This is a genomic window from Pseudomonas sp. KH_017 (genome assembly GCF_057840285.1).
Map to the genome: position 1 here is coordinate 3,170,592 of NZ_CM174509.1, position 909,135 is coordinate 4,079,726.

Here is a 909,135-nt window from a genome sequence, read left to right on the forward strand (position 1 = left end):
GACTACAACCTGGTCATCAGCATGGTGTTGACCCATCAGGGTGTAGCCCTCGGATGGAATCACCTGGTTGCAAACCTGATCGAAAACGGCACGCTGATTCGGCCGATCGAAGAGGAAGTGGTTCTCCATGAAAGTCAGCACTATCTGACATTTCGTGAAGACCGGATCAATGACGACGCGTGTTGTCGGCTACGAGACTGGATTCTCGCCCAGTTTTCCTGAGCTGTCTGGAAGACAGGAGTACTGATTGAGCCGTGACTCGGGGTGCGAGGAGGGGAGAAGTTTGGGTATGCCGGTGGTGATCATTCGTGGTTCTCACCACCGGCAGTTATGCTCTTAGCCAACAGATCTTAATGGGATCGTGCCATTGAGCTGCTCAAGCATCGTTTTGCAGTACCAATCATCAAACTGACACACACCAATTTCGCTGGCCACCGACAATGGGCCCGGCTCGTAAGCAGGAGAGCTGACGCCGACCTGTGCGCCTTCAACCAAGGTGCGATCCTGGTCATTGGTTGCAAGCCAAACCTTGGTCAGGTGATCGATGTCGTAGTCGACACCTTCCTGCGCGTCCTTCTTGACGATCCATTTTGTAGTGACCAACGTCTCGCCCGGACCGATGGGCAGAACGCGGAAGCTCAGCGCGTGATCGCCCAGAAAGTGGTTCCAGGTTGATGGGTAGTTGAAATAAAGCAACGCACCGATGTTGGCTTCACCGGTTGTGTCCAAGCGACCGGCAACCGCAGGCTTGCCATCCATTGTGTAGCTGACGGCACCGGAAAAAAGGGGGATGCGCGTCATGCGGAAGCGACCGTCTTCGTCCATGACCAATCGGCTGGGCAGGCCTGCCGCTTCGCAACGATCCCAATGCTCTTTGAGTTCAAGATCCTCATCGCCGCCGGCGCCACCCACTGATGGGTTGTCAACGAATGAGTGCATCAATTCCGGGTGAGTAAAATCGCAGTGGTAACACTCGCGGTTGTTCTCGAAAACCAGTTTCCAGTTACCTTTCTCGATGATGTTCGACTCAAACGCGACTTTGCAGTCGTCCAGGTTATGAGGCGCAACGAAAGGCGTCAGAGATTTTCTGAATGACGAAAAGTCAGGCGCCACATCAGCGACGCACACATAGATGTACGTTTCGACGACCTCACAATGCACGGACTTCAACCCATGCTGAGACTTGTCGAAGTCCTCCCCCATGTTCCCGGCGAAAAGCAGTCTGCCATCCAGCTCGAAGGTCCATTTGTGGTAAGGGCATACCAGCTTGGCGACCTTGCCGCTAGCTTGCGGGCATACCTTGGAGCCGCGATGACGACAAGCGTTGTGGAATGCACGAATCTGCTTGTCTGCGCCACGGACGATCGCGACAGGGTAATCGCCGATTTGCAGCGACAGGTACTGACCCGACTTCTCCAGCTCAAATGTGTGCCCTGCGAAGATCCAGCTTTTGTGCCAGATCTGTTCCAGATCCTGCCTGTAAACGTCTGGATCGCTATAAAGGGCACCTGGCAGCGCGTGGTCAGGCTTGCGCTGCGCGATTAGATTTGAAACTGCCGATTTAGTGCTCACGGTCAACACACTCCAAAATACCAAAGGGACGACAAAAGACCATTGTTTGCATCAATCTCGATATTGGGTAACGTCATTTCGCCGATAAAATATCGCTGTTGTAAAGACTACGTCTGCAATCACACCCCAACAAGAAACTTTTACGCTTATCAATGCATAAACAAATGTTATCGATCGATAGCGTGGCTTTAAGATGCTGTTCGTAACCAATTGAATTTAAAGGATTAATGTTTTTCGACTCTGTGCGCTATATCGCTTTAAAGATGTCTATGCGAGGAAGGCACGCTATTGACCACTCTATTGCCCCATGCCAGTCTGGATTCAACAGCTAACGGTACTTAGTCAGTAAAACAACCTCTGGCGATCTCGTGTTTGAGCATTGGGAACTGTCCCGTGAAAACATAGAGATCTTTATCGCGCCTCAAGGCATCAAAGCTGGCGCGCTCGTTGATCTTCCACCTAACTCCCATTCGGAGCATTTATCTTGAAATTTGAAGGTATTTATACGCCAGCAGTAACTCCTTATAACTCTGATGGGGAGATTGACTGGGATGTGTACTCGGAAGTTTTGGAGTCGCTGATTGAGGCGAAGGTGCATGGCATTATTATCGGCGGCTCGACCGGTGAATATTATGCGCAGACTTCGGAAGAGCGCACCGAGTTGGCAGCCTACGCCAAAGATGTGATCGGCACTCGGGTGCAACTGATCGTCAGCACCGGGGCGATTCGTACCGAAGATGCGGTTCAGTACGCCAAGGATGCCAAATCGATCAAAGCGGACGCGATTCTCGTCACGTCCCCGCCTTACGCGCTGCCAACCTCACAGGAAAACGCGATTCACGCGCTCACTATCGATCGCGCAGCGGACTTGCCGATCATGCTTTACAACTATCCGGGCCGCATGTGCGTTTCGATGGATGAAGAATATTTCACGCGTGTCAGCCAATCTAAAAACGTCGTCGCCATCAAGGAAAGCTCCGGCGACATGGGCCAGGTGCATATGCTGGCCCGGCAGTTCCCCAACATCGCCTTGTCCTGCGGATGGGATGACCAGGCCCTCGAGTTTTTTGCCTGGGGTGCCCGCAGTTGGGTGTGCGCAGGTTCCAACTTCCTGCCCAAGGAACACGTTGCGCTTTATGAAGCCTGCGTGATCGAAAAGAACTTCGACAAAGGCCGTCAAATCATGTCGGCAATGATGCCGCTGATGAATGCCCTGGACGGTGGCAAGTTCGTGCAGTCGATCAAGTACGGTTGCGAGGTTGCCGGATTGAAAGTCGGTAACGTGCGCCTGCCATTGCAGCCACTTGAAGCGGACGAAAAGCAGAGTTTCGCGTCGGTCATTACTGAACTCAAACGTAACGTAGCCAACATTTCTTCGGGAGCCAGCCATGGGTGATCTTCTGAGCAAGGCCGAATATGCCGCTCTCGCCAAAGACATTTCGTTGCCATCCAAGGCGTTCATCAATGGCGCGTTCAAGCCCGCGATCTCCGGCAAAACCTTCGCCACGAACAACCCGGCAACGGGTGAGTTTTTGACAGACGTCGCTGCCTGTTCGTCTGAGGATATCGACTTTGCGGTGAGTAACGCCAAAGAGGCCTTCGAGGATGGACGCTGGAGATCGATTTCTCCTCGGGAGCGCAAAGCGGTTCTGTTGAAGTTTGCAAACCTGCTTGAAAGCCATCAACACGAACTGGCCGTCCTCGAAAGTCTCGATAGCGGCAAACCGGTCAGTGAATGTCAGTTGGTCGACATCCCGGACACCATCCACACGATCCGCTGGCACGCAGAACTGATTGACAAGATTTATGACAACACCGCCCCGGTGGGCAGCGACGCGCTGACCATGGTGGTCCGGGAGCCGATCGGCGTGGTGGGCTGCGTATTGCCCTGGAACTTCCCGCTGCTGATGCTGGCCTGGAAAATCGGCCCGGCGCTCGCTGCGGGTTGTTCGGTCATCGTCAAACCTGCCGAGCAAACATCGCTGACCACGTTGCGTGTCGCTCAGCTGGCGTTTGAAGCCGGTATACCCGCTGGTGTACTCAACATTGTGACCGGCACGGGCAAAGAGGTTGGCGAGCCCATTGGCTTGCATAACGACGTCGACATGGTGAGCTTTACCGGCTCCACTGCGACCGGCCGCCGCTTCCTGCATTACGCCGCCGATTCGAACCTCAAGCGCATCGTTCTTGAGTGCGGCGGGAAAAACCCGGCTGTGGTGATGGACGATGCGCAAGACCTGGATCTCGTCGCTCAGCATGTCGTCAATGGCGCGTTCTGGAATATGGGCGAGAACTGCTCCGCGACCTCGCGTCTGATCGTCCATGCGTCTGTTAAAGACGAGCTGCTGGAGCGCATCGGCGCCTACATCCGCGAATGGAAGATGGGTGACCCACTCGATCCGGAAAACCGCGTAGGGTCGCTGGTCAGCCCAGAGCATTTCGCAAAAGTGAAGTCGTACCTTGAGCACGCCACTGCCGGGAAGCTCGCAGTCGTGTATGGCGGCGCAACCAAAGACGGTGCCTTCGTAGAGCCGACCGTGATAGACGGTGTCGGTAGAGACAACCGTCTGTTTCAGGAAGAGATCTTCGGCCCGATTCTTTCGGTCACCACCTTCAATACGATCTCCGAAGCGATTGCTCTGGCCAATGACACGGTCTACGGCCTGGCAGCCTCGGTGTACACCGCCAGTCTGCGCCGGGCGATCAGGTTGTCGCGGGAAATTCGCGCGGGCATCGTCACCGTCAACTGCTTTGGTGAGGGCGATGCTTCGACGCCATTCGGCGGCTACAAGGAGTCGGGCTTCGGCGGTCGGGACAAATCCATTTTCGCCCATGACCAGTACACCGAAATCAAAACAATCTGGATCGATGTGTCTGATCGGTCGGATGAAGAGACCGAAAAATGAGCACCCATACCATCAAGCGCCTGCCGGTAGATACCGGGGTTTCAGGTTGGGAGGCGATTTCCGCACGCACTGCGCCTGTCCGCATGCTTGATGGAAACGTGACGGCGGATTGGCTGATTATCGGTGCCGGGTTTGCCGGCTTGTCCGCCGCTCGCAGACTTTCACAGTTACACCCCGGTGACAGCATTGTTGTGGTCGATGCTCATGAAGTCGCCAAGGGGCCGGCAGGCAGGAACTCTGGTTTCATGATCGATGTGCCGCACAGTCTGTCGTCCGGGGAATACTCCGTGGCGAGTGAGTCTGCAACGGCGCTGGAGATCACGCAAAATCGTTTTGCGATTGATTTCGCTGCGCAGGCGGCACGCGAGTACGGTATGTCGCCAGACACCTTCGACCCTTCAGGGAAGATCAACGCGGCCGCCACTGAGCGGGGATTGAAGCTGAACGTCAATTACGCACAATCCCTTGAGCGCATCGGCGAGAAGTTCGAGATGTTTGATGCCGCGCAAATGCGCGAAATCACCGGGTCCACCTATTACCACGGTGGGATCTACACGCCCGGCGCAGTGTTGATACAACCCGCGCAATACATTAGAGACCTGGCAGCAGGGCTCGAAGAGAAAATCACGCTGTTCGAACGCACTCCGATTATTGAATTGACCAAGCAGGGAAGCGGTTGGAGAGCTCGATCTCATAACGGGACGGTGCACGCACCCAAGGTCATTCTTGGGGTTAACGGCCACATTGAAGACTTTGGTCATTATCAGGGACGCCTGCTGCACGTCTTTACGTACGCCTCCATGACGGCAGCGTACAGTGATGATGCATTCAAGAAAGACGTGCCGGGTAGAGCCAAGTGGGCATTGTTGCCAGCTGATCCAATGGGGGCCACTGTTCGTAAAATCTCTACAGACGGTCTTTCGCGTATCGTCATCCGGACAAAGTTCACCTATGACCCGAGTATCCAGGTCACGCCGGAGCGTGTAGCGGCGGTGGCCAAGGAACAGCGACACTCCTTGGACGCCCGCTTTCCGGAACTGAAATCCACTGCGTTGGAATTCAGCTGGGCCGGCCGTCTGTGTTTGAGTCGTAACAGCGCCGCTGCATTTGGCGAGATCGAAGAAAACCTGTATTCGGCTTGCTGCGAAAATGGGTTGGGAACGGTCAAGAGCACTCTGGCAGGTGTAATGGCGGCGGAATTGGCTTCGGGTATACGTTCTGATTTTCTGGAAAGTATCAGTCACGCGCCAGGGCCCAGCAGGCTCCCCCCCCAAATAATAACGAAGCTGGGCGTCAGTTCGGTCATTCGTTGGCATGAATTTTGGGCCGGGCGAGAAGGTTAAGTCGTCGTTGTGGCCTTCTTTTTTTGCCAATAAACGAGTCGCTATTTTCGCTGCGCTGATGTTGGCTTTCTGTTTGTTCGCGGGCCTTTGGGTCGCGTCCATCCAGACGATTGCGCTCGTCAGTGTGTCGGTCCTGATCTCTGTCGCCATCGCTTTCCCGTTGGGGGTTCTGGCCGCCCGGGTGAAGCGTGTAGATGAAGCGTTGCTGCCGATTCTGAACATCATGCAAACGGTGCCGCCCTGGGTTTACCTGATCCCCGCCGTGATGCTGTTCAGCTTGGGGCGGGTGCCCGCGATCATCGCAACGATTGTTTACGGCATCCCGCCGATGCTCAGATTGACGACCCTGGCCTTCAAGCAGCTGCCCAAGGACCTACTCGAGTTGGGCCAGGCGTCCGGTGCTTCACCTAAAGACATTCTGTCCAAAATTGAACTGCCGACTGCTGCACCCACGCTGTTGGTAGGCCTGAACCAATGTATCCTCATGTCGTTGGCGATGGTGGTGTTGGCAGGTCTGGTGGGGGCGGGCGGTCTGGGGGCTGAAGTGACCCGTGGCCTCTCCAGGATGGAGATGGGATTGGGCCTTCGAGCGGGCCTGGCCATTGTCGCTATTGCACTGCTGTTGGATCGACTGTCATGGGGCGCGTTGCAGCGTCACTCCCCCACCAAACTCCTTTGAAGGGGGCGGCTGAACGTTGGCGACGTTCGTCAGTGTAAAGAAGCGAGGCGTAAAGTGATCGAGCGACGAGATTTCAGCGGGTGTATGAAAGGTAAAAACCTGCGCTATGTGGAAGAGACCCGGAGTGAGCAGACGGCTCATGCTCGGGCAGGATTTTTACTGCTCGAGCACTTCTCGTTGCCTGCATTTACGCAAGCGCTCGATACGATTGTCACTGCCAACCTTTTGCGTCCAACGTTGTTCTCTTCACGAACCTTCGGGGTGCAAGACGGAGAGGTTACCAGCGACCTTGGCCTGGTCATTCGACCGGATGCGCGTTTGGACGTGGCGGCACTCAAAGACCTTAATTTGCTGGTCATATGCGGCGGCTATCGCACCGAACTCAAAGTCAATCACGAGCTGATCAGCATCCTTAAAACGGCATCGGAACTGGGTATCACCCTGGCCGGGCTGTGGAATGGGGCGTGGTTTTTAGGCGTGTCAGGTTTGCTTGAGGGGTATCGTTGTGCGATTCATCCCGAACACCGACCTGCGCTCGCAGAAATTTCAAAAGTCACGCATGTCACCAGTGAAGCATTTGTCATGGATCGAGACCGGCTCACGGCTTCGAGCCCGGCGGGTGCTTTTCATATGGCTCTCGAGTGGATCAAAGGGCTGCATGGCAAGGCGCTTGTCGAGGGCATCGAAGACATTTTGTCTTTCGAAGAGTCGCGGTATCGGCGTATCAAACCGACACAGAACATCTCGTTGAGCGCCCCCCTAAAAGAAGTGGTCAAACTGATGGACGCCAACCTGGAAGAACCGTTGCAAATGGACCAACTGGCGGTCTATGCCGGACGTTCCCGTCGACAAATTGAGCGCTTGTTCAAAGAGCAACTGGGTACCACGCCGCAACGGTATTACCTGGAATTGCGCATTACCGAAGCACGGCGATTACTTCAGCACACAGAGCTGTCTCAGGTTGACGTGCTGGTCGCATGCGGCTTTGTTTCACCGAGCCATTTCAGCAAATGCTACAGCTCGTATTTTGGTTACCGGCCTTCGAGAGAAACACGGTTGGTGAAGTAAAAACCGGGCTGTCGCAAAAATTTTAGGGAGGAGGGCATGACCGAGTTGCGATTGAAGTGCGATCGAACAAAAAATGCTGCGCCCACCGTTGCTGCTAGTCCTGGCGTCGCAAGGCCCCAACTCGGGATTTTTTTATGTCTGCTTTCAATGCTTATCTTTGCGAGCCAGGACGGAATAACCAAGCTGCTTGTCAAAGACTTCCCGGTTGCCCAACTGGTCATGGTGCGCTATTGGGTGTTTGTCGTTTTTGCCCTCGGATATGCCGCCTACCAAGGTAGGGGCAAAGAGTCATTTCGCAGTAAGCACCCTTGGCTCCAAATCATTCGAGCGCTGTTAGCCGTGGGTGAAACCATACTGTTTGCAGTGGGGCTACGATATTTGGGCCTGGCCGAAATGCATGCGCTCTATGCCGTATTTCCGCTGATGGCACTGGCATTGGCGGGGGCCGTGCTTGGGGAGTTCATAGGTCTGCGGCGCTGGATTGCCGCCGCCATAGGGTTCACCGGGACACTGATCATCCTTCGACCAGGCGCGGGCGTTTTTGAACTCGCGGCGCTGATTCCCCTGCTGGCGGCTTTAGCATTTGCGGTGTTCAACGTACTGACGCGCCGGATTAGCCAGCACGACGCCTTTGCTACGAACATGCTCTTTATGGCAAGTGTGGGTGCCCTGACAGTCACATTTGCGGGGCTACCCGCATGGGTTTCTCCGACTCCGGTCCAAGGCCTCTTGATGGGGATCCTGTCATTGACGGGCGTAGTCGCTCAGATTCTGTTCATTCAAGCACTGAAATACGCAACCGCTTCTACCCTGCAGCCTTTCAACTATGCGCTTCTGGTGTTCGCCACTTTGATTGGGGTGATCGTTTTTGCCGAGCGCCCGGATACCTGGGTGGTTGTCGGCGCAGCGTTGGTGATTATCGGGGGGCTGTATGCGATTAAAGCGAAGGCGTGAACGTACCTGAGTGTATGAAGTAATCAATGTGTGGTTGGTTTCCTGGATGAGCACGGCCATAAAAAAGGGCAGCTCAAAGCTGCCCTTTTCCCAACCTACTTCTTAGGCTGCGCTAAACAGCTTGTGCGGATCCATGACGAATTTCTTCGGCACCCCGGCATCGAACTCGTGGTAACCGCGCGGCGCGTCGTCCAGGCTGATCACCTGCACGCCGACGACCTCGGCAATGTTGATCCGGTCCCACATGATCGCCTGCATCAGCCGACGGTTGTACTTCATCGTCGGGGTCTGGCCGGTGTGGAAGCTGTGGGACTTGGCCCAGCCGAGGCCGAAACGGATGTTCAGGCTGCCATGCTTGGCGGCTTTGTTGACCGCGCCCGGGTCTTCGGTGACATACAGACCCGGGATCCCGATATTACCGGCGACCCGCACCACGCCCATCAGCGCGTTGAGCACGTCGGCCGGGGCCTCGTGCTGCGCGCCGTCATGGCCGTGACCACGGGCTTCGAAGCCGACCGCATCGACCGCACAATCGACTTCCGGCTCACCGAGCAGGTTGGCGATTTGCTCGTGCAGCGGAGTGTCCTGGGTCAGGTCGGCGATCTCGAAGCCCTGGGCCTTGGCATGCGCCAGACGCAGCGGATTGACGTCGCCGACTATCACCACCGCTGCACCCAGCAGACGGGCGGAGGCGGCAGCAGCCAGTCCGACCGGACCGGCACCGGCGATATACACCGTGCTGCCAGGGCCGACACCGGCGGTCACCGCGCCGTGGTAGCCGGTCGGAAGGATATCGGAGAGGCAGGTCAGGTCGCGGATTTTCTCCATCGCCTTGTCGCGGTCGGGCAGCTTCAGCAGGTTGAAGTCGGCATACGGCACCAGCACGTATTCGGCCTGGCCGCCAACCCAGTCGCCCATGTCCACATAGCCATAGGCACCGCCGGGGCGCGCCGGGTTGACCGTCAGGCATACGCCGGTGTGCTGTTCCTTGCAACTGCGACAACGGCCGCAGGCGACGTTGAACGGCACCGAAACCAGGTCACCGATCTGCACGTTTTCCACGTCACGGCCCCTCTCGATCACCTCGCCGGTGATCTCATGGCCAAGCACCAGCCCGACCTGGGCCGTGGTCCGGCCACGCACCATATGCTGGTCGGAGCCGCAGATATTGGTCGAAACCACGCGCAGGATTACGCCGTGGTCGATGCGCTTGCCGCGCGGGTCTTCCATTTTCGGATAGGGGATGGTCTGCACCTCGACCTTGCCTGCGCCGAGATACACGACACCACGATTACCAGACATGCTTTCACCTCGCTTTTGTTGTTGTGAGAACACGGCCCTTGTACTGCGAAGGGGCGCGCGGCCTTACAGTGCAGTGGTATATGTCTTGCGTTTGCGCGTGAATGCAGATTGGTTGGAAGTCACCTTCCAACGACGCGTGATTAGCAGTTATCGTATCGATCCTACGCTTGGTATCAGCACCCTGCGAGAGCATTTAGTCCCTGTCGAGTATCTCTTTCCCCTCAATTTCCATGGATTCAGGGCTAACCCCGGACGATAGGAGTAAACGCGATGATTGCGGACTGGACTGGTCAGGTAGCGCTTGTCAGCGGAGCCGGTAGTGAGCGAGGAATTGGTATTGCGATTGCGAAGCGTCTGGGCAGCCTGGGCGTGAGGTTGATTGTCACAGGCAGCAGCGCTCGCATCCATGATCGGGTGGAGGAGTTACGTGCCGCAGGATTTGAGGCGCAAGGGCGTACGGCGGACTTGAGTGAAGAGGATCAAGTCCTTGAACTTACCACTTGGGCCGAATCGGTATGGGGGCGAATCGATATTCTTGTGAACAATGCCGGCATGGCCGCCCAAGGTCATCCGGAGCCTTTTGCCGATCTGGCGGACATGAGTGTCGATAGCTGGAATCTTTCAATTGCTCGAAATCTGACAACCGCCTTCCTGTTGACCCGTGGAATTTTGCCGGGGATGCGCAACAGACACTACGGCCGTATCGTCAATGTCAGCTCCACGACTGGCACTCGGGCAGGTAATCCAGGAGAGGCTGCTTATGCTGCGGCCAAAGCCGGGATGGTAGGTATGAACATGAGCCTGGCCCTTGAGGTCGCGCGCTATGGAATCACTGTGAACTCGGTCGCGCCTGGCTGGATCGCCACAGGGTCAAGCACTCCAGAGGAAGAGAATGCAGCGAAGTATGTTCCGGTTGGCAGAGCTGGTCGCCCGGAAGAAGTTGCTGCTGCCGTTACGTTCCTGGCCTCACCTGAGTCCAGTTACATTACCGGTGAGTTGCTGGTGATCGATGGTGGCAATTGCCTGATAGAGAACAAAGCACCCAAGTAATCAATGCGTTGCCCGCCGCAAAATTTTGCAGCGAACCAGAGTCTGGTTCCGCGCAACCTGCAACGGAGGAGGGTAAGTGACTCCCTCCGTCGCAAGTCGGGCTGATTCGATCAAAACGGCAGTGGCAGTTTCGCCGTGCGCCCCCCATCCACCACCAGCACCTGCCCGGTGATGAAGGCCGATGACTCCGAGGCCAGGAAAACGACTGTCCCGCCAACATCCGCCGGCAATCCGGTACGTCCGACCGGGTGAAGGCGCAGGAGTGCCTGGTGCGCCGCACGCGGATCAGCTTGAGCGGCGAGATATGCATCACTCAACTCGGAATTTATCCACCCTGGAGCAATGGCATTGCAGCGAATGCCGTCCCGTCCGAGATCGATTGCCAAGGCTCGGGTCAGCCCATGGATGCCAGCCTTGGAGGCACAGTACGCGGCATGTTCAGGGTTGGCGCCTATCCCTTCGATCGACCCGATGTTGATGATGCTGCCACCGCCTCGCTGACGCATCTGAGGCACCAACGCCTTGCACAAGAACGCTGGCGCCCGCAGATTGACAGCCATCATGCGATCCCAGTCCTGCTCGGTCATCTCATCAATCGATTTTTCGAACATGAACCCCGCATTGTTCACCAGGACATCGACTCCGCCGAGCTGCTCCCGGGCTATTTGCGCGATCAAACCCGGGGATTCCACCGAAGCGAGATCTGCCTCGACGAAATAGACCTGAGGGTGACTTTGCAAGTCGGCGTCCAGTGCCTGACGCTGAGCGATCAACACAGTAGCTCCCGCCTCAAGCAATTGTTCGGTGATGCCTCGGCCAATCCCTCTGCCGCCCCCGGTCACCACTACATTTTTACCGTTGAGCATCGCTACCTCTCCTTAGCCGGACACCGGCTTGGCGCCTGTGACTTCTACCGTTTCACCGGCGATGTACCTGGCCTCGTCGGACGCCAGAAATGCGATGACATCCGCAATGTCTTCGGGCTCGGCGATACGGCCTAGTGGCACGCTCTTGTTTAGCTCCTGCACGGCTTTGTCCGGATCCAGGCCGCGACGTTCAAAGCCGCTGCGTATCATCGGGGTATTGATTTCGTGCGGGCATACGGCGTTGACACGGATGCCCAAAGGGGCGCAATCGCGGCCCAGATTTTTGGTTAACGCCGCGACGGCCCCTTTGCTTGTGCAATACGCCACGTGGGCGGGGCCTGGATAAATTCCCCAGACAGATGATGTGTTGACGATTGCGGCGCCTGGGCGATTTTTCATGTGCGGTATCGCGGCACGGCAGATGAAGAACACTGCATTCAGGTTTACGCCCATGGCGTCAAACCACATGTCGTCAGTGGTTTCCTCAATCGTGCCTCGGGGAATGATGCCCGCATTGTTCAACACGATATCGATCCCCGAAAAAATATCGACGGCGGTTTGGACAATCGCTTCGCAATATTCTTTTCGGCGTAAATCGCCTGCCACGTAGTGCACTTCGGCGCCCAAGTCACGAACTTTGGCTGAGATTGATTTGCAACCGGCTTCGTCAAGATCAGATAAAACAAGCTTTGCGCCTTCTCGGGCGAACAATAACGCTAACGCCTGGCCGACACCGCCGGCAGCGCCGGTAATGACCACCACTTTATTATTGAATTTCATATGGCAACCTACCTGGTAGTTTTTTGGCGCAGCCATTATTTAATTTCAATGGATCGCAGCGTCCAATAACTTTTTTACGGGGCCAAAGATAACCAGACGTTATCCAAAATTTCTGACTCGAGCATTTGCAATCGCGCCAGACCGGTTGAAAACCGTCAGCCGCTCATAACGTGAAGTCATCATTTATCTATCTAAAATATCATTATGGGTGGTGAATATCTGCTGCTATGTTTTCTATAAGTAGATCGCTACACACTCGCAATTTACAAGTCGCACTGTTTTTTTGCTGGCAACATCTAGGTCTTTGAATGCAAAGGGTTTGAGCACCTAATGAATAATAAATAACCACCAGTAAAGTCTATTTGTTTGCGCGCAAAGCAAACATTCTCTTGGCAAATCCGCCGACTAATAAAAAAACTGAAGACAGGTTGCATCCCCCCCCCTACAGGAGAGTGTTTGTGAAGATCATTGAAATTGAAGTTTATCAAGTCGATCTACCCTATGCTGGCGGCGTTTATAAGCTGTCAGGCGGCCGTACTTACACAAGTTTTGACTCCACGATAGTGTGTATTCGCACAGACACTGGTCTTGAAGGCTGGGGCGAGTCGACGCCTTTTGGCCCGAACTATATTGCAGCACACGCTCTGGGTGTGAGAGCGGGTATCGCCGAAATGGCGGACCTGCTTATCGGCCGGGATCCCCGGCAGCTTGATCGAATCAACGATCTCATGGACAGCACCTTGATGGGCCACCTTCATGCGAAAGCTGCGATTGATGTGGCTTGCTGGGACATCCTGGGCAAAGCGGTCGGGATGCCGGTGTGTGAACTGCTGGGGGGCAGTACAGGACTGTCCATGCCGATTATCGACTCGACCTATGCCGGCGACCCCGATGACATGCGTCGTCGAGTTGCTCAGACTCGAAAGCAAGGATACTTGGGGCATTCGGTGAAGGTCGGCGCGACACCGGAGGAGGGGGGCCCCGCGCTGGATGCCGCGCGTATTGAGGCATCACTTGCAGATGCCCGCCCCGAGGAATACTTCATCGTTGATTGCAACGGTGGCCTGACGGTAGAACATGCATTGCGCATGCTGAAGCTGCTGCCATCCGGGCTGGACTTCGTGATTGAGGCGCCGTGCGCCACCTGGGCTGAGCACATGTCCCTGCGCCAGCGAACCAATGTGCCGCTGATCATGGACGAGCTGGCGACGGATGAAGCTTCGGTGATGCAACTGATCAGCGAGAAGGCTGCAGACGGTATTGGCTTGAAAGTCTCCAAACATGGCGGCCTGACCAGAGCCCGACGTCTACGCGACATGTGCATGACCTCCGGCTTGACGATGAGTGTCCAGGAGACCGCTGGCTCACAGGTGGCGTTCGCTGCGCTGACTCACCTCGGGCAATCTATCCCACACCGAAATCTGCGCTGCGTGCTTGATACGCGCGATATGTATCCACCGATCACGGCGCACGTCGACATTCCCGTAGTGGATGGCCGTATCCGTGCCCCGCAGACCCCAGGATTGGGCATCACGATCAATCGGGACGTCGTCGGTGAACCCGTAGCGATCTATCGCTGAGTTGATCTCCAGCAGCGCGGCGCATGAAGTACTTCGTGCGCCGCGTTTTTTTGTGTGGAATCCACGTTTTTTTGACCCGTGAATTGATTCGGGTCCATTGATTTGGCGAACGAGCGTCTCGAAAATGTACGCCTATGTACATGCCGTGTACGCCACAGATCTTTGGGGTGTACAGTGGAGAAGAATTCTCAAATTAAAGGTGTACCCGAATGTCACAGACAGGAAGGGCGAAAACCAAAGCGCAGGACGCAGGCTGGCGAGGCTCCGTCGATGGCTGGCTGGACGCCGCTTACGATGCTCTTAAAGAGTCGGGTGTGGATGCTGTACGGGTGATGCCGCTGGCCAAACGCTTGAATTTGTCTCGTACCAGCTTTTACTGGTTCTATGAAGATCGGGAACAGCTGCTCGCGGCACTCCTGGCTCGATGGCGGGACAAGAACACCGGCGGTATGGTCAGCCAATGCGAGAGTTACGCAGAAAGTATTTCCGAAGCGATTCTCAACGTCTTCGAGTGTTGGGTGAACCCTGAACTGTTCGACTCGCAGTTCGAATTTGCCGTGCGCAGTTGGGCGCTGCAATCGGACGAGGTCACTGCTGAAATCGCTCTGGCCGATGAGGCACGGATGAATGCCTTGGCCGCGATGTTCCGACGGTTTGGCTACGACGGCGAGGGGGCCGATGTTCGGGCCAGGACGATCTACCTCACGCAGATCGGCTACATCTCCATGAAAACCAATGAAGATATCGTCGTACGATTTCGACGGATTCCTCAGTACGTGAGTGTGTTTACCGGCAAAGTACCCAAGCGGCGCGAGCTGGACCGCTTTTATGGAAAGTTCGGCTACGCCGAAAAGGAGCCCGGCGTTTTCGTTCCCTTGGTCGAAACATTCGAGGAGTCGACTGCCGATGGAGAATAGAACTCTGGGCATCATCGGAGGCACCGGCTGGCTCGGGCGCGCAATCGCCGAGGCGGTGCTCGATAGCGGGCTCATCGGGCCTGACCGTTTGTTGATCTCGAACCGCTCCGGCGTCAGTACCTTCGAGCCTGGCGTGAGACTGCTGGCCGACAACCAACAGTTGGTGGACCTCAGCGATATTGTCGTGCTGTCCATTCGGCCGGAGCAGTTTCGTGAACTGCGGATCAACGTCCGCGGCAAGCTGGTGATTTCCCTGATGGCCGGAGTTCCGGCGGCAACCATCAGCGCGGCCACCGGTGCGGATGCAGTGGTGCGGGCCATGCCGAATGCGGCCGTGGACATCAGGCAGTCGTTCACGCCCTGGCACTGTGCCGGAAACCTTGTTGAACGCGACCGCCAGTGGGTGCAACGACTGTTCGAGTGCGTAGGTTCAGCGGACGAAGTGCCTGATGAAGACTGTATTGATTACCTCAGCGCGCTGTCCGGGACTGGGCCGGCCTTTCCAGCAATGTTGCAAATGGCACTGACTAATCAGGCGGTGGCTGCGGGAATTCCCCTTGCCATCGCCCAGCGCGCTGCACAAGGCGTGGTGGTGGGGGGCGGCCAGATGCTTGCCAGCCGCGATCCGCGGCAAATGATTGAGTCGTTGATGGCTTACCGTGGTGTGACGGCAGCAGCGCTGCAATCGATGGCCGATCAGGACATCGAATCCATTGTGGGGCGGGCAGTCAATGCAGGCGCTGAGGTTGCGCGGCGGGGAATGTAGCCGGGGCAGGGGATATACAGGGAAGGCCCGCTGAAGGGCCTTCACTGCAGAAGGCGTCATGGGACGCTCCGTGCGGCCCTTGACCGCACCAGACGTGACAGGAATTCAGATTTCTTTCACCAGGCGCAAAGCGTCGTAGATGGCCGCGTGGGTGTTGCGAGCAGACACGGCGTCGCCGATCCGGAACAGCTGGAAGCGTCCTTCGGAATGGGTGACGATGTTCTGTGCCGTGCCGGCGATCAGGTCATGCTGTTCTACCGCGCCGCCATTGGTGGAGAGAGGACGCAGGTCGAAGTACAAGTCGTCCAGCGGAAGGGTTCCGTGGTTGACGACCACCTGATCGACCACGCGCTGCTTGTGAACCTGTCCGTAATCGCTGCCAAAGGTTGCAACGAGTCCGCCATCACGTTTTTCCACGGTATCTACCCGGTAGGTCACGGTGAAGGTGACGTCCAGGTCCTGCAGGCTGCGCATGTAGGGCACCAGGTTCATAGCCATGACTTCAGGTGCAAACGAGCGGTCAGGGGTAACGATTTCGACTCTCGCACCGCTTTGCGCGATGACCTCGGCAGCCTGCAGTGCAGCATGATCCCCCGCATCGTCGAAGATCAGTACGTTGCGACCAGGCTTGATGTCGCCGGAAATGATGTCCCAGGTTGAAACCACGAGTTCGTTGCCTTTGCTGAGCACCTCGGTATCCGGCAGGCCGCCGGTCGCTACGATAACCACGTCTGGCTCGAAGGCTTGCACAGTGTCGGCTTCGGCCCAGGTATTGAAGTGAAACTTCACCCCCAGCCGTTCGCATTGCGCCATTCGCCAATCAATGATGCTGATCATCTCGCGACGACGCTCGCTCAGCGCAGTCAGACGAATTTGCCCACCGGGTTGGTCAGCCGCTTCAAGCACCGTCACGTCATGGCCGCGCTCACCGGCGACCCGCGCCGCTTCCAGCCCGGCAGGGCCGGTACCGACCACCAACACCTTGCGCTTGACGGCGGCTTTGGGAATGTCATGAGGCATGGTGGTTTCCCGCCCCGTCGCTGCGTTGTGGATGCAGTAGGCCGCGCCGCCCTGGTAGATGCGATCCAGGCAATAGTTGGCGCCCACGCAGGGGCGAATGTCTTCTTCGCGCTTCTCGATGATTTTGCGCACGATGTGCGGATCGGTCATGTGCGCGCGGGTCATGCCCACCATGTCCACTTTGCCCGAGGCGATCGCGTAGCGCGCGGTGGCGACATCTGGAATCTTCGCCGCGTGGAAAGTCGGAAAGCCTGTCGACGAGCGGATCTCGCCAGCGAAGTCGAGATGGGGTGAGTTGCGCATACCCTGAATCGGGATGACATCGGTCAGCCCTGCATCCGTATCGATGTGACCGCGCACGACGTTCAGGAAGTCGACCAGTCCGCTGTCCTTGAGCATGTGAGAAACCTGCATGCCCTCACTGGCAGTGAAGCCGCCGGGTAATTCTTCATCACCGGTGTAACGAACTCCAAGCAGAAAATCTTCGCCTACCCGCTGGCGGATGCCGCGCAGGATGTCGAAGGTAAAGCGCATGCGGTTTTCCAGCGAGCCACCGTAAGGGCCGTCGAGGTCATTGGTCAACGGCGACCAGAATTGATCCATCAAATGCCCGTAGGCCTGAAGCTCCAGACCATCGAGACCTGCCGCCTTCATGCGTTCCGCGGCGTCTACATAGTCCTTGATGATCCGCTCAATGTCCCACTCCTCCATTTTCTTCGGGAAGGAGCGGTGCGATGCCTCGCGGCGGTGTGACGGCGACACCACCGGTAACCAGTCGGCCTTGTCCCAGCGGGTGCGGCGGCCCAGGTGGGTCAACTGGATCATCACTGCCGCGCCATGTTCGTGGCATTCATCGGTCAGGTCCTTCAACCATCCAACTACTTCGTCCTTGTAGGCGAGCACATTGTTGAACACCGGCGGGCTGTCTCGGGATACGGCAGCGGAACCGGCAGTCATGGTCAGGGCGACACCGGCTTTGGCGCGCTCCACGTGGTAGGCGCGATAGAGATCCTTGGGCATGCCGTCCACAGGGTAGGCCGGTTCATGGGAGGTGGTCATGATCCGGTTTCTGAGGGTCAGATTCTTGATTTTATAGGGTTGCAGCAAGGGATCGCTGGACATCGTGGTGCGCTCCAAAGTGGGCTTCGTCAGGCTCGGTGACTTAAAATTAGGATAAATGTACACCTGTGTCAACGATTTATGACACAGGTGTACATTTTGCTTGCGTGTCCAAAAAACCAGGATTAACATTCGCCCAAACAAGGACGAATGTAGCTCGTCCGCGTCTGTCATCCATTTAGAAAGGAGAGAAGCGTGACTGAGTTATTTGATATTCGTTTGGCCAGCAAACAAACTGCCTTCACTGAAATCCCGGTCATAGATATTTCGCCACTCATAAACGGCGAAAATCCGCAGCGGGTGGCAAGCCAGATAGGCGAAGCGTGCGAAAAGGTGGGTTTTTTTTATATTAAAAACCATGGCGTTTCGCAGCAACTGATAGACGAGATGTACAGGCTCACCAAACTTTTTTTCAAGCTTCCATCCGAAGAGAAGAACACACTTAATATCGTGAACTCCGGGCTTACGCTACGTGGTTACATCCCGATGTATGCGGAAAACGTAGATCCTGCTAATACGCGCGACTTCAAAGAGTGCTTTGATTACGGCGCCCATTACGATGAAGTTTCTCCGTTTTTTGGCCCTAATCAAATGCCGTCCGGACTGCCGCAATTCGAAACGGTTGCCGAGGCTTATCATTCAGCTGTATTGGCGCTTGCGAGAACGCTCATCGGCGGCATCGCGCTGAGTCTGGATTTGCCGCAAAATTATTTTGAACAACGCCAACGCAAGCCCATCACGATTCAGCGCGTTTTGCGTTATCCGCCTCAGATAGGAAAGGTCTCCCTGGAAGAGATCGGTATTGGTGCTCACACGGATTACGGCTTCCTGACAGTCCTGTCTCAAGACACAGTTGGCGGTTTACAAGTAAAGAACCGGGCAGGGGAGTGGGTTACCGCCCCACCCGTTGAAGGCACTTTTATCGTCAACATTGGTGATCTAGTTCAAACTCTCACCAACGATCGCTACACCTCGACAATGCATCGCGTCATAAACACTAGCGGTCTAGAGCGCTATTCAATACCTTTCTTTATTGATTTAGATTTCGATGCGGTTGTTGAGCCCGTGCCAACCTGCGTGAGCGAGGTTCTACCCGCGAAGTACGAAGCGTACACTTGTGGCAAACACAAATTTAAGCGTTTCGTTGATAGCTATGCGCATCTGAAAGTCGAATAGGGAGTTTTCTATGTGCATCCTGTATATGGCCGACCCCGCCGATGCGCAGAAATGGCGAGATTGCCTGGCAACGCTCGCCCCTCAACTAGAGTTCCGCCAATGGCCTGATATCGGTAACCCGGCAGAGGTGCACTACATCCTGGCTTGGGAGCCTCTTACCAACCTGGCGGAGCAGTTTGCTAATCTTCGGCTTCTCTACGCTGCCGGGGCTGGAGTTGATCAGTTCGATCTGGCTTGTTTGCCTGCTGACGTGTCGCTAATACGGCTGGTAGATAGCTCGATGGCTGACATCATGGCCGAATATGTTCTGTTTGGTGTTCTTGCCTTGCATCGAGACATCCTCGCTTACCAAGAGGATCAGCGCAGTGGTCGCTGGCAACCTCGACCAATCGTGCATGCTTCACAGCGGCGTGTTGGTGTCATGGGGGTTGGCAATCTCGGACGCGCCGCGCTTGATCGCCTTCAGCCATTAGGATTTCAGCTCAGTGGCTGGAATCGCTCTTTGAAGGAGGTGCCAGGTGGCCACTGTTACGTCGGCCCGGACGAACTGGAGGCGTTTTTAGGGCAGTGCGATATCCTTGTGAACATGTTGCCACTGACTCCCGAAACAGACGGGATACTCAATGCTGCGAGGCTCGATTGCCTGCCTCATGGAGCTGGACTGATTAACGTGGGACGTGGCGCCCACGTTATAGAAACGGCTTTGCTTTCAGCATTGGATGAAGGTCGTCTAGGAGGTGCCGTACTGGATGTTTTGGCACAAGAGCCTCCCACTGAAGACAACCCACTCTGGAAACATCCCCGGGTGCTCCTGACGCCTCATGTTGCAAGCGATGTGCAGATTGAAGGTGGTGTGGCGGTGATTGTTGAGAATCTTCGAAGAGAGCGTGAGGGAATGCCTCTCTTGAATGTGGTTGATCGGTCTAAAGGCTATTAGCAATCAATCGTCTGTTTCGTAATGATCTCCTGTGCCGATGAATTAGTGAGGGAGAGGAGGAGTGGAAGCTCCAGTCGAATATCATCGATACTCACCTATAACTTAGCTCAACTAAATGGTTGTTTAGTTTAGTTATAATTTCTGGTTATTAATAAAGGAGGGGAGTTGACCAGATGATCCAGAGGTAGCTCAGTCTTATTCGCTATCTTCCAAATATGTGCGATATCTTTAAAGCACACGTGTAATCGATAACAAACCCCGTAAATCAAAGGCTCCAGCCATCTGCGGCGGCCATTCAAAGGAGTATGCAAGGGGGCCATTTTCCAATCTGGATGCGTCAAAGTGCTCACAATTACCTGAAAGCCGCTGGGATTCTGGATGTGCAGAACCTACCGCACGTTGCCTAGGTCAATGCGGCGATTGGCATGGAAATCCTGCTCAAGAGCTTTATTTCTGTGCCTGACCAGCATCAAGGTACATCCGGCGAGATCTACAAACTCGACGCCGTAGCGTTGGCCGCGGCTCACCAGCATCTGAAAAGCGCCCGATACCCAAAGCTTGGCCCTGGACAGCCGGGAAGATTCCTTCGAGAGATACCGCGACGTGTTCACCAACAGCCGGTATCCGTATGAGTCGAGCAGCTGGAAATTTTCCGATCCGGTACTGATGAGGTTGCTGCGGTGGACTCTGGCCAACAGGGTTGGCTATTCAAGGCGCAAGGTTCTCACGATCCGTTCGGTCCTGGATTACCTCATTGAGGTGCAGGCACGAACTGCAGCAGAGTGATCGAGGCTTGGGCCTGCTTCAAATCTGGCCACCAGACGCTCCAAAGTCCGTATGTAGCGTTACGCATAATGTATATTATGTTAAATCAAGTATTACTCTATAGATGCGCATAGGTCCTGTCCGTTTCCCTGCCGTCCGCTTTCCTCTTGGCATGCATCTCCAGCAATCGACGTCAAGGCCGCCGCAGCGAGCCTCGCCTACGAGTACCGAAGGACTCTATAGATCTCAGAAATCACCTGCATCGTTGCGTCTTCGATCGTTCCTTCGTTACGGCATAAAACCCAGCCGTGATCTGCAATTGCTTGCTCGAACGCCTTTGTACAAGCGACATGTTCTTCCAGCTTATGGATCACAGTACTGCCCAACCCACGTCCTCGTGCCGCAGCCCTTGCCCACGAAATATCAGGGGCGGTGACAACCCCGACATGCAGGTCTGGCACTCGCACGTTTCGATCAATGTTCAATTGTAGAATCTCTGCAAACGGGACTATCCGGCGAAACGCGGCATCAGACGGGTACCAGCGATCGATCAAGATGATGCTGTCTGGTGGCTGTTTAGTCAGCACGTTCCGGGAAATCCAGGTACGGCTATCAGCAAAGCGCTCACAAACCCTCAACTCCAAATCCCGGGTGGGATTTCTGACGAGCTTATTAACGAGGGTCATTGTTTCACCCCTATAGGGATCGCTTTTTTTCTCGCAAAGTCGGATCACCTTTTTGTTGTCTGCCCTCAGTAATTTCGTCACGGCTTCCAACAGTGTGGTTTTGCCGGCTCCCTTGGGCCCATCTAGAGAAACAAACAGCGGACGATTCATTCTTCACATAACGATTGAGATACGATTTTTTTGCCCTGTTCGTTCGCTGGAGCCGCTTGGCGCGACTATGCGAATCGAGTGGAGGGGCCATATGAACAGACATTGATGAACACTCTAACTTGGTTTCTGGTTGACGGGTCTCAAAATCCAAGGTTATAGATGCTTATGAACATCGGTCATCGGCCATAAGTTAAATGCTGTCTCCCCTGCCCTCACCAGTCAGTTTTTTATACTCAGGACGAACATTCCGAGACGCTAGGGTTTGTGCAGCGGCACCCTACTGTTTCGTCCATCTCCGCGCGAAGAACCTGGCGTCTCAACGATCTGTCCCTTGAACGCCAGCGAAAAACAGAAAAAAATCGCAAGGGCAAAACCTGCCGGAAACAACCAGATGCTTTTCCAGTCATGGCTGTCCGCCAACGCGTAGTGATCGGTCACCTGCCCGGCGACCCAGAAGCCGATCAGCATGCCCAGGCCGTAGGTCGCCAGGGTAATCAGGCCTTGGGCGGAGCTTCTGAAGTGTTCCGAGGCTTTGGCATCGGTGTAGATCTGGCCCGAGACGAAGAAGAAGTCGTAGCAGATGCCGTGCAGGGCGATGCCGGTGAACAGCATAAAGGCCAAGTCGCCATTGTTACCGTAGGCGAACAACAGGTAGCGCAAGGCCCACGCGAGCATCCCCACCAAGAGCGCGATTTTGATGCCGAAGCGCTGAATGAACAGCGGCAGGAGCAGCATGAACAGCACTTCCGAGACCTGACCGATGGCCATTTTCGCCGTGGGGTTGGTCATGCCGATGTCCGCCAGAAACGGATTGGCATTCTGGTAATAGAACGCCAGCGGAATGCAGATCAAAATGGAGGCGATGAAGAACACCAGGTAGCTGCGGTCTTTGAGCAAGCCCAAGGCGTCCAGCCCGAGCATTTGCTTGAAGCCACCGCTGCCCGACGCTGGCTTCAGGGGTGCGGTGCGCGGCAAGGTGAAGCTGTAAAGGCCCAAAACCAGAGAAGCAACCGCCGACATCAGAAAGGTATTGCGTAATCCGCCTGATGAAATTGCGACTTGAGAGTCCCACGCAAACACAAAGCTGATTACCACACCGGCCACAATCCAACCGAGGGTGCCCCACACGCGAATACGGGAAAACTCCAGGGCCGGGTCGCTCATCTGCCGAAACGCGACCGAATTGACCAATGCCAGCGTCGGCATGTAGATCATCATGTAGGCCAGTACGAACGGATAAAACGTGCTGAAATCTGGCGCTCGATAAAGCTGATATAGCAACACAGCGCCCACCAGGTGCAGCACGGCGAGGATGCGCTCGGCATTGAAGAAACGGTCGGCGATCAAACCGATCACAAACGGCGCGATGATCGCGCCCCAGGATTGTGTCGAGAATGCCATGCCGATCTGCCCACCAGTGGCGCCCAGATTACTGGCGAGGAATGTACCGAGGGTGACGAACCATCCGCCCCAGATAAAGAATTGCAGGAACATCATGGCGCTTAATCGCGCGGTCATCATGGTCATAACAGTCACCGTCTTATTGTTTTTCTTTTTGGAGAGAGGAACGAATAACGTTTTATTCAGGCATCGGGTAAACCCAGCAGTCGACGATTGAAACCTTCGTCGGACGTCACGCTGGCGAAGTCGTCGAACGCCTTTTGTGTCTTGGTGATCATGTGCTGCTCAATGAACGCCGCTCCTTGCGCGGCACCCTGTGCCGAATCCTTCAAACAACACTCCCACTCCAAAACGGCCCAACCGGCAAAGTCGTATTGGGTCAGTTTGCTGAAGATCGATTTGAAGTCGATCTGGCCATCGCCCAGAGAACGGAAGCGGCCCGGTCGATCGACCCATGCCTGATACCCGCCGTAGACACCCGAACGGGCATCGGACCGGAACTCGGCGTCCTTGACGTGGAACATGCGGATGCGGTCGTGGTAGCGATCGATGAAACCCAGGTAGTCCATTTGCTGGAGCAGCAGATGACTCGGGTCATACAGAATGGCGGCGCGTGGATGATGGTCGACAGCCTCCAGAAAACGCTCGAACGAGGCGCCGTCGTGCAGGTCTTCGCCGGGGTGGATCTCGTAGCACAGGTCGACGCCGGCCTCTTCGAAACACTCGAGGATCGGCAACCAGCGCTTGGCCAATTCTGCAAAACCCTGTTCGACCAAACCGCTCGGCCGCTGCGGCCAAGGGTAGAGATACGGCCAGAGCAGCGCGCCGGAAAAGGTCACATGGGCCTTCAACCCCAACCGCTGACTGGCGCGGGCCGCCAGCTTCAATTGGTCGATGGCCCATTCGGTCCGCGCCTGCGGCTGACCGCGTAAGTGCGCCGGCGCAAAGTCATCGAACAAGGCATCGAACGCCGGATGCACCGCTACCAGTTGTCCCTGCAAGTGCGTCGACAGCTCACTGATTTCGACGCCCGCTTGAGCACAGATGGCTTTCAATTCGTCGCAATAGTCCTGACTGTCGGCGGCGCGCGCCAGGTCGATGTATTGCGTGCCCGACGTGGGTAACTGAATGGCGTTGTACCCTTGGGACGCCGCCCAACGAGCAATATTGGCCAGTGTATCGAATGGCGCTTCAGCGGACATGAACTGCGCCAGGAAAATACCTGGGCCGCGCAAGCCTGTCGGGGGTTGGGGCGTAGGATTCACGGGGGGATTCTCCGGGTTCACGGATGGCAGACCAGTTCGGTCCATTTGGTGTCGCCACGATGGTTGGCGATCACGGCTTCGATGAAGGCCATGCCGCGCAGTCCAACTTCGATGCCTGGTACGCCGGGGGCCTCGTTGCCTTCGACGTTGCTGCGGATCGCGCTGGCGAAGTCGCCGTAGAGGTTGGCCATGGCCTCCAGATAGCCTTCGGGATGTCCGGCGGGCAGACGCATGCGTCGGGTCGCGGCTTCGCACAACCAGGGTTGACCGGCACCGGAACGCAGGATGCGCAAGGGTTGATCAAGAGAGCGATGAATCAGGCTCGACGGTTCTTCCTGACGCCATTCCAGCCCGCCCTTGTCGCCGTAGACGCGGATCTTCAACGGGTTCTCTTCGCCAGCGCAGACCTGGCTGGCGATCAATACACCGCTCGCGCCGTCGGCCATCTTGAACAGCATCGCGGCGTCGTCGTCCAGTTGCCGGCTTGCAAGGTGCGTATTCAACATCGCACACAGGTGCTTGATGGGTTGGTCTGCCACGAATTCGGCCAATGAAAAGGCATGGGTACCGATATCGCCAATGCAGCCTCCCAACCCCGACTGTTCGGGTTGATCGCGCCAGCCCGCCTGCTTGTTGCCCTGCCCGGCCACATCCTGACTCAACCAGCCCTGGGGATACTCGACGATGACCTTGCGCACCGTGCCGATCACACCGTCGCGGACCATTTCCCGAGCCTGCCAGACCATCGGATAACCGAGGTAGGTGTGGGCCAATCCATAGAGGCGGTCGCTACTCTCCAGCAGCTTTTTGAGGGGTAACAGCTCAGACAGATTCAGCGCCGCGGGTTTCTCGCTGAACACATGAAACCCTGCACTCAGCGCCTGAGTGGCAATTGGGGCATGCAGGTGATTAGGGGTGACGATGACGAGCAGTTCCATTCGCCGATCGGCGGGTAGCGCGTACTCGGCATCGAGCATGTGCTGCCAGTCGCTGTAGCAGCGCGAAGCGGGCAATCCCTGCGCCGCGCCTGTGTCCTGGTTGTTGCGGGCGTCTCGGCTAAACGCACCGCACACCAGTTCAAAACGACCGTCGAGCGCGGCGGCCTGACGATGGGCTTTGCCAATGAAGGCGCCCTCGCCGCCACCGACAAACCCCATTCTTATTTTTGGCACTGGAACATTCATCGCGACTTTTCTCTGTTTGAGGCGGTGTCAGGCTTATCTTTCGCCATGATGTAACCGGTTACATCATGGCGAGAATTTAGGCGCAGTTATGCGAGGTGTCAAATGCCCGGATTAAAATCCACGAACATTTCAGGGCACGGCCGACCTGCGCTAAGCTCGCCAACCGCACAGTTCGATAATGAGGTGGTCTTGTCCAATATCCGTGAAGTAGCCCGGCTTGCCGGCGTCTCGGTGGCCACAGTATCCAGAACACTGAAGTCGCCTGAGCGCGTGCTCCCCGACACTCGGGACAAGGTCAACGCCGCCGTGGAAAAGGCCGGTTATCGACCAAACCTGATGGCGGTGCAGTTTCGCTCGCGCAGAACCGGCAACCTGGTGATTCTGGTGCCGACCATCGCCAATACCTTTTTCGCAAGGGTGATCAGCGGTGCCCAACAGGCTGCCCAGGCCGCCGGGTACCGACTTCTGCTGTGCGACACCCAGGGCCGCGAGGAAGTAGAACGGGAATTCGCCGAGCTGGTGTACGCCCACCAGGCCGACGGCGTGATTCAGCTGCGCGCCTACGACCCTTTTGAAGCCCCCTTCCCCAGCACCGAGCTACCACCCATCGTCAACGCCTGTGAGGTGATTCAAGGCGGCCGCCATCCGACGATCAGCCTCGATAACCGCGCGGCCGCCAAGGCCATGACCGAGCATCTGATCGAACTTGGCCACCGGCGGATCGGTCTGATCAAAGGCCCGAAAAGCAGCCCGCTGACCCGCGACCGTGTGGCCGGCTATCAGGATGCATTGCGCCAAGCCGGCATCGCGTCCGATCCCGCTCTGATCTGCCACGGTGATTTCAGTTTGAAGGCGGGTCATGACGGTGCAGCAGCGATGCTGGAGCTGTCTGATCGTCCCACCGCGCTGTTTTGCGAAAACGATGAAATGGCCATCGGTGCGTTGAAGCGAATCAAGCAACAGGGCTTGCGGGTACCGGAGGATATTTCATTGGTGGGTTTCGACGACATCCCCTTCGCGGCGTACTGCGATCCGCCTCTGACGACCATCGCGCAACCCGCCGAAGTCTTCGGCCAGAAAGCCGTCGATATGCTGATCTCTCTGATTGAGAAGAAACCTATTGCACAGCGTCATGTGGTATTGCCGTTTGAGTTGACGTTGCGCAACAGCACTGCTGTGGTCAACGAGCGCTGACCACATCCATTTCAGGAGATTTTCTGATCAGGCAAAGGCAATTTTGCGATCGAATAACCGCGCATTTCCGCAATGACCTTTTCACCGGCGACGCATCAGCCGGCAAGGTGGTCAATCCGGTGCCGGCACTATGGGCCAAGGCCAGCAGAGCCGGCAGATCGTCAGGCGTTGCTGGGCGGACGATCATCGCACTTGTTCCTGGGTGGACGAATGCCTGGGCAGGAACACCTCGGCCAGCATGCAGCGCGCGCTGCCGCCACCGATGCGCTCGATGGTGTCGATGTTCACCGGCAACGGCGTGGTGTGAGCTTCGATCAAGCGACGCTGATTGGCGTCCAGCGATTGCCATGCTGTGCGCGACATCACCAGCAGCGGCTCGCCCGCTGCGTTGTGCACTTCCAGCATGTTGCCGGCAAAGGATTCCAGCTGCGCCCAGTTCAAGGCGATGACCTGTTTACCGCTGGTTTCGAGTCGGTTACGCAGCGCCGCACATTCGCCCGGATGGGGCACGGACGCCAGGCAAGCCACCGCCAGGCGGGTGCCGACACTCATCATGACGTTGGTGTGATAAATCGCCACGCCTTGGCGGTCCACCGCGTTGAACGCACACAGTTCATAGCCCAGATGGGTGACCAGCTGATCCAGGGCCCGGGCGTGGGTGCGGGTCGAGTACCCGGCGTAGCAGATCCGCTGTTGCCGATCCAGGACCATGCTGCCGGTGCCCTCCAGGAATACCTCCTGCTCTTCGAGGCTGGACAGGTCCAGCACCTGCTCGACCCGGTATTCACCCAGCAACCCATCGAGTACACCTTTGTCCCGCTCCAGACGCCGGTTGTGGCCCTGCATCGGATACAGGACCAAGGTGCCATCCGGGTGGCTGCTCCACCAGTTGTTGGGGAAGATCGAGTCCGGGGTATGCGGCGCTTCGCGATCGTTGTGCACCAGGACTTCAACGCCGTGCCGACGCAACGCGTCAACATAGCCATCGAACTCGGCCAGGGCCTTGAGTTGTACGTCTTCGGCAACCGTTGCCGGACGCTGGAAACGGTTGTTCGCCGCCGTGTCCTGATTGAAGGAGAAACGTGTCGGGCGAATCATTAATACCGTGTTGGTGGTTTGCATGGGCGCAGACTCAATGAGGGCGAGAGAGGCTCATTGTCTGTTTCGAGGTGGGAAAAACCCGGTTGATAACGGCTTTTGCGCTGATGGAAACGGCTGAAGATTCAGACCCCATCAGCCGATTCGGTGAACAACACAAATCAAATGTGGGAGCGACGGTGCGGCGATCCGACTTGCTCGCGAATACGGAGTGTCATCCAACATCAATGTCGACTGACACATCGCCTTCGCGAGCAAGCCCGCTCCCACAGGTTGTACTTCGTTCGATGCCTATTCCATGGTGGTCTTGACCATCGCCAGCTCCGGGTGGCTGACCAGTTTGTCGATGTGCAAATCCGGGTCGTCAAACCAGACTTCGGTCAACACCCGGTAATGCTCCATGTCACGGCAGCGCATGCGCAGGCTGTAGTCGAACGCGCCGCTGATCAGGCGACATTCCAGCACCTGAGGGCAGGCGCGGACCTTGGCTTCGAAGGCCTTTTGCGCTGCGCGTCCGCTCTGGTTCGACAACGCCACCAGCACCAGCAAGGACAAGCCCGGCGTCAGCTTCTTCTCATCGAGAATCGCGCCATAGCCGCGAATGACCCCAAGCTGTTCCAGCTTGCGCACTCGTTCCAGGCAAGGCCTGGGGGTCAGGTGCACGCGTTCGGACAGCTTTTGATAGGTGATGCGCCCTTCGTGGCGCAACACTTCAATGATTGCCTGATCGATACGATCAAGCACGATCGACAGATCGCGGATATCCGCCATGTACGCCTTGCCTCACTTCAAACGACCCGATAGAAATTGCTGCAAACGTTCACTGTTTGGCCGGTCGAGTATCGTAGCATCACCCTGCTCCTCGACACGGCCCTGATGCAGGAACAACACCTGGCTTGAGACCTGCCGGGCAAACCCCATTTCGTGGGTCACCATCAACATGGTCCGGCCTTCTTCGGCCAGTGCCTGAATCACCTTCAGCACTTCACCCACCAGTTCCGGGTCGAGTGCCGAGGTTGGCTCGTCGAACAACAGGATTTCGGGCTCCACCGCCAGGGCCCGGGCAATCGCCACCCGTTGTTGCTGCCCGCCCGACAGAAACGCCGGGTACTGATCGGCCACCCGTTGCGGCAAGCCGACCTTGTCCAGATACGCCCGCGCGCTCTCCTCGGCGGCCTTGCGACTCATGCCCAGGACTCGACACGGCGCCAGCACGATGTTCTCCAGCACGGTCAGGTGACTCCACAGATTGAAATGCTGGAACACCATCGCCAGTCGCGTGCGCAAGCGCTGCAACTGTTTTGGATTGGCAACGCGCATGCCGCCAACGCCCTGACGGGTGAGAACTCGCTCACCATCCAGAGCAATGGCACCTTCGTCCGCCCGTTCCAGAAAGTTGATGCAGCGCAGCATGGTGCTTTTGCCCGAACCGCTGGCACCGATCATGCTCACCACATCCCCTGCCCTCGCGTTTAACGAGACGCCCTTGAGTACTTCGTTGTCACCAAAACGTTTATACAGATTTTCAACCGTGAGTTTGTACATGCGAGTACTCCTGGAACGGCACGCTTATCGGCGCCGCTCTGGATAAATGATGGAAGTCAGTGGGCCGGACCGAGGAAGCTCAGCCAGCGTTTCTCCGCCAGGCGGAACGCGCCGACCAGCCCGAACGACAGCACGAGGTACAGCAGACCGGCGATACCGAAAGCCTGAAACGTCATGAAGGTCGCGGCATTGGCGTCCCGGGCGATTTTCAGGATGTCGGGAATCGTTGCGGTGAACGCCACCGAAGTCGCGTGCAACATCAGGATCACTTCGTTGCTGTAGTACGGCAGCGCACGGCGCAGCGCCGAAGGCAGGATCAGTTGCAGGTACAGGCGCCAGCCACTGAGGCCATAGGCATGGGCCGCTTCGATTTCACCGTAGGGGATGCTGCGGATCGCTCCGGCGAAAATTTCCACGGTGTAGGCGCAGGTGTTAAGGGTGAACGCCAGCAAGGTGCAATTCATGGCGTCGCGGAAAAACGCTTCGAGCAATGGCTGCGAACGGACCACGGCAATGCCGTAGATCCCGCTGTAGCAAATCAGCAACTGGATATACAACGGCGTGCCGCGAAACACATAGGTGAATAGTTGCACTGGCCAACGCAGCAAACCCCAGCGCGAAACCCGCAGGATCGCCAGGGGCAACGACAAGACAAAGCCCATGGCAATACTCGCCACCAGCAGCCACAGGGTCATGGCCAACCCGGTGAGGGTCTCGCCGTCGCTGAACAGAAAGGGTCTCCAGTATTCGGCAATCAACTCGATCATCGCGCCATCCCCCGCACACCCTGGTTGTAGCGCCGTTCCAGCACGCGCAAGACATAGTTCGAAGCGCTGGTGATCAGCAAGTAAAGCGCTGCGGCCAGCAACAGGAAATCAAGCATATTGAACGTGCTTTTGCCGGCCTCCTGCGCGACCTTGACCAGGTCCGACAAACCAATGATCGATACCAGCGCCGTGGCCTTGAGCAGCACCAGCCAGTTGTTGCCAAGGCTCGGCAAGGCGAAACGCATCATTTGCGGGAACACCACGAAACGAAAACGCTGCCAACGGTTCAGGCCAAAGCACGCCGCGGCTTCCTGCTGCCCGCGTGGCACACTCAGAATCGCCCCGCGAAAGGTCTCGGTGAAATACGCCCCGTAGATAAAACCAAGGGTGATGATGCCGGCCACGAATGGGTCGATTTCCATGTAGGGCCAGCCCATGGACTCGGTCAGGGCGCTGAGCCAGCCTTGCAGGCTGTAGAAAATCAGCAGCATCAACACCAGGTCGGGCACGCCACGGATCAGTGTCGTGTAAATGGTCGCCGGCAGATTCAACAGCTTCAGCGGCGACAGCTTGGCCGCCGCGCCGAGCAGCCCCAGCGCCATGCTCACCAGAAGCGCGAGCGCCGACAGTTTGAGGGTGACCCAGGTGCCGTGCAGCAACAAAGGGCCATAGCCTTGCAGGGCCGAAAGGTCGACCCCCAGAACATTCAGGAAGGAATTCACGCCAGTCACCTGTCTTGATGCGCCCCGGTCGCTGCGACACAGCGACCGGGGCGCGAGGATCAGTTGTTGTAGAGGTCCAGATCACCGAAGTGTTTCTGCTGGATCTGCGCGTAGATGCCCTTGTCGTGCAGGGCCTTGATGGCGGCATTGAGCATGCCTTTGAGCTCTTCGTTGTCCTTGCGCACACCAATCGCGATTTCCGACGGCACCAACGGGTCGCTGATGCCTTCACTGTTGTGGAAGTCCGCCCCTTGTGGCGAGGTCAGGAAACTCATCTGCGCTTGCAGCTTGTCCTGGATCGACGCATCGAGACGGCCAAATACCAGGTCGGCATAGACCTGATCCTGATTCTGGTAGGCCCGCAGTTTCACCCCGCCCGGCGCCAGCTTGGCCTTGGCGTAGGTTTCCTGAATCGTGCCCTGCATGTAACCGATGGTTTTTCCACGCAGCGATTCGGCGGTAGGCAGCAGTCCTGAATCCTTGCGGGTGACGATGGCGGTCGGTCCGGCGTACAGGCGATCGGTAAAGTCGATCTGTTTTTTACGCGCGTCGGTAACGGTCATCGAAGATTCGATGGCATCGAACTTGCCGGCCTTGAGCCCCGGAATCAGCCCGTCGAAATCATTGCTGACCCACACGCAGGTCAGCTTCAGCTCGGCACATATCGCATTGCCCAGATCCACGCCGAAGCCCTGGACCCCACCATCGGCCGTGGTGGATTCAAAGGGTGGGTAGCTTGGGTTGACGCCAAATCGCAGCTCCTTCCATTCCTTGGCACTGACACCCGTGGTGCAGCACAGCAACGCGAGTGCCGGCAAAGTCAGCCATTTGATGTTCATTTTCTTGAGTCCCGGATTATTTGGATTTATCGCGATCCGGCGCCTGCGTCGGACCACACTTTTTGACAGGGGCAGAGAGTCGATGCGGTCTTCACCGCAGCCGTTTTTGTTGTTGTTTTCGACTGGAAGCAGCCAGTCGTCGGAGTTGCACTCCATCTCATGCAGCGATCAACAAGCGCTTGAAACGGACCGTCAGAATGCCAATTGCCGGGAGGGTGCTGGTGTCGTAACCCCACGTTCAAACAGCGTGCCTGTGCTGAATGAAGGGCTTGCACAGCCGATTCTGTCGTCCGCTGTAAGTCACTGTTTTTCCACTTAAAGGGAGCGACACAGGAAGTGTGATTGTCTTTTGGCCTTCTACTTCATCTGCATGACGATGCGTCGTGAAGCGCATCGCGCTTGAGCCGTGCGAGCGAGGTGTGACTGGTCAGTGTCACCCGGCCGATTCCGCTGTGCGCTGTCTGTTTTTCGACTTCTCTCGCTGTGTCCAGGGTCAGTATTGGCCGAAATCTTCTCGCCATTGCCTCGACAATAGGTCGGTAGCAAACACATGGACCACCTCCTGAGTCTCAGCCGCCAAAGCGCAAGGTAGTCCAGACCGGCACACCAAAAAACGCCCAAAGGAACCCAATATGACCCGTTACATTGACGTCAATGATCTGAGCCGTCTCGTCCAGGAAAAAGGCTTGCCTCGTTGCCTGATCGAAATGGCCGAGTACATCCGTCAAGACTACGTACGCTGGCCGGATTTCGAAAAGTGCGCGCGCCTGGCGAACCACTCACCCGAGGGCGTCATCGAGCTGATGCCCGTGTCTGATGCCTCGCTCTACGCTTTCAAGTATGTCAACGGACATCCAAAGAACACCCACAATGGCATGCTGACGGTCATGGCCTTTGGTGCGTTGGGAGACGTCGATACCGGCAAGCCTGTTTTGCTGAGTGAGATGACGCTGACGACCGCCATTCGCACCGCTGCCACTTCCGCACTCGCGGCCCGCTACCTCGCCCGACCGGACAGTCGCCGAATGGCGCTCATCGGCAACGGCTCACAGAGCGAATTCCAGGCCCTGGCATTTCATACACTGCTCGGCATTACTGAAATCAGTCTCTACGACATCGATCCAGCGGCAACGGCGAAGCTGGTAGCCAACCTGCGGGCCTACCCCGCCATACAGGTGAGCGTTGCCAAAACCGTCGCAGAAGCGGTACGTGGCGCCGATATCGTGACCACGGTCACGGCCGACAAAGCCTACGCAACTATTTTGACGCCTGAGATGATCGAGCCCGGGATGCACCTCAACGCAGTTGGCGGCGACTGCCCCGGCAAGACCGAACTGCACCGGGACATCGTCGAGCGTGCGCGGGTCATGGTTGAGTACGAACCGCAAAGCCGCATTGAAGGCGAAATTCAGCAGATGCCTGCCGACTCACCGGTTATCGAGTTCTGGAAAGTCGCCAACGGTCAGACCCAGGGTCGCCAGCATGCCGAGGAAGTCACCTTGTTCGACTCGGTCGGCTTCGCCATCGAGGACTACTCCGCCTTGCGCTATGTGCTGGATGTTGCACGAACGCTAAACATTGGCAGCGACATTCAGCTGGTGCCAGAGCTGCAAGATCCCAAGAACCTGTTCTCGCTGCTGCTGCCTTCAGTAACAGCCGATGCAAGGCTTCGAGCTTAACTCCACTCGACACTTCAAAGCGTTCACCTGGCGGCCCCTTCGGCTGCCAGGCGCAACCCCGAACAATCCCTCAGTCGTTTAAGCCTTTTTTACAGCGCCATCCGCTGTGCGAACCACCCGGTTCCACATAAACAAACGGCGCCTTTGCATAAGAATTCCATGGCTGTTCGCCCCATGCCCGATGGATCTGGCTGATGCCAAATCCACGCCAGCATGAGGGCTTTCCTCATCCACTATGGAAGACTCGATATGCCACGTTTCATGCTCAGCACGCTGACGCTCGCCCTGGCCTTGACGGCAATGATGCCGGTGGCCAATGCCGCCCCTTTACTCGATCCCACACCTGAACATCTCCGCGCCGACAATCAATCAGGCCAGGCCAATACCTGGCTGGAGATTGATCAGGCCGCCTTCGAAGCAAACATCACCAAACTTCAGCAACGGCTGGCGGGTAAAAGCCAGATGTGCGCCGTGATGAAAGCCGACGCTTATGGGAATGGCATTGGATTATTGATCCCTTCCGCCATCCGGATGGGCATCACCTGTATCGGCGTGGCGAGCAACGAGGAGGCGCGTGTCGCACGGGAAAAAGGCTTCAAGGGACGCCTGATGCGTTTGCGCAGCGCTACCGTTGAAGAGGTCGAGAATGCACTGCGCTACAACATCGAAGAACTGGTTGGCAACCTGGAGGTTGCCCGTCAACTCAATGAGCTGGCCACCCGCAAGGGCGTGAAGCTGCCGGTTCACCTGGCGCTGAATTCGGCGGGCATGAGCCGTAACGGTCTGGAAATGAGCACGGCTGCAGGACAACAACAGGCGGTGGATCTGACCCGGCTGGATCACCTGAGCATCGTCGGAATCATGACCCACTTCCCGGTCGAGGAACGCGAGGATGTCCTTCAGGGTCTGGCCAGGTTCAAGGAGCAGTCCGGCTGGCTGATCGAGCACGCCAAACTGGACCGCAGCCGGATCACCCTGCACTGCGCCAATACCTTCACCACCCTTGAGGTGCCGGAAGGTTGGCTGGACATGGTTCGCCCGGGGGCTGCGCTCTATGGCTACCCAGTGGGTGGGCATAACGAATTTCAACGGGTGATGCAGTTCAAATCGCGGGTCGCGGCTGTCAATGCCTACCCGGCGGGCAGTACGATCAGCTACGACCGCACCTTTACCCTGAGCAAAGATTCGTTGATTGCCAACATCCCGGCCGGCTACTCCGACGGTTATCGAAGAGCGTTCTCCAACAAAGCCTCAGTGCTGATCCGCGGCCAACGCGCGCCGGTGATCGGCAAGGTCACCATGAACACGTTGATGGCGGACGTCAGCGGTATCAAGGGCGTGCAGGCGGGAGATGAGGTCGTTTTGTACGGCAAGCAAGGTGATGAAGAGATTACCCAGACGGAGCTTGAGACCATCAACGGCGCATTGTTGGCGGATCTCTACACGATCTGGGGCAACTCCAATCCGAAAGTCTTGAAGTCTAAATAAGGAGAAAAAAACAAGGTGCGCAGGCTAAACGCTGCGCCCCTGTGGGAGCGAGCCTGCGCGCGATGGACGTTAACGATAACGCGTGCCGCCCGAAGCAATCGAGTGTCGACCGGCTGCTCCTACACCTCAAAGTGGTCCTTCAGGTACTCAGCCGCCTCATCCGATGCTTGCTTGAGATGCGTTGTCATCAACGCAACGGCCGCCTCCACGTCTTTTGCCCTGTACGCCGCGAGGATCGCACGGTGCTCGTCCTGGCTATCGATCCCTGCGGATCGCAGCTGCATATAGATGTGCGTATAGCGCTGCGCAATGGTGTGCGCACGGGTGATCATATTTTCCAGGTGTTTCATTTGCGCAGGTGCATAAAGCGCCGTATGCAGCGAAAGGTTCCATTGACTGCTCAGGAGAGGATCCTGAACTTTCTCGAACTCATCGATGATGCGTTCGACAGCATCGAGTTGCTCCGGTGTCGAGAGCGGTACCGAATGGCGGACGGCCAGCGGCTCTAAAACCGCTCTTAACTCAAAGCACTCATTCATTTCATTCAGGGACGGAGGTGTCACCATGAAGCCCCGATTCGGCATGAACTGGACCAGGCCCTGACCTTCAAGCTCGCGCAGCGCCTCGCGAACCGGCACCTTGCTGGTGTTGAGTTCGGTAGCGATCAGGTCCTGACGCAGAGGTTCGCTACCGGAGAGCGCGCCGGTGACGATGGCTTCCCTGATAACGGCCGCAACAAATTGCGGTGCGGACACACGTGCCAGCGGGATCAGTCCTGCAATGTATTTCAGTGGTGATTGGTTAGACATATGACACTAAGTGGCCAGGGGCGATTTAAAGGCGTGTCTGGGTTTGGCAGATACGAGGAACAACTACATCACTATGCACAACCGTATACGATTATACGAAATCGGACAAGGACGGCATCCTCGGCCTTGCTCCCCTCGAACTACAGTCCAGTCCCTCGCCCATACATCTGAAATACAAGCCTCATTCATCGCTTTGTTGTTGTCGTTGGCGGATCGATAATCGTATACTTTCTACAGTATGATGGAATTGGAAGCACCTTGGTTTGTCGTTTGCGATCAGGTCCTCGTCCCTCTTGCGCCATCTGCAACCACATCAGGACAACCACCGTGATCAACATAAAAAATGTTTCCAAGTGGTACGGCAATTTTCAGGTGCTGAGCGACTGCACTACCGCCATACAAAAGAGCGAAGTCGTCGTGGTGTGCGGCCCCTCCGGTTCTGGCAAGTCGACGCTGATCAAGACCGTGAATGCGCTTGAACCCTTCCAGCAAGGCGAGATTGTCGTAGATGGCATCAGCCTCTCGGACCCGAAAACCAACCTGCCCAAGCTACGCAGCCGGGTCGGCATGGTGTTTCAACACTTCGAGTTGTTTCCGCACCTGTCCGTGACGCAAAACCTGACGCTCGCTCAAATGAAGGTGCTGGGCCGTGGTCAGGACGAGGCGCTCAAACGGGGGCTGAAGATGCTCGATCGTGTTGGCCTGAGCGCCCACAAGGACAAATTTCCAGGGCAACTCTCAGGTGGCCAGCAGCAGCGCGTGGCAATTGCTCGTGCCTTATCGATGGACCCGATCGTGATGCTGTTTGACGAACCCACCTCGGCCCTGGACCCGGAAATGGTCGGCGAGGTTTTAGACGTCATGATCAAACTGGCAAACGAGGGCATGACCATGATGTGCGTGACCCACGAAATGGGCTTCGCCAGGAAGGTCAGTGATCGGGTGATTTTCATGGACGCGGGCAAAATCATTGAAGATTGCAAAAAGGAAGAGTTCTTCGGCACCCCCGAAGCACGCTCCCCCCGCGCCAAGGACTTCCTCTCCAAGATCCTGCAACATTGATCATTCGGGGTCGCTAAGGGAGTGTTCTCACCAACGCAACTCGAAGGCATTTTTCGCGCCCGCCTGGATGCTGCTGCCCAGGCGGGCGCACTCGCGAGAAAGGGTGTCGTGCAGCCATTGACGGTCATCTCCTTCGGCGCGACAGAGGCGAAAGCGACGCAGGCGGGTGGGTATCAGGTCCAGCGACTGCAACTGCCCGCCCGGGTCCAGCGAGGCGAAGTATAGAAGCCCCAGGTCGCCGCGAAAGGCTGTGTAGCCCTCGATGCCTTCGTAATCGTTCAGAAGATCACCGCAGCCATAGAGAATCAGGCGTCCGCGGTAGACCTCGATGCCCTTGACGTGGTGCGAGGAATGCCCGTGCACCACGTCAACTCCGGCCTCGTCGATCAAGGCATGGGCGAACCGGACTTGCTCGCGCGGGATATCGAACCCCCAGTTGCTGCCCCAGTGAATGGAGGCGACCACCAGATCCCGCGGTTTTTTGCCCTCGATAATCCGTTTCGCCACAGGGCGCAGGCTTTGCATCGACAGATCCTCCAGCCGCGCGACGCCAGCGCGCCTATCCGTGGCGGCCCAGTCCGACGCAATGCCGCTGTCGGGTGCGCCGAGGCCAAACACCAGCAAGCGCCGCCCGCCAGGCTGTGGCAGCACGGCAGGCGCTTCGGCTGATTGCCGGTTGTGCCCGGCGCCGGCGCTGCACATACCATTGCTCGCCAGGGTCTCCAGCGTATCGGCCAGGCCGGCTGCGCCCCAGTCCAGCACATGGTTGTTGGCCAGCACGCAGCAGTCGATGCCGGCTGCGCTGATGGCCGGGAAGTTCTCCGGGCTCATGCGGTAATTGATGCCCTTTGGCTCCGGTCGTCCGCGGCGGGACACCGCAGTTTCCAGATTGATGATGCGTGCGTGTGGCTGGCGAAGTTCGAACTCATCCAGCGCAGCGCCCCAGACATAGGTGAAATCGACTGGACGGGGAATCGAGCCATTGAGTCTTTCTGCCAGCCGGACGTAATCGCCGGCATTCTTGACGTAAGCTTCGTAAAGCCGCGGATCACCAGGATGCGGCAGTACTGCGTCGATGCCGCGGGCAGTCATGACGTCGCCGGCGAGAAACAGCTTCAGCGTATTGGTAACAGCTGCCATGGCACCCTCCCGAATATAAGCCGGGGGATGTTTCCATCCCCCGGCTTATTATTACGCTGAAATAGGCAGAACGACTTCTGAACCTCTACTCAGTTGTTCTTCATATGCAACTGATAAAGCTCATTGGCAATGGCGATATCCTCCAGACCCAAACCGATCGAGCGGAAGAAGGTATGGCGCTCGGGATCGGGAAGTCGGGCGGCTCCCGTCATCAGCTCGGGCAAATCCCCGTAAATACTCTCGGGTAACCAGCCATGCTGGTCTTTTGCCAAGCGCATTTCCCCTGCGCTGTCGGGCGTTGTAGCCCGGTAATCGCAATAGACGCTCATGTTCAGCAGGGATTCAGGAGGTACTTCGTGCGCCAGTGGGGCATTGGTGCAAATGGACGTGATCAACGCTGGCTTTTTCAGCACTGCAGGGTCAAGCACCGTATGACCGGCCGAGGTGCACAGCAGGATGACATCCGCATCATCAACTGCACTGGACAGTTCGGTATGAATGCTGACGCGCGGATCGAGGTTCCGGAGTGCCTGCTGCTCGGACACTGGTAGAGCGTCAATGTTGGGTGCGTACAACCTGATATCCCCCCACTCGCGCAATGCCGAAACATGCCGGACATGCGCTTGACCCAGACGCCCTACTCCCACTACGGCCAGTTTGCTGACCTGCGCGGGCGCAAGTAAATCGACCGCGAGTGCTGTCGTGCCCGCTGTTCGCTCAGCCGTCAATTGCCCCGAATCACAGAGCAAGCGAGGTTGACCGTCATCCATCGACATCATCAACGTCCAGGCCGTCACCAGAGCCCCTTCCGGACGCGGGATATAGGGTGAGAGCTTTGCACCAAAGACCCGCTCCTCGGCAAGCGTTCCAAGGTAGCTGATAAAGTTGCCTTGCCCGTTGGGAAACGGATTGCGCAGTTGTGGCGGTTGCACAGCCTTTTCCTGTCCCAACGCCAGGAACATACGACGCATTGCGGACAACACATCAATCAGACCGATCAGTTTGGCCACTTGAATTGAATCTAATACGGCAATGTCATTCTTCATTGAATAAAATCCTTCATAGCGCATCTGACAGAAAGCCTTAAACGTCGAAATCACTCGGTTCGAGTTCATGGGAAAGAATATTAAAACAACCAGTTGAATAGCTTATAGCTACCAAGAGAACTGGTACTTTTTACACAATACAACCCAGCACATCCGTTTTCTAAAGATGGGCAACTACATCGATTTCAATATCAAACGGAAACGGCCAAGGCTTGACTGCAACGAATGAGCGTACGGGTGGATTCTCAGGGAAATACTTGCGATACACCGCGTTCACCTCATCCATCATCGATGGATCCGTCACGAAGATCGTGGTTTTCACGACGTTATCGAGGCACGATCCTGCCGATTCAAGAACAACTTTCATCACCTGCAATACAGCGTGAGTCTGTTCAACAATCGTGCCTCGAACAATATTCCCGGTCAGTGGATCGAGCGGCGGCAGGCCACAGGTATAGAGCATCGAACCCGAGCGAATCAGCAAAGAGGTGGGTGTATTCAAACGCCTGAGCGCTTCAGACAAAAACGGCACTTCTATTATTTCTTTCATGGAGGCATCCATTATTGATACAGGCGGGCCCTACGTTCACGTTCAATCGACGCGACGTAGTGTTGGATATACATGCAGATAACGAAGTAGATGACGCCGACAAACAGATAGAGCTCTTTATAGAACCCTTGCCAGTTTTCGTCATAAAGGCTTGATCTTGCCGATCCAAGCAAATCGAAAAGACCGATGATCATCAACAATGAACTGTTCTTGACGAACGCGATGGCGATGTTGGCAATCGGTTGCAGCGAATGGGCGATGACTTGCGGCAAGATAACGTAGGCATGACTGCCCCAATAGCCGAACCCCAGGCTTGCCGACGCTTGGCGCTGACCGACTGAAAGTGCTTGCAGGGCACCGCGCAAGGCCTCGGAAAAGTAAGCGGCGGTAAATAGCGAGAGACCGATACCTGCCCGAAAAAGCTTGTCGAAAATAAGCTCGTCCGGAAGGATCAACGGAATGATCGCAAAGGTCATGAAGACAATAGTGATCGCCGGAACACTGCGAATGAGGTCCACATAAAGCCGGCACGGAACAGAGACAAGCGGCATCTGCGACCGACACCCCAGCGCCAGCAGCACACCCAGAGGGAACGCACACACAAGGCCGGCAATGCTGATCAGCAGGGTGATCGGCAGTCCACCCCAACGCGCACGATCCACTGGTTCAAGACCGAACAGTCCGCCACTCATCAATAGATAACCAATCAACGCGGCCAGTACCCACAGCACAATGGCCACTGTGTGATGGCGGACCCGGAACAAACACCAGAGCGCAACCGCCGCGATCAATGCAACGAAGGTGATCGGACGCCAAAGCGACTCAGGAGGATAGGCCCCGAACAGGATGAGATTGAGCTTGGTGCCGATGAACGCCCAGCAAGCGCCTCCGTTCTGGTGGCATTGCGCGGCATCGCCGCTAAAGGTTGCATCAAGCAATAACCATTTGACGATACCTGGGCCAACCAGAACGACGCCCCAGAGAAACAGTGCGCCGAGCACAATCCGGCTTGGCATACCCGAGCCCAGGCCTTTGAGGCGCTGGATTAGCGTCAAGGGTGCGGCAATCGACACTTGGGCACCATTATTCAGATCACCAGACATAATGTTTCTCCCAAAGACCGATTACCCGCGTCGTAATAATGTTTACCGTGACGTAAACCAGCATGAAAATGCTGATCAATTCGATGGCCTGCCCCGTTTGATTCATGGCGGTGTTTCCCGCCGAGACCAGTTCCGGGTATCCCACGGCAACACCGAGCGAACTGTTTTTCATCAGGTTCAGGAGTTCACTGACCACCGCCGGCATCGCGATCCGGAAGGCTTGTGGCATCACGATGTAACGCAGAACGCCAAAGTGCGTCAGGCCCAACGCATAACCTGCAGCAATCTGTCCCTGGGCAATGGACTGCACGGCCCCACGGATCGCTTCGGCTATATAAGTGCCCGTGTACACAGAGAGCCCGATGAACATACTCATGAACTCGGGTGAAAAGTGCCCGCCGCCGCCGATTGAAAACTTGCTTGCCGTGGGCCATTCAAATGTCATTTGCCCGGACCACAGGGCATAAGCCGTGGACACGAAGGCAATCAGACTCAGGAGCATCAGCAAGGCTCCCGGATTTTTCAGTGCGCTGCCACCGGTGCGCACGCTTCTGAGGATAAACGCCACGACGGTGCAAAAGATCGCGACGATTGCTGCCAATGCGAAGGGGGACGGCCACGGGAAATTGATCCCGCGATTACTGATGAACACACCCGGTACCGGCTCCAGAGCCTCCCGGACTACCGGTAGACCGTAAGTAAAAACAGCGAACCAGAAGAACAACTGCAGCAGTAGCGGAGTATTGCGGATCGTCGAGACATACACTTTGGCAATTCGTCTGGCCAGGCCGAATTTGGACAACTGAGCCAGCGCCGCCAATACCCCGAGCAGCACGGAGAACACAATGGCGCAAAACGCCACTTTGAGCGTGTTCGAAAACCCCGCGAGCAGGGCGTACGCATATGACTTGTCACCGCTGAAAGCAATCATGCTTTCGCTGAGGTCGAAGCCGGCGCGAGCCCACAGAAAGCCGAACCCGGTATTGATCCCTTTCTGTGTAAGGCGCTCGTTGATCACGTGCCCGAAATACCAAACCGCAATCACGACAGCCGTGAGTACTACAAGCTGGACCAACACCGTGGCTGCCCGGTGTTGGTGTTTAACAGCGCCATCTCTTGCCGACATGACCTTCACCTCTCATTTCTGATTCGCCATCTACGCGGCGTTTGAGCCATTCACATCGCGGATCAGAAAAGCGGGGCGTACAGCAGGCCACCGTCCGACCACAGGGAATTCTGGCCACGCTTCATCTGCAAGGGAGTATTGGCACCCACGTTGCGCTCGAAGATTTCTTTGTAGTTGCCTACCGCGGAGATGACATTGATCACCCAGTCATCCTTGAGGCCCAACCCTGCCCCCACACCTGGCGTTACACCCAGAAGGCGCCGGACGTCTTCGTTGTTACTGGTGAGCATTTGTTTAACGTTTTCTTTGGTGATACCGAGTTCTTCTGCAGTAAAGGTTGCGAAGACGGTCCACTTGACGATGTCTGCAAAGTGCTTGTCATCGCCCCGCACGACTGGACCCATTGGCGACTTCGAGATCACATCAGGAAGGATGGCGTAGTTTTCAGGGTTGCCTGAGTTGAGCCGGATAACCGCCAACTGCGACACATCGCTGGTGATTACATCGCAGCGGCTTGCGAAAAAGGCCGAGAAGAATTCAGTCCCGCTTTCGATCACCACAGGTTTGAATGTGATCTTCAGTTTGTCGAAGAAATTGCGAACCACATACTCGCTGGTGGTGCCCTGCTGAATGCAGACCGTAGCGCCATCGAGTTCTGCCGCCTTGGTGACGCCCAGTTTCTTGTTGATCAGAAAGCCTTGGCCGTCGAAGAAATCGACCACCGGAAATTGCAGCCCCATCGTGGTATCGCGCGTCAGGGTCCAGGTGCTGTTCCGAGAGAGGACATCCACTTCGCCATTCTGCAGCGCCGTGAAACGTGCCTGATCGGAAAGCGGGACAAACTTGACTTTCGGCTTCTCGAAAATCGCCGCCGCGAAGGCTTTGCAGAAATCCGCATCAAACCCCTGCCAATCACCCGCACTGTTGGGCGCACCAAAGCCGACCAGTCCAGGGTGCACACCACAGACAAGCACTCCACGCTCTCGAATTTTCGACAAGGTATCGGCCTGTACCGGTGCAGAAACTGCCAATGAAAGCCCCAGGGCTGCTGCGGTAGATGCGAAAAAAACTCTTAGACGTGTCATCAGCTTCTCCACTCGGTAGAAAGTATACGATTTCAAGCTATATGACTTTGCGAGCAGCTGTCAAGCCACAAGAATGGTCGCATCGGCAATTTGTTTTGAGTTTAGATCGGGTGCGTTGCGAGGTGACTGATCACCGGCGTGTGTCGCGATGGCTAAAGCAACCTATCGGGATTGGACAGACCCCAATCACCGATGATGCCAATCAAAAGTCAGTCTTCCTGGCCGGCCTTCTGATCAACGGATTGTTCTGCAACTGCGATGGCATGCTGGAAGCTTTCAAGAAATACAGTTTCTGCATGGGTCATTTTTTGCTCGCGGTTCCACAACAAGTGAATGTCCACATCGGAAACACCGTCCCTGGGCGGTAGCCGCCAGAGCATGCCGTTGTAGAGGTCAACATCGAGTAAGTGTTCTGGCAAACAGCCAATACCAAACCCTGCGATCACCAACCGGCGTATTTCTTCAAAGTTTGATGACGAAGCGACGATCTTGCCGGTGAATCCCTGCTGGTCACGAAACACGGTAAGCGGCGAAAGATTGCCGCCAATCTGGTCGCTCGTGAAGCTGACAAAGTTTTCCCCTTGCAACTCAGCCAGATCCAGGCCGCGAACTCCAAAAAAGCGATGGCGTTTTCCGCAAAAGAACGCATATCGCTGACGTATCAGACAACGCTGCTCAAGCTTGGGTTGAGCGATGCGGCATAAACCGACACCAACGGTGGCGGTCTTCTGCATCAGCGAACTGAGAATGTCAGAGCTGCGCAGAACCTCAATTTCCAACTCCACACGCGGATGATTGAGATGAAAATTCGCGAGAAAATCATCATAGACCGTCGATTGCACCCGGCTGATCGAGAGCAGGCGAACCTTCCCCACCACATCATCCTGGGGGCCTTCGATGGCCGAGCCGATGCGCGACACGTTGCCGTACATCTCTTCGGCAATTCGCAGTATTTCCTCTCCCGCCTCAGTGAGATCGAAGCGTGGCCCCTTACGCGAAATCAAGGCGCACTCCAACTGCTCTTCCAACCGCTTGAGCGATTGGCTAACGGCCGATTGGGTAATGAACAGCCGCGCCGCAGCACGGCTGATGCTCCCTTCCTGACCAATCGCCAGGTACGTGCGCAATAAATTCCAATCCAGACGATCGTTGAGGAAACGCCGCCCTCCCCATCTAGCCTGCATTAGCTCTTCATTCGAGTTTTTGCTGCTCATCTTGATGTCCATTATTAGCGTGGCTTAATCAGCACTTAAGAATTAGCAAATTGCTTAATTATAGAGGCTACGAGATAAAGCACGAAGGCGCCAGAGGGACAGAGCGTTACCGTGATCCGATTGATCCCTGTCGGAATAAAAATTAAAGAAAGGAACTTACATGTACACACCCGACAACATTGCCCCCGCCGAGTGGAAGGTCCGTTGCGAGCTGGCCGCACTGTATCGACTGGTCGCGTACTTTCGCATGACCGACCTGATCGACACCCACATCACCCTGCGCATTCCAGGCCCTGAACACCACTTCCTGATCAACCGCTACGGCGTGATCTTCGATCGCATGAAAGCCAGCGACCTGGTGCGCATAGACCAGTTTGGTCAGGTGGTGGGAGGTGCAAACGAGCGCACTCGTGTCAATGCAGCAGGCTTCGTGATTCATTCGGCGATCCACATGGCCCGCCCGGATCTCAACTGTGTGGTGCATACCCATACCGCAGCCGGGATGGCCGTGGCCGCCCAGGAGCAAGGCCTGTTACCGATCAGCCAGCATGCGCTGAAGTTCTACGGCAAATTGGCTTATCACACCTATGAAGGCATTGCGCTGTCGCTGGCCGAGCGTGAACGACTGGTCGCCGACCTGGGACCACACAAGGCCATGATCCTGCGTAACCATGGCCTGCTGGCGGCCGGTGGAAACGCAGCTGAAGCCTTCCACGAAATTCACTTCCTGGAGCGCGCCTGCCAGGCGCAGGTCGCGGCACTGGCCGGTGGCAGCCAGCTGGTCTACCCCAGCAAAGAAGTCTGCCAACACACTGCAGAACAGTTCGGCCGCGACGAAGCCGAGGAAATCATGGGGCTGAGCTGGAATGCCGCCTTGACCTTGATTGAAGACCAGCGCGAGTCCTATTGCTCATGAACACCGTCGTACTGCTGTCGCGCGACAGTATCCTGCTCAGCCAGCTCCAGGCGGCCTTTGCCCGACAGGCGCCGGACATACGGGTGGTACTGGCCGATGACCCGGTCGCCAGTGAAGCACAGGTCGCGGCATGCTGGTTCCCGCCGGCCAACAGTTTGGGCGCGCTGCCCAATCTGCAACTGGTGCATTCGGTCGCCGCGGGCGTCGATCACTTGCACACCGATCCCAGCTGCCCGAACTTGCACGTGTGCCGAGTGGTCGATCCCGCGCACCGCCAAGGCATGACCGAGTACGTACGCTGGGCGGTGATTCACTATCACCGGCGTTTCGATCAGGTCTTGCAGCAGCAGCCTGACCTGCTCTGGCAGCGCCCGATACAGATTCAGGCAAAGGATTTCAAGGTTGGTGTGATGGGCCTGGGTTCGCTGGGCGCAGCCATTGCCGAAGACCTTGCCAGCGCCGGCTACAGCGTCCGCGGCTGGGCGCGCAGTGTCAAAAACATACCCAACGTGGTCTGCCACAGCGGTGATCAGGCGTTCAACGGCTTTCTCGAAGGCCTCGATCTTTTGATCAACCTGCTGCCGTTGACCCCGGCTACCCGAGGCATTCTCTGCACTGAAACCTTCCAGGCTCTGGCGTCTGGTGCGGTGGTCGTCAACTGCGGTCGCGGCCAGCACGTATGCATCGACGATCTGCAACAGGCATTGAGCAGTGGTCAGCTGCGCGGTGCGGTACTCGACGTCTTCGAGCATGAACCCCTGCCGGTCGATGATCGCCTGTGGCGCATGCCCGGGGTGATCGTTACCCCGCACATGGCATCGGCGGCGTCCCACGACTGCATCGCCAGCCAGATTGCCGAAAACACGCGGCGGCTGGCCCGTGGTGAACCCCTGAACAACCCGGTCGATACGTCCCTGGGCTATTAAGACACGCGACAAGAGGTGAGTGATGAAAGTATCCAAGGTCAACGGTGAGCGCCTGTGGGACAGCCTGATGGACATGGCCAAAGTTGGCGCCACCGAGCGCGGTGGCAACTGTCGCCTGGCCCTTTCCAGGGAAGACCTGGCCGGTCGCGAGTTGTTCATGGGCTGGTGCCGTGAGGCCGGCCTGAGTATCGCGTTCGATGCCATCGGCAACCTTTTTGCCCGCCGCGAAGGCCAGGACAATAGCCTGCCGCCGATTGTCATGGGCAGCCACCTGGACACCCAGCCAAAAGGTGGCCGCTTCGATGGTATCTACGGCGTGCTGAGCGGACTGGAGGTGGTGCGTTGCCTGAATGATCAAGGCATCGAAACCCGCCAGCCCATCGAAATCGCCGTGTGGACCAACGAGGAAGGCGCGCGCTTTACCCCGGCCATGTTTGGTTCGGCGGTGTTCACTGGCATTCTGCCGTTGCAAACCGCATTGGATGCCCGTGATGCCCGGGGCATCAGCGTCGCTGAAGCCTTGGCTGATATTGGCCATGGTGGAGACCTTCCCCTGCAGCGAGCCTTCGATTCTTACCTCGAAGCCCATATCGAACAGGGCCCAATCCTGGAAGACAACGGCCTGCCGGTGGGTGTAGTCACCGGTGGCCAAGCGATCTGCTGGCTGGATGTGCAGGTTGGCGGTGTCAGTGCCCACGCCGGCACCACACCGATGCCGTTGCGCAAGGATGCCCTGTTCGGTGTCGCGGAAATGGCCAGCGTGCTGGAATCCATCGCCAGAGACTTCGCACCCAAGGGGCTGGTCACGGTGGGCCAGTTGGAGATCGCCAAGTCATCGCGCAACACCATCCCCGGCCGGATCAACTTTACTGTCGATCTGCGCCACCACGAAGACCAACAGATTTCCGCAATGGAGCACGCCGTATGCGAGTGCTTGCAAATCGTTGCCGACAAGCGCGGTTTGAGCCTGGCGATCAGTCGTCACTGGCTCAGCCCGGCGACACCCTTCGATGCCGATTGCGTGACCGCTGTACGTTCGGCGGTCCAGGCGCTGGGTTACCCCCATCAGGACATCGTCAGCGGTGCCGGGCATGACGCCATTCACCTCGCCGGGCATTGCCCCACCACGATGGTCTTCATTCCCTGTGTCGGTGGCCTGAGCCACAACGAAGCCGAAGACGCCCTGCCGGACGATGTTCGTATGGGCTGTGACGTGCTGCTCAATGCGGTGCTGCGGCGAGCTCAGCACCTGAGCGACTGATTATGCAAGCAACACCGAACCTCTGAGGTCGCGTCATCCATACGACCTCGGAGGCAGGGCCCGCTTGCGCCTGAAAAAACAATAAAACCGATCTCCGGCCACAGCATCACCGTTACCCACACTGCCATCCAATAAATCAATCCACTGAGCCCGACGCTCAACTTGGAGAAAAAAGGCATGAACAGCTCCGCGTGCATCCAGACCGCTACCCCGACGGTCGAACCCAGCGTCAACATGAAAAAAGTCGCCGTCGCCAGCGTCATCGGCACCACGGTGGAATGGTACGACCTGTTTGTTTTCGCCACGGCTTCCGCCCTGGTGTTCAACAAGATTTTCTTCCCGGCGTTCGATGCCTTGATCGGCACCCTCCTGGCGTTCGGCACCTTTGCTTCGGCTTATGGTGCACGCATCGTCGGGGCTGCCTTGTTCGGCCACTACGGCGACAAGCTTGGGCGCAAATCGATGCTGCTGATTTCGCTATTGACCATGGGCGCGGCAACCTTTGCCATCGGTCTGTTACCGGATTACGCCGCCATTGGCATCTGGGCACCGATCCTGCTTTTAACCCTGCGGATCATTCAAGGCCTGGCCCTGGGCGGTGAATGGGGTGGTGCGGTGTTGATGGCCGTCGAGCATGCCCCCGCCAACCAGCGTGGTTTATATGGCTCATGGGTACAGATCGGCGTGCCGGCCGGTACCATGATTGCCAACCTGGCCTTCCTGGCGATCGCCTGGCTGCTGCCGGCTGAAGACATGCTCGCCTGGGGCTGGCGCATCCCGTTCCTGGCCAGCGCGCTGCTGATTGCCGTGGGCCTGTACATCCGCCTCAACATCACCGAGACACCTGCGTTCCACAAGGCTCAAACCAGCGAGCCGCAAATCAAGCTGCCGCTGGCCGAAGTCTTCAGCAAATACTGGAAGCAAGTCCTGCTCGGCGGCGTGGCAACCATGTCGACCGGTGCATCTTTCAACATCATCGTTGCCTTCGGCCTGACCTATGGGACCCAGACCCTGGGCTTCAGCCGCACCATCATGCTCAGCGTGGTACTGGCCTCCTGTGCGCTGTGCATCGTGCTCTTGCCAGCTTTCGGCGCACTGTCTGACCGCTTCGGCCGCAAGCCGGTGATCATCGCCGGTATCGTCGGTGAAGCGCTGGTCGCCTTCCCGATGTTCTGGCTGATGGATACTCGCGAGCTGCCGCTGGTGTTTCTCGGCTATGGCTTGTTGATGACCGCGTTCGCCGCCAACTACGGGCCCATCGCAACCTTCCTCGCCGAGCTGTTCGGCACCCGTGTGCGTTACTCCGGCCTATCGGTGGCTTACATGCTCTCCGGGCTGCTGGGCAGCGCGGCCACGCCTATCGTGACCACGGCCCTGCTGGCGATGACCGGCAAAGGCTCGTCAGTGGCCTGGTACCTGATTGGCTCTGCGGTCATCTCCCTGATTGCCCTGTTACTGCTGACCGAAACCTTCAAGCGCGACTTGAGCGCTGGGCGGGCTGAATAGCACCAAGTGACCCACAACAAGAATAAATCCACCTGCACTTGATCCTGCTGCCATTCACGCACCCTCTGGATTCGTACACCATGGAAAAAACCCTGCACCTTTTTGGTGTGAGCGCCGGCGCTTGCCTTTTAACCCTGAGCCAGGTCGCTTCAGCCGATTTCATTAGCGACAGCAAGGCCACAATGGGCCTGCGTAACTTCTACTTCAACAACGACTACCGCGACCGGCCCGGCAGCGCCGGCCAGAGCAAGACCGAGGAGTGGGCGCAGGGGCTCATGCTCAATTACACCTCCGGTTTTACCGCCGGCACCCTGGGGTTTGGCGTCGATGCGCTGGGGCTGGTGGGCCTGACACTGGACAGCGGCCAGGGCCGCCATCGCGGCAGCTCGATGATCCCGACTGAAGGTAATGGCGCTGCCGATGAATGGAGCCGTCTGGGCGTGACCGCAAAAGCCCGTTTGAACAAGACCGAAATGCGTTACGGCACGCTGACGCCCAAGCTGCCGATCTTGGTCGCGAACGACGGTCGCCTGTTGCCACAGACCTTTGAAGGCGGCCAGATTACCAGCAGCGATCTCGACAAGCTGACCTTGACCGCCGGCCGTCTGGAGCACGCTACCGGGCGTGGCTCCAGTGATAGCACCGGGTTGGCGGTCAGCGGTGGGAGTCAGGAGAGCAACCAGTTTCTCTTCGCCGGTGCCGACTACAAAGTCACTAAAGATCTGACCGCCCAGTATTACCTGGCCAATCTCGAGGACTACTACACCCAGCACTTTTTCGGACTGCAGCATGTGCTCGCACTGGGCGAAGGCCAGTCGTTGAAGACTGATCTGCGCTACTTCGATACATCTTCCGACGGCGCCAACAGCTCGGCCAGCGGGCGCGCTGACGGTTTCCGGGTCGGTGGCTATAGCCGAAACGGTGCCGGTGAAATCGACAACCGCACCTGGAGCGCCCTCTTCACCTACAGCCTTGGTGGCCATGGGTTGACCGGCGGTTACCAGAGCGTTTCCGATGGCAGCAACTTCGTCCAGCTCAACCAGGGTTCCCTGGTGGACAAAGGTGCCGGTGGCGCAAGCCTGTATCTGTTCACCGACCGCATGCTCACCAGCTTCAACCGGGCCGGCGAACGCACCTGGTTCGGCCAATACGCCTATGACTTCGTCGCCTCGGGCGTACCTGGCCTTCGCGCGTCGCTGGTTTATCTCAAAGGCAGCCAGATCAAGACCACTTCAGGCAGCGATCAGCAGGAATGGGAACGTGACCTGGCCCTGGATTACGTGATCCAGGACGGTACGTTCACAGGCCTGGGTTTCGGTTGGCGCTATGGCGTCCTGCACTCCGAGGCCGACGCCAATCAGGACCAGAACCGCGTGTTCGTCAGCTACACCCTGGCATTGTTCTGATTCACCGGCCCGCCGCCCATGTCGGGTCGGCGGGCCTCTATTCTCAGCGAGGCTCTCTCATGAAACGTATCCAGGCAGCACCCGGCACAATTGGCCCGGTCGGTCCTTACTCCCAGGCAGTGGTCAGCGGCCATCTGGTGTTCACTGCCGGCCAAATACCCGCCGTAGGCGGACTGGACCAGCAACCCGAAGGCTTCGAAGAGCAAGTGCGCCAGACCTTGCGCAACCTGGAGGCCATCCTGATCGCAGCGGGCTCGGACTTCGATCACGTAATCAAGGTTAACGGCTATCTCACCGATCCAGCTCAACTGGAACCCTTCAACCGGGTCTATACCGAAGTGCTCGGCCATGCACCGCCGGCACGCACCACGGTCTGCGTGGCACTCTGGGGGGTGGCACTGGAGATCGATTGCGTGGCTGAACTCATTGATTCAGCAAAGCAGAGGTAAGCCATGAACGCCCCGACTCAACTGCTTGAAAAACTCCATCAGGTCAGCTTCGCCACCCTCGGGCATTTGCTCGAAGACGGCTTTGTCAATGCCGAAATTCGCTCCATGCTGAGCGCCGTCAAAGTGGTAGGTCGCGCCGTGACGCTGAGCGTGATCGACGCCGATGCCATTGCTGTCAACCGCGCCTTGGCAAGCCTGCAAGATGGCGACGTGCTGGTGATCGACATGAACGGTGATCGACGTCACGCTTGTGTTGGCACGGTCACCGCCTGTGCGGCTCAAGCGCGAGGCGCCAGGGCAATCGTGGTCGATGGCCTGGTGACCGATATCCTTGAACTGCGTGAAGCCGGACTGCCCGTTTTCGCCCGTGGCACCAGCCTGCTGACCACCAAACTGCACGGCAACGCCGAGAGCCGCTTGAATGTCCCGATCCAGTGCGGCGGGGTTCAGGTGAGCCCGGGTGATCTGGTGCTGGGAGACGATAACGGCTTGCTGATTCTTGACAGTCAGGCACTCGCCGCAGTCATCGACCAGGCACTGGCCAGTGATGGTGCAGAACCCGGTCTGCTGGAACGTCTTGAAGCCGGAGAGTCAATAGCATCCGTACTGCGTGTTCAGTGATTGATCGCTTGTAATGCGGACCGCCGCGCGGCGGCAAGCGTCAACAAAACGTTATTTTTTGAAATACTTCACAGCCGCCAATCAGTTGGTTCGGTTTTTTGACACTCCCCCGATATGCGGTCACAACTTTTGCGCTCCGTTGGGTCATAACACGGTAGCTGCCGATGGAATATTGGCATCTACCGAGGTTCTCGCCTGATACGGAGATAAACTCATGATTTTCAATGTACAAAATTTTGGCGCCAAAGGAGATGGCATCACTGACGACACGGCGGCGATACAAAATGCAATTAATGCGGCGGAGGCCGCAGGTGGGGGGCAGGTGTACATGCCGACCGGAACTTACATCGTTTCGGGAGGAGAGGAACCCTCAGACGGCTGCCTGATGCTCAAGAGCAACGTCTACCTGTACGGCGACGGCATGGGCGCAACCACCGTCAAGGTGGCTGACGGCTCCGACACCAAGATCACCGGGGTCATCCGCTCCGCCTATGGCGAGCAAACCCACGACTTCGGCGTCAGCAACCTCACCATCGACGGCAACCGTGACAACACCACGGGCAAGATCGACGGTTGGTTCAACGGCTACATTCCCGGCGAAGCGGGCTACGACTCCAACGTCACCCTCGACAGCGTCGAGATCAAGGATTGCTCCGGGTACGGTTTCGACCCCCACGAGCAGACCGTCAACATGGTCATCAAGAACAGCGTGTCCCACGACAACGGCCTGGACGGTTTCGTTGCCGACTTCCTCAGCGACAGCACTTTCGAAAACAACGTCGCCTACGACAACGACCGGCACGGTTTCAACGTCGTTACCAGCACCCACGACTTCACACTCACCAATAACATTGCCTACAACAACGGCGGCAATGGCATCGTGGTGCAGCGCGGCAGCGAGGACATCCCCTCCCCCAGCAACATCACCATCACCGGTGGCGAGGTGTACGGCAACGGCGCCGAAGGGGTGCTGATCAAACTGTCCAGCGAGGTGACCGTCAGCGGCGTCGACATTCACGACAACGCCAGCGCCGGGATCCGCATCTACGGCAGCAACCACGTCGAGATCATCGACAACACGCTCAACAACAATTCCCTGGGCAGCCCCGTACCGGAGATCATCATCCAGTCCTACGACGACACCCTGGGCGTGTCCGGCAAGTATTTCAACGGCAGCGATAACACCATCCAGGGCAACCTCATCACCGGCAGCAACCTGTCGACCTACGGCGTTGCAGAGCGCAATGAAGACGGCACTGATCGCAACGCCATCATCGGCAACACCATCAGCAACACCAGCAAGGGCGCCACGCTGATCTATGGCGACGGCAGCTACGTCAACGCAACGGTGCCGATGACCATCGTGCAAGGTACGGCTGGCAATGACATCCTGCTGGGCAGCGCCGCCAGCGAGATTTTCTATGGCGGCGCCGGCAACGACACTATCAATGGCAGGGCCGGTGGCGACATTCTGGTGGGGGGTGCAGGCATCGACAAACTCACCGGCGGTACCGGCGCCGATACGTTCCGTTTCGCCGCTCAGTCCGACAGTTACCGCAACGCAACCACAAGCTTCGATGACACCATCACCGACTTCGACGTCACCCAGGACAAGATCGACCTCGCCGGCCTCGGTTTCACAGGCATAGGCAATGGCCGTGGCGGCTCCCTGCAGGTCAGCTACAACGCCAGCAATGACCGCACCTACCTCAAGGACTACGATGCCGACGCCAGCGGCAATCGTTTCGAGTTGATTCTCTCGGGCAACTTCGCCAGCACCCTGACCGCCAGCCATTTCATCTTCAATCGCGTGGTCACTGGCACCAGCGCCAGCGACTCGCTGCTGGGTAGCGATTCGGCCGACACCCTGCTCGGCCTGGCGGGTAACGACAGCCTCAGTGGCGGCGCGGGCGACGACAAGCTCGACGGCGGCGCCGGCATGGACACCCTCACCGGTGGCTTTGGTGCGGACGTCTTTGTGTTCTCCAATCGCCTGGACAGTTACCGCAACTACAACACCGGCGGTGCCAACCTTGGCGACCTGATCACCGATTTCGATATCACCGCTGACAAGATCGACCTCTCGGCCATGGGTTTCACCGGCCTGGGGGATGGCAAGAACAACACCGTATACCTGGTGCTCAACAGTGCCGGCACCAAGACTTACATCAAGTCCCTGACTGCCGACGCCAATGGCAACCGCTTCGAGGTGGCACTGGACGGCAACTACCTCGACAAGCTGACCAGCACTAACTTCGTCTTCGCCACGTCGTCACCGACCAACCAGGCGCCGGTGCTGGCCACGCCGCTGCTGGATCAGAACGCGACCGAAAACACTACGTTCAGCTACGTGGTGCCGGCCACCAGCTTCACCGATCCGGATAATGACAGCCTCAGCTACACCGCGACCCTGGCCGATGGCAGCGCCCTGCCCGCGTGGCTGAGCTTCAATGCCACCCACCTGACCTTCACCGGCACGCCGACCAGCACTTCGTCCGGCAATTACAACGTGCTGGTCAAGGCCACGGACCCGGCCGGTGCATCGGTCAGCGATAGCTTCGCCCTGGCAGTGGCCGATGCGCCCGCCAACACCGTCACCGGCACCAACAATGCCGAAACCCTCAACGGCACGGCGGATGCAGACCTGATCCTCGGCCTCGGTGGCAACGACACGATCAAGGCCGGCACCGGCGCGGACATCGTCGACGGCGGCGCCGGGCGCGACTCGCTGTACGGCGGCGACGGTGCCGACACCTTCCGCTACACCAACTTGCTCGACAGCTACCGCGACTACGAGACCGGCGGTGTCACGGCCACCGACACGATTTATGACTTCACCGCGGGTGTCGACAAGATCGATGTTTCGGGCCTGGGCTTTCTCGGCCTCGGCCTCGGCGATGGCAGCAATGGCACGCTGTACATCACCCTCAACGCAGCCGGCGACAAGACCTACATCAAGTCCGCCGAAGCGGATGCCGACGGCAATCGTTTTGAAATCTCCCTTAGCGGCAACTACCTCGACACCCTGACCGCCAGCGACTTCGTGTTCGGCGAGCGCGCCCAGCAGGGCATCCTCTACCTGCCCACCCTCGGCCAATCCAATGCGCGCCTGCTGCGCATGACCGAGGACGACAATCAGTCCGGCACCTCGATGCTGGTCAACGACCTGGACCGTTACACCCCCTATGACGTGCGCAGCCAGTTCACCGATGCCGATGGCAACGGCATCGACATCGCGGTGGGCGGCAGCACGGTCACCGGCCTGTCGACGCTCAGCGCCGGGGAACTCGAGTTGTGCTGGTGGCTGACCGACACCAACCAACCCGGGCCTGCGCTGTTGCGCGCCGTGACGTTGCTGCGGGACCAGCTCAGCGAACTGCAATCGATCGATAACGTCACCATGGGCATCATTTGGGGCCAGGGCGAGGAAGCCGCCCAGGACATCGGCCGCGCCACGGACAAAGCAGCGGCAGCAGCGGCGTACAAGGCCGCGACCCTGAAGGTGCTTGATTACCTGCATGCCCAGTTCGGCAACTTCAGCGTGTACATGATGGAAACCGGTCACTACGAACAGGACGCGGCGCGTGCCCGTGGTTATTCGCAAGAGAAGATTGCCTCCATCGTCGAGGGGGTTGGCTATGTTCGCGCCGCCCAGGAAGCCATCGCCGCCGAGCGCGCCGACGTCAAGCTGGCGGTGGACTACACCGACCTCCCCTTGCGCCACGAAGTCGATCCGCTGGCGTATCCCGACGACGTCTGGCACCTGCACGAGGAGTCGGCGGAGATCGTCGGCCAGCGCCTGGCCGACTACATTGCCGGTGACCTTGGCTTCCAGGGCAACCCCAACGACAACAACAGCGTGCAGGACATTTTCGACAACGCCCGGAACATGATTTCCGGTACCGACCAGGCCGATACACTAGTGGGCAGTTCGGGTAACGACACACTGGATGGCGGCCTGGGCGCCGACACCATGACCGGTGGCAATGGCAACGACATCTATGTGGTCGACAACGCGTTCGACCGCGTGGTGGAAACCAGCACCTCGACCTCGCAGATCGATACGGTGCAGGCCTCGGTCAGCTGGACCCTGGGCGCCAATCTCGAGAACCTGGTGCTCACCGGCGTGTCGGACATCAACGGCACCGGCAATGAGCGGGACAACTTCATCACTGGCAATGCCGCCAACAACGTGCTCGAGGGTGCCGCAGGGGCCGACAGCATGAGCGGCGGCGATGGCAACGACACCTACTATGTCGACAACGCCGATGACACCGTGATCGAGATCAACAGCAATCCGGCGCCTGGAGGGGTCGACCGTGTGCACAGCAGCCTGGCGGCCTATACCCTCGGCAACAACGTCGAGCATCTTTATATCGATAGCACGGGCGCCGCCAATGGCACGGGCAACACGCTGGACAACACGCTGTTCGCCGGAGCCGGCAACAACGTGCTGGACGGGCGCGATGGCAATGACACGGTGTCTTTTGAACGCGCGCTGTCCGGCGTTACCGTAAACCTGTCGATGTCAGCGCAACAAAACACCGTGGGTTCCGGGCTCGACACCTTGAAATTCTTTGAAAACCTGACGGGAAGCGCCTACGCCGACAGTCTGTCGGGCAACAGCGCCGCGAACGTTTTGAACGGTGGTGCGGGCAACGATACGCTGGTGGGCGGTTCGGGCGATGACCGGCTGATTGGCGGTGCAGGCACCGACAACCTCACCGGTGGCACTGGCGCAGATATCTTCGCGTTCAGTGCGCTGTCGGACATGGGCGTAGGGGCTTTGCGCGATGTGATCAACGGCTTCAAGAGCACCGAGGGCGATCATCTGGATTTCACCGGCCTGGACGCCAACCCGCTGACCGCCGCTGTCGACGCCTTCACCTTCATCGGCAGCAACGCCTTCGACCCTGCCAACGCCACCGGCCAACTGCGCTTTGCCGATGGCGTTCTCCAGGGCAGTGTCAACGCCGACGCCACCCCCGAGTTCGAAATCCAACTGGTGGGTGTCCAGGAGCTGCACACCAGTGATTTCACACCTTGAGTCAAGCCCACAGGGGATTTGCAGTGCCCGAAAGATCAAAGACCAACACATGCAAAGAATGCGAGGGAGATGACTGTCGCAGGGTAAGGCGATTTCGCTCTAGAGCATTTTCTCCAGGCCGATCTTGTCGCTGAGCCAGGCCTTGAAGCTGCGCCATTTGCCGCCGGGCTCCTCATGCAAGGTATGCAGGCGGCTGTCGTCCTCGGTGAGCCAGACGACTTCGCCGTTTTCCAGTCGGGCCTGGTAACTCATGGCCGGCGCCATGCCCTCAAGCGCCAGCTGGCGCACTTGGCCGGCCAGTTCGGGACTATCGACCAGCACCCCGACTTCAGTGTTCCAGAACACTGAACGCGGGTCGAAATTGAACGAGCCGACGAACACTTTCTGCTTGTCCAGGATCATGGCCTTGGTGTGCAGGCTGGAGTCCGAGCCACCACTGAAACCAAACGAAGAACTGCGGCCGGGATCGTCCGGCTGGCGCCGCAGCTCATAGAGTTTCACGCCATGTTCGAGCAGAGTCTTGCGATACGGTGCATAGCCGCCATGCACCGCAGGCACATCGGTGGCTTCCAGTGAGTTGGTCAGCAGGCGCACATCAACGCCGGCATCGGCACGACCCAGGAGATAGTCCATGCCCGGCTTTTGCGGGACGAAATAGGCCGAGATCATGATCAGTTCGTTATTGACGCTATCGAGTTCAGGCCGCAGCTGTGTGGCCATCAATAGCGCGCGGGCTGGTTCGCCGTCGGCCAGGACCTTGCTCGGGGCATCCCACATCGCCTTGTTATGGGCCCAGATCAGTTGCTTGCGCCATGTCTCGAGCTGCGGTTGGGTCCGGTAGGTCATGAGGTGGTCGTACAAGGCCTTGCTCTCGATACGTGCGCTCTGCAGCGATTGTTCCAGGCGCTGGCGGCTCTGGAGCAAGTCTTCGGCGGTTGGCTTGTTGAGCACAAAATCACTGATCGGCTGGCTCAGGGCGCTGTTCCAGTACTGATCGAAGCTGTGGCCCAACTGCTCGGCGACCGGGCCGATGCACAGCAGGTCCACGTCGGTGAAGTTGAGATCGGGCTTGGCGTCGAAATACTCATCCCCCAGGTTGCGTCCGCCAACGATGGCTACGCTGTTGTCAGCCAGCCACAGTTTGTTGTGCATGCGTCGGTGTTGTTGGGAAAGATCAAGCAGACGCCCCATGGTTCGAGTGACCATGGTGCTGCGCCCCAGATGCAAAGGGTTGAACACACGGATATGGATGTTCGGGTGCACGGCCAGGGTAGCGATGACTTCTACCTGGCCGTCGCTGGCAGTGTCATCGAGCAAGATGCGGATACGTACGCCGCGATCGGCTGCCAGCAGCATTTCACGCACCAGTGCCCGGGTGCTGAGACCGTTATGCACGATGTAGTACTGCAGATCGACGCTTTTCTGCGCATTGCGGATCAACTCGGCGCGTGCCCGGAACGCTTCGCTGCTGTTGGGCAGCAAGCGAAAACCCGAACGCCCCTCATGCGTGATGGCTTGAGCCTGGATCGAGCGCCCGAAAGCCGAATCGCTGGCGGCTATCGCCTCGCTGAACTCGTGGGGCAAGCGCTTGGTGGCACAGCCGGCGAGCAGCAGCGCGAGCAACATGACAGGGATGAACCGGGACATGGGCAAGGACTTGTCCTCAACCTCGACGGGTGTGGTTTGAGCCTGGGGAGCCAGCCAGTACTTGTTGGCTGCAGTGAGCATCCAGCTCACGGCAATCAGCACGACTTACTCCAGTAAAGCCCGGTTCAAGCAGCGTGTCGAAGTTTTCAGCAGTTCCATCCAGAGCACGAAATCGCCCTGGGGCCAGGTGCAGGCAACGCGACGCGGATCGGCCCCGATGCCTCATCACGCTACTGATCCAGCTGCAGATTCGCTACTATGGTTGCCCGCCTTCCTTGTCTGCGGATTTCTTCATTCTGGAGCCCGAATGCCTAGTCAAAAGGACATCGCCGCCGAAAGCGGCGCACCGATGATCCCTGAACAGCGCCGTGAATTGATGCTGCGACAGTTGCGCAAGCATCAGGTGCTGAGCGTGCATCAATTGATGGAAATGTTCGACTGTTCGCACATGACCATACGCCGCGACATTGCGTTGCTGGAGCAGGAAGGTCGTGCTTACTCGGTAACGGGTGGGGTGCGGATCGCCAGCCAGCTGCACAGCGAGCCCAGCCATCAGATCAAGGCGGTGGTCGAGTTGCCGCAGAAGCAGGCGATGGCCAGGCTCGCCGCCCGGCTATTGCATGCCGACATGACGATTTACCTGGATGCGGGAACCAGCACGCTGGAAATCGTCCCCTACATCAAGGCGCTGTCCGGCATGACCGTGGTGACCAATGACTTCGGTATTGTCCAGGCATTGATCGAGGCCCCCCATGTCACGGTGATTCATACCGGCGGGCAACTGGATCACTCCAATCAATCGTGCGTGGGCGGTCTGGCGGTTGCCACCTTGCGTCAGGTGGTCACCGATATCGCGTTCATATCCACCAGCTCATGGGATTTGCGTCGCGGCCTCACCACCCCTTCGGCGCTGAAGGTTGAGGTCAAGCAAGCCGCGATGCAATCGGCTTCGCAAGTGGTGCTGGTGGCCAGCAGTTCGAAATACGGCACCTTCAGCATGTACAGGATCGCCGGGCTCGAGCAGTTCGACATTATTCTCAGCGATGACGCGTTGACCGCTGCAGCGGCCGATGGCATCCGCAAGCAGGGTGTCGAGCTGTTGTTGCCGGCAGACAGTACACCGGCGTGAAACAACGGGCTCCTGCAACCAGCGGAGCCCGTCGCCGCCCTCCTCTATAGTGCTTAACGCGCCTTCCAGTCGCGCAACCACTGCAAGCCGGCAGACGTATTGCCTCGTGGCCGATATTCGCACCCTACCCAGCCGTCATAACCCAATTGGTCGATCAGCTCGAACAGATAGGGATAATTGACTTCCCCCAGGTCCGGTTCATGCCGGTCAGGCACGCCGGCGATCTGGATATGGCCGATACCATCGAAGTCGCGACGCAGTTTAGTCGCCAGGTCGCCCTCGACGATTTGGCAGTGGTAGCAGTCGAACTGAACCTTCAGGTTACTGGCGCCCACTTCCTTGCAGATGGCCTGGGCCTGATCCTGGCGGTTGAGGAAAAAGCCTGGCATGTCTCGCGTATTGATCGGTTCGAGCAATACGGTGACGCCTGCCTTGGCCGCCTGGGCGGTGGCGTAGGCGAGGTTCTCCAGGTACACGCCGTGATGCCGCGGGCGATCGCTTTCCGACGGCAACAGCCCGGCCATCACATGGATGCGCGAATTGCCCAGCACACCGGCGTACTCCAGGGCACGATCAAAACCGCTACGAAATTCACTCTCCCGACCGGGCAACGACACTGTGCCCCGCTCCCCCGCTGCCCAATCACCGGGCGGCGCGTTGAACAGTGCCTGTACCAGGCCGTTGTCGCTCAAGCGTTGTTTGAGTTCTTCAGCGCTGTAGTCGTAGGGGAACAGATACTCCACCGCTTCGAAACCGTCAGAGGCAGCGGCGGCGAAGCGATCCAGAAACTCATGTTCCGGGTAGAGCATGCTGAGATTGGCTGCAAAACGAGGCATGGTAGCTCCTGAGATAAAGGGTTAGACAAAGGGCCAGATCAGCAGGGTAATACAGAAACCCAAGGTGCCGAGCAAGGTGGTCATCACCGTCCAGGTGCGCAGACCGTCGGCCACGTTCAGGCCTGACAGCTTGGTGAAGATCCAGTAACCGGCGTCATTGATATGGGACATGGCCAACCCGCCACCGCCCATGGCCAGACACAGCAGGGCCATGTGGTTCGGAGTGAGATCGAGGGTCGCAATCAGCGGGCTGATGATGCCGGCAGTGGTCACCAGCGCCACCGTGGTCGAGCCCTGAACCGCGCGCAACAGCATGGTCAGCAGAAAACCCAGGGCCAGCACCGGCAGACCGGTGGTGCGCAGCATGTCGGAGACCACGGCGCCGATTCCGGTATCCACCAGCACCTTGCCGAATACGCCACCGGCACCGGCAATCAGGATCACCATGGCGACACCAGGCAAGGCCGAACCGATCACGTCAGACACCTGAGTGCGGCTCCAGCCCCGGCGCGAACCCAACAGCCAGGCACACAGCAAGGTGTCGATCAGCAGCGCCACCAGCGGCGCACCGAGCACGGTCATGATGCCGCGCAGAGTCGATTCGGCAGGCAGCAACGAGGTAGACAGAGTCCCCAGCAGAATCAGAATGATCGGCAGCAGGATCAGGCTGACGATCAGGCCAAAACCCGGTGCGGGGGCCGGCGGCAATTTGGAAACGATGCTGCTGGTCGACTCTTCCAGGCCCATGTGAGATACGGCTTCAGCCGCTCGCTCAGCGCTGATGTCGTTGCCATTGGACCAGGCGGCCAGATCCTCGTTGGTGACATGCGGGCCATAGACCTCGGCACGAATATCGTCGGTCATCGGGTACGCCCGACGGGTCATGCGCCCGGCCACGCGGTAGCCGACATAGCAAAGGAACGCGGTGATCGGCAACCCGAACATCAACACGCGGCCCAGGTCCGCGCCCAATTGACTGGCAGCGGCCACTGCACCCGGGTGTGGCGGCAGAAAGGCGTGTACGGTCAACAACGCAGCACACATCGGCAACGCAAACACCAACAGCGGCTTGCGCGCACGCCGGGCAATACCATAGGCCAGCGGCATGAGGATGATCACGCCGACCTCGAAAAATACCGGCACCCCGACCATGAAGCCGGCAATGGTCAACGCCAGGGGCGTACGCCGGTTGCCGAAACGGGTGATCAACGTCTTGGCCAGCGCCTCGGCACCGCCGGAGAGCTCGATGATCCGCCCGATCATCGCGCCCAGGGCAATGATGATCGCGATATGGCCCAGGGTCTTGCCCATGCCGCCTTCGATGGTCGCGACCAGATCGGCCGGTTTCACCCCGGCCACCAGCGCCACCAGAATGCTCACCAGCATCAAGGCCACGAAGGGCTGGAACTTGTACTTGAGCACCAGGAACAACAACAGCGCAATGCCTGCCCCAGCGGTAATCATCAGGATTAACGGGCTCATTTCACAAACCCTCCACGCCGGGCAAATGAAAGGGTACTGCCAATGGATCTGAACATGCCGCAGTGAAGGTGAGTCATGCTTGGATTTCCTGTTGTTATTGTTTTTTCAGGCAAGCCGGGGCCGTCGAGAGTCGCTGTGCGTCTCCCGGGCAGAGCCTGTGTTATCGATCTGTCGTGTTAAGCCAATGCGTTACCAGTGCGCACCAAAGGTTGCTCGCAGTTCGTCCAGCGCCACCTGATCCAGCGGTTCAGGCTTGGGATTGCTCATCAGCCAGAGCCGTGCGGTTTCCTCGAGCTCTTCCAGGGCGTAGCTGGCCCTGGAGACCGAACTCTCCCAGACCACCGGACCCAGCCGTTCGAGCATCACACCGCGAACGCTGTTGGCCAGCAGCGCGACCTGTTCGGCCACCTTCGGCGATCCGGGTCGCTGGTAGGCAATCAACGGGATATGCCCGACTTTCATGACCTGATACGGCGTCAGCGGCGGCAGAATGTCGTTCGCCTGCCAGACACCGGCCAACGTCAACGCCACCAGATGGGTGGAATGGGTATGCACCACACCACCGACATTCGGGTTGCGGTCGTAGACCTGGCGGTGCAACGCCAGGGTCTTTGAAGGCTTGTCACCGGACACCCATTCACCGGCCAGATTGACCTTGGCGATGGTCGCCGGATCGAGACGCCCGAGGCAGACATCCGTCGGCGTGATCAACCAGCCGTCATCCAGTCGCGCGCTGATATTGCCGGCGCTGCCGACGGTATAACCGCGCTCATAAAGGCTGCGGCCAACTTCACAGATTTCTTCGCGCAGGGCGTTCTCGTTGCTCATTGCGCAGCTCATTGTGCACCCCCGGCCTGGGCGAGTTGGTTCAAGGCTTTACTGAAGAAATCCCGGCCACCGAAGTTGCCCGATTTGAGTGCCAGCGCCAAAGGTTCCTCGGTACTGCTGACGGTCGCCGGTACACCCGGATCAATCTGCGCGCCGATCTGTAGCAACTGCACACCCAGCGCCTGGACCACAGCACCCGAGGTTTCTCCGCCGGCGATCACGAAGCGGCGCACGCCGCTCTGGCGCAGGCCCTGTGCAATTTCGCCAAAGGCGTTTTCCACCAGGCTACCGGCCTGCTCGACGCCCAGTTGCTGTTGCACCAACTTGACCTCTTCCGGTGAGCTGGTGGCGTAGATCAATACGGTTTGCTCGTTATCACGGGCGAAGGCCATGGCTTGCGCCACCACCGGTTCCCCCGCCGCCAAGGCCAGCGGATCAATCCGCAACGCCGGCCGACCGGCTTCGAGCCAGGCGGCCACTTGTCCATTGGTGGCGATCGAAGCGCTACCGGCCAACACCACTTCCCCGCCGGACACCACCGGAAGTTTCGAGGCATCAAGGTCGCGCAGCTTGCCGGCACGACGGAAATTTTCCGGCAGGCCCAGGGCCAGTCCCGAACCACCCGTCAACAGCGGCAGATCGGCGCAGGCCGTACCGAGTGTGTACAGATCGCTGTCCGACAAGGCATCAGCGATGGCCATGCCGACACCTTGAGCCCTCAGCTCGGCGATGCGCGCCCGCACCTGCTCAGCGCCACGGGCAATCGTGTCGTAGCGCAACAGACCGACATTCAGACGGGTCTGCGATTGCAGCACGCGAACCAGGTTGGCATCGGTCATCGGCGTCAACGGGTGGTTCTGCATGCCCGACTCGCTGAGCAGTTGATCCTGCACAAACAGGTGGCCGCGAAAGATCGTCCGGCCATTTTCCGGGAACGCCGGGCACGCAAGGGTAAAGTCACTACCCAGTGCGGCCAGCAGCGCTTCGCTGACCTGGCCGATATTGCCGGCCGCGGTGGAGTCGAACGTCGAGCAATACTTGAAAAAAATCTGTTCGCAACCTTGCTCGCGCAGCCAGGCCAGCGCAGCGAGGGACTGTTCGACTGCTTCGGCGACCGGCGTGGTACGCGACTTCAGGGCAATGACGATCGCATCGGCATCAAGCCCGGCCGCCACTTCCGCGCTCGGGATGCCAATGCTTTGCACGGTGCGCATGCCGCCGCGCACCAGCATGTTGGCAAGGTCCGTGGCGCCGGTGAAATCGTCGGCGATGCAGCCCAGCAACGGGCGTGCGGTGGAGGTAGTCATGGGGTGTTCCTCAAACAGGCTCAGGCTTGGCAGTCGGCAATTCGATGCCCGGGAAAATCTTGATTACCGCCGAGTCGTCCTCTCGGCCGAAGCCGGCACTGGATGCCTGCATGAACATCTGGTGAGCGGTGGCCGACAGCGGCAACGGGAATTTGCTGGCCCGGGCGGTATCCAGCACCAGGCCCAGGTCCTTGACGAAAATATCCACGGCGGACAACGGCGTATAGTCAGCCTTGAGAATGTGCGGCACGCGGTTTTCGAACATCCAGGAATTGCCGGCGCTATGGGTGATCACCTCATACAGCGCATCGGCATCGACCCCTTCACGCAGGCCCAGCGCCATGGCTTCGGCAGAAGCGGCAATATGTACCCCGGCCAGCAGTTGATTGATGATCTTGACCTTCGAACCCAGGCCATGGACGTCGCCCAGGCGATACACCTTGCCGGCCATGCCAGCGAGGATCGACTCAGCCTTGGCGTAGGCGTCGGCCGGGCCCGAGGTCATCATGGTCATCTCGCCTGCGGCAGCCTTGGCGGCGCCGCCGGAAATCGGCGCATCCAGATACAGCAAGCCCAGCGCGGCCAGGCGCTGGCCCAGGTCCACGGCGTAGGTCGGAGCGACTGTGGCGCAACCGATCACCAGGCTGCCCGGCCGCAGAGAGGCCACGGCACCACCCTCACCAAACAATACGGTCTCGGTCTGCTCGGCGTTGACCACCACCGTAATGATCACGTCACACTCAGCGGCCATGTGCGACGGTGACAGGCAAGCCACACCGCCCTCCCCGGCGAACTGCTCTGTTACGGCAGTACGCACATCACAGGCATGCACATTAAAACCGCTGCGCAACAACGAGCGGGCAATGCCCAGCCCCATCGCGCCCAGACCGACCACACCGACATTCTTGTTATTCATGGGGTACTCCAGAGAAAAGCAGCGACTGCTGCCACGCCTGCAAGGCGCAGACGTTGGCCGCGTTGTGAATAAGGCAGCGGTAGACAGAATCAGCACCACGCGGATAAGCCAGCTGAGGGGCGCTGTGATTCAGGACGTGAGTCGGGATCTCATCGAACATCAAGGCAATCCTGTTCTGTCGTGTTATCAGATTGTCATACCGGCTGATGGAGATCATCTACCAGTGATCAGATTATGTGAAGTATTTTTTGCTAATAACATTTTTTAACACGACTTTTGCCGCGCAGAAAAAAGAGATACTGCTCTCCCGGCGGGAGACCACCGAATCACGAGCCCGTTGAAGCCCTGGATCGGCCAACGTTGGCGCTGGCTTATCCCCTTGGGGGCCTTCGCTGAAAATCCGCATGGAAGTCTCCAGCTACGACGCGCTATGCCTGATGGTTCAGGCCGGCCTGGGCATTGGCATCATGCCCGAGGGGAGCGCGGCGATTTACAAAATGGACGATGCGAAGGCGATCAGGCTGGATGAGCCGTGGGCCACCCGCGAACTCAGCGTGTGCGTGAGGTCGCGAGAGGCGTTGTCGGTCGCGGCGGGATTGTTCCTGGAGCACTTGCTCGAAAGGGAGTAAGCGATATCAGGCTCAAGGGCTCGAAGGTGCAGTTACGAGTGGGTTCATCGATCAGGGGGCTCGGCCAAACGCAGCACTGGCAAAGTCCAGAAAGCTTCGCAGCTTGGGAGTCAACCGACGGTCAGGCGCATATAAAAGGTTCATGGGTGAGACCGGCACCTCGTGGTGAGGTAAAAGACTGACCAACGTCCCATCCCTCAATGCATCCTTGACCAGCTCCAATGGCTGAAGCATCACGCCCAATCCAGCGACGGCGGCTGCGAGTAGCGGATCGCCCTGATTAATCGTCAATCTGCTTGTAATGGGCACATCTATACGCCCTTCCTTCCCGTCGAAACTCCAGTGTGAGCGCCCGTCGGAATACGCAAAGCCCAGGCACTCGTGCTGTTGCAGATCCCAGGGTGTAGTAATGAGAGGCCGCCGTGCCAGATAGGACGGCGCAGCGCAGAGCACCATCTGGTAGGGTCTCAATGGCAACGCTTTCAAACCGCTGTCCGAAAGCCCACCAACCCGAAACACTACGTCATAGCCGTCTTCCACGAGGTCTACGATCTCGTTTGATAACGTAAGGTCCACTGAGACCTGCGGATACTTGACCATGTACTCCAGCAGGCGCGGCGACAGCGTACGCATACCGTATGTGACGGGTGCGTTGATTCTCAGTCGACCGCTTGGAACCCCGCGCGTCACGGCAGCCATGCTTTCTGCAGCGTCCATATCGGCAAGGATCATCTTTGCTCGTGGATAGAACGCGCGACCAAATTCGGTGAGGCTTTGTTTGCGAGTCGTTCGGTTAAGCAGCGACACCCCCAAATGCTGCTCGAGCATTTTCACCTGTTTACCTACCAGTTGCGGGGATAGATTGAGATCTTCCGCCGCCGCACTGAAGGAACCGAGCTGTACCGCCTTGACGAATGTGGCCATCTGGGTGAGACGATCCATTGGAAACCCATTGTTTCTAGTGTTGCGCCATCCTAGTCCTTTATCCGAGGGGGGGCCAAAGCCTATATTTGATTGCCATGACTCAGGCGCGCTCACAATCCCGACCACTGCCTGGGTTCCCGCTTTCACTCAAATCAGGTCGGCATTCACCCCGGCCCCTTGACTACAACAGAGGTAACGATGGCCCGCATTGTCAGAATCCATGAGTACGGTGACGCAAGCGTCTTGAAGCTGGAAGCAGTCGATGTGCCTGCTCCAGGATCGGACGAGGTGCAAATTGAAGTAAAAGCCATAGGGCTGAACCGGGCGGAAGTCATGTTCCGCAACAATGCCTACCTGCAAGAGGCGGAATTTCCAAGTCGTCTGGGATATGAAGCCGCCGGCGTTGTCGTCGCGGTCGGTACCGGCGTCACTGACTTCAAGGCAGGCGATGTTGTCAGCGTCATTCCGCCACTGGACATTGCACGCTGGGGCACTTATGGCGAATTGGCGAACGTGCCAGCCAACCTCACGGTCAAGCATCCCGAAAATCTGTCATTTGAACAGGCCGCGGCCTCCTGGATGCAGTACGTTACAGCGTGGGGTGCATTGGTCGAGCAGGCAAAACTGCAAAAAGGTGATTTTGTTCTGGTTACCGCAGCGTCCAGCAGCGTCGGACTGGCTGCCTTTCAGATTGCCAGAATGGTGGGCGCCACCGCCGTCGCCGTTACCCGCACGCGGGCAAAGAAACAGGCGTTGCTGGATGCAGGCGCCGCACATGTCATCGTCAGCGAGGAAGAGGATATTGTCGAAGCGACAATGGCGCTGACCGGCGGATTGGGTGCCCGTGTCGTTTTCGATCCCATAGGCGGCCCCTCCTTCGTACCTCTCACCCAAAGCATGGCCAAGGGCGGTATCCTGCTTGAGTATGGTGCGTTGAGCCCGGAACCCACGCCATTCCCATTGTTCACCGTATTGGGTAAAACCCTGACCCTCAAGGGCTACCTCTATTCTGAAATCGTTTCCGACCAGGTGACCTTGTCGCGGGCCAAGGCGTTCATCCTGAATGGACTCGAATCAGGCGCGCTTCGGCCGATCATCGCCAAGACCTTCACACTCGATAACATTCAAGAGGCGCACCGCTTCCTTGAAACCAACCAACAGATCGGAAAGATCGTGGTGACCGTTTAACGTTTGCATCAGAACCGCGTATGGCCGGTTTGCTTCTCAAAACAGGAGAGATCCTGAAAGCGAAACAACCGGCCTCTCTGCGAGGCATCGGAGTTCGTCCTGATCGAGTGGAAAAGCAGTTCAAGCTGCTTGAATACCCCCCCGGCGTCGGTTTTAAAACCGGAATCGCCCCTTTCTCCGCGTATAGCCTTGGCTACCGGGTCCATGTCAAATATGACGCAGGACCACGCATCAAAGTACATCTCTACGCTCACGACGAAAAACAGGTAATTGCATAGATTTGCCCACCCATTTGCATTCGACCTGACCAATCATTTGCATCGGATTTGACCAGCACGCTTCGTGGTCATGACCGTCAGAGAACGACCCATTGCTGCCGGTGGCGATGGTCAAAAACGGCCAGAAGCTGACACTCACTCCATAGCGGGACAAGGCCGCGGCATGGAAAGTCAGTGCCAGCAGGGTACCCATGTCATAGCAAATTGGGAGACGATGTACGTATACACACGCTCGCCCTCGTCGGGTTCCTGCTCTGACCGCAGGGGCTGTTGTTACGGAGATGAAATGACGTTTCCCCCCTTGCACAATTTTAAAGTGTTCGAAAGCGTAGCCCGCTTGGGCAGTCTGGCAGCAGCCGCGATTGAGTTGCACGTCACCACTGGCGCGGTGAGCCAGCAAGTCAAAGCGTTGCAGGCCAGCCTCGGAATAGAGCTGTTCGAGAAGCGCGGTCGTCAACTTGTGCTGACCGCCAACGGTCGACTCCTACAAAAGCATGTAGCGAACGCAATGAGCGAAATCAGCAACGCGGTGGCATCAATGCAGACCGGTTCCGCTGCAGAGCAAGAGGTCGTCGAGATCACCTTGTCCATTCCCCCTGCGGAGGGAGTGGAGTGGCTGACCACGCCGCTGCTGCGCTTCATGGAGGCGTCGCGCTCGGTGCGGGTGAGCGTGATCACCGCCCCGGGCATACCGCAAGTAGACTGGCGTCGCGCCGATATCGCGGTGGTCTACGGTTCTCCGCCATGGCCAGGCTTATGGTGGCGTCTGCTGCACGGCATTCGCATGACGCCAGTCTGCAGTCCGCAATTCTTGCGAGGGCCGAAAGCCATTCGGGAAGTGCCTGACTTGGCTCGACACCGCCTGCTACACGAAGACAATGGGCGCCAGTGGCAGCAATGGCTGGCCGATGTTGGCATCAGTCGTATCGGCGAAGAGGATATCTTCTTTGAAGATTTCGGCATGGTCTTGCAGGCAGCACGGGACGGTTTCGGCGTGGCGCTGAGCGATGAACTCGTTTCCGCCCGCGATCTCGATGAAGGACGATTAGTGCGACCGCTGTCGATCACCGTGCCTGCGCTGCACAATTACTATGTTACCTGTTCCGAAGCAGCGCGCGAACGCCCGGAAATCCGGGCGTTCATCGACTGGTTACTCGCTACAGCCGGGCAGCCCGATCAGTAACCGTAGCCACGACCATCAGTAAACTGGATGTTGGTGAGAATGCTGATGTCCTTCTCCACCTTGTAAAGCTCGGAACTCTTGATCAGTTCCGGATCGCTGAACGCTTCACCCTTTGCGCGCCCCGCCAGGATCAGAGCCATCTTGTCGCGAATCGCCTGTACGTCCGCGTAGGTCATGGCTGGCACCTTGGTTGGATCCTCGTCCGCATGAGCGCCATAGATGGCGGTCTTCTCATTGATAACCTTCAGCGTGGCGTCGAGAGAAGCAACGTAGTCTTTGAGATTTCCTGCCAACAGCCAGGACGGGTAGACGTGATCCCCGGCCAGCAAAATGTTGTGCGTCTCATCGAAGAGTGCCACTTCGTCCTGCGTGTGACCGGGCACGCTGATCAGACGCACCTTCAGACCACCAAGGTCGATGGTCTCGTCTGGCTGTATTAGCCGCGCTACCTTGAAGGGCGGTACGACCATGTGATCGAAGTTGCCCAGGTAAACCGGCTCAGGAACACGGTAGAAGTCATCCTTTCCCCTGAACTGACGAGTGAAGGGCGTATCCACCAAATAGATGCTTTTAAAATTGTGCAGGCCGCCAAGGTGATCGAAATGCAGGTGTGAGGGCAGCATCGAGAGCGGCTTGTTAGTGATTTTACGAGCCACCGAAGTGATGTCTTCTTTCTGATTGGCCCCCGAATCAAACATCAATGCCTGATCCTCCCCCACCAGCAAATACGAAAAGTTCTTCTGGTAGTAGTTGGGTTCGCCGATGGCGTAGAGGAAGTTCGATAACTTATGCACCACAAAGGCCGGGCTTTGCGCAGTGGAGGCTTCCTGGGCCTGTATGGCAAATGGCGCGGAGAGGATAACGGAGGAAACTAGGGTCAGGACTTTTACGAGTTTGCGCATGGCGTGCGAACCTTTTCTCTTATTGTCAGCGGATGGCAGAGTGCTTTCTGCAGTGCCTATCTGACTGGCTGCCGGTGCGCACATCAATGGATGATTTTTAAAGCAGGACACTTCAGTTCAACTAAAGCGTGTGTCGAACCGTCAGCTACCTTTTCGATCTCTGAAAGTAAAAGTCGAAGATCGACCCCGTTCAGTCTACTGAGCGCAGCTGAGATAGAAGGCCTCGCCCCTTCAAATTATCCATCATATGAATAATGCATGTACAAACATGTGATTTCCATAATTTCTGTGGATTGGAGAGTATTTGCCCATCGAAACCAGCCATCTCCAAAGGGGAATGCCATGTTCAGTAAGGCAGTAGCTCTCGCACTTATCCCGGTGGGTACCGCATTGCTGGCAGGCGCAGTCCTGCCCTTCCAGGCCGCCAGTAACGCAGCCGTGGGCCGAGCGTTAGGGCACCCGCTTTGGGGGGCGTTAACGTCGCTGTTCGTCAGCTCCGTTGTGGTGGTGATTGCACTGTTAGTCATGCGGGTATCTGCGCCGGATGTCGGCAAGGCTTTGCAGGGATCCTGGTGGTTATGGATCGGCGGCATTTTGGGTGCCGTGTACGTAGGCAGCGCAACGGCCATCACTCCCCAGCTAGGGGCTAGCGGATTTCTACTGCTCGTCGTCGCGGGACAGATTTTGGCTTCCGTCCTGGTTGACCATTACGGATTGATGGGACTTCCCAACAAACCGATCACTTTCACTCGACTGGCAGGGGTCGTGCTCATCTTTGGAGGTGTATTGATGGTTCAGGGTATCGGCACTCCAACGGTTGATAACAGCGCTACCCAAATCAGCAAGTAACCAGCTCTACCCGTTTTATGTAAACCCGCAACGCAACCGCAACTTTCTGACTCACGATAGGAGATACAAAGATGAACTTCGTAAAACTTCAGTTCAGCGATGGCCGTCCCGATGTTGAAGGTATCGATAGTGTCAACGCTGTCTTGCGCAGCGTGGGTGTGCGCGCCAGCACTGTCTCGATTCCCGAAGAAGCCAAGCCGATTCTCAAAGGATCGCTAATTAACGCCATCAGTGAAGAAGATCAAAACAAGCTGCTTTCAATATTCAGTCTCAACCGTGCTGAACTGTTGGAGCAAATCCACCTCGCAGGCCGTACTCCTGAGGTGCACCGTGGTGGCTACCTGGGTACTCGTGAGGGAGATACCGCGCCCTATCCAAAAGTTTACGACATGAAAGCCATGACCCCAGAGATGCGGACTTGGGCTCTGAATCGTTATGGTCGTCTTCATGTAAACACTTCGGAAAATGGCGCGGGCATTGATGAAGTGATGACGGTGGTATCCGGTGGTGCTTTCACCTGGATGTTTGTGCTGTCAGATGGCGTCCTCGCACGTCTGACTGTGCATGAGATCAATCCTGAAGGGCCTGCCGTGCGCCTCAGCTATCCAGGCTTCGGCATGCACGCCGGCTACATGGATCCGCACCAAGGCGTTATTGTTGCCTACGCCCATGGGCCGGAAAGCTTCACGATTCGCTTCGATGAACCCAGTGTGGCGCATGCCGAGTTGCTCAATACCAATCCTTGGGTCGACTTCTCGGGTGAGGTGCCTCAACTGTTTTCGAAGGTCAACTGAGTCGTCGAACTTGGTGCACGCATCGTGAAGAGTGCCCATCTGAAGATTCGAAACTGGATGGGGACTCAAATCAGTGATCCGACAGGAGTGATCGTAATGCGCAGTTTTTCAATTCAACGTATCGACCATGTTGTACTGCGGGTGCAGGACATTGAGCACAGCCTGGCTTTCTACACATCTGTACTGGGATGTGATGTCAAAAAGCGCCGTGACGACCTTGGCATGATTCATCTGAGCGCAGGGACATCCATGATTGACCTGGTTGATGTGAACGGGCCGATCGGTCGTCAGGGTGGGCAGCCGGCGGGTAAGCAAAGACACAATGTTGATCACTTCTGCCTTCGCGTTGCGCCGTTTGATGAACAGGCCATTCTCCGCGACTTGGCTGCTGCCGGTGTCTCTGCTGAAGAGGCCGTGATGCGGTATGGGGCGGAGGGAACAGGTTTGTCGATTTATCTCAATGACCCCGATGATAATCAGATCGAGCTGAAAGGCCCTGCCCTGCAACCCTGACGGGATGTCAGCTTGGCTGAGAGCATTCGAAAACTGCTTCGCGCAGCCAGCGATGTGCGGCATCCCCCTCTTTCCTGGCGTGCCAAGCCTGCTGATAGGCGAATCGGGGGATATCAATGGGCGGGTCGAATTGCCGCAGCGATTTGTGATTTCGCATCGGGCCTACCGCGCGACTGGCGACCGTAAGAATCAAATCAGTACCTGCAAGCACGTCGACTGCAGCGCTCCAGTGGGGCAATGCCAAGGCAATGTGACGCTTCAAACCTTGGGTGGCCAACGCCCGCTCAATCTCATCGTTCGCATCAGGGCGCAGCGCGAGCATGACATGCGGGCGAGATAGCCAATCATCCAATGAAAGCCCCCCTTGCGCGGGCAGTACTTTTTTGTCGGCGAGACAGATGAATCCTTCGGAAAAAAGATCTTGTAGCGCAATGGCACCCGGAACTTCGGGGAAGATGCCCAATGCAAGGTCGAGCTCACCGTCCAGAAGCTGAGAAATCATCATTTCTCGACTGGCCTGGCTGATGGCCAAATCAATTCCCGGCGCTTCCTGGCGAATTTTCCGGGTAAGCGGAGGCAGAAGGATTCGCGCGGCATAGTCCGATAGCGACAATCTGAAACGACCCTTTGCCGTTGATGGCTCAAAGGCGGGAGCGCCCAACAGCGAGTTCAGGTTGCCCAATGCATCCTGAAGCGGCTGAGCCAAACTTTGTGCCCTTGCCGTTAAAACCAATGACCCGTTTCGCCGTATGAGCAAAGGGTCATCGAAATGGGCTCTGAGCAAGCCGAGAGCATGACTGACTGCCGGCTGGCTTTTATGCAGCCGGACAGACGCTCGCGTGACGTGTTTTTCGGCCAATAACGCATGAAGTGTCACCAGCATATTGAGGTCAATCCTGCGCAGTTCATCCATTGAATGAATACTCGAGTCGCTAGGTAGTGAATTCAATCAATTTAACACATGAACAGGCACGTACGCCGAACGCTGAGCGACCTGTCTAACGGAGAAATTTATGGTAGGCAAAACAGCGCTTTATCTTTTTTTACCAATGCTGACAGCCTTCATGGCGGGCACGCTGATCCCGATACAAGCCGCTAGCGGCGCCACACTGGGACGCATGCTCGGCCACCCTTTATGGGGAGCCGCTGTCGCGCTCAGCATCGGCGTCGTTGCGATATTGATAGTGGTCGTCCTTATGCGCTTGCCCGTGCCTGACTTCCAAAGTGCAGTACGCGGCCCGTGGTGGATGTGGATCGGTGGCGTGACAGGGGCCGTTTACGTGGCTACTTCCTTAGCGCTACTACCAAAAGTCGGAGCGAGCGGGTTCCTGCTGTGTGTAATAGCCGGGCAGATGATTGCAGCGCTGCTACTCGACCACTTTGGACTGCTCGGATTGACGGCAAAGCCAGTCAGTTTTGGGCGTTTGATGGGTGTGGGAATCATGCTGCTTGGCCTCGTCGTCGCACAGCTCTGCAGTCTTGGTGTTTCACAGTCTGCATGGAAGGACAAAGAAGTGCTTACAGAGCAAGTGTCGAATAGAAATACGTTGAATTAAGGATGCAGGGGCATCGCTTGAGTCGACTGGCGGCTCTGCACCCAGCTAATCGAAGCGCCCTGCTCCTATCGTCAGCTTTGGCCGTTCTCTGTCAGTGCTGACAGGCAGCTATGGGTCGGATACAGCCCTTCACGACAGGCAGAAATCGGCCAAGAGCTGTCGTTGAGTCCCATCTGCATGAAATGACTTTCATCCCGGGCATGCTCACTTGCAAGACCGGCGCGCCACAGTTAAGGTCATGCTTCATGACTACGCCATGCATCGAATCGACCACAACCTTCACGACCGCCACAGGCGGGTCGTGGGAGGTTGTGTGAGTTAAAACAACGCATAACCCCAAAGACCCGCCAGTAATGGACCGGGTCTTTTTTTTGCCCCGGTTTTATTGGCACAAACGTAAGGAAACGCACATGTATGCACTTCTGATTCTCGACATGCAGGTAGGGCTTGTACACGGCCCGGATAGACCTTGGGGCAGTGAAGCGCTTCTCGATACATTGAATAGGCTGATGAGAAGTGCACGGGAGGCTGGCGCCCCCATCTTTCTCGCCCGCCACATAGGTCCGGCCGGGTCTCCTATCGAGCCGGGTAGTCCGCTCACCGAGCTTGTCCAGGAGTTGCAGCTAAGAGGTGACGAAGTGATTTTTGAGAAAAAACGTCCCAACGCCTTTGCTCAGACTGAGCTGGCTGGTCAGCTACGCGAACGCGGCTGTGAAGGCATCGTCGTTACAGGAATGAAAACTCAATACTGCGTAGATAGTACTTGCCGTGCTGCCCGCGATTGCGGCTTCGATGCTGTGCTCATCGCCGACGGACATACCTGCTCTGATACTCCAACGCTCAAAGCAGAGGCCATCGTTGCCCACCACAATGCAACCTTGGCGGGGCCATTCTGCCGAGTCGTTCAGGCTGAGGAATGGAGTTTCTAAGAAACTCCCCTGATCGACCCCGGCCAGGGTCGATCAGTCCGCTTGGCGCTGATGGGTTTCTTCTCCACTGGCCACTATCGGCCAGCCCGTCAATCACAGCGTGAGTCAGTGTCCGCTTCACGCCCCGAGGAAGTCAGTCCGGACACTAGAGTCAGGTGTCGGATTGATGAGCCGTCCAGTGTTTCATTTCTTCTGCAATGAAGTGGTTCACCAGGGCACTGTACATCTTCTCGATTGCATCCGGGCTCAGGCCCTCAGCCTCGGCCCACTCGCGTCGAGTCGCCAACATGGCCTTGAAACGCTCCGGAGCACGCACCGAAGTCACTGAGGTCTTGTACTTCGAGGCAGCCAGTACGTAGTGAAAGCGCTTACCCAACAGCTTGATAACAACCTGATCTAGGGCATCGATTTCGCGTCGGTTAAACTTCAGAGGGGCACACAGCGTTCTCAGCCTTAGGGGCAGGTAGCCAGAGGCCAACCGACGCGCGCCGCACGCAGGAGGCTGGCTTTAACAACCAAGCGGTGAAATGGGGCAATGACGAAGATGTAGGCCCGGCCTAGACGGTTGTGGCACTGGACCACGGTTGAAACAACGAGTTGGTGACTGCCTTCTGGCTCTGCCTCTCCAGAACACAGAACCGATATCCGGAAGTCGAGGTGCTTGTCGTCCTCTCCCAACACGATTTCAGTCTGGTTCGTGCTGTAGACCTTGAAGATTCCAATCCGATTAGCAAGTGTTGCCAAGTGTTTGGCTGTCTTGAGACCGAAACAGGCAACGATAGTGTCTCGGACTTTCATGAGCCATCCGATCCAGGATGGCTGGTGGGAAAAGATGAATCGAGCCAGCAAATCTGGATTGCTAGATGTGCCCGCAGGGAGCCGAATCGCAAAAGCGTCCGCTAGGTTCATCGACTTGTAAAAGTGGGAGATGCCGGACCTCGAGGGGACTGGCACGGACGTAATGAGCTCGAACTCTCTGGGCATCGGGGATCTCTCCTGAGATCTAACTACTAATTAGGCGACATGCCATGTCATGTTTCTTGTTGCGATGGCTTGTCGTATAACGCTCCTTGTCGCCCTGTCAGTGCTTGTCTAGCTTAGGGCAAACGCGACATCGCCCTGAGAGAAACACGACAAGGGCGACGGTAGGCCCTGTTGCCTTCTAGACTCGAAAGCAGCATCGGTAACGCTACCCATTTGCCATCACTGTGTCCACCGTCCGCTTCTGGCCGATTGCTGTCTGTCGCGAAGGACTGAAAACGACCCTGCCGGTAAAGACCTGTAGAAATTGGCCAGGAGTGGCCGATCCATGGATGGAAAAATCTGTGCGCTTTTTCCTGCCAAGACGGTGCCGCTGGCGGAATCTGCATGAACACCGGGTGCATCAGGACAACATCCGGCCACAGCCAGTAAACTGCGGGCCGGAGTTGGATCAGGGAGGAGCGTTATATGTACATAGGTGAACTGGCCAGGTTGTCGGGGTGCACTCCCAAAGCCATTCGTTTGTATGAGCAACTGGGCCTGCTGACCCCTCAGCGCCGTGGCAGTTATCGGTTGTACACGGCCCATCACCTGACGCTGGTGCAAATGATCCGCACGGCCCAGGCGGTGGGGTTCAAACTGGGGGAGATGAGCGAGCTGCTGGCAGCCAAGCAACATCAGGCACCGTTTCCCCTGGCGCTAGCCAATCAGGGTATCGAGGTCAAGCGCCTGGAGTTGCAAGCGCAGATCCTGGCCTTGCAGGATCGGGAGCGGCACCTGACGCTGTTGCAACAACAGATCAACCAGCAATTCGCGCTCAAGTCAGTGCCTGGCGCTGCGCCCGGTATCAGCGCGCCAACAAGTGCGCAAACGCCTGCTTGAGAGCGTTCTGTGGCGAGCGCGGCTGGTAGCCCAGTTCATTGATGGCCTTGTCGATGCAGTAGACCTGGCGCACCCCATAAAACATCTGCACCTGGCTGAGCAGCAGCTCGGCTGGCTGACCGGTGTACCGTGCCCGCTGTTCCTGCAGCCAGGCGATCAGCAACAGCAAGGCTTTTGGTGCGCGGCGCGGCAGACGATAGCCGGGGCATAACGTGTTGAGCGCCTCCATCACCTCAGCCAGTGATGAGGCCCGCTGATTGGCCAGTATGTATCGCTGGCCGGGACGGCCTTTATCAGCGGCGCGGATCAGGCCATCGGCAACGTCGCGCACATCGACAAAGTTGAAGTGAAAGTTCGGGTCCAGCACCAGCTTGCGCGCCAGCACGGCCGCAAGAAACTCCATCGTATCGGTCAGCCGCGTGGCATGAGGTCCGATGATTGCCGAGGGCAACACCGCGACCATCGGCAGCTCACAGGCCTCGGCGGTCTCCCAGGCAGCGCGTTCAGAAAGGATTTTCGAGCGGTAGTACGGGTTGTCCTGATCGGTGTTCCAACTGTTTTCATCCAGGCGCTGGCCGTTGTGTCCCACCGCTGCCACGGAGCTGACATAGACCACGCGCCGGACCCCGGCCTCTGCGGCGGCCCGCAGTACATTGCGCGTGCCTTGTACGTTGACGTCGACGATCTCGACCTGTGGGTTCCTCGCCCAGTGCTTGAACACTGCCGCTACCTGATACAGCACGTCCACCCCTTGTAGGGCCTGGCGCAGTGAGTCAGGGTCCTGCAGTTCGGCGCGTACCACCTGGCAGTCGAGCCCGTTCAGGGTTGCGCTTCGGTCCGGGTCACGGACCCCGGCGCGCACTTGTTGCCCTCGGGCGAGCAGTGCCCGGACCAGGGTGTTGCCCAGATGCCCATTGGCACCGGTGACCATCGATAGCGTATTCATGGATTGCCTTATCCGCTGACGGCGGAACCTGAAAGGGGCAGGCAGGGTACGGGTTGCCCCAAGGGACAGAGTCAAGCGCTGGCGTCAGGCCAATCGAAGGTGACAGCACAGGACCAGGCACTTTCAATATCATCGGTTTTGCGAAATCACACCGCCCATGTATTGATTTAAATCGCGCAGATCTTTAATGCTCCATGAGTGCGGCGATAGCTTTACACCATTCTCACGCAAGGTTCTTGGAATCAAGTCTCCATTTGGGCGAAGTATTATCGAAGATACAATCACGCCCGGATAATCAATTAATCGTTTTTTGAAAGCGGACGTTGTCAGATCAGGTGTGGGCGGATTGCTTTTATTGGCCAGTGGTCCTGTTGCTTTGAGATCCATTCCGTGGCACATGCTGCAACGCTGTAGATAGAGATTTTTTCCATCAGCATTATCCGCGAAGGATAGTGATGTTTGAGTCAGCGATAAAATTCCTAGCGTAATGATGAGTAATATTTTCATTGTTTTTATCTTCCTTGATGGGATCAGCGTTGATTGGACGCGATTTGGAGCGCGGGAAAGATATCAGCCATCGCGTTGGCACTCACAGTCATTTCAGATGCTCAACTCGTTTTCCCGGCGCCTCCCAGTGACCGCTCCTGGCCGTTCTCTGCCGATCGTGGTTACAAAGCATTCCGGTCAAATCCGTCGCAATCACTGGTCAGGTCGAATGCAATCGGGTGGTCAAGTGCCGTGCAATTTTTCCAAAAAAGGACTGAAGTCAATACGGAAGGCTTGGGCCAAACGTCTCGGTAGTCCTGGTGCGGAGTATTCCGGACACCAGCGTCCGAAGTGTTCGGATCTCTAACGCATTTTTCCCGACTACATCTCTCCCTACACTGGCTCGACCAGGTTTTTCGCAGTTGGAATACCTCGGCGCCATGACGTTATTTGCCGTGGCCAACCTTGGCTTTATCAGCGCCCTCTGCGCGGTATTGGCCTTATGCCGCCAGCCGTCGTCGCCCGACAACGCAACCTTTCCCTTCAAACCAGGCACAGGAGCTTCCATGACCCTGTCATCAAAAAAAATTCGAGTGGGTCTCATTGGCGTCGGTCATTGGGCCGAGTACGGCCACTTGCCCGCCCTCCAGTTGCTTCCCGACTATGAGCTGACGGCAGTCCACAGTCGCAGCCCGGAAAAAGCCGCCGAGTTGGCACTGCGCCACGGCATCCGCTTTGCACTCGATTCCGTGGAGGCGCTGGTCAATCATCCGCAAGTGGATCTGGTGCTCGTGCTCAACACGGCACCCCAGCACGAGGCCACCGTACGAGCAGCCATCGCCGCCGGCAAAGATGTGTACTGCGAATGGCCGCTGACGCCCAGCAAGGCCGTGTCGCAGGAACTGATAGCGCTTGCCGAGAAGGCTGGCGTTCGGCATATCGTCGGATTGCAGCGTCGACTAAATCCGGACTATCGCTACGTACGCGATCTGTTAAAGGACGGCTACATCGGGGAACTGCGTTCGGTACGGTTGCATGTCAGCGTCGAATATTTCCAGCGTGAACGCCTGGCCGCCCTGCACTTCACCATCCCGCCGGAGAACTTCTCCAGCCTGCTTTCCATCTATGGCGGTCACTATTTCGATGCGGTGTTCAGCATGCTGGGCCATCCGCAGAGCATCAGCGCGCTGACTGTCAACCAGTTCCCGGAAGTAACGCTGATCGAGACAGGTGAGGTACTGAAACACACAACGGCCGACCAGGTTCTGGTCAACGGTACCTTCTCCAACGGGGCTGTGCTGACGGTCCATATCGAAGCCGGGAAACGCAGCAACCATGGCATACAGCTGGACCTGACCGGCACCCAGGGTGATCTCAAGATCTGGAACACCACCAGTTTTGGCGACCAGTTCAATACCATCGAAGCGGCCCAGGGCGACTCGCAACCGATGCATACACTCACGGTGCCGCCGCGCTACAACTGGCTGCCGGAGAATGACCTGGGCGGCAGCCAGCAGGAACTAGCCCACTTGTATGCCGCCTACGCCAGGGATGTGCGCGACGGTACCCAGGTTGCACCGACCATGGCGGATGCCATGCGCATGCACGAATTGATCGATGCCATCGAAATTTCCAACCGCGACGGTGTGCGCCTGAAGCTGCAGGCGTAAGCGATCAGATGCGCAAATGCGCACTCATGTAGTCAATGAAAACGCGCAACTTGGGTGAGGCATAACGGCTGGCTGGCCACAGCATCCAGAAGACGACCTGGCGGTCAATGCAGTCGTCCAGCACGGTGACCAGTTGGCCGCTTTCCAGCGCTTCGCGCACCAGGAAAGTCGGCAGAAAGGCAATGCCCCTGCCCTGGATTGCGGAGTAGGCAAGTGGCTCGATGGTGTTCGACGTCATCGTGGCGGGCAGCACCAGTTCAGCCTCGGAAGCTTCGAGTCGCAGCGGCCAACGTTCCAGCTTTCCCGTTGCGGGGAATTTGTGCTGCAGGCATGCATGGCGTTCCAGTTCACGCGGATACGCGGGTACACCATGCCGCTTGAGATACGTCGGCGACGCCACCAGCACATGTGCGCAGGAACCCAGGCGGCGCGCAGTCAAGCGAGAATCGGTTTGCTCGCCGGTGCGAATCACCACGTCGAACCCCTCCTCGATCACATCGACCATGCGATCGCAAAAATCGATATCCAGTTCGACTTCCGGATACTGCTCCATGAACCCGTCAAAGGCCGGCATCATCAGGTCGCCCAGTAGCGGAGTGCCTACGCGAAGTCGCCCACGTGGACTGCCAGCCAGGCCTGACAGCTCGGACTCGGCAGCGGTGACCTCGTTGAGGATGCGCCGGCAGCGCTCAAGGAACAGGGTCCCCTCGGCTGTCAGCGTGATGCTGCGTGTGCTGCGATGAAACAGCCGCACATGCAAGCGCTCCTCCATCCGCGCAATGGTTTTGCCCACGGTCGAGGATGACACCCCCAACTGGCGGGCGGACTCGGTAAAGCTGCGCGTTTCGGCAACCTGCACGAACATCGAGATGCCATTCAGACTTTCCATCACTTTTCCTGCCTGCTCCGACAGAACCCCACCAACAAGGCGGGATTACGGAAAAAACATCCGAAATGTTCGGCTTCGCGGGATATTTTTCTCCGCGAATTTTACGCCTACATTGGCGCCATCCCACCACTGATAGGTATCGTTGTCATGTCCAAACTGCATACGAGCATCCAGATAGGCCCATACCGGATTTCCCATCGCGTCGTTCTGGCGCCACTTACCCGTATGCGTGCCGAGCCGGGCGCCATCCCTGGCCAGTTGATGGCCGAGTACTACGCCCAGCGTACCACCGCCGGTGGCCTGCTGATCGGCGAGGCGACTATCGCCGCAGCCAATGGCAATGGCTACCTCGGTGCTCCCGGTCTATATGACGACAGCCAGATCGCCGGCTGGAAGCTCGTGACCGACGCCGTTCATGCCAAGGGCGGCAAAATCTTTCTGCAGCTCTATCATGCGGGGCGCCAGTCCAGTAGCCTCCTGCAGCCGGGCGGCGCCCAGCCGGTGGCCCCTTCCGTCGTGGACCACGGCGGCCTCGCCTTCACCGAGACTGGCTGGACCCCCGGCAGCCCGCCGCGCGAACTGACCATCGCGGAAATCCGCGGGCTTGTGGAAAGCTTCCGCGCCGCGGCCGAACGCGGTATCGCAGCCGGATTCGACGGCGTGGAGTTGCACTCGGCCAACGGCTACCTGTTCGATCAGTTCCTCCAGGACGGCAGCAACAAACGTACGGATACCTACGGTGGCTCGTTCGAGAACCGCAGCCGGTTCCTGCTCGAAGCAGTAGAAGCGGTGATCTCCGTCTGGGGCAGCAATCGGGTGGCGGTGCGTCTGGGGCCGAGCGGCAATTTCGGCGACATGTCCGACAGCGACCCCATTGGCCTGTTCACCTATGTCGCACGCGAGCTGAACAAGCTGGACCTCGCCTATCTGCACCTGATCGAGCCGCGCATCCTGGGTGTCGCCGAAGACGAGCGCCGGGATCAGAATCCGGTGGCGTCCCAACTTATCCGCCAGCATTACAAGGGCACCCTAATCGCGGCGGGCGGTTTCTCCGGAGAATCGGCCAATGCAATCCTTGAGGCCGGCGATGCAGACCTGGTCGCGTTCGGCCGCCACTTCATCGCCAACCCTGACTTGCCGGAGCGCCTGCGCAATGGCTGGTCGCTGAACCCGTATGACCGCGAGTCGTTCTTCGGTGGCACAGAAGTGGGTTACACGGACTATCCTTTCCATACCGAAGTTGCGTGATCATTTGCACCACTGGTAGCTGGGGTCATAGTGCCCCGGCTACCTCCCTCCAAAAAAAATCTCTCCCCCAAACTGCCGCGTTTCACAGTCGCCTCTGCCAGCGGGGTCAAGGTGCTAACCCATGGAAGACCTTTTCTCCTACAGGCTTTTCACAAGGGTGGCGCGACTGGGCAGTTTTTCGGCCGCGGCACGCGAGGTGGGTCTTTCTCAATCCCAGGTCTCCAGGATTGTCGCCGAACTCGAAACCGATCTCGGCACCCTGCTGTTGGCGAGATCGACACGTGCCGTCGTACCGACCGAGGCCGGGGCGGATTTTCTCTCGCGCATGGAACCCATCCTCGTCGCGGTGGAAGAAGCCGAGCAAAGTGTTCGCGGTGGCCTGGAACTGCGTGGGGTCGTGCGGATCAGCATGCCAACGAGCATCGGCGTACGGGAAATCATTCCGCGATTTGCGTTACGAATGCCAACTGGCAGTCGCTGAAGACGACTTCGTCATGTTGCACGGTCGCTTCACTGGCCTCGGCCAGCCGGCGAACTGGGTCGTGGTCGATATCCTGCGCCTTGAGGACGGCGTGATGGTCGAACACTGGGATGTGATTCAGGACGAGGCGACGCGCGAAGGTTCCGCCGGCGGGTACCCCATGTTTGGGGATCAGTTCCCAGGCTGATGCTCCATTAAACAGTTCAAGGAATTCAGGCCGAACTCAGGTGACGCTCGATTGCGGGACGCATTCCTTGAGTTGAAGGCGTCTCGGTAGACAGCTATCAACGCAATCAGGCGGTCGCCTTTGGTGAGTTTGTTATGTTATACCTTATACAAACATGCACTGTCGGTCGTCACCGGCAGAGCCATCCACTCCCTGCTTGCGACATTCGATGACAACTTCTACTCACATCCCCCCCATCACACGCTTGAACCAACGCCTGCTGTCCATTGATGCCCTGAGGGGATTGGTAATCCTCCTTATGCTGTTGGATCACGTGCGCGAAACGTTCTTTTTGCACCGTCAGGTAACAGACCCGATGGACATCGGCTCCACTGAGCCTGCGCTATTTTTCAGCCGCACACTTGCCCATTTGTGTGCGCCGGTTTTCATACTGCTCACTGGACTTTCCGCCTACTTGTATGGCCAAAAGCACCAGGGCAAGGGCGATGTGTCAGCCTTTTTATTCAAGCGCGGTCTGTTCCTGGTACTGCTGGAGTTCACCCTGGTGAATTTCGCCTGGACCTTTCAGTTCCCGCCTACGGCGATTTACATGCAAGTGATCTGGGCCATTGGCATCTGCATGATTGCCCTGGCCGGACTGGTCTGGTTACCCAGGCCCATTCTGTGCTGCCTGGGTCTGGTGATCGTGGCCGGGCACAACCTGCTGGATAATGTGCACTTCGCGACGGGTTCGCCCATGCATATACCTTGGGCGATTCTGCATGATCGCGGCTGGATCGAACTCTCCGACAGCTTGCGTCTGCGCACCTCGTATCCTGTACTGCCGTGGATCGGTGTGATCGCCCTTGGATACAGTATCGGCCCCTGGTTTGCCAGCCAGGTTTTGGCCGCGGAGCGTCAACGTACTCTGCTGCTGGCAGGGGCCGGGACATTGATCGGATTTGTCGCACTGCGAACCGTCAATGGTTATGGCGAGGCGCATTGGGTCGCCCATGAAGGCCTCACGCAAACCCTCATGAGCTTCTTCAACATTACAAAATACCCACCTTCCCTGCTGTTCCTTTCGCTGACGCTGGGAGTGGGCCTGTTACTGCTTCGTGCCCTGGAACGGGCTCAACAACGCAAGTGGGTCAATGCATTGGCCGTCTTTGGTGCCGCGCCGATGTTCTTCTACTTGCTCCACCTTTACGTACTCAAGGCGCTGTATCTGGTCAGCGTGGCGTTGTTCGGATTGAACCAGGGAGTTTTTTTCGGTTTCGACGGCATTTGGGCTGTGTGGCTGACGGCGGTGCTCTTGGCTGTATCCCTGTATTTACCCGTGCGCTGGTTCGCGGCATTGAAAGCACGCCGTCGCGATATCGGATGGCTCAAATACTTCTGATCAGGACATTTGCCCACAAAAGGGGCCCCTGGAGAGAATGCCCGTCAGTTAAGTGTTTGAACACCGCAAACCTTGTGGGAGCGAGCTTGCTCGCGATGACGGTCGCACATTCAAAATCAATGTATCTGACAGTCCGCCATCGCGAGCAAGCTCGCTCCCACAGTGTCCCGGGCTTAACTGACTGGCATTAGCCTCTGGAGAGCCCCTTTTTTTCTAGACTGCCCCGTCCTGAAAACCTTTATCAAAGCGGAATGAGGCGCCGTAGGCAGAATCCGGTAAATGGCTAGCGCCATCGTCCCGTAACCGCGAACGGAAAGTACCGCTCTGTGGCTGGGTACGATACAAGCCACGTTTCTGCAGTTCAGGAATGATCAGTTCAACGAAGTCCTCAAGGCTACCCGGGCTGATCAGCGGGTTGAGCATGTAGCCGCTGGTGCCGGAAATACGGGCGTGCTCTTCGATCCGGTCGGCCACTTGTTGCGGTGTTCCCACCAGAATCAGATCACTGCCCCGGGTGACGTTGGCAAAGCGCTGTTTGACATCGCCGGCGGTCAAGGGCTTGCCACTGCCATCGGGACGCATCACGTAGGAGGTCATTCCTTCGGTGTGAGTGGACAACGCGTCGCTGTCCGCATAGCGGCTGATGTCGATACCGGTATCACCGGCATAACTCACCAATTGCGCCTGTAAGTGATAGTTGCTTTGCAGTTCGTCATATTTGCGTTGGGCTTCGATCTCGGTCCTGGCCGTGACGATGCGCAGGACCGTCAGTGATTTGACATCTTCAGCGTGACGCCCCCGTGCCCTGGCCTGCGTCCATATATCTTCCAGTCCCTGGCGAATCTCCAGCGGGTTGGACTTGGCGATGAAAATCAGTTCGGCGTGCTTGGCCGCAAACTCACGCCCACGACCTGACCAACCGGCCTGGATCAGCAAGGGTGTGCGTTGCGGTGACGGGGACGTCAAATGTGGCCCGGCCACCCGGTAATGCTCGCCAACATGATTGATCGGTCGCACCCGATCGCCCTTGGCATAGACCTGGCGAGACTTGTCGGCCACCACGGCATCGTTTGCCCAGCTGCCTTCCCAGAGCTTGTAAACCACATCGAGAAACTCCTCTGCGCGTTCATAGCGATCATCGTGCTTGATCATCTGCTCCAGGCCGAAGTTGCGAGCGGCACTGGTCAGGTAGGAAGTGACGATGTTCCACCCGACCCGGCCATTGGTCAGGTGGTCCAGCGTACTGAAACGCCGGGCATGGGTGAAAGGATGTTCATAACTGGTGGTGACAGTGACGCCGAAGGCGAGGTTTTCCGTCACGGCGGCCAATGCCGGGATGATCATCAACGGATCGTTGGCCGGTGCTTCCACCGCCCACTTCATGGCCGCGTCGGCATTACCGCCAAACACATCGTAGAAACCCAGCACATCACCAAAAAACAGCATGTCGAGATGAGCCTGGTCGGCGATGCGTGCCAGGTTCGACCAGTAGCCCAGCGAGTTGATGGTCAGTCGTTCGTCAGCCGGGTGCGTCCAGAGGCTCGGCGCGCCCCCACAGCCAACACTGGCTTGCTCGTATAACGCAAACAACAGAGGTTTTGGATCGGACATCGTAGTACCTGTAAAAGTCATTAAACGGAGCGGGTCAGCGCTGATGCTTGAAACCTTTGCCGTAGTGGCGTTCAAGACGGTTCTGTATCAACTCCAGTCCAATGGACAGGAGCCAATAGATAACAGCTGCGGTGGTGAGCATTTCGATGTAGCGGTAGGACGAGCGTCCGTACGACTGCGCCAGGAACATCACTTCCCAGACCCCCATCACCGATATCAACGAGGAGTCCTTGAGCATTGAAATGAACTGACTGGTTGTCGGGGGAATGATCGTGCGCATGGCTTGCGGCAGGACGACGTGCAGGAACGTTGCCGCCGGCCTCAGCCCCAGGGCCATCGCTGCTTCGCGCTGTCCGGGTGCTACAGCCATGATGCCGGCCCGAAAAATCTCACTGAGGTAGGCACCATAATTCAGCGACAGCGCAATGATCCCCGCGCTGATGGCGCCAGGAACAACACCCAACTGCGGCAGCCCCAGGTAGATCAGCAGGATCTGGATCAGCAGCGGAGTACCGCGAAAAAAAGACGCATAGAAACTGGCAATGCCGAAAGCCACTGCACTGCGCGACAGGCGCGCCAGCGCCGTGACGAAGCCAAGGAGCAACGAAAGCCAGATCGAACAGAAGCACAAGAACAGCGTCAGCGCGGCGCCCTGCAAGAAACCGTCAGGCCCCAAATGCAGGCCGACCAGATTGGGCAACTTCTGCACAATGATCGAGAACTTCAGGTCGAAGCTCATGAAAAACATGACGCACAGGCCGAACAGCACTGCCCAGGTCAAATACAGGCGAGTGCGAAACCCCAGTAGCGGGCTGAAACGACGCGTCTCGGTTTCGGAGGCTACAGCCGCCTTGGCCGGGTATGGATTGAGGGCTGTCATTGGCTGATATCGGCACCGATCCACTTCTGTGAAATCTTGCTTAATGTGCCGTCGGCCTTGAGCTGGGTGACGACCTCAGTGACCTTGGCATTCCATTGCGGATCGCCCTTTTCGATCGCGACCACGTTGGGCTCCGCATACAGCGTATCGCCGGCAATTTTGAAGCGAGGATCCTGGGCGATGCGTTCGCGAGCGGTGATGAGGTTGGTGACCATCGCATCCAGACGCACGCCCGTGCCCAAGGCCAGATCCTGGAAGGCGACCGTTTCGTTGTCGTATGGCGCGACCTGGACGCTGTCGAATGGATAGCTCAACGGCTTGTCCTCGGCGCCCTCGATCACCAGATCCTTGTTCAGATAGGCTTCATAGGTCGACGCACTGATCACACCGACTTTTTTACCTGACAGATCCTTGCCCGTGACAATGTCCTTGTCTTTGGCATTCACCACGATCACGGCCGGGGACTGGTAATACTCCACCGGGAAGTCGAACACTTCGGCCCGTGCCTTGCTCGGGGTCATCGAGCAGACGCAGATGTCATATCGTCCGTTCCAGTGTCCTGCAGCGATGACATCCCAGGACGGTGTCTGCAGCTTCAGCTTCACCCCTAGCCGTTGCGCAACGGCCTTGGCGACATCGACGTCAAACCCGTCCAGTTGGTTCTGTTCATTGAGAAAGGAGAATGGTGGATAGCTTTCCATCAGAACGCCGGTCAGCTCCCCACTGCTGGTTACGCGATCCAGGGTGGCGCCCGCGAAAGCCGTCGAGCAGGTAGCCAGTAATGCCAAGCCAAAAGGTAAAAGCGCCTTAGTGTTCACAGACAAGTGCTCCAATCGATTCAAAATACTGAATAGATTAAAACGCACTATAAAAATACTTTGTACTTCATTTATGGAATATAAGACTGCGTTCAAGCTATATTGGATCGAGCGGTTCAGGCGCTTGCATTGCTGATTCTTGGTGGCAAGCAACACCCCGACCGATCCGTTCGGGGCGTTGCTCTTGGCTCAGCGATAGCAATCGAGCAGGCGTGCGGCGACTTCCTTCAACTGCGCGTCGGCCAGACGGTTGATCCCGGCAGCACGCTTGCGCCCGCCCCCCGTTGGAAACTGCCGGCAGAAGGCATCCGCCGTCAGCCCGGCCTCTTCCGGTACCCGCAGGCTGAACGCCCAGTCACCGTCCGCCCTGGCGCTGAGCAAGCCGATCGCCTTGCGCGGCGCACGGGCCGCCAGCTGATTGGCCAGCACGCCGCTGACCCGCCGCGCCCAGGGTTGCGCGGGCAGGCGGTACAGCTGCGCGCCCCGGCCCTCGTGCCAGGGTTCAAGGCCGGCGGCAGCGGCCATGTCGGCGGCGTGGCCGATGCGCAGGGTGGTGAAGCTTGTGCTGTGGCGGATGAAGTCCAGCGGGTCGTGGTAAGGCAACAGCTCGGCGGCCAGCGCCAACGGCTCGAAGTGCAGGTCCGACAGGCTGTCGCCATAGGCGTTGTAGTTGAGCAGCAGGCCCAGCTCCTCCAGGGCCTGCACCTCATCGTTGGCCAGGCCATGCTGCGTCGCCAGCGCCCGTGCCGGGCCGGTCAGGCCGTCACCAAAGGCGGCGGCCACCGCCCAGCAGTGATGACGCCCGTCCAGGTAGGTGTTGACCAGCAGGCTGGTGCACACCTGGGCGCCAGTGTCGATGAAGGACTCGAACGTCGGATGCCGCGGCAGTTCGCCTGCATAGTGATGGTCGAAATAGCGTACCCGGGCGCCGCCGTCGAGCAGGCGCCGGGTGGCCTCGCGGTTCTGCTCGTGGGCCACGTCCAGCACCGTGACCCGCTCGCCGGGCCCGGCCTGGACCCGGCGCAACAGCTCGATGTCGCGCTTGACCCCGCTGACCAGGCGCACCTGCGAGTCCAGTTCGCCCGCCAGGCGCAACTGCTGCAGGGCGCAGAGACCGTCGGCATCGCCGTTGAAGGCGCAGTGATCGATTGTGTTCATCTGCCCTGCTCCTCAGTGCATGACTTCGCCGCCGTTGGCATCGAGTTGCGCGCCATTGATCGCACTGGCGTAGTCCGAAGCCAGAAACAACGCAGCGCGGGCGCACTCCTCGTCGCTGCGCATGCGCCCGCCAGGAATGCCGGCACTGAACTCGGCGCGCACCTGTTCTTCGCTGACACCCCGGGCGGCAGCACTCTGGCGTACCAGGGCCTGCACCGGCTCGCCCCACATCCAGCCACAGGCCAGAGCGTTGACCCGCAAACCGTGGGCCGCCTGCTCGCTGGCCAGGTAGCGTACGCTGGCCGCCAGGGCGCTTTTCGACGCGGCATAGGCCGCCCCACCCTGATACGGCTTGCGCACGCCCAGGGTGTTGATCATGACGATCGCCCCCGCGCCCTGCGCGCGCATGGGTGCCAGCACCGCGCGGCTCATGTTCAGCGAGCCCAGCAGGTTGACCTCCAGCGCCTCGCGCAGCGGGTCGTTGTCCGCCTCGTCCACCGCCTGGAAACCGCCATGGGAAAAGGCGCTGTTGATCAGCGCATCGATACGGCCGAATTGCTCGAGAGTGGCTTCGGCGAAACGCTTGCAGGCCTGCACATCGGTGATGTCGGTGGCCACGCACAGCACTTGGCAATGCCCGGCGACTGCCTTGATGCGCTGTTGCGCCTCAAGCAAGCGGCCCATGTCGCGGGCCCCGATGGCCACGGCCCGCGCCCCTTCGCGCGCGGCCTCCAGGGCCAGTTTGATACCCAGCCCGGGGCCGATGCCCGAGACCATCACGACTTTATCTTTCAATAGCATGGGGGAATCCTTTTATTGTTATGGGCGACTTGCAGCGTCTGACCAGTACAGGTTTCAGGCTGGAATATGCCGGGTTCGATACTCCGCATAATCACGTTGCAACATGTCCTCACTGAGGCCGAACTGGCCGGGGTTGTAGTGATGAACTGCACGTTTTTCACGACCGTTTTCCGCCAGCCAGCACCCCATGGCGATCTCGACCTGCGGTGTCTGCTCGAGGCCGGCAAAACGATAGATACGCTCGACTACAGCTTGCGGTGCGGCCAGCGTGTCCTCGAAGTGCACATCGAGGAAGCGTTCGGACGGCATGCGTTCACGGACCGCCATGGTGTGGCGCAGAGCACGCGCCATACGCCGGTTCCACTGCTCGCCAACGGCCTCGGCATCGGCCTCGTCGCTGTAGAGCATCCAGAGGGTATGGATAAAACTGGCCAGGGAGGGAATGGTCCTGGCCGGTTCACGGTGAGTGAGGATCACCTGCGCTTTCGGGAAAACCTCGAACAGCAGTTCCAGGGTATGCAAGTGCTGGGGACTTTTGAGCAACCAGCGACGGCCAGGCTCGATGCCACGACGTGCTTGCTGCCATTGCAGGAATTGCAGGGTTCGCTTGAGGTACTGATAAACCTGGGTCTGGTCCTGGCGATCAAGCCACGAGGTATAGCTCGGCACGTTGACATAGGAGTCCATGGCGCACAGGAACGAGTGCTCCATGAGCATGAATTCTTCGTCGGGCTGCTCTGCATCAAGGGGGTGAATGGCGAGTAACTGCGGGAGGAACTCGATCATCCCCGCCACTTCGGCACGTGCCCGGGCAATACGCAGCAGTGGCTGTTCCAGGGTTTCACCCGGCAATGGCGCGGGGTAACGGGTCTCCCACCACTGCGCCTTGCTGAACTGTGGGTCCACCGCCAGTGTGCGCTGCAGCAGTGTTGTGCCGGTGCGCGGCAGACCGACGATCACCAGTGGGTCATCGATTACCTGTTCGAGGATTTGCGGGTAACGCCGACAGTGATCCTCGATGATCAGACGGTTGACCAGTTGCGCCAGCAGCTTCTCACGCAACAGTCCCCGCCCCGACGGTGACAGCCGCGCTTCTTTCTCCAGGGCGTCAGCCAGTACTACCAGGCCCTGGCGAAAATCGCCCGGGCCGAAATCGTCGAGGCCGCCCGCACGTGCGCAGGCTTCAGCCAGCAAGGTATCCAGGGCGAAGTCATTGGCACTCATCGCACGAGCTCCTTCAGATCATTGAGTTTGACCACGCGTGTCGTTGGCTGCACCGGCTGCTTTGCGCCCACCCATCGCAGGCAGAGGGTGCCATGCGGATGGCTGGCAGTTTCCAGCCAGTTCGCCAGACCGGGGTCAACGGCGCAGAGGATCATGCGCAAGCGACCATCCGCCTCCAGCTGCGCCGACTGTTTGTTCAGGCAGATGCGGTGATAGCGGTAGTCGAGCGACTCCATCCAGTAGTTGTTGATCTGCACATTCCAGAAATCGCAGTCCGGCACCTGATCGACCTCGATCAGCAATGCCTCGTCATCCGCCAGCGCCCAGTAAGAGTGGTAATAGAAAATGTTCGGGTCGCCCCCCACCGACTGGCACAGTGCCTGGTCGGCGGCGGGCAGTTGATTGGTGTGCTTCTGATAACCCTGAGCCCAGTCGGCGAATAACCGCGCGGTGTTCTCGACGAAACTGCCCACCCGCTGCAGGCTTTGTTGCAAGCGCGGCGCATCCAGCGGTTCCGGTGTATGGCGGACATTCAGACGTTCAATGCGCAGCTGCGCCGGCTGCTCGCTGCTACGGTCCAGAAAGGTTTGGCGGACAATCAGGGCATTGCTCTGCGGTTCAAGGCGCAGCCAGTTACCGATGCCAGGCGGGTGCTGGCTGAGGATGATTTCGAAGTTGCCTTCGGCATCCGACTGCAACATTCCGGCATCGAGAAAGCCGGTCTGGATCATCTTGCCATCCGTCTCATAGCCACCTTTCTGGGAGCCGAAACTGAGGTAGGCAACACTGCCGCGCTGGCCGCTGACCCGGTACTCGTGCGCGCCGTTAAGGCGCGCATAGCTATACAAATTATCGGGGTTGTCAGCGCCAATTTTCGCCGTTTCGTGGGACGGGGTGATGAAGCCCGGGAAGTCTGGATCAGCAAATTCCAGGTGCATTTCCAGCGCAATGCGTAGCAACCGCGTGAGATAGCGAAAACCTTCGGCGCGGGTCTGCACATCGGCCGGCGCTTCGGCGCGCAATATTTGCTCGCCGCTACGCCGCAGTTGCTCGCAGAAGAGGTTCCAGCTTTCGCCGCTGAGTACCTCCTGATCGATCCTGTCTGTAACCATGTCGGTCTCCTCTGTTGGCGGAAAGTCCGCCGCTGCCAGTGACCTTAGGGAGGACCCGCTTGCCGATTCTTCGTCCAAGCGGACTAAATCGCCTGCTAGTCCGCACGGACGAGGAGCCGTCCACCGTGAGCGGCGAGGATCGCGCCTGAGCCCTTGGCTTACTCCCCACCGCAGTTTCGTGGCGCGGAGTCATCCTCAGAGGAGTTACCCATGACCGCAGAGAAAAACCTGGTCCGTTCAGTGACCGTGGACATCGCCGCTCCGGCCGAATTTGTCTGGTCGGTACTGATCGACCTGATGCGTTATCCGCAGTGGAACCCCTACACCGTCAAGATCGAGTCCAGCTTGCGATTGGGCGAACCGGTCAATCTGTTCCTGCCCAATCCGGGGCGCCCGGGTGAACTGCTGCACGTGATCGAGTACCTGGCGGACTTCGAGCCCCACCGGCTGCTCGCCTGGGAGATGTATGCCAACGCCGGCAATCCCGACGCTGCCCGTCGCGAGCAGCACATCGAGCACACCGGCGCGGCCAGTTGCCGCTACCACACCACCGACCAGTTCCTCGGCGCCACCGCCGACCAGGTCATGACCGATCATGGCGCTTGGGTCAAACAAGGCTTCGATGCCGTTGCCCACGCCCTCAAGATCCGTGCCGAGACGCTGTACGCGTCCGTCGCGTGACCTTCAACTGCCGGCGCCTCTTCGTCCGAGCAGACGAAGAAGCGCCGGCGGTGCTTTACCTACCGTGGTGTTCAGCCGGCGCCAATCCCGGCAGAACACGAGGAGGTATCCGATGTTGACTCATCTGCAATGGCTGGAAGCGGAAAGCATCCAGATCATCCGCGAAGTGGTGGCCGAGTGTGAAAACCCGGTGATGCTCTACTCCATCGGCAAGGACAGCGCGGTCATGCTGCACCTGGCGATGAAAGCCTTCGCCCCGGGCAAGCCGCCCTTCCCCCTGCTGCACGTGGACACCACCTGGAAGTTTCGCGAAATGATCGCCTTTCGCGACCAGACCGCCGAACGCCTGGGCCTGGAACTGTTGGTGCACATCAACCCCGAAGGCGTGGAAAACGCCATCGATCCCTTCATCCACGGCTCGGCCTTGCACACCGATGTGTGGAAGACCCAAGGCCTGAAACAGGCCCTGGACCTCTACGGTTTCGATGCAGCGTTCGGCGGCGCCCGGCGCGACGAAGAAAAGTCGCGGGCCAAGGAGCGGGTGTTTTCCCTGCGCTCCGAGCAGCACCGCTGGGACCCCAAGCAGCAGCGCCCGGAGCTCTGGCGCCTGTACAACACCCGCAAGCGCAAGGGTGAAAGCCTGCGGGTGTTCCCGCTGTCGAACTGGACCGAGCTGGATATCTGGCAATACATCTACCTGGAACAGATCCCCATCGTGCCCTTGTACTTCGCCAAGGAGCGCCCGGTGGTGCGCCGTGACGGCACGCTGATCATGGTCGATGACGAACGCCTGCCGCTGCTGCCCGGAGAAACCCCGGAACTGCGCAAGGTGCGCTTCCGCACGCTGGGCTGCTATCCGCTGACCGGCGCCATCGACAGTGACGCCGACAACCTGCCGGCGATCATCAGCGAAATGCTGGTCAGCCGCACCTCGGAACGCCAGGGCCGCCTGATCGACAGCGATTCGGCCGGCTCCATGGAGAAGAAGAAACAAGAGGGGTATTTCTGATGAATGCGATCACCGATGCACGCAATGGCGACCTGACGCCCTACCTGCAACAACAGCAGAACAAGCAACTGCTGCGCTTCATCACCTGTGGCAGTGTCGACGACGGCAAGAGCACCTTGATCGGCCGCCTGCTGTATGAGTCCAAGGCGCTGTTCGAGGACCAGCTTGGCCAGCTCGAGGCCGACTCGAAAAAACTCGGCACCCAGGGTGACGAACTGGATTTCGCCCTGCTGGTCGACGGCCTGAGCGCCGAGCGCGAGCAAGGCATCACCATCGATGTGGCTTACCGCTTTTTTGCCACCGACAAGCGCAAGTTCATTGTCGCCGACACCCCCGGCCACGAACAGTACACCCGCAACATGGTCACTGGCGCCTCGACCGCGGACCTCGCGGTGATCCTCATCGATGCTCGCCAAGGCCTGTTGACCCAGACCCGTCGGCACAGTTACCTGGTGTCGCTGCTGGGCATTCGCAAGGTCGTTGTCGCCATCAATAAGCTGGACCTGGTGGGCTTTTCACAAGCGGTGTTCGAACGCATTGAAGCCGAGTATCGCGCGTTCGCCGCGCAGATCGGCCTGCATGACATCCAGTGCATCCCGCTCTCTGCGCTACGTGGCGACAACATGCTCGAAGCCAGTGCGAACACCCCCTGGTATCAGGGGCCGACCCTGCTCCAGCATCTGGAGAACGTCCCTCTGGAGCAGGCTCGACAAGTCGAGGCAGCGTTCCGCCTGCCCGTACAGTGGGTAAACCGTCCCAATCTGGATTTTCGTGGCTACTGCGGCAACGTTGTCGCAGGCAGCGTCAACGTGGGTGACCGCATTCGGGTGCTGCCATCAGGGCAACAGAGTGAGGTCACCGCGATCTTCGGTAGTGCCGGGGAACAGCAACAAGCCCTGTGCAACCAGGCTGTCACCCTCGTTCTCAAGGATGACATCGATATCAGCCGTGGCGACTTGATTGCTCTGGCCGACGCACCACCGGCAGTGGCCGACCAGTTCGAGGCGACGCTGGTGTGGATGGACGAAGAGCCGATGTTGCCCGGGCGTCCTTACCTGATGAAGATCGGTTGCCGCACCGTCGGCATGAGCTGCGCCAACCTCAAGCACCGGATTGATGTGAATAGCCTGGAGCATCTCGCGGCCAAGACCCTGGAACTGAACGGCATTGGCGTGTGCAACCTGCACCTGGACCGGCCGATCGCCTTCGATGCCTATACCGACAACCGCGATACCGGAGGCTTTATCGTCATCGACCGCCTGAGCAATCGCACGGTCGGTGCCGGCATGCTGCACTTCGCCTTGCGCCGTGCGCAGAACGTGCACTGGCAGGCCATCGACGTCAACCGCGAAGCCCACGCCGCGCTCAAGGGCCAGTCGCCGCGGGTGCTGTGGTTTACCGGTTTGTCCGGCGCGGGCAAGTCGACCATCGCCAACCTGGTCGAACGCAAGCTGCATGCCCTGGGCCGGCACACCTACCTGCTCGACGGCGACAACGTGCGCCACGGCCTGAACCGCGACCTGGGCTTCACCGAAGCCGACCGGGTGGAAAACATCCGCCGGGTCTCGGAGGTGGCCAGGCTGATGCTCGATGCCGGGCTGATCACCCTGGTCTCGTTCATCTCGCCGTTCCGTGCCGAGCGTGACATGGCCCGCAGCCTGGCCGGCGACGGCAACTTCCTCGAGATCTTCATCGATGCGCCGCTGGCCCTGGCCGAGCAGCGCGACCCCAAGGGCCTGTACCTCAAAGCCCGGCGCGGTGAGCTGAAGAACTTCACCGGCATCGACTCGCCCTACGAACCGCCGGTGGCGCCGGATATCCATATCGACACCCAGCACGAGTCTGCCGAGGCCGCCGCCGAACGCATCGTCGAAGCCCTGCTGGCGCTGTAACGGCCACCGGGCGCGGCCTTGCCCCTTGGGTTTGCGCTGCGCCCGTCAGTGCCTAGGCCAAACGGACGATTTTGCCGTCGTGACCCCGGTCGATACTCGCCCATGACAACACGCAGCCAAAGAGGCGCGCATGACCCTGCCCTTTTCCACCTGCCCGGACCTGCACGCCAGCATCGACATCCCCTCTGCCGAGCTCAGCAGCCTGCTCGGGCTGGTCTACCACGGCACGCTGGAGCCCACGCCCTGGGCCAGCTTGCTGGAAGCCTTGCGCCAGCGCTTCGCCGCCAGCTTCGTCACCCTGGTGCTGCGCAATCCCGACCATGAACGCCCCGGGCTGATCGTCAATGCCTCGGTGCATGGCGCGCTGTTGCCCGGCGAGCCCTCCTACAGCGAGCACTTCTATTCGATCTGCCCGTTCCTCGACTGGCCCGCAGACCAGGTGGCCAGTGCCGACCAGGTGCTGGGCACAGAAGCGTGGCTGGCCCATGATTTCTACCGCAACTACCTGCATCCTCTGGACCTGCGCGATGTGCTGGTGGCCAACATGCGCACCACCGCCGGCATGCACTGCGCGCTGTTCGCCTGCCGCGACCACGCCAGCGAAGCGTTCACCCCGGCGCAGATCGACCTGATCCGCCTGTTGTTGCCGCACCTGCAACAGGCAGTGGACCTGCACTCGGCGGTGGATCAACTGGATGCCGAACGCCAGCTCTACGCGGCCACCATCGACCGCCTGATGGTGGGCACGGCCATCCTCGACGAGAACGGCCGGATGATGCGCTGCAACCGTGCCGCCCAGCGCCTGTTCGACAGCCATGACGGCCTGGAATGCAGGCACGACAAGCTCTGTGCCTTCGCCGGCCATGAGAACCGCACACTGCAGCAGGCCATCCAGGCGGTGTTGAAACAGCGCCCGCGCGGCCTCGACGACCTGCAAGTCCTGACCCTGTCGCGGCCCAGCGGCGAGATGCCTCTGAACCTGCTGCTGCGCCCGATTGCCATGAACTACCAGACCCACAACAGCGCCCGACGCCCGGCAGTGGTGGTGTTCATCCGCGATCCCGCCGACTCGCCCCAAGCCTCGCGCGATCTGCTGCGCAGCCTGTTCCAACTGACCCGCACGGAAACCGAAGTGGCCATGCTGGTCATGGACGGCCAGACCCTCGATGAGACGGCCGAAGCGCTCGGGGTTTCGCGCAACACCGTGCGCGCCCACTTGCGCGGTGTGTTCGCCAAGACTGGCGCCACGCGCCAGGCGCAACTGGTCAAGACCTTGCTCAATAGCGTGGCGTCGTTGGGGTAGGCGTCTGCGCCTGATGCCCATGACTGCACTTGGCCGGCCCAGAGGGATGAACCCGAACGCCAGAGAATCCTGTTTACTGAATCGCTGTGTCTGCAGCGCGCGAAGCCCGCTTATCCGCGCCTGGCGTTCTGATACACCCACCTCAAGCGCTGTGCGCAGCCAAACAAGCGCATGCACCGGACTTTTTCGTCTAACGTCAATGGATGCGTTTGCATGATCCACTTCCTCTGAAAATGGAGTTCGACGATGAAAACAATCGCTTCCTGGCTGACGATTACGCTTTTTGCTCTGGTGCTTGGCGGCTGTGCCGCGGTGGGCGCCGGGAGCGGAGGCGCTGGCGAGATGGAAATTCGCTCGGGGAAAATCGAGCAGATTACACAGACCCAGATGCAGACCAATCACGATAGCGGCGTTGGCGCCATAATGGGGGGTATTGGCGGTCTGGCCCTGGGAAGCCTGATCGGCCAGGGAACCGGCCGGGATGTGGCGATGGTCGCCGGTGCGCTGGCTGGTGCGGCAGGCGGCAACTACGCCGAAAAGAAAAAATATGATCAACCCGTGGACGCACAGCAGATCATCGTTCGCACCCAGAGCGGTGTACTGGTTCAAGTGACCCAGCCGATCAACCCGGCGCTGAGAAAAGGCATGAACGTGTATGTCGAGGGTGCGGGCAACGAAGCGCGGGTGGTGCCACAAAGCTAGGGACGGCTACCGGACGTTGCGCAGCGGACAAATGAGCCGTCGTCACTTGCTGCGCAACATCCTCATGGCGAGCGGGTTCGGTTGCCACTCAATGACTCATGCACGACCTCAGGCCAATTGCTGGAAACCCATGGATCTATACCGCTGGTGGACCTAAACTTCGTGGTCCCCGCCCTCCTCGCCGATTGTTGAACGGGTTTCATGACTGAGCATGCCAAGTACCATCACGTGTCCGAAGTACCAGGCCTGGTGCTGGGGTCCGCACGCTTTGTAGACAGCGGTTTCGATCGCCATTACCACCTCGATTTCCACGTTGGTTTGGTCACCGAAGGCATCCAGCGTCATCGATCCAAAGGCGAGTCGTTTCTTTTAGGTCCGGGAAGGATTGCCCTGATGCCGCCGGGTGAAATCCACGATGGTGTGCCCGAGGGCGGCGACGCTTATACGCTCAAGACATTCCGTCTGTCCCAGGCGCTGGTCGCGAGTATGACCGAGGAGATCAGCGGTCAACCGAGAGAGCTTGAGTTGACTGGTGTGTTGCTGGAAGACGCGGGGCTTGCCGGCAACCTGCGCGGGTTGCACGACGCGATGCAGCAGGCCGTTGGGCCAGGCAGCCTGGCGCTGCAGACGCAATGGTTCACCCTCCTTGAACAGCTGTTGAGCCAGTCACGGGCGACCAGGCCCGAAACGATTACCGGCACGCTATCGCCCCTGCAATGGTCTCGCGTCAGGGACTATTGTTTCAGCCACATCGATCAGCGAATCACCCTCGATGATCTCGCTGGCCTGTGCGGGTTGGGCCGCTTTCCGTTCCTCAAGCAGTTCAAGCGGACCATCGGCATGACGCCGCACGCATGGTTGCTTCGCCTGCGTCTCGAACGAGCCTGTGACCTGCTATCGCGCAGCGGGCAACCGATCATCGAAGTCGCCCACGCCGTCGGCTTTTACGATCAAAGCCATTTCAACCGCGCCTTTCGGCAGGCATTCGGCGTCGCGCCATCGCGCTACAGGACTTAGTCCGTCGTCCATCAGGCGACCGTCAATTTTTTACAAGCGCAACAACCATCCCTCTCCATAGGATGCGCGAATCCGGGCGAAACACCTTCGCCTGCGCAGCCGAGAACTGGATGATGAACGGTGAAATAAACAGACCGCCCGCGCTGGGTTTTTCAAGTGACAACATCGCCGGTGCATCGCCGGAGGTGGCACAAGCCCTCGTCAAACACAGCACGGGCCAGGCAAGCCCCTATGGCACCGACGAGCTGACGGCGCAGGTCAAGCGCAAGTTCTGCGAGATCTTCGAGCGTGACGTGGAAGTCTTTCTCGTGCCCACCGGCACTGCCGCCAACGGCTTGTGTCTGAGCACGATGACGCCACCCTGGGGCAACATCTACTGCCATCCGGCCAGTCATATCAACAACGATGAATGCGGCGCGCCCGAGTTCTTTTCCAACGGTGCGAAGCTGATGACCGTCGACGGCCCGGCGGCCAAGCTGGATATCGTTCGTCTGCGCGAGCGCACTCGCGACAAAGTCGGCGACGTGCACACGACTCAGCCCGCCTGCGTCAGCATCACCCAGGCCACTGAAGTCGGCAGCGTCTACACCCTGGATGAAATCGCAGCCATTGGCGACGTCTGCAAGTCCTCTTCCCTGGGATTGCATATGGATGGGTCGCGCTTTGCCAACGCCCTGGTGTCGCTTGGCTGTTCCCCGGCCGAGATGACGTGGAAGGCCGGCGTGGATGCCCTGTCGTTCGGAGCCACCAAGAACGGCGTGCTGGCGGCGGAAGCCATCGTCCTGTTCAACACCTCGCTCGCCACCGAGATGAGTTACCGCCGCAAGCGTGCAGGTCATCTGTTTTCCAAGATGCGTTTCCTGTCGGCGCAGATCGATGCGTACCTGACCGACGATCTCTGGCTGCGCAACGCACGCAAGGCCAACGCTGCCGCCCAGCGCCTGGCCCAAGGACTTGAAGGCCTGAATGGCGTTGAGGTGCTCGGTGGCACCGAGGCGAACATCCTGTTCTGTCGGCTGGACTCGGCAATAATCGAAGCGCTGCTAAAGGCTGGCTTCGGGTTCTACCATGATCGCTGGGGACCGAATGTCGTTCGCTTCGTCACCTCGTTCGCCACCACCGCCGAGGATGTCGATCACCTGTTGAGCCAGGTGAGGCGAGCTGTAGATCGGGTACACGAGTAACGGTCGCAACACAACACAGCGGCTGATGGGCGTCTCCAGTTTCGACGCCCATCTCTACGGACAATCACTGGCAACCACTTACCTCGTGGTATCGAGGACAAGCCTGCCCCGTAAGTGACGGCCCATGCTTTTCTCGATTGCGACTTTCGCCTGACTCAAGGGGTATGCCTCAACGTCGACGGTGAGGTGTCCCTTGTCGAACAGCTCGGCGATGAGCGAGAGCTGCCGGCCATCCGAGCGGGTGGCAAAGTTCGCGGGCGTCACGCCGTAGTCGTTGGCCAGCGACATGTTTGGGGCACTCACCGGCGATACCAGCACACCGTTTCTTTTCAGTACTGCAAACGAACGGGTTTGTGTTTCGCCACCCACCAGATCCAGTACCACATCGAGGCCGGACACCAGCTCATCGAAGGCCTGGGTGGCGTAGTCGATGGTGTAGTCCGCTCCCATTTCCTTCAGGTAGGCATGATGATGTGCCGAGGCCGTTGCGTAGACTTCAGCGCCCAGGTACTTGGCAATCTGCACGGCCATGCTGCCCACGCCACCGGCCGCTGCATGGAAAACATTGCGCTGCGAGAGAGCTGGCCCTGCGCAGCGCGGGGGTATCAACGACGGCGGGCGTCGAGGCTGAAGCGACCGGCACCGAAAGCCACGACCTGCAACAGGCCACCGGCCATCGCGATGTTCTTGAAGAAGTGGATGAACTGGTTCTGATCGCCCAGTGCGTTATGGAACGCCAGCGCGGTGAACACGCTGAACACGGCCAGTACGGCGGCAACGGTGCGGGTGCGGTAACCGGCGATCAATGCCAGGCCGCCGCCGATTTCTACAATGATCGCCACCGCCAGTGCCAATTGAGGAAGCGGAAGCCCGACAGAGCTGATGTAGCCGACCATCATGGCCGGAGCGGCGAGTTTCGAAAAACCGGAAAGGATGAAGATGGCGCTGAGCAGTACGCGGCCGATCAACGAAGCCGAGGCTTGGGTCACATCGGAACGGCTCTGTTCAGAGGTGGTTGTTTGAGCAATGTTTGCAGAAGTCGTCATGGGGTATTTCCTTCAATTGGGTGCGATTCGACAGGAACCGCCCTGGTGAGGAAATGTTGCTCTTCGTCAGCTAACCTGAATAGCTGACTAATTTAGATCATTAGATTCGATAAACTAGAAAAGCAAACCCACATCACCGGTAAAGGAATTCAATCGTGCAATTTGCCAAGCGACGCCTGATTCAAGGAAACAGGCATGATCTCTGACCCGGGAACCCCGACACTGGACCAACTGCGCGTGTTCCTGACGGTCGTGGAAGTCGGCAGTTTTGCAGCCGCCGCCAGAAAACTTCATCGCGCCACTTCGGTTGTCAGCTACTCGATCGCCAATCTTGAAATGCAGCTTGGTGTGTCGCTGTTCGACCGCCAGACAACCCGCAGGCCCCAACTCACCGATGCCGGCCGCACCGTACTGGCCGAAGCCAGGACCATTGCCAACGGTGTTCATGGCTTACGCGCCAAGGTCAAAGGCCTGCTTCAGGGGCTCGAAGCCGAAGTTCATGTGGTGCTCGATGTGATGCTGCCCCCCGAGCGCGTGGTGGATGCACTCAAATCCTTTCGCGTAGAGTTCCCGACCGTTGCCCTGCACTTGCATATGGAAGCCCTCGGTGCAGTCACTGAACGGGTGATCAACCGTGGCGCAATCATCGGCGTCAGTGGCCCCATGAACGAGGGCATCGACGGTATCGAAAGAATGGGTGTCGGCAGTGTCGAGTTGATTCCAGTGGCAGCGCCGAATCATCCTCTGGCCTCAAGCGACTCCAATGTTCCGGGTGCCGGGCGCGAGTTCACTCAACTGGTGCTGTCCGATCGCTCGGTCCTGACCAAAGACAAGGATTTCGCCGTACTGAGTAACCGCACCTGGCGCCTGGCGGACCTGGGCGCCAAGCACATGCTGCTGCGTGAAGGCATCGGTTGGGGGAACATGCCAGCCCCGATGGTCCAGGAAGACCTGGAGAGCGGCCGACTAATGCAACTGAACATCCCGGAATACAAGAGCGGCATTTACGCCTTCGACGTCATTTACCGCACGGATCTGCCACCGGGGCCGGCTGCGAGGTGGTTGATTGACCGCTTCGTTCAACAAAGCTCAGCGCAGGAGACATCCGTTTGAACGCGTTACTTGCCGATTTTCTGCAACCTGAATGCTGCTCGAGCCGCCCGCGATGAAAATCGGCATCATCTCCGACACCCACGGTTTGCTCCGCCCCGAAGCGATTGCCGCCCTGCAAGGCTGTGATCGCATCCTTCACGCGGGCGACATCGGTAGCGCGCAGATCCTCGACCAATTGGCCGCAATCGCGCCGGTGGATGCAGTGCGTGGCAACAATGACCTGGACGCGCCCTGGGCGCGGGAGTTACCCGATTACCTGCGCCTGGATATCAACGGCTGGACGGTTTTGCTGGTGCATGACATCGCCGATGTGGCGGCCAATCTTGATAGCCGTATCAAGCTGGTGATCACCGGACACTCGCACAAACCGTGCATCGACTGGCGTGGAGAACGGCTGTTCCTGAATCCGGGCAGCGCCGGGCGCCGACGCTTCAAATTGCCTGTCACATTGGCGTTGCTTGAAGTGGTTGGGCAGTCAATCGAACCGCGGCTGGTGACGCTGCTCGACTGACTCGCCTTACATCCGTTCGATTCACGACTCGTCGGCAGCCACCCTCACTCGGTGGCAGTCGGACGGTCCAAGTTTTTGACCGCGCAAGGAGCGAACTTCAATCGGCATCAGGGACTGGCCGTACTCATTGTCCAGCAACACCGAACGGGTCTCTTCCCGCGTGAACAGGAACCGTTCGCCCCACTGCCTCATACTGACCACCACTGGAAAGATCTCCCGTCCTTTTTCCGTCAGGACGTATTCCTTGTAGGCACTGCCATCCGACGCAGGCTGAACGTCGAACACTCCAACCTCAACCAACGTCTTCAAGCGCGAAGCCAGAATGTTCTTCGCCACCCCCAGGCTTTTCTGAAATTCACTGAATCGGCGAATGCCGTCGAACGCGTCGCGAATGATCATGAGCGACCAACGATCCCCAATGGCTTCCAATGTTCGTGCTACCGGGCATTCGCTGCCTTGCGGTGAAGGGTCTGCGACCATCGTGTTTACCTTTTGGATAAGGACTGCCAGGTCAGTCGTCTGGCCTTGAGCAATGTGGTTGCAATATGAAACCTGATTCGATAACAATTGAATCCAGTTGCTAATTGAAACCAGTTTAACGCCACGGAGGCTCACATGAAAGCAGATACCGATTCAGCCACCCTTCCTTTCGCCGCGCAGGCTTCGGGGCTTTCTGCGCAACTCACGTTTCTGTTTTCTGTCACCTGCGCGCTTGCCGTCGCCAACGTTTACTTCGCACAACCCTTGCTCGATTCAATGGCCCGGAGCCTTGATGTTGCCCCATCAATGATCGGGTTTGTGGTGACTGCGACTCAAGTCGGTTACGCGCTGGGGTTGCTGTTCATCGTACCTCTGGGCGACTTGTTGAACCGTAAAGGGCTGATTCTGACGCAAATGCTGCTGTCTGCGATTGCCCTGGCGGGAGTCGGCGCCGCACAGCAATGGTTGACCCTGTTGGGAGCCATGATCGCTGTGGGTTTGCTGGCAGTGATGGTTCAAGTGCTGGTGGCCTGCACCGCCGCGCTGGCAACGCCGTCACAACGTGGCCAGGCCGTGGGAACCGTAACCAGCGGCATTGTCCTGGGCATACTTCTGGCGCGGTTTACCTCTGGGCTGATCGCAGATCTGGCGGGCTGGCGCGCCGTGTACTTCGTTTCCTCGGGATTGATGCTGACCCTCGCGGCGGTGTTCTGGAAAGTGCTTCCTCCCGCAGTGTCTCCACGCAATCGATACACCTACCCGGCACTCATCCGGTCACTCTTCACGCTGTTCATGACCGATCCGGTCTTGCGGATCAGGGGCCTGCTGGCCTTACTGATCTTTGCCGCTTTTTCCGTGCTCTGGACATCCATGGTGCTGCCGTTGAGCGCTCCTCCGCTTTCGCTTTCACACACGGCCATCGGCCTGTTTGGCCTGGCCGGCGTCGCCGGTGCCCTTGCCGCAAGAAGATCCGGTCGCTGGGCCGACCAGGGTTTGGGACAACGCGTAACCGGCATTTCGCTGGTGATCCTGACGCTGTCCTGGCTGCCCATCGCGTTTGCGCAGACATCACTGATCGCGCTGGTTTGCGGAGTGATCTTGCTCGACTTCGCCGTACAAGCCGTACACGTCACCAACCAGAGCCGGGTTTTTGCGGCACGCCCCGACGCCCAAAGTCGCATGGTCGGCGCCTACATGTGCTTTTACTCGGTGGGCAGTGCACTGGGAGCCGCAGCCGCGACGCAGGTTTATGCACTATGGGGCTGGATTGCAGTCAGCCTGCTGGGCGCCTTGATCAGTGCGACTGCCCTGGTGCTGTGGTTTCTCACGCTGCATTTCTCAACGATCCATCAAGGAAGATCCGAATGAAGGGGAAATACTCCGCCCTTCAGTAAGTCCCTGCCCGCAGCGAGCGCCTGACCTCAGCCTGTATGGCATAAGCCGGCGCCTCCACGGCATTGAAATCCTGTGTATACCGTTGGGCAAATCCCAGCACCCCCCACTCCTGATACTGCTGCACATGTTTGAGTTCGTGAGCCCAGAGCGCGATGTCCTGTTCTGCGGATTGCGCGTCCCGGAACAGGATGATGTCGATCAGCGTCACGGCACCAACATCGGGGTTTTGCAGCATGGCGGTGGCGGCGTTGAATTGGCCGTTGTCGCTGATTTTGTAGCGCGCGGTATCGAGGACGCTGGGGGCGTACCAGTGCAGTAGCTGCTCGCGGATATGCGGTGGAATGGGTTGGATGCCGACGTTGGCTGCTTCAGCACGAGCTTGGGTCAGCCACAGCGCCAGCCCAGGCGCCGCGATCTGGTAGATGTCATCAGGCACCACGTCTGGCAGGCAGATGCAGTCGTCCAGGCACACTTGTTTCTCGCCAGCCGGGCAGCCGTTGGTCTGGGCCGGCACTTCAAGCGTCAGGCAAAGAATCAGCAGCGCTAGCAGGCGCGTGATGATGGGCGACATTGGACTCTCCAGGTAGCGGACAGTGGTGAACCCCTAGCGATCAAGCAGCGAACTCGCCAATAGCGCCTCCAACCCCATGGGCTTGGCGAAATGATAACCCTGGGCCTGCCCTGCCACCATTTCGCGCAGCAGGTCCAGCGGCGCCTCGGGAGCCAGCACCGAAAACTCGTCGCCCCTCAGGCGCGCCTGGGCCTGTCATGAATAGCCAAGGGACTGTCGTCAAATGAAAAGCGCCCCTGATTCTGGGGCTATTTAATGGCAGCACTGAAAAAGTCTCTGGCGATCGAGCTGGCGTAAGCGACTGCTCCGCCTGAGTCACGAGTTGCCTGGTACGCCAGGCAGGAGAATAACAATATGAAATTCGTGAAAAGTCTTCTGGCTGCCGTACCCCTCATGGCGCTGGCCATCGATGCACAAGCCTATGTATCGAGTCAGGAAGCCGCCCGGCTGGGCACCAGCCTGACGTGGGTGGGTGCCGAAAAGGCCGGTAATGCCGATGGCTCCATTCCGCCCTACAGCGGTGGCCTGACCACTGCGCCGTCCAGCTTCAAGGCTGGCGACAGCATGCGTCCGGACCCCTTTGCCCACGAAAAACCGCTGCTGGTGATCAACGGCAAGAACGTCGATTCGTACAAAGGCATGCTGACGGCCACCACTGTAGCGTTGGCCAGGCGTTACCCGGGCTTTCGCATCGACGTGTATCCGACCCACCGCACGGCATCGCTCCCGCAGGCGGTACTGGACAACAGCCGCAGGAATGCCACCGCTGCCCGCTCCCTCAATGGCGGGATCGCCATCGACAATGTGATGCCCGGGGTGCCGTTCCCGATCCCGCAATCCGGCGCCGAAGCGATGTGGAACTTCCTGCTGCGCTACCAGGGCGTCAACATTCATTCCAAGTACGACTCCTGGAGCGTCGACACGGCGGGCGTACCGAGCCTGGCGGTCACCGGCGAGGCATTTGTCTCCTTCCCGATTTACGAGAACATGTCAAAGCCGATCAACAGCTCCGACATTTATTATCAGTTGAAACTGTCCTATACCGGACCTGCGCGCCGAGCCGGCGAGTCGATCATGCTCAAGAACGCCACCAACCCGGCGCAGTTTCCTGGCCGCGCCTGGCAATACATGCCTGCCCAACGTCGCGTCAAACAGATTTCGATCCTGGCCTACGACACACCCAATCCCGGTACCGCCCGTGCACTCGAGCTGTACGACTGGACGCTGGTGGGCAAGCAGGAAATGATCGTGCCCTACAACACTTACAAACTCACCTACGCTCGCGACGCCAAATCGCTGACCACTCCCAATTTCATTGCCCCGGACTTCGTACGCTGGGAAAAACACCGGGTCTACGTCGTGGAGGGCAACCTCAAGCCCGGTGCAAAGCACATCTACCAGAAGCGCCGCTTTTACCTGGATGAAGACACCTGGGCAGCGGTGGCCTCCGATCAGTACGACACCAGTGGCCAGCTGTACCGTGGCTCCTTCGCGTTCTTCAGCCAGAGCTATGACCAGCAGGTCCCGGACGCGACCCCTTTCATGACGTACGACCTGTCGCGAGGCACCTACAACATCAATGGCGTGGTAGGCCCTCATGGCGGCATCCGCTACATCGAGCCGCTATCGACGGCGCAGTGGGTGCCAGAGACCATGGCGGGCACCGGCATTCGCTAGGCCCCGGGTTCGATTCAGCGCCGCCAGGCGGCTTCGGCTTGAATGTAGTGTCAGGCCGCGTCTTCGCGGTAAGTGCCATCGGAATGTATAGCCCTGTCAAACTGTAGATTCCGGTGGTGCTGAAGCTGAATAACTCAGCTTTCAGAGGACATGATTGAGTCGTCACTTGATTCAGCAGCCAGCTTCAATCGGTCAGCCTTACTAATGTATTTTGACTTGCTTTTCGGTGCCAATTTGGCACTAGCCTTCTTGGCGTTAGCCTTTAGTATCTGATTTATTTTTTTACGACGATTCATGTTTTTCTGCTCGGTTTGTACGTTCTTGAATGATATCAGCTTGGAACATTGAACCAGATTCCTCTGGTGCACACTCAGTGCATAACGCTGCAAACAGGCGGTGAATCGCCCCTGGCTCGGGCTTGGGACTCAGGCTCCCCCTGGGTGGCATCCGAACGCACGACCCCACATGTGGGGGAATCTCACTTTTATTGGGGGGGATTCAGTGTCGGTTTTCGTCTGAAGGAGGCATTTCGCAGCGCTGGAGGCCCGGGGCTGGTAGCCAGGCTTCCTTTACCCAAATGGCTTGATTATTGCTGATTCCACTTCATGGGTTTCTCGGTACCCAATTTACCAGGCAACAATGTAAAACCAGCGGGTTTTGGGAGGTTAGTGCCATGTGGCATCACCCTTTGATGTTTTTGGTTTTCTACCTGCTTTTCACCCTCGGCATCGGCTGGTTGTGGTCCACTGCTGTCCTGTATTTGCTTTGAACCAATGGAGAAAATGTCCCTGCAACCCATCACAAAACCAGACGACAACCTTACTCGCCCCCGTTTCAGCTTTCTGGCCCAGCCACGCACTCACACACGCTCAACCGGCACATGTACGCAGCGCGTGACTCCCTGTTCGGGAAGGCACTGCAGGTGCTGGCACACCGTATGACGTAACAAATCACCTGAATGCCTTACGCAAGCTCGGTTCACACCGTCCCAAGACGCTCGCCTGACCAGCCTCCGGATGTAACGAATCAAGTCAAAATGTTTACCTATAGAGCAGATCCTTATACGATGAAGTCCGCTTCTACTGCTCTCCATCAGGTCTGAGTAAGCCATGGTTATAATGCATGACAAAGCGACTTAACGAATTGTGCTCTATAGTCACGCAAGATTTTGCGCGAAAAACAAGCAAAAGCTGTATACAGGTTAAATTATTTCCACAATTAAGTATAACAACATTGAGCACATGAACAATGAACAACCCTGATTTACTGGCCGAAAGCTCCAAAGCCTTCAGCATAGTTATAGTAAATTACAAAACACCAGAAATCACCAAGATATGCTTGGACTTATTGCACCAGCATTTTGGCAGCAACAGCGTCCCGGTATGGGTAGTTGACAACTATTCCGCCGATGAAAGCACTGAGTACTTACGAACGCTTGACTGGATCAATTTAATCGAGCGTTCTGTTTCCGAGCCAGAAGCAGGCCATATCGCGCATGGCAAAGCACTTGACCTGGTTCTGGAACGAATTGATACCGATTATTTATTCCTGATGCACACTGATACATTTGTTTTTGATAAAAACGTTTTTCCGATGATGCTGAATAAATGCTTGAAGAACCCAAAAGTCGTGGCCGTCGGTTGTGTCGAGCAAATAAACCGTGGCACCGCGAGAACTCTTTGGCGCTTTAGCTCACGACTATTCAAGCACCATTTCAGACGCCTGAAAATCTCCATGGGGTTGCGTTCCAGAGAACCAAAACCGTACAAAGAAGTGTACTTGAAAAGTTTCTGCACATTGTGGAACAGCAAGCTTATCAAACAGCACAACATGCATTTTTCGATGGACGATCGTGTACCTGGCTATACTCTCCAGGACCGCATGACCGAGCTTGGCTATGCCGTTGAAATGTTATCACCGCGTAAAATCTTCAGTTATCTGGATCACATTCAGGCTGGCACTGTTGCAGCGGCTGGCGGCTATGACAAAACTCATAGACGAACCAAAATGTACAACAATATCCTTAAGCGTCTGAACAAGGACGACAGAAAAAATTAAGCTACGAACAGGCGCAACGAGCAGTGAGTCAAACCCTGCTTGAAGTCACCCACAAGTCTTTATATCAAGTTATTGGAGCGGTAATGGCACCCATCACTCAAGCACTACCTATCACCCTGTCCCCGGAGCTTGATTTCGACCAGAATGCCGCCAGCGCCCTTGGTGCCTCGTTGGCCAGTCGCTATGTTCAGGCTACGCCATTTCCGCACATAGTCATCGACAACTTCTTGCACGAAGACCTGATTGCGAGCATCTGCTCGCACTTCCCGGTCGAGCCAACCAACAATGAAATGCTCTACGAGCGCGGCTATAAAGGTCAACGAAAACGTCAAATCAGTCCCAACGAATGCCCCCCCTATTTGAAGACTGTTTTCAACGCCTTTAACTCGGCCCCCATGTTGCAGTTTCTGGAAAAGCTCACAGGCATCGAAGGTTTGATACCCGACCCCTACTTTACCGGCGGCGGCCTGCATGAAACGAAAAGCGGTGGTTTCCTGGGGGTGCACTCGGACTTCAGGCTCAACAAAAAACTTAATGTTGAGCGCAGACTGAATATCATCATTTATCTGAATGAAGACTGGCAAGAGGAATACGGCGGCAACCTGGAACTTTGGGATGTCGGCATGAAGACCTGCCTTAAAAAAGTCCTGCCCATTTATAATCGCTGCGTCATTTTCAACACAGACAAGGACAGCAATCATGGGCACCCGGAGCCTTTGACGACTCCGGAACACATCACCCGCAGGTCTATCGCGCTTTATTACTACACCGCGGGAACCATGGCGATCGATCCGGCACAAAGAAACAAAACCCACTACAAACCAAGGCCCAAAGATCGTTTAAGCCTGAAGTACTACATTAATAAACTGATCAAGAAGAAAAACTGAACGGTATCGCCAGACGATCAAGTTTGTGTTTCTTGAGCGTTAGCTTGCAAATCCGGATATGCCCCCACGTCCGGTAACAGCCATGTCATGGTTTTTTGATCTCTTCACTCTTCTCAGAGTCGTGGCACTACCGACAGTGGGGGCTCTACGATCCTGAGCCAGGGCCAGCGAGCCTGATAACTTTTAGCCTTCTGATCGAACAGGTCTGGCCTGGGATTCTTTGGATTGATTCGAAGTAGCCCGTGCTCTGTGTCGGCCAGGCCGTTGGGCGCATAGACCTCACCAGTTTCAACATCCAATCCAATGCAGGTACCGGCAATCAGGTAGCGATCAACCCCGTCCTTAGCCGACTGAAGCTGCGGATAATCCCCGCCAAACCGCTGGCTGTACCACAGGTGAACGCGAGCCTGATTCTTCATTTCGACGTTCACGTCGAGGTCCTGGAACAGATGTCGAGCTGTATGGATGACCTCATTCTCTGCTTCCCAGGACAGATCCTCATCGAAGTAAAAGACGTCGTAGTCCTTCACTCCCCACTCTGGCGGGAGCCGTGACTGGTGATTCCACACGGCCTGGAACAAGCAACCGGCCGTGAGCAGGCATTGGTTCAAACCGAGCTCAGGCAAGCGAGTGGAAATTTCTGCGTTTACTGGATTGGCCATTGCGATCCTGACCAGGCTTTCGACTGTCAATGTCATCTTCTTCCCTTTAAATCGATCTGATCCCGACGATCGACAATACCGTCAGCGCCTTACAAACTCGAGAACAACACCGCCCTTTCTTCACCCTGGGTCAATAGCGCCCTTGGCAACCCGCGACTACCGGCCAATCTGGCGCGAATCATGCGTAATTCAACGGCATGAAGTCGGTACTGACTATGTGGGTGACACTTTTGAAGTGAACCGCCGCTGTGCCTGCCCCGATAATCGATAGCATACTCACGAACTGCCGAGGTCAAGCATGACAAGCGCAACGACAGAACAAGTCAGCCCAGCAACGCTGAGAAAAGTGATTGTGGCCGCCGGCATCGGCAATTTCGTCGAGTGGTTCGACTTCGCCGTCTACGGTTTTTTGGCCACGACCATCGCCCAGCAATTTTTCCCCAACGGCGATGCCAGTGCCGCGCTGCTCAAGACCTTTGCGGTATTCGCCGTGGCCTTCGCGTTTCGCCCCCTTGGCGGGATTTTCTTCGGCATGCTGGGGGACAGGATCGGCCGCAAGCGAACCCTTGCGATGACGATTCTGCTGATGGCCGGTGCGACGACCTTGATCGGTCTGCTGCCCACCTATGCGGCAATCGGGGTCATGGCGCCGATTCTTCTGTCCCTGATCCGTTGCGCCCAAGGCTTTTCCGCCGGGGGAGAATACGCTGGTGCCTGTGCCTACCTGATGGAGCATGCACCGCGTGATAAACGCGCCTGGTACGGCAGCTTCATTCCGGTGTCGACATTTTCCGCCTTCGCCGCGGCAGCCGTGGTGGCCTACGCACTCGAGGCTTCATTGTCGGCCGAAGCTATGGGTAGCTGGGGTTGGCGCCTGCCGTTCCTGATTGCCGCGCCGCTGGGCCTGGTGGGTCTTTACTTGCGCTGGAAGCTCGATGAGACACCGGCATTCCAGGCGGTGACCGAGGAACACGCAGTCGCCCATTCCCCACTCAAGGAAACCTTGCGCAATCATGGTGCGGCGATCTGTTGCCTGGGTGCTTTTGTGTCACTCACGGCACTCTCGTTTTATATGTTCACCACCTATTTCGCGACCTACTTGCAAGTCGCCGGTGGCCTGAGTCGCGCAACAGCGTTGCTGGTGTCACTGATTGCATTGCTATTCGCTGCAGCGATCTGCCCGCTGGCCGGGCTGTATTCGGACCGGGTCGGGCGTCGAATCACGGTGATGACGGCTTGCGCGCTGTTGATTGTGGTCGTGTATCCATCGTTCCTGATGGCCAGCTCCGGCTCGTTCGCCGCGTCCATCATCGGCGTCATGCTCCTGGCGATTGGCGCGGTGTTGTGTGGCGTGGTCACCGCGGCCTTGCTCTCGGAAACCTTCCCTACCCGTACTCGATACACCGCCTCGGCTATCACCTACAACATGGCATATACCCTTTTCGGCGGCACCGCACCGCTGGTGGCGACGTGGTTGATCAGCACGACCGGCAGCAACTTGTCGCCGGCGTTCTATCTGATCGCGATTGCATTGCTCGCGCTGGCGGGCGGGCTGGCATTGCCGGAAACTTCACGGGTTTCCCTGCATGACGTTGTGTCGGGGGAAAAAGGCGTAGCAGTGAGCGCTGCGGCCTGAAACACCAAACGGGCCGGGACGGTGCTCAAGCCAGCAGTTCGCTGATCCACCGGGCCTGGCGCGCGATGTCCTGCACTTTCTCCTCGGGCACGGCTTGCTGCGCCCGGGCTAATTGGGCCAGGGTCTTCTGCTTCTGGCGCAGCTTGCGCTGCCACTTGACCAGGAACGCCGGGCTGCGCGTCTGCATCTGCAACGGGCCGAAGTACAGCTCCTCGGCGGTGTACTCCACCGGCCCGGCGCGCTCGGCGACGATGATTTCGTAGTCGAAGCGATTTTCCCGCAGCACTTCCTCGCAGAGGATGCGGTAGCCATTTTCCATCAGCCATTGACGCAGTGGCTGCTCGCCGCCGTTGGGCTGCAGGATCAGGCGTTCCTGACCGCTCAGGCATGCCTTGCCGCTGTCGAGGATGTCGCGGATCGTTTCGCCGCCCATCCCGCAGATGCTGATCGCCGTGATCCCGTCTCCCGGCTCGATCGCCGCCAGGCCGTTGGCCAGGCGCACGGTGATCTGCCGGTCCAGGCCGTTTTCGCACACAGTGCGTTCGGCCGAGTGGAACGGCGTCAAGGCCACCTCGCCGGCCACCGCCGCGACGATGGCGCCACGGCGCATCAACGCCACCGGCAGGTAGCCGTGATCCGAGCCGATATCGGCCAGGCGCGCACCGGCTGGCACATGCGCCGCCACGCGCTCCAGGCGCATGGACATAGTCTGCTCGTTCAACTGCTGCCCCTTTTCACCACGAACGTCCGACACCTTTGGCCAGACAGGGGCGCGATTCTGTCGAGCATCGCCGTGCATTTCAAATTTATTTGACTGGCCTTCAAGACCCTGCACAGTTGCCGGCTTTTTTCGCGACAGGGCGGCACTCATGCACCGGATTGTAATTCTGGGTAATGCCGGTAGTGGCTACCGCCCAGGTATCGAGGCGGTGCGCCTGGCCATAGGCCCGCAAATTCCTGCGGTGCACTTGCGCCTGTGGGAGCGGGCTTGCTCGCGAAGAGGCCATTACAGGCTAGGCAGCAACTTCGCCGTCACCAGCTCGTTCAGGCAGCGCGAGGCCAACCGCGCGTACAGGCGCTGTTTGCGCCTATCCCAGCGTCGCCATCCATGCTTGCCAAAATCCTCGGTTCTCAAGGACAGCTTTCCAAACATGCAGAACAGAGATAATGTAATACCTATTACAAAATATATTGCGATCTCTACATGAAAAAATGGCTAGCTCTGATTCTAGGTCTCCCCACCGCGAATGCCACCGAACGCATGCGAGCTTGGCGTGCCTTGAAAGCTTCAGGTGCTGCTGTCTTGCGCGATGGCGCCTACCTGTTGCCTGACACCGGTTTCTGTCGTGAAGTGCTGGCGTCTGTAGAGCGTGACATCCTTGCCATCAATGGCACCGCGTTCGTCCTGCCCGTCGTCGATCCTGATGGTGAGCGCTTTGTCGAGTGGTTCGACCGTAGCGATGACTACGGCAAGCTTCGTGCGGAGATCGAAGAATGCCGTGGACAGCTGAATGCTGAAAATGCGCTGGCGACGACCAAACAAATTCGTAAGCTGCGCAAAGCCTACGATCAACTGGTAAGCATCGATTACTTCCCAGGCAAGCCGAAGCAGCAGATCGATTCGGCGTTGCAGGAACTAGAGACGGCGGTCAGTAGAGCCCTGTCGCCGGATGAGCCACACAGCAGCAACCAACCAATAACGGCACTCAATCCTGGCGATTATCAGGGCCGTATCTGGGCAACACGTAAGCGTCCCTGGGTCGACCGGCTGGCGTGTGCCTGGTTAATTCGCCGCTTCATTGACCCCCACGCTCAGATCCTCTGGCTGAACACGCCACAGGACTGCCCGGTAGATGCACTGGGTTTTGACTTCGATGAGGCGACCTTCAGTCATGTCGGCAACCGCGTGACCTTCGAAACCCTGCAAGCCAGCTTTGAACTTCAGGAGCCAGGCCTGAACCGGATTGCCGCACTGGTGCACTACCTCGATATCGGGGGCATTCAGCCGGTGGAGGCTGCTGGCATCGAACGTGTACTGGCTGGGCTGCGCGAAACCATTACCCACGACGACCATCTGCTGGTTGCCGCGAGCGCCATCTTCGACGGCCTGCTCGCCGGGTTTGTAAAAGAGGAACAACCCAATGAGTAAGGTTTTGGCACCAATGGTTGAAGAAGAACTGTCGAGGCCGGAAGCGATCAGTTTTCGTGAAGCGTTCTGGTTCTGGTTGAAGCTCGGCTTCATCAGCTTCGGCGGGCCAGCCGGACAGATCTCGATCATGCACCAGGAACTGGTGGAGCGGCGGCGCTGGATATCCGAGCGCAGATTCCTGCATGCCCTCAACTACTGCATGTTGCTTCCTGGGCCAGAGGCTCAGCAGTTGGCAACCTATATCGGCTGGCTGATGCATCGAACCTGGGGCGGGGTGATTGCTGGCGTGCTGTTTGTGCTGCCCTCTTTGTTCATCCTGATCGCTCTGTCGTGGATGTACATCGCCTTCGGCGAAGTGCCCGTTGTGGCCGGACTCTTCTATGGGATCAAGCCCGCCGTGACTGCCATCGTGGTGCAGGCGGCCCATCGAATCGGCTCTCGGGCGTTGAAGAATAATTGGCTGTGGGCGATAGCGGCGGCGTCATTTACTGCAATCTTCGCGTTCAATGTCCCATTCCCGCTGATCGTGTCGGGTGCAGCTTTAATCGGCTATGTCGGTGGACGTCTGGCGCCCGAGAAGTTCAGAGCTGGCGGCCATAGCGCCGCCAAAAAGTCTTATGGCCCGGCGTTGATCGATGACGACACGCCATCCCCTGAGCATGCCCGATTTAGTTGGTTAAAACTGGTGCCGCTCGCACTGATCGGCGCCGCACTGTGGGCGTTGCCAATGGGGATTTTGACCGCCCTCTTTGGCTGGGAAGGCACCTTGACCCAGATGAGTTGGTTCTTTACCAAGGCCGCATTGCTGACCTTTGGTGGGGCCTACGCTGTACTTCCATATGTCTACCAAGGCGCGGTCGGTCACTATGGCTGGCTAACGCCGACGCAAATGATCGACGGCCTGGCTCTAGGAGAAACCACACCGGGGCCACTGATCATGGTGGTGGCTTTCGTCGGCTTTGTCGGAGCCTATGTCTTGCAAGTATTCGGTGCCGATCAAGTATTTCTGGCGGGAGCTGTGGCCGCCGCCCTGGTGACCTGGTTCACCTTCCTGCCCTCGTTCCTGTTCATCCTTGCGGGTGGCCCGCTGGTAGAGTCGACCCACAACGAACTCAAATTCACCGCACCGCTCACCGCCATTACAGCGGCCGTCGTCGGTGTGATCCTTAATCTGGCGTGTTTCTTCGGCTATCACGTACTTTGGCCGAAAGGCTTCAGCGGCAACCTCGACTGGCCCTCTGCACTGATCGCCATTGCAGCGGCGATTGCCTTGTTCCGCTTCAAGCGGGGTGTCATCCAGGTGCTGATGGCCTGCGCGCTCGTCGGTTTGGCAGTACATCTGCTGCGCTAGACCGCACGAGTGGATTAACAGTCTTTGGCGGGCACTGGGCTCGCCAGATCACCCAGCCTACCGAGCTAGGCAGGAGGTGTTCCATGAGGTGGATTACCCGTGAACGGCCCAAGATTGACCGCATCGCCTGTCCCTGGCTGATCGCTCGCTTTATCGATCCGCAGCCCGAGTTTTTATACGTGCCCAGTGGTGACGTGCTGCGTTTAGCGGCGCAGAAAGACGCTACGCCCTACGACATTCCCGGCGTAGAACTGACTCATGAGGGCGAACTATGCAGCTTCGACGCTTTTCTGAAAAAGTACCAGCTCAGTGAGCCCGCTTTGCAGCAGTTGGCCAAGATCGTCCGTGGAGCTGATACCTCCCGCCTGGATCTGACTCCGCAATCGGCTGGGTTGTACGCCATCTCACTGGGACTGTCGCAGCGATATTCCGATGATCATGAAATGCTTTCGCATGGACTGATCCTGTACGACGCACTCTATGCATGGTGCAAGGAATGCCAAGGTGAATCGCATAACTGGCCTCCACAAATGTGAGAAAGCCAGCTTGCATCAAAGCCCAGCCTCAAGCTGGGCTTTTGCCGTTTAGTGGCAGTGGTAGTCGTTCGTTTTATGGTTGCGATGGCAACCTTTTGAATCAGTACCGCCGCTGTGCGCGAAGGCAGCAACGGACGTAATCGAAAGTAAAGCGGCGATCAAAATGGCGGACAGTTTCATCAGGGCTTGCTCCATGCTCATGTTTTTATATCCGTGAGACCTCCCACGCTTCGCAGCGTATGGCTAATTGCCTTCACTGGGCAAGTGACTTCCTTACCCTCTCCCTGACATTCGATGAACGGCTGAGCGCCTGTTTCTTGAGCTGTCCCTGCCTCTGGTTTAGGATGGCTTTATATCCCCCTAGGGGGGATATAGAACATCTATATACGAGAAACTCGTCGCTCTCTTTTTCGAGTAAAGCTCGACAACCAGATGGGCGTTCGCCTCTTCATGTGAGATTTCTCATGCTGAAAATCCTGGCCAACCGAACCTACCGTCACCTCTTCCTGGCCCAAGTGATTGCACTTGTAGGGACTGGTCTTGCCTCGGCTGTTGAAAGACATCAAAGACCGGACAGCCATGCTGTCTGGCGGAGGAGTCCTGGTCGCAGGCTTGGCAATTGGCATCAACCTGACCACCTACAACTTCCTGTTGCCTCTGTGGATGGTACTCGGCGTGGGCTATTCCCTGGCCCAGACCCCGAGCGGTCGGCTGTTGCGTCGCTCGGCACATGCCGAAGATCGCCCGGCACTGTTTGCCGCCCAATTTGCACTGTCCCATGCCTGCTGGTTGATTACCTACCCACTGGCGGGATGGCTGGGTGCCAACATCAGCCTCACGGCGTCGTTTCTTGGGCTCGCTGTCGTGGCAGGTGGCGCACTGGTGGTCAGTATCGTGATCAGGCGTCCGGCGCATGACCAAGAGTCGATCAAACACACCCATGAGAACCTGCCGGTCGATCACACTCACCTCGACGGGCAGGATGGTGTGGATCACGAACACCCGTACGTGATCGATGATCAGCATCGCCGATGGCCAGATAGACGACCGTAAGTCCCTAAGATTTGCTAAGACTGGTTGGTCAGTCTTCAGACCAGAAACCGTAGCGCTTGTAGCGTGGGCATGGCAGACCTAGAGGTACTTGGTGATCTGCTTGAAGGCTTCCAGTGGTGCGCGCTCACCATTGTTCAACGCCGAGACGGTGTCCTCCAGGCAGTGATCGATGTGATCCTGAATGAGCGTGCGCTTGGCTTGGCACACCGCTTTTTCAACAGCATGCAGCTGCTGGGCGATGTCCACGCACTGACGCCCCTCTTCGATCATGGTGATGATGCCGCGTAAATGGCCGTCCGCCCGTTTGAGACGCTTGATGATCGCTTCGTGACTTTGGTGGGTGTGGGGATGGTTGTGTTCGTGCTCACTCATAATTTGAGTCTTCGCTATTCATGAATAACGCGAATCTTATCCCCCCATGGGGGATGCAAGCAATCCAGTATCCGTCTGCACATGGGTATTAATCTGGGCGATCAATTTCTGGCTACTGCGACAGGCAGCTATGGGTCCAGAGTGTTTAAAGGCGCTCATTGCCTCATCGTCTTGGATCATCGACGTTGCGTTGGGCTTCTCGTTCCAAACGTCGGCTCGACTGAATGCGATTGAGATAGCCGTAGATATAGATCTTTAGCAAGATCGCAAGGTGGTAAGCAGATACTTCTTCCGAAGGCCCACGATTTTTTCAGCAACCGGAGTCACCTACATGGACGTCATCAATCAGTTGCAGCCCGAAGAGTGTGCAGGCATGGAGGATATCCGACGCGAAATCGATGCCCTTGATCAGGTTGTTATCAAGCTGTTGGGCAAGCGTTTTCACTACGTACTGGCTGCCTCGAAGTACAAGACCTCAGTGACTTCGGTGCGTGCTCCGGAGCGTTTCAAGGCCATGTTGGCGACACGACGCGAGTGGGCCGAGGCTGAGGGCCTGAGCCCGGATGCAATCGAGAAGATGTACAGTGACCTGGTGAACCACTTCATTGCAGAAGAGATGAAACACTGGGCGGCTCATCAATCCGACACCTGACTCTAGTGTCCGGACTGTCCGCCATGGGTCGCACGCAGCCCTTCATGTCAGCTGCAATCGGCCATTTGCGGACATACCATTGTTTTCCATCACCCTGCGCAAGCCTTGAGACTCAGCAATAGTACTGATTCATGGAGCTTAGAGACGAGCAATGAAACTGAACCACAGGCCAGTGAAGGCTAGCGACGTTAAAATGATCTGCGGCTTTCCTCAGAACGCTCAAGAGTTGTTTTTCATGTTTCCGAAGGCACGCTTCCCGCTAACGGAAACGCAGTTGATTACCGCGATCTCCCAACGCTTCGACTCTACCGTCGTGGAGATCAATGGGACTGTCGTTGGGTTTGCCAATTTCTATCGAGCTGAACGCAATGGCGTTTGCTGTATCGGCAATGTCATCGTCTCGCCGAGCGCTCGGGGCGAAGGAGTGGCCACGTTTATCGTAGAGACGATGACCGGCTTGGCATTCGAGCGTTACGGAGCCAACGAGGTGCAGATTTCCTGTTTCAACGAAAACACGGCAGGGCTGCTGCTCTACCCCAAGCTTGGGTTTGTACCTTATGCTATTGAGGAGCGACCTTCTTTGGGGAACGGCCGATCGGCCCTCATACACATGACGCGCAGCAGAAGCTCGACCGGTTGAATCCACAGCCAATAACGGTCATTCAAAAGCCGAGCATGGTTAGCGCGTTGCTGTCGGTGCCGGCACTGACATTGAGGCTGAAGTTCAATAGGAACTCCCCACTGAAACGCTGAACAAAAGCCCACCACCCTCCCAGAGGATGGTGGGCTTTTGTGCTTCTGGCTTTACGCCATATCAGGCTTCGTGCGTGCCAGTTGCTCCCGGGCAAATGCGCCGAGGGTCTTCAACGCCTTGGCCGCCGAACGCAGGTAGAAGGCTTGTAACTGGAACACGTGCCAACGTGCGGCATACACTTCCAGGCGGCAATTCACCCCGCTGTCAAGCGCATGCTCGGCCAATCGGGTGGCGTCAGACAACAGCAGCTCATGGTCCCCGACCTGGATCAACATCGGCGGCAGCCCTTGCAGATCCACCTCAAGCGGATTGTCCATCACCTGCGTACCGGCATACCAGCGCAGCCCTTGCTCCAGCCAGCCGCGACGGATCATCGGATCCTGTTCGACCCGCGAGGTCATGGAAGCACCGCTCAGGCTTTCGTCAGCCACTGGCGACATCAGGAGCATGCCGGCGGCGAAATGCGGGTGAAGATCACGCAGCTTGAGCGCCAGAGCCAACACCAGCGCGGCGCCCGCCGAATCACCGGCGAGGAAGATTCGGTCAGCGGCATACCCCTGAGCCCGGAGTGCTTGATAGCAGGCCAGCGCATCGTCCAATGCCGCCGGGCAAGGATGTTCTGGCGCCAGGCGATAATCAGCCACCCACACCGACATCCCCGAGGCCCTGGCCAAGCGACTTGTGATGCTCCAATGCGTACCCGGCGAGCCAAGGCAGAACGCCCCGCCATGCAGGTACAGAATGACCCCGCCGTTTTCACCCTGCTTCGGTGCGACCACTTGCACCGGCACGCCGTTGGCCTGTTGGCGATAACGAATCACGCCGCCAGTGCCAGGCATCAACGTGGACAATAGGCTCACGACCTTTCTCTGCGCTGGCGCAGCCAACCCCGGCCCGATCAGCGAGCGGAACGTGGTGCGCAAAAAAAACCTCAGGAATCCGGCGCTAAATGTTTCCGGCCAGTCGCGGGATTCGCCAACGGTCGTGCCGCCTTCAAACTCGCGTGTGAAGCGGTATGCATGCAACCCGGAAAACCGCGTCAACCAGCGATAGCTCAAGGTGAAACCCGGCCAGTTGGTGCTGTTGTTGCCAGCGTCATCCACATACCAGCTCTTGCAGCCGTTCCACACCGTGTTGGCCAGGCGTTGCTGGATCTGCCCATGGAAGCGCTCATACACGCTTGAGTCGACTTCCACGGTGTTGGCACCGGTGCCCTTCATCGTGCGCCAACAGCGCATGACGTGGGTGATCTGACTTTCCAGCATGTAGACAATCGAATTGTGGCCCAGGTTGGTGTTGGGCCCATACAACATGAAGAAATTGGGGAATTGCGCAACCGTCAGCCCCAGATACGCGCGGGTGCCATCGCGCCAGGCATGGTTAAGGTCCACGCCATTGCGCCCGACGATACGCATCGGCGACAGAAACTCGGTGGCCGCGAACCCGGTGCCGTAGATGATCGCATCGACTTCATGCCGCTGGCCGTCAACGGTTTCAATGCCGCTTTCAGTGATTCGCGCAATGCCGTCGGTCACCAACTCCACGTTGGACCGGCTCATGGTCTTGAGGTATTCGCTGGACAGCAGGATACGCTTGCAGCCGTACGGATAATCCGGGGTCAGCTTGTTGCGCAGTACCGGGTCCGGCACTTGCTCGGACAGCAGTCGACGGAATGGAACGCCCACTGCCCACTTCATCAAGCCCTTGAATCGGGTGAACGCCAGCGCCCGGGATTCGTAGCGCATGTATATCGAAGCGCGGTACGCAGTCATCGTCCAGGGCACGTTACCCAGCAATGATTTTACCCGCTCCGAGTAAGCCCGATCAGGTCGAGGCATCAGGTACGCGGGCGAGCGCTGGAACACTTTCATGTGCCCGACAGTCCCGGCAATCGCCGGCACGAACTGAATGGCCGAAGCACCGGTGCCGACCACCGCCACGCGTTTGCCTGCCAGCGAATAGCTGTGGTCCCAGGTCGCCGAGTGGAACACGTGCCCCTTGAAGGTTTGCATACCCGCCAGTTTCGGGAACGCCGGGCGACTCAACTGACCGGTGCCACTGATCAACAGCGATGCACTCAGGACGCTGCCATCCTGCTGAGTCACGTGCCACAGCGACGTGCGCTCATCAAACTCGGCGGACACCACTTCGGCGCCGAAACGAATGTGCTTGTCCAGTCCGTACTTGTCGGCGCAATGCCGCAGATAAGCGTGAATCTCGGCCTGGGGCGCGAACACCCTGCTCCAGTCCGGGTTCGGCTCAAACGAAAACGAATACAGGTGCGAAGGTACGTCGCACGCGGCGCCGGGGTAACTGTTGTCCCGCCAGACACCGCCGACGTCCTGTTTCTTCTCCAGGATCACAAAGTCCTTCACACCGGCCTTTTGCAAGGCAACGGCCATGCCGATACCGGCAAAACCGCTGCCGATGATGATGGCGCTCAAGGCTGTTGCCGACTGGCGACCGGTTTCAACTTCATGCAACGACATAAGGTGCCCCGTTGTTGTTTTTAGTGGTGGCTGGGGTTTCAGACCGGGCGGACGAACACACCCGCTGAATACCGCGAATAAGGTCAACGGCTTTCTCGGCGATCATGATGGTCGGTGCGTTGGTGTTGCCGCCGATCAGGGTCGGCATCACCGATGCGTCGACGATTCGCAGCCCTTGCAGACCGTGTACGCGAAGTTGCGCGTCGACCACGGCCAGTGGGTCATCGCCCATGCGGCAAGTGCCCACCGGGTGATAAACACTGTCGGTACGACGACGCAGTACGGTGCGGATCTGCTCGTCGGTGTCGACCCCTTCGGTGTACAGATCGCGGGTGATCCAGTTGGCCAGCGCCGGTGCCTGCATCAATCGGCGTGTCAGTCTGAATGCCGCGACCATGTCTTCCAGGTCCTGCGGGTCCTGAAGAAAGGCCGGATCAATCAACGGTGCCGCTTGCGGGTCTTTGCTGGCCAGAGATACGGTTCCGCGACTGCGCGGACGCAACAGGCAAACGTGGCACGACAACCCATGACCCAGGCGCAACTTGCGCGCATGGTCCTCGACCGGGGCGACAACAAAATGCAATTGAATATCCGGTTTATCCAGCCCTTCGCGCGTCTTGAGAAACGCTCCACCCTCGGCAAAATTCGAGGTCAGCATGCCTCGACGTTCCCGGCGGAAACGGCCGGCTTCCTTGAGCATTCTGGTACTGCCGGCGAATGAAACGCCCATGGCATCCAGGCTTGAAGTCTTGTAGACGAAAACGAAATCCGGATGGTCTTGCAGGTTCTGCCCGACACCAGGCAGGTCCTGCAAGAGCGGGATGCCATGGCGTTGCAGTTGTTCTTTCGGCCCCACGCCCGACAACATCAACAGTTGCGGGGTCTGGAAGGCCCCGGCGGCGAGGATGACTTCCCGCTTGGCACGCAGGGTGCGTACCTGACCGTTTTGCAGCACCTCGACAGCCACGGCGCGAGTGCCTTCGAACAGGATCCGTTGCACCTGGGCCCGGGTTTCGACGGTCAGGTTGTTGCGCACCCCCACATACGGCAACAGATATGCGCGCGCCGCACTGTAACGCTCACCGTGCTTTTGCGTGACTTGATAGATGCCAACGCCTTCCTGTTCTTCTCCGTTGAAGTCGTCGTTGAGCGGCAAACCGGTCTCGCGGGCCGCCTGCAGAAAGCGTTGCTGGAATGGATTGTCCGAACGTAAATCGCTGACCCATAACGGCCCGCCCCGCCCGTGCAAGACGTTGTCGATGCGCTCGTTGTGCTCACTGCGACGGAAGTACGGCAAGACATCCTTGAACGCCCAACCGCTATTGCCCAGGGCGGCCCAATGGTCGTAGTCCCATTGATGACCCCGCACGTAGATCATGGCGTTGATCGCTGAGGAACCACCCAGTGCCTTGCCCCGTGGCTGGTAACCCTTGCGCCCTTCCAGCGCCATCTGCGGGACGGTGTCGAAGGCCCAGTTATTCACCGAAGTCGGCACCATTGCCACCATCGCTGCGGGGATATTGACCAGGCTGGACTGCCCGCCACCACCGGCCTCCAGCAAGCAAACACTGACGTCCGGGTCTTCGCTCAGCCGACCGGTCACCACACAACCACCGGAACCGCCGCCCACTACGATGTAATCGAAGGTCCTTTTCATTGTTGTTCTCCCTTGTGCAAGGCAGTGCGAGATTTGCGGGGTTACCCGAAAACACACAATTGCGCCTCCTGGTTTTCGCCAGGTGCTGCAACGGCCTTTTATGGTTGGTTAAACGACGAACCGTGCGTAACGGATGGTGACGGCCATTGATAAAGAACCGAATGCTGGAATGGGACAATTGCTTTATTATTCGGGCCAACCTTTTCGCCACAGGCACATGGGTATGAGCTTTCGGGATTTTCTGCGTGGCCCAGCCAGCGCTTTGTTGCTGGTGCAGTTCGGCGTCGAAAAAGGCTTGGCGGCCAGCGCGATACTGGCGGGCTCGGGGCTGACGGCAGCGCAACTGGCCGACCCGAATCTGGAACTGACTGCCGATCAGGAACTGCGGGTGACCGGCAATCTGTTGCAGTTGCTCGGTCATCCTCCGGGGCTTGGCTTCGAAGTCGGTGCGCGCTATCACTTCTCGACCTATGGCCTGTTTGGTTACGGCCTGATCAGCAGCGCGACCACCGGGGATGCACTAGCCCTGGCACTGAGCTTTTTGCCGCTGACCTACGCATTCACCGCGGTGACCTATGAAGAGCAAGGCAGTGAAGGTGTGCTGACTTTCGCCACGCCCGGGCTGGCACCCGACCTGCGCGATTTTCTGTTGGCCCGGGACATGGCAGCGGGGGCGCTGTTGCTCAAGGAACTGGGGGGCGATGACTTTTCGCTGTCGCGCTTCACGTTACGTGCCGGTCCAGCTCACGAGTGCGATAACGACCGTTTATTGGGGCTGGCGCCTACCTATGCAGCCAGCAGCAACAGCCTGGCCTTTGATCGCTCATTCCTGACGCGCCCCTTGCCACAAGCCAACGCCGTCACAGTGAGCATGTGCGAGCAGATGTGCACACAGTTGATGCAACGGCGAATCGCCCGTTCCGGCATGACGGCGCTGGTCCAGCACTACCTGACCAGTACCGACACCACGCCACCGGACCTTTGCGCCATGGCCCGCCTGATCCACGTCAGCACACGCACCCTCAAGCGCCGCCTGCACGATGAAGGCACCACCTTCCGTGCCTTGCTGGCCGAGGCCCGCAGCCGCAGCGCCATCGAGATGCTCAACGACAAACGCTTGAGCCTCAGCGAGATTGCCGAGCGCCTGGGTTTCAGCGACCTGTCGAGTTTTTCCCAGGCATTCAAGCGCTGGCATGGGGTAGCTCCGAGTAATTTCTCGCTGCGAAACAGTAGCGGTGGCGAGTGCTAGATAACGAACTGGAGTGATCAAGGGATACTCACTCGGTATCGAATGTCCGTTATGAGGTGTGGATTCAACCGGTCGATGCAATAGATCGGCTAAATCGTTCAGCGGGCGTTTCGTAGCTTAGTGTTTTCCAAGGGCCATGTTTACAAAGGAGCAAGCCAGGCTGGCCGCCCCTTCACGGCTTCGTTCACCGGGCTGGCAAACACAACGCTTTTGCTCGCCTGTCACGTTAATAGTCAGGTTGAGGAGAACAGCATGAAATCCCGGATCATTGGGCTGCGAGTGGCCGGCACCGTCTACGCACTGATGGCCTTGGCGCAACTGGGGCGCCTGATTATTCGCCCCGAGGTTCTCATTGATGGGCATCCCATGCCCCTGTGGCCAAGCGAGCTCGCCTTCGTGTTGCTCGCGGTTTTGAGCGTCTGGATGTGGTCGCTCGCACAGTCACGAGCAGGTTGATGTTGATGCAGTGCCGACGGTCGTTCCTGGCTGATCAGCTGGTGCGATCCCTTCATTCAATCTCTGCGTTTATCAAGACACTGCCCATGAAAAAGGCCGCCCGCAGGCGGCCTTTGATTCACGATGGCATCAGGGCAATGCATAGACTCTGAACAGTCTCTTCACGGTAAGGTTGCTCCCGCCCAGATACTGGTCGTAGGCCTTTTCTATGAAACCCGAGTAATAGGCTTCACTCAGGGCCGTATCGACCAGCAGGCGGAAGTCTTCGTCGTTGCGCTCCACGATCATCGCCACCGGCGAGTACTCGAAGATGCGGTCCAGGATCATCAGGTTCTTGTCAGCACCTTCCTTGGCGATTTCGTTGCGCAGCAGCATGCGTTCGGAGAAGAACGCATCGACCTTGCCCTCGGCGACCAGCTTGACGCCTTCGTCGTTGTTGGCCACGGTCACCAGCGAGGCAATCACGTTGAGCAAGCGCATCTGCTCGCGAATCCAGTCTTCGGTCACGCCCCCCTCCAGGGTCGCGTAGGTTTGGTTGGCCAGGCCGTTGTTGATGCTGGCACGCCAGGTCGGGCCGGCATTGGCAACCTTGCCATTGAGCACATTGAGCAAGGGTTCGCCAGCATCGTTGCGAACCACGACCGAGAGGCCGGCGGTGTAGACCGGTATGGAGTAGCTGATCATCTTGCGCCGTTCCAGGGTAGGCGCCGTCGGCGTGCAGAGGATATCAACCTTGCCCTGGCTCACGGCACTGACCTGGTCCGAAACGGTTACGGGCTGATAGTGCACTTGCAGGTCGGGCAGGCCCAATTCGCTCTTGAGTTTGTCAGCGATTTTCAGGCACAGATCGATGGCATATCCGCTGGCCTTGTCGCCGTCCTGTTTGCTGAAAGGGGCCAGGTCAGGCAGGTAGCCCAGGGTAAAGGTGTGGCTGCTGCGCACGCGTTCAAGGGTGTTGGCGCCAGCCGCTAGTGGCAGCGTCGAGAGTGCGAAGGCCAGCAGCAGTCTGGTGGTTGTGGCAAATGGTACGTTCATGTCCGGTTTCCCCGTATGCAGATGTCTGTGCAGTCCTGTTGGCCACGCCTAAGGGTTTGCGACCCTGGCCTGGTTGGCCGCTGGCGCTTCGGTGAAGCGCTTGGCGAGGAATCCATAGAGCAGGTAGCCGACAGCGAGCACCAGGGTGCCGCCCATCACTGCATCCTTGCCGCAGGCATACAGGGCGTACAAGGAGTACGTTATGGCAATCAGCAAGACCACCAGGTTACGCGAGTATATGGCCGACGAGACCCCGGCCTTGTGCATGATCACCAACAGGCCGGTCATCGCCGTTATATAGGGGATCAGGTTGGTGACCGCCGCCAGGCTGACCAGCTTGCTGAACTGGGCGGCGGCATCGGGCGAGATGGTCGACAGGGCCATGAGGGTCTGCAGCACGCCGCAGACAATCATGCCGACGACGGGCGCATTCATCGAGTTGACCTTGCTGAACAGCTTGAGGAACAGGTTCTGGTCAGCCGTCATCTTGGCCGTTTGCGCCAGGGTGAATTGCCAACCCAGCAGCGAGCCGACACAGGCCATGACCGCCAGCGCCATGACGATATTGCCCACCATCGGGCTGAACATCGTGGCGTAGACCAGCGCGAAGGGCGCCGAGGATTTGGCCAGCTCGTCATTGGGAATGATGCCCTGGATGACAGTGGTCGACAGCACATAGACCACGGCGGCCCCCAGGGTGCCGAACAGGCAGGCCAGCGGCACGTTGCGCTTGGGGTCTTCCACGGCATCGGTGGCCTGGGCCGCCGACTCCATGCCCAGGAAGGCCCACAGGGTCAGGGGTATGGCTTTGCCAATGGCTTCGGAGATCGCCACGCTGTGCGGATTCCAGGCGGCGGCCAGCACATCAGGCTTGAACCAGAACCAGCCGATGATGCTCAGGCCCGCGACCGGAATGATCACGCCCCACACCGTGAACGCGCCGATCTTGCCGGTGATGCTAGGGCCACCGAAGTTGGCGAAGGTGGTCAGCCAGATCAGCGTAATCGTACCGACGCACAGCGGAATGGCGCCACTGCTCAGCCAGGGCACGAAGGCGCTCATATAGCCTACTGCCGAAATGGCCACGGCCACGTTGGCGATGGCCAGGGACAGGAAGTACAGGTACGAGCAGAGGAAAAAACCCGACTTCGAATGAGCTTCTTCGGTGTAGGCGGACAAGCCGCCTGAGCGCGAGCAGAAAACGCCACACTGAGCAAAACAGTAGGCGATGGCCATCGAACCGATCGCGGTGAAGATCCATGACAGCAGCGAGACGGCACCCAATTGAGCCATGTTGGTGGGCAACATGATGATGCCCGAGCCCATCATGTTGACCGTTACCAGCGTCGTGAGCCCCATCAGGCCCATTTTCTTGCTTGAATCAGCCATCGCAAACTCCTTGCCTTTTTGCAGGGTTTTGAACCTGGGTCTGGCGCCGTGCAACACGCGGCCGGACAGGGGCTAATGCTTACTGCTTGACCACATGAACCTTGTAGGTTGGGCACTTCTGACCCGTGCAGCATCAGGCCTTGATCACGTACCCATACGCCCGGGTACGTCCGCCGTCCTGCTTCAGGTACACGCCCTGCAACTCCGGCGTGAAACCGGGCAAGCGGTTGATGCCTTCTTCCAGGGCCAGGAAGTACTTGAGCACCGCGCCACCCCAGATCTCCCCCGGCACCACGCACAGCACCCCCGGCGGGTAAGGCAGCGCACCTTCGGCGGCAATGCGCCCGTCAGCCTCCGCCAGCGCGACCAGTTCGACGTTGCCGCGGATGTACTCGATTTGCGCTTGCTGCGGGTTCATGGCCTTTTTCGGGAAGTGCTCCTTGCGGAACATGTCCTTCTGCAACTGCTGCACATTGTGATGGCGATACAGGTCGTGCATTTCCTGGCAGAGCTGGCGAATGGTGTAGTTGCGATAGCGTTCCTGATGCTGCGCGTAGATCGCCGGCAGCACCCGACTCATCGGCGCGTCATCGCTGATGAAGCGCTCGAAACGGGCGATTTGCGCCGCCAGGTGGGTCATCTTCGCCCAGTCTTCGGCCGGGGTGAGCAGGAACAGGATCGAATTGAGGTCGCACTTTTCCGGGACGATGCCGTTCTCGCGCAGGAAGTTGGCCAGGATGCCGGCGTGAATGCCGAAGTCGGTGTAGCTGCCGTCCACCGGGTCGATGCCCGGCGTGGTGAACAGCAACTTGCACGGGTCGATGAAGTACTGCTTCTCGGCGTAGCCGGCAAAGGCGTGCCAGCGGTCCTTGGGATGGAACTCGAAGAAGCGGATGTCGTTGGCGATTTCTTCCGTCGGATAGTCTTCCCACGCGCGCCCTTCAATAGTGTTCGGTACGAACGGGCGGACCATGGTGCAGGCTTCGAGGATCAACTTGCGCGCTTCGATGCCGAACTTCACGCAGTCTTCCCACAGGCGCAGGCCACTGCGGCCCGAGTGAATGCGCGCATTCACATCCAGCGAGGCGAACAGCGGGTAGAACGGGCTGGTGGACGCCTGGGCCATGAACGCGTTGTTGAGCCGGTGATGGTTGCAATAGCGCGCCTGGCCTTTGATGTGGCGGTCTTTCTTGTGCACCTGAGAGGCCTGGGAAAAACCCGCCTGCTGCTTGTGCACCGACTGGGTGACGAAGATGCCCGGGTCGTTCTCGTCGAGGTCGAGCAACAGCGGCGAGCAGTCCTTCATCATCGGGATGAACTGCTCGTAGCCGACCCACGCCGAGTCGAACAGGATGTAGTCACACAGCTTGCCGATGCGGTCGACCACTTGCCGGGCGTTGTAGATGGTGCCGTCATAGGTGCCCAGTTGAATGATCGCCAGGCGGAACGGTCGCGGCAGTTGCGCCTTGTCCGGGGCGACCTCGGCGATCAGTTCGCGCAGGTAGTCTTCTTCGAAACAGTGGGCGTCGATGCCGCCGATGAAGCCGTAAGGGTTGCGCGCGGTTTCCAGATAGACCGGCGTGGCGCCGGCCTGCAACAGCGCGCCCTGGTGGTTGGACTTGTGGTTGTTGCGGTCGAACAGCACCAGGTCGCCGGGGGTCAACAGGGCGTTGGTCACCACCTTGTTCGAGGCCGAGGTGCCGTTGAGCACGAAGTAGGTCTTGTCCGCATTGAACACCTGCGCGGCGTGTTTCTGCGCGAGCAGCGCCGGGCCTTCGTGGATCAGCAGGTCACCGAGCTTGACGTCGGCGTTGCACATGTCGGCGCGAAACAGCGTCTCGCCGAAGAAGTCGAAAAACTGCCGGCCCGCCGGATGCTTGCGAAAGAACTGGCCGCCCTGGTGGCCGGGGCAGGCAAAGGTGGCGTTGGCCGCCTCGGTGTAGTGCTTGAGCGAATCGAAGAACGGCGGCAGCAGGCTTGCTTCGTAGGCCTTGGCGGCGGTCTCCAGTTGGTTGCCGTGGTATTCGGCATTATTGCTGGATAAGTCGAAGACACCATTGACCTGCAAGATGACATCCTGCAGTTGCTTGTAGATCGCCAGGGAGCGATTGCTGCGACCCTGAGAGGCCACCAGGAAGATCGGGATGTCGAAGCCGGTACGCTTGATGGCATCCAGCACCCCGGCGGCCAAGTCGTCAACGCAGAGCACGGCGACGGCGACATCGGTAAAGTCCGTCTGGTCGAACCGGACGATTTCACGGGTATTACGAAAACAATCCCGGACCGCATCGCTGGCAGCGATTTTCAAAGCGTTCATATCCAGAATCTCTCGGTCTGCTTGACGTTGAAGTTCCTGGGACGAACTTCTTCAGAGGCATCATGTCCCGGGTCCGGAGCGATTGCCCTATTGGGTATAGTCCATTTTTACAATTTGTTACCCCTTGCCGAAATTTTATCGGTGAATGAAACACCCCATCGGTTGCCGCCAACCTTTGGGGTGCTGCTCATCCAGCCATCAGGTGCGCCCTGCGGAACCTGTAACGGGCAGGTTCCCGAGCAGCTTGAGCCCGGTGCTCTTCACGAACGTCTCATAGTCCATCGGCTTTTCGATTCGGGTTTCTGCGTTAGGCAGCACGTAGGCCCAGGCACGTTTGGACGATGCGTCGTACACCAGCTTGAACAGGCGCGTCGGCACCCAGACCTGGTTGTCGCCGATGGTCGAGTGGCCCGGGTCAAAGAGCGGACCGGTAAAGACAAACACGTTGCCATCGGCGCGCTTGGCAAACTTGCGGACGTCAGACTCGACCTTGCTCCAGATCTTCCGGTTGTTGGTCGGGTCTTGCGGCACCATGTTCGACAGCGCAAAGGATTGGGCCATTGCCTTGGGGTTCGGGGCATCGGCTGCCGGGGATTGATGGCCACGGTCCACGGCCGGGTGCTGGCTACGGTAGTCGCTCAACTCGGCGCGCCCACTCTTGGGAATGCGTGGGTCCGGGTAGAACTGGTTGGTGCGCTCTTCCCCTTTGGCATCCTGCAACAGGGCCGCATTCAGGCGTTCGACCACCACCAGCGGGGTCTTGCTGGTTTGCGAGTACAGCACCGCGAAGTTGTCGGAACACAGCGCCAGGGGTTTCATCGATGCGGGCACTGTGGCCGTGTTGATCGGTTTCGCTGCCGGGAACAGGTCTGCGCAGCTGTCAAACGATGCCTGTTTCTGTTTGCTTGAATAGAGGTCCAGTGCCGCGTTCTGGCTGATCGAGCCCGAGCGGGACGTTTGTTCATGTTGCGCGCTGGGTGGCTTGAGGATGTCCAGCAGACTGCGGGCTTGCGCCCCGGTCGAGAGCAAAACAAGGGCCGACAGCCCAACTGCAATTTTGCGTAGGTACATGGGTTAAATCTTCGAATGGGATTGAGGGATAAACGTACGGCGAGGCCCGATTCACGGAACCGGGTGGAGGGCGTTGCTGATTATGTGGCGGCGATCATGCTTTCGCGGTCCTTGATCAAGTTATCGATTAGGGTCCGGTCGGTTCCGGGCCGCTCGACCGCTTTGGGTCGTGCGGGGGTTATGGACCATGACAAGCCCCGTTAGTGCTGGGCAGCCTTCAGATTCTATTGGCCGGTGTTCGTCGAATAAGCGATCGGCAGCGTTTGGTCGCGCTGTTCGGTTTGGGCCAGGCTGCCAATTCGTCTCAATTGCGACCAGGTTCCTGAATCAATCGTTGTTGACCTGGAGTTCATGCAGAATAAATCCAAGTGACTCCGGGGCTGCGCGATGACTTCTTTGCGAGCGTTGTTCATCCCATGGCATAGCGTCATCGGTGCAGAAATCTCCAACACACTCCATGCTCAGCTCGACATCGAGAAGCCCTAGCGGAATCCAGAAGTAAGGCGTCTCGCGAAGAGGATTAGGCACGGTCGAGCCACATCGTGAGCAAAAGTCATTTCTGTATCCACTGGGTTTGCGCCAACTCGTGATCGCACCCTGCCCTTCTTCCCATCGAAAATCGCAAGCCTTGACCAGCGTGGCGAGATTATGGCCAACCCCGGTTTGCTTGCGGCATAGGGTGCAATGGCAGCGATAAAAGAATCGTGGTTCAACCTCCAGGGAAAAACGTACAGCTCCGCAAAGACATTGTCCTGATGTCATGTGTCTCTCCATTGAAGAACGATTCACCGGTTTATGTACCGGTTCGAGTGCAGGTATCGGAAAGCGATGGCTGTCATGGTACTGGCCTTTCATTGCCATGGATAATGCTGGGCTCAGCAGTCATATTGTTGTGACGCGGCTGGCGGGGCGATCGCAGGGCTATCAATGCCGGTGGTGGATGACTTATCCAGCACCCCTCGATACCCTTTCGCCCCCGGGTGCCTGACGGCAATTCAGGCCAAACCACACTTCATCCAGACGAACCAAAAATGAAATCCTCCGCAGGTTTGCTGTTGTCAGGTATCGAGCTGGACCGTGCCAGTTCCATCCCCTTGTACCGCCAACTCTACTTGCAGATTCGCAAACAGATTCTCAGTGGCAGGATTCAGGGAGGCGTACGCCTGCCGTCCACCCGGACCCTGAGCAAGGAACTGCAGCTGTCGCGAATCAGCATTCTCAATGCGTTCGATCAACTGATTGCCGAAGGTTTTCTGACGTCGCGGACCGGGGCCGGGACCTATGTCGGCCATGAGTGGGAAAGCCGCGGTATTGAAGACGATGAGCACAAGCGCCAGCCCCCTCGCCTGTCCGACCTGAGCCAGTCCATGCTGTCGTTGCGCAGCGATCATTTCCGCGGTGTTTCCTATGCCGACTGGGCGACCGGCAGCCCGACCTCGTTCCTGCCCAGCCACAGCGCCTACGATGCGTTCCCGCAATCGGTCTGGAAGCGCCTGTTGAACCGCCACCTGCACAAGCCGACCAAGGCCATGCTCGGCTATGGCGAACTACAGGGATTGCTGGCCCTGCGCGAGGCGATTGCCGAGTACGTCTTCGATGCCCGTGGCATTGATTGCAGTGCCGATCAGGTGGTCATCGTGTCCGGGGCCCAGCAAGCCTTCAACCTGCTGGGAATGCTGTTGCTCAATCCGCAGGACAGCTTCTGGATGGAAGATCCGGGGCATATCGCGGCGCGCATTGCGCTCCAGGCCCAAGGTGGCCGGGTCGTGCCGTTGCGTATCGACGAACAGGGGATCGATGTCCGGCAAGGCCTGGCCCTGTGTCCCGACGCCCGCCTGGTGTTTACCACACCTTCTCGTCAGCATCCCTTGGGCGTCACCATGAGTTATGCGCGACGCCAGGAACTCATCGATTGGGCCGCCCAGAATCAAAGCTGGATCATCGAGGATGACTGCGACAGCGAGTTTCGCTACAACGGCCGCCCCCTGCCGGCAGTCTATGCCATGGACCAATGGGCCCGGGTCATCTACGCCGGAACCTTCAGCAAGGTGCTGTTCCCCTCGCTACGACTGGGTTACGTGATACTGCCGAACGCCTTGATCGAACCCTTCTGCACCCTGCGGGCGGTCATGGATCGCAGCCCGCCCACACTGCTCCAGGCCGTCACGGCGGACTTCATGCGCGAAGGCCACTTTCTCGGCCATATTCGTCGAATGCGCGCCCTATACCAGGCTCGCCAGCAGGCACTGGTGGAACACCTGCAGAAACGCCTGGGGACTTTCTTCAGGATCACGCCGGTGGAAGCCGGCATGCACCTGATCGCCTGGTTACCCGCGCATCTCGATGACGACGCCCTGGCCAGGGAACTCGGCCAGCATGGCATTCATACCTATCCCCTGAGCGACTACAGCGTCGAACACGTCTTGCCGCCGGCGCTGCTGATCGGCTTTGCCAGCACCCCCGAGGACCAGGCCGAAGCGCGCGTCGAAGCGCTGGCCCAGGCCCTGGACAAAATGGGCTACCTGCAACCGGCCACTTGACGCAAGGCAAGTGGTCTTATGAATTAACTGATAATGGATCTATCGAGAGTTCCTGACTGGCGCGATAAAGGCTGCGCCGGTAGACCCGGTGTCTGAACCAGGAACGACTCGAATGAACAATAAGATCCAGGAACGATTCAACGCCTTGCTCAGCCATAAGGCTGTCGAGGCCGAGGCTCCCCCCCTACTGAACGAGGCACTGGCCCGCCAGTTGCTCGACCGACTGGCGCAACTGCGCCTGTTTGCCCATGCCTACCCCTTGCTGACCAACCTGACCCACGGCCGCGTCACACCTGGCGACCTGCTGGACTTCGCCTATCGCCACGAACTGCAGGGCCTGAGCCTGCACCTGCTCGACGGTGAGGAAAACAGCCTGAGTCAAATGACCGCCGTGCAGCTTCAGGCGTTCGCTGCCAAGGCCGATGCACTCGGGTTGGACGTGCATCTGGAAATCAGCAGCACCCTGACAAAGGATGTCGATCAAGTGATCGCCATTGCCAAGGCGCTGGGCACCCGCAACATCCGTGTCTACTCACGCTACGAAGGGGCGCTGTCCCGGGTCATGGACATAATCGAGTCAGACCTGCACTACCTCGCGCAGCAGGCAGACGAGCACGACCTGTTCTTCGACTTCGAGCAGCATGAAGAGCTCAAGAGCGGCGAGATCGCGCAACTGCTGAGCCGGCTGAACCACCCTCGCCTGCACGCCCTGTTCGACTTCGGCAACATGATCAACGCCTGCGAACAGCCCCTGGCGGCACTGCGCGCCCTGGCCCCGCACATACGCCAGACCCACCTCAAGGGTGTGCGCATCGTGCCTGAGCAAAACGGCTTCGGGCATTACGGCGTGCTGCAAGGCTGTGCCGAAGACGACCTGCCCAGCGCACGCATGTTGTTCGAACTGCTGATGCTCGGCGAATCAACCCCGCAAGTGATCGCTTTCATTCTCGAGCAGGAAAACCACTACGTCGCCCCGGCGTTCCGCCAGCTCGACGAAACCGCCGACCCGTTCATTGCGTACCGGGAAATGAGTGAAACAGCGCTGCCGGAAGGCTTCTCGCTGGAGCGAATGCTGGCCGATGAGCACCGTTGGGCAAACAACCAGGTCGCCTACGTACGAGGTCTGCTGGCCGAGTTCCGCACCCTGGCCGAGTTGACCCTGGCCCATTGTCCTGACGCCTGAACCTGACGTGCCCATCGGCACTGTCTACCCAATTACGCCTGGAGAACAATAATGACATCCCAAGACAAGGCCAAGTGGCTCAGATTCCTGATTCTCATCCTCGGTGGCGGCACCATCTACAAGCTGGCGAATCTCAAAGACGCGTTCTACATCCCCATGCAAGAATTCATGGGGCTGTCCCACACTGAAATCGGCGTGCTGCTGAGCGCCAACGCCATCATCGCCACCGCGCTGTTCGTGGTGGGCGGCATGCTCGCCGACCGGTACGACACGCGCAAGCTGATCCCCCTCGGCCTGATCGGTACCGGCGGCCTCGGGCTTTACCTGGCGACCTTTCCGCCCTTCAGCAATCTGCTGGTGGTGTTCTGCCTGCTGGCCGTGTGTGCCGACTGCCTCTTTTGGCCTTCGCTGCTCAAAGCCATCCGCAACCTGGGCGACGATAAGGAACAGGGGCGCCTGTTCGGCCTGCTCGAAGGCGGGCGTGGCGTCATCGATACCCTGGTCGCCTTCTCTGCGCTGGGCGTCTTCGTCGCCATGGGCTCCGGTGAAAATGGTCTGAAATCGGCGATCCTGTTCTACTCGGTCATCGACATTCTTGCCGGTACCCTGACCTGGCTGCTGCTCAAGAGTGGCAAAACCCAGTCGACCGTCAAGCCGAAGAACGGGTTGTCGAACCTGCTCGAGGCCATCAAGGTGCCGGGCATCTGGCTGGTCAGCCTCAACGTGTTCATGGTCTATATCGTGTACTGCGGCCTGACCTATTTCATTCCCTACCTCAAGGAAATGTACGAACTGCCCGTGGCCCTGGTAGGTGCCTACGGCATCATCAACCAGTACTTCCTCAAGATCCTGGGCGGCCCAGCTGGCGGCTTCATTGCCGACAAGCAGTTCAAGAGTTCCAGCCGCTATCTGAAGTGGGCATTCCTGGCGTTGTTGCCGCTGATGGGCGTCATCATGCTCATCCCGAAAAACCCGGATTACATCTACGCAGGCATGGCGGCCACCCTCTCCTTCGCGCTGATTGTGTTTTCCATGCGCGGCGTGTTCTGGGCACCCATGGGTGAAGTCGGCATTCCTCAGCACATCACCGGTTCAGCCTTCGGGATCGGTTGCCTGATCGGCTATGCGCCGGGCATGTTCGCCTACGTCATCTATGGCGCCATCCTTGACCACTTCCCGGGTCAACAGGGCTACAACTACGTGTTCTCGTTGATGAGCGTATTGGCCATTGTCGGGTTCATGGTGTCCAGCCTGCTGTATCAAGCGGTCCGCAAAAACGCCACGATCACTGGCAAGGTCAGCGCAGCGCAAGCCTGAACATAGGCGGGTGTATGCGGTGCGGCGGTAACCGAGTCCTCTCGGTTACCGCCGCATTGGCACCGCCATCAAAATGCGAAATCGGCCTCGTCCATGGCCATCAGGCAATGGGCACCGCCCCGCAGGCTTTCGCGATGGCCACTGGCACGGGGCAGCACCCGGCGCCAGTAAAAATCCGCTGCTTGCAGCTTGGCCCGATAGAACCCGGGTTCGTCAGTACCCGCATCCAGCGCGGTTTGGGCACGCACAGCCGCCTGCAACCACAGCCCGCCTACCAGCACGTAAGCGCTGTACGCCAGGAAGTCCACCGACATGGCGCCGATTTCCTCCACGTCACGCCGACACGCCTCGACCACCTCGGTACCCAGCTCACACCATTCGGCGAAACGCTGCTGCATGGCCTCGGCCATTTCCCTCAGCGCTGCTTGCGAGCCGGCCGCGTCGACATGCACGGCCAGTTCATCGATAAGGGCGCCCAGTTCCGTGGCGCCATCGCCCAGCACCTTGCGCCGAAGCAGATCCAGCGCCTGGATACCGTTGGTCCCTTCGTATAGCTGGGTGATGCGGCTGTCGCGCATCAACTGCTCCATGCCCCACTCGCGGATGTAACCGTGGCCGCCGTACAGCTGAACGCCCAGGCTGGCGACTTCCTGGCCGACGTCGGTGAAGAAGGCCTTGACGATCGGAATCAGCAGCGCCGCCCGACGACTCGCCTTCTGGCGCGCCTCGGGTTGCGGGTCGCCGTGTTCGAGGTCCAGTTGCACGGCGGTGTAGGCCGCGAGCAGGCGGCAGCCTTCGCTCAAGGTTTTTTGCGTCAGCAGCATGCGCCGGACATCGGGGTGCACGATGATCGGGTCGGCGCTCTTGTCCGGCGCCACCGGACCGCTGATGGCCCGCGACTGCAGGCGCTCGCGGGCATAAGCGAGACCACCCTGGAAGGCGGCCTCGGCGATACCCAGTCCCTGCAAGCCAACCTGGAAGCGTGCATCGTTCATCATGGTGAACATGCACGCCAGCCCCTGATTCGGTTCACCGAGCAACCAGCCTTGTGCGCCGTCGAAGTTCATCACGCAGGTTGAAGCGCCCTTGATGCCCATCTTGTGTTCCAGTGCGCCACAGCTCAGCGAATTGCGCGGCCCCGGTGTTCCATCGGCCGCGGCAATGAACTTGGGCACCAGGAACAGGCTGATGCCCTTCACCCCGGCCGGCGCATCCGGCAAACGGGCAAGCACCAGGTGAATGATGTTGGCGGTCAGGTCTTGCTCGCCGCCGCTGATGAAGATCTTGCTGCCGCTGACCTGATAACTGCCGTCAGCTTGAGGCTGGGCACGGGTGCGCAGCAGGGCAAGGTCGGTACCGGCCTGGGGCTCGGTGAGGCACATGGTGCCGGACCATTCACCACTGACCATTTTTTCCAGATAAGCCTGTTTGAGCGCCTCGCTGCCATGCCGATGCAGAGCCAGCACCGCGCCTTCGGTGAGGCCGGAATAAATGCGAAAGGACAATGAGGCGGCCATCAGCATTTCGTGGAAACTGGCCGAAATCAGCTGCGGAAAACCCTGGCCGGCGAACTCCTGCGGTCCGGTCATGCTCGCCCAGCCGTTATCGACGTACTGCCGGTAGGCGTCGCGAAAGCCCTGGGGCGTGGTGACGCGTCCGTCGATCAGCTGACAGCCCTGCTCGTCACTGTTGCGGTTCAGCGGTGCGACCACTTCGGTGGCGAAGCGGGCGGCTTCTTCGAGGACACCGTCGATGGTTTCCCGGTCCAGCCCCTTGTCCAACCGCTCGCAATGGCCGCTGACATCGAACACTTCGTGCAGCACAAAACGCATGTCGCGCAGGGGAGCTTGATACTTCATGGCGGGCCTCATGGGTTGGCGCAGTGGAAAAGATTGCCGTCACCCTAAGCAGGCGCCTACTATTTTTGAAATTTCATTTTCATATGCCTGGTATTTGTAATTTGAATTTAAAAAGCTTCGATCTGAATTTGCTCCGGGTGCTCGATATGCTGCTGCGCGAACAGAACGTGTCGCGGGCGGCCGAGCGCCTGGCCCTCAGCCAGCCCACCGTCAGCAATGCCCTGGCCCGCCTGCGTTCACTGTTCGACGACCCCTTGCTGGTGCGCGTTGGCCGTCACATGCAACCCACCTCCCGGGCGCTGGCGCTGGAGGGACCGATTCGCGCGGCCTTGCAACAGATCGAACAGACACTCAATGCCGGGGAAACCTTCGACCCCCGCCTGAGCCAGCAGCAGGTGCGCATCGCCCTGACCGACTTTGTCGAACAGCTGTGCATGCCGCCCTTGCTGGCGCGCCTGGGAGAACTGGCGCCAAACCTGCGAATCGACGTTGCTCACCTCGCCCCCAGCCTTCCTGCCGAGTTGCTGGACCGGGGCGAACTGGACATGGTTCTGGGACGCTTCGAAGAAGTGCCGGCGCGTTTCACCCGCCGGGCGTGGCACAGCGAAACCCTGCGCCTGGCGGTGCGCAAGCAGCATCCGCTGGCACACGACACATTCACACTGGATGACTTTCTGGGGCTGCGCCATCTCTGGGTGAGTGGCGGCCAGTCGCGCGGCATGGTCGATCAATGGCTGGGCAAGCAAGGCCTGTCGCGGAAAATCGTCTACACCACACCCAACTACCTGCAGGCGGCGCACCTGGTCGCCCATTCAGACTTGAGCGTCGTCCTGCCGACCCAGTTGGCCAATCAATTCGCGCAGCTGTTACCGCTGCAGGTGTTCGAACTGCCCTTCGACGTCGGCTCGTTCCACCTCGAACTGGTGTATCTGGCGCAACGCCAACATGAGCCGGCGCTGGCGTGGCTGATCGAGCAAATCCTGGCGGTGCGGCCGGCTTGAACGGACGCCCGGCATAACGCCTTGCCTGAGCCAGCGCCAAGGGTTTGCCGAAGTGATTTTTCGGTTGCGCCAGACAACATCAGGCACAACGTCAAAAGCGACGAATTTCCAACGTAGCGCGTAACCCTCCAGGGCTGCGGTTCTCCAGTTTGATCCGCCCACCAAAGCGATCGGCAATGGCCTTGACGATGGTCAGCCCCAACCCTGCACCCTGGTCATTTCCGCGGCTGTAGAAACGCTCGAAAAGCCGATCGCGATCCTGCTCATTGATGCCCGGCCCCTCATCCTCGACAGACAGTTCGTAGCCATTTTCCTTTTCGACCAGCCTTACAGTGATGACTCCGTGCCGGGGGGAGAAATTCGCCGCATTGGTCACCAGGTTGTTCAAGGCAATATCAATCGAGGTTGGGTCGACTCTCGCAACGCTGATGTCGTCGCTGACATCAAAAACCAGTTCAAGCCCCTTGCTCAGCAACCAGGGCGTCAACTGAACCAGGCTGCCGCGAACGGTGCTAGCCAGATCAATTGGTGCAGGCGGTTCAGTCCCTGCTCCAGGTTCAATACGAGCCATCGTCAGCAATTGATTGACCAGTCGGCTGGTACGGTCCACGCCGACAATCAAGAATTCGAGCGATGCGCGACGATCCTCTTCACTCCCCGCCTCCATCAGGTTTTGCGCGTGGATCCTGAGCACGGCCAGGGGTGTACGCATTTCGTGGGCGGCATCCGCGATAAAGCGCCGCTCGCGCCCCATGACTTCCTGAATTTGCGCGAGCATGCGATTGAGGGCGGCCTGCATGGGCTCAAGCTCAGTGGGTAGCGGCGTCAATTGCAAGGGTTCGAGTGAGCCGGGCTTGCGGGCCCGCAGTGTTGCGGCCATATTGACCAGCGGCTTCAATCCCCAGCCGATGGCCAGCCAGATCATGGCGGCCAGCAACAGACTCCCCAGGATATTGGGCCACAGCGTGTGGCGTACGATCCGGTCCACCAGGTCCATTCGCACGTCGTCCCGCTCACCCACCCAGATGCGCAGGTTGTTCTGCTTGTCTTCAAGCAGGAAGGCGCGCCAATGCCGGTTGTTCAGGTCAACTACATCGCTGAAACCTGGTGTGACCGCCGGTGTGCTGAAGGACGGAGAACTGGCCGTATGTACCAGCACTTCGTTCCTGGCGTTCCACACCTGAAACGCAATCTTCGTTTCATACGGATGCCCCTCCGCCCCGGGCGTCGCCTCGTTCAGGGCCTGGTTGAAAGCCTTGTACAGATCCGCATGGTCCTTGCTCACCATGGGCATACGCATGACGCCTTGCAGCAGGCGAGCGTTCTGGGCCAGATGGGCATCATAGACTTCGGCGATTTCGTGGTTGCTGTCGTGCAGATTGAACACACTGATCACGGCCAGTCCGGCGAGCATCAGGCCGATGATCAGGACCAGGGTACGACGCCGGATCGAGCTCATCGACGCTCCTCCACCAGGTAACCGATACCACGGACGGTGCGGATCAGATCGGTGGAAAACTTCTTGCGCAGGTGATGGATGTGCACTTCCAGGGTGTTACTTTCGGCCTCCTCGTTCCAGCCGTACAGCAACTGCATCAGATGATCGCGAGTCATTACCCGGCCCGGTGGCGAAAGCAGTTCGTGGAGCAACTGGTATTCCTTGGGTGTCAGGGCCACCGGCTCGCCTTTGTAGCTGACTTGCTGGGTGCCGGGGTTCAGGCTGATACCGGCGTGCTCGATCAGCGACTGTCCACGCCCGGCGCTGCGCCGAAGCAACGCACGTATGCGCGCCTTCAATTCTGCCAGGTCGAAAGGCTTGATCAGGTAGTCATCGGCGCCGGCATCCAGGCCGGCGATGCGGTCTTCGGTGGCATCGCGCGCGGTCAGGATCAACACCGGCAGGTTGGAACCACTGTCGCGCAAGCGCCTCAGCACTTCGAGGCCGTCCATGCGTGGCAGGCCAAGGTCGAGCACCGCCAGATCGAAGATTTCACTGAGCAGCGAGTGCAAGGCGCTGGTGCCGTCCTGCAACCAGTCGACGGTATAACCTTCACGGCCGAGGGCCTGATGAATGCCCTCGCCGAGTGCCACGTCATCCTCTATGAGTAATAAACGCACAGGGTCTCCTGTCAGCCGAGTTGCTTGTTCACGTCCACCAACAGCGTCTCGATCTCCTTGCGGCGCCCGGCATCAGCGCTCTCGCGGCCAGGTCGAGGCGCAGCCAGCAAGGCTTTTTGCAGCGCTGCCCTGGCTTCGACATAACGCTTCTGACGGTAGAGGTGATCGCCCCAGAAGTACAGGCTGTCGATGCCGTTGGGGTTCATCTGCAATGCCAGCTTGAGCAACTGTTCGGCCTTGTTCGAATCGCCAAAACCGATGGGCCAACCCGGTACGCGGTCATAGAGTGCCCCCAGGCTGGTATAGGCTGAACCTTGCAGGGCCTTGGGGTCCAGCGTAAGGGCTTTTTCCAGGTCAGCCTTGGCATCCTTGACCTTGCTCAGCGCACCCAGCCCTCCCTGGGCGCCCGCCCAGCTACTGGTGACAATGCCAGACCAGATCCAGGCCTCAGCCACCGTTTGGCGTTCCTGCTTGAAGCTCGAAGCCTGGTCGGCCAGTTTTTCAAAAGCCGCGGTTCGTTGTCCCTCGGGCAACTCGTACTGAATGTGCGCCCAGCTTTGCTGGATACCGTTTAGGCGCTGCTGGTCGGCGGCATCCAGCGCCCACACAGTCTGGCTCAATGCGCCAAGCAGCAGGCAAGCGATGATCTTGTTCATGGTTCGAGATTCTCCTGGTCGGGTTTCTGGCTCAGGCGGCGGATCAGTGGCAATTGTTTGCGCAAACCACGGTCCACCAGATGGGGCAGGAGGCTGTTCAGGCGTACAAAAAAACGCTCGGGCCAGCCCAGGTACAAGTCGCGACGTTCACCGGCAATGGCGTGAATGACCGCAGTCGCCACGGTTTGCGGATCGTCGACATTGGTCTTGAGCGCATCGTTCAGCGCCTGGGCTGCCGGGCTGTTCATGCTGGTACGGGTCGCTCGCGGGGCGACGTAAAGCACGCTGACCCGGGTGTCCGCCAGCTCCCGGCGCAAGGCTTCAGAGAACCCGCGCAGGGCGAACTTGGTGGCGCAGTAACTGGCGTAGCCGGGGTAGCCAATGGAGCCATAGGTCGAACCGACGTTCACCACCATGGCACTGTCGGCTTGCTTGAGCAGAGGCAACATCAGTTTTGTCAGGCACATCGGTGCACTGATGTTCACCGCGAGCATCGAATTGATCTCGCTGTCGTCCAGTTGTTCGAGCATGGCGAAATGGTTGACCCCGGCGGCATTGATCAGCAGGTTGATGCCGCCGATACCCTGGGCCTGCGCCAGCACCTGGCGGCGGTCGGAGAGCAACGTCAGGTCTGCACGGACCCAACACAGATTGCGGGGATAAAGCTCCAGCAGCGGCACCAAGGGTTCCCGATGCCGAGCCACGGCCAGCACCTGGGCACCACTGGCGCACAGTGCGGTGGCGATGGCCAGGCCGATGCCGCCACTGGCACCGGTCAACACGACGCGAGCTTCAGACAGGCGCATGCAGGTTCTCCCCGTTACGCGGCAAGCCACGAAACATATCGGCGTAGAGCCGGTACACCACTTTGGAGGCATGAATGACGGCGGCCTGGTCGCCCGGGTCTTCAAGGCTGTTCATCAGTCGACGGTAGGTCTGCATATGTTCGATATCCAGTGAGCCGTGGGAACTGAGGTAGCTGAAGGCGCTTTCCGGCAAGTCCAGGCGCTGGCGAATACTGCCGGCGGCGTGGGTAGCCAAGGCGATGCTCGTGCCTTCGAGTACGTTGACCATGCCGAACAGTCCCACCGGATTGTCCCTGGCGATCAGGTCGTAGAGGAAGCTGACCATCAACTCGATCGGCAATGACGGGCGCCCGTCCCGTACAGCGACCCTGTCACCGCCGCAGGCTTGAATGTCATCGAGTACCCATTGTTCGTGCCCGTATTCCTCCTCGATGTATTCACATACCGCTTCGCGCAGCCATTCCAGGCGCAATGGCAGGCGCGCACCGCAGGCCATCATCAACGGCACGGTATGGCGCACGTGGTAATAGGCCTGTGCCAGAAAGCCCCGGTAACTTTCCAGGCTGACGTCGCCCTGTAGCGCATCACGGATGATCGGCAGGTTGAACAGCTCATTGCGTTCTTGCTCAGTGGCTTGTTGCAGCCTGTCAAAAAAACTCATGGTGCGGATTCCTCGGAGAATGCAGATTCGCTCAATTGCCCTCGGTAGCGTTCGACGATGGCGTCACGGCGGGGTCGGCCATTGGCGGTGAGCAAGCCGTTGGTGGCAGTGAAGGGTTGGTCGAGCCGGCTCCAGTGATGGACCTGGGCGTACTCGGGCAAAGACTCGTTGGCCTGGGACACGGCAGCGGCCAGTTGTTCGTCGGTGCAGTCCAGGCGGTGGGGCCAGAGCAGCGCATGGTTGTGAGGCATGGCCTCGCCATAGACGAAGGCCTGGGCGACAGGCCCGCGCTGGGTCAATTCGGCTTCCACCCACTCGGGGTTTACGTTGCGTCCGAAACTGGTGACGAACTGATGTTTCTTGCGTCCCTTGAGGTAGAGATAACCCTCGGCGTCGAACTCGCCGAGATCGCCGCTGGGCCACCACTGGGCGGTGTGCGGCGCCTCTCCCAGATAACCCAGCAAGGTTGACCCCTTGATCAGCACTTCGCCGTCGTCCGCCAGGCGGATCGCCACATGGGGCAATGGCCGTCCGACACTGCCGGGGCGTCGTGCTTGTGGGCGATTGAGGCACACTACCGACGCGCACTCGGACAGCCCGTAACCTTCATAGACGGGTATGCGCACCCGTTGAGCGCGATGCAGTAGATCTTCGCTGACCCGGGCACCGCCCACGGCGGTAAAACGCAGGTGCTGTGGGTCGAAAGCCTGCTGCTCGGCCGCACTGACCAGCATCAGCAACAACTGCGGCACCAGAATCAGGCTCTGGGGCGACCGGCTGGCCAGGCATCCCAACAGCTGGGGCACATCCACACCGCTGGCGCCTTGAATCCCCAGGGTTTTCTGGCTGGGCAGGCTCAAGGTAGCGCCGGCATACAGCGCGGCGTAACAACCGATGTTCTCCAGCAAAATGGCCAGCGGCAGCAGCGCCAGGTGGTGTTGCGGGGCGGTGGGCTGGCTGGCCAGGTCCAGCTCGCGAGCGACCCGCAGAATGCTCTCGGCACTCAAGCACACGCCCTTGGGCGTGCCTGTGGTGCCCGAGGTGAAGGTCAACTTGGCGGTGCCTTCAGGCATCCGGTTCGGGTCACTGAAGGTGCGATGCCAGAACTCGCCGCACTTCTGATATCCAGCCGCTAGCAGCTCGTCGTGCAGTTGCTGTTCGGCAATGACGTGTTCGGCCTGGCTTTGCTCCAGGCAGTGCTTGCGTTGCGCCGGACTGAAAAAAGGCGGCAAGGCTACGCAGGTCAAACCCTCGAACAGCGCGGCCAGGTCCCACAACATGGCTTCGACGCCATTGTCCAGTGCCAGGGCGACCCCCCTGACCCGCTCATCGCGCAGGCGCTGCTGGCGATAAATGACCTCGGCATACAGCGTGGCGTAGTCCAGCTTCAGATGATCGCCCCACAAGGCAATGGCATTGTTTTTTTGCTCCGCATGATGACGCAGGGTCTGTTTGAAACGCTCCATTTCAGGCGACATGGCAGGCCCCTTCAATAGAGGTTGGCAAGCCCAGGCGACTGAACAGGCCAATGTTGCGCAAATGAATGAATCCGGAGCGGATATTGCCAACATGAACCCACGGCTTGCTTTCGTAGTAACTGCCCCAGGCGTGGCGGTCCTCGCCCAGACGCGCCGGGTCGGCAGCACACAGCGTCACGGGCTTCAAGCCAAGGCGATGAAAGCTGTTGACCAGCCCCAGGTTCCCGGTGAAGGCAACCCATTCCAGCCCCCCCATGGCGAGCAGGTAGGTCATCGCGATGATGCTCATCCGTGCGCTGCCGGTGTCGCTGGCAGCCAGGTTGCCTACCTCGACGATGTCTGAGCGGCTTACGCTGTGGTCGGCCGCGGCACTGATCAGCGGATCGATCGCCTCGTCCAGGTAACCTTCCAGAAACAGCGGCCCGGCGCTCGCCAGACGTACCCCGACCACCGCACAAAGCGCGCCGGACGCATCGCTCATGCCAAACAGCTCCGGCATGAAATGGCGAATATCGGCACCGTGGGCCTTACGAAAACGTTGCTGGATAAAGGCTTCGAAGGCGCTCCGTTGCGGAGCGTCCGGCAAGGCCCTGACGAGATACATCTGCTGTGCTTCGGCCAGGCCAAAGTGCAGCGGCAACTGAACGTTCCAGTTGAAATCGGACATTGAAAAACATCTCCCCCGGATCAATTGGGGAGAAGTATCAAAGGCATTTCTTAACGAAGTCTGAAGGTGACAAAACAGATTGTCGCCTTGCGTGTCAGTCCGTCATGACATGTCATGACCTCCTTCAGAAACGGACTTTGCCCAACAAATACGGCGTTTAAAGGACGAATGGTCGAGAGGCGTCAAGCGCGGGGAATTGCCGGGAGTTTGTAGCCACTACAGGCTTTTCAGGCAGGCGCGTTCGTCGCGGTGAAGTGAACTTCACTTTCTCAACGTGTCACATTAGGTCCCTGTCAAGTGAAATCCAGTAGAGGTAAAGCCTTATGAGCATGGCCACAATTGTCAGTGCCGTGATTTCCAGTCTCGCACCCAGTGTCTTCGACCAGAACAGCCTGCAAGAACCCGGCGCGCATGTCTCAGCCGTCGATTACCACTACGGAATGGAAATCGATGTGAAACAGGTGCTGCAGCGCACCGATACATCCGACAAGACCGGCGTGGTACCGGTGACTGTGGTCTACCTGGACAGCGAGGGCGAGGTTCACAAGATCCGTTTCCTCGAATGGGGTGGAAGTGCCGCCGACCCCACCAGCATTGCCTGATCCGCTCGCCGAATGGGTTCCAGGCCAAGCCTGCGCGCTGCAGGCCGGAACCCCCGACTGGTTGGCCACGAGAGACTCGTGGCGCGGATGGTCCGGGAGCAAGCCTGAAGGCGCCGCAACGCGCGGCATTCATCCGGACTACAACGTGTAGGAAACACCGACCTGCACCGTTCTCGGTGCCCCTGGATAGGCATAGACGTTGCCGAATGCGCCCTCCTCATAATCTTCGTCTGTCAGGTTCTTAACATCCAGGTTGAGCCGGATCCTGTCGTTCACCTTGTAGTAGCTCAACAGGTCAACCACGGTGTAGCTGCCCATCGAAAACGCCGTGTTGGCCGTCTGCCCTGCACGCTCATCGACGTTCTTGAGCCCGGTGCCAAGCCCCAGCCCCTTGAGCGCGCCATCCTGGAACTCGTAGACATTGAGCAGGCTGAAGCTGTTCTGCGGGATGTTCATCAGCCGGGTGCCGGACTTGATGACGTTGTCCTTGGTCACTTCGGCATCGACATAGGCGTAGCCGCCAATCACCCGCCATTGCGGGGTCAGGTTGCCGGCGATGTTCAGGTCGAAACCACGGCTGCGCACCTCGCCTGCCGCCACGCTGAACGTGGAGTCCACAGGATCGGTGGTGAGTACGTTGCGCTTTTCGATCTGGTAGATCGCCGCGTCGACACTCAATTGACTGTCCAGCGCTTCCCACTTGATACCCAGCTCATAGGACTTGCCCTTTTCCGGTTCGAAACCACCGCCCTGGCGACTGGCACCGGTATTGGGCTTGAACGAGCGAGCCGTATTGGCATAGATCGCCACGGTGTCGGTGAGGTCATAGGTCACGCCAACGCGCGGGGTCACCGCATTGTCGCTGGCCTCCCAGCTTCTGCCGCCCGGCACAAAGGTTTGGTAATCGTGCTCGAAGCGCTCGAAACGGGCGCCGGCCAATACTTTCAAGCGTTCGGTCAGTGCCACCTGATCCTGGACGAATGCCGCGTAGGTCTTGAGGTTTTCCTTGTCGTTGGTCGGGGTTCTGGTCAAGGCTGGACGTGGCTGGCCATACACCGGGTTGAAGATATCGATCGGGTAGGCACTCACCGCGCCACTGGAGCGCTGGATGATCGACTGGTAGTCGTAGTCCTCGTACTCGACGCCGGTCAGCAGGGTGTGATCGAAACCACCTGCGGTGAAATGTCCGGTGAGGTTGAGTTGGGTGTCCTTGTCCGTCCACTCCAGCTTGCGGTAGTTGAAGTTACGGCCCAGGGTGCGTCCGTCTGCGGCCACACCGTTGGCTTCGACCGCATTCCCCTCGAGGGTGCCGTCGAGCCATTGGAATCCGCCGCCCAACGTCCAGTTATCGCTCAGCAGATGCTCGAACCGTAGCTGCGCCATGTTGTTGTCGTTGTGCAATTTGCCAACGTCTTTTTCGCCGAAGAAGGTGTCGCGCGAGGCCGTGCCGATCTGGTTTGGAAAGCGCGTCAGGCCCCGGTCGAGCGGATGATTGTTGCGCATGAAGTCGCCTTCGAAAATCACCTTGGTGTCGTCGGTGGCCTGCCAGGACAGCACCGGGGTCACGCCGTAACGTTCGGTTTCGACATGATCGCGGAAGGTATCACCGCCCTCGCCCACCACGTTCAGGCGATAGGCCAGGCGGCCCTCCTCGTCCAACGGGCCGGAGGCGTCCAGCGTGCCACGCTTCATTCCCTGGTCATCGAGTTGACTACCCAGGGTCACCGTGGGCACGGCCAGGGGCTGTTTGGAGATGACGTTGAAGGTGCCGCCCGGATCGCCTCGGCCATAGAGCATGGTCGCCGGCCCTCGCAGTACTTCCAGTCGCTCGATGGTGTTGGCATCGGGCATGTTCGGATAGCCACGGTTGATCGGGAACCCGTTGCGATAGAACTCCCCGGTGGTAAAGCCGCGCACGGTAAAGGTGGTCAGGCCCTGGCCGCCGAAATTGTTGGCCCGCCCCACACCGCCGGCGTAATCGAGGGCGTCCTGCAGTCGGGTGGCACTGATGTCGTCGACGACATCCCGGGTGACCACACTGATGGACTGTGGCGTTTCGTGGATCGAAGTGTCGGTGCGCGTGGCGCTGGCCGAACGCGTCGCGCGATAGCCGTCAACCGGCCCCAGGGCGGTTTCGAAGTCAGCTGTGCCAACGATGTCGGTCGCTTGCAACTCCAGAGTGGATTTATCGGTAGTTGCTTGCTCCGCCCAAGCGGAAGCGGAGAACGCCTGAAGCACGCAGATAGACACCAGAGTACGACGCATCTAGGGAACCTTGTGAAAATAGCCAAATGGAACGGCATACATGCCAATAAATCGCGGCGCATGGTATACCGCATCACTATGTTTTGATACGTATTCTCATTTGAATTTTCTGAACGCGACCTGGTTCATTTCAAATCGTCGATGGTTCAAGCCCCCTGTCGAAGCCGCTGGCGTAACCAAAAAGGGCCCCGAAGGGCCCTTTGTACTCAAAACAGATCCACTGGGTCAGCCAGGCCGCGAGCTACACTCGTGAGGCTTGATCAAGGCCGGGCAGCAAGGGACTGCTCGTTGCCGATGAATGGGCATGAACCACCACCGCCCGCACCGCCTCGGGCTTTTGCTCTTCGACCTCACCATTGAGCGCCTTGTGCATCTTGTCGGTGTCCAGCGCCCCGACCCATTTGGCGATCGCCATGGTGCCCACGCCATTGCCGATGGTATTGGTGATGGCCCGCGCCTCCGACATGAACCGGTCGACGCCCAGCAGCAACACCATGCCCGCCACCGGTATGGTGCCCAGGGAGGACAAGGTGGCGGCCAGAATGATGAACCCGGAGCCGGTGACACCGGCCGAGCCTTTGGAGGTGAACATCAGTACCGCCAGCACGATCAGTTGATCGGTCAGGGTCAGCGGCGTGTTGGTAGCCTGGGCAATGAATATCGCGGCAATGGTGTAGTAGATCGCTTGCCCGTCCGGGTTGAAGGTCAGGCCGGAGGGAATGATCATCCCGGCAACGGGTTTGGACACCCCGGCCTTCTCCATTTTGGAAATCATCTGTGGCAGCACCGACTCCGAAGAACTGGTACCCAGCACGGTGAACAACTCTTCCTTGATGAACTTCAAGAACTTCCACAGGCTGAATCCGCTGTAGCGGCAGATCGGGCCGAGGACGAAGATCACGAACACGGCGCAGGTCAGATAGACGCAAGCCATCAACTTGCCCAGAGAGAACAGCGAGCCGAAGCCATACTTGCCGATCGTGAAGGCGATGGCACCAAATGCGCCAATCGGTGCCAGGCGCATGACCATGTTGACGATGCGGAACATACCCTGCATCAGGCTATCCAGCGTATCGACGAATGCCTTGCCCCGTGGCCCTACATGCGCCAGGGCGATGCCCAACAGAATGGAAAACAGCAGGATCTGCAGCACATTGCCCTTGGCGAAGGCATCCACGATGGTGTCAGGGATGATGTTCATGACGAAGTCCATGAACGATGCATGTTTCACGGCCGTGGTGTAGGTGGCCAGGCTGGAGGTGTCGAGGGTGGCGACATCGATGTTCATGCCGGCACCGGGTTTGAACACATCGACCACCACCAGTCCGACCACCAGCGCTAGCGTCGAGACCACCTCGAAATAGAGCAAGGCCCGAAAGCCCACACGCCCCAGTTCCTTCATGTTTTCCATGCGGGCAATGCCTGTGACCACGGTCAGGAAGATCACCGGAGCGAGGAGCATCTTGATCAGTTTGATGAAGGCATCGCCCAAGGGTTTGAGCGCAGCGCCGGTTTCGGGAACGAGCACGCCGACAATGGCGCCGAGGATCACGGCGATCAGCACTTGCACATAGAGTTTGCCGAATATTCTTTTCATGACAGGGCCCTGATTTTTTATTGTTGTCAGGAAATGCCAAGGAGTCAGATCAACTGACCTGCCCCTTGGCGTTGTGCCGCAGTACTGCTTGAAAGCGCTGGAAAAATCAGCGGTTGATCAACGCGATGACCGCATCCGTGATCTGGCGGGTGGTGGCGTTGCCGCCAAGATCCGGGGTATGCACACCACTTTCGGTCACCGCTTCGATCGCTGACATCAACTGCTTGGCGCTGGCGTGTTCGCCGAGATGCTCGAGCATCATTGCAGCCGTCCAGAACGTCGCGATCGGGTTGGCCACACCTTTGCCGGTGATGTCGAACGCCGAGCCGTGGATCGGTTCGAACATCGACGGGAATTGGCGTGACGGGTTGAGGTTGGCGGTCGGTGCGATGCCCAGGCTGCCGGACAGTGCCGCGGCCAGGTCAGACAGGATGTCGGCGTGCAGGTTGGTGGCGACGATCACATCAAGCGTCGACGGCTTGAGCACCATGCGCGTAGTCACCGCATCGACCAGTTCCTTGTCGATCCTGACGTCCGGGAAATCCTTGGCCACTTCGTAGAAAATCTCGTCCCACAGCACCATGCCATGACGCTGGGCGTTGGACTTGGTGACCATGGTCAGGTGCTTGCGCGGACGACTGCGTGCCAGTTCGAAAGCGAAACGGTGAATGCGCTCGACGCCAGCACGGGTGAATACCGAGACTTCGGTGGCGACCTCTTCCGGCAGGCCACGGTGTACACGACCACCGTTGCCGGAGTACTCACCTTCGGAGTTTTCCCGCACCACCACCCAGTCAATTTGATCGCCATTGTGTAGCGGGCTCTTCACCCCCGGCAGTACCCGGGCAGGTCGTACGTTGGCGTATTGATCGAAGCCCTGGCAGATCGGCAGGCGCAAACCCCAGAGTGAAATGTGATCCGGCACGTTGAGCGCGCCCACTGCACCGAAGAAGATCGCATCGAAGGTTTTCAGTTCTTCCAGGCCACCTTCGGGAATGTAGTAGCCGTTTTTCAGGTAGTTATCCGAGTTCCAGTCGAAGTGTTTGAAATCCAGCTGGAAGCCGGACTTTTTCGACAGGGCTTGCAGCACCTCGACGCCAGCGGCAATCACTTCGACACCGATGCCATCACCTGGAACCGCTGCAATCTTGTATGCGCTCATGGTCAACTCCACTCTCGTAAGTTTCTTGTTGTGCCTGTCGAACGGGCTGTTCAATCAGGGTGTGAGCGGAGTATATGTAGTGAACAAATAGGTGTGAGTTACTCATAATCACTACATAAATAACTTTGAGTTACGAATGAGCCAGACCTTGGATTTGTCGTTTTTCTACCTCTTGGCCAATAAAGGCAGTCTCGCCGCGACCGCACGGGAACTGGGAATCACGCCGCCGGCGGTCAGCAAACGTCTCAGCGCGCTGGAAGCTCGATTGGGCATCCGCCTGGTCAATCGCACCACGCGCTCCATGAGCCTGACCTCGGAAGGTGAACTGCTGTTTTCCCACGCCGCCCGAATCCTGACGCAGATCGATGAGGTCGAGCAGTTGATCCACAGTAGTCGGGCTACCCCCAAGGGCCTGATTCGGGTCAACGCGTCGCTGGGATTCGGTCGCCGATACATCGGCCCTGCCCTGGGTGCATTCTTCGCCCAGTATCCGGAGGTGGAGGTGCAGCTGGAAATCAGCGACCACCCCCTGGACCTGACGACTCATGGGTTTGACCTGGGCATACGCTTCGGTACCCTGCCGGACGCCGCCTTCCATGCACGCAAGATCGCGTCCAATCGTCGCCTTCTATGCGCTTCGCCGCTGTACCTGGAAAAGCATGGTGTGCCGCAACGCCTGACGGACCTTCAGCAACACAACTGCATCTTTCTCAGGCAAAACGAAACGCCCTACGGTGTGTGGAGTTTCACCAACGGGGGGCGCACGCAAAACATCAAGGTCCGTGGCGCACTGGGCTGCAATGACGGCGAAGTGGCCCTGAATTGGGCGCTTGAAGGCTACGGCATTCTGTTGCGGGCCGAATGGGACATTGCCCGATACGTGCGCAGCGGCCGCTTGCGACTGGTGCTGGAAGACCAGACCCCGACCCGCGCCGATGTTTATGCGGTGTACCCGCAACAGTTGCACCTGTCAGCCCGTGTGCGCAGCCTGATCGATTTCCTGGTCGAGCGTTTCAGGCACATTGACCACCTGGATGAAACGGCGGGCCTGCACGACTGAACAGCCTGGGCCCGCAGCCGCTTCGGCCAACAGCGGGCACCGATGAAGTTGGGGTGAATGACAGCAATCGTCCATCGATACATTAAGAAATCAGCCACGTCTCCTGGCCCGGACACCCCGCACAATCGCACCCTGTATTGGGGGATATCCCCCATCATCGGGGGTATTCATCCTGGCTGCTCATACGCCTGTTTAAAGCCAGCGGACAACGGGAACGCGGCGTAGAGCCATCAGTCACCTCCTGTCACTTTCGGCGGGAAATATGCATCGTTCCCATCCCGGCTCGAAATCAAACGTTTTGCCAGCCGGGCCAGGAGCAGTGGCTCGTTGCCCATGCATTGCCACGCGCTCCGAGGAACCCGTCAGAGGTGTTTGCGATGAAACTGGATGCCGGAAGGCTGAAATCTAGTCCATTGTTCAAAACCAGGCTGGCGCTGAGTATCTCTGCTGCCGTGATCGTGTTTGGGCTGGGCTTGTCCCAGACCCGGGCAGCCCCCCTCGACAACACCGATCCACCGCCTCCTACCGACCCATCGGCGTTCACTAATCAGCCCGCCGACCCCGAAGCCGCATTGCGAGACTTGCTCAAGCTGCCTCCCGCAAACGTCGGCGCTTTTGACTTACCCAATGGAGTGGTCGGTAACCGCCAGACCCCCTTGGTCGACAATGTGCTGCCACCCGATCTGCAACCCAGCTTCAACATCCCCACTAACGGTAATGCCAGCCCGGTGTTCGGGGTTCAACCGTTCACCCAGAAGCTTGAACTGTTCGAGGAATTCGGCTCGAACAAACTGGATGCGACCGACCCGCCATCACCCGTTCCGTTTCCGGTTCCGACGCTGGGCCCCGCACCGGCGCAAGACCCATTGAACGTGGCGCGTAGCGGCCCGTCGCCGGCTGCGCTGGATGCCTTTCTCAGGGAGCCGGCATTGACGCCCTTCCCGACAGAGTTCTCCAATGTACTGGACCGCAACCCCTGGAAGGCGCAGATCGAGCTTTTCCTCAATCGCCGGGTCGATTCGCCCGCAGAAGGCCGGCCACCGGGAAAAGGCTGGTCGCACCAGCGTTTCAATGAGTTTTTCCCGCGCGACGCCTTCAAGACGGTGCAAGCCGGCGCGCACGTCAACAGCGGCCTACGTGATCGCATGCAACGACATAACTACGCCGTGGGGGAATTTGCGCCAGGCGGGCTCTATCACAATCCCAACGGCAACCCAGCCAACGAGGGCACAACCAAGGGCATTCAAGTGCAGTTTCACCCCAACTTCCCTGTCCAGGACCATAACGCGTTGTGGACATTCGACGGCACCTTTCCGCCCAAACTGCTTCAAGTCCGCTATGGCCAAGCGATGCTGATGCGTCATTACGATGCCTTGCCCATTGACCCGTCGGCCAACCGGGGCTTTGGCCTGCACACCATCTCCACCCATGAACATAACGGCCATTCGCCCGCGGAAAGCGACGGCTTTGCCAACGCGTTCTTCTTCCCGGGCCAGTACTACGACTATCGCTGGCCGATCCAGTTGGCCGGTTACGACAGCATCAATACCAGCGCTCAGGATCCGCGTGCGGCATTCCCCTGCGACCCCGGTGAAATCCTTTTCGTCAACGACGCCAACCCCGGCTTCAAGACCTGCGACAACGGCACCATCAAGATCCGAGGCGACTGGCGCGAAACCATGAGCAGCCACTGGTTCCACGACCACATGCTCGATTTCACCGCGCAGAATGTCTACAAGGGCAATGCGACGATGATGAACTACTACAGCGCCGTGGACCGTGGCAACGAGGCGGTCGACGACGGGGTCAACCTGCGCCTGGCCAGTGGTTCGGGGTTGGGGTGGGGTAACCGCGACTATGACGTCAACCTGACGATCGCCGACAAGGCCTGGGACCAGGCCGGCCAGTTGTGGTTCAACCCCTTCAACACCGACGGTTTTCTCGGTGACCAGATGCTGACCAACTGGGAGTACAAGCCCTTCCTGGATGTACGTGCCCGCCGCTACCGTTTGCGCATTCTCAACGGATCGGTGTCTCGCTACTTCAAGCTGGCGGTGGTGCGTCAGGTCAATGGTAATGGTGGCGAGTTTCCCGGTCCGAACAGCTCCGGGGTTTCCTACAACCGGGTGCCGTTCCACATGATTGCCAACGACGGCAATATCATGGAGCACGCGGTGCCGTTCGATGGCAGCCTGGACCTCGATGGCGACGGCGACACACAGGACCACAATGCCATTCTGCCGATACAGGGCATTTCCGAACGCTATGACATCGTCGTCGACTTCGCGAAAAACGGCATCAGCCCGGGCGACAAGATTTTCTTCGTCAACATCGAGGAGCATGAAAACGGCAAGCGTCCCGAACGTGACATTCCATTGGCGGATGTACTCTCCGGGAAGTACCTGCCCGTTGTCCGGCAAACCAGCCACGGGCCACAGTGGGTCAACGGTGACCCGGGCGTGGGCCTGTTCCTGCAACTGAACGTCCAGCCTTACACCGGCCAGGATGTCAGCATGAATCCGGTCGACTTCGAGCCCGCCAAGCCTGGCCAGCCCGAGGGCAAGTTCATGATCCCCCTGCCCTTGAACCGTGATGACCCTGCCGATATCGCCCGGCTTGCCCAGGCGCGGCACCGCACCTTCATCTTTGGCCGCTCCAACGGCACGGATTTCAAGCCCTGGACGATCAAGACCGATGGCGGCGAAGGCTTCGGCATGGACCCGCGGCGGATTTCAGCCGCGCCACAACTGGCCACCGGCCCGACACCGGCAGGGTTCAAGGGTGAAGGCACGCTGGAAGTCTGGAAGATCGAGAACGGCGGCAATGGCTGGAGTCACCCGGTGCATGTGCATTTCGAGGAAGGGATCATTCTCACTCGAGGCGGCAAACCGCCACCAGAATGGGAAAAAGGCGCGCGCAAGGATATCTACAATGTAGGCCGCCATCCCGAGAGCCTCGACAATGTCGAAATGGCCATACGCATCCGTGAGTTTGCCGGTACCTACATGGAGCACTGCCACAACACACAGCATGAGGACACGGCGATGCTGCTGCGCTGGGACTCTGAACACCCGGGCCAGATTCAATTGATGCCCACACCATTGCCCAGCTGGGACGGCGTGAAATTCGTGGACTCGATTGCGTTACCGACATTCCGTACGGGAGATGGTGTCGGGCCACAGGTCGAGGTCGACAATGACCAGGAAACCAGTAGCGGCAGCGGAGGCTAGCGTCGTCTATCAAACGACTGGTCATGGCGTCAGCAAACGCAAGGAACCGGCTGCATGATCGCTTCAATCCCAAAGCCGCCTGTCATCACTGTCGGCTTTGGGTCGGATACGCTCTCTGTCCGAGACGCGTTACCTGTTCGATGATGGCAGTGACATGTTCATTCTTTGTAGTAGGCGCTGACGTCGTCGAGCTTCAACTTCGCGGGTACCGCCCGCTTCGCCGTATCGGATCCGGTCGACAGGGGTACGCTCTGCGTGACGTTGGCCATCCGGGTGATTTCCACCTGCAACTTGTCCTTGCCGAGCAGGTAGTCGGCCAGTTTCTGGGAAAACGGCCAGTAGTTCAGATCGGCAGTCAGGGTCAGCGGCCCGACGGCGTCGGCCGGCACCAGGAAGGAAAACTCCCCGATATCGTAGCCCTTGGGCAGAATGCGGTTGTCCGAGAGAATCTGCGTGGCATTCCAGACCTCGACGTCCAACGGATTGCCGTCCTTGTCGCCAATATGCACCTTGAAATTTCGCGTGTTGACCTCGGTCTTGCCGTCCTTGATCGAACCCAGTCGATAGAGCTCGCGACCACTGGCATCCTGCACCCGGAAATCGATCCACATCTCCCGCCCCTCGGGAAAGCCGGTCGGCAGCTTGTGCCCGGCGCCGACGTTGGTCACTTTGACCGCTACCGAGGTGTATTGCCCGGGCGTCATGGCTGCCGGCACTTGCTGGAACTTTATTTCCCCGGCACGCGCGAGCATGTCGCGTGCGCGTTGCGCGCCCTCCTCCTGACCGAGATGCTTGAGCATCGTCGCGTTGGCTCCGCTGAACCAATGCGAGGCGACCTCCTCGCGGTCTGGCCCCATGATCGCGGCCTTGCCTGCAAAACCCGGCATGTGGCAGCTCTGACAAGTCACATTGTTAAGGCTGTAGGTGCTCTCCTGCCATTCGTCATAGGTGCGCTCCACCGCCACGCTGCTGAAGGGGTGCGTGACGTTGTGGCAGGTGCCGCAAAAGTCCGAGCGCGTGTGCAGAGCGGAATACACGGTGTCGTGATAAGGCGAAACGGCATCCCTGCGCGGGCCGAACTTGGTTGGTTTGCCGTTTGCTCGCGGACTCAGGACATAGGCGCCGTTATCGAGGCCTGTGCGGGCACTGATGTTGTGGCAGGTCTCGCAATCGACCCCGGGCATCGGATGATTCTTCTCGCTGTCTTCAATCGAGGAGCGGTTGACTTGCGAAGTGATCTGCCCGGTCGTGAGACCGATCGGGGTATGGCAGCCGGTGCAGAAGTTATCGACCTTGCCCTCGGTGGCCGCACTCGCACGCTTGAGCAAGGCCCGATAGATGGGTTCATCCCAGGCCTGGGACATCATCGACGAGCGCCATTGCTTGTAGATCTGCGTATGGCAAGCGCCACAGACCTGGGCATTGTCGAAGTCCTTCACATTCAAGACCAGGTTGCCGGTGGTATTGGCCCGATGCGGAAAGAACGGCATCCCGCCAATCACATGCATGAGCCTGGAACGTGCCGGCTCCAGCCACTTCTCATTGCTTTGATTGTCATTGCCCTGAGGTCCGTCGGCCGCCACCAGCATGGCCGTCAGCAGGCAAACCAGCAAACACAACAGACGGCGCAGCAGCACTACCTTGGAGTGGTTCATAACGACTTCCCCTGGACAGTTGCAGAGGATGACTGCAGCACTTCCATTGAGTCGCCAGGGGTGTTTCGTGATGCAACCCGACGGTTATATCAATCACTCAATGGGGGGTACTTACAGCTCCACGGCATCCCGACACCTTTAATGAACGGGATACCCTCGCTCAGCAATTACCCTGCCATCGATGTAACAATACTTGTCGGCATACCTGAACGCCCCGCAAACATTGCTCGGAATTTGAAATTCCCGAGCTGATGGAGACGCGAATCCTGCTGGGAATCCGCGCCCATTAGCGGGGGAATTCACTCCGCAATCGGGGGGATACAGACCAGGGGCCAGTCCTGCGGTACAACCGCCGCACAACATCCGATAATCGTATTACCCTCCGAAGTTAATGAGCCGCTCTGATCCGTTACTTGGGCCGCCGACTCTCTATCGCTGCAACCTGCTGCACTTATGCACCTGATTGCAGAATAGGAAAGGGTTTCTGCGCGCAGTGCACCTCGCAACTCCGGGGCCACTCACTTTACTCGATACGACTTACTCTCTTTCCTTGGTCGACCGAATAAGACTGCCCCGTAACTTCACAATGGCCTTCTGCATCTGCACGAAGTCGTCGGGATCAAGACCGGTTTGCGGAAAGCCGTCTTCGGTGAGGCCTTCGCGCAGTTTTCGCCCCTCTTTGGTGAGACTGATCCGCACCTGGCGTTCGTCTTCCGGGTCGCGCTGGCGCAGCAGATAACCCATCGCTTCCAGCTTCTTCAGGATCGGCGTGAGGGTATTGGACTCGAGAAACAGCTTTTCGCCGAGGCTGCCAACGGTCTGGTTGTCTTCCTCCCACAGCGCAACCAGGGTGATGTATTGCGTATAGGTCAGGCCGAGCCGTTCGAGCATCGGCTTGTAGGCCTTGCCGAAAGCCAGGTTGGTGGAATAGACCGCAAAACACAGGAACTCGGAGAGTTTGAGATCCAGGGCGGATGTCTTGTCGGTGTTTTTCATGGACGTTCTCTTGGCTCAATCTGGCGAGGCTGAAACTATACGTCGTACGCGATGGTATCGGTAGTGCGTATAAACACCGACGGCCGGCTCACCAGGAAGATCCCCGGTGAGTCGGCCGTGCAGTGAGTTATGCGGTCAGGACGTTGATGTCGACATCAATGTTGCCGCGTGTGGCCTTGGAGTAAGGGCAGATTGCATCGGCGTTGTGCGCCAACTCGGTCGCCACCCCTTGGTCCAGCCCCGGCACCCGCAAGGTCAGTCGGGCCTGCAGGAAGTAAGCCGCGCCGGTCTGGCCCAGGTCCACTTCGATGTCGACGGCCGTATCTGTCGGCAGTGTCACCTTCATCTGTTGGGCGGCCAGCCCCACCGCTGCGATGTAGCAGGCCGACCAGGCTCCGGCGAACAGTTGCTCGGCTTTCGGGTGTGGCTGGACGGCGGTGAGCACGTGTGCCGGTGTGTCGCTGCCGGGGGACGACAGCACGATGTCGAGGTTGCCGTTATGGCCGCGCGATGTATTGCCTGCGTTGTTATGAGTGGTGTGGGTTTTGCCGCTGGCCAGTACTTTTTCGATCTTGCTCATGATGATTCCCTCAGGGTTACAGTCATTTATGCTCTTATGCGCTTTAATCGCATGCGATATTAGTGATGCATCAACGCATCACGCCGTAATCACGTTCAGGGCAACGTCGATATTGCCGCGTGTGGCTTTGGAGTAAGGGCAGATGGAATCGGCAATGTGCGCCAGTTCGGTCGCGACATCGTGTGCCAGCCCTGGCACTCGCAGGGTCAGTCGGGCCTGAAGGAAATAGGCCGGACCAGTCTGGCCCAGGTCCACTTCGATGTCGACGGACATATCCCCCGGCAACACGATATTGCGTTCCTGGGCCACCAGCCCCACTGCCGCGGTGTAACAGGCAGACCAGGCCCCGGCAAACAGTTGCTCGGCTTTCGGGTGCGGCTGTGTGGCGGTAAAGACGTGGGCCGGCTGGGCAGAACCCGGTGACGACAGTTCGATATCGAGGCTGCCGTTGTGGCCACCGACACCGCTGTAAGTGGTGTGGGTTTTGCCGGTTGCCAGTACTTTTTCGATCTTGCTCATGGGCACTTCCTCAGGATTTAATGTTTCGTGCGATTGTATCGCATGCGATACGTGTGACATTTAAAAAGACAACGTTCATCAATTGGCGTGTGCAAGGATCCAATTGTTGCCGTTTTGACCATGGGAAGCGTGAGCGGTCGAGATGAACTTTGTGCGGCGGCCTCCGGTGTTCATGGCTGAGTCTCCAAACGGCAAGGGTTGTTGTTACTTCTTATCGCTATCGATTAGATCGTATGCGATGAATTAATATTCAACCAAAGCCCCAATGATGTCAAAGCCTATTTTATGCCTTGGCGATGAGCGGTAGACGCGAGATCAACCTCGCTCCCCTCCCCCTTGTCGAAAAGGATGATGGGCTTCTCACCGTCCGGCCCTGCTGGGACCTCTGGTTACGCGTTTCGGATCGCTCTCACGCATGACGATCAACTCGTTGGCGCTGAAATGAAATGGACGTATTTCACTCGAAAAAAAAACCGGCCAATCGAGCCGGTTTTCTTTGACTTGCTGATACCTGCACGCACAAAAAACCCCCTCACATGGAGGGGGTCTGATGTTTGAACGGTTCAGACGGTTTCACCCGTCTTTCCCTGGATTTTCGTCAGCTCAGCGCAGCGCAGGAATACCCGCAAACAGCCACGAAGTCTCTTGAACCGGAGTTGCTTCGTTGCGCTTACGCGCCCACTGGGTCAGCGCCACCATCATCGCAAAGCCGAGCACGATCAACACCGGATAGGCCATCAGCAACTCGGTGAGCGAATACTTCCAGGCCAGCGGTCGACCGACACCGAGCATGGCGGCATACAACCAGGACACGCCCGACAGTGCGCCAGAGAACAGGGCAAACATTCGCACATTGATCTGGAGATCAAGCAGCGAACCGGCCTTCAGCATTGCCGGCAATACATAGCGGTGCAACAACATGCCGTTGAACGTCAGCAGCAATACAATAATAACTTTGGCTTGAAGTTTCGGATTGGCAAAATAGGTCATGCCTTTTTCAAGGTAATCAATACCTATAATCGCAGCTCCGGTGACCCACAAGAATATCAACGCATTGGCAACAGACTTCTGAAGACTGGCCATATGTTCATTATCGTGCCCCGACGACACGCGACCTTTCAACAAATCCTTGACCATGGCGGCATCGCTGGCAAACACCAGGCCGATAGCTACGCAGCAAGCCAACAGGTGAACGTAAACAACGCCTAAACGCAAAAACTCCATGGATTCTTTCTGGCCGATCAGGCCGATCATTGTATTAATATCCAAGACTACATCTCCACTTATAGCAGCAGTGCAAATTGACCATGCCCCAGGCAGGCGAATTATTGATTCGCACCTGCAAGGTCAAGTTGGCAAAGATTGAAGCAACTAAATAATTTGGTATTACAAGAGAGAGCGACTCGCCCAGCGAGTCAGTGATGACGGCATACTATCACTCCAGGTCTCAGGTAAAAAAAATCCCCATGCGCATTCCATTCAATGCAGATGAGGTATACGTCCATTTTTCTAGTGAGTGCAGCGGGACCCTAAGGATCCGCCTGCTGGAAAATCAGAGCCCAGCATATCCCGATCGTTCATTTTTTGAGCAAAAACATCGACAAACGGTACTGTTTCCAGCACTTGGGGACACCTGCCTCTTTGGCCGAAACCCGCGTCGCCACGCTGATGAATCGTTTCAGCCAGCATGCCGAAAAAAAAACAGCCATTGCGCTGAACTTTTGTCGCCAGACCCGACCAACGGCGAAAATTGCTTACCACGAAGGCCTGCGAAAAATTTCGAAAATGGGCCCGCTGGACTCTTTCGACCAGGCTGTCGGCAAGTTCTCCATCGCCTATGCCAATCAAAATGTGAAAGATCATGCCGCGCTGATAGCCGCGGAAAAATCAGGGCGGATCAATGCACTCAGGGAATAAGAGTAATGAACCCCTCCATGGCCCCGCGAGCAGCAGAGCCATGGCTCGAACGGATCAGCCGCGAATGAACTTCAGCAGATCCTGATTGACCACATCGGCGTGCGTCGTGCACATCCCGTGCGGGTACTTCTCGTACACCTTCAGGGATCCATTTTTCAGCAGCTTGCTCGACAGCAGCGCAGAGTCGGCAATGGGAACGATCTGGTCGTCATCACCGTGCATGACCAAAGCAGGTACGGTGATCGCCCGCAGGTCATCCGTGAAGTCGGTTTCAGAGAAGGCCTTGATGCACTCATAGTGGGCATTTGCCGCGCCGGCCATGCCTTGCCGCCACCAGTTCTGGATCATGCCCGGTGAAACAGCGGCACCCGGGCGGTTGAAGCCGTAGAACGGGCCACTGGCAACATCCAGATAAAACTGAGACCGGTTGGCCGCCAGTTGCTTGCGCATGCCATCGAACACCTCGATTGGAAGACCGCCCGGGTTTGCCGGGCTCTTGACCATGACCGGCGGTACCGCACCAATCAAAATCAGTTTGGCCACGCGTTTGTGCAACTGACCATGCCGGGCGACATAGCGCGTCGCCTCCCCGCCGCCGGTCGAGTGGCCGATATGCACGGCGTTGCGCAGGTTCAGTTGCTGTACCAACGCGGCGACGTCTGCAGCGTAGTGGTCCATGTCGTGGCCATCGCTTACCTGAGACGAGCGGCCGTGGCCGCGCCGATCGTGTGCAATGACGCGATAGCCCTGGCCAACGAAGAACAGCGCCTGGCTGTCCCAATCGTCACCGCTGAGCGGCCACCCATGGTGGAACACGATGGGCTGGGCGTTCTTCGGGCCCCAGTCCTTGTAGAAGATTTCAACGCCATCTTGGGTCGTCACTTTGCTCATGGTCATGTTTCCGCTATGGGTGTCAGGAGAGTTGAAGGACGCGAGTGCAAGGCCGGGTGCCGTGGACAAGGCAACGAGGGCTGTGGCACTCAGGCCGAGCACCAGAAAATCCCGCCGGTCCGGGCTGACAAGCCCTGAATTTTCGCTATCGCTCATGGGTGACTCCGCGTCAGTCAGTGACACGGGAGCCGCAAGGACTCCCCTGTCTGGTCAGGAAATGGGGCATGCCCAAGGTCAGCGCCCTTCCAGCTTTTTCACGACCTCATCGGTCGTCATCAGGCCGTTGGCGATGTAGCGGAAGTTAACCAGCGCGCTACCGTATCCGTCGCCATCTGGCAGCTTCGGGCCGGCGACGGCGTCACGTACGACAACCACCTCGAAACCGCGCTCCAGAAACTCGCGAAGGTGCGATTCGACGCACAGGTTGGACGCCATGCCGGCCAGGATGATTTTGTCGACCCGCTGCTTGCGCAGCTGCAGCATCAGGTCGTTGCTTTGCGGGCCATACAACTTGTGCGGTGAGGCGACGAGGGTCTTGCCGTCTTCGATGAAGGGTTTGAACTCCTTCATGAAATCGGCACCCGAATTGCGGAATCCATCCAGCGTCAGGGCGCCCTTGCGGTCGAACATTCCCAGCTTGTGCTGGACAGTCTCCGCTGGCGCTTCGAACTCCCACTGATGATCGTGGGGATAGTAGTAGTGCGGCGAGATCGCTACGGTCGCTACGGCCTGCTTGAACGCCGTGAACAGCCGGGTCAGATTCGGCACCAGATTCTGCTCGGTAACGCTCTGGCCGAAGATTGACCAGCCCGCACCCTCCGGGCTCATGAAGTCTATCTGCGGGTCGATCACGACCAGTGCGGTTCGACTGGCATCCCATTGAAAGGTAGACGCCGGCAGCGCGGGCTTGGCTGGATCGGCGTAAGGGTTCTCGGCGGCGAAGCCGATGCCGGGCGCCATCAGGATTGCCCCCAGCAAGGTGGCGCAGGAGAGGAGTCTGGCGGGATGAATTCGGTTGAAGGTCATGTTGCACGTCCGCAGTGTGGGGGTGGTGCATTCACGGTACGGCGAGAAGGCGGCACGAAATGGACATATATCCCTGGATTTCGGCCGACTAGGCCAGGCACCTTGCATGAGACGGCTGGGTTCAATGCCCCCGTGACCTTCCCGACAGCAAGCGCGTACCATGGCCCCATTCAGACTGTGGATGTTCCGTGCATGCAGCGTCACATATGTTTCCTGGTCTATCCGGGCTTCGTATTGCTCGATCTGAGTGGCCCGCTCGAAGCCTTCTCCAACGCCAATCGTGCGCGCCCTTCTGGCTATCGATTCACAGTCGCTTCGCTTGAAGGCGGATTGATCGGCGCTTCGAGCGGACTGCAGGTCGCGACCGAAGCCTTGCAGGTTGTCGACCAACTCGACACGCTGATCATCGTCGGTGCACCCACCGCTCCGATCGATGACAGGATGCTGCCGATGGCAGCGGCGATACGACAGATGTCCCCGCGCTCTCGCCGCACTGCCAGCGTCTGCACCGGCGCCTTCCTGCTGGCCGAGAGCGGCCTGCTCGACGGTCGTGTCGCGACCACGCACTGGAACTACGCGCCGCAATTGCAGGCACGCTATCCGGCACTGCGCGTGGACGGAGATCGAATCTGGACCGAAGACGGGAATGTCTGGACGTCCGCCGGTATGTCGGCTGGCATCGACATGGCCCTGGCGATGATCGAGCAGGACCTGGGCAAGGAGGTGTCACGCTCCGTCGCGCGCATGCTGGTTGTCTACTATCGGCGACCCGGTGGCCAGTATCAGTTTTCTTCTCTGCTGGATTTCGACCCTGGCTCGGATCGGATCCGCACGGTGCTGAGCCATGTGCGCGATCACCTGCGTGATGATCTGTCAGTCGAACGCCTGGCAGACGTTGCACATATGAGCGTGCGCCAGTTTGGCCGCGTGTTCGCGGCATCGGTCGGGGTGACGCCGGCGAAAGCTATCGAGCGCCTGCGTATCGAGTCGGCGCGGCCAATGGTCGAGGACGGGCACCAGACTTTCGAAGAGATCGCCAGGTGCTTCGGATTCGGCGATGCCGACCACATGCTTCGCAGCTTCGTGCGAGTCGTGGGGCGCACGCCACAGGAACTGCGCCGCAGCGCCCGCCAGGCCAAAGACAATGGTGGGTCCGGAAAAAAAACGGATCAATCGTCCACGTAAGCGAAGACTCGGTGATCCAGCGGGCCAGGAGCTGCTGTTTCGCCCGATCAGCAGTCGCTCTCACGGCCCGCCTTCACGCAATCACTCGCGCATACACCGATCTGTCGACGTTCCCACCGGATAGAATCACCCCCACCCTTCTTCCCGACATGGCTTCGCGCTCCGCGATGAGCGCGGCCAGCGCCGCCGCACCGGCCCCTTCGACGAGGTTGTGGGTATCGGTGTAATACACACGCATGGCCTCGGCGATCTGGTCATCGCTGACCGATACGATCCGCGCTGCACCTGCCGCGTAGACGGCAAAGGCTTCAGGAATTGGCTTACGTACGGCAAGGCCGTCGGCGAAGGTGTTGGCCGAGGCCGTTTCGCGTGTTGCGCCAGCATCAAACGATAACTTTGCGGCCAGGGCCTCACTGGAAACCACGCCAACCACCTGTGTTTGCAGACCCAGCGCATCGCGGGCGGCGATCACCCCGCAAATCCCCGATCCACAGCCAATAGGTACATAAACGGTATCCAGGTCCGGCGCTGCATTGAACAGCTCCAGCGCATAAGTGGCGACGCCTTTGACCAGTTCAGTGTGAAATGGCGGGACAAGGAACAGGTCATGCGCGCGCGCAAGGCGGGCAGCCTCCTCACGGGCATCATCGAAATCGCGGCCATACTCGACCACTTCAGCGCCAAAGCCGCGCATGGCGTTGTTCTTTTCTACCGAGTTACCTTGCGGCACGACGATCAACGCCCGCAAACCCAGTGTGCCAGCCGCCAGTGCCAGGCTCTGGCCATGGTTGCCGCGGGTAGCGCTGACAATACCCTTCGCGCCCGGGTGCTCGCGTTTGAGCCAGTGCATGAAGGTGATACCACCACGTACCTTGAAGGCACCGGTAGGCGTGTGATTTTCGTGCTTGACCCACACCGTGCAACCCAACCGCTGAGCCAGCAAAGGCCAAGGGTACTGGGCGGTGGCCGGCATGACCCGGTAAACGCTGCGAGCGGCCTGTTCGATATCGTCGCGAGTCAGTCTGTGCATGAGTTGTCCCCCTGAGATTTTGCCCAGTCTGAACACGGGCGCAGTGTTCCGGCTTTCAGAAAACTGACCTGACTTTTGCCCCCACTCTTCACTACTATGGTGTCCATGAGTCATCGAAATCGCCTGCCGCCACCACTCCTGTCCGAACCGGTCCATCGTATCGAGGCCGGACCCTGGGCGATCGAATTACTCCCCGGCTGCGCCTACGCGACCCGATATGTCGCGCCCCAGGCGGGAATCGGCTTCGCCTTCGACAGCCAGCGAGGTCTGCACGCTATCGGCAGTGACCGAATACGCCCCTTCGATGCCGTGCCCAACGGCCTGGCGTTTGTCCCCGCCGGCTGTGACGTGCTGTCCGAATCACCCCAGGGCGGTGAATACCTGCGGGTGATGCGCACCGACGGTATGGCGTTGGTGGGGGATCGTGCCTTCAACAATCGTATCGATCGGCAGGCCTCTGCCCTCGCACGGAGAATGCGCGCCGCGCTGTTGCTGGCCTCTGTGGAGGACGATTGGGAAGCGTGGGCACTCGCATTGTCCGAGCGGGCGACGGGTAGCGAAGCGGTGTCGACAGCACCCCATGGCTCGATAACCGGCAACCGGATGCGCTTGCTCGATGAGTTCATTGATGCAGGCCTCGATGGCCCGTTGAGCGTACCGGCGATGGCGGGGTTGCTTGGATTGTCCGAAGGATATTTCATGCGGGCATTCAAAAACGCTACCGGCAAAAGCCCGCACAGTTACCTGATCGACCGACGCCTCGCCAGGGCTCGTGCCTTGATGCGCGATTCGACTGCCACGCTGACGGAGATCGCCTACGCCTGCGGTTTCAATTCCCAGGCGCACATGGCGACCACCTTCAAGCAACGCCTTGGGGTGAGTCCGGCGCAGTTGCGCCAGTGTGCGAGGTTCAGTTAGCCCCAGGTTACTTTTAAGTTTGCAATGGGCCGATTTCTGCCTGCCTTTCCCGACAGGCAGAAATCGGCCGCGAGTGGCCGGTGGTCGTTGCATTTCGATTGTCGCCGGCGTTTGGCTAAGCTTAATAAATCAGGGCGAACTGAAACCTGGGTGATTGCGGCCATCAACGGATCTGGATTGGCATCAAGACGGTACTCCCAAAGGAGACGACTATGTATGCGGTTATAAGAACCTACCTGGGTACTGGAGCAAAGCAGCTTTTCGAGCTTCTGGAAGAGCGCAAAGTCGACGTCGAAGCGACCCTGCGGACAGTGCCTGGCCTGGTAAGCTACACACTGCTGAATACCGGTGATGGTGGTACGTCGATCACTGTTTGCACGGACAAGGCCGGCAGTGATGCGAGCATGAAAGTCGCGCGTGACTGGATTCAGAAAAACACCTCGAATATCCACGCGAACCCGCCGATCGTAACGGAAGGTCCGGTCATTGTGCAGATCAACTAACGACCGATCCGCAGGGTGGTGAGTGCTATACTTTTTTTCAGATTGCATGAAGTGTGCAACGTTCCCAAGGGTACAAATACCGAGTGCTGCCGGACAGAGGAGGTCTACAGCAAACACGAGATGGGAGGTGTGGCATGAACCGACACTATTACATCAGTGACAATCTCAACGATCTTGAAAACGTTGAATATGAATTGGAAGCCAGCGGCATCAATTCCGAACAGATTCATGTACTCAGTGAAAATGTTGCTGATGTAGAAGAACATCACCTCCACGAGGTCAACTCGTTAATGGAACAGGATGCTGTTCACTCTGGTGAGATTGGGGCGGTGGTCGGTGTGCCACTCGCGGCACTGGTGCTGGGTGGCGCCTATTGGATGGGTTGGACCGAGTCCGCCGCAGGCTGGATGCCTTTTATCTTCCTTGCCATTGTTGTATTGGGCTTCTGCATCTGGGAAGGCGGCTTTTTTGGGTTCCAGGTGCCGAACACACACTTCCGCAATTTCAAGCAGGTGGTAAAAGAAGGCAAACATATCTTCTTCGTGGATGTTGAACCGGATCAAGAATCGGTACTGGACCAGGTAATCAAACAGCATCCAAAACTGAAGATCGCTGGCACGGGAGCAGCAGCCCCCCACTGGACAGTGGCTTGGCAGCACAAATGGCATCAGTTCAAGCGAGTGATATCGGGTTAGTGCCTGGAGACTCAAGGCCATCCGAAAGCTGCTTACTGGCCAAAGAAAATGCCCCTGCTGAGGAAAATATAGTCTGCCTCGGTGGCCATCAGCCCGATGAGTACCAGTAAACACAAAGGCGGGACCAGTATGGCGTAGACCAACGCCAGGCGCTCCCAGGCCATATGCATGAAGATGGAGACAATCAAACCTGCCTTCAACAACATGAAAGTGATAATCAGGGACCACCGAAGGTAGCCATGGAAGTGGAAATAGTCGACAAGGTACGACAGCGTGCTGAGGACGAATAACAGCCCCCAGATTTTAAGATACAAACTGATTGGATGTTGCTGACCCTGAGCATGTGCCATCACCCGTGCTCCTCTACCATAAATAGAAGAAAGCAAAAATAAATACCCACACCAAATCCACGAAGTGCCAGTAAAGCCCGGCTATCTCGACGTTCTGATAGTTTCCGGAGCGCTCATAATCTCCGCGCCATACTTTCAGCGCCACAATGCTGAGGTAGAGGGCGCCGATTGACACATGCAGTCCGTGAAAACCGGTAATCATGAAAAAGCTGGCGCCAAATTGCGCCGCCCCCATGGGGTTCCCCCAGGGACGCACCCCTTCTGCGATGAGCTTGGTCCATTCAAATGCCTGCATGCCGACGAATGTCACACCCAAGGCAGCGGTGGCCAGCATCAGGGCCGTGGTTTTCGCGCGATTACGGCGATAGGCGAAATTGACGGCCATGGCCATGGTGCCGCTGCTACTGATCAGCACAAAGGTCATGATGGCGATCAGAATAAGCGGGATTTCCCTGCCGCCGATCGTCAATGCGAACACTTCACTGGGGTTCGGCCAGGCGCTGGTGATGGTCATGCGTACCGACATGTAGCCGGTCAGGAAACAGGTGAATATAAACGTATCGCTGAGCAGGAATATCCACATCATCGCCTTGCCCCAAGGCACCTGCTTGAAGGCCTCTTTATCCGAGGACCAGTCGCTGGCGATGCCCTGCCATCCCGGTGCAGGCGGCGAACCTGGTGGATTGGATGTACTGGATTCGACTTGGGCTTGTGGGTGCAATGCCATGGCTGTTCACCTCAGGCCGCAGAATCTGGCGATGGCTTCATAGGTTTGCGGCGTGCTGGCCAGCAGCGCGAATAGCACGAACCAAAGGCCCAGCAAGTAATGCCAATAGATGGCACAGAGCTCTACGCTGGCGCCAAGTTGCGCCAGTGGCACATGACGCAGAAATCTGGCGACGATCCAGCACCAGGCGATCAGCCCGCCCAGCAGGTGGAGCCCATGCAGGCCGGTCAACAGGTAGAAGAAACTGTTGGCCGGATTGCTGGCGACAAAGTAGCCCCAGGCGACAAACTGCTGCCAGACCCAGAGTTGCCCCGCCAGAAAGGCAATGGCAAAGACACCCGCCAATGCAAAACCAATGACAGTTGCGCCCAGCCGAGCCTTTCGGGCGGCCATACGCGAGCACTGCAGTGCGATGCAACTCAATACCAGAAAAGCCGAATTCAGCCATAGCGGCCGGAGATTGCCTAACGGCGCCAAAGGCTCTGTCAGGGGTAGCCAGTCGGCCATTTGAGAACGGGCAATAAAGGCGATCAGGAAGAGGAAGAATAACGAACTCACCACCACCAGAAACAAGCGCAGGCCTACCCTTGCAGTTTGCCTTCTATCGGCATCCTCGGCGGCGTGAATACCCTCAGGGTCGCGACTCCAGCTGCCACCGGGATCAGCGCCGTCGGCGTTTCTCAATAGCAGCCTGTTCATGTCTTGATGTCCGCCTTGGTTCCGGCACTGAGTTGCCGCATCTGCTCCAGTTCCTCGGCAGAGACCGTTTGCGGCACGAAATCCTGCTCTATCCCCGGCACACTGTAGTCATAGGCCCAGCGATGCACGACCGGCAATTTCTCTCCCCAGTTACCGTGTTTCGGCGGGGTGTCCGGCGTTTGCCATTCCAGGCTGGCCGCGCCCCAGGGATTACTGCCTGCGGGTTTGCCCTTGAATGTACTCCAGGCCAGGTTGAACACGAACAGCAGTTGGGAAACGCCGACGGTCAATGCGACCACCGTAATGAAGGCATTCAAGTCTTGCGCGGACTGCGGGATGAACGCGTAGTTTTCATAGGCGTAGTAGCGACGTGGCATGCCCTGGAAACCCAGGTAGTGCATGGGGAAGAAGATGGCGTAGGTGCCCAGGAAGGTAATCCAGAAATGCAGCTTGCCCAGGGTGTCGTTCCACATGCGCCCGGTGACTTTCGGGAACCAGTGATAAATGCCGCCGAACACCACCAGGACCGGGGCGACCCCCATGACCATATGAAAATGGGCCACGACGAAATAGGTGTCCGAGAGCGGTATATCCACGATCACATTGCCGAGAAACAACCCGGTCAGGCCGCCGACCAGGAAGGTGACGATAAAGGCCAGGGCAAACAGCATCGGCACAGTCAGATGGATGTCGCCCCGCCACAGGGTCAGCACCCAGTTGTAGACTTTCAGCGCGGTCGGCACTGCGATGACCAAGGTGGTGACGGCGAAGAAAAAGCCAAAGTACGGGTTCATTCCACTGACATACATATGGTGCGCCCAGACCACGAAGCTGAGTACGCCAATCGCAATAATGGCCCACACCATCATTCGGTAACCGAAGATATTTTTACGCGCATGCGTACTGATCAAGTCAGAGACCAGACCAAACGCAGGGAGAGCAACGATGTAGACCTCCGGGTGGCCGAAGAACCAGAACAGGTGCTGGAACAATATCGGGCTGCCACCCTGGTGATCGAGCTGCTGCCCCAACGAGATCATCGCCGGCATGAAGAAGCTGGTGCCCAACAGCTTGTCGAACAGCATCATGACCGCACTGACAAACAACGCCGGGAAAGCCAGCAAGGCCATGATCGAGGCCATGAAGATGCCCCATACCGAGAGCGGCATGCGAAACAATGTCATGCCGTGCGTGCGCGCCTGCAACACCGTGGTGACGTAGTTCAACCCGCCCATGGTGGCCGCGACAATGAAAATCGCCAGTGAGACGAGCATCAGGACAATGCCCCACTCGACCCCAGGTGTCCCCTGAGTAATGGACTGTGGCGGATAGAGCGTCCAGCCGGAACCTGTGGGGCCGCCAGGGACAAAAAAACTGCTGAGCAACACCAGTACCGCCACCAGGTAAAACCAGTAGCTGAGCATGTTGACGTAGGGGAAGACCATGTCGCGGGCGCCCACCATCAACGGGATCAGATAGTTGCCGAAGCCCCCCAGAAACAAGGCCGTCAGCAAGTAAATGACCATGATCATGCCGTGCATGGTCATCGCCTGATAGTAAGCACTGGCGTCCATGAACGCCAAACTACCGGGGAAGCCTATCTGCATGCGCATCAAGCCGGACAACACCACGGCGATAAGACCCACGAATAAAGCCGTCAAGGAATATTGAATGGCTATGACCTTGTGGTCCTGACTCCAGATATATTTGGTCAGGAAGCTTTTAGGCTCGTGCAGTGCCTCTGTTTCGGCTTGCTCCGCATAGGCCATCACGTCATCCTCCTGCCGAAGTTTCAGTGTATTCCTGGCTGTTTTACGGCTACTTCCCTGGCTCCGCCTTGTTTGTATCAGCGTCAGCATTCGCTTTGGATTTGATAAAAGCGATCAGTGCATTCAGCTCCTCGTCACTCGGAGCCAAGGCCGGCATGACGGCTGCATAGCCCTTGACGATTTTGGCATTGGGATGAAGAACCGAATCTTTGATATAGCCCTCATCGACCTTTACGCTCGTATCGTCGGCAAGGGTTTGTGTCTTGCCATACAGGCCCTGCCAGCTGGGGCCAACGCCCTTGTTGCCATCGACACTGTGGCAGGCCAGACAGCCAAGCGATCCGGCCAGTCGCTGTCCCTGCGCCACCAGGTCTTCACCCGGGTTCGACGCTTCACCAGTCGAAGGTTCATCGTCTTGCCGCGCAGCACCCAGTGATTTGATCAGGGCGATGACGGCACCCAGTTCATCGTCCTTGAGAGTATAGGCCACCATGACCGGCGGATAGCCCTGTACCAGTCGGGCCTTCGGATCGAGAATCGACTCTTTCAGGTAGGCCTCGTCGACCAGCACACTGGTGCCATCGGCAAGCTGTTCAGTGCGGCCGTACAAATCCTTCCATCCCGGGCCGAGACTGGTACTGCCATCCTGGCTATGGCAGGCCTTGCAGCCGTACTGTTCGACCAACTGGCGGCCTTTTTCCAGCACGTTGTCTCGACCGGGTTTGGCAGCTGTGGTCAGTGTCTGCGCAAAAGTAGGCTGGCCTTTTAGCCATTGATCGAAGACGCCCTGCTCTTCCACGATCATATGGCCGCGCATGTTGTAATGACCTACACCACAGAATTCAGCGCAAAGGACTTCGTATTTTCCGGTTTTTGTCGGCGTAAACCAAAAGTACGACACCATCCCTGGCACCATATCCATCTTGCTGCGAATTTGCGGTACATAGAAATCGTGCAGAACATCTTTAGCGCGCAACAAGACTTTCACCGGCCGATCGAGCGGAAGGCGAACTTCATTATTCATTACAAGCACATCGTCCTGCCCGGCAGGATCCTTGGGATCAACACCGAGGGGATTGGCGGAATCAACAAGCTTGATATCCGACTTGCCCAACTTCCCGTCCTGGCCGGGAAAACGAAAGGCCCACTGCCACTGCTGGGCGACCACTTCAAGTTCGTAGGCATCTTTCGGCACGCGGATGAAATCGTTGTAGACAACCAGGCCTGGCGCCAACATCCCGGCAATACCTACCGAAGTAATGATAATCAACCATAATTCCAGCTTTTTATTTTCTGGCTGGTAGGCCGCCCTGGACCCTTCCTTGTGACGATAGCGCATCACCGCTACCGCCATGAATACCGTGATGGCAATGAAAAATATTCCGCTGATGATCAGGGTGATGAACAGGGTGGTGTCTATGGACCCCCAGTTGGATGCTGCCGGTGTCGCCTGCCAAGGCGCTAGTATGTGGAATAGCACGGATGCAATAACGATTAGTATCAAGATAATTGCTATTGCCATTTCCTCTTCATCCTATTCCTGTTGTTCATTGGTTATGCAAAAGCATCGCCACTGACGTCCAAGCAGGGCCGACAAATACCACCCATCCGGGCGGCAAAGTCAGTAAGAAGTATAGAGCCATCGGCTTGTACCGCGAGGTCGGCAAGCGAGGCCCGGCGGCCAGCTATACTGAATTTCTGATGACGGACGGCAGAGATCGACCAAAAACCGCCCCAATAGTCGAACCCTGCCTTGGTGTAGTCATCAAACATAAGTGATGGCATTGAGCAGGAACGATAGTTACAGAGTCCAGCAATCCACATGGGAGGTTTCGTCATGAGTGCCCTGACGATCGAAGGCTGGTGCAAAACCAGCGGCGCCCAAAAATCCACCCCGATGGGGGAAGTCCATTTCTACGTCGACGGACCTCTCCATGTCCGTCTGGAGGAGGCCGAAGAGCGCTTGCAGAAGTCCCACGAGCCTGAAGCCATGGTCGATGTCGATATGGACTCGATGGATTTGATCATGCCCGAGGGATACGCCCCGTTGTCCGACTGTCAAATGCGTGTCTATTTACACGACGAACGCGGTCAGTTTCATCTGGTCGGGCACCGTGCGAGCGATGGCAGCTTGATCTATACCAATGCGGTGTTGATTGATCAGTTGCTTGAGTAGCAACTACGCGATTGCCGGTATCGGTCTTTCTCCGTGGGGTGCCCCAACATGTGGGGAACCTCACTTTTTTTGGGCGGGAAATGGCAGTGCCTTGACCTGGTTTGTAAACCCGGCCAGGTGCTTTTTTATGGCCGACCAGCTTGTATCCCCCCGATTTTCCCATGGGATCTGGAAAAAAAGACGAAAAAATCGGCGCGGCCCTCATCTGCCTCTCAACTCGCCGCAAAGCCAGTAATGGTGCTGGCTGCGCTATCCAGGCAGGCAATAATCGACTAGCCATTTCACTGCCGTCGGTCAGAACAATTGATCAAAAAATGAACGCATTCGGGGTTTTTCGTTCAGAATACGCCACAGGTGACACGGGCTCGGCCCCTCACCTGACCCCAGAAGCGGAAGTTAAACCTCCTATGCACCCAGTGCGATTGAGGTTTTTTGTTACCTGAAAATGGACATGATCGAATGACTAAAAGTTCATTCGCGAAACCCGCTATTGTCTTGGCAGCGTAACGCCGCAAGATTAATTAATACAAATTTCTGGATCCTCATTGCAATCAGCAACGGCAAATTCCAACTAAGCCGTACTGAGGGCCATGTTGATTCACCCTTATAACCAAGAGGTAACCATGGAACTTAGTATGCTTTCTTCGTCCACCGTGGAATATGTGCGTTTGGGCGTTGTATATTTTCATCTTATCGCCTGCTGCGTTGCAATCGGGCTGGTCTTGACCAGTGACATTGCAATGGTCAAGCAACTCCTGAAGGGGGATGCGTCAGGTCACCACGATGACGCGCACATGCAAAGCCTTCAAAAAACCGTATCGCTTGCACTTGTAGCGCTTTGGATTACGGGCATTGGTATTATCGGGATCGATTATGCCGGCAAGGGGATGGAGTATTTCCTCAATCCCAAACTGCAAGCCAAGATCGGCATCGTTGTGCTGTTGACCTTTAACGGCTTCCTGTTGCATAGCGCTGTATTGCCGGCGCTGAAAAAAGCCGGTTCGTTACTCAAACTTTCCTTCAACCTGCGCATGCTGGCGCTGTTCTCCGGCGCCCTCTCTGGCGTGTCGTGGTTCTATGCCGCCATGCTCGGTGTTGGTCGTCCGCTGGCCTGGAAGTACTCGCTGGTGGAGTTGCTGGCAGCCTATCCGGTTCTCATCGTCGGTGGATTCGCGATGATGGTACTGCTCACTGCCTGGGCAAAAAACAAAGACACCGAAGCGCGCATGGAGCGAGGCACCTGGTCACCAGGAAACGCCGCCCTGGCTGGATGGTGAAGCCAGGTTGAACAAGGAAGTTCAGCTTCAGTAAATGAATTCCGCTTTTAGCTGTTAACAGAATCTCACTTGAGGATACCCAAATGAAATCCATGAAAGTTCTCTTCGTAGTCGCCACCCTGACCGCCTCTTCTCTGGCCATGGCCACCGGTGGTGGTGATAAGACCTTCGCACGCATGGAGTCGGCCCGGAAAGTCTCGGTGGAAACCTACCAGGTTGCACAGAAACAGAAGACTGAAGCCGCTGTCGCTGAAAGCAAAGCCAAGGCGACCGATCGCGCCAAAAGCTGATCTGTGTCGCGCCTCCCCAGGCCGAAATGTGCGGTCTTAAGCCTCGAATGCAGCACTCAAGGTGCTGCATTTGCCGTTTTAACCGAAATCCCGTTTACACAAAATCCAGTGTATTGAATCCACAGTCGTAAGCAGCCTTTCGCGAAGGGCTGCTTTGGGTTGTGCCTCTCCATTCTGTTCACTGAATAGCGCTGGATTCTCTGGTATTTCTGCCCCGCCATTACCGCCCAGCACCGGGCTTCTGCTTCCGCTCCTTTCACACCTTCGTAACACTCACCAAGCACAATGCGATCAGCCAAATGGATTTGGCCCATCTACAGAGAACCCGGCCTGATGCCGGGATTTTTCGTTTTATAGCCCTCCCGGCACTTCTCATGGATGGCCTTGATATCCCCCTCGTAATTCGTCGATGAGCTTGTTGATCGCCTGGTCGCCATCGACCGGGGCAATCGGAATGCCTGTAACCAGTGGATCCACTCGTTCAGATACTGAATCGAACACCTGAACCCGCAAGTACCCGACCGGATCCACCCGAAATGTACAGGTAACCGAAAAGAAAGCTGATTCGATGATTTTGAAACTTGCTGTTACAAGTGTTAATACATATCATTAATATTCAAATCCAGGACGCAAGGAGTGCATTGTCCATATAAAAAAGGTCAACATAATGCTGAAAATGCTCCTCGTGTACGTTCATCTGCTCGCCACCTGTATTGCCCTGGGCAGGGTATTGCTGGCCGATCACAAGCTTTGGAGTTGGCGCAAGGAAGCGCTGGATCAGGCGAAGCTTGAGTATCTGGAAGAAACCAGGAAAATTGCCACCCTCGCGTTACTGGCCCTTTGGGGCAGTGGTCTGCTGTTGGTACTTCAGGGGTATCTCCTCGAGGGTACCGCGTACTTGCTCAACCAGAAGCTCTGGGCCAAGGTGGCGGTTGTCGCGCTGCTGACTCTGAACGGCGGTCTGTTGCATCGTGTCGGCTTCCCGTTGTTGCAAAAAGCCCCCTTCGTCTTGTTGCCGGGTTCCGACCGCGGTCGCCTTGCACTCTTGGGGGCGTTCTCCATGAGTGGCTGGCTATTCGCCGCCTTCCTGGGGGTCGCTCGAGCCTGGAATCATGTAATGCCATGCTTGCATGTGATGGGCGTTTTCACGGCATTCGCGTTGCTGGCTTGTGCCGTGGCGCTTGTGGTCGCCAGCACGGCGAGCACGATGCGCGGTGAAGAGCCTACGGTTTCATAGTGGGTGAAGCACAACTCGAGCGTGGATAGCATGAAACCTCCCTCGGCGCAGGAGCCAGCCAAGACATTCATGCTTGAAGTCGTGAATAGACTCAGTACTGACACCTAATCGCCACATGCAGACCACCTGGCTGATTGATAGACCTTTCAGCCAACGCTCGGAAGCTCGTCGTATTGTTCCCCGGCAGCCATTTCTGACTGCTCTAGCCGGTCGAGTTTAGCTGGAATCAGTGAACTGAAGCCGCTGCCAGCGAGGCTGCGGCTGTTCAAATGCTGAGTGGAGCGCCTGACCGGCGGAGTTCCCCTGCCGGCCGACGATAGTGAAATATCAATGATCCGCAGTAGTCATGGAGATAGGCATCTATCGCTTGCCCTTCATGCAGACTACGGAAAGATAAGCTCCCCAAAGAACACCACACAGGGCAAGTATCAGCTCCGGATTGAAAATGTTCTGATCGACCGGTGCCACCAGGATTTCGCTATAAAGGCACAATGCGCCCGCGATCAACGCAATAAAGTAGCCGGTCCGGGTTCTAGTCCGGCGCAGCAACAGAACCTTTTTCAGACCCTCGTCTTTCCATTCTTGAAGGGGCATGAGTTGGATCTCCTCCAGCAGCACCACACCCCACAGCAACGCACACAACCAATAACCTATCATCATGATGTCCTCCAGTTAGAACATTGGTTCAATATGAATGCAGCGCGCACTCCGCGCTCAACTTACGAATATCGATTCCAGAGTCTTTTCTGACTCGAGCAATTTGCTCTCATGCATATCCATATCCTGAAGCAGACGAGAAGATTCAAGCGGCTGCCATGAACGGGGAGTCCGAGCGGAGCACGCCCGGTCTCGTCGGCGGCGGCGAAGTCATACTCCCGGTGGTGTCCCATGCGCGTTTGCACAGATGGAACAGAACTATCAAGGTTGAGGCCAGCACGATTTCTGTCGCAAGCAGCTGATTCGAGTCCAACTCCACGCGTGGCCACCATGCATAGAGGATGAACCGTGCGGCATCCGGCGTGGCAAACGTTATGGCCACTGCCAGCAAGATGATGACGCCATGTGACATGACGTGCCGCAGCACGGCTAGAAAGTCGTGTTCTTTGCTGATTGGTTCCATGGGGTACTGCTCCCATTGGGGAATGATTGCCAGCAGGAAAAATCTTCTGGTAACAGGAACTTGGCTAAACGCTCCAACATGCGTCGCATGATGGCAAGTTCATGGTTCTTGTCGTAGAAGGCGTAGGCCCCCGCTTTTGTGAAGTACTTCCAATGTGTCGGATCGGCACAATCGCTGAGCACTATGATTTTTGTCAGCGGATACTCGGATGCGATCACACGCAATACTTCCATGCCATTACCGTCGCTGAGGTTGACGTCCAGCAAGACGACATCGGGTGGTTCACGCCGGATGGCGGCGATGGCGGTCGATGCGCGGTGGAACGCCCCGGCAAGTGACAGGCCCGCGATCTGCGGTGACACCGTGCGCCGCAGCGCCGGCACGGCGTTCGAATCCTCAACGACAAACAGGCGCAAAGGGCCTGAATCTCTTGTGGGCGTCAGTGCAGTCAATGGTTCTGTGTTGGTGACCTGCATGATTTCACCTCACTTTTTTAACATGGCTGTACAAGACGTTGACGAAGACAACTCCATTGAACGGACGAAAATTTCCCGAGAGGTAAATATGCTTGATTGGAACGGCCCCCACTATCGACGTTAGCAGGACTTCTTTGTGGCGATATCGGCCTAGAGCTTGTAGTGATTCCACTACAAGCAGGCTGGATCGGGCGACGCTTCGGCGAAGCTGGGCATGTGCCGCAGAGAGTGGAGGATGCCGAGAACGATTGAGTGGCTCGGCTGCCTCGGATGGCAGGGTGTTCTAAGTCAACAGGCCGTTTTCGAGGGCATAGCGGGCCAGTTTCGCGTTGCTGTCCATCCCTGTTTTTTCCAGGATGCGTGCCCGGTACGTCGTGACGGTACTCGGGCTCAAGTGCAATATCTCAGCGATGCGGACAATTCTCTCGCCTGAAGCAAGGAGCTTTAGTACTTCAAGCTCCCGGTCGGATAGCGCTTCGTGGGGTGCCCCGTCGCCTCTGCCGATAGCGTTGACCAGTTTTTCTGCCAGCTCAGGACTGACGTGCTTGCCGCCTGAGGCCACCTTGCGAACTGCCGTAACCAGGGTGGCTGCGGAAATATCCTTGGTGAGGTATCCCGCTGCGCCGTGCTTGATTGCGCGTAACGCATAGGCCTCGACCGAATGCATGCTCAACATCAGAACGGCGAGCTTGGGCTTCTCTGCACGCATGAGCTTGAGGAGTTGCAGGCCGGTCTTGTCGGGCAGCTGAATATCGACCAGCGCCACGTCGAAATCCTGCTCCCGGACCAGGAGCATTGCGTCTTGTGCCGTCGCGGCTTCACCCGTTACGTCGATCTCGCCGGCAGTCTCCAGCATGCGTCGCACGCCATTACGCACGATGCTGTGATCATCCACCAGCAAGACTCTGATTTTGTGGTCAATCATCTGTATTTTCCATTCGGCAGTAGCCAGCAAGCCATGGAATCTGCTGCAGAGCTTGACGTTAGCAGGCGCAGAGCACACTTGCACTTTTGCCTCAGGCGTTAGAGCCCACTTCTCCGGACCGCGGATGCTGTCGCTTGGAACGGCCTGTTCCCGGGCAATTTCCCCAGGATCCGGGGCATTGCGCCAACCTTGCTAATATTTCACAAGCCAACGCTCAGCTATCAGCATGGTCAATACTGCAATGCCGGCTCCTGCATGACGCCTTGCGCGTGGCATCCATCTTGACTGGACATAGACATGGCCACAGTGACGACACCGATCGAAGTTCTCGACATGAAGACGTTGCTGACAGCGCTGAAGGCGTTGCGCAATGGTGACTTCACCACGCGTATGCCGGAAGACTGGACCGGCATGCCGGGCAAGATCGCCGACACGCTCAACGAGATCATCGACATGGCGGCCGACACCGCCACCGAATTCGAACGCGTGGCGCGATTGATCGGCAAGCAGGGCAAGGTCGATGAGCGTATCCAATTGCCGATGATGAAAGGCTCATGGCAAAAGATCGTCAACTCGAGCAATGCGCTGACCAGCGACCTCATCAGCCCGATGAGCGAGATGATTCGTGTTATCGGTTCGGTTGCCGAGGGTAATCTGAGCCAGCAGGTACCACCGGTACTCGACGGCCTGAAACTGCGGGGCCAGTTCCTCAAATCCGCCAGGATCGTGAACACCATGGTGACGCGACTGGGCTCCTTCGCTTCCGAGGTGACCCGCGTGGCGCGCGAAGTCGGCACTGAAGGGATTCTCGGTGGGCAGGCCAATGTCAAAGGGGTGTCCGGCACCTGGAAAGACCTGACCGACTCCGTCAACGACATGGCCGCCAACCTGACCACCCAGATGCGCAACATCGCTTACGTGACGACCGCGGTGGCCAAAGGCGATCTGGGCAAGACGATTACCGTCGAAGTCAGGGGTGAGATTCTCGAGCTGAAAAACACCATCAACACGATGGTCGGCCAGCTCTCGAGCTTCGCTGCGGAGGTGACCCGCGTGGCGCTGGAAGTCGGTACCGAAGGCAAGTTGGGCGGTCAGGCGGAAGTGCGCGGTGTATCAGGCACCTGGCGCGACCTGACCGAATCGGTCAACGGCATGGCGGCGAACCTGACCACCCAGGTGCGCAACCTCGCACAGGTGACGACGGCGGTGGCCAAAGGCGACCTCGGCAAGAAAATTACCGTTGAAGCCAAGGGCGAGATTCTCGAACTGAAAAACACCATCAACACGATGGTCGACCAGCTCTCCAGCTTCGCCTCGGAGGTGACCCGCGTCGCGCTGGAAGTCGGTACCGAAGGCAAGTTGGGCGGACAGGCCGAAGTGACCGGCGTGTCCGGTACCTGGAAGGACTTGACCAATTCGGTCAACGGCATGGCGGCCAACCTGACCACCCAGGTGCGCAACATTGCCGACGTGACGACGGCGGTGGCCAACGGCGACCTGTCACGCAAGATCACAGCCGAAGCGAAAGGTGAAATTCTCCAACTCAAGGAAACCATCAACACAATGGTGGACCAGCTCTCGACCTTTGCCGACGAAGTGACGCGCATGGCTCGCGAAGTGGGGACTGACGGCAAGCTCGGTGGCCAGGCCAGGGTGACGGGTGTCGGTGGAACCTGGAAAGACTTGACCGACTCGGTCAACAGCATGGCGGCCAACCTGACCAATCAGGTTCGCAACATCGCCGATGTGACGACGGCGGTAGCCAAAGGCGACCTGGGGCGCAAGATTACCGTGGAAGCCAAGGGCGAAATCATGGAGCTGAAGAACACCATCAACACCATGGTGGACCAGCTCAATAGCTTTGCCGCCGAAGTGACGCGGGTGGCGCGCGAAGTCGGCACCGAAGGCAAGCTTGGGGGACAGGCACAGGTGCAAGGCGTGTCCGGCACCTGGAGGGATTTGACCGAAAACGTGAACTTCATGGCGGCCAACCTGACCAGCCAGGTGCGAGGCATCGCCAAAGTGGTGACCGCAGTCGCCAACGGCGACATGAAGAAGAAACTGTCACTGGAAGCCAAGGGCGAGATCGCCGAACTGGCCGACACCATCAACGGTATGACCGATACGCTGGCGCTGTTCTCCGATCAGGTGACCTCGGTGGCGCGTGAAGTGGGGGTCGAGGGCAAGCTGGGCGGCCAGGCCAACGTGCCGGGTGCTGCCGGCACCTGGCGCGATCTGACCGATAACGTGAACGGTCTGGCGGCCAACCTGACCAATCAGGTGCGCGCAATTGCCGACGTGGCGACTGCCGTGACCAAGGGCGATCTGACTCGTTACGTGGAGGTGGAAGCCAAGGGTGAAGTGGCGGAATTGAAGGACAACGTCAACGAGATGATCCGCAACCTGCGCGAAACCACGCGGCAAAACGCGGAGCAGGACTGGCTCAAGAGCAATCTCGCGAAATTCAACCGTCTGCTGCAGGGCCAGCGCGATCTGGCGGCAGTCTCCAAGATGGTGCTGTCTGAACTGGCTCCGCTGATCAACGCCCAGCACGGTGTGTTCTACATGATGAACGAGAGCCCGCCCGATCCTGCAAAACTCAAACTGCTGTCCGCTTATGCGTACAAGGGCAACATCAATGTGAACGATGAGTGGCGGCTCGGCGAGGGCCTGGTCGGGCAATGCGCCTACGAGAAGCGGCGCATCCTGCTGACCGATGTACCCGCCAATTACGTCGCGATTTCATCGGGACTGGGTGCGGCCGCCCCGCTGAATATCATCGTGTTGCCAATCCTGTTCGAGAACAAGGTCAAGGCCGTCGTCGAAATGGCTTCGTTCACGCGCTACAGCATCATTCATCAAACTTTCCTTGATCAGCTTGCTGAATCGATTGGTATCGTGCTCAACACGATCGAAGCCAATATGCGTACCGAAGAACTGCTCAAGCAGTCGCAATCGCTGGCGCAGGAGCTGCAAAGGCAACAAGAGGAATTGAGACAGACCAACGAGGAACTGGGGGACAAGGCTGGACTGCTGGCGGAGCAGAAAGCCGAAGTCGAGCGCAAGAACCGTGAAGTCGAAATCACCAAGCTGTCGCTGGAGGAGAAGGCGGAGCAGCTGATGCTGACCTCCAAGTACAAGTCCGAATTCCTCTCCAGTATGTCCCATGAGCTCAGAACGCCATTGAACAGCTTGCTGATTCTGGCTCAGCAGCTCAGTGACAACGCGCAACACAATCTCACTCCTCGGCAGGTCGAATATGCCAAGACCATCCGTAGCGCGGGCAAAGACCTGCTGGAGTTGATCGACGAGATTCTCTATCTGTCCAAGATCGAGTCGGGTACGGTCACTCTGGATCTGAATGAAACGCTGTTCGCCGATCTGCACGACCAGATCGAACGCACCTTCCGGCCGGTCGCCGAAAACCGAGGCCTCGACTTCACGATTGAACTGGCCCCTACCCTGCCCCCCGTTATCTGGACCGACGAAAAGCGCCTGCTGCAGGTGGTCAAGAACCTGCTGTCCAACGCCTTCAAGTTCACTGAGCAAGGCAGCGTCAAGATCAGTATCGCGCCCGTTGTGTCCGGGTGGAGCGTGGATAACAGCGAACTCAATCGTGCCGATGCGGTGGTCGCCTTCGTGGTCACCGACACCGGCATTGGCGTATCTGCCGGCAAGCAGAAGCTGATCTTCGAAGCGTTCCAGCAAGCAGATACCGGAACCTCACGAAAATACGGCGGCACCGGCCTCGGCCTGTCGATCAGCCGCGAGCTCGCACACCGGCTGGGCGGTGAGCTGCGGCTGATCCCCGGTGAGATCGGCAATGGCAGTACTTTCGCGCTGTACGTGCCCTTGCGTACACCGGATGCCCAGCGTCAGACGCTAGACGAATCAGTGACAGAGGCAGTAACTGGCCAAGTCAGGCGCGACCTCATGTCAAGCCCGACTGCACAGATACTGGACGACCGCGAGTCTGTCCAACCCGGGGACCTAGTGCTGCTGATGCTCGAGGGCGACGCCCGATTCGCCAGCATTCTGCTCGAGGCCGCGCACCAGAAGGGGTTCAGGGCGATCGTCACGACCCGTGGCGCGGATGCACTGGAGCTTGTCGAGCGCTTCAAACCCGCCGCGATCACGCTAGACCCGGGCCTGACGGACATCGATGGCTGGTCGCTGCTCGAGCAGTTGAAGCGCAATTTCGCCACGCGTCACATCCCGGTCCAGATCATCTCGATCGCTGACGACCACACACGCGGGCTGCGCTATGGCGCTTTCGACTATCTGCTCAAGCCGGTCACAGCCGACGAGATTCAAAATGCGCTGGTCGGCATCGTCGCATTCGCTCGGCGCAAGACCAGGAATCTGCTGCTCATCGACGGCAACGAAGGGAGCCGCGCCCGCATCCTCGATCTACTCGGCAACACCGACGTGAAGATCGAAACGACCGCCAGCGGCGCTGACGCCTTGATGAAACTGGCAAAGAAACGCTACGACTGCATGGCAATCAATCTCGAACTGCCCGACGCATCCGGCATCGGGTTTCTCGAGGCGTTGCAGCAAGACCACGCTCTGCGTGAATTGCCGATCGTCGTCTATGGTGCGCAGACACTGACCAAGCCGGAACACGAGCGTTTCAGGACACTGCTCGGCAAGGGCGTCATCAAGGCCGTTCAGTCCCCCGAGCGCATACTCGACGAAACCGCGCTGTTTCTACACCGCGTCGTCGCCAGGCTGCCGCAGACCCAGCGCAGGATGCTGGAAAAACTCTATGAGGGTTCGGACAGTCTTGAGGGTAAAAAGGCCCTGGTGGTTGACGATGACGTGCGCAATATTTTTGCCCTGGCCAGCGTGCTCGAGTGCAACAAAATGCTGGTGGCCACGGCCGAAAACGGCCGAACCGCCATAGAACTGCTGCAGCAGCAGCCCGATACCGACATCGTGCTGATGGACATCATGATGCCCGAGATGGATGGCTTTGAAACCATGCGCCAGATCCGTACATTCAAAAGATTTGAAGCCCTGCCCATGATCGCGCTGACGGCCAAGGCGATGATGGGTGACCGTGAAAAGTGCATCGAGGCAGGAGCATCGGACTATGTCAGCAAGCCAGTGGATACCGACCAGCTGCTGTCACTGATGCGCAAATGGCTCTATCGATGACGCTGTACCGCGCTCATTGCGGCCAGCGCAAACCGAAGTGGCATAAATATGCAGGAACCTCCGGTATTCAATGAGAGAGCCCAGGTGCGGCACCCGCTCCCGCCTGATGGCGTGCCAGCATCCGTGTTGCTGGTGGATGACAATCCCGCCAAGCTTACGGCGCTCGCCGCGGTGATTGCCGACATGGGCCTCGATATTGCCACGGCGACTTCCGGGCGCGAGGCGCTGCGCCTGCTATTGCAGCGCGACTTCGCCGTCATTCTGCTCGACGTGAAAATGCCAGTGATGGACGGTTTTGAAACCGCTGCACTGATTCACGGCCGCCCGAAGTCGGCCCACACGCCCATTATCTTCGTCACAGCTGAGGCCGACACGGATTCCGAGCGTTTCCGCGGTTATACGTCCGGCGCGGTGGATTACATCTTCTCGCCGATTGTGGCCGAGGTTCTTCGCGCCAAGATCCGGGTGTTTGTCGACCTGTTCTACCTGCAGCGCAAACTGACGATGCAGGCCGAAGAATTGCTGCAATCGAAGCTGCAGTTGCGTGAACTGGCCTCCTATCAGGAGCACATCAAGGAAGAAGAGCGAAAGCGGATCGCACGCGACATCCATGACGAGCTGGGACAGAGTCTGCTGGCGTTGCGAATCGATGTGTCCATGCTGCAGGCGCGCACCAGTACCCTGCACCCCAAGCTCAACGAAAAGGCCAGCGATGCTCTGAATCAACTCGATACAGCCATCCGCAGTGTGCGCAGTATCATCAATGACCTTCGGCCACCCGTACTCGATCTGGGATTGCAGGCAGCGATCGAGTGGCAACTTGAAGAGTTCCGCCAGCGCAGCGCGATCGATTGCACGATGTCGGCGAAAGACGAAAATTTCCGTTGCGATCTGAATGAAAAATCCGCCACGACCCTGTTCCGCATCGTGCAGGAATCGCTGTCGAATATTGCCCGGCACGCGCAAGCGACACAGGTGCATATCCAACTCTCCAGGGAGGGTCGCCGGCTCTACCTGCTGATCAAGGACAATGGCGTAGGCATGACGGATCGCAAAAAATTGAACTCGTTCGGGTTGGTGGGAATGAAGGAACGTATCAGCATGCTGGGTGGGGAATTCACGATCGACAGCGCACCGGACAAAGGAACGAAATTAACGATATCGTTGCCACTCGACTGACCCGGATGGCACTGATTCACCAGCGTGAAAATCCGTCATGACATGTCATGACCTCCCTCAAAAAACGGACTTTGCCCAACAAATACGGGGTTTAAAGGACGAATGGTCGAGAGGCGTCAAGCGCGGGGAATTGCCGGGAGTTTGCAGCCACTACAGGCTTTTCAGAAAGGCACGTTCGTCGCGGTGAAGTGAACTTCACTTTCTCAACGTGTCACATTAGGTCCTTGTCAAGCGAACTACAGAAGAGGTACAGCCTTATGAGCATGGCCACAATTGTCAGTGCGGTGATTTCCAGTCTCGCACCCAGTGTCTTCGACCAGAACAGCCTGCAAGAACCCGGCGCGCATGTCTCAGCCGTCGAATACCACTACGGGATGGACATCGATGTGAAGCGGGTACTGCAGCGCACCGATACATCCGACAAGACCGGCGTGGTGCCGGTGACCCTGGTCTACGAAGACAGCGAGGGCGAGGTTCACAAGATCCGTTTCCTCGAATGGGGTGGAAGCCCCGCCGACCCTACCAGCATTGCCTGATCCGTCTCGTCGATCGGGTTCCGGGCCTCGCCGGCCACCAGAAGCGGAAGTTAAACCTCCTATGCACCCAGTGCGATTGAGGTTTTTTGTTACCTGAAAATGGACATGTTCGAATGAATAAAAGTTCATTCGCGAAACTCACTATTATCTTGGTGGCGTAATGTCGCAAGATTAATTGATAACAATTGCTGGATCTAAATGGCAGTCAGCAACGGTAAATTCCAATCAAGCCGTGCCGAGAGCCAAGTTGATTCACTATTGAGGCCAGGAGGTCACCATGGAACTTAGTATGTTTTCTTCGTCCACCGTGGAATATGTGCGTTTGGGCGTTGTATATTTTCATCTTATCGCCTGCTGCGTTGCAATCGGGCTGGTCTTGACCAGTGACATTGCAATGGTCAAGCAACTCCTGAAGGGGGATGCGTCAGGTCACCACGATGACGCGCACATGCAAAGCCTTCAAAAAACCGTATCGCTTGCACTTGTAGCGCTTTGGATTACGGGCATTGGTATTATCGGGATCGATTATGCCGGCAAGGGGATGGAGTATTTCCTCAATCCCAAACTGCAAGCCAAGATCGGCATCGTTGTGCTGTTGACCTTTAACGGCTTCCTGTTGCATAGCGCTGTATTGCCGGCGCTGAAAAAAGCCGGTTCGTTACTCAAACTTTCCTTCAACCTGCGCATGCTGGCGCTGTTCTCCGGCGCCCTCTCTGGCGTGTCGTGGTTCTATGCCGCCATGCTCGGTGTTGGTCGTCCGCTGGCCTGGAAGTACTCGCTGGTGGAGTTGCTGGCAGCCTATCCGGTTCTCATCGTCGGTGGATTCGCGATGATGGTACTGCTCACTGCCTGGGCAAAAAACAAAGACACCGAAGCGCGCATGGAGCGAGGCACCTGGTCACCAGGAAACGCCGCCCTGGCTGGATGGTGAAGCCAGGTTGAACAAGGAAGTTCAGCTTCAGTAAATGAATTCCGCTTTTAGCTGTTAACAGAATCTCACTTGAGGATACCCAAATGAAATCCATGAAAGTTCTCTTCGTAGTCGCCACCCTGACCGCCTCTTCTCTGGCCATGGCCACCGGTGGTGGTGATAAGACCTTCGCACGCATGGAGTCGGCCCGGAAAGTCTCGGTGGAAACCTACCAGGTTGCACAGAAACAGAAGACTGAAGCCGCTGTCGCTGAAAGCAAAGCCAAGGCGACCGATCGCGCCAAAAGCTGATCTGTGTCGCGCCTCCCCAGGCCGACAGAAATGTGCGGTCTCAAGCCTCGAATGCAGCACTCAAGGTGCTGCATTTGCCGTTTTAACCGAAATCCCGTTTACACAAAATCCTGTGCTCCGGGATAACCAGGCGCCCTTGGACCCACGCTTATGCCAGCCTCGCACATCCGCCCCTCACCCGCGCCACTGCTCAAACCTGGAGAGACGGTGGTCTTGTTCGACGGTGTCTGCAAGCTGTGCAATGGCTGGGTGAGGTTGTTGATTCGCCATGACCGCCAGCGGAGCCTGCGGTTGGCGGCGGTTCAGTCACCCGAGGGGCAGGCTCTGCTCGCGTGGGCAGGTTTGCCCATGGATCAATTCGACACCATGGCGGTGATCCGCGACCGGCACTACTGGACGCGTTCGGATGCATTTTTCGAAATCATCGCCCGGTTTCCCGCACGCTGGCGCCCCGTGAACCTGTTGCGCATTTTCCCTCGCAAGCTTCGAGATTGGGCATACGACCGCATTGCACTTAATCGTTATCGGCTCTTCGGGAAATACGACACCTGCCTGTTGCCGGATCCTGATCATGAACTGCGCTTTTTGAAAGCGCCCCAAACAAACGCCCGACAATGCCGGACGCCTGTTCTTCAGGTCTGTACTCAGAAGCGATAGTTGGTGCTCAGCTCCAGCGTCCGTGGGGCACCGGGCGTGATCAGATCCACCGAACCATGCGCCGAAGCGTAGTAGTCCTTGTTGAAGACATTGCGCAGACGCAGGGCCATGTCCCATTTCGGCAGGTTGTACAGCAGCGCGGCGTCCACTGTCGTGTAAGCCGGCATGACCACATTGTTATCCAGCGCGGTATAGCGATCATCGACATAGTTGGCCCCCATGCCCACACGCCAGGTTTGCGTCAGCGAACGCACCAACCACAGGTTGGCACTGTGGCGCGGCGTCAAGGTGGGTACCTGGCCTTCGTTGGCGACACCGTTGGTGAAGCTGTTGGACTTGGTGATCTCGGCATCCAGAAAGGCGTATCCGGCATAGACCTGCCATTTGTCACTCAACTGCCCGCTGGCGGTCAGCTCAAGGCCATCGGTGCGCTGCTCACCCGCAAGCACCAGTTTGGTCGGGTTCGCCGGATCGCTGGTTTTCATATTGGTGCGTTCCAGGCGGAACAGCGCCGCCGTCAACGCCAGGCGATTGTCGAGCAGGTCCCACTTGCCGCCGATCTCGAAGTTGGTGGTCTCCTCTGGTTCAAGATCCTGGTTCGTCGTACTCAGCGCGAACATCTCGGCGGAGGGTTGGTAGGAACGGCTCACCGAGACGTAATAGGACTGCACTTGATCAGGCTGGTAGACCAGACCGACTCGCGGGCTCCAGGTCGTATCGGTGCGGGACAGTTCGCTGTTCGTCAGGTCGTCGGCGTACTCCTGGTCAAACACGTCGTAACGCACACCCACCAGGGCCTTCCACTTTGGCGCCAGTTCGATCAGGTCCTGTACATAGAAGCCGGCGGTGTCCTGGGTATTGGTACCCTTGGCGGTTTGCCGGTTGGCCTGGAACGGCACGTCGACCAGGGCATCGCGGTACACCGGCACCCTGGCCACATTGGATTGGCTGAATACGGACTGGTCCTTCACCTGGCGCCCCAATTCCACACCATAGAGCAGGTTATGGTTCATCCCGGCGAGCACGGCGCGCTGGTTGAGTTCGGTCTGGTTGAACCAGCCGTCTTCCTTGCGCTGCACGTTGCCGCGGTTGAGTTTCACCAGCAGTTCACCATTGGGAGCAGTGACGAAACGTGTCGGGCTGGAGTCAGCGAGTGTGTTGTTGCGATCCAGGTCGTAGTGGTAGTAGCGACTGGTATTGCTCAGGCTGAAGTCGTCGTTGATCCGGTAATCGACACCCGCCGTGAACGAGAACACTTCGCTGCGGGTGTAGTCATCATCCGGGTCGGCGGCACCGAAGCGCTTGTCGCGGTCCACATCGACCGGACGGTCGCCTCGTGCCGGGATGCCGAAGTCGATCAGGCGCTTGTCATACAGATAGCTGGCGCCCAGGTTCAGTTCCAGATCATCCGAGAGTTTGAAGTAGGCCGAGGGCGCGATGGCCTTGCGGTCGATGTAGCCGTCATCCCGGAAAGTGTCGCTGTTCTCCAGCGCACCGGTCACACGAAAGGCTTTATCGCCTTGCTGCTGATCGGCCCAACCGGCATCGAACTGAGTGCGTTTTTTGCCCTCGCTGTCGACACTGACGCCGACCTCCTGCCTGGGGGCGAAGTTGGGTGTCTTGCTGATGCTGTTGATCAGCCCCCCCGAAGAGCCTCGGCCATAGAGCACCGCAGCCGGCCCCTTGATCACTTCCACCCGCTCGACGTTGGACAGATCCCGGAAGTACAGCGCATCGTCGCGAATACCGTCGATGTACATGTCGCCGATGGCACTGAAACCACGGATGGTGACCTGGTCGCGCTGGCCGTCACCATTGGACAGGCCGATACCGGGGACATTCTTCAGCACGTCTTCCATCGACTGAGCCCCCTGATCCTTGATGACGCTCTGGGGAACCACGTTGACGGTTTGCGGGATATCCCGTAGCGGGGCATCGATCTTCAGCGCGCTCCTGCTCTCGGTCGACATGTAGCTCTGCTCGCTGTACTCACTGTTCACAGCGGTTGCCGGCAGGGTTAGAGCAGACTCCGTTTCTGCCTGTAGATCAGGTACAACCAGAACGCCCAGCAACGACAGAGAGGCTGGGTAAATGCGCGATCGAGCCACCATGGACACCTTTGTATGAATTATCGCGCGAATAATAACGATTATCTTTTGTAAGTAAATACATATCATTCCTATTCAATTCATTGACGCCACTCAGAACGATCGTCTCAATTTGATTGATGGGCGACAGAAGCGCTCCGTCCGGACGTCACGCCTCGGGCCGTTACAGCTCAATATCCGACGCTCAGGGTAGGCGGCTACAGCCCACCCCCTCTCATGCCGATTGTCTGCGCCAGGTGCCGGGGGAAGTGCCGAACTGGCGTTTGAATGCGCGACTGAACGCGGCTTCGGAGTCGTGGCCAACGGCGACTCAACCAGGGCAGCAGGAGATCCATATGGACAGCGTCGTTACCCTACCCGGCTCAGCGTCAGGCAACACCGCCCGTTATGCGCAAATGGTCAGATCATCGAAGAGGACCGAATGGCAGATCGATCGCGATCTGCTCCAGGACCGCCGTTTCGACTTCTCGCGCAAATTCCTGCCCGACGGACTCTCGCAGCTCGACCGCCTGACCTTTCTCGAAGCAGCCGAGGCGCGCCTGCTCAGTCAGATCCAGGGTCGAACCTATGCGTATATCTTTGGCCTGGTCGAGCGTTTTATCAGTGCCAAGATGCTCGATCAGGGTCGGGCCCATGTATTTGACGATCAACTGGCTCTTGAAGCGCTGGTGCTTTTTTCCAACGACGAGATCAAGCACCAGGAACTGTTCCGGCGCATGGAAACGATGATGAGTTCGAAATTGCCAGCGGGATATCGTCAAGTTGCCGATCCAAACGAGGTGGCGCGCGCGGTACTCGCGACCAGCACCTGGTCGGTGCTGGCACTGACCTGCCATATCGAGCTATTTGTTCAGGCGCACTACGTGCAAAGCATCGCCCCGCGCGAAGAGCTGTGCCCGTTGTTCAAGGATGTCTTCAAATTCCACTGGAAGGATGAAAACCGGCACGTCGTACTCGATGAACTGGAGTGGCAGGACGAGCACGCTCGTCCTTATCGCTCGCGTGTGCCAGTCTCTGGTTCACGTAGCCCATGAGCAAACCAATGCGTTCGTGGCGGTTCGGTTTGCCTTCTTCAGCGTTCAGTTGGTGTGTTTTCTCGCACTCATTGTCATAGCCGCTTGTCATGGCATATGAATATGTGCCCGTTAGTCCTCAAAACGCCCCGTGCTGTCTCGATCGCGTTCGTAGTGTCGGGTGAGCGCAAACGCCGGCAACCAGGCCTCGCGCCGCACAGTCCAGCTCTCGTAGGTTGGCGTCAACTGGTCAGGGGCATCCAGGGATCCGAGGTTCACCTCGACTTCGTCTGCGCTGCGTGAGAACACCGACGAACCGCAGTGCGGACAGAAATGCCGCCCGGCGTAGTCACGGGTTTCGCCCTCGATCGTCACGGCATCCTGATGAAATATCGCGGACGCGTGGAACAGCGCCCCATGATGCTTGCGGCAGTCGAGACAGTGACAAACGCCAACCCGGAACGGGCGCCCCGACGCAACAAGGCGCACCTTGCCGCACAAACAACCGCCGGTGAATCGGTCCATGCGGTGTCTCCTCCAGGCCGTCCGAAACGGCGTATCAGCGTGGAAACAGGAGCGTCACGGCGGCGCGAAAGCCCCAGCCCTGCGGGCCGTCCTCCGGGCTGTCGAGCCAGTAGCGCGGGCCGGCCTGCACCGTCAGCGGTTGACCGCCGATCCTCAGCAGTTGGGTAATCGTCAGGTTGACCGGTACCGACCATTCGCGCGATTGCCAATTGTAGGTCGACTCGGTGTTTACCCCGTAGGTCGTGTACGTATGAGTGGTGTACGAGAGGAAGGGTTGCAGGAAGGTCTGGTTGACCTTTTCCTTGTCGTCCGGCGGGCTGTCGTCCAGGCCCCAGATATGGTTGGCCAGAATGCCTCGGGTCCAGCCATTGGACTGTTTCAACGCCACCGCCGTCGGGCCGAGGCCCCATTGCTCACTGCCGAGCAACTCGTCACTGCCGGTCGGTATCAATAACGCCGGGCCGCCACCGAGTATCCAGCCACTGTCCGTGGGCTTGGTCGGCGAGAAGAAAAAACTCTGGGTGATATCGCCGGTGCCGGATTTGTCCGCCGCGCCATTGGGGGCCAGGCCGTGCTGGTCGATGATCGGCAGAATGGTCCGGGAAATGAGGTTCCAGTCTTCGTTCAAGGCAAACGGCAGCACAGGCTGGATATTGGTGACGCTGTGCATGCCCTCCCCGGTCGGCCCCATCTTCTGGTCCCAGTTGTACTGCACGGGCAGGCTGTACATCGCCGCGACCGGGTTGAGGGCCTTCTTTGCCAACTCCGCCGAATCGTCGGCCTGAGCCATAGGGACGCAGCCCAACACAGCGACGAGTGTCGACGCGGTGCCCATCCATCCTTCTTTCCAATCCATGCTCACTCACCTGTAGACGCCAAAACCGGCGTTGCAAAGGGTTAGCGTAGGCAACTGTGATCGATGTGCAATTTTTCCTCACCGCGTGTTTAACAGTTTTTGAGAGTTATTGATTCGGATTATCCCGCCGCTACGGGCAGCATTCGGCCCGCATTGACCGGCGTGCAAGCACCTGCTTTGCGTAACCGACCGGCAAGTACCAGTGCCTGAATACAAGGCGCCCGGACCAATGCCCGGGGCCAGGTCGGAACCCGAATGACAACTTTCATCACTTGAGAACCAAACACATGGGCATGTCGAATAAATGGATTGCGGGTATTGCTTTGAGCTGTGTATTTCAGGTCGGCTGTGTCTCGAAAGTAGCGCAGCAAGAGCAATACTCGGGCTTCCTGGGCAATTACCAGGGCCTGGAGGAGCAAACTACGCCGAGTGAGCAGAAAGTATTGCGCTGGGTATCGCCAGGGTTCGATCCTCGCGCGTATTCCACGGTGGTGTTCAGGCAGATGGAACTGTATCCATCGCCGCAGCCGACCGCGCGCGTCAGCCTGAAGACCCTGCAAGACCTGCAATTGATGGCCAGCAACAGCGTCAAGACCGCCTTTGCCCGCCGCTATACGATCGTCCCTTATCCACAGCTGGCACCAACCGATTCGCGATCGCTGATCCTGCAAGCGGCAATCACTCACGTCAGCGCCAACAACGAAGGCATGCACTGGTATGAGGCTGTTCCAATCGGCGCCATTGTCGGGGCGACACAAGCCGCCACCGGGCATCGGGATCAGACCGCCGAGATGTACATCGAAGCCAACCTGATCGACGCCAAAACCGGTATGCCGGTCGCGAAGATCGTGCGCAAGGTATTCGGCGAAACCGTCAAGAATGCCGAACAGCCGATTGTTGCCAATGACTTCAAGGTTGCACTCAAAGGCATGACAGACGATATGCAGGCCCTCCTCCTCAAGCGTTGACGCTCAGGCAGACCCCATCGCAAGCAGACCGGCATGGGGTTTCAATGTGATACCCTGCCGCGTTTTCCCTCTGACAAACCGTTAGCCGTGCCAACGCCTGACGTGAGACTCAATGATGAAAATACCGGCCCATACCTTAGCGCTCGTTTCTATATTGCTGAGCACCAGCACCCTGGCGGCGACAGTGATTCCCCTCAAAGGTCAGACCTCCCAGACCATCCAGCAGGACACCAGTGCCTGCCAGTCCCAGGCCAACGCGCAGCATCCGGTGCAAAGCACCGTGCCCTCCGGTGGTCGGGTCAAGGGCGCCGCAACCGCCGCGGTTGCCGGTGCGACCGCGGCAGAAGTTCGGGGTCGCCAACATGAAAACGTCTATGACCAGATTGACGACGATACCAGGCAAGACTATCGCCAGAACAACGCACGCAGTGCCGCGGCTGCCGGCGCCATTGTGGGGGGCTCCAGGCAACGCCAGGAGCGCCGGCAGAATCTGAGTGCGAGCGAACAAAGCGTTACCGCCAACAACTCCGTCTACAGCAGTTGCCTGCAACAACGTGGTTACGATGTCTTGCCTTGATCGTAGGCGACGATGGCCTTAAGTGTTTGTGTCCCTGTCGTTTTACTCCGCTCAAAAAAAGCCCCGAGCCCTTCATGAAAGGACTCGGGGCAAAGCCGTAGAACGAGAGGTGAGGATCGTTTACGCCGCGACAAACAAACCATGAACGCGATGTGTGTCAACGCTCCTCGATATCCATTTAAATCGCTAACGCCCCTGGTTCAAAGCTAATAAGAATCAAAAATAATCTTCAACAAGCCAGGCGCACAAAAACACAATCATTGATTTGTATCCTGATAGTTCAGGCTGCAGTTGAAACCTGTCGCAACAGCGAAGTTAGTTCATTCAGGCGTGGCGGCGCGCAAACCCAACTGCCCGAGCTTGCAGTTTTCGGATAGCGCAGAAAATCCATTCCAAGCATTATTCACGGAGTCCAAATCAAAAACCGTGGGTCATCCAGCAATGCTTTTCCCTTGTTTGATTCAACTGATACCTCTGCCAGGCCGGGCTGTTTGCCACACGGCACGCCTCTGAAACGAGCCAGTCCGGCATTGTAAATGCGACACACAGTGCACCTTCCGCCTGGCCCTCCTCTTCGTTCACCTCCCAGACCAGAATGTACCGAGCCAAATCCGGCCCCTATACTCAGGCCAGTACCGCCTGAACGGAAGATTTCTATGAGCTACACCTTCAAGTTGAAAAATGGCGCCGTGGCGGTATTCGACCCGGACAGCGCCATGCTTTCCATTACAACACCCCATGGAGATGTACAGAATTCCACGCTAGGGAGAGCTGAGTCGCGTCTGTTGGACCTGCTGCTCATGGAGCCAGGTGTCACTAAAAGCCGCGATGAAATCATCGACTACACCTGGAATGACCGCGTGGTTGCCTCCGGCAGTTTGAACCAAACGGTTTTCTCACTACGCAATATTCTCAATGACAGTCGGGATCACGAGATCCTGATGACTGTTCCTCGACGCGGATATTGCTTCAACCGGCACTGTATCGTCGATGCACAAGCAGATGTACCAACACCCTCAGAGCAAACAGCGCAGCCACCCGCCCCTCTCCCTGGACAACTACCGCCACCTGATAGTGATGGACTGCTTGCACCCTCAGGTAAAACCAATAAATCCACGTGCATTACAAAACCCCAGTTGATCGCCTATATGGTTACGCTGGCAGTCGTTGCCTTTACCATTTTTCAATTCGACTTCGACGCGCCAAAAATTGAAATTTCCAGCGTCGACAAGAATGGACTGGTCATACACGCCGTGGGCGGCGATCTTGCCGAGGCTCAAGCGCTGATGGATCTGTCGGCCAAACAAACTGAACAACTACCGCCAAACCTGAAGGGTCAAGTCTGGATCAACCTGTATAAAGCCAATTATTCCGTATCGTGCATTCGCCCGGATCTAAGCACTGCAAATCTACAATTGAACAGCAGCGAAAGAGACCTCGCCTTGATGATCCGTCAATGTTTGGAAGTCACCCTATGAAGTTTGAAATTCCGCAAGCCGTTCACTGGCCGATCATCGCCTTGATCAATGCAGTCTGCATTTTCTCCCTTGTGTACTCCCCTTCGCACTACATGGAAAACACCAGTTATCAAACAAAAGCCCGACAATGGCTGGAAGATCTTGATCAACTGAACACCGAAGAGTACCTCACTATCGGGCATGGCCGACTCACTGGAACCACGCTGGAAAGCCTGAATGGAAAGATCCGCAATGCGACCATTTCAGCGAATATAATCGGCGAAAGCAAAACCCACGTCGAAATCAAAGTCAGCAACATCAAACTCAGCCAGGACAATGAACTTTTTGCCATTGAAAAGACCCCTGACCTGTTCTTCAGACGTCAATACGTCTTGCAAGAAGGCGCCATTCTAAACTACGAATTGATTCCGACGCCGGATAAAAACGCCGTGTGTTTTTATGTACATGAACTTGGCCGCTTGCGCTGCATGAACCATTAATCGGCCTCCCGAACTGACTCAACCCCCGCTTGGCACAGGTTCATCTCAAAGAGTTTTTCAAACAAAAATAACACTTATTGATTTGAATCAAACGTCTCTCCTGTCAAAAATCCCTCGCCGATAATCTTTGGAATCGAGCCTGCTTGATTCTCGTCCGGGACAATGCCCTTACAGGAGAATCAAGTGAAAACCCTGCATTTCCTGCGAACCCACAAATCGACGACTTTCGGATTCCTGGCGGTTTTATTTTTTTCTGCCATGCCACTTTATTCGCTGGCGCACGACGAGCACTCCGTCGAAAGCACGACCATTGAATATTATGAAATTGAAACAAGCCCGGATGATCGCCAGAAACTATCGCATCTGAAAATCCAAAGCGAGAATGAGTATCATGCGGACGAGCAGGACAGTGATTTCCCTCTCTCCACCCCACCACAAGGTGATACCGGCACGAGTTACGCCAGCTCGCTCATATTACTCTGACGCGTACGGTGTAACCCGGTGCAAACGGTGTTTTGACCATCCTGACGACCTCGTAAATATGAGTTATTGACTGTGGCAGGCACAATCGAAGTGAGATTATTTGCAGGCCAGGTCGTGGCAGAGATGCAGCTGACATTCTGCTCTGCCTGAATAAACCGTTAATAAGGAATCGTCTCGATGCTACTGAAAAACTTCGTCACCGTGTCGTTTGGTTTATTGCTTTCCCTCAAGGCCATGGCCGACGACAAGGGTGTCTACAGTGCCAAATTGATGAGTGTCGAAACCAACAAGAAGGTCCCAAGTGCAGTGAAAACCAGCTATCAGGTAAAATCCGGTTATCGTATTGACGACTTTTACTCCTTTACAGCCGCCGCCATCGACCCGATGAAACCCCAATCGCAGATTTTCAGTTCGAAAATTGACCCGCGCAACGTTCAACACATGGACGATTCACCGTTGGACAACAAGTACGCATTTTCGGCGGAGCTGGAACTGATCCGGGGACTCTGACAACCCGTTCAAAGCCAATGGCAATGGGGTCGATCTCACCGACCGACAGGACGCCGAATCGCGTACCTTCTCCATGACTGCCCGTCAGGCTTGACCCTAATCATTTAACAGATGAGCCTTCAACTTCATGAGTATCGCACCGCCCGACGAGATCTTTCATTTGTCTTCTGCCTTGCCGAGTCAACTGAATAGAACAATAGGCAAATGGCAAATGAGCCTTATTCCGACCGAGCAAGAGGCGCGCATTCGGCAACACAAGCTCTTTCACAGTCCGGAACTGCAGTGCAGCCGTCTTGAGTTCGACTCATCCGTCACCCTGGTCAGTTCTGTCCCTGCCGGGTTCGTGACATTCGCCATCTCGCAGCCCCCGATTGGACGCCCCGTCGTAAACAATCACCAACTACGGCCTGACGAAATCATCGTACTGCACAGCGATGAATCGGTGCATTACACCTGCGAACCTAATGAAATACTTTTCACCATCACCACAACACTGGAAAACTATGACCGGTGCCGCCAACATCACCCTGTCATAGATATACTTGCAAACAGAACACAACACAGCTTCCAGGCTGAAAACTTTCAATTCATACAATCTGCCATTCAAGCCATCAGTGCTTGCTGTGTCGACATCAACGACGCTGCTTCAGCACAACGCAGCGCAGCAGAGAGTTTAGCGATTGAAAGTGCGGTACTTGCTTCTCTATTGCAGTCATTGACGCCCGCTGGTGGCTTCAGACGCAAAGTCCCGACACGAAGAAAGGTGGCGATCGAAGCCATACAGTACATTCATGAAAACACAAAAAAAACGCTCTCTATAAAAACGCTCGTAAGGCAACTTGAAACCACCACTCGCACCCTGCATTTTGGCTTTATTGAAACGTTCGGGATGTCGCCAATCGCCTATATCAGAAACCTGAGACTCGCCAGCGCCCGTCGCGACCTGATCAATAAAACGTGGCCCACCGTGACAGAAACCGCGATGTTCTGGAACTTTCACCATCTGGGTCGTTTTTCCAAGGCGTATCAGATTGCTTACGGAGAGACTCCGTCAGAAACGGCCAGGCGCAACTCAGCCAAGCCCAGGTGCACGTCCTCATCCGTTTACAATCAGGTCGCTGGCGATAAGAGTTATCGTTAACCGGTGTTTATCAATGCCCTGCAAATGATGATTAATAATTTCCTTTGCTTGAACATAGGTACCCACCATTGCTTATTTGCCCACTCAAGGAGATAAGCATGCAACATCGAGTAAACACACTGCCACTCAAGCAGAAAATCGCCCTGTGCATTGCCGTCTATGCAAGCGGCATCTTGTTGGCCTGGGTCATTGACTGGTACTGAAGACGTTTAATCCGCGACTACAAGGTGCACAGTGAAATATTGATACCTCGGGGTTTTTCGATGATTGCCGTATATAAAGCGTTACTTGGAAGGCACGCAGTCACTGTATGCCTGATTGCTGCGACGGGCTGGGCCGCATGGTTCTGTGCTGGAGGACTGGCTGAGCAATTCATCGCACGGAAGTTGAATAACGTTTATGCCGATCTGCGTGCTGCTCAAGTGGAGCCTAATGCGCAGATCGACAAAGTACTGGAAACCCTCGGCGATCTTGATCGTTCGGGTCAGGAATGCTCCGTCGAGCAATACTTACAATTGGCCGACCTGGTCAAGAACCTGCGATTTGTTGATCAAGCGGCAATCCAGTTGCCCAACGGCAAGATCTGCTCCTCCTACGGACAAGAACTCCAGTCGATACTGGCCGGTAACGAGAAGCGCAAGTTCTCCGTTGGAAAGCGAAGCTATTGGGTCGATTCCGGTCACGCAGTTTCTGCGGACAGCGACTTTATCATTGTGTCGGAACAGTCAACCTACGTCTGGGTAAACAAGAAGATCCTGCTCGACAACTTGAAGTTTCCCGAGGACCTGCAACTGGACCTCATCGGTCCCGGCGGCGCAGTGCCTATTGCCTCCACTGGCCCCAAGCCGCTGAAGATGCAGAAGCCGTTCCACCTTGAAGAACTGGTTACCTCGGCAGACAAGGTCCTGATCGCCTTTGCGGGCAAACGAAATGAACTGATCGCCGTCATTTCTCTTCCGTTGAGTTACCTGACAAGTCTCAAATTCAAACTATTCATTGGCCTTGTGTGCGTGTTCGCAGCGCTGCTCTTGCTCGCAAGGTGTGCCCAACGGCATTACACCTCTATCGCCGTACGACTTCGCAATGCCCTGAAAGCCAACACGCTGGGTGTTCACTACCAGCCTATCGTTAACTTGACGACGGGCTATCTGGTTGGCGCCGAATCACTTTCTCACTGGAGCGACAACGGCACCCAGGTGCCTGCGGATGTTTTCATTCCGGTCGCGGAGAAGTCTGACTTGATCCGCAAACTTACGCGCTCGGTGATTCGACAAGTGGCGGAGGATTACAGCACCTACCTTTGGGCGTGCAAGGACTTCTACATTACGGTCAATCTTTGCGCCCAGGATATTCAGGACCCAACCCTTCCAGACTATGTGGCCGACCTGCTGGCAACCTACAACATGCCCGCGTCCGCCATGACGTTTGAAATCACCGAAAGGACCTTGCTCGATCAGAAGTCTGCCGCCCTGCAATTGCGACGGCTTCGTGCGTGTGGACATCGCATTGCCGTGGACGACTTCGGTATCGGCTATTCCAACCTCTCGCTTCTGGATTCGGTGCCTTTCGACATTCTGAAAATAGATCGCTCATTCATCGCAAACGACAAGATCGCTGCCGAGGATGCCTTGTGGCGACACATTGCCCGGTTGGCCAAGTCGCAAAGACTCAAGGTCGTGGCCGAAGGTGTCGAGAGTCAGCAGCAACTGCCGCACCTGGTTTCGGAGGGGGTTGTATTGGCACAAGGCTGGTTGTTCTGCAAAGCGCTGCCTGTTCAAGCGTTGGCAAGACGCTACTTTCAATGCCCGGCAAACATCCCGCCGTACGACTCAAAAATATCAATCAATGACTTCTATTAACCCCACACGGCCCCTCAAATGCTCGCCGAACCCTAACACCAGACAAACCTGTACAAGGACTCCACCACACATGCGACTTCGAAACCTTGGCTTCGCTTCACTGCTATCGTTGCTGTCTTTTCAAGCGCTCGCTGATGACAAAGGCTTATATCTTGGAGCTGGCGTAAGCAGCATACAGACCGACGAATCCAGACTGGACGACGACGACACCAGCTACAAGGTTTATGCCGGGTATCGCGTCAATAGCTACCTGGCCTTCGAGGGTGCCTATGTCGATCTCGGTCAATTCAAGGACAAGAATGTCGATTTCGACGGCAAATCGGCCCAGGCTGCCGCCCATGTCGGCTTTCCGCTGGGCGATCGGGTGCGGGTATTCGGCAGCGTCGGTGCTCACGCCTGGGACGCCGACGGCAATGCCACCGACGACGATACCGGGGTTGACCTGACCTACGGTGTCGGCCTGGAGGTCGATGTCTTTCGTAACATCGGCCTGCGCGCGGAATACGAAGTCCTGGAAGTCGGAGAGATCGACCTGAACCAGACGACCGCATCCGCCTATATGCTTTTCTGACACCGCTGCAACTGAGCGGCCTTGCCGGTCGCTCAACGCCCCCTGCGCAACATCCCCCGCCCTTACATGCAGGCGCTATCGATGCTCGCGTGTATGCCACAAGCGCAGCAGATAGATCGTTGAATGCTGAATTTCATATCGAAGTTCATAGTGGCCGATCAGAATTCGACGCACATCCCGTGGGTCGAATTCCTCCAGGCGCTCACCAATGCGCGGGTTGCTCAGCAAAGTGCTCGGAGCAGCTGTAAGTTGCTGAACCGTATGGACTGCGGCGCAATGATTGACGGTGGCTAGAAACTCGTACAAACGGGCTACATCGGAAAGCGCCTTGCTGGTCCACTTCAACTCCATCAGCGCGGCACCGGTAACGGAGATTCACTGCTGAGGCTTTCGGCCCATGCCTGGACCGCTTGATGGTCGACAACACGACCGGCATCCACATCGGCCAAGGCTTCACGGGTCAGGCGACTGCGTTCTTCTTCCTGATCCAGCCACGCCGAAAGTGCCTGCTTGACGATCCAGTTTCGAGAACGATCCAGACGCTCTGCGAGCTCATCAACCCGTTCGGCCAGGTCTACTGGGACGTGTGCTGTCACTGATCGGGTTTTGACGGTAGTGGCCATGACATTTGCTCCTGTGCCGCGAGATGCAGCAGACACCTGTTAACGTTATTCAGATTGCTTCAATGGGAACCAGATTAAATCACATCCAATAACCCAGGATAGTCAAGCACGATAGATGGTCATCGCGCATTGCATGCGCCCTAACCCGCCACCACAAACACAATGATCGGCCCACACACCGCCAGCAACACATTGGAAATCGCATAACACACGGTAAAACCAATCACCGGAGTATTGCTGCCGGACTGTTCGATGATCTTGTTCATCGACGCCGCTTCGGTCTGCGCACCGGCCAGTGCGCCGAACAGGATCATCGGGTGCAGGCGCAGCACATAGCGGCCGAAGTACAGCGCCACCAACGGCGGCACGATGGTGACCACGGCGCCGGACAGCAGCAACGCCAGGCCTTGTTCCTTCATCGCGGCAAAAGCTGCGGGGCCGGCCAGCAGGCCGACCACCGCGCCGAACGCGGTCAAGCCAAACTCGGAAAACGCCCATTGCGCGGCGGGCGGCAACGCGCCGATTTCCGGGTGGCGCGAGTTGTACCAGCCAATCACCAGCGCGGCGACCAAGACCCCGCCACCGATGCCCAGCTCCACGGGGATCATCCCGATATGGGTCGACAACAGCCCCAGCAACGAGCCCAGCACCATGCCGAGGGTGTGCATGGCGATGTCGCTCTTGTAGTTGTTCTCGCGAATCCGCCCTAACCGCTTGGCCACAGCTTCGACACTGGCGGTGCGGCCGGTCAGGGTAATCACGTCGCCTCGACGCAGCACGGTGTTGGGCAGCAAGGGCAACTCGTAGCCCTGGCGGGTGATGGTATTGATGAAGCAGCCCAGACGCCTGGCGCTTTCCAGGCGGCTTTTCGCCTGATGGATCGTCTTGCCGGCGAACTCCGGCGAGGTCACGACGATGTCCACCTCGCGGGTGGGGAAGGACAAGGATTCGGCATGGTCGATTTCCGGTCCGATCCACTGGGTGAGCGTGCCCACGGCTTCGCGCAAGGCATAGACCCCGACGATATCCCCAGCCATCAGCGTGAAAGCCTCGTCACGCTCGATAACTGTTCCTGCACGCACCACGCGCTCGACGGTCAGCGATTCGTACTGTTTCTCCACATCGGCAATGCGCTGCCCATTCGCCGAACCGTTGTCCGCCACCTGATGGGCGCGCACGACAATGCGGGTGTACGGTACAGTAATCGCGTCTTCTTCCTTGGCGATGCCCAGCTCCAGTTCCAACTCCCGTGCCGACGCCTTGAGGTCCACGCCCAGCAGCTTCGGGGCAATGCTGCCGACGAAGACGATCAGGCCGATGGTGCCGAACAGGTACGTGATCGCGTAGGCAATCGCCATGTGGCTGTTGAGTTGGGCCCTGGCCGCGGTGTCGATCGACAGTTGATTGATGGCGCTGGTGGCCGTGCCCATGATCGCCGTATCGGTCAGTGCGCCGGCACCGAGCCCGGCGGTGAAACCGGCGTCGAAATCAAAGACCGCATTCATCAGCAGGATCGCCGCCAGCGCGGTCCCGCACAGCACCACACTCAACACCACCAGTTTCAGCGTGCCGCGATTGAGGCTGCCGAAAAACTCCGGCCCGCTCTTGAAGCCGACCGCGTAGATGAACATCACAAAAAATACCGACTTCAATCCGGTTGGCACTTCCAGCCCGATCTGGCCGATCAGCAGCCCCATCAACAGCGCACCGGCCACGGAACCGAGGTGGAAACTGCCGATGTGGATGCGGCCGATGAACACGCCCAGGGCAATGGCCAGGAACACCGCGATTTCCGGGTCAGTGCGCAGGGCGTGGAGAATGAACTCAAGCATGGTGCGAACTCCCTTTCAGGCGAAATCAGGATTCCTTCGGTTCTTGCGCGGGGGCCGGGTACCACTTGTCCCTGGGCACCCATTTCTCCTGTTGCGGATCGCCCAGATAGTGCGGCGACATGATCTGCACGCCGTACTCGTTGAACACATCCTGGATGTTGGCGTGCAGCATGCTCAGCAGCACCGCGCGCGGCCGGGGCTGACTGGGAATGGCCTGGGCCACCAGCCGGTATTCCGGGTAGAAGTCCGACAACGCCGTCTGGAACACCTGGGCCGGCGGTACTTCGAGAATCCCCGGTGTGCGCTTTGCGGCCTCCAGCAACATCGCCTCCACTTGCCGCCACGGTGTGTCGTATCCAATAGTCACGATGGTGTCGACCACGTAGCCGGGGCCTTGTACCACCCGCGAGTAGTTCTTGGTGACGGTGCCGGTGATCATCGAGTTGGGCAGGGTCAGCACCTCGCCCAGGCCGGTGCGAATGCTGGTGGTGAACATGCCCAGTTCGGTCACCGTGCCTTCGTAGTCGCCGATGCGCACAAACTCACCGGGGCGCAGGGTTCGGGTGTAGGTCAGGATCAGCCCCGCCGCCGCCTGGCCCACCACGCTGGTGGCGCCCAGGGAAATCATCAGGCCGATCAACACCGACAGGCCTTTGAAGGCATCGGTGCCGGCACCCGGCAGGTACGGATAGGCCATGGCCAGAGCAAACAGCCAGATCGCCAGGGACGTCAGGCGTTGGGTCGGTTGCAGGGTTTCATGGTTCAGCCAGCTGAGGGTTCCCGGTACAGCCATGCGCCGCAGTATCCGCCGCATGAATGCAGTTGCGCCGCGGGCGATGAAGAAGATCGCCAGCGCCACGCCCAGTCCGGGTATGGCACCGACGATCCCTTGCAGCAGATAGCCGCCGAGCTCCAGCAGATAGTTGTTGAGGCTTTCGCCCCAGGGACGGGTATAGGGAAAGCGCGACAGGACAAAGCCCAGCCATTCGTACGTCAGCAGCAACACGATGATCCAGCGCACCAGTTCCAGCAGGCGGCTGGCCAACGGATACAGGTAATTGGCGTCGATCAGCGGCACCCGTCCGACTTTCAGGGCCTGGGTGTGCCGATGCATCAGTTCGGGCAGTTTCTTCAGCACTCTGCGCCGCAGGTACGACATGCCGAACAACAGCGCGATGTAAATGCCGGTGGCGATCAACGCGGCGACCACGGAGCGCAGGATCAACCGCAGGCTGCGGGCCTCCCGGGTTTCGGCCACGACCTGGCGCAGCCTGTCGGCCGCGGCTTCGGCGGCCTGCTGTACCGAGTCGTATTCAGTCGCGTCGAAATCATTGGGCGAAACGATAAAGGCGCGCCGGCTACCCAGCAGCACCATATAGCTTTTCATGATCGGGTCGAGGGTGACATTGAGGTCGTCGGCTTCGTCCAGCGCCTCACCGATCACCGCTTTCGCCCGTTTGACCCGCGAGGCCGGGGCTTCACCGAGGATGGTCGCGCGAAACACCATGATGCTGCGGTTGGCCACTTTCAATTCAACGGGAGCATCAACCACTTTCGGTGCATCCTCGGCCCACAGTTGCACCGACCAAAACATCCCGAAAACAGTAAACATTACAGCGAGCAGCCTGCTCCGCATGTGTCGGATCCTTACGTCACGAAATTCAGATCGAGGGTACGTATCGCAGCGTAGTTCACCGATGAACGGTTGTCAGATTTGCGCTACAGGCAGTTTCCTTATCCGTCTTTTTCCTTGAAACAACGAGCTCGAGCCCCGGAAATTGTGCTCTTGACCGGACCTGTGGGAGCGAGCTTGCTCGCGATGAGGGCGGCACATCAAACATCTATGCCGACTGATCCTGCGCCATCGCGAGCAAGCTCGCTCCCACAGTGTGTTCCGTACCTGGCTCAAGGGTTGACCTGATAACCCTTGCCCTGCAAACAACTGCTGTAGGCCGACGCGGTATTCGTCTGGGTGGTTTTCTCGTCCGCCCGACGTTCCTGACGCTGACGCGAACCACCGACCACCACCCCGGCCGCCGCCGTCTCCTTGGCGCGGTTCTGGCGATAGTCCTGTTTCCTGTCATCGTCGACACGATCATAAGCATCGTCGTGCTGATTGCCGCGCACCTGGGCCGCCGTCGCGCCAGCGGCCGCCCCCACAGCGGCACCCTTGACCCTCCCGCCGGAAGACGAGGAAGACGTCGAGGCGCTCTGGCTGGCGGCGATGCTGTTGCATTCGTTGATGTCGGCCTGGGTTTGTTGCGAACTTTGCCCTTTCATCGGCACCACTGATTGCGCCCAAAGCGGGCTACTTAAAACCGACAATGCGATGCACAGGCTGACCGGTGAAAACCTATTCATGATGACCTCCGACAGGCTTGCCACAATGGGCAAGCCTTGGGGCGACTGGCGGATGGCAAGCGACGTCATGCGTCGCTCTGCTGATCGGGTGGAACAACTGAAAAGTGTAGTTCAACGGCCCCGCAGAGAAGGACTTCCGAACAAGTGGTTGGAGTTGTGTGGGAGCCTGCTCGCGAAGGCGGTGTTTTTGCCAAATTCTTCGTTGAATTTGAAACCGCTTTCGCGAGCAAGCCCGCTCCCACAGGGGGATGTGGTGTTAATCAGGCATTGGTGGTCAGTGGATAGAGCTTGTCATCGAACTGCGCCAATTTGGGAAACACCAACGGCTGATCATCACTCAGATGCTGCAGCCGCTGCCCGTAATCAACCAGAAATTGCTGGCGCGCCTCTTCACTGATGTACGGCACATGCCAGGCCACGAACGGTTCCAGCACGTCAAAACCGACATACGCCAGCGTGCCACGCAGGATCGGCCGCAACATGTCCTCCAACGGGCCGTGGATCGCACCGTCGCCAAACATGTGTTCACGCCCGCCCAGGGTCACGGTCACCAGCGCCTTCTTGCCGGCCAGACCGCCCTGATCGTAGAAGCGCTTGCCGCCATAGCAGATGCCGGACACCAGCACCCGGTCGATCCAGCCCTTGAGCATGGCCGGGGTGGAGAACCAGAAGATCGGGAAGTTGAGGATCAGCAGGTCGGCCCACAGCAGTTTGTCCAGTTCCGCCTGGATGTCCGCGGCCAGCGACTGGCTCTTCACGCCCAGGCGTTGTTCCAGGGCATAGACCAGGTATTCAGGGTTTTCCCGGGAGGAAAAGTCCGCGTCGCTGGCCACCGGGTTCCAGTTCATTTTGTACAGGTCGCTGACCTGCACTTCGTGGCCCTGGGCTTCGAGGGTGGAAACAGCCTGATCCCTCAGGGCGGCGGTGAAGGATTGCGGCTCCGGGTGAGCGTGGACGATCAGTACTTTCATGGTGGTTCCTTAGACTTTTTCCAGCGTATCGATTGCAGGTGTGGAGTAGCAACATCGTGGGCGATGAACAGTTTGAGTCGCCAACCGTCACACCTGGATCGCCTTGACTTCGACGAACTCGTTCAGCCCCTCCTCACCCCATTCGCGACCGTTACCCGATTGTTTGTAGCCACCGAACGGCGCCTGATAATTGAACGCCGCGCCATTGAGGAAGCACTGACCGGCGCGTAGCTGCCGCCCCAGGTGCAAGGCGCGCTCGGCACTGCCGGCCCAGACGCCGCTGGACAGGCCGAACGGCGAGTCGTTGGCGATCTGGATCGCTTGCGCCTCATCGGTGTAGGGAATCAGGCACAGCACCGGGCCGAAGATTTCTTCCTGGGCAATGCGCATGCGGTTGTCGACATCGGCGAACAGCGTCGGGCTGACATAGAAGCCGCGTTCGAAAGTCGACGGCGTGTCACCGCCGCACAGCAGCCGTGCGCCTTCCTGTTGGCCGACCTTGATGTAGTCGAGCACGGTGCGTTTTTGCCCGGCCGAACACATCGGACCGAGGAAGCTTTGCGGGTCGAGGGGATCGCCCATGCGCAGGCTCAGGGTTTCCGCCAACGCCAGTTCCACGGCCTCGGCGTAACGGCTGGCCGGCAGCAGCATGCGGGTCAGCGCGGTGCAGGTCTGGCCGGAGTTGATCATCACGTCCTGCACGCCGTAGCGCACCGCCGCTGCCAGGTCGGCATCTTCGGCGATCAGCAACGGCGACTTGCCGCCCAGTTCCAGGCACACCCGCTTGACCGAAGGCGCCGCCGCTTGGGCGACACGAACGCCAGCGCCGGTGGAGCCGGTAAACGACACCATGTCCACATCCGGGTGTTTGGCCAGCGCTTCGCCGACTTTCGAGCCCGGCCCACTGACCAGGTTGAACACACCGGCCGGCAGGCCGATGTCCTCGATCATTTGCGCCAGCAGGAAGGCATGCAGCGGGGTTTCCTGGCTCGGCTTGACCACCACCGTGCAACCGGCGGCCAGTGCCGGGGCGAGCTTGCCGATCAGCTGGTGCAGCGGGTAATTCCACGGATTGATGAACGCGCAGACACCCACGGCCTCGCGAATCACCAGCGAATTGCCGACTTCGCGCACTTCGTCCATGAGATGAGCCAGTTCGACGTACTGCTCAAGGCCAGCGATCGGCCCGTCGACCTGCACCGAGCGGCACCATTGCACCGGCATGCCCAGTTCAGTGGTGATGACCGCGGCCATCTCATCGGCACGATTGCGCAGTTGATCGGCCAGGGCGCGGATGTAACCGGCACGCACGCTGGACGGTGTACGCGACCATGAGTCGAACGCCCGGCGTGCAGCCGCCACGGCGTTTTCGACATCGAGTTCATCACCCAGTGGAACGCTGCCGCACACTTCTTCGGTGGCCGGATTGATCACCTCGGCGATGCCCTGCCCCGACGGGTTTCGCCAGCGGCCATCAATAAACAATGTCTTGTGATTAAGCATGAATCTGGGCCTCCATCAATTCTTGAGCACAACGGGCAATGCGCTGGCAGGCATCGCGCAGCGGTTCGGCGCCGACCACCAGACCGAGGCGAATATGCCCCGCCGCGCTCGGACCAAAGGCCTCGCCCGCCAATACCGACACGCCGTGGCGATCCAGCAAACGGTCGGCAAACGCCTGGGCGCTGAGCCCGGTCTGGCGGATATCGAGCATCACGAACATCCCGCCATCGGGTTTCAACGCCCGCACGCCGGGGCAATCGGCCAGGCTGTTGCACACCAGGTCGCGACGCTGGCGATAGGCCTCGCGCATGGCTTCGAGTTCCGGCAGGTTGCTTTCCAGGGCCACCACGGCAGCGTCCTGAATGAAATCCGGCGAGCCGTAGAGCATGCACAACGCGAGGTTTTCCAGGTGCGCGGCCAGGGATGGCGGCGCCACCACCCAGCCGACGCGCCAGCCGGTCATGGCGTGGGATTTCGACAGGCTGTTGAGGGTCGCGGTGCGCTCGGCCATGCCCGGCAGGCTCGCCGGGCTGACATGTTCGCCTTCGAACAGCAATTCGCTGTAGACCTCATCGGAAATCAGCCACAGGTCGTGGCCGATGCACAGTTCAGCCAAGGCAGCCCAGGTGCTGCGCGGCAGACTCGCGCCGGACGGGTTGTGCGGGCTGTTCAGTGCCAGCGCCCGGGTGCGCGGGGTGATACGCGCGGCGACGTCTTCGGGCAGCACGCGAAAACCGTTTTCCGAGCGCACGGGCACCGGCACCACCACGGCACCGCAAGCACCGAACACCGCTTCGTAGGTGACGTACATCGGTTCGGCGACGATCACTTCGTCACCCGGATTGAGCACGCATTGGGCCACGCTGAACAGCGCACATTGCGCCCCGGCCAGCACGGTGACCTGATCCGCCGAAACGGACTGGCCGCTGCGTTGTTGATGACGCCTGGCGATGGCTTCACGCAGGGCACGCTTGCCGCGCACCTCGGCGTAGTGAGTGTTGCCGCTCAGCAGGCTGTCGATGGCGCCCTGCACGATAGGCTGTGGCGTGTCGAAATCCGGATCGCCCACGGACAACAGCAGAATGTCTTCGCCTTGCTCGCGCAGTGCCAGGGCGCGGTAGTGGATGTCCCACGCGGCGGCGCCGTCACCGGCGATTCGTTGAGTCAGATCGGAAAAGCGCATGGCTTCATCCCCTTGAAATGCAGATCAATGCGCACAGGCATGTTTGAGTTCGATCAGGGTCACGCCGTTGCGCTTGAAGCCTTGGCGCAAGTCGGTCTGCAACTCGGCCAGGCTTTGCGGCTGGGTCACGGTGCAGCCGAACGCACGAGCGAGAGCGGCGAAATCCGGGTTGCGCGGCAACACGCCGATGGGCTCGATATCCAGGCCGAGCATGTCATCGCGGATCTGCCCCAGGGCGTCGTTGTTCCACAGCAGCACCACCAGCGGGCTGTCTAGTTCCTCGACGGCGGTCGCCAGTTCCTGGGCGGTGTAGAGGAAACCACCGTCGCCCACCAGCACCAGGCCCGGCCGCTGCGGCGCGCCGAACTTGGCGCCGATGCCGGCCGGCAAGCCATAACCCAAGGTGCCGTAGCCGGTCGGGTGCAGCCAGCTGCGGATGGCCAGGCTGTCAAAGGCGTAGTTGCCGGTGTAGGCCAGTTGGGTCATGTCGGTGCTGATGAACGCGTTGTCCGGCAGCTCTGCAGCGATACGGTCGAGAATCGATTGATGGATCGACTGCAACGGGCCATGGCTGGCCTTGACCGCTTCACGCAGGGTGGCGACCGAGGCAGTGGCGGCGCCAGCGTCGCGCACGTCGGTCGGCAAGCGCTCAAGCAAACCGCTGAGGGTTTGTTGCGCGTCGCCATGCAATGCCACGGCGCAGGGGTAGAAGTCGTTGAACTTGCGCGGGTCGATGTCGACGCGCAGCAGTTCGCCATTGAGTGGTAGGCGTTCGCGCCAGAAGTCGGTGTCGGCCATTTCGGTGCCGACCGCCAGCACCACATCGGCCTCGGCGATCAGGTTCCAGCCCGGCTCTACACACAGGGATGAGCCGGCGTTGAGCGGTGCATCCGGCGGCAGCAGGCCTTTGCCGGCGACGCTGGTGAACAATGGCGCGGCGAGTCGGGTGCTGATTTCTTGCAGTTCAGAGGTGGCATTGAGCGCACCACCACCGGCGATGACCATCGGGCGCTTGGCAGCCTTCAGTTTGGCCACGGCTTGATCAATGGCGGTCGCGGATGCCGGGCCGCGACCCGGGCGACGCACCACTTCATTGCTCCAGTTACGGGCAATCGGCGCCGACAACACGTCCAGCGGCACCGAGATGTGCACCGGGCGCGGGCGCTCGCTGTCGAACACCGCATAGGCACGGGCGATCAGTTCCGGCAGGTCTTCGGCGGTCAGTGCCACTGCCGAGAACGCGGTAATCGGCGCGGTCATCGCCCGTTGATCCTGACACTCGTGCAGGCTGCCCCAGCCCTTGCCCAGGCTGGCGCTGTGGTTGACGCTGGAAATCACCAGCATCGGAATCGAGTCGGCGTAGGCCTGGCCGATGCCGGTGGCGGCGTTGGTCACGCCGGGGCCGGTGATGACGAAGCACACACCGGGTTTGCCGCTGACCCGGGCATAACCATCGGCCATGAAACTGGCGCCCTGCTCATGACGGGTCAACACATGGCGGATGCCGCTGCCGGGCAGGCCGCGATACAGCTCCAGGGTGTGTACTCCGGGGATGCCGAACACGGTATCGACGCCGTAGTTGGCCAACAGACGCACCAGGGCCTGGCCACCGGTCAAGGTTTTGCTTTGCATATTCATGTCCTCACTCGTGGCCGAGGCGAATCAACGCATCGACCGCAGTCGTGCCTTGGGCACCGACCAACAATGGGTTCACATCGAGTTCCAGCAGGTGTCCGGCGTTCTCGCAGGCGTAGTCGGCCACGGCGCGGATGGCGGTGACCAAGGCGTCCAGGTCCGCAGACTCGCGACCACGGAAACCTTGCAGCAACGGTGCGCTGCGCAGGCTGAGCAAGGCATTGCGGATCGCGCCGTCGGTGGTCGGCAGCAACAGGCTGCGACTGTCCTTGAGCAACTCCACCAGAATGCCGCCGGCACCGATCACCAGCGCGAGGCCAAAATCGTTTTCGCGCTTGATGCCGACAATCAGTTCAGCCAGTGGCGGCTTGGCCATCGGTTCGAGCAACAGTTGATCGAAGGCTACGCCCGGGGCGTAAGCGGCAATGCTGGCGCGCATCTTCTCCAGTGCAGCGCTCAATCCCGCGCCGTCCTTGAGGTTCAACGCCACGGCACCAGCCTCGGTCTTGTGTGGCAGTTGGGCACTGACCGCTTTGAGTACCAGCGGATAGCCCAGGGTTTCAGCGTCCTTCAGGGCCTTGTCCGGGGTGCTCAAAACGCCGTTGGGCGTCGGCAGGCCAAAGGCTTTCAACGCCTGTTTGGAATCCCATTCATTGAGCAAACGCCCCTCACCTTCCAGCGCTTGCGGGCACAACGGCACCAGCGCCGATTCGCCCAACGCCAGCAACGCCTGACGGTTGCGTTGATAACCGGCGATGCGGCCCCACGCGGCCAACCCGTCTTCAACGCCCTGCAGGGCCGCGACGCCTTGGGCGTGCAGACGCTCGCGGGCATGGGCCGGCAACAATTCGGGGAAGGCCGAGGTGACAAAACCGGTCTTGCCGTGGCGTTGCAGTGCCGCGCAGTACAACTCCAGCAGCAGGTCGCATTCCTTGCGCTCGCCGGTGAACTCCGACGGGTAGTCGAGCACCAGCATGGCAGCGTCGGCTTCGGTGCGTAGCGCGCTGTCGAGCATGCGGTTCAAGGCTTCGCCGTCGCCCCAGATCGCCGTGGTGAAATCCAGCGGGTTGACCAGGTTGGCGTAGGTCGGCAGCACTTGCGCGAGTTCGCCGACCTGCCCTTGATCGAGTTTCGGCAGGCCCAGCTCGTTGCGTTCGGCGTAGTCGGCAATCAGCCCGGCGTCGCCACCGGAACAGGCCAGCGCGATCAGGCTGTTGCCCGCCGGCAGGTTGCCGCAGGCCGCGGCCTTGAGGGTTTCGACAAAACTCACCGGGCCGCTGACGCGAATCACCCCAAGACGGTCGAACAGCGCGTCATACAGCGCATCGGAGCCGGACAGCGAACTGGTGTGACTCAAGGCCAGTTCGGCGCCGATCTGCGACACACCGGTTTTCAGGGCGATGATCGGAATGCCCTTCTCCAGCGCCTTGTGCGCGGCGCGGGCAAAACCCGGCACGTTCTTCAGGCCTTCCAGATGCAGGCCGATGGCGGTGACGCGCGGCTCGTCAAGCAACACGTCCATCAGTTCAGCGACACCCAGTTGCGCCTGATTGCCCACCGAGGCCATGTAGGCCACCGGCAGCGAGCGGTCGCTCATGGACAGGTTGTAGGCGAAGTTGCCGCTCTGGGTCAGCACCGCCACGCCCTTCTCCACCGCTTTGCCGCCATGGGCCACCGGCCACAGCGCAGAGCTGTGCAGGTAGTCGAGCAGGCCGTAGCAGTTGGGGCCGAGCAAGGCCATGTCGCCAGCGGCCTTGAGCAGTTGCTGTTGCAGGGCCTGGCCTTCGGCGCCGGTCTCGGCGAAGCCGGAGGCGTAGCAGATGGCGCCGCCCGCGCCTATGGCGGCCAGTTCGGCGACGCAGGTCAGCGTCAGCTCGCGGTTGGTGGCGATGAAGACTGCATCCGGTCCACATGGCAGATCGGCAATATTGCGTACGCACGGTACGCCTTCAAGGCTGTCATTCTGCGGATTGACCAGCCACATTTGCCCTTGGTAGCCGCCCTCGGCACAGCGCTTGAGGGCGCGCGCCATGCTGCGGCCGCCGACGAACGCCACGTGTTGCGGCGCGAGCATGCGTTTGAGGTTGTCACGAATGGTTTGGGACATGGGAATTCTCCGGGCCGGTCAGCGCAGAAGCGGCCGCAGCAGCTCGCGGGAAATGATGTGGCGCTGGATTTCCGAAGTGCCTTCCCAGATCCGTTCGATCCGCGCGTTACGCCAGATGCGCTCCACCGGACCTTCGTCCATCAGGCCCATGCCGCCGAAGATCTGCACCGCTTCATCGGCGGTACGGCCGAGCACTTCACTGGCGAACAGCTTGGCCATGCCGGCCTCGCCATCGGTCATGGTGCCCTGGTCCATTTTCCACGCGGTGTGCAGGGTCAGCAGTTCGGCGGCGCGGATTTGCGTGGCCATGTCGGCCAGTTTGAACGACACGCCCTGGTAAGTACCGATGGGCTGGCCGAATTGCTTGCGGTCCGCCGCCCATTGCAGCGACACGTCCAGAGCGCGCTGGGCCTGACCGACGCAGTTGGCCGCGACCATCACGCGCCCGGCGGTCAGCCAGGCGTTGGCCACGTCCCAACCCTTGCCGACTTCGCCCAGCACTTTGCTGGCCGGTACGCGGCAGTCGTCGAAGAACATTTCGAAGGTGTGATAACCCCGATTGCTCACGCACTTCGGTCCACGGCGAATGGTCATGCCCGGGGTGTTGCGGTCGACCAGGAAGGAGGTCACGGCGTTACGCTTTTTGCCGTTGTGTTCATAGGTGTCGGTCACGGCGAAGACGATGGCGAAATCGGCATGGCCGGCGTGGCTGATGAAATGCTTGCTGCCGTTGAGAACGAAGTCGTCGCCCTCACGCACGGCGCGGGTCTTGATCGCGTTGGCGTCGGAACCGGCGCCCGGTTCGGTCAGCGCGAAGCAGTCGATTTTTTCGCCCTGGATGCTCGGCAACAGGTAGTCGTTGATCTGGTCGCCGGTGCAGGCCATGAGGATTTTCGACGGCCGCGCGACGAACACGTGCAGCGCCCAGGACACCTTGGACAGCTCACGTTCGATCAGCGCCTGGGACAGGTAGTCCAGGCCGCCGCCACCCACTTCTTCGGGCATGTTGAAGGCGTAGAAACCGGCGGCAATCGCCTTGCCGCGAATCTGCGCGGCAAGTTCCGGGGAGACCTCGTCGGCGCGGTCGACTTGCTCTTCATAGGGCAGCAGTTCCTTCTCGACGAAGCTGCGTACCGAGTCCACCAACATTTCTTGTTCTTGGGTCAGTTGGAAATTCATGCTGCTACCTGTTGTTCGAGTTCTGGGAGATGGAGAGGAATCAACGACCGATGAAGCGTGCCGGGCGTTTTTCCATGGCGGCGCGCAGGGCTTCATTGCCGTCTTCGCTGCGACCGCAGAGCAAACCGGCGGCGAGTTCGGCTTGCAGCTGTTCCGGCAGGCTGCGTTCGGCGCCTTCACGCATGAGCTTTTTGGCCTGGGCGAAGGCGAAGGTCGGGCCGGCGGCCAGGCGTGCGGCCAATTCGCGGGTGACCGTCAGCAGTTGATCGTCGGCACAGACATCGCCGACCAGACCGGCGTCAAGGGCACGGTCGGCGCCCCACAACTCGTCGAGGAACAGCAGGCGCTTGGCCTGTTCGCTGCCGATCAGCCGTGGCAAGTGCCAACTGGCGCCGGCATCCGGCGAGTACGCCATGCTGGTGTAGCCGGCCTTGAAGCGTGCCGATTGCCCGGCGATGCGCAGGTCGCAGCACAGGGTCAGGTCCATCCCGGCGCCGACGGCGGTGCCGTTGATGGCGGCGATGGTGGGTTTTTCCAGGCTGTGCAGGCGGGTCATCAAGGCGTGGGCGGTTTCGGTCCAGCCGTAGGTTTCCAGCTCGCCCCGGGCTTCGGCATCGGCCCATTCATCGAGGTCGGCGCCAGCGCAGAAACTGCGGCCGCTGCCGGTGAGCACCACCACGCGCACCGCCGGATCGGCGTTGAAACCGTCGAGCAAGGTGTGCAGGTTTTTCAGCGTCGGAATGTCCAGCGCATTGCGCTGGGCAGTGCGATTGAGGGTGATCCAGGCAACGCCTGCTTCGACCTGGCTGAGCAGCGACGATTGAGTGGTCATGGGAATCCTCGAATTATTGTGATTGGTCTGAGGTGATGCGACTTGAGGCCATACTAAACGAGTGTTCAGTAAGGCGGCAATTGGTGGGGAAATGGGCTGTAACAAGCTAAAAAATTCTGTAACACATTGGTTTTATTGAATATTTACTAGAAGAACGAGCGTGAGCCGTTAGCGCTGTTACAACTTCGAACAACTGGTGACAGGACGTTGGTCGCAGATCTTTTGCCCACCACAAAACCAATGTGGGAGCGGGCTTGCTCGCGAAGAGGCCCTGTCAGTCAACATTGATGGTGACTGACACTCCGCTTTCGCGAGCAAGCCCGCTCCCACAGGGGGGAAGTGTTTAGTTCAAGGAATCAGGCAGTCGGCAAGCTCGGCGCCAGCACGCCCTGGCGCTTGCGATGGATCAGGAAGTACGCGCCATAGCACAGCGCAATGAATCCAAAGCCCCAGTACAGCGACGGACGCTGGGTTTCATCCAGGGCCAGGAACACGAACAGCGAGCAGCACAGCGTGATGCACATCAGCGGCAATACCGGGAACCACGGTGCGCGGTATTTCAGGTCGCTGAGCTTGCCGCCGTCACGCAAGTACGCCTTGCGGAACTTGTACTGCGCCAGCGCGATGACAATCCAGGTCACGGTGCCGGACATGCCGCTCACCGCCATCAGCACCATGAACAAGGTGTCGGCGGCGACGAAGCTGGTCATCAGCGACACCAGCGCGAAGCACAGGGTGATGCTCAAGGCGCGTAGCGGTACGCCACGCTTGCTCAAATGCGACAGGCTTTTCGGCGCCATGCCGGTTTTCGACATCGCCCACAGGATGCGCGTCGAGGCATACAGGCCGGAGTTGCCCACCGAGAGGATCGCGGTGAGGATCACGAAGTTCATCAGGTCGGCCGCATAAGGAATGCCGACCATGTCGAACACCTGCACGAACGGGCTTTCCATCAGGCCCGCCTGCTGCCACGGCACGATGGCCGACAGCACGATGATCGCCAGCACGTAGAAGATCAGCACACGGAACACCACGTTGCGCACGGCGCGGGGAATGCTCTTTTCCGGCTGATCGGTTTCACCGGCCGCCACGCCCATGATCTCGCAACCCTGGAACGCGTAGACCACGGTCATCATCACCGCGAACACCGCCGACAGGCCGTTGGGGAACAACGAATCGCCGATCAGGTTGGTCGCCATCGGTGCCGGTGCGCCACTGCTCAGGGGCATCACGCCGAAGATCACCAGCACGCCGACCACGATGAAACCGAGAATCGCCGCGACCTTGATCCCCGAGAACCAGTATTCGGCTTCACCAAAGGCGCGGGTCGCCATGGCATTGATACCGAACAGCACCACCACGAACAGCGCCGACCAGTACCAGATCGGCACCTCCGGGAACCAGCGGGTCATCAGCATGCCGGCGGCGGTGAACTCCAGGCCCACGGTGGTGGCCCAGCTCATCCAGTACACCCAGCCGATCATGAACCCGGTAGCCGGGCCGATGTATTTGGTGGCATGGGTCTGGAACGAACCGGACACCGGCATCTGCACCGACAGTTCACCCAGGCAGACCATCACCAGGTACATCAGGAAACCCGCGACCAGGTAAGCCAGGATCGCCCCCACCGGGCCGCCCTGATTGATGGTCACGCCGGAGCCCATGAACAACCCGGTGCCGATGACGCCGCCCAGCGACAGCATGAAGATGTGCCGGCTCTTGAGGGCGCGGGTCAGCTGGATGCCTTTATGATCAGTGTTTTCGTTCATGTCGGCACCTCAGCAGTCAGTGAGGTGTACAGCGCGCGACAGGACGTCACGGCGCAGGGAGGGATCAGCTCTACGGCAATTCATTATTATTATCTCCAATAAGCTTCGAAGACCGCGCTGCGGCGGTTGCGTCGATTATTGGAAAGCAATGTAAGTTCGCGTTGACCGTAAAGATCGAAGTTGTACAAAGTCGTAACAAACTTGTACGTCAGCTCTGCAACAGGCCTTTGAGGGTATCGAGCGAGTGCTGCAATTGCTCATCAAGCACCGGGCCCATGCGCTGGATCGCCGATTCATCGTTTGCCAGCGCCAAGGACTCCAGCGCCCTCAAGGTGCTGGCCAAGGCCCGAAAACCCAGCGAGTCGCAGCTACCGGCCAAACGGTGAGCCAATTGCGCGACCTCTGTGCAGTCGTCGGCGGCCATGGCTTCATGCAGCGCATCGCGGTGCTGCAGGATCGAGTCACGCAGCACCGCCAGCAGGCCCTGGACCTTTTGCGCACCGAGCAGGCTGCGATGGGTCTGCAACAGCGGCCAGTCCATTGCCTCATCGTTCGGCAGCGACTCGGCGACAGGTGCATGCCCTTCCAGCACCTGGCGCAGGTTTTCCAGCTTCAAGGGCTTGGCCAGGACACCGTCCATGCCGGCTTCCAGATAACCGCGTACCAGTGCCGGTTGCACACTGGCGGTCAGGGCGAAAATGCGCGTATGGCGGTTCGGCCCGTCGCTGTGGCGGATCTGCCGGCACAGCTCGACACCGCTGATGCCCGGCAGATGCACGTCCAGCAGCATCAGGTCGAACACCTGCGCCGCGCAGTGTTGCAGCGCCTGCTCCGCCTCTTCGGCGAGCCACACCCGGTGGCCGTCCCGCTGCAGCAAGCCCTTGGCCACTTCGCGGTTGAGCGCCACGTCCTCGACCACCAGGATGTTCAGTGCCGGCCCCGCCGCGCGAATCGGCGCAACTTCAACCACGCCGCTGGCCGGCTGCAAGGTCAGCTCGAACCAGAAGCAACTGCCGCGCCCCTCTTCACTGTCCACGCCGATGCAGCCGCCCATCTGCTCCACCAGATGTTTGCAGATCGCCAACCCCAACCCGGTGCCACCAAAACGTTGCGCGACTTCTTCGCTGGCCTGGGTGAAACGCTCGAAAATCTTCGCCCGCATCGCCGGGGCAATGCCGATGCCGTCGTCCGTGACACTGACCCGCAGCCGCTGCCCCATCTGGTCGCCGGTTTCGCTGAGAAGCGCTACCTCGACGCTGACTTCGCCGCCTTCGGTGAACTTGATCGCGTTGGCCAACAGGTTGCTCAGCACCTGGCGCAGGAACTGCTCGGCGCCGTGGTGATGCTCGGCAATCCGCTGATCGATGCGGCAACTGAGGATCGTGTCGTTGTTCAGCGCTCGCGGTTCCAACAGGGTCAGCACCTCGTCGAGCAACTGGCGCAACGAGAAATCCACCGGTTCGGGATGGCTGACGCCCTCCTCCAGCTTGGCGAAATACAGCACTTCGTTGAGGATCGTCAGCAAGCCTTCGCCGGCCTTGTGCAAGGCATCCAGGCGTTTGCCGTCCTGGGCATCCAGGCGCGCACCGCGCAGCAATTCGGCCATGCCGAGGATGCCATTGAGCGGCGTGCGCAGTTCGTGGCTCATGGTCGCCAGGAACCGCGACTTGGCGAGGTTGGCCGCTTCCGCCTCGTCTTTGGCGCGCATCAGGCTGGCGGTGCGGCGCTCGACCATTTTCAGCAGCTCGTCACGGTTGTCCTGCAAGGCCAGGCGATCGGTTTCCCGGCGCTCGATGTCCCGCAGGATCGCCCGGCGCATGTCGTCCAGCGCATGGGCCACGGTGTCGATTTCGTCGCTGCCACCACGCTTGTCCAGGTGCAGGGGTTCGTGCCACTCACCGGCGGCGATGCGCCGGGCAAACTCGGCCATGACTTTCAGGTGCCGGGTCACCAGTCGATAAAACAGCCCCGACAAGGCAACGGCCAGACCGCAGAGGAACACCGCCATCCACAACAGACTGGTCAAACCGGTGGCGTAGAGACGCTGGTACACCGCCCCCAGATCCGTGCTCACTTCCAGCTCGCCAAGGTTGCGCAACGGGCCGGACGGCGGCTGATAGTCCAGGACAAAGCGCTCGATGCGCAGCGGTCCCGTGGGGTGCGGATTACCCTGTACCAGATCGAAATCGGCGCTGGTCAAGTGCACCCGGGCGACGTCGGAGAAGTCCACCAGCCCGCGCAACTGCACATTCAACTGCTCCTGGTTCAAGTCCCAGAGGCTGCGTTCCAGGCTGGCCAGGTAGCCGGCGCGGATCAGCTCCATGCGCGAATCGATGTCGCGCATTTCCCGTCGATACTCGATGTACAGTTGCACGCTGCTGGCCAGCACGGTGAAGCACAGGCTGAACAACAGAATGAACAGCAACAGGCGCCGCAACAGTCCACCGGGACGGGCGCGAATCATTGCGCATCCGCCGGCAGGTTGATCATGTCGCGGTAGGTCACTTCGCTTTCGTTAAGCCAGCGCTCGATGTCACCGGCATCGACCATGCGCTGCAACTGCGCATTGATCTCGGGCATGCGAGTGGCCAAGGGCGAGCGCCGCGATACGGCGACCCGTAGATAATCCACGCTCAACGCCTTGGGCAAGGCGACGATATCCTGGCCGCCGGGCAGGTTTTCCACGTACAGCTGGCCGGTGCGTCGCTCCTGGGTGATGAAATCGATGCGCCCGCGAATCAGCTTGCCGAAGTTCTGGTGGCTGTCGGAAACCCATTCGATATTGTTGTTGCGCGCGACCATGCGATCGAACTCCACGCCGTAGCTCTCGCCGAACAACAGGCCGCCACGGTAATGGGCCAGGTCGTCCAGTTGTTCGAATTTCACCGGATGCTGGCGGTTGATGAACAACGCCACTTCTTCACGCAATACCGGCACCGTCGAGAACAGCATGCTCTGCTCCCGTTGCGCGGTGCTGTAGGCCAGCACCACATCGACCCGGCCTTCGGCGGCGTCCAGCAGGCAGCGTCTCCAGTTGCCCAGTACGACCATCTCGACTTCATACCCCAACTGACCGAACAAGTGCTTCACCACACTCGGCGCCAGACCGCGCACCTGCTTGCCATCACTCCATGAGATCGGCGGGTACACCGGGTAATCGCAATAGCGAACCTTGTCCGCCGCGACGGCATGGCCGGCCACCAGCATCGCCAGCAGGCAAAGCCATCGCGCCATCGGGTTCAGGCCGCCACGCTGGCGGTGAACAGGTAACCGGCGCCGTGAATGGTGATGATCAACTGCGGTTCGGCGGGATCGTCGTGCAACTTGCGGCGCAAGCGCCCGACCAGCACGTCGATGGAGCGGTCGTTGGGCACCCATTCGCGGTTGCGGATCTGGTCCATCAACTGGTCGCGGCTGAGGGTGTGGCCGCTGTTGCGCAGGAACACGCTGAGCAACTGGTATTCGCCATGGGTCAGCAGGGTTTCGCTGCCGGACGGATCGATCAGTCGACGGCGGTCGGTGTCCAGCGCCCAGTCGGCGAACTGCTTGACCGGTTTGGCCGCCGCGACGGCCGGCGCTGGCGTTTGCGCATGACGGACCCGGCGAATCAGGTTTTTCGCCCGGGACACAAGCTCCCTTGGATTGAGGGGTTTGATCACGTAGTCATCGGCGCCGCATTCGAGGCCGACGATGCGGTCGATCTCATCGTTGCGCCCAGTGATCAGGATGATCCCGACTTCCGAACGCACCCGCAGCTCGCGGGTCAGGGTCAGGCCGTCCTTGCCCGGCAGGCGGATGTCGAGCATCACCAGGTCGACGCTCTGGCTGGCGAGGAAGGTTTCCGCCAGTTCCGCCGTGGCGGCGCAATGGACGTCGTAGCCTTCCTGGGACAGGTAGGCGTGCAGCAGATCGCGAATCAGCGGATCGTCATCGACGATCAATACCCGAGGAGTCATCGCTTGGTGTCCGGCATAGGCCCGAAGGCCAGTTTCTTATTAGAGTGTTTTCCTGCATCGGCGCCAGAGAGTATCGATTGCTGAACGACTGATCAACAGTCGCTCGTCTGCACGCAGAAGCGCTGGCGTCCGCCGGCCTGCAAACCATCGACCCAGGCCTCGCAAATCTGGATGCCCTGCTCCGGGGTGAAGGTGCCGGGGTTCAGCCCGGACTCCAGCCACAAGCCGTCGAGCAAAGCGCTGAGGCTGATGGCGGCCAGGTCGGCGTCGAAGTTTTCCCAGCCTTCCTCCCGCGCCAATTCCGCCAGCACCTTGCGCAGGATGCCGCGATACTCGCCATAGGAATGATCGTGGGCCTGGTTGATGGCCTCGGCGGTTTTCACCGCGCCCCAGAACGCCAACCACGCATCGATCAACTGCGGATCGAGCAGTTCGGCGGAAAACGATCCGCGGAAAAACGCCGACAAGCGCTCCCGGGCATTCGGCGCGGCTTGCTCCATGGCATCGCGCAGCAAGGTCATGACCCGCCCGGTGATTGCCATGTAGGCCTCGGCCACCAGTTCATCCTTGCCGGAATAGTGATGGCTGATCAGCCCCACCGAGACCCCGGCCTCGGCGGATATCTTGCGGATCGACGCGCCCTGGAAGCCATGACGCTTGAGGCACACCAGCGTCGCCTCGATCAGGTTGGCTTTGCGCAACTCCGGTTCCATGCGGGAAAAACGGGCTTCCTGATTCATGGGCGACACGCTCCTTGGTTCAATCGTTTAGACCCGCGCGGGTAAGCGTTGGGCTGAACGACTGTACAGCAAGAGCGGGCCATTTCTCCAGTCAGTTGCCAGTCTGGTAGACCGTGGCGCCTGCTTCGCGAGCAAGTCGGATCGCCGCACCGCCGCTCCCACAGGGTTTTGTGTTGGTCACTGATTTTGCGTACACCCACCTACCCCTGTGGGAGCGGCGGTGCGGCGATCCGACTTGCTCGCGAAGGGGCCAGCTCAAACAACACAGAACCCGGATCAGTCGCGGTAACCCGGCGCCACTCGATCCAGCATTCTCAACAACGCCGCCCAGGCCAGTTGCATGGCATCGGGGTCACTCAACTCCCCATCCTCCAACGGCCGCCCCGGATCATTGAACTGCCGTTCGGTATGCGCGCAGACCTCGTGCGACGGCAGAACGACTTCACCGGCGGCTTGGGCCGCCAACTGGATTTCACAGGCCTTTTCCAGGTAGTACATGCGCAGGAACGCTTGGCTCACCGTCTCGCCCACCGACAGCAAACCATGGTTGCGCAGCATCAGAACCGGCTTGTCGCCCAGGTCTGCCACCAGCCGTTGTTGCTCGCTCAAGTCCAGCGCCACACCTTCGTAGTCGTGGTAGGCAACACGGCCATAGAACTCCATGGAAATCTGGTTCACCGGCAACAACCCGCACTTCAACGCCGCCACCGCGCAACCGGATTTGGTGTGGGTGTGCAACACGCATTGCGCATCTTCGCGAGCGCAGTGGATCGCGCTGTGAATCACGAAGCCGGCCGGGTTGACCGGGTACGGCGACGGCTCCACGGCACGGCCATCGAGGTCAATCTTCACCAGGTTGGACGCAGTGATCTCATCGAACATCAGCCCGTAAGGGTTGATCAGAAAATGATGCTCCGGCCCCGGAATGCGCACCGAGATGTGGGTGAAGATCAAATCGGTCATGCGAAAGTGCGCAATCAAGCGGTAACAGGCCGCCAGTTCCTCACGCAGGCGCTGCTCGGTGGCGCTGCGTTCGGGTGCCAGGTGGGTGGCGATGTTGTTCATTCTTGTGGTTCTCCAGGCTGATCGGCTGGGGCAGACAGTAAGGCTGGACGCTTGGACACGTCCAGCCGTCCGTGTTTATTTGCTGGCCCAGGCGTTGAAGCGCTCTTCGAGCTCTTCGCCATGATCGACCCAGAAACCGACGTTCATCGACAGTGCGCCCTTGAGGTTCTGCGGCGCAGTGGGCACCCATTGCGCCAGTTTGTCGTCTAGCCGTGCGGCGGCCTGGGTGTTGGTCGGGCCGTAGGGAATCTGCTGCACGTAGTTGACCTGGGCGTCCGGCTGGTTGGCGAAGGCGATAAAACGCTTGGCCTGATCCACGTGCCGGGAGCCTTTGATGATCGCCCAGTAGTCCATGCCGTACAGGCTGCCGGGCCAGACCAGAGCGAGATGGCTGCCTTTCTGCGCGGCGTCGGCGATGCGTCCGCTGTAGGTCGAAGTCATCACCACATCGCCGGCGGTCAGCCATTGCGGCGGTTGCGCGCCCGCCTCCCACCACTGGATGTAAGGCTTGAGTTCAGTCAGTTTGGCGAATGCCCGGTCCACACCCTGCGGGGTGCCGAGTACCTTGTAGACGTCTTCGGTTTTCACCCCGTCGGCCAGCAAGGCGAATTCCAGGTTGTACACCGCGCGTTTGCGCAGCCCACGCTTGCCGGGGGTTTTCTTCACGTCCCAGAAGTCTGCCCACGAGGTCGGGGCCTGAGCCAGTTTGTCGGTGTCGTAGGCAATCGCCACGCTCCACACCAGCGCAGCGGAACCGCATTCCTGCGCCGCCTCGGGGATCAACTGCTCGGCGTGGCCCAGACGTGTCCAGTCCAGACGCTCGTACATGCCTTCCTCGCAGCCGCGCATCAGGTCCGGGCCTTCGATCTGCACCACGTCCCAGTCGACGTTGCCGGTGTCGACCATCACTTTGATTTTCGCCATCTCGCCGTTGTATTCGCTCTGGATCACCTTGCTTTGATCCACGGCGGCGAAGGGTTGAAAGAACGCCACGTCCTGGGCTTTTTGTCCGGCTCCGCCGTATCCGACCACCACCATGTCCGATGCTGCCTGAGCGCTGCCCAGGCCCATGGCCACAGACAACACCAAGGGATAAAAACCGTGCTTGAGCGTGTGCGATTTCATCAGTGGCTCCTCTTGCAGGTGCCACGGGACCCAAGGCCCGCGCAGCCCTTTTTTATTGTTGAGAGGTTCGGCCCGGGAGCGGGCTCGAGACGAAACTACTGCAAGGCATAGTAAAAAAACAAGTTGATTTTTTACTGTAGGTAAATTTCTATAGCGCAATAATAACAACGCCGAAACCCGGCCGTTTGGCTTCAGCCTGCCAGGAGTACCCGCCCCATGCCGACCTCGACACCCGCCTTCGCGCACCTGTTCGAACCCCTGGAGATCCGTGGCAAGCGCCTGAAGAACCGCATCATGTCCAGCGGACACGACACCTCGATGCCCACCGACAACCTGGTCAATGAACAATTGATCGCCTATCACCGGGCGCGTGCCGAAGGCGGTGCCGGGCTGATCGTGCTGCAAGTGGCCGGCGTGCATGACAGTGCGCGCTACACCTCCCACGTGCTGATGGCCACCGACGATGCGTGCATCGAGGGCTACCGCAAACTGGCGCAAACCTGCCATGCCCACGGTACCGTGGTGTTGTCCCAGGTGTTCCATCCGGGGCGGGAGATCATGGAGTCCAGCGATGGCCTGCTGGCGGTGGCCTACTCCGCCTCGTCGGTGCCCAACGAACGTTTCCGGGTGATGCCCCGCGCGCTGGACCAGGCCATGATCGACGAGATCGTCGCCGGTTATGCCGCTGCCGCCCGCCGCCTGCACCAGGCAGGCATCGACGGCGTCGAGGTCGTGGCCAGCCACGGTTACCTGCCGGCGCAATTCATCAATCCGCGGGTCAACCGGCGTACCGATGGCTACAACGGCGAGCTGGAACAGCGTTTGCGTTTTCTGCGCGAAGTCATCGAGGCTGTGCGCGAGGCGACCGACGAGCAGTTCATCATCGGCCTGCGCATCTCCGCCGACGAGCGCGACCCGGAAGGCCTGACCGAAGACGAATCCCTGGCCGCCGTGCAGTCACTGCAAGCGCAGCTCGATTACGTGCACATCGTCGCCGGCACTTCGGCATCCCTTGGCGGCGCGGTGCACATCGTGCCGCCCATGGCGATCGAAGCGGCGTACCTGGCTAAAGAAGCCGGGACCTTCAAGGCCGGTTTGAACATTCCGCTGTTCGTCACCGGGCGCATCAACCAGCCCCAGGAGGCCGAGCTGATTCTGGCTCGCGGCCAGGCCGATGTGTGCGGCATGACCCGGGCACTGATCTGCGATCCGCAAATGCCCAACAAGACCGACACCGGCCGCGTCGAAGACGTGCGAGCGTGCATTGCCTGCAACCAGGCGTGCATCGGCCACTTCCACAAGGGCTTGCCGATTTCCTGCATCCAGCACCCGGAAACCGGGCGCGAACTGATCTTCGGCGAACGCCGACAAGCGCCGCAGCGCAAACGCATCATGATCGCCGGCGGTGGTCCGGCCGGGATGAAAGCCGCCACCGTCGCGGCCCAGCGCGGCCATGAGGTGACGCTGTACGAAGCCAGTTCGCAACTGGGCGGTCAGGTGTTGCTCGCGCAACTGCTGCCACGGCGCAGCGAATTCGGCGGTGCCAGCACCAACCTGCAGCGGGAAATGGAACTGGCCGGCGTGCGCGTGGTGCGCAATACCCGAGTCGACCGGGCACTGGTGGAGCAGGAAAAACCGCACGTGGTGATCGTCGCTACCGGAGCCGAGCCCTACTGGCCGCCCTTCGAGCGCGGCGGTGAATTGCAGGTGGTGGACGCCTGGCAAGTGCTGCGCGATGAAGTACGGATCGGCCGTTCGGTGGTGGTGGTCGACTGGCGTTGCGACTGGATCGGCCCCGGCATCGCCGAACGTCTGGTTCGAGCCGGGCACCAGGTGCACCTGGCAGTCAACGGCACCCATTGCGGGGAAAACCTGCCGCTGTACGTACGCGATCAACTGGCCGGCGAGCTGCATAAGCTGGGCGTGCCGATCACGCCGTACGCGCGGCTGTATGGCTGCGATGACAACACGGTGTACCTGCAACACACCGCCAGTGGCGAACCGATGCTGATGGAGAACATCGATACGCTGGTGCTGTGTCAGGGCCATCAACCGGTGGATACCCTGGGCGCGGAGTTGCAAGGGCTGGTGGAGTTTCGCCGCATCGGCGACTGCCTGGCGCCGCGTACGGTCGAAGAAGCGATTTATGAAGGTTTGAAAGTCGCGTGGGAGCTTTAAGGCTGTTTATACTCCGGGGCTTTAACGGCTAACACCAACCTGTGGGAGCGGGCTTGCTCGCGAATGCGGTAGATCAGTCGCCATTGATGTTGAATGATTAACCGCTTTCGCGAGCAAGCCCGCTCCCACAGGGATTGCGGTCTTTGGCTCAGCCCCCGGTTCGGAATTTTCCATGAGCAACAACAGCAAGACCCAGCCCGCCTCAGGCAGCGCCGAACCGCATTTTCTCGGCACGCGCATTCGCGGCCTGCGCAAGCGCCGGGGCATGACCCTGGCGGAACTGGCGCAACAGAGCGAACTCACCGCCGGCTACATCAGCCAGCTGGAACGCAACCTCGCCTACCCGTCGATTCCGGCGCTGTTCAACATTGCCCGTAGTCTCGGCGTCACCATCCAGTGGTTCTTCGCCAGTGAAGCGGTCACCGCGCCCGAAGACGATGGCGTCGTGGTGCGCAAGAACAGCCGCCTGAACGTGCATTACGAAGACGGCATCGTCGACCAGTTGCTGACCCCGCAAGCCAACCGCCAACTGGAAATGCTCCACTCGCGTTTCCCGCCCGGCACCTACAGCCAGCAAAGCTACAGCCACGACGGTGAAGAAGCCGGCTACTTGCTCTCGGGGAGTTTCGAGTTGTGGGTCGGCGAGCGCCATTTCCAGCTCAATGAAGGCGACAGTTTCAGCTTTTCCAGCCAGGAACCGCACCGCTACGGCAACCCCGGCGATGTCGATGCAGTGGTGATCTGGGTGATTACGCCACCGACGTTCTAACGTCGGCTGCGACCGTTTGACTGAGTGGTACTCGCACGCTTGAGGGTGTCGCTCGGCAGCTCGTTGAACAACGCGCGGTAGCTGCTGGAAAACCGCCCAAGATGCCAGAACGACCAATGCATCGCCACCTCGGCCACGGTGGTTTGCATCGGCGTGCGGCTGAGCAATTCGCGGTGGGCGCTGTTGAGTCGGCGCAGGCGCAGCCACTGGGTCGGCGACATGCCGGTGTAGGTCTTGAACGCATGCTGCAACTGGCGCAGTGAAAACCCGGCAACCTGGGACAACTCCAGCAGGTTGAGGTGTTCTTCCGGGGTGTCCGCGGCCCATTCCCCGACCCGCTTCATGATCGCCCGCTCCCCGGCCCGACGCTGCAAGGCCCCCTGGTCGAGGCCGACACAGGCGTTGTCGAGGATGAATAGGCAGTCCTCCAGCAGTTGCTGGGTCAGTGCTTCGCGGCTCGGTGGATCGAAGGTCTGCGACAGCCGCGTCAAGGTCCCGCTGAGCCAACGGCAGAACAGCGCGTTTTGCTGGGAGTTGAGCGGTGCCATGAACAGCCCTTCGAGCCTGGCGATGTCGAGGCTGTGACGCTTTACAAACTCCGGCCCGAACACCACGGCGATTTCCTGGTAGTTCTCCGGGGTGATCCAGATGTTGCGGCTTTCGCCATTCAACACGTACAGCGCGTTGTCGCCGCGATCGAAACAGAACGACAACGAGCCCTGGGGCGCGCTGAAATTCTGCTCGACCCGGGTGTTCATCGACTCTTCGTAAATCTCCACGCCCTGCAGGTCCAGATAACGCACCCTACCCGCGAAATGTCCCGGCGACATCTGCTGGTATTGCTGCACCCAGCCCGGCGTGGCGCGGATTTGCTCGGCGACATCGGCGGTGTTGAACGCTTGGACCTGGAGGGAGTTGGAACCTGTCATGGGGCGACCTTACGCACTCTTTTGGTGCGTTTTGTGCTGCTTAAAGTGGATAGATGGAACCGCAAGGCTCGCACAAGATAGTCGTCAACGCGCTACAGGGGAAGTGTCCGGCGGATGAAACCGGTCTCTCCTGGCGTTAATAAAACCAATAACGAGGTCTTTATGAATGTCCCTTTCGATCAGCTGTTCACTTGGCTGAAAGATCACAAGATTACCGAAGTCGAGTGCGTCGTCAGCGATCTGACCGGCATTGCACGCGGCAAAATTGCACCGACCAACAAGTTCCTGCATGAGCGAGGCATGCGCCTGCCGGAAAGTGTCCTTCTGCAAACGGTAACCGGGGACTTTGTCGACGACGACATCTACTACGACCTGCTCGACCCGGCCGATATCGACATGGTCTGCAAGCCGGACGCCGATGCCGTCTACGTGGTGCCATGGGCCATCGAGCCGACCGCCATCGTGATCCACGACACCTTCGACAAGTTCGGCAACCCGATCGAACTGTCGCCGCGCAACGTGCTGAAGAAAGTCCTGCAGTTGTACACCGACAAAGGCTGGCGGCCGATCGTCGCGCCGGAAATGGAGTTCTACCTGACCCAGCGCTGCGAAGACCCGGACCTGCCGCTCAAGGCGCCGATGGGCCGTTCGGGCCGTGCCGAAAGCGGTCGTCAATCGTTCTCCATCGACGCGGCCAACGAATTCGACCCGCTGTTCGAAGACGTCTACGACTGGTGCGAACTGCAAGGCCTGGACCTCGACACGCTGATCCACGAAGACGGCCCGGCGCAGATGGAAATCAACTTCCGTCATGGCAACGCCCTGGACCTGGCGGACCAGATCACCGTGTTCAAGCGCACCATGCGTGAAGCGGCGCTCAAGCACAACGTGGCCGCCACCTTCATGGCCAAGCCGGTCGGCGACGAGCCGGGCAGCGCCATGCACCTTCACCAGAGCGTGGTGGACATTGCCACCGGCCAGCCGATCTTTGCCGATGCCGATGGCAACATGAGCGAGCTGTTCCTGCATCACATTGGCGGCCTGCAGAAGTACATCCCGAAAGTGCTGCCGATGTTCGCGCCGAACGTCAACTCGTTCCGCCGCTTCCTGCCGGACACCTCGGCACCGGTGAACGTCGAATGGGGCGAAGAAAACCGCACCGTCGGCCTGCGCGTGCCGACCTCGAGCCCTGACGCCATGCGCGTCGAGAACCGTCTGCCGGGCGCTGACGCCAACCCGTACCTGGCCATCGCCGCCAGCCTGCTGTGTGGTTACCTGGGCATGGTCGAGCGCATCGAGCCGAGCGCTGCGGTACAGGGCCGCGCCTATGAGCGTCGCAACCTGCGCCTGCCGATCACCATCGAGGACGCCCTGACCCAGATGGAGGAATGCGACACCATCAGCCGCTACCTGGGCAGCAAGTTCGTGCGCGGCTATGTCGCGGTCAAACGCGCCGAGCACGAGAACTTCAAACGGGTGATCAGTTCGTGGGAGCGTGAGTTCCTGATGCTCAGCGTCTAAGGCCCCCCGCTCCCCCAGGCATCACACATTCCCTGTGGGAGCGGGCTTGCCCGCGAAGAGGCCAGTGAATCCAACATCTTTGTTGACTGACAGGCCGCCATCGCGAGCAAGCTCGCTCCCACAGGTAGCGTGAACACCTGAAGAATCCAATAATTCCAAGAAGGTATCGACATGCGTCTATTGAAATCCATGGTCCCGGCCGCGCTGGCGGTTCTGTTCAGTGCCGTTGCCCAGGCCCAGCCACAGGTCAGCGTCTACAACTGGACCGACTACATCGGCGAAACCACCCTCGCCGACTTCCAGGCCAAGACCGGGATCAAGGTGATCTACGACGTATTCGATTCCAACGAAACCCTGGAGGGCAAACTGCTTGCCGGTCGTACCGGGTATGACGTGGTGGTGCCGTCCAACCACTTCCTCGCCCGCCAGGTAAAGGCCGGCGCGTTCCTCAAGCTTGATCGCGAGCAACTGCCGAATTACAAGAACCTCGACCCGAAATTGCTGGCGCTGCTGGAGAAGAACGATCCGGGCAACTCGCACTCGGTGCCGTACCTGTGGGGCACCAACGGCATCGGCTATAACGTCGACAAGGTCAAGGCTGTGCTGGGCATCGACAAGATCGATTCCTGGGCCGTGCTGTTCGAACCGGAAAACATCAAGAAGCTCAGCGCCTGCGGCGTGTCGATGATGGACTCGGCGGACGAAGTGTTCCCGGCGATGCTCAACTACATGGGCATGGACCCGCGCAGCGAAAGTGTCGAGGACTACAAAAAGGCCGAAGCCAAGCTGCTGCAGATCCGCCCTTACATCACCTACTTCCACTCCTCCAAGTACGTCTCGGACCTGGCCAACGGCGACATCTGCGTGGCGTTCGGTTACTCGGGTGACGTGTTCCAGGCCGCCAACCGTGCCAAGGAAGCCAAGAACGGCGTGAACATTGCCTACGCCATTCCCAAGGAAGGCGCCAACCTGTGGTTCGACCTGCTGGCCATCCCCGCCGACGCCAGCAACCCGAAAGAAGCCCACGCCTTCATCAACTACCTGCTGGACCCGCAAGTGATTGCCAAGGTCAGCGAGTCGGTCGGCTACGCCAACCCGAACCCGGCCGCCAAGCAGTACATGGACCCTGAGCTGGTCAGCAACCCTGAGGTTTATCCGTCCCAGGAAGTCCTCGACAAACTCTACATCTCCACCACGCCGTCGCAGTCGATCATGCGCCTGATGACCCGCTCGTGGAGCAAAGTGAAGTCCAACAAATGAATCAGTACACCAAGGAACACACCCACTCCTATTACGCAGCGTCCGCCAAGGGCATGAAGCAGCGTCCCGCGCTGGCCTCGGACCTTACGGCCGATGTCTGCGTGGTCGGCGCGGGTTTCACCGGCATCAACACCGCCATCGAACTGGCCCAGCGCGGGCTCTCGGTGGTCCTGCTGGAGGCCCGGCGAGTCGGCTGGGGCGCCAGCGGGCGCAACGGTGGCCAGTTGATTCGTGGTATCGGCCATGACGTCAGCGGTTTCGCCAAGCACATCGGCGCCGATGGTGTGCAATACCTGGAACACGCCGGGACCGAGTCGGTGCAAGTCGTGGCCAAGCGCATCCGCGAGCACGGCATCGATTGCGACCTGAGCTGGGGTTTTTGTGAACTGGCCAATACCCCTGCCCAGTTCAAAGCGCTCAAGGCCGAGCAGGTGGAACTGATCGAGTCCGGTTATGCCTTTGAAACCCGACTGGTCGCGCCACAGCAAATCCGTGAACAGGTGGTGAACTCCGGTGTGTACGCCGGCGGCCTGGTGGACATGGGCTCGGGGCATTTGCATCCGCTGAACCTGGTCCTTGGCGAAGCGCAAGTTGCCGAGTCCCTCGGGGTGCGGATTTTCGAGCAAAGCCCGGTGCTGGAGCTGATCCATGGCAGCACGGTGCAAGTGCGTTGCGCTGGTGGCACTGTGAGTGCAGGCACGTTGGTGCTGGCCTGCAACGCGCACCTGGAAGAGTTGGAACCGAAGCTCAGCGGCAAAGTACTCCCGGCAGGCAGCTACATCATCGCCACCGAGCCGTTGTCGGAAGACGCCGCTGCAAAACTGATCCCGCACAACCTCGCGCTGTGCGACCAGAAGGTCGGCCTGGACTACTACCGGCTCTCGGCTGGCCGGCGGTTGCTGTTCGGCGGTGCCTGCCATTACTCCGGGCGCGATCCTTCGGACATCAGCGCCTACATGCGTCCGCAAATGCTCAAGGTGTTCCCGCAATTGGCCGATGTGCGCATCGATTATCAGTGGGGCGGCAAGATCGGCATCTCGGCCAACCGCTTCCCCCAGGTCGGGCGCCTGAGCCAGCACCCGAACGTGTTCTACGCCCAGGGTTACTCCGGCCATGGCCTGAACGTGACCCACTGGTGCGCGAAGTTGTTGGGGGAAGCGATCCATGCCGGCCACAGCAAAGGCTTCGACGTGTTCAGCGCCGTGCCGCACATGACCTTTCCCGGCGGACGCGCCCTGCGTTCGCCGTTGCTGGCCCTTGGCATGTTCTGGTATCGGATGCGGGAAGTGCTGGGTTGAGCATCGGGCGCCTGAGACGAGTTATCCCTCGCTTCAGGCGTCCCGGCAGGTCAGGTGGGGTGGCGGCGACCTCAAGAGATCGCCACGGTACATCTATTGAGGCATCTGGATGTTGATGCCCTCCTTCTGCATTTCTTCCCGTACCGACTGGAATTTCTGGTACTTGGACAACTCGATCGGGCCGTCATAGCCCATGCTTTGCAGCTTGCGTGGCGGGTATTTGATGTAGGTCTGCATCAGCTTGTTGATCGCCTGGCTGATCGGCACCATGGTCCAGGTGCGCTCGGTGACGTTACTCATGAAAATGTCGTAGCGCTCCTGCGGATCTTGCAGCAAGTCAAAGACTTGCGGTACGACCGCCACGTACTTCGACTCCCCTTTCCAGCCCAGGTTGGTGTCCACGGCCAGGCCGCCGGTCGGTACACCATTGTCGCCACGCAGGTTGAACACGGCCTTGTAGTTGCCTACGCGGGCCGCCCCCGGCGACAACTCGTTTTCGGTGAAGTAGAACCACTCTTTACGTGGGTCAGGGCCCGTGCCGGTTATCACCGGAGTCATGTCATAGCTGTCGAAATAGATCGGCTGACCTTCGCGATCCTTCTCCGGCAACTTGATGCCGGCCACCGAGGCGAAGGTCGCCATCAGGTCGAGTCCGCCGAGAACGTCGTGGTTCTTGGCATTGGGTTTGATTTTTCCGGGCCAGGTCATGATTGCAGGGACCCGGTTACCGCCCTCGCGCACGGTGCCCTTGGTGCCACGAAATGGTGTGTAGCCGGCGTCCGGATAAACGTCCTGCCAGGCGCCGTTGTCGGTGGTGTAGACCACCAGCGTGTTCTTATCCAGGCCCAGCGCCTTGAGCTTGTCCATGATACGACCAATGCGCGTATCCAGTTCGACCACCGAGTCGGCGTACTTGGACTTGGAGATCGACTTGTGAACGAACTCCGGTGCCGGCAGGTTCGGCTGGTGCACTTTCATGAAGTTGACGTTGATGAAGAACGGCTTGTCGGATTTGGCGGCGGTGTCGAGGAATTCCAGCGCGGCTTTTTCGACATAACCATCAAAGTAGGGAATCCCGACTACACCGGGTTTGCCGTCGATGACCGGCGTATCAACATACTGGCCGTTGATCTTGAACTCTTCGACGGCCTTTTCTCCCGCCTTGCCCGAGAGTGCGCCCTTGGTCACCTTGGCAAACATCGCCCGGGTTTCCGGGTCCATGTCGGGGAACCATGTCGGATCGGCGTAGGTGTAGGCATTGAGGTGATAGAGACCGACGTACTTCATCACGTCATAACCCTGGGCATTGGGCAGCGCATAGTCGGCTTCACCCAGGTGCCACTTACCGGTGAAATAGGTCTCGTAACCGCCGGTCTTGAGCACCGAGGCCAGCGTCCACTCGGCGGCGGGCAAACCACCGCCCTGGCCCTGGAAGGCCACGGTGGTCATGCCGCTGCGATTGGGGATGCGCCCGGTCTGCATGGCGGCTCGACCGGGTGTGCAGCTCGGTTGCGCGTAGAACGAGTAAAAGGTTGTGCCCTCAGCGGCCAGTTGGTCGATGCTGGGGGTCGGCATGCCGCGGCCGACACCACCACCGTACGGTCCCAGATCGCCGTAGCCGGTATCGTCGGACACGATGAACAGGATATTGGTTTTTTCTGTTTGTGCAGCCTGGGCCAAACCGTTAAGCGCTATCAGTAATGAACCTGCAATGAAGAACCTTGAGCGATGCGAGAGTCTTTTCATGGCGACCTTCCTTTATCGGGACGGATCCTTGTGGCCGGCTACCTGTTTTCAAGTAATCCGTGACCGGACCCTGGTGAGTTACCCCCAAACCATGCCCTCTGGTTAGTTCCAGGCGTTCAACTGACCAGCCAATTGAATTCCTGTAGCTACTCAAGGCACCCGAGTCAGCCTAGTACGGATATTTTAATAACGCGCATTGCAGGCAGAGGAATTCAAAGTTGTTCGTCGCTTGCTTCCCATGTAATTTCGTGGGTCGCTTCATCCCCTGCGGCGGATAGTGTTCAGGTTGCGACTTTCGCTTTGCTCAATTGCAAGTCACCTCTATATTGAGGGGGTGCTCTGAACTTCCTGCCTTCTGTTGAGCTTGACCCATGGCAACTACTGATCAGCTGATCATCTGCGAGCACTGCGACAGCGTGTACCAAAAAGTAACGCTCGCCAAACATCAAAAAACCCTGTGTACGCGCTGCGGCGGCGTACTTCAGCGCTATAACGGTCTCACGGTGGAACAGCGTCTTGCGTTGACCTTCACAGCGTTGATGCTATGGCTGTTCGCCAACTGCTATCCGGTGATGAGCATCAGCCTCAAAGGCGTGAAGAACAGCGCAACCCTCTGGGACTCGGTGCTGGCCCTGAGCCTGGGGCCTATCACGTTCATCGCCATGGTGGCGGCAATCGCCATGATCATCGCGCCGATTTTCCAGCTGTTGCTGCTGATCTGGGTGCTGGGCTTCGCCCTCGCCCGGCAACGCTCGCCCGGATTCAAGTTCTGCATGCGCTGGCTGGAAACCCTGAGGCCCTGGAGCATGCTCGAAGTCTGCCTGCTGGGTGCCATGGTCGCGGTGATCAAGCTCGCCGGACTGCTCGATGTGCTGCCCGGCATCGGGTTGTTTGCCCTGGCTGCGCTGAGCCTGATGATGATCCGCATCGCCGGGCGCGACATTCGCGAACTATGGGACCTTGTATGAGCACGCCTCCTTACGCCGACGAGCTCAACCTGTGCCTGTGTCACACCTGCGGCCTGGCCTGCGACATGACCTTCGAGCCCCACGAATGCGAGCGTTGCGGTGCACCGCTGCACCGGCGCAAAACCAATTCGCTGACCCGCACCTGGGCCTACATGATCGCGGCCCTGGTGTTCTACATCCCGGCCAACCTGTTGCCGGTGATGAACACCCAAATGGTCGGCCATGGCGCCGACAGCACGATCATGAGCGGCGTGCTGGAGTTCTGGGAAGCCGGGGCCTGGGATATCGCCCTGATCATTTTCATTGCCAGTATCGCGGTACCGGGCATCAAGTTCGTCGCCATCACGCTGCTGCTGGTCACCGTGCAACGCGACAGCGAGTGGGCACGCAAAGAACGGTCGACGTTGTATCGCTTCGTCGAGGTCATCGGTTACTGGTCGATGCTCGATGTGATCGTGGTCGCCCTGGTGGCGTCGCTGGTCAAGTTCCAGGCCCTGGCCGATATCGAACCGCGCCCGGGCATTCTGTTTTTTGGTCTGGTTGTGGTGTTCACCATGCTGTCGGCAATGAGTTTCGATCCACGCTTGATTTGGGATAAAGAACGGGAAAACCCACACAATGAGGAGGTCACGGATGAAGTCACAAGCCACTGACGGGCCGCAAGCCCCCGGGCAGGCGCCGATCAAGACCCGCCGCTTCAGCGTTTCGCTGGTCTGGATCGTCCCGATCGTCGCGGTGCTGGTGGGTATTTCGCTGGTGGTTCACAGCATTTTGCAACAAGGACCGACCATCGTTGTCACGTTCAAGACCGGGGACGGCCTGACCGCGAACAAGACTGAGGTCAAATACCGCAATGTCGTGATTGGTCATGTCTCCGATGTGGAACTGGCCAATGACCAGAAGAGCGTCAACGCCACCATCAAACTGGAAAAGCAGGCTGAAAGCTTTACCCGCGAAGATTCGCAGTTCTGGGTCGTGCGGCCGCGCATTGGCGCGGGCGGTGTGTCCGGCATCGATACGCTGCTGTCGGGCGATTACATCGGTGCCGATATCGGCCAGGCCAACGGCCGGGCAAAAAACTTCAAGGGCCTGGAAAACCCGCCACCGATCACCTATGGCGAGCCGGGCAAGCGTTTCACCCTGTTCACCCAGGACCTGGGATCGCTGGACATCGGCTCTCCGGTCTACTACCGCAAGATCCCTGTGGGTCAGGTGGTGGCCTACGCGCTGGACCCGGATGGCAAGGGCGTGAACATAGAACTGTTCATCCATGCTCCCAATGACAAGTACGTCACCGAAAACACCCGTTTCTGGAACGCCAGCGGCATTGACGTGAACGTCGGCGCCAATGGTTTTGCGGTCAAGACCGAATCCTTGTCTTCCTTGCTGGTGGGCGGCATTGCCTTCCGCGCGCCCGACTACAGCCCTGGCGATAAACCTGCTGGCGCAGAGTACGCCTACGAACTGTTCGAGGACCAACAAACCGCCCTCGCCCCGCCAAACGGCAAGCCGCAGTTCCTGGCCATGCGCTTCGACCAGGCACTGCGCGGGCTCAAGGTCGATGCTCCGGTGGAGTTCCTTGGCGTGGAAATCGGCAAGGTGGTGGCGGTCAATCTGGATTACGACGAGAAAAAACGTTCCTTTCCAATCAACGTCGGTATCGTGATTTACCCGCAGCGCCTGGGCCAGGCCCACATCAAAATGCTCAAGGCGCTCAAGCATGATCCCAATGACGAAGCCGCTGGCGTGCGGCTGATCGGCACCTTCATCGAAAACGGCCTGCGTGCCCAGGCCCGCACCGGCAACTTCCTGACCGGCCAGTTGTACATTGCCCTGGACTTCTACCCCAAGGCCGACAAAGTCGCCTTCGATGCAAACGCACGCCCGGTCATGATTCCGACCATTCCCGGCAGCCTCGAGCAATTGCAGGAAAAACTCGAATCCATGGTCGACAAGATCAACAAACTGCCGATCGAGCGTATCGCCGGCAATCTCGATGGCAATCTCGTCGAACTGCGCAAAGGCATGATGCAATTCAATGGCAAGATCCTGCCTGGCGTGCAAACCACCTTGTCGGATGTCAGCAAGACACTGGAAACCGCCAATTCGACCCTGCAATCGGCCAGTTCGACCCTGGCCGAGGATTCGCCGCAACGGGAAAAGCTGGGGCAAACCCTGGATGAACTGGGACGCACGTCGAGATCCTTGCGTGATCTTTCGGATTACCTGGGACGGCATCCGGAATCGCTGCTTCGCGGCCGTCCGAACAATGCCGCACCCATGGATCTGCAAGGGCCACCGCGCAATTGAACACAGGAGCAACACCCATGGCTTTACCGCTGAAGTTCACATTGGTCACCGCGATGTTGCTGCTCGCCGCCTGCCGCAGTGACCCGATTCATTTCCACACCCTGACCCCGGCCCAGGAGGGCGATCACTCAAGGACCACCGTCGGGGTGATCCAGATCGAGACGATCAGCGTACCGCCCCAGGTCGATCGAGCGCAGATCGTCATTCGCGAGGGCAACAGTGGCCTGGCGATCCTGGAAACCCAATGGTGGGGCTCGACTCTCGTGGACGAATTGCGCAGTGCGCTGGCCGACCAACTGAGCAACAGTCCTGTACAAGGCCGACATTCGGTGCGGGTCGATGTGCAGCGTTTTGACTCGATCCCCGGCCAGTACGCCTTGATGGACGTGGAATGGCGCCTGCGCAGTGCCAGCAGCGGCGAAACGGCACGGGTGATTTGCCGCAGCGCCTTGCAAACGCCTTCGGGCGCTAGCGTCGATGACCTGGTGCTTGCCCAGCAAAACAACGTCAAACGCCTGGCCGCGCTGATCAGCCAGGCTGCCGCCAGGCCACAGGCGAGTTGCCCTTCGCCCTGAACGCCTTCCCCCCGGATTAACGGCGACAAGTTCGCCGTTAATCCGTCCCTACTGTTTCCTGCTGTCATTTCCCGCGACAGGCGGCCAGCAGCAACTGGCACCGTCAGGTGCGCCGAGGGCACGACAAAAGGCAGCCGGGGGCAACTCCATATTCTGATCGACGGTATCGATTGATCGAAGAGTCGAACCACAGTGGGCACAGTGCTGCTAATCTGAATGAAAATTACATGTATTAACGGTTTTTTTGACGTTATTTTCTCATTTGGATCTCTACATTTCCCGCACCTCAAAAACATGCAAATGATTCGCATTGGTTAACTGGCGTTTGAATGCGCATGACTTTCAAAAAAAATGCACCAGGAGCAGCCCGCAGAATGATTCCGAAAATCCCTTCGTTCTTGAAAAAAGCCCTGCTGGCCACCGCTTTGCTGAGCGCTGGCCAGGTGTATGCCGCTGACTCCGTCGGCATCGTGGTGTACAACGCGCAACACGCAAGCCTGACCAAGGCCTGGGTCGAGGGCTTTACCCAGGAGACCGGTATTCCCGTCACCTTGCGCAACGGCGATGACACCGAGATGGGCAACCAGATCGTGCAGGAAGGCGCGGCCTCTCCGGCGGACGTGTTCCTGACCGAGAACTCCCCGGCCATGGTCCTGGTCGACAACGCCGGGCTGTTTGCGCCTGTCGACAAGGCCACGCTGGAGCAGGTTGATTCCGCTTACCGTCCGGCTCACGGCAAGTGGGTCGGGATCGCCGCGCGCTCCACGGTGTTCGTCTACAACCCGAGCAAACTGCCGGAAGCCGACCTGCCGAAATCGATCATGGACCTGGCTTCGCCGGGCTGGAAGGGTCGCTGGGGTGCATCGCCAGGCGGTGCTGACTTCCAGGCCATCGTCGCAGCCATGCTCGAACAAAAGGGTGAAGCCGCCACGCTGGATTGGCTCAAGGCGATGAAAACCAACTACGCCAACTACCGCGGCAACAGTTCGGTTCTCAAGGCGGTAAATGCCGGACAGATCGACAGCGGCGTGATCTACCACTATTACAGCCTGGTGGATCAGTCCAAGACCGGCGAAAACAGCAAGAACACCGCCCTGCACTATTTCAAGCACAAAGACCCGGGCGCTTTTGTCAGCATCTCCGGCGGCGGCGTCCTCGCTTCCAGCAAACACCAGGAACAAGCCCAGGCGTTTCTCAAATACATTACCGGCAAGGATGGCCAGGCTGTCCTGAAGAACGGCAAGTCGTTTGAATACGCCGTGGGCAAAGGCGCTGCATCCAACCCTAAACTGGTGCCTCTGAATCAACTCGATGCGCCGACTGTCGATGCTTCGAAACTCGACAGTAAAAAAGCCGTGGAGCTGATGACACAGGCCGGACTGCTCTAATTGATGCCAGAAACCCTGCCTGCGGGGGTCGCTGAGGCGACACCCGCACATTTGCGTCGACGATCCCGTGGCGTCTTAGCGGGACGTGGCGGTGTATGGGTGATCGGTTTGTCGCTGCTGGTTTCATTACTGGCACTGCTACCGATCGCTTACGTTATTGGCGTGTCCCTGCAGACAGGCTGGTCAACCGTTGTGGCCCTGGTGTTCCGCCCTCGGGTCGGTGAACTGCTGGTCAACACCGTGTTGCTGGTGCTGCTGACGATTCCCTTGTGCGTGGCGCTGGGGGTGACGCTGGCCTGGCTCACGGAACGCACGAATCTGCCGGGGCGGCGCTGGTGGTCGTTGCTGGCCACCGCGCCGCTGGCGGTGCCTGCGTTCGTTCACAGCTATGCCTGGGTCAGCCTGGTGCCACCGATTCACGGATTGTTTGCCGGTGTCCTGGTCTCGGTCATCGCCTACTTCCCGTTCCTGTATTTGCCGGTGGCGGCGACTTTGCGCCGACTCGATCCGGCCATCGAAGACGTCGCCGAATCCATGGGGCTCAAACCCTGGAACGTGTTTTTCCGCGTGGTGTTGCCGCAATTGCGCCTGGCGATCTGCGGCGGCGCCTTGCTGGTCGGCCTGCACCTGCTGGCCGAGTATGGCCTGTACGCCATGATCCGCTTCGACACCTTTACCACCGCGATCTTCGATCAGTTCAAATCGACCTTCAACGGTGCGGCTGCGCACATGCTGGCCAGTGTCCTGGCGCTGTGTTGCCTGGCGATGTTGACGGCCGAATCCGCCGCACGGGGCTCCGCGCGTTACGCTCGCGTCGGTTCGGGAAGCGCCCGGGAGCAACGGGTCGTGCGCCTGAAACCGGCATCCACCCTACTCTCGCTGACGCTGCAGATCGTGACCTGCGCCCTGGCCCTGGGCGTGCCCTTGATTACCCTGGGCAAATGGCTCATCGCCGGCGGCGTAGAAGTCTGGGACATGGCCGAATTGTTGCCCGCACTGGAGCAAACCCTGCTGCTCGGCATCGCGGGCGCGGCGCTGACCACCTGCGCGGCGATCCCGATTGCCTGGCTGTCGATCCGCTACCCCGGTCGACTGCAACGGGTGCTGGAAAGCTGCAACTACATCACCAGTTCCTTGCCTGGAATCATCGTCGCGCTGGCGCTGGTGACCGTCACGATCCATTTTGCCCGGCCGATCTACCAGACCACCTTCACCGTGCTGCTGGCGTACCTGTTGATGTTCTTGCCCCGTGCCCTGGTGAGCCTGCGTGCAGGCATTGCCCAGGCCCCGGTGGAACTGGAAAACATGGCCCGCAGCCTTGGCCGCACGCCGGCCCGGGCACTGTGGCTGATCACCTTGCGCCTGGCCGCCCCGGGGGCAGCCGCCGGCGCGGCGCTGGTGTTCCTGGCGATCACCAACGAATTGACCGCCACCCTGCTGCTGGCCCCGAACGGCACGCGCACCCTGGCGACAGGGTTCTGGGCCTTGACCAGCGAAATCGATTACGCAGCCGCTGCGCCCTACGCCTTATTGATGGTTGTGCTGTCGCTTCCGTTGACCGGACTCCTTTATCACCAATCGAAAAAAACGGCTGGCCGATGAATACTCTTGAATTGAATGCCCTCTACAAGTCCTATGGCGCCCATTGCGCCCTGGACAACGTCAGCCTGTCGGTGCCCAGCGGCAGTCGCACGGTCATCGTCGGCCCGTCCGGCTCGGGCAAGACCACGTTGCTGCGGATGATTGCCGGTTTCGAGTTCCCCGATTCCGGACGCCTGTCGCTCAATGGCCAGACCCTGGTCGACGGCACCCACGAAGTACCGGCCCATCAACGCCTGATCGGCTATGTGCCACAGGACGGCGCACTGTTCCCGCACATGACCGTGGCGGCGAACATCGGCTTCGGCCTGGCGACCAGGGGCACTGAAAAACAGCAACGCGTCGCCGAATTGATGGACAGCGTGGCCCTGGAGGCGAAGATGGCCGAGCGCTGGCCTCACGAATTGTCCGGTGGCCAGCAACAGCGCGTGGCCCTGGCCCGAGCCCTGGCGCAGCAGCCACGGCTGATGCTGCTGGACGAGCCGTTCTCGGCGCTCGATACCGGCTTGCGCGCCGCCATGCGCAAGATGGTTGCGCGGCTGCTGGAGGACGCGGGCGTCACCACCATCCTGGTCACCCATGACCAGAGTGAAGCCCTGTCGTTCGCCGACCAGTTGGCGGTGATGCGTCATGGCCGACTGGTGCAGTCAGGGCATCCGCTGGACCTTTACCGTTATCCCGAAGACGAACAGACCGCCTTGTTCCTGGGGGATGCCGTGGTGATGCCCGCGCGCATCGAGGCCGGTTGGGCCCATTGCGACCTGGGGCGGATCCCGGTCAACAACCACCGCAACAACAGCTCGGCGCAGATCATGCTGCGACCCGAACAGCTGCAACTGGCCAGCATCCTCCCCAGTGACCTGGAAGCCAGCGGGTGCCGGGCCGTGGTCACCGATCGGGACTTCAGCGGCAACACCTGCACGCTGACGGTGGAACTCCAGTCATTGACTCGTAGCGAGCAACCGGGCCGATCACTGCTGGTGCGCAGTTCCGGCATGTATGCACCACCCGCCGGCAGTTCGGTTCAGGTCTCGACCATTGGCCATGCCCATGTACTGAGCGAGGTGTGATCGTTCACAGATCGAATCGATCCACCGCCCGACGCCGCTCGTTGTCATCGCGCACATCGTAGTTGGCCGTGGTCTGGATGTTGCTGTGGTGCGCCAGCTTCTGTGCAATCGACAAGTCATGCTCTTCGATCACCCGGGTGATGAATGAACGCCGGAAGTCGTGGGGCATGATTTTCACCCCGACCTGCGCGCCCCGTTGCCGGGCGATGTAGTAAATCGCGTGTTTGGTGATGCGTTCACGGGTGATATGGCTGCCACGGCGGATGCGGTTGAACAGGAACGGATCGTCCGTCTCACCGTCCTTGAGCAACGAACGGCGCAGCTCGAGCCAGGCTTCAAGCTTGGCGAAGGCCCAGGCCGGCGCGTACTTGATCAACTGTTTGTTGCCCTTGGCGGTCACCCGCAGGCTGCGCTCGGTAAAGTCGACCTGGTTCAGCTCCAGGTTCACCGATTCGGATTTGCGCATCCCGGAACCGTACAAAATCCCGATGATCGCCGCATCCCGCAGGCCCTGCGGCCGCGGATCGGCAGCGCAGACCGCCATCAGCTCCTGGATCAGCGTGCGCCTGAGATTGCGCCCCTGGGACAGCCGTGTCCCGGCCATGCCCTTCACGGTACGCATCTTCAACAGATGCTCCTGAGAGATCAGGCTCATGCGCCACGCTTCGTTCATCACCCCGCGCACCGCGTTGACATAGAGCGAAGACGTGTTCGGCGCATAGCCGTCCGAACGCAAGGTGGCCACCAGCGCAATGACGTCCTCTGGCTGCAGATTGTGCCAGGGAATTTCCTCGATATCGTGGTCTTCGAAGCCCAGCCGGTCGGCGGCATCCTGCAGCACATAACGCATGGTCAGCTGGCTGGACGGCGCCAGTCGCGCCAGATACAGGGTCAGTGGATTGGTGATGGAGGTGCGGGAATCAGTTACAGGTAAGTCAATCAAACGAAACGGCCTTGAATTAAAACAGTTCAATGAAACAACTAAGAAGTAAAAAAACAATGATGTAAAGGCTATTTGCGTTTACAGCCCCAGAGTTGCCCAAGAGACAGGCATTTCTCCCTTTTCCCGGCCCTGTATCGGCGACGAGGAAATCACTGCCGTAGAGCATGCCGCTGTTCTTCAGGCCTCCGCCCGCTGCAGTGCTGGGCAGCCTGGGCATTGTCCTGGGGGTTGAAACGGCCGGAAGTGGCTTTTTTCAACACGATAGGCGAATTGAAATATGGCCTTGCCTATCCTGACTCGATTTTGATTATTCCTCAGGCGGCACCATGAGCCTGTTACTGCTACTGGTCGCCTGTCTGCTGACCTGCCTGGAAAAGCCTTGGCATTGCATTGGTCATCCTCGGCGTCATAACCATCAATTCTCGACCTGCTCGTGCACCTGAATCAAGGAGTGCCCCATGAAAATCAGTGTATTTGGTAGCGGATATGTCGGCCTGGTGCAGGCAGCGGTATTGGCGGAAGTCGGCCACGACGTGGTCTGCATGGACGTTGACGAGAATAAGGTCGAACTGCTCCAACAAGGCCACGTGAGTATTTTCGAACCCGGGCTGGCCAGCCTGGTACGCGAAGGTCTTGACGCCAGACGGTTGCAATTCACCAGCGACGAAAAATTCGCGATACAGCATGGCCAGGTGCTGTTCATCGCGGTCGGTACACCGTCCCGGGACGACGGCTCGGCGGACTTGCGCTACGTGATGTCGGTAGGCGACGCCGTGGCCCGTCATCGCGAGCAACCGGCGATCCTGGTGGAGAAGTCCACCGTCCCGGTCGGCACCGGAGATGCCTTGCGCACACACATCGACAAACGCCTGCTCAGCGCCGGGCGCGTATTGCAGTTCGATATCGTCTCCAACCCGGAGTTCTTGAAAGAAGGTTCGGCCGTGGCCGACTGTCGACGCCCGGACCGAATCGTCATCGGTTGTGAACGCGAAGAAGTGCGTGAGGTGATGCGTGACCTGTACTCGCCCTTCAACCGCAATCATGAACGCATCATGTTCATGGACCTGCGCAGCGCCGAGCTGACCAAGTACGCCGCCAACTGCATGCTGGCGACCAAGATCAGCTTCATCAACCAGATCGCCGAACTGGCCGAACATCTGGGCGCCGACATCGAATCGGTGCGCCTGGGCATCGGCGCCGACTCGCGTATCGGCTATCACTTCATCTACCCCGGTTGCGGCTACGGTGGTTCATGTTTCCCCAAGGACATGCGCGCCCTGATCCACAGCGCCGAACAGGCCCATTGCTCCAGTGACCTGCTGCAAGCGGTGGAAGCCATCAACGAGCGACAGAAATTCAAGCTGTTCGAGCGCATCAACGCGTTCTACAAGGGCAACTTGCGTGGCAGGACCTTTGCCTTGTGGGGCCTGGCGTTCAAGCCAAACACCGACGACATGCGCGATGCACCGAGCCGGGTGTTGCTCGAATCGTTGTGGGCCGCCGGGGCGAATGTCCGTGCGTTCGATCCGGAAGCCATGCAGGAAACCCAGAAACTGTATCCCGATGAATCGAAACTGATGCTCATGGGCACGCCCGAGTCGGTCTTGTCCGGTGCCGATGCACTGATCATCTGCACCGAATGGCAACAGTTCAAGGCGCCGGACTTCCAGCTGATCCAGCAGCGGCTCAACGCACCGGTGATCTTTGACGGCCGCAACCTGTACGACTCGGACCGTCTGGCACGCATCGGTTTCACCTACTTCCCGATCGGCCGGGGCGAGTCGAGCAAATTGCCGATTCCGTACCAGCAATGGTTTGCCGAGTCAGTGGTTGCCTGAACACCATGATCCCTCACATCCGCCAACAGTCCCTAATGCCGGGTCTGCACGGCTTTTGGTGCATTGAGCGGGCGTTTCGACAGGAATGATTTCGTGCTGTTGTACCTCAAGCAAATCCCGTGGCAACGAACATTTGCGGCTTCATGTTGATGCACACCCCGGCGCCGACGATGTTTTATGCCTTGAGTGCACTCGCTGCCCTGGGTGGTTTGCTGTGCTACACAAGCGGCCGACGGGGCGTTTTAAAGCAAAGTTAATGCACTGAAAGCTCATTAATATGAATTTGTCAGTAACTGGATTGAACGGCACACTGTGCGCGTTCCTCCCCCAACAGTTGGAACAACTTCAAGGGCTTTCTGGGTTCCCCAGCTAAGCCTTTTTTTTGCATGGATTTTTTCTGCCGGAGTTTTCTCGGAATGCTTGCTCGCTGGTTGCCTGCCGCCATCAACACCCGCCCCACCGAATGGAGCCGCGCCGCCATCGGCATGGCCTTGGGGACACTGATGAGCGTGTGGCTCTGTAGCCAGGTGTTCGGCATCGAGGTGGCCCAGCACCTGATCGGTCCACTGGGGGCTTCGGCGGTGCTGTTGTTTGCCGTGTCTTCGGGCGCGCTCGCCCAACCCTGGTCGATTCTCGGCGGCTACTTGTGCGCTGGGGTTATTGCCTTGCTTGTCGCCCATGTGTTGGGCCGAACCTTGGGTAGCGCTTGCCTGGCGGCGGGCATGGCGTTGATCCTGATGTGCTGGCTGCGCTGCCTGCATCCACCGGCCGGCGCATTGGCCCTGACCCTGGTGCTGGCCGATCCGGCGACCATTGCCATGGACTGGAGAGCCATCGGACCGGTGATGCTCAGCGCGGCGACGATGCTGCTCTGTGCCCTGACCTACAACAACCTGACCCGCGTTCGTTACCCCAAGAGTGCCAGCGAAGCGGTGGCCAGGATTCCTGCCGATCACCCGCCGGTCGACCGTCAGGCCATCACCGCCGAAGACCTGAAACTGGCGTTGGCCGACATGGAAGCGTTCTACGACGTCACGCCCGAAGACCTCGAACAGTTGATCCAGGCCAGCCAACTGCACGCCAAACGCCGCAGCGTGGGCGAGGTGCTCGCCCCTCGACTGTAAGTTGCTGTTTTGGAGGTTCTTTTGCCGTGGCCGGGCGGTTCTGGCATCCTGCGCCTCCATTTTCTGACCCGGCCCGCCTTCTGGCACGCAAACCACCATGACCGCCTCCGAAAAAGCCCCCGCTCCACGCCACAGCGACCTGATCTACGGCCTCGATGACCGCCCGCATCTGACCGCCACCGTCTTCGCCGCCCTGCAACACGTGCTCGCGAGTTTCGTCGGCATCATCACCCCGACGCTGATCATGGGCAGCGCCCTGGGCCTGCAAAGCGAAATTCCCTACCTGATCAGCATGGCGCTGTTCGTTTCCGGCCTGGGCACCTTCGTGCAGGCGCGGCGCTTCGGTCCGGTGGGCTCCGGCCTGTTGTGCCTGCAAGGCACCAGTTTCTCGTTCATCAGTGTGATTCTCAGCGCCGGCTTCATGGTCAAGGCCCGGGGCGGCGGCACCGATGAGATTCTCTCGACCATCTTCGGCGTGTGCTTTTTTGCCGCGTTCATCGAGGTGGTGTTGAGCCAGTTCATCGGCAAGTTGCGCATGCTGATCACCCCGGTGGTGACCGGCACGATCATCACGCTGATGGGCTTGTCGCTGATCAAGGTGGCAATGACCGACATCGCCGGCGGCTTCGGCGCCCCGGATCTGGGGGCGGCCAGTCACCTGGCCCTGGCAGCGCTGGTACTGGGAACCATCGTGGTGTTGAACCGGGTGGACGTGCCGTTTTTGCGTCTGGGAGCGATTGTCATCGGCTTGACCCTGGGCTACGGAGTGGCATGGCTCATGGGCCAGGTCGATTTCAACAGTCTGCCCGAAGTGCCGCTGATGAGCGTACCGGTACCCTTCAAATACGGGTTCTCCTTCGATTGGGTGGCGTTCATCCCGGTGGCGGTGATTTTCCTGGTGTCGCCGCTGGAGGCCGCCGGTGACCTCACGGCCAACTCGATGATCTCCCGGCAACCGGTCAAGGGCCCGGTGTACATTCGCCGGATCAAGTCCGGCCTGCTCGCCGATGGCCTCAACTCGGCCATGGCCGCGGTGTTCAACAGCATGCCGATGGTGACCTTCGCCCAGAACAACGGGGTGATCCAGCTCACCGGCGTGGCCAGCCGCTACGTGGCGTTTTTCATTGCCGGATTGCTGGTGGTGCTTGGCCTGTTCCCGATGATCGGCGCGGTACTGCAATTGATGCCGAAACCGGTGCTCGGTGGCGCGGAACTGGTGATGTTCGGCACCGTTGCGGTGGCCGGGATCAAGATTCTCGCCGAGGCCGGCCTGCATCGGCGCAACATGCTGATCGTGGCGATTTCCATCGGCATGGGCCTGGGCGTGGCTGCCGTGCCGGAAGTCTTGCGTGAACTGCCCAAGGCCCTGCACAACATTTTCGAATCGCCCATCACCGTCGGCGCGCTGTGCGCTATCGTTCTTAATATCTTCCTGCCCGAGGAATTCATCGAACTGGAAGAGGACGAATTCGATCCGGAGGCCTCGGTGCTTCAGGTCATGCAGAACCCCGATGTGACCGCCAGGGATGAACCCGCAAAGCCTGCGATGGTCGCACAGTCGAACCACTAGACGGACTCAAGGGCTGAGCCGCTGGCGGTTCAGCCTTTTTCAGACGAGAGCACGTCCATGCGCAGCCTCCACGCGGTCCTGATTTCCCTCCTGCTCTGCCTGAGCGCCTGCTCTTCGCTGCCCAATCGAGACCCGTTGAGAATCAACGTCGTGGGTGTCGAGCCCCTGCAAGGCGAGGGCATGGAAGTGCGCTTTGCCGTGAGAATCCGCGTGCAGAACCCCAATGACACCACCCTCACCTACAGCGGCGTCGCCCTGGACCTGGACATCAACGGCCAGCCCTTCGCCTCTGGCGTCACCGATGAGAGGGGTACGATCGGGCGTTTTTCCGACACCGTCGTCAGCGTGCCGGTCAGTGTTTCGGCGTTGTCGGTGATCCGCCAGACCTATGGCATCAGCCAGATGAAAACGCTCAACAACATGCCCTACGTCCTGCGCGGAAAGCTCTCGGGTGGGGTGTTCAACACGATGCGTTTCGTCGACAGTGGCACGCTCAATCTGCCGGGATCGACTACGGGCAGCCGTTATAGGCCTGCGAAGAAATGACCGTTGCGCCGCTGAACTTACTCAGTGTCATTGAGAATCAGGCTGCGGTAATGCCCCGGATTTGATCCCGACCACTTGCGAAACGCCTTGTAGAACGAACTGACGTCAGCGAACCCGAGCCGCGTGGCGATTTCGCTGAAACTGATCGCGGGTTCGGCCAGCCAGACAATCGCCAGCTCCTTGCGCACGCCGTCCTTGAGGCCTTGATAGGTTTGCCCTTCTTCGGCCAGTCGACGGCGCAAGGTTGAAGCCGACATGCACAGGCGTTGCGCCAGGGCTTCGGTTTCCGGCCAGTGTTCGGCCGGCAGGTGGCGCAGATCGTGTTTGATGCGACTGGCCAGGCTCTGCGGATCGCGGTACTTCACCAGAATGTTCGCCGGCGCACGGGCCAGGAATCGCTCGAGTTCTTCAGGGCTGCGCTTGATGGGCAGGTCCAGGCAATCGGCGGAGAAAATCATCCGCGTGCGTGGGCGGTCGAAGCGCAGGTTCTCGGAAAACATCACTTGATAGTCATCGCAGAAATCCGGCCTCGAACAGCGCAGTTCGATGGCCAGGATCGGAATCCGCCGTCCTGCCAGCCAGCAGGCAACGCCGTGCACGATCATCCAGTAGGTGAAATAGGTGAAGGCCCGGCGCGGGTCCTTGTCGTCCTCCAGCAGGACGATTTCCGCCAGGCTTTGCTGACGCACCAACTGCGCCGGCAGGTGTTCGAGGATCAACGACAAAAACCCCAGGCCGCTGGCCACTCCCGCCGCCACGTTGGGCTGGAGCATGGCGCTGCGACACAGGAACGCAAAGCTGCCGGATTTGAGTTTGCGTGGGTCCATGCCAAAGAACTCATCATCGCCGCGCCGTGCCAGCAACCGCCACAGCCGCGCATAAGCCGTGGCTGGAACACGGGCGTCGGCGTTGCCCAACAACTGCGGGTCGATGCCGACCTTGCTCAACACTTCATCCGTGGCGATGCCTGGCGCGCAGCTTTGCAACAGTGCTTCACGCACCAGTTGAATGGAGATGGTGTCTTTTTCCGACATGGATCGCGGCAAGCCCTGTTCTTGTTCGAGTGGGGGGCATATTAGCTGAAACCGCTACCTCAACGCAGATCCCTTGTGGGAGCGGCGGTGCGGCGATCCGACTTGCTCGTGAAAGCAGTGTGTCAGTCGCTGATGTACTGAAAGTGAAAACGCCTTCGCGAGCAAGCCCGCTCCCACACTGGATCTGCGTCGTTCACAAATGCTGTGAACAGCCCGGATTCCTGTGGGAGCGAGCTTGCTCGCGATTGCTTTCCTGAGATCCACCGGCTTTACAGAATGCGATAGAGCAACCGCTCGATCCGCACACGACTCACGCGCTTGAGGAACTTGGCCACGCCCGCCGGGTATTCGGCCAGGGTTTCCAGGTTCTGGAAGTGCTCGATGCGACGGGTGTGCTGGAAGATCTCTGCCAGCTCTTTGCGACGCGGCTCCAGCAGTTCGCCATGGGGATCATCGATCAACAAGGCGTTTTCCAGATCGAGTCGAAACGCCCGCGGGTTGAGGTTGTTGCCGGTCAGCAAGGTATAGCGCCGGTCGATCCACATGCCCTTGAGGTGATAGGTGTTGTCGCCATCACGCCACAGGTGCAGGTTCAACTGGCCGCTGTCGATGTTGCGCTGATGACGCTTGGCAAACCGGCGCAAGCTGATTTCGTACAGGTACGGCAGCGCCGAAATGACCCGGAACGGTTCACTCGGCGGAATGTAGAAGTCGTTGGCCGTCTTGTCGCCGACCACAATGTCGATTTTCACCCCACGGGCCAGCGCGCGGTTGATCTCGCGGATGATCGCCAGCGGCAGGTTGAAGTACGGGGTGCAAATGATCAGTTGCTGCTGGGCGCTGGCGATCAGTTCGCAGATCACCCGGTTCAGCGGATTGTTCTTGCCGACGCCAAGCAGCGGGCTGACGGACAAACCGGTCCTGTCGGTGGTGCCCAGCGTGGTGTCGTACGCCGCGTGCTTGAGGCGGCTGCGCAGATCACCGATGTCATTGCGCAGGCTGCGGGTGGTCGGCAGGTTCGGCAGGTCGAGGCGGTGCACCGCCTTGGACGCCACCAGGCCGTGCTGCACCAGGTGCTGCATCGAATCGGCCAGTTCACGATTGTGCAGCAGGTGATAGCGGTCGTAGCGGTACTTGTCAAACTTGTGCAGATAGACATTGTTCAGGCTCGCGCCGCTGTAGATAACGCAGTCATCGATCACGAAGCCTTTAAGGTGCAACACACCGAACAATTCGCGGGTTTGTACCGGGACGCCGTAGATCGGCACTTCGCTGGCATGGGTGCGGGTCATTTCCTGATACCAGGCGGAGTTGCCCGGTTGCTTGCCGGCACCGATCAGGCCGCGCTGGGCGCGCAGCCAGTCGACGACGACCACCACGTCCAGTTCCGGACGCGCCAGTTTGGCCGCGTGCAAGGCATCGAGAATTTCCTGGCCGGCCTCATCCTGTTGCAGGTACAGCGCAACGATGTAAATGCGCCGGGTCGCGCTGGCGATTTTCTCCAGCAGGCAACGACGGAATTCGGCAGCGCCGGAAAGGACGCTAACGGCATCGGCCGTCAGCGGAAAACTGCGCAACTTGGGCAGCAGGGAGCGTTTGAAAAACGACGGCATAGGGCTCGCAATGGGTCGAATCCGAAGAACCCGTGAGCTTACACCATCGATTGCCTTGGGTCTTGTTACTGTCTGTAATGCCCTCTTCGCGAGCAAGCCCGCTCCCACAGGGGACCGTATTTCAATTGTGGGAACGAGCCTGCTCGCGATGGCATTTGCGCGGGCAACAAAAATATCCACTTGACCAAGGAGAACGATCGTTCTACTGTTCGCCACATGAACGAAATCACTAGCAATGACACACGCGACATCATTCTGGATGTCACCGAAAAGTTGATCTACAAAAGTGGCATAGCCGCCACTGGCATGGATCTTCTGGTGAAAACCGCCGGCGTCTCCAGAAAAAGCATCTACCGCTACTTCGCCAACAAGGACGAACTGGTGGTGGCTGCCCTGCAACGCCGCGACCAGCGCTGGATGCACTGGTACAGAGGCGCAGTCGGCCAGGCACAAACCCCGGCCGAACGACTGCTCAACCTGTTTACCGTGCTCAAGTCGTGGTTCGCCTGCGAAGGTTTCCGCGGCTGCGCTTTCATCAACACCAGCGGTGAAACCGGTGACCCGCAGGACCCGGTGCGCCTGGTCGCCAAAGAACATAAACAGAAGCTGCTCGACTACCTGTGCGAGCTGTGTACCGAACATGGCGCCGAGGATCCGCAGCTGCTGGCCAGACAGCTGCTGATCCTGATCGACGGTGCCATTACCGTGGCGCTTGTAATGGGTGATCACAGTGCCGCCGATAATGCGCAATGCATGGCGCGAAAGTTATTGGACCTGTAGCAACCTGATCAAGCTCGACAGTTGTTTGAACATTAACTTGATACGGAGACTTTAAATGTCTAATGCAGAAGTTCGTCCGCCATTACCCCCTTTCACCCGTGAATCGGCGATTGAAAAAGTTCGCCTGGCCGAAGACGGCTGGAACTCTCGCGACCCGGAGCGCGTGTCCCTGGCCTACACCCTGGACACCCAATGGCGCAACCGCGCCGAGTTCGCCCACAACCGCGAAGAAGCCAAAGGCTTCCTGACCCGCAAATGGGCCAAGGAGCTGAACTACCGGCTGATCAAGGAACTCTGGGCGTTCACCGGCAACCGCATTGCCGTGCGTTATGCCTATGAATGGCACGACGACTCGGGTAACTGGTTCCGCTCCTACGGCAATGAAAACTGGGAGTTCAACGAGGACGGCCTGATGGCCCACCGCTTCGCCTGCATCAACGACATGCCGATCAAGGAAAGCGAGCGCAAGTTCCATTGGCCGTTGGGGCGTCGGCCTGATGATCATCCTGGGTTGTCGGATCTGGGCTTGTAATTCAGCTTCACGCTAAACCTGTGGGAGCGGGCTTGCTCGCGAAAGCGGTGTGTCAGCCAACATTTATGCTGGATCTGGCGGCCTCTTCGCGAGCAAGTCGGATCGCCGCACCGCCGCTCCCAGATTGGTTTTGTGTTGTGCAGGTGGTTAAGATGCTGCCCTTCCCTGCAGCCTCTTTCTGCACCCGCCGAATAAGCCGAGCCCATGCCTTTCGAACTCAGCGTTGACCTCTCCACCCTGGCCATCCTGGCCCTTGTCGCTTTTGTTGCCGGTTTCATCGACGCCATCGCCGGTGGCGGTGGGCTGTTGACCACCCCCGCCCTGTTGACCGCCGGCCTGCCGCCGCACCTGGTGCTGGGCACCAACAAACTCAGTTCGACCTTCGGCTCGGCGATTGCCAGTTTCACCTTCTACCGCCGCAAGCTGTTCCACCCCGCGCAATGGGTGCACGCCATCGTCGGTACCCTGGTCGGCGCGCTGACCGGTGCCGTGGTCGCGCATTACCTGCCAGCGGAATGGCTGAACAAAATGCTGCCGGTGATCGTCTTCGCCTGTGGCGTTTATCTATTGTTTGGCGGCACGCCGAAAGCGCCGCTGGACAGCAACGCACCGATCAAGAAAAAGTGGCAGTCGACCCAAGGCTTCAGCCTCGGCTTCTATGACGGCGTGGCCGGTCCCGGCACGGGCGCGTTCTGGACCGTGAGCAGCCTGCTGCTCTACCCCGTCGACCTGGTGAAAGCCAGCGGCGTGGCGCGCAGCATGAACTTCGTCAGCAACGCGGCGGCGCTGTCGATCTTCATCTTTTCCGGTCAGGTGGACTGGGTCATCGGCCTGTGCATGGGCTCGTCGTTGATGGTCGGCGCCTTCTTCGGCGCCCGCACCGCCATCAGTGGCGGCGCGAAATTCATTCGTCCGGTGTTCATCACCGTGGTGCTGGGCCTGACCGTGCGTCTAGCCTGGCAGCACTGGTTCAGCGTGGCCTAAGCGCCGCGCCACATAGACGTCGATCAGGTAACGGGCAATCGAGCGTGACGCCGGCAACGGCGGCAGCTCGTGCACGTTGAACCACTGGGCGTCCTCGATCTCGTCTTCCTGGCAGACGATCTCGCCACCGGCATATTCGGCATGAAAGCCGAGCATCATCGAGTGCGGGAACGGCCAGCACTGGCTGCCCATGTACTGGATATTCCTGACCTCGATGCTCACCTCTTCACGAACCTCGCGAATCAGACAGTCCTCGGCCGATTCGCCAGGTTCGGCGAACCCGGCCAATGTGCTGTAGACACCGCTGACAAAACGCGGCGAGCGTGCCAACAGCACTTCATCGCCTCGAGTCACCAGTACGATCATGCTCGGCGAAATCCGTGGGTAGCTGCGCAGATCGCACGGCTGGCAATACATCGCCCGTTCGCGCGGCACCTGGGTCATGGCCTGACCGCAGTTACCGCAAAAGCGGTGTTCGCGGGCCCAGGTGCCGATCTGCGCGGCGTAACCGAGCACCTTGTAGACCGTGTGATCGCCTTCGAGCATGAACGCCCGCAGGCCTTTCCAGTTGCAACCCGGCACTTCGCTATGACTGCGCAGTTCCAGCAGATAGACCGGCTCGCCGTCGAGATGACCGATGCCATGTTCGGCAAGAATCGGCAGGTCCTGACGCTTCAGCCATTCGCGAGCGAACAGTGCGCCATTGTCATCGAACAGAAAGCCTTCGGGGCTGCGCGCAATGGCCCAGCCGCCGGGTTGATCGGTGTCCAGTACTGCGGTGGTCCAGCGAGGAATCATGGTTAATCAATCCAGAAATTCGGGTTTCTGTTTGCTCATATGGGCGGCCATGGCCACGCGCAGATCGGTGGATTGCAGCATGGCGGCGTTCCAGGTGGCGATGTATTCGAGGCCGTCATCGATGCGATGGTCACGCATGTAGCTGATCATCTCCTTGGTGCCGGTGACGGCAATCGGCGACTTGCTGGCGATTGTGCAGGCAATGCCCATGACGCCGTCGAGCAGGCTGGCGTTGTCGCTGTAGACGCGATTGACCAGGCCCATGCTCCGCGCTTCGTCGGCGCCAAACGTGCGACCAGTGTAAGCCAGTTCGCGCAGCATGCCGTCACCGATGATCCGCGGCAAGCGTTGCAACGTGCCAACGTCGGCGGCCATGCCGATGTCGATTTCCTTGATCGAGAACTGTGCATCCTCGGCGGCATAACGCATGTCGCACGCGGCAATCAGGTCGATGGCGCCACCCAGGCAGTAACCCTGAATGGCCGCAAGCACCGGTTTGCGGCAGTTATCGACCGCATTGAACGACGCTTGCAGGGTGAGGATCTTGCGCCGCAACAGGCGCGCATTGCGGCCCACGTCCTTGCCCAGTTCATTGGCCACACCGGCCAGCATCATCAGGTCGATCCCCGAGGAGAAATGCTTGCCTGCCCCGCTCAGGACCACCACGCGCACTTCATCGGTGTCGTCGATCCATTGGAAGATCTCGACGATCTCGCTCCAGAACGCGGCGTTCATCGAGTTGATCTTCTCCGGACGGTTGATCTGCACATGGGCGATTTTATCGACCAGTTCGACGTTGAACGCTGTGTACTGAGACATGCCAATGATCCTTTTGCGGGCAAAAATGAGGCCCGAACTATAACAAGGCACCAAGGTGGGCAGTAAGGCAGTGGTTCGGCCAAATGCAGGACTCAAAAATACGCGCCACAACAGTGCATGCCTGATAAATCACGTCGCACATTTATGTGACTGCCCAGTGACTTTTTGAGGCCAAAACGCAAAAAAACATGCACTTCGTCGGGGCGTTTGCACCTCGATCAGGCACGTCCGTACCGCTACAAACCGATTGTCGAACAATTTTGCCATCTGCCCTTTACCGCTCTAAGTTCTGGCCTAGACTCATTTTCTCAAAGCGAAACTGGTCGGTCACAAAATGGAAAAATAGTCGAAACTTTTTCCAATCCCGATCGGTCCTCTGACAAGAAGGTGCGTTGCGACTGGTGCAATCTTTGCAACGGCTGATTCAACCCTTTTGCCTAGACGCATTGGGCAGCGCTTGCTCACTGATGCGTAGCGCGTTTGCGCCGGCCACGGGAATTGGCCATGGAACACCGTTTGCCAGACCTAAGAATTAGATCAACAACACGGGAGATTCATATGATCAGTACGGCTTTGGAAATACAGGGAGAGCGTGCTCATCAGGTCGGCGAATCGAGCGCCGTAACTGCCGCAAACACCCAACCCGTCAGCGTTCCAGGCACCAGGACGTTGACCCCGGCAGCCAACCGGAATCCGAACCGTAAAAAAGTCCTGTTCGTCACCTCGGAAATTGCCGACCTGGTGAAAACCGGTGGCCTGGGCGACGTTTCCGCGGCCCTGCCACGGGCCATGGCCCATCTGCACGATGTACGGGTGTTGATCCCCGGTTATCCGCAGGTGCTGCACAGCGAGAACCCCATCCATATCATCGGTGAGCTTGGCGGTCATGCTGCGCTGCCACCGTGCAAGATCGGGCGCATGGACATGCCCGACGGTCTGGTCATTTACGTGTTGATCTGCCCTGAACTCTACGAGCGCGAAGGTTCGCCCTACGGCGCCAACAACGGCCGCGACTGGCCGGACAACCATATCCGTTTCGCCCGCCTGGGCCTGGCGGCTGCCGATATTGCCGCCAACCTCGCGCAGATCCACTGGTGCCCGGACCTGGTGCACGCCCACGACTGGCCCGCCGGCCTGGCCCCGGCCTACATGCACTGGCGTGGGCAGCGCACGCCCACATTGTTCACCATTCACAACCTGGCCTATCAAGGCGTGACCAGCCTGGGCTCGTGCCCCGAACTGGGCATTCCCCATCACGCACTGCAACAGGAAGGCATGGAGTTCTACGGCAAGATGTCGTTCCTCAAGGCCGGCATGGCCTATTCGAGCCACATCACCACGGTCAGCGCGACCTACGCCCAGGAAATCACCACCCCGGATTTCGGCTGCGGTCTCGACGGGTTCCTCGCCGCCAAGACCCAGCAAGGCCTGCTCAGCGGCATTCCCAACGGCATCGATGAAAGCTGGGATGCGGCGACCGATCCGCACCTGTTCCGCCCGTTCAACATCGGCGACTGGGATGGCAAGGCCGTAAACGCCGCCCATGTCCGCGAGCTGTTCGGCCTGGAAGATTCCGAAGGTCCGCTGTTCGCCGTGGTTTCACGCCTGGTCTACCAGAAAGGCCTGGACCTGACCGAAGCGGTGTCCGAGTACATCGTCAAAAACGGCGGGCAGATCGCGATCATCGGCCGTGGCGAGCCAGAAGAAGAACAATCGATGCGCGAACTGGCCCTGCGTTTCCCCGGGCAGATCGGCGTGCGCATCGGCTTCAACGAAACCGACGCCCGGCGCATGTTCGCTGGCAGCGACTTCCTGCTGATGCCCTCGCGTTATGAGCCATGCGGCCTGAGCCAGATGTATGCCCAACGCTTCGGCTCGTTGCCGGTGGCACGCAACACCGGTGGCCTGGCCGACACCATCGAAAACGGCGTGACCGGCTTCCTGTTCGATGAATCAACGGTGAAGAGCTACCAGGAAGCCCTGAGCCGCGCGTTCAAGGTGTTCGCCTTTCCCGACCTGCTGCACGCCATGCGTTGCCGGGCCATGGCGGCGCCGTTCAACTGGTGCAAGGCGGTCGAACCCTACGCCGAGCTCTACGAACAGCTTGTGGCTAAAGCATTGGGGAAATCGAACAAACAGTAAGAGGCTTTCAAGATGCCGTTACGGACCCTTGAGACCTGGCCCCACGGCGCAATCATGCTGGACGCAGAGCACACGCGATTCGCGTTGTGGGCGCCAGATGCGTTCTACGTCAGTGTCGAACTGGAAAATGGACAGTCCTTGCCGTTGCTGCCCCAGGCCGACGGCTGGTTCGTGAGCAACACCCGATGCGCGGCGGGCACGCGTTACCGCTACAGCATCGACGGCGAACTGGAAGTGCCCGACCCGGCCTCCCGCGCTCAGGCCGGCGATATCGACCGGCACAGTGTGGTGGTCGATCCGCTGGCCTATGCCTGGCAACACAGCGCCTGGTTGGGTCGGCCGTGGAACGAGGCGGTGATCTACGAATTGCATGTTGGTGCGCTCGGCGGCTTCAGCGCCGTCGAGCAGCATCTGGCACGCCTGGTCGAACTGGGTGTCACCGCGATCGAACTGATGCCCGTCGCGCAGTTTCCCGGTGAGCGTAATTGGGGTTATGACGGCGTCCTGCCCTATGCACCCCAGGCTTCCTACGGCTCACCCGAGCAGCTCAAGCACTTGATCGACACCGCCCACGGCCACGGCCTGGCGGTGATTCTCGACGTGGTCTACAACCACTTCGGCCCGGACGGCAATTACCTGCATCGTTATGCCAAGGGCTTTTTTCGCGAAGACAAACACACGCCGTGGGGCGCGGCCATCGACTTGCGCCGTCGCGAAGTGCGGGACTTCTTCATCGAAAACGCCTTGATGTGGCTGCTCGAATACCGTTTCGACGGTTTGCGCCTGGACGCGGTGCACGCCATCGACGACCCGGATTTCCTCCAGGAGCTGGCACGACGGGTGCGCCAGCAGACGGGACCGGCGCGGCACGTCTGGCTGATGGTGGAGAACGAACACAACCAGGCCGGCTTGCTCGAACAGGGCTACGACGCGCAATGGAACGATGACGGCCACAATGCCCTGCATGTGTTGCTGACCGGCGAAACCGAGGCCTATTACGCCGACTACGCGCAAAACCCCACCGAACAACTGGCGCGCTGCCTGAGCCAGGGTTTCGTGTTCCAGGGCCATATCAACCGTCATGGTGTGGCGCGCGGTGAACCCAGCGGGCATCTGCCGCCCAGTGCATTCATCCTTTTTTTGCAGAACCATGACCAGATCGGCAACCGGGCCTTCGGCGAGCGCCTGCATCAACTCGCCCACCCGCAAGCGCTGCGGGCCGCCACCGTATTACTGCTGTTGTCGCCGATGATTCCGCTGCTGTTCATGGGCGACGAGTTTGCCGTCGAGCAACCCTTCCTGTTTTTCACCAGCCATCACGGTGAATTGGCCAAACAGGTTCGCGACGGCCGGCGCAACGAGTTCGCGGCGTTCAGCGCCTTTGCCGACCCAAAACTGCGCGAACACATTCCGGACCCGAACGATCCGCAGACGTTTGCAGCGTCCCGCCCGGTCCTGCCATCGACCGGCCATTGCGAGATGCACGACCTGTATTGCCGACTGTTGCAGATCCGTCACCGGCACATCATCCCGCGCCTGCCGGGCGCCCAGGCACTGGGCAGCGACGTACTGGGCGAAGGCGCGGTCAGTGCATCCTGGCGCTTGGGCGATGGCAGCCAGCTGCGCATTGACCTGAACCTCAGCGCCAGCCCCGTAGTCCACACCTCACAGACCGATGCCATGTGCTTGTTCGAATACCCGCCACAGAACTCCGACCTGCCGGCCCCAAACACCCTTGCCCCGTATTGCGCGCTCGTCAGCCTCGCCGCTGCAGCCCCCTTTGCTACCTCGTTTGGAGAGCGTCCATGAGTGATGCGCAACTGGAAATCCTGGCCAGCCGTGCCGGCCTGGCCGTCGACTGGCTCGACGCCAACGGCCGCCCGCAAAAAGTCGCGCCGTCCGTGTTGCGCAACGTGCTGACCGGCCTTGGTCACCCGGCCGGCAGTGCCCAGGAAATCGACGCCAGCCTGCTGGAGTTGCAGGCGGTGCAACAGACCCATCACCTGCCGCCATTGATCACCGCCGATGTCGGGGCGGGCCTGGACCTGGCGCGTTTTTTCGAGCCTGGAACCCCTTGCGAAATCCACCTCGAGGACGGTTCGCGGCTCAGCCTGAAACTGGACGCCAACGCGGTGCTGCCGGGGCTGGTACCGGTCGGCTATCAACAGGTCAGCATCGACGGACAAAGCTTCACCCTGGCCGTGGCCCCGGCCCGTTGCTACAGCGTGGCCGATGCCGTGGACAACCCGATTCCCCGTGCCTGGGGCCTGAGCGTGCAGTTGTATGGATTGCGCCGCCCCGGCGATGGCGGGTTTGGTGACACCCAGGCGCTGGAGGACCTTGCCCGGGTGGCCGGCGAGCGTGGCGCCGAGGCGCTGGCGATCAGCCCCTTGCATGCGATGTTTTCCAGTGACAGCCAACGCTACAGCCCGTATTCGCCATCCAGCCGTTTGTTTCTCAACAGCCTTTACTGCGCCCCCGGCACCATTCTCGGCGAACGCGCACTGCGCACCGCCATCGATGCAACCGGACTGGCCATTGAACTCAAGGCGCTGGAAGAGCGCCCGTTGATTGACTGGCCGGCCGCCGCCGAAGCCAAGCATCGGCTGTTGCAGTCGCTGTACGAAGGTTTCGTCCAGGGCGAACACCCCTTGCACGAAGACTTCAGCAGTTTTCGTCACGCCGCCGGCGAAGCGCTGGAAAACCATTGCCGCTTCGAAGCCATTCAGGAGGCGCGCGCTGCCCGCGGTGAACACCTCGACTGGCGGCAGTGGCCCGAACCCTGGCGCAATCCGCGCAGCGCCGAACTGGCGGCATTCGCCGAAGAAAATGCCGGGCGCATTGGATTCTTCGCCTTCTGCCAGTGGCTGATCACGCGCTGCCTGGAGCGTGCGCAAACCGCCGCCCGCGCCAGCGGCATGAGTATCGGCCTGATCGCCGACCTGGCCGTTGGCGCCGATGGCGGCGGCAGCCAGGCCTGGAGCCGTCAGGACGAACTGCTCGCGTCCCTCACCGTCGGTGCGCCACCGGATATTCTCAACCGCACGGGCCAGGGCTGGGGGATTTCCGCGTTCTCCCCTGAAGGCCTGGTGCGCAATGGTTTCCGGGCCTTCATCGAAATGTTGCGGGCCAACTTCGCCCACTCCGGAGGCTTGCGCATCGATCACGTCATGGGCTTGCAGCGTTTGTGGGTAATCCCCAATGGCTCGCCGCCGGCCGACGGCGCTTACCTGTACTACCCAGTGGACGATCTGCTGCGCCTGCTGACCCTGGAATCCCATCGTCACCAGGCCATCGTCCTCGGCGAAGACCTCGGCACCGTACAGGACGGCCTGCGGGAAAAACTCATCGCCCGTTCAATGCTCGGCATGCGGGTGTTGCTGTTCGAACAGGACAACACGCACTTCAAGCCGATCCTCGACTGGCCGGACAACGCCCTGGCCACCACCAGCACCCATGACCTGCCGACCCTCAACGGTTGGTGGCATGGTCGCGATATCGACTGGAACGCCCGGCTCGGCCTGGTCGATGCCAGCGCAGAAATCGAATGGCGTCAGCACCGCGAGCGCGAGCGTGAAGGCCTGCGCCGGGCGTTGAGCCAGGACCCGCAAAACTTTCGCGAAGAGTCCCACGAAACCGACCAGGTGCTCGATGCCAGCGTGCGCTTTCTCGGTCATACCCGCGCGCCGTTGGTGCTGCTGCCGCTGGAAGATGCCCTTGGCGTCGAACAACAGGCCAATCTGCCGGGCACCATCGATACTCACCCGAACTGGTCGCGGCGCTTGCCCGGATACAGTGAGGCCCTGCTCGATGGAGCGGATGCCGCGCGACGCCTGGAACTGCTCGCCTGCGCGCGACTGCAGGCGGCCGAGCGTGATCGATGACCCAGGTGCCGACCCGACCTCTGCGCGCCACCTTGCGCCTGCAATTTCACCAAGGCTTCACGCTCGAAGATGCGGTGCCGCTGGTGCCGTATTTCGCCCGCCTCGGCATCAGCCATGTCTACGCCTCCCCGCTGTTGCGTGCCCGCGCCGGGTCGATGCATGGCTACGACGTGGTGGACCCGACCCGGGTCAACCCGGAACTGGGCGGAGAGGCGGCGCTGCGCAGCCTGGTCACTGCCCTGCATGGACACAACATGGGGTTGATCCTCGACATCGTCTCCAACCACATGGCGGTCGGCGGCAACGATAATCCCTGGTGGCTGGATTTGCTGGAGTGGGGACGCCTGAGTCCCTACGGCGAGTTTTTCGACATACAGTGGCACTCACCCGACCCGTTGATGGAAGGCCAGTTGCTCCTGCCGTTTCTCGGCAGCGACTACGGCGTCGCGTTGCAGGACGGCACCCTGCCCCTGCGCTTCGATGCCTGGCACGGCACCTTCCATGTCGAGCACTACGAACACCGTTTTCCGATTTGCCCCAGCGATTACGGGGAACTGCTCAGGACCGATGCGCCGCTCGATACACAGCAGGCCGAACAACTGAAAAACCTGGCCGATCGCTTCAGCACCTTGAGCTATCAGACCGACGCCCACAGCCTGGCCCTGCCGCTGAAAGCGGAACTGCGCGATCTGCTCAGCGATCCGGCCCTTGCCCACGCCATCGAGCAGCACCTGAACAACTACGACTCACTGACCGGCGAAGGCTTCCAGCGCCTGCACAACCTGCTGGAGCGCCAGAGCTATCGCCTGGCCAGTTGGCGCACCGCCGCCGATGACATCAACTGGCGGCGCTTCTTTGATATCAATGAACTCGGCGGACTGCGCGTCGAGCGCCCCGCCGTGTTCGAAGCCACCCACGCGAAGATCTTCCAACTGGTGGCTGAAGGGCTGATCGACGGGTTGCGCATCGACCACATCGACGGCCTCGCCGACCCGCGGGGCTACTGCCGAAAACTGCGTCGCCGGGTCGACAGCCTGTCGGCGGGCCGCCACCTGCCCATCTATGTCGAAAAGATCCTCGGCGAAGGTGAAACCCTGCATCGCGACTGGTCGGTGGATGGCACCACCGGTTACGAGTTCATGAACCAATTGTCACTGCTGCAACACGATCCACGGGGCGCGCAGACACTGGCCGAACGCTGGCAGCGTCACAGCGAGCGGCCCGCCGACTTCTCCCGGGAAGCTCAACTGGCGCGCCAGCAAATCCTCAGCGGTTCCCTGGCCGGAGATTTCGAAAGCGTTGCCCAGGCCTTGCTGCAAGTGGCCCGGGACAACCTCATGACCCGCGACCTGACCCTGGGCGCCATTCGCCGGGCCTTGCAGGCGCTGATCGTGCATTTTCCGGTGTACCGCACCTACATCAGCCCCCTTGGCCGGTCGGCCCGGGACGAGACGTTTTTCCGCCAGGCCATGGACGGCGCCCGCCAAACCCTCGGCGAAGCAGACTGGCCGGTGCTCGACTGCCTGGCCGGCTGGCTCGGCGGTGAACCCTGGCGTCAGCGCCCGGCCGGTCGCGAACGCAAACGCCTGAAGCACGCGTGCGTACGTTTCCAGCAACTGACCTCGCCGGCAGCGGCGAAAGCGGTGGAAGACACCGCGTTCTATCGTTCGGCCGTCTTGCTCTCGCGCAATGACGTTGGCTTCAACACCGAACAGTTCAGCGCACCGCTCGCCGACTTTCATCAGGCCTGCATCGAGCGCCTCGACACCTTCCCGGACAATCTGCTGGCCAGCGCCACCCACGACCACAAGCGCGGCGAAGATTCACGGGCGCGACTGGCGGTACTGAGCGAGCGCAGAAGCTGGTACGCCGACCAGATCGGCCTGTGGCGCGCCCTCGCCCGGCCTTTGCGCAACGACGATCAAATGCCATCGGCGGGCGATGAGTTGATTCTGTACCAGACGATCCTCGGCAGTTGGCCGCTGGAGTTGGCTATCGATCATCTGCCGGCACTCGAGAACTACGCAAAACGCCTCTGTCAGTGGCAACGCAAGGCCCTGCGCGAAGCCAAGTTGCAAAGCAGCTGGAGCGCGCCCAATGACATTTACGAGCAAGCGAGCGAGGACTTCATCCAGCGCCTGTTGCTCAGCCCCGAAGGCGAGCTGCTGCGTGCCGCCCTGGTCAAAGTTGCCCGCACGATTGCCGCCCCCGGTGCACTCAACGGTTTGGCGCAAACCTTGCTGCGCATGACTGTGCCCGGGGTGCCGGATTTGTATCAGGGCAACGATTTCTGGGACTTCAGCCTGGTCGACCCGGACAACCGTCGCCCCGTCGATTACGCCAGCCGCCAGCAGGCACTGCAGCAAGCGGTGGACCTGCCGGACTTGTTGCAGAACTGGCGTGACGGGCGCATCAAGCAAGCCTTGATTGCGCGCACCTTGAGCCTGCGCGCCGAGCATGCCGAGCTGTTTCGGCGTGGCACCTACCAGGCTCTGGAAGTGGTGGGCAGCGAGGCCCATCGAGTGCTGTGTTTTGTCCGTGAACAGGAGGGAAAACGCGCCATCGTGATTGTGCCGATACGTTGTGCCGAACTGCTGGAAAACGGTGCCGAACCACAGGTCCACGCGCCGCTGTGGGGCGATACCCGGGTCAAACTGCCCTTCACCGTCCCTGACGAACATCTGCAGGGACTTTTTTCCGGCATCACAGTCACAAAACACAGGGAGCTGCCGATCAGCGCCGCGCTGGGGGATTTCCCGGTCAATCTCATTTTTCAAACTGCCCACACTTGAGTTCAGTTCAGGAGCATTGCAATGAGTACCGACGATAAACGCATCCGCGAATTTGCCTATCAGATCTGGGAATCCGAAGGAAAACCCGAAGGTCAGGAGGCCCGCCACTGGGAGATGGCGTGCAAACTGGCAGAAGCCGAAGCCCTGGCCCCGAAACAACCGGCCAAGGCAACCGCGAGCAAAACCCCGGTGAGCAAAAGGGCCAATGGCAAGGCTGGCGATGCCAAGGTCGCCGCGCCAAAAACCAAGGCCAAACCGGCGGCGGCTTCAAAGGTAATCCCGCCGGGGGAAAAGGCCCTCGAGAAAAAGCCCCGGGCTGCGCGAAAACCGCCGGCGATTTGAATATGTCTTGAGGCCCCTTCGCGGGCAAGCCCGCTCCCACAGTGTTTGAAGGTGTGGCTGCAATCTGTGGCAACTCACAGGTCCCTGTGGGAGCGGGCTTGCCCGCGAAGAGGCCATCACTTCCAGCATTGATGTTGCCTGACACACCGTTTACAGGAGTACCTATGCCCAGTCCGAAGAAAGCCGCCGCGCCAGCCCCTCGTGCCGAAACCACACGAATCCGCGAAGGCCTGCCCTTTCCACTGGGTGCCACCTGGGATGGTCTGGGCGTCAACTTCGCCCTGTTTTCCGCCCACGCCACCAAGGTTGAACTGTGCCTGTTCGACGACGCCGGCGAGGTGGAACTCGAACGCATCGAACTGCCCGAATACACCGACGAGATCTATCACGGCTACTTGCCCGACGCCCATCCGGGGCTGATCTACGGCTATCGCGTCTACGGCCCCTACGACCCGGCCAACGGCCATCGCTTCAACCCCAACAAACTGCTGATCGACCCCTACGCCAAACAGCTGGTGGGCAAGCTGAAATGGTCCGAAGCGCTGTTCGGCTACACCATCGGCCACCCCGACGCCGACCTCAGCTTCGATGAACGGGACAGCGCGCCCTTCGTGCCCAAATGCAAGGTCATCGACCCGGCGCACACCTGGGGCCACGACCACCGCGTCAGCGTGCCGTGGGACAAGACGATCATCTATGAAACCCATGTGCGCGGCTTCAGCATGCGTCACCCTGCCGTTCCCGAGAACCTGCGCGGTACCTTTGCCGGGTTGATGGTCGATGATGTGGTGGAGCACATCCGCAAGCTCGGCGTGTCGACCGTGGAACTGCTGCCGATCCATGCGTTCGTCAATGACCAGCACCTGCTGCACAAGGGCATGACCAATTACTGGGGCTACAACAGCATTGCGTTCTTCGCCCCCGACCCGCGATACCTGGCCAGCGGCAAGATTGCCGAATTCAAGGAAATGGTCGCGCACCTGCACGAAGCCAATCTGGAGGTGATCCTCGACGTGGTCTACAACCACACCGCCGAGGGCAACGAGCAAGGCCCGACCCTGTCCATGCGCGGCATCGACAATGCGTCCTACTACCGCCTCAAGCCCGATGACAAGCGCTTCTATATCAACGATTCCGGCACCGGCAACACCCTGGACCTGAGCCACCCGTGCGTACTGCAAATGGTCACCGACTCCTTGCGCTACTGGGCCTCGGAAATGCACGTGGACGGTTTCCGCTTCGACCTGGCGACCATTCTCGGGCGCTATCACGACGGTTTCGACGAACGCCACAGTTTCCTCGTGGCCTGCCGCCAGGACCCGGTGCTGCGCCAGGTCAAACTGATCGCCGAACCCTGGGACTGCGGCCCCGGCGGTTATCAGGTCGGCAATTTCCCGCCGGGTTGGGTCGAGTGGAACGACAAGTTCCGCGACACCGTGCGTGCATTCTGGAAAGGCGACGATGGGCAACTGGCGGATTTCGCCAGCCGTTTGACCGCTTCAGGCGAAATGTTCAATCAGCGTGGCCGCCGCCCCTATTCATCGGTGAACTTCGTCACCGCCCATGACGGCTTCACCCTCAATGACCTGGTGTCGTACAACGACAAGCACAACGAGGCCAACGACGAAGACAATCAGGATGGCAGCAACAACAACCTGTCGTGGAACCACGGCGTCGAAGGACCCACTGACGATCCCGACATCAACGCGCTACGCCATCGGCAGATGCGCAATTTCTTCGCCACCCTGCTGCTGGCCCAGGGCACGCCGATGCTGGTGGCCGGCGACGAGTTCGCCCGTACCCAGGACGGCAACAACAATGCGTACTGCCAGGACAGCGAGATCGGCTGGGTCAACTGGGACCTCAGCGAAGACGGCAAGGCCTTGCTCAAGTTCGTCAAACGCCTGGTCAAGTTGCGCCTGACCTACCCGGTCCTGCGGCGCGGGCGTTTCCTGGTGGGTAATTACAACGAGGACATCGGCGTCAAGGATGTGACCTGGCTGGCGCCGAACGGCGCGCAAATGACCACCAGGCATTGGCACGATGCGCACAATCGTTGCCTGGGCATGCTGCTCGATGGCCGCGCCCAGGAAACCGGCATTCGCCGCAAAGGCATCGACGCGACGTTGATGCTGGTGGTCAACGCGCATCACGACATCGTCAATTTCCGCCTGCCGGAAGTGCCTGACGGCGGTTTCTGGACGTGCATGATCGACACCAACCAGCCGTCGATCCACGGCCAGGAACGCTTCGAGTTTGGCCACGAGTACTCGGTCACCGGACGCTCGTTGCTGCTGTTCGAGCTGCAACATGAGGAAGAAGAGTAAAGGAGACTCCAGGCATTCATGGCCGCAACACCGCAGAGCGGAAAAATCATTCTGGATAAGCTCGCGACGCGACGAATAGCGTTACATGAGCAATACTCGATTCGCGGCAATCCAGGGCTTGGCTTGTCGCGCCGCTATCAACGAGCCCTCACGGGTCTGCGGGGCTTGTCCCACGCACGACTGAAGGCGACGCAGAACAAGGACGTATCCACCATGAAACCCGTTTCCCTAAGCGAAGCCAGCCTGCCATCACAAATCTGGAACAGTGCCCCGCAACTGGACAGCATCCCGGTCATCAGCACCCAATCCCTGGTGCCTACCGGCGCACGCGCGGTACTCATTGCCCCGCACCCCGGCGATGAAGTCGTGACCTGTGGCGGCCTGCTGCAATTGCTCAGCAACCTCGGCCACCCGCTGCAATTGATCTCGATCACCGACGGCAGCGCCAGCCATCCGGGCTCTCGGCAGTGGTCGGAAAAACGCCTCAGCGTATTTCGTCCCCAGGAAAGCGTGGAAGCCATCCGCCGACTCGGGTTGCCGATGCACAGCCTGAAGTGGATTCGTGGCGGGTTTGCCGACAACGCGCTGGTGGAGCACGAAGATCAGATCGTCCAATTCATCACGCGCTACCTGCGCCCCGGTGATGTGGTGTTCAGCACCTGGCGCGAGGATGGCAACGTCGACCACGACACCGTTGGCCGCGCCAGCGCCAGGGCGGCAGCCAATATCGGGGCCACCTACAACGACGTACCGTTCTGGGCCTGGCACTGGCCGGCACGGGACCGGGAGCTGATTCCCTGGCACCGTGCCCGCAAGGTGCGCCTCGATACCTGGACCGTCGCCCGCAAGAGCCACGCCACCCACGCCTACGCCAGCCAACTCGACGGCGAACCGGCCATCGGCATCGCGCCGTTGCTGCCCCGGACGCTGCTGGAGCGTATCCGTTTGCCTTATGAAATTGTGCTGGTATGAAACCATCGGTGATAGGTGTGACGCTGCCAGGCAGACTGAACTGCCTGCCGTCACATCAGTCGCATACATAGGCAGCCCTGAATCAGAGGAGTGCATGTGGCCAGTCATCCAAAACGGCAGGCAGCCGAATCAACGCCGTTGAACACACCCCCGGCGATTCATCGGCTTCGCGTGCTGACGGTAAACACCCATAAGGGGTTTACCGCACTCAACCGGCGTTTCGTCCTCCCCGAGTTGCGTGAAGCGGTGCGCAGTACGTCGGCAGACCTGGTGTTTCTGCAAGAAGTCGTCGGCGAGCACGACCGCCACTCCTCCCGCTACAACGATTGGCCACAGACCTCGCAATATGAATTCCTTGCCGACAGCATGTGGAGCGACTTCGCTTATGGACGCAATGCCGTCTATCCCGACGGTCATCATGGCAATGCTTTACTGTCGAAATACCCGATCCGCGAGTATCGAAACCTGGATGTTTCCATTACCGGCCCAGAGCGCCGTGGCTTGCTGCACTGCGTGCTGGACGTGCCGGGGCATCGCGAAGTGCATGCGATCTGCGTTCACCTCAGCCTGCTGGAAAGCCATCGTCAGCTGCAGTTGCAATTGCTCTGTCAACTCCTCGAGTCCCTGCCGGATGATGCGCCGGTGATCATTGCCGGCGACTTCAACGACTGGCAGATGCAGGGCAATGCCGCCCTGGCCCGCCGCGATTACTTGCACGAAGCCTTCGAACGCCACCACGGTCGTCCGGCCAAAACCTACCCCGCGCGGTTTCCCTTGTTGCGCCTGGACCGCGTCTACCTGCGCAATGCCAGCAGCCATGAGCCGCAAATACTCGGGCACAAGCCATGGACGCACCTTTCTGACCATTTGCCGTTGGCGGTGGAAGTGCATCTCTGAATCACAGCCATCAGGCGTCTGGTGCTGTGAAACCATCCCCCACCTGTTATTTCTGACAGTAGCCACATCGAAGCAGTGCCTGCTACGTTGGTGCTGCCCTGCCGATGCTGGCAGGCGCAGTCGGTCCTGGCCATTCCTGGCGGCCAAAGGAACGGAGGTTGATCCCATCGCGGAGGCAAGCATGGAGTTTTCGACAAATCTGCCCAAATACCGTTTCGGCGCCTGCCTGTTCTCGATCTGGTTATGTGCGAATTGGCCCCAGGCAGCCTACGCCGCCTGCACACTCACCCCCTCCGCCGGTAATGACAACTTCGTCTGCGACAGCGCCACCAGCGGGCCGTTGACCGATTTGTCGGGCAATAACACCCTGACCTTTCCTGCCAACGGCACCGGCAGGATCAACGGCAACGTGACCTTCGGTACCGGCGCCGACACCGTGACCATTGCTTCGGGCACCGTGGCCGGCGCCGTGAATCAGGGCGACGGGGCGGATAGTTTCACGATCAGCGCCGGGCAAATCACTGGGGCGGTCAGCCAGGGCAATGGCATCGATAACTTCGTCATGTCTGGCGGGAACCTTCAGTCCCTGGCCCAAGGCGACGGTCGCGACACCTTCCTGATGACTGGCGGCACCATCGTTGGCGCCTTCCAGGACGGCGACGTCGCCAGGATGACCGACGGCACCATCGGCCGGGTCGACATGAAGCTCGATAACAATATTTTCGATATGTCCGGCGGGCAGATCCTCGGCAACCTGGTGACCGGTCTGGGCACCGATACCATCAGCGTTTCCGGGGGACGCATCGGCGGCAATATCAGTGTCAGCAATGGCAACGACAGCATCACGGTCACCGGCGGGGAAATCGTCGGCGAGATCCGCGCCGGCAACGGCGATGACACCCTGGTGTGGGACGGCGACGGGACCATCCGCTCGCAAATCCTGCTGGAGGCCGGCAACGACAGCGCCACCCTGCGCAACCTCAGCGAAAGCACCCTCGCCCTCACCCCGAACATCAATGGCGGCGTCGGCAATGACCTGCTGACCTTCGATCACACCACCTCGTCAGGCGCCGCCCGCTACATCAACTGGGAAACCGTCAACCTGGTCAAGGGCTCGCGCCTGGATCTGGATGGCAACTTTCAACTGGGTGACAGCACCAGCGGCACGGGCGTGTTCAACGTCGATGGCAGCAGCACGCTGACGTCGGTGCAGGGCAGCATCGCGCCATTGACCGCAGATCGGCTCGTTACCCTGAACAACAGCGGGGTCATCGACCTCACCGGTGGCAACTCGCGGACCAATGACAGCCTGACGGTTGAAGGCAATTACGTGGGAAACGGCGGCCAGTTGCTCTTGCAAAGCGCCGTGGGCGATGACAGCTCTCCCAGCGACAAACTGGTGGTCAACAACGGCACATTGACCGGCAGCACCCTGATCAGCGTCACCAACGTTGGCGGCGCGGGTGCCCTGACCGGGCAAAACGGTATCCAGCTGGTTCAGGCCCAAGGCACGGCGGTCAGCGACAACACCGCGTTCGCCCTCAATGCCCCGGTGTCGGTTGGCGCCTTCGATTACCGCCTGTTCAAAGGCGGCATCACACCGGGCAGCGAAAACAGTTGGTATTTGCGCTCCTCGGTGGTGGCGCCGCCAGTGGTTGCCGTCGCCAACCCTGATCCCGCCTTGCCACCGACGCTGGTGCCCATCGTCGCAGTGCCGGTCGCCGCGCCCGTGGTTGTGGCCACCGGGGTTCAAGGAGTTGAAGGCGTCGTGACGGTCGAAGCCCCGGTGTTGCCGGCCGTCGTACCCGGCGCAGCACCAATCCCCCTGTATCGCGAGGCGGTGCCTACCTGGTCGGTGGTGCCGCCGGCTGCAGCACAATTAAGCCTGACAGCACTGGGCACCTTTCATGACCGTCAGGGCGATCAGCGCCTGCTGACGCAAACCGGTGCGCTCAGTGCCGGTTGGGGCCGGGTCTACGGCAAGAACCTCGAACAGACCTGGGCCGGCACCGTCACGCCAAGACTGGACGGCTCGCTCAATGGCTTTCAGGTCGGCAATGATCTGTTCAGCTCAGAGTTGGCGGGTGGGCAAACCCAGCGCAGCGGTTTCTTCATCGGCCACAGCCGCCTGCAAGGCGATGTCGACGGTTTCAATCAGGGCTTCGCAGGCAAGCGCTCCGGCAACGTCGAGTTGCAAGGCGACAGCCTTGGCGTTTACTGGACCCTGACCGATCTCGCCGGCGCGTATCTCGATGCCGTGGCCATGTACACCTGGCTCAACGGCGACAACCGTTCCGAAAGTGGACTGAAAATCGACAATGACGGGCACGTAACGACGTTATCGGCAGAAGTCGGATACCCGATCGCGGTGACCGGTAACTGGGTGGTCGAACCCCAGGCCCAGGCGATTTACCAGAAGGTCAAACTCGACAGCCAGGACGACGGCATCTCCCATGTCTCGTTCGATTCCGACAGTGCCTGGACCGGCCGCGTCGGCGCACGCCTCAAGGGTCGCTACGAGGTCAGCGGCCGGCCGCTGGAACCCTATCTGCGGGCCAACATCTGGCACACCTTCACCGGTACCGATACGGTCACCTTTGACCATCTCGATCAGGTCGAAACCCAACAACGAACCTCGTCCGCCGACCTCGGTATCGGCATGGTGCTGAGCGTTGCGGCCTCGGTCAGCGTGTACGCCGGACTCGACTACACCAGCAATATCGACAGCAACCAACAACGGGGAACGTTCGGTAACGTGGGGGTCCGGGTGAAGTGGTAATGGAGGACATCTGCGCCGTCCCGAGGTTTTTTTCCATTCGGTCGCCCCTCATTCGGGGTAGGAGAGACGCCAGAGCGAGATACCGCCTGCGACTGCAAGGTAGACCGCCATGAAAATCCCACTCACCCCACAAGAGATCAAAGTCACTTTTTGCACGGTGTCGAGTTCACTCCTGCTGTGTTTCACCATGCAAGTACAAGCCGCCACTGACGAGCAAGAAACAGCCCCGTGGTATCGCCAGGACATCCCGACACTCAGTCTGCCTACCCTCGCAGAAACCTATCCCGGTCCAACCTGACCACCGCAGACGCCGCGCCCACGACCTGGGACCAACTCTATGGCCAGCCTTCTCGCCAGGCACAAACCGGTGAGCCTGTACATCGGCGCCGACTACAGCAACGACGTGGACGACAACGACCTGAACGGGTTGATCGGCAGCCTGGGTATGCGGATGCGCTGGTGAAAACTGGTATTTCTTACAGTATCCACAGCATTGACGGTGATGCAGTGTGACGGGCAAGTCACCCTGATCGAGGCCGTCACGGATGTCTTTGGATAATGCTCATCGCGGCACGCCATCACTTGCTGTCATTGATCCGCGAGGTCTGGCAATCAGGGCTGTGCAGTTTCATCGGCGGCAGGCAGCCGATCCGCTCGACCTGCGGGTGACGCATCAACGCTTCGATGCCGCCGGACGGCCCGTGGCCAGTCGTGATCCGTACCTGTTTGCCCTGGCTCAGAACGATGTCTCGGTGCCGGCCAACCTTAGACAGGTGTTCAGTTTGTCTGGCGCATCGTTGTCGAATGACAGCGTGGATGCGGGTTGGCGGGTGGCGTTGCACGGTGCTGCCGGGCAGACAATCGAGCATTGGGATGGGCGTGGTAGTCACTCGTTCACCGAGTTTGATGAGCTGCTGCGTCCGGTGGGCGTACACGAACGCGGCGAAGGGCTTGCAGAATTTACCCTTGAACGCTTCACGTATGCGGCCATTGACGCCGACGCTGCATCACACAATCTATGCGGTCAATTGCTTCGTCATGACGACCCCGCCGGAACGCTGCACCTGCGCGAAATCGGCATCGCTGGCGCAGTGCTGCAACAGACCCGGCACTTTTTGCTGGATACCCATCCCACGAACTGGCCAGACAACGTGCACGCTCGAGATGCGTTGGTTGAGCCCATTGAAGGCGCCATCACTTCCTGGCACTACGCCGCCAGCGGCGAGTTGCTCCAGCAAATCGATACGCTGGGCAATCGCCAGCGTTTTACCTATAGCGTCGCTGGCGAATTAAAGGACACGCGACTGATCCTGGCCGGCGACGGCCAGCAAGAGCTGACCCTGGTCAGCGATCTCCACTACAACGCCTCCGGCCAGATCGAGTCGGAAACCGCCGGCAACGGCATTGTCACCCGCCATCGCTACGACCCGGCGGATGGTCGCCTCATCGGGCTGAGTGCACACAAAGCCAATGGCACGCCACTTCAGGACCTGAAATACCGCTACGACGCAGTTGGTAACGTGCTGAGCATCGAAGACACCGCCCAACCGATCCGCTATTTCAACAACCAGCGCATCGAACCGATCAAGACCTATCGCTACGACACCCTCGATCAATTGATCGAAGCCACCGGATGGGAGGCCAGGACCGGCCACGGCGGCCCCGCCCTGCCCGACTTGCAGCCCCTGCCCCTCGACCCCAATCAGGTTGCCCAATACAGCCAGACGTATCACTACGACGCTGGCGGTAACCTGCTGGACCTGACACACGTTGGTACCCAGCCTCACAGCCGCACGCTGACCCGCGCCCAGTACAGCAACCGTTGCCTACCCGAACGCAACGGCCGTCCGCCGACGGAAGAAGAACTGGCCGTCGGCTTCGATGCCAATGGCAACCTGCGTGAACTGCAAGCGGGCCAGTCACTCGCCTGGGACCTGCGCAGTCAACTGTCTACGGTGCGCCCGGTCGTCCGCGAAGACGGCAATGATGATTACGAACGCTATATCTACGATGGCGAAGGCCAACGGGTGCGCAAGGTTCGTTCAAACCAGACCAACGCCCGTACCCTGGTCAGCGAAGTGCGTTACCTGCCCGGCGTGGAGATCCGCAACCACGGCGGCACTGGGGAAATCCTTCATGTGATCAACGCCAGTGCAGGCAGCAATAGCGTGCAGGTGCTGCACTGGGTGGCCAAACCACCCGAGAACATCACCAATGACCAAGTGCGATACAGCCTCAACGACCACCTGCAATCCAGCGCACTGGAACTGGATCAAAACGCTGACCTGATCAGCCAAGAATGGTATTACCCGTTTGGCGGCACGGCGTGTTTCGCGGCGCGGTCAGCCACCGAAGCCAAGTACAAAACCGTGCGCTATTCGGGCAAGGAGCGGGATGCGACGGGGCTTTATTATTATGGGTTCAGATATTACGCGCCGTGGTTGCAGCGGTGGATTAATCCGGATCCAGCGGGGTATGTGGATGGGATGAATTTGTATTCGATGGTGGGAAACAGGCCCATCAATTTTGGAGATTTGGATGGGCGTGCAGGAAAAGAGCTAACGACAGCAGATATCAGCCATATAGCAAACACCATTAAACGAGACATGGGCGACCTTTCTCAAGAGGATGTACTTGATGTTGTTAATCAGTACTTGAAGGAAAAAGGTGCCACCCCACAACAATATGCTGAAACGATCATGTCAAGACTGGGCTTTGCAGCAGCCGCGGCAATAGCCGAACCGCAGAGTAAACCGCAAGCAACTACGTATCATAGAAAGCTAACAAGCAATGAAAAAAAAGGACTTCATCTATTTTGGAGCACAAACGCCGGCTCCCGTTATATTGGTGCAACCAGCAGAAACTTTTACATTCGACAAAACACCCAGCAACGCACTTCCTTGGCAACAGCTTCCAACGAAGCGCACCGTGAATTGAAATCCAATACCGGTGAACACACTGTAAAAATGTCAGATAACACATACAAAAACAGCTATGAACCCGCATTGAAATTATTGAATGAGCACGAACAAGATCCGTGGCAAACCATACTCCTGATGTCTGCCTCACTTGGGCCTGAAACAAATTCGCAAGTTTATCGAGGAGCACGACTGTCGGATATGAGTCTGAGCTTTGGTCTAAGCATGAGTTTAAAAGTAGGTGACATTGTAAGTGCCAGTAGCTTTTTATCATTTAGTTCAGACAAAAAAACAGCCGAACGCTTCATATCGAAATATCACAATGAAACCTTTATAAACGAAACAACAGGCGTAATATATATCACCTCAACCGCTCACGCCATCAGCAACCCCATCGAAAACGAAAGTGTAATTATTCCAGCAACCAATTACAAAGTCACAAATATCGTTACACAGTCGACTCACGGCAACGGCCCACTCCAAATTACCAAGTCATTCCCACCAATGATATATCTTGAAAAAACCACTGGCAACCCAGCGTCTAAAACCAGATGGATCTAACTAAAAACGGCATGTAAACATCAGACTTTCATAAGTAAGCAACTCGCATACTGATAGGCATGCGAGTTGCCAAGCAACCAGTGCCGCTTAACCCTCCGGCCTTAACATCAACACCGCCAACGGCGGCAAATTCAGCACCAACGACAACGCCTGCCCATGGCTCGGCGTCTCCTCGGCAACCGCCCCGCCACTGTTGCCATAATTGGAACCGGCATAGATCGACGAATCGCTGTTGAGCACCTCGTTCCACTGCCCGGCAAACGGCACCCCGACGCGATAAGCCTCGCGTGGCACCGGGGTAAAGTTGGCCACCACCAGCATCGGTTCGCCGTCCTTGCTCCAGCGCAACCACGCATAAACGCTGTTGATCGCATCATCGCCGATCAGCCACTGGAAGCCCTGCGGTACATCGTCCTGCTCATGCAGCGCCGGCGCTTCGCGGTACAAGCGGTTGAGGTCGGACACCAGTTTCTGCACGCCCTTGTGCTCGGGGTATTGCAGCAGGTACCAGTCCAGTTGCTGGTCATGGTTCCACTCGCGCCATTGGCCGAATTCGCAGCCCATGAACAGCAGCTTCTTGCCCGGATGCGCCCACATGAAACTCAGGTAAGCCCGCAGGTTGGCGAATTTCTGCCAGCGGTCGCCGGGCATTTTGTCGATCAGCGAGTGTTTGCCGTGCACCACTTCATCGTGGGAGATCGGCAGGATGAAGCGCTCGGACCACGCATACACCAGGCCGAAGCTCAGCTCGTTGTGGTGATGGGCGCGGTACACCGGGTCCTGCTGGATGTAATGCAGCGAATCGTGCATCCAGCCCATGTTCCATTTGTAGGCAAAGCCGAGGCCGCCCTGTTGCGTGCCCTGGCTGACACCCGGCCATGCGGTGGATTCCTCGGCGATCACCAAAGCACCGGGCGCTTCCAGGGCCACCACGTCATTGAGGTGACGCAGGAAGTCGATGGCTTCCAGGTTTTCCCGCCCGCCATGGCGGTTCGGCACCCACTCGCCAGCCTTGCGCGAGTAGTCGCGGTAGAGCATCGAGGCCACCGCATCGACCCGCAGGCCGTCGACATGGAAATGCTTGAGCCAGTGCAGCGCCGACGCCAGCATGTAGCCGTGCACTTCGGTGCGACCCAGGTTGTAGATCAGCGTGTCCCAGTCCTGGTGGAAACCTTCCTGCGGGTTGCCATACTCGTACAGCGCCGTACCGTCGAACTGGGCCAGGCCGTGGATATCGGTGGGGAAATGCGCCGGCACCCAATCGAGAATCACCCCGAGTTCGGCCTGATGGCAGGCGTTGATGAACGCGGCGAACTGGTCCGGCGTGCCATAGCGCGCACTCGGTGCGAATTGCGACAGCAACTGATAGCCCCACGAACCGCCGAACGGGTGCTCCATGATCGGCATCAGTTCGATATGCGTGAAACCGAGGTCTTTGACATAGGGAATCAGCCGTTCGGTCAGTTCCGGCCAGGTGTACTGGCGAGCCACCTCACCCAGGTCGTCCAACTCGCATTGCCACGAGCCGGCGTGCAATTCGTAGATCGACAACGGCGCCGTGACCCGCTGGCGCTCGCCCCGGGCCATCATCCAGTCCTGATCCTGCCAGTCGACTTTCAGGGGCGAGGCGACTTTCGAGGCGGTGTCCGGTGGCAGGCTGGTGGCCAGCGCCACGGGATCGGCCTTCAGCGGCAGGATGCCGTGGGCGCCGAGAATCTCGTATTTGTAGGTGTCCCCGGCTTGCAAGCGCGGGATGAACAACTCCCAGACACCGGTGGGATGACGCAGGCGCATCGGGTGCCGGCGCCCGTCCCAGACGTTGAAATCGCCGACCACCGACACCCGCCGGGCATTCGGCGCCCACACGGCGAAACGCACGCCATCGACACCGTCCACGGTTTTCAGTTGCGCGCCCAGGCACGCGCTGAGGTCGCGGTGATTGCCTTCGGCAAACAGGTACAAATCCATTTCGCCCAACAACGGGCCGAAGCTGTAAGGATCTTCTGCGGTTTGCTCGCCGCCGGCCCAACGGGTGCGCAACAGATACGCTTGCGCATGCTGGAAATGCCCGACGAACAACCCCGGCGTCTCCGTGACTTCAAGGTGACCCAGCTCTTCGCCGGAGTCCCTGACCAGCACCTGCACACTCAGGGCGCCCGGCAGATACGCGCGAATGAATTGCCCGCCAGCGCCATCGGCGTGAGGGCCGAGAATGGCGAAAGGATCGATATGCTCGGCACGCACCAATGCATCGATATCCCGCGCCCTGGGCAGCAGCGCTTCTTTGTGATGACCCTGTTCCTTGTTCGAGACACTCATGACTACTCTCCACCAAGATCGGAAAAGGGTTTAAGCCCACTCAATAATCCATATAAACCGTGCAACGGCACGGGCAACCAGGCGGGGCGATTTTCCGCCTCATAGGCCACTTCATACGCCGCCTTCTCCAGACCGAACAATGCCAGCGCGGCATCCTCGCCTTCGGGATCTTGCCATGCATGGGCAAGACTAGCTGCCGCCAGCCGATAAGCGTCGACAAATGCTTGCCGCGCCTCGCTCAAGTAGCGCTCGGTGACCCGCAAGCGCGCGGCATCGGCCGCCACGGTGTTGTCGACGCTCTGCACATTGATCGCCATCGCCGCCGCATAGTCGAAGGAACGCAGCACGCCGCCGACATCCTTGTACGGGCTGTGTTTGCCCCGTCGCTCTTGCAAAGGCCGCGCCGGCTCGCCCTCGAAGTCGATCAGGTAGGCATCGCCCTTGATCACCAGCACCTGCCCCAGATGCAGATCGCCGTGTACACGAATGCGCAAGCCGCCCGCGGTCTTTTTGCCCAATGCTTGTACATGGCCGAGGATGGCTTTCTTGTTGTCCAGTAAACGGCCGACCAGGGTCTGGTCCGCTGGGTTCAGTTGATTTTTATGCTGCTTGAGCAAGTTCAACGCGTGCTCGATTTGCGCCGCGACGTCCCTGGCCGAGGCCAGCGCCTCTTTCTGCGTGGTGACCTGGGGCAAGAAGTCCGGGTTGGCACTCGGCGCCGCCAGTACCTGATGCATTTCCCCCAGACGCTGACCGAGCATAGCGGCGAAATCTTTCAGTTCGCCGAGCGCGTTGTAATGTTGTTCCTGCTCGGACACGGCGTCGGCCAGTTCATCGCGCAGCGCCCGTTCGAGGTTGTTCTGGGTCCATTCCCAGGCGTCGCCCTGATTGCTCAGATAGCCTTGGGCGATCATCAGCAAATTGTCTTCACCCGCCCCGTCCCGGCGCACCACGGCCCCCAGCAATGGCGAAATATTACTGAACCCGGCTTCGGTCAGGTACGCACTCATTTCCAGCTCAGGGTGCACACCGCAGGCGACCTTGCGGATCAGCTTCAGCACCAGGCTGTTGCCGATCACCACCGAGCTGTTGGACTGTTCGGCCGACAGGTAACGTACCGGCGACTCGGCATTGAGGCCGAGTTTTTCAAGCTCCGCGGTGGACTCGAAGCGGATGTCGCCATCGCTGGAGGTCAATACGGTGCTGGCCTGAATGCCCTGCAATACGGCATGCACGAAGGTGTCCAGGCTGAAGGCATCGGTGATCAGGCCAACCTGGCGTCCGCGCCGTACCCGCGACAATGCCAATTGCTGCGGCAACGGAGTACCGACCTGATCCTCCGAGATAAAGCCGAACGGCAACTGGTAACGGCTGCTCTGGCCAGCGCTGGTGACATTGATCTCGCTGAACAGCACCGGATGCTGCGGATCGCCGAACCGCACGCCATAGGCCAGATCGACCTGTTCGATGGCGGCATCCTTGCCGGCGAACCAGCGGCGATTCTGCAACCAGCTCGGCAGGATGCTTTGCTCCATTGTGGTGCGCGACGGCGCTTCGAGCAGTTCCTCCATGCGCTTTTTCAGCACCAGCGTGGTGAAGTCCGGCAGGCTTTGTGCGGGCTCCACGTGCCAGCTCGGCATCTGGTTTTCCGCGGCGAGACCGAACCAGTAAAAGCCGTAAGGCGCCAGCGTCAGGAGGAAATTCAGCTGGCCGATGGGCGGAAATGCGTTACCCCCGAGCATTTCCACCGGCACCATGCCGACGTAGGCCGACAAATCCAGCTCGGCGGCCTGGGCGCTGCGCGACACATTGGCCACGCACAGAATGACTTCGTGCTTGCCATCCACCCCGGTGTATTCGCGGGTGTAGGCCAGAATCCGCCGGTTGCTCGGCGACAGCATCTTCAACGTACCACGCCCGAAGGCCTTGGATTGCTTGCGCACGGCGAGCATGCGTCGGGTCCAGTTCAACAGCGAATGCGGGTCGCCAGCCTGGGTTTCGACGTTGACCGACAGGTAGCCGTATTGCGGATCCATGATCGGCGGCAGCACCAGGCTTGCCGGGTCGGCCCGGGAGAAACCGCCGTTGCGGTCGATGGACCATTGCATCGGCGTACGCACGCCGTCGCGGTCGCCGAGGTAGATGTTGTCGCCCATGCCGATTTCGTCGCCGTAATACAGGGTCGGCGTGCCGGGCATCGACAGCAGCAGGCTGTTGAGCAGCTCGACCCGGCGGCGGTCGCGCTCCATCAGCGGCGCCAGGCGACGGCGAATCCCCAGGTTGATCCGCGCCCGACGGTCGGCGGCGTAGTAATTCCACAGGTAGTCGCGTTCCTTGTCGGTGACCATCTCCAGGGTCAGCTCATCGTGGTTGCGCAGGAAGATTGCCCATTGGCAGTTGGCGGGAATATCCGGGGTCTGGCGCAGAATGTCGGTAATCGGGAAGCGATCTTCCTGGGCCAGCGCCATGTACATGCGCGGCATCAACGGGAAGTGAAAGGCCATGTGGCATTCGTCGCCGTTCAGGCCTTTCTTGTCGGTGTCGCCGAAGTACAACTGGGTGTCTTCGGGCCACTGATTGGCCTCGGCCAGCAGCATGCGGTCGGGGTAGTTGGCGTCGATTTCGGCGCGGATCTTTTTCAGGACGTCATGGGTTTCCGGCAGGTTCTCGTTGTTGGTGCCGTCGCGCTCGATCAGGTAGGGAATCGCGTCCAGGCGCAAGCCGTCGATGCCCATGTCGAGCCAGTAACGCATCACCGACAGCACCGCTTTCATGACTTGCGGGTTATCGAAGTTCAGGTCGGGCTGGTGGGAGTAGAAACGGTGCCAGAAGTATTGGCCGGCGACCGGGTCCCAGGTCCAGTTGGACTTTTCGGTGTCGAGGAAAATGATGCGGGTGCCATCGTATTTATGATCGTCATCGGACCACACGTAGAAGTCCCGCGCCGCCGATCCGGGTTTGGCCTTGCGCGCCCGCTGGAACCAGGCGTGCTGGTCGGAGGTGTGGTTGATGACCAGCTCGGTGATCACCCGCAGGCCGCGCTTGTGCGCCTCGGCAATGAAACGCCGGGCATCGGCCATGGTGCCGTAGTCGCTGTGTACGCCACGGTACTCGGCAATGTCATAACCGTCGTCGCGCCGTGGCGAGGGATAGAACGGCAGCAGCCAGATAGTATTGACGCCCAGGTCGGCGATGTAGTCGAGCTTGGCGATGAGACCGGGAAAGTCGCCAATCCCGTCGTTGTTGGAGTCGAAATACGATTTGACGTGGACTTGATAGATCACCGCATCCTTGTACCAGAGCGGGTCCTTGATGAACGTGGCTGCCTTGGGTTTCTTCGCCATGTGAAACTCCTGGTAAATTCATCTTGGCCACAGGCTGAGAATCCCCTGTGGTGAGGAGGCTTGCCCCAGAGGTTGTGGTGTTCTCAAGAGGCGGTAATCCTCCAAATCCCGAACGGCTGATACGCCGGGTCGATCCGCATGAATTGCTGCTTGCCATGCCAGGTCCAGCGATGACCATTCATCAAGTCTTCGCCCTGGGTGCTGGCGTAGTCCGGCAAGCCCATTTCCCACAACGGCAACTCGAAGTTCGCTTCCTGCACGTTGTGCGGATCGAGGCTGACCGCCACCAGAACGAAGTTGCTGCCGTCAAAGCTGCGTTTACCGAAGTACAGGATGTTGTCGTTCCAGGCGTTGTAGACCTTCAGGCCCAGATGCGTGTGCAACGCCGGGTTCTGCCGGCGGATGCGGTTGAGCTGGGCGATCTCGGCAATGATGTTGCCCGGCGCATTGAAGTCCCGCGGACGGATCTCATACTTCTCGGAATCGAGGTATTCCTCCTTGCCCGGCACCGGCGCCGACTCGCACAACTCGAAACCCGAATACATGCCCCACAGGCCTGAGCCCATGGTCGCCAGCACGGCGCGGATGAGAAACCCGGGGCGCCCTGAATCATGGAGGAACGCCGGGTTGATGTCCGGTGTATTGACGAAAAAATTCGGCCGAAAGCATTCGCGCCATGGCGACTCGTTAAGTTCGCTGAAGTAGGTCGCCAGTTCGGCCTTGGTGTTGCGCCAGGTGAAATAGGTGTAGCTCTGGGAATAACCGACCTTGCCCAGGCGCGCCATCATTGCCGGGGTGGTAAAGGCTTCGGCGAGGAAGATCACCTCGGGGTACAGCGCCCGTACATCGGCGATCAGCCACTGCCAGAACGGCAACGGCTTGGTGTGCGGATTATCGACGCGGAAGATCTTCACGCCCTCCTCGACCCAGCCCACTACGATGTCGCGCAGTTCCACCCACAGGCTCGGAATTGCCTCCGGGGTATAGAAGTCGACGTTGACGATGTCCTGGTATTTCTTCGGCGGGTTCTCCGCGTATTTGATCGTGCCGTCCGGCCGCCAGTTGAACCAGCCTGGGTGTTGCTTGAGCCATGGATGGTCCTGGGAGCACTGGATGGCAAAATCCAGGGCGATTTCCAGGCCATGGGCCGCGGCGGCCGCCACCAGTCGGCGGAAGTCTTCGTGGCTGCCCAATTGCGCGTGAATCGCCTCGTGCCCACCCTCCTCGCTGCCAATCGCATAGGGGCTGCCCGGATCATCGGGGCCCGCCGTCAGCGAGTTGTTCGGGCCTTTGCGGTAGCTGCGCCCGATCGGGTGGATCGGCGGGAAATACAGCACGTCGAACCCCATGTCCTGGATCATCGCCAGTCGCGAATGCACGTCATTGAAGGTGCCGTGGCGCGCCGGACTGTCGGTGATCGAACGTGGGAACAATTCATACCAACTGGCGAACTGCGCCAGTTCGCGCTCCACATCCACCGGGTACTCCGGGCTCAGGCTCAGGTAGGCGCGATGATCGACGCGGGCCATGAGGTCGGCGCTACGCGGGTGCAAAAACAGTGCAATCTGCTCGGTTTCAAGCAGCCCTGACAGTTCATGGTGCAAGGCCGCCAATTGCTCGCTGAGTGGCCCTTCGCTGCGTTCGGCGGCCTGCTGGACATGAATCCGTCCTTCCTGCAACTCCAGGCTGACGGGCACTGCCGCCGCATGCTTCTTTTCCAGCTCGTAGCAAAAACTGGCGAACTGATCGATCCAGGCTTCGATACAGAACAGATAGCGGCCCTGGCTGTCGGCACGAAACTGCCCTTGCCAGCCGTTGTTGCCCAGGTCGTGCATGGCCGCGCTTTGCCAGGTGCCCTCGTCTTCGGCCCGCCAGCGTACGCGAACCGCCAGCTTGTCATGCCCGTCGGCGAAGACCTTGGCTGTCACCACCACGTCCTGCCCCACCACGGCCTTGACCGCGAATTGTCCGCCTTCAAGGGTCGGCATGATGTTTTCAATGACGATTCGCGGCAGCAACAACGCCTGCGACAGCGGCATGTGCGGGTTGTAGCTCAACTCAGTCGGTTTTTCAGCCGTCATCGAGCCTCTCTCCTTACGCCCCATGGACGCGCTTGTGTCTGGTCGCCACCCCGCCGGACGATCCGCCCCGGGATGCACTCACTTAGGTTCCGAGCGACAGCTGCCGGGAAAGTTTCATCGACAACTTCCGGAATCAAGTCCTTCGCGCCGCGGTCAACCAACCAGTCCACCTACTTAAGCACGACTCACGCCATGTGCCACCGCAGGCTTGAACAATGAACAATCCGTTCCCGGCTGCCCCCTCCGATCCCAACATCGACAACCCGGTGATACCGCCGAGCGAACCGCAGCCGGTACCCGAACAGGATCCACCCGGCACCAACCCGCCGCCAAGGGTAGAACCGCCACCGACGATGCCGCCGGTGATTGTGAATCCTGAATGACGACAATTGATCGTTCCTGCGTCGAAACCAGGGACGATCATAAAAATGAATGACGTTTCCCAAGAACGCGTAGTACCGGTCCTGAAGCGGCAATTCTACCCTCCCGGCACTTTACGAAACTGACATCCCTCGCCTTATATGGCCATCACTCCATTAGCCTTGCGTGTGGCCAGCCATGAACACTTTTTTCCCCAGCCTCTACAAATTCACAAACACAGCGAGCGCACAGCACCACGCGCTCAACCGTGAACGACCAATCGACGGCTGGCCTTCCTTTGAAAATATTCAACTACGAATTTCTTTGCTTCGAAGCCGAACGCAACACGGCAGAACAAACCACCAAAAGTTCAATAATCAGGGATCTGGAGAATCATTTGCTGCAGGGTGAAATTGACTACAGCCAACACGAACTCTCAGAAACGAAGATCAACGAGCAGGAATCAGGTCGTGAAACAACTCACGCGGACAAGGTGGAGCCCTGATCAGCAGGAGTTGCCGAAGGCTGCGCCTACGGAACGTGATCCTTGTCGATCAGCTTCACAATCCCCGGCATCACACTGAACACCCCCAGCGCCAACAACGTACTGAGCACCGCCGTCGCCTCGCGGCCCAGCCCGGCCGCGACGCCGATGGCTGCGGTCATCCACAGGCCGGCGGCGGTGGTCAGGCCTTTGACGTGGCCTTCATCGCCCTCGTGATTCTTCAGAATAGTGCCAGCCCCCAGGAAGCCGACCCCGGCAATCACGCCCTGCACTACCCGGCTCATGGCATCGGCCTGCGAGCCGGACATCTGCGGCACCAACACGAACAGCGCCGCGCCCATCGCCACCAGCATGTGGGTGCGCACGCCGGCGGCCTTGCCCTGGTGTTCACGCTCGAACCCGAGAATCCCGCCCAGCAAGGCGGCCATCAACAGGCGCACGGTCACTCGCGTCAGTTGCGAGGCATCGGCGATGTCGGCGAACTCGGCTTGCAGGGTCACCCAGACTTCGTGCCACCAGGCGTTCATGGGGTTGTCCTTGTGAGGGGGCCATGGAAGGTGGACCGCAGCGACCATTAATCGGTTGCACAGAACGATGACAGGCGGTTGCGGCCTGAAACTTTAGATTCCACTGAAAAAAGGATTCCGCCGTGATCGTGCGCATCGAGAACCAGACCTGCTTTTTCACCACCGAAAATGGCGAACTCATTCGTCTGTGTCCCGACGTGACCATCATCACCGACGGTGCCAAAGCCATGTCGGCAGTGGACATCGAAGGCGAGCGCATCTACATCACGGAAGCCGAGGCCGACGCCTTGACCGTCGCAGGCGCGGTGGATGGGCGCCGGCACTTGAAAGCCACCGACAGTGGTTCGGTGATTTGACCGGGATTGATCCGCACCTGCCGCCGCTGTTTTGGAAAGCCCCACGGACCCTGCAGCGGCGGCTGCTTCAAGTTGTCGCAGGCCGTGCAAACACGGCCATCTGATCTGCTTTTTAATGCAATACCTGAGCCTGTTATGCAAACAGATCCCCGCTCATAGTGCTCCTGCCTGATGGAGGCTGATGAGCGAAAGACCATGAGCGAAAGAATCCCCGTCCGAACCGTAGAAACATTCGAGCCTTCGCGTCCCAAGATAAAGGCCAAATCCAGCGACAACCTGATCCACACCCGCAGCTTCACCGGTCTGTTCCGCAACCTGCGCATCAGCGGCGCGGGTTTTCTGTTCTTGCTGTTTTTCGGCACCGCATGGTTGAACTGGGGCGGTCGCCAGGCGGTGCTCTGGGATCTTTCCCAAAGCAAATTCCATATCTTCGGCGCGACATTCTGGCCGCAGGATTTCATTCTGCTCTCGGCGCTGTTGATCATCGCCGCGTTCGGCCTGTTTGCGATCACCGTGTTCGCGGGCCGGGTCTGGTGCGGCTACACCTGCCCACAAAGTTCGTGGACCTGGATATTCATGTGGTGCGAGAAGATCACCGAGGGCGAACGCAACCAGAGGATCAAGTTGCAAGCCGCGCCGTGGGGCCTGAACAAGCTGATGCGCCGCTCGGCCAAGCACACCCTGTGGCTGGCCATCAGCCTGCTGACCGGCCTGACGTTCGTCGGCTACTTCACGCCGATCCGGCCACTGGCCGAAGAGCTGCTGACTTTCCAAATGAGCGGCGTCAGCCTGTTCTGGGTACTGTTTTTTACTGGTGCCACCTACATCAATGCCGGTTGGCTGCGTGAGGCGGTGTGCATGCACATGTGCCCCTACGCGCGGTTCCAGAGCGTGATGTTCGACAAGGACACCCTGACCATTTCCTACGACGTGGCCCGAGGCGAAAACCGTGGTCCGCGCAAACGCGAGGTCAAACCCGCCGAAGTGGGTTTGGGCGATTGCATCGATTGCCAGCTCTGCGTACAGGTCTGCCCGACCGGTATCGATATCCGCGATGGCTTGCAGATGGAATGCATCGGTTGCGCCGCGTGCATCGACGCCTGCGACTCGATCATGGACAAAATGGGCTACGCCCCGGGATTGATCAGCTATACGTCCGAGCATCAGTTGCAGGGTGGCAAGACCCACCTGCTGCGTCCGCGCCTGATCGGCTACACCGCCGTGCTGCTGGTGATGATCGCAGCCCTGGTGATGGCGCTGGTGGAACGACCGATGGTGTCGCTCGACGTCAGCAAGGACCGGGGCCTTTTCCGCGAGAACAGCCAGGGGCAGATCGAAAACATCTACAGTCTGAAGGTGATCAACAAGACCCAACAGCGTCAGGACTATCAATTGAGCCTGGTCGATGCCGATGATTTCCAGTTACAGGGCAGGACCGAATTCAGCCTGGCGCCGGGGGAGATTGTCGATGTGCCGGTGTCGGTGGCAATGCTCACGGAGCGTCCGGCCAGCAGTTCGCAGAGTATCAACTTCAAGGTGGTCGACAGCGATGAACCTGGCGTCTACAGCGTGGCGAAGAGCCGGTTTGTTGCACCGATGAATCGCTGAGCCTTTAAGATGCTGACCTTGGTGAAGTGCAGTCCTGTTTTGGCAATGCAATCCACAAAAGCTGATTGAATGATTTCCATGACGGGATACCGATGAAACGCTACGAAAAATTCGCCGACGACATCGCAGAACTGATCCGCTCCGGCGTCCTCGGTCCAGGCCAGCGGGTGCCGTCGGTGCGTTACGCCAGCCAGACCTACGGCGTCAGCCCGTCGACGGTGTTCCAGGCCTACTACCTGCTGGAACGTCGCGGCCTGATCCGCGCCCGTCCGCGTTCCGGCTATTTCGTCAACGCCCACGCACCCCGGCCGTTTTCCGAGCCGGTGATCAGCAATCAGGTCAACGAGTCCACGGAAGTCGACGTCAGCGAACTGGTGTTCTCGGTGCTCGACTCGATCAAGGACCCGAACACCGTGCCCTTCGGCTCGGCGTTCCCCAGCCCGACGCTGTTTCCCTTGCAACGCTTGTCCCGCTCGCTGGCCAGCGCCAGCCGCGAGATGGACCCGCGCATGGTCGTCACCGACATGTCGCCGGGCAACCCGCAACTGCGCCGGCAAATCGCCCTGCGCTACATGGTCGGCGGGCTGATGCTACCCATGGAAGAACTGCTGATCACCAACGGCGCGCTGGAAGCCCTGAACCTGTGCCTGCAAGCGGTGACCCAACCCGGCGACCTGGTGGCCATCGAAGCCCCGGCGTTCTACGCCTGCCTGCAAGTGCTCGAACGCCTGAAACTCAAGGCCGTGGAAATCCCCGTGCACCCGCGCGACGGCATCGACCTCGGTGTGCTCGCACAGACGCTGGAGCGGCACCCGATCAAGGCCTGCTGGTGCATGACCAGTTTTCAGAACCCCATGGGCGCGACTATGCCCGAGGCAAAAAAGCAAGAACTGGTGGAACTGTTGCGCCGCCACCAGGTGCCGCTGATCGAAGACGATGTCTACGCCGAACTGTATTACGGCCAACAAGCACCGAAACCGGCCAAGGCATTCGATACCGAAGGCCTGGTGATGCATTGCGGCTCGTTCGCCAAGAGCCTGGCCCCCGGCTACCGCATCGGCTGGGTCGCCGCCGGGCGTTACGCGCAGAAAATCGAACGGCTGAAACTCATGACCTCGCTGTGCGCCTCGATGCCCGCCCAGGCGGCTATCGCCGATTATCTGCAACACGGGGGCTACGATCGGCACCTGCGTAAATTGCGCCACGCACTGGAAGACCAGCAAAGCGCCATGCTCGCCGCCATCGCCCGCTATTTCCCGGCACAGACGCGGGTCAGCCAGCCGGCGGGCGGGTACTTTTTATGGCTGGAATTGCCGGAGCAGATGGATTCGTTGAAGTTGTTTCAGATGGCGTTGGCGCAGGGGATAAGCATTGCACCGGGGCCGATCTTTTCGCCGGCGCAGCGGTTCAGGAATTGTATTCGGCTGAATTACGGGAGCCCGTGGGACGAGGCTGCGGAGAAGGCGATGGAGACGTTGGGGCGGATTGTGCGGTCGTTCTGATGGTCGGATGTTGCCTGCACTATCGCCTTCGCGAGCAAGCCCGCTCCCACAGAGATCTTTGTAGTACACAGATCTTGTGTTCACTGGAGATCCCATGTGGGAGCGAGCTTGCCCGCGAAGAGGCCTGCACTGACAACGCAAACCTCAGATCAACGCCCACCACCGAGATCGACGAACGTCCCCGTCGCATAAGAAGCCTTGTCCGACAACAACCAGACAATCGCCTCCGCCACTTCATCCGGACGCCCGCCCCGGGCCATCGGAATCGCCGATTCCAGTTTGCTGACCCGATCCGGATCGCCGCTCAAGGCATGGAAATCGGTATAGATGAAGCCGGGGCGCACGGCGTTGACCCGAATCCCCTCGCCCGCCACTTCCTTGGACAGGCCGATGGTGAAGGTGTCCAGCGCGCCTTTGGAGGCCGCGTAGTCGACGTACTCGTTGGGCGAGCCCAAACGTGCGGCCACCGAGGACACGTTGACGATGCTGCCGCCCTGCCCGCCGTGCCTGGGCGACATGCGCAGGATCGCGTGCTTGGCACAGAGGATCGGCGCCAGGACGTTGGTTTTCATGATTTTGAGAATGCGGAACTCGGACATCTCGTCGACCCGGGACTTTTGCCCGACCGTGCCGGCGTTGTTCACCAGCGCGGTGACCCGACCCAGTTCAGTGTCTACCCGGTGGAACAGTGCGATGACTTCGTCTTCGATGCTGACGTCGGCCCGTACTGCAATGGCTTGCGCACCGAGGGCGCGGACTTGCTCCAGCACGCCCAGTGCAGCCTTTTCGTCAGCCTGGTAGTTGATGCAGATCCGATAGCCCTGCGCGGCGGCCAACAGCGCGGTGGCGGCACCAATACCGCGGCTACCGCCGGTGATGACGATGACTTTGTCCATGCGAGCTTTCCCCCAATCAAAGCTTAAGCGGTCGGGGGCTAGAATAACCGCCATTGGCGGTTTTTGCATGGCTTCACATCAGCTGTCATGTCATCGACATCTCGCGCCCGGCACTGGCTTTCAACTGCTCGACCAATTGCTCCCCGCGATGGATTTCCACCATGAAACCTGCGGCCGGCAGCGGATGCCCCAGCAGGTAACCCTGCAACGAATCGCAGCCGAGTTGAGTCAGGAAGTCCTGCTGCACCCCCGTTTCCACGCCTTCGGCGACGATACGCAACCCCAGCGCCTGGCCGAGGGCGACGATGGCCGAAACGATGGCGGCGTCATCGCTGTCGTGCTCCAGGTCGCGGACAAAACCGCGGTCGATCTTCAGCTCGTTAGCCGGCAGGCGCTTGAGGTACATCAAGCTCGAATAACCAGTGCCAAAATCGTCGATGGACAGGTCGACGCCCATTTCCGACAGTTCCTGCAGCACCGTCATGCTCGCATCGGCATCGCTCATGGCCGTGGTTTCAGTAATTTCCAGGGTCAGGCTGTTGGCCGGCAGATGGTGCGTCGCCAGGGCCTTGGCGACGCTCTGGACCAGCCCGGCATGGCAAAACTGAATGGCCGACAGGTTCACCGCGATGCGCCAATCGGTGTAGCCCAGCACGTACCACTCGCGCATCTGGCGGCAGGCTTCGTTGAGCACCCACTCGCCGATTGGAATGATCAGACCGGTCTTTTCCGCCATTTCGATGAATTTGTCCGGCAACAGCATCCCTTGCGTCGGGTGCTCCCAGCGCAACAAGGCCTCGGCGCCCACTGGCCGACCATTGGTGGCGTCGAACTTGGGCTGGTAATGCAGGCTGAATTCCTGATGTTCCACGGCATTGCGCAGGTCCTGCAGCAATTGCAGCTGTTTGCGGGCGTTACTGTTCATCGAGACATCGAAAAAGCTGTAGCCGTTTTTACCCGCGCCCTTGGCGTGATACATCGCTGCGTCGGCGTTCATCAGCAATTCTTGGGCGGACTGCCCGTTACCCGGGTAGAGCGCGATGCCGACGCTGGCGGAAATGTGCAAATCATGTTCGGCAACCCGGAACGCTCGCGCGATCAACCCGACCTGATGGGCCGCGAGGTTCAAGGCATCGATCTGTTCGCTCAATTGCACCAGCAACACGAACTCATCGCCGCCGATCCGCGCCAGGGTGTCCTGGCTGCGCAAGTCTTCGCGCAGGCGCACGGCGACTTCGCGCAACAGCAGATCACCCATGTGGTGGCCGAAGGCATCGTTGACCGGTTTGAAGCCGTCCAGGTCGATGAACATCAGGGCAAAGCACCCCCCTTCTTCCCGGACCCGCGACATGGCCTGATCGATTCGATCGGCGAGCAGCGTCCGGTTCGGCAACCCGGTGAGGGTGTCGTGCAGGGCCAGTTGGGTCAGTTCACGGTTGGCCTCGGTCAGCGACTGGGCCAGGCTCGCGGTGCGAGCCTCCAGGCGTGCATCGAGGATCGAGGTCAGCAAGGCAATGCTCAGCACCGCCAACGTGGTGATCAGCACCAGGTTGTCCAGGCCATTGCCGCTCAATCCATTGGCCGCTGCGCCACAAAAACTGCCGTCGGCAAAGCGCGCGGCGGCCATCCCGGTGTAGTGCATGCCGACGATGGCGATGCCCATGATCACGGCGGCGCCACCACGGATCAGGCGGACATAAGGCGTGTGCTGGCGCAGACGGAATGCGATCCACAATGCTGCGCCCGATGCACCGACCGCAATCAGCAGCGAGGCGCCAAACAGCGTCGGGTCGTAGTCGATGCCCGGTTGCATGCGCATGGCGGCCATGCCGGTGTAGTGCATCGCGCTGATGCCCGCGCCCATGACCAACGCGCCAAAGGCCAGTTGCCAGGCCGGCAATTGCGGTTGGCTGACCAGCCACAGCGCAAAGCCGCTGGAGAGCACGCCGATCAGCAGCGACAACAGGGTGATCGTGCCGTCGTACCCCAGGTCGATCGGCAACTTGAACGCGAGCATGCCGATAAAGTGCATCGACCAGATGCCGATGCCCATGGCAATGGCCCCGCCCGCGGTCCACAAATGCACGGCGCGGCCTTTGGCGGTGGCAATGCGTCCGGTCAGGTCGAGTGCGGTGTAGGAGGCGAGAATCGCTACACAGAGCGAAATGATGACCAGGGTGGGGGAATAGCTACCGATGAGCATGGGGACTTCTCGCGAATGCCCCCTTGTTAATGGCTTTCATTCTTGGGTGGGGGCAAATGCGGCGATTGTACTGATTCCAAATGAGAACGCACCCACAAAATGAGCAAAGGGCCACCAGTCCGATGAAACGCTTGTTTTAAGGTTTTACATTAACTCGCTTCAAGTTGCTGGCGCCATTAAACCTGTGGGAGCGAGCTTGCTCCCACAGGGATTGCAGCGTGCGTTAGATTGCACTATCGGTTTTCGCTCACCTGAAGCTGCCCATCCCAGCCACCCCCCAACGCGGCAATCAATTGCACGCTGGCTATCAAGCGGCTTTGCAACAGGTCCAGGTTGCTGCGCTCATTGCTCAGTGCCGCCGCCTGGGTCACCACCACATCGATGTACGCGATCAAGCCGGCCTTGTACTGGTTCTGGGTCAGGCGCAACGATTCACGGGCGGCGTCCAGTGCCTGTTGGCGCACGACGGCTTCGTCCTGAAGCACCTTGAGCTGCACCAGGAAGTTTTCCACTTCGCGAAAGCCGTCCAGCACGGTCTGGCGATACTTGGCCACCGTTTCGTCATAGGCCGCTTCACTGCGGTCGACTTCCGCCGAGCGCTGGCCGCCGTCGAACAGGGTCATGGCCAATTGCGGTCCGACCGACCAGAAGCGGTTCGGCAGGCTGATCCAATTGGAATAGGTGCTGCTGCTGTAACCGCCGTTCATGTTCAATGTCAGGTCGGGGTAATAGGCGGCCTTGGCCACGCCGATGTTGGCGTTGGCGGCCATCACCGAGCGCTCGGCGGAAGCGATATCCGGGCGACGCTCCAGCAACTGCGAAGGCAGTGCCTGCGGTACTTGCGGCAACTGCGGAATGTCCTGGCTTTCCGCCAGGCTGAATTCTGCCGGTGGCAAGCCGATCAGCACGGCAATGGCGTTCTCGAACTGGGCGCGTTGCCAGATCAGGTCGATCATATCGGCTTCGGTGCCTTTTAGCTGTGTCTGGGCCTGGGCCACCGCGTCCTTGCCCGATACGCCTGCGCGGTACTGGTTCTCGGTCATTTTCAACGAACGCTGATAAGCCTCGACCGTGTCCTGGAGCAAGCGTTTCTGGCCATCGATCACGCGCAGTTGCAGGTAATTCTGCACCAGTTCCGACTGTTGACTCAGGCGCATCGCGGCCAGATCGGCAAAGCTTGCCTGGGCATTGGCGGTGTCGGCTTCGAGGCCGCGGCGCAGCTTGCCCCATACGTCCGCTTCCCAACTGACGCCCGCCTGGGCCGAGTACGTGTCACGAATACCGCTGGACGAACTGCTCAGGCTGGAGTTGCTGCTGCCGGTGCCCTGGCTTGAACGGTTCTTGCTGACGTTCAGGTCCACCGTCGGGAAAAACGCCCCGCGTGCGCTGCGCACCAAGGCCTGGGCCTGACGGTACTGCGCCTCGGACTGGGCGACGGTCTGGTTGGCGCTGTTGAGCTTTTCGATCAGTTCATTGAGCTGCCGGTCGCCATACAACTCCCACCACGCACCACGCGCCAGGGCATCGCTCGGATTGGCCTGACGCCAGCCCTCTGCGGCCTTGTACTGCGCAGGCTCCGCGGTTTGCGGGCGCTGGTAGTCCGGGCCGACGGCGCAGGCACTGAGCATCGCCACGCACAGTGACAGGCTCAACACACGCGAGCCTCGAGCCGTGATCAGCGGTGCAGCCAGGTTGAAAAGCGAACGTTCAGTCATAGCGGAGTTTCCAGAGCAGCATCGGTACGCACCCCACGCCATTTATTGAAGCGATGGCGCAGTTTGTCGAGATAGAGGTAAACCACCGGGGTGGTGTAAAGCGTCAGCACCTGGCTGAAGATCAGCCCGCCGATGATGGTCAGGCCCAGCGGCTGGCGCATTTCCGCCCCTTCGGCACGGCTCAGCAGCAACGGCAAGGCACCGAGGATCGCCGCCAGGGTGGTCATCAGAATAGGTCGCAAACGTTGCAGGCAGGCGCTGCGAATCGATTCCAGCGGTGCCATGCCCTGGTGTCGCTCCAACTGCAACGCCAGGTCGATCATCAGGATGGCGTTTTTCTTCACTACCCCAATCAGCAGGAACAACCCGAGCAACGAGATCAGGCTGAATTCGCCACCCAGCACATAGATCGACAGCAACGCCCCGACCCCGGCTGACGGCAAGGTCGAGAGGATCGTCAGCGGGTGGATGTAGCTTTCATACAACACACCCAATACCAGATACACCGCCACCAGTGCCCCCAGAATCATCCACGGCTGACTTTTTTGAGTCGCCGCGAAAGCGTTGGCTGTGCCGGCCATTTTCGCGATCACGTCTTCCGGCAGGCCGACCTTGGCAATCGCTCGTTCAATGGCGGCACTGCCCTGCTCCACCGTCACGCCTTCAGCCATGTCGAAGGCAATGCTTTCCGAAGCAAACTGGCCTTCGTGGCTGACCCGGTCGTTTTCCAGGCTGTTTTCGTAATGGGCGATGGTCGACAGCGGGATCCGCGCGCCATCAGCGGTGATCACCTGGACTTGCTTGAGGGTGATCGGGTCCTGGGCGTATTTCGGATTGACCTCCATCACCACCTGATACTGGTTGAGGCTGTCGTAGATGGTCGATATCTGCCGCTGGCTGTAGGCGTTGTTCAGCACTGCCGTGACCATGTCCATGTCGACACCCAGGCGCTTGGCCTGGTCACGGTCGACGATCAGGGTCACTTGCCGCGCGCCCCGGCCTTCCCGCGCATCGATCGCCGTCAGCTCCGGCAAGGCCCTGAGCGCGGTGACGACTTTCGGATACCACTGGCGCAAGGCACCCAGATCCCCGCTCTGCAGGATGTACGAGTATTGCGAGGTGGTCTGCTCGCGGCCGCCACCGAATTGCAGGTCCTGGTCCGCCATGAGCATCAGTTGCGCACCGGGAACCTTGGGCATCTCCTTGCGCAGGCGTTCGATGACTTTCTGTGCGGAAATGTTGCGTTCCTTGATCGGCTTCAGGCGCACCAGCATGAAGGCGTTGTTGGTGCCGTTGTTGCCGCCAATGAAGCCGGCGACGCTTTCTACCGCCTCGTCCTTCAACACCGCCCGGCGGAAAATCTCCATCTTCGGCTGCATCACACTGAACGACAGGCCGTCGTCGCCGCGCACGAAGCCGATCAGCTGGCCGGTATCCTGTTGCGGCAAAAACGTTTTAGGAACAACAACGTACAGCGCAATGTTCACACCAATTGTCACGAATAGACTGAGCAAGGTCAGACGCTTGTGGCGCAGCACCCAGTCGAGGCTGGTGGCGTATTTGCCGACCATCCAGTCGTTGGTCCGCCGGCTCCAGCATTGCAGGCGGTTCTCCTGCCCTGGCGTGTGTGGCTTGAGCCAGCGGGCGCAGAGCATAGGGGTCAGGGTCAACGACACTACCAGCGAGACCACGATGGCCGCCGCCAGGGTGATGGAGAATTCGCGGAACAGGCTTTCAATGATCCCGCCCATGAACAGGATCGACAGGAACACCGCCACCAGCGACACGTTCATCGACAGCAAGGTAAAACCGACTTCCTGGGCACCCAGGTACGCAGCCCGCATCGGCCGCACGCCTTCGTCGATGTGCCGGGAAATGTTCTCCAGCACCACGATGGCATCGTCCACCACCAGCCCGGTGGCCAGGATCAGCGCCATCAGCGACAGGTTGTTCAGCGAAAAGCCGTAGAGGTACATCACGGCAAAGGTGCCGACCAGCGACACCGGCACCGCCAGGGTCGGGATCAGCGAAGCGCGGAAGTTACCGAGAAACAGGAACACCACCAGAATCACCAGCGCCACGGCGATCAGCAGGGTCATTTCCGCTTCGTGCAACGTGGCCTTGATCACTGGCGAGCGGTCCATGGCCAGGTTCAGCTTGACGCTGGCCGGCAGCACCGCCTGCAACGCCGGCAACTGCGCCTTGATCTCGTTGACCGTCTCGATGATGTTGGCGCCGGCCTGGCGGTTGATCACCAGCAGCACCGCCGCGTCATCGTTGAAGAATCCGCTGTTGTAGCGGTCCTCGACGCCATCGCTGACCTTGGCCACATCCTTCAGGCGCAGGGCTGCGCCGCCGTTGTAGTGGATGATCAGCGACTCGTAGTCCTTGGCTTTTTCCAGCTGGTCGTTGGCCTGGACCTGCCACAGCCGCTGATCGTCTTCCACCGAGCCCTTGGGCCGGCGCACGTTGGCATTGGCGATGGTGTTGCGCACATCGTCCAGGGCCACGCCGTACTGGTTCAGCGACTGCGGTTCGAGTTCGATACGCACCGCCGGCAACGAACTGCCGCCGATCTGCACCTCGCCGACGCCCTGCACCTGGGACAGGCTCTGGGACAGAATCGTCGAGGCCAGGTCATAGAGCTGGCCTTTTTCCAGCACATCCGACGTCAGCGACAGCACCATGATCGGCGCCTGGGACGGGTTGACCTTCTTGTAGGTCGGCATGCTGCGCATCCCGCTCGGCAGCAGGGTGCGCGAGGCATTGATGGCCGCCTGCACTTCCCGCGCCGCGCCATTGATGTCGCGGTCCAGGTCGAATTGCAGGATCACCCGGGTCGAACCCTGGCTTGAGCGGCTGCTCATGGTGTTGACCCCGGCAATGCTGCCGAAGGAGCGCTCCAAAGGCGTGGCCACGGTCGACGCCATCACCTCGGGGCTGGCCCCGGGCAGGCTGGCCTGGACCACGATCACCGGAAAGTCCATTTGCGGCAGCGGCGACACGGGCAGCAAACCGAAGCTCACGCCGCCCAGCAGCATGATTGCCAGGCTCAGCAACATGGTCGCCACCGGGCGCTTGATGAAAGGTCCCGATAGATTCATCGATGACGGCCCCCTGTGGGAGCGGGCTTGCTCGCGAAGAGGGCCTTGCATTCAACATCCCTGTCGACTGACCGGACGCCTTCGCGAGCAAGCCCGCTCCCACAGGTTATGCAGGCCGTCATACCGCCGTCTCCTGAGCGCCGGTCTTGCCAAAGCGGCGTCCCAACCTATCGAAATACAGGTAGATCACAGGCGTGGTGAACAGCGTCAGAATCTGACTCAGCAACAGGCCGCCGACCATCACCAGACCCAGCGGCTGGCGCAGTTCCGCGCCGGAACCGGTAGCCAGCATCAACGGCACGGCACCGAACAGCGCGGCCAGGGTGGTCATCAGGATCGGCCGGAAACGCAGCAAGGCCGCCTGATAGATCGCCGTTTGCGGGTCCATGCCCTGGTTGCGCTCGGCGTCGAGGGCGAAGTCGATCATCATGATCGCGTTCTTCTTCACGATGCCGATCAGCAGAATGATGCCGATGATCGCGATCATGCCCAGGTCGTTGCCGCTGAGGATCAACGCCAGCAAGGCGCCCACCGCCGCCGAGGGCAAGGTCGAGAGAATGGTGATCGGGTGGATATAGCTCTCGTAGAGCACGCCCAGCACGATGTACATGGTCACCACCGCCGCCAGAATCAGCAGCAAGGTGCTCGACAACGAAGCCTGGAAAGCCTCCGCCGCGCCCTGGAACTGGGTCTGCACGCCAATCGGCATGCCGATGTCCTTCTGCACCTGCTCGATGATCTCGACCGCATGCCCCAGTGCCACGCCGGGCGCCAGGTTGAAGGACATCATCACCGCCGGGAACTGGCCGATATGGGTGATTGCCAGTTGCGCCTGGCGCTCTTCGATATGCGCCAGGCTGGACAGGCGCACCTGCCCGCCATCGGTGGTCTTGACATGAATCTGGTTCAACGCATCCGGGCCGATCTTCTCGCCGGACTGCGATTGCAGCACCACGCGGTACTGACTGGCCTGGGTGTAGATCGTGGAAATCTGCCGCTGACCAAAGGCGTCGTACAGCGCATCGGTGATGTTCGACACCGACACACCGACCCGCGACGCCGCATCGCGGTCGATCACCAGATAGACCTGCAAGCCCTTGTCCTGCAAATCGCTGGCGACGTCGGTCAACTCCGGCCGGTCGGCCAAGGCCTCCACCAGACGCCCGCTCCACAGGCTCAGCAACGCCGGGTCCGGCGACGACATGCTGAACTGGTACTGCGTGCGGCTGACCCGGTCTTCGATGGTCAGGTCCTGCACCGGCTGCATGAACAGGCGGATGCCGACCAGTTTGTCCAGTTCCGGCTGCAGCCGGGCAATCACTTGCGTGGCGCTCAGGTCGCGGTTGTGGTGCGACTTGAGGTTGATCAGCAACCGACCGCTGTTGAGGGTCGAGTTGTCGCCATCCACGCCAATGTAGGAGGACAGGCTCTCGACCGCCGGGTCGGCCAGGATGACCTTGGCCAGTTCCTGCTGGCGCTCGCTCATGGCGGCGAAGGAAATCGATTGCGGCGCTTCGGAAATGCCCTGGATGACGCCGGTGTCCTGCACCGGGAAGAAACCCTTGGGCACCACCATGTAGAGGAATACCGTCAGCGCTAATGTGCCAATGGCCACCATCAAGGTCAGTGGCTGGTGCTTGAGCACCCACTGCAACTTGCGTCCGTAGGCGGCGATCATCCAGTCGATGAACGCGCCGCTGGCACGGTAGAAGCGGCCCTGCTCTGCTTCCTTGGGTTCACGCTTGAGCAACCGCGCGCACATCATCGGCGTCAGGGTCAGGGAAACCACCAGGGAAATCAGGATCGCCACCGCCAGGGTGATGGCGAATTCGCGGAACAAGCGCCCTACCACGTCCGCCATGAACAGCAGCGGGATCAGCACGGCGATCAGCGATAACGTCAGGGAGATCAGGGTGAAGCCGATCTGCCTGGCGCCCTTGAGCGCTGCGTTCAGAGGGCTGTCGCCTTCTTCGATGAATCGGGAAATGTTCTCCAGCATGACGATCGCGTCGTCCACCACGAAACCGGTGGCGATGGTCAGGGCCATCAGGGTCAGGTTGTTGACCGAGAACCCGGCCAGGTACATCACGCCGAACGTACCGATCAGCGACAGCGGCACGGCCACCGAAGGAATGATCGTGGCGCTGGCACGACGCAGGAACAGGAAGGTGACCATGACCACCAGGGCGATGGCGATCAGCAATTCGTGCTGCACGTCCTTGACCGAGGCGCGGATGGTCTGGGTGCGGTCGGTCAGCACCACCACGTCGAGACCGGCCGGCAGGTTGTCGGTGATGCTCGGCAGCAGAGCCTTGATCCGGTCCACCACCTCGATCACGTTGGCGCCGGGCTGACGCTGGATGTTCAGCAGCACGGCCTGGTTCTCGTTAGCCCACGCAGCGAGTCGCTCGTTCTCGGCGCCGTCGACGATTTCTGCGACGTCCTTGAGGCGCAACGGTGCGCCATTGGCGTAGGCCAGGATCAGGTTGGCGTAGTCCTTGGGCGACGTCAGTTGATCGTTGGCATCGAGCATCGAGACCCGGGTCGGGCCGTCGAAGTTGCCCTTGGGCTGGTTGACGTTGGAGGCGCCGATCAGGGTACGCACGTCCGACAGGTTCAAGCCATTGGCCGCCAGGGCTTCCGGATTGACCTTGATGCGCACGGCCTGGCGTTGGCCACCGGCAATGCTGACCATGCCGACGCCGCTGATCTGGGCAATCTTCTGCGCCATGCGCGTATCGACCAGGTCATTGAGCTTGGGCAGCAGCATGGTCTTGGAGGTGATGGCAAGGGTCAGCACCGGCGTATCGGCCGGATTGACCTTGTTGTACACCGGCGGTGCCGGCAGGTCCTTGGGCAACAGGTTGGTCGCCGCGTTGATCGCTGCCTGCACTTGCTGCTCGGCCACGTCCATGTTGATGTCGAGGCTGAACCGCAGGGTCAGTACTGACGCGCCGCCGGAACTGGTGGAAGCCATTTGCGTCAGGCCGGGCATCTGCCCGAATTGCCGCTCAAGCGGCGCGGTCACTGCGCTGGTCATGACATCCGGGCTGGCGCCGGGGTACAGGGTCATGACGCGAATGGTCGGGTAGTCGACCTGGGGCAATGCCGACACCGGTAACAATCGATAAGCGATGACGCCGGCCAGGATAATCGCCAGCATGCTCAGCGTGGTGGCTACCGGGCGAAGGATGAACAGCCGCGAGAGATTCATGCGCCGCCCTTTTTCGCCTTGTCGGTGGTCGCAGGCTCAGCCGCGTTGACCGCCGACTTGCCTTGCAGGTGTTCGGTTGGCGTGGTCGGCACGTCCTGGCTGTCGTTGACCACCTCCACGTCGCTGCCGTCCTTCAGCCGGTCGGTGCCTTCCAACACGACCCGATCGCCTGCCGACAGGCCTTCGGTGACCACGGTGTTCACGCCGTCACTGGCGCCGACTTTCAACTGACGGATCTTGACCTTCTTGTCACCGTCCAGGGCATAGGCGAACGTGCCGTTGGTGCCGAACTGGATCGCGGCGGAAGGCGCCAGTACTACGTCTTTGAGGGTGTCGGCCAGCAGGCGCACGTTGACAAACTGGTTGGGGAACAGCGACTGGTCGCGGTTCTCGTAACGAGCCTTGAACTTCAGGGTGCCAGTGGTGACGTCGATCTGGTTGTCCAGGCTCTGCAGCACGCCAGTGGCTTGCAATTTGGTATCACCGCGATCCCAGGCTTCAGCCGGCAACTTTGCGCCACTGCGATAACGGGCCAGCACGGTGTCGAGGCTGTTTTCAGGGAGGGTGAAGGCCACGCTGATCGGTTGGGTCTGGGTGATGATCGCCAATGCTGTGGTGTCGTTGGCCGCGACCAGGTTGCCGACGTCCAGTTGACGCAGGCCGACGCGACCGGTGATCGGTGCGCGGATCCGGGTGAATTCGAGGTTGAGCTTGGCGTCGTTGACCGCCGCCTGATTGGTCTTGACCGTGCCCTGGAACTGACCGACCAGCGCTTCGGCGGTGTCCAGGGTCTGCTTGGCAATACTGTCTTCGCGGTACAGGCCGCGATAGCGCTCGACGTCGACCTGGGCGTTTTTCAGCTGCGCCTGATTCTGCAGCAAGGTGCCCTCGGCCTGGAGCAAGGCATTCTGGTAAGGGCGCGGGTCGATTTCGGCCAGCAGGTCGCCGGCCTTGACCATCTGCCCTTCTTCGAAATAGATCTTGACCAACTCGCCGCCGACGCGGCTGCGGACATTGATGGTGTTCAGCGCCGTGACCGTGCCCAGCGCCTTGAAATACAGCGGGAAATCACCCTTGACCGCCGGCGCCACTCGCACCGGTACCGGCCCGGACGCGCCACCGAATCCAGGGCGCATTCCGCCTGACCTGCCGGTTTGCCCGGCGACGGCTTTCTGCCCCGCAGCCTCCTTGGGTGCAGCGCTGCCGGGCCAGAATTTCCAGCACAGGGCGGCGATGACCAACAGGACAAGCAGGCCGAACAGCCAGCGACGGGGACTACGGGAAGCGGAGGATTGCATTGAGTGATCAACCATTGGGCGCGTGGGCTTTTTTACATGAGGCTGAACGATAAGCACTGGCGGGTTTTAAGCAAAGCGCCTTTACCGGCAATTTACCTTCGGCTTACGTAACAGGAGTTTTGTGTAAGACACTGAAGCACAAATGAAAACGGCCTGGACAGAGCCAGGCCGTTAATAAGTGTAATGCCGAGCTTATTTCAGAACAGCAAGTGCCGCTTCATAGTTCGGTTCGTCAGCGATTTCGCCAACCAGTTCGCTGTGCAGCACGTTGTCGTTTTCGTCCAGAACCACCACAGCACGGGCGGTCAGGCCTTTGAGCGGGCCGTCGGCGATGGCCACGCCGTAGTTCTCGATGAACTCGGCACCGCGCAGGGTCGACAGGTTTTGTACGTTTTCCAGGCCTTCGGCGCCGCAGAAACGGGCTTGGGCGAACGGCAGGTCAGCGGAGATGCACAGAACAACGGTGTTCGCCACGTCGCTGGCCTTGGCATTGAACTGGCGCACGGAAGTGGCACACGTCGGGGTATCAACGCTTGGGAAGATGTTCAGCACTTTGCGCTTGCCGGCAAAGTCTTTCAGGGTGACGTCGGACAGATTGCCGGCAACCAGGGAAAAGGCTGGCGCCTTGGAACCGGCTTGTGGCAGTTGGCCGTTGACTTGAACCGGGTTGCCTTTAAGAGTGACTTGAGCCATGAACGGAGTCCTTCTGAACGTTGTGGTGGAGAATTTTGACGAGGCCGAAGTTAACCACGAAATTGTCCTACGACCTATGGTCAAACATAAATTGTCATGTAACAGCGCACAAAACTGGATACAACCCACAATCCTGTGGGAGCGGGCTTGCTCGCGAAAGCGCAATGTCATTCAACATCGCTGGCGTTTGATCTGACGCCATCGCGAGCAAGCTCGCTCCCACAGGGTTCGTGTGTTAGCCGAACAAGTCGGCAAAAGTACAGAGTACGCTCTCACCCGCCGCAACCCGATGTTCATGACGAAAGGCACGCGACACGTCATCGACGAAAACTTTTTTAACACTCTGTCGAATTGCTCCACCGTCGTTCGACTATAAATCGAGCCACTCAACTGCAACGGAGACGAGACCATGCGATTCATGATCATCATCAAGGCCAGCCAGGATTCCGAAGCCGGCGTCATGCCCAGCCAGGAACTGCTGACGGCCATGGGCAACTACAACGAAGAACTGGTCAAGGCCGGCATCATGCTCGCGGGCGAAGGCCTGCACCCGAGCAGCAAAGGTGCTCGTATAAAGTTTTCAGGAGACAAGCGCTCGGTGATCGACGGTCCCTTCATCGAAACCAAGGAACTGATTGCCGGTTTCTGGTTGTGGAAAGTGAAGTCCAAAGAAGAAGCCATCGAATGGGTCAAGCGCTGCCCCAACCCGATGCCCGGCACCGAGGCCGAGATCGAGATTCGGCAGGTGTTTGAAGCCGACGATTTCGGTGCCGAGTTCACACCTGAACTGCGTGAGCAGGAAGAGCGGGTTTGGGAGCAGGCGAAGAAGAACTGACGTTGACTGAACCGGCTATTGCTCCAGTTTCCTGTGGAAGCGAGCCTGCTCGTGAAGTGGTCGTCACATTCAACACTTATATTGACTGACAGGCCGCCTTCGCGAGCAGGCTCGCTCACACATTGACTAGATAGCAGCTTAACTTGCTGGAACAACCCTTTGATCTGTATTAACTTTTTAGTACACAAAACCAACAAAAATCTACATGCAAAACGAAAGAATTAAGCCATTCAACTGGATAACCCGTGGTTAGCTGCTAACTTCATCCGACGAGTCCTACAGGCTTGATCGGAAAGGGATTACGCAGTTACGGCCAAACATAACGGCCGTATGCCCAATCAGCCACCAGGGAACCGGGGGAATAATGTCTAAGAAATTGGGGAAGTACGCCTTTGTCTGGGTGACTTCGCTCGCACCTGCTTTTTGTGCTCACGCGGATAACGCCGAGACGGCCAACAAAAGCAACAACCCGCTGAACCTGGCGCCCGGCGTCAACCTTCAGGATTACTTCACCCCCAAGCTGTTCGATACCAACGCTCACACCAATGATGCGCTGCTGCGCAGCACCCTTCCGATGGCGGCCAATGACGTCATAGGCGTCCCGCAGTTGCTGCGCGTCACACTCCCCGTCAGCACCCGTCCCGATCCGCATAACGGTTACAGCACCGACATCGGCGACCTGAACGTGTTTGATATTTTCCTGCTCAAGACCGAAGGCGTGCAGTTGGGCGTCGGCCCGCAAATCACTGCGCCGACCGCCGGGCAGGACGAATCGGGGACTGGAAAATGGCAGGCCGGACTGTCCGCCATCGCCATCGCCATCGACTCCTCGCCACGCGTCGACCGCAAAGGCGACGGCTTGCCGCAATTCACGCTGTACGCCGGCATCAACGTCACCTTAGCTAAATAAGGACTTTAAAATGAACGTTGCCCTTCGCGCAGCCGGCTTCAGCCTGATGACCATGTTCGTCAGCTGCGGCGTGGGCGCCCAGGAACTTGATACCCGCATCGGCAAAATTGCCATGGAAGGCGAACTGCCAGCCCACGAGTCGATCGCCAGGCTCTACGCCGAACTGGATTTCCAGCAGGCCACCCAGAGTTATCTGTGGGCTTTGCCACTGGTGTCCTACGCCCAGTGGCAGGAGGAATTCCGCGACAAACTGGGTGCCCATAACGGCGACCTGATGGTGCTCAACAGTTACGAAGACAAGCTCGGGGTGATCACGGCCAACGCCACCACGCCGTACATCCTCGGGTTTGTCGATCTCAACGAAACCGGGCCGCTGGTGATTGAACTACCATCTGGCCCGACTGCTGGTGGCGTGGGCGATTTCTGGCAGCGGGCGATCATCGACATGGGCCAGACCGGCCCGGACAAAGGCAAGGGCGGCAAGTACCTGGTATTGCCACCGGGTGCCGAGCCGCCAGCGGATGCCCATAAATACTACCTGGCCAAATCCGAAACCATGAATGTGCTGGTGGGCTTTCGCGTGCTGGATCCAGATCCGGCCAAGGGCAAGGCGCTGGTCGAGCAGTTCAAGATGTACCCGTATGCCAAGCGAGCGGAACCTGCCAAAACCAGACTGCTGTCTCCCGGTGGTAAAGCCTGGTCCGGCACCCAGCCTCGTGGCCTGGCGTACTGGCAGCGCTTGCACCAGATCATCCAGAAGGAACCTGTCAACGAGCGCGACCGTTTCTACATGGCCATGCTGGCCAGCCTGGGCATCGAGAAGGACAAGCCGTTCAACCCCAATGACAAGCAACGCGCGGCCCTGGAACAGGGTGCACAGGTCGGTGAACTGATCGCCAAGGCCAACACCTTCGCCAAGCGTTTCCCCAATGCCCAATTCTGGCCGGACCGGCAATGGGACAGCGTGCTGAACATCGCCGATCCGTCCCAGCGCGTGGCCTATTACGACCAGTTGTGGGAACGCAGCGCCTGGTTCTACGAGGCAGTGACCAACACCAAAGGCATGGTCTCGAAAACCCCGGGGCTGGGCCAGACCTACCTCGGCGCCTACACCGACAGCAAGGGCAACTGGCTCGACGGCGGCAAAAGCTATCGCCTGCATGTCGGCGCCAACCCGCCGGCCAGGCAGTTCTGGTCGATGACCGTATACGACATCGACAGCCGCTGCCTGATCGACAACCCGCAGCGCAAGGCCGACCTGTCGTCCCGTCAGGACTTGAAGAAAAACGCCGACGGATCGGTGGACCTGTACTTCGGCCCGACCGCGCCAGAAGGTTTCGAAGACAACTGGGTGCAAACCCTGCCGGGCAAACACTGGTTCAGCTACTTCCGTCTGTATGCGCCGACAGAAGCCTATTTCGACAAGAGCTGGAAACTCGACGACATCACGGCTGTGCAATGACGCCGAACGTTCAATAAGGGATGTATATGAATCACCGCATTTTGTTCACCGGCCTTGCGCTGACCCTCAGCACCGGCGCCTGGGCCGATTTCACCGCCACCCCGGAGGAAGCCCGGGCCATTGCCAGGGAAGCCTACCTGTACGGCTTCCCGGTGGTGGAGATGTACAAGACGCTCTACACCCAGGCCGTGGACAAGAAGAGCCCTAACTTCAAGGCGCCGTTCAACCAGATCGGCAACACGGCCAAGGCCTTCACCGCCAAGGACACCGCGTTTGTCACGCCGAACGCCGACACGCCCTACTCCTTTGTCTGGATGGATTTGCGCGCCGAACCACTGGTACTGACCCTGCCGCCCATCGAAGAGCATCGTTACTACTCGGTGCAACTGATCGACGCCTATACGCAGAACTTTGCCTACCTGGGCACCCGCAGCACCGGCAACAACGGCGGGCATTTCATGATTGCCGGGCCCAACTGGCAGGGCCAGCAACCGCTGAACATCGACCGTTTGCTGCGCAGTGAAAGCAACATCGCCTATGCGCTGTTTCGCACACAACTGTTCGATGAGAAGGATCTGGCCAAGGTCAAGCAGATCCAGAAGGGCTACAAGGTTGAAACCCTGAGTCATTACGACAAACACAAAGCGCCGGTTGCCGCACCGAAGATCGACTGGCCAAAACCCACGCCGACCATGAGCGAAACCCCGGACCTGTTCCGCTACCTGAATTTCATGCTGGCGTTCGCTCCGGCCCAGGACGTGGAAAAGGACCTGTTGGCGCGCTTCGCCAGGATCGGTATCGAGGCCGGCAAGCCTTTCAATGTGAATACACTCAGCGCCGAGCAGCGCAAGGCGCTTGAAGACGGGATCAGCGATGCCAAGGCCGGGTTTGCCGAGTTCAAGAAAACCAAAGTCGATACCCACGAGGTCACCAGCGGTGATTTCTTCGGCACCCGCGATCACCTCAAGGGCAATTACCTGTACCGCTATGCCGGCGCCAACATGGGGATTTTCGGCAACTCCGCCGAAGAGGCGAACTACATCGGTTATTTCGTCGACAAGAACGGCAAACCGGTCGACGCCTCGAAAAACGACTACACCCTGCATTTCGACAAGGGCGCCCTGCCCCCGGCCGATGCGTTCTGGTCCCTGACCCTGTACGACGGCAAGAACAAGCTGCTGGTGGCCAACCTGCTCAATCGCTACCTGATCAACTCGCGCATGCTGCCTGACCTGAAGCTCGATGCGGATGGCGGCCTGACTCTTTATGTGCAGCACAAGGCGCCGGCCCAAGACCTGCAAAGCAATTGGCTGCCGGCACCGAACGGACCGTTCTACGGGATATTGCGCCTGTATTTGCCAAAACCGGAAGTCAGCAACGGCGAATGGAAAATGCCGCTGTTGAACCCCGTCACTCAAAAATAACAAGTGGAGTCAGTCATGATCAGGCCTTTCGTAGTGCGCCCCCTGTTGGCGCTGTGCATGGTCAGCGGCAGTCCGTTGGTACTGGCGACCGAGGGTGGTGTCGGCCGGCCGATTACCGGCCAGCAAGTGTTCTCCAATGCCGGGATCGTGCCCCCGGAGCCGGGTTGGGTCATGTCCCTGACCAGCATCTGGTATGACGGCGATCTCAAGGGCAACGCCCAGGTGCCGATCGTCGGTGCCCTGAGTACCGGGCTGGACATGAAAGTGTCCTACACCATGGCCAACTTCACCCATGTCTGGGACACCGGCAAGGGTCGCTGGAATTACGCCTCGGCCATTGGCGTGCCGGTGCAGTACACCGACATCACCGCGAGTATCACCGGCCCTCGCGGCAGAACCCTGGGCACCTCGGACACCGGCACCCAGTTCGCCGACATGCTGGTGACGCCGATTGCCGCCGGCTATCACTTCGACGAACTCAACCACATCGCGTTCTCGCTGCCGATCTACCTGCCCACCGGTGCCTACAACGACGACCGCCTGGCCAACCCCGGGCAGAACAACTACACCTTCATGCCGACCGTGGCGTTCACTCATCTGGACGGCAAGGGCGGCGAATTCACGCTGTCGAGCGGCCTGGAGTTCTACACCGAGAACGACGCCACCGATTATCGCAACGGCAACATCTACACCCTCGATGCGCTGTGGACCCACGGCTTTGGCAACGGATGGAACGCCGGTATCGCCGCCGGTTACATCCAGCAGATCACCGATGACTCGGGGTCCGGCGCCGACAGCGGCTTCCGTGGGCGCTCCGTGGGTGCCGGCCCGACAGTGGGCTGGACCGGCAAGTTCGCCGACGCCCAGGCCAACTTCAATGCGCGCTGGGTGCCGGAGTTCGACACCAAGAACCGCCCTGAGGGCAATGGATTCAGCGTCAACATGACCCTGGCATTTTTCTAGGAGACCGCATGAGCGCACTCAACGACCTCAACGCCCTGCAAGCCAGCATCGCCGAAACGGTGCTCGGCCAGGACCAGGTGATCCGGCAGATGCTCGTCGGTTTGCTCGCCAACGGGCATTTGCTCCTCGAAAGCCTGCCCGGCCTGGCCAAGACCCGCACGGTCAAATCACTGGCCAAACACCTGGACGCGAAGATGAGCCGCATCCAGTTCACCCCGGACTTGCTGCCATCGGACATCACCGGCGCCGAGGTGCTGCATCAGGTCGAAGGCAAGAACGAAATCCGCTTCCAGCCAGGTCCCCTGTTCGGCAACCTGATCCTCGCCGACGAAATCAACCGTGCGCCGGCCAAGGTCCAGGCGGCGTTGCTCGAAGCCATGGAAGAACGCCAGATCACCGTGGCCGGCAACAGCCATGCGCTGCCGGAACTGTTCATCGTGGTCGCCACCCAGAACCCGATCGAGCAGGAAGGCACGTACCCGCTGCCGGAAGCGCAGATGGACCGCTTCCTGATGAAAGTGCTGCTCGATTACCCGAGCGCAGAAAACGAAAGCCAGGTGCTGCGCCTGCTGCGCGACGAAGAACAGGCCCTCGGCGCCAAAATCGCTGCCGTGCAGGGTTTCTCCCTGTCTCAGGACGTGGTGTTCGCCGCGCGCCGTGAAGTCAGTGCCGTGCATGTCTCCCCGGCCATCGACCGCTACCTGATCGACCTGATCAATGCCACTCGCCACCCGGCCGATTACGACGCCGACCTCGGACGCTGGATCAGCATCGGCGCCAGCCCCCGAGGCGGCATCGGCCTGGACCGCTGCGCCCGGGCCGACGCCTGGTTGCAGGGCCAGGATTTCGTTTCTCCGGACAACGTCCGCGCCGTGGTGCACCCGGTGCTGCGCCATCGCCTGCAATTGAGCTACGACGCAGTGGCCGACGGCGTGAGCGCCGATCAGGTGCTCGACCGCCTGCTCGATAAAGTGGCGATTCCTGCCTGATGTCCATGAACAGCGCCGACGGCCTGGTGTATGTCTCTCTGGCGCAACTGATGGCCCTGGAGTTCAAGGCCCGTGACCTGAGTTTTCTGGCGCGTCAGCCCCAGGGCAGCATCCTGGCCGGCAACCACGCTTCGCGTTTGCGTGGCCGGGGCCTGAACTTCGATGAACTGCGGCGCTATCAGCCGGGGGACGATTTGCGTCACCTCGACTGGCGCGCGTCCCTGCGTACCGGCAAACCGGTGGTACGGACATTCACCGAAGAGCGCGACCGCCCGGCGCTGATCCTCGTAGACCAGCGCATGTCGATGTTCTTTGGCTCGCAACGCAGCTTCAAATCCTCCGTCGCCGCCGAACTCGGCGCCCTGGCCGCGTGGATGGTGTTCAACGCCGGCGACCGCGTCGGTGGGCTGGTCTTCAACGATCAACGCATCGACAGCGTCGCCCCGCTGCGCAGCCGCAAACGGATCGAAGCGCTGTGCAGCCGCATCGCCCAGCAGAACCAGGCACTCAATGCCGCCAACCCGGACGCCGAAGGCGAAGACCAACTCGACAAGGTCCTGCAGCACTGCCTGGCCGTGGCCGGTCACGATCACCTGATCTGCATCGTCAGCGACTTCGCCGGGGCCGGCGAACGCACCTTGCAACTGATGCGGCAACTGGCGGCGCACAACGATGTGATTGCCATGCAGGTGTACGACCCGCTGGCGCTTAACCTGCCGAAAAACGGCCGTGTGCTGGTCACCCAGGGGCAATTGCAGGTGGAACTGGCGGTGGATCGGCAACAGGTGCATCAGCCGCTCGGGGATTTTCTCAGCGGGCGGCTCAAGGACGTCGCGACCTTGCTGCGCCGCAGCCAGGTGCCGTTGATGATGTTCAGTACTGCCACAGAAGCCCACGAACAACTGCGTGCCGAACTGGGCAAGTTTACCGGAGGGCGCCGATGAACCCCGCTATCCCGAGCATCGACCAACTCAAGGAAATGGCACTGCCGGCGCCGGTCAGTTATGCACCGCAAACCTGGGGTTGGTGGACGTTGCTGGCGCTGTTGATCGTTACGCTGGTAGTGCTTGGTGCGCGGCGATACTGGCAATGGCGGCGCGATCGTTATCGGCGCGAGGCGTTGGTGCGGTTGGAGGAATTGCAGCAACGCAGTAGTGACCTGAGTGCGTTGCGCGAGCTTCCCGAATTGCTCAAGCGGGTCGCGATCTCTATGCCATCCTTTACCTGGAATACATTCCCTGTGGGAGCGGGCTTGCTCGCGAAGGCGTCCTGTCAGTCGACATCAATATTGAATGCAATGGCCTCTTCGCGAGCAAGTCGAATCGTCGCACCGCCGCTCCCACAGGGATCTCCTGCGGCGTTAGGAAATGAGGACTGGCAGGTGTTTTTGCAGCGGCACATTGAACAGCCCCTACCCGCCGACTTCAGCCAACAACTGTCGCTACTGGCCTACGCCCCCGACGCAACATTGCGGGCCATGCCCACTGAACAGCGCCAACAGCTGTTCAGCACCTGCAAAAACTGGGTCGAGCGTCATCATGTGGCAACTTGATTACCCCTGGCTGCTGATCCTGCTGCCGCTGCCGTGGTTCGGCTATCGCTACCTGCCCGATTACCGTGAAGCGCGCAGCGCCGTGCGTGTTCCGTTTTTCGCGGCGATGAGCCGTGCTGTCGGCCAGGCCCCGAGCCAGGCCGGCACCCGCAGCAACCGCTGGCAGTTGCTCCTGAACCTGCTGGTCTGGACGCTGCTGCTGGTGGCGGCGAGTCGGCCGGTTTTGGTGGAAAAACCCATCGAACACCAGCAGCCGGTGCGCGACCTGATGTTGGCCATCGACATTTCCCAGTCGATGGAAACCACCGATTTCACCGACGCCAACGGCCAGAAAATCAATCGCCTGGCCGCGGTCAAGGAAGTGGTGCACGGGTTCATCGACAAACGTAAAGACGATCGGATTGGACTGATCGTGTTCGGCACCGGTGCCTATCCGCAGGCGCCGTTGACCCTCGACCACGCGAGCCTGTCACTGCTGCTGGACGACACCGGCATCGGCATGGCCGGCCCCAACACCGCCATCGGCGACGCCATCGGCCTGAGCCTGAAACTGCTGGATCAGGCCCACGAGCAGGAAAAAGTGCTGATCCTGCTCACCGACGGCAATGACACCAGCAGCGCCATTACCCCGGATCACGCGGCCGCCATGGCCGCGGCCAAAGGTGTGGTGATTCACACCATCGGCATTGGCGATCCGAATGCCGAGGGCGAAGCCAAGGTCAACCTGCAAGGCTTGCAGGACATTGCCCAGGCCACGGGCGGACGCTTCTTCCGCGCCGAAGACCGCAATGCCCTGGATCAGGTCTACAGCACCCTCGACAAACTCACCCCGCATCAGGTGAAAACCCTCAGCCACCAGCCCAAACGCGATCTCTTCTGGTGGCCGCTGGGCGCGGCCATTGCCCTGTTGGCGATTTATCACTTGGGCGCCCTGCTGCTTCCACGGCTGATGCTCGCCCGTCAACGGCAGGAGGTCTGACATGGACATCAATCTCGGCGACTTCCATTTCCTGCGCCCCCTGTGGCTGTTGCTCGCGCTGCTCGGCGCATTGCTGCCGTTGCTGTGGCGGCGCAACCAGGACCTGCAACGGCGCTTGCGCAGCAACATCGCCGTGCACCTGCTGCCGCATCTGCTGATCACCCCGCAGGACCGGCAACGCCTGCGTCCGGTGAATCTGGTGTCTGCGCTGCTGGTGCTGGGCGCCATCGCCGCCGCCGGGCCGACCTGGGAACAGGATCGGCCGGACTTTCTGGAAAACCGTGCGCCGCTGATCATCGCCGTCGACCTGTCGCCCTCCATGGACGCCAGCGATGTTCCCCCCAGTCGCCTGGAAGCGGTCAAGCACAAGCTCCACGACTTGATCCAGCGCCGCGCCGGTTCACGCAACGCCTTGATTGCCTACGCCGGCAGCGCGCACCTGGTGTTGCCCGCCACCGACGATCCGGCGCTGCTCGATACGTTCATTCAGGCCCTGAGCACCGACCTGATCAACAAACCGGGGAAAAATGTCAGCGCGGTCATCGATCAGGCCAAGCGCCTGCTCGCCGCCGAGAAAACACCCGGCACCCTGCTGCTGATCACCGATGGCGCCGACACCTCGGCACTGGCCGGGTTGGACAAGCAACTGGCGGACAGTGCGCTGCAAGTGCTGATACTGGCGGCTGGCAGCAGCGACGGCGGGATCATCCGCGATGCCAGCGGCCAGCCACGCACCGACAGTAACGGTCGCCCGCAAATGGGCAGCTTCGATCAGAACGCCCTCAAGCAGCTTGCATCATCGATGGATGCCCCGCTGGGCAGCCTGACCCTCAACGATGACGACCTGGACTGGATCGAACTGCACGCCGAGCAGCACTTCCAGTCAGCCAGTGACGAACAGCGCGAACTGCACTGGAAAGACGCCGGTTACTGGCTGTGCTGGCCGCTGTTGCTGATCGCCTTCTTCAGCGTGCGCAGGGGCTGGAGCCTGAACTGGATGGCCGGACTATTGCTGGCGATGGGACTGGGCCTGCAACCGGCGTCGGCACAAGCCAACGCGCTGACCGATGCCTTTTTCACCCGCGACCAGCAAGGTCGCTGGGCCTTCGAACACGAGCACTACCCTCAGGCGGCGGCGCTGTTTGTCGATCCGTACTGGAAGGGCGTGGCCGCCTACAACGCGGCCGATTTCGACCTGGCACTGGCCAGCTTCGCGCGGCTCGACACACCGCAGGCGTATTTCTACCTGGGCAATATCTACGTGCGCCGCTTCAAGTTCGATCAGGCCATCGCTGCGTATCACCAGGCGCTGAAATTGCAGCCGCAGTTCCCGCAAGCCTCGGCCAACCTGGCCCTGGCCATTGCCTTGCAAAAAGACACCGAAAGCGCCGAGAAAAACACGCCAGAGGTCAAACCCGACGAAATCAAGATGGACAAGGCACCGGGTAAAGGCCAAAGCAAAAAAGTCGAGACCCAGCAAGCGGCCTCGGATGAGCAATGGTTGCAGAACCTCACCACATCGCCGGCGAAATTCCTCAAGCAGAAATTCAGTCTGAAGGATCAGGCGGGGGCTAAACCATGATCAGCCTGAAACTCCGAGTCGCGGCCTTCGCGAGCAAGCCCGCTCCCACATTTGATCCAGGCTCACCACAAATCCCCTGTGGGAGCGGGCTTGCTCGCGAAAGGGCCCGACCACTCACTACAAAATTCGGCGCCCTGCTCATTGGCCTGATCAGCCTCAACACATTCGCCGCCGACCCAAAACTGAAAGTCCAGGCCTCCCTGCAACCCACCACCCAAGTCATGGTTGGCAGCCTGGTCGAGTTGCAACTCGATGTCTTCACCGACACCTGGTTCACCAGCGCCCCCACCCTGCCCGACCTGAAACTGCCCGGTGCCTTGGTGATGCCACCGGACGGCCATGCCCAGCACATCAATCAGACCTTCGACGGCCAATCCTTCAGCGGCATGCGCTACAGCTACCTGATCACCCCGAACCTGGCCCAGGGCTTCGACATTCCGGCACTGACGGTACAAGCCACACCGGGTCAGGCCAGCCACGCACTCAGCGCCCAAAGCCAGCCTTTGCATTTCAACGCCGCGCAACCACCCGGGTTCCAGCCCGGTGAGGCGGTGCTGGTGGCGCAAGGGCTGCGGTTTACCCAGAAGACCATCCATTCGGCCACGCCGCTGAAGGTCGGTGACAGCATCACCCGGGAACTGACCTTGCAGGCCGACGGTGCCCTGGCCATGTCACTGCCCACACCGACGCTGGACGACATCAAGGGCCTGAGCCGCTACCCGAAAGCGCCGCAAATCCGCAATCTGGATGACGGTCGCGGCAACTTCAATGGCGGCCAGCGCATCGACAGCGTGACTTACCGAATCGACCAGGAAGGCCACTACAGCCTGCCATCCGTCGAACTGAAATGGTGGGATGCCAGCAGCCAGCAAACCCGCACGGCCACGGTGCCTGCCGTGACCTTCGACGCGGCGGCCAACAGCGCCTACAAGCCGGTGTTTTCCATCACCGAAGACCTGAAAAAACTCGGCCAGCAGAATCGCCTGCACCTTTCCGGGCACTGGTTCGGACTATTGGCACTGGTGTTGGCGGTGGTGGCACTCGGCTGGTTCAGTCGCCCGCTCGTACGCCGCGCGCACCTCAAGTGGCAAGCCCGACGCCGCGCCCGACACGCCGCCTGGCTCGAGTCCGCCGACTACGCCTGGCGGCAGATCCCGGCACAAATCGAAGGCAAACCGACGCAACTCAGCGCCCTGTACCTGTGGACCCGGCGCAGCCGCCACGGCCTGAAACTGACCGGTCTCGGCCCGCGCCTGCAAACCTTCCTTCGGGCCTGCTATGGCCGCGAACCGGACAAAGAGCAGGCCCTGCGTCAAATCAGGGAATCCTTGTCTACGCTGCATAGTCAGGCCGGACGCAACAGAGAATCAGTCGTCTCTGCTCTTCACCCTCTCAACCCCGTTCACGAGAAGGACTTCCCATGACGAATCCGATATCGCTGCGCCATCATCGTGCATTGAGTTTCCTGCTGACCCTGGCCTTGAGCCTGCCGCTGCTGGCGCAGGCCGCCGAGCCGCTGCCCTCGTGGAACGACGGGCCGTCGAAAAAGCAAATCATCGAGTTCGTGCAGGCGGTCACCGATCAAAACAGCAAGGACTTCGTAAAACCCGAGGAGCGCATTGCCGTGTTCGATAACGACGGCACCTTGTGGAGCGAGCAGCCGATGTACTTCGAGTTGCTGTTCGCCCTGGAAGAAGTCAAGCGCACCGCGCCGCAGCACCCGGAATGGAAAACCACCCAGCCCTTCCAGGCGGTGCTGGAAAACGATCACAAGGCCCTGGCTGCCAGCGGCCTTGAGGGCATGATGAAAATTTTCGGCGCCACCCACACCGGGATGACCACCGAAGCCTTCGATGACTACGCCAAGACCTGGCTGACCCAGGCCCGCCATCCGAAAACCGGCAAGCCGTACACCGAGATGATCTTCCAGCCGATGCTGGAAATGCTCGACTACCTGCGTGGCAAGGACTTCAAGACCTACATCGTCTCCGGCGGCGACACCGGGTTCATGCGCGCCTTCGCCGAGAAGGTCTATGGCGTTCCGCCCGAGCAGGTTATCGGCACGACCTTCGTTACCACCTTTGATTACAAGGATGGCAAGGCGTCGATCCTGCGCACGCCGAAACTGGCCCACAACGACGACGGCCCGGGCAAACCGGTCAGCATCGACGCGGTGATCGGGCGCCGGCCAATCCTCGCCTTCGGCAACTCCGACGGCGACCTGCAAATGCTCCAGTGGACCGCCGCCGGCCCCGGCAAACGCTTCATGGGGCTGGTGCATCACACCGACGCCAAACGTGAATGGGCATACGACCGGCAGTCGCAGATCGGTCGTCTGGACAAAGCCCTGGACGAAGCAAACAAACGCGGCTGGACGGTCGTCGACATGGCGTCCGAATGGCGTCGGATCTACCCGTTCGATGCCGCCACACCCGGGCAAGTGCAATAAAAAAAGACGTAATGCAGGACCGCAATAAACGTTTGTCGCAGTACGCGACGCAAGTGGGCATAAGGAGCCAGTCAGATGACTCGCATACGTAAGTGGATACCGAAACTCGCCTTTGTGGCAGCGTCGGTCATGGCAATTTCGGCAACTGCCGCGGCCGCCGAAAAACCCAACATTCTCGTGATCTTCGGCGACGATATCGGCCAGACCAACATCAGCGCCTATTCCATGGGTGTGGTCGGCTACAAGACTCCGAACATCGACCGCATCGCCAAAGAAGGCATGATGTTCACCGACTATTACGCGGAGAACAGTTGCACGGCCGGACGGTCATCGTTTATCACTGGCCAGACACCATTGCGCACCGGCTTGTCGAAAGTCGGCATCCCGGGTGCTCCGGTGGGTTTGCAAAAGCGTGACATCACCATTGCCCAGGCGCTGAAGTCCCAGGGCTATGCGACCGGTCAGTTCGGCAAGAACCACTTGGGCGACAAGGATGAATACCTGCCGACCAACCACGGTTTCGACGAGTTCTTCGGCAACCTGTACCACCTCAACGCCGAAGAAGAGCCTGAGCGCCCGTACTGGCCCAAGGACGACGCTGCCTTCGTCAAGGCCAACACCCCGCGTGGCGTGATCCACAGCTTCGCTGACGGCAAGATCGAAGACACCGGCCCGCTGAACACCAAGCGCATGGAAACCATCGACGACGAAACCACCGCCGCGGCCCAAGCGTTCATCGAGAAGCAGGCCAAGGCGGACAAGCCGTTCTTCGTCTGGATGAACACCACCCGCATGCACTTGTTCACCCACGTGCGCGAGTCGATGAAGGGCCAGAGCGGCATGCCCGGCAACGATTACGCCGATGGCATGCTCGAGCACGACGGCGACGTCGGCAAACTGCTGAAAACCCTCGACGACCTGAAAATCACCGACAACACCATCGTCGTCTACACCACCGACAACGGCCCGAACCAGTTCTCCTGGCCGGACGCGGCGACCACGCCGTTCCGTAACGAGAAGAACTCCAACTGGGAAGGTGCCTACCGGGTGCCGGCGATGATTCGCTGGCCTGGCAAGATCAAGCCGGGTGAAGTGTCCAACGAGATGTTCTCGGGGCTTGACTGGTTCCCGACCTTGCTCGCGGCGGCAGGTGATGCCGAAGTGAAGGACAAACTGCTCAAGGGCTGGGCTCCAACGTCTGGCGGCAGCAATTTCAAGGTTCACCTGGACGGCTACAACCAAATGCCTTACCTGACCGGCCAACAGCCTAAAGGCGAGCGCAAGGAGTTCTACTACTTCAACGACGACGGCATGCTGGTATCGATGCGTTTCGACAACTGGAAAGCGGTGTTCTGCGAGCAGCGCGCACCGGGCGGTTTCAAGGTCTGGAGCGAGCCGTTCGTATGCCTGCGCGTACCGAAGATCTTCAACCTGCGCATGGACCCGTATGAACGTGCCGACGTGGTTTCCGATCAGTATTACGATTGGCAAACCAAGAACGTCTACCTGGCTGCGGTTGCCGTGGGCAAATCGGCGGCATTCCTGCAAACCTTCATCGACTATCCACCTAGCCAGAAACCGGCCAGCTTCAGCATCGACCAGGTCCGTGCTGCGGTAGACGCCAAAATCGCTGAAAAAATGAAAGCTGCACAGTAAGACCGCTGGACCACCGCTCGCCCTCACCGGCGAGCGGTACTGTTTCCGACTTGCCCGCGAAGAGGCCCGCACAGTCACAGTTTTCTTGAATTGCAAAGGCAATCCGCAATGACCTCACGTGTCGCCAGCAAGTCGTCGGCCATACCTGCCCCTCAAGTCGCCTCCCCGGCGCTGTTGATCCCCGCCCTGTTGCTGTTTGTCTCCGGCGCTGCGGCGCTGGTGTATCAGGTGCTGTGGATCAAGCAGCTGTCGCTGGTGGTGGGCGTCGAGGTCTATGCCATCACCACCGGGATCAGCGCGTTTTTTGCCGGGCTGGCCCTGGGTGGCTTGCTGTTCGGCCGCTGGGCGGATCGGATGCAGCAACCGGTTGTGCTCTACGCCGGGCTGGAAGTGCTGGTGGCCGTGCTCGGTGTCGGCGCGACCTTTGCCATGAGCCTGGCGGCCAGCCCCTTTGCCTGGCTGGAAGCACACGTGGGTTTGCTGGCCTGGGTGCTGCCTTTCGCGCTGGTGGGCATTCCCGCGCTGTTGATGGGCGGCACCCTGCCGGTGCTGGTTCGCTCCCTGGCCACTGACCCGCAACACCTGGGCAAGGCCGGCGGGCAGTTGTATGCGGCGAACACCGCCGGGGCCATCGCCGGCACCCTGCTCGCCGCGTTCGTACTGATTGCCACCCTCGGCGTGCGCGGCAGCGCGCTGGCCGCCGCCATGCTGAATCTGCTGGCCGCTGCAGGGGCCTTGTGGTTCCAGCGCCAGCGCGTGGCCCCCGTCGATGCCCAGGTGAAACATCACAGTGAAAAAGCCCCCGACCGCCTGGCCCTGTGGCTGTACTCCATTGCCGGTGGCGTAGCCCTGGGTTACGAAGTGGTGTGGTCGCAATCGATCGTGCAATTCATGAGCACCCGCACCTACGCCTTTGCCGTGGTGCTGGCGACTTACCTCACCGGGTTGTTCCTGGGCAGCATGCTGCTGGCCCGTCGGGTCGATCGCCTGCGTGATCCCTGGGGCGTGTTCGGTTTGCTGATCGCCGCAGCCGGCGCGATTGCCTTGCTGGAAGTGGCGTTGCTCGGACGCTGGCTGGTGCTCGCCCAGACCCTTGCCGAATCCTGGGTATTGTCATTGGGCGGCAGTGAACTGGCGGGCATGAGCACGCGCTTTGCCGTGGCCGCCTTGAGCATCGTGTTTGTACCGACCCTGTTGCTGGGGGCTGCGTTCCCGTTGGCCCTGCGCTTGAGCGTCGGCGGCGAACAGGTGGGGCGCCATGTCGGCGAAGTCGTCGCGTTCAATACCCTTGGCGGGATAGTCGGCGTGATGCTCTGCGGTTTTGTCCTGATCCCGATGCTGGGTCTGGTACGGACCCTGGGCCTGTTGGCGATGATTGCCGCCGCTATCGCATACCTCGCCGTGCGCAAGGGCCATAGCGTGAAGAAAGGCCGGCGTCAGGCAGTGGTTGCCATCGGCCTGGTGTCCCTGGCACTCGCCGTGTTCACACCGGTCAACAAACTCGCCAGCCTGCTGCCGGGTGCGCGCAATGGCACGCTGACGTTCTACGAAGAAGGCCGTGGTGGCACCGTCGCCGTGGTCACCCAGGGTAAGGGCGAAAGAGCGTTCCAGCGTTTGTACATCCAGGGCGTGTCCAATACCGGCGATGCCATGCCGTCCCTGCGCTACATGCGGATCCAGGCGCTGCTGCCCCTGTTGATCCACAACGGTGAGCCGCGCTCGGCCCTGGTGATCGGTTTCGGTACCGGCATCACCGCGGGCGCCCTGACCCGCTACCCCGGCCTGGAACATCGCGTGGTCGCCGAACTGCTGCCTTCGGTGGTCAAGGCAGCTCCCTTGTTCAAGGGCAATTTCAATGCCGCGGCCGATCCGGGGGTCGATGTGCGCTTGCGTGACGGTCGCCAGGAACTGCTGCGCAATCCGCAGCGCTACGACCTGATCACCCTCGAGCCGCCGCCGCCCTCCGCTGCCGGCGTGGTCAACCTGTATTCCCGGGACTTCTACCTACTGGCCGCCAGCCGTTTGCACAAACAAGGCCTGGTCGCCCAATGGCTGCCGCTGCCGACGCAGAACATCGACGACTCGCGCTCGCTTGTGCGCAGCTTCCTCGATGTGTTCCCGTACGCAACCCTGTGGACCAGCGAATTCCACGAGATGCTGCTGGTGGGTTCGATGGAGCCGATTGAACTGGATGCGGCGAAGATCAACGCACGCTTCCAGCAGGACAGCGTGCGCAGCACCTTGCAGGATGTCGGCGTCGGTTCGGCCGCAGCGTTGCTCGCCACCTGGGTGACTGATCGTGCGGGGCTCGAACGCTTCGCTGGCGATGCGCAACCGGTGACGGACGATCAGCCCAGGATCGAATACGCGCCCTGGGTTCGGTCGAAAGAGATCAGCCGCGTGTTGCCCGCCCTGCTCGACTTGCACCTGCCACCTGCCGTGTTGAACGCCGACGCCGGGTTCATCGAGCGCATGAACACCCAGCAACAACGCCTCATGCAGTTCTATCGCGCGAGCCTGCATGCCTACGACGGAAACCGTGACGCTTGGGCCAGGGATATGCGCGAGGTGATGCGCGGGGATTCCGGGAATCCGTATTACCGGTGGTTTGTCGGGGAGTGATGTGGCGCCTTGGCGGCCGCCTTCGCGAGCAAGCCCGCTCCCACAGGGATACCGGATGCACCAGAGATCCAATGTGGGAGCGGGCTTGCTCGCGAAGGGGCCATCAGCCTCAAGACAATGTCATTTGACAGACGCCGACCATCCGACAAAGCTGCATCAAGCTTCATCGCGCGCCGCAAGGCAAACGCACCTGGACCATGGAAGTCGCAATGCCGAACCATAAAAATAAAGCCGCAACCCCAAACCCTGATTCGCAACCGACCCTGATCAACCGTTATCTGTTCCCTGTCACCATCGGCATCCTGCTCTTGGCCGTGGCAGGCATCGGCTGGTTTTTGCTGGGCAGTACACCGACGCCGCCCAAGCCAGTCCCTGTCAGCACCCCCGTAGTCGAACCGGCCAAACCGCAACCGGTCGCTGTCACGCCGGCGAAAATGGTCGATGAGCAACAATGCCAGGGCTGCCACGGCCAGCAGGTCAAGGACTGGCAAGGCTCCCATCACCAACTGGCGATGCAGCAAGCCAACGCGGACACCCTGCTCGGCGACTTCAACAACGTCACCTTCAAGGCCGAAAAAGAGACCACGGTGTTCTCGCGCAAAGGCGACGAATTCTGGGTCAACACGCCGGGTATCGATGGCAAGAATGCCGATTTCAAGGTCGCCTACACCTTTGGCATCGCACCGCTGCAGCAATACCTGATCGAAGTCGGCGAAGGCAGGCTACAGGCCCTCGCCGTGGCCTGGGATACCGAGAAGCACCGCTGGTTTCACCTCTATCCGGGCCAGGGCGTGACCTTCAAGAACCCGCTGCACTGGAGCAAACCGAGCCAGAACGCCAACTTCATGTGCGTCGAGTGCCACACCACCGGTTACAAGCGCAATTTCGATGCGGCGAAAAACACCTTCGACAGTCACTGGAACAGCCTCGGCGTCGGCTGTCAGGCCTGCCATGGCCCGGCGTCCAATCACCTGGAATGGACGGTGAAGAAAACCGACCTGACCCATGCCGGGTTTGCCGTCGATCTCAAGGACAAGAACGCCACCGTCGAAATCGAAACCTGCGCCCGCTGCCACTCGCGCCGCGCGCCGCTGGACGATGGCTACACCGTCGGCAAGCGGCTGATGGATGACTACCTGCCGAGCGTCCTGACCCGCGAACTGTACGCGCTGGACGGCAAGATCAAGGACGAAGTGTTCGAACACGGCTCCTTTGCCCAGAGCATAATGTCCGACAAGGGCGTGCGCTGCAGCAACTGCCACAACCCGCACAGCACTCAGCTAAAGGCGCCAGGCAATGGGGTTTGCCTGCAATGCCACAACACCGCCGGCAAAACCACTGTGGAAGGCGTCGACGGCAAGGGCCTGCAAGCGAAAAACTACGATTCCGTTGAACACACTCGCCACACCACGGACCAGCCGGGTTCGCAGTGCGTGGATTGCCACATGCCCGGCAAGTTCTACATGGGCAACGACTTTCGGCATGACCACAGCTTCAGCATCCCCAACCCCGAGCGGGCGAAAAAACTGGGGACGCCCGACGCCTGCCTGACCTGCCACCAAGGCAAGGCCGGCGACAAGGTCACCGAGCAGTTCAAATTGTGGAACACCGCCAACGCCAGCTCGGCACAGGCCCCTCGCTACGACGAAAGCCTGTGGTTGATTCGCAACGGTCAGGCCGGCGCCGCGCAGGCATTGTTCGAGCAATTGCAACGCAGCAACCTGCCGGCGATTCAACGGGCGACACTGCTGGCGGAACTGCCGGCATACCCGAGCGAACAGGCGTTGAAACTGGCCACCAAGGACCTGGGCAACCCGGCGCCGCAAGTCCGCGAGAGCGCGGTGCGAGCGGTCAGCGCCTTCCTGCCGCCAGCGGAGCGCGCGCCATTACTGACGCCGTTGCTGAGCGACCCGGTGCGGGCCGTGCGCATTGCCGTCGCCCGGGACCTGCTCAGCGTGGCACGCAGTGGCTTGGGCAACGCTCAGGACAGCTGGAATGCCGCCATCGCCGAATACGAGGCGGTGCAAAAGAGTCTGGCCGAGCGTGCCGAGGCCAACCTGAACCTGGCCATGCTCTATCAGGCCGATGGCCGCAGCGCAGAAGTCGAAGCTTTGCTGCGTACCGCCCTGCAGCGCGATCCGGACTTCTACCCGGCGCTGGTGACCCTGGTGCAATGGCTGGAGGCCAACGGTCGCCGTCAGGAAGCCCATGCCCTGCTGGCGCAAAGCCTCAAGGACCACCCCGACTCAGGCCTGCTGCAACACACCCAGGGCCTGGCGCTGATTCGTGCGGGCCAGGCCGCCCAAGCCATGCCGTACCTGCGCAAGGCCGCGCAACTGGAGCCACAGAGCGGACAGTTCGGCTATGTGCTGGCGGTGGCCCTGCATGACAGCGGCAAGATTGACCAGGCGTGCGCAGAACTGGAACGGCTGTTGAAAGAACAACCGGCCAACCGCAATGCCCGCTTGTCGTTGATCCAGTACTACCTGGACAACGGCCAGGAGCCCAAGGCGCAGGTGCTGTTGCAGGGCTGGAAGAAAATGAACATGGGGGATCCGGCGTTGAAATGATCGGGGCTGAACCGGACGCCCCTTCACGGTCAATCCTGCTTCCACAGGGTTAGCGTCGTCGACAGAATCTGCATACGACGCTAACCCTGTGGGCGCGGGCGTGCCCTCGAAGACGGCCGTGCGACCAACGCCCATCCCAGGCATGTCCCTTCCCCGTTTGCCCTGTATCGGTCAGCAAACAATGCGAACTCCTTAAATTCTTGGTGATATCACTACGCCACTAGTGATAAGGTTCGCGGCGCTTGAAAAACCTCTCCCCCATTACATTTCGAGGCGACATGAAGCACGCCTCGGCCAATGACGGCAATGACCGTTCGCAAGGATCAACCATGGAAGCTCTCCGCAAGCTGTTCACCGTTACAGCCCTGACCACAGCACTCCTGACTTCGGGCTGTGCAAGCATCGTCGGTGACAGCAAATACCCGGTGAACGTATCGAGCATGCCTAGCGGCGCCAACTTCACCATTACCAACAAAGCCGGTGTCGTCGTACATAACGGCTCCACGCCCAACACCGTGACGCTGCCTTCCGGTCGTGGCTACTTCAAGGGTGAGGCCTACACCATCACCTTCAAGAAAGAGGGTTATGCCGATGCCAGTACCACTCTGGATACCAGCATGAGCGGTTGGTACTGGGGCAACATCCTGTTTGGCGGGTTGATCGGCATGCTGGTAGTCGATCCACTGACCGGCGCAATGTACAAACTTCCCGAAGACGCCGCGGGTAACCTCGGCAGTCCGGTGGCCGGCGATGCACCAAAAAACCTGACACTGCTGGAAATCGATCAGCTGTCGCCAATCGAGCGCGCGACGCTGGTTCGCATCAACTGACAGCATCCGGCGCATTCCGCCGTCCGGGATGCGCCTAGCCCCTGCGACGAAACAACGGCCGCGGCTCAATCACCGAACGCCCGTACAACACGCTCATCCCCGCCAATCCCTTCAATGCATCTTCTGCGGATTTGTCTTCACGCACGGCAAAGCTGTCGAAACCGCATTGGCGCATGTGGCTGAGTTGATCGCGCAAGACATCGCCGATGGCGCGCAACTCGCCGGCCCAGCCCAATCGCGTGCGCAGCAGATACGCCTGGCTGTACCCGCGGCCATCGCGAAAGCTTGGAAAATCCAGGGCGATCAAGGGCAGTTGGGCAAACCATGGCTGAAGGCTTTCCACTTCATCGTCCGGCCCCAGCCACACGCCGCTTGGCGACGGGTTTTCCAGCCAACGGCTCAGCGGCAGAATCGCGGCACCCACGGGCAGCGGCGCTTGCGGGTCGCGTACGAGCTTCCACGGATCATCCGCGACAATCCGCGCCATGCCCTCTTCCAGCCGCAACAGATTGTTCATGCCGACACCTCCAGCACTTTCGCATATACCGCCTCCTTGAACGGCTCTAGCCCGATCCGTTGGAAGGCGTCGACGAACAGTTCTTCGCTCTCGCGATAACGCACGAAGGTGTCGATGATGCGCTCGATCACCTCAGGCACTTCGGCGGCGCTGAAGGACGGGCCAATGACCTTGCCCAACGCGCTGTGCTTGCCCTGGGCGCCGCCGAGGGTGATCTGGTACCACTCGGCGCCGTTCTTATCGACCCCCAGAATGCCGATGTTGCCAATGTGATGGTGACCGCAGGCATTCATGCAGCCGGAGATATTGAGGCTGATGGCGCCCAGGTCGTGCAGGTAGTCGAGGTCTTCGAAACGTGCGGCAATAGCCTTGGCGATGGGGATCGACTTGGCGTTGGCCAGCGCGCAGAAGTCGCCACCGGGGCAGGCGATGATGTCGGTGAGCAATCCGGCGTTGGCACTGCCAAGATTGTGTCCGCAGGCCAGGCGCCACAGGGTGAACAGATCGGCCTTGGACACGTCTGGAAGGACGATGTTCTGCTCATGGGCAATGCGGATTTCACCGAAGCCGAAGCGTTCGGACCACTCGGCCACCGCCTCCATCTGTCCGGTAGTGACATCGCCCGGTGGCGCAGCGCTGCCGGGCTTGGTCGACAACACCACGCTGGCATAACCCGATATTTTGTGCGGCTGCACGTTACGCTGCACCCAACGAGCGAACGCCGGGTTTTCGGCCAGGTGCGTGCCGAAATCGAGATGGGTGTCGGACAGATCACGATATGGCGGTGCGACGAACGCACTGGCCACACGCTCGAACTCGTCGAGGGTCAGTTGCGCCGGGCCGTCCTTGAGGTACTGCCACTCTTCCTCCACTTCCCGGGCGAAGGCCTCGATACCCAAGGCTTTGACCAGAATCTTGATTCGCGCCTTGTACTTGTTGTCCCGCCGGCCATGGCGGTTATACACCCGCAGCACCGCCTCTACGTAAGACAGCAGGTGCTGCCACGGCAAGCCTTCGCGGATCTGCAAGCCGAGGATCGGCGTGCGCCCCAGGCCGCCGCCCACCATGACTCGCAGGAGCATGTGTCCTTCGCAACCTGGGTAAAGATAAAGGCCGATGTCATGCATCATGATCGCCGCGCGGTCTTGCTCGGCCGAGCAGATGGCGATCTTGAACTTGCGCGGCAGGAACAGGAATTCCGGGTTGATGGTCGACCACTGCCGCAGAATTTCCGCCAACGGTCGCGGGTCAATCATTTCGTCGGCCGCAACCCCGGCAAAGGCTTCGGTGGTGATGTTGCGCACGCAGTTGCCGGAGGTCTGGATCGCATGCATTTCCACCCCGGCCAGGCGTTCGAGGATGTCCGGCACCTGAGCCAGTTCGATCCAGTTGAACTGCATGTTCTGCCGGGTGGTGAAATGGCCGTAGCCGCGATCGTAATCCCGGGCGATGCTCGCCAACGTACGCATCTGCCGGGCACTCAGTGTGCCGTAGGGAATCGCCACCCGCAGCATGTAGGCGTGCTTTTGCATGTACAGGCCGTTCTGCAGGCGCAACGGCAGGAACTCTTCTTCGTTCAGCTCACCGGCCATGAAGCGCTCGACCTGATCGCGAAACTGCGCAACCCGTTCGAGCACCAGTGCCCGATCGTAATCATCGTATTGATACATAGCTACCTCATCAGGATTGCAGGGCATCGGGCTCTGTGGCTCGTTCATAAGAGCGACTATGCGCCAGCGGTGCAGCGTGTTACAGATTCACCTGAATCGTTAAAAACCGTATCAGAGCGCGCAAGATCGCCGCAGCAGCGCAATTTATCTGATCCGCACAAATGAAATATTCCTGAGCCTGTTTTGTTTTCGCCACGGTTTTTACAGTGCACGTCATTGCAACCGTGGAAGCATCGAACATGAGCACAACAACTATCGGACAGGCCTATAACTACAAGGTCGTCCGCCAATTCATCGTGGCGACCGTGATCTGGGGCGTCGTGGGGATGGCGATGGGCGTGTGGATCGCCTCGCAACTGGTGTGGCCGCAGATGAACCTGGACCTGCCGTGGACCACCTTCGGCCGCTTGCGCCCGCTGCACACCAGCCTGGTGATTTTCGGTTTCGCCGGCAGCGCGCAATTCGCCGCCAGCTATTACGCGGTGCAGCGTACCTGCCAGGTGCGACTGTTCTCGGACACACTCGCCGCCTTCACGTTCTGGGGCTGGCAGTCGGTGATTGTGGTGATGCTGATCACCCTGCCGCTGGGCTACACCACCACCAAGGAATACGCCGAAATCGAATTCACCGGCGCGGTGTGGATGACCGTGGTCTGGATTGCATACGCCGTGGTGTTCTTCACTACCGTAGTGCAACGCAAGACCAGACACATCTACGTCGGCAACTGGTTCTTCGGTGCATTCATCGTGGTCATCGCCATGCTGCACGTGGTCAATCACCTGTCGATTCCAGTCGACTGGTTCAAGTCCTATCCGGTGTATTCCGGGGCCACCGACGCCATGGTGCAATGGTGGTACGGGCACAACGCCGTGGGCTTTTTCCTGACCACCGGTTTCCTGGGGATGATGTATTACTTCGTGCCGAAACAGGTGGGCCGGCCGGTGTATTCCTATCGCCTGTCAATTGTGCACTTCTGGGCGCTGATCACCCTGTACATCTGGGCCGGCCCGCACCACTTGCACTACACCGCGCTGCCGGACTGGGCGCAGTCGCTGGGCATGGCCATGTCGCTGATCCTGCTGGCGCCGAGTTGGGGCGGGATGATCAACGGTATGATGACCCTGTCCGGTGCCTGGCATAAGTTGCGCACCGACCCGATCCTGCGTTTCCTGGTGCTGTCCCTGGCGTTCTACGGCATGTCGACCTTCGAAGGGCCGATGATGGCGATCAAGACCGTCAACGCCCTCTCCCACTATACCGACTGGACCATCGGCCACGTGCACGCCGGGGCGCTTGGCTGGGTGGCGATGATTACCTTCGGTGCGACCTATCACATGGTGCCAAAGGTATTCGGACGCGATCAGATGCACAGCACGCCGCTGATCAACCTGCACTTTTGGCTGGCGACCATCGGCACCGTGCTGTACATCGCCTCGATGTGGGTCAACGGCATCACCCAGGGGCTGATGTGGCGCGCGATCAACGATGACGGCACGCTGACCTACTCCTTCGTCGAAGCCTTGCAGGCCAGCCATCCGGGATTCGTCGTGCGCTTTGCCGGTGGGGTGTTCTTCCTCAGCGGCATGCTGCTGATGGCCTACAACGTGTGGCGCACGGTGCGGGTAACGGACGTGGCGATGGCCGAACGCGAGGCGCGGTTAGCCTGATGATTGAAGTCATATTGAACATTCCGGGTGTGGCATTTTTGTGGTTCGCCATCGAGTATTGTCTGTGCCACCAGACCGCCGAGAGCCTGGACGATGCGAGCCTGATCCCGTTTGCGGATGACCCGGAAGTGGCGCGGCGGGTGGAATTGGCGACAGGGAAAACCGTTAGAACACTGCCGCCGGAAGAACCGAAACCGGATTGGGGAACCCTGGATATTTGATGTAGCACCGATTACTGCGGGAGCAAGCTCGCTCCCACAGGGTTGTATGTCGAGATTTCAGGTACGCTCCCGGGGAATCAGGCTTTGCAGTTGTTGCGCCAGGAAGTTTGCATCGAACTCAAAAGTGTCCGGGTCTTTCAAGCCATTGGTCTTGCGCCACTGCCAGCTAGTGGATGGCGGCAGGCACACCAGTGACACGCTGCCATAACGTGCTGCTGTAAAGCCCATCACCGCCACGGAAATCTGCCCGCCGACACCCATCACCTCCGGCACGAATTCCACCGGTTTGCCAGCGATCAGGATGCTCAGCTTTTCGGTCTTGAATGGAGAGGTCTCCACCGGAACACTCGGCCCCGACGCGACATACACTTCGCGGTTCACTTCGAGCAGGTCAGGTGCCTTGACCGGTTCCAGCCACTGCTGGATCTGATCGAATAGCGCACCAATGCGCTTCGCCCACTCGGCCGATTGCGACTCGAACACTTGCTTTTTGTGCGCTTCGCTTTCGGCGTAGTGGCGAAGCATTTCGCCCAGTTGCTGTACATCGTCCATTGCGGTGTTCCTTTGGTTGCAGCGGTGCTACGGACATTGAGCATGGCAGATGCGTGCAGCCGGTGGGCAATTAACAGCCAGGAGGTACGCCAGAGGTTCACCCTGGGCGACTGACTCAACCGGCCTTGGGTGTGCGACGCAGGCGCGCCATGCTCAAGGTGTCCACCAGTACGCCGTCGCGCACGGCGTAGTCACGGAACAGGCCCTCGGTTTCGAAGCCGAACTTGCGGTACAGGGCAATGGCCGCTTCGTTGTCGGCATATACCGAAAGCTCGATGCGCTGCAGATTCATCCAGTTATCGGCAATATCCAATGCCGTTGCGAGCAACTTCGAGCCTACGCCCTTGCCCTGCCACGCCACTGCAACGCCCATGCCGAAACTGCCGGCATGGCTGCGACGAATGCGTGAGAACTGCTCCAGGCCAATGTTGCCGATGACCGTGCCTTGATGCAGGGCCACCAGTTTCACCAGGCGTTCGTTATCCAGCGCCAGGCGACTGCGCCAGAGTTCGGTGGACTGAAACGGCATTTGCAGGGTTTGACGGGCGATTGCCGGATCGTTGTACAGCGCCGCAATGCCTTCGATATGGGATTCGTTGAAGCGTTCGAGGGTGATAACAGGTTCGGTGGTTGGCATGGGTGAATCATCCTTGAAGCAGACATGGCCGTTCACTCTATAACGCTACCTGCGGGTGTGGCGAGAACCACATTTTGATCGCGCTCAGCTTTCGAACCACTCCCGGCGCTCGCTGAAGGTGCTTTCGATCAATTCGACGATCATCCGCACCTGCGCGTCGTCCCCGGAATGGGCGTTGACCGCCATCCACACCTGACGCCGCATCGGCTGGTCAAACAAGCCCGGCAAGGCAATCAGCCCGCGGTCGAAGTGGCTCATGTAGTGCGGCAGCAGGCCGATGCAGGCGCTGCAGCGGATCATCTCCAGCATCAGCCCCCAGGATTGCAGTTGCACCGCCCCCGCCAGGCGTTGATCCACCAGTGCATTCCAAGGCCGGAAGCTTTCAACCTGACAGTCCTGTCGCCATTGCACCAGGAGAAAATCGGCCAGTTCATCCAGGCTTTCCGGCCTGGAAGCGACCCGCGAATAGCGCTTGGCAATGTGCGGCAGGTATTCCAGTTGCACCAGACGCCGGGCTTCGGTGGTGGCAAAGCTTGGCCCCGGCAACGGCGACTCGGTTTCACCCAGCCACACCACCACGTCGGCGCTGACTGCCTGCAAGGCCAATTCGCTGTCGAGCGTGATGATGTCCAGGCGCACGCTGGCGTTACGCCGCAGCAGTGCAACCAGGTCACGTCCGAGAATGTCATGCAGGATCGAATCCGCCACGGCCAGGCGAATCAACGGCTGCTCGATCACTGGCAAATTGCGCTCATGGGCCAGGGCGATCAATTGTGCATGCAAGCGCAAGCCATCGCGGCTGAGGCTGAAGCCATTGTCGGAAGGGTTGAACAGTGAACACTGGAGCTGCGTTTCCAGCAGCACCAGTTGCCTGCGCAGGCGGGTGGCCTTGATGTTGAGACTGCGTGCGGCCTGCATGAAACACCCGCAACGGGCGCTGACGGTGAAACACAGCGCCAGTTCGGGGTCGATTGCCGCCGCCAACTGGCGCCAGGACGCGTTTTTATCGATGGCTACACGATACTCGGCAGCACCCTGTTGGGCGCAGATTTCCATGACTGACATCGAAGACTCCCTGTCGACCTGACACTGACAGTTGCATCCTGCAGAACGTTCATGAACCTGCTGTGACAATGAATCAGGCGCTGGGTGTCTGCCGAAAGCTCACCGCCAGGCGATTCCAGCTGTTGATGGTGGTGACGGCGATGGTCAGGTCGACCATTTCGCTTTCACTGAACTGCTCCCGGGTTTGCGCGTAGACATCGTCCGGCACGTGGCTTTCGGAGATCAAGGTGACCGCCTCGGTCCAGGCCAGCGCGGCTCTTTCCCGCGGATTGAAAAAGTTGCTGTCGCGCCAGACCACAATGGAATACAGACGCCGGTCGCTTTCGCCCAGGCGCCGCGCATCCACCGAGTGCATGTCGGTGCAAAAGGCACAGCCATTGAGCTGCGATGCGCGAATCTTGATCAGGTGCAGCAGGCCCAGCTCGATGCTCAGGCTGCTGGTCAGGGCCTCCATGGCGATCATGGCTTTCATCGCCTTGGGGGACGCGCTGTAGTAATCCAGACGGGGGTTCATGGAGCGATCTCGTGCAGCCTTGAGGTGATCTTCACGGTAGTCGCTGGCGCGGGGGCATGACAGATCCAATCAGGCGAATTCCCCGGGGACCACCGCCACCAGACCAATGGACGGTTTTTCCACTGCACAACTTCTGTACCACAAGCGGATAAGCGTAATCTTGCGCGACGCACACGCGCCTCAACAGCCCCGGAGCCTCGCCGGTATGGAACTACATGTTGTCATCAACGGCCGCAAGGACCTGGCCGGCCAGCTGTACAACCAACTGCGCAGCGCCATCGAGTCCGGGCGCCTGACCGCCGGGACGCAACTGCCGCCCAGCCGTTTGCTGGCCGAACAATTGGGTATTTCGCGCAAGACCATTTCCGATACCTACGCCCAACTGACCTATGAAAACTTCCTCACCGGGGTGGTCGGCAAAGGCACTTACGTCAACGCGCGCGCGTCGAAGGTGCAGCGCAAACGGAGCCACACCGAGCTGGGCGGCTTCGAGGTGATCGAGTCCTGGCGCAACCTGCCGGTGTTTCTGCGTCACCCGACCCTGGAAGGCTCGCTGCGCTACGACTTCATTGGTGGCGCCACCAGCAAGGGCCAGTTTCCCCAGGATGACTGGCGGCGCTGCACCTCTCATGCGCTGCGCCAGATGGCCGGTTCCAAGGGCCTCTACAGCCTGCCCGAGGGCTTGCCCGCCTTGCGCAACGCCATTGCGCAGCACATCGCGTTCTCCCGCGGGGTCAATTGTCAGGACGAGGATGTGGTGGTGTGCAACGGCGCGCAACAGGCGCTGGACCTGATTGCCCGGGTGCTGATCAGTCCGGGCAGCCTGGTCGCCATGGAGGACCCCGGCTACCCGCCGGCGCGACTGCTGTTCGGCACCCATGGCGCCACGGTGATAGGCGTGCCGGTGGACGCCGAAGGCATTGTGGTGGACCGGATTCCTCGCGGCACGCGCCTGATCTACGTCACCCCGTCGCACCAGTTCCCGCTGGGCATGCCGATGAGCCAGGCGCGCCGGGAAGCACTGCTGGCCAAGGCCCATGAACTGGGTGCGATCATCATCGAGGACGACTACGACAGCGAATTCCGCTATGAAGGCCGCCCCACCGATTCCCTGCAAAGCATGGATGAACGGGGGATCGTCGCTTACGTCGGAACGTTCTCCAAAACCCTGTTGCCGGAACTGCGGCTAGGCTATGCGATCCTGCCGCCGGCGATCCTCGAGGCCGTGGTGCGCGCCAAACAGCTCACCGACCTGCACACCTCGACCCTGCCGCAATGGGCGCTGGCCAAGTTCATCGCCGAAGGCTGCCTGCTCAAGCATATCCGGCGCTGCCATACGATCTATGCCGGGCGCCGCGAGCGGATCCTGACGCGCATGGCCGGCGACCTCTCGCCCTGGCTGGAGGCGGTGCCGTCCACCGCCGGATTCCACATGGTGGTGATGTGCAAAGCGCCGATGGATATTGCATTGGTGATCGAACTGGCGAAAAAAGTCGAAGTCGGGCTCTATGCCATCGACAGCTTTTTCTATCAGCAAGCGCCAAGGGCCGGGCTTTTCTTCGGTTTTGGCGCCATCGAAACCCTCGACATCGACATCGCCCTGGACCGTTTGCGCGACATCCTGCAACAAGTGGCCTGACGGATTGGCCTGCGGTTTTATCCGGCGATTGGCTATTGGCGGTCCCGGGGGCCGGGCCTATCCTGCATAGGCGTTATCCCTCAATGAGCAGGATTCGTCCGGCCTGATTCAGGAGTGTGAGCAATGTCCCATGAAGTGATCAATACCGTACAGGTACAGGCCGCCGCCGGCCGCTCGGATGAACTGGGTAAGCAACTGCAAAAGATTGTCGAAACCCTGCGTGAACTACCGGGCTGCGAATCCTATATGGTCGACCGCTGCCCAGAGGACACCAATCGCTGGACCGTCAGCGCCCACTGGCAATCGGAAGCGGCCATGCGATCGCACTTCAACTGTCCGCAGGTCCAGGGTTTTATCAGTCTGATTGATAGCCAGCTGGCCAATGCCGTGGACTTCAACAGTTTTCCGATCGTTTAACCGATACCTGTGGCGAGGGAGCAAGCTCCCTCGCCACAATTTTTTTCCCCGTTGGCCTGGAATCTTCTGTAATTGGTCCCCTAGCCTTCCAGAATATTGGCTGTTTAACCTCTACTGCTTGCGGACTACTGTTGTTTTCGACAACAAACCCACCGCAGGTAAAGAACCATGAACATGTTGCGCTTCTGTGCTGCCCCCCTTGCCGCCCTGGCCCTGATTGTGTCCGCATCGGCCTTTGCCCATGAGCCTTCGGAAAAGGTCACCGTTTTGCAGGACGAAATGCTGAAAAACGTGCCTGAAAAGAAAGCGCTGATGATCGAAGTCGATTACCAACCCGGCCAGTCGTCCATCGCCCACAAACACGATGGCACCACCATGGCCTATGTCATTTCCGGAGAAATCACCTCTCAGGTGAAGGGCCAGCCAGCGAAAACCTACAAGGCTGGTGAGTTCTGGTATGAGCCGGCGGGTTCGGAACACATAGTGTCGAAAAACGCCAGCGCAACCCAGCCGGCCAGGTTGCTGGCATTCATGGTCTTGGCCACGGACGAGAAAGTGTTGATCCCATTGGAACACTGATGACTGAACGTACAGCTATAAATAAAAAGGCTCGAATCGCGGATTCGGGCCTTTTTATTTCCTCACGCAATTAACCGATGACGTTTAAACCAAACAAAACTATTGGTCGCCTGACAAGTGTGGACATTGGCTATTTAAATAAATCAACCTGGGTTTAGTCTTGAGTTACCGCCGGTATAGCACCGGCAACTTAACTTTCGACTGAAGTTGTTTCACTGGAGAAACACTATGAAACTTGCGCTCGCCAGTACGTTAACGATAACTGTCCTATTAGCCGGTTGCTCCATTCCCACCGCACCGACAGCGGTTTCTTCCCTGGACGGCATCTTCACTGAACCTGTTGGCCGCAGCGGTGCCGCGCGTATCCCCAATGGCAGCGATGTCTCTCTGGGCGTTGTCTACAGCCGCAATACCCAGACCAATCGTGCATACCTTCGGGACTATCAGGCCAACGCCGGCACCGGCTTCGGGCAGAGCTTGCTGGTGCAGCCGATCCATGACGCCTATGTAGCCACATCCAATCCTGACTTCGCCATAGAAGGCATCAAGACCTCCTTGCAGCGTCGGTTTGGCTCGGTCACGGTGTACCCGGACATGCAAAGCCTCAGGGCGGCTAGGCCGGATGTCGTGGCGATCGTCGACACCCGCAGTCAACTCATGACGTCGCGCAGTTCAGACATCGAGTCTCATGTCAGTGCAGACTTTTATGATAAAAACTTCAATTACATTGGCACTGCAAAAGGGCATGACGCCAAAGCACTCAGTCCGGTTTGGGCCGACTACAAACGCAGTGAAGAGATAGTTGCGGACATTAATGAACAACAGAATGTACAAGTCAGGGCGCTGCAAAAGTTTGACCAGTCGCTCAATAATTTACTGACCAGCCCGACAAGTAATGTGTCGATGAACACTGAAAGAACATCAGTCTTCAAATAATTAGTTGGTACTGATAACCCCATCGCGGGCAATCAGTCACCACAAAAACCTCCGACATAAAAAAAAGCCCCGCATCTTTCGATGCGGGGCTTTTTCATTCAGCGCCTGATCAGGCAGCCGGTTCCAGCTCGGCGGCGACAGCGGCAGGCACTACCGCTTGACCGCTCAACGCCAGGTCCAGCAGTTCGCGGTTGGCCACTGCGTACATGGCGTAGTCGGTGCCGCTGGCGGCACGGATTTCCACCAGCATGACACGCCAGCGCTCGATCATGCTCTCGTGCTGCGCCATCCATAGCGACAGGCGTGTTTCCACGTCCTGGGTGCCATCGCCCTGTTGCAGGACCGAGATGGTGATCGCACGTTGCTGCCAGTCCACATCATCACGGAACGCTTCACGGGCCAGGGCCTGCCAGTTGTTTTCAACCGGCAGAGCGCTGATCTGTTGTATGTACCAGGTGATGTCCAGCGCACTGCCTACGGCGAAGTAGGCCTTGGCCACTTCGGCCGGATCCTGGCCAGTCACGTCGGAAGCCTCGATGATCGGCAGCAGGGTGTACAGGTGCGAAGTACCAGCCACCATGCGCGCCAGCAACTCCGGCACACCGGCTTCGACGTACGCCTGATAACGGGTCTGCCAGGTTTCGCGGATCTCGCCACTGAGCAGCTCGTCGAGCTTGAGGCCCAACTCCTTCAGGTGCGGACCGAAGTGGGCGACGTCACGGGCAGCATTCTGCTCGTTGCGACGGGCACGCAGGAACCAGCGCGTGGCGCGACGACCCAGACGCATCAGCTCGTCCATCAGCTCCAGTTGCACGTCGGCGGAAACCTGGTAGTCCAGGTTTTCAATCTGCCGGAACCAGTGCGGGAGATGGAAAATGTCGCGCACGATCACGTAGGCGCCAGCCACGTTCGCCGGGCTCATGCCGGTCGACTCTTTGAGTCGTTGAACGAAGGTGATACCCATGTGATTGACCAGATCGTTGGCGATCTGGGTGCTGACGATTTCGCGCTTCAGACGGTGACGACGCATGGCCGCGGAGAACTTGCTCACCAGGGTTGGCGGGAAAGCGGTTTCCATGTCGCGGGTCAGGTAGTCGTCGTCCGGCACCAGGGAGCCCAGCAACTGCTCCTTGAGGTCGATCTTGCTGTACGAGATCAGCACCGACAGCTCGGCACGGGTCAGGCCATGGCCTGCCGCGATGCGCTCGTTGATTGCATCTTCGGCCGGCAGGAACTCGATGGCGCGATCCAGCTTGCCACGGCCTTCCAGGTCGTTCATCAGGCGCTTGTATTCGGCAATCCGCGGCAAGGCGCGACGGGCTGCCAGGGACAGGGCCTGAGTCTGCTTGTAGTTGTTGCCCAGCACCAGACCACCGACTTCGTCGGTCATGCTCGCCAGCAACTGGTTACGTTGCTTGTCGGTCATGTCGCCGGCCTGAACCACTTCGTTCAGCAGGATCTTGATGTTCACTTCGTGGTCGGAGCAGTCCACACCACCGGCGTTGTCGATGAAGTCGGTGTTGGAACCGCCGCCATTGAGGCCGAACTCGACGCGACCCAGTTGGGTCATGCCCAGGTTACCGCCCTCGCCCACGACTTTGCAGCGCAGTTCGTTGCCGTTCACGCGCAGTGCATCGTTGGCCTTGTCGCCGACATCGGCGTGGGTTTCGCTGCTGGCCTTGACGTAAGTACCGATACCGCCGTTCCACAGCAGATCCACCGGTGCCTTGAGCAAGGCATTGAGCAGTTCGGTCGGGGTCAGCTTGTCGGCCGAGATGTCGAAGCGTTCCTGCATTTGCGGGGAAATCGCAATGCTCTTCGCGCTACGGGAGAAGATGCCGCCACCTTCGGACATCAGGCTGGTGTCGTAGTCCGACCAGGCCGAGCGTGGCAGGTCGAACAGGCGCTGACGCTCGGCGAAGCTCGACGCTGGCTCAGGGTTCGGATCGATGAAGATGTGCAGGTGGTTGAAGGCCGCGACCAGTTGCAGCTTGTCGGACATCAGCAAGCCGTTACCGAACACGTCACCGGCCATGTCGCCGACGCCCACCACAGTGATGCTGTCTTCCTGGACATTGATGCCGCGCTCGCGGAAGTGGCGCTGTACGCCGACCCACGCGCCCTTGGCGGTGATGCCCATCTTCTTGTGGTCGTAACCCGCCGAACCACCGGACGCAAACGCGTCACCCAGCCAGAAGCCGTAGTCGATGGCGATGCCGTTGGCGATGTCGGAGAAGGTCGCAGTGCCCTTGTCCGCCGCCACTACCAGGTAGGGGTCATCGTGGTCATGACGCACGACGTTGGCCGGTGGCACCAGGGCGCCGTCTTTCAGGTTGTCGGTGATGTCCAACAGGCCAGAAATGAAGATGCGGTAGCAGGCGATGCCCTCGGCCGCGATCTCGTCACGGCTGCCGCCCAGTGGCAGGCGACGCGGCAGGAAGCCGCCCTTCGCACCCACCGGCACGATCACCGAGTTCTTCACTTGCTGGGCTTTTACCAGGCCCAGGACTTCGGTACGGAAGTCTTCTTCACGGTCAGACCAGCGCAGGCCACCACGAGCCACGTTGCCGAAGCGCAGATGCACGCCTTCGACGCGCGGCGAGTAAACGAAGATTTCGAACTTCGGTACCGGCTTTGGCAGCTCGGGAATCAAGTGCGGGTTGAACTTGAAGCTGAAGTACGACTTGTTATGGCCGTTGGCATCGGTCTGGTAGAAGTTGGTGCGCAGGGTGGCCTTGATCAGGTCCAGGTAGCGACGCAGGATGCGGTCTTCGTTCAGTACCTGGACGTCGTCCAGGGCGCTGTGAATCGCGTGTTCCAGGCGTTGCTGCTTGTCGTCCAGATCGTCGCCGGTCAGCTTGCGCGCCAGGTAGAAACGGGTCTTGAACAACCGGGTCAACTCGCGAGCGATGTCGGTGTGGTTGTTCAGGGTGCTGGCGATGTAGCCCAGGTCGAAGCCCAGACGAATCTGCTTCATGTAACGGGCATAGGCACGCAGCAACGCCACGTCGCGCCATGGCAGGCCGGCGGTCAGTACCAGACGGTTGAACGCGTCGTTCTCGGCTTCGCCACGCACGATGTGGACAAAGGCGTCCTGCAGCGTGTCGTTGAGTTGCTGGATGTCGAGTTCCAGGCCTTCGGCGGCGGTGAACGCGAAATCGTGAATCCAGAACTCGCGGCCACTGTTGTGGCGCAGGCGGTACGGGAACTCACCCAGCACGCGCAGGCCGAGGTTTTCCAGGATCGGCAGCACGTCGGACAGTGCCAGCGGGGTATCGGCGTGGTACAGCTTGCAGTGCAGCATGCGCTGGCCGGAAACCTGGCCCAGCGGCTGGTAGAAGCTCATCACCAGCGGATTTTTTTCGTTGAGGCTCAGCAGGTGCTGCATGTCGACCACAGCCGAGTGGGCTGCGAAGCGCTCGCGGTAACCGGCCGGGAAGCCTTTCGGGAAGTCGGCCAGCACGTTGGTGCCGTGGGCTTCACCGAAGCTTTCAATGGTCAGGGCGGCGTAGTCGTCCTGCCAGCTGCGGCAGGCCTGCACCACTTCTTTTTCCAGCAGCAGCGGGTCGATATCGAGGCGGTTTTTCGGGTCGACGCGCAGGATCAGCTGCACGCGAGCCAGCACGGACTCGGAGAAGAAGGTCCAGAACTCGCAGTCCGAGGCTTTCAGGCGATCCATCAGCACTTGCTGGATCTTCTGGCGCACTTCGGTGGAATAGATGTCACGCGGCACGTAGGCCAGGCAGTAGCAGAAACGGCCGTACGGGTCTTTACGCAGGAACACGCGAATCTTGTTGCGTTCCTGGATCTGCACGATCGACATCACGGTGCTGAACAGCTCGTCCACCGGGGTCTGGAACAGATCGTCGCGCGGCAGCACTTCGAGCACCTGCGCCAGTTCCTTGCCCAGGTGAGCCTTGGCCTGGAAGCCGGAACGGTGTTCGATTTCCTCGACCTTGCGGCGGATGTACGGGATCACCCGCACGCTCTCGCCATACACCGACGAGGTGTACAGGCCCATGAAACGGCATTCCTTGATGACCTTGCCGTCGGCGTCAACTTCACGGATCGACACGAAATCCGGGTAAGCCGGACGGTGGACACGGCTTGGGTGCGAAGCCTTGGCGAACGACAGCAGAGTCGGTTCGCGCAGGTAGTTCACGGCGTAGTCTTCGATGCGCAGGTCATCGTAGGTCAGGCCGGCACGCAGCAGCTTGGTCAGGCCGAGGAAGGAGTCCTTGTCGTAGACGATATGGCCGCCATCGGCTTCATCGCTGACCACGAACTCTTCGTAGCCGAGGAAGGTGAAGTGGTTGCCCACCAGCCATTCCAGGAAGCTCTTGATCTCGTTCTTCTCGTCGCCTTCGACGGCGAACTGGCTGTTGTCCAGCATGGTCAGGATTTCCTGGACCTTGGCCTTCATCGGCTCGAAATCGCCGACGGCCACGCGAACTTCACCGAGCACCTGCTCCAGCTCTTTGCTCAGCACATTGAGCTCGGCGGTGTTGGCGCAGCGGTCGATTTCCAGGTACATCAGCGATTCTTGCTGAATGTCGTCGCCCTGGGTGCCTTTCGGCAGGATTTCCAGCAACTCGCCCTTGCTGCCACGACGCACGCTCAGCACGGTGGTTTGCAGGGTATGGATGCTGTAGCCGCGGCGGTTCAGCTCGGTACGCACCGAGTCCACCAGGAATGGCAGGTCGTGGTGCAGCACTTCGACCGCGGTGTGGGTCGACTGCCAGCCGTGGCGTTCGTAATCGGGGTTGTAGACGCGCACTTGCGGCTGCGCGTGATCGAAGCGCTCAAGCATGCGCCACGCAGAAAGGGTGCAGCCAGCAAGGTCGGACAACCGACGCTGGGTCAGCTCGTCAAGGGAAATGATGCCGAAGAATTGTTCAGCGAACAGCGCCACTTGTGGCAGTGCCTGTTCACTGATGTGCTGCGCCAGTGCCGCTTGCAGTTGGTGCTGGAAGTCGGCTTTGCTGGCTGCGGTGAAGAACGCCATCTGTGGTACTCCGCTTGGGCTTGTTATTGATGGAAGCGTCGCGTGCAAAACCCCTGTTCGGGGCTACCCGTCACCCTGTTCCTGATTCTCGGGCAGAGGACACAGGGTGACAGGTGGGTGAAGCTGGACGAGACACTCAGGTCACATTCACCTTCCGTGAATGGGCATCTGCAAAAACGACTGGACTGCGTGCAGCGCAATGTCTTTACGGGTGCTCATCCGTTGCGCAGCTTAACCAGTGCGGCAAGGCCCGTGCTTGCGGTGCTGCGACATATTCGGTCATCGGTACGCAGCTCAAGGCATGCGCATCGAACAACACTAGCATTCGCACAGGAAAATGACGGTTTTCCGTCCGGTTTTACGGGACATTCGTACCAGAAATGACCAGTAACACTCTGGCCGTCCACGACCCGGTCATCGACACTCAGCCAAGCAGAAATGTGCGCGGGCTGGCAGAATCGCCCTTTGTTGCGTTTACCACGCCCGTCGAGCCAGGAATTTCCCATGAAAATGAAAACCGCCCTCTTGATCGTCAACCCTTGCGACGACGAAGAAGACAACATGGCCATGCTCTGCTGCCATAGCGATCAAGGCGAAATGTTCCTGATGAGCCGCTACCCGGATGAAGACGAGCTGGAAATCACCCTCGACGGCGAACCCTCGACCCTGGATGGCGTGAAAGTCACCCTCAGCCCTTCCCTGCTGAAGATTGAAATTGCTGCTGCGGATGCTGATGCGTTGAATGGGGATGACGTGCTGGAAATTACCTTTGATACCGACATGGTGGATCTGGCTGAAGTGGAAGAGACTTTGCAGAACATTCTCAAGGGCACCGGGACTTACATCAGCGAGCTCTGAATATCAGCGCACTTACTGACGCCTTCGCGAGCAAGCCCGCTCCCACAGTCGACCGTGTTCTTCCAGTAAGAATGCGATCAAATGTGGGAGCGGGCTTGCTCGCGAAGAGGCCCGCAAAAACACCGCACCCGCTGAACTGTGCAAACTTCCTACAACGATTGCCAACCAATTCCCGCACTTTGCGCAAAATGCCGTTAGTCGCCGCCCCCCGCGATGGATTAAAGTAACGCCCCCAGCCCTGGCGTACTTCGAACGTCCTCGGCCACCCTTTTGCAGGAACAGTCATCGATGGAACATCGTGAAGCGCTGCTTGCGCTGCGAACCTTTCTTTCAACGCAGATTCTCGGCCAGGAAAAACTCATCGAGCGCTTGCTCATCGCCCTGCTTGCCGACGGCCACATGCTGGTCGAAGGCGCTCCTGGCCTGGCCAAGACCAAGGCCATCAAAGAACTTGCCGAAGGCATCGAGGCTCAGTTCCACCGCATCCAGTTCACCCCCGACCTGTTACCGGCCGACATTACCGGTACGGAAATCTACCGCCCGGAAACCGGCAGCTTCGTGTTCCAGCAAGGTCCGATCTTCCACAACCTGGTACTGGCAGACGAAATCAACCGCGCCCCGGCCAAGGTTCAGTCGGCCTTGCTCGAAGCCATGGGCGAGCGGCAAGTCAGTGTCGGGCGCAGCACCTATGAGCTGTCGCCGCTGTTCCTGGTGATGGCCACGCAAAACCCCATCGAGCAGGAAGGTACCTATCCGCTGCCAGAAGCCCAACTTGACCGGTTCCTGATGCACGTGAAAATCGGCTTTCCCGATGCCACTGTCGAGCGCCGGATTCTGCAGCAAGCCCGTGGAGAAGCCCTGAACGGCGAAGCGAAGCCTGAGCGTCGGGTCACTCAACAGACGATTTTTGTCGCACGCAAGGAAATCCTCGGCTTGTACATGGCCGACGCCGTGGAGGAATACCTGGTGCAACTGGTCATGGCCACCCGCACCCCGGCCAAGTTCGATCCGGAGATGGCCGAGTGGATCGCCTACGGCGCCAGCCCGCGCGGTTCGATTGCCCTGGACCGCTGCGCCCGCGCCCACGCCTGGCTGGCCGGACGTGATTTCGTCAGCCCGGAAGATATCCAGGCCGTGCTGTTCGACGTGCTGCGCCATCGCATCATTCTGTCCTTTGAAGCCGAAGCCGCTGGCATCGATCAGGACCGGGTGGTCCAGCGGATTCTCGACGTCGTAGCCGTCGCTTGACCCCGATGAACGCCAGCCTGCCGCCCGAGCCGGGCATCCGCGTCAGCCTCGCTGACCTGATCGAGATGCGCCATCGCGTGCGCGAAGTGCAGCTGTTTTCCACGCCGAGCCAACGCAGCCCGCTGATCGGCCTGCACCACTCCAAATTGCGCGGGCGTGGCGTCGACTTCGATCAGGTGCGGGTCTATCAGGCCGGTGACGATGTGCGCACCATTGACTGGCGCGTCACCGCGCGCACCCAGGAGCCTCACACCAAGCTGTTCCACGAAGAACGTGAGCGGCCGATTTTCATCATGGTCGAACAAAGCCGCCGGCTGTTTTTCGGCTCGGGCCTGATGTTCAAGTCGGTGCTCGCCGCCCAGGCCGCGAGCCTGATCGGTTGGGCAGCCCTGGGGCACAACGACCGGGTCGGCGGCCTGGTGTATGGCGACAATGTGCACTACGAAATCAAGCCTCGGCGCAGCAAGCAAAGCCTGCTGCAGTTGCTCAACCGGCTGGTGCGGGTCAACCAGTCGCTGACCACCGAAGGCGAGCCGGACCGCGACGCCTTTGGCATTGCCTTGCGCCGCGCCCGGGAAGTATCACGCCCGGGCAGCCTGGTGATCGTGATTTGCGATGAACGCGCGCTATCGGAAAGCGCCGAGCAACAGCTGAGCCTGTTATCGCGTCATTGCGACCTGCTGCTGCTGCCGGTGTCCGATCCGCTGGATCATGCCCTGCCCGCCGCTGGCCTTTTACGTTTCGCCGAGCGTGGCGCGCAATTGGAACTCGATACGCTGAATTTCGACCTGCGCCAGACTTACCGGGCCCAGGCCGAAGCACGCATCGCGCGCTGGGAGCTGCTCGCGCAGAAACTGCGGGTCTTGCTGATGCCCCTGAGTACCCAGAGCGAGATGGTCGAGCAATTACGCGAATACCTGAACCCACAGAAACCGGGGAAAGGTCGATGAGCAGCCTTGATCAACTGCAACCACTGATATCCCCGCCACCGGTGGAATTCTGGCCACCGGCACCGGGTTGGTGGTTGCTGCTTCTATTGGTGCCACTGATCGGTTTGGGCCTGTGGCAGCTGCGTCGCTTTATTCCGGACAAACGCCCCGTGGTACGTGCTGAACAGCCGCTTGACCCGGTGCGCCTGGCCGCCCTGGCGGAGCTGGCCTTGATGCCCAAACCCTACGACGGTGCGCCAGCCGGAGCCTGGCTGCAGCAACTCAACGGCTTGCTCAAGCGCCTGTGCCGCAACCACTACCCCTATAGTCAGAGCCATACCCTCAACGGCCGCAAATGGCTGGCGTTCCTCGACAACCGCTGCCCGGCCGCCGGCCTGACCCGCTGGATGGTGCTTGTGGAAGGCGCCTACAAACCCGAATGCAAACTCGACGACAAGGCCATCGCCGGCCTGACCCAGGCCGTCGACACATGGATTCGCAAGCATGTTTGAGTTCGCCTGGCCGTGGATTTTTGCCCTGTTGCCGCTGCCGTGGCTGATGCGCATCGTATTGCCGGTGGCCGACAGTGGCGAACCGGCGCTCAAGGTCAGCTTCCTCAGCGACCTGGAAGGCCTCGCCGGGCGTCGCGCCCGGGCCAACCTGCCAGCATGGCGCCAGCAGGCACCGTTCATACTGCTGTGGATGTTGCTGCTGGTCGCGGCGGCGCGCCCACAGTGGCTCGGCGAACCCTTGCCGATTGCCGCCAGCGGCCGCGATCTGCTGGTGGCGGTGGACGTTTCCGGTTCCATGGACTTCCCTGACATGCAGTTGCAGGACGAAGATGTGAGCCGACTGGCGCTGGTCCAGCACCTGCTCGGAGACTTTCTCGAAAGCCGCGAAGGTGACCGGGTCGGCCTGATCCTGTTCGGTAGCCAGGCCTACCTGCAGGCACCGCTGACCTTCGACCGCCACACCGTACGCGTCTGGCTCGATGAGGCCCGCATCGGCATTGCCGGCAAAAACACCGCCATCGGCGATGCCATCGGCCTGGCCCTCAAGCGCCTGCGCTCGCGCCCGGCAACAAGCCGCGTGCTGATTCTGGTCACCGATGGCGCCAACAATGGCGGTGAAATCGACCCGCTCACCGCTGCGCGGCTGGCGGCCAAGGAAGGCGTGAAAATCTATCCGATCGGCATCGGCGCCGATCCGGAGCAAAGTGGCACGGTCGGCTTTCTCGGCGTCAATCCGAGCCTGGACCTTGACGAGCCTTCCCTCAAGGCAATCGCCGAGGTCACGGGTGGCCAGTACTTCCGTGCTCGCGACGGCAAGGAACTGCAGGCGATCAAGAAAACCCTCGATCAACTGGAGCCCGTGGCCCAGCAACCGACCCAGGCCCGCCCGGCCCAAGCCTTGTATCACTGGCCGCTGGCCCTGGCGCTGTGGTTGAGCATGCTGCTGGTGGCCCCCGTACTCTGGCCGGACAACCCGTTGCAACGCCTGTTTACCAAGGATCTGTATTTGCAAACGCAATTGCTGCCCGACTGGCGCCAGCGGCTTAAACGCCTGCGCCTGCGGAGGCGCCGATGAGTGCGCTGTGGCCCTACTGGTTCCGGCCTTGGTGGCTACTGTTGCTGCCGGTGCTTGGCTGGTTGCTCTGGCAACTCTGGCACCGCAAGAAGCGCGCCGGGCGCTGGCAGATGATTCTACCTCCGGCCTTTCACACGGCACTGCTCAGCGGTGGCAGTGGACGTGACAGTAAATTGCCCTGGATCGCCCTCGGTCTCGCCTGGCTGTTGACCGTGCTCGCCCTGCTGGGTCCGGGCTGGCAGCGTGTCGAGCAGACCAGTCAAAAGCCTGCCGACCCACTGGTGGTGATTCTCGAGCTGACCCCGGAAATGCTCGCCACCGACGTCACGCCCAACCGAATCGAACAGGCACGACGCAAGCTGCTTGACCTGCTGCAGATCCGCAGCGACGCGCAAACCGCCATCGTCGTCTACGCCGGCAGTGCCCACACACTGGTACCGCTGTCAGATGATCTTGCCACCAGCCGCAACCTGTTGGATGCACTGAAACCGTCGTTGATGCCAGAGGCCGGTCATCGCGGCGATCTGGCGGTGCTCAAGGCCCTGGCGCTGCTCGAACAGGCTGCTTTGGGCGACGGGCGGATCCTGCTGATCGGTTCGTCCCTGACCGACCAGGAGCGACTGGGCATCCGTCGCGCGCTGAGCGGCAAATCGACTCAATTCCTGATGCTCGGCATCGGCACCGCCGAAGGTTCGCCCATCACCCAGGAGGACGGCAGCTTCCTCAAGGATGAACAAGGCGCCATTCTCGTACCGCGCCTCGACGAGCCTGGCTTGAAAAGTTTTGCCAACGACCTGGATGGCCGCTATCGACAGGCGCGCCTGGACGATAGCGACCTGCACGCCCTTGGCCTGCTCGACGGTCCACGCAACTTGCGCAACGACGGTCAGACCTTGCGCCTGGACACCTGGGCCGATCAGGGTTACTGGCTGCTGCTGCCACTGTTGCTGCTCGCGGCCTGCGCGGGACGTCGCGGCTGGCTACTGTGCCTGCCACTGCTATTGGCGCTGCCTCAACCGAGCTACGCCTTCGACCTCGCGGACCTTTGGCTGCGGCCTGATCAACAAGGCTTGCATTTACTCAAGCAGAAGCGTCCGGCGGAAGCCTCCCGACGCTTCGAAAACCATCAGTGGCAAGGCGTGGCGCTCTATGAGGCCGGCGACTACGCAGGCGCCGCCGAGCGGTTTGCCGAAGGCGACGATGCCCACGCCCACTACAATCGAGGCAATGCCCTGGCCAAAAGCGGTGAGCTGGAGGCAGCCCTGGACGCTTACGAACAGGCACTGGAACGTCAACCGGATTTGCGTCCCGCACTGACCAACAAGGCGCTGGTCGAACGCCTGCTCAAGGAGAAAAACACGCCACCCGCTCCTGAGCCAGACGCAGCCAGCAACGCCCGGCCCGAAACCGAATCGGCGGAACCACCGCCCGGTGCCGCCGCCCAACCCTCGAGCAGCGGAGAACCGAAAACCGAGGGGCAACCGCCCCGCCCGGGTGAGGAACAATCGCCCACCAGACCGCCGAAACCGGGGACCAACGAGGTACCGGGCAGCGAACTGGGTGACGAACAACACACCACACCGCCCTTGCGCCCGGCCACCGACAGCATCGAAGGTGAACAGCGCCAGGCACTGGAGCAGTGGCTGCGGCAGATCCCGGATGACCCCGGTGAACTGCTCAGACGCAAATTCTGGTACGAACAGCAACAACATCAGGATCAGGAAGAAACTCGATGACCCGCTTCACCGTTTTATTGCTCGCGCTGCTGCATGGCCTGTTGTTCTGCACGGTTCAGGCACAGGCAGCAGAACTGGTCGCCAGTGTTGATCGCAGTCGCCTGAGCTCGGGCGAGACGGTCGAACTGACCCTGGAATCCAGCGATGTCACGCAGTTCGGCAAACCTGACCTGGCAGCGCTGGAGCCGTTGTTCGAAGTGCGCGGCACACGCCAGGTCAACCAGCTGAACACCCTGAGCGGTGAAAACCAGGCCACCACCCGCTGGATCGTCACCCTCCTGCCCCGGCAAAACGGCAGCGTGGTGATTCCGTCACTGCAACTGGGCGAACTGCAGAGCCAGCCGATCACCCTGCAAGTGGTCGAGAGCGAAACACCAGACAACCCGGACAAGCGCGCCGTGGTGTTCATTGATGCCAGCCTCGATCAAACCAGCGTGTACGTTCAGGCTCAGGCAGTCCTGACCCTGCGCATCTACCATTCGGTGTCGCTGTACGACGACAGCAGCCTGCCGCCCTTGCAGATACCTGACGCACGCATCGAACAATTGGGCGAATCACGCACCTACGAAAAAGACATCGACGGCCTGCGCCACGGCGTGATCGAAATGCGCTACGCGATCTACCCGCAACACAGTGGCGAACTGATCATTCCGGCGCAGGTTTTCAACGCCGCGCTGGTCGACCCACAACCGGTACAGGACACCGCCCAGGGGCCCAAAGCCGGCAAGCTGATGCGCATCACCTCGGCCGAACTGCTGTTGACGGTCAAGGCCAAACCCATCACCTATCCGGCCGATGTCCCCTGGCTGCCTGCGCGCAGCCTGACCCTGAGCGAAAGCTGGAACCCGGAGCCGGATCACACCCAGGTCGGCGATTCACTGACCCGCAGCCTGACGGTGAAGGCCGAAGGCTTGTCCAGCACCCAACTGCCACCGCTGCCCGGCACCGATGTCGGCGGCCTGCGCCGCTACCCGGATCAACCGGTGCTCGGTAACCAGAACAGCGAACGCGGCCTGGTCGGCAGTCGTGAAGACCGGGAAGCCCTGGTGCCGACACGGACCGGCGCCATCGAGTTGCCCGCCGTCGACGTGGTCTGGTGGAACACCTTCGAAGACCATCTGGAACACAGCAGCCTGCCCGCTCGCACGCTGCACGTGGCGGCCAACCCAAGCCTGATGGTCGACACCCCGGCCGGCGCCTCAGCGGTCGATGCCAGTGCCGACAGCGAAGCACTCTGGCGCTGGAAGCTCAGCACCTTGATCCTGGCCTGCACCACCCTGCTCGGCTTCGGCCTCTGGTGGCGTGGCCGCTGGCAACCGGCGGTGGCACGTGTCGCTCAAACCGGCCCGAGCCCGCGCACCGTGCTCGACGACCTCAAGCGCGCCTGCCAGGCCAACGATTCCCACGCCACCCGCCAGGCCCTCGACGCCTGGGCCCGCCAACAGCCGGAAACCCTGGCCGACATGGCCGCCCGCTTCGTGCCACTGTCCAACGCCCTCGACGGCCTGAACGGCGCGCTGTACAGCGAAACCGGCCAGTACTGGCAAGGTGACGAGTTGTGGCGGGCGATCAAGGCGATCCCGATGGCCGAACGGGTGCAGGACCCGGTCGGTGACAGTGGGTTGCCGCCGCTTTATCCGAAGTAAGAACTCTGCACCGGATTGGGGCAACAAAGCCCACTATTGAAGTTTCCTTATCAACTTTGCTGCCGGACCATTAAATCGCTGGTTAATTGAGTCGGTAATAAGCGGGACCACATCTGCGGTTCCCAGCATGACTTGCGTTCGCTGGACTGGATCAGCGTTGTATCCCCGCCTATCATATTCATCAGGCCCATCTACTATCCACCCTTCAATGCGTTGGTCATTGCGCACATGAACAGCCAATGTCGTTAGCTGTTTCTCGTAATTAGTAGCAGAGCCATCGCTGGCAATAGACTTAGGCCAAGTGAGATAAATACGATCAAAAGTTCCTGCATGATGGCTGGCTTCGTGCTCAATCGTTCGCCTTAATCCAATAGCAGTCTTATGATCAGTCGAATTCCTGATAAAAATTCTTTTGTCCGGATCCCCCACGACTACCTGCCCCAACCATGTAGCGGAACCATTCGCTGCCATACCAACGATACTCTCGGGCTTTATCTGCTGCGCCATCGGAACAAAAGAATTTTTGTAGCTATCACGCACGAGCTGAACAATGTAATCATCAATATGACCAGACTCTTTTTTCGTCCTGAACAGTCGAAGCAACCAATTTTTATCATCAGCACTACGACCACCTGCATCTATTTCTTCGATCACTGCACTGGCAAATACCACACTTTCCTTATAAGTATAAAATGCCTGCTCCAACACAGCCCCAAAATTTGAATCCCAGAGTTTTATTGCATCAATTCCGATTGCCTGGACAGGATCTCCAGCATCGCTCCACTGCTGCTGGTGTAGTTGAAAATCATAGGGATTACTGCCAACCTCATCTACTAACCTTAGAGGGTTATTCCTTACAAATCTGAATAAATTCAGCCCATCGATATCGCCACCTGGATCAGGATTCATCCACCGTGACAACCACGGCGCGTAGTATCGACATCCATAATAATAAAGACCCGATGCATCCCGCTCCTTACGGGAATATCGAATGGTTTTGTAATTAAACTCTGACGCCCCTCCCCGCCACCATGCCGTACCTCCAAATGGATAGTAGCCTTCCTGACTGACCAAGCATGCACCTTCGTCAAACTCTAAAGTACTTGACCCTAGATGGTCAGTTGCCACGTAACGTATTTGGGTATAATTCGAAGCGCCGGATGAAACGGCTTCCCGCTGCAATACACGAACATACCCGAGCCCTGCCTCGATCCTCATCACGTGCCGCTCTTCACCTGCTTCCCCATCGTGATGAATTTCCAACCCCGGCAAATAGCGCACCTCACTGACCAACTCACGACCTTTCGCTTGAGCAGTTCTAACTTTGCGCAAGCGGTAACCGGAATGATCGTAGATGTAGAATTCGCTATCATTACCCCCCCCTTCACGCCGCACTAATTCAACTCGACTTAGCTGATTACGCGCATCCCACCCAATACCATGCCCATTTTGCAAGCCGAGTTGATTCCCGTTGCAATCGAACGCCTTTAATATTGATTCCTCGTCAGGCAGAGAACCGTCTTCATTCTGAGCCAGACTTCGATTACTACGACAGGAGACAGCCATGCGGAATCCAGAAGCATCACCATGGTACCGCTCTAGCAAGTTGCCAGCGGCATCATAACGAAACCTCTGAGTATAGTTTCGCAGGTCATTAGCATCCTGGGGTAACGACAGGGCTCTTTCAAGATACCCAGCGTAACTGAGCTGACTGACCTCTCGCCCAGTGGCTTCGATCAATTGACAGAGGCTGTCGTAGCGATAACGACTTATCGGATCAATTCGCTGCCCATTGAAGTGACGTATGCGATCGGCCCTGTCCTCAATACTGAGTAGATTACCCATGGGATCGTAGAAATAATGAAGTATCTGCCCTTTTTCATCACCGGAAACAACAGAGAGTCGAGTCAGGCGCCCATCCTCTCCACTGTATTCAGCGTTGGAGGGAATGCCATTCCCAGCCATCGAATACTCGACCTGACCAAAAGCGTTGTATCGGATATTTTGAACTATCGTTAGCCGCTTAGATTTTGCGCCAGCTAGCTGTAGTCCAATCTCGCTAATTTGCCCGCTTATCGCATGACTAATATATTTACTATTACCTTTCGCGTCCGTCTCACTGTGCAACTCATTGATGGCCGAAAAACCACGATGGGTTACATAGAATTGACCTGCTTCCAAAAGGTTATCCCGAAACTCCATATCCATTGGCCAATCGGGTCGTTCCAGTCCAATCAGAAACTGACGCTCCTCCTGAAGGGGTGACGCAAGCAAACTGTAATCAGGAAACCGCAACGTTCCAGCGCAATCTTCATGACGTACCACCTGACCACATTGATTATGGGAAGCGGCATCGCCACTTGAATCACCGAATGTGACCCGTTCAACAACCCTTTTTTCCTGGCCAATAATATGTTCCTGAACACTGATCATGCGACGTGACAAATCATATGTCGTCTCCTGTTCAGCGCGACCGTCCCAGGAATGAACCGAACACCCGGATTGGTCAATCAAGACGAGGCGCCAACCGGAGTCAAGACTAGATGTTGACAGGACCGCTCCAGAAAATGAGCAAATATTGACCCGATTGGGATCTACAAAATCACCTGCTTCAACCATTTTCCAAAGACGCGGATCCCATCTTGAAACCTTTTTTTCGTTGGCATTGTAAGCAGATCGCGTTACGCGCAACTCAGGCTCTTGATCACAATACGAGCGACAATAGGCAACGTCCCGAACGTTCAGACCACGTGGTTCCTGAACTGCCAGGGTTGGAGTCGAGGTATGTATCGATTTTCTGTCCATTGCTTGTGATAACACGGCAAAAAAACTGCTGCTACTGTCAGAAATTACAGGTGCACTGGACCAACTGGGCTCTGCCACACAAGACACCGAGTGACGCGTTTTAATCGATCAAGCTCTCGAGTTTGTTTACCAGTAAACTCTCCCCCCTTTCGCCGCCTTCATTTTTCACGCGGCCATTACCTATTTTGTAGCGGAGTCCGCCTTGCGCTTGTTTCACACCTCCGACTGGCACCTCGGGCAGAACCTGCACGGCCAGGATCGCGATTTCGAGCACGGCTGTTTTCTCGACTGGCTGTTGCGCCAGCTGAAACTGGATCAACCGGATGTGCTGTTGATCGCTGGCGATATCTTCGACACGGTCAATCCGCCGGTCAAAGCCCAGGAACGCCTCTACGACTTCATCGTCAGCGCCCACGAACAGCAGCCGTTGCTGACCATCGTGATGATCGCCGGCAACCACGACTCCGGTTCGCGGATCGAACTGCCCGCGCCCTTGATGCGGCGCTTGCGCACTCACGCGCTCGGTCGTGTGCTGTGGCTCGACGACGGTCAACTGGACGCCGAGCGCCTGTTGCTGCCCTTGCCGAATGCCAGTGGTGAAATCGCCGGCTGGTGCCTGGCGCTGCCATTCCTGCGTCCGGCGGAAGTCACCGGCGCGCATTTGGGCGACAACTACCTGCGCGGGATCGGTCAGGTGCACGAGTGGCTGATCGAAGCGGCCAACGCCAAGCGCCAGCCAGGCCAGGCACTGATCGCCATCAGCCACGCGCACATGGCCGGCGGCTCGGTGTCGGAAGACTCCGAGCGCAGCCTGATCATCGGCAATGCCGAAGCCCTGCCCGCCAGCCTGTTCGGGCCGAGCATCAGCTACGTTGCCCTCGGCCACTTGCACAAACCGCAGAAGGTCAACGGCGAGGAACGCATCCGCTACAGCGGCTCGCCGATTCCGCTGTCGTTCTCCGAGATCAGCTATCAGCACCAGATTCTCGACATCAAGCTCGACGGCGAAACCCTGCTCAGCGTCGAGCCGAAACTCATCCCACGCGCGGTCAACCTGCAGCGCATCGGCCCGGCGTCTTTGAGCGAGATCCTGCTGCAACTGGCGGACCTGCCGAACATCGACCTGTTGGCCGAGATCCAGCGCCAGCCGTGGCTGGAGGTGCGGGTGCGCCTCGACGAACCGCAGCCCGACCTGCGCAATCAAGTGGAAACCGTCCTGCAAGGCAAGGCCGTGCGCCTGGTGCGCATCGCCGCCGAGTACGCCGGCAACGGCGGCCGTGACGGTGCCGACGAAGGCAGCACGCTGATCGAACTGGACCAGCTCACGCCTCAGGAACTGTTCAGCCGCGCCTGGCAGGACAACTACGGCAGCGAGGTCGACGAGCAGACCCTCAAGGACTTCGCCGAGCTGTTGCAGGACGTGCAGATGGAGAGCGAACAGCCATGAAAATCCTCGCGATCCGCCTGAAAAACCTCGCCTCCCTGGCCGGGCCGTTTGAAATCGACTTCACCGCCGAACCCCTGGCCAGTGCCGGACTGTTCGCCATCACCGGCCCCACCGGCGCCGGCAAAAGCACCTTGCTCGATGCCCTGTGCCTGGCGCTGTTTGGCGCCGTGCCGCGCCTGAACAACACCGGCCGCGATGCCAAGGTGCCGGACGCCGACGGCGAAATCGCTACCGGCGACCCGCGCACCCTGCTGCGTCGCGGCACGGGTGAAGGCTATGCGGAAGTGGATTTCGTCGGAGTCGACGGCCGCCGTTACCGCGCCCGCTGGGAAGCCAATCGCGCCCGGGACAAGGCCGCCGGCAAGCTGCAGGCCAGCCGCCAGAGCTTGCGTGACATCGATCAGGATCAATTGCTCGCCAGCCAGAAAGGCGAATACAAGACTCAGCTCGAAGCTGCGCTGGGGCTGAATTTCGAACAGTTCACCCGCGCGGTGATGTTGGCGCAAAGCGAGTTCAGCGCATTCCTCAAGGCCGACGACAACGACCGCAGCGAACTGCTGGAAAAACTCACCGACACCGCGCTCTACACCCGCCTCGGTCGTCGCGCCTTCGACAAGACCAAAGAGGCTCGCGAGGCGCACAAGCTGCTGCAGGATCAGGCCAGCGGTGTGACGCCACTGTCGCCCGAAGCCCGCGGGGAACTGGACGGGCGCTTCAACCAGGCGCAGCAACAACTCAAGACCCAACAGGCGCAGCTCAAACAGCTTGAACTGCAGGACACCTGGCTCAAGGACCTGCGTCGCTTGCAGGACGAACATCTGGCCGCCAGCGAACAACTGCAATCGGCGCAGACCCACTGGGAATCCCTGACCAGTGAGCGCTTGAGGCTCACCCGCCTCGAACAGTTGGCCCCGCAACGGCACCAGTTCGCCCGTAAAGCCGAGGTCGATGCGCTGCTGACACCCCTGGCGGCGCAAATTGCCTTGCACACGCAGCACCATGGCGAACTCGGCGAGCATCAGACGCAGCTTGAGCAACAGCTCGGCAGCGTCCGGATCGCCTTGAGCGAAACCCAGCAGCGGCAAGTCGACAGCGCGCCGTTACTGCGTCAGGCCTTCGAAGCGCAAAGCACCCTCGCCCGCCTGGCCAAGGACACCGCCCTCAGCGCCGAAGCCAGGCAACAGGCGCAACAGGCCTGCACCCAGGGCCAGGGCACGATTCAGACCTTGCTCGATCAGCAAGCCCGTGGCGCCGCGGACTTGCAGCGCATCACCACGGGGCTGGAGCAAAGCACGCATCTGGCACCACTGAGCGATGCCTGGAATGCCTATCGCGACCGCCTGCAACAGTTGATGTTGATCGGCAACCGGTTGAATCAGGGCCAGGCCGAACTGGCCAGCCTCGAACAAAACGCCGCGAGCACCGACCAGGCACTCACCGCGCAGAAGCAGCAACTGGAGGTGCTGTTCAAGGAGGCCGGCGCCGAACCGGATGCTGTCGCCGAGCAGATCGGCATTCTGGGCAGCCTGTTGCAGGATAACCGCAAGCAACTGCGCGCCGTCGAAGACCTTGCGCGCCTGTGGGACAGCCAGCAGGATCTGGACAAACGCGGTGCCGAGTTGCAACAGCGCCAGCTCACCGCGCAACAGGAACGTGAACGCCTGACCCAGGACGGGGTCAAGGCCAAGGCTGATCTGAGCGTTGCCGAACAGACCCTCAACGTCACTCGCGACCTGCTGGAACGTCAGCGTCTGGCGCGCAGTGCCAGTGTCGAAGAGCTGCGCGCGCAGTTGCAGGACGATCAGCCATGCCCGGTCTGCGGCAGCAACGAGCATCCGTATCATCAGCCGGAAGCCCTGCTGCAGAGCCTCGGCCGCTTTGATGAAAGCGAACAGGCCAACGCGCAGAAGGCCGTCGACCTGCTCAAGGAAAAACTCACTGACTTGCGCGCCGAAGTCGGCGGGCTGATCGCCCAGCAAAAGGAACTGCTGCAACAGCTGGAGCATCTGGCGACCCAGCAGCAAGCCCTCGCACCGAGCCTGGAAGCGCATCCGCTGGCCACCCAACTGCTGAACCAGGATGCCGCCAAACGCGATGCCTGGCTCATCCAGCAAAACAGTCAGCTCAACCAGAGCATCAGCCAGGACGAGCAACGGCAGACCGCGCTGCTCACCCTGCAACAGGATGCCGCACGCCTGACCCAGCAACTGCGCCATGCCGAAACCGCGCACCAGCAAGCGGCCCAGCACCTGAGCAATCAACAGCGTGAGCTGGGTAACGACCGCCAGCGCCTGGACGAAGAACTCAGCGCATTCGCCAACCTGCTCCCGGCCGAAACCCTGCAAGCACTGCGCGTCGAACCGGCCGCGACCTTCATGCAGCTCGACCGGCAGATCGCCGAGCGCCTGGCGCAACTCGAGCAACAAAAGGAAGAGCTGGCCGAGCAGCAACAGCGCCAGCAAAACCTGGAGAAGGAACAGGATCGCCAGCAAAGCCGCGTGCAGCAATTGCAGGCCGCCGAACAGCAGTTCAGCGGGCTGGCCGAGCAGCAACAGGCGAGCCGGCACACACTCGGGCAATTACTCGGCGAACACAGCAGCGCCGAGCATTGGCAGCAGCAACTGGAACAGGCCGTGGAACAGGCGCGCAGTGCCGAAACCAGCACTGCGCAGACGTTGCAAAGCGTCGTCACGCAGTCTGTGCAACTCGCCGCCGAGCTCAAGGCCCAGCAGGAACGCCTGCACGCACTGGAAGGCGAAGAACGTGAACTCACCGGCAAGATCGGCGACTGGCGTGCCCGTCATCCCGAGCTGGATGACGGCGGCCTCGAAGACTTGCTGCGCGTCGACGACACCCAGGTCAGCGAACTGCGCCAGCGCTTGCAGCACAGCGAAAAAGCCATCGAACAGGCCAGCGTCCTGGTGCAGGAGCGCGACAAGCGCCTGCTCGATCACCAGGCGCAACACAACGGCAACCTCGATGCCGAGCAGTTGGCCAGTGCGCTGATCGACCTGCAAAACCTTGCCGCCACCAGCGAGCAACACTGCGCCGAATTGCGCGCCGAACAGGCCGAGGACCAGCGCCGGCAGAACGCCAATCAGGCCCTGGCGCAGCAGATTGCCGACGCCTACAACGAGTATCAACGCTGGGCGCGCCTGAATGCGTTGATCGGCTCCGCCACCGGCGACACCTTCCGCAAGATCGCCCAGGCCTACAACCTCGACCTGCTGGTGCACCACGCCAACGTGCAACTGCGCCAACTGGTGCGCCGCTATCGCCTCAAGCGCGGCGGCAGCATGCTCGGCTTGCTGGTGATGGACACCGAAATGGGCGACGAACTGCGCTCGGTGCATTCTCTGTCCGGTGGCGAAACTTTCCTGGTCTCGCTGGCGCTCGCCCTCGGTTTGGCGTCGATGGCATCGAGCACGTTGAAAATCGAGTCGCTGTTCATCGACGAAGGCTTCGGTAGCCTCGATCCCGAATCCCTGCAACTGGCCATGGACGCCCTCGACGGCTTGCAGGCCCAGGGCCGCAAGGTCGCGGTGATTTCCCACGTACAGGAAATGCATGAACGGATTCCGGTGCAGATTCAGGTCCAGCGCCAGGGCAATGGCCTGAGTACCCTGGAGGTGAAATGAACACCCTGTATTCGTTCCGCCGCTGCCCGTACGCCATGCGCGCACGCATGGCCCTGCACTACTCGGGCGTGGCCGTGGACATCGTCGAAGTCAGCCTGAAGGCCAAGCCCGCCGAAATGCTCGCGCTGTCGGGCAAAGGCACGGTGCCGGTGCTCAGCGCCGATGGCCGGGTGATCGACGAAAGCCTCGACATCATGCGCTGGGCCCTGGCACAGAACGACCCGCAAGACTGGCTGCTCAAGGATGATCCTGACGCAGCGACGCAAATCGCCCCTCTGATCGAACAGAACGATCAGGTGTTCAAGGTGCACTTGAATCGCTACAAGTACGCCGATCGTTATCCCGAGCAACCGATGGAGGTTTATCGCGGCGAGGGCGAGGTGTTTTTGCAAAGGCTGGAGACGTTGCTGGAGGGACGCGACTACTTGCTGGCCAACCATCCAAGCCTGGCCGATGTGGCATTGATGCCCTTCGTGCGCCAGTTCGCCCACGTCGACCGCGACTGGTTCGCGCAGACGCCGTATCGACGGTTGCAGGGCTGGTTGCAGCGGTTTCTGGAGTCGGAACTCTTTACTTCAATCATGAAGAAATAGGCCAGGCACTTTACGCCAACACCCCACACATCCCGATCGCCGAGCAATCCACCTGGAACGGCCCGAAAACCACACCTTCATTCCTGATCGGCGGATTGCCGGCCAGCATGCCCTGGGCACTGGCGTTTTCGATGTTGCGGGCAATGTTGTGGTTGGCTTCGATGGCCCGTGCCACCGAGCCCGCCGAGCCTTGCCCGATCCCCAACAGGGAGGATCCGTTGGTCATGAACGCCAGGAAGGCGATGACCCAGAGTCTGTGCCCTTTCATGCGCCGACGACTCCCGCGAGTTCAGCCTGATCAACGCCCGCGTTTTGCGCACGGTGTTCGAACTGGATGCCGGGATGAGCGACCTGGATCGGCGCTTCGAAGGTGGATTGCGACTGCGCTGAAAGGCTGACCAGCAGCACCATGGCAAGGTAAAGACCGATCGCCACATAAGCGCCGTGTTTGGCAGAAGTGAGAATTGCGCTGGCCATGATGTTCTCCGCAGGCATGTTTCAACACCCACAGAATCGATCATAAAAGCCTGGGTAACCACTCAGGGTTATCCATAGTGACCATCAACTTCATTGATCATTAAGCCAGACTATTTCAGTCTTCAATAAAACTTATCAAGCGCTCGCGCGCAGCCTCCGGCTCACCCGAAACAGGGTCGGCCGCCGACAGAATGGGGGTGGAATAGAGAAACAGAAGAACCAATGCCAGACGCGTCACCATGCTGCCGATCCTTGCCGTGAGGAGGGGTCAAAAAATCAGCGTCAATTTAAACTCATGGCAATATGATATCAAGCGCGATATTGATAGCAAAATGATGCTGTCGCAAATGCGTTATGCAGGAGCGACATCACTCCGATCGTTTTCAACACCCGTGTTTCAACATCAGTGTCTTCGATCATCAGTGACTTCGCTCCTGCATAAAGGCAGGGTGAGCGTTCAGGCTTGGGTCTTGTGATCCAGCGCGGCGTAGAAGTTGGCGCTCTGTTGCAGGTACTTCTGGGTGTAGCTCTGGGTGTGGGCTTTTTTGTCGCTGATTTCAACGTTGGCACTGGCTGGCAGCGCAACGGTGGCAGAAATGGCGGAAGCGGCGATGACAGAGAAGATGTTGAAGTTCATGGCGGTATTCCTCAGATTCAGTTGGCTTGCTTGCCCGGTGGGGCCGTGAAGCAAACTTAACCCTCGAGGGTCCGTGCCTTGAAATGCTTTGTAGCAGTACCAGATATCAGCGTCATTGATAAAAGCGACAGGCCCCATCAACCGGGGCCTGCGGCTTATTGACGCAGCAGAAACCTGAGGTCGCTCGGGGCGTCCATCGGCAGTTTTTGCACGGTATTGCCCAGCAGACCGGTCCTTGCGTCACGTTCGACGACGACAATCTGGTTGCTCTTCTGGTTGGCGATCAACAGGAATTTGCCGCTCGGATCGAGACTGAATTCCCGCGGATGATCGCCCTCCACCGCCCGCCGTTGCAGCTCACTGAGGTGGCCGGTCGCAGGATCGATGGCAAACACCAGCAGTTGATTGGCGGTGCCACGGTTGCTGACATAGAGAAACTTGCCATCAGCCGAGGCATGCAACGCCGCCGCAGCCTTGTCCGAGACCGGTTGCCCGGCAGCCAGATCGACCATCTGCGTCTGTTTGAGTTGGCCGTCGTGGTAATCGAACACCGCCACTTGCGCGCTCATTTCCATGGTCAGCCAGGCGTGTTTGCCATCGGCGCTGAACAGCAAGTGGCGCGGCCCGCTGCCCGGCGGCAATTGCACGAATGCCGGGGTGGCCGGGGTCAACGGCAGCTCCGGGTTGGCCTTGGGATCGAAGCGGTAGGCAAACACCTTGTCGGCGCCCAGGTCATTGGCGAACACGTATTGGCCGTCCGGTGACGGGATGGTCGAATGCACGTGGGCCGAGGCCTGGCGCTCGGGATTGACCCTGCTCGCCGGGTGGCTGCTCATCTGCACCACCGGTTTGAGCGTGCCATCGGCCGCCACCGGCAATACCGCAAGGGTGCCGCCCGGGTCTTCGGCCACCGAGTAATTGCTGACGAACAAATGGCTGCCATCGGTGCTGAGGCTGGAATGGGTCGGTTCGTTGCCCAGGCTTTGCACCTGACTGATCAGGCTCAGCGCATGGGTCTTGGGATCAATCGCGAAACTGCTGACGCGCCCTACCGGATCGGTCTGGCCCGGGCCGTTTTCGTTGACCACGAACAGGTGTCGCTGATCCTTCGACAGGGTCAGCCACGACGGGTTTTCGCTCTTGATCACTTGCAGGGGGCTGGCATCGATCTGTCCGGTGCTGCTGTCGAAAGCCAGGCGGTAGATGCCCTGGCTTTGACCGGCGGTGTAGGAGCCCACCAGCAATTGGACACTTTCGGCCATCGCCGTTTGTACGCCCATGGCGCCGATGCTGCCGGCCATCAACAGTGGCCAGAGGTTACGCATCGCCATTCGCGTCTTCACCGTCATCGTTGTCACCGCGAAATGCCGTCATGCACACCAGTCGGTGCTCGCCGGAATCGCCGGTGATCAGCCAGCTTTGCAGAGTTGGATCGAACGTCGCCGCCTGGATCTGCGCCGGCGTGAACTCCCAGTGTTTGGCCGCGCGGCCATCCATGCATTCGATATGCAGGTTGTCGATTTCATCGAGGGAGAATTCGAAAGCGTGAAAGCCGTCGATTTCCACCATATCGCAGTGTTCGAGGACGTTGAGCAGGGTGTCGGTTGCGGAAGTCATGGCAGTCAATCTTTGAATGGGAAAGCGCCAATGATAGCTCATAGCACCCCACTTCCCTCGGTTGGAATGAGCAACCTGTGGGAGCGGGCTTGCTCGCGAATGCGGTTTATCATTCAACATCTCTGTTGGCTGACACTCCGCTTTCGCGAGCAAGCCCGCTCCCACATTTGATCTACCCCTGCCTCAGGTTCGCGCCGCGCCTGCTATCATGCGCGACACCTATTCGCACAGGACCGCGCCGCTCCCCATGGATTACCGCAAACCCTCCGACCGCAAAAGCATGCACTCGCGTATCGTCCAGGAACTGGGCATGCAGATCGTCTCGGGACGTTTCCTGCCGGACGACAAGTTGCCCGCCGAAGCGCTGTTGTGCGAAGAGTATGCGGTCAGCCGGCCGGTGCTGCGTGAAGCCACCCGGGTCCTGGTCGCCAAGGGCCTGGTGTATTCCCGCCCGCGGGTCGGCACCGTGGTCAAGCCGCGCAAGGACTGGCACATGCTCGATCCGGACGTGCTGCACTGGTTGATGCAGAGCAGTCCGCAGAATCAGTTCTTCGACCTGCTGACCAGCGTGCGCAGCATCATCGAACCGGCCGCTGCCGCCCTCGCCGCGCAATTCGCCACGGAAGCGGACATTGCCTCCATCGGTGAGGCCTACCAGCGCATGGAAGCCGCGCCGACGCCGGAGGCGCTGTTGCAGCCGGACCTGGATTTCCACAGTCGCATCGCCGATGCCACGCACAACGACTTGCTGGCCAACCTGTGCAACATGCTCTCGGTGGCCATTGCCGAAGCCTTGAAGCATTCGAACCAGCGGCCGAACCTGCATGAACTGGCGCTGCCCCGGCACAAGGCAATCCTCACCGCCATCGAAAACCGCGATGCCCTCGGCGCACGGCACGCGACGCTGGTGCAGCTGGACGATGCCCGCAGCGCGCTGAGTGCCGTACTCGGCTCCGAGCTGTCCTGAGCGACTGGTCGCCAGGCATGATCTGACACACTTCTCGAGTACTCCGGTGGTAGCCGGATACCGCACTCGCCTGCGACAAACTCGCCATTCTGGCAGCGAAACCACACTTCTTTCGCTACAGAACGGTATCCGATATGCAGAATCAATCCGCCGTCACGCCAGACGAAACTCAGGGACAACCCACACGCCCCGCTACCAGCGACGCTCCCGCTCAAGCGGTCGCCCGTCGATTCGCCAGCCGACCGACATTGCGCCAGGTCGCCGGACAAATGCTTCACGCCAGTATCCTGGAGCACTACCCGCCTCTGGCCCTGGATCTGGATGTCACCCGGCTGGCCATACCCAACCGGACGGGGGGATGGGACCTCAAGCTATTGATCGACGTGGCCCTGGACTATCTGGGTAACAACACATCGCTGAATCTCACGGCAGAAATTGACGGACGCGTACACTTCCTCACCAACCGTGCTCCCTCGCGTCTGACCTACGAAGCGCAAGGGCCAAAGCGTCCCGACATGGGCGTTATCCAGGAAAAAATCCAGTCATTGGCGTTGACCCTGGGCACCCGGTTTCAGGATGCCCTGACGGCCTACTGGAACCAGGCGCACGACACGAAGGTCAGCCACTGGCAATGGCTGGGTGACCTGTTGGCAAGCGGTCTGAACAGTGCGGCGAGTCTTCTTCCCGCGGCTCAAAAAGATGACAGGGCCGCACTCTACGAACTGGCTCGACACCCCGACCGTCGTGAGCGCCAGGTCATCCCCCACCCTGACGGCTTTGTGCATGCCTATTGCCTGGAAACCTGCCTGGTCCGCAACGGCGAAAGCACGTCCTTCACCACGCCGGACCTGCTGGTGGTGCAAGGAAGCCGGGTATTTTTGTACCGCATTTCAGGTCGTCTGGAGTCGTACCCCAGCATGGAAGCGTTCAATCAGGCCTGGGGGCGTGAGGTGGAGCGCCAGTTCATCGCCGACAAAGTCGTCATCAAGCGTTCCGAGCCCGATGGAAATATCTTCGATACTCAGGCCGCGTTGCTGCTGGAGCGCCAGTTGGAGAACCTGGACGCCATCCGGCTTCCCGCCGACCAGGGTGTTCGTGCACTGGAAGAACGCTTCGCGGCCAGTACCGACCCGGCCCCTTACTTCAGCCATGCTCCGGCGCCTGGCCGGCAATCTGGCGAAAAAATACGCGCGACCCTGCCCCAGTGGCTCAAGGATGCCAGCGACAGCGAGCGTGCCGAATATCGTCAATTGCTGGTCGAGCAGGCGCAATGGCAACGACAGACTGGCGGCAAGTCCTTCCTCGACGGCATCGAAAACCTGCATGACTTCACCAACAACGCCTTGCGTGATCAGATACGCCTGGACCATCCCGATTCCGATTGCGAACCTGGCGATCTGCTGCTCAATTTCCGGGTGGCGGCCGGTGATCTGGGCAGCGGCTTCATCACCCGCGTCCCCATGACGCTGACTGAACTGGCTATCCAGAACCTCAGCGCCACGCCCTCGGGCAGCATGACCGTCGCGGACAAGACCGGCAAAGCCGTCCCGTCGTGGCTGACCGCCGACTATATCCTGGGTGAAAAAGGCCTGTTTAGCAGCACCGAAGGGCTGATCAGCCGGGTGAACATCGGCGAACGTTACCCGCACACCCTCAAAACCCTGCTGCTCGATGACAACAGCGAATCGCAACGTCGGGAAATCCTGTTTGGCCAGGCGCTCAAGGTGCAGCTGCCACTTCAGGCGCTGGAACACACGATCCGCGGCGAGCACGGACTGAGCTTCCAGGGCTTCCGATTTATCAAGGCCGTCTTGCACACCCAAGCCCCCGAGCGCGTCGTCGACGGCCAGGACATCGTCATCCGCGCGCTTGCCTTTACCCGCAAGGCCGGCGCGGCCGCCGATGTCGTCGACAACATGTTCATCATTGAGCCGCGGGACACCGGCATCGGCCCGCACATCCTGTATCGACCCGTATACCAGGACGCCTTGCAGCAATTCTCCAGTCGTGAAGCATTGTTCAACGCCATTGCACAAGCCGGCCCCCTGCAAGACAGCGTACTGAGCTGGCTGCCGGACAGGGCCCGGCCGATCTACAGCAATGACGGGTTCAACAGCCCCCACATCCTTCGTTTCGGCCTGGGCGACGACACCGTCCGTTGGGAAAAACCGCAGCCGGCGCAGTTGGCTCAGGACTCCAGCACCGAAGAAATACCTGGTTCGCTGGTACAGGCGCTGGCCACCGGGAATCTCACGCAGTACCTCTACGCCAGCAACGCACGGGCGCTCGTCGACCTGGCTGACAGAGAATCGGTTTCCAACGCCGAAAGCCGCTGGGCCATCGTGCGCGAGGGCGGCTGGTTGCTGTTCAACGCCTTGCTCCTGCCAGTGCTTCGTGGCCCGGCGATGCTGGCCGGCTGGATGCTGCAGCTGGCCGTCGCCCTGAAAAGCGATGTGACGGCGCTGCACAGCAATGACCCGACGGCCAGGGAACTGGCCTGGGTCGATCTGCTGCTCAATGTCGGATTGATCCTGCTGCATGTTTCGCCCCAACTCCATCCGCCCGAGCTTTCGACACCGGCACCCCGGCCGGCAGAGCCGCCACCGCGCCTCGCCCGCCTGCGTCGTCCACCCCAGGATGTCGCACCACCGACGGCCGAAATCGAGCAAGGCGTGGTCGGTTTGCCCGCAGAACCGCCGGCCGCCGACCACACCCAGATCGATTTCATTCACTCCACCGCCAGGGATTCGTCAAGCCGGCGCCTGTTGAATGCATTGCTCGAACTCAAGGTCGCCTGGCCCGTCCCGGTTCCCGCCCCCGTTGAAATCGGCATGTTCAAGGGACTGTACCGGATCAACCATCAATGGCATGCCTCACTGGGAGGATTGCTGTTCAAGGTCAGTATCGTTCCAGGGTTCGGCGACGTTTACATCATTCACCCCGAAAAGCCGCTCCATCCCGGCTTCAAGCTCAAGACCGACGGACAAGGCCGATGGTCGCTGGACACGGGTCTGAAGCTGCAAGGCGGAGGCCCCAAGAGTCGACTCAAAGCCAAACTGGCGGAAATAGACAGGAAACGTGAGCAAGCCACCGTTGAGGTCAACCGAATCGGTGGGAGCGTATCGACGCTGGCAAGACAGGCAAAGGATATGGACCGGCAACTGGAAGCCGCAAGAATCGCGTATGACAGCGCCGACAACGAACTGGAAACCGCCCATATGCGTCTTCGCGCATCGCCCGAGGATCAGGCCCTCCAGGGCGACCATCGGCTCAAGGCTGTTGCGCGATCCCGCAGCCGGCTGGATTTCCAGGTATTGCAGGAAAGAGATCAGGTCATTGTCGATCAGTTGATCCAGGCCCGTCGCGATTTGATCCAGGCCTATCGACAACTCAAGGACGTTGACGTGCGCTTCGAATACGAGGCAAAAGCGACCGGCGAGTACACGGCAATACTGTCCTCCTACGGACTGAGGATCTATCGGCTGGCGACCCTCTACCTGGCCAGCTTCGTTTCCGAGCAAGGCGAGTCGCTGATCGAGTTGCAACACAACAGCAATGACATCGATACCGCCCAGCGCATGTACGACCTTCTGCAAACCCTTTTTGCCGCCTCCGAGCGACACACCCAGGCAATCATCACGCAGGACGGGGTCCTGACAGAGCTTGCGCAGGACTTCAAGACCGGGCCGGCACAACGCCTGAAATACCTCAAAAGCCATCCTGATCGAAGGTTTTCCAACCGAGTCACCGCCATCCTCGAGTCACTCGACATACTCAATATCTTGAGCATCGACACCACCGTCGAGGCGAAAACCCCGCAGGAGCAGTACTTTCTCAAGGTCCATGAAGACCGTCTGGGCGCCATGTCAGCGCTCGAAGACTCTCATCTGGAGCTGCTGAGCACGGATGGTTTTACCTCCCGGGAGCGCAAGGATGTCCTGATCAACCTGATCAGGCACTACAAAAGACGCCTGCAAATCAACACCTCACTGCTGGAGCTTGATTCGCCGTTGATCCGCCCCCGCTATATGTCGCTGCTGATGGAGCGTCTGGAGATCGCACGGGACAGTGCCGAGAGCGAACTGGCCGATCTGCTGCGCGAGGACGAATTTCTGCCGGTATTGCCCGTCGCCTTCACACCCGTCAAAGCACCGTCGAAGACCAAACGGGTGTTCAAGTCACGGGATAACGGCGCCCTGGTGGGAGAGCTGGAACCGGCGAGCACTGACATGCCGTTTCCGACAATCGTCACCCGAAACCCGGTCACCCTCCAGGTCAGTGGACGGTTCATGGAGCACCCCAATGAGGGATGGGTCGAAATTGTCGAAGCCGCGCCGGTGCGGCCTGTGCACGCCGCGCAACCGCGTACTGTTGCCGCGCTGCGCACGGAGGGGCAGCGACTGATCGACGAAATCCCGGCCATTGAGCGCTCAATCGAATTTCAGAAAAGAAAGCTCAGTGATCCGCAACGGCGGGATGAACTCAACCCCCGCGACTGGAGCGATATGCTGGAACACCAGGCTGAACGGATCGAAACGCTGGCCAGCGAACTGGAGCACGCCCAGCCAGACAACCCGCAAATCAACAACGTGCTTGAATCATTGCGCAACACCGCCAGCGAAAGCCGGCTCAAAGGCCAGCAACATTGCATCGAGGGATACAAGGCACAACGCCCCCGACAGGAAAGTATCGAGTACCTTCGCGATCGCCAGGCGGTGGACATCGGGCTGGTACAGGCACTCAAGCGGACGGCCGCCAAAGACTATTTGACTGAATTCGCCATTCGGGAGAAAAACTCGGAAACGGTGCTGTGGTATGCGCATTTCCACTACGCCCAGGTGAACAACGCGCCCTCGACCTACACCATCGCCCACCTCAAGCGTCCCGAACATCGCTTCATGACCCTCAAGGATCTGATTGCCCAGGCCGGGCCGGACAACAAGGTGATCATCCGCGACCTCTACAGCCCCATTACCCCACCACGGGATCAAAGGCTGTTTCTGGACCTGTTGCCCGTTCGGTAGTCGAGTCGCCAACTGCGAAGTACACCGCCAGAAACGCCGAAAGCCGCGCCTTTTCAGGTCGCGGCTTTCGGTGTCAGGGCAACGGAACGGTCAGTGGGCGAACAACGAATTGCCCTTCTGCCCCGCCAGTTTCTCCGGCTTGATCAGGAACCGCGCCAGTGCCGGCAACAGCCACAGCGCACCGAACATGTTCCACAGCAGCATGAAGGTCAGCATCAGCCCCATGTCGGCCTGGAACTTGATGGCCGAGAAGATCCAGGTGCACACGCCGATGGCCAGGCACAGGCCGGTGAACAGCACCGCCTTGCCGGTGGACTTCAGCGTCTGGTAGTACGCCTCTTGCAGCGGCAGGCCGGCACGCAGGAAGCTTTCCAGGCGGCTGTAGATGTAGATGCCGTAGTCCACGCCAATCCCCACCCCGAGCGCCACGACCGGCAGGGTCGCGACTTTCACGCCGATGCCCATGAAGGCCATCAGGGCGTTGCCGAGTACCGAGGTCAGCACCAATGGCAGCACGATGCACAAGGTCGCCGCCCACGAACGGAAGGTGATCATGCACATCACCGCCACACAGATGTACACCAGGATCAGGATGGTCAGCTCGGACTTCTTGATCACCTCGTTGGTGGCCGCCTCGATCCCGGCGTTACCGGCCGCGAGGATGAACTCCAGGCCATCCTTGTTGTTTTCCTTGGCGAACTCCTGCACCGCATGCACCGCGCGATCCAGGGTCTCGGCCTTGTGATCGTTGAGGAACACCAGCACCGGCGCCAGCGAACAGCTGTTGTTGTACAGGCCGTCAGCGCGGGCAATGGAGTTGTTCAGCACGTCAGGGTTACGCGACAGGGTTTCCCATTTCAGGTTGCCCTCGTTCATGCCCTTGATCATTTGCTTGGACACGGTCACCAGGGAAATCGCCGACTGTACGCCCTCAGTGTTCTGCATCTTCCACATCAGCTCGTCGATCGGCCCCATGGCTTCGTAGCGCGAGCACCCTTCGGACTTGGTCTTGACCATCACCACCAATACGTCGGAACTGGTGGAGTAGTTGTTGATGATGAAGTTGTTGTCCTTGTTGTAGCGCGAGTCCGGACGCAGCTCCGGGGCCCCCTGGTCAAGGTCGCCGATTTTCAGGTTCTGGCTGTACCACAGGCCGCCGCCAAAGGCGATCAGTGCCAGCAGAATGGAAATCGGGGCCACTTTCGCGCTGGCAAAGTTCGACAGCAGGCGCCAGAACGGATGCTCGCGAGTCGCGTCCTTTTTGCTGCGGTCGATGGCACGCTTGCTGATGCCGACATAGGAAATCGCCACCGGCAGCAGGATCAGGTTGGTGAACACGATCACCGCCACGCCGATGGATGCGCCGATGGCCAGCTCACGGATCACACCGATATCGATGATCAGCAGCGTGATGAAACCCACGGCATCGGCGAGGATCGCGATCATCCCCGGCAGGAACAATTGACGGAACGTACGGCGCGCCGCCGTCAGGGCGTTGTCCGCCTCGCTCGATTGCAGGGCGATCCCGTTGATCTTCTGTACGCCGTGGGAAATACCGATGGCGAAGATCAGGAACGGCACCAGCATCGAATAGGGGTCGAGCCCGAAGCCGAAGAAGTGCATCAAGCCCAGTTGCCAGACCACTGCCACCAGCGTCGTGCTCAACACGGCGACGGTACTGCGCAGGCAGTTGGTGAACCACAACAGGAGGATCAGGGTGATGACGAAGGCGATGCCGAAGAACATCACCACCATCACCAGGCCATCGATCAGGTCACCGACTTTCTTGGCGAAACCGACGATGTGAATCTTCACGTTCGGGTTCTGAGCTTCGAACTTGGTGCGGATCTTGTCTTCAAGCTCGTGGGAGAACTGGCGATAGTCCAGCGCCAGCAGCTTGCCCTGGTCCTGCGGGTCCGGGTAGGACTCCAGCAACGGAATGTCGACGATGCTCGACTTGAAGTCGTTGGACACCAGGCGCCCGACCTGACCGGACTTGAGCACGTTGTTGCGCAGCAAGTCGAGGCTGGTCTGGGAGCCGTTGTAGCTTTGCGGAATCACTTCACCGCCGGCGAAGCCCTCTTCCGTCACTTCGGTCCAGCGAACGCTCGGGCTCCACAGCGACTTGAGGCCGGAACGGTCGACACCGGAGATGTAGAACACCTCGTCGTTGATCTGACGCAGGGTCTCCATGTACTCCTTGGAGAAAATGTCGCCATCGGTGGCTTCCACCGAGATCCGTACGGTGTTGCCCAGGTTCGCCAGATCGTTGCGGTGCTCCATCATCTTCTGGATGAAGGGATGCTCCAGCGGGATCATTTTTTCGAAACTGGTGGACGGGCGAATCAGCGTCGCCTGCCAGAACAGGAAAATACTGACCAGCAGGCAGATCGTGATCACTGCCGGGCGGTTGTTGAAGATCAGGCGCTCGAGGAACGTCGCCTTGTCCTGGTGATGAGTACTTAAAGATGTCATACGCCCGCCTTGTTATTATTTGCTCGACTCATTTGCCCGCTTTTATTTGCCAAGCTCAGTGCCGTTTGGCGAAGTGACGCGAACGCCGCCCTGACCTGCCAGAACCAGATTGCCATTGCCTGTTGCAGTCACTGCCGAGACGGAAATGCGGTCCGGACGGTTGACCACCTTGAAGGTTTCGCCATTGTCGCTGCTGCGAATCACCGAGCCGCCGTTGCCGACGATCACGATGGAACCATCGTCGAGCAGCGTGCCGCCGGACAGCCCGAACTCCAGGTCGCCACGTTCAGCCTTGAGCTCGACTTGCTCCCAGGTGCTGCCGAAATCCGTGGAACGGTAAAGGTTGCCACGCAGTCCGTAGGCCAGCAGCGTATTGGGCTGCGCCGTGCCGATCACGCCGAACAGCGAGCCTTCGTACGGACCTTCGAGTTTCTCCCAGGTCTGGCCCCAGTCCGCGGAACGGAACATGCTGCCCTGCTCGCCGACGATGAACAGCCCGGCGTCCTTCACGGCGGCGATCGCGTTCAGGTGGTACTGGTCTTCGTTGTCCAGGCGGTCGCTGGCGTCTTCCCAATGCTTGCCACCGTCGGTGGTTTCCATCAGCGAGCCGTAGGCGCCCACGGCAAAGCCGCTGTCGACGTCCTTGAACCAGACATCGAGCAGCGGCGATTCGCGTGTCAGATCTTCGAACTGCTTGGTCCAGGTCGCGCCGCCGTCGTCGCTGGCGAGGATCTGCGCGTCATGGCCGACGGCCCAGCCGTGCTTGTCATCGACGAAAAACACCGACGTCAGCAAGGACCGGGTCGGGACCTTGGCCTGGGTCCAGGTAGTGCCCTGGTCATCGGAATACAGGATGTGCCCACGATCCCCGACCGCCACCAGGCGCTTGCCGGCGTGGACGACATCGAGCATCAGGCTTTTGGCAGCCTTGGCGGATTCAATGGAATAAACAACATCGGATGCTGGCGCCGCCGCGGCCAGCGCAGGTGCCGACAGCATGGCAGAGCCCAACAGCGAGAGCGCTGTGGCCAGCAACGCGAATTTGCGTAATGCCGGCGGGCGGCAGATACCCACACCCATGACAGGCTCACTCATAGACCTTCTCCCATTATTATTGTTAGGTCGTTCAACCTTTCTGGGCGCCGCAAGGGTGCGTGCCTGGAGCGGCTGTTTCAGAGCATAGTCCTGAAACCCGCAATCCAGAGCCCCTTCGGAAGCTGGCCTATCCTATCGGTGTTTTTTCATGTCTGACAATCGACGCCACGTTATGTTTTGTTAACCGGGGGTTGGGGGGGTTGTTCTGAATGGTTGGGTATCAGGTGGGGTGATTGCGGTTTTGGTGATTGGTGTTTGGTGTACATATCCGTTGCTGCGGTTACGGCCGCTATTGGTTCCGCCCTTACGGCGGGTCACTTTCGAAAAGCGCGAAAGTAACCAAAGCGCTTTGCCCCTGACGTTCGGTGCCTCGCCAAGGCTCGGCATGCCCTCGCTCCGGTCCTGCTCCGTGGGCCCGCCGCGATCGGCCATCCATGGCCCAGAGTGTGTCAAAACTTCTAAGCAAACCCTTGCTATGATTTCCCAGGATTTCATCGCAAGGGCTGCCCATGAAACGCTTCATTCAAGGTGAACACCGAGGTCAAAGTACCTTGCTCCCCGAGAGCCTGGACGATTACGTCAGCGACACCAATCCGGTGCGTGTTGTCGATGTCTTCGTTGATGAACTTGACCTGATCACCTTGGGTTTTGAAAGCGCTGTCCCCGCTGAAACCGGCCGACCGGCTTACCACCCGGCAGTCATGCTGAAGATCTACATCTACGGCTATCTAAACCGCATCCAGTCGAGCCGACGCCTTGAGCGCGAGGCGCAGCGCAACGTCGAGCTGATGTGGCTTACCGGTCGACTGATGCCGGACTTCAAGACCATCGCCAACTTCCGTAAAGACAACAGCAAGGCCATTCGAGGCGTTTGCCGACAGTTTGTTGTGCTGTGTCAGCAATTGGGGCTTTTCACGGAAAATTTCGTCGCCATAGATGGCAGCAAATTTAAGGCTGTGAACCACCGCGACCGCAACTTCACCAGCGCCAAGCTGAAACGCCGGATGGAAGAAATCGAATCGAGCATTGCCCATTATCTGAAGGCGCTGGATGCAGCTGATCGGGAAGAGACCAAGTCTTCAGGGCCCAAAGGCGGCCTGGAAGAGAAAATCGCCAAACTGAAGGAGCAGATGAAGGCGCTTCAGGCGATTGAAATACAGCTTGAGGAGTCCCCGGACAAACAGGTCTCACTGACCGACCCGGACGCGCGCTCCATGATGACGAGCGGCAAAGGGATCGTGGGTTACAACGTACAGACGGCGGTCGATACCAAGCATCATCTGATCGTCGCGCACGAGGTGACCAATGAGGGTCATGACCGTGATCAGCTCAGCTCGATGGCGCTGCTGGCCCGTGAGGCGATGAAACTCGAATCGTTGTCGGTGGTGGCTGACCGAGGGTATTACAAAAGCGGGGAGATCCTTGCCTGCCACGAGGCAGGGATTAGCGCTTATGTGCCGAAGACGCTGAGCTCGCGCGCCAAATTCGATGGCCGCTTCAACAATGACGAGTTTGTTTACGACGCGGACAAAGATGTGTACGTCTGCCCTGCCAAGGAAGTGCTGATCTGGCGCAATTCTTACGTCGATAAAGGCAAGAAGCTGAACAGTTACTGGAGCTCGAACTGCAGGTCCTGCTCGATAAAGGCGCAATGCACACCGGCCAGGGAGCGAAAGGTTCGTCGCTGGGAACATGAAGCCGTGCTGGAGGAAATGCAGGTCCGTCTGGAGAATGCGCCGCAGATGATGAGCATCCGCAAGCGGACCGTCGAACATCCCTTCGGGACGCTCAAACAATGGATGGGTGCGACACACTTTTTGACCCGGCGGCTTGCCGGGGTGAGCACCGAAATGAGCCTGAATGTGCTCGCCTACAACTTGAAGCGAGTGATGAAAATCCTCGGTGCGCAAAATCTGGTGAAAGCGCTGGCGGCCTGAAAAGGCCCTTGTTTTGCCCCGATTGAAGCGCTGTGACGTGTTGGTAGCGACCCTGAGAACCGGCTGCGGCTACGTGGAACGCTTTAGCTGTGATTAGCAGGCCAAAGCAGCGTCTGCGCTGCGCGCCGACGCTGCTTGAGCCGGTTTTTACACACTCTGGGCCGGCGGCGGCTAACCCGGCATCCATGCCGGGTTGCCCACTGCGCAGAACCTCCTCTCGGCCTCACGAGGGGGCAAGAAGATCAAGATCAAAAGCCAAAGCCAAAGCGAGGCGGCCTACCGGCCGGCCTGATCGCGGGGTTCGTTTATCTGTGATGCACCAGGTCGGCTAGCAGGCCGCCTTCGCAAGCAGGCTCTCTCCCACAGGGAGGCGAGGATATACACGGATTTTGCGCCCGACACTGCTCAACTGTGGGAGCGGGCTTGCTCGCGAAAGCAGTGTGTCAGCCAACAGAGATGTTGAATGCTCAACCGCATTCGCGAGCAAGCCCGCTCCCACAAAAAAGCAAAAGCACAGCAGCACACACCACCGCGTCGCCCCTCACCACTCATCAGGCCGAGCGTTAGCTCGCCTGCAGCTTTTGATCTTGATCCACCCGCCCCCTCGGGAGGCTGAGCGGAGGTGTTCATCCGGGGATGGGCGCGCAGCGCCGTTCGACGCAGTCGAACTCATTGCATGTAGGTCGAAGCGAAGCCGACCGGAGGGCAATGCCCCCGGATGAATGCCGCAGCGAAGGAACCCCGAGCCTTAGCGAGGGGCCGTACGTAAGGGGCGAGACCTTTTGGTTACTTTTGGGGCGTTTGCCAAAAGTGACCCGCTGTAAGAGCGGAACCATAAGCGGCCGTTACCGCAGAAACGGATATGTACTCAATCAACCCATGACCCTGGTCGGCCCGAAGGCCGCCAAGGTCAACAACAAACTCAGGCCAAACTCTTGCTGACCACTTCAAACACATCACTGGACAACTGCCCCGAAGCCCGAATCCGCTCCAGCTCCCCCTTCATCAAAGCCTGACGAGCACTGTCGTACTTGCGCCAGCGAGTCAAAGGCGCCAACTGCCGAGAAGCAATCTGCGGATTGAAGCCATTCAACTCGATCACCAGATCCGCCAGGAAGCGATACCCGGAACCGTCGGCCGCATGGAAGTTGATCAGGTTCTGCCCGGCAAACGCACCGACCAGTGCCCGCACCTTGTTCGGGTTCTTGATGTTGAACGCCGGATGCTGCATCAACGCCTTGGTCCGTGCCAGGCCACCGGGCAACACGCTGCCGGCCTGGACGCTGAACCACTGGTCCATCACCAGCGGGTTGTCCTTGAAGTGCTCGGCGAAGCTGGCCAGCGCCTTGGCCTTCTCGGCTTCGAAGGGTGAGTTGACCAACACGGCAAGTGCGGTCAGGCGCTCGGTCATGTTGTCACACGAATCGAACTGCTCCAGGGTTGCCGCCACAACTTCCGGCTTGCCGCTGAGCATCAGGTACGACAGCGCAATGTTCTGCAACGCGCGGCGAGCGAAGTGCTCGGCTTCGGCCACGTACGGCGTTTGCCTGGACAGTTCGCGATTGCCCTGATAACGCAGCCACAGACCGTCGAACAACGCATCGGCCAATTGCTTGCGGGCAAATTCACGCGCCGTGTGAATCGCTTCGACATCCGCCACTTCGCTGATCTCGGTCAGGTACGCCTCGCTCGGCAGCGAGAGCATTTCTGCGACCATCGCCTGATCCAGCGACTCATCCGAAAGCACCGTGCGCAGCGCCGACACCAGACGCTGATCGAGTACCAGCACTTCACCCTTCTGCTGCTGGCCGATCAACTCTTGCAGCACCTGCACCGACAATTGCTGGCCGGCATCCCAGCGGTTGAAGCCGTCGCTGTCGTGCTGCATCAGGAACATCAGCTGATCACGGTTGTACGGAAAGCTCAGCTTCACCGGTGCCGAGAAGCCGCGCAGCAACGACGGCAACGGTTGTTCGGCGATATCGACGAAGGTGAAAGTCTGCTCGGCTTCGGTCACCGAAATGACCCGCGAGGTGCCTTGCGCGGTGGCTTCACCGGACAGACGCAGGGCAATCGCTGCCCCTTTGGAGTCCAGCAGGCCCAGCTCGACCGGGATCACGAACGGCAGTTTTTGTACCTTGTCCGGGGTTTCCGGGCAGCTCTGGCGGAAGGTCAGGCTGTAGGTTTTCGCCGCCGCATCAAAGGACTCGCTCACCGCCAGACGCGGTGTACCGGCCTGGCTGTACCAGCGTTTGAACTGGGTCAGGTCGACACCATTGGCATCTTCCATGGCCTTGATGAAGTCATCGCAGGTCACGGCCTGGCCGTCGTGGCGTTCGAAGTACAGGTCGCTGCCTTTGCGGAAGCCTACGGCGCCGAGCAGGGTGTGGATCATGCCGACCACTTCCGAGCCCTTTTCGTACACGGTCAGGGTGTAGAAGTTGGAAATCTCGATGAAGCTGTCCGGGCGCACGGCGTGGGCCATGGGGCCCGCGTCTTCGGCGAACTGGTGGGTGCGCAGGTACGCCACGTCCTGGATGCGCTTGACCGTGGCCGAGTTCATGTCCGAGGAGAAACCGGCATCGCGGAACACCGTGAAACCTTCCTTGAGCGACAGCTGGAACCAGTCGCGGCAGGTCACGCGGTTGCCCGACCAGTTGTGGAAGTATTCGTGGGCGACGATCGCCTCGACCCGCTGGTGCGCGGCATCGGTGGCGGTTTCCGCCTTGGCCAGCACGGCGCTGGAGTTGAAGATGTTGAGGCCCTTGTTCTCCATGGCGCCCATGTTGAAGTCATTCACGGCGACGATCATGAAGATGTCCAGATCGTACTCGCGACCGTAGACCTCTTCGTCCCAGCGCATGGATTTCTTCAGGCTGTTCATCGCGTGCTGGCACTTGTCGATGTTTTCCGGCTCGACGTAAATGCGTAGCGCCACGTTGCGCTCGCTCATGGTGGTGAAGCTGTCTTCGACGCACCACAGATCACCGGCCACCAGCGCAAACAGGTAGGCCGGCTTCTTGAACGGGTCCTCCCAGGTCGCCCAGTGCCGGCCTTCTTCACCGGGACCGGAAGCGATCGGGTTGCCGTTGGACAGCAGCACCGGATAGCTGTGTTGTTCGGCGACCACCGTGGTCGTAAACGTGCTCATCACGTCCGGGCGGTCGAGGTAATAGGTGATCTTGCGAAAGCCTTCGGCCTCGCACTGGGTGCAGAACATCGTGCCGGACTTGTACAGGCCTTCCAGCGCGGTGTTGGTTTCCGGGTGGATCCGGACGCTGGTATCGACCGTGAAGGTGGTGCTGGTCGGGTGCAGGGTCAGGTGATTCTCGGTCAGCTGATACTGCGCCTCGGAAAGCTCCTGGTCGGCCAACGTCACCGCCAACAGCTCAAGCTGCTGGCCGTCCAGCACCAGCGGTGGCAGGCCCGGGCCGCGCTCGGGGTTGCGGCGCATCACCAGTTGCGCATGGACCAGGCTGTGGTCCTCGTACAACTCGAAGGTCAGGTGCGTTTCGTCGATCAGGTATTCGGGCGCCTGATAGTCCTTGAGGTAAATCATCTTCGGTTGTTCGGTGCGCATGCTGGAGTCCTTACTGATGCACGGCGAGCTGGTAAGCCGTGTATTTACGAATGTTGATCACGCCGGTGTCGAAGATCAGGTATTGGCCCTTGATCCCCATCAGCGTGCCTTCGGCAATCGGGTTCTTGTCCAGGTTGAAGCTGACGATCTTCGCCGGGTACTGCTCGACCGGGTAGCGGATTTCCAGCGGTTCGACATCGGTCACCGGCTGGATCGCCTGCAAGCCAAATCGCTGCTGCAACCCCAGCAAGCCTTCAGCGCAGCTGTCGAACAGTTGATCGCGGACCTCGGCCAGGTTCACCGCCGCCGCATCGCCCTTGAGTAAAGCACGCCAGTTGGTCTTGTCGGCCACCTGGCTGCGGAACAGGTCTTCGACAAAACCGGACTGCTGGCGGGTCGATACGCGCATGATCGGCAACGCCTGGCTCGCGCCCTGGTCGAGCCAGCGGGTCGGCAGCTGGGTGGCGCGGGTAATCCCGACTTTCACCCCCGACGAATTGGCCAGGTACACCACGTGGTCGGTCATGCAGAACTTCTCGCCCCACTCGGGTTCCCGGCAAGTGCCAGCGTCAAAGTGGCAGCGCTCCGGGCTCATGATGCACACGTCGCACTGGGCCAGTTTGGTCATGCACGGGTAGCAGTAGCCCTGGCTGAAACTGGTCTTGGTCTTGCGTCCGCAATGGATGCAGTGGATCGCCCCCAGGTATTCCAGGCGCACCGTGGTGCCGATCAACGGATTGACCGGGACCTCGGTTTCGCCCAGACGGAAAGCATATTGCACGTTCGGCCCGTCAAGGCGCACCGACATTTTGCTGATTGCACCGCGGCCAATCTCAATCAATGGATGGCATCCGACTTGAACAGGATATTCGGCACTTGAATCGACTTCGAGCTGCATTCCTGCGGGCCCATGTAGCCGGTGCGCTGGTCCTCGGGCAGGTTCTGGATTTCCCAGGCGATCATCGCCTGCAGCGACAGCTCGCGTTGCTCGGCGGTGAGCTTGCCACCGTCGGACCATTTGCCGATTTCCACGGCCAGTTTCAGGTTCTCGTAGATATCGTGGGTGATGTTCTTGATCATTTCGTTAAAAGAGGACATTGGGTCTCCGTCTCTTTATTGCATGTTCTGAATTAGGCGGCCAGTTTACGGCGGTTATACAACCCGCCCAACAAACCGGTGAAGCATCCGATGAGTAACCCGCTGACATGGGCCGCGTTGGCGATTTCGCCGAAGCCGATCATCGACACCAGCCCGGACAGGCACAGCAGCAACCACACCAGCATCATCACCAGCACGCCGCGCGGCAGGCGATAGGCCGGGTTCGGCGCCAGCAGCTGGAAGATCCAGCAATGCCCGAGCAGGCCGTACAGTACGCCGGACAAACCGCCGAACAAGGTCGGGCCGCTGAAGAAATACTGGGCGAAGTTGGACACCAGGCTGAACAGCAAGGTCAGGCCGATCAGGTTGATACTGCCCTGGCGCGATTCGATGCGCCGCCCCAGCTCCCAGTACCACATGCCGTTCATCGCCAGGTGCAGGATGCCGAAGTGGATCAGCATCGGCGTGACCAGGCGCCACCACTGCCCCGCCGCCAGGCTGTCGGCCAGTGGCGTGAAGTGGAGGTACTCGCCGACCACGCGGAATTCGAGGAAGGTCAGCCAGCGCATCGTTTCAAGGTTGTCGCCCAGCATGGTCACCGCGCCGACAATCAGGCTCAGCAGCAGCACCAGCGCGGTGGCCCTGGCGTACTTCAACTGCTCGACGAACCCCGGACGCTTGACGGTCTGTGCCAGCGGAATGTCCAGTTGCTGATCGGGATCGCCCGCCGGAAACCGTTCGTACAGCGCACGCACGTCTTCACTGATGTTCTGTGGCACCCACAACACCTGCTCGCCAGCTTCCTCGCTGACCCGATGGGGCACTTGCATGCGCTTGAGCAGGGTGACGAACCCGCTCAAGTCCACCGCCAAGGGCAGACGCAATACCGCTACAGCACTCATTGCAGCACCTCCGGCCGCTCGACATCGACCCAGACGAATTTTTGCGGATCCAGGCGGGTTTCCTGATCCAGTCGGTAGGCCACCAGTTTGCCGTACAGCACCGCGCTGTAATCCAGACAGGCGAGGTTCGGCCGGATCGGTGCCGGTTTGCCGCTGCGCCAGTAATGGCCGACGAACAACAGCGGCTCATCGATGCCGTAGCGCAGCAAACTGTTCTTTTCGATGGATGTCAGCGGCGTCCGGGCCACGGGTTCCGGCAGTGCATCCGGCTGGAACACGATGTCGCCGTAGGTTTTCGGATCGTCTTCCCAGAACTTGGTCCGGAAGAACGAACGCACCAGGCCATCGCCGCTGGTCATGGTCAGGCCATGGGGCAAGCGCATGTCCGTGCCGCGCAGCAACCGGTCGAATACGGTGCAGGCAAAGGAGCCGGACTCCGCCGAGGCCTGGAGAAAATGCTCATCGACGCAACCGTTGGGGAACAACGCCCGCAGCGGCTCGATCAGCCCGGCGTCCCAGCAGGCGTGGACCACGCGAAAACGCCCGGCATCGACGAACAATGGCAATTTGTAGAACCATTGCTGGAAGTCGTGCCAGTCACCCGGATGGTGTTCGAACTGGGTCAGGGTTTCGTGCAGCAGGCGGGCATGACGCGGCGTGTGCTCGCGCACGAACTGCTTGCCGCTGCCGGGCAGCGCCGGCGTGCTCCAGCCCAGCGCATTGAACTCGTGGTTGCCCATGATGCACAGCGCCTGACCGGCCTCGACCATGTCGTGGACGATATGCAGAGCCTCGCGAATCCGCGGGCCGCGGTCGATGATATCGCCGACGAACACCGCCATGCGCGAGGCATGCCGCCAGACGCCACCCTGTTTGTGATAACCAAGTCGGTCGAGCAAGTGCTCCAGGGTCAGGGCGCAACCGTGCACGTCACCGATCAGGTCGTAGCTACGCGCGGGATCGAGCATCAGTCGCCTCCACCCCCCAACTTGCTGCCCCAGCCGAGCTTGGTCCGGCAGACTTCATAGTAGTTGTGGTCCAGCGGATGGATCAGCCGCAGTTTCTGGGCTTTCTTGCTGACGGTAATGGTGTCGCCCGGCGCGCAGGTAAAGTGGTTCTGCCCGTCGCACGAGACTTGCGGGTAAATCTGCATATCCTTGGACACGACGATTTTCAGCTCACTGTTGCCATCGACCACGATCGGTCTACCCGACAAGGTATGGGGGTACATCGGCACAATCACAATAGCGTCGAGCTTGGGATGCATGATCGGCCCGCCGGCAGACAACGCGTAGGCGGTGGAACCGGTCGGCGTGGCGACGATCAGGCCGTCGGCCTTCTGGCTGCAGACGAACTGGCCGTCGATGTACAGCTCGAACTCGATCATTCGCGTGGATTTGCCAGGGTGCAGCACCACGTCGTTCAGTGCGTCGCCCTGGCCGATGGCTTCGCCGTGGCGACGGACTTCGGCCTGCAACAGGAAGCGGTTTTCCACCAGGTAGTGGCCGTCCAGCACTTCGGCGACCTTGGTTTCCAGCTCATCGGGACGGATGTCGGTGAGGAAACCCAGGCTGCCGCGGTTGATGCCGAGCACCGGAATATTGTGCTTGGCCAATGCCCGGGCGGCGCCGAGCAGGCTGCCGTCACCACCGACCACAATGACCATGTCGCACACTTCGCCGAGCATCTTGCGCGACGAGGTTTGCAAGCCGTGCCCTGGCAGCACTTCGGCGATGGTGTCTTCGAGGATCACGTGCAGGTGACGATCGAGCAGAAACCGTTTCAGTCGGCGGACGGTATCCAGCACCTGGGAACTGCCCAGGCGACCGATGATGCCGATATTGCGAAATTGCTCCATGGGGCTCCTGCGGGGATCTGCGTGGCGGCGAAAACCACGATTATGGGCGAAAGCCGCCCGTAGACAAAATCCTTTCAGCTTCAAGGGTGTGCCCGGGTTTCGGGCTATGCTCGCAAGATGATGCTATTTCCGGATTTACTCCACCTGCCCCATCAGTTACGCCATCCCGAAGTGCGTGACCTGGCGTGGGTCATCCTCGCGCCGCCCATGCTGGACGATACCCCGTGGCCGCAGCGCCACCCGCTGGCCGGCAGCGACTGGGTGCAGGCACCGGATCGGCTGGAGCACTGGCTGCGCCAGCTGGATCGGGACAGTTATGGCTTGCTGCACTGGCTGGCCCAGGCCAGGACCCGGCGCCTGGGCTTGTACTACGAACGCCTCTGGCAATTCGCCGTGCAGCATGCCCCGGGCATTGAACTGATTGCCGCCAACCTGCCGATTCGCCGCGAGGGGCACACCCTGGGTGAACTGGACATGCTGCTGCGCGACCGCGACGGCGTGCATCACCTGGAACTGGCGATCAAGCTCTACCTCGGCCCGCAATCCGGCGACGGACACGACACCGCCCAATGGTTGGGCCCGGGCTGCCACGACCGGCTCGACCGCAAACTGGCGCACTTGAGCCAGCATCAATTGCCGATTTCCGCGCGCCCCGAGAGTCGTGAAGTGCTGGCGGCGCTGGATATTCAAGCCTTCAGCGCGCATTTGTGGCTGGGCGGGTACTTGCTATACCCATGGCCCGGACAGGCCGCCTCGCCGTCGGGGGCCCATCCGCAGCATTTGCGCGGTCGCTGGCTGCACCAGAAGGATTGGCCGGCGTTGTTGGCACAGAGCCCGCCCGGTCGCTGGCAACCCCTGCCCCGCCACGCCTGGCTGGCGCCTGCGCATTATTCGGCGGAGCACACCTGGAACCCCGGACAGATGAAGGTGTGGCTGAATGAACTGGAACCCTTGGCACCGGCGCAGTTGCTGGTGCGCCTGACGGAAAATGCCAGCGGCGACTGGGAAGAAGCCGAACGGCTGTTTCTGGTGGCGGATCTTTGGCCGAATGTGCCGGGACAGGGTTGAGTTTTGTATTGCCTGAGCCGGCCCCTTCGCGAGCAAGCCCGCTCCCACAGGGATCTTCAGCGGATACAAAACTTGCGTATGACTGAGATCCAATGTGGGAGCGAGCTTGCTCGCGATGGGGCCAACCCGGTCTAAACGGACAACCGCGCCGAATTACATCACAAGCGAATCACATGCCCCTCCACGGGTGGGACCTGGCCATGGACCAAGCGGGAAATGACCCTTTGCGCCGCCTCGTAACCCTGACTTTCAATGACTTCCAGCAAAGGCTTTTCGCTCCCGGTCACTCGCTGGAAAAACCGCACCAACCCTTCGCCGATATGCTGGCTGACCCCTTCCGGCCCCCATTCGGCATTGCGCTTGCGGATCTGGATCGGTGCAAAAAAGAACACCGGTTGCGGCCCTTCGATAGCCGTCAGGCGTGGCTCATCGATACTTTGCGCAGAGCCTGCGAAACAACTGTAGAGCAGGTGCCCGGCAAAGTGCTGGTGGACCTGATCGCGTAGATTGAGGTCGCCGGAAAAATCCACGTACAGCGTAGGACGGTCACCGGAGAGGTTGGCCAACTCGGCATAGGGCAGCACGTGTTCGTAACAACCGAGGGTTTCGACAAAGGCTTTGTTGGCGGCGGACGTCAGCGCCACACGCTCCAGTTGCGGATGATTTTCCAGACACACGGCCGTGCCGTAGGCGGTTTTGCTGGAAGCGCTGGAGAACACCAGGCGGGTCGCATCGAAAAACCGGTTGTCCTGCAGGAAGTCCGCCAGCATCGATGAGGTCAGAAACAACGGCTTGAGCAGTATCTGCAGATTTTCGGTTTCAGGCCTGTAGTACATATCCCAACTGCAGCGCGTGTATTGGTTGTACGCCGATGTCAGCCACGACCGGTGTTCGGCCCCATCGTAAAAGCCGCGCTCGGTGACCCGTTCCGGGCGCATCCACAGGTGGCTGGCCAGCGGAAAGTAACCGTAGAAACGTTCGCCCACCTCGATGCCATCCACCTTTGATGCAATGACGTCGGCAAACCCCCAGGCCGGAACGTGGCCCCAATCCGCCAGGCCTGTAGGAAAGAAACCCCAGTAGTTCATTGAATCGCCATAAGCCGCGTACGTAATGTTGTTGGTGGTCAATGCGCAACGATCAATCTTCAAGATCACCTCGCCGGCTGCCGGGATCAGGCTACGTTGCTCCCGCTCTATCCGGCTCTGGTCCAGGGCGTTTTTACGGGTGATCAGCCGTGTTACCGTGGTGAAATCCTGCATGTTCGGTCTCCTGCTGCGACACAGTGGCGGGTCACTCAAGAGTAATCACAGCCGATGAAGAGTGGGTTCGGAAACACCAAGGGCAACTCGCCCACCCTCAATTCCCGCGCCAAGCCGCTGAAACGGCCGAGTCAGGCCCGGGCGATTTTCACCGTCGAGGCGATTTACGAGGCTTTTGTTCGGATTTGGCAGCGTGATGGCTGGTCAGGGCTGACCACCCGGGAAGTGGCATTGGAAGCCGGCGTGGCGATTGGCACGCTGTATGACTATTTCCCGAGCAAGGAAGCCCTGCTGTCGGGTTACATCCGGCATCGCCTGGATGTATTGCTGGCGCAAATGGATCAAGACGTCATCCAGCCAACCGACCTGGACTGGCAAACTCGCATCAAGCGTCTTGTGTGCCTGACCTGCGACCCTGACGATGCCCGACAACCCCTGTTCAACCATGCCGTGTCGCTCATCGAGCATCAGATCGCCGAACCCAAGCATCATCGAAGGGTGTACGAGGAACTGTCACAAAAATGGCGTGAAGCCTTTGCTGCTTGCCGCGATTTGCCGGTGCAGCCATCAGCACCGACTATTGACGCCTGGGTGATCATGGCTTGGGGCGGTCGCCGCTATTGCGTCACGGCGCAACCGGCGGCGGAGCAAACTGCCGCCTGGTTGTTGGAAATGGAAACGATGATTTGTAGCCGGTTATCCAACGCTTCGCAGGACAAAGCGCTGGCCAATGAACATCAAGCTTTCTTGTGCTGTTCGACCCATTGCCCATAGGCATTGATGAATTTTTGCAGGAACGGCTTGACCGACTCGGACAACCTGCCCGCCTCGTCGAACGCCGAACCGGCGTTCCCCAGATAGGCCTCCGGTTGCTGCATCATCGGCACATTCAGAAACACCATGGATTGACGCAGGTTGTGATTGGCACCAAACCCGCCGACGGCCCCCGGCGAAGCACTGATGACGGCGCCGGGCTTGCCATTCCACGAACTCTTGCCATAAGGACGAGAACCGACGTCAATCGCATTTTTCAACGGCGCCGGCACCGATCGGTTGTATTCCGGGGTCACGAACAACACCGCGTCGGATGAGCTCACCTGTTGTCGGAAAGTGCTGTAGGCTGCCGGCGGTGAAGCGCCATCGATGTCTTCGTTATAGAGCGGCAGATCGCCAATTTCGATGATGTTGAGCTTGAGATTGGCCGGCGCCAGCTCTATCAGGGCCCGTGCGACCTTGCGGTTGATCGATTCCTTTCTCAAGCTGCCGACCACGACGGCGATCGTATAGACGTTGCTCATAAGAGTTTCTCGACTGTCCGATAGGAAGAGCTTGTAGTTATAGATGACGATTCAAGCAGCGGGCGACCGAAAACACCGTCCCTGACTATTTTTTTTCCGTAGGAAAACTTACCTCGCCCAAGTACGGTCTACAGTGCCGCAAATTGAGTGATTTATCTCCAGAGGCTCTAAAGATGGCAGCAGTACTCGTCGGTCAGTTCCATGCAAGAGATGCGGAGGGCCGTATTTATTCGGTGCACGAGTTCCAGGACTCCGCCCCGGCGGCAGACGGTTCAGGGCCTGTCACCACCTACAAGCTGGCCATTGGCGACCGAGTCAACAAGGTCGACGACAATGAGTTCATGCTGGTGCAAACCGGCGTGACCATTACCCGCGAACCGCAAACCGCCAGCGTTTCATAACCCGTCGTTATGAGCAGAAGTCATAAGCGCGGACTTGGGGTAGGATTCAGCCACTGACTCCTCCACTTGCTGAACATGGACTTCACGCATGCGCTTACGCCATATCGAAGTGATCCAGGCGCTCTTGCAGACCGGTCACCTGGGCACCGCCGCCGAATGGCTGCAGTTGCCGGTGGCCGAAGTCGAGCGCTTGCTACGCGACGCCGAGGATCAGTTGGGTTTCATGCTGTTCGCCAGCGTTCGCGGACGATTGCAGGCCACCCGCGAAGCGCGGGAATTGCAGGTGGAAATTGCCCGGGTCTACGATGCGCTTGAACCGGTGCAGCGCCTGGCCAACAGCCTCAGGCAATACCTGGCGCCACCGCTGCGCATCATCTGCACCCCGCCTCTGGCCAACCAATTGTTGCCACACAGCATCGCGGCCCTGCGCCGACGCCTGCCCGACGCGCCTTGCACACTGCTGAGCCAGCCGACCCGCGACATCGTCAGAAGCCTGCTGCTGCGTGACAGCGATCTGGGCCTGAGCCTGCATGACCCCGATCACGCCGACCTCGATTGCCAGGTGATTGCCCAGGGCAAACTTCAGTTGCTCGCCCCCCATGGCTGGCTGCAACCGAAACAGAAATACATTTCACTACAGGATCTGGCCGGTCAATCAATGATCGGCCTGGAAGGGCACGACCCGTTGAGCCCGGCGCTGGAAAACAAACTGCACGGTTTGCGCCCTGCCCCGGTGATTCAGACCCGGGTCCAGACGCATCAGATGATGCGCAGCATGGTCGAGGCCGGCGAAGGCCTGGCCATCGTCGACCCCTTCACCGCCCTCGGCGCCAAAGCCTCGGGCCTGGACGCCTGCCCGCTCGCGCCAGCGGTCCCGATCAGCCTCTACGCCCTGACCCTGAAAAACGCCGAACCTTCTCCGGCGGTTCAGGCACTGTTAACCATCGTCACGGAACAAGCCGCGGCGATGCTGACGAGCTGAACGGGTTTTCCAGCGGGTTTTCGAACAATCGGTACCAGAACAGCGCCACTTCGGCGGTATTCGGATCGATGCCGCGATAGCGCAGATGATCGATCCCGCCAATCAAGTAACCGCAGCGTTCATAGAGCCTGCAGGCCCCCAGGTTGTTGTTCTGGGTTTCGAGCATGATGCCCGGGAGCTTTTTCTTGCGGCTCCAGAATTGCGCCACATCCAGCAGGGCCTTGGCCACGCCATGCCGCCGGGCCGGTGCGTGCACCGCCAACTCGTCGATATGGGCAAAGCCGTTCCAGTTGGTGCTGACCACCAGGTGCCCCACGGGCTGGTCATCCAGATACGCCATGAAAATCGCGCTGTCGTCGCCATCGCGAAAGCTGCTGAATTCCTCCGGGTCGATGCCGTAGCACTTGCGATAAGGCGTGATCGGGGTGACCGGCCACTGTGCCACCGGCTTGCCTATTTCGGCCGAACCGTAGGCCGCGACTTCAAAACTGAAATCACTGCCCCAGATATAGGCGGCAAAACCCTCGTCGGCAACCCGTACCGACAACCCTGGGAAAATCGGATTTATAACCGGCTGCATACTGGGAAAGGTCCTCATTCCTTGATGCAATCGACGGTGTAGCACCGCCCACTGCCCTGATCTTCATGTTGCAATCCGTGCACATCAGCAACGAACCCCGGAAAACTGCTATCGAACGTGCGGGCAAATGCCAGGTAATCGATGATCGAGCGGGTCGACTCGGTAAAACGCTCGCCCGGCATGATCAGCGGAATGCCAGGTGGATACGGCACCAGCATCACCGCCGCGATCCGCCCGTCCAGCGCATCGATCGACACGGCCTCGACTTCACCGCGCACCAATTGATCATAGGCGTCCGCCGGCTTCATCGCGACTTCCGGCAATACGGTGTACATGCGCTTGAGGTGCCTGGCGGTGGCGTTGCTGCGATAACAGGCATGTAACTGATCGCACAGATCACGCAGGCCCATGCCCTGATAGCGCGCGACATTCTCTTGTGCCACGCAGGGCAGGCAACTGGCCAGACTGACATTGGCGTCGTAGCTGCGCTTGAACTCCAGCAGTTCGGTGAGCAGCGTGCTCCACTTGCCCTTGGTGATGCCCATGGAGAACAACACCAGGAACGAATACAGCCCGGTCTTCTCGACCACCAGGCCACGCTCCCAAAGGAACTTGCTGACCACCGCCGCCGGAATCCCGCGCGCGCTGAGGGCGCCACCGGCGGTCAATCCCGGCATCACCAGCGTGACCTTGATCGGGTCGAGCAACACATAATCGTCGGTCACGCCGCCAAAGCCGTGCCAGTCGGCATCGGGCTGCAGCAACCAGTCCTCGGTGACGACCCGGTCGATGCCTTGCGCCGACGGCGGCTGCCAGATCGAAAACCACCAGTCATCCGCGGCAATGTGCTGGCGCAAATTGGCCAGTGCCCGGCGAAAACTCAGGGCTTCGTCGAACATTTCCTGCAACAACGAACGCCCGGCCGGCCCTTCCATCATCGCCGAAGCCACATCCAGCGAGGCGATGATGCCGTACTGCGGCGAGGTCGAGATGTGCATCATGAACGCTTCGTTGAAGCGATCCCGATCCAGTTGCCGCGCACCGCCATCGCGCACGTGAATCATCGACGCCTGACTGAAGGCCGCCAGCAACTTGTGGGTCGAATGGGTGGTGAACACCAACGGGCTGTCTTCATCACGGGACGTGCCCATGCCGTAGCGCCCGGCAAAAAATTCATGAAACGCCGCATAGGCGTACCAGGCCTCGTCGAAGTGCAGTACCTCAACGCTATTGCCCAGTTGCTGCCTGATCAGCTCGGCGTTGTAGCAGAGGCCGTCATAGGTCGAATTGGTCACCACCGCGAGCTTGACCTTCGGCGAACGACCCTTGGTCAGCGGACTGGCGTCGATCTTGGCCTGGATCGATTCGCGGCTGAACTCACTCAGGGGAATCGGGCCGATGATCCCCAGTTCATTACGTTCCGGACACAGGTACAGCGGGATCGCGCCGGTCATGATGATCGAGTGCAGCACCGACTTGTGGCAATTGCGATCCACCAGCACCAGGTCATCGCGGGCGACCACCGAGTGCCAGACAATCTTGTTGGCCGTGGAGGTGCCATTGATCACGAAAAAGGTGTGATCGGCGCCGAAATTGCGTGCCGCGCGGGCCTCCGCTTCAGCCAGGGGACCAGTGTGATCGAGCAAGGAGCCGAGCTCCGGCACCGACACCGAAAGGTCCGAGCGCAGGGTGTTTTCCCCGAAAAACTGGTGAAACGCCTGCCCGACCGGACTTTTGTGATACGCCACGCCACCGCCGTGACCGGGGGTGTGCCAGGAGTAGTTGGAGTCCGCCGTGTGTTGCACCAACGCCTTGAAAAATGGTGGCAGCAGACCATCGAGGTATTTGCGCGCGGCGCGGGCCACCTGCCGGGCGAGAAAGGGCACGGTGTCCTCGAACAGGTAAAGAATGCCGCGCAACTGGTTGAGTTCGGCCATGGCGTCGGCGGGCGCGTTTTCCAGGGTCACTTTTTCGCCCAGGGCGAAGATCGGCAGATCCGGCGCACGCACCCGCGCCAGTCCGATCAGTTCGGCCATATTTTGTAACAGATGGGAGTGGGTACTGGCGTCTTCAGAGGCGATCAACATGCAGGACAGGCCATGGTAAGTCGATGCCACCAGACGTCCTTCGGTGTAGTCCACCGCCGAAACGACGCTGAACCCTTCCTGCTCCAGTTCCCGGGCAATCCCCCGCACGCGGTCACCGGCGACGCTGTCGGCCTTGATGTCGCGATGGACAATCAGGACCGGGAATTTCAAGTCTTTATACATGAGGCTCAGTGTCCTGAGGCGGCAGACCAGAGCCTGCCAATCACCTCAGGGTAGAGTGTTGCAGGGGATGTGGCGAGTGCGATGCCCTGAAATGGGTCACAAGGTGTCCCTTTTTTTGAAAGGGTCAAGCCTGCGCTTCAGCCTCAGCCAACTGCACCCACAACGCCGGGGCACCCGCGGATTTGCCGATGATTTCCAGGCGCGCCGCGTGGCGGGCCAGGTCGTCTTCGCTGGCGCGGATGATGCGCGTTGGCTGGCGGTCCGCCGGCAAACGACGAATCTCGGTGGCCGAGTTGTCCGCCCCTTCACCCGAGCCATTGCCATCGGAGGCGTTGCCGGCCAGGGACAGACTGGTCTGCCCCCCGGTCATGGTCAGGTAGACGTCGGCGAGAATCTCGGAGTCGAGCAAGGCGCCGTGCAGTTCACGGCCGGAGTTGTCGACGCCATAGCGTTTGCACAGGGCGTCGAGGCTGTTGCGCTGCCCCGGGTGACGTTCCCGGGCCATCATCAGGGTGTCGAGGATCGAGCAGTGCTGCGTGATGTCCGCGCGGTCCTGCTGGCCCATCAGGGCGAATTCGTTGTTGATGAAGCCAACGTCGAACGCCGCGTTATGGATGATCAGCTGCGCGCCCTTGATGAACTCGAAGAACTCTTCGGCCACCTCGGCAAAACGCGGCTTGCCCACGAGGAATTCGTTGGTGATGCCGTGGACGCCAATCGCGCCCTCGTCACTTTCGCGATCCGGTTGCAGGTACACGTGAAAGTGCCGGCCCGTCAGGCGTCGGCCGATCAACTCGACACAACCGATTTCGATAATCCGGTGGCCGTCGGTCACCGGCATGCCGGTGGTTTCGGTGTCGAGTACAACGGATCTGGTGGCCATCAGTGCTCAGCTCTCAATCGGTCAATCGTGCAAAAGCGGCGATGTTAACACGCTCGCCGGGGTCTTTCAGATACACCGAGTCGCCGCCTTCGCGAGCAAGCCCGCTCCCACAGGGGATCGAGGTTTGCACACAACTTTAGGCTCATCGAGATCCAGTGTGGGAGCGGGCTTGCTCGCGAAGGCCACGACTCGGTCCAGCGGTCGAACCCGAATCAGCCCTGCTTGTACCCGCGCACTTCATCCACGCCACGGTTGGCCAACTGGTCGGCCCGTTCGTTGCCGTGATGGCCAATGTGCCCGCGCACCCATTTCCAGGTGACCTTGTGGCGGTTGACCTGCTCGTCGAGCAACTTCCACAGGTCAGCGTTTTTCACCGGCTCCTTCGCCGCGGTTTTCCAGCCGCGCTTCTTCCAGTTGTCCATCCACTCGTTGATGCCTTTCATCACGTACTGGGAGTCGGTCACCAGCAGCACCTCGCAAGGACGCTTGAGTTCTTCCAGGCCACGGATCGCGCCCATCAGTTCCATGCGGTTGTTGGTGGTATTGGCTTCGCCGCCCCACAACTCCTTTTCGACGCCCTTGCACACCAGCAGTGCGCCCCAGCCGCCAGGGCCGGGGTTGCCTTTGCAGGCGCCGTCGGTGAACAGTTCTACGCTATCGCTCATGCCAATCTATCCAGAAAATGCGCTGGCCCGCCGATCGCTGACCGACGACGCCCGAAGCCGGGACAGGCCCGGCCGCAAATGAAAAGTGTGTATTACGGTTCGATGTTGCGCCGGTTGACCTTGGCCATCGGCAACGGGATCAGCTTGCCCATTGGTTCGCGCCGCTCCTGACGGACCGGTCGCAGGCCCACCACGATCTTGCGCGCCACCAATAAATAGAAGCCGCCGCCCGACAATTGCCAGTCACCGGCCTTGCGCTCCCAACCGGCCAGGCGGCTCTGCCACGCCGGTGACGCAAGCGGCGGACGATAGCACCCGAAGCGGCGTTTCTCCAGCGCGAAGCCCAGCAGGTTCAGCCAGTCCGCGACCCGCGACGGCGAAATGCAGCGCGCCTTGCGCAGCGCATCCTGGGCAAACACATGCCGCAGGCCCCAACTGCTCCAGGGGTTGATGCCGATGATCAGCAAATGCCCGCCGGGGCGTACGCTGCTGGCCGCCTCGCGAAGCAGACCGTGGGGCGACAGGCAGAAATCCAGGCCATGCTGCAGCACCACCACATCGGCGGCATGCTCGCTCAGCGGCCAGGCCTGTTCCTCGCATACGATCTCGACCCCCGGCAACGGCGCGCCAAGACGCACATTGCGCTGCACCTGCGGGGCCGACGGCGGGGTCTGGGCCGAGGGACCGTAATGCACCAGATAGCCACCAAAGAACCGCCCGAGCTCGTCTTCGAGCATGCGCCGCTCTTCGTCCAGCAGAAATTGCCCGAGGGGACCGGCCAGCCACTCGCGGGCGGCGCTGATCAACGCCAGCCAGTCAGGATCGGCTTGTGCGAACGCTTTATCAGTCATTGCATTCTCCAACGCGCCAGGAAGTTCTAAGATGCGCCAATGTTTTCCGCTTGGCGAATCCGACGATGATACAGATCACAGCCCTGCCCGCCTTCACCGACAACTACATCTGGTTGTTACAAGACCACGGCAGCAAGCGCTGCGCGGTCGTCGACCCGGGTGATGCCGCCCCCGTGCAAGCCTGGCTCGCGGCCAATCCGGGCTGGGTACTGAGTGATATTTTGATCACTCATCACCATCATGACCACGTCGGCGGCGTCGAACAGCTGAAAAAAGCGACGGACGCGAAAGTCTATGGTCCGGCCAGCGAAACGATCCCGGCGCGGGACGTTGCGCTCAAGGACAACGACAAGGTCAGCGTGCTCGGCCGGGACTTCGACGTCCTCGCGGTCCCTGGCCACACCTTGGGGCACATCGCCTATTACCATCACGGCTTGCTGTTCTGCGGCGACACACTGTTTGCCGCCGGCTGCGGACGCCTGTTCGAAGGCACGCCACAGCAAATGTACAGCTCGCTGACACGCCTCGCCGGGTTGCCGGAAGACACGCTGGTGTACTGCACTCACGAATACACCCTCAGCAACCTGAAGTTTGCCGCGGCCGTCGAACCGAACAACCCGGACACCGCCGAGCGCCTGGCCAAAGTCACCCGCCAACGGGAATCCGGGATCATGACGCTGCCCTCGACACTGGCGCTGGAAAAGCTCACAAACCCGTTTTTGCGCTCCGGTGAAACATCCGTTAAAGAAAAAGCGGACGAACGGACCGGCACCGATAACTCGGCGCCCGATATGGTTTTTGCTGCGCTTCGAGCGTGGAAAGACAGGTTCTAAAGCGGCTTCTCAAGATTGCAACAATTCTGAAAGGTTGACCGCGCAGGGTGCGCTTTCTAGAATCGCCCGACATTTTTGCCCGGAACTTACTTCCAGCCAATGTCGTCACCTATTCGCAAAGCCATCAGTTCAGACGCATTGACCCGCTTGGCTCAAGCCATTGCGGTGGCTGTGTCCGCCACCCTGGCGGGCTGTTCCAGCCATGCGCCGCAGACCGATGCGGCGCACACGCAGAACATTGCCGCGCGCGCCAAGCAGAAGCCGATCTGGCTCAGCGAAAAACCCAGCCCGCAAATTCCCCAGGACGTCTGGGAGCGCATGCGCCAGGGCTTCCAGTTGCAGGACGGGCTGGGCGTCAACCCGCGCATCGAGCAACAGCGCCTGTGGTTCGCCAGCAATCCAACTTTCCTCGAAAACGCCGGCGAGCGTGGCAGCCTCTACATTCACTACATCGTCGAGCGCCTTGAAGAACGCAACATGCCGCTGGAACTGGCGCTGCTGCCAGTGATTGAAAGTGCCTACAACCCGATGGCCTATTCCCGGGCCAACGCGGTGGGTCTTTGGCAGTTCATCCCGTCCACCGGGCGTTACTTCAACCTGCGTCAAACCCGTTTCTATGATGGCCGCCGCGATATCACCGCGTCGACCACCGCCGCGCTGGATTACCTGACCCGCCTGCACGACATGTTCAACGGAGACTGGATGCTGGCCCTGGCGGCCTACAACGCCGGCGAAGGCACCGTCAGCCGGGCCATCGAGCGCAACGAACGCCTCGGCCTGCCAACCGACTACTGGAACCTGCCGCTGCCCTCCGAAACCCAGGCCTACGTGCCGAAGTTGCTGGCACTGTCGCAAGTGGTGATGGCGCCGGAAGCCTATGGCGTGAACCTCAACCCGATCGCCAACGAACCCTACTTCCAGGTCGTCGAAATCAACCAGCGCATGGACCTGTCCAAGGTTGCTGAAGTCGCCAACATCGACGAAGACGAACTGTTCCAGCTCAACCCGGCCTTCAAGCAGCGCACCACCACCCTTGATGGCCCGCAACATCTGCTGGTGCCGACTTCCAAGGCACAACTGCTGACCAGCAGCCTGCAGACCATGCGTCCTGAAGAACTGATCAGCAAGAAATCGCTCAAGCCGGTCTTCGAAGGTGCCGACGACACCCAGGTCGCCAGCGTCAAGCGTTCCTACCGGGTCAAGCGGGGAGACAACCTCGGCTCCATCGCCAAGGCCAACAACGTCGACGTGAAGGACCTGCAACGCTGGAACAAACTGAGCGGCAAGAACCTCAAGCCCGGCCAGACCCTGGTCATGCAGGACACCAGCAAACGCAGCTCCGGGCGCGTCAACACCGTGATTGCAGCCAATACCAAGAAGCAGCAGACCACGTACAAGGTCCAGCAAGGCGACTCGCTGTACATCGTGGCCAAGCGCTTCAACGTAGAGATGCAGCATCTCAAGCGCTGGAACCCGCGTGTTGGTCAGGCGCTGAAGCCTGGTCAGATGTTGACGGTGGCCAATCCGCACTAAAACTGTAGGAGCAGCCGGTCGACGCTCGATTGCTCGCGAAAGTCGCCAACGATAACGCGGGCATTCTGGATAAATGCCGCGCCCTCAGGTTCTTCGCGAGCAAGCTCGCTCCTACAGGATTGCAACCGCTCAAATCCCCCGTCTTTTTCCTGTCCATACAAGCTGTTACTGTACGGTCCACAAAGCACAAGCCGCCTGGATCGGATCCCCTATTTGAAGCGTCCCCTGCCCCTGCTCCTGATCAGCCTGGCCTTGAGCTCCACCGCAAGCGCGACGATCAGCGAAAGCCATGGTTATGCGCAGTTCGGCACGCTCAAGTACCCGGCCCGATTTACCCACTTCGACTGGGTCAACCCGCAAGCGCCCAAGGGCGGTACGTTGCGGGTCATGGCGTTTGGCACGTTCGACACGCTCAACCCGTACACCTTCAAGGGCACGAGCCCGGTCACCACGCCGAGTTTCCTGCAATACGGCATCAACGAGCTCAACGAGCCGCTGATGGTCGGTACCGGGCAATACGCGCCTTCGGGTGACGAGCCCGCGTCCAGCTATGGCCTGATCGCCCAGTCGGTGGAGTACAACGAGAACCGCAGCTGGGTGGTGTTCAACCTGCGTCCCGAAGCACGCTTCCATGACGGCACGCCGATCACCGCCTACGACGTCGCGTTCTCCTATCGCGTGCTGCTCAAGGAAGGCCATCCGCTGTACCGCACCAGCCTTCAGGAAGTGCAGCGAGTCGACATCCTCAACCCGCAGCGGATTCGCTTCGTGTTCAAGCGTGCCGGCAATCCGCTGCTGATCCTGCGCCTGGGTGAAATGCCGGTGCAGGCGCAGCACTACTGGAAAGGCCGCGACTTCAAGGCCACCACTTTCGAACCGCCGCTGGGCAGCGGGCCGTACCGCGTCACCTCGGTCACGCCAGGACGGCAAATTGTCTTTGAGCGGGTCAAGGACTACTGGGGCAAGGACCTGCCGGTCAATCGCGGCAAGTACAACTTCGACCGCATGGAGGTCGAGTTCTACCGCGACAGCGACGTAGCTTTCGAGGCGTTCAAGGCCGGTGAATTCGATATCTATATCGAGCATCAGGCGAAGAACTGGGACAGCGGCTACAACTTCCCCGCCATACGCCGCGGTGACGTGATCAAGGCACAGATTCCCCATCAGATCCCGACCCAGACCCAGGGCCTGTTCATGAACAGCCGCCGTCCGGCTTTCTCGGACGCCAGGGTCCGTGAAGCGCTGGGGCTGATGTTCAACTTCGAGTGGACCAACCGTACGCTGTTCGGCGGCGCCTACCAACGCGCCATGAGCTACTACCCCAACAGCGAGTTCTCGGCCAGCGGTTTGCCGGTCGGGCATGAATGGCTGTTGCTCAAGCCCTATCGCGAGCAACTGCCGGCCAGGCTCTTTACCGAACCGTTCAGCCTGCCGCAGACCGACGGCAGTGGCATCCCCCGGGAGACGCTGCGCAAAGCCCTCGGCCTGCTCGCCGAAGCCGGCTGGAAGCTCAATGGCCAGCGCCTGCAAAACGCCGCCGGGCAGCCGTTGCGCCTGGAGCTGCTACTGGTCAACCCGAACCTGGAACGCATCCTCCAGCCTTACGTCGAGAACCTCGCCAGTATCGGCATCGACGCACGGCTGCGCACGGTCGATCGCGCGCAATACAAGCAGCGCCTCGACCAGTTCGATTTCGACATGATTCTGATGACCCTCAACCAGACGCTCAGCCCGGGCCTGGAACAATGGCAGTACTTTCACTCCAGCCAGGCCGCGGTCAAGGGCAGCAAGAACTTCGCCGGCATAACCAACCCGGTGGTCGACCACTTGCTCGAGCAGTTGCTGGCCGCCCAGACCCGCGATGAACAAGTCGCCGCCGGCAAGGCCCTCGACCGCGTGCTGCTGTGGCAGCACTACATCGTTCCCAACTGGTACCTCAATTATCACCGTCTGGCGTACCGCAACCGGCTCGCCTTCGTCACCACGCCGCCCTACACTCTGGGCCTGAACGCGTGGTGGCTGAAATCTTCGGAGAAAGATCAATGAAACCCATCCGTGCCCTGCTCCTGCAGGCCAGCGGTCTGCTGTTCGCCGGGCTGGCCAGCGCCGCCCCGCAACATGCCGTGACCCTGTATAACGAACCGCCGAAATACCCGGCCGATTTCAAACACTTCGACTACGTCAATCCGGACGCACCCAAGGGCGGAATCTTCCGTCAGGCCGGTTTCGGCGGCTTCGATAGCCTCAATCCGTTCATCAGCAAAGGCGTGCCGGCGGACGATATCGGCATGATCTACGACACCTTGGCCAAGCAAGGGCTGGACGAGCCATTCACCGAGTACGGCTTGATCGCCCGGTTGATCGAGAAAGCCCCGGACAACGCCTGGGTGCGTTTCTACCTGCGCCCCGAAGCACGCTTCCATGACGGCCATCCGGTACGCGCCGAGGATGTGGTGTTCAGCTTCCAGATGCTGACCAAGGACGGCGCACCGATGTACCGCGGCTACTACAGCGACGTGGCGGAAGTGATCGCCGAAGACCCGCTGACCGTGCTGTTCAAGTTCAAGCACACCAACAACCGCGAGCTGCCGCTGATCCTTGGCCAGTTGCCGGTGCTGCCCAAACATTGGTGGGCCGACCGCGACTTCAACAAGGGCAACCTGGAGATCCCGCTGGGCAGCGGCCCGTACAAGGTCAGCGAAGTGAAGGCCGGACGCTCGGTGCGTTATGAGCGGGTCAAGGATTACTGGGGCAAGGACCTGCCGGTCAATCGCGGTTTCTACAACTTCGACGTGATGACCACCGATTACTACCGCGACAACACTGTGGCCCTGGAAGCGCTCAAGGCCGGGCAGTTCGACTACTGGCTGGAAATGACCGCGAAAAACTGGGCCAATGCCTACAACACTCCGGCAGTCACCGAAGGTCGACTGGTCAAGGAACAGATTCCCAACGGCAATCCGACCGGCATGCAAGGGTTCGTGTTCAATATGCGCCGCCCGGTGTTCCAGGATGTGCGTGTGCGCCAGGCCTTGTCGCTGTTGCTGGATTTCGAATGGACCAACAAGCAACTGTTCAACGGCGCCTACGCGCGTACCCGCAGTTACTTCGAAAACTCGGAAATGGCCGCCACCAGCCTGCCTGACGCCGATCAGATCGCGATCCTCGAGCCGTTCCGCGGCAAGCTGCCACCGCAGGTGTTCAGCGAAGCCTTCCAGAACCCGACCACCGACGGCAGCGGCATGATCCGCGCCCAGCAACGACAAGCCTATCAACTGCTGCAGGAGGCCGGCTGGCGCATCGTCGATGACAAAATGGTCGATACCACCGGCAAACCGGTGGTCATCGAATTCCTGTTGGCCCAGACCGAGTTCGAACGGGTGCTGCTGCCGTTCAAGCGCAACCTGAGCGACCTGGGTATCGATCTGGTGATCCGCCGGGTCGACGTCTCGCAATACATCAACCGCGTGCGTTCCCGGGACTTCGACATGATCGTCGGCAGCTTCCCGCAATCCAACTCGCCGGGTAACGAACAGCGAGAATTCTGGATGTCGGACGCCGCCGACAAGCCCGGCAGCCGCAACTCCATGGGCCTGAAGGATCCGGTGGTCGACCAACTGGTCGAGCAACTGATCAACGCCGATTCGCGCAACAGCCTGGTGGCCCACGCCCGGGCGCTGGACCGCGTTCTGCAATGGGGCTATTACGTAATACCCAACTGGCACATCAAGACCTGGCGCGTGGCGTACTGGAACCACATCGGCCATCCAAAGGTCTCGCCCAAATACGACATCGGCACGGCCACCTGGTGGGTCAAGCCCGACATCAAGCCGGCGATAGAAGTCGAAACCACACTGCAGGCCGCTCCTGCGGGCACGGAGTAATCAGATGCTGGCGTATATTTTTCGGCGACTGTTGCTGATCATTCCGACCCTGTTCGGCATCCTGCTGATCAACTTCGTGATCATCCAGGCCGCTCCGGGCGGGCCGGTGGAACAGATGATCGCCAAGCTCGAAGGCTTCGAAGGCGCCACCAGCCGCATCGCCGGCGGTGGTGCCGAAGTCTCGGTGGCAGGCTCGGCCTATCGCGGCGCCCAGGGCCTGGACCCGGCGCTGATCAAGGAAATCGAGCACATGTACGGCTTCGACAAGTCGGCTCCGGAACGCCTGTGGATCATGGTCAAGAACTATGCGTCCCTGGACTTCGGCGACAGCTTCTTCCGCGACGCCAAGGTCATCGACCTGATCAAGGAAAAGATGCCGGTGTCGATCTCCCTCGGGCTGTGGAGCACGCTGATCATGTACCTGGTGTCGATCCCGCTGGGGATCGCCAAGGCCAAGCGGCACGGCAGCCACTTCGACGTCTGGACCAGTTCGGCGATCATCGTCGGCTACGCGATCCCGGCGTTCCTGTTCGCCATCCTGTTGATCGTGGTGTTCGCCGGCGGCAGTTACCTGGACTGGTTCCCCTTGCGCGGGCTGACCTCGAACAACTTCGATGAACTGAGCATGGGCGGCAAGATCCTCGACTACTTCTGGCACCTGGCGCTGCCGGTGACCGCACTGGTCATCGGCAACTTCGCGACCATGACCCTGCTGACCAAAAACAGCTTCCTCGACGAGATCAACAAGCAGTACGTGATCACCGCCAGGGCCAAAGGCCTGACCAACCACCGCGTGCTGTACGGCCACGTGTTCCGCAACGCCATGCTGCTGGTGATCGCCGGTTTCCCCTCGGCCCTCATCGGCATTTTCTTCACCGGCTCGTTGCTGGTGGAGGTGATCTTCTCCCTCGACGGCCTCGGCCTGATGAGTTTCGAGGCAGCGATCAACCGCGATTACCCGGTGGTGTTCGGCACGCTGTTCATCTTCACCCTGCTCGGACTGGTGGTGAAACTGATCGGCGACCTCACCTACACCTTTGTCGATCCGCGCATCGACTTCGAAAGCCGGGAGCATTGAGATGAACCTGTCCCCTCTCAATCGCCGACGCTTCGAACTGTTCAAGGCCAACAAGCGTGGCTGGTGGTCGCTGTGGCTGTTCCTGATCCTGTTCGGTGCCAGCCTGGGCGCCGAGTTGATTGCCAACGACAAGCCGCTGGCGGTGCATTACGACAACAACTGGTACTTCCCGGCGCTCAAGCGCTACCCGGAAACCACCTTCGGTGGCGAATTTCCCCTGGAGGCGAACTACAAGAGCCCGTACATCCGCGAACTGCTCAAGGCCAAGGACGCCTGGGTGCTGTGGGCGCCGATTCCCTATGGCTACCAGAGCATCAACTACGACCTGAAAGTCCCGGCGCCGGCACCGCCATCGACGGATAACCTGCTGGGCACCGACGATCAGGGCCGTGATGTGCTGGCCCGGGTGATCTACGGCTTCCGCATTTCGGTACTGTTCGCCCTGACCCTGACCGTACTGAGCTCGATCATCGGCGTGATCGCCGGGGCCTTGCAGGGTTTCTACGGCGGCTGGGTGGACCTGGCCGGGCAGCGATTCCTGGAGATCTGGTCCGGGCTGCCGGTGCTGTACCTGCTGATCATCCTTGCCAGTTTCGTGCAGCCCAACTTCTGGTGGTTATTGGGGATCATGCTGCTGTTCTCGTGGATGAGCCTGGTGGACGTGGTACGCGCCGAATTCCTGCGCGGGCGCAACCTGGAATACGTACGCGCCGCCCGCGCCCTGGGCATGCAGAACGGTGCGATCATGTTCCGCCATATTTTGCCGAACGCGATGGTCTCGACCATGACCTTCATGCCGTTCATCCTCACCGGCGCCATCGGTACGCTGACCGCCCTGGACTTCCTCGGTTTCGGCCTGCCGGCGGGCAGTCCCTCCCTGGGTGAATTGGTGGCTCAGGGCAAATCCAACCTGCAGGCGCCGTGGCTGGGCATCAGCGCCTTTGCGGTGCTGGCCTTGATGCTGAGTCTGCTGGTGTTCATCGGCGAGTCCGCTCGCGATGCCTTCGACCCGAGGAAGTGAAATGAATCAGCACAATCTGATCGAAGTGCGCGACCTGTCCGTCGATTTCGTCGTCGGCAATCGCTGCCAGCGGGCGGTCGAAGGCGTCAGCTTCGACATCAAGCGCGGTGAAACCCTGGCGTTGGTCGGCGAGAGCGGTTCCGGTAAATCGGTCACCGCACACTCGATCCTGCGCCTGCTGCCCTACCCGCTCGCGCGGCATCCGTCCGGCACCATCGAATATTCCGGGCAGAACCTGCTGGACCTGAAAGAAAAAACCATCCGCCACATTCGCGGCAACCGGATTGCGATGATCTTCCAGGAGCCGATGACCTCGCTCAATCCCCTGCACTCGATCGAAAAGCAGATCAACGAGGTGCTGGGCATCCACAAGGGCCTGTCCGGCAAGGTCGCGACCAAGCGCACCCTGGAACTGCTGGAGATGGTTGGCATCCCCGAGCCGCACAAGCGCCTCAAGGCCCTGCCCCACGAACTGTCCGGCGGCCAGCGCCAGCGGGTAATGATCGCCATGGCCCTGGCCAACGAGCCGGAACTGCTGATCGCCGACGAGCCAACCACCGCGCTGGACGTGACCGTCCAGCTGAAAATCCTCGAATTGCTCAAGGAACTACAGGCTCGTTTGGGCATGGCGCTGCTGCTGATCAGCCACGATTTGAACCTTGTACGAAGAATTGCGCATCGCGTATGTGTCATGCAGCAAGGTTGCATCGTCGAACAGGCATCGTGCGAAGAACTGTTCCGCGCGCCGCAGCATCCGTACACTCGGGAACTGCTGGCAGCGGAGCCCGGCGGCAAGCCTGCAAGCAACGTGATCGGCCCGCCAATGCTGGCGGTCGAGGACCTGAAAGTCTGGTTTCCGATCAAGAAAGGCCTGCTCAAGCGCACGGTGGATTACGTCAAGGCGGTCGACGGCATCAATTTCAGCCTGCCCCAGGGCCAGACCCTGGGGATCGTGGGTGAAAGCGGTTCCGGCAAATCGACCCTGGGTCTGGCGATTTTGCGGTTGATCGCCAGCAAAGGCGCCATCCGTTTTGAAGGCCAGCAGCTAGACTGCCTGACGCAGCAACAGGTCCGGCCGCTGCGGCGGGAGATGCAAGTGGTGTTCCAGGACCCGTTCGGCAGTCTGAGCCCGCGGATGTGCGTGAGCCAGATCGTTGGCGAAGGCCTGCGGATCCACAAGATGGGCACCGCGGCGGAACAGGAACAAGCGATCATTGCGGTACTCAAGGAGGTAGGTCTGGATCCGGAAACCCGGCACCGCTACCCCCACGAATTTTCCGGTGGGCAACGGCAGAGAATCGCCATTGCCCGGGCATTGGTGTTAAAACCGGCGTTGATTTTGCTGGACGAGCCGACTTCGGCCCTCGACCGCACGGTACAACGCCAGGTAGTGGAGCTTTTGCGTTCACTGCAAAGCAAGTACAACCTGACGTATCTGTTTATCAGCCATGACCTGGCTGTGGTGAAAGCGCTGAGCCACCAGCTGATGGTGGTCAAGCATGGCCAAGTGGTCGAACAGGGAGACGCGCAAAGCATTTTTGCCGCCCCCCAACATCCGTATACACAGCAGTTGCTGGAAGCCGCTTTTTTGGCTCCGGCCACTGCGCAATAACCTGAAAGAGGAGCAACACATGGGTTTTCTCGCCGGTAAGCGCGTACTGATCGTCGGTGTCGCCAGCAAGCTGTCCATCGCATCCGGCATCGCTGCCGCCATGCATCGCGAGGGCGCTGAGCTTGCCTTCACTTATCAGAACGACAAACTCAAGGGTCGTGTCGAAGAGTTCGCACAAGGCTGGGGTTCGAGCCCTGAGCTGTGCTTCCCGTGCGACGTGGCCAGCGATGAAGAAATCGCCAAGGTCTTCGAAGCGCTGAGCAAGAAGTGGGACGGCCTGGACTGCATCGTGCACTCCGTCGGCTTCGCCCCGGGCGACCAACTGGACGGCGACTTCACCGAAGCCACCACCCGTGAAGGTTTCCGCATCTCCCACGACATCAGCGCCTACAGCTTCGTGGCCCTGGCCAAGGCCGGCCGCGAAATGATGAAAGGCCGCAACGGCAGCCTGCTGACCCTGTCGTACCTGGGCGCCGAGCGCACCATGCCGAACTACAACGTGATGGGCATGGCCAAGGCTTCCCTGGAAGCCGGCGTACGTTACCTGGCCGGCTCCCTGGGCCCGGACGGTACTCGCGTCAACTGCGTATCGGCTGGCCCGATCCGCACCCTCGCTGCTTCCGGCATCAAGAACTTCCGCAAGATGCTGGCCGCCAACGAAGCGCAAACCCCACTGCGCCGCAACGTCACCATCGAAGAAGTCGGCAACGCCGGCGCCTTCCTGTGCTCGGACCTGGCGTCCGGCATCAGCGGTGAAATCATGTACGTGGACGGTGGTTTCAACACCACGGCCATGGGCAGCATCGAAGAGTAATCTTCGGTCAGCCAATAAAAAACCCGCCTCTTTTGGCGGGTTTTTTAGGCCTGCGATTTCACGGACAAACACAACCCCCCTGTGGGAGCGGGCTTGCTCGCGAAAGCGGTTTGTCATTCAAAAGTGATGTCGACTGACACTACGCTTTCGCGAGCAAGCCCGCTCCCACAGGGTTAGTGTTGTGTCAAGCATTGTGCAAACAACTGCTGAATCGGCTGCATCCGCTGGCTATAGCGCTGCAACAGCACGATCTCCCGATAGAAGGTCAATTCGCCCAGCGGCACGATCCGCACCCCGGCCCCATGCTCAAGCCATAACCCGGCCTCCGGCAGCAGGGAAACCCCCAGGCCGCACTCGACCATTTTGACGATAGCCTCCAGTTCATCCAGCTCCAGCGCCACGCGCACCTCGATCTGCCGTTCACGCAGAAACCGCGTCACCAGTCGCCCGCCGAATGAATTGCGGTCGTAGCGCACATGAGGGTGCTCGGCGAGCAGTTGTATCGGATCATCGCCGTCCAGGTCCGCGGGTACGATCAGCACGAACGGTTCCCGGCGAATCACCTGCGCGAACAACTCCTTGGGCAAGTCAAAAGGCGGCTTGATCAGGATCGCCAGGTCCACTTCTCCCGTGTCCACCTGGCTTAGCAGGTTCAGTGACACTCCGGGCACCAGCTTGGGTTCCAGCAAGGGCGCCTGCTGGCGCAATTTCAACAATGCCTGGGGCAGCAGCCCGGTCTGGGCGGTCGCCACCGCGCCGATTTTCAGTTCGCCACGGTACTCACTGACATCGTCACTGACCGCCATGCGGCTGAAGGTTTCGAGCATTTCCCTGGCCATCGGCAACGCACGCTGCCCCGCCGCATTGAGCAGCGCCTGGCGGCCGGTGCGGTCGAACAGACGGATGCCAAGGGCCTGTTCCAGATTGCGAATCTGCGCGCTGACCGCCGATTGTGTCAGGCCGATGTGCATGCCGGCCGCGGCGAATGTGCCGTGACGCGCTACCGCGATAAAGGTTTTCAGTTCTCGCAGCATGGCGGCCTCGATTGATCGAAATAATTTGAGCTCGACGCAAAAATTATCGTCTTTCAATCAAAAAGCACAGGGCTAAACTCGACACATTCCCACCCACACCGAGGTTCGCCTGATGCAACTGTCCCCTTTTCACTTGGCCATTCCGGTCTACGACTTGCCGGCCGCCCGACATTTCTATGGTTCAGTGTTTGGCCTGGAAGAAGGTCGTTCCAGCGAGCATTGGGTCGATTTCAATTTCTTCGGCCATCAATTGGTGATTCACCTGGCGCCGAAAAACCCTGCGCAAGAAGCCGCGCACACCAATGCCGTCGATGGTCACGATGTGCCGGTGCCGCATTTTGGCGTGGTGCTCGGGATGGCCGAGTGGGAGGCGCTGGCCGAGCGGTTGAAATCGCTGGGGACGCGCTTCGTGATCGAACCGGGGATTCGTTTTCAGGGGCTGGTGGGTGAACAGGCGACGATGTTTCTGTTTGACCCTTGCGGGAATGCGCTGGAGTTCAAGGCGTTCAAGGACATTGGGCAGTTGTTTGCCAAGTGAAAGTTGTGGTGCCTGTTCGGGCCTCTTCGCGGGCAAGCCCGCTCCCACAGGGGGCTGTGTGGACAATACTGGACAGTGTGGGAGCGGGCTTGCTCGCGAAGAGGCCCGCCAACACAACACCGCCCTAACGACTCATCACCCGCTCGGCTTCCTCCAGCAGTTCCTCGATTGAGTCATGAACAGTGGGGTTGTATTCGACCTGGGTAACACTGAACCGAATGTCATAACTGCGATGCGCCGCGGCGTTGCGCTCATCGAGAATCTCATTGAGCCGTGCTTTGATCGCCGCAATCTCCACCACGCTGGAACCGGTCAGCAGCGCCACGAACCGGTCGCTTTCGAGTCGGCCGACCACATCGTTTTCACGAAAGCCGATCCGCAGGACATCGGCGAACGTCTTCAGCGCATCGTCACCTTTGGCCCGGCCATACAGATAGCAGATGAGCTTGAATTCATCGAGGGTGAAGTACAGCAGCGTTGCCGATGTCTCCAGCTCCCGGCAAGCCTCCAGCCCGAGCCGGGCCAGTTCGGTGAAGCCGTGGCGATTGGACAGCAGCGTCAACTCGTCCATGCTCGCCATCTGCACGCCTGCCAGCTCTTGCTCGGCCTGGCGAGCCAGTTCGCGCAGCCGTTCACGCTCTTGCTGTGGCGTGAGCAAGGGGTTGGCTGATCCGCCCGATTTGCCCGTTTTGCCTGAAATCAACATCGTTCACTCCTTGGCGGGTATGCACATTAGAGTCGCCCGTACCCACATTGACTCCCTGTAAGCGCGCCGCTGGTCAGCTACCCGCCACCGGACACGGCCCTCCTGCATCGGCCCAACGTTTGAACTGGGCAACGAAGATATCGTGGGGTACCGGCACCGGCGCGCGATTGCCGCCGGGGCTCCAGCCCCACAGCACCAGTTTGTCGTCGCTGACGTGCTTGATCAGCGCCGCAAAATCCCGATCGCCATTGCTGGAGCGATCCTTGATCATCGCGCACAACTTGTCCGCTGGCAGGCCGATCCAGGCCATGCGATGCGCGGCCGGCGGCAGGCTCCAGTGCGGCGCGCCGGGTGGCGCGTGCGGACCGTAACTGGCCGGCGGATTGCTTTGCGCATGGCAGGTTGCACAGGGCAACCCGGCCGAGCCCTTGCCGTCCATGCCACGCACGACATTCATGGCGTGGGGCACGCCGGCATCGAATTGCAACGGCGAATCCCCGGGAATGTGGCAGTTCTGGCAACGGGGGCTCTGGAAGACCTTCTGCACCGTGTCGAACGCCTGCAAGGCCTCGCGGTCATCGGCGAACACGTGGGATGCGTAGGCGACGAGAAAGATCAGGATCAACGCCCCAAGCAACCAGTGATGTCGTTTCATCTCACACCCCCGACAGCTGCAAGGGCAGCTCCCGCAGGCGCTGCCCGGTCAAGGCAAACACCGCATTGGCCACCGCCGGCGCCGTGGGTGGCACACCGGCTTCGCCGATACCGCCAGGTTTGTCGCTGCTGGGCACGATATGCACTTCGACCACCGGCATTTCGTTGAGCCGCAGCACCTGATAGTCGTGATAGTTGGACTGCACCACCTGCCCGTCCTTGAGCGTCAGCTTGCTGTGCAAGGCGAAGCTGAGGCCAAAGGTAATGCACGACTCCATCTGCGCGGCGATGCTCTGCGGGTTGACCGCAATACCGCAGTCGACGGCGCACACCACCCGGTGCACGCGAATGGCGAGGTTGTCCTGGGACACCTCGGCCACCTGGGCCACGTAACTGCCGAACGACTCATGCACCGCCACTCCCAGGGCATGGCCGTCCGGCAGCGGCGCGGTCCAGTTGGCCTTCTCCACCGCAAGATTCAGCACACCGAGGTGGCGCGGATGGTCCTTGAGCAAGGTGCGCCGATATTCCACCGGATCCTTGCCGGCCGCCGCGGCCAGCTCATCGATCAGCGACTCCATGACAAACGCGGTGTGGGTGTGCCCCACCGAACGCAGCCACAACACGCTGATGCCGGTTTTCGGTGAGTGCAGTTCGATCTGGTGATTGGCCAGTCCTTCGAGGTAAGGGCTGTCGGCCACGCCTTCGACGGAGGTCTTGTCGATTCCGTCCTTGACCATGCTCGCTTCGAGCGAGGTCCCGGCCATGATCGACTGCCCGACCATCACATGTTTCCAGGCCAGCGGCAGGCCGTCGGCGCCCAGCCCGATACGCGCATGGTGCAGGAACGCCGAGCGGTAATAGCCGCCGCGGATGTCGTCCTCCCGCGCCCACACGGTTTTCACCGGTGCACCGGCGGCCTTGGCGACATACACCGCTTCGCTGACGAAGTCCGAAGTCGGATTGGCCCGGCGCCCGAAGCCGCCGCCGAGAAACTCGGTATGGATCACCACCTGTTCCGGTTTGAGCCCGGTGATTTTCCCGGCGACCATCTGGTCCAGGGTCTGGAACTGGGTACCGGTCCAGATTTCGCATTTGTCCTGGGTGATGCTCACCGTGCAGTTCAGCGGCTCCATCGGCGCGTGGGCCAGGTAAGGCACGCTGTATTCAACGTCGATCTTCCTGGTCGCTTTCGCCAGCGCAGCCTGGGTATCGCCCGCCTGACCAGCGTTCAGGCCGGGGGTGGTGGCGAGTTTGCGGAAACTCTCCAGCAACGCCTGGCTGTCGAGCCCGGCGTTCGGCCCCGGATTCCACTCGATTTTCAGCGCATCGCGCCCCAGCTTCGCCGCCCAGAAATGATCGGCAATCACCGCGATGCCGGTCGGCACTTGCACCACTTTGTGCACACCCGGAATCGCCAGCGCTTCGGCGCCTTCAAAGGATTTGACGCTGCCGCCGAAGGTGGGTGAACGGACGACCATCGCGGTCATCAGCCCGTCAAACTGCACGTCCATGCCGAACTTCGCCCGGCCGGTGATTTTCTCCGGCGTGTCCAGGCGCCTGGTGGGTTTGCCGATCAGCCGCCAGTCCTTTGCATCCTTGAGTTTGATCGAGGCCGGGTCTGGCCGTGGCAATTGCCCGGCGTCATCGGCCAACTCGCCGTAGGTAGCACGGTGCTCACCGGCAATGACCACCCCCGATTCGGTACGGATCTCGGACGGCGCGACGTTGAAACGCTTGGCCGCCGCGTCGATCAACATCAAGCGTGCCGCCGCGCCGGCCAGGCGATAGCGGTCGAATTCCATCCAGGTCGAGGTCGAGCCGCCGGTGATCTGCATCCCGCCAAAGCCAGGCAGGCCGTAATCGGCGGCCGAAGCCGGGGAATGCTCGACGCGGATCTTCGACCAGTCGGCGTCCAGTTCTTCGGCAATCAGCATGGTCAGCCCGGTCCAGATGCCCTGGCCCATTTCCGAGTGGCCGAGCAATACAGTGACGCTGTTGTCATTGCCAATGCGCAGGAAGGCGTTGGGTGCAAACACGTTGCCCTGGTTCTCCGCGCCCATGGCGAAACGGTGAGCAGCGGGCATGGCAAACGCCACCACCAGTCCACCACCCAGCACGGCACTGCCCTTGAGAAAACCACGACGCGATAACGCGTTGATGCTGTTCATGCTCACCTCAACCCAGCTCGGCGGCGCGTTTGACCGCCGCGCGGATCCGCGGGTAAGTGCCGCAACGGCAGATGTTGCCGGACAGCGCCTGATCGATGTCACTGTCGGTCGGTTGCGGAATCTTCGCCAGCAAGGCCGCCGCTGACATGATCTGCCCGGATTGGCAGTAGCCACACTGGACCACGTCAAGTTCCGCCCAAGCCTGTTGGACCGGGTGCGAACCGTCTGCGGAAAGGCCTTCAATGGTGAGAATCTTTTGCCCATGGGCGACGGCTGTGGCCGGTGTGATGCACGAGCGCAGCGGTGCGCCATCGACGTGTACGGTGCAGGCCCCGCATTGGGCGATGCCACAGCCGAACTTGGTGCCGGTGAGGTGGGCGACATCACGCAGGACCCAGAGCAGCGGCATGTCGGCGGGGACATCCAGCTCCTGATCCTGGCCATTGATGTTCAGGGTGAGCATGGCGCGGTTCCTCAGACTCAGGGTGATCTGAAGGGGCGTCGCAGCGGCCTTGTAAAACCTGCGCGCGCCTCGGGTTACCCCTTCAGCTAAGCGCAAATTTGCCGGCAGGCCGTAGCGCATCGACCACCGGTCATGAAAAAGCCGCCTCGAAGGGCGGCCCTGAAGGTCTTGGCTAGAGCCTCGGCCCCAATAAAATGCCGGTGTAGCGCCAGACAAAAACACCGAAAGCGCTACACCACAGCAACGCCGACAGCGCCAGACCCTGACCGGAAAACGGCACCAGCCACACTCGACACGCACCCGCCAGCAACAACAGGGCAAACCCTGCAACGATCGCCTTTGATGGCTGCAACAAACGCCCGGTATGCCCCAGGCTGACCCGCGCAATCATCGCCAGAACCAACCCGCCGATACCGCCGACGGCCAGCGAATGGGTGGCCAGGCTTTGTTGCGGTATCCAGCCCAGGTGCCACAGCGCCATGGCCAGCGTCGCCACCGCCAGCCAGGCATAAGCCAGGTACAGCGACCACAGCAACGGCACGCGCCACAGGCCACGATCATGCCAGCGCCACAGTCGCAGCAGATGCAAACCGCTGATCAACGCAAACATCAGCGCCAGCCACACCCGTGGGACGTCATTCAAACCGCCGGCAAAAGACACCGCCGCCAGCATCGCGCTGATCAGCAACACCTTGCCCGGCAACGGATCGGCCGCAGGCGTTGCGGGACGGTTCAAGCCACGCTGGATAAAGAACGGAATCACCCGCCCGCCGATCACGCTCATCAGCGCACCCACCAGCCACAAGGCGGCCAGCACGCCATGGCGTTGCAGATTGGCGTCATCAACGGCAAACCCCAACAACGTCAACGCCTGACACCCGGCCAGCAGCGCCACCATCAACAGAATCGGATAATTCTCGCGCTTGCCCGCGGCCAGCAGATCGCGCCCCAACACCCACGCCAGCAACGGCAGAAACGGAACCTGCAGGGCCAGCAGCCAGGGCGCCGGTATCGGCAGGCACCAGGCCAGCCGTGCCAGCAGCCACACCAGCACCAGACCGATCAGCGGCCAGCCCTTGAGTCCCGGCCGACCGGTCCAGTTGGGCACCGCCGTCAGCAGGAACCCGGCAATAATCGCCGTGGCAAATCCGAAAGGCATTTCATGTCGATGCCAGGCGAGCATGCCGCCCACCGGTTGCGCACCGGGTAAACGGCCATACAGCCACAAGGCCCAGATCGCGATGGCGAGGGCCGCGAAGCCGGCCCCGGCCAGAAAGAACGGTCGAAAGCCCAGGCTGAAGACCGGTGCAGCGGCTAGCCGGCGCATCAAGCCACCACCCGGACCGGGACTTGGCCCAGGCGATACTGGGAAAGCAGGCGCATGACGTAGCCGATTTTCAACAGGGTCGGGCCGACGATGGTCATGGCGTGCATGGTCACCAGCACGACGATCGAGAGATGGCCGTCGTAAAGATAGGCACCGTAGATACCGGTCAGCAGCATCGCCATGCCAGCGCCGAGCACACGGCTCGATAAGTTGAGAACGTTCTGAGGATTGCTGAAGAAATTGAACATTTTGCGTACTCCTGAAGGCATTCAGTTGTACGTTTACCTCATCAAGTCCCGTGCCAGGTTTTTACCCCTTCAGATCCAGGCACTTGCGCACATACGAGTCATAAAGACTCATCACAAAAATAGTCTGTTTGACTCTCTTTAAAGTCATTTTGACTACCTGCGACGCTACCCTGCGGCAATTTTCTCGATCTACGGTACGGCCAGACGACCAGACGCTGACTACGCTGAAAGTCCGGGACATGCGCAACCTGCAGAGGAGTCGGCACCATGCTACGCGTACAAAAACTCACGCCCTGCCTGTGGTTCGACGATCAGGCCGAAGAAGCGGCGAAATTCTATTGTTCGATCTTCGACCATTCGAAAATCACTGCCCTCACCCATTACGGCCACGCCGGATTCGAGTTCCACGGCCGGCCCGAAGGTTCGGTGATGACCGTCAGCTTCGAGCTCGACGGGCAGAGTTTCACCGGCCTCAACGGCGGGCCGCTGTTCACGTTCAGTGAGGCGGTTTCGTTTCAGGTCAATTGCCTGAGCCAGGAAGAAGTCGATCATTATTGGGGCAACCTGTCGGCCGGTGGCGTGCCCGAGGCTCAGCAATGCGGTTGGCTCAAGGACAAGTTCGGGCTGTCGTGGCAGATTGTCCCCGTCGCGATGATGGACATGATCAAGGACCCCGACACGAAGAAATCCCAACGGGCCATGCAGGCGATGATGCAGATGAAAAAACTCGATATTGCGACGTTGCAGCGCGCCTTTGACGGCGAGAGCTAATACACTCGGGCACTGACCTGCCGAGGAGCGAGCATGAAGCACGCCGTTGCCAAGAACGCCGACAAGGCCCCGCGCTTCTGGCGCGATAGTGCCCTGCCCTTCATCGAAGCCCGCGCCATCGCCGACGGGCGCGAAGTCTGCTACACCCGGCACGCCCACGAGCACTTTTCCATCGGGGCGATCACCGCCGGGCGCAGCACTTATCTGCATGAGCAGTCGGCGTTCGAGGTCAGCGTCGGCACGGTCGTGCTGATGAACCCCGGCGACGTCCACGCCTGCAACCCGATCGAAGACCAACCCTGGTCGTACCTGATGCTGTACGTCGATACGCCGTGGCTGACCGACTTGCAGCATCAGCTCGGCTTCAGCGATGACGCGGCGTTTCGCCGCTTTTCCCTGACCCATACCCGGGACGCCCAGCTGTTTTTCGGCCTCGCGGGCTTGTATGAAGTACTGGTCGATCCACAGCAAGACGTACTGCGCAAACACAGCGTGGCCGTGGAGTTCTTTACCGAGGTTCAGCTGCGACTCAACCCGGCCGACCCGCCGCTGCGCGAACCCAACTTCAAGCTGGAGCGCGCGGCCGATTACATCCGCGACCACTGCACGCAAACCCTCAGGCTCGAAGACATTTGCGAAGCGGCGCAACTGTCACCGTCCTACCTGATCCGCGCCTTCAAACAGCATTACGGCATGACACCCCACGCGTTCCTGGTGAACCGGCGCATCCAGTTCGCCCAGGATCAATTGCGCAGCGGCAAGCTGATTGCGGACGTGGCACTGGAAGCGGGGTTCGCCGATCAGGCGCATTTCCAACGGGCGTTTAAACAGCATCTGGCGGCGACGCCGGGGCAGTATCGGGGCTGAATCCGTGGTGATTGCCGTTAAGGCAACAACAAGTACACCGCACTCACCACCAGCAGCAACGCCATGGCGCGATTGAACAGGCGCATACCCGCCGGATTATTCAGAAAACCGCGCAAAAACGTCCCGGCATAGGCCCAGCAACCGACCGACACATAGCAGATCACCAGATAAATCGCGGCGAACTGCCAGACCAGGCGCGCCTCGCCATCGGCGACAAACGCGCCCATGCCGGCCACGCAGGCCAACCAAGCCTTCGGATTCAGCCATTGCATGATGGCGCCATACAGCATCGACGGCGCCTGGGCCGATTCACTGGCCTGCACCTGCCCATTGTCGGCCGCCAGCTTGTAGGCCATGTACAGCAAAAACGCCACCCCCGCCCATTGCACCACCTGGGTCAGCGCCGGCCAGCGTTGCAACAACTCATGCAGGCCCAGCCCCATCAGCACCAACAGCAAGACAAACCCCAGCGTAGCCCCGGCCACGTGACGCTGGCTGGCCCGGAAGCCGAACCGTGCGCCGGAGCTCAACGCCACAATGTTGACCGGCCCCGGCGTGATGGAAGCGACCAGCGCAAACGCCGCCATGGACATCATCAGACTCATTGCACACCTTCTTCCATCGAATTGAACAAGGCCCTCAAGGTAAAGAGCCGAGCGGTTCGCGTATTGAAGAAAACTGCCCTGCAGCGCTATGAGTAATAGCCAACGACGTTTTTAACCTTGCCCAGGGCAACCCGCAGCGAGTCCATGTCCACGGAGCCCAACGCCAGGCGTATCGCGTGGGGCACATGGGCCGAAATCGCAAAGGGCTCGGCCGGCGACACCGACACCTGCTCGCGCATCAGCGCCATGGCGATCTGGTCGGCCCGGGCGTCTTCCGCCAACGGCAGCCAGATGAAATAAGAGTTCGGGTGACTGATGGTCCTGAGTCCTGCCAGTACCTCGCGGGCCAAGGCTTGCCGCGCCCGGGCGTCCGCGCGTTTTTGCGCCTCCAGTTGGCTGACGGTGCCGTCGTCGAGCCAGGCCGTAACGATGGCGGTCATCACGCCCGGGGTGTTCCAGGTGGTCGCCATGATCGTGCGCTCGAAGGCGGCGACCCATTGCGCGGGCGCAGCGATGAAACCGACGCGCAGCCCGGTGGCGACATTCTTCGACAGGCCGGACACGTACACCGTCCTCTCCGGCGCCAGCTCGGCCAATGGCAGCGGAACATTTTCGGCCAGGAACGCGTAGGCAGCGTCCTCGATGATCGTCAGGTCATGCCGGCGCGCAATCGCCACCAACTGCTCGCGCTGATCGAGGTCCATCACCCAGCCCAAAGGGTTGTGCAGGGTCGGCATCGAATACAGGGCCCGTACCGATCGGCTGCGGCAGAGCTTTTCCAGGGCAGGCAGATCAGGCCCGGTATCCGTGACCGGAATCGGCAAGACTTCCAGATGCAGGGTTTCGGCCAGCGTCTTGAAACCGGGATAGGTCAACGCATCGGCGGCGATCACATCGCCGGGCTTGAGCAGAGACATCATCGCCACCGCCAGGCCATGCTGGGCGCCGCTGACGATCAGCACCTGTTCGGCCGGCACGTTCAGCCCGCGGTCAACCAGATGGCGCGCGACCGAGGCCCGCTCGTGCAGGCGTCCCGCGTGGGGCTGATAGCGCAGGAGCGATTCCAGGTCACCGGACAACGCCAGTTGACGCAAGGCAGTGCGCAACAGGTCGGCCTGACCAGGCAAAGACGGGTAGTTGAAATTCAGGTCGATCATCCCCGCCGCCACCACGTGCTGCGAGATGCCCTGCCCCGGCGGCAGCGAGGTTTCCCTGACAAAGGTCCCGCGTCCGGTTTCGCCACTGACCAGGCCCATGCCCTCCAGCTCCGCATACACCCGGCTGGCGGTGACCAGTGCCAAACCATGCTCTGTGGCCAGTTGCCGGTGAGTCGGCAGGCGCGTGCCGGGCGGCAAACGCCCGGAACGGATGTCGGCGGCAAAGGCATCCACCAGCGTCTTGTAGCGGGATCTAGGCATGTCGAGATGTATCCATGACAATTTTTTGATTGTATCGATAGTCGCTCATAGGATGAGTTTCGTGCAATCAGACAATGAGCGTGAACCAAATGGAACGGACCTCGAACCTGCAACACCGGACGCTGGAAAACAGCACCAGCGGCTGGATCAACGGCCTGATCGGCGTGGTGATCTTCAGCGGCTCACTGCCGGCGACCCGGGTGGCGGTGCTGGAGTTTGACCCGGTGTTCCTGACGGTCGCGCGCGCGACCATCGCGGCGGTCCTGGCGCTGTGCCTGTTGTGGTTATTCAAGGAAAAACGTCCAGCGCGCCAGCAACTGATACCGCTGATCATCGTTGCCCTGGGCGTGGTCATCGGCTTTCCCCTGTTGACCGCGCTGGCGCTGCAATACGTGACGTCCGCGCACTCCATCGTCTTCGTCGGCCTGTTGCCCCTGGCGACGGCGGTGTTCGGCGTCCTGCGCGGCGGCGAGCGGCCACGGGCGGCGTTCTGGATTTTCTCGGTGCTGGGCAGCCTGCTGGTGGTCGGGTTTGCCCTGTCCCAAGGGCTGACCGCCTCCCCCCAGGGCGACATCCTGATGCTGCTGGCCATCCTCGCCTGCGGCCTGGGTTATGCCGAAGGCGCTAAGCTGTCGCGCACCCTCGGTGGCTGGCAGGTGATTTGCTGGGCGCTGGTACTGTCGCTGCCGGTCGTGGCGGTGCTCAGCTGGATGCGCATGCCGGCTTCGTTCACCGGCATCAGCACGCCGGCCTGGTTCAGCCTGGCTTACGTCTCGCTGTTCAGCATGCTGATCGGTTTCGTGTTCTGGTATCGCGGGCTGGCCCAAGGGGGCATCGCCGCCGTCGGGCAATTGCAGCTGCTTCAGCCGTTTTTCGGGCTGACCCTGGCCGCCACCCTGCTGCATGAACAGGTCAGCCTCGGCATGCTGGGTGTCACCGTCGCCGTGATCCTCTGCGTCGCCGGGGCGAAAAAGTTCGCCAGATAGCCCCGTGTACGGTGGTTTGCGCCCATGACTGTATGGGTCTGGCCAAGGGTGAGCCGTGATAAAAATAGCGCTCTTGCTACAGGAGCCCACCATGGACCTCGCCACCCTCACTCTGTTCCTGCCGGCCTGCTTTGCCCTCAACATGGCACCCGGCCCCAACAACCTGCTGTCGGTCAGCAATTCGACCCGCTATGGCTACCGCACCGCCTGCGTGGCCGGCATCGGCCGGTTGCTGGCGTTCGCCGGGATGATTGCCCTGGCCTCGGCCGGGTTGGCGGTGGTGTTGCAGACCTCCGAGTTGCTGTTCTATGCCATCAAGATCCTCGGCGCGGCCTACCTGTTCTACCTCGCCTGGCAATTGTGGCGCGCCGATCCGGGTGTCGAAAACATTGCCACCACAGCCCCCGTGGGCACGCTGGCGCTGGCCCGGCAGGAATTCCTGGTCGCGGCCGGCAACCCAAAGGCCATCCTGATCTTCACCGCGTTCCTGCCGCAATTCGTCGACTCGACCCACGCCATCGGGCCGCAGTTCGTGGTGTTGGGCGCGCTGTTTCTGGTGCTGGAGTGGATTGCCATCGGCGCTTACGCCAACATGGGCCTGCACATGCGCCGCTGGTTCGCCAGGCCGTCGGGCAAGCGGATGTTCAACCGTTGCTGCGCCGGGTTGTTGTCGGCGGCGGCTTCGGTATTGCTGATGGCCAGACGCGCCTGAAAATGTGGGAGCGAGCAAGTCGGATCGCCGCACCGCCGCTCCCACAGGATGAAATTGCTTTCCAGTCCGAAATTCACTGTCGATTTTCCGGTGGAGGCCATCCATGACGCGATCTATGCTGCGCCCATGAACCTACAAAAAACGCTGCTTCCGCCCCGTGCCGAGATGGTGCGCGCCATGCTCGAGCGAGACACCTCCTACGAGGGGGTGTTCTTTACGGCGGTCAAGACCACAGGCATCTTCTGCCGCCCCGGTTGCACTGCCCGCAGCCCGAAGCCCGAGAATGTCGAGTTCTTTGCCAGCGCCGAACAATGCCTGGCGGCGGGCTATCGCGCCTGCCTGCGTTGCAAACCACTGGACACCGCCGCCAGCGCGCCGGACTGGGTGCAGACACTGTTCAGATCGGTAGACGCCGACCCGGAGCAGCGCTGGACCGACGCCCAGCTACTGGCCCAAGGCATCGAACCGCTGAAACTGCGCCGCTGGTTCAAGCAGCATTTCGGCATGACCTTCCACGCCTGGCTGCGCGCCCGGCGCCTGGGCATGGCGTTGGGCGGGATCAGACAGGGCGACTCCATCGATGACGTCGCCTTCGATTCCGGCTACGAGTCCCTGAGCGGATTTCGCGATGCCTTTCAGAAATCCTTTCACATCACCCCGGGCCGGGCGGCCAACAGCGAGCCGCTGCTGTTCACGCGCCTGACCACGCCGCTGGGGCCGATGATCGCCATGGCCGAACGGCGTGGGCTGGTGCTGCTGGAGTTTCTCGACCAGGCCTCGCTGAATCCGGCGGTCGAAGCGCTGCAAAACCGTTTCGGTTATGCCGTAGCGCCGGGGCACAACGCGCATTTGCAGCAGATCGAAGAACAATTGTCCGCGTATTTCGCCGGCACGCTCACTGATTTCAGCGTGGCCTTGCACATGCCCGGCAGCGAGTTCTCCCGTCGGGTCTGGGCTGAACTGGCGAAGATCCCCTACGGCCGGACCACCACCTACGGCGCCATCGCGGCGAGCCTGGGCAAGCCCGGTGCCAGCCGGGCGGTGGGCCTGGCCAACGGGCATAACCGCTTATCGATTGTCGTGCCCTGCCACCGGGTGATCGGCGCCGACGGCTCGTTGACCGGCTACGCTGGAGGCCAGCCGCGCAAGGCGTTTCTGCTCAGGCTGGAAAACGCAGCGGCTCAGCTCACGGAGCAATTGGCGCTCTGATCCCCCCACAGATTTTTCATAAGGAAGGAAACTCGATGGACAGGCTCGACAATCAACTGCACCAACTGCATCAAAAAGGTTTGCTGATCCTCACCAACGTCGCCGATGCCGCCGGGGCGCGCCTGGTGGAGCAACTGGGCAACAAGGCCGTGGCCACCAGCAGCGCGGCAGTGGCCTGGGTGCATGGCTATCCGGACGGCAACACCCTGCCCCTTGAGCGCCTGGTCTCGACGGTCGAGTCGATTGCCCGGGTCATTTCGGTGCCGCTGACCGTGGACATCGAGGCTGGTTATTCCGATGACCTGGAACGGGTGGCCCAGGTGGTTGATGCGGTAATCGCCGCCGGTGCGGTCGGGATCAATATCGAAGACGGCTCCGCGCCGCCGGAGTTGCTGGTACGCAAGATTGAGATTGCGCGCCAGGTGGCCGACCGGCGCAACGTGAACCTGTTTATCAATGCGCGCACCGATGTCTACCTGCGAGGCCTGGTGCCTGCCGAAGACCGCGTCGCCGAAACCCTCAGGCGCGCCGCGCTGTATCAGGCGGCCGGTGCCAATGGTCTGTTTGCCGCAGGCGTTACCGCGGAGTACGAGATCAAGGCGCTGTGCCAGGGCACCTCGCTGCCACTGAATGTGCTGGGGTTCCCGGGCCTGCCGTCACCCGAAGCGCTTGAGGCACTGGGCGTACGCCGTCTGAGCGCGGGTTCGGGCATCGCCGAGTTCCTCTACGGCGCCATGGCCGGCATCACCAAGAGTTTTCTGCAAACCGGCAAGTTCGATAGCCACGACCTGAAGGCTTTGACCTATGGCGAAGTGAACGCCCTGTTGAAACCGTCCGGGAATGCCTGAGCCCATGGCCGACGGCTATCAGGCGGCCAGTGCCTTCCTGGCCGCCATCGATGACGACTGGCGCCGCCACATCGACGCCATCGGCCCGTGCCTGCACCAGCCGCATGCGGCGCGTGACCCGTATGAGTCGCTGGTGCGGGCGATTGCCTATCAGCAACTGCACGCCAAGGCCGGCGATGCGATTGTCGGCCGGCTGCTGGCGCTGTTCGGTTCCGGTTCGTTTCCCCGGCCTGAACAGATCGTCGCCACGGAATTCGACCGATTGCGCAGTTGCGGGTTTTCCGCGAGCAAGATCACGACCATTCAAGGCATCGCCCAGGCGTCGCTGGACGGCGTGGTGCCGGATTACGCCACGGCACTGGCCATGGACGATGAAGCGCTGATCGAGCGTTTGATCACCTTGCGCGGCGTGGGTCGCTGGACCGTGGAGATGCTGCTGATCTACAGCCTGGAGCGTCCGGACATTCTGCCGGCCGATGATTTTGGCGTGCGTGAGGGCTATCGACGGCTCAAGGGGCTGGAGGTGCAGCCGACGCGCAAGCAGATGATCGAGATCGGGTTGGCGTGGAGCCCTTATCGGACGGTGGCATCCTGGTATTTGTGGCGGGTGCCCAACAAATAGACCGCGTTATCGTTCTTCGCGAGCAAGCCCGCTCCCACAGGGGATTTTTGAACGCCAAAGATCCAGTGTGGGAGCGGGCTTGCTCGCGAAGGCGTCGGCCCCGTCAATACATCACCCGAAACTGATCACAACCCCGACTTCAACCGACTGAACGCCCTGATCAACGCCCGGTTGAACGCCTTGCCATTGTCATTCTTGCTGTACAGCGAAGCCCTGACCGCGGCCGGCGGATACGTCCCCGGATCGTTGCGAATCACCGGGTCGACCAGATCATCCGCCGCCGTGATCGCATTGGCGTAATGGATGCTGTCGGTGATCGGCGCAATCACCTCCGGGGTCATCAGGTAGTCCATCAATGCCAGGCCGGCCTTCGGGTGCGGCGCGTCCTTGGGAATGACCATGGCGTCGAACCAGATCAACGTGCCCTCCTGCGGAATCCGGTACTTGAGCGAATACGGCTTGCCCGCCGCCTCGGCCTGGCCCGCCGCGATGGCCACGTTGCCGTTCCACGACATCGCCACGCAGGTGTTGCCGTTGGCCAGGTCGCTGATGTTCAGGTCGTTGTCGAAGTAGCGAATGTACGGCCGAATCTTCGCCAGTTGCTGCTCGGCCAGCTTCAGGTCATCGAGGTTCTGGCGGTTGATGTCCAGGCCCATGTACTTCATGACCGCCGCAAACACTTCGTTGGGATCGTTGAGCAGGCTGACCCCGCAATCGGCGAATTTCGACACCACGGCCGGGTCGAACAGCATCGCCCAGCTGTCGGTCGGCGCGTCGGGCAGGCGCTGTTTGACCGCCTGCTCCTGATAACCCACGCCCGTGGTGCCCCAGGCGTAGATCCCGGCATAGCGGTTGCCCGGATCGAACACCGCCATGTGCTGGCGGAACTCCTCGCCGACGCCGGCGAAATGCGGCAGTTGCTGCTTGTCGACCGTCTGCACCGCGCCACTCTCGATGGCCCGGGACAGATGCTGCCCCGCCGTCAGCACCAGATCGTAGCCACTGCGGCCAGTCAACAGCTTGGTCTCGACGGTTTCCAGGGAGTCGAAGTGGTCGACCACCACATGGATGCCGGTTTTCGCTTCAAAATTCTTCACGGTGTCCGGGGCCAGGTACTCGCCCCAGATGTACAGGTTGACCACCGGTCTGGCGGTATCGGCGGCCTGCACACACAGGGGTGCAAGCACCAGCAGTATTGCTTGAGTCAGTTTGTGCAGGCCCACGATCACGCTCCTTTCTTGTTGGCGTGGGTGGCGGCGTACTGCGGCATGGTGATGCACGCGACGTTACCGCCACCGAGGAGGATTTCCCGGGAGTTTTCGATGCCGACGATGCTGTGCTTCGGGAACAGCTCGGCCAGGGTCGCCAGCGCCACCTTGTCGTTGCGATCACCGAACAGCGGCACCACGATCGAACTGTTGCCGGCGTAGTAGTTGATGTACGACGCGCAGATCTTCGTCCCGGCCTGACGGGTATGGGTACTGTCCTGCTGGTCCAGGCCTTCGGCTTCTTCGGCGGTCCACTCCAGCACATCCGGTTGCGGCAGCTTGTGCACGATCAACTCACGGCCGCGACTGTCGCGGGTGCTGCGCAGGATGTCGTAGGCCTCCTGATAGATTTCCCACTGCGGGTCGTCGCGGTTGTCGGTCCATTGCAGCACCACTTCGCCGGGGCGCACGAAGCACGCGAGATCGTCGACGTGGCCATCGGTTTCGTCGAACTTGCAGCCCCGGGGCAGCCAGATCACCTGCTCGGCGCCGAGATAATCGGTGAGGCGACGGGTGACTTCGGCCTTGCCCAGATGCTGGTTGCGGTTGCGGTTGAGCAGGCATTGCTCGGTAGTGAGGATGCTGCCCTGGCCGTCGCTCTGGATGCCGCCAAGTTCGGCGATCAACGGCGCGCGATAGCGGTCGAAGCCTTCGATTTCGAGGATCTTGCTGGCGATCTGGTCGTCCTTGTCCCACGGATAGTACAGGCCGCCGTCGAGGCCGCCGTAGGCGTTGAATTCGAAGTCGACGCCACGCACTTCGCCGCTCTGGTCATTGACCACGAAGCACGGACCGCTGTCGCGGAACCAGGTGTCGTTGCAGGTCATTTCCACCACACGCACTTGCGGCGGTAATTGGCGGCGCGCGGTGGCGAACTGTGCCGCCGAGGCGCACACGGTGACCGGCTCGCTCATGGAAATGGCGGTGACGATCTGCACCCAGACTTTCTGCGCAGGCTTGGCCCCGTTGCGCCAGACGTCGGTGCGTTCCGGCCAGCCGAGCCAGCAACCGGACTTGGCTTCGAATTCGCCGGGCAGACGGAAACCGTCCTGTTTAGGGGTGGTGTCGAGCAAACGGGCCATGGTCAAACCTCTTCAGCGGGGATTGGAATGACCACAGGCTAAGGGCGTTGGCGACTGGCTCGCCAACGATGATTATTTCGGAATACTTGAATTCAACTCATCAATCGAGCAACTGATCGTTGAACCATTCCAGCATCTGCGCCACCGCCGGACGCTCCAGGCGCACCCGCTCGCACACCAGCGCGTATTGGCCCAGCGCAGTCATGCTCGAGGTGAACGGCCGTACCAGCCGACCGCTGAGCAAATCTTCCTGGGCCGTCAGGTTGTCGCCCATGGCCACGCCCTGCCCTTGGGCCGCGGCCTCCAGTGCCAGCCCGGCGTGGGCGAAATACAGTTGCCGGTCGGGGCGTTGGTCGCCGGCATGGCTGGTGAGCCACGCGGTCCAGGTCTTGCCGTCCTGGTCGTCGTGCAACAGGCAGTGGCGGGCCAGGTCCTTCGGGGTTTTCAGCGTGCCCTGGTTGAACAGGCCGGGGCTGCACACCGGGAAGAACTGCAACGCCGGCAACGGCCGGACGAAATACGCGGTGCTGTCCACCGGGCCGGTGCCGTAGGTGATCGCCAGGTCGATGTCTTCCCCGGGCGCCGTGGCGTCGATCGGCTGTTCGTACAGATGCAAGGTGATGTGCGGGTAGCGCGCGTAGAAATCCGTGAGCCGGCTTATCAGCCACTTTTGCGCAAGCTCGGCGGTGACCGCCAGACGCAATACCGCCAGCGATGAAGGGTCGCGCAGTTCATCGCAGGCATCGCCGATCAGTTCGAAAGCCTGCTGCAAGCTCTGCATCAGGCGCCCGGCGGCCAGGGTTGGACGAATCTGTCGGCCCTCGCGCACGAACAACGGCACGCCGAGCTGCTCTTCGAGCTGGCGAATCTGGTGGCTGACCGCGCTGTCGGTGACACACAACTCAGCCGCCGCCCGACCGAAATGGGCGTGGCGGGCGGCGCATTCGAAGGTTCGCAGGGCTGCCAGGGAAGGTAGTCGTCGCATCAGGTCATGTCCCGGTTTCGAGGCGGACATGCTGAATTGACAGACGGTGGGTGTCCAGTGGGACCGCGTTATCGTTCCTCGCGAGCAAGCCCGCTCCCACATTTGGAACGCAATCCCCCTGTGGGAGCGGGTTTGCTCGCGAAGGGGCCAACCCATTCACTACCCATCCAACGGGCTATCACGCTGGCTGATCAACGATGACACTCCCCCAAACCCGGCGCATGTTGAATCCTCAACCGGAGGGATTCGCCATGCTCAACACACTCAAGCACATCAACTCGACATCAGCCTTCAACCGCTGGGCCGGCTTCGAAGTCACCCGCGCCGAAAGTGGCGAGGCCGAGCTCACCATGGCCTTTCGCGAAAACGACATGGCGCAATATGCCGGTTTCCTGCATGCCGGCCTGATTGGCGCGATGCTCGACACAGCCTGTGGCTTCGCGGCCGCAACCGTGGCGGGCAACGTGCTGGCCTCGCACTTTTCAGTCAACTGCCTGGCACCTGCCATCGGTGAAGTGTTCATCGCCCGGGGCCGGGTGGTGAAGGCCGGCAAGAAGCAGGTGTTCGCCCGCGCCGAGCTGTTCGCGCAATCCGGTGATCAACTGAAACTGGTGGCGACCGGCGACGCGATTCTGGTGCCGGTCGAGCAGCCCTGACGGTCTAGGCTGTCCGGGGTACGTTCCAGACAGCCGGAGGTTCCCATGCAACTCGAAGGTTCCTGCCATTGTGGCGCGGTGTCGTTCAGTCTGACCTGCGCCCACCCCTACCCTTACCAGCGCTGCTACTGCTCGATCTGCCGCAAGACCCAGGGCGGTGGCGGTTATGCGATCAACCTTGGTGGCGATGCCGCCAGCCTCAAGGTTCGCGGACGCAAGCACATCGCGATTTACCATGCGCGACTCAAGGAAGAAGGCAACAAACGCGCCCACAGCAGCACCGCCGAGCGGCATTTCTGCTCGGTCTGCGGCTCGGGCCTGTGGTTGTTCAGTCCAGAGTGGCCGGAGTTGATTCACCCGTTCGCCTCGGCCATCGACACCCCGCTGCCGGTGCCGCCGGAGCACACGCACCTGATGCTGGGTTCAAAGGCGGCGTGGGTTGAGGTCCAGGCGCAGCCCGGAGATCTACAGTTCGATGTGTACCCCGAAGAGTCCATCGCGCAATGGCATGAACGGCTGGGTTTGAGCCGTTAGCTTTTGTGTTGCTGACGGCCCCTTCGCGAGCAAGCCCGCTCCCACAGTTGACCGAGTTCTCAGATGGGATCACGGTCGAATGTGGGAGCGGGCTTGCTCGCGAAGGCGTCCGCAAGAACAACACCGAATAATCAGGCCGCCGCCGGCACACCACTGTGAAAACGGAATTCCACGTCCGGCGACTCGATCAGTTCCTGCTCGGCGGCGCGGACCTTGTCGATCACCTGGGCGATGTCCTTGGCGTCGCCATACTGGTACGCCAGTTTCAGGTAACCCTGGAAATGCCGGGCCTCGCTCTTGAGCAAACCGAAGTAGAACTTGCCCAGCTCTTCGTCCAGGTGCGGCACCAGTGCTTCGAAACGCTCGCAACTACGGGCCTCGATGAAGGCGCCGACCACCAGGGTGTCCACCAGTTTCACCGGCTCGTGACTGCGTACCACCTTGCGCAGCCCCGACGCGTAACGCCCGGCGGACAGCTGGCGCAGCTCGATCTTGCGCCGCTTCATCAGGCGCATGACCTGTTCGTGGTGCACCAGCTCTTCCCGGGCCAGACGCGACATCATGTTGATCAGATCGACGTGGGAGTGATACTTGGCGATCAGGCTCAACGCGGTGCTGGCCGCCTTGAATTCGCAGTTCTTGTGGTCGATCAGCAGGGTTTCCTGATCGGCCAGCGCGGCCTCGATCCAGCCGTCGGGGGTGCGGCAGCCAAGGAACTCGTGAATTTCGGGAAGGATCATGGGGCTCACGGACAAATAGGTTCAAAACGAAGGGCGCCGATTATACCGGCCTGCCCGCAGACCACCAGTCGCCAACCGTTGATATGCATCAAGTCCCCGAATCGCAGACAGCAACTATAGTTGTGCAACGCCGTGCTTTTTTTATTTTCAGGAGATCGCGCACATGCAAGCCGTTCGCAGCATTCTGGTGGTCATCGACCCCGAGCATTCCGAAAGCCTGGCGCTCAAACGGGCGAAGTTGATCGCCGGTGTGACCCAGGCACAGTTGCATCTGCTGGTGTGCGACCCCAAGCACGATCACAGTGGCATGTTGGGTGTGCTCAAGGCCGCGTTACTGGAAGACGGTTACAACATCACCACTGAGCAAGCCTGGAATCAGAGCCTGCATCAAACCATCATCGATGTGCAGCAAGCCGAAGGCTGCGGTCTTGTGGTGAAGCAGCACTTTCCCGACAGCGCACTGAAAAAGGCCCTGCTGACACCCGAGGACTGGAAATTGCTGCGCCAATGCCCTTGCCCGGTACTGTTGGTGAAAACCGCTGGTTCATGGAAAGACAAAGTGATCCTGGCAGCTGTCGACGTCGGCAACACCGACCTCGAACACCGCCACCTGCACGACACCATTATTGATCATGGCTATGACATCGCCACCCTGGCCAAGGCCCACTTGCACGTGATCAGCGCCCACCCGTCGCCGATGCTGTCGTCGGCCGACCCGACGTTTCAACTCAGCGAAACCATCCAGGCGCGCTACCGCGAGCAATGCAAGTCGTTCCAGGCGGAATTCGACATCGACGATGATCACCTGCACATCGAGGAAGGCCCGGCGGATGTGCTGATTCCGTTCATGGTGCACAAGCTGCAGGCGGCGGTGACGGTGATCGGTACCGTGGCCCGTAGCGGATTATCCGGGACCTTGATCGGTAATACGGCGGAAGTGGTGCTCGATGCGGTGGAGAGCGACGTGCTGGTGCTCAAGCCGATGGAAGTGGCGGATCATCTTGAGGAGATTGCCGACAAGCATTGAAGCCGAACATGCTTTTGTGGCGAGGTCAGCCGCCGAAGGCGTCTTTCAGAAACCCCGGCGCAATGTAGCGCTGGTAATGGGCTTCGGAGAGCAGGAAAAATTCCCGATCAATGGCATCGCGCAATTCCGGCAGGTTCCACTCGCGAAATTCCGGCAGCAACACCATCCCGTAGGCTTCCAGGTTGTTGATCACCCGCGCGCCCCGGGCGATCAACTGGTAGGCCCAGCAATATTCCGACTGATGGGGCACGAAGCGGATCTTGCGTTGCTCCAGCTGCATTCGGAGCAGCGCCGGATCGAAAATTTCCACCTTGGCGGCCATCACCTGCGACAGCAACTGCTCAAGACGCAGCCATACCGCGCGCTTTTCTTCCTCGTTGTAACCGTTCCAGTGGATCACTTCGTGGTGGAAACGCTTGCAGCCACGGCACACCAGGTCACCGTAAACGGTGGAGCAGAGGCCGACGCAGGGTGTCTTGATGGTCTGATTGGGCATAGATAGGCAAAAACGCGAGAAAGCAGGACAGGCCGGCATGTTAGCCCTTTGTCGGCCATTGATCACCCCTCAAAGTTCAGGGCCCATGGAGAATCGGGCTCTGCTGACCGCCACCACCAAAGTCCAATAAACACTGACTTACCTTTAATTTTTTTTTGCCGTAGAATCAGCCTGCCTTTTTAGGCGCCAATGTCCGTTAGAAGCTGTTTTCAAAGCGTCACGAGCACAGTCGTTCCTTCAGAGCGGTGTTGGCGAGGGGTTTTTCCAGCGGGGAAAAGCCCAACGCCAACCCTCATCAGCTCCCGTTCTGCAGGCGTAAAACTTTGAAAGCAGCTTCTGTAAGGAATTGTCGGTAATTCTGGCTAAGTGGCTCACAACGCCATGCAGCGCATGAGTACGGCAATTTCGGGATGAGCGTCCCGGACACCCATTTGGGACCACTGATGAGGGTAATAACTGTGCTTGAAGCCTACCGCAAACATATCGAAGAGCGCGCAGCACTGGGTATCGTTCCCCAGCCGCTAAACGCCGAACAAACTGCAGGCCTGGTCGAGCTGCTGAAAAATCCCCCGGCTGGCGAAGAAGCATTCCTCGTTGACCTGATCACCAATCGCGTTCCGCCAGGCGTGGACGAAGCAGCCTATGTAAAGGCCGGCTTCCTGTCCGCCATCGCCAAAGGCGAAGCCAAATCCCCCCTGATCGACAAGAAGCGCGCTGTTGAACTGCTCGGCACCATGCAGGGTGGCTACAACATCGTGACTCTGGTTAACCTGCTGGACGACGCCGAACTGGCTCCAGTAGCTGCCGCAGAACTCAAGCACACCCTGCTGATGTTCGACGCCTTCCACGACGTCGCTGAAAAAGCCAAGAACGGTAACGTTCACGCCCAAGGCGTGCTGCAATCCTGGGCCGACGGCGAGTGGTTCGTGAAGCGCCCGACCCTGGCCGACAAGATCAGCCTGCGCGTGTTCAAGGTCACCGGCGAAACCAACACCGACGACCTGTCCCCTGCGCCTGATGCCTGGTCCCGTCCAGACATCCCGCTGCACGCCCTGGCCATGCTGAAAATGGCTCGCGACGGCATCGTGCCTGACGCACAAGGCGTCACCGGTCCGATGAAGCAGATCGAAGAAATGCGCAACGCCGGCTTCCCTATCGCCTACGTCGGTGATGTGGTCGGTACCGGTTCTTCGCGTAAATCGGCGACCAACTCCGTACTGTGGTTCTTCGGCGACGACGTTCCTTACGTGCCGAACAAGCGCGCCGGCGGTTTCTGCTTCGGCAGCAAGATCGCTCCGATCTTCTACAACACCATGGAAGATGCCGGCGCACTGCCAATCGAATTCGACGTTTCCAACATGCACATGGGCGACGTGATCGACCTGTACCCGCATGCTGGCAAAGTCTGCAAGCACGGCACCGACGAAGTCCTGACCACCTTCGAAATGAAGACCCCGGTCCTGTTGGACGAAGTTCGCGCTGGCGGCCGTATTCCGCTGATCATCGGCCGTGGCCTGACCGAGAAGGCTCGCACCGAGCTGGGTCTGCCACCTTCGACCCTGTTCAAGAAGCCTGAAGCACCGGCTGAAAGCACCAAGGGTTTCACCCTGGCGCAGAAAATGGTCGGCAAGGCTTGCGGCGTGACCGGCGTTCGTCCGGGCACCTACTGCGAACCGAAGATGACCACCGTGGGTTCCCAGGACACCACCGGTCCCATGACCCGTGACGAACTGAAAGACTTGGCGTGCCTGGGCTTCTCGACCGACCTGGTGATGCAGTCCTTCTGCCACACCGCGGCTTATCCAAAGCCGATCGACGTGACCACCCACCACACCCTGCCTGACTTCATCATGACCCGCGGCGGCGTTTCCCTGCGTCCGGGCGACGGCATCATCCACTCGTGGCTGAACCGCATGCTGCTGCCAGACACCGTCGGTACCGGTGGTGACTCCCACACCCGTTTCCCGATCGGCATCTCGTTCCCGGCCGGTTCCGGCTTGGTTGCGTTCGCCGCAGCCACCGGCGTCATGCCGCTGGACATGCCTGAGTCGATCCTGGTTCGCTTCAAAGGCGAACTGCAGCCAGGCGTCACCCTGCGTGACCTGGTTCACGCCATTCCTTACTACGCGATCCAGGCTGGCCTGCTGACCGTAGAGAAGAAAGGCAAGAAGAACGCCTTCTCCGGTCGCATCCTGGAGATCGAAGGTCTGCCTAAGCTGACCGTCGAGCAAGCGTTCGAACTGTCTGACGCCTCGGCTGAACGTTCGGCTGCCGGTTGCACCATCCAGCTGTCCAAAGAGTCGATTGCCGAATACCTGCAGTCCAACATCACCCTGCTGCGCTGGATGATCGGCGAAGGCTACGGCGATGCACGTACTCTGGAACGTCGCGCTCAAGCGATGGAAGCCTGGCTGGCCAACCCTGAGCTGCTGCAAGCGGACAAAGACGCCGAATACGCTGAAATCATCGAGATCGACCTGGCCGACATCAAGGAGCCTGTGCTCTGCGCGCCGAACGACCCGGACGACGCTCGCCTGCTCTCCAGCGTTGCTGGCGAGAAGATCGACGAAGTGTTCATCGGTTCGTGCATGACCAACATCGGTCACTTCCGCGCTGCCGGTAAACTGCTGGAACAGGTCAAGGGTCAGCTGCCAACCCGTCTGTGGCTGTCGCCGCCGACCAAGATGGACGCTCACCAGCTGACCGAAGAAGGCTACTACGGCATCTACGGCAAGGCCGGCGCGCGCATGGAAATGCCAGGCTGCTCGCTGTGCATGGGTAACCAGGCACGTGTAGAGCCGAACTCGACTGTCGTGTCGACTTCGACCCGTAACTTCCCGAACCGTCTGGGTGACGGCGCGAACGTCTACCTGGCTTCGGCCGAGCTGGCGTCCGTGGCTTCCATCCTGGGTCGCCTGCCGACCGTCGAGGAGTACATGGAATACGCTGGCAAGATCGACAGCATGGCGGCCGATGTCTACCGCTACCTGTCCTTCGACCAGATCGCCGAGTTCCGTGAAGCTGCTGCGAACGCCAACATCCCGGTCGTTCAAGCCTAACGTTGCAACGCAATGAAAAACGCCGCCCATCGTGAGATGAGCGGCGTTTTTTTATGCCTTCTACCTCAGCCCCCTACCCCTGTGGGAGCGAGCTTGCTCGCGATAGCGGCGGGTCAGTCGACATGGATGTAACAGACAGACCGCCATCGCGAGCAAGCTCGCTCCCACAGGTTATGCGCCAGCCTTCAGGGCCTGCTGCACCGCACCATCCACACTCAACCCACTCAGCACCACCCCCGTGAACCTGCACCTGCGGCAACACCGCCAACGCCATTTGTGCGTCATCCTTGAGACGCGCCAGAATCAGCCGTTTGCCTTCCTGATGCACCCGCACAAAAAACTCCTGCAACACCTCGATGCTGGTGCCATCCAGATCGGGCGATTCCTCAAGACTGAGAATCACCGTTTGAATCGGCGTTTGCGAATGCCGGATCAGGCGCAAGGCACCGCCAAGAATCCGCTCGACGTTGGCAAAGAACAACGCTTCCCCCGGCCGCACAATCACACGCCAGGCACGACTTGCGCCGCTGGATGGCGTTGCAGGTCGACAAAGTCGTGACCGCCATCGATGCGCCCCAGGATCTGGATATCCGCCGCCGACATCTGCTTGAGCATCAGCAACACACTGATCGCCACCGCCACCAGCAAGCCGTCCAGCACCCCCAGCACCAACACCGCAGCCACGGCGCAGATCACCAGCAAGCGGTCACGGCGCCAGATGAAGAGACGATCGCAATGCGGCTGGGGCGCCAGTGCGGCGATGCTTGAATAGGCGACCGCTTCAGGCAGCAACAGACCGGCAATCGACAAACCTGCCAACAGGTCCTGCCAGCGGTTGGGTTATTCGGTGGGATTAGCGGTTGGGGCGCTCGACAATCCAGTGTCTCCAGGCGAAAAAAAACCGCTGCACGTATCACGTGCAGCGGCCACTGTAGCTGTCAATCCGGCACTGCGCGAGCAGGCCGGTCGATCACGCGGTCAGCGAGTAGATCAACGCCGTGATCGCCACCAGGCCCACCGCCGTCACAAAGACGTTGGAGGCCTGACCGCGATAGCGTGCCATCGCCGGCACCTTGCGGATGGTGTACATCGGCATCAGGAACAGGATCGCCGCGATCACCGGGCCACCGAGGGTTTCGATCATGCCGAGGATGCTCGGGTTGAGCGTGGCGACGATCCAGCACACCACCAGCATGAACGCGGCGGTCATGCGGTCCAGGGCCTTGGCGGACGGACGCTTGCCGCTCTTGACGATCAGGCCCTTGAGGCCTTCGCTGGCGCCGATGTAGTGCCCCAGGAACGACTTGGAAATGGCCACGAAGGCAATCAACGGCGCTGCGAAAGCGATGGTCGGATTGCTGAAGTGGTTGGCCAGGTACGACAGGATCGACAGGTTCTGCGCCTTGGCTTCGGCCAGTTGCGCTGGCGACAGGGTCAGCACGCAACTGAAGACGAAGAACAGCACCATCACCACCATCAGCAGGTGGGCGCGGGACAGGATCTGCGAGCTGCGCTCCTCGGCGTGCTCACCGTAGCGGCGCTTCTGGTCCACGGCGAACGCCGAGATGATCGGCGAGTGGTTGAACGAGAACACCATCACCGGAATCGCCAGCCACAGGGTATGCAACAGCGCCGATGGCGCCGGCACGCTGCTCGCGGTGGCGAGGATGCCGCCGTTCCAGTGCGGAACCAGGTACACCGCCAGGAACAGCAACGCGACGATGAACGGATAGACCATCAGGCTCATGGCCTTGACGATCAATTGCTCACCGCAACGCACCACCGCCAGCAGGCCGAGGATCAGCACCAACGACAAAACGGCGCGCGGTGGCGGCGTGATGTGCAGTTGATGCTCCATGAAGCTGCCGACCGTGTTGGTCAGGGCCACGCTATAGATCAGCAGGATCGGGAAAATCGCGAAGAAGTACAGCAAGGTGATCAGCGCGCCGGCCTTGATGCCGAAATGCTCTTCCACCACTTCAGTGATGTCGGCGCCTTCGCGACCGGACAGCACGAACCGGGTCAGCCCGCGGTGCGCGTAGAACGTCATCGGGAACGCCAGCAACGCCAGGACCAGCAGCGGCCAGAAACCGCCCAGGCCTGCGTTGATCGGCAAAAACAGGGTTCCCGCACCAATCGCCGTGCCAAACAGGCCCAGCATCCAGGTGGTGTCCTGGCGATTCCAGCTCGAAAGCGTCGCGGGTGTCGCGTCTACATAGCGTTCGTTAACGCTATTGGCCTGATCATTCATCCGGTGGGATCTCCACATTCCGGTCACTTGCCACCCGGCCAGGACGCGTCGGAATACCCGACAGGCAGCGCCCGGCCGAAACAGGGGCGCGATTCTGGAGGATTAGTGAGCAGAAGCAAAGACTTAGGTGAGGAACGGTGGTACCAATTGGGCGATATGAGCGACACAAAACCTGTGGGAGCGGGCTTGCCCGCGAAGGCGGCGGCACATTCAGCGTTGAGGTGACTGACACACCGCTTTCGCGGGCAAGCCCGCTCCCACAGGGGACTGCGGTGATTTCGTTATTTACGGCACCTGCGCTTCATCGCCAAAGCGCAGTCCGCACTTGATAAAGGTCAAACGTCATGTATTTTTAACTAATCTGCATTCCTTCTGGAGTCTTCCCATGCCACTGGTTCGCGTCGACATCAAAAAACACCGGGACCCCACCCACGCCAAACGCATCGGGCAACTGATCTATGCCGCCATGCACCAGACCATTGGCGTGCCGGAGCACGACAATTTCCAGATCCTGGCCGAACACGACGAGCAGCATTTCATCTTTGACCCCGGTTATCTGGGCATCAACCGCTCGGACCAGTTGGTGGTGATCCAGATCACCATGAGCGAAGGACGAACCGTCGAGCAGAAAAAACGCCTCTACAAAACCATCGCCGAAAGCCTTAATGCAGAGCTGGCCGTGCGCCTGGAGGATGTTTTCATTAATCTGGTGGAAGTGAAAAAAGAGAACTGGTCGTTTGGCAACAGAATTGCCCAGTACGCCCTCTGATGTTCAACCCGCAAACCGAGAATGACCCATGCCCCGAGTTTCCCGCAAACAAGCCGACCTCAACCGCGAGACCATAGTCGAAGCCGCCACACGGCTGTTTCGCGAACGCGGCCTGCACGGGATCAGCGTGGTCGATGTGATGGCCGCCGCGGGCCTGACCCACGGTGGTTTCTACGGGCACTTCGAATCCAGGGAAGCCCTGGCGCAAGAGGCCAGCGGCCGGGCTTTCGAGCAGGCCGCGCAACGCTGGCTAGGGCGGGTGGCCGAGCATGACAGCAAGGACGCCGCCCGCCGCGCCGTGGTCGAAACCTACCTGTCCAACGAAAGCCGGGACAATCCGGGCGACAGCTGTCCGGTGGTGGCCTTTGCCGGGGACATGTGCCACGAGGCCGCCGAGAGCGGCTTGCGTCAAACCTATCTGCAGGGCCTGAACAACCTGCTCGATTCCCTCGGCTCGCTGCTGGACACCGAGGACGAAGCCGGCAAACGGCAGCAGGCGCTGGTGCAGTATTCGCTGATGTTCGGGGCGCTGATGCTGTCCCGGGCCACCCGCGGCGATCCGCTGTCGGATGAGCTTCTCGAGGCTGCACGGGCCGCTCTCACCTCATCGAAGTAAAGCGACCTCAAGCCGCGCAATAAATAGATCGCAGGCTTCGCCAGCTCCTGCACTGCGATCGCTGGTGGTTGCCAAGCCACCCTGAAATCAGCAATCTCAAGTGACATTCGAGCCGATTTACGATGCCACAGGGAGCCAAGCATGCCTGTAACCGTTCTGGTACTGGTTGAAACCATCAATGATTACCTGCCTATCCTCGAACATCAGGGTTTTCACCTGATCCTGGCCCCGACGCCCGCCGAGCGCGCCGAAGCCATCGCCCGCCACACCGGACAGATCGACGCCGTCCTCACCCGTGGCCCGTTGGGGCTGTATGCCGATGAAATCGCCGCCCTGCCCAACCTCAAGATCATCTGCGTGATCGGTGCCGGCTATGAACACGTCGACCTGCAGGCCGCAGCGAACCGGGGCATCACCGTCACCAATGGCGCCGGGGTCAACGCCTCGTCCGTCGCCGACCATGCCATGGCGCTGCTGCTGTCGCTGGTGCGCGACATACCCCGCTGTGATGCCGCTGTACGGCGCGGCGAGTGGCCGAAGATCATGCGCCCTTCCCTGGCCGGCAAACGCCTGGGCATCCTCGGCCTCGGCGCGGTCGGCATGGCCATCGCCAAACGCGCCGGCGCCGGTTTCGACATGAGCATCAGTTACCACAATCGCCAGCATCGCAGCGATGTGCCCTACACGTTCTGCTCGACGCCGACCGAACTGGCGCGCGTCTCGGACTTCCTGATCGTCGCCACGCCCGGCGGCCAGGGCACCAGGCACCTGATCAATCGCCAGGTACTGGACGCGTTGGGCCCCCAGGGGTTTATCGTCAACATCGCCCGGGCCAGCGTGATTGCCACCGCTGACCTGATCGCCGCCCTGGAGCAACGCCGGATCGCCGGCGCCGCACTGGATGTGTTCGACGCCGAACCGAAGGTGCCGGATGTGCTCAAGACCCTGAACAACGTAATCCTCACGCCCCATGTCGCCGGGTTGTCGCCGGAAGCCACCCAAGGCACCGTCGAACTGGTGGGCAAGAACCTCGTGGCGTTTTTCTCCGGCCAACCGGTGCTGACGCCGATCGACTTGCCGCCCGCCAAGAGCCGGGTCGCCCTTTGATGGCGATTCAAACAGCTGTATCAAAAGCAATGATTGGCCGGCAACACGCTCACCTATAAGAGCCGTTCGCGGTTGTAGGTGCGCAGTGTGCGCATTAGATTAGCCAATAGTTTCAGGCCTCCAGAATAAGCAGAAGGGATAAGCATGGCGCTTAACGACCAGTCCACCCGTATCCGCACCGGCGAAGAGCTCGATGCCAGCCTGATCGATCCGTACCTCAAGGCCCATATTCCGGGGCTCAGCGGTTTGCCACGGATCAGCCAGTTTCCGGGCGGTGCTTCAAACCTCACTTACTTGCTGGAATACCCCGAACAGGAATTCGTCCTGCGTCGCCCGCCCTTTGGCCACAAGGCCAAGTCAGCCCACGATATGGGCCGTGAATTCCGCATCCTCAATCAATTGCGCGACGGTTTTCCGTACTGCCCGAAAGCCTACGTGCACTGCACCGACGAATCGGTGATCGGTGCCGAGTTCTATGTCATGGAACGGGTCAACGGCATCATCCTGCGCTCGGACCTGCCGCCGGAACTGGGCCTGGATTCGGCGAAAACCCAAGCCCTGTGCAAGAGCTTCATCGACAAGTTCGTGGAACTGCACCGCGTCGACTACAACGCCTACGGCCTGGGTGACCTGGGTAAACCCGAAGGCTACGTGGCGCGGCAGATCAAAGGCTGGAGCGATCGCTACGAAAAGGCCCTGACCCCCGATGCGCCACAATGGGATGTGGTCAAAGCCTGGCTCAACGACAAGATGCCGGCCGACCATCCGACTTCCAGCATCGTGCACAACGACTACCGCTTCGACAACGTGATCCTCGACCCGAACAACCCGATGCAGATCATCGGCGTGCTCGACTGGGAACTGACCACCCTCGGCGACCCGCTCATGGACCTGGGCAACACCCTCGCCTACTGGATCGAAGCCGATGATCCGGCGCCGGTGCAGATGATGCGCCGCCAGCCGAGCCACGCGTCGGGCATGCTGACCCGCCGCGAGTTCGTCGATTACTACGCCGAACGCTCGGGTATCCGCATCGACAATTTCGACTTCTACTACACCTACGGCCTGTTCCGCCTGGCCGGCATCGTGCAGCAGATCTACTACCGCTTCTACCACGGCCAGACCCAGGACAAACGCTTCGCGCAGTTCATACACATGAACAAGCTGCTGGAGCAGATGAGCTTGCAGGTCATTTCGAAATCCAGCCTCTGATCGGCTTCATTACAAGGGAATCCCATGTCCAAGACTCAGTTGTTCGACCTCGACGGCAAGATCGCTTTCGTCTCCGGCGCCAGCCGTGGCATCGGTGAAGCCATCGCCAAACTGCTGGCCCAGCAAGGCGCCCACGTGATCGTCTCCAGCCGCAAACTCGAAGGCTGCCAGCAGGTCGCCGACGCGATCATCGCGGCAGGCGGCAAGGCCACCGCCGTTGCCTGCCACATCGGCGAAATGGAACAGATCAGCCAGGTCTTCGCCGGCATCAAGGAACAGTTCGGCCGTCTCGACATCCTGGTCAACAACGCCGCGACCAACCCGCAGTTCTGCAACGTGCTGGACACCGACCTCAGCGCCTTCCAGAAAACCGTCGACGTGAACATCCGCGGCTACTTCTTCATGTCGGTCGAAGCCGGCAAGCTGATGCGCGAAAACGGCGGCGGCAGCATCATCAACGTCGCCTCGATCAACGGCGTTTCGCCGGGCATCTTCCAGGGCATCTACTCGGTGACCAAGGCGGCGGTGATCAACATGACCAAGGTGTTTGCCAAGGAATGTGCGCAGTTCGGGATTCGTTGCAATGCCTTGTTGCCGGGCCTGACCGACACTAAATTCGCCTCGGCACTGGTGAAAAACGAAGCCATTCTGAATACTGCTTTGCAGCAGATCCCGCTCAAGCGCGTGGCGGATCCGAGTGAGATGGCGGGTGCGGTGCTTTACCTCGCCAGCGATGCTTCGAGCTATACCACTGGGGTTTCGTTGAATGTGGATGGTGGGTTCTTGTCCTGATGCACACCACTGGTTGAGTAAAGAAAGGCAGCCTGTCGGGCTGCCTTTCTTGTTTCTGCGGACCTGCCACCTTGGGAGAAGCCTGCACATCGGTACTTGCTCTTAAACCGACCCGGATGATCGATGTAAACACCTTTGCCGAACCGCACTTTGGTGACGACTGACAAAACGAGTGTTCCTTAGCTCTCCCCTCCTGCAATCCTCACCAGCATTTCGAGCTGTGTAACCCCCTCCGGAAGCGCGGCTACCGCTTTGATTAAACGCACACCAGGGGTATTGAAACGGTAAGAGGTCGAAAACGCTTTCCCGTCGGATTTAGTTACAATTTCGAAGGGCTCATGTTCCGGGACAGTAAAAGTAACAGGTACGCCCGTTATAGGTGAGCCATTTGAATTCAAGAGCCTCACCATGAACACAAGCAAAACATTAGGTGGCAATCTGACTTCTTCCGGGGGCAACGGCAAGTCTAAATCCAAAAAATTGAGGAATCTGAAAATCTCACGACTCAACCGATTCGTCGGCGTTAATAGCGACGCCTTTTCGCCTTCGCTAAACAGCTTCACCTTAAAGGTTCCGGACTTCAACTGGGCGCCGGTTAGCTTCCATTCGTGCTTCGTAGTTAGCTGGCGAAGCGCAGGTATGCAACCAAAGTCACTTGTCACAAGTCCTGCTTGAGGACTCACGTCAATCGCCAAGGGTGCGCCAATCAGCAAGTCTGCGTTCTTGTAATCCAGCGTGAGTACATTGGTTTGCCCTCCGATGAAGTTCGCCCCACGCAATGGCATTGCATTGCCATTCAGCAAAACCGTCACCTCCTCGGCCAGATTGCTTGAAAACAACCTGCTAACTGGCAAGATAATCGGTCCGGACATCCCATAGCCATGCAGTAACAGCTGAAAAATGCCGCTGTTGGTATTCCCCGTCACCGTCCAGTGAGGGACCGTTTGTACGCTGCCAAATTCCGGTTCACTGACAACATTGTCCTTATCAAGACCACCTTTAATCGCACAGAGCAACGAAACCGGATGTCCGGCCAGCGGGCTGCCTGGCTTGAATATCAAATCGACAGTTCGCGACTCATCCCGAACAAACCATGTGCCCTCTTCTGGCACGGCTACGCCGTCGATCTTGACGTCAGCCTCATCCGCCAGATTGCTCGAAATCACCAAGCTTCGGTGCTCCCACGGCACCAGTACTTCCCTGCTGAAAAAAACCAGGGTGATACGACCGCTCTTGCCAGCGCCCGGCGTAATTTTCCAAGCGAACTTGCCATCGACGGGAGCCACCCAGTTGCCAAAATCCGGCGACGCAACGATGTTCAAGCCGCCATACTCAGCCAACCCCAAATTGAGTTCCTTGGCAATTTCGGGTGGAGCCTCCACCGTCACATCGTTCACCTGCCCGCGGAGAAAAACAGGTTTCGCGCCCCACTCCACTTTCTTGCCGTTGATCGACAACGTGGCATCTTCCCAAGGGCTTGTTGCAGCGGTTACAGCTTTTAGTTCGGCGGTCATGGCGGCGTTTCCCTTTTCAGCGGTGATGATGAAAAAACAGTCCGCTAACTATCAGGAAAAATCGACACACCGGAAACTGTCATAACTGACAGTTTGACTAGAACAAGTTGCGATAAAAACCGCTTATGACTTACAAATCATTCAGGTTCTTTGAGGTGACGGGAGCAGCTGTACCTCGCCAAGAATGCAAGGGTCGGATAACGCCAGTCGGCCACGTCATTGGGAGGCGTGGCGCCAAACCCCAAGTCCCAGGCCATCCCGCCGCCCAAGACGACGATGAAGGAAATCACCATCACCCCGAGCAGCCGGGGTTTACTGCGTGACGCAACGAGTCGTGGTGGTGACTCGGGTCACTTGCCCGTCTTCGGCCCGTACATCACCGAGGACATCGGTTTTATCCATGGCCTGGCAGGTGCGTTCAGGAGGTGGCGGAGTGACCGCTGGAGGGGGTGGCGGACTGGCACAGCCGCCGAGAATCGCTACGCACAATGCCAGCGACAAAGGTGAGAAAACGCGTTTCCCAAGAGTTTTCATAGGTTGACCCGCGACAAGTGATAGACACATTTTTGTGACAACAGAACCGGCGCGCAAAATCCACACACCGGTCACAAAAATATATATCTGCGAATCACTTATAGCCCGGCCGGTGGCATTTGCATCTTTACCGCTGCCCCTTGGGCCGTCATTCACTGGAGAACAGTCCCCGCTCCCGCGCCCAGACAATCGCTTCGCTGCGGCTGTGCACTTCGAGCTTGGAATACATCGCCGCCACATGGTTGCGCACGGTGTTCGGCGCGAGTTTCAGGCGCGCGGCGATTTCCTTGTCGGCCCGGCCTTCGCATATCAGGCCCAGCACATCGCGCTCACGGGTGGTCAGGTCAGTGAAGGACACACTGGGCAACTTCGGTGAATTGACGTTTTTCACGTTGGCCAGTTTTTCGATCAGCGTGCGGCTGAACCATGAGGCGTCCTTCATCGCTTCCTCGATGACCGACACCAGTTCCAGCTCGGTGCGCCTGCGCTCGGTGATGTCCATCAGCACCAGCAGATAGCAGGGGTTGCCTTGAATGTTCACCGTGTCCGCCGACACCGTGCAATCGATCAGCCCGGCGTCTTTTCGGCGCAAGCGCACATCGATGCGGTCCAGGCTGCCGGTTTTTTCCAGCGCGGCGAACAGCCAGATGCGCGCGTTTTGGTCATCGATGAAATCGATCTGCGCAATGCTGCTCCCAAGCACGTCCTCCCTGGGATAACCCAAGGTATCGAGGAACGCTTCGTTAACGTCCAGCACCCGTTGATCAGCCGCGCCGCACAGCAGAATCGGCACCGGCGACAGGCGAAACGCTGTGGCGAAACGTTGCTCGGCGCTGGCCCGGTCGGTGATATCGTCCATGATCAACACTAGTGATTCCGGCTCGCCACGGCTGTCGGCCAGTACCAGGCTGTGCACGCGATGGACCCAAGTACGCTCTTCGTCCGCCGCCGCCGACGTCACCTCCACCAGCACATCGCTGAACGTCTCGCCACGGGCCACCCGGTTGATCGGATAGCTGTCGGCAGGCACGACCTGATTGTTGCGATCACGCAGGGCAAAGCGTTTGACATAGGCCTTGGCATTGCTGCCCAGGTCGCTGACTTGCGAGGCACCGTGCATGGCCAGCGCCGCCTCGTTGGCCCACAGGATGCTCTGGTCGGGATCGAGCAGAATCACCCCGTCGGACACGCCGGCGATGATTTGCTGCAACTGGCGGCGATTGGCTTGCGTGGTCAGGACGTCCTGGCTCATTTCGACTCCACAAGTAGAGTGACCCTGTGAAGACTACGACCGCCGAAAATTCGGATAGTGCAACGAACCCTGTGGGAGCGGGCTTGCTCGCGAAAGCGGTAGACCCGTCAACATGTATGTCACCTGACACACCGCTTTCGTCGGATCGCCGCCCGGAGCAAGCCCGCTCCCACAGGGATCTCCATCATTTTCGGTCAGTGAAAAGACTGAAGGACTGGTGGTCTTTTGACTATTGCACGTTAAAGGACGCGCCCAGCCCCGCCAGCTTGTCCGGATTACGCATGATGAAAACCCGATTCACCCGCCCCGTTTCATCGAAACCAAACGTCACCGACGCGGTGATGACACCGTCGGCCTTGATCATCGCACCTTGGGCACCATTGATTTCAACGGGCAGCCATTCACACGTTTGCCAGTAGGCGTGCAACGACTGGCCAATGAAATCCAGCACGCTTTCGATGCCAAACAGCGTTTCACGGATCGCCGAAGCCTTGCCGCCGCTGTCGGCGCAGAGTTCGACGTCTTCGCTCAGCATCGCGCTCAAGTTCGCCGTGGAGCCACTGGCGATGGCGTTATGGAAAGCACTCAGCAACTGGTTCTGCCGCACAGGTTGCGGTTGATAGCGGGTTTGGGCACTGCCGAGACTCGCCTTGGCCCGAGACACCAGTTTGCGGCAAGCGGCTTCCTGCACCCCGACCGCATCGGCGACCTGCGGGTAATCCATGTCGAAGATTTCGTGGAGCAGGTACGCAGCGCGTTCCTTGGGTGTCAGGCGCTCCAGCAGCAACATGAACGCGGTGGACAATGACGAGGCCAGTTCGAGCCTGTGTTCGGGTGAGTCCTGATGGCTCGTGTGAATCGGCTCCGGCAGCCAGGTGCCGATGTAGTCGACCCGGGAATTGTGCGCCGAGCGCAGCACATCGATGCAGTGCCGGGTGCAGGCTGTGGTCAGCCAGGCGGCCGGCGTGGCGATGGAGGCCCGGTCGGCCTCCAGCCACTTGATGAACAACTCTTGCACCGCATCCTCGGCTTCGGCGCGCGAACCGAGAATGCGATAGGCCAGACCGAGCAAAAAGGGCCGGCGCTGCTCGAACACGGTGGCGGCGTTTTCAGCGCAGTTCATCAATCAGTGCCTCGACACCTGCAAGCGGTTCCACAGGTTGATCATGCCGATCTCGGCCGTCAAGGCGCCGATCTGTTCGTCATTGAAATGCGCCCTCAGCTCACTCCGCAGGCTGGCGTAATCGGTTTTTTCATCCAGTATCGTCAAGGCTTCGGTCCACGCCAGCGCGGCGCGCTCCAAAGGGCTGAAATCACTGACGTGACGCCAGACGATCAGGCGATCCAGGCGCTCGTTGCTTTCATTGGCTTCCCGGGCTTCGCGGGTGTGCATCTTCACGCAGAAACCGCACTGGTTGATCTGCGAGGCGCGCAGGTGGATCAAGTGCTTGAGGGCGGGATCGAGATCATGCTGATCGAGAACGACATGGACCTGGGTCAGGCTTTCGAAAACCTGTGGAATCGATTGCAGCAGGTTGACTGCTTGGGTGTTGGACGACATCGTGTTGCTCCACTGATTGAGGGATTCAACAGGATGACGATCGAGGATTGCGCGTTGTGACGTGCGCTGAATATTTCAGCGCACGTCACTCGGCTCAGGCCGCCAGTTCGCCCTTCGCCACCGCCGCCGAAGCCGCCAGCATCGCCCGCAACAACACCGCACACCCGGCCGCCAGGTCATCCGGTGTGGCGTTTTCGATTTCGTTGTGGCTGATGCCGCCTTCGCAGGGCACGAAGATCATCCCGGCCGGGCCGAGTTCGGCGAGGAAGATCGCGTCGTGCCCAGCGCCGCTGACGATGTCCATGTGCGACAGGCCCAAGACTTGGGCGGCGTCGCGCACGGCTTCGACACAGCCTTTGTCGAAGTACAGCGGCGGGAAGTCGGCCGTTGGTGTGAGTTCGAAGGTCAGGCCGTGTTCGTCGCAGGTGGTTTCAATGACTTCGCGCACTTCGGCGATCATCGAGTCCAGGCGGGCCGGTTCCAGATGCCGGAAGTCCAGAGTCATGCGCACTTCGCCGGGGATGACGTTGCGCGAGCCGGGATAGGCTTGCAGGCAACCGACGGTGCCGCAGGCATGGGGTTGATGGCTGAGGGCGGCGCGGTTGAGCGCTCCGACGATCACCGCGGCGCCGACCAGAGCGTCCTTGCGCAGGTGCATCGGGGTGGGGCCGGCGTGGGCTTCGACACCGCGCAGTTTGAGGTCAAACCATTTCTGCCCGAGGGCGCCCATGACCACGCCTATGGTCTTGCGTTCGTCTTCCAGGATCGGGCCTTGCTCGATGTGGGCTTCGAAATAAGCGCCGACTTTGTGGCCACTGACTTGACGCGGGCCAGCGTAGCCAATGGCATTCAGCGCTTCACCCACGGTGACGCCCTCGGCATCGACCTTGGCCAGGGTTTCCTCGAGGGTGAATTTTTCCGCGAACACGCCGGAACCCATCATGCACGGGGCAAAGCGCGAGCCTTCTTCGTTGGTCCAGACCACCACTTCCAGCGGCGCTTCGGTCTCGATGTTCAGGTCGTTGAGGGTGCGCAAGACTTCGACGCCCGCCAGCACACCGAAGCAGCCATCGAACTTGCCGCCGGTGGGCTGGGTGTCGATGTGGCTGCCGGTCATCACCGGTGGCAGGTCGGGATTGCGCCCGGGGCGACGGGCGAAGATGTTGCCGACGGCGTCGATGCTGACGGTGCAGCCGGCATCGATACACCATTTGACGAAGATGTCCCGAGCCTGGCGGTCGAGGTCGGTCAGGGCCAGGCGACACACGCCGCCCTTGACCGTGGCGCCGAGCCTGGCCAGTTCCATGAGCGATTGCCACAGGCGGTCGCGGTTGATGTGCTGATGGCTGGACTGCAGAACGTCTACGGCCGCGTTCATGATGATCTCCTCAGGCTGTTCTTGTGTGTTTCTTCAGGCAATGCTTTGGTGATTGTGCGGCTGCCTTCGCGAGCAAGCCCGCTCCCACAGGGGGAATGCATTCCAAATGTGGGAGCGGGCTTGCTCGCGAAGAGGCCAGTCGTCACACCGGAGATTTCGCTACCGACGGATCGACTCGCATCACATTCAACCCATAATAAATAATCCCACCCAGCGCCGAGCCGGTAAACCAGCCATAGCTGTAGAACCAGCTGAACGCATCGCTGCCCAGGGACAACAACGTCAACACCACCGGCACACCAAACGCGATGAACCCGCTCCAGTTCCACGCCGGATACACGTCGTCCCTGTACAAACCCGCAAGGTCGAGTTGCTGCTTCTTGATCAGGAAATAGTCCACCACCATGATCCCGGCAATTGGCCCCAGCAGGCTGGAATAGCCAAGCAACCAGTTGGAATAGACGGTTTCGAGACTGACGTCCGAGACAATCAGGCCCAGTTTTTTCAGCAACTCATGGGCCATCAATGCCAACCCGACAAACCCGGTGAGCAATACTGCCTTGGTACGGTTGATCGCCTTGGGCGCGATGTTCTGGAAGTCATTGGTCGGCGACACGATGTTGGCTGCGGTATTGGTCGACAGCGTGGCGATGATGATCAGCGCCATCGCCAGTGCGACCCACACCGGGCTCTGGATATGGCCGATCAGCGTCACCGGATCAGAAACCGTCACCCCCACCAGTTTCACCGAGGCCGCGGTCATCACCACGCCAAGGGACGCGAACAGGAACATGGTCAGCGGCAAACCGATGATCTGCCCCACGATCTGGTCCTTCTGGCTTTTTGCGTAGCGACTGAAGTCCGGAATGTTCAGTGACAGCGTGGCCCAAAAGCCGACCATCGCCGTCAGCCCGGCGGCGAAGTAGCTGGCCACGCCGGCGCCTTCGGGACGCTTGGCCGGAATTGCCAGCAATTCGCTCATCGACACGTTGGGCATGGCCCAGACCAGCAAGCCTGCGCCCACCAGCACCAGCAGCGGAGCCGACAGGGTTTCCAGCCATTTGATCGACTCGGCACCGCGAATCACCACCCACAGGTTCAGTGCCCAGAACACCATGAAGCCGATGACCTCGCCGGTGCCGCCCAGGGATTTCCAGCCCTCGAACACCGAACCGAGGAACAGGTGTATCGCCAGCCCGCCGAACATGGTCTGGATGCCGAACCAGCCACACGCCACCAGGGCCCGGATCAGGCACGGAATGTTGGAACCGAGCACGCCGAAGGACGAGCGCAGCAACACCGGAAAGGGAATGCCGTACTTGGTGCCGGGAAAGGCGTTCAGCGTCAGGGGAATCAGCACGATGATGTTGGCAAACAGAATCGCCAACAGCGCTTCACCGACGGACAGGCCGAAGTACGCGGTCAGCACGCCACCGAGGGTATAGGTCGGCACGCAGATCGCCATGCCCACCCACAGCGCGGTGATGTGCCATTTGTTCCAGGTGCGTTCGCGCACCTTGGTCGGTGCAATGTCGTGGTTGTAACGGGGACTGTCGAGGACATCGCTGCCGGCTTCGAGCTCGAACAAGCCGTCGCGCTCGGTCACTTGCGATCTGATCTGTTGCATGGCCGCTCCACTGTTCTTTTGATTATTGTTGCTCATCAGGGGCTGGCGGCATCAATAAACGTGCCGTGTACCCCGATCAAGCATCGGGCAGTTCCATAAATACATTGCAACCAACTGATGTTTATCAGTTTTATTCGCTGACTCGACTATTTGTCAGGGCACTCAGGCCGAATGCCAGGCAAGTTGTCCGGACAGTCAGGACTCAAACTGGTGCGTTGATCTTTTTTTCAATGGCTGCGCATCAACCATAGACCATACTCAAACAGCTGATTTCACATAAGAAATCTTGACTATTTTTCGATCCTGTCAAGTGCGTCAAAATGGTGAGCGGCCTCACCATTTTGGTGATTCTTGTATTTAATCGTTAAATATCAATTAGTTAATAACAGAATAAGCTTATAAAAAATATTCTTGCCGATTCGAATAACTGCAGCTAGCTTTTAATCCTGACAGCACTGACAGGAATCGATCTGTCTTAACTGTTTTTGTATAGAACATCTAGAACCGGCATAAGCCGGTCATTGCCTGCGAGGAACTCGGAATGTCTCTGTTGATCCGTGGCGCCACCGTTATTACCCATGATGAAAGTTATCGCGCCGATGTGTATTGCGCAGACGGCGTGATCAAGTCCATCGGCGAAAATCTCGATGTTCCTGCAGGCGCCGAAGTGCTCGACGGCAGCGGCCAATACCTGATGCCCGGCGGCATCGACCCGCACACCCACATGCAACTGCCCTTCATGGGCACCGTGGCCAGCGAAGACTTCTACAGCGGTACGGCGGCAGGACTGGCCGGCGGCACCACCTCGATCATCGACTTCGTGATTCCCAACCCGCAGCAATCCTTGCTCGAAGCCTTCCATCAGTGGCGCGGCTGGGCCGAGAAGTCGGCGTCGGACTACGGTTTTCACGTCGCCATCACCTGGTGGAGCGAACAGGTCCGCGAGGAAATGGCCGAACTGGTCAGCCAGCACGGCGTCAACAGCTTCAAGCATTTCATGGCCTACAAGAACGCGATCATGGCCGCCGATGACACCCTGGTGGCGAGTTTCGAACGCTGCCTGGAACTGGGCGCGGTGCCGACCGTTCACGCGGAAAACGGTGAACTGGTGTATCACCTGCAACGCAAGCTGATGGCCCAGGGCATCACCGGGCCGGAAGCGCATCCCCTGTCGCGCCCTTCCCAGGTTGAAGGCGAAGCCGCGAGCCGGGCGATCCGCATCGCCGAAACCCTGGGTACGCCGCTGTACCTGGTCCACGTCTCGACCAAGGAAGCGCTGGACGAAATCACCTACGCCCGGGGCAAGGGCCAGCCGGTCTACGGCGAAGTGCTGGCCGGGCACCTGCTGCTGGACGACAGCGTCTACCGCGATCCGGACTGGCAAACCGCCGCCGGTTATGTGATGAGCCCGCCGTTCCGCCCCCGTGGCCATCAAGAGGCGCTCTGGCATGGCCTGCAATCGGGCAACCTGCATACCACCGCCACCGACCATTGCTGCTTCTGCGCCGAGCAAAAAGCCGCTGGCCGCGACGACTTCAGCAAGATCCCCAACGGCACCGCCGGCATCGAAGATCGCATGGCGGTGTTGTGGGATGAAGGGGTGAACAGCGGACGCTTTTCGATGCAGCAATTCGTCGCGCTGACGTCCACCAACACGGCGAAGATCTTCAACCTCTACCCACGCAAAGGCGCGATTCGTGTGGGCGCCGATGCCGACCTGGTGCTGTGGGACCCGCAAGGCACACGGACCATTTCCGCCAAGACCCACCATCAGCAGGTGGACTTCAACATCTTCGAAGGCAAGACCGTGCGCGGCGTGCCCAGCCACACCATCAGCCAGGGCCGCGTGGTCTGGGCCGACGGCGACCTGCGGGCCGAACGCGGGGCCGGGCGCTATATCGAACGGCCGGCGTATCCGGCGGTGTTTGATTTGCTGAGCAAGCGGGCTGAGTTGCACAAGCCGACGGCTGTGAAACGCTGAAATCGAGGCCTTCGGCCTTCGCGAGCAAGCCCGCTCCCACAGGGATCTCGAGTGTCCACAAAACCTGTGGGAGCGGGCTTGCTCGCGAAGAGGCCCGCACAGACAACACAAAAAACAATGCCCAATCAGAGGCAGCACCTCAAATAACCGTGAGGCCAATACCGTGATCAAGACCCTGGACCACCTCCCGCATCCCCAAGAGAATGCGGCCACCCTCGCCGGCCACTTCACCGATCTGGCGCCGCCGCTCAACGAGCGCCAGGCGCACCTGGAAGCCTCGCGCTGCCTGTATTGCTACGACGCGCCCTGCGTGAATGCCTGTCCGAGCGAGATCGACATCCCCTCGTTTATCCGCAACATTGCGCAGGACAACGTGCAAGGCGCGGCGCAGAAAATCCTCTCGGCCAACATCCTCGGCGGCAGTTGCGCCCGGGTGTGCCCGACGGAAATTCTTTGCCAGCAAGCCTGCGTGCGCAACAACGCTCACGAATGCGCGCCGGTCATGATCGGCCTGTTGCAACGCTATGCCGTGGACAACGCCCACTTCAGCACGCATCCCTTCCAGCGTGCCGCCACCACCGGCAAACGCATCGCCGTGGTCGGTGCCGGTCCGGCCGGTTTGTCCTGCGCCCACCGCAGCGCCATGCACGGGCATGACGTGGTGATTTTCGAGGCGCGGGAAAAGGCTGGCGGCCTCAATGAATACGGGATCGCCAAATACAAACTGGTGGATGACTACGCGCAAAAGGAGCTTGAGTTCCTGCTGGAAATCGGCGGCATCGAAATCCGCCGCGGGCAGAAGCTCGGGGAGAACCTGACCCTCAGCGAACTGCATCAACAGTTCGATGCGGTGTTCCTCGGCCTAGGGCTCAATGCCAGCAAACAGCTGGGCCTGGCCCACGAAGACGCGCCCGGCCTGCTCGCCGCCACCGACTACATCCGCGAACTGCGCCAGGCCGATGACCTGAGCCAACTGCCCCTGGCCGACCACTGCATTGTCCTAGGCGCAGGCAACACCGCCATCGACATGGCGGTGCAAATGGCCCGCCTCGGCGCCCACGATGTGAATCTGGTGTACCGCCGTGGCGTCGAGGACATGGGTGCCACCCATCACGAACAGGACATTGCCAAGGCCAATCAGGTGCGGCTGATGACCTGGGCACAACCCGAAGAAGTGCTGCTCGATGACCAAGGCCGCGTGCGCGGCATGCGTTTCGCCCGCACCTGTCTGGTCGAAGGTCGCCTGCAAACCACCGGTGAAACCTTCGAACTGGCCGCCGATGCGATCTTCAAGGCCATCGGCCAGGCCTTCGACGGCAGCGCCCTCAGCGATCCGCTGGCCCGTGAACTCAAGCGCCAGGGCGAACGCATCGAAGTCGATGAAAACCTGCGCACCAGCATCCCCGGCGTGTATGCCGGCGGCGACTGCACCAGCCTCGATCAAGACCTCACAGTGCAAGCCGTGCAGCATGGCAAGCGCGCCGCCGAGGCAATCAATGCTCAACTGATGCTCAACGTGGAGGCTGCGTAAATGGCCGATCTGTCGATTGTCTTCGCCGGCATCAAAGCACCCAATCCATTCTGGCTAGCCTCCGCGCCGCCGACCGACAAGGCCTACAACGTGGTCCGCGCCTTCGAGGCCGGCTGGGGTGGCGTGGTCTGGAAAACCCTGGGGGAAGACCCGGCGGCAGTGAACGTGTCGTCGCGTTACTCGGCGCACTTCGGGGCTAACCGGGAGGTACTGGGCTTTAACAACATCGAGCTGATCACCGACCGCTCGCTGGAGATCAACCTGCGGGAAATCACCCAGGTCAAAAAGGACTGGCCAGACCGCGCACTGATCGTGTCCTTGATGGTGCCCTGCGTCGAAGAGTCCTGGAAACACATCCTGCCGCTGGTGGAAGCCACCGGCGCCGACGGCATCGAACTGAACTTCGGTTGCCCCCACGGCATGCCGGAACGCGGCATGGGCGCGGCGGTCGGCCAGGTGCCGGAATACGTGGAACAGGTCACCCGCTGGTGCAAGACCTATTGCTCGTTGCCGGTGATCGTCAAGCTCACGCCGAACATCACCGACATCCGCGTCGCCGCCCGCGCCGCCCACCGTGGTGGTGCCGATGCAGTGTCGTTGATCAACACCATCAACTCGATCACCAGCGTCAACCTCGAACTCATGGTCGCCAATCCCATGGTCGGCAGCCAAAGCACCCACGGCGGTTACTGCGGCTCGGCGGTCAAGCCGATTGCCTTGAACATGGTCGCCGAAATCGCCCGCGACCCGCAGACCCAGGGCCTGCCGATCAGCGGCATCGGCGGCATCGGCAACTGGCGCGACGCTGCGGAATTCATCGCCCTGGGCAGTGGCTCGGTGCAGGTGTGCACGGCGGCGATGCTGCATGGATTCCGGATTGTCGAAGACATGAAGGACGGTTTGTCACGCTGGATGGACAGTCAGGGCTACGCCAGCATTTCCGAGTTTTCCGGCCGCGCGGTGGGCAATACCACGGACTGGAAGTACCTGGACATCAACTATCAGGTGATCGCGAAGATTGATCAGGAGGCGTGCATCGGTTGTGGTCGCTGCCATATCGCTTGTGAGGACACCTCGCACCAGGCCGTGGCCAGCCTCAAGCAAGCGGACGGCACTCACAAGTATCAAGTGATCGATGAGGAGTGCGTGGGCTGCAACCTGTGCCAGATCACCTGCCCGGTGCAGGACTGCATCGAGATGGTGCCGGTGGAGACTGGCAAGCCGTTCCTGGACTGGAATCATGATCCGAGGAATCCGTATCGCGTTAGTCCTTGAAATCTGCGGCGCCTGATCTGACGCCTTCGCGAGCAAGCCCGCTCCCACATTTGGAATGCATTCCAGTGTGGGAGCGGGCTTGCTCGCGAAGAGGCCGGCAGCCACACCACCCAACCTCAGGGCTCCAACCCAATCCCCCGCAAAATCACACTGGTCACCGTCTGCACCGCCTTTTCGAACTGCATGTCCGACAACGGCTGATGATCATTGAGAATATTCACCTGATGATCGAAGTCGGCGTAGTGCTGGGTCGAGGCCCAGATCATGTACAGCAGACTCGAGGGTTCCACCGGCAGGATGCGTTTGTCGTCCACCCACTGGCGGATTTTCGCCTCCTTCATCTTGGCCCAATCGTACAGGCTCGCATCCAGCGCTGCGCCGAGGGTCGGCGCGCCATGGATGATTTCGTTGGCCCAGACTTTCGAGCCATACGGCCTGCTGCGGGAATGGTTCATCTTGGCGCGGATGTAGCTGCTGAGCACCACACGCGGGTCATCGAACATCTCGAAGCACAGCGCGTCCTGCTTCCAGACTTCCAGCAAGTCGAAGAGCACGGCGCTGTACAACTCGGTCTTGGTGCTGAAGTAGTAGTGCAGGTTGGAGCGCGGCAGTTGCACTTCAGCGGCGATATCGGCCATGGCGGTGCTGCCGAAGCCCTTTTCAGCGAAGACCTTTTCCGCCCCCAGCAGAATTTTTTCGACGTTACTGCGACGAATCTCGATCTTGTGATTGCCCATGCGGATCCCCGACAACAACGTTGAGCAAGACTAGCATCCGCTCTGAACCGCGGCGACAGGGGAAAACGAAACTTCGTACAGCCGCTGTCGTAAAGCTAAACTCTGCGCACTTGGAAACTGCCTGAGGTCCCCACGATGCTGTTCAAGAAAACCCTGACCGTCGCTGCCCTGCTCGGCTCGCTGTTCGCCGCTTCTTCGGTGTTTGCCCACGCCCACCTGAAAAGCCAGACCCCGGCCGCCGACAGCACCGTGGCCGCGCCGGCGCAATTGCGCCTGGAGTTCTCCGAGGGTATCGAGGCCAGTTTCACCAACATCACGCTGACCCGCGATGGCGCACCGGTGGCGGTCAAAGCGCTGACCACCGAAGGCAGCGACAAAAAGACCCTGATCGTCACCCCAGCCGCGCCATTGACCGCTGGCGCCTATAAAGTCGAATGGCACGCCGTGTCCGTCGACACCCACAAAAACGAAGGTGCCTACGCCTTCAAGGTTGGCCAGTAATTCATGGCGAGCGCGCTGGTGCTGTGCCGCTTCCTGCATTTCATCGTGGTGCTGATGCTGTTCGGAGGCTGGTGCTGGGCAATACCTTTTTCGGTCAGGTCTGGCGCTGGCATTTGCTGATCAACCTGCTGTTGCTGGCGTTACTGCTGACACCACTTCGCGCCAGCCTTGCGCTGCGCCTGATCCTCAGCGGCCTGCTGCTGGCCACCCTGGCCCCGGTCGGCCACGGCGCCATGCTCGATGGCAGCGCAGGCCGGTTGCTGATCCTCAATCAACTCATTCACTTGATCTGCGTGGGTGCCTGGCTCGGCGGCTTGATGCTGCTGGTGATGATTCTGCGAGAACCCGCGGGGCATTCGATCCGCCTGATGTTGCAGCGCTTCAGCGGCGTCGGTTACGGCCTGGTCGCGGGGTTGCTGATCACCGGGTTGATCAATGTGCGGGTGCTCACCGGGGCATTCTGGCCGACGCCGTTGTTCAGCGGGTTCGCCTTGATCCTGTTGATCAAGGCCGCGCTGGTGACGGCGATGCTGGGCTTGGCGTTGTTCAATCGCTTGCGGATCAATGAATGCGAGCAGCGTCTGCAAACACTGCGCGCCAGCGTGATGCTGGAATGGATGCTGGGGCTTGGCGCGGTGGCGGCGGTCTCGCTGCTGGGTACCCTGCCCCCCATGATTTCCAGCTGACAACCCCATCCCCTGTGGGAGCGAGCTTGCTCGCGATGACGGACGGTCAGTCAACATTTCTATTGAATGTCAGACCGCCTTCGCGAGCAAACCCGCTCCCACAGGTTTCCTCGTTGTCATCAGGTTTGCGCAAGGCAAAAAAACGGCCCCTGACGAGGCCGCTTCTGCTTCGACTCCGACCAGGGTTGCGCTTGCTGGAACAGGGTCAAGCCACCGAACTGGGCTTCACCCTGCAGTATCGGCCGCTTCAGGCAGATGCCCCCAACAATTGACTCAACACCGCTCGCAACTTGCCGGGCTTCACCGGTTTGTTCAGCAGGGGTGCGTTGAGCCGCTGCAACGCACGCCGACAATGATCAGTGCGGTCAGCGGTAATGATCACCGCGGGAATGTCCTGGTGGAAATGCTCGCGCAAATGTCGCACCACATCACAGCCGACCACCCCGTGATCGAGGTGATAGTCCGCCAGAATCAGTTCCGGCGCCTGCCCGCGCAGCGCCGCCAGCGCAGCCTCTTCATCGGTGGCGACCAGAACGTCGCAGCCCCACTGCCCGAGCAACGCGCTCATGCTGTCGAGAATGCTCACTTCGTTGTCGATCACCAGTAAACGGCGGCCCGGCAGCGGGTTGCCGGTGCCCGGTTGTGGCACCGCTTGGCTCACGGGCAGCGGAACCTCATCGGATATCGGCACCTCGATGCTGAACATCGAACCCCGCCCCGGCAACGAGTACACGCCGATCCTGTAGCCAAGGATCTTGGCGATGCGCTCGACAATCGCCAGCCCCAGGCCCACGCCCTTACGGTCGGCGGCGCGGCCGACGTCCAGCTGGTTGAACTCGAGGAAGATCGATTCGAGCCGGTCGACGGCGATGCCGCGCCCGGTGTCCCAGACCTCCAGGCGCAACATCTCGCCCCGACGCCTGGCCGCCAGCAGGATGCTGCCTTCATCGGTGTAGCGGCAGGCATTGCTGAGGAAGTTGCGCAGGATCCGCGTCATCAGGCGCAAATCGGTGCTGATGGCGCAATCGGCCATGCGCACCCGCAGGTTCAAGCCGGCCGCCTGGGCGACGGACTGGAACTCCGACACCAGCGGCCCGAGCAGTTCGTCGAGGCGGTACGAGGCAACGTCCGGCTTGACCGCAGCCTGATCGAGCCGGGAAATGTCGAGCAGATCCGTCAGCAGGTCTTCGGCCCCTTCCAGGGCCTGGTGAGTGCGCTCCACCAGTACCTGTTCGGCTTCCGGCAATTGGCGTTCGCGCAAGGTCGAAATCAGCAACCGCGCGGCGTTCAGCGGTTGCAGCAGGTCGTGGCTGGCGGCGGCGAGGTATTTGTCCTTGCTGTGATTGGCGGCCTCGGCGGCATCGCGGGCATCGCGCAAGGCCTTGGCGATCTGTTTGCGCTGGGTGATCTGCTGCTGAAGGTTACGGTTGGCTTCGAGCAACTCATCGGTGCGCGCGACGACGCGCTGCTCCAGTTCGTCATTGAGTTGCTGCAGGCGTCGCTGGGCCAGCTTGCGCTCGGTGATATCGGAGACGAACCCCTCTACCAGGCCTTCCTGGCCGGGCTTGAGCAGCAGGTTCATCAATACATCCAGGTAACTGCCGTCCTTGCGCCGCAAGCGGGTTTCATAGCCGTGCAGGCTGCGCTGGTGCCTGAGGATTTCGCCGATGGTTTCCAGCTCCTGCGCGCCGTCGACGAACAGGGTGCTGCCCAGGTCGGTCAGAGAGAACAGCACCTCCTGCGGGTCCTGGTAGCCCAGCATGCGCGCCAGCGCCGGGTTGGCGGCGCGCATGCCATCGTGCAGGCTGGCCTGGAAGATCCCGTGCACCGCGTTTTCGAACAGCCACTTGTAGCGGTTACGCTCGGCTTCCAGATCATCCAGGCGCGCGGCCAGCTCCGGGTAATGACTCTTGCGCGCCGAATGGCTGCCCAGCCCCAGCAGCCCGGCCAGGGCCCGTTGTTGCTCGTCAGAGGGCTTCGCCATAGACGACCTCGACATCACGCTGGCTGGATTCGCGTGGGTTGGTCAGGATGCACGGGTCGTGCATCGCATGTTGCGACAGGAACGGAATGTCCGAGGTCCTGACGCCATGCAAACCGAGGGTTTCGTGAAAGCCGATGGCGTGCTTGAGGGCGATCAGGTGTTCGACCAGGCGCCCGCAGATCTGCCGGTGATTCAGGCCCCGGCAGTCGATGCCCAACGTCTCGGCGATCACCTTGAAGCGATCTGGCGCCGAGTTGTAATTGAAGGCCACCACGTGCTCGACCAGTACCGCGTTGCACAGGCCGTGGGGCAGATCGAGAAAGCCGCCGAGGCTGTGGGACATGGCATGCACCGCACCGAGGATGGCGTTGGAAAACGCCAGCCCGGCCTGCATGCTGCCGAGCATGATTTTTTCGCGCAACGCGATGTCGGTCGGGTTGGCGATCATTTGCACCAGGTTGCCATTGATCAGGCGCATCGCCTCCAGCGCATGGGGATCGGTCAGCGGCCCGTGGCCGGTGGACACGAAGGCTTCGATGGCATGCACCAACGCGTCGATGCCGGTACAGGCCGACAGGAACGGGTCCATGCTCAGGGTGGTTTCCGGGTCGATCAGCGAAACGTCCGGTACCACGGCCTTGCTGACGATGGAGAACTTCATGCGTTCCTGCTGGTTGGAAATGATCACGAATTGCGAGACGTCGGCCGAGGTGCCGGCAGTGGTCGGAATCAGGATCAGCGGCGGGCTGGGCACGCGGATGGTGTCCACGCCCTCGAAATCGAGAATGCTGCGGCCATGGGCGACGACGATGCCGATGCCTTTGCCGCAGTCCATCGGGCTGCCGCCACCGACGGCGACGATCACGTCGCAGTGGTTTTCCCGGTACAGCTCGGCGCCGAGCATCACCTCTTCGACCCGAGGGTTGGGCGAGACATCGGAGTACAGGCAATACTGGATGCCCAACGCTTGCAGGCTGGCCTCGACATCGGCGACCCAACCGGCGGCAATCACACCGGGATCGCTGACCACCAGGACCTTGCGCGCGCCAAAGGTCTTGGCGTAATTGCCGACACTGTGCCGGCTACCGGCACCGAAGATGATTTCAGGGGAAACGAATTTGCGCAGCTGGTTGAGACTCTGGCTCATTGGAAAGCCTGTTTTTATTGTTTTGGAAGGTAGAAACCACACTAAACCATCCAGCTGTGAATGCAATCAGACCAATGGGTAGCACTGCCTGGGGTGTACTCGCATTCGAATTCACCACAGATCCCCTGTGGGAGCGGGCTTGCTCGCGAAGAGGCCTTAACATTCAACATTTATGTTGCCTGGCACACCGCTTTCGCGAGCAAGCCCGCTCCCACAGGGGGTTGTGTCGCTAAAATTATCCGCGATAGATCAGCTGCGAAGCCTTTGCATTGCGCAGCGTCAGATGCTCCATCCCCAACCCCGGCGCCTCCGCTTCCTCGCGGGCCTTGAGAATCACGCCATGGTGCGGCGACTTGCTGCACACCGGGTCGGCATTGCTGGCATCGCCCGTCAACATGAAAGCCTGGCAGCGGCACCCGCCCAGGTCCTTGTGCTTTTCATCGCAGGAGCGGCACGGTTCCTTCATCCAGTCATCGCCGCGAAAACGGTTGAAGCCGAACGAGTCGTTCCAGATGTGCGAGAGGCTGTGCTCGCGCACGTTGGGAAACTGCACCGGCAACTGCCGGGCGCTGTGGCAAGGCAAGGCCGTGCCGTCGGGGGTGATGTCGAGAAACAGGTTGGCCCAGCCGTTCATGCAGGTCTTGGGACGCTCCTCGTAGTAATCCGGGGTGACGAAGATCAGCTTGCACGGGTGGCCCTGGGCTTCAAGGCGTTCGCGGTACTCGTTGGTGATGCGCTCGGCACGCTGCAATTGCTCACGGGTGGGCAACAGGCCGACGCGGTTGAGTTCAGCCCAGCCATAGAACTGGCAGGTGGCCAATTCGACGAAGTCCGCTTCCAGCTCCAGGCACAGCTCGATGATCTGCGCGATCCGGTCGATGTTGTGCCGATGGGTGACAAAGTTCAGCACCATCGGATAACCCTGGGCTTTCACCGCACGGGCCATGGCGAGTTTCCGGGCAAAGGCCTTGCGCGAGCCGGCGAGCATGTTGTTCACCGCCTCGTCGGCGGCCTGGAAGCTGATCTGGATATGGTCCAGCCCGGCCACCTTGAAGTCGCGCACCTTCTGCTCGGTCAGGCCGATGCCGGAGGTGATCAGGTTGGTGTAGTAGCCCATGTCCCGGGCGGCCTTGATCAGTTCGGCGAGGTCCTGGCGTACCAGCGGCTCGCCGCCGGAAAAGCCCAATTGCGCGGCGCCCATGTCCCGCGCTTCACGAAATACGCGAATCCATTCTTGCGTGCTCAGTTCCTCGCCGTGCCGGGCAAAGTCCAGTGGATTGGAGCAATAGGGGCATTGCAGCGGACAGCGGTAGGTCAACTCGGCGAGCAGCCACAACGGCGGCCCGGGCAGCGTCTCACTCGATCCAGAATTGCGCATGGGCCACCTCCAGAAACGCCAGCACGTCTTCGTCGATCCCGGGTACCCCGGGGAAACTGGCGCTCAGTCGATCAATGATCGCCGCCACGCTGCGCTGGCCATCCACCAGGTCGAGAATCTGTCCGGCACTGGCGTTGAGCTTGATCATGCCTTCGGGGTACAGCAGCACATGGCAGTCCTGACGGGGCTCCCATTGCAGACGAAAACCGCGCCGCAAGGCCAGTGACTGCTGGCGATCGATCAGGCTCACAGGGCGATCCCCCGGTGCCAGACGTTGTCGCCGGTGACCGTGTGATACGGCGGGCGCGCAAGCTCGTAGGCCATGCTCATGGCATCGAGCATGCTCCACAGCACGTCGAGCTTGAATTGCAGGATCTCCAGCATGCGTTGTTGCCCCTCGGCGGTCACGTAGTGCGCCAGGGTGATGCGCAAGCCATGCTCGACATCGCGCCGCGCCTGACTCAGGCGCGTGCGGAAATAGTCGTAGCCAGCGACGTCGATCCACGGGTAATGGGTCGGCCAGGCGTCGAGTCGCGACTGATGGATCTGTGGCGCAAAGAGTTCGGTCAGCGAACTGCTGGCCGCTTCCTGCCAGCAGGCGCGACGAGCGAAATTGACGTAGGCGTCCACCGCGAAACGCACGCCGGGCAGCACCAGCTCCTGGGAGAGGATCTGCTCGCGATCCAGCCCCACGGCTTCGCCCAGGCGCAGCCAGGCTTCGATACCGCCCTCGCTGCCGGGGACGCCGTCGTGGTCGAGAATCCGTTGCAGCCATTCCCGGCGTACGTCGCGGTCCGGGCAGTTGGCGAGAATCGCGGCGTCTTTCAGGGGGATGTTGACCTGATAATAGAAGCGATTGGCGACCCAGCCCTGGATCTGCTCGCGACTGGCGCGACCGGCGTACATGGCTTGGTGGAAGGGATGGTGGATGTGGTAGTAGGCACCCTTGGCGCGCAGGGCGGCTTCGAATTCTGTGGGGGACATGGGGGTGTCAGTCATTTTGTTCTCCGGGAATTTTTGCGGTGCCTGCGCTGGCCTCTTCGCGAGCAAGCCCGCTCCCACACTGGATTTCTGGTGTACATAAAATTTGTGTTCACACCGACCACCTGTGGGAGCGGGCTTGCTCGCGAAGGGGCCAGCCGCTACAGCTCAATACTCATGCCGTCATAAGCCACTTCTATACCCCGCCGCTCCAGCAAAGCCCGCTCGGCCGAGTCTTCATCGAGGATCGGATTGGTGTTGTTGATGTGGATCAGCACCTTGCGCTGGCGGTTGAAACCCTCCAGCACTTCAAGCATTCCACCGGGGCCGCTTTGTGGGAGGTGCCCCATTTCGCTGCCCAGGCTCTGGCCGACTTCGCAGATACGCATCTCGTCGTCGCGCCACAGGGTGCCGTCCAGCAGCAGGCAGTCGGCGCGCTGCATCCAGCCCAGCACTTCATCGTCGATTCGGCCAAGGCCCGGGGCATAGAACAGCGAGGCACCGTTGCGCAGGTCTTCAATGAACAAGCCAATGGTGTCGCCCGGTTGCGGGTTGCCGCGATTGGGCGAATACGGCGGCGCGTTGCTCACCAGGGGAATCGCGCGAAATTGCAAATGTCCGCAGGCCGGGATGCTGAACGGCTGGCGATCGAGGCCGACCGGTTGCCAGTGCAATCCGCCGTTCCAGTGTCCGAGCATGTTGAACAACGGGAAACCGCTGCTCAGGTCCTGATGCACGCGCTCGGTGCACCACACAGCATGCGGGCAGCCTTCGCGCAGGCTGAGCAAACCGGTGCAATGGTCGATCTGGCTGTCCAGCAGCACGATGCCGGCGATGGCGCTGTCACGCAGGCGCCGCGCCGGTTGCAATGGCGCAAAACTCTCGAGTTGCGCACGAATGTCCGGTGACGCGTTGCACAGCACCCACTCCACACCGTCGTCACTCAGGGCAATCGACGACTGCGTACGGCGCTGTGCCCGCAGGCTGCCATTGCGCACACCGGCGCACTGGCGGCAGTTGCAGTTCCACTGCGGGAAACCACCGCCAGCGGCGGAACCGAGAACGCGGATGTGCATGGCAGATGCTCCAGAAGGCAGGCCCGGCCACCGCATCGGCTGGCCGGGTGGTCAATCAACGGTTGGCGAAATACATCGTCACTTCGAAGCCAATGCGCAGATCGGTAAACGCGGGTTTAGTCCACATGGGTCATTCCTCTTCTTGTGCCCGGGTGATTCCGGTAGAGCCATTAATGCACGGGGCGATGAGGGCCCGAATGCTACTTTCGAAGGAGTTTGCGGGGTGATTTGGTAGGGGGTGTTGCGCGGTCATTGGCATCACACAAACCCCATGTGGGAGCGGGCTTGCTCGCGAAAGCGGTGTGCCAGTCAACATCTCTGCTGAATGACACTCCGCCTTCGCGAGCAAGCCCGCTCCCACAGGTTATGCGGCGTGTTTAAGGAATCAGAAGAACCCCAGCGGGTTGATGTCGTAGCTCACCAGCAGGTTTTTGGTCTGCTGATAGTGATCGAGCATCATCTTGTGGTTTTCCCGACCGACACCGGACTTCTTGTAGCCACCAAACGCCGCGTGCGCCGGGTACAGGTGGTAGCAGTTGGTCCACACGCGCCCGGCCTTGATCGCCCGGCCCATGCGGTAGGCGCGGTTGATGTCGCGGGTCCACAGGCCGGCGCCGAGGCCGAACTCGCTGTCGTTGGCGATGGCCAGGGCTTCGGCTTCGTCCTTGAAGGTGGTGATACCCACCACCGGGCCGAAGATTTCTTCCTGGAACACACGCATCTTGTTGTGCCCCTTGAGCAGCGTCGGCTGGATGTAATAACCGCTGGACAGGTCGCCTTCCAGACGTTCGGCCGCGCCACCGGTGAGCAGTTCGGCGCCCTCCTCCTGGGCGATGGTCAGGTACGAGAGAATCTTGTCGTATTGCTGCTCGGACGCCTGGGCGCCGACCATGGTCTCGGTGTCCAGCGGGTTGCCGCGCTTGATCTTGACGATCTTCTTCATCACCTCGGCCATGAACGGCTCGTAGATGGATTCCTGAACCAGCGCCCGGGACGGGCAGGTGCAGACTTCGCCCTGGTTGAAGAACGCCAGCACCAGCCCTTCGGCGGCTTTTTCGATGAACGCAGGTTCCGCGTTCATGATGTCTTCGAAGAAGATGTTCGGCGACTTGCCGCCCAGCTCGACAGTGCTCGGAATGATGTTCTCGGCGGCGCAATGCATGATGTGCGCGCCGACCGGGGTCGAGCCGGTGAAGGCGATCTTGGCGATGCGCTTGCTGGTGGCCAGGGCTTCACCAGCTTCGCGACCGAAACCCTGGACGATGTTCAGCACGCCGGCCGGCAGCAGGTCGGCGATCAGCTCGGCGAAGACCATGATCGACAGCGGCGTTTGCTCGGCAGGCTTGAGCACGATGCAGTTGCCGGCGGCCAGGGCCGGGGCGAGCTTCCAGGCGGCCATCAGCAGCGGGAAGTTCCACGGAATGATCTGCCCGACCACGCCCAGCGGTTCGTGGAAGTGATAGGCCGTGGTCAGCTCGTTGATCTCGGCAGCCCCGCCTTCCTGGGCGCGGATGCAGCCAGCGAAGTAACGGAAGTGGTCGGCCGCCAGCGGCACGTCGGCGTTCAGGGTTTCGCGCACGGCCTTGCCGTTGTCCCAGGTTTCGGTGACGGCCAGCACCTCAAGGTTCTGCTCGATGCGATCGGCGATTTTCAGCAGCACCAGGGAGCGGTCCTGGGCCGAGGTCTTGCCCCAGGCATCCGCTGCGGCATGGGCGGCGTCGAGGGCCTTGTCGATGTCGGCGGCGCTGGAGCGCGGGAACTCGGCGATCACTTCACCGTTGACCGGCGAGGTGTTGGTGAAGTACTCGCCATTGATCGGAGCGACAAACTCGCCGCCGATGAAGTTGCCGTAGCGCGGCTTGAAGGTAATCACGGCGCCTGGGGTTCCGGGTTGTGCGTAGATCATGGTGGGCCTCTGTCTGGTCGATGCCTGTCGTACTGACAGGCGATGAGCCGATACTAGAGAGCCCCGCGTGCCAGACGAATGCATCGTTGGCAGGAGGGGCTCTCGTTATTTGGTCGTAGATTTCACACAAATTAATGTGGGAGCGGGCTTGCTCGCGAAGGCGGCGGATCACGCAACATCAATGTTGAATGTGAAGGCCCCTTCGCGAGCAAGCCCGCTCCCACAAGGGATCAGTGCTTGGCCACGAGGTCTTTCGGCAGCTTGAAGGTCCAGAGCATGCCGCCCTGGTTGAAGTCCTTCACCCGCTTGGCCACTTCGCCGCCCCACAGCGGTACCGCGCCGCCCCAGCCGGAGAGCACCGAGACGTACTGTTCGCCGTCCATTTCCCAGGTCACGGGCGAGCCGAGCACGCCGGAACCGGTCTGGAATTCCCAGACCTTTTCGCCGGTCTTGGCATTGAACGCCTGCAGGAAACCTTCCGGCGTACCGGTGAACACCAGGTTGCCCTTGGTGGTCAGCACCCCGCCCCACAGCGGCGCGTAGTTCTTGTGGCGCCAGACTTCCTTGCCGGTTTTCGGATCGATGGCCCGCAGCACGCCGATGTAGTCTTCGTTCAACGGCTTGATGGTGAAGCCGGCGCCGAGGAACGCTGCGCCTTTCTTGTAGGCGATGCCTTCGTTCCAGATGTCCATGCCCCACTCGTTGGACGGCACATAGAACAGTCCGGTGTCCTGGTTGTAAGCCATTGGCATCCAGTTTTTCGCGCCGAGGAACGCCGGCGCGACGAAGACCGAACTGCCCTTGGCTTCGGAACCCGGGGCACCGGGACGGCTGGCTTCGTTGTAGATCGGCCGGCCGTTCTTATCCAGGCCGGTGGCCCAGGTGATTTTGTCCACGAACGGGAAGCCACGGATGAATTTGCCGTTGGTACGATCCAGCACGTAGAAGAAACCGTTACGGTCGGCAGTGGCCGCCGCCTTGATTTCCTTGCCGCCTTCGCTGTAGTTGAACGACACCAGCTCGTTCACGCCGTCGTAGTCCCAACCATCGTGGGGCGTGCTCTGGAAGTGCCACTTGATGGTGCCGTCGTCGGGGTTGAGCGCCAGGCGCGACGAAGAGTAGAGGTTGTCGCCAGGGCGCAGGTGCGAGTTCCACGGCGCCGGGTTGCCGGTACCGAACAGCAGCAGGTTGGTTTCCGGGTCGTAATAGCCGCCAAGCCAAGGGGCCGCGCCGCCGGTTTTCCAGAGATCGCCCGGCCAGGTCTTGCCCGCCTCGCCGCCGGAGATGCCGTTTTCCACCGCTTTGCCGTCCTTGTAGACGAAGCCCATATGGCCTTCGACCGTTGGCCGGGTCCACAACAGGTCACCGTTTTTCGGGTCGTAGGCCTCGATCTTGCCCACCACGCCGAACTCGCCACCGGCCACGCCGGTAATCAGCTTGCCGTTGATCACCAGCGGCGCGGCGCTGATCGAGTAGCCTTCCTTGTGGTCGGCGACTTTCTTGCTCCACACCACCTTGCCGGTGTCCTTGTTCAGCGCCACGAGCTTGGCGTCGAGGGTGCCGAAAATCACCAGGTCGCCATACAGCGCGACGCCACGGTTGATCACGTCGCAGCAAGGGCGGATGTCATCGGGCAGGCGTGCATCGTATTGCCAGAGTTTTTTGCCGGTGCGTGCATCCACGGCGAACACCCGGGAGTAGGACCCGGTCATGTACATCACGCCGTCCTTGACCATCGGCTGCGCCTGCTGGCCACGCTGTTTCTCACCGCCGAAGGAAAACGCCCACGCCGGTCGCAGCTCCTTGACGTTGTCGACGTTGAGAATATCCAGCGGGCTGTAGCGCTGCCCTTGAACGCCGAGGCCGTTGGTCACGACCTGTTCCGGGTTCTTGGGGTCCTGGAGAATGTCCTGGTCGGAAACCCCGGCCAATGCCTGGCCGGACAACAGCATGGCACTGAGCAGCAGGCTCAAGACGAAGGGCTGGCGACGTGCGGGTTGGGTCATGACGGCTTCCTCTGCGGATTTTTGTTATTTCCGGAAAATTTTCCCGGTCTGGTGCAGATTCTTGAGCGCCGCCGTCCTGGCAACAATTGCCCGCAATGAGGAGATTGCTAGTTCCTTGGTACAGGGTAGGAGGAGATGAGCAGCGATTTTGTGCCCGATGAAAGTCCCCTGTGGGAGCGGGCTTGCTCGCGAAGAGGCCGGCACATTCGACATCGATGTCGCCTGACACTCCGCCTTCGCGAGCAAGCCCGCTCCCACATTAGATCGGGGTGGGTCAGTTTTTTGCGTTGGAATCCACCCGCGTCATCCGCTCGCGCTCGTAGCGCGGGTACAGATGACTGACGCTGCGGATCAGTTCGTAGCGGCTCAGGTTGATCCCGGCGAAACGTTCAGGGATGGGGCTACGGATCATCTCGGCCATGTCGCTGCCATTGACGGCGCCGTCGCGCATCAGCTGATCGAGCCAGGTCAGGTAATCGCGCATCTGCTCGAAGGGCTGCGGGTCACTGGCCACCGGGCCATGGCCGGGCACCACCAGCGTCCAGGGCAAACCTCGCAGGGTCGCGATGTCCGCCAGCCACACTGACAGCCCTGGGCTGTTGGGCGTGGTCAGCGCCCGCTGATAAAACACCAGGTCCCCGGCAAACAGCACGCCGGTTTGCTGGTCGAGAATAGCCAGATCCGCGCCCGTATGCCCACCCAGGCTCAGCAGACGCAGATCGTGATTCCCAAAACTTTTCACGCCGGGTGCCAGCGTCTGCGTCGGCAGCACCACTTCGGTGCCACGCATCCAGTCGCCGACCATCCGGTACATATTCTCGGCCATCGCATCGCCTTGCCGGTGCAACAGCTCGGTGGTGCCGGCCAGGGCGCCGATCGGCACGTCGCTGAAGGTTTGATTGCCCAGCACATGGTCCGGGTGGTGATGGGTCAGCAAGACCTCGACCACCGGCTTGTCGGTCGTGGCGGCAATCGCCTTGCGCAGCGCTTCGCCGTAACGCCGGGACGGGCCGGTGTCGATCACCACCACTCCGCGCTCAGTGACGATGAACGCAGTGTTGACGATGTTGCCGCCGTTGGCCTTGGCGAAATTATCCGTGCTGCCTTCCAGCAGCCAGGTGTCCTGGGCGATCTGCCGGGGCTTGAGCGAATACTCGAGATCGGCCAGGGCCGGCAGACTGACGCTTAACACCATCAACAGGATCCAGCGCATGCCACGCTCCTTGAGGTCAGGGGATCGACGCATCGAACTCATTGCCGCTGTTGTCCCGTAGCAGCAGGCGCGTTTGCCCTGCCCCTTCGATGTCGAAGGCCAGGTTGGGGTTTTCGCTGACCGCCGGAAACAGCTCCAGCCGGGCCAGCACTTGCTCGTTGTGGTCACGCAGCTCGGCATGGTTGATGAAGAATTCCGGAATGCCGCTGACCATGCCGTTGTCCATGGGATGCGCCACCTGCATACGCAAACGGCTGAATTCCCCCCGGGGATAACGGCCGCCGAGCACTTCGCCGATGTGCTCTTCCCAGCCCGGTTGCGTGCGCACCACGCTCGGCGCGGTGCAACCGCCACCGGCGGCGTCGATCAGGGTCGAACCGACATGCCACACGCCGTCGCGGGTCAACACCGCTGCGCGCAAGGGCGTGGCCTGTTCGATGCGAATGCGCAACGACAGCCAGGGCAAAACCGAATTCAGCGGCTGGAAGTCGACGATTTTCGGCAACGGGTTCAGCTCTGCCCAGGCGAGGATTTTCACCACCTCGCCCTTGAACGCCCGGGCGTCGATTTCCAGCGGCACCTGCCGGGCATCTTCGGCAAACGGCGGCGCCAGCAGCTTGACCCGCTCATCGAAAACGAACGGCGCATTGCCGAGAAACTGCTGCTGATAGAAGGCCCACATCACCGATGGCACCGGGTCTTTACCCGGATCGATAGCGCCAGCCTGTGCCGCCAGGCTCAACCAGCAGGCCAACAGACAACTCCCTCGCCATTTCATCGCCTGCTCCTTATTGATACATCTCGGGCACGTCGTAACGCAGACCGTAATGGCCGTAGATGGTCTTCACCGAACCCTCGCGGATCAGGCTTTCCAGCGCCTCTTCCACGGCATAGGCCAGTTGACGATTGCTTTCGTGCACCGCCATGCCGATCTCCCAGAGCTGCTTGCCCATGTTCGGATAGGCATTCTGCGCCAGTGCCACTTGCGGGTCGGCCGCTTCATGGACCTGCCAGTCGATTTCGCCGCGCATGGCCATCACCGCGTCGACCTCACCGGCCTTCATCGCGGCAAACGCCTGGGGTACGCCAGGATAGTGATGGGTCTTGCCGGCGAGCATGCCGTTGAACACCGAGGTCAGGTAGAACGAAGGCACGCTGTCGACTTCGACACCAATCGGGTGATGCTCGAACACCGCGACGCTGGCGACCTTGTCCAATCGTCGGCGGTCATAGGCCACCTGCCATTGTTCGTTCTGGTACGGACCGAACATCACTACTTGGCCGTTGACCAGTTCGCCGAACTCGTTGCGCTTCTGTGCGTAGTCACGGTCGTAGGGCACGCGCATCATCAGGTCGGCCAGTTGCTGGTTGTGCAAGGCACTGGCACGCCAGATGTAATCGCGCAGGTCGTCATCGAGCTTTTCCCCGGCCGGCGCCCAGATCAGCGTCAGGCGCACGCCGAGCGCCTTGGCCAACGCTTCGGCGAGTTCGACATCGACGCCGCGAGGCTGTCCGGCACTTTCAAAGCTGTAAGGGGCGAAGTCCTTGTAGACCGCCACCTTCAGCTCCCCGGCGGCGATCATTTCGTCGTAGTTGCGAACCTGCGCCTGCGCCGCCTGGCAGCACAGCCACAGAGCGCTGATCAACACCGCGAGCAGGCGCATGGGTCACTCCTCGACGTGCACAGTGTCCAGATAAGTGCGCACCGCCCACAGGGCTTCCTGGCTCAGGTAGTCGGCCATCTTCGGCATGTACACCCGACCGTCGCGCACCGCGCCATGGCGCACCCGCTCGGCGAACCATTCATCGCCCGCCTCACCGACATCGAGCATGCGCAAGTCAGGGGCGATACCGCCGGACTTGGCTTCCAGGCCATGACAGGCCGCGCAGTTCTGGGTGTAGGCGGAGGCACCGATTTCCACTGCCTTGTCATGTTCCGGGGCGGTGCGATACGGGTTTACCGCGGCCCAGCCATCGGCATCGAGTTGCACGCCAGCGTCCTTGATTGGCGTCAGTCCCTTGGTTTCCACGGCCTGTGGTACCACGTTGCCGTGGGCCCAGACGGAACCTGCGCTGATAAGACCGGCCAATAGCCCGGTCACGAGCAAGGCGTTGCGTTTTGTTGTCATTGTTATGCCCTCTGGATTGCACGCAAAACCTCTTGGCAGAGGCTATGGCAGCCATCTTAGAAACGGCATCGCACTCACCCCATGCTGCTTTGGTGGTCGCTACCTAGTCCCTTGGTAGTAAGGCGCTGGATGGACACCACCGGTACTTTCTGCATATTTCCTCAGCTTCACGGGCTACCTAAGCTGGCGCTACCTGTAATGGAGTGCCCTATGCGCCAGCTCGTCCCTTACGCCCTGATCTACCTGCTGGCGATTGCCTGCGCCGCCGGCCTGGCCACCCAGAGCCAGGCCGCCGATGCGCCCTTGCAGGTGCGGATCGGCTACCTGGGTTATCGCCCCGACCCCGGCCCGCTGCTGTCGAACGTCATCCCCGAGCCCACCGATGCCGGGCTGCGCGGCGCCGAACTGGCGATCACCGACAGCAACAGCACCGGGCGTTTTCTCAACCACGGCTACAGCCTGGTCAGCGCCAGTGTCGACAGCCCCGAAGCCTTGCTCGAAGCGGCGAAGGCTCAGCACGAACAAGGTCTGCGCCTGTTTGTGGTGAATGCCCCCGCGACCAGCCTGCGCCAATTGAGTGCAGCACTGCCCGACAGCCTGCTGTTCAACGCCGGCAGCCCCGATGACAGCCTGCGCACCACCGATTGCCTGCCGAACGTGCTGCACACCTTGCCGAGCCGGGCGATGCTCGCCGATGCACTGGCGCAGTTTCTGGTGCTGCGCAAATGGCAGCGGGCGCTGCTGATTGTCGGCCCGACGCCCGACGATCAAGCCTATGCCGCCGCCCTGCGCCGCGGGGCCAAGCGCTTCGGCTTGCAACTGGTGGCGGAAAAACCCTGGAGCTTCGATAACGACCAACGCCGCAGCGCCCAGGCGGATATGCCGTTGTTCACCCAGACCGCCGAGTACGACGTGGTCCTGGTGGCCGATGAACGCGGCGACTTCGGTGAATACGTGCCCTACCAGACCTGGTACCCGCGCCCGGTCGCCGGCACCCAGGGCCTGACCCCGGTGGGCTGGCACAAGACCGTGGAAACCTACGGCGCCGCGCAGCTGCAAAAACGCTTCGAAGCCCTGACCGGGCGCTGGATGAATGACCGTGATTTCGCCGCGTGGATCGCCGTGCGCAGTATCGCCAGCGCCGTGAGCAAATTGCGCCAGGCCGAGCCGATGGCGATCCGTACGCTGGAAATCAGCGACCAGTTGCCGCTCGACGGTTTCAAGGGCCGCAAGCTCAGCTACCGGCCGTGGAACGGCCAGTTGCGCCAGCAGATTCCCATCGTCCAGCCCCGGGCGCTGGTCAGTACGTCCCCCCAGGACGGTTTTCTGCACCCGTTCAACGAGATGGACAGCCTGGGCTACGACAAACCCGAGGTCAGCTGCCGCTTTCCCTGAGCCGATAATCACAACAACAAGGAATCCGCCATGCGCCGCACCCTGCTCTCTTGCACCTTGCTGCTCGCCGCTGGCCATGCCGTTGCCAGCACTGCCTGGGTCTCCAACGAAAAGGACAACAGCCTGAGCCTGATCGACCTGCAGACCCTGCAAGTCACCGACACCCTGCCCGTCGGCCAGCGCCCCCGCGGCTTGCTGCTGTCCCATGACAACAAGCTGCTGTACATCTGCGCCAGTGACTCGGACCGGGTCCAGGTGATGGACGTGGCCACGCGCAAGATCATCAAGGAACTGCCCTCGGGCAAGGACCCCGAGCAATTCGCCCTGCACCCGAACAATCGCTGGTTGTACGTCTCCAACGAAGACGATGCGCTGGTCACGGTGATCGACACCGAGACCTCCAAGGTACTCGGCCAGATCGAAGTCGGTGTCGAACCCGAGGGCATGGCCGTCAGCCCTGACGGCAAGTGGGCGGTCAACACCAGCGAAACCACCAACATGCTGCACTGGATCGACACCAGCACCCAGACCCTGGCCGACAGCACCCTGGTGGACCAGCGCCCGCGCTTCGTCGAGTTCTCCCCCGATGGCGCCCGGCTCTGGGCCTCGGCGGAAATCGGCGGTACCGTGACCATTCTCGATGTGGCCAGCCGCACCGTGCTCAAGACCCTGAACTTCCAGATCAAGGGCGTGCACCCGGACAAGGTCCAGCCGGTGGGCATCAAGCTCAGCGCCGATGGCAAGTACGGCTTCGTCGCCCTCGGCCCGGCCAATCATGTGGCGGTGATCGATGCCAAGACCTTCGAGATTCTCGATTACCTGCTGGTGGGTCGACGGGTCTGGCAGATGGCGTTCACCCCGGATCAGAAGCAATTGCTGGTCACCAACGGCGTCAGCGGCGATGTCTCGGTGATCGATGTCGACAGTCTCAGGGTCAGCAAATCGGTGAAAGTCGGACGCTACCCTTGGGGCGTGGTGGTGACACCATGAACGCCCTTGAAGTCAGCGACCTGAGCTTTGCCTACGGCGCTCGAGAGGCCTTGCGCAAGGTGAGCTTCAGCCTGGAACCCGGGCGTTTCGCCGCGCTGCTGGGACCCAACGGCGCGGGCAAGTCGACCCTGATTGCCCTGCTGACCCGGCTCTATGATCTGCAGCACGGCGAGATCCGCGTCGGTGGCTGCTCATTGCGCAGCGCGGCACGCCCGGCGCTCAAGCAGTTGGGTGTGGTGTTCCAGCAAAGCACCCTGGACCTGGACCTCAGCGTTGAGCAGAACCTGCGTTATCACGCCGCATTGCATGGCCTGTCCCGGCGTCAGACCGACCTTCGGGTCGACGCCGAACTGGCCCGCCAGGCCCTGACCGACCGCCGCCGCGAACGGGTGCGTGAACTCAATGGCGGCCATCGACGCCGGGTGGAAATTGCCCGCGCCCTGCTGCACGAGCCGCGTCTGTTGCTGCTCGATGAAGCCAGTGTCGGCCTCGACCCGGCGAGTCGCCTGGCGCTCAACCAGCACATCCGCAGCCTGTGTCGCGAAGAGCGCATCAGCGTGCTCTGGACCACCCACCTGCTCGATGAAGTACAGCCCAGCGATGACTTGCTGATCCTGCATCAAGGCCGGCTGGTAGCCAGCGGACAGGCCGATGCCCTGAGCCTGGAACACGGCGGTGACCTCGGTTCGGCCTTCACCCGCCTGACAACATCAGGAGCTGCCCAATGAACGCTTACTGGCAATGCTTTAGCGGTATCGTGCTGCGCGAATGGCTGCGCTTTGTACTGCAACGCACGCGGTTTCTCAGCGCCCTGGTGCGGCCGCTGCTGTGGCTGCTGGTGTTCGCCGCCGGTTTTCGCGCAGCGCTGGGGATCGCGATCATCGAACCCTACGACACCTACATTCCCTATGAGGTCTACATCATTCCCGGGCTGGCCTGCATGATCCTGCTGTTCAACGGCATGCAGGGCTCACTGTCGATGGTCTACGACCGCGAGATGGGCAGCATGCGCGTGCTGCTGACCAGCCCCCTGCCCCGAACCTTTCTGCTGTGCAGCAAGCTGGTGGCCACCTCACTGATTTCGTTGTTGCAGGTGTATGCATTCCTGGCGATTGCCTGGGTCTACGGCGTGCAGCCACCGGCGATGGGCCTGTTGCTGGCGTTGCCGGCCCTGCTGCTGGTGGCGTTGATGCTCAGCGCACTGGGTCTTTTGCTGTCGAACGCGATCCGCCAGCTGGAGAACTTTGCCGGGGTGATGAATTTCGTGATCTTCCCGCTGTTTTTCCTGTCATCGGCGCTGTATCCGCTGTGGAAGATGCGCGAGGCCAGCGAGTGGCTGTATTGGCTGTGCGCGGTGAATCCGTTCACCCATGCGGTGGAGCTGGTGCGTTTTGCCCTGTATGAACGCTTCAATCCGCTGGCACTGGCGGTGTGCACGGGGCTGACGCTGCTGTTTGCGTTGCTCGCCGTGCTGACCTTCAACCCGCAGCATGCGGCCTTGCGCAAATCCAGCTGACAACACAATCCCAATGTGGGAGCGGCGGTGCGACGATTCGACTTGCTCGCGAAGGCGTTGTGTCAGTCAACTCATTTATTGGATGTGACGCCCCCTTCGCGAGCAAGCCCGCTCCCACAGTTGATCTTCATTGAACAGGGTGAAATTACTACTTTAGTACTGGTTTCCCTGTCTATCGTCGCATTCCCAACGCCCCCCGACTGGCATGTAATAGGTCCATAACTATAAGGACTGAACCCATGCCACGTGCCCGACGTTGCCTGTTGCGCCCTGCTCTCGCCGCCCTGTCCCTGGGCCTGCTGCTGAGCACCGCGCAGGCCGACACTGCGCTGTTCTCCGCCGATGGCTATCGCATCGGCCTGTACCGCAGCCCGACGCCCGACCAGCTGCAAGGCGCAACCATCGTCGACACCCCCGCCCTGCAAACCCTGCTCGGCCAAACCCCGCGCCCGGTGCTGATCGACGTCTACCGCCGTCAGTGGCTGCAAGGGCAATTCATCGAAGACCAGCCCCATGAAAACCTGCCCGGCAGCCATTGGCTGGCCAATACCGGGGACGGCGACCTGACGCCGCAATGGCAGGACTATTTCGCCGCCAACCTGAAAAAGCTGACCGCCGGCGACCCGACGCAACCGCTGGTCTTCTATTGCCGCTCCGACTGCTGGTTGAGCTGGAATGCGGTCAAGCGCGCAGCCACCATGGGCTATAAGACTCTGTATTGGTATCGCGATGGCCTGGACGCCTGGCAAGCGGCCAATCTGCCGGTTTCGCCAGCCCGGCCCGAACCCTTTCCCTGAGCTTTACGCGTGCGTGTTGTTGCCACACCATAATCAAAATAATGAGGTGAAAGGCCATGTACAAAATTCTGATTGCCGACGATCACCCACTGTTTCGCGAAGCCATCCACAACGTCATCAGCGACGGTTTTGCCGGCAGCGAAGTGATGGAAACCGCCGACCTGGACAGCGCCCTGGCCCTGACCCAGGAACACGACGACCTGGACCTGATCCTGCTCGACCTGAACATGCCCGGCATGCACGGGCTCAATGGCCTGATCAACCTGCGTAACGAAGCGCCGACCATTCCGGTGGTGATTGTCTCCGCCGAGCAAGACAAACAGATCGTGCTGCAAGCCATCACCTACGGCGCGGTGGGTTTCATCACCAAGTCGTCACCCCGCACCCAGATGACCGATGCGATCCAGCAGATTCTCAATGGCAACGTCTACCTGCCGCCGGACATCATCCGCACCGCCAAAAGCAGCACCCACCGGCGGATGAACGACACCCCGAGTTTCCCGCCCGAACTGCTCCAGGCCCTGACCCGCAAGCAGCTGCAGGTGCTGGAGCGCATGACCAAGGGCGAATCGAACAAGCAGATCGCCTACACCCTGGAAATCGCCGAGACCACGGTCAAGGCCCACGTGTCGGCGATCCTGCGCAAGCTCAACGTGCACAACCGGGTGCAGGCGATCCTGAGTGCCGGGGATATTGATTTCGGGTCTTATCTGCGGCGTTGAGTCAGTAAGACCGCGGCGCGCCCTTCGCGAGCATGCCCGCTCCCACAAAGACAGCGATGTACCTGTGGGAGCGGGCTTGCTCGCGAAGAGGCCCGTGAGCGCACCAGAAAACTCAAGGCCTGCCGAGTAGATGACTCATCGCCGTCTTCAGCTTCATCGGCCGCACCGGCTTGTGCATCAGGGTGTGGCCCAGTTCGCGGATCTGCTGCTTGAGTTCATTGCTGTAGTTGGCCGTGATCATCATCGCAGGAATCGGTGACACGCGCCGGGCATTGATCCGGGCTACGGCATCGACACCGTTGCGATCATTGTCCAGATGGTAATCGGCGATCAGCAGGTCGGCCTCGGCATAGTAGTTGTCCACTTGCCGCGCCAGGTCCTCCTCCGACAGCGCCGTCACCACCCGACACCCCCACCCCTCGAGCAAGGTGCGCATGCCGGCACAGATGGTCGCGTCATTGTCCAGCACCCATATCCGCGCACCCCGCAGGCGCTCGAGCATCGGCTCGCTCATCTGCAACGCCGGCGGCGGTGTCGGCGCGGTGGCGCTCAAGGGTACTTCGACCGAGAACATCGAGCCCCGGCCCGGCCACGAGCGCACATGGATCGGATGCCCGAGGATGCCGGCAATTTTCTCGACGATCGCCAGGCCCAGACCCAAACCGCGATCCTGATCGGGCCGCTGCACATCACCGCGCTTGAACTCCTGGAAAATCTCCTCCAGGCGATGCTCGGCAATGCCCATGCCGCTGTCCCAGACTTCGATGGTCAGGCACTGATGATGCCGCCGGCAACCGAGCACCACGCGACCACTGTAGGTATAACGAATCGCATTGCTCAGCAGGTTGCGCAGAATCCGCGCGAGCAACTGGATGTCGCTGCGCACCAGCGCCGAACAGCCGATGAAGTGCAATTGCAGGCCTTCACTGCGCGCCACCTGGGTGTATTCGGCGGCCAGGTTGTCCAGCAGTTCACTGAGGGCGAACGGCGCAATGTCGGCCTTGATCACCCCCGCATCGAGCTTGGAAATATCCACCAGGGTACCGAGCAGGTTCTCCACGTCTTCCAGGGAATTGCTCACGTTGCGCACCAGAATCTCGCTGGACATCGGCTCGCGCCGCTCCAGCAAGGCACTGGTAAACAGTCGTGCGGCATTCAGAGGTTGCAGCAGGTCGTGGCTGACGGCGGCGAGGAACTTGGTTTTCGACAGGTTGGCCTGCTCGGCTTCCTGCTTGGCCTCGCGCAAGCGTGACTCGACCAGGCGACGCTCATCGATCTCGCGCAGCAGTTGGTCGTTGAGGGTGGTCAATTCCGCCGTGCGCTCGCGTACCCGCAGCTCCAGGTTCTGATACGCCTGATGCAGCGCCTCGGCGGTGCGGCGGCGCTCGGTGATGTCGCGGATCAGCACGAAAATCCCCACCACCTCGCCACTGGCCAGACGGTTGGGCACATAGGAGCGCAGCATGTAGCGCTCCTGGTTGTTGACGTTGGTTTCGGCGAACTCGAAGGTCACGCTCTCGCCGGCCAGCGCCCTGGCCACGTAGGACTCCAGCCGCTGGTAATGCTGTTCGCTGTGCACTTCGCGCAGGCTCTGGCCGAGCATCACGCCGCGGGGCCAGCAGTACCACTCTTCGTAGACCTTGTTGGTGAACTCGTAGACCAGATCGGCATTGAGGTAGGCAATCAATGCCGGTACGTGATCGGTGATCAGGCGAATCCAGTGTTCGCTTTCACTCAGCGCCTCGGCGTGCTGGTAGCGTTCGGTGATGTCGGTGAAGGTGTTGACGAAACCGCCGGTGGGCAACGGATGAGTGCGGATTTCCAGGACCCGGCCATCGTACAGCCGCTGCTCGCATTCGCGGACCGGTCGCCCGTTGCCATCGCGGCTGGCCGGGGTCAGCAGGTTCAACTCGCTGTCGGCGATCACTTCGGCAAACGGGCGATGGGCCGCCACCGGCGCCAGGCCGCTCAGCTCCAGGAAACGCCGGTTCCACAATTCCAGGATGCCCTCGGCGCTGACCATCGCCACCCCTTGGGACAGGTTGTCGACCGCCCGCTGCAACAGATGCGACTTCTGCGCCACCGCCTGCTCACGGCGCATGGTTTCGCTGAGTTTGACGTCGGTAATGTCGGTGAACAGAATCACCCGCCCCCCTTCCTGGGTCGGCCGCTCGCTGACCTGCAGCCAGCGCCCGTTCTGCAGGCGGTAAAGCAGGTTTTCGTCGGCATGCCCGCGTGGCTCTTCGGTGAACAGGCCATTGTTCATCATCAGCCGCTTGACCTCGGTCAGGCGCATGCCGGCGTTGATCCGCACCCGGCTGTTGCGCCAGAACGCCTTGAAGCGACTGTTGAACAGCACGATGCGCTGCTCGGCGTCGAACAGGACGAAGGCGTCGGAAATGCTTTCGATGGCATCGATCAGGTGTTGATGCGCCGTTTCCGCGCGCAGGCGGGCTTCGCTGAGCAAATGATTGCCGGCCTTGAGTTCGGCCATGGCCTGGTTCAGGGCATCGGTGCGTTCGCGCACTTGCTCGGCCAGCACCACTGAATGCTGGAATGCCGCGTACGGATCGTTGCCGCGGGTTCCCCCGGACTCGACCCGTTCGATCAGCGCGCCATTGATGCGCTGCAGTTTATGGTTTTCCAGGCGCAGTCCGGCCAGTTCGGCCTGCAGCTCAGCGATGTCCTGGGGCACGGCCACGGGCAATGGCAACGCCGGTGAAGGTCTGGTTGATGTGCATGCCATTGAACTGTTCTCCATAGGTGTTGAAACCCATCACCCGTTGCTCACGCAAAAACGCGCCGATCTGATCTAGACTGCCGTCGTCTTCGAGTTCCAGACGCCGCAGGAAACAGTCGCAACCGATGGTCAGCAGCAAATCGCCCAGGCGCTCCTGCAGCCCTTCGAACAGGCTCTGCAGGTTCGGCAGCATCGGCCCCGGGGTCATGGCGGTGAGGACGATGCCGTTTTCCACGGCGCAGTAGAAACTCAGGCTCAGGTCCGGATGCACCTGCTGGATGGCCCGCACGTAGTACTGCTGGTTGATCCGCACCGCCAACGGGTGCGCGGCGAAGACCCGGTGATCGAGCTGCGCCACCGGCACGCCGATGTGCCGGGCGTACTCCTCGGCAGCCGGTTCGGCATTGAGTTCGAAGACCCGGCGCAAGGTGCTGTCGGCCCCGGTGACCACCAGCTTCTCGGCGCGCGGCAGCACGTGGTGGGTGGTGAACACTTCGAAATCCAGCCAGGTATTGACCAGTACCACCACGGCCGCGCCGCTGTGGAACTCGCCATCGAAGTACACATGGGTATGGGTCAGATAGTTGTCATCGCCGGCCGAACCGCCGAAATGCGGAATGTCGCCCAGTGCCGCGCTCAAGGCCGCCAGGACCATTTCTTCGCGGCTGGACAGGCCATCGAGCAGGGTCAGGGCAAAGCTGTTGCCCTTGATCGGCGCCAGGGTGTTGCTGCGACAGCCACTGACCAGGCGCTCGACCATTTGCTGGGCGTCGATCAGGCTGAAGTGTTCCATCTGGTCGATCAGCTCGATCGCAATGGAAAAGTGCCGATGATCGAAACCCACCGCTGTCACGCAATTGCGCCCGTAGCCCAGCGGGGTGATTTCCCCGGCGCTGGTGCAGCCCGCCAGGCGAATGCCGCCGAAACTTTGCTGCAAGGCCTGGCCCAGCGCCTGCAAGTCGTACTCGGCGGAACAGAAGAACAGCACGAACCCGAGGTGCGGGTGCAACAACTGGCGTGCCAGTTCCTGCGCGACCTGCCGGGCATCGGTGGCCTGGGACATTGCACTGACGACGCCTTCGCTCTGCTGCATCCTTACCTCCCGCAGGTGCGTGTGTATGAGGCACGAGTGTACGAAGTCTGTGGGGGGCGACGAATGCTACTTGGGTAGCGGGTAGCCGCTTCGATGGGATGAGACGGTTGGCGACCCTCGCCGCGATGCGCACGGCCAGGGCCACCTCCCGGGGTTACCAGGTCAGCACCGCGCCCACGGCAAAGGTGTCGGTGTCTTCGTTTTGCTCGTCGGTGTCGTGGCCGTTGATTTCGAACTGGTTGTACTCGGCCACCAGCTTGAGGTTGTCGTTCACGTCATGGAACAACGCGATGCCGCGGGTCTCGTAGTCCGCGCCGCTGCCGACCACACCGTTGCCATCGTCATTGGTCTTGCCGTAGGACAAGGCCAGGCGGTTCTTGCCCAGTTTGTAGGAGCCCTGCATCAGGTAGCCGTCGCTGTCGACGTTGCGCAGGGTCGGCTCGCCGGCATTGTTGGTGAAAAACGGGTTGATGCCCTTGGCCTGGAAGCCGGACCCGGTGAGGGACAAGCCGCCCATCTTCGCCTGCACGCCATAACCGACACCTTTGGAGGTGACGGTCTCGACCGTGGAATCGGTGTTGTCCGAGGTCTGGTAGCTGCCGTTGACCCAGCTGTAGATCTTGGCCCCGGCCAGGTCGAACTGATAGGTGACTTCGCTCTCGGTACGCGGGTTTTCCTGATAGGCCTTGCCCGTCGGGCTACTGTCGTTGGTGTCCACCGGGTCCATGATGCCGACCGCCACGCGCAGACCGTCCATCACCGGGGTGCGATAGGTGATCTGCGAGGTCGGGAACGGGTACGGATAACCGGTGCCGATGTTGCCGAATGACACCCCGCCACCATCCACCAGCCCCAACGTATCGCTGACCTGGCCGTAACCGGCGAGCATTTCGTCGAGCAGGATGTTGGAACGGGCGAACAGCCCGAAGTCCTTGCCGATCAGCACTTCGCCCCATTCCGGGTTGGCCACGGTGCCGAAGAACTGCCGCACATCGATGGCGGTGGCGGTGCCGTTGGTTTGGCTGTCGTTAATGGTGACCCAGAACGAGGCGCGGGCACCGAGCTTGAGATCGTCTACCTGCTTGCCCATGTTGAATCCCAGGTAGTTGGGCAAGAAGCCCATCTTGACCCGCGACTGTCGACGGTCGAACTGCTCGCCGGCGCGGTCGACATCGCTGTTCACGTAGAAGGCGTTGATGTAGCCGTCGGTGGAGAACGTGGTCTGGTCCTTGTCGTACAGCATGATATCCGCCTCGGCCACCTGGCTCAGGCCAAAGGCAGACAGGCTGGCGATCAAGGCCGGCAGAAAACGATGCGTGACGTTCTTATTGTTGTGCATGGCGCGCTCCGAAACGGGGGGGACTAAGTGTCGGAGGCGATTATCGAAACCTGACCGGCGGCGCCATACGCTGCCTTGGGGGTGGTTTTCAGGTGCTTTGGATGAGCCGGCGGTGCGTGACCACTATGGCGTAAGACCGCTGGTCGGCGAGGCTCGCCACTTAGGGTGTAGGCCTGTGGACCCGAGTGGCGTCCACAGGAACCGGTACCGGCTAGGCGTTGGCCCTGAACAGCATGTAGGCGGCGACCACGACGCAGATGCTGGCGAACCCGACCTGCAACGCCCGCGCCGGCACCCGGGCACAGAGCTTGCGGCCGATGATCATGCCGACGATGCTGGAGACGATGAAGGCTATGCCCGAATCGTCGATGCGCACCCCGGCATGGAAGGCGCCGATCACGCCGATGGCCGAAATCAGGCAGATCACCATCAGCGACGTGGCGATGATCCCGCGCATCTGCACATCAGTCAGTTGCTTGAAGGCCGGGACAATCAGAAAACCGCCGCCCACCCCCAGCAATCCCGAGACCACGCCGGTTACTGCGCCGAGCGCGGCGAGGGTCGCGGTGCATTTGGCGGTCCAGGAAAAGCGCCCGGTCTGTTGATTGAGCATGCAGTTCTTCTGGCCCCAGTTGGCCTGACCGTGATCGCTGGGGCCCTCGTCCTTGCGCTCGCGGCGCAACATTCGCCCGGCCACCACGACCATCAGCAGGCTGAACAGGATCATCAGGATCTTTTCCGGCAACTGATGGGCAAAGTAGATGCCCATCGGCGAAAACACCGCGCCCAACGCCGCGATCAGCAGCGCCGCGCGATAACGCACCAGGCCATGGCGCAAGCCGTCGATGGCGCCGACCGCTGCCGCACTGCCCACCGCAAACAACGCCACCGGAGCGGCCTGGGTCATGCTCCAGCCCAACCCCAACACCAGGGCCGGGACTGCAAGAATACCGCCGCCAGCGCCGGTCAAGCCGAGCACCAACCCCATCACTACGCCAAACAGACTTGCCAGCAACATAGGAAGTTCTCAGTCCACCCTGGACATACGTGTCAGCCACTCACGGCCCTTGAGCATGCCGTTCCAGTAGAACCACGGTAGCAGTGTCGCCTTCAGCCACCACGCCGAGCGGCGCGGAGTCGTCGGGTCAAGGGGAAAGGTCGGCAGCAACTTGCCCGCGTACCCGAACTCGGCAAGGATCACCTTGCCCTTCTCCACTGTCAGCGGACAGGAGCCATAGCCGTCGTACTTCAGCGGTAGCGGTTGTTGCTTGCGCAAGGCCAGCAGGTTTTCGGCGACCACCACGATCTGCTTGCGCACCGCCGCGGCGGTTTTTGCATTAGTGGTGCCGCAGATATCACCCAGCGCGAAGACGCCGGGATAACGCGGATGCTGCAAGCTGTGGGGATCGACCTCGCACCAGCCAGCGCTGTCGGCCAGCGGGCTGCGTGCGACGAAATCCGGGGCCACCTGAGGCGGAACGACATGCAGCAGGTCAAAGGTCTTGGCCTGGCGGGTGACATTGCCATCGGCATCCCTGACGTCGAACCACGCGGTTTTCGCCGGGCCGTCGACCTTGACCAGGTTGGAGTTGAAGGCCAACCGGGCTTTGTACTTCTCGATGTACTTCATCAGCGGCGGGACAAAGGTCGCCACACCGAACAGCGCCGCGCCCGCCAGATTGAACTCGACGTCGATGTTGTTCAGCACACCGGTCTTGCGCCAGTGATCGCAGGACAGGTACAGCGCCTTTTGTGGCGCGCCGGCACATTTGATCGGCATGGACGGCTGGGTGAACAGCACCTTGCCGCCACGCAATTTCTGCACCTGGTCCCAGGTGTAGGTCGCGTGACGATAACTGTAATTGGAGGTCACGCCGTGCTGGCCGAGGGTGTCCTCCAGGCCTTCGATTTTCTCCCAGGCCAGGCGCAGGCCGGGGCAGACCACCAGGTTTTGATAGCTGACCGTGCGCCCGTCACCGAGGGTGAGTTGGCGCTTGTCGGGATCGATGCCCGTCACGGCAGCCTGCAGCCAATGGGCCCCGCGCGGCATCACCGACGCCATCGGCCGCACGGTGTTTTCCACGTTATAGGCACCGCCGCCGACCAGCGTCCAGGCCGGTTGATAGTAGTGCCGGGAGTCGGGTTCGATCACGGTGATGTTCAGATGCGGGCTACGCTTGAGCAGGCTGGCGACAAGGCCGATGCCCGCGGTGCCGCCGCCGATGACCACGATATCTGCACTGATGGATGGGCCCCAGTGTTGATCGTTCATTGCTTGTTCCTTTTGCTGCACGCAAGGATTTTTCTAGTCAATACACAAAACCAATGTGGGAGCGGGCTTGCTCGCGAAAGCATTGTGTCAGTAGACATAAACGTTGGCTGACACACCGCCTTCGCGAGCAAGCCCGCTCCCACAGGGTTATGTTGAGTTGGCTGGCATCAGGGCTGAACCCAGCTTTTAAACACCGCCCCGCAATAAAGCCCGGAGAGGGTTTTCATCACCTGGATCACTTCGTGACTGGCGAGACCGTAAAAAATGTACTTGCCTTCACGACGGGTGGCGACCAGTCCTTCATCGCGCAGGATCCCCAATTGCTGGGACAGGGTCGGTTGGCGCACGCCGGTCATTTTTTCCAGCTCGCCTACGTTGCGTTCGCCCTGGGTCAGCTGGCACAGGATCAACAGGCGATCCTCATTGGCCAGGGCCTTGAGCAGCGCACACGCCTTGGAGGCCGAGGCGCGCAGTTGGGCGACTTCACATTCGGTCAGACTGGATTGCATTTGCAGGATGCCTTCAACGTCACTTAAGCTGCGAACATTATGTCTTTACATAAAGTGTTGCAACCCATGGCTGACTTTTCGTCGTCCGACTTTTCTACCCCAGCACAGGTTCGTGTCCATGCCCGCACTGATTGAAGCTTTCCTCGACCCCGCCTCCTCGACCTACAGCTACGTGGTCTACGAGGCTGATGGCGGGCAGTGTGCGATTGTCGATCCGGTGCTCGACTACGACGGGGCCGCCGGGCGTACCGCGACCACCCAGGCCGACAAAATCATCGCCTTCGTCCGCGCCCGTCACTTGCAAGTGCAATGGTTGTTGGAAACCCACGCCCATGCCGATCACCTGTCCGCCGCGCCGTATCTGCGCGGGGAGTTGGGCGGCAAGATCGCCATTGGCGAGTCGATCAGCAAGGTCCAGGACGTGTTCAAGGCACTGTTCAATCTGGAGCCATCCTTTCGCATCGACGGTTCCCAGTTCGACCACCTCTTCGCCCCCAACGAATCGTTCATGATCGGCAACCTCAAGGCGACCGCCCTGCACGTGCCTGGCCATACCCCGGCGGACATGGCCTACCTGATCGGCAACGATGTGATCCTGGTCGGCGATACACTGTTCATGCCGGACGTGGGCACCGCGCGCTGCGACTTTCCCGGCGGCAATGCCAATCAGATGTACGCCTCGATCCACAAGCTGCTGGCCTTCCCCGCCGACGTGCGACTCTACATCTGCCACGATTATCCGCCCGAGGGCCGCGCGCCCCAATGCATGACCACGGTGGGCGAACAGCGCAAAAGCAACATCCACGTGCGCGACGGCATCGACGAAGCCGCCTTCGTCGACATGCGCACCCGGCGTGATGCCGGGCTGGGCATGCCGACGCTGCTATTGCCGGCGATTCAGGTCAATGTGCGGGCGGGAGAACTGCCGCCGGCAGAGGACAATGGCGTGACTTACCTGAAGATTCCGCTTAACAAATTTTAAGATCGACGTTTAATTCCCCAGGGTCAGCCCATTCGCCGGCAACGGCAGCGCAGTCTTGTACCGCACCTGCTTGAGCGCAAAGCTCGACCGGATGTTCGCCACCCCCGGCACCTTGGTCAGAAAGTCCATCATGAAGCGCTCCAGCGACTGGATGGTCGGCACCAGCACCCGGATCAGATAGTCCGGGTCGCCGGCCATCAGGTAGCACTCCATCACTTCGGGGCGATCGGAAATCGCCTCTTCGAAATGCTGCAACGCCTCCTCCACCTGCTTCTCCAGGCTGACGTGAATGAACACGTTCACATGCAGCCCCAGCAGGTCGGCGTCCAGCAGCGTCACTTGCTCGCGAATCACCCCCAGTTCTTCCATGGCCTTGACCCGGTTGAAACACGGCGTCGGCGACAGGTTCACCGAACGCGCCAGGTCGGCGTTGGTGATGCGCGCGTTCTCCTGAAGGCTGTTGAGAATGCCGATATCGGTACGGTCCAGTTTGCGCATGAGACAAAACCACCTGTTTTTTATGTTTATGCAGGTTTTTTATCTGCAAATGATCTTCAGCGCAACGAAACAGAGAGAAATATTCTTCTTGGCCGGGCCTATGATTGTTGTAGGACAAGATTTCTTCTACCGAACGAAATCTGTCAGCTCACTACAAGAAATTCACAAGATCGAGCGTAGAAGCCATGACCCAAGCGTATGAACCGCTGCGCCTGCACGTCCCCGAACCCTCGGGCCGTCCCGGCTGTAAAACCGACTTCTCCTACCTGCATCTGACCGATGCCGGCACGGTGCGCAAACCCCAAATCGACGTTGAACCGGCTGACACGGCTGACCTGGCCCGTGGCCTGATTCGCGTGCTCGACGACCAGGGCAATGCCCTCGGTCCCTGGGCCGAAGGCGTCTCTAGCGAGATCCTGCGCAAGGGCATGCGTGCCATGCTCAAGACCCGCATCTACGACAACCGCATGGTGGTCGCCCAGCGTCAGAAAAAGATGTCGTTCTACATGCAGAGCCTCGGCGAAGAAGCCATCGGCAGCGCCCAGGCCCTGGCCCTGAACATCGACGACATGTGTTTCCCGACCTACCGCCAGCAAAGCATCCTGATGGCCCGCGACGTGCCGCTGGTCGGCCTGATCTGCCAGCTGCTGTCCAACGAGCGCGATCCGCTCAAGGGGCGTCAGTTGCCAATCATGTACTCGGTCAAGGAGTCCGGTTTCTTCACCATCTCCGGCAACCTCGCCACCCAGTTCATTCAAGGTGTGGGCTGGGGCATGGCCTCGGCGATCAAGGGTGACACCAAAATCGCTTCGGCGTGGATCGGCGACGGCGCCACCGCCGAGTCGGACTTCCACACCGCCCTGACCTTCGCCCACGTGTACCGCGCGCCGGTGATCCTCAACGTGGTCAACAACCAGTGGGCGATCTCCACCTTCCAGGCGATTGCCGGTGGTGAAGCCACCACCTTCGCCGGTCGCGGCGTCGGTTGCGGCATCGCCTCCCTGCGGGTCGATGGCAACGATTTCTACGCGGTCTACGCCGCCTCTGCCTGGGCCGCCGAACGCGCCCGCCGCGGCCTCGGCCCGACCATGATCGAATGGGTCACCTACCGCGCCGGCCCGCACTCGACCTCCGATGATCCGTCGAAATACCGTCCCGCCGATGACTGGAGCCACTTCCCGCTGGGTGATCCGATTGCGCGCCTCAAGCAGCACCTGATCAAGACCGGTCATTGGTCCGAAGAGGAACACGCCGCCGTCAGCGCCGAACTGGAAGCCGAAGTGATCGCCGCACAGAAAGAAGCCGAACAGTACGGCACCCTCGCCGGCGGACAGATTCCGAGCGCCGCGACCATGTTCGAAGACGTCTACAAAGAGATGCCGGAGCACTTGAAGCGCCAGCGCCAAGAGTTGGGGATCTGACATGAACGATCACAACATCAATATCGAGCTGGAAACCGCCATGACCACGACCACCATGACCATGATCCAGGCCCTGCGCTCGGCCATGGATGTGATGCTTGAGCGTGATGACAACGTCGTGGTCTTCGGCCAGGACGTGGGCTACTTCGGCGGCGTGTTCCGCTGCACCGAAGGCCTGCAGAACAAGTACGGCACCTCCCGGGTATTCGACGCGCCGATCTCCGAAAGCGGCATCGTCGGTGTCGCCGTGGGCATGGGCGCCTACGGTCTGCGTCCGGTAGCCGAGATCCAGTTCGCCGACTATGTGTACCCGGCCTCCGACCAGATCATTTCCGAAGCCGCCCGCCTGCGTTATCGCTCGGCCGGCGAGTTCACCGCGCCGATGACCCTGCGCATGCCATGTGGCGGCGGCATCTACGGCGGCCAGACCCACAGCCAGAGCATCGAGGCGATGTTCACCCAGGTCTGCGGTTTGCGCACGGTGATGCCGTCCAACCCGTACGACGCCAAGGGCCTGTTGATTGCCTCCATCGAAAACGATGACCCGGTGATCTTCCTCGAGCCGAAACGCCTGTACAACGGCCCGTTCGACGGCCACCACGACCGCCCGGTAACCCCGTGGTCGAAGCACCCCGCCGCGCAAGTACCGGACGGTTACTACACCGTGCCGCTGGACGTCGCTGCGATCACCCGTCCGGGTAAGGACGTCACCGTGCTGACCTACGGCACCACCGTGTACGTGTCGCAAGTCGCTGCTGAAGAAAGCGGCGTCGACGCCGAAGTCATCGACCTGCGCAGCCTGTGGCCGCTGGACCTGGAAACCATCGTCAAATCGGTGAAAAAGACCGGCCGTTGCGTGGTGGTGCACGAAGCCACCCGTACCTGCGGTTTCGGCGCCGAACTGGTGTCGCTGGTGCAAGAGCATTGCTTCCACCACCTGGAAGCGCCGATCGAACGCGTCACCGGTTGGGACACCCCCTACCCACACGCGCAAGAGTGGGCGTATTTCCCAGGCCCGTCCCGAGTGGGCGCGGCGTTGAAACGGGTCATGGAGGTCTGAATGGGCACGCACGTCATTAAAATGCCGGACATTGGTGAAGGCATTGCAGAAGTTGAATTGTCGGTATGGCACGTCAAGGTCGGCGACATGGTCGTCGAAGATCAGGTGCTGGCCGATGTCATGACCGACAAGGCGATGGTCGATATCCCGTCGCCAGTGCATGGCAAGGTCATCGCCCTTGGCGGCCAGCCGGGCGAAGTCATGGCGGTTGGCAGTGTGCTGATCAGCATTGAAGTCGAAGGCGCGGGCAACGTTAAGGAATCGGCGCAACCGGTTCCCGTCAAAGAAGCCCCGGTGGCCGCACCCAAAGTTGAAGCCGTGGTTGAAAGCAAACCGGTCGCTGCCCCAGCGCCGAAAGCTGCCGTTTGCCAGGGTCCGATGGTGGCTCGCGCAGCCGATGAACGCCCACTGGCCTCCCCGGCCGTGCGCAAGCATGCGCTGGACCTCGGCATTCAATTGCGCCTGGTGCGTGGCACCGGCCCCGCCGGTCGCGTGCTGCATGAAGACCTCGACGCCTATCTGGCCCAGGGTCAGTCGAATGCATCGACGGTCAGCAGCGCTTACACCCAGCGCACTGACGAGCAGCAGATCCCGGTGATCGGCATGCGCCGCAAGATTGCCCAGCGCATGCAGGACGCCACCCAGCGCGCCGCCCACTTCAGTTATGTCGAAGAAATCGACGTCACCGCCGTGGAAGAGCTGCGCGCGCATCTCAACGAAAAACACGGCGCGACCCGCGGCAAGCTGACTTTGCTGCCATTCCTGGTCCGCGCCATGGTCGTCGCCCTGCGCGACTTCCCGCAGATGAACGCCCGCTACGACGACGAAGCCCAGGTCATCACCCGCCTCGGCGCGGTGCATGTGGGCGTCGCGACCCAGAGCGACGTAGGCCTGATGGTGCCGGTGGTGCGTCACGCCGAAGCCCGTAGCCTGTGGGACAGCGCAGCGGAAATCGCTCGCCTGGCCACTGCCGCGCGCAACGGCAAGGCCAGCCGCGACGAGTTGTCCGGTTCGACCATCACCCTGACCAGCCTTGGCGCCTTGGGCGGCATCGTCAGCACGCCGGTGCTGAACCTGCCGGAGGTGGCGATTGTCGGCGTGAACAAGATCGTCGAACGGCCAATGGTGATCAAAGGCCAGATCGTGATCCGCAAGATGATGAACCTCTCCAGCTCCTTCGATCACCGCGTGGTCGACGGCATGGATGCGGCGCTATTCATCCAGGCCATTCGCGCTCTGCTCGAACAACCCGCCACGCTCTTTGTTGATTAAGCATTTGTGGAGAAAGACATGCAGACTTTGAACACCACTCTGCTGATCATCGGTGGCGGTCCCGGCGGTTATGTGACGGCGATCCGTGCCGGTCAGTTGGGCATCCCGACCATTCTGGTGGAAGGCCAATCCCTGGGCGGCACCTGCCTGAACATCGGCTGCATTCCGTCCAAGGCACTGATTCACGTCGCCGAGCAGTTTCACCAGACGCAGCACCACCATCAGCTTTCGGCCCTGGGCATCAGCGTTTCGGCGCCTTCCCTCGATATCACCAAGAGCGTCGAGTGGAAGGACGGCATCGTCGATCGCCTGACCACCGGCGTCGCGGCGCTGCTGAAAAAGAACAAGGTCCAGGTCATTCAAGGCTGGGCCAAGGTGGTTGACGGTAAAACCATCGATGTCGGCGACACGCGCATTCTGTGCGAGCACCTGGTGCTGGCCACCGGTTCGAAAAGCGTAAACCTGCCGATATTGCCGATTGGCGGGCCGATCATCTCGTCCACCGAAGCCCTGGCGCCGACATCCGTGCCCAAGCGCTTGATCGTGGTCGGCGGTGGTTACATCGGTCTGGAGCTGGGCATTGCCTATCGCAAGCTCGGCGCCGAGGTCAGCGTGGTGGAAGCGCAGGAACGCATCCTGCCGGCCTACGACGCCGAACTGACCCAGCCGGTGCACGACGAACTGAGAAAACTCGGCGTGAAGCTTTACTTGAAACATAGCGTGCAAGGCTTTGATTCAAAAGAAAATACACTGCAAGTACTGGCCCCGAACGGCGCGACCTTGAACCTGGAAACCGATCAGGTGCTGGTGGCCGTCGGTCGCAAGCCGAACACCCAGGGCTGGAACCTCGAAGCGCTGAACCTGGACATGAACGGTTCGTCGATCAAGATCGACCACCGCTGCCAGACCAGCATGCGCAACGTGTATGCCATCGGTGACCTGAGCGGCGAACCCATGCTCGCCCACCGGGCCATGGCCCAGGGCGAGATGGTCGCCGAGCTGATCAGCGGTAAATCCCGCGAGTTCAACCCGACCGCCATCGCCGCCGTGTGCTTCACCGACCCGGAACTGGTGGTGGTCGGCAAGACCCCGGACGAGGCCAACGCCGCAGGTCTGGACTGCATCGTGTCGAGCTTCCCGTTCGCCGCCAATGGCCGGGCGATGACCCTGGAGTCGAAAAGCGGCTTCGTGCGAGTGGTCGCCCGTCGCGACAATCATGTGATTGTCGGCTGGCAGGCGGTGGGCGTTGGGGTGTCGGAGTTGTCCACGGCGTTCGCGCAAAGCCTGGAAATGGGCGCGCGGCTGGAAGACATCGGTGGCACCATCCATGCCCACCCGACGCTGGGTGAGGCGGTGCAGGAAGCGGCGTTGCGGGCGTTGGGGCATGCGTTGCATATGTGATTCAGGGCGATTGATGGCGGCTGTGATGGCCCCATCGCGAGCAAGCTCGCTCCCACAGGGGATTTGTGGTGTTTGCAGGATCTAATGGCAAACAGAGATCGAATGTGGGAGCGGGCTTGCTCGCGAATTCTCAAGGTCAATGCGAATTATCTGCCGATCAGCCGATAGTCTGGGCTGCGATTTAGCCCAAGAATGAAGTATTGTTGTCCCCATCCAAAAAACGTCAGAAGCCTTGAACCGTTTCGGCGGTTGTTCAGTGATAGAGGGTGTCATGGGTAACGAAAGCATCAATTGGGACAAGCTGGGTTTTGACTACATCAAGACCGACAAGCGCTATCTGTCGTACTTTCGCAATGGCGAGTGGGACAAAGGCACCCTGACCGAAGATAACGTGCTGCACATCAGCGAAGGCTCCACTGCCCTTCACTATGGCCAGCAATGCTTCGAAGGCATGAAGGCCTATCGTTGCAAGGACGGCTCGATCAACCTGTTCCGCCCGGACCAGAACGCCCTGCGCATGCAGCGCAGCTGTGCGCGCCTGCTGATGCCGCAGGTGGAAACCGAGCAGTTCATCGAAGCCTGCAAGGCAGTGGTCCGCGCCAACGAGCGTTTCATTCCGCCGTACGGCACCGGCGGCGCGCTGTACCTGCGTCCGTTCGTGATCGGCGTGGGTGACAACATCGGCGTGCGTACCGCCCCCGAGTTCATCTTCTCGATCTTCTGCATCCCGGTTGGCGCCTACTTCAAGGGCGGCCTGACCCCGCACAACTTCCTGATCTCCAGCTACGACCGCGCCGCGCCACAAGGCACCGGTGCCGCCAAGGTCGGTGGCAACTACGCCGCCAGCCTGATGCCGGGCTCCCAGGCCAAGAAAGCGCATTTCGCCGACTGCATCTACCTGGACCCACTGACCCACACCAAGATCGAGGAAGTCGGTTCGGCCAACTTCTTCGGGATCACCCACGACAACAAGTTCGTGACCCCGAACTCGCCATCGGTACTGCCGGGCATCACCCGTCTGTCGCTGATCGAGCTGGCCAGGTCCCGCCTGGGTCTGGACGTGGTCGAAGGCGACGTGTTCATCGACAAGCTCTCCGACTTCAAGGAAGCCGGTGCTTGCGGTACCGCTGCGGTGATCACGCCGATTGGCGGCATCAACTACAACGACCACCTGCACGTGTTCCACAGCGAAACCGAAGTCGGCCCGATCACCCAGAAGCTCTACAAAGAGCTGACCGGCGTGCAAACCGGCGACATCGAAGCGCCAGCGGGCTGGATCGTCAAGGTTTGACCTGACGCCAGACGCACAAAAGCCCCCCATCGGGTGACCGATGGGGGGCTTTTTGTTTGCATTGTACTGACAAACCCACCACTCCCCCCTGTGGGAGCGAGCTTGCTCGCGATGACGGCATTGCATTCAATACAGAAGCACCCGGAATACACCTATCGTCAGTCAGCGAATGTTCCCGAACTCCACCGAACCTGCCGTCATTTGCGACACTTTGACATTACCCTCAACCACCAACGGCAATTCGATTCCAAACCGCCTTCCAAACTCCTTGCGCCCCAACGCCGTCAACGCCAACGCCCGACTGTCCAGATCCTGGGTCACCCACTTGCGCCTGAGCGCCGTTTGCAGCAACGCCGCCCCCAGCGACCCGCCCAGATGGGGCCGGCGCATGCTCCAGTCCAGGCACGGGCAGGCAAAACGGCGACGCAATGTGCTCAAGTCCTGTACCTCGATCCCGAGCCCTTGAAACATTGCCGAACCACTGTCGCTCAAGCGATAGGCCTGTTCGTCGGTTTCTTCAAGCCAGCCCGCTTCAAGCATCCGGTCATGCAACAGCACCGCCAGGGTTCCCGCCATGTGGTCGTAGCAGGTGCGGGCAAATTGCAGGCGATCCGGGGTCCGCGCCTGGAACCTCGGCGCGGTGTTCTGGCCGATCACCATCAGTGCCTCCAGGGCCTGGGCCACGCGCTTGTCCGCCAGGCTGTAATAGCGGTGACGCCCCTGGACGTGCAGTCGCACCAGCGCCAGCTCCTTGAGTTTGGCCAGGTGGGCACTGGCGGTCGACGCGCTGACTTCGGCCACCGCCGCCAGTTCGGTGCTGGTGCGGGCGTGGCCGTCCATCAGCGAACAGAGGATTTTCGTCCGCGCCGGCTCAGCGATGGCTGCTGCCACCTGCGAGACGCCGATGTCGTGTTGTTCCGCGCTCATATTTCGCTCCCGGACGAATCAATGCCCTTTCGGACTGGAGATAGTAGCAACACTTTCCAACAACAAAAGGCTGTGACCCATGGACCCGATCATCGCTGCGACCCATGCCGATCCCTATCCCTACTACGCACAACTGCGTGCCAACGGTGGGCTGACTTTTCATCCGGGGCTGAACCTGTGGGTGGCCAGCAGCGCCCGGGCGGTGGCCGCCGTGCTGGGGCATCCCGATTGCCACGTGCGCCCCGCGCAGGAGCCAGTCCCCAAGGCGATCGCCCACGGCATGGCCGGCCAGGTGTTCGGCCAATTGATGCGCATGAATGAAGGTGAACGCCAGCGTTGCCCACGGTCGGCGATTGCGCCGGGGCTGGAGTTGATCGATGCGCGGGAAGTCGAAGCCCTGGTCAGCGCCCGATTGATTACCGCGGATGCCACTGGCCTGTACAACGCCATGTTTCGTGGACCGGTGTGCGTGGTGGCGGCGTTGTTGGGGTTCACCCCGGCCCAGGGCCGCGCCATCAGCGAGTTGACGGCGGATTTCGTCGCCTGCCTGTCGCCCTTGAGTGACACGGCACAATTGACTACCGCCCACAGTGCAGCCGAACAGTTGAGCGGTTATTTCATCGAATTGCTCGACGATCCGCACAACCACAGCCCTTTGCTGGCAGGCATCCGCCAACGTTTCGCATCCGGCGCGCCGCAAACCCTGATCGCCAACCTGATCGGCCTGTTCTCCCAGACCTTCGAGGCCACTGCCGGGTTGATTGGCAACGCCGTGCTGGCTTTGATTCAACAGCCGTCGTTGCGCAGCGAATCAACCCCTGTCGAAGACCTGCTGGCCGAAGTGCAGCGCTTCGACCCGCCGGTACAGAACACCCGCCGCTTCGTCGCCACCCCTTGCGAGATTGACGGCGTGAGGCTGAGCCCCGCAGACGTGATCCTGGTGCTGCTGGCCTCGGCCAATCGCGACCCGCAGCTCAACGACAACCCCGATATCTTCCTGCTCGACCGCCCGAACCGGCGCAGCTTTACCTTTGGTGCGGGGCGCCATCAATGTCCGGGGCAACGCCTGGCGTTATGCATTGCTGGCGCTACCGTCCGGCAAATTCTGGCGATGAAGCCGGCACAGGATCGCCTGACCTGGCATTACCGCCCATCCACGAATGGACGGATTCCGCTGTTCCGAGACTGACCGAAAACCGCTCAAGCCGTGCGGTATTCGACGGTCAGGTGAGACAGTTCATGGACCGGCGCCAGGCGTTCGCGAATGGTGTCGGCACTGACATTGGCCGCGGCCACAACGCTGACAATCGCGGCCCGCGCCTGGGGGCCGACCTGCCAGACATGCAGATCGCTGATACGCACATCGTCCGATGACTCCAGCAGTTCACGGATTTCATCGGCAACGTGCTCATCCGTGACATCGAGCAACACCGCAGCGCTGTCACGCATCAATCCAACGGCCCATTTCGCGATCACGATGGCGCCCACGATGCCCATCACCGGGTCCAGCCACACCCACCCCAGATAGCTCCCGGCCAGTAATGCGGCAATCGCCAGCACCGAGGTCAAGGCGTCGGCCAGCACATGGACATAAGCCGAGCGCAGGTTGTTGTCGTGATGGTGATGATGGCCGTGGTCATGGCTGTGTCCGTGATCGTGGCCATGATGACCATGGCCGCCCGCCAGCAAAAAGGCACTGGCGATGTTCACCGCCAGCCCCACCACCGCAATCACCGTCGCTTCGGTGAATGCCACAGTCGTCGGCTGAAACAGGCGATAGACGGATTCACCGGCAATGCCGATCGCCACCAGCCCCAGCACCATGGCCGAGGCAAAACCCGCGAGATCCCCGACCTTGCCGGTGCCGAAGCTGTAGCGCGCGTTGTTGGCATTGCGCCGTGCGAATCCATAGGCCGCTGCCGCGATGCCCAAGGCCCCGGCATGGGTGGCCATGTGAAAACCATCGGCCAGCAGCGCCATGGAACCGGTGATGTAACCGGCGGCAATTTCGCCAATCATCATCACAAACGTCAGCGCCACCACCCATAAGGTGCGTCGAGCGTTTTCATCATGGGATGCGCCGAGAAACACATGATCGTGGGCAAAACGCGACGCCTGGGGTGTCTGTTTCATGGAATTCAGGCCTCTATTTGGCGTAACGGCGGATGGCCAGCAACAAGTCTTCCACGCCCTGGGCGCGCTCTTCATCGCTCAGGTCCGGATGGGCCACGTGCTCGCGGGCATGGGCGTCGATGAACTGCTCCAGCAGACCATTGACCGCACCCCGGATGGCGGCGACCAGGTGCAGGGTCTTGGCGCAATCGGCATCGGACTCAAGCGCACGCTCCACGGCCTCCACCTGCCCGGCAATCCGTCTGACCCGCTTGATCAAGTCATCCTTGTGTTCGTGAATGTGCGACATACCTATACCCCCTTCCCCTATATAGCGCGCATGTTCGCCGATAGAGCGGAGCCTGGCAAGTGTTCACCGGTCCAGTGCCGATAAGACTCGTCCAGCAGTTCGATGGCCGTGGCGTATTCGTTGATTGGTGACATGGGCCTCCCGGGCAACCGCGGTCAATCATCCCGCGTCAGCACTTCCAGCAATTCAATTTCGAAGATCAGGTTCGAATTCGGCGTGATCTTGCCCATGGTGCGTTCGCCATAGGCCAGGTGCGCCGGCACCAGCAACTTGCGCTTGCCACCGACCTGCATGCCCATGATGCCCTGGTCCCAGCCCTTGATGACCCGCCCGGTGCCGATCACGCACTGGAAGGGTTTGCCACGGCTGTAGGAAGAATCGAATTCGGTGCCGTCCTCCAGCCAGCCACGGTACTGGGTGGTGATCAGTGCGCCTTTGATGGCGGCTTTTCCGTCACCCACCTGTAGATCGATTACCTGAAGCTCGTCATTCATTGATTTCACTCGTATGCTCTCTCGCCCTCAAGGGCCTGACGGGCGCCGTTTTCCCAGATTTGCCCTCGATTGGCAACCATTGCCACCTCCCGCGCGACGTTTAAAGCTGTTTGCTGAACTAAAATAATCAACAATGACCCGTACGGTTCACCGCCCTGATGGCCATCCCCGAATGATCCTGCTCTGGACCAGCCTTATCCTTGGTTCAACGACGCTCAGCCTGATCGTCGCGCTGGTCTGGCGCGAACGCTCGCTGCAAAAGCGACTGGCGGAATATCGCGCGATCATCAACAACCTGCCCGAAAGCCAGAGCATCCACCAGGATGGCGACGCCGAACGCTTCAAACGCAGCCAGTACTTTGCCCGCATCGGCACCTGGGACTGGGATGTCGACACCGACCGGTTGTATTGGTCAGATGCCATTTTCGGCATGTTCGGCTTCAAGATCGGCGAAGTGACGCCCTCTTACGCCCTGTTCTGCTCCTGCGTGCATCCGGATGATCGGCCCAGGGTTCGGGCCGGCGAACTGCGTTGCCTGCAAACCGGTGAAAACCATGACGAGGAATACCGCGTGGTCTGGCCCGACGGAACGATCCGCTGGCTGCGGGAAACCGGCAACGTGGTCAAGAATGACCACGACGAAACGGTCAAGATGATGGGCGTGGTACGCGACATCACCGAAGAAAAGGCCTCGGCCAACTACCTCAAGCACCTGGCCCATTACGACCCGTTGACCGGTCTGCCCAATCGCCTGGTGCTCGAAGAGCGCCTGTCCGAAGCGCTGGAGCAGGCGCGCACCGGCGCCACGCGGGTGGCGCTGGTGTTTGTCGATCTCAATGGCTTCAAGGCCATCAACGACCGCTATGGTCATGCAGCCGGCGACCGCGTGCTGGTTACGACCGCCACGCGGCTCAAGCGCATTCTGCGTGGCACCGACACCGTCGCCCGGATCGGCGGCGACGAATTCGTGGTCATCCTCCAGGACCTGCCCCAAAGCAAAAGCCTGCAAGACGAAGCGCGCACCATCTGCCAGAAAATCTTCGTCGAACTCTCCCCGCCCGTCACCATCGGCAACGACCAGCGCCACATCGGCACCAGCCTCGGCGTCGCCGTGTTCCCCGATCATGCGCCGAGCATCGATCGCTTGCTGCACATTGCCGACCTGGCGATGTATGAGGCCAAGCGCAGCGGGAACAATCAGTATCGGTTGGGCACCGAGAGCGTGGTGCGGGCGCACAGTCAGTAGCACTTCGTCAGAGCCTGCTCGCGAAGGCGCCGGCCCAACTGTAAAGACCTGACTGACAACCCACGGTAGATCTTCAGCGAGCCCAGCCTTTATCCTTGACGCCCCCGCTGTGTCGAGTTCTGGAGTTTCGCCCATGCCCCATGAAGGCAACCTGTTACAAGCCGCTGTCGTATTTCTGATGGCGGCCGTGCTCATCGTTCCTTTGGCCAAGCGCCTGCAACTGGGGGCGGTTCTGGGTTATCTGTTTGCCGGGGTGATCATCGGCCCGTCGGTGCTGGGCCTGATCGACAATCCGCAAAGCGTCGCGAACATTTCCGAACTCGGCGTGGTGTTGCTGTTGTTCATCATCGGCCTGGAGCTGTCGCCGCGACGCCTGTGGGTGATGCGCAAATCAGTGTTCGGCGTGGGTCTGGCGCAAGTGTTGCTCACTGGCACGGTGATTGGCGTGGTGGCGCTGTGGTTGTTTGGCCAGCCGTTGAACACCGCGATCGTCCTCGGCCTGGGCCTGGCGCTGTCGTCCACGGCATTCGGCCTGCAAAGCCTGGCTGAACGCAAGGAACTGACCAGCCCCCACGGACGGCTGGCGTTCGCGATCCTGTTGTTTCAGGACATCGCCGCGATCCCCTTGATTGCCATGGTGCCGTTGCTTGCCGGTGGCGATCACAGCACCAGCGCCAGCGAAAACCTCAACCACGGTCTGCAAGTGCTGGCCAGCATCGCCGTGGTGGTGATCGGTGGACGTTATCTGCTGCGACCGGTGTTTCGCGTGGTGACCAAAACCGCGTTGCCGGAGGTCTCCACCGCCACGGCATTGCTGGTGGTGATCGGCACGGCATGGCTGATGGAGCTGGTCGGAATTTCCATGGCCCTGGGCGCCTTTCTCGCCGGCCTGCTGCTGGCGGACTCCGAGTATCGCCATGAACTGGAAGCCCAGATCGAACCGTTCAAGGGCCTGTTGCTCGGGCTGTTTTTCATCAGCGTCGGCATGGGCGCGAACCTGAGCCTGTTGCTGAGCATGCCGGTGGCGGTGCTGGGCCTGACCCTGCTGCTGATCGCGATCAAACTGCCGCTGCTGTTCCTGGTCGGTCGCCTGGCCGGGGGCTTGAAAAAGGTCAGTGCGATCCGCCTGGGAATCGTGTTGGCAGCCGGTGGTGAGTTTGCCTTTGTGGTGTTCAAGATCGGGCGAGATCACGGGTTGTTCGCCACCGAATTGTATGACTTGCTGGTGCTGACCATCACCCTGTCCATGGCCGTGACGCCGCTGTTGCTGCTGCTTTGCGCACGCTTGGTCAGCCCGAAGGTGCAACCGGTGGAAGTGCCGGAGAAGTTCCGCGAAATCGACGCCGACGCGCCACGGGTGGTGATCGCCGGCATGGGTCGCATGGGCCAGATCGTTGCGCGGATTCTGCGCGCACAGAACATCAAGTTCGTGGCCCTCGACACCTCGGTGGAAACCATCGAACTGTCCCGCAGCTTTGGTGGCGTACCGGTGTTCTACGGCGACCCGATGCGCCCGGAAATCCTCAACGCGGCCAAGGTCGGGGAAGCCGAGTATTTCGTGATCGCCACCGACGACCCGGACACCAACATCAAGACCGCCGAACTGGTGCGCAAGCTCTACCCGCACATGAAGATCATCGCCCGCGCCCGTAACCGCCAGCATGTGCACCGGCTGATGGACGTCGGCGCTCACGCCGTGCGCGAAACCTATTATTCGAGCCTGGAAATGAGCCGGCAAACCCTGATCGGCCTGGGATTGACCCAGGCCCAGGCGGATGCGCGGATCAAGCGCTTCAAGCAGCACGACGAAGAGGTGCTTGAAGCCCAGCATGCGGTGTATGACGACGCGGTGAAAGTGATGCAGACGGCGCAGGAAGCGCGGGTCGAACTTGGCAGGTTGTTCGAGTCGGATCAACTGCAGGAGCAGGCGGGCAAGAATTGAGGTGACTACTCGGGCCTCTTCGCGAGCAAGCCCGCTCCCACAAGGGATCGCTACCAGGCTCAATATTTGTGAGCACCAGAGATCCAGTGTGGGAGCGGGCTTGCTCGCGAAGAACGATAACGCGGTGTGATGGAATAACCACAACTTCAAAGGAGCCACCATGACTGACCAACCTGCCCCCGCCCTCAAGGAAATCTTCAACGCCGAGCGCCTCCAGCACATCGCCAGCGAAATGACCGCTGTCTATCCGCCATTCGAGGCCAGGCGCTTCCTGAAGCTGGCCCAATCCGGCCTGGCAGAGCTCAGCGTCATGCAGCGCATGGCCCGGGTCAGCGAGTGCCTGCACGCCGTGCTTCCCCTGGACTACGAGGGGTCGCTGCAGGTGCTGCGCGCCCTCGCCCCGCGCCTGAACAGTGGCTTCGTCAGCATGTGCCTGCCGCACTATGTAGCCAGCTACGGCGCCCATGCGTTCGAACAGTCGATGGACGCAATGAAGTACTTCACCGCTTTTGGCTCTTCGGAATTCGCAATCCGCCATTTTCTGCGCAGTGACCTCGAGCGTTCGCTCAAGCTGATGCACGACTGGTCCCTGGACGACAACGAGCATGTGCGGCGCCTGGCCAGCGAAGGATGCCGGCCACGCCTGCCCTGGTCATTCCGGCTGGAGACCATCCAGGCCGATCCGACACTGGCCGCGAACATCCTCGACAACCTCAAGGCCGACACCAGCCTGTACGTGCGCAAATCCGTGGCCAACCACCTCAACGACATCACCAAGGATCATCCCGACTGGGTGCTCGGCCTGATCGAAGGCTGGTCGCTGGACAACCGGCACACCGCGTGGGTCGCCAAACACGCCCTGCGCAGCCTGATCAAGCAGGGCAACCAGCGGGCACTGGCGATCATCGGCGCGGGCGGCAAGCCTGAAGTCGAGATCGTTGATGTGAAAGTCGAACCGCCGGTGATTGGCCTGGGAGAAAAGATCACCCTGTCGTTTGCGGTCAAATCCACCGTTCAAAGCAGTCAGCGCCTGGTGATCGACTACGCCATCGATTACGTCAAGGCCAACGGCAGCACCTCGGCGAAGGTGTTCAAGCTCAAGGCGCTGACACTGCCGGGCAACGCCGTCGAAGCCGTCAGCCGTGGTCAGCAGATCAAGGAACTCACCACCCGCCGGCATTATGCGGGGCGCCATGCGGTGCATGTCATGGTCAATGGTGAGCGGCTGGCCAGTACAGCGTTCGAGATTCTCGTTTAAACCATTAGATCAATTGTGAATCTACCGACGCCTTCGCGAGCAAGCCCGCTCCCACAGGGGGGAACGCATTCCAATGTGGGAGCGGGCTTGCTCGCGAAGGCGTCAGCTCAGGCACCGATGGAAACTGCCCCCTGCAACAACCCCTGCTCCCGCTCACACAACTGCACCACATAATCCCACAACACCCGCAACCGCACCGATTTGTGCAGCTCCCGGCGGGTGCTGATCCAGTAGCTGCGCTGGATGCTTTCGTCCGGCAACAATGGCACCAGACCGGGATCGGCACTGGCCATGTAGCACGGCAGCACGGCAATCCCCAGACCTGCTCGCGCCGCCTGTTGCTGGGCGATCACGCTGGTGCTGTGAAACACCACCCGCGGGTTGCGGCAGAAGCTGTTGAGGAACATCAGTTCCTGGCTGAACAGCAAATCATCGACGTAACCGATCCACGCATGACGCCCCAGGTCCTCGCGACTGCGCAACGGCGGTGAACGGTCGAGGTAGTCCTGGCTGGCATAGAGCGCGAGGCGATAGTCGGTGAGTTTGCGGGTGACCAGCATGTCGGCGGCCGGGCGCTCGAGGTGGATGCTGATTTCCGCCTCGCGGTTGAGGATGCTGACAAAACGCGGCACCGCCACCAGTTCCACCTCCAGCCCCGGATAGCGCTCGAACAAGCCGTTCATGCGACTGGCGAGGAACATGATGCCCAGCCCTTCCGTCACCCCGACGCGGATCTTGCCCAGCGGCGCGGTGGATTGGGTGATTTCCTCCTGGGCCAGCAGCGCCACGTTCTCCATCGCCTCGGCGTGTTTAAGCAACGCCTCGCCAGCCGGGGTCATCTCGTAACCCTGGGCATGCTGGACGAACAACGCCGTACCGAGGCTCTTTTCGATGGCCTCGATGTGCCGCGCCACGGTGGCATGGGTGGTGTTCAAGCGACGGGCAGCCGTGAGCAAACGCCCGCTGCGCTGCAATTCGAGAAAAAACCGCAGGTCATTCCAGTCGAACATGAATCGTCCTTGTTCGTTGCCGTTCGGGATGCTGTTTAAAAACGCACAGCGGCTGCGTAAAAACTAACATTCTTTTGACGAAAGCTAACAACTAGGATGACAGACAACAAGAACAACAACGCGAGGTCAGGGATGCAGACTTCCCTTGATGAATACGATTACATCGTGGTCGGGGCCGGGCCGGCCGGGTGTCTGCTGGCCAATCGACTGTCGGCCGATGCGCAACATCGCGTGTTGCTGCTCGAGGCCGGCGGCCGCGACAACTATGCGTGGATTCACATCCCCGTCGGTTACCTGTTCTGCATCGGCAACCCGCGCACCGACTGGTGCTTCAAGACCGAAGCGCAACCGGGCCTGCAAGGCCGCGCCCTGAGCTACCCGCGCGGCAAGGTGCTGGGTGGCTGCTCCTCGATCAACGGCATGATCTACATGCGCGGCCAGGCCGGCGACTACGACCGCTGGGCCGCCGACGGCAACCCTGGCTGGAGCTGGCAAGACGTGTTGCCGCTGTTCAAGCAGAGTGAAAATCACTTTGCCGGCGCCGCCGAATTTCACGGTGCCGCAGGCGAATGGCGGGTCGAACGCCAGCGCCTGTCATGGCCGATTCTCGATGCGTTCCGCAGCGCCGCCGAGCAAAGCGGCATCGCCAGCATCGATGACTTCAACCAGGGCGACAACGAAGGTTGCGGCTATTTCCAGGTCAATCAGAAGGCCGGCATCCGCTGGAACGCGTCCAAGGCCTTTCTCAAACCCATTCGCCAGCGTCCCAATCTCACCGTGCTGACGGGTGTCGAAGTCGACCGCGTGCTGCTGGACAATGGTCGCGCATCGGCGATCAGCGCCCGCTGGCAAGGCCAGGCGAAAACCTTCAAGGCGCGCAAGGAAATCGTCCTGTGTGCCGGCTCGGTCGGTTCGCCCAGCATCCTGCAGCGCTCCGGCATCGGCCCGCGTCCACTGCTGGAGCGGCTGGGCATTGGCGTTGTCCATGAGCTACCCGGCGTCGGTGGCAACCTGCAGGATCACCTGCAACTGCGGCTGATCTACAAGCTGGAAAATGCCCGCACCCTGAACCAGATTGCCGGCAGCCTGTGGGGCAAGCTGGGCATGGGCCTGCGCTACCTGTATGACCGCAGCGGCCCGCTGTCCATGGCGCCGAGCCAGCTGGGCGCCTTTGCCCGCTCGGGGCCGGAGCAGACGTCAGCCAACCTCGAATACCACGTGCAGCCGCTGTCGCTGGAGCGCTTTGGCGAACCGCTGCATGCGTTCCCGGCGTTCACCGCGTCGGTCTGCGATCTGCGCCCGCAAAGCCGTGGCCGGGTGGAAATCCGCTCCGCCGATCCGCAGGAAGCCCCGCTGATCCAACCCAATTACCTGAGCCATCCGGAGGACCTGCGGGTCGCCGCCGACGCCATCCGCCTGACCCGCCGCATCGTCTCCGCTCCGGCCCTGCGCGCCTTCAATCCGGTGGAATACCTGCCCGGCGACAGCCTGCAAAGCGAAGAACAACTGCACGAAGCCGCCGCGCGGATCGGCACCACGATTTTCCATCCGGTGGGCACCTGCCGCATGGGCAATGACGCCGACGCCGTGGTCGATGCGCAACTCAAGGTCCATGGCATCCCTGGCCTGCGCATTGCCGATGCCTCGATCATGCCGCGCATCAGCTCGGGCAACACCTGCTCGCCGACGCTGATGATTGCCGAGAAGGCTGCGCAAATGATCCTGGCCCCATCTGTAAACACCAACCCTGTGGGAGCGGGCTTGCTCGCGAAGACGTCGTGTCATTCAACATCAATGTGAATGATCCACCGCTTTCGCGAGCAAGCCCGCTCCCACAGGAACTTCATTAGATTCACGGACACTGAGCATTACCCCTGAAATGGAACACGCAACACCAGTGGAACAACAAAAACAATCACTGTGAGGGATACCGGTATGTCAGAAAACGTTCAAACCCTGGAAGCCGTGCGCAGCGCGGGCACCAGCCAGGAAACCCAGAAAGTCATCTTCGCCTCGTCCCTCGGGACGGTCTTCGAGTGGTATGACTTTTTCCTCTATGGCGCCCTCGCGGCGGTGATCAGCAAGCAGTTCTTCGCCGGGGTCAACGACACCACGGCGTTTATCTTCGCGCTGATGGCCTTCGCCGCCGGCTTCATCGTCCGGCCGTTCGGCGCGCTGGTGTTCGGGCGGTTGGGGGACATGATCGGGCGCAAGTACACCTTCCTCGCCACCATCATCCTCATGGGCCTGGCGACGTTCTGCGTCGGGCTGCTGCCGACCTACGCCAGCATCGGCATCGCCGCGCCGATCATCCTGGTGGTGCTGCGCATGCTCCAGGGCCTGGCCCTGGGCGGTGAGTACGGCGGCGCCGCGACCTATGTCGCCGAGCACGCGCCCGTCGGCAAGCGGGGCTTCCACACCAGCTGGATTCAATCCACCGCGACCCTGGGCCTGCTGCTCTCGCTGCTGGTGGTGCTGGGTTGCCGCTACTTCACCGGCGATCAGTTCGAAGTCTGGGGCTGGCGCATTCCGTTCCTGTTTTCCATCGTGCTGCTGGGCATCTCGACCTGGATTCGCATGAGCCTGCACGAGTCGCCGGCTTTCGTGAAAATGAAAGAAGAAGGCAAGCTGTGCAAACAGCCGATTCGCGATTCCTTCGGCAAGTGGGAAAACCTCAAGGTGGTGTTGATCGCCCTGTTCAGCATCAACGCCGGGCAAGCGGTGACCTTCTACGCCGCGCAATTCTATGTGCTGTTCTTCCTCACCCAGTTCCTGAAAATGGACCCGGCGGTAGCCAACGGCTTGCTGATTGTCAGCGTGACCATTGGCGCGCCTTTCTTCATCTTCTTTGGCTGGCTGTCGGACAAGGTCGGGCGTAAACCGGTGCTGATGATCGGCCTGTTGCTGGCCACCGCGCTGTACTTCCCGATCTTCAAGACCCTGGCCCACTACGCCAACCCGGCCATCGACCAGGCCAGCCGCCAGGCACCGATCACCGTGATGGCCGACCCGGCCACCTGCACCTTCCAGTTCGACCCGGTGGGCAAGGCGAAATTCGACAGCCCGTGCGACAAGGTCAAGACCTTCCTGGTCAAGCAGGGCCTGCCGTACCAGAGCGCAGCGGCCCCGGCCGGCAGTGACGTGCAGGTCAGCGTCGGTGACGTGAAGATCGATGGTTTCGACGAAGCCGCTTTGCGCGGTGCCGTGACCCTCGCCGGTTACCCGAAACAGGCGGACATGCAGCAGATCAACAAACCGATGATCGTGGCGCTGATCGTGGCGCTGATCATCATCTCCGCGATGTGCTACGGCCCGCTGGCGGCGTTGATGGTCGAACTGTTCCCGACCCGCATCCGCTACACCTCGATGTCCCTGCCCTACCACATCGGCAACGGCTGGTTCGGTGGCTTCCTGCCGACCGTGTCGTTCGCGCTAGTGGTGTACACCGGGGACATCTTCTACGGGCTGTGGTACCCGGTGGTGATCACCGGGGTGAGCCTGGTGGTGGGGATGATTTGCCTTCGTGAGACGCGCAACGTGGATCTCGACAAGAACTGAGGTAATGCCTGCCGACGAGGGAGCTGACTCCCTCGTCGCGCCGATCAACCCCGATCAGACCTCGGCATCGAGCAACTCGAACTTCACTTGATCCGGGTAGAACGCCAGATACCCGCGGATTTGTTCTACCGACACCTTGGGATCTTCGTAACTCCACACCGCATTGGCGCTTTCATGCCCCGGCACCTGCAGGCTGAAATAGCTGGCATCGCCCTTGTAGGGGCAATAGCTGGTGTGGTCGGTGCGGGCGAAATACTTCTCGTCGATGTCCTCTCGCGGCACGTAGTACACCGGCGGGTAATTGGCCTCCAGCAACACCAGGGCCCGTGCCGAGGCGGCCACTTGAATACCGTGAAATCTCACCAGCAGACAGCCAGGCTGCTCGGCGATGGTGATGACAGGACTAGGACCGGAGCTTTTCATGGAATGCGTTCCTCATGACGGTGATGGACCTGCAAATCGATGTGGGAGCGTGGCTTGCCCGCGATGGGCTGCGCAGCAGCCCCAAAACCTGAGACCTCGGTTTATCAGGTATAACCCAAGTTTTACCCTCGCGACTGCTTCGCAGCCGAACGGGAGCGACACACCAAGCTGTACATCCATACAGATAAAGATTGCTCCATCGCCCATCAAGCGCCATTCTGTGCACCCTTGGCACATTGATCGACGATGGTGGTTATGCGGCTGTACCTCTGTGAAAAACCTTCCCAGGCCAAAGACATCGCGGCAGTCCTCGGCGCCCGGCGCCGGGGCGATGGCTGTTGGCTGGGAACGGACGTCACGGTGACCTGGTGCATCGGCCACCTGCTGGAAACCGCACCGCCGGATGCCTACGACGCGCGCTACAAGCGCTGGGTGCTGGCGGATCTGCCGATCATTCCGGAAAAATGGAAAATGACCGTCAAGCCGCGCACCGCCAGCCAGTACAAGGCGGTCAAGCGCCTGCTCGGTGAAGCGTCCGAACTGATCATCGCCACGGACGCCGACCGCGAGGGCGAGATGATCGCCCGGGAATTGGTGGAGCATTGCCGCTATCGCGGGCCGATCCGCCGGCTCTGGTTGTCGGCACTGGACGATGCCTCCATCCGCAAGGCCCTCGCGGCCCTCAAACCGGGGAACGAGACCTTCAGCCTCTATCACTCCGCCTTAGGGCGTTCCCGGGCCGACTGGCTGATCGGCATGAACATGAGTCGGCTATTCACCCTGCTGGGGCGCCAGTCTGGCTATCAAGGCGTGTTGCCAGTTGGCCGGGTGCAAACGCCGACCTTGCGCCTGGTGGTGGATCGCGATCGCAGCATCGCCGACTTTGTGCCCGTCCCCTATTGGGCCATCGGCGTGCAACTGCTGCACAACGGCACCGCGTTCACGGCGCAATGGCGCGCGGCATCGGAGCTTTGCGACGATCAGGACCGCTGCCTGAACCAGGCGCTGGCACAACAAGCGGCGGCCGCCATGAGTGGCGCGGCCAGTGCGCGGGTGATCAAACTGCGCACCGAGCGGATGCGCGAAGTGGCCCCGCTGCCGTTCGACCTGGGCACCCTGCAGGAGGTCTGCTCGAAGAAGCTCGGCCTCGGCGCCCAGGAAACCCTCGACATCGCCCAGGCACTGTACGAAACCCACAAAGTCATTACCTATCCGCGCAGTGATTGCGGCTACTTGCCCCTCAGTCAACACAGCGAGGCACCGGCCATTCTGGCGGCGTTGCGCCAGGCCGATCCGGCGTTGAGCGCCTTGCACGATCACCTTGATCCGCAACGGCGCTCACGGGCCTGGAACGATGCCAAGGTCAGCGCGCACCACGGCATCATCCCCACCGCTGCGGCAAAGAATCTCGACAAGCTGGCAGGCAAACAGCGTGCGGTCTACACCCTGATCCGCGCGCGATACCTGGCGCAGTTCCTGCCCAATCACGAATACGACCGCACCCAGGCCGACTTCGACTGCGCCGGCGAGGCCTTGCGCGCTGTCGGAAAGCAGATCATTGAGCCGGGCTGGAAACGCGCCCTGCCCGAAGCGCTGGCCCCGGCCAAGGGGCGCGAAGCCCCGGCACCGCAGACACTGCCCAACCTGGCCGAAGGCATCGATTGCACAGTGGCCGGTGTGCAATTCAAGGATCTCTGGACGCAACCGCCAAAGCCGTTCACCGAAGGCGACCTGATCAAGGCCATGAAGAATGTCGCCAAACTGGTGCAGGACCCCCTGCTCAAGCAAAAACTCAAGGACACCACCGGCATCGGCACCGAAGCGACCCGCGCGTCGATCATTCAGGGCCTGCTCGATCGTGGTTACCTGATCAAGAACGGCAAGGCCCTGGCCGCCACGCCGGCCGCGTTCAGCCTGATCGATGCCGTGCCGCGGGCCATCGCCGATCCGGGCACCACGGCGATCTGGGAACAGGCTCTGGACATGGTGCAAAGCGGGGAAATGAGCCTGGAAGAGTTCGTCACCAAACAGGCGGCGTGGATGAGCAAGCAGGTCAGTCGCTGTGCCGGGCTGAGCCTGACCATCAGCGGCCCACCGCCGGGCGGTTCCGCCGCTGCCCCTTGGAAGAAAAAACGAAAAGGCGCCCCGCGCCAACCAGCGAGCGGCACCAGGCGCAGGGCAAAGCCGGCAAGCAATACCTGAACCCGACACAGAACCCTGTGGCGAGGGAGCAAGCTCCCTCGCCACAGATCACTCGTTGCCGGCCATAATGAACCGTGTCACCTGACCGATCAGGAGCCACTTCGTATGTCCTCGATAGAACTGCACGCTGCCCAACGCGATGAGCTGGAAACCATCGAGAACCTGATGCAGTTCTACACCTACGACTTCAGTGAATGGTTGCCGCTGAATCTGGGCGAATACGGTTTGTTCAACATCCTGCCCATGCCCGACTACTGGCGAAACCCGGCCACCCGACCATTCCTGATCAAGGTCGACGGTGAACTGGCCGGCTTCGTGACCGTGGATAACCAGGTCCATCTACCCGGTGCCGACTACAACATCGGCTATCTGTTTGTCAGCCGACGCTTCCGTGGCCGGGGTGTCGCGCGATTTGTCGTTTCCACCCTCTTGAGTCAATTCCCCGGTCAATGGCAGATTTTCCACATCAAGGCGAACCAGCCAGCACGCTTGTTCTGGGCCGCCGTGATACCGGGGCTCGGCGTTGACGGGTTCACCTTGCATCAACAGCTGGTAGACGGTCATTCCTGCACTTTTTACCGCTTTGAGTGTCCGCCTTTGTCGTCCTGACCGACACGACCTCGCCCCCCGCGCTAATTCCCAACAGCTTTGTCCGACAATATGTAGTGACTGAAAATATTCACTACAAAACCGTTGACGCCTCCGATTTGCCCTTGCATGATGCAGACGTCTCCCCGATCGGGAGTACAGGCAACACGTTTGAGCAAGCTCGTCTGACCGCCGAGCTGTTTTTCCCGGATACACGCTGCCCACAAGGCAGATTGAAGAAGCTGACCTGGCCTGAACGTCCAGTACAAGGGCGAGAAGTCTTGGCGAGCAATCCTCATGAAGCTTGTGGCCGACCCTGAAAACGTCGGCAGTGGCCTGAAGGTTTTCGCCGCTTCTCTTCGTTGTGACGCTATTGCGTAGCAGTTATTCAACACGACTACATGCAACAGACGCAGGACCCCGCCCGATAAGGCGGTCGAACGCTGACGTCCTGGTTTCGGTGCCAGGGATCAACTAACCGATGGGCTACCTGTATTAGCGAATCAACTTTAAAAGATCACCAATTGGTCAAGGGGCTTTATGATGAATCTGAACAATCAACCAACTATCGATGAGCTGGCTCGTATCTTCGCTGCAAAGAAAGACAGCCACGACAACCATATTCTCTGGATCAGCAAGTGTGGCCAGGTTCATATCGACTGCCTGTCGCCGCACGCCCATGAAGCAGAGTTCGACCAGAACAACCAGAACCTGCTGGCCCGACTGAAGATGTACCGTCGCGGCCAGGGCTATGTCGGCAAGAAAGCCGCGGCCGACAAGGACTTCATCGGTAATGTTCTGCAAACCCTGAAACAGGCCTGGGCCTCGATGCAGAATCAGAACGAAGTTCGGGTGATTGACCGGTTCTACTAATTGAAATGAGTCATTACTGACTTATTGATAAACAAGGCCTGCTCCCGATAAGGAGCAGGCCTTTTTTTATGCCAGAACGAAGATCAACTGTGGGAGCGGGCTTGCTCGCGAATGCGGTGTGTCAGATAACACTATGTCAACTGATACACCGCATTCGCGAGCAAGCCCGCTCCCACAGGGTTTAGTGGTGGTCATGATGAATTGGTCAATGCCGCTAATACCGCCGGTTCAAAAAAGTGACCGCCCTTGCAGCGGTCACAGGCACCGCCATCTCAGCGTTTGACACCCAGATCGACCTGGGTCATGCGACTGCGAATGGTGAACACGCCATCGCCCGAGAGAATCGCGCTGCGAGCAAACAGGCGCCCGCTCTCCCAGTTCGAAAGCCCCAGTTCCGGCTTGTTCAGCGCGTACTGGCCGTCGACCCAACGGGTGATGCCATTGCCGACAAAAGGCGCGTTGACCGCGTTGTAGAAACGCTCCTGGGCCTCGGCACTTTCACTGATCAAGGACACTGTGAATTGCGGGCTGTAGCAATTGAACAAGGCAATGGCACCGTCCAGGTCGTCGACGATTTTCAGGCTGACTTCCGGGGTTTCTTCCCACTCCCACTCACGGCCCAATTGATCTTCCGGCAACGGCTCGGCCTGCGCCTCGCTCTGATAGCCTTCGGCGCGGTAAACCTGGACCGTTGCCGCCAGCCAATCTTGTGGCAGATGCGACTCGCTGCCTTCGACGATATGCAGCTTGCAGCCCTGCCCCCGTGCGGTGCCGGCCTGCATGAGTGCGTCGAGGAACAGCGGCACCAGTTCAGCGGCGCGGTCGCGGTGGATCAGGCAGACGTTCAGGGTGTTGCAGACCTTGCGGTCCAGGGAGTTGCGCACCACGGCGGCAAAGCGTGGGGCGTCGGCATCGGCGTTGGCGATCAGCCACGCGCCACCGGTACCGTGCAGGCTGACCGCCGTGCCGGCCTGCTGCGCGATGCTGCCCAACTGGCTGACGGCGCGACCCGAACCACGGGCCACCGCCAATGACAGGCGCCGGTCAGCGAACATCGCCCAACCGGCGGCGTGGTTGACACTTTCCACCAGCGACACCGCACCGGCCGGCAAGCCGGCATCGCTCAATGCAGGGTTCAGTGCATGGGTGACGATCGCCTGGGCGGTGCCCAACGCATCACTGCCGATGCGCAGCACGGCGGTGTTGCCGGTGCGCAATACACCGGCCGCGTCGGCAAACACATTCGGCCGGCCTTCGAAGACGAACGCGACGATGCCCAGCGGCGAGACCACTTGCTCGACCTTCCAGCCATCGTGCTCGACGCTACTGATCACCTTGCCACGGCTGGCCGCCGCATCACGCCAGGCGCGCAGGCCGGCGATCATGTCGCGACGCATGCGCTCATCGGCCAGCAACCGGGTGGTCGAGCGACCGCGCGCCTTGGCCCGTTCGATGTCGGCGAGGTTGGCGGCTTCGATCAAGGCCCAGCACTCCGGGGTTTCCAGGCGTTGGGCAAACAGGTCGAAGAAGGCGCTGATCGCCTGGTCAGACACCGCCGACAGCGCGGTGAATGCCGCCTGGGCGCGCTCGATCGCGACGTTGGCCGCTTGCTGGTCCGCCACGGGGATTAGCAGCAACTCACCACTGACCTGCTCCACCAGCAGGTGATCACCGGGCTGGAAGCGTTGCGCCAGTTCGGGGCTGACGACCGTGACACGATTACCGGCGAAAGGGATTGGCGTGCCAGCGACTAGACGTTCGAGCGCGAGGGACATGAAGCGGTTCACCATGCAGTGGGCGGCCGGAAAATGTATAGCAATTTCCCTGGAGCGTCACGCTTCGCACCGGTGATCCCCTGTGGGAGCGGGCTTGCTCGCGAATACGGTACTTCAGCCACGTTGATGGTGCCTGACACACCGTATTCGTCGGAACGCCGCCCGGAGCAAGCCCGCTCCCACCCTGGTTGTGCATTGGATGAAAAACCCCATGGTTACGTATCTCAATGTATACAGCCCCGCCCCCGACACACCCCGCACGCAAAACCCCGCCACAACGACACACCGCAGATACACCCCGTTGATGAAATACGCCTGTCGATTGGCCATGCCGATCAAAGCGCTCAACTCACGGGGCATGCCGTTGCCCCGCCGCCCTGACCTGAAAGAGAGCAACGTCCATGAGCACCTCCATTTCTTCGGCCGTCAAAGGCCTGCACCTGAACCTCGACCGTGCCGGCGACTGGGTTGCCCCCCTGGCGCTGCGGGTGTTCCTCGCCTGGGAGTTCCTCGAATCCGGTCTGGAAAAATTCAACGGCGAGAACTGGTTCGCCGATATCCAGGCGCGCTTCCCTTTTCCGTTCGACCGCCTTCCAGCGACGCTGAACTGGGAACTGTCGATGTGGGCCGAACTGATCTTTGCCATGACCTTGCTGCTGGGCCTGGGCACACGTTTTTCGGCGTTGAGCCTGATGGTACTGACCCTCGTCGCAACCGCCGCCGTGCATTGGCCCGCCGACTGGCACACCCTCAGTGAACTCGCCCAAGGTTATGCCATCAGCAACAAGGGTTACGGCAACTTCAAGCTGCCCTTGATCTACCTTGTGGCCCTCACCCCGCTGCTGCTGTCGGGTGCCGGCAAGTTCAGCATCGATGCGCTGCTGGCGCGTTTCATCTGGCGTCGCTGAAACGAAAGCTGCAACGCGGACAAACAAAAAGGGGGCTTCATGGAAGCCCCCTTTTTGTTTGTCCGGAACTAACCCATCACTTCTTCCAGCCCGGTCTGTTCGGCCAGTTTCGGATGCGCGCTGCGTTCATGCACATGGGTTTGAGGGGTGCGGTCAATCAGCAGGCTCAGCAGTTCCGGGCGGCTGTAGTGGCCGCGGGAATCCATCATGCGCTTGCGCTTGTCGATCAGGCCCATGTCGAGATCAGCGATCACCTCGCCCTCACCTTCCTGCAACGAACCCAAGACCGTGCCATCCGGGCTGATGATTGCGGTATAGCAACCGCCGGAGATCGGGCCGATGGCGCAACCGGTGTCGGCCATGATCTGCGCCTGTTGTTCGGGGTTCAGCCACGCCGTGGAGTTGACCACAAAGCACGCGGCCTCCAGGGCATGCTGGCGAATGCTGACTTCCATTTGCGCGGCGAACAGGGGACCGGCAAACGACCCCGGGTACATCGCCGCATGGATCTGTTCGCCATCAGCCATCAAGGCATAACGGGCCAGCGGGTTGAAGTGCTCCCAGCAGGCCAGTTGCCCGATGCGCCCTACCGCGCTGTCGACGGCACGCAGACCGGAGCCATCGCCCATGCCCCAGATCATGCGCTCGTGGTAGGTCGGGGAAATCTTGCGGCGACGCTGGATCAGCGAGCCGTCGGCATCGAACAGCAACTGCGTGTTGTACAGCGTGCCGCCATCGCGTTCGTTGACGCCGATGGACACGACCATGCCCGCTTGCCTGGCCGCAGCACCGATGGCATCGGTGGCGGCCGAAGGCACGGTGACCGCCTGGTCCAGCAGCTTGAGGTGTTCGGCGGCCATTTCAAAAGGCGACTGCACGTAGGAAAAGTACGGGTAGTACGGCACGACGGTTTCCGGGAACACAGCGAATTGCACGCCTTGCTCGCCGAGTTCGAGAATCTTCTGCACCACTTTGTCAACGGTGCCTTCACGGCTGTAAAGAACGGGACTGATTTGTACGGCGGCGGCTTTGACGAGGGTCATGGCGGTGATCTCATTGAGGGATACGTTTCAACGAGATCAAGATTACGCCGATAATAAATAGGCTTGAATGTCGTATACACCACCTTTCAGGACATCACGATTCAGCCCCGACTGGCACGCTGAATCACCTGCGGCGGCTGCCCGAACGCCCGAATAAAAGCGCGGCGCATGCGTTCCCGATCCCCAAAACCAGTGTCCGTCGCCACCACATCGATGGAGTGCCGTCCGGTTTCCATCATCAACCGGGCCGACTCGACCCGCAGGTTTTCGATGGCCTTGGCCGGAGACTGGCCGGTTTCGGCATGAAACACCCGGCTGAATTGCCGAGGGCTGAGATTGGCCGCGCTGGCCAGTTCCTCGACCGACAGCGCGGACTTGAGATTCTGCTTGGCGTAGTTCAGCGCGGCCTGTATCCGGTCGGTCTTGGGTGCCAGTTCCAGCATCACCGAAAACTGCGACTGCCCGCCGGAACGCCGGTGGTACACCACCAATTGCCGCGCGACCTTGCGTGCAATGTCGACGCCCAGGTCCTTCTCCACCAGCGCCAAAGCCAGGTCCACGCACGCGCTCATGCCCGCCGCCGTCCACAGGTGGCCATCGTTGATGAAGATCCGGTCTTCCTCGACTTTCACGTTCGGGTACGCCTTGCGAAAGGCCGGCACATGCGCCCAATGCGTGGTCGCCCGCCGACCGTCGAGCAAACCGGCCTCCGCCAACGCATTCGCCCCCGTGCAAATCGAGCCCAGACGCCGGGTGCCGAGACTGGCGCGGCGCAGAAACTCCAGCATGCCCGGCGTGGTCGGGCGGATCAGGTTGTCGCCCAGGACCAGCAGCGTATCGAACGCGCGCTGGTCGAACGCTTCGGTCTGCACAGCAAAACCGGCGGACGTTTGCACCAGGCCACCCGGCTCGGACAGCAAGGCAATGCGGTACAACGGCTCGTCACCGGCACTGTTGGCCAACTCGAAGGCGGCACACATGGCCAGGCCCAGAACCTGGAAACCGGGGTAAACAATGAGTCCGATCTGGTGCATGGCGATATGACCCTAAACGTGGCATGCCTAAAGTTCAGGCCAGAAGACCTGTACTCTAACCCGAACAGCAGGCACCGGACATCAGGGTGGAGCACCTCGCGCATTGGCGGATGGCGATGGATAATCAAGAGGTTTCCATCTCACCGAGGAATTGAAGGATGTCACTGACTCTGTATTTCCATCCGCTCTCGTCGTTCTGCCACAAAGCACTGATCGCTCTGTATGAACTGGAAATCGAATTTGAAAAAAGGGTCATCGACCTGGGCAACGAGGCTGACCGGACCGAACTTCAAGCGCTGTGGCCGATCGGCAAGTTTCCGGTGCTGCGCGATCACGCCCGGCAAAAGAATGTGCCGGAGTCGAGTGTGATCATTGAGTACCTGGACCGGCTCCATCCCGGCCAGGCGCATCTGATTCCGGACGATTGGGAAACCGCGCTGGAAGTCCGCCTGTGGGATCGTTTTTTCGACCTGCATGTCCAGGTGCCCATGCAGAAGATCGTCAGTGACCGCCTGAACGCCGCCCATGGCGACCTGACCCGCGAACGCGCCGCGCTGACGACGGCGTACAGCATGCTTGAACGTCAGTTGACGGCAAGAACCTGGGTCGCCAGCCCGGCGTTCAGCATGGCCGATTGCGCCGCCGCCCCGGCGCTGTTCTACGCCAGCACTCTCGTAGCCTTTCCCGACGATCATCGCCACTTGGGTGCTTATTTCGACAGGTTGACCCAAAGACCCTCGGTCAAGCGGGTGATCGACGAGGCAAGGCCGTATTTTTCCTGGTATCCGTTTGCCGAGGCCATCCCGGAGCGCTTTCGGTAGTGACACCAGCGCGACTGGGGATCGGGAGGCAAAAAAAACGAATCGACGAATAATAACCGTCGGTCGAGTGTTATCTGATTATGCAGGAATAAAAAATGGCAGGGGCGGCTGGATTCGAACCAACGCATGGCAGGATCAAAACCTGCTGCCTTACCGCTTGGCGACGCCCCTGTATCTGTTGCGATGAGTGCCTGGCACTCGCTTGCTTGAGTGGCAACAAGACCTGTTGCCTGCTCTCGCGACTGGCTCCCTGAGGGCCGCTGCAAGAGTGGGCGCAAATTTACCAACTTTTTCCTCGTCTGGGAAGCCCAAACAAAAAAAATTGTTCATTAAAACAGGTGCTTAGTGTTGAGCCGGATCTCGGGGAGTTATCGGCGCACATTCAGCCCGAACAGCTCTGCTACGCTTTTCTTTACTCGAATTGAATCGGGAATCGTTTGCGCAACACCCTTCCCTTGCCATTTGAGGGCGCCAAAAGTGAAAGGCAAATTAATGGGGGCCGCTGCAACCCTTCTGGTACTCGGGACCGCGATTTATGGGTTGAACACCTGGGAACACATCCAGGACCAGCGACAGGAAGCGGTCTGCAAGGCCGCCCGGGAGCATCTCAATCGCCTGGAAACCCAGACGCGAGCGTTGGCCTCCGGGTTGACGGTCGAAGCCTATGCCGAAGCCGAAAAAGCCGAGGCTGGCCAGTTGGTCCTGGCACTCGATACGGCCAAAAATGAAGCCGAGGTCGATGCCGTCATCGACAAGCACGCCGCTGCCATCGAGGCGCAGATAACGGCCGAAGACGCTGAGGTCCAGTCCCGAGGCGAACAACCCTTCCTCGGTCAGGAACTGAAAAAGCAACGCATTCCCACCGACGTCAAACAGGAATTCAAACGAGCTGAAAAGGCCGTCGCCGACACCTGCGGATAGTGTCGACCGCCAGCTCCAGGTTTGTCGCCAGCGCCCAGACTTCAGCAAAAGCAGGTTTCAAGCTGGAACAGGTGAGCGCGTCGTTGCGACGAACTCACCGGCCACTCAGTGCGGTGCGCGCGGGATGGTCTTGAGCAGGTCTTCGGGGCTGATGTGACCGACCACGCTGCCCGGTTGCGGCAGGTTGAGGATGTGGCCTTTCATCTTGCCGATGATGTGCATCTCGCAAGGCTTGCAGTCGAACTTCAGCGTCAGCACTTCATCGCCGTGGATCAATTGCATCGGCGCGACCTTGGTGCGCACGCCAGTCACGCCCTTGGCCTGTTTCGGGCACAGGTTGAAGGAGAATCGCAGGCAGTGCTTGGTGATCATCACCGGCACCTCGCCGGTTTCCTCGTGGGCCTCGTAGGCCGCGTCGATCAGCTTGACACCGTGGCGGTGATAGAAGTCCCGGGCCTTCTGGTTGTAGACGTTGGCCAGGAACGACAGGTGCGAATCCGGGTACACCGGCGGCGGCGTGGTCTCGGCCTTGCGGCTGCCCCGCGGGTGGGCGGCGATCCGCGCTTCGGTCAAGGCTTCAATCACTTCGCGGCGCAAGGCCTTGAGCTGCGAGTTCGGGATGAAGTACGCCTGCGGCGCGTCCAGCTTGATGTCGATGGCGTGGTACTGCGTGGTACCCAGTTGGCCGAGCAGATCCTGCAATTGCTCCAGCGCCTGTTCCGGCTTGTTCGCGGCACCGAACGGGCCGGCCAGGGTGACGCTGGCGCTGATGCCCTCTTCACTGGTAGCGGTCAGTTCCAGCTGGTCTTCACGCAGGCGAGCGACCCAGTTCAGGGCGATGCGACGCTCGGCAGAGGTCTTTTGCAGCGCCTGTTGCCAGTTGTGATCCAGATTGCGATTCAGCGGATGGTTGGGGCGCAGCTTGTACATCCCCTCCGGCATCTCATTGGGCTCGACGCGATAGCGATAGCGCTTCTCGCCGTCCTCCTCGAACTCGCCTTTGGGTTCGGCGATGTTGGCGCGAAAACCCACCACTTCACGCTTGACCAGCACATTGAGGCCATCGCCGTTGGACAGCGGCTCGTGCGTCACGACCTGCATGTCACGCTTGGCGACCTTCTCGACCACTCCCACTGGCAGACCGGTGAAGGTCGGCGAGTCAAAGGCGCCGATATCGATCTTGCGGTCAGTGACGAAGTAATCGGTGCTGCCACGGTGGAAGGTTTTTTCCGGATCGGGCAGGAAGAAGTGCGCAGTGCGGCCGCTGGAGGCGCGGGCCAGGTCCGGACGGTCTTCGAGCACGGCGTCGAGGCGCTGGCGGTAGTAGGCAGTGATGTTTTTCACATAGCCCATGTCCTTGTAGCGACCTTCGATCTTGAACGAACGCACGCCGGCCTCGACCAGGGCGCGGATGTTGGCGCTCTGGTTGTTGTCCTTCATCGACAGCAGGTGCTTTTCGTAGGCGATCACGCCACCCTTTTCGTCCTTGAGGGTGTACGGCAGACGGCAAGCCTGGGAGCAATCGCCACGGTTGGCGCTGCGCCCGGTTTGCGCGTGGGAAATATTGCACTGACCGGAAAACGCCACGCACAACGCGCCATGGATAAAGAACTCGATGGCCGCGTCGGTTTCGTCGGCGATGGCACGGATCTCCTGGAGGTTGAGCTCGCGGGCCAGCACCAGTTGCGAGAAGCCGGCCTGATCGAGGAACTTCGCCCGCTCCAGGGTACGGATATCAGTCTGGGTACTGGCGTGCAGTTCGATCGGCGGAATGTCCAGCTCCATCACCCCCAGGTCCTGGACGATCAGCGCATCGACGCCGGCGTCGTACAACTGGTGGATCAGCTTGCGGGCCGGCTCCAGTTCGTTGTCGTGCAGGATGGTATTGATGGTGGTGAACACCCGGGCGTGGTAGCGACGGGCGAATTCCACCAACTGGGCGATATCGCTCACTTCGTTGCAGGCATTGTGGCGGGCGCCGAAGCTCGGGCCACCGATGTAGATGGCATCGGCGCCATGCAGGATGGCCTCGCGGGCGATGGCGACATCGCGGGCAGGGCTGAGCAATTCCAGGTGATGTTTGGGCAAAGACATAATTTTTTTAGTCAGGCTTGTCACGGTCGAGGCGTGCATTGTAGCGGCGAAACGCCTGACCGGCACCCGTATGCTGCCGGGTGGCGTTTCGGGCAGGCCTGGCGTGCCTCAACCCCTGTGGGAGCGGGCTTGCCCGCGAAAGCGCTGGGTCAGTCAATACCTGTGCAAGCTGACACTCCGCCTTCGCGAGCAAGCCCGCTCCCACAAAGGGTTTTACGTCGTACGCAGAATTTGTGCACAACAACATTCAACTGTGGGAGCGGGCTTGCTCGCGAAAGCGCTGGGTCAGTCAATACCTGTGCAAGCTGACACTCCGTCTTCGCGAGCAAGCCCGCTCCCACAAAGGGTTTTACGTCGTACGCAGAATTTGTGCACAACAACATTCAACTGTGGGAGCGGGCTTGCTCGCGAAAGCGCTGGGTCAGTCAATACCTGTGCAAGCTGACACTCCGCCTTCGCGAGCAAGCCCGCTCCCACAAAGGGTTTTACGTCGTACGCAGAATTTGTGCACAACAACATTCAACTGTGGGAGCGGGCTTGCTCGCGAAAGCGCTGGGTCAGTCAATACCTGTGCAAGCTGACACTCCGTCTTCGCGAGCAAGCCCGCTCCCACAAAGGGTTTTACGTCGTACGCAGAATTTGTGCACAACAACATTCAACTGTGGGAGCGGGCTTGCTCGCGAAAGCGCTGGGTCAGTCAATACTTGTGCAAGCTGACACTCCGCCTTCGCGAGCAAGCCCGCTCCCACAAAGGGTTTTACGTCGTACGCAGAATTTGTGCACAACAACATTCAACTGTGGGAGCGGGCTTGCTCGCGAAAGCGCTGGGTCAGTCAATACCTGTGCAAGCTGACACTCCGCCTTCGCGAGCAAGCCCGCTCCCACAAAGGGTTTTACGTCGTACGCAGAATTTGTGCACAACAACATTCAACTGTGGGAGCGGGCTTGCCCGCGAAAGCGCTGGGTCAGTCAATACCTGTGCAAGCTGACACTCCGTCTTCGCGAGCAAGCCCGCTCCCACAAAGGGTTTTACGTCGTACGCAGAATTTGTGCACAACAACATTCAACTGTGGGAGCGGGCTTGCTCGCGAAAGCGCTGGGTCAGTCAATACCTGTGCAAGCTGACACTCCGCCTTCGCGAGCAAGCCCGCTCCCACAGGGTTGTGTGTATGCCTGGCTGAGATCAGGCCTTGGCCGCCATCGCGGTCACTTCCACGCGCATGCCTTCCACTGCCAACGAGGCAACCCCGACAGCAGCGCGCACTGGCCATGGCTTGGCGAAGTAGCGCTTGTAGACTTCGTTGAACGCGGCGCGGTCGGCCATGTCGGTGAGGTAGATGGTCAGGTGCATCACGCGGTCCATGGAACTGCCGGCACGCTCCAGCGCGACTTTCAGCGCTTGCAGAGTGCATTCGCTTTGCAGGGTGATGTCGCCCAGTTCCAGGCTGCCATCGGCGCGGGTGGGGATCTGGGTGGAGACCAGCACGCCGCCGAAACCAACGACGTCGGAGGAAATCGAATCCGCATCGGGATCGGGGGTAAAGGTCAGGTCGTGGTTTGCCATGAGGACTCTCTTGCTTGAAGTGATGAGGCTGGCGCCTTTTGCGCGGCCAGTTTACAGGGCCATTCGCAGCGCGTCGCTAATCCAGCCCGGGCGGCTGCTCGTGACCGGTGGCCTGGCGGTACTGGCGCGGGGTGAAACCGGTCGATGCCTTGAACTGCCGGGTGAACGCACTGTGGTCGGTATAACCGCATTGCAGGGCGACCTCGGTGATCGGCAGATCCGTGAGGAGCAGTCGATGGGCGTGCTCCAGGCGCACCTTCTGGATCATTTGCCGTGGCGTCAAATGGAACACGCGCTTGCAGTAGCGTTCCAGTTGCGCCACGGAAATACCGGCGATGCGCGTCAACTCGCCCAGGGTAACGCGCTGGTTGAAATGCGCGCGAATGTGCTCGTCCACCGCCGCCAGGCGCTGGTACGCCGGGTGCGTGTCACTGGCCGATTGCAGGTCGACCGAAATACCCGCCAGACCGATGATTTCATTGCGGCGGTTATACAGTGGTCGCTTATGGGTCAGGCACCAGCCCGGTTCGCGGCTGCCGTACAAATGCAACTCCAGCTGGTCCTCCAGCACCAGACCCTGCTCCAGCACACGCCGGTCCTGCTCGGTGTAACCGGGCCCCAATTGTTCGGGAAACACCTCGGCGCTGGTTTTCCCCAGTAGCGGCTTGAGCTGCTTCAAACCACAGCGCTGCACCAGCGTGCGATTGGCCATGACATAGCGCGCCTGCACATCCTTGATGAAGATCGCCGCATTCGGAATGACATCCAGCATGGGCAACAACAGCGCAACACCTGCCAGCAGTTGCTCGATGGATTCGGGGCGGTTCGAGTCGTCGCCCTGGCACAACAGCGCAAACGCATCCTGAGTCATCTACCTGTTTCTCCCAATGATCGGCATCTGCCCATTGTGCTGATTTCGTCATCGACACCCAAGGAAAACATCAATCGCGGGCACGCCGCCAAGTTCACTCTATGGCCACCGCCCTCCTCGGCAAAACCGACCGGGGCGTCTTGAAGTGCACACCTGCCTATCCAATAACTCACAAGAAGGCGATGCCATGTCAGGCCAAGGCAAGTTCAAAAAACAACTTTCGTTGATAGACCTTACGTTTATCGGACTGGGGGCCATCTTCGGCTCCGGCTGGCTGTTCGCAGCCAGTCACGTCTCAGCCATCGCGGGGCCGGCGGGGATCTTTTCCTGGCTGCTGGGCGGTTTTGCGGTGCTGCTGCTGGGCATCGTCTACTGCGAACTCGGCGCCGCATTGCCCCGAGCCGGCGGCGTGATTCGCTACCCGGTTTACTCCCACGGCCCGCTGCTGGGCTACCTGATGGGCTTCATCACGCTGATCGCGTTTTCCAGCCTGGTGGCCATCGAGGTGGTCGCCGCGCGCCAGTATGCCGCTGCATGGTTTCCCGCATTGACCCAGGCCGGTTCCAGCAATCCAACAGCGCTTGGCTGGCTGGTGCAGTTCGGCCTGCTGTGCCTGTTCTTCATGCTCAACTACTACAGCGTGAAAACCTTCGCCAAGGCCAACAACCTGATCAGCCTGTTCAAGTTCATCGTGCCGTTGCTGGTGATCGGCGTGCTGTTCACCTTCTTCAAACCGCAGAACTTCCAGTCCCAGGGCTTCATGCCGTTCGGGCTGTCCGGTGTCGAGATGGCGGTGTCCGCCGGCGGCATCATCTTCGCCTACCTGGGGCTGACACCGATCATCTCGGTGGCCAGCGAAGTGAAGAATCCGCAACGCACCATCCCGATTGCACTGATCCTCTCCGTGCTGCTCTCCACTGCCATCTATGTGCTGTTGCAAGTGGCGTTCCTCGGCGGCGTGCCCACCGAAATGCTCGCCAACGGTTGGGCCGGCGTCGCCAAGGAACTGGCCCTGCCCTACCGCGACATCGCCCTGGCATTGGGTGTGGGCTGGCTGGCTTATCTGGTGGTGGCCGACGCGGTGATCTCCCCCAGCGGTTGCGGCAACATCTACATGAACGCCACCCCACGAGTGATCTACGGCTGGGCGCAAACCGGCACCTTCTTCAAGGTCTTCACCCGTATCGACGAAAAGTCCGGCATCCCGCGTCCGGCGCTGTGGCTGACCTTCGCCCTGTCGGTGTTCTGGACCCTGCCCTTCCCTTCCTGGGAAGCCCTGATCAACGTGGTCTCCGCCGCGCTGGTGTTGAGCTACGCCGTGGCCCCGGTGTCGGTGGCCGCCCTGCGCCGCAATGCACCAGACATGCCGCGACCGTTCAAGGTCAAGCGCATGGGTGTCCTGGGCCCTGTGTCGTTCATCATCGCCGCGCTGATCGTCTACTGGTCCGGCTGGAGCACCGTGTCCTGGCTGCTCGGCCTGCAGATCCTGATGTTCGTGGTGTACCTGCTGTGCGGACGTTTCGTGCCGACCCAACACCTGAGCCTGGCCCAGCAAGTGCGCTCTTCGGCATGGCTGATCGGCTTCTATGCCGTGACCATCGTGCTGTCCTGGCTCGGCAGCTTCGGCGGCATGGGCGTACTGACCCATCCTTTCGACACCGTGGTCGTGGCGGCCTGCGCGATGGGCATCTACTACTGGGGCGCGGCCACCGGCGTGCCGGCACATCTGGTTCGCCTGGAAGACGAGGACGGTGAAGACGAAGCCGCTCCCGTTTACAGCGGCACAGCCACAGACCAGCGCCCGATTGGTGCCTCCGTCCAGACTTCACGCTGAGATTCAGGCCAGCAAAACCTCTGAGTTTTTCCAATGGAAAGGTTTATGAAAAAAGTACATGTCATTGATTCCCACACCGGCGGCGAACCGACTCGCCTGGTGATGTCGGGCCTGCCCCAGTTGCCTGGCCGGACCATGGCCGAGAAGCGCGATGTCCTGCGCGAGCAGCATGACCAATGGCGTCGCGCCTGCCTGCTGGAGCCCCGTGGCAACGATGTGCTGGTGGGTGCGTTGTACTGCGAACCGGTGTCGCCGGATGCCACCTGCGGCGTGATCTTCTTCAACAACGCCGGCTACCTCGGCATGTGCGGTCACGGCACCATCGGCCTGGTCAACTCGCTGCATTACCTGGGGCACATCCAGCCCGGCGAGCACAAGATCGATACGCCGGTCGGCCCGGTCAGCGCCACGTTGCATGAGGACGGCAACGTCACCCTGCGCAACGTGCCCGCCTACCGCTACCGCCAACAGGTGCCGGTCGAAGTGCCGGGGCATGGCCGCGTGTACGGCGACATCGCCTGGGGCGGCAACTGGTTTTTCCTGGTGTCCGATCACGGTCAGGCGTTGCACATGGACAACGTCGAGTTCCTCACCGAGTACACCTGGGCAATGCTCAAGGCCCTCGAGGCTCAGGGCATCCACGGTGAAGACGGCGCACTGATCGACCACATCGAACTGTTTGCCGACGACGATCACGCCGACAGCCGCAACTTCGTCATGTGCCCCGGCAAGGCCTACGACCGCTCGCCCTGCGGGACTGGCACCAGCGCAAAACTGGCATGCCTGGCAGCCGATGGAAAACTGGCCGCCGGTGAACGCTGGGTCCAGGCCAGCATCACCGCCAGCCAATTCGTCGGCAGCTATGAATGGGCAGGCGAACGCATCATCCCTTTCATCACCGGCCGCGCCTGCATGACCGCCGACAGCACCTTGCTGATCGACGAACAGGACCCCTTTGCGTGGGGCATTTGAGCCCCGCGCCTTTTCCCTAACCCGAGCTGAATGAACGCTTCCAGGAGTGACAACACAATGAGCGACAACATCTTCACTGGCTGCATCCCTGCACTGATGACCCCATGCACCGCCGAGCGCAAGCCGGACTTCGACGCACTGGTGGCCAAGGGTCGCGAGCTGATCGACATCGGCATGAGCGCGGTGGTGTATTGCGGCTCCATGGGTGACTGGCCGCTGCTGACCGAAGCCGAGCGTCAGGAAGGCGTGGCGCGCCTGGTGGCCGCCGGCGTTCCGACCATCGTCGGCACCGGTGCCGTCAACAGCCGCGAAGCGGTGTCGCATGCGGCACACGCGGCCAAAGTCGGCGCCCATGGCTTGATGGTCATCCCTCGCGTGCTGTCTCGCGGCGCTTCGGCCACCGCGCAAAAAGCCCACTTCGCCGCGATCCTCCAGGCCGCCCCAGGCCTGCCGGCGGTGATCTACAACAGCCCTTACTACGGCTTCGCCACCCGCGCCGACCTGTTCTTCGAACTGCGTCGCGAGTACCCGAACCTGATCGGCTTCAAGGAATTCGGCGGTGCCGCTGACCTGCGCTACGCCGCCGAACACATCACCTCCAAGGACGATGACGTGACCCTGATGGTCGGTGTCGACACCCAGGTGGTCCACGGTTTCGTCAACTGCAACGCCACCGGCGCCATCACCGGCATCGGCAACGCACTGCCGCGCGAAGTGTTGCGCCTGGTGGCCTTGAGCAAACAAGCGGCCAAGGGCGATGCCAAGGCCCGTCGTCAGGCGCGGGAACTGGAATCGGCACTGGCGGTGCTGTCGTCCTTCGATGAGGGCTGCGACCTGGTGCTCTACTACAAGCACCTGATGGTGCTCAATGGCGACAAGGAATACACCCTGCACTTCAACGAGACCGATGCGCTCAGCGATGCCCAGCGTCGTTATGCCGAGAACCAGTACACGCTGTTCCGCCAGTGGTACGAGCAGTGGTCGGCCGAGCAAAACTTCGTCTGACATCCAGCCTGTACAGCGGCGTGCCAATGCGCGCCGCCTTTATTTTCGCCCACGGCGGTACGGCGTTTTATTCACAAACGCCCCCCCTCTTTTTTTCAGGAATGACCATGACTCTGACAGGCAACATGTTGATCGGCCAGCAGGCCATCGCCGGTAACCGCGAAGCGATCCGCGGCATCGACCCCACTACTGATCTCCCCCTTGAACCGGCCTATCACGGTGGCAGCGGCGAACACGTCGAACAGGCCTGCGCCCTGGCGTGGAGTGCCCTGGACAGCTATCGCGCGACGTCCCTGGAGGCCCGCGCCGAATTCCTCGAAACCATCGCCAGCGAAATCGAAGCCCTCGGCGATGAATTGATCGACCGCGCCGTGGCCGAGACCGGTCTGCCGCGCCCGCGCATCCAGGGTGAACGGGGCCGCACTTGCCAGCAACTGCGCACCTTTGCCCGCACTGTACGCGCAGGCGAATGGCTGGATGTACGGGTCGACTCCGCGCAGCCGGAACGCCAGCCCCTGCCCCGTCCGGACCTGCGTCAGCGTCAGGTGCCGCTCGGCCCGGTGGCGGTGTTCGGCGCCAGCAACTTTCCCCTGGCCTTCTCCGTCGCCGGCGGCGACACCGCGTCGGCGCTGGCCGCCGGTTGCCCGGTGATCGTCAAGGCCCACAGCGCACACCCCGGCACCAGCGAACTGGTGGGCCGCGCCGTGGCCCGTGCGGTCAAACTTTGCGGGCTGCACGAAGGCGTGTTTTCGCTGTTGTACGGCTCCGGCCGCGAAGTGGGCATTGCCCTGGTCACCGATCCGCGTATCAAGGCCGTGGGTTTCACCGGCTCGCGCAGCGGCGGCATCGCCTTGTGCAACGCGGCCCAGGCGCGTCCCGAGCCGATCCCGGTGTATGCGGAAATGAGCTCGATCAACCCGGTCTTGCTGTTCCCCGCGGCCCTGCAATCGCGAGCCGAAGCCCTGGCGCAAGGCTTCGTCGTTTCCCTCACCCAGGGCGCCGGCCAGTTCTGCACCAACCCGGGTCTGGTGATTGCCCGCCAAGGCCCAGCCCTTGAGCACTTCATCCAGACGGCTGCGCAACTGCTACAGCGCAGCCCGGCGCAGACCATGCTCACCCCCGGCATTTTCAAGGCCTACGAGGCCGGCGTCGGCGCGCTGGCCGAGCATGCCCACGCTGACGCAGTGGCCGCCGGCCTGAAGGGCGAAACCCCGAACCAGTGCCAGGCCCACCTGTTCGTCACCCAGGCCAGTGAGTTTCTCGCCGACCCGGCGTTGCAGGCGGAAATGTTCGGCGCCGCGTCGCTGATCGTGCAATGTGCCAACGACGAGCAAATCCGCCAGGTCATCGAACACCTGGAAGGCCAGTTGACCGCCACCCTGCACCTGGACGATGCCGACGTGGAGAGCGCCAAAACCTTGCTGCCGATACTGGAGCGCAAGGCCGGGCGCCTGTTGGTCAATGGCTGGCCGACCGGGGTCGAGGTGTGCGATGCCATGGTCCATGGCGGCCCGTTCCCGGCGACGTCCGATGCGCGCACCACTTCGGTCGGCACCGCGGCGATCCTGCGGTTCCTGCGCCCGGTCTGCTATCAGGACTTCCCGGACGCCTTGTTGCCGGCCGCCCTCAAGCACGGCAACCCGTTGCAGTTGCGTCGCCTGCTCGACGGCCAGAGAGAAGCCTAGGCCATGCCCAACAACTCCCTTTTCAACAGCCCCAACGCCGAGGCAGACGTTACGGTGATCGGCGCCGGGATCATCGGCGTCGCCTGCGCCCTGCGCCTGGCACGCCAGGGCCGGCGGGTGGTGGTCATCGATCAACAGGAACCCGGCCGTGGCGCCTCGTTCGGCAATGCCGGGCACCTGGCCACCGAGCAGGTGTTCCCCATCGCCGACCTGTCGATCCTCAAACGCCTGCCCGCCATGCTCATGGACCCGATGGGCCCGCTGCGCCTGGACTGGAAATACATGCCCCGGGCCCTGCCCTGGTTCATGCGCCTGTTGCTCAACCTGCGCCCGGCACCGTTCCAGCGCACTGTGGCCGGCATCCGCGCGCTCAATGAAAGCAGCCTGGGTGCCTGGCACCGCTTGCTGGAGACCATCGAGCGCCCCGGGTTGCTCAAGGAAGACGGCTCGTTGCTGGTGTTCGAGCGCGCCGACTCGCAACAGACCATCGAAGCGCTACAGGCACGCATGCGCCAGCAGCAAGTGCCGGTGGATTTCTGGCAGGCCAAGGCGGTACGCGACGCGGCGCCGCAACTCAGCGAGCAGATCCAGGGCGGGTTGTTCTTCCCGCGCACCGGGCATTTTCTCGATCCCTTCCAGGTAGTCAGCGAACTGGTCCACGCGGCCAAAAGCAGCGGCGTGCAATTCCTCAAGCAGCGGGTCGAGGGCGGGCAATTGAATGAACACGGCGTGTCGTTGATCACCGATCAAGGCCACGTCAGCAGTCGACAAGTACTGATTGCCTGCGGCGCCCATTCCGCCAGGCTCACCGCCGCGCTAACCGGCAAAAAAGTGCCACTGGACACCGAGCGCGGCTATCACCTGATGCTGCCCCACGAGCACGAACGCTTGCCGTTTGCCGTCACCTCGCTGGAGCGCAAGTTCATCATGACGCCGATGGCAGACGGGCTGCGCCTGGCCGGCACCGTTGAATTCGCCGGTCTCGAATGCCCACCGACCATGGAGCGCGCCTGGCAGTTACACCGCCTGAGCAAAGGCCTGTTCAAACGCGACCTGAGCGCTGAAGCCGCCACGCCGTGGATGGGTTTCCGCCCGTCCCTGCCCGACTCCCTGCCGATCATTGACCGGGTGTGTGACGGCAAGGTCCTGCTCGCCTTCGGCCATCAGCATCTGGGGTTGACCCAGGCGGCGGTCACGGCGGAAATGATCGCGCAGATGGCCTCGCCTTTGACCGACGCCCAGCCTCACGGCCTGCCGGCGACTGCGCCGTACCGGCTGGATCGTTTCTGAGGCCCCGGTCGAGCCGAGCCCTCGTCATTGCAAGGGCGAGAACTTCGCGGGCAGGTAGATCGTCGAGCGCATGTCGCGCAGTTGCGGGCCGGAGTTTTCCGGCGGCCAGACGCCGTCGGCGACCGCTTGGGTGCGCACTTGCAGGCGCTGTTCCAGGGTGGTCCAGGGCCAGATGTGCAGATGGCGCGGCAGCGCACCGTCGGTGGCGTAGAACGCCGCGTACACCGGCGAATACTGTTCAGCGGTTCGCGCTTCGATGGCTTTGCTCCAGCCATCGAGAGTGGGTTGCAAGCCGCTGCTGACCAGGTCGTTGACGCGCAGCTCGTAGAATGGACCGTGCTGCCCTGCGCTCAAGGGTTCGAGGAAGGGAAACAGCGTGTAGTTTTCGATGCGCAGATCGGTGATCCATTCGTTGATGCCAAACGCCCCGCCCCCCAGCAGAAAACGCTCGCGCTCCGCTTGCCTCAGGTGTTCGTCGGCGTAGCCACGCAGCACGGTGATCTGGTTCAACTGGCCGATCTCCGAGGCCCAGCAGCCCATCAACACCCCGCCGACTTCCGGCTTCGCCAATTCAGCCTCGATGCGTACCAGCGCATCGGCCACTGTGCGCACGCGTACGGTAAAAGTGATCAGTTCAAATAAACGCATAGCGACTCCGCCCACCGGTTTGCCAAAAGCACACAGCCTAGGGCAGCCCCCGCCGGCGGGATATTGAGACGAACCCCATCGGCAACGGCATTTGCCGCAGTGTTCTAGGTAGTTTCTTTACGTTGGGCAGCGCTAGATCATTCACATCACGTGTTCAATGCCTTCACTTAAAGGCGCTTGATGCAGAAATGGCGACGAATATGCTGTGGGCACACGTTTCCGTGATCTCGCATGACAAAAAGAGCCCACTCCATGCACAGCCCTAGAACGCTCTACCAAAAACACATCGACAGTCACACCGTATGCGCCCTCGACGATCAGGGCCATGTGCTTTTGTACATCGACCGCCAGGTCGCCAACGAATACACCAGCCCGCAAGCCTTCAGTGGCATGCGCGAAGCCGGTCGCAAAGCATGGCGCCCGGGCGCGACCCTGGCGGTCGTCGACCACGTCAATCCCACGGCGCCGACACGCACTGCCGCCATGCCGGATGCTGGCGGCGCTCGTCAGGTGTCTTACTTCGAAGAAAACTGCCGCGACTTCGGTATCGAACTGTTCGACGTGCTGGACAAGCGCCAGGGCATCGAGCACGTCGTGGCCCCCGAACAAGGCTTTATCCTGCCCGGCATGGTCGTTGCCGCCGGCGACAGCCACACCACCACCTACGGTGCCCTCGGTGCCTTCGGTTTCGGCATTGGCACCTCGGAAATCGAACACCTGCTGGCCTCGCAAACCCTGGTCTATAAGCGCCTGAAGACAATGCGCGTGACGGTTAACGGTGTACTCGGTACGGGCGTGACGTCCAAGGACATCATCATGGCCCTGATCGAAAAAATCGGCGCTTCCGGTGCCACGGGCTATGCCATCGAATTCGCCGGCCCGGCGATCAGCGACCTCAGCGTCGAAGCGCGCATGACCATCTGCAACATGGCCGTCGAGGCAGGCGCCCGAGGCGCGTTCATGGCCCCCGATGACAAGGTCTTCGCCTACCTGCAACACAAGCCCCGTGCACCTCAAGGCGAACTGTGGGAACAGGCCGTCGCAAAATGGCGCGGCCTGCACAGCGACGAAGGTGCGGTGTTCGATCGCGAAGTCACCCTGGATGTAGGGACGCTGGAACCCATGGTCACCTGGGGCACCAGCCCCGATCAGGCCGCACCGGTGGGCGGGCATGTGCCGGACCCGGCCACGCAGCCGGACCTGATCCTGCGCCAGGGCATGCAACGCGCCCTGAACTACATGGGGCTGGCACCGGGCATGCCACTCAGCGACGTGGTGATCAGCCACGCTTTCATCGGCTCCTGCACCAACGCCCGCATCGAGGACCTGCGCGATGTCGCCCGCGTCGTGCGCGGCAAACGGGTGGCGTCGCACGTGCGGGCGATGATCGTGCCCGGTTCGACACTGGTACGTCATCAGGCCGAAGACGAAGGACTGGCGCAGATCTTTCTCGATGCTGGGTTTGAATGGCGCCAGTCGGGCTGTTCGATGTGCCTGGCGATGAATGACGACGTGCTCGCCCCCGGTGATCGCTGCGCCTCAAGCACCAACCGCAACTTCGAAGGCCGGCAAGGCGCCGGTGCGCGCACCCATTTGATGAGCCCGGCCATGGTCGCCGCCGCAGCTATTACCGGGCACCTGACCGACGTGCGCACCTTCGCGCTGGAGGCTTGAACCATGCAATCTTTCGATATCGTCAGCGGCAGCGCCGCCCCGCTTCTGGCCTCCAACATCGACACCGACGTGATCATGCCCAAGCAGTTCCTGAAAGGAATTGATCGCAAGGGCCTGGACCGGGGCCTGTTCTTTGACTTGAGGTTCCTTGAAACCGGTGAACCCAATCTCGAGTTCATCCTCAACCAACCGGCCTGGAGCGAGGCTGCGTTCCTGGTGGTGGGTCCCAATTTCGGCTGTGGTTCGAGCCGCGAGCACGCGGTCTGGGGCCTGAAGCAGGTGGGCATCCGGGCACTGATCGGCACCAGCTTCGCCGGTATTTTCTACGACAACTGCCAACGCAATGGCGTGCTGGCGATCCAGCTGACCGAGGTTCAACTCAAGCAGATTGCCGCGTTGATCAACAACCCGGCAACGGCTCGAATCCGCGTCAATCTGCCGGAGCAAAGCATCGAATTGGCAGACGGTAGCGTGATCCCGTTCGAGATCGATCAACTGCGCAAGCAATCGCTGCTGCTGGGGCTGGATGCCATTGGCACTACGTTGCAACGTGCGGAGCAGATTCTCCAGTTCGAGGCCCGGCAACTGGCGGAAAACCCCTGGTTGAACTGATAAGGACTTTGTAGGAGCGAGCCTGCTCGCGATGGTCGTTAACGATAACGCGTGTTTATTGGCTAAACGCGGCGCTCTTGAATCCATCGCGAGCAGGCTCGCTCCTACAGAGACGCCGGTGGCTCATTCAACCGACAGATGACGAAAATATTCTTCCAAAAACTCCACGCAAACCCGCAGCTTGGCCGACTCGCTCAACCGCGTCGGGTACACCGCCCAGACGTTGGCGCTCTGGGTGTAATCGTGCAGCACCTGCACCAGTCGCCCCTGCTCCAGCATCGGCTTCACATCCCACATCGAGCGCAACAGGATCCCTCCGCCACTCAGGGCCCACTGCAACACGATCTCACCGTTGTTGGACGATAACGGCCCGCTGACGCGTACCGATTCTTCCTGCCCGTTCTTCGTCAGGCTCCACACGCCGAATGCGTTGTTGCGCTCCTTGAGCACCAGACAATCGTGGTCTTTCAAGTCCGCCAGCGATTGCGGCACACCCCTGCGCTCCAGGTACTCGGGCGTCGCACACAGCACCCGCCGGTTGCTCACCAGTTTGCGTCCCAGGTGCTGGCCCGGCAGGTCATCACCCACACGGATTTCCAGATCGAAGCCCTCGCCGACGATGTCGACCACGCGATCGAACACGTCCAGGCGCAATTCAAGCCTGGGATAGGTTTGCGATAGCTCGCAGATCGCCGGTGCCACATGGTTACGCCCGAAACCGAAGCTGCTGCAAATGTGCAGCGAGCCCATCGGCTGTTGCCGCGCCTGGGATATTTCGCCGACGAAGTCATCGAAGTCACCGAGCAACTTCTCCGCCCACACCCGCACCCGCTCGCCGTCGTCAGTCAGCGCGATGCGCCGTGTGGTGCGGTGCAGCAGGCGGGTCGAGAGCGTGGTTTCCAGCACGGAAATGCGTTTGCTGATGTACGCCGGGGAATACCCCAGCTCCTCGGCAGCGCTGGCGAAGCCGTTTTTTCGAACGACGGTGAGGAAAACCTTGAGGTCTTCAGGCAAGGGAAATTGATCACGATTCGTGTTCATACGCCTCATACTTTCGCTGTTTATTGCGTTATTGGCGAAGGATACCATCGATCTACCGAGTGGCAATCCATCCCCGGCCAACCGTGGTTTCTGAATCCTCGATAAAAACAACATGAGGAAAGCGCGACATGAACAAGCCCTATGAGCAATCCCTGAACGTCCCCGATGGCGGTTTCGTGCAACGTCTGCGCAACCTGTGCGCCTACGAAATCGGCGTCATCCCACTGCCGGTCTTTCTCGGCATCGCGGTCATCGTTTATCTCTCGGCCCATTTGGGCTTCCTGCCCAAAAACATGATCGGCGGGCTCGCCGTGATCATGACCATGGGTGTGTTCTTCGGCCAAATGGGCTCGCGCCTGCCGATCCTCAAGGAAATCGGCGGCGGTGCCATCCTGTGCCTGATGCTGCCATCGATCCTGGTGTTCTACGGCTTCTTCGGGCCAGCGACAATCGACGCCACCAAAATGCTGATGAAGGAAGCCAACTTCCTGTACTTCGTGATCGCCAGCCTGGTGGTCGGCAGCATTCTGGGCATGAGTCGCTTCATTCTGGTCCAGGGCATGCTGCGGATGTTCATTCCCTTGCTCGTCGGCACCCTGGCCGCCGTTGCCAGCGGGTTGATCGTTGGCAAGCTGGTCGGCTACAGCTTCCACCACACGTTCTTTTTCATCATCGTGCCGATCATTGGCGGCGGGATCGGCGAAGGGATTCTGCCCCTGTCGCTGGCCTACTCGGCGATCCTCGGCGGCACGCCGGATATCTACGTGGCTCAACTGGCACCGGCCGCGGTGGTCGGCAACATCGTGGCGATCATCTGTGCCGGTTTTCTCGCTCGTCTGGCGCTGAAACGCCCGACCATCAATGGTGAAGGCTCGCTGATTCGCGCCAAAGCCGAAAATGACCAGTTCCAGGTCAAGGAAAACACAGGCGCTATCGTCGACTTCCGCGTCATGGGTGCCGGGGTGCTGGTGATCTGCGCGTTCTTCGTCCTCGGCGGCCTGCTGGAAAAAGTCGTGGGCATTCCCGGTCCGGTGATGATGATTCTCGCGGCGGTGCTGTTTAAGTACATTCGGGTGCTGCCGGAGAAACTCGAGAAAGGCGCCAACAGCTTTTACAAACTGGTGTCATCGGCGTTCATCTGGCCAGTCATGATCGGTCTGGGCATGCTCTATGTGCCGCTGGACAGCGTGGTCAAAGTGTTCTCGGTCGGCTATGTGCTGGTGTGCGTCTCGGTGGTGGTGTCGATGACCGTAGCCGGCTTCTTCATCGGCAACCTGATGAAGATGTACCCCATCGAATCGGCCATCGTGACCTGCTGCCACAGCGGCCTGGGCGGTACCGGGGACGTGGCGATCCTGTCGGCTTCCAACCGTATGTCGCTGATGCCGTTCGCGCAAATCTCCACGCGCATTGGCGGGGCTTCGACGGTGATTCTGGCGACGATATTGCTGCGGATTTTTGTTTGAAGCCGAGCCGTCCATCCGGTAGTTCCAAGTGCAATCAACACCGGCCCGGCGCCGGTGTTTTGCTGTCTGCGACACCCTCCTCCCGATTGGCCGTTATCGGCCCAGCCGATTCAAACCTTCGAATTATCGATTTGTGCAGCAGTCCGTGGACCGCGAGCATGGCACCACTTCCAACAACAAAAACCAAGGACCCGCCATGACCGCCCGATTTCACAATCCAGTGGATACCCGCTTCGGCTGGGGCAGCCTGCAAGAGCTTGCCGCCATCACCGAACACCAGAACGTTGCCGTCGTGACCTTTCCCGAAGCCCGTGGCCTGGGGCTGGTGGATCGCCTTCAAGCGTTGCTGGGCGAACGCTTGGTCTACGTGATCGAAGATGTCCAGCCCAATCCCGATGTCGCGCAACTTCGCGCGACCTATGAACGTTTCTGGCAAGAGGCCGGCGATTGCCATGTCGTGATTGCCGTCGGTGGCGGCAGTGCCATCGACACCGCCAAGGCACTGATTGTCGGCACCGAATCAGGGCGCTTCGATGAGCTGCTGGCCTTGCTGGCAAGCGGTAAACCCTTCGTCCCGGTTCGCAGTAAACAGCTGATCGCAGCGCCGACCACGGCGGGCACCGGCAGTGAGGTCACGCCCTGGGCGACGATCTGGGACGCGGCCAACCACAAGAAGTACTCGCTGCACCTGGACTGTACCTGGCCTCGCGTCGCCATCATCGATCCGCAATTGATGCTCACGGTGCCGGCCAGCGTCACCGTTTCCACCGGGCTGGATGCACTGTCCCACGCACTGGAGTCGATCTGGAACATCAACGCCAACCCGCTTTCCGACACCTTCGCCATCTCTGCCATCGAGGACATCCTCGAATGCCTGCCCTTGCTGCGGCGGGACCTGTCCAATCAGGAACTGCGCTCACGAATGGCCCTCGCCGCACTCAAGGCCGGCATGGCGTTCTCCAACACCAAGACCGCGCTGGCCCACTCCATTTCCTATGAGATGACCTTGCACTACGGCTTGCCCCACGGCATTGCCTGCTCCTTCACCCTGCCACTGGTGTTGGGCCTTGCCTGGGGCCACGACGAGACGCGCGACAAGACCCTGCAACGGGTTTTCGGGCCAGACCTGGATAAAGCCCAGGCCCGATTGCGCGCCTTCCTGCACAGCCTGGAGGTGAAAACCGAGTTCGCCGACTACGGCGTGACGGCCGAAGAGGCCCGAACCATGATCGATTTCGCCCTGCAGGGCGCACGCGGCAAGAACTTCATCGGCTCACGAGCGGCCTAGGGCTCGCCAGCCCCCCAAAGACACTACACTGCCAGCGGCGTAACGAGCCGCGACGATTTCCTGCTGCACCTGAAAAAGAGTGCACCCTGCGATGCAACTCGCAGGGACCGAACAAGAATAAGGAAAAGATCATGAATCGTGCCCAAACCATGCCAGGTCTCGCCGTACACACTGCATCGTTTCGCGTCGCCCAGTGGCGCATGCTGCTGGCAGCCATGTTTTGCTATCTGTTTTTCTATACCGGGCGACAAACGTTCGGTTTCGCCATCCCCGGTATCCAGGCCGAGTTCGGCTTTACCAAAGAGCACCTTGGCTGGGTATCGGCCGCCATGCTCTGGGCCTACGCGATTGGCCAGGCCATCAACGGAAACCTCGCCGACAAATTTGGTGGCCGACGCATCATGACCATGGGCGCCGTGCTGTCCTGCGGCGCCAACTGGGTGACGAGCTTCGCCAGCAACTTTGCCGCGTTGATTTTGCCTTGGGGCATCAATGGCTACTTCCAGGCATTGGGCTGGGCACCGGGCAGTCGGCTGATCTCCAACTGGTGGAGCGCGGGCGAACGCGGCAAGGTCTACGGTTTCTATGTGTTCGCGGCCGGCTGCGCGTCGGTGCTGTCCTACGTGACTTCGATCGTCGTGCTGGAAGTGATGCATCTGGAGTGGCGCTGGATCTTCCGCCTGCCCGTGTTGCTCATGCTGGCGGGCGGCATCATCTTCTACCTGGTGGCCCGCGAGCGTCCGCAAGACCTGGGTTTCGAACCGCCTGCCGACACCGGTGTGGCCAACGCCGAGGACAAAAGCCATGAAGTGGCCCAGGGCGAAGTCGAAACTTCCGCGCAGCGTTATAAAGCCGTTCTGAAAAACTTCCGCCTGATCATCGCCGCCGTGTCCCTGGGCTTCCAGAACGCTGCCCGCTACGGTTTGATCGTCTGGGTGCCGGTGCACTTCCTGGGTGCCAACTGGAAGACCGGCGACAGCATGATCGATCCGAAGTGGATCACCGTGGCCCTTCCCGTCGGCATGGCCATCGGCGCACTGAGCAACGGCTGGATCTCGGACAAGCTGTTCGGCTCCAAACGCTACCTGGCGATCATGCTCTACATGTTCCTCGGCGCGGCGACCAGTATGTGGATGTGGACCCTTGCCCCCCACAGCGCAACTGGTCTTGTGGCGTTGTTCCTCTGCGGTTTCTTCGTGTACGGCCCCGCTTCCAGCTTCTGGGCGCTGTGCCCGGACCTGGTGGGCGCCAAGCGCGCCGGCACCGCGACCGGGGTGATGAACTTCTCGTCCTACCTGTTCGCCGGCCTGGCGGAACCGCTGATCGGCAGTATGCTCGACAGTACCGGCAACACCTCGCTGATCTTCATCGTGGTCACCGCTGCCTGTCTCTGCAGCGCGTCGGTGGCGCTGTTCATAAGGCGTTGATTGCCCGGCCGGACAGATTGAATCAATGGCAGCGGCTCAGGAACAGGATCGTCTATGTACCAGTACCACAAGTGGCTACGTTCATTTCATGCGGTGGCCAAGACCGGCAGCTTCACCCTCGCCGCCGAGTATTTGAGCGTCGGCCAGCCCACGGTCAGTGAGCAGGTCAACGCCCTGGAAAAGAAGTTTTCCGTGGAACTGTTCCACCGCCGCGGCCGCTTTATCGAAATGAGTGCCGCCGGGCACCAGCTCTATGCGATCACCCAGGGCCTGTTCGGCCAGGAGGATGAAGCCGTGCAATTGCTGCAAAGTTTCAAGCAACGCAAGACCGGCATGCTGCGCCTGGGCGCGGTGTCGCCGCCGATTGCCATGAACCTGACCTACGAACTGATGCAACGGCATCCGGACATCGAGCTGGAAACCTCGTTCTCCCCGGAAAAAGAGACCCTGGATCGCCTGTTCAACTTCGATATCGATGTGGCGATCCTGGCCCTGTCCGAATTCGACCAGCGTTTTGACACACAGCTCTACCGGCGCTACCCGATCATTGCCGTGGTGCGTGACGACCATCCCTGGGCCCGGCAGAAAGAAGTGCATGTCGAGCAGATCAGCGAGGAGAAATGGGTGCTGCGGGAAAAAAGCTCCCGTACTCGTCAACTGGTGGAGGAAAGCTGCAAGCAACTGGGCGTCGCGCTGAACTGCGTCATGCAGTTGAACAGCCGCGAGGCCATCGTGCATGCCATCGCCAAGGGCATCGGCATCGGTTTCGTCTCGGCCGTCGAGTACGCCGAAACCCCGGGCACCAAACCGATCACCTTCGTCAATCACCCGTTTTCCATCGACTACCACCTGTGCTGCCTGGGCATTCGCCGAAACCGGCCAATGATCGCGGAGCTGTTCGACTCGAGCCCGACCCCGGCCACCTGATTTCGTCTCACCCTTGAGCAATCCACAGGCCTACTTCCTGGCGACAGGAGGGACGGCCTGCCCACAACAAAAAATGGAGAAATACCATGAACTACCAACAACCGAGCCAACTGCAAGCCGTGGTCCTGGACTGGGCCGGCACCGTTGTCGATTTCGGCTCCTTCGCCCCCACGCAGATTTTCGTCGAAGCCTTTGCCGAGTTCGGCGTCGCCGTTTCACTGGAAGAAGCGCGAGGCCCGATGGGCATGGGCAAGTGGGATCACATCCGCACCCTGTGCAATCAACCGCAGATCGCCGAACGCTACCGTGCGGTGTTTGACCGCCTGCCGACCGATGACGATGTCACCGCACTGTACGAACGGTTCATGCCACTGCAGATCGAGAAAATCGCCCTGCACTCGGCCCTGATTCCCGGCGCGCTGAACACCATCGATGCCTTGCGCGACAAGGGCCTGAAAATCGGTTCCTGCTCCGGTTACCCGGCCGTGGTCATGGAAAAAGTGGTCGAACTGGCGCGACACAATGGCTACGTGGCCGACCATGTGGTGGCCACCGACGAGGTGCCGAACGGCCGCCCCTACCCGGCCCAGGCCCTGGCCAACGTGATTGCCCTGGGGATCAGCGACGTCGCCGCCTGCGTCAAGGTCGACGACACCTGGCCCGGCATTCTCGAAGGCCGTGCCGCCGGGATGTGGACGGTGGCGCTGACCTGTTCCGGCAATGCCCTGGGCTTGACCTACGAGCAATACAAGGCCCTGCCCTCCGACAGGCTGGACAGTGAACGGGCGCGCATCGTCAAGATGTTCGAAGGCTCCCGCCCGCACTACCTGATCGACACCATCGTCGATCTGCCGGCGGTCATCGAAGATATCAATGCGCGACTGGCGCGAGGTGAAACACCGCAGGGATCCTGAGCTGACTCAGGCGTCAAGCGGCCGTCCCACGGGCGGCCGCCTCACTTGAAAAAATCACTCGGCGTCTTGCCGAACTGCTTCTTGAACATGGTCGTGAACGCACTCGGGCTGTCGTATCCCAGCTCCCCGGCGATGTCGATGATCTTCTCCCCTACGGCTATTCGTTCCAGCGCCAGCAGCAATCGCGCTTGCTGGCGCCATTGGCCGAAGGTCATGCCGGTTTCCTTGCGAAACCTGCGCTGGATGGTTTTGGCGTCGAGGCTCAAGCGGGCGCTCCAGTCCGACAGCGTCGAGCCATCCCCGGGATCACGCTGCAACGCGCTACAAATCAGGTTGATACGTTGATCGGCGGGCTGCGGCAGGTTCAAGGGCAAGGTCGGCAGGATCGTCAGTTCATCCAGGATCAGCCGCAGCACCCGGGCTTCCCGCGAATCCGGCTCACAGGCAAAGTCGAAATCGACCGAGACCTTGATCAGCTCGCTCAACAATGCGGAAACACTCACCGCCCGGGTTTCGGCGGGCAGATCCAGGCCCGGGTCAGGGCGCACGAAAACGCTGCGCATCTTGATCGCCCCCACACAGCGAATCGAGTGCACTTCTCCACTGGGCATCCAGATGCCACGGCTCGGCGGCACCGTCCATTGGCTGATGGCCGTGTGCACCACCATCACGCCTTCGATGGCATAGATCAGCTGGTGCTTTTCATGGGAGTGCGGCGGAATGAACCAGTTTTCCGGGTAGTCGGTCGCACTGCTGCGTACGCTCCAGCCGCCCTGGTCGATCTCCGCAAGAAATGCCTGTAATGGTTTGATGATGACGCCCTTTTTGCGATGGTCCATGTCCGAATTGCGTGAGACGGGCGCCCTTGAGGCCCCTAGGATAACGCCGAACCCTGAAATTGGCTGCGCCTTGCGTTCGCAGTTCGCGTTATTTATCCGGAAGATCGCCCATGTCGACCACCACCCTCAGTTCACCCTCATCCACCGCTTCGGTGGCCAGCCAGGCCAGCCCCCTGGTCATGCGCGTCATCGGCGCCTGCGCGCTGGCGCACCTGATCAACGACCTGATCCAGGCCGTGCTGCCGTCGATCTACCCGATGCTCAAGGCCAGCTATGGCCTGAGCTTCACCCAGGTCGGCCTGATCACACTGACCTTCCAGCTCACCGCTTCACTGCTGCAACCGTGGATCGGTTTCTACACCGACCGGCATCCCAAGCCCTGGCTGTTGCCGGCGGGCATGGTCTGCACCCTGATCGGTATTCTGATGCTGTCGATGGTCGGCAGCTTCCCGGCGATTCTCGTGGCCTCGGCGCTGGTGGGGGTTGGCTCGTCGACCTTTCACCCTGAGACCTCGCGGGTGGCGCGGCTGGCCTCGGGTGGGCGCTACGGCCTGGCACAGTCGACCTTTCAGGTCGGTGGCAACGCCGGTAGCGCCTTCGGCCCCTTGCTGGCCGCCGCGATCATCATTCCCTACGGCCAGGGCAACGTCGCCTGGTTCGGCCTGTTCGCGGTGTTCGCCATCCTCGTGCAATACGGTCTGAGCCGCTGGTACCGCAATCACCTAAGCCTGTTCAAGCTCAAGCAAGGCAGCAAGGCCACCCACGGCCTGTCGAAACGCCGGGTGACCTTCGCCCTTGTGGTGCTGGCGTCGCTGGTGTTCTCCAAATACTTCTACATGGCCAGCTTCACCAGTTACTTCACCTTCTACCTGATCGAGAAATTCGACCTGTCGGTGGCCAGTTCGCAGCTGTACCTGTTCCTGTTTCTTGGCGCCGTCGCGGCGGGCACGTTCTTTGGCGGCCCGATCGGCGACCGGATCGGCCGCAAGCGGGTGATCTGGTTCTCGATCCTCGGCGCCGCGCCCTTCACCCTCGCCCTGCCCTACGTCGACCTGTTCTGGACAGGCGTGCTGAGCATGATCATCGGCTTCATCCTCGCCTCGGCGTTCTCGGCCATCGTGGTCTTCGCCCAGGAACTGGTGCCCGGCAACGTCGGCATGATCGCCGGGGTGTTCTTCGGCCTGATGTTCGGTTTTGGCGGGATCGGTGCCGCGCTGCTGGGGCACCTGGCGGATATTCATGGCATCGAATATGTCTACACCTTGTGTTCGTTCCTGCCGTTGCTGGGAATTCTGACCATACTGTTGCCGTCTACTGGACAACGCTCGTCGGGAGCGTGAATAGCCATCAGGAGGAAACCCCCATGAAAATCGTAGTCACCAGCGTGCTCGTCGATGATCAGGCCAAGGCGCTTGCCTTCTACCGGGATGTGCTCGGTTTTGAACTCAAGCACGATATCCCCATGGGCGAACATCGCTGGCTGACGCTGACCTCTCCCGGCGATCCCGAAGGTGTCGAACTGCTGCTGGAGCCCAATGCCCACGGCGCGGCAAAGACGTTCCAGAGCGCGATCAAGCAGGATGGCATTCCCTGCACATTTTTCGGCGTCGAAGACGTGCAAGCCGAATATGCCCGGCTCAGCGCCGCCGGCGTGCAATTCACCCGCCCGCCGACGGTGATGGGACCGGTCACCCTCGCGGTACTGGACGACACCTGCGGCAATCTCATCCAGATCGTTCAGCAAAACTCAACCGCCTGATCATTTCTGCTACCAACCCTGTAGCACTCGGTAACACCCGGCCCCAATGCAGTGCGTCTTTTAAACGCCTTGCCGTGCGCCACCCCGCTCCACACGGGGCCACCCGCCATGGCGTACTTTGTGCATCCAATGGCCATCCTCTTCTACCTGTAGCCGCCATGCGCCCCAAGGAACTGAAACTCTGGACCACCGGTGTCGCCCACCTGCTCGACCTGCCTGCCGGGCATGCGCGGCTGTCGGGGTTGAGCCATTGGCTTCGGCAAATCTGCCCGGTCGATCATTTCGTGTTGTTCGTCTACGAGGGCAATCACCGGCCACTGGCGTTGTTCGATACGTTCTCGGCGGACAAGCGGGCGGTGTATGTCGACGACTATCAGTGCGGGCCCTACCTGCTCGATCCGTTCTACCTGGCCTGTACACGCGGGCAGGCGCCGGGGCTGTGGCGTCTGCGCCAGTTCGCCCCCGACCACTTCTACCTCGGCGAGTACTTCCTGACCTATTACCAGCAGACGGGTCTGGCCGAGGAAGTGGCGTTCTTCGTCGACCTCGGCGGTGGCGCCACGGCGGTATTGTCGTTGATGCGATCCAGCGCCAGCTGTGCATTCAGCCGGGACGAAATGCAATTGGTCGAGTGTGCGCAAGCGGTGGTCGAACAAGTCATCAATGAAGCCTGGCGCTTGCGTCAGGCTCAGGAGCCGCGTCCGGCGCAGGACCTGGACTTCAAGATCCGCGAAGCCTTCGACCAGTTCGGCGCGCACATCCTCACCGGGCGCGAGCAGGAGATTGTGCAACTGTTGCTGCGCGGCCACTCCAGCGCCTCGGTCGCCGAACAACTGAACATCAGCCCTGGCACGGTGAAGATTCATCGCAAGAACATCTACGCCAAGCTGGGGATTGGCAGCCAGTCGGAGTTGCTGGGGTTGTTTATTCGGGAGTTGACGGAAGATCCGTTGCAGGCGCCCGGCCTCAGGCTGCAAGCCTGATACCTGTCGGTTAACAGAAACCCCCTGTGGGAGCGGGCTTGCTCGCGAAAGCGATATTTCAGCCGACACATAAGTTGCCTGACACACCGCCTTCGCGAGCAAGCCCGCTCCCACAGGTCTATCGGTGATCCGGAGATTGTGTTCAGGGCGGATCAAGCTGATCCAGTGCCCGGTTCACCGCTAACTCCCCCAGCATGATCACCTGCGCGATGCCCAACAGCGCATTGCGGCTCGTCCCCTCCAGATGATCGACCAGATCGTTGGCCATGACATTGGCCGACGCCAGCGATTCACACGCGTGCACCAGCAAGGTTTCGGCACTGAGATCGGGATTGACGATGAACATCGTGCTGGGTGTGCGCGGGGTGGCCATGATCGCAGGGCCGGGGTTTAGGTAATGATCGAGGGCGCGCTCGGCGGCTTCGTGGAGTTTTTTGGAGTCGAGGCTTTCATATGGGGATGCCGGATCGGTGTCCGGCGGGTTGGGTGTGACTTTGAACATAGTGAAACTCCTTACATCGTAAAAGGAGCCATCACTCTCACGCTACCAAACGAAGGGTGGTGGCCATACGCAGGTTGGTAGACCGGGATGCAAGGAGACCGGCGCGCCCGAAGGCGCCCTGTGCATGGCCACCATAAAGCAGAGTAAAAAAACGCTGCAGATGATGACGCTTTGCACCTCACATAGCCGGGCTACCAAACCCGATCACTGTTGTTATTCAGCGACCGACAAACGATAAAACCCAGCCCCAAGGCGCACAAGCCGGCGGATTCTGGCGTACCTGTAGGCAACGACGCAAGGTGGTGTAGCCTTCGCGAAGTAACTCCGGGTGTCTTTAAACACGCATCTGCATTTTGTAGGAGCGAGCTTGCTCGCGATGGTCGTTAACGAATACACGTGATGACTGGCTGAACGCAGTGCTCTTGAGCCCATCGTCGGAACGCCGCCCGGAGCAAGCTCGCTCCTACAACAAGCTGCTCCTATCCCCCAAGGGATATATACACCGCAAAACCCCGATTGCTAGTTTGGCCCCCGACGCACTGATTCATCACTGCAAGGGAGCCCGTCTCGTGAACAACACCCCGCCAAGCGATATCGAATTCTGCAATGTGGTCAAACGCTATGGCGAGGTGCAGGCCGTCAGCGGTCTGGATTTCGCGGTGCGGCGTGGCTCGTTTCATTCCTTTCTCGGCGGCTCGGGCTGTGGCAAGACCACCACCCTGCGCATGATCGCCGGCTTCGAACAGCCCACCAGCGGCGAGGTTCGTCTGGCCGGCAAAAGCGTTGCCGGCGTGCCGGCCTTCGAGCGGCCGGTGAACATGGTGTTCCAGCATTACGCGCTGTTCCCGCATCTGACCGTGGCGCAGAACATTGCCTACGGCCTGCGTTATCGCACCCCGCGCCCGGACAAAAAACAGCAACTGCGCATGGCCGATGAAGCGCTGGAGATGGTGCGCCTGAGCGGCTTTGGCCAGCGCAAGCCAAGTGAATTGTCCGGCGGCCAGCAACAGCGTGTCGCCCTCGCCCGCGCCTTGGTCAACAAGCCGACGGTGTTGCTGCTCGACGAGCCGCTGGCCGCGCTGGACCGCAAGCTGCGCAAGGAGATGCAGTCGGAACTGCTGCGTTTGCAGCGCGAGGTCGGCATCACTTTCGTGCTGGTCACCCACGACCAGGAAGAAGCCCTGTCGATGAGCGACAGCATCAGCGTGATGCACAACGGTTCGATCATCCAGACCGCCACCCCGGAACAACTCTACGAAGCCCCGGCCAGCCGCTACGTGGCCGACTTTATCGGCGAGTCCAACCTGTTCGACGGCACCGTGCGCCAGCTCAACGGCAACTCCGTCGTCCTGCGCACCGAGCAAGGGTTGGAGCTGACCAGCCCGCTGACGCCTACCGGCAAAGGCCTGAGCGCCAATGCCGCCGGTTGCATCGCTGTGCGCCCGGAGTTGATCAGCATCGCCAGCGCCAACGCCGAAATGACCCGGGAAGTGAAGCTGCAGGGTTCCGTCGAGGACCGCATCTACCTGGGCAATTCCACCGAATACCGCGTGCGCACCCAGGCCTTCGGCGTGGTCTGCGTGCGGGTGCCGCGCCAGCAGGATCACGGCGCCAATGCATTCGAACACGGCGCGCCAGTGCGCGTCGGCTGGGATCACGCCAATGGCCTGGCCATGGCGTTGTAAATCATCGATTCGTTTCATCAACCGGATGTGGAGCGTGCTATGGACCAGAAGACTTTTATAAAAACCCTGCGCAGCTGGCAGAACGGCTCGATCAGCCGCCGCGAGTTCCTTGGCCGCACCGGCCTGGGGATCGCCGCCGCCGTGGTCGCCACCAACATGCCCGGCCTGTTGACCTCCACCGCCGAGGCCGCCGAGCAGGCCAAGCTGGGTGATCGCCTGTCGCTGGCGACCTGGCCGAACTATCACAGCCAGGAAAACCTCGACGCCTTCGGCAAAACCACCGGTGCCCGGGTGTCGATGAGTGTGTTCGGCTCCAACGAAGAAATGCTCGCCAAATTACAGGCCGGCGGCAGTGGCTGGGACGTGCTGGTGCCGACCAACTACACCATCAGCACCTACGTCGGCCTGGGGCTGATCGAGCCACTGGACCTGTCGCGCATTCCCAACTTCGATGCCTCGGCGTTCCAGCAGAAGTTCATGGCCCAGGGCACGGTGGACGGCAAGGTCTACGCGGTGCCGAAAAACTGGGGCACCACCGGCATGCTCTACGACGCCGGCAAGCTGAAAAACGGCCCCGCCAGCTGGAAGGAATTCTGGGCCGCCGCCCAAGGCCCGGCCAGTGGCCGGACGATCGTCCACGACTACCAGTTGACCGCCATCGGCAACGCGCTGAAAAGCTTCGGCTACAGCTTCAACTCCCTGGACCCGAAGGAACTGGCCGATGCCGAAAAGCTGCTGATCGAGGTCAAGCCGCACCTGTTCGCGATCAACTCCGACATTCAGCCGTCGATGCGCAGCGGCGATGCCTGGCTGGCGATGGCGTGGACTGGCGATGCTTCGCAATTGCACCGCGACAACGCGCAAATGCAGTTCGAACTGGGCAAGGAAGGTGGCGAGCTGTGGAGCGACTTCTTCGCGATTCCGAAAAGCTCGGAGCACAAGGATGCCGCCTACGCCTTCATCAACTATCTGCTCGACCCACAGCACAACAAGCTCGAAGTGCTGAGCCACGGCTACCTGAGCGGCGACAAGCGTGTCGACGCGCTGCTGCCGGTGGCGATGCTCGACGATCCGATCATGTACCCGGCCGCCGAGGCCCTGAGCCCGCTGGAGTTCGGTGCCGCCGCGACGCTGACCAGCCCGGCGCGCGCCGAGCTGATGGCGCGTTTCAAGTCCGCCTGATCGCTTGACCATGGCCAATGAGGAGTCACCCATGAATGCCGCCGCCCACCCGCAAACGGTGCAGCCGGGCCACGCCCTGTCGGTCGAGGTTCGCCAACGGCGCAGCCTCGGCCGGCGCATCACCCTGCTGATGCTCTTGCCTTCGACCCTGTGGTTCCTGCTGCTGTTGTTGATGCCGCTAGTGATCATCCTGGTCTTCAGTTTCGGCGAGCGCAGCGCCGTGGGCGGTTACGCCGGTGGCTTCACCCTGGCCAACTACCTGAACCTCGGTTCTCGCGGCGCGGCGTTCAGTAATACGCTGATGCTGGCGCCGTTGGGCACCCTGGTGTGCCTGGTGGCGGCTTATCCATTGGCGTACTTCCTCGCGATCAAGGTCACGAGGAACCGCTCGCTGTTGCTGACCCTGGTGATCGTGCCGTTCTGGACCAGTTTCCTGATCCGCACCTACGCGTGGATTTTCATCCTCAGCGGCAAGGGCATTCCGGCGCTGCTGGCCAGCCTGGGACTTGAGGATGTGCGGCTGATCAACACGCCATGGGCGGTGCTGATCGGCATCGTCTACGGCTACCTGCCGCTGATGGTGTTCCCGATCTACGTCAGCCTGGAAAAACTCGACAAGCGCCTGCTCGAAGCCTCGGCGGACCTGGGCGCCAGTGCCTTCGAAAGCTTCCGCCGGATCACCCTGCCGCTGTCTGCGCCGGGGATCATCACCGGGGTGATGCTGGTGTTCATCCTGTTGATGGGCGAGTTCCTGATCCCGGCCATTCTCGGCGGCGGCAAGGTGTTCTTTGTCGGCAACGCGCTGGTCGACCTGTTCCTGCAATCGCGCAACTGGCCGTTCGGCAGTGCGCTGGCCATGACGCTGGTGGCGATGATGCTGCTGATCATCGGCGTGTATCTGAAACTGGTGGCGCGCTACGGCGGCCGCCCTGCCGACGGAGGCCTGTGACATGTGGCTGCGCAGCTATTCAACCTCGCTGTACCTGTTTCTCTACGCGCCGATTGCCTTGATCGTGCTGTTCAGCTTCAACGCCGGGCGCAGTGGCCTGGCGTTCCAGTGCTGCTCGGTGCAATGGTTCGGCACCGCGTTCGGCAACCCGTTCATCATGGAAGCCCTGGGCAACAGCGCGCTGATCGCCTTCAGTTCAGCGGTGATTGCCACGCTGTTCGGCACCCTGGCAGTGTTCGGCTTGCAGCGTTGCGGCGCCAAGGTGCGCCTGCTGTTTGATGCGCTGACCTATTGCGCAATCATCGTGCCGGGAATCGTCATCGGCATCTCGACACTGATCGCCTTCATCAGCCTGTTCGACCTGATCAACCCGCTGCTGGCGAGTTGGTTGCCGACAGTGCCGAAGCTGAATATGGGCTTCTTTACGGTGATCGCCGCGCATTCGCTGTTCACCATGGCCCTGGTGATGGTGATCGTGCGCAGCCGCGTCGACTCGCTGGACAAGGCCTTGCTGGAAGCTTCTGCCGACCTGTACGCGCCACCGATGGACACCTTCTGGCGGGTGACCCTGCCGCAAATCAGTCCGGCGATCATGGCCGGGTTCCTGCTGGCGTTCACCTTCAGCTTCGACGATTTCATCATCGCATTCTTTGTCGCCGGCTCGGAAACGACGCTGCCGATCTACATCTTTTCCTCCATCCGCCGCGGCGTGACGCCAGAGATCAACGCGATTTCCACGGTGATCATCTGCGTGTCGCTGGCCCTGCTGTTCACTTCCCGCCATCTGCAAAACCGCCGTACCGGCGTCAAGGAGTCGCACCATGCGTGATCAGCTCTACATCAACGGCGAATGGGTCAGCCCGGACCTGGGCGGCTATCTGGACGTGATCGATCCGGCCACCGAACAGGTCTTCCACCGCGTGGCGGCAGGCACTGAAGAGGATGTCGACCATGCCGTGCGTGCGGCCCGTCGCGCCTTCGACAATGGCTGGGGCCAGACCAGCGGCGCCGAGCGCGCACAGTGGCTGGAAGCATTGGCCGATGAGCTGGAAAGTGGCCAGCAAGCGCTGGCGGAACTGGAAGTGCGCGACAATGGCAAACCCTTGCCTGAAGCGCAGTGGGACATTGGTGATGCCATCGGTTGCTTCCGTTACTACGCCGGTTTGGCCCGTGAACTGGATCAGCAACAGGATCAGCCGCTGGCCTTGCCGGACGAGCGCTTTCGCTGCCGCATCCGCCATGAGCCGATTGGCGTCGCCGGGCAGATCATTCCCTGGAACTACCCGCTGCTGATGGCCGCGTGGAAGGTCGCGCCAGCCTTGGCCGCCGGGGCCACGGTGGTGTTGAAACCGTCCGAACTGACGCCACTGACTGCCCTGGAGCTGGCGGCTGCCGCCGACCGTATCGGCTTGCCGGCCGGGGTGTTGAACGTGGTCACCGGCCTCGGCGCCGACGCCGGCAGCCCGCTCACCGAACATCCGGGGGTGGACAAACTGGCCTTCACCGGCAGCGTGCCCACCGGGGCGAAAATCATGTCGGCGGCGGCGCGGGACATCAAGAACATCAGCCTGGAACTGGGGGGAAAGTCTGCGTTCATCGTGTTTGATGACGCCGATGTCGAAGCCGCTGTGGAGTGGATTCTGTTCGGGATATTCTGGAACCAGGGTCAGGTGTGCAGCGCCACGTCACGCCTGCTGGTGCAGGAAAGCATCGCCCCACGCCTGATCGAACGTCTGGTCGAAGAAACCCGCAAGATCAGCATTGGCCCGGGCATGCAGCCCGGTGTACTGCTCGGGCCGCTGGTCAGCCAGGGCCAGTACGACAAGGTGCTCGGTTTCATCGACCAGGGCCTGGCCAGCGGCGCCCGTTTGCTCACGGGTGGACGCCGCCCTGCTCATTTAAACGAAGGTTACTTCATTGAACCCGCCATCTTCGACGAACCCGGCCACAGCAGCATCTTGTGGCGCGAAGAAGTGTTTGGCCCGGTGCTGTGCATCAAGCGTTTCAAGACCGAAGAGCAAGCAGTGCAAATGGCCAACGCCAGCCGCTTCGGCCTGGCCGCCGCCGTGATGAGCGCGGACCTGCAGCGCACCGCCCGGGTCGCCAACCAGCTGCGCGCCGGGATCGTCTGGGTCAACTGCTCGCAACCGACCTTCGTCGAAGCGCCCTGGGGCGGGATGAAACACAGCGGCATTGGCCGGGAGCTGGGGCAATGGGGGTTGCACAATTATCTTGAGGTCAAGCAGGTGACCGAGTACGTCAGTGACCAGCCTTGGGGGTGGTATTTGAAGTAAACGGGCCAACTGTGGGAGCAAGCTTGCTCGCGAAAGCGGTGGGTCGGCCAACATTTCTGTTGGATGTGCCGGCCTCTTCGCGGGCAAGCCCGCTCCCACAGGGATTGTGGCCGGCCGCGGGATTGGCGTTCACTGAAGATCAAAACTGTGGGAGCGGGCTTGCTCGCGAAAGCGGTGGGTCTGCCAATATCTCGGTTGGATGTGCCGGCCTCTTCGCGGGCAAGCCCGCTCCCACAGGGATTGTGGCCAGCCGTAGGATTGGTGGTCACTGAAGATCAAAATTGTGGGAGCGGGCTTGCTCGCGAAAGCGGTGGGTCAGCCAATATCTCGGTTGGATGTGCCGGCCTCTTCGCGGGCAAGCCCGCTCCCACAGGGATTGTGGCCAGCCGTAGGATTGGTGGTCACTGAAGATCAAAATTGTGGGAGCGGGCTTGCTCGCGAAAGCGGTGGGTCTGCCAATATCTCGGTTGGATGTGCCGGCCTCTTCGCGGGCAAGCCCGCTCCCACAGGGATTGTGGCCGGCCGTAGGATTGGTGGTCACTGAAGATCAAAATTGTGGGAGCGGGCTCGCTCGCGAAAGCGGTGGGTCAGTCAACATCTCTGTTGAATGTGCCGGCCTCTTCGCGGGCAAGCCCGCTCCCACAGGGATTGTGGCCAGCCGTAGGATTGGTGGTCACTGAAGATCAAAATTGTGGGAGCGGGCTCGCTCGCGAAAGCGGTGGGTCAGTCAACATCTCTGTTGAATGTGCCGGCCTCTTCGCGGGCAAGCTCGCTCCCACAGGGATTGTGGCCGGCCGCGGGATTCGCGGTTGACCAACAGGCTTGTGACAACGGGTTATCAACGCGTAACTTGAATGACCTGCCCTTCAAGACACGCCGGAGTTGATCCATGCGCATCGCTTTGCTGTCCGACATGCACCTGTCCGTCAACGCGATCCCTTTTCCCGCTGTGGAGGCCGATATCGTCGTGCTCGCCGGGGACATCGCCCGGCCGGCCAAGGCCATCGAGTGGGCCAGAGCCTGCCCGGTTCCTCTGTTGTATGTGGCGGGCAATCACGAGTTTTATGGCAGTGACCTGGTCTCCACCTACGAGCAATTGAACAGCTTGTCGCAAGGTACACAGATCCACGTACTGGAACGTTCGGAGTACGTCCACGACGGCGTGCGCTTTCTCGGCTGTACCTTGTGGTCCGACTATCGCCTTCTCGACAGCCCGGATGATCGGGCGCTGGGCATCGATCTGGCGACCCAGTTGATCCGTGACTTCAGCCACATCAGGATCGCCCCCGACTTTCCGGACCTGTTCACACCGGCCATTTCCCAGCTGGTGTTTCTGCAGACGGTCGCCTGGCTGGAAGACTGCTTCAGCCGCGACAGCAGCACGCCCACGGTGGTGGTCTCGCATTTCGCCCCGACGCGGTCGAGCATCAGCCCAACCTTTGCCGGTTCGCCGATCAACTCAAGCTTTGTCTCGGACCTCGAAGCGCGGATCAAAGACTGGCAGCCGGCACTGTGGCTGCATGGCCATACCCATGGCAGCTTTGATTATCGGGTGGGCAACACCCGGGTGGTCTGCAACCCCCGGGGCTATGCCAAGAATGGCATCAATGAAAATCCTGATTTCGATGATGCCTTCGTGATCGATCTGGATTTCTGAGGTAACGCTCGGGTCAACAGCACCGCGTATTGCACTTGCCCCGGCCAAAACGCGCTTCCTGGCGTTCACGGAAAAACATCTCATAAGTCATTACCGGCTCGCCCGGATGGTTGCGGGCCATTTGTGCCACGTAGTTGTCGTACTCGGGAACACCCACCATCAATCGGGCGCTCTGGCTGAACAATCTGGCGACCTGCTGCAGTTTGCGGAACATGGCTGATCTCTCTGTGAGTGTGGGACCTGGCCCCATGAAACCGCGCTGATGTATCGGCAATGTGTCCACATCGGGCGCTTTTGTATGTTCAAGTATCCGGCGGCGCGCCCAATGGAACGCCCATGACCCGCTACACTTTCCTCGCTCCGCCGCTGCACCAAAGCGGCCAAGACCCCTGACTTCTGATCTGGAGGTATCTCATGAGCGACAGCAGCGAACTCACCACCTTTACCGGCTGGGCCGCCACGGCAGCGGGCGCGCCACTGGAACCCTTTAGCTACGATCCCGGCCCGTTGGGCAGCGATGAGGTGGAAGTCGCCGTGGAATATTGCGGCGTCTGCCACTCCGACCAGTCGCTGATCGACAACGATTGGGGCATCAGCCGTTACCCGTTCATTCCCGGCCATGAAGTAGTCGGCCGTATCGTGCGCCTGGGTGACCAGGTTCGCGGCCTGGAAATGGGGCAACGGGTGGGCATCGGTTGGTACAAGGGCAGTTGCATGCATTGCACCTCGTGCATCGAAGGCTCGCATAACCTTTGTCGCACCGTGCAACCGACCATCATCGGTAGCAACGGTGGCTTTGCCGACCGCATTCGTTCGCACTGGGCCTGGGCCTTGCCGATCCCGGCCGGGCTCGATCCGGCGATGGCCGGGCCGTTGTTCTGTGCCGGTTCGACCGTGTTCAACCCGCTGCTGGAGTTCGGCATCAAGCCCACCGACCGGGCCGGCGTGGTGGGCATCGGCGGCCTCGGTCACCTGGCGCTGCGCTTCCTCAACGCCTGGGGCTGCGAAGTCACGGCGTTCACCTCATCGCTGAGCAAGCAGGACGAAGCCAAGCGCCTGGGCGCGCACAAGGTGGTCGCCTCGACCGATACCGATGCGCTCAATGCTATTGCCGGCACCCTGGATTTTCTCCTGGTCACCGCCAACGCCAACCTCGACTGGAGCGCCATGCTCGCCACCCTGCGCGGCAAGGGTCGCCTGCACTTTGTCGGCGTCGTACCCGATGCCATCCCCATGCACGTGTTCGAGCTGATTCCCCAGCAAAAAACCATGTCCGCCTCACCGGTCGGCTCGCCCGCCAACACCGCGACCATGCTGGAGTTCTGCGCACGCCACCAGATTGTGCCGCAGGTCGAGATGTTTCCCATGAGCCGGATCAACGAGGCCATCGATCATTTGCGCAGCGGCAAGGCACGCTACCGCGTGGTGCTGGACGCCAGTCAGTGACAGGCGACGAATGAAGAGAAAGGGCCGCTTATTCAAGCGGCCCTTTTTTTCCTCAGGGATTGGCTACCTGCACTGGCGCCGACGGCATATGCGGGTCATTCCAGGTGAACCGATAGGCTTTTCCGGCCTCTTGCGGCAGGCATTTGCCGTTGTCGGCAGCCGCGCCCACGATCGACCAGTTCGCCCGGGAGTTTTCCCCCAGCTCACGGGCCGCTTCGGGTTTGAAGCACTGGTTCAGCACGTCATCCGGCACCAAAGCGTAGGCCTTGGGGTGTTCACGCAGATAGAGCGCGGCCTTTTCGATGGTCGAATTGTCCATGCCGAAATGCACGATCGGTTGCCGGGCGAACAACCAGTGCCCCTCCTCCCAGTTGACCAGCACCAGATCGGCGCCCTGGGTCATGGTCGCCGCCTGGGTCATGAGCACCTGATCAACGTTGGTGCCATCCTTGAGCGGTTCGATGAAACCACGGGTGAACCACAACGCGAACCAGGTCGCCACCAGTGCCGGGAACACCCGACGCAAACGCGGGTGGCGTTTGAACCAGCGCTTGAGCAGCCACGGGATCAACGGCGCGGCGACCAGCACCAGCCCAGGCAGCGCCGGGTAGATGTACAACTTGCGCTTGCCCGTGCTGATGCAGAAAAACAGCACCACCAACAGCACCCAACCGAGCAATACCAACACCCGCCCATCGCGTTTTTGCAACTGACGGCGCCAGGCCGGCACCAGCCATGGCAGTACCAGCACCAACGGCAGCCAATACTGCGGAATCACGTTGGTGAAGAAATACCAGAACGGTTCGCGGTGATGCCACGCGGCGGCATAACGGCCCGCGGTCTGGCGCAGGAGGATCTCCCGCGCATAGGCCACTTCGTCTGCGTTGCCATTGACCATGATGGACAAGGCCAGGGGCAACAGCCAGATCGCAATCGCCGCAAGCATCAGCGCAAACCCGAGCAACCACTTGCGTGCTTCACCGGGCATCGCCACTACGCCGGGCCAGCCTTTGCGCACTGCATAGGCGTAAGGAATCAGCAACAGCGCCGGCAGGAAACCCACGCCTTTGGTGATCACGCCAATGCCCATGGCCGCGCAGCCGGCGTAGAACCAGCGCCACGCCGGGCCGAGCAGCAGGTGCCGCGTCAGGCCGTACAGGCCCAGGGAAGTGAACAGAATCAGGAAGCTGTCGATCTGACCGGTGCGCAAAATGCTGTAGGTCTGGTACGTCGCCAGGTACAACAGCGCGGCGTTGCGCCCGGTACGCTGGGTCCACAGGCGACGGCCCAGGTCATAGACCATCGCCGTAACCGTCACCGCCGAAAACAGTCCCGGGATATAAAGCGCGATGTTGGGTTTGCCGGTCAGCCAGGTGAAGAACGCCACCGTCCACATGAAAATCGGCGGCTTGTCGCCGTAGATCTCGGCGGCCCGGTGCGGGATCAGCCACGAGCCGTTCTGCAGCATCTCCAGCGCGACACCGAGGAAGCGCTCCTCGTCCACATTCTGCGCCTGACGCAGGCCCATTCCCGCGCCGATCAGCAACAGGGCGAGCAGCATCAGGCCCAGGCACTCGATCCTGGGCGACAACGATCTACGCATTGCTTATTCCTTTACGCTTCTGCTTTTGGCAATCAATTGCAGGTTGCGAAAATAGACGAGGGAGCCAAACGCCTGGCCGACGATGAACACCGGGTCCTGGCGGTAAATGGCGTAGGCGAGCAACAAGGTGCTGCCGACGATGCTCAGGTACCAGAAGTTGGTCGGGATCACGCTGCGTTTCTTGTACTCGCTGTACAACCACTGCAAGACAAACCGCCCGGTAAAGGCAGCCTGCCCGGCAAAGCCGACCAGCAACCACAGGGTTTCACGGGTCAGAATCATCCTTCGAGCTCCTGGGCCTGGGTGTTCAGGCGCGTGCGTTTGATCAGCCACCAGACACCGATCAGGTCAAGAATGCCGACCAGCGCGCGGTCGAGGTTGCCGTATTTCGACACCCCGGCCGTGCGCGGCCGGTGGTTGACTGGGTGCACGATCATGCGCCCGTTATGACGCTGGATCAGCGCAGGAATGTAGCGATGCATGTGGTCGAAGTACGGCAGGCGCAGGAACGCCGCGCGCTCGATCAGCTTCAGGCCGCAACCGGTGTCCGGGGTGGCGTCCTTGAGCAGGCGGCGGCGCAGGTTGTTGGCGAACCGCGAGGCGTAGCGTTTGCTCGCGGTGTCACGCCGATTGACCCGATGCCCGGCCACCAGTTGCACGTCGACCTTGCCCGGTTCGCCGCGCACCAGCGCGAGCATGCCGGGAATGTCCGCGGGGTCGTTCTGGCCGTCGCCATCGAGGGTCGCCAGCCACTGCCCGCGAGCCTCACGGGCCGCGTGGTACAGCGAGGTGCTCTGCCCCAGCGACCGCTCGTGATGCAGGATGCGCAAGGTGTTCAAGCCGTTTTGGCGAATCTGCCGCAGTTCATGCAGGGTCGCGTCGGTGCTGCCATCGTCGACCACGATGATTTCGTAAGCCTCATCGGCCAGCGCCACGCGGATTTCCTCAAGCAGCGGCTTGAGGTTGTTTGATTCGTTCTTGGCGGGAATCAGTACGGATACAAAAATGTCTTGGCTCATGGGGTCTCTCTCGCCCTGTTTGATTTTTCGAGATCAGAGGCGAACGCATCAAATCCGGTAGAACTGCCGATACCACTTCACAAACTCTCTTACGCCAGCTTCCAGTGTCACCTGCGGGCTGAAGCCCACCCACTCGGTCAGAGCCGAGACATCGGCCCAGGTCTTGAGCACGTCACCGGCCTGCATCGGCAGGTAGTTGCGCCGGGCCTGCAGGTCCAGGGCTGACTCCAGGCACTCGACGAAATCCAGCAACGCCACCGGCATGCCGCGGCCGATGTTGAAGAGCCGGTTGACCCCGGCGACAGAGCCTTCCGGCACCGGAGGCCTTGGGCGCAGTCGGGCGATCCCTTCGACAATGTCGTCGACATAGGTAAAGTCGCGGGACATCTGCCCCTGGTTGTAAATGTCGATGGGCAGGCCTTTGAGGATGGCGTCGGTGAACTTGAACAGCGCCATGTCCGGGCGCCCCCACGGGCCGTAGACGGTAAAAAAGCGCAGGCCACTGGCTTTCAGGCCATACAGATGGCAGTAACTTTCAGCCAGCAGTTCATTGGCGCGCTTGCTAGCGGCGTACAACGAAACGGGATGTTCGACAGGGTCCTCGACACTGAACGGCAGCTTGCTGTTGGCGCCGTACACCGAGCTGCTCGAGGCGTAGATCAGGTGCTCGGGGCGATGGTGCCGACAGGCTTCCAGCACATTGAGGAAACCCACCAGGTTCGATTGCCCATAGACATCCGGGTTGTCCAGCGAATAGCGCACCCCGGCCTGAGCGGCCAGGTGCACCACCTCGGTAAAAGCGTGTTGTTGAAACAGGCTCATCAGGGCCGGTTTGTCGACGATGTCCATTTTCCGGAAACGAAAACCCGGCAAAGTCTCCAGCACCTTGAGGCGTGCGTGCTTGAGTTCCACGTCGTAGTAGTCGTTGAGGTTGTCGATACCGACGACCTCCTGACCCTCGCGGCACAAGCGCTGGACTGTATGAAAGCCGATGAAACCGGCCGCACCGGTGACCAGGACGGTCATGGGAAACGCGCCGGCGACTGCGTCGCAATCGACGCGAGGTTACTGATCCGGACCCTCGTCAACTTCATGTGTAGTCCCTGCTTATGGCGTCATTCGCGCACGGTTGCGTTATGAAGCTTATAAAACAGACACATTTCAGTTTGGATAACGCCTCGCGCTACCTCGGAAAAATAAAATATCTGGCCGAAAACACCGCGGCTATCTGGCCGATCCGCCATGGGGTTTGTAAAACCGAAACAGGCCGATATCCACGGTCCAGATGTATTCCCTGGCCCAATCCGGCTTGACGGTACGATCATGGAAATACAGGGCACCCTGGGTGCGATCCGGCAGTTCCTTGTTCAGGGCCTTGCGCGCGATTTCCTTGGCCATCGTGTAAGGCACCTCTTCCTGGACCGAATCGGATTTGCCGTCACACCACCAGGAAAACTCGCAGCTCTTGGTCTCCGAACCCTGCTTGACCACTTTGCACACCGTGTCCGGAAAGCCCTCGTGGCCCAGGCGATTCATGACCACATTGGCCACCGCCTCCATGTCGGCGGCGTCCTTGCCCCTGGCTTCCCAGTAAATGGACCGGGCCAGGCACGTGATCGCATCGTCCAGCGGCGCGGCGCCGGCCGGGTCAACGGCCTGGACTTCGGACGGGGTAATGGCTTCGGCCTTGGGCGCCGGTGCGGGGCTTTTATTCTCAGCGGCTTTCTGTTCCAGCACCTCGGCCTTGTTCTCGGCCGCTTGCTGTTTTTGCGCTTGATCCGCAGCGGACACCGGGCCGCCAAGCAACGTCAGGGCGAGGCAAGTGGCGATCCAGTCGAAGCGCATGGTCGGTGTCACTCGGTGAGTGGTTCAATTGAGTCTAGTAGTGAAATGATTTCGCCCACCCCACTACACTCTGGATAAATCCGTTGTCTTAGCTGGGCCAACTTCGCGCATCATGGGCGCAATCTGCTCAAGGGGGATTTTCATGGGTTTCATTTCATCCGCAATGCGTTTGGCCGGTGTGTCACTGGGCCTGGTATTCGCCGCCAACGCCGTGGCAGCCGACGAAGCGCAATTGGTCGAATCGATCAACGTCTATCGCAGCCAACTGCAGCGCTGCGCCGGCCAGGTTTCATCGGAACTTCCGCCGCTGTCGGCCGACCCGCGCCTGGTACTGACCGCCCCGAGCATCGGTAATCTGCAGCAGGCCATGGCCACTGCCGGTTATCCCATGAAGAATGTGCAGGCCATCAGCCTGTCCGGGCCTCGCGATGCGGCCGCGGCGATGAAGGCGATCCAGGAGAGCTTTTGCCAGATCGTCCTCGACCCGCAATTTGTCGATGTTGGCGTCAGCCGCCAAGACAATCAGTGGCGCATCGTCCTGGCGCGACCACTGCTGAGTTCACGCTTGGGCGACTGGCAGACCGAGGGCCAGAAGCTGCTCATCGAACTCAACGCCGCACGGGCCAAGCCGCGTCAATGCGGCACCCAGTCTTTCAATGCGACCGCGCCGCTGGCCTGGAACGCCACGCTGGCCACCGCCGCCGAAACCCACTCGCGCTCCATGGCCAACAACAACTTCTTCGACCACAAGGACCGTGATGGCCGCACCCCGGGCGACCGCGCGGAACTGGCCGGCTACGACTTCCAGCAGATCGGCGAAAACATTGCCGCCGGGCAGGACAGCGTACGCAAGGTGGTCGAAGGCTGGCTGGTCAGCCCCGGTCATTGCGCCAACCTGATGAACCCGCAGTTCAACGAATTGGGCGCGGCCTATGCGAATGATCCGAAGAGCGATGCGGGGATTTACTGGACGGCGGTGTTTGGGGCTCAGTAAAGACAAGACTCTGTGCCCTTTGAGAAAACTTTTGCGGCGAGACTGAAGTCCATGACGCACAGCGTGTGTCGTGGGCGGACTGTGCAGCCGATGGTGTACATATCCGTTTCTTTGGTAACGGCGGGTGACGGTTCCGCTTTTACAGCGGGTCACTTTGAAAAGCGCAAAGTAACCAAACGCTTTTGCCCCTGACGTACGGTGCCTCGCCTAGGCTCGGCATGCCCTCGCTCCGGTCCTGCTCCGTGGGCCCGCCGCGATCGGCCATCCATGGCCCAGAGTGTGTCAAAACTTCTAAGCAAACCCTTGCTATGATTTCCCAGGATTTCATCGCAAGGGCTGCCCATGAAACGCTTCATTCAAGGTGAACACCGAGGTCAAAGTACCTTGCTCCCCGAGAGCCTGGACGATTACGTCAGCGACACCAATCCGGTGCGTGTTGTCGATGTCTTCGTTGATGAACTTGACCTGATCACCTTGGGTTTTGAAAGCGCTGTCCCCGCTGAAACCGGCCGACCGGCTTACCACCCGGCAGTCATGCTGAAGATCTACATCTACGGCTATCTAAACCGCATCCAGTCGAGCCGACGCCTTGAGCGCGAGGCGCAGCGCAACGTCGAGCTGATGTGGCTTACCGGTCGACTGATGCCGGACTTCAAGACCATCGCCAACTTCCGTAAAGACAACAGCAAGGCCATTCGAGGCGTTTGCCGACAGTTTGTTGTGCTGTGTCAGCAATTGGGGCTTTTCACGGAAAATTTCGTCGCCATAGATGGCAGCAAATTTAAGGCTGTGAACCACCGCGACCGCAACTTCACCAGCGCCAAGCTGAAACGCCGGATGGAAGAAATCGAATCGAGCATTGCCCATTATCTGAAGGCGCTGGATGCAGCTGATCGGGAAGAGACCAAGTCTTCAGGGCCCAAAGGCGGCCTGGAAGAGAAAATCGCCAAACTGAAGGAGCAGATGAAGGCGCTTCAGGCGATTGAAATACAGCTTGAGGAGTCCCCGGACAAACAGGTCTCACTGACCGACCCGGACGCGCGCTCCATGATGACGAGCGGCAAAGGAATCGTGGGTTACAACGTACAGACGGCGGTCGATACCAAGCATCATCTGATCGTCGCGCACGAGGTGACCAATGAGGGTCATGACCGTGATCAGCTCAGCTCGATGGCGCTGCTGGCCCGTGAGGCGATGAAACTCGAATCGTTGTCGGTGGTGGCTGACCGAGGGTATTACAAAAGCGGGGAGATCCTTGCCTGCCACGAGGCAGGGATTAGCGCTTATGTGCCGAAGACGCTGAGCTCGCGCGCCAAATTCGATGGCCGCTTCAACAATGACGAGTTTGTTTACGACGCGGACAAAGATGTGTACGTCTGCCCTGCCAAGGAAGTGCTGATCTGGCGCAATTCTTACGTCGACAATGGCAAGACGCTGAACAGTTACTGGAGCTCGAACTGCCGGGCCTGTTCGATAAAGGCGCAATGCACACCGGCCAGAGAGCGAAAGGTTCGTCGCTGGGAACATGAAGCCGTGCTGGAGGAAATGCAGGTCCGTCTGGAGAATGCGCCGCAGATGATGAGCATCCGCAAGCGGACCGTCGAACATCCCTTCGGGACGCTCAAACAATGGATGGGTGCGACACACTTTTTGACCCGGCGGCTTGCCGGGGTGAGCACCGAAATGAGCCTGAATGTGCTCGCCTACAACTTGAAGCGAGTGATGAAAGTCCTCGGTGCGCAAAATCTGGTGAAAGCGCTGGCGGCCTGAAAAGGCCCTTGTTTTGCCCCGATTGAAGCGCTGTGACGTGTTGGTAGCGACCCTGAGAACCGGCTGCGGCTACGTGGAACGCTTTAGCTGTGATTAGCAGGCCAAAGCAGCGTCTGCGCTGCGCGCCGACGCTGCTTGAGCCGGTTTTTACACACTCTGGGCCATGGATGGCCGATGGCGGCGGGCCCACGGAGCAGGACCGGAGCGAGGGCATGCCGAGCCTAGGCGAGGCACCGAACGTCAGGGGCAAGAGCCCTTGGTTACTTGGGGCTTTTCCAAGTGACCCGCCGTAAGGGCGGAACCGTTAGTGGCCGTTACCGCAGGAATGGATATTCACCCAATCCAATCCAATCCATACATACGCCTCAAAGTGAACTGGAACCCTCTAATGAATTGCCATCAGTGGCTACTCATCCCGGCCGCATGCATCAACATCCGCAACGCCCCCGCCACCACACCCAAGGCAACCACACTGCCCAGCCAGATCACCACCAGCCATCCCAGGCGCTTGTACCAGCGCGCGGGGGCCGTTTGATTCGTTTCAATGGTAGCCATCGCCAATCCTCACTTTGCCGCGGAACACGTAGTAGCTCCAGACCGTGTACATCAGGATGATCGGCAGGATGAACAGCGCGCCGATCAGGATGAACAACTGGCTGGTCGGCGGTGACGCCGCTGCCCACAGGCTGATCGACGGCGGCACGATGTTCGGCCAGATGCTGAACGCCAGGCCGATGTAACCGAGGAACACCAGCATCAGGGTGAAGGCGAACGGCCAATGGGTATGGCGTTGGCGCAGGGTCTTGAGCAAGCCGAACATCGCCAGCAAGGCCAGTACCGCGAGGCCACCGAACACCGCCAGGTGCGCATGGGCAAACCAGCGGGTGGCGATGTCCGGATGCAGGATCGGCGTCCACACGCAGATCACGCCGATCACCGCCAACAGCAGCCAGGCCAGGGGCCGGGTGAACAGGCGCATCCGCGATTCGAGCATGCCTTCGGTCTTGACCAGCAACCAGGTGCTGCCGAGCAGCGCATAAGCGACGATCAGACCGACTCCGCAAAACAGCGGAAACGGTGCCAGCCAGTCCAGCGAACCACCGGCGAACTGGCGGTCGACCACCGGGATGCCGGCGATGTAGGCACCGATCACCACGCCTTGGGAGAAGGTCGCCAGCAGCGAACCGCCGATGAACGCCATGTCCCAGATGTGACGTTTTTCAGGGCTGGCCTTGAAACGGAACTCGAACGCCACACCGCGAAAGATCAAGCCGCACAACATCAGGATCAGCGGCAGGTACAACGCTTCCAGAATCACCGAATAGGCCAGCGGAAACGCGCCATACAGCGCCGCGCCACCCAGCACCAGCCAGGTCTCGTTACCGTCCCAGACCGGTGCCACGGTGTTCATCATCACATCGCGCTCCTTCGCATCCGGGATCAGCGGAAACAGAATGCCCAACCCCAGGTCGAAGCCGTCCATGATCACGTACATCATCACGCCGAAGGCGATGATCACGCCCCAGATCAGCGATAAGTCGATACCTTGAATACCCATGACTCAACTCCCTTCCTTCAATTGACGCGGGCGTCGGTTTCGAGGATTTCAGCGTCGGCGGACAGCGGCCGGCGCGGTGTAATGACCTGATCGGAATGCCCGTCGACGGGGTGTCCGTGATGTGGCTGCGGCCCTTTGCCGACCAGTTTCATCATGTAGCCGATGCCCACCGTGAACACCGAGAAATAGATCACCACGAACAGCGCCAGCGAGATGCTTAGCTGTGCAACGCTGTGATTGGACGCGGCATCGGCGGTACGCAGCAGGCCATACACCACCCACGGCTGGCGCCCGACTTCGGTGGTGATCCACCCGGCCAGCATGGCGATCAGGCCACTTGGCCCCATCCACAGCATCAGGCGCAGGAACCAGCGATTGCGGTAGATGGCGCCGCTGCGACGCAAGAGCAGGCCAAGCACGCCCGCCAGCACCATCAACATGCCGAGCCCGGCCATGACGCGGAAACTCCAGAAGACCACCGTCGCATTGGGCCGATCCTCTTTCGGGAAGCTCTTGAGCGCCGGGATCTGCTTGTCGAGGCTGTGGGTCAGGATCAGGCTGCCCAGGTAGGGAATCTCGATGGCGTATCCGGTCTTCTCGGCCTGCATGTCGGGGATGCCGAACAGCACCAGCGGCGTGGCTTCGCTGCCGTTGTTTTCCCAGTGCCCTTCGATGGCTGCGATCTTCGCCGGTTGATGTTCCAGGGTGTTCAAGCCGTGAGCGTCACCGACCACTGCCTGGATCGGGCAGACGATCAAGGCCATCCACAACGCCATCGACAGCATCTTGCGCACTTGTTTGGTGTCGTTGCCGCGCAGCAGGTGCCACGCCGCCGACGAGCCGACAAAGAACGCCGTGGCCACGAACGCGGCAATCGCCATGTGCGCCAGGCGGTACGGGAACGACGGGTTGAACACGATGGCCAGCCAGTCCAGCGGCATCACCCGACCGTCGACGATCTCGAAACCCTGGGGCGTTTGCATCCAGCTGTTGGACGCAAGAATCCAGAAGGTCGAAATCAGCGTGCCGATGGCGACCATGACCGTCGAGAAGAAGTGCAAGCCGCGCCCTACCCGGTTCCAGCCGAACAGCATGACCCCGAGGAAACCGGCCTCGAGGAAGAACGCCGTGAGCACTTCATAGGTCAGCAAGGGCCCGGTGATGCTGCCGGCGAAATCGGAGAAGCGGCTCCAGTTGGTGCCGAACTCGTAGGCCATCACCAGCCCCGAGACCACGCCCATGCCGAAGTTGACGGCGAAGATCTTCGACCAGAAATGGTAGAGATCGCGGTAGGTGTCGTTATGGGTCTTCAGCCAAAGCCCTTCGAGCACCGCCAGGAAACTGGCCAGCCCGATGGTGATGGCGGGAAAGATGATGTGGAACGAAACCGTGAACGCGAATTGCATGCGCGCCAGGTCCAGTGCCTCCAGGTTAAACATGTCGATATCCTCATCGCGGCTGAAAAACGGCGGCACACGGCCGGGCCACCGTCAGGCCGGGGGGCCTGCAGCCAACACAAGTCGAAAGGGTTACGCGGGCGGCATCGGGCCGCCCCCGGTGTCAGGCGGCGGAAGTCGAAATCAGGTTGCTGGCCTTCGCCTGTTCCAGCCGGATGGCGATGAACTTGGAAGTCGGGGTGAAGGTGCGGTCACCGTAACTTTCCAGCGGCACCAGCGGGTTGGTCTCGGGGTAGTACGCCGCCGCCTGACCGGCCGGAATGTCGTAGGCGATCAGGGTGAAACCGCTGACCCGACGCTCGCGTTCGTCGTCCCACAGCGCCACCAGGTCGACCTTCTGCCCCGGTTCAAAACCCAGCCGGCGAATGTCCTGCTCGTTGGCGAACACCACGTCGCGCATGCCGTACACCCCGCGATAACGGTCATCCAGGCCATACAGCGTGGTGTTGTACTGATCGTGGGAGCGCATGGTCTGCAGAATCAGGTGCGGCTTGACCGCGAGGTTGCGCACGCCCTCGCTGATCAGGTGCTGCGGCAACACGCTCGGGGTGAATTGGGCTTTGCCGCTGGCGGTTTTCCAGATGCGTTTGGCCGCGTCGTTGGGCATGTGGAAACCGCCCGGATGCAGCAGGCGCCGGTTGAAATCCTCGAAGCCGGGAATGGTGTCGGCAATCATGTTGCGAATGCGGCCGTAGTCGCCGATGGCCCAGTTCCAGTCGATCGGGTGCTTGCCCAGGGTCGCGGCGGCGATGCCGGCAATGATCGCAGGCTCGGAGCGCAGGTGTTTCGACTTCGGTTTCAGTTGACCGTGGGAGATGTGGATCATGCTGAAGGTGTCTTCCACGGTGACGCCTTGCGGGCCTTCGGCCTGGATGTCGATGTCGGTGCGGCCCAGGCACGGCAGGATCAGCGCTTCACGGCCGGTGACCAGATGGCTGCGGTTAAGCTTGGTGGCGATGTGCACGGTGAGGTCGCATTTGCGCAACGCGGCGTGGGTGCGCGGCGTGTCGGGAGTGGCCTGGGCGAAGTTGCCGCCCAGGGCGATAAACACTTTCGAACGTCCCTGCTCCATCGCGCCGATCGCCATCACGGTGTTGTGACCATGCTCGCGCGGCGGCTTGAAGGAGAAGCGTTTTTCCAGGGCATCGAGCAAATCCGCAGGCGCCAGCTCGTTGATGCCCATGGTGCGGTCGCCCTGCACGTTACTGTGACCACGCACCGGCGACAGCCCCGCGCCGGGACGGCCGACGTTGCCGCGCAGCAGCATCAGGTTGATGACTTCCTGCAGCGTCGGCACCGAGTGCGTGTGCTGGGTCAAGCCCATCGCCCAGCACATGATCACCCGCTTGGACCGGGCGTACATGCGAGCGGCGAGTTCGATGTCTGCCAAAGTCATGCCCGACTGCTGCTCGATGTGCTCCCAACTGGTTGCGTCGACTTCCCCCAGGTAGGTGCCCATTCCCGAGGTGTGTTCGGCGATGAACGCATGGTCGAACACCGGCTCGCCGCCACTGACCTGTGCTTCGCGCTCCCACTGCAGCAGGAACTTGACCATGCCGCGCATCACCGCCATGTCACCGCCTAGTGCCGGGCGGAAGTACGCGGTGTTGGTGGGCTCGGAGCCGTTCAGCAACATTTCGATCGGGTGCTGTGGATGCTGGAAGCGCTCCAGTCCGCGCTCCTTGAGCGGGTTGATGCAGATCACCTGCGCACCGCGCTTGACCGCTTCGCGCAAGGGTTCGAGCATTCGCGGGTGGTTGGTGCCGGGGTTCTGGCCGATGACGAAGATCGCATCGGCATGCTCCAGGTCGTCAAACACCACGGTGCCTTTACCCACGCCGAGGCTTTCGATCATGCTCACCGCGCTGGCTTCGTGGCACATGTTCGAGCAGTCCGGGAAGTTGTTGGTGCCGTAGGCGCGGACGAACAACTGATAGAGAAAGGCGGCCTCGTTACTGGCCCGGCCCGAGGTGTAGAACTCGGCCTGATCCGGCGATTCCAGCGCATTGAGGTGCCGGGCGATCGTCGCGAACGCTTCGTCCCAGGTGGTTTCCACGTAGCGGTCGGTGGCCGCGTCATAACGCATCGGGTGGGTCAGGCGGCCCTGATACTCCAGCCAGTAATCGCTCTGCTCGGCCAGCGCCGAGACGCTGTATTTGTTGAAGAAGGCCGGGTCGACCAAACGGCCCGTGGCTTCCCAGTTAACCGCCTTGGCGCCGTTTTCGCAGAACTTGACCATGCCGTTTTCCGGCGACTCGCCCCAGGCGCAACCGGGGCAATCGAACCCGCCGTTCTGGTTGGTCTTGAGCATGGCGCGAATGTTCTTCAGCGCGTTTTCACTGCCCAGCCAGTTCTTGGTAACAGCGATCAGCGCACCCCAACCAGCGGCGGCACCTTTATAGGGTTTGTATCGGTCGACTTGAGACATGGTACTTCTCCGTGACAATGCACACAGGCTTCGACCTGATTCAGGTCATTGTTCGATTTGCGGAGAAAGCATATGAATGGCGTTTAATTATTGTCTAATCGCTATTTATGACCGCATTATCGAAACGCTCTATCACGGATTTTTATCCTTTTTTTTCAATTACTTGAAATCACTTAAAGCTCTTTTAATCACAAAATAAAGTTCATCATAGAGCCGGTCGATCACCCGGTCATCAATAGTGATTGGACGCCCGCTGAAGTTGCTCTTAGCCTGCGCTCAACAAATCCGTCATTAACGGAATTCGTACTGTAGGAGCGAGCCTGCTCGCGATGGACCCAAGAGCACCGCGTGTAACCAGAAAGCACGCGTAATCGTTAACGACCATCGCGAGCAGAGCTCGCTCCTACAGGTTTTTCGGTGCCAGGAGAGGAAATCATGTCAGAACGAGTCCTGATCGATGGGTTTGCAAGGCGCGTGGACTATCTGCGGATGTCGGTCACCGACCGCTGCGATTTCCGTTGCGTCTATTGCATGGCCGAGGACATGCAGTTTCTGCCGCGCCAAAGGGTGCTGACCCTGGAAGAGATTTATCAACTGGCACAAAGCTTCGTGGCACTGGGCACCCGCAAGATCCGCCTGACCGGGGGCGAGCCGTTGATCCGTCCGGGCGTGGTGCAACTGTGCGAGAAGATCGCCGCCCTGCCCGGCCTGCGTGAACTGTGCATGACCACCAACGGTTCGCAGCTGGCCAAACTGGCCGAGCCGTTGTTCGACGCCGGGGTCAAGCGCCTCAACATCAGCCTCGATTGCCTGGACCCGCAACGTTTTCGCGAACTGACCCGCACCGGTGATCTGGCGCAGGTGATCAAGGGCATCGACGCCGCCAACCAGGCCGGATTTCGCAACACCAAGCTCAATTGCGTGGTGATGAAAGGCCGCAACGACCATGAGATCAATGATCTGGTGAGCTTCGCCATCGACCGCAACCTCGACATCTCCTTCATCGAGGAAATGCCGCTGGGCACCATCGATGAGCACAGCCGCGCCGAATCGTTTTTCGCAAGCAGCCAGGTCCGTGAACGCATCGCCGAACGCTACACTTTGATTGATTCCGCCGAGTCGACCCAGGGTCCGTCGCGCTACTGGCGCCTGGCCGAGGCGCCGCAGATTCGCCTGGGGTTCATCTCGCCCCACAGCCACAACTTTTGCGGCACCTGCAATCGGGTGCGGCTGACCGTGGAAGGACGTCTGCTGCTGTGCCTGGGCAATGAGCACTCGGTGGATCTCAAGGCTGTCTTGCGCAGCCACCCCGGACAGCCCGAACGCCTGGAGAAAGCCATTATCGAGGCGATGAAACTCAAGCCTTATCGACACAACTTCGAAGTAAACGACGATGTTCAGGTTGTTCGCTTCATGAACATGACGGGCGGCTGAAACCCATGATCGTGAGACCCAAACCCAATCTGATCGGCGTTTTGACGTCCCTCAAAGGTTCGATTGCCAAACGCATCGCCTGGCGCAGCCTGATGGTGACGCTGCTCGCCTCGGCCATCGTGCTCATTGAAACCTTGCATCCCAGTTACTTTTCCAAGGTCAGCGCCACACCCTTCACGCTGCTGGGCTTGTCGTTGTCGATCTTCATGAGCTTTCGCAACAACGCCTGCTACGACCGCTGGTATGAAGCGCGCAAGGCCTGGGGCGATGTGATCGTGGAGATCCGCTCGATGATTCGTGAAACCCTGGTGATCAAGGACACGGCTGAACGCCACACGATCCTCAGCAACCTCTGCGGCTTCGCCCATGCCCTCAACGCGCGCCTGCGCCAGGAAAACGAAATGGCCGCCAGTGGCGACTGGCTGCACCCGATGCCCAAGGGCAACTCCACGGACATCAGCGGGCAGATCCTGATGCAGGTCGGTCAACAGTGCTCGTCACTCAATGAGTCCGGGGCGATCAACGATTGGCGCTACACACTCATGGCCAATCATCTGACCAGCCTGACCCATGCCCAGGCCGTCTGTGAACGGATCAAGAACACCCCGCTGCCGTTCCCCTACACCCTGTTGCTGCACCGCACCATCTACCTGTTCTGCATCCTCTTGCCGTTTGCCATGGCCGAACCCCTGGGCTGGCTGACACCGATATTCACGGCGATTGTCAGCTACACCTTTTTCGGCCTGGATGCGATTGCCGATGAACTGGAAGACCCCTTCGGCCGCGACGAAAACGACCTGCCCACCGACGCCATCGTGCGCAACATCGAGCGCGATGTGCTGGCTGCGCTGGGTGTGACGGAGTTGCCGCCACAGCTGGAGCCGGTGGATTTTGTGTTGAACTGAGACTCAGGAAACCCACAGGGTACTGCGGGTGGTTGCAGGACTCGGGTTCACTGAAGATCAAAACTGTGGGAGCGGGCTTGCTCGCGAAGGCGTCAGGTCAGGCGACATCTCTGTTGGATGTGCCGGCCTCTTCGCGGGCAAGCCCGCTCCCACAGGTATTGTGGCCCACCGCAGAATTTGCATTCATTGAAGATCAAAACTGTGGGAGCGGGCTGTGGCCGGCCGTGGGATTAGCGTTCACTGAAGATCAAAAACTGTGGGAGCGGGCTTGCTCGCGAAAGCGGTGGGTCAGGCAATATCTGTGTTGGATGTACCGGCTTTTCGCGAGCAGGCTCGCTCCTACAGGGGCAGTGTCAGAACAACTCGCTGAAAGGAATAAACCGCGCCGTGTCGCCCACTTCCAGTGCGCAGCCTTCCGGCACTTCCACCAGCCCATCGGCCCAGGATGCCCCCAACAAAACACCTGAGCTCTGGTTCGGATAGAGCACCGCGCGACCGGCTTCGAGTTTCGCCCGCAGGTACTCGCGGCGACTTCCGGGTTTGGGCCAGGCAAAGCCGACACTGACCGGGAAGCTCAAGGGCTCGACGTCTTCGACCCCCTGAATGCGCAACAGATAAACCCGCGCCAACAGGCCGAAAGTGACCAACGCCGATGTCGGATTGCCCGGCAGGCCAATCACCGGCACGCGGCCGAAGTGGCCTACAGTCAAAGGTTTGCCGGGTTTGATCGAGAGCTTCCACAGCAACGGCTTGCCGCACTCGCGCAGGACGTGACCGAGGCAGTCGGCGTCACCGGCGGACACCCCGCCCGTGCTGAGCATCAGGTCCGCCGTGTGTTGCAGCTGTTCGAGCTTGAGCCGGGTCTGGCGTGGCTCGTCGGGGAGAATGCCGGCGTCGATGACCTCGCAACCCAACGCATTCAACCAATGGCTCAACAAGGTGCGATTGCTGTTGTAGATGCTGCCGGGCTTGAGTGGCGTGCCCGGCTCGACCAGTTCATCGCCGGTGGACAACAACGCCACCCGTGGTCGCCGCACGACCTGCACATGGGGGCAGCCCTGCGCCGCCGCGACCGCCAGTTCGAATGGGCCGAGGCGCTTGCCGGCGCGCAGCAGCACATCGCCGACGCGGTTCTCCTGGCCTTGCGGGCGGATGTTGCTGGCGGCGCTCAGGGGCTGCTTGAAACGGATACGTCCGTCATCCAGTACCTGCGTGTTCTCCTGCATCTCCACGCAGTTGGCGCCCGGCGGAACCGGGGCGCCGGTGAAGATGCGCGCGCAGGTTCCCGGTGCCAGAGCTTCGGGGGCGTGACCGGCAAACACCTGCTGCGACACGGTCAGCGGCTCCCCGCCCCAACCGTCGACATTCAGGGCATAGCCGTCCATGGCGCTGTTCGGCCACGGCGGCAGATCGAGGCTCGCCACCAGGTCATTGGCCAACACCCGTTGCCTGGCGGCGTTTAGGGGTACCGCCTCACTGTCTTCAATCCGCTGCGCCTCGGCCATTGTCAGCAGCCGGTCGATGGCTTGCTCCACCGACATCAGCGGTGAAGTGCTCATCCCCGCGTCCCGCAGGCTTGCACGGGCTTGAGGTGCGGTACGAAATTGCACGGCCGGTGGCGCGCGTCGAGTTGCTCGGCGAGGATACCTTCCCAGGCGGTGCGACAGGCGCCCGTGGAACCTGGCAGGCAGCAGACCAGCGTGCCATTGGCCAGCCCGGCCAGGGCCCGGCTCTGCACCGTGGAGGTGCCGATGTCGAGGATCGAAATCGCCCGGAACAGCTCACCGAAGCCATCGATCTGCTTATCCAGCAAACAGGCCACGGCCTCGGGTGTACTGTCGCGGCCGGTGAACCCGGTGCCGCCGGTGATCAGCACCACCTGGATGCCGTCGTCGGCAATCCAGTTCGCCACCTGCGCGCGGATCTTGTACAGGTCGTCCTTGAGCAGATTGCGCTCGCTGAGGGTGTGGCCGGCTTCCAGCAAACGGCTGACGAGTAATTGGCCGGAGGTGTCATTGGCATATTCACGGGTATCGCTGACGGTCAGCACGGCAATATTCAGGGGTATAAACAATGCATCCGGTTTGACGCTCATGGGGTTCTCCGGCAGATATAAATTAAATGACTTCCGGAGACTAATTCGATAAATCAAACCGTGTCTAATCACTCTAATCAACCAGACTATCGAGCCAATCTATCAATATAAAAAGACCAGAAACCACATCAATCATAGAGCCCGTCGATAACCCCTTAGATAGCAGTGATTGGACGCACACCAAAGACAATGAGATCGTCCGCACCTCACGATTCCTGCCTCGCCTTGTGTCTTGCGCACCTGAGTCAATACTTACCCCTTCACTCCCCCCGCCAGCAGGTGCCGTCATGGACATCAAACAACTCAAGTTCCTGATCGCCCTGGAGCAGACCCGCCACTTCGGCCAGGCGGCCGCGCGCTGCCACATCACCCAGCCCACGCTGTCGATGCGCCTGCGCAACCTGGAGGATGAACTGGACTTGGTGCTGGTCACCCGGGGCCAGCGCTTCGAAGGTTTTACCGAGGCCGGCGAACGCGTACTGGCGTGGGCCAGGACCCTGCTGGCCGCGCACGACGGGCTCTTCGCCGAGGCCGCCGCGTGCCGGGGCCAGCTCGTCGGCAACCTGCGCCTGGGGCTGGTGCCGCTGAGCAGCTTCAACCCGGTCACCTACATCCAGGGCCTGTCCCGCAGCTTTCCCGAGCTCAAGTACAGCCTGTCGTCCTTGAGTTCCGACCAGATCATCGAGGGCCTTGGCAACAATCAGCTGGACCTGGGCGTGTGCTACCTCGATCACGTCAACCCGAGCTATTTCGAATTTTTCGAGATCGGCGAGACCCGCGTCGGCCTGCTGTACGACAACCGCCACTTCCATTTCGACGGCACGCAAATGAGCTGGGAGGACGCCGCCGAACTGCCGCTGGGGATGCTCAGCAACGGCATGCACTACCGTAAATCCATCGACCTGAGCTTTCGCAGCCGCGGACTGGACCCGCAGCCGATCCTCGAAAGCGATTCGACCTACCAGTTGCTGCAGGCGATTCACGAAGGTTTCTGCTGCGCGATCATGCCCCTGGACAGCGGCCTGGAAGAGCCCATCGAACACCTGTCGTTCATCGAATTGCCGGATGCCAGCGTGCTCGCGCCCCTGGGCCTGGTGATGCGCAAGACCGAACCGCGCTCGGCGATTGCCGAGAAGTGTTTCGCCGAAGCACGAACGTTATTCAGCCGGACCCACTGATCAAGTTTCGGCTTTATATAAACCCGAACCGGACATGTTTGCCCGGCTTGATAGACACCACCAATCAGCACATCGGAACAAGCGATTGGACGCGTTTAAAAGTTGCCCGTAGCCTGAACTTAATTCAGCGCTTCGAGGTTCTTTTCATGTTGTGCCAAGTTGAACAAGCCGATGTTCGAAGCGACACTAACGCCCCCGCGCCCAAACCGCTGAGTGTGAACTTTCGCGAGTACGTTGCAGCCTGGAACTGATTCACAAGGCCGTCAGGGCCAGGCTCGGCACGCTGGTCAGTCTGTCGGCGCCCACCGCCCTGACCGTGCAATGGGCAATCAAGCATCGCCTCAACCTGATTCACGTCCCCCATCGCAACGCACCACGCATTTACAGCCCGGCATGATGCCTTCACCCGATCACCGCGCTGGCAAGCGCAGGAACCTCCCATGACAGACATTGCAGATGCATCCCCCGATGGCCTGACCCACCTCGACAACCAGGGTCGCGCCAACATGGTCGATGTCAGCGAAAAAACCTCGACGCAGCGCGAAGCCCAAGCCCAGGCCTGGGTGCGGATGCGCCCGGAAACCCTGAAGCTGATTCAAAGCGACGGCCACCCCAAGGGCGATGTATTTGCCGTGGCGCGGATCGCCGGAATCATGGCGGCGAAGAAAACCCATGAGCTGATCCCGCTGTGCCACACCCTGCTGCTCAGTTCGATCCACGTCGAACTCAAGGCCTGCACACCGGACAGCGTGAAAATCCTCGGCACCTGCCGCGTCGAGGGCCAGACCGGGGTCGAACTCGAAGCCCTGACCGCCGTCAGCGTGGCGGCGCTGACCCTCTACGACATGTGCAAGGCGGTGGACCGCGGCATGGTCATCGATGACATTCGGCTGTTGAGTAAACAAGGTGGCCGCTCCGGTCATTTCAAGTTCGAGGACGCACAATGATCCTGATCAACTACTTCGCCCGTTACCGCGAGCAGCTCAACCTGGGTGGCGAAAAACTGCCCCTGACCGACAGCCTCAAGACCATCGAGGACGTGCGCCGACTGCTGATGGCTCGCGGTGAGCTGTGGAGCCATGTGCTGGGTGAAAACAACCTGATGTGTGCACTGAATCAGGAGCTGTGCCATCCGGACCGGGTGATCGAGGACTATGACGAGATCGCCTTTTTTCCACCGGTCACCGGGGGTTGAGGCATGACGGTTCGGGTCCAGCGAGAAGTGTTCGACGTCGGCCGCTTGATCGACAGCCTGCAGGCGAACGATCCGGGGGTGGGTGCCGTGGTCAACTTCGTCGGCTACGTGCGCGACATCAATCAGGGTGAGGCGGTCACCGGGTTGTTTCTGGAGCACTACCCGGGCATGACCGAACGCTCGCTGCAAACAATCATCGACAACGCCAAGGCCCGATGGCCACTGAGGGCCGTGGAGATTGTGCATCGGATCGGCCCGTTGTCGATCAGCGAGCCGATCGTGTTTGTCGGCGTCAGCAGCCCCCATCGTCAAGCCGCTTTCGAAGCCTGTGCGTTCATCATGGACTTCCTGAAAACCGACGCGCCGTTCTGGAAACGCGAAGACGTAGAGAGCGGCGCACGCTGGGTCGATGCCCGTGACAGCGACCGCTCAGCCGTCGAGCGCTGGGCAGATACGCAACATCAGGCGGCTATGCAAGGCGCATCGGCGTAGCTACAGTCATTGGCTCCAGGCTTTCTGCACAAGGAAATTCCGCTTGAGCCCCACGCCCTCCCCGATCACCCAGCAGGATGTGCCGCAGCCCCGGTCCATCAGCCTGCGCGAAGCCTTCCTGTTCTGGCTCAAGCTCGGCTTCATCAGTTTCGGCGGGCCGGCGGGGCAGATTTCGATCATGCATCAGGAGCTGGTCGAACGCCGGCGCTGGATCTCCGAGCGACGCTTTCTGCATGCCCTCAACTATTGCATGTTGCTGCCCGGGCCCGAGGCTCAGCAGTTGGCGACCTACATTGGCTGGCTGATGCACCGAACCTGGGGCGGTGTGATCGCTGGCGTGCTGTTTGTGTTGCCGTCGCTGTTCATCCTGATTGCGCTGTCCTGGGTGTACATCGCCTTTGGCGAAGTGCCCGTGGTCGCCGGACTGTTCTACGGGATCAAGCCCGCGGTCACGGCAATCGTGGTGCAGGCGGCTCATCGGATCGGCTCGCGCGCGTTGAAGAACGGCTGGTTATGGGGCATCGCCGCCGCGTCCTTCGTGGCCATCTTCGTGCTCAATATGCCGTTTCCGCTGATCGTGCTCGGCGCGGCGGTCATCGGCTTTTTCGGCGGACGCCTGGCACCGGAAAAATTCAGGACCGGTGGCCACAGCGCGGCGAAAAAGTCCTTCGGCCCGGCCGTGATCGACGACGACACCCCAACCCCCGGACACGCCCGCTTCAGTGGCTGGAAACTGGCGCGTCTGGCCGTGATCGGTGCGATCTTGTGGACGTTGCCCATGGCCATGCTCACCGCACTGTTCGGCTGGGAAGGCACGCTGACCCAGATGGCCTGGTTCTTCACCAAGGCCGCGTTGCTGACCTTTGGCGGCGCCTACGCAGTGCTGCCGTATGTCTACCAGGGCGCGGTCGGTCACTACGCATGGCTGACGCCGACGCAGATGATCGACGGCCTGGCGCTCGGTGAAACCACGCCAGGTCCGTTGATCATGGTCGTCGCCTTCGTCGGGTTCATCGGCGCCTACGTGCTTCAGGTCTTCGGGCCGGATCAAGCGTTTGTCGCCGGTGCCGTGGCCGCCACGCTGGTGACCTGGTTCACCTTCCTGCCCTCGTTCCTGTTCATCCTTGCCGGCGGACCGCTGGTGGAATCGACGCACAACGAACTCAAGTTCACCGCGCCGCTGACGGCCATTACGGCCGCCGTGGTGGGCGTGATTCTCAATCTGGCCTGTTTCTTTGGCTACCACGTACTGTGGCCCAAAGGCTTCGAAGGAGCACTGGACTGGCCTTCGCTGCTGATCGCAATGGTGGCGGGCGTTGCATTGCTTCGGTTCAAGCGCGGAGTGATCGAGGTTTTGATCGGCTGCGGGTTGATCGGCCTTGTCGTGCACCTGATGTTCTGAATCAAACATTTACACGCGGCCCAATCCTCCCTAGTATCCAGCCATCCCCGGATGGCTTGTTCCACTCGCCACCGACGATTTCCGCCGCCGGAAACCTGCGCCATGCGTACTTTGCCGTCAGAACAGCACCTGCTGAACCTCTCGAACCTGGCCACCTCGCTGCTGGCCGTGGACGGCATTGCATGAAGCGCATCGTCAACCTGCCCATGGCCCTGCGCCGCTCCAAACTGCGTCACTCCGCACGTCCGCCGGATAGCACCCTGCTCGCCTGATCGGCGAGCCCCCTCCTTTGCTATCCCGGTCCGCGTGAAGCTCAGCCATACACAGAACCTGTGGGAGCGGCGGTGCGGCGATCCGACTTGCTCGCGAAGAGGCCCGCACATTCAGCATTTGTGGTGACTGACACTCCGCTTTCGCGAGCAAGCCCGCTCCCACAAGAACTGCGCTCACCTGACCGGCATTGGTTTCTCCCAATTCTGCCTGGACACTGACATGACTCAACGTTGCAATTCCTACTACACCGCCACCCTCAACCAGGACACCGATTACCCGACGCTGCAAGGCCGGCACCGGGTTGACGTGGTGATCATCGGCGGCGGTTTCACCGGCGTGGCCACCGCCATCGAGCTGGCGGAAAAAGGCCTGAAGGTGGCCATCGTCGAAAGCCACAAGATCGGCTGGGGCGCCACCGGGCGCAACGGCGGCCAGGTCACCGGCAGCCTGTCGGGCGACGAAGCCATGCGCAAACAGATGCGCCGCAGCATCGGTGATGAGGTCGACGATTTCATCTGGAACCTGCGCTGGCGCGGGCACCAGATCATCCGGCAGCGCGTGGAAAAGTACGGCATCGCCTGCGACCTCAAGCACGGCCACCTGCATGCGGCGTACAAACCCGCGCACATGGTCGGCTTGCGCAAGGATTACGAAGAGGCGGTGCACCGTGGCATGGGCGACGAGGTCAGCCTGCTCGACCGCAGCCAGGTGCGCGACCTGCTGCAAAGCGACCTCTACCACGGCGCGATCAAGAACACCCGCAACATGCACCTGCACCCGTTGAACCTGTGCATCGGTGAAGCACGGGCAGCCGAGAGCCTCGGTGCATTGATCTTCGAGAACAGCGAAGTGCTGGAGATCATTCACGGCGACACGCCAGGAGTACGCACCGCCCACGGGCACATCGACGCCAACCAGGTGCTGCTGGCCGGCGACGTCTACCACAAGCTGGAACCGGGCAAGCTCAAGGGCAAGATTTTCCCGGCCATGGGCGGCATCGTCACCACCGCGCCGCTGGGCGATCTGGCCAGGCAGATCAACCCCGAGGACCTGGCGGTCTACGACTGCCGTTTCGTACTCGACTACTACCGCCTGACCGCCGACGGTCGCCTGTTGTTCGGTGGCGGTGCCAACTACAGCGGCAAGGATTCGCGCGACATCGCCGCCGAGCTGCGCCCATGCATCGAGCAGACCTTCCCGGCACTCAAAGGCGTGGCCATCGACTACCAGTGGAGCTGCGCGATGGGCATCGTGATCAACCGCATCCCGCAACTGGGCAAGCTCTCGGACAACGTCTGGTATTGCCAGGGCTACTCCGGCCACGGCATCGCCACCACCCACATCATGGGCGAAATCATGGGCCGGGCGATCACAGGAAAACTGGAACAGTTCGACACCTTCGCCGCCTGCCAGCACATCCGCGTGCCCATGGGCGACCTGCTCGGTAACCCGATGCTCGCCGCCGGCATGTGGTATTACCAGATGCTTGAGCGATTGCGCTGAGGTTACTGGCCAATACATTCAACATGGATGTTGTTTGTACTGGCCTCTTCGCGAGCAAGCCCGCTCCCACATTTTGATTTTCAGTGACCGCAAAAATGTGGTCACCCAAGATCCCTGTGGGAGCGGGCTTGCTCGCGAAGAGGCCAGTACATTCAATACATCTACCAGCAAAAAATGCTCAAGCCTGCACCACCTCGATCCCCATCGCCCGATAGTCCTCGACATTGCCTGACGCCACGTGCCGTTCGGTGATCAGCGTGTGCACGCGGTTGCAAGGCGCGACGACAAAGGGCTCCACCGCGCCGAGCTTGTCCGCCGTGGTGACGGCAATCACGTGGGAGGCACAGTCGAGCATCGCCTGTTTCACTGGCACTTCATCGAAATGCAGAGAGCTCAAGCCCACCTGCGGGTGAATCGCGCAGACCCCGGTAAACAGCAGATCGGCCTTGATCCCCGCCAGCAGCCGCAGGGTTTCGTGGCCGCTGGCCGACATCGTCGCCGGGTTGAGCTGGCCGCCCGCCAGAATCACCTTGATGCCTTTGTATTCGGACAAGGTAATGGCCGTCATCGGCGACGCGGTGATCGCGGTAATGGCGATCTCCACCGGCAGCGAACGCGCGATCTGCAAGGTGGTGGTGCCGGAATCGAACACCACGATCTGACCGTCCTGCACCCGTAGCGCGGCCAGTTGCGCCAGATGGGTTTTCACCTCGTCGGTTTCACTGATCCGGGTGAAATAGTCCTTGCCGGTGTCTTTGGGCCGCGGCAACGCCCCGCCGTGCACCCGCTGCACCAGGCCGGCGCTGGCCAGCTCTGCCAGATCGCGGCGGATGGTGTCTTCGGACACCGCGAAATGCTGGCTCAACTCCGAGGCCATGACCTTGCCGTCACGTTCGAGGATTAACAGGATCTTTTGCCGGCGCACCGATGGAAGTTCGGCAGCGGAATGATTTTCGTGCATGTTTTTGCTCGTTTATGCATGTAATTGCGTGTTTCCGCGAGATTAGCCAAAACACGGGACAAACACAAACGGGCGGCCGGGCAAACACCTCCAGGTATCATTTTTCTCGATCTTTCAAATCATTACGCCGAATTTTTTATTTTCCCGTGACCTGTTCAAGATGGCGCCGTCACTCATGTTTCGGATGGAAACCTCATGAATATCAATTTTGCTTTTGCGTGCATGATCGTGGTCTCGTTCACGATTGCACTGGTTCATGCCTGATGGCATGCAGCAGGAGCCGGCGTGGACTGGTTCCTGCCCGATGCAACGATCAGAATTTTTCCTGAATGAACTTGAACGGATAGTTCGGATCCCGATAGTTGCCGGGACTTTGGCGCTTGGGCAGTTTCACTTTCGCCCGCGGTACTTCCTCGTAGGGAATGCTGCTCAGCACATCGCTGATGATGTTCAGTCGCGCCCGTCGCTTGTCATTCGAGTTGGCGACCCGCCACGGGGCGAATTCGGTGTCGGTGGCCTCGAACATGTCGTCCCGGGCACGGGAGTAGTCGTACCAGCGGTTATAGGACTTGAGGTCCATGGGTGACAGCTTCCAGATCTTGCGCCCGTCGGTGATACGCTCCTTGAGGCGTCGGGTCTGTTCTTCCTGGCTCACTTCAAGCCAGTACTTGATCAGGATGATTCCCGATTCCACCAGCGCCTGCTCGACGCGCGGCACCACGGTGAGAAAATTGCGCACCTGCTCTTCGGTGCAAAAGCCCATGACCCGCTCGACTCCGGCGCGGTTGTACCAGCTGCGATCGAAGATCACCACTTCACCGGCCGCCGGCAGGTGCGGCAGATAACGCTGCACGTACATCTGGCTTTTTTCCCGCTCGGTCGGCGCCGGCAGCGCCATTACCCGGAACACCCGCGGACTGACTCGTTCGGTGAGCGCCTTGATGGTCCCGCCCTTGCCGGCGCCGTCACGGCCCTCGAAGATGATGCAGACCTTGGCGCCCGTGTGCTGCACCCACTCCTGCAGCTTGACCATCTCGACATGCAGCTGCGCCAGTTCCTCGAGATACACCTTGTTCTTGAGCTTGCCGCTTTCAACCGGTTTGCTTTTGCTTGCCGCCTTCTTCTTCGCCATGCCCGTTAACTCCTTCAATGCGTCACATAGCGTCCGGAGTGCCCCCGGCCGCGTTCATTCAGCGTCGACTGCGCTGATAATGTTCAACCGCCAGTTCCAGATTCAGGAACATTCGCGCCTCGCCCAGCGTATGGCCCAGGGGTGCCTTGATGACCATCTCCCATACGCTCGGGCTCATGCCCACCAGCCACAATGAAATGCCTTTTTCCTGCAGTTGCCGTTCCGCCCCGGTGAGCATTTTCAGCGCGGTGTATTCCAGGTCGAACACGCTGCGCAGGTCCAGGACCACGACTTTGGGTGTCGCCTTGTCGATCAGCGGCCGGATCTTGTCGGCGATGCGCTCGGCATTGGCGAAGAACACCCGCCCTTCGGGCCTGAGCAACAGCAGCCCGTCAAAGTGTTCGTCATCGATGTGCTCGGCGGACTGCGGTCGGTACACATTGGTGCCAGGCTTGCGTCCCAGGACATGTACGGGCGGGTCCGAGACCTGATAGGCCAGGGCCAGCAACGAGACGATAATCGCCACGACGATCCCTTGCAGCGTGCCCAGCAGTATCACGCCGATCATGGCCACCACGGCCCAGGCAAACTCGGTACGGCGAACCGACAGGATCTCGCGAAATTCCGCCGGCTCGATCAGGCCCACCGAATACACGATCACCACGGCGGCGAGCGTGGCGTTGGGCATCAGGCCAATGAGCGGTGCCAGCAGCAGGCACGTGCCCAATGCCAGTGCGGCGGTGACCAGTGCGGCCAGTTGCGAACGGGCGCCGGCCAGGCGGTTCACCGCCGTCTGGGTGGTCCCGCCACCGGCGACCATGGCCCCGAGAAACGCACCGCCGATGTTGGCAACGCCCGTGGCCAGTAGCTCCCGGTTCGGTTGTGGCACGGGCTCGTCACTGCGGGCGAACGCGCGCCCCGCCGCGATGGTTTCGGTGAAACTCATCAGCGCGATACCCATCGCCGAGGACCACAAGGTCTCGGCCATCGACCATACCGGCAGGGTCGGCGCGGGCAACCCGATCGGCACCACGCCGACGGCGGACACACCAAAGCGCTCCAGGCCAAACAGGCTCATGCCGATGATGCCAAGCGCCACTGCAATCAAGGGTGCGGGCAGTCGTGGCGTATATCGCTTCATGCCCACCAGCAGCAAAACCATGAACACACCGACCGCCACGGTCGGCAGCGAGGCATGGCCGACGCTCTGCACCGTGGCCAGCAGATTGTGCAGGAAGCCGCCTTTGTCGATGTGCGTGCCCAACAACTTGGGTAGCTGGTCGAGCACGATGACCACGCCGATGCCGGCCTTGAAACCCACCAGTACCGGTTCGGAAATGAAATTGGCGACGAAACCCAGGCGCAGCAGCCCGGCGACGATCAGGATCGCGCCCACCATCAGGGCCAGCGTGGCGGAACCGGCGAGCAAGGTCGCCGCATCGCCATCGGGGCTGAGCTGGCCCAGTGCGGAGCCGGCGAGAATGGCCAGGGTGGTCGTGGTGCTGACGCTAAGCGGGCGCGACGTGCCGAGCACGGCATAGATCACCATCGGCACCAGCGCGGTGTACAGCCCGACCTGCACTGGCAGGCCGGCAATGGTGGCGTACGCCAGCGCCTTGGGAATGACCACGGCCGCTGCCGTCAGCCCGGCGACCACATCGCTGCGCAGCCAGTCGGGCCGGTAGCTGCCGAGCCATTCCGGGATCAACTGGCTGCGCAAGGTTCTCCGCTGTGGAGTGCCAGGAATCCGCTCTTGCGGATGGCCGCCTTGTTGATTCATCAGTCACTCCAGTGGCAAATCGTCCATGCGGATGATGAGTGGGCTCAACTGACCGCACAATCCTTTAACTGCACGCGCAACCATTGCAAACCCTCATCGGCATCAAAGCGCGCGTGTCGGCAGGCAATCAGCTCAGGCTCGGGAGATTCCAAGGGTGGGGCATGGGTTGAATACACCGGCAAACGTCCGGGCAATCGGGCTCGGTAGATTACAAATGTAGTCGGTTTGCGCGGCGATGAAGGGATTCGTTGATTCAGGCCCGAAAACGTCCATCACGTCCTTCCTGAAAGGGGAAGCCTCGTATGGACGACGTCATGAAAGCGATAAATGAGCTATACCCGCTAACTCCCCCATTGCAGTTCTTCAACTCAGGAGTTTGGCAATGAAGCAAAAAACCTCACTGGTAGTACTCATGGTTGCGGCAAGCCTTTTCGGCTGCACCACTTCATCGACCCACGGCGTGAACGTCAACCTGGTCGCCACCCGGCAAAACGCCGGTCAGATCGGCACCGTCACCTTGACCGACTGGGACAAGAAAACCGGGCTCAGTTTCTTCATCAGCGGTGCTCCAATGGGGGTCACCCTGCCCCTGCGCCTTTACTCGTTCATCAATAATGGCAGCTGCCAGCAACCCGGGTCAGTCGCCTACGCGATGAACGACACCGTCAACACCGAAGCCCAACCCGTACGCGGCTGGTCCTTTACCAGAACCGCGCCTGTGCCGTTGCAAACCCTGCTTGACGGCAAGTATTCGGTGGTCGTGCGAACGGCTTCGACCGATGGCAACGTCGATATCTTTTGCGGGGATATCAAGGCAACAGAGCCGGTGAAATAGCCGCGGCCCTTGCAGGCCAGCCCACGCCCGAGTACCGCTCGCGCCACCGGTTGTCCGGTGCGAGCGGTGGCGTCGGATGGACGGAAACGGGGCCGGCGGCAACAACCGGTAACAAACCTGTCATTACTCACTGATAACGTCCAAGCGCTTTCCCGAACCGCATCCGCTCGATCTCCGATCGCCAGCGCCCTGTACCAGGGCTTTGCCCATCCGCTCAAGGTGACACTTCAGGTGTACGCAAGCACGACGCGCAAGCAAATCATCATCAGGTCCAACGACATGAGCTGCGACGACTTTGGCGCGTTGTTCTCGAACCTGTTCGGCAACCTTTATTCCGACTCTGCACCGCCGCCGAAAAACATCATCATCGGCGGGGTCTACGGCCGGCACGAAGGTGTCAGTTTTCGCCGCATGCACTATCGCGGTGACTTCACGGTGGCTTTCCCCGCCCCCCTTGATGAAATCACCTTTGTCATTTCCACCGCCGGCAAGATCATCTTCAACCACGTTACCGAGTCGGTGGGCTTCGCCCGGATCGGCCTGGCGATCGACAAGGCCGAGGTTCTCTCGGCGCGCTTTGTCGACAATCATGCGCAGCACGGGATTTCGATCAGCCGGGCGCTGATCACCGAACGACTGTCGATGTTGCTGGGTAAGCCGATCCTGCAAAAAATCTGTTTTGAGCCCGTGGTGGATCTGAGCGTACCTGCCTTGCAGGGCATCAAGGCGCTGGTGGACCTGGCCACCGGAACCGAGTTCGACCTGCTGATCAACACCGGTTCGCTGATGCCTTCACGCCTACGCGAAATGCTGGTCGATGCGGTGCTGGAAGCCTGGCCGCACAACTTCACCGAAGCCCTCCGGCGCCCTTCCCCACTGATAGCGCCGCGGCATGTGAAGCTGGCCGTCGAGTACATTCAGGAGCACCCCGACCACCTGGCCAGCGGCACGGAACTGGCGCAGCTGACCAGCGTCAGCCTGCGCGCATTGCAGGAAGGTTTTCAGCGTTTCATGGGCACTTCGATCGTTGCCTATCAGCGCCAGGTACGCCTGGAGCGCGCCTTTGCCGCGCTGTCCCAGGGGGTGTCGCCGTCGGTGACTGACGTGGCCTTGCAACATGGCTTCAGCAATGTCGGGCGGTTTTGCCAGTATTTCCAGAGTGCCTACGGCATCAGCCCCGCAGACGTGAGAAAGGGCCTGCGAACGCGGCCGATGGCGACCAATTGAGAAATTGTGGGAGCGAGCCTGCTCGCGAAGGCGGAGTGACATTCAACATCTACATTGACTGATACGGCCCCTTCGCGGGCAAGCCCGCTCCCACAAGGTTTTGCGCTTGCCACATGATCCGGGCACGACACACAACCTGTGGGAGCGGGCTTGCCCGCGAAGGGGCCGGAAGACTCAACATCAATATTGCCTGTCAGATCACTATCGCGAGCCAGCCCCCACAAATTGCCTTAACTGACCATCAGAACAGATAACTGGCCTTCAGCCCGCCATTGAAGCCGTGGCTGTCGCCGCCACCGCTGGCGCCGATTTCTGCCCCTACGCTCCACGGACCAAGGTTGGCCATGACGTTGACGCCACCGGTGAACTGGTCACGGTTGTCGAAGGCGGCTTGCTGTTCAATGTCCAGGCCCAGCAGTTGCCCTTCGCTGTCGACTTCAGGGTCGCCCAACACATGCTCGTAGCCCACTTGCACGCCCGGCACCACTTGCCAGGCGCCCAGGCCGACAGGTGCAAAGGATGCGTTGAGGTTGGCCACCGCGCTCTTGCGGGTCTGGTGGATGCCGTCGACGTCCAGGGCCAGTTCGCTGCCTTTTTCCTGGAAGCCCGACAGGTTGACGTGGCTGATCCGCACGCCGAGGCTCGGCTCGAGGGTCACGCCGTTCACCGGCACACGGTAACCGAGCGCCAGGGTCGCGCCGGTGAGGTTGCCATGGCTGTCGCCCTTGGCCGTGCCCAGACCGCCGCCGAGTTCGCGCTTGCTCTCGTAATCGAGATAGCCGGCGCTGGCATCGGCATCCACAAACAGGCCACGCTCCAGCCCGTTCGGTGCGAAGCGTGCGCCGACGCTGAAGAAGGTCAGGTCGGTATCGGCCTCGCCACTTGCGCCACCGACATTGCCGCTGCTGTAGCCGAAACCGGCATGGGCGCTGAGCTGTTCGGAAAAGCGCTGGGTCAGGCCAATCATCATGCCCTGGCTATGCTCGTTGCTGCTGGAGGCCTGGGACGAACCGTCGGTGCCCAGATACCCCGCCAGGGCGGTGCTCCACAGGCGATATTGCCCGGCCTTGAGGTCGATGCCGCTGGTGAACGGCGCGGCGGCCTGCTCGATCATCGCGCCCTGGCGCAGCAGGTAGCTCGCAGCGTCGGCATGCACCTGACCGCCGATGGTGGACTCCACGCCCCCGAGGCTGCGGGCATCGATGGCCGACTGCAGGTAGTAGTTGTAGGCGCTGTAGGTGCCCGACAGGTTGCTGTTCTGCAGTTGCTGCAACAACTGCGCGCCGGCCGCGGCGTTGCCGGCCAGGTCCGCCGCGCCCGGCAGGCTGTTGTAGAACACCATCTTGCCGCGCAGCACGTAGATGGTTTCCTGGGACAGGCCGAGGCCTTCCTTGAGGTAGTTGTCCATCGTGCCGTATTGCGCGGTCACCTGGTCCAGGCCGGCTTGCAGGTAACTGGCCTCCACACCGATCAGCGGCCCATAGATGGTCGCCAGGCTCGGTGGCAAGGCCGCCATGGTCGCCTTGATGCGCGCGGCGGTGTAGTCGTTGGTCGCCAGGTAGTTGCTCATGATGGTGGCATCGTCGACCCCGGCGATGCTTTGCAGCACAGCGGCGGTCCAGCCCGTGCGGTCCTTGCCGGCGGTGCAATGGAACAGCGCGGCGCCGTCGACCGTGGCCAGCTCGTTGAACAGCTGGTTGAACTCGCTGCGCATCCCCGGGTTCCGCACGAAATCACGGTTGGTGTCCTGCATCATGGCAGTGGCTTCGGCGGCACTGTGGAACGCGATATTGGTGATGTTCGCGCCAGACGTGGAACCGCCGATGATGTCGATGTTGGTGTACGTCGCACCCGTGGGCATCGTGTCGGGCGTGGCGGCGATCTCGCTGGGCGTGCGCAGGTCGTAGACCGCCTTGATACCCAGGCCGTTGAGGGTCGCCAGATCCGCCGCCGACGGCGTCAGCGCGTTGGAGCGGTAAAACACCCCGCCACGCATGGTGCCGTCGTTGGCCGTGGTATACGCGGTGGTGAGACCGGCGACATCACGGAAGTTGTCGATGCTCTTCAGGCGTGGGGTGTTGAGGGGGACAGTCTCGGCAGCCTGGGCGGCAGCGATGGACAGGCTCAAAACAGACAGCGAACACACAAGTCGTTGGAACACAGTGCAGCCTCATTGAAATCGCGTTGGGCTGACTAATATCTACATTGAATTGGCGCTGAACATGACAAATCGCCGGCAAACGCAAATCACTGCGCGATGTGTCCAGGTGGCTCGTTTTCTGTCCGTGTAATGCCCGTTGTGCGACCAACCTGGGGGCAGGTTGTGAGTGATGGCTGGCGGGGAACGAGATGCGAGGTGGTCGGCGATCAATTTCCAGGCATAAAAAACCCGCCTTGCAGCGGGTTTTTTGCTTTTCAGAAACTGATCTGTCGCCGCGAACTCAATGGGTTTTTTTCGAGGTCGACAGCCCGGCCTTACTCAAGCCTTTGGTGTTGTGTTCACCCGGCGTCGAGGCCGAAATGGCCCTGGCCTTGGCGATGCCGCGAGTATCCTTGGAGTGGGCGATGCCTGAGGTCGTGGTGCCATGACCGTTGTCATCGTTGCGCGCACTACCGTAGTGGTTCCCGCTCAGGCCATGGTCGCGTACGGATTTGCCCGCATGGTCGCTGTCCAGCCCGTTGCCGCGGCCGTTACTGCCGGAGTGGCCTGAACCGGCGTGTCCGCCACCCATGCCGCCGCCGTGGCCTGCGCCATTTCCGCCACCATTACCACCGCCGTTGCCGCCACCGCCACCGTTTCCACCGCCGCCACCGCCGCCACCATCCTTCGCGTATGCGGAACCCATGATCGACAGGCCATCAGGGAGTAACGGGGCGGCTGCAAGCATCATGGCGCATGACATTACAGCAACGAGACTCTTGTTTTTAAAAAGCATGATTGCTTCCGTAGGAGGTTGATATCGCGTGACGTATGACGCGATATCCCTCCAACAGTTCAAGTACCACGACAAACGGATTGAACACCTTGAATCAGCGGGAAGGCTACCTTCCACAGGTTAATCAAACGCACCGTCAAGAATTTCATAGACAAGCCCGGTGGCCAGCGCAACCAGGATCAGGTCCGTGCCGACTTGCTGCCATTCGTAGCCATCGTAGTGGGGCAGCCTGCCGACCAGTCGGCCATCCAGTTTTTTGGCGATGCCGGGTGGAAGCGGCTTGCCTCGGGCAAGATTCTTTTGAATACCCGGTGGCAAATCGGGCCCGGGGCTCCAGTAGCCCGTATTCACGCCAATGATCTCGAGCACGCTGCTCCGGTTGATGCTCGGGCCATTGCTCCAGTCCCCGCCGCCGGAATTCTTGTTCTTGTTGCCATGACCGCCCTGGTTGCCATGGTTGACCTTCCCGCTACCCTGGCCGTTACCGGGATCGGCCAGGGCCGTCACCGAGCCGTAGACCAGAGTCAAACAGGTAACAGCTGCAATCAATGATCGAGTCCTGAACATGATTCATTCCTTCGTCGTGGGGAATACTCACTGAAATTTAGACTTTATAGACGAAGTTGGTTCCATCAAGTCACCAACCGCCAAACTGTCTACACTCATCCGATCGAAGCCTTGCAGGCGTTTGCCGAAGGATGGGGCTTGTCGATTATATGCACTCACTGCGCCTCCTCATCGCACATCCCTGACACCTGCACTGATCAGCGGCTGAGACACACAAAAGCGGTTTTTGAAAAACCTCTAAAAAATTCATCTCCCCGGCCGATTCATTTAGACTCGACCGTTGGCTCATAAGGCCAGGCCCTGCCCTGTAACGGATATCCAAGACAGCTTTTCATGAAAAAAATAATCAGTTATTTGCGAAATAGTTACTGGAAAAGATGGATTCGCAAACACAAATGCAAAGTGGCGGGCGGTTTATTGTCGCTGCACAAAAGAACGACACTGACCATAGAAGAAGGCGTGACGCTTGGGCAGGTGGTCATAGAGTCGAAAAAGCTGGAAATCGGTGCGCATACCTATATCCGCAGTGACTGTTTCCTTTCGGCGGTCTCATCCATTGGCAGGTTTTGTTCCATCAGTAGCAGCTGTTTTATCGGCCAACAAAAGAGCTCGCATCCGTTGGACTGGCTCAGTTCACATCCCTTTCAATATACCGACACCGCGCTGGTTTACGACCCGGAGGTTGCGGACATCACGATTGGGCATGACGTCTGGATCGGCCATAGCGCGATGATCCTGGAAGGCGTGACCATCGGCACCGGCGCTGTCATCGCAACCCGTGCCCTGGTTACCCATGACGTACCACCGTACGCCATTGTTGCCGGCACCCCGGCAAAAATTGTCAAGTATCGGCACACACCCGAGTTGATTGAGGCGTTGATCAGCAGCAAGTGGTGGGACGTTGATGTCGAGGTACTCAAGACATTACCGCTCAATGATCCGCAAGCCACTTTGGCGCTGTTGGCCACCCTGCAGAAAGAAAACCGCGCCGACTACCAACAGATCGAGATAACCCGCAAAGGGTGCAGTGTTTCGTCTTGAGCCGCGGGAATGACCAACACTGCACATTCAAGATGCCTGGCAGTCACCAGATTCGAATGATAAAAAACCCGCATCGGATGCGGGTTTTAACGACTGGTTCCTGATGAACCTTGCCCGCAAAGCGGTTATCAGAAGTTCGCCGGTGTGTTGGCGCTGATGATTTCCGCCTCATCCGCCCCGATATTGCGAAACCGATGCGGCAAGGTCGTCGGGAAGTAATAGCCATCCCCGGCGTTGAGCACACTCACTTGGCCATCCACGGTCAATTCCACGGTGCCACGTGTCACCAACCCACACTCCTCGCCTTCGGAATGCACGATCGGCTCTTCACCGGAGCTTGCGCCCGGTGCGTATTGCTCGCGCAGCAAGCGCATCTGCCGGCTTGGCACGGACGCGCCGATCAGCAGCAGGCGCAAGCCATGGCGGCCAAGGTCGGGCTGTTCGTTGGCGCGGAAGACGTACTGGTGTTCGCGCGGTGGCTGATCGAAGGTGAAGAAGTCGGCCAGGGACATGGGGATGCCCTCCAGCAATTTCTTCAGGGAGCTGACGGAAGGACTGACCCGATTCTGTTCGATCAGGGAGATGGTTGCATTGGTGACGCCGCTACGCCGGGCCAGCTCGCGCTGGGACATTTTGTAGCTTTCGCGTACTAATTTGAGTCGTGAGCCCGTGTCCATGACAGCCTTATGTGCCAACCCGTAGGAGCGAGCTTACTCGCGATTGCGATCTGACCTTCAACATTGATGTCGACTGAACCAACGCTTTCGCGAGCAGGCTCGCTCCTACAGGGATAATGGATGGGTGGAGTGCAGGCGCGAATCACGCCGTTTTCCGGTCCCAGAAACGTGAAAGGCGGCTATTAAATCACGTTTGTTCGTAATGCTCAGCAGGTTCGATAAACGGCAGAAGAAAACAACCTGTTGGTGATATTTCTGAGTTAAGACACAAGACCTGTGGGAGCGGGCTTGCTCGCGAAAGCGGCGGGTCAGGCGACATCTATGGTGACTGATATGGCCTCTTCGCGAGCAAGCCCGCTCCCACAGGTGGTTTGCGGTGTTGCTGATGTAAAAAACCGGCGGCCAGCTTTTGGGAGGCAGCCGCCGGCGAGGTAAAGCTTAGATGCCGAAACGGTCACGCAGCGAGTAGTACACGGCGCCCAGGGCGGTCAACGGGGCCGAGAAGGTGCGCCCGCCGATCATTGGCATGTGCGGCAGCGAGGCAAACGCGTCGAAGCGCTCGGCGTCGCCACGGATCATTTCCGAGATCAGTTTGCCGGCCAGGTGCGAGCAAGTGACACCGTGGCCGCTGTAGCCCTGCATGTAGTAGGCGTTCTTCTCGATACGGCCGAATTGCGGCATGCGCGACATGGTCAGCAGGAAGTTGCCGGTCCAGCGGTAGTCGATCTTCACGTCCTTCAATTGCGGGAAGGTCTTGAGGATTTTCGGGCGGATCAGTTGTTCGATGTCGTCCGGTTCGCGTGCGCCGTAGACCACGCCACCGCCGTAGAGCAGGCGGTTGTCGGCGGTCAGGCGGTAGTAGTCGAGCAGGTAGTTGCAGTCTTCGACGCAGTAGTTGTTCTTGATCAGGCTGCGGGCCTGCTTTTCCGACAACGGCTCGGTGACGACGATCTGCGAACCGCACGGCATGCTCTTGCTGGTCACGCGGTTGTCCAGACCCTGCGGCAGGTAGGCGTTACCGGCGATCAGCAGGTACTTGGCCTTCACCACGCCTTTTGCAGTGCGCACAGTGATCGGCTCGCCGTAGGTGATTTCCACCGCTGCCGATTGCTCGTAGATCTTGCCGCCCAGGCCGATGATGGCCGAAGCCTCGCCGAGTGCCAGGTTCAGCGGGTGAATGTGGCCGCCCTGCATGTCCAGCAGGCCGCCGACGTAGGCATCGGAACCCACTTCGCGCTTGATGTCGGCCGCGTCGAGCATTTTCAGGTTCTTGTTGCCGTAGCGCTCCCAGCTCTTCTTCTGCTCGGCCAGGCCATTGAGTTGTTTATTGTTCATCGCCGCGAAGATGCCGCCGGGGCGGTAGTCGCACTGGATGTCGTAGTGCTGTATGCGCTGACGAATGATGTCGGCGCCTTCGAAAATCATGCTGCCGAGGATTTCGGCGGTCTTGTCGCCGTAACGCTCTTCGATGACATCGACGTCGCGGCTATAGGAGTTGACCAGTTGGCCGCCGTTGCGACCGCTGGCGCCGAAGCCGACCTTGGCCGCTTCGAGCACGGTCACGCTGTAGCCTGCTTCGGCGAGGAACAGGGCCGAGGACAGGCCGGTGTAGCCGGCGCCGATCACGCAGACGTCGCAGTCCACCGCGCCTTCCAGCACCGGGAAATCGCCGGTGAAGTTGCGCGTGGCTGCGTAGTAGCTATTCACATGTGCTTGCTTCATACATTTCTCCGAGGGTCGCCGACAGCGTGTCGGCGGCCGTCGCTTTAAAGGTGTTAGAGCTTGATCCAGGTCGCCTTGAGTTCGGTGTACTTGTCGAACGCGTGCAGCGATTTGTCCCGACCGTTACCCGACTGCTTGAACCCGCCGAACGGCGCGGTCATGTCGCCGCCGTCGTACTGGTTGACCCAGACGCTGCCGGCACGCAGGCCGCGGGCGAAGGTGTGGGCCTTGCTCAGGTTGCTGGTCCATACACCGGCGGCCAGGCCGAAGATGCTGTCGTTGGCAATCGCCAGGGCTTCATCGAAGGTGTCGAAGGTGATGACCGACAGCACCGGGCCGAAGATTTCTTCCCGGGCGATGGTCATGGCGTTGGTCACACCGTCGAAAATCGTCGGTTCCACGTACTGGCCACCGGTGTCTTCGAGGGTGCGACTGCCGCCGGCGATCAGTTCGGCGCCCTGCTCTTTACCGATGCCGATGTAGCGCAGCACGTTGTCCAGTTGACGCTGGTCGACGACCGCACCAACGGTGGTCGCAGGATCCAGCGCGTGGCCCGGCTTCCAGGCTTGCAGGGCTTCCACCAGCAATGGAATGAACTGCTCGCGGATCGAACGCTCCACCAGCAGGCGCGAACCGGCGGTGCAGACTTCGCCCTGGTTGAAGGCGATACCGCTGGCGGCTGCCTGTGCCGCCGCGCGCAGATCCGGCGCGTCGGCGAACACCACGTTCGGGCTCTTGCCCCCGGCTTCGGCCCAAACGCGTTTCATGTTGCTCTGCCCGGCGTAGATCATCAGCTGCTTGGCGATCGCCGTGGAGCCGGTGAAGGCCAGCACGTCGACGTCCATGTGCAACGCCAGCGCCTTGCCCACGGTGTGGCCGTAGCCCGGCAGGACGTTGAACACACCTTTCGGGATGCCGGCATCGAGTGCCAGCTGCGCGATGCGGATCGCCGTCAGCGGGGATTTTTCCGAAGGCTTGAGGATGAACGAGTTGCCCATCGCCAGGGCTGGGGCGAATTTCCAGCTGGCCATGATCAGCGGGAAGTTCCACGGTACGATGGCCGCGACCACGCCGACCGCTTCGCGCGTCACTAGACCAAGCTGATCCTGGGGGGTGGCGGCGACTTCGTCGTAGATCTTGTCGATGGCTTCGGCGGTCCAGCGGATCGCGTTGGCGGTCGCCGGAATGTCGATGCTCATGGAGTCGCTGATCGGCTTGCCCATGTCGAGGGTTTCGAGCAGGGCCAGCTCTTGCTGGTTGGCCAGGATCAGATCGGCGAAACGGATCAGGATGCGCTTGCGCTCGGCCGGTGCCAGGTTAGCCCAGACGCCGGATTCGAACGTGCGGCGCGCCACGGCGACTGCTGCATTGGCGTCGGCTTCGTCGGTGCTGGCGACGTTCGCCAGGAAACGACCGTCCACGGGGCTAATGCATTCGAATGTCGCGCCGCTGGCGGCTGCGCAGTACTGGCCGTCAATGAATGCGCGACCTTCGATGGTTAGGGACTGGAAGCGTTGCTCCCAATCGCTGCGAGTGTTTGTCATGGTTGTGACTCGACGCAGGGGAATAGGTGATCGTCGGGCTGAAGCCCGTCAGTTCAAGTTCTGAAATGCAATCCCTGTGGGAGCGGGCTTGCTCCGGGCGGCGTTCCGACGAAGGCGTCGGCACATTCAATATTGATGTCACCTGACACACCGCTTTCGCGAGCAAGCCCGCTCCCACATTTGATTGTGTTGAGCCGACCAATCAGACGGTGTGCAAGTACCAGTTGTACTCAAGGTCCGAGATGGAGTTCTCGAACTCGGCCAGCTCGCTTTCCTTGCACGCCACGAACACGTCGATGTACATCGGGTCGATGTAGCGCGCCATGACTTCGCTGTCGTCCAGCTCGCGCAGTGCGTCGCGCAGGTTGTTCGGCAGGCTCTGCTCGTTCTGCTCGTAGCTGTTGCCTTCCACCGGGGCGCCCGGCTCGATCTGGTTGGTCAGGCCGTGGTGCACGCCTGCCAATACCGACGCCATCAGCAGGTACGGGTTGGCATCGGCGCCCGCTACGCGGTGTTCGATTCGCACCGAGTCTGGCGAACCGGTCGGCACACGTACCGCTACGGTGCGGTTGTCGATACCCCAGCTTGGCGAGTTCGGCACATAGAACTGTGCGCCGAAACGACGGTAGGAGTTGACGTTCGGGCAAAGGAACGCCATCTGCGCCGGCAGGGTCTCGAGCACACCGCCGATCGCGTGTCGCAGCGCGGCGTTCTGCTCGGGATCCTCGCTGGCAAAGATGTTGTTGCCTTCTTTGTCGAGAATCGAAATGTGCACGTGCAGACCGTTACCTGCCTGGCCCGGATACGGCTTGGCCATGAAGGTGGTGTCCATCTCGTGGTCGTAGGCGATGTTCTTCACCAGACGCTTGAGTAGAACCGCGTAGTCGCACGCCTTTATAGGGTCAGCCACGTGATGCAGGTTGACTTCGAATTGCGCCGGGGCGCTTTCCTTGACGATGGCGTCAGCCGGGATGCCCTGCTCTTTCGCGCCTTCGAGGATGTCTTGCAGGCAGTCGACGTATTCGTCGAGGTCGTCGATCAGGTACACCTGGGTCGACATCGGACGCTTGCCGGATACCGGCGAACGTGGCGATTGCGGACGACCGTTCACGTTGTCCTGGTCGATCAGGTAGAACTCCAGTTCGAACGCGGCGCAGATGGTCAGGCCCATGTCGTCGAACTTGCGCACGACATTGGCCAGCACTTCACGCGGGTCGGCGAAGAATGGCTGGCCTTCGAGTTCGTGCATGGTCATCAGCAGTTGCGCAGTCGGGCGCTTCTGCCAGGGTTCGATGCTCAGGGTGCCCGGGATTGGGTAGCAGATCCGGTCGGAGTCGCCGATGTCCAGACCCAGGCCGGTGCTTTCCACCGTGGAGCCATTGATGTCCAGAGCAAACAGAGACGCCGGCAGGTTGATGCCTTTCTCGTAAACCTTATGAAGACTGGTGCGCTCGATGCGCTTGCCGCGCACCACACCGTTCATATCCGCAATCAGAAGGTCGACGTACAAAACCTCAGGATATTTCTTAAGGAATGCGTTTGCTTCGTTGAGTTGAACGGTACGCAGAGGGACCGACATGATGCACCTATTTTTTACTGTTAATTATTATGTTCACCGCCCTTTCACGAGCCCAGTCAATCCGAAAGGCAAAGTGAAGTCAATAGCGAACACTTGGCCTTTCAGCGTTTATTTTCGGGCCTCTCAGGGGGACGGGAGTGCCAGATATGCCCTCAAACACGCGTAAACCCTGAAGATCGGACGTGTGGCGTTTAGAATTTTTTACATGAGAGTTGTTAATTAAAATCAACAAGGCTAAGCTCCAGAAAAGCTCGTTCAAGTGTGAAACTTCGAGGTGATAAAAATGGCATTCAAGCCATTGATCGGCGTTACTGCATGCGTCAAACAGATTGGCCTGCACCCCTACCACATCAGCGGTGACAAGTACTTGCGTGCTGTCAGCGTTGCCGCGCTGGGGCTGCCTGTCGTTATTCCTTCCTTAGGCGACCTGACCGACATCGATGACCTGCTGCCGCAGCTCGACGGTCTGTTGCTGACCGGCTCGCCTTCGAACGTGGAACCCTTCCACTATCAAGGCCCCGACAGCGCCCCCGGCACGGATCATGATCCGGCACGGGATGCCACCACCCTTCCCCTGATCCGCGCCGCTATTGCAGCGGGCGTTCCGGTGCTCGGCATCTGCCGTGGCTTCCAGGAAATGAACGTGGCGTTCGGTGGCAGCCTGCATCAGAAGGTCCATGAACTGCCTGGTTTCCTTGATCATCGCGAGGCCGACCACCCGGACCTGGCCGTGCAATACGCACCCGCCCATGGGGTGAATGTGCAGCCGGGCGGTGTGTTCGAAGCGCTGGACCTGCCTGCGGTGTTCCAGGTCAACTCGATTCACAGCCAAGGCATCGACCGCCTCGCGCCCGGCCTGCGCGCCGAAGCCGTCGCGCCCGATGGCCTGATCGAGGCGATCTCCGTCGAGCACAGCAAGGCCTTTGCCCTCGGCGTGCAATGGCACCCGGAATGGCAGGTGCTGAACAACCCGCCTTATCTGAGTATTTTCCAGGCGTTCGGCGAAGCCTGCCGGCAACGGGCGGCACTGCGTCACTCGAGCTGACGACCTGATACCCACATTCAACGATTGACTGCCCAACGCGAGCGGGCAGGCGCTTGTGCGTGCCCCGCTCGCGAAAACAACACACTGCAATAACAACAAGTAGGACCAGGCAGCCAGGATGGCGGCGCCGAATAAACCCGGCCGGAATGCAATGCCGGTCAACCTGATACAGCCCCATGTGGGAGCGCGCTTGCTCACGAAGGCGGCGACACAGTCAATACAGATGTCGCCTGACACACCGCTTTCGCGAGCAAGCCCGCTCCCACAGGGTCCTGCGTTGGACTGACGGACATCATCTGATACGGGTTTGCAATCCACTATTAAGCCGGGCCGTGTTGGCCGGGCGACTGAAACCTGTTGGGAGTTTCACATGGCAAACGCCTCCAGCATCTACAGGAAGGCTCTTGAGGGTCACCAGGCACCGAAAAAGGTCTTGGTGAAAATCGATCGCGTCACCAAGAAGTTCGACGAAACCACCGCCGTGGACGATGTGTCCCTGGAAATCCATCAGGGTGAAATCTTCGCCCTGCTCGGTGGTTCCGGCTCCGGCAAATCGACCCTGCTGCGCATGCTCGCCGGTTTCGAGCGCCCGACCGAAGGCCGGATTCTGCTCGACGGTGTCGACATCACCGACATGCCGCCGTACGAACGACCGATCAACATGATGTTCCAGTCCTACGCGCTGTTCCCGCACATGACGGTGGCGCAGAACATCGCCTTCGGCCTCAAGCAGGACCGTTTGCCAGCGGCCGAAATCGAAGCCCGGGTGCAGGAGATGCTGCGTCTGGTGCACATGACCCAGTACGCCAGGCGCAAGCCGCACCAACTGTCCGGCGGCCAGCGTCAGCGCGTGGCCCTGGCCCGTTCCCTGGCCAAGCGTCCGAAGCTGCTGCTGCTCGACGAACCGATGGGCGCCCTGGACAAGAAGCTGCGCTCGCAAATGCAACTGGAGCTGGTGGAGATCATCGAGCGCGTCGGCGTGACCTGCGTGATGGTGACCCACGACCAGGAAGAGGCCATGACCATGGCCGAGCGCATCGCGATCATGCACCTGGGCTGGATCGCCCAGATTGGCAGCCCGGTGGACATTTATGAAGCACCGGTCAGCCGCATGGTCTGCGAATTCATCGGCAACGTGAACGCCTTCGACGGCACCGTGGTCGAGGACCTGGAAGGTCACGCGATCATCCACAGCCCGGATCTGGAGCAGAAGATCTACGTCGGTCACGGCGTCAGCACGTCGGTGCAGGACAAGTCGATCACCTACGCGATCCGCCCGGAAAAACTGCTGGTCAGCACCGTCAAGCCGGAGAACCGCTACAACTGGTCCAGCGGCAAGGTGCATGACATCGCCTACCTTGGCGGCCACTCGGTGTTCTACGTCGAGCTGCCTGGGGGCAAGATCGTCCAGTCGTTCATGGCCAACGCCGAACGCCGTGGAGCACGACCGACCTGGGACGATCAGGTCTACGTGTGGTGGGAAGACGACAGCGGCGTGGTACTGCGCGCATGAAAACCTTCAATCAGCAATTCCTGAGGTGGGTCCCCAGCGGGCGCAAGTTGGTCATCGGGATTCCGTTCATCTGGCTGTTCCTGTTCTTCATGCTGCCGTTCTTTCTGGTGATGAAGATCAGCTTCTCGGAAGCGGCCCTGGCCATTCCGCCCTACTCGGAGATCTACACCTTCGCCGAGCAGAAATTCCAGCTGTTGCTCAACATCGGCAACTACACCCTGCTGGGCCAGGATGAGCTGTACCTGTCCGCCTACCTGGGTTCGTTGAAGGTGGCGTTTTTCAGCACCGTGATGTGCCTGGTGATCGGTTTCCCGATGGCCTACGCCATCACCAAGGCCAGCAAGGAAGCGCAGAACGTGCTGATGCTGCTGATCATGATGCCGACCTGGACCGCGATCCTGATCCGCGTTTACGCGTGGATGGGCATCCTCAGCAACAACGGCCTGCTCAATGGGTTCCTGATGTGGACCGGGCTGACGTCGCAGCCGATCGAGATCCTCAACACCAACATCGCCGTCTACATCGGCGTGGTGTATGCGTATCTGCCGTTCATGGTGCTGCCGCTGTACGCCAACCTGGTCAAGCATGACCAGAGCCTGCTGGAAGCCGCATCGGACCTGGGTTCGAGCACCTTCAACAGCTTCTGGAAAATCACCGTGCCGCTGGCCAAGAACGGCATCATCGCCGGCTGCATGCTGGTGTTCATTCCGGTGGTCGGTGAGTTCGTGATTCCGGAACTGCTGGGCGGCCCGGAAACCCTGATGATCGGCCGTGTGTTGTGGCAAGAGTTCTTCAACAACCGCGACTGGCCGGTGGCGTCCGCCCTGGCGGTGGTGATGCTGTTGATCCTGATTGTGCCGATTCTGCTGTTCAACCGCAGCCAGGCCAAAGAGATGGAGGCACGGGGATGAAACGCTTCGGATTTTCAAAGTTCATGCTGATTTTCGGCCTGTCGTTTATCTACCTGCCGATGCTGATCCTGGTGATCTACTCGTTCAACGCCTCCAAGCTGGTGACGGTGTGGGGCGGCTGGTCGATCAAGTGGTACGCCGGTTTGCTCGACAACAGCCAGTTGATGGGTTCGGTGCTGCGCTCGCTGGAAATCGCCTGCTACACCGCCATCGCAGCAGTCGCACTAGGCACGTTAGCCGCGTTCGTCCTGACCCGCGTTACGCGCTTCAAGGGCCGCACGCTGTTCGGTGGCCTGGTCACCGCGCCGCTGGTGATGCCTGAAGTGATCACCGGTCTGTCGCTGTTGCTGCTGTTCGTGGCCATGGCGCAGTTGATCGGCTGGCCGATGGAGCGTGGCATCGTCACCATCTGGATCGCCCACACCACGTTTTGTGCCGCCTACGTGGCGGTGGTAGTGTCCGCCCGCCTTCGTGAACTGGACCTGTCCATCGAAGAAGCGGCCATGGACCTGGGTGCGAAGCCGTTCAAGGTGTTTTTCCTGATCACCATTCCGATGATCGCGCCGTCATTGGCAGCGGGCGGCATGATGTCGTTCGCCCTGTCGCTGGATGACCTGGTGTTGGCGAGTTTCGTCTCCGGCCCGGGTTCCACGACCCTGCCGATGGAAGTGTTCTCGGCGGTGCGCCTGGGCGTGAAGCCCGAGATCAACGCCGTGGCCAGCCTGATCCTGTTGGCCGTGTCCATCGTGACCTTCATGGTCTGGTACTTCAGCCGCCGCGCTGAAGCCAGCCGTAAGCGCGCGATCCAGGAAGCCATGGACCAGACCGCCAGCGAATCCTGGCAGCAACCTGAAAAGCAAATGGCAGGAGCGACGGCTTAGTGCCGCCCCCTGTAGGAGCGAGCTTGCTCCGGGCGGCGATCCGACGATGGACGTAAACGATGACGTGGGCTGTCTGAATTAACGCGGCGTCCTTGTGTTTTTCGCGAGCAAGCTCGCTCCTACAAAGGAGCGCTCTCGCCACAAATGTTTGCTATGTGTTTTTGAATAAAAAAGAAATGGAGTTGTACCGATGAAAATGTTTGGCAGGACTCTGCTGACACTGTCCTTATTGGGCGCAATCGCCACTGGCGCCCAGGCCAATGACAAGGTTCTGCGCGTCTATAACTGGTCGGATTACATTGGCCCGGATACCGTCAAGAAGTTCGAGGACGAGACCGGCATCCAGGTGACCTACGATGTCTTCGACAGCAACGAAACCCTTGAGGCGCGCCTGCTGGCAGGCAAATCCGGCTACGACATCGTCGTGCCGTCCAACAGCTTCCTGGCCAAGCAGATCAAGGCCGGCGTCTATCAGGAACTGGACAAGTCGAAGCTGTCGAACTGGAAAAACCTCAACCCGGTGCTGCTGAAAAACGCCTCCGCCAGTGATCCCGATAACGCCCACGCCATCCCGTACATGTGGGGCTCGATCGGCATCGGCTTCAACCCGCAGAAGGTCAAGGAAGTGCTCGGCGCCAACGCCCCGACCAACTCCTGGGACCTGCTGTTCAAACCGGAAAACGCCGAGAAGCTCAAAGCTTGCGGCATCAGTTTCCTCGATTCGCCGACTGAAATGATCCCGACCGCCCTGCACTACCTGGGCTACCCGGTGAACGATCAGGACAAACAGCACATCGCCCAAGCCCAGGCGCTGTTCATGAAGATTCGCCCGAACGTGGCGTACTTCCATTCCTCGAAATACATCTCGGACCTGGCCAACGGCAACATCTGCGTGGCCGTCGGTTACTCCGGTGACGTGCTGCAGGCCAAGGCCCGCGCCCAGGAAGCCGGGGACAAGGTGAAGATCGACTACAGCATCCCGAAAGAAGGCGCCGCCAGTTTCTACGACATGCTCGCCATGCCGCGTGATGCCGCCAACGTCGAGAACGCGTACCTGTTCATGAACTTCCTGATGCGCCCCGACGTGATTGCCGACATCACCAACAACATCGGCTACAGCAACGCGAACGCTGCGGCCACGCCACTGGTCGATGAAGCGATCCGCAACGATCCGGGCTCCTACCCGCCGGAAGCGGTGATGGCCACGCTCTATGCCGTGCCGGACCAGCCGATTGCCGTCCAGCGGGTCATGACCCGTGGCTGGACCAAGGTGAAGTTGGGCCAATAATCCAGAACCCCACCTACCCAATGTGGGAGCGGGCTTGCTCGCGAAGAGGCCATCAGCTTCCACATCAATGCTGGCTGGCACACCGCTTTCGCGAGCAAGCCCGCTCCCACAGTTGATCGGTGGGGGTTCAACACTTTCCGTTCACGCAGCGCCTTACCACCGCTGCCTCTCCTGCAAGTAGAACGGCCTCACCTGGCTTCCTCGGTTCAGGTGAATTTTGGCGCCCTCGGGCGCCTTTTTTACTGGGGATCAATCAAAGGCCATTCGGCCAGCGCCCGATAGCGTCCCTTGTGGGATTCGAACAGGGTGAACCGATCAGCCCGCAAGAAGAATTCCGGCACCGTTGCAGACTCCGGCACCGGCGCCCGATAGTCCCGCGCCAGGGTCAGGTGCGGACGGTATTCCCTTGGGGCCTGCTCCAGGCCGAACGGCAACATCGCCTGTTCCAGGGCATACACCAGGCGCAGCAATGCCGGGGGTGCCTGCTGCGGCGCGAGCACCAGCGCCCCTGCCCGGCGCCACACATCCAGCCGGTCCAGCACCACCGTCAGGCGCTCGCCCGGTGTGCGGATCGACGCCGCAGCGGTGCAGATCTCGGCAATCTGCGCCACGCCCACCGCCCCCAGGAACTTCAGCGTCAGGTGAAAGTTTTCCGCCGGCACCGGCCGTCCGTTGCGCAGTTGCAGCGCACTGCGCCACTGCGCTATCTCCCGGCGCTGGGTCGGGGCGCAGTTCAGCGCAAAGAACAGACGCTTGAACGGCTCGCGGGATTCGTCGTTCATGCCGGGCACCTCCTGGGAAGACTGCTTGAGTGTACTCAACACCCGCTTGCCGACCAGCGTATTTGTGGCGCCGAGGGGCATGCAGGTTATAGTTTCAGCATCCCGAAAAACCGGAGGGGGCCATGCGACAGATCATCAGCAAGGAACCATGGTGGGCCAGACCGCCCGAGCCCGGCCAGGATGAGCTCAAGCTGGAATGGGGCTGGCTGGTGCATTACAGCGAAGGTGAACCGCGCTTCGAGTTCATCCGCGAGCGGCCGACGGACGACGAAATCCGCCAGCGCAAGAGTTGCAGGATCACCCCGACGCCGGAGTGATCCCGCGTGCGGCGTCAGACCTTGAGGAGTACTTCGAACCCGCCGTAGACCATGCGCTGGCCGTCGAAGGGCATCGGATTGACGTCCGGCTTCATGCGCGGGTCCTGCATCATCCTGTCCATCCCGGCATTGCGGGTGGCCTTGTCCGGCCAGACGATCCAGCCAAAGGCCACGGTTTCGCCTTCCTTGAGCTTCACCGACATTGGAAACGAGGTGACCTTGCCTTCCGGGACATCCTCGCCCCAGCATTCGACCACGCTCAAGGCACCGTTTTCCTTGAAGATCGAGGCGGCGATTTCGGCGTGCTTGATGTATTGCCCGCGGTTGGCGGAGGGTACGGCAGCGATAAAACCATCGACGTAAGACATGAGTATTTCTCCTTGGGTCATGGGGTGTTCTGCTGGGTAGTCGATTGCGCTGGCGTCCAATCGACAGTCCCGGCGCTCAAACCGACCGGCGGTGCAGTGCGCTCCGCCAAGCTGCCTTCGATCTGCCCCGCCATGTACAGCGTGCCGGCCATGACGCCGCTGGTCGGGTTCTGCACCAGTTTGAGCCAAGCCTTGTCGAAGGTATTACCCAGGCTGCTGCGGATCAGCGCCTCGCTGTCGGGCCGGTCATTGGCCTGAATCAGTGCGCGAATGCCCGCCACCCCGACCGTGATCAAGCCACCGGCGAGTCTCCCGGCTGCCGCGGCCACGGCGCTGGCGGCCCCGCGCGGGGCCATCTCGGCTTCCATCCGCCGGCTGGCGCGCCTGGCCACCGGCGCCATCGCGGTGTCGGTCGAGCCTACACCCCTGTCGCCGCCGGCCTTGTGGATTTTGTCGATCAGCGCGGCGAAGGCCGGCAAGGTGTTCAGCGATTCGGTGTGCACGATCTGGTACAACGAGGCGTCCCGCGCCGGCGGCGGCCCGAGGGCGATGGCCGGGATTTTCTGGATGCGCCCGTTGAGCTGGGCCATCGGCACGCCGTGGCGGGTGGAGATCTTCTGTAGATCTTCCTTGAGGATGTCGACGTAGAACGCCGCTGCCAGGCCGAGAATCGCATCGGGATCGATTTCCACCGCTACCGGGGCCAGGACCTTCTCCTGATAGGCTTCGAGCAGATATGCCGCCAGACGTTTTTCCGATGCGTCCTGCTCGCCCTTGGCGCTGAGGGTGTACCAGCTGACCTTCATCGACAGCCATTCCTGGGTCCAGTAACTGCTGAACCACGGAATGAAATTCTGTTCGGTCAATTCATAGACCCGTGTGCGCCAGTAATCCATGGCGCCGCGGGCGTAGATTCGGGTCTGCTCGGTGGCCGACTGCGACGCGGCGACAATCTCCCGGTCCACTTGTTGCCAGGTGCTCTCTGAAACGATGACCGGCGCCACTTCCACCGGCGCACGCGGCGGTGTGGCGCACCCTGCCAACACCACCAGTACGGCAATGATCAGCGAACGCAGGCTCAAGATCGCGACTTCCTGCAGTGTGCATCGGGCGGAATGCCCGACACTCGAAACCCATGATTCAAGTATAGGTGGCGGCGCCCTTGAGGCCGCCTTCGCGAGCAAGCCCGCTCCCACAGTGAATCGGTTTGTGGGAGCGAGCCTGCTCGCGATGGGGCCAGAGCAGACAACGCAAACTGCACCATCACTTGCGTCGATATTCACCATCGCCGCGATTGCCTTCCGCTTGAACGCCGTCAGCGTAGGATCGATCCCAAGCCAACACGAAACCCCGAATCGGAGGGGAACATCATGCTGATCCATCTGCTGACCTGCCTGGCCCTGACGGCGTTCACATTGAGTGTGTTTGCCTGGTACGTCCTGAGCGAGGAGCAAACATCATGATTCACACCGTCACCCTCGCCGTGGGTTTTCCGGTGTTCGGCAACAATTTCTACGCGCAGGAATTCGAGTCACGTAAAGAGTTGACTCTGATGTTCGACAAAAATTTCGAGGCGTTGCTGATCCCGGCAGCCGATCATCACTTCAGCAACGAAGTGGTCGGGCTCAATGATCAGTTCCGGTTTTTGAATGACGTGCTGGTAGAGCATTTGCTGGATGTCGAACTGGCAAAAGGCTCGGCCCGTTCGTTCGGATTCTGACACCGACCGCCGGTCGCCCGGGCACGGGCGGCAACCGCTCACAACGTTCGCTGGCTATTGCCAATCCCCTTGGCAATATCAATCCCCCAATCCATCGCCGCCTCCATGTCCAGCATGTGCGGCCGTGGGTCGTGGTTTTCATCGATGACGGTGCCGTCCGGCCGATAGATGCCGATGAACATGCCCAACGAACCGTCTTTCAATATCTCGGCTGTGACTTTGATGCTGCATCCGTTCGATAGCGTTTCCTTGTGCTCCATATGGCGCTCGGTCATGACTGCATTGCTCCCCTGACTGAATTAAAACCCTACTGGCCATGCTAGCTCAGCCCTCGCAAATGCGCCGATTGGCAGGACCGGAGGCCAGCCCTGACAGCGGCGCAATGCCACCTATACTGAAAGCCACCTCCCCCCAGGGGATCTGCACGTCCAACAATAAAATGCAGAGGTGGAACATGGTCTGGCAACAAGTCTACGATCCGTTCGGTAACCCGGTGCTTTCAACGCTCATGGCGGCTGTGCCGGTGGTGGTGATGCTGGCGTCCCTGGCGTTTTTCCATATCAAGGCGCACCTGGCGGCGTTGCTCGCCCTGGTCTCGGCCTTGCTGATCGCGATCTTCGCCTTCGGCATGCCAGCGGGCATGGCAGGTTCGGCGGCGCTGTTCGGTGCGGCCAACGGCCTGCTGCCGATTGGCTGGATCGTGTTGAACATCATCTTCCTGCACCGCCTGACTACCGAGAACGGCTCGTTCAAGGTGTTGCAAGACTCCCTGGCGCGCATCACCGATGACCGGCGCCTGCAATTGCTGCTGATCGCCTTCTGCTTCGGGGCGTTTTTCGAAGGCGCGGCCGGTTTCGGTACACCGGTGGCGGTGACCGGGGCGATCCTGATCGGGCTGGGGTTTTCGCCGCTCGCCGCTTCAGGGCTGGCGCTGATCGCCAACACCGCCCCCGTGGCGTTCGGCGCCCTCGGCACGCCGATCATCACCCTGGCCAAGGTCACCGGGCTGGATGAAATGGAACTGTCGATGATGGTCGGCCGGCAGTTGCCCTTCTTCTCGGTGCTGGTGCCGTTCTGGCTGATCTGGGCCTTTGCCGGCTGGCGCAAGATGGTGGAAATCTGGCCGGCGATCCTGGTGGCCGGGGTCAGCTTTGCCGTGCCGCAGTTCCTGGTATCCAACTATCACGGGCCGATGCTGGTGGATGTGATCGCCGCGCTGATTTCCATGGCCTGCCTGACCGGTTTCCTCAAGGTGTGGAAACCGGCCACCGTACACACTTCCGCCGCCCTGTCCGGCCGCGACGACAACTCGAAGATCGACGCCGAGCACGACGAAAAGCCTGTACCCACTGCAACCTTTGCCAATGAGGCAAAACCGGCAGTGATGCGGGCGTGGATGCCGTGGCTCATCCTCACGGTCTTCGTGTTCATCTGGGGCACCCAGGGCTTCAAGAACACCTTCGACACCCGCCCTGCCATCGACCCGCAAACCAGTGCCGCCAAGCTCGATCCGCAGGGCAAACCGATGCGCGAGGCGAACCCGCTGTTTGCGCCAGTCGTGACCTTCACCACCCTGCATTTGCAGGTCGAGAAAGTCCCGCCCGTGGTGGCCGCACCGAAGACCGAAGAAGCGGTGTACAAGTTCACCTGGTTCACCGCCACTGGCAGCGGCATTCTGCTGGCGGCGATTGTCGGCGGCTTGCTGATGGGGTATTCGATCCCGCAACTGATTCACCAGTACCTGCACACGTTGTGGGTGGTGCGTTATTCGCTGATCACCATTGCGGCGATGCTCGCGCTGGGCTTCCTCACGCGCTACTCGGGCCTGGACGCGACCATGGGCCTGGCCTTCGCCGCGACGGGCATTTTCTACCCGATGTTCGGCACCCTGCTCGGCTGGCTCGGCGTGGCGCTGACCGGCTCGGACACGGCGTCCAACGTGCTGTTCGGCGGCTTGCAACGGGTGACGTCCGAGCAGTTGGGCATCAGCCCGGTGTTGATGGCCGCCGCCAACAGCTCCGGCGGGGTCATGGGCAAGATGGTCGACGCCCAGTCGATCGTGGTCGCCTCCACCGCCACCCGCTGGTACGGCCATGAAGGGGAAATCCTGCGCTACGTGTTCTTCCACTCGATAGTGCTGGCGATCCTGGTCGGTGGCCTGGTGACGCTGCAGGCCTACGTCGCGCCGTTCAGCCATATGGTGGTGGGCGGGCATTAAATCGACCCCTTGTGGGAGCGGGCTTGCTCGCGAAGGCGGTGTGTCAGGCGACAGTTGTGTTGAATGTGTCGCCGCCTTCGCGAGCAAGCCCGCTCCCACATGGTCCGTCGTGCAGACAAACATCCCAATGGACAGTCGGCTGTATCAGGCCAATGATGAAGGTCAGTGGCCTCCAGCGGGAGTCATGAACCGATGAACATTCTCTACGATGAACGCGTTGACGGCGCCTTGCCGGACGTCGACAAACAGGCGCTGTTGCAGGCCCTGCAAACCCGCTTGCCGAATCTGGAAGTCCTGCATCATCGGGAGGAACTCAAGCCCTACGAATGCGACGGATTGTCGGCCTATCGCACCACGCCGATGCTGGTGGTGCTGCCCCGATACATCGACGAAGTCCAGGGGGTGCTGCGGGTCTGCCATGAACTGCACGTCCCCGTCGTGGCCCGTGGCGCCGGCACCGGGTTGTCCGGCGGTGCGCTGCCCCTGGAGAAAGGCGTGCTGCTGGTGATGGCGCGCTTCAACAACATCCTGCACATCGACCCTGCCGCCCGTACTGCGCGGGTTCAGCCCGGTGTACGCAATCTGGCGATCTCCCAGGCGGCGGCACCCTTCGGCCTGTATTACGCGCCGGACCCATCCTCGCAAATCGCCTGCTCCATCGGCGGCAACGTCGCGGAAAATGCCGGGGGCGTGCACTGCCTGAAGTACGGCCTGACCGTGCACAACGTGCTCAAGGTCGACATCCTCACCGTCGATGGCGAGCACCTCAGCCTGGGCTCCAACGCCCTTGACGCCCCCGGTTTCGACTTATTGGCGCTGTTCACCGGGTCCGAAGGCCTGCTCGGGGTGATCACCGAGGTCACGGTCAAGCTGCTGCCCAAGCCGCAGACCGCCAAAGTGCTGCTGGCGGCGTTCGATTCCGTGGAAAAAGCCGGGCGCGCCGTCGGCGACATCATTGCCGCCGGCATCATCCCCGGCGGCCTGGAAATGATGGACAACCTGGCGATCCGCGCCGCCGAGGACTTCATCCACGCCGGTTATCCGGTGGATGCCCAGGCCATTCTGCTGTGCGAGCTCGACGGCGTTGAAGCCGATGTCTCAGATGACTGCGAGCGGGTGCGCCAGGTGCTGCAACAGGCCGGCGCCATCGAGTTACGCCAGGCCAGGGACGAAGCCGAGCGCGTGCGTTTCTGGGCCGGGCGCAAGAATGCGTTCCCGGCGGTGGGCCGCCTGTCGCCGGACTACTACTGCATGGACGGCACCATTCCCCGCCGCGAACTGCCCGGCGTGCTGAAGGCCATCGCCGAGCTCTCGAACGAATACGGCCTGCGGGTGGCCAACGTGTTCCATGCCGGCGACGGCAACATGCATCCGCTGATCCTGTTCGATGCCAATCAACCCGGTGAACTTGACCGAGCCGAAGCCCTGGGCGGCAGGATCCTGGAGTTGTGCGTGAAAGTCGGCGGCAGCATCACCGGTGAACACGGCGTGGGCCGCGAGAAGATCAATCAGATGTGCGCGCAGTTCAACAGCGATGAGTTGACCCTGTTCCATGCCGTCAAGGCCGCCTTCGACCCCGGTGGCCTGCTAAACCCCGGCAAGAACATTCCGACCCTGCACCGCTGCGCCGAATTCGGTGCCATGCACATACATGGCGGTCAATTGCCCTTCCCTGAGCTGGAGCGTTTCTGATGCGCAGCCCTGAAGATTTCGATGACAGCCAGTCACTGCTGGAACAGGTCAATCAGGCGCTGGAAAACGCCACGCCGTTGCGCATCCAGGGTTCCAACAGCAAAGCTTTTCTAGGCCGTACCACGGCCGGGGAAATTCTCGATACCCGCTCGCACCGGGGCATCGTCAGTTACGACCCGACTGAACTTGTAATCACCGCCCGTTGCGGCACGCCGTTGTCGCAGCTGGCGCAGGTGCTGGATGCCGCGCAACAGATGCTGCCCTGCGAACCACCCTCCTTCGGCGACGGCGCCACCGTCGGCGGCATGATCGCCTGCGGGTTGTCCGGGCCACGGCGCCCGTGGGTCGGTTCGGTGCGGGACTTCATACTTGGCACGCGGGTGATCACAGGGCACGGCAAACTGTTGCGCTTCGGTGGCGAGGTGATGAAAAACGTCGCCGGCTACGACCTGTCGCGCCTGATGGCCGGCAGTTACGGCAGCCTCGGGCTGATCGCCGAAGTTTCCCTCAAAGTGCTGCCAAAACCCCGGCAAGCCTTAAGCATCAGCCTGGAAATGGACGCCGAACGGGCCTTGTTGCGCCTGGCGGAATGGGGCCAGCAGCCGTTGCCGATCAGCGCGGCCTGTCACGACGGTTCACGCCTGCACCTGCGGCTGGAGGGCGGTGAGGGATCGGTGGCGGCGGCCCATGAGCGCCTCGGGGGCGAGCGGCTGGAGGCTTGCTGGTGGGACGATCTCAACGAACAGCGCTTGAGTTTCTTCGATCAAGACCAACCGCTTTGGCGCCTGTCACTGCCACACAACACACCGCTCCTGGCGCTGCCGGGGCGCCAGTTGATCGACTGGGGGGGCGCCCAGCGCTGGCTGAAATCCGATGCCGATGCAGCGTACATCCGCCAGGTCGTCGACGAGGTCGGCGGCCATGTCACTTGCTTCAGCCACGGCCTGACCGACAGCCCGTTCCATCCGCTGCCCCCGGCCTTGATGCGTTATCACCGCAACCTGAAACAACAACTCGATCCACGGGGCATCTTCAACCCCGGACGCCTGTACGCGGAGCTTTGAACCATGCAGACGACCTTGAGTGAAAGCGCCAGTCAACTGCCCCGCGCCGCAGAAGCCGAAAGCATCCTGCGCACCTGCGTGCACTGCGGCTTCTGCAATGCCACGTGCCCGACCTATCAATTGCTCGGCGATGAACTGGACGGACCGCGGGGCCGCATCTACCTGATCAAGCAAGTGCTGGAAGGCAACGACGTCACGCAAAAGACCCAACAGCACCTGGATCGCTGCCTGTCGTGCCGCAACTGCGAAACCACCTGCCCGTCGGGCGTCGATTACCACAACCTGCTGGACATCGGGCGGGCGGTGGTCGATGCGGCGGTGCCGCGCCCGCTCGGTCAGCGCCTGTTGCGTGAGGGGTTGCGGCAGACCTTGCCCCATCCAGAGCTGTTCAAGAGCCTGGTCAATAGCGGTCAGGTGTTCCGCGCGCTGCTGCCCGGCACCCTGCAAAGCAAATTGCCGCGCAATGTCTACCCAGCCAAGCCGCGACCCACGACCCTGCGTGAGCGTCAGGTGCTGATGCTCGAAGGTTGCGTGCAGCCCAGCCTGTCGCCCAACACCAATGCCGCGGCGGCGCGGGTGCTGGACCGGTTGGGGATCAGCGTCATCGCGAGCCGCGAAGCCGGTTGCTGCGGCGCCGTGGACTACCACCTGGACGCCCAGGCCGCCGGTCTCGATCGCGCCCGGCGCAACATCGACGCGTGGTGGCCGGGCATCGAAAAAGGTGCCGAAGCGATTGTGCAGACGGCCAGCGGTTGCGGCGCCTTCATCAAGGATTACGGCCATCTGCTCGCCAGTGACCCGGCCTATGCCGACAAGGCGAAAAAGGTCAGTGCGCTGGCCCGGGACCTGGTGGAGGTGTTGCGCGACGAGCCGCTGGAAAAGCTCGGCATCCACGCCTCGCAACGCCTGGCCTTCCATTGCCCCTGCACCTTGCAGCACGGGCAGAAACTCGGCGGTGCCGTGGAAGCGCTGCTGACCGGACTCGGTTTCAACCTGACCTCCGTTCCCGACGGACACCTGTGCTGCGGTTCGGCGGGCACCTATTCGCTGACCCAGCCCGAACTGTCGCGGCAACTGCGCGACAACAAGCTCAACGCCCTGGAAAGCGGCCATCCCGAGGTCATTGTCACGGCCAACATCGGCTGCCAGTCGCACCTCGACGGCGCGGGGCGAACTCCGGTGCGGCACTGGATCGAACTGGTCGAAGCCGCCCTGCCTTAACCGAACCCTGGAGATGCCCATGAACAGCAAAGCCGTTCTGAGTCTGAACGAAATCGGCCAGATCCTCGCCGCCGCCCACGCCGAGGCACAGGCCAATCAATGGGCCGTGACCATCGTGATCGTCGATGACGGCGGCCACCCGCTGGCCCTGGAACGCCTCGACGGCTGTGCGCCCGCCAGCGCCTATATCGCCACCGAAAAGGCACGCACCTCCGCCCTCGGGCGGCGCGAATCGAAAAGCTATGAAGACATGGTCAACGCCGGGCGCTACGCTTTCCTTTCAGCCCCCTTGCTGACTTCGCTTGAGGGTGGTGTACCGATTGTCTTCGATGGCCAGGTGATTGGTGCCATCGGCGTGTCGGGCGTCAAGCCCGAACAGGATGCGCAAGTGGCCAAGGCCGGGGCGCAGAGCCTGAAATGAACAGAATGCATACCAAACATCCACCATAGATCCCTGTGGGAGCGAGCTTGCTCGCGATGGCGGCAGACCAATCGACATCTATTTTGAATGACACTCCGCCTTCGCGAGCAAGCCCGCTCCCACAGGGTCCGTGTTCAACCTTCTATGAGGAGTTGCAGCAATGACCCGTCTAACTGCCAAAGACTTCGCCCCTGAACTGCTGGAGCTGTACGACTACTACGCCCACGGCAAGATCAACCGCCGAGAGTTTCTCGACCGCGCGGCGTTGTTTACCTTCGGCGGTTTGACCGCTGGAGCCCTGCTCGCCGCGCTAAGCCCCAACTATGCGCTGGCCGAGCAGGTCGAGTTCACCGATCCGGACATCATTGCCGAATACATCACCTACCCCTCGCCCAAGGGCCACGGCCAGGTTCGCGGTTATCTGGTGCGTCCGGCCAAGGCCACCGGCAAGGTGCCGGCGGTGGTGGTCGTGCACGAAAATCGTGGGCTCAACCCGTACATCGAAGACGTGGCCCGGCGTCTGGCCAAGGCCGGTTTCATCGCCCTGGCCCCGGATGGCCTGAGTTCGGTCGGCGGTTATCCCGGCAATGACGACAAGGGCCGCGAGCTTCAGGCCAAGGTCGACCCGGAAAAGCTCATGAACGACTTTTTCGCCGCCGTAGAGTGGATGATGAAACACCCTGCCGCCACTGGAAAAGTCGGCATCACCGGGTTCTGCTACGGCGGTGGCGTGACCAACGCCGCCGCCGTGGCCTATCCGGAACTGGGGGCCGCCGTGTCGTTCTATGGCCGTCAGCCAACGGCCGAGGAAGTGCCCCGGATCAAGGCACCGGTGATGCTGCACTTCGGCGAACTGGACACGCGGATCAACGAAGGCTGGCCGGCGTATGAGAAAGCGTTGAAGGCCGGGGGCAAGACCTATGAGGCCTATATCTACCCTGGCTGTAATCATGGTTTTCACAATGATTCGACGCCGCGTTATGACGAGGCGGCGGCCAAGCTGGCGTGGGAACGGACGTTGGAGTGGTTTCGCAAGTATCTGGTTTGACCAGAGGTTGAGGGCAGCAGGACTGGCCTCTTCGCGAGCAAGCCCGCTCCCACATTGGTTCTCTGTCGTACACAGATTTTGTGTTCACTGGAGATCCCCCTGTGGGAGCGGGCTTGCTCGCGAAGGCGATCTTAAGGCCGCAGCAGTTATTTCGGCTGAGCCACCGTCCGCAGATACGGCTTCAGGGTCGTGAAGCCATCCGGGTATTTCTTCTTCGCGTCTTCGTCAGACACCGACGTCGGGATGATCACGTCTTCACCCGGCTGCCAGTTAACCGGCGTGGCAACGGTGTGCTTGGCATTGAGTTGCAGGGAATCGAGCAGGCGCAGCACTTCATCGAAATTGCGCCCGGCGCTCATCGGGTAGATCAGCATGGCCTTGACCTTCTTGTCCGGGCCGACGATGAACACCGAACGCACCGTGGCGTTGTCCACTGCCGTGCGTGCGCCGCCGCTGGCATTGGGGTGGATCATGTCGTAGAGCTTGGCCACCACCAGGTTTTCGTCGCCGATCAGCGGATAGTTGACCGCCGTGCCCTGGGTCTCGGCGATGTCGCCGACCCAGCGGTTATGGTCGCTGACCGGGTCGACGCTGAGGCCGATGACCTTGGTGTTGCGCTTGTCGAATTCCGGCTTGAGTTTGGCCAGGTAACCCAGTTCGGTGGTGCACACCGGGGTGAAATCCTTGGGATGGGAAAACAGGATGGCCCAGCCATCGCCGATCCATTGGTGAAAGTTGAGGGTGCCTTCGGTGGTGTCGGCGGTGAAATCCGGTGCTTCGTCGCCAATGCGGATAGCCATGTTCGATCTCCTTGCAGTGATGGACAGGGACGCCGTCAGGGCAACGAATGCGCTTCAAACGGCATGGACGCGAGACAGTATAGGAGAGGTTCGACGACTCGCCGCAACGCTTGGAACAAGTCGCTAGCCCACCAGCGCAATCAGTTGCTGACGCTGGGCATCGGTCAGCATCGGGCCGAAACCGGCCCGGGCATTTTCCGCCATGTAGCGCGGGTTGCCGGTGCCGGGAATCACGCAGGTCACCGCCGAATGCGACAGCAGGAACTTCAGCGCCAGTTGCGGCCAGCTCTTGACCCCGACTTGCGCCGCCCAGCCTGGCAGCGGTTTATCTTTCAGTTTGGCCAGCAAGCCGCCACCGCCAAACGGCCGGTTGCAGATCACCGCCACGCCTCGCTCGCGACACAACGGCAGCAGGCGTTTCTCTGCGCCGCGATCATCCATGGCGTAGTTGATCTGCAAGAAATCCAGCGGCTCGGCCTTGAGTACCGCTTCCACTTCTTCATAGGCCGACGCCGTGTAATGGGTGATGCCAATGTAGCGGATGCGCCCGGCTTCCTTCCAGTGACGCAGGGTCGGCAGGTGCGTCTGCCAGTCCAGCAGGTTGTGGATCTGCATCAGGTCGATCCGGTCGGTCTGCAACAGGGCGAAGGATTGTTCCATCTGCGCGATGCCTTCTTCGCGGCCCCGGGTCCACACCTTGGTGGCCAGGAAGGCCGGCGAGCGCGGCTCATGGATCGACAGCAGTTCGCCGATGACCTGTTCGGCGCGACCGTACATCGGCGAGCTGTCGATCAGCTTGCCACCCTTGTCGAACAAGGCATCCAGCACCGCGGGCAAGTCTTTGTAAGCCGGTTGCGAAGGCTCGACATCGAATCCGCGGTAAGTGCCCAACCCTACGATCGGCAAGGACTCGTTGCTGGAAGGAATGGCACGGGTCTGCATGGTCTTGCCTCCTGTTCCCGTCGACGGCGCGGGTTGTGCACCCACCGGACCGAACGTGAAGACCGCCGAAGCACCGGCAGCCAGCGTGAGTACTTTTCTACGGGTGTAACCCTCAGGATGGCTCATAAAACGTTTCTCACCAGTCGCCGGGGTCCGGGCTGTTGCGCCGACAACCCGGATACCCCGCGCCAAGGGGCGATTGACTACACTCAAGAAGCCTTGCGCTAGCCACTTGCAAACCCCGAGCCGTCAATGCCGCCCACTAACGTTAGCCGAATGTCGCGTACCCTGGTGTTACTCGTCGTCGTCATCGCTGCGTCGTACCTGGCGTTGTGCGTGGCGCTGTTCGTGTTCCAGCGGGCGCTGATTTATTACCCGCAACCGCGCGCCATCGGTACCGTCGGGACGCTGCTCACCCTGCCGGTCGCCGACGCGCAGGTGCTGGTGTCCATCCGACCGCACGAAGGTCCCAACGCACTGATTTATTTTGGCGGCAATGCCGAAGACGTCTCGCGCAACCTGCCCGAGTTCTCCCAAGCGTTCCCGGACTACGCGCTGTACCTGCTGCATTACCGTGGTTATGGCGGCAGTTCCGGCTCGCCTTCCGAAGAGGCCATTGCCCGCGATGCCATCACCTTGTTCGACCAGGTGTATGCCAGCCATCCGCATGTGGCGCTGGTCGGCCGCAGCCTGGGTTCCGGGGTGGCCGTGCGCCTGGCCAGCGAGCGCCCGGCCGCACGACTTGTGCTGATCACGCCCTATAACAGCCTCGAAGGGCTCGCCGCCCGTCAGTTCCGCTGGTTTCCGGTGCGCTGGTTGTTGAAGGACAAATACCCGTCCTGGCAGTACGCCGCCCGCATCACGGTGCCGACACTGTTGATCGCGGCCGAGCATGACGAGGTGATTCCGCGCCCGAGCACCGAACGTTTGTACACACACTTCGCCAAAGGCGTGGCGTCACTGCGGGTAATACCGGGGACGGGGCATAACTCGATCGGCGAAAGCCCTGAATACCTCAAGGCGTTGGAGGGTGGGTTGTAGCAAGCAAAGTAGAACGTGGCGACCATTGGTCCGAGATTATGTCTCCTTCCAATAAAAACATATTTTTATGCCTATATTGATATTGTCGAACGTTCCCACTCTCAGAGGGTGCCGTCATGAATATCAAAACCCTGGCTTTGCTCCTGCTGGCTTTGTGTGCGCAACCGGCCTGGAGCCAGACGCCTGCCGCCTCACCCGCCGCTGCCGACAGCCCCGCGTTGACCACGCGCCTGGCCGAGCGTGACCTTTGGGTCGAACACATTTTCTGGATCAGAAACTACGCGCTGGCCAATCAATCCGCCGACAAAAAGCAAGCCAAAGTCGCGGCGGACCAGGTGGTCGACAACGCCACCAAAATCGCCAACAGCATCGCCCCGCTCTACGGCCAACCGGCGGCGGATCAACTGCTCAAGCTGCTTGCCGGTCACTGGGGCGCGGTGAAACACTACAGTGATGCCACTGTGGCCAAGGACGCCAAGGGCAAACAGGCCGCCGTCACCGAGTTGACCAGCAATGCCAAGGCGATTGCGGCTTTCCTGGCCACCGCCAATCCCAATCTGCCTGAAGCCACACTGGTCAACATGTTGTCAGCCCATGGCGGTCACCACGTCGCCCAGATCGATGAGTTTGCCGCGCACGATTACGCCGGCGAAGCCCGCACCTGGGCGATGATGCGCACGCACATCCAGGCCCTTGCCGACGCGCTGACCGGCGCGCTGGTCAAGCAATTCCCGGACAAGTTCTGATATCGCGCGAGGGCACACCATGCTGGAAGGACTGGGCCGAACACAGCAGGACCTGCTCAATGCGCTGCTGCACCATGGGGGCGGCATGAGCATTGACGAGTTGGCTGAGCACTTGGCCGTCACGCGCACGGCGATCCGTCAACACCTGGCGGCGCTGGAGCGTGACGGTCTGGTGCTGCGCGGCGACACCCGTCCGACGGGTCGTCGTCCGGAGCAGTTGTATCGGCTCACCGACCACGCGCGGGAGCAGTTCCCTCGCCACTATCAGCTACTGGCCAGCGTATTGATTGATGAAGTGGCTGGCATCATCGGTCCTGAAGCCATGGCCTCGCTGATGCGCAGCATGGGTCGCAAGCTGGCTTCAGACCTGGAACAACAGGTCGTGGATGAAGCCCGGATCGTGCGGCACATGAACCAGACAGGCTACGAAGCCGAGGTGTTTTTTCGCTCAGGCGGTACCCCGGAAATCGTCGCGCATAACTGCGTGTTCCATCGCCTGGCCGCCGAGCACCCGGTGGTCTGCGAACTGGACCTGGCCTTGATCGGCGCGTTGGGCGGCGGCGAAGTCGAGCACAGTGAGTGCATGGTGCGCGGCGGGCATGTCTGTCGCTTCAGGCTGCGACCGAGTGAAACCCCGGACGTCGCGACTGACGCTGCTCCAGCCGATACCGATCAGCCAGCCTAGCGCTTGCGTGACAGCCTTTGCTGCCAGTTTCCGGCGTTGTCCCGCTGGCAGGCTTCTTCAGAGTCGAACAACACATGGGCCGCCACCGGGCCGAGCTGAACCTGCGCCTCACCCAGGGCCATGGCGGTGAATTCGACCATGCGTTCGCCCTGCCCCTTGGCCAGCGCCTGCTCCCTGTTGGCCTGAGTATCAAAGACCCAAACCACCTTTAGGCTGGCCGGAAACCGGGCGTAGTCGGCGACATGGGTCAACCACTGAAACCCGACGATTTCCGCTTTGGCCGTCTCGCACGCCTCGGTCAGGGTGGCGACCAGACGCCGTTCGATATGCGCCTGATCGCGTTTGCTCAAACCCATGGATTGATCCTTGTCTGGGGCGAAAAAGTCCCATCATACAGACCCGATGCCCCCCCTCCTTCGTCGGGCTCATGGCTACGCCCGCAAATAGACGGTTGTCCGCCGTGAACCTTGTTTCAAGGCACCAGTCATAGCCCAGCGCTTTTCCCCACTTTCTTCGTTGTCATCTCATCAGAGTTGTCCGTCCATGCGCCAAACTGTCGTTGCCTTGCGCTTTTCTTCACTGTGCCTGTTTTCCCTGCTCCCGGTTTTTGCCAGCCCCGCCCACGCCGATGGGCAACGGCAACTGGTAGACGCCATCAACGACTATCGCGCCCATCCACAACGCTGCGACCGGCGGCCGACACAACGCTTATCCCCCCTGACGCTCAAGTCGAACCTGGCCCTGCCCGTTGGCTATGGCGGTGGATTGCGGGACCGGTTAAAGGCTTCCGGCTATCAAGCAACCATGGTGCGGTCGATCCGCGTGGTGGGTGCACGGGACGCCGAAGAAGCCTTCGATATGTTCCAGGACGAGCACTGCGCCGCGCTGCTCGACAACCAATACGCCGACATCGGCGTCAGCCGCGCCGGAAGTGAGTGGCAAGTGGTGCTGGCACGGCCGGTGCTCGACGGGAAAACCGGCGATCCGCGCAGCGCCGCACAGGCGTTGCTGGCGCAGGTCAACGCAGCCCGGGCCAAGCCGCGCATGTGTGGTCGCCAGCGTTTTGCCGCCGCGCGGCCGCTGTCCTGGAGTGCAGCCTTGGGCTCCGCAGCACAAAGCCATAGCAAGGATATGGCCTACGGCAACTATTTTGCCCACCAGGACCCCGACGGTGACATGCCCTCCGACCGCGCCAGGGCCGCCGGCTACCGTGGCCGGCAAATCGGTGAAAACATCGCCGCCGGGCAAGGTTCACCCAGCAAGGCCATGGCCGGTTGGCTCGCCAGCCCCGGGCACTGCGCCAACCTGATGAACCCGATGTTCACCCAGGTCGGTGCCGCTTACGCCGCCAACGCGCGCAGCGACAACGGTGTCTACTGGACGATGCTGTTTGGCGCGCCTTGAGCCGCTGACCAGGCTCACCTTGCGGGCATTAAAAAGCCCGCACTGGGCGGGCTTCGTGGGTGAATGTAATAAGTAGGTGGCCGGCGCTGGTCTCCGGCTTACAAGGTTTATCAGGCCTCCCACAAAAGAGCCGTGAAACTGTAATGGAACTCTTCTGCTTCACACGGCATAAGGGCTGGATCCCAGCGCGGGGATCTTTCTAACCGTGTACCCTTCGGAACGCGCCCCACGTCTCCTTGCTATCCTTTTGCGCATCAGTCTGCGTCTTCACCTACAAGATTGAGGATAGCAAAACAGGCACGATTGCCAACCGGGCTTTTAGACCGATTTCGACCAGCAGAAAACATGGCTGGACGGAAAAATACTATCGATCCAGGGATGACTTTACATGGATGAGTTTCACCGAGGCAGTTGCCTCTGCGGCGCCGTCAAATATCGCTTGTCGACCGAGCTGAAAGCCGTCACCCATTGCCATTGCAGCCAATGCCGAAAGGGCCATGGGGCTGCGTTTGCAACCTATGCCAGCGCGCCCGCCTTGGCGCTAGCCATCATGACCGGCGCAGATTCACTGCAAGCGTATGAATCGTCCAGGGGTGTCACGCGGCAGTTCTGTTCTCACTGCGGATCTTCACTGTTCTGGACTGACTCGACAGGACAGTTTTCCGAGTGGGTTTCGATTACCCTCGGAACGCTGGATACGCCACTACGAACACGCAAACAAAAACATGTTTGTGTCGGCTCGAAAGCGGATTGGTACGACATCAACGATCATCATCCACAAACGGACTCAGTGGTGTGAGCTTGCTCCCACAGTGATTTCGGTTGCTCGCAGATTTTGCGTACACCCACTAACCCTGTGGGAGCGGGCTTGCTCGCGAAAGCGTCCTTACAGCCTGCATCGGCGTGACTGACCCACCGCTATCGCGAGCAAGCTCGCTCCCACACAGGTTGTACCTGGTGACCTGGCTGGAGAGCCTCACGAAGGCCTACGCACCACCCTCACCTTGCCGCTATCGCCGCCACCGCAGAACAACCGCTCGCCACCATCGGACTCAAGCCCCGACACGCCCACGCCTTCGGGCATTTTCAGGCTCTGCAGCACTTCGCCCGATTGCGGATCGATCCGGCGCAGCTCGCTTTCATCGCCTTCCCACGTACCGTGCCACAGCGCACCGTCCACCCAGGTCACGCCGGTGACGAAACGGTTGGATTCGATGGTGCGCAGGATCTTGCCGGTTTCGGGGTCGATCTGGTGGATCTTGCGTTCGCGGTACTGGCCCACCCACAACGTCCCTTCGGCCCAGGTCAGCCCCGAATCGGTGCCTGCGCCGGGGGCAGGAATGGTCGAGAGGATACGACCGGTGCGGGGGTCGATCTTGTGGATGCGGTCTTCGGCGATCTGGAACAGGTGCTCCCCGTCAAACGCGGTGCCGGCATGGGCAGCGACATCGATCGAACTCAGCACCTTGCCGCTTTCCGGGTCCAGGGCGTTGATTTTGCTGTTGCTGGCGAACCAGACTTTTTCGCCGTCCCAAGTGACGCCGCACACGTGGTCGACATCGGCAAACGGGCCATATTCACGAATGATTTCAGCATTTGCGTGTTTCATCTGGCATTCCTCGATGGGGGTTGGTGGCGTTCATCCTAGCCACCGGGCAGCGGTGCCGGGAGTAACAAGGTCGTCGCGAATCCCGGCACCGGTGGCGTCATCCAGCGCCGTGCGCGGCCACGGCCAAACCACTGCACCTTGCCCTGCTCCGCCAGTGTATCGAGCGCCCGTTGCACCGTGCGCTGGCTGGTACCCAGCGCCAGTGCCAGGGCGGAACTCGACCACGACTCGCCATCGGCGAGGCAGGCCAACACCGCGGCAAATTTTTCCTCAACAGGTTGCGCCAGCGCCACCACCTCCGTACACACCGACGATTGCAGGGCATAACCGCGGGCTGTCGCGATGACGTCGGCCAACGGCTTGAGTGCTTTACGCAGCCTGCCGATTTCCACACGAAGCCGGGCGCGATGGGACTCATCCGAGAGCTTCAGACGGAATGCCCGGGCGATCAGCACTTCCCGCGTAACGTCGGCGGGCCATGCCTCGGCCAAAGCACGGGCGAGCACGAACAGGATCGGCCGCGTCGCCAGCGGCACCGACATGCCACAGCCGTGCACAACGTACCGGCAGGCATCCACCACCAGTGACGTTGAACAGAACAACGCTTCAACATCATCGAGCAACAGTGGCCGTACTTCACCCTGGGCAATCAGGCGTGCGGCGGGGGCATCCAGCAGATACGCAGCGTGTTGGACCTCAGCCATCAGCGCAGCAATCCCGGTTTGACCGGCAGCCTGCCCGGCCCTGTTCAACGCCTCCCGCGCTGCATGCGATTGCAGGCGTCGAATAGCGATCCCTGCCAGCACCAGTTCATGGGTTGCCCGCAAGGCTGGCGGCAATGGGTCGGGGTCGAGTTCGGCCAATAACTGCTGCGCCTCGTCGAGCTGACCGATCAGCAGCAAACGGCGGATTTGCAGATAACGCGCATGGGCGGCATTGACCCGGTCACCGTGGTGTTCAAGGGTGACCCGCGCCGTTTCGAGCGCCTTGACTGGCCAGCCGAGCTCCCGCGAAGCCAGGGCGACTTCCGCCTCGGCCACCACACAGCGCGCCCGGGCCAGCACTTCCCTGGGCGCAAAGGCCCGTTGCGCACGCTTGATCAGCGACCTGGCCCGCACCAGTTCGCCCAGTTGCGCCATGGCGATACCGCGCAGGGCCAGCGCCGGCGCATCGTCGCGCAAGGCCACGCGGTCCAGTGCGCCCAGCGGATTGCCCGCCGCCAGCGCCTGTGCAGCGGCCGTGATCATCGAGTCCATGGAAATCCCGCCACGCTTGTCACTCCCATCATTTGACACCCGGGTTTAGTCTAAATCACGACCTTTCACCAGGAGCGCAGAACGATGAACACCCACAAAACCGCGTCCAGGGACCAATGGCTGGCGGCACGCCTGCAACTGCTCGAAGCGGAAAAGGCACTGACCCGTCGCAGCGATGAAGTGGCCAGGCAACGCCAGGCCTTGCCATGGGTTCGCCTCGACAAGACGTACCGCTTCGATACCGACAACGGCAGCGCCACCCTGGCCGAACTCTTTCAAGGGCGCTCGCAACTGCTGGTCTACCACTTCATGTTCGGCCCCGACTATACCGCCGGCTGCCCGTCCTGCTCCGCCATCGCCGATGGCTTCGACCCCGTCGTCGTCCACCTGGCGAACCACGACGTGACCCTGATGGCCATATCCCGCGCGCCGTTGGCGAAACTACAGGCCTACAAGCGCCGAATGGGCTGGACCTTCCCCTGGGCCTCGGCCGCCGACAGCGACTTCACTGCCGACTTCAACGTCTACTTCACCGAAGCCCAGCAGCGTGAAGGGCTGGTCGAATACAACTACCAGCGCGGCGGCCATGCCATGGACGCCAGTGAAATACCGGAACCGGTGAAACAGTTCGCCGCGACCTGTGGCACCGATGCGCCCACCTATACCCGCGACAGGCCGGGGCTGAGTACGTTTGTATTGGAAGACGGCGAGATCTATCACACCTATTCCACCTACGCACGTGGCCTGGACGGATTGTGGGGCATGTACCAATGGCTCGACCGCGCGCCCAAGGGCCGCAATGAAACGGGGCCCTGGTGGCGCCGGCATGATGAGTACCAGTGAGCGCGGAGGCGGTGTGGCCAGGTTCCGGATCGCGGGTAAGCCACGCCAACGACGTCACTGGCTGCCGCCGCCCGCCAAACACCGCTTGAACACTGGAGGAATAAAGGAGGGTCGACACTCCATGGGTACGGAGCTGGCACGCCAGGCAATCAGAGTGATCTGCGGTGTGTAATCACGCCGGCGGAATCGTCGCCAGCATACCGATCAGAATGGTCAACAGCAGAAAACCGCCGAGAAAAATCGTCATCTTGGCCATGGGGCCTCCCACACTATGAATTGGCGGTACAGGGGGCGGCGTGTGCTGCCCCAACGGCGTACCGAAGACTTATTGTGGGCTGGCGGCTGTATCCGTTACAGAGGCAGATTGCGCTGAAAAATACGGATCAGATCCGCTTTCAGGCTGTGCTTTCAAGGGTTTTCCAGGAAAGAGTTTGCGGGCGATATCCACGAAGGGCGTGACGATCAGCCCCTGCAGCGTCAGGTAACGCTCGTGATCCTGCTCACCGGTGCCAAACTGGATGACCTCGGGTTTGGACCGGGTGACGTACAGCGTGCCGAACATCCAGTCCCACAGTGACAGGTTGATGCCGAAGTTCTTGTTGAAGTGTCGCGGTGCATCGCTGTGATGAATCTGGTGTTGCGCCGGGCTGCTCAGCACCCGCTCCAGCACCGGCCCGAAGGACAACCAGACATGGCTGTGACGCAGGTTGGCCGCCAGGGCATTGAAGATGAACACCATGTAGGTCACGCCAAACAAGGTGTAGCGACTGATCTCACCGCCACAGACGTACCAGAAGACACCGGCAAACGCGCCGACGCAGATGATGTCCGTGAGCTTCTCGACCACTTCTTCCAGAAAGTGCACGCGGCTGGCCGTCGCCGGCACCAGCACGGGCGCCGAATGATGGACTTTGTGGAAGGCCCACAGATACCGCGAATGGAAAGCGCGATGGCCCCAGTAATGGCTGAAGTCCTTGACCAGAAATACGCCCAGCCCATAGAGCAGGGTCAGCGCCAGGTGCTCCTCCACTTGCGTACGCGCGCCCCACAGTTGAGTGAAGAACGCGATGTAGTCCGCTGAACGCAAGACATACGGATCCACCAGGCCGACGATGGGCAGTACCAGGGCAACCTTGAGGATGGCGAGTACGAAGTAATAGCGGTAGTCGAGCAGCGCCGAGCGATGCAGGTACACCCGGCGGCCGCCGATGAACTGCCCGAATGAGCGCGCGTCGGTCAGGCCCCGGGATTTTCGGTAGCGGAACAGGCAGTAGGCGACGCCGTAAGACATGCAGAGAAAGGCTAGACCGAGTCTGCCGTTGAAGTCGAAAATGCCCAGGAACTGCCGGGTGACCGGCTCGATCACCCATTGGGATAAATAAAGATGGATTGTGGCAAGAACATCCATACCGGGCTGCCCGACGTAAATGGAAGGGCAATAGTAAATGAGAATGAGTCTTTAGTGTGTTGAATTATGACCGGTTGTCAGCCACCGAGCCCAATGATCGCAAGGATCAGCACACCCCCCGTGGCAGCCATGATCACCCCGCCCTGCCATTGCGTGGCGCCAGCGTATCTGGCGAGCATCCAGCCTGCGATGAACAGCACCACGAGGCCGATCAGGTTGGACAGGCGGATGGCGAGTGCCGTCTGATCGAGCAGTATGAACGGCACCACCAACGGAAATGTCGAGCCCACGACCAACAGGAAAACACCAAGGGCGCCCCTGAAGTCGTTCCAGCCCAGGCCGGCCCTGATCGGCAAGGGGGGCTGCTCGAGCAGCCGACGGCGCAACAACTCCAGCCCCTCGCTGCCGGCCGCCGTCGCGAACTGCAACGGCAACACCTGCGCAACGAGCGCCTGACCGACCGCGGGGTCCGCGCCATTGCGCAGGGCCATGTACAGCTTGATCCTGCGTGTGCGCTCGACCAGTGCGCGCAACAGGTACATGACCGCATCCGCCAGTCCCCAGGCGAGATTGCAGCCGAGCGCGGCAATCATCATCGTGCGTTCGGCTGCCTGGTCTGCCGTGGCCACGCTGATGGTGCCGGTGAACGTCATGGCCATCAGCAGGCCGAAGATCACCTCGGTAATGCGCTCGACAGGGTCAAGTACAGGGGCCCTCTCGAATCGACCATTGATTGGCATGAATTCACCTCATTGGAATCTTGCACGATACCGGTCGACGCTTCGGCCAGGCACCGGTTGACCAGGCTGGATATCCGCATCCCCGTCAAGTGTAGATTGAACGGCTACACTCATGCGCACACGTTATCCGCTTCAAGAGGAGTGGTTCATGCTTGATTACTTCGCCCTGGGCCTGCTGGTCTTTGTCGGGCTTGTCCTGTTTTACGGGATCATTCTGCTCCACGACATTCCCTATGAAATTGCCGTCCACCGCAACCACCCTCACCAGGATGCAATCCACGCCACCGGCTGGGTCAGCCTGTTCACCCTGCACGCGCTATGGCCGTTCCTGTGGATCTGGGCGATGGCCTATCGAGAGGACCGGGGCTGGGGTTTCAGTGACGGACATTCAGCAAAAAGTCATGTGGTTCACCTCGAACAACAGGTCGCCGAGCTGCAAGGCCGGATCGAGCGCCTGGAGGCAGCAACGGGCACGACCCAGAACCGGGTACCAACGGACAATCTCGGCGAGGGCATTTGAGCCATGGATCTCTTACTCATTCTGACGTATGCCGCTCTGTGCATAGCCATCTTCAAGATCTTCCGCATCCCCCTGAACAAATGGACGGTGCCCACGGCGGTGCTGGGCGGGATCGTGATTATCGGCGCGCTGATTTTCACGATGAACTACAACCACCCCTACTCTGAGGTGGCGCGTTCCTATTTCGTGTCGGTTCCGGTGATACCCGTGGTCAGCGGCCAGGTGATCGATGTACCGGTGAAGACCAACCAGCCCCTGGAAAAAGGCGATGTGCTGTTTCGCATCGACCCCGCGCCGTTCGAGTACCGACTGAAATCCCTCAAGGCACAGCTGATTGCCGCCCAGGCCGATCGCGCGCGGATCACCGAGCTGATCAAGCGTAATTTCAGTACCCAACGGGAACTGGACATTGTGGTCGCGCGCAGTGATGACCTGAAGGCACAACTGGACAACGTGCAGTACGAACTCGACAACACCACCGTCCGCGCGCCGAGCAAAGGCTTCGTCACCCACGTTTCGTTGCGTCCGGGCATGATGGCGACCAAGTTGCCACTGCGCCCTTCGATGGTCTTCATTCCCGCCGAAGGGCATTACTTCGCGGCGTGGATGCGGCAGAACAGCCTGTTGCGCCTGACCGAGGGCGACGAGGCCGAAGTCGCTTTCGACGGCATTCCCGGAAAGGTTTTCGAAGGCAAGGTCAAAACCGTGGTTTCGGTCATCGCCGAAGGCCAGGTCCAACCTTCGGGCACGCTGATCGGCTTCACCGGTTCACCACCGGCCGGCCGGGTCCCGGTGATCATTGAAATCACCGATCCCGACTATGCCCAGTACGCCGGCCAGATGCCCGGCGGTGCCTACGGGCAGGCGGCGTTGTACAGCCAGCATTTCCATCACATCGCGATGATGCGCAAAATCCTCCTGCGCATGGCCGCCTGGATGAACTACATCTTTCCGTTCCACTAACCCGGCAGCGACGGCAACTGGCTCAATCCTTGAATTGGGTCAGTTGCCGGTTCGGCGAGCAAGTCGTCGGCCAGTTGTGCCAGATGCCTGGCATCAGTCGCGTTACAGGTCGTAGCGCAGAACCAGCCCAACCGTACGCGGGGCGCCGACATCGATGATGTCGCTGCTGCGATTGTTGGTGACGTATTCCTTGTCGAAGGCGTTTTTCACGTAGCCGGACACGGCGACGTTCCTGGTGATCTTGTACTCGGCGTTGAAGTTGGCCAGCCAGTAGGCGTCGGCCTTGCGCTCGCCAATGACCTGGCCGGCGTCATCGAACTCATACTCCGACGGCGAGGTGCTCTGGTAAATGACGTCGGTGTTCAGTGTCAGACGATCATTCCAGCGATAGGTACCGCCCAGCGCCATCTTGTATTTGGGCGAAAAGAGGAAGTCCTGGCCGCTTCTGTCCCGGCCATCCTCTGCGACGAAGTCCTTGTACTTGCCATCGGTCACAGAGGCACCGGCGGTCAGGGTCAACTGTTCGCCAAAGTCTTTTTCAACGGAGACTTCCAGGCCCTTGATGTCACTGCGGCCGGCGTTGAACACGTGAAGGAACTCGGTGTTCGGGTCCAGCACACTGACCTGCTGGTCTTTCCAGTCGGTGTAGTAAAGGTTGGCGCGGGTACGCAGGGTCTGGTCAAAGAACGAACCGCGGTAGGACAGTTCGTAGTTCGTGGTGTATTCCGGATCGTACGGCTCGTGGCCGCCACCGGCGCGAACGTTGACGCCGCCCCCGCGATAGCCTTTCTGCACCATGAAGCCCATGTACTGGTTCGCGGCCAGTTCATAGTCGATGCCCAGTTTCGGCAACACGGCATCAAATGACTTGCTGACTTTACCGGGACTGGAGAAGTCGTCCTGCTCGATGTCGGTGTCGTTCTTCTCGTGGTCGTAGCGCAGGCCGGTGATCAATGTCCAGCGCGGTACGAAGGTCCAGTTGATTTCACCGAACACCGCCTTGTTTTCGATCTTGGTATCACCCTTGGCGGTACCGAACAGTTCATCGTCGAACAACAACCGGTCGTGGAAGTTGTTGGTGTTGTGGCCATAGTAGGCACCGACGAAGCTCTTCACCGTATCGCCGGTGTAGTTCAGGCGCAGCTCCTGGCTGAACAGGTCGCCGTCCTGCTTGCGCAGTACGACCTGGTTATCCACGGCCGTCTGGTCGAAGTCCAGGCGGGCGTCATAGTCGGAGCTGGTATTGGCCGTGAGGCTGGTCACGGACCAGTTATCGTCCAGGCGGTAATCCACTTTGGCGCTGACGGTGTCTTGCTTGAGCTTGTCGAACGCCCTGGTGTTGGACGACACGTCGTAGTAACGGACCTTGCCGTTTTCGCGCATGACCGAGTTGTCGCCCTTGCGGCTTTCACCATGGGCGTAGGTCAGCAGCACATCGAGATCGTCGTTGGGCAGGATCAACAGCTTGCCACGGGCGTTGTAGGTGCGGGTCGGGTTGGCGTCTTCATCGAGTGCGACGTTGTCGATGTAACCGTCACCGTCCTGGTAATCCACGGCGATACGGCCGGCGATCTTGTCGTCGATGATCGAGCCACCACCGGCAATCGCACCTCCGCTCTCACCGTAGTTGCCCACGTTGGTCTGCGCCGAAAGGCTCGGGACGAAGGTCGGGTTCTTGGTCTGGATGACCACGGCACCGGCCAGGGAGTTACGACCCTGGGTAGTGGACTGCGGACCCAGGAACACTTCGACCTGCTCGACGTCCCACAGCGGCATTGGGCTGAGGGTCAGTGCACGGTTGGGCTGCACGGCGCCGTCGACGAACACCGAGACCGCACCATTGAGCGTGGCCGGCCCCTGGTCATCGAAACCGGACACTGGCACGCCGCGGATACCCCAGTTTTCGTTGCCGGACTGGTTGTAGACACCCGGTGTACGGGCGAACACATCGACCAGGTCGTGGTCTTCCTTTTCTCGTAGCTGTTTGTCGGTGACCACCACCACGCTCGACTGGGTTTTTTCCAGGGTGCGGTTGATTTTTTCACCGGTCACCGTGATCGGGGCGATTTCCATTGTGTTCGACTGCTCGGCCGCCCATGCGCTGTTCATCAGGCAAGCCGCCGACCCCGCAGCCAACGCAATTGTATTTTTTTTGAAATTCACGCCCCGCTCCCCTGTGACAGATATTTTGTTTTTTTCTTACATCCAGAAAGCTGTTTTCCTACAGCGGGCGGGAGTCTAATCGAAAGCAATGCAGAAGCAAATACTATTGATAAACCCTCTCATTTGTATTTATGCAGTCGAAATGTATTCAATCGAATACATTTGATTTTGATTGTTGCTGCCTCAGGCACGCTGGTTTTTTTGGATTTCAGGTGTTTAACGGCAGGGGGCCGAGTGAGAAGGCCAGACAGTGGCTCGCACCATTGCGGTGCTTGAATTATCGGTAAGGAGATATCGGGAAACGTCGAGCGAGGCAGCGAGGGTCAGCGCTAAATAATCCAATACAGCAGCAGGCGAGAAGCAATCCAGTGAGACGCCTGGACCACCCCCCATGCCAACAGGGCACACATCAACAGGTAGCCCGCAAGGAACTTGAACATCGCGTCCCTTTCCATGCAACCCTCCCGGCTTTACAGCCATACAGGGCGTTCAATGCCAACGCGTAACCGTTACGACGTCCCGTCTCGCCCGTATAGGCTTCGATTGCCAGAATGGTTTGCAGTTCCATAGGCGCACAAATCGGGAAAAGACCTTGGGCAGCGGCGAACGCATGCGCGTGCCCTGCCCGGCCGTGAGAATCACCGCCAGCGTCGGCCAGCATCCCGGCTTCAGGCCGGATCGCGATAGAACACGTCGTCAGCGTAGGGATACCACCAGTCCTGAATCTTCGGCTGGTGATCGATGATGACCATTTTCGAGCGACGGAACGCTTCCAGCCCCTGACGCCCGAGCTCGCGCCCAAGGCCGGACATCTTCCAGCCACCGAACGGCAGCGCATCGTTGTCGATCAGCGGATTGTTGACCCAGACCATCCCCGCCTCCAGACGCTCGGCGGCTTCCATGGCTTCGGCCAGGTCAGTGGAAAACAGCGAGGCGCCAAGGCCGAACGGCGAGTCGTTGGCCAAGCGCACCGCCTCATCGAAATCGCTGACCCGGCAGATCGCCGCCACCGGGCCGAAGCACTCTTCCTGCAGAATCGCCATGTCACCGGTCACGCCGGTGAGGATGGTCGGCTCATAGAACCAGCCGACGCTGTGCTCGGGCGGAATCCGTCCGCCACACACCACTGTCGCGCCCTTGGCCACGGCGTCATCGACCAGGCGCATGACCTTGTTGCGCGCCGCCTCGCTGACCATCGGCCCGATCTCCGAGCGCTCCAGGCCATGGCCAATACGCAAGGCACAGGTGCGCTCGGCGAACCTGGCGACAAACTCGTCATGGATCTCGTCAACTACATACAAGCGCTCGGCCGAAGTGCAGATCTGCCCGCTCAAGTGGAACGCCGCCGTCACCGCCCCCGCCGCTGCCACTTCCAGCGGCGCATGCCTGGAGATGATCAGCGGATCGCTGCCACCGGCCTCGATCACGCACGGTTTCATCCGCTCGGCGCAGGCCACGGCCACCGCCTTGCCTGCCGCCACACTGCCGGTGAACGCCACCGCGTGGGTCTGCGCCGACTGCACCAGCAATTGCGCGGTGAGCGCATCGCCCGGCAAACAGGACACCAGCCCCGGCAGCAATGCGGTGAAATGCTCCATGAACTTGAGGGTGCACAGGGTCGTAGCTTCCGCCGGCTTGATGATGCAGGCATTGCCCGCCGCCAGGGACGCGGCGACGGTCCAGCACATCAGCAGGATCGGAAAGTTGAACGGCATGATGTGCACGCTGACGCCGTACGGCTCGTAACGCACATGCTGGAACGAGCCGATCTGCGTGGTGCCGGCGACCTTGCCGGCATCGTCCCGGGCCATTTCCGCGTAGTAGCGAAAGATCGGCGCGCAGTTGGCCAGCTCGCCCATGGCTTCGGGAAACGGCTTGCCCATCTCCAGGGTCATCAGGCGTGCGACTTCACGGTTGCAGGCCACGTTCTGCTCGATGGCGTTGGCCAGTTGATGCAGGCGCGCGGCGCGGCTTTTCGCGTCGATCAGGCGCCATTGTTTTTGCGCAGCGGTGGCGGCATCGGTGGCGGCTTGCACATCGGCTTCGCCACACACGCCGACTTGCCCGACCGGTTGCAGGGTCGCCGGGTCGAGCACTTCGCGCGCACGACCTGCGGTCAGCGGCAGGAACTCGGGGTTGATGAAACGCAATGCGGTGTCAGTGTTGAACGTGGCCATGGGATGATCCTTGAACCAATCGATAAGGGGTTTCACGCAACGTCGCCAGGGTCTCGGCAGGCAGCTCTTCACGCCAGCCCGGCACCTGCCGGTCGAGCCATTGGCGCAGGGGCGCAAAGGCCTCGGCGTCCAGGGCGCGGACAAACAAACCCAGGGTGCGCGGCAGATGCGCCAGGTAACCGTGCTTGCCGTCACGGCCGGCCAGGCGCACGAAAATCCCCAGCACCTTGGCGTGACGCTGGGCGGCCAGGCGCCGGTAATCTTCGAGAAAACCCGGCGCATCCAGCTCCGGGCGCTGCAACAGGTAATAGCTGATCAGTGCCGCCCGCAGCGCTTCGGGCACATCGCGCCGGGCGTCTTCGAGCAGCGACATCAGGTCATAGGCCGCCGCCCCGACCAGGGCGTCCTGGAAATCCAGCAAGCCGCAGGCCGCAACGCCTTTACGGCCTTGCAACAGCATCAGGTTGTCGACGTGAAAGTCGCGCAGCACCAGGGCTTCGCGGCGTTTTGCCACATCGCGACAGGCGTCGGCGAACAACCCCAGATACGACTCGCGCAGGTCTTGCGCCGCGTCCTTGCCAATCAGCAGCGGCACGTACCAGTCGATAAACAGCGTGTACTCGTCCGCCAGTCGCTGCCCGTCGTAAGGCGCCAGTTCCGTGGCTGGCGCTGCGCGATGCAAGGCCACCAGCGTATCGACCGCCAGGTGATACAACGCCGACTCCGAATGCCCGGCCAGCAGCAGCCGGGTGTAGGTGTCGTGACCGAAATCCTCGATCAACGCCAGCCCCGCCGCCTCGTCCACCGCCAGCAACGCCGGCGCGGACAGGCCCAGCCCCTGCAACTGCCGGGCGATCCGCACGAACGGGCCGATGGGCTCACTGTCGGGGGGCGAATCCATCAGCAACAAACCGGCGCCGTCCAGGCGGAAATAACGCCGGGTCGAAGCATCCGCCGGCAAGGCGACCAGCAAGGCGCCGGCGAAACCGCTGCGTGCCAGAAAGGCGGCGCGCTGGTCTTCACGGGTTGGCAATGAAGCCAGTGCATCTGTCATGGCAGTCACCGGATCATGTAGACCTTTTTGATGGTCTCGTGGACGGTGCACACGCCTTTCCAGTCCTTGCCGAAGAAGGCGGCGGTGTCCGGCTTGATCTCGATCACTTCGCCGGATTCGTGGACGTAAGTGCAGCGGCCTTCGAGAAAGTGGCAGAACTCGTCACTGGTCACATGGCAGAACCACTTGCCCGGGGTGCAGATCCAGATACCGCATTCGGACTGGCCTTCGGGGCCTTTGTGCAGCACCACGCCGGAAACACGGGATTCACCCTCGAGCATGGTCGGGATCACGCCCCAATCCTTGACGTCGGTGATGCTCAGCGGGTCGTACAGAAACGGGGTAGTCATTTATCTTCTCCAGATTTTGTAGGAGCGAGCTGGCTCGCGATGGACGTCAACGATGACGCGCGCTGTCTGGATGACCGCGTTGTCCTGACGTTTTTCGCGAGCAAGCTCGCTCCTACAGGGGGTATTCAGGCTCAAGCCAGCATGTAAACGTTGCGCAGGGTCTCCCGGACGTGGCACTCACCGGTCCAGCCGGCCGGGAACAGCACCAGGGTGTTGGGGCGCACTTCGATCACTTCACCGTTGTCGTTACGGTAAGTGGCGTGCCCGGCGATGAAATGGCACAACTCGTCCCGGGGAATCGACAGCCGCCAGCGCCCGGGGGTGCAGACCCACAATCCGCTTTCCGGGCTGTTGTTCGGCCCCTTGAACAGCAAGCGGCCGCTGGAATGCGAGACACCTTCGACGGCGTCGCTCTGCACGCCCCAGTCCACCAGGTCGGTGCGGCTGCTGACGGCTTCGAGGTACGGCGTGATACCCGCCGTGGTGGATGAATCAGGCATCGTTAAGCACCTTGTCGAGAATCGCGGCCGCGTCTTGCGGCCCCTTGCGGGATTGCATCTGCGCGCTGGTGCGTTGCAGGCGTTGGCGCATCGCCTCGTCGTTGAGGCACGCGTGGAGTTTTTCCGCGAGCTGTTCTTCGCTCCATTCGTAGCGATCGAGCTTGAAGCCATGACCGCTTTCTTCGGCGCGCATGGCGTTGTCGTGGCCGTCCCAGACGTAGGACATGACGATCGCCGGTTTGCCGAAGAACAGGCACTCGGTGAAGCTGTTGTTGCCGCCGTGGTGGATCACCGCATCGACCTGGGCGATCACCGACGGCTGCGGGAACCAGTTGGAAATCTGCACGTTGTCCGGCAGGTCCGGGTACTCGTCGAGGTGTTCGCCGACGTTGAACAGCGCCCGGTAAGGCAGCTTGCCCACTGCCTCGATCAGGCGCTTGAGCAGCTCGACATCGCCGGAGCCGAGGCTGCCGAAACTGGCGTACAGCAGCGGCTTGTCGTTGTGGGCGCGGAACGGCGCAATCTCGTAGGGCGTGTCGTGGCGCACGCAACCCTGCAGGTAATGGAAGCGCTCGGCCGGCAGCGGATGGCGCCGGTCGAACTTCACCGCATCCGGGTACAACAACAGGTTCATGAACGGCGAGGCTTCAAAGAAGGTCCCCAGCGGATAGGGCTGCTCGCCATGGGCCTGGAGGAACTGGTTGAAGTCGTCGTGAATCGGCCCGACCACATCCTCGAAACGCTGGCGGAATTGCGCGTGGCCGGCCTTGTCGTCGATGCTCATGCCCGACAGGTGCGGCGGGATATCCGGGTCTTCGATCTCGTTTTCCGAACAGGAAATGATCCGCACCCACGGCTTGCCGTACTGCTTGATCGCCGGGAACAGGATCACGTTGTCGACGCAGATCAGGTCGGGCTTGACCTTGTCCAGCACCGCCGGCAGGTCCTTTTGCGCCCACTTGGCGGTTTCGACAATGGCCGCCCAGCACTCCTTGACGTAGTTGTCGATCTGCTCCAGCGGCGACTTGCGAAAATTCGGAATGTGGCCGTTGATGAAATCCACCCAGTAGCGGGCCATCTCTTCGGCCGGCATCGGCGCCGACATGTTGACCATGTGCTCTTCAAAACCATAACCGGCGTAGACACCGCTCATGCCCGGGTCGGTGAGGAACACCGCTTTGTGCCCCAGGGCTTCACAGGCCTGGGCGATACCCACTGAGTTCAGGGCCGGGCCGTAGGCGGCTTCGGGGAAGAATGCGATCACTTTCTGTTTCATCGAGTGCTGCTCCTGCCTGGTCTTTTTATTGTTCAGCGCGTCAATACGCGGGCATGCCGGGCCTGCCAGCCCAGCCGGATGGTCGTGTCGATTGCAAAATGGGCGAATTCGAACTGTGAGGACGGCACGCGCACGATCAGCGGTTTATCGCTGAGGGGGGTCTGCACGTGCAGGTTGGTGTCGAGGCCGTGGTAGGCGACTTCAACGATCTTGCCGCTGACCTGATTGACGCAATCGCCACCCTGCTCCGTCAGCACTTGCAGGCGTTCGGGGCGAACCACCACGGCGACGGATTGGCCAGTCACCAGCGGCGCGTCGGTTTCGACGCTCAGCTCGTGGCCGTTGACCCGCACCGAGTGCTGACCCGAGCGCACGCCTTCGAGCAGGTTGCTGACGCCGATGAAGTTGGCGACAAAACGGCTGTTGGGGTTTTCGTAGAGCTCGGTCGGGCTGCCGCATTGGCAGACCTTGCCGTCATCGAGCACCGCCATGCGGTCGGACATCACCAGGGCTTCTTCCTGGTCGTGGGTGACGATGATGAACGTGATGCCGCTCTCGTGTTGCAGGCGCTTGAGTTCCAGCTGCATCTTTTCCCGCAGCTTCTTGTCGAGGGCGCCCAAGGGCTCATCGAGCAACAACACCCGCGGACGCTTGACCAGCGCCCGGGCCAATGCCACCCGCTGACGCTGGCCACCGGAGAGTTGATCGGGTTTGCGCTCGGCCAGCTCACCCAGTTGCGCAGTGCTCAGCACTTCATCGACCCGGCGGCGGATTTCGCTTTCCGGCAGCCGCTCCATTTCCAGGCCGTAGGCGATGTTCTTGCGCACGGTCATGTTGGGAAACAGCGCGTAGGACTGGAACATCAGGTTCAGAGGACGCTTATTCGCCGGCAGCGGCGAGATGTCGTTGCCGTCCAGGTAGATGCAGCCACCGCTGGGGGTCTCGAAACCGGCGAGCATGCGCAGCAGCGTGGTCTTGCCGCAGCCGGACGGCCCCAGCAGCGCGAAGAACTCGTTCTCGCGGATGCTCAGCGACACCTCGTTGACCGCCAGACCGTTGCCATAAGACTTGCTGACCTTATCCAGGATCAGTACCGCGGAAGAATTATTCATGAGTGCGAGGAGCCTTGTTGAGACGCTGCGAGGCCAGCAGCGCGGTGATGCTGACCAGCATCACCAGCGTCGCCAGAGCGTTGATTTCCGGGGTGACGCCGAAGCGGATCATGGCGTAGATCTGCATGGGCAACGTGGTCGAGGCCTGGCCGGAGCCGGAGTTGAAAAAGGCGATGATGAATTCGTCCACCGACAGGGTGAACGAGAGCAAACCACCGGCCAGCACACCGGGGAAAATCACCGGCAACAGCACCCGGCGGAAAGTGGTGAACCAGCTCGCACCGAGGTCGATCGAGGCTTCGAGGATCGAATAGTCGAAGTGCTTGAGCCGCGTGCGCACCACCGCGCAGACGAAGGCGATGTTGAACACGGCGTGGCTGATGATGATCGAGTGCAGCCCCAGGCCGACCTTGAGCAGATTGAAGAAACTCAGCAGCGCAATCGCCAGCACGATGTCGGGAATGATCATCGGCGCCATCAGCAAGGTGTCGACCACCTGGCCTTTATCATTGCCCTTGCGGCGCAGCTCGATGCCCAGGGCCAGGAACGTGCCGAGTACGCAGGCAATCAAGGTCGCCGACAAGGCAACGATCAGGGTATTGAGCGCCGCTGACAGAATCGCCGTGTTGTGCGCCAGTGCCGCGTACCACTTCAGCGATACGCCGCCCCAGGCGGTGGGCAATCCGGACTTGTTGAACGACAGCAGGATCAACACCAGGATCGGTATATAAAGGAAGGCGTACACCAGCCCCAGGTGCGAACCCAGTACGGTGCCGCTGACAGAACGAGACTGACTCATGAGCGCGCCCCTTCTGCACGACGGGCCACCAGTGCCTGGATGAACAACAGGATCAACATGATCGCGATCAGGAAGAAACTCAGCGCCGCACCGAACGGCCAGTCCCGCGCCGTGAGGAATTGCGAATAGATCAGGTTGCCGACCATCTGCACCTGCTTGCCGCCCAGCAGGTCGGCCGTGATGAAGTTGCCGATGCTCAGCACGAAGACAAACACTGCGCCTGCCGCGATACCCGGCACGCTCAGCGGCAGGATGATCCGGCGAAAGGTCATCCAGCCCGAGGCGCCGAGGTCTTTCGAGGCGTCCCACAGTTCGTTGTTGATCCGCGACAGCGACGAGAAAATCGCCAGGATCACAAAGGGGATGTAGTTGTAGACCAGCCCCAGCACCACGGACGATTCGGTGTACAGCAGGCTGATGGGTTCGCCGCTGTAGCCGAGCATTTGCAGTAGACGGTTGATCAGGCCTTCGCGGTTGAGCAGGACGATCCAGGCGTAGGTGCGGATCAGGTAATTGCTCCAGAACGGCAGCATCACCAGAAACAGGTACACCGCCTGACGCCGCCGTGGCGCCCGGGCAATCGCATAGGCCGCCGGGTAGCCGATCAACACCGCGAACACCGTGGCCAGCCCGGCGATCTTCGCCGACTTGAGCAGGATGCCCAGGTACAGCGGATCGAACGCACGCTGGTAGTTTTCCCAGGTGAACAACCAGTCGATGCCGCCATACGCGCCACGTTCGACGAAGCTGTAGACCAGCACCAGCAGGCACGGAATCACCAGGAACATCAGCAGCCAGCCGAAGCCGGGCGCAAGAAGCCAGGCCGACAGACGCCTGTCAGCATGCAAAGCACTCATTACCCATATCCTCCCGCCTCAGGACAGAGGCGGCTTGCGAGCGTGGCGAGGCATGCCGGGCATGCCTCGGATCGACGTGGCGTTAGTTCTGCGCCGCCATGATTTCGGTGACGGCGCGGGTGTAGGCCTTTTGCGTGGTGCCGCCCAGGTCGCGCAACTGCTCCATCTTCACCAGCTCGCTCGGCGTCATTGTCAAATTGGGGTATTGCTTGAGCAGGTCCGCGGACAACCCGGCCATGGCCGCCTGGTTGGGGACTTTGTAGAGGATGTTTTCAGCGACCCAGGCGTGGTTTTCCCTGGCCAGCATGAAGTTGATGAACTTGAAGGCTTCGTCCTGGTGCTTCGAGCTTTTCAACACGACCATGGTGTCCACCCACAGGTCGGAACCTTCCTTGGGCACCACGAACTTGATCGCCGCGTTGGCCTGGGTGCCGTAGTTGCACCAGCCGTCCCAGGCGTGGGCCATCAGCGATTCGCCAGAAGCGAGCTTGGAGTAGAAGGTGGTGTCGTCGAAGGAGAGAATGCGTTTTTTGGTGGCGATCAGTTGATCGCGAACCGCAGCGATTTGCGCGGGGTCGCTGTCGTTGACCGACCAGCCCTTGGCGAGGAAGCCGGCGCCGAGCATCCAGCGGTCGGTGGCGAGCATCGTCACCTTGCCCTTGAGGGCATCGCTCGGATTGAGCAGCTCGTTCCAGCTCTGTGGCGCCGGCGTCACCTTGTCGGAGCGGTAGCAGATGCCGGTGGTGCCCCAGGTGTAAGGCACGGAGAACCGGTTGCCCTGGTCATATTCCAGGTGCGTGGCTTCGGGGTAGAGGTTTTTCAGGTTCGGGACCTTGACCGGATCGATGTCCGCCAGCAGCCCCTGTTTGTGCAGGACTTCGGCGAAAGGCGAGGAGACGAACACCACGTCGTAACCTTCACCACCGGACGCCATCAGCTTGCCCATGATTTCTTCGTTGGTGGCGTGCAGCGCCTTGTCGACGTCCACACCGCTGGCAGCCTTGAACTTCTCCAGCGCATCCGGGGCCATGTAGCCGTCCCAGATGGAAATCACCATGTCTTTCGCACTTGCAGCCTGTGAAGCGATCGCCAGGGAAACGGCCAATCCCACGCACAGAAGATCATTCAGCTTGCTCATAAATACTCACCCGACGATTGTTTATTGTTGTGTTCGAAGGCAGTACGGCAAAACGAGAAACGATTGCTGGTGTTTTTTTTTAGAAATTAGGACCAGTATCAAAAGATGTCAACGCATTTTTTCCAGCCTGACGATTGACCAGCGCATGACATAAGATGGGCAACTGAGTCCGACAGCGGATCACCACGAGAAAAGACGCTTGAGCACGACAGCCGAAAAAAAACCGCGCACCAATCACCTGGAACTGGCCCGGCGCATCCTCGATCACACCCAGGAAAGCGGACTGGTGGCCGGCGACCCGGTGGCCGAACAGGCCCTGGCCCGCACGTTCCAGGTCTCGCGCACGCTGATTCGCGGCGCGCTGAAAGTGCTGCTGGAAGAAAACCTGCTGAGCCACGAAGCCGGCAAGGGTTACCGATTGCTGGCCTCGCCGGCGGGCCAGGCCTTCAACACCGCCTTGCCGCAAGCCGAGGAAGAAGAACTGGCCGCCTCGGTACTGCGCGACCGCATGGCCGGGCGCCTGGGCGACAGCATCAGCATCAGTGAACTGATGCGCCGCTACGACATCGGCCGGCCGGCGGCACAAAAGGCCCTGCAGCAATTGAGCGAAAGCCAGGCCATCGAGCGCGGCCCCGGCCAGTCCTGGCTGTTTCGTCCGTCGCTGAACAGCCTCGCCGCCCTTGAAGAAAGCCTGAAATTCCGCCTTATTCTTGAACCGGAAGCCCTGCTCAGCCCGAGCTTCAATGCCGACCCGCAACGCCTGGCGCTGTTGCGCAGCGCCACGCAAAGCCTGCTCGCCCGCCCCGTGGAAGACTTCGACATCCAACAGTTTCGCGAACTGGACATCAGCTTCCATGAACTGCTGGCCCAGAGCTGCGGCAACCGCTTCATCAGCGACACCCTCCTCCAGCATCAGCGCCTGCGGCGCCTGCCGAACCTGCTGCCCTCGGTGAGCGTGCACCGCCTGCAGGAAGCGCTGCGCGAACACCTGCAAATCATCGCGCAGATCGAGCGCGGGCAGATGGAGATCGCCGCCGACCTGCTGCGCCTGCACCTGCGCTTGAGCGCCGCGCAACGCCCGCAAACCGCCAACCGTGGCATCCCGCAAAGTCATCTGTTCGGCCGTCGCTAACCGGCTCGCAAAAAACATGATGATTTTTTTTTGAAAATAAGACAGCATCAAAAACACCTTCAGGAGCGGCGGGTCTGACCCGCCATGGACAGTCCCTCGCCATGCAAAAACAAAAACTGATCGCCCTGTTTCCGGAAGCCAGTTTCGGCGCGGCCTTGAACTGTATTGGTATCGCTCAGTCGCTGCGTGAACAGGGCGCCAGGCCGGTGTTCATCTGCCATGAACATTTCCAGGGGTTGTTCGCCGAATACGGATTCGACGAGTACCCGATTCCGCAAGCGAGCCCGTTGTCGGCGGCGGAACACCAGCACTACTGGGAGCGCTTCATCGAGCGCAGCATTCCGTACTTCGACCAGACCCCGCTGGCGCAGATCGACAGCTACGTGGCGCCGGCCTGGGAAGCCATCATCGACACCGCCATCGAAGCGGAAAAACCCTTGCAGCAGTTGCTCGGCCGCCTCAAGCCCGACGTGATCGTGCTCGACAACGTGGTGATGTTCCCGGCCATCGCCAACGCCGGTTGCCCCTGGGTGCGGGTGGTGTCCTGCGCCGAAACCGAACTGCCGGATGCGGCCGTTCCACCCTACCTGTCCGGATGCCTGGCCAGTGACACTAAGGCCTGCGAGCGTTATACCGAGCAGTACCTCAAGGCTGTCGCGCCGGCGCATGAACGCTTTTCGCAATTTCTCCTGAGCAACAACACCGCGCCCTGTCCTGCGGGGCAGTTCCTCACCGACTCGCCGTGGCTCAATTTGCTGTTGTCACCGACGCCAGTGCGCTATGAGCGCCAGCAACCGCTGGACCCGCAACGTTACGTGTACCTCGACGGTTGCGTGCGCCGCGAAGCGCCGTACATCGTCCCGGACTTTCCACGGCACAATGACGCGCCGCTGATCTACCTCAGCTTCGGCAGCCTCGGTGCCGCCGACACCGGGATGATGAAGCGCCTGATCAGCACTATCGAAACCTTGCCGTACCGCTTCCTGGTCAACGTCGGCGCCTACCGCGACATGTACACCACCGTGCCGGACAACGTGTACCTCGACAGCTGGTTTGCCCAGCCGGCGGTGCTCAAGGAATGCCAGTTGTTCATCCACCACGGTGGCAACAACAGCTTCTGCGAAGCGCTGTATTTCGGCCTGCCGTCGCTGATCATTCCCTATTGCTGGGACGGCCACGACAACGCCGCCCGTGCCGAGGAAGTCGGCGTCGGCCGCTACCTGCCGCGCTTTGACGATCCCCTGGCCGCCCTGCCCGCCGCTCTCGAACAGCTGTTGGCCGACCAAGCGATGAAACAACGCCTCAAAACGTTCAGCGAACGCATGCAGGCGACCCGCGGCACCGACATTGCCGCCCGCGCGATCCTCGCGCTACCCGATCTCTAGCCAAAACAACAAAAAACCGTCGGGCAACCGAACGCAATCGTCGCTGCCCGACACACCGCCGGAGTTTCAGCATGAATGCCCCACCGCGTCTCGATTCCCTCGACCATGTCCTGCCCCATCCCTTCTGGCAGGACACCATCACCCCGCCGGCCGCCGCACCTTCCGTCACCGGCACGGTGCAGTGCGACCTGGCGGTGGTCGGCGGTGGCTTTACCGGATTGTGGACGGCGCTGCTGGCGCGCCAGCGCAACCCCGGGCTGAGCATCGCGATCATCGAGGCGCGGCGCTGCGGCGGTGAGGCCAGTGGACGCAATGGCGGTTTTTGCGCGCCAAGCATCTCCCATGGCGTCTCCAACGCCCTCAAGCGCTGGCCGGATGAAGCAGAGCAACTGATCCGCCTGGGCCGGCAGAACCTCGATGAGCTGGCCGCCGACCTGCAACGCTTTGGCATGCAGGTCGAGTTCGAACGCCAGGGCAAGCTCAACGTCGCCAGCCAACCGTGGCAGGTCGACGGGCTGCGCTCGATGCAGCGTAACTATGCGCGGTTCGGTATCGAGTGCGAGTGGCTGGAAGGCCGCGATCTGGCACAGAAACTTGATTCACCGGCGTATGTGGCCGGCCTGTTCGAGCCCAATTACGCCCTGCTCAACCCGGCGAAAATGGCCGCTGAACTGCGCCGCGTTTGCCTTGAGCAAGGCATTCAACTGTTCGAAAACAGCCCGGTCCTGCAACTGAACGCGGACAAAGACAACGTGCGCCTGCGCACAGAAAGCGGCGAAGTGACCGCTGGAAAAATCGCCCTCGCCACCAACATCGCCCCGCCGCTGCTCGGCCATCTGGCATCGAGCGTGATCCCGGTCTACGACTACAGCCTGGTCAGCGAACCCTTGAGCGATGCGCAGCTGCAAGCCATCGGCTGGACCGGCCGCTACGGCATCGCCGACGCCGGCAACCAGTTCCACTACCTGCGCAAGACCGCCGACAACCGCATTCTCTGGGCCGGCTTTGATGCCATCTACCATTTTGGCGGGCGCCGCGACGAAGCCCTGACCCAGCGCCCGCAAAGCTTCCAGCGTCTGGCCGAACAGTTCCGGCAGACCTTCCCGGCCCTGGGCGATGTGCGTTTCAGCCATGCCTGGGGCGGCATCATCGACACCTCCGCACGCACCACGATGTTCACCGGCTGCGAGCACCAGGGCCGCGTCGCCTATGCCTTGGGCTTCACCGGGCAAGGGGTGTCCGCCAGCCGTTTCGCTGCATTGAACATGCTCGACCTGCTGGCCGGCGAGCGCACCGAACGCACCGAACTGCTGATGACCTCCAAGGCGCCGTTCCGTTTTCCGCCAGAACCCTTGCGTTATGTCGGCGTGAAACTGGCCCAACGCTCACTGGCGCGAGAGGACCGAGACGGCCACCGCGACCTGCTGCTCAAGACCTTCGATGCCTTTGGCATCGGTTTCGATTCCTGATCCGGAGACCACCATGTCCAGAGCCCTGCCCCGGCACGTCATCGACTTCGCCAGCGACCTTGCCCCCCGTGAAACACAAATCAACGACCCGGCCGTGGTCGACGCGCCTTATCACAGCAAGAGTTGGCGGCACTTTGTGCAGCCCGGGAAAAACGCCGTGGCCGGCATCTGGGAGGCAGGACCGCACCGCGAGCGTTGCCAGTGCGATTACGACGAGCTGTGTCACATCCTCGAAGGCAGCGTGCGCCTGACCGATGCCGAGGGCGTCGCGCGTACGTTCGGCCCCGGTGATTCCTTCGTGGTCGCCAGCGGATTCAATGGCACCTGGGAAAACCTCACGACGGTGCGCAAGGTCTACTTCATCCTCGGCTAACGTACCTGATTACGCCCGTTTCGCTTGGCCTGGTACAGCGCATCGTCGGCGCGGGTCAACAGGCTTTCCGGCGTGTCGCCGGGTTGAACATGAGCCACGCCGAACGACGCGGTGATGGTGTCCAGCACCGTGTCGGTGCCCCGGGCCTTGACCCGCAGCGCCTGGATTTTCAGGCGCAGGCGCTCGGCAAAAGCACCCGCGGCGGCCAGGTCCGGGCAATCCTTGAGCACCACGCAAAACTCCTCACCGCCATAACGCGCCGCGAACGCTGCGCCGGACAGCGAATCGCGCAACACCCGGGCGACATGCTGCAGCACGCGGTCGCCCAAGGGATGGCCGTACTGGTCGTTGAATTGCTTGAAGTGGTCGATATCCAGCATCACCAGCGCCACGCCTTTCGAGGCGTTGTTCATCGCCTGCTCGAGCTTACGGTTGAAGGTGGTGCGGTTGAGCAATTCGGTCAGGCCATCGAGGGTCGCGGCCAATTGGGCGCGTTCGAGTTTGTCCCGCAGGCTTTTGATTTCATGCTGCGCCGACTGCAACTGGGCGAGGAAGTGTTCCTGCTGGCCCTGCATCAGCCGGGTGCTCTGTTGCAGTTGGGTCAGGATGCTCGGCAAGCGCTCGTCGGCGGGTTCTTCGAGCATTTGCAGGTATTGGCCGAGGCTGGCCTGGAAGTTCTGGTTACCTTTCACGCTGCGCGAAACATCGCGCTCCATGTCATCAACCAGGTTGATTGCGTCCTGCTGCCCGGAACGGGCGTCCCCCAGCTCATCACGGATGATGTACTCGCGAAACAGTTTGGTGGCCGACTCCGGCGGGAAATAGTCGAAGTCGTTGACCAACCGGTCCAGGTGCCGATTGAGCTCCGGCTCCTGGCCCTTGCTGTAGGTGTACCAGAGCGCGTAGTGCACCGGGTTGGGCGCAATGTTGTGACGAACCATCATCGGCACTGCCTGCTTGAGCAACGCCGCGGCCTCGCGGGAGTCTTCCGGATACTGCGCTAGAACAGTCGCACGCGTGTCTGATTGGCTCATGGTTTCACTGTGGTTGTAATTATTTGGCGATTGGCAAACTCGCTGAGCATAGCCATACGCCCGACAAACGACCATCCCGAATTACACAATCATTTCAACCCGGTACGCCCGAGGTATTGCACCAGGCTTTTTTGTGGGAGCGAGCTTGCTCGCGAAGACGGCGGCACATCCAGCATCGATGTGACTGACATACCGCTTTCGCGAGCAAGCCCGCTCCCACAGGGGCCTGCGTTTTAACTGACTACCGTCACCACTGCGAGCAAGCGGCAAAGCTTGAACCCGGGGTTTTGCACCTGGCTTTTTTGTGGGAGCGGGCTTGCTCGCGAAGACGGCGGCACATCCAGCATCGATGTGACTGACATACCGCTTTCGCGAGCAAGCCCGCTCCCACAGGGGCCTGCGTTTTAACTGACTACCGTCACCACTGCGAGCAAGCGGCAAAGCTTGAACCCGAGGTATTGCACCAGGCTTTTCTGTGGGAGCGAGCTTGCTCGCGAAGACGGCGGCACATCCAGCATCGATGTGACTGACATACCGCTTTCGCGAGCAAGCCCGCTCCCACAGGGGCCTGCGTTTTAACTGACTACCATCACCACTGCGCGAAGGCGGCAAAGCTTGAACCCGAGGTTTTGCACCAGGCTTTTTTGTGGGAGCGGGCTTGCTCGCGAAGACGGCGGCACATCCAGCATCGATGTGACTGACATACCGCTTTCGCGAGCAAGCCCGCTCCCACAGGGGCCTGCGTTTTAACTGACTACCGTCACCACTGCGTGCAGGCGGCAAAGCTTGAACCCGAGGTTTTGCACCAGGCTTTTTTGTGGGAGCGGGCTTGCTCGCGAAGACGGCGGCACATCCAGCATCGATGTGACTGACATACCGCTTTCGCGAGCAAGCCCGCTCCCACAGGGGCCTGCGTTTTAACTGACTACCATCACCACTGCGCGCAGGCGGCAAAGCTTGAACCCGAGGTTTTGCACCAGGCTTTTTTGTGGGAGCGGGCTTGCTCGCGAAGACGGCGGCACATCCAGCATTGATGTGACTGACATACCGCTTTCGCGAGCAAGCCCGCTCCCACAGGGGCCTGCGTTTTAACTGACTACCGTCACCACTGCGAGCAAGCGGCAAAGCTTGAACCCGAGGTTTTGCACCAGGCTTTTTTGTGGGAGCGGGCTTGCTCGCGAAGACGGCGGCACATCCAGCATCGATGTGACTGACATACCGCTTTCGCGAGCAAGCCCGCTCCCACAGGGGCCTGCGTTTTAACTGACTACCATCACCACTGCGAGCAGGCGGCAAAGCTTGAACCCGAGGTATTGCACCAGGCTTTTTGTGGGAGCGGGCTTGCTCGCGAAGACGGCGGCACATCCAGCATCGATGTGACTGACATACCGCTTTCGCGAGCAAGCCCGCTCCCACAGGGGCCTGCGTTTTAACTGACTACCATCACCACTGCGAGCAGGCGGCAAAGCTTGAACCCGGGGTTTTGCACCAGGCTTTTTTGTGGGAGCGGGCTTGCTCGCGAAGACGGCGGCACATCCAGCATCGATGTGACTGACATACCGCTTTCCCGAGCAAGCCCGCTCCCACAGGGTCCTGTGTTTTAACTGACTAGTATCACCACTGCGCGCAGGCAGCAAAGTTTGAACCCGGGGTTTTGCACCTGGCTTTTTTGTGGGAGCGGGCTTGCTCGCGAAGACGGCGGCACATCCAGCATTGATGTGACTGACATACCGCTTTCGCGAGCAAGCCCGCTCCCACAGGGGGTTATGCGGTGCCTGTGTCAGCGCGCAGCCCAGGCATTGAAGCGTTGTTCAAGCTCTTCGCCATGGTCGACCCAGAACTCCGCGTCCACGGCCCGCGCGCCGGCCAGGTTGGCCTCGGCGGTCGGCAGTTGCTCCTGCACGTCCTTGGGCAGCAATGGCAGGGTCTGGCGATGCACCGGTCCGTAGGGGATGGTTTCCGAGAAGACTTTTTGCGTCTGCGGCTGGCTGGCGAACGCGATGAAGTTTTCCGCCAGCGCCTTGTTCGGCGTGCCTTTGACCACCGCCCAGTATTCCGGGTCGTACAGGCTCTGCGGCCAGACGATGCTCAGCTTCATGCCTTCCTTCTGCGCCGAGGCAATCCGGCCGTTGTAGGCGGCGCTCATCACCACGTCCCCGGCCACCAGCCATTGCGCCGGTTGCGCGCCCGCCTCCCACCACTGGATGTTCGGCTTGATCTGGTCGAGCTTGGCAAAGGCCCGCGTCACGCCTTGCGGGGTTTTCAAGACCTTGTACACGTCGTCCGCCTTGACACCGTCGGCGAGCAACGCGATTTCCAGAGTGTATTTGGCACTCTTGCGCAGGCCGCGCTTGCCCGGGAAGTCGGCGACATTCCAGAAGTCGGCCCAGGACTGCGGCGCCTTGGCCTGCTTGCTCTGGTCGTAGGCCATGACCATCGACCAGACATAAGTGGCCACCCCGCATTCGGTCAACGCACCGGGCACGAAGTTCGCCGAATCACCGAAGCGTCCCACATCGAGCTTCTCGAACAGGCCCTCCTCGCAGCCGCGCAACAGCTCAGGGCTTTCGACTTCCACCACGTCCCAACTGGTGTGGCCGGCGGAGACCATGGCCTTGATCTTCGACAGCTCGCCGTTGTACTCACCGGCGATGATGTTGCCCGCGCCGCTGGCATTAAAGGGCTGGAAATAGGCTTTATCCTGAGCCTGTTTGGTAGCACCACCGAAGGAAATCACGGTGAGGTCCTGGGGGGCCGCCCACACACTGGCACTCAACAACGCCAGGGCAAACGGAACACTGCAACGCAAGGATCTGGACATGGATCGCTTCCTCGGGGCTTGTCAGCCCGTTGTTGTTATGGGTGTTCGGATTCACTCAAGTAAGCCGCCAGGCGATCCATCAGGCGGTCACAGGCCGCCATCTGAACAACGCTGACAAATTCATCGGGCTTGTGCCCCTGGTCCATGCTGCCGGGGCCGCAGACCACCGAAGGAATGCCGGCCTGATCGAACAGCCCGCCTTCGGTGCCAAAGGCCACTGTGCTGAACTCGTCGCTGCCGCACAGTTGGGCAATCAGCCGGGCCGCCGCGCTGTCGGCGGGTGTCGCCAGGCCCGGATAGGCGGAGATTTTTTCAAAGCGGATACCGGTATCGGTGTCCACGGCCTGCATGGCCGGCAGCAGCGTCTGCTCGGCGTAGTCCTGCAGTTCGTCGACAACCACTTGCGGGGCGAAGTCCGGCAAGGCGCGGATCTCGAAATCGAAACGGCAGTCCGCCGGCACGATGTTCAGCGCCGTACCGCCCTGGATCACTCCTACCTGCACGGTCGAGAAGGCCGGATCGAAACGCTTGTCGTGCAATGGCGGCCGCGCCAGGGTGGCGCCGATGTCGCCCAGCCTACCGATCAGGCGTGCGGCCTGCTCGATGGCATTCACCCCGTAAGGCGCGTAGGCCGAATGACAGGCGGCGCCGCGCACGTGACAGCGCATCGCCAGCTTGCCTTTGTGGCCGAGCACCGGTTTGAGTTCGGTCGGCTCGCCGATCAAACACAACGCCGGAGCCGGGATCCGTTGCGGCAGCACTTCCAGCAAGCCGCGCACGCCGAGGCAACCGACCTCTTCGTCATAGGAAAACGCCAGGTGCACCGGGCGCTTCAAAGGGCTGGAGAGAAACATCGGCACGGCCGCCAGCACAGAAGCCAGATAGCCCTTCATGTCCGCGGTGCCGCGCCCATACAGCTTGCCGTTCGCCTCGCTCAGGCTGAACGGCTCGACCGTCCAGGCCTGGCCGTCCACCGGCACCACGTCAGTGTGCCCGGACAGCACAATGCCGCCGGCCACACGCGGGCCGACCGTGGTCAACAGATTGGCTTTGGTCCGCTCGGCGTTGTAGATCAGTTCGCAATCCACGCCCAGTTCGTGCAGGTAATCACGCACGAACTCGATCAGCTCAAGGTTCGAGTCGCGGCTGACCGTGGCGAACCCGATCAACCGCGCGAGCATGGCGCGGCTGCGCAACTCACTCATCGCCGGGCACTCCATACGCGGGGGCCAGGGTCGGATTGAGGGCGCGGGTCAGATAATCCTGAAGTTGCGGCTCGTAGGCCGTCCACAGTTTGTCCAGCTCGCCGATCGGGTTTTCATCGGCCCAATCCACTCGCAGGTCGACCATCGGCCAGGTCAGATCACCCACCACCGACAGCGCCGCCGAGTGCACCGCGCCGGCTTCGCCACCGGCATCCTGGCCGGCCTGCAAGGCGTTCATCAGCCGGGTGGCGAGGCAGCCTTCACTGTTTTCGAACGCCGCGACCATCGCCTCGATCACCCCACTGTTGGCCAGCAGGTTGCCGGCCGCCACGCATTGGTCACCGGCCACCGCGTTGTTGATGCCCAGGGCATGGTTGCCGCTGAACACCGCCGTGCGTCCCTGGGCATCCACCACCGCCACCTGGCGGTATTGGCTGTAGCCGTTTCGGGTCAATGAGTGGTCCAGCGCCTGGGGCGGCGCCGAGCCGTTGGCCAGTTCATCGAGGATCTGCGGGCCGAGGGCCGGCAGCGTGATGTTCTGGCTCGACACCGCGCCGACACCGGCACGCAGCCACGGGCAGCGCGCGCCGACGGCAATGCTCGAAGAACTGATGGCAATGCCCAGCTGGCCGGTCTCGGCGCAGCGACCCACGATGGAAAAAGTCATGGCGAATTCCTTATTCAGGGATGACAGCGATCACATCGATTTCCATCAGCCACTGCGGTTGGCCGAGGGCACTGACCACCAGGCCGGTGGAAATCGGGAACACGCCCTTGAGCCACTTGCCGACCTCCTGGTACACCGGCTCGCGATAGCGCGGGTCGATCAGGTAGGTGGTGGTCTTGACGATATGGCTCAGGTCGCTGCCCGCCTCTTCCAGCAGTTGCTTGACGTTGCGCATGGCCTGCTCGGCCTGGGCGCGCGGATCACCGAGGCCCACCAGTTGGCCGTTGAAATCGGTGCCGACCTGACCACGCACATACACGGTGTTGCCGGCGCGCACGGCCTGGCACAAATCGTTGTCCAGCGTCTGGTTCGGGTAGGTGTCTTTGGTGTTGAACATGCGGATGCGGGTATGAGTAGGCATTAACGAACTCCCATGAGGCTGGCTTTATGAAGAGGTGCACGGGCGGCTTCGGCTTGACGCTGGGTCGCATCCCGATAGTTGAGATAGGTGTGCTGTTTAACGATGTGATCGGCGATGTGCTTGGCGTCGTGCCAAACGCCCCAGATAAACGCGGAGCCGCGACGGGACTGCCAAGGCAAGCCGACGAAATACACCCCCGGCTCGGCCGACACGCCGCGCTGGTGCTGCGGTTTGCCGTTTTCCTTGAAGGCATCGACCTTCAGCCAGCTGTAGTCGGTGGAGTAACCGGTGGCCCAGATGATGGTGGTGACGCCGGCCTCGAGCAGGTCCAGCTCCAGGATTGGATGGGTCACGCAGTCCGGGTCCGCCAGCATGGCCCGGGCTTCGGGTTCCAGCGGCAGGTCCAGGCCGTTGCGTTCGATATAGGCGTCGGCCTTGTCGAGCAGCGCCAGGTAGTTTTCATCACCACGCTGGATGTTATCGGCGAGGTTGTCTTCGAAACTCACCACTGCGCCGTTGAACGCCTGGGTCAGGCCGACCAGGGTCATGCCCTGGTGAGCCAGGCGGCGGAAGTCCACGGTGTGGCCGCCACGGGCGCCGCTCACGGCGATGGTCACGTGCTCTTTACCGGGCTGCATGGCCTCGGCATCCCACTCGCCAAGCACCCCCAGCCACCAGCAGAAATCACGGTTGCGATAGGCACGGGGCGGACGGTCGTGGGCACCTACCGACAGGTAGACCTGCTTGCCGGAACGTTGCAGTTCATCGGCGATCTGCACGCCCGAGGAACCGGCGCCCACCACCAGCACCGCGCCTTCGGCCAGTTGCTGCGGGTTGTAGTACTGGGCGGAGTGAATCTGGGTGATGCCGGCGATTTCGGGAGCAATCGGCGGAATGGCCGGGCGCTGGAACGGACCGGTGGCGACCACCACATGCCGGGCCTCGATCACGCCATCGGAAGTTTCGACAGTGAAGCCTGGACGGTCGGTGTTACGTTCGACTTTCTTCACGTCCACGCCGGTACGGATCGGCGCGTTGAACTTGCGGGCGTAGGCTTCGAAGTACTCAGCCACCTGCTCTTTCCCGGCGAAGGCATCCGGGTCCAGACCGTCGAATTCCAGCCCCGGGAAACGGTCGTGCCAGGCCGGACCGTTGGCCACCAGCGAATCCCAGCGACCGGTGCGCCAGGCTTCGGCGATACGATTGCGCTCCACAACGAGGTGAGGCACACCGAGCTTGCTCAGGTGTTCACTCATGGCCACGCCGGCCTGGCCGGCGCCAACAACAAGCGTATCAATTGCGGTTTTATCAACTGTCATGGCTGTGCACTTCTGAAAGGTGGTTTGATTCAGGTCGGTCATGGCTGCCGCCTCGATTCTGATCACTGTTGTTCTTCTGCTGCGGCTATCGGTGTCAGGGTGTTGGCCGCATTCTGTTCGGAGCCGGGAAATAGCGAAATTATGTTTTTTGTGGTCGCTGGCGAGGAAAAAGCGTCGAGGTGACCGACTGGCCGTGCAAGGTTGCGGTCGACCCGATCCCGGCCTATGGTCCAAGCGATGCATTGCCCGCGACTGGCGCGAAGACCCGGCGCGGATTGCTGTCCATCCAGTGCGGATTCACGCAAGGAGTGATGACATGCCCGACAATTCCCGTCCTGCCGTGCTCGAACTGATCGGCAACACCCCATTGGTACGCGTCAGCCGATTCGATACCGGCCCGTGTACGCTGTTTCTCAAACTCGAATCACAGAACCCCGGCGGTTCGATCAAGGACCGCATCGGTCTGGCCATGATCGACACCGCCGAACGCGATGGTCGCCTCAGGCCCGGCGGCACCATCGTCGAAGCCACCGCCGGCAACACTGGCCTCGGCCTGGCCCTGGTCGGCCGCGCCAAGGGCTACCGCGTTGTGCTGGTGGTGCCGGACAAGATGTCCACCGAGAAGGTCTTGCACCTCAAGGCCATGGGCGCCGAGGTGCACATCACCCGCTCCGACGTCGGCAAGGGTCACCCCGAGTATTACCAGGACGTCGCCGCGCGGCTGGCCGCGGAAATTCCCGATGCGTTCTTCGCCGACCAGTTCAACAACCCGGCCAACCCGCTGGCCCACGAATGCAGCACCGCGCCGGAGATCTGGGCGCAAACCCAGCATGATGTGGACGCCATCGTCGTCGGCGTCGGTTCGGCCGGCACCCTCACCGGCCTGACCCGCTTCTTCAAACGGGTGCAGCCGGACCTGGAAATGGTCCTGGCCGATCCGGTCGGCTCGGTGATGGCCGAATACAGCCGCGGTGGCACCCTCCCCACCCCCGGTTCCTGGGCGGTGGAAGGCATTGGCGAAGACTTCATTCCGTCGATTGCCGACCTGTCCAGCGTGCGCCACGCCTATTCGATCAGCGACGAAGAAAGCTTCGACCATGCCCGCCAACTGCTGCGCGCCGAAGGCATTCTTGGCGGCTCATCGACCGGCACCCTGCTGGCGGCGGCGTTGCGTTACTGCCGCGAACAGACCCAGCCGAAGCGGGTGGTGAGCTTCGTCTGCGACACCGGTACACGCTACCTGTCGAAGGTCTACAACGACCAGTGGATGAACGATCAGGGCCTGCTGCAACGCAAGCACTACGGCGACCTGCGCGACCTGATCGCGCGGCGTTTCGAGGATGGCCGGGTGATCAGCGTCGGCCCGGATGACACCCTGCTCACCGCGTTCCAGCGCATGCGCCTGGCGGATGTCTCGCAACTGCCGGTACTGGTGAAGGGGCAGCAACTGGTCGGCGTGATCGACGAGTCCGACATCCTGCTGGGGGTCCATGAAGACGCCGCGCACTTCCGCAAAACCGTATCCAGCGCCATGACCGACAAATTGCAAACCCTGGCACCCGACGCCACGTTGGCGGAACTGGAGGCCGAACTCGGCCGCGGGCTGGTGGCGATCATCAAGGACGCTTCGGGTTTCCACGGCCTGATTACCCGAACCGACATGCTCAACCATTTGCGGAGATCCCTGCCATGAGTCAACAGGATAAAAACGCCCCGCCACAGGGCTTCGCCACCCGGGTGATCCACGCCGGGCAAGTGCCGGACCCATCCACCGGGGCGCTGATGCCGCCGATCTACGCCAACTCCACCTACCTGCAACAGAGCCCCGGGGTGCACAAGGGCCTGGACTACGGGCGTTCGCACAACCCGACGCGCTGGGCGCTGGAGCGCTGCGTGGCCGACCTCGAAGGCGGCACCCGGGGCTTTGCCTTCGCCTCGGGGCTGGCGACCATTTCCACGGTGTTGGAACTGCTCGACGCCGGCTCGCACATCGTCTCGGGCAACGATCTGTACGGCGGCACCTTCCGCCTGTTCGACAAGGTGCGCCAGCGCAGTGCCGGGCACCGCTTCAGCTTCGTCGACCTGACCGACCTGGCGGCGTTCGAGGCCTCCCTGCAAGACGACACCCGCATGGTCATGGTCGAGACACCGAGCAATCCGCTGCTGCGCCTCACCGACCTGGCCGCCATCGCCCGCACCTGCCGCGCCCGCGGCATCATCTGCGTGGCCGACAACACCTTCGCCAGCCCTTGGATCCAGCGCCCGCTGGAGCTGGGCTTCGACATCGTGCTGCACTCGACCACCAAATACCTCAACGGTCACTCCGACGTGATCGGCGGGATCGCCGTGGTCGGGCAGAACGCTGAACTGGCCGAACGCCTGGGCTTCCTGCAAAACGCCGTCGGCGCCATCGCCGGCCCGTTCGATGCCTTCCTCACCCTGCGCGGCGTGAAGACCCTGGCCCTGCGCATGGAGCGGCATTGCAGCAACGCGCTGGAGCTGGCGCAGTGGCTGGAGCGCCAACCGCAAGTCTCACGGGTCTACTACCCCGGCCTGCCGTCGCACCCGCAACACGAACTGGCCCAACGGCAAATGCACGGTTTCGGCGGGATGATCTCCCTCGACCTCAACAGCGACCTGGCTGGCACCAAATGTTTCCTTGAAAGCGTGCAGATCTTCGCCCTGGCCGAAAGCCTGGGCGGCGTGGAAAGCCTGATCGAACACCCGGCGATCATGACCCACGCCACCATCCCGCCCGACATCCGCGCGGAACTGGGGATTGGTGATGGCTTGGTGCGGCTGTCGGTGGGGGTTGAGGATGTCGAGGATTTGCGCGCGGATCTGGCGCAGGCGTTGGCAAGGATGTAAATCACCTGAGTTGTGGGACACCGCAAAAACCTGTGGGAGCGGGCTTGCTCGCGAAGACGGCGGCACATCCAACATCGATGTGACTGATATACCGCTTTCGCGAGCAAGCCCGCTCCCACACTTGAATGTCTGTCATGTAAAAATTTGGTGTTCACCAGAGATCCCCTGTGGGAGCGAGCTTGCTCGCGATGGCGGTGGATCAGTCGATATTGATGCTGACTGACACACCGCTTTCGCGAGCAAGCCCGCTCCCACAGGTCTTTTTTTGGCCTTAAGTCTTGTTGCAAGGCTGGTCAAGCAAACAGGAGTCCCTATAATCGCGGCGTTTTCGTCTACCCTCACGAAGCGTCGTGCAGCAATCAGCTTGTGCGGGGCGCATCGACATTTTTCCGCTATTGAACCGGAGAACTTCCATGCTCAAACGTACCCTGGCATTGGCCGTCGGCCTGACCCTATCCTTTTCCACCCTGCTGGCACAGGCTGTCGAGACCCTCAAGGTCAGCGCCATTCCCGACGAAGCCCCCACCGAACTGCTGCGCAAGTTCAAGCCCCTGGGCGAATACCTGGAGAAGCAACTGGGCATGAAGGTCGAGTTCGTACCGGTGTCCGACTACCCGGCGGTGGTCGAGGCTCTGGCCACAGACCGTATCGACATGGCCTGGCTGGGCGGCTTCACCTTCGTGCAGGCGCGACTGAAAACCGGCAATGCCATTCCTCTGGTACAGCGTGAACAGGATGCGCAGTTCACCAGCAAATTCATCACCGCCGACCCGGCCGTCAAGTCGCTGGCCGACCTCAAGGGCAAATCGTTCGCCTTCGGCTCGGTCTCGTCGACGTCGGGCAGTTTGATGCCGCGCTATTTCATGCTGCAGGACGGCATCAAGCCGGAAACCTACTTCAGCCGTGTCGGTTACTCCGGCGCCCACGACGCCACCGTCGCCTGGGTTCAGGCGGGCAAGGTCGATGCCGGCGTGCTCAATGCCAGCGTCTGGGAAAAACTGGTCAAGGCCGGCAAGGTCGACACCGACAAGGTCAAGGTCTTCGCCACCACGCCGGCCTACTTCGACTACAACTGGACCGTGCGCGGCACCCTCGACCCGGCCCTGGCGGGCAAAATCAAGGCGGCCTTCCTCGCGCTCGACCCGGCCAACCCGGAGCAAAAAGCGATTCTGGACCTGCAAGCCGCCAGCCGCTTCATCGCGACCAAGCCTGAGAACTACAAGGGCATCGAGGAAGCCGCGCGCGCTGCCGACCTGCTGAAATGACCTTGCATCTGAACCGGGTCAGCCTCACCCACGGCAATGGCGTGCGTGCGCTGCATGAGGTCGACCTGCACATCGGTGCCGGTGAGCAAGTCGCAATCATCGGTCCGTCCGGTGCCGGCAAGTCGAGCCTGCTCAACGTGCTGGCCACCGCCCTGCGCCCGGACGACGGCGCGGTCGAGGTGCTCGGCGAGCACGCCTGGCAGCTCGGCGCCCGACAGCGCCAACGGCTGCGGGCGCGCATCGGCCTGGTGCATCAGGCACCACCCCTGCCACCGCGGCAACGGGTGGTCACCGCGGTGCTGGCCGGAAAGCTGGGCCAATGGGGTTTTGCCAAAAGCCTGCTGAGCCTGCTGCATCCGGTAGATGTTCCGGGCGCGCGGGCGGCACTGGTCAAGCTGGACCTGGGTGACAAGCTGTTCGCCCAGTGCCAGCAATTGTCCGGCGGCCAACTGCAGCGCGTGGGTATTGCCCGGGTGCTATACCAGGCGCCCGAAGTGCTGCTGGCCGATGAGCCGGTGTCGGCGATGGACCCGGTACTGGCCGGGCACACCCTGTCGATCCTCTGCCGCCACGCCCGGGAACACAAGGTGACGCTGGTCGCCAGCCTGCATGCGGTGGAACTGGCCCTGACGCACTTCTCGCGCATCATCGGTTTGCGTGACGGTCAGGTCCTGTTCGACCTTCCCGCCAGCGACGTCGACCACGATTTGCTCGACAAGCTCTACGCCAACGAGCAACTGCTGTCGCCACCCGTTCCGGTGGCGCCCTTGAGCCTGCAGATTCCACGATGCTGACGCGCGATACACGAGACCCGGCCACCCTGCCCCGCCTGCTGCTCAGTCTGTTGGCGCTTGCCCTGCTGTGGCCCGGTATTCATTTCAGCGAACTGGACCTGGGTGTGCTGCTCCAGGCCGACAGCCAGAGTGAGATGGGCCGGTTTGTCTCCGCCTTCTGGCCGCCTGCCCATGGTGAAGAGTTCCTTCAGCTACTGTGGCAAGCCACGTTGCAAACCCTGGCCATCGCCACCGCCGGCATGGCCCTGGCCTTGATGTTGGCCGTGCCCGCCAGCTTGTTGGCCAGCCGCGCACTGTCGCTGTCCGCAGCCTCACGCAGTGGTCGCCCAAGCGCTCTCGGCCGACTGTTGCGCTGGCCAGTGCGCGGGCTGCTGATCTTCCTGCGCAGCGTGCCGGAAATCGTCTGGGCCTTGCTGTTCGTGCGCGCTGTCGGCCTTGGCCCGACGGCCGGGGTGCTGGCCATTGCCATCACCTACAGCGGCATGCTGGGCAAGGTCTACGCGGAAATCTTCGAGTCGGTCGACCAGCGTCCCGCCCACTCACTGCTGCAAGCCGGCAGTGGCCGGTTGGCGGCGTTCTGCTACGGCATCCTGCCCAATGTCGCGGCGGAGTTGCTGTCGTACACGGTGTACCGCTGGGAATGCGCGATCCGCGCCTCGGTGGTGATGGGCTTCGTCGGCGCCGGCGGGCTGGGCCAGCAAATCGACTTGTCGTTGCGCATGTTCGCCGGCGGTGAAGTGGCGAGCATGTTGCTGACCTTTTTCGTCCTGGTGCTGTTCGCCGATCAGATCAGCCGCCTGCTGCGCTGGAGGTTCGCATGAATCGCCTGATCAACCTGCTGCTGATCCTGTGCATTGGCGCAGCTGTCGTTGCTTCGTTCCGCTATCTGGGCATCGACCTCGGCGAACTGGGTGGCAGCGGTAACCTGAAGCAGATGGGCGCCTACGTGCTGCGTTTTCTCAGCCCGGACCTGAGCGCCGGCCATCTGCAAGCCATTGGCCGTGGCGCCGTGGAAACCATGGCGATGTCCGCCCTCGGCACCCTGCTCGCGGCGGTGTTCGGCCTGGTGCTGGCACTGCCGGCGGCCGGGCGTTTCGGCTGGCCGTTGCAGAGTGCGTCGCGCCTGGTGCTGAACGCCCTGCGCGCCATTCCCGAACTGGTGTGGGCCGCGCTGATGGTGCTGGCCGCCGGACTCGGCCCCAACGCCGGGACCCTGGCACTGGCCATGCACACCACCGGGGTACTGGGTCGATTGTTCGCCGAAGCACTGGAAAACACCCCGCCGCAACCGGCCGAAGCCATCCGTCTGCAGGGCGGCAACGTCGTCTGGGCTTTCTGCTACGGCACCCTGCCCAACCTGTTTCCGCAGCTGTTGGCGTACATCCTGTACCGCTGGGAAAACAACATCCGCATGGCCAGCGTGCTCGGATTTGTCGGTGCCGGCGGTTTGGGGCAGATGCTCTATGTCAGCCTCAGCCTGTTCCAGGAAGCCCAGGCCAGTACGGTGATTTTGGCGATGTTGGTGCTGGTGTTTGCCGTTGATGGGCTGAGCAGCTGGAGTCGCCAGCGGTGGGTCAAGGCGTAATGGGCGATTGGATGGATTTGCTCACCTGATTGCATTCGAGCTGAGCAACCATTTGTATGGAGTTGACTAGCGCGTTTTATGGCTATGACTGGCAGAAAACGACCCAAAACTGCCGGTGGGAACCGGCAGAAACCGGCCAGGAGCGGAAGCGCGGGAAGTTGCATTGCATTTGAGTATCTACGGACTAACCTCAGTGCATCATTACACCGCGCGCAGGGGGACTTGCCGCCAAGGTGTCATTTCCCAACTGACCTCCATTTCACGTTGGCCAAGGAGCCTTATGAAGACCTTCTTGCTAAGGACGGCCCTGTTCGTTGTTTTATTTTTCTTTGCCTTGCTCTGCCTTCTTGTGTCTCTTTCCTCGTACAAGGAGGTGGACGAGACGAAGACTTGGCAGAAGTTGAATGCCACAGTCGCCACTGTCTCCATTTCTGAGGAGATGCGCAGTAAGGGTATGACCTATTGCCCTCTGGTTAACGTGACCTTTGAGTTGAACGGACAGCAATACACTTATCCGCTCGAAATATCGCAGCGGCCCTGCAGGACCAGCCTGGAGTCGGTCGAAAGATCAGTTGCAACATTCAGGGAAGGAAAAGTGATCGAAATTCTTGTCGACCCTGCAAAGCAGGGTAGAGTGAAGCCAGGTACTTACTCACTAGGTGGGGGTTTTTACATCGGCGTTTTCTTGGGCACGCTAACCTTTATCGGGGCCGTAGCTGTCCTGGTGTTTCCTGCTAAGAAATCTGTCAAGTTGACGCAAAGAGAAAGCATTTCACATTCAACTTTGAGCAAGAAAGAAGTTCAGAAAAAAGTTCGTGAGCTACTCGCCGCCGGCACTGCAAAGTCGGAAGTGTTTTCACAACTCTCCGGGCGGGGTGTAAAAGACAGTCAACTTGCTTACTTTATAGCCTCGTATGCAGATCCAATTCGTTGTGACGAGCACGATCGCAAGGTCAATATTCTCATCACGATAATGCTCGCCCAGGCTTTGATTGCATTCATTCTGGGATTGGATATCGGCGCCAGGATGGGACCAACGGCCAAATGGGTTATGGGTGTTTCAATGACCTTGATTCCCTTGTTTTTGGTATGGGGCTTCTACAAGCATCGCGTCGGCGCCTACAACGCGTACATACTCCTTGCGCTTCCCCAATTCCCAAGATCGCTTGCGGGGTTTACATCGAGTCCGGCAACAACCGCTATCGCATTAGCTATAAGTATCGCTATCCTGGCTTTTGTTTGGTACGTCCGAGGAAAAATCTTTCCAGACTTCGTCTTCGTCAGCCCCAGGAAAATCAAAGGCAAGTACTTATTTTCGGGCTGACCCATCATGCCGCCGGACCTGCCCGAACGGCTGTTCAGGCCTGTGAGTTCAATCGTTAGCGAAGACTGCTTCGGGTCGATTTCAGCCGGTTCCAGCAGGCAGCTTCTGGCCGTTCTCTGCCGGTCATCGTTACAAAGCCTACTGGTCAAATCCGATGCAACCGGTGGTCAAGTACAGTGCAATTTCGCGCCTGACGACCAAACCAGTACTGCCCACGCCAAAAACCCTTCCTGCGCGTCAACACAGGAAGGGTTTTTTGTTTGCGGCTGATCAGTCTTTAGCCTGGCTCAGCTTAGTGAACAACTCGGTCGGCACTTTCTTGCCGTTGGAGATGAACTGGTTGGTGCGGAACTTGTACACCTCACCTTCGGACAGGAAACCGTCGCTGTTGGTGTCCATCGCCTTGAATTCCTCGGTGCCCTTGGGCGCCACGGCCAGCAGTTCCTTGAGCGATACGCGGCCGTCATCATCGGTGTCGGTGCGCGCGAAAGAAGCATCGCCGCACTTGCCTTCACCGCACTTGCCCTCGGCCTGGGTCTTTTGCGCGCTGGCTTCGGCACCGCACTTGCCTTCGCCACACTTGCCTTCGCTGGTCTTCTCCGCGGAAGCCAACTGATAGCCCTGAGGCAAGGCTTCAGCGGAAAACGCGGAGGACGCGAAGTTGATACCGCCGACCAGTGCAACAGCGATCAGGCCAATACGGGTTTTGTTCGACTGGATACGAGACATGTTGATACTCCGGATCATTTGCGCGGCTGGACCGTTATTGGTCGTACCACAAGGGTTGATAAACCTGGTTGCGAGGTACGTTGTGCATCTCGCTTTGCCAGGTCTATTTGGCCCCGGCGGTGTATCCCGGCTGTATCCGTAAAGCGCTGGTTTTGTATGGCTGTACGCGGATCCCGTGCCCTGATACACAGCGATACACGAAAGCCGGTAGTCAGTTGATCACAGCGAAAGCCTGATGGTGTATCTGGTCGAGACCCTGACCTCGATCGATGTGATGGTGCACCAGTTGGTGGATCATCTGGACGGCGGATCGCGAAATGCCCCGCTGGGGATTTCCAACAGCGTGATGCTGGCGGAAATCACGGCGAACCGGGTGCTGGACCAAATCGACCCGCCCGAGTAATTACTGAATCTGTGGCTAACGCTGGCCCTGTGGCGAGGGCGAGGCTCAGTTCGGATCCAACAACCCGCCACTCCAGTTTCGCGACACCCGGCTGCCGGTGAATTTCGCCACCCCCATGCCCTGGGGTATAAGGCGATCGCGATAGCGCGTCACCAGGCGCCCCGCTTGTTCGGCGTGCAGCACCACTTCGGAGGTCGGGTCGCCCGGCCGCCCGAGAATCCGTGCAAAGCGCTGGCCTTCCTCGACGAAATCCCCCAGCTCCTTTTCGAAGATCAACACGCCGGGTTGCGGGGCGATGATGGTTTCCATGTGGCCCATTTCCACGGCTTCAACGGGCCAGTCAGCGGGCGCCACTGACTCATCGATGACGCCGCAACTGCACAGCCAGTTGTACAACCCTTCGGCATCCGACTCGGCAAAACGGTCGCTGACATCGCCCTGCCCGCGCAGCTCCAGGGTCGCAGCCATGCGTCCAGCAGTCACCCCGTCGCGTATCCACGGGGCAATGATGGTTTCCTCGAAGGAGCCATCGCCGCCGTCATCCCAGATAATCGCCACGTCCATCTTCATTGCCGCCGCCAGTTCGCGGCCACGGGGCCAGAAACTGCGGTGCACGTACAGGTACGGCAAGGCCTCGTCATCGGTGTGCAGGTCGAGCATCACATCGGCCGGGGCGGCCAGTTGCACCAGTTGCTTTTGCCATAGCTGAACGCAGGTCGAAGGTCGCTCCATGACCGCCGACTGGTCGAACGCGCGATTGAAGTTTTGCCCGGTGGCGTCGTGATAGCGGCCGAGGATCCGCCCCTGGCGAAACTGCCCGATACCCAGCGGATTGGCCTGCGGCACCACGGTCACATTACCCTTGAGCCGGCCTTGGGATTTGGCGGTTTGCAGTCGTTGCATCAGCAGGTGCAGGACCAGCATCCCGGCGATTTCATCGGCATGTACGCCGGCCTGCAGGTGTACGTTTGGCCCGCTGCCGTCGCCTGCATAGCGCCAGGCACCGACTCGCACGGCATCACCGTTGTTGTTGCGAACACTGAATGAAATATCCTGCGGCATTGGCTTTCCCTCCCGTCATGAACCTTGAAAAACGTTGTATCGCTGCTGCCGAGGCTGGTGATTGAACAGACGTTCAACTAAGCTCGGCATCGTGGAACCTCACCCAAGGACAGCCTTGTGACAACCGATGCCCCGAAAAACCGCCGCGCCGAACCCGATGACCGTCGCGAAATGCTGGTGGCTGCCACCCTGCGCTGCCTGGGCCGCGACGGTCACGCCGGGATTTCCGTACGGCGCATCGCCACCGAGGCCGGAGTGTCCGTGGGGTTGCTCAACCACCACTTCGGCAGCATCGAGGCACTGATCGCCGACACCTACCAGCGGCTCGCGAGTGAGCTGACCACCGCCCTGCTCCAGGAAATCGAGCAGGCCGAGACCCCCGCGCAAAAGATCGATGCCTTCCTCGAAGGCTCGTTCTCGCCCAGGGTCATGGACCCGAAACTGCTCGGCGTGTGGGTGGTGTTCTGGAGCCTGATCCGTCACTCCGAACACGTCAGCCAGTCCCACGAAAAAAGCTACCGCGCCTACCTTGATCTGATCCGCCAGTTGCTCGACGGGCTGGCCGCCAGCGAAGGCTTCGTGATTCACGACACGCGCCTGGCCGCCATCGGCTTATCGGCGATGCTCGACGGTCTTTGGCTCGAGTGGTGCCTGAACCCCGAGACCTTCAGCGCCGCTAACGGACTGCACATCTGCCGTTGCTGGATAAAGGGGCTGCGTCACGGAGCATTCAGCACCGACGACGTCCTGTGACGGATGCCGGCCGAAGATCATCGCCAGGGTGCCGCTGACCGCGATCAGCCCGGCACCGATCATCAGCGACATGTCCATCAGCGTGCCCCAGACCAGGCTCGACAGGGCAAACGCCCAGATCAGCCCGGTGTATTCGAACGGCGCGAGCAAGGTCGCGGTGGCGCGGCGGAAACTGGCGAACAACAGGAACTGGCCGATACCGCCCACCAGGCCGGCGCCGAGCATGCCCAGCCAGGCGGGCGTCGGCGCTGGCGTGTGGGTCCACGGCAGTGCGACCGCCATGCAAATCACGAACACCACGTTGGTGATCAGCATCTGCTCCAGCACTGAGGTCTGCTCATCCACCTGACGCAGCTGGATGTAAGTGAAAGCCCAGCACATCGCCGCCAGCAGGGTCAGGACGATCGGCAACGGATCGGTCATGTTGTCGGGGCGACAGGCAATGACCACCCCGACAAAACCGATGATCAGGCTGAACCACTGCCAGCCGCTGGCGCGTTCCTTGAGAATCACCGCTGCCAGCACCGTGACCATGATCGGCGCGGAAAAATACAGGGTGGTCATCTCGGCCAGGGTCAGGTCCCGGGCCGCCGTGTAGTACAGCACCCAGGCGACAATCGACAGCAAACCGCGGACCACCAGCAAGTGCCGGCTCGGCGAGCGCCAGGCCCGCTGGATCAGGCGCAGGCGCCCCGCCAGCAGCACTGCCACGACCACCACGGCGGCGCGCCAGAACAAAATGGTGACCACCGAATAGTCGGCCACCAGCCACTTGATGACCGCATCCTGCAACGACAGGAATGCGTAACCCAAGGTGCACAGGCCAATGCCCTGCAACGACCGGTCAACCCGTGGCGAACTCATCAGGCCGACCTGCGTACCGGCGTCCCGCGTCGCTCGGCAAAGGCAAACAGCGCTTCGATCAGGAACGTCAGGCAGACGTAAACGCCGGCCACCAGCAACAAGGGTTCGTACACCTGCAGGGTCTGCGCGCGGACCACGTTGGCGGCACCGAGCAGATCGATCACGGCGATGGTCGAGGCCAGCGCCGTGGACTTGAGCAGCATCACGGTTTCCCCGGCCAGGGTCGGCAGCAACAGGCGCATCGCCCGGGGCAAGCGTACCCGCAGCAAGGATTGGCGCGCGGTCATGCCAAAAGCCGAGGCCGCTTCCATTTCACCCTTGGGCACCGCCAGCAGGCCACCGCGAATCACTTCGCCGACATAAGCCCCCACCGACACCACCAGGGCGAACACGATGTACCAGTAACCATCGCGCAGGTACGGCCAGAGGAAACTGCCGCGAATCAGCGGGAACTGGGCAAACAGGCTGCCCAGGCCGTAGTAGAAAATGTAGATCTGGATCAGCAACGGCGTCCCGCGGGTGACGCTGGTGTAGAACAGGCTGACCTTGGCGATCACCTTGTTTTTCGAGATCCGCGCCAGCGCCACCAACACCGCCAGGACAAAACCGAACACACTGGAGATCAACAGGATCGCGAGGGTGGTTTGCAGCCCCCGGCCCAACAGTGCCGCGTATTCAACTATCCACGCTGGAATCATTTCATTCTCTCTGCCGGTTCAGTCAACAAGAGGCATCCAGCGACGAATGCGTCGCTCCAACCGTCCCGAAAGGTAGTTGGACACCAGCGTCACCGCGTAATACAGCGCCGCGGCCGTGAGGTAGAACAACAGATAGTGGCGCGTCGACCCCGCGCCTTGCTTGGCGGTGTACAGCAGCTCGTTGGTGCCGACCACGCTGATCAGCGCACTGTCCTTGATCAGGTTGATCCACAGGTTGGCCATCCCGGCCATCGCATACGGCGCCATGATCGGCAGCGTGACCCGACGGAACAGCCCGAAACCGCTGAGGCCGAACGCCTTGCCCGCTTCGATCTGGCCGAAGGGAATCGCCTGGATCGCCGCGCGGAAAATCTCCGAGGCGTAGGCACCCTGCACCAGCCCCAGCACCACGATGGCCGCCAGCGGACCGCTGACATTGACCACGCCGTAGCCGAGTTGGGACATCAGCGAATTGAGGAGCATGGAGCCGACGTAGTACAGCAACAGAATCAGCAGCAATTCCGGAACCGCCCGGAACACCGTGGTGTAGCCGCGCATCAGCGCTGCAATCGGCTTCGGCGCGCCAAGCTTGAGGCACGCCACCACCAGCCCGATGGCCAACCCGAGCACAAAGGCCCCGGCGGAAATCTGCAGGGTCATCCAGAGCCCCTTCAACAGCGCACTGCCCCATCCCTGCTCGGTGAAATTGATCAGATCGAACATTGCCGGCATTTCAGTCTCCAGTTGGCGGATCTGCACCTTCCCATGTGGGAGCGGGCTTGCTCGCGAAAGCGGTGTGTCAGTCGACATCATTGCTGAATGTGATGCCGCCTTCGCGAGCAAGTCGAATCGTCGCACCGCCGCTCCCACAGGAGATTTGCGTCTGCGCAAGTGTTGCGTTTAGCCAGCCATCAGAACGCAGGCTTCACGCTGGTGCCGAAGTAGCTCTGGGACAGCTCGTCGTAGTCCTTGCTCGCCAGCAATTCCTGGATGGCCTTGTCCAGTCTGGCCTTGAGCTCGGTGTCGTCCTTGCGCAGGCCGGCGCCCACGCCTTTGCCGAAGATCGGGTCATACGGCACGGTGCCGAGGTAGGCCAGGTCCTTGGCGTCCGGGGTCTTGATGAACGCGGCCATGGCAGTGCCGTCGGCCATCATCAGGTCGATGCGCCCGGCAATCAGGTCGGCATTGGCCGAGTCCTGGGTGTCGTAGTACTTAACGTCGGCAATTTTTTCGTAATAGGTCTTCAGGTAGCTGGCGCTCACGGTCGAGTTCTGCACGCCGATGATCTTGCCCTTGAGGTCATCCGGGTACTTCTTCACCGCCGCCTCTTTCGGGCCGACGAGAGCAATCACCGAGTCGTAGTAGGCCTTGCTGAAGGCGATCTGTTTTTCCCGTTCTTCGGTCACCGACATCGAGGAAAAGATCACGTCGATCTTCTTCGCCAGCAGCGACGGAATGATGCCGTCCCACGCCACTTCCTTGATCTCGCATTCGGCTTTCATTTCGCTGCACAGCTTGTGGATCAGGTCGACTTCAAAACCTTTCCACACGCCGTTGGCCTGCTTTTCGGTGTACGGCGGATAAGGTTCGGCTGCGACCGCGAACCTGATCGGTTGCGCTTGGGCGGCACTCATACCGGCCAGCATTACGCAGGCCGCACCGGTCAACCAGTTTGCAAAACGTCGATTTCCCATGTTGTTTTCCCGTCTTTTTATGATGAGTTAGCGAGTCTGATGAGCGTTGACGAATTGCCGGCAACGCTCGCTGCGTGGGTGTACGAACACTTCGTCCGGCGAACCGGTTTCCTCGATCAGCCCTTGATGCAAAAAGGCGACTTTGGAAGAGACATCGCGTGCAAAGGCCATTTCATGGGTCACCAGGATCATGGTCCGGCCTTCTTCGGCGAGGGAGCGGATCACCCGCAGCACTTCCCCGACCAGTTCCGGGTCGAGTGCCGAGGTGGGTTCATCGAACAGCATGACCTTGGGCCGCATGGCCAGGGCCCGGGCGATGGCCACCCGTTGTTGCTGTCCCCCGGAGAGAAACGCCGGGTACTCGTTGCGCTTGGCCGCAAGCCCGACGCGCTCGAGCAGGGCTTCGGCCCGTTCAGTGGCCTCCGCACGGCTTTCACGCAAGACCTGGGTCGGCGCTTCGATGAGGTTTTCCAGCACCGTGCGATGGGGCCAGAGGTTGAAGTTCTGGAACACCATGCCCAGGCTGGAACGGATGCGCACCAGCTGCTTGGCGTCCGACACCAGCGGTGCGCCGGGGCGATTCTGGTTAAGGTGAATGCTTTCGCCATCAACCAGGATGCGCCCCTGGTCCGGCACTTCGAGCATGTTGATGCAGCGCAGCAAGGTACTTTTGCCCGAGCCGCTGGCACCGATCAAGGAGATCACGTCGCCCTCGCGGGCGGTCAGGGAAACGCCCTTGAGCACTTCGATATTGCCGAAGCGTTTGTGCAGGCCATCGACCTCGATCATGGTCTTGGCCGCGACCGGTTCGACGGTCGCGGGGCTGGTCACCGTGCCGATCACCGGCCGCGGCGCTTCACCATTGAGTACCTGGACAAAGCCGCGAATACGCTGGCAGGCCTGGGCCAATCGCTCGTCACTGAGGGTGAACGACAGCCGCACAAACCCCTGGGCCGGCTCACCGAATGCCGCAGCATCCAGCACCGAGACACCGGCTTCGCGCAGCAGGCGCCAGGCGAATTCCAGCGAGGTCAGGCCGGTGCCGCGTACGTCCACCAGTACGAACATGCCGGCATCGGGGTTGAGCACGCTGATGCCCGGGCAATCCGCCAGGCCGGACACCACCAGATCGCGGCGCCGGCGATAGATCTCGCGCATGCCGTGGGTGACTTCGTCATGGGACTGCACGGCCTTGAGCGCCGCTTCCATGACAAACCCGGGCAAGCCGTACAGCATGCTCAACACCAGGGTTTCGACATGATTGACCAAGGCTTCATTGGCCACGACCCAGCCGATGCGCCAACCGGTCATGGCATGGGATTTGGACAGGCTGCCGATCACCACGCAGCGCTCGGCCATGCCCGGCAACGCCGCCAGGCTCAGGTGTTCACGCTCGTAGGCGAGGCTCTCGTAGACCTCGTCCACCACCACCCACAGGTCATGGGCGATGGCGAGTTCGGCGATGGCTTGCAGCTCTTCGCGACCCAGTACCACGCCGGTGGGGTTGTTCGGGTTGGAGAAGAAAATCGCCCGAGTGCGCGGGGTAATGGCCTTGGCCAACACGGCGGCATCGAGGCGAAAACCCGAGTCCGCCGCGCAAGGCACCCGCACCAGCGTGGCGCCGGACGCCTTGAGCGTCGCTTCGTAGGTGACGTACATCGGATCGAAGGCAATCACTTCATCGCCGGCACCGAGCAGGCACATCGAGGTGGCGAACAAGGCGTTCTGCGCACCTGCCGTGAGAATGACGTTCGACGCCTGCAGTTCGCGGTCGATCAACTGGCTGTAGCGGCCGGCAATGGCCTCGCGCAAGGCCTGGCGACCGGCGATCTCGGTGTAGTGGGTATCCCCTTCACGCAAGGCGTGGATGGCGGCATCGGTAATGAAATCGGGGGTGGGGAAATCCGGGTCGCCGACGCTGAGGATGATCACGTCCTCGCCTTTGCGCTGTGCCGCGCTGGCCGCGTAGTGGATATCCCAGGCGGCAACGCCTTGGCCACTGATCCGTTCAACAAAGGGTGAAAACCGCATGCCAGTGCCTCGTTCGAATTGAAGAAACGCAAGCCCGCAACCAGCCGGGGGAAGGTGGCCCCCAACATAGTCCAGACTGAACACTCGTTCAACAGAAAACTGGCGAGGCTTCGCGTTCAGCGCAAACAGGTCGTTTTCACGACAGTCGCGCCGTTTTTCAGCACGGCGCAATCAAGCGACGTGAAACGATTTTGCTGACGGCTCCCAGCACCAGGGCCACGAGAATCAGCCCCGCAGCCACCGCAAACGTCAACCGCATCCCCTGCGCGATGGCCTCAGGTTGCGCCTGCAAAATATCGTCGCTGGCCGTGCCGAAGGCGAACACAGCGCCCATGACCGAGGCGCCCGTGATCAGCCCGAGATTGCGCGACAACCCGAGCAAACCGGAAACCACACCACGCTGCTGCGCCTCGATTTCCAGCATGACGGCGGTATTGTTGGCCGCCTGGAACAGCGCATAACCGGCGGTAATGACAGCAAGCGGCACGATGTAGCCGGGCACACCGAACGCCATCGGCAGGGCCGGCAGGATGCAAGCGCCAGTCAACATGGCGATCAATCCAGTCGTGCTGGCTCGATACGCGCCCAAGCGGTCGACCCATCTGCCCGCCGGTACGCCTGCCAGCGCGGCTACCAGCGGTCCTGTCGACATCGCCAGCCCAACGCTCACTGCATTCAACGCCAGTGCACCAGTGAGGTAAAACGGCCCTACCACCATGGTCGCCATGACCACGGTGGTCACCAGCATACTCATGACGAATCCTGCGCTCATCTGCGAGTTACGGAACATCGCCAATCGAACCAGAGGCGACTCGGCTGTGTGCTCGACGAATACAAACACGCCCAGCCCAACAACTGTCACCAGCAACAGCGTGATGTTCAGCGGCCCCAAGGTGCCACGCCCAATGGTCATTGCCAGTGCAAAAGCCAGCAGCGTCAGAACCAGCACCAGCGTGCCGGGCACATCGAAGCCTGCTCGATCCGCCCTCTTCTCACTGCGATCATTCGGCAAAAAGTAGAGCGTGAGCCCAATCGCCAAGACACCCAAGGGTAGGTTCAGCAGAAAAATCCCCTGCCAGCCCACCTGGGCAATCAACACGCCGCCAAGCGTCGGCCCCAGTGAGGTGCCAATCGCTGACATCGTGCCGAGCACGCCCATCGCGCTGCCCATTTTTTCCTTGGGCACCGCCCCGCTCACCAGCGCCATGGTCAGCGCCATCATGGTCGCCGCGCCGACGCCCTGTAAGGCACGGGCGGCAATCAGCAGCCACAGATTGGGCGCCAGGGCGCAGAGGAGCGAAGCGACGGTAAACACCACAATGCCGATCAGCAGCAATCGCCGCCGCCCCATGAGGTCGCCGAGCCGGCCGACGCTGACGATCAGCGCGGTGACGCTCAGCAAGTAGGCGAGCACCACCCACTGCACGGCCTGGAACGACGCTGAAAACGCCTCGGCCAGTGTCGGTAAACCCACGTTGGCAATGCTGGTGCCCAGGGACGACAGCAGCATGGATAACGACAGGCTGGCCAAGGCTCCCCGAATCGATATGGACTTCATTTTCTCGCGACTCCGCAAACAGGTTGTCCGAAGCCTAAGCCCGGCCATAACATGGCGGAAGACGCAGCAATTGCACTTTATATGTGCATATAACGCCACCTACTTACAAACCAATGTGGGAGCGGGCTTGCTCGCGAAAGCGGTGTGTCAGTCGACATCATTGCTGAATGTGATGCCGCCTTCGCGAGCAAGCCCGCTCCCAAAGGAATTGATTCGATGTCCGATCTGAATCTGTTGATCACCCTGAACGTGTTGCTCGAAGAAGGCAGCGTGGCCCGCGCTGCGCAGCGTTTGCGCCTGAGTCCGTCAGCCATGAGCCGGGCGCTGGCAAGATTGCGCGAAACCACGGGCGATCCGCTGCTGGTGCGGGCCGGGCGCGGACTGGTTCCCACGCCCCGGGCGCTGGAGCTGCGTGAGCGCGTCGGCGCGCTGGTGCAGGACGCCGAAGCTGTCCTGCGCCCCGCCGAGGCACTCGATCTCGATCAACTGGTGCGCACCTTCACCCTGCGCACCAGCGATGGCTTCGTGGAGAATTTTGGGCCGCCACTGATCGCCCGTATCCATCAGGAGGCACCCGGTGTCCGCCTGAATTTCGTGCAGAAGCTGAACAAGGACAGCACCCTGCTGCGCGAAGGCTCGGTGGATCTGGAAACCGGTGTGATCGGCGAATCCACCAGCCCGGAAGTGCGCACCCGGATGCTGTTTCGCGACCGGTTCATTGGCGTCGTGCGCAAGGGTCATCCACTGGCTCGTGCCGAGATGACGCCTGTTCGTTATGCTGCCGCCCGGCACATTCTGGTCTCGCGCCGGGGCCACGAAAAAGGCGTCATGGACGACGCCTTGAATGAGCTGGGACTGAAGCGGGACATCGCCACCATTGTCGCCGGTTTCTCTTCGGCGATTGCATTGGCGCGGGCTTCAGACCTGGTCGCCAGCGTACCGCAGCGGCACGTCGGCAACCTGTGCCAGGGGATGCACTGCTTTGCCCTGCCCTTCCCCACGCCGGCGATCACGGTTTCGATGCTGTGGCACCCGCGCATGGACGCCGACCCGGCGCATCGCTGGCTGCGCGGTTGTGTGTGGGAGGTTTGCAGTCAGCAATAACCCCGGTGGGCCGCCTATTCCTTCAGGATCAGCAGCGGCTCGCCTTTGTTCACGATGTAGGTCGCCAGTTCCGAGGCCTTGTCCTGACCCACGTTTTTCGCCACATGGGCGACGCCTTCGGGGATGTACAACGAATCACCGGCCTTGAGCGTCACCGGTGCCCGCCCTTCCAGTTGATACTCGAAGGTACCGCTGATCACATGCGCCACCTCGACACCCGGGTGAGCATGTTTGGGCGACGTCACGCCCTGATCGAAGTCCACCAGCACCTGAAGGACTTCGCGATCCGCGGCGCCCAGGTCTTCGCGTACCAGGTCGGTGCGATGCAGGCCCTGCTGCCAGCTTTTCATCGCCGGGGCCGGCTGTGCTTCCTGGGCTTGTGAGAGGCTCGCGAAAGTGGCGAGTCCTGCGGCGGCCAGGACGAGGCCAAGCTTGCCGAGGGTGTGACGGGTGTGGGTACGCAACATTGTCTTTCCTCCAGTTGAACCACGCCAGGCCGCGCCGAAAGTGGCGCGATGCCGGTGGTTCCATTTGAAGGCCGCCGTGTATCGTCCGGGTGTCGGGAAACGGCGGTTTTGTATGCCCGGGTAACGGCGGGTGTTGCGGATACCTGCGGATACAAAGCCGCAGCCGAGGGCACGCCATTGTGACCACCGGCATCGTGGCCAATGGCGAAGATGAAGTGACCGCGACCCGATCCCACTCAGGTCGCGGCAATGTCAGGCTTTTTGGATCACGCCAGATCGAAGCGATCCAGGTTCATCACTTTTGTCCACGCAGCGACGAAGTCCTTGACGAACTTCTGTTGCGCATCGGCGCAGGCATAGAATTCGGCCAAGGCGCGCAACTGCGCATTGGAACCGAAGACCAGGTCAACCCGGGTACCCGTCCACTTCACTGCACCGGTTTTGCGATCGCGCCCTTCATACTCTTGCTGGGCATCCGATACCGGCTTCCACTCCACGCCCATATCCAGCAGGTTGGTGAAGAAGTCATTGGTCAAGGCTTCCGGACGCGTGGTGAACACACCGTGTCTGCTCTGGCCGACATTGGTGTTCAACACGCGCAAGCCGCCCAGTAACACCGTCATTTCCGGCGCGCTTAGCGTCAGCAGTTGCGCCTTGTCGATCAGCAGTTTTTCCGCCGGCACACGGTACTGTTGCTTCAGGTAATTACGGAAGCCGTCGGCAATCGGTTCAAGGTAACCGAAGGAGTCGACATCGGTCTGCTCCTGGCTGGCGTCCATGCGCCCCGGCGTGAAAGGCACCGTCACGCTTTGGCCGGCATTTTTCGCGGCCTGTTCCACACCCACGCCACCGGCGAGCACGATCAGGTCGGCCAGGGAGATTTTCTTGCCGCCACTGTTGAACTCGTTCTGGATGCTTTCGAGTTTTGCCAGCACGCGGGCCAGTTGTTCTGGCTGGTTGGCCTCCCAGGAATTCTGCGGCGCCAGGCGCAGACGCCCGCCATTGGCGCCGCCGCGTTTGTCGGAGCCACGGAAAGAGGAAGCCGCCGCCCAAGCTGTAGACACAAGCTGCGAGACTGACAGCCCCGAGGCCGCAATCTTGCCCTTGAGCGCGGCGACATCGCTGTCGTTGACCAGTGGATGGTCGACGGCAGGGATCGGGTCCTGCCACAGCAGCTCTTCGTTCGGCATTTCCGGGCCGAGGTAGCGTGAGAGCGGCCCCATGTCACGGTGAATCAGCTTGTACCAGGCACGGGCGAAGGCGTCGGCCAACTGGTCTGGATTGGCCAGGAAGCGCCGCGAAATCGGCTCATAGATCGGGTCGAAGCGTAGCGACAGGTCCGTGGTCAGCATGGTCGGATCGCGCCGTCTGGACGGATCATGGGCATCCGGAATGGTGCCGGCGCCAGCGCCGTTTTTCGGCTTCCACTGGTTTGCCCCCGCCGGGCTCTTGGTCAGTTCCCATTCGTAACCGAACAGGTTCTCCAGGTAGTTGTTGCTCCACTGGGTTGGCGTGGTCGTCCAGGTCACTTCCAGGCCGCTGGAGATGGTGTCGCCACCTTTACCGGTACCGAACGTGCTCTTCCAGCCCAAGCCCTGCAGTTCGAGGCCGGCGGCTTCGGGCTCAGGTCCGACATGGTCGACAGTACCGGCACCGTGGGTTTTGCCGAAGGCGTGACCGCCCGCGATCAGCGCGACGGTTTCCTCGTCGTTCATGGCCATGCGCGCAAAGGTTACACGGATGTCCTTGCCGGCGGCGACCGGATCGGAGTTGCCTTCAGGGCCTTCGGGGTTTACGTAGATCAGGCCCATCTGCACGGCTGCGAGTGGGGTTTCCAGATTGCGCTCTACGGGAGCTTGCCCGGCATCTTTGCCATAACGCACGTCGCCACCCAGCCACGTGCTTTCCGAGCCCCAGTAGACGTCTTCGTCCGGCTCCCAGACATCCGGGCGGCCACCGGAAAAACCAAAGGTCTTGAAGCCCATGGACTCCAGTGCAACGTTGCCGGCGAGGACGATCAGGTCGGCCCAGGAGACTGTGTTGCCGTACTTTTGCTTGATTGGCCAAAGCAGCCGACGGGCCTTGTCGAGGCTGACGTTGTCCGGCCAGCTGTTGAGCGGTGCAAAGCGTTGCTGGCCGGAGCCGGCGCCGCCCCGGCCGTCACCGGTGCGATAGGTGCCTGCGGCGTGCCAGGACATGCGGATAAAAAAAGGCCCATAGTGACCGAAGTCCGCTGGCCACCAGTCCTGGGAATCGGTCATCAGCGCAGTCAGGTCTTTTTTCAGCGCCTGGAAGTCCAGGCTCTTGAAGGCTTCGGCGTAGTTGAAGTCGCCCCCCAACGGGTCAGACTTGGGCGAGTGTTGACTCAAGATCTTCAGGTTCAGTTGGTTCGGCCACCAGTCGCGGTTCGTCGTGCCACCGCCCGCGGCGTTATTGAACGGGCATTTCGATTCAGTTGACATGGCATCTCCTCTTGATTTTGTTTTCAGCTAACCATCCTTAAGCGTGGATCCGGATCACCGATTGAAGAAATAGCTTTTCGGTATGGGATCCATAGCCTTAAGGCTATGACAGCCCAGTGATCAGTCGCTCCAGAACATCCATTAAAGTACCGGTCCGGGAAACTGTCGCTCCATCTGGGGAGATAGCTGATAAACAGTTCAAATCAGCAAGGAAATGCAAGATCATGAACACCTGCCACAATGGATAGGTAGCCTTTGCTGCAAGGACGCTGGCGCTCGTAAGAATTGTTTGCCGCGAGAGGTTTCGCCATGCTCCTCAAAGCCATTGTCATCTGGTCATTGCTGTCGATCATCATCGCCGCCGTGTTCTGTCGCCTGATGCATAACGCCAAGGTCGCCGACCGGGCGCTCAAGATCGCCAGGCCGGATCATCAGCCTCATGAACGAAACGTTGGCAATGCTTCCATGCCCCGGGACAAAAGTGGCGGCGACGACTCGGATTACCACGCGGCCTGAGCCATTCAGGGCGTTCCTGCGCTCAATAAAAAACCGGCTATTCAGCCGGTTTTTTTATGTCACTCAACAGCACTTCGGTCCGGCTTTACTGCCGTAACGGGCCTCCTGGCGTTCGCGGAAGAACGCCTCGTAGTCCATCACCGGTTTGTCCGGGTGTTTGGTCTGCATATGCTCGACGTAGTTGTCGTAGTCGGGCATGCCGACCATCAGGCGTGCAGCCTGACCGAGGTATTTACCCAGGCGACTCAGGTCATTGAACATGATCAGGCATCCGGCAGCGCTTGATATGGCGCTTCCTTGTCCGTGCGTTCCTTGGTGCCCCAGGCAGCGATGCCGACCTTGAGCGCGAAGAACAGGATGCTGAACACCACGAACAGGAACAGCGCGGTCAGCGTCGCGTTGGTGTAGGCGTTGAAGATCACGTGTTGCATCTGGTCAATGGTCTTGGCCGGGGCCAGCACCTGACCATTGGCCAGGGCATCGCTGTATTTCTTCGCCAGGGCGAGGAAGCCGATCGCCGGGTTGGCGTCGAACAGCTTGATGAAACCGGCGGTGGTGGTGCAGATCAGCAACCAGACCGCCGGCAGCAAGGTGACCCAGACATAACGCTGGCGCTTCATCTTGATCAGGACCACGGTGCCGAGCATCAGCGCGATACCGGCCAGCATCTGGTTGGAGATACCGAACAGCGGCCACAAGGTGTTGATACCGCCCAGCGGATCGATCACGCCCTGGTACAGCAGATACCCCCACATGGCCACGCAACCGGCGGTTGCTACCAGGTTGGCGGTCCAGGATTCGGTGCGTTTGAGCGCCGGCACGAAGGAACCGAGCAAGTCCTGCAGCATGAAGCGACCGGCGCGGGTACCGGCGTCGACCGCGGTCAGGATGAACAGCGCTTCGAACAGGATCGCGAAGTGGTACCAGAACGCCATGGTGTTTTCACCTGGCAGAACACTGTGCAGGATCTGCGCGATACCGACCGCCAGGGTCGGCGCGCCGCCGGCACGGGCGAGGATGGTGGTTTCACCGATGTCGTGGGCCACCGCTTGCAGGGCTTCCGGGGTAATGGCGAAGCCCCAACTGCTGACGGTTTGTGCAACGGCAACCGCATCGGCGCCAACCACAGCCGCCGGGCTGTTCATCGCGAAATACACGCCCGGATCGATGACCGATGCAGCGACCATGGCCATGATCGCCACGAAGGATTCCATCAGCATGCCGCCGTAACCGATGTAACGGGCATGCCCTTCACTGGCGAGCAGCTTCGGCGTGGTGCCGGAGGCGATCAGCGCGTGGAAACCGGAGACCGCGCCACAGGCGATGGTGATGAACAGGAACGGGAACAGACCGCCCTTCCATACCGGGCCGGTGCCGTCGATGAACTGGGTCAGCGCCGGCATTCTCAGCTCGGGCATTGTCACCAGAATGCCAATCGCCAGGGCGACGATCGTGCCGATCTTCAGGAAGGTGGAGAGGTAATCACGGGGCGCCAGGATCAGCCACACCGGCAACACCGCTGCGACAAAACCGTAGCCGATCAGCATCCAGGTGATCTGCAGACCGGTAAAGGTAAAGGCCTTGGCCCACACCGGATCCGCGGCAACCTGCCCACCCAGCCAGATCGAACCGAGCAGCAACAGCACACCGATGATGGATATTTCACCGATGCGGCCCGGGCGGATGTAGCGCATGTAGATGCCCATGAACATCGCGATCGGGATGGTCGCCATCACCGTGAAAATGCCCCACGGGCTCTCGGCCAGGGCCTTGACCACGATCAGCGCCAGCACCGCGAGGATGATGATCATGATCAGGAAGCAGCCGAACAGCGCGATGGTGCCGGGGATGCGGCCCATTTCTTCACGGACCATATCGCCCAGCGAGCGGCCATTGCGGCGGGTGGACATGAACAGGACCATGAAGTCCTGCACGGCACCGGCCAGCACCACGCCGGCGATCAGCCACAGCGTGCCGGGCAGGTAGCCCATCTGCGCTGCCAATACCGGGCCAACCAGAGGCCCCGCGCCGGCGATGGCGGCGAAGTGGTGACCGAAGAGTACGTGTTTGTTGGTCGGCACGTAGTCCAGACCATCGTTGTTGAGCACAGCCGGAGTGGCCCGATTGGGATCGAGCTGCATCACTTTATTGGCGATGAACAGGCTGTAGTAGCGGTAGGCAACAAGGTAGATGGCGACGGCTGCGACTACGATCCACAGGGCGTTGATCGCTTCGCCGCGGCGCAGGGCCACGACACTCAGCGCAATCGCTCCCAGGACAGCCACGGCAAACCAGGCGAGGTGTTTAGCCAGACGGGGCATAGCGTGTCTCCTGCCGACAGCCAGTGACTGCGGCGGTAATTTTTATAATTGTGTCCGCGGTGCGGAGCTGGCCCAATATCTGCGCATGCCGTCCACAAATAAATCCGCGTTACTACGTACGTGGTCTCTACGTAGTTCTACGTAGAGACCACGATCTCCCTGTGGGAGCGGCGGTGCGGCGATCCGACTTGCTCGCGAAAGCGGTGGATCAGTCAATATTGATGTCAGCTGACCCACCGCTTTCGCGAGCAAGTCGGATCGCCGCACCGCCGCTCCCACATTGGTTTCGCATTTCACCCCGGCCAATGGTCATTCCGTCCAACAAGGCTGTGTATCTTTGGCATATGATCCCGAGCCTTCGCGCGGGCAGGAGTCAACATGCAGCTCAAACACAAGATCGTCGCCCTCGGGATTCTGCCGCTGGTGCTGGCCATCGCCGTCATCTGCGCGCTGGTGATTTCCCTCAACCGCCAATTGGGCGATCAACAGGCGCAGTTGATCGAAGACAGCATTCTGGCGAGCAAGCGCGCGGAACTTAAAAACTACGTGGAAATGGCCCAGAGCCTGATCGCGCCCCTGTACGACGACGGCCACGGCGACGCCCACGCCCAGCAACGAGTGCTGGAAGAACTGCGCAAGCTCAGCTTCGGCATCAACGGCTACTTCTTCGTCTACGACCACGAAGGCCGTAGCCTGATGCACGCACGCCAGTCGGAACTGGTGGGCCAATACCTGTGGGACATGAAAGACCCCCACGGCCTGCCGGTGATTCAGGCGCTACTGAAAAGCGCGCAATCGGGCGAAGGTTTTCAACGCTACGCCTGGAACAAACCCTCCTCCGGCCAGGTGACCGACAAGCTCGCCTACGTGGTGATGCTCGATCGCTGGGGCTGGATGCTCGGCACCGGCATCTACCTCGAAGACGTCGAACGCGCCACCCAGCAGGCCCGTGCCGAAGTGGCCATGGGCATCCGCAAGACCATGATGGCGATTGCCGTGGTCGCCCTGGTCGCGGTGCTGTTCGTGTTCGCCACCGGCATGACCCTCAATGTCAGCGAACATCGGCTGGCGGACAAGAAACTGCAGCGCCTGACCCAGCGCATCGTCAGCCTGCAGGAGGAAGAACGATCCCGGGTGTCTCGTGAACTGCACGACGGCATCAGTCAGGTGCTGGTCTCGATCAAGTTCCAGTTCGAACTGGCCAGCCATCTGCTGGAACGCGGACAAGCCCACGACAAGGGCTTGGACACGCTGAAAGATGCCACCGAGCGCCTGGGCGATGCCATCGGTGAAGTCCGCAGTCTCTCCCATGACCTGCGCTCATCCTTGCTCGACACCCTTGGCCTGCCGGCGGCCATCGGCCAATTGGCCGCGGAATTCGAACAGCGCAGCGGGCTGACCGTGACCTATGACGAAAATGAATTCGACTGCCAACTGGTCGACGGCGCGGCTGTTTCGCTGTTCCGCATCGTCCAGGAAGGCCTGACCAATATCGAACGCCATGCGCAGGCGAAGAACGTGTCCATTACCCTGCGCGGCTGCGACGAGTCCGTGCGGCTGACGGTGGTCGATGACGGCATCGGTTTCAACGTCGCCCTGGTCGAACGTCGTCAGGCCGGCATTGGCTTGCGTAACATCCGCGAACGCGTCGAACATTTTGGCGGGCGCTTCGATCTGATCTCGATGCCGGGCAGAAGTGAGCTGGACGTACGGCTGCCGATGAAACCTGGCGCAAAACTACAAGAGTGAAACCTTGCATGAACCTGCCCTCTCCGATCCGCGTCGCCCTGGTCGACGATCACTCCCTGGTCCGCGACGGCATCAAGGCGTTGCTGGCCGTGATGTCGCCCCTGGAAATGGTCGGCGAAGCGGAAAACGGCGCCGAGGCCATCGAAATGGTCGGACGCTGCCAACCGGACCTGCTGCTGGTCGACATCAGCCTGCCGGACATGAACGGCCTGGAGCTGACCCGCGTGCTGCGCAGCCAGTACCCGTCGCTCAAGGTGCTGGTGCTGAGCATGTACGACAATTACGAATACGTCAGTGAGTCGGTGCGCTCCGGCGCCAGCGGCTACGTGCTGAAGAACGCCCCGTCACGGGAAATCATCGCCGCCATCGAAGCCATCAGCAGCGGCGGAACCTTCTACAGCGCCGAAATCGCCCAGCGGCTGATCGCCGACAGGAACACCGACAACGAACTGACCCCGAGGGAAAGCCAGGTGCTGTCGAAGATGGCGCAAGGCTTGAACAACAAGGAAATGGCCCGGGAGCTGGATATCAGCGTGCGTACGGTGGAGACACACCGCTTGAGCATTCGGCGCAAGCTCAACATCGACAAGCCGGCGGCACTGGTCAAGTACGCCCTGGATCACGGACTCATTTCCCGCTAACCCCCCAAACCCTGTGGGAGCGGGCTTGCTCGCGAAGGCGTTGTGTCAGTCGACAACATTGCTGGCAATGCCGACGCCTTCGTCGGAACGCCGCCCGGAGCAAGCCCGCTCCCACAAGGATCACCGAATCAACCATTGACTGCGTCGATAGTCACCATTGATTCAATGAAGTTCTCTTAAAAAATCCCCGGCGTAACATCTGCTCCATACCAACCAATAACACCCCGGAGCACACCATCATGAAACGCCAAACTCTTCTCGGCATCGCTTTCTCGGTTTTTGCAGTCAACGCTTTCGCCGCTACCTCTGCTCAACCTGTTGTCGCTGAGGGCGGCTCGGATCGTCTGATTGAAAGCCGTGTGGCTGAGGGTGGCTCCGATCGTCTGATCGAGAAACGCGTCGCAGAAGGTGGTTCCGACCGCCTGATCGAAAGCCGCAACGCCTGAATGCATGGCGGTACCGCAAGACTCGACGAAAGACCCGGCCTGAACAGCCGGGTTTTTTTTGCATTTTTTTTGAGCGGCCGTACGACGCATTTCCCCCGCCCTGCCGCCTTTTTATCGCCGTCCGACCAGAAACTCCGTTCAGGGTCTTGTGCTATCGGTATTATGGTATACCATCAGACGCACAGACACCAAAACCTCTACGGAGCAGCTCATGAGTTTCGAAATCCGCAAGATCGTCAGCTATGTCGAAGAAACCTTTATTGAAGGCGGCAAAGCCACCGATAAGCCCGTGACCATGGTCGGTCTGGCCGTGGTGATGAAGAACCCCTGGCTGGGCAACGGTTTTGTCGAAGACCTGAAACCACAGATCCGCGCCAACTGCTCCGACCTCGGCGCGCTGATGGTCGAGCGCCTGGTGGGCATCATTGGCGGTGCCGAGAAAATCGAGGCTTACGGCAAGGCTGCCGTGGTCGGCGCCGACGGCGAAATCGAACACGCTTCGGCGGTGATCCACACCCTGCGCTTCGGCAACCATTACCGCGAAGCGGTCAAGGCCAAGAGCTACCTGAGCTTCACCAACAAGCGCGGCGGCCCGGGCACTTCGATCCAGATCCCGATGATGCACAAGGACGACGAAGGCCTGCGTTCGCACTACATCACCCTGGAAATGCAGATCGAAGACGCCCCGCGTGCCGACGAAATCGTCGTGGTCCTGGGTTGCGCCGACGGCGGCCGCCTGCACCCGCGCATCGGCAACCGCTACATCGACCTGGAAGAACTGGCAGCCGAAAAAGCCCAGTAACCGGCCAGCAGAACGACAACAAGAAGGCATTGCAGGAGCGCTCCATGATTCGGCTCACCGCTGAACTCACCCCGGCTGGCACCAGTTACCTGGCGACCGGCCAAGGCCAGCCCGTGGTCTTGATCCACGGCGTGGGCCTGAACAAAGAAATGTGGGGCGGCCAGATCGTTGGCCTGGCCACGCAGTACCGCGTCATCGCCTACGACATGCTCGGCCATGGCGCCAGCCCGCGCCCGGAAAGTGGTACGCCGCTGCTCGGTTATGCCGACCAGTTGCTGGAGCTGCTCGACCACCTGCAATTGCCCAAGGCAACGGTGATCGGTTTTTCCATGGGCGGGCTGGTGGCGCGGGCCTTTGCCCTGCACTACCCGCAACGCCTGGAAGGCCTGGTGGTGCTCAACAGCGTGTTCAACCGCAGCGCCGAACAGCGCGCCGGGGTCATCGCCCGCACCAGCCAGGCTGCCGAGCACGGGCCGGACGCCAATGCCGAAGCGGCGCTGTCGCGCTGGTTCAGCCGTGAATACCAGGCCGCGAACCCGGCGCAGATCGCCGCGATTCGCCAGACCCTGGCCGGCAATGACCCGCAGGGTTACCTGACCACTTATGAACTGTTCGCCACCCAGGACATGTACCGCGCCGACGACCTGGCCAGCATCCAGGTACCGACGCTGATCGCCACCGGCGAACTGGACCCCGGTTCGACCCCGGAAATGGCCAAGCAACTGGCCGAACGCATTCCCGGTGCGACCGTTGCCGTGCTCGCCGAGCAACGGCATATGATGCCCGTAGAGTCTCCGCGCCTGGTCAACCAGCTGTTGCTGGAGTTTCTGCAGGCCGCACATTCCAAACAAAACCAGATCAAGGGGATCGTTGCATGACACTCGCACGCTTCCAGATGTGCATCGGCGGTGAATGGGTCGATGCCCTGTCCGGCAAGACCTTCGAAAGCCTCAACCCGGCGCTGGCCGAGCCTTGGGCCGAATTGCCCGATGCCGGCGAAGCCGATGTCGAGCGCGCCGTACAAGCCGCGCAAACCGCTTTCGACAGCCCGGCATGGCGCGGTTTGACCGCCACCGCACGCGGCAAATTGCTGCGACGCCTGGGCGACCTGATCGCCGAGAACAAGGAACAACTGGCGCAGCTGGAAAGCCGCGACAACGGCAAGCTGATCCGCGAAACCCGTGGCCAGGTTGGCTATCTGCCGGAGTTCTTCCACTACACCGCCGGCCTGGCGGACAAGCTCGAAGGCGGCACCCTGCCGCTGGACAAGCCGGACCTGTTTGCCTACACCGTGCACGAAGCCATGGGCGTGGTCGCCGCGATCATTCCGTGGAACAGCCCGCTGTACCTGACCGCGATCAAACTGGCCCCGGCCCTCGCGGCGGGCAACACCATCGTGATCAAGCCCTCGGAACACGCCTCGGCAACCATCCTCGAACTGGCACGCCTGGCGCTGGAAGCCGGGATTCCGCCGGGAGTGGTCAACGTTGTCACCGGTTATGGCCCGAGCACCGGCGCCGCCCTCACCCGCCATCCGCTGATCCGCAAAATCGCCTTCACCGGCGGTGCGGCCACGGCCCGGCATGTGGTGCGCAGCAGCGCCGAGAACTTCGCCAAGCTGTCGCTGGAACTGGGGGGCAAATCGCCGAACATCATCTTCGCCGACGCCGACCTCGACAGCGCGATCAACGGCGCCATCGCCGGGATCTACGCCGCCTCCGGGCAGAGCTGCGTGTCCGGTTCGCGCTTGCTGGTGCAGGACGAGATCTACGACGAGTTCGTCGGCCGTCTGGTGGAACGCGCCCAGCGCATCCGCATCGGCAACCCGCAGGACGACAGCAGCGAGATGGGCCCGATGGCCACCGCGCAGCAACTGGCCGTGGTCGAAGGCCTGGTGGCTGATGCCATCGCCGAAGGCGCGCGTCTGCGCCTGGGCGGCAAGCGTCCGACCAATCTGGGCGACGGCTGGTTCTATGAGCCGACGCTGTTCGAGTGTGACCACAACTCGATGAAGATCATGCAGGAAGAAGTCTTTGGCCCGGTGGCTTCGGTCATCCGTTTCAAGGACGAAGCCGAAGCCCTGGCGATTGCCAACGACTCGCAGTTCGGCCTCGCCGCCGGCATCTGGACCCGCGACCTGGGCCGCGCCCATCGCCTGGCCCGGGACGTGCGTTCGGGGATCATCTGGGTCAACACCTACCGCGCAGTCTCGGCCATGGCGCCGATCGGCGGCTTCAAGAACAGTGGCTACGGACGCGAAAGCGGCATCGATTCGGTGCTGGCCTACACCGAGCTGAAAACGGTGTGGATCAACCTGTCCCAGGCACCGATGCCTGATCCCTTCGTGATGCGCTAGGAGTCCTGGAAAATGATCGAACCCGGCATTTACAAAGACGTGATGAGCTCGTTCCCGTCCGGGGTCACGGTGGTCACCACCCTCGACCCGGATGGCGGCATCGTCGGCATCACCGCCAGCGCCTTCAGTGCGCTGTCGATCGACCCGGCACTGGTGCTGTTCTGCCCCAACTACGGCTCAGACACCTACCCGGTACTGCGCGACAGCAAGCAGTTCGCGATTCACCTGCTGTCCGCCGAGCAGACCGCCGAAGCCTATGCCTTCGCCGGTAAAGGCAAGGACAAGGCCAAAGGCATCGAGTGGCATTTGAGCGATCTGGGTAACCCGATCCTGGCGAAGGCCACGGCGATCATCGAGTGCGAACTGTGGCGCGAATACGACGGCGGCGATCACGCGATCATCGTCGGCGCGGTGAAGAACCTGATCCTGCCCGCGCAACCGGTGACGCCGATGATCTACCACAAAGGCAAGCTGGGCCCGTTGCCCACCCTGGCCTGATGGCTCGACACAATCCCCCTGTGGGAGCGGGCTTGCTCGCGAAGGCGGTGGGTCAGTCAATATTGATGTCAACTGACACTCCGCCTTCGCGAGCAAGCCCGCTCCCACAGGGTCCACCACTTTACTCAGGAGCCGGCATGAGCCCAGCAGCCTCGTTACTGTTCCGCCAACAGGCCTACATCAACGGCCAGTGGCTGGACGCGCCGGATGGCGCCTGTCAGGACATCTTCAACCCGGCCACCGGTGAACTCATCGGCCGGGTGCCGAACCTCGGCGCCGAACACGCGCGCCTGGCTATCGAGGCCGCCAACAAGGCCTGGCCGGCCTGGCGCGCACTGACCGCCAAAGAGCGCAGTAATACGCTCAAGCGTTGGCATGCCTTGATGCTGGAAAACGCCGACGCCCTGGCACAAATCCTCACCCTCGAACAAGGCAAGCCACTGACTGAGGCCAAGGGTGAAATCCTCTACGCCGCGAGCTTCATCGAGTGGTTCGCCGAAGAGGCCAAGCGCATCTACGGCGACACCATTCCCAGCCACAAGGGCGATGCGCGCATCGTGGTCAGCAAGGAGCCGATTGGCGTCGTCGCGGCCATCACGCCGTGGAACTTCCCGGCGGCGATGATCACCCGCAAGGCCGGCCCGGCACTGGCGGCCGGTTGCCCGTGCATCGTCAAGCCGGCCCCGGAAACGCCGTTCTCGGCATTGGCCATGGCGGCGCTGGCGGAACAGGCCGGCATTCCCGCCGGGATCTTCAACGTGATTACCGGTGACGCCATCGCCATCGGCGCCGAACTGACCGCCAGCCCGCAGGTGCGCAAACTGTCGTTCACCGGCTCCACCGCCATCGGCAAGCTGCTGATGGCCCAGTGCGCGCCAACGCTGAAAAAAGTCTCGCTGGAACTGGGCGGCAACGCGCCGTTCATTGTCTTCGACGACGCCGATCTGGAGCGTGCCGTCGATGGTGCGCTGATCGCCAAATTCCGCAACGCCGGGCAGACCTGCGTCTGCGTCAATCGCTTCCTGGTTCAGGACGGCATTCACGACGCCTTTGTCGCACGCCTGGCCGAGCGGGTTTCACAACTCAAGGTCGGCAGCGGTTTCGAGGATGGCGTCACCCAAGGGCCGCTGATCAACGAGCGAGCCGTGGCCAAGGTGGAAGACCATGTGCAAGACGCCCTGGCAAACGGCGCACAATTGCTGTGCGGCGGCGAACGCCATGCATTGGGCAATGGGTTCTTCCAGCCGACCGTGCTCAGCGGCGTCACCACGCAGATGAAGGTCGCCCGGGATGAAACCTTTGGCCCGTTGGCCGCCGTATTCCGTTTCGACACCGAGGCCCGGGCCGTCGAGATGGCCAACGACACCGAATTCGGCCTGGCCGCCTACTGCTACACCCGCGACCTGGGCCGCGCCTGGCGCATGAGCGAGGCACTGGAGTACGGCATGGTCGGGATCAACGAAGGGCTGATTTCCACCGAAGTCGCGCCGTTCGGCGGCATCAAATCCTCAGGCTTGGGCCGTGAAGGGTCGAAGTACGGCATCGAGGATTACCTGGAACTCAAATACACCTTGATGGGCGGTCTCTGAGCCCACGGGAGCTACGCAAATGAACAACGAAAAGTATGAAAAAGGCCTGAAGATCCGCACCCAGGTGCTGGGCGAGGCTTACGTCAATCGTTCCATCGAAAACGCCGACGACTTCACCCGACCGTTGCAGGAAATGGTCACCGAATATTGTTGGGGTCATGTCTGGGGCCGTGAGGGTTTGTCGCTCAAGGAGCGCAGCATGATCAACCTGGCGATGATCTCGGCCCTCAACCGGCCCCATGAACTCAAGCTGCATGTGCGCGGCGCCTTGCGTAACGGCCTGAGTCGTGAGCAAATACGCGAAATATTGCTTCAGGTCGGCATTTATTGCGGTGTCCCCGCTGCCGTAGACAGTTTCCGGCTCGCCCGTGAAGCCTTCGCCGAAGCCGATGCCGAGGCCTCCAGTTAACCCTTGGCTGTTTGATCTGACCGGGCACCCAGATTCCCGTAATCGAAGTGCTCTTTTTGCATGGACAGCCACAATCAGAGCGGACCCCATGAAACGCCTGCCACTCGACGACAGCTTCAAGGTCAATCGCAACCCCGTTACCCTGCGCGAAATCGTGCTGGATAAACTGCGAAGCGCCATCATGAACTTCCAGCTCCTGCCGGGAGACCGTCTGGTCGAACGCGATCTGTGCGATCGCCTGGGCGTCAGCCGTACCTCCGTGCGTGAAGCCTTGCGTCACCTGGAATCCGAAGGCCTGGTGGAATTCGCCGACGCCAAGGGCCCGCGTGTCGCGATCATCACCCTGGCCGATGCCGTGGACATCTACGAGCTGCGCTGCGTACTCGAAGGGCTGATCGTGCAACTGTTCACCCTGCGTGCCAAGGCCAAGGACATCAAGGCCCTGGAAAAAGCCCTGGAAGAAAACCGCAAGGCGCTCAAAGACGGCGAGTTGCAACAGGTCATCGACTCGGTGCAGGGTTTCTACGATGTGCTGCTCGAAGGCTCAGGCAACCATGTCGCGGCCACTCAGCTGCGCCAGTTGCAGGCACGCATCAGCTACCTGCGCGCGACCTCGGTGTCCCAGGAAAACCGTCGCGGCGCCAGCAACCAGGAAATGGAGCGCATGGTCGAGGCGATCAAGGGCGGTGACCCGCTGGCCGCCCACCAGGCTTGCGTCGACCACGTGCGTGCGGCTGCGGCCGTGGCCCTGGACTACCTCAAGCGCAAGCAGGAAGAAACCGGCGACATCCCGGCGATCACCCAGCCCATCGCGCTGAAAGAACCGCGCATAGGTCGCTGACATGTTCAGCCCGAGCTTTTGCCCCAAGTGCGGCAGCGCTGACCTTAGGTCACAGCTGCCGCCGGGCGATACGCACGAGCGCCTGATGTGCCGCAGCTGCGGCTACATCCACTACATCAATCCGAAGATCATTGCCGGCTGCATCATCGAGCAGGACGGCAAGTACCTGCTGTGCCAGCGCGCCATCCCGCCGCGCCCCGGCACCTGGACCCTGCCGGCGGGCTTCATGGAAAGCGGCGAGACCACCGAGCAGGCGGCCTTGCGTGAGGTCTGGGAAGAAAGCGGCGTACGTGCGGAAATCGTCTCGCCCTACTCGATTTTCAGCGTGCCGCAGATCAGCGAGGTGTACATCATCTTCCGCGCCATCGCGCTGGAGATTACCGGGCAGTACGGCCCGGAAACCCTCGACTACAAGTTCTTCGCGCCTGAGGACATTCCCTGGGACAGCATCTATTATCCGGCGATCCGGCAGATTCTTGAGCGTTATATCGAGGAGCGCCAGGCTGGGGTGTATGGCATTTACATGGGGAATGATGACAGCGGTAAGATTCACTTTATTCGCTGATGCTGCGGGTTTTGACCGTGTACATATCCGTTTCTTTGGTAACGGCCGCTTAGGGTTCCGCCCTTACGGCGGGTCACTTTGAAAAGCGGAGCGCCGCCCGGCGCAAAGTAACCAAACGCTCTTGCCCCTGACATTCGGTGCCTCGCCCAGGCTCGGCATGCCCTCGCTCCGGTCCTGCTCCGTGGGCCCGCCGCCATCCATGCCGGGTTGCCCACTGCGCAGAACCTCCACTCGGCCTCACGAGGGGACGTACACCGCAACAGCGCCCGAGGCGGCCTACCGGCCGGCCTGATCGCGGGGTTCGTTCGCCTGAGATGTATCTTGTCGACTGGCAGGCCGCATTCGCGAGCAAGTCGGATCGCCGCACCGCCGCTCCCACAGAAAAGCAAAGGCAGAGCGGCGTACACCTTCGCTCTTCACCACTCATCAGGCCGAGCGTTAGCTCGCCTGCAGCTTTTGATCTTGATCCACCCGCCCCCTCGGCAGGCTGAGTGGAGGCGTTCATCCGGGGGTGGGCGCGCAGCGCCGTTCGGCGCAGCCGAACACATCGAGAGGAGGTCGAGCGAAGCCGACCGGAGGCGATGCCCCCGGATGAATGCCGGAGCGAAGGAACCCCGAGCCTTAGCGAGGGGCCGTACGTAAGGGGCGAGACTTTTTGGTTCCTTTTGTGTCGTTTGACAAAAGGAACTCGCCGTAAGGGCGAAACCATAAGCCGCCGTTACCTAAACAACGGATATGCACTCAACCAAGACTACAAACCAAGGCGAAACTGCTTTGGCGTAATCCCGAACTGCTTACGAAACGCCCGAATAAAATTACTCGGCTGCCGATACCCCAACCGCTCGGCAATCCGCTCGATCGGCTGATCCCCCGCCGTCAACCAGTGCCGCGCCAACTCCAGACTGTCACTGCGAGTATGCTGCGCCGCCGCAGTCTGCCAGTGCCGCAACATGCTCTGATGCAAAAACCCATTAGCCCCAAGCAGAGGCTCATCGAGGCTAGCCGCCGGCAGGCTCAGACACGGATGTGAACCCTCCAGCACCTCGATACCAACGCTACGCAACCACTGCCCGGCAGCCTGTTGCGGCGTCAGGTGGACCGCGACAAACACCTCGGCCGGCGCTCGCCCCAACCGCCGGGCAATGTTACGCACCAACGTCAGGGTCGCCGCATCGAGGCCGAAAAAATGCGGCTGCCGGTCAACACTGCGCAAATGCAAATGAACCAGCCCGTCACCCTCCTCCAGTTCCGCCACTACGTAGTTGGTCACCCGTGGCAGGAAATCAGTGAAACACGCCAGGCTCGCGCGCAAGGTCGCGGCGGAGTCCAGCAGAATGTTCAACCCCCGCAACGTGGTGGTCGCCATGCCGTTGACCAATTCGCAGCCAAACGCCACCCCCGCGCCCGCACGTTCGCATTCACTCCACAGGCGTTCAACCAGGTGCACGGGCACATGCAGGTCCTGCCCTTCGAGCAACGACAGGCAGATGCCGGCCCGTTGCAACAGTTGGTCCTGACACAGGCCGGACTGCCGGGCATGGCTGAGAATGGTGCGGGTGAAGGCGCTGGAAATGAACAGTTGAGGGGTCATGGCACGTTACGGCGAGAAGACAGGCATGTACTTATGCCAGCCTCTGTGCTATCGATCCAATGCATTAAAAGTATCCGCCGAATGCAGGAGACGCATGATGGATCTACGACAACTCCGCCACCTTGTCGCCCTGGCCGATTACCGCAACTTCGGCCGTGCCGCCGAGGCAATCAACCTCAGTCAACCGGCCTTCAGTCGCAGCATCCAGACCCTGGAGCGCGACCTCGACTGCGCGTTGGTAGAACGCAGCAGCCGCGAATTCCGCCTGACCGGCCAGGGTGAACTGGTGCTGCAACATGCCCGGCGACTGCTCGCCGGCAGCCAGGCCTTGCACAACGAACTGACGCAATACAACGGCCTGACCGGTGGCGAGTTGCACTTCGGTTGCGGCCCGTACCCGGCCCAGGTGCTGGTGCCGGAGGCGCTGGCGGAATTCATCCAGGCTCATCCGGCGATCCGCATCAGTTTCCACCAGGGCGACTGGGAGCAACTGGCGGTCTGGCTTCGCGAACAACAGATCGAATTCCTCGTGGCCGACGCGCGGTACTTCACCGGCGACCCGCAATATCAGGTGCAACTGCTGCGCCCTCGACGTGGGCGGTTCTTTTGCCGTGTCGGTCATCCCTTGGTGCAGCAGCAGAACCTGTCCCTGCGCGCCCTGCTCGACTACGCGGTGGTCGGCACGCGAATACCGCCGATGATCCGCAAGATCCTCGCCGACGTGCAGGGCGAGGCAGACTTCAACCCGAGCGTGGAGTGCGCGCAATTCGACGCCATCCGCCGCGTGGTGATGCGCTCCGATGCGGTGGGCATCGCCACCGTGGAGGCCTTGGCCGAACTGGTCGACCAGGGTCTGATCCGGCTGCTGGAATTTACCGACGTGCCCAAGGAAGACCCCGGCCTGCAATTGCACTACGGCATCGTCAGCCGCGCCGGCCACTCCCTGACACCGGCCGCGCTGGCGATGGTCGATGCGGTGCTGACGGTCGACCGGCGCTTGCTGGCGTCGAATTAAGGCATGCCAGCAACGCCGCAATCCCTGTGGGAGCGGGCTTGCTCGCGAAGGGGCCGTGTCAGTCGACATCATTATTGAATGACACACCGCTTTCGCGAGCAAGCCCGCTCCCACAGGGGTCGTCGCAGTTTTGAAGTCACGCACGCCGCGCCAGCGCCTGCAATGCCCGGGGCTCACCGAGGGCGCGCAGCAGGCAGTGCATCGCCTCCTCGCGGCTGCGCTCGAAGCGATAGCGCGACTCGATGTACAGCGCCAGTTTCAATTCCACGGGTTCGTCCAGGGGCAGCGGCACGTGTTGCAAGCCCAGCACACTGGCGACCCGGCTTGGCAGGCTGATGCCGAACGGCTGGCGATCGGCGATCAGCTTTGCGGCCAGGGTGCTTTGGGTGCTCATCGCCACATTGCGGCGCAGGCCTTTCAAGCCAAGCTGCAAGTCCACCGGGCTGAGCCCGTCGCGGCGGCTCGACACCTGAATCTGTGGCTGCTCCAGATAGTCCTGCAGGGTCCGCGGCGGTTCCTTGAGTGCGGCGCCATAGGCGAATACGTAATGGTCGGCGGGCAATGCCTGTTTGTGCAGGCCGGCAAGCCCGGCCAGCGGCTGGTCGAGGTCGATCAGGATATCCAGCTTGCCGCTGGCCAGGTCCTGCAAGGCGTCGCGGCGCCGGGGCTGGAAATACCGCACCTGCCAATCGGCGTGGGGCGACTCGAGCAAGGCATCGAGCAACACCGGTTGCAGGCAATCCAGACAACTGATGCGCAACAGTGGGTTGTTCTGCCGCGCGGCGGGAATCATGCGCAAGCCATCGCGCAACGACTCGAGCGCGGCACGCACGTAGTCGGCCAGCCGATGGGCGACCAGTGTCGGCGTTACACCCAGGCGACTCTTGATGAACAGCGGGTCGCCGCACAATTCCCGCAGGCGACGCAACGCATTGCTCATGGCCGGTTGCGACAGGCACATCACTTCGGCCGCACGGGTGACGCTGCGCTGCTGGTAAATCGCATCGAAGGCGAGCAACAGGTTCAAATCGAGCTGGCGTAAATCAAGCATGGTCTTGCTCCGGCAAATCGCTTAACGTCGGGCAGCCTAACCAGTGTTCCGGAACAAGCTGTGAGCCCTACATGACAAAAAGCGATCAGCCACTGCACGATCGATCGATACCCAATGCGTTCTACGCGCCGACCCTGTTGCCGGCCATCGAAGAGTTGCTGGCCCGTGGTGTGGACCGTGAACGTATCGAAGGCCTGTTTCGTCGCAGCCTGTTCGAGTTGCGCACGCCATTCATGCGCATTCCGCTGTTCATGTCGCGGCGCTTCTGGGCGTTTGCCCTGGAGCAGACCGGCGACCCGCTGATCGGTCTGGCGGCCGGCCGGCGTTTCGTTTCCACCGCTACCAATGGCCTGACGTACCTGTTCGACGTGGCCGACTCACTGGACAGCGCCTGCCAGTATTTCGTGCGCTTCTTTCCGTTTTTCAACGGGCACTTCCAGGCGCAGATCGTGCGCGGCGACGACAGCGTCGAATTGCAACTGCTCGACCGTGGCAGCGTGAAAACCAGCGCGGCTACCACCGATTACATCCTCATCAGCCTGTGCAGCATGTTGCGGCGCAAATTCCTCGCCAGTGGCCTGGAGCGTGATCCGGTTCTGGGCGTCGGGCTGGCCGGTGCTTGCACGGCCAATGCGCAGGAGCATCAACAAGCCTTTCGCGCACCGGTGCAATGGGGGCAGGCGCAGCACTCGATCCGCCTCGATCCACAGTTGTTCGTCATCCCGTTGACACCGGGCAATCATGACCTGGAACACACGCTGGTCGAACTGCTGGAGCAGACCCGACGCAACAGTGAACCGACCTTGCTGGAGCAAGTCTGCGACCATTTGATCACCGACCTCGCCGAGGCCAACTGGCAGCAATTCTGCACCACCCAGCATTTGCTCGAACGCACCGCCGCCCGACGCTTGAAGGCGTTGGGCTGGAGTTTTTCAGAGTTGCTCGACGAATACCGCCGCTACCGGGCCGAAGACTTTTTGCAGGGGACAGACCTGGAGCTGGTGGAGATTTCCGACCGCCTGGGCTACAGCGATGTGCAAAGCTTCAACCGTGCCTGCCTGCGGTGGCTGGGGTGCGCGCCGGGTGCCTGGCGAACCCGGCAAGGTCGATAAAAAACCACGCAATTCGCTATGACTCGACAGGCACTTGACCAATAGTTTGTTGGACATTTTTTTAACACCGGTATTGCGCCATCCGTGCGTAAAAACTGTCGGAGACTGTTAAAAAACGTCATTAATTCGGTGACTCAAACCTGACACACTAAAGCAGCTACAACCCTTGTACATCAAGGCTTACGACCGCTTGTCGTTTTCTTGAGATTTTCGCCAAACAGCCAAAGTCGGGGGAGAAACCCAATGGTGGTGCGACTTTGATGGCAATGGCCCCAACTTTGGGGGGTGTCTTGCCAATTTAACACGCCGGTTTGCTGACACGGTTTGCCGAGGCTGGTCTATACCCCTTTTTACAGTCCTGTTTTGCAACTCTCCACCGTTTTACGAGGCACGCTAATATGGACGTGAGCGTATTTGGTACGGGCTATGTTGGCCTGATTCAAGCAGCGGCACTGGCCGATGTCGGACATCGTGTCCTGTGTGTCGACATCGATCCGCACAAGATCCGGCAACTGCAACAGGCCGTGCCACCGATCAGTGAGCCGGGGCTTTCCGGCACCCTTGAAGAAAACATCAAGGCCGGTCGCCTGCTCTTCACCACCCAGGCCAGCGATGCGGTAGAGCACGCCGAGCTTATCTTCATCGCCGTCGGTACGCCCGCCGATGAAGACGGTTCGGCCGACCTCAGCCATGTGCTGAACGTGGCCCGGCAGATTGCCGGTTTCATGGAGGCCGACCGCACCCTGATCATCAAGTCCACGGTGCCGGTCGGCACGGCGGACCAGGTCAGTGCCACCGCCATTGAAGAGTTGCAGCGCCGCGGCAAAGGTTCGTTGAAGGTACGGGTGGTGTCCAACCCGGAGTTTCTCAAGGAAGGCAGTGCCCTGGCCGATTGCATGCGCCCGGACCGGATCATCGTCGGCACCGGTGACGATGAAGCCCGCAGCCAGATCAGCGAGCTCTACGCACCGTTCTGCCGCAACCACGACAAATTGATGTTCATGGACAACCGCAGCGCCGAGCTGACCAAGTACGCGGCGAACGCGATGCTGGCCACGCGCATCAGTTTCATGAACGAGCTGGCCAACCTAACCGAGTTGCTGGGAGCGGATATCGAAGCCGTGCGCAAAGGCATCGGTTCGGACCCGCGCATCGGTTACCACTTCATCTACCCCGGTTGCGGCTTCGGCGGTTCCTGCTTCCCCAAGGACCTGCGCGCTCTGCTGCACACCGCCGAACACGCCGGAATGCCCCTGAAGTTGCTGCGCAGCGTGACCGACGTCAACGATCACCAGCGGCATATCCTGTTCACCAAACTCAAGGCGCAATTTCCCGGTGGACTGGCCGGCAAGTCCATCGCCGTGTGGGGCCTGGCGTTCAAACCCAACACCGATGACATGCGCGAAGCACCGAGCCGTTACCTGATGGAGGCACTCTGGGCCGAAGGTGCGAGCGTGCACGCCTACGACCCGGAAGCCATGTCCGAATGCCGGCGCATTTACGGCTACCGCGACGACCTGCATCTGTGCGCCACCCGCGATGACACACTCGAAGACGCCGATGCCCTGGTGATCTGCACCGAGTGGAAGAACTTCCGCGTGGTCGACTTCGACAGGCTGGCGAACAAACTGCGAAAACGGGTGATCGTGGACGGGCGCAACCTGTACAGCCCGGAACAGGTGGCGGCCGCCGGCCTGCATTACAGCGGCATCGGCTTGCGCCACATCGCGCCCGAGGCCGTCCATCCATGAAGATTCTCGTCACCGGAGCGGCCGGTTTTATTGGTGCCCATTGCGTGCTGCGACTGTTGCGCGATGGACACCAGGTATTGGGCCTCGACAACTTCAACAGCTACTACGACCCGCAACTCAAGCACGATCGCGTGCGTTGGGTGCAGGAGCAGGCACGCCCTTTCCCGCTCTCAACGGTTGACCTGGCCGATACACCGGCCATCGAGGCACTGTTTGCCAGGGAACAACCGGAGGTCGTGATCCACCTCGCGGCCCAGGCCGGGGTGCGTTACTCCCTGGAAAATCCCCGGGCCTACCTCGACAGCAACTTGAGCGGCTTCCTGAACATCCTCGAAAGCTGCCGCAAGCACCCGGTCAAGCATTTGATCTACGCCTCGTCCAGTTCGGTGTATGGCGCCAACCAGCACACACCGTACTCGGTGCAGGATGGTGTCGATCATCCGCTGTCGCTGTACGCCGCGACCAAGAAATCCAACGAACTGATGGCCCACAGCTACAGCCACCTGTTCGGTATTCCCTGCACCGGGCTGCGCTTCTTCACGGTGTACGGCCCCTGGGGACGGCCTGACATGTCGCCGATCCAGTTCGCCCGGGCCATCGCCGAAGAACGGCCACTGAAGCTGTTCAACTACGGCGAGCACCAGCGCGACTTCACCTACATCGACGACATTATCGAGAGCATCACACGCCTGATCGACCGCCCACCGCAAGCCAACGCTCAATGGGACCGCGAACAACCGGACCCGGCCACGAGCATGGCGCCCTGGCGGATTTTCAACATCGGCGGCCAGCACCCGGTAGAGCTCAAGGATTATCTGGCATTGCTGGAAAAACACATGGGGCAAAAAGCCCGGGTCGAACTGCTGCCCCTGCAACCCGGCGATGTCCTCAACACCTGCGCCGATGCCAGCGAGCTGGCCCGCGCTACCGATTTCCAGCCGCGTATCGAGCTGGACGAGGGACTGGGGCGCTTCGTTGCCTGGTTCCGCACTTACTACTGACTGCGTCGCCCATGCCGCACACGGCTGAACTCTGCGGAGAATTTATGTCTGAACACGAAAAAAGTGTGCCACTTAGCAATATGCGCAGGGACAAACGCCTGGACCCCGAGCAACGCAAGCGCATGGATGCCGCCATCCACATGCAGGGTTGTGGCTGGATAACCGGTCGCGAAGGTGGCCGGCCGTGGACCCTGTCGCGCACCAACCGCGTCCTGGCCGGCTTCGGCGCGCTGCTGATCCTGGTGCTGATTTCCCCGGTGCTGCTGGGGCTGGCGCTGGCCATCAAACTGACCAGCCCGGGGCCGGTGATGTTCGTGCAGAAACGCACCGGCTACCGCGGCCGCCTGTTCGGCATGTACAAATTCCGCACCATGGTCGTCAACGCCGAGGAGCTCAAGGAGTCCTTGCGGCACCTGAACAAGCACGGCGCCGACGCCATCGATTTCAAGATCGACAAGGACCCGCGCATCACCGGTATCGGCGGCTTCCTGCGGCGCACCAGTCTCGACGAGCTACCGAACCTGTTCAACGTGGTGACCGGCGACATGCGCCTGGTAGGCCCCAGGCCGACTTCGTTCAACGCCTACCGCTACAAGGACAAGCACCTCGTGCGCCTGAGCATCTACCCCGGCATGACGGGCCTGTGGCAAATCTCCGGGCGCAGCAATATCGACTTCGACCAGCGCGTTGAATTGGACCTCGCCTATATCGCCCAGCAGAGCCTGCTGCTTGATTTGAAGATTCTGCTGAAAACCCCTTTCAAAGTATTCAGCGGTCACGGAGCGAGTTAAATGGACGGTTCATCGGCTAAAAGCCTCAGCATTGCCAGCCCGAGCGAGTCCAACCTGACATCGACCGTACTCGACCAGAACCTGCGGATCCTTTTACTGACCGCCGCCAACCCCGGCGCAGGCACCACCACCAGCGCCCTGGCGCTGGCCAGTCAACTGGCGAAGATGAGCAGCGGCCTGGTGCTGCTGGTGGATGCCAGCCAGTCGTCGACCAACCTCACGCAACAGTTGGGGCTGAGCAAGGAACGGGGGTTTCGCGACTTGTTGTTCAACACCCAGAGCCCGCCTTTGTTGCAGGACTGCGTGGTGGATGTCTCCAGCCTGCCCTTTCACGTTCTGCCATTCGGCCGCTACTTCCGTGGCAACGAACACCTGACACCCGAACTCCTGAGCCCGCTGCTCGATCAACTCGGCATCCGCTACCGCTTCGTGGTGATCGATGGCGACGCGGTGTATTCGGCCTCCGACACCCTGGTCATCAGCACCCAGGTGGACGGCGTGGTCCTGGTCGTGCCCGCGGAAGACACCCGCTGGGAAGTGGCCCAGGCCGCGGCCCAGCGCTTGAGTCAGGCGGGAGCGAAGCTGGTCGGCAGCGTGTTCAATCGACGCAAGTACTACATGCCCGAATGGCTGTACAAGAACCTGTGAGCAGTCAGACAAGGATGACGCCATGAACGCCAAGATGCTTGTCTTGCTGTTGCTGCCCCTTGCAGGTTGCTCCAGCACTTCCTCCGACGAATCACAAAGCATGCCGGTGCAAATCCTCACGGCCCCACCGGCCAACGCCCAGGCCACCGACGTGCCCAAGGTCGAGCAGACCCTGCGCCCACAGGATGTGCTGGACGTGATCTTCCACATCAGCACCAGTGGCTCGGCCGCCTATCGCGTGCAGTCCGGGGACACGATCGCGCTGAACTTCACCGCCGCCAGCCAGTTCAACGGCAACCAGTTGGTGCTGCCCGATGGCACCATCGAACTGCCGGGGGCCCACACCTCGGTGAAAATCGAGGGCCTGACCCGCGATGAAGCACGGGACGCGATTCAGCGCGCCTACGATCGCAAACAGCTGTTCCAGCCCAACCGCAATCAGCTGTCAGTGATGGTGGTGAGCCCGCTGGCCAGTGAATGGAACCTCAAGTCCGTGCTCAACCACCCCGCCACCGGCATGAGCCGGGAAATCACCGTGGGCACCGACGGCTACGCCAGCTTCCCGGAAATCGGTGCCGTAGCGTTGCAAGGCATGACCATCAACCAGCTGCAGGCCTACCTGAATAAACGTTATGCCACCCTGCCGGGGCGAATGACCGTGGACGTGCTGCTCAAGTCCACCGCCGGCAACGAAATCTATGTACTGGGTGAAGTCGGCCAGCCGGGCGCCTATCCGATCCGCCGCCCGGTTTCGGTGCTCGAAGCCCTGACCATGGCCCGTGGTTCCAACATCAAGGCACGCCTGGACTCGGTGATGATCATGCGGCGCAACGGCAACCAGGTGGTCGCGCATCGTTACGACGTGGAAAAAGCCTTGTCCGGCGACGCCTCCCAGATCGCCTACCTGCAAGCGGACGACATGCTGTACGTGCCCAAGACCAAACTGGCCAGCGCCGGTGAGCTCGCGCGGCAACTGGCGGACGTCGTGTTGTTCCAGGGCATGGGCCTCAGCTTCAGCTACCGCGTCGACAACAAAGACGACAGCAGCAACTAACTCTCAGGTACCCACATGAATCCAAAGGAAAACTACCTGCATGAGTTCTTCAGGATCTTCTTCGCCAACAGGCAGTTGGTGAAGCGAGTCTTCCTGGTCTTTGCCGTGATCGCCGTGGTCTTGCCGCTGTTGCTCAAGCAGAGTTTCGATATCACCGCCCAGGTGATCGTGCAGTCCAAGAAAATCTCCCAGGGGGATGCCACCAGCACCCTCACTCAGGAAAACGCTTCCTTCATCCCGCCGTCGCTGGCCGACATGGAGACCGAGAGCAATATCCTGCGTTCGCCGGCCTTGATCCGCCAGACCATCAGCGAGTTGCGCGAAAAGGGTGAGTACACGCTCCCCGTGAGCGCCTTCAACAAACTGCTGGTGCAGCCGCTCAAACGGTTTGTCACCAATCCCGTTCGCGAGCACGTGGTCAACCCGGTTCGCAGTCTGCTCGGGCTGCAGACCGATCCGGTACGCGACACCGTGCTCGATGCCCTCACGCAGCAAGCGTCCAATGCCCTCAAGGTTGAAACCTTGCCGGGCTCCAACGTGATCTCGATCGTCTACAGCTTCCCTGACCCGGCCCAGGGCACCCGATTCGTCACCGCCCTGCTGCAAAACTACCTGGTCATCCGCCAGGAAATGCAATCGGTCGACCTGCCGCAGAGCTTCTACGAGACCAAGAAATTGCAGTACCAGGTGCGTCTCGATGGCCTGGAAGCCAATCGCCTGGCCTTGCTCGAAAGCATCGGTTCGTCCGACCCCAAGGAAGAAATCACGTTCCGCCTCAACGCGATCAACACCGAGGAGCAGGCGCTCAACCTGTATCAGGACCGACTGCTGCAAAGCCAGCGCTGGCTCGATTACCTGAAAACCAGCCTGGCGACCGCCAACAACGCCAGAATCACCGACTACACCTTCCCCTACACCTTCACCACCACGGTCGACAGCGTCGCTTTCGAAGACCGCGAGATCAAGCAACTGGGTGAGCAACTGACGACCCTGGTCAGCCGCTACATGGACGACCTGGCGGTCTTTCAGCCCGGCAGTGAGCCGATGCAAAGGGCCCGCGAGCAAATCATCCGGGCCCGTGGGCAATTCCTGAAGATTGTCAGCAACCGGATTCAGGAGCGCACCAGCGACCTGGCAACGCTCAGCTCGGTCATCGACCAGAAAACCGCGCGCATTGCCGAGTTCAAGAATCGCATCCACCAGTTGCAGGAAACCCGCAGCAAGCTGCGGCAGATGGACACCGAAATCAACGCGCTGCACAAGGCGTTCGGCACCTATGCCCAGCGCTTCGCCGAAAGCAGCACCGCGCGCGCGCTGGACAACGACCTGTCCAACGCACGGGTACTCAGCCCGCCGTTCGAACCGACCGAAGCGGCGTTCCCCAAACCGATGCTGATCATTCCGTTCGGACTGTTCACCGGTTTGTTGCTGGCGATTGCCCTGGTCTATGTGCGTGAGTTCTTCGACCACCGCTTCAAGCACCCTGCGCAAATCACCCATGAACTGGGCTTGCCGGTGCTGCTGGTGATCAACGATCAAAGCACCCTGCCGAACAATCCGCACAAGAACTGGAGCGTACCGGCCCTCTTGCATTGGGTGCGCAATTGAACGCGCCGCTCGGCACCACCCACGACCTGCCGATCATTCATTTGCTCAGCAGCGGCGGCTTTTATGGCGCCGAGCGGATGCTGCTGGATCATTGCCTGGCGACGCCGGGGCAGCACCAGGTGCTGTTTCTCGATGCGCCGCCAGAACTGATCGCGCGATTTCGCGAGGCCGGTGTCGATTGCCTCGGCTGTGCAGGCCTGGGCGCATTGCTTGGGCATTTGCGCCAGCGACGGGACCAGCGGCCACTGATCAATACGCACAACTTCAAGGGCCTGTTGTTCGGCTGGGTCGGCGCCACGCTGTTGCGGCTGCCACTGGTGATCACCCAGCACGGCTTCACCCCGCGCAGTCGCAAGCAGAAGTTCTACACCTGGCTGAGCCTGCAACTGTGCCGCACGGCCTCGGTGAACCGGGTGGTGTGTGTCGCCGAAAGCATTGCGGCGCTGCACCGCCAGGCCAATGTGCGCACGGACAAGTTGCAGGTGATCCCCAACGGCCTGCCGGCGGCCCACGACTTGCTGCCGCACACTGGTGAACGTCAACGCTGGCTGGCTGGCTACGTCGGGCGCCTGAGTAGCGAAAAAGGCCCTGACCTGTTTCTCGATGCGCTGATCCCGTTGTGTCAGCAGTACCCGCAACTGGACGCGGTGATGCTCGGCGACGGGCCGGAGCGCGAAAGCCTGCAGACGCGCATAGACGAAGCGGGATTGCAGACACGTATCACGCTGCCGGGCTACCAGACCGACATGCGCGCCTGGTGGCGACAACTCGATGCGTTGGTGATCAGCTCGCGCACCGAAGGCACGCCCATGATTCTGCTCGAAGCGATGCAGGCCGGGGTGCCGGTGGTGGCCTTCGGTGTCGGCGGGATTCCCGATGTCTTGCAGGACCGCCACAACGGCCTGCTCGCCGCGCCCACCGACAGCACCGCCCTCGCCCGCCAGATCGGCGCGCTGCTGGGTGACCCGGCCCTGGCCGGCGAGTTGATCGACAACGCAAAACGTACGCAACGGGATCGCTACGACCTCAAGGTCCTGGCCGAACGCTGGTCGCAGCTTTACATCCGCACTGCACGGGAGGCACGCGCGTGATTGTTCCGCTCTCGATCGTCAGTTTGCTCGGTCTGGTCTGCCTCGGATTACTGGCCAGCCCTTATCCGTATCTGGCGCCGGGAGCGGTGCTGGGCCTGGTGGGTGTCGCGGTGCTGTACCGCAAGCCTGCCTGGGGCCTGCTGGGCATTGTCGCCATCCTGCCTTTCGAGGGTCTGTTCAAGGACAGCGCGCTGTCGGGCTCCAAGTTCCTCGGGGCTTCGCTGGCGCTGATCCTGATGCTGCAACTGGCGATTCACCAACTGTCGGCCGAGCGCCTGCGCAGCAATATCTGGCGTTTCCTGGTCGGGTTCATGGTGCTGTACCTGCTGAGTCTGTTGAACACCGACGACATGGGCTTCTCCCTGGGCCACCTGCGCGAATTGAGCGTTGGCCTGATTCTGTTTGTCATCACCCTGCTGGTCGGGCGTGAGTTGAACCTCGACCTGTTCGCCAAACTGGTTGCCATCAGTGTCGCGGTGACCTGCGCCATGGCGATGTTCTCTGCCAAATACCAGGACGACGGCCGTGCGTCCGGGATGCTCAATGACCCGAACGACTTTGCCCTGATGATCGCCTTCGCCGTGCCCATGGCGCTGTTGCTGGTGGTCCACAGCCCGAACCGGTCGCACCGGTTGTTCTGGGGGGCCTGTGCCCTCGTGCTGCTGGCAGGCATGACCAAGACTGAATCCCGTTCGGGGCTGGTGGTGTTGCTCCTCAGCCTGTTGATCGGCACGTGGCACTACCGCGCGCAGTTGCCACATATTCGTCCACGCCACCTGGGCTTTGCCATGCTCGGCCTGACGATTGTGATTACGCTTGGGCTCTATGCGATGCCGGCAAGTTACGTGGCGCGCATCCAGTCGCTGAGCATCCTCAGCTCCGGGGCCAAGAGTCAGGACGCGTCCCTGGGCCGTCGCGCCTCCTACATAGTGGTCGGCAGCGCCATGATCGCCGAGAACCCCTTGCTCGGTACCGGCCCCGGCACGTTCCCTCTGCACTACGCCACCACCGGTTATGCCAAGACCTTTTCCGTCAGCGGCAAGACCGATGACTTGTACCGTCGCGCCCACAACACCTACCTGGAGATCTTCAGTGAACTGGGGATTCCCGCCGGCCTGATGTTCGTCGGCATGCTCGCCCTGGGTTTGTACAACCTGATCCGCGCCCGCCGCGCCTGCCTGTTGCGACGAGACGGGCATCAGGCTGATTTGATGACCCACCTGGGCATGAGCTTTCTGTCGTTGATGTTGTTCCTGATGTTCCTCAGCGCGCCGAACCATAAGTACCTGTGGATCATGCTCGCGTTGACCAGCGTGTTGCGCACGAAAGCCGAAGAAGCCCCGCTGAAAGAGGTCAAGGCATGAACCGCATCAGTATCATCATCCCGATGTACAACGAGGCCCGGCACATCGCCCGGACCCTGCACGCGGCACGACATGCCGCCGAGGCGGCCAACGTCGAATGCGAGTTGATCGTGGTCGACAACGGCTCCGATGACCAGGGCCCGGACATTGCCCGGCAGTTCGGCGCCCAGGTGCTGGTCCTGCCCGGCCTGCTCATCGGTGCATTGCGCAATCGCGGAGCGGCGATCGCCAGCGGTGAATGGCTGGCCTTTATCGATGCCGACGTCGAGATGCCCGAGAACTGGCTCAAGCTGTTGTTCGACCTCGAGTCCAGCGGCCAGGCCGATGTCATCGGCCTGGACCTGCACACCCCGGCCGAAGCGCCGTGGTACGCCGACGCCTGGCAACGCCGCACCTTGCGCCCCGATACGCAGCCGCTGCATGTCGCGCAATGGCTGCCCACTTGCAACCTGCTGATGCGCCGTCGCTGGTTCGACAAGGTCGGTGGTTTCAATGAACAACTGCGCACCGGCGAGGACAAGGAAATGACCATGCGCCTGGTCGACGCCGGTGCCAAGCTGCGCTCGGTCAACCAAAGCGTGGCGCTGCATTGGGGTTACGAAGGCAGTTGGCGGGAATGGATGGGCAAGGAATTATGGCGCCAGGGCAGTCACCTGCAACTGCTGCGCACCCATGGCCCGAGCCTGCGCTTGCTGCGCTTTCCGCTGCTGTCGATTGCCGCCTGGGTGATCGATTTCATGGCCATTTCCGCCCTGTTCGACGGTTTCCCCCATCATTCGGTGCTAATGCTGCTGCTGACCGTCCTGCCCGCCCTGGCACTGAGCCTGCGTCAGAGTGCCAGGCACCGCGACCCGCTCCTGACCCTGCAACTCTGGGGCCTGCACTGGGTGCGCCTGCACCTGGCGGGCGCCGGGGTCGTCCTCAGCCTTTGTCATTGGAATGCCAGGAGGCCCGCCCGTGGCTGAATTCATTTTCTGGTTGTGCCTGTTGCTACCGGTTTACGCCTACCTCGGTTATCCCCTGTTATTGACGTTGCTGGCACCGTTTTACCCGGCACCGCGCCATGGACCGGCACAACCGATGGACGTGAGCATCGTGATTGCCGCGCACAACGAAGCGCGGCATATCGAAGAAAAACTGCGCACCGTGCTGGCCCAGGATTATCAGGCCCGCTCACTGCACATTATCCTGGCCAGTGACGGCTCGACCGACGACACCGTGGCCTGTGCACACAAGGTCAATGACCCGCGCATCACCGTGCTCGACCTGCCCCGCCAGGGCAAGGCGGCGACGCTCAATGCCGGGGTCGCGATCAGCAGCGGTGCGATCCTGGTGTTCACCGACGCCGACAACCAATGGTCCACCGACACCCTCGGCCATTTGCTCGCGCCGCTCAACGACCCGCAGGTCGGTGGCTGTGCCGGGAAAATGGTGATCCCGGTGACCGGCAAGGGCTTGAGCGTGGGCGACAGCCTGTATCGGCATTACGAAGGCTGGCTGCGCTACGTGGAAAATCGCACCGGCTGCATGGTCTCCGCCGATGGCGCATTGCTCGCCCTGCGCCGCGAGTTGTTCCAGAGCGTGCCAGCGGAGGTCAACGACGATTTCTTTATCAGCACCTGCGCGCCAGTGGCGCTCAAGCGGATTGTCTACGTGCCCCAGGCCCGGGTAATCGACCAGGGTGTGGACGAAGCCGACAAGCAATTCCGTCGCCGCCAGCGGGTCACAGTGGGTGGTTTGCAAAGCCTGGCCCAGCGCCGGGAGCTGCTTAATCCGCTGACCCATGGCCTGTATGCGATTGCCTTGATCAGCCACAAGCTGATCCGGCGTCTAGCGCCGATCCTGTTGCTGCCGTTGCTGCTGAGCAACTTCTGGCTGTGGGAGGAGCACGGCTTTTATCGCCTGAGCCTGATCGCTCAACTGCTCGGTTACACGGCGGCCATTGCCGGCCTGCTGGATTCGCAACACCGCTTGCCCAAACCCTTTCGACTCGCCGCGTTCCTCCTGGTGACCCTTGCCGGGATGAGCATCGGCCTGTGGCAGTTCCTGCGCGGTCAGCGTTACGCCCAATGGAACCCCGAGCAAAATCGATGAGAGGCGCGTGCCGTGGCGATCAAACAACTGTTAAAACGCACCAGTGGCTGGCTGTACCTCAACTCTCCGGTCGGGCGCAATCAACTGCACGGCGCCGGGGTGATCCTGATGCTGCACCGGGTGCTGTCCAGCGACCAGGCCGCCGATCTGCCCCATCGCAATGAACTGTGTGTCGGGCCAAAGGCGTTTGAACATCTGCTGGTGTGGTTGAAAAAACACTTCGACTGCGTGCCGCTGATGGACATTCTGCAACCGGCTGCGCGCTCGGAGCGGCCGAAAGTGGCGTTGACCTTCGACGACGGCTGGCGCGACAACGCGGTGAACGCGTTCCCGCTGCTGCAAAAACACCAGGTGCCGGCGAGCATCTTTCTGTCCACCGATTTCATTGGCAGTCGCCAGCGCTTCTGGTGGGAAAGCATCGGCGAAACCCTGTGGAACAGTCATGGCGAACAGGCACGCCGGCACCTGATCGAATGCCAACAGCAACTTGGGCGCCCGTTGCCACCACTGTGCGATGACCCGGATCCGCAACGCCGCAGCCTGGCGTTGCTGAACTTTTTGCAGAGCCTGAAAACCCTGTCGCCGCTGGACCTCAATCGCCTGACCGACGCCTGCCCGCAAGAGTCGTTGCCCCAGGCGCTGGACTGGCAGCAAGTGCGCCACCTGGAAGCGTCCGGCCTGGTGCGCTTCGGCCCCCACGGTGCCAGCCACGCCATCCTCACCGGTCTCGACGATCAACGCCTGGATGAAGAACTGAGCCGCAGTCGCGAGGCGCTGCTCCACGGCTGCAACCAGCCGTTGCCGGTTTACTGCTACCCCAATGGCGACAACGATGCGCGGGTGCGCCAACAGGTGGCCAGGCATGACTTCCCGTTTGCCCTGGGCACCGGCACCGGCATTTATCGAGGAACCGAAGATCCACTGGCCCTGCCACGCTTCGGCGTCAGCCAGCGTACCGCGCGCAATCCCGGGTTGCTGTCCTGGCGCATTTACCGTGGGGCACGTCCATGAGCCGCAACAACTACCTCAGGCACCTGGCCCTGAGCATGGGCACCAAACTGGCGATGATCGCCCTGCGTTTGCTGCGCAACGTGTTGCTGGCGCGGATTCTCGGCCCCAGCGAACGGGGCTTGTTTGCCTTGCTCAGCGCCCTGCCCGACCTGATCAGCGCTGCCACCAGCGGCGGCTTGAATTCAGCGGTGGGCTACCAGGCGGCCAAGCAACGACCGATGGGCTTGCTGCTCAGTCAGGTGCTGCTGTTCGGTTGTCTGCTGGCGGCGTTGCTGACCTTGCTGGTGGTGGCGCTGACCCGCGAGTTCGGCAGTGAACTGGACATCACCACGCAATTGGGCCTGCTCGCCTGGCTGTTGCTGCTGGCGGTGCCGCTGACCGTGCTCAAAAGCGGTTTGCTGACCCTGCACAACGCCTCGGGCGGCGTGGTCGCCTTCAATGCCTTGCGCCTGATCGAGTCGCTGGCGCCGCTGCTGGTGTTCCTTGCCCTGTTCTGGATGTGGAAAAGCGCGGCCCTGGAAGCGGCGCTGATCAGTTGGCTGACGGGGATCAGCCTGGTGGTGCTGGCCGGTTGGGTGTGGCTCAAGCGCGAGCATCCGCTGAACCTGCAATGGGACCGCGCCAGTCAGAACGAACTGCTGCGTTACAGCGCCCGCAGTCATCCAGACCTGCTGTTCCAGCAAGTGATTCTGCGCTCCGACTACCTGTTCATCGGCGCCCTGCTCGGCACCACGGCGCTGGGTCACTACGCCATGGCCAGCGCGGCCGCCGAGTTGCTGCTGATCGTTCCGGAAGCAGTGACCACACCGCTGATGAAGCGCCTGCTGCAACAGGAAGCAGGCATCGAAAAAGTCACGCCACTGGCCTTGCGCTTGACCGCTACGGTGATGCTCGGCGCTTGCCTGACCATGGCAGTGGTCGGTGAATGGTTGATCGTGACGCTGTTTGGCGAGGCCTATCAGCCTGCATATCCTGCGTTGCTGGCGTTGCTGCCAGGCCTGTTGGGTCTGTGCTACATGAGTATTCTGCGCCTGGACCTGCTGGGCAAAAACCGGCCCGGCACGATTTCGTTGTTGATGGGCCTCAGCGCCCTGCTCAACCTGGCGCTCAATGTGCTGCTGATCCCGACCTACGGCATCGTCGGCGCAGCAGCGGCGTCCTCTATCGCGTACCTGGCCGTGACCCTGGCGCTGCTGGTGGTGTATTGCCGGTTGAGCCACGTGCCGGTCTGGCAAACGCTCATCGTCCTGCCCGGCGACATCGCACCGATGCTGCTGATGCTGCAACGGAAATCGGCATGAAACACCTGTTATTGCTGGTGAGTCTCGGCCTCGGGCTGAGCGCTGAAGCTGCAACCATGCGTTGGGCCGATATCCGCGACGGCAGCCTGTACCTGCAAACGGACCGCCCCGACACCCTGACCGTGCTCTGGACCCCGGTGTGGCAGGCGCAAGCCAACGAAGAACACCTGTACTTGCTCGACGGCCAGGGCAAACTCCAGAGCGAACGACTGATTGCCGCCAATGAGCCCCGCGGTAGCCAACGCTGGGACCTGGCGCCGGGCGCCGCCAGTTATCGACTGGAAATTCCCGGCTACAGCTTCCGCCGTTATACGGTTGAGCACGACGACCACACCGTCGCACTGTTCGCCCCGGCCAAGGTGCATTTCAGCGTCGAGCCCCGGGACGGTGACGAGTTGTATTTCAAGGTCGCGGCCGGTGAGCACGCGGTGCTGGCCGGTAAATTCCACGGCGGCGTCGGCGCGTTGCAGGCGCAGCGCGTGAGTGACGGCCAACAACTTTCGTTGTCTCTAAAGCCTTACCCCGCCTATTGGCAGTTCGACAAAGTCGAGTTGCCCGTTGCCACCACCGATCAAGTATGGCGCCTGCACCTGCGCGGTAGCGGCAAGGTCGCATTCTGGCTCGACGGCACGGCCAACCTGTTCGCCCAAAACCCGCAACAGCTCAAACCCTTGCGCGAAGACGAAGGCCAGACCCGGCTGACGCTGCACAACGACGTGCTCGGCAAGACCCCGAACCTGGGTATCGCCCTGCCCTATGCGCGATTGCCGGATTCCAGTTTCGCCGTGCTCGATGCCCTGCAACCACAGGCCGGAACCTATTACAGCCTGGTCGACATCATGGCGACGCGGCCGCATTACGAAGACGTGTTCCGCCGGCTGTATCAGGATCGCTTGGGCATCACTCAGGACATCACCCTGCTGGCCGGCCGTCAGCGCAAGGCCGACCTGCGCGCCGACACCACAAGCAACGCCGGCCTCGATGCCTGGCTCGCCGCCACACGCGCGCTTGGCGGCAAGGGCACGCACTACATCGGCTTTGCCGACGAACCGAACCTCAACTACCCGGACTACGCCAGCTACAAGCGCCTCTTCAACAGCATGGCCTGGCAAGTGCGCAGCAACCCGGACAACGCCAAAGCCGGCGTACGCATCGCCATGCCGGCCAGCTCCCGGTTCGTCAATGGCCCGTTCATCGACCATGCCGCCGACAAGCGCGGCATCGACTGGGCCCGACGCTTGCTGGCCGAGTCCGGCGACAAGATCGATGCGCTGGCCTGGCACGAATGGATGGTCCGCGACCTGCTGGCGACCCGTGTCTACCGCGATAGCGTACGCAAAGCGGCAGAACTGGTGGGGCTCGACGCCCAGGGACGACCGCGCAAAGCCTTGTTGCTGGACCAGACCAACATGTCCAGCGGGGCCAGCCTCAGCCCCTACGATCAGGAAACCCACTACGCCTCGTTATGGTGGGCCTCGGTCATCATCAATGCTTCCCAGGACGGCTTGCTCGACATGCTCGGCTGGTTCCAGGCCGCCGACGAACCTGAGTATCCCAAGGGCATGTTGCGCGTGCTCGGCGAGGATGAATTCGAGCTCAAGCCCGTAGGCCTGGCGCAGCAATTTATCCGCCAGCATTGGCTACACGATGTCATGCGCCTGGAGAACGACGCCTTCGAGGTTGACGTGCTGGCCATGTCTGCCGGGCACCAACGCAGCCTGCTGGGCGTCAACAAAGGCTCACGCTTGCAGCGTGTGAGCCTGGCTGGCGCGCAATGTCCATTGCCCCAGGGATCATTGCGCTATTTCGGCGCCGACAACCGCAGTCGCGACGCATCTTTCAAATGCCTGGAGGGTCGCATCAGCTTCGATTTACCGGGAGAAACCCTGTTTGCCCTCAGCTGGAGCGCCTCATGAACGTCATTTATTTTTGCCCGTGGACGATCCGCCGCGCATTGACTCACTCCACTCACGGCCAACACCGTCAGGAGTCAAAAACATGAATGTTCTGAAAAAACTCAGCGATCACATCAAGCAAAAAGGCCTGCGCGCCACCGTCGGCAAGTTGTGGAAACACTACGTATTTTTCCACGAAGAACTGTTGTGGATGGAGCGTGATCTGGTGAGCCCGGTACCGCCACACAAGCTGCGGCCCTATACACCGCTGCGACTGGAAACCATCACCCCACAGAACGCCGTGGCGTTCGCCAAACACTTCGGCGATCGCGTGGGCACCATGGCCGAGTTGGCGTCCGAAGGGTACACCGGGCACATGTACCTGGATGAAAACGGCGATACAGTGGCCTTTATCTGGGGCAGCACACGCGATTATTTCGACCGTCATTACTACGGCTGCATGTTCCCGGTGAAGCCAGGTGAGTTCTTCGAGTTCGCTCTCGAACAGATTCCTGCCTACCGGGGCACCACGCTGTCGGTCGATTTCCAGCTGAACCTGTGGAAAGCCATGGCTGATCAGGGCTGCAACAAAGTGGTGGATATCTGCGAGTCCCACAACATTCCCGCGCTCAAGTTGCACATGCGTATGGGGTATCGCGAGCAGGGACGGATCATGAACATTTACCACCTGTTCGGCTGGCGCTTCTTCCGCGAAACCCGCTACAGCGGTTCACGCCTGGATGCCTTGCGCAAACCGGCACCCTCTCCTGTTCCAGCCGAGGCGAGCTGACCCTATGTCTGCACGATTCGAATGGCGCACTTCGCTGTGCACCGACGACTTTCCGATAGCGGCTTACGAAGCGTTGCGCCAGCGCGTAACGGACCACACGCCGTTCAACACCCTGGCCTGGCTATACGCCTCGGAACTGGCACTCAAACCCGGCGAGCAGTTGCACGTGCTGCTTGGCTGGCAGGGTGAAGAACTGGCGCTGTGCCTGCCGCTGGTGGCGTCCGTGGAGCGCTTTGCGCGTTTGCCGTTTCGGGTCCTGCATCATTTGGGCTATCCCCTCGCCGACCGCCTCGCACTGCTGACGAGGCTGGACGACGACAATTTACGCAAGGCGCTGACGCAGATCCGTCAACGCCTGCCCCATGCCGTGCTGCAACTCAACGAGCTGGCCGGTTCCACGGCCCAGGCGCAGACCCTGGCACCGTGGCAGGCACTGAGTTCGACCTCCGAACTACGCCTCAGCTGTCGAGTGCCGGTGCACCTGATCAGCGAGGCCGACCACCAGGAAGTCTCCGGCGACCCGCGCTACAAACTGCGCCGCGCGCGCAAACGCATCGCCGCGTGCGGTGCCCAGGTGCGGCGGATTACCCCCGACTCCCTGACCATGGGGCCGCTGTTGCAGGAAATCAGTGAAGTCGAAGCGGTGAGCTGGAAAGGCGATGAAGGGATCGGGATCTTTGCCGATGCGCGCCGTCGCCAGTGGATGGACCGCGCCTTCACCGCCCTGGCGGCCCGAGGCCTGGTGCGCGTGGTGCTGCTGGAACTGGAGGGGCGCTGCATCAGCTATCGCCTCGGCTTGCTGGAGCAGGGCCGACTGTACGACTACAACCTGGCGTTCCTGCCGCAATATGCCGACCTGGGCAGCGGCCGGGTGCTGCTCGAAGAGTGGATTCGCTGGGGCCTGGAAGACAACTGGCTGTGGATCGATGCGTCGCGGGTCAGCCTGGAAAACTCCAGCCATCAACTGCACGAACGCATGACCGGGCAACTGGAACACTGGCGCTGGAGTTTTTACTCCTGGCGTCCAGGCGGTCTGGTGCTGGGGCTGGCCTTGCGGGTCTGGCAACGCTTCAAACCCCGATTGCAGCAATGGCGCGCCCGACGCGCCGCAGCCGCAGTCGCCAACCCGGCGCCCGTCGCGGCACCTGCTGTCAAAGCGCCTGCGCCTACGGAAAAACTCAAGGAGGGTGAACATGCCTCGGCAAGTGATAGTCAACGCTGACGACTTCGGCCTCAGTGCCTGCGAAAACGCGGTGATCCTGGGCGCGTTCCAGGCCGGGCTCATCAGCTCCGCCACCGCCATGGCCAACATGCCGGCGTTCGAAGCGGCCTGCGTCCTGGCCCGGCATCCGTTGCTCGAAGGCCGCATCGGCCTGCACTTCAACCTGACCTACGGCCGGCCGTTGAGCCAGAGCATTGTGCAGCGACCGACGTTTTGCGACGGTGCCGGCGTGTTCGACCTCAACCTGCCCCGCACCCGCCTCTGGCTCGGGCGCCGGGATCGCCACGCCGTGCTCGAAGAACTCGAAGCCCAGTGGCAGCGCTGCCTGGACAACGGCCTGCGCCCCAGCCACCTGGACTCCCATCAACACGTGCACAACATCTGGCCGATCGGCGAGATCGTCGCGCGCTTCGCCGCCCGCCAGGGGGTGCCGGTGCGTCTGGCGCGCAACCTGGGGCAAAACCTCAGCCTGCCCAAGCGCGTGTTCAAGGACCTGCTCAACCGTCGCCTGAGCAACCTGGCCGGTGCGACCGCCGACTACGTGTGCACCCCGGTGGATCTGCGCAACGCCGAGCCACCACCCGACGGACTGCTGGAAATCGTCGCCCACCCGAACCAGCTCGGCGCCGACTTCGGCGATGCCTACCTGGAGCCGGGAGAGTCCTTGAGTGCTTTGCTGGAGCAGCGTTTGCCGGGTGTGCCGCGGGTGGCCTATACCGCTGCGGGCGATGCTGCGCCTCACCGCGCACAGGGCGTTCTGGAGTAATCCGCAATCGCTGTGGGAGCGGGCTTGCTCCGGGCGGCGTTCCGACGATGGCTTTGTGTCAGGCGCATCTGTTTTGATGGTGTACATATCCGTTTCTTTGGTAACGGCGGCTGATGGTTCCGCCCTTACGGCGGGTTACTTGGAAGAGCGGAACGCCGCCCGGCCCCAAGTAACCAAGGGCTCTTGCCCCTGACGTTCGGCCTCACGAGGGGGCAAGAAGATCAAGATCAAAAGCCAAAGCAAAAGCGAGGCGGCCTACCGGCCGGCCTGATCGCGGGGTTCGTTCGCCTGTGAGCATTGAGTCGGCTGGCAGGCCGTCTTCGCGAGCAAGCCCGCTCCCACAGGTACTCAGTACATTTGCAAGATTTCGGTCGGCTGTCAGGCCGCCTTCGCGAGCAAGTCGGATCGCCGCACCGCCGCTCCCACAGAAAAGCAGAGGCAAAGCGGCGTACACCCACGCTTCTAACCACTCATCAGGCCGAGCGTTAGCTCGCCTGCAGCTCTTGATCTTGATCCACCCGCCCCCTCGGCAGGCTGAGTGGAGGTGTTCATCCGGGGATGGGCGCGCAGCGCCGTTCGACGCAGTCGAACTCATTGCATGTAGGTCGCGCGAAGCCGACCGGAGGGCAATGCCCCCGGATGAATGCCGGAGCGAAGGAACCCCGAGCCTTGGCGAGGGGCCGTACGTAAGGGGCGAGACCTTTTGGTTCCTTTTGGGGCGTTTGCCAAAAGGGACTCGCCGTAAGGGCGAAACCATAAGCCGCCGTTACCAAAAAACCGGATATGTGTCAGTCCGAGCTACACATCCCTCAGCTCTTCACCACCACCCACGTAAAACACAACGGCAACTGCGCCACCTGCTGTTGATAGCGGTCATAGCATTCTTCACGGTTGGAGTGTGGGTACTCCTTGAAGTGACGGATCTGCAACCCTGCCGCAATGGCGGCGCTGAAGAGATCGCCCAGGGTGTGGACGAACCAGTAGGACGCCGCCGACGGCTGTTCGACCTTGCCTTCGTAGACGATCGGTTCGTGCTGCACGAACGGTTCGCGACGGAAGTATGAACTGGCCAGACGATAAGGATCGGTTGCCTCGGGGTCGAACATTTCCAGGAACGGGTGAGTTTCATACACCACCAGCGCCCCACCCGGCTTCAGCGTACGCGCCACATGGCGCAAGAATTCACCGATGTCCGGCATCCAGTTCAAGACGCCGATGGTGATCAACGCCAGGTCAAAGCGCTCCTGCAGTCCAACCGGCAGGTGGTGAATGTCCGCTTCGATGAATTGCGGCGCATGGGGCGAGCGGGACGCCAGTTCCCGTGCCTGACCGAGAAATGCTTCAGACTGGTCGACACCCACCACGCTGCGCGCCCCCAAGGCAAACAGCGACAGACTTTCGCGGCCGTTGTTGCAGCCCAGTTGCACCACGTCCTTGCCGTCGACACCCGTCTGGGTCAGCAAAGCGGTCAGTGTGTCGTCCAGGCAGGAAAAATCCGCGTATTCCACGCCCTTCAACAAGGCTTGCCATTCGCTGGAGTCTTTGTGGTGACGGGCGGAGTCATTCCAGGCCTCGCGGTTACTGGCGATGGCTTGTTCTTTTGTCGGCAGTTCCATTGCACGCTCCAGGGTCCGGGTCGTCGATTTGACCGGCCGGAGTCTAGATCAACCTCATCCTGGCAGGTGTTGCGAACTTGTAATCCGCGCAGCGCCGACGGCTGTCCACGGCGGCAGCTATAGTTAATAACCTTGGGGGGAATATGGTTAAACCGATTTAGCAGGTGTTGCCATGAAAAAGACCGATCTGACGCTGTTGCTCGCCGTCTGCCTGAGCGCGACCGCTGTCGCCCACGCCGACGACTTGCCCACCACCAACTACAGCAGTGAATTCAACTATTACGGCGCCGACCAACCCTTTGCGCACCCCGTACCACCGTCCATGAATATCATCCCGCCGGGTTCGTACATCCCGACCGCGCCCGGGGAATTCACTCCGGTTTCAAGCGAGCACGTGTTTTCCGACTCGCGCCTGCCGACTGTGGCCGACGCCACGGTTCGGGTGTTTATCCGTTCCTACGATCCGGAGCGTGGCGTGTACGTGAACCAGGAGGTCGAGAACCCCGGCTGCATGCAGTCCTGCCTGAGGCAAGGCCCGGTGTTGCAGTGAGCACTAGGGGGCGTTCTCAATTAGTTTCCCCACCGCGTTGTCGCCTTAAAGCTGGCCAGGCAAGGCGTAGGCCGCTGGGAATGGTTGTTCCCTTTCCAAGGCCTGCAACGCAGCATGGCCAGCTTTAAGGCACAACCCGAAGGGCCGGGCCTGCTGTTGTGCAGGGCTGTGTTGCTCGAAGCTGATTTGGAATGACCAAACTGCGCTTCTCGCGCCTTGCCCTGCACAACAGCAGACCCGGCGCGGTAGGGAAACTAATTGAGAACGCCCCCTACCACTGGCGTTTGTCCGGGCGCGCGAGGCCGAGTTTTTCGATCCGGTAGCGCAACATGTCGCGGCTCAGACCCAGCAGGCGTGCCGATTTGGTGACGTTCCAGTCGGTTTTGTCGAGCATCTTGCGCACCATGTCGCGCTCCACTTCCGGCAGGTTCATGGACTCGCTGCCGTTGTAGGACGGACGCGGCTCACTGGAATGTGGCGGCTCGTGATGAAACATCGGTGGCTCATCCATCAGGCTCAGGCAGACGTTCAACTGATGGACGGCGATGGTGTCGCTTTGCGCCAGCAACACGGTTTGCTCCAGCATGTTGCGCAGTTCGCGCACGTTGCCCGGCCAGCTGTAGCTGAGCAGCAAATCTTCGGCCTGGTCGCTGAAATGCAGGTTCGGCTTGCCGTAGCGTTTGCCATGCAGCCCCAGGAAGTGTCGGGCCAGCAGCAGGATATCGGCGCCACGGGCATACAGGCGCGGCACCTTGATCGAAATGATGCGCAGGCGGAAAAACAGGTCGCGGCGGAATTTGCCTTGCTGGACCATTTGTTCGAGGTTGCAGTTGGTGGCGCTGATCACCCGCAGATTGACCTTGCGCTCCTTCACCGAACCAACCCGGCGAATGGTCCGGTCTTCCAGCAGCTTCAGCAGCTTGGCTTGCAGCAGCAAGTCCATTTCACCGACTTCATCGAGGAACAGCGTGCCGCCATCGGCCGCTTCCACCAGCCCCATGCGACGATCCTTGGCGTCGGTGAAGGCGCCCTTCTCGTGGCCGAACAGTTCCGACTCCACCAGATTGGAGGGGATCGAAGCACAGTTGAATTCAATGAACGGGCCTTTGGCGCGCGGGCCGTCGAAGTGCAAGGCCCGGGCTACCAGTTCCTTGCCGGTGCCCGTCTCGCCTTCCACCAGCACCGGCGGCAGATCGCTGTTGACCATGCGTCGTTCGGCGTCGAGCAATTGGGTGATGGTGCCCTTGAGGTACGCCATCGGTGCCGACTCGCCAATCAGTGCCTGCACCCCCGACTTCTGGGCTTCGCGCTCTTGGTAAAACGACAGCGTGCGCTCCATGCGGTCGGTGGCCAGGGCCTTGTCCAACAACTGCTTGAGCTCTGGCAGGGCCACCGGTTTGGTGACGTAGTGAAAGGCCCCCTCTTTCATCGCCGCCACGGCGTCTTCAACGTTGCCGTAACCGGTCATCATGATCACTTTCAGATCCGGCGCGCTGATGCGCAGCTTCTGGATCAGGTCGTGACCACTCATGCCCGGCAACGAGTTGTCGGTCAGTACCACGTCAGGAGCGAAAGAACCCAATTGCTCCAGTGCATCTTCGGCCGAGTGGCAAACGGTCACCTCGAAGCCCTTGCGCTCCAGGTAAGTCTGAATATTCTCGGCGAGAATTTCGTCATCCTCGACCAGCAGAATGCTGTGCTCCATATGCCCCTCCCGTTGCCACTTTGAAATTGAGACAAACGCGGGTTCCTTCCTGCTCCCGACTGGTCAGTTCGACCGAGCCGTCAAACCGTTCCATAATTCTTTTGACCAGGGCCAGGCCCACGCCCAACCCACCTTGTTTGGTGGTGAAGAACGGCTTGAAGACCATTTGTTGCTGTTGTTTGGACATGCCCTTGCCGGTGTCGGTCAGGGTCATGCGCAAGTCGCCGGGCACCGAGGAATCGATCTCGATCGTCAGCACGCCACCCTTGGGCATGGCTTCCAGTGCATTGGCAAACAGGCTATTGAGTATTTGCGTGAGCAGCACCTGTTGGCTGACGATCGGCGGCACGCTGACAGGAGAGAAACGCACTTCGACGTCCGAACGTTTGATCAGGGACTCGAAGGCACTCAAGGTGTCTTCGAGGGCCAGCACCAGGTCGACCGTTTCACAGTCGTCATTCATCGGCCGCAACGACACCAGCAATTCACGGACCCAGCGCGACATGCGGTCGACCTGACTGATGATGTCGCCAATGTTTTTCTGTGCGGTCTGGCTGGCGATGCCCTGGGCCAGTTCGGCGCTGGAACGGATATTGGCCAGCGGGTTGCGCAAGCTGTGGGCGACCGCCGAAGACATCTCGCCAAGGGCGACAAAGGTCTCGTTGGCGATCAATTGTTTCTGCTGGCTCTGCAACAGCGTCGCCGCGCGTCGCACGATCCAGAACAGCCCCAGGTAAATGGCCGCCCCGCCGATCAGCGTGGCCAGCCAGATCGCCTTGAAGCCACGCTGGATGCGTTCCACCAGATCCAGCGGCTCTTTATAGATTTCCACCATGGCAATCACTTTGCTTCTGTCGGCGTTGAACATCGGAATGTAGTTCTCGACGAACAAATACTCCGGTTCGCGCAGTAAGCGTTGCTCGGGACGCTCCTCATCGATTTCGTGGTAGCTGGTGGACACCGGCGATTTCATTTCGAAGGATTCGTCCAGCTCATCGTCGCCCTCGATGCGCACGCCGATCAACTCGGGGTTGGTCGACCAGACCACAGTGCGGTCCAGGGCGTACACCGTCGCCAGCAGGATGTCCGGCAGATGCTCCACATGGTCGAGAAACTCAACGCGCGCGGCGGCCCGGGATGCCGGGTTGACGTCGGGGTAGGCATCGTCCATGCGCGGGTCGAGCATTTCGCCCATGGTTCGACCCGGGGCAATGCCGGCATGCCGGATTTCAGCCTCGCCAATGGACTGGATGAACTGCGCGGTCAGCATCGAATCGCGCTCGATGCTTTCGTCGACCACAAAGCGCGTGGAGATGTAACCCAGCCCCAGCGCCACCACAGCGATGATCAGAAAGCTCGCCAGGGAAAACCAGCGCAGTAAATTGAACTGCGGCCGCCAACTCTTGCGTTGTGCTGCCGGAGCCTGCGTCGCAGCTACTTTTTGTTGTTCTAGTATCTGCATGGCGGTGTCCTGGATACTTGAAATCGAGCCTGTTCAGCCGTTTTCTGGATCAGTGTAGGTGGCATTGATAGCCATTGACCGGCCAACGTAATTTTTTTGACACTATTGCACCTTGGGCATATCGGGTTGCGCGACCGAATGATGATGCTCAGGCTCCTCATTACCACTGGCCACTGGCACCACCGGCGGATGCTGGCGATCGGTTTCTTCTTGCAGGAAATCGATGATGGACTGGACGGAACGCTCATCCAGCCGCAGGTTAGGCATCGAGATCCTGTTGTAGCGCTCGAACAGTTCCATCGCAATCGGGTCCTTTTCCGCGAGCATGCGGTCAGGTTCGCGGATCCAGCGGTTGAGCCAGGCCGGATCGCGCTGATAGGTCACGCCGATCAGGTCCGGGCCTATGCTGTGCAGGCCGATGCCCTGCCCGTCCAGCGGGCCGAGGCTGTGGCAAGACGCGCAGCGGGTGCGAAACAGCTCTTCGCCATTACTCGGCGGGCGGATTTCCGGTGCGTTGACGTAGCTTTCTTCCACACTGGGCTGTTTCCAGTTGTGCAAGGTATTGGCCAGTTGGTCGGCCAGAATCCACGGGTTTTCGAACGGCGAGGCTTTCATCCAGCGGCCCGTTGCCTGATTGCCGACGATCAGGCTCAGGTTGTGGTCCTTGTTGCGCCCGTTATCGACGCCTTCGATGAACAGCCCCAGTTTTTTGCGCAGGTCGGTGACGTCGGCGAATTCCCCGGTGAGGAATTTCCACCCGGGCCCGACCTGGAAGCGTTGCGCATAAGCCTTGAGCACCTCGGGGGTATCACTCAAGGGGTCGATGCTGATGGAGTAGAAGAAGATGTCCTTGCCGACCCGATCCCCCAGCAGTTTCTGCACCTGGCGCAGGCGCGCGGTTTCCAGGGGGCAGGAGTCGCTGCACGAGGTGAAGATGAAGTTGATCACCACCACTTTGTCTTTGATCAAGTCATCGAAAAAACGCAGCTGCTGTCCGTCCTGGTCGGTCAGCAGGGTGTTGGGGAAATAGTTGCCACCCCACGGGGTGGCGTCTTCAACGACAGCGGGCTCGGAAGTGGCTGCAGGAGCAGGTGCGGGCGTCGACGTCGGCTGGCTGGCGACCAGCAGCTGGCTGGCCAGCAAACCGGTCACCAGCATCAGTACCAGGTGCATGCCCAAGGCTCGTGAACGTGGTGAATGCATCTCTTTTTTTTCCATCACCAGCCGCCTCGATGTCGTGAAGGGGGGTGATGATGGTTTTGCAAGGACCTCGCCAATCATGTGTTTTTTTTTATAAAAAAGTACTAACACTCAACAAAACAATGATTTATCACAATCAATGGGCGATGACCGTGGAAATGACCAGGGATTGAACCCCCGATATTGGGGGTAGTTCATCCCCGTTTTCAGGGGACCAGATTAAACGACAGACGCACAGTGGTGCCCTCGCCTTCACGGCTATCCAGGGTCACCGCACCGCCAAAACGCTCCATGATCCGCTTGACCAGCACCAGCCCGACTCCCAGCCCGCCCTGCTTGGTGGTGAAGAACGGCCGGAAGGCCATGGTGCGCTGTTCCTCGCTCATGCCTTTGCCGGTATCGCTCACCCTCACGCTGACGCGCCGGGCATCGCGCGACTCGATCTGGATGGTCAGCGTACCGCCGCCGTCCATGGCTTCCACCGCATTGGACAGCAGGCTGTTGAGAATCTGGGTCAGTTGCACGTGCTGGCTCAGGACCATGGGCGTCTGGTCCGGCTCGAACACCACGTTGATCCTGGCCTTGCTGATCTGATGCTCGTAAGCCATCAGGCTGTCATGCAGGGCCGCCACCAGGTTCACCGGTTCCGCCTCGTCATTGAGCGGTCGCAGGGACTGGAGCAACTCCCGTACCCATGTCGACATGCGATCGACCTGAGCAATGATGTCGTTGATGTGCCCATGCGCCGGACCGCTGTCGAACTCTATCGCCAGCTCGGCGCTTGAACGGATGTTCGCCAACGGATTGCGCAGACTGTGGGCGACCGCCGAGGACACCTCCCCCAGCGCCACAAAGGTTTCGTTGGTGATCAATTGCTTCTGCTGCGTCGCCAGCAGGATCGCCGCCCGCCGCACGATCCAGTACAGGCCCAGGTAAATCAGACCGCCGCCCAGGGCGGTCGCCAGCCAGATCAGCACCAGGCCGCGCTCCATGCGGTTGATCAGGTCCTGCGGCTCCTTGTAAATCTCGACCATCGCCGTGACGGTGCTGCCATCGGCGTCGAACAGGGGAATGTAGTTTTCGATGAAGGTGTATTTGGGTGGCTCCAGGAACTTCTGCTCCATGCGGGATTTGTCCACATCGTGGTAACTGGTTGACACGGAAATTTTCGAATTGAATGCCCGGTCGAGGTCTTCATCGCCATGGATCGTGGTGCCCATCAAGGCCGGGTTGGTCGACCAGATCACCATGCGGTCGGGGGCATAGATGTTGGCCAGGATCACGTCCGGCAAATTTTCGATATGGTCGAGGAAATCATCACGGGCACTGGCACGGGACAGCGGGTCGACGTCAGGAAAGTCCTTGTCTTTTCGTGGATCGAGCAACTCGCCCATGGTCCGGACTTTTGGAATCGACACATGGCGCACCTCGGTCGAGGCAATCGCCTGGATGAATTGTGAGGTCAATAGCGCATCGCGCTGCACGCTTTCGGTAATCACGAACCGCGAGGACACCGCCCCCAGCGCCACCGCCACCGCGCCGATCACCACCATGCTGATCAGTGAAAACCAGCGCAGCAGATCGAACGGTTCCTTGCGCGTGTTCAAGCGAACTTCGCTTTCGGTCGCAAGTACTTTGGCGATTGTGTTCATGGACACGGTTCCCGGAAACCCCCTATAGGTTTATAGCCCACGCATGGCTGTTTGCCCGGTGTACTACGATCCCCTCCCGCCCCGCGCACCCTATCCACCCCCAAAGTTGGGGAAAGCCGCCCGCGCCCCAGCCTACCGGTCTGTCACCCGCGACTGCGCCATCGCCCTTACTCCGGGCTTCCCACAGGCGTTTTCGCTGATTGGTATGGAAGTTGCCGAACACCTTGCCAACTGCCCCATGCCCAAGGGACAGGTACTTCGATAGAGGGAATACTCATGCACCCTTTACTGTGCAAAACCGCGTCCGCCCTGATTGTGACCGCTCTAGCCCAAGGCATTGCCCAGGCAGCGCTGTTTGCCGCAGACCCCGGCCCCTACCTGCCAGCCAATGGCAATTTCGCCGCCTGGTATCAAGACACCCATGGCCGAACCCTTGACCTGTGTTTATCCAAGGCTGTCAGTTCCAGGGTTGCCAGCGCGCCGGGCGCCCCGACTTACATGTGCTCGTTGATCCCGAACCCCGGTATTTTCGACGACACTCAACCGTTGGTCTTCCCGACCAATTTCCCCGACGAAGCGTTCTGGGCCACGGGCGAAACCACCATCGTCGATGCCGCCCGAGGCATCGACCTGACCTATGTCTCGGCGGTTGAGGCAGCCTTCAGTGGCGGCGATCCGCTGGAGGGCGACCAGATCAGCTTCGCCCGTATCCGTATTCGCATCGACGTGCCCACCGCCGGCACTTATGTCATCACCCACCCCTACGGCGTCGAAGTGTTCAACGTCGACACTCCCGGCCGGCGGGCGATCAACATGACCCGGGACATCGGCATCGGTGCGCCAAAAACCTACGACGGCGCGCTCAAGGGCGACGTCGGGCCGTTCCTGCGCAGCGTCAATGGCCCCTACACCGAGACCAACCCGACCACTGGCCAGGCCGAACAATTCGTTGGCGATCCGAACCTCACCGAAGCCGTCACTGGCAGCCCGTTCAACACCAATTACGTACGCATCGAAGGCCCCAATGGCCTGGACTTGCGCACCAACCTCTTCGCCGTATCCGGCAAGTTGTCGACGGTGGTCCGGCCGACCCCGGTGATCGCCGAGCGCAGCACCTACTCGCGACAGGCCGGCACCAGCGCCCCGGTGGCCCAACAGGACGTGTTCGTGCTGGCCCCGCCACCACCGGCCAGCGTGACCCTGGACAGCAACAACCCGGTGCTGAACTTCACCGAAGCGAACACCACTGGCCACTGGTATGCGCAGTCGCCGAACAATCCGACGCTGCCGAGCACCTTGCTGGTGACCGCCGACAACCACCTGGCCATCGCCAGCAGCACGCCGACCACCTTGCCCATGCCGCTGACCGACCTGGTGACGATCTCACGCGCCGAGTACAGCCTGAGCACCGGGCAAATCACCATCGTGGCCTCGACCAGCGATGAAACATCGCCACCGGTACTCACCGCCACCTCCGGCACCGGTATCGCCATCGGCGCCTTGAGTGGTGACAGCGCGGTGAAAAGCCTGGCCACCGGGATCTCGCCGATTCCGCCAGCCCAGGTTCGTGTGTCGTCGTCCAATGGCGGCAGCGATACCGAAGAAGTGGTCATCGTGCAATGAACGCTCACATGCCCAGATCCTCATCAGGAGGCATCATGAACAAATGGCCACGCCTGGCGCTCAACGCCCTGGGACTGACGCTATCGCTGTCCGGCAGTGCCTTCGCGCAACTCGCCGCCGTCGATCCCGGCCCTTACACCTTTGCCACCGGGAAATTCCCGATCTGGTATCAGGACAACAATCTGTTGTCGATGGAGCTGTGCCAGTCACGCGCCGCCAGCTCGCGGGTCGCCGCCAGTGTGCCACCGGCCTACATGTGCACCCTGCTGCCGACACCTGGCATTTTCGACGACACCCAGCCGATGGTATTCCCGGATAACTGGCCAGACGAAGCCTTCTGGTTCCTTGCCGAGACCAGCATTCCCAACAACACCGCCGGCTATGGCATGGACGCCTATGTCGCCGGGATCGAGGCTGCATTTGCCGGTGGCAACCCGCTCGACGGCGACCAGATCAGCTTCGCGCGGATTCGTATGCGGGTGAACATTCCCACAGCCGGGAGCTACACCATTACCCACCCCTATGGCGTGGAAACGGTCAACGTCACCACCCCCGGCCGTCGAGCAATCAACATCACCCGGGACGTCGGCGTCGGTGCGCCGGGGGTTTTCAGCGGTGCAGTCAATGGTGCGATCGGTCCGTTCCTGCGCAGCGTCAACGGCCCCTACACCGAAGTGAACCCGGACACCGGCGCCGTCGAAACCTTCGTCGGCGACCCGAACCTCACCGAAGCCGTGACCGGCAGCCCCAACAACACCAACTTCGTGCGCATCCAGGGTCCGGCCGGGACTATCCAGACCAACCTCTTCACCCTGTCCGGCAAGGTGCTCGACAACCGCGCGCAAACCGCGGTGGACATGAGCCGTGCCACCTACCGCCGCATAGCCGGCACGGGCGGCAACAACACCCGGGTCGAAGTGTTTGCCAAAGCCGCCATTGGTTCGACCTTGTGCTTTCGCGAAAGCATCGCCCTGGTCCCCGGCCCGCCTGTGTCGCCTTGCCAGACCAACATGGTGGGCGATAACAACGGCGTGTTCTTCGCCCAGCATCTGCTGGCCAACGCAACGGTGCCGCCGGTCGTGGTGGTCACCGCCACCAACCCGGCCGGGACCACCCGCCCGACCGCGGTGTCGAGCAAGCTCTCGGACGTGGTGAAAATCCAGACCGCCCGTTACAGCTGGAGCAACCACAGCCTGCTGATCGAGGCCACGTCCACGGACGAAGTGGTGGTACCGGACATGGTTGCCCAGGGTTACGGGCGGCTGTCGAAAACCGGAATCCTGCAAAGCCTGACGGTGACTGACCTGACCCAACCCCCTGCAACCGTGACGGTCAAATCCGCCGCCGGCGGCAATGACACCGAGCCGGTCGTAGTCGTCGGCACTGCACCGGACACCGGTACGAACCAGGCACCGATCTCCGTCGCCGATACCGGCGGCACCAGCTTCGGCGTGCCGATCACCCTCAACCTGCTGGCCAACGACAGTGACCCGGACGGCAATACGCCGCTGAGCATTACCGCGCTGACCCAACCGGCCACCGACCAGGGCTCCGTGGCATTGAGCGGCACTACGGCGGTGGTCTACACCCCTCCCGCGGTCGTCAACGCGCCGCTGACCACGACCTTCACCTACAAGGCCCAGGACGTCAAAGGCCTGGCCTCGACGACAGCGGCAACCGTGACCATTACCGTGGCGCCTAACCGGCCTCCGGTGTCAGTCGCCGATGCCGTCACGACACTGGGTGTGGCGATTCCAATCAACGTGCTGGCCAACGACAGCGACCCGGAAGGCAATGTGCCACTCGCGGTCGCCAGCTTCACTCAACCGGCAGGTCGCGGCACCGTCAGCAGTAACGGCACGGTGCTCACCTATACCCCACCGGCCACCATCACCACGGCCTTCACCACGACCTTCACCTACATCGCCCGGGACAGCTTCGGCGCTCAGTCGACGTCGCCGGCCACCGTCACGGTGCAGGTCTCGCCACGGCCTGCTGCGGAAACCTTCGCAGTGACCACCGCAACGGTGAGTGCCCGTTCCAATAACCGCTTCACCTGGAACTTTGCCGGCACCTCATCGGTGACCACCGGCAACACCATCACCATCAAGGTCACCACGCCGACCGGGCTGGCCACACTGGGCACCACCACCGTACCGGTGAACGGTCGCTGGCGGTTGACGGTGAACAACACCACCACGGTCGTTCCGTCGGCGAACCCGACCGCCACGATCACCTCGTCCCAAGGCTCCGTGCGGACGGTGCCGGTGATCGCCAACTGAGCCCGCGCCCCATTAGCCACGTTGGTTGATGGGGACAGGCTTGAACCCTATGGAAAACCGTGGCCTCGGATGGGGGGCCTCGGTTTTTTGCCGGGTGCATTGATGGAAGCAATCCAGCGGTGGTCTGGCTACCATCACTGGAGCAGTGCCCAACCAAGCTCAATCCAATGGATTGGGACAACTGCGAGTGAATGGTTGGCTCGTAAGCCGCCATCGCGAGCAGGCTCGCTCCTACAGAAAAGCAGAGGCAAAGCGGCGGACACCCACGCTCCTCACCACTCATCAGGCCGAGCGTTAGCTCGCCTGCAGCTCTTGATCTTGATCCACCCGCCCCCTCGGCAGGCTGAGTGGAGGTGTTCATCCGGGGGGCAGGCGCGCAGCGCCGTTCGACGGAGTCGAACACATCGAGAGGAGGTCGAGCGAAGCCGACCGGAGGCGATGCCCCCGGATGAATGCCGGAGCGAAGGAACCCCGAGCCCAAGCGAGGGGCCGTACGTTCGGGGCGAGCGTTTTTTGCTTCCTTTTTTAGGCGCTTGTAAAAAAGGAAGTCGCCGTAAGGGCGAAACCGCCAGCCGCCGCTACCGAAGAAACGGATATGCACTCAGCCAACAAAGCGTTTTTTAGAGCGGCGTGACGCCTTCGACAATAATCACCTCAGCCAAAGCCACCCCCTCACGGTATCCACGCGCCTCCTGATACAACGCCGAGTGATAACAAGCCACCGCCTGCTCATAGGAATCAAACTCAATCACCACACTACGTTGCGGCGTAGACCGCCCTTCCATCGCCTCGCTACGCCCACCCCGCGCCAGAATCCGACCGCCATACAGAGCAAACGCCTGCGGCGCCCGCTGAGTGTATTGGCTGTATTGACCGGGGTCAGTGACATCCACATGAGCAATCCAGTACGCCTTCATAGTGACCTCCCGGTTTATTTTGTATTATGGTATACCAAATTACCAATCCAACAAATACCGAGACTCCAGCATGGCCTTCAACAGCATCGAAGAAATCATCGAAGATTACCGCCTCGGCAAAATGGTCCTGCTGGTCGACGACGAAGACCGAGAAAACGAAGGCGACCTGTTGCTGGCCGCCGACTGCTGCACACCCGAGGCGATCAGCTTCATGGCCCGTGAAGCCCGTGGCCTGATCTGCCTGACTTTGACCGACGAGCACTGCAAACGCCTGGGCCTGGAGCAAATGGTGCCAAGCAACGGCAGCGTATTCAGCACCGCCTTCACCGTGTCCATCGAGGCCGCCGTCGGTGTCACCACCGGTATCTCCGCAGCAGATCGTGCATGCACCGTGGCCGCTGCCGTCGCCGCCCATGCCGGCCCCGCCGACATCGTGCAACCCGGCCATATCTTCCCGCTGCGCGCCCGGGAGGGCGGCGTGCTGACCCGCGCCGGTCATACCGAAGCCGGCTGCGACCTGGCACGCCTGGCCGGCCATACCCCGGCCTCGGTGATCGTCGAAGTGATGAACGATGACGGCACCATGGCCCGGCGCCCGGACCTGGAAGTGTTCGCGCGCAAGCACGGGATCAGGATCGGCACCATCGCCGACCTGATTCACTATCGCCTGAGCACCGAACACACCATCGTGCGCATCGGTGAACATGACCTGCCGACCGTGCATGGCACCTTTCGTCTGATCACCTTTGAGGATCGCATCGAAGGCGGTGTCCACATGGCCATGGTCATGGGTGATCTGCGCCGCGAGCAACCGACACTGGTGCGCGTGCATGTGATCGATCCGTTGCGCGATCTGGTCGGTGCCGAGTACAGCGGGCCGACCAACTGGACGTTATGGGCCGCCTTGCAGCGTGTCGCCGCCGAAGGCCACGGCGTGGTGGTGGTGCTGGCCAATCACGAATCCTCCCAGGCGTTGCTCGAGCGGGTGCCGCAACTGACCCAGCCGCCCCGGCAGTTCAGCCGTTCGCAGTCACGGATTTATTCGGAAGTGGGCACCGGCGCGCAGATTTTGCAGAACCTGGGTGTCGGCAAGCTGCGCCACCTGGGGCCGCCGCTGAAGTATGCGGGCTTGACCGGGTATGACCTGGAGGTGGTGGAGAGTATTCCATTCCTGTAGGAGCTGGCTTGCCAGCGATGGTCGTCAACGATAACGCGTGTTGCCTGGATCAACGCGGTGCTTTTGGGTCCATCGCTGGCAAGCCAGCTCCTACAAAAGGCTGTTTTGGCTGATAGCCGGTACGGCAAAGTGCTTGCACAAAGTTTGGAATACCATAATATGATATTCCATAGACCGGACAGTCAGCACTGACTCGACGGACCTGATGCTCCCGATAGGCGGGCACTCGAAAGCCCCGCTCATAAACACAACAATGAGGGCGTGAAAATGGTGTTGAACAAACGTGCGACCGCGGTTCTTTTTGCGGGACTGCTGAGCGTGACCAGCCAGGCACTGATGGCAGCTGAAAGCGTCAACTTCGTCAGTTGGGGCGGCAGCACCCAGGATGCGCAGAAGCAGGCCTGGGCCGACCCGTTCAGCAAGGCCAGCGGCATCACCGTGGTGCAGGATGGTCCGACCGACTACGGCAAGCTCAAGGCCATGGTCGAGAGCGGCAACGTGCAGTGGGACGTGGTCGACGTCGAAGCCGACTTCGCCCTGCGCGCCGCCGCCGAAGGCTTGCTCGAACCCCTCGATTTCAAAGTCATTGAACGCGACAAGATCGACCCGCGCTTCGTCAGCGACCACGGCGTCGGCTCGTTCTTCTTCTCCTTCGTCCTCGGCTACAACGAAGGCAAGCTCGGCGCCAACAAGCCTCAAGACTGGTCCGCGCTGTTCGACACCAAGACCTACCCCGGCAAACGCGCCCTCTACAAATGGCCAAGCCCTGGCGTGCTGGAACTGGCGCTGCTGGCCGACGGTGTAGCGGCGGACAAGCTCTACCCGCTGGACCTGGACCGCGCGTTCAAAAAGCTCGACACCATCAAGAAAGACATCGTCTGGTGGGGCGGCGGCGCGCAGTCGCAGCAGCTGCTGGCCTCCGGTGAAGCGAGCATGGGCCAGTTCTGGAACGGCCGGATTCATGCCCTGCAAGAAGACGGCGCCCCGGTCGGCGTAAGCTGGAAGCAGAACCTGGTCATGGCCGACATCCTGGTCATTCCCAAGGGTTCGAAAAACAAGGACGCAGCGATGAAGTTCCTGGCCAATGCCAGCAGCGCCAAGGGCCAGGCGGACTTCTCCAACCTGACCGCCTACGCCCCGGTCAACGTCGACAGCGTGGCACGCCTGGACTCGACGCTGGCGCCGAACCTGCCGACCGCTTACGCAAAGGATCAGATCACTCTTGATTTCGCGTACTGGGCCAAGAACGGTCCGGCCATCGCGACACGGTGGAACGAATGGCTGGTCAAATGAAAATGACGGCAACCGCGTCTCGTCCATCCACTGCCACCGGGAGCGCCACTGGCGCTGCCGGTTCGGCGCCCGCCAAGGCAGCTGTGATGACGCAATCTCCTTCCCTGGCGCAGCGCTGGCGTGGCGCGAGCAACCTGGTGCCCGCCCTGCTGTTTCTTGGCCTGTTCTTTCTGGCGCCATTGATTGGCCTGCTGCTGCGCGGCGTGCTGGAACCGGTGCCGGGCCTGGGCAACTACGAACAGCTGTTCGCCAACTCGGCCTATGCCCGGGTGTTGCTCAACACCTTCTCGGTGGCTGGCCTGGTGACCCTGTTCAGCCTGTTGCTGGGCTTCCCGCTGGCCTGGGCGATCACCCTGGTGCCCCGTGGCTGGGGTCGCTGGATCCTGAACATCGTGCTGCTGTCGATGTGGACCAGCCTGCTCGCCCGCACTTATTCCTGGCTGGTGCTGCTGCAAGCCTCCGGGGTGATCAACAAGGCGTTGATGGCCATGGGCATCATCGATCAACCGCTGGAGATGGTGCACAACCTCACCGGCGTGGTGATCGGCATGAGCTACATCATGATCCCGTTCATCGTGCTGCCGTTGCAGGCGACCATGCAGGCCATCGACCCGATGATTTTGCAGGCCGGTTCGATCTGCGGCGCCAGCCCCTGGACCAACTTCTTCCGGGTGTTCCTGCCGCTGTGCCGGCCGGGGCTGTTCTCCGGCGGCCTGATGGTGTTCGTGATGTCCCTCGGTTACTACGTGACCCCGGCGTTGCTGGGCGGTGCGCAGAACATGATGCTGCCCGAGTTCATCATTCAGCAGGTGCAGTCGTTCCTCAACTGGGGCCTGGCCAGCGCCGGCGCCGCGTTGCTGATCGTGATCACGCTGGTGTTGTTCTACTTCTACCTGAAGCTCCAGCCGGAATCCCCGGTTGGCGCCAGCAACGCGAGGTAAGCCGTCATGCTCCTGACCCCCAATGCCATGAGCCGGCGCATGCGCTTCGGCCTGTATGCCACCACCGGGCTGATCGGTCTGTTCCTGCTGCTGCCGATCGTGTTCATCGTGCTGCTGTCGTTCGGTTCGTCCCAGTGGCTGGTGTTCCCGCCACCGGGCTGGACGCTGAAATGGTACGGCCAGTTCTTCTCCAATGCCGACTGGATGAACGCCGCCATGGCCAGTCTCAAGGTCGCGGTGCTGACTACGTTCTTCGCCGTCGCTTTGGGCCTGCCCACCGCGTTCGCCCTGGTGCGTGGCCGCTTCCCCGGCCGGGAAATGCTCTACGGCCTGTTCACCCTGCCGATGATCGTGCCGCTGGTGATCATCGCCGTGGCGGTGTACGCGCTGTTCCTGAAACTGGGCTACACCGGGACCATGTTCGCGTTCGTGGTCAGCCACGTCATCGTCGCGTTGCCGTTCACCATCATCTCGATCATCAATTCGCTGAAGCTGTTCGACCAGTCGATCGAGGATGCGGCGGTGATCTGCGGCGCCTCGCGCCTGCAAGCGGTGTTCAAGGTGACCTTCCCGGCGATCCGTCCGGGCATGGTGGCCGGCGCCCTCTTCGCCTTTCTCGTCTCGTGGGATGAAGTGGTGCTGAGCGTGATGATGGCCAGCCCGACCCTGCAAACCCTTCCCGTGAAAATGTGGACCACCCTGCGCCAGGACCTGACGCCCGTGATCGCCGTCGCCTCGACGCTGCTGATCGGCCTCTCGGTCTTGGTCATGGTGATCGCCGCCGCTCTGCGCCGGCGCAACGAAATCAGCGCTTGAGCGCCAGGAGTACGACATGAGTGCAGTGATCAAAGATTCCGCGCAGCAAAATGACAAACCCCTGGTCAGCCTGCGTAACCTGAACAAGCACTACGGCGACTTTGCCGCCGTGGACAACATCTCGCTGGACATCAAGGACGGTGAATTCCTCACCTTCCTCGGCTCCAGCGGCTCGGGCAAAAGTACCACGCTGTCGATGCTGGCCGGCTTCGAAACCCCGAGCAGCGGCGAGATCCTGGTCAACGGTCAGTCGCTGGTGAACGTGCCGCCACACAAGCGCGACATCGGCATGGTGTTCCAGCGCTACTCGCTGTTCCCGCACCTGTCGGTACGCGACAACATCGCGTTCCCGTTGGCCATCCGCAAACTGGCCGCCGCCGAACGCGAGCGCCGGGTCGATGCGATGCTCAAGCTGGTGCAGCTCGAGCAATTTGCCCATCGCCGCCCTTCGCAACTCTCCGGTGGCCAGCAACAACGGGTCGCCATTGCCCGGGCGTTGGTTTACGAACCACGCATCCTGCTGATGGACGAACCCCTCGGTGCACTGGACAAGAAACTGCGCGAAGACTTGCAGGATGAACTGCGTCAGCTGCATCGACGCCTGGGCATCACCATCGTCTACGTGACCCACGACCAGGAAGAAGCCATGCGCCTGTCCCAGCGCATCGCGATTTTCAGCCACGGCAAAATCGTCGGCCTCGGCAGCGGCTTTGACCTGTACCAGAATCCGCCAAACGCCTTTGTCGCCTCGTTCCTCGGCAACTCGAACTTCCTCAAGCTCAAGGCCCAGGGCAATGCGGTGGCGACCTTCGAAGGGCAGCCGCTGTCGATCCGACTCACGGCCGGCCTGCAAACCGATCAGGCCGTGCTGTTGATGGTGCGTCCGGAAAAAGCCCTGGCGCTGAGCAATGAACAAGTCCTTGCCGAACCGCTGGCCGCCGGCTGGAACGAAGTCTCGGCCAAGGTCGTGGAAGTGCTGTTTCTCGGCGAAAGCCAGACCTGCAGCGTGGTCACTGCTGGCGGCACCTCGATGACGGTCAAGGCGCTGTCCGCCGCCGGCATGCCGCTCAAGGCCGGCGACCCGGTGCGAGTGCGCTGGGCCACCGCCGATGCCTGCGTGTACACCGAATGGGCCGAAAGCGACCTGAACAAGGCCGCCGGCGCTCACTGATCCATTGGCCTGCGCGCGCGGGCCACTATAATGAGTCACCCTCGGGCCACTACAACGTCGGGTTGTGGTGGCCTTTTTTCTGTCGCCTGTAAGATAAATTGGACAACGGATTCCTAAAATCCCGGTTTAATGCTAAATAGTGCTCAGTATTTTTAACACCCGACCCTGTCGTGCCACACAGTGCAACGAGAATAACGATATGAAAGTCCATTTCGAGAAAAGTGAAGTGTTTGGGACCCTCCACCTGCAAACGGCGGTGGCAGCATGATCGAAGTCACCGAAGTTTCCATTGCCGAACTGCGCGCCGCGCTCGAATCCGGCCAGACCACCTCGGTTGAACTGGTCCAGGCTTATCTCGCGCGGATCGACGCCTATGACGGCCCCGAAACCCCTACCGCCCTGAACGCGGTCGTGGTGCGCAACCCCGAAGCGCTCGCCGAAGCGCAGGCGTCCGACGCCCGTCGCGCCAAGGGCCAGACGCTGGGAGCGCTGGACGGTATCCCTTACACCGCCAAGGACAGCTATCTGGTCAAGGGCCTCACCGCTGCTTCCGGTAGCCCGGCCTTCAAGGACCTGGTCGCCTATCGCGATGCGTTCACCATCGAACGCCTGCGCTCCGCCGGGGCCATCTGCCTGGGCAAGACCAACATGCCGCCAATGGCCAACGGCGGGATGCAGCGCGGCGTCTACGGCCGCGCCGAGAGCCCGTACAACGCTGACTACCTCACCGCCCCGTTCGCCTCCGGTTCGTCGAACGGCGCGGGTACTGCCACTGCCGCGAGCTTCGCGGCCTTCGGCCTGGCGGAAGAAACCTGGTCGAGCGGCCGTGGCCCGGCCTCGAACAATGGTTTGTGTGCCTACACGCCTTCGCGCGGAGTGATTTCGGTGCGCGGCAACTGGCCGTTGACCCCGACCATGGACGTGGTCGTGCCGTTCGCCCGGACCATGGCCGACCTGCTCGAAGTGCTCGACGTGGTGGTGGCCGATGACCCGGACACCCGTGGCGACCTGTGGCGCCTGCAACCCTGGGTGCCGATCCCGAGCTCGTCCTTGGTTCGCCCCAAATCCTACCCGGCGCTGGCCGCCAACAGCGAGGCGCTCAAAGGCAAGAAGTTCGGCATTCCACGCATGTACATCAACGCCGACCCTGAAGCCGGCACCTCCGAAGCGCCGGGCATCGGTGGCCCGACCGGCCAGCGCATCAACACCCGTCCTTCGGTGATCGGACTCTGGGAACAAGCGCGCAAGGCCCTCGAAGCCGCGGGCGCCAAAGTGCTCGAAGTGGACTTCCCGCTGGTCTCCAATTGCGAGGGCGATCGCCCGGGCGCACCGACCGTGTTCAATCGCGGCATCGTCTCCAAAGAATTTCTGCACCATGAACTGTGGGACCTGACCGCCTGGGCCTTCGATGACTTCCTGCAAGCCAACGGCGATCCGAAACTGAATCGTCTGGTCGATGTCGACGGCCCGCAGATCTTCCCTCACGACCCGGGCACCCTGCCCAACCGCGAGGGCGACCTGGTTGCCGGCATGGACGAATACGTGCGCATGGCCGAGCGTGGCATCACCCCGTGGGACCAGATCAGCACGATGCCGGACGGCCTGCGCGGGCTGGAAAAAACCCGCAAGATCGATCTGGAAGACTGGATGGATCGCCTGGGCCTCGACGCGGTGCTGTTCCCGACGGTCGCCGATGTAGGCCCGGCGAATGCCGATGTCGATCCGCAATCGGCGGATATCGCCTGGAGCAACGGCGTATGGGTCGCCAACGGCAACCTCGCCATCCGTCACCTCGGCGTGCCGACGGTGACCGTGCCGATGGGCGTGATGCCGGACATCGGCATGCCGGTCGGCCTGACGTTTGCCGGGCGCGCCTATGACGACTCTTCGCTGCTGCACCTGGCATCGGCGTTCGAGTCGACCGGGAACAAACGCATGATCCCGCCGCGTACCCCGCCATTGGTCGCTGACAAACGCTGACCGGTAAAACCGTGGCGGCTCACTCGAGCCGCCACGGCTGACAAATCAGGGATCTACCTGGGCCATCAGCTCCGGAATCGACTCCGGCCGCTTGGCATAACGCTGCGCCAGCACCGCACAGACCATCAGTTGAATCTGGTGGAACAGCATCAGCGGCAAGATCAGCAAGCCAATGGTGCTACCGGCAAACAGCACCTGCGCCATCGGCACGCCAGTCGCCAGGCTTTTCTTCGAACCGCAGAAGAGAATGGTGATGCGGTCTTCCTGGTTGAAACCGAATGCCTTGCCGAGCACGGTAGAGGCCACCAGTACCAATGCCAGAAGCACACAGCACGCCACCACCAGCCCGGCCAGTTCCCACAGCGGAATCTGGTGCCAGAGACCCTCGATCACCGCCTCGCTGAACGCGCCGTAGACCACCAGCAAAATCGAACCCTGATCGACGAACTTCAACCAGCTCTTGTTGCGCGCCACCCAGTCGCCGATCCAGCGCCGCGCGATCTGCCCGGCAATGAACGGCAGCAGCAACTGCACGCTGATCTTGAGGATGGCGTCGAGGGTCGAGGAGCCTTCGCCGTGGACATTCAGCAGCAGGGTCACCAGCAACGGCGTGAGGAAAATCCCGAACAGGCTGGATGCCGCCGCGCTGCAAATCGCCGCCGGAATGTTGCCCCGCGCCAGTGAAGTAAAGGCAATCGCCGACTGCACCGTGGCGGGCAGCGCACACAGATAAAGCATGCCCATGTACAGGTCATTGCCGATCAGCGGCGACAGCAGCGGCTTAAGCGCCAGGCCGAGCAGCGGGAACAGCACGAAGGTCAGGCTGAACACCAGCAGATGCAGGCGCCAGTGTCCGGCACCGGCGATGATCGATTCGCGGGACAGCTTGGCGCCATGCAGGAAAAACAGCAGCGCGATGGCGATGTTGGTCAGCCAGCCAAAACCGACCGCGACCTGGCCGCTGGCAGGCAGCAGGCTGGCGAGCGTCACCACGCCGATCAGGGTCAGGGTGAAGTTGTCGGGTAACAGACGGGGGCGAGTCATGGGGTTGATCATCCGGGGGTTGCCAGTACGTGAAAGCGACTCTAACGTGACTGGGAATTACCGACTAACGCCGATGAGCCAGCTGATGCCGCCTAAAGGACATGACAAGAGTGTTCGACGCAGTATTCCCGGGCTGTCCAGCCTGCCTCGACCGCTCTATGGCCGTACCGAATCGCTGCCCAATCGCGCCCTGACCCGGCGCCACAGCCACCCGTGGGTGCAGCTTTCCTATGCGATTGCGGGCGTGCTCGAAATACAGACCGGCGTCGGCCGCTTCGTCGCCCCGCCAGAGCGGGCGGTGTGGATTCCGGCGGGCATGCCGCACCGGGTATTCAGTTCGCCGCGCACGGAAATGCGCAGCCTGTACATCGATTGCAGCGTCTCGACATGGGCGCCGCCGGGCTGTCATGTGTTGGGGGTCAGCGATTTGTTGCGCGAGTTGATCCGTGCCTTCAGTCAGGTTCCGGTGGAATACGATCAGGACGGGCCGCACGGCCGGTTGGCCCAGGTGATTCTGGATCAATTGGCTGAAGCGCCGCAGATCGATTTGATGTTGCCCCTGCCCCAGGACAGCCGGTTGCGGCAAATCGCCCAAAGCCTGGAGTCGCACCCGGAGCAACAGACCACCCTCAGCCACTGGAGCGACCAATTCGGCGTCACCGAGAAAACCCTCAGTCGCCTGTTCCTGCGCGACACCGGCCTGACCTTTCGCGCCTGGCGCCAGCGCTTGCGCCTGCTCGGCGCCCTGACGCCACTGGAACAGGGCGAGCGCGTGACCGACGTCGCGTTGGCCTGTGGCTACGACTCGACGTCGGCGTTTATCGCTGCCTTCCGCCAGCAGTTCGGCGAAACACCGGGGGAGTTTTTTCGCTGAGCCGCACACAGAACTAACTGTGGAAGCGGGCTTGCTCGCGAAAGCGCTGGATCAGTCGACACCTGCATTGACTGACACTGCGCATTCGCGAGCAAGCCCGCTCCCACAGGGCCATGTGGTGTACACAAAATCTGTGCCCCACAGAGATCTCACTCAATTCCTCGGGGTTACTGATCGGACTTGATGCTGGTCCAGACCCGGGTGCGCACCCGCTCAAGCTTTTGCGGCAATGGCTGCACGACGTACAGCGTCTTCAAGGCCTCGCTGGTCGGTGTCAGGTTCGGGTTGCCGGTGATGTCCTTGTTGATCAGCGCCAGCGAGTCCTTGTTGGCATTCGGGTAACCGAGGAAGTCGCTGATCGGCGCGATGACTTTCGGGTCCAGCAGGTTGTTGAGGAATTCGTGGGCCTCGGCGACGTTCTTCGCGCTTTTGGGGATGGCGAAGGTGTCGAACCAGATCGGCGCGCCTTCTTTCGGCAGGCGCCAGTCGACGACCACGCCGTTGCCCGCTTCTTTGGCGCGATTGCCGAATTGATAGAAGCTGCCGGAGTAACCGATGGCCACGCAGATATCGCCGTTGGCGATGTCGGTCATGTACTTGGCGGAGTTGAAGTAGGTGACATAAGGGCGAACCTTGAGCATCAGCGCCTTGGCTTTTTCGTAGTCATCGGGGTTCTGGCTGTTCGGGTCCAGGCCCAGGTAATGCAGGGCCAACGGCAGGATCTCCGACGGCGAGTCGAGCATCGCGACGCCACAGGCCTTGAGCTTCTCCATGTTCTCGGGCTTGAACACCAGGTCCCAGCTGTCCACCGGCGCATTCTCGCCCAGCACCGCCTTGACCTTGGCCGGGTTGAAGCCGATCAGCACGGTGCCGTACATGTAGGGCACGCCGTACTGGTTGCCCGGGTCGTTCTTGTCCAGCAGCTTGAGCAAGGCCGGGTCCTGGTGCGACCAGTTCGGCAGTTTGGACTTGTCGAGTTTCTGGAACACCCCCGCCTTGATCTGGGTTTCGATGAACTGGTTCGACGGCACCACCAGGTCGTAGCCCGAGTTGCCGGTCAGCAGCTTGGCTTCCAGGGACTCGTTGGTGTCGAAGGTGTCCCAGGTCACCTTGATCCCGGTGTCCTTGGCGAAATCCTTGGGCACGGACGGCAGGATGTAGTCCGCCCAGTTGTACACCCGCAATTCGCGCTGTTCGGCGTGCACCGCGCTGGCCAGCAGCGACAGTCCACAAACGGTGGCGCCCAGTATGCGTTTCATTGAGTCCATGGATCGTTTCCCCAAGTGTGGCGTGAGTTCGATGGTTTTTATGTTCTGTACACGGCAGCGGCCTTGAAAATAGCCAAGGGCAAGGAAGTGAAGCGTCTGGTTGTGGTTTCAGCCTGGGTTGCCGACTCAGCCACCCGCGTCTGATTCTTGCTGACGGCGGCGCCAGTTCACAGCGTGAGGCAGGCCAAAAGGAGATCGAAATGGCCAAAATAGGTGTCCGCATTGATCAGCGGCGCGAGGCCTTTCACCGAGGGTTAGTCCAAACAGCCAGACTTCAAGGCACGCTATGACGCTCTGCGGGAGCGAGGCAAGAGCACGAAAGTCGCGCTCTTGCCTGCATGCGGGTCTTACTGATCAGGCTGAATGCCATGTTGCGCGATGGCACCGAATGGCGGTGACGAGTGGCACAGTGAAGACAGTTGCTCCCACAGTCGTGTTGGTTGCTCGCGGATTTTGCGGATAGCCGCGAACCCTGTGGGAGCGGGCTTGCCCGCGAAGAGGCCGGCACATTCAATATCGATATCGCCTGACAATCCGCTTTCGCGAGCAAGCCCGCTCCCACAGGGGATGTGTGTGATTACAACAACGATAAGGTGTAATTGATGATGAACCGGTTCTGATCCACGTTGCGCCCGGCATCGGTATTGGACTTGGCGTTACGCAGTGTGAACCCCACCCCCTTGAACGTGCCCGACTGCAACACGTAGTCCAGGGTCATGTCGCGCTCCCACTCGGACTGGTCACTGGCGTTTTGCACCTTGATGTCCGTGCCCTTCAGATACACGATCGAGGCTTTCAGGCCCGGCACGCCCAAGGGCGCGAAGTCGTAGGTGTATTGGCCGAAATTGGTCTGCTCGCCGGCCCGGGCAAAGTTCTGGATCATCTTGTCGGTGGGCAGGTAGACACTGCCGCCGCCCGCCCCCTTGTCCACCAGGCTGCCCTGGTTGGGCTGGACGAAGTTGCTGCCGTCACCCACCCGTTGATGCCCCACCGACACCGCGTGCCCACCGTGGGTGTAGGTGACCATCGCAGCCCAGGTGCTGTTGTCGATTTCACCGTCGTTGTCGTCGGTGTAACCCGACACCCGATAACCTTGCGCGCGGCCGGAGGCAGAGCTGTTGGCACCGCTCGACGTGGTACGGAAGTAGCGCAGGTCGGTGGTCAGTGAGCTTGCGCTGTCGATGGGTAAAATGTGCGTCAGGCCAAGGAAGTTCTGGTTGTAGAAATCTTCCAGTTGCGCGAAGTAATACTGGGTCTTCAGGTTCCTGGTGAGGTTGTAGTCACCGCCGGCGTAGTAGAACTTGTTGCTGTCCTGCGTGCTGCCGGCGACCGACAGGCCTGTGCGGTCCGTCGAGGCGCGCCCCACCGCGTGCTCCAGCACACCGCCGGTCAATGTCAGGCCATCGATGTCGTTCGAGGTGACCTGCGCGCCGGTGAACGATTGCGGCAACACACGGGCATCGTTCGCCAGGAGGATCGGCAATTTCGGTAGCAAGGTGCCGTAGCGAAATTCAGTTTTGGATATCCGCATCTTCGCCGTAGGGCCGAAGCTGCTCCAGGCGGCGGCCGCGCCGTCGCCGTCAGAGGGAATCATGCCGCTACCGACGTGGCGCCCCGCGCCGCTGTCCAGCGTGATGCCAAGCAATGCCTGGGCATCGAGCCCGAACCCCAGCGCACCCTGCGTAAACCCGGACTCATAGCGCAACACGAACCCCTGGGCCGCCTCTTCGGTTTTCGAAGGGGCCGCGCTGCCATCGCGATTGTCACTGTTGAAGTACAGGGAGCGCATCGAGAGGCTGGCCTTGCTGTCTTCCAGAAATCCATGGCCTGCGGTATCGGCAGCCTGTGCGCACACCGAACTGGTGGCCAGCAGGACTGCGGTGGGAATCGCTCGTTTGAACATAGGGTGCTCCTGGGTGTTTCTTATCGTTATTTGAAGGTTTCACCGCCAGACAGGACCCGATTGCCGCCCACGCAACAGCGCTCAACACGAGCGCGAAAACAGGCGCGCTCGATGAGTGACATGAGTCATCGGACGTTCGAGGTAAGGGTTGACTGACTGGCTTGTGAAACTCTTAAAACATTTCGAGAGGCTATTATCAAACGCGGTGAAAGTAGTTTTCGTTGAGGGACAAGGCTTGTCGCGCAGGGGTATGGACGATCACTGTTTTTGCATATCGGTGCGGCGGATTTTCATCATACTGACATCATCGGCAGTGTTCGGTGACTGCTTGCATGTCCCAACAAGAGCAATGACCCATGAACGATCAAATCGAACTGTACGGCGCGAACACCGGCAACAGTCTGCGGGCAGCGATTGCCCTGGAAGAGTCGGGCATCGCCTACACCGCACGCCGGCTCGACCTGTACGCACAGGAACACCGTGGACCGGCCTTCCTGGCGCTTAACCCGGCCGGGAAAGTGCCGACCCTGATCGATCACGGGACAACGCCGACGCTGGTCATCAACCAGTCCAACGCCATCATCCAGTACGCCGATTCCATTGCACCCGGAAGGCTGGCACCGGCGCAGCCGGGACCTGCGCGCATCCGGGTGATCGACCGCTATTTCTTTTTCGTGACCGATGTCATCGCCCCCAGCCATGCCGCCTTTTTTCTGCACCAGGCGGGGCAGGACAAGGCCGCGGCGATTATCGATCTGCGGGTGATCGAGCAACTGACTTACGCGGAAAGCTTTCTGACTGCCGGCTTCATGGCCGGAGAGCAGTTCTCCATGGCCGACATTTCGGCGTTCACCATCGCCACAGCGTTCCGTGATCGATTGGAATGGAAAGAGCTTCCGCAACTTGCGCGCTGGTTCGACTCGGTCGAAGCCAGGCCGGCGGTACAACGCGGTCTGAGTGCGTTCAAGCATTGCTGAGCGGTTGCCGAAAACAAAAACGCCCGGCAAGGCGCCGGGCATGTGCCCGAGGGCAATCGCCAGCAAACCCCAGAACAGGTTGAGGTGGAACACCTGGACCACCATGGCGCCGGTTGTGCATGAACTCGAGTTTGTCTGTTCTTATCTTTGTATGAAGCCAAACCGGGGGGACTCTCTGGCCGCCTCTCAGATGCCAACCATATTATGGTATTCCAAACTTTAAACAAGACTGATCCGGTCTTTGAACAAGCATCTGAGCCGGCATCCTGCCCGAATCACACCAGCACTGGCTAGCTGAAAGCCCCGCAATCATTGGGTTTTCGACGATGGCCTTACGTTTATCGGTTCACCTAAAAAGACCTTGCAATCGATGTATTACGGTATACCATCAGACCTACAAACATATAAAAACGCGTCACACCTCCCGAGGACCGTCCAATGATCGATGCCGCCATCTACAAACAAGTCATGGGTTCGTTCCCGTCCGGAGTGACCGTGATCACCACCCTGGATGACGACGGCCAAATCGTCGGCCTGACCGCCAGCGCCTTCAGCTCGCTGTCGATGGACCCGGCCCTGGTGCTGTTCTGCCCCAACTACAGCTCCGATTCCTACCCGGTCCTGATCAAGAACAAGCGCTTCGCCATCCACGTGCTGTCCGGCGGCCAGCAAAACGAAGCCTATGCCTTCGCACGCAAGGGCAAGGACAAGGCCCAGGGGATCGAGTGGACGTTGAGCGAGCTGGGCAACCCGATTCTGGCCAATGCCACGGCGGTCATCGAATGTGAACTGTGGCGCGAATATGAAGGCGGTGACCACGCCATCATGGTCGGCGCGGTGAAAAACCTGATCGTGCCCCGGCAGAGCAGCGGGCCGCTGGTGTATTGCCACGGCAAGATGGGCGCCCTGCCCGTTCTGGCCTGATCCCTCTGATATCACCGCATAGCCCTGTGGGAGCGGGCTTGCTCGCGAAGACGGAGTGTCAGTCAACACATATGCCGCCTGGAAGTTCGCTTTCGTCGGATCGCCGCCCGGACCAAGCCCGCTCCCACACTGGTTAGCGTTAGCCGCGAAGAGAAGTCATTTGCGGAAAAATGTATTATGGTATACCAATAAACAACAGGCCCGCGATCGACCGGCCGACAACAATAGATCCGAGGTAAGCGTCATGAAGTTTTCCCTGTTCGTACACATGGAACGTTGGGACGAAAGCGTCAGCCACCGCCAGTTGTTCGAAGACCTGACCGAACTGACGCTGATGGCCGAGGCCGGTGGTTTCAGCACCGTGTGGATCGGCGAACACCACTCCATGGAGTACACCATCTCGCCAAGCCCGATGCCGCTGCTGGCATATCTGGCGGGCAAGACCACCACCATTCACCTGGGCGCCGGCACCATCATCGCGCCGTTCTGGCATCCGCTGCGGGTGGCCGGTGAATGCGCGTTGCTCGACGTGATCAGCAACGGGCGAATGGAAGTCGGCCTGGCCCGTGGTGCCTACCAGATCGAGTTCGACCGCATGGCCGGCGGCATGCCGGCATCCTCCGGCGGCCAGGCACTGCGGGAAATGGTTCCGGTGGTGCGGGCACTGTGGAACGGTGACTACGCCCATGACGGCGACATCTGGAAATTCCCGACCTCCACCAGCGTGCCCAAGCCGATCCAGCAGCCGAACCCGCCGATGTGGATCGCCGCCCGCGACCCGGACTCGCACAACTTCGCCGTGGCCAACGGCTGCAACGTCATGGTCACGCCGCTGATGAAAGGCGACGAGGAAGTCCTCGACCTGAAGAACAAATTCCAGGCCGCGCTGGACAACAACCCGGGCGTGCCGCGCCCGCAACTGATGGTGCTGCGTCACACCCACGTGCACACCGCCGACGATCCGCAGGGCTGGGAAGTCGGGGCCAAGGCGATCTCCAGGTTCTACCGCACCTTCGATGCCTGGTTCGGCAACAAGACCACCCCGGTCAACGGCTTCCTCGCGCCGAGCCCGGAAGAGAAATTCGCCGGTCGCCCTGAGTTCGAACTGGAAAGCCTGCACAAGACCGCCATGATCGGCACCCCGGAAGAAATCATTCCGCGCATCAAGTACTACCAGGAACTGGGGGTCGACGAATTCAGCTTCTGGTGCGATAACAGCTTGCCCCACGCGGAGAAGAAAAAATCCCTGGAGCTGTTCATCAAGCACGTGGTGCCAGCGTTCCGCTGATTGCGCCGCCCTGCGCCCTGGACGCAAAGCCGGGGTGTAGGAGCGAGCTCGCTCGCGATGGACGCCAACGATAACGCGCGCCATCTGAATGACCGCGTTGTCCAGAAGTTTTTCGCGAGCAAGCTCGCTCCTACAGGGGTCGATTCCAATGATGACTGGTCGTCTCCCATCACTCGCCCTTCCCTCCGGCGCCGCGCGGGCCTACCTGCGCGGTGAATGGACCGCTTCGCACCTGCATTTCAAGCGCCTGCGCGCCAGCGTTTCGGCCAAGCAGAACGGCTTCTGGCAAACAGTTCACTGAGCCCACCCGAACAGCCAATCACGCACCCCGCGTCTCGCCATTGCATGGCGCGTACGGTGCATCGTGTTTCGCCTTGATCAGGTTTGCCCAATGAACAATAACAACGCGCTGTTGATCATCGACATGCAGCAGGAGGACGGCTTCGTCCTGGAAAACCTCGACAGGGTGGTCGCCCATACCGCCGCCCTGCTCGATACCGCCCGCCATCAGCGGATGCCTGTCATCTATACCCGCCACATCAATCAGGCCGACGGCAGTGACCTGCCCCGCGGCGAACCGCTGGCCGCCGACGGTGGCCCCGGCAGTTATCGCGCCGGCACCCGGCAAGTAGAAATCATCGAGTCGCTGACGCCGCAGCCCGGTGAATTGATCATCGACAAGGGTCGTTACAGTGCCTTTCACCGCACCGACCTCGATGCCCGACTCAAGGCAATGGAAGTCGACACGCTGATCGTCTGCGGCGTGCTGACCGACGTCTGCGTGCTCACCAGCGTGTTCGATGCCTTCGCCCTGGGTTATCGCGTGCGCCTGGTCAGCGATGCCTGCACTACGACCAGTGAGGCCGGGCATTACTCGGCCCTACTGATCATGGCCAACTGGGTCTACGCGCTGGAAATCCTCACAAGTGAACAGTGCCTGCGCGCCCTGCAACAACTCGACTACATCAGCCTGATCCCCGAGCGTCCGGACCTGTTTGCCCACCAGCCCCATGAGCTGCAAAGCACCATCGCCCGTCTGCAATCCCGTCTCGTCCGGACTCAGGAGTGATCGCCATGCAAGTCGAAAAAAGAAGCATCGATTTCATCCCCGAGACCGAACGCCACGGCAAGCCGGGTTCGCTGTTCTATATCTGGTTCGGCGCCAACATGAACATCACCACCATCGCCTCCGGCGTGTTGCCGGTGGTGATGGGGCTCAACCTGTTCTGGAGTGCGCTGGCGATCATCATCGGCTCGTTGCTGGGGGCGATTTTCATGGCCTCCCACTCGGCCCAGGGACCGAAGCTGGGCATTCCGCAAATGATCCAGAGCCGGGCGCAATTCGGCGTGTTGGGGGCGGTGTTGCCGCTGCTGTTCGTGATGCTGATCTACCTGGGCTTCTTCGTCAGCAACACCTTGCTCGCGGCCCAGGCGCTGGAGTCTGTCAGCCCGCTGCCGATGTCCGGCAATATCTACCTGATTGGCGCGTTGTGCTTCGTCGTCGCGCTCTATGGCTATCGGTTGATTCACCGCTTGCAGAAGCTGCTGTCGATTCTGTCGCTGGTGGTGTTCGTGGCGGCCACGGTGCTCGCCTTGCAGTTGCCGATCCCGGCCGAACAATGGCTGCCGACGGGCTTCTCGCTGTCGAAGTTCCTGGTGGCGGTGAGCATCGCCGTGACCTGGCAACTGTCCTACGCGCCTTACGTCGCCGACTACTCACGCTACCTGCCGAGCAGCACGCCGACTGCCCAGGTGTTCTGGTACAGCTACGCCGGCACGGTCAGCGGTGGCGCGTGGATGATGATTCTCGGGGCAATCCTGAGCGTCGGCATCGGTGACTTCTCCAGCAACGTCGGCGGGCATGTAGCCGGTCTGTTCGGCGCTGGCGCGGTGCTGCTGTTCGCCTTCATCGTCTACGGCCAGGTGTCGATCAACGTGTTCAACCTGTACGGCGCGTTCATGTCGACCATCACCGTGATCGAACCTTTCGCCCGACTCAAGGTGACCCCGCGAGTACGCGGTGTATTCATGCTGCTGATCAGCCTGGTGGCCACGGCCCTGTGCACCATCAGTCAGGACGACTTCATCACCTTCTTCCTCAACTTCATCTTCTTCATGAGCTACTTCCTGATCCCGTGGACGGCGATCAATCTGGTGGACTACTACTGCCTGCGCAAAGGCCAGTACCGGATTGACGACATCTTCGACCTGAACGGGATCTACGGACGGGTCAACTGGATCGCCTGCGGCAGTTTCCTGCTGGCGATTGCCCTGGAAATTCCGTTCATGAACACCACGCTGTACGTCGGCCCGGTGGCCACGGCGCTGGATGGGGTGGATCTGGCGTGGATCGTCGGGTTGCTGGTGCCGGCGTTGAGTTATTACTGGCTGATGAAGCTCGGCAAGCGTGCGCCGATGATGGAGTCAGCGGCCGACTAAATTTCAGGCAAAAAAAATCCCAGGCAGCTGATGGACGCCTGGGATTTAAAAATGCATAAACCGTGGTGGTGAACGCGGCGCAGATATTACGGAATATTTCGGCCTGTAACAAGATATTTTTATTCACTATCCAGTTACTAATCCTCCTAACCCCTTCAATATCCACATATTTTCTAAGGGCGACTAGAGGAACCAGCGATACTCCCGCGCGCTGATGTCATGCAGAAATGCCAGATGATCCTGACGCTTGTTTTCGCAATAGACGTCCACGAACTCCGCCCCCAAGCCTTCGCGCAGCGATGCATGATTTTGCATGGACTGCACCGCTTCGAGCATTTCCAGCGGAAAATCGATGCCACTGCCGCGGTCTTCGTTGAGCGGTGCAATCGGCTCGCGCTCCCCTTCCAGGCCTTGTTCCAGTCCTACCAGAATCGCCGCCAACGCCAGATAAGGGTTGGCATCGGCGCCCGCCAGGCGATGTTCGATGCGCAGGTTCTTGATGTCCGACTCTGGAATACGCAAGCAGGCATCGCGATCCTCGAAGCCCCAACTGGCGCGGGACGCCACGTTCACGGTGCCGCTCAAGCGGCGCATGGCGTTGTGGTTCGGGGCAAAGATCGGCATGCAGTGCGGCAACACATCCAGGCAACCGGCCACCGCATGGCGCAACGCCCGCTGGCCGTTCGCCGCCAGCAGGTTGTTGCCGGCCTGGTCATACAGGCTGACATGCACGTGCATGCCGCTACCGGGGTGCTGCAGGTAGGGTTTGGCCATGAAGCTGGCGCGGTAGTTGTGCTTGAGCGCCACACCGCGGGTGCTGCGGCAGAACAGGGCCGCCCAGTCGGCGGCGCGCAGGCCGTCATCGCAATGGCCGAAGTTGATTTCGAACTGGCCCGGGCCGAGTTCGGCGGTGATCACCGTGGCATCGACGCCCTGGGCTCGCGCGGTCTCGACCATTTCATCGAGCACCGGGGCGAAGCGCGACAAGCGTTCGATGTGCATGTTCGGCTGATCGTCGGCATCGCCGCTCAGCTCATCACGGGGGAACTGCGGCAAGCCGTCCTTCAAGCGGCTGTCGAACAGGTAAAACTCCAGCTCGAAGGCCACCACCGGGAAAATGCCCTTGCGCTTGAGTCGATCCAGCACCCGCGCCAGCACTTCGCGGGGCTCGAATTCGATGGGTTTTTCGGTGCCGTCGGAGGTGATCAGCATCTGGCCCAAGGGCTGCTTTTCCCAGCTCACCAGCTTCAAGGTGCCGGGCACCAAACGGCGCAGCGCATCCGGGTCACCATCGTTGAAGCAGTAATCGCCGATCTTGAACAGTCCGCCCTGGGTGCCGAGCAACACGCAGTTCTGCGGCAGCTTCAGGGCACTGCCGGCAGCGACTTTTTCCAGCATCTCGATCGGGTAGCGCTTGCCGTAGAAATGCCCCGGAATGTCCAGGGAGATCAGGTCGACGTAACGCACTTCGGGGTTGCAGTGGCGGAAGTTGCGAACCTCGGCCAGCAGTTCAGAGCACACAGCATCCATCGTTTTGTTCCTTGTTGTTATCAGGTGTAAACCCAAAGCACACGGGTCAGTTGGTCGGAGAGGTTGCCGTAGCGGCAGTGCGCATGGCTGGCCAGTTGAAAGCTGTCGCCGGGATGCAGGGTCACCGGTTCGTTGTCGTCGAGCCACAGGGTCAACTGCCCTTCCAGGACGTAACCGCCCTGCTCGGAGCTGTCCTTCATGTGTCGGTCACCGCTGCTGGCGCCGGGTTCGAGCTGGCTTTCGAGCATCGAAAAGGACGCGCGCATCTTTGGCGAGACGAGGATGTCGGTGATGCCGTCGGCGTAGTACAGCGTGCGGCGCTCGTCGGGGCGGGTGACCCAGGACAAGGCCATGGGTTTGGCCAGGCTGTAGAAATAGGTGGTCGGCACCCCCAGGGTTTCGCTGATGGCGGTCAGGTCCGCCACGGTCGGGCGCGACAGGCCACGCTCGACCTGGGACAGAAAACCCACGGAGCGGCCGATTTTGTCCGCCAGTTCCTTCAGGGTGTACTTTTTGTGTTTGCGCAGGTCCTGGATCAGGATCGCCAGCGCCGAGATTTCTTCTTGCATGTCCATCTAGAGGCTTCCAGAAAGTGTCGCTTCAAATGCTGTCGCGCAGTCGATACCAGGCCTTGCCGATGGCTTCCAGCGGCGCGGCCAGGTATTTGCCGCCGGGAAAACTGCCGTTGTTCAGGCCCTGGTACAGGGACAATTCGTCGGGCTGACCGAGTACCGCATCGGACACCGCTCGCGCCGCGGCCAGTGTCGGCAGCACGCCATGCCCGGAATACCCCTGCATCCAGTACAGATCGCCCCGGCGGCCGATATCCGGTGTGCGCTTGAGGGTCAGGTCGATGTGGCCGCCCCAGGCAAACTCCAGCCCGACGCCGGTGAGTTGCGGGAACACGCGTTCCAGGAACGGCCGGGTCGCGGCGGCGATGTCCTTGGGCATCCCGCCCAGGTAAGTGCAACCGCCGCCGAACAACAGGCGGTTATCCGGGGTGCGGCGGAAATAATCGAGCACGAACTGATTGTCGGTCACGCACACGTTGCTCGGCAGCAGCGCGGTGGCTTGCTCCTCGGTGAGCGGTGCGGTCGCGACCTGATAAGTCCCGACCGGCAACACGCAACTGGCCAGTTGCGGGTCGAGTCGATCGAGGTAAGCGTTGCACGCCAGCACCAGCACATCGGCGCGAATACGACCGCGCTCGGTGGTCACCACAAACCCGTCGCCCTCCTCGCCATAACTCAGCGCCTTGCTTTGCTCGTGGATGCGGCCACCGGCGCGTTCGATCGCGTCCGCAAGGCCCAGGGCCAGTTTCAGCGGGTTCAAATGCCCGCCCTCGGGATCGAACAGGCCGGCCTGATAGCGCTCGCTGGCAACCCACTGCGGCAAATCGCTGCGCTCGATAAATTGCAGTTTGTCGTGGCCCCACTTGTGGCTGGCCTCGTGTTGCCACTCGGTCAGCAGGCCTACCCGACGGGGCATCACCGAGGTCCAGAGATGGCCGGCGCGGTAGTCGCAATCGAACTCATGGCGGCCGGGCAAGTCACGCAACTCGCGCGCGGCCCAGCGCATGCCATCCCACAAGCGCCGCGCCCGTTCGTAACCCAGCGCCGCTTCCAGCGGTGGCATGTCGCACGACCAGCCGAGAATCGCCTGGCCGCCATTACGCCCGGACGCGGCCCAGGCTACCCGGCTGGCTTCGAGCAAGGTCACGCGCTTGCCGGCCAGCGCCAGGCGCAAAGCCGTGTGCAATCCACTGAAACCGGCCCCGATGATCAGCACTTCGGTGTCTTGCTCACCTTCCAGTGCGGCTCGATCGACCAGACGATCGGCGCAGGTATGGGCGTAGTAACTGGCGACATGCCGGGTGGATTGCTGAAACATACGGCCTCGTGAAATTTTGTATTTTTAATTTCATGAAAAAATACACGGTAAATTTCACACAGGCAAATGGCACGCAAAAAAATCCCGCCCAAGAAGACTTGGGCGGGATGTTTAATCAGACGCGTCAGCGACCGTATCAGGCAATCGGGATCAACGGATCCGCTGCGGCCCACGCGGTGTCGCGGTTCGCCGCTGGCGGGTAGATCCATTGGGTGTTGATCTGGGTTTTCAGCGATTTGGCCTCCTCCTTGACCAACTTGACCTGACGATCCCAACCCTCGGTGTACACCGCGCCCCAGGCCCCGAGGTCCAGGCAGGTCACGTATTTCGGCTGGCTGTACGGCGTCGGGTCCACACCGAGGATCTGTGCCGCCACGTTATTGCCGGCGTGACGCCCCAGGACAATGGCGTGCTGGCAGGTCATCAAGGCATGGTTGCCGATCTCGTCACTGGCTGCATAGGCGACGTCGCCGGTGGCGAAGATATCCTCCTGGCCAATGACTTTCAGGTGTGCGTCGACATGCAGACGGCCCAGATGATCGCGTTCGGCCGGAATCTGTTCGGTCAGGGAGCTGGCGCGAACGCCGGTGGTCCAGACCACGGTGTTGGCATCGATACGAGTACCGTCGGACAGGGTCACGCCGTTGACATCGACCGACACGACCGAGGCTTTCAAGTGCCATTCCACGCCGGTTGCCAGGCTGGCCTCGACGATCGATTCGGCGATTTCCTCACCCATCGAGCCGCCAATCTTGTCGCCGCGATCAACGATGATCACATTGATGTCGGCACGGTCGCCGAGGATGGCCCGCAGGCGGCTCGGCATTTCAGTCGCCGTTTCGATCCCGGTGAAACCGCCACCGGCTACCACCACCGTGTTGCGCGCCTTGCTTTCCGGCTGATTGGCCAGCGCCTTGAGGTGATTTTCCAGACGCACGGCCTGTTCGATCTGATCGACGTCGAACGCATGTTCAGCCACGCCCGGAGTGTTCGGCGAAGCCAGGCGGCTGCCGGTGGCCAGAACGAGTTTGTCGTAGCTGCGGACTTGTCGGGCACCTGTGGCATCGACATAGCCGACCTGTTTTTGCCCGACGTCGATGGTTTGCGCCGCGCCCTGGATGAACTTGACCCCTACGGCATCGAACAAGTCGCCAATCGGTGCAGCCAGTCGGTGGGCGTTCGGCTCGTAGAAGCGCGGACGCACACGCAGTTCGGCCTGAGGAGCCAGCACGGTCACTTCAACGTCGTTGTGGCCATGAATGTCGAACAGGCGCGTGGCACTCAAAGCGGTCCACATGCCACCGAAACCTGCGCCGATTACCAGAATGTGCTGCTTCATCTTTAACTCCAGGGGGATAACCAAGTGTTGAAAATCGTTGAGGGGTTCAAGGACCGCCGCCGGGTTGTACCGGGATAAGTGCCTGCCACTCCGATCGAACAACTACGACTCTATTGATCCAAGTTAAATCCTGCAACAGGTTTTGATCAATGGTGGCCATCGAAAACCCTGATCCCTGACCTGAACGCCATGTATTCAGCGCATCATAAGAGCGTTCGCTGTCATGAAAAAAGATTGAACGAGGAGGGATTCGTTGCCTGACTTGCTTTCGGCTGCTAGAATTTGCGACTAATTCAGTCGGAGATTTGAATGTCTCTTTACAGCGCGGGTGTCGAATACGGCATCCACTGCCTGCTTTTCCTGGTGGGTAACGGTGGCGACTCGCGCGAAGCGAGCGTGCGCGACCTTGCCGATCTGCAAGGCGTCCCCCAGGACTATCTGGCGAAAATCTTCACCAAGCTGGCCAAGGCCAATCTGGTGGTCGCCACCGAAGGCATGCGCGGTGGCTTCAAGCTGGCCCGGCCCCCTGACGAAATCACCTTGCTGGATATCGTCAACGCCATCGACGGTCGCAAGTCGATCTTCGATTGCCGGGAGATCCGTGGCCGTTGTGCAGTGTTTGACGGCGCCCCGCCTGAATGGGCATTGGACGGACTGTGCGCGATCAATGGCGCGATGATGGTTGCGCAAAAACGCATGGAGGAGGCACTCGCCCAGCAAACCATTCTCGACATCGCCAGGAAATTCGGGCGCAAGGCGCCGCCAGAATTCGGCGTCAAGGTGGAAAGCTGGATGAACGAGCGTCGGGAACGTAAAAGTGCCGCCCAGGCGAGCGAGCAAATCATCCCGACCACCAACCTTTCAGACTGATCCACACAAAAAAAACCGGATGCACGCCAGGCATCCGGTTTTTTTCTCAATGGAGTCGAAAAACGGTCGGCGACCGATTTTCACCCTCTCGCGTTTACAAACAGTCGCGCACGATTTTGCGCAGGTCGCCGGACTTGGCCCAAGGTGGCCCCTGATACAGCGAAACCCGGCTGCCGTCCTTGTACTTCACGATATCCACCACTTCGTCGGCCGTGATTACGCTGGGCGCGGTGATGCGAAATCCGTTGGATATCGAAACCTGGGTCGTATTCGCTACTTCCTTTTGCCAGGCAGGCAACACGCACGCCGCATACTCTTTTGGCGTCTTCTCGCTGTGCTTGCTGACATTCGGCTCGCCCGGTACCAGCGACGCCGGCAACGAGCACCCGCCCAGCAATGCCAACACGACTCCCCCCATCAACATCCGCATGCTGTTTCCTTTAATTCGAAATAAGAAAATGTAGCTCGCCGTCGTCCCTACAGCCATCCCCAACGACTCGGCGACTGTCATTGATATCACTTCGCCCGGTTAGTTCCTTGCGTTCAGATAAAACAGGACAGCTTGTTTTCTCGCTCGCTGGAGTTTTCCCGACCAAGGGAGCCCCCGCTGATTCAGACGAACACAACATCCGGTGCGATAAACAGGTCTAAAATTCCTGAGTGAGGAGTTCAGGAGGTCATCATGTGGCTTAACGAATCGGAACAGGAACTTCGGCGTGATCTGCAAGGGCTTGCGTCGGATTTGCGCTGGTCGGCCGTGGAGCTTTTGCGCATCGAGCAGCAATTGCGCCTGCTCGGCAACGAAGCCGACGCGCAAGCCGTTCAGAAACTGTGTGCTTTGTTTCAGGGTGATGAAGAAAAACTGTCCGGCTATGCCGAGGAAGTGAAAGCCAAGGTCATTAGCCGCAACAAGACTCAATAGCGGGAGCGCTGCCATGAACAGGCCTCTATTTACGTTGGTCGTCGCACTGACAGCGTTGGCAGGCTGCAGCACCAACTCGATCTACCAGGACCAGCCGCTGGTCGCGAAAGTCGACACCGGCATGACCCAGGAGCAAGTCCGGCGAATCGGCGGCCAGCCCCTGGCGGTCACCGGCCGGACTGTCGTACCCGGCACGTGCTTTGACTACAAACTGACTCAGGCCGGCCATCAACAAGCGTTCAATGTCAGCTTTGACGGCCGTGGCATGGTCGACAACAAAAGCTTCATGACCTGCGCGCAGTGGAGCCACACGCAACAAAAGGCCCGGGAACCCTCCCGCCCCAGCGGAGGCGGTGGCTATTAGCGCCGTCGCTTCATGAAAAAGCCCCGGAAAACCGGGGCTTCGGGCACGACTTCATTTTGCTTGTTGGCTGCCCGCAGGCCTGCCAGCACGCGCCCTGTAGCCGGGCAGCGAAGCGGCAAACGCCAGTGCTTCTTCCCGACTGGCAAACGAGCCCAGTCGGTCGCCCTGGGTGCACACCCGCCAGGGGCCGTGGTTCACGCTGAGTACGTCGTAACCGTTCATGTGCATTTTGTTCAGCATCGGAACGCTCATAGTCACCTCCTCTTGGGCAGTGATCTCAGGTTGACTTGCTTACCTTACACCCACCCTTGTCCAAAATACCGACCAGATGTCGCCATGGAAATTCCTTCTGGTTGCACTTTTCGTCACATTGGCAGCTCAAATTACTCAGATAGCAGCACAATCGCGGCCCTCGCCCGAATACTGCACGTCCATGCCTGCTCCATGACAACGGCCATCGGGTAATCCATGAAAGTACGCGCGACGATCATCTTCGAGCAGGACAGGCATGTATTGCTGGTACGCAAGCCAGGAGGACGCTGGACGCTGCCCGGCGGCAAGCTCGAACGGGGTGAAAGCGCAGCCGATGCCGCCGTTCGCGAGCTGCTGGAAGAAACCGGCCTGCGGGTCGACGAGTTGATGTACGTGCTGGAGCTGGAATCGGACGGCACCCGACACCACGTATTCGAGGTGTCGGTGCTGAACCTGGAGCAATTGCGACCGCTGAACGAAATCACCGATTGCATCTGGCACCCGCTGGATGCGCTACACAACCTGAACATCAGCGACACCATGCGCAGTATTGTCAGCACCTTTGTGCGCCGCTTGTAGGCCCTAGCCGTTGGCCAACGCCATCGCGGCCCTGTCGATCAATGCCGCCACTTCGGCGGGCATCGACGCCAATGACGCATGGCTGGCGTTCAAGGTCAGAATCTCCCGGGCGTTGAGCCGCGCGGCCATCCATTGCTGGTTCTGTGGCGCGATCATCCGGTCTGCGGTCGAGATCTGATACCACGATGGCTTGTTCTTCCAGGCCACCGTGCCAATGGTGTCGTCGAAGGTGCTCGCCAACGGCGCTTTCTGGGTGAGACCCATGACCAACCCTTCGGTCGCCGGCAGGTCCTGACAAAAGCTCTCGTGGTAGAGCTCAGGCTTGACCCACAGGTAACCGTCGCTATCCGGCGTCAGGTTGGCCGCTGCCGCAGGCAGGTGCCGTTGCGTGATGCCGCCGGGGCTTTCACCGGCGTCCGGCGCGAATGCGGCGATGTACACCAGCCCGGCCACATTCGGCATATCCCCCGCTTCAGTGATGACCGCGCCGCCATAGGAATGCCCCACCAGCAGCACCGGACCGGGCACCTGGGCGACCATCTTGCGCGTGCGTTCGGCATCCTCGGCCAAGGACGTCAGCGGTAACTCGACAGCGCGAATGTGCGTGTCGCCCCGGCTGAGCAATTTAACGATGACCTTGTTCCAGTGGGCGGCACCGCCCCAGAAACCATGGACCAGCACGATCGTGGGTTTGTCACTCATCACCATGACTCCGTTTGCGGATTGGATTGTTAATCGCTCGCGTCAGCCCTGATCGCCACCGCCCACGGGCATGACCATGCCGGTGATATAGGACGCATCGTCGCTGGCCAGAAACAGAATAGCCCCAGCCTGCTCATCCAGAGTGCCGTAGCGTTTCATCAGACTGCTGTCGAGGGTCTGGTCGACGATCTGCTGGTACCAGAGTTTTTCCTGCTCACTCTGCTCGGCACCGTTGCGGGGTATGCGTCGCGGCGGTGCTTCGGTGCCGCCAGGCGCCGTGGCGTTGACCCGCACGCCGCGACCGGCGGTTTCGAACGCCAGACAAGCGGTCAAGGCATTGACCCCACCCTTTGCCGCACCGTAGGGCACGCGGTTGAGGCTGCGGGTGGCGATGGAGGATACGTTGACGATCGCACCACTGCCCTGCTCCAGCATCAACGGCAGCGCGGCATGGCAACACCACAAGGTCGGGAACAGCGAACGGCGAACCTCGGCCTCGATCTGCGACGCTTCATAGTGCTCGAATGGCTTGGCCCAGATCGTGCCGCCGACGTTATTGACCAGCACATCGAGGCGACCGAAGCGCTCGACAGCGGTTTGCATCACCCGACTGCATTCCTCGTATTGCTCAAGGTCGGCGGTCAGGGCCAATACCTGGGTGGTCGAGGCCAGCTGCTGTTGGACTTCGAACACCAGGTCGGAGCGATCCACCAGGATCAGCTTCGCCCCTTCGGCGGCCATACGCTCGGCCACCCGCCGCCCGATACCTTGGGCAGCGCCGGTGATCAGGGCGACTTTTTCTTGAAATCGGTTCATGTGTACCTCATCGGTCAATGACGATGTATCGGTCGAAACCCAGTCCTGTGGGAGCGGGCTTGCTCGCGAAAGCGGCCTGACAGGCGACATAGATGCTAAATGTTCCGGCCCCTTCGTCGGATCGCCGCCCGGAGCAAGCCCGCTCCCACATTGGATCTGCGCCGTGCACGGTATTTGTGCTCGCTCCCACATTGGGTCTTTACCGACACCGGGAGTTCGTGCGTGACTCAAGCCGCGCTGGCGGCGAATTTCTCGAAGTAGAAGTTGGCCGGTGCGATGCCTTGTTCGCGAATGAACTGGCTGACCGCTTCGACCATCGGCGGCGGGCCGCACAGGTAGACGTCAACGTCGCCATCGTTCAAATGCCTGGGCTCGATGTGCTGGGTCACATAGCCCTTGAGCGGGTGCTGGCTCTCGGGGCTGGCGACGCAGGCGCTGAAGGTGAAGTTGGGGATGCGCGCGGCAAAGGCTTCGAGGCGGTCGATTTCCACCAGGTCGAAATCGTGGGTCACGCCGTAGATCAGATGCAGCGGATGATCGCTGCCCTGCTCGGCGATCTTCTCCAGCATCGCGGTGAACGGCGCCAGCCCGGTGCCACCGGCCAGCAGCAACAGCGGCCGACGGATGTCGCGCAGGTAGAAGCTGCCCAAGGGACCGGCCAGGCTCATGCAGTCGCCGGCCTTGGCCATGCCGGTCAGGAAGCTGCTCATCAGGCCGCCGGGCACGTTGCGGATCAGGAAGCTGACCTCGCCATCGCGCTGCAACGAGCTGAACGAATAGGCGCGGGTCTGCTCGCTGCCGGGAATCCCCAGATTCACATATTGACCCGGCAGGAACGCCAGCTTGCTCAGGGCTTCGCCCTTGATCGACAGCGCGATGGTGCTGTCGGACAGTTGGCGCACGGCGCTGATGGTCGCGTCGTAGCTGGCCTGACGGGTGCGGCAGACCTCGGAGGACGTCGGTACGCGCACCACGCAATCGCTCTGGGCGCGCATCTGGCAGGTCAGGACAAAGCCTTGCTCGGCCTCTTCAGGGCTGAGGGCGTCTTCGATGTACTCCTCGCCCAGATCGTAGGTGCCGGCTTCGGCAAAACACTTGCAGGTACCACAAGCGCCGTCGCGGCAGTCCAGCGGGATGTTGATGCCCTGGCGGTAGGCGGCATCGGCCACGGTTTCGCCGACGTTGGCGTCGATGAACCGGGTGACGCCGTCTTCAAAGTTGAACGCAATGGAATGGGTCATGACGGCAGTCTCACAAGTGATAAACATCGATGACCTGGCGAACGTAGTCGTTCTTCAGGATCACTTTCTTGGCCAAGATCTGCGTGTTTTCACCGCGCACGTCGAGGGTGTAGAAACTGCTGCCGAAATAGCTGTCGACGGTCTTGTAGCGAAAACTCAAGGTGTGCCAGTTGAAGCGCACCTTGCACAGTCCGTCGGCCTGTTCGAGCAGCTCGATGTTGCTGATGTTGTGGGAGGTGCGGGTGTCCGGCACGCTGGCGCTGGAGCGCTCGGTCTTGATGCGGAAGATGCGGTCTTCCAGGCCGGTGCGGTTGCCGTACCAGATCAGCGAGATTTCCCGCTGCGGGTCTTCGGTCAGTTCGTCGTTGTCGTCCCAGGACGGCATCCAGAAGGTCGCGTCCGGGGCGTAAAGCTCCAGCCACTCGTCCCAATGACGATCGTCGAGGTAGCGTGCTTCGCGATAGAGAAAATCGCGCACCGCTTCATAGGAAATGCTCATTGCACGTCCTCCACGGCGATCAGCTTCGACTGCTCGGCCGCCAGGGCCTTGAGCATGGTCTGCTGCCAGTACTTGTGTTGCAGCACGAACAGGCCCTCATCTTCGGTGCGCACGCCGCTGAGCAGCGGATGCAAGTCGATTTCCTTGGCTGCCTCGTCGGCGCCTTCGATCCAGTGCTCGGCACCACGGGACATGTCGTTCCAGGTGGTGACGCTGCCCTGGTAACTGGTCTGGCAGGAGCGGAACTCCTCCAGATCGTCCGGCGTGGCCATGCCGCTGACGTTGAAGAAGTCTTCGTACTGGCGAATCCGGCTCGAACGGGCGTGATCGCTTTCGCCTTTTGGGGCGATGCAGTAGATGGTGATTTCCGTGCGGTTGACCGAGATCGGCCGGGCGATGCGGATCTGCGAGCTGAACTGGTCCATCAGGTACACGTTGGGGTACAGGCACAGGTTGCGCGAATTCTCGATCATCCAGTCGGCGCGGGCCTTGCCGAAGTCTTGCGCCAGTTCATCTCGACGCTCGTACAGTGGACGGTCCTCGGGGTTGGCCCAGCGGGTCCAGAGCAACATGTGGCCCTTGTCGAAGGAATAGAAACCACCGCCCTGCTTGGCCCAGCTGCCGGCGCTCATGGTCGGATTGCTGTCGCCGGCCTCGCGCTGCTTGCGCTGGTTCTGGGTGGCCGCGTAGTTCCAGTGCACGGAGCTGACGTGGTAGCCGTCGGCGCCGTTTTCCGCGGTGAGCTTCCAGTTGCCTTCGTAGATGTAGCTGGAGGAGCCGCGCAGCACTTCCAGGCCATCGGCGGACTGGTCGACGATCATGTCGATGATCTTCGCCGACTCGCCCAGGTGCTCGACCAGTGGCAGCACATCAGCCTTGAGGCTGCCGAACAGGAAGCCGCGATAGGACTCGAAACGCGCAACCTTGGTCAGGTCGTGGGAGCCTTCGCAGTTGAAACTCGACGGGTAGCCGGCGTTGGCCGGATCCTTGACCTTGAGCAGCTTGCCGGAGTTGTTGAAGGTCCAGCCGTGGAACGGGCAGGTGTAGGAGCTCTTGTTGCCGGACTTGTGCCGGCACAGGGTCGCGCCACGGTGGCTGCAGGCATTGATGAAGGCGTTGAGTACACCGTCCTTGTTGCGCGCGATGAAGATCGACTGGCGCCCCATGGTGGTGGTGTAGAAATCGTTGATGTTGGGGATCTGGCTTTCGTGGGCCAGGTACAGCCAGTTGCCCTCGAAGATGTGTTCCATCTCCAGGTCGAACAACCGGGGGTCGGTGAACATCTCGCGTTTGCAGCGATAGAGGCCCTGCTCGGGATCGTCTTCAAGCAGGGAATGCACGTATTCGGGTCGCAGGGTCATGGCCGCCGCCTCCATTGTTATTGTTCAGGCAGGGGTCATGCTAGGACGGGGGGGCGGGCTGGAATATCCGCGGGGTGCAGACCTTTATCCGTTTTGTGCAATCACTGGCGGAGTGTCAGGCGCCATCAATGGTGAATGTGCCGGCCTCTTCGCGGGCAAGCCCGCTCCCACAGTGATTTCGGTTGAACGCAAAACTTGTGTCCAGCCACTAAACCTGTGGGAGCGGGCTTGCCCGCGAAGGCGTCGGGTCAGGCGACATGAATGTTGGAAGTGCCGGCCTCAATGCCGACGCTTGAGGGTATCGGACGGCAATTCGCCGAACTGCTTGCGGTAGCTGTCGGAGAACCGGCCCAGGTGCAGGAAGCCGTAATCCATCGCCACTTCCGTGACGTTGCGCACGTTGCAGGTCGGGTCGCTGAGGCAGGCGTTGATGCGTTCCAGGCGTTTCTGGCGCAGGTAGTTTTTCGGCGTAAGGCCGGCATTGCGCTCGAACAGTCCGTACAGCGAGCGCAAGCTCATGTGCGCCTGGCGTGCCAGCGCTTCGCTGTCGATGTCTTGTTTGAGGTTGTTGGCGATGTAATCGGCAATCGCCTCGAACGTGGCCGTCTGCGAGCCCAGTTCGAGGCGGCAGACATTGGTTTTCATCAGGCTGAGCATCTTGCTGACGATGATCTGCGTGTAATGCTCCTGCACCCTGGGGATCTGCTCGGTGGATTCGGCCTCCTGGCAGATCATCGCCAGCAGGTTGACGAAACCTTCCAGTTCATTGAGCTGATAACGGTTTTCCAGGAACCGCACGCCCTGCCCCGGATAGCGCCAGCGCTGCTCATCGCAGACCGATTCAAACAAGCGGGTCGGGACTTTGAGGATGAATTTTTCGCAATCGGCGGAATACGTCAGGTCCACCGGATCGTCGGGGTTGATCAGCAGTAATTCGCCGGGAGCGAAGTAATGTTCCTGGCCGTGGCCGCGCCACAGGCAATTGCCGCGCAGCAGCACTTGCAGGTGATAAATGCTGTCCAGCGCACCGGACGTCACGCGCACACTGGCGCCGTAGCTGATGCGGCACAGGTCGAGGCTGGCGAACTTTCGATGGTCAAGGCTGGCCAGCGGGCTGCCGGCACGGGGCATGAGAATGCAGTGGTTACCGACATGCTGATTGACGTAGCCCGACACCGCATAAGGGTCGGCATGGTCGAATACTCTGCTGCGCTGACTCAACAGTTGAGCTTGCATCATCGGGTCACTCTCATTGTTGTTATAGGTTGCGTCGGGCCATTCTAGAACACTGCGTCAGTCCCTTGAGGTTTTCCAGACAGTTAACCGAAACCCCTTGTGGGAGCGGCGGTGCGGCGATCCGACTTGCTCGCGAAGGCGGAGTGTCAGTCAACGTTGATGTTGAAGCTGACTCCGCCTTCGCGAGCAAGCCCGCTCCCACATGGATTTGCTATCAGTCTTCCAGTGCACGAACCCGTTCGTGGCGCTGTTGCTCTTCAGGCTGGGCCGACGACTGCAGGGTGAAATCGAATTCGATTTCGGCAAAGCGACCGCTCACACCATGGGCCGCTGCGCGCTGTTGATCGTCACTGAAGGTGATTTTGGCGATCAGCTCGTCGCGGGTGGCGTAGGCGAAATCGTCGTGCAGGTATTGATCGCCGTCGAGGTTGATCTGGGTGGTCAGGTGGCGATGGTCCGGTGCGGAAATGAAGAAGTGCACGTGCGCCGGGCGCTGGCCATGACGGCCCAGTTGATCGAGCAGTTGCTGGGTCGGACCGTCCGGTGGGCAGCCGTAGCCCGACGGCACGATGCTGCGGAAACGGTAACGGCCTTCGGCGTCGGTAACGATGCGGCGACGCAGGTTGAATTCCGACTGCGTGGTGTCGAAGTACGAGTAGGTGCCACCGGTGTTGGCGTGCCAGACGTCTACCACGGCGCCGGCCAAAGGTTCGCCAGCTGTGTTGAATACGCGGCCCTGCATGAACAGGGTCACACCCGGATCGATGCCATCGTCGAGGCGCGCTTCGCCTTCCGACAGCGGCGCACCCGCCACGTACAGTGGACCTTCGATGGTACGCGGGGTGCCGCCGGACTTGCCGGCCTGCTCGTCTTCGGCGTCCATCAGCAGGTCGAGGTAGTGCTCCAGACCGAGACCGGCCACCACCAGCCCGGCTTCCTGGCGCGCGCCCAGTACGTTGAGGTAGTTGACGGCTTTCCAGAACTCTTCCGGGGTCACCGCCAGGTCTTCGATGATGTTCACCGAGTCACGCAGGATGCGGTAGACCAGTGCCTTGGTCCGTGGGTCGCCGGCGTCGTTGAGCAGGCCGCTGGCCTCTTCGAGAAATTTCTGGACTTCGGCAGTGTGGGAAATCTTGACGTTCATTCTGGGTTCCTCATCTTGTAATTATTAGCGTAGCGCGCTGAACAGGCTGGGCTCAGCGGTCATCGTCACGGATGGAAGAAGGATGCCGACACATCGCGTCGATCTCGATGGCCATGTACGGAAACAGTGGCAATTGCATCAGCAGGTCATGCAGTTCCTGAACGCTGTCGACATCGAACACGCTGTAGTTGGCGTAGTGTCCGGCGATGCGCCACAGGTGGCGCCACTTGCCCTGCTCCTGCAGGCGCTGGGCCAGGGCTTTTTCGTCAGCCTTGAGTTTGGCTGCCGCTTGCGGGTTCATGTCGACCGGCAGGTTCACGGTCATTTTTACGTGGAACAGCATAATGCTCTCCTCAGGCTTGATGAATGGTCTTGTCGCGGCGGAAGAATGCCAGGCGCTCTTCATCCAGGCTCAGGCCCAGACCCGGGGTGTTCGGCACGTGCAGTTCAAAATCGCGGTACACCAGCGGTTCGCTGAGAATGTCTTCGGTCAGCAGCAGCGGGCCGAACAGTTCGGTGTCCCACGCCAGCTTGTTCAGGGTGACGAAGGCATGGGCCGAGGCCATGGTGCCCAGGCCACCTTCAAGCATGGTGCCGCCGTACAGGGCGATACCGGCCGCTTCGGCGATGGAGGCGGTGCGCAATACAGCGCGTGGGCCGCCGTTCTTGGCGATCTTCAGGGCGAACACCGAAGCCGCGCCTTCGCGGGCCAGGTTGAACGCGTCTTCCACACATTCGATGGATTCGTCGGCCATGATCGGCGCCGGGCTCATCGCGTTCAGGCGGGCCATGCCGGCGCGGTTGTTGCGCGAGATGGGCTGTTCGATCAGGTCGATGCCGTTGGTGCCGAGAATCCGGCAGGCCCGCAGCGCCACCGCTTCGTCCCAGGCCTGATTGACGTCGACCCGCACGCTGGCGCGGTCACCCAGGGCTTTCTTGATCGCAATCACATGGGCCAGGTCGCGGTTGACCTCACCGGCGCCGATTTTCAGTTTGAAGATGCGGTGGCGGCGCAGGTCGAGCATTTTTTCCGCTTCGGCGATGTCTTTCTCGGTATCGCCGCTGGCCAGGGTCCAGGCCACGGGCAACGCATCGCGAACACGGCCGCCGAGCAATTCGCTGACCGGCAGGCCGAGGCGTTTGCCCAGGGCATCGAGCAGTGCGGTTTCAATACCGGATTTGGCGAAGGTGTTGCCGCGAATGCTGCGCTCCAGGCGCAACATGGCAGCGTTGACGTTATTGCTGTCCTGGCCGATCAACAGCGGCGCGAAGTGCGTGTCGATGTTGGTCTTGATGCTGTCCGGGCTTTCATTGCCGTAGGCCAGGCCACCGATGGTGGTGGATTCGCCGATGCCTTCGATGCCGTCGGCGCAACGCACGCGGATGATCACCAGGGTCTGGTTCTGCATGGTGTGCATCGCCAGCTTGTGCGGGCGGATGGTCGGCAGATCGACGATGATCGTCTCGATCGACTCAATGGCTGTTGCAAGCATTTCGATACCCGTCAGGTTCTTGAAGTTCTGGAATCGATTCTCGTACGGCTTTTTTCCCGATGCCAATATAGAATTGGTCTGACTTGATACCTTAAAGGTATGCAACCGATCCGCGTCTGGAGGCTCCATGGAACTGCGTCACCTGCGTTATTTCCAGGTATTGGCTCAAACCCTCAACTTCACCCGCGCCGCCGAGCTGCTGCACATCGCCCAACCGCCCTTGAGCCGGCAGATCCAGCAACTGGAGGACGAACTGGGGGTGATGCTGCTGGAGCGCGGCCGACCGCTGAAGTTGACCGACGCCGGACGGTTTTTCCATGAGCACTCCACCGCCCTGCTCGAACAACTGAACAAGGTCTGCGACAACACCCGGCGTATCGGCCTGGGGGAAAAGACCTGGCTGGGTATCGGTTTTGCGCCGTCGACACTGTATGGCGTGCTGCCGGAACTGATCCGGCGGTTACGCAGTGGCGAGCCACTGGAGCTGGAGCTGGGGCTTTCGGAAATGACCACCCTGCAACAGGTGCAGGCGTTGAAGGCCGGGCGCATCGATATCGGTTTCGGCCGGATCCGTATCGACGACCCGGCCATCGTCCAGACCGTGCTCACCGAAGACCGCCTGGTCGCCGCCCTGCCCGCCGGGCACCCGTTGCTCGCAGGTCCCATCAGCCTGCGGGAATTGGCCAAGGAGCCCTTTGTGCTGTACCCCGGCAATCCACGGCCGAGTTACGCCGACCATGTGATTGCCCTGTTCGAGTCCTACGGCGTGCGCATCCACGTCGCGCAATGGACCAACGAGCTGCAAACGGCGATCGGTCTGGTGGGGGCAGGAATCGGAGTCACGCTGGTACCGGCCTCGGTGCAGTTGCTGCACCGCGACGACATCGGCTTCACCCCGCTGCTGGAGGACAACGCCACCTCGCCGATCATTCTCAGCCGACGGGTGGGCGATGTGTCGCCGGGGTTGAACCATTGTTTGCGGATGATTGATGAGCTGTTGCCACCGGCAGCGTAAGGCAATGATCAGCCGACAAAGGCCCGGCACCCTGCCTTCATCTCGGTACGCAACTCGCGGACAAAACGTCTAATGGGCGTTCCCGCCCCAGATCCAGTTCCAGAACCCCGGCAACTCGACCGGCTGCGAATCGTCGCGCACGGTTCGCGCCATGGCCGCGCGCCGCAGCACGGACTGATCGTCGTAAAACGGCTTGTCGGCGGTTTTCACCCCGGTCTCCCGGGCGCTGTCGAGCAGGATCTGCAGGTATTCGCGGGTATGCCGGGCGGTATAGCGGTTGAGGTCGTGGAAGGTCACCACCACCGGAATCACGCCATCGACCACCGGCAATTCGCCGCGGGCAATGCGCTCGCGAACTTCGGACATCGAGCGCAACATGTGCGACCGGCGCCGGGGGCTGGCGTTGAAGCCCCAGATCTTGCCGTCGTTGGCGCTCAAGTCGGTGAGCAGCACGTGCAGGCCATGCTGCTGATAGGCGGCGAAGGTGCGTTTGTCGTAGTTCCAGAATGGCGGGCGCAACAGGGTTGGCGGAGCGCCGGTAATCGCGGCGATGTCGGCGCTGCCATCAGTGAGGGCCTGCTCCAGCGCTGGCGGGTCAAGGGAGCGATGATTGGTGTGCCGGGGCGTGGCGGTGTGGAAGCCCAGGATATGACCTTCGGCATGTTCACGACGCATGATGTCCCGGCCCAACTCGCTGCCACCGGCTCGCGGAGCGCGGGTTTGCACGAAGAACACCGCCTTGATGTCCGATTGCAGCGGGTTTTGCGCCAGGCTCTCCAATACCGTGACGGTCGGATTCCACCAGCTCGAGGCACTGGGACCGTCATCGAACGTCAGCAGAAACCGGATAGGCGGTTGCGCCTGCAAACGCTGTTCGGTCTGCGGAGTCATTTCGATCGGTGCAGCGATACAGCCGAGCAGACCCACTGCCAGGGCGCACACCGTTAAACACTTGAACAATCGTTTCATCTTTTGCCTTGGGCCAGACCATCACGGGCGATACTTCAATGGGCAAGGATCCTTCGCCCGCTCATCCGTCGTCGGCCCGCATCGAGACGGCGGGCCGAGGTTGGATAGGGTACACAGGGTTTGGTTCCGGTGCTTGCCAGGCCCGTTTCGTCGCCACCAACTAAACTGAAAAAAATGCTCAACCAGAGTGTCAGGCCATGTGCGGACGACTGTCGCAATACCGCGGAATCCACGACTTCGTGGCGGTGCTGAGCATCCCCGACGCGCTGATCAACCACGTCGGCAACGAACCCCTGGCGCACTATAACGCCGCACCCACCACGCAACTCGCCCTGCTGCATCTGGAGAACGAGCGGCTGCACGCCGACGCCGTGCGCTGGGGTTGGCGACCGCACTGGGCGACGGATCGCACGGAGCCGGTCAATGCCCGGGTCGAGAAAGTCGCCCACGGCCCGTACTTCCGGGCGATCTGGCCGCATCGTGCGATCTGCCCGATTGATAACTGGTTCGAATGGGTCGACGCCGGTGACGGCAACAAACAACCGTGGTTGATCCGGCGACGGAACCGGGCACCGGTTTTCTGCGCGGCTATCGGCCAGTACCCCATCGGCGGAGCGCCTCACAGGGAGCACGACGGTTTCGTCATCCTGACGGCCGACAGCGCAGGCGGCCTGCTTGACGTGCATGACCGGCGACCGGTGGTGTTCTCGCCCGAACTGGCGCGTGAATGGCTGGACCCGGCCACGCCCAAGGAACGGGCCGAGGAAATGGCATTATCCCAGGGCGAAGTCAGTGAGGTATTTGAGTGGTACCAGGTCGACAAGGCCATTGGCAATGTCAGGAACCAGGGCGCCGCGCTCATCAATAAAGTTCCATGAACTTATCAATCACGACAAAGCCCCGTTTGATGGCGGGGCTTTGTTGTATTCGCGTGCCGGTCAGAACTTGCGGTCAGGCTCTGACAGTTCCTTACCGTCGTCAGGATGCTTCCAGTCCGGTACCGAACGTTTCTGCTGCTCAATCTCTTCTTCCGTGGGTTCGTCCTCGTCTTCTTCCAGGTCCGGTTGCTTGGGTTCATTGGCCATGTTCACCTCGCTTCCTGAAGGGATCGGTCATCAACTTAAGCTTAGATCAGTTCCCCTGCCCCGCTCAAAGCCACCAGCGCAGCAAAAAGAAGAAGCCCATGCTCAACAGCATGCTGAGCAACGTATTGCGCGTGTAAAGCACCAGAGCGACCGCCACCAGCGAGCTGATCAGATAGGGATTGTCCCAGTGCAGATTCAGCTGTTTTTCCGGCATGAACACAATCGGCCCGCAGATGGCGGTCAACATGCCCGGTACGGCAAACCCGAGGAACTGCCGGGCATTGCTGCTCAAGCGTAGCGGCAGTCGCGGCTCCAGAAAAACATAGCGGTTGAGGAACACCAACAGGCCCATTCCGATAATCACTGCCCAGACCATCATGTGCGGCCACCGTAGAATTTATTGCAGACAAACCCGGCGGTCATGCCCGCCAGCCCCGACAGCACCAGCGCCGAGCCCCATTGCCAATAGCTGAACAGCACCGAGCAGAACAGCGACACCGCCACGCACACCACGGTCGGCACGTTGCGTACCACTGGGGTGATCAGGGCGATGAAGGTCGCCGCGATGGAGAAATCCAGGCCCAAGTGTTCAAGGCCGGGAATGCTGCTGCCAAGCACAATGCCCGCCAGGGTGAACAGGTTCCAGGCGATGTAGAACGTCAGGCCCACGCCCAGGGCGTACCAGCGGTTGAACTGCTGTTTGTCGTGCTGGCTGGTCAGGGCGAACAACTCATCGGTGAGCAAGAACCCCAGCCCTGCACGCCAGCGCCCCGGCAATGGCGAAATCACCGAGCGCATGCTCATCCCGTAGAGCAAATGCTGGGAGGTCAGCAGCAGTGTGGTCAGCAAGATCGAAAAAATCCCGGCACCACCCTTGAGCATGCCGATGGCCACCAGTTGCGCCGCACCGGCAAACACAATGCTCGACAGGCCCTGGCCTTGCAGGGGCGTGAGGTTGGCTTCGATGGCCATGGAACCGGCCAGCAAGCCCCAGGGCGCGGTGGCCAGGGACAACGGCATGATCGCCGCTGCGCCGCGCAAAAAGGCACTGCGCGGCATGGTTGAGTTGGACATAACGTTCTACAGACAGGGAAAGACCCCAGACTTTGCCAGCAGTCGCGGCCGAAGGCTTGAACAATCTTGCTCACTCATACGACAGCGTGCCATTCATCGGCTGCCCGCTTGATTCGCCAAAGTGCTAGCAACATGATTGCGCTGCATTTTCATCGAGGCAGGCCCTTCATGAGTTCAGTCGAAACAGACAGCGACGTTTATAAAACCCTGCTTGAGTCAACCCGGGCGATTCCCTGGCGCATCGACTGGAAAACCATGACGTTCAGCTACATCGGGCCACAGATCGAAGAGCTGTTGGGCTGGAAACAGGACAGTTGGGCGTCGGTCAACGACTGGGTCGAGCGCATGCACCCGGATGATCGCGACTACGTGATGGACTTCTGCGTCTCGCAATCGCGCGCCGGTATCGATCACGAGGCCGACTATCGCGCACTCACCGAAAGCGGCGAGTACGTGTGGATCCGCGATGTGGTGCATGTGGTGCGCAAGAACGGTGAAATCGAGGCGCTGGTGGGTTTCATGTTCGATATCAGCGAGCGCAAGAAAACCGAAGAGCACTTGATCCGCCTGCAAAAGCAGCTTGAAGAGTATTCCTTCCAGGACGGCCTGACCGGCATCGCCAACCGGCGCATGTTCGACACCGTGCTGGAGCGCGAGTGGAACCACGCCCAGCGCACCGGTTTGCCATTGTCAGTGCTGGTGCTGGATATCGATTACTTCAAGCAATACAACGACCATTACGGCCACATCAAGGGCGACGAATGCCTGCGCCGCGTCGCGCAGACCTTGTCCCTGGCGGCCAACCGGCCACGGGATTTCATTGCGCGGATCGGCGGTGAAGAGTTTGTCTGGCTGCTGCCGGAAACCGATGCCGAGTCCGCGCGGATGGTGGCGCACAAATGCCTGCACCTGATTCGCCAGCAGCAGATCCCCCATGAATTCTCCAGGGTGTCGAACCTGCTGAGCGTCAGCCTCGGTGTCGGTACCACCGCCGTTTCACCGCATGCCACGGCGCTGGAGTTCGTCGAACAGGTCGATCACCTGCTCTACAAGGCCAAGCACAATGGCCGGATGCGCGCCGAGTTCGCTGATTTTCGTGATTGACAAACGGCGCGCCGGCTTTTAAAACTGGGCGCCTCACTCAGGGTGTAAGCAAGTATGTCCGCAACCTTCAATCTCGACTTTTCCGTCATTGGCTTGATTGCCAAGGCGCAAGGTTGCGTTGCGCACGCCCTCAAATCGAAGAAACAGTCGCTCATGTGACCGGGGCGCGCTGTCCCGTCAGATGAGCTGACAGGACATTGAGCGCGACGGACCACCCTCCCCTTGCTTACTCTCCTTCCACGCTCCTGACGGTGACGAAATCGGTCAACCATCAGGAGAAAGTGCATGTCAGCGTTTCAAGGTATCTGGGTTCCACTGGTCACACCCTTCCACAACGGCGCCATCGATTTCGTCGGCCTGCGCCGGCTGGTCAGCCATCTGCTGGAAAAAGGTGTCGACGGTCTCATCGTTTGCGGAACCACCGGCGAACCGGCGGCGATGGGCAAGCATGAGCAACTGGCGGTGCTGGATGCGGTGCTGGAGCTGGTGCCGGCGCAACGGGTGGTCATGGGCCTGGCCGGTAACAACCTGACCGAGTTGTTGCAGTTCCAGAGCGAGATCCTCAAGCGCCCGGTGGCTGGCCTGCTGGTGCCGGCGCCGTATTACATCCGCCCGTCCCAGGCCGGCCTCGAAGCGTTTTTCCGCACGGTCGCCGACGCCTCCAGCGTTCCGCTGATTCTCTACGACATCCCTTACCGTACCGGCGTGGCCTTCGAACAGGCGACCCTGCTCAACATCGTCGCCCACGAGCGGATCGTCGCCATCAAGGATTGCGGTGGTAACTTTTCGAACACCCTCGCCTTGCTCAATAGCGGCCAGGTCGACGTGCTGTGTGGCGAAGACAACCAGATCTTCAATGCCCTGTGCCTTGGCGCCAAAGGCGCGATTGCCGCGTCGGCGCATGTCCATCCCGAACTGTTCGTGCAGTTGCACCGGCAGATCCGCGACAACCAATTGGCTGAAGGCCGCGCCACGTTTTTCCGTGTGCTGCCGCTGATCAACAGCCTGTTCCTGGAGCCCAACCCGGCTCCGGTGAAAACCGCGCTGGCCCTGGAAGGTCTGATCGGTGACGAACTGCGCGCACCGATGCAGCGCAGCAGTGAATCGATGACCGAGCGTTTGAAAGGCGTGCTCGGCGCATTGGGCCGCGACAATCGATAGAGCGTCCGCCGCCGGCCCGAGTACCATGGAGCGATTCGTTCAGCCTTCAGGGGCACCGACATGCTGTACCGAATCGCCGCCGATGGGCTCATGCTGTTTCACTTGCTGTTCATTGTGTTCGTGTTGTTCGGCGGGTTGCTGGTACTCAAATGGCGCCACCTGATCTGGTGGCATCCGCCGGCCGCCGTCTGGGGTGTGGCAGTGGAGTTGTTCCACCTGCCCTGCCCGCTGACCGACTGGGAGAACCGCATGCGCCATGGAGCCGGGCAAACCGGCTATGGCGGTGGATTCATCGAGCATTACGTTTGGCCGGTGATTTACCCGGCGGGCCTGACACCGACCATTCAACTGGGATTGGGCAGCGTGGTGTTGGTGATCAATCTGGTGGTCTATCTTCGATTGATCAAGCGATGGGCCGCCTGAATCTTCAGCCACCCTGACGGTCATGCCCTGGGATGGTGGTTGATCCAGGGTACGGACCGGTTTGACTGACACCTGACCCTCAATTGGCAATCACGCTCATGTTCCGCCCACCGGCCTTGGCCACGTACAGCGCCTTGTCTGCCGCACCGATCAGGTCCTCGGGGCGGACCTGGCTAGCGGTATTGCAGGCACACACGCCGACGCTGACGGTCACGGTGCCTTCCGGGCTGTCACTGTGGGCAATGTCGGCCTGTAGCACCGCGCGGCGGATTTTCTCCGCCACCAGAAATGCCCCCACGTAGTCGGTGCCGGGCAGCACCACGGCGAACTCTTCACCGCCATAACGGGCGGCCAGGCCACCGGGGCGCTTGATATTGTCCGTGATGATCGCACTGACCTTGCGCAAACACTCATCACCGGCCAGGTGGCCGTAGCGGTCGTTGAACGGCTTGAAATGATCGACATCGATCATCAGCAGTGCCAACTCGGTCTGGCTGCGCCGGGCACGTCCCATTTCGGCATCGATGAAAGCGTCGAGCTGACGCCGGTTGGCCAGCCCCGTCAGCGCGTCCTTGAGGGCCAGGCCTTCGAGGTTGCGATTGACCTCCAGGAGCTTGTCCTGGGTGTCCAGCAACTCGACCTGCACCAGGTTCTGCTGCTTCATCAGATTGATTAGCCGAACCCCCAGTACCCCGAGAAAACCCAGCAACAGCGTGACGATGCCAGCGCTGAGCGCCGTCTCCTTGCGCCAGCTGCCGAGCACTTCATCCTTGTTCAACGCGGTAAAAACGATCAGCGGATAACCCTCGACCCGGCGATACCCTATCACCCGCTCGACACCGTCGATGATCGACCTGATCGTGGCCGTACCCGCGTCGCCCTTGGGCAACAACTGGGTGAACAACGGGCTCTTGGCGAGGCTGGTGCCGATGTCCGCCTCCTTGAAGGGTCTGCGAATGACAACGGTGGCATTGTCGGCGATCAGGTTGATCACGCCGTTACTGCCCATGTCGATGCTGTCGTAGAGCTGCAGGAAATGACTGAGGTAGATCGACGCCAGCGCCACCCCGGCAAAGCTGCCGTCGGGATGATTGACCCGGCGCGAAACCGTCATGATCCATTCACCGCTTGAACGGCTCTTGATCGACGGCCCGATGTGCGGCCCACGGCTGGGGTTATCGCGATGGAAGATGAAGTATTCGCGGTCGGAATTGTTGACGCCGGTCTGGCCGGCGCCATTGGAGTTGGCGACCCACTGCCCTTTTTCGTCGAAAACAAATACACCATGGAGCTGGCTCAACTCACTGCGCTGGGCGTTGAGCAATAGCGGCAACCGGGATTGATCCACGCCGTCGTGTTCCAGACGATCGACCAGGGTGAACAGCAGCGTGTCGGCCTGCTTGATCGTGGCCTGCGCTTGCGATGCCAGGGTCTGCGCAAGGTTGGACATCGCCACTTCCTTGTCATGCAGATAGTACTGGCGCGAGCTCCAGGCTTCCCAGATCACGATCGCCGTCATCGACAGGCACACCGCGATCAGCAGGATCACCGCCGAGCGAACCTTGAGCCGGGTCACGGCTGGCCGGAGCATTTCAATATGATCGTTGATCGACGGATGTCCCATGGTGCTCCCTGAGTGTCTATGACCGGACGAGTCTTCCTGATCGCCGCTGTTGCTCACTATGCCTGATCCAGGCCCGCGATGATGTTAGCGCGACGCCTGCTTTACCGCCTCCAGCCACGCCGGATCCAGTCGCGTCTGTTCGGTATCGATCCCCAGCGCTTGCATTCGTTCCTTGTGCTGATCCATTTCGCGGATCAACTGGCCGTGGTCGCTGGAGTTGCCATCGAGCTGATGCATCTGGTTCAACCCCAAATGGTAGAAACGCAACAGCTTCATGGCAACCGGATCACCCTTTTCCACGGCCACCGTTACATGATGCATGACATTGGTAATACCCATCAGGCTGCGCTTGAGTTGCCAACTATAGACCGCTGACGCCATCCATTCCTGGCGCCAGAACACCTTGCGCATCAGCGCCGCCATCGCCAGCACCGCAACAAACACGCCACCGATGTTGAAGCGCAGATTGTCGCCCCCCGGCGTGCCGAACAGAGCCACCGCCGCCGTGGACAGCACCATCGCCAGCGCCAGAAAGATCAGGGCAATGATGACCGTGCTGCGCCGTGTCTGTTGTCGGTAGGTGTCGGCGTTCATCGGCTGGATTTCGAACATTGCGTCGGGTTTCCTGAGCTTCAATGGTAAAAAGGGGTCTGAGGCAAAAAGACAGCGGGCCATTATCGCCTCTGCGTGGGATTTAGCTATGCTGGGGCTCCTTTTCATCTTTTCATCGTCAAGCGGGGGACATGGCGAGACTGCGTAGTTCGTGCCATCTTCTTTCATGAATACACATTATTCGGATGCCATTCGTGGTTGCTGTGTGAATGACATCGTTTTAAGGATCATTGAATGACCCAACGCCAAGTAATCAACGCCTCCGTCAGTCCCAAAGGCAGCCTGGAAACGCTCTCGCAACGGGAAGTCCAGCAACTGAGCGAAGCCGGTTCCGGCAGCACCTACACCCTCTTCCGCCAGTGCGCCCTGGCCATCCTCAACACCGGCGCCCATGTCGACAACGCCAAGACCATCCTTGAAGCCTATAAGGATTTTGAAATCCGCATTCACCAGCAGGACCGCGGCGTACGCCTGGAACTGCTGAACGCCCCGGCCGACGCCTTCGTCGACGGTGAAATGATCGCCAGCACCCGGGAAATGCTGTTCAGCGCCCTGCGTGACATCGTCTACACCGAAAACGAACTCGACAGCCAACGCATCGATTTGAGCAGCTCCCAGGGCATCAGCGACTACGTTTTCCACCTGCTGCGCAACGCCCGCACCCTGCGTCCCGGCGTCGAGCCGAAGATCGTGGTGTGCTGGGGCGGGCACTCGATCAACACCGAAGAATACAAATACACCAAGAAAGTCGGCCACGAACTGGGCCTGCGCAGCCTGGACATCTGCACCGGTTGCGGCCCCGGCGTGATGAAAGGCCCGATGAAAGGCGCGACCATCGCCCACGCCAAGCAACGCATCCACGGCGGCCGCTACCTGGGCCTGACCGAACCCGGGATCATCGCCGCCGAAGCGCCGAACCCGATCGTCAACGAACTGGTGATCCTGCCGGACATCGAAAAACGCCTGGAAGCCTTCGTCCGCGTCGGCCACGGCATCATCATCTTCCCGGGCGGCGCCGGTACGGCCGAAGAGTTCCTGTACCTGCTGGGCATCCTGATGCACCCGGGCAATGAAGGCCTGCCCTTCCCGGTCGTCCTCACCGGGCCGAAACATGCTGCGCCGTACCTTGAACAACTGGATGCGTTCGTCGGTGCGACCCTGGGCGAAACCGCCAAGCAGCACTACCAGATCATCATCGATGACCCGGCCGAAGTGGCGCGGCAGATGACCCAGGGCCTCAAAGCGGTCAAGCAGTTCCGCCGCGAGCGCAACGACGCGTTCCACTTCAACTGGCTGCTGAAAATCGACGAAGGCTTCCAGCGCCCGTTCGACCCGACCCACGAAAACATGGCCAACCTGAAACTGAGCCTCGACCTGCCGTCCCACGAACTGGCGGCCAACCTGCGTCGCGCGTTCTCCGGCATCGTCGCCGGCAACGTCAAGGACAAGGGCATCCGCCTGATCGAAGAACACGGGCCGTACCAGATCCGTGGCGACGCGGCGATCATGCAACCGCTGGACCTGCTGCTCAAAGCCTTCGTCGCCCAGCACCGCATGAAACTGCCGGGCGGCGCGGCGTATGTGCCGTGTTATCGGGTGGTGGCATAACCCTTTCGGTGTAATAACGCCGACATGAGCTTTATCGTCGCGAGCCGCAGTGAAAGCTGCGGTTCGCGGCACTCTATGGAAAGAAAAAAATGCGCCAACGCAATTCCGCCAGACTGCTGGTGATCAATCCCTCGCAACAGGTTCTGCTGTTTCACTTCCAACACAAAAACGATGCCCTCGCCGGCCAAAGCCACTGGGCGACACCCGGTGGGGGGCTTGAACAGGGTGAATCCTTTGAGGCGGCGGCGGTTCGTGAACTGTTTGAAGAAACCGGACTGAATGTCGCTGCTGTGGGAGCCAGCGTTGCAGAGCGGCGTTTTCCGATGATGTTGCCCAGTGGTGAAACGGTGCTGTCGGTTGAACGGTATTTTGTGATTCATACCGACAGTGAACGCCTGTCCCGTGAGGGGTGGACGGCTAACGAAGTCCAGGTAATGGCGGACCATAAATGGTGGTCCGTAGCCGAGCTGCGAGAGACCCGAGAAACGGTGTGGCCGGAGCAGTTGATCACGATGCTGGAAAACGCCTGACGGGCGTACAGACACACCCCCTGTGGCGAGGGAGCTTGCTCCCGCTGGGCTGCGAAGCGGCCCCGAATTCAGACAATGCGGTTTGTCGGACAGACCCCGCTGAATGGATTTGCGACTGCTGCGCAGCCGAGCGGGAGCAAGCTCCCTCGCCACATTGGTGGTGAGAACCAAAGATTATCATTGGTTGTAAGACCGCCATCGCGAGCAAGCTCGCTCCCACAGAAGAGCAAAGACAGAGCAGCGTACACCTCCGCTCTTCACCACTCATCAGGCCGAGCGTTAGCTCGCCTGCAGCTCTTGATCTTGATCCACCCGCCCCCTCGGCAGGCTGAGCGGAGGCGTTCATCCGGGGATTGGCGCGCAGCGCCGTTCGACGCAGTCGAACTCATTGCATGTAGGTCGCGCGAAGCCGACCGGAGGGCAATGCCCCCGGATGAATGCCGGAGCGAAGGAACCCCGAGCCTTGGCGAGGGGCCGTACGTAAGGGGCGAGACCTTTTGGTTCCTTTTGGGGCGTTTGCCAAAAGGGACTCGCCGTAAGGGCGAAACCATAAGCCGCCGTTACCGCAGCAATGGATATGTACGCGGTCAACAAAAGACAGGTCGGCTGGCAGGCCGCCTTCGTCGGAACGCCGCCCGGAGCAAGCCCGCTCCCACAATTGGACCGGGTACAACTGGCAGAAATGTGTTGGCTGTCAAACCCGCTCCCGAGGTTCAAGGCTGCAATGCCTGGGGCCCGGTGGACTGTTCTTTCGGCAATCCCTCGGTGCCATCGAGGACAACTTTCTCGGCCACGAACTGCCAATCCTTGTAGCTGGCCATGCCTTTGAAGTCCGACCACTCGCTGGGAAAGTTCTCTTGTTTGAGCGGCTTCTGCTCGGACGGGCAGTACACACCACTGATCCGCCCGTCGAAATCACGCATCAGCTCCCATTCGCCACCCGTCATCGGCTCCGGGTACAACTGCCGCAGATGGTGCTTGGCCGACGGAAAACGCTCGTCCTGCACCAGGTCCGCGAGTTCTTTCGGGTACTGGGCCATACCGGGCGAACTGCGGTAATAGCTGCGCAACGCCTGGGCATATTGCGTACCGACCCAGAGCAACTGGTTTTCGCGATCGCGGCGCGCAGCGGTGGCCCACAATTCGCCGGCACTGGCCAGGCCCATGCCTATCACGACGACCAGAAACAACACACCCAGGTAGGTAAAGCCACACTGGTTCGAAGGTCTACCACTCGGAATACAGGCTGCCATCTCGCGCCCTCCCGCTGGCCCCACTCTTGATATCGGCCACCCCGCCCGCCACACCATCCGGTGGTGCGACTATGACCCAGGTGTCCTTGCGCTCGGAAATCGGGTCCAGCGGCTGGTTACGCAAATAGCGCAGTTCGACCAGCTGTTCGATGGAATCGGGATATCGCCCGGTGTCCCCGTAGTAATGGTCCAGTGCCTCGCGCATGGACGACAGGCTCTGGTGCAAGGTGGTCTCCCTGGAGGCCTCCAGGCTGCTGAAGTAGCGTGGCAAGGCGATCGTCATCAGGGTCGCGATGATTGCCATGACCACCATCAGTTCAATCAGGGTAAAACCCTTTTGCCGACGCATATGCTCACCACTCTCGGTAGGTGATGCCATTGAGACCCTTGCCGCGGGCCTTGGAGTAAACGTCAAAGACGTCCTGGCCCTCCCGCGGGTTCTCAGCCGAACTGTCATAGGAACGCAGGCCCCAGCCGCCCTCGTCGTCACGCTTGACGACTGCCAGCGGGTCACGGGGGATGCGCCGCAGGAAGTAGAACTTGGCGCCCTTGGGGCTGCGCGTGTCACGCACACCCTCGACCAGTACTTGCAGGTTCGGCGGGTAGCCGCTGCTGTCGAGCGACTTTTCGATGTAGCCGGCGTCAACGGCGTGTTTGTAGGCGTCGATGGCATCGCGGATCTGGTACAACGCGGTCCGCAGATCCTGCTCTTTGCCCCGGCGCACCACGGTCTCGGTCAGCGGTGCGGCCATGCCGGCCAGCAGGCCGACCAGGGCGAGCGTCACCACGACTTCGACCAGGGTAAAACCGCGATGCGAGGCGTTCATGATCAAGGCTTCCCAACGGTAACGGTGGTGGCGATCGGGGCGTTCATGGGGTTGGTCTGTACCGTGGTGCTCATCGAACGGTCCGGTGCCTGGATGTGCATGCTGGTTTCGGTACCGGTCGGGAATTCCATGTCCGACGGGCTCTGGTACGGCAGGTTGCGCACGATCCGCGGGGTGATCGACAGCACCAGTTCGGATTTGATGACGTCGTCCCTGTTGCTGCCGAACAGGCGACCCAGGCCGGGAATGTCGCCAAGGCCGGGAATCTTGTTGCCGGTGGCGCCGTGGTCGTTGCGCACGAGCCCTGCGAGGATCTGGGTTTCGCCGTCATGCAGACGCAAGGTGGTCTGGGCGTTGCGGGTATCGACCTGGACCGGAATGGTGCCCTGAGCGGTCGGCGTCAGCGGCGTGGCGTTACTGACTTCCAGCGCGATCTTGATCGCCACTTCGTTGTTCAGGTGCACGATGGGCTGCACTTCGAGCTTCAGACCGACATCGAGGTAGGTCACGCTTTCGGTGATCACCGGGCCCTGGGTCGAAGGCACCGAGGTGGCGCTGATGATCGGCACGCGCTGACCGATGTGGATGCGCGCCTGTTCGCGGTTGCTGACCCGAATCACGGGGCTGGCCAGGGTATTGATGTCCTTGTCCTGGGCATTGATCTTGGCCTGGGGCGATGGCGAGATGGTAATCCGGCTGGAGTCGATGCCTTTGAGTTGATCAAGAAGGGTCACCGCCGAGCCGTCGCTGTTGACCACGCCGAAGGTGTTGGGCCATTGCAGGCCAAGGTCGAGAATGCGTTGACGGGCGACTTCCATCACTTCCACTTCCAGCACCACTTCCGGGTTGGACTGATCCTGCGATTGCAGGAGTTTTTCCGCCATGCGCACCGCGTCACCGGTATCGCGCATGGTCAGGGTGTTGAGGCGCTCATCGACAAACACGTCGCGGGTCTTGAGCATGGTCTTGATCATGTTCAGCGCCGTGTTGGCATCGATGCTGGTCAGGTAGAAGGTGCGCATCACCAGCTCTTGGTAATCCTTGATCTTCTGCGGCGAGTCCGGGTAGATCAGCACGGTGTTTTCATTCACCACTTTCTGATGCAGCTGGTTCTGTTGCAGCAGCAGCTCCACGGCGTCTTCGATACGCACGTCACGTACGAAGATCGTGGCTTTCATGTCCGGGCGCAGGTCCTTGTCGAAGATGAAGTTCAGGCCGGCGACCTGGGACAGCACTTCGAAAATGGTCTTGAGGTTGGCATCGCGAAATTCCAGGGTCACCGGCCGGTCCAGGCGCGTGCGCAGTTGCGGGTACTGCACCACGTTGCGGCTCTGCACCAGGCGGATGCTGCCTTGCAGTTCCAGGGCGCCTTCGTTCTTCGGGTCCAGTTCGAGAATCTGTCTGACCTGGCGGTCGGCACCGTAGATGTCACCGCGACGCAGGTCGCCACGGGCCAGTTCGAGTTTCTCGTCCATGCTGCGCAGGTAGTCGAGCTGGCGCAGGGAATCCTGGGCACGACGGTTGTTCGGTTCGATGTTCAAGACCCGGCTGTAAGTCATGCGGGCCCCGGCGAAATTACGCTGGGTGCGGTCCATGTCGGCCTGGGCCAGCAGCGCCTTCACGGCGAGGGCCCGTCCGTTGTTGAGAGCCATGTGCAGTTCGGTATCGCGAGGATTTTCACGCAACCCCTCTTCGATGCGCGCCAGACCGGCTTCGTACTGGCCCGACTCGATCAGGGCCGAAGCTTCATCCCTGGCAACCTGCGCCGAACTGCACGCGGCCAGCCCTGCGCAAAGACACAGACTCATCAGCAAACGGGATTTGTTCATTCCGTACTCCCCACAGACAAGGTCTGCGCCAAATGCAGAGGCAGGTAGACCAGGCGCAGTTCCTTATCGGAAATCCGCTCGATCCGCCAGGTTTCGTCGATGACATCCCCTTTGCGTACGACGTATATTTTTTCGCCGCTCTGCAAGAACACCTGCAGATCGGAACGGTCATGCAGCCTGCCGACAAACTGGAAGGGCAACGGTGGTGCAGTGGGGACTTGCACCACCGGGGTAACGACTACCGGTTGTTCAGTGACGGTGCCGAGGGCCGGCGCCGCTTTCCAGCTGCGGGCGGCGAACAGGTCGCCTGCCGGGCTCAGGTCCTTGATCGGCGCTAGCGCAGCGGCGCTCGATGCAGCCGTCGATGTGCCAGGGGTCTTGCCCTTGGCTGGCGTAGCCACGGTGGCCACCGCAAGGTCGCTGTCGTCGGCCTGTTTGAAGTATTCGGGGAGCCAGGCGAGCGCTGCCGCTACACCGAAGAACGCCACCCAACCCACCACGCGTTTGGTATTCATCATGACCTCGACAGGTAAAGGGTCATGCGGATCCGCCCGGTCAGGTCGGTATCGGCGATATTCTTGCGCTGAAGCTCCACATCCTCGAGCACCACCGCCGGCAACTGGCCGAGCAAGGCGTGCAGGAAACGCCGCAGTTGCGGATAGCTGCCTCGTACCGGCAGCAGAATCTGATAACGGGCCAGGTGCGTCTTGGGGTCCACGCCCAGGGAGTACTCACCCCGGGACAAGGTGATGCGTTCCTGGGCGGCCAGGGCGTAGATCTTGTCGATGGCCACGGTGGCCTGGGGCTGGGACGGCAACTTGCTGCGGAAATCGTCGAGCTGGCGCTGCGGCACCACCGGTGCGGCCACGCTGCCGTCTTCGACCTTGGCCAGGTACTCGGTGGCTTCGCGAGTCTGCTGGCTGAGGCTTTGCAGCGACTCCCAGTCCGGCAGCAACCCGAGCAGGCCATAGCTCAGCGCCAGCACCAGCATGGCCATCCCTGCCAGCCCCGGGACGCCCAGGCCTTGCAGGTATTCGTGGACGATCAATTTATGGATTTGCATCGCCGATCTCCCAGGTAGCCGACAGGTTGAACTGCACCGGGTGTTCCGGCACGTTGGCGACAATTTCGTGGCTCAGCAGCGACACGTCGGACAGCTCGTCGCTGGCTTCGAGGCGGCGGTGGAAATCGAGCATGGCTTCCAGGTCCAGCGCCTCGGCGCTGATCCGCACCTGGCCTTTGCGGGCGTCCGGGGTCAGGGTCAGCAGGGCAATGTTGTCCCGCGGCATGGCTTCGAGGGTGGCGAACAAGCGCTCCCAGGGGCGGCGCAACTGCTGGGAGACCTTGCGCATTTCCGCCAGGTTCTGCGCCTGCTCGCGGATTTGCGCCGGGGTCAGGCTGAGCTTGCTGCCGGTATCGCCGGTGAGCACCCGCTGTGTGGTTTGCAGGTGGCCTTGCTGTTGTTCGGCCTCGTTGCTCAAATGCTGTTGCACCAGCAGGCAAGTCAGCGTCAGCACCACGCCCCCGGCCAACAGGCTCCAGCCCAGAGGACCTGCACGGCGGCGCGGCTGAAAGTCGAGCATCAGGGGGCGCATGTCAGGCCACCGCCCGAGACATGAGGTACAGGCAATCGCGTACGGCTGTCCGGTCTTCTTCGAGGGTGCGCAGATGCACACCGGGCACGTCGGGAGGCGAATCGATGCGCGCCGGTGCATGCAGGTAGACATTCAACGGCCGTTCGCTGGCGGATGCCTGCAACTGGTTTTCACGACCGATCAGCGCGGTCAGCGCGGCATCGCTGTCGCTGCTGCCCACCGAACGCACCGAGGTCCAGCGCCCTTCCCGGGCCAGCAGCAACACGCTGCGCACCGGTTCGGCGACGACGAACAGGAAGTCCCCGGCCTCAAAGCTTTTATCGAAATGGTTGAACGCCGCCATCAGGTACGGCTGCACCGAACGCAGGCGCAAACCGCGAGCGCTGACCAGGGCGCGCAGGCGTTCGAGCAAGTCCTGAGGCAGCGCGGTAGCGATGCGGTCGTAACCGGCGGGCTCGGCCGAGAGCACCAGGCTCCAGGGCTGCGTCGGGGCGCCATAGAGGTCTTCGAAACACAGGTGGGCGAAGCCGAGCAATTCGGCCGGGCTGCTGATCTGCTCACTCCAGGGCACCAGGCAAAAGCGGCTGAAGTGCCCGGAGATCACCACGGTCAGTTCCGCCCTGGCGACGCTGTGTTCGGCCAGCAGACGGTCGAGGGTATCGAGGGCTACCGTCCAGGCCTGGAAGCCTTCGTCGATGTAGCCGACGCTGCCCAGCCAACGGGTTGCGGCGCCTTGCCGTTGCCCCAGGCCAACACCGCTGGCGCCGAGTACGGCAACAAATTGCTCACGAGATAAAAGTGACACGGTTGATCTCCTCGAGCGTCGTCCGGCCCTGTTCCACCATCTCCAGCGCCGACTCGCGCAACAGGCGCAAGCCACGTTTGCAGGCGTGCGCCTTGATTTTCGAAATGGGCTGGCGCTCGACGATCATCTGCCGCAATTCGTCGTCCAGGTGCAGCAACTCGGCAATCGCGCTACGCCCGCGATAACCGGTGCCCCGGCAATGCCCGCAGCCCTTGCCGTGGACGAACTGGTAGTGAGCGACCTTTTGCGGATCCAGCCCCGAGACCTCCAGTTCTTCTGCTGTCGGGCTGTAAGGGCTGCTGCAGCTGGTGCAGACCAGGCGGATCAAACGCTGGGCCAGCACCGCATTGAGTGCCGAGACCAGGCTGTAGGGATCGATTTCCATCTGGGTGAAACGGCCGATCACGTCGAACACGTTGTTGGCGTGAATGGTGGTGAACACCAGGTGACCGGTGAGCGCCGATTGCACGGCGATCTGTGCGGTGTCCGGGTCGCGGATTTCCCCGACCATGATCTTGTCCGGGTCATGGCGCAGGATCGAGCGCAGGCCCCGGGCGAAGGTCAGGCCTTTCTTCTCGTTGACGGGGATCTGCAGCACGCCCGGCAGTTGATACTCCACCGGGTCTTCAATGGTGATGATCTTGTCCACGCCGTGGTTGATCTCGGTGATCATCGCGTACAGGGTGGTGGTCTTGCCGCTACCGGTCGGCCCGGTCACCAGCACCATGCCGTAGGGTTCGGCGGCCAGCCGGCGCAGCTGGCGCAGGGTTTCTTCTTCAAAGCCCAGGGCCTGCAGTTGCACGCCACAGACCTTGTCCGCCAGGTCCTGTTTGTCGAGTACCCGCAGCACCGCGTCTTCGCCGAAAATGCTCGGCATGATCGACACCCGGAAGTCGATCTGCCGGCCGCTTATGCCGATCTTGAAGCGTCCATCCTGGGGCACGCGTTTTTCACCTATGTCCAGTTCGGCCATGACCTTGACCCGGGAAATCACTTGCTCGGCGAACTCGTTGCCCTGGATCTTGCTGATGTTGTTGAGCACGCCGTCGATGCGGTACTTGATCACCAGGCCGCTGCCCGTGGTGCCGAGGTGGATGTCGCTGGCGTGCATTTTCAGCGCGTCGTACAGGGTCGAGTTGACCAGTTTGACCACGACGCTGGAGTCTTCGCTGATGCTGGTCAGGGACAGGCTTTGCAGGTTATCGATCTCGGCGCCGGCGTCGCTCTGGGCGTTGAGCGACTCCACCGCATGGAAGCTTTCTTCGTGACGCGCCAGATAGGCCTTCAGGTCATCGGCATGCACCAGGTACAGCGGCGCGCCTTGCAGGCATTCATCGATCCAGGCCAGGCGTGCACTGTCGAAGGGGTCGGCGAACACACCGATGACCGCATCGTTATGACGCAGCAGGATGAATTCGCGCTTGAGGCATTGGGCCAGGGTCACCCGGTCGAACACCGGCGTGGAATTGAACAGGCTGTCGGTGTCGAGCACCGGGTAGTGCAGGGTTACACCGAGGCATTGAATGAAAGGCATGGGAGCCAGTTCGCACAGTCCCCCCAGGGCGTCCAGCATCCGCTCGCCGGAACTGGTGGCCAGGGCTCGGGCCTGGGCCAGTTGTTCACTGGTAAAACGAGTCGGTGCACATTCCGGTTGCGCCGGGTCTACGGCAAGGGATAGACGGTCCATGGCTTGCTCTCCAACGCCCGGGGCTTTGGGCCCTGTCGGCGCGGCGAGCCATTTCGGCGGGGGCCGGAACGTCTTGTCGCGCCACTACTCCCCGGTGAGCAATTGTTCGTCGTCTGGCGCCTTGGAGGCCGATGTACTTTTTCGGCGATCTGCCAGCACCCAACTACCGTCGTACAACTGCAGCGGGAAACTCTCGGTCCTGCTCTGGCGTCGTTCGACAAAGCCTTCGCAAGTGCCCACCCCCGCTTTGGGTTCGCGTTGCCTGCCCAGAAGATCAAGCACGGCACGGGCCAGTTCCGCCAATGGAAACGGTTTGAACAGGATATGGCTGACGCCCAGTTGCCGGGCCCGCTCGCAAACTTCTGCAGTGGGGTGCCCTGTGATCAGCACGAAATGACACTTCCTGTTCTGGCGGACGGCATCGAGCACCTGAAAGCCTTCCATATCGGGTAAGCGGTAATCGAACACCATCACATCGGGCACGAAATCGTCAGCTTCAACGATTCCTTGCGCACCGTCGTGGGCAATCCGGACTTCCAGTGCTTGCGCCTGCAGGTAACCCTGGAGGTTCTCCGCCAGCAACTGTTCGTCATCAACAACCAGTACTTTATTCAACAAGGTGGACTCCTTGAAACCGCAGGTCCGGGTTTTGAACCTGACGGAGTGCGCGCCCTGACAGGACTAACGCACACTTCATGCCAGGCTCGGCGCCGGTAATTTTAGGACTTCATGTCCTTGAATTTAAAAAACAATGCCTTTTCGTAGCGCAATTCCATCCCCCAAAAACGGGGAAAGCGACCGGACTGGCATTGAATTTTCCCCCCACTGTTGGGGAAACCCCCTATTGATCGTCAATCCGTTCGATTCGATTCGATTGCGCGAGCGCAATGGCACCGACGCCCTCATCCCGGTTAAGCGTAGCCCTGCGGTTTCGACAGTGGAAGCGACTGCACCGAGTGGTATCGAGTTTCATGATCAGCCTCCGGTCAAGGCGTGGCAGCAATGGGTTTATAGGGGGCAACCAGGTAGAAACGCTGGCCCGGCAGATCCACCGTGACGATATGGGCACCGCTCAGGCCCAAGCGCCGGCCCGGACCAAAGCTGATCAGCGGCGTCAACCCGGTATCGAAGTCACGCAGGCCTTCCAGGGCACTGACCAGCTTCTCGCGACTGGCATTGCGCCCGGCCTGCTTCATCCCTTCGCTGAGCAGCATCATCGAACTGAACGCGCCCACTTGCAGCACCGCGTGCTGGCCGCCGAGGCCCTGGTGTTCGCGCAGCTGGGTCAAGGCCAGGCGCCCGGCCAGGGTCCAGTCGCTGGGCACGAACGGATAGGCCAGGAACACCCGCCGGGAAAATCCGCTGGGCATCTGCGTCAGATTGCCCGCCACCTGGTTCGAGACGGCGAACAGGTAAGGCACCTGCCCCGCCGTTTGCAAGCGCTCGGCCAGACGACTGAAGCCGCTGCTGCTGCCCAGGTAGAACACCGAGCGCGACCCCAAGGGAAAATCATCCCCGGCCGGGTCGTAGGCTTGCAGGCGCACCTTTTGCCAGGCGTGTCGCTGCAAGTACTGGCTGAGCTCCTGCGCCGCCAGCCGTTGGCCGGGTTCGTCCGGGTAGGCGATCAGCGTCGGCCCCTGAAGTACCCGCAGGCTGGCCCTGGCGTAGTCGGCCAGGGCGATCAATTGCTCGCGAAGGCCCGGCAGCGGTTCGAATATCTGCGGGCTGGTGTGGGGCGTGCCCTGCAAGGACAACGGCCCGATCAGGGGAATGCCGGCCTGTTCCAGACGCACGGCGAAGCTCACGTCCAATGCCGGCGCCATCGGTGCGATCAGGGCAAACACCTGCTCTTCATCGATCAACCGGTCCAGCGCCTTTTCGGCACTGACGCGGTCGGCGCCGGGGTCGAGGATGGTCAGGCGCAACTGCCGGCCATGAATTCCGCCGGCCTCGTTGATACGCGCCACGCAGCCGTTGAGCACCGCCGCCACCGTGATGCCCTCCTCGCCCAAGGGTCCGGAACCCGGCAACAACGTGCCCAGGTGCAGACTGTCGGGGGCCAGTCCCGGAACTCGGTCTTCGGCCAGGTGCTTGAGGTACGCCGTGAGGTTACGTTGATCGATCATCGACAACACGAACCGTGGCATCGTCGGATCGAGCCGATTGTTGCCCGGGTCGCGCCCCTCCTGCACCGCCCGCGCCAGGGTGATTTCGCTGTAGGCCGGATAACTGCGGCCGTTGATGTGTTGCTGGCCATGGCTGCTGGCCAGTCGCGACCAGCGCAGGTCCGGCGGTCGCACCTCGCCTTCCGCGCGCCCGAGGCCATCTTCGCCATGACAACTGGCGCACGGCAGGCGGGTGGCCGGCAGCAGCATGCCCGCTGCGCCGACCCGGACCATGACCGGTTCGCCGTTGGCCGACACGCCTTCGTGGTACAGCCGCTTGCCGGCACTTTCGCTGAGGCTCAGCGGCAGTGCCTGGGCGGTGAGCGCGATGCTGCCGAAGAGCAGCAGGCCAAGGACGAGGGCAGTATTCATGGCCGTGGCTCAGCGACCGGCCACCGGCATTGCCAGCAACTGCAAGCGCTGGGCAATGGCGGCGGCCGGGGTGGCGGGACGGATTTTGCTCCAGCGCCTGTCCGCCGCGTCACCGACGATCAACAAGCTGGAGTGCTGCCCGGGATTCGGCACGATCTGGCCGATGCGACCCCATACAAGGTCCATTTGCACCTTGTCGTCGGTAAGAAAAAACCAGTGGGGCCCATCGATGCCCTGTTTCAAGGTGCAAGCCTTGAGTACCGCCGGAGTGTTGCGCAGCGGATCACTGGTAAGGGAGATAAAGGTGCTGCCGTTCTGGTCCTGCAAGAGTGTGTCGGGGAAGCAGGTTTTCCTGTCGATGGCGCTCATGGCTGATGCTCCATGGCGATGGCGGTGTGCTTGGCGTGGGCGTTGCGTTCACCCCTGAGTTTCTCGACGGCCCGGGCCAGCTCCGTCGGTTCGGTGAGACCGTAGTAGCGGGTCCAGAAACGGTTGTTGCCGTCCCCCACCAGAATCAGCGGCGAGTGGTTCTCGAAGCCACCGCTGTAGGCGCCCAGGCCCTTGAGGGTGGCGTCGACCGACTGCGGCGAACCGGTCAGCCAGCTCCAGCCCGGCCCCTTCTGGAAGGTGCGGGCGTAGTCGTTCAGGCGTTGGGGATCATCACGCTGCGGGTCGATGCTGATCGACACCAGTTGCACCTCGGTGCCGACCCGCGCGCCTAATTGTTTCTGCACCTTGCCCATGATCGAGGACACCACCGGGCAGACCGTGGTGCAACTGGTGTAGATGAAGCCCATGACCACGATCTTGTTGCTCACCAGGTCCTTTTCCAGACTGACGACCTTGCCGTCCTGGTCCAGCAGGGCCACGTCGGCAAACCTGATCCGGGCGGTCTCCGGGCTGGCGGTGCTGGCCGCCATGTCGTGCCCGGTGTGCTCGTCCGCCGAGTGAGCCAGCGCCAGGCTGATACCGAAGGTCAACAGGCAGAACGTCAGCAGTGCGCGATGCGCGAATCGGTTCATGTCAGTTTCCTCTTAGTGGGTATCGCCGGGTTCGGCCCGAACACCCGGCGCGACGCCAGACAAGGGCTGGCCCGAGGCTTTGTCCGTCAAACGAAATTGCACGTCGGCAAGGGCCACCGAAACCTCGTCACGCTCCAGCGTCTGCTCGCTCCAGGTGTCGGGCAAAGCGACTTCGTCGAGTGCAGTCGGGGGCGCGGTCCGCCATACCCCGAACCCGATCAAGGCCATCCCGAGAATCACCGCACTGCCAGCGACTGTGATGGTCCTGTCCATGTCAAAACTCCCCTTCAGAATCTGCTAGCCGGCAATCTCGATGCCGAGCATCGATGTCACCAACAACAGCAAATTGATCAGGAACGAAGGGGGGGATATGCCGATCATGGACTCGGGCCTCGCTACGGGTTATCGGGGGAACACTTCTCGACAAATCGACCGGAGCAATCCGCATGCCACAAAAAAATACGTTGTTAATCAGCTTGTTATAATCACGACTTGATCGGTCGGGGGATATTCCCCACCCAATCCCCCCACTTTTTCGTCGGGGCCACCATTCCCCACTATTGGGGAAAATTCCCCCGGGGTTTCGATCACAGCGGCGCATCCGCGGACAACCCCTGTAAACGCCGATAGTGGTTCAGCACGTTAGGCACGTAACGTTGGGTTTCGGCGAACGGCGGGACTACATTGCCCCGGCTGAGCACCGCTTGCGGGCCGGCGTTGTAGGCGGCCACGGCGAGGCGGATATCGTTGTCGAACATCGTCATCAGGCGCTTGAGATAGCGGGCGCCGCCCTGGATGTTGGCTTTGGGGTCGTAGGCATTGGTCACACCCATTTCGCGGGCGGTGGCGGGCATCAACTGCATCAGCCCGCGAGCGCCTTTGGGTGAAGTGGCGCGGGCGTTGTAGCGCGATTCGGTCTTGATCACTGCATGCAGCAGCGCCGCCGGTAGTTCGTTGGCCCTGGCTGCCGCCGAAACCAGCTCGGCGTAGGGTTGCGCGGCGATCATCTGCGGTTGCTGATCGAGGCTGACCACCGCTGCATCAGGCTCACGAATCACCCGTTCATAGTGGCGTCCGGGGCGGTGGACATTGGACAGGACATAGTTGCCCTTCGCGTCCACGGAAACGAATACATCGGCCTGTGCGGCGCCAGCGAGCGCGAGTAATCCGAGCAATCCTGCGTTGATGGCTTTCATTGGTACGCCTCCCCTGCCCGGCCCCGAAAAATGGGGGTATTGCCCCAATGGCCGGTAGTAAAACAGCCATACGCAAGCACTGTGCCGTAAGTGAAAAGGCCCGTAGCACAGGGGGTGCAAAAAGATGTCCAGTCATGAGCATGGCAATTGCATGCGCTTGTATAGCGACTCTGCTGTCGACTGAGGGAGATCATCATGAATCAGCGACTGTGTTATGCCCGGCGAACCCAAAGCGGGTTCACCTTGCTCGAACTGTTGGTGGTGCTGGTGGTACTGGGGTTGTTGGCCGGCATCGTGGCGCCGAAGTATTTCGCCCAACTGGGCCGTTCCGAAGTGAAAGTGGCCAAGGCGCAGATAGAAGGCTTGAGCAAAGCCCTGGACCTTTACCGCCTGGAGGTCGGCCATTACCCATCGACCGAACAAGGCTTGCAGGCGCTGGTCACCGCCCCCGCCGACGAACCGCGCTGGACCGGCCCGTACCTGCAGAAAAAACTCCCGCAAGACCCCTGGGGCCGCAACTACGCCTATCGCTATCCCGGTGAAAACAGCGAGTACGACCTGTTGTCCATGGGCAAGGACGGGCAGCCCGGTGGCGAAGGCGAGAACGCCGAAGTCACCAACTGGAACTGACAGGAATGGCGACCATGCGCTTTCATCTCAAGGCCGTCGGCAAGGCCGGTGTCGTCTCGATGACCGTCGAGGCGCCGGGGCACAGCGAGGCCAGGCGCATCGCCGAAGACCAGGGCCTGCGGGTGGTCAGCCTGCACGCCGAGCGAAATTGGCGCGCGTTGCGCCTGCACAAGCGCGAGACGTTCAACCTGGTGTTGTTCAGCCAGGAACTGACCACTCTGCTCAATGCCGGTCTGCCGTTGATCGATGCGCTGGAAAGCCTGGCGGAAAAGGAAACCGCGCCACAGGCCCGCAAAACCTTGAGTGAACTGGTGCGCCTGCTTTACGAAGGCAAATCGTTTTCCCAGGCCCTGAGCCAGCTGTCGGCGGTTTTCCCGCCGCTGTACGTGGCGCTGGTGCAGTCCAGCGAGAAGACCGGCGCCGTGGGCGACGCCCTGGGCCGCTATGTCAGCTATCGCCAGCGCATGGACGAGGTGCGCCAGAAGATCATCAGCGCTTCGATCTACCCCTTGTTGTTGCTGGTGGTGGGCGGTGGCGTGGTGTTGTTTCTGATGGGGTATGTCGTACCGCGCTTCAGCCTGGTGTTTGAAGGGCTGGGGTCGAACCTGCCATGGATGTCGCAGATCCTGATGAGCAGCGGCATGTTCCTGCACGCCCACCAGGGCGAATTCTTCGGGGGCTTGCTGGCCATCATCGTCGCCCTCACCCTGCTCCAGCGCCAACCGGCGTTTCGTCGGGGGCTGGACCGCCTGATCGAAAAACTCCCCGCGGTGCACCAGCGCATCTTCATGTATGAACTGGCGCGCTTCTACCGTTCGCTGGGGATTCTGCTGCAAGGCGGCATTCCCCTGGTCACCGCCATGGGCATGGTCCGTGGCTTGCTCACCGTCGCCTCCCGCACGCGCCTGGACCAGGCCTGCGAGCGGGTGCGCGAGGGGCAATCACTGTCTGCCGCGCTGGAACTCAATCACCTGGTAACCCCCGTGTCCCTGCGCCTGCTGCGCGCCGGCGAACAGTCCGGCAACCTCGGGCAGATGATGGAACGCAGCGCCGACTTCTACGACGAAGAAATCAGCCGCTGGATCGAATGGTTCGTGCGGCTGTTCGAACCCTTGCTCATGACCTTCATCGGCCTGTTGATCGGGGTGATCGTGATCCTGATGTACATCCCGATTTTCGAACTGGCCTCGAGCATTCACTGACCCTTTGGTACCGGCCTGGCTGAACGCTGCATTCTTTTTCATTGTTCCCGCCGAATAAATCGGTGCGTTGAACTGTTCATTGAGTTCCCACGGGAAAAAAGAGCAGCACATTGCAAATGTTCATCAACGTTCCAATCTGATTTAAAAGACGGAGAACGACATGCTCATCAATAAGCTTTTACTGGCAGTGGCTATTGGCGCGGTTCTGTCGGCGTCTACCGTATTGATTCCGGACAGCCTGTCCGGAGTTTCCAGTGCTCAGGCCAAGGATGGGGGTAGTGGCGGTGGTGGCGGCGGCAGCGGTGGTGGCGGAAGTGGTGGGGGCGGCGGCAGTGGAGGCGGTGGTGGCAGCGGTGGTGGTGGCGGTGGCAGTGGAGGCGGTGGCAGTCACGGAGGAAGCGGCAGTGGTGGCAACAGCGGCAGCGGCCATAGTGGCGACCACGGCAGCAACAGTGGCCATGGCAGTGCCAACAGTGGTTCGAGCCACTCAGGATCGGTTTCGTCCTCAGGACGCAGCGGCACCCATGATGAGCCTGGGGATGACCATGGCGTTCACCGGTCCGGAGAAGTCGGCGACGATCACGGCGTTCATGCCAATGGCGAGCCCGGTGATGACCATGGTGTCCATGCCAACGGCGAACCCGGCGATGACCGTGGTGTCCATGCCGAGCCCGGTGATGACAAAAGGAGCTGATTCCCACTGATTCCCATACAACACAAAACCCTGTGGGAGCGGGCTTGCTCGCGAAAGCGGTGTGTCATCAAACATTGAGTTGACTGACCCACCGCTTTCGCGAGCAAGCCCGCTCCCACAATAGATTGTGTGAACCCTCTTCTTACAACCCACCCTCAGACTGATCCAGTTCTTCGCGCAAGAACTCAACCAGCGCCTGCACCGGCCGCGAACTCTGCCGGTGTTGCGGATAGACCGCCGACAACGTCAGCGGCTCCGGCCGCAAATCCTCCAGCACCTCCACCAGCCGTCCATCCTTCAACGCAGAGCCGACGATGAACGTCGGCAAATACGTGATCCCCAGCCCGGCAATCGCCGCGTCCTTGAGCAATTCACCGTTGTTGACCCGCATCCGTCCGCTGACATTGACGCTCAATGGCTTGCCCTGCCCCGCAAAACGCCATTGCACCTGTCGACCATGGCCGTACGGCAGGCAGTCGTGACCGTGCAAATTCTCTGGCTTGAGCGGTGTGCCGCGTTCGGTCAGGTACGCCGGGCTTGCGCAGTACACCCGTTCAATGGAAGCAATCCGTCGGGCGATCAGTGTCGAGTCTTCCAGTGTGCCGATGCGCAACGCCAGGTCGTAGCCCTCACCGAGCAAATCCACGGGACGATCGCTCAAATCCATCTCTACCGTCACGTCGCGATAGCGCTGCAAAAACACCGGCAACAGGCAGCCCAGATGCGCCAGTGCGAACGACAGCGGTGCACTCACGCGAATGGTCCCCCGTGGCTCGGTGGTCTGGCCGGCGATGCCCTGCTCCACTTGTTCGACTTCGCTGAGCAGGCGCAAGGCTGACTCGTAATAGCTCTGCCCCAGCGGCGTGACATCCAGGCGCCGGGTCGAGCGATTGAGCAAGCGCACGCCCAGGCGCTCTTCGAGCTGTATCAAGCGGCGGCTGACAAACTGCTTGGACAGGCCCAGTTGATCGGCGGCGGCCGTGAAGCTGCCGGAATCCATCACCTGGCAAAAAATACGCATATCTTCGAAGGGGTTCATTGTCACATCCCGGTTGACAGTCAAACACTTTATAGCCGCTTTTTCCCTTCCGGGCACACCATTAATCTTCGTTCACCGCACTGAAATCACCTTCCCCGAAGGATCTGCGATCTGTTTGCCGCAAGCATTTAAATGGAGTTTCCCCATGTCCTTGCTCCTTGAGCATTTGCTTTCCCTGAGCGCACTGCTGTTGGTAGTCGACGCCCTGCTCTGGCACCTTGCGCCCTTCAAGCATCGCGTCAGCCGGGTCGGTGTGCGCCTGGCGCTGTTTGTGCTGTTCAGCGCGGCGCTCATCAACGCCGGCGTCAGCCCGTTGCAGGCGCCATTGTTTGCCGATGATCGCGTGGCGCAGCTGGGAGCCACGGCACTGGGAATTCTCTGGTGGCTGTACGCCGCGCGGGTGCTCACCGAAGTGATCGGTCTGGCCCTGATGCGGCGCATCGGCCACAGCGGCCGGCTGTTGCAGGATGTCATCGGCGCACTGGTATTCCTGATAGCCGTGGTGGCCGCCGCCGGCTACGTACTGGAGCTGCCGGTGAAAGGTTTGCTGGCGACCTCCGGCGTCGTCGCCATCGTGGTGGGCCTGGCATTGCAAAGCACCTTGAGCGACGTGTTCTCCGGCATCGTGCTCAACACCACCAAGCCGTACCAGGTCGATGACCGGGTTTCCATCGACGGTATTGAAGGCAAGGTGCTCGACATCGACTGGCGCGCCACCCACCTGCTGACCAGCGCCGGCAGCACGGCGGTGGTGCCGAACTCGGTGGCGGCCAAGGCAAAGATCGTCAACCTCAGCCGCCCTTTCAATATGCACGGCGTGTCGATCAGCATTCAGGTGCCCAACCACATCCGCCCGCGCCGGGTACTCGATGCCCTGGACCGCACCCTGCAAGGCAGCAGCAGCCTGCTGCTCGATCCGGCGCCGAAAGCCGTGCTCAAGGAGGCCGGCGAAACCATGTCCGAATACGTGGCCAGCGGCTTCATCGCCGAACTGGGCAAAAAAGGTGAAGTGCGCAATCAACTGTTCGACCTGGCCCATCGGCACCTCGAAGCGGCTGGTATTTCCCGGCAACCCGATGGTGTGATCGAGCCGTCGACCCGCGCTCGGGCCTTGCTCGATGAAGTGAAGATCTTCCGTTCCCTGAGCGCCGAGGAACGGGATCGCCTGGCCCAGAACATGGTGGCGCAGCAATACGCGGCCGGTGAGGTGGTGCTGGATCTGGATGAAGTACCGGACAGCCTGTTCGTCATCGCCACCGGCGTGGTCAGCGCCACCGTCCCCGACGGCAGCACGCAGATCGAAGCCGGGCGCATGGGGCCGAGTGAAGTCATGGGCGAACAGAGCATCCTCGCCGACACCCCGTCCCAGGCACGGTTCACCGCCATGACTTCAAGCATCATCTACCGCCTCGACAAATCCCTGACCCGCAGCTGCATGGAGCAACGACGGGAAGTCGACCGGGCATTGAACAAGCTGCAGGCGGTACGCCAGCAGAACAGCCGGATGGCGTTGATGGCCAAGCCGGTGGCGGTCAGGAAAGGTGGGTTTTTGGGGTGGTTGCAGAACCGCTGATCAACAGATCACACAAAACCTTGTGGGAGCGGGCTTGCTCGCGAAAGCGGTGTGTCAGGCAACATTGCTGTGACTGATGCTCCGTCTTCGCGAGCAAGCCCGCTCCCACAGGTTATGGGTCCGACTGACAGGGCTTACTTGGCCGTGAACTTCATGTAGCTGTTGATCAGATTGCGATAGTTCGGCAGGCGTTCCGACAGCAAATTGGCCAGGCCTTCCATGTCGTTGCGCCAGTCGCCTTGCAGCTCGCAGGCCACGGAGAACCAGTTCAGCAGGTGCGCACCGGCAGCCGACATGCGTGCCCAGGCCGCTTGTTGCACGGTGGTATTGAAGGTGCCGGAAGCGTCGGTCACCACAAACACCTCAAAGCCCTCGGCAATGGCCGACAGGGTCGGGAACGCCACGCACACGTCGGTCACCACACCGGCGATGATCAGTTGCTTGCGACCGGTGGCCTTGATCGCCTTGACGAAGTCTTCGTTGTCCCAGGCGTTGATCTGGCCCGGGCGTGCAATGAACGGCGCGTCCGGGAACTGCGCCTTGAGCTCCGGCACGATCGGACCGTTCGGACCGCTGTCGAAACTGGTGGTGAGGATGGTCGGCAGTTTGAAGAACTTGGCGATGTCGCCCAGCGCCAGCACGTTGTTCTTGAACTCGTTGGGCGAGAAATCCTGTACCAGCGAGATCAGGCCGGTCTGGTGGTCGACCAGCAATACCACGGCATCGTCTTTGTTCAGGCGTTTGTACGGAACGTTGCTCATTGGAAACTCCTTGATGGATGGTTGTCGCAGTCAGCGCCGACCTGTTGGGCCGGCGCTTTTTTTGAATTCGTCAGAAGGCAAAACACGAGCAGCCAAAGGCGCCCCAGAAGCCGGCGAAATCGCTGACCGGCGCGTTCGACAGGCGCGCCCGCTCATGACTGTGGGAATGCACCGCGCACGGCCCGCTGCAATGGTGAACCTGGGCCTGCATCGGCGACGTCGGGCGCCAGTGGCCGGGCACCTTCACCACCGGCGACCAGTCCGGCAGTACCGGTACGCTGGCCGGCCCGAGCTTCTCGAAATCACCGGTGCCGTACACGACCTTGCCGCCGACCACGGTCAACACCGACTCGATCCACTTGATCGCCTCTTCATCGACGCTGAAAAAATCCGCGCTGAGGGCGGCGACGTCGGCCAGTTGCCCGACCTTGATCTGGCCTTTCTTGCCCTGTTCAGATGAGAACCAGGCGCTGCCGTGGGTGAACAGTTCCAGCGCCGTCAGGCGTGAAAGGCCTTCGGCGTGCAACTCCATGCCGCCGACGGTGCGGCCGCTGACCATCCAGTACAGCGAGGTCCACGGGTTGTAGCTCGACACCCGCGTCGCGTCGGTACCGGCACCGACCGGCACGCCCTCGGCCAGTATGCGTTTGATCGGCGGCGTGGCTTCGGCCGCTTTCGCGCCGTAACGCTCGACGAAATACTCACCCTGGAACGCCATGCGATCCTGAATCGCAATGCCGCCCCCCAGCGCCCTCACCCGCTCGATGTTCTGCGGGGTGATGGTTTCGGCGTGGTCGAAGAACCACGGCAAGCCGTTGAACGGAATGTCGCGGTTGACCTTCTCGAACACGTCGAGCATGCGGCTGATGGATTCGTTGTAGGTGGCGTGCAAACGGAACGGCCAGCGTTGCTCGACGAGGTGGCGCACCACTGGCTCCAGTTCGGTTTCCATGGTTTGCGGCAGGTCCGGGCGCGGCTCAAGGAAGTCTTCGAAGTCCGCCGCCGAGAACACCAGCATTTCCCCGGCGCCGTTGTGCCGCAGGAAATCGTCGCCCTGGTGCAGCTTCACGCTGCCGGTCCAGTTCTTGAAGTCGGTCAACTCTTCCTTGGGCTTCTGGGTGAACAGGTTGTAGGCGATGCGCACGGTCAGTTGCTCGTCCTTCGCCAACTGTTCGATCACCTGGTAATCGTCCGGGTAATTCTGGAAACCGCCGCCGGCATCAATGGCACTGGTCAGGCCCAGGCGATTGAGTTCGCGCATGAACTGACGGGTCGAGTTGACCTGATACTCCAGCGGCAGCTTCGGCCCCTTGGCCAGGGTCGAGTACAGAATCATCGCGTTGGGCCGCGCCACCAGCATGCCGGTCGGCTCGCCATTGGCGTCACGCACGATCTCGCCACCCGGCGGGTTCGGCGTGTCGCGGGTGTAGCCGGCGACACGCAACGCGGCGCGGTTGAGCAAGGCGCGGTCGTACAGGTGCAGCACGAATACCGGCGTGTCCGGTGCCGCCTGGTTGAGCTCCGCCAGGGTCGGCATGCGCTTTTCGGCGAACTGGAATTCGTTCCAGCCACCGACCACCCGCACCCACTGCGGCGTCGGCGTGCGGTCGGCCTGATCCTTGAGCATGCGCAAGGCATCGGCCAGTGACGGCACACCTTCCCAACGCAGTTCCAGGTTGTAGTTCAAGCCACCCCGGATCAGGTGCAAGTGCGAGTCGTTGAGCCCGGGGATCACACAACGGCCCTTGAGGTCGATCACCTGGGTGTTCGAGCCACGCAGGGCCATGGCTTGGGCATCGCTGCCGACCGCGACAAAACGCCCGTCGCTGATCGCCACAGCGCTGGCGAGCGGTTTTTCGCGGTCAACGGTATGGAATTGACCATTGAACAGAATCAGATCGGCGTTCATCACGGTTCCTCGTGCAAAGTAGCGGGAGACAGCCAGGGCGCGAACAGACGCGTCGCCATGGGCATGAAGAGGTAAACCACCGACAGTACGATGGTCAGGGTGATCAGGAACGTGGCAACCACGTAGTTGGAGAGAAATGCATTGAGCTGAAGTAGCGGCCCCCAGAGCAGCGGCACCAGCAAGGTGTGCGGCAGGATCACCAGCAACGTCACCACTGCCTGCTTCCAGCGCGGCGGTGGCGTACCGGCCTCGGCCTGGGGCGAGAACCAGAACTCGTTGACTGGATTGACCTCGGTCTGGTCGCCATCGGCCAGCATTGGCGCGGCTTCGTTGACCAGCTCCTGGCGCTGCGGTGAGTCGAGCCAGCGTTGCATCGCCTCGGTCGAGCAAAAGCGCAGCACACTGGTGCAGGTGTCGAGGCCGGCGTGCTTGCCGCGCACCACATCCACACCCAGGTGCCCCACGTTCTGCGCGGCCACCTTGACGATGTTGCGCAGCCAGGCTTCATAAGGCGCTTCAAAACCGGCCTTGACCCGGTGCTTGACGATCAGGGTCACCACCTCATCAGGCCCGGGACTGGCCGGCTCACGGTGATTGGATTCAGACATAACGCAAGGCTCCGGCAAAACGGACATTGAGCGCCAGCCGTCCCGGCCCGGCGATGAAAATGCTGGTGAACACGATCAGCAACAGCCAGCCGAACTGGCCTTCGAAGAGGGTCCACTGCGGGTGCACGACCAACATCGACACCCACAGCAAAAACAGAATAGGCAAACACGCCAGACGCGCCAGCAACCCGGCGACGATCAGCAGCGGGCACACCACCTCGGCGAAAATCGCCAGCATCAGCGTAAGGTTCGCGCCCAGATGGAAAGGGTCTTCGATGTTTTGCAGCTCGGCACTGTAGTGCAGCAGCTTGGGCAAACCGTGTACCCACAACAGCAACAACCCGCCGCTGACCCGCAGGAACAGCAGCCCCCAGTCTTGCGCCCGATCATCGCGTCGCGAAGCGTCCATGGCCCACCCGCACAAATGAAAAACCACCGGCGTCGATGCGCCGGGACTGGATTTGATAGTGCCGGGACGGGGGGAGGAAAAATTGAATGTACGTGCTCTGTTTTGCGGGCACGCCTGGACCTTCAAATCACACAATTCCTTGTGGGAGCGGGCTTGCTCGCGAAAGCGGTGAGTCAGTCAACATCAATGCCGACTGTCATGACGCCTTCGCGAGCAAGCCCGCTCCCACAGGGTTACTCGTTGCTGGCTGCTACTCGGTTAGCCTTGCGGGTCGAGATTATCCAGCGCCCGATTCACCGCCAGCTCACCGAGCATGATGATCTGCGCAATGCCCAGCAGTGAATGGCGATGAGGGCTTTGCTAAACGATTAGGGTGGCGGCTGTACGCGGGTTAGCAGACCAGGGACCAAGGAACCCGGCGCACCGAAGTGCCCCACGCACAGCCACCAAATTGCAGATCGGACCGATCTGAAGGTGACACTGGCGAGCCTTGAAATTTACCGAGCTGCTAAAGCCGATCGCTGCATGGGCAGCGACGCAAGGCGGTGTAGCCTGTGGGTAGTGGGCTGGCGTCTTGTTTTAAACGGCGGGGTGCGAAGGACACTTAAGTTATCGGAGGCAGAGAAGTGTCGATACAGCGGGGTTGATCACCTGCCGTGAGCGCGCTTATTGTGTTGCGTTAAAGCTTGCATGCCCCTGAAACTTGCGGAACATGGTTCGCATGTGTACGGATGTTTTTCGGTGTGGATCTTGCTGTGAGAAATCAAATTAGTCGTATTAAAAAAACCTGCGCCGCAAACGTCACATGTGTGCGACTTCACTGTGGCGTGAGTCCGCATGTGACCTCTCAAATTACTGGATGTACGAAAACTCAAGCCGCACATCTTACATGGGAACGGTCTGTCCCTGGTGTGGGTCCGTTTATGAACCGTAAAATTGCTAGATTGACTAAAACTCATATCGCAGACTTTACATTTGTATGGTTTTTCCCCTGTATGAATTCGCACGTGCGCCTTCAAATGCACGGTTTGATTAAAACCTTTGCCGCAATATGAACAACTAAACAAACTGTCTATGGCACGCACCTGCACCGCGCCGTCTCCAGAAGACACGCCTGAGGTTGAGGGCGAAGGCCCATAGGTCACCACAATAGCGTCGGTTGTAGTCGGCTCCTCTCCGGAACGCAGGACTACAACGGGCAATGTTTGCATCGATACAGAAGGCTCTAAGCCTCCAGAAAGCTCCTCAACAAGCTTCCTCACCTGAGAGTTATCGCCTGCGGGGTTGCTCTCTAGCGTTTGCATGAATGCCTCAATTGAATCAACCACCCCAGCATTCGCCTGCCCACCTTCATTCAAAGGCATGTTTGCAGAAAGCCCCTCGACCAACTCAAACGCACCTTGATCACCCATCGCGACGTCTTGCTCCAATGACTGCAGAAATGCAACTAGTTCGCGCGGTTCAATGGGTTGCTCATCCTCCCCCACCCGCCCATCCCGATCGATATACCGCACCGGTGAATTACCCACAAAACAGTAAAGATTCAACCCATCCACTTCCCCCGCCGGGTCCGGATTGATCCAGCGTTGCTGCCACGGCGCGTAATACCGATAACCGTAGTAATACAACCCGGTCGCGTCGCGTTCCTTGCCTGAATAACCGCGGGTCTTGTACGACGCCTTGGCCCCGTGGTGCGCGATCCACCAGGCCCGGCCGCCGAATGGCAGGTAGCCTTCTTCGCTCAACACCTCGCCTTGTTCGTCGAGCTCCAGCAGGCTGGAGCCGAGGTGGTCCGTGAGGCTGTAACTCAGGTGATCGTTGTCGACCCCGCTGGGTGGCGCGCCCACCCAATGCAGCAGCCGCACCGCGTTGCGCCCGGCCTCGGCCTCCAGCACGTGCCGTTCCTCGCCATTGGCGGCACGGTGGAGTTCCAGCCCCGGCAGGTAACGCACTTCGCTGAGCACGCTACGCCCGGACGCCTGTGCGCAACGCACCTTGCGCAGGCGCTTGCCACCGCCGCCGTAGCGATACAGTTCGAGGTCATCCGGGCCCTGCTCGCGCACCACCGGGGAGACCTGATTCAGCTGGTTACGCGCATCCCACTGCATGAGCTGGCCGCGCAGCAGGTGAGTCTGGTTGCCATTGCCATCAAACTCGCGGGTGAAGTCCGGCGGCGAATCGCCGTCGTGGTGAATCACGCTGCGGTTGCTGTCACTGGCCACGGCCCAGCGCCGGGTGAACGGCTGCGCGCCCAGGTGACTTAGCCGCACAACGTTGTCGCCGGCGTCGTACTCGTACTCTTCGCGGTAGTTGACCAGCGCGTTCGGGTCATTGGCGGCGTGGTAGACCTCGCGGCCGGTGGCGCTGATCAGGCGGTAACGGGTGTCGTAGGTGTAAGTGCTGACGGGATCGATGCGCTGGTTCTTGAAGTACGTGACGGCTTTGGAGCGGTCGTCGACCTGCAGCAGGTTACCCACCGCGTCGTAGGCGTAATGCAAATCCTGCCGCACGGGTTGGCCAGGGCGGCCGGCGCTCAAGCGCTGCAAACGCATGTCCTCGGGACGAAATTGAGCGCGGGTGATCACGCCGTTGCCCGCCCTCTCCTCCTCGACCAGACCGGCGGCGCTGTAACGGATCTCGCTGACCAGCGCGAATTCGCGGGCACCCACGGGCTGTAAAAAAGCCTCGCGCAATTGCCCGGCGCAGGTCCGACCGAAACGGCGACGGTTGAGCCTCGCATCGGTTTGCCAAATGACTTCACCGAGGGCGTCGTAGCGCCAGCGGCTGTCCAGCCCGGGACCAGCCTCCAGGCAGGCATCACGCGCCGCGATCTCGGCGGGCCAGTTGATCGGGTCCAGGGACTGGAGAAAATGGCTGGTCTCCAGCAACGGCAAACCGTGCACAGCGTAATCGGGCATGTGCCGGGTGCTGGCCGGGTCGTCGTGGCGGATCAACTGACCACACTGGTTGCGCGGGCTGCCACCCGGGTCGCCGTAGAGAAAGCGCTCGACGACCCGCGGCGTTCCACTCTCCAACTGCTCGGTAATGGCCAAGGGGCGCAGTTGCTCGTCGTAATGGTGTTGCTGAGTGCTGCGACTGTCCCACCGCTGCAGCACTTGACTGGCCTGACCGGGCAACGACAGTGCCCAGCCGGCATCGACACTGACATTCAACAACAGGCTGCCAGACAAGGCATGGACCGAGGTGCGATTCGGCCCTCGCCCTTCGTTGAAGAAACGCGGATCCTGGCGCTCGACTTCACGGCCCTGCAGATCGAACACCTGTCGTGTGATCTGCGCGTGCGCCGGTTGCTGCGCATCGCCGCGAGCATAAGCGACCGCACGCACGGCCAGGCCTCGCGGGTCAATGACCGTGAGGCTTGGGGTGTGGGTGTGCACGCCTGGGCTGTTCATGCCGCATGAATAACATGCAGTGCCGGGGGGCGGCTACTGACAGAAATGACAGTGGGTGAGGTGTGGCTGGTCAGGACGAGTCGGCTGTCAGACTCGTCCCCATCATTGGATGGGGTACAGCTGCGACAGATGGGTCGACTGTCAGGCCGCCTTCGCGAGCAAGCCCGCTCCCACAGAAGAGCAAAGGCAAAATGGCGTGCACCCACGCTCTTCACCACTCATCAGGCCGAGCGTTAGCTCGCCTGCAGCTCTTGATCTTGATCCACCCGCCCCCTCGGCAGGCTGAGTGGAGGCGTTCATCCGGGGGCAGGCGCGCAGCGCCGTTCGACGAAGTCGAACACATCGAGAGGAGGTCGAGCGAAGCCGACCGGAGGCGATGCCCCCGGATGAATGCCGGAGCGAAGGAACCCCGAGCCCAGGCGAGGGGCCGTACGTTCGGGGCGAGCGTTTTTTGCTTCCTTTTTTAGGCGCTTGTAAAAAAGGAAGTCGCCGTAAGGGCGAAACCGCCAGCCGCCGTTACCCAAGAAACGGATATGTACACGGTCAGGAAGAAACATCCAAAGCCAAAGACATGAACTGACCAATCCGCGACCGCAACCACCGCTCCGCCGGATCATTGTCATGCACCCCGCTCCAGGCCATCGACAACTGCGCCGCCTCAATCTCGAACGGCGGATCCTCGGCCCGCAACCCACACCCCTCCACCAACGCACACGCCGCATAATCCGGCACAGTGGCAATCATCTCGGTCCCGGCGAGCAACGCCCGCAACCCACTGAACTGCGGAACTCCCAGCACCACACGACGACTACGCCCGACCTTCGCCAGATCCAGATCGATATTGCCGCTCAAGTCCCCCGAGAACGACACCATCGCATGGGGCCGCTCGCAGTACTCATCCAGGGTCAACACCCCCGGCCGGGTGTCGCCACGCAGCACCTTGCAGGGAATATCGCGCAGCTTCTTGCGCTTGGCATTGGCCGGCAGATCCGTGGTGTAACTCACGCCTACCGAGATTTCCCCCGACGCCAGCAGCGTCGGCATCAACAGATAATTGGCCCGCCGCACGACCACGACAATGCCCGGCGCTTCCTCTTGCAACTGACGCAGCAACGGAGGAAACAAACCGAACTCGGCATCGTCCGACAGTCCGATGCGAAACACATCGCAGCTGGTCGCCGGATCGAACTCCTTGGCCCGGCTGACCGCGCCGGAAATGGTGTCCATCGCCGGTTGCAACTCCTTGAGAATCGCCAACGCGCGCGCCGTCGGCTCCATGCCGCGACCGTTGCGCAGCAGCAACGGGTCGTCGAACAGATCGCGCAAACGCCCCAGCGCGGCGCTCACCGCCGGTTGGCCCATGAACAGTTTTTCCGCGACGCGGGTCAGGTTCTTTTCGAACATCAGGGCCTCGAAAATCACCAGCAGGTTCATGTCGACGCGACGCAGATCGTTACGGTTCATAGGCACGGGTTCCTTGTGTGTGTTCGGCCAGGCGCGAGGATGAGAAGTGTGTCTGACTTTACCCAAGACTTCCCGCGGTGAGCGAGGAATTAACAACGATTAACTCGCAAGCCAGAGCCTTCGGGTCCAAGAATGAAGCCTACCGACACGGACATTCGCCATGGCTCACGTTCAGCAAAATGCCGCCCCCGCGCCATTCACGCCGGTGCCAAAGAAAAGCACCGGCGGCCTCAGCCCGCAACGCGAAAAACGGGTTAAACAACTGATCCTCGAACGCCTCGGTGACAGCCTTGAAGTCACTGAACTGGCACAGGCTTGCGCCCTCTCGCGCAGTCACTTCTCCCGCGCGTTCAAGTGCAGCACCGGCCTCTCGCCACAGGACTGGATTCGCCAGCAGCGCATTGCCCTGGCCAAGCAATTGATCCAGTACACCAACCTGAGCCTTACGCAGATCAGCCTCGAATGCGGCTTCTGCGATCAGGCACACTTCTGCCACATCTTCACCCGCAGCGAAGGCATCAATCCGTTTGCCTGGCGCTGTCAGGTGGTGCATGGCCTTAAAAGCAAAAGATCGCAGCCTTCGCCAGCGATCTTTTGATCTGGCTTTTTAACCTTTCAAGAACGCCAACAGATCCGCGTTGAGCTGATCCTTATGGGTGTCCGTCAAACCGTGAGGGGCGCCCGGGTAAATCTTCAGGGTCGAGCCCTTCACCAGCCTGGCGGAGGAGACGCCCGCCGCTTCGTACGGCACGACCTGATCCGCGTCGCCATGCACCACCAGCGTCGGCACGTCGAACTTCTTCAAGTCTTCGGTGAAGTCGGTTTCCGAGAACGCCTTGATGCAGTCATAGGCGTTTTTGTGGCCGGCCATCATGCCCTGCATCCAGAACCAGTCGATCATGCCCTGGGACGGTTTCGCGTCAGGTTTGTTGAAGCCGAAGAACGGGCCGCTGGCGAGGTCGATGTACAGCTGCGAACGGTCGGCCAGCGAAGCCTGGCGGATGCCGTCGAACACTTCCAGCGGCAGGCCGCCGGGGTTGGCTTCGGTCTTGAGCATCAGCGGCGGCACCGCGGAAATCAGCCCGGCCTTGGCCACGCGCCCGGTGCCGTGGCGACCGATGTAACGCGCCACCTCGCCACCGCCGGTGGAGAAGCCGAACAGCACGGCGTTTTGCAGATCGAGCCGCTCGATCAACTGCGCCAGATCGTCGGCGTAATGGTCCATGTCATTGCCCGACCACGGCTGGCTGGAGCGCCCATGACCGCGACGGTCGTGGGCGATGACCCGGTAGCCCTTGGAGGCCAGGAAGATCATCTGCGACTCCCAGCTGTCGGCGTTCAGCGGCCAGCCGTGACTGAAGACAACCGGCTGACCGGTGCCCCAGTCCTTGTAGTAAATCTCGACGCCGTCGCGGGTAGTGAAGGTGCTCATGGGTGATGCCTCCTTAACGAGGGTTGGGGGTGAATCAAACCGGTATCAGGTTCATGCGATCGGCCAGGCGCGCCACTCGCTCGCCCAGGTGCGCGGCGGTGCAGCGATCCTCGGGCGGTGGGGCATCGTCGGGGGATTGCTCGACATTCGACTGGGCCATGGCGCCCAGCGAGCTGCCCAGGCGATTGAGTTGGCCGTTGAACGCGCCAGTGCTGGAGCGTGCCGGCAGCAGGTCGAGGCCGACCCAGATCATCGAGTGCTGCGCGGCGAACACCGCCATCTGCAGCAAGGTGTTGAGCTTGTCGCCGCACAGGCAGCCGGAATTGGTGAAGCCTGCCGCGAGTTTGTCGCGCCAGGGCTGGGTCAGGTAGAACGCCGCCGTGGCCTCCATGAACGCCTTGAAGGCCGCCGAGGCGCTGCCCATGTAGGTCGGCGCGCCAAAGATGATGGCATCGGCGCGGTGCAGCCGCGCCCAGTGCTCGTCCACTTCCTCGACCGGGATCAACTGGCAGGTGCTGCCCAGGTGCCGTTCCACGCCCGCGGCCACGGCTTCGGCCATGACCCGGGTGTGCCCGTAGCCACTGTGATAGACCACCACCACGTTGCTCATTGCTCTGTCCTTGCGATAGATGGGAATCCCTTTGTAGGAGCGAGCTTGCTCGCGATGGTGTGTCAGCCGCATTGGTGTCGACTGATACTCCATCGCGAGCAAGCTCGCTCCTACAGGAAGAGAGTTTTGGACGCAAACCGGACTCAGGACGAGTTAAACGTTGTTAATTTTCCTTGGTGCGCAAAAAGCCCCGGCAAGTCCTGTCCATCTGTCGCACCCAATGTTTTCGGGACCGACAGCCACTGGCCGATACGCTAGAGTCAATGCCTGCCCCTTCAGTCACCCGGGCGGCGCATTGCGCTCTGTAAAAAACCTGAGGAATATGCTCGAAAACCGCGTACTAGACGGATGCAGCAGGAGCGACTCGTTGACCTTTTCCCCCGAACAGGCTGTGCATTTCGGCCCCTACCGGGTCTACCCCGGACAACGCCTGGTGATGGAGGCCGACCAGCCCTTGCGCCTGGGGCGACGCGCCATGGACATCCTGTTGATCCTGCTGGAACACGCTGGCAACGTGGTCAGCAAGCAGCAACTGATCGCCCGGGTCTGGCCCAACAGCGTGGTCGAAGACATCAACCTGCGGGTGCACATGGCCGCGTTGCGCAAGGCGCTCGGCGACGGTCAGGCCGGCCAGCGCTACATCGTCACCGTGGCCCAGCGCGGGTACAGCTTCGTCGCACCGCATTCACTGGAGCAAGCCGAGCAACCGCCGGCGCCCGTGGCTTGCGCACCGAGCCGGCATAACCTGCCGGTGCGTCGCACACGCATGATCGGCCGGCAGACGCTGGTCGACAACCTGACGGAGCAACTGCCCCGCCAGCGCTTCATCACCCTGGTCGGCCCCGGCGGCATCGGCAAGACCACCGTGGCCTTGCGGGTCGCCGAACAAATGATCGGTCGCTACCGGGACGGCATTCGCCTGCTGGACCTGGCCCCGATCAACTGCCCACTGATGATCGACGGCCACCTGGCGACGTTGCTCGAACTGGCCCTGCACGACGACGCCCCCCTGAGCGGTCTTGCCGACTGTCTGCGCGACAGGCAAATGCTGTTGGTCATCGACAACTGCGAACACCTGGTCGACGCCATCGCCCAGCTCTGCGAAAACATTCTGCGCAGTGCGCCGCACGTGCATATTCTCGCCACCAGCCGCGAGAGCCTGCGGGCCGAAGGGGAATTCGTCCAGCGCCTGGAATCACTCGACTGCCCGCCGCCCATCGCCGTCCTCGACCGCGCCCAGGCCATGACCTTTTCCGCCTTGCAACTGTTTGTCGCGCGGGCCATGGCCAGCCATGACAGCTTTGAACTGACGGACGATGAACTGCCGCTGTTGATCGACATCTGCCACCGACTGGACGGCATTCCACTGGCCATCGAACTGGCGGCGGCGCAAGTGGGCAACTTCGGATTGCCCGGCTTGCTGGCGCAGTTGCAAAGCAGCTTCCGGGTGTTGACCCAGCCCTGCCAGACGCCGCTGGCACGCCATCAGACCCTGCGCGCGACGCTGGACTGGAGCTTCGAGCTGCTCAACGTCTGCGAAAAGACCTGCCTGCGCCGACTCAGTGTGTTTCGCGGCAGCTTCACCCTGGAGTCGGCAGCGGCGGTGATTGTCGGCGAACACATCGAACCCCGCGAAGTGTTCGCCTCGATCACGCAACTGGTCGCCAAGTCGCTGTTGAACGTGGAGGTGGGCGACGAGGATGTTTACTACCGCCTGCTCGATACCACCCGCAGCTATGCCCTGGAAAAACTTGCGCAAACCTGCGACCTGCCCGGCACGCGGGAGCGCCATGCCGAACGTTGCCTGGCGCTGATGCAACAGGCGCAGGACGACTGGGAGAAAACCTCGACCGCCCTGTGGCTCGAGCGCTATGGCCGGGCCCTGGAGGACATCCGCGCGGCCCTCGATTGGGGTTTGCACGCGCAAGGGCCGCAGGCACTGGCGATACGCCTGGCCGCGACGTCCACGCCCCTGTGGCAGGAGTTGTCACTGCTCAAGGAGCACGGCGGTTATGTGCGCAAGGCGCTGGCCCTGCTCGAGCAGTCTGCCGAACCTTGCCCGCGCTTGCAGATGACGCTCAAGCTGGCCTTGGGCAGTGCCTGTTACCACGCTCAAGGCGCCAGCACCGAAACCATTGGCGCTTTTGTCAGCGCCAGAGCCCTGGCCAGCCGACTCAACGATGTGGCCGGTCAGTTGCGGGCGATTTCCGGGCACCTGGCAGTCAATCTCAGCTGCGGCCAATACCAGATGGCCCTGGAACAGAGCCGGCAATTCGATCGACTGGGGCTGCATGACGACGCCCTGATGTCCCTGAGCATGCATCGATTGCGGGTGCTCGCCCTGCACTTCTGCGGCAACCAGCGACAGGCTGGGGAGCATGCCGAACAGGTGCTGCAACGCATGGCCCACAGCGGTCATCTCAACCGTTTCACCCATGGCTTTGGCGTGCAATACGACCAGAGCGTCGCGGCGCTGACCATTCACGCGCGCATCCTCTGGCTGCGAGGCCAACCGGAACAGGCCTGGCGCGCAGCCCGGCAGGCGCTGGACATCGCGCTGCAGATCAACCACGGCACGTCGATCTGCTACACCCTGGCGCTCGCCGGCTGCCTGATCGCCCACTACAACGGCGACACCCGCAGCGCCCGCGAACTCCTGCGCCTGCTGCTGCAACAGGCGCAGAAACACTCGGTCCTGCTGTTCTATGACTGGGCGCAACACTACGCGCGGGTGATCGGCGGCACCGATGTGCAGCCAATCGGCCGACAAAGCGTCGGTTTGATCAAGGACATCATGGTCACGCTGGATTCAACCTGTGTCGACGATGATCTGCTCGAACGTGCGCAAAGCGGCGTTTCGGACTGGAGCACCGCAGAGATTCTGCGGGCCAGGGCCACGACATTGCTGGCAACCGATTGCCCGCTCAAAACCGCGACGGCCGAAACCGTGCTGCTCAAGGCACTCAGCGTGGCCAGGACTCAGGGTGCGCTGGCCTGGGAATTGCGCAGCGCCACCTCGCTGGCGCAGTTGTGGCAGCGTCAGGGCGATCCCCGACGGGCGCATCAATTGCTGGCCCCGATCTACCAGCGCTACACCGAAGGTTTCGCCACGCCCGACTTGATGACCGTTCGCCGGCTACTCGACGAGTTGCAATGCCACCTGCCCGCCTGAAGGCCGGCGCGTTTGACTGACGTAACCGGCATAACGAATTTCGAGGGCGCGCAAATCACCACTGAGTTCGAGTTTTTCCAGGGCGTAGGTGCGGGTGGTGTTTAGGAAGCGGTAGCGGGTCACACCACCGCCCTGCTCCTGGGACAGCAGTGACTTGAGTGTGAGGTTGTCCAGCACCTCGATCAGCTCGGCGACCGGTAACGCGTCGCAGCTGATCACGCCTATCGCGGCGTCCTGGGTGAAGGCCATCTTGAACACCGCCAGCTGCTGCAACACGGTTTGCTCCACGGCAGTCAACCGTTCGTAGCTCCAGTCCAGTGCAGCCTTGAGCGTCTGATGTCGGGGCACGGCCGTGCGGCGACCCTGGGACAGCAACTGAAAACAGTTATCGAGTTGCGCTTGCAACCCCACCAGCGCCAGCGCATCGATTTGCGCCGCCGCCAATTCAATCGCCAGCGGCAGACCATCGAGGCGTCGGCAGATTTCCCGTACGGTCTTGAGGTCTTGTTCGCGCAGGGTGAACCCTTGCTGACGAGTTCGGGCACGGCTGACGAACAACTGCACCGCCGAATAGCCCATGACCTCGGCAACACTGCGCAGCGCTGACGCCGGCGGCACCGCCAGCGGTGGCAGACGCAATACGGTTTCGCCCGCCGCCTTGAGCGGCTCGCGGCTGGTGGCGAGGATCGACAGTCGCGGCAGCGCCGCCAGCAGCGTTTCGATCAACGTCTGGCAGCGTTCGAGCAGGTGCTCGCAGTTGTCCAGAACCAACAAGGCATGCCGTTGTGCCAGCGCCTCCAGCGTGGTGCCGACCTCCAGCCCAAGGGTTCGTGTGAGGTGATCGGTCACTTGCGCCGGGTCATCGATCGCCGCCAGGTCAACCAGCCACACGCCGTGCCGATAGTGCTGCAGCAACAGTTCGGCCACGCGCAGCGCCACAGTGGTCTTGCCGATCCCGCAAGGTCCGACCAGAGTCATGAATCGGCGCACCGGCAACTGCCGCACCAGGCTGCCGACAATCGCATCGCGCCCGGTGATCGGCGTGAGCCGCGCCGGCAAGTTGTGCAGGGGCTTTTTCAAGGTCTCGCTCGGGAACGCTACGGGCTGCGGCGAATGCTGTACCGGGGCGACAAAACTGTAGCCGCGCTGGGGAATGTTGACGATGTAGCACTGGCCGTTCTGGCCGTCGCCCAGGGCTCGACGCAGGGCGGCAATGTGTACCCGCAGGTTGATCTCTTCGACCACGGAGCGCGGCCAGACCTGAGCAATCAACTCCTCCTTGCTGACCACCGAGCCGGCGTGCTCGACCAGCACCTGCAACACGTCAAGGGCGCGGCCGCCCAGGCGCAGCGGTCGATCGCCTTGTAGCACCAGGCGCTGACTGAGGTGGAAAGCGTAGGGTCCGAATTGCAGCACCGCTTCGCTGTTTATATCTCTGAGGCTGTTCATGCGCTGTCACCCGCTGGAAGCCTGGCTCGGTACGTGAGTCCATCCCAGGCTCCGCACCTTCCTTGCAATGCGTTCAGCGATATCTTGGCAGGCCTCGGTGACGGTACAACTGCCACGGGGGGAGCGTCACGGCCATTGCGGTGCGCACGACGGACATGCGCGCTAGCTGAACTGCTCGCGGTACTGGGTCGGGGTCAGGCCGAGTTTTTCACTGAACAGAAAACGCATGTGCCGCACACTGCCGAAGCCACTCTTGAACGCCACGGTCTTGAGCGGCAACTCAGTGGTTTCCAGCAGGTTCCTGGCGCAATCGATACGCGCGCTTTGCAAAAACTCCATCGGCGTCATGCTCACTTCCCGGGCGAACACCCTGGCGAAATGACGCGGGCTCATGTTGGCCAGACCGGCCATGCGCTCGATGCTGTAGGTTTCATCGAGATGTTCAAGCACATGGTTCTGCACCCGGGTAATCGCCGTTTCGTGAGGAGCCACCGCCGCCATCAACGGGCTGAACTGCGCCTGCCCGCCCTGGCGTTTCATCACCACCAGCAACACCTTGGCCACGTCCTGGGCGACCTTTTTGCCATGGTCCTGGGCCACCACCGACAAGGCCAGGTCGATCCCGGCGGTGACGCCACCGGACGTGATCAGGTTGCGGTCCTGGACGAAGATCTGATCGGTCTCGACGGTCGCCTTCGGAAAGCCCTTGATCAGCCGCTCGGTGTAGTGCCAGTGGGTGGTGACGCGATAGCCGTCGAGCAAACCGGCATGGCCCAACACGAACGCCCCGGTGCAGATCGAGCCATAAGCGGCGGACCGGCTGACGTTGTGCCGGAGCCAGTCGAGCAATGGCGGATGCCTTTCGTTGTAGGCACCGGGACCACCGGGTATCAATAGCAAGTCAAAACCTTCGCAGGCCTGGTCGATGTGCCGGTCAGCGTGCACGCTCACCCCGTTGGACGCCCGCAGTGCGCCGGGCTCGGTACCGATGGTCGACAGCACATAGTGATCGTCGGGTTTCAAATAACGATTGGCGATGGAAAACACCTCCATGGGCCCGGCCATATCGAGCAGGAGAAAGTCGGGAAACAGCACCATTGCCACGGTTTTCATGGGTTGGAATTCACTGGGATCAATAGGGTCGGCACACCAATCCTTGTGGGAGCGGGCTTGCTCGCGAAGGCGTCGTGTCATTCACAAATATGTAGCCTGACACGACGCCTTCGCGAGCAAGCCCGCTCCCACAGGATTCTTGCTGTGCATTATGGCCATGTACGACGCAAAGGTCGGAAAAGAATAGCTGATTCGCACCCGCAAACTGTCAACCTGATAGAGACAGTATTTCAATTTCCACCTACTTATTGCACCAACCAGTAACCATTAACCTTCTCCTCACTCGGACGAATTCACGTCCCCACAGGAGATTTCATCATGCTGACTCTTCGCAAAGCCTCGGATCGTGGCCTGGCCAATCACGGCTGGTTGAAGTCCTTCCATACCTTTTCCTTCGCCAACTATCGCAATCCGAAAGAGCAGGGCTTTTCCGACCTGTTGGTGATCAACGACGACCGCGTCGCCGCCGGCAAAGGCTTTGGCCAGCACCCGCACCGCGACATGGAGATTTTCTCCTATGTGCTTGAAGGTGCCCTGGAACACAAGGACACCCTGGGCACCGGTTCGGTGATCCGCCCCGGCGACGTGCAACTGATGAGCGCAGGCAGCGGCGTGGCCCACAGTGAGTTCAACCACTCCGGCACCCGGCCGGTGCACTTCCTGCAGATCTGGATCGTGCCCGACGTCAGCGGCGCCAAACCGCGTTATCAGCAAGAGCATTTCAGCACCCAGAAAAAACGCGGGCGCCTGCAACTGATCATCTCGCCGGACGGCGCCAAGGGTTCGCTCAAGGTGCGTCAGGATGCACGGGTGTATGCCGGCCTGATCGACGGCAAGGAAAGCGCCACCCTGGAGCTCGCCGCCAACCGTTACGCCTATGTGCACGTGGCCCGGGGCAGCGTCGAACTCAACGGTGTGTTGTTGCAGGAAGGCGACGGTGTACGGGTTCGTGATGAACAGGCGCTGACCTTGAGCAACGGTGTGGATGCTGAGGTATTGGTCTTCGACCTGCGTCCACAGGAACTGCCGGAAATGCCATAACCCATCCTCTGTGGTAGATCCCTGTGGGAGCGAGCTTGCTCGCGATTGCGGAGTGCCAGACGACATCATTGTTGAATGACATGACGCTATCGCGAGCAAGCTCGCTCCCACAGGATTTGTGCCGCCTGGCATTACTCGCCGCTCCCGGCGAACCCCGCGACAATCGCATCGATCACCGCCTGGACCCTGGCTGGCTCTCAGGACTCCTGAGGTTTCGCGATCTCTACGCTCTATTCCCCCTGATAACGGGCCCGATAGCGCCCGGGACTTTCCCCGGTCCACTTCTTGAACGCCCGATGAAAAGCGCTGGGCTCCTGGAACCCCAGTTGCTCGGCGATATCGCTGATGCTCGCGTCGCTCTGACGCAGTTGCTCAAAGGCCACGCCACGGCGTACTTCGTCCTTGATCTCCTGATAGGAACAACCTTCACGCTCCAGTTTGCGGCGGAAGGTGCTGGGGCTCAGGTGCTGTTCCAGGGCAAAGGCCTGCAATGTCGGCCATTCACTGTAATGACTGCCGCGCAAGCGCTGGTGAACCAGGGATGCCAAACCGTGCTGGTTGCGGAAGCGGATCACCAGCCATTGCGGCGCGGTACGCAGGAACACTTTCAACGACGCCAGGTCCTGAACCACGGGCAGGCGCAAGTAGTGGCTGGCAAATTCGATTTCGGTGCGCTCGGCACCAAAGGTCAGGTTGGGGCCCCAAAGCAGGCGGTCGTCACCCAGCGACAGGCGCGAATGGCGGAAGTCCGCACGGTCAATGGGAATGCGCCGCCCGCCCAGCCAGCACAGCAGACTGATCATCAACACCAGGAAGGTTTCTTCACCAAACCGGCTGGCATCGTTGTCCGTCGAGCGGGTTTCCAGGCTGATCACGGCACGCTTGCCACGCACGGCCAGCGAGCCGCGAAAGTCGCGCAGGAACAAGCCGAAGTTGGCCAGGCACTGACGCATGGCCTTGTGCAGATCGGGTTCCTGAATCAAGGCCCGGCAAATCAGGGCGAAACTGCCCGGTGGCATGCCATGGGAGTCGAGCCCGAAAAACTCATCGTCGAGCTCGCGGATCTGGATCAGCCACAACGCCGCAAACGCGTTGGCCGGCACCCGCGCCGTGGGTTGGTGCATGACCGCCGGATCAATGCCCGCCTGTTCGAGCACGGCTGTCACGCGCTGCGGTTCATCCCTCAGCCCATGGATCATTGCCTGCACGAAATAGGCGGCAACCGAGTCCTTTTCCCGCATTGGTTCGCTTCTCTCTCATCACCCGAATGGCAAAAAACATCAGTGCCGTTGAACAGTTTTGGCATAGGACAACCGCCCTGCCGGCTCTAGACTCGCGGCAATAGTACGCCTTCGGCCGCCGTCGCGGCCAAGGTATCGCAGGGTTTGATCGAAGGATGGGAAGATGAATCTGCAAAACATCGGGGTGATCGGTGCGGGCACCATGGGCAACGGCATCGCACAAGTCTGTGCCATGGCCGGTTTCAACGTGACCTTGCTCGACATATCCGAAAGCGCGTTGCAAAAAGCCGTCGCAGCGGTCGGTAAAAACCTGGACCGGCAGATCGCCAAGCAAACCCTGACGGTGGAGCAGAAACAGGCCACCCTCGACAAAATCCACACCAGCACCGATTACAGCGTCCTGCGTGACGCGCAACTGGTCATCGAAGCGGCCACTGAAAACCTCGACCTGAAACTGCGTGTGCTGCAACAGATCGCCGCGCAGGTCAGCAACGAATGCGTCATTGCCTCCAACACCTCGTCGCTGTCGATCACCCAGCTCGCCGCCAGTGTCAGCCAGCCTGAACGCTTCATCGGCCTGCATTTCTTCAACCCGGTGCCGGTGATGGGCCTGATCGAAGTCATCCGCGGCCTGCAAACCAGTGACGCGACCCACCAACTGGCGCTGGACATGGCGACCACCCTCGGCAAAACCGCGATCACCGCCGGTAACCGTCCGGGTTTCGTGGTCAACCGGATCCTGGTGCCGATGATCAACGAAGCGATCCTGGTGTTCCAGGAAGGCCTGGCCAGCGCCGAAGACATCGATGCCGGCATGCGCCTGGGCTGCAATCAGCCTATCGGCCCGTTGGCCCTGGCGGACCTGATTGGCCTGGACACCTTGCTGTCGATCCTCGAAGCCTTCTATGACGGTTTCAACGACAGCAAATATCGCCCGGCGCCGTTGCTCAAGGAAATGGTCGCCGCCGGTTACCTGGGACGCAAAACGGGGCGCGGCTTCCATGCCTATGCCTGAGCGTTGCTCGCGCTTTGCCGAGTACCGGGACAAGGTCCTGGAGCTGTTTGCCTGCAAGGGGTTCGGCCAGGTCGGCATGCGCGAGCTCGCGACGTGCCTGGGGCTCTCCCCAGGCTCGCTGTATCACCATTACCCCAGCAAACAGCATCTGCTGCTCGACCTGATCGAGGAGTTCTACGAGGAGCTGCTGGCCACCCTGGGGCGTATCCAGCAAAAGGCCCCGGGCAAGCGCGACAAGCTCAACAGCCTGATCCGCGCTCATCTGAACCTGCATCGGGAGATGCCCTGGCATTTCCGCCTGGTGGAGCGCGACAGCGGCTGCCTGAACGAAGAACAACAGGCTCGGGTCCGGCAATTGCGCGAGCAATACGAACGCACGTTGCTGAGGATGCTGGGCGCGAAGTCGCGTTTCAGCGAGCAAGGCCTGCTGGCCGCTGGGCATGCCATTGGCGCCCTGCTCAACAGCGCTCCCTGCTGGCTGACGCCACATGTGCTGGACGAGCAGGAACGTGATGAGCTGCTCGAGAGCATGGTCAGCGGCGCCATCGAACGTGTGCTTGCGCCGCGCCGTGCACCGGAGGCGATAAGCCTCGCGCGTCCTATAGGAAAAATATCTAAAGAAACCCAGGCCCCGACGACGATTTAGCGCTTTGCTTGTCGGCTCGACACAATCGGAATTCGCCGACAAACCCGGCGTCCAAACCGATGTGTGTACTCGAGCACCTGGAGCCGACCATGAAAATCAATCCCTACCTTATCTTCAACGGCAACTGCAAAGCTGCCTTCACGTTTTACGCGCAGTGCCTGCAAGGCCAGAGCGAAGCCATGCTGACCTTCGGCGAAACGCCGGCCGCCGAGCATGTCCCCAAGGATCTGCACAACCTGATCATCCATACCCGCCTGATAGTGGGCGATCAGGCAATCATGGGGTCGGACACCACGCCGGATCGCCCCGTCCAGGGCATGAGTGGTTGCTCGATCTCACTCAATGTCGACAGCATTGCCGAGGCCGAACGGGTCTTCAATGCACTGGCGGACGGTGGCACTGTGCAAATGCCACTGGAGACCACGTTCTGGGCGGCACGCTTCGGCATGCTGGTCGACCGTTTTGGTGTGTCGTGGATGGTCAACTGCGAAAAGGATCAGTGAGAGGTCTTGGTCGATCGACAGTCTTCAAGGCACAAAAAAGCCCAACCTGAAAAGGTTGGGCGTTCTGGCAACTCCCGGCCTGTCTGCTACCGTCAACTAGCCACATGGATAGCAGCGAACCAAAGGAGCGAACCCACTATGCCGGCCCACGACCTGTCCTGGTCCACCCGTTTCAAATGCTTGCTACTGGCCGGTGGTCTGATCACCAGCCTGCTGACCCTCAATGGTTGCGCCACTGTCGATGCACAGACCACCGCCTATGTCGGCGTAGAACATCCGGCACCGACATCGCCGGACCAGGTAGTCGTGCTGCGCTCGGAGCCTCTGCGTCCACATGTGCGCCTGGGTGAAGTGCTGATCGACGCCAGCATCGACCCTGCCCCACCGATTACCGAAGTCGAACAGAAGCTGCGGGAAGAGTCCGCCAAACTCGGTGGCGACGCGGTGGTAGTGGTCTATGACCACATTCAGGCGGTGGGTGCCTACGCCAGCGGGCCGCTGTGGGCTCGCGACGTGACGACCATCGAGGGACGCAAACTCAAGGGCATCGTGATCAAGTACCAGTAGATATCTCCCCGGAAGACAGCGTCAACGGAGGTTGAATTTGAATGACGTGGTGATCGCCCTCATCGTTTTCGCTTGCCTGTCCGCCAGCGCACTGCTGGGCTCGTACGTGAGGGAGCGGTTACCGAGCCATCATCTGAGCGATGACTCCGTGGCGGTGGTGAAGCTGGCCACCGGCCTCATCGCAACGATGTCGGCACTGGTCCTCGGCCTGCTCGTTTCCTCAGCCAAGGGCACCTTCGATACGGCCAATGCCGAACTGGAGGGCGCGGCGGCGAAAGTGGTTCAATTCGACCGCTTGCTGGCCCGCTACGGCACCGACACCCAGGGCATCCGTACCGAGCTCAAGCACAACTACGCCGAAGTCACCCAGGTGCTCGCTTCCCGCGATCACCAGCAGATTGCGAAACTCGATAGCCCCGAAATGATCCGTCGCTCCGAAGGCCTGCAACGCAAGGTCGAATCACTGACGCCCGGCAACGATGATCAGCGCTCGCTCAAAGCCAAGGCATTGCAAGACATGGACACCGTGTTTGCCACCCGCTGGCTGACCCTGCTGCAGGCCAATCAATCGATTCCACCGGTGATGCTGGTGATCCTGGTGACGTGGCTGGGGATTATCTTCGGTTCGTTCGGCCTGTTTGCACCCTGCAACGGCACCATTGTCGTCGTATTGCTGATGTGTGCCCTGTCGACGGGGGCAACCATCTTGCTGGTAGAGGAGCTCAATCGTCCACTTGATGGTTTTATCTGTGTGTCGCTGGACCCCTTGGAGCACACGCTGGAGCGGTTGGGGCAGTAATTTCATTTCCTGCGGCCAAAAACAAAACCCCAACTGCTTTCGCAATTGGGGTTTCGGAATTTAATCTTGACGATGACCTACTCTCACATGGGGAAACCCCACACTACCATCGGCGATGCATCGTTTCACTGCTGAGTTCGGGATGGGATCAGGTGGTTCCAACGCTCTATGGTCGTCAAGAAATTCGGGTACTGAGTCGTGACCGGCTGGCCGCGCTTCAGCAAATTGGGTATGTGATAGCTTCGGTGTTTTGTGAGTATCTCGAACTTTCGGTTCGTTTCGTCTTCACACACCGCAATCTGATGCTCTTTCGAGTAGTCAAATTGCTTGGGTGTTATATGGTCAAGCCTCACGGGCAATTAGTATTGGTTAGCTCAACGCCTCACAGCGCTTACACACCCAACCTATCAACGTCGTAGTCTTCGACGGCCCTTCAGGGGACTCAAGGTCCCAGTGAGATCTCATCTTGAGGCAAGTTTCCCGCTTAGATGCTTTCAGCGGTTATCTTTTCCGAACATAGCTACCCGGCAATGCCACTGGCGTGACAACCGGAACACCAGAGGTTCGTCCACTCCGGTCCTCTCGTACTAGGAGCAGCCCCTCTCAAATCTCAAACGTCCACGGCAGATAGGGACCGAACTGTCTCACGACGTTCTAAACCCAGCTCGCGTACCACTTTAAATGGCGAACAGCCATACCCTTGGGACCGGCTTCAGCCCCAGGATGTGATGAGCCGACATCGAGGTGCCAAACACCGCCGTCGATATGAACTCTTGGGCGGTATCAGCCTGTTATCCCCGGAGTACCTTTTATCCGTTGAGCGATGGCCCTTCCATACAGAACCACCGGATCACTAAGACCTACTTTCGTACCTGCTCGACGTGTCTGTCTCGCAGTCAAGCGCGCTTTTGCCTTTATACTCTACGACCGATTTCCGACCGGTCTGAGCGCACCTTCGTACTCCTCCGTTACTCTTTAGGAGGAGACCGCCCCAGTCAAACTACCCACCATACACTGTCCTCGATCCGGATAACGGACCTGAGTTAGAACCTCAAAGTTGCCAGGGTGGTATTTCAAGGTTGGCTCCACGCGAACTGGCGTCCACGCTTCAAAGCCTCCCACCTATCCTACACAAGCAAATTCAAAGTCCAGTGCAAAGCTATAGTAAAGGTTCACGGGGTCTTTCCGTCTAGCCGCGGATACACTGCATCTTCACAGCGATTTCAATTTCACTGAGTCTCGGGTGGAGACAGCGCCGCCATCGTTACGCCATTCGTGCAGGTCGGAACTTACCCGACAAGGAATTTCGCTACCTTAGGACCGTTATAGTTACGGCCGCCGTTTACCGGGGCTTCGATCAAGAGCTTCGCGTTAGCTAACCCCATCAATTAACCTTCCGGCACCGGGCAGGCGTCACACCCTATACGTCCACTTTCGTGTTTGCAGAGTGCTGTGTTTTTAATAAACAGTCGCAGCGGCCTGGTATCTTCGACCGGCGTGGGCTTACGCAGTAAATGCTTCACCCTCACCGGCGCACCTTCTCCCGAAGTTACGGTGCCATTTTGCCTAGTTCCTTCACCCGAGTTCTCTCAAGCGCCTTGGTATTCTCTACCCAACCACCTGTGTCGGTTTGGGGTACGGTTCCTGGTTACCTGAAGCTTAGAAGCTTTTCTTGGAAGCATGGCATCAACCACTTCGTGTTCTAAAAGAACACTCGTCATCAGCTCTCGGCCTTAGAATCCCGGATTTACCTAAGATTCCAGCCTACCACCTTAAACTTGGACAACCAACGCCAAGCTGGCCTAGCCTTCTCCGTCCCTCCATCGCAATAACCAGAAGTACAGGAATATTAACCTGTTTTCCATCGACTACGCTTTTCAGCCTCGCCTTAGGGACCGACTAACCCTGCGTCGATTAACGTTGCGCAGGAAACCTTGGTCTTTCGGCGTGGGTGTTTTTCACACCCATTGTCGTTACTCATGTCAGCATTCGCACTTCTGATACCTCCAGCAAGCTTCTCAACTCACCTTCACAGGCTTACAGAACGCTCCTCTACCGCATCACCCGAAGGTGATACCCGTAGCTTCGGTGTATGGTTTGAGCCCCGTTACATCTTCCGCGCAGGCCGACTCGACTAGTGAGCTATTACGCTTTCTTTAAAGGGTGGCTGCTTCTAAGCCAACCTCCTAGCTGTCTAAGCCTTCCCACATCGTTTCCCACTTAACCATAACTTTGGGACCTTAGCTGACGGTCTGGGTTGTTTCCCTTTTCACGACGGACGTTAGCACCCGCCGTGTGTCTCCCATGCTCGGCACTTGTAGGTATTCGGAGTTTGCATCGGTTTGGTAAGTCGGGATGACCCCCTAGCCGAAACAGTGCTCTACCCCCTACAGTGATACATGAGGCGCTACCTAAATAGCTTTCGAGGAGAACCAGCTATCTCCGAGCTTGATTAGCCTTTCACTCCGATCCACAGGTCATCCGCTAACTTTTCAACGGTAGTCGGTTCGGTCCTCCAGTTAGTGTTACCCAACCTTCAACCTGCCCATGGATAGATCGCCCGGTTTCGGGTCTATTCCCAGCGACTAGACGCCCTATTAAGACTCGCTTTCGCTACGCCTCCCCTATTCGGTTAAGCTCGCCACTGAAAATAAGTCGCTGACCCATTATACAAAAGGTACGCAGTCACCCAACAAAGTGGGCTCCCACTGCTTGTACGCATACGGTTTCAGGATCTATTTCACTCCCCTCTCCGGGGTTCTTTTCGCCTTTCCCTCACGGTACTAGTTCACTATCGGTCAGTCAGTAGTATTTAGCCTTGGAGGATGGTCCCCCCATATTCAGACAAAGTTTCTCGTGCTCCGTCCTACTCGATTTCATGACCAAGAGATTTTCGCGTACAGGGCTATCACCCACTATGGCCGCACTTTCCAGAGCGTTCCGCTAATCTCAAAGCCACTTAAGGGCTGGTCCCCGTTCGCTCGCCACTACTAAGGGAATCTCGGTTGATTTCTTTTCCTCAGGGTACTTAGATGTTTCAGTTCCCCTGGTTCGCCTCTTGCACCTATGTATTCAGTACAAGATAACCATCTTATGATGGCTGGGTTCCCCCATTCAGACATCTCCGGATCAAAGTCTGTTTGCCGACTCCCCGAAGCTTTTCGCAGGCTACCACGTCTTTCATCGCCTCTGACTGCCAAGGCATCCACCGTATGCGCTTCTTCACTTGACCATATAACCCCAAGCAATCTGGTTATACTATGAAGACGACATTCGCCGAAAATTCGCGATTAAACTCACAAATTTTACCTTAGCCTGATCCGTTACCAGTGAAAGTAACGTTCAGTCTATCTTTCTATCACATACCCAAATTTTTAAAGAACGAACTAGTCAAAGACTAGAAATCAACATTCACCATCGCACCGATGGAATGCTCATTTCTAAGCTTTATACAATCAGAAGCAGTTAGTGGTGGAGCCAAACGGGATCGAACCGTTGACCTCCTGCGTGCAAGGCAGGCGCTCTCCCAGCTGAGCTATGGCCCCGTATTTCTACAGGCGTTTCCCACACAAAATTGGTGGGTCTGGGCAGATTCGAACTGCCGACCTCACCCTTATCAGGGGTGCGCTCTAACCAACTGAGCTACAGACCCAATTTCGGGCTGCTTCTTATCGTCTTCTTCAATGAATCAAGCAATTCGTGTGGGAACTTATGGAGCAGCTGAGTCGTCGATTAAGGAGGTGATCCAGCCGCAGGTTCCCCTACGGCTACCTTGTTACGACTTCACCCCAGTCATGAATCACACCGTGGTAACCGTCCTCCCGAAGGTTAGACTAGCTACTTCTGGTGCAACCCACTCCCATGGTGTGACGGGCGGTGTGTACAAGGCCCGGGAACGTATTCACCGCGACATTCTGATTCGCGATTACTAGCGATTCCGACTTCACGCAGTCGAGTTGCAGACTGCGATCCGGACTACGATCGGTTTTGTGGGATTAGCTCCACCTCGCGGCTTGGCAACCCTCTGTACCGACCATTGTAGCACGTGTGTAGCCCAGGCCGTAAGGGCCATGATGACTTGACGTCATCCCCACCTTCCTCCGGTTTGTCACCGGCAGTCTCCTTAGAGTGCCCACCATTACGTGCTGGTAACTAAGGACAAGGGTTGCGCTCGTTACGGGACTTAACCCAACATCTCACGACACGAGCTGACGACAGCCATGCAGCACCTGTCTCAATGTTCCCGAAGGCACCAATCCATCTCTGGAAAGTTCATTGGATGTCAAGGCCTGGTAAGGTTCTTCGCGTTGCTTCGAATTAAACCACATGCTCCACCGCTTGTGCGGGCCCCCGTCAATTCATTTGAGTTTTAACCTTGCGGCCGTACTCCCCAGGCGGTCAACTTAATGCGTTAGCTGCGCCACTAAGAGCTCAAGGCTCCCAACGGCTAGTTGACATCGTTTACGGCGTGGACTACCAGGGTATCTAATCCTGTTTGCTCCCCACGCTTTCGCACCTCAGTGTCAGTATCAGTCCAGGTGGTCGCCTTCGCCACTGGTGTTCCTTCCTATATCTACGCATTTCACCGCTACACAGGAAATTCCACCACCCTCTACCATACTCTAGCTTGTCAGTTTTGAATGCAGTTCCCAGGTTGAGCCCGGGGCTTTCACATCCAACTTAACAAACCACCTACGCGCGCTTTACGCCCAGTAATTCCGATTAACGCTTGCACCCTCTGTATTACCGCGGCTGCTGGCACAGAGTTAGCCGGTGCTTATTCTGTCGGTAACGTCAAAACACTAACGTATTAGGTTAATGCCCTTCCTCCCAACTTAAAGTGCTTTACAATCCGAAGACCTTCTTCACACACGCGGCATGGCTGGATCAGGCTTTCGCCCATTGTCCAATATTCCCCACTGCTGCCTCCCGTAGGAGTCTGGACCGTGTCTCAGTTCCAGTGTGACTGATCATCCTCTCAGACCAGTTACGGATCGTCGCCTTGGTGAGCCATTACCTCACCAACTAGCTAATCCGACCTAGGCTCATCTGATAGCGCAAGGCCCGAAGGTCCCCTGCTTTCTCCCGTAGGACGTATGCGGTATTAGCGTTCCTTTCGAAACGTTGTCCCCCACTACCAGGCAGATTCCTAGGCATTACTCACCCGTCCGCCGCTGAATTCAGGAGCAAGCTCCTGTCATCCGCTCGACTTGCATGTGTTAGGCCTGCCGCCAGCGTTCAATCTGAGCCATGATCAAACTCTTCAGTTCAAACATCTTTGGGTTTTGAGAAAACCCTAAACTTGGCTCAGCAATCGTTGGTTACATCTTTGATTTCTCGCGGAGTAACTTGTGATGCTGATAATCTGTTGACTAGCAGTCTGACTCCACAAGCACCCACACGAATTGCTTGATTCAGTTGTTAAAGAGCGGTTGGTCAAGATCTTTCGTCTCAACCGAGGCGCGCATTCTACAGCAGCCTCATTTGCTGTCAAGTGGTATTTTTCAGAAGCTTTCAAAGTTTCGCTTGGAAATCTTTAACAACTTCAACCACTTGCGCTTCAGATCTCTCATCAGCGGGAGGCGAATTCTACAGCGTTACACGCTGCTGTCAACACCTCTTTTTCAACTTCTTTTTGGCTTCGATGACCTGAAGCAACCTGCTGTCGAAAACTGCGTAACTCATTGTTTACCAAGGAGTTTTCCTTTTCGACTGCGCCGGAAGTGGGGCGAATTATAGACATCTATAATCTGCCGTCAAGCACTGATTCGGGTTTTCTATCAATAACCTGCAGAAAGCAGTAAAACGCCCCAAAGGACGCCTATATAGAAGAGCCAGAACGCCCTTCTATATAGAAGAGCTTCCTCATAGGCAGCCACAGCCCATGCCATAGCCAAAAAGCGGGACCACGCGTACAGACGATTAGCCGGCCGCCAAAAAACAAAAAAGCACCCAAGGTGCTTTTTTGTTATCGCTATCAGCTGGACAAGGCCGCCACCCTCGCCCGCGCCATGTGCAGCTTTTTGTAACTGTCGATCAGGCGAAGGTGCCTGTCGAGCCCTTCGAGTTTCATGCTCGTCGGCGTCAGACCATAGAAACGTACGCTGCCATCCACGGACCCTATCGCCGCGTCCATCCGCTCGTTGCCGAACATCCGGCGGAAGTTGACCTCGTAGTCGCTCAGTTCCAGATCATCGTCCAACTGCATTTCCAGCACGACGTTCACAGCTTGATAAAACAAGCCGCGTTCGACGGTGTTGTCGTTGTATTGCAAGAAGGCTTCCACCAGATCCTTGGCCTGGTCAAACTTCTGCAAGGCAAGATAAATCAGCAGCCTCAGCTCCAGGATCGTCAACTTGCCCCAAGGCGTGTTGTCGTCGAACTCGATGCCGATCAAGGTGGTGATGTCGGTGTAATCATCCAGCTCGCTGTTTTCCAGACCCTGGGCCAGCGATCTCAGGCCGACTTTGCTCAGGCTGTGCAGATTGAGGATGTCAGCGCGGAACTGCAGCGCTTTGTTGGTGTTATCCCAGATCAAATCTTCTACCGGATAAATTTCCGAGTAATCCGGCACCAGAATGCGGCAGGCCTTGGCGCCAATGTGCTCATAGACCGCCATGTACACTTCTTTGCCCATGTCTTCGAGAATGCCGAACAAGGTCGTGGCCTCTTCGGTATTGGAGTTTTCGCCTTGACCGGAGAAATCCCACTCAACGAATTCGAAATCCGGCTTGGCACTGAAGAAACGCCACGAGACCACACCGCTGGAATCGATGAAGTGCTCGACGAAATTGTTCGGCTCAGTCACCGCCTGACCTTCGAAGGTCGGCTGAGGCAGGTCGTTCAGGCCTTCGAAACTGCGGCCTTGCAGCAGTTCCGTCAGGCTGCGCTCCAGCGCCACTTCCAGGCTTGGGTGCGCGCCGAACGAGGCAAACACGCCACCGGTACGCGGGTTCATCAAGGTCACGCACATCACCGGGAACTCCCCGCCCAGCGATGCATCCTTGACCAGCACCGGAAAGCCCTGCTCTTCCAGGGCCTGGATACCGGCCAGGATGCCCGGGTATTTCGCCAGCACTTCCTGCGGCACATCCGGCAGAGCCATTTCGCCTTCGAGGATTTCGCGCTTGACCGCGCGCTCGAAGATCTCCGACAGGCACTGCACCTGGGCTTCGGCCAGCGTGTTGCCGGCGCTCATGCCATTGCTCAGGAACAGGTTTTCGATCAGGTTGGACGGGAAGTACACCACCTCATTGTCCGACTGGCGCACAAACGGCAGTGAACAAATGCCACGCTGGGTGTTGCCGGAGTTGGTGTCGTACAGATGCGAGCCACGCAACTCGCCATCCCGGTCGTAAACCTTCAGGCAGTACTCGTCGAGGATTTCAGTCGGCAGTTCGTCCTTCGGGCCAGGCTTGAACCAGCGCTCGTCCGGGTAATGCACAAACGCCGCGTTGGCGATGTCCTCGCCCCAGAACTGATCGTTGTAGAAGAAGTTGCAGTTGAGGCGCTCGATAAACTCGCCCAGAGCCGATGCCAGCGCACCTTCTTTGGTCGCGCCCTTGCCATTGGTAAAACACATCGGCGAGTGTGCATCGCGGATGTGCAGCGACCACACATTGGGAACGATATTGCGCCACGAAGCGATTTCAATCTTCATGCCCAGGTCGGCCAGGATGCACGACATGTTGGCGATGGTTTGCTCCAGCGGCAGGTCCTTGCCCACGATGTAGGTGCCCGCTTCGCCAGCCGAGTGCGGCATCAGCAACGCCTGGGCATCGGCGTCGAGGTTTTCCACCTCTTCAATTACAAACTCAGGCCCGGTTTGCACCACCTTCTTTACCGTGCAACGGTCGATGGAGCGCAAGATCCCCTGACGATCCTTGGCGGAGATGTCCGCCGGCAATTCGACCTGAATCTTGAAAATCTGGTTGTAGCGGTTTTCCGGATCAACAATGTTGTTCTGCGACAGGCGGATATTTTCGGTGGGGATATTGCGAGTTTCGCAATACAACTTCACGAAGTACGCCGCACACAACGCCGACGAAGCCAGGAAGTAATCGAACGGCCCCGGTGCCGAGCCATCGCCCTTGTAGCGAATGGGTTGATCGGCGATCACCGTGAAGTCGTCGAACTTGGCCTCAAGTCGAAGGTTGTCGAGAAAGTTGACCTTGATTTCCATGTGCGATTACCAGAATAACGAGCTAAACGATTTGGCCGCCATTATCCGGTTTTTCGGCACGGACCGTTAACTTTCCACTATTTATCGATCAACGCCACACCGCGCTCCTCAAGCAAGCGCACAAACATCGTCAGGCTCCGCGACACCGTCCCCCTGCGCCACACCAGCCAGGTGCGCAGATAGCGGAACGACTCCGATAACGGCCAGACGCTGACCGTCGTGCATCCAGGCATGCTTTCAAGCATGCTGCGGGGCATCAGCGCCAGGCCGGCACCGGCGCTGACGCAGGCCAGCATGCCGTGATAGGACTCCATTTCGAAAATCTTGCCGGGCACCGCCGCACCATTGGCGAACCAGCTTTCGAAATGATGGCGATAGGAGCAGTTGGAGCGGAAGGCATAGATGTTTTCGCCATTCACATCCTTGGCTCGATGAATCGGCTCATGGTTGAGCGGTGCGATCAGGACCATTTCCTCCTCGAAAGCAGGCACGCCCTCCAGCGCCGGATGCAACACCGGACCATCGACGAATGCAGCGGCCAGCCGCCCCGACAGTACCCCGTCGATCATGGTCCCTGAGGGGCCGGTGGACAGGTCCAGTTCGACCTTGGCGTGCTTCTGGTTATAGGCGGCCAACAGCCCTGGAATACGTACCGCTGCAGTACTTTCCAGCGAACCCAGGGCAAAGGCTCCCTGGGGCTCTTCACCCGCCACGGTGGCGCGCGCCTCCTGAACCAGGTCGAGAATACGTCGAGCGTAATCCAGAAAACTCCAGCCGGCCGGCGACAGGCGCAGTCGACTCTTCTCGCGGATAAACAGGTCCACACCCAGGTCCAGTTCAAGCTGCTTGATTCGGGTGGTGAGATTCGATGGCACCCGGTGGATATGCTGGGCGGCCACGCTGATGCTGCCGTGCTCGGCGACAGCCTTGAAGATTTCGAGCTGAACCAGATCCAAGTCATTCTCCAAACGTGAACGTTATGCTCAGTATTATTCAGTTTCCAGAAAACATACAGCCCCATACCCTGAGCACATTCCTACCTCGCAGGACGGTGCCATGACCAACGTATCCAGCCTTACCCATGCCATTTCGATCAACCCCACTACTGGCGAGCAGATCGGCCACTACCCTTTCGAATCCGATTCGGCATTACAGGCCGCGCTGACGCGGGCCGCTACCGGGTTTCGTGCCTGGCGCGGCAAACCGGTTGAACAACGCGCGCAGCTGTTGATCAACCTCGGCCAGGCCTTGCGCAACAATGCCGAGGCCATGGCGAACATGATCACCCTGGAGATGGGCAAGCCGATTGCCCAGGCTCGCGGCGAAATTGAAAAATGTGCGCAACTCTGCCAGTGGTACGCCGAACACGGCCCCGCCATGCTTAGCCCGGAACCAACCTTGGTGGAAGGCGGCAAGGCACGCATTGAATATCGCCCTCTCGGCCCGATTCTCGCCGTGATGCCGTGGAACTTCCCCATCTGGCAAGTCCTGCGCGGCGCGGTCCCCACCCTGCTCGCCGGCAATACCTTCGTGCTCAAACACGCGCCCAACGTCATGGGCAGCGCCTACCTGCTGCTGGAGGCCTTCAAGCAAGCGGACTTCCCTGAAGGTGTGTTCGAGGTCATCAACGTCACCCCGGAAGGAGTATCCAAGGCTATTGCCGATCCACGCATCGCGGCTGTCACCCTCACCGGTAGCGTGCGTGCGGGCATGGCCATCGGTGCTCAGGCCGGCGCCGCACTGAAGAAATGTGTATTGGAGCTCGGTGGTTCCGACCCATTTATCGTGCTCGACGACGCCGACCTCGATGAGGCGGTGAAAGCCGCCGTGATCGGGCGCTATCAAAACACCGGGCAAGTCTGCGCCGCCGCCAAACGCCTGATTGTCGAGCAAGGCATTGTCGAGGAATTTACCCGCAAGTTCGTCGAGGCCACCCAACAACTGGTTGTCGGTGATCCACTGGCTACCACCACCTACATCGGCCCGATGGCTCGCTTCGACTTGCGCGACGAACTGGATCAACAGGTGCGCGACACACTGGAAGAAGGTGCGACGCTGCTAATGGGTGGGAAGAAGGTTGAAGGCCCTGGCAACTACTATGAGCCCACCGTACTCGGCGACGTGACCGATCAGATGACATCATTCAAACAGGAATTGTTTGGTCCTGTGGCCTCAATCATCACGGCCCGAGACGCCGCCCATGCGCTGGCGCTGGCCAATGACAGCGAGTTCGGCCTTACAGCCACCCTCTACACGCGCAATGCCGAACTCGCCCGGCAGATGGCCGACGAACTTGAAACCGGCGGCGTGTTCATCAACGGCTATAGCGCCAGCGATCCGCGTGTCAGTTTTGGTGGCGTGAAGAAGAGTGGTTTTGGCCGGGAACTCTCGCACTTCGGGGTGCGCGAATTCTGTAATGCACAAACGGTTTGGCTGGATCGGCGTTAAGGGCAGCTTAGTGCTCCGGGGTAAAAGAAACGATCTTGATCTCGCCCTCAACAAACCCAACAAATCACCCACAAACAACAACGCGGCTCAATGAGCGGCGTTGTTGCGTATGACGTGGGAAATGAGACTCGCATCAGGCATTCGACCCATTGAAGTCTAGGTTTTTTTGATTCCTGCGCCCCGACCAACTTACAACTTGTCGGTACTGATTGGAAATAGGCACGCCAAGAGCTTCCCTTGCTGCTCTTGCAAACTAGCGCCCATAACTTGGCACACCCGCGACACCCGTCACCTTAACCGAAAAGGTATTATTTGCCCCCCACTATGCCTTCAAATACATCAGTCAACTTATTTAATAAATAACCCGGCATCAAACCACCGAAGGCGATCAACACCCACACTCCATCGTGCCGAAAGTTATTTCGGCACGACATATACACCCATTACCCATCATCATATTACACCTCATTGGACAGTCATTATTGGGCACACTCTAACATTCACACTTTCCACGAATAACACAACACCTCAACAACATTCAGACCAACATCCATAAACCTCGCTGACTTATTATAACATTCATTGACACTAAGATGCAGGCACCCTACATTAGTGGCACTCTGCCAATGCCAAGACTATGCATCAACTTTACAAGTTAATGGAATGCTGAGTTTCTGAGTTATTTCATTCCTGGTACAACGCATGAAATATGTAGACGATATTGCGAAACTCTTTACACGTTTTGGCGCCAACGCGGAGAGCTACCAGGAAATACAACCGAACTATAAAGATTTCAAGGACGACCCGGTTACACCTGCGCTGACTGAGCCAAAACCGTCGGTGGCCTTGCCTCCCCCAACACCAACGCCCCCGGTGTTTCTACTGGACGAGCCACAGCCTTCTTTGTTGATTGGCACGCCGGTCGAGCCTGTGAAGAATGCTGCCCTCTCGCCACCTTCGCCAAAATCCCCTCCCCTGACCAAGCCAGCTGCGAGCCCTGCTACGGGTGACCGTCAGCGATTGAGCGACCTGTTGCGTGAACTCAACCAGGTTCGTCGAGACGGTCTGCCGGAAACGACTCGCAAGCGGACCAAGGCGAAGGTCATCGCTATCGTTTCGGCGAATGGTGGAGTGGGTAAAAGCACCATCGCCGCGGGCCTCGCAAAAACACTTCGCAGCTCTGGCGGGCGAACCATCGCGATTGATCTGGACCCTCAGAACGCGCTGTCCAGCCACTTGGGTATCACCAGGCAGGCTCCCGGGCTGATCCAGCTCAAAGAACAGAACGCAGACTGGGGCGCTTATCGCCTGCCGGGCTTTGGCGACAGCGAGTGCCTGCCCTTCGGTACTGGCGAGGTGAACGATCGCCGATTGCTCAAGCAGTTGATGCTTGAAGATTCTGACTGGTTGAATCGGCACCTGGCGTCAATGAACCTCAGCGAAAACGATACCGTGATCCTGGACACGCCTTCGGGTGCGACCGTGTATTCGCAACAGGCACTCGATGCCGCCGATCTGGTGTTGGTGATGACAGTGGCCGACGCGGCCTCCTACCTGGCACTGGACACCATGACCCAGTGGCTGGAAACCAGCCGACGACGGGCACAACGGCACCGGTATGTGCTCAACCAACGGGATGACTCGCGTTCGTTCAGCAGGGACATGGGCGTGCTGTTTCTGCGGCGGCTCGGCGCTAACCTGATCGGGACGATTCGCCTCGATCATCAATTCAACGAGTCGCTGGCCTACGGTCGGGACCTGTTGCAGTTCGCACCTCAGAGCATTGGCTGTCAGGACATCCTCTCGCTGTCAGGCGCGGTTCATGCCCTGCTTTTCGCGGATGCTTGCAGCCAGCAGGGCACACCATGACCGCCCAGCTGAATCAGCTACCGGCAAAGACGTGGTGGTTGCAGGGGCTGGTGGATACTTTCCTGGCTCGCGTCAGTCGATGGCCCCTGCGTTGCCGCCAGGGCCTGAAGATCTCGGCCGGGCTGAGCGCAGCATTGTTGGTGCTGGGTATCCTCACTGCGCCGCTGAACCTGTATTCCCAGGCTGCGTTTGCCGCCGTCTGTTTTGCCGCCAGCCTGATCATCCGCAAGCAAGCCGGGCGTCTGGCGATCCTGACCCTGATCACCCTCTCGCTGATCGCTTCGCTGCGCTACATGTACTGGCGCCTGACCGACACCCTGGGCTTCGACAACTGGCAGGATGCCGTATTTGGCTACGGGCTGGTGCTGGCCGAACTGTATGCCTTGCTCGTCCTCGTCTTCGGTTACGTACAGACCGCCTGGCCGCTGCACCGCACACCGCAGTTTCTGCAACAGCCGCCCGCTGAATGGCCGACGGTAGATGTCTTCATTCCCACCTATAACGAAGCGTTGGGCATCGTCAAACTGGTGGTGCTTGCCGCTCAGGCCATCGACTGGCCCGAGGGCAAACTGCGGGTGCACATGCTCGATGACGGACGCCGGGAAGAGTTCAAGGTTTTCTGTCAGCAGATCGGAGTCAACTACATCACCCGCGACAACAATCAACATGCCAAGGCCGGCAACCTCAACGAGGCACTCAAAGTCACCGATGGCGAGTTCATCGCCATTTTCGACGCCGACCACGTGCCCACCCGCTCCTTCCTGCAGATCACCATGGGCTGGTTTTTAAAGGACCCGAACCTGGCGTTGCTGCAAACGCCGCACTTCTTCTATTCACCCGATCCGTTCGAAAAGAACCTCGATACCTTCCGCTCGGTACCCAATGAAGGTGAGCTGTTCTACGGCCTGGTGCAGGACGGCAACGACCTGTGGAACGCGGCATTCTTCTGTGGCTCCTGCGCGGTCATCCGGCGCACTCACTTGCTGGAAGTCGGCGGCATCGCCACCGAAACCGTGACGGAGGATGCGCACACGGCGCTCAAGCTCAATCGCCGTGGTTTCAATACGGCCTACCTCGCCATTCCACAAGCGGCGGGCCTGGCCACCGAAAGCCTTTCCCGCCACATCAGCCAACGCATACGCTGGGCACGGGGCATGGCGCAGATTTTTCGCACCGACAATCCGTTGTTTGGCAAAGGACTGAACCTGGGGCAGCGTATCTGCTACCTCAACGCCATGATGCACTTTTTCTACAGCCTGCCGCGCCTGGTGTTCTTGACCGCACCCTTGGCCTACCTGATGTTCGACGCGCAGATTTTCCATGCCTCGGCGCTGATGGTCACGGTCTATGTGCTGCCGCATATTTTCCATTCCAGCCTGACCAACTCCGCCATCCAGGGGCGCTTCCGCCATTCCTTCTGGAACGAAGTGTATGAGTCGGTGTTGGCCTGGTACATCATGCGCCCGGTACTGTTGGCCCTGATCAGCCCTTCGCTGGGCAAGTTCAACGTGACCGACAAGGGCGGCACCATCGAAAAGGACTATTTCGACTGGAAGCTCGCACGGCCTTACATCGTCCTGCTGACCTTGAACATGATCGGTCTGGTGATCGGCGTGGTGAAACTGATCGGGAGTGATTCGGCCCAGGTCACGACCCTGCTGATCAACCTGGCCTGGACCCTGTACAACATCATCATCGTCAGCGCCGCCGTGGCGGTGGCCACTGAGTCCTCTCAGGTGCGCAACGAACCCAGGGTGCCCGCAGATCTGCCCGTGCGCGTCTATCGCGAAGACGGCACCTGGTTCGAATGCAAAACCCAGGACTTCTCGCAAAACGGCGTGGGTCTGGCACTGCCACCGCAAGTTCAGCTCAGCATCAATGAGAAGCTGCGGCTCTGCATTCTGCGCACGCCTCCCTCAAGCCTCTTTCCTGCAACAACGATCTTCAGCAACGACAACGGGGCGGGCGTGCAATTCGAGGCTTTGACCCTGCGCCAGCAAAGTGAGCTGGTGCGACTGACCTTTTCACGGGCCGACACCTGGGCCAACACCTGGGGTAACGGCCGCCTCGACGCGCCCATGTCGGCGTTGCGCGAGGTCAGCAGCATTGGCTTACGCGCCATCCTGCGCCTGTTCGTTGCAACCCTGAAGGACAGCCGCGCGCTGCTGCGCAAACGCCCGGTCGCTCCATCACCTATCGACTCCACCGCGGACACGCAACGATCTTGAAGCCTTCCACTCGCCGGACCTTTCTTCCTCGTCGCTCACTCATGCTGATTGCCTGCTCGCTAATGGGCTGGAGCGGCTGTGCCTTGAGTGCTGCCGCCCAAATCAGCGCCACAGACCCGGCTGTGATGCCGGTCGCATCGTTGCCCGAAACCGATGCCCCGGGTAACAGCTATACCCGCACCCTCAAGGAGCTGGGCAAAAGCTATTCGATGACCCTTAAAGGCGTGGAGGCTACCGACAGTGTGAATTTCGATGTGCGCGCCGATGAAGTCGTCACGGCTGCGCAGGTCACGCTGCAGTACAGCTACTCACCGGCGCTGCTGGCCGATCTTTCGCAAATCAACGTGCTGATCAACGATCAAGTGGCCGCCAGCCTGCCCCTCCCGAAGGAAGATGCCGGTAAATTGCAGACCCGGACCGTGCAGATTCCGCCGCAGACCATCACCGAATTCAACCGGCTCAGCCTGCAGTTCATCGGTCACTACACGATGCAATGTGAAGACCCTTTGCACTCCAGCCTGTGGGCCAGGATCGGCAACGAGAGCCAGCTGAGCCTCCAGGTGTCGTCGATCAGACAGCCCAACGATCTGTCCGCGCTGCCGCTGCCCCTGTTCGATCGTCGAGACGCCTTGCCCCTGAAGCTGCCCTTCGTGTTCGCCACGCGCCCAAGCGGTCCGGAGCTTGAGGCCGCGGGCATCCTGTCTTCCTGGTTCGGCGCACTGGCCAGCTACCGCGGCGCAACCTTTCCCGCCAGCCTCACCAGCCTGCCGGCCAAAGGCAACGCGGTGGTGTTTGTCAGCGGCAGCGAGTCAACGACCTTGAGTGGTTTGCCGATCAAAGAGGCCACCGGGCCGACATTGACCCTCGTGAGCAACCCGAATGATGCTCAGGGCAAACTGTTGATCGTCTCCGGGCGCGATGGCGCCGACCTCAAAGTCGCCGCGACAGCGCTGGCCCTCGGCGGCTCGGCCTTTTCCGGGCAGAGCGTGGTGATCGACCGGATCGACTCGCTCAAGCCACGCCAACCGTACGACGCGCCAAACTGGCTGCCCTCCGATCGCCCGGTTCGCCTGGGTGAGCTGGCGAAGCCCGCAGAACTCAATGTGTCGGGTTATAACCCGGGACAAATGACGGTTGCCCTGCGCTTGCCACCCGACCTGTTCAACTGGCGTGAGCCCGGTGCGCAACTTGACCTGAAGTACCGCTATACGCCGCAACCGGTCTCCACCAATTCTTCGTTGCTGATCAGTTTCAACGACACCTTCATCAAGTCGATCGACCTGCCTTCGATCGAGAAACTCGGCAACAGCGACAGCCTGCTGTCGATGCTCAAGACCGACGACAGCCTGGCCCGCACGTCGCGCATGCTGTTGCCGCTCAATTCAGTCGCACTGCAATCGCGCCTGCAATTTCGTTTCATGTATGACTACATCAAACAGGGCGAATGCCGCGACATCATCATCGACAACATGCGCGGTGTGATCGACCCGGACTCGACCCTGGACCTCAGCCAATACGAACATTTCATGGCCATGCCCAACCTCGGGGTGTTCAAGGACAGTGGCTTCCCGTTCACCCGCATGGCCGACCTGTCTGAAACATCGGTGATCCTGCCCAACGAGCCAGGCCCGGCCGATCTGAGCGCCTATCTGACCCTGCTGGGCCGCTTCGGCGACTCCACCGGTTATCCGGCTACCGGCGTGAAGGTGGTCCGCGCCGACCAGGTCGCTGAGCAACGCGACCGGGATTTGCTGGTGCTCGCCTCGGGCAACAATCAGCCGCTGCTGGAACAATGGCAAAGCCTGCTGCCGGCCAGGGGCGAAGACGCTGCGCAGTACTTTGAACTGTCTGACCTGCCGTTGCGTCTGCGCAACTGGATCAGCCCGGATACGAAAACCAATCTGCGTGAAGCGCGCAGCAGCTTCAGGTTTAGCGCCGAGGACGGCAGTGCTTATCTGACCGGATTCGAATCGCCGCTCAAGAGTGGGCGCAGCGTGGTGTTTATCACCGGCACAAGGCCCGGCGGCCTGGCCGACGTGACCAACGCCCTGCTCAGCAGCGAGGAAAATGCCAACGAACTGCAAGGCAGTCTGGTGGTGGTCAGGGGCAAGCATGTCGAATCGCTGGTCGCCGAGCAGGATTACTACGTCGGGCGCTTGGGTCCGTTGCGCTATCTGCAGTGGTACCTCTCGCAAAACGTCATGGCGCTCATGCTGTTCACCCTCATCGGGGTCCTGCTGCTTGCTTGCATGGCCTACCTGGCCCTGCGCCTACGGGCCAAACGTCGTCTTGGCCAATGAGCCGCGCAGGCCTGTGTCGTCCATGAGCAGCCGGGGTATTTCACTGCGCCAGGGCCTGCGCGGTAACGCGCGCAGGTTGAGCGCTGTGCTTGCGCTCGCCCTGCTGGCGCCGGCGATAGCGGCCGCACAATCCTGCGAGCCGCCGGCCTGGCCACTGTGGCAAACCTATGCAACACGCTTCGTCCAGGCCGACGGCCGGGTTCTGGAGTCGAGCCTTGAGAACAATCACAGCACCTCTGAAGGGCAGTCCTACGGCATGCTCTTCGCACTGATCGGCAACGATCAGCCACGCTTTGACAAACTCTGGCGCTGGACCTCGGCCAACCTCGCAGGCTCCACCACCGCCACACGCCTGCCGGGCTGGTTATGGGGGCAAGGCAAGGACGGTCAGTGGCGCCTGCAAGACGCCAATTCGGCCGCCGACGCCGACCTGTGGATCGCCTACGCCCTGCTCGAAGCCGCACGCCTGTGGCATCGGCCGGACTATCACCGGGACGCCCTGCAGCTGATGGCGACGATCGAAGCGCAATTGGTGGTCAAACTGCCTGGGCTCGGCCCAATGGTCTTGCCCGGACCACAAGGTTTCGTCCAGCCGGGCGCCCTCTGGCGCCTGAACCCCAGCTACCTGCCACTGCCACTGTTACGGCGCCTGGCCAAGGAAGCACCCTCCGGGCCCTGGCAAGCGATTGCCAACAACACCGCGACGATGATTGCCCAATCCAGCCGCCACGGTTTCATCGCTGACTGGGTCGGTTATCAAGGCTCTTCAGCACAATCGGGTGCCTTCGTGAGCGACCCGATCAACGGCGACACGGGCAGCTACGACGCCATTCGCGTGTACCTCTGGCTGGGCATGAGTGATACCTCCGAACCGCTGGCAGCGCTGCTGCTCAAGCGGCTGGACGGTATGGCCCGCAGCACTGTCGCGACGGGTTCCCCCCCGGAAACGGTCCAGGTTCTGCACGGCAGTGTCCAGGGTCAGAGCCCTTACGGATTCTGGGCTGCACTGATTCCCTACCTTGAGGCCAAGGGGCAACCCAAGTTGGCCGATCAGCAACGACGCCGCGTGGAACTCGCCTTGCACGAGGCACTGGCCAGGCCTGATGTCGACGCCGGTCCGCCGCGTTACTACAACTTCATGCTCAGCCTGTTCGCACTCGGCTGGGCAGATAAACATTATCGATTCCGGGAAGACGGAACGCTGAAACTTTCCTGGGAGACCGCATGCACCCGCACCACCGCACGCTAGCCATCGCCGTCATGAGCGCATGGACGGCCGCTGCTGCCCACGCTCAAAGTCCGACGCCACAGACATTACTCGTCGAGCAAGGGCAGTACTGGCAGTTGCACAACAACCCTCAGCGCGCTACGGAAGTCTGGCTGAAAGTCCTGTTGCTGGACCCGGTCCAGGTTGACGCACTGTATGGCCTGGGCTTGATCGGCGTGCAACAGGCCAAGCCCCAACAGGCGCAGCAATACCTCGCCCGCTTGCAGGCCATCCAGCCAGCGCCTCGGCAGGCACTGCAATTGGCGCAGGACATCGCCCTGGCGCAACCGCAGAACCAGCAGCGTCTGGAAGAGGCTCGGCGCCTCGTCGATGCCGGTGAACGTGACAAGGCGACCGTGGTGTTTCGCTCGCTGTTCGATGGCCGTCCACCTCAAGGTACGATCGGCCGCGAGTATTACAACAACCTTGCCTTCAATCAGGCTGACTGGACTGAAGCACGCAGTGGACTTCAGCGCCTGCAACGTGAGATGCCCAACGACTCGATCGTCGCGCTGTTTTACGCCAAGCATCTGGTGCGCCATGAAGACAGCCGTGCCGAGGGCATCCGCGCCCTGGCCGCGCTGACCCAGCGTACCGACATTGCCGGTGATGCCGACGAAAGCTGGCGCCTGGCGCTGACCTGGATCGGCCCGCCCGATCCGGCACAAGTGCCGTTGTTCGAGGCGTACCTCAAGACGCATCCGGATGACGTGGAAATCCGGGCGCAGATGACCAAGGGCAAGCAACAGGCAGCAACGACGGCCAACAAGGAATGGCAGCCGCCCGCCGAAGTCGCGCGCGGCCTGAAGGCACTCAAGGAAGGTGATCAGGCCACCGCCGAACAAGCCTTTCAAGCGCGCTTGAAAAGCCAGCCCGACGATGCCGATGCGCTGGGCGGCCTTGGGGTTATTCGCCAGCAACAACACCGACTGGCCGAAGCGGAAAAGCTCCTGGGGCAGGCCACGCGTCAACACAACGGCAGCCACTGGCAAGTTGCGCTGAACGAAGTGCGCTACTGGTCGACGTTGCAGCAGGCCCGCGACGCCCTGGCCAAAGGCCAGACAGCCCAGGCACTGGCCTTGGTAAACCAGGCGCTGCGGCTCAATCCAAACGGGGTGGACGCTCGCCTCGCCCTGGCGGACATTCAGGCCAGCGCGGGCCAGTTCGAAGACGCTCAGGGCAACTATCGCCAGGTGCTGAGCCAGCGCCGCGACGACCCTCAAGCGCAGGAAGGGCTGGTCAACGCGCTGCTCAAGAGCGGCAAGAACGATGAAGCCCTGCAACTGATCAACAGCCTGCCAGCCACCGGACAGGCAAAGATCGGCCAGTCCGCACGCCTGCAAGCCTTGCGTGCGACGCAACTGGCCGCCCTCGCCGAACAACGCAACGACCTGCCCGCTGCGCGCAACGCCTTGCAAGACGCGCTGCGCTACGAACCGGACAACATCTGGACGCGTTTCGCCCTGGCCCGCCTGAACCTGGCGATGGGCGAACCGCAAAAGGCTCGGGACCTGATCAACGCCATGCTCCAGGCCCATCCCGCCAATGCCGATGCGCTTTACGTCAGTGCCTTGCTGTCGGTCCAGATGGGTGAGTGGAAAGCTGCCCAGACAACCTTGGCACGCTTGCGCCCCGACCAGCGCACAGCGGACATGGAAGCGCTGGCCGCTGATGTCAGCCTCAACCTGCAACTCAGCCAGGCGATCGAACTCGGCAAGCGCGGACAGCGCCAGGAAGCCCTGGCCTTGCTCGAGCGCATTCAGCCGATGACCAACAACAGTCCAGACCGCACGGCGAGCCTGGCCTCGGCCTATGTCGACCTCGGCGAGCCGACCCGTGCACTGGCCCTCATGCGCAGCCGGTTGCAACAGACCACAGCGCCCTCGGCGGACTTCATCCTGCAATACGCCGCGGTCCTGCTTAAAACCGGAGAAGACGCACAGGTCAACGAGATTCTGCGCGACCTGCAGAACAGGCCCTTGAACGCGCCGGCTCGCAAGCGCTTCGACGACCTGCTCTATCTCTATCGCATCCGCCAGGCTGACCAGCTGCGTGAGCGCGGCGATCTGGCCAACGCCTATGACACGCTGGCGCCCGCACTGGCGCAACGTCCCGGTGACAGCGCGGCCGTCGCGGCCCTGGCGCGGATGTACTCGGCCAACGGCGACACGGCAAAAGCCCTCGAACTCTACAAACCGCTGTTACAGCGCCAGCCAAACGACCCGCAACTGCTGTTGGGTGCTGCCGACGCGGCGGTGCTGGCACATGACCCGGCCTTTGCCGAACAGGCGCTGCAACAGCTGCTCAAGACCGAATCCGGTAACCCTCAAACGCTGACCGAGGCCGCACGCCTCTACCAGAACATGGGCAAGTCCGGCACGGCGACCGATCTGCTGCGCAAAGCCGTGGCCATCGAACAGAGCGAGAAACGCAGAAACCAGGGCGGCCAACTGGCCGGCTCGACGGTGGCGCCCAACCCTTTTGCCGGGGTGTCGGGTTCACGTAGCGAAGTCAGTCGCGACACCTTGCTGGCAGCCATCCCGCCACCGGTTCAGGAGATGCCGGGCAGTGTGACGTCCCGCCCCCCTTTTGGCATCGACGCCCCGCCACGGCCGCAGCAGGCGAGCAATCCATTCGAGTCGCAGTTGCCGCGCGCAGCACTGGTGAGCGAGGACATCAGCCCCGCGCAACTGGCGCTGAATAAAATCCTTCAGGAGCGCAGTGCCTACGTCACCCAGGGCGTGAGCATTCGCAGCAACAACAGTGAGTCGGGGTTGAGCAAACTGACCGACATTGAAACTCCGCTGGAAATCAATATTCCGCTGGATGAAAGCCGCATCGCCCTGCGCGTGACGCCGGTCTCGCTGAACGCCGGCAGTGCCAATAGCGAGGCGCTGTCGCGCTTTGGCAACGGTGCGCAGGGCGGCAGCGCCGGTTCGCAAAAAACCGAGGGTGTCGGCCTTTCCGTCGGCCTTCAACGGCCCGCCGATGGGCTCAAAGCCGATCTCGGCACCACCCCGCTCGGCTTCAAATACACCACCGCCACGGGCGGCATCAGCGTTGATCGCCCCGTGAGCGACACCTCTAATGTCCGTTACGGCGTGAGCGTTTCCCGGCGTCCGGTGACTGACAGCGTCACCTCGTTTGCCGGCACCACGGACAAACGCAGCGGGCAGTCCTGGGGCGGTGTGACCGCCAACGGCGGGCGTGGCCAGTTGAGCTATGACGACAACGAAGTCGGCGCCTATGGCTACGCCTCCTGGCACCAGCTATTGGGCAACCATGTCGAGTCCAACAACCGCAGTGAGCTGGGCAGCGGTGTGTACTGGTACCTGCAAAATGCAACGGACAGCAAACTGACCGTCGGCTTGAGCATGACCGGCATCAGCTACGCCAACAACCAGGACTTTTTCACCTACGGTCACGGCGGCTATTTCAGCCCGCAGACGTTCTTCGCCCTGGGCGTGCCGGTGACCTGGGCACAACGCACCGGGCGCTTGACGTATCAAGTCAAGGGCTCGGTCGGCGTGCAGCATTTCGAGCAGGACAGCGTCGACTATTTCCCCAACGACAAAGCCATGCAAGCGGCCTCGGGCTTGCGCTACGAAGGGCAAAACAAAACCGGGATCGGCTACAGCGTCGCCGCGGCGGCTGAATACAAGGTCGCTTCGAACTTCCTGCTGGGCGCCAATCTGGGCCTGGACAACGCCCGCGACTACGAACAACTCAGCGGTGCCCTGTCCTTGCGCTACCAGTTCGAGGAGATCAGCGGCCCCATGAGCCTGCCGGTCAGCCCGTACACCTCGCCTTATTCCAACTGATCATTCTGGAGTTTTCGATGCCCACTTCTGCCCTTGCCGGTCTGACTCTCCTTGTCCTTGGGGAGAGCCATATGAGCCTCGCGGACCATTTGCTGGAGCCGCTGCACGACAACCTGACTCGCCAAGGCGCCCAGGTCCACTCCATCGGTGCCTGCGGCGCCAGCGCCGGTGATTGGTTGATCAGCAAGAAGGTCGACTGCGGTGCCGAGCGCAAAGGCAACGACAAGATCGTGATCAAGGGGCGCGAGGCAACCACCACACCGATCCAGGACCTGATCGCCGCCGACAAGCCCGACCTGGTGGTACTGGTCATCGGCGACACCATGGCGTCCTACGACAAGCCGGTGTTTCCAAAGGCCTGGGCATGGCAAAGCGTCACCAGCCTGGCCAAGGCCATCGCCGCCACCGGAACCCGTTGCGCCTGGGTGGGCCCGGCCTGGGGCAAAGCCGGTGGCATGTACCAGAAGAATGATGCCCGCACCCAATTGATGTCGCAGTTTCTGGCCGCGAACGTGGCGCCTTGCACCTACATCGATTCGCTGACGCTCTCCAAACCCGGACAGTGGATCACCACCGATGGGCAGCACTTCACCGTCGCCGGTTATCAATCCTGGGGCAATGCGATTGGAGGTGCGCTGGCCAAACTGCCCGCCGACACCGTCAGCAGCACAGGAGCCGGCAAATGACCCGATCCGCATGTGGCTGGGCGCTGTTCGCGCCCTTGATGCTGAGCCTGCACGCCCAGGCCGCCGACATTGCCCTGTACCCGACGGGCCCGGATCAGGACTCGGCCTTCCTGCGCTTTATCAACGCCGCCGACCGCCCCCTGCAACTGCTGGCCGAAGGCTCGCAGGCAAGCCTCAGGCTCGAGGGTTCGAATGCCGTGTCCGACTACCTGCCCGTGCCCGCCAACCAGCCGATCAAGGGCACCCTGGAACTCAACGGCAAAAGCCAGCCGCTGGATATCCAGGTGGCAGCCGGCGAGTTCGCCAGCGTTATCGCTTTGCCAGACAGCGCTCAAGGTATCCGCCAGGTCGTCATCCGTGAGCAACCCGACGACTTCAATAGCCTGAGAGCCTCGCTGGCGTTTATCAGCGCCGATCCAGCGTGCACCCAGGCCGGTTTGCGCGCTGCGGGGAAGAACGCCGACCTGTTCAAGGAGGTGGCCGACGGCAGCGTACAACGCCGAGCGATCAACCCGGTCAGCCTGTCGGTGCAATTGGTCTGCGCCCAAACCAACGTCGGTGCGCCGCTTGACCTGGGTCGGCTCAAGGCCGGCGAACGCTACAGCGTTGTGCTGCTACCTGGCGCAAATGGCCCATACCTGCTGCTCGCGACTGACGTCCTGGCTCACTGATCGGATCGCGCCACCACCATGGTTTTTGCCTCTCTCGAGTTTCTGACGTTGTTCCTGCCGCTGTTCCTGTGTGCCTATGCACTGTGCCCGGCGGCCTGGCGCAACATCACGCTACTGATCGGCAGCTGGCTGTTCTATGGCTGGTTGAGCCCACGGTTCCTCGCGGTGCATGTGGTGCTGACGATCATGGCGTGGGTCGGCGGCTTGCTGATTGACGCCCTGCGGGAAGAAGGCAAGGGCCGCGTGCGGCTACTCGCGACGCTGATCGTGCTCAATACCTCGGTGCTGTGCTGGTACAAGTACGCCAACATCGTCGCCGGTACCTTGATCGATGCCGTCACCGGGTACGGCGCCATGCCCCCGGACTGGCAGCGGGTCGTCATGCCGGCCGGGCTGTCGTTTATCGTCTTGCAGGCGATTTCCTATCTGGTGGATGTGCATCGCCGTACCGTGCCGGTTGAACGCAGCTTCATTAACTACGCCACCTATATTTCGATGTTCGGCCATTCGGTCGCCGGCCCCATCATTCGCTATGACTGGGTTCGGCGCGAGCTGAATCAGCGTTACTTCAACCGGCAGAATTTCTCGCTGGGCGCACGCCGGTTCATGGTCGGGATGTGCATGAAGGTCCTGGTGGCCGACACCCTGTCGCCGGTGGTCGACGTTGCGTTCAATGTACAGAACCCCAGCTTCTCTGACGCCTGGATCGGCTGCCTTGCCTATTCCTTGCAACTGTTCTTCGACTTCGCCGGCTACAGCGCCATGGCCATTGGACTGGGCCTGATGCTGGGCTTTCACTTTCCCGAGAACTTCGACCGTCCTTATCTGGCCAACAGCATCCAGGACTTCTGGCGCCGCTGGCATCTGTCGCTGTCCAGTTGGTTACGCGACTATCTGTATATTTCGTTGGGCGGCAATCGCAACGGCACCTGGAAAACCTACCGCAACCTGTTCCTGATCATGGCCATTGCCGGCCTCTGGCACGGTGGCGATAGCTGGAACTATCTGCTGTGGGGCTGTGCCCATGGCCTCGCGTTATGCGTTGATCGTGCCTGGAACCGCTCCACCCTGCCCGCTGTACCGCCGGTGCTGTCCCATGGCCTGACTCTGCTGTTTGTGTGCCTGGCCTGGACACTGTTCCGCGCCCCCGACTTACCTAGCGCGCTGAGCCTGTATGCCGGACAGTTCGGGCTGCAGGGCATCGCCCTCGGTGACGAACTGTCCACGACCCTGCGCCCGGTGCACGGCATTGCGGGTTTGCTGGGTGTGTTCGGTGTCGTCGCACCGCTGCTGCGCCCTTACTGTGAGAAACGACTGGGCGGCATTTTGCTCTACGCCGCCGCCCTTTGGCCCATCGCCGGTTTCATGCTGTCGTTCGCACTGATCGCCAGTCGCGAAACCGTCCCCTTCCTGTACTTCCAATTCTGATGACGATCCCAAAGCACACCCCGCCCCCCACTCAGCCAGATGATCCGGCGACACGCAGCAGTCGGTTGGCAGGCGTGGCGCTGTTGATATTCCTGGTCGTCGGGCTGCTGTCCACTGGCCGTCTGATCGTTTCAGGGCAGATCTCGCTGCTACCCGACAAGGTGCTGACCACGCAGATTCTTGACGGCGATATCACCCATCGGATCGCCAAGGAACTGTCGAACGCTCACTTTCCCACCACGCTCGCCGAGCTGGAGCGCGGTGCCAGTTGGCTGCTCCTGCGCGACACGGGGCCGAGGGTTCGCCCGGGTTGTCCTGACTGGCTGTTTTTGGCCGATGAACTCAAGATCAATCACCAGGCGCAGCGTAATGCCGATGCCAAGGTCCAGGCAGTGATTGATCTGAAGCAGCAGCTCTCCCAGCGTGACATCAGCCTGCTGGTGGTCATCGTTCCAGACAAGAGCCGCATCGCTTCCGGGCAGCTTTGCGCACTGCACCGCCCAGCCGCTCACGAAGGGCGCATCCAGGTCTGGACCTCGAAGCTGGATGCGGGTGGCGTGTCGAACCTGGACCTCACCGGTGCGCTGACGCCACTGGGGGCCAGTGCCTGGTTGCGCACCGATACGCACTGGAGCGAATCCGGCGCGAAGACGGCGGCCGAGGCTATCGCGCAGCGACTGAAGACCCAGGGCATCAGCGCAATGCCACGCAGGTCGTTCAACGAAAGTCATGCCCCGCTCGCGGTGCGACCTGGCGATCTGGTCCATCTGGCGGGCATCGACTGGCTGCCGCTCAAATGGCAACCCGCAGCCGAAATGGTCGCCCAGACCAGCACCGACGAACTTCCCGTTGCGTCATCCGCCAACCCTGACACCGAGGCAGACCTCTTTGGCGATGCCGACCTCCCCGACACCGCGCTCATCGGCACTTCATTCTCACGCAACTCCAACTTCGCAGGGTTTCTGCAGCAGGCACTGGGCGCCCCCGTAGGTAACTTCGCCAAAGACGGCGGCGCGTTCTCTGGCGCTGCAAACAGCTACCTCAACAACCCGGCCTTCAAGGAAACGCCGCCAAGGCAAATCATCTGGGAGATCCCGGAGCGGGACCTGCAGTCGGCTTACATCGACCCCATTGCCTATCGCTCATTGCGCTAAGGCAATCGCATCCGGCAGTCGCTCCAAACCCCACGGATCAGCGCCTTCAACATCAACGCCTCCTCCCAGCGATCCGTGATGTCACGCCCATCAGCCCCCGTCATCGCATAGGGTGGCGGGCCGAGTTCGCAGGTGAAGGACAGGCTGGCGGGTGTATTCGGGCGGGCCAGCCAATCCTCGATCCCGTAGCGCCACCAGCCCAGGAATCGGTCCAGCCAGGGTCGATGCTGGGCAAAACTCAAGGGCACCTGAACCTGTTCGCCGTTGGCGACCCGACCGTGAAAGCCCCAACTGTGGCGCAGGATGGTATGGATCTGTTCGTCGTCTTCAGCGGTAGCCGACTCAGGCAATTCCCGGCCCACGACGTAGTGGGACAGGTCGGCCAACAGTTTGAGATGGGGCATTTGCGCGAGAATGTCGAGGGTGAACAACAGGTCGCTGGTGAGACGATAACGGTGGGTTTCCAGCAGGATCGGAAAGTCCACCTGCTCGGCCAGACGCTGCCAGCCTTCGATCAGTTCGATGGCTTGCGCCAGCGTGCGCGGCCGGACGTCGGCCTGCAACGTGAGGTGGTGGCAGCCGTAGCGGGAAACGACATCGAGCGCGACTGCCAGATCATCCACGGTCCGGGGGAACAGTTGACCTTCGATTTGCAGGCCTTGCGCCTTGGCGGCGGCGCTCAGGCGTGCAGCCTGTGGCGCCTTCCAGAAATGGTCGGTGATGCCGTCGAAACCGGCGGCGGCGATTTTCTCCAGTTGCGCTTCAATGGAAAGGTCGCATTGGCCACGGTGATCTTGCATGGCCCACAAGGACTGAAACACCAGGAATTCGCGCATGTCAGTTCCTCGACAATTGTTTGAGCGATACATCGGCATCGGCTAAAGCGACCACCGAGAGGGGGTTATGGTTGGCGATCAGCCGTTCGCACAACTTGATGTCCTTGGCGACGCTATTTCCCTGGCCCCAGCCGCAAGCCCCTAGCAGACGTTGTTCGGCATCGAGGTAGAACAACAGGAAACCACCGCCCGGGATTGTCCGGCTCGCCGTCGGTTCGGTGTTGGCGATGACGCCCACGGTTTGCAGCCCCCAGTCGTATTGATCGGACCAAAAGCCGGGAATGACGTCGAAGGGCTGCTCGCCCCCCAGCAGGTTCAGAGCGGCGTGACGGCCTTGGGTTTCGGCGTTGCGCCAGGTTTCCTGACGCTGGAAAACCCCTTGCGGGTGCAGACGAAACTCACAGACGTCGCCTGCCGCAAAGATATCCGGCGCACTGGTACGCAGCTGCGCATCGACGCGAATGCCCTGACCAACCTCCAACCCGGCGGCCATGGCCAACTCAGTGTTGGGTTGCATACCGATGCCCACCACGACCAGGTCACAGGGCAACAACTGGCCGTCGACCAATTGCACCGCTTCAGCGTGGGTGGAGCCCTGCACCGTTTCAATCGCCACGTTCAGCCGGACATCCACGCCCTGGCGGCGATGCAATTCCAGCAGGACACTGGACAATCGCTCCGGCAGGACGCGGCCCGCCAGGCGCGGCCCGGCTTCGAGCAAGGTCACTGTGCAACCCAGGGCACGGGCGGTGGCGGCGACTTCGAGGCCGATAAAGCCACCGCCGATGATCACCAATCGGGCGCCTGGCCGCAGCGAATCGCGCAGTGCGACCGCCTCGTCATGGTTCCGCAGATAAAGTACGTTGGACAGATGCCCGGGCACCGAGGGCAACAGCCGCGCCCTGCCCCCGGTCGCGAGCAACAGACGGGCGTAATGCAACCAACTGCCGTCGGCCAACTGCAATCGATGCTGCTGCGGATCGAGGTTTTTCACCGGGTTACCGGCCAGGTGTTCGATGTCCAGTGCAGCGAGTTGAGCGCTATCGCACAGACTGCAACCCGCCAGTTCAACCGTCCCCTGTAACAGCCCTTTGGACAGCGGCGGACGTTCGTAGGGCGGGTGGGATTCGTCGCCGATCAGGATCAGGCGACCGCGATAACCTTCGGCCCGCAGGGTCAAGGCCGCGCGGCCACCGGCATGCCCGGCGCCAACGATAACCAGTGGAGCATTGGCAGGATTCATGGCACAGACTCCGAGCAGTTATACCGAAATGGCGAGCAAGACACGCCCCGCCTCGACCCGGACCGGATAGGTCTTGAGGTTGACGCACACCGGCGCACCCAGGGCTTTGCCGGAGCGGTAGTCGAAACGTCCGTTGTGCTTGGGGCACTCGATGACATGTTCCATCACCAGGCCGTCCGCGAGGTGGATGGACTCGTGGGTGCACAAGCCTGCGGTGGCGAAGAACTCGTCGTCTGCGGAGCGGTAGACGGCATAAGTGTGCGGGCCATGGTCGAAACGAATGACATCTTCTTCATTTATTTCGCCCACGGCACAGACATCGATCCATTGATCGGTCATGGCGTTTTCTCTTGTAGTGGTACAGCCAGGAAGGTGTCAGACCGGCGTTGCTTCAGGCACTACCTGAGCGGTGGCGGCCGGCGCTGCGCGTTGTGGCAAAGGGCGACGGACATAATGGGTCGGGTCTTTGCGCTGCTTCCAGATAGTCGGGAGGATTTCCCGGAAGGCCTCGAAAAGGCTGGCGTACGGCGGCGGGCAGTCGTGACGAATTTCTTCGTGAAGCTGCGCCAGCGCATGAAACGGCACCATCGGGTACATGTGATGCTCGAGGTGATAATTCATGTCGAGGTACAGAAAGCGCAGCAGCGGGTTCATGTAAATGGTCCGGCAGTTGCTGCGATGATCGAGCACATCCTCGGCCAGGCCGACATGCTGCGTCAGGCCGAACAGGTAGGACAGCCAACCGCCGTACAGGGTCGGCAAACCGATAAACATCAGCGGCAACCAGCTCTGCAGATACAGCGCAGCCGCCAGGGTCAGCCCATAAATCACCAGCCAGATGCGCGCCGCCGTAAAGACCTTGGGCCACTCGGACTCGGGGATGAAGGTCTGCTCTTCTTCAGCCATTCGCCCGGTGGCATGCCGGCAGACCGACCACATCGTCTTGATTGCATAAGGCATCCTGAACAGGCTCAGCACCATCATGATCAGACTTGGCGGGCGCGGCTCGACGATCTCCGGGTCACGCCCGACGATGATGGTGTCGGTGTGGTGCCGGGCGTGGCTCCAGCGCCAGACATGGGGCTCGAACATGAACATGAAGCTCGACAACTGGTAGACCGCATCATTCATCCAGCGGGTTTTGAATGCCGTTCCGTGACCGGTTTCGTGCCAACGTGCATTGGACGCCGTGCCGTAGAGCAGCCCATAGGCGAAGAAGAACGGAATGCACGCCCAGGAGCCCCAGAACCAGTAACCACCGAACCCGGTGACGACCATCGCCAGCAGCCAGATCGCGGTATCGCGCAGGGCCGGGCCATCGCGGCGCTGCATCAGTTCCTTCATGCGTTTACGGGGAATGGGTGATTGATACCAGTTAGCCGAGACCAGGCCTTTTTGCGCTGCTTTAGCGGCTTCGGGACCCGTCAACCGATAATCCCGAGGCACGGGTTTACCGGAGTTTTCAGATGCTGCGTGTTGTTCAGGCATTTTATTGTTCTCCGCAAGCTTGATGGTTTAAGGCACTTGCTTCGATGCGGGATCACATCGCTTACGAAAAGATAGAGAGCACAAAGATTACCCTCAAGCCCTTGAATACATTCCCTATCAAGCTATCATCCAGGCCCATTGCAGCTTGATAGTTTTCTATCAAAGCGCCCGGGGGCTCACCATGAACAACACTAAACGCCCAACCATCGCCACTGTCGCCGAGCGTGCCGGTTTGAGTGTCGCCACCGTGGACCGGGTGCTCAATGCCAGGGCTCCGGTGAACCCGGCTACCGCCGAGCAGGTGTTCCAGGCCGCCGAGGCGGTTGGTTATTTCGCGGCCAGGCTGATCGGCCAGCGGATCCGCGAACGGCGCCCCAGCTATCGTTTCGGCATCCTGCTGCTCGGCACCGCCCAGGCGTTCTATGCCAACGTTGCCGCCGCCATCACCGAGGCGGCACAGCGTCAGGCCGGCGCCAACCTCAGCTGCCAGTTCGAGTACGTCTTCGATCGCTCACCCAGCGCCATCATTGCCCAGATCGAACAACTGGCAGTGCAGTGCGATGGCCTGGCGGTGGTCAGCTTCGCTCACCCGTTGATCAATGCCGCCATCGCTCAGATCAGGGCCGCGGGCGTGCCAGTGATCGCACTGCTGTCCGACATCCACGAGGCGGCGAATGAGCCTTACGTCGGTCAGGATAATCATGTAGTCGGACGCACCATGGGCTGGCTGCTGGCCCATACCTGCGGTGCCCACAAAGGTAGCGTCGGGGTACTGCTGGGCGGTCACCGTTTTCTCGGCCATCAGGCGCGGGTGGAGGGGTTGCGCAGTTATCTGACGGAACACGCACCGGGGTTGCAGCTACTCAAAGCGGTGATCAACCTGGATAACTGTGACGTCACCGAAGAGGCCACTCTGGAACTGCTGGCGCGACATGACGACTTGCGGGGTTTGTGCGTGGTCGGCGGTGGCGGCGACGGCATCATCAGTGCCCTGTCGCAGCTACCAAAGCAGCCGTCGTTGTGCAGCATTCTTCAGGAATCGACCGAGCTGTCGCGCCAAGCCCTGGCCCAGGGATTGATCAACCTGGTCATCGACTCCCAGCCGCGATTGCTGGCGGCAGCGCTGGTCGACTTGCTGATCGAACTGCAAACCACACCGGACTTCGATCCTGTCCGGCATCGAATTCATATTCCACTGCAGATCATGACTTGCGAGAACGCTCGAGGCTGAACCTGTGGCGAGGGCGTTTTTGGTTAACCCCTCAACGCTCGGGTCCCGAGCGGAACGCATCGGCACTCAACCCAAACCGGTTCATCTTGTTGTACAGCCCGCCACGGGAAACGTTCAGCTGTTTGGCGGCCAGGCGGATGTTGCCGCGGGTATCCCTGAGGGCCGTGATGATCGCGTTCATTTCATGGGTGCCGAGGTCCATGGCCGCCCGAGGCTCAGGCACGTTTCCCGGCGCGGAAGGCCGCAGTCTTTGCTTGATTTCGAGCGGTAGGTCTTCGGATTGAATCAGTTCGGTCACTGCCAGATTGGTCGCCCGTTCAATGGTGTTTTCCAGCTCGCGAACATTGCCTGGCCAGTGGTAGGCGCAAAGAATATCCAGCGCCTGCGGCGAGATGCCCTGCACCGATTTGCGCAGCGAGCGTGCGCAACGACCAACAAAATGTTGCGCCAGCAAGGGCACATCCTCGCGGCGCATCCTCAGGGGTGGAACCGTCAGATTCAGTACGTTGAGCCGGTAGTAAAGATCCTCACGGAACGCACCATCGGCCACTGCCTGACTCAAGTTGCGGTGGGTGGCCGCAATGATGCGGACATTCACCTGCCGGGATTTCTTTGCGCCCACCCGCGTCACCTCGCCTTCTTGCAAGACCCGCAGCAGGCTGACCTGGGCATCAAAAGACATGTCACCGATTTCGTCGAGGAAGATCGTTCCGCCATCGGCCAATTCGAACTTGCCGGCCGAACCGCCGCGGGCCGATCCGGTGAAGGCGCCCTCGACATGCCCGAACAGTTCGCTCTGCACCAAATCTCGCGGAATGGCCCCGCAATTGACCGCCACAAAAGGACCACTGCACCGGTCACTGCCGTTATGTATCGCCTGGGCGAACAACTCCTTGCCGGTGCCGCTTTCGCCCAGGATCAGTGTGGTCGAGTCACTGCGACTGGCGATCCGTCCCAAGTGCAACGCGTCCTGAATGGCTCGCGAAGTGCCCTGAATGGTTTCGAAGGTGTAGCTGGCCTGAGTGCCGATGATCCGCCGGGTAATTTCCCGGATGCGTCGGTTCTCCCGCAGCGAGACGATGCGCCCGCCCTGCTCCAGTGAGCACACGGACACCAGGCATGCCAGCTGGCTGCGATCATGCAATTCAAAGGTGCAATCCAGATCTCTTATCCCTTCAGACTGCTGCCCTTCCCCGCCGCGCAGCAGAACCTCATTGGTCAGTTCGCTGCGGCCCAGACGCTGGAACGGACTGCCCAGCAAATCCAGGCCCACGCGAAACAATTGCCGGGCATAGCGGTTGAGCGCCTTGATGCAGCCGCGCTCATCCAGCACCACCAGTCCCTCGTTCAGTACTTCAAGCACGGCTTGTTGTTCTTCCAGCAAGGCCTGCAGCGCCATCTGCCGCGAAACCGCTTCGGCTGCGGCCTGGACGGTGCCCAGAGTATGGAAATGAAACCAGCCGGGCTCTGCGGTCAGGGTCAGCATGGCCAGTGTCCGGCCCTGGGCATCCCGAATCGGCGCGGCGGCACAATGCATGCGCCGCCGACGCAGGTCGACCCCGAAGTTTTCCTCGGCCAGCACATACACCAATCGGTCTTCGGCAAGCGCCAGCCCCGTGCAGTTGGTGCCCTGCACCGACTCCAGCAGTTGGCTGCCCACCGGCGTGAGATCGAGGCCGCAGGAATACAGCATCGTTCCTTGGGCATCGGTCAGATTGATATGACCTCTGGGGTTGTACGCCAGCAATCCGCGCATGACCTCCGCTGCCGCTGCGATCAACGCGCGATTGGCTGCCAGCGTCGCGGCCAGGTCGGCGGGGGCGACAAACCGGTACGCACCATCCTCAGGGTTGAGGCCTGCACTGACGCTGCGCAACCAGGAGTCCCAAATCACCTGCCTGACCCCGGCAGGTCGATCGACACTCCCCCTCAGACACGCCAGCCAGGCCTTTTCCAGCTCAGCGATCGGTCCTGCGTTCAACGACGCCGGTCCGATTGCGGCGATGTAATCGAGGTCTTGCGCGCTGAAGGCCATCGGCTGTGGATTCACTCTGCGTCCCTATGTTCATATTTTCGACATGTCAGTATAGACATGTCATCTGAATGAACACTTAATTCAAACCACTATTATTAAACCCTTAAATATCAATCATTTAAATATTGGCATGGCGCTTGCTCCCGGCTTTGTACCAGCGAGGACATTCCTGCTGTCGAGTCGTTGAACAACAATAAAAGGGAGTCATTTCATGAGTGCATCCAAGATCATCCGCCTGGGTCTCATCGGCGCCGGCCGCATGGGCAGCTTCCACGGTCAGACCGCCGCCCGGAACATTCCCGGTGCCTGCCTGGCCGCCATCGCCGACCCGACACCCGGCCAGGCCGCGCGCCTCGCCGCAGAGTTGGGTGTACAGCGGGTCTACACCGATCCACAGCAATTGCTCGATGACCCGGAAATCGACGGCGTGTTGATCGCCGCCCCGGCCCGCAGCCATGCCGAATTGGTGATTAGTGCGGCACGGGCCGGCAAAGGGGTGTTTTGTGAAAAACCCATGGCCATTACCCTGGACGAAGCCGACCGCGCCATCGCTGCGGCTGCCGATGCGCGAGTGACGCTGCAGGTCGGCTTCAACCGCCGCTTTGCCAAAAGCTTCCGGGCGGCTCACCTGGACGTGGTCGCCGGACGTATCGGTACGCCGCAACTGCTGCGCTCGCTGACTCGCGATCCGGCCCTGAACAATCCCGCCGCCTCGCCGCAGTGGGTGATTTTCCTCGAAACCCTGATCCATGACTTCGATACCCTGCGCTACCTCAATCCCGGCGCCGAAGCGGTCGAGGTGTTTGTCATGGCCGATGCCCTGATCGCTCCGGACTTCAAGGACAAGGGTTTGCTCGACACAGCCGTGGTCACGATCCGTTTCGACAACGGCGCCATCGCCACCGCCGAGGCGAATTTCCAGGCGGTGTATGGCTACGACGTTCGGGGCGAAGTGTTCGGCAGCGCCGGCATGCTGAGCATGGGCAGCATCAATGACTCTGACCTGGTTCGCTACTTGGCCAATGGCATCCAGGCAGACACCCAGCGCTTGGACACCGACCTGTTGCGTGATGCCTACGTGGCCGAGCTCAATCACTTTGTCGACTGCCTGCGCAGCGGCGAAAAACCACTGGCGAGCGGCGAAGATGCGAAAGCCGCACTGGCCATTGCCCGCGCCTGTATCGAGTCCTTCCAGCAGGGCAAAGCAGTGCGTGTACAAGGAGGCCGGCCATGAGCTTCACTCCGTTCAAACTGGCGATCAGCGCCGAAATGGTGTTCCTCGACCTGCCGTTCACCGAACGGGTCAAACGCATTCATGCACTGGGCTTCAGCGCCGAAATCTGGAGCTGGACGAGCAAAGACATTCCGGCCCTGGTCGCCACCGGCGCGGACTTCACCTCCATGACCGGCTACATCTCGGGCAATTTGACCGACCCCGAGGACATCCAGCACCTGCTCGACAGCGCACGGGAATCGCTGGCCGTTGCCGCCCAATTGAATTGCCCGAGCCTCAACCTGCATGGCACGGGCCTGGGCGATCAAGGTTTGCCAGTCAAACCCGTGGCTCACACCACCGGACGCATGTGGTTGAGCGCCTGCAAGACCCTGGAGAAAATCGCTCGCCTGGGCGAAGACGCCGGCCGGGTGTTCCTGCTGGAAAACCTCAATACCGAGGTGGATCACCCCGGCACGCCGTTCGCTCGCGCCGACGATACCCTGGCGCTGATCGAGGCCGTGGGCAGCCCTCATCTGAAGATGAACCTGGACCTTTACCATGCGCAGATTGGCGAAGGAAACCTGATCGAACTGATCCAGCGTGCTGGCAGCGCCATCGGCGAAATCCAGGTCGCTGACGTCCCTGGGCGCATGGAACCTGGCACCGGCGAAATCCATTACCCGGCCATTGCCAAAGCCTTGTTCGGTATGGGATACACCGGTGTCGTCGGGCTTGAGGGCTGGGCCAGCGGCGACAGCGAAGCGGCACTCGAACGTTTCCGGCAAGCGTTCACGCTGGATTGAGGAGCCTGCGGCGCGCCCGGACGTTGACTCTACGCGCGCCAGCAACCCTCCCCCCTGATCTTGATGAATGTCGACTTATAACAACAAAAGGAAAACCGTCATGCGTCGCTGCACACTACTTTTTGCCACGCTGCTACTCGTCTTCAGCCAATGGGCCGCCGCCAGCTATCGCATCGGTGTCAGCATTGCCAGGGTCGACGACAACTTCATGACCTATGTGCGCAGCGGCCTGGAGGAAGCCGCCAAAAAGGACAACGTCCAGATCCAGTTCGAGGACGCCCAAGGCGATGTGGTTCGCCAGCTCAATCAGGTCCAGGGCTTTCTCAACCAGAAAGTCGATGCGGTCATCGTCTTGCCCGTGGACACCGCTGCCACCGCCAACATGACCCGTGCCGCCGTCGAAGCGCAGACGCCACTGGTCTACGTCAACCGCCACCCGGACGAACGCGTCCTGCCCAAAGGCGTGGTCACCGTGGCGTCGAACGACATTGAGGCCGGGCAACTGCAAATGCGCTACCTGGCCGAAAAAATGGGGGGCAACGGCACCCTCGCGATCATCATGGGCGACCTCGCGCAAAACTCCACGCACGACCGCACCGAAGGCGTCAAACAGGTGCTCAAGGACTATCCCGGGATCAAGATTGTCGAACAGCAAAGCGCCGAATGGCAGCGCAACAAAGGCATGGACCTGACCAGCAACTGGCTGCTGGCCGGCACGAGTTTTGATGCCATCGTCGCCAACAATGACGAGATGGCCATCGGCGCCGCCATGGCACTGCAGCAGGCCGGCAAAGCCAAGGGCGAGATTGCGATTGTCGGCATCGACGGCCTGCCCGACGGTCTGGCGGCGATCAAGCGCGGGATGCTGGTTGCCTCGGTCTTTCAAGACCCCAAGGCCCAGGCGGCCACTGCGCTGCAAGCGGCCATCAAAATGATCAAGGGTGAGCCGGTCGAGACGGATGTCTGGGTGCCCTTCCAACTGATCACGCCGGAGCAGGTTGCCGTCTATGAGAAACATTACAAATAGCGCCCAACGCTAACCGTTGACGCCGCTGTCCCGGTCGGGAATCAGCGGCGTTTTTCGTTGGGTGAACAGCGTTGTGCGAAATCGAAAGACCAAACCGCAGGGCTTGCCACGCCATCACAATGGAAGCGGCCTATCCTGAACGACCCGTTTCATAACGAGGGTCGAGGTCAACCGTTGTACGTTGGGCAAGGTCGAAAGGCTCTCATCGTATAGCTGCTGGAAGGCTGGCAAATCCTGAGTGATGACGTGCAGCAGGTAGTCCGGCTCCCCGAATAACCTCTGGGCATCGACCACTTGCGGGATCTCGATGAGCGCCGTCTCGAAAGCCTCGACAGCTTGCCTGTCTCCCTCACGAAGCGTGGCAAACACCATCGCTGAAAAATTCAGGCCGAGTGCGCCTGGGTCCAGCTGTGCCCTGTAGCCAAGCAACACACCCGACTCTTCCAGGGCCCGTACTCGCCGATGACAAGGGGAAAGGCTCAGCCCCACTCGCTCAGCGAGTTCAGTGACCGAAAGTCGACCATCTTTTTGCAGCTCAGCAAGAATCTTTCGATCAATCCTGTCCATATAGAAAAATATCCCCTTACAGCGCACATGAACGATTACTTTTGAAATTTAATTCTAACAACATTTCATTATTCTTCCTCTCACCATTAACGCCGCACTCACTTGACCAAAGATGAGGCGGCCTGTGATTCGCGGAGCGGGACGATGCAGAGAGCGGTGTGTCATCAACGGGAGTGCCTGGCGCCATGACCTTCAGTATTTTTGTTGCTTTCTGGGCGGTGTCGATTCTGTTCATCATCACGCCCGGTGCAGATTGGGCGTACGCGATTTCGGCGGGTTTGAAGGGCCGGGTCGTCCTGCCCGCTGTGGGCGGGCTTTTGTCCGGCCATTTGATTGCAACCGTGATTGTTGCCGCCGGTGTTGGCGCGCTGGTCGCCAACCACCCCGTTGTCTTGACGGTGCTTACGGTTGCCGGGGCGGCTTATCTGTTCTGGTTAGGTATCAACATGCTTGCCCGTCCCTCCACACCCCATGCTGAGGACATCCAGGTGTCGGGCTCCTGGAAACGCTGGGCGCTCAAGGGGCTTTGCGTCAGCGGGCTGAATCCGAAAGTGTTCCTGCTGTTCCTGGCGTTATTGCCACAATTCACCGACGCAACCGCTACCTGGTCTGTCCCAATGCAGATGATTGCGCTGGGGCTCGTCCACACCGTCAGTTGTGGCGTTATCTATCTGCTGGTGGGATTTGGCTCACAGGCGGTTCTCCAGGCACGCCCTGCCGCCGCTCAGTGGGTCAGTCGTTTATCTGGAGCGGCCATGATCATCATCGCGGTCGTTCTGCTCACGGAGCAGACGTCGGGTTAATCCATTTTTCAGCGAGACAACCACAATGAGTGACCAACCTCCACCCTATGGCAGCGCCCCTCCAGCCCAACCGGCGACACGCGTGCGAATCCCGCATCTGAAACAGATGAAAGTGCGGGGTCAAAAATGGGCGATGCTCACCGCGTACGACATGTACAGCGCAGCCATTTTTGAAGAAGCCGGAATACCTGTGCTGCTGGTGGGCGATTCAGCCTCCAACAATGTCTACGGCAATGAGTCCACGCTTTCGGTCACCGTTGACGAACTTATCCCCCTGGTTCGCGCGGTCACCCGTTCGACACGCCGGGCGCTGGTGATTGCGGATCTTCCTTTCGGTTCTTACCAGGCCTCGGCGGAACAATGCTTTCACACATCCGTCCGTTTCATGAAAGAAGCCGGTGCGCATGCGGTCAAACTGGAGGGCGGGATCGAGGTGCTGCCTCAGATCGAGAAGCTCGTCAGCGCAGGCATACCCGTCATGGCGCATATAGGCTTCACACCACAGATGGAACATCAACTGGGTGGCTATCGCGTCCAGGGCCGTGGCGAGGATGCGCAGCGCCTGATAGACAGTGCCAAAGCGTTAGAAGCAGCGGGCGCATTCGCTATCTTAATCGAGATGGTGCCGGGTGATGCAGGTCGAGCGATCACCGAAGCGATTTCAATTCCGACCGTCGGGATTGGCGCGGGTAACCAGTGCGACGCTCAGGTTCTGGTCTGGCAGGACATGGCCGGACTACGCACTGGCCGCATGCCGCGATTCGTCAAACAGTACGCCGACCTTCGCTCGGTACTTCATACCGCGGCAAGGGACTTTGCACTTGAGGTGGAAGCAGGAACATTTCCTGGCCCCGAACATACTTTTTAACCAGTGAGTCGTTATGAAGAGCCCAAGAGAACGTGCTGCCGAAGGCCTACAGGTCGGAGACCGGTTCACGACAGTCCGCTGCTTTTCAGATGACGATATTCGTCAGTTCGCGCAGATTTCCCGAGACTACAATCCGGTTCACTGCGATGCACGCTACGCCGTGATTCGAAGGTTCAAGGAGCCCATCGCCCACGGCCTTCTGACAGCCAGCCTCGTCACCGAAATTGGCGGGCAAATCGGTTGGCTGGCAACGGGGATGAGTTTCGCGTTCAAACGACCGGTGTACGCGGGAGAACAGATAACCTGCCACTGGCTCATCGCTGACATCGATGAACGCGGTCACGCAACAGCCGAAGTTAGGATACTCAACGCAGAGGGAATCACAGTGCTGGAGGCGACTACGACTGGAGTGCTACCCGGAACTGAAGAACGTGAACGCCTCAAACAGATGATTGCTGACGGAGATCCCACCAACGGTGCTGCCGGATCCGCCGGTTGATGGTATTGCGAAGCGAGGGCCAGAAATGGCCCTCGCTGTTTTTGCAGTCAAATTCAGCGTTTGAGTTTGCGCTTGTTGCGGTATTGGTCGATGACCACCGCGACCACGATGATCAAGCCTTTGATGATGTCCTGGATATAGGCATCGACCCCGACGAAAGTGAATCCGCTGGCCATCACCCCAAGGATCAGTGCACCGATGACCGTGCCGGTGATGCGCCCCACTCCGCCCGCCAAACTGGTACCACCGATGACCGCTGCGGCAATCGCATCCAGTTCATAGGACATGCCCATCCCGGCCTGGCCGGTGGCGGCACGCGCCGAAGCCACCACGCCCGCCAGCCCCGCCAGCAACCCGGCGATGCTGTAGACGATGACCAGATGGCGTTTGACGTTGATTCCGGACGTACGCGCCGCCTGCATGTTGCCGCCGATGGCGTAAGTGTATTTACCGTACTTGGTGTAGCGCAGCGCGATATGGAAGATCACCGCCACCACCAGAAAAATGATCACCGGCATCGCGCCGTGACCGATGGCCGTGTAGGAGTCCGATAGCATGCTCACTGGTTGGCCTTCGGTGTAGTAACGCGCCAGGCCACGGGCCGAGACCATCATGCCCAAGGTGGCAATGAACGGTGGAATCCCGGTAATGGCAATGATGCTGCCGTTGATTGCCCCCGCCAGCAGCCCGACACCGAGCCCGACAATCACTGGAATCCACACCGGCAAGTCAGTCAGCGACGGGAATACCGCACGGGCGAAATCCGAGGTCTGCGCCAGGCTGGCGGCGATCATCGCCGACAACGCCAGCACCGAGCCTGAGGACAGGTCAATGCCGGTGGTGATGATCACCTGGGTCACGCCAATCGCCAGCAGGCCGATGATCGACACTTGCAGGATCATCAGCACCAGCCGCTGGGAGTTCATCAGGAAGCTCTGGTCTCGCACGATCCAGCCGAACACCTCGAACACCAGGCCGATGCCGATCAGCACCAGGAAAATACTCAGTTCAGTCGGAAAGCGCCGGCGACTCTTGACCGGTGCCGTTGCCGGTTTGTTTTCCAGTATCGCGTTCATAACCACTCACCCTTCTATCGCATCGTCGACGCTGGCCGAGCCAGCGCCGGCATCATTAGTGAACCACGGACATGCCCGAGGCCAGTTGCATCACTCGTTCCTGAGTCGCTTCGCTGCGATCGAGGGTGCCCATCAGGTCGCCCTCGTGCATGACCATGACCCGGTCGCTCATGCCGAGCACTTCCGGCAGCTCCGAGGAAATCATGATCACCGCCATGCCTTCGCTGGCGAGGTAGGAGATGAGCCGGTAGATCTCGGCCTTGGCGCCGACATCGATGCCGCGGGTCGGCTCGTCGAGAATCAGGATTCGCGGGTTGGTCATCAGCCAGCGCGCCAGCAAGGCCTTCTGCTGATTACCGCCGGACAGCGTGTCGATGCACTGCTCGAGCGACGGGGTTTTCACCCGCAACTTCTTGCACATGTCTTCGCACAGGGCGCGCAGGGCTTTTTGCTGGATGAAACCGTGGCCGGCGTAGTGCGGCAGCACCGCCATTTCCATGTTCTCCAGCACCGACAGGCACGGGAACAGGCCGCTGAGCTTGCGATCCTCGGTCAACAGGGCGAAGCCCTTATCGATGGCCATGTGCGGATCGGTAATGCGCACCACTTCACCGTCGAGGCGAATCTCGCCACCGTCGCTCGGGGTGATGCCAAAGATCGCCTCGGCGACGTTGGTCCGCCCCGAGCCCATCAACCCGGCAATGCCGAGGATCTCGCCGGCATGCAGATCGAAGGACACGTCCTTGAAAATGCCATCGAGCTTGAGGTCGCGCACCGACAGCAGTAGATCGCCGATCGGCGTCTCGCGTACCGGGAACAACTGGCTCAGTTCACGCCCGACCATCATCGAAATCAGGCTGTCGCCATCCATGCTGTCGGCCCGCTGCAGGCCTATGTAGGCGCCATCGCGGAACACCGCCACTTCATCGGCGATAGCGAACACTTCGTTCATTTTGTGGGTGATGTAGATGATGCCTTTGCCCTGGCTTTTCAGGTCGGCAATGATCGAAAACAGGTGGGCGACTTCCTTGTCGGTGATGGCCGAGGTCGGTTCGTCCATGATCAGGATGTCGGAATCGTAAGACACCGCCTTGGCGATCTCGACCATCTGCCGTTCGGCGATGCTCAGATTGCCGACATGCTCTTCGGGGTCAAGGTTGATGCGCAGGCGTTCCAACAGCTTCGCCGTGCAGCGGTGCATTTCGCGGTGGTCGATCATGTGGAAACCGTTGAGCTGCTCACGGCCGATCCAGATGTTCTCGGCGATGCTCATGTGCGGCATCAGGTTGAGTTCCTGGTGGATCATCGCGATCCCGGCCTGCAGCGCCGCCAGGGGCGTTTCGAAGACCACCGGTTTGCCCCGCAGGCGCAGTTCGCCGGCGTCCGGCTGGTAGATGCCGGCGATGATTTTCATCAAGGTGGATTTGCCTGCGCCGTTCTCGCCCATCAGGGCCAGTACGGAACCGGGGCGTACCCGCAGCTGCACGTCGGACAAGGCCACCACCCCGGGGAAACCCTTGCTGACGTTGACGATCTCCAACAGGTACGGCTCATCGACAGGCGTTACAGTTGGCTGGACACCCATCAATGGGGTGCTCGAAGCAGTCGCTGAAGCGAACATGATCAGGTACTCCATCAGCAAGGTCGCGGTCGCCACCTTGCGTGTTTATTGTTGTTATTGAACGGACGGACTATTTGAACTGGTCAACGTTTTGCAGCGTGATCAAGCGATACGGCACCCACACGGCCGGCTCTACCGGCTCGTTCTTGGCCATTTTCACTGCCGTCTCGATCGAACCGTCGGCCTGACCCTTGGCGTCCTGGAACACCGAGACGACCAGAGAGCCCTTCTTCACTGCGTTCAAACCGTCAGGCGTACCGTCGACACCGGCGATCAGGATGCTGCCCTTTTCCACTCCGGCCTGTTGCAGGGCCATCGCGGCGCCAATGGCCATCTCGTCGTTGTTGGAGACGACCGCGTCGAACTTGCGGCCCTGGGTCAGCCAGTCGTTGACCAGGGTCATGCCCTTGTCCCGCAACCAGATACCGGTTTGCTCTTGCTCGATCTTGATGTTCGGGTACTTGGCCAGCACCTCTTTGACGCCCTTGGTACGGTTGGTGGTGGAGTTGTTCGCCAGGTCGCCCAGCAGAATCACGATGTCGCCTTTGCCGCCCATTTTGTCGGCCAGGTATTGCATCTGCATCTGACCGGCCTCCAGATCGTTGGAGGCGACAGTGACCACGCCTTTGGGCAGGTTCAGGTCATCGGGACGGCGGTTGACGTACACCAGCGGAATGCCGGCCTTGACCGCCGATTCGGTGATTTTTTTGGTCGCGGCGGTATCCACCGGGTTGACCACGATGGCGTCGACCTTCTGACTGATGAAGCTTTCTACCTGGCTCAACTGCCGGACCACGTCGCTGCGCGCGTCTTCGAACTGCAGCTTGACGCCATCGGGATAGGATTTGGCTTTTGTGTCCATGGATTCGCGCAGGTAGGTCAGCCAGGTGTCATCGAACTGCGACATGCTGACGCCGATCTTCATGTCAGCGAGTGCAGCGCCGCTGGCGAACATCAGGGACAAGGCGAGTGAGGCGAAACGGATCTTGGTCTTCATGAAAAGTCTTTCTCCACATTCTTGTTGGTTTTATGGATAAGGCGTGACGATTTCAGTAAGCGGGCAAGCGGGAAAAGAGTTGGAACAGGGTGCGAGGCAGCTCGCTGGAAATGACTTTATTGGAAAATATTTTCCATATCAACTCATTTTAGAATTTTATTCTAAATTTGTTCCATGACTCTCGAAGGCGCTCAATTGCACCACCTGGTGGCGCTCGAAACTCAGCCGCGCAGCGTCTAGCACGCGGGTGGTCGCCAGTGCATCACGCGCCTCCACAGGCAGTGGGCCACCGCTCTGCAATGCGCCTTGCAGCTGTAAATAGAACTGATTCCAGCAACCACGCTCGGAGGGAACTCTTTCGCGCACTTCGCCCTGTTCGAACCAACCCCAGCGGCGATGCTCTTCCACGCCCCAGCGTTCACCTTCGGATTTCGGTGTCAGCCCGGCGAGCGCCGACGCCTCCTGCCCGTCGAGACCATCGACGCTGTAACAGCCTTGAGTGCCGGTCACGCGAAAGCGCGGGCCGGGGGTGTTTTGCAGACAACTGCCGCCCAGGTGCGAGGTCACACCGCTAGCGTGGGTCAGGGACATAAAGAAGCCGTTATCGAACGTCTGGTCTTTCTCCAGATAATCCAGCTCGGCGTAAACCCGGGTGACGGGGCCGAACAGCAACAACGCCTGATCCACCAGATGGCTGCCCAAATCCCGCAGGAAACCACCGCCACTGCCGTTGTTCACCGACTGTGGCGAATAGCGTTCGATCCGCGATTCGAAACGGGTGACCTGGCCCAGCGCACCGGACTCGATGAGTTTGCGCACAGTGAGAAAGTCCGAGTCCCAGCGCCGGTTCTGGTAGACGCTCAGTTGCACGCCCTGACACTCGGCCATGGTGATCAGGGTTTGCGCCTGTTGTGCGTCAGCGGCGAACGGCTTGTCGCTGACCACCGCCACATTGTGTTCGATGGCGTCGAGCACCAGCGCCGGGCGACCTTTGAGCGGTGTGGACACCACCAGCACATCGACCCCGATTTCAACCAGTTGGCCGATGCTGTCAAAGGCCGGCACGCCGGGGTGTTCTGCGGCCAACAGTTGACGGCGCTCGACGGAACGGGTGACCACGCCCACGAAGGTCGCCGCTGGCAAACTGCTGATCAGCGGAGCATGGAAAAACCGGCCGCCATGGCCGTAACCGACAAGTCCGATACGCATAAAAGTATTCTCCTTATAGAACGCGACCTCTGTGGGAGCGAGCTTGCTCGCGATGATGGCAGCACATTCAACATCTATGTGACTGTCAGATCGCAATCGCGAACAAGCTCGCTCCCACAGGATTTTCGTAGGTATTCAACGGCAGAGTTCGCTTTTGACGCGCTCGAGCATCATCCGGTTCGACTCATCCGGCCGGTCCTCCCAGGCGAACACCGAGACGGTGGCAATGCCATCGAATTTGATCTCGCGCAAAGTGCCGAAGAACGCGTCCCAATTGACCTCGCCCTGGCCGATGTCCAGATGCTGGTGCACGGTGGCGGTGACGCCCGGCGGGTTGACGATGTAGCGCAAGCCCGAGGAAGCCTTGTGGTTGTAGGTGTCGGCGATGATCAGGTGCGTCAGTTTCGACCCGGCGTACTTGAGCATCGAGGCGATATCACCGACGCCATCGTCATAGAAAAACGTGTGCGGCGCAGCGTATAGGTAGTTGATCCAGTCGCGGTCCAGACCACGAATGATGTCCACCGACTCGTTATTGCGCTCGCAGAAATCATACGGGTGAGCCTGGATATCGAGCTTGATGCCTTCGCGTTCGAACTCCGGGATCAGCTCATCCATGGAGCGCATGAACTGGTTCTCGCACACCAGCGGGTTGTCCGACTGGCCGGTGAACTCGGTGTTGACCAGTTCGCAGTCCATTTCTACGGCAATCTGGATCGCGCGCTTCCAGTTGCGCACCGCGGCCACGCGCAAACCTTCGTCGGCAGCGGCCCAGTGGTACATCGGTAATAAAGAAGAGAGTTTGACCCCGGTGTCGCTCAGGGCTTTGCGAAATTCCTTGATCCGCGCCTTGTCGACCCGTGGGGCTTTGTAGAACGGCAGGAAATCTTCCCGGGGCGACAGCTCGATGTATTCGTAGCCGAGCTCGGCGACCTTGTCGACCATCTTGCCCAGGGACAGTCTGCGGTACATGTAGGGGTCTAGTGCGATGCGCATGTTCTTATTCTCCTGACCAAGACCTCAGCCTTGACACAACCCCCTGTGGGAGCGGGCTTGCTCGCGAAAGCGGTGTGTCAGACGACATCAATGTTGACTGTTCTGACGCCTTCGCGAGCAAGCCCGCTCCCACATTGGATCGGGGGTTAGCCGTAGAAGTGTGGGCGGTCAGGGAGAGCAACTTTGACGATCTGGCCGCTGTTCTGCGCCTCGATGCACGCATCGGCCGCCACCGCCGCTGCGAAGCCATCCCACGCCGAAGGACCGCCAACCTGCCCGGCGCGCACGCCATCGATGAACGCCTGCAACTCGACGTCATACGCGGCAATGAACCGGTCCTTCCAGTCCATCAGAATCGCATTGGACAGCTTCGCGCCACTGCGCAACTGCACCTGGGACGGTTCCGGCAGTTTGGCGATGCCGGTCTCCCCCACCACTTCGCACTGGATGTCGTAGCCGTACTGGCAGTTGACGAACACTTCCACATCGATGCGCGTGCCCTTGGCGGTTTCCAGCAACACGATCTGCGGGTCTTTCAAATGGGCGTGGGCCTTGCTGGTCTTGCGCGGGAACACCACCTGCACCGACACGTAGTCGTCGTCGAGCAACCAGCGCAGCACATCCAGCTCATGGATCAGGGTGTCGGTGATCGCCATGTCGGTCTTGTAGTTCTCGCCCACGGTCGGGTTGCGGTGGGCGCAATGCAGCATCAACGGCTCGCCGATCTGGCCGCTGTCGATCACTGATTTCAGCGCCCGATACCCCTCGTCGTACGGACGCATGAAACCGACCTGTACCAGCCGCTTGCCGTGAGCCACTTCGGCCTCGACGATCTTGCGGCAGCCTTCGGCAGTGACCGCCAGCGGTTTCTCGCAGAACACCGGCTTACCGGCGGCAATCGCTGCCAGCACAAACTCTTCGTGGCTCGGCCCCCAGGAGGTAACGAGGATCGCCTCGACTTCCGGCGCCTTGATCAGGGTGTGACCGTCGGGATACACCTCGGCGGTCAGCTTGAGATCGGAAACGACCTTGGCCGCTTGCTGCAAATTGATGTCAGTCACCGCCACGACCTGGCTGTTGAGCAAGGCCTGGCTGCAACGACGGATGTGGTCCTGGCCGATGGCCCCGGTGCCGATGACGCCAATGCGCAGTGAGCTAGAGAGCAATGACATGAAGATTCTCCTGTGAAAATTTGTTGTTGGTTTCAGGGGCAATCAGTATTGACGGGCCTTGGCCAGTCGTTCGTTCAGGGTCTTGGCCACCGCATCGGTACGGGCACTGGTGGAAACCTGCGCCACACCGACCCGCCACCACGACAGGTATTTGTGAATCATGGTCTTGGGCAAAACCTTGATATCGATCAGCGTCGAAACCGTCTGCAAGCGCGCATCCGCCAGTGCAGCCTTCAGCTCTTCAACGGTGTTCACTTTGTAAGTCTTGCAGCCATAGGCCGCCGCGCTCATGGCGAAATCCACCGGCACAAAGCCGCCATCGAGCTTGCCGGTTTGCGGGTTGCGGAAGCGGAACTCGGTGCCGAAGCTGTCCATGCCGTGTTCCATCTGCAGGTTGTTGATGCAGCCGAAGGTCATGTTGTCCAGCAGCACCACGTTGATCTTGCGCCGCTCCTGAATCGAGGTCGCCAGTTCCGAGTGCAGCATCATGTAGGAGCCGTCGCCCACCAGCGCATAGACCTCACGATCCGGCTCGGCGAGTTTCACGCCCAACGCAGCGTTGACCTCGTAACCCATGCAGGAATAGCCGTACTCGACGTGGTAGGTGTTCACGCCTTTGCTGCGCCAGCTGCGCTGCAAGTCGCCAGGCAAGCTGCCGGCGGCGGCGACGATCACTGCGTCGTCCGCCAGGGTTTCATTGAGCACCCCGAGCACGCGGCTCTGGGTCAGGCAGGAGCCGGTCAGCTCGATGAATTCGCGCAGTACCGCCGGGTCCATGTGGTCGTTGATTTCCGGGACGAAATCCTTGGCCTGGTATTCCACCTGATAGATGCGATCGACTTCCTCATCCAGTTGCGCCTTGGCCGGACGGGGTTGATCGCCCCAGCTCGAGCGATAATCACCCAGCGCTTCGGCCAGCGCCGACAAACCGGTTCTGGCGTCTGCCAGCAATTGCACGCCGTCGAGTTTCAGGGCATCGCAGGGGCTGATATTGAGGTTGAGAAATTGTACCTGCGGGTGCTGAAACAAGGACTTCGACGCGGTGGTGAAGTCGCTGTAACGGGTGCCAATGCCAATGATCAGATCAGCGTCCCTGGCCAGCAGGTTCGCCGCCAGGCAACCGGTTTCGCCGATCCCGCCGACATTCAGCGGATGGCTGGACACCACCGCGCTCTTGCCGGCCTGGGTTTCAGCGAAGGGAATGTCGAAGCGCTCGGCAAACGCCTGCAATGCGGCGTTGGCACCGGAATAACGAACCCCGCCACCGCAAATGATCAGCGGTTTGCGCTTGCCTTTGAATAACGCCAGTGCATCACCGAGCATGGCTTCGGTAGCCGGACGACGCTCGATGCGGTGCACGCGTTTTTGCAGGAAATAATCGGGATAGTCGTAGGCCTCGGCCTGCACGTCTTGCGGCAAGGCCAGGGTCACGGCGCCGGTTTCGGCGGGGTCGGTGAGCACCCGCATGGCGTGGATCGCCGCCGTCATCAGTTGCTCGGGACGGTTGATGCGGTCCCAGTATTTGCTCACGGCCTTGAATGCATCGTTGGTGCTGATGCTCAGGTCGTGGAACTGCTCGATCTGTTGCAACACCGGGTCGGGCTGGCGACAGGCGTAGACATCGCCGGGCAACAGCAGCAAGGGAATACGGTTGGCCGTCGCCGTGGCGGCAGCGGTCAGCATGTTCGCCGCGCCAGGCCCCACCGACGAAGTGCAGGCGTAGATCTTGCGTCGCAGGTGCTGCTTGGCGAACCCGATAGCCGCGTGGGCCATGCCTTGCTCGTTGCGGCCCTGATGGACGATCAGGTCGCCGCTGTCCTGCTCCAGGGCCTGGCCCAGACCCAGCACATTGCCGTGGCCGAAAATGGTAAAGATCCCGGCGACGAATTTACTCTGGACCCCATCGACCTCGATGTACTGGTTATCGAGGAATTTCACCAGGGCCTGGGCCATGGTCAGTCTTGTTGTGGTCATGCTTGCACCTTTTAGTGAATGCAATCCGATCCCTGTGGGAGCGGGCTTGCTCGCGAAAGCGGTGTGTCAGGCGACATAAATACTGAATGTGCCGCCGCTTTCGCGAGCAAGCCCGCTCCCACATTGGATCTCCATCAGGCTGACGAACGATGTCAGGCCAGGGATTTCTGCAGGTGATCCATGCTCGCGCCGATCGCCCGCTCGATATCCGCCAGCCCATGCACGCTGTCGGCGAACGGTTCGAACGACAGGTAGCCGCTGTAGCCGGTAGCGAGCAAGGTGTCGATCTGCGCCGCATTGCCGAGGATGTCGCCCTCGCCCACCAGCACCCGGTGACCATCGCGAATAGTCGCCAGCGGCGCCTCGGCATCCTCGACCCCGGAGATGTGTACCAGCCCGGTCAGCTCAGGGAAGAACTCCTGCTCGCCGGCCAGGTGATGGTGAAAGGTGTCATGCACCAGCCGGAACACATCCAGCCCGCCGATGGCCTTGATCGCGTCCACCGCCGTGCGTTTACGGCGCAGCGAGCACTCTTCGAAACCCAGCGGCTCGATGAACCCGAGAATTCCGTGATCGCGCAGGATCGGCGCCAACTGACTCAACGCGGTGCGCAGGCCTGAAGCGCGCTCGGCTTCGGTACGCGGGTCGGCACGGTCGTTCAACGGGCACATGACCAGCCCTTGCGCGCCGCAGTCCCGGGCATAGGCAGCGAGTTTCGAGGCCTGCTCCCGGCGCTCGTCGTTCCACACATCAAACGGATACAGCGCGTTGATCGAGAGCACGGTGATGCCTTTGGCCGCGCACAACTCACGCACGCGCTCGGGCGCGGTGCCGTCTTCGATCTCCACACCTTTGAGGTCATTGCGGATCTCGATGGCGTCGGCCTTGAGGGTCACCGCCAACTCGATGAACGCGGGCAGGGACAAACGTGGGGCGACCATACGGTTCAGGGCGAAACGCAGGGGTTTGCTCATTATTGTTGTTCTCCGCACAAGTGAATTATTTGGCTGTCGGCATGCTGAATTCAGGGCCCTTGACGATGCTGTCGGGCCAGCGTTGCATCACGCTTTTGTAGCGACTGTAGAAGCGGATGCCTTCTTCGCCGTAGGCATGGTGGTCGCCGAACAGCGAGCGTTTCCAGCCACCGAACGAATGCCAGGCCATGGGCACCGGAATCGGCACGTTGATGCCGACCATGCCGACCTTGATGGTGCGGGCGAAGGCTCGGGCAATGCCGCCGTCGCTGGTGAAGCAGGACACACCGTTGCCGAATTCGTGGGCGTTGATCAGCTCCACCGCGCTGGCGAAGTCCGGCACACGCACGATGCCCAGCACCGGACCGAAGATTTCCTGTTGGTAGATGCTCATCTCGGTCGTGACCTTGTCGAACAGCGTCGCGCCAACGAAGAAGCCGTTCTCGGCACCCGGCACCTTGAAATTGCGACCATCGACAATCAGCTGCGCACCTTGAGCCACACCCTGGTCAATGAAGCCTTCGACCTTGGCCTTGTGCTCGGCCGTCACCAACGGCCCCATGTCGCTATCGCTCTGCATGCCGTTGCCGACCTTGAGCTGATCGATACGTGGCAACAACTTGGCAATCAAGCGGTCGCCGACATCACCCACCGCCACGGCAATCGAGATCGCCATGCAGCGCTCACCGGCCGAGCCGTACGCCGCGCCGATCAAGGCATCCGCCGCTTGATCCAGATCCGCATCGGGCATGACGATCATGTGGTTCTTCGCCCCGCCCAGGGCCTGCACGCGCTTGCCCCGGGAGGTGGCTTGCTGATGGATGTACTCGGCAATCGGCGTCGAGCCGACAAAGGAAATCGCTTCGATGTCCGGGTGTTGCAGCAGCGCATCGACCGCAGCCTTGTCGCCCTGGACCACGTTGAACACTCCATCTGGCAACCCGGCTTCGGTGAGCAAACGGGCCATCAGCAAACTGGCGGACGGATCGCGTTCGGACGGCTTGAGGATGAAGCAGTTACCGGTAACCAGCGCCAGCGGGATCATCCACAGCGGCACCATCACCGGGAAGTTGAACGGCGTAACCCCGGCACAAACACCCAGCGGCTGGCGCAGGTTCCAGTTGTCGATGCCGCCGCCGATGTTGTCGCTGAATTCGGTTTTCAACAGGTTCGGCGCACCGCAGGCATATTCGACGATTTCGATGCCACGGGTGACTTCGCCCTTGGCGTCGGAAAACACCTTGCCGTGTTCGCGGCTGATGATTTCTGCCAGTTCATCGTGATGGCGGTCGAGCAATTCCTTGAACTTGAACATCACCCGCGAGCGGCGCAGGGATGATTGCTCGGACCAGGCTGGAAAGGCCTTGAGGGCCGATGCGACGGCTTCGTCCACAGTCCTCTGGCTGGCCAGCCCGACCCGTGCCTGCACGCTGCCGGTGGCCGGGTTGAAGACATTGCTGAACCGCTCACTGCCGGTGTCTTGCACCTGACCGTCTATGTAATGGCCAATTACCGGGGCGTCGCTCATCGTTATTGTTCTCCGTGCAGATAGTGGAATTCAGACGTTGGAATTCAGGCTTTTCAGTTCACAGATCAAGCAGCCAACTGTGCTGCGGATCGTTATGGAACTGCCAGACGCGTTTCGGGCCGGCCATCACGTTCAGGTAATACGACTCGTAGCCGTACGGCACACTGACCGGGTGATAACCCTTGGGCACGACCACCAGGTCGCTGTTTTCCACGGCCATGGCCTGATCGATGCTGCGATCGTCGGTGTACACCCGCTGGAACACGAAGCCCTGGGGCGGGTTGATCTGGTGGTAATAGGTTTCTTCGAGAAAGCTCTGGTGCGGCAGGTCGTCGGTGTCGTGCTTGTGCGGTGGATAGCTCGAGGAGTGTCCGGACGGCGTGCGCACTTCGACCACCAGCAGTGAATGGGCGGGCTGGGTGTCTGGCAGGATGTCGCAGACGTAACGGGTGTTGGCGCCCTTGCCGCGCACGCTGCGCTTCATCGTGTCGGGTTTGATCAAACGTGGGCCGAGGGTTTCGCTGGTCGAACCAGGCGCAGCGCACACGGCGATTTGCACATCACTCAGGGCGACCACCTGGGCCTGACTGCCAGGCGGCAAGTACGCGGCGAACGGAGACTTGTCTTCGAACACCGACTGCCGATCGCCAATGTTGTCCCAGTCGAACGCGCCCTGCCCCGGCGCTTCGCCCTTGATGCTGACCCGACCACTGAGCAGCACCAGGCACAGTTCTTTATCACCCGCAGAGACCGGCAGTGTTTCGCCCAGGCTCAAGCGGTAGGCGGCGAAGCCAACGTATTCCAGCTCACCGTTACCCAACTCGACCATGGTGCGGCCGCGGGCGTTGCTTTTGACCAGCAGGCTCATGACGCGATCCTCTCGTCGAGCAACGCACGCAAGGTGTCGTAGCCTTTTTTCGCGTAGACATAACTTGGCGCCACCGCCGGGTCCTGCTCGGCTTCGACCACCAGCCAGCCGTGGTAATCGGCGGCCAGCAGCACGTCGAGCAATGAGCCGAAGTCGATATCACCATCGCCGGGCACGGTGAAGGTGCCGTTGATGATGCAGTCCGGGAAGCTCCACAGGTTGTTGCGCGCCAGCTGCACCACCGGTTTGCGCACGTCCTTGAAGTGCACGTGGCAGATGCGTTCGATGTGTTTGCGCAGCACCTGCAAGGGTTCGCCGCCGCCCATGTAGCAATGGCCCGAATCGAACAGCAGGCCGACTTCGCTGCCGGTCAGGGCCATCAACTTGTCGATGTCCGCCGGGGATTCGACGTAGGCGCCCATGTGGTGGTGATAGGCCAGGCGCACGCCCTGGGACAGGGTGAAGCGCGCCAGTTCGGTGAGCTTGTCGGCGTACTCCTGCCAGGCCTGTTCGGTGTGCAAGCGCGGGCGTTCGACCAGAGGAATGCGCTGGCCCTGGATGGAGTCCGCGACCTCGCCATAGACCAGCACCTTGGCGCCGTTCTTCGCCAGCAGCTCGACATGACTGCCGATGGCGTCGATTTCCTCGGCCACGGAACGCCGCGCCAGACGGCTGGAGTACCAGCCGGACACCAACGCCAGGTCATAGGGCCGCAGCGCGTCGCCGACGCCTTTGGCGTCCTTGGGGAATTTGCCGTTGAGTTCAAAACCTTCGTAACCGATTTCCTTGCCTTCGCCGAGAGCGGTGCTCAATGGCGTCTCGCCACCGAGGGACGGCAGGTCGTCGTTGCTCCAGGAGATCGGGTTGATGCCAATTCGGATAGCGGGCATGGCTGCACCTTTTATTGTTTTACACACATCAGTAAGAACGACACGGAACCCTGTGGGAGCGGGCTTGCTCGCGAAAGCGGTGTGTCAGGCGACATCAACGTTGACTGTCAGGCCCCCTTCGCGAGCAAGCCCGCTCCCACATTTGAACTGCGGTGTCACGTCATGCGCGGGCCCTGCGCCAGGCATCGATCAATTCGACAAAGGTGCCCTGCACCTGACGAATCAGCGTCTCATCGTCGATTTCCCCGGCCAACCACGCACGGCTCGGCTCCTGGAAAATCGTCCGGCCCACGGCGAACCCGCGGCAGGTCTGGCTCTGGCTGGCCTGTTGAAAGCCTTCGGCCAACGCTGATGCCGGGGCATTCAAGCCCAGCAGCACCACGCCTCGGCAGTACGGATCACGCTCCTGGATCAGTTCGTCGAGTTGCTGCCACTCCTCGGCGCTTTGCGCTTCGATCTTCCACCACGCCGGGTAGATGCCCAGGTTGTAGAGGCGCTTGAGGGCGCGATACAGCACGTCCGGGTGGGCCGAGGGGTGATCCTTGGGCGGGATGATTTCCAGCAGCAGTTCATGACCGCTGACTTGGGACGCCTGATACAAACCCTTGATCTGCGCTTCCTGTTCCAGGCGTAGCAACGGCTCGTCGTCGGGATGAAATTGCACCAGGCACTTGATGATCTGCTCTTGCGGCCAGGCAATCAGGTTGCTGCCAATAGAGCGACCGTGTTCGAAGGCCAATGGCCGCGAACCCTGGACTTCCACCGGCCGCGCCACCCACCAGCCACGACCGGTGGCAGCATTCAGTGAGTCCTGGCCGAAACGTTGATCGGCCAGCAGCCCGACATCGGCGTCGATGCCTTGCTCGCGCAAATCGGCTTCGACCCGCTCCACGGCCTGGATAAAAAGTTGCTTGAGTTCGCAGATGACGTTGAGGTCACGGCCGCCCTTTTGCGCCAGTTCCACCAGTTGCCAACGATGGTCGAAGGCAAAGATGAACAGTTGCTTCCACTGTTTGCGCGGCACGCTGACCTGATGCAGCCGCTGCAACACCGCGTCCTGGTCCGGACGGGTAATCGGCACCGGGCTGTTGAACAGGTAATCCAGTTCGGCGCGGGTCGGCATCGCCGGGGCGCAGGCATGGCGCGACACCACCAGGCCGCCGCAGGCATTGGCCAACTGGCAGCAGTGCTCATCGCTGGCGTCCTCCAGCCAACCGCTGAGGAAGCCCGACATGAAGGCATCGCCGGCCCCCAGCACGTTAAGCACTTCCACACGCACGCCGGGATAAATCGCACCGTCTTCAAGACGGGTCGGGATCTCTCCATGAATCACCGTGCAGCCTTGCGGGCCGAGCTTGACCACCAGGGTCGCCGCGCTCAGGCGTCGGACATTGCGCAGCGCAGTGAGCAAATCCTCGGCACCACCGGCAATCAGGAATTCTTCTTCAGTGCCGACGATCAGGTCGAAACGCGGAAGGATTTTCTGCACATGCTGGCTGACGTTCTGGTCGGCGACGAAACGGGTCTCACCGTCCGCCTTGCCGGCCAGCCCCCAGAGCACCGGGCGGTAGTCGATGTCCAGCACCCGCTTGACGTTGTGCTTCTGTGCATAGTCCAGGGCCTGGATGCTCGACTTGTACACACCGTCGGTGGAGAAATGCGTGCCGGTGATCAGCAAGGCTTTACTGGAAGCGATAAAGGCTTCGCTGATGTCTTCGGCCCGCAGTGCCATGTCGGCGCAGTTTTCGCGATAGAAGACCAAGGGAAAGGTTTCGCGGTCCTTGAGACCCAGCAGGACCATGGCGGTCAGGCGCTCCGGATCGACCTTGATGCCACTGACATCGCAGCCTTCACGGGTCAGGGACTCCACGAGGAAGCGCCCCATATGGTCGTCCCCTACCCGGCTCAGCATCGCCGACTTGAGCCCCAACCGCGCGGTGCCGAAGGCGATGTTGGCGGACGAGCCGCCGAGGTACTTGGCAAAGCTGCTTACATCCTCCAGCCGCGCCCCGACTTGCTGCGCATAGAGGTCGACGCCTAGGCGCCCCAGGCAAATCAGATCCAATTGACGCCCACTGGCAAAACGAGTCTGGCCCATGCTGGCTCCTGTTATTTTTATCAGCCTGCGTTCGGGGCGATGGCCGTACCGAACACTCTTGGTGGATGCAGACTAAAACGACCGGGACCGAACAATCAATAATTATTCCAAATATTTTTTACATGGAATATATTTTCCAATAAGCTTTGGCACATGCGTTCCAGAAGCAGTGCATCGTTTCAGCAAGCTTCACACTGCTGCAAGCTCAAGATTTTATTCGGGCCTACCCTGTAGACTGCGCACAGCCAACCTATTGTCAGGGGACGAGGTGAAAAATCGTCCCTATAAGAACAAGCCAGAAGGATTCCCCAATGTCCCGCACCGATCAGCCGGCTACGACCGAGAGCACGCCCGACAGCGATCTCACCAGCCCCCCGATCAATGCCGAGCGTCTGCTGCAGCTGATCACCGATGAATACGAAAGCCTGCCGCGCCAGCTCAAACGCATCGCCAGCTACATGAGCCAGCAGAGCGACCGGATCATGGTCGACCGCATCAGCGACATCGCTCGCGAATGCGAAGTGCACCCGTCGGCCATCGTGCGGTTTTCCCAGCGTTTCGGCTTCAGCGGCTTCAGCGAAATGCAGGCGCTGTTTCGCGAGGCGTATACCCACAAGACCACGCCGGTGCAGAACTACCAGCAGCGCATTCGCAGCATGATCGCCAACAAGTCGCAGAAGGCCAGCGGCGGCGACCTGGCGCGCGAATGCATCGACGCCACCCTGTCGGGCATCGAACGGCTGGGGCTGGAACTCGATGATCAGGCCTTCGACAAGGCCGTGGATCTGGTGGTCAACGCTGACAACATCTACGTGGTCGGGGTACGCCGCTCGTTCGCGGTGGCCGATTACCTGGTCTACAACCTGCAACACACCAACAAGCGCATCCATCTGGTATCGGGGCTCGGCGGCAGTTACCGCGAGCAGATGCGCAGCGTGCGCGCCAATGACCTGGTGATCGCCATCAGCTTCACGCCGTACGGCAAGGAAACCCAGCACTGCCTGCGCATCGCCCAGCATCATCAGGCGAAAACCCTGATCATCACCGACAGTAACCTTTCGCCTTTGGCCAAGCGCGCCAACACCGTGCTGCTGGTCAACGAAGGCAGCTCGTTTGCCTTCCGCTCGTTGAGTGCGACCTTGTGCCTGTGCCAGGCGCTGTTTATCGCCGTGGCTTATCGACTGGAATTGAAAGTCGATGAGATTCACGAGCAGGTCGGGTTCGAAGACTGACCGAGACACTGGCGTTACGGCGCCGCGCGCAGCGAAGAACTCCCACGTTTGCACGCGAGCGCTCAGCGGCTGCATGTAAATATTTATTCCATAATTGATGAAAAGGAATTTTTATTCTATAAACGGGCTTCCTGAAAACAAAAACCAAAGGATCCTGTCATGCGCGAACTCGGAATCGGACTTATCGGCACGGGTTTCATGGGGCGTGCCCATGCCCTGGCCTTTCGCAACGTCAGCGCAGCATTCGAACTGCCCTTCACGCTTCGCCTCGCCGCCCTGGCCGACGCCGATCCCGTTCGTGCCCAGGCATGCGCCACTGCCTGGGGCTTTGAGCAGGCCTATGGCGACTGGCAGCAATTGATCGACGACCCCAAGGTCCACCTGATCGCCATCACCACCCCCAACCACCTGCACTACCCGATGGCCATGGCCGCGCTTGCCGCTGGCAAACCGGTGTACTGCGAAAAACCGCTGGCGGTGAACCTCGAACAGGCCAACGCCATGCACCTGGCGGCCAAGGATGCGGGCGTGGTCACCCGTGTCGGCTACAACTACCAGCACAACCCGATCATCGGCCTGGCACGGGAGTTGATTCAGAGCGGCAAACTCGGTGAGATCATCAGCTTTCAAGGCGAATTCAGCGAAGACTTCATGGCCGATCCAGCGTCCCCCTGGTCGTGGCGCTGTGAGGCCGAACATGCCGGTGGCGCGCTGGCGGACCTGGGCAGCCACTTGCTGGGCATGGCGCGCTATCTGCTCGGCAATGTCGAAGCGGTGTGCGCCGATTCCCAGACCGTGCACCGCCAGCGCCCGGCCACAGCCGGTAGCCAGGAACAACGCACAATTGCCGTCGACGACCAGGCCCATGCGTTACTGCGCTTTGCCAGCGGCGCGCGTGGCACCTTCAGCAGCAGTTGGCTCAAGCACGGCTACAAGAATCACCTGAGTTTCGAGATCAGTGGCACCCAAGGGACCCTGTCATTCGATCAGGAGCGCTTGAATGAGTTACGCCTGTGCCGTGTCGGCCAGGACGGCTTCCAGCGCTTACTGGCCGGGCCGAACCTGCCCGGATATGCAGCGTTCAGTCCCGCGCCGGGGCATCAGCTGGGCTACAACGAGTTGAAGACGCTCGAAGTGCAGGAGTTGATCATGGCCTTGGCCGGCCAAGGACAAGCCGGCACCGACTTCGAGCAAGCCCTGGAAGTGGAGCGGCTGGCGACGGCGATTCGATTGGCGGCGCGGGAACAGCGCTGGGTCAATATCAGCGAGGTTTGATCGCCGATAAGGCTACCGCCAATAGGCGGTAGCAGGATGGACGCCGGGCGAAAGTCTGTGGAGCCTGTACCTGTTCACAGCTGATCCCTGCGAAATTCGATTCCGTCGGTGGCAGCCGCAAGCACCGGGGTATCACCGGCCGGGGCCACGCGTTGCGCTTCACCGCGGGAGAGCGTGGCCGGATAAGGACACCAAGGTGATCAAGTTCATGGTCAATATCCCAGGACTTGCAACCAGTCTTCAGCCAATCGTTCCTGGGACTGGAAAGTGTTGCGGCGCTTGCTTGTGTGATGATGGATCTCAGCGATTATCGCGCTCTTCACGGCACGGCATTGGGAACTCTACAAGCAGTATTGAGCGGACGTTTCGATAAAAACGATTTCGTGTTGCTGCAAGTGCTGAAGCCTTAAGCCTGGTCCAATCATCCCCATTGGCCGCCAGTGTTCGTTAGTTGGTGTTCAACGCGGTGAACAATCAAACCGAGGCTTTTAAATCCACGCCCAGTGCCTGGGCAAATGCCTTCACCAAGGGGCTGCGCACAGTGTTATGGCGCAGGATCAGACTGAACGGCGTGACGATGTTGATCAGGTCCGGGCGCACCGCGCGAAACTCTCCCCGCGCCACCATCGGTGCGGCGTAATGCTGGGGCAGGAACCCCAGGAAACGACCCGTCTTGATCAGCAGCGCAACGGCCTCCACCTGGGTGGCCGAGGCGGAAAAGCTGTCGTAGTGGGCAAATTTCAGTTTGTCGCGATGAATCGCGTAGCGATGGTTGATGCACTCGTAATCCTTGAGCACATTACCCCCCATGTCCGCGTCCGCCATGGAGAACAGTGGGTGGCCGAGCGCGCAATAAACCTCCGAGCGTTCTTCGTATAGCTCGTAGTAATCGAACTCTTCGCGTTTTTGATAAACCGGCACAATTCCCGCCACCAACCGCCCCTCGACGACACCTCTTTCAACCTCATCAAGCTGCGTTGCCTGAAGTTGAAATCTAACCTTGGGAGATTGTTCATTTATACGTCTAAGTGCGGCAACTAACGGCGAATTGGCGTCAGAGATAGTGTTATCAATAACCCCCACGCCAAGATCACCGACAAGTTCGTTTTGCGCTGAACTAAGGCGGTCGCGAAAGTTGTCGACCGAGGCAAATAAGTCTATCGACGCCTGATACACCAGACGCCCTTCTTCCGTCAGGTGAAAGCCCTCTCGCCCCCGCGTGCAAAGGCGCATGCCGATACGGATTTCCAGGTCGGAAATCTGTTTACTGATGGCTGCCAGCCCCACATTCAGCTCATTTTGCGCGGCACTGAAGCCTCCTGCCTCGACCACGGCCTTGAACACTTTGAGCAGTTTGAAGTCCAGCCCACTGAGGGCTAACGGTGCCCGTTGCAGCGTTTTCGGCGGCGGGTTTCCGGAATTGGAAAGTGGGGTTTCCATAATGCTTATTTACCTCTGGCGCCCTATTCAACAATCTGTGCCCAACAACAAAAACATAGCTGGCCTAATAATAATGAACACAGAAAACCAGGCTTGGCAACCGCCAATAAATCCCGAACATCAGTGCCAAATCACTGATCTCAAAACATTAAAAGCTGACACTTCGATCAGCTCTCGCACCGAAGCAACTGCCCTCTTGAAAACTGCTCTGGCCTGATTTCGTTCGCTGACTTTTTAGCGACGTTGCGGCCCGGCATACCCATTTCAGTTCGCGTTACCGACGAGGAAAACAACAATGTCTCAAACCACCGACCGTCTCTGGGGTGCTCGCTTCAAAAGCGGCCCTTGCGAAGCCTTGGCGGCCCTGTCCCGTTGCCCTGAGCGCTACTTCCGGCTCACCCCGTACGACCTCGCCGGCTCCAAGGCCCATGCCCGGGAACTGCAGCGCGCCGGACTGCTGAGCGAACAAGAAACCCAGACCATGCTCGACGCCCTGGAACGTATCGGCGCTGACTTCCGCGCCGGCAGCATCGCCCCGACCCTGGACGACGAAGACGTCCACACCTTCATCGAGCGCCTGCTGACCGAACGCCTTGGCACCCTCGGTGGCAAGCTGCGCGCCGGTCGTTCGCGCAACGACCAGACGGCCAACGACCTGCGGCTGTTCCTGCGTGACCACGTGCGCACCCTGGCCGTTGAAGTGCTGGGCTTGCAGCAGGCGCTGGTGGACCAGGCCGAGCAACACATCGAGAGCATCTGCCCCGGCTTCACCCACCTGCAGCAGGCACAACCGATCGTGTTTGCTCATCACCTGCTGGCCCACGCCCAGTCGATGCTGCGCGACGTGCAGCGCCTGGTGGACTGGGACGCGCGCACTTCGCTGTCGCCACTCGGTGCGGCGGCCATGGCTGGCTCGGCTATCGCTCGTTTACCTCAGCAATCGGCGAAAGAAATGGGCTACAGCGGTGTTTGCGAAAACTCCATCGACGCCGTGGCCAGCCGCGATCACGTCGCCGAGTTCCTGTTCATCGCCAGCATGCTCGGCATCAACATCTCGCGCCTCGCCGAAGAGTTCTGCCTGTGGTCGTCGCGGCAATTCCGCTGGGTCGCGCTGGACGATGCCTACGCCACCGGCAGCTCGATCATGCCGCAGAAGAAAAACCCTGACATCGCCGAACTGGCGCGGGGCAAGGCGGGTCGCCTGATCGGCAACCTGACCGGCCTGTTGTCCACCCTCAAATCCCTGCCGCTGTCCTACAACCGCGACTTGAGCGAAGACAAAAACGGTGTGCTCGACAGCGTCGACACCCTGCTGCTGGTGCTGCCGGCCATGGCCGGAATGGTTGCGACCATGACGGTCAACGTCGAAGAGCTGCGTCGCCAGGCACCGCTGGGTTTCACCCTCGCCACCGAAGTCGCCGACTGGCTGGCGGTGCGCGGCGTGCCGTTCAAGGAAGCTCACGAAATCACCGGTGCGTTGGTCCAGGCCTGCGAGAAACACGACATCGAATTGTGGGAAGCCTCCCCGGCGCTGCTGGCGGAAATCGACCCGCGCCTCACACCGGAAGTACGCGCAAGCCTGACCCTCGAAGCCGCCATCGCCGCCCGCAGCGGCTGGGGCGGGACCGCGCCACAACAGGTGCGCGAACAGATCGGCCGCCTGAAAACCGCCCTCGCCGCCCAGCAGTTATGGACCGAGGACTATCAGGGCTTTCGCCTCTGACTCTATGTGGGAGCGGGCTTGCTCGCGAAGAGGGAGTGTCAGTCCCCATCAATGTTGAATAACACACCGCATTCGCGAGCAAGCCCGCTCCCACAGGGATTGTGTTTGACCTGAAATACCAGCATTCGGAGAACCAACATGAGCCAGACACAGGCAGAACGACTCCAGGCGGAGCGCAAACTGGCGGAAAACCAGTTCGACATCACCCAGTACGATCATGTACCGCGGCGTTACTACGGGCGGATTTTCTTCGCCACGGTGATCGTCATCGCGATCATCGGCCTGGTGCGCGCCTTCGCCGAAGGCAAGATCGAATGGTCGTACATCGGCCAGTTCCTCACCTCCCAGGCGATCATGTGGGGCTTGCTCAACACCATCGTCATGGCGGTTCTGGCGATGGCGCTGGGCATCGTGTTCGGCGTGATCACCGCGATCATGCGCATGTCGGCCAACCCGATCCTGCGCTATGTGGCGCTGATCTACACCTGGCTGTTTCGCGGTACGCCGCTGATTCTGCAACTGCTGTTGTGGTTCAACCTGGCGCTGATCTTCCCCACCATCGGCATCCCCGGCCTGTTCGAAATGGACACCGTGAGCCTGATGACCCCATTCGTCGCGGCCCTGCTTGGCTTGAGCATCAACCAGGGTGCCTACACCGCCGAAGTGGTGCGAGCCGGCCTGCTCTCGGTGGACACCGGGCAGTATGAAGCCGCCAAGTCGATCGGCATGCCGCGCCTGCAGGCGCTGCGCCGGATCATTCTGCCCCAGGCCATGCGCATCATCATTCCGCCGGTGGGCAACGAGTTCATCGGCATGGTGAAAATGACCTCGCTGGCGAGCGTCATCCAGTACTCGGAACTGCTCTACAACGCGCAGAACATCTACTACGCCAACGCCCGCGTGATGGAGCTGCTGATCGTCGCCGGTATCTGGTACCTGGCCACCGTCACCGTCCTGTCCTTTGGTCAAAGCCGTCTGGAGCGTCGTTTCGCCCGCGGCGCCGGCAAGCGTTCCTGAGGAGCCGCACATGAGAAGCATCGTCAAGGCCGTGAGCCTGAACAAGTACTACGACCATTTCCACGCGTTAAAGGACATCAACATCGAGGTCGAGCAAGGCGAAGTGCTGTGCATCATCGGCCCGTCTGGCTCCGGCAAGAGCACCTTGCTGCGCTGCGTCAACCAGCTGGAAAAGATCGACAAGGGCGGCCTGTGGGTCGACGGCGAACTGGTGGGTTACCGCATCGCCGGCAACAAACTGCACGAACTCAACGAGTCGCAGATCGCCCGTCAGCGCCTGGCGACCGGCATGGTGTTCCAGCGCTTCAACCTGTTCCCGCACATGACTGTGCTGCAAAACATCATCGAAGGGCCGTGCCAGGTGCTCAAGCGCTCGCCCAAAGAGGCGCACGAAGAAGCCCTGGAATTGCTCGCCCGCGTCGGCCTGGCCGACAAACGCAACAGCTACCCGATCGAACTGTCGGGTGGTCAGCAACAACGCGTCGCCATTGCTCGTGCATTGGCCATGCGCCCCAAGCTGATGCTGTTCGATGAACCCACTTCGGCACTCGACCCGGAACTGGTCGGTGAGGTGCTGTCGGTGATGCGCGATCTGGCGCAGACCGGCATGACCATGATCGTCGTCACCCATGAACTGGGCTTCGCTCGCGAGGTTTCCAACCGCATGGTGTTCATGGACGAAGGACAGATCGTGGAGGCTGGAAGCCCCGAAGAAATACTAATAAGTCCGCAAAACCCACGCACCCAAAGCTTCATTTCTGCCGTTCGAACCTAAGGGCCTGGCTCGCAAATCAAGAGCTGCCTCACAACACTCATAAGAGAACGACCATGAAGAACTTCGTTATTCCAGCTGTACTCGCAGGCGTTATGGCATCCGGCTTCACCTTCGCTGCCGAATTGCCGGCCAGCATCAAGGCCAAGGGCGAGGTCGTTGTGGCGATCATGCCGAACTACCCGCCGATGGACTTCAAGGACCCGGCCACCAACACCCTCACCGGCCTCGACGTTGACCTGGGCAACGCCTTGGCCGAACGCCTGGGCGTGAAGATCAAATGGCAGGAAACCGGTTTCGAGCAAATGATCAACGCGCTGACCACCGACCGCGTCGACATGGTGATGTCGGGCATGACCGACACCGCCGAGCGTCAGGTCAGTGTGACCTTCGTCGACTACTTCACCAGCGGTCCGCAGTTCTACACCTTGCAGAAAAACAAGGACACCAACGAGATCATCGACCTGTGCGGCAAGAAAGTCGGCACCAGCCGACGTACCACCTTCCCGGCGGAAATCGCCGAGTGGAGCAAGGCCAACTGCGAAGCCGCCGGCAAGCCTGCGATCAACGTGATCGGCACCGAAGGCTCGGCCGATGCCCGTGCGCAACTGCGCCAGAGCCGCATCGACGCGGCTATGCAGGGCAGCGAAACCCTGCCGTACCTCAAGACCCAGGAAAAGGACATGTACAAAACCGTGGGCCTGCCGATTTCCAAGCAGTTCACCGGGCTGGGCGTGAGCAAGAAAAAACCTGAGCTGAGTGAAGCGGTGAAAGTGGCGATGCAGAGCATGGTCGATGACGGCAGTTACCAGGCGATCCTGAAGAAGTGGGATCTTGAACTGGGTGCGATCAAGACGGTGACGGTGAACGCCGGGAAGTAAGTTCGCAAGGATAAATGCAATACCTGTGGGAGCGGGCTTGCCCGCGAAGGGGCCATCACATTCAACATTGATGTCGCCTGCGAGTCCGCCATCGCGAGCAAGCTCGCTCCCACAAGGTCTTGTGATTGTTTATAGATCGTCGGAGCACTAACGATGTCCTCCTCCTCCCAACCCACCTGGCCCGGCCAGCACAAAGCCTGCCTGGCCCTGGCCTTCGACCTCGACGGCCCCACCGGCGATGCCATGCTCAACGGCTCGATCTGGCGCAAGCCCGAGTATTTCGGCTTCGGCGGTTATGGCCCGTACCGGGCGCTGCCGCGGATTCTCGATCTGCTCGACGAATTCCGTCTGCCGACGACGTTCTTTGTCCCGGCCTGGGTCGTGGAGAACTGGCCGAAACAGTGTCAGGCGATTGTCGAGCGCGGGCATGAGGTGGCTTATCACGGCTACAAACATGAATCCTTCTACGCCCTGACGCTGGAACAGCAAAAGGACGTGATGAGGCGGTCCCGCGAGGTGTTCTGGAAGCACCTGCACATCCGCGCCGAAGGTTTCCGCACGCCGTCCGGCGACTGGCGGGCCGAAACCCCGGCGATGCTGGTGGAGGCCGGCGTGACTTACTCCAGCAGCATGCGCGGCGATGACCGGCCGTACCTGGTGAATGTACCGGGGCACGCCACGCCGCTGGTGGAAATCCCCGGTCGCTGGGAAATGGACGACTACGCCTCCATCGCCTATACCCGCGCACCGGACTTCCCTTCGGGGCTGGACCGCACCGCCAGCTACGCCCTGACCCTGGACAACTGGTGCCGCGAATACGACGGCGCCATGGATGAAGGGCTGTGCCTGACCACCCTGTTCCACCCCAAGATCACCGGCAAACCAGGACGCATCCTGTTGCTGGAAAAACTCTTCGAACACATGCGCCAACGCGACGACGTCTGGTTCGCCACCTGCCGCGACGTCGCCCAGTGGTGGCTGAAGGAACATCACCATGGTTGATTCCACTGTCTGGCCCAAGGGCTACCGCTGCGCCGTGGTACTGACCGTCGACTACAACGACATCCACGGCATTCTCACCCAGGCCCCGCAAGTTGCCGGACGCGACAAGACCCTGTCGGTCTGGCGCTACGGCACCCAACGCGGCGTGGAGCGTTTGCTCGCTCTGTTCAAGGAGCTCGGTGTTTCCAGCAGCTGGTTCGTACCCGGTATCGTCGCCGAGGAAAACCCCGAGCATATTCGTGCGATCCAGGCGGGCGGGCATGAGATTGCCTGCGCCGGGTATCACCATCAGAACTACGACACCCTCGACCTCGCCGCGCAGAGCGCCGACATCGCCAAAGGATGCGCGGCATTGACGGCGCTGACCGGTCAGCGTCCCACCGGTTTGCGCATCCCCGCCGGCAACGGTGCACCGGGCTTCATCGAGGCGTTGAGGGATCAAGGCATTCGCTGGTCGTCGTCCTGGCGTGGTGATGACTTGCCGTTCGCTCACCCGACCGCGCCCGACGTGATCGAGTTGCCCCTGCATTACGAGCTGGAGGACGAACCCTACTTCGCCTTCAATCTCAGCCCGGCGGTGCCGCCGGCGCAATCGCGGATCGCATCCTACAGCCACACCCTGGGCAACCTGCAAATGGACTTCGCCGGGTTTCATCGCTTCGGCCTGTGCTACGTGTTGCGCCTGCATCCGGAAATCATCGCTACGCCTGGGCGCATTGGTGTGTTGCGTGAGTTGCTCGAAGGGATTTTGCAGCACGATGACGTATGGATCGCTACCGGTGCTGATGTCGCCCAGTGGTGGGCGCAATCCCCAGCGCCGGTCACTGAAGATCATCCGGCGTCGGTGTATGAGCGGCATTATCGGGACTACGTGCTATGACAGAGCGCATGCAACGACTGGCGAAATTTTGCGTGGATACGCGGTTCGAGGACCTGCCGCCCGCTCTGGTGGAACAAGCCAAGCGTCACATCCTCGATACTTTCGGCGCGACCCTCGCCGGGGCAGACAGCGAAGTCGCGAAAACGGCACGGCAGGTATTCGAAGGCGAAACGGGCGACACCTTGGTCTGGAGCACTCGCCAGCGGGTCGGAGCCGCTCAGGCAGCCATGCTCAATGGCATCGCCGCCCATGCCCTGGAACTGGACGACACCGGTGGCTGCGACCACTCCGGCGCCGTAGTGCTGCCGGCGGTCATGGCGGCGGTGTCGATGGCCGGGCCACCAGTGAGCGGCCGCGAGTTCATCACGGCCGTGGTGATTGGTTACGAAGTCGGGCGCCGGGTGCTCGAAGCCTGCGGCGGCTACTCAGCCCATAACGGCGCTGGCTGGCACTCCACGGCGACCTGCGGGGTGTTCGGCGCGGCAGCCGCCAGTGCACGGATTTTTCGATTGAATGCCGGGCAAACCTTGTCGGCACTGGGCATCGCCGGCAGCTTCAGCGGTGGCTTGTGGGCTTTCATCCACGACGGCTCGCAAAGTAAAAAACTGCACAGTGGCCGGGCCGCCGAAGGCGGTTTGCTGGCGGCGCGGTTTGCGCAGCAAGGCATCAGTGGTCCAACAAAGTTGTTCGAAGATGTCTGGGGCGGCTTTTTGCAGACACTTGCCAGCGCCACCTCAACCCCCGAAGCACTGGATGCCGATCTCGGTGCCGTATGGAAACTCGCCCGCTGCTCGATCAAGCCCTACGCCTCGTGCCGCGGCACGCATTCGGCCATCGATGCGTTGGGGCTTTTGCTCGACCAATTGAATGTGCCAGTCGATCAGGTCGAAGACATACAGGTTGCGCTGTGCAGTTTTCTCAAGGACATGTGTGGCGGCCAGGATGTCGGCACCCTCGCGGCGGCGCAGATGAGCCTGGCGTATGCACTGGCGGCACGGCTGGTACATGGACATTGTCGATTGCAGGCCTATGACGATCAAGCGCGCAACGATCCACGCATTGTCCAGTGGATGTCACGCATTCGCCTTGAAGTGGACCCGCTACTGTCCGAGGATGGCGAGCCCGTGGTGACACTGCGGACCGTGGACGGTCGGCAAGCGAGCCTGTGCGTTGAAGTGCCGTTGGGCGCGCCGGGTAATCCGCTCAGTGATGAGCTGCTCGCGGAGAAGTTTTTCAGTTTGGCGACGCGGGTCATGTCCCGGGAGCGGGTTGAGGAACTGCTCGGGCAGTTGTGGCGGATTGAAGAACTGGAATCGGTTCGCTCGCTGGATCGGTGGCTGGCTTGAGTATTGCGTTGCTTGTGCCGGCCTCTTCGCGAGCAAGCCCGCTCCCACAGGGGAATGCATTCAAAATGTGGGAGCGGGCTTGCTCGCGAATGGCCGCGACTCGGTACATCGACGAACACCAACCATCTGAATAAGGACATTTGCACCACCGTGGCCACTTACTCGCTCGTTATCCGCCGCTTGATGATCGTTTCACTGACCATCGTGGTCAGCCGCGCCATCACCAGCCCCTTGCTCACGCTGTTCCTGAGTAACAAGCTGGGCCTCAACCAACAGGACGTTGGCTTGCTGCTCGGTATCGCGGTGTTCATCGCCACCCTGCTGGCTCTTTACGGCGGTTATATCATCGACCGCCTGGAAAAGCGCCGGCTGCTGATCCTGGCGATGCTCTCCAGCGCCATCGGCTTCGTGCTGCTGACCTTTGCCGAAAATCTCTACCTGACCACCGCCACCCTGGTGATCACCGAGACCGCGTCAGCGCTGTTCCTCATCGGCTCCAAAGCGATCCTCAGCGAAAACCTGCCCATGGGCCAGCGGGCCAAGGCGTTTTCCCTGCGCTACACGCTGACCAACATCGGCTATGCCACAGGCCCCATGCTCGGCGTGGTGATTGCCGGGGTCTATCCGATCGCACCGTTCCTGATTGCCGGTGGCATCGCGTTCTTCAGCATTTTCCTGATGATAGGCATTCCCGGGGATTCGGCGCAGACACCCGCCATTGGGCAACCCCAGAGTTTCCTGAAAACCCTGGTCACCCTGAAAAACGACCGCACCCTGATCATGTTCACTTGCGGCTGCCTGCTCAGCACCGTGGTGCACGGGCGTTTCACCCTCTACTTGTCGCAATACCTGCTGGTGACCCACGATTCCAAACGCGCCCTGGAAATCATGGCCGCCCTGCTCGCCTGCAACGCCATCAGCGTGATCCTGCTGCAGTACCAGATCGGCCGATTCCTCAATCGCGAGAAGCTGCGCTACTGGATTGCCGCGGGCACCAGCCTGTTCATCCTTGGCCTGATCGGCTTCAGCCTGGCCGACAGCATGGTGAGTTGGTGCGTGGCGATGTTCATCTTCACCCTCGGTGAAATGATCATTTACCCGGCCGAATTCCTCTTCGTCGACACCCTGGCCCCGGAAGAGCTGCGCGGCAGTTACTACGGCGCGCAGAACCTGGCGGCCCTCGGTGGCGCCCTGAGCCCGGTGATTTGTGGCTTTCTATTGATGCACACCCCCGCGCCCACGATGTTCTATGCCTTGAGCGCACTGACCGCGATGGGTGGGTTCCTGTGCTTCATGAGCGGTCGTCGGGTGGCTATAGTGCAAAAATAATGCACTGGAACTGCATTAATATGAACCTTTCAGCGACACGAGCGGGTGAACGACAGCGAACCCTGCGCGGATCACGCGCAGACCGTCAGTCCCGCCTTGGGCACCGGGTTAATACATGCACCACGCCATCCGCCAGCACCATCACCCCCGGCACACCCGCCGCACGCAAGGCCTGTTCGTCCAGTCGGGTTACATCACGCAGCTGGACCCGTATTCGCGTTATCGCAATGCGCTGTTGCGACGCCAGGTTATCCAGCCCACCCAGCGCGGCGACCACGCTCGACGGCAGGTCCGTAGAAAGCCTGGCAGCCACCTTCGGCTCATCCACCAGCAGATCCGGGGTCAATGCCTTCCAGAACGCCCGTTGCATTCGAACCTCCGATACTGTTTGTCATTGATCATCGACTCCGCCGGAGCCTGGCATACATCATTGATTGAATGAGCGCTCAGACCCCGGCGAAATCCATTTGGTCAGACCACCGCGACCTCCACCTGGCCTTCGTTCAGGCGCACCGGCCAGACCCGCAGGCGCTGCTGCGGATACTCCAGGCAACTGCCGTCCTCAAGGCGGAAATGCTGTTTGTAGAGTGGCGAGGCAATCACCAGATCGCCCTTGATGCTGCCGATCAGCCCGCGACCGATGACATTCGCCCCGGATTGCGGGTCATGATTATCGATGGCATAGAGGGTCTTGCCTTCGGCAGCCGGCAGGTAGAACAGCGCCACTTGTGCACCGTCGAGCCAGACGACGACGCCGGAGTTACTCACCAGATCCTCCTGGCTGCACACCGCTTGCCAGGCATCGGGATTGACCAGGGAGGAACTGGAACAGGCGCGCTGGGTATCGGACTGGCTCATCAGGCAATCTCCTCAATGACAGGGATAAGGTGGAGTTCAGCGGCCATGATCGGCCGGCGCTGACCGCGCTCCTGGACAAAATGGATGTCCGGGTCCGGGCGTTGATCGTTGACGAAGGTGCGAAAACGCTTGAGCTTTTCCGGGTCTTTCAGGGCGTTGGCCCATTCGCATTCGTAGCGGTTGACCACCAGTTGCATCTGCGATTCGAGCTCAAGGCCAAGCCCCAGGCTGTCGTTGATGACCACGTCCTTGAGGTAATCCAGGCCGCCCTCCAGGCTTTCACGCCAGACCGAGGTGCGCTGCAATTTGTCGGCGGTGCGGATGTAGAACATCAAGAACCGGTCGATGTAACGAATCAAGGTGGCGTCATCGAGGTCGGTGGCGAACAACTCGGCGTGGCGCGGGCGCATGCCGCCGTTACCGGCCACATAGAGGTTCCAGCCTTTCTCGGTGGCGATTACGCCAACGTCCTTGCTCTGCGCCTCGGCGCACTCACGGGTGCAACCGGAGACCGCGAACTTGAGCTTGTGCGGCGAACGCAGGCCCTTGTAGCGATCCTCGAGGGTCAGGGCCATTTGCACGCTGTCCTGCACGCCGTAACGGCACCAGGTGCTGCCGACGCAGGACTTCACCGTACGGGTCGATTTGCCGTAGGCGTGCCCGGTTTCGAAACCGGCCTCGATCAACTCGGACCAGATGTCCGGCAACTGATGCAATTGAGCGCCGAACAGGTCGATGCGCTGCCCGCCGGTGATTTTGGTGTAGAGGTCGTATTTCTTCGCCACCACGCCAATCGCGATCAGCTTGTCGGCTGTGATTTCGCCCCCGGCGATGCGCGGCACCACCGAATAGGTGCCGTTTTTCTGCATGTTGGCCATGAAGGTGTCATTGGTGTCCTGCAACGGCACCAGCGACGTGTCCATGATCGGCTGGTTCCAGCACGAGGCGAGGATCGAGCCCACCGCCGGTTTGCAGACGTCGCAACCGGTGTGGCCACGGCCATGTTTGGCCAACAGTTCGTCGAAGGTGATCACCCCTTCTACCCGCACCAGCGCATAAAGCTCCTGACGGGTGTAGGCGAAGTGTTCGCACAGACTTTTGTCGACACTGACGCCACGGGCAATCAGTTCATGCTCGAAGACTTGCTTGAGCAGGCCCGCGCAACCGCCGCAGCCGGTGCAGGCCTTGGTCTGCGACTTGAGTTGGCCCAGGTCGGTGCAGCCGCCGTCGATGGCCGAACAAATGGAGCCCTTGGTGACGTTATGACATGAGCACACCGTGGCCGACTCGGGCAGCGCACCCGGGCCCAGGGTCGGCGCGCCTTCGGAGGACGGCAGAATCAGGCTGGCGGGTTCTGCCGGCAAGGCGATGCCGTTCTGCATGTATTGCAGCAAGGTGTCGTAATAGCTGTTGTCACCCACCAGCACAGCGCCGAGGACATGTTTGCCACTGGCATCCACCACCAGGCGCCGATAGCTGGCGCTGGTTTCGTCGATGAATTGATAGCTGCGCGCGCCCGGGGTGTTGCCGTGGGCGTCGCCGATGGAGCCGACATCCACCCCCAACAGCTTGAGCTTGGTCGACATGTCGGCACCGGTGAACGGCTCGGCGACTTCGTTGCACAGACGGGCCGCGACGCTGCGCGCCATCTGGTAGCCCGGCGCGACCAGGCCGAACAGGCTGCCGTTCCATGAAGCGCATTCACCGATGGCGTAGATGTTCGGGTCGCAACTGAGGCACATGTCGTCGATCACCACGCCACCGCGCGGACCGATCTGCAGCGCGCATTGACGAGCCAGCGTGTCTTGAGCGCGGATACCGGCGGAAAACACGATCAGGTCGGTTTCGAGGAATTCGTCATTGGCGAAATTCATGCGATAGCGGTACTGCTCGCCCGCGCTGATCGATTGAGTGGCGCGGGACAGGTGTACACCGACGCCCAATCGTTCGATCTGCGCCTTGAGCGCCTGGCCACCGAGGTCATCCAGTTGTACCGGCATCAAGCGCGGCGCGAATTCCACCACGTGGGCTTCAAGGCCCAGGCTCTTCAACGCGTTCGCGGCTTCCAGCCCCAGCAAGCCACCGCCAACCACCACGCCGCGCCGGGCATTGGCCGCCGCAGCGCGAATGGCATCGAGGTCTTCCAGGGTGCGATAGACCAGGCGCGACTGACCTTCGGCGCCTTCGATTGGCGGAACAAACGGATAAGAACCGGTGGCCAGAACCAATTTGTCATACGTGACGCAACCTTGCGAAGTGACCACCTGGCGACGGACACGGTCGATTTCCAATACCGGCACACCCAGATGCAGCGTAACGCCGGGCGTCTGGTAAAGCGACGCATCGGACAGCGCCAGCGACTCGGCATCACGACCGGAGAAGTACTCGGAAAGGTGCACACGGTCATAGGCGCGCATCGGCTCCTCACTGAAGACGTGCAGCCGGTAATGCTCAAGCGCTCCCCGCTCGATCAGTTGTTCGACACAATGATGTCCGACCATGCCATTACCGATCACGATCAGCGTTTGCATCTTGTTCAACGTGGCAACATTGGAATTCATAGAAAGCACCCAGCCCGAGCCAATCACGGTTTTAAAAGCAAAAAAAAACGCCTGAAACCTTTCGGTTCCAGGCGTCTTTGCCTGTTCTTTTGCGGTGTTGAAACCAGACGTCTATGCCTGATCCACCGATGCTGCCCACGACCTGTCCGGCCAATCGATCGTCGTTGACCGAGGGGGCTGTCCACACGAATGCTCTCCAGGTGGACCTGATGACAGCCATGCAGCCTTTGTGCCAGTCAGCCACAGAGAGGCTTCAACTATCTGGAAACACTGACTCTTGAGCCAGGGGGGATTGTAACGGCGACTGCTGTCCGGGCGCGTTTCGGCAAGTGTGAGCCGACTTCCAGGGAAGGCGAATGATCAAGGGCAACCATTCGAGACGCTGGAGCTACCGCAGGCGAAAACGCTTTGCGGCGCTTCCGACTGGTGCGTTGTTACGCATGGCGCTTTATAAAAGTGCATGTACATCGGTGATGCCGAGCGCGTGGCGCAAGCGGGTTGCGTTCGTCATGCTGACTCCAATGTCGCGACACTTGCCATTCGGCGATAAACACCAGGAACGCGCCTACACTGAGATGAAGAACGATTGAGAGAACATGGAGCTCCACACATGCGCACTAGCGCCCTTGTGATACTCCTTATCAGCTATGCCGTGCTGATGGTGGTTTTTTTCAAACTGAATGCTCGAAACAATCGACGCCGCAGAGAGGGTCTTTACGAAGCCTTTGAAACTACAATGCGAGAGCATGGGATCAAGTCTTTCGAGATTCTCAAGGAAAGTATTTATATCGGTAACAACTTTCGGCCATCAGAACTGTACCGGGTATTGCTAGACGATTCCGGGCACTACTTTCTTTACTTGCATGCCAGCAACGCGCAGCCAATTTTAACGCCGCTGACCGAGGAGCGAGCGTTACAGGCTGCACAGGGTGAGATAGGAATTCAGGCATAGACCATCGCAACCGCTGCCACCAGGGACCATTAAGAGGTAGCGCTTACCCGGCACAGCGCCGAGCTTTTTTCTACCTGCTACGCTTTTCTTAGACACAGGAGAAGCGGCCATGCCCCTACCAGACGATCCTACCCCCGCCCTACTCAGCCGACTCAATCAGAACATCATGGCCTTGGGTTGCGCCATCGAAGAAATAGGCATTTGGATCAAACAACGCGGATCCTCGGAAGTGTCCGTACGTATTGAGGATCATCTGGCCGTGATCACCGCAAATGCGGACTTCATAGCTGAAACCATTGCCGAACTGATTGCCAGGTGTGAGCCTGAAGAAGAGGAAGATCCCGAGGACTGAGCTCTCAGCATCGCCATGGTGACCTCTGTCGTCCGATGGGCGCCGCGTTCCCCCGAACCTCTTCATACCAACAGTCACCTCTGGGGAGAGTGTGTGTAACGCAACTGGCGAGGTGAACCAATAAAACGTACCTCACCTTCAAACGTGCCTTACGCCCTCCATCAGAATTCCACAATCCACCTACTCGCTTGCCGGTGAACGGCGAATAGTCACCGGCACCACTGCGCCTCACAGGGTACTCCGTCGTTGTCGCCGTCCATTTTCATTCCTGGGCAATTTTGCAGAAAGTTTTTGGCCTCTGCGCACGAGGTCATCTGCGAGCAATATTTACGCCCATCGCATTTGACTGGAGCCGAAACAGGCTTCGGCGCAGCCACTACCGTAGCGGTGATTTGGGGATTCGATAGCCGAGCCTCAACCCAGGACTGTAATTCAGGGGAAAGCTTCCAAGCCAACAGACCAACAACAAGCACAATCAAAATCAAAATCAGTTTCATCTTGATCCATCCATGATGAGAGACCGTTTGTGTTCTCACGCTGCCTGCTTTACAGCGTAATCCACTAATCCACATACAGCCTGCCGGTGGGAGGTCCATGGCCAGATTCAGCGCAGACGCAAAAACGCTGGCTTGTTTGTCGGCGTTCGGGAATATCTACAGCAATTGCTGCGCAGTGATCGGCATGCTTTTCTCCAGACAAAAAAAGCCCGCGCTGGGCGGGCAGTTAAGATACGTGCTGTATTTCAAATGAGTATGGAAGGTCTTCCCTTTTACTCAGCCAGACTGCGTTTCCCGCTCGATCTTAAAAGCGCAGCACCTACGAGCCTGCTCAATCTCTCCGACCGATCTTGATTAGCCGAACAATTCAAGTGGTAATTTGTGTCAAAGAAAGAACTGGCCGGGAAGAAGAAATCAGTTGGACTACCGATAACCGGTATCCCGCGCGATTCTAGCTCTCCCCATATATAACTGAGCAGCGACTGGTATTTCTCCGATCTCGTCGCATCGTCATCAACCTGAACCGGCGCGATGACGAACACGCTCGCTCCTCGCGCCTTAAGCGTATCTACCGTCTGTTTCAGTAATGCGATAGAGGTCGGATCAACTGTCGAATATCTCGAAGCGCTGTACTCAGATCCATAAATAGCCGCACGTTTGCCGCAGGTGTTGCGTATATCACCGTGAGTACTTATGTTTACGTACTGATAAGAAAACTCTGTCTGGCCATTCGAAACTTTGCGGTAAAACTCAAGCGCTTCTTTAGGAGGCAACAAAACCCGCAGCGGGTTCTGCCTCAAAATCTCGACACTATCAAATTTCGCATTGACATTCCGGTACAGGCTTGATGGAGAAATCGCTGTTATGTATCTAACCTTGTTAGAAATACTCAACCCTTCAAAGTAGCCGTGACCCCACGCAACGATTTGATCTACAATCCAATCCTGCGGCACTCGGTAGTCTTTAAGATAATAGTCCCAAACAAAGGGGAAGATTACAACGTCACCGCTACGTGCAGTGCGTAAGGCGACATCAAGGTGCCAGTCAAGTGGAAGACCTCCATGTAGCCCTAGATTTACCACCGGCATATCTAGACGCTTTTCAATAGTCTCACTGTCCATACCAAACAAAACATTTGAGTCACCAAACAGCAATACTCTGTGCCCTTTAGCTTCGTTTGCAAAATTCTCTTTCAGAACCAGCCAATTTGCCAAATCATAAGAGGATGGGATCGGCGCCCCAAACTGGTAACTAAACGCGGCGCTGTACAGCGCGATGAAAGAGGCCATAGTTACGGCAGAGGCAATTACAAATTTTCTAAATAAGGTCATGATTAGAACTGAAAGTAGAGAAATGGACTTGAAGAGACGGTACCAAAAGTGGACAAAATACTGGTACCCATCAAAACAACACATATGATTGCAGAGGATATGCAGACCGCCGAGCTCACCTTATGCCCCTCAATCCCGTGTACCTGCATTCGGTTTTCCAGCAGATCCAAAATTTCATATACATTCGGGAAGCACCAGATCACGACCATCGACGCCAGCAGATAGCCAATGAAAAGAAAAGGGCTTTGGCTCTTGAAAATTGATGCCCACGCGGCGTCCGCCTGCAAACCAGCCATGCTACTAACGATTGAAACCGCAGCATGGAGATCCTCGGCTCGGAAAAACACCCACGCCATGACCACTAGAGAGAAGGTAAAGAGGACACTAAGCGGTACGCTCACGCTGCTAGGCAGACATTTACCGACTCGAGTTTTGTCTGCCATTTTTTGGAAGAGGTGATTAATGCACAGGTAGCCACCATGGAGCGCACCCCAGATTACAAATGTCCAATTTGCCCCATGCCAAAGGCCACCCAAAAGCATCGTAAGTATCAAGTTAGCTAGCCGTCGAGTTTCCCCGTGGCGATTGCCGCCCAACGGAATATAGAGATAATCACGCAGGAACTGTGACAGCGTCATGTGCCAGCGGCGCCAAAATTCTATGATGTTCTGAGCTTTGTAGGGAGAGTTGAAATTTATTGGAAGCTTTATACCGAACATCATCGACAGCCCTACAGCCATATCCGAATATCCGGAAAAGTCGAAGTAGATCTGAATGGTATATGCGAGAGCGCCGGTCCAAGCGATGAAAAACCCGATCGCTTCTCCTGCGGATGCTGCATCGAATACAGGATCCGCATACGCACTTACGGGGTCGGCAAGCAACAACTTTTTACTTAGCCCTACCGTGAAAAGAAAAATCCCTATGGCGAGATTACGTGACCGAACTCGATATACCTCGGGGTCGCGAAACTGCGGCATCATTTGCCCGTGATGCAGAATTGGTCCAGCTATCAAATGTGGAAACCAAGTCACGAATAGCAAATAGTGCCAAAAGCTATATTCTTTCGCCTTCCCTCGCCAAGCATCGATTAAAAATGCTATCTGTGTAAATGTAAAAAAAGAAATGCCTAGCGGCAATACCAGATCCAATACTGGCAGGTGCGCTCCCGTGGCTCTTGAAACCTCACCCAAAAAGAAATCGGTGTATTTATAAAAACAAAGTAGCGCCAAGTTTCCAACAACACCAATGACTAGAGAGCCCTTGGCCAGAGCAATAAAACTATCTCTATAGCGCGCAGTTATGTATCCAACGGCATAATTGAAAAGTATCGAGCCCAGGAGTAATGGAACATAGGTTATGCTCCACCATCCATAGAAGAATACCGACGCCGCCGCAAGCCAGACTGCAGCCGCCTCGCGACCAATAAAGCGGGCAATCACGAAGAACCCAGCAAACACCACTGGAAAAAAGGCAAAAATGAACTCAAAGGATGTGAAAAGCATAGCGTCAATCCTTGACCATTGTGGCGCGTATACTACTTCACTTTATCTGAGGGAGACAGAGCCTGCAGATCTAATTTGCGGTCTATGCAAATGACTCAATGGCCTTCTACTCCTGTGCTGGTGTATCCGGATCGTGTGACTCATAAACGGTCATTACTTTTGCAATATCCTCATCCTTCATAGAAGGATCGAATGTAAGCGTCCCATCATCCCCCCATGAGAATGAAGGACCGAACAGACCTGCTGCCTTCAACTCATCCGAGAAGCTTTCGCGAACGCTGCCACACGCAACCGGCCTTCAATCTTGAACCGTGCCATCGCGTCATTCAGCGCGGGCACAAAAAAGCCGGCAACTGGGCCGGCGCTCGGAAGAATCCGCAGCACTTGCTGCTGGGTGATGGGCATGCTTTTCTCCAGGCAAAAAAATACCCACTCGGTGCCGGGAAAAATTTGTGGTGCTGGTACGATGCTCAGCGCCCAAGCATGGCGTTTTAATCAAACAGATCTGCGAACACCAATGACCTCTTTATCCGAATCGGTGCAGCCAGCGGTCGACAAGCACTTGAGTCACCCGAAGTACCGACCAGATATTGACGGGCTGCGCGCTATCGCGGTGCTATCTGTTGTTGCACTCCATGCCTTTCCATCCTTGATACAGGGTGGGTTTGTCGGTGTTGATGTCTTTTTCGTAATTTCCGGCTTTCTGATTTCCAGCATCATTTTCGGCAGCCTTGAAAAAAACAGCTTCAGCTTCGTGGACTTCTATAGCCGCCGGGCCTTTCGCCTGGATCAACAAGACCGTGCTGTCCAATCGATTGCTTGTTTGGTTCGCAGAGCACGTTCTTCAGCTTGATTTCGGCTTCATGACCGGCAGAAATCAGCTGTGGATTCAACCGGTTTTCCTGAACAAGTGGATTTAATGGGTTATGTCCGGCACGACAAAGTGTGCCGGACACTTCCACCACCGGTATTTACTTTTTAATGGACACAATCGTGGCTTTGTTGCCGTCTAGCCGAAAGGAGAACGTCACGCGGTCTCCAGCTGTCAGTCCTGTCAGCTGATCTTCCGTTACGGAAAAGGCCATGGTCATCGGTGGCCATTGCACAGCTGGAACAGCGCCGTGAGAGATGGTCACCGTATGCTTCGTAGTATCGATAGCCTTGATCGTTCCGTCGGAGGTGGCCACTGGAGCCTGCTTTGTTTCTTGCTTCATCTGCATGCCCTCCATACCGTCCATTTTCATGCCCGGCATGTCCTCTGCCAGGGCGGAAAAAGACAGCATAACTACGGTGCTGGCAGCTGCAATCAGGGTCAGTTTCATACGACTTTTCCTTGAGGTGTGGTGGGTACAAATTGGAGGTGCCGACGGCGCATCAATCGATAGGCTGCCGGAATGACAAATAGGGACAGCAAGGGAGCGGTGATCATGCCGCCAACCATGGGCGCGGCAATGCGACTCATGACTTCGCTGCCGGTGCCGCTGCCCAACAGGATGGGTAACAGACCGGCAATGATCACGGCCACGGTCATGGCCTTGGGTCGAACGCGCTGCACAGCGCCTTCACGAATGGCCGCCACCAGCCCGCGTTCAGTGTTGTCGCCGAGGTCTTCACGTTCGGACCAGGCGTTCTTCAGGTAGAGCAGCATGATCACACCGAACTCGGCAGAAACCCCGGCCAAGGCGATAAAGCCGACCCCGGTGGCGACCGACAGGTTGAAGCCCAACAGATAGAGAAACCATGCCCCCCCAGTCAGTGCGAACGGCAGAGTGGCCATGATCAGCAAGGCCTCATCGAAGCGGGCAAAAGTCAGGTAGAGCAACACGAAGATGATCAACAGCGTGGCCGGCACCACCAGCTTGAGTCGCGCGTTGGCTCTTTCGAGAAATTCGAACTGCCCTGAGTAGCTCAGGCTCATACCGGGCTGCAACTTGACCTGATCGCTGACGACCCGGCGTAGATCGGCGACCACCGAGGCAATGTCCCGGCCACGCACGTCGATGTATACCCAACCAGAGGGCCGTGCGTTCTCGCTTTTGAGCATCGGTGGGCCGTCGCTGACCTTGACCTTCGCCACAGTGCCAAGGGTGATCTGGCTACCCAGCGGGGTGTAGATCGGCAATTGCTCCAGGGCGCCGAGCGAGTCGCGCCACTCCCGTGGGTAACGTACGTTGATCGGAAAACGTGCGAGACCTTCAATGGTCTCGCCGACGTTTTCACCGCCGATAGCACCGGCCACGATGGACTGCACATCAGCGATGTTCAGCCCGTAACGAGCGGCGGACTTGCGGTCGATATCCACGTCGATATAGCGGCCGCCGGTCAATCGCTCGGCCAGCGCCGAACTGACACCAGGCACGTCCTTGGCTACTCGCTCGACCGCCTGGGTGACCGCATCGATTTCCGCCAGATTGGTGCCGGCAACCTTCACGCCAATTGGGCTCTTTATACCCGTCGCCAGCATGTCGATACGGTTGCGAATCGGCGGTATCCAGATGTTTGTCAAACCGGGTACGCGCACCACGCGATCCAGTTCCTCCACCAATTTTTCCTGGGTCATGCCTGGACGCCATTGCTCGTGTGGCTTGAACTGGATCGTGGTTTCGAACATCTCCAGCGGTGCCGGGTCGGTGGCGGTTTCGGCACGTCCGGCTTTACCGAAGACATGTTCGACCTCTGGCACGGTCTTGATCAGGCGGTCAGTCTGTTGCAGCAGTTGCGCCGCTTTCTGCGCAGACAATCCTGGCAGAGCTGAAGGCATATAGAGCAGGTCGCCCTCGTCCAACGGGGGGAGAAACTCGCCACCCAAACGCGACATTGGCCATAACGCACTGACAAAAACCAACAGCGCCACCAGCAACGTGATCTTTGGTCGACACAAGACTGCGTCCAGGGCTGGTTGGTAAATTCGAATCAACCACCGGTTCAACGGGTTCTGTTGTTCACTGGGAATTCGCCCCCGAATCCAGTAACCCATCAGCACTGGCACCAACGTCACTGACAATCCCGCCGCTGCGGCCATGGCGTAGGTCTTGGTGAAAGCCAATGGGCCGAACAGTCGCCCCTCTTGTGCTTCCAGGGTGAACACCGGTATGAACGACAGGGTGATGATCAACAGACAGAAAAACAGCGCTGGCCCCACTTCAGCCGCGGCTTCGGTCATCACATGCCAATGATGTTCACCCTTCAGTTCCTCTCCAGGATTGGCCACGTGCCACGCTTCAATTTTTTTGTGGGCGTTCTCGATCATCACCACGGCGGCATCGACCATGGCGCCGATGGCGATGGCGATTCCGCCCAAGGACATGATGTTGGCGTTGATGCCTTGGTAGCGCATGACGATGAAGGCAATCAGCACCCCCACCGGCAGAGAGATGATCGCCACCAGCGATGAGCGCAAATGCCAGAGAAAGACCCCGCAGACCAAGGCGACGACGATGAACTCCTCGATGAGCTTGTGGCTGAGATTTTCCACCGCACGATCGATCAGCTTGCTGCGATCGTAGGTGGTGACGATTTCCACCCCGGCCGGCAAGCTGCTTTTCAGTTCGTCGAGTTTGGTCTTGACCGCTGCAATGGTCTCGCGGGCATTCTTGCCACTGCGCAAAATCACCACGCCACCGACCGTCTCGCCTTCGCCGTCGAGCTCGGTGATGCCACGCCGCATTTCCGGTCCCGATTGGATTGTGGCGACATCGCCAAGGGTCACCGGCACACCACCCGCACCCAATTTGAGTGGAATCGCCCGAAAATCATTGAGTGTCTTCAGGTAGCCGGAAGCCCGCACGATGAACTCGGTCTCTGCCATCTCCAGCACCGCCCCACCGGTTTCCTGATTGGCCTTGCCGATAGCGTCGGTCACCTCAGCCTGAGTGATACCGAGGCTGCCCAGTTTCAGCGGATCAAGCTGCACCTGGTACTGCTTGACCATCCCGCCGACCGTCGCCACTTCCGCAACGTTGGGCAGCGTCTTGAGTTCAAATTTGAGAAACCAGTCCTGAAGCGCGCGTAGTTGCGCCAGATCGTGTCCACCACTGCGATCCACCAGTGCGTATTGATAGATCCAGCCCACTCCCGTCGCATCCGGCCCCAACGCCGGCTTGACGCTGGCCGGCAACCGACTTTGTATTTGGCTCAGGTACTCCAGCACCCGCGAGCGAGCCCAATACAAGTCAGTGCCGTCTTCAAACAGCACGTAGACAAAGCTGTCACCGAAGAAGGAATAACCACGCACGGTCTTGGCGCCCGGCACCGAGAGCATGGTGGTGGCCAACGGATAGGTCACCTGATTCTCGACAATCTGCGGCGCTTGTCCTGCATAAGGGGTGCGGATAATCACCTGCACATCGGAGAGGTCTGGCAGCGCATCGATGGGCGTGCTCTGCACCGACCAGATACCCCAAGCCGTGACGAACAATGTCGCCAGTAGCACCAGGAATCGGTTGGCCACCGACCAACGAATCAGGGCGGCAATCATGGCTGACCCCCCGATTTATCCAGGCGCTCGACCCGCAAACCATCGTCGGTCTGGCTCACCGCGACCCGAACCTTGTCACCCGCTTTAAGGCCCTGCATCAGCGCCGGACTGGCGAGTGGGAACGTCATCGTCATGCCAGGCATGCCCAGCGTCTTGAAGGGACCGTGGGCGAGCGTGACGTCTTTGTCGTTGATCTCAACGATCTGCCCATCCGCTTCATGAAAACTGGCGGCGGCCGCACTGGGTGGTGACTCTTCCTCCGAGCTTGCAACGATGCCCTTGAGACTCGCCTCCGAGTCGAGCAGGAACTGACCAGACGTAACCACCTTCTGACCTTCGCCCAGACCTTTCAAAATCGCCGTCTTGCCATCGCTTTCCTGCCCGGGTTGCACCTCCACTGGGCGATAGTGGCCCGCATCTTCGGCGAGCATCACCAGGGCTCGTCGGCCAGTGCGAATCACCGCTTCGCTCGGCACCCACAATACACTTTGCTCAGCTGTACGATTCAGGCGGACCTGCGCCGTCAAACCTGGTCTCAGGCGCCCATCTGGATTGGGCAGTTCCACCCGCACGCGAAGCGTGCGACTGTCCGGATTGGTTTCAGGCAAAATCGCGCTGACCTTGCCACTGAGCGTTGCCCCTGGAAAGGCAGGCAGGCGCGCTTCGACTGCCTGCCCCACAGTGATGGCTCCGGCATCCGATTCCGGAACGGCCACGGCGAGCCAGACACTGCTCAAGCCATTGACGCGTGCCAGAGTCTCGCCAGCCGCCACGGTCATACCCGCACGTACGTTCAGCTCTTGCAGCACGCCGCTGATGGGACTGGTGAGGATCAGGTTCGGCTGGACTTTGCCACTGCGCTCTACCTGAGTGATCAGCGCAGCCGGCATCCCTGTGAGCCTCAGTCGCTGGCGGGCCGCAGCCAACAGATCGGCATCCCCATTGCGCTTGAGGGCAAGAAACTCTGTCTGGGCGGCCGCCCACTCCGGCACCAGGATATCCGCCAATGCCGCGTTGGCTTTGAGCACATCACCGGGTGCATGAGCATAGACCCGCTCCACAAAGCCCGGGGTGCGTGCCTGGATCACAGCGACATCACGTTCGTTGAACGCCAGGACACCGGTTACTTCGAGGCTGGACTCAAAGACGCCACGAGTGACAGTCGCAAAACGCAGACCGAGATTCTGGGTCAGACTCGGATCGATACTGACGGTCGCACGATCCCCGACGCCACTGGCGTATTGGGGGACCAGTTGCATGTCCATGAAGGGGGACTTACCCGGTTTATCGAACTTTTGCTGCGGGTACATGGGGTCGTACCAATACAGAGCCTTGCGTTCATCCGGTGAATTAAGGCTCTGCTCCGAAGCGGTACCTGGTACTCCGTTCATGCGCTGGTGAGCGAACCAGTAGCCACCGGCAACACCCAATGCCAGCGAGATGCCTGCCAGCAGTGCCCCGCTCCATTTTTCAAGGTTCATTGGCTGGACTCCCCATAGGCAAAAAACAGACGCGCACTGGTCAGCGCTCGCTGCTCTTCCACGTCGATCTGTTTGAGGCGGGCCTCGATGAGTTCACGTCGGGCGGCAACAACGGCGTTTAAATCGCCTTTGCCGGCACGGTAGCTGGCCATGCTGAGTTCGACCTTTTCCCTGGCCAGTGGCAACAGGCTTTCCTGGTTGCGGCTTACCGCACGACTCAGGCGCTCATAGTCAGCCAGTTCGTTTTCCAGTTGCTGAGTGTGCTCGCGTGACAGGGCAACGCGCTCAGCCTCAAGCTGACTGAGTTCGGCCTGTTTGGCTGCGATTTTCGGGTTTTGCCGGGCGTCAGGAAACAGCGGCAAGTCCCAGGAAAATTGCACGCTGACCATATCGCCAAACTCACGACCACGGCGCTGGTAATCCAGTTCCCAGCTCCAGTCCGACTGCTTCTGCGACACGGCTTCACGAACCTTGGCTTGCGCTTCGCGGGTCATCGGCGCAAACGCTGCCAACTCGGGGTGGTGTTGCAGTTTATGGGCGTAGCTTGAGGGATCGACAGGCCACTCCGGCAAGCTGCCCACAGGCTTGTCGTTGGCGGCGGAGCCAATCCAGCGTTTGAGGGCCGCTCGGGCCTGCACGCGCTGGCGAACCAGATCGTCCTGTTGCTCCGCCAGTCGGGCCGCTTCTTGCTTGGGCGTCACCGCATCGGCGGGTTGAGCACGGCCACCGGCAATCTGGGCGCGGACGGTATCGGTCAGCAGGCGGTTTTCTTTGTAGAAGTCCTGGAACAGCGCATCTTTGCGCTCAACCGAGTAGCTGCTGATCCAGGCCACCGCCGTGGACTGGCGTACCTTCAGGCGTTCGACTCGACGCTCTGCCGCAGCTCGATCAACGGCCGCATCGGCGACCTCAATACGCGCTTTGCGCTTGTCACTGTTGGGCATCTCTTGCCTGACCCCGACCATTTGCATGGTCATGAAGTCCTGGTCGATGCTCCAGCGATCCGGGCCGCCGATGGGGTAGTTCTGCACACCTGCCAGCAACTTGGGGTCAGGTAATTCACCCGCTGGAATAGCCGCACTGCTGGCAGCCTGAATTTTGGCGTCTTGTGCGGTCAGCGACGGTGCATTGTTTTCAGCCAGCCGCAACGCTTCATCGAGTGTCAATGCGGCAGCGAAGCCCGGCAATGCCAGTACGCTTGCCGCCAGACCGGCCACGAGGGACCAACCTGTGCAATAGCACTTGGAGTTCATGTTTACGATTCCTGTGATCATCCACTGCACGCGTCAAAAGACATGCGCGCAGCCAGTCCATCCCGCTAATGCGCAATGAGGCTCAATGTTGGACAGGAATCAAACGCGAGGCGGTCGCCATACCCCGGACGAGGTCTGTACGGGCAGGGAATCACTGAAGAAGGAAACCACTACGGGGCTGAACACGGTTACAGGGGGCTTGAGGATCGAGACTTGCAGCATGCCGCCTGTCTTGCATTCCTGGCCCGGCTTGCAGGGCTTGCCATGCTCTGTCGGGCTTTTCATATCGTTGCAGCAATCCATCCCCATGTCGTCCATCATCGCCATGCCCATCGTCTGCATTGGGCAAGGCTCTGTCGGTGCCTGAACGCCCGCCATCCCGCTGAGGGGAAGCGTCAAGCTGATCATGAAGATGATACAAAACCGCAGATAGCGTTTCATGGGCTGGAGTGTAGTCGCTGCAAATGGCTCTTACAATTGAATGCATGGTCTCAACGGCCTGCCGACGGCCCTGATTCGGGCGATATCACCGTATCTGAATTAAGCCAGCATTATCGCTGACATATGAGTTACGCAGCATTGAGCGTGAAGGCGACCGGCACTGCCTGGGGCAGAGCAGCCCTTGTCGAGTGCCAATGGTCGTGACCCTCCCCTTTCGCCCCCCCGCCTGCTGCGCCCCCTTCACGCTCACGCCTGATCCATAGCCTCGACCACTCCGTTATCCTCCCCCAGGAACCCTCCGCTTTGATGTTGCCACAGACGCGCATAGACGCCGTTATTCCCAAGCAATTCGGTGTGAGTGCCCTGTTCGATGATGCGTCCGTCATCCATGACGATGAGCCGGTCCATGGCCGCAATCGTGGACAGCCGATGGGCTATCGCGATCACGGTCTTGCCCTGCATCATTTCATCGAGGCTTTCCTGAATGGCCACTTCGACTTCCGAGTCCAACGCGCTGGTGGCCTCGTCAAGAAGCAGGATCGGGGCGTTCTTGAGCATCACCCGGGCAATCGCGACGCGCTGGCGCTGGCCGCCCGAAAGCTTGATGCCGCGCTCGCCCACTAAGGTGTCGTAGCCGGTGTGACCTTGCCGGTCGCTCAGTTGGCTGATGAACTCATCGGCCTGGGCATTGGCCGCGGCGTTGCGGATTTGCGCGTCGGTCGCATCGGGACGGCCGTAGGCGATGTTGTCGCGAATGGAACGGTGCAACAGGGAGGTATCCTGCGTGACCATGCCGACGGAGCTGCGCAAGCTATCTTGCGTCACGTGTGCGATGTTTTGGCCATCGATGCGAATCTCCCCGCTGTCGACGTCATAGAAGCGCAGCAGCAAGTTGATAAGCGTGGATTTTCCGGCGCCAGAGCGGCCAACCAGGCCGATTTTTTCGCCCGGGCGGATGCTCAGGCTCAGGCCATCGAGCACCTGACGTTCGCCGTTGTAGTTGAAGCTCACCTTATCGAAGGTTACCGCGCCACCGGAGGTCACCAGCACGCCCGCACCCGGCGCATCCTTCACCTTTGGGCCACGGGTAAAGGTTGCCATGCCATCCTGCACGGTGCCGATGCTCTCGAACAGCGAGGTCATTTGCCACATGATCCAGTGCGACATGCCATTGATACGCAACGCCATGGCGGTGATTGCCGCCACGGCACCTGCGCCGACCTCACCCTGGTGCCATAGCCACAGGGCATAGCCACCGGCTGCCATGATCAACGCCACCACCAACGCCTGGTTGACGATCTCGAACTGGCTGACCAGGCGCATCTGGCGAAATCCGGTTTGCTTGAAATCCTCCATTGCTGCACGCGCGAAGTGCGCTTCACGATTGGAGTGGGAGAACAGCTTCACCGTCGTGATGTTGGTGTAGGCGTCTGAGATACGCCCAGTCATCATCGACCGCGCATTGGCCTGTTCCTGCCCGACTTTCCCCAGGCGAGGCACGAAGTACAGCATGGCCAGCCCGAACAACACGACCCAGGCAACGAAGGGCAGCATCAGTTTCAGGGCGAAGCCGCCGGCCAGTGCGATGATCGCGATGAAATACACCCCGATCCCGGGGGCGATCTCGATAAGGGTGAACAGCACGTCGCGCACGGCTAGCGCCGTCTGCATCACCTTGGTAGTGACCCGGCCGGAAAACTCATCGGAAAAAAACGAAAGGCTCTGCCGCAGCATCAAGCGATGGAAGTCCCAGCGCAGCCGCAACGGCAAGTTAATCGCCAATATCTGGTGCTGCACCATGGTGCGCAACGCCACCAGCCCGACGCTGGTCACCATTACGATGCCCATGCCCCACAACACGCGACTTTCCTGCTTAGCCGCTTCACCGCCTGCCTGCCAGGTCGAGAGCAGGTCTACGACCTGCCCGAGGAAGGAAAACAGCCAGGCTTCGTAAATCGACACAGCGGCACTGAGCAGCACAAGCGCAAGGATGTAACCGCGGGCGCCCCGCGTACACGCCCACAGGAAGCGAGCCAGGCCGTCGGGTGGCGGTGGTACCTCGTCAGGAGGAAAGGGGTCGAGCCTTCGTTCAAACGCACGAAGCATGGTGTTCTCCAAAACGATCAAGTTGAGGAGATTCTGCCATTGAACGGTTGCTTTGAGGGTTTTGCGAAGTTGCGGTATGGCGCTGTTGGCAGGTTGCTCTAAGGGCTGGTTTGCCGGGTGCGTGGCACTCATACGTTGTCAGAGACTCGGTCGGCAAGGCTATGACGGCCGCTGAATGATTTAGCCAATCTGTTGCATCGACCGGTTGAATCCACAGTCGATTGCAGCCCTTTCTGACAGGCAGTAATCGGCCAAAAGCGTCATTCACTAAGCGCGTGACGAGGCAATGCAATCGAAATCAAAGCTGCGAACAGCACGAATGCGCTCGATATCCACAAGCATGCTTCCAGCCCATACACCTGATAAACCCAGCCGGACAGCACTGTGCCTATCAGCCGTCCCATGGCGTTCGACATGTAATAAAAACCCACATCCAGCGACACGCCATCTTCCTTGGCGTAGGAGACGATCAAGTAGCTGTGCAGCGAGGAGTTCACCGCGAACAGCGCACCAAAGACCATTAATCCGCCGAGCAGCACCACCTGTTGCGGCAGCCCGGTGTTCAACCCGAGAGCAATGGCCGCAGGCAGGCCCGCCAGTGCCAGTGCCCACAGAAATGCCGAGCGACCATCCGGTACATGCCCACGTTTCTTGCCAGTGATGTTCGGCGCAAAGGACTGGACGATGCCATAGCCAATCACCCAGGCGGCAAGAAATCCGCCAACCTTCCAGAAGTCCCAACCAAAGTCGCTGCTCAAGTACACCGGCAACGCCACCACAAACCAGACATCGCGGGCACCGAACAGGAACATCCGTGCCGCCGAGAGAATATTGATCGCCCGACTCTTGGACAGGATGTCGCGAAACTTGGGTTTGGCTTTCGCTTTGCCCAGGTCCTTCTTCAACAGGATCAAGCTGCTGATCCAGATCAGCGCCAGGACAGCCGCCATGGCTAGCAAGGCACCTTTGAAACCAATCAAGGCCAGCAAGACTCCGCCAAGAAAGAAGCCGACGCCCTTGAGTGCGTTCTTCGAGCCGGTGAGGATCGCCACCCACTTGTAGAGTTTGCCCTGCTGCCCATCAGGAACCAGAAGTTTGATGGAGCTTTTGGCACTCATCTTGTTCAGGTCTTTGGCGATCCCCGAAAGCGCCTGAGCGCCCATCACCCATGGGATGGTTAGCCAGGCCACTGGAACCGTCAGCATCAGCAGCGCCGCAACCTGGAGGCCCAGTCCGATGTTCATGGTTCGGTTCAGACCCAGTCGCGCGCCGAGATAACCGCCCACCAGATTGGTGATCACACCAAAGAGTTCGTAGAACAGAAACAACGCCGCGATTTGCAGTGGGCTGTAGCCCAACGCGTGAAAGTGCAGCACCACCAACATGCGCAAGGCGCCGTCGGTGAGGGTAAAGGCCCAGTAATTGCCCGTCACGAGCAGGTACTGCCGCACTTGCGGCGCGAGGGCTGACAACGCTTTCATGACCGCTCCTCAGACCGCCAGACCGACCATTTTCGCCAGTTCGACGGTGCGGTTGGCGTAGCCCCACTCGTTGTCGTACCAGGCATAGAGTTTGACCTGGGTGCCGTTGATGACCATGGTCGACAGCGCATCGATGATCGATGAGCGCGGGTCAGTACGGTAGTCGATGGACACCAGTGGACGCTCTTCGAAACCAAGGATGTCTTTCAGCTCATTCTCGGAGGCGTCCTTGAGGAGTTGATTCACTTCTTCGACAGTGGTGGCCCTCTCGACTTCAAAGACACAGTCAGTCAGCGAAGCGTTGGCCAGCGGCACGCGTACGGCGTGACCATTCAGGCGCCCGCGAAGCTCCGGGAAGATTTCGGCAATGGCGGTGGCCGAGCCGGTGCTGGTTGGAATCAAACTCATCCCGGACGCACGCGCACGGCGCAGATCCTTGTGCGGCTGATCGAGAATGCTTTGGGTGTTGGTCAGGTCGTGGATGGTGGTGATCGAACCGTGGCGAATGCCTAGCTTTTCGTGGATGACTTTCACCACTGGCGCCAGGCAGTTGGTGGTGCACGAAGCGGCGGTAACGATGCGATGTTCAGCAGGGTCGAACAGGTGCTGGTTGACGCCCATGACTACGTTCAACGCTCCTTTTTCCTTCACCGGAGCGCAGACCACCACACGCTTTACGCCCTGATCCAGGTACGCCTGCAACACCGCGACGGTTTTCATCTTGCCGCTGGCTTCGATCACCAGATCGCAACCCGACCAATCGGTGTCGGCAATCGCCTTGTTGGCCGTTACTTTGACGCGCTTGCCGCCAATCACGACATGATCGCCCTCGGCGCTGGCTTCGTTGTTCCAACGGCCATGCACCGAGTCGAAGTTGATCAGGTGGGCATGAGTCGCCGCGTCCCCTGCCGGATCGTTGATCTGCACGAATTCAAACTCTGGCCAGCTCCAGGCTGCTCGCAGAGCGAGGCGACCGATGCGTCCAAAACCATTGATGCCAACTTTGATAGTCATGTTGTTGTGCTCTGTATTTGTTGTCAGTGGGCGTTCGATTGGGTATCGAACTGGCCGATGTAGTCAATATGGGAAATCAGCACTGGCACTTCCACCAATGGGCCAATCACCGTGGCGAAAGCGATGCTGCGACAGCTGTTGGCAGTGCAGAGGAACAAGATTTTCATCGAGCGATCTCGTATTCGAAGGCGCAATCGGACAATCCGGCTTTAACAACAGGCGACTGCCCTTTCAGGACGGTCGCCCATCTCATCAAGGCGTTTGGCATCAGGGCTCAACCAGTGCCTGTTGCTTTCGAGCACTGTGGTCAGCACTTGATGAACCCAATCCGGGAGATTGGGGTGCAGTCGGTAATACACCCATTGGCCTTGCCGACGGTCCGATAACAGGCCACAGGTTCTCAGTTGTGCGAGGTGCCTGGAGATTTTTGGCTGACTCTCGTTCAGCGCGCAGGTCAGCTCGCAAACACATAGCTCTCCTTCACGGGTGATGAGCATCATCGTGCGGACCCGAGTGTCGTCAGCCAGGCATTTGAAAACAGTGGTCGGTGTCAGATGGGCAGCCATATCGGTTCTCAGTGTTTGTTTTTGACCAAGACGAACATCTTGATGCGCTCATGAATTTCATGAAGGAGGAACACGGGATTTGCTGGCCATTGTGAAGCCTCAGCTCATATACGGCTTATCGCATATATGGATTACCGCATGCAACGTAACGAGACAACTGCAAACCAATACATCAAAGCGATTGGACTCCGTACCACTGCATGCGCCTCGACATCGACGCCCCGATGGACTGCCACGCTCCCTGGCCGGGAGCATTCGAAAGGTGCACGACTGGAAGTGCTGATCGCCGACCGCCTCGGCATGACGGTTGAGAATGCCCAGGATCTGGTATCGATGGGGTGACTGTCGGTCTCACCTTTTGTCGCAAGCCGATTGACTGACAGAGACCTTTGGAGCCCAGTAATCAGCTGGCTAAACCTGATCAGAAGAGGAGCACCATGTCGAAGATAACGGTGATATCCGGTGACTTTCTGACAGGTGCTGCTGAGTTTCAATCTGGACTGTTCATTTTGAAATCCGCAGTAAAACCCTCCCTTAAAATAAAGATACCCCTTTCAAAACTGGAAACTTTAGAAACAGCAACCGAGGAAATAGTTAATAAGAAAGGGAGCGTTATTCGATGGAGCCTGGCTGGAGCATTGCTTTTAGGTCCGGTTGGACTGGTTGCGGGCTGGTGGCTATGTGACAAAGAAAAGGAAATAACTTTCTACGCAAAATTCAAGGATGGCCGCTGCCTTCTTGCCACAACTGATGTCGACACTTACTCTAAAATCTCTGCGTCTGCCCTCAAGTAACACCATTCCCCCTCCCCTTCAAAGTCAGCCGCTATAGCGGCAATGACGAAGTCTTGCCTGAAGAAAAGATAACGTTCGTGAAGGGCGGGCCGGCGATTGCTTGACCTGCGCGTTGTCCTGATCATGAACGGACCCCGTGGAGGGCATGAAACTTTTCACGCCCAAGTAGAGCAAATAAGCTGCACCGGTATACTTGAGTGCATCGAAGGCATTTTCCGAAGCGGCAATTAGAGCGCTGACACCGCAGGCCGCCAGAACCACATGGACAAAGGCACCGCTACAGGCCCCCAGCGCCGAGGCGATACCGACTTTTTTCCTGAGGATATCGTCCTCGACAAGATGTAAAGCAGGTCGGGCCCTGGGGAAATATTCAACAAGAGTGCCGAAAATAAAAATACAAGCCAAAACGTTTCATTGGCCACAGTCACTTCCAGCCGCATTAATCAAACAACAGAGGATTACTTAACCAGTTTCAAACTTTTAGCATCAGACTTGACTGCTTCAATGCCGTCCATTTCCCTGGCAACGAGATCCTCGTAGCACTCTCTCTGGCGCACGACTTGATAGTGCTCGCCCATGACCACCACTTCAGCCGGACGAACTTTCGAGTTGTACTGGCTGGCCATGCTCATCGCGTAGGCACCCGCCGAAAAAATCGCCAGGGTGTCATGTTCCGAAAGCGTCGGCAGCGGACGCGACAACGCGAGAAAGTCCCCTGTTTCACAAATCGGCCCAACCACATCCACCGGCGACAATGACGCCTCTGGCCGGGGCTGTGAAGGATTGGTCGCGTGCGTCCAGTGCCCGTTGAAATGGCCGTATCGGATCGGCCACATGGCATGGTGGGCACCGTACAGTGTAGGTCTGAGCAAGATGTTCATGCCGGCATCGACAATGACGATCTGATGGTCCCAGCCATCCTTGATGTATTCGACGCAGGTCAACAGCACGCCGGCATTGGCGCTGATAGAGCGACCGGGTTCGATCACGAACCGCAGGCCTCGTGCCTTGAGCCCCAGCAATCGGTGAGAAATGACGCTGCCCATTTCCTGCAATGAAATGCTATCGGAATGGGAGGCCTCGTATATGGCTGGAAAACCACCACCGATATTGATCGTATCGACTGTGCCGCCCGCCTGTTCCACCTCATCCAACAGCGTCTCGATGACCTCAATGCAAGCCAGGTAGGAAGCGCTGTCATGGATAGGCGAGCCAATGTGCGCATGGATTCCGACAACGTCGACGTTGCTGTACAAACCCTCTGCGTAAAGCCGCGCCGAACGCGTCACCGGAATGCCGAATTTGGTCTGGCGTCCTCCCGTAGATGTTTTTTGCGGGGTATCACGGTCAGCAACGTCGGGATTGATCCGAATAGAAACCCTGGCCCTGCAGCCGCACTGACCCGCAATAGCATCGATCCTTGCCAACTCCCCCTCAGACTCAACATTGAACTGATAGACGCCTGCCTCCAGTGCATATTTGATTTCTTGCGCAGACTTGCCCACCCCGGCAAATACAATGGTTTCGGGGCGAGCACCGGTCAGCAGGGCTCGATAGATTTCGCCACCACTGACGACGTCCAGCCCCGCGCCGTGCTCCACCAGAAACTTCAGGATGCTCAAGTTGCTGCAGCTTTTGACCGAGAAACAAATCAGCGGGTCAATCAGAAAAAAAGCATCGCGCATGCTTTGCAAGTGCGACGCCAAGGTACTCAATGAATAAACAAACAAGGGTGTACCCAACTTTTCAGCCAGGCTGTCCAGGTTCACCCCTTCGGCATGCAGAACACCTTGTTTGTAGCTGAAACCGTCCATTCGAACCTCTCTGAAAAACCCGGCAGTAAATTAGTCATTGCATGTTTTTTAATGTCAGTCGTACGGCGACGCGTCGACAAATCAATTCAACCTGCCGCTCTCGCGCAAATAACCACCAATAATCCAGAGCACTTGCTTAAGTACTGAACTTGCTTGCTGGCTATTATCTGCAACGTACGGTCAGATTAAAAATATCAATTTACTTATGATCTATTCATATCTGATATGGTTAAACCCTCCCCACCACCGAGGCAAGGATCGCCATGGCAACGCTGAACTTCAGGCATATCGAGATATTCTGGGCGGTCATGACGACAGGTAGCGCGACAGCCGCCGCAGCCCTGCTGCGCACCTCACAGCCGACAATCAGCCGAGAACTGGGCAGGCTTGAGTCGGTGACCCAGTTGACGTTGTTCAAACGCGCCAATGCCAAACTGATCCCGACCGAACAAGCGCTGATGCTCTTCGACGAAGTCAAAAGGGCTTATTTTGGCCTTGAGCGGATAGCCAAAGCGGCTGACGCCATTCGCCAGTACAAGCACGGGCAAATTACCATCGTTTGCCTGCCTGCTTTCTCCCAGGCCGTGGCGCCCACTGTCTGCAAACATTTCCTCGATCAATACCCCGGCGTGGGAGTCAGCATCACTCCCCAGGACTCTCCCCTGCTCAACGAGTGGCTTTCTTCACAGCGCTTTGATCTGGGGCTTATCGAGGACACTATTGCCCCCCGTGGCACAGACCTGGAGACCATCTTCACGTCGGACATTGTCTGCATCCTGCCCACCGACCACCGACTGTGTGAAAAAGCCGTCCTGTTCCCCGAGGACTTTGAAGGCGAACACTTTATTTCTCTGGCAACCAACGACCCCTATCGCAACAAGATCGACAGTTTTTTCGACAGCTTCGGAATCAACAGACAGTTGGTGGTTGAAACGCACAGCGCAGCGGCAGTCTGCGCGACGGTGGCCCTAGGGGTCGGCATCGCAATCATCAACCCGCTCACAGCACTGGCCTACGCCAAACTTGGGCTGAAAATTCGCGGGCTGTCACTTTCCATTCCGTACACCGTCAGTGTTGTTCGCCCGCAGCATCGCCCCTATTCGCCGCTGGTCGACAATTTCATCAGCTCATTGAGGCATTGCTGCCAGGTGCTGACCAGTCAGCTCCAATCAATCACTGACAGCGCAAACAGACCGCACCCAGACCAGTGACAACTCACCCGGTCTTATCGAAGCGAGCGCAGGAGAAAGCCGGGGCAAGGAAGGTATTGCGTGCCCTCCCAATACGCTTGCCGGAAAATTCGGGAGCCACCGCAGGATGAACCCTGTCGATTGATCGGCGCTCCAGCATCGATACCCAGGATGTTGGACTGGCGAGTCGACAGGCGCCACAACCTGGCGCTCCCGACAATGCCCAGCCCGATGACTGACAGTCGCCTGACCAGCTCTATCTCGTCCGAGCGACTACAACGCTCAAGACTGGAGCAGCGCCCTCAGTTGCTCTGGAACCTCAATAACTTCCCTGGTAACCGGCGAGATGCAAACGTGTGTAAGACTGGAAGTAAATGCCATAACATCTGGCGCTACATTACCTTCGACTAGAAATGTGAACGAGTGAAGCCCAATACTGGAAACACTTACCTTCATGGAAAGTTCGTCATCCCAAGTGACTGGATGAAGAAACTCTAGCGAGAAAGCCCTTGCTGGAGGCAGTAGATTAAAACCTAGCAGGGTTCTTAATCCGGGACCGGAAAGCCAGACGGTAAGGGCATCATGAACTGCCTCAACAACAAAGTACGAAAACCTGGGTGTATAGACAATCCCCTCCGGATCACAGTCGCCGAACAATACCTTTCTCTTGATAGTCACTGAGTTCGACACAAGATCAATCCTTAATATTGAGTGACAGAGCTCAAACAACCGCGTCGCAGCTCCTGTTTGTCCGAGGTAGACGATACCTCCCTCTCATCTCTAGTGCATAGCCGCTATAGTGGCAAGGACGAAGTCATGCCTGAAGAAACTGTTTTGATCCAGTCATTGCCCGTCGAGCGTGATATCGACGGCTGGTGGTCGCACCCCGACTACCTTTCGGAGTTCGACGACGAAATCACTGAAGAGCAGTTCACCGACTGGTGCACCCGCCACCAGGTCGAAACCAAGGTCACGCACATGGAAAGCGACGTCGACGTTGATGTGTTTGACGCCTACATGAATGATGGCCAAGTCGATTGCTCGGCTTGGGAAATCCAGCACCCTACCGAGCCAGGCTGGTCTATTTTGTCGATCCACGATGCAGAGGACGGCCCTGTTTGCGTCTGGGGCAGGAAGGTGACCCCCCGTGATCTTCGCCCGCTCTACATGCTCTGGATCATCTACAAGGGGCCAGGGCGATGACGTCAGACTCGTTTCTTCCCCTTTGCCCAGCCAGCGACCATCAAGACCAAGCCGGGAATCCAAAGGCCGGGCGCGGTGATAGCAAGACCGCAGACAACCAGCGGGAGCCCGGTTAAAAACAACGGGTTTCGAAACGCCTTTTCCATAGCAACATCTCCATTAAGAATTTCTCTCATTAAACCATGTAGCCTGCCGGTGAACGACGGGCGAGGAATCGCTATGTCCGATTTTCAAACGGAATCCACGCCCACCGCTCGCAAGGTGCACAAATGCGGCGAATGCCACGGGCACATCGAGCTAGGCCAGAAGTACCAACTGATATCAGGAAGCCGGGAAGGCGACATGGGCTCGTTCAAAACCTGTATGCCGTGCCTTGCCGCTCGCAACTGAGCAACCGCACAACCTGAGTGGGGAAGCGACGGCGAGCACCTCTATTACTTCGGCCAGTTCACTGTCCTACCTGGCTCCGGAGATCAGCTCACAGGATGGACGCCGATTCCGATCCTACCGCCTACAGGTGCTCTTGGGTCGCCGCCGGCTCATCGCACAAACACTTCGGAAGGCAGCCTAGCCACAATCACTACCTCCTTCTGCCGCCACGCGCGGCACGGAGCATTTACGTCTGCAGAACTGGCGCAGGCGCCCTCCCGACCCCGGCGCGAAAACATCCTCCCCCGCTTCATCCGCGCCGGCGCCATGTGCGCGAAATACCCGGACATGTCACTGGTTTTAAAGGGATAGAAGCCCACTCCCTGATAGGTTATTGCTACCGGTGCCCGACCACCGAAACGCAGTATAAGCAACAGCATTCGCAAGCGGCACCGACCACTGTGCACTCGCAAGCCGGGAGCAAAGAAATGGTCATTATGGTCGCTTTGAGAATCGAGGCTAGAGGAAGAGTCGTTGTTTTCTGATAGTTTATTTTCCTGCCAAAGCAGGAAAAGACTCAATCTGGAATAGTTTTTTGGGTGTATCAAGCACAGAAGAGAGGCTGACTCCGAGCCACGTCACCCATACGCCTCTATTATGTAAAAACTCGAGAGACTTCAACGTCTCTTACTACGCCGTAATCACCGACAGCCTGGTAATCCCCGCCCCCGCGCTCGTATTCACGCAGAATCCGCAAGGCTGAGAACACCAACACAAGGAGCAGGGCTAGCAGCGCGCTAAAACCCAATTCGACGAACATGATCAACCTCCTCGCGGTGGCGTTTCATCCAATGCAATGACCTCCAGCATCAAACCCGTGCGCGCCACCACCCGGACCTGTTGGCCCAAGTGCAGGGGCGAGCGGCTCCGCACTTGCCATTTTTCTCCCTGCAGTTGCACCCAGCCGCTCATCGGCAGATCCGGCAGCAGCCCCGTCACTGTGGCCAGGCTGCCGACCAAGCCCGCATCGCCGCTGACCAAGGCACGGCGTCGTGCCTTGAGCGCCATACCGACCAGAGTCATCAGCAACAGGACGCTGATCAGTGCCATGCCGATGATCAGCGCCAACGGAATGCCGAAACCCGGTACATCGGTGTCCATCAGAATCACTGCGCCGACTACAAAGGCAACCACCCCACCCAAGCCGATGACACCGAAACTCGGTAGAAACGCCTCGGCGATCATGAAGGCGAGCCCTAGCAGAATCAGTCCGACCCCGGCGTAATTCACGGGCAACAGTTGCAGGGCATACAGCCCCAGCAACAGGCAGATGCCACCGAGCACTCCACCGACGGCCGACCCTGGGTTCATGAATTCGAATATCAACCCATAGACCCCGAACATGATCAGCAGCAATGCCACGCTGGGGCTGGTGATCACCGCCAGCAGTTGTGTGCGCCAATCAGGCGCATGATCGATGAGTGCAGCCCCGGCGGTACTCAGCTTCAACGTCTGATCGGCGACATTCAGGCTCTTACCGTCCAGTTGCTTGAGCAGGTCTGCCACGTCATTGGCCACATAATCGACCACCTTGAGTTTGAGCGCTTCGTCGGCCGACAAGCTGAGCGATTCACGTACCGCTTGTTCGGCCCAGTCGGCATTGCGTCCGCGCAATTGCGCAAGACCACGGATGTAAGCCGCCGCATCGTTGATCTGTTTTCGAGTCAAGGTGTCCCGTAGCTCAGGCGGAGAATTCTTGTCAGTGGTGGGTGTGGTGGGTGGGCGAGGTGATTCAGGTGCGGTCCCGGGCAGGCCGCCGATCTGCACCGGCGTAGCGGCGCCCAGGTTAGTACCCGGGGTCATGGCGGCAATGTGGCTGGCATACAAAATATAGGTGCCGGCGCTGGCCGCGCGTGCGCCACTAGGGGCAACGAAACTGACCACTGGCAGGGGGCTGGCCAGAATCGCCTTGATGATCAAGCGCATCGAAGTGTCCAGCCCGCCGGGGGTGTCGAGGTTGATGACCACCAACTGTGCGCCCTCGGTCACCGCACGTATCAAGCCGCGCTCCACGTAGTCGGCACTGGCCGGACCAATAGCATCGTTGACGGTCAGAATCACGACACTGCCCGCAGCCGACGCCGTCGTCGAAACCGTCGGTAGCCAGACCAGCATCATCACCAAGAGCAAGCGGCGCCACCAGTGACTGTTCACGGGACCCTCCCAGGAGCGGGTTCGGCAGAGTAGGGGAAACCTATTTTACGGCCAAAATCACCATCAAAGAACTCGAGTCGCTGACCGCTGAAGATGCCGGCCGAATCCTCAGGGAGGATGGCAATCTGGCCGGTCGAATCTCGGTGCGCAACGGCGGTGTATCGGTCAGCTTGTTCTATCGGTATTGGTAGGGCGAGCAGAAAAAAGAGTACGCCTGTTACTCCTACATACCGGTCAGTTATACGGTTACGGCGAAGCGCTGAGCATCAAAGGGCGGCAACGGCCAAGAACCCGGCGCCCTTCTTGAAGCTCATGTTATGGACGAAATTCTTCATCAGCCTGACTTCAAGGCACGTTATGACGTGCTTCGGGAGCGAGGCAAGAGCGCGAAAGTCGCGCTCTTGCCTGCATGCGGGTCCTATTGATTAGACTGAATGCCATGTTGCGGGACGGCACCGAATGGCGGTGACGAGTGGCATGGTGAAGACAGTTGCTCCCACAAGGTTGGCGCATATCCTGTGGGAGTGGGCTTGCTCGCGATGAGGCCCTGCAGAAGCCGCATCACACTCAGGCGATAACGATCCCGCCACTGGACAGACTGTCCAGCCCCACGCCAACCAGCGTCACCGAATCATTGCCAAACGTCAGCACGGTATCCTGCCCCACCGCCGTGGCATGGGTCCGGAAGTCGTCGTTCGGCGTCACGCCCTGAACCCCGAGAAACACCAGTTTGTCGTTCGCCTGATACCCAACCACCCGGTCCTGGCCGAACGCGCCGCTGAACAGGAACGTATCGATCCCGCCCCCTGACTCCAGCAGGTCGTTGCCTGCCCCGCCGACAAACACGTCGTTGCCCTTGCCACCGATCAGATGATCGTTGCCGTCCAGGCCAAACAACCAATCACCAACAGCCTGTGCCTTTAGCGTATCGGCCCCTGCACCGCCCTTCACCGTTGAGGCGTACTGAGTCAGTTGATTGCCGATCGCGAGGCCATTGGCGGTCACGCTGTGGGTCACGTCATCCTTGAACAGTCCCCACAGGAAACCCGGCTCTTCGGTCACGATGCTACCGATGTCGCGGGTGATGCTGATGCCGCCATTGGCGTCGCGGATGTACAGGTTGCCGGCGCCGTCATTGGCAAAATCGAAATTCTTCACCGACTGCTGCAAATCGAACACGTTATTGCCCTTGCCGCCCAGCAGGATGTTGTAGCCGCCGCTGTCTCGAAAGGTGTCGTTGCCGTCACCGCCGTCCAGATAGTCATTGCCCTTGCCGCCCTGAATCAGGTCGCGGCCGTCACTGCCAATGATGAAGGTACTGCCCTTGTGGGTTTCAGCATTGCGGTTCAGGTCCTGGACCCAGGTGTTGGCGCGTGCCGGGTCCGAAAGATTGGCAACGATGATCGTCGAGTCTTTGCTGGTGAGGTCGTAGAACTTCGACTCCAGCACCCGGGTCATGCCGTCGCCGTAAGCGGTGGGCAGGTGCGAAATCCAGGTCGGGATGTTGAGGATGGAAAATGGCAGCAGGTTCCACGCCGTCGACGCGTAGTGGTCGTTGAAGCTGACGATGTTGTTGGTCGCCGAGTCTTGATGGGCATCGTGCACGCCGACCGATGCCAGGTTGAACGATGAGCCGTCGAGCGCACGGAACACCGGATCGTTTTCATAGCCGATATTCAGCACTTTATCGGTGGTGCTTTGGGTCGGTGAGGCATAAGCGACGTAGTTCGAGTCCTTGAAGAAACCGCCCCATTTATCGTTGCTCAAATCCGCCAGGCTGTTGACTGCCAGCCCGCCGAGGCTGTGCCCGCTGACCAGTACGTCCTTGCCTGACAGGCCGTTGGCGCTGGCAAACGCGGCAACGTCGCCGAACAGTTTTGCGAAGGCCTCGCCTGCGTAGTTTTTCGCATAATCCTGGGGACCCAATGCCGCCAGCAGGTCATTGATCACATCGCCGATGGAGTCGCTGATCTGGCTTTCCCGAGGGCCGCTGGTGCCGCGAAAGGCGATGCCGATTTCCGTGAGATGACCCTGTGCATCGTACTTGCCGAGGATCTCCACCTGAGCGCTGGTGTACCCGGCCTTTTCACCAAAGAAGGTTCCGCGCGCATCCGTCTTGCCGTCATAGCCCAGCTGCGTGGCGGTGATGGGGGTCCAGCCGGCCTTCTGCACCGCATCCAGTGCGGCCTTTTCGGAATCGGGGTTCCAGGGAATGCCGGGAATCACGCCTTGGGAATCGGTGCCGCCAATCAGCGCCGTGACCAGGGTCGCCGGCAAACCTGCGCCGAAACCGTTGTGCTGGTAACCGGCGGCAAAGCCGTTATCGAGGTTGTGATAGGAATACAGCGTGATTGCCATTGCGTCGGTAAACAACGCTTTGGCGTCTGCTGTGCCGAGGTTTTTGTAGTCGTATACACCCATGGGTATTGCCTCTCTCTCTTTGTTGGAATTGTCAGAGATAGCTCACTACCAGGACGCCTCGATCACGAGGTGCCCCGGAGCATCCAGTGCAGTTGTTTGAACCCGTTACGCAAACACGAACCCGGAAGCCGAAAGGTTATCCAGCCCGACGCCTACCAGGGTCACGGAAAAGTCGCCAACCTTGAGCAGTGTGTCTTGACCGGCCTGTGACGCATGCTGCCGGTAGTCGTAGCCCTGCCCCGCGCCTTCCACGCCCATGAACACCAGTTTGTCGCTGCCCTGGTAGCCATTGATCGCATCGAACCCGAAGGCGCCGCTGAACAGGAACGTGTTGCTGCCGACACCGGAATGCAGCACATCGTTGCCGGTGCCGCCGACGAAGGTCACATGGCCCTTGTCGCTGCGCAGCAAATCATCACCCCCGTTACCGAACAGCCAGTCGCCCTCGACACTGGCCACCAGCGTGTTGCCCAAAGCGTCGCCGTTGAGCGAATGGTTGTAGTGGGTCAATTCGCTGTCGTTGAGCAGACCGTTGGCAGTCACGCTGTAGGTGACGTCCTTGCTGCCCCACCACGAGCCGGACTCCTTGCCCACCAGCGCGCCGATGTCCCGGGTCATGCTGATACCGCCATACGCGTCGCGCACGAACAACGTGCCGTCGCCGTCATTGGCGATGCTGAAGTTCTGCAATGGTTTCTGCAGTTCGAAGGTGTTGACGCCCTTGCCCCCCGACAAAATGTTGAAGCCGCCGTCATCACGGAAGCGGTCGTTGCCGTCCCGGCCTTCGATGAAATCATTGCCGAGGCCGCCCTTGAGCAGGTCGCCGCTGTCGGTTCCGATGATGAACGTGCTGCCGGTGTGTGGTTCGCCGCTGCGTCCAAGATCCTCGACCCAGGTAGAACCTCGTGACGACTGCGACAGGTTGGAAACGATCAGGGTCGAATCCTTGTCGGTCAACTCATAGAAGCGTGAGTCGATCACCCGGTTCAATCCGTCGGCGTAGCCCAGCGAGCCATGGGCCGACCAGTTCAACGGATTGAGAATGCTGAATGGCACCAGGTTTTGCGCAGTGGACGCGTAGTGATCGTTGAAGTTGACGATGTTGTTGGTGGCCGACGCTTGGTGAGCGTCATGTTTGCCCAGCGAGCCACTGCTGAAGGTGGTGCCGTCGAGTACCCGAAACACCGGATCGTTCTCGTAACCGATGTTCAGCACGTTATTGCCTGTGGAGCTCTGGGTTGGTGAAGCGAACGCTACGTAACTGGCACCCTTGTAGAAACCGCCCCAATTGTTCCCGCTCAGCTCGGCGACGCTGTTGACCCCCAAGCCACCGAGGCTGTGACCGCTGACCAACACGTCCCCGGCATTCAGGCCGTGGGTGATGGCGAACGCAGCCACTTTGTCGAGCAGCGTATCGAAGGCGTTTTTTGCGTAGTGGGTCGCGTAATCCACCGGCCCTACCGCCGCCAACAGATTGTTTTTCATGTCGCCGAACGTGTCGTTGTAGCCAAGCCCGCCGGTGCCACGAAAAGCAATGCCGATGCCGATCAGTTTTCCGGCGGCGTCATACTTGCCGAGCACTTCGGCTTCGGCGCTGGTGAAACCGTCCTTCTCGCCGAAATACGTGCCCTGCGCCCCGACCTTGCCTTGATAACCCAGGGCATTGGCGCCGATCGGCGCCCAGCCATTGGCCGGTAATGACTGGCCGGTAGGTGCGTAGGCATACAACGTCAGGGCGATGGCATCGCTGTACAACACCTTGCCCGCCTCGCTGCCGACATTTTTGTAATCAAACAGTCCCATGTTGTGCTCTCTCTTCCTTCAAGTCAGAACTGCCAGGCCAGGGTCAGGCCCACACCGTGGTCCTTTTCCTTTGAGCCAAGCAGTCCGTTGTAGTCCAGGCTCAACCGGGTATCGCGGCCCAGCGCCAGACCGGCCCGAGCGCCGACCAACGCAGCATTGCGATCCAGCGACACGCTCTGCACGGTGAAACCGCTGTTGCCATTGGCGAAAGCCAGGTGGCTTTCGGAACTTGTATTGCTCAGGTTGTGCTGCCAGCCAAGCGTGGCCGCCAGTTCCAGTTGTTTGTCCTCGGACAACGCAAAGGCTTTGCTGGCCCGCACGCCGAGCGTCGACAGCAGCACGTCGCGATTATCCTCGCCGCCCTTCAGCGCGGCGGCATCGCCCTTCTCGGTGAAGCTGTCGCTGTGCAAGTGCACGTAGGCCAGATTGGCGAACGGCTCCAGCGCCAAGGGTTGCAGATCGAGGCGATACGCTGCTTCGGTGAACAGCTGCGCGGTGGTCGCATCGCGTTTGGATTTCTGCTGGCCGCTGACCGCGCCCAATTGCAGGTCGCGTTTGACATCGATGCGGTGCCAGCTATAAGCGCCACCGACGCTCAGGCGCAGGGCATCGATTACATGCCCCAGGTATGCACCCAGGTGATAGCTGTCGACCGAGGCCGACGAGTGCGTGCCATCGCCCATACTCAGCGAGCTGTCGCTATAGCCGGTAACGAAACCGAGCCGGGTATCTTCAGCGACCAAGCCGTCGACACCCGCCAGCAAACCGCCGATGGAGCTGGTGGAATCGGCATTGTCATGCCCACCGTCACTCTTGCCCCAGGCGCCGAGCACCTTGAGCCAGGCGTTGCTGCGATCATCGGTCGGTGCACCGGTATCGAACAGATCGCGCTCACGCAAACGCTCGCCCACCGCATCGCGCAGGTAACGGCTGTCGTTGATCAGCAGCGTGCCGATTGCCGGGTGAATCTCGCCGGACAATTGCTGGAAGGCTTGTTGCGCGACGGCTGCGGTTGGCGACAGCAGCAAGGTTTCGTACAGCGGATTGCCCGCGCCCAAATGCTCGGCAGCCGCGCCGACGGCACGCTGGTTCGGCGTCAGGCCGACACTGGCGAACGACGCGGCACTGCGTTCCACCGCCAGTTGAATACCGTTCGCCGAATAGTCGAGGGTACCGCCGAGGAACACATAATTGGGCACCACCTCACCGAAGCGCCCTTCGATGCCATCAGCCGCCTGCAGGATGTTGTACTGAATGCCGAGCAGGGATTTCGCCTCGCTGGTGGTCAGCAGCGTCGGGCTGTTTTCCAGCGCCAAGCTGACGGTGGCGCCTTCAATCACTGCTTTACCGCCCGCAATGATCTGATCGCTGCTGGTTGGCGATAGCTCGACCGCATAGGTCGAACCGGGTTCGAAGGTCACGTCACCGGCCACATTCAAGATGCCGATGGAGTTGCCCGGCGCCACGGTACCGCCGCTTTTCGCGGTCAGCGCGCCGATCCGGCCGGAACCGCCGAGGGTGCCGCGGTCATTGACGGTAACGGCCGACGTCAGCGAACCGTTGACCGTCAGCAGACCGCCATTGACCGTGGTCGCGCCACGATAGGTGTTGTCACCGGTGAGAATCAGGCGACCGGCGCCGGATTTGATCAGGCTGCCCTGATAAAGCCGGTTGGCTGCCGCTGCATCACGGGCCATGCCGACCGCGTAGTCGGACTGCTCCTGCTGACTGGCACCCGCCGCAACGCCATGCTGCCAACCCTTGTCTTGCAGGGTTTGCTGCCAGGCGTTGTGTTCGGCGAGGTCTTCGCTCTGCCGCTGAATCAGCGCCTTGTCAGAGATGTCGTTGCTCCAGACATCGCTCTGCCCCGCCCCCAGGTTGGCGTCAAACGTCGCGAGCAATTGCCCCGGCCCGCGCATCGCCCGCGCCAGGTTGGCCACACCCCAGCCGATCTGCCCGCCCGGCGCATCAGTGACCGAACCGTCGAGCTGGGTGGCGGTGGTCAGCAACACTTCGAGTGCCTGCTGATTGCTCATATACGGGTAGCGTTCCATCACCAGTGCCAGCGCGCCAGTGGCATGCGGTGCCGCCATCGAGGTGCCGGACTTGATCGCGTAACCGCCGCCGGGAATGGTGCTGTCGATCTTCGCCCCCGGTGTGGTGATGCACCAGTATTTGGCGATGCCGCACTGGTTGTACTTCTGCTGATTGCTTTGGTCCAGCCCCGACACCGCCAGCCAATGGCCCTCGAGATCCGGCTGAAAGTACGGCAGCGCCGAACGCACGCTGGCGTTCGGGTAGCCACTGTTACCAGCGCTGAACACGTTGATCACGCCACGGCGGGACACATCGGCAGCGGCATCGAGCCAGGTGCCTTTATTCCAGTGTTGGGCGTAGGCGTTGTGCAGATCGGCCAGTGTCCGGTAGCTGACGTCAGGCGGCTGACTGCCCCAACTGTTGTTGATCGCCCGCACGCCGGTATCCGCCAGGGCGTTGTACACCGTGCTGAAGTAGCGCGGATCGGGGTTGGGGCCGAACAGGAAACTGTCGTTCTTGTTGGTGTTGCCGACATGGATTTGTGCGTTGTACGCCACGCCGTGCATGCCGAAACCGTCGCGGGAGGCGCCCATGGTGCCGACCACGTGGGTGCCATGGGAGTCGTTGTTGGCGTTGAACGAACCGTCGACGTTGAACGCTGAGCCATCAACATACGTGCCGCTGGCCATGACCGCGCGATATCGGTCGGTGGCGAATTCGGGATGGGTGGAATCGAAGCCGGAATCAAGGGCGCCGATCTTCACGTTTTTACCGGTGATACCGGCCGCGTAGGCTTGATCGGCTTGCATCCGGCCCAGGCCCCAGTCGCGCTGAAACTCGGCGCTGCGCCAACTGACGGGATCGCCGAGGGTGCCGGTGTCCAGCCAGGCCGCGGCGACCTGTTCCGAGCCTGCACTAATCAATAGCAACAGCATGCCGACCGGGGCCGGTTTGATGCGTACGTCCATGTTGAACACTCACTTTTTTGTTTTTGTGTAGGTTCTGCGGTGTTACCGAGTCCTCGGCCCCTGGCCAAACGCCTCGTCCACCCGAGCCAGATCCTGCTCGCTCAAGGTACCCGCGTAGTAATGCAACTTGGTCCAGGCCATTAGATAGTCGTAGCGGGTCTGGGCCAGGTCCCGGCGGGTGGTGAACAGTTGTTGTTCGGCGTTCAGCGCATCGAGGTTGACCCGCTCACCGCCCAGGATGCTTTGCTTGGTCGACACCACTAGCGCTTCAGCGGAAGTCAGGGCTTTTTGATAGGCCCGCAGCTTGCTCACCCCCGACAGGCAGGCGCTGAACTGCCGACGTAGCTCGATCAGGGTTTCCCGGGTCTTGCCGTCCAGTTCGTACTCGGCCTGTTCCATCGCACGGCTGGCCTGACGGGTCGAGGCCGAGACCCCGCCGCCGGCATACAACGGCACATTGACTTCGATGCCGATGGTGTTGGTGTCGTAACGCTGGTTGTAGGTGTTGCCGCTTTCGGATTCGTTCTGGCGCACCGTGGCGTAGGCGCTGACCTTGGGCAGGTGCCCGGCGCGGTTGCGTTCGACTTCGTGGCGCGCCACCTCCAGCGCCTGACGCTGGGAGGCCAGGTTCGGGTTGTTGGCCACCGCCATCTCGTGCCAGGTGTCGTAATTGGCCGGTTGCAGGGTGAAGGTCTGAAAGTTCTGCTCCAGCGGCGCCAGATCGGCGATGTCGATAGTCGGCACGCCGACGAGCGCACCCAGTTCGCGCAAGGATGCATCCTGTTCGTTACGCGCCTCGATTTCCTCGGCAGTCGCCAGTTCATAACGCGACTCGGCTTCAAGTATGTCGGTACGCGTGCCTTCGCCTTGGCGAAACATCTGTTCGTTCTGCTGGAACTGTTGCTCGAAGGCTTTTTTCTTGGCCAGGGCAATATCGATCTGGTCCTGGGCGAACAAGGCCTTGGTGTAGTTTTCCAGCACCCGTACCAGCAACTTCTGGCTTTTGCCGCGAAAGTTTTCATCGGCGAACAACGCCTGCGCCACGCCCTTGCGATAAGCGGCGTAGGCCTCGTAGTCGAGCAACGGTTGTTGCAAGGTCAGGCTTGAACCGTAACTGCTGTAGTGACGGTCATCGGTCTGGTTTTGCCGGTGCTCGTTCAAGTAGGTGGCCTTGGAAGAGTTGCGGCCCTTGTTGTAGTTGTAACCCAGCCTCGGCAACAGCCCGGCGCGGCCGATGGCGCGGTTTTCCAGGCCGGCGTCGCGCTCCTTGATCGCGCCGAGGAATACCGGGTCGTTGCGCAAAGCCTGTTCGTAAATCTCGAACGGCCCCGTGGCCGCTACTGCCGGGTTGCCCGCCAGCAGCAGGAGTGCCGCCCCAAGCATGGAAAGCTTATTCATACAACCGAACATCCTTATTCCTCGGTCAACGCGGAGCCTGCCCGGTCGAGCAGCGGTTTGAACAAATAGTTGAGGAGTGAACGTTCACCGGTTCGCACAAACATTTCCGCCGGCATGCCGGGTTTGATCACCAGACCGTTGAGCTTTTCCATGGCCTGATCGCTGACGCTGCTGCGCAGCACGTAATACGGTACGCCGGTTTTCTCGTCGAGCATCTGGTCGGCGGAGATCAGGCTGACTTCGCCCGGTACTCGCGGGGTGCGGCTCTGGTTGAACGCGGTGAACAGAATGTCCACCGGCAAGTGCGTGCCGACCTTGTCGACCAGGTTGATCGGCAGGTGCCCCTCCACTTCCAGGCGAGTGCCCTGAGGCACGATCTCCAGCAGAGTTTCGCCCTGGCGCACCACCGCGCCGACCGTGTGAACCCCAAGGTTGACCGCGACACCATCGGCCGTGGCGAGGATCTCGCTGTGTTGCAGGTCGAATCCGGCGGAGGTCAGTTGTTCCTCCAGGGTCACGCTTTTGAGCTGTGCATCGGCCAGTTGGGTACGGACTTCCTTCTGATACTCCTCGATGTGTTGTTGCAACTTCAGGTGCGATTCGAGGATGCCCTGCTCCACGCGTCCGCTTTCGCCGGTATTTTCTGCCAATTGTTGTTGAACTTGCGACAACTGCCGCTGGTACTCCATCAGCCGGTTGCGCGGGATGTAGCCATTGTCCGCCAGGGGTTGAAGATTGCTCAGCTGTTGTTGCAGCGAGTTGGCCTGGGCGCTCAGGTCGGTACGGGCGCGGCGCATGCCGGCCAATTGCGCGCCGGCGCCTTCGATGCTGGCACGCAGGGCCGCTTGTTCGCGGGAGAAAGCATCGCGGCGGCTGCTGAACAACTGGCGCTGGCCTTCCAGCACCAACGCCAGGCGCGGATCGGGATCGTTGCTCAGCTCGGTGGGGAAACTCACTTGTTTCAGGTTGTCCCGCTCGCTCTGCCAACGCGCCAGGCTGGCCCAGGCCATGCGGTACTGCGCTTGCAGGGATTGCACGTCGGCGGCGACCTGGGTCCGGTCGAGCTGGAACAGCGGCTGGCCCTGTTTCACCACCTGACCTTCGCGCACCAGAATCTGACTAACGACGCCGCTGCTCATCGATTGCACTGCCTTGCGCTTGCCCGACACCACCACCGTGCCTTGCACCGCAATGCCCTGATCGAGCGGCGCCAAACTGGCCCAGGCAAAGAAACTGCCAGCGCCGACGATCGCCAGAATCCAGCCCAGCCGGGCAAAGTAACGTGCGTCGCGCTCAGGACGTTCCGCGAGGTAATCGTGTTCCATCGTGGCTTCATTTTGACTGCTCATGTGTGCGCGGCTCATACACCCGAGTTCCTTGTCGTGGGCTGATACTGCCGGCTCATGCTGAGCCCGCCCGGTGTCTGTGGAGCTTTTTCACGTTGCTGTTCCTGGGCGGCGGAAAGTGCCTTGAGTACCTCCTGGCTCGGGCCGAATGCTTGCAAGCGACCATCATTGAGCACCAGCAGCTTGTCGGCCTGGGCCAGCGCGGAGGAGCGATGGGTGACCAGAATCACGCTGGTGCCCTGGGCCTTCATTTGTGCGATCGCACCGGCCAGGGCCGCTTCGCCCACGGTGTCGAGGTTGGAGTTCGGTTCATCCAGCACCACCAGGCTCGGTTGGCCATACAGCGCACGGGCCAGCGCCACGCGTTGTTTCTGCCCACCGGACAAACCACTGCCGTCCTCGCCGAGTACGGTGTCGTAGCCCTGGGGCAAACGCAGGATCAGTTCATGCACGCCGGCCTGCTGCGCAGCTTCAACGACTTTATGTGCATCGGCTTCGCGGAACCGCGCGATGTTTTGCGCGATGCTGCCGCTGAACAATTCGATGTCCTGTGGCAGGTACCCGATGTAGGGACCGAGGTCGTCGCGGTTCCAGCGATGGATATCCGCACCGTCGAGCCGCACCGTACCGCCGAGGGTCGGCCAGACACCGACCAGCACCCGGGCCAATGTCGACTTGCCGCAACCCGAAGCGCCGAGCACGCCCAGCACCTCCCCCGCAGCGAGGCTGAAATTGACCATATGCAAGGTCGCCGCACGTTGCCCCGGAGGACCGGCGCTGACTTGTTCGAAGCTGATCTGGCCCTTCGGGGCAGGCAGCGCCATGGCTTCGTCACTCGGTGGAAACGCTTGCAACAAGGCATCGAGACGGCGGTAAGCGAGCTTGGCGCCGCTCCACTGTTTCCACACGGCGATCAACTGATCGATGGGGCTCAGGACGCGGCCCATCAGGATGGAACCTGCGATCATCATCCCGGCAGTCATATCGCCCTTGATCACCAGCAAGGCGCCAAGGCCCAGTACCAGGGATTGCAGACACAGGCGCAGGGTTTTGCTCAAGGAGCTGATAACGGCACCAGTGTCACTGGCCTGGTTCTGCAGGCCGAGGAAACCTGAATGCACCTGGAACCAGCGGTTGCGCAAAGCCCCCAGCATGCCCATGGCCTGGATGGTTTCGGCGTTATGCAGGTGACTGGTGGCCAGTTGGCTGGACTTCTGGGAAAAACCCGCCGCTTCGCCCAAGGGATTTTTGGTCATCGCCTCATTGAGCCAGGCCAGCCCGATCAGCAGCACCGCACCCGCCGTGGCAAAGACCCCGAGCCAGACGTTGAACAGATAGATCACGAACAGGTAGACCGGAAACCAAGGCGCATCGAAGAAGGCAAACAAGGCCGGGCCGGTGACAAACTGACGAATGTGCGTCAGGTCGCCCAATGCCTGCCCGGCGTTACCCTCGCCCTTGAACAGATTACGTTCGAAAGCCGCCTGATAGACCCGCAGGTTGAAGCGCCGCTCCAACTGACTGCCAATACGGATGACGATAAAGCTGCGAATAACTTCCAGCAAACCGATAAAGGCAAAGAACCCGACAACCATCAGCGACAACATGGCCAATGTCGTTTCATTTTGCGAAGACAAGACCCGATCATAGACCTGGAGCATGTAAATTGAGGGCACTAACATCAGAATATTGATCAGTGCGGTGAAACTGGCGACGCTAATCAAAATACCCTTGTAATCACCCAGCGCTCGAACTAGAGGTGCAGCAGGAGTGGTCTTCGCCATCTTCATTAATCTTCCTTGAGTTGATTACTCACAGGCACAACCCATTACGCCATTCGTTAAACGAACAGACCCGTTTTTTAGATAGAGGCATTGGGCCACCAACTTGACCTGATGCTTTTACTCTGGCGCTCGCTGCAGCGACACATTGAATCCAACAGGCAATGTCAGCTTATAAAACTCACTCTTCTGTCGACTGAAAAATGCTGTTTTCGAACCTTCATGGTTGGTCAACGCAATCCCGTCCGGCTCGGGAAACCAGCCGGAGGGAGCCTGACCCAGCCAGCGCACCATACAATCGAGTTGCCCGCCCAGCGTCTGGTCCAGTTTCAATTCAATCAGGCAACCATTTGGCTGTCGGTCCTGCAACAACGCGGACGAGCCTTCCCGGACTTGCCATTTTCCGGCGAGTTCCGACGGGTCCGCTAATTTCAGGCTGTTTGCCATGTTGACATCTCCAAAAAACATCATCAGCGTCGCCGATAGCCATACGCTTTTTTTGCAGATAAAGACGCGTTGCGTCATAGGACGTTTTACTCCCCACCGTAGCTTTGTTCGCAGCGAGGACAGAGGGCGGCGCATGAAGCGCCGTCCTCCTTTCTCACGTCACATCACGCCACGATGTCCGAGTACGCCGCCTGGCCCACGGTGCTGACCAGGAAGTCAGCCACGCCATGCCCGGAGAAGTCCACCGACAACAGGCTGTTACCGCCCGAATTGCTCAACACCGCATCGCCTGCCGCACCGGTGAATGCACTGACAAAGTGCAGGCCTGCGCCGTTGGTGATGCCGGTCACGTCGATCTTGTCCAGGCCGCTGACAAAATCGAGTATCTGGTCGAGCGCACCGGGTTTCGAGTCGCTGCTGGCCGCGAACACGAAAGTGTCCGAGCCGACGCCGCCCCACAATTTGTCCGCACCACCAGCGCCGTAAAGGATGTCGTTGCCGGCACCGCCCTTCAGCTCGTTGGACACGTTGTTGCCGATCAGCAGGTCGCTGCCCGAACCGCCGATAGCGTTCTCGACAGTGACGCCCTTGGCAATGGAGACGTTACCCACCATGCCACCAACGTCGGAGAACGAGGCCTCATTGAGGTTGATCTTCTGGTTCTGGGTGAAACCGGAGAAATCCAGAGTGTCCTTGCCGCTCGCATCCCACACCGAGAACACCACTTTATCCGACGATGAAGACGCGCCGAGGAAATCGCGTCCGGCGTTGGAATTGAAGCCGTAGGTGGTGTCGCCGGTACGGAGCGTGGTGTTGGCGCCATAGAGCTTCTGAATGGCTTCGATATCGTCCATCAGCGGGCCGGACGAATAGGCTTCGACGCCACCCTTGCTGAAGTTCTGGCTGGTATTACTTTCACTCCAGTAGCTCATGACGCTGTAGCCGCGGGTGTCTTGCCCGTAGGACGCGTCGTTGTAGGTCGGCGCGCCTTCGCCGGCGTTGTAGTCGCCAGGGTGGGCCAGGCCCAGGGAGTGACCGATTTCGTGGGTCAGGGTTTGCCGGCCATAGTTATTCAGGTCCGGGGTCTTGTTGGGCGTGTAGCTGCTGTTGATCAGGTACCAGGAAGTTCCGTCATAACCGGCGCCCGTGCCAGGCAGGTAAGCAAACGCCGCTGCGCCATCCTGGCCGCCGCTGTAGTTACCGAAGGTCATGTGACCGTCGCCGCCGGCAGTCTTGTCAGTGAAGGAGACATTGGCCACGTCGGCCCAGGATTGCATGGCGAGCACAGCCTGGGCTTTTTGTTGCGCGCTGAACTGACTGAACCCGGTAATCCCGTGCTTGTACAGGGTGCTCGACGAGGCCGAGGTCAGGAACGTATAGGTGAGTTCGATTTTGCCGCTGCCGTCCTTGTCCTGGTAGGCAGCACCGTCGCGCAGCAATTGGGTGGCGGCCTGGTCAACGGAGAACGAGGGTTTGCCATTGACCGTGAGGTTGCCACCCCGATCATATTGATGGCTGAAGCTATTGATCTGGTTGAATGCAGAACTGGCTACAGCCAATGCTTGCAATGGCTGGAATGCCTGTTCGGCGGAATCAATAGCGTGGACTTTTACTTTCGACATAAACACACTTCCTTGTTTAGCTATGGAACAGTTTTTGTCAGATCGCGACAATCTCTGGCGAGATCGCCCTATCACTCGCCCATTGAAGGCGAAAGAAAACTGACACAATTCGAAATCAAACGTCTACTACTTTTTTGACGTCAAATTGTGTTACCCAAGCAAATGCCCGAAAACAATAGGTGTGCTGTAGTCGCTGTTATCTAAAAAATAGGCGGACCGGAATAATTGTCTGACAATCGACAATTTAATTATTAAATAATGGTAAGTTTATTTTGTAGACTCCTTCACACTTCTCACGTTTATTCATAGATGTGCCCGCACACTCTTTTCATTGGATTAAACGTTTAGTGAGTTATCTCGGCGGTGTTCTATCCAACGCCTTGCGAACCCCTCATTTCACCCTGGATGTGGCGGGTTTTGCGCACTGCCTTACACTGCATTACACCCAATGCGCACGAATGACTGTGCAACGGCTCCATCGATTGCGCTGCAAGACGGGCATCACCTGGCGACCCAAGTCCCCCGATGTTAGGGTAGTTTCGCGCTCCCGCTCTTTTACCAGGCCGTGTTCACTGGGCAAAACCTGAAAAGCAGCGCCAACAATCTATGTGTTCCCCTGCGGCTCACTGACTGGCGACAACGGCAATGACGCAATTATCTCAGCGTGGCAAACCTCTAGTATTTCATCAGCCAGAGAAGAATCATCTGGGCAGGCGCGCGACAACATGACCGCACCGATTGCATGCGCCAGCATGTCGATCATTTTTGCCCGTACCCCATCCTGCGGCGCGTCTTGCCTCGCTTTGTACTTTTCTTCGAGCGCTGCCAGCGTGCTTTCTACCCCGCTGGCAAAGGTGGCTTTCAACTCATCTGATTGACGCGCAGCGTCTCCACAAAGAGCCGCCATGGTGCAACCGCTGCCCCTGCCGTCTCGGTGATCCCTCGACACATACAAATCGATGAACTCAGCAACTTCGAGACCTTCGGAACTGGTCAGCGAATGCGAAAGACTGTTCGCTGCCGCTTCAGCCATCAAATCAGCCTTGGAGCCGAAGTGCTTGTAGAAACCGCCTTGCGTAAATCCGGCTGCTGCCATGAGTTCAGCCACCCCCACGCCATCGTAGCCACGCTCGCGAAACAGCTCTGAAGCCGTCTCAACGATATGAGCTCTATTGGCGAGTGATTGCGCCTTGGTGATCTTCATTTCCTGCGCCTCTGCATCTCAAAGCAATGCCCTCATCATACTCTGATGTCGATCATAATCAAAAGCATTGACAGTTTTGAGTGTGATCGACATCATAAATACGCCAACGCGAATCCTCCCTGGCACGGCGCATGTCGCCCATTAATCAACGAGTATGGAAAACGATATGAACGATAAGACGTTATTTGAGCCGTACACGCTCGGCTCGTTGACACTTTCCAACAGAATCGTGATGGCTCCGCTGACGCGTAACCGTGCGGGAGAAGGCTTCGTCCCGAGCGAGTTCGCTGCTACCTATTACAGCCAGAGAGCCTCTACAGGCCTGTTGATCTCCGAAGCCTCGCAGATCTCGCAGCAGGGACAGGGCTACCAGGATACGCCCGGTATCTACACGCAGGCGCAGATTGATGGCTGGCGCAAGGTCACCGATGCCGTCCACGCAAAAGACGGACGAATTTTCCTGCAACTGTGGCATGTCGGACGCGTATCGCACGTTGACCTGCAGGAGAACGGTACCGCTCCGGTAGCGCCCTCCGCTCTCCGTCCCGCGACCAAGGTGTTCGTCAACAATAGCTTCGTGGACGCTTCAGAGCCGCGAGCGCTTGATATCAGCGAGCTCCCCGGGATCGTTAATGATTTTCGCCAAGCGGCGGCAAACGCCATCGCTGCGGGATTCGATGGCGTAGAGATCCATGGCGCAAACGGCTATTTGCTGGATCAGTTCGTTAAGGACGGTGCCAACATCCGCTCCGATGCCTACGGTGGCTCGATTGAAAACCGCGCCCGCCTACTGCTGGAAGTGACGGCGGCGGTAGTAAACGAGGTCGGTGCAGAACGCACAGGCATCCGTATCTCGCCAGTTTCGCCAGCCAATGGTATCTCCAGCAGCGAACCGCAGGCCCAGTTTGACTACATTGTCGACCAACTCGATGCCTTGGGCATTGTGTACCTCCATGTGGTCGAAGGCGCGACTGGCGGGCCGCGCGATATTGCGCCCTTCGACTTTGGTTCTTTGCGCCAACGCTTCAAAAACACTTACATCGCGAACAATGGCTACGACGTGAATTTGGCCACCTCTCAACTCAACGATGACAAGGCTGACTTGATCGCCTTTGGACGTCCCTTCATAGGTAACCCGGACTTGGTGGAGCGCCTTAAAACCGCTGCCTCTTTGTCGGCATTCGATCCTGCGACCCTGTATGGCGGCGGTGCAGAAGGCTACATCGACTACCCAACCCTTGCTGAATCCAGTACCCGTCACGGCTAAAAATCACGTCTACGTACGTCCTCCGGACACCACGCATGACTCGCCTATCGATATCCGAAACTGAGGATCAATTCATGAGCATCCCTACCACCGTTCTCATTACCGGCGCCTCCACTGGCATCGGCGCCACCTACGCCGAGCGCTTTGCACAACGCGGACACGACCTCGTACTGGTTGCCCGCGACAAAGGGCGGCTGGATGCTCTTGCAGCGCGGCTGCGTGAGAAACACAACGTCACCATTGATGTTCTCCAGGCTGACCTGACCCAAATCAGCGATTTGACCACGGTCGAGGCTCGCCTGCGCGATGACGCCAGTATTGGCATCCTGGTGAACAATGCAGGCGCCGCACAATCCGGCAGCTTTATCGAACAATCCACCGACAGCGTTGCTCAGTTGGTTACGCTCAACACTACCGCACTGGTACGGCTTGCCAGCGCCATCGCCCCACGCCTGGCACAAGCCGGAAACGGCGCGATTATCAACATAGGCTCGGTTGTTGGCCTGGCACCGGAGTTCGGCATGACGGTCTACGGCGCGACCAAGGCTTTTGTGCTGTTTCTATCACAAGGCATGAGCCTGGAGCTTTCGCCCAAAGGCGTCTACGTGCAAGCCGTTCTGCCGGCAGCCACTCGCACCGAAATCTGGGAGCGAGCGGGCATCGATATCAATACCCTCAGTGACATCATGGAAGTGGGTGATCTGGTCGATGCGGCGCTGGTCGGTTTTGATCGTCGCGAGCCCGTGACCATTCCACCCTTGCAGGACGCCGCACGTTGGGATGCATTGCAGGGTGCACGTCAGGGCTTGCTGTCGGAGATCAGGCAATCCGATGTCGCCGAGCGTTATCAAGCCAAGGCGTAATCATCGTGCAGCAGGCGCTGGTGCGCAGCACTCGATTTAAAGCACCTGCAACACAGTCTCACTTGCAGCTTTTCGACCCGCATCACTGGGCCAACATGAATATTCAAGACACAAAACTTCATCCCGGATCGCGCACGCAGTTCGTAAATGCAGCGAACCAATGGATCAAGGTCGAAGGAACAGCGTTCGCTTACCGTGACATAGGCCCCAAGGGTGAGTTGCCGCTCGTTCTGCTTAACCATTGGGGCGCAGTGCTGGACAACTTCGACCCACGGATCATGGATGGGCTCGCAAGCACCAGGCGCATCATCGCCACTGACTATCGGGGAATCGGCGCCTCAGATGGCACCGCCCCTGCGACGATCAGCGAAATGGCAAACGATGCCATAGCTGTGATTCGTGCGCTGGGGTTTAAAGAGGTCGACCTGCTGGGGTTTTCACTCGGAGGATTCGTGGCCCAGGAAATTGCTCTGAGCGCCCCTGACCTGGTGCGCAGACTGATTCTGACCGGTACGGGGCCTGCTGGCGGTAGCGGCATCGACAAGGTCTGGTCAGTGTCATGGCCATTGATGCTTAAAGGTTTGCTGACGTTGCGCGATCCAAAGACCTACCTATTCTTCACCTCTACGGTCAATGGCCGGCGAGCCGCCAAGGATTTTCTGAATCGCCTGAAGGAGCGCAGGAAAGATCGAGACAAAAATCCGACGCCAACCGCTTTTTTGCGACAGTTGAAAGCCATTCACGCATGGGGCAGACAATCCCCACAAAATCTCAGTCGCATACAGATACCGACGCTGATCGCGAACGGTGACAACGACATCATGGTGCCCACGATGAACTCTATCGACTTGGCAAACCGGATCCCGAATTCACACCTGATCATTTACGAAGACGCAGGGCATGGCGGAATTTTTCAACATCATGCCGACTTCGTGGCGAAAGCAACGGCATTCCTGGATGCCTGAGGATGCTCCGTCATTCCCATTTGAAACTATGAGAGTTGAATCAACATGAAGGCATTTTTAATCGACCGTTACGGCAAGAATAATGGCCGTGTTGCCGAGGTGCCCGCACCTGAAGTGGGTGCACATGACGTCCTGGTTCAAGTGCATGCCACAAGCGTCAACGTGCTTGATTCAAAGATCAGTACAGGCGAATTCAAACTGATCTTGCCGTACTCATTCCCGTTGATATTGGGCAATGACCTGGCTGGGGTCGTGGTCAGCGTTGGATCCGGTGTGCGGCGCTTCAAGCCAGGTGACGAAGTCTACGCACGCCCACCTCAGGAGCGCATAGGCACGTTCGCCGAGCTGATTGCGGTGCACGAAGACGCACTCGCGTTGAAACCTAAAAACATCAGCATGGAAGAGGCCGCATCCCTCCCGCTGGTTGCGCTGACGGCTTGGCAAGTACTGGTTGAAACCGCCAGGCTGAAAAAAGGCCAGAAGGTCTTTATCCACGCCGGCTCGGGTGGCGTCGGTACCATCGCCATCCAGCTCGCCAAGCATCTGGGCGCCTTCGTTGCGACAACTACCAGCACAAACAATGTTGAATGGGTTAAAGCGCTGGGAGCGGACGTTGTCATCGACTACAAGAAGCAAAACTTCGAAAGCGTTTTGCAGGACTACGACGTCGTATTGAACAGCTTGGGCGCGGATGAACTGGAAAAGTCGCTCACCACTCTGAAGCCCGGGGGACAGCTCATTTCCATCTCGGGGCCGCCGACGCCGCAGTTCGCTGAAGAGCAAAAGCTGTTTTGGGGATTGGGTTTGGTGGTGCGTTTACTGAGCAGCAGTATCCGCAGAAAAGCTCGCAAGCGGAACGTCAGCTATGCGTTCGTTTTTATGCGTGCGAGTGGTGCTCAACTGGGTGAAATCACTGCGCTCATGGAATCCGGCATTATCAAACCTGTGGTCGACAGAACCTTCCCTTTCGAGTCAACAGCCGAGGCGTTGAGCTATGTCGAACAAGGAAGATCAAAAGGCAAGGTCATCATTAAAATTAAATAACTACCCGCCACCACTCGATGACCAGATTTCGGATTGAGGAGCATGTCTTGGCATTCCGATGATATGTATGTCAGCGGCGAACTCGGGGCGATTCAGTGCGAAGGTGTTAGTCATGGATTAAGCCAAGGCAATAGCGATGCAATCAGTGCGATCCGAATCGAATTGCCCTCTTTGGTTGTGAATTCTCAATACTGGTATCCAGCTTTTCTTCATACGCCGGATCGGGATGGGATGAGGACGACTAAATCTGTATCACCTATGTCGACACCAGCCTGTGAAAGCAGCGTAGTAACCTGACCACGGTGATGAGTCTGATGGTTGAAGAAATGCATCACCAGGCCGTAAAAGTCCTTGTCGGACACTACACCCTTCAAGCTGGCGTAATGGAGGGTGTGGTCTAGATCGGACTCTGTAATAGAGTTAGCCCATTCGACGATTATCTGATCAAGCCTCTCTCGATACACTGAGAGTTCTCGAATAGTAGAGAACAACGTTTGGTCAAGGTTTTTCGGATCAGGAACTCGCCTCACCGGCTCCAATGCCGAGTGGTTCGCTGGATGTTTGGCGAATCGCTTTAACCACACAGTGTCTCCGGCAGCCACGTGGTTTAGCGTCCCGAGAATCGACCTGAAGAACGCTTGTCTATCAGCTGAGAGCTCATCATCGGACAAGCACCTGGCCGCTCCATAGATCTTTTCGTTCATCCATTTGTTATAGGTCGCCATCAGGCAGATATGGCCGGTACGGCTCATGTGCTCATCCTTTGAGTGGGTATTTGACAAACGCTCCACGCTCATCGAAAAACCCAGTCTATTGCACGGTGACCCGTACGCGGTGGAGATCGTTATTGCTCCGATACTCGCCGGTCGCCCCCCAAGAGGTAGCCTTCGACATTTTCCATGGACAGGGCTTCGAGCAGAACCTGCTCCAGGATGGCAAAAAAACATTTGATGTGGGCCTGCTTTAATGCCTGAGGCCGGGTCACCAGATAGACCTCCATATCTGGAAGGTGGAGATCCGGGAACAACCCGATCAGATCCTTTGCCAGTATACGGGGCAGTACGGCCACCCCCATACCTCGCCTCACCGATTCGAGCTGCACGGCGAACGAGTTCACGCTGATCTGCGCGCGGTCCAGACCACCGACCTTTGCCACACGCATTTGCGGCAACATGTCCAGCGGGGGAAGCAAGGCAATATTGACCGCAGTGGCCGGGGTCACCCCTGGAAACCGCTTCAGATAACCTGCATCAGCGAAGACACCGTAGGCGAGCTGGCCTATTGATCGATAAATCAGCGACGGCTCACCCAGATGAGCTGTACGCACAGCAATGTCTGCCACGCCGCGGACGATCTTGTGAAAGTCGGCTGTTACCATCAGCTCCACCGAGCAACGCGGGTGCAGAGAAGTGAAGCGACTCGCGGCCTCCAGCACACAAGACGAGAACCCCTCTCCCGCACTGACCAGGACACTGCCAGATAGCTCTGTGTGTAGCTCGGATATGCCAGCAGCGGTTTGACGCCTCAAGCCCGCTTCCGCAGCCTGGGCAACTTCCACGAGGGATTGGCCCCGCGAGGTCAACCAGCATCCTTCAACGCCCCGCTCGACGAGTGGCTCGCCCAGTGCGACCTCAAGTTGGGTCAGGCGGCGGGATACGGTAGACGCCGCGATACCCAGCAACTGGCCAGCTTGTAGGAAGCTGCCACGCCGCGAAACTGCCAACAGCAGACGAAGATCGTCCCAATTTGCTTGCAACGCCATGCGTCCTGTCCTCCCTGGTCTGCATATGTGCAAATCCATTATGCAGTAGTCGCTGTTTTTCGGGAGAGGCCTCAAAGGTATATCTACAGGCCCTCGAAACGAATGGAATGGATTGTATGACTACTGGCCCCAACGACTATGCGGAGCGCGCCTCAAGAGCCTTCAATCGCCGTGATGTGGAGGCGATGCTTGCGTTGGTTTGCGAAGACTTCATCTACCTCGATGGTATGGGGATTCAAACCGGTCGCGAATCCATGCGCAAACGAGAGACTGCGCTGTTCTATGCGTTCCCTGATGCCCAAGTGACCTTCACCCCATTCATGGTCGCTGGCGATCTTTTGGCGCTAACTGCCAAACTGACTGGCACCTTCGCCGCCCCCTTGGTGCTGCCAGGCCGGGTGATTCCACCTCATGGACGCCACATTACCGTGCACTACGCCGCACACTTCACCTTCAGAAACGGACTGGCCATCCGTGAAGAGGCCTTCTTCGACAGTGCGGTGTTGATGCCGTTAGCCGAACAGGGTGAGGGTTGAGCCATGCGCAGCGCATTTGTTACTGGAGCAACCGGCTTGCTGGGCAACAACCTGGTGCGTGAATTGGTCGCTCGTGGCTACACGGTCAAAGGCCTGGTCCGCTCAAGAGCCAAAGGTGAACAGCAGTTCAACAATCTGCAGGGTGTGGAGCTGGTCGTGGGTGACATGGCCGATGTCGACGCATTCGCGGCATCGCTGCAAGGTTGCGATACGGTGTTTCACACCGCGGCGTTCTTTCGCGATAACTACAAGGGTGGCAGCCACTGGAAAGAACTCGAAAAGATCAATGTGTCTGGTACGCGGCGCCTGCTTAACCAGGCCTACCGCGCCGGTATACGACGGTTCGTCCATACGTCTTCCATTGCCGTGCTCGACGGCGCACCTGGTATGTCCATCGATGAGACCTGTCTGCGGGCCGACGCCGACGCGGATGACTATTACCGCAGCAAGATCCTCGCCGACCGTGTCGTCTTGTCGTTCCTGGAAGCACATCCCGAGATGCATGCCTGCATGGTCCTGCCTGGCTGGATGTGGGGTCCTGCCGACATTGGCCCGACCTCCTCGGGACAGTTGGTCAACGATGTCGTGAACGGCAAGTTGCCCGGGCTGATCCCTGGCAGCTTCTCCGTTGTCGATGCCCGTGATGTGGCAGGGGCGCTGATTGCTGCCGCCCAACAGGGCCGACGAGGTGAGCGCTATCTCGCGGCGGGTCGGCATATGACGATGCGTCAGCTGGTCCCTGTTCTAGGACGGATCGCGGGCGTCAAGACGCCCGTTCGACAACTACCGCTGCCCTTTCTATACACCTTGGCGGCTGTGCAGGAGATCTACGCGCGCCTTACTGGCAAGCCCATTCTGCTGAGCATGGCCACGTTGCGCCTGTTGGTACGAGAGAAGGACCGCACCTGTTTCAACCACAGCAAGAGTGAACAAGAGCTTGGCCTGAGTTTCCGGGCGCTAGAGCAGACAATCACTGACACCGTGGCGTGGTACCGCGATCACGGCTGGTTTGAAAAGCACAGTGCGCGCGCCTCGAAGAAAAAAAGCTCATCGGTCATGGTCGACAACTGACTTTCGCAGACGGGATTACCGTCTAGTCCCAAAGCCGATAATCTCGAGCCTCATTGTGCGGTTTCATGCGGGTACGCGAGGCGTACCTTGAGCTCCCGAAACCGCACTTGCTGGTCATTTAGCACACACCAGAACAAGGACGTAAATTTGTGAACAGGGAAATCATCCTGATGCGTCACGGCCAGCCAGAACTGGCCGCAACCGACAAGATCTCAGCGCTCGAGATGAAAGACTGGATCGAGCAATACGACCAATCGGAAATTACCCACCACCCGGTCCCGCCTGCCAGTCTGCAACTCGCCGCAACCGCCACGGTGATTGTTTCAAGCAGCGCGCCTCGTGCGCTGACCTCCGTCCAGGCGCTCGGCCTGAAGCCTGCACTGGTAGACGCACTTTTCTGCGAAGCACAACTGCCTTTTGGTCATTGGAAACGGCCACGGCTATCGCCGTTTACCTGGGCATTTATCCTTCGAGTCTTATGGCTGTGCGGTTACTCGCGCAACGTCGAATCCGCCGGCACTGCGAGGATGCGCGCCAGTGTGGCAGCCAAACGATTGCAGTCCCTTGCCAACGATGGACCGGTTCTGCTGCTCGGTCATGGCTTTATGAATCGAATGATCGCCAATCAACTGGTAGCCGACGGATGGGCTCGCCAAAAAGGTAACGGCAGCCAGTATTGGAGTGCGACCGTGTATCAGTACGGCGGTGTGTAAGAGGCGCCAACGGGTCGGCAGAGATGCCTGTCAAATGCAGCACTGCCTTCATCGTCATCCGGGTAAACCGTCTTGGCGATGCAACGGCAGCAGCATTAAGGGACGATTCATTCAAGGGAGAGAAGTCGTGTCAGCAGCATCTGGGAACAGCAACATTTTTCGACTGGCAACCGCCCAGGCATTGGCGGGTGGTAACTCAGTCATTGTCTATGCAACCGGCGCTATCGTGGGAGACACGCTTGCACCGGATAAAGCATTGGCGACGCTGCCTATCTCCATTTTTGTCGTGGGCATGGCGAGCTGCACGCTACCTGCCGGCGCCATTGCGCAGCGCTATGGGCGCAGTCTCGTGTTTATGCTGGGAGCGTTGTGCGGCATCCTGATGGGTGTGCTGGCTGCGATTGGCATTTATTTGTCTTCCTTCTTCATTTTCTGTGCTGCGATGCTGTTTGGTGGCGCTTATGCCGCTGTGGTGCTGACGTTTCGTTTCGCCGCCGCAGAATGTGTTCCAGAAAACAGGCAGCCCTGGGCGCTTTCAATCGTCATGGCTGCCGGGTTAGTGGCGGGTGTACTAGGTCCACAGACGGTCACCTATACGATGGACCTATGGGAGTCACACCTGTTTATCGCTACTTACGTTGCAGCCGCATTAATGGCAGTGGTTTCGGCGGCGGTGCTGCTAGGTGTCGATTTGCCACGCCATGAGGCGGCTGTTCGTACTCCTGGTCGCCCGCTTGCGGTGATTGTTCGGCAGCCTCGACTCATCAACGCCATGCTCTGTGGCGTCATAACTTACACCTTGATGAATTTCCTGATGACTTCGGCCCCACTAGCAATGAAGCATGAGGATCTTTCACTGGAATCATCGAACCTGGCATTGCAGTGGCACGTCATTGCAATGTACGCACCCAGTTTTTTCACTGGAAATCTGATCCGCCGTTTTGGAGCAAACCGCGTTGTGTTGATGGGGTTGATGTTAACCGGCGCTTCTATCGCTGTCGGGCTTGCCGGCGTGCAGTCCTACCACTTTTATCTATGTTTGGTGCTTCTAGGGATTGGTTGGAATTTCGGTTTTGTCGGCGCCTCTGCGCTCGTCCTTCAGTGCCATGAAAAAAGCGAAAGAAACAGTGTCCAGGCGCTCAATGATTTCATTGTCTTTGGCGCCGTGGTGCTCGGCTCGTTTGCATCGGGAGGTATATTGAATCGATACGGTTGGACTGTTATCTGTGCGCTTGCCTTTGTACCTGTGCTGGTTGCTATAGCGACATTGATATTGAGCGAGCATCGCGTCAGGTATTCAACTCAGGAACACACAGGCTAGTTCCGCGGGACTGGCTTAGCCTCCAGGCCATGATTCGATGCAAGCGGGATAACCGGTTTTGCGCAGTGGCGATGGCGAGCGCACCTTGTTCAACTTGCTGACGCCTCCTTTGTGTGAGGGTGTGGAATGAAAAAGCCCGGCGAGGGTGTGATCAGGCGCATATTGCACCCCTGATGATTCTGTCTAGCCGATTGCAGGCTGCTGCCAAACGATCTAACGGTCGATGCTGGATAAAGCATAGACTGAAAAGTAACCTTCTCCGCCAAGGTCAAGGGTAAGGTGATCTAGCGTGCAATCGTTGCACGCTCCTGATTTTACGCGCTATAGCATGAGTCTCTTGGTTGGCTCCTGTTGAGGGTAGCCACCATGCTTTCCAGTCTAGAGCTACGATACCTGGTCGAGAGAAGCTTTCTCCCGATGTATTGCGCATGCTCAGTTTCATCTGACAACTGTCTTACTGTTCGTATCTACAGTCCAGAGACTGGCCGGATAGATCTTTTCTCTACCGGCATCCCCTGTTCCGAGCTCAACAGCAATCGTGCAATAGAGTGCATGCTCGCCAACCTGCGCAATGATCTCAACGCACATACCGAGCAACTTTCGCTCGTGCGTAATCATTGAGCCCGAGAACCCCGACTTGATCGCTACCTGAACATGCCTGGGCTTTTTGGAGAGCTTGCGAGCACAGAAACGAAAAGCCCTGCCCTGACGCGAGCTGATTCTCAGTTTCTGACCTGGCGACCAAAGCTACTGATCGTTCATCAGTTCTGCGATGCCGCGGGTAATGTGCGCCAGGTTCTCGTCGAGAGTAGTCAGGGTGCTACACACATTGTCGGTAAGCCTCCGGCCGCCAGGGTCGGTGCCGCGTCTTTTTACTTAGACAACTCCTCGGCGCCGGCAACCATGGTCAAGTAGGTTTTAGCAGCTGCAGCAAACCTTCCACATCAGCTAGCGCTGGAGCATGGGCTCCGGCATGGCGGCAAGATATGGATGCGCAAGCCGCTGAAAATTGCAGGCGCTCTCTCAAGTCCACGATCCCCAGCAACTGCGCAGCCAGCCAACCAGCCATACAAGCGTCTCCTGCTCCAACCGTGTCTTCCACCTTCACGGCAATCGCCGGCTGATCGAGTTGGCTGTCCGGGGTGTGGAGAATCATCCCGTGTTCTCCTCGGGTAAAAAGGATCTGCGCCTGAGGATTAAGAGCGCGAAGTTCATCCATTGCCTGGTGTTCTGTCAGCCCTGGATAAATTTGCCGAAGGTCTTCATCGGAAAGCTTAATCATGTCAGCAAGGGTGGTCATCGTAGGGAAGGTCTGCTCCCGATAATGGCTATCCATTAAATTGCGCCAGTTCGGATCATAGCTAATCCGTTTACCGGCTTTTTTGGCCTGCTGAGCAATTTTAACCAGCTTGTCTGCGAGTGGCTGTCGAGCCAAACTGATGCAGCTGAAATGACACAGCTCTGCTTGGTTGATCCATCCTTCGGGCATCAGATCCGGATCAAAAAACAGATCGGCATCTCCAGCAAAAAAGTATCTTGGAGGACGGCTCGATGGAACGATGGCAACCAAAGGATCTCGGTCTACCCGTTGGATAAACCTCATATCCATTGCTGCCGCTTCCGACTGCGAAACTATCTCGTCACCCAGTGAATCCATGCTCACCGACCCGGCAAAAGCACTGCTGACACCCAAGCGACTTAGCGCTCGTGCAACGTTCCAGGGAGCACCACCCGGGTAGCCCTTCCACTGTCCAGGAGTGCCTTGGACAAGATCGGTCAGGGCTTCGCCAAACACTATTGCGCGAGGCAATACCATCGTCATTTCCTCAATTTTTTGTCGTAGGGAACTGCTGGCTGATCAGAATCGACCGGTAATCACTTACTCAATGCGCTTTGATGAAAGGCAGGGTTTGTTGAAGTTAGAGAAGTTTTCATAGCCAACTTCAAAGCAGATGTTGGCCGGACGCGTTCAAGTATTAAAACCAGGTTTCCATTTGTATACCGTATTGCCATACACCTCCGGCTTTGAAGTCCGTCATGCCAAAGGAGTCTGTGGTACTGAATCCGTCCAGATCCGAAGACCAGTTCATGAAGCTTGCGAACACTCGCAATTCGGGACGGGTAAGAAGATCTCCAACCTCGGGTTTGAATGTCGGGGCGACAGTGAATTTCCAAAAGTTACCGTCGACCGCATTACGTTGTAGATAGCCCTTCGGGTCGAGGTTCATGGTTTGCCAGCTTATTTCGTAGGCCATCTCGAAATTGCTGTTGATTTCATTGGCTAAACGCACGTTCAGGGTCAGCCAGCGGTAGTCGTCACCCTTGACGTATCTATCCTTGCTCTGTTCGGCCAGCAAGCTGGGCCCGATGCGCCAGTCAGGCGCAAGGGGTGTCTCACCGTAAAGTGCCAGACGCAGAGCGCGGGCATCATCAATCAGTTCACCATCCGAGCCGACGTTCTTGACCTCAGCTCCCAGACCTTGCCCATAGAGCAGCGCCGTTTTGAAGAAGCCTTCTCTGCCGAAAAAGTTTTTCTGGTGATTGGCCAGCATGCTGTGCAAGCCGGAATCCGCAGGCGTCAAACCCGCTGCATTGGTTCGGGTAGCGAAATCGTTTTTCTTTGCGCCGATGGCGTTGAACATCCACTGCCACTGACCATCCTCGAAGAACTGGTTGGAGGTCAGGATGTAGCTTTCCACATCGGCACTAAGATCGCCTTGACTGAAATCCCCGTAGTTACGCCCGATCAAAGAGTAGTTCGAACGCCAATTCTTGTTCATCTGCATATCGTAGATTCCACCCCCGGTGCCGGCCAGATAGACAACGTCCGAGTCCAGCCAGTGGATATCGAAATTATCTCTATCGAATCGCTTGCCTGCCCACAGGGTGGCGTTCTCGAACACGGAATTGCCCTTGAACGCAGCGAGATGGTCAAGCGCTGTGAATACCTGGCGCACGTTCAGTTTGCTTTCGTCGGCCGTCCAGTCATTGGAACTTTCCACACCATCGGCGATGGAGACCGTGAATTTGGAACGGGTGCCGTTTTGCGCATAGATTTCTTTCGACAGGTCTATACGCATGTAGGTGTCGTCCTCGTTACCGAGTCGCCCGACTGCACCACCGACTGAACCGGCAGGCGTTTCATAAGGGCCGCCACGACCACCACCCAGCCGATCGTTGATCAACAATCCGGAGCGGGCGTAGCCGTTGAAGCTGAACCCATCAGTGAGGTGTCCGGTACTGCCCTCTTTCTCCAGGCTTTGCTGACGGGCTTCGAGTTTTGCCAGTCGGGTATCCAAAGCGGGCGCCGAAATTACTGCCGCAGTAGACGCGGCGGGCTGCAAGGGAGCAGTGGCGAGTTTGATCTGCTGCAATTCCCTGGCAAGTGCCTGGGTTTGCTGCTCGGCTGCGGCTGCACGCTTTTCCGCGGCGCTGGCACGGGCTTCGAACGCGGCCATGCGTTCTTCCAGAGTAGCGGCCTGAGAGATCGTCGCCGAGGTGCTGAGCACGCCTGCGAGTAACCAGCTTGATGCTTTCTGCATGTGGATTTCCTGTTTTGTTTTTATTGAGCTGTTCCCGCGACCGGCCATTTTTCGTGAGTTGCGAATTGTCGCAATCGACGAAAAAAAGGATGCCTCATCGCTAATACGCTGCTACATTTGGCGATGTTAACGTTAACTTTTCTAAAAACAAAAATAAAGAGAGCTTTATGAAACAGCTGAAATCTGTCCTTCCAGCAGCACTGCTCACCCTTTGTGTCGGGCTTCCATCCCTGTCGAGCGCAGCTGATTTAACGATCTCGTGCGGTGCGGTGGGTGCGGAATTACAACTCTGCAAGGAGGCCGTCGAAGCGTGGTCGAAACAGACTGGCAACAACGTCGAGGTGGTTTCCACGCCTAACTCGGCGACCGAGAGGTTGTCGTTCTACCAACAGATCCTCAGTGCGCAGTCCACTGACATCGACATCATTCAAATCGACATGGTGTGGCCGGGGATGCTGGCCAAACACTTGATGGATCTGCGCGAGGTGCTTCCCGCCAACGCGACCCAAGGCTACTTCCAGGCACAGGTGGATAACGCCACGGTGAACGGACGGCTGGTGACGATGCCGTGGTTCACCGACTCGGGCTTGCTGTATTACCGCAAGGACTTGCTCGAGAAGTACAACCAGCAAGTTCCCCAGACGTGGGAGGAAATGACCGCTACCGCCAGGAATATTCAACAGGCCGAGCGCACTGCCGGGAATCCCAATGCGTGGGGTTACATCTTTCAAGGGCGCGCCTACGAGGGCCTGACGTGTAATGCACTGGAGTGGATCAGCAGCCAACCGGAAGGCGGACTGGTCAATCCACGAGGTGACATCGTGGTCAACAGCCAGGCTTCAAGAACGGCTTTGACCCTGGCGAAAAGCTGGGTGGGAGACATCTCCCCGCGAGGCGTACTCAATTACACCGAGGAAGAAGGCCGGGGTGTATTCCAATCGGGAAATGCGCTGTTCATGCGTAACTGGCCTTATGTCTGGGCTCTGGTGCAAAGCCAGGACAGTGCCGTAAAAGACAAGGTCGGGGTCGCTCCCCTGCCCCGCGGCGGCGAGACCGGCAGCCATGCCTCCACCCTCGGTGGCTGGGGCCTGGCGGTATCGCGTTACAGCGCCCATCCAAAACTTGCCGCAGAACTGGTGAGCTACTTGACCCGTGCCCAAGAGCAAAAACATCGTGCCCTGATAGGCGCCTACAACCCGGTTATCGAGTCGCTGTATCAAGACCCCGAACTGCTCGCGGCAATGCCTTATTACGCTCAGCTGCACAGCATTCTCAACGATGGGGTGATGCGTCCCGCCTCCATCACTGCCGATCGCTATCCACGGGTCTCCAATGCGTTCTTCGATCGAGTGCATGGCGTGCTGGCGGGCGAGTTGCCTGTCGATCAGGCGCTGGCCGAACTGGAAAGCGAACTCACGCGCATCAAACGCCGGAACTGGTAAGCCACAAGGAAGGAAATCACCATGTCTGTCTCTACTACTGCCCCCTGTGACGAGCTCCTGCTCACCAGGGAAACGCCTGTGCAGCGTCGTCGAGTACGCGCCGCCTGGCTGTTTTTGACACCGATGTTGCTGTGTCTGGCCCTGGTGGCGGCCTGGCCGCTACTGCGCACATTCTGGTTCAGCCTGACCGATGCCAACCTGGCGGACACCAGTGGCGGATCCTTCGTAGGCTTGAGCAATTATCTGTTCCACAACGGTTCCAATTGGTCGGGCATCCTGGTCGATCCACAATGGTGGAACGCTGTGCGCAACACGTTGCATTTCACCGTGGTGTCGGTGGGACTGGAAGTCGTCCTCGGGCTGCTGGTGGCGTTGCTGCTGAACATCAAGTTCACAGGCCGTTCCCTTGTGCGTGCGATGATTCTGATTCCCTGGGCGATTCCGACCATTGTCTCGGCAAAGATCTGGTCATGGATGCTTAACGACCAGTTCGGCATCATCAATCACCTGATGCTGAGCCTCGGCCTGATTGACGCGCCCCTGGCCTGGACGGCCGATGCGGACCTGTCGATGTGGGCGGTGATCCTCGTCGACGTCTGGAAGACCGTGCCGTTTGTCACGCTGCTGATGCTGGCGGCCTTGCAGATGTTGCCGAGCGATTGCTACGAAGCCGCGAGGGTCGATGGCATTCATCCGCTGAAAGTGTTTTGGCGTGTCACCCTTCCCCTGCTGATGCCCGCACTGCTGGTGGCGGCGATCTTCCGCATCCTCGACTCGCTGCGGGTATTCGACGTGATCTATGTGCTGACCTCGAACTCGTCGAGCACCATGAGCATGTCGGTGTATGCCCGCCAGCACCTGGTGGAGTTCCAGGACGTCGGTTACGGCAGCGCGGCCTCGACGCTGCTGTTTCTGGTGGTTGCGGTCATCGCCATGCTTTATCTCTACCTCGGACGCCGTCAACTGGAGGTCCGGTCATGAACCTGCGCCTACTGAAAAAAGCACTGCTGCGCCTCGGGTTCTGGTGCCTGATCGGGGTATTGCTGCTGTATGCGGTTTTCCCTTTCTACTACGCCATCGTGACTTCACTGAAGCCATCCAGCGCCTTGTTCGAGGTGAGCTACTGGATCGATAACCCCGATTTCTCCAATTACGCGGCGGTACTCCACCAAGCCTCATTCCTGCGGGCTATCGGTAATTCGCTGGTGGTGGCGCTGTGTGTGGTGACGCTGGCGCTATTCCTTAGCCTGACCGCCGCCTATGCCTTGGGCCGGGTGAAGTTCCGAGGACGTGGCACGGTGTTGATGATGGTTCTTGGCGTGTCGATGTTTCCCCAGGTCGCCGTGTTGTCTGGCCTGTTCGAAGTGATCCGCGCCCTGGGCCTGTACAACACGTCCTGGGCGTTGATCCTGAGCTACACGATTTTCACCCTGCCCTTCACCGTCTGGGTGCTGACCACGTTCATGGGGCAACTGCCCCATGAACTGGAAGAAGCGGCAATCATGGATGGCGCGTCCCCCTGGGTCACGCTGACCCGAGTGCTGTTGCCGCTGCTCTGGCCCGCGCTGGTCACCACTGGCTTATTGGCCTTCATCGCCGCGTGGAACGAGTTCCTGTTTGCCCTGACCTTCACCCTCACAGACACGCAACGCACGGTGCCGGTCGCCATCGCCTTGATTTCCGGCGGGAGTCCTCATGAGCTGCCTTGGGGGCTGTTGATGGCCGCATCGGTGGTGGTCACCGTCCCACTGGTGATTCTGGTGCTGATCTTCCAGCGCCGAATCGTTTCCGGTCTCACTGCCGGCGCGTTAAAGGGTTGATGCCCGACAACTACAAGGAACAGCATCGTGATCAAATTGAAACTGGACAACGTGAACAAACAATTGGGCGGCGCGCGGATTCTTCGCGACGTCAGCCTGGAAATCGCGGCGGGTGAATTCGTGGTGTTCGTCGGCCCTTCGGGCTGCGGCAAGTCGACCCTGCTGCGCCTGATCGCCGGACTGGATTCGATCTGCGGCGGCGACCTGCTGATCGACGGGCGACGGGTCAACGACCTGGAGCCGCGCGAGCGTGGCGTCGGCATGGTGTTTCAGTCTTATGCGCTGTACCCGCACATGAGCGTCTACGACAACATCAGCTTTGGTCTCAAACTGGCCAAGACTGAAAAGAGCAGCCTGCGTGAGCGCGTGCTGAAAACAGCGCAAATCCTTCAATTGGACAAACTGCTGCAACGCAAGCCAAAGGAACTGTCTGGAGGGCAGCGTCAGCGTGTGGCAATGGGAAGAGCCATGGCGCGTGAGCCGGACATTTTGTTGTTCGATGAGCCGCTCTCCAATCTGGATGCATCCTTGCGGGTGCAGATGCGCAACGAAATCGCCCGGCTGCATGCCCGACTGGGCTCGACCATGATCTACGTCACTCACGATCAAGTGGAAGCGATGACCCTGGCCGACAAAATTGTTGTGCTCAATGGTGGTCGCGTAGAGCAGGTCGGCTCACCGCGTGAACTCTATGAGCGCCCGGCGAGCCGCTTTGTCGCCGGTTTTCTCGGTTCGCCCAGAATGAACTTTCTGCCGGCGCGCCTGCAGGCACCCGGCGAAACCAGCCTGGTCGATACCCTCGTATGGGGCGTCACGCCTCTGCCCTTCGACAGCTCCAACCTGGCGGCAGGCACGCTGCTGAGCCTGGGGATTCGCCCGGAGCACGTGTCGCTCAAGGCGGCAGAGGGAACCGCCGGCGTCGTCGTGACCGCGGTCGAATACCTGGGCAGCGAAACCTATGTGCACCTCGAGACAGGTCAGGACGAACCCATGATTTGCCGTTGTGAGGTCAACGCCGGATGGCAAGCGGGCGATCGGGTCGAGCTGCAGCTGGACATCGACAATCTGCACCTGTTTGACGTCGCCGGCACGGCCTTGAAGCGCCACCCACACGCGATTGAAATCCTGCCCGATGGCGTCTCTCTGCGCTCGGCACGAGCAGGCGCCCTATGACTGTGTCTTTGAATTCCGTGAGTGTTCCAATGTCCGCTGCCCTTGAGATTGCGCAGCATGCGCTGAGTGATGACCTGTCTCGCGTCATCCACGATTATCGACCCGATTATCATCTTGCCCCCCCGGTGGGCTGGATGAATGACCCCAACGGGGTGGTGTACTTTCGTGGCGAATACCACGTGTTCTATCAACACCACCCTTTCGAAGCGAAATGGGGCCCGATGTATTGGGGGCATGCCAAGAGTGCCGATCTGGTCCATTGGCAACATCTGCCCATTGCGCTGGCCCCCGGCGACGACTTCGACCGTGACGGTTGTTTTTCCGGTAGCGCGGTGGTGTGTGGCGATACCCTGGCACTGATCTACACCGGGCACACCTGGCTGGGGGAAGTGGGTGACGAACGCTCGATCCGCCAAGTCCAGTGCCTGGCCACCAGCACCGACGGCATCCGGTTCGTCAAGCATGGCGCCGTCATCGAGAACGCACCGCAAGACACGATCATGCACTTTCGTGACCCCAAGGTATGGCAGGAGGATGACTATTGGTACCTGATTGCCGGCGCGCGTCTGGGTGATAAACCGCTACTGCCGCTATACCGTTCCACGGATCTGCACGCCTGGGAGTTCCTGGATTATGTGTCCAGCGGCAGTGAGGGCGATGGCTATATGTGGGAGTGCCCGGATCTGTTCCGACTGAACGGGCGCGATGTGCTGCTGTACTCCCCCCAGGGCATGCAACCCGAGGGTTACGAACGGCTCAACAAGTACCAGACCGGTTATCGAGTGGGCCGACTCGACAGCGAATGGCACTTCACGGGCGGGCCTTTTATCGAGTTGGATAACGGCCACGATTTCTATGCCGCGCAAACGCTACTGGCCGCCGACGGTCGGCGCCTTGTGTGGGCGTGGCTCGACATGTGGGAAAGCCCGATGCCGAGCCAGGCCCATCACTGGTGCGGCATGCTCGGGTTGCCGCGCGAACTTGAACTGTGCGCCGATCGCCTTTGCGTGTATCCGGCACGGGAGCTGACCGCACTGCGCAAGGCGCCATTGCCGGGCACGTCCTGGTGGGATGGGTCGGGAGCCCGATGGGTGCGGGAAGTGAATGGCGACAGGCTCGAAATCCATGTGCATCTGGATTTGCTCGGCTGCACCGACGGCCACCTGGGAATCGCCTTGCGTTGCAGCGACGATGGCCAGGAAGAAACCCTGCTCTACTACGATGCATCGCTGCAGCGTCTGGTGCTTGACCGCAGCCACTCGGGTGCGCAAGTCACAGGCCAGCGCAGCGTGTCGATAGACCCGACACAAGAGCGACTGGCACTGCGTGTGTTCCTCGATCGCTCGTCCATCGAGGTGTTCGACGAAAACGGGCGCTTCAGCCTCAGCAGTCGCCTCTATCCGCGGCCCGACAGTCTGGGCGTGAAGCTGTTTGCCAGCGGAAGTGGCGGGCGTGTCTCGATTCCCAAGGCATGGTCTCTCGGCTCTGGATGGCTATGAGCGGCGGATGGCTGTGAGCAACGTCATTCGAGTCGCGAGAAGCCCGGGCCCTGTGTCATGATTCTGCGTCAACCTGACCGGGCTCACCTCGCATGACTTCAGTGAAAGACGTTGCACAGCTGGCCGGCGTGTCCCTGATGACGGTTTCTCGAGCGCTCAATAACCCGGAAAAACTGAGCCCCGAAACCCTTCAGCGGGTGCGGCGCGCCATTGATGAACTGCAATTCGTACCGAGCCTGTCGGCGCGCAAAATGCGCGGCGACAACCTCCAGTCGCGAACTATCGGAGTGTTCGCGCTGGACACCGCGACCACACCGTTCGCGGTCGAACTGTTGCTGTCCATCGAACAGACCGCACAGCAAGCCGGCTGGAATGTATTTATCCTCAACCTGTTGAGCAACCCGCCCACCGACCAGAACATCGACCTGATGTTGTCGCACCGTCCCGACGGGTTGATCTTCAGCGCCATGGGGTTTCGCCAGGTGTGCATTCCCGAGCGCTTGAAAAGCAAACCCCTGGTACTCGCCAATTGCCTGGCCGATGACAGTCACCTGGTCAGTTATGTGCCGGACGACGAATCGGGGCAGTATCGCGCCGTACATCACGCGTTGAGCCAAGGCTATCGGCGCCCTCTGTGTATCAATCTGCCCAAACAGAGTCTGGCCTGGGGCCTGCGACAAAAAGGCCTGCAGCGTGCCTGTCAGGCATTCGACCTGGCGCCTGACGCACTGCTGCAATACGAC

The 909,135-nt window shown here is 60.2% G+C and carries 795 protein-coding genes, 3 tRNA genes, 3 rRNA genes and 26 pseudogenes (2 of these 827 running past the window's edge); 421 read left to right on the plus strand and 406 right to left on the minus strand.

Features of this window, described 5'->3' with window-relative positions:
- Positions 1-222: the end of a LysR family transcriptional regulator gene (locus AC3IT6_RS14440; protein WP_172435296.1), read on the plus strand. Its footprint begins 732 nt before the window's first position; 222 of the gene's 954 nt are visible here — the last part of the coding sequence; the start codon falls outside the window, past its left edge; its stop codon occupies positions 220-222.
- A gap of 114 nt (positions 223-336) precedes the next feature.
- Here AC3IT6_RS14440 and AC3IT6_RS14445 read toward each other — a convergent pair whose 3' ends face one another.
- On the minus strand, positions 337-1,572 hold the full coding sequence (locus AC3IT6_RS14445; protein WP_489356442.1) for an aromatic ring-hydroxylating oxygenase subunit alpha: 1,236 nt from the start codon (positions 1,570-1,572) through the stop codon (positions 337-339).
- A gap of 362 nt (positions 1,573-1,934) precedes the next feature.
- Here AC3IT6_RS14445 and AC3IT6_RS14450 point away from each other — a divergent pair.
- The 7 genes and pseudogenes from AC3IT6_RS14450 to AC3IT6_RS14480 all read left to right on the plus strand — a co-directional run.
- Positions 1,935-2,060: pseudogene (locus AC3IT6_RS14450) on the plus strand (GntR family transcriptional regulator); the annotation flags it as partial.
- Positions 2,057-2,968 carry a dihydrodipicolinate synthase family protein gene (locus AC3IT6_RS14455; protein WP_150755494.1) on the plus strand — a complete coding sequence of 304 codons (912 nt, stop codon included), beginning with the start codon at positions 2,057-2,059 and terminating at the stop codon, positions 2,966-2,968. The pseudogene AC3IT6_RS14450 and the gene AC3IT6_RS14455, both read left to right, overlap by 4 nt.
- Positions 2,961-4,478 carry an aldehyde dehydrogenase gene (locus AC3IT6_RS14460; protein WP_489356445.1) on the plus strand — a complete coding sequence of 506 codons (1,518 nt, stop codon included), beginning with the start codon at positions 2,961-2,963 and terminating at the stop codon, positions 4,476-4,478. The genes AC3IT6_RS14455 and AC3IT6_RS14460 overlap by 8 nt, the downstream gene beginning before the upstream one ends.
- Positions 4,475-5,821 (plus strand): NAD(P)/FAD-dependent oxidoreductase, encoded by a 1,347-nt coding sequence (locus AC3IT6_RS14465; protein ID WP_489356447.1) that lies wholly within the window; start codon positions 4,475-4,477, stop codon positions 5,819-5,821. The genes AC3IT6_RS14460 and AC3IT6_RS14465 overlap by 4 nt, the downstream gene beginning before the upstream one ends.
- 19 nt (positions 5,822-5,840) lie before the next feature.
- A pseudogene (locus AC3IT6_RS14470) lies at positions 5,841-6,500 on the plus strand (ABC transporter permease); the annotation flags it as partial.
- An 84-nt stretch (positions 6,501-6,584) separates the two neighbouring features.
- Complete coding sequence (locus AC3IT6_RS14475) at positions 6,585-7,568, plus strand: GlxA family transcriptional regulator (protein WP_489356449.1); 984 nt, start codon at positions 6,585-6,587, stop codon at positions 7,566-7,568.
- A gap of 36 nt (positions 7,569-7,604) precedes the next feature.
- A complete protein-coding gene (locus tag AC3IT6_RS14480; RefSeq protein WP_489356451.1) occupies positions 7,605-8,522 on the plus strand; it encodes a DMT family transporter in 918 nt (305 codons plus the stop codon).
- A gap of 102 nt (positions 8,523-8,624) precedes the next feature.
- Here the strand turns inward: AC3IT6_RS14480 and fdhA are convergent, their stop codons facing one another.
- Complete coding sequence (fdhA, locus tag AC3IT6_RS14485; protein ID WP_489356453.1) at positions 8,625-9,824, minus strand: formaldehyde dehydrogenase, glutathione-independent; 1,200 nt, start codon at positions 9,822-9,824, stop codon at positions 8,625-8,627.
- 270 nt (positions 9,825-10,094) lie between these two features.
- Here fdhA and AC3IT6_RS14490 point away from each other — a divergent pair, with 270 nt between their 5' ends.
- A complete protein-coding gene (locus AC3IT6_RS14490) occupies positions 10,095-10,874 on the plus strand; it encodes an SDR family NAD(P)-dependent oxidoreductase (protein WP_489356455.1) in 780 nt (259 codons plus the stop codon).
- A gap of 110 nt (positions 10,875-10,984) precedes the next feature.
- Here AC3IT6_RS14490 and AC3IT6_RS14495 read toward each other — a convergent pair whose 3' ends face one another.
- Both AC3IT6_RS14495 and AC3IT6_RS14500 read right to left on the minus strand, forming a co-directional pair.
- Complete coding sequence (locus AC3IT6_RS14495; protein ID WP_489356457.1) at positions 10,985-11,740, minus strand: SDR family NAD(P)-dependent oxidoreductase; 756 nt, start codon at positions 11,738-11,740, stop codon at positions 10,985-10,987.
- A gap of 12 nt (positions 11,741-11,752) precedes the next feature.
- Entirely contained in the window at positions 11,753-12,520 is a 768-nt protein-coding gene (locus AC3IT6_RS14500) for an SDR family NAD(P)-dependent oxidoreductase (RefSeq protein ID WP_019690394.1), read from the minus strand.
- Positions 12,521-12,978: 458 nt separating this feature from the next.
- Here AC3IT6_RS14500 and AC3IT6_RS14505 point away from each other — a divergent pair, with 458 nt between their 5' ends.
- The 3 genes from AC3IT6_RS14505 to AC3IT6_RS14515 all read left to right on the plus strand — a co-directional run bounded on the left by AC3IT6_RS14505 (position 12,979) and on the right by AC3IT6_RS14515 (position 15,783).
- Positions 12,979-14,100 (plus strand): mandelate racemase/muconate lactonizing enzyme family protein, encoded by a 1,122-nt coding sequence (locus tag AC3IT6_RS14505; protein WP_489350597.1) that lies wholly within the window; start codon positions 12,979-12,981, stop codon positions 14,098-14,100.
- 209 nt (positions 14,101-14,309) lie between these two features.
- The gene (locus tag AC3IT6_RS14510) at positions 14,310-15,017 is read left to right on the plus strand and encodes a TetR/AcrR family transcriptional regulator (protein ID WP_489350599.1); all 708 of its coding nucleotides are present in this window, start codon (positions 14,310-14,312) and stop codon (positions 15,015-15,017) included.
- Positions 15,007-15,783 (plus strand): pyrroline-5-carboxylate reductase family protein, encoded by a 777-nt coding sequence (locus AC3IT6_RS14515; RefSeq protein ID WP_489350601.1) that lies wholly within the window; start codon positions 15,007-15,009, stop codon positions 15,781-15,783. Before AC3IT6_RS14510 ends, AC3IT6_RS14515 begins: the two co-directional genes overlap by 11 nt.
- A gap of 105 nt (positions 15,784-15,888) precedes the next feature.
- On the opposite strand, the gene AC3IT6_RS14520 is transcribed toward AC3IT6_RS14515, so the two are convergent.
- Positions 15,889-17,925: an oxidoreductase gene (locus tag AC3IT6_RS14520; RefSeq protein ID WP_489350603.1), complete on the minus strand. Its 2,037-nt coding sequence runs from the start codon at positions 17,923-17,925 to the stop codon at positions 15,889-15,891.
- A 192-nt stretch (positions 17,926-18,117) separates the two neighbouring features.
- Here AC3IT6_RS14520 and AC3IT6_RS14525 point away from each other — a divergent pair, with 192 nt between their 5' ends.
- Positions 18,118-19,098: an isopenicillin N synthase family dioxygenase gene (locus AC3IT6_RS14525; RefSeq protein WP_489350605.1), complete on the plus strand. Its 981-nt coding sequence runs from the start codon at positions 18,118-18,120 to the stop codon at positions 19,096-19,098.
- A 10-nt stretch (positions 19,099-19,108) separates the two neighbouring features.
- Positions 19,109-20,035, plus strand: coding sequence for a 2-hydroxyacid dehydrogenase (locus AC3IT6_RS14530; protein ID WP_489350607.1), 927 nt, complete (start codon positions 19,109-19,111; stop codon positions 20,033-20,035).
- A gap of 983 nt (positions 20,036-21,018) precedes the next feature.
- Here the strand turns inward: AC3IT6_RS14530 and AC3IT6_RS14535 are convergent.
- The 4 genes from AC3IT6_RS14535 to AC3IT6_RS14550 form a co-directional block, all read right to left on the minus strand.
- Positions 21,019-21,636: a dTMP kinase gene (locus AC3IT6_RS14535; RefSeq protein ID WP_489350610.1), complete on the minus strand. Its 618-nt coding sequence runs from the start codon at positions 21,634-21,636 to the stop codon at positions 21,019-21,021.
- A 255-nt stretch (positions 21,637-21,891) separates the two neighbouring features.
- Positions 21,892-23,163, minus strand: coding sequence for a nucleoside permease (locus tag AC3IT6_RS14540; RefSeq protein WP_489350612.1), 1,272 nt, complete (start codon positions 23,161-23,163; stop codon positions 21,892-21,894).
- A gap of 56 nt (positions 23,164-23,219) precedes the next feature.
- Positions 23,220-24,239 (minus strand): sugar phosphate isomerase/epimerase family protein, encoded by a 1,020-nt coding sequence (locus AC3IT6_RS14545; RefSeq protein ID WP_489350614.1) that lies wholly within the window; start codon positions 24,237-24,239, stop codon positions 23,220-23,222.
- An 80-nt stretch (positions 24,240-24,319) separates the two neighbouring features.
- Positions 24,320-25,486, minus strand: coding sequence for a Gfo/Idh/MocA family protein (locus AC3IT6_RS14550; RefSeq protein ID WP_489350616.1), 1,167 nt, complete (start codon positions 25,484-25,486; stop codon positions 24,320-24,322).
- Between the two features lie 189 nt (positions 25,487-25,675).
- Here AC3IT6_RS14550 and AC3IT6_RS14555 point away from each other — a divergent pair, with 189 nt between their 5' ends.
- Complete coding sequence (locus AC3IT6_RS14555; RefSeq protein WP_489350618.1) at positions 25,676-26,680, plus strand: LacI family DNA-binding transcriptional regulator; 1,005 nt, start codon at positions 25,676-25,678, stop codon at positions 26,678-26,680.
- Positions 26,681-26,774: 94 nt separating this feature from the next.
- On the opposite strand, the pseudogene AC3IT6_RS14560 reads toward AC3IT6_RS14555, so the two are convergent.
- The 7 genes and pseudogenes from AC3IT6_RS14560 to AC3IT6_RS14590 form a co-directional block, all read right to left on the minus strand.
- Positions 26,775-26,867, minus strand: a pseudogene (locus AC3IT6_RS14560) (hypothetical protein); the annotation flags it as partial.
- A complete protein-coding gene (ctlX, locus tag AC3IT6_RS14565) occupies positions 26,864-27,802 on the minus strand; it encodes a citrulline utilization hydrolase CtlX (RefSeq protein ID WP_489350620.1) in 939 nt (312 codons plus the stop codon). The gene ctlX and the pseudogene AC3IT6_RS14560, both read right to left, overlap by 4 nt.
- A 267-nt stretch (positions 27,803-28,069) precedes the next feature.
- Positions 28,070-28,549 carry an Lrp/AsnC family transcriptional regulator gene (locus tag AC3IT6_RS14570; RefSeq protein WP_007974731.1) on the minus strand — a complete coding sequence of 160 codons (480 nt, stop codon included), beginning with the start codon at positions 28,547-28,549 and terminating at the stop codon, positions 28,070-28,072.
- A 12-nt stretch (positions 28,550-28,561) separates the two neighbouring features.
- On the minus strand, positions 28,562-29,323 hold the full coding sequence (locus AC3IT6_RS14575; RefSeq protein WP_007986657.1) for an ABC transporter ATP-binding protein: 762 nt from the start codon (positions 29,321-29,323) through the stop codon (positions 28,562-28,564).
- A gap of 56 nt (positions 29,324-29,379) precedes the next feature.
- A complete protein-coding gene (locus AC3IT6_RS14580; protein WP_489350622.1) occupies positions 29,380-30,090 on the minus strand; it encodes an ABC transporter permease in 711 nt (236 codons plus the stop codon).
- Positions 30,087-30,812, minus strand: coding sequence for an ABC transporter permease (locus tag AC3IT6_RS14585; RefSeq protein WP_150755302.1), 726 nt, complete (start codon positions 30,810-30,812; stop codon positions 30,087-30,089). The genes AC3IT6_RS14580 and AC3IT6_RS14585 overlap by 4 nt, the downstream gene beginning before the upstream one ends.
- Positions 30,813-30,871: 59 nt before the next feature.
- Positions 30,872-31,651 (minus strand): transporter substrate-binding domain-containing protein, encoded by a 780-nt coding sequence (locus AC3IT6_RS14590; protein WP_489350624.1) that lies wholly within the window; start codon positions 31,649-31,651, stop codon positions 30,872-30,874.
- 632 nt (positions 31,652-32,283) lie between these two features.
- Here AC3IT6_RS14590 and ocd point away from each other — a divergent pair.
- Together ocd and alr are read left to right on the plus strand one after the other, a co-directional pair.
- The gene (gene ocd / locus AC3IT6_RS14595; protein WP_489350626.1) at positions 32,284-33,330 is read left to right on the plus strand and encodes an ornithine cyclodeaminase; all 1,047 of its coding nucleotides are present in this window, start codon (positions 32,284-32,286) and stop codon (positions 33,328-33,330) included.
- Between the two features lie 249 nt (positions 33,331-33,579).
- Complete coding sequence (gene alr, locus AC3IT6_RS14600) at positions 33,580-34,818, plus strand: alanine racemase (RefSeq protein WP_489350628.1); 1,239 nt, start codon at positions 33,580-33,582, stop codon at positions 34,816-34,818.
- Positions 34,819-34,937: 119 nt separating this feature from the next.
- Here alr and AC3IT6_RS14605 read toward each other — a convergent pair whose 3' ends face one another.
- Positions 34,938-35,627, minus strand: coding sequence for a GntR family transcriptional regulator (locus AC3IT6_RS14605; protein ID WP_150755298.1), 690 nt, complete (start codon positions 35,625-35,627; stop codon positions 34,938-34,940).
- A gap of 327 nt (positions 35,628-35,954) precedes the next feature.
- On the opposite strand from AC3IT6_RS14605, the gene AC3IT6_RS14610 reads away from it, so the two are divergent.
- The gene (locus AC3IT6_RS14610) at positions 35,955-36,689 is read left to right on the plus strand and encodes an amino acid ABC transporter ATP-binding protein (protein WP_150755297.1); all 735 of its coding nucleotides are present in this window, start codon (positions 35,955-35,957) and stop codon (positions 36,687-36,689) included.
- A 27-nt stretch (positions 36,690-36,716) separates the two neighbouring features.
- Here AC3IT6_RS14610 and AC3IT6_RS14615 read toward each other — a convergent pair whose 3' ends face one another.
- From AC3IT6_RS14615 to AC3IT6_RS14645, 7 genes are all read right to left on the minus strand, one after another.
- Positions 36,717-37,829 carry a CapA family protein gene (locus AC3IT6_RS14615; RefSeq protein ID WP_489350631.1) on the minus strand — a complete coding sequence of 371 codons (1,113 nt, stop codon included), beginning with the start codon at positions 37,827-37,829 and terminating at the stop codon, positions 36,717-36,719.
- 89 nt (positions 37,830-37,918) lie between these two features.
- The gene (locus AC3IT6_RS14620) at positions 37,919-38,875 is read right to left on the minus strand and encodes an ornithine cyclodeaminase family protein (RefSeq protein ID WP_489350633.1); all 957 of its coding nucleotides are present in this window, start codon (positions 38,873-38,875) and stop codon (positions 37,919-37,921) included.
- A gap of 160 nt (positions 38,876-39,035) precedes the next feature.
- Positions 39,036-39,425 carry a RidA family protein gene (locus AC3IT6_RS14625; protein WP_150755294.1) on the minus strand — a complete coding sequence of 130 codons (390 nt, stop codon included), beginning with the start codon at positions 39,423-39,425 and terminating at the stop codon, positions 39,036-39,038.
- An 11-nt stretch (positions 39,426-39,436) separates the two neighbouring features.
- Positions 39,437-40,528 (minus strand): amino acid ABC transporter permease, encoded by a 1,092-nt coding sequence (locus tag AC3IT6_RS14630; RefSeq protein ID WP_489350635.1) that lies wholly within the window; start codon positions 40,526-40,528, stop codon positions 39,437-39,439.
- Complete coding sequence (locus tag AC3IT6_RS14635) at positions 40,518-41,654, minus strand: amino acid ABC transporter permease (RefSeq protein ID WP_489350637.1); 1,137 nt, start codon at positions 41,652-41,654, stop codon at positions 40,518-40,520. The genes AC3IT6_RS14630 and AC3IT6_RS14635 overlap by 11 nt, the downstream gene beginning before the upstream one ends.
- Positions 41,655-41,716: 62 nt before the next feature.
- The gene (locus AC3IT6_RS14640; RefSeq protein WP_489350639.1) at positions 41,717-42,739 is read right to left on the minus strand and encodes an amino acid ABC transporter substrate-binding protein; all 1,023 of its coding nucleotides are present in this window, start codon (positions 42,737-42,739) and stop codon (positions 41,717-41,719) included.
- A 209-nt stretch (positions 42,740-42,948) separates the two neighbouring features.
- Positions 42,949-43,953, minus strand: a complete 1,005-nt coding sequence (locus AC3IT6_RS14645) for a LysR family transcriptional regulator (protein WP_489350642.1) — start codon at positions 43,951-43,953, stop codon at positions 42,949-42,951.
- Positions 43,954-44,113: 160 nt separating this feature from the next.
- Between AC3IT6_RS14645 and AC3IT6_RS14650 the strand changes: the two genes are divergently transcribed.
- From AC3IT6_RS14650 to AC3IT6_RS14685, 8 genes are all read left to right on the plus strand, one after another.
- On the plus strand, positions 44,114-44,869 hold the full coding sequence (locus AC3IT6_RS14650) for a class II aldolase/adducin family protein (RefSeq protein WP_489350644.1): 756 nt from the start codon (positions 44,114-44,116) through the stop codon (positions 44,867-44,869).
- Positions 44,866-45,795, plus strand: a complete 930-nt coding sequence (locus AC3IT6_RS14655; RefSeq protein WP_489350646.1) for a 2-hydroxyacid dehydrogenase — start codon at positions 44,866-44,868, stop codon at positions 45,793-45,795. The genes AC3IT6_RS14650 and AC3IT6_RS14655 overlap by 4 nt, the downstream gene beginning before the upstream one ends.
- A 22-nt stretch (positions 45,796-45,817) precedes the next feature.
- Complete coding sequence (locus AC3IT6_RS14660; RefSeq protein ID WP_489350648.1) at positions 45,818-47,056, plus strand: Zn-dependent hydrolase; 1,239 nt, start codon at positions 45,818-45,820, stop codon at positions 47,054-47,056.
- Between the two features lie 177 nt (positions 47,057-47,233).
- Entirely contained in the window at positions 47,234-48,562 is a 1,329-nt protein-coding gene (locus tag AC3IT6_RS14665; protein WP_150755287.1) for an MFS transporter, read from the plus strand.
- A gap of 80 nt (positions 48,563-48,642) precedes the next feature.
- Positions 48,643-49,968, plus strand: a complete 1,326-nt coding sequence (locus AC3IT6_RS14670) for an OprD family porin (protein ID WP_489350651.1) — start codon at positions 48,643-48,645, stop codon at positions 49,966-49,968.
- 59 nt (positions 49,969-50,027) lie between these two features.
- Positions 50,028-50,417: a RidA family protein gene (locus tag AC3IT6_RS14675; protein ID WP_150758548.1), complete on the plus strand. Its 390-nt coding sequence runs from the start codon at positions 50,028-50,030 to the stop codon at positions 50,415-50,417.
- Between the two features lie 3 nt (positions 50,418-50,420).
- Positions 50,421-51,038 (plus strand): RraA family protein, encoded by a 618-nt coding sequence (locus AC3IT6_RS14680; protein ID WP_489350654.1) that lies wholly within the window; start codon positions 50,421-50,423, stop codon positions 51,036-51,038.
- A 214-nt stretch (positions 51,039-51,252) separates the two neighbouring features.
- Positions 51,253-56,085 (plus strand): M10 family metallopeptidase C-terminal domain-containing protein, encoded by a 4,833-nt coding sequence (locus AC3IT6_RS14685; protein WP_489350656.1) that lies wholly within the window; start codon positions 51,253-51,255, stop codon positions 56,083-56,085.
- A gap of 99 nt (positions 56,086-56,184) precedes the next feature.
- Here the strand turns inward: AC3IT6_RS14685 and AC3IT6_RS14690 are convergent, their stop codons facing one another.
- Entirely contained in the window at positions 56,185-57,732 is a 1,548-nt protein-coding gene (locus AC3IT6_RS14690; RefSeq protein WP_489356565.1) for a phospholipase D family protein, read from the minus strand.
- 307 nt (positions 57,733-58,039) lie between these two features.
- Between AC3IT6_RS14690 and AC3IT6_RS14695 the strand changes: the two genes are divergently transcribed.
- Positions 58,040-58,861 carry a DeoR/GlpR family DNA-binding transcription regulator gene (locus AC3IT6_RS14695; protein WP_150723844.1) on the plus strand — a complete coding sequence of 274 codons (822 nt, stop codon included), beginning with the start codon at positions 58,040-58,042 and terminating at the stop codon, positions 58,859-58,861.
- 53 nt (positions 58,862-58,914) lie between these two features.
- On the opposite strand, the gene otnI is transcribed toward AC3IT6_RS14695, so the two are convergent.
- The 6 genes from otnI to AC3IT6_RS14725 form a co-directional block, all read right to left on the minus strand.
- Positions 58,915-59,697 (minus strand): 2-oxo-tetronate isomerase, encoded by a 783-nt coding sequence (otnI, locus tag AC3IT6_RS14700; RefSeq protein WP_489303924.1) that lies wholly within the window; start codon positions 59,695-59,697, stop codon positions 58,915-58,917.
- Positions 59,698-59,718: 21 nt separating this feature from the next.
- Positions 59,719-61,179, minus strand: a complete 1,461-nt coding sequence (locus AC3IT6_RS14705) for a GntT/GntP/DsdX family permease (protein WP_150723846.1) — start codon at positions 61,177-61,179, stop codon at positions 59,719-59,721.
- A 189-nt stretch (positions 61,180-61,368) separates the two neighbouring features.
- On the minus strand, positions 61,369-62,007 hold the full coding sequence (otnC, locus tag AC3IT6_RS14710; RefSeq protein WP_353742976.1) for a 3-oxo-tetronate 4-phosphate decarboxylase: 639 nt from the start codon (positions 62,005-62,007) through the stop codon (positions 61,369-61,371).
- 8 nt (positions 62,008-62,015) lie between these two features.
- Positions 62,016-63,314, minus strand: coding sequence for a 3-oxo-tetronate kinase (otnK, locus tag AC3IT6_RS14715; RefSeq protein ID WP_489350659.1), 1,299 nt, complete (start codon positions 63,312-63,314; stop codon positions 62,016-62,018).
- A gap of 10 nt (positions 63,315-63,324) precedes the next feature.
- Positions 63,325-64,230, minus strand: coding sequence for an L-threonate dehydrogenase (gene ltnD, locus AC3IT6_RS14720; RefSeq protein ID WP_095945035.1), 906 nt, complete (start codon positions 64,228-64,230; stop codon positions 63,325-63,327).
- Positions 64,223-64,390, minus strand: coding sequence for a hypothetical protein (locus AC3IT6_RS14725; protein ID WP_489350661.1), 168 nt, complete (start codon positions 64,388-64,390; stop codon positions 64,223-64,225). The genes ltnD and AC3IT6_RS14725 overlap by 8 nt, the downstream gene beginning before the upstream one ends.
- A 244-nt stretch (positions 64,391-64,634) precedes the next feature.
- Here AC3IT6_RS14725 and AC3IT6_RS14730 point away from each other — a divergent pair, with 244 nt between their 5' ends.
- Positions 64,635-64,859, plus strand: a complete 225-nt coding sequence (locus tag AC3IT6_RS14730) for a LysR substrate-binding domain-containing protein (protein WP_489350663.1) — start codon at positions 64,635-64,637, stop codon at positions 64,857-64,859.
- 51 nt (positions 64,860-64,910) lie between these two features.
- Here the strand turns inward: AC3IT6_RS14730 and AC3IT6_RS14735 are convergent, their stop codons facing one another.
- Positions 64,911-65,801, minus strand: coding sequence for a LysR family transcriptional regulator (locus tag AC3IT6_RS14735; RefSeq protein ID WP_489350665.1), 891 nt, complete (start codon positions 65,799-65,801; stop codon positions 64,911-64,913).
- A 180-nt stretch (positions 65,802-65,981) separates the two neighbouring features.
- Here AC3IT6_RS14735 and AC3IT6_RS14740 point away from each other — a divergent pair, with 180 nt between their 5' ends.
- The 3 genes from AC3IT6_RS14740 (at position 65,982) to AC3IT6_RS14750 (ending at position 68,432) form a co-directional block, all read left to right on the plus strand.
- Positions 65,982-66,971: a zinc-dependent alcohol dehydrogenase family protein gene (locus tag AC3IT6_RS14740; RefSeq protein ID WP_150755276.1), complete on the plus strand. Its 990-nt coding sequence runs from the start codon at positions 65,982-65,984 to the stop codon at positions 66,969-66,971.
- Positions 66,972-66,991: 20 nt separating this feature from the next.
- Complete coding sequence (locus AC3IT6_RS14745; protein WP_489350668.1) at positions 66,992-67,249, plus strand: hypothetical protein; 258 nt, start codon at positions 66,992-66,994, stop codon at positions 67,247-67,249.
- 286 nt (positions 67,250-67,535) lie between these two features.
- Positions 67,536-68,432 (plus strand): LysR substrate-binding domain-containing protein, encoded by an 897-nt coding sequence (locus AC3IT6_RS14750; RefSeq protein WP_056744812.1) that lies wholly within the window; start codon positions 67,536-67,538, stop codon positions 68,430-68,432.
- Here AC3IT6_RS14750 and AC3IT6_RS14755 read toward each other — a convergent pair.
- Positions 68,426-69,334: an MBL fold metallo-hydrolase gene (locus tag AC3IT6_RS14755; RefSeq protein ID WP_056744814.1), complete on the minus strand. Its 909-nt coding sequence runs from the start codon at positions 69,332-69,334 to the stop codon at positions 68,426-68,428. The two genes, AC3IT6_RS14750 and AC3IT6_RS14755, sit on opposite strands and share 7 nt — an antisense overlap.
- A gap of 342 nt (positions 69,335-69,676) precedes the next feature.
- Here AC3IT6_RS14755 and AC3IT6_RS14760 point away from each other — a divergent pair, with 342 nt between their 5' ends.
- From AC3IT6_RS14760 to AC3IT6_RS14770, 3 genes are all read left to right on the plus strand, one after another.
- Positions 69,677-70,183 carry a DMT family transporter gene (locus AC3IT6_RS14760; protein ID WP_150755343.1) on the plus strand — a complete coding sequence of 169 codons (507 nt, stop codon included), beginning with the start codon at positions 69,677-69,679 and terminating at the stop codon, positions 70,181-70,183.
- Positions 70,184-70,254: 71 nt separating this feature from the next.
- Complete coding sequence (locus tag AC3IT6_RS14765; protein WP_034146497.1) at positions 70,255-70,977, plus strand: hypothetical protein; 723 nt, start codon at positions 70,255-70,257, stop codon at positions 70,975-70,977.
- Between the two features lie 96 nt (positions 70,978-71,073).
- Entirely contained in the window at positions 71,074-71,490 is a 417-nt protein-coding gene (locus tag AC3IT6_RS14770; protein WP_489350672.1) for a VOC family protein, read from the plus strand.
- Between the two features lie 7 nt (positions 71,491-71,497).
- Here AC3IT6_RS14770 and AC3IT6_RS14775 read toward each other — a convergent pair whose 3' ends face one another.
- Positions 71,498-72,403 carry a LysR family transcriptional regulator gene (locus AC3IT6_RS14775; RefSeq protein WP_150755341.1) on the minus strand — a complete coding sequence of 302 codons (906 nt, stop codon included), beginning with the start codon at positions 72,401-72,403 and terminating at the stop codon, positions 71,498-71,500.
- A gap of 100 nt (positions 72,404-72,503) precedes the next feature.
- On the opposite strand from AC3IT6_RS14775, the gene AC3IT6_RS14780 reads away from it, so the two are divergent.
- Complete coding sequence (locus AC3IT6_RS14780; RefSeq protein ID WP_082555887.1) at positions 72,504-73,046, plus strand: DMT family transporter; 543 nt, start codon at positions 72,504-72,506, stop codon at positions 73,044-73,046.
- 410 nt (positions 73,047-73,456) lie between these two features.
- Complete coding sequence (locus AC3IT6_RS14785) at positions 73,457-73,975, plus strand: cysteine hydrolase family protein (protein ID WP_223446879.1); 519 nt, start codon at positions 73,457-73,459, stop codon at positions 73,973-73,975.
- A gap of 151 nt (positions 73,976-74,126) precedes the next feature.
- Here the strand turns inward: AC3IT6_RS14785 and AC3IT6_RS14790 are convergent, their stop codons facing one another.
- Together AC3IT6_RS14790 and AC3IT6_RS14795 are read right to left on the minus strand one after the other, a co-directional pair.
- Entirely contained in the window at positions 74,127-74,438 is a 312-nt protein-coding gene (locus AC3IT6_RS14790; RefSeq protein ID WP_489356567.1) for an isochorismate lyase, read from the minus strand.
- The gene (locus AC3IT6_RS14795) at positions 74,429-74,959 is read right to left on the minus strand and encodes a DUF2867 domain-containing protein (RefSeq protein ID WP_151213471.1); all 531 of its coding nucleotides are present in this window, start codon (positions 74,957-74,959) and stop codon (positions 74,429-74,431) included. Before AC3IT6_RS14795 ends, AC3IT6_RS14790 begins: the two co-directional genes overlap by 10 nt.
- Before the next feature lie 465 nt (positions 74,960-75,424).
- Between AC3IT6_RS14795 and AC3IT6_RS14800 the strand changes: the two genes are divergently transcribed.
- Entirely contained in the window at positions 75,425-75,838 is a 414-nt protein-coding gene (locus AC3IT6_RS14800; RefSeq protein WP_489350676.1) for a MerR family transcriptional regulator, read from the plus strand.
- On the opposite strand, the gene AC3IT6_RS14805 is transcribed toward AC3IT6_RS14800, so the two are convergent.
- Both AC3IT6_RS14805 and AC3IT6_RS14810 read right to left on the minus strand, forming a co-directional pair.
- Entirely contained in the window at positions 75,804-76,784 is a 981-nt protein-coding gene (locus tag AC3IT6_RS14805) for an NAD-dependent epimerase/dehydratase family protein (protein ID WP_489350678.1), read from the minus strand. The genes AC3IT6_RS14800 and AC3IT6_RS14805 overlap by 35 nt on opposite strands.
- A 129-nt stretch (positions 76,785-76,913) precedes the next feature.
- On the minus strand, positions 76,914-77,291 hold the full coding sequence (locus AC3IT6_RS14810; protein ID WP_489350680.1) for a c-type cytochrome: 378 nt from the start codon (positions 77,289-77,291) through the stop codon (positions 76,914-76,916).
- 545 nt (positions 77,292-77,836) lie between these two features.
- Here AC3IT6_RS14810 and AC3IT6_RS14815 point away from each other — a divergent pair.
- Entirely contained in the window at positions 77,837-78,940 is a 1,104-nt protein-coding gene (locus tag AC3IT6_RS14815; RefSeq protein ID WP_489350682.1) for a Gfo/Idh/MocA family protein, read from the plus strand.
- Positions 78,941-78,944: 4 nt separating this feature from the next.
- Here AC3IT6_RS14815 and AC3IT6_RS14820 read toward each other — a convergent pair whose 3' ends face one another.
- Entirely contained in the window at positions 78,945-79,829 is an 885-nt protein-coding gene (locus AC3IT6_RS14820) for a LysR family transcriptional regulator (RefSeq protein ID WP_489350684.1), read from the minus strand.
- Positions 79,830-79,976: 147 nt separating this feature from the next.
- Between AC3IT6_RS14820 and AC3IT6_RS14825 the strand changes: the two genes are divergently transcribed.
- From AC3IT6_RS14825 to AC3IT6_RS14840, 4 genes are all read left to right on the plus strand, one after another.
- Positions 79,977-81,077, plus strand: a complete 1,101-nt coding sequence (locus AC3IT6_RS14825) for an alkene reductase (protein WP_489350686.1) — start codon at positions 79,977-79,979, stop codon at positions 81,075-81,077.
- Positions 81,078-81,198: 121 nt separating this feature from the next.
- Complete coding sequence (locus AC3IT6_RS14830; protein ID WP_489350688.1) at positions 81,199-81,558, plus strand: LysR family transcriptional regulator; 360 nt, start codon at positions 81,199-81,201, stop codon at positions 81,556-81,558.
- Positions 81,559-81,571: 13 nt separating this feature from the next.
- A complete protein-coding gene (locus AC3IT6_RS14835; RefSeq protein ID WP_489350690.1) occupies positions 81,572-81,745 on the plus strand; it encodes a hypothetical protein in 174 nt (57 codons plus the stop codon).
- A gap of 208 nt (positions 81,746-81,953) precedes the next feature.
- On the plus strand, positions 81,954-83,126 hold the full coding sequence (locus AC3IT6_RS14840) for an acetyltransferase domain-containing protein (protein WP_489350692.1): 1,173 nt from the start codon (positions 81,954-81,956) through the stop codon (positions 83,124-83,126).
- A 213-nt stretch (positions 83,127-83,339) separates the two neighbouring features.
- On the opposite strand, the gene AC3IT6_RS14845 is transcribed toward AC3IT6_RS14840, so the two are convergent.
- From AC3IT6_RS14845 to AC3IT6_RS14875, 7 genes are all read right to left on the minus strand, one after another.
- Positions 83,340-84,737, minus strand: a complete 1,398-nt coding sequence (locus tag AC3IT6_RS14845; RefSeq protein ID WP_489350694.1) for an LLM class flavin-dependent oxidoreductase — start codon at positions 84,735-84,737, stop codon at positions 83,340-83,342.
- Between the two features lie 34 nt (positions 84,738-84,771).
- On the minus strand, positions 84,772-85,617 hold the full coding sequence (locus tag AC3IT6_RS14850) for an amino acid ABC transporter permease (protein WP_489350696.1): 846 nt from the start codon (positions 85,615-85,617) through the stop codon (positions 84,772-84,774).
- Positions 85,614-86,435: an ABC transporter substrate-binding protein gene (locus tag AC3IT6_RS14855; protein WP_489356569.1), complete on the minus strand. Its 822-nt coding sequence runs from the start codon at positions 86,433-86,435 to the stop codon at positions 85,614-85,616. The genes AC3IT6_RS14850 and AC3IT6_RS14855 overlap by 4 nt, the downstream gene beginning before the upstream one ends.
- 189 nt (positions 86,436-86,624) lie before the next feature.
- Positions 86,625-87,593, minus strand: coding sequence for a DHH family phosphoesterase (locus AC3IT6_RS14860; RefSeq protein WP_489350698.1), 969 nt, complete (start codon positions 87,591-87,593; stop codon positions 86,625-86,627).
- A 12-nt stretch (positions 87,594-87,605) separates the two neighbouring features.
- Positions 87,606-88,394 carry an SDR family oxidoreductase gene (locus AC3IT6_RS14865; protein ID WP_489350700.1) on the minus strand — a complete coding sequence of 263 codons (789 nt, stop codon included), beginning with the start codon at positions 88,392-88,394 and terminating at the stop codon, positions 87,606-87,608.
- A gap of 54 nt (positions 88,395-88,448) precedes the next feature.
- The gene (locus tag AC3IT6_RS14870; protein ID WP_489350702.1) at positions 88,449-89,618 is read right to left on the minus strand and encodes a sulfotransferase family protein; all 1,170 of its coding nucleotides are present in this window, start codon (positions 89,616-89,618) and stop codon (positions 88,449-88,451) included.
- On the minus strand, positions 89,615-90,730 hold the full coding sequence (locus AC3IT6_RS14875; RefSeq protein WP_489350704.1) for a DUF1214 domain-containing protein: 1,116 nt from the start codon (positions 90,728-90,730) through the stop codon (positions 89,615-89,617). The genes AC3IT6_RS14870 and AC3IT6_RS14875 overlap by 4 nt, the downstream gene beginning before the upstream one ends.
- 210 nt (positions 90,731-90,940) lie before the next feature.
- On the opposite strand from AC3IT6_RS14875, the gene AC3IT6_RS14880 reads away from it, so the two are divergent.
- From AC3IT6_RS14880 to AC3IT6_RS14910, 7 genes are all read left to right on the plus strand, one after another.
- Positions 90,941-91,411, plus strand: coding sequence for an SRPBCC domain-containing protein (locus AC3IT6_RS14880; RefSeq protein WP_489350706.1), 471 nt, complete (start codon positions 90,941-90,943; stop codon positions 91,409-91,411).
- 112 nt (positions 91,412-91,523) lie between these two features.
- Entirely contained in the window at positions 91,524-92,420 is an 897-nt protein-coding gene (cysD, locus tag AC3IT6_RS14885; protein WP_489350708.1) for a sulfate adenylyltransferase subunit CysD, read from the plus strand.
- Positions 92,420-94,312, plus strand: a complete 1,893-nt coding sequence (gene cysN, locus AC3IT6_RS14890; RefSeq protein WP_489350710.1) for a sulfate adenylyltransferase subunit CysN — start codon at positions 92,420-92,422, stop codon at positions 94,310-94,312. Before cysD ends, cysN begins: the two co-directional genes overlap by 1 nt.
- A 130-nt stretch (positions 94,313-94,442) precedes the next feature.
- Positions 94,443-95,615, plus strand: a complete 1,173-nt coding sequence (locus tag AC3IT6_RS14895) for a helix-turn-helix transcriptional regulator (protein WP_489350712.1) — start codon at positions 94,443-94,445, stop codon at positions 95,613-95,615.
- A 246-nt stretch (positions 95,616-95,861) separates the two neighbouring features.
- Positions 95,862-96,317 (plus strand): glycine zipper 2TM domain-containing protein, encoded by a 456-nt coding sequence (locus AC3IT6_RS14900; protein ID WP_489350714.1) that lies wholly within the window; start codon positions 95,862-95,864, stop codon positions 96,315-96,317.
- A 201-nt stretch (positions 96,318-96,518) separates the two neighbouring features.
- A complete protein-coding gene (locus tag AC3IT6_RS14905) occupies positions 96,519-97,334 on the plus strand; it encodes an AraC family transcriptional regulator (protein WP_489350716.1) in 816 nt (271 codons plus the stop codon).
- Between the two features lie 113 nt (positions 97,335-97,447).
- The gene (locus AC3IT6_RS14910) at positions 97,448-98,518 is read left to right on the plus strand and encodes a threonine aldolase family protein (RefSeq protein ID WP_489350718.1); all 1,071 of its coding nucleotides are present in this window, start codon (positions 97,448-97,450) and stop codon (positions 98,516-98,518) included.
- Positions 98,519-98,596: 78 nt separating this feature from the next.
- On the opposite strand, the pseudogene AC3IT6_RS14915 reads toward AC3IT6_RS14910, so the two are convergent.
- Positions 98,597-99,082 (minus strand): annotated as a pseudogene (locus AC3IT6_RS14915) (zinc-binding dehydrogenase); the annotation flags it as partial.
- 41 nt (positions 99,083-99,123) lie between these two features.
- Complete coding sequence (locus AC3IT6_RS14920; RefSeq protein WP_223446919.1) at positions 99,124-99,564, minus strand: DoxX family protein; 441 nt, start codon at positions 99,562-99,564, stop codon at positions 99,124-99,126.
- Positions 99,565-99,759: 195 nt separating this feature from the next.
- On the opposite strand from AC3IT6_RS14920, the gene AC3IT6_RS14925 reads away from it, so the two are divergent.
- Entirely contained in the window at positions 99,760-100,677 is a 918-nt protein-coding gene (locus AC3IT6_RS14925; RefSeq protein ID WP_489350720.1) for a LysR family transcriptional regulator, read from the plus strand.
- A gap of 52 nt (positions 100,678-100,729) precedes the next feature.
- Complete coding sequence (locus AC3IT6_RS14930; protein WP_489350723.1) at positions 100,730-101,188, plus strand: metallophosphoesterase family protein; 459 nt, start codon at positions 100,730-100,732, stop codon at positions 101,186-101,188.
- A gap of 21 nt (positions 101,189-101,209) precedes the next feature.
- Here AC3IT6_RS14930 and AC3IT6_RS14935 read toward each other — a convergent pair whose 3' ends face one another.
- On the minus strand, positions 101,210-101,668 hold the full coding sequence (locus tag AC3IT6_RS14935; protein WP_223446925.1) for a winged helix-turn-helix transcriptional regulator: 459 nt from the start codon (positions 101,666-101,668) through the stop codon (positions 101,210-101,212).
- A 135-nt stretch (positions 101,669-101,803) separates the two neighbouring features.
- On the opposite strand from AC3IT6_RS14935, the gene AC3IT6_RS14940 reads away from it, so the two are divergent.
- Entirely contained in the window at positions 101,804-103,036 is a 1,233-nt protein-coding gene (locus tag AC3IT6_RS14940; protein WP_489350725.1) for an MFS transporter, read from the plus strand.
- A gap of 19 nt (positions 103,037-103,055) precedes the next feature.
- Here the strand turns inward: AC3IT6_RS14940 and AC3IT6_RS14945 are convergent, their stop codons facing one another.
- Positions 103,056-103,634 (minus strand): eCIS core domain-containing protein, encoded by a 579-nt coding sequence (locus AC3IT6_RS14945; RefSeq protein ID WP_489350727.1) that lies wholly within the window; start codon positions 103,632-103,634, stop codon positions 103,056-103,058.
- A gap of 33 nt (positions 103,635-103,667) precedes the next feature.
- Positions 103,668-103,793, minus strand: coding sequence for a hypothetical protein (locus AC3IT6_RS14950; protein WP_489356697.1), 126 nt, complete (start codon positions 103,791-103,793; stop codon positions 103,668-103,670).
- Between the two features lie 195 nt (positions 103,794-103,988).
- On the opposite strand from AC3IT6_RS14950, the gene AC3IT6_RS14955 reads away from it, so the two are divergent.
- Positions 103,989-105,311 (plus strand): DUF1329 domain-containing protein, encoded by a 1,323-nt coding sequence (locus tag AC3IT6_RS14955; protein WP_223446928.1) that lies wholly within the window; start codon positions 103,989-103,991, stop codon positions 105,309-105,311.
- A gap of 134 nt (positions 105,312-105,445) precedes the next feature.
- Here the strand turns inward: AC3IT6_RS14955 and AC3IT6_RS14960 are convergent, their stop codons facing one another.
- Positions 105,446-105,607, minus strand: a complete 162-nt coding sequence (locus tag AC3IT6_RS14960) for a DUF2986 domain-containing protein (RefSeq protein WP_489350729.1) — start codon at positions 105,605-105,607, stop codon at positions 105,446-105,448.
- A gap of 952 nt (positions 105,608-106,559) precedes the next feature.
- On the opposite strand from AC3IT6_RS14960, the gene AC3IT6_RS14965 reads away from it, so the two are divergent.
- Both AC3IT6_RS14965 and AC3IT6_RS14970 read left to right on the plus strand, forming a co-directional pair.
- Entirely contained in the window at positions 106,560-107,369 is an 810-nt protein-coding gene (locus AC3IT6_RS14965; protein WP_223446930.1) for a glycosyltransferase, read from the plus strand.
- A gap of 83 nt (positions 107,370-107,452) precedes the next feature.
- Complete coding sequence (locus AC3IT6_RS14970; protein WP_150723882.1) at positions 107,453-108,256, plus strand: 2OG-Fe(II) oxygenase; 804 nt, start codon at positions 107,453-107,455, stop codon at positions 108,254-108,256.
- Positions 108,257-108,369: 113 nt separating this feature from the next.
- On the opposite strand, the gene AC3IT6_RS14975 is transcribed toward AC3IT6_RS14970, so the two are convergent.
- Positions 108,370-108,954 (minus strand): nucleotidyltransferase family protein, encoded by a 585-nt coding sequence (locus tag AC3IT6_RS14975; protein WP_489350731.1) that lies wholly within the window; start codon positions 108,952-108,954, stop codon positions 108,370-108,372.
- A gap of 262 nt (positions 108,955-109,216) precedes the next feature.
- Here AC3IT6_RS14975 and AC3IT6_RS14980 point away from each other — a divergent pair, with 262 nt between their 5' ends.
- Complete coding sequence (locus AC3IT6_RS14980) at positions 109,217-110,554, plus strand: MFS transporter (protein WP_489350733.1); 1,338 nt, start codon at positions 109,217-109,219, stop codon at positions 110,552-110,554.
- 25 nt (positions 110,555-110,579) lie between these two features.
- On the opposite strand, the gene AC3IT6_RS14985 is transcribed toward AC3IT6_RS14980, so the two are convergent.
- The gene (locus AC3IT6_RS14985; protein WP_489350735.1) at positions 110,580-111,275 is read right to left on the minus strand and encodes a tRNA (adenine(22)-N(1))-methyltransferase; all 696 of its coding nucleotides are present in this window, start codon (positions 111,273-111,275) and stop codon (positions 110,580-110,582) included.
- 483 nt (positions 111,276-111,758) lie between these two features.
- Here AC3IT6_RS14985 and AC3IT6_RS14990 point away from each other — a divergent pair, with 483 nt between their 5' ends.
- From AC3IT6_RS14990 to AC3IT6_RS15000, 3 genes are all read left to right on the plus strand, one after another.
- Positions 111,759-112,703 carry a chromate resistance protein ChrB domain-containing protein gene (locus AC3IT6_RS14990; RefSeq protein ID WP_489350737.1) on the plus strand — a complete coding sequence of 315 codons (945 nt, stop codon included), beginning with the start codon at positions 111,759-111,761 and terminating at the stop codon, positions 112,701-112,703.
- Positions 112,696-114,054, plus strand: coding sequence for a chromate efflux transporter (gene chrA / locus AC3IT6_RS14995; protein WP_489350739.1), 1,359 nt, complete (start codon positions 112,696-112,698; stop codon positions 114,052-114,054). The genes AC3IT6_RS14990 and chrA (AC3IT6_RS14995) overlap by 8 nt, the downstream gene beginning before the upstream one ends.
- Before the next feature lie 83 nt (positions 114,055-114,137).
- Positions 114,138-114,590 carry a chromate resistance protein ChrB domain-containing protein gene (locus AC3IT6_RS15000; RefSeq protein ID WP_489350741.1) on the plus strand — a complete coding sequence of 151 codons (453 nt, stop codon included), beginning with the start codon at positions 114,138-114,140 and terminating at the stop codon, positions 114,588-114,590.
- 48 nt (positions 114,591-114,638) lie between these two features.
- Here the strand turns inward: AC3IT6_RS15000 and AC3IT6_RS15005 are convergent, their stop codons facing one another.
- A complete protein-coding gene (locus AC3IT6_RS15005; RefSeq protein WP_020797664.1) occupies positions 114,639-114,791 on the minus strand; it encodes a YHYH domain-containing protein in 153 nt (50 codons plus the stop codon).
- A 333-nt stretch (positions 114,792-115,124) separates the two neighbouring features.
- Between AC3IT6_RS15005 and AC3IT6_RS15010 the strand changes: the two are divergent.
- Positions 115,125-115,643: pseudogene (locus AC3IT6_RS15010) on the plus strand (MFS transporter); the annotation flags it as partial.
- Positions 115,644-115,721: 78 nt separating this feature from the next.
- Here AC3IT6_RS15010 and AC3IT6_RS15015 read toward each other — a convergent pair.
- Together AC3IT6_RS15015 and AC3IT6_RS15020 are read right to left on the minus strand one after the other, a co-directional pair.
- The gene (locus tag AC3IT6_RS15015) at positions 115,722-116,015 is read right to left on the minus strand and encodes a metal-sensing transcriptional repressor (protein WP_128871858.1); all 294 of its coding nucleotides are present in this window, start codon (positions 116,013-116,015) and stop codon (positions 115,722-115,724) included.
- Between the two features lie 178 nt (positions 116,016-116,193).
- A pseudogene (locus AC3IT6_RS15020) lies at positions 116,194-116,295 on the minus strand (transposase); the annotation flags it as partial.
- A gap of 51 nt (positions 116,296-116,346) precedes the next feature.
- On the opposite strand from AC3IT6_RS15020, the gene AC3IT6_RS15025 reads away from it, so the two are divergent.
- Complete coding sequence (locus tag AC3IT6_RS15025) at positions 116,347-116,667, plus strand: isochorismate lyase (RefSeq protein WP_223542103.1); 321 nt, start codon at positions 116,347-116,349, stop codon at positions 116,665-116,667.
- A 151-nt stretch (positions 116,668-116,818) separates the two neighbouring features.
- Entirely contained in the window at positions 116,819-117,307 is a 489-nt protein-coding gene (locus tag AC3IT6_RS15030) for a GNAT family N-acetyltransferase (protein WP_489350744.1), read from the plus strand.
- Positions 117,308-117,471: 164 nt separating this feature from the next.
- Here the strand turns inward: AC3IT6_RS15030 and AC3IT6_RS15035 are convergent, their stop codons facing one another.
- Both AC3IT6_RS15035 and AC3IT6_RS15040 read right to left on the minus strand, forming a co-directional pair.
- The gene (locus tag AC3IT6_RS15035; protein WP_489350746.1) at positions 117,472-119,910 is read right to left on the minus strand and encodes a flavin-containing monooxygenase; all 2,439 of its coding nucleotides are present in this window, start codon (positions 119,908-119,910) and stop codon (positions 117,472-117,474) included.
- Positions 119,897-121,567 carry a GMC family oxidoreductase gene (locus AC3IT6_RS15040; RefSeq protein ID WP_489350748.1) on the minus strand — a complete coding sequence of 557 codons (1,671 nt, stop codon included), beginning with the start codon at positions 121,565-121,567 and terminating at the stop codon, positions 119,897-119,899. The genes AC3IT6_RS15035 and AC3IT6_RS15040 overlap by 14 nt, the downstream gene beginning before the upstream one ends.
- Before the next feature lie 223 nt (positions 121,568-121,790).
- On the opposite strand from AC3IT6_RS15040, the gene AC3IT6_RS15045 reads away from it, so the two are divergent.
- Together AC3IT6_RS15045 and AC3IT6_RS15050 are read left to right on the plus strand one after the other, a co-directional pair.
- The gene (locus AC3IT6_RS15045) at positions 121,791-122,816 is read left to right on the plus strand and encodes an AraC family transcriptional regulator (RefSeq protein WP_489350750.1); all 1,026 of its coding nucleotides are present in this window, start codon (positions 121,791-121,793) and stop codon (positions 122,814-122,816) included.
- 252 nt (positions 122,817-123,068) lie between these two features.
- On the plus strand, positions 123,069-123,272 hold the full coding sequence (locus AC3IT6_RS15050; protein WP_489350752.1) for a hypothetical protein: 204 nt from the start codon (positions 123,069-123,071) through the stop codon (positions 123,270-123,272).
- Positions 123,273-123,401: 129 nt separating this feature from the next.
- Here the strand turns inward: AC3IT6_RS15050 and AC3IT6_RS15055 are convergent, their stop codons facing one another.
- From AC3IT6_RS15055 to AC3IT6_RS15075, 5 genes are all read right to left on the minus strand, one after another.
- Positions 123,402-124,307: an amino acid ABC transporter substrate-binding protein gene (locus AC3IT6_RS15055; protein WP_489350754.1), complete on the minus strand. Its 906-nt coding sequence runs from the start codon at positions 124,305-124,307 to the stop codon at positions 123,402-123,404.
- 48 nt (positions 124,308-124,355) lie between these two features.
- The gene (gene potE / locus AC3IT6_RS15060) at positions 124,356-125,696 is read right to left on the minus strand and encodes a putrescine-ornithine antiporter (RefSeq protein ID WP_489350756.1); all 1,341 of its coding nucleotides are present in this window, start codon (positions 125,694-125,696) and stop codon (positions 124,356-124,358) included.
- A gap of 133 nt (positions 125,697-125,829) precedes the next feature.
- Positions 125,830-128,013 carry an ornithine decarboxylase SpeF gene (gene speF, locus AC3IT6_RS15065; RefSeq protein ID WP_489350758.1) on the minus strand — a complete coding sequence of 728 codons (2,184 nt, stop codon included), beginning with the start codon at positions 128,011-128,013 and terminating at the stop codon, positions 125,830-125,832.
- Between the two features lie 198 nt (positions 128,014-128,211).
- Complete coding sequence (locus tag AC3IT6_RS15070; RefSeq protein WP_489350760.1) at positions 128,212-129,084, minus strand: DNA/RNA non-specific endonuclease; 873 nt, start codon at positions 129,082-129,084, stop codon at positions 128,212-128,214.
- A gap of 327 nt (positions 129,085-129,411) precedes the next feature.
- Positions 129,412-129,846, minus strand: coding sequence for a GFA family protein (locus AC3IT6_RS15075; protein ID WP_489350762.1), 435 nt, complete (start codon positions 129,844-129,846; stop codon positions 129,412-129,414).
- A 269-nt stretch (positions 129,847-130,115) separates the two neighbouring features.
- Here AC3IT6_RS15075 and pdxR (AC3IT6_RS15080) point away from each other — a divergent pair, with 269 nt between their 5' ends.
- The 3 genes from pdxR (AC3IT6_RS15080) (at position 130,116) to AC3IT6_RS15090 (ending at position 134,124) form a co-directional block, all read left to right on the plus strand.
- Positions 130,116-131,624: a MocR-like pyridoxine biosynthesis transcription factor PdxR gene (gene pdxR, locus AC3IT6_RS15080; protein ID WP_223448883.1), complete on the plus strand. Its 1,509-nt coding sequence runs from the start codon at positions 130,116-130,118 to the stop codon at positions 131,622-131,624.
- 112 nt (positions 131,625-131,736) lie between these two features.
- On the plus strand, positions 131,737-132,807 hold the full coding sequence (locus AC3IT6_RS15085) for a sugar phosphate isomerase/epimerase family protein (RefSeq protein ID WP_489350764.1): 1,071 nt from the start codon (positions 131,737-131,739) through the stop codon (positions 132,805-132,807).
- A gap of 51 nt (positions 132,808-132,858) precedes the next feature.
- Positions 132,859-134,124 (plus strand): MFS transporter, encoded by a 1,266-nt coding sequence (locus AC3IT6_RS15090; protein ID WP_489350766.1) that lies wholly within the window; start codon positions 132,859-132,861, stop codon positions 134,122-134,124.
- Between the two features lie 68 nt (positions 134,125-134,192).
- On the opposite strand, the gene AC3IT6_RS15095 is transcribed toward AC3IT6_RS15090, so the two are convergent.
- The gene (locus tag AC3IT6_RS15095; RefSeq protein ID WP_489350768.1) at positions 134,193-135,983 is read right to left on the minus strand and encodes an acyl-CoA dehydrogenase C-terminal domain-containing protein; all 1,791 of its coding nucleotides are present in this window, start codon (positions 135,981-135,983) and stop codon (positions 134,193-134,195) included.
- 83 nt (positions 135,984-136,066) lie between these two features.
- On the opposite strand from AC3IT6_RS15095, the gene AC3IT6_RS15100 reads away from it, so the two are divergent.
- Positions 136,067-136,984 carry a LysR family transcriptional regulator gene (locus AC3IT6_RS15100; protein ID WP_489350770.1) on the plus strand — a complete coding sequence of 306 codons (918 nt, stop codon included), beginning with the start codon at positions 136,067-136,069 and terminating at the stop codon, positions 136,982-136,984.
- Positions 136,985-137,075: 91 nt separating this feature from the next.
- Here the strand turns inward: AC3IT6_RS15100 and AC3IT6_RS15105 are convergent, their stop codons facing one another.
- The 7 genes from AC3IT6_RS15105 to AC3IT6_RS15135 are packed head-to-tail and all read right to left on the minus strand — an operon-like array spanning position 137,076 to position 143,370.
- On the minus strand, positions 137,076-138,443 hold the full coding sequence (locus AC3IT6_RS15105; protein WP_489350772.1) for a sensor histidine kinase: 1,368 nt from the start codon (positions 138,441-138,443) through the stop codon (positions 137,076-137,078).
- Positions 138,440-139,102 (minus strand): response regulator, encoded by a 663-nt coding sequence (locus AC3IT6_RS15110; RefSeq protein ID WP_150723897.1) that lies wholly within the window; start codon positions 139,100-139,102, stop codon positions 138,440-138,442. The genes AC3IT6_RS15105 and AC3IT6_RS15110 overlap by 4 nt, the downstream gene beginning before the upstream one ends.
- 11 nt (positions 139,103-139,113) lie before the next feature.
- On the minus strand, positions 139,114-139,758 hold the full coding sequence (locus AC3IT6_RS15115; RefSeq protein ID WP_489350775.1) for a tetratricopeptide repeat protein: 645 nt from the start codon (positions 139,756-139,758) through the stop codon (positions 139,114-139,116).
- A complete protein-coding gene (locus tag AC3IT6_RS15120; RefSeq protein ID WP_489350777.1) occupies positions 139,755-140,564 on the minus strand; it encodes an SDR family oxidoreductase in 810 nt (269 codons plus the stop codon). Before AC3IT6_RS15120 ends, AC3IT6_RS15115 begins: the two co-directional genes overlap by 4 nt.
- On the minus strand, positions 140,551-141,225 hold the full coding sequence (locus AC3IT6_RS15125) for an iron-containing redox enzyme family protein (RefSeq protein ID WP_489350779.1): 675 nt from the start codon (positions 141,223-141,225) through the stop codon (positions 140,551-140,553). Before AC3IT6_RS15125 ends, AC3IT6_RS15120 begins: the two co-directional genes overlap by 14 nt.
- Positions 141,222-142,703, minus strand: coding sequence for an AMP-binding protein (locus AC3IT6_RS15130; RefSeq protein ID WP_489350781.1), 1,482 nt, complete (start codon positions 142,701-142,703; stop codon positions 141,222-141,224). The genes AC3IT6_RS15125 and AC3IT6_RS15130 overlap by 4 nt, the downstream gene beginning before the upstream one ends.
- Positions 142,693-143,370, minus strand: a complete 678-nt coding sequence (locus AC3IT6_RS15135) for a thermostable hemolysin (RefSeq protein ID WP_489350783.1) — start codon at positions 143,368-143,370, stop codon at positions 142,693-142,695. Before AC3IT6_RS15135 ends, AC3IT6_RS15130 begins: the two co-directional genes overlap by 11 nt.
- A 323-nt stretch (positions 143,371-143,693) precedes the next feature.
- On the opposite strand from AC3IT6_RS15135, the gene AC3IT6_RS15140 reads away from it, so the two are divergent.
- Positions 143,694-143,972, plus strand: coding sequence for a DUF2790 domain-containing protein (locus AC3IT6_RS15140; RefSeq protein ID WP_150752812.1), 279 nt, complete (start codon positions 143,694-143,696; stop codon positions 143,970-143,972).
- A 138-nt stretch (positions 143,973-144,110) separates the two neighbouring features.
- Here AC3IT6_RS15140 and AC3IT6_RS15145 read toward each other — a convergent pair whose 3' ends face one another.
- From AC3IT6_RS15145 to AC3IT6_RS15155, 3 genes are all read right to left on the minus strand, one after another.
- The gene (locus AC3IT6_RS15145; protein ID WP_489350785.1) at positions 144,111-146,237 is read right to left on the minus strand and encodes a TonB-dependent siderophore receptor; all 2,127 of its coding nucleotides are present in this window, start codon (positions 146,235-146,237) and stop codon (positions 144,111-144,113) included.
- Positions 146,238-146,478: 241 nt separating this feature from the next.
- Positions 146,479-147,834 carry a dicarboxylate/amino acid:cation symporter gene (locus AC3IT6_RS15150; RefSeq protein ID WP_489350787.1) on the minus strand — a complete coding sequence of 452 codons (1,356 nt, stop codon included), beginning with the start codon at positions 147,832-147,834 and terminating at the stop codon, positions 146,479-146,481.
- A 106-nt stretch (positions 147,835-147,940) separates the two neighbouring features.
- The gene (locus tag AC3IT6_RS15155; protein ID WP_150752810.1) at positions 147,941-148,996 is read right to left on the minus strand and encodes a tartrate dehydrogenase; all 1,056 of its coding nucleotides are present in this window, start codon (positions 148,994-148,996) and stop codon (positions 147,941-147,943) included.
- Between the two features lie 136 nt (positions 148,997-149,132).
- On the opposite strand from AC3IT6_RS15155, the gene AC3IT6_RS15160 reads away from it, so the two are divergent.
- Together AC3IT6_RS15160 and AC3IT6_RS15165 are read left to right on the plus strand one after the other, a co-directional pair.
- Positions 149,133-150,056: a LysR family transcriptional regulator gene (locus AC3IT6_RS15160; RefSeq protein ID WP_489350789.1), complete on the plus strand. Its 924-nt coding sequence runs from the start codon at positions 149,133-149,135 to the stop codon at positions 150,054-150,056.
- 377 nt (positions 150,057-150,433) lie between these two features.
- Positions 150,434-153,286, plus strand: a complete 2,853-nt coding sequence (locus AC3IT6_RS15165) for a multicopper oxidase domain-containing protein (protein WP_489350791.1) — start codon at positions 150,434-150,436, stop codon at positions 153,284-153,286.
- Positions 153,287-153,444: 158 nt separating this feature from the next.
- Here AC3IT6_RS15165 and AC3IT6_RS15170 read toward each other — a convergent pair whose 3' ends face one another.
- The 5 genes from AC3IT6_RS15170 to AC3IT6_RS15190 form a co-directional block, all read right to left on the minus strand.
- Positions 153,445-154,941 carry a multiheme c-type cytochrome gene (locus AC3IT6_RS15170; protein WP_489350793.1) on the minus strand — a complete coding sequence of 499 codons (1,497 nt, stop codon included), beginning with the start codon at positions 154,939-154,941 and terminating at the stop codon, positions 153,445-153,447.
- Between the two features lie 537 nt (positions 154,942-155,478).
- The gene (locus AC3IT6_RS15175; protein ID WP_489350795.1) at positions 155,479-155,937 is read right to left on the minus strand and encodes a MarR family winged helix-turn-helix transcriptional regulator; all 459 of its coding nucleotides are present in this window, start codon (positions 155,935-155,937) and stop codon (positions 155,479-155,481) included.
- A 127-nt stretch (positions 155,938-156,064) separates the two neighbouring features.
- Entirely contained in the window at positions 156,065-156,517 is a 453-nt protein-coding gene (locus AC3IT6_RS15180; RefSeq protein ID WP_489350797.1) for an Ohr family peroxiredoxin, read from the minus strand.
- Positions 156,518-156,595: 78 nt separating this feature from the next.
- Positions 156,596-157,036: an Ohr family peroxiredoxin gene (locus AC3IT6_RS15185; protein WP_489350799.1), complete on the minus strand. Its 441-nt coding sequence runs from the start codon at positions 157,034-157,036 to the stop codon at positions 156,596-156,598.
- A gap of 603 nt (positions 157,037-157,639) precedes the next feature.
- A complete protein-coding gene (locus AC3IT6_RS15190; protein ID WP_150724312.1) occupies positions 157,640-158,290 on the minus strand; it encodes a hypothetical protein in 651 nt (216 codons plus the stop codon).
- Between the two features lie 330 nt (positions 158,291-158,620).
- Between AC3IT6_RS15190 and AC3IT6_RS15195 the strand changes: the two genes are divergently transcribed.
- Entirely contained in the window at positions 158,621-158,953 is a 333-nt protein-coding gene (locus AC3IT6_RS15195) for a hypothetical protein (protein WP_489350801.1), read from the plus strand.
- A gap of 54 nt (positions 158,954-159,007) precedes the next feature.
- Here AC3IT6_RS15195 and AC3IT6_RS15200 read toward each other — a convergent pair whose 3' ends face one another.
- Positions 159,008-159,844: an alpha/beta fold hydrolase gene (locus AC3IT6_RS15200; RefSeq protein ID WP_489356571.1), complete on the minus strand. Its 837-nt coding sequence runs from the start codon at positions 159,842-159,844 to the stop codon at positions 159,008-159,010.
- A 234-nt stretch (positions 159,845-160,078) separates the two neighbouring features.
- Positions 160,079-160,870, minus strand: a complete 792-nt coding sequence (locus tag AC3IT6_RS15205; protein ID WP_489350803.1) for a cysteine hydrolase family protein — start codon at positions 160,868-160,870, stop codon at positions 160,079-160,081.
- A gap of 192 nt (positions 160,871-161,062) precedes the next feature.
- On the opposite strand from AC3IT6_RS15205, the gene AC3IT6_RS15210 reads away from it, so the two are divergent.
- Positions 161,063-162,055, plus strand: a complete 993-nt coding sequence (locus AC3IT6_RS15210) for a GlxA family transcriptional regulator (protein ID WP_489350805.1) — start codon at positions 161,063-161,065, stop codon at positions 162,053-162,055.
- 73 nt (positions 162,056-162,128) lie between these two features.
- On the opposite strand, the gene AC3IT6_RS15215 is transcribed toward AC3IT6_RS15210, so the two are convergent.
- Complete coding sequence (locus AC3IT6_RS15215; RefSeq protein WP_489350807.1) at positions 162,129-163,085, minus strand: threonine dehydratase; 957 nt, start codon at positions 163,083-163,085, stop codon at positions 162,129-162,131.
- A gap of 96 nt (positions 163,086-163,181) precedes the next feature.
- Here AC3IT6_RS15215 and AC3IT6_RS15220 point away from each other — a divergent pair, with 96 nt between their 5' ends.
- The 3 genes from AC3IT6_RS15220 to AC3IT6_RS15230 all read left to right on the plus strand — a co-directional run bounded on the left by AC3IT6_RS15220 (position 163,182) and on the right by AC3IT6_RS15230 (position 165,201).
- Positions 163,182-164,003 carry a helix-turn-helix transcriptional regulator gene (locus AC3IT6_RS15220; RefSeq protein WP_489356573.1) on the plus strand — a complete coding sequence of 274 codons (822 nt, stop codon included), beginning with the start codon at positions 163,182-163,184 and terminating at the stop codon, positions 164,001-164,003.
- Between the two features lie 212 nt (positions 164,004-164,215).
- Positions 164,216-164,506 (plus strand): hypothetical protein, encoded by a 291-nt coding sequence (locus tag AC3IT6_RS15225; RefSeq protein ID WP_150723913.1) that lies wholly within the window; start codon positions 164,216-164,218, stop codon positions 164,504-164,506.
- Positions 164,507-164,640: 134 nt separating this feature from the next.
- Complete coding sequence (locus tag AC3IT6_RS15230; RefSeq protein WP_223448859.1) at positions 164,641-165,201, plus strand: magnesium transporter; 561 nt, start codon at positions 164,641-164,643, stop codon at positions 165,199-165,201.
- A 32-nt stretch (positions 165,202-165,233) separates the two neighbouring features.
- On the opposite strand, the gene AC3IT6_RS15235 is transcribed toward AC3IT6_RS15230, so the two are convergent.
- The 5 genes from AC3IT6_RS15235 to AC3IT6_RS15255 are packed head-to-tail and all read right to left on the minus strand — an operon-like array spanning position 165,234 to position 170,268.
- Positions 165,234-165,551 (minus strand): cytochrome C oxidase subunit IV family protein, encoded by a 318-nt coding sequence (locus AC3IT6_RS15235; protein ID WP_150723915.1) that lies wholly within the window; start codon positions 165,549-165,551, stop codon positions 165,234-165,236.
- Between the two features lie 13 nt (positions 165,552-165,564).
- Positions 165,565-166,278, minus strand: a complete 714-nt coding sequence (locus tag AC3IT6_RS15240; protein ID WP_223448858.1) for a heme-copper oxidase subunit III family protein — start codon at positions 166,276-166,278, stop codon at positions 165,565-165,567.
- Between the two features lie 6 nt (positions 166,279-166,284).
- Positions 166,285-166,977: a cytochrome c oxidase subunit 3 gene (locus AC3IT6_RS15245; RefSeq protein ID WP_489350810.1), complete on the minus strand. Its 693-nt coding sequence runs from the start codon at positions 166,975-166,977 to the stop codon at positions 166,285-166,287.
- Positions 166,974-168,746, minus strand: coding sequence for a cytochrome c oxidase subunit I (gene ctaD, locus AC3IT6_RS15250; RefSeq protein ID WP_489356575.1), 1,773 nt, complete (start codon positions 168,744-168,746; stop codon positions 166,974-166,976). Before ctaD ends, AC3IT6_RS15245 begins: the two co-directional genes overlap by 4 nt.
- A 49-nt stretch (positions 168,747-168,795) precedes the next feature.
- Positions 168,796-170,268, minus strand: a complete 1,473-nt coding sequence (locus AC3IT6_RS15255; protein WP_489350812.1) for a c-type cytochrome — start codon at positions 170,266-170,268, stop codon at positions 168,796-168,798.
- A gap of 315 nt (positions 170,269-170,583) precedes the next feature.
- Here AC3IT6_RS15255 and AC3IT6_RS15260 point away from each other — a divergent pair, with 315 nt between their 5' ends.
- The 3 genes from AC3IT6_RS15260 (at position 170,584) to AC3IT6_RS15270 (ending at position 172,489) form a co-directional block, all read left to right on the plus strand.
- Positions 170,584-170,922, plus strand: coding sequence for a hypothetical protein (locus tag AC3IT6_RS15260; protein ID WP_489350814.1), 339 nt, complete (start codon positions 170,584-170,586; stop codon positions 170,920-170,922).
- Between the two features lie 623 nt (positions 170,923-171,545).
- On the plus strand, positions 171,546-172,199 hold the full coding sequence (locus tag AC3IT6_RS15265; RefSeq protein ID WP_223448855.1) for a hypothetical protein: 654 nt from the start codon (positions 171,546-171,548) through the stop codon (positions 172,197-172,199).
- An 83-nt stretch (positions 172,200-172,282) separates the two neighbouring features.
- Positions 172,283-172,489 (plus strand): co-regulatory protein PtrA N-terminal domain-containing protein, encoded by a 207-nt coding sequence (locus AC3IT6_RS15270; RefSeq protein WP_150723921.1) that lies wholly within the window; start codon positions 172,283-172,285, stop codon positions 172,487-172,489.
- A 372-nt stretch (positions 172,490-172,861) separates the two neighbouring features.
- On the opposite strand, the gene AC3IT6_RS15275 is transcribed toward AC3IT6_RS15270, so the two are convergent.
- Positions 172,862-173,020, minus strand: a complete 159-nt coding sequence (locus tag AC3IT6_RS15275) for a DUF1652 domain-containing protein (protein WP_489350817.1) — start codon at positions 173,018-173,020, stop codon at positions 172,862-172,864.
- A gap of 136 nt (positions 173,021-173,156) precedes the next feature.
- On the opposite strand from AC3IT6_RS15275, the gene AC3IT6_RS15280 reads away from it, so the two are divergent.
- Positions 173,157-173,726, plus strand: coding sequence for a hypothetical protein (locus tag AC3IT6_RS15280; protein WP_489350819.1), 570 nt, complete (start codon positions 173,157-173,159; stop codon positions 173,724-173,726).
- 360 nt (positions 173,727-174,086) lie between these two features.
- On the opposite strand, the gene AC3IT6_RS15285 is transcribed toward AC3IT6_RS15280, so the two are convergent.
- The 4 genes from AC3IT6_RS15285 to AC3IT6_RS15300 form a co-directional block, all read right to left on the minus strand.
- Positions 174,087-174,386, minus strand: a complete 300-nt coding sequence (locus AC3IT6_RS15285; protein WP_150723922.1) for a hypothetical protein — start codon at positions 174,384-174,386, stop codon at positions 174,087-174,089.
- Between the two features lie 142 nt (positions 174,387-174,528).
- Positions 174,529-174,846, minus strand: coding sequence for a hypothetical protein (locus AC3IT6_RS15290; RefSeq protein ID WP_489350821.1), 318 nt, complete (start codon positions 174,844-174,846; stop codon positions 174,529-174,531).
- Complete coding sequence (locus AC3IT6_RS15295; protein ID WP_489350823.1) at positions 174,813-175,322, minus strand: response regulator; 510 nt, start codon at positions 175,320-175,322, stop codon at positions 174,813-174,815. The genes AC3IT6_RS15290 and AC3IT6_RS15295 overlap by 34 nt, the downstream gene beginning before the upstream one ends.
- A gap of 283 nt (positions 175,323-175,605) precedes the next feature.
- A complete protein-coding gene (locus AC3IT6_RS15300) occupies positions 175,606-176,247 on the minus strand; it encodes a response regulator (protein ID WP_489350825.1) in 642 nt (213 codons plus the stop codon).
- A gap of 297 nt (positions 176,248-176,544) precedes the next feature.
- Between AC3IT6_RS15300 and AC3IT6_RS15305 the strand changes: the two genes are divergently transcribed.
- The 6 genes from AC3IT6_RS15305 to AC3IT6_RS15330 all read left to right on the plus strand — a co-directional run bounded on the left by AC3IT6_RS15305 (position 176,545) and on the right by AC3IT6_RS15330 (position 185,000).
- Positions 176,545-181,407, plus strand: a complete 4,863-nt coding sequence (locus AC3IT6_RS15305) for a HAMP domain-containing protein (protein ID WP_489350827.1) — start codon at positions 176,545-176,547, stop codon at positions 181,405-181,407.
- Between the two features lie 48 nt (positions 181,408-181,455).
- A complete protein-coding gene (locus AC3IT6_RS15310) occupies positions 181,456-182,586 on the plus strand; it encodes an ATP-binding response regulator (RefSeq protein WP_489350829.1) in 1,131 nt (376 codons plus the stop codon).
- A gap of 257 nt (positions 182,587-182,843) precedes the next feature.
- Positions 182,844-183,122, plus strand: coding sequence for a DUF2790 domain-containing protein (locus tag AC3IT6_RS15315; protein ID WP_008047217.1), 279 nt, complete (start codon positions 182,844-182,846; stop codon positions 183,120-183,122).
- A gap of 277 nt (positions 183,123-183,399) precedes the next feature.
- Positions 183,400-184,053: a hypothetical protein gene (locus tag AC3IT6_RS15320; RefSeq protein ID WP_489350831.1), complete on the plus strand. Its 654-nt coding sequence runs from the start codon at positions 183,400-183,402 to the stop codon at positions 184,051-184,053.
- 83 nt (positions 184,054-184,136) lie between these two features.
- Positions 184,137-184,343: a co-regulatory protein PtrA N-terminal domain-containing protein gene (locus AC3IT6_RS15325; protein ID WP_150723921.1), complete on the plus strand. Its 207-nt coding sequence runs from the start codon at positions 184,137-184,139 to the stop codon at positions 184,341-184,343.
- A 150-nt stretch (positions 184,344-184,493) separates the two neighbouring features.
- Positions 184,494-185,000, plus strand: coding sequence for a thiol-disulfide oxidoreductase DCC family protein (locus AC3IT6_RS15330; protein WP_489350833.1), 507 nt, complete (start codon positions 184,494-184,496; stop codon positions 184,998-185,000).
- Here the strand turns inward: AC3IT6_RS15330 and AC3IT6_RS15335 are convergent.
- Both AC3IT6_RS15335 and AC3IT6_RS15340 read right to left on the minus strand, forming a co-directional pair.
- The gene (locus AC3IT6_RS15335) at positions 184,988-187,111 is read right to left on the minus strand and encodes a TonB-dependent receptor (RefSeq protein ID WP_489350835.1); all 2,124 of its coding nucleotides are present in this window, start codon (positions 187,109-187,111) and stop codon (positions 184,988-184,990) included. The genes AC3IT6_RS15330 and AC3IT6_RS15335 overlap by 13 nt on opposite strands.
- Before the next feature lie 211 nt (positions 187,112-187,322).
- Positions 187,323-187,415 (minus strand): annotated as a pseudogene (locus AC3IT6_RS15340) (AraC family transcriptional regulator); the annotation flags it as partial.
- A 28-nt stretch (positions 187,416-187,443) separates the two neighbouring features.
- Here AC3IT6_RS15340 and AC3IT6_RS15345 point away from each other — a divergent pair.
- Together AC3IT6_RS15345 and AC3IT6_RS15350 are read left to right on the plus strand one after the other, a co-directional pair.
- A pseudogene (locus AC3IT6_RS15345) lies at positions 187,444-188,097 on the plus strand (hypothetical protein); the annotation flags it as partial.
- Positions 188,087-188,242, plus strand: a pseudogene (locus tag AC3IT6_RS15350) (MAPEG family protein); the annotation flags it as partial. The pseudogenes AC3IT6_RS15345 and AC3IT6_RS15350, both read left to right, overlap by 11 nt.
- Positions 188,243-188,253: 11 nt before the next feature.
- Here AC3IT6_RS15350 and AC3IT6_RS15355 read toward each other — a convergent pair.
- Positions 188,254-188,646: a GFA family protein gene (locus AC3IT6_RS15355; RefSeq protein WP_489350837.1), complete on the minus strand. Its 393-nt coding sequence runs from the start codon at positions 188,644-188,646 to the stop codon at positions 188,254-188,256.
- Positions 188,647-188,680: 34 nt separating this feature from the next.
- Entirely contained in the window at positions 188,681-189,481 is an 801-nt protein-coding gene (locus AC3IT6_RS15360) for a transporter (protein WP_489356577.1), read from the minus strand.
- A 308-nt stretch (positions 189,482-189,789) separates the two neighbouring features.
- On the opposite strand from AC3IT6_RS15360, the gene AC3IT6_RS15365 reads away from it, so the two are divergent.
- The 9 genes from AC3IT6_RS15365 to AC3IT6_RS15405 all read left to right on the plus strand — a co-directional run bounded on the left by AC3IT6_RS15365 (position 189,790) and on the right by AC3IT6_RS15405 (position 197,568).
- Positions 189,790-190,470 carry a DUF3313 domain-containing protein gene (locus AC3IT6_RS15365; RefSeq protein WP_489350839.1) on the plus strand — a complete coding sequence of 227 codons (681 nt, stop codon included), beginning with the start codon at positions 189,790-189,792 and terminating at the stop codon, positions 190,468-190,470.
- Between the two features lie 115 nt (positions 190,471-190,585).
- The gene (locus AC3IT6_RS15370; RefSeq protein ID WP_489356579.1) at positions 190,586-191,047 is read left to right on the plus strand and encodes a hypothetical protein; all 462 of its coding nucleotides are present in this window, start codon (positions 190,586-190,588) and stop codon (positions 191,045-191,047) included.
- 656 nt (positions 191,048-191,703) lie between these two features.
- Positions 191,704-192,525 carry a winged helix-turn-helix domain-containing protein gene (locus AC3IT6_RS15375; RefSeq protein WP_489350841.1) on the plus strand — a complete coding sequence of 274 codons (822 nt, stop codon included), beginning with the start codon at positions 191,704-191,706 and terminating at the stop codon, positions 192,523-192,525.
- On the plus strand, positions 192,522-193,004 hold the full coding sequence (locus AC3IT6_RS15380; RefSeq protein WP_489350843.1) for a hypothetical protein: 483 nt from the start codon (positions 192,522-192,524) through the stop codon (positions 193,002-193,004). Before AC3IT6_RS15375 ends, AC3IT6_RS15380 begins: the two co-directional genes overlap by 4 nt.
- Before the next feature lie 183 nt (positions 193,005-193,187).
- Complete coding sequence (locus AC3IT6_RS15385) at positions 193,188-193,487, plus strand: hypothetical protein (RefSeq protein WP_489350845.1); 300 nt, start codon at positions 193,188-193,190, stop codon at positions 193,485-193,487.
- A 177-nt stretch (positions 193,488-193,664) separates the two neighbouring features.
- Positions 193,665-193,997 carry a hypothetical protein gene (locus AC3IT6_RS15390; RefSeq protein ID WP_223448834.1) on the plus strand — a complete coding sequence of 111 codons (333 nt, stop codon included), beginning with the start codon at positions 193,665-193,667 and terminating at the stop codon, positions 193,995-193,997.
- A 127-nt stretch (positions 193,998-194,124) separates the two neighbouring features.
- Positions 194,125-195,138 carry an AraC family transcriptional regulator gene (locus AC3IT6_RS15395; protein ID WP_489350847.1) on the plus strand — a complete coding sequence of 338 codons (1,014 nt, stop codon included), beginning with the start codon at positions 194,125-194,127 and terminating at the stop codon, positions 195,136-195,138.
- Between the two features lie 263 nt (positions 195,139-195,401).
- Positions 195,402-196,997 (plus strand): EAL domain-containing protein, encoded by a 1,596-nt coding sequence (locus AC3IT6_RS15400; protein ID WP_489350849.1) that lies wholly within the window; start codon positions 195,402-195,404, stop codon positions 196,995-196,997.
- A 70-nt stretch (positions 196,998-197,067) separates the two neighbouring features.
- A complete protein-coding gene (locus tag AC3IT6_RS15405) occupies positions 197,068-197,568 on the plus strand; it encodes an outer membrane beta-barrel protein (protein WP_223448831.1) in 501 nt (166 codons plus the stop codon).
- A 75-nt stretch (positions 197,569-197,643) separates the two neighbouring features.
- Here AC3IT6_RS15405 and AC3IT6_RS15410 read toward each other — a convergent pair whose 3' ends face one another.
- The 19 genes from AC3IT6_RS15410 to AC3IT6_RS15500 all read right to left on the minus strand — a co-directional run bounded on the left by AC3IT6_RS15410 (position 197,644) and on the right by AC3IT6_RS15500 (position 220,449).
- The gene (locus AC3IT6_RS15410) at positions 197,644-197,919 is read right to left on the minus strand and encodes a type II toxin-antitoxin system RelE/ParE family toxin (protein ID WP_489350852.1); all 276 of its coding nucleotides are present in this window, start codon (positions 197,917-197,919) and stop codon (positions 197,644-197,646) included.
- Positions 197,919-198,191 (minus strand): CopG family ribbon-helix-helix protein, encoded by a 273-nt coding sequence (locus AC3IT6_RS15415; protein WP_223448829.1) that lies wholly within the window; start codon positions 198,189-198,191, stop codon positions 197,919-197,921. Before AC3IT6_RS15415 ends, AC3IT6_RS15410 begins: the two co-directional genes overlap by 1 nt.
- A 140-nt stretch (positions 198,192-198,331) precedes the next feature.
- Positions 198,332-200,023, minus strand: a complete 1,692-nt coding sequence (gene aspT, locus AC3IT6_RS15420) for an aspartate-alanine antiporter (protein ID WP_489350854.1) — start codon at positions 200,021-200,023, stop codon at positions 198,332-198,334.
- 25 nt (positions 200,024-200,048) lie between these two features.
- Complete coding sequence (locus AC3IT6_RS15425) at positions 200,049-201,659, minus strand: mechanosensitive ion channel family protein (RefSeq protein ID WP_489350856.1); 1,611 nt, start codon at positions 201,657-201,659, stop codon at positions 200,049-200,051.
- A gap of 269 nt (positions 201,660-201,928) precedes the next feature.
- Entirely contained in the window at positions 201,929-202,384 is a 456-nt protein-coding gene (locus AC3IT6_RS15430) for a hypothetical protein (RefSeq protein WP_489350858.1), read from the minus strand.
- 260 nt (positions 202,385-202,644) lie between these two features.
- Positions 202,645-203,355, minus strand: coding sequence for an NAD(P)H-dependent oxidoreductase (locus AC3IT6_RS15435; protein WP_489350860.1), 711 nt, complete (start codon positions 203,353-203,355; stop codon positions 202,645-202,647).
- A gap of 87 nt (positions 203,356-203,442) precedes the next feature.
- The gene (locus tag AC3IT6_RS15440) at positions 203,443-204,858 is read right to left on the minus strand and encodes an aldehyde dehydrogenase family protein (RefSeq protein ID WP_489350862.1); all 1,416 of its coding nucleotides are present in this window, start codon (positions 204,856-204,858) and stop codon (positions 203,443-203,445) included.
- Positions 204,851-206,041, minus strand: coding sequence for a pyridoxal phosphate-dependent aminotransferase (locus tag AC3IT6_RS15445; RefSeq protein ID WP_489350864.1), 1,191 nt, complete (start codon positions 206,039-206,041; stop codon positions 204,851-204,853). The genes AC3IT6_RS15440 and AC3IT6_RS15445 overlap by 8 nt, the downstream gene beginning before the upstream one ends.
- A 24-nt stretch (positions 206,042-206,065) precedes the next feature.
- A complete protein-coding gene (locus tag AC3IT6_RS15450) occupies positions 206,066-207,673 on the minus strand; it encodes a 5-guanidino-2-oxopentanoate decarboxylase (protein WP_489356581.1) in 1,608 nt (535 codons plus the stop codon).
- A 10-nt stretch (positions 207,674-207,683) separates the two neighbouring features.
- Complete coding sequence (locus tag AC3IT6_RS15455) at positions 207,684-209,783, minus strand: acetate--CoA ligase family protein (RefSeq protein WP_489350866.1); 2,100 nt, start codon at positions 209,781-209,783, stop codon at positions 207,684-207,686.
- An 18-nt stretch (positions 209,784-209,801) separates the two neighbouring features.
- Positions 209,802-210,962 (minus strand): acyl-CoA dehydrogenase family protein, encoded by a 1,161-nt coding sequence (locus AC3IT6_RS15460; RefSeq protein WP_489350868.1) that lies wholly within the window; start codon positions 210,960-210,962, stop codon positions 209,802-209,804.
- A 40-nt stretch (positions 210,963-211,002) separates the two neighbouring features.
- Positions 211,003-211,794, minus strand: coding sequence for an enoyl-CoA hydratase/isomerase family protein (locus AC3IT6_RS15465; RefSeq protein ID WP_489350870.1), 792 nt, complete (start codon positions 211,792-211,794; stop codon positions 211,003-211,005).
- Between the two features lie 356 nt (positions 211,795-212,150).
- The gene (locus AC3IT6_RS15470; RefSeq protein ID WP_151214692.1) at positions 212,151-213,563 is read right to left on the minus strand and encodes an amino acid permease; all 1,413 of its coding nucleotides are present in this window, start codon (positions 213,561-213,563) and stop codon (positions 212,151-212,153) included.
- Positions 213,564-213,771: 208 nt separating this feature from the next.
- Positions 213,772-216,027, minus strand: a complete 2,256-nt coding sequence (locus tag AC3IT6_RS15475; protein ID WP_489350873.1) for an ATP-binding protein — start codon at positions 216,025-216,027, stop codon at positions 213,772-213,774.
- A complete protein-coding gene (locus AC3IT6_RS15480) occupies positions 216,024-216,797 on the minus strand; it encodes a substrate-binding periplasmic protein (RefSeq protein WP_489350875.1) in 774 nt (257 codons plus the stop codon). The genes AC3IT6_RS15475 and AC3IT6_RS15480 overlap by 4 nt, the downstream gene beginning before the upstream one ends.
- Before the next feature lie 5 nt (positions 216,798-216,802).
- Positions 216,803-217,519 (minus strand): response regulator, encoded by a 717-nt coding sequence (locus tag AC3IT6_RS15485; protein ID WP_489304132.1) that lies wholly within the window; start codon positions 217,517-217,519, stop codon positions 216,803-216,805.
- 92 nt (positions 217,520-217,611) lie between these two features.
- A complete protein-coding gene (locus AC3IT6_RS15490; RefSeq protein ID WP_110659255.1) occupies positions 217,612-218,259 on the minus strand; it encodes a TetR family transcriptional regulator C-terminal domain-containing protein in 648 nt (215 codons plus the stop codon).
- A gap of 276 nt (positions 218,260-218,535) precedes the next feature.
- Positions 218,536-219,324, minus strand: a complete 789-nt coding sequence (locus AC3IT6_RS15495; protein ID WP_489350877.1) for a class II aldolase/adducin family protein — start codon at positions 219,322-219,324, stop codon at positions 218,536-218,538.
- Between the two features lie 75 nt (positions 219,325-219,399).
- Positions 219,400-220,449 (minus strand): ABC transporter substrate-binding protein, encoded by a 1,050-nt coding sequence (locus tag AC3IT6_RS15500; RefSeq protein ID WP_489350879.1) that lies wholly within the window; start codon positions 220,447-220,449, stop codon positions 219,400-219,402.
- Between the two features lie 216 nt (positions 220,450-220,665).
- On the opposite strand from AC3IT6_RS15500, the gene AC3IT6_RS15505 reads away from it, so the two are divergent.
- Together AC3IT6_RS15505 and AC3IT6_RS15510 are read left to right on the plus strand one after the other, a co-directional pair.
- On the plus strand, positions 220,666-222,627 hold the full coding sequence (locus AC3IT6_RS15505) for an oxidoreductase (protein WP_489350881.1): 1,962 nt from the start codon (positions 220,666-220,668) through the stop codon (positions 222,625-222,627).
- Between the two features lie 172 nt (positions 222,628-222,799).
- On the plus strand, positions 222,800-223,396 hold the full coding sequence (locus AC3IT6_RS15510; protein ID WP_150758105.1) for a cupin domain-containing protein: 597 nt from the start codon (positions 222,800-222,802) through the stop codon (positions 223,394-223,396).
- Here the strand turns inward: AC3IT6_RS15510 and AC3IT6_RS15515 are convergent.
- Complete coding sequence (locus AC3IT6_RS15515; RefSeq protein ID WP_489350883.1) at positions 223,393-224,325, minus strand: helix-turn-helix domain-containing protein; 933 nt, start codon at positions 224,323-224,325, stop codon at positions 223,393-223,395. The two genes, AC3IT6_RS15510 and AC3IT6_RS15515, sit on opposite strands and share 4 nt — an antisense overlap.
- A gap of 162 nt (positions 224,326-224,487) precedes the next feature.
- On the opposite strand from AC3IT6_RS15515, the gene AC3IT6_RS15520 reads away from it, so the two are divergent.
- The 3 genes from AC3IT6_RS15520 to AC3IT6_RS15530 all read left to right on the plus strand — a co-directional run bounded on the left by AC3IT6_RS15520 (position 224,488) and on the right by AC3IT6_RS15530 (position 228,404).
- Positions 224,488-225,846, plus strand: coding sequence for a glutamine synthetase family protein (locus AC3IT6_RS15520; protein ID WP_090455086.1), 1,359 nt, complete (start codon positions 224,488-224,490; stop codon positions 225,844-225,846).
- A 171-nt stretch (positions 225,847-226,017) separates the two neighbouring features.
- Entirely contained in the window at positions 226,018-227,106 is a 1,089-nt protein-coding gene (locus AC3IT6_RS15525) for a polyamine ABC transporter substrate-binding protein (protein WP_489350885.1), read from the plus strand.
- Positions 227,103-228,404 (plus strand): NAD(P)/FAD-dependent oxidoreductase, encoded by a 1,302-nt coding sequence (locus tag AC3IT6_RS15530; RefSeq protein ID WP_489350887.1) that lies wholly within the window; start codon positions 227,103-227,105, stop codon positions 228,402-228,404. Before AC3IT6_RS15525 ends, AC3IT6_RS15530 begins: the two co-directional genes overlap by 4 nt.
- Positions 228,405-228,497: 93 nt before the next feature.
- On the opposite strand, the gene AC3IT6_RS15535 is transcribed toward AC3IT6_RS15530, so the two are convergent.
- Positions 228,498-230,150: an arylsulfatase gene (locus AC3IT6_RS15535; protein WP_489350889.1), complete on the minus strand. Its 1,653-nt coding sequence runs from the start codon at positions 230,148-230,150 to the stop codon at positions 228,498-228,500.
- A 371-nt stretch (positions 230,151-230,521) separates the two neighbouring features.
- On the opposite strand from AC3IT6_RS15535, the gene AC3IT6_RS15540 reads away from it, so the two are divergent.
- The 7 genes from AC3IT6_RS15540 (at position 230,522) to AC3IT6_RS15570 (ending at position 238,060) form a co-directional block, all read left to right on the plus strand.
- The gene (locus AC3IT6_RS15540) at positions 230,522-231,118 is read left to right on the plus strand and encodes a paraquat-inducible protein A (RefSeq protein WP_489350891.1); all 597 of its coding nucleotides are present in this window, start codon (positions 230,522-230,524) and stop codon (positions 231,116-231,118) included.
- Positions 231,115-231,771 carry a paraquat-inducible protein A gene (locus tag AC3IT6_RS15545; protein ID WP_223448793.1) on the plus strand — a complete coding sequence of 219 codons (657 nt, stop codon included), beginning with the start codon at positions 231,115-231,117 and terminating at the stop codon, positions 231,769-231,771. The genes AC3IT6_RS15540 and AC3IT6_RS15545 overlap by 4 nt, the downstream gene beginning before the upstream one ends.
- Positions 231,752-233,428 carry a PqiB family protein gene (locus AC3IT6_RS15550; RefSeq protein WP_489350894.1) on the plus strand — a complete coding sequence of 559 codons (1,677 nt, stop codon included), beginning with the start codon at positions 231,752-231,754 and terminating at the stop codon, positions 233,426-233,428. The genes AC3IT6_RS15545 and AC3IT6_RS15550 overlap by 20 nt, the downstream gene beginning before the upstream one ends.
- Before the next feature lie 17 nt (positions 233,429-233,445).
- On the plus strand, positions 233,446-234,003 hold the full coding sequence (locus tag AC3IT6_RS15555) for a PqiC family protein (protein WP_489350896.1): 558 nt from the start codon (positions 233,446-233,448) through the stop codon (positions 234,001-234,003).
- Between the two features lie 374 nt (positions 234,004-234,377).
- On the plus strand, positions 234,378-235,391 hold the full coding sequence (locus AC3IT6_RS15560; protein WP_489350898.1) for an iron ABC transporter substrate-binding protein: 1,014 nt from the start codon (positions 234,378-234,380) through the stop codon (positions 235,389-235,391).
- Positions 235,392-235,394: 3 nt separating this feature from the next.
- Positions 235,395-236,993: an ABC transporter permease gene (locus AC3IT6_RS15565; protein WP_489350900.1), complete on the plus strand. Its 1,599-nt coding sequence runs from the start codon at positions 235,395-235,397 to the stop codon at positions 236,991-236,993.
- Positions 236,990-238,060, plus strand: coding sequence for an ABC transporter ATP-binding protein (locus tag AC3IT6_RS15570; protein ID WP_489350902.1), 1,071 nt, complete (start codon positions 236,990-236,992; stop codon positions 238,058-238,060). The genes AC3IT6_RS15565 and AC3IT6_RS15570 overlap by 4 nt, the downstream gene beginning before the upstream one ends.
- 4 nt (positions 238,061-238,064) lie before the next feature.
- Here AC3IT6_RS15570 and AC3IT6_RS15575 read toward each other — a convergent pair whose 3' ends face one another.
- Positions 238,065-239,003 (minus strand): site-specific integrase, encoded by a 939-nt coding sequence (locus AC3IT6_RS15575; protein WP_489350904.1) that lies wholly within the window; start codon positions 239,001-239,003, stop codon positions 238,065-238,067.
- A gap of 204 nt (positions 239,004-239,207) precedes the next feature.
- Between AC3IT6_RS15575 and AC3IT6_RS15580 the strand changes: the two are divergent.
- The 7 genes and pseudogenes from AC3IT6_RS15580 to AC3IT6_RS15610 form a co-directional block, all read left to right on the plus strand.
- Positions 239,208-239,300, plus strand: a pseudogene (locus tag AC3IT6_RS15580) (hypothetical protein); the annotation flags it as partial.
- A 75-nt stretch (positions 239,301-239,375) separates the two neighbouring features.
- Positions 239,376-239,465, plus strand: a pseudogene (locus AC3IT6_RS15585) (4-amino-4-deoxy-L-arabinose-phosphoundecaprenol flippase subunit ArnF); the annotation flags it as partial.
- On the plus strand, positions 239,462-240,841 hold the full coding sequence (locus AC3IT6_RS15590) for a UDP-glucose dehydrogenase family protein (RefSeq protein WP_489350906.1): 1,380 nt from the start codon (positions 239,462-239,464) through the stop codon (positions 240,839-240,841). The pseudogene AC3IT6_RS15585 and the gene AC3IT6_RS15590, both read left to right, overlap by 4 nt.
- 131 nt (positions 240,842-240,972) lie before the next feature.
- Positions 240,973-241,098: pseudogene (locus AC3IT6_RS15595) on the plus strand (MFS transporter); the annotation flags it as partial.
- Between the two features lie 159 nt (positions 241,099-241,257).
- Positions 241,258-241,965, plus strand: coding sequence for an HPP family protein (locus tag AC3IT6_RS15600; protein WP_489350908.1), 708 nt, complete (start codon positions 241,258-241,260; stop codon positions 241,963-241,965).
- Between the two features lie 97 nt (positions 241,966-242,062).
- On the plus strand, positions 242,063-243,535 hold the full coding sequence (locus AC3IT6_RS15605) for a nucleobase:cation symporter-2 family protein (protein ID WP_056727487.1): 1,473 nt from the start codon (positions 242,063-242,065) through the stop codon (positions 243,533-243,535).
- A gap of 57 nt (positions 243,536-243,592) precedes the next feature.
- Positions 243,593-244,081, plus strand: a complete 489-nt coding sequence (locus tag AC3IT6_RS15610; RefSeq protein WP_489350911.1) for an LEA/WHy family protein — start codon at positions 243,593-243,595, stop codon at positions 244,079-244,081.
- A 17-nt stretch (positions 244,082-244,098) separates the two neighbouring features.
- Here AC3IT6_RS15610 and AC3IT6_RS15615 read toward each other — a convergent pair whose 3' ends face one another.
- Both AC3IT6_RS15615 and pssA read right to left on the minus strand, forming a co-directional pair.
- On the minus strand, positions 244,099-245,115 hold the full coding sequence (locus AC3IT6_RS15615; protein WP_489356583.1) for an AraC family transcriptional regulator: 1,017 nt from the start codon (positions 245,113-245,115) through the stop codon (positions 244,099-244,101).
- A 269-nt stretch (positions 245,116-245,384) separates the two neighbouring features.
- Complete coding sequence (pssA, locus tag AC3IT6_RS15620; protein WP_489350913.1) at positions 245,385-246,728, minus strand: CDP-diacylglycerol--serine O-phosphatidyltransferase; 1,344 nt, start codon at positions 246,726-246,728, stop codon at positions 245,385-245,387.
- 216 nt (positions 246,729-246,944) lie between these two features.
- Here pssA and AC3IT6_RS15625 point away from each other — a divergent pair, with 216 nt between their 5' ends.
- The 3 genes from AC3IT6_RS15625 to AC3IT6_RS15635 all read left to right on the plus strand — a co-directional run bounded on the left by AC3IT6_RS15625 (position 246,945) and on the right by AC3IT6_RS15635 (position 249,024).
- Positions 246,945-247,508 (plus strand): TetR/AcrR family transcriptional regulator, encoded by a 564-nt coding sequence (locus AC3IT6_RS15625; RefSeq protein WP_489350915.1) that lies wholly within the window; start codon positions 246,945-246,947, stop codon positions 247,506-247,508.
- A gap of 55 nt (positions 247,509-247,563) precedes the next feature.
- Positions 247,564-248,040, plus strand: a complete 477-nt coding sequence (locus tag AC3IT6_RS15630) for a nuclear transport factor 2 family protein (RefSeq protein ID WP_223448780.1) — start codon at positions 247,564-247,566, stop codon at positions 248,038-248,040.
- 204 nt (positions 248,041-248,244) lie between these two features.
- Entirely contained in the window at positions 248,245-249,024 is a 780-nt protein-coding gene (locus tag AC3IT6_RS15635) for a TSUP family transporter (RefSeq protein ID WP_150723998.1), read from the plus strand.
- On the opposite strand, the gene nudC is transcribed toward AC3IT6_RS15635, so the two are convergent.
- Positions 248,992-249,822, minus strand: a complete 831-nt coding sequence (gene nudC, locus AC3IT6_RS15640; protein ID WP_223448779.1) for an NAD(+) diphosphatase — start codon at positions 249,820-249,822, stop codon at positions 248,992-248,994. The two genes, AC3IT6_RS15635 and nudC, sit on opposite strands and share 33 nt — an antisense overlap.
- 6 nt (positions 249,823-249,828) lie before the next feature.
- Entirely contained in the window at positions 249,829-250,641 is an 813-nt protein-coding gene (locus tag AC3IT6_RS15645; protein ID WP_150724000.1) for a crotonase/enoyl-CoA hydratase family protein, read from the minus strand.
- 558 nt (positions 250,642-251,199) lie between these two features.
- On the opposite strand from AC3IT6_RS15645, the gene glgA reads away from it, so the two are divergent.
- The 12 genes and pseudogenes from glgA (at position 251,200) to AC3IT6_RS15705 (ending at position 270,255) form a co-directional block, all read left to right on the plus strand.
- Entirely contained in the window at positions 251,200-252,783 is a 1,584-nt protein-coding gene (glgA, locus tag AC3IT6_RS15650) for a glycogen synthase GlgA (RefSeq protein WP_489350918.1), read from the plus strand.
- A 12-nt stretch (positions 252,784-252,795) separates the two neighbouring features.
- Complete coding sequence (gene treZ / locus AC3IT6_RS15655; RefSeq protein ID WP_489350920.1) at positions 252,796-254,592, plus strand: malto-oligosyltrehalose trehalohydrolase; 1,797 nt, start codon at positions 252,796-252,798, stop codon at positions 254,590-254,592.
- Complete coding sequence (gene malQ / locus AC3IT6_RS15660; RefSeq protein WP_489350922.1) at positions 254,589-256,667, plus strand: 4-alpha-glucanotransferase; 2,079 nt, start codon at positions 254,589-254,591, stop codon at positions 256,665-256,667. Before treZ ends, malQ begins: the two co-directional genes overlap by 4 nt.
- Positions 256,664-259,459 (plus strand): malto-oligosyltrehalose synthase, encoded by a 2,796-nt coding sequence (locus AC3IT6_RS15665; RefSeq protein WP_489350924.1) that lies wholly within the window; start codon positions 256,664-256,666, stop codon positions 259,457-259,459. Before malQ ends, AC3IT6_RS15665 begins: the two co-directional genes overlap by 4 nt.
- 21 nt (positions 259,460-259,480) lie before the next feature.
- Positions 259,481-259,801: a DUF2934 domain-containing protein gene (locus AC3IT6_RS15670; RefSeq protein WP_489350926.1), complete on the plus strand. Its 321-nt coding sequence runs from the start codon at positions 259,481-259,483 to the stop codon at positions 259,799-259,801.
- A 164-nt stretch (positions 259,802-259,965) separates the two neighbouring features.
- Positions 259,966-262,128, plus strand: coding sequence for a glycogen debranching protein GlgX (glgX, locus tag AC3IT6_RS15675; RefSeq protein ID WP_489350928.1), 2,163 nt, complete (start codon positions 259,966-259,968; stop codon positions 262,126-262,128).
- A 213-nt stretch (positions 262,129-262,341) separates the two neighbouring features.
- Positions 262,342-263,100: a PIG-L deacetylase family protein gene (locus AC3IT6_RS15680; protein WP_223448771.1), complete on the plus strand. Its 759-nt coding sequence runs from the start codon at positions 262,342-262,344 to the stop codon at positions 263,098-263,100.
- A gap of 96 nt (positions 263,101-263,196) precedes the next feature.
- Complete coding sequence (locus AC3IT6_RS15685; RefSeq protein ID WP_150724007.1) at positions 263,197-263,997, plus strand: endonuclease/exonuclease/phosphatase family protein; 801 nt, start codon at positions 263,197-263,199, stop codon at positions 263,995-263,997.
- 181 nt (positions 263,998-264,178) lie between these two features.
- The gene (locus AC3IT6_RS15690) at positions 264,179-266,776 is read left to right on the plus strand and encodes an autotransporter family protein (protein ID WP_489350931.1); all 2,598 of its coding nucleotides are present in this window, start codon (positions 264,179-264,181) and stop codon (positions 266,774-266,776) included.
- Positions 266,777-266,885: 109 nt separating this feature from the next.
- Positions 266,886-267,074, plus strand: coding sequence for a hypothetical protein (locus AC3IT6_RS15695; protein ID WP_412072380.1), 189 nt, complete (start codon positions 266,886-266,888; stop codon positions 267,072-267,074).
- Positions 267,075-267,122: 48 nt separating this feature from the next.
- Positions 267,123-267,239, plus strand: a pseudogene (locus AC3IT6_RS15700) (autotransporter outer membrane beta-barrel domain-containing protein); the annotation flags it as partial.
- Positions 267,240-267,321: 82 nt separating this feature from the next.
- Positions 267,322-270,255, plus strand: coding sequence for an RHS repeat domain-containing protein (locus AC3IT6_RS15705; protein WP_489350934.1), 2,934 nt, complete (start codon positions 267,322-267,324; stop codon positions 270,253-270,255).
- 87 nt (positions 270,256-270,342) lie between these two features.
- Here the strand turns inward: AC3IT6_RS15705 and glgB are convergent, their stop codons facing one another.
- From glgB to AC3IT6_RS15720, 3 genes are all read right to left on the minus strand, one after another.
- A complete protein-coding gene (glgB, locus tag AC3IT6_RS15710; protein ID WP_489350936.1) occupies positions 270,343-272,574 on the minus strand; it encodes a 1,4-alpha-glucan branching protein GlgB in 2,232 nt (743 codons plus the stop codon).
- Between the two features lie 2 nt (positions 272,575-272,576).
- Positions 272,577-275,918, minus strand: coding sequence for a maltose alpha-D-glucosyltransferase (treS, locus tag AC3IT6_RS15715; RefSeq protein WP_489350938.1), 3,342 nt, complete (start codon positions 275,916-275,918; stop codon positions 272,577-272,579).
- 83 nt (positions 275,919-276,001) lie between these two features.
- A complete protein-coding gene (locus AC3IT6_RS15720; protein WP_489350940.1) occupies positions 276,002-277,999 on the minus strand; it encodes an alpha-1,4-glucan--maltose-1-phosphate maltosyltransferase in 1,998 nt (665 codons plus the stop codon).
- 215 nt (positions 278,000-278,214) lie between these two features.
- Between AC3IT6_RS15720 and AC3IT6_RS15725 the strand changes: the two genes are divergently transcribed.
- Both AC3IT6_RS15725 and AC3IT6_RS15730 read left to right on the plus strand, forming a co-directional pair.
- A complete protein-coding gene (locus AC3IT6_RS15725) occupies positions 278,215-278,382 on the plus strand; it encodes a hypothetical protein (protein WP_489350942.1) in 168 nt (55 codons plus the stop codon).
- Positions 278,383-278,627: 245 nt separating this feature from the next.
- On the plus strand, positions 278,628-278,864 hold the full coding sequence (locus AC3IT6_RS15730) for a hypothetical protein (RefSeq protein ID WP_489350944.1): 237 nt from the start codon (positions 278,628-278,630) through the stop codon (positions 278,862-278,864).
- A gap of 26 nt (positions 278,865-278,890) precedes the next feature.
- Here the strand turns inward: AC3IT6_RS15730 and AC3IT6_RS15735 are convergent, their stop codons facing one another.
- Positions 278,891-279,391: an MgtC/SapB family protein gene (locus AC3IT6_RS15735; protein ID WP_223461083.1), complete on the minus strand. Its 501-nt coding sequence runs from the start codon at positions 279,389-279,391 to the stop codon at positions 278,891-278,893.
- Between the two features lie 122 nt (positions 279,392-279,513).
- On the opposite strand from AC3IT6_RS15735, the gene AC3IT6_RS15740 reads away from it, so the two are divergent.
- The 3 genes from AC3IT6_RS15740 to mapR all read left to right on the plus strand — a co-directional run bounded on the left by AC3IT6_RS15740 (position 279,514) and on the right by mapR (position 282,857).
- On the plus strand, positions 279,514-279,747 hold the full coding sequence (locus tag AC3IT6_RS15740) for a DUF3203 family protein (RefSeq protein WP_489350946.1): 234 nt from the start codon (positions 279,514-279,516) through the stop codon (positions 279,745-279,747).
- Positions 279,748-279,942: 195 nt separating this feature from the next.
- On the plus strand, positions 279,943-281,355 hold the full coding sequence (gene ccoG, locus AC3IT6_RS15745; RefSeq protein WP_489350948.1) for a cytochrome c oxidase accessory protein CcoG: 1,413 nt from the start codon (positions 279,943-279,945) through the stop codon (positions 281,353-281,355).
- A 92-nt stretch (positions 281,356-281,447) separates the two neighbouring features.
- Complete coding sequence (gene mapR / locus AC3IT6_RS15750) at positions 281,448-282,857, plus strand: GntR family transcriptional regulator MpaR (RefSeq protein ID WP_489350950.1); 1,410 nt, start codon at positions 281,448-281,450, stop codon at positions 282,855-282,857.
- Between the two features lie 149 nt (positions 282,858-283,006).
- Here mapR and AC3IT6_RS15755 read toward each other — a convergent pair whose 3' ends face one another.
- The 7 genes from AC3IT6_RS15755 to tpx all read right to left on the minus strand — a co-directional run bounded on the left by AC3IT6_RS15755 (position 283,007) and on the right by tpx (position 295,980).
- Positions 283,007-283,753 carry an SDR family oxidoreductase gene (locus tag AC3IT6_RS15755; RefSeq protein ID WP_150756037.1) on the minus strand — a complete coding sequence of 249 codons (747 nt, stop codon included), beginning with the start codon at positions 283,751-283,753 and terminating at the stop codon, positions 283,007-283,009.
- 85 nt (positions 283,754-283,838) lie between these two features.
- Positions 283,839-285,956 (minus strand): putative bifunctional diguanylate cyclase/phosphodiesterase, encoded by a 2,118-nt coding sequence (locus AC3IT6_RS15760; protein WP_489350953.1) that lies wholly within the window; start codon positions 285,954-285,956, stop codon positions 283,839-283,841.
- A gap of 233 nt (positions 285,957-286,189) precedes the next feature.
- A complete protein-coding gene (locus AC3IT6_RS15765) occupies positions 286,190-287,671 on the minus strand; it encodes an efflux transporter outer membrane subunit (protein WP_489350955.1) in 1,482 nt (493 codons plus the stop codon).
- Positions 287,668-290,775, minus strand: a complete 3,108-nt coding sequence (locus AC3IT6_RS15770) for an efflux RND transporter permease subunit (RefSeq protein ID WP_489350957.1) — start codon at positions 290,773-290,775, stop codon at positions 287,668-287,670. Before AC3IT6_RS15770 ends, AC3IT6_RS15765 begins: the two co-directional genes overlap by 4 nt.
- Before the next feature lie 118 nt (positions 290,776-290,893).
- Positions 290,894-293,989, minus strand: coding sequence for an MdtB/MuxB family multidrug efflux RND transporter permease subunit (locus AC3IT6_RS15775; RefSeq protein ID WP_489350959.1), 3,096 nt, complete (start codon positions 293,987-293,989; stop codon positions 290,894-290,896).
- Complete coding sequence (locus tag AC3IT6_RS15780; RefSeq protein ID WP_489350961.1) at positions 293,986-295,302, minus strand: MdtA/MuxA family multidrug efflux RND transporter periplasmic adaptor subunit; 1,317 nt, start codon at positions 295,300-295,302, stop codon at positions 293,986-293,988. The genes AC3IT6_RS15775 and AC3IT6_RS15780 overlap by 4 nt, the downstream gene beginning before the upstream one ends.
- A 177-nt stretch (positions 295,303-295,479) precedes the next feature.
- The gene (tpx, locus tag AC3IT6_RS15785; RefSeq protein WP_056727540.1) at positions 295,480-295,980 is read right to left on the minus strand and encodes a thiol peroxidase; all 501 of its coding nucleotides are present in this window, start codon (positions 295,978-295,980) and stop codon (positions 295,480-295,482) included.
- Positions 295,981-296,389: 409 nt separating this feature from the next.
- Here tpx and AC3IT6_RS15790 point away from each other — a divergent pair, with 409 nt between their 5' ends.
- From AC3IT6_RS15790 to AC3IT6_RS15865, 16 genes and pseudogenes are all read left to right on the plus strand, one after another.
- On the plus strand, positions 296,390-296,815 hold the full coding sequence (locus tag AC3IT6_RS15790; RefSeq protein WP_489350964.1) for a YciI family protein: 426 nt from the start codon (positions 296,390-296,392) through the stop codon (positions 296,813-296,815).
- A 364-nt stretch (positions 296,816-297,179) separates the two neighbouring features.
- Positions 297,180-297,632: pseudogene (locus AC3IT6_RS15795) on the plus strand (hypothetical protein); the annotation flags it as partial.
- A 103-nt stretch (positions 297,633-297,735) separates the two neighbouring features.
- Positions 297,736-299,187 carry a DUF1254 domain-containing protein gene (locus tag AC3IT6_RS15800; RefSeq protein ID WP_489350966.1) on the plus strand — a complete coding sequence of 484 codons (1,452 nt, stop codon included), beginning with the start codon at positions 297,736-297,738 and terminating at the stop codon, positions 299,185-299,187.
- A 26-nt stretch (positions 299,188-299,213) separates the two neighbouring features.
- Positions 299,214-300,611: a DUF1254 domain-containing protein gene (locus tag AC3IT6_RS15805; RefSeq protein WP_489350968.1), complete on the plus strand. Its 1,398-nt coding sequence runs from the start codon at positions 299,214-299,216 to the stop codon at positions 300,609-300,611.
- 15 nt (positions 300,612-300,626) lie between these two features.
- Positions 300,627-301,574, plus strand: coding sequence for a SphA family protein (locus AC3IT6_RS15810; RefSeq protein ID WP_489350970.1), 948 nt, complete (start codon positions 300,627-300,629; stop codon positions 301,572-301,574).
- Positions 301,575-301,582: 8 nt separating this feature from the next.
- Positions 301,583-302,563 carry an AAA family ATPase gene (locus tag AC3IT6_RS15815; RefSeq protein ID WP_489350972.1) on the plus strand — a complete coding sequence of 327 codons (981 nt, stop codon included), beginning with the start codon at positions 301,583-301,585 and terminating at the stop codon, positions 302,561-302,563.
- The gene (locus tag AC3IT6_RS15820; RefSeq protein ID WP_489350974.1) at positions 302,563-303,507 is read left to right on the plus strand and encodes a DUF58 domain-containing protein; all 945 of its coding nucleotides are present in this window, start codon (positions 302,563-302,565) and stop codon (positions 303,505-303,507) included. The genes AC3IT6_RS15815 and AC3IT6_RS15820 overlap by 1 nt, the downstream gene beginning before the upstream one ends.
- Entirely contained in the window at positions 303,504-304,115 is a 612-nt protein-coding gene (locus AC3IT6_RS15825; RefSeq protein ID WP_489350976.1) for a DUF4381 domain-containing protein, read from the plus strand. The genes AC3IT6_RS15820 and AC3IT6_RS15825 overlap by 4 nt, the downstream gene beginning before the upstream one ends.
- Entirely contained in the window at positions 304,102-305,094 is a 993-nt protein-coding gene (locus tag AC3IT6_RS15830; protein ID WP_489350978.1) for a vWA domain-containing protein, read from the plus strand. The genes AC3IT6_RS15825 and AC3IT6_RS15830 overlap by 14 nt, the downstream gene beginning before the upstream one ends.
- Position 305,095: 1 nt before the next feature.
- Complete coding sequence (locus tag AC3IT6_RS15835) at positions 305,096-306,676, plus strand: VWA domain-containing protein (RefSeq protein WP_489350980.1); 1,581 nt, start codon at positions 305,096-305,098, stop codon at positions 306,674-306,676.
- Positions 306,673-308,100: a BatD family protein gene (locus AC3IT6_RS15840; RefSeq protein ID WP_489350982.1), complete on the plus strand. Its 1,428-nt coding sequence runs from the start codon at positions 306,673-306,675 to the stop codon at positions 308,098-308,100. Before AC3IT6_RS15835 ends, AC3IT6_RS15840 begins: the two co-directional genes overlap by 4 nt.
- Entirely contained in the window at positions 308,097-309,125 is a 1,029-nt protein-coding gene (locus AC3IT6_RS15845; RefSeq protein WP_489350984.1) for an HAD family hydrolase, read from the plus strand. The genes AC3IT6_RS15840 and AC3IT6_RS15845 overlap by 4 nt, the downstream gene beginning before the upstream one ends.
- A 75-nt stretch (positions 309,126-309,200) precedes the next feature.
- Entirely contained in the window at positions 309,201-310,781 is a 1,581-nt protein-coding gene (locus AC3IT6_RS15850; RefSeq protein WP_489350986.1) for an arylsulfatase, read from the plus strand.
- A 108-nt stretch (positions 310,782-310,889) separates the two neighbouring features.
- The gene (locus tag AC3IT6_RS15855) at positions 310,890-313,403 is read left to right on the plus strand and encodes a spermidine synthase (RefSeq protein ID WP_489350988.1); all 2,514 of its coding nucleotides are present in this window, start codon (positions 310,890-310,892) and stop codon (positions 313,401-313,403) included.
- A 209-nt stretch (positions 313,404-313,612) separates the two neighbouring features.
- Complete coding sequence (locus tag AC3IT6_RS15860; protein WP_489350990.1) at positions 313,613-315,973, plus strand: tetratricopeptide repeat protein; 2,361 nt, start codon at positions 313,613-313,615, stop codon at positions 315,971-315,973.
- Between the two features lie 329 nt (positions 315,974-316,302).
- Positions 316,303-316,803 carry a peptidase associated/transthyretin-like domain-containing protein gene (locus AC3IT6_RS15865; protein ID WP_489350992.1) on the plus strand — a complete coding sequence of 167 codons (501 nt, stop codon included), beginning with the start codon at positions 316,303-316,305 and terminating at the stop codon, positions 316,801-316,803.
- A gap of 34 nt (positions 316,804-316,837) precedes the next feature.
- On the opposite strand, the gene AC3IT6_RS15870 is transcribed toward AC3IT6_RS15865, so the two are convergent.
- Both AC3IT6_RS15870 and AC3IT6_RS15875 read right to left on the minus strand, forming a co-directional pair.
- Positions 316,838-317,320 carry a DUF934 domain-containing protein gene (locus tag AC3IT6_RS15870; RefSeq protein ID WP_489350994.1) on the minus strand — a complete coding sequence of 161 codons (483 nt, stop codon included), beginning with the start codon at positions 317,318-317,320 and terminating at the stop codon, positions 316,838-316,840.
- Positions 317,317-318,990 (minus strand): nitrite/sulfite reductase, encoded by a 1,674-nt coding sequence (locus AC3IT6_RS15875; RefSeq protein WP_489350996.1) that lies wholly within the window; start codon positions 318,988-318,990, stop codon positions 317,317-317,319. The genes AC3IT6_RS15870 and AC3IT6_RS15875 overlap by 4 nt, the downstream gene beginning before the upstream one ends.
- 239 nt (positions 318,991-319,229) lie before the next feature.
- On the opposite strand from AC3IT6_RS15875, the gene ccoN reads away from it, so the two are divergent.
- Together ccoN and AC3IT6_RS15885 are read left to right on the plus strand one after the other, a co-directional pair.
- Positions 319,230-320,657, plus strand: a complete 1,428-nt coding sequence (gene ccoN, locus AC3IT6_RS15880; protein WP_150758148.1) for a cytochrome-c oxidase, cbb3-type subunit I — start codon at positions 319,230-319,232, stop codon at positions 320,655-320,657.
- Positions 320,657-320,878: a cbb3-type cytochrome c oxidase subunit 3 gene (locus tag AC3IT6_RS15885; protein WP_489350998.1), complete on the plus strand. Its 222-nt coding sequence runs from the start codon at positions 320,657-320,659 to the stop codon at positions 320,876-320,878. Before ccoN ends, AC3IT6_RS15885 begins: the two co-directional genes overlap by 1 nt.
- 57 nt (positions 320,879-320,935) lie before the next feature.
- Here the strand turns inward: AC3IT6_RS15885 and AC3IT6_RS15890 are convergent, their stop codons facing one another.
- From AC3IT6_RS15890 to AC3IT6_RS15905, 4 genes are all read right to left on the minus strand, one after another.
- A complete protein-coding gene (locus AC3IT6_RS15890; RefSeq protein ID WP_150724040.1) occupies positions 320,936-321,430 on the minus strand; it encodes a hypothetical protein in 495 nt (164 codons plus the stop codon).
- A 115-nt stretch (positions 321,431-321,545) separates the two neighbouring features.
- A complete protein-coding gene (locus AC3IT6_RS15895; RefSeq protein ID WP_489351000.1) occupies positions 321,546-322,067 on the minus strand; it encodes a GNAT family N-acetyltransferase in 522 nt (173 codons plus the stop codon).
- A gap of 84 nt (positions 322,068-322,151) precedes the next feature.
- Positions 322,152-323,132, minus strand: a complete 981-nt coding sequence (locus AC3IT6_RS15900) for a LysR substrate-binding domain-containing protein (protein WP_489351002.1) — start codon at positions 323,130-323,132, stop codon at positions 322,152-322,154.
- Between the two features lie 73 nt (positions 323,133-323,205).
- Positions 323,206-323,646, minus strand: a complete 441-nt coding sequence (locus tag AC3IT6_RS15905) for a carboxymuconolactone decarboxylase family protein (protein WP_489351004.1) — start codon at positions 323,644-323,646, stop codon at positions 323,206-323,208.
- A gap of 205 nt (positions 323,647-323,851) precedes the next feature.
- On the opposite strand from AC3IT6_RS15905, the gene pdxR (AC3IT6_RS15910) reads away from it, so the two are divergent.
- From pdxR (AC3IT6_RS15910) to AC3IT6_RS15925, 4 genes are all read left to right on the plus strand, one after another.
- Entirely contained in the window at positions 323,852-325,285 is a 1,434-nt protein-coding gene (gene pdxR, locus AC3IT6_RS15910) for a MocR-like pyridoxine biosynthesis transcription factor PdxR (protein WP_489351006.1), read from the plus strand.
- Positions 325,286-325,408: 123 nt separating this feature from the next.
- Positions 325,409-325,702 carry a putative quinol monooxygenase gene (locus tag AC3IT6_RS15915; RefSeq protein ID WP_108215849.1) on the plus strand — a complete coding sequence of 98 codons (294 nt, stop codon included), beginning with the start codon at positions 325,409-325,411 and terminating at the stop codon, positions 325,700-325,702.
- A gap of 168 nt (positions 325,703-325,870) precedes the next feature.
- The gene (locus tag AC3IT6_RS15920) at positions 325,871-326,281 is read left to right on the plus strand and encodes a cupin domain-containing protein (protein WP_489351009.1); all 411 of its coding nucleotides are present in this window, start codon (positions 325,871-325,873) and stop codon (positions 326,279-326,281) included.
- 228 nt (positions 326,282-326,509) lie between these two features.
- Positions 326,510-327,217, plus strand: a complete 708-nt coding sequence (locus AC3IT6_RS15925) for an ATPase (RefSeq protein ID WP_489351011.1) — start codon at positions 326,510-326,512, stop codon at positions 327,215-327,217.
- Positions 327,218-327,326: 109 nt separating this feature from the next.
- Here the strand turns inward: AC3IT6_RS15925 and AC3IT6_RS15930 are convergent, their stop codons facing one another.
- A complete protein-coding gene (locus AC3IT6_RS15930) occupies positions 327,327-332,222 on the minus strand; it encodes an NAD-glutamate dehydrogenase (RefSeq protein WP_489351013.1) in 4,896 nt (1,631 codons plus the stop codon).
- Between the two features lie 504 nt (positions 332,223-332,726).
- On the opposite strand from AC3IT6_RS15930, the gene AC3IT6_RS15935 reads away from it, so the two are divergent.
- The 7 genes from AC3IT6_RS15935 (at position 332,727) to AC3IT6_RS15965 (ending at position 340,226) form a co-directional block, all read left to right on the plus strand.
- Positions 332,727-333,080: a hypothetical protein gene (locus AC3IT6_RS15935; protein ID WP_489351015.1), complete on the plus strand. Its 354-nt coding sequence runs from the start codon at positions 332,727-332,729 to the stop codon at positions 333,078-333,080.
- Positions 333,081-333,368: 288 nt separating this feature from the next.
- Entirely contained in the window at positions 333,369-334,328 is a 960-nt protein-coding gene (locus tag AC3IT6_RS15940) for an AAA family ATPase (RefSeq protein WP_057715002.1), read from the plus strand.
- A gap of 5 nt (positions 334,329-334,333) precedes the next feature.
- Entirely contained in the window at positions 334,334-335,278 is a 945-nt protein-coding gene (locus AC3IT6_RS15945; RefSeq protein WP_150724321.1) for a DUF58 domain-containing protein, read from the plus strand.
- Positions 335,275-335,769: a DUF4381 domain-containing protein gene (locus tag AC3IT6_RS15950; protein ID WP_150724050.1), complete on the plus strand. Its 495-nt coding sequence runs from the start codon at positions 335,275-335,277 to the stop codon at positions 335,767-335,769. Before AC3IT6_RS15945 ends, AC3IT6_RS15950 begins: the two co-directional genes overlap by 4 nt.
- Positions 335,762-336,844: a vWA domain-containing protein gene (locus tag AC3IT6_RS15955; RefSeq protein WP_489351018.1), complete on the plus strand. Its 1,083-nt coding sequence runs from the start codon at positions 335,762-335,764 to the stop codon at positions 336,842-336,844. The genes AC3IT6_RS15950 and AC3IT6_RS15955 overlap by 8 nt, the downstream gene beginning before the upstream one ends.
- Positions 336,841-338,580 (plus strand): VWA domain-containing protein, encoded by a 1,740-nt coding sequence (locus AC3IT6_RS15960; RefSeq protein ID WP_489351020.1) that lies wholly within the window; start codon positions 336,841-336,843, stop codon positions 338,578-338,580. The genes AC3IT6_RS15955 and AC3IT6_RS15960 overlap by 4 nt, the downstream gene beginning before the upstream one ends.
- The gene (locus AC3IT6_RS15965) at positions 338,577-340,226 is read left to right on the plus strand and encodes a BatD family protein (protein ID WP_489351022.1); all 1,650 of its coding nucleotides are present in this window, start codon (positions 338,577-338,579) and stop codon (positions 340,224-340,226) included. The genes AC3IT6_RS15960 and AC3IT6_RS15965 overlap by 4 nt, the downstream gene beginning before the upstream one ends.
- Before the next feature lie 33 nt (positions 340,227-340,259).
- Here the strand turns inward: AC3IT6_RS15965 and AC3IT6_RS15970 are convergent, their stop codons facing one another.
- Positions 340,260-343,109, minus strand: a complete 2,850-nt coding sequence (locus AC3IT6_RS15970; RefSeq protein ID WP_489351024.1) for an RHS repeat domain-containing protein — start codon at positions 343,107-343,109, stop codon at positions 340,260-340,262.
- 124 nt (positions 343,110-343,233) lie between these two features.
- On the opposite strand from AC3IT6_RS15970, the gene AC3IT6_RS15975 reads away from it, so the two are divergent.
- The 3 genes from AC3IT6_RS15975 to AC3IT6_RS15985 are packed head-to-tail and all read left to right on the plus strand — an operon-like array spanning position 343,234 to position 348,709.
- A complete protein-coding gene (locus tag AC3IT6_RS15975; protein WP_489351026.1) occupies positions 343,234-344,478 on the plus strand; it encodes an exonuclease SbcCD subunit D C-terminal domain-containing protein in 1,245 nt (414 codons plus the stop codon).
- On the plus strand, positions 344,475-348,116 hold the full coding sequence (locus tag AC3IT6_RS15980) for an AAA family ATPase (RefSeq protein WP_489351028.1): 3,642 nt from the start codon (positions 344,475-344,477) through the stop codon (positions 348,114-348,116). Before AC3IT6_RS15975 ends, AC3IT6_RS15980 begins: the two co-directional genes overlap by 4 nt.
- Positions 348,113-348,709 carry a glutathione S-transferase gene (locus tag AC3IT6_RS15985; protein ID WP_489351030.1) on the plus strand — a complete coding sequence of 199 codons (597 nt, stop codon included), beginning with the start codon at positions 348,113-348,115 and terminating at the stop codon, positions 348,707-348,709. The genes AC3IT6_RS15980 and AC3IT6_RS15985 overlap by 4 nt, the downstream gene beginning before the upstream one ends.
- A 10-nt stretch (positions 348,710-348,719) precedes the next feature.
- On the opposite strand, the gene AC3IT6_RS15990 is transcribed toward AC3IT6_RS15985, so the two are convergent.
- The 6 genes from AC3IT6_RS15990 to AC3IT6_RS16015 all read right to left on the minus strand — a co-directional run bounded on the left by AC3IT6_RS15990 (position 348,720) and on the right by AC3IT6_RS16015 (position 351,440).
- Positions 348,720-348,977 carry a hypothetical protein gene (locus AC3IT6_RS15990; protein ID WP_150756446.1) on the minus strand — a complete coding sequence of 86 codons (258 nt, stop codon included), beginning with the start codon at positions 348,975-348,977 and terminating at the stop codon, positions 348,720-348,722.
- Positions 348,974-349,186 (minus strand): hypothetical protein, encoded by a 213-nt coding sequence (locus AC3IT6_RS15995; RefSeq protein WP_223448250.1) that lies wholly within the window; start codon positions 349,184-349,186, stop codon positions 348,974-348,976. The genes AC3IT6_RS15990 and AC3IT6_RS15995 overlap by 4 nt, the downstream gene beginning before the upstream one ends.
- Positions 349,187-349,301: 115 nt before the next feature.
- A complete protein-coding gene (locus AC3IT6_RS16000) occupies positions 349,302-349,427 on the minus strand; it encodes a hypothetical protein (RefSeq protein ID WP_263296921.1) in 126 nt (41 codons plus the stop codon).
- A 216-nt stretch (positions 349,428-349,643) separates the two neighbouring features.
- Positions 349,644-349,823 carry a hypothetical protein gene (locus AC3IT6_RS16005; RefSeq protein ID WP_007979950.1) on the minus strand — a complete coding sequence of 60 codons (180 nt, stop codon included), beginning with the start codon at positions 349,821-349,823 and terminating at the stop codon, positions 349,644-349,646.
- A gap of 155 nt (positions 349,824-349,978) precedes the next feature.
- Positions 349,979-351,148 (minus strand): lactonase family protein, encoded by a 1,170-nt coding sequence (locus tag AC3IT6_RS16010; protein ID WP_489356585.1) that lies wholly within the window; start codon positions 351,146-351,148, stop codon positions 349,979-349,981.
- Complete coding sequence (locus tag AC3IT6_RS16015) at positions 351,141-351,440, minus strand: DUF5629 family protein (protein ID WP_489351033.1); 300 nt, start codon at positions 351,438-351,440, stop codon at positions 351,141-351,143. Before AC3IT6_RS16015 ends, AC3IT6_RS16010 begins: the two co-directional genes overlap by 8 nt.
- Before the next feature lie 247 nt (positions 351,441-351,687).
- Between AC3IT6_RS16015 and AC3IT6_RS16020 the strand changes: the two genes are divergently transcribed.
- Both AC3IT6_RS16020 and AC3IT6_RS16025 read left to right on the plus strand, forming a co-directional pair.
- Positions 351,688-352,407 (plus strand): FadR/GntR family transcriptional regulator, encoded by a 720-nt coding sequence (locus AC3IT6_RS16020; RefSeq protein ID WP_253563388.1) that lies wholly within the window; start codon positions 351,688-351,690, stop codon positions 352,405-352,407.
- A 134-nt stretch (positions 352,408-352,541) separates the two neighbouring features.
- Positions 352,542-357,431 (plus strand): dermonecrotic toxin domain-containing protein, encoded by a 4,890-nt coding sequence (locus AC3IT6_RS16025; protein WP_489351035.1) that lies wholly within the window; start codon positions 352,542-352,544, stop codon positions 357,429-357,431.
- Positions 357,432-357,521: 90 nt separating this feature from the next.
- Here the strand turns inward: AC3IT6_RS16025 and AC3IT6_RS16030 are convergent, their stop codons facing one another.
- Both AC3IT6_RS16030 and AC3IT6_RS16035 read right to left on the minus strand, forming a co-directional pair.
- The gene (locus tag AC3IT6_RS16030; RefSeq protein ID WP_489351037.1) at positions 357,522-359,906 is read right to left on the minus strand and encodes an efflux RND transporter permease subunit; all 2,385 of its coding nucleotides are present in this window, start codon (positions 359,904-359,906) and stop codon (positions 357,522-357,524) included.
- A 42-nt stretch (positions 359,907-359,948) separates the two neighbouring features.
- Positions 359,949-361,001 (minus strand): WD40/YVTN/BNR-like repeat-containing protein, encoded by a 1,053-nt coding sequence (locus AC3IT6_RS16035; RefSeq protein WP_489351039.1) that lies wholly within the window; start codon positions 360,999-361,001, stop codon positions 359,949-359,951.
- Between the two features lie 509 nt (positions 361,002-361,510).
- Between AC3IT6_RS16035 and AC3IT6_RS16040 the strand changes: the two genes are divergently transcribed.
- Positions 361,511-362,938 carry an IS1182 family transposase gene (locus tag AC3IT6_RS16040; RefSeq protein ID WP_489351041.1) on the plus strand — a complete coding sequence of 476 codons (1,428 nt, stop codon included), beginning with the start codon at positions 361,511-361,513 and terminating at the stop codon, positions 362,936-362,938.
- A 922-nt stretch (positions 362,939-363,860) separates the two neighbouring features.
- Here AC3IT6_RS16040 and pepN read toward each other — a convergent pair.
- The 6 genes from pepN to AC3IT6_RS16070 are packed head-to-tail and all read right to left on the minus strand — an operon-like array spanning position 363,861 to position 370,376.
- Complete coding sequence (gene pepN, locus AC3IT6_RS16045; protein ID WP_489351043.1) at positions 363,861-366,518, minus strand: aminopeptidase N; 2,658 nt, start codon at positions 366,516-366,518, stop codon at positions 363,861-363,863.
- 10 nt (positions 366,519-366,528) lie between these two features.
- Positions 366,529-367,359, minus strand: coding sequence for a DUF2797 domain-containing protein (locus tag AC3IT6_RS16050; RefSeq protein WP_489351045.1), 831 nt, complete (start codon positions 367,357-367,359; stop codon positions 366,529-366,531).
- Positions 367,356-367,616, minus strand: coding sequence for a YeaC family protein (locus tag AC3IT6_RS16055; protein WP_489351047.1), 261 nt, complete (start codon positions 367,614-367,616; stop codon positions 367,356-367,358). The genes AC3IT6_RS16050 and AC3IT6_RS16055 overlap by 4 nt, the downstream gene beginning before the upstream one ends.
- A 32-nt stretch (positions 367,617-367,648) precedes the next feature.
- Positions 367,649-368,518 (minus strand): rhomboid family intramembrane serine protease, encoded by an 870-nt coding sequence (locus tag AC3IT6_RS16060; RefSeq protein WP_489351049.1) that lies wholly within the window; start codon positions 368,516-368,518, stop codon positions 367,649-367,651.
- Complete coding sequence (locus tag AC3IT6_RS16065; RefSeq protein ID WP_489351051.1) at positions 368,515-369,486, minus strand: metallophosphoesterase; 972 nt, start codon at positions 369,484-369,486, stop codon at positions 368,515-368,517. Before AC3IT6_RS16065 ends, AC3IT6_RS16060 begins: the two co-directional genes overlap by 4 nt.
- Entirely contained in the window at positions 369,486-370,376 is an 891-nt protein-coding gene (locus AC3IT6_RS16070; RefSeq protein WP_008016128.1) for an NAD(+) kinase, read from the minus strand. The genes AC3IT6_RS16065 and AC3IT6_RS16070 overlap by 1 nt, the downstream gene beginning before the upstream one ends.
- A 117-nt stretch (positions 370,377-370,493) precedes the next feature.
- Here AC3IT6_RS16070 and AC3IT6_RS16075 point away from each other — a divergent pair, with 117 nt between their 5' ends.
- On the plus strand, positions 370,494-371,444 hold the full coding sequence (locus AC3IT6_RS16075; RefSeq protein ID WP_489351053.1) for a DUF1853 family protein: 951 nt from the start codon (positions 370,494-370,496) through the stop codon (positions 371,442-371,444).
- A gap of 158 nt (positions 371,445-371,602) precedes the next feature.
- Here the strand turns inward: AC3IT6_RS16075 and AC3IT6_RS16080 are convergent, their stop codons facing one another.
- Positions 371,603-372,706 (minus strand): DUF2855 family protein, encoded by a 1,104-nt coding sequence (locus AC3IT6_RS16080; RefSeq protein WP_489351055.1) that lies wholly within the window; start codon positions 372,704-372,706, stop codon positions 371,603-371,605.
- Positions 372,707-372,760: 54 nt separating this feature from the next.
- Here AC3IT6_RS16080 and AC3IT6_RS16085 point away from each other — a divergent pair, with 54 nt between their 5' ends.
- Entirely contained in the window at positions 372,761-373,480 is a 720-nt protein-coding gene (locus AC3IT6_RS16085) for a TetR/AcrR family transcriptional regulator (RefSeq protein ID WP_489351057.1), read from the plus strand.
- Here the strand turns inward: AC3IT6_RS16085 and AC3IT6_RS16090 are convergent.
- A complete protein-coding gene (locus AC3IT6_RS16090; protein ID WP_489351059.1) occupies positions 373,444-374,004 on the minus strand; it encodes an NADPH-dependent FMN reductase in 561 nt (186 codons plus the stop codon). The genes AC3IT6_RS16085 and AC3IT6_RS16090 overlap by 37 nt on opposite strands.
- A 173-nt stretch (positions 374,005-374,177) precedes the next feature.
- Here AC3IT6_RS16090 and AC3IT6_RS16095 point away from each other — a divergent pair, with 173 nt between their 5' ends.
- Positions 374,178-374,405 carry a hypothetical protein gene (locus AC3IT6_RS16095; RefSeq protein ID WP_489351061.1) on the plus strand — a complete coding sequence of 76 codons (228 nt, stop codon included), beginning with the start codon at positions 374,178-374,180 and terminating at the stop codon, positions 374,403-374,405.
- Positions 374,406-374,493: 88 nt separating this feature from the next.
- On the plus strand, positions 374,494-375,387 hold the full coding sequence (locus AC3IT6_RS16100; protein WP_489351063.1) for a LysR family transcriptional regulator: 894 nt from the start codon (positions 374,494-374,496) through the stop codon (positions 375,385-375,387).
- On the opposite strand, the gene AC3IT6_RS16105 is transcribed toward AC3IT6_RS16100, so the two are convergent.
- The 5 genes from AC3IT6_RS16105 to AC3IT6_RS16125 form a co-directional block, all read right to left on the minus strand.
- Complete coding sequence (locus tag AC3IT6_RS16105) at positions 375,353-375,967, minus strand: GNAT family N-acetyltransferase (RefSeq protein WP_489351065.1); 615 nt, start codon at positions 375,965-375,967, stop codon at positions 375,353-375,355. The two genes, AC3IT6_RS16100 and AC3IT6_RS16105, sit on opposite strands and share 35 nt — an antisense overlap.
- A 14-nt stretch (positions 375,968-375,981) precedes the next feature.
- Positions 375,982-378,237: an Orn/Lys/Arg family decarboxylase gene (locus AC3IT6_RS16110; RefSeq protein ID WP_489351067.1), complete on the minus strand. Its 2,256-nt coding sequence runs from the start codon at positions 378,235-378,237 to the stop codon at positions 375,982-375,984.
- A 124-nt stretch (positions 378,238-378,361) separates the two neighbouring features.
- On the minus strand, positions 378,362-379,120 hold the full coding sequence (gene dnaQ / locus AC3IT6_RS16115; RefSeq protein ID WP_046037200.1) for a DNA polymerase III subunit epsilon: 759 nt from the start codon (positions 379,118-379,120) through the stop codon (positions 378,362-378,364).
- Positions 379,121-379,332: 212 nt separating this feature from the next.
- The gene (rnhA, locus tag AC3IT6_RS16120; protein ID WP_007979123.1) at positions 379,333-379,785 is read right to left on the minus strand and encodes a ribonuclease HI; all 453 of its coding nucleotides are present in this window, start codon (positions 379,783-379,785) and stop codon (positions 379,333-379,335) included.
- A gap of 92 nt (positions 379,786-379,877) precedes the next feature.
- A complete protein-coding gene (locus AC3IT6_RS16125; protein ID WP_489351069.1) occupies positions 379,878-380,636 on the minus strand; it encodes a class I SAM-dependent methyltransferase in 759 nt (252 codons plus the stop codon).
- A gap of 65 nt (positions 380,637-380,701) precedes the next feature.
- On the opposite strand from AC3IT6_RS16125, the gene gloB reads away from it, so the two are divergent.
- The 8 genes from gloB (at position 380,702) to fabI (ending at position 391,411) form a co-directional block, all read left to right on the plus strand.
- Positions 380,702-381,469, plus strand: a complete 768-nt coding sequence (gloB, locus tag AC3IT6_RS16130; RefSeq protein WP_489356588.1) for a hydroxyacylglutathione hydrolase — start codon at positions 380,702-380,704, stop codon at positions 381,467-381,469.
- A gap of 99 nt (positions 381,470-381,568) precedes the next feature.
- Complete coding sequence (locus AC3IT6_RS16135) at positions 381,569-383,002, plus strand: transglycosylase SLT domain-containing protein (protein WP_489351071.1); 1,434 nt, start codon at positions 381,569-381,571, stop codon at positions 383,000-383,002.
- Positions 383,003-383,227: 225 nt separating this feature from the next.
- Complete coding sequence (locus AC3IT6_RS16140; RefSeq protein ID WP_489356590.1) at positions 383,228-385,048, plus strand: extracellular solute-binding protein; 1,821 nt, start codon at positions 383,228-383,230, stop codon at positions 385,046-385,048.
- Positions 385,045-386,886: an extracellular solute-binding protein gene (locus tag AC3IT6_RS16145; RefSeq protein ID WP_489351073.1), complete on the plus strand. Its 1,842-nt coding sequence runs from the start codon at positions 385,045-385,047 to the stop codon at positions 386,884-386,886. The genes AC3IT6_RS16140 and AC3IT6_RS16145 overlap by 4 nt, the downstream gene beginning before the upstream one ends.
- A gap of 4 nt (positions 386,887-386,890) precedes the next feature.
- Positions 386,891-387,964 (plus strand): microcin C ABC transporter permease YejB, encoded by a 1,074-nt coding sequence (locus tag AC3IT6_RS16150; RefSeq protein WP_008051869.1) that lies wholly within the window; start codon positions 386,891-386,893, stop codon positions 387,962-387,964.
- A 1-nt stretch (position 387,965) separates the two neighbouring features.
- Positions 387,966-388,985, plus strand: a complete 1,020-nt coding sequence (locus AC3IT6_RS16155) for an ABC transporter permease (protein ID WP_223441791.1) — start codon at positions 387,966-387,968, stop codon at positions 388,983-388,985.
- Position 388,986: 1 nt separating this feature from the next.
- Positions 388,987-390,597, plus strand: coding sequence for an ABC transporter ATP-binding protein (locus tag AC3IT6_RS16160; RefSeq protein ID WP_489351076.1), 1,611 nt, complete (start codon positions 388,987-388,989; stop codon positions 390,595-390,597).
- A 19-nt stretch (positions 390,598-390,616) separates the two neighbouring features.
- Entirely contained in the window at positions 390,617-391,411 is a 795-nt protein-coding gene (gene fabI / locus AC3IT6_RS16165) for an enoyl-ACP reductase FabI (protein WP_085725145.1), read from the plus strand.
- A 173-nt stretch (positions 391,412-391,584) separates the two neighbouring features.
- Here fabI and AC3IT6_RS16170 read toward each other — a convergent pair whose 3' ends face one another.
- On the minus strand, positions 391,585-392,445 hold the full coding sequence (locus AC3IT6_RS16170; RefSeq protein ID WP_489351079.1) for a LysR family transcriptional regulator: 861 nt from the start codon (positions 392,443-392,445) through the stop codon (positions 391,585-391,587).
- 112 nt (positions 392,446-392,557) lie between these two features.
- Between AC3IT6_RS16170 and AC3IT6_RS16175 the strand changes: the two genes are divergently transcribed.
- Complete coding sequence (locus AC3IT6_RS16175) at positions 392,558-392,983, plus strand: VOC family protein (RefSeq protein ID WP_489351081.1); 426 nt, start codon at positions 392,558-392,560, stop codon at positions 392,981-392,983.
- Between the two features lie 124 nt (positions 392,984-393,107).
- Here the strand turns inward: AC3IT6_RS16175 and AC3IT6_RS16180 are convergent, their stop codons facing one another.
- The 6 genes from AC3IT6_RS16180 to AC3IT6_RS16205 form a co-directional block, all read right to left on the minus strand.
- Positions 393,108-393,689, minus strand: coding sequence for a GGDEF domain-containing protein (locus AC3IT6_RS16180; protein WP_489351083.1), 582 nt, complete (start codon positions 393,687-393,689; stop codon positions 393,108-393,110).
- Positions 393,690-393,762: 73 nt separating this feature from the next.
- On the minus strand, positions 393,763-394,344 hold the full coding sequence (locus tag AC3IT6_RS16185) for a hypothetical protein (RefSeq protein ID WP_489351085.1): 582 nt from the start codon (positions 394,342-394,344) through the stop codon (positions 393,763-393,765).
- A gap of 1 nt (position 394,345) precedes the next feature.
- The gene (locus tag AC3IT6_RS16190; RefSeq protein ID WP_489351086.1) at positions 394,346-396,514 is read right to left on the minus strand and encodes a xanthine dehydrogenase family protein molybdopterin-binding subunit; all 2,169 of its coding nucleotides are present in this window, start codon (positions 396,512-396,514) and stop codon (positions 394,346-394,348) included.
- A gap of 7 nt (positions 396,515-396,521) precedes the next feature.
- Complete coding sequence (locus AC3IT6_RS16195; RefSeq protein ID WP_150754700.1) at positions 396,522-396,977, minus strand: (2Fe-2S)-binding protein; 456 nt, start codon at positions 396,975-396,977, stop codon at positions 396,522-396,524.
- A 172-nt stretch (positions 396,978-397,149) separates the two neighbouring features.
- Entirely contained in the window at positions 397,150-398,304 is a 1,155-nt protein-coding gene (locus AC3IT6_RS16200; RefSeq protein WP_489351087.1) for an NnrS family protein, read from the minus strand.
- The gene (locus AC3IT6_RS16205) at positions 398,304-398,552 is read right to left on the minus strand and encodes a transmembrane sensor/regulator PpyR (protein ID WP_489351088.1); all 249 of its coding nucleotides are present in this window, start codon (positions 398,550-398,552) and stop codon (positions 398,304-398,306) included. Before AC3IT6_RS16205 ends, AC3IT6_RS16200 begins: the two co-directional genes overlap by 1 nt.
- 267 nt (positions 398,553-398,819) lie before the next feature.
- On the opposite strand from AC3IT6_RS16205, the gene AC3IT6_RS16210 reads away from it, so the two are divergent.
- Together AC3IT6_RS16210 and AC3IT6_RS16215 are read left to right on the plus strand one after the other, a co-directional pair.
- Positions 398,820-399,323: a VOC family protein gene (locus AC3IT6_RS16210; RefSeq protein ID WP_489351090.1), complete on the plus strand. Its 504-nt coding sequence runs from the start codon at positions 398,820-398,822 to the stop codon at positions 399,321-399,323.
- Positions 399,324-399,356: 33 nt separating this feature from the next.
- Positions 399,357-400,190 (plus strand): AraC family ligand binding domain-containing protein, encoded by an 834-nt coding sequence (locus AC3IT6_RS16215; protein ID WP_489351092.1) that lies wholly within the window; start codon positions 399,357-399,359, stop codon positions 400,188-400,190.
- A gap of 17 nt (positions 400,191-400,207) precedes the next feature.
- On the opposite strand, the gene AC3IT6_RS16220 is transcribed toward AC3IT6_RS16215, so the two are convergent.
- Both AC3IT6_RS16220 and AC3IT6_RS16225 read right to left on the minus strand, forming a co-directional pair.
- Entirely contained in the window at positions 400,208-400,795 is a 588-nt protein-coding gene (locus tag AC3IT6_RS16220; protein ID WP_150724098.1) for a LysE family translocator, read from the minus strand.
- An 86-nt stretch (positions 400,796-400,881) separates the two neighbouring features.
- Positions 400,882-402,213, minus strand: a complete 1,332-nt coding sequence (locus tag AC3IT6_RS16225) for an aminotransferase-like domain-containing protein (RefSeq protein ID WP_489351095.1) — start codon at positions 402,211-402,213, stop codon at positions 400,882-400,884.
- Positions 402,214-402,302: 89 nt separating this feature from the next.
- Between AC3IT6_RS16225 and AC3IT6_RS16230 the strand changes: the two genes are divergently transcribed.
- From AC3IT6_RS16230 to AC3IT6_RS16250, 5 genes are all read left to right on the plus strand, one after another.
- Positions 402,303-403,199: a DMT family transporter gene (locus AC3IT6_RS16230; RefSeq protein WP_489351097.1), complete on the plus strand. Its 897-nt coding sequence runs from the start codon at positions 402,303-402,305 to the stop codon at positions 403,197-403,199.
- A 91-nt stretch (positions 403,200-403,290) separates the two neighbouring features.
- Positions 403,291-403,911: a LysE family translocator gene (locus AC3IT6_RS16235; RefSeq protein ID WP_489351099.1), complete on the plus strand. Its 621-nt coding sequence runs from the start codon at positions 403,291-403,293 to the stop codon at positions 403,909-403,911.
- A 126-nt stretch (positions 403,912-404,037) separates the two neighbouring features.
- Positions 404,038-405,120 carry a bifunctional transcriptional activator/DNA repair enzyme AdaA gene (locus tag AC3IT6_RS16240; RefSeq protein WP_489351102.1) on the plus strand — a complete coding sequence of 361 codons (1,083 nt, stop codon included), beginning with the start codon at positions 404,038-404,040 and terminating at the stop codon, positions 405,118-405,120.
- A 35-nt stretch (positions 405,121-405,155) separates the two neighbouring features.
- The gene (locus AC3IT6_RS16245) at positions 405,156-405,968 is read left to right on the plus strand and encodes an isocitrate lyase/PEP mutase family protein (RefSeq protein ID WP_489351104.1); all 813 of its coding nucleotides are present in this window, start codon (positions 405,156-405,158) and stop codon (positions 405,966-405,968) included.
- Between the two features lie 4 nt (positions 405,969-405,972).
- The gene (locus AC3IT6_RS16250; RefSeq protein WP_489351106.1) at positions 405,973-406,590 is read left to right on the plus strand and encodes a DNA-3-methyladenine glycosylase family protein; all 618 of its coding nucleotides are present in this window, start codon (positions 405,973-405,975) and stop codon (positions 406,588-406,590) included.
- Positions 406,591-406,715: 125 nt separating this feature from the next.
- Here AC3IT6_RS16250 and AC3IT6_RS16255 read toward each other — a convergent pair whose 3' ends face one another.
- From AC3IT6_RS16255 to AC3IT6_RS16265, 3 genes are all read right to left on the minus strand, one after another.
- Positions 406,716-407,813 (minus strand): extracellular solute-binding protein, encoded by a 1,098-nt coding sequence (locus AC3IT6_RS16255; RefSeq protein WP_489351108.1) that lies wholly within the window; start codon positions 407,811-407,813, stop codon positions 406,716-406,718.
- Between the two features lie 2 nt (positions 407,814-407,815).
- Positions 407,816-408,940 (minus strand): agmatine deiminase, encoded by a 1,125-nt coding sequence (aguA, locus tag AC3IT6_RS16260; RefSeq protein WP_489351110.1) that lies wholly within the window; start codon positions 408,938-408,940, stop codon positions 407,816-407,818.
- Between the two features lie 100 nt (positions 408,941-409,040).
- Positions 409,041-409,925: a LysR substrate-binding domain-containing protein gene (locus tag AC3IT6_RS16265; protein WP_489351112.1), complete on the minus strand. Its 885-nt coding sequence runs from the start codon at positions 409,923-409,925 to the stop codon at positions 409,041-409,043.
- A 251-nt stretch (positions 409,926-410,176) separates the two neighbouring features.
- On the opposite strand from AC3IT6_RS16265, the gene AC3IT6_RS16270 reads away from it, so the two are divergent.
- Both AC3IT6_RS16270 and AC3IT6_RS16275 read left to right on the plus strand, forming a co-directional pair.
- The gene (locus AC3IT6_RS16270; RefSeq protein ID WP_489351114.1) at positions 410,177-410,581 is read left to right on the plus strand and encodes a PaaI family thioesterase; all 405 of its coding nucleotides are present in this window, start codon (positions 410,177-410,179) and stop codon (positions 410,579-410,581) included.
- Positions 410,582-410,626: 45 nt separating this feature from the next.
- The gene (locus tag AC3IT6_RS16275) at positions 410,627-411,115 is read left to right on the plus strand and encodes a GFA family protein (RefSeq protein ID WP_489351116.1); all 489 of its coding nucleotides are present in this window, start codon (positions 410,627-410,629) and stop codon (positions 411,113-411,115) included.
- Positions 411,116-411,246: 131 nt separating this feature from the next.
- On the opposite strand, the gene AC3IT6_RS16280 is transcribed toward AC3IT6_RS16275, so the two are convergent.
- Positions 411,247-411,855 carry a MiaE family protein gene (locus AC3IT6_RS16280; RefSeq protein ID WP_150724110.1) on the minus strand — a complete coding sequence of 203 codons (609 nt, stop codon included), beginning with the start codon at positions 411,853-411,855 and terminating at the stop codon, positions 411,247-411,249.
- Positions 411,856-412,018: 163 nt separating this feature from the next.
- Here AC3IT6_RS16280 and AC3IT6_RS16285 point away from each other — a divergent pair, with 163 nt between their 5' ends.
- Positions 412,019-412,882: a universal stress protein gene (locus tag AC3IT6_RS16285; protein WP_489351119.1), complete on the plus strand. Its 864-nt coding sequence runs from the start codon at positions 412,019-412,021 to the stop codon at positions 412,880-412,882.
- 25 nt (positions 412,883-412,907) lie between these two features.
- Here AC3IT6_RS16285 and AC3IT6_RS16290 read toward each other — a convergent pair whose 3' ends face one another.
- Positions 412,908-413,378, minus strand: coding sequence for a DUF1289 domain-containing protein (locus tag AC3IT6_RS16290; RefSeq protein WP_056727706.1), 471 nt, complete (start codon positions 413,376-413,378; stop codon positions 412,908-412,910).
- A 458-nt stretch (positions 413,379-413,836) separates the two neighbouring features.
- Between AC3IT6_RS16290 and acnB the strand changes: the two genes are divergently transcribed.
- A complete protein-coding gene (acnB, locus tag AC3IT6_RS16295) occupies positions 413,837-416,437 on the plus strand; it encodes a bifunctional aconitate hydratase 2/2-methylisocitrate dehydratase (RefSeq protein WP_150724322.1) in 2,601 nt (866 codons plus the stop codon).
- A 171-nt stretch (positions 416,438-416,608) separates the two neighbouring features.
- Here acnB and AC3IT6_RS16300 read toward each other — a convergent pair.
- Both AC3IT6_RS16300 and AC3IT6_RS16305 read right to left on the minus strand, forming a co-directional pair.
- Positions 416,609-417,172 (minus strand): annotated as a pseudogene (locus tag AC3IT6_RS16300) (STAS domain-containing protein); the annotation flags it as partial.
- A gap of 235 nt (positions 417,173-417,407) precedes the next feature.
- A complete protein-coding gene (locus AC3IT6_RS16305) occupies positions 417,408-418,688 on the minus strand; it encodes a serine/threonine transporter (RefSeq protein ID WP_489351121.1) in 1,281 nt (426 codons plus the stop codon).
- 385 nt (positions 418,689-419,073) lie between these two features.
- Between AC3IT6_RS16305 and AC3IT6_RS16310 the strand changes: the two genes are divergently transcribed.
- The 5 genes from AC3IT6_RS16310 to AC3IT6_RS16330 all read left to right on the plus strand — a co-directional run bounded on the left by AC3IT6_RS16310 (position 419,074) and on the right by AC3IT6_RS16330 (position 423,184).
- Positions 419,074-419,457, plus strand: coding sequence for a tautomerase family protein (locus AC3IT6_RS16310; protein ID WP_489351123.1), 384 nt, complete (start codon positions 419,074-419,076; stop codon positions 419,455-419,457).
- Between the two features lie 28 nt (positions 419,458-419,485).
- Entirely contained in the window at positions 419,486-420,073 is a 588-nt protein-coding gene (locus AC3IT6_RS16315; RefSeq protein ID WP_489351125.1) for a TetR/AcrR family transcriptional regulator, read from the plus strand.
- 141 nt (positions 420,074-420,214) lie between these two features.
- Positions 420,215-421,180 (plus strand): 2-hydroxyacid dehydrogenase, encoded by a 966-nt coding sequence (locus AC3IT6_RS16320; protein ID WP_489351127.1) that lies wholly within the window; start codon positions 420,215-420,217, stop codon positions 421,178-421,180.
- Between the two features lie 144 nt (positions 421,181-421,324).
- Positions 421,325-422,392 carry a phosphotransferase family protein gene (locus AC3IT6_RS16325; RefSeq protein ID WP_489351129.1) on the plus strand — a complete coding sequence of 356 codons (1,068 nt, stop codon included), beginning with the start codon at positions 421,325-421,327 and terminating at the stop codon, positions 422,390-422,392.
- Positions 422,393-422,416: 24 nt separating this feature from the next.
- On the plus strand, positions 422,417-423,184 hold the full coding sequence (locus AC3IT6_RS16330; RefSeq protein ID WP_489351131.1) for an SDR family oxidoreductase: 768 nt from the start codon (positions 422,417-422,419) through the stop codon (positions 423,182-423,184).
- Between the two features lie 179 nt (positions 423,185-423,363).
- Here AC3IT6_RS16330 and AC3IT6_RS16335 read toward each other — a convergent pair whose 3' ends face one another.
- The 7 genes from AC3IT6_RS16335 to AC3IT6_RS16365 all read right to left on the minus strand — a co-directional run bounded on the left by AC3IT6_RS16335 (position 423,364) and on the right by AC3IT6_RS16365 (position 431,050).
- Positions 423,364-424,698 carry a hypothetical protein gene (locus tag AC3IT6_RS16335; RefSeq protein ID WP_489351133.1) on the minus strand — a complete coding sequence of 445 codons (1,335 nt, stop codon included), beginning with the start codon at positions 424,696-424,698 and terminating at the stop codon, positions 423,364-423,366.
- Positions 424,699-424,835: 137 nt separating this feature from the next.
- A complete protein-coding gene (locus AC3IT6_RS16340) occupies positions 424,836-424,991 on the minus strand; it encodes a hypothetical protein (protein ID WP_489351135.1) in 156 nt (51 codons plus the stop codon).
- Positions 424,992-425,380: 389 nt separating this feature from the next.
- A complete protein-coding gene (locus AC3IT6_RS16345; RefSeq protein ID WP_489351137.1) occupies positions 425,381-426,484 on the minus strand; it encodes a helix-turn-helix transcriptional regulator in 1,104 nt (367 codons plus the stop codon).
- 229 nt (positions 426,485-426,713) lie between these two features.
- Positions 426,714-427,607 carry an RNA polymerase sigma factor SigJ gene (gene sigJ, locus AC3IT6_RS16350; RefSeq protein WP_489351139.1) on the minus strand — a complete coding sequence of 298 codons (894 nt, stop codon included), beginning with the start codon at positions 427,605-427,607 and terminating at the stop codon, positions 426,714-426,716.
- 3 nt (positions 427,608-427,610) lie between these two features.
- Positions 427,611-428,045 carry a carboxymuconolactone decarboxylase family protein gene (locus AC3IT6_RS16355; RefSeq protein ID WP_489351141.1) on the minus strand — a complete coding sequence of 145 codons (435 nt, stop codon included), beginning with the start codon at positions 428,043-428,045 and terminating at the stop codon, positions 427,611-427,613.
- 94 nt (positions 428,046-428,139) lie between these two features.
- The gene (locus AC3IT6_RS16360; RefSeq protein ID WP_489351143.1) at positions 428,140-429,423 is read right to left on the minus strand and encodes a Zn-dependent hydrolase; all 1,284 of its coding nucleotides are present in this window, start codon (positions 429,421-429,423) and stop codon (positions 428,140-428,142) included.
- Positions 429,424-429,565: 142 nt separating this feature from the next.
- Positions 429,566-431,050, minus strand: a complete 1,485-nt coding sequence (locus AC3IT6_RS16365; RefSeq protein WP_489351145.1) for an NCS1 family nucleobase:cation symporter-1 — start codon at positions 431,048-431,050, stop codon at positions 429,566-429,568.
- A gap of 541 nt (positions 431,051-431,591) precedes the next feature.
- Between AC3IT6_RS16365 and hydA the strand changes: the two genes are divergently transcribed.
- The 3 genes from hydA (at position 431,592) to preA (ending at position 435,837) form a co-directional block, all read left to right on the plus strand.
- Entirely contained in the window at positions 431,592-433,031 is a 1,440-nt protein-coding gene (hydA, locus tag AC3IT6_RS16370) for a dihydropyrimidinase (RefSeq protein ID WP_489351147.1), read from the plus strand.
- 163 nt (positions 433,032-433,194) lie between these two features.
- A complete protein-coding gene (locus AC3IT6_RS16375) occupies positions 433,195-434,562 on the plus strand; it encodes an NAD(P)-dependent oxidoreductase (protein WP_489351149.1) in 1,368 nt (455 codons plus the stop codon).
- Positions 434,563-435,837, plus strand: coding sequence for an NAD-dependent dihydropyrimidine dehydrogenase subunit PreA (gene preA / locus AC3IT6_RS16380; protein ID WP_489351151.1), 1,275 nt, complete (start codon positions 434,563-434,565; stop codon positions 435,835-435,837).
- Between the two features lie 116 nt (positions 435,838-435,953).
- On the opposite strand, the gene AC3IT6_RS16385 is transcribed toward preA, so the two are convergent.
- Entirely contained in the window at positions 435,954-436,574 is a 621-nt protein-coding gene (locus tag AC3IT6_RS16385) for a TetR/AcrR family transcriptional regulator (RefSeq protein ID WP_008017494.1), read from the minus strand.
- A gap of 135 nt (positions 436,575-436,709) precedes the next feature.
- Between AC3IT6_RS16385 and copC the strand changes: the two genes are divergently transcribed.
- Both copC and AC3IT6_RS16395 read left to right on the plus strand, forming a co-directional pair.
- Positions 436,710-437,075, plus strand: a complete 366-nt coding sequence (gene copC / locus AC3IT6_RS16390; RefSeq protein WP_489351154.1) for a copper homeostasis periplasmic binding protein CopC — start codon at positions 436,710-436,712, stop codon at positions 437,073-437,075.
- Positions 437,076-437,078: 3 nt separating this feature from the next.
- Positions 437,079-437,761 (plus strand): annotated as a pseudogene (locus AC3IT6_RS16395) (CopD family protein).
- Positions 437,762-438,008: 247 nt separating this feature from the next.
- Here the strand turns inward: AC3IT6_RS16395 and AC3IT6_RS16400 are convergent.
- The 13 genes from AC3IT6_RS16400 to pedF all read right to left on the minus strand — a co-directional run bounded on the left by AC3IT6_RS16400 (position 438,009) and on the right by pedF (position 451,581).
- Positions 438,009-439,745: a PAS domain-containing hybrid sensor histidine kinase/response regulator gene (locus tag AC3IT6_RS16400; RefSeq protein ID WP_489351156.1), complete on the minus strand. Its 1,737-nt coding sequence runs from the start codon at positions 439,743-439,745 to the stop codon at positions 438,009-438,011.
- Positions 439,729-440,892, minus strand: a complete 1,164-nt coding sequence (ercA, locus tag AC3IT6_RS16405) for an alcohol dehydrogenase-like regulatory protein ErcA (RefSeq protein WP_489351158.1) — start codon at positions 440,890-440,892, stop codon at positions 439,729-439,731. The genes AC3IT6_RS16400 and ercA overlap by 17 nt, the downstream gene beginning before the upstream one ends.
- Positions 440,893-441,127: 235 nt before the next feature.
- The gene (pqqE, locus tag AC3IT6_RS16410) at positions 441,128-442,270 is read right to left on the minus strand and encodes a pyrroloquinoline quinone biosynthesis protein PqqE (protein ID WP_489351160.1); all 1,143 of its coding nucleotides are present in this window, start codon (positions 442,268-442,270) and stop codon (positions 441,128-441,130) included.
- Positions 442,248-442,520 carry a pyrroloquinoline quinone biosynthesis peptide chaperone PqqD gene (pqqD, locus tag AC3IT6_RS16415; protein ID WP_489351162.1) on the minus strand — a complete coding sequence of 91 codons (273 nt, stop codon included), beginning with the start codon at positions 442,518-442,520 and terminating at the stop codon, positions 442,248-442,250. Before pqqD ends, pqqE begins: the two co-directional genes overlap by 23 nt.
- A complete protein-coding gene (gene pqqC, locus AC3IT6_RS16420) occupies positions 442,517-443,269 on the minus strand; it encodes a pyrroloquinoline-quinone synthase PqqC (RefSeq protein ID WP_057715191.1) in 753 nt (250 codons plus the stop codon). The genes pqqD and pqqC overlap by 4 nt, the downstream gene beginning before the upstream one ends.
- Positions 443,270-443,412: 143 nt before the next feature.
- On the minus strand, positions 443,413-444,327 hold the full coding sequence (pqqB, locus tag AC3IT6_RS16425) for a pyrroloquinoline quinone biosynthesis protein PqqB (protein WP_489351165.1): 915 nt from the start codon (positions 444,325-444,327) through the stop codon (positions 443,413-443,415).
- A 55-nt stretch (positions 444,328-444,382) separates the two neighbouring features.
- On the minus strand, positions 444,383-444,454 hold the full coding sequence (gene pqqA, locus AC3IT6_RS16430; protein WP_003253598.1) for a pyrroloquinoline quinone precursor peptide PqqA: 72 nt from the start codon (positions 444,452-444,454) through the stop codon (positions 444,383-444,385).
- A gap of 258 nt (positions 444,455-444,712) precedes the next feature.
- Positions 444,713-446,233, minus strand: a complete 1,521-nt coding sequence (exaC, locus tag AC3IT6_RS16435) for an acetaldehyde dehydrogenase ExaC (protein ID WP_046037291.1) — start codon at positions 446,231-446,233, stop codon at positions 444,713-444,715.
- A gap of 230 nt (positions 446,234-446,463) precedes the next feature.
- Entirely contained in the window at positions 446,464-448,239 is a 1,776-nt protein-coding gene (locus tag AC3IT6_RS16440) for a PQQ-dependent methanol/ethanol family dehydrogenase (RefSeq protein WP_223447161.1), read from the minus strand.
- 274 nt (positions 448,240-448,513) lie between these two features.
- On the minus strand, positions 448,514-449,452 hold the full coding sequence (locus tag AC3IT6_RS16445) for a quinoprotein relay system zinc metallohydrolase 1 (RefSeq protein WP_489356593.1): 939 nt from the start codon (positions 449,450-449,452) through the stop codon (positions 448,514-448,516).
- A 16-nt stretch (positions 449,453-449,468) separates the two neighbouring features.
- Positions 449,469-450,230: a quinoprotein dehydrogenase-associated SoxYZ-like carrier gene (locus tag AC3IT6_RS16450; protein ID WP_489309591.1), complete on the minus strand. Its 762-nt coding sequence runs from the start codon at positions 450,228-450,230 to the stop codon at positions 449,469-449,471.
- 10 nt (positions 450,231-450,240) lie between these two features.
- Positions 450,241-451,116, minus strand: coding sequence for a substrate-binding periplasmic protein (locus AC3IT6_RS16455; RefSeq protein ID WP_489351168.1), 876 nt, complete (start codon positions 451,114-451,116; stop codon positions 450,241-450,243).
- Positions 451,117-451,119: 3 nt separating this feature from the next.
- Positions 451,120-451,581 (minus strand): cytochrome c-550 PedF, encoded by a 462-nt coding sequence (gene pedF, locus AC3IT6_RS16460; RefSeq protein WP_489351169.1) that lies wholly within the window; start codon positions 451,579-451,581, stop codon positions 451,120-451,122.
- 210 nt (positions 451,582-451,791) lie between these two features.
- On the opposite strand from pedF, the gene AC3IT6_RS16465 reads away from it, so the two are divergent.
- From AC3IT6_RS16465 to AC3IT6_RS16490, 6 genes are all read left to right on the plus strand, one after another.
- Positions 451,792-452,976, plus strand: coding sequence for an ABC transporter substrate-binding protein (locus AC3IT6_RS16465; protein WP_489351171.1), 1,185 nt, complete (start codon positions 451,792-451,794; stop codon positions 452,974-452,976).
- Between the two features lie 30 nt (positions 452,977-453,006).
- Positions 453,007-453,966: a YVTN family beta-propeller repeat protein gene (locus AC3IT6_RS16470; RefSeq protein ID WP_223447124.1), complete on the plus strand. Its 960-nt coding sequence runs from the start codon at positions 453,007-453,009 to the stop codon at positions 453,964-453,966.
- Positions 453,963-454,694 carry an ABC transporter ATP-binding protein gene (locus tag AC3IT6_RS16475; RefSeq protein ID WP_223447122.1) on the plus strand — a complete coding sequence of 244 codons (732 nt, stop codon included), beginning with the start codon at positions 453,963-453,965 and terminating at the stop codon, positions 454,692-454,694. Before AC3IT6_RS16470 ends, AC3IT6_RS16475 begins: the two co-directional genes overlap by 4 nt.
- Positions 454,691-455,482, plus strand: a complete 792-nt coding sequence (locus AC3IT6_RS16480; protein ID WP_489351174.1) for an ABC transporter permease — start codon at positions 454,691-454,693, stop codon at positions 455,480-455,482. Before AC3IT6_RS16475 ends, AC3IT6_RS16480 begins: the two co-directional genes overlap by 4 nt.
- A 239-nt stretch (positions 455,483-455,721) precedes the next feature.
- Positions 455,722-456,279: a PQQ-dependent catabolism-associated CXXCW motif protein gene (locus AC3IT6_RS16485; protein ID WP_489351176.1), complete on the plus strand. Its 558-nt coding sequence runs from the start codon at positions 455,722-455,724 to the stop codon at positions 456,277-456,279.
- 56 nt (positions 456,280-456,335) lie between these two features.
- Positions 456,336-457,001, plus strand: a complete 666-nt coding sequence (locus AC3IT6_RS16490) for a response regulator transcription factor (protein WP_108215949.1) — start codon at positions 456,336-456,338, stop codon at positions 456,999-457,001.
- A gap of 112 nt (positions 457,002-457,113) precedes the next feature.
- Here the strand turns inward: AC3IT6_RS16490 and nahK are convergent, their stop codons facing one another.
- The 6 genes from nahK to AC3IT6_RS16520 all read right to left on the minus strand — a co-directional run bounded on the left by nahK (position 457,114) and on the right by AC3IT6_RS16520 (position 464,954).
- Positions 457,114-459,747: a hybrid sensor histidine kinase/response regulator NahK/ErcS' gene (gene nahK / locus AC3IT6_RS16495; RefSeq protein ID WP_489351178.1), complete on the minus strand. Its 2,634-nt coding sequence runs from the start codon at positions 459,745-459,747 to the stop codon at positions 457,114-457,116.
- On the minus strand, positions 459,677-460,834 hold the full coding sequence (gene nosP / locus AC3IT6_RS16500; RefSeq protein WP_223447112.1) for a nitric oxide-sensing protein NosP: 1,158 nt from the start codon (positions 460,832-460,834) through the stop codon (positions 459,677-459,679). Before nosP ends, nahK begins: the two co-directional genes overlap by 71 nt.
- Before the next feature lie 154 nt (positions 460,835-460,988).
- On the minus strand, positions 460,989-462,173 hold the full coding sequence (locus tag AC3IT6_RS16505; RefSeq protein WP_489351181.1) for a porin: 1,185 nt from the start codon (positions 462,171-462,173) through the stop codon (positions 460,989-460,991).
- Between the two features lie 211 nt (positions 462,174-462,384).
- Positions 462,385-463,191 (minus strand): sulfite exporter TauE/SafE family protein, encoded by an 807-nt coding sequence (locus tag AC3IT6_RS16510; protein WP_489351183.1) that lies wholly within the window; start codon positions 463,189-463,191, stop codon positions 462,385-462,387.
- 9 nt (positions 463,192-463,200) lie between these two features.
- Positions 463,201-464,445 carry an NAD(P)/FAD-dependent oxidoreductase gene (locus tag AC3IT6_RS16515; RefSeq protein ID WP_489351185.1) on the minus strand — a complete coding sequence of 415 codons (1,245 nt, stop codon included), beginning with the start codon at positions 464,443-464,445 and terminating at the stop codon, positions 463,201-463,203.
- Positions 464,446-464,612: 167 nt separating this feature from the next.
- Complete coding sequence (locus tag AC3IT6_RS16520; protein ID WP_056727818.1) at positions 464,613-464,954, minus strand: ArsR/SmtB family transcription factor; 342 nt, start codon at positions 464,952-464,954, stop codon at positions 464,613-464,615.
- Positions 464,955-465,072: 118 nt separating this feature from the next.
- Here AC3IT6_RS16520 and AC3IT6_RS16525 point away from each other — a divergent pair, with 118 nt between their 5' ends.
- A complete protein-coding gene (locus AC3IT6_RS16525; protein ID WP_489351188.1) occupies positions 465,073-465,936 on the plus strand; it encodes an MBL fold metallo-hydrolase in 864 nt (287 codons plus the stop codon).
- Positions 465,937-465,945: 9 nt separating this feature from the next.
- On the opposite strand, the gene bkdR is transcribed toward AC3IT6_RS16525, so the two are convergent.
- A complete protein-coding gene (gene bkdR, locus AC3IT6_RS16530) occupies positions 465,946-466,434 on the minus strand; it encodes a Bkd operon transcriptional regulator BkdR (RefSeq protein ID WP_007976593.1) in 489 nt (162 codons plus the stop codon).
- A 185-nt stretch (positions 466,435-466,619) separates the two neighbouring features.
- Here bkdR and AC3IT6_RS16535 point away from each other — a divergent pair, with 185 nt between their 5' ends.
- From AC3IT6_RS16535 to AC3IT6_RS16555, 5 genes are all read left to right on the plus strand, one after another.
- Positions 466,620-467,855 carry a 3-methyl-2-oxobutanoate dehydrogenase (2-methylpropanoyl-transferring) subunit alpha gene (locus AC3IT6_RS16535; protein ID WP_056727828.1) on the plus strand — a complete coding sequence of 412 codons (1,236 nt, stop codon included), beginning with the start codon at positions 466,620-466,622 and terminating at the stop codon, positions 467,853-467,855.
- Between the two features lies 1 nt (position 467,856).
- Positions 467,857-468,915, plus strand: coding sequence for an alpha-ketoacid dehydrogenase subunit beta (locus tag AC3IT6_RS16540; protein WP_150759433.1), 1,059 nt, complete (start codon positions 467,857-467,859; stop codon positions 468,913-468,915).
- On the plus strand, positions 468,916-470,187 hold the full coding sequence (locus AC3IT6_RS16545; RefSeq protein WP_489351191.1) for a dihydrolipoamide acetyltransferase family protein: 1,272 nt from the start codon (positions 468,916-468,918) through the stop codon (positions 470,185-470,187).
- 18 nt (positions 470,188-470,205) lie between these two features.
- The gene (gene lpdA, locus AC3IT6_RS16550) at positions 470,206-471,588 is read left to right on the plus strand and encodes a dihydrolipoyl dehydrogenase (RefSeq protein ID WP_489351193.1); all 1,383 of its coding nucleotides are present in this window, start codon (positions 470,206-470,208) and stop codon (positions 471,586-471,588) included.
- 271 nt (positions 471,589-471,859) lie between these two features.
- On the plus strand, positions 471,860-472,879 hold the full coding sequence (locus tag AC3IT6_RS16555; protein WP_489351195.1) for a branched-chain amino acid aminotransferase: 1,020 nt from the start codon (positions 471,860-471,862) through the stop codon (positions 472,877-472,879).
- A gap of 162 nt (positions 472,880-473,041) precedes the next feature.
- On the opposite strand, the gene AC3IT6_RS16560 is transcribed toward AC3IT6_RS16555, so the two are convergent.
- On the minus strand, positions 473,042-473,806 hold the full coding sequence (locus AC3IT6_RS16560; RefSeq protein WP_489351197.1) for an ArsR/SmtB family transcription factor: 765 nt from the start codon (positions 473,804-473,806) through the stop codon (positions 473,042-473,044).
- A gap of 79 nt (positions 473,807-473,885) precedes the next feature.
- Here AC3IT6_RS16560 and AC3IT6_RS16565 point away from each other — a divergent pair, with 79 nt between their 5' ends.
- A complete protein-coding gene (locus tag AC3IT6_RS16565; RefSeq protein ID WP_489351199.1) occupies positions 473,886-474,995 on the plus strand; it encodes a cytochrome P450 in 1,110 nt (369 codons plus the stop codon).
- An 11-nt stretch (positions 474,996-475,006) separates the two neighbouring features.
- Here AC3IT6_RS16565 and dmeF read toward each other — a convergent pair whose 3' ends face one another.
- From dmeF to AC3IT6_RS16580, 3 genes are all read right to left on the minus strand, one after another.
- Entirely contained in the window at positions 475,007-475,939 is a 933-nt protein-coding gene (gene dmeF / locus AC3IT6_RS16570; protein ID WP_489351201.1) for a CDF family Co(II)/Ni(II) efflux transporter DmeF, read from the minus strand.
- Positions 475,940-475,952: 13 nt separating this feature from the next.
- Positions 475,953-476,228 carry a metal/formaldehyde-sensitive transcriptional repressor gene (locus tag AC3IT6_RS16575; protein WP_046037323.1) on the minus strand — a complete coding sequence of 92 codons (276 nt, stop codon included), beginning with the start codon at positions 476,226-476,228 and terminating at the stop codon, positions 475,953-475,955.
- Between the two features lie 155 nt (positions 476,229-476,383).
- Positions 476,384-476,722, minus strand: coding sequence for an FKBP-type peptidyl-prolyl cis-trans isomerase (locus AC3IT6_RS16580; protein WP_007999592.1), 339 nt, complete (start codon positions 476,720-476,722; stop codon positions 476,384-476,386).
- A 172-nt stretch (positions 476,723-476,894) separates the two neighbouring features.
- Between AC3IT6_RS16580 and AC3IT6_RS16585 the strand changes: the two genes are divergently transcribed.
- From AC3IT6_RS16585 to AC3IT6_RS16595, 3 genes are all read left to right on the plus strand, one after another.
- Positions 476,895-477,968: a diguanylate cyclase domain-containing protein gene (locus AC3IT6_RS16585; RefSeq protein WP_489351204.1), complete on the plus strand. Its 1,074-nt coding sequence runs from the start codon at positions 476,895-476,897 to the stop codon at positions 477,966-477,968.
- A gap of 133 nt (positions 477,969-478,101) precedes the next feature.
- A complete protein-coding gene (locus AC3IT6_RS16590) occupies positions 478,102-479,910 on the plus strand; it encodes a monovalent cation:proton antiporter-2 (CPA2) family protein (RefSeq protein ID WP_489351206.1) in 1,809 nt (602 codons plus the stop codon).
- A gap of 160 nt (positions 479,911-480,070) precedes the next feature.
- Positions 480,071-481,168 (plus strand): DNA alkylation repair protein, encoded by a 1,098-nt coding sequence (locus AC3IT6_RS16595; RefSeq protein ID WP_489351208.1) that lies wholly within the window; start codon positions 480,071-480,073, stop codon positions 481,166-481,168.
- Between the two features lie 107 nt (positions 481,169-481,275).
- On the opposite strand, the gene AC3IT6_RS16600 is transcribed toward AC3IT6_RS16595, so the two are convergent.
- Positions 481,276-482,178 carry a LysR family transcriptional regulator gene (locus AC3IT6_RS16600; protein ID WP_489351210.1) on the minus strand — a complete coding sequence of 301 codons (903 nt, stop codon included), beginning with the start codon at positions 482,176-482,178 and terminating at the stop codon, positions 481,276-481,278.
- Positions 482,179-482,310: 132 nt separating this feature from the next.
- Between AC3IT6_RS16600 and AC3IT6_RS16605 the strand changes: the two genes are divergently transcribed.
- Both AC3IT6_RS16605 and AC3IT6_RS16610 read left to right on the plus strand, forming a co-directional pair.
- Positions 482,311-483,978, plus strand: a complete 1,668-nt coding sequence (locus tag AC3IT6_RS16605; RefSeq protein ID WP_489351212.1) for a GMC family oxidoreductase — start codon at positions 482,311-482,313, stop codon at positions 483,976-483,978.
- Between the two features lie 135 nt (positions 483,979-484,113).
- Entirely contained in the window at positions 484,114-485,736 is a 1,623-nt protein-coding gene (locus tag AC3IT6_RS16610; protein ID WP_489351215.1) for an MFS transporter, read from the plus strand.
- Between the two features lie 54 nt (positions 485,737-485,790).
- Here AC3IT6_RS16610 and AC3IT6_RS16615 read toward each other — a convergent pair whose 3' ends face one another.
- Positions 485,791-486,159 (minus strand): DUF427 domain-containing protein, encoded by a 369-nt coding sequence (locus tag AC3IT6_RS16615; RefSeq protein WP_008046975.1) that lies wholly within the window; start codon positions 486,157-486,159, stop codon positions 485,791-485,793.
- 255 nt (positions 486,160-486,414) lie between these two features.
- On the opposite strand from AC3IT6_RS16615, the gene AC3IT6_RS16620 reads away from it, so the two are divergent.
- The 3 genes from AC3IT6_RS16620 to AC3IT6_RS16630 all read left to right on the plus strand — a co-directional run bounded on the left by AC3IT6_RS16620 (position 486,415) and on the right by AC3IT6_RS16630 (position 489,822).
- On the plus strand, positions 486,415-488,361 hold the full coding sequence (locus AC3IT6_RS16620) for a DNA topoisomerase III (protein WP_489351217.1): 1,947 nt from the start codon (positions 486,415-486,417) through the stop codon (positions 488,359-488,361).
- Positions 488,362-488,466: 105 nt separating this feature from the next.
- Complete coding sequence (locus AC3IT6_RS16625; RefSeq protein ID WP_489351219.1) at positions 488,467-488,970, plus strand: GNAT family N-acetyltransferase; 504 nt, start codon at positions 488,467-488,469, stop codon at positions 488,968-488,970.
- A 522-nt stretch (positions 488,971-489,492) separates the two neighbouring features.
- On the plus strand, positions 489,493-489,822 hold the full coding sequence (locus AC3IT6_RS16630; RefSeq protein ID WP_032829393.1) for a hypothetical protein: 330 nt from the start codon (positions 489,493-489,495) through the stop codon (positions 489,820-489,822).
- 272 nt (positions 489,823-490,094) lie between these two features.
- Here the strand turns inward: AC3IT6_RS16630 and AC3IT6_RS16635 are convergent, their stop codons facing one another.
- Positions 490,095-491,597 (minus strand): aldehyde dehydrogenase family protein, encoded by a 1,503-nt coding sequence (locus AC3IT6_RS16635; RefSeq protein ID WP_489351221.1) that lies wholly within the window; start codon positions 491,595-491,597, stop codon positions 490,095-490,097.
- A gap of 401 nt (positions 491,598-491,998) precedes the next feature.
- On the opposite strand from AC3IT6_RS16635, the gene AC3IT6_RS16640 reads away from it, so the two are divergent.
- Positions 491,999-492,505 (plus strand): HvfX family Cu-binding RiPP maturation protein, encoded by a 507-nt coding sequence (locus tag AC3IT6_RS16640; protein ID WP_489351223.1) that lies wholly within the window; start codon positions 491,999-492,001, stop codon positions 492,503-492,505.
- Between the two features lie 68 nt (positions 492,506-492,573).
- On the opposite strand, the gene AC3IT6_RS16645 is transcribed toward AC3IT6_RS16640, so the two are convergent.
- Together AC3IT6_RS16645 and AC3IT6_RS16650 are read right to left on the minus strand one after the other, a co-directional pair.
- Positions 492,574-493,548 carry a nitrilase-related carbon-nitrogen hydrolase gene (locus AC3IT6_RS16645; RefSeq protein ID WP_489351225.1) on the minus strand — a complete coding sequence of 325 codons (975 nt, stop codon included), beginning with the start codon at positions 493,546-493,548 and terminating at the stop codon, positions 492,574-492,576.
- A 101-nt stretch (positions 493,549-493,649) separates the two neighbouring features.
- Entirely contained in the window at positions 493,650-494,582 is a 933-nt protein-coding gene (locus tag AC3IT6_RS16650; RefSeq protein WP_489351227.1) for a GlxA family transcriptional regulator, read from the minus strand.
- Between the two features lie 158 nt (positions 494,583-494,740).
- On the opposite strand from AC3IT6_RS16650, the gene AC3IT6_RS16655 reads away from it, so the two are divergent.
- Positions 494,741-495,403, plus strand: a complete 663-nt coding sequence (locus tag AC3IT6_RS16655; RefSeq protein WP_489351229.1) for a glutathione S-transferase family protein — start codon at positions 494,741-494,743, stop codon at positions 495,401-495,403.
- A gap of 96 nt (positions 495,404-495,499) precedes the next feature.
- Here AC3IT6_RS16655 and AC3IT6_RS16660 read toward each other — a convergent pair.
- Positions 495,500-495,574: transfer RNA gene (locus tag AC3IT6_RS16660), tRNA-Gln, on the minus strand.
- 321 nt (positions 495,575-495,895) lie between these two features.
- On the opposite strand from AC3IT6_RS16660, the gene AC3IT6_RS16665 reads away from it, so the two are divergent.
- On the plus strand, positions 495,896-496,324 hold the full coding sequence (locus AC3IT6_RS16665; RefSeq protein WP_489356595.1) for a hypothetical protein: 429 nt from the start codon (positions 495,896-495,898) through the stop codon (positions 496,322-496,324).
- A 105-nt stretch (positions 496,325-496,429) separates the two neighbouring features.
- Here the strand turns inward: AC3IT6_RS16665 and AC3IT6_RS16670 are convergent, their stop codons facing one another.
- The 3 genes from AC3IT6_RS16670 to AC3IT6_RS16680 form a co-directional block, all read right to left on the minus strand.
- On the minus strand, positions 496,430-498,418 hold the full coding sequence (locus AC3IT6_RS16670; RefSeq protein ID WP_056728097.1) for a peptidase U32 family protein: 1,989 nt from the start codon (positions 498,416-498,418) through the stop codon (positions 496,430-496,432).
- A gap of 1,183 nt (positions 498,419-499,601) precedes the next feature.
- On the minus strand, positions 499,602-499,982 hold the full coding sequence (locus AC3IT6_RS16675; RefSeq protein WP_008021538.1) for a RidA family protein: 381 nt from the start codon (positions 499,980-499,982) through the stop codon (positions 499,602-499,604).
- A 76-nt stretch (positions 499,983-500,058) separates the two neighbouring features.
- A complete protein-coding gene (locus tag AC3IT6_RS16680; RefSeq protein ID WP_489351232.1) occupies positions 500,059-500,853 on the minus strand; it encodes a PAS domain-containing protein in 795 nt (264 codons plus the stop codon).
- Between the two features lie 187 nt (positions 500,854-501,040).
- Between AC3IT6_RS16680 and AC3IT6_RS16685 the strand changes: the two genes are divergently transcribed.
- From AC3IT6_RS16685 to AC3IT6_RS16705, 5 genes are all read left to right on the plus strand, one after another.
- The gene (locus tag AC3IT6_RS16685; protein WP_489351234.1) at positions 501,041-502,687 is read left to right on the plus strand and encodes an APC family permease; all 1,647 of its coding nucleotides are present in this window, start codon (positions 501,041-501,043) and stop codon (positions 502,685-502,687) included.
- Between the two features lie 45 nt (positions 502,688-502,732).
- Positions 502,733-503,659, plus strand: coding sequence for a 4-hydroxyproline epimerase (locus AC3IT6_RS16690; protein ID WP_489351236.1), 927 nt, complete (start codon positions 502,733-502,735; stop codon positions 503,657-503,659).
- Between the two features lie 57 nt (positions 503,660-503,716).
- Entirely contained in the window at positions 503,717-504,664 is a 948-nt protein-coding gene (locus AC3IT6_RS16695; RefSeq protein ID WP_489351238.1) for a dihydrodipicolinate synthase family protein, read from the plus strand.
- Positions 504,665-504,771: 107 nt separating this feature from the next.
- A complete protein-coding gene (locus AC3IT6_RS16700) occupies positions 504,772-506,349 on the plus strand; it encodes an aldehyde dehydrogenase (NADP(+)) (RefSeq protein ID WP_489351240.1) in 1,578 nt (525 codons plus the stop codon).
- Positions 506,350-506,352: 3 nt separating this feature from the next.
- Entirely contained in the window at positions 506,353-507,639 is a 1,287-nt protein-coding gene (locus tag AC3IT6_RS16705) for an NAD(P)/FAD-dependent oxidoreductase (protein WP_489351242.1), read from the plus strand.
- A 24-nt stretch (positions 507,640-507,663) separates the two neighbouring features.
- On the opposite strand, the gene AC3IT6_RS16710 is transcribed toward AC3IT6_RS16705, so the two are convergent.
- Positions 507,664-508,287, minus strand: a complete 624-nt coding sequence (locus tag AC3IT6_RS16710; RefSeq protein WP_489351244.1) for an NIPSNAP family protein — start codon at positions 508,285-508,287, stop codon at positions 507,664-507,666.
- A gap of 252 nt (positions 508,288-508,539) precedes the next feature.
- Here AC3IT6_RS16710 and leuC point away from each other — a divergent pair, with 252 nt between their 5' ends.
- On the plus strand, positions 508,540-509,961 hold the full coding sequence (leuC, locus tag AC3IT6_RS16715) for a 3-isopropylmalate dehydratase large subunit (RefSeq protein ID WP_489351246.1): 1,422 nt from the start codon (positions 508,540-508,542) through the stop codon (positions 509,959-509,961).
- A gap of 3 nt (positions 509,962-509,964) precedes the next feature.
- A complete protein-coding gene (gene leuD, locus AC3IT6_RS16720; protein WP_489351248.1) occupies positions 509,965-510,573 on the plus strand; it encodes a 3-isopropylmalate dehydratase small subunit in 609 nt (202 codons plus the stop codon).
- A 123-nt stretch (positions 510,574-510,696) separates the two neighbouring features.
- Here the strand turns inward: leuD and AC3IT6_RS16725 are convergent, their stop codons facing one another.
- Positions 510,697-511,614, minus strand: a complete 918-nt coding sequence (locus tag AC3IT6_RS16725; RefSeq protein WP_489351250.1) for a LysR substrate-binding domain-containing protein — start codon at positions 511,612-511,614, stop codon at positions 510,697-510,699.
- A 128-nt stretch (positions 511,615-511,742) separates the two neighbouring features.
- Between AC3IT6_RS16725 and AC3IT6_RS16730 the strand changes: the two genes are divergently transcribed.
- From AC3IT6_RS16730 to phnX, 5 genes are all read left to right on the plus strand, one after another.
- Positions 511,743-513,080, plus strand: coding sequence for a 2-hydroxycarboxylate transporter family protein (locus AC3IT6_RS16730; RefSeq protein ID WP_489351252.1), 1,338 nt, complete (start codon positions 511,743-511,745; stop codon positions 513,078-513,080).
- 196 nt (positions 513,081-513,276) lie between these two features.
- Positions 513,277-514,368 carry an iron-containing alcohol dehydrogenase PsrA gene (gene psrA, locus AC3IT6_RS16735; protein ID WP_489351254.1) on the plus strand — a complete coding sequence of 364 codons (1,092 nt, stop codon included), beginning with the start codon at positions 513,277-513,279 and terminating at the stop codon, positions 514,366-514,368.
- 131 nt (positions 514,369-514,499) lie between these two features.
- The gene (locus AC3IT6_RS16740) at positions 514,500-515,795 is read left to right on the plus strand and encodes an MFS transporter (protein ID WP_489327465.1); all 1,296 of its coding nucleotides are present in this window, start codon (positions 514,500-514,502) and stop codon (positions 515,793-515,795) included.
- 54 nt (positions 515,796-515,849) lie between these two features.
- On the plus strand, positions 515,850-516,722 hold the full coding sequence (locus AC3IT6_RS16745) for a LysR substrate-binding domain-containing protein (RefSeq protein WP_489270552.1): 873 nt from the start codon (positions 515,850-515,852) through the stop codon (positions 516,720-516,722).
- An 86-nt stretch (positions 516,723-516,808) separates the two neighbouring features.
- A complete protein-coding gene (gene phnX / locus AC3IT6_RS16750) occupies positions 516,809-517,636 on the plus strand; it encodes a phosphonoacetaldehyde hydrolase (protein WP_223446538.1) in 828 nt (275 codons plus the stop codon).
- 41 nt (positions 517,637-517,677) lie between these two features.
- Here phnX and AC3IT6_RS16755 read toward each other — a convergent pair whose 3' ends face one another.
- Positions 517,678-518,451: an AraC family transcriptional regulator gene (locus tag AC3IT6_RS16755; RefSeq protein WP_489356597.1), complete on the minus strand. Its 774-nt coding sequence runs from the start codon at positions 518,449-518,451 to the stop codon at positions 517,678-517,680.
- A 134-nt stretch (positions 518,452-518,585) separates the two neighbouring features.
- Here AC3IT6_RS16755 and AC3IT6_RS16760 point away from each other — a divergent pair, with 134 nt between their 5' ends.
- The 3 genes from AC3IT6_RS16760 to AC3IT6_RS16770 all read left to right on the plus strand — a co-directional run bounded on the left by AC3IT6_RS16760 (position 518,586) and on the right by AC3IT6_RS16770 (position 521,217).
- Positions 518,586-519,815, plus strand: coding sequence for an MFS transporter (locus AC3IT6_RS16760; protein ID WP_489351256.1), 1,230 nt, complete (start codon positions 518,586-518,588; stop codon positions 519,813-519,815).
- A gap of 23 nt (positions 519,816-519,838) precedes the next feature.
- Positions 519,839-520,234, plus strand: a complete 396-nt coding sequence (locus AC3IT6_RS16765) for a VOC family protein (RefSeq protein WP_223446535.1) — start codon at positions 519,839-519,841, stop codon at positions 520,232-520,234.
- Positions 520,235-520,392: 158 nt separating this feature from the next.
- Positions 520,393-521,217 (plus strand): response regulator transcription factor, encoded by an 825-nt coding sequence (locus AC3IT6_RS16770; protein WP_223446533.1) that lies wholly within the window; start codon positions 520,393-520,395, stop codon positions 521,215-521,217.
- A 142-nt stretch (positions 521,218-521,359) separates the two neighbouring features.
- Here the strand turns inward: AC3IT6_RS16770 and AC3IT6_RS16775 are convergent, their stop codons facing one another.
- Positions 521,360-521,719, minus strand: a complete 360-nt coding sequence (locus AC3IT6_RS16775; protein ID WP_353742734.1) for a DUF6124 family protein — start codon at positions 521,717-521,719, stop codon at positions 521,360-521,362.
- A 569-nt stretch (positions 521,720-522,288) separates the two neighbouring features.
- Here AC3IT6_RS16775 and AC3IT6_RS16780 point away from each other — a divergent pair.
- From AC3IT6_RS16780 to AC3IT6_RS16805, 6 genes are all read left to right on the plus strand, one after another.
- Positions 522,289-523,404 carry an ABC transporter ATP-binding protein gene (locus AC3IT6_RS16780; RefSeq protein WP_489351259.1) on the plus strand — a complete coding sequence of 372 codons (1,116 nt, stop codon included), beginning with the start codon at positions 522,289-522,291 and terminating at the stop codon, positions 523,402-523,404.
- Positions 523,405-523,443: 39 nt separating this feature from the next.
- Entirely contained in the window at positions 523,444-524,586 is a 1,143-nt protein-coding gene (locus tag AC3IT6_RS16785; protein ID WP_489351261.1) for an ABC transporter substrate-binding protein, read from the plus strand.
- A 31-nt stretch (positions 524,587-524,617) separates the two neighbouring features.
- On the plus strand, positions 524,618-525,535 hold the full coding sequence (locus AC3IT6_RS16790; protein ID WP_489351263.1) for an ABC transporter permease: 918 nt from the start codon (positions 524,618-524,620) through the stop codon (positions 525,533-525,535).
- Between the two features lies 1 nt (position 525,536).
- The gene (locus AC3IT6_RS16795; RefSeq protein WP_489351265.1) at positions 525,537-526,364 is read left to right on the plus strand and encodes an ABC transporter permease; all 828 of its coding nucleotides are present in this window, start codon (positions 525,537-525,539) and stop codon (positions 526,362-526,364) included.
- A complete protein-coding gene (locus tag AC3IT6_RS16800) occupies positions 526,357-527,829 on the plus strand; it encodes an aldehyde dehydrogenase family protein (protein WP_489351267.1) in 1,473 nt (490 codons plus the stop codon). Before AC3IT6_RS16795 ends, AC3IT6_RS16800 begins: the two co-directional genes overlap by 8 nt.
- An 889-nt stretch (positions 527,830-528,718) precedes the next feature.
- Positions 528,719-529,486 carry a metallophosphoesterase gene (locus tag AC3IT6_RS16805; protein WP_489351269.1) on the plus strand — a complete coding sequence of 256 codons (768 nt, stop codon included), beginning with the start codon at positions 528,719-528,721 and terminating at the stop codon, positions 529,484-529,486.
- Between the two features lie 13 nt (positions 529,487-529,499).
- On the opposite strand, the gene AC3IT6_RS16810 is transcribed toward AC3IT6_RS16805, so the two are convergent.
- A complete protein-coding gene (locus tag AC3IT6_RS16810; protein WP_489351271.1) occupies positions 529,500-529,700 on the minus strand; it encodes a YbdD/YjiX family protein in 201 nt (66 codons plus the stop codon).
- A 200-nt stretch (positions 529,701-529,900) separates the two neighbouring features.
- Between AC3IT6_RS16810 and ahr the strand changes: the two genes are divergently transcribed.
- Positions 529,901-530,932, plus strand: coding sequence for an NADPH-dependent aldehyde reductase Ahr (gene ahr, locus AC3IT6_RS16815; RefSeq protein ID WP_489351273.1), 1,032 nt, complete (start codon positions 529,901-529,903; stop codon positions 530,930-530,932).
- A 52-nt stretch (positions 530,933-530,984) separates the two neighbouring features.
- Here ahr and AC3IT6_RS16820 read toward each other — a convergent pair whose 3' ends face one another.
- The 5 genes from AC3IT6_RS16820 to AC3IT6_RS16840 all read right to left on the minus strand — a co-directional run bounded on the left by AC3IT6_RS16820 (position 530,985) and on the right by AC3IT6_RS16840 (position 535,399).
- On the minus strand, positions 530,985-532,535 hold the full coding sequence (locus AC3IT6_RS16820; protein ID WP_489351275.1) for an ArnT family glycosyltransferase: 1,551 nt from the start codon (positions 532,533-532,535) through the stop codon (positions 530,985-530,987).
- 3 nt (positions 532,536-532,538) lie between these two features.
- The gene (locus AC3IT6_RS16825) at positions 532,539-532,817 is read right to left on the minus strand and encodes a lipid-A-disaccharide synthase N-terminal domain-containing protein (protein ID WP_150754601.1); all 279 of its coding nucleotides are present in this window, start codon (positions 532,815-532,817) and stop codon (positions 532,539-532,541) included.
- Positions 532,814-533,554, minus strand: a complete 741-nt coding sequence (locus AC3IT6_RS16830) for a glycosyltransferase family 2 protein (protein WP_489351277.1) — start codon at positions 533,552-533,554, stop codon at positions 532,814-532,816. The genes AC3IT6_RS16825 and AC3IT6_RS16830 overlap by 4 nt, the downstream gene beginning before the upstream one ends.
- 48 nt (positions 533,555-533,602) lie before the next feature.
- Positions 533,603-534,580: an NAD-dependent epimerase gene (locus AC3IT6_RS16835; RefSeq protein ID WP_489351279.1), complete on the minus strand. Its 978-nt coding sequence runs from the start codon at positions 534,578-534,580 to the stop codon at positions 533,603-533,605.
- 198 nt (positions 534,581-534,778) lie between these two features.
- A complete protein-coding gene (locus AC3IT6_RS16840) occupies positions 534,779-535,399 on the minus strand; it encodes a cell wall hydrolase (protein ID WP_489351281.1) in 621 nt (206 codons plus the stop codon).
- A gap of 142 nt (positions 535,400-535,541) precedes the next feature.
- On the opposite strand from AC3IT6_RS16840, the gene AC3IT6_RS16845 reads away from it, so the two are divergent.
- Both AC3IT6_RS16845 and AC3IT6_RS16850 read left to right on the plus strand, forming a co-directional pair.
- Entirely contained in the window at positions 535,542-536,393 is an 852-nt protein-coding gene (locus AC3IT6_RS16845; RefSeq protein WP_489351283.1) for a CAP domain-containing protein, read from the plus strand.
- A gap of 342 nt (positions 536,394-536,735) precedes the next feature.
- Positions 536,736-538,163: an IS1182 family transposase gene (locus AC3IT6_RS16850; protein ID WP_489351285.1), complete on the plus strand. Its 1,428-nt coding sequence runs from the start codon at positions 536,736-536,738 to the stop codon at positions 538,161-538,163.
- A 399-nt stretch (positions 538,164-538,562) separates the two neighbouring features.
- On the opposite strand, the gene AC3IT6_RS16855 is transcribed toward AC3IT6_RS16850, so the two are convergent.
- The 4 genes from AC3IT6_RS16855 to AC3IT6_RS16870 all read right to left on the minus strand — a co-directional run bounded on the left by AC3IT6_RS16855 (position 538,563) and on the right by AC3IT6_RS16870 (position 543,606).
- A complete protein-coding gene (locus AC3IT6_RS16855) occupies positions 538,563-538,718 on the minus strand; it encodes a DUF2474 domain-containing protein (RefSeq protein WP_151214959.1) in 156 nt (51 codons plus the stop codon).
- Positions 538,705-539,721, minus strand: a complete 1,017-nt coding sequence (cydB, locus tag AC3IT6_RS16860; protein ID WP_489351287.1) for a cytochrome d ubiquinol oxidase subunit II — start codon at positions 539,719-539,721, stop codon at positions 538,705-538,707. Before cydB ends, AC3IT6_RS16855 begins: the two co-directional genes overlap by 14 nt.
- Before the next feature lie 17 nt (positions 539,722-539,738).
- Positions 539,739-541,160, minus strand: coding sequence for a cytochrome ubiquinol oxidase subunit I (locus tag AC3IT6_RS16865; protein ID WP_489351289.1), 1,422 nt, complete (start codon positions 541,158-541,160; stop codon positions 539,739-539,741).
- Positions 541,161-541,281: 121 nt separating this feature from the next.
- On the minus strand, positions 541,282-543,606 hold the full coding sequence (locus AC3IT6_RS16870) for an FdhF/YdeP family oxidoreductase (RefSeq protein ID WP_489351291.1): 2,325 nt from the start codon (positions 543,604-543,606) through the stop codon (positions 541,282-541,284).
- A gap of 435 nt (positions 543,607-544,041) precedes the next feature.
- Between AC3IT6_RS16870 and moaA the strand changes: the two genes are divergently transcribed.
- Positions 544,042-545,040 (plus strand): GTP 3',8-cyclase MoaA, encoded by a 999-nt coding sequence (gene moaA / locus AC3IT6_RS16875; RefSeq protein WP_489351293.1) that lies wholly within the window; start codon positions 544,042-544,044, stop codon positions 545,038-545,040.
- A 5-nt stretch (positions 545,041-545,045) separates the two neighbouring features.
- Positions 545,046-545,945, plus strand: coding sequence for a bestrophin family protein (locus tag AC3IT6_RS16880; RefSeq protein ID WP_489351295.1), 900 nt, complete (start codon positions 545,046-545,048; stop codon positions 545,943-545,945).
- A gap of 353 nt (positions 545,946-546,298) precedes the next feature.
- Here the strand turns inward: AC3IT6_RS16880 and AC3IT6_RS16885 are convergent, their stop codons facing one another.
- Positions 546,299-547,504, minus strand: a complete 1,206-nt coding sequence (locus tag AC3IT6_RS16885; RefSeq protein WP_489351297.1) for a molybdopterin molybdotransferase MoeA — start codon at positions 547,502-547,504, stop codon at positions 546,299-546,301.
- On the minus strand, positions 547,501-548,040 hold the full coding sequence (gene moaB / locus AC3IT6_RS16890) for a molybdenum cofactor biosynthesis protein B (protein WP_007976036.1): 540 nt from the start codon (positions 548,038-548,040) through the stop codon (positions 547,501-547,503). The genes AC3IT6_RS16885 and moaB overlap by 4 nt, the downstream gene beginning before the upstream one ends.
- Positions 548,041-548,327: 287 nt before the next feature.
- Here moaB and AC3IT6_RS16895 point away from each other — a divergent pair, with 287 nt between their 5' ends.
- From AC3IT6_RS16895 to AC3IT6_RS16925, 7 genes and pseudogenes are all read left to right on the plus strand, one after another.
- Positions 548,328-549,218, plus strand: coding sequence for a LysR family transcriptional regulator (locus AC3IT6_RS16895; protein WP_223446489.1), 891 nt, complete (start codon positions 548,328-548,330; stop codon positions 549,216-549,218).
- Positions 549,219-549,450: 232 nt separating this feature from the next.
- Positions 549,451-549,615 (plus strand): annotated as a pseudogene (locus tag AC3IT6_RS16900) (formate dehydrogenase accessory sulfurtransferase FdhD); the annotation flags it as partial.
- Between the two features lie 43 nt (positions 549,616-549,658).
- A complete protein-coding gene (gene moaC, locus AC3IT6_RS16905; protein WP_489351299.1) occupies positions 549,659-550,165 on the plus strand; it encodes a cyclic pyranopterin monophosphate synthase MoaC in 507 nt (168 codons plus the stop codon).
- Positions 550,162-550,413 carry a molybdopterin converting factor subunit 1 gene (gene moaD, locus AC3IT6_RS16910; RefSeq protein ID WP_046044028.1) on the plus strand — a complete coding sequence of 84 codons (252 nt, stop codon included), beginning with the start codon at positions 550,162-550,164 and terminating at the stop codon, positions 550,411-550,413. The genes moaC and moaD overlap by 4 nt, the downstream gene beginning before the upstream one ends.
- A gap of 3 nt (positions 550,414-550,416) precedes the next feature.
- Positions 550,417-550,905 carry a molybdopterin synthase catalytic subunit MoaE gene (gene moaE / locus AC3IT6_RS16915; protein WP_489351301.1) on the plus strand — a complete coding sequence of 163 codons (489 nt, stop codon included), beginning with the start codon at positions 550,417-550,419 and terminating at the stop codon, positions 550,903-550,905.
- 43 nt (positions 550,906-550,948) lie between these two features.
- Entirely contained in the window at positions 550,949-552,307 is a 1,359-nt protein-coding gene (chrA, locus tag AC3IT6_RS16920; RefSeq protein ID WP_489351303.1) for a chromate efflux transporter, read from the plus strand.
- Between the two features lie 492 nt (positions 552,308-552,799).
- A complete protein-coding gene (locus AC3IT6_RS16925) occupies positions 552,800-554,083 on the plus strand; it encodes an NAD(P)/FAD-dependent oxidoreductase (RefSeq protein WP_489351305.1) in 1,284 nt (427 codons plus the stop codon).
- A 178-nt stretch (positions 554,084-554,261) separates the two neighbouring features.
- Here the strand turns inward: AC3IT6_RS16925 and AC3IT6_RS16930 are convergent, their stop codons facing one another.
- From AC3IT6_RS16930 to AC3IT6_RS16940, 3 genes are all read right to left on the minus strand, one after another.
- Entirely contained in the window at positions 554,262-555,044 is a 783-nt protein-coding gene (locus AC3IT6_RS16930; RefSeq protein ID WP_489351307.1) for a DeoR/GlpR family DNA-binding transcription regulator, read from the minus strand.
- Positions 555,045-555,357: 313 nt separating this feature from the next.
- The gene (gene ppk2 / locus AC3IT6_RS16935) at positions 555,358-556,176 is read right to left on the minus strand and encodes a polyphosphate kinase 2 (protein WP_489351309.1); all 819 of its coding nucleotides are present in this window, start codon (positions 556,174-556,176) and stop codon (positions 555,358-555,360) included.
- Between the two features lie 58 nt (positions 556,177-556,234).
- Positions 556,235-557,956, minus strand: coding sequence for a SulP family inorganic anion transporter (locus AC3IT6_RS16940; protein WP_489351312.1), 1,722 nt, complete (start codon positions 557,954-557,956; stop codon positions 556,235-556,237).
- 382 nt (positions 557,957-558,338) lie between these two features.
- Between AC3IT6_RS16940 and AC3IT6_RS16945 the strand changes: the two genes are divergently transcribed.
- Positions 558,339-558,791, plus strand: a complete 453-nt coding sequence (locus AC3IT6_RS16945; protein WP_489351314.1) for a hypothetical protein — start codon at positions 558,339-558,341, stop codon at positions 558,789-558,791.
- A 279-nt stretch (positions 558,792-559,070) separates the two neighbouring features.
- A complete protein-coding gene (locus tag AC3IT6_RS16950) occupies positions 559,071-560,018 on the plus strand; it encodes a helix-turn-helix transcriptional regulator (protein WP_489351316.1) in 948 nt (315 codons plus the stop codon).
- A gap of 241 nt (positions 560,019-560,259) precedes the next feature.
- Here AC3IT6_RS16950 and AC3IT6_RS16955 read toward each other — a convergent pair whose 3' ends face one another.
- The 3 genes from AC3IT6_RS16955 to AC3IT6_RS16965 form a co-directional block, all read right to left on the minus strand.
- The gene (locus AC3IT6_RS16955) at positions 560,260-562,179 is read right to left on the minus strand and encodes a tyrosine-protein phosphatase (protein ID WP_489351318.1); all 1,920 of its coding nucleotides are present in this window, start codon (positions 562,177-562,179) and stop codon (positions 560,260-560,262) included.
- Between the two features lie 280 nt (positions 562,180-562,459).
- The gene (locus AC3IT6_RS16960) at positions 562,460-562,954 is read right to left on the minus strand and encodes a hypothetical protein (protein WP_489351320.1); all 495 of its coding nucleotides are present in this window, start codon (positions 562,952-562,954) and stop codon (positions 562,460-562,462) included.
- Positions 562,955-563,074: 120 nt separating this feature from the next.
- Complete coding sequence (locus tag AC3IT6_RS16965; protein ID WP_489351322.1) at positions 563,075-563,521, minus strand: anti-virulence regulator CigR family protein; 447 nt, start codon at positions 563,519-563,521, stop codon at positions 563,075-563,077.
- Between the two features lie 333 nt (positions 563,522-563,854).
- Here AC3IT6_RS16965 and AC3IT6_RS16970 point away from each other — a divergent pair, with 333 nt between their 5' ends.
- The gene (locus tag AC3IT6_RS16970) at positions 563,855-564,562 is read left to right on the plus strand and encodes a CatB-related O-acetyltransferase (protein WP_489351324.1); all 708 of its coding nucleotides are present in this window, start codon (positions 563,855-563,857) and stop codon (positions 564,560-564,562) included.
- 128 nt (positions 564,563-564,690) lie between these two features.
- Here the strand turns inward: AC3IT6_RS16970 and AC3IT6_RS16975 are convergent, their stop codons facing one another.
- The 4 genes from AC3IT6_RS16975 to AC3IT6_RS16990 all read right to left on the minus strand — a co-directional run bounded on the left by AC3IT6_RS16975 (position 564,691) and on the right by AC3IT6_RS16990 (position 570,084).
- Positions 564,691-565,239, minus strand: coding sequence for a cupin domain-containing protein (locus AC3IT6_RS16975; protein WP_046042404.1), 549 nt, complete (start codon positions 565,237-565,239; stop codon positions 564,691-564,693).
- Positions 565,240-565,677: 438 nt separating this feature from the next.
- A complete protein-coding gene (locus AC3IT6_RS16980) occupies positions 565,678-566,961 on the minus strand; it encodes an NAD(P)/FAD-dependent oxidoreductase (RefSeq protein ID WP_489351326.1) in 1,284 nt (427 codons plus the stop codon).
- 53 nt (positions 566,962-567,014) lie between these two features.
- Positions 567,015-568,505 (minus strand): aldehyde dehydrogenase, encoded by a 1,491-nt coding sequence (locus AC3IT6_RS16985; protein WP_489351328.1) that lies wholly within the window; start codon positions 568,503-568,505, stop codon positions 567,015-567,017.
- A gap of 202 nt (positions 568,506-568,707) precedes the next feature.
- The gene (locus AC3IT6_RS16990) at positions 568,708-570,084 is read right to left on the minus strand and encodes a glutamine synthetase family protein (RefSeq protein ID WP_489351330.1); all 1,377 of its coding nucleotides are present in this window, start codon (positions 570,082-570,084) and stop codon (positions 568,708-568,710) included.
- 283 nt (positions 570,085-570,367) lie between these two features.
- On the opposite strand from AC3IT6_RS16990, the gene AC3IT6_RS16995 reads away from it, so the two are divergent.
- The 5 genes from AC3IT6_RS16995 (at position 570,368) to AC3IT6_RS17015 (ending at position 575,722) form a co-directional block, all read left to right on the plus strand.
- On the plus strand, positions 570,368-571,129 hold the full coding sequence (locus tag AC3IT6_RS16995) for a gamma-glutamyl-gamma-aminobutyrate hydrolase family protein (RefSeq protein WP_489351332.1): 762 nt from the start codon (positions 570,368-570,370) through the stop codon (positions 571,127-571,129).
- A 370-nt stretch (positions 571,130-571,499) separates the two neighbouring features.
- Positions 571,500-572,642 carry a polyamine ABC transporter ATP-binding protein gene (gene potA / locus AC3IT6_RS17000; RefSeq protein ID WP_489351334.1) on the plus strand — a complete coding sequence of 381 codons (1,143 nt, stop codon included), beginning with the start codon at positions 571,500-571,502 and terminating at the stop codon, positions 572,640-572,642.
- Entirely contained in the window at positions 572,639-573,553 is a 915-nt protein-coding gene (locus AC3IT6_RS17005) for an ABC transporter permease subunit (protein WP_489351336.1), read from the plus strand. Before potA ends, AC3IT6_RS17005 begins: the two co-directional genes overlap by 4 nt.
- Positions 573,550-574,434: an ABC transporter permease subunit gene (locus AC3IT6_RS17010; protein WP_489351338.1), complete on the plus strand. Its 885-nt coding sequence runs from the start codon at positions 573,550-573,552 to the stop codon at positions 574,432-574,434. The genes AC3IT6_RS17005 and AC3IT6_RS17010 overlap by 4 nt, the downstream gene beginning before the upstream one ends.
- Positions 574,435-574,624: 190 nt before the next feature.
- Positions 574,625-575,722 carry a polyamine ABC transporter substrate-binding protein gene (locus AC3IT6_RS17015; protein WP_489351340.1) on the plus strand — a complete coding sequence of 366 codons (1,098 nt, stop codon included), beginning with the start codon at positions 574,625-574,627 and terminating at the stop codon, positions 575,720-575,722.
- Between the two features lie 239 nt (positions 575,723-575,961).
- Here the strand turns inward: AC3IT6_RS17015 and thpR are convergent, their stop codons facing one another.
- The gene (gene thpR / locus AC3IT6_RS17020; protein WP_489351342.1) at positions 575,962-576,504 is read right to left on the minus strand and encodes an RNA 2',3'-cyclic phosphodiesterase; all 543 of its coding nucleotides are present in this window, start codon (positions 576,502-576,504) and stop codon (positions 575,962-575,964) included.
- A 122-nt stretch (positions 576,505-576,626) separates the two neighbouring features.
- On the opposite strand from thpR, the gene AC3IT6_RS17025 reads away from it, so the two are divergent.
- A complete protein-coding gene (locus AC3IT6_RS17025; RefSeq protein WP_056727280.1) occupies positions 576,627-576,821 on the plus strand; it encodes a hypothetical protein in 195 nt (64 codons plus the stop codon).
- A 14-nt stretch (positions 576,822-576,835) separates the two neighbouring features.
- Here the strand turns inward: AC3IT6_RS17025 and AC3IT6_RS17030 are convergent, their stop codons facing one another.
- Complete coding sequence (locus AC3IT6_RS17030; RefSeq protein ID WP_489351344.1) at positions 576,836-577,189, minus strand: DUF1428 domain-containing protein; 354 nt, start codon at positions 577,187-577,189, stop codon at positions 576,836-576,838.
- Positions 577,190-577,206: 17 nt separating this feature from the next.
- The gene (locus AC3IT6_RS17035; RefSeq protein ID WP_489351346.1) at positions 577,207-578,271 is read right to left on the minus strand and encodes a hypothetical protein; all 1,065 of its coding nucleotides are present in this window, start codon (positions 578,269-578,271) and stop codon (positions 577,207-577,209) included.
- 377 nt (positions 578,272-578,648) lie between these two features.
- Between AC3IT6_RS17035 and AC3IT6_RS17040 the strand changes: the two genes are divergently transcribed.
- Positions 578,649-578,909, plus strand: a complete 261-nt coding sequence (locus AC3IT6_RS17040) for a hypothetical protein (protein WP_223448659.1) — start codon at positions 578,649-578,651, stop codon at positions 578,907-578,909.
- A 38-nt stretch (positions 578,910-578,947) separates the two neighbouring features.
- Here the strand turns inward: AC3IT6_RS17040 and AC3IT6_RS17045 are convergent, their stop codons facing one another.
- Positions 578,948-579,184, minus strand: coding sequence for a hypothetical protein (locus AC3IT6_RS17045; protein WP_489351349.1), 237 nt, complete (start codon positions 579,182-579,184; stop codon positions 578,948-578,950).
- Positions 579,185-579,363: 179 nt separating this feature from the next.
- Here AC3IT6_RS17045 and AC3IT6_RS17050 point away from each other — a divergent pair, with 179 nt between their 5' ends.
- The 6 genes from AC3IT6_RS17050 to yghX all read left to right on the plus strand — a co-directional run bounded on the left by AC3IT6_RS17050 (position 579,364) and on the right by yghX (position 586,573).
- Positions 579,364-581,127: an L-lactate permease gene (locus AC3IT6_RS17050; RefSeq protein ID WP_489351351.1), complete on the plus strand. Its 1,764-nt coding sequence runs from the start codon at positions 579,364-579,366 to the stop codon at positions 581,125-581,127.
- Positions 581,128-581,319: 192 nt separating this feature from the next.
- Entirely contained in the window at positions 581,320-582,819 is a 1,500-nt protein-coding gene (gene glcD / locus AC3IT6_RS17055; RefSeq protein ID WP_489351353.1) for a glycolate oxidase subunit GlcD, read from the plus strand.
- Positions 582,819-583,883: a glycolate oxidase subunit GlcE gene (gene glcE, locus AC3IT6_RS17060; protein ID WP_489351355.1), complete on the plus strand. Its 1,065-nt coding sequence runs from the start codon at positions 582,819-582,821 to the stop codon at positions 583,881-583,883. Before glcD ends, glcE begins: the two co-directional genes overlap by 1 nt.
- Before the next feature lie 3 nt (positions 583,884-583,886).
- Positions 583,887-585,104: a glycolate oxidase subunit GlcF gene (gene glcF / locus AC3IT6_RS17065; RefSeq protein ID WP_489351357.1), complete on the plus strand. Its 1,218-nt coding sequence runs from the start codon at positions 583,887-583,889 to the stop codon at positions 585,102-585,104.
- A 19-nt stretch (positions 585,105-585,123) separates the two neighbouring features.
- Complete coding sequence (locus AC3IT6_RS17070; RefSeq protein ID WP_489351359.1) at positions 585,124-585,525, plus strand: heme-binding protein; 402 nt, start codon at positions 585,124-585,126, stop codon at positions 585,523-585,525.
- Positions 585,526-585,685: 160 nt separating this feature from the next.
- Positions 585,686-586,573 (plus strand): YghX family hydrolase, encoded by an 888-nt coding sequence (gene yghX / locus AC3IT6_RS17075; protein ID WP_489351361.1) that lies wholly within the window; start codon positions 585,686-585,688, stop codon positions 586,571-586,573.
- Positions 586,574-586,719: 146 nt separating this feature from the next.
- Here the strand turns inward: yghX and AC3IT6_RS17080 are convergent, their stop codons facing one another.
- Positions 586,720-587,373: a peroxiredoxin gene (locus tag AC3IT6_RS17080; RefSeq protein WP_150759193.1), complete on the minus strand. Its 654-nt coding sequence runs from the start codon at positions 587,371-587,373 to the stop codon at positions 586,720-586,722.
- 123 nt (positions 587,374-587,496) lie between these two features.
- A complete protein-coding gene (locus AC3IT6_RS17085; protein WP_489351364.1) occupies positions 587,497-588,441 on the minus strand; it encodes an aldo/keto reductase in 945 nt (314 codons plus the stop codon).
- Positions 588,442-588,567: 126 nt separating this feature from the next.
- Here AC3IT6_RS17085 and AC3IT6_RS17090 point away from each other — a divergent pair, with 126 nt between their 5' ends.
- The 3 genes from AC3IT6_RS17090 to AC3IT6_RS17100 all read left to right on the plus strand — a co-directional run bounded on the left by AC3IT6_RS17090 (position 588,568) and on the right by AC3IT6_RS17100 (position 590,787).
- The gene (locus AC3IT6_RS17090; RefSeq protein WP_489351366.1) at positions 588,568-589,356 is read left to right on the plus strand and encodes an alpha/beta hydrolase; all 789 of its coding nucleotides are present in this window, start codon (positions 588,568-588,570) and stop codon (positions 589,354-589,356) included.
- A 116-nt stretch (positions 589,357-589,472) separates the two neighbouring features.
- Positions 589,473-590,102 (plus strand): hypothetical protein, encoded by a 630-nt coding sequence (locus AC3IT6_RS17095; RefSeq protein ID WP_489351369.1) that lies wholly within the window; start codon positions 589,473-589,475, stop codon positions 590,100-590,102.
- A 19-nt stretch (positions 590,103-590,121) separates the two neighbouring features.
- Positions 590,122-590,787 (plus strand): helix-turn-helix transcriptional regulator, encoded by a 666-nt coding sequence (locus tag AC3IT6_RS17100; RefSeq protein WP_489351378.1) that lies wholly within the window; start codon positions 590,122-590,124, stop codon positions 590,785-590,787.
- Here AC3IT6_RS17100 and AC3IT6_RS17105 read toward each other — a convergent pair.
- Positions 590,784-591,143, minus strand: coding sequence for a hypothetical protein (locus AC3IT6_RS17105; protein WP_489351380.1), 360 nt, complete (start codon positions 591,141-591,143; stop codon positions 590,784-590,786). The two genes, AC3IT6_RS17100 and AC3IT6_RS17105, sit on opposite strands and share 4 nt — an antisense overlap.
- Before the next feature lie 187 nt (positions 591,144-591,330).
- Here AC3IT6_RS17105 and AC3IT6_RS17110 point away from each other — a divergent pair, with 187 nt between their 5' ends.
- Both AC3IT6_RS17110 and AC3IT6_RS17115 read left to right on the plus strand, forming a co-directional pair.
- Positions 591,331-592,191, plus strand: a complete 861-nt coding sequence (locus tag AC3IT6_RS17110; RefSeq protein ID WP_489351382.1) for a CAP domain-containing protein — start codon at positions 591,331-591,333, stop codon at positions 592,189-592,191.
- Positions 592,192-592,579: 388 nt separating this feature from the next.
- Entirely contained in the window at positions 592,580-592,990 is a 411-nt protein-coding gene (locus tag AC3IT6_RS17115) for a GFA family protein (RefSeq protein WP_489351384.1), read from the plus strand.
- A 177-nt stretch (positions 592,991-593,167) separates the two neighbouring features.
- On the opposite strand, the gene AC3IT6_RS17120 is transcribed toward AC3IT6_RS17115, so the two are convergent.
- Both AC3IT6_RS17120 and AC3IT6_RS17125 read right to left on the minus strand, forming a co-directional pair.
- Complete coding sequence (locus AC3IT6_RS17120; RefSeq protein WP_489351386.1) at positions 593,168-593,800, minus strand: Vgb family protein; 633 nt, start codon at positions 593,798-593,800, stop codon at positions 593,168-593,170.
- Positions 593,801-593,835: 35 nt separating this feature from the next.
- Positions 593,836-595,056, minus strand: a complete 1,221-nt coding sequence (locus AC3IT6_RS17125; RefSeq protein ID WP_489351388.1) for a helix-turn-helix domain-containing protein — start codon at positions 595,054-595,056, stop codon at positions 593,836-593,838.
- Positions 595,057-595,140: 84 nt separating this feature from the next.
- Here AC3IT6_RS17125 and AC3IT6_RS17130 point away from each other — a divergent pair, with 84 nt between their 5' ends.
- Positions 595,141-595,899: a DUF899 domain-containing protein gene (locus tag AC3IT6_RS17130; protein ID WP_489351390.1), complete on the plus strand. Its 759-nt coding sequence runs from the start codon at positions 595,141-595,143 to the stop codon at positions 595,897-595,899.
- Positions 595,900-596,224: 325 nt separating this feature from the next.
- Here the strand turns inward: AC3IT6_RS17130 and AC3IT6_RS17135 are convergent, their stop codons facing one another.
- On the minus strand, positions 596,225-597,307 hold the full coding sequence (locus AC3IT6_RS17135) for a sterol desaturase family protein (protein WP_489351392.1): 1,083 nt from the start codon (positions 597,305-597,307) through the stop codon (positions 596,225-596,227).
- A gap of 77 nt (positions 597,308-597,384) precedes the next feature.
- A complete protein-coding gene (locus AC3IT6_RS17140; protein ID WP_489351394.1) occupies positions 597,385-598,047 on the minus strand; it encodes a hypothetical protein in 663 nt (220 codons plus the stop codon).
- 148 nt (positions 598,048-598,195) lie between these two features.
- Here AC3IT6_RS17140 and AC3IT6_RS17145 point away from each other — a divergent pair, with 148 nt between their 5' ends.
- Both AC3IT6_RS17145 and AC3IT6_RS17150 read left to right on the plus strand, forming a co-directional pair.
- Entirely contained in the window at positions 598,196-598,567 is a 372-nt protein-coding gene (locus AC3IT6_RS17145; RefSeq protein WP_150725365.1) for a DUF3302 domain-containing protein, read from the plus strand.
- Between the two features lie 3 nt (positions 598,568-598,570).
- Positions 598,571-599,530 (plus strand): HlyD family secretion protein, encoded by a 960-nt coding sequence (locus tag AC3IT6_RS17150; protein ID WP_489351396.1) that lies wholly within the window; start codon positions 598,571-598,573, stop codon positions 599,528-599,530.
- A 102-nt stretch (positions 599,531-599,632) separates the two neighbouring features.
- Here AC3IT6_RS17150 and AC3IT6_RS17155 read toward each other — a convergent pair whose 3' ends face one another.
- The 10 genes from AC3IT6_RS17155 to AC3IT6_RS17200 all read right to left on the minus strand — a co-directional run bounded on the left by AC3IT6_RS17155 (position 599,633) and on the right by AC3IT6_RS17200 (position 610,956).
- Positions 599,633-601,693 (minus strand): TonB-dependent receptor, encoded by a 2,061-nt coding sequence (locus tag AC3IT6_RS17155; RefSeq protein ID WP_489351398.1) that lies wholly within the window; start codon positions 601,691-601,693, stop codon positions 599,633-599,635.
- 668 nt (positions 601,694-602,361) lie between these two features.
- The gene (locus tag AC3IT6_RS17160; protein ID WP_489351400.1) at positions 602,362-603,870 is read right to left on the minus strand and encodes an aldehyde dehydrogenase family protein; all 1,509 of its coding nucleotides are present in this window, start codon (positions 603,868-603,870) and stop codon (positions 602,362-602,364) included.
- Entirely contained in the window at positions 603,851-604,924 is a 1,074-nt protein-coding gene (locus AC3IT6_RS17165; RefSeq protein ID WP_489351402.1) for an aminoglycoside phosphotransferase family protein, read from the minus strand. Before AC3IT6_RS17165 ends, AC3IT6_RS17160 begins: the two co-directional genes overlap by 20 nt.
- A 5-nt stretch (positions 604,925-604,929) precedes the next feature.
- Positions 604,930-605,274 carry a cupin domain-containing protein gene (locus AC3IT6_RS17170; RefSeq protein ID WP_007976122.1) on the minus strand — a complete coding sequence of 115 codons (345 nt, stop codon included), beginning with the start codon at positions 605,272-605,274 and terminating at the stop codon, positions 604,930-604,932.
- 131 nt (positions 605,275-605,405) lie between these two features.
- Positions 605,406-605,774, minus strand: coding sequence for a cupin domain-containing protein (locus tag AC3IT6_RS17175; RefSeq protein ID WP_489316309.1), 369 nt, complete (start codon positions 605,772-605,774; stop codon positions 605,406-605,408).
- A complete protein-coding gene (locus AC3IT6_RS17180) occupies positions 605,767-607,050 on the minus strand; it encodes a nucleotide disphospho-sugar-binding domain-containing protein (protein WP_489351404.1) in 1,284 nt (427 codons plus the stop codon). Before AC3IT6_RS17180 ends, AC3IT6_RS17175 begins: the two co-directional genes overlap by 8 nt.
- Before the next feature lie 32 nt (positions 607,051-607,082).
- Positions 607,083-608,162, minus strand: coding sequence for an ABC transporter ATP-binding protein (locus AC3IT6_RS17185; RefSeq protein WP_489351406.1), 1,080 nt, complete (start codon positions 608,160-608,162; stop codon positions 607,083-607,085).
- Complete coding sequence (locus AC3IT6_RS17190; RefSeq protein WP_489351408.1) at positions 608,155-608,961, minus strand: ABC transporter permease; 807 nt, start codon at positions 608,959-608,961, stop codon at positions 608,155-608,157. Before AC3IT6_RS17190 ends, AC3IT6_RS17185 begins: the two co-directional genes overlap by 8 nt.
- Entirely contained in the window at positions 608,958-609,818 is an 861-nt protein-coding gene (locus tag AC3IT6_RS17195) for an ABC transporter permease (protein WP_056727353.1), read from the minus strand. The genes AC3IT6_RS17190 and AC3IT6_RS17195 overlap by 4 nt, the downstream gene beginning before the upstream one ends.
- 82 nt (positions 609,819-609,900) lie before the next feature.
- The gene (locus AC3IT6_RS17200) at positions 609,901-610,956 is read right to left on the minus strand and encodes a polyamine ABC transporter substrate-binding protein (protein WP_489351410.1); all 1,056 of its coding nucleotides are present in this window, start codon (positions 610,954-610,956) and stop codon (positions 609,901-609,903) included.
- A 199-nt stretch (positions 610,957-611,155) separates the two neighbouring features.
- On the opposite strand from AC3IT6_RS17200, the gene AC3IT6_RS17205 reads away from it, so the two are divergent.
- The 4 genes from AC3IT6_RS17205 to AC3IT6_RS17220 all read left to right on the plus strand — a co-directional run bounded on the left by AC3IT6_RS17205 (position 611,156) and on the right by AC3IT6_RS17220 (position 615,315).
- Positions 611,156-612,088 (plus strand): GntR family transcriptional regulator, encoded by a 933-nt coding sequence (locus AC3IT6_RS17205; protein WP_489351413.1) that lies wholly within the window; start codon positions 611,156-611,158, stop codon positions 612,086-612,088.
- Between the two features lie 101 nt (positions 612,089-612,189).
- Entirely contained in the window at positions 612,190-613,473 is a 1,284-nt protein-coding gene (locus AC3IT6_RS17210) for a nucleotide disphospho-sugar-binding domain-containing protein (protein ID WP_489351415.1), read from the plus strand.
- Between the two features lie 71 nt (positions 613,474-613,544).
- Positions 613,545-614,942: an NAD(P)/FAD-dependent oxidoreductase gene (locus AC3IT6_RS17215; RefSeq protein ID WP_489351417.1), complete on the plus strand. Its 1,398-nt coding sequence runs from the start codon at positions 613,545-613,547 to the stop codon at positions 614,940-614,942.
- 13 nt (positions 614,943-614,955) lie between these two features.
- Positions 614,956-615,315 (plus strand): cupin domain-containing protein, encoded by a 360-nt coding sequence (locus AC3IT6_RS17220; protein ID WP_489351419.1) that lies wholly within the window; start codon positions 614,956-614,958, stop codon positions 615,313-615,315.
- Here the strand turns inward: AC3IT6_RS17220 and AC3IT6_RS17225 are convergent.
- From AC3IT6_RS17225 to AC3IT6_RS17250, 6 genes are all read right to left on the minus strand, one after another.
- The gene (locus tag AC3IT6_RS17225) at positions 615,312-616,349 is read right to left on the minus strand and encodes a GGDEF domain-containing protein (protein ID WP_489351421.1); all 1,038 of its coding nucleotides are present in this window, start codon (positions 616,347-616,349) and stop codon (positions 615,312-615,314) included. The genes AC3IT6_RS17220 and AC3IT6_RS17225 overlap by 4 nt on opposite strands.
- Positions 616,350-618,129: 1,780 nt before the next feature.
- Entirely contained in the window at positions 618,130-619,170 is a 1,041-nt protein-coding gene (locus tag AC3IT6_RS17230; RefSeq protein ID WP_489351424.1) for an ABC transporter substrate-binding protein, read from the minus strand.
- 35 nt (positions 619,171-619,205) lie between these two features.
- Positions 619,206-620,375 carry an acetylornithine deacetylase gene (gene argE / locus AC3IT6_RS17235; protein WP_489351426.1) on the minus strand — a complete coding sequence of 390 codons (1,170 nt, stop codon included), beginning with the start codon at positions 620,373-620,375 and terminating at the stop codon, positions 619,206-619,208.
- Positions 620,368-621,042, minus strand: a complete 675-nt coding sequence (locus AC3IT6_RS17240; RefSeq protein ID WP_489351428.1) for a DUF1028 domain-containing protein — start codon at positions 621,040-621,042, stop codon at positions 620,368-620,370. Before AC3IT6_RS17240 ends, argE begins: the two co-directional genes overlap by 8 nt.
- Before the next feature lie 10 nt (positions 621,043-621,052).
- Positions 621,053-621,463 (minus strand): RidA family protein, encoded by a 411-nt coding sequence (locus AC3IT6_RS17245; protein ID WP_003201555.1) that lies wholly within the window; start codon positions 621,461-621,463, stop codon positions 621,053-621,055.
- Positions 621,463-622,824, minus strand: coding sequence for a flavin-containing monooxygenase (locus tag AC3IT6_RS17250; RefSeq protein ID WP_489351430.1), 1,362 nt, complete (start codon positions 622,822-622,824; stop codon positions 621,463-621,465). The genes AC3IT6_RS17245 and AC3IT6_RS17250 overlap by 1 nt, the downstream gene beginning before the upstream one ends.
- 274 nt (positions 622,825-623,098) lie before the next feature.
- On the opposite strand from AC3IT6_RS17250, the gene AC3IT6_RS17255 reads away from it, so the two are divergent.
- The 7 genes from AC3IT6_RS17255 to AC3IT6_RS17285 all read left to right on the plus strand — a co-directional run bounded on the left by AC3IT6_RS17255 (position 623,099) and on the right by AC3IT6_RS17285 (position 630,618).
- Entirely contained in the window at positions 623,099-624,475 is a 1,377-nt protein-coding gene (locus AC3IT6_RS17255) for a pyridoxal-phosphate dependent enzyme (RefSeq protein ID WP_489351432.1), read from the plus strand.
- The gene (locus AC3IT6_RS17260; protein WP_489351434.1) at positions 624,472-625,650 is read left to right on the plus strand and encodes a trans-sulfuration enzyme family protein; all 1,179 of its coding nucleotides are present in this window, start codon (positions 624,472-624,474) and stop codon (positions 625,648-625,650) included. The genes AC3IT6_RS17255 and AC3IT6_RS17260 overlap by 4 nt, the downstream gene beginning before the upstream one ends.
- Positions 625,651-626,063: 413 nt before the next feature.
- Entirely contained in the window at positions 626,064-626,915 is an 852-nt protein-coding gene (locus AC3IT6_RS17265) for a putative selenate ABC transporter substrate-binding protein (RefSeq protein ID WP_489351436.1), read from the plus strand.
- Positions 626,912-627,709: a phosphonate ABC transporter ATP-binding protein gene (locus AC3IT6_RS17270; protein ID WP_489351438.1), complete on the plus strand. Its 798-nt coding sequence runs from the start codon at positions 626,912-626,914 to the stop codon at positions 627,707-627,709. The genes AC3IT6_RS17265 and AC3IT6_RS17270 overlap by 4 nt, the downstream gene beginning before the upstream one ends.
- Positions 627,703-628,530 carry a PhnE/PtxC family ABC transporter permease gene (locus AC3IT6_RS17275; protein WP_414913312.1) on the plus strand — a complete coding sequence of 276 codons (828 nt, stop codon included), beginning with the start codon at positions 627,703-627,705 and terminating at the stop codon, positions 628,528-628,530. The genes AC3IT6_RS17270 and AC3IT6_RS17275 overlap by 7 nt, the downstream gene beginning before the upstream one ends.
- Positions 628,527-629,294, plus strand: a complete 768-nt coding sequence (phnE, locus tag AC3IT6_RS17280) for a phosphonate ABC transporter, permease protein PhnE (protein ID WP_409078710.1) — start codon at positions 628,527-628,529, stop codon at positions 629,292-629,294. Before AC3IT6_RS17275 ends, phnE begins: the two co-directional genes overlap by 4 nt.
- A gap of 280 nt (positions 629,295-629,574) precedes the next feature.
- Complete coding sequence (locus AC3IT6_RS17285) at positions 629,575-630,618, plus strand: DUF3592 domain-containing protein (RefSeq protein WP_489351441.1); 1,044 nt, start codon at positions 629,575-629,577, stop codon at positions 630,616-630,618.
- A 270-nt stretch (positions 630,619-630,888) separates the two neighbouring features.
- On the opposite strand, the gene AC3IT6_RS17290 is transcribed toward AC3IT6_RS17285, so the two are convergent.
- Complete coding sequence (locus AC3IT6_RS17290) at positions 630,889-631,347, minus strand: HvfA family oxazolone/thioamide-modified RiPP metallophore (protein ID WP_489351443.1); 459 nt, start codon at positions 631,345-631,347, stop codon at positions 630,889-630,891.
- A 223-nt stretch (positions 631,348-631,570) separates the two neighbouring features.
- Between AC3IT6_RS17290 and AC3IT6_RS17295 the strand changes: the two are divergent.
- A pseudogene (locus AC3IT6_RS17295) lies at positions 631,571-631,750 on the plus strand (DUF6124 family protein); the annotation flags it as partial.
- A gap of 45 nt (positions 631,751-631,795) precedes the next feature.
- Here the strand turns inward: AC3IT6_RS17295 and AC3IT6_RS17300 are convergent.
- Complete coding sequence (locus tag AC3IT6_RS17300; RefSeq protein WP_489351445.1) at positions 631,796-632,812, minus strand: M14 family zinc carboxypeptidase; 1,017 nt, start codon at positions 632,810-632,812, stop codon at positions 631,796-631,798.
- A gap of 171 nt (positions 632,813-632,983) precedes the next feature.
- On the opposite strand from AC3IT6_RS17300, the pseudogene AC3IT6_RS17305 reads away from it, so the two are divergent.
- Positions 632,984-633,469, plus strand: a pseudogene (locus tag AC3IT6_RS17305) (TetR family transcriptional regulator C-terminal domain-containing protein); the annotation flags it as partial.
- Here the strand turns inward: AC3IT6_RS17305 and AC3IT6_RS17310 are convergent.
- The 6 genes from AC3IT6_RS17310 to AC3IT6_RS17335 all read right to left on the minus strand — a co-directional run bounded on the left by AC3IT6_RS17310 (position 633,425) and on the right by AC3IT6_RS17335 (position 640,410).
- Entirely contained in the window at positions 633,425-634,429 is a 1,005-nt protein-coding gene (locus tag AC3IT6_RS17310) for a DMT family transporter (RefSeq protein WP_489351447.1), read from the minus strand. The pseudogene AC3IT6_RS17305 and the gene AC3IT6_RS17310 sit on opposite strands and share 45 nt — an antisense overlap.
- Complete coding sequence (locus tag AC3IT6_RS17315) at positions 634,429-635,127, minus strand: ABC transporter permease (RefSeq protein ID WP_489351449.1); 699 nt, start codon at positions 635,125-635,127, stop codon at positions 634,429-634,431. Before AC3IT6_RS17315 ends, AC3IT6_RS17310 begins: the two co-directional genes overlap by 1 nt.
- 18 nt (positions 635,128-635,145) lie before the next feature.
- Entirely contained in the window at positions 635,146-635,859 is a 714-nt protein-coding gene (locus AC3IT6_RS17320; RefSeq protein WP_489351451.1) for an ABC transporter permease, read from the minus strand.
- 179 nt (positions 635,860-636,038) lie between these two features.
- A complete protein-coding gene (locus AC3IT6_RS17325) occupies positions 636,039-636,821 on the minus strand; it encodes a transporter substrate-binding domain-containing protein (protein ID WP_489351453.1) in 783 nt (260 codons plus the stop codon).
- A gap of 27 nt (positions 636,822-636,848) precedes the next feature.
- A complete protein-coding gene (locus AC3IT6_RS17330; protein ID WP_489351455.1) occupies positions 636,849-638,852 on the minus strand; it encodes an aminotransferase class I/II-fold pyridoxal phosphate-dependent enzyme in 2,004 nt (667 codons plus the stop codon).
- 157 nt (positions 638,853-639,009) lie between these two features.
- Positions 639,010-640,410: an MFS transporter gene (locus AC3IT6_RS17335; RefSeq protein WP_489351457.1), complete on the minus strand. Its 1,401-nt coding sequence runs from the start codon at positions 640,408-640,410 to the stop codon at positions 639,010-639,012.
- A gap of 216 nt (positions 640,411-640,626) precedes the next feature.
- Here AC3IT6_RS17335 and AC3IT6_RS17340 point away from each other — a divergent pair, with 216 nt between their 5' ends.
- Positions 640,627-641,514, plus strand: a complete 888-nt coding sequence (locus AC3IT6_RS17340) for a LysR family transcriptional regulator (RefSeq protein WP_489351459.1) — start codon at positions 640,627-640,629, stop codon at positions 641,512-641,514.
- A 14-nt stretch (positions 641,515-641,528) separates the two neighbouring features.
- Here AC3IT6_RS17340 and AC3IT6_RS17345 read toward each other — a convergent pair whose 3' ends face one another.
- Both AC3IT6_RS17345 and katG read right to left on the minus strand, forming a co-directional pair.
- Positions 641,529-641,981, minus strand: a complete 453-nt coding sequence (locus AC3IT6_RS17345) for a cupin domain-containing protein (RefSeq protein WP_489351461.1) — start codon at positions 641,979-641,981, stop codon at positions 641,529-641,531.
- A gap of 266 nt (positions 641,982-642,247) precedes the next feature.
- Entirely contained in the window at positions 642,248-644,443 is a 2,196-nt protein-coding gene (katG, locus tag AC3IT6_RS17350; RefSeq protein WP_489351463.1) for a catalase/peroxidase HPI, read from the minus strand.
- Positions 644,444-644,752: 309 nt separating this feature from the next.
- On the opposite strand from katG, the gene AC3IT6_RS17355 reads away from it, so the two are divergent.
- Positions 644,753-644,959: a hypothetical protein gene (locus tag AC3IT6_RS17355; RefSeq protein WP_489351465.1), complete on the plus strand. Its 207-nt coding sequence runs from the start codon at positions 644,753-644,755 to the stop codon at positions 644,957-644,959.
- 63 nt (positions 644,960-645,022) lie between these two features.
- Here the strand turns inward: AC3IT6_RS17355 and AC3IT6_RS17360 are convergent, their stop codons facing one another.
- Together AC3IT6_RS17360 and AC3IT6_RS17365 are read right to left on the minus strand one after the other, a co-directional pair.
- The gene (locus AC3IT6_RS17360) at positions 645,023-645,220 is read right to left on the minus strand and encodes a YbdD/YjiX family protein (protein ID WP_007976534.1); all 198 of its coding nucleotides are present in this window, start codon (positions 645,218-645,220) and stop codon (positions 645,023-645,025) included.
- Between the two features lie 2 nt (positions 645,221-645,222).
- The gene (locus tag AC3IT6_RS17365) at positions 645,223-647,280 is read right to left on the minus strand and encodes a carbon starvation CstA family protein (RefSeq protein WP_489351467.1); all 2,058 of its coding nucleotides are present in this window, start codon (positions 647,278-647,280) and stop codon (positions 645,223-645,225) included.
- A 378-nt stretch (positions 647,281-647,658) separates the two neighbouring features.
- Here AC3IT6_RS17365 and AC3IT6_RS17370 point away from each other — a divergent pair, with 378 nt between their 5' ends.
- The 11 genes and pseudogenes from AC3IT6_RS17370 to AC3IT6_RS17420 all read left to right on the plus strand — a co-directional run bounded on the left by AC3IT6_RS17370 (position 647,659) and on the right by AC3IT6_RS17420 (position 657,176).
- Positions 647,659-649,029 carry a cache domain-containing protein gene (locus tag AC3IT6_RS17370; RefSeq protein ID WP_489351469.1) on the plus strand — a complete coding sequence of 457 codons (1,371 nt, stop codon included), beginning with the start codon at positions 647,659-647,661 and terminating at the stop codon, positions 649,027-649,029.
- An 8-nt stretch (positions 649,030-649,037) separates the two neighbouring features.
- Entirely contained in the window at positions 649,038-649,670 is a 633-nt protein-coding gene (locus AC3IT6_RS17375) for a response regulator (protein WP_046042521.1), read from the plus strand.
- A 239-nt stretch (positions 649,671-649,909) separates the two neighbouring features.
- Positions 649,910-650,113, plus strand: a pseudogene (locus AC3IT6_RS17380) (phage infection protein); the annotation flags it as partial.
- A 214-nt stretch (positions 650,114-650,327) separates the two neighbouring features.
- Positions 650,328-650,918 carry an amino acid synthesis family protein gene (locus AC3IT6_RS17385; protein WP_007978708.1) on the plus strand — a complete coding sequence of 197 codons (591 nt, stop codon included), beginning with the start codon at positions 650,328-650,330 and terminating at the stop codon, positions 650,916-650,918.
- A gap of 44 nt (positions 650,919-650,962) precedes the next feature.
- Positions 650,963-651,796, plus strand: coding sequence for an alpha/beta fold hydrolase (locus AC3IT6_RS17390; RefSeq protein WP_489351471.1), 834 nt, complete (start codon positions 650,963-650,965; stop codon positions 651,794-651,796).
- Positions 651,793-653,274, plus strand: coding sequence for an aldehyde dehydrogenase (locus tag AC3IT6_RS17395; protein WP_489351473.1), 1,482 nt, complete (start codon positions 651,793-651,795; stop codon positions 653,272-653,274). Before AC3IT6_RS17390 ends, AC3IT6_RS17395 begins: the two co-directional genes overlap by 4 nt.
- Positions 653,275-653,286: 12 nt before the next feature.
- Positions 653,287-653,772 carry a flavin reductase family protein gene (locus AC3IT6_RS17400; RefSeq protein ID WP_110662724.1) on the plus strand — a complete coding sequence of 162 codons (486 nt, stop codon included), beginning with the start codon at positions 653,287-653,289 and terminating at the stop codon, positions 653,770-653,772.
- A gap of 137 nt (positions 653,773-653,909) precedes the next feature.
- A complete protein-coding gene (locus AC3IT6_RS17405) occupies positions 653,910-655,361 on the plus strand; it encodes an NAD-dependent succinate-semialdehyde dehydrogenase (protein WP_489351475.1) in 1,452 nt (483 codons plus the stop codon).
- Positions 655,362-655,380: 19 nt separating this feature from the next.
- Positions 655,381-655,770 carry a carboxymuconolactone decarboxylase family protein gene (locus AC3IT6_RS17410; protein ID WP_007991919.1) on the plus strand — a complete coding sequence of 130 codons (390 nt, stop codon included), beginning with the start codon at positions 655,381-655,383 and terminating at the stop codon, positions 655,768-655,770.
- An 88-nt stretch (positions 655,771-655,858) separates the two neighbouring features.
- On the plus strand, positions 655,859-656,611 hold the full coding sequence (locus tag AC3IT6_RS17415; RefSeq protein ID WP_046042558.1) for a GntR family transcriptional regulator: 753 nt from the start codon (positions 655,859-655,861) through the stop codon (positions 656,609-656,611).
- Position 656,612: 1 nt separating this feature from the next.
- Positions 656,613-657,176 (plus strand): NUDIX hydrolase, encoded by a 564-nt coding sequence (locus AC3IT6_RS17420; protein ID WP_223441092.1) that lies wholly within the window; start codon positions 656,613-656,615, stop codon positions 657,174-657,176.
- Positions 657,177-657,927: 751 nt separating this feature from the next.
- On the opposite strand, the gene AC3IT6_RS17425 is transcribed toward AC3IT6_RS17420, so the two are convergent.
- Complete coding sequence (locus AC3IT6_RS17425; protein ID WP_489351478.1) at positions 657,928-658,767, minus strand: AraC family transcriptional regulator; 840 nt, start codon at positions 658,765-658,767, stop codon at positions 657,928-657,930.
- Positions 658,768-658,864: 97 nt separating this feature from the next.
- Between AC3IT6_RS17425 and AC3IT6_RS17430 the strand changes: the two genes are divergently transcribed.
- Positions 658,865-659,782, plus strand: a complete 918-nt coding sequence (locus AC3IT6_RS17430; RefSeq protein ID WP_489351480.1) for a LysR family transcriptional regulator — start codon at positions 658,865-658,867, stop codon at positions 659,780-659,782.
- A 136-nt stretch (positions 659,783-659,918) separates the two neighbouring features.
- Here AC3IT6_RS17430 and AC3IT6_RS17435 read toward each other — a convergent pair whose 3' ends face one another.
- Positions 659,919-660,833: a LysR family transcriptional regulator gene (locus tag AC3IT6_RS17435; protein WP_223447986.1), complete on the minus strand. Its 915-nt coding sequence runs from the start codon at positions 660,831-660,833 to the stop codon at positions 659,919-659,921.
- Positions 660,834-660,904: 71 nt separating this feature from the next.
- On the opposite strand from AC3IT6_RS17435, the gene AC3IT6_RS17440 reads away from it, so the two are divergent.
- The 17 genes from AC3IT6_RS17440 to AC3IT6_RS17520 all read left to right on the plus strand — a co-directional run bounded on the left by AC3IT6_RS17440 (position 660,905) and on the right by AC3IT6_RS17520 (position 680,332).
- On the plus strand, positions 660,905-661,945 hold the full coding sequence (locus tag AC3IT6_RS17440; RefSeq protein WP_489351483.1) for an AraC family transcriptional regulator ligand-binding domain-containing protein: 1,041 nt from the start codon (positions 660,905-660,907) through the stop codon (positions 661,943-661,945).
- 398 nt (positions 661,946-662,343) lie between these two features.
- A complete protein-coding gene (locus AC3IT6_RS17445) occupies positions 662,344-663,696 on the plus strand; it encodes a UDP-glucose dehydrogenase family protein (protein WP_489351485.1) in 1,353 nt (450 codons plus the stop codon).
- Positions 663,693-664,697 carry an NAD-dependent epimerase gene (locus AC3IT6_RS17450; RefSeq protein WP_489351487.1) on the plus strand — a complete coding sequence of 335 codons (1,005 nt, stop codon included), beginning with the start codon at positions 663,693-663,695 and terminating at the stop codon, positions 664,695-664,697. Before AC3IT6_RS17445 ends, AC3IT6_RS17450 begins: the two co-directional genes overlap by 4 nt.
- A gap of 44 nt (positions 664,698-664,741) precedes the next feature.
- Positions 664,742-665,488 (plus strand): sugar transferase, encoded by a 747-nt coding sequence (locus AC3IT6_RS17455; protein ID WP_150752967.1) that lies wholly within the window; start codon positions 664,742-664,744, stop codon positions 665,486-665,488.
- Positions 665,489-666,136: a CpsD/CapB family tyrosine-protein kinase gene (locus tag AC3IT6_RS17460; protein ID WP_489351490.1), complete on the plus strand. Its 648-nt coding sequence runs from the start codon at positions 665,489-665,491 to the stop codon at positions 666,134-666,136.
- 22 nt (positions 666,137-666,158) lie between these two features.
- Positions 666,159-667,190: a polysaccharide biosynthesis/export family protein gene (locus tag AC3IT6_RS17465; protein ID WP_489351492.1), complete on the plus strand. Its 1,032-nt coding sequence runs from the start codon at positions 666,159-666,161 to the stop codon at positions 667,188-667,190.
- Between the two features lie 15 nt (positions 667,191-667,205).
- On the plus strand, positions 667,206-668,798 hold the full coding sequence (locus AC3IT6_RS17470) for a GumC family protein (protein ID WP_489351494.1): 1,593 nt from the start codon (positions 667,206-667,208) through the stop codon (positions 668,796-668,798).
- Positions 668,795-669,889 carry a glycosyltransferase family 4 protein gene (locus tag AC3IT6_RS17475; protein ID WP_489351496.1) on the plus strand — a complete coding sequence of 365 codons (1,095 nt, stop codon included), beginning with the start codon at positions 668,795-668,797 and terminating at the stop codon, positions 669,887-669,889. Before AC3IT6_RS17470 ends, AC3IT6_RS17475 begins: the two co-directional genes overlap by 4 nt.
- Positions 669,886-671,253: an O-antigen ligase family protein gene (locus AC3IT6_RS17480; RefSeq protein WP_489351498.1), complete on the plus strand. Its 1,368-nt coding sequence runs from the start codon at positions 669,886-669,888 to the stop codon at positions 671,251-671,253. Before AC3IT6_RS17475 ends, AC3IT6_RS17480 begins: the two co-directional genes overlap by 4 nt.
- Positions 671,250-672,218, plus strand: coding sequence for a glycosyltransferase family 2 protein (locus tag AC3IT6_RS17485; protein ID WP_489351500.1), 969 nt, complete (start codon positions 671,250-671,252; stop codon positions 672,216-672,218). Before AC3IT6_RS17480 ends, AC3IT6_RS17485 begins: the two co-directional genes overlap by 4 nt.
- Complete coding sequence (locus AC3IT6_RS17490) at positions 672,211-673,347, plus strand: glycosyltransferase (protein WP_489351502.1); 1,137 nt, start codon at positions 672,211-672,213, stop codon at positions 673,345-673,347. Before AC3IT6_RS17485 ends, AC3IT6_RS17490 begins: the two co-directional genes overlap by 8 nt.
- Before the next feature lie 12 nt (positions 673,348-673,359).
- Entirely contained in the window at positions 673,360-674,358 is a 999-nt protein-coding gene (locus tag AC3IT6_RS17495) for a polysaccharide deacetylase family protein (protein WP_489351504.1), read from the plus strand.
- Positions 674,355-675,659: a lipopolysaccharide biosynthesis protein gene (locus AC3IT6_RS17500; RefSeq protein ID WP_489351506.1), complete on the plus strand. Its 1,305-nt coding sequence runs from the start codon at positions 674,355-674,357 to the stop codon at positions 675,657-675,659. The genes AC3IT6_RS17495 and AC3IT6_RS17500 overlap by 4 nt, the downstream gene beginning before the upstream one ends.
- Positions 675,656-677,575, plus strand: a complete 1,920-nt coding sequence (locus AC3IT6_RS17505) for a hypothetical protein (protein WP_489351508.1) — start codon at positions 675,656-675,658, stop codon at positions 677,573-677,575. Before AC3IT6_RS17500 ends, AC3IT6_RS17505 begins: the two co-directional genes overlap by 4 nt.
- Before the next feature lie 82 nt (positions 677,576-677,657).
- Positions 677,658-678,344 (plus strand): N-acetyltransferase, encoded by a 687-nt coding sequence (locus AC3IT6_RS17510; protein WP_489351510.1) that lies wholly within the window; start codon positions 677,658-677,660, stop codon positions 678,342-678,344.
- Positions 678,345-678,348: 4 nt separating this feature from the next.
- The gene (locus AC3IT6_RS17515) at positions 678,349-679,566 is read left to right on the plus strand and encodes a GNAT family N-acetyltransferase (protein WP_489351512.1); all 1,218 of its coding nucleotides are present in this window, start codon (positions 678,349-678,351) and stop codon (positions 679,564-679,566) included.
- On the plus strand, positions 679,538-680,332 hold the full coding sequence (locus AC3IT6_RS17520; RefSeq protein ID WP_150752979.1) for a ChbG/HpnK family deacetylase: 795 nt from the start codon (positions 679,538-679,540) through the stop codon (positions 680,330-680,332). Before AC3IT6_RS17515 ends, AC3IT6_RS17520 begins: the two co-directional genes overlap by 29 nt.
- 809 nt (positions 680,333-681,141) lie before the next feature.
- Here AC3IT6_RS17520 and AC3IT6_RS17525 read toward each other — a convergent pair.
- Positions 681,142-681,948 carry a class I SAM-dependent methyltransferase gene (locus AC3IT6_RS17525; protein ID WP_489351514.1) on the minus strand — a complete coding sequence of 269 codons (807 nt, stop codon included), beginning with the start codon at positions 681,946-681,948 and terminating at the stop codon, positions 681,142-681,144.
- Between the two features lie 172 nt (positions 681,949-682,120).
- On the opposite strand from AC3IT6_RS17525, the gene AC3IT6_RS17530 reads away from it, so the two are divergent.
- Positions 682,121-682,498: a hypothetical protein gene (locus AC3IT6_RS17530; protein WP_489351516.1), complete on the plus strand. Its 378-nt coding sequence runs from the start codon at positions 682,121-682,123 to the stop codon at positions 682,496-682,498.
- A 271-nt stretch (positions 682,499-682,769) separates the two neighbouring features.
- On the opposite strand, the gene AC3IT6_RS17535 is transcribed toward AC3IT6_RS17530, so the two are convergent.
- From AC3IT6_RS17535 to AC3IT6_RS17550, 4 genes are all read right to left on the minus strand, one after another.
- Entirely contained in the window at positions 682,770-684,203 is a 1,434-nt protein-coding gene (locus AC3IT6_RS17535) for a sigma-54-dependent transcriptional regulator (protein ID WP_489351518.1), read from the minus strand.
- On the minus strand, positions 684,172-685,665 hold the full coding sequence (locus AC3IT6_RS17540; protein WP_489351520.1) for a sensor histidine kinase: 1,494 nt from the start codon (positions 685,663-685,665) through the stop codon (positions 684,172-684,174). Before AC3IT6_RS17540 ends, AC3IT6_RS17535 begins: the two co-directional genes overlap by 32 nt.
- Before the next feature lie 102 nt (positions 685,666-685,767).
- Positions 685,768-686,883 carry an SCO family protein gene (locus AC3IT6_RS17545; protein ID WP_223448006.1) on the minus strand — a complete coding sequence of 372 codons (1,116 nt, stop codon included), beginning with the start codon at positions 686,881-686,883 and terminating at the stop codon, positions 685,768-685,770.
- Positions 686,884-687,071: 188 nt separating this feature from the next.
- The gene (locus AC3IT6_RS17550; protein WP_489351523.1) at positions 687,072-688,517 is read right to left on the minus strand and encodes a sensor histidine kinase; all 1,446 of its coding nucleotides are present in this window, start codon (positions 688,515-688,517) and stop codon (positions 687,072-687,074) included.
- 276 nt (positions 688,518-688,793) lie between these two features.
- On the opposite strand from AC3IT6_RS17550, the gene AC3IT6_RS17555 reads away from it, so the two are divergent.
- Together AC3IT6_RS17555 and AC3IT6_RS17560 are read left to right on the plus strand one after the other, a co-directional pair.
- Positions 688,794-690,140, plus strand: a complete 1,347-nt coding sequence (locus AC3IT6_RS17555) for a hypothetical protein (protein ID WP_489351525.1) — start codon at positions 688,794-688,796, stop codon at positions 690,138-690,140.
- Between the two features lie 35 nt (positions 690,141-690,175).
- Positions 690,176-692,422: an Ig-like domain-containing protein gene (locus AC3IT6_RS17560; protein ID WP_489351527.1), complete on the plus strand. Its 2,247-nt coding sequence runs from the start codon at positions 690,176-690,178 to the stop codon at positions 692,420-692,422.
- Between the two features lie 620 nt (positions 692,423-693,042).
- On the opposite strand, the gene AC3IT6_RS17565 is transcribed toward AC3IT6_RS17560, so the two are convergent.
- A complete protein-coding gene (locus AC3IT6_RS17565) occupies positions 693,043-693,339 on the minus strand; it encodes a DUF1330 domain-containing protein (RefSeq protein WP_489351529.1) in 297 nt (98 codons plus the stop codon).
- Positions 693,340-693,409: 70 nt separating this feature from the next.
- Here AC3IT6_RS17565 and ribBA point away from each other — a divergent pair, with 70 nt between their 5' ends.
- The 6 genes from ribBA (at position 693,410) to AC3IT6_RS17595 (ending at position 700,717) form a co-directional block, all read left to right on the plus strand.
- A complete protein-coding gene (gene ribBA / locus AC3IT6_RS17570; RefSeq protein WP_489351531.1) occupies positions 693,410-694,516 on the plus strand; it encodes a bifunctional 3,4-dihydroxy-2-butanone-4-phosphate synthase/GTP cyclohydrolase II in 1,107 nt (368 codons plus the stop codon).
- 267 nt (positions 694,517-694,783) lie between these two features.
- Positions 694,784-695,809: an ABC transporter substrate-binding protein gene (locus tag AC3IT6_RS17575; protein ID WP_150754588.1), complete on the plus strand. Its 1,026-nt coding sequence runs from the start codon at positions 694,784-694,786 to the stop codon at positions 695,807-695,809.
- On the plus strand, positions 695,806-696,750 hold the full coding sequence (locus tag AC3IT6_RS17580; RefSeq protein WP_056723593.1) for an ABC transporter permease: 945 nt from the start codon (positions 695,806-695,808) through the stop codon (positions 696,748-696,750). The genes AC3IT6_RS17575 and AC3IT6_RS17580 overlap by 4 nt, the downstream gene beginning before the upstream one ends.
- Before the next feature lie 6 nt (positions 696,751-696,756).
- The gene (locus tag AC3IT6_RS17585; RefSeq protein WP_007976227.1) at positions 696,757-697,566 is read left to right on the plus strand and encodes an ABC transporter permease; all 810 of its coding nucleotides are present in this window, start codon (positions 696,757-696,759) and stop codon (positions 697,564-697,566) included.
- A gap of 16 nt (positions 697,567-697,582) precedes the next feature.
- Positions 697,583-698,737 carry an ABC transporter ATP-binding protein gene (locus AC3IT6_RS17590; protein ID WP_489351533.1) on the plus strand — a complete coding sequence of 385 codons (1,155 nt, stop codon included), beginning with the start codon at positions 697,583-697,585 and terminating at the stop codon, positions 698,735-698,737.
- A gap of 264 nt (positions 698,738-699,001) precedes the next feature.
- The gene (locus tag AC3IT6_RS17595; protein ID WP_489351535.1) at positions 699,002-700,717 is read left to right on the plus strand and encodes an amidase; all 1,716 of its coding nucleotides are present in this window, start codon (positions 699,002-699,004) and stop codon (positions 700,715-700,717) included.
- Between the two features lie 45 nt (positions 700,718-700,762).
- Here the strand turns inward: AC3IT6_RS17595 and AC3IT6_RS17600 are convergent, their stop codons facing one another.
- Positions 700,763-701,761 (minus strand): bile acid:sodium symporter family protein, encoded by a 999-nt coding sequence (locus AC3IT6_RS17600; RefSeq protein ID WP_489351537.1) that lies wholly within the window; start codon positions 701,759-701,761, stop codon positions 700,763-700,765.
- 85 nt (positions 701,762-701,846) lie between these two features.
- Here AC3IT6_RS17600 and AC3IT6_RS17605 point away from each other — a divergent pair, with 85 nt between their 5' ends.
- The gene (locus tag AC3IT6_RS17605; protein WP_223503793.1) at positions 701,847-702,635 is read left to right on the plus strand and encodes an AraC family transcriptional regulator; all 789 of its coding nucleotides are present in this window, start codon (positions 701,847-701,849) and stop codon (positions 702,633-702,635) included.
- Positions 702,636-702,802: 167 nt separating this feature from the next.
- Here AC3IT6_RS17605 and AC3IT6_RS17610 read toward each other — a convergent pair whose 3' ends face one another.
- Entirely contained in the window at positions 702,803-703,903 is a 1,101-nt protein-coding gene (locus AC3IT6_RS17610; RefSeq protein ID WP_489351540.1) for a polyamine ABC transporter substrate-binding protein, read from the minus strand.
- A 267-nt stretch (positions 703,904-704,170) separates the two neighbouring features.
- Between AC3IT6_RS17610 and AC3IT6_RS17615 the strand changes: the two are divergent.
- A pseudogene (locus AC3IT6_RS17615) lies at positions 704,171-704,301 on the plus strand (IS110 family transposase); the annotation flags it as partial.
- A gap of 179 nt (positions 704,302-704,480) precedes the next feature.
- Here the strand turns inward: AC3IT6_RS17615 and AC3IT6_RS17620 are convergent.
- A complete protein-coding gene (locus tag AC3IT6_RS17620; protein WP_489351542.1) occupies positions 704,481-705,806 on the minus strand; it encodes an OprD family porin in 1,326 nt (441 codons plus the stop codon).
- A 356-nt stretch (positions 705,807-706,162) separates the two neighbouring features.
- On the opposite strand from AC3IT6_RS17620, the gene AC3IT6_RS17625 reads away from it, so the two are divergent.
- From AC3IT6_RS17625 to AC3IT6_RS17650, 6 genes are all read left to right on the plus strand, one after another.
- Positions 706,163-706,783, plus strand: coding sequence for a glutathione S-transferase family protein (locus AC3IT6_RS17625; protein WP_489351544.1), 621 nt, complete (start codon positions 706,163-706,165; stop codon positions 706,781-706,783).
- 438 nt (positions 706,784-707,221) lie between these two features.
- Positions 707,222-707,707: a flavin reductase family protein gene (locus AC3IT6_RS17630; protein ID WP_008000480.1), complete on the plus strand. Its 486-nt coding sequence runs from the start codon at positions 707,222-707,224 to the stop codon at positions 707,705-707,707.
- Positions 707,708-707,951: 244 nt separating this feature from the next.
- A complete protein-coding gene (locus AC3IT6_RS17635) occupies positions 707,952-708,995 on the plus strand; it encodes an LLM class flavin-dependent oxidoreductase (RefSeq protein WP_046043514.1) in 1,044 nt (347 codons plus the stop codon).
- A 151-nt stretch (positions 708,996-709,146) separates the two neighbouring features.
- The gene (locus tag AC3IT6_RS17640) at positions 709,147-709,296 is read left to right on the plus strand and encodes a hypothetical protein (RefSeq protein ID WP_185754863.1); all 150 of its coding nucleotides are present in this window, start codon (positions 709,147-709,149) and stop codon (positions 709,294-709,296) included.
- A gap of 90 nt (positions 709,297-709,386) precedes the next feature.
- Positions 709,387-710,064 (plus strand): cysteine hydrolase family protein, encoded by a 678-nt coding sequence (locus AC3IT6_RS17645; protein ID WP_489351546.1) that lies wholly within the window; start codon positions 709,387-709,389, stop codon positions 710,062-710,064.
- Between the two features lie 5 nt (positions 710,065-710,069).
- Complete coding sequence (locus tag AC3IT6_RS17650) at positions 710,070-711,434, plus strand: purine-cytosine permease family protein (protein WP_489351548.1); 1,365 nt, start codon at positions 710,070-710,072, stop codon at positions 711,432-711,434.
- Between the two features lie 183 nt (positions 711,435-711,617).
- Here AC3IT6_RS17650 and AC3IT6_RS17655 read toward each other — a convergent pair whose 3' ends face one another.
- From AC3IT6_RS17655 to AC3IT6_RS17670, 4 genes are all read right to left on the minus strand, one after another.
- Positions 711,618-712,964 carry a glutamine synthetase family protein gene (locus AC3IT6_RS17655; RefSeq protein ID WP_489351550.1) on the minus strand — a complete coding sequence of 449 codons (1,347 nt, stop codon included), beginning with the start codon at positions 712,962-712,964 and terminating at the stop codon, positions 711,618-711,620.
- Between the two features lie 20 nt (positions 712,965-712,984).
- Complete coding sequence (locus AC3IT6_RS17660; protein ID WP_056723568.1) at positions 712,985-713,539, minus strand: helix-turn-helix domain-containing protein; 555 nt, start codon at positions 713,537-713,539, stop codon at positions 712,985-712,987.
- A gap of 25 nt (positions 713,540-713,564) precedes the next feature.
- On the minus strand, positions 713,565-714,854 hold the full coding sequence (locus AC3IT6_RS17665) for an NAD(P)/FAD-dependent oxidoreductase (RefSeq protein WP_489351553.1): 1,290 nt from the start codon (positions 714,852-714,854) through the stop codon (positions 713,565-713,567).
- Positions 714,855-714,990: 136 nt separating this feature from the next.
- Positions 714,991-716,193, minus strand: a complete 1,203-nt coding sequence (locus AC3IT6_RS17670; RefSeq protein WP_489351555.1) for an NAD(P)/FAD-dependent oxidoreductase — start codon at positions 716,191-716,193, stop codon at positions 714,991-714,993.
- Between the two features lie 309 nt (positions 716,194-716,502).
- Between AC3IT6_RS17670 and AC3IT6_RS17675 the strand changes: the two genes are divergently transcribed.
- Positions 716,503-717,063, plus strand: coding sequence for an RrF2 family transcriptional regulator (locus AC3IT6_RS17675; RefSeq protein ID WP_489351557.1), 561 nt, complete (start codon positions 716,503-716,505; stop codon positions 717,061-717,063).
- A 94-nt stretch (positions 717,064-717,157) separates the two neighbouring features.
- Here AC3IT6_RS17675 and AC3IT6_RS17680 read toward each other — a convergent pair whose 3' ends face one another.
- Positions 717,158-717,493, minus strand: a complete 336-nt coding sequence (locus AC3IT6_RS17680; RefSeq protein ID WP_489351559.1) for a hypothetical protein — start codon at positions 717,491-717,493, stop codon at positions 717,158-717,160.
- Between the two features lie 252 nt (positions 717,494-717,745).
- Here AC3IT6_RS17680 and AC3IT6_RS17685 point away from each other — a divergent pair, with 252 nt between their 5' ends.
- Positions 717,746-717,985, plus strand: a complete 240-nt coding sequence (locus AC3IT6_RS17685; protein ID WP_223444495.1) for a hypothetical protein — start codon at positions 717,746-717,748, stop codon at positions 717,983-717,985.
- A 13-nt stretch (positions 717,986-717,998) separates the two neighbouring features.
- Positions 717,999-718,349: an osmotically-inducible lipoprotein OsmE gene (gene osmE, locus AC3IT6_RS17690; protein WP_489351561.1), complete on the plus strand. Its 351-nt coding sequence runs from the start codon at positions 717,999-718,001 to the stop codon at positions 718,347-718,349.
- Positions 718,350-718,400: 51 nt separating this feature from the next.
- Here osmE and AC3IT6_RS17695 read toward each other — a convergent pair whose 3' ends face one another.
- Complete coding sequence (locus AC3IT6_RS17695; protein WP_489351563.1) at positions 718,401-718,601, minus strand: DUF2188 domain-containing protein; 201 nt, start codon at positions 718,599-718,601, stop codon at positions 718,401-718,403.
- A 216-nt stretch (positions 718,602-718,817) separates the two neighbouring features.
- Between AC3IT6_RS17695 and AC3IT6_RS17700 the strand changes: the two genes are divergently transcribed.
- Positions 718,818-719,180: an NUDIX hydrolase gene (locus tag AC3IT6_RS17700; protein WP_150724237.1), complete on the plus strand. Its 363-nt coding sequence runs from the start codon at positions 718,818-718,820 to the stop codon at positions 719,178-719,180.
- Positions 719,181-719,183: 3 nt separating this feature from the next.
- Here the strand turns inward: AC3IT6_RS17700 and AC3IT6_RS17705 are convergent, their stop codons facing one another.
- From AC3IT6_RS17705 to AC3IT6_RS17745, 9 genes are all read right to left on the minus strand, one after another.
- On the minus strand, positions 719,184-719,882 hold the full coding sequence (locus AC3IT6_RS17705; RefSeq protein ID WP_223444487.1) for an alpha/beta hydrolase: 699 nt from the start codon (positions 719,880-719,882) through the stop codon (positions 719,184-719,186).
- A gap of 42 nt (positions 719,883-719,924) precedes the next feature.
- Complete coding sequence (locus AC3IT6_RS17710; protein ID WP_223444486.1) at positions 719,925-720,698, minus strand: 1,6-dihydroxycyclohexa-2,4-diene-1-carboxylate dehydrogenase; 774 nt, start codon at positions 720,696-720,698, stop codon at positions 719,925-719,927.
- Between the two features lie 227 nt (positions 720,699-720,925).
- Positions 720,926-721,939, minus strand: coding sequence for a benzoate 1,2-dioxygenase electron transfer component BenC (benC, locus tag AC3IT6_RS17715; RefSeq protein ID WP_223444485.1), 1,014 nt, complete (start codon positions 721,937-721,939; stop codon positions 720,926-720,928).
- A 10-nt stretch (positions 721,940-721,949) separates the two neighbouring features.
- On the minus strand, positions 721,950-722,438 hold the full coding sequence (gene benB, locus AC3IT6_RS17720) for a benzoate 1,2-dioxygenase small subunit (RefSeq protein ID WP_489351567.1): 489 nt from the start codon (positions 722,436-722,438) through the stop codon (positions 721,950-721,952).
- Positions 722,435-723,799: a benzoate 1,2-dioxygenase large subunit gene (benA, locus tag AC3IT6_RS17725; RefSeq protein ID WP_046043496.1), complete on the minus strand. Its 1,365-nt coding sequence runs from the start codon at positions 723,797-723,799 to the stop codon at positions 722,435-722,437. Before benA ends, benB begins: the two co-directional genes overlap by 4 nt.
- A gap of 279 nt (positions 723,800-724,078) precedes the next feature.
- A complete protein-coding gene (locus AC3IT6_RS17730) occupies positions 724,079-725,038 on the minus strand; it encodes an AraC family transcriptional regulator (protein ID WP_150724243.1) in 960 nt (319 codons plus the stop codon).
- Positions 725,039-725,249: 211 nt separating this feature from the next.
- Positions 725,250-726,179, minus strand: a complete 930-nt coding sequence (gene catA, locus AC3IT6_RS17735) for a catechol 1,2-dioxygenase (protein WP_458371122.1) — start codon at positions 726,177-726,179, stop codon at positions 725,250-725,252.
- Between the two features lie 52 nt (positions 726,180-726,231).
- Complete coding sequence (catC, locus tag AC3IT6_RS17740; RefSeq protein ID WP_218432980.1) at positions 726,232-726,522, minus strand: muconolactone Delta-isomerase; 291 nt, start codon at positions 726,520-726,522, stop codon at positions 726,232-726,234.
- Between the two features lie 10 nt (positions 726,523-726,532).
- On the minus strand, positions 726,533-727,672 hold the full coding sequence (locus AC3IT6_RS17745; protein ID WP_056723540.1) for a muconate cycloisomerase family protein: 1,140 nt from the start codon (positions 727,670-727,672) through the stop codon (positions 726,533-726,535).
- Positions 727,673-727,799: 127 nt separating this feature from the next.
- Between AC3IT6_RS17745 and AC3IT6_RS17750 the strand changes: the two genes are divergently transcribed.
- The gene (locus AC3IT6_RS17750) at positions 727,800-728,687 is read left to right on the plus strand and encodes a LysR family transcriptional regulator (RefSeq protein WP_108218023.1); all 888 of its coding nucleotides are present in this window, start codon (positions 727,800-727,802) and stop codon (positions 728,685-728,687) included.
- Between the two features lie 69 nt (positions 728,688-728,756).
- Here the strand turns inward: AC3IT6_RS17750 and AC3IT6_RS17755 are convergent, their stop codons facing one another.
- Positions 728,757-729,656, minus strand: coding sequence for a polysaccharide deacetylase family protein (locus tag AC3IT6_RS17755; RefSeq protein WP_489351571.1), 900 nt, complete (start codon positions 729,654-729,656; stop codon positions 728,757-728,759).
- Between the two features lie 197 nt (positions 729,657-729,853).
- On the opposite strand from AC3IT6_RS17755, the gene AC3IT6_RS17760 reads away from it, so the two are divergent.
- Complete coding sequence (locus AC3IT6_RS17760; RefSeq protein ID WP_489351573.1) at positions 729,854-730,534, plus strand: SOS response-associated peptidase family protein; 681 nt, start codon at positions 729,854-729,856, stop codon at positions 730,532-730,534.
- 60 nt (positions 730,535-730,594) lie between these two features.
- Here AC3IT6_RS17760 and AC3IT6_RS17765 read toward each other — a convergent pair whose 3' ends face one another.
- From AC3IT6_RS17765 to AC3IT6_RS17775, 3 genes are all read right to left on the minus strand, one after another.
- Positions 730,595-730,741: a hypothetical protein gene (locus tag AC3IT6_RS17765; RefSeq protein WP_008051909.1), complete on the minus strand. Its 147-nt coding sequence runs from the start codon at positions 730,739-730,741 to the stop codon at positions 730,595-730,597.
- 64 nt (positions 730,742-730,805) lie between these two features.
- Positions 730,806-731,117 (minus strand): AzlD domain-containing protein, encoded by a 312-nt coding sequence (locus AC3IT6_RS17770; RefSeq protein ID WP_191628003.1) that lies wholly within the window; start codon positions 731,115-731,117, stop codon positions 730,806-730,808.
- On the minus strand, positions 731,117-731,815 hold the full coding sequence (locus AC3IT6_RS17775) for an AzlC family ABC transporter permease (protein WP_223444469.1): 699 nt from the start codon (positions 731,813-731,815) through the stop codon (positions 731,117-731,119). Before AC3IT6_RS17775 ends, AC3IT6_RS17770 begins: the two co-directional genes overlap by 1 nt.
- 168 nt (positions 731,816-731,983) lie before the next feature.
- On the opposite strand from AC3IT6_RS17775, the gene AC3IT6_RS17780 reads away from it, so the two are divergent.
- The 3 genes from AC3IT6_RS17780 (at position 731,984) to AC3IT6_RS17790 (ending at position 734,503) form a co-directional block, all read left to right on the plus strand.
- Positions 731,984-732,919: a sensor domain-containing diguanylate cyclase gene (locus AC3IT6_RS17780; RefSeq protein WP_223444468.1), complete on the plus strand. Its 936-nt coding sequence runs from the start codon at positions 731,984-731,986 to the stop codon at positions 732,917-732,919.
- 285 nt (positions 732,920-733,204) lie between these two features.
- Positions 733,205-734,080: a 4-hydroxy-tetrahydrodipicolinate synthase gene (dapA, locus tag AC3IT6_RS17785; RefSeq protein WP_489351576.1), complete on the plus strand. Its 876-nt coding sequence runs from the start codon at positions 733,205-733,207 to the stop codon at positions 734,078-734,080.
- 60 nt (positions 734,081-734,140) lie between these two features.
- Positions 734,141-734,503 (plus strand): DUF2784 domain-containing protein, encoded by a 363-nt coding sequence (locus AC3IT6_RS17790; protein ID WP_489351578.1) that lies wholly within the window; start codon positions 734,141-734,143, stop codon positions 734,501-734,503.
- A gap of 79 nt (positions 734,504-734,582) precedes the next feature.
- Here AC3IT6_RS17790 and AC3IT6_RS17795 read toward each other — a convergent pair whose 3' ends face one another.
- Together AC3IT6_RS17795 and AC3IT6_RS17800 are read right to left on the minus strand one after the other, a co-directional pair.
- Entirely contained in the window at positions 734,583-736,127 is a 1,545-nt protein-coding gene (locus tag AC3IT6_RS17795; protein ID WP_489351580.1) for a sensor domain-containing diguanylate cyclase, read from the minus strand.
- Positions 736,128-736,211: 84 nt separating this feature from the next.
- Positions 736,212-736,739 carry a DUF3087 family protein gene (locus tag AC3IT6_RS17800; protein ID WP_489351582.1) on the minus strand — a complete coding sequence of 176 codons (528 nt, stop codon included), beginning with the start codon at positions 736,737-736,739 and terminating at the stop codon, positions 736,212-736,214.
- Positions 736,740-736,973: 234 nt separating this feature from the next.
- Between AC3IT6_RS17800 and ppnN the strand changes: the two genes are divergently transcribed.
- Together ppnN and AC3IT6_RS17810 are read left to right on the plus strand one after the other, a co-directional pair.
- Positions 736,974-738,347 carry a nucleotide 5'-monophosphate nucleosidase PpnN gene (gene ppnN / locus AC3IT6_RS17805; RefSeq protein ID WP_489351584.1) on the plus strand — a complete coding sequence of 458 codons (1,374 nt, stop codon included), beginning with the start codon at positions 736,974-736,976 and terminating at the stop codon, positions 738,345-738,347.
- Between the two features lie 89 nt (positions 738,348-738,436).
- Complete coding sequence (locus AC3IT6_RS17810; protein WP_489351586.1) at positions 738,437-738,877, plus strand: NUDIX hydrolase; 441 nt, start codon at positions 738,437-738,439, stop codon at positions 738,875-738,877.
- 713 nt (positions 738,878-739,590) lie between these two features.
- Here the strand turns inward: AC3IT6_RS17810 and AC3IT6_RS17815 are convergent.
- From AC3IT6_RS17815 to AC3IT6_RS17885, 15 genes and pseudogenes are all read right to left on the minus strand, one after another.
- Positions 739,591-740,130: a type II secretion system protein gene (locus AC3IT6_RS17815; protein ID WP_489351588.1), complete on the minus strand. Its 540-nt coding sequence runs from the start codon at positions 740,128-740,130 to the stop codon at positions 739,591-739,593.
- Positions 740,105-740,479 carry a type II secretion system protein gene (locus AC3IT6_RS17820; RefSeq protein WP_150759549.1) on the minus strand — a complete coding sequence of 125 codons (375 nt, stop codon included), beginning with the start codon at positions 740,477-740,479 and terminating at the stop codon, positions 740,105-740,107. The genes AC3IT6_RS17815 and AC3IT6_RS17820 overlap by 26 nt, the downstream gene beginning before the upstream one ends.
- 4 nt (positions 740,480-740,483) lie before the next feature.
- On the minus strand, positions 740,484-740,957 hold the full coding sequence (locus AC3IT6_RS17825; protein ID WP_489351591.1) for a type II secretion system protein: 474 nt from the start codon (positions 740,955-740,957) through the stop codon (positions 740,484-740,486).
- A 2-nt stretch (positions 740,958-740,959) separates the two neighbouring features.
- Entirely contained in the window at positions 740,960-742,786 is a 1,827-nt protein-coding gene (locus AC3IT6_RS17830; protein ID WP_489351593.1) for a secretin N-terminal domain-containing protein, read from the minus strand.
- Positions 742,783-743,301 (minus strand): hypothetical protein, encoded by a 519-nt coding sequence (locus tag AC3IT6_RS17835; RefSeq protein ID WP_489351595.1) that lies wholly within the window; start codon positions 743,299-743,301, stop codon positions 742,783-742,785. Before AC3IT6_RS17835 ends, AC3IT6_RS17830 begins: the two co-directional genes overlap by 4 nt.
- Positions 743,301-743,849: a GspMb/PilO family protein gene (locus tag AC3IT6_RS17840; RefSeq protein ID WP_489351597.1), complete on the minus strand. Its 549-nt coding sequence runs from the start codon at positions 743,847-743,849 to the stop codon at positions 743,301-743,303. The genes AC3IT6_RS17835 and AC3IT6_RS17840 overlap by 1 nt, the downstream gene beginning before the upstream one ends.
- Positions 743,836-744,381 (minus strand): PilN domain-containing protein, encoded by a 546-nt coding sequence (locus AC3IT6_RS17845; RefSeq protein ID WP_489351599.1) that lies wholly within the window; start codon positions 744,379-744,381, stop codon positions 743,836-743,838. The genes AC3IT6_RS17840 and AC3IT6_RS17845 overlap by 14 nt, the downstream gene beginning before the upstream one ends.
- Position 744,382: 1 nt before the next feature.
- Positions 744,383-745,186 (minus strand): hypothetical protein, encoded by an 804-nt coding sequence (locus tag AC3IT6_RS17850; protein ID WP_489351601.1) that lies wholly within the window; start codon positions 745,184-745,186, stop codon positions 744,383-744,385.
- Entirely contained in the window at positions 745,167-746,873 is a 1,707-nt protein-coding gene (locus tag AC3IT6_RS17855) for a GspE/PulE family protein (protein ID WP_489351603.1), read from the minus strand. The genes AC3IT6_RS17850 and AC3IT6_RS17855 overlap by 20 nt, the downstream gene beginning before the upstream one ends.
- 84 nt (positions 746,874-746,957) lie before the next feature.
- The gene (locus AC3IT6_RS17860; protein ID WP_489351605.1) at positions 746,958-747,491 is read right to left on the minus strand and encodes a response regulator; all 534 of its coding nucleotides are present in this window, start codon (positions 747,489-747,491) and stop codon (positions 746,958-746,960) included.
- A gap of 368 nt (positions 747,492-747,859) precedes the next feature.
- Positions 747,860-749,410, minus strand: coding sequence for a cytochrome c/ABC transporter substrate-binding protein (locus AC3IT6_RS17865; RefSeq protein WP_489351607.1), 1,551 nt, complete (start codon positions 749,408-749,410; stop codon positions 747,860-747,862).
- A 9-nt stretch (positions 749,411-749,419) separates the two neighbouring features.
- Positions 749,420-749,782: pseudogene (locus tag AC3IT6_RS17870) on the minus strand (hypothetical protein); the annotation flags it as partial.
- Positions 749,776-750,432 (minus strand): SCO family protein, encoded by a 657-nt coding sequence (locus tag AC3IT6_RS17875; RefSeq protein ID WP_489351609.1) that lies wholly within the window; start codon positions 750,430-750,432, stop codon positions 749,776-749,778. The pseudogene AC3IT6_RS17870 and the gene AC3IT6_RS17875, both read right to left, overlap by 7 nt.
- Before the next feature lie 27 nt (positions 750,433-750,459).
- A pseudogene (locus tag AC3IT6_RS17880) lies at positions 750,460-750,705 on the minus strand (hypothetical protein); the annotation flags it as partial.
- A 314-nt stretch (positions 750,706-751,019) separates the two neighbouring features.
- Positions 751,020-751,628 (minus strand): lytic transglycosylase domain-containing protein, encoded by a 609-nt coding sequence (locus AC3IT6_RS17885; RefSeq protein ID WP_489351611.1) that lies wholly within the window; start codon positions 751,626-751,628, stop codon positions 751,020-751,022.
- A gap of 195 nt (positions 751,629-751,823) precedes the next feature.
- On the opposite strand from AC3IT6_RS17885, the gene gspG reads away from it, so the two are divergent.
- The 3 genes from gspG to AC3IT6_RS17900 all read left to right on the plus strand — a co-directional run bounded on the left by gspG (position 751,824) and on the right by AC3IT6_RS17900 (position 754,154).
- Positions 751,824-752,258: a type II secretion system major pseudopilin GspG gene (gspG, locus tag AC3IT6_RS17890; RefSeq protein ID WP_057715501.1), complete on the plus strand. Its 435-nt coding sequence runs from the start codon at positions 751,824-751,826 to the stop codon at positions 752,256-752,258.
- A gap of 14 nt (positions 752,259-752,272) precedes the next feature.
- Positions 752,273-753,460 carry a type II secretion system F family protein gene (locus AC3IT6_RS17895; protein WP_489351613.1) on the plus strand — a complete coding sequence of 396 codons (1,188 nt, stop codon included), beginning with the start codon at positions 752,273-752,275 and terminating at the stop codon, positions 753,458-753,460.
- Between the two features lie 160 nt (positions 753,461-753,620).
- The gene (locus tag AC3IT6_RS17900) at positions 753,621-754,154 is read left to right on the plus strand and encodes a hypothetical protein (protein ID WP_489351615.1); all 534 of its coding nucleotides are present in this window, start codon (positions 753,621-753,623) and stop codon (positions 754,152-754,154) included.
- A gap of 142 nt (positions 754,155-754,296) precedes the next feature.
- Here AC3IT6_RS17900 and AC3IT6_RS17905 read toward each other — a convergent pair whose 3' ends face one another.
- A complete protein-coding gene (locus tag AC3IT6_RS17905; RefSeq protein ID WP_489351617.1) occupies positions 754,297-755,193 on the minus strand; it encodes a LysR family transcriptional regulator in 897 nt (298 codons plus the stop codon).
- A 145-nt stretch (positions 755,194-755,338) separates the two neighbouring features.
- Between AC3IT6_RS17905 and AC3IT6_RS17910 the strand changes: the two genes are divergently transcribed.
- Positions 755,339-756,766 carry a mechanosensitive ion channel domain-containing protein gene (locus AC3IT6_RS17910; protein WP_489351619.1) on the plus strand — a complete coding sequence of 476 codons (1,428 nt, stop codon included), beginning with the start codon at positions 755,339-755,341 and terminating at the stop codon, positions 756,764-756,766.
- A 134-nt stretch (positions 756,767-756,900) separates the two neighbouring features.
- Here AC3IT6_RS17910 and ycaC read toward each other — a convergent pair whose 3' ends face one another.
- The 7 genes and pseudogenes from ycaC to AC3IT6_RS17945 form a co-directional block, all read right to left on the minus strand.
- Complete coding sequence (gene ycaC / locus AC3IT6_RS17915) at positions 756,901-757,527, minus strand: isochorismate family cysteine hydrolase YcaC (RefSeq protein ID WP_007977200.1); 627 nt, start codon at positions 757,525-757,527, stop codon at positions 756,901-756,903.
- A gap of 70 nt (positions 757,528-757,597) precedes the next feature.
- A complete protein-coding gene (locus AC3IT6_RS17920) occupies positions 757,598-759,436 on the minus strand; it encodes an amidohydrolase (protein WP_489351622.1) in 1,839 nt (612 codons plus the stop codon).
- Positions 759,436-760,044 (minus strand): antibiotic biosynthesis monooxygenase, encoded by a 609-nt coding sequence (locus AC3IT6_RS17925; RefSeq protein WP_489351624.1) that lies wholly within the window; start codon positions 760,042-760,044, stop codon positions 759,436-759,438. Before AC3IT6_RS17925 ends, AC3IT6_RS17920 begins: the two co-directional genes overlap by 1 nt.
- Complete coding sequence (locus AC3IT6_RS17930; RefSeq protein WP_489351626.1) at positions 760,037-760,453, minus strand: DoxX family protein; 417 nt, start codon at positions 760,451-760,453, stop codon at positions 760,037-760,039. The genes AC3IT6_RS17925 and AC3IT6_RS17930 overlap by 8 nt, the downstream gene beginning before the upstream one ends.
- Positions 760,454-760,711: 258 nt before the next feature.
- Positions 760,712-760,807 (minus strand): annotated as a pseudogene (locus tag AC3IT6_RS17935) (DUF6124 family protein); the annotation flags it as partial.
- A gap of 293 nt (positions 760,808-761,100) precedes the next feature.
- A complete protein-coding gene (locus AC3IT6_RS17940; RefSeq protein ID WP_489351628.1) occupies positions 761,101-763,866 on the minus strand; it encodes an RHS repeat-associated core domain-containing protein in 2,766 nt (921 codons plus the stop codon).
- 543 nt (positions 763,867-764,409) lie between these two features.
- Complete coding sequence (locus tag AC3IT6_RS17945) at positions 764,410-765,330, minus strand: LysR family transcriptional regulator (protein ID WP_489351630.1); 921 nt, start codon at positions 765,328-765,330, stop codon at positions 764,410-764,412.
- A gap of 160 nt (positions 765,331-765,490) precedes the next feature.
- On the opposite strand from AC3IT6_RS17945, the gene AC3IT6_RS17950 reads away from it, so the two are divergent.
- Positions 765,491-765,928: a helix-turn-helix domain-containing protein gene (locus AC3IT6_RS17950; protein ID WP_223448653.1), complete on the plus strand. Its 438-nt coding sequence runs from the start codon at positions 765,491-765,493 to the stop codon at positions 765,926-765,928.
- 9 nt (positions 765,929-765,937) lie between these two features.
- Here AC3IT6_RS17950 and AC3IT6_RS17955 read toward each other — a convergent pair whose 3' ends face one another.
- Both AC3IT6_RS17955 and AC3IT6_RS17960 read right to left on the minus strand, forming a co-directional pair.
- Positions 765,938-766,762, minus strand: a complete 825-nt coding sequence (locus AC3IT6_RS17955; protein WP_150756491.1) for an alpha/beta fold hydrolase — start codon at positions 766,760-766,762, stop codon at positions 765,938-765,940.
- A 34-nt stretch (positions 766,763-766,796) separates the two neighbouring features.
- Positions 766,797-767,372: a flavodoxin family protein gene (locus AC3IT6_RS17960; RefSeq protein ID WP_150724281.1), complete on the minus strand. Its 576-nt coding sequence runs from the start codon at positions 767,370-767,372 to the stop codon at positions 766,797-766,799.
- 367 nt (positions 767,373-767,739) lie between these two features.
- Between AC3IT6_RS17960 and AC3IT6_RS17965 the strand changes: the two genes are divergently transcribed.
- Positions 767,740-770,544, plus strand: a complete 2,805-nt coding sequence (locus AC3IT6_RS17965; protein WP_489351633.1) for an ATP-binding protein — start codon at positions 767,740-767,742, stop codon at positions 770,542-770,544.
- Here AC3IT6_RS17965 and AC3IT6_RS17970 read toward each other — a convergent pair.
- Positions 770,509-771,993 carry an ATP-binding protein gene (locus AC3IT6_RS17970; protein WP_489351635.1) on the minus strand — a complete coding sequence of 495 codons (1,485 nt, stop codon included), beginning with the start codon at positions 771,991-771,993 and terminating at the stop codon, positions 770,509-770,511. The two genes, AC3IT6_RS17965 and AC3IT6_RS17970, sit on opposite strands and share 36 nt — an antisense overlap.
- A 162-nt stretch (positions 771,994-772,155) precedes the next feature.
- The gene (locus AC3IT6_RS17975; protein WP_223448649.1) at positions 772,156-773,106 is read right to left on the minus strand and encodes a GlxA family transcriptional regulator; all 951 of its coding nucleotides are present in this window, start codon (positions 773,104-773,106) and stop codon (positions 772,156-772,158) included.
- A gap of 318 nt (positions 773,107-773,424) precedes the next feature.
- Here AC3IT6_RS17975 and AC3IT6_RS17980 point away from each other — a divergent pair, with 318 nt between their 5' ends.
- On the plus strand, positions 773,425-774,147 hold the full coding sequence (locus AC3IT6_RS17980; protein WP_489351638.1) for a pirin family protein: 723 nt from the start codon (positions 773,425-773,427) through the stop codon (positions 774,145-774,147).
- Between the two features lie 230 nt (positions 774,148-774,377).
- Here AC3IT6_RS17980 and AC3IT6_RS17985 read toward each other — a convergent pair whose 3' ends face one another.
- A complete protein-coding gene (locus tag AC3IT6_RS17985) occupies positions 774,378-775,388 on the minus strand; it encodes an AraC family transcriptional regulator (RefSeq protein WP_489351640.1) in 1,011 nt (336 codons plus the stop codon).
- A 163-nt stretch (positions 775,389-775,551) separates the two neighbouring features.
- On the opposite strand from AC3IT6_RS17985, the gene AC3IT6_RS17990 reads away from it, so the two are divergent.
- The 5 genes from AC3IT6_RS17990 to AC3IT6_RS18010 all read left to right on the plus strand — a co-directional run bounded on the left by AC3IT6_RS17990 (position 775,552) and on the right by AC3IT6_RS18010 (position 778,918).
- Positions 775,552-776,403: a 3-hydroxybutyryl-CoA dehydrogenase gene (locus tag AC3IT6_RS17990; RefSeq protein ID WP_489351642.1), complete on the plus strand. Its 852-nt coding sequence runs from the start codon at positions 775,552-775,554 to the stop codon at positions 776,401-776,403.
- A complete protein-coding gene (locus tag AC3IT6_RS17995) occupies positions 776,390-777,049 on the plus strand; it encodes a TetR/AcrR family transcriptional regulator (protein ID WP_489351644.1) in 660 nt (219 codons plus the stop codon). The genes AC3IT6_RS17990 and AC3IT6_RS17995 overlap by 14 nt, the downstream gene beginning before the upstream one ends.
- An 89-nt stretch (positions 777,050-777,138) precedes the next feature.
- Positions 777,139-777,552: a VOC family protein gene (locus AC3IT6_RS18000; protein WP_150724289.1), complete on the plus strand. Its 414-nt coding sequence runs from the start codon at positions 777,139-777,141 to the stop codon at positions 777,550-777,552.
- 138 nt (positions 777,553-777,690) lie between these two features.
- On the plus strand, positions 777,691-778,119 hold the full coding sequence (locus AC3IT6_RS18005) for a hypothetical protein (RefSeq protein ID WP_489351647.1): 429 nt from the start codon (positions 777,691-777,693) through the stop codon (positions 778,117-778,119).
- 46 nt (positions 778,120-778,165) lie between these two features.
- Positions 778,166-778,918, plus strand: coding sequence for a bestrophin-like domain (locus AC3IT6_RS18010; protein WP_489356600.1), 753 nt, complete (start codon positions 778,166-778,168; stop codon positions 778,916-778,918).
- Between the two features lie 64 nt (positions 778,919-778,982).
- Here the strand turns inward: AC3IT6_RS18010 and rrf are convergent.
- From rrf to ptrR, 7 genes are all read right to left on the minus strand, one after another.
- Positions 778,983-779,098: ribosomal RNA gene (gene rrf / locus AC3IT6_RS18015) — 5S ribosomal RNA — on the minus strand.
- Positions 779,099-779,256: 158 nt separating this feature from the next.
- Positions 779,257-782,150 (minus strand): 23S ribosomal RNA (locus tag AC3IT6_RS18020).
- Positions 782,151-782,387: 237 nt separating this feature from the next.
- Positions 782,388-782,463, minus strand: a tRNA-Ala gene (locus AC3IT6_RS18025).
- 30 nt (positions 782,464-782,493) lie between these two features.
- Positions 782,494-782,570: transfer RNA gene (locus AC3IT6_RS18030), tRNA-Ile, on the minus strand.
- Between the two features lie 81 nt (positions 782,571-782,651).
- A 16S ribosomal RNA gene (locus AC3IT6_RS18035) occupies positions 782,652-784,188 on the minus strand.
- Together the 16S, 23S and 5S rRNA genes with 2 tRNA genes alongside form the textbook arrangement of a ribosomal RNA operon.
- 707 nt (positions 784,189-784,895) lie before the next feature.
- Positions 784,896-787,100, minus strand: coding sequence for an OsmC domain/YcaO domain-containing protein (locus AC3IT6_RS18040; RefSeq protein ID WP_489351649.1), 2,205 nt, complete (start codon positions 787,098-787,100; stop codon positions 784,896-784,898).
- Between the two features lie 77 nt (positions 787,101-787,177).
- Entirely contained in the window at positions 787,178-788,056 is an 879-nt protein-coding gene (gene ptrR / locus AC3IT6_RS18045) for a putrescine utilization regulator PtrR (protein ID WP_489351651.1), read from the minus strand.
- A gap of 100 nt (positions 788,057-788,156) precedes the next feature.
- Here ptrR and AC3IT6_RS18050 point away from each other — a divergent pair, with 100 nt between their 5' ends.
- The 10 genes from AC3IT6_RS18050 to AC3IT6_RS18095 all read left to right on the plus strand — a co-directional run bounded on the left by AC3IT6_RS18050 (position 788,157) and on the right by AC3IT6_RS18095 (position 804,972).
- On the plus strand, positions 788,157-789,548 hold the full coding sequence (locus tag AC3IT6_RS18050; protein ID WP_489351653.1) for an aldehyde dehydrogenase family protein: 1,392 nt from the start codon (positions 788,157-788,159) through the stop codon (positions 789,546-789,548).
- Positions 789,549-790,250: 702 nt separating this feature from the next.
- A complete protein-coding gene (gene bcsQ, locus AC3IT6_RS18055) occupies positions 790,251-791,417 on the plus strand; it encodes a cellulose biosynthesis protein BcsQ (protein WP_489351655.1) in 1,167 nt (388 codons plus the stop codon).
- A complete protein-coding gene (gene bcsA, locus AC3IT6_RS18060) occupies positions 791,414-793,645 on the plus strand; it encodes a UDP-forming cellulose synthase catalytic subunit (protein ID WP_489351657.1) in 2,232 nt (743 codons plus the stop codon). The genes bcsQ and bcsA overlap by 4 nt, the downstream gene beginning before the upstream one ends.
- Before the next feature lie 41 nt (positions 793,646-793,686).
- Positions 793,687-795,945, plus strand: coding sequence for a cellulose biosynthesis cyclic di-GMP-binding regulatory protein BcsB (bcsB, locus tag AC3IT6_RS18065; protein WP_489351659.1), 2,259 nt, complete (start codon positions 793,687-793,689; stop codon positions 795,943-795,945).
- A 22-nt stretch (positions 795,946-795,967) separates the two neighbouring features.
- Positions 795,968-797,194 carry a cellulose synthase complex periplasmic endoglucanase BcsZ gene (gene bcsZ, locus AC3IT6_RS18070; RefSeq protein WP_489351661.1) on the plus strand — a complete coding sequence of 409 codons (1,227 nt, stop codon included), beginning with the start codon at positions 795,968-795,970 and terminating at the stop codon, positions 797,192-797,194.
- Positions 797,170-801,033 (plus strand): cellulose synthase subunit BcsC-related outer membrane protein, encoded by a 3,864-nt coding sequence (locus tag AC3IT6_RS18075; protein ID WP_489351663.1) that lies wholly within the window; start codon positions 797,170-797,172, stop codon positions 801,031-801,033. Before bcsZ ends, AC3IT6_RS18075 begins: the two co-directional genes overlap by 25 nt.
- 17 nt (positions 801,034-801,050) lie before the next feature.
- Positions 801,051-801,719 carry an SGNH/GDSL hydrolase family protein gene (locus AC3IT6_RS18080; RefSeq protein ID WP_223448574.1) on the plus strand — a complete coding sequence of 223 codons (669 nt, stop codon included), beginning with the start codon at positions 801,051-801,053 and terminating at the stop codon, positions 801,717-801,719.
- Entirely contained in the window at positions 801,716-802,390 is a 675-nt protein-coding gene (locus AC3IT6_RS18085) for an alginate O-acetyltransferase AlgF (RefSeq protein WP_489351665.1), read from the plus strand. The genes AC3IT6_RS18080 and AC3IT6_RS18085 overlap by 4 nt, the downstream gene beginning before the upstream one ends.
- A gap of 18 nt (positions 802,391-802,408) precedes the next feature.
- Positions 802,409-803,818 carry an MBOAT family O-acyltransferase gene (locus AC3IT6_RS18090; protein WP_489351667.1) on the plus strand — a complete coding sequence of 470 codons (1,410 nt, stop codon included), beginning with the start codon at positions 802,409-802,411 and terminating at the stop codon, positions 803,816-803,818.
- The gene (locus tag AC3IT6_RS18095) at positions 803,818-804,972 is read left to right on the plus strand and encodes an alginate O-acetyltransferase AlgX-related protein (RefSeq protein ID WP_489351669.1); all 1,155 of its coding nucleotides are present in this window, start codon (positions 803,818-803,820) and stop codon (positions 804,970-804,972) included. The genes AC3IT6_RS18090 and AC3IT6_RS18095 overlap by 1 nt, the downstream gene beginning before the upstream one ends.
- Here AC3IT6_RS18095 and AC3IT6_RS18100 read toward each other — a convergent pair.
- From AC3IT6_RS18100 to AC3IT6_RS18115, 4 genes are read right to left on the minus strand one after another with little or no spacing between them, the layout of a single operon-like run.
- Positions 804,969-805,808 (minus strand): sugar phosphate isomerase/epimerase, encoded by an 840-nt coding sequence (locus tag AC3IT6_RS18100; protein ID WP_489351671.1) that lies wholly within the window; start codon positions 805,806-805,808, stop codon positions 804,969-804,971. The two genes, AC3IT6_RS18095 and AC3IT6_RS18100, sit on opposite strands and share 4 nt — an antisense overlap.
- A 1-nt stretch (position 805,809) precedes the next feature.
- The gene (locus tag AC3IT6_RS18105; RefSeq protein ID WP_489351673.1) at positions 805,810-807,051 is read right to left on the minus strand and encodes an NAD(P)/FAD-dependent oxidoreductase; all 1,242 of its coding nucleotides are present in this window, start codon (positions 807,049-807,051) and stop codon (positions 805,810-805,812) included.
- Positions 807,052-807,069: 18 nt separating this feature from the next.
- On the minus strand, positions 807,070-807,390 hold the full coding sequence (locus AC3IT6_RS18110; protein WP_007991153.1) for a MocE family 2Fe-2S type ferredoxin: 321 nt from the start codon (positions 807,388-807,390) through the stop codon (positions 807,070-807,072).
- Between the two features lie 36 nt (positions 807,391-807,426).
- A complete protein-coding gene (locus tag AC3IT6_RS18115) occupies positions 807,427-808,539 on the minus strand; it encodes a fatty acid desaturase family protein (protein ID WP_489351675.1) in 1,113 nt (370 codons plus the stop codon).
- 181 nt (positions 808,540-808,720) lie between these two features.
- Between AC3IT6_RS18115 and AC3IT6_RS18120 the strand changes: the two genes are divergently transcribed.
- Positions 808,721-809,770, plus strand: a complete 1,050-nt coding sequence (locus AC3IT6_RS18120; RefSeq protein ID WP_489351677.1) for a substrate-binding domain-containing protein — start codon at positions 808,721-808,723, stop codon at positions 809,768-809,770.
- 31 nt (positions 809,771-809,801) lie between these two features.
- Here the strand turns inward: AC3IT6_RS18120 and AC3IT6_RS18125 are convergent, their stop codons facing one another.
- Entirely contained in the window at positions 809,802-811,805 is a 2,004-nt protein-coding gene (locus AC3IT6_RS18125; protein WP_489356602.1) for a sigma-54 interaction domain-containing protein, read from the minus strand.
- A 211-nt stretch (positions 811,806-812,016) separates the two neighbouring features.
- Here AC3IT6_RS18125 and AC3IT6_RS18130 point away from each other — a divergent pair, with 211 nt between their 5' ends.
- The 3 genes from AC3IT6_RS18130 to AC3IT6_RS18140 all read left to right on the plus strand — a co-directional run bounded on the left by AC3IT6_RS18130 (position 812,017) and on the right by AC3IT6_RS18140 (position 814,851).
- Positions 812,017-813,039, plus strand: coding sequence for a Gfo/Idh/MocA family oxidoreductase (locus AC3IT6_RS18130; protein ID WP_489351679.1), 1,023 nt, complete (start codon positions 812,017-812,019; stop codon positions 813,037-813,039).
- On the plus strand, positions 813,036-813,824 hold the full coding sequence (locus AC3IT6_RS18135; protein WP_489351681.1) for a TIM barrel protein: 789 nt from the start codon (positions 813,036-813,038) through the stop codon (positions 813,822-813,824). The genes AC3IT6_RS18130 and AC3IT6_RS18135 overlap by 4 nt, the downstream gene beginning before the upstream one ends.
- A 100-nt stretch (positions 813,825-813,924) precedes the next feature.
- Entirely contained in the window at positions 813,925-814,851 is a 927-nt protein-coding gene (locus AC3IT6_RS18140; protein ID WP_489351683.1) for a sugar ABC transporter substrate-binding protein, read from the plus strand.
- Positions 814,852-814,965: 114 nt separating this feature from the next.
- Here the strand turns inward: AC3IT6_RS18140 and AC3IT6_RS18145 are convergent, their stop codons facing one another.
- Positions 814,966-815,418 carry an Lrp/AsnC family transcriptional regulator gene (locus AC3IT6_RS18145; RefSeq protein WP_223459450.1) on the minus strand — a complete coding sequence of 151 codons (453 nt, stop codon included), beginning with the start codon at positions 815,416-815,418 and terminating at the stop codon, positions 814,966-814,968.
- A gap of 185 nt (positions 815,419-815,603) precedes the next feature.
- On the opposite strand from AC3IT6_RS18145, the gene AC3IT6_RS18150 reads away from it, so the two are divergent.
- From AC3IT6_RS18150 to AC3IT6_RS18160, 3 genes are read left to right on the plus strand one after another with little or no spacing between them, the layout of a single operon-like run.
- Positions 815,604-816,221 carry a LysE family translocator gene (locus AC3IT6_RS18150; protein ID WP_489351685.1) on the plus strand — a complete coding sequence of 206 codons (618 nt, stop codon included), beginning with the start codon at positions 815,604-815,606 and terminating at the stop codon, positions 816,219-816,221.
- Between the two features lie 25 nt (positions 816,222-816,246).
- Positions 816,247-817,089, plus strand: a complete 843-nt coding sequence (gene panB, locus AC3IT6_RS18155; protein ID WP_489351687.1) for a 3-methyl-2-oxobutanoate hydroxymethyltransferase — start codon at positions 816,247-816,249, stop codon at positions 817,087-817,089.
- A gap of 13 nt (positions 817,090-817,102) precedes the next feature.
- Positions 817,103-817,588: a MaoC family dehydratase gene (locus AC3IT6_RS18160; RefSeq protein WP_489351689.1), complete on the plus strand. Its 486-nt coding sequence runs from the start codon at positions 817,103-817,105 to the stop codon at positions 817,586-817,588.
- Between the two features lie 53 nt (positions 817,589-817,641).
- Here AC3IT6_RS18160 and AC3IT6_RS18165 read toward each other — a convergent pair whose 3' ends face one another.
- From AC3IT6_RS18165 to AC3IT6_RS18220, 12 genes are all read right to left on the minus strand, one after another.
- On the minus strand, positions 817,642-818,664 hold the full coding sequence (locus tag AC3IT6_RS18165) for an ABC transporter permease (RefSeq protein WP_007986627.1): 1,023 nt from the start codon (positions 818,662-818,664) through the stop codon (positions 817,642-817,644).
- Between the two features lie 55 nt (positions 818,665-818,719).
- A complete protein-coding gene (locus AC3IT6_RS18170; protein ID WP_489351691.1) occupies positions 818,720-820,285 on the minus strand; it encodes a sugar ABC transporter ATP-binding protein in 1,566 nt (521 codons plus the stop codon).
- A 70-nt stretch (positions 820,286-820,355) separates the two neighbouring features.
- The gene (locus tag AC3IT6_RS18175) at positions 820,356-821,282 is read right to left on the minus strand and encodes a sugar ABC transporter substrate-binding protein (RefSeq protein ID WP_007994285.1); all 927 of its coding nucleotides are present in this window, start codon (positions 821,280-821,282) and stop codon (positions 820,356-820,358) included.
- A gap of 156 nt (positions 821,283-821,438) precedes the next feature.
- A complete protein-coding gene (locus tag AC3IT6_RS18180; protein WP_489351693.1) occupies positions 821,439-822,491 on the minus strand; it encodes a Gfo/Idh/MocA family protein in 1,053 nt (350 codons plus the stop codon).
- Positions 822,492-822,626: 135 nt separating this feature from the next.
- A complete protein-coding gene (locus AC3IT6_RS18185) occupies positions 822,627-823,487 on the minus strand; it encodes a sugar phosphate isomerase/epimerase family protein (protein WP_489351695.1) in 861 nt (286 codons plus the stop codon).
- A gap of 146 nt (positions 823,488-823,633) precedes the next feature.
- On the minus strand, positions 823,634-824,659 hold the full coding sequence (iolG, locus tag AC3IT6_RS18190; protein ID WP_489351697.1) for a bifunctional inositol 2-dehydrogenase/D-chiro-inositol 1-dehydrogenase: 1,026 nt from the start codon (positions 824,657-824,659) through the stop codon (positions 823,634-823,636).
- A gap of 42 nt (positions 824,660-824,701) precedes the next feature.
- Complete coding sequence (gene iolD, locus AC3IT6_RS18195) at positions 824,702-826,633, minus strand: 3D-(3,5/4)-trihydroxycyclohexane-1,2-dione acylhydrolase (decyclizing) (RefSeq protein ID WP_489351699.1); 1,932 nt, start codon at positions 826,631-826,633, stop codon at positions 824,702-824,704.
- Between the two features lie 152 nt (positions 826,634-826,785).
- Positions 826,786-827,607 carry a TIM barrel protein gene (locus tag AC3IT6_RS18200; protein ID WP_489351701.1) on the minus strand — a complete coding sequence of 274 codons (822 nt, stop codon included), beginning with the start codon at positions 827,605-827,607 and terminating at the stop codon, positions 826,786-826,788.
- 25 nt (positions 827,608-827,632) lie between these two features.
- A complete protein-coding gene (locus AC3IT6_RS18205; protein WP_489351703.1) occupies positions 827,633-829,135 on the minus strand; it encodes a CoA-acylating methylmalonate-semialdehyde dehydrogenase in 1,503 nt (500 codons plus the stop codon).
- Positions 829,136-829,193: 58 nt separating this feature from the next.
- Positions 829,194-830,003 (minus strand): 5-deoxy-glucuronate isomerase, encoded by an 810-nt coding sequence (gene iolB, locus AC3IT6_RS18210; RefSeq protein WP_489351705.1) that lies wholly within the window; start codon positions 830,001-830,003, stop codon positions 829,194-829,196.
- A complete protein-coding gene (iolE, locus tag AC3IT6_RS18215; RefSeq protein ID WP_489351707.1) occupies positions 830,000-830,893 on the minus strand; it encodes a myo-inosose-2 dehydratase in 894 nt (297 codons plus the stop codon). The genes iolB and iolE overlap by 4 nt, the downstream gene beginning before the upstream one ends.
- A gap of 160 nt (positions 830,894-831,053) precedes the next feature.
- Positions 831,054-832,991 (minus strand): bifunctional 5-dehydro-2-deoxygluconokinase/5-dehydro-2-deoxyphosphogluconate aldolase, encoded by a 1,938-nt coding sequence (locus AC3IT6_RS18220; RefSeq protein WP_489351709.1) that lies wholly within the window; start codon positions 832,989-832,991, stop codon positions 831,054-831,056.
- A gap of 311 nt (positions 832,992-833,302) precedes the next feature.
- On the opposite strand from AC3IT6_RS18220, the gene AC3IT6_RS18225 reads away from it, so the two are divergent.
- Both AC3IT6_RS18225 and AC3IT6_RS18230 read left to right on the plus strand, forming a co-directional pair.
- Positions 833,303-834,223 (plus strand): MurR/RpiR family transcriptional regulator, encoded by a 921-nt coding sequence (locus tag AC3IT6_RS18225; protein WP_150727272.1) that lies wholly within the window; start codon positions 833,303-833,305, stop codon positions 834,221-834,223.
- A 159-nt stretch (positions 834,224-834,382) separates the two neighbouring features.
- A complete protein-coding gene (locus AC3IT6_RS18230; protein ID WP_489351712.1) occupies positions 834,383-835,498 on the plus strand; it encodes a Gfo/Idh/MocA family protein in 1,116 nt (371 codons plus the stop codon).
- Positions 835,499-835,972: 474 nt separating this feature from the next.
- Here AC3IT6_RS18230 and AC3IT6_RS18235 read toward each other — a convergent pair whose 3' ends face one another.
- Positions 835,973-836,938, minus strand: coding sequence for a LysR family transcriptional regulator (locus AC3IT6_RS18235; RefSeq protein ID WP_150727270.1), 966 nt, complete (start codon positions 836,936-836,938; stop codon positions 835,973-835,975).
- A 295-nt stretch (positions 836,939-837,233) separates the two neighbouring features.
- On the opposite strand from AC3IT6_RS18235, the gene argH reads away from it, so the two are divergent.
- The 8 genes from argH to AC3IT6_RS18275 all read left to right on the plus strand — a co-directional run bounded on the left by argH (position 837,234) and on the right by AC3IT6_RS18275 (position 845,888).
- Positions 837,234-838,661, plus strand: a complete 1,428-nt coding sequence (gene argH / locus AC3IT6_RS18240; RefSeq protein ID WP_489351714.1) for an argininosuccinate lyase — start codon at positions 837,234-837,236, stop codon at positions 838,659-838,661.
- Positions 838,662-838,799: 138 nt separating this feature from the next.
- The gene (locus tag AC3IT6_RS18245; protein WP_150727268.1) at positions 838,800-839,678 is read left to right on the plus strand and encodes an amino acid ABC transporter permease; all 879 of its coding nucleotides are present in this window, start codon (positions 838,800-838,802) and stop codon (positions 839,676-839,678) included.
- A 10-nt stretch (positions 839,679-839,688) separates the two neighbouring features.
- The gene (locus AC3IT6_RS18250) at positions 839,689-840,453 is read left to right on the plus strand and encodes an amino acid ABC transporter ATP-binding protein (RefSeq protein ID WP_150727267.1); all 765 of its coding nucleotides are present in this window, start codon (positions 839,689-839,691) and stop codon (positions 840,451-840,453) included.
- 53 nt (positions 840,454-840,506) lie between these two features.
- Positions 840,507-841,331, plus strand: a complete 825-nt coding sequence (locus AC3IT6_RS18255) for an ABC transporter substrate-binding protein (RefSeq protein WP_489351717.1) — start codon at positions 840,507-840,509, stop codon at positions 841,329-841,331.
- A 153-nt stretch (positions 841,332-841,484) separates the two neighbouring features.
- Entirely contained in the window at positions 841,485-842,333 is an 849-nt protein-coding gene (locus AC3IT6_RS18260; protein WP_489351719.1) for a polysaccharide deacetylase family protein, read from the plus strand.
- Positions 842,326-843,213, plus strand: coding sequence for a polysaccharide deacetylase family protein (locus AC3IT6_RS18265; RefSeq protein WP_489351721.1), 888 nt, complete (start codon positions 842,326-842,328; stop codon positions 843,211-843,213). The genes AC3IT6_RS18260 and AC3IT6_RS18265 overlap by 8 nt, the downstream gene beginning before the upstream one ends.
- The gene (locus AC3IT6_RS18270; RefSeq protein ID WP_489351723.1) at positions 843,210-844,559 is read left to right on the plus strand and encodes an MmgE/PrpD family protein; all 1,350 of its coding nucleotides are present in this window, start codon (positions 843,210-843,212) and stop codon (positions 844,557-844,559) included. The genes AC3IT6_RS18265 and AC3IT6_RS18270 overlap by 4 nt, the downstream gene beginning before the upstream one ends.
- Before the next feature lie 150 nt (positions 844,560-844,709).
- Positions 844,710-845,888, plus strand: coding sequence for an MFS transporter (locus AC3IT6_RS18275; RefSeq protein WP_489351725.1), 1,179 nt, complete (start codon positions 844,710-844,712; stop codon positions 845,886-845,888).
- A gap of 85 nt (positions 845,889-845,973) precedes the next feature.
- Here the strand turns inward: AC3IT6_RS18275 and AC3IT6_RS18280 are convergent, their stop codons facing one another.
- The 3 genes from AC3IT6_RS18280 to nirB all read right to left on the minus strand — a co-directional run bounded on the left by AC3IT6_RS18280 (position 845,974) and on the right by nirB (position 849,307).
- Positions 845,974-846,258: a PTS sugar transporter subunit IIB gene (locus AC3IT6_RS18280; protein ID WP_489351727.1), complete on the minus strand. Its 285-nt coding sequence runs from the start codon at positions 846,256-846,258 to the stop codon at positions 845,974-845,976.
- A gap of 101 nt (positions 846,259-846,359) precedes the next feature.
- The gene (nirD, locus tag AC3IT6_RS18285; protein ID WP_489351729.1) at positions 846,360-846,746 is read right to left on the minus strand and encodes a nitrite reductase small subunit NirD; all 387 of its coding nucleotides are present in this window, start codon (positions 846,744-846,746) and stop codon (positions 846,360-846,362) included.
- A complete protein-coding gene (gene nirB / locus AC3IT6_RS18290) occupies positions 846,746-849,307 on the minus strand; it encodes a nitrite reductase large subunit NirB (protein ID WP_489351731.1) in 2,562 nt (853 codons plus the stop codon). Before nirB ends, nirD begins: the two co-directional genes overlap by 1 nt.
- A gap of 356 nt (positions 849,308-849,663) precedes the next feature.
- Here nirB and AC3IT6_RS18295 point away from each other — a divergent pair, with 356 nt between their 5' ends.
- The 3 genes from AC3IT6_RS18295 (at position 849,664) to AC3IT6_RS18305 (ending at position 850,611) form a co-directional block, all read left to right on the plus strand.
- On the plus strand, positions 849,664-849,897 hold the full coding sequence (locus tag AC3IT6_RS18295; RefSeq protein ID WP_489351733.1) for a hypothetical protein: 234 nt from the start codon (positions 849,664-849,666) through the stop codon (positions 849,895-849,897).
- 20 nt (positions 849,898-849,917) lie between these two features.
- A complete protein-coding gene (locus AC3IT6_RS18300) occupies positions 849,918-850,259 on the plus strand; it encodes a hypothetical protein (RefSeq protein ID WP_489351735.1) in 342 nt (113 codons plus the stop codon).
- Between the two features lie 109 nt (positions 850,260-850,368).
- Positions 850,369-850,611, plus strand: coding sequence for a hypothetical protein (locus AC3IT6_RS18305; protein WP_489351737.1), 243 nt, complete (start codon positions 850,369-850,371; stop codon positions 850,609-850,611).
- Positions 850,612-850,820: 209 nt separating this feature from the next.
- Here the strand turns inward: AC3IT6_RS18305 and AC3IT6_RS18310 are convergent, their stop codons facing one another.
- The 4 genes and pseudogenes from AC3IT6_RS18310 to AC3IT6_RS18325 all read right to left on the minus strand — a co-directional run.
- Positions 850,821-851,102 (minus strand): excalibur calcium-binding domain-containing protein, encoded by a 282-nt coding sequence (locus AC3IT6_RS18310; RefSeq protein ID WP_489356604.1) that lies wholly within the window; start codon positions 851,100-851,102, stop codon positions 850,821-850,823.
- Between the two features lie 278 nt (positions 851,103-851,380).
- Complete coding sequence (locus tag AC3IT6_RS18315) at positions 851,381-852,439, minus strand: hypothetical protein (RefSeq protein ID WP_489351739.1); 1,059 nt, start codon at positions 852,437-852,439, stop codon at positions 851,381-851,383.
- Between the two features lie 2 nt (positions 852,440-852,441).
- Positions 852,442-853,944, minus strand: a complete 1,503-nt coding sequence (locus AC3IT6_RS18320) for an MBOAT family O-acyltransferase (protein ID WP_489351741.1) — start codon at positions 853,942-853,944, stop codon at positions 852,442-852,444.
- Positions 853,945-854,217: 273 nt separating this feature from the next.
- Positions 854,218-854,349, minus strand: a pseudogene (locus tag AC3IT6_RS18325) (glycoside hydrolase family 19 protein); the annotation flags it as partial.
- On the opposite strand from AC3IT6_RS18325, the gene AC3IT6_RS18330 reads away from it, so the two are divergent.
- The gene (locus tag AC3IT6_RS18330; protein ID WP_489351743.1) at positions 854,348-854,797 is read left to right on the plus strand and encodes an acyltransferase family protein; all 450 of its coding nucleotides are present in this window, start codon (positions 854,348-854,350) and stop codon (positions 854,795-854,797) included. The pseudogene AC3IT6_RS18325 and the gene AC3IT6_RS18330 overlap by 2 nt on opposite strands.
- Before the next feature lie 118 nt (positions 854,798-854,915).
- On the opposite strand, the gene AC3IT6_RS18335 is transcribed toward AC3IT6_RS18330, so the two are convergent.
- The 10 genes from AC3IT6_RS18335 to AC3IT6_RS18380 all read right to left on the minus strand — a co-directional run bounded on the left by AC3IT6_RS18335 (position 854,916) and on the right by AC3IT6_RS18380 (position 866,763).
- Positions 854,916-855,266, minus strand: coding sequence for a copper-binding protein (locus AC3IT6_RS18335; RefSeq protein ID WP_489351745.1), 351 nt, complete (start codon positions 855,264-855,266; stop codon positions 854,916-854,918).
- Complete coding sequence (locus tag AC3IT6_RS18340) at positions 855,263-858,421, minus strand: efflux RND transporter permease subunit (RefSeq protein WP_489351747.1); 3,159 nt, start codon at positions 858,419-858,421, stop codon at positions 855,263-855,265. Before AC3IT6_RS18340 ends, AC3IT6_RS18335 begins: the two co-directional genes overlap by 4 nt.
- Positions 858,418-859,902 carry an efflux RND transporter periplasmic adaptor subunit gene (locus AC3IT6_RS18345; RefSeq protein ID WP_489351749.1) on the minus strand — a complete coding sequence of 495 codons (1,485 nt, stop codon included), beginning with the start codon at positions 859,900-859,902 and terminating at the stop codon, positions 858,418-858,420. The genes AC3IT6_RS18340 and AC3IT6_RS18345 overlap by 4 nt, the downstream gene beginning before the upstream one ends.
- On the minus strand, positions 859,899-861,155 hold the full coding sequence (locus tag AC3IT6_RS18350; protein ID WP_489351751.1) for a TolC family protein: 1,257 nt from the start codon (positions 861,153-861,155) through the stop codon (positions 859,899-859,901). Before AC3IT6_RS18350 ends, AC3IT6_RS18345 begins: the two co-directional genes overlap by 4 nt.
- A 99-nt stretch (positions 861,156-861,254) precedes the next feature.
- Complete coding sequence (locus AC3IT6_RS18355) at positions 861,255-861,596, minus strand: hypothetical protein (protein WP_489351753.1); 342 nt, start codon at positions 861,594-861,596, stop codon at positions 861,255-861,257.
- A gap of 246 nt (positions 861,597-861,842) precedes the next feature.
- Positions 861,843-863,702, minus strand: coding sequence for an ABC transporter ATP-binding protein (locus tag AC3IT6_RS18360; RefSeq protein WP_489351755.1), 1,860 nt, complete (start codon positions 863,700-863,702; stop codon positions 861,843-861,845).
- A gap of 260 nt (positions 863,703-863,962) precedes the next feature.
- Positions 863,963-865,183, minus strand: coding sequence for an organoarsenical effux MFS transporter ArsJ (arsJ, locus tag AC3IT6_RS18365; protein WP_489351757.1), 1,221 nt, complete (start codon positions 865,181-865,183; stop codon positions 863,963-863,965).
- A 9-nt stretch (positions 865,184-865,192) separates the two neighbouring features.
- Positions 865,193-866,197 (minus strand): ArsJ-associated glyceraldehyde-3-phosphate dehydrogenase, encoded by a 1,005-nt coding sequence (locus AC3IT6_RS18370; RefSeq protein WP_489351759.1) that lies wholly within the window; start codon positions 866,195-866,197, stop codon positions 865,193-865,195.
- Between the two features lie 23 nt (positions 866,198-866,220).
- Entirely contained in the window at positions 866,221-866,364 is a 144-nt protein-coding gene (locus tag AC3IT6_RS18375; protein ID WP_218429038.1) for a hypothetical protein, read from the minus strand.
- A 42-nt stretch (positions 866,365-866,406) separates the two neighbouring features.
- Entirely contained in the window at positions 866,407-866,763 is a 357-nt protein-coding gene (locus AC3IT6_RS18380) for a metalloregulator ArsR/SmtB family transcription factor (RefSeq protein WP_489351761.1), read from the minus strand.
- A 138-nt stretch (positions 866,764-866,901) separates the two neighbouring features.
- Between AC3IT6_RS18380 and AC3IT6_RS18385 the strand changes: the two genes are divergently transcribed.
- Both AC3IT6_RS18385 and AC3IT6_RS18390 read left to right on the plus strand, forming a co-directional pair.
- Positions 866,902-867,105 carry a hypothetical protein gene (locus AC3IT6_RS18385; RefSeq protein ID WP_489351763.1) on the plus strand — a complete coding sequence of 68 codons (204 nt, stop codon included), beginning with the start codon at positions 866,902-866,904 and terminating at the stop codon, positions 867,103-867,105.
- Between the two features lie 95 nt (positions 867,106-867,200).
- Positions 867,201-867,557, plus strand: coding sequence for a hypothetical protein (locus AC3IT6_RS18390; RefSeq protein ID WP_489351765.1), 357 nt, complete (start codon positions 867,201-867,203; stop codon positions 867,555-867,557).
- A gap of 24 nt (positions 867,558-867,581) precedes the next feature.
- Here AC3IT6_RS18390 and AC3IT6_RS18395 read toward each other — a convergent pair whose 3' ends face one another.
- Positions 867,582-867,962 carry a LysE family translocator gene (locus AC3IT6_RS18395; protein WP_489351767.1) on the minus strand — a complete coding sequence of 127 codons (381 nt, stop codon included), beginning with the start codon at positions 867,960-867,962 and terminating at the stop codon, positions 867,582-867,584.
- Positions 867,963-868,015: 53 nt separating this feature from the next.
- Entirely contained in the window at positions 868,016-869,371 is a 1,356-nt protein-coding gene (gene lysA, locus AC3IT6_RS18400; RefSeq protein ID WP_489351769.1) for a diaminopimelate decarboxylase, read from the minus strand.
- Positions 869,372-869,634: 263 nt separating this feature from the next.
- On the opposite strand from lysA, the gene AC3IT6_RS18405 reads away from it, so the two are divergent.
- A complete protein-coding gene (locus tag AC3IT6_RS18405) occupies positions 869,635-870,582 on the plus strand; it encodes a LysR family transcriptional regulator (protein ID WP_489351771.1) in 948 nt (315 codons plus the stop codon).
- 261 nt (positions 870,583-870,843) lie between these two features.
- Here AC3IT6_RS18405 and AC3IT6_RS18410 read toward each other — a convergent pair whose 3' ends face one another.
- Entirely contained in the window at positions 870,844-871,251 is a 408-nt protein-coding gene (locus AC3IT6_RS18410) for an acyl-CoA thioesterase (RefSeq protein WP_489351773.1), read from the minus strand.
- 126 nt (positions 871,252-871,377) lie between these two features.
- On the opposite strand from AC3IT6_RS18410, the gene AC3IT6_RS18415 reads away from it, so the two are divergent.
- Positions 871,378-871,764, plus strand: a complete 387-nt coding sequence (locus AC3IT6_RS18415) for a hypothetical protein (protein ID WP_489351775.1) — start codon at positions 871,378-871,380, stop codon at positions 871,762-871,764.
- 1,024 nt (positions 871,765-872,788) lie between these two features.
- Here AC3IT6_RS18415 and AC3IT6_RS18420 read toward each other — a convergent pair.
- Together AC3IT6_RS18420 and AC3IT6_RS18425 are read right to left on the minus strand one after the other, a co-directional pair.
- Complete coding sequence (locus tag AC3IT6_RS18420) at positions 872,789-872,953, minus strand: hypothetical protein (protein WP_489351777.1); 165 nt, start codon at positions 872,951-872,953, stop codon at positions 872,789-872,791.
- Between the two features lie 2 nt (positions 872,954-872,955).
- Positions 872,956-874,347 carry an NfeD family protein gene (locus tag AC3IT6_RS18425; protein WP_489351779.1) on the minus strand — a complete coding sequence of 464 codons (1,392 nt, stop codon included), beginning with the start codon at positions 874,345-874,347 and terminating at the stop codon, positions 872,956-872,958.
- A 332-nt stretch (positions 874,348-874,679) separates the two neighbouring features.
- Between AC3IT6_RS18425 and AC3IT6_RS18430 the strand changes: the two are divergent.
- Positions 874,680-874,816 (plus strand): annotated as a pseudogene (locus AC3IT6_RS18430) (IS110 family transposase); the annotation flags it as partial.
- A gap of 98 nt (positions 874,817-874,914) precedes the next feature.
- On the opposite strand, the gene AC3IT6_RS18435 reads toward AC3IT6_RS18430, so the two are convergent.
- From AC3IT6_RS18435 to AC3IT6_RS18475, 9 genes are all read right to left on the minus strand, one after another.
- Positions 874,915-876,768, minus strand: a complete 1,854-nt coding sequence (locus tag AC3IT6_RS18435; RefSeq protein ID WP_489351781.1) for a polyurethane esterase — start codon at positions 876,766-876,768, stop codon at positions 874,915-874,917.
- Between the two features lie 105 nt (positions 876,769-876,873).
- The gene (locus AC3IT6_RS18440) at positions 876,874-878,571 is read right to left on the minus strand and encodes a polyurethane esterase (protein WP_489351783.1); all 1,698 of its coding nucleotides are present in this window, start codon (positions 878,569-878,571) and stop codon (positions 876,874-876,876) included.
- 23 nt (positions 878,572-878,594) lie between these two features.
- The gene (gene eprS, locus AC3IT6_RS18445; RefSeq protein ID WP_489351785.1) at positions 878,595-881,576 is read right to left on the minus strand and encodes an autotransporter serine peptidase EprS; all 2,982 of its coding nucleotides are present in this window, start codon (positions 881,574-881,576) and stop codon (positions 878,595-878,597) included.
- Positions 881,577-881,618: 42 nt separating this feature from the next.
- Entirely contained in the window at positions 881,619-882,986 is a 1,368-nt protein-coding gene (locus AC3IT6_RS18450; RefSeq protein WP_489351787.1) for a TolC family outer membrane protein, read from the minus strand.
- Positions 882,987-882,988: 2 nt separating this feature from the next.
- Positions 882,989-884,323: an HlyD family type I secretion periplasmic adaptor subunit gene (locus AC3IT6_RS18455; RefSeq protein WP_489351789.1), complete on the minus strand. Its 1,335-nt coding sequence runs from the start codon at positions 884,321-884,323 to the stop codon at positions 882,989-882,991.
- Positions 884,324-884,334: 11 nt separating this feature from the next.
- The gene (locus AC3IT6_RS18460; RefSeq protein WP_489351791.1) at positions 884,335-886,110 is read right to left on the minus strand and encodes a type I secretion system permease/ATPase; all 1,776 of its coding nucleotides are present in this window, start codon (positions 886,108-886,110) and stop codon (positions 884,335-884,337) included.
- Positions 886,111-886,221: 111 nt separating this feature from the next.
- Positions 886,222-886,626, minus strand: coding sequence for an AprI/Inh family metalloprotease inhibitor (locus tag AC3IT6_RS18465; RefSeq protein ID WP_489351793.1), 405 nt, complete (start codon positions 886,624-886,626; stop codon positions 886,222-886,224).
- A gap of 86 nt (positions 886,627-886,712) precedes the next feature.
- A complete protein-coding gene (locus AC3IT6_RS18470; protein ID WP_489351795.1) occupies positions 886,713-888,170 on the minus strand; it encodes a serralysin family metalloprotease in 1,458 nt (485 codons plus the stop codon).
- Between the two features lie 604 nt (positions 888,171-888,774).
- Positions 888,775-889,374 carry a TetR/AcrR family transcriptional regulator gene (locus AC3IT6_RS18475; RefSeq protein WP_108228916.1) on the minus strand — a complete coding sequence of 200 codons (600 nt, stop codon included), beginning with the start codon at positions 889,372-889,374 and terminating at the stop codon, positions 888,775-888,777.
- 166 nt (positions 889,375-889,540) lie between these two features.
- Between AC3IT6_RS18475 and AC3IT6_RS18480 the strand changes: the two genes are divergently transcribed.
- The 4 genes from AC3IT6_RS18480 to AC3IT6_RS18495 all read left to right on the plus strand — a co-directional run bounded on the left by AC3IT6_RS18480 (position 889,541) and on the right by AC3IT6_RS18495 (position 893,513).
- A complete protein-coding gene (locus AC3IT6_RS18480; RefSeq protein WP_489351797.1) occupies positions 889,541-890,641 on the plus strand; it encodes an alkene reductase in 1,101 nt (366 codons plus the stop codon).
- Between the two features lie 74 nt (positions 890,642-890,715).
- Positions 890,716-891,504, plus strand: a complete 789-nt coding sequence (locus tag AC3IT6_RS18485; protein ID WP_489351799.1) for an SDR family NAD(P)-dependent oxidoreductase — start codon at positions 890,716-890,718, stop codon at positions 891,502-891,504.
- A 95-nt stretch (positions 891,505-891,599) separates the two neighbouring features.
- Positions 891,600-892,469 carry an alpha/beta fold hydrolase gene (locus tag AC3IT6_RS18490; protein ID WP_489356606.1) on the plus strand — a complete coding sequence of 290 codons (870 nt, stop codon included), beginning with the start codon at positions 891,600-891,602 and terminating at the stop codon, positions 892,467-892,469.
- A gap of 45 nt (positions 892,470-892,514) precedes the next feature.
- The gene (locus tag AC3IT6_RS18495) at positions 892,515-893,513 is read left to right on the plus strand and encodes an NADP-dependent oxidoreductase (protein ID WP_489351801.1); all 999 of its coding nucleotides are present in this window, start codon (positions 892,515-892,517) and stop codon (positions 893,511-893,513) included.
- 209 nt (positions 893,514-893,722) lie between these two features.
- On the opposite strand, the gene AC3IT6_RS18500 is transcribed toward AC3IT6_RS18495, so the two are convergent.
- Positions 893,723-894,265: a DinB family protein gene (locus tag AC3IT6_RS18500; protein WP_489351803.1), complete on the minus strand. Its 543-nt coding sequence runs from the start codon at positions 894,263-894,265 to the stop codon at positions 893,723-893,725.
- 92 nt (positions 894,266-894,357) lie between these two features.
- Positions 894,358-895,275 (minus strand): LysR family transcriptional regulator, encoded by a 918-nt coding sequence (locus tag AC3IT6_RS18505; protein WP_489351805.1) that lies wholly within the window; start codon positions 895,273-895,275, stop codon positions 894,358-894,360.
- 116 nt (positions 895,276-895,391) lie between these two features.
- Here AC3IT6_RS18505 and AC3IT6_RS18510 point away from each other — a divergent pair, with 116 nt between their 5' ends.
- The 5 genes from AC3IT6_RS18510 (at position 895,392) to AC3IT6_RS18530 (ending at position 899,537) form a co-directional block, all read left to right on the plus strand.
- Entirely contained in the window at positions 895,392-895,811 is a 420-nt protein-coding gene (locus tag AC3IT6_RS18510; protein WP_489351807.1) for an ester cyclase, read from the plus strand.
- 3 nt (positions 895,812-895,814) lie between these two features.
- The gene (locus tag AC3IT6_RS18515; RefSeq protein WP_489351809.1) at positions 895,815-896,882 is read left to right on the plus strand and encodes an SDR family oxidoreductase; all 1,068 of its coding nucleotides are present in this window, start codon (positions 895,815-895,817) and stop codon (positions 896,880-896,882) included.
- Between the two features lie 170 nt (positions 896,883-897,052).
- Positions 897,053-897,595, plus strand: a complete 543-nt coding sequence (locus AC3IT6_RS18520) for a histidine phosphatase family protein (RefSeq protein WP_489356608.1) — start codon at positions 897,053-897,055, stop codon at positions 897,593-897,595.
- 127 nt (positions 897,596-897,722) lie between these two features.
- Entirely contained in the window at positions 897,723-898,916 is a 1,194-nt protein-coding gene (locus AC3IT6_RS18525) for an MFS transporter (protein ID WP_489351811.1), read from the plus strand.
- A gap of 417 nt (positions 898,917-899,333) precedes the next feature.
- Positions 899,334-899,537, plus strand: coding sequence for a DUF1652 domain-containing protein (locus AC3IT6_RS18530; RefSeq protein ID WP_489356610.1), 204 nt, complete (start codon positions 899,334-899,336; stop codon positions 899,535-899,537).
- A gap of 286 nt (positions 899,538-899,823) precedes the next feature.
- Here AC3IT6_RS18530 and AC3IT6_RS18535 read toward each other — a convergent pair whose 3' ends face one another.
- Together AC3IT6_RS18535 and AC3IT6_RS18540 are read right to left on the minus strand one after the other, a co-directional pair.
- A complete protein-coding gene (locus AC3IT6_RS18535; protein ID WP_489351813.1) occupies positions 899,824-900,732 on the minus strand; it encodes a carbohydrate kinase family protein in 909 nt (302 codons plus the stop codon).
- Positions 900,733-900,892: 160 nt separating this feature from the next.
- Positions 900,893-902,458, minus strand: coding sequence for a carbohydrate porin (locus AC3IT6_RS18540; protein WP_489351815.1), 1,566 nt, complete (start codon positions 902,456-902,458; stop codon positions 900,893-900,895).
- Between the two features lie 167 nt (positions 902,459-902,625).
- Here AC3IT6_RS18540 and AC3IT6_RS18545 point away from each other — a divergent pair, with 167 nt between their 5' ends.
- The 6 genes from AC3IT6_RS18545 to AC3IT6_RS18570 all read left to right on the plus strand — a co-directional run.
- On the plus strand, positions 902,626-903,900 hold the full coding sequence (locus tag AC3IT6_RS18545; protein WP_489351817.1) for an ABC transporter substrate-binding protein: 1,275 nt from the start codon (positions 902,626-902,628) through the stop codon (positions 903,898-903,900).
- A 21-nt stretch (positions 903,901-903,921) separates the two neighbouring features.
- Positions 903,922-904,881 (plus strand): carbohydrate ABC transporter permease, encoded by a 960-nt coding sequence (locus AC3IT6_RS18550; protein WP_489351819.1) that lies wholly within the window; start codon positions 903,922-903,924, stop codon positions 904,879-904,881.
- On the plus strand, positions 904,878-905,720 hold the full coding sequence (locus AC3IT6_RS18555) for a carbohydrate ABC transporter permease (RefSeq protein ID WP_150727227.1): 843 nt from the start codon (positions 904,878-904,880) through the stop codon (positions 905,718-905,720). The genes AC3IT6_RS18550 and AC3IT6_RS18555 overlap by 4 nt, the downstream gene beginning before the upstream one ends.
- Before the next feature lie 27 nt (positions 905,721-905,747).
- Positions 905,748-906,893 carry an ABC transporter ATP-binding protein gene (locus tag AC3IT6_RS18560; RefSeq protein WP_489351822.1) on the plus strand — a complete coding sequence of 382 codons (1,146 nt, stop codon included), beginning with the start codon at positions 905,748-905,750 and terminating at the stop codon, positions 906,891-906,893.
- Positions 906,890-908,392: a glycoside hydrolase family 32 protein gene (locus AC3IT6_RS18565; protein ID WP_489351824.1), complete on the plus strand. Its 1,503-nt coding sequence runs from the start codon at positions 906,890-906,892 to the stop codon at positions 908,390-908,392. Before AC3IT6_RS18560 ends, AC3IT6_RS18565 begins: the two co-directional genes overlap by 4 nt.
- 92 nt (positions 908,393-908,484) lie before the next feature.
- A protein-coding gene (locus tag AC3IT6_RS18570; RefSeq protein WP_489351826.1) for a LacI family DNA-binding transcriptional regulator crosses the window boundary here: on the plus strand, positions 908,485-909,135 show its 5' portion. 342 nt of this gene lie beyond the right edge of the window; only the first 651 of its 993 coding nucleotides appear in the window; its start codon is at positions 908,485-908,487; the stop codon falls past the right edge of the window.

What these genes read in the sequence shown, in the direction of transcription:
- moaA (WP_489351293.1), top strand. Translation starts at nt 544,042, where the DNA reads ATGTCAGAACGAGTCCTGATCGATGGGTTTGCAAGGCGCGTGGACTAT.
- AC3IT6_RS17810 (WP_489351586.1), top strand. Translation starts at nt 738,437, where the DNA reads ATGCGCCAACGCAATTCCGCCAGACTGCTGGTGATCAATCCCTCGCAA.
- AC3IT6_RS15355 (WP_489350837.1), bottom strand. Translation starts at nt 188,646, where the DNA reads ATGGACCGATTCACCGGCGGTTGTTTGTGCGGCAAGGTGCGCCTTGTT.
- AC3IT6_RS16725 (WP_489351250.1), bottom strand. Translation starts at nt 511,614, where the DNA reads ATGAACACGAATCGTGATCAATTTCCCTTGCCTGAAGACCTCAAGGTT.
- AC3IT6_RS16655 (WP_489351229.1), top strand. Translation starts at nt 494,741, where the DNA reads ATGTCACTGACTCTGTATTTCCATCCGCTCTCGTCGTTCTGCCACAAA.
- pqqB (WP_489351165.1), bottom strand. Translation starts at nt 444,327, where the DNA reads ATGCACATCCGCGTTCTCGGTTCCGCCGCTGGCGGTGGTTTCCCGCAG.
- AC3IT6_RS15840 (WP_489350982.1), top strand. Translation starts at nt 306,673, where the DNA reads ATGATCAGCCTGAAACTCCGAGTCGCGGCCTTCGCGAGCAAGCCCGCT.
- AC3IT6_RS17445 (WP_489351485.1), top strand. Translation starts at nt 662,344, where the DNA reads ATGGACGTGAGCGTATTTGGTACGGGCTATGTTGGCCTGATTCAAGCA.
- AC3IT6_RS15165 (WP_489350791.1), top strand. Translation starts at nt 150,434, where the DNA reads ATGAAACTGGATGCCGGAAGGCTGAAATCTAGTCCATTGTTCAAAACC.
- moaC (WP_489351299.1), top strand. Translation starts at nt 549,659, where the DNA reads ATGACAGACATTGCAGATGCATCCCCCGATGGCCTGACCCACCTCGAC.
- dmeF (WP_489351201.1), bottom strand. Translation starts at nt 475,939, where the DNA reads ATGAAACAGACACCCCAGGCGTCGCGTTTTGCCCACGATCATGTGTTT.
- AC3IT6_RS15510 (WP_150758105.1), top strand. Translation starts at nt 222,800, where the DNA reads ATGAGCAACAACAGCAAGACCCAGCCCGCCTCAGGCAGCGCCGAACCG.
- AC3IT6_RS16090 (WP_489351059.1), bottom strand. Translation starts at nt 374,004, where the DNA reads ATGAGCAACGTCTATACGATCGCCGTCGTGGTCGGCAGCTTGAGAAAG.
- AC3IT6_RS15670 (WP_489350926.1), top strand. Translation starts at nt 259,481, where the DNA reads ATGAGTACCGACGATAAACGCATCCGCGAATTTGCCTATCAGATCTGG.
- AC3IT6_RS16070 (WP_008016128.1), bottom strand. Translation starts at nt 370,376, where the DNA reads ATGGAGCAATTTCGCAATATCGGCATCATCGGTCGCCTGGGCAGTTCC.
- AC3IT6_RS15845 (WP_489350984.1), top strand. Translation starts at nt 308,097, where the DNA reads ATGACGAATCCGATATCGCTGCGCCATCATCGTGCATTGAGTTTCCTG.
- AC3IT6_RS15820 (WP_489350974.1), top strand. Translation starts at nt 302,563, where the DNA reads ATGTCCATGAACAGCGCCGACGGCCTGGTGTATGTCTCTCTGGCGCAA.
- catC (WP_218432980.1), bottom strand. Translation starts at nt 726,522, where the DNA reads ATGCTGTTCCACGTAAAAATGACCGTGAACCTGCCGGTCGACATGAAC.
- AC3IT6_RS16520 (WP_056727818.1), bottom strand. Translation starts at nt 464,954, where the DNA reads ATGCAATCCAGTCTGACCGAATGTGAAGTCGCCCAACTGCGCGCCTCG.
- AC3IT6_RS15995 (WP_223448250.1), bottom strand. Translation starts at nt 349,186, where the DNA reads ATGGCCAGCGCAATTCTCACTTCTGCCAAACACGGCGCTTATGTGGCG.
- AC3IT6_RS17170 (WP_007976122.1), bottom strand. Translation starts at nt 605,274, where the DNA reads ATGACTACCCCGTTTCTGTACGACCCGCTGAGCATCACCGACGTCAAG.
- AC3IT6_RS16950 (WP_489351316.1), top strand. Translation starts at nt 559,071, where the DNA reads ATGAGCTGCGACGACTTTGGCGCGTTGTTCTCGAACCTGTTCGGCAAC.
- AC3IT6_RS16965 (WP_489351322.1), bottom strand. Translation starts at nt 563,521, where the DNA reads ATGTTCAGGACTCGATCATTGATTGCAGCTGTTACCTGTTTGACTCTG.
- AC3IT6_RS17410 (WP_007991919.1), top strand. Translation starts at nt 655,381, where the DNA reads ATGAACAACGAAAAGTATGAAAAAGGCCTGAAGATCCGCACCCAGGTG.
- AC3IT6_RS15955 (WP_489351018.1), top strand. Translation starts at nt 335,762, where the DNA reads ATGTTTGAGTTCGCCTGGCCGTGGATTTTTGCCCTGTTGCCGCTGCCG.
- AC3IT6_RS17640 (WP_185754863.1), top strand. Translation starts at nt 709,147, where the DNA reads ATGACTGGTCGTCTCCCATCACTCGCCCTTCCCTCCGGCGCCGCGCGG.
- AC3IT6_RS17580 (WP_056723593.1), top strand. Translation starts at nt 695,806, where the DNA reads ATGAAAATGACGGCAACCGCGTCTCGTCCATCCACTGCCACCGGGAGC.
- AC3IT6_RS15985 (WP_489351030.1), top strand. Translation starts at nt 348,113, where the DNA reads ATGAACACCCTGTATTCGTTCCGCCGCTGCCCGTACGCCATGCGCGCA.
- AC3IT6_RS17815 (WP_489351588.1), bottom strand. Translation starts at nt 740,130, where the DNA reads ATGGCAGCCTGTATTCCGAGTGGTAGACCTTCGAACCAGTGTGGCTTT.
- AC3IT6_RS17175 (WP_489316309.1), bottom strand. Translation starts at nt 605,774, where the DNA reads ATGCCTGATTCATCCACCACGGCGGGTATCACGCCGTACCTCGAAGCC.
- AC3IT6_RS14805 (WP_489350678.1), bottom strand. Translation starts at nt 76,784, where the DNA reads ATGAATACGCTATCGATGGTCACCGGTGCCAATGGGCATCTGGGCAAC.
- AC3IT6_RS14680 (WP_489350654.1), top strand. Translation starts at nt 50,421, where the DNA reads ATGAACGCCCCGACTCAACTGCTTGAAAAACTCCATCAGGTCAGCTTC.
- bcsQ (WP_489351655.1), top strand. Translation starts at nt 790,251, where the DNA reads ATGAAATATGTAGACGATATTGCGAAACTCTTTACACGTTTTGGCGCC.
- AC3IT6_RS18100 (WP_489351671.1), bottom strand. Translation starts at nt 805,808, where the DNA reads ATGCGCGAATTCCTGGTGTTTCAGTCCTTGTGGGCCATGCAAGATCAC.
- AC3IT6_RS16580 (WP_007999592.1), bottom strand. Translation starts at nt 476,722, where the DNA reads ATGAATGACGAGCTTCAGGTAATCGATCTACAGGTGGGTGACGGAAAA.
- AC3IT6_RS15425 (WP_489350856.1), bottom strand. Translation starts at nt 201,659, where the DNA reads ATGCGGAGCAGGCTGCTCGCTGTAATGTTTACTGTTTTCGGGATGTTT.
- AC3IT6_RS14870 (WP_489350702.1), bottom strand. Translation starts at nt 89,618, where the DNA reads ATGAGTGCCAATGACTTCGCCCTGGATACCTTGCTGGCTGAAGCCTGC.
- AC3IT6_RS17210 (WP_489351415.1), top strand. Translation starts at nt 612,190, where the DNA reads ATGCAAAAACAAAAACTGATCGCCCTGTTTCCGGAAGCCAGTTTCGGC.
- aguA (WP_489351110.1), bottom strand. Translation starts at nt 408,940, where the DNA reads ATGGCCCGTTTGCTCGACACCACCCCTAAACAGGACGGTTTCCGTCTG.
- AC3IT6_RS15205 (WP_489350803.1), bottom strand. Translation starts at nt 160,870, where the DNA reads ATGACCTTCAACCGAATTCATCCCGCCAGACTCCTCTCCTGCGCCACC.
- AC3IT6_RS17840 (WP_489351597.1), bottom strand. Translation starts at nt 743,849, where the DNA reads ATGCAAATCCATAAATTGATCGTCCACGAATACCTGCAAGGCCTGGGC.
- AC3IT6_RS17910 (WP_489351619.1), top strand. Translation starts at nt 755,339, where the DNA reads ATGTCCTTGCTCCTTGAGCATTTGCTTTCCCTGAGCGCACTGCTGTTG.
- AC3IT6_RS16235 (WP_489351099.1), top strand. Translation starts at nt 403,291, where the DNA reads ATGGACCTCGCCACCCTCACTCTGTTCCTGCCGGCCTGCTTTGCCCTC.
- AC3IT6_RS16110 (WP_489351067.1), bottom strand. Translation starts at nt 378,237, where the DNA reads ATGTATAAAGACTTGAAATTCCCGGTCCTGATTGTCCATCGCGACATC.
- AC3IT6_RS14580 (WP_489350622.1), bottom strand. Translation starts at nt 30,090, where the DNA reads ATGATCGAGTTGATTGCCGAATACTGGAGACCCTTTCTGTTCAGCGAC.
- AC3IT6_RS16555 (WP_489351195.1), top strand. Translation starts at nt 471,860, where the DNA reads ATGGGTAACGAAAGCATCAATTGGGACAAGCTGGGTTTTGACTACATC.
- AC3IT6_RS15185 (WP_489350799.1), bottom strand. Translation starts at nt 157,036, where the DNA reads ATGAGCAAGATCGAAAAAGTACTGGCAACCGGCAAAACCCACACCACT.
- ccoG (WP_489350948.1), top strand. Translation starts at nt 279,943, where the DNA reads ATGAGCGAAAGAATCCCCGTCCGAACCGTAGAAACATTCGAGCCTTCG.
- AC3IT6_RS17400 (WP_110662724.1), top strand. Translation starts at nt 653,287, where the DNA reads ATGATCGAACCCGGCATTTACAAAGACGTGATGAGCTCGTTCCCGTCC.
- AC3IT6_RS16960 (WP_489351320.1), bottom strand. Translation starts at nt 562,954, where the DNA reads ATGCTTTTTAAAAACAAGAGTCTCGTTGCTGTAATGTCATGCGCCATG.
- AC3IT6_RS18565 (WP_489351824.1), top strand. Translation starts at nt 906,890, where the DNA reads ATGACTGTGTCTTTGAATTCCGTGAGTGTTCCAATGTCCGCTGCCCTT.
- AC3IT6_RS16480 (WP_489351174.1), top strand. Translation starts at nt 454,691, where the DNA reads ATGAACGCTTACTGGCAATGCTTTAGCGGTATCGTGCTGCGCGAATGG.
- AC3IT6_RS16010 (WP_489356585.1), bottom strand. Translation starts at nt 351,148, where the DNA reads ATGCGTAACCTCTGGCCACTGTTGATGGCCGGCAGCATCGGCGCCATG.
- AC3IT6_RS15565 (WP_489350900.1), top strand. Translation starts at nt 235,395, where the DNA reads ATGCCAGAAACCCTGCCTGCGGGGGTCGCTGAGGCGACACCCGCACAT.
- AC3IT6_RS17710 (WP_223444486.1), bottom strand. Translation starts at nt 720,698, where the DNA reads ATGAACCGATTTCAAGAAAAAGTCGCCCTGATCACCGGCGCTGCCCAA.
- iolG (WP_489351697.1), bottom strand. Translation starts at nt 824,659, where the DNA reads ATGTCATTGCTCTCTAGCTCACTGCGCATTGGCGTCATCGGCACCGGG.
- AC3IT6_RS15015 (WP_128871858.1), bottom strand. Translation starts at nt 116,015, where the DNA reads ATGAGTGAGCACGAACACAACCATCCCCACACCCACCAAAGTCACGAA.
- AC3IT6_RS17885 (WP_489351611.1), bottom strand. Translation starts at nt 751,628, where the DNA reads ATGAAAGCCATCAACGCAGGATTGCTCGGATTACTCGCGCTCGCTGGC.
- AC3IT6_RS15365 (WP_489350839.1), top strand. Translation starts at nt 189,790, where the DNA reads ATGGGCATGTCGAATAAATGGATTGCGGGTATTGCTTTGAGCTGTGTA.
- AC3IT6_RS16210 (WP_489351090.1), top strand. Translation starts at nt 398,820, where the DNA reads ATGCTACGCGTACAAAAACTCACGCCCTGCCTGTGGTTCGACGATCAG.
- iolE (WP_489351707.1), bottom strand. Translation starts at nt 830,893, where the DNA reads ATGCCCGCTATCCGAATTGGCATCAACCCGATCTCCTGGAGCAACGAC.
- AC3IT6_RS15265 (WP_223448855.1), top strand. Translation starts at nt 171,546, where the DNA reads ATGGAACTTAGTATGCTTTCTTCGTCCACCGTGGAATATGTGCGTTTG.
- catA (WP_458371122.1), bottom strand. Translation starts at nt 726,179, where the DNA reads ATGAACGTCAAGATTTCCCACACTGCCGAAGTCCAGAAATTTCTCGAA.
- AC3IT6_RS17705 (WP_223444487.1), bottom strand. Translation starts at nt 719,882, where the DNA reads ATGAGTGACAAACCCACGATCGTGCTGGTCCATGGTTTCTGGGGCGGT.
- AC3IT6_RS16270 (WP_489351114.1), top strand. Translation starts at nt 410,177, where the DNA reads ATGCTCAACACACTCAAGCACATCAACTCGACATCAGCCTTCAACCGC.
- AC3IT6_RS17115 (WP_489351384.1), top strand. Translation starts at nt 592,580, where the DNA reads ATGGATGAGTTTCACCGAGGCAGTTGCCTCTGCGGCGCCGTCAAATAT.
- ocd (WP_489350626.1), top strand. Translation starts at nt 32,284, where the DNA reads ATGACCCGTTACATTGACGTCAATGATCTGAGCCGTCTCGTCCAGGAA.
- AC3IT6_RS15630 (WP_223448780.1), top strand. Translation starts at nt 247,564, where the DNA reads ATGTCTAATGCAGAAGTTCGTCCGCCATTACCCCCTTTCACCCGTGAA.
- AC3IT6_RS16285 (WP_489351119.1), top strand. Translation starts at nt 412,019, where the DNA reads ATGCAAGCCGTTCGCAGCATTCTGGTGGTCATCGACCCCGAGCATTCC.
- bcsZ (WP_489351661.1), top strand. Translation starts at nt 795,968, where the DNA reads ATGAGCAGCCGGGGTATTTCACTGCGCCAGGGCCTGCGCGGTAACGCG.
- AC3IT6_RS17165 (WP_489351402.1), bottom strand. Translation starts at nt 604,924, where the DNA reads ATGACAGATGCACTGGCTTCATTGCCAACCCGTGAAGACCAGCGCGCC.
- AC3IT6_RS14500 (WP_019690394.1), bottom strand. Translation starts at nt 12,520, where the DNA reads ATGAAATTCAATAATAAAGTGGTGGTCATTACCGGCGCTGCCGGCGGT.
- pepN (WP_489351043.1), bottom strand. Translation starts at nt 366,518, where the DNA reads ATGCGCACCGAACAACCGAAGATGATTTACCTCAAGGACTATCAGGCG.
- AC3IT6_RS16575 (WP_046037323.1), bottom strand. Translation starts at nt 476,228, where the DNA reads ATGTCGCACATTCACGAACACAAGGATGACTTGATCAAGCGGGTCAGA.
- AC3IT6_RS17515 (WP_489351512.1), top strand. Translation starts at nt 678,349, where the DNA reads ATGTCTGCACGATTCGAATGGCGCACTTCGCTGTGCACCGACGACTTT.
- AC3IT6_RS16275 (WP_489351116.1), top strand. Translation starts at nt 410,627, where the DNA reads ATGCAACTCGAAGGTTCCTGCCATTGTGGCGCGGTGTCGTTCAGTCTG.
- AC3IT6_RS17355 (WP_489351465.1), top strand. Translation starts at nt 644,753, where the DNA reads ATGCTCCTCAAAGCCATTGTCATCTGGTCATTGCTGTCGATCATCATC.
- AC3IT6_RS15445 (WP_489350864.1), bottom strand. Translation starts at nt 206,041, where the DNA reads ATGCGCTTTTCCGATCTGACTCAACGAATCGCCGGTGACGGCGCCGCC.
- AC3IT6_RS17435 (WP_223447986.1), bottom strand. Translation starts at nt 660,833, where the DNA reads ATGCTTGATTTACGCCAGCTCGATTTGAACCTGTTGCTCGCCTTCGAT.
- pdxR (WP_489351006.1), top strand. Translation starts at nt 323,852, where the DNA reads ATGGAACTACATGTTGTCATCAACGGCCGCAAGGACCTGGCCGGCCAG.
- AC3IT6_RS16810 (WP_489351271.1), bottom strand. Translation starts at nt 529,700, where the DNA reads ATGTTCCGCAAACTGCAGCAGGTCGCCAGATTGTTCAGCCAGAGCGCC.
- AC3IT6_RS17730 (WP_150724243.1), bottom strand. Translation starts at nt 725,038, where the DNA reads ATGATGCAAGCTCAACTGTTGAGTCAGCGCAGCAGAGTATTCGACCAT.
- AC3IT6_RS15865 (WP_489350992.1), top strand. Translation starts at nt 316,303, where the DNA reads ATGGAAGCTCTCCGCAAGCTGTTCACCGTTACAGCCCTGACCACAGCA.
- AC3IT6_RS17590 (WP_489351533.1), top strand. Translation starts at nt 697,583, where the DNA reads ATGAGTGCAGTGATCAAAGATTCCGCGCAGCAAAATGACAAACCCCTG.
- AC3IT6_RS15855 (WP_489350988.1), top strand. Translation starts at nt 310,890, where the DNA reads ATGACCTCACGTGTCGCCAGCAAGTCGTCGGCCATACCTGCCCCTCAA.
- katG (WP_489351463.1), bottom strand. Translation starts at nt 644,443, where the DNA reads ATGTCAACTGAATCGAAATGCCCGTTCAATAACGCCGCGGGCGGTGGC.
- AC3IT6_RS14800 (WP_489350676.1), top strand. Translation starts at nt 75,425, where the DNA reads ATGTACATAGGTGAACTGGCCAGGTTGTCGGGGTGCACTCCCAAAGCC.
- AC3IT6_RS15415 (WP_223448829.1), bottom strand. Translation starts at nt 198,191, where the DNA reads ATGGCCACTACCGTCAAAACCCGATCAGTGACAGCACACGTCCCAGTA.
- AC3IT6_RS17420 (WP_223441092.1), top strand. Translation starts at nt 656,613, where the DNA reads ATGTTCAGCCCGAGCTTTTGCCCCAAGTGCGGCAGCGCTGACCTTAGG.
- AC3IT6_RS18420 (WP_489351777.1), bottom strand. Translation starts at nt 872,953, where the DNA reads ATGTTCGTCGAATTGGGTTTTAGCGCGCTGCTAGCCCTGCTCCTTGTG.
- ahr (WP_489351273.1), top strand. Translation starts at nt 529,901, where the DNA reads ATGAGCGACAGCAGCGAACTCACCACCTTTACCGGCTGGGCCGCCACG.
- AC3IT6_RS18505 (WP_489351805.1), bottom strand. Translation starts at nt 895,275, where the DNA reads ATGGCGTTGCAAGCAAATTGGGACGATCTTCGTCTGCTGTTGGCAGTT.
- AC3IT6_RS16840 (WP_489351281.1), bottom strand. Translation starts at nt 535,399, where the DNA reads ATGCGCTTCGACTGGATCGCCACTTGCCTCGCCCTGACGTTGCTTGGC.
- AC3IT6_RS17275 (WP_414913312.1), top strand. Translation starts at nt 627,703, where the DNA reads ATGCTGACGCGCGATACACGAGACCCGGCCACCCTGCCCCGCCTGCTG.
- AC3IT6_RS14745 (WP_489350668.1), top strand. Translation starts at nt 66,992, where the DNA reads ATGGCCGGTTTGCTTCTCAAAACAGGAGAGATCCTGAAAGCGAAACAA.
- AC3IT6_RS17695 (WP_489351563.1), bottom strand. Translation starts at nt 718,601, where the DNA reads ATGAGCGTTCCGATGCTGAACAAAATGCACATGAACGGTTACGACGTA.
- AC3IT6_RS15815 (WP_489350972.1), top strand. Translation starts at nt 301,583, where the DNA reads ATGAGCGCACTCAACGACCTCAACGCCCTGCAAGCCAGCATCGCCGAA.
- AC3IT6_RS16445 (WP_489356593.1), bottom strand. Translation starts at nt 449,452, where the DNA reads ATGCGCTGGATCCTGTTGATGGTGTTAAGCGTCAGTCTGCCGGCCCTG.
- AC3IT6_RS18455 (WP_489351789.1), bottom strand. Translation starts at nt 884,323, where the DNA reads ATGAGCAGTCAAAATGAAGCCACGATGGAACACGATTACCTCGCGGAA.
- AC3IT6_RS15465 (WP_489350870.1), bottom strand. Translation starts at nt 211,794, where the DNA reads ATGACCACTCAATCGTCGCTGCTCAGCCAGGTCGAAGCAGGCGTTGCC.
- AC3IT6_RS15945 (WP_150724321.1), top strand. Translation starts at nt 334,334, where the DNA reads ATGAACGCCAGCCTGCCGCCCGAGCCGGGCATCCGCGTCAGCCTCGCT.
- bcsB (WP_489351659.1), top strand. Translation starts at nt 793,687, where the DNA reads ATGCTGATTGCCTGCTCGCTAATGGGCTGGAGCGGCTGTGCCTTGAGT.
- AC3IT6_RS18125 (WP_489356602.1), bottom strand. Translation starts at nt 811,805, where the DNA reads ATGGCCTTCAGCGCGCAAGACCTCGATTACATCGCCGCAATCGGACCG.
- dapA (WP_489351576.1), top strand. Translation starts at nt 733,205, where the DNA reads ATGTCAGCGTTTCAAGGTATCTGGGTTCCACTGGTCACACCCTTCCAC.
- AC3IT6_RS17270 (WP_489351438.1), top strand. Translation starts at nt 626,912, where the DNA reads ATGACCTTGCATCTGAACCGGGTCAGCCTCACCCACGGCAATGGCGTG.
- benB (WP_489351567.1), bottom strand. Translation starts at nt 722,438, where the DNA reads ATGAGCATTTCCTATGAAGCGGTGCGCGATTTTCTCTATCGCGAAGCA.
- AC3IT6_RS15320 (WP_489350831.1), top strand. Translation starts at nt 183,400, where the DNA reads ATGGAACTTAGTATGTTTTCTTCGTCCACCGTGGAATATGTGCGTTTG.
- AC3IT6_RS14570 (WP_007974731.1), bottom strand. Translation starts at nt 28,549, where the DNA reads ATGGCGGATATCCGCGATCTGTCGATCGTGCTTGATCGTATCGATCAG.
- AC3IT6_RS17320 (WP_489351451.1), bottom strand. Translation starts at nt 635,859, where the DNA reads ATGCCGGCAATGTTCGATCTGATCAATTTCACCGAGCAGGGATGGGGC.
- AC3IT6_RS16525 (WP_489351188.1), top strand. Translation starts at nt 465,073, where the DNA reads ATGCCCGCACTGATTGAAGCTTTCCTCGACCCCGCCTCCTCGACCTAC.
- potE (WP_489350756.1), bottom strand. Translation starts at nt 125,696, where the DNA reads ATGGCTGATTCAAGCAAGAAAATGGGCCTGATGGGGCTCACGACGCTG.
- AC3IT6_RS17315 (WP_489351449.1), bottom strand. Translation starts at nt 635,127, where the DNA reads ATGATTCCAGCGTGGATAGTTGAATACGCGGCACTGTTGGGCCGGGGG.
- AC3IT6_RS14840 (WP_489350692.1), top strand. Translation starts at nt 81,954, where the DNA reads ATGACAACTTCTACTCACATCCCCCCCATCACACGCTTGAACCAACGC.
- AC3IT6_RS17460 (WP_489351490.1), top strand. Translation starts at nt 665,489, where the DNA reads ATGGACGGTTCATCGGCTAAAAGCCTCAGCATTGCCAGCCCGAGCGAG.
- AC3IT6_RS15450 (WP_489356581.1), bottom strand. Translation starts at nt 207,673, where the DNA reads ATGCAAAGCAAAACCTTGACCGGTGGCCAGGCCCTGGTGCGTCTGTTG.
- AC3IT6_RS18370 (WP_489351759.1), bottom strand. Translation starts at nt 866,197, where the DNA reads ATGACTATCAAAGTTGGCATCAATGGTTTTGGACGCATCGGTCGCCTC.
- AC3IT6_RS16000 (WP_263296921.1), bottom strand. Translation starts at nt 349,427, where the DNA reads ATGGTGACGCGTCTGGCATTGGTTCTTCTGTTTCTCTATTCCACCCCC.
- ribBA (WP_489351531.1), top strand. Translation starts at nt 693,410, where the DNA reads ATGGCCTTCAACAGCATCGAAGAAATCATCGAAGATTACCGCCTCGGC.
- otnI (WP_489303924.1), bottom strand. Translation starts at nt 59,697, where the DNA reads ATGCCTCGTTTTGCAGCCAATCTCAGCATGCTCTACCCGGAACATGAG.
- AC3IT6_RS17960 (WP_150724281.1), bottom strand. Translation starts at nt 767,372, where the DNA reads ATGAGCAACGTGGTGGTGGTCTATCACAGTGGCTACGGGCACACCCGG.
- AC3IT6_RS18415 (WP_489351775.1), top strand. Translation starts at nt 871,378, where the DNA reads ATGCCTGAAGAAACTGTTTTGATCCAGTCATTGCCCGTCGAGCGTGAT.
- AC3IT6_RS15305 (WP_489350827.1), top strand. Translation starts at nt 176,545, where the DNA reads ATGGCCACAGTGACGACACCGATCGAAGTTCTCGACATGAAGACGTTG.
- AC3IT6_RS16925 (WP_489351305.1), top strand. Translation starts at nt 552,800, where the DNA reads ATGACTCAACGTTGCAATTCCTACTACACCGCCACCCTCAACCAGGAC.
- AC3IT6_RS16635 (WP_489351221.1), bottom strand. Translation starts at nt 491,597, where the DNA reads ATGTCCCTCGCGCTCGAACGTCTAGTCGCTGGCACGCCAATCCCTTTC.
- AC3IT6_RS15155 (WP_150752810.1), bottom strand. Translation starts at nt 148,996, where the DNA reads ATGAGCGCATACAAGATTGCAGCGGTTCCAGGTGATGGCATCGGTGTC.
- AC3IT6_RS17285 (WP_489351441.1), top strand. Translation starts at nt 629,575, where the DNA reads ATGAAGACCTTCTTGCTAAGGACGGCCCTGTTCGTTGTTTTATTTTTC.
- AC3IT6_RS15600 (WP_489350908.1), top strand. Translation starts at nt 241,258, where the DNA reads ATGCTTGCTCGCTGGTTGCCTGCCGCCATCAACACCCGCCCCACCGAA.
- AC3IT6_RS14815 (WP_489350682.1), top strand. Translation starts at nt 77,837, where the DNA reads ATGACCCTGTCATCAAAAAAAATTCGAGTGGGTCTCATTGGCGTCGGT.
- AC3IT6_RS15940 (WP_057715002.1), top strand. Translation starts at nt 333,369, where the DNA reads ATGGAACATCGTGAAGCGCTGCTTGCGCTGCGAACCTTTCTTTCAACG.
- AC3IT6_RS15390 (WP_223448834.1), top strand. Translation starts at nt 193,665, where the DNA reads ATGCTACTGAAAAACTTCGTCACCGTGTCGTTTGGTTTATTGCTTTCC.
- AC3IT6_RS15145 (WP_489350785.1), bottom strand. Translation starts at nt 146,237, where the DNA reads ATGCGTCGTACTCTGGTGTCTATCTGCGTGCTTCAGGCGTTCTCCGCT.
- AC3IT6_RS17565 (WP_489351529.1), bottom strand. Translation starts at nt 693,339, where the DNA reads ATGAAGGCGTACTGGATTGCTCATGTGGATGTCACTGACCCCGGTCAA.
- AC3IT6_RS17795 (WP_489351580.1), bottom strand. Translation starts at nt 736,127, where the DNA reads ATGGGACATCCGTCGATCAACGATCATATTGAAATGCTCCGGCCAGCC.
- AC3IT6_RS14530 (WP_489350607.1), top strand. Translation starts at nt 19,109, where the DNA reads ATGTGCATCCTGTATATGGCCGACCCCGCCGATGCGCAGAAATGGCGA.
- gspG (WP_057715501.1), top strand. Translation starts at nt 751,824, where the DNA reads ATGAATCAGCGACTGTGTTATGCCCGGCGAACCCAAAGCGGGTTCACC.
- AC3IT6_RS16545 (WP_489351191.1), top strand. Translation starts at nt 468,916, where the DNA reads ATGGGCACGCACGTCATTAAAATGCCGGACATTGGTGAAGGCATTGCA.
- pqqC (WP_057715191.1), bottom strand. Translation starts at nt 443,269, where the DNA reads ATGACTGACACCCCCATGTCCCCCACAGAATTCGAAGCCGCCCTGCGC.
- AC3IT6_RS17875 (WP_489351609.1), bottom strand. Translation starts at nt 750,432, where the DNA reads ATGAACCGATTCGCGCATCGCGCACTGCTGACGTTCTGCCTGTTGACC.
- AC3IT6_RS14645 (WP_489350642.1), bottom strand. Translation starts at nt 43,953, where the DNA reads ATGAGCAGCAAAAACTCGAATGAAGAGCTAATGCAGGCTAGATGGGGA.
- AC3IT6_RS16155 (WP_223441791.1), top strand. Translation starts at nt 387,966, where the DNA reads ATGAACCTGTCCCCTCTCAATCGCCGACGCTTCGAACTGTTCAAGGCC.
- AC3IT6_RS17845 (WP_489351599.1), bottom strand. Translation starts at nt 744,381, where the DNA reads ATGCGCCCCCTGATGCTCGACTTTCAGCCGCGCCGCCGTGCAGGTCCT.
- AC3IT6_RS15410 (WP_489350852.1), bottom strand. Translation starts at nt 197,919, where the DNA reads ATGGAGTTGAAGTGGACCAGCAAGGCGCTTTCCGATGTAGCCCGTTTG.
- otnC (WP_353742976.1), bottom strand. Translation starts at nt 62,007, where the DNA reads ATGAGCAACGAGAACGCCCTGCGCGAAGAAATCTGTGAAGTTGGCCGC.
- AC3IT6_RS16615 (WP_008046975.1), bottom strand. Translation starts at nt 486,159, where the DNA reads ATGAAAAGCTCCGGTCCTAGTCCTGTCATCACCATCGCCGAGCAGCCT.
- AC3IT6_RS17405 (WP_489351475.1), top strand. Translation starts at nt 653,910, where the DNA reads ATGAGCCCAGCAGCCTCGTTACTGTTCCGCCAACAGGCCTACATCAAC.
- AC3IT6_RS15380 (WP_489350843.1), top strand. Translation starts at nt 192,522, where the DNA reads ATGAAGTTTGAAATTCCGCAAGCCGTTCACTGGCCGATCATCGCCTTG.
- AC3IT6_RS17990 (WP_489351642.1), top strand. Translation starts at nt 775,552, where the DNA reads ATGAATCTGCAAAACATCGGGGTGATCGGTGCGGGCACCATGGGCAAC.
- AC3IT6_RS15520 (WP_090455086.1), top strand. Translation starts at nt 224,488, where the DNA reads ATGAATGTCCCTTTCGATCAGCTGTTCACTTGGCTGAAAGATCACAAG.
- AC3IT6_RS18050 (WP_489351653.1), top strand. Translation starts at nt 788,157, where the DNA reads ATGACCAACGTATCCAGCCTTACCCATGCCATTTCGATCAACCCCACT.
- AC3IT6_RS15570 (WP_489350902.1), top strand. Translation starts at nt 236,990, where the DNA reads ATGAATACTCTTGAATTGAATGCCCTCTACAAGTCCTATGGCGCCCAT.
- AC3IT6_RS17940 (WP_489351628.1), bottom strand. Translation starts at nt 763,866, where the DNA reads ATGAACAGCCCAGGCGTGCACACCCACACCCCAAGCCTCACGGTCATT.
- AC3IT6_RS14980 (WP_489350733.1), top strand. Translation starts at nt 109,217, where the DNA reads ATGACAAGCGCAACGACAGAACAAGTCAGCCCAGCAACGCTGAGAAAA.
- AC3IT6_RS17450 (WP_489351487.1), top strand. Translation starts at nt 663,693, where the DNA reads ATGAAGATTCTCGTCACCGGAGCGGCCGGTTTTATTGGTGCCCATTGC.
- AC3IT6_RS18185 (WP_489351695.1), bottom strand. Translation starts at nt 823,487, where the DNA reads ATGCGCATCGCACTAGACCCCTACATGTACCGCAGACTGTCCCTGGGC.
- ctaD (WP_489356575.1), bottom strand. Translation starts at nt 168,746, where the DNA reads ATGGCCTATGCGGAGCAAGCCGAAACAGAGGCACTGCACGAGCCTAAA.
- AC3IT6_RS16665 (WP_489356595.1), top strand. Translation starts at nt 495,896, where the DNA reads ATGGGGGCCGCTGCAACCCTTCTGGTACTCGGGACCGCGATTTATGGG.
- AC3IT6_RS15055 (WP_489350754.1), bottom strand. Translation starts at nt 124,307, where the DNA reads ATGAACGTACCATTTGCCACAACCACCAGACTGCTGCTGGCCTTCGCA.
- AC3IT6_RS15965 (WP_489351022.1), top strand. Translation starts at nt 338,577, where the DNA reads ATGACCCGCTTCACCGTTTTATTGCTCGCGCTGCTGCATGGCCTGTTG.
- AC3IT6_RS17375 (WP_046042521.1), top strand. Translation starts at nt 649,038, where the DNA reads ATGAACCTGCCCTCTCCGATCCGCGTCGCCCTGGTCGACGATCACTCC.
- iolB (WP_489351705.1), bottom strand. Translation starts at nt 830,003, where the DNA reads ATGAGCCTGCTGGTCAAAAGCAACGCCCGCGGCCGCACCATGGTCGAG.
- AC3IT6_RS17100 (WP_489351378.1), top strand. Translation starts at nt 590,122, where the DNA reads ATGCTGGAAGGACTGGGCCGAACACAGCAGGACCTGCTCAATGCGCTG.
- AC3IT6_RS18485 (WP_489351799.1), top strand. Translation starts at nt 890,716, where the DNA reads ATGAGCATCCCTACCACCGTTCTCATTACCGGCGCCTCCACTGGCATC.
- AC3IT6_RS16740 (WP_489327465.1), top strand. Translation starts at nt 514,500, where the DNA reads ATGAATCGTGCCCAAACCATGCCAGGTCTCGCCGTACACACTGCATCG.
- lpdA (WP_489351193.1), top strand. Translation starts at nt 470,206, where the DNA reads ATGCAGACTTTGAACACCACTCTGCTGATCATCGGTGGCGGTCCCGGC.
- AC3IT6_RS18230 (WP_489351712.1), top strand. Translation starts at nt 834,383, where the DNA reads ATGCGCGAACTCGGAATCGGACTTATCGGCACGGGTTTCATGGGGCGT.
- AC3IT6_RS16385 (WP_008017494.1), bottom strand. Translation starts at nt 436,574, where the DNA reads ATGGGCAATCACAAGATCGAGATTCGTCGCAGTAACGTCGAAAAAATT.
- AC3IT6_RS15235 (WP_150723915.1), bottom strand. Translation starts at nt 165,551, where the DNA reads ATGGCACATGCTCAGGGTCAGCAACATCCAATCAGTTTGTATCTTAAA.
- moaD (WP_046044028.1), top strand. Translation starts at nt 550,162, where the DNA reads ATGATCCTGATCAACTACTTCGCCCGTTACCGCGAGCAGCTCAACCTG.
- AC3IT6_RS15430 (WP_489350858.1), bottom strand. Translation starts at nt 202,384, where the DNA reads ATGAATAGGTTTTCACCGGTCAGCCTGTGCATCGCATTGTCGGTTTTA.
- AC3IT6_RS18170 (WP_489351691.1), bottom strand. Translation starts at nt 820,285, where the DNA reads ATGTTCGCTTCAGCGACTGCTTCGAGCACCCCATTGATGGGTGTCCAG.
- AC3IT6_RS17095 (WP_489351369.1), top strand. Translation starts at nt 589,473, where the DNA reads ATGAATATCAAAACCCTGGCTTTGCTCCTGCTGGCTTTGTGTGCGCAA.
- AC3IT6_RS17335 (WP_489351457.1), bottom strand. Translation starts at nt 640,410, where the DNA reads ATGAAGTCCATATCGATTCGGGGAGCCTTGGCCAGCCTGTCGTTATCC.
- AC3IT6_RS17575 (WP_150754588.1), top strand. Translation starts at nt 694,784, where the DNA reads ATGGTGTTGAACAAACGTGCGACCGCGGTTCTTTTTGCGGGACTGCTG.
- AC3IT6_RS18340 (WP_489351747.1), bottom strand. Translation starts at nt 858,421, where the DNA reads ATGATTGCCGCCCTGATTCGTTGGTCGGTGGCCAACCGATTCCTGGTG.
- AC3IT6_RS17905 (WP_489351617.1), bottom strand. Translation starts at nt 755,193, where the DNA reads ATGAACCCCTTCGAAGATATGCGTATTTTTTGCCAGGTGATGGATTCC.
- AC3IT6_RS16365 (WP_489351145.1), bottom strand. Translation starts at nt 431,050, where the DNA reads ATGCAACAGATCAGATCGCAAGTGACCGAGCGCGACGGCTTGTTCGAG.
- AC3IT6_RS18225 (WP_150727272.1), top strand. Translation starts at nt 833,303, where the DNA reads ATGTCCCGCACCGATCAGCCGGCTACGACCGAGAGCACGCCCGACAGC.
- AC3IT6_RS18040 (WP_489351649.1), bottom strand. Translation starts at nt 787,100, where the DNA reads ATGGAAATCAAGGTCAACTTTCTCGACAACCTTCGACTTGAGGCCAAG.
- AC3IT6_RS14465 (WP_489356447.1), top strand. Translation starts at nt 4,475, where the DNA reads ATGAGCACCCATACCATCAAGCGCCTGCCGGTAGATACCGGGGTTTCA.
- AC3IT6_RS16565 (WP_489351199.1), top strand. Translation starts at nt 473,886, where the DNA reads ATGGACCCGATCATCGCTGCGACCCATGCCGATCCCTATCCCTACTAC.
- AC3IT6_RS15500 (WP_489350879.1), bottom strand. Translation starts at nt 220,449, where the DNA reads ATGAAATCGCACACGCTCAAGCACGGTTTTTATCCCTTGGTGTTGTCT.
- AC3IT6_RS18515 (WP_489351809.1), top strand. Translation starts at nt 895,815, where the DNA reads ATGCGCAGCGCATTTGTTACTGGAGCAACCGGCTTGCTGGGCAACAAC.
- AC3IT6_RS14605 (WP_150755298.1), bottom strand. Translation starts at nt 35,627, where the DNA reads ATGTCTAACCAATCACCACTGAAATACATTGCAGGACTGATCCCGCTG.
- AC3IT6_RS18265 (WP_489351721.1), top strand. Translation starts at nt 842,326, where the DNA reads ATGGTTGATTCCACTGTCTGGCCCAAGGGCTACCGCTGCGCCGTGGTA.
- AC3IT6_RS15105 (WP_489350772.1), bottom strand. Translation starts at nt 138,443, where the DNA reads ATGAGCTCGATCCGGCGTCGTACCCTGGTCCTGATCATCGGCCTGATG.
- AC3IT6_RS15085 (WP_489350764.1), top strand. Translation starts at nt 131,737, where the DNA reads ATGAACAATAAGATCCAGGAACGATTCAACGCCTTGCTCAGCCATAAG.
- AC3IT6_RS16685 (WP_489351234.1), top strand. Translation starts at nt 501,041, where the DNA reads ATGTCAGGCCAAGGCAAGTTCAAAAAACAACTTTCGTTGATAGACCTT.
- AC3IT6_RS17185 (WP_489351406.1), bottom strand. Translation starts at nt 608,162, where the DNA reads ATGAATAATTCTTCCGCGGTACTGATCCTGGATAAGGTCAGCAAGTCT.
- AC3IT6_RS16535 (WP_056727828.1), top strand. Translation starts at nt 466,620, where the DNA reads ATGACCCAAGCGTATGAACCGCTGCGCCTGCACGTCCCCGAACCCTCG.
- AC3IT6_RS17180 (WP_489351404.1), bottom strand. Translation starts at nt 607,050, where the DNA reads ATGAAACAGAAAGTGATCGCATTCTTCCCCGAAGCCGCCTACGGCCCG.
- AC3IT6_RS14795 (WP_151213471.1), bottom strand. Translation starts at nt 74,959, where the DNA reads ATGCCCAGAGAGTTCGAGCTCATTACGTCCGTGCCAGTCCCCTCGAGG.
- AC3IT6_RS18145 (WP_223459450.1), bottom strand. Translation starts at nt 815,418, where the DNA reads ATGGACAGGATTGATCGAAAGATTCTTGCTGAGCTGCAAAAAGATGGT.
- AC3IT6_RS17265 (WP_489351436.1), top strand. Translation starts at nt 626,064, where the DNA reads ATGCTCAAACGTACCCTGGCATTGGCCGTCGGCCTGACCCTATCCTTT.
- AC3IT6_RS15610 (WP_489350911.1), top strand. Translation starts at nt 243,593, where the DNA reads ATGCGCAGCCTCCACGCGGTCCTGATTTCCCTCCTGCTCTGCCTGAGC.
- AC3IT6_RS16855 (WP_151214959.1), bottom strand. Translation starts at nt 538,718, where the DNA reads ATGGCTACCATTGAAACGAATCAAACGGCCCCCGCGCGCTGGTACAAG.
- AC3IT6_RS15300 (WP_489350825.1), bottom strand. Translation starts at nt 176,247, where the DNA reads ATGATTGACCACAAAATCAGAGTCTTGCTGGTGGATGATCACAGCATC.
- AC3IT6_RS16995 (WP_489351332.1), top strand. Translation starts at nt 570,368, where the DNA reads ATGGCATTCAAGCCATTGATCGGCGTTACTGCATGCGTCAAACAGATT.
- AC3IT6_RS17005 (WP_489351336.1), top strand. Translation starts at nt 572,639, where the DNA reads ATGAAAACCTTCAATCAGCAATTCCTGAGGTGGGTCCCCAGCGGGCGC.
- AC3IT6_RS15035 (WP_489350746.1), bottom strand. Translation starts at nt 119,910, where the DNA reads ATGTCGTTGCATGAAGTTGAAACCGGTCGCCAGTCGGCAACAGCCTTG.
- nosP (WP_223447112.1), bottom strand. Translation starts at nt 460,834, where the DNA reads ATGCAGCAGAGCGAAGGCGTCGTCAGTGCAATGTCCCAGGCCACCGAT.
- ppnN (WP_489351584.1), top strand. Translation starts at nt 736,974, where the DNA reads ATGACCCAACGCCAAGTAATCAACGCCTCCGTCAGTCCCAAAGGCAGC.
- AC3IT6_RS17025 (WP_056727280.1), top strand. Translation starts at nt 576,627, where the DNA reads ATGCGACAGATCATCAGCAAGGAACCATGGTGGGCCAGACCGCCCGAG.
- AC3IT6_RS16335 (WP_489351133.1), bottom strand. Translation starts at nt 424,698, where the DNA reads ATGACCGCCGAACTAAAAGCTGTAACCGCTGCAACAAGCCCTTGGGAA.
- AC3IT6_RS16630 (WP_032829393.1), top strand. Translation starts at nt 489,493, where the DNA reads ATGAATCTGAACAATCAACCAACTATCGATGAGCTGGCTCGTATCTTC.
- AC3IT6_RS17550 (WP_489351523.1), bottom strand. Translation starts at nt 688,517, where the DNA reads ATGAACACAATCGCCAAAGTACTTGCGACCGAAAGCGAAGTTCGCTTG.
- AC3IT6_RS15210 (WP_489350805.1), top strand. Translation starts at nt 161,063, where the DNA reads ATGCAGCGTCACATATGTTTCCTGGTCTATCCGGGCTTCGTATTGCTC.
- AC3IT6_RS18135 (WP_489351681.1), top strand. Translation starts at nt 813,036, where the DNA reads ATGAGCTTCACTCCGTTCAAACTGGCGATCAGCGCCGAAATGGTGTTC.
- nirB (WP_489351731.1), bottom strand. Translation starts at nt 849,307, where the DNA reads ATGAATTCCAATGTTGCCACGTTGAACAAGATGCAAACGCTGATCGTG.
- AC3IT6_RS14960 (WP_489350729.1), bottom strand. Translation starts at nt 105,607, where the DNA reads ATGAATCGTCGTAAAAAAATAAATCAGATACTAAAGGCTAACGCCAAG.
- AC3IT6_RS17895 (WP_489351613.1), top strand. Translation starts at nt 752,273, where the DNA reads ATGCGCTTTCATCTCAAGGCCGTCGGCAAGGCCGGTGTCGTCTCGATG.
- AC3IT6_RS14920 (WP_223446919.1), bottom strand. Translation starts at nt 99,564, where the DNA reads ATGACGACTTCTGCAAACATTGCTCAAACAACCACCTCTGAACAGAGC.
- AC3IT6_RS16600 (WP_489351210.1), bottom strand. Translation starts at nt 482,178, where the DNA reads ATGTTCGACTGGAATGACCTGCGGTTTTTTCTCGAATTGCAGCGCAGC.
- AC3IT6_RS15460 (WP_489350868.1), bottom strand. Translation starts at nt 210,962, where the DNA reads ATGAATTTCCAACTGACCCAAGAACAAGAAATGTTGGTGGACTCGGTA.
- AC3IT6_RS16880 (WP_489351295.1), top strand. Translation starts at nt 545,046, where the DNA reads ATGATCGTGAGACCCAAACCCAATCTGATCGGCGTTTTGACGTCCCTC.
- AC3IT6_RS17970 (WP_489351635.1), bottom strand. Translation starts at nt 771,993, where the DNA reads ATGAACAGCCTCAGAGATATAAACAGCGAAGCGGTGCTGCAATTCGGA.
- AC3IT6_RS17385 (WP_007978708.1), top strand. Translation starts at nt 650,328, where the DNA reads ATGAGTTTCGAAATCCGCAAGATCGTCAGCTATGTCGAAGAAACCTTT.
- AC3IT6_RS17135 (WP_489351392.1), bottom strand. Translation starts at nt 597,307, where the DNA reads ATGGATGTTCTTGCCACAATCCATCTTTATTTATCCCAATGGGTGATC.
- AC3IT6_RS18345 (WP_489351749.1), bottom strand. Translation starts at nt 859,902, where the DNA reads ATGAACCTTGAAAAATGGAGCGGGGCACTGCTGGCAGGCATCTCGCTG.
- AC3IT6_RS17520 (WP_150752979.1), top strand. Translation starts at nt 679,538, where the DNA reads ATGCCTCGGCAAGTGATAGTCAACGCTGACGACTTCGGCCTCAGTGCC.
- AC3IT6_RS15690 (WP_489350931.1), top strand. Translation starts at nt 264,179, where the DNA reads ATGGAGTTTTCGACAAATCTGCCCAAATACCGTTTCGGCGCCTGCCTG.
- AC3IT6_RS18300 (WP_489351735.1), top strand. Translation starts at nt 849,918, where the DNA reads ATGCGCACTAGCGCCCTTGTGATACTCCTTATCAGCTATGCCGTGCTG.
- AC3IT6_RS14835 (WP_489350690.1), top strand. Translation starts at nt 81,572, where the DNA reads ATGTTGCACGGTCGCTTCACTGGCCTCGGCCAGCCGGCGAACTGGGTC.
- AC3IT6_RS16975 (WP_046042404.1), bottom strand. Translation starts at nt 565,239, where the DNA reads ATGGACACGGGCTCACGACTCAAATTAGTACGCGAAAGCTACAAAATG.
- AC3IT6_RS15400 (WP_489350849.1), top strand. Translation starts at nt 195,402, where the DNA reads ATGATTGCCGTATATAAAGCGTTACTTGGAAGGCACGCAGTCACTGTA.
- AC3IT6_RS15030 (WP_489350744.1), top strand. Translation starts at nt 116,819, where the DNA reads ATGAAACTGAACCACAGGCCAGTGAAGGCTAGCGACGTTAAAATGATC.
- AC3IT6_RS17080 (WP_150759193.1), bottom strand. Translation starts at nt 587,373, where the DNA reads ATGGCTATCCGCATTGGCGACGAAGCACCGGATTTCACCGCCGACACC.
- AC3IT6_RS15930 (WP_489351013.1), bottom strand. Translation starts at nt 332,222, where the DNA reads ATGGCGTTCTTCACCGCAGCCAGCAAAGCCGACTTCCAGCACCAACTG.
- AC3IT6_RS16080 (WP_489351055.1), bottom strand. Translation starts at nt 372,706, where the DNA reads ATGCAGGATTTCACCACGGTAACACGGCTGATCACCCGTAAAAACGCC.
- AC3IT6_RS15315 (WP_008047217.1), top strand. Translation starts at nt 182,844, where the DNA reads ATGAGCATGGCCACAATTGTCAGTGCGGTGATTTCCAGTCTCGCACCC.
- AC3IT6_RS17105 (WP_489351380.1), bottom strand. Translation starts at nt 591,143, where the DNA reads ATGGGTTTGAGCAAACGCGATCAGGCGCATATCGAACGGCGTCTGGTC.
- AC3IT6_RS15470 (WP_151214692.1), bottom strand. Translation starts at nt 213,563, where the DNA reads ATGAACGAAAACACTGATCATAAAGGCATCCAGCTGACCCGCGCCCTC.
- iolD (WP_489351699.1), bottom strand. Translation starts at nt 826,633, where the DNA reads ATGACCACAACAAGACTGACCATGGCCCAGGCCCTGGTGAAATTCCTC.
- AC3IT6_RS17650 (WP_489351548.1), top strand. Translation starts at nt 710,070, where the DNA reads ATGCAAGTCGAAAAAAGAAGCATCGATTTCATCCCCGAGACCGAACGC.
- AC3IT6_RS17680 (WP_489351559.1), bottom strand. Translation starts at nt 717,493, where the DNA reads ATGCGGATGTTGATGGGGGGAGTCGTGTTGGCATTGCTGGGCGGGTGC.
- exaC (WP_046037291.1), bottom strand. Translation starts at nt 446,233, where the DNA reads ATGATCTACGCACAACCCGGAACCCCAGGCGCCGTGATTACCTTCAAG.
- AC3IT6_RS17160 (WP_489351400.1), bottom strand. Translation starts at nt 603,870, where the DNA reads ATGGCCACGTTCAACACTGACACCGCATTGCGTTTCATCAACCCCGAG.
- AC3IT6_RS16765 (WP_223446535.1), top strand. Translation starts at nt 519,839, where the DNA reads ATGAAAATCGTAGTCACCAGCGTGCTCGTCGATGATCAGGCCAAGGCG.
- AC3IT6_RS15525 (WP_489350885.1), top strand. Translation starts at nt 226,018, where the DNA reads ATGCGTCTATTGAAATCCATGGTCCCGGCCGCGCTGGCGGTTCTGTTC.
- AC3IT6_RS18305 (WP_489351737.1), top strand. Translation starts at nt 850,369, where the DNA reads ATGCCCCTACCAGACGATCCTACCCCCGCCCTACTCAGCCGACTCAAT.
- AC3IT6_RS18355 (WP_489351753.1), bottom strand. Translation starts at nt 861,596, where the DNA reads ATGAAACGCTATCTGCGGTTTTGTATCATCTTCATGATCAGCTTGACG.
- AC3IT6_RS14635 (WP_489350637.1), bottom strand. Translation starts at nt 41,654, where the DNA reads ATGTCGGCAAGAGATGGCGCTGTTAAACACCAACACCGGGCAGCCACG.
- AC3IT6_RS16290 (WP_056727706.1), bottom strand. Translation starts at nt 413,378, where the DNA reads ATGCCCAATCAGACCATCAAGACACCCTGCGTCGGCCTCTGCTCCACC.
- AC3IT6_RS15830 (WP_489350978.1), top strand. Translation starts at nt 304,102, where the DNA reads ATGTGGCAACTTGATTACCCCTGGCTGCTGATCCTGCTGCCGCTGCCG.
- AC3IT6_RS14845 (WP_489350694.1), bottom strand. Translation starts at nt 84,737, where the DNA reads ATGTCCGATCCAAAACCTCTGTTGTTTGCGTTATACGAGCAAGCCAGT.
- rnhA (WP_007979123.1), bottom strand. Translation starts at nt 379,785, where the DNA reads ATGAGCGATAGCGTAGAACTGTTCACCGACGGCGCCTGCAAAGGCAAC.
- eprS (WP_489351785.1), bottom strand. Translation starts at nt 881,576, where the DNA reads ATGGACGTACGCATCAAACCGGCCCCGGTCGGCATGCTGTTGCTATTG.
- AC3IT6_RS18380 (WP_489351761.1), bottom strand. Translation starts at nt 866,763, where the DNA reads ATGGCTGCCCATCTGACACCGACCACTGTTTTCAAATGCCTGGCTGAC.
- ycaC (WP_007977200.1), bottom strand. Translation starts at nt 757,527, where the DNA reads ATGAGCAACGTTCCGTACAAACGCCTGAACAAAGACGATGCCGTGGTA.
- AC3IT6_RS14905 (WP_489350716.1), top strand. Translation starts at nt 96,519, where the DNA reads ATGACTGAGCATGCCAAGTACCATCACGTGTCCGAAGTACCAGGCCTG.
- glcF (WP_489351357.1), top strand. Translation starts at nt 583,887, where the DNA reads ATGCAGACGACCTTGAGTGAAAGCGCCAGTCAACTGCCCCGCGCCGCA.
- AC3IT6_RS14550 (WP_489350616.1), bottom strand. Translation starts at nt 25,486, where the DNA reads ATGAATGTTCCAGTGCCAAAAATAAGAATGGGGTTTGTCGGTGGCGGC.
- AC3IT6_RS15515 (WP_489350883.1), bottom strand. Translation starts at nt 224,325, where the DNA reads ATGACAGGTTCCAACTCCCTCCAGGTCCAAGCGTTCAACACCGCCGAT.
- AC3IT6_RS16465 (WP_489351171.1), top strand. Translation starts at nt 451,792, where the DNA reads ATGCGCCAGCTCGTCCCTTACGCCCTGATCTACCTGCTGGCGATTGCC.
- AC3IT6_RS14690 (WP_489356565.1), bottom strand. Translation starts at nt 57,732, where the DNA reads ATGTCCCGGTTCATCCCTGTCATGTTGCTCGCGCTGCTGCTCGCCGGC.
- ccoN (WP_150758148.1), top strand. Translation starts at nt 319,230, where the DNA reads ATGAGCACAACAACTATCGGACAGGCCTATAACTACAAGGTCGTCCGC.
- AC3IT6_RS14865 (WP_489350700.1), bottom strand. Translation starts at nt 88,394, where the DNA reads ATGCTATTGAAAGATAAAGTCGTGATGGTCTCGGGCATCGGCCCCGGG.
- AC3IT6_RS17865 (WP_489351607.1), bottom strand. Translation starts at nt 749,410, where the DNA reads ATGAATACTGCCCTCGTCCTTGGCCTGCTGCTCTTCGGCAGCATCGCG.
- AC3IT6_RS18550 (WP_489351819.1), top strand. Translation starts at nt 903,922, where the DNA reads ATGTCTGTCTCTACTACTGCCCCCTGTGACGAGCTCCTGCTCACCAGG.
- AC3IT6_RS18530 (WP_489356610.1), top strand. Translation starts at nt 899,334, where the DNA reads ATGTATTGCGCATGCTCAGTTTCATCTGACAACTGTCTTACTGTTCGT.
- AC3IT6_RS18110 (WP_007991153.1), bottom strand. Translation starts at nt 807,390, where the DNA reads ATGACCGATCAATGGATCGATGTCTGTGCCGTGGGCGAAATAAATGAA.
- AC3IT6_RS17360 (WP_007976534.1), bottom strand. Translation starts at nt 645,220, where the DNA reads ATGTTCAATGACCTGAGTCGCCTGGGTAAATACCTCGGTCAGGCTGCA.
- AC3IT6_RS14520 (WP_489350603.1), bottom strand. Translation starts at nt 17,925, where the DNA reads ATGTCCAGCGATCCCTTGCTGCAACCCTATAAAATCAAGAATCTGACC.
- AC3IT6_RS16060 (WP_489351049.1), bottom strand. Translation starts at nt 368,518, where the DNA reads ATGAGTGCTGTAGCGGTATTGCGTCTGCCCTTGGCGGTGGACTTGAGC.
- AC3IT6_RS17425 (WP_489351478.1), bottom strand. Translation starts at nt 658,767, where the DNA reads ATGACCCCTCAACTGTTCATTTCCAGCGCCTTCACCCGCACCATTCTC.
- AC3IT6_RS15645 (WP_150724000.1), bottom strand. Translation starts at nt 250,641, where the DNA reads ATGTCTCAGTACACAGCGTTCAACGTCGAACTGGTCGATAAAATCGCC.
- AC3IT6_RS15780 (WP_489350961.1), bottom strand. Translation starts at nt 295,302, where the DNA reads ATGGTTGATCACTCAATGCAATCCTCCGCTTCCCGTAGTCCCCGTCGC.
- AC3IT6_RS14975 (WP_489350731.1), bottom strand. Translation starts at nt 108,954, where the DNA reads ATGACATTGACAGTCGAAAGCCTGGTCAGGATCGCAATGGCCAATCCA.
- AC3IT6_RS15900 (WP_489351002.1), bottom strand. Translation starts at nt 323,132, where the DNA reads ATGTCAGTCATGGAAATCTGCGCCCAACAGGGTGCTGCCGAGTATCGT.
- AC3IT6_RS16700 (WP_489351240.1), top strand. Translation starts at nt 504,772, where the DNA reads ATGACTCTGACAGGCAACATGTTGATCGGCCAGCAGGCCATCGCCGGT.
- AC3IT6_RS16145 (WP_489351073.1), top strand. Translation starts at nt 385,045, where the DNA reads ATGAAACCCATCCGTGCCCTGCTCCTGCAGGCCAGCGGTCTGCTGTTC.
- AC3IT6_RS16470 (WP_223447124.1), top strand. Translation starts at nt 453,007, where the DNA reads ATGCGCCGCACCCTGCTCTCTTGCACCTTGCTGCTCGCCGCTGGCCAT.
- AC3IT6_RS15770 (WP_489350957.1), bottom strand. Translation starts at nt 290,775, where the DNA reads ATGAATCTATCGGGACCTTTCATCAAGCGCCCGGTGGCGACCATGTTG.
- AC3IT6_RS18495 (WP_489351801.1), top strand. Translation starts at nt 892,515, where the DNA reads ATGAAGGCATTTTTAATCGACCGTTACGGCAAGAATAATGGCCGTGTT.
- AC3IT6_RS15175 (WP_489350795.1), bottom strand. Translation starts at nt 155,937, where the DNA reads ATGAAAAACACCGACAAGACATCCGCCCTGGATCTCAAACTCTCCGAG.
- AC3IT6_RS14675 (WP_150758548.1), top strand. Translation starts at nt 50,028, where the DNA reads ATGAAACGTATCCAGGCAGCACCCGGCACAATTGGCCCGGTCGGTCCT.
- benC (WP_223444485.1), bottom strand. Translation starts at nt 721,939, where the DNA reads ATGACCCATTCCATTGCGTTCAACTTTGAAGACGGCGTCACCCGGTTC.
- AC3IT6_RS15505 (WP_489350881.1), top strand. Translation starts at nt 220,666, where the DNA reads ATGCCGACCTCGACACCCGCCTTCGCGCACCTGTTCGAACCCCTGGAG.
- AC3IT6_RS15860 (WP_489350990.1), top strand. Translation starts at nt 313,613, where the DNA reads ATGCCGAACCATAAAAATAAAGCCGCAACCCCAAACCCTGATTCGCAA.
- AC3IT6_RS17050 (WP_489351351.1), top strand. Translation starts at nt 579,364, where the DNA reads ATGGTCTGGCAACAAGTCTACGATCCGTTCGGTAACCCGGTGCTTTCA.
- AC3IT6_RS18270 (WP_489351723.1), top strand. Translation starts at nt 843,210, where the DNA reads ATGACAGAGCGCATGCAACGACTGGCGAAATTTTGCGTGGATACGCGG.
- nudC (WP_223448779.1), bottom strand. Translation starts at nt 249,822, where the DNA reads ATGATTCCTCGCTGGACCACCGCAGTACTGGACACCGATCAACCCGGC.
- AC3IT6_RS15200 (WP_489356571.1), bottom strand. Translation starts at nt 159,844, where the DNA reads ATGAGCAAAGTGACGACCCAAGATGGCGTTGAAATCTTCTACAAGGAC.
- AC3IT6_RS17665 (WP_489351553.1), bottom strand. Translation starts at nt 714,854, where the DNA reads ATGTTTCAGCAATCCACCCGGCATGTCGCCAGTTACTACGCCCATACC.
- AC3IT6_RS17345 (WP_489351461.1), bottom strand. Translation starts at nt 641,981, where the DNA reads ATGTTGCGTACCCACACCCGTCACACCCTCGGCAAGCTTGGCCTCGTC.
- AC3IT6_RS18450 (WP_489351787.1), bottom strand. Translation starts at nt 882,986, where the DNA reads ATGTTCGGTTGTATGAATAAGCTTTCCATGCTTGGGGCGGCACTCCTG.
- AC3IT6_RS16015 (WP_489351033.1), bottom strand. Translation starts at nt 351,440, where the DNA reads ATGACTTCCGCAACCGACACCCTGCTCAACGTCCTCGAACACTGCGAT.
- AC3IT6_RS17620 (WP_489351542.1), bottom strand. Translation starts at nt 705,806, where the DNA reads ATGTTCAAACGAGCGATTCCCACCGCAGTCCTGCTGGCCACCAGTTCG.
- AC3IT6_RS18165 (WP_007986627.1), bottom strand. Translation starts at nt 818,664, where the DNA reads ATGAACGCGATACTGGAAAACAAACCGGCAACGGCACCGGTCAAGAGT.
- AC3IT6_RS14695 (WP_150723844.1), top strand. Translation starts at nt 58,040, where the DNA reads ATGCCTAGTCAAAAGGACATCGCCGCCGAAAGCGGCGCACCGATGATC.
- AC3IT6_RS16850 (WP_489351285.1), top strand. Translation starts at nt 536,736, where the DNA reads ATGAAACGCTTCATTCAAGGTGAACACCGAGGTCAAAGTACCTTGCTC.
- AC3IT6_RS14880 (WP_489350706.1), top strand. Translation starts at nt 90,941, where the DNA reads ATGACCGCAGAGAAAAACCTGGTCCGTTCAGTGACCGTGGACATCGCC.
- AC3IT6_RS15590 (WP_489350906.1), top strand. Translation starts at nt 239,462, where the DNA reads ATGAAAATCAGTGTATTTGGTAGCGGATATGTCGGCCTGGTGCAGGCA.
- AC3IT6_RS18465 (WP_489351793.1), bottom strand. Translation starts at nt 886,626, where the DNA reads ATGACGCAACGCGTCTTTATCTGCAAAAAAAGCGTATGGCTATCGGCG.
- AC3IT6_RS14940 (WP_489350725.1), top strand. Translation starts at nt 101,804, where the DNA reads ATGAAAGCAGATACCGATTCAGCCACCCTTCCTTTCGCCGCGCAGGCT.
- AC3IT6_RS16005 (WP_007979950.1), bottom strand. Translation starts at nt 349,823, where the DNA reads ATGAACTTCAACATCTTCTCTGTCATCGCCGCTTCCGCCATTTCTGCC.
- AC3IT6_RS16585 (WP_489351204.1), top strand. Translation starts at nt 476,895, where the DNA reads ATGATCCTGCTCTGGACCAGCCTTATCCTTGGTTCAACGACGCTCAGC.
- AC3IT6_RS15665 (WP_489350924.1), top strand. Translation starts at nt 256,664, where the DNA reads ATGACCCAGGTGCCGACCCGACCTCTGCGCGCCACCTTGCGCCTGCAA.
- AC3IT6_RS17200 (WP_489351410.1), bottom strand. Translation starts at nt 610,956, where the DNA reads ATGAGCAAGCTGAATGATCTTCTGTGCGTGGGATTGGCCGTTTCCCTG.
- AC3IT6_RS17685 (WP_223444495.1), top strand. Translation starts at nt 717,746, where the DNA reads ATGTGGCTTAACGAATCGGAACAGGAACTTCGGCGTGATCTGCAAGGG.
- AC3IT6_RS16595 (WP_489351208.1), top strand. Translation starts at nt 480,071, where the DNA reads ATGACTGACCAACCTGCCCCCGCCCTCAAGGAAATCTTCAACGCCGAG.
- AC3IT6_RS17215 (WP_489351417.1), top strand. Translation starts at nt 613,545, where the DNA reads ATGAATGCCCCACCGCGTCTCGATTCCCTCGACCATGTCCTGCCCCAT.
- AC3IT6_RS17505 (WP_489351508.1), top strand. Translation starts at nt 675,656, where the DNA reads ATGAAACACCTGTTATTGCTGGTGAGTCTCGGCCTCGGGCTGAGCGCT.
- AC3IT6_RS17975 (WP_223448649.1), bottom strand. Translation starts at nt 773,106, where the DNA reads ATGAAAACCGTGGCAATGGTGCTGTTTCCCGACTTTCTCCTGCTCGAT.
- AC3IT6_RS15190 (WP_150724312.1), bottom strand. Translation starts at nt 158,290, where the DNA reads ATGATCGGCCTGATCGGCCAGAAAGAATCCATGGAGTTTTTGCGTTTA.
- AC3IT6_RS15120 (WP_489350777.1), bottom strand. Translation starts at nt 140,564, where the DNA reads ATGCGCCTGTCTGAAGCTCGCGTCGTGTTGACCGGTGCCAGTGGCGGC.
- dnaQ (WP_046037200.1), bottom strand. Translation starts at nt 379,120, where the DNA reads ATGGCCACCAGATCCGTTGTACTCGACACCGAAACCACCGGCATGCCG.
- AC3IT6_RS15680 (WP_223448771.1), top strand. Translation starts at nt 262,342, where the DNA reads ATGAAACCCGTTTCCCTAAGCGAAGCCAGCCTGCCATCACAAATCTGG.
- AC3IT6_RS16310 (WP_489351123.1), top strand. Translation starts at nt 419,074, where the DNA reads ATGCCACTGGTTCGCGTCGACATCAAAAAACACCGGGACCCCACCCAC.
- AC3IT6_RS15395 (WP_489350847.1), top strand. Translation starts at nt 194,125, where the DNA reads ATGAGTATCGCACCGCCCGACGAGATCTTTCATTTGTCTTCTGCCTTG.
- AC3IT6_RS14970 (WP_150723882.1), top strand. Translation starts at nt 107,453, where the DNA reads ATGGCACCCATCACTCAAGCACTACCTATCACCCTGTCCCCGGAGCTT.
- AC3IT6_RS15895 (WP_489351000.1), bottom strand. Translation starts at nt 322,067, where the DNA reads ATGCCAACCACCGAACCTGTTATCACCCTCGAACGCTTCAACGAATCC.
- AC3IT6_RS18375 (WP_218429038.1), bottom strand. Translation starts at nt 866,364, where the DNA reads ATGAAAATCTTGTTCCTCTGCACTGCCAACAGCTGTCGCAGCATCGCT.
- AC3IT6_RS16205 (WP_489351088.1), bottom strand. Translation starts at nt 398,552, where the DNA reads ATGTTCAATTTCTTCAGCAATCCTCAGAACGTTCTCAACTTATCGAGC.
- AC3IT6_RS14810 (WP_489350680.1), bottom strand. Translation starts at nt 77,291, where the DNA reads ATGAAAATATTACTCATCATTACGCTAGGAATTTTATCGCTGACTCAA.
- AC3IT6_RS18075 (WP_489351663.1), top strand. Translation starts at nt 797,170, where the DNA reads ATGCACCCGCACCACCGCACGCTAGCCATCGCCGTCATGAGCGCATGG.
- AC3IT6_RS16835 (WP_489351279.1), bottom strand. Translation starts at nt 534,580, where the DNA reads ATGACCGTCCTGGTCACCGGTGCGGCCGGTTTCATCGGCTTTCATACA.
- AC3IT6_RS18460 (WP_489351791.1), bottom strand. Translation starts at nt 886,110, where the DNA reads ATGAAGATGGCGAAGACCACTCCTGCTGCACCTCTAGTTCGAGCGCTG.
- AC3IT6_RS15285 (WP_150723922.1), bottom strand. Translation starts at nt 174,386, where the DNA reads ATGATGATAGGTTATTGGTTGTGTGCGTTGCTGTGGGGTGTGGTGCTG.
- AC3IT6_RS15140 (WP_150752812.1), top strand. Translation starts at nt 143,694, where the DNA reads ATGAGCATGGCCACAATTGTCAGTGCCGTGATTTCCAGTCTCGCACCC.
- AC3IT6_RS16450 (WP_489309591.1), bottom strand. Translation starts at nt 450,230, where the DNA reads ATGAAATGGCGAGGGAGTTGTCTGTTGGCCTGCTGGTTGAGCCTGGCG.
- AC3IT6_RS18090 (WP_489351667.1), top strand. Translation starts at nt 802,409, where the DNA reads ATGGTTTTTGCCTCTCTCGAGTTTCTGACGTTGTTCCTGCCGCTGTTC.
- AC3IT6_RS16305 (WP_489351121.1), bottom strand. Translation starts at nt 418,688, where the DNA reads ATGAATGATCAGGCCAATAGCGTTAACGAACGCTATGTAGACGCGACA.
- AC3IT6_RS17750 (WP_108218023.1), top strand. Translation starts at nt 727,800, where the DNA reads ATGGAACTGCGTCACCTGCGTTATTTCCAGGTATTGGCTCAAACCCTC.
- AC3IT6_RS17045 (WP_489351349.1), bottom strand. Translation starts at nt 579,184, where the DNA reads ATGACCGAGCGCCATATGGAGCACAAGGAAACGCTATCGAACGGATGC.
- AC3IT6_RS14535 (WP_489350610.1), bottom strand. Translation starts at nt 21,636, where the DNA reads ATGAATCGTCCGCTGTTTGTTTCTCTAGATGGGCCCAAGGGAGCCGGC.
- AC3IT6_RS17015 (WP_489351340.1), top strand. Translation starts at nt 574,625, where the DNA reads ATGAAAATGTTTGGCAGGACTCTGCTGACACTGTCCTTATTGGGCGCA.
- AC3IT6_RS15890 (WP_150724040.1), bottom strand. Translation starts at nt 321,430, where the DNA reads ATGGACGATGTACAGCAACTGGGCGAAATGCTTCGCCACTACGCCGAA.
- AC3IT6_RS16645 (WP_489351225.1), bottom strand. Translation starts at nt 493,548, where the DNA reads ATGACCCTCGTCAAAGCCGCCGCCGTACAAATCAGTCCCGTTCTTTAC.
- AC3IT6_RS15090 (WP_489350766.1), top strand. Translation starts at nt 132,859, where the DNA reads ATGACATCCCAAGACAAGGCCAAGTGGCTCAGATTCCTGATTCTCATC.
- AC3IT6_RS18200 (WP_489351701.1), bottom strand. Translation starts at nt 827,607, where the DNA reads ATGAGCAAACCCCTGCGTTTCGCCCTGAACCGTATGGTCGCCCCACGT.
- AC3IT6_RS17760 (WP_489351573.1), top strand. Translation starts at nt 729,854, where the DNA reads ATGTGCGGACGACTGTCGCAATACCGCGGAATCCACGACTTCGTGGCG.
- AC3IT6_RS17545 (WP_223448006.1), bottom strand. Translation starts at nt 686,883, where the DNA reads ATGGAAAAAAAAGAGATGCATTCACCACGTTCACGAGCCTTGGGCATG.
- AC3IT6_RS15925 (WP_489351011.1), top strand. Translation starts at nt 326,510, where the DNA reads ATGAAACTTGCGCTCGCCAGTACGTTAACGATAACTGTCCTATTAGCC.
- AC3IT6_RS18095 (WP_489351669.1), top strand. Translation starts at nt 803,818, where the DNA reads ATGACGATCCCAAAGCACACCCCGCCCCCCACTCAGCCAGATGATCCG.
- moaB (WP_007976036.1), bottom strand. Translation starts at nt 548,040, where the DNA reads ATGAGCGTCAAACCGGATGCATTGTTTATACCCCTGAATATTGCCGTG.
- AC3IT6_RS16240 (WP_489351102.1), top strand. Translation starts at nt 404,038, where the DNA reads ATGAACCTACAAAAAACGCTGCTTCCGCCCCGTGCCGAGATGGTGCGC.
- AC3IT6_RS14750 (WP_056744812.1), top strand. Translation starts at nt 67,536, where the DNA reads ATGACGTTTCCCCCCTTGCACAATTTTAAAGTGTTCGAAAGCGTAGCC.
- AC3IT6_RS15310 (WP_489350829.1), top strand. Translation starts at nt 181,456, where the DNA reads ATGCAGGAACCTCCGGTATTCAATGAGAGAGCCCAGGTGCGGCACCCG.
- AC3IT6_RS16485 (WP_489351176.1), top strand. Translation starts at nt 455,722, where the DNA reads ATGCCACGTGCCCGACGTTGCCTGTTGCGCCCTGCTCTCGCCGCCCTG.
- AC3IT6_RS14925 (WP_489350720.1), top strand. Translation starts at nt 99,760, where the DNA reads ATGATCTCTGACCCGGGAACCCCGACACTGGACCAACTGCGCGTGTTC.
- AC3IT6_RS18405 (WP_489351771.1), top strand. Translation starts at nt 869,635, where the DNA reads ATGGCAACGCTGAACTTCAGGCATATCGAGATATTCTGGGCGGTCATG.
- AC3IT6_RS17370 (WP_489351469.1), top strand. Translation starts at nt 647,659, where the DNA reads ATGCAGCTCAAACACAAGATCGTCGCCCTCGGGATTCTGCCGCTGGTG.
- AC3IT6_RS14615 (WP_489350631.1), bottom strand. Translation starts at nt 37,829, where the DNA reads ATGGCAGCTGTTACCAATACGCTGAAGCTGTTTCTCGCCGGCGACGTC.
- AC3IT6_RS15220 (WP_489356573.1), top strand. Translation starts at nt 163,182, where the DNA reads ATGGTGTCCATGAGTCATCGAAATCGCCTGCCGCCACCACTCCTGTCC.
- AC3IT6_RS15335 (WP_489350835.1), bottom strand. Translation starts at nt 187,111, where the DNA reads ATGGTGGCTCGATCGCGCATTTACCCAGCCTCTCTGTCGTTGCTGGGC.
- AC3IT6_RS15255 (WP_489350812.1), bottom strand. Translation starts at nt 170,268, where the DNA reads ATGGCAATAGCAATTATCTTGATACTAATCGTTATTGCATCCGTGCTA.
- AC3IT6_RS17745 (WP_056723540.1), bottom strand. Translation starts at nt 727,672, where the DNA reads ATGCTTGCAACAGCCATTGAGTCGATCGAGACGATCATCGTCGATCTG.
- AC3IT6_RS17120 (WP_489351386.1), bottom strand. Translation starts at nt 593,800, where the DNA reads ATGAAACACGCAAATGCTGAAATCATTCGTGAATATGGCCCGTTTGCC.
- ercA (WP_489351158.1), bottom strand. Translation starts at nt 440,892, where the DNA reads ATGAGCCAGAGTCTCAACCAGCTGCGCAAATTCGTTTCCCCTGAAATC.
- AC3IT6_RS15215 (WP_489350807.1), bottom strand. Translation starts at nt 163,085, where the DNA reads ATGCACAGACTGACTCGCGACGATATCGAACAGGCCGCTCGCAGCGTT.
- AC3IT6_RS14730 (WP_489350663.1), top strand. Translation starts at nt 64,635, where the DNA reads ATGGAAGTCTCCAGCTACGACGCGCTATGCCTGATGGTTCAGGCCGGC.
- AC3IT6_RS16100 (WP_489351063.1), top strand. Translation starts at nt 374,494, where the DNA reads ATGCGCTTACGCCATATCGAAGTGATCCAGGCGCTCTTGCAGACCGGT.
- AC3IT6_RS15135 (WP_489350783.1), bottom strand. Translation starts at nt 143,370, where the DNA reads ATGTCCGATTTCAACTGGAACGTTCAGTTGCCGCTGCACTTTGGCCTG.
- AC3IT6_RS18120 (WP_489351677.1), top strand. Translation starts at nt 808,721, where the DNA reads ATGAACAACACTAAACGCCCAACCATCGCCACTGTCGCCGAGCGTGCC.
- AC3IT6_RS15075 (WP_489350762.1), bottom strand. Translation starts at nt 129,846, where the DNA reads ATGACATCAGGACAATGTCTTTGCGGAGCTGTACGTTTTTCCCTGGAG.
- AC3IT6_RS16775 (WP_353742734.1), bottom strand. Translation starts at nt 521,719, where the DNA reads ATGTTCAAAGTCACACCCAACCCGCCGGACACCGATCCGGCATCCCCA.
- AC3IT6_RS15125 (WP_489350779.1), bottom strand. Translation starts at nt 141,225, where the DNA reads ATGAGTTTTTTTGACAGGCTGCAACAAGCCACTGAGCAAGAACGCAAT.
- AC3IT6_RS16085 (WP_489351057.1), top strand. Translation starts at nt 372,761, where the DNA reads ATGAAGAGTGGGTTCGGAAACACCAAGGGCAACTCGCCCACCCTCAAT.
- pedF (WP_489351169.1), bottom strand. Translation starts at nt 451,581, where the DNA reads ATGACAACAAAACGCAACGCCTTGCTCGTGACCGGGCTATTGGCCGGT.
- AC3IT6_RS15440 (WP_489350862.1), bottom strand. Translation starts at nt 204,858, where the DNA reads ATGCTTAATCACAAGACATTGTTTATTGATGGCCGCTGGCGAAACCCG.
- AC3IT6_RS14775 (WP_150755341.1), bottom strand. Translation starts at nt 72,403, where the DNA reads ATGGATGAACTGCGCAGGATTGACCTCAATATGCTGGTGACACTTCAT.
- AC3IT6_RS17600 (WP_489351537.1), bottom strand. Translation starts at nt 701,761, where the DNA reads ATGACTCGCCCCCGTCTGTTACCCGACAACTTCACCCTGACCCTGATC.
- AC3IT6_RS15455 (WP_489350866.1), bottom strand. Translation starts at nt 209,783, where the DNA reads ATGTCCCAAACCATTCGTGACAACCTCAAACGCATGCTCGCGCCGCAA.
- AC3IT6_RS15095 (WP_489350768.1), bottom strand. Translation starts at nt 135,983, where the DNA reads ATGAAGTATCAAGCTCCCCTGCGCGACATGCGTTTTGTGCTGCACGAA.
- AC3IT6_RS18005 (WP_489351647.1), top strand. Translation starts at nt 777,691, where the DNA reads ATGCCGGCCCACGACCTGTCCTGGTCCACCCGTTTCAAATGCTTGCTA.
- AC3IT6_RS14665 (WP_150755287.1), top strand. Translation starts at nt 47,234, where the DNA reads ATGAACAGCTCCGCGTGCATCCAGACCGCTACCCCGACGGTCGAACCC.
- copC (WP_489351154.1), top strand. Translation starts at nt 436,710, where the DNA reads ATGCTGTTCAAGAAAACCCTGACCGTCGCTGCCCTGCTCGGCTCGCTG.
- AC3IT6_RS14650 (WP_489350644.1), top strand. Translation starts at nt 44,114, where the DNA reads ATGTACACACCCGACAACATTGCCCCCGCCGAGTGGAAGGTCCGTTGC.
- AC3IT6_RS18220 (WP_489351709.1), bottom strand. Translation starts at nt 832,991, where the DNA reads ATGGGCCAGACTCGTTTTGCCAGTGGGCGTCAATTGGATCTGATTTGC.
- AC3IT6_RS18535 (WP_489351813.1), bottom strand. Translation starts at nt 900,732, where the DNA reads ATGGTATTGCCTCGCGCAATAGTGTTTGGCGAAGCCCTGACCGATCTT.
- glcE (WP_489351355.1), top strand. Translation starts at nt 582,819, where the DNA reads ATGCGCAGCCCTGAAGATTTCGATGACAGCCAGTCACTGCTGGAACAG.
- AC3IT6_RS17835 (WP_489351595.1), bottom strand. Translation starts at nt 743,301, where the DNA reads ATGAATACCAAACGCGTGGTGGGTTGGGTGGCGTTCTTCGGTGTAGCG.
- AC3IT6_RS16680 (WP_489351232.1), bottom strand. Translation starts at nt 500,853, where the DNA reads ATGACTCAGGATGCGTTTGCGCTGTTGTGCCAGGGCGACGACTCGAAC.
- AC3IT6_RS16160 (WP_489351076.1), top strand. Translation starts at nt 388,987, where the DNA reads ATGAATCAGCACAATCTGATCGAAGTGCGCGACCTGTCCGTCGATTTC.
- AC3IT6_RS15530 (WP_489350887.1), top strand. Translation starts at nt 227,103, where the DNA reads ATGAATCAGTACACCAAGGAACACACCCACTCCTATTACGCAGCGTCC.
- AC3IT6_RS16325 (WP_489351129.1), top strand. Translation starts at nt 421,325, where the DNA reads ATGGCGCTTAACGACCAGTCCACCCGTATCCGCACCGGCGAAGAGCTC.
- tpx (WP_056727540.1), bottom strand. Translation starts at nt 295,980, where the DNA reads ATGGCTCAAGTCACTCTTAAAGGCAACCCGGTTCAAGTCAACGGCCAA.
- AC3IT6_RS15490 (WP_110659255.1), bottom strand. Translation starts at nt 218,259, where the DNA reads ATGAATCAGGAAGCCCGTTTTTCCCGCATGGAACCGGAGTTGCGCAAA.
- AC3IT6_RS16040 (WP_489351041.1), top strand. Translation starts at nt 361,511, where the DNA reads ATGAAACGCTTCATTCAAGGTGAACACCGAGGTCAAAGTACCTTGCTC.
- AC3IT6_RS16345 (WP_489351137.1), bottom strand. Translation starts at nt 426,484, where the DNA reads ATGAGCCAGGACGTCCTGACCACGCAAGCCAATCGCCGCCAGTTGCAG.
- AC3IT6_RS17140 (WP_489351394.1), bottom strand. Translation starts at nt 598,047, where the DNA reads ATGCCAATCAATGGTCGATTCGAGAGGGCCCCTGTACTTGACCCTGTC.
- AC3IT6_RS16970 (WP_489351324.1), top strand. Translation starts at nt 563,855, where the DNA reads ATGAAAAAAATAATCAGTTATTTGCGAAATAGTTACTGGAAAAGATGG.
- AC3IT6_RS15040 (WP_489350748.1), bottom strand. Translation starts at nt 121,567, where the DNA reads ATGAAAAGGACCTTCGATTACATCGTAGTGGGCGGCGGTTCCGGTGGT.
- AC3IT6_RS17030 (WP_489351344.1), bottom strand. Translation starts at nt 577,189, where the DNA reads ATGTCTTACGTCGATGGTTTTATCGCTGCCGTACCCTCCGCCAACCGC.
- AC3IT6_RS17980 (WP_489351638.1), top strand. Translation starts at nt 773,425, where the DNA reads ATGCTGACTCTTCGCAAAGCCTCGGATCGTGGCCTGGCCAATCACGGC.
- AC3IT6_RS15960 (WP_489351020.1), top strand. Translation starts at nt 336,841, where the DNA reads ATGAGTGCGCTGTGGCCCTACTGGTTCCGGCCTTGGTGGCTACTGTTG.
- AC3IT6_RS15800 (WP_489350966.1), top strand. Translation starts at nt 297,736, where the DNA reads ATGAACGTTGCCCTTCGCGCAGCCGGCTTCAGCCTGATGACCATGTTC.
- AC3IT6_RS14785 (WP_223446879.1), top strand. Translation starts at nt 73,457, where the DNA reads ATGTATGCACTTCTGATTCTCGACATGCAGGTAGGGCTTGTACACGGC.
- AC3IT6_RS15070 (WP_489350760.1), bottom strand. Translation starts at nt 129,084, where the DNA reads ATGTACCTACGCAAAATTGCAGTTGGGCTGTCGGCCCTTGTTTTGCTC.
- AC3IT6_RS16215 (WP_489351092.1), top strand. Translation starts at nt 399,357, where the DNA reads ATGAAGCACGCCGTTGCCAAGAACGCCGACAAGGCCCCGCGCTTCTGG.
- AC3IT6_RS17700 (WP_150724237.1), top strand. Translation starts at nt 718,818, where the DNA reads ATGAAAGTACGCGCGACGATCATCTTCGAGCAGGACAGGCATGTATTG.
- AC3IT6_RS14860 (WP_489350698.1), bottom strand. Translation starts at nt 87,593, where the DNA reads ATGAACACAATCGATCACTGCGCCTTCAACGGCGATGCCGACGGTCTC.
- AC3IT6_RS18180 (WP_489351693.1), bottom strand. Translation starts at nt 822,491, where the DNA reads ATGCGTATCGGACTTGTCGGTTACGGCCATGGCGGCCGGTTTTTCCAT.
- AC3IT6_RS17230 (WP_489351424.1), bottom strand. Translation starts at nt 619,170, where the DNA reads ATGTCCAGATCCTTGCGTTGCAGTGTTCCGTTTGCCCTGGCGTTGTTG.
- AC3IT6_RS14825 (WP_489350686.1), top strand. Translation starts at nt 79,977, where the DNA reads ATGTCCAAACTGCATACGAGCATCCAGATAGGCCCATACCGGATTTCC.
- AC3IT6_RS18335 (WP_489351745.1), bottom strand. Translation starts at nt 855,266, where the DNA reads ATGAAACTGACCCTGATTGCAGCTGCCAGCACCGTAGTTATGCTGTCT.
- AC3IT6_RS16640 (WP_489351223.1), top strand. Translation starts at nt 491,999, where the DNA reads ATGAGCACCTCCATTTCTTCGGCCGTCAAAGGCCTGCACCTGAACCTC.
- AC3IT6_RS17500 (WP_489351506.1), top strand. Translation starts at nt 674,355, where the DNA reads ATGAGCCGCAACAACTACCTCAGGCACCTGGCCCTGAGCATGGGCACC.
- AC3IT6_RS16785 (WP_489351261.1), top strand. Translation starts at nt 523,444, where the DNA reads ATGGACCAGAAGACTTTTATAAAAACCCTGCGCAGCTGGCAGAACGGC.
- AC3IT6_RS16360 (WP_489351143.1), bottom strand. Translation starts at nt 429,423, where the DNA reads ATGAACGCGGCCGTAGACGTTCTGCAGTCCAGCCATCAGCACATCAAC.
- AC3IT6_RS16770 (WP_223446533.1), top strand. Translation starts at nt 520,393, where the DNA reads ATGCGCCCCAAGGAACTGAAACTCTGGACCACCGGTGTCGCCCACCTG.
- AC3IT6_RS14965 (WP_223446930.1), top strand. Translation starts at nt 106,560, where the DNA reads ATGAACAACCCTGATTTACTGGCCGAAAGCTCCAAAGCCTTCAGCATA.
- AC3IT6_RS16865 (WP_489351289.1), bottom strand. Translation starts at nt 541,160, where the DNA reads ATGTTTAACCTGGAGGCACTGGACCTGGCGCGCATGCAATTCGCGTTC.
- AC3IT6_RS15755 (WP_150756037.1), bottom strand. Translation starts at nt 283,753, where the DNA reads ATGGACAAAGTCATCGTCATCACCGGCGGTAGCCGCGGTATTGGTGCC.
- AC3IT6_RS14725 (WP_489350661.1), bottom strand. Translation starts at nt 64,390, where the DNA reads ATGTTCGATGAGATCCCGACTCACGTCCTGAATCACAGCGCCCCTCAG.
- pdxR (WP_223448883.1), top strand. Translation starts at nt 130,116, where the DNA reads ATGAAATCCTCCGCAGGTTTGCTGTTGTCAGGTATCGAGCTGGACCGT.
- AC3IT6_RS17630 (WP_008000480.1), top strand. Translation starts at nt 707,222, where the DNA reads ATGATCGATGCCGCCATCTACAAACAAGTCATGGGTTCGTTCCCGTCC.
- AC3IT6_RS15535 (WP_489350889.1), bottom strand. Translation starts at nt 230,150, where the DNA reads ATGAAAAGACTCTCGCATCGCTCAAGGTTCTTCATTGCAGGTTCATTA.
- AC3IT6_RS16930 (WP_489351307.1), bottom strand. Translation starts at nt 555,044, where the DNA reads ATGCACGAAAATCATTCCGCTGCCGAACTTCCATCGGTGCGCCGGCAA.
- AC3IT6_RS15990 (WP_150756446.1), bottom strand. Translation starts at nt 348,977, where the DNA reads ATGAAAGGGCACAGACTCTGGGTCATCGCCTTCCTGGCGTTCATGACC.
- AC3IT6_RS17255 (WP_489351432.1), top strand. Translation starts at nt 623,099, where the DNA reads ATGCCCGACAATTCCCGTCCTGCCGTGCTCGAACTGATCGGCAACACC.
- AC3IT6_RS15725 (WP_489350942.1), top strand. Translation starts at nt 278,215, where the DNA reads ATGAACAATCCGTTCCCGGCTGCCCCCTCCGATCCCAACATCGACAAC.
- AC3IT6_RS14770 (WP_489350672.1), top strand. Translation starts at nt 71,074, where the DNA reads ATGCGCAGTTTTTCAATTCAACGTATCGACCATGTTGTACTGCGGGTG.
- AC3IT6_RS14705 (WP_150723846.1), bottom strand. Translation starts at nt 61,179, where the DNA reads ATGAGCCCGTTAATCCTGATGATTACCGCTGGGGCAGGCATTGCGCTG.
- AC3IT6_RS16185 (WP_489351085.1), bottom strand. Translation starts at nt 394,344, where the DNA reads ATGAAACGACATCACTGGTTGCTTGGGGCGTTGATCCTGATCTTTCTC.
- pssA (WP_489350913.1), bottom strand. Translation starts at nt 246,728, where the DNA reads ATGCCGTCGTTTTTCAAACGCTCCCTGCTGCCCAAGTTGCGCAGTTTT.
- AC3IT6_RS17330 (WP_489351455.1), bottom strand. Translation starts at nt 638,852, where the DNA reads ATGCGGTTTTCACCCTTTGTTGAACGGATCAGTGGCCAAGGCGTTGCC.
- AC3IT6_RS16320 (WP_489351127.1), top strand. Translation starts at nt 420,215, where the DNA reads ATGCCTGTAACCGTTCTGGTACTGGTTGAAACCATCAATGATTACCTG.
- AC3IT6_RS16075 (WP_489351053.1), top strand. Translation starts at nt 370,494, where the DNA reads ATGATGCTATTTCCGGATTTACTCCACCTGCCCCATCAGTTACGCCAT.
- AC3IT6_RS16265 (WP_489351112.1), bottom strand. Translation starts at nt 409,925, where the DNA reads ATGCGACGACTACCTTCCCTGGCAGCCCTGCGAACCTTCGAATGCGCC.
- AC3IT6_RS16440 (WP_223447161.1), bottom strand. Translation starts at nt 448,239, where the DNA reads ATGACCCAACCCGCACGTCGCCAGCCCTTCGTCTTGAGCCTGCTGCTC.
- AC3IT6_RS17995 (WP_489351644.1), top strand. Translation starts at nt 776,390, where the DNA reads ATGCCTATGCCTGAGCGTTGCTCGCGCTTTGCCGAGTACCGGGACAAG.
- AC3IT6_RS15540 (WP_489350891.1), top strand. Translation starts at nt 230,522, where the DNA reads ATGGCAACTACTGATCAGCTGATCATCTGCGAGCACTGCGACAGCGTG.
- AC3IT6_RS14625 (WP_150755294.1), bottom strand. Translation starts at nt 39,425, where the DNA reads ATGAAAGAAATAATAGAAGTGCCGTTTTTGTCTGAAGCGCTCAGGCGT.
- arsJ (WP_489351757.1), bottom strand. Translation starts at nt 865,183, where the DNA reads ATGAAAGCGTTGTCAGCCCTCGCGCCGCAAGTGCGGCAGTACCTGCTC.
- AC3IT6_RS16225 (WP_489351095.1), bottom strand. Translation starts at nt 402,213, where the DNA reads ATGCCTAGATCCCGCTACAAGACGCTGGTGGATGCCTTTGCCGCCGAC.
- AC3IT6_RS17455 (WP_150752967.1), top strand. Translation starts at nt 664,742, where the DNA reads ATGTCTGAACACGAAAAAAGTGTGCCACTTAGCAATATGCGCAGGGAC.
- AC3IT6_RS17790 (WP_489351578.1), top strand. Translation starts at nt 734,141, where the DNA reads ATGCTGTACCGAATCGCCGCCGATGGGCTCATGCTGTTTCACTTGCTG.
- AC3IT6_RS14910 (WP_489350718.1), top strand. Translation starts at nt 97,448, where the DNA reads ATGAACGGTGAAATAAACAGACCGCCCGCGCTGGGTTTTTCAAGTGAC.
- AC3IT6_RS16540 (WP_150759433.1), top strand. Translation starts at nt 467,857, where the DNA reads ATGAACGATCACAACATCAATATCGAGCTGGAAACCGCCATGACCACG.
- AC3IT6_RS18500 (WP_489351803.1), bottom strand. Translation starts at nt 894,265, where the DNA reads ATGAGCCGTACCGGCCATATCTGCCTGATGGCGACCTATAACAAATGG.
- AC3IT6_RS14655 (WP_489350646.1), top strand. Translation starts at nt 44,866, where the DNA reads ATGAACACCGTCGTACTGCTGTCGCGCGACAGTATCCTGCTCAGCCAG.
- AC3IT6_RS15825 (WP_489350976.1), top strand. Translation starts at nt 303,504, where the DNA reads ATGAACCCCGCTATCCCGAGCATCGACCAACTCAAGGAAATGGCACTG.
- AC3IT6_RS17240 (WP_489351428.1), bottom strand. Translation starts at nt 621,042, where the DNA reads ATGACTTTTTCCATCGTGGGTCGCTGCGCCGAGACCGGCCAGCTGGGC.
- otnK (WP_489350659.1), bottom strand. Translation starts at nt 63,314, where the DNA reads ATGACTACCTCCACCGCACGCCCGTTGCTGGGCTGCATCGCCGACGAT.
- AC3IT6_RS17830 (WP_489351593.1), bottom strand. Translation starts at nt 742,786, where the DNA reads ATGAACAAATCCCGTTTGCTGATGAGTCTGTGTCTTTGCGCAGGGCTG.
- AC3IT6_RS16820 (WP_489351275.1), bottom strand. Translation starts at nt 532,535, where the DNA reads ATGCGTAGATCGTTGTCGCCCAGGATCGAGTGCCTGGGCCTGATGCTG.
- AC3IT6_RS16030 (WP_489351037.1), bottom strand. Translation starts at nt 359,906, where the DNA reads ATGACATCTTTAAGTACTCATCACCAGGACAAGGCGACGTTCCTCGAG.
- AC3IT6_RS17040 (WP_223448659.1), top strand. Translation starts at nt 578,649, where the DNA reads ATGATTCACACCGTCACCCTCGCCGTGGGTTTTCCGGTGTTCGGCAAC.
- AC3IT6_RS17920 (WP_489351622.1), bottom strand. Translation starts at nt 759,436, where the DNA reads ATGAACGCCGATCTGATTCTGTTCAATGGTCAATTCCATACCGTTGAC.
- AC3IT6_RS16025 (WP_489351035.1), top strand. Translation starts at nt 352,542, where the DNA reads ATGCAGAATCAATCCGCCGTCACGCCAGACGAAACTCAGGGACAACCC.
- AC3IT6_RS15495 (WP_489350877.1), bottom strand. Translation starts at nt 219,324, where the DNA reads ATGAACAACATCGCCACCCACCTGGCACCCGAACGCAGCGCCACCGAG.
- AC3IT6_RS14850 (WP_489350696.1), bottom strand. Translation starts at nt 85,617, where the DNA reads ATGACAGCCCTCAATCCATACCCGGCCAAGGCGGCTGTAGCCTCCGAA.
- AC3IT6_RS15050 (WP_489350752.1), top strand. Translation starts at nt 123,069, where the DNA reads ATGAAATCCCGGATCATTGGGCTGCGAGTGGCCGGCACCGTCTACGCA.
- AC3IT6_RS16220 (WP_150724098.1), bottom strand. Translation starts at nt 400,795, where the DNA reads ATGAGTCTGATGATGTCCATGGCGGCGTTTGCGCTGGTCGCTTCCATC.
- argH (WP_489351714.1), top strand. Translation starts at nt 837,234, where the DNA reads ATGTCTCAAACCACCGACCGTCTCTGGGGTGCTCGCTTCAAAAGCGGC.
- AC3IT6_RS14475 (WP_489356449.1), top strand. Translation starts at nt 6,585, where the DNA reads ATGAAAGGTAAAAACCTGCGCTATGTGGAAGAGACCCGGAGTGAGCAG.
- AC3IT6_RS16620 (WP_489351217.1), top strand. Translation starts at nt 486,415, where the DNA reads ATGCGGCTGTACCTCTGTGAAAAACCTTCCCAGGCCAAAGACATCGCG.
- AC3IT6_RS16795 (WP_489351265.1), top strand. Translation starts at nt 525,537, where the DNA reads ATGTGGCTGCGCAGCTATTCAACCTCGCTGTACCTGTTTCTCTACGCG.
- AC3IT6_RS16560 (WP_489351197.1), bottom strand. Translation starts at nt 473,806, where the DNA reads ATGAGCGCGGAACAACACGACATCGGCGTCTCGCAGGTGGCAGCAGCC.
- alr (WP_489350628.1), top strand. Translation starts at nt 33,580, where the DNA reads ATGCCACGTTTCATGCTCAGCACGCTGACGCTCGCCCTGGCCTTGACG.
- AC3IT6_RS15025 (WP_223542103.1), top strand. Translation starts at nt 116,347, where the DNA reads ATGGACGTCATCAATCAGTTGCAGCCCGAAGAGTGTGCAGGCATGGAG.
- AC3IT6_RS16245 (WP_489351104.1), top strand. Translation starts at nt 405,156, where the DNA reads ATGGACAGGCTCGACAATCAACTGCACCAACTGCATCAAAAAGGTTTG.
- phnX (WP_223446538.1), top strand. Translation starts at nt 516,809, where the DNA reads ATGAACTACCAACAACCGAGCCAACTGCAAGCCGTGGTCCTGGACTGG.
- preA (WP_489351151.1), top strand. Translation starts at nt 434,563, where the DNA reads ATGGCCGATCTGTCGATTGTCTTCGCCGGCATCAAAGCACCCAATCCA.
- AC3IT6_RS15915 (WP_108215849.1), top strand. Translation starts at nt 325,409, where the DNA reads ATGTCCCATGAAGTGATCAATACCGTACAGGTACAGGCCGCCGCCGGC.
- AC3IT6_RS14480 (WP_489356451.1), top strand. Translation starts at nt 7,605, where the DNA reads ATGACCGAGTTGCGATTGAAGTGCGATCGAACAAAAAATGCTGCGCCC.
- AC3IT6_RS17070 (WP_489351359.1), top strand. Translation starts at nt 585,124, where the DNA reads ATGAACAGCAAAGCCGTTCTGAGTCTGAACGAAATCGGCCAGATCCTC.
- nahK (WP_489351178.1), bottom strand. Translation starts at nt 459,747, where the DNA reads ATGGCATGCACATCAACCAGACCTTCACCGGCGTTGCCATTGCCCGTG.
- AC3IT6_RS18160 (WP_489351689.1), top strand. Translation starts at nt 817,103, where the DNA reads ATGAAGAGCCCAAGAGAACGTGCTGCCGAAGGCCTACAGGTCGGAGAC.
- AC3IT6_RS16980 (WP_489351326.1), bottom strand. Translation starts at nt 566,961, where the DNA reads ATGAAGCAAGCACATGTGAATAGCTACTACGCAGCCACGCGCAACTTC.
- AC3IT6_RS15280 (WP_489350819.1), top strand. Translation starts at nt 173,157, where the DNA reads ATGCTGAAAATGCTCCTCGTGTACGTTCATCTGCTCGCCACCTGTATT.
- benA (WP_046043496.1), bottom strand. Translation starts at nt 723,799, where the DNA reads ATGACCCTGCGACCCGAATACGTGCATTCCCTGCTTGAAGACGATCCC.
- AC3IT6_RS17510 (WP_489351510.1), top strand. Translation starts at nt 677,658, where the DNA reads ATGAATGTTCTGAAAAAACTCAGCGATCACATCAAGCAAAAAGGCCTG.
- AC3IT6_RS15295 (WP_489350823.1), bottom strand. Translation starts at nt 175,322, where the DNA reads ATGCAGGTCACCAACACAGAACCATTGACTGCACTGACGCCCACAAGA.
- AC3IT6_RS14780 (WP_082555887.1), top strand. Translation starts at nt 72,504, where the DNA reads ATGGTAGGCAAAACAGCGCTTTATCTTTTTTTACCAATGCTGACAGCC.
- AC3IT6_RS15100 (WP_489350770.1), top strand. Translation starts at nt 136,067, where the DNA reads ATGCCTGGTATTTGTAATTTGAATTTAAAAAGCTTCGATCTGAATTTG.
- AC3IT6_RS16250 (WP_489351106.1), top strand. Translation starts at nt 405,973, where the DNA reads ATGGCCGACGGCTATCAGGCGGCCAGTGCCTTCCTGGCCGCCATCGAT.
- fabI (WP_085725145.1), top strand. Translation starts at nt 390,617, where the DNA reads ATGGGTTTTCTCGCCGGTAAGCGCGTACTGATCGTCGGTGTCGCCAGC.
- AC3IT6_RS18150 (WP_489351685.1), top strand. Translation starts at nt 815,604, where the DNA reads ATGACCTTCAGTATTTTTGTTGCTTTCTGGGCGGTGTCGATTCTGTTC.
- AC3IT6_RS14755 (WP_056744814.1), bottom strand. Translation starts at nt 69,334, where the DNA reads ATGCGCAAACTCGTAAAAGTCCTGACCCTAGTTTCCTCCGTTATCCTC.
- AC3IT6_RS18175 (WP_007994285.1), bottom strand. Translation starts at nt 821,282, where the DNA reads ATGAAGACCAAGATCCGTTTCGCCTCACTCGCCTTGTCCCTGATGTTC.
- AC3IT6_RS18235 (WP_150727270.1), bottom strand. Translation starts at nt 836,938, where the DNA reads ATGGAAACCCCACTTTCCAATTCCGGAAACCCGCCGCCGAAAACGCTG.
- AC3IT6_RS14765 (WP_034146497.1), top strand. Translation starts at nt 70,255, where the DNA reads ATGAACTTCGTAAAACTTCAGTTCAGCGATGGCCGTCCCGATGTTGAA.
- AC3IT6_RS14510 (WP_489350599.1), top strand. Translation starts at nt 14,310, where the DNA reads ATGTCACAGACAGGAAGGGCGAAAACCAAAGCGCAGGACGCAGGCTGG.
- AC3IT6_RS17085 (WP_489351364.1), bottom strand. Translation starts at nt 588,441, where the DNA reads ATGAGCCATCCTGAGGGTTACACCCGTAGAAAAGTACTCACGCTGGCT.
- thpR (WP_489351342.1), bottom strand. Translation starts at nt 576,504, where the DNA reads ATGAACGACGAATCCCGCGAGCCGTTCAAGCGTCTGTTCTTTGCGCTG.
- AC3IT6_RS17675 (WP_489351557.1), top strand. Translation starts at nt 716,503, where the DNA reads ATGTCTCTTTACAGCGCGGGTGTCGAATACGGCATCCACTGCCTGCTT.
- AC3IT6_RS17955 (WP_150756491.1), bottom strand. Translation starts at nt 766,762, where the DNA reads ATGAGCACCTTCACTACCCGCGACGGCGTCGAGATTTACTACAAGGAC.
- AC3IT6_RS15045 (WP_489350750.1), top strand. Translation starts at nt 121,791, where the DNA reads ATGAGCTTTCGGGATTTTCTGCGTGGCCCAGCCAGCGCTTTGTTGCTG.
- leuD (WP_489351248.1), top strand. Translation starts at nt 509,965, where the DNA reads ATGCAATCTTTCGATATCGTCAGCGGCAGCGCCGCCCCGCTTCTGGCC.
- AC3IT6_RS15115 (WP_489350775.1), bottom strand. Translation starts at nt 139,758, where the DNA reads ATGAACAAGATCATCGCTTGCCTGCTGCTTGGCGCATTGAGCCAGACT.
- AC3IT6_RS15225 (WP_150723913.1), top strand. Translation starts at nt 164,216, where the DNA reads ATGTATGCGGTTATAAGAACCTACCTGGGTACTGGAGCAAAGCAGCTT.
- AC3IT6_RS15850 (WP_489350986.1), top strand. Translation starts at nt 309,201, where the DNA reads ATGACTCGCATACGTAAGTGGATACCGAAACTCGCCTTTGTGGCAGCG.
- AC3IT6_RS16455 (WP_489351168.1), bottom strand. Translation starts at nt 451,116, where the DNA reads ATGCGCCTGCTCGCGGTGTTGATCAGCGCTCTGTGGCTGTGCTGCCAG.
- AC3IT6_RS16625 (WP_489351219.1), top strand. Translation starts at nt 488,467, where the DNA reads ATGTCCTCGATAGAACTGCACGCTGCCCAACGCGATGAGCTGGAAACC.
- fdhA (WP_489356453.1), bottom strand. Translation starts at nt 9,824, where the DNA reads ATGTCTGGTAATCGTGGTGTCGTGTATCTCGGCGCAGGCAAGGTCGAG.
- AC3IT6_RS15810 (WP_489350970.1), top strand. Translation starts at nt 300,627, where the DNA reads ATGATCAGGCCTTTCGTAGTGCGCCCCCTGTTGGCGCTGTGCATGGTC.
- AC3IT6_RS15735 (WP_223461083.1), bottom strand. Translation starts at nt 279,391, where the DNA reads ATGAACGCCTGGTGGCACGAAGTCTGGGTGACCCTGCAAGCCGAGTTC.
- AC3IT6_RS14685 (WP_489350656.1), top strand. Translation starts at nt 51,253, where the DNA reads ATGATTTTCAATGTACAAAATTTTGGCGCCAAAGGAGATGGCATCACT.
- AC3IT6_RS18130 (WP_489351679.1), top strand. Translation starts at nt 812,017, where the DNA reads ATGAGTGCATCCAAGATCATCCGCCTGGGTCTCATCGGCGCCGGCCGC.
- AC3IT6_RS17010 (WP_489351338.1), top strand. Translation starts at nt 573,550, where the DNA reads ATGAAACGCTTCGGATTTTCAAAGTTCATGCTGATTTTCGGCCTGTCG.
- AC3IT6_RS16845 (WP_489351283.1), top strand. Translation starts at nt 535,542, where the DNA reads ATGGGTTTCATTTCATCCGCAATGCGTTTGGCCGGTGTGTCACTGGGC.
- AC3IT6_RS18350 (WP_489351751.1), bottom strand. Translation starts at nt 861,155, where the DNA reads ATGAACTCCAAGTGCTATTGCACAGGTTGGTCCCTCGTGGCCGGTCTG.
- AC3IT6_RS17945 (WP_489351630.1), bottom strand. Translation starts at nt 765,330, where the DNA reads ATGAACCGTAACGATCTGCGTCGCGTCGACATGAACCTGCTGGTGATT.
- AC3IT6_RS17225 (WP_489351421.1), bottom strand. Translation starts at nt 616,349, where the DNA reads ATGAGCCAATCAGACACGCGTGCGACTGTTCTAGCGCAGTATCCGGAA.
- AC3IT6_RS15920 (WP_489351009.1), top strand. Translation starts at nt 325,871, where the DNA reads ATGAACATGTTGCGCTTCTGTGCTGCCCCCCTTGCCGCCCTGGCCCTG.
- AC3IT6_RS17775 (WP_223444469.1), bottom strand. Translation starts at nt 731,815, where the DNA reads ATGTCCAACTCAACCATGCCGCGCAGTGCCTTTTTGCGCGGCGCAGCG.
- AC3IT6_RS18540 (WP_489351815.1), bottom strand. Translation starts at nt 902,458, where the DNA reads ATGCAGAAAGCATCAAGCTGGTTACTCGCAGGCGTGCTCAGCACCTCG.
- AC3IT6_RS16035 (WP_489351039.1), bottom strand. Translation starts at nt 361,001, where the DNA reads ATGAGTGAGCCTGTCATGGGTGTGGGTATCTGCCGCCCGCCGGCATTA.
- AC3IT6_RS15870 (WP_489350994.1), bottom strand. Translation starts at nt 317,320, where the DNA reads ATGAACAATCTGTTGCGGCTGGAAGAGGGCATGGCGCGGATTGTCGCG.
- AC3IT6_RS17770 (WP_191628003.1), bottom strand. Translation starts at nt 731,117, where the DNA reads ATGGTCTGGGCAGTGATTATCGGAATGGGCCTGTTGGTGTTCCTCAAC.
- AC3IT6_RS16690 (WP_489351236.1), top strand. Translation starts at nt 502,733, where the DNA reads ATGAAAAAAGTACATGTCATTGATTCCCACACCGGCGGCGAACCGACT.
- AC3IT6_RS14740 (WP_150755276.1), top strand. Translation starts at nt 65,982, where the DNA reads ATGGCCCGCATTGTCAGAATCCATGAGTACGGTGACGCAAGCGTCTTG.
- AC3IT6_RS14515 (WP_489350601.1), top strand. Translation starts at nt 15,007, where the DNA reads ATGGAGAATAGAACTCTGGGCATCATCGGAGGCACCGGCTGGCTCGGG.
- AC3IT6_RS15270 (WP_150723921.1), top strand. Translation starts at nt 172,283, where the DNA reads ATGAAATCCATGAAAGTTCTCTTCGTAGTCGCCACCCTGACCGCCTCT.
- AC3IT6_RS16020 (WP_253563388.1), top strand. Translation starts at nt 351,688, where the DNA reads ATGGATTACCGCAAACCCTCCGACCGCAAAAGCATGCACTCGCGTATC.
- AC3IT6_RS18080 (WP_223448574.1), top strand. Translation starts at nt 801,051, where the DNA reads ATGCCCACTTCTGCCCTTGCCGGTCTGACTCTCCTTGTCCTTGGGGAG.
- AC3IT6_RS14630 (WP_489350635.1), bottom strand. Translation starts at nt 40,528, where the DNA reads ATGTCTGGTGATCTGAATAATGGTGCCCAAGTGTCGATTGCCGCACCC.
- hydA (WP_489351147.1), top strand. Translation starts at nt 431,592, where the DNA reads ATGTCTCTGTTGATCCGTGGCGCCACCGTTATTACCCATGATGAAAGT.
- AC3IT6_RS18085 (WP_489351665.1), top strand. Translation starts at nt 801,716, where the DNA reads ATGACCCGATCCGCATGTGGCTGGGCGCTGTTCGCGCCCTTGATGCTG.
- AC3IT6_RS15160 (WP_489350789.1), top strand. Translation starts at nt 149,133, where the DNA reads ATGAGCCAGACCTTGGATTTGTCGTTTTTCTACCTCTTGGCCAATAAA.
- AC3IT6_RS17820 (WP_150759549.1), bottom strand. Translation starts at nt 740,479, where the DNA reads ATGCGTCGGCAAAAGGGTTTTACCCTGATTGAACTGATGGTGGTCATG.
- AC3IT6_RS17415 (WP_046042558.1), top strand. Translation starts at nt 655,859, where the DNA reads ATGAAACGCCTGCCACTCGACGACAGCTTCAAGGTCAATCGCAACCCC.
- AC3IT6_RS15150 (WP_489350787.1), bottom strand. Translation starts at nt 147,834, where the DNA reads ATGAAAAGAATATTCGGCAAACTCTATGTGCAAGTGCTGATCGCCGTG.
- ppk2 (WP_489351309.1), bottom strand. Translation starts at nt 556,176, where the DNA reads ATGGCGAAGAAGAAGGCGGCAAGCAAAAGCAAACCGGTTGAAAGCGGC.
- AC3IT6_RS14930 (WP_489350723.1), top strand. Translation starts at nt 100,730, where the DNA reads ATGAAAATCGGCATCATCTCCGACACCCACGGTTTGCTCCGCCCCGAA.
- AC3IT6_RS16505 (WP_489351181.1), bottom strand. Translation starts at nt 462,173, where the DNA reads ATGCACAACAATAAGAACGTCACGCATCGTTTTCTGCCGGCCTTGATC.
- AC3IT6_RS17340 (WP_489351459.1), top strand. Translation starts at nt 640,627, where the DNA reads ATGTCCGATCTGAATCTGTTGATCACCCTGAACGTGTTGCTCGAAGAA.
- AC3IT6_RS16695 (WP_489351238.1), top strand. Translation starts at nt 503,717, where the DNA reads ATGAGCGACAACATCTTCACTGGCTGCATCCCTGCACTGATGACCCCA.
- AC3IT6_RS14760 (WP_150755343.1), top strand. Translation starts at nt 69,677, where the DNA reads ATGTTCAGTAAGGCAGTAGCTCTCGCACTTATCCCGGTGGGTACCGCA.
- AC3IT6_RS17395 (WP_489351473.1), top strand. Translation starts at nt 651,793, where the DNA reads ATGACACTCGCACGCTTCCAGATGTGCATCGGCGGTGAATGGGTCGAT.
- AC3IT6_RS16315 (WP_489351125.1), top strand. Translation starts at nt 419,486, where the DNA reads ATGCCCCGAGTTTCCCGCAAACAAGCCGACCTCAACCGCGAGACCATA.
- AC3IT6_RS14590 (WP_489350624.1), bottom strand. Translation starts at nt 31,651, where the DNA reads ATGAACATCAAATGGCTGACTTTGCCGGCACTCGCGTTGCTGTGCTGC.
- AC3IT6_RS14820 (WP_489350684.1), bottom strand. Translation starts at nt 79,829, where the DNA reads ATGGAAAGTCTGAATGGCATCTCGATGTTCGTGCAGGTTGCCGAAACG.
- AC3IT6_RS16675 (WP_008021538.1), bottom strand. Translation starts at nt 499,982, where the DNA reads ATGGCAAACCACGACCTGACCTTTACCCCCGATCCCGATGCGGATTCG.
- AC3IT6_RS18475 (WP_108228916.1), bottom strand. Translation starts at nt 889,374, where the DNA reads ATGAAGATCACCAAGGCGCAATCACTCGCCAATAGAGCTCATATCGTT.
- AC3IT6_RS15480 (WP_489350875.1), bottom strand. Translation starts at nt 216,797, where the DNA reads ATGGCGCGATGGCTTTGCCTGCTGGCGATGCTGGTGGCCGGCCATGCC.
- AC3IT6_RS17635 (WP_046043514.1), top strand. Translation starts at nt 707,952, where the DNA reads ATGAAGTTTTCCCTGTTCGTACACATGGAACGTTGGGACGAAAGCGTC.
- AC3IT6_RS15170 (WP_489350793.1), bottom strand. Translation starts at nt 154,941, where the DNA reads ATGAACCACTCCAAGGTAGTGCTGCTGCGCCGTCTGTTGTGTTTGCTG.
- AC3IT6_RS17670 (WP_489351555.1), bottom strand. Translation starts at nt 716,193, where the DNA reads ATGAAGCAGCACATTCTGGTAATCGGCGCAGGTTTCGGTGGCATGTGG.
- AC3IT6_RS17525 (WP_489351514.1), bottom strand. Translation starts at nt 681,948, where the DNA reads ATGGAACTGCCGACAAAAGAACAAGCCATCGCCAGTAACCGCGAGGCC.
- AC3IT6_RS18205 (WP_489351703.1), bottom strand. Translation starts at nt 829,135, where the DNA reads ATGAGCGACGCCCCGGTAATTGGCCATTACATAGACGGTCAGGTGCAA.
- AC3IT6_RS18435 (WP_489351781.1), bottom strand. Translation starts at nt 876,768, where the DNA reads ATGGGTGTATACGACTACAAAAACCTCGGCACAGCAGACGCCAAAGCG.
- AC3IT6_RS18000 (WP_150724289.1), top strand. Translation starts at nt 777,139, where the DNA reads ATGAAAATCAATCCCTACCTTATCTTCAACGGCAACTGCAAAGCTGCC.
- AC3IT6_RS14490 (WP_489356455.1), top strand. Translation starts at nt 10,095, where the DNA reads ATGATTGCGGACTGGACTGGTCAGGTAGCGCTTGTCAGCGGAGCCGGT.
- AC3IT6_RS16670 (WP_056728097.1), bottom strand. Translation starts at nt 498,418, where the DNA reads ATGTCTTTGCCCAAACATCACCTGGAATTGCTCAGCCCTGCCCGCGAT.
- AC3IT6_RS15330 (WP_489350833.1), top strand. Translation starts at nt 184,494, where the DNA reads ATGCCAGCCTCGCACATCCGCCCCTCACCCGCGCCACTGCTCAAACCT.
- glgB (WP_489350936.1), bottom strand. Translation starts at nt 272,574, where the DNA reads ATGAGTGTCTCGAACAAGGAACAGGGTCATCACAAAGAAGCGCTGCTG.
- AC3IT6_RS18520 (WP_489356608.1), top strand. Translation starts at nt 897,053, where the DNA reads ATGCGTCACGGCCAGCCAGAACTGGCCGCAACCGACAAGATCTCAGCG.
- AC3IT6_RS18250 (WP_150727267.1), top strand. Translation starts at nt 839,689, where the DNA reads ATGAGAAGCATCGTCAAGGCCGTGAGCCTGAACAAGTACTACGACCAT.
- AC3IT6_RS15625 (WP_489350915.1), top strand. Translation starts at nt 246,945, where the DNA reads ATGAACGAAATCACTAGCAATGACACACGCGACATCATTCTGGATGTC.
- AC3IT6_RS17245 (WP_003201555.1), bottom strand. Translation starts at nt 621,463, where the DNA reads ATGCCTACTCATACCCGCATCCGCATGTTCAACACCAAAGACACCTAC.
- osmE (WP_489351561.1), top strand. Translation starts at nt 717,999, where the DNA reads ATGAACAGGCCTCTATTTACGTTGGTCGTCGCACTGACAGCGTTGGCA.
- AC3IT6_RS16710 (WP_489351244.1), bottom strand. Translation starts at nt 508,287, where the DNA reads ATGCGTTTATTTGAACTGATCACTTTTACCGTACGCGTGCGCACAGTG.
- pqqE (WP_489351160.1), bottom strand. Translation starts at nt 442,270, where the DNA reads ATGCGCAATTCTGGATCGAGTGAGACGCTGCCCGGGCCGCCGTTGTGG.
- AC3IT6_RS14830 (WP_489350688.1), top strand. Translation starts at nt 81,199, where the DNA reads ATGGAAGACCTTTTCTCCTACAGGCTTTTCACAAGGGTGGCGCGACTG.
- AC3IT6_RS14990 (WP_489350737.1), top strand. Translation starts at nt 111,759, where the DNA reads ATGAAAAAATGGCTAGCTCTGATTCTAGGTCTCCCCACCGCGAATGCC.
- AC3IT6_RS15485 (WP_489304132.1), bottom strand. Translation starts at nt 217,519, where the DNA reads ATGACTCCTCGGGTATTGATCGTCGATGACGATCCGCTGATTCGCGAT.
- aspT (WP_489350854.1), bottom strand. Translation starts at nt 200,023, where the DNA reads ATGCTTGAGTTCATTCTCCACGCCCTGCGCACTGACCCGGAAATCGCG.
- AC3IT6_RS18280 (WP_489351727.1), bottom strand. Translation starts at nt 846,258, where the DNA reads ATGCAACGGGCGTTCTGGAAGGCATTGACCCCGGATCTGCTGGTGGAT.
- AC3IT6_RS16945 (WP_489351314.1), top strand. Translation starts at nt 558,339, where the DNA reads ATGAAGCAAAAAACCTCACTGGTAGTACTCATGGTTGCGGCAAGCCTT.
- AC3IT6_RS16705 (WP_489351242.1), top strand. Translation starts at nt 506,353, where the DNA reads ATGCCCAACAACTCCCTTTTCAACAGCCCCAACGCCGAGGCAGACGTT.
- AC3IT6_RS15260 (WP_489350814.1), top strand. Translation starts at nt 170,584, where the DNA reads ATGAGTGCCCTGACGATCGAAGGCTGGTGCAAAACCAGCGGCGCCCAA.
- nirD (WP_489351729.1), bottom strand. Translation starts at nt 846,746, where the DNA reads ATGAGCCAGTCCGATACCCAGCGCGCCTGTTCCAGTTCCTCCCTGGTC.
- AC3IT6_RS17260 (WP_489351434.1), top strand. Translation starts at nt 624,472, where the DNA reads ATGAGTCAACAGGATAAAAACGCCCCGCCACAGGGCTTCGCCACCCGG.
- AC3IT6_RS16200 (WP_489351087.1), bottom strand. Translation starts at nt 398,304, where the DNA reads ATGCGCCGGCTAGCCGCTGCACCGGTCTTCAGCCTGGGCTTTCGACCG.
- AC3IT6_RS18490 (WP_489356606.1), top strand. Translation starts at nt 891,600, where the DNA reads ATGAATATTCAAGACACAAAACTTCATCCCGGATCGCGCACGCAGTTC.
- AC3IT6_RS15615 (WP_489356583.1), bottom strand. Translation starts at nt 245,115, where the DNA reads ATGTCGGAAAAAGACACCATCTCCATTCAACTGGTGCGTGAAGCACTG.
- AC3IT6_RS18360 (WP_489351755.1), bottom strand. Translation starts at nt 863,702, where the DNA reads ATGCTTCGTGCGTTTGAACGAAGGCTCGACCCCTTTCCTCCTGACGAG.
- AC3IT6_RS16610 (WP_489351215.1), top strand. Translation starts at nt 484,114, where the DNA reads ATGTCAGAAAACGTTCAAACCCTGGAAGCCGTGCGCAGCGCGGGCACC.
- AC3IT6_RS14540 (WP_489350612.1), bottom strand. Translation starts at nt 23,163, where the DNA reads ATGACCATGATGACCGCGCGATTAAGCGCCATGATGTTCCTGCAATTC.
- AC3IT6_RS15005 (WP_020797664.1), bottom strand. Translation starts at nt 114,791, where the DNA reads ATGAGCATGGAGCAAGCCCTGATGAAACTGTCCGCCATTTTGATCGCC.
- AC3IT6_RS18315 (WP_489351739.1), bottom strand. Translation starts at nt 852,439, where the DNA reads ATGACCTTATTTAGAAAATTTGTAATTGCCTCTGCCGTAACTATGGCC.
- AC3IT6_RS16885 (WP_489351297.1), bottom strand. Translation starts at nt 547,504, where the DNA reads ATGAGCACTTCACCGCTGATGTCGGTGGAGCAAGCCATCGACCGGCTG.
- AC3IT6_RS17825 (WP_489351591.1), bottom strand. Translation starts at nt 740,957, where the DNA reads ATGAACGCCTCGCATCGCGGTTTTACCCTGGTCGAAGTCGTGGTGACG.
- AC3IT6_RS16355 (WP_489351141.1), bottom strand. Translation starts at nt 428,045, where the DNA reads ATGTCGTCCAACACCCAAGCAGTCAACCTGCTGCAATCGATTCCACAG.
- AC3IT6_RS16055 (WP_489351047.1), bottom strand. Translation starts at nt 367,616, where the DNA reads ATGTCCTCTTTTAACGAAATGATCAAGAACATCACCCACGATATCTAC.
- AC3IT6_RS14620 (WP_489350633.1), bottom strand. Translation starts at nt 38,875, where the DNA reads ATGAAGAATGACATTGCCGTATTAGATTCAATTCAAGTGGCCAAACTG.
- AC3IT6_RS18295 (WP_489351733.1), top strand. Translation starts at nt 849,664, where the DNA reads ATGATCAAGGGCAACCATTCGAGACGCTGGAGCTACCGCAGGCGAAAA.
- AC3IT6_RS14640 (WP_489350639.1), bottom strand. Translation starts at nt 42,739, where the DNA reads ATGACACGTCTAAGAGTTTTTTTCGCATCTACCGCAGCAGCCCTGGGG.
- AC3IT6_RS15885 (WP_489350998.1), top strand. Translation starts at nt 320,657, where the DNA reads ATGATTGAAGTCATATTGAACATTCCGGGTGTGGCATTTTTGTGGTTC.
- AC3IT6_RS18320 (WP_489351741.1), bottom strand. Translation starts at nt 853,944, where the DNA reads ATGCTTTTCACATCCTTTGAGTTCATTTTTGCCTTTTTTCCAGTGGTG.
- AC3IT6_RS17310 (WP_489351447.1), bottom strand. Translation starts at nt 634,429, where the DNA reads ATGAGTTCGCCACGGGTTGACCGGTCGTTGCAGGGCATTGGCCTGTGC.
- AC3IT6_RS17610 (WP_489351540.1), bottom strand. Translation starts at nt 703,903, where the DNA reads ATGGACTCAATGAAACGCATACTGGGCGCCACCGTTTGTGGACTGTCG.
- AC3IT6_RS16170 (WP_489351079.1), bottom strand. Translation starts at nt 392,445, where the DNA reads ATGCTGCGAGAACTGAAAACCTTTATCGCGGTAGCGCGTCACGGCACA.
- AC3IT6_RS14945 (WP_489350727.1), bottom strand. Translation starts at nt 103,634, where the DNA reads ATGTCGCCCATCATCACGCGCCTGCTAGCGCTGCTGATTCTTTGCCTG.
- AC3IT6_RS16065 (WP_489351051.1), bottom strand. Translation starts at nt 369,486, where the DNA reads ATGCTCGATCCCGCGCGTAGCTACGACCTGATCGGTGACGTGCACGGT.
- AC3IT6_RS17765 (WP_008051909.1), bottom strand. Translation starts at nt 730,741, where the DNA reads ATGGCCAATGAACCCAAGCAACCGGACCTGGAAGAAGACGAGGACGAA.
- AC3IT6_RS17985 (WP_489351640.1), bottom strand. Translation starts at nt 775,388, where the DNA reads ATGCGGGAAAAGGACTCGGTTGCCGCCTATTTCGTGCAGGCAATGATC.
- AC3IT6_RS15605 (WP_056727487.1), top strand. Translation starts at nt 242,063, where the DNA reads ATGACCGCCTCCGAAAAAGCCCCCGCTCCACGCCACAGCGACCTGATC.
- AC3IT6_RS14660 (WP_489350648.1), top strand. Translation starts at nt 45,818, where the DNA reads ATGAAAGTATCCAAGGTCAACGGTGAGCGCCTGTGGGACAGCCTGATG.
- AC3IT6_RS16475 (WP_223447122.1), top strand. Translation starts at nt 453,963, where the DNA reads ATGAACGCCCTTGAAGTCAGCGACCTGAGCTTTGCCTACGGCGCTCGA.
- AC3IT6_RS16590 (WP_489351206.1), top strand. Translation starts at nt 478,102, where the DNA reads ATGCCCCATGAAGGCAACCTGTTACAAGCCGCTGTCGTATTTCTGATG.
- AC3IT6_RS17555 (WP_489351525.1), top strand. Translation starts at nt 688,794, where the DNA reads ATGCACCCTTTACTGTGCAAAACCGCGTCCGCCCTGATTGTGACCGCT.
- AC3IT6_RS17950 (WP_223448653.1), top strand. Translation starts at nt 765,491, where the DNA reads ATGGCTCACGTTCAGCAAAATGCCGCCCCCGCGCCATTCACGCCGGTG.
- AC3IT6_RS16790 (WP_489351263.1), top strand. Translation starts at nt 524,618, where the DNA reads ATGAATGCCGCCGCCCACCCGCAAACGGTGCAGCCGGGCCACGCCCTG.
- AC3IT6_RS17925 (WP_489351624.1), bottom strand. Translation starts at nt 760,044, where the DNA reads ATGTCTGAATCCAATCACCGTGAGCCGGCCAGTCCCGGGCCTGATGAG.
- panB (WP_489351687.1), top strand. Translation starts at nt 816,247, where the DNA reads ATGAGTGACCAACCTCCACCCTATGGCAGCGCCCCTCCAGCCCAACCG.
- AC3IT6_RS16985 (WP_489351328.1), bottom strand. Translation starts at nt 568,505, where the DNA reads ATGACAAACACTCGCAGCGATTGGGAGCAACGCTTCCAGTCCCTAACC.
- AC3IT6_RS17535 (WP_489351518.1), bottom strand. Translation starts at nt 684,203, where the DNA reads ATGGAGCACAGCATTCTGCTGGTCGAGGATGACGAAATTCTCGCCGAG.
- AC3IT6_RS15695 (WP_412072380.1), top strand. Translation starts at nt 266,886, where the DNA reads ATGAAAATCCCACTCACCCCACAAGAGATCAAAGTCACTTTTTGCACG.
- AC3IT6_RS18245 (WP_150727268.1), top strand. Translation starts at nt 838,800, where the DNA reads ATGAGCCAGACACAGGCAGAACGACTCCAGGCGGAGCGCAAACTGGCG.
- AC3IT6_RS17560 (WP_489351527.1), top strand. Translation starts at nt 690,176, where the DNA reads ATGAACAAATGGCCACGCCTGGCGCTCAACGCCCTGGGACTGACGCTA.
- ctlX (WP_489350620.1), bottom strand. Translation starts at nt 27,802, where the DNA reads ATGCAAACCACCAACACGGTATTAATGATTCGCCCGACACGTTTCTCC.
- AC3IT6_RS18390 (WP_489351765.1), top strand. Translation starts at nt 867,201, where the DNA reads ATGTCGAAGATAACGGTGATATCCGGTGACTTTCTGACAGGTGCTGCT.
- AC3IT6_RS18480 (WP_489351797.1), top strand. Translation starts at nt 889,541, where the DNA reads ATGAACGATAAGACGTTATTTGAGCCGTACACGCTCGGCTCGTTGACA.
- bcsA (WP_489351657.1), top strand. Translation starts at nt 791,414, where the DNA reads ATGACCGCCCAGCTGAATCAGCTACCGGCAAAGACGTGGTGGTTGCAG.
- leuC (WP_489351246.1), top strand. Translation starts at nt 508,540, where the DNA reads ATGCACAGCCCTAGAACGCTCTACCAAAAACACATCGACAGTCACACC.
- yghX (WP_489351361.1), top strand. Translation starts at nt 585,686, where the DNA reads ATGACCCGTCTAACTGCCAAAGACTTCGCCCCTGAACTGCTGGAGCTG.
- phnE (WP_409078710.1), top strand. Translation starts at nt 628,527, where the DNA reads ATGAATCGCCTGATCAACCTGCTGCTGATCCTGTGCATTGGCGCAGCT.
- AC3IT6_RS17365 (WP_489351467.1), bottom strand. Translation starts at nt 647,280, where the DNA reads ATGCCCCGTCTGGCTAAACACCTCGCCTGGTTTGCCGTGGCTGTCCTG.
- AC3IT6_RS14495 (WP_489356457.1), bottom strand. Translation starts at nt 11,740, where the DNA reads ATGCTCAACGGTAAAAATGTAGTGGTGACCGGGGGCGGCAGAGGGATT.
- AC3IT6_RS15290 (WP_489350821.1), bottom strand. Translation starts at nt 174,846, where the DNA reads ATGGAACCAATCAGCAAAGAACACGACTTTCTAGCCGTGCTGCGGCAC.
- AC3IT6_RS17930 (WP_489351626.1), bottom strand. Translation starts at nt 760,453, where the DNA reads ATGGACGCTTCGCGACGCGATGATCGGGCGCAAGACTGGGGGCTGCTG.
- AC3IT6_RS16515 (WP_489351185.1), bottom strand. Translation starts at nt 464,445, where the DNA reads ATGAACGATCAACACTGGGGCCCATCCATCAGTGCAGATATCGTGGTC.
- AC3IT6_RS17585 (WP_007976227.1), top strand. Translation starts at nt 696,757, where the DNA reads ATGCTCCTGACCCCCAATGCCATGAGCCGGCGCATGCGCTTCGGCCTG.
- AC3IT6_RS15545 (WP_223448793.1), top strand. Translation starts at nt 231,115, where the DNA reads ATGAGCACGCCTCCTTACGCCGACGAGCTCAACCTGTGCCTGTGTCAC.
- AC3IT6_RS15760 (WP_489350953.1), bottom strand. Translation starts at nt 285,956, where the DNA reads ATGCTCATCGGTAGCTATTCCCCCACCCTGGTCATCATTTCGCTCTGT.
- AC3IT6_RS17125 (WP_489351388.1), bottom strand. Translation starts at nt 595,056, where the DNA reads ATGGACTCGATGATCACGGCCGCTGCACAGGCGCTGGCGGCGGGCAAT.
- AC3IT6_RS18385 (WP_489351763.1), top strand. Translation starts at nt 866,902, where the DNA reads ATGCAACGTAACGAGACAACTGCAAACCAATACATCAAAGCGATTGGA.
- AC3IT6_RS16280 (WP_150724110.1), bottom strand. Translation starts at nt 411,855, where the DNA reads ATGATCCTTCCCGAAATTCACGAGTTCCTTGGCTGCCGCACCCCCGAC.
- AC3IT6_RS15245 (WP_489350810.1), bottom strand. Translation starts at nt 166,977, where the DNA reads ATGAACAGGCTGCTATTGAGAAACGCCGACGGCGCTGATCCCGGTGGC.
- AC3IT6_RS15765 (WP_489350955.1), bottom strand. Translation starts at nt 287,671, where the DNA reads ATGACTGAACGTTCGCTTTTCAACCTGGCTGCACCGCTGATCACGGCT.
- AC3IT6_RS15230 (WP_223448859.1), top strand. Translation starts at nt 164,641, where the DNA reads ATGAACCGACACTATTACATCAGTGACAATCTCAACGATCTTGAAAAC.
- AC3IT6_RS15435 (WP_489350860.1), bottom strand. Translation starts at nt 203,355, where the DNA reads ATGAAAGTACTGATCGTCCACGCTCACCCGGAGCCGCAATCCTTCACC.
- AC3IT6_RS17530 (WP_489351516.1), top strand. Translation starts at nt 682,121, where the DNA reads ATGAAAAAGACCGATCTGACGCTGTTGCTCGCCGTCTGCCTGAGCGCG.
- AC3IT6_RS17800 (WP_489351582.1), bottom strand. Translation starts at nt 736,739, where the DNA reads ATGTTCGAAATCCAGCCGATGAACGCCGACACCTACCGACAACAGACA.
- AC3IT6_RS17150 (WP_489351396.1), top strand. Translation starts at nt 598,571, where the DNA reads ATGGATCTCTTACTCATTCTGACGTATGCCGCTCTGTGCATAGCCATC.
- AC3IT6_RS18510 (WP_489351807.1), top strand. Translation starts at nt 895,392, where the DNA reads ATGACTACTGGCCCCAACGACTATGCGGAGCGCGCCTCAAGAGCCTTC.
- ltnD (WP_095945035.1), bottom strand. Translation starts at nt 64,230, where the DNA reads ATGAATAACAAGAATGTCGGTGTGGTCGGTCTGGGCGCGATGGGGCTG.
- AC3IT6_RS16605 (WP_489351212.1), top strand. Translation starts at nt 482,311, where the DNA reads ATGCAGACTTCCCTTGATGAATACGATTACATCGTGGTCGGGGCCGGG.
- AC3IT6_RS15835 (WP_489350980.1), top strand. Translation starts at nt 305,096, where the DNA reads ATGGACATCAATCTCGGCGACTTCCATTTCCTGCGCCCCCTGTGGCTG.
- AC3IT6_RS16190 (WP_489351086.1), bottom strand. Translation starts at nt 396,514, where the DNA reads ATGAACAGCATCAACGCGTTATCGCGTCGTGGTTTTCTCAAGGGCAGT.
- AC3IT6_RS14875 (WP_489350704.1), bottom strand. Translation starts at nt 90,730, where the DNA reads ATGGTTACAGACAGGATCGATCAGGAGGTACTCAGCGGCGAAAGCTGG.
- AC3IT6_RS15180 (WP_489350797.1), bottom strand. Translation starts at nt 156,517, where the DNA reads ATGAGCAAGATCGAAAAAGTACTGGCCAGCGGCAAAACCCACACCACT.
- AC3IT6_RS15375 (WP_489350841.1), top strand. Translation starts at nt 191,704, where the DNA reads ATGAGCTACACCTTCAAGTTGAAAAATGGCGCCGTGGCGGTATTCGAC.
- cysN (WP_489350710.1), top strand. Translation starts at nt 92,420, where the DNA reads ATGAATGCGATCACCGATGCACGCAATGGCGACCTGACGCCCTACCTG.
- AC3IT6_RS17250 (WP_489351430.1), bottom strand. Translation starts at nt 622,824, where the DNA reads ATGACCGACCTGAATCAAACCACCTTTCAGAAGTGCACAGCCATGACA.
- AC3IT6_RS18255 (WP_489351717.1), top strand. Translation starts at nt 840,507, where the DNA reads ATGAAGAACTTCGTTATTCCAGCTGTACTCGCAGGCGTTATGGCATCC.
- AC3IT6_RS16135 (WP_489351071.1), top strand. Translation starts at nt 381,569, where the DNA reads ATGTCGTCACCTATTCGCAAAGCCATCAGTTCAGACGCATTGACCCGC.
- AC3IT6_RS16105 (WP_489351065.1), bottom strand. Translation starts at nt 375,967, where the DNA reads ATGCAGCCGGTTATAAATCCGATTTTCCCAGGGTTGTCGGTACGGGTT.
- treZ (WP_489350920.1), top strand. Translation starts at nt 252,796, where the DNA reads ATGCCGTTACGGACCCTTGAGACCTGGCCCCACGGCGCAATCATGCTG.
- AC3IT6_RS17325 (WP_489351453.1), bottom strand. Translation starts at nt 636,821, where the DNA reads ATGGGAAATCGACGTTTTGCAAACTGGTTGACCGGTGCGGCCTGCGTA.
- AC3IT6_RS17220 (WP_489351419.1), top strand. Translation starts at nt 614,956, where the DNA reads ATGTCCAGAGCCCTGCCCCGGCACGTCATCGACTTCGCCAGCGACCTT.
- AC3IT6_RS17625 (WP_489351544.1), top strand. Translation starts at nt 706,163, where the DNA reads ATGAACGATCAAATCGAACTGTACGGCGCGAACACCGGCAACAGTCTG.
- AC3IT6_RS18555 (WP_150727227.1), top strand. Translation starts at nt 904,878, where the DNA reads ATGAACCTGCGCCTACTGAAAAAAGCACTGCTGCGCCTCGGGTTCTGG.
- AC3IT6_RS17130 (WP_489351390.1), top strand. Translation starts at nt 595,141, where the DNA reads ATGAACACCCACAAAACCGCGTCCAGGGACCAATGGCTGGCGGCACGC.
- AC3IT6_RS17780 (WP_223444468.1), top strand. Translation starts at nt 731,984, where the DNA reads ATGAGTTCAGTCGAAACAGACAGCGACGTTTATAAAACCCTGCTTGAG.
- AC3IT6_RS15705 (WP_489350934.1), top strand. Translation starts at nt 267,322, where the DNA reads ATGTCTTTGGATAATGCTCATCGCGGCACGCCATCACTTGCTGTCATT.
- AC3IT6_RS17390 (WP_489351471.1), top strand. Translation starts at nt 650,963, where the DNA reads ATGATTCGGCTCACCGCTGAACTCACCCCGGCTGGCACCAGTTACCTG.
- psrA (WP_489351254.1), top strand. Translation starts at nt 513,277, where the DNA reads ATGACCGCCCGATTTCACAATCCAGTGGATACCCGCTTCGGCTGGGGC.
- AC3IT6_RS17655 (WP_489351550.1), bottom strand. Translation starts at nt 712,964, where the DNA reads ATGGATGCTGTGTGCTCTGAACTGCTGGCCGAGGTTCGCAACTTCCGC.
- AC3IT6_RS15980 (WP_489351028.1), top strand. Translation starts at nt 344,475, where the DNA reads ATGAAAATCCTCGCGATCCGCCTGAAAAACCTCGCCTCCCTGGCCGGG.
- AC3IT6_RS17595 (WP_489351535.1), top strand. Translation starts at nt 699,002, where the DNA reads ATGATCGAAGTCACCGAAGTTTCCATTGCCGAACTGCGCGCCGCGCTC.
- AC3IT6_RS14670 (WP_489350651.1), top strand. Translation starts at nt 48,643, where the DNA reads ATGGAAAAAACCCTGCACCTTTTTGGTGTGAGCGCCGGCGCTTGCCTT.
- malQ (WP_489350922.1), top strand. Translation starts at nt 254,589, where the DNA reads ATGAGTGATGCGCAACTGGAAATCCTGGCCAGCCGTGCCGGCCTGGCC.
- AC3IT6_RS16125 (WP_489351069.1), bottom strand. Translation starts at nt 380,636, where the DNA reads ATGACTGATAAAGCGTTCGCACAAGCCGATCCTGACTGGCTGGCGTTG.
- AC3IT6_RS15905 (WP_489351004.1), bottom strand. Translation starts at nt 323,646, where the DNA reads ATGAACCCCCGTCTGGATTACTACAGCGCGTCCCCCAAGGCGATGAAA.
- AC3IT6_RS14935 (WP_223446925.1), bottom strand. Translation starts at nt 101,668, where the DNA reads ATGGTCGCAGACCCTTCACCGCAAGGCAGCGAATGCCCGGTAGCACGA.
- AC3IT6_RS15555 (WP_489350896.1), top strand. Translation starts at nt 233,446, where the DNA reads ATGGCTTTACCGCTGAAGTTCACATTGGTCACCGCGATGTTGCTGCTC.
- AC3IT6_RS14895 (WP_489350712.1), top strand. Translation starts at nt 94,443, where the DNA reads ATGACCCTGCCCTTTTCCACCTGCCCGGACCTGCACGCCAGCATCGAC.
- AC3IT6_RS16175 (WP_489351081.1), top strand. Translation starts at nt 392,558, where the DNA reads ATGCAACTGTCCCCTTTTCACTTGGCCATTCCGGTCTACGACTTGCCG.
- AC3IT6_RS16745 (WP_489270552.1), top strand. Translation starts at nt 515,850, where the DNA reads ATGTACCAGTACCACAAGTGGCTACGTTCATTTCATGCGGTGGCCAAG.
- AC3IT6_RS15805 (WP_489350968.1), top strand. Translation starts at nt 299,214, where the DNA reads ATGAATCACCGCATTTTGTTCACCGGCCTTGCGCTGACCCTCAGCACC.
- AC3IT6_RS18105 (WP_489351673.1), bottom strand. Translation starts at nt 807,051, where the DNA reads ATGAATCCTGCCAATGCTCCACTGGTTATCGTTGGCGCCGGGCATGCC.
- AC3IT6_RS15950 (WP_150724050.1), top strand. Translation starts at nt 335,275, where the DNA reads ATGAGCAGCCTTGATCAACTGCAACCACTGATATCCCCGCCACCGGTG.
- AC3IT6_RS16230 (WP_489351097.1), top strand. Translation starts at nt 402,303, where the DNA reads ATGGAACGGACCTCGAACCTGCAACACCGGACGCTGGAAAACAGCACC.
- AC3IT6_RS16825 (WP_150754601.1), bottom strand. Translation starts at nt 532,817, where the DNA reads ATGATTCTGACCCGTGAAACCCTGTGGTTGCTGGTCGGCTTTGCCGGG.
- AC3IT6_RS15875 (WP_489350996.1), bottom strand. Translation starts at nt 318,990, where the DNA reads ATGTATCAATACGATGATTACGATCGGGCACTGGTGCTCGAACGGGTT.
- gloB (WP_489356588.1), top strand. Translation starts at nt 380,702, where the DNA reads ATGATACAGATCACAGCCCTGCCCGCCTTCACCGACAACTACATCTGG.
- AC3IT6_RS17290 (WP_489351443.1), bottom strand. Translation starts at nt 631,347, where the DNA reads ATGTCTCGTATCCAGTCGAACAAAACCCGTATTGGCCTGATCGCTGTT.
- AC3IT6_RS15405 (WP_223448831.1), top strand. Translation starts at nt 197,068, where the DNA reads ATGCGACTTCGAAACCTTGGCTTCGCTTCACTGCTATCGTTGCTGTCT.
- AC3IT6_RS15560 (WP_489350898.1), top strand. Translation starts at nt 234,378, where the DNA reads ATGATTCCGAAAATCCCTTCGTTCTTGAAAAAAGCCCTGCTGGCCACC.
- AC3IT6_RS17430 (WP_489351480.1), top strand. Translation starts at nt 658,865, where the DNA reads ATGGATCTACGACAACTCCGCCACCTTGTCGCCCTGGCCGATTACCGC.
- AC3IT6_RS16650 (WP_489351227.1), bottom strand. Translation starts at nt 494,582, where the DNA reads ATGCACCAGATCGGACTCATTGTTTACCCCGGTTTCCAGGTTCTGGGC.
- AC3IT6_RS15325 (WP_150723921.1), top strand. Translation starts at nt 184,137, where the DNA reads ATGAAATCCATGAAAGTTCTCTTCGTAGTCGCCACCCTGACCGCCTCT.
- AC3IT6_RS16095 (WP_489351061.1), top strand. Translation starts at nt 374,178, where the DNA reads ATGGCAGCAGTACTCGTCGGTCAGTTCCATGCAAGAGATGCGGAGGGC.
- AC3IT6_RS17195 (WP_056727353.1), bottom strand. Translation starts at nt 609,818, where the DNA reads ATGAGTGCTTTGCATGCTGACAGGCGTCTGTCGGCCTGGCTTCTTGCG.
- AC3IT6_RS17090 (WP_489351366.1), top strand. Translation starts at nt 588,568, where the DNA reads ATGCCGCCCACTAACGTTAGCCGAATGTCGCGTACCCTGGTGTTACTC.
- moaE (WP_489351301.1), top strand. Translation starts at nt 550,417, where the DNA reads ATGACGGTTCGGGTCCAGCGAGAAGTGTTCGACGTCGGCCGCTTGATC.
- argE (WP_489351426.1), bottom strand. Translation starts at nt 620,375, where the DNA reads ATGAGTGAGTTGCGCAGCCGCGCCATGCTCGCGCGGTTGATCGGGTTC.
- AC3IT6_RS17485 (WP_489351500.1), top strand. Translation starts at nt 671,250, where the DNA reads ATGAACCGCATCAGTATCATCATCCCGATGTACAACGAGGCCCGGCAC.
- AC3IT6_RS15635 (WP_150723998.1), top strand. Translation starts at nt 248,245, where the DNA reads ATGCCTTTCGAACTCAGCGTTGACCTCTCCACCCTGGCCATCCTGGCC.
- AC3IT6_RS15720 (WP_489350940.1), bottom strand. Translation starts at nt 277,999, where the DNA reads ATGACGGCTGAAAAACCGACTGAGTTGAGCTACAACCCGCACATGCCG.
- potA (WP_489351334.1), top strand. Translation starts at nt 571,500, where the DNA reads ATGGCAAACGCCTCCAGCATCTACAGGAAGGCTCTTGAGGGTCACCAG.
- AC3IT6_RS15475 (WP_489350873.1), bottom strand. Translation starts at nt 216,027, where the DNA reads ATGATTCGCGCCCGTCCCGGTGGACTGTTGCGGCGCCTGTTGCTGTTC.
- AC3IT6_RS16940 (WP_489351312.1), bottom strand. Translation starts at nt 557,956, where the DNA reads ATGAATCAACAAGGCGGCCATCCGCAAGAGCGGATTCCTGGCACTCCA.
- AC3IT6_RS15790 (WP_489350964.1), top strand. Translation starts at nt 296,390, where the DNA reads ATGCGATTCATGATCATCATCAAGGCCAGCCAGGATTCCGAAGCCGGC.
- AC3IT6_RS16830 (WP_489351277.1), bottom strand. Translation starts at nt 533,554, where the DNA reads ATGAGCCAAGACATTTTTGTATCCGTACTGATTCCCGCCAAGAACGAA.
- AC3IT6_RS14545 (WP_489350614.1), bottom strand. Translation starts at nt 24,239, where the DNA reads ATGTCCGCTGAAGCGCCATTCGATACACTGGCCAATATTGCTCGTTGG.
- cysD (WP_489350708.1), top strand. Translation starts at nt 91,524, where the DNA reads ATGTTGACTCATCTGCAATGGCTGGAAGCGGAAAGCATCCAGATCATC.
- AC3IT6_RS16490 (WP_108215949.1), top strand. Translation starts at nt 456,336, where the DNA reads ATGTACAAAATTCTGATTGCCGACGATCACCCACTGTTTCGCGAAGCC.
- lysA (WP_489351769.1), bottom strand. Translation starts at nt 869,371, where the DNA reads ATGGACGGTTTCAGCTACAAACAAGGTGTTCTGCATGCCGAAGGGGTG.
- glgA (WP_489350918.1), top strand. Translation starts at nt 251,200, where the DNA reads ATGATCAGTACGGCTTTGGAAATACAGGGAGAGCGTGCTCATCAGGTC.
- AC3IT6_RS16800 (WP_489351267.1), top strand. Translation starts at nt 526,357, where the DNA reads ATGCGTGATCAGCTCTACATCAACGGCGAATGGGTCAGCCCGGACCTG.
- mapR (WP_489350950.1), top strand. Translation starts at nt 281,448, where the DNA reads ATGAAACGCTACGAAAAATTCGCCGACGACATCGCAGAACTGATCCGC.
- bkdR (WP_007976593.1), bottom strand. Translation starts at nt 466,434, where the DNA reads ATGCGCAAACTGGACCGTACCGATATCGGCATTCTCAACAGCCTTCAG.
- AC3IT6_RS17645 (WP_489351546.1), top strand. Translation starts at nt 709,387, where the DNA reads ATGAACAATAACAACGCGCTGTTGATCATCGACATGCAGCAGGAGGAC.
- glcD (WP_489351353.1), top strand. Translation starts at nt 581,320, where the DNA reads ATGAACATTCTCTACGATGAACGCGTTGACGGCGCCTTGCCGGACGTC.
- AC3IT6_RS17145 (WP_150725365.1), top strand. Translation starts at nt 598,196, where the DNA reads ATGCTTGATTACTTCGCCCTGGGCCTGCTGGTCTTTGTCGGGCTTGTC.
- AC3IT6_RS15240 (WP_223448858.1), bottom strand. Translation starts at nt 166,278, where the DNA reads ATGGCATTGCACCCACAAGCCCAAGTCGAATCCAGTACATCCAATCCA.
- AC3IT6_RS16340 (WP_489351135.1), bottom strand. Translation starts at nt 424,991, where the DNA reads ATGGTGATTTCCTTCATCGTCGTCTTGGGCGGCGGGATGGCCTGGGAC.
- AC3IT6_RS17465 (WP_489351492.1), top strand. Translation starts at nt 666,159, where the DNA reads ATGAACGCCAAGATGCTTGTCTTGCTGTTGCTGCCCCTTGCAGGTTGC.
- AC3IT6_RS15360 (WP_489356577.1), bottom strand. Translation starts at nt 189,481, where the DNA reads ATGGGCACCGCGTCGACACTCGTCGCTGTGTTGGGCTGCGTCCCTATG.
- AC3IT6_RS14735 (WP_489350665.1), bottom strand. Translation starts at nt 65,801, where the DNA reads ATGGATCGTCTCACCCAGATGGCCACATTCGTCAAGGCGGTACAGCTC.
- AC3IT6_RS16330 (WP_489351131.1), top strand. Translation starts at nt 422,417, where the DNA reads ATGTCCAAGACTCAGTTGTTCGACCTCGACGGCAAGATCGCTTTCGTC.
- treS (WP_489350938.1), bottom strand. Translation starts at nt 275,918, where the DNA reads ATGGCGAAGAAACCCAAGGCAGCCACGTTCATCAAGGACCCGCTCTGG.
- AC3IT6_RS17470 (WP_489351494.1), top strand. Translation starts at nt 667,206, where the DNA reads ATGAATCCAAAGGAAAACTACCTGCATGAGTTCTTCAGGATCTTCTTC.
- AC3IT6_RS16180 (WP_489351083.1), bottom strand. Translation starts at nt 393,689, where the DNA reads ATGTTGATTTCAGGCAAAACGGGCAAATCGGGCGGATCAGCCAACCCC.
- AC3IT6_RS18545 (WP_489351817.1), top strand. Translation starts at nt 902,626, where the DNA reads ATGAAACAGCTGAAATCTGTCCTTCCAGCAGCACTGCTCACCCTTTGT.
- AC3IT6_RS18260 (WP_489351719.1), top strand. Translation starts at nt 841,485, where the DNA reads ATGTCCTCCTCCTCCCAACCCACCTGGCCCGGCCAGCACAAAGCCTGC.
- AC3IT6_RS17900 (WP_489351615.1), top strand. Translation starts at nt 753,621, where the DNA reads ATGCTCATCAATAAGCTTTTACTGGCAGTGGCTATTGGCGCGGTTCTG.
- AC3IT6_RS18330 (WP_489351743.1), top strand. Translation starts at nt 854,348, where the DNA reads ATGCTTTTCTCCAGGCAAAAAAATACCCACTCGGTGCCGGGAAAAATT.
- AC3IT6_RS15370 (WP_489356579.1), top strand. Translation starts at nt 190,586, where the DNA reads ATGAAAATACCGGCCCATACCTTAGCGCTCGTTTCTATATTGCTGAGC.
- AC3IT6_RS16510 (WP_489351183.1), bottom strand. Translation starts at nt 463,191, where the DNA reads ATGTTGCTGGCAAGTCTGTTTGGCGTAGTGATGGGGTTGGTGCTCGGC.
- AC3IT6_RS18140 (WP_489351683.1), top strand. Translation starts at nt 813,925, where the DNA reads ATGCGTCGCTGCACACTACTTTTTGCCACGCTGCTACTCGTCTTCAGC.
- AC3IT6_RS16150 (WP_008051869.1), top strand. Translation starts at nt 386,891, where the DNA reads ATGCTGGCGTATATTTTTCGGCGACTGTTGCTGATCATTCCGACCCTG.
- glgX (WP_489350928.1), top strand. Translation starts at nt 259,966, where the DNA reads ATGCCCAGTCCGAAGAAAGCCGCCGCGCCAGCCCCTCGTGCCGAAACC.
- AC3IT6_RS17110 (WP_489351382.1), top strand. Translation starts at nt 591,331, where the DNA reads ATGCGCCAAACTGTCGTTGCCTTGCGCTTTTCTTCACTGTGCCTGTTT.
- AC3IT6_RS15000 (WP_489350741.1), top strand. Translation starts at nt 114,138, where the DNA reads ATGAGGTGGATTACCCGTGAACGGCCCAAGATTGACCGCATCGCCTGT.
- AC3IT6_RS16400 (WP_489351156.1), bottom strand. Translation starts at nt 439,745, where the DNA reads ATGGCGAAGCCCTCTGACGAGCAACAACGGGCCCTGGCCGGGCTGCTG.
- AC3IT6_RS15550 (WP_489350894.1), top strand. Translation starts at nt 231,752, where the DNA reads ATGAAGTCACAAGCCACTGACGGGCCGCAAGCCCCCGGGCAGGCGCCG.
- AC3IT6_RS16805 (WP_489351269.1), top strand. Translation starts at nt 528,719, where the DNA reads ATGCGCATCGCTTTGCTGTCCGACATGCACCTGTCCGTCAACGCGATC.
- AC3IT6_RS16730 (WP_489351252.1), top strand. Translation starts at nt 511,743, where the DNA reads ATGAACAAGCCCTATGAGCAATCCCTGAACGTCCCCGATGGCGGTTTC.
- AC3IT6_RS17755 (WP_489351571.1), bottom strand. Translation starts at nt 729,656, where the DNA reads ATGAAACGATTGTTCAAGTGTTTAACGGTGTGCGCCCTGGCAGTGGGT.
- AC3IT6_RS14460 (WP_489356445.1), top strand. Translation starts at nt 2,961, where the DNA reads ATGGGTGATCTTCTGAGCAAGGCCGAATATGCCGCTCTCGCCAAAGAC.
- AC3IT6_RS17440 (WP_489351483.1), top strand. Translation starts at nt 660,905, where the DNA reads ATGACAAAAAGCGATCAGCCACTGCACGATCGATCGATACCCAATGCG.
- AC3IT6_RS17300 (WP_489351445.1), bottom strand. Translation starts at nt 632,812, where the DNA reads ATGCCGCAGGATATTTCATTCAGTGTTCGCAACAACAACGGTGATGCC.
- AC3IT6_RS14955 (WP_223446928.1), top strand. Translation starts at nt 103,989, where the DNA reads ATGAAATTCGTGAAAAGTCTTCTGGCTGCCGTACCCCTCATGGCGCTG.
- AC3IT6_RS18470 (WP_489351795.1), bottom strand. Translation starts at nt 888,170, where the DNA reads ATGTCGAAAGTAAAAGTCCACGCTATTGATTCCGCCGAACAGGCATTC.
- speF (WP_489350758.1), bottom strand. Translation starts at nt 128,013, where the DNA reads ATGAACGCTTTGAAAATCGCTGCCAGCGATGCGGTCCGGGATTGTTTT.
- AC3IT6_RS16870 (WP_489351291.1), bottom strand. Translation starts at nt 543,606, where the DNA reads ATGTCTCAAGTCGACCGATACAAACCCTATAAAGGTGCCGCCGCTGGT.
- chrA (WP_489350739.1), top strand. Translation starts at nt 112,696, where the DNA reads ATGAGTAAGGTTTTGGCACCAATGGTTGAAGAAGAACTGTCGAGGCCG.
- AC3IT6_RS16895 (WP_223446489.1), top strand. Translation starts at nt 548,328, where the DNA reads ATGGACATCAAACAACTCAAGTTCCTGATCGCCCTGGAGCAGACCCGC.
- AC3IT6_RS17190 (WP_489351408.1), bottom strand. Translation starts at nt 608,961, where the DNA reads ATGAGTCAGTCTCGTTCTGTCAGCGGCACCGTACTGGGTTCGCACCTG.
- AC3IT6_RS16990 (WP_489351330.1), bottom strand. Translation starts at nt 570,084, where the DNA reads ATGTCGGTCCCTCTGCGTACCGTTCAACTCAACGAAGCAAACGCATTC.
- AC3IT6_RS18115 (WP_489351675.1), bottom strand. Translation starts at nt 808,539, where the DNA reads ATGCCTGAACAACACGCAGCATCTGAAAACTCCGGTAAACCCGTGCCT.
- AC3IT6_RS15130 (WP_489350781.1), bottom strand. Translation starts at nt 142,703, where the DNA reads ATGTCGCCTGAAATGGAGCGTTTCAAACAGACCCTGCGTCATCATGCG.
- AC3IT6_RS17540 (WP_489351520.1), bottom strand. Translation starts at nt 685,665, where the DNA reads ATGCAGATACTAGAACAACAAAAAGTAGCTGCGACGCAGGCTCCGGCA.
- AC3IT6_RS15775 (WP_489350959.1), bottom strand. Translation starts at nt 293,989, where the DNA reads ATGAATCTCTCGCGGCTGTTCATCCTTCGCCCGGTAGCCACCACGCTG.
- AC3IT6_RS18440 (WP_489351783.1), bottom strand. Translation starts at nt 878,571, where the DNA reads ATGGGACTGTTTGATTACAAAAATGTCGGCAGCGAGGCGGGCAAGGTG.
- AC3IT6_RS17855 (WP_489351603.1), bottom strand. Translation starts at nt 746,873, where the DNA reads ATGGACCGTCTATCCCTTGCCGTAGACCCGGCGCAACCGGAATGTGCA.
- AC3IT6_RS17605 (WP_223503793.1), top strand. Translation starts at nt 701,847, where the DNA reads ATGCCGCCTAAAGGACATGACAAGAGTGTTCGACGCAGTATTCCCGGG.
- AC3IT6_RS17660 (WP_056723568.1), bottom strand. Translation starts at nt 713,539, where the DNA reads ATGGACATGCAAGAAGAAATCTCGGCGCTGGCGATCCTGATCCAGGAC.
- AC3IT6_RS14900 (WP_489350714.1), top strand. Translation starts at nt 95,862, where the DNA reads ATGAAAACAATCGCTTCCTGGCTGACGATTACGCTTTTTGCTCTGGTG.
- AC3IT6_RS14575 (WP_007986657.1), bottom strand. Translation starts at nt 29,323, where the DNA reads ATGTACAAACTCACGGTTGAAAATCTGTATAAACGTTTTGGTGACAAC.
- cydB (WP_489351287.1), bottom strand. Translation starts at nt 539,721, where the DNA reads ATGGGTATTCAAGGTATCGACTTATCGCTGATCTGGGGCGTGATCATC.
- sigJ (WP_489351139.1), bottom strand. Translation starts at nt 427,607, where the DNA reads ATGAACTGCGCTGAAAACGCCGCCACCGTGTTCGAGCAGCGCCGGCCC.
- AC3IT6_RS16760 (WP_489351256.1), top strand. Translation starts at nt 518,586, where the DNA reads ATGTCGACCACCACCCTCAGTTCACCCTCATCCACCGCTTCGGTGGCC.
- AC3IT6_RS15935 (WP_489351015.1), top strand. Translation starts at nt 332,727, where the DNA reads ATGAAAATGAAAACCGCCCTCTTGATCGTCAACCCTTGCGACGACGAA.
- AC3IT6_RS16195 (WP_150754700.1), bottom strand. Translation starts at nt 396,977, where the DNA reads ATGCTCACCCTGAACATCAATGGCCAGGATCAGGAGCTGGATGTCCCC.